The sequence below is a fragment of the Streptomyces sp. GD-15H genome, from assembly GCF_045291515.1.
Classification (GTDB): domain Bacteria; phylum Actinomycetota; class Actinomycetes; order Streptomycetales; family Streptomycetaceae; genus Streptomyces.
On record NZ_CP149447.1, the window covers coordinates 5,317,501 to 6,240,246 of the forward strand.

A 922,746-nucleotide genomic window follows, 5' to 3' on the forward strand; every position below is an offset into this window, starting at 1 on the left:
AAGGGAGCTTGACTGTGAGACCGACGGGTCGAGCAGGGACGAAAGTCGGGACTAGTGATCCGGCGGTGGCTTGTGGAAGCGCCGTCGCTCAACGGATAAAAGGTACCCCGGGGATAACAGGCTGATCTTCCCCAAGAGTCCATATCGACGGGATGGTTTGGCACCTCGATGTCGGCTCGTCGCATCCTGGGGCTGGAGTCGGTCCCAAGGGTTGGGCTGTTCGCCCATTAAAGCGGTACGCGAGCTGGGTTTAGAACGTCGTGAGACAGTTCGGTCCCTATCCGCTGCGCGCGCAGGAGTCTTGAGAAGGGCTGTCCCTAGTACGAGAGGACCGGGACGGACGAACCTCTGGTGTGCCAGTTGTCCTGCCAAGGGCATGGCTGGTTGGCTACGTTCGGGAGGGATAACCGCTGAAAGCATCTAAGCGGGAAGCCTGCTTCGAGATGAGGGCTCCCACCCACGTGATGGGGTAAGGCTCCCAGGAGATGACTGGGTTGATAGGCCGGATATGGAAGCACGGTAACGTGTGGAGTTGACCGGTACTAATAGGCCGAGGGCTTGTCCCCAGGTTGCTCGCGTCCACTGTGTTGGTTCTGAAACCACGAACGCCGCCATGTGTGGTGCATGGTGTCGGTTGTCGAGTGTTTCGTAGTGTTTCGGTGGTCATAGCGTAGGGGAAACGCCCGGTTACATTCCGAACCCGGAAGCTAAGCCCTACCGCGCCGATGGTACTGCAGGGGGGACCCTGTGGGAGAGTAGGACGCCGCCGAACAATTGTTGTGGAAAGCCCCGTGCCCTTCGGCACGGGGCTTTCCGCGTTTCAGGGCCCTTCCGCCGCCTTTCTGGCTCTTGTTCTTTGTTCGCTTGCTCGGCTGTTCGTTTGTCAGAGGCGTCCTGCTGCTTTCAGCGCCAGATAGGCGTCGGCCAGTGCCGGCGCCAGGCTGTCTGGGGTCGCGTCGACGACGGTGACGCCGTGGCGGCGGAGTTGCTCCGCGGTCCGGTCGCGTTCGGTCTGGGCCTGGGCTGCCGCTGCTGCCTCGTACACCGCATCGGCGTTTCCGCGGGCCTTCGCCATCTGGGCCAGGTGCGGGTCCGCGACCGACGCGAGCAGGACCGTGTGCCGCTGGGTGAGTTGGGTCAGTACGGGAAGCAGACCCTCCTCGATGGGGGCCGCGTCGAGCGTGGTGAACAGGACGATCAGAGAGCGGCGGGGGGCTGTCCGCAGGGCCGTGGCCGTGAGGCTCCGGGTGTCGGTTTCGACGAGCTCCGGTTCGAGCGTGGCCATGGCGTTGACCAGGGACGGGAGGACGTCGCCTGCCGAGCGGCCCTGCACGAGGGCGCGGAGGCGGCGGTCGTGGGCGAGAAGGTCCACGCGGTCGCCGGCCCTGGAGGCGAGCACCGCGAGGAGCAGGGCCGCGTCCATGGAGGCGTCGAGGCGGGGGACGTCGCCGACACGGCCCGCGGAGGTGCGGCCGGTGTCGAGGACGAGCAGGATGTGGCGGTCACGCTCGGGACGCCAGGTGCGTACCGCCACGGCGGACTGGCGGGCTGTGGCACGCCAGTCGATGGAGCGGGTGTCGTCGCCGGGAACGTACTCGCGCAGGCTGTCGAACTCCGTGCCCTCACCGCGGGTGAGGACGCTGGTGCGGCCGTCCAGTTCGCGCAGGCGGGCCAGTTTGGACGGCAGGTGCTTGCGGCTGGTGAACGGCGGCAGCACCCGTACCGTCCAGGGGACCTGGTGCGTGCCCTGACGGGCGAAGAGGCCGAGCGGGCCGTAGGAGCGGACGGTGACGCGGTCGGCCTGGCGGTCGCCCCGGCGGGTGGGACGCAGCCGGGTGGTGATGCGCCGGCGCTCACCCGCGGGGACCACCAGGCGGTGGCGGGAGGCCACCACCTCGGTGCCGGGCTGCCAGCTGCTGGGGGGCCAGGCGTCACGGATGCGGGCACGGAGCGGACGGCGGGACGTGTTGGTGAGCGTCAGGGTGACGTCCGCGCTGTCGCCCAGGCGCACCGAGGTGACGCCGGAGCGGCTCAGAGCGAGTCGGCGTACGGGGGCGGCCAGGGCGAAGTCGCAGGCACAGGCCACCGCCAAGGGGGCGTTGACGGCGAGAATGCCCGTCCAGCCGGGTTCCCAGATGCCGACGGGGAGAGAGCCGAGTGCCGCGAGGAGGGCGGCGCGTCCGGTGAGGGCCATCAGCGGGGGACGGGGACGTGGGCGAGGATCGCGTTGATGACCGAGTCGGTCGTGACGCCTTCCATCTCGGCCTCCGGCCGGAGCTGTACGCGGTGGCGGAGGGTGGGGAGGGCGAGGGCCTTGACGTCGTCGGGGATGACGTAGTCGCGTCCCGTCAGCCAGGCCCAGGCGCGGGCGGTGGACAGGAGGGCGGTGGCTCCTCGGGGGAGACGCCCAGGGTGAGGGACGGCGACTCGCGCGTGGCGCGGACGATGTCGACGACGTAGGCGGTGATCTCGGGGGAGACCGTCGTCCTGGCGACCGCGGCGCGGGCCGCTTCCAGGTCGGCGGCGCCCGCGACGGGGCGTACCCCGGCAGCGCGCAGGTCGCGGGGGTCGAACCCCTCGGTGTGGCGGGTGAGGACGTCGATCTCGTCCTGGCGGGACGGGAGGGGGATGGTGAGTTTGAGGAGGAAGCGGTCGAGCTGGGCTTCGGGGAGGGGGTAGGTGCCCTCGTACTCCACGGGGTTCTGGGTGGCGGCGACCAGGAAGGGCTCCGGGAGGGCGCGGGGGGTGCCGTCGACGGTGACCTGCCGTTCCTCCATGGCCTCCAGGAGCGAGGCCTGGGTCTTCGGGGGCGTGCGGTTGATCTCGTCGGCGAGGAGGAGGTTGGTGAAGACGGGGCCGGGCTGGAAGGAGAACTCCGCGGTGCGGGCGTCGTAGACAAGGGAGCCGGTGACGTCGCTCGGCATCAGGTCGGGGGTGAACTGGACGCGTTTGGTGTCGAGTTCCAGAGCAGCGGCGAGGGTGCGGACGAGCAGTGTCTTGGCGACGCCGGGAACACCCTCGAGGAGGACGTGGCCGCGGCACAGCAGGGCGACGGCGAGGCCGGTGACAGCGGGGTCCTGGCCGACCACGGCTTTGGCGATCTCGGCGCGCAGGGCCTCCAGGGAGGCCCTGGCGGCGGCCGGATCCCCGGTGTGCGCGGCGTTGTCAGTGGTCGGGTCCATCATGGACGGCGTACCTCTCTTTCGAGGGCGTCGAGTCGGTCGGCGAGGGAGGTCAGAGCTGCGTCGTCGCCGGGCGGCGGGCCGAACAGGAGATCGTGCGGGGACGGCTGTCCGTCGCCGTGAAGGTGGTCGGACAGGGCCGGCAGCAGGGCCTCGGGCGCGTGTGCCTGAGAGGCGGGGACGCCTACGAGAGGGGCGAGGCGGGTGCGCGTGGTGGAGCGGAGAGCGGCGGCCGCGCGGTCCCGGGCGTTCGCCTTGCGGTAGAGGCGGGCGCGGCCTTCGACGGTTTCGGAGGCGCGGATCGCGACGGGAAGTCTTTCGGGCACGAGGGGGCCGAGTCGGCGTGCCCGCCACAGGGCGGCCAGGGCTGCGGCGATGAAGAGCTGCAGGGTGCCCCAGAGCCAGCCGGAGGGGAGCAGATCGAAGAAGCCGCGCTCGCCGTTCTCGGAGGCGGCGGAGGCGTCGGCGAGTGTGGGGAGGTACCAGACCAGATGGGGGCGGGAGCCGAGGAGCTGGAGGGCGAGCGAGGCGTTGCCGTGCTCGTCGAGGCGGTCGTTGAGGAGGATGTCGGGGGCACCGATGAGGACGGTGTCACCGCCGCCGGTGGCCGCCGGGATGCGCAGCAGGGTGGCCAGGCGCTCGCTGGGGTAGCACTTGTCGGCGTCGAGATGGGTGGTGGTGTAGCGGATGCCGCCCGTGTCGGCGGTGCCCGCGCTGCGGGCGGCGGGCAGGGAGCAGCGCGGGGAGAGGGTGGAGCCGAAGCTGGTGGCCGGATCGGCGATGACACCCGGGGCGAGCCGGTCGACGGAGGCGCTGCCGGAGGAGACCAGGACGGTACGGCCGCCGGAGTCGGCGACCGCGGCTTGGAGTCTCGACTGCTGGCGGTGGGTCAGGCGGTCGGGGACGGCGACCAGGAGGGTCGTGTCGGGGTTCGCGGCGGCGGACGCCTCGTGCAGGGTGGTGACCACGCGCGTGTCCACCCCACGGTCGGCGAGGAGTTCGGCGACGGCGCGGCTGCCGTAGGGGTCGGCGGAGCGCGGGTCGAGTTCGCCGTGTCGGGCGTCGGAGCGGACCACGGCGATGACGACGGCCGCCACGATCAGCAGGACGAGCGCGAGGACGACACCTCGCGCGCGGGTCCACACCTGGCGGGCGGTGGGCGAGGCCGAGGTGGAGGGGAGCGTGACCTCGGTAGTCATCCGGCGGCTCCCTGGCGGGCGTTGCCGCCCGTGTTGTCGCTGCGGGCGCTGTTGTTAGTGCCGTTGCCGACAGGGGTGCTCGCGAGCTGGGGTTTGCTGCGTTCCAGGTCGCGGTCGAGTTCGGTGAGGTGCCGGTACGACGGTTCCGTCGCGGTCCGGCCGCCGTATGTGACGTCGTCGAAGCTCCGCGCGGCGGCGTGCAGCCGATCGGTGTGGGCGGGCAGGACGCGGCCCGCCTCGGCCGCCGCCTCGTCGGCGGTGCGGCCGGGGCGGATGTCGAGCAGGGCGCGTTCCTCCAGGGCGCGGACGACGGCGCGCATGCGTTCCTGCACGGCCTGGTTCCAGTGGCCCTGGGCGGCGTGCGCCTCAGCGGCCGCGCGGTGTTCGGCGGCGCTGCGGGTTCGGTTGTCGAACAGCACGGGCGCGGGGCCGGCCGACGCCGCGGGGTGCCCAGACGCCACCACAGGGCGCCCAGGACGGCGACCACGGCGGCGATGACGACGATCAGTCCGAGCGCACCGCCGGGCGTCGCGGTGGCGGCGGCGTCGAACAGCTTGCCGACCCACTCCCAGAAGGCGTCCAGGGCCCGCTGGAACCAGCTGGGGTCGTTCTCGTGGTACATCTGCTTGGACAGCTCGCGCCGGGCCGCCTCCCGCGCGGGATCGCGCGGGATGGTGACGGGCGGCTCGCCGTCGCCACGCAGCAGCGTGTGCACGGCGCTGCCGGCGGCTTCGGGCAGTGCTCGTGCCGGAGTGGGAACTGCCCCCGTGGTGTGCACCCCCTCAGCTCCCCGGGGTGGCGCCGGGGCCGTAGCCCTGGACGCCGGCGGCGCGGCCCAGTTCGAGGTCGAGGGCCTCGCGGCGGATGCGCTGGTCGATGTAGAGGAGCACGGTGACGCCGGCCGTGATCGGGAACGTGATCGTGGTGCCGATGACCACACCGATCCCGCTGATGATGAGGAACGTCCAGCCGATGGCGCCGCCGGCACTGTTGAGGAAACCGGGGACGCCGCCGCTGCCGAACGTCGTGGCGAGGACGGCGAAGGGAATGATGATGATCGACGCGACGACGTTCGCGATGAGCATCGCGAGCAGCTGGATGCCGAAGATCCGCCACCAGGAGCCGCGCACCAGTTTCGTGGACCTGCTCAGCGCCTTCATGACGCCCTGCTTCTCCAGCATCAGCGTGGGCGAGGCCAGCGAGAAGCGGACCCACAACCACACGGCGACGATGCCGGCACCGATGATGCCCAGGACCATGAGCGCCACCGCGGCCCCACCGCCGACCGTGGCGGCCACGACGATGCCGGGCACCGCGCCCACGATGATGACGACCAGGGTGATGAGCAGCAGCAGGAAGATCAGGCCGAACAGCTTCAGGATCTGGGGGCGGGCGTCGCGCCAGGCCTCGGCGGCGGTGACCGACGTGCCGAGCACGGCGCGACTGGTGACCGTCGTGAGCAGGGCGGTGGCGGCGATGGTGCCGATCAGGGTGATCACGGAGACCACCCCGTTGTTGAGCATGGCGTCGCCCATGGCGCCGGTCAGTTCGTCGAGGGTGGCGCTCGGGTCGTTGAGGACCGCGGCGCTGGAATTGTCCAGGAGGAGACCCTGGAAGAGGACGACGACGATCTCGGTGAGGATGGCGACAGTCAGCGAGATGCCGAGGACCGTGCGCCAGTGGGTGCGCATGGTGGAGACCGCGCCGTCGAGGATCTCGCCCACCCCGAGCGGGCGGAGCGGGATCACACCGGGCTTGGCCGCGGGTGGGGGACCGCCCCAGCCGCCGCCCCAGGCCCCGTAACCACCGGGGCCGCCGCCGTAAGCGCCGGGGCCGCCGTATCCTCCGGGCCCCGCGGGGCCGCCGGGGGGCGGAGTGCCCCATCCCGGTCCGGGCGGTGCGGGCGGGGGAGTCTGGCCGGGGCCCGCGGTGCCGGGTGGACCGGTGGGCGCGGACCACTGGCTGGGCGGCGGCTGCTCCTTCGACCACTTGACGCCCGGACCCTGCGGCGCGTCCTGACCCGGCTGCTCGGAGTCCGGGCGGTCTGTGGGCTCTGCAGGTCGGGACTCGCCCGGCTCCTGCCCGTCGGACGGGGCGGATCCGGGCGAGGCCCAGCCCGGAGTGTCGTTCATCGTCGCTCCTTCACGGTGCCCGACCGCGGTCGCGGCGGCAGGTTCGCAGCCATCGTGCCATGGGGTGTTCCTCAACGGACCTGCCGGACCTGCCGAGGTACGGGCTGCACCTTCAATTGTCCGCGCTCCAGGGGGCAGACTGGCCGCATGGCTGATCAGTACGCACACAGCGGCGACAACAAGCGGCCGACCGAGATCCCTGCGCTCCGCTGGGAAGAGCCACCCGAAGGGCCCGTTCTGATTCTTCTCGACCAGACGAGACTGCCGGCCGAGGAGGTCGAGCTGGTCTGCACGGACGCCCCCGCGCTGGTGGAGGCGATCCGCTCGCTGGCCGTGCGCGGTGCGCCGCTGCTGGGCATCGCCGGTGCGTACGGCGTCGCACTCGCCGCCGTACGGGGCTTCGACGTGGACGACGCCGCGGCCGCGCTGGAGGGCGCCCGACCCACCGCGGTGAACCTCGCGGTGGGGGTGCGCCGGGCCCTCTCCGCCCACCAGGGTGTTCTCGCCCGCGGCGGCGACGACCGGGAGGCCGCCGGGGCCGCGCTGGCCGCGGCACGGCGGCTGCACCGCGAGGACGCCGAGGCCAGCGCGCGGATGGCCGAGCACGGACTGGCGCTGCTGGACGAGCTGCTGCCCGGCGGCGGGCACCGGGTCCTCACCCACTGCAACACCGGCTCACTGGTGTCGGGCGGTGAGGGAACGGCGTTCGCGGTGGCGCTGGCGGCGCACCGGGCGGGCCGGCCAGGCGGCTGTGGGTGGACGAAACGCGCCCGTTGCTGCAAGGTGCTCGCCTGACGGCATACGAGGCGGCCCGCAGCGGAATGGCGTACACCCTGCTCACCGACAGCGCGGCGGGATCGCTGTTCGCGGCCGGTGAGGTGGACGCGGTACTCATAGGGGCGGACCGCATCGCGGCCGACGGCTCGGTGGCGAACAAGGTGGGGAGCTATCCGCTCGCGGTGCTCGCGCGGTACCACCATGTGCCGTTCATCGTCGTGGCCCCGGTGACGACGGTGGATCCGCAGACGCCGGACGGGGCGTCCATCGAGGTCGAGCAGCGCCCCGGCCACGAAGTGACCGAGGTCACCGCACCGCAGGTGCCGGTGGCCGGAACCGAAGCGGGAGGCGGGATTCTTGTGGCACCCCTGGGGACCCAGGCGTACAACCCGGCGTTCGACGTGACACCACCGGAACTGGTGACGGCGATCGTCACGGAGGAAGGTGCCGTCTCACCCGTGACGGCCGAGGCCCTGGCGGAGCTGTGCGCCAGGTCACGCCAGGTCACGATGAGCTAATGGGATGATGTCGTTTATGAAGGGACGAGTCCTTGTCGTCGACGACGACACCGCACTGGCCGAGATGCTCGGCATTGTGCTGCGTGGTGAAGGTTTTGAACCGTCTTTCGTAGCCGACGGCGACAAGGCGCTGGCCGCTTTCCGTGAGGCCAAGCCCGACCTGGTGCTGCTCGATCTGATGCTGCCGGGCCGGGACGGTATCGAGGTGTGCCGCCTGATCAGGGCGGAGTCCGGGGTGCCGATCGTGATGCTCACGGCGAAGAGCGACACCGTCGATGTCGTGGTGGGTCTGGAGTCCGGCGCCGACGACTACATCGTCAAGCCGTTCAAGCCGAAGGAACTGGTCGCCCGGATCCGGGCGCGGCTGCGCAGGTCGGAGGAGCCGGCGCCGGAACAGCTCGCCATCGGCGACCTGGTGATCGACGTGGCCGGGCACTCCGTGAAGCGGGAGGGGAAGTCGATCGCGCTGACCCCGCTGGAGTTCGACCTGCTGGTCGCGCTGGCCCGCAAGCCGTGGCAGGTGTTCACGCGGGAGGTGCTGCTGGAACAGGTCTGGGGGTACCGTCACGCGGCCGACACCCGACTGGTGAACGTCCATGTCCAGCGGCTGCGCTCCAAGGTCGAGAAGGACCCGGAGAAGCCGGAGATCGTGGTGACCGTCCGTGGCGTCGGCTACAAGGCAGGACCGAGCTGACATGCCCGGGGACAGTGCCGCTTCGGCACCCGGCCGGGCCGGGCACCGATCGGAGCGGCCTGTCGGCCGGTCGCCCGACAGCCGGGCATCGGGGCGCTCCCGCTGGGGGCGCCTGCTCGAGGACGGGCTGCTGCAGGGCGGAGTCCACGGCAGCCCGGTGATCCGCCTGTTCGTCCGCTGGGTGCGCCTGCCGTTGTTGCCCGTCATGCGGCTGTGGCGGCGCAACATCCAGCTCAAGGTTGTCGTCACCACGCTGCTGATGTCACTGGGCGTGGTCCTGCTGCTGGGCTTCGTCGTCATCGGCCAGGTACGCAACGGTCTGCTGGACGCCAAGGTGAAGGCATCACAGAGCCAGGCCACCGGCGGATTCGCGGTGGCCAAGCAGCAGGCCGACGAGGCCGCGAGCGGCACCGGCGAGGACGCGGCCGGGGTGGGCGACCGGTCCTCGCAGAGCGTCATCCAGTGGATGAGCGACCTCGTGGAGTCGCTCTCCAGTGGTGGCCAGGGCGCCTTCGACGTGGTCACCCTGCCCATGGGCGACGAGAGCGGCGGCGGGCGCGGTCCGCGTGCCTCGGGGCACGTCGACCCGTCGCAGAGCGTGCCCGGGAACCTGCGGGACCGGATCGACACCGGCACCGCGGCGGCGCAGCGGTACACGCGGATCGTCTACAGCAACGGCGCGGACCCGCAGCCCGGCCTGGTCATCGGCAAGCAGGTCAACGACCCCAACGGTGATCCGTACCAGTTGTACTACCTCTTCCCGCTCACGCAGGAGGAGAAGTCGCTGAGCCTGGTCAAGGGCACTCTGGCGACCGCGGGGCTGTTCGTCGTCGTCCTCCTCGGGGCGATCGCCTGGCTCGTGGTGCGGCAGGTCGTGACGCCGGTGCGAATGGCCGCCGGGATCGCGGAGCGGCTGTCCGCCGGGCGTCTCCAGGAGCGGATGAAGGTCACCGGTGAGGACGACATCGCGCGGCTCGGCGAGGCCTTCAACAAAATGGCGCAGAACCTCCAACTGAAGATCAACCAGCTCGAGGGACTGTCGCGGATGCAGCGTCGTTTCGTGTCGGACGTGTCCCACGAACTGCGGACGCCGCTGACGACCGTACGGATGGCCGCGGACGTCATCCATGAGGCGCGTGAGGACTTCGACCCGGTCACCGCGCGGTCGGCCGAACTGCTCGCGGACCAGATCGACCGGTTCGAGTCGCTGCTCTCGGACCTGCTGGAGATCAGCCGCTTCGACGCGGGCGCGGCGGCGCTGGAGGCGGAGCCGATAGATCTGCGTGAAGTCGTACGGCGCGTGGTCAGCGGGGCCGAGCCGCTCGCCGAGCGCAAGGGCACGCCGATCAAGATCGTCGGCGACCAGCAGCCCGTCGTCGCCGAGGCGGACGCGCGGCGCCTGGAGCGCGTCCTGCGCAACCTCGTCGTCAACGCCGTGGAGCACGGTGACGGCAAGGACGTCGTCGTCAAACTCGCCGCGGCGGGCGGGGCGGTCGCGATCGCGGTGCGGGACTACGGTGTCGGGCTCAAGCCCGGTGAGGCGACCCGGGTCTTCAGCCGCTTCTGGCGGGCGGACCCGGCACGCGCGCGTACCACCGGTGGTACGGGACTGGGGCTGTCCATCGCCCTGGAGGACGCGCGGCTGCACGGAGGCTGGCTCCAGGCATGGGGCGAGCCGGGCGGCGGCTCGCAGTTCCGGCTGACGCTGCCCAGGACGGCCGACGAGCCGCTGCGGGGCTCCCCGATCCCCCTGGAACCCAGGGACTCGCGACGCAACAGCGGACACGACGGCGCCGGAGAGCCGCATGACGGCGGGAACGGCGCGAAGCGGGCCACCGTGCCCGCACGGCCCGTGGACACCGACGGATCGGCCCGCGCGAACCGCGATCCGCTCGCGCCGCTGTCGGCCACCGTGACCCCCACGGCCGACCCGACGGCACTGCCCGGCAACGGCGCGCGCGTGGTGTCGCGGCCGTCGGCGGGCGGGCCGGAGCAGGGGGAGCCGGCGGGGCCGCCCGCGGGGGCCGGGGAGACGGCCGACGCCGATGCGGGCGCCGATTCCGGTGGCCCCGGCGGGGAGAACGGTAGGACGGCCACGGACCGGCAAGAGAACAAGCCCGAGGACGGGCCCGAGGACCGGCAGGCGGACAGGCAAGGAGAGGTTTCGCGTGGGCGGTGAGCGCGCAGGGCGCGGCAGGACGGCACCGGCACGAGTGGTGGCGTACGCCACCAGCGGTGTCGTACTGCTGGCCGGGTGCGCCTCGATGCCCGACAGCGGGGATCTGCGGGGCGTGGAGTCCACGCCCCGCCAGGACGCGCAGGTGCGGGTGTTCGCGATGCCGCCGAGTGAGGACGCGTCGCCCACCCAGATCGTGCAGGGCTTCCTGGAGGCGCTGACCAGCGACGACCCCGACTACAACACCGCGCGCCAGTACCTGACCGCCGAGGCGGCGAAGACCTGGCAGCCGGAGCTGTCCACCACTGTGCTGGCGGACGGGCCGGGCGCCCAGGCCGATCCGCCGGGCCGCGAGGACGCCAGTGAGCTCTCCTTCAAGCTGACCGGCGACAAGGTCGCCACCGTGGACGCGCAGCAGGCGTACACGGCCGACTCCGGGCCGTACGACAAGCTCGTGCATCTCACTCGGGACGTGAAGACCCGTCAGTGGCGCATCGACGGGGTGCCGCCGGGCGTCGTCATGGGCAAGTCGGACTTCCAGCGCAACTACATGTCCGTCAGCAAGTACTACTTCGCCTCGAACACCGCGGGAGCCGGTGGATCCGGTGCGGACGGGCCGCCGATGGCGGTCGCCGACCCGGTCTACGTGCGCAGTCACGTGGAGCCCACCACCCAGATGGTCCGCTCCCTCCTGGGCGGGCCCACGAACTGGCTGGACCCGGTCGTCAGGTCGGGCTTCCCCGCGGGTACGGCGCTGCGGGAGGGCGCCGGTCCGCTGACGGCGGACGACCGGGGCAGGCTGACCGTGCCGCTCAACGACAAGGCGGCCGGCGTCGGCACCAAGAGGTGCGCGGAGATGGCGGCCCAGCTGCTGTTCACGCTGCGCAACCTCAGCCCTGCCGTGGACGAGGTCGAGCTGCGGGCCGCCGGGAAGAAGCTGTGCTCGCTGACCCAGGAGACCACCGAGACCGTGGCCGACCGGGGGTCGCTGGACCACCCCGACTACCTGTACTTCATCGACGGGGAGCACCGGCTGGTGCGGATCGCCGCGGGCGGCGACGCCACCCAGCCGGTGCCGGTGCCGGGGCCGCTCGGCGAGGGTGCGGCGTCGCTGCGGTCGGTGGCGGTCTCGCGGGACGAGCGCACCGCGGCCGGGATCGCGTTCGACGGGAAGTCGCTGTACGTCGGATCGCTGGTGCCGGGCGGTTCGCTCGGGGAGCCCGTGCTGACCAGCCGGGGCGAGTCCGAGGGCGACCGGCTGACCGCGCCCAGCTGGGACGCGCACGGCGGCCTGTGGGTGGCCGACCGGGACCCCGAGAATCCCCGGCTGCTCCTGCTGGAGGAGGGCGGGGGCGAGCCGTTGGAGGTACGCACACCGGACCTGGACGGGCGGATCCAGGCGGTCCGGGTGGCCGCCGACGGGGTCAGGGTCGCGCTCGTCGTGGCCAAGGGCGATCGGCGGTCCCTGATGATCGGACGGATCGAGCGGGACGGCCCGGCCGGGCCGGAACGGTCCACGGGGGAGCAGCGGGCCGTCACTGTACTGGAACTGCGGCCCGCGACGCCGAAGTTGGAGAAGGTTACCGCCATGTCGTGGACCGGGACAGCCGGCTCGTGGTAGTCGGGCGGGAGGAAGGGGGTGTGGAGCAGATGCGATACGTCGAGGTCGACGGCTCCATACCCGAGCTGCCTCAGCCCGCCGCCCTGACCGGCGTCAAGGCGGTCACCGCCTCCCCCGACGAACAGGTGCCGCTGGTGGCGCACTCGGTGGACGGGATCGTACGGCTGCCGTCGGGTGCGCAGTGGCAGAAGGTGACGGAGGGGACCGCGCCGGTCTATCCGGGGTGACCGGTCCGCGGGCCGTGCGAAGTTTTCCACAGGGGGTGGCCGGAGGCCGCGGGCGTTGGCACAGTGGGGCCATGCGGGGCTGGTGGCAGGATCTGACCGACCTGGTGCTCCCGGCCGAGTGCGGCGGGTGCGGCAGACCTCGTGCGGTGCTCTGCGAGCGGTGCCGTACGGCACTGAGCGGTGCAGCGCCACGCCGGGTGCGCCCGGTGCCGCGGCCGGCCGGGCTGCCGGTCGTGCACGCCGCCGCCCCCTACGCGGACGAAGTGCGTGCCGCGCTGCTGGCCCACAAGGAACGGGGCGCCCTGGCCCTCTCCCGGCCGCTGGGCGAGGCCCTCGCGAAAGCGGTACGCGCGGGGCTGCGGGAGGCGGGGTTGCGGGAGGCGGCACGGCCGGGCCCCGGCGGGGTTCCGGGGGCGGCGCACGGCCACCGCGGGGCGGTCCTGCTGGTGCCCGTGCCGTCCGCGCGTCGGGCCGTGCGGGCCCGTGGACACGACCCGGCGCTGCGGATCGCGCGGGCGGCGGCGGGTGTGCTGCGGCGGCAAGGGGTACCCGTCTCGGTGCTGCCCGCGTTGCGGCATCGGCGGGACGTGGCCGACCAGTCGGGGCTCGACGCCCGGCGGCGGCTGGCCAATCTCGCCGGTGCGCTGGCGGTGGCGCCGGGGTGTGACCGGCTGCTGCGCGGCGGCTCCGTCGTACTCGTCGACGACCTGATGACGACCGGGGCGTCGCTGGCGGAGGCCGCGCGCGCGGTGCGCCTCGCGCCGTGCACCGAGCCGCGTGCGGGAGCGGTTGTGGGGGCGCGGGGGGCGCGCATGGAGGTGGATCTCGGGTCTGATGCGAGTATTTCGTCGCCCCCGTTCGTGTACGGGGGTGAGACATGGGAAAGGAGAGGGGCACGAGGAGAAGGAGGGGCACGAGGGAAACGTGAAGAACGTGAAGAACAGCGAAACGGATCGGTTCACGAGAGGGTGGATCGAGGGTCCCGCCGTTCGTCCCTGGTGGCGGGTACGGGTAGGGCCGACCGGCCCATTGACGTGAAGTGCGCGGCGGTTGTTGCCGCTTCACCAGGTCCTTTCGCAATAAACCGGAACTGACTGGGAACTTGAGTCGTTGCAGGTAGTGAGAGGGTAAATTCATCGGAACGGAGGTACGCGGCGGTAGAGGGTGACGACATCCGTCCGGGCGAGATATGTTCGGTTGAGAGGGAAAGCCGCAGGCCACACCTCTTGAATCCGAATGCCGTGCCACGGGTTTCTTGTTATCACCCGGGCTGGTGAACTGGAGATCTCGCTCATGGGGGATGGAGGTGGAAGTCACCGAGTCCGAGGTTCCGGGGTCGACCGGAGCCTGGTGCAAAAGGGAGACGCTCCGCACCGAGGCGGAGTGATCCGGGAACGGAGTTCTGCGTGGACATCGTCGTCAAGGGCCGCAAGACCGAGGTGCCCGAGCGGTTCCGGAAGCACGTGGCCGAGAAGCTGAAGCTGGAGAAGATCCAGAAGCTCGACGGCAAGGTGATCAGCCTCGACGTCGAGGTGTCCAAGGAGCCCAACCCCCGACAGGCCGACCGCAGCGCCCGAGTGGAGATCACGCTCCATTCCCGCGGTCCGGTGATCCGGGCGGAGGCAGCGGCGGGTGACCCGTACGCGGCGCTCGACCTGGCGGCGGAGAAGCTGGACGCCCGGCTGCGCAAGCAGCACGACAAGCGTTATTCACGGCGCGGCGCGCGCAGGATCTCAGCAGCGGAGGTCCCCGCCCACGTCCCGGACGCGGCGACACTCAACGGGACGGGCGCGCATTCCCCCGAGGAGGGGCAGGGCGCGGTCCCCACCAAGAAGATCGGCACACTGGAAGTACAGGGTGACGGACCCCTCGTCGTCCGCGAGAAGACCCACGTGGCCGCCCCCATGACCCTCGACCAGGCCCTCTACGAGATGGAGTTGGTCGGGCACGACTTCTATCTGTTCGTCGACTCCGAGACGAAGGAACCCAGTGTCGTCTACCGACGGCACGCCTACGACTACGGCGTGATCCATCTCAGCACGGACACCATGGTCACGCAGCCGCATGCTCCCGAGGCGGGCGGGACCCTCGGCGGCTGACCCGACGGGCGACAACGACTGAACCAGTGCCCCTGGTGCGCGCGTGTGCGCCCCCAGGGGCACCGGTGTGCGACCACTTCGCATCCACGCCGGCACCCCGGTGCCGTCCGGGCATGGAATCATGGCGGCAACGGCCCAATCGGTGGGCCGTTGCCTTGGGTTGGGGATGGCTCACGACCACGGCCACAGCCTTCAGGGGGAGGAACGATGGCGGACAGCTTCGGCCCGATGCGTGGAGAGGACTCCGACGACGGCGTCACCGGCATGGGCCTGGACGCGGGCTCCAGGTACCAGGAGCCGGCCGGTGAACCGGCCGAGGAGGCGAGCAAGGAGCCGATCAGGGTCCTGGTGGTGGACGACCACGCGCTGTTCCGCCGGGGACTGGAGATCGTCCTCGCGGCCGAGGAGGACATCCAGGTCGTCGGCGAGGCGGGGGACGGCGCCGAGGCCGTGGAGAAGGCCGCAGACCTGCTGCCGGACATCGTCCTGATGGATGTGCGGATGCCCAAGCGGGGCGGCATCGAGGCGTGCACCTCCATCAAGGAGGTGGCCCCCAGCGCGAAGATCATCATGCTGACGATCAGTGACGAGGAGGCCGACCTCTACGACGCCATCAAGGCGGGCGCGACCGGCTACCTCCTCAAGGAGATCTCCACGGACGAGGTGGCCACCGCCATTCGCGCGGTGGCCGACGGACAGTCGCAGATCAGCCCCTCCATGGCGTCGAAGCTGCTCACCGAGTTCAAGTCGATGATCCAGCGCACCGACGAGCGTCGCCTGGTGCCCGCGCCCCGGCTGACGGACCGTGAACTCGAAGTGCTCAAGCTCGTCGCCACGGGGATGAACAACCGCGACATCGCCAAGGAGTTGTTCATCTCCGAGAACACCGTGAAGAACCACGTGCGCAACATTTTGGAGAAGCTGCAGCTGCACTCCAGGATGGAAGCGGTGGTCTATGCGATGCGGGAGAAGATCCTCGAGATCCGGTGACCTCAGGCGAGGGCGCGGGCCAGTTCCCGGGTGAGCCGTTCACGGAGTTCGGGCGCGTCGACCCGCTCCACGCGGACGTTCGTGCAGTCCACCCAGCCCGCCGCCTCGACCAGGGCCTGCGCGACGGCGGGGACCGCCTTCGAACCGTCCAGCGTGATCTGCCTGGCCACCAGCGTGCGGCCCTCGCGCGCCGGGTCGACGCGGCCGACCAGCCGGCCGCCGGCGAGTACGGGCATCGCGAAGTAGCCGTGCACCCGCTTCTGTTTCGGCACGTAGGCCTCCAGGCGGTGGGTGAAGCCAAAGATCCGCTCGGTGCGCGCCCGTTCCCACACCAGGGAGTCGAACGGGGACAGCAGCGTCGTACGGTGACGTCCGCGCGGAGGCGCGGCGAGGGCCTCCGGATCGGCCCAGGCAGGCTTTTCCCAGCCCTCGACCGTGACCGGCACCAGACCCGAGTCGGCGATCACCGCGTCGACCTGCTCGCCCTTGAGACGGTGGTAGTCGGCGAGGTCCGCGCGGGTCCCGACGCCGAGGGACCGGCCGGCCAGGCGGACCAGCCGGCGCAGGCACTCGGCGTCGTCCAGTTCGTCGTGCAACAGGGCATCGGGGATCGCGCGTTCGGCGAGGTCGTAGACCCGCTTCCAGCCGCGGCGCTCGACACACACCACCTCGCCGTACATCAGGGCCCGCTCGACGGCGACCTTGGCACCGGACCAGTCCCACCACTCGCTGGTGCGTTTCGCGCCGCCCAACTCCGTCGCCGTGAGCGGGCCCTGGGCGCGAAGCTGCTTGACGACCCGGTCGTAGGCGCCGTCGGGAAGTTCGTGGTTCCAGTGCGGGCGGCCGCGGTAGGCGCGACGGCGGAAGGCGAAGTGCGGCCACTCCTCGACGGGCAGGATGCAGGCCGCGTGCGACCAGTACTCGAACGCGCGCGGTGGCTGGGAGCCGGCCTTCCAGTACGCGGCCTCGACCGTTTCCCGGCCCACGGCGCCGAGGCGGGCGTAGGGGATGAGCTCGTGGGAGCGGGCGAGGACGGAGATGGTGTCGAGCTGCACCGCGCCCAGGTGACGCAGGATCCCCCGGACGCCGGAACGACGGTCGGGGGCACCCAGGAAGCCCTGGGCCCGCAGGGCGATGCGGCGGGCCTCTGCCGCCGAAAGGTCCGTGGTCGGACGCGGGAGGGTCGTCATACGTCCGCACGATAGAGGGCGGCACTGACACCGGCCCCGGGTGCGGACGGACGCCGCTCCCCCACCCGCCCCCTCATCCGCTCCCCCACCTGCTCACTCCCCGGCGGGCAGGTACGGCGTCGTGGACGCGAGTCCCAGGTCGGACGGCAGCAGAGAGCCCACCCAGCAGTCCCGCAGCACGCCCTTGTTGTTGACCGCGGAGCGCAGGGTGCCCTCGATGACGAAGCCCGCCCGTTCCGCCACCGCGCGGGAGGCCCGGTTGCCCACCTCCGCGCGCCATTCCACACGGTCGACCGACATCTTCGTGAAGGCCCAGCGGGAGACGGCGACGGCGGCCTCGGTGAGGTAGCCGTTGCCGCGGTGCTCCTTGGTGCCCCAGTAGCCGATCTCGCCCACCCCCGGGGAGCGCATCATGATGCCGAGCATGCCCGCGAGCTCCCCGGAGCGGAGGAAGAGGCCGAAGGTGAACATCGAACCGTTCGCCCAGCCGTCCGGACACATCTGCTCGGTGAAGCTGCGCGCGTGCTCGGGAAGGTACGGAGAGGGGACCGTGGTCCAGCGCTGGATGTCGGCGTCCTGGCAGGCGGCGTACACCGCGTCGGTGTCCGGTGGGCCGACCGTGCGCAGCAGAAGGCGGTCGGTGGTGAGCGTGACGGGTTCCATCAGCCGATTCTGCGCGCGGGGGAGTGATCGGCGCCAACCCTTTGCCGTACGTGAGGAAATGATCACCCTTCGCATCATTCGGCGGGTGGAGCGGCACCATCCGCGGGGTCCGGACGTTGTCCCTTTGGAAGCAGCGCGAAACGGATATGAAGCCGCGCACGGTCACCGTCGCGGCAGGCCTCCCGACGTGGTGGGGTCCTCGCATACGATGGCCGTTGCTCAGCAATGAAATGGAAACCGACCGTCCCAGGCCCGACCGGCAAGGAGACCACCCCCCGTGTCCGTCCTCTCGAAGATCATGCGTGCAGGCGAAGGCAAGATCCTGCGCAAACTGCACCGCATCGCGGGCCAGGTCAACTCCATCGAAGAGGACTTCGTCGACCTCTCCGACGCCGAGCTGCGTGCCCTCACCGATGAGTACAAGGAGCGGTACGCCGACGGTGAGAGCCTGGACGACCTGCTCCCCGAGGCCTTCGCCACCGTCCGCGAGGCCGCCAAGCGCGTCCTGGGCCAGCGCCACTACGACGTGCAGATCATGGGCGGCGCCGCCCTCCACATGGGCTACGTCGCCGAGATGAAGACCGGTGAGGGCAAGACCCTCGTCGGCACCCTGCCGGCGTATCTGAACGCCCTGTCCGGCAAGGGCGTCCACATCATCACGGTCAACGACTACCTGGCCGAGCGCGACTCCGAGATGATGGGCCGCGTCCACAAGTTCCTGGGCCTCGACGTCGGCTGCATCCTGGCCAACATGACGCCGGCCCAGCGCCGCGAGCAGTACGGCTTTGACATCACCTACGGCACGAACAACGAGTTCGGTTTCGACTACCTGCGCGACAACATGGCGTGGTCCAAGGACGAGCTCGTCCAGCGCGGCCACAACTTCGCCATCGTCGACGAGGTCGACTCCATCCTCATCGACGAGGCCCGTACGCCGCTGATCATCTCCGGCCCGGCCGACCAGGCCACCAAGTGGTACGGCGACTTCGCCAAGCTGGTCAAGCGCCTCAAGCGCGGCGAGCCCGGCAACCCGCTCAAGGGCATCGAGGAGACCGGCGACTACGAGGTCGACGAGAAGAAGCGCACGGTCGCCATCCACGAGGCCGGGGTCGCCAAGGTCGAGGACTGGCTGGGCATCGACAACCTCTACGAGTCGGTCAACACCCCGCTGGTGGGCTACCTGAACAACGCCATCAAGGCCAAGGAGCTCTTCAAGCGCGACAAGGACTACGTGCTCATCGACGACGAGGTCATGATCGTCGACGAGCACACCGGCCGTATCCTCGCCGGCCGCCGCTACAACGAGGGCATGCACCAGGCGATCGAGGCGAAGGAGGCGGTGCCGATCAAGGACGAGAACCAGACGCTCGCCACGATCACCCTCCAGAACTTCTTCCGCCTCTACAAGCGCCGCGACCACAACGACAAGGAACAGCCCGGTCTGTCCGGCATGACCGGTACGGCGATGACCGAGGCCGCCGAGTTCCACCAGATCTACAAACTCGGTGTGGTGCCCATCCCGACCAACCGGCCCATGGTCCGCAAGGACCAGGCAGACCTGATCTACCGCACCGAGGTCGCCAAGTTCGAGGCCGTCGTCGACGACATCGAGGAGAAGCACGGCAAGGGCCAGCCGATCCTGGTCGGCACCACCTCGGTGGAGAAGTCCGAGTACCTCTCGCAGCAGCTCAGCAAGCGCGGCATCCAGCACGAGGTGCTGAACGCCAAGCACCACGACCGTGAGGCGACGATCGTCGCCCAGGCGGGCCGCAAGGGCTCCGTGACGGTGGCCACCAACATGGCCGGCCGTGGTACGGACATCAAGCTCGGCGGCAACCCCGAGGACCTCGCCGAGGCGGAGCTGCGTCAGCTCGGCCTCGACCCCGAGGAGCACATCGAGCAGTGGGCGCACGCCCTGCCGGACGCCCTCGCGCGGGCCGAGGAAGCCGTCAAGGCCGAGAAGGAAGAGGTCGAGCGACTCGGCGGGCTCTACGTGCTCGGCACCGAACGGCACGAGTCGCGGCGGATCGACAACCAGCTGCGCGGCCGTTCCGGCCGTCAGGGCGACCCCGGCGAGTCCCGCTTCTACCTCTCGCTCGGCGACGACCTGATGCGCCTGTTCAAGGCCCAGATGGTCGAGCGCGTGATGTCCATGGCGAACGTCCCGGACGACGTGCCGATCGAGAACAAGATGGTCACGCGCGCGATCGCGTCGGCCCAGTCGCAGGTCGAGACGCAGAACTTCGAGACCCGTAAGAACGTCCTGAAGTACGACGAGGTCCTCAACCGCCAGCGCGAGGTCATCTACGGCGAGCGGCGCCGCGTCCTGGAGGGCGAGGACCTGCAGGAGCAGATCCGCCACTTCATGGACGACACCATCGACGCCTACGTCCAGGCCGAGACGTCCGAGGGCTTCCCCGAGGACTGGGACCTGGACCGGCTGTGGGGCGCCTTCAAGCAGCTCTACCCGTCGAAGGTCACCGTGGAGGAACTGGAGGAGGAGGCCGGCGACCGCGCCGGGCTGACGGCCGAGTTCATCGGCGACTCCATCAAGGACGACATCCGCAAGCAGTACGAGCAGCGTGAGGCGCAGCTCGGCTCCGAGATCATGCGTGAGCTGGAGCGCCGGGTCGTGCTGTCGGTCCTGGACCGCAAGTGGCGCGAGCACCTCTACGAGATGGACTACCTCCAGGAGGGCATCGGCCTGCGCGCGATGGCGCAGAAGGACCCGCTGGTCGAGTACCAGCGCGAGGGCTTCGACATGTTCACCGCGATGATGGACGGCATCAAGGAGGAGTCCGTCGGCTACCTGTTCAACCTGGAGGTCCAGGTCGAGCAGCAGGTCGAGGAGGTCCCGGTCGAGGACGCCAAGCCGGAGCCGGTGGCGCAGGACGCGGTGCCCGCACAGGCGGGTGCCCGGCCGGAGATCCGCGCCAAGGGGCTCGACGCCCCGCAGCGGCGGAACCTGCACTTCTCCGCGCCGACCGTGGACGGCGAGGGCGGCACCGTCGAGGGCGAGTTCACCGAGGACGAGCCGGTGCGCTCCGAGGCCGACGGCCTCACGCGCGCCGAGCGCCGCAAGCAGGCGCGGGGCGGTCGCCGCCGCAAGAAGTGAGCGAGCGGTGAGGCTCCTGAGCGAGCGGTGAGGCTCCGTACGGAGCCGTGAGAGCAGGCGGAGGGCCGGGCAACCCCAAGGTTGCCCGGCCCTTTGGCGTCAGCGGTCGTGGGGGCGGGGCGGGCGGGTGCCGCCCAGTTCCACGGCGGTGCAGCGCCAGCGCAGGTCCTGGCCCTGCTCCAGGCGGAAGGCCATGGCCCGCAGCCGGTCGCCGGCACCGATCCGGGCGAACACCTCGAGCGCGCCCTCGCGGGGGACGTAGTAGCCGATGTCCCGCACCACCGGGCGAGTGCCACGGGTGCGCAGCGGACCGCGTTCGGCGAGGTCCGCCAGTTCGTCGTAGGCGCGGCCCGCGGTGTGCCGGAGCATCGAGTGGACAGGCCGCTGACCGCTCAGGACGGCGAGCAGCAGCTCGGCGAAGCGGTCGGTGGGGCGGGGCTGCGGCGGCCGAGGACGCCGGAGCGCGGAGGCCGGGAGGGCCGGACGCCGTCGGAGCGGGGTGGTGGTCGTGGCCCTGGCCGTCGTCGTGAAGGACGGCGGGCGGTGGTCGGCGGGACGCGTGGACGCGGCGGCGGGCGTGGGAGAGGGACGGCCCCCGCCGGGGGACGGGGCGAGGGCGGTGCCTCCCGCGGGGGTGCGCGGCGGGACGGTGCCGCCGGTGGGGCGGCGCGTGTCACGGCGGCCGGGAGGACGGGTGCCGGTGCGGTGCTGAGCCTTGGTCATGACTTTGTTCATGGGACCCCGTTCGACGGGCCGGGAGTCGCCGCCGACCGGGGGATCGAGGCGATACCGGGCAGTAACTTCGTGGTTGGGGATCTTGTACGGGGCGGCGGAGTGCGGCGGCAAGGCGCCGTGAGCCGTGTCGGGACGGCCGCGGAATTCACTTATCCGAGTGAACGACGGTTCGTCGGCCCCGTACCGGAGCGGGCGCACCGGGTGAATCCCGGGCTCGGGGTGGACGCGGCCGAGGGGGTGGGCAGGGACCCGATGGGGGACGCCCGCACGTATCCTGAAGGCCCAGCCGGCCGGGTGCGACCACCCTTCGACGGAGCGCCGGCGGACCTCCGAGCAGGAAAGCGGCCGACATGCGCGTCTACGTCCCCCTCACCCTCCCGGGTCTCGCCGAGGCGTACCGGACGGGTGAGCTGGGCGCGGGACCGTTCGCCGCCTACGGTGTGACGCCCGCGCTGCGCGAGTGGTACCGCTCCGACGACATCGAGGAGCTGGAGTACGCGGCGCTGGGCGGTGCCGCGCTGGCCTCGCTGCGGCTGCTGGCGGCGGACGCCGGCGCCCCGCGGCGCCGGGTCGTGGTCGCCGTGGACGTGCCCGACCGGGCGGCCTCGGCCGATCCGGCCCCCGGCCCCGGTGCGGTGCGGGTCGACGGGCCCGTCCGGCTGGACAGGGCGGCGGCGGTGCATGTGGACGCTCAGGACGCCGAGGCGGACGTGGCGTCGGCCGCGGACGCGCTGCCGGCCGCGGACGGCGGGGACGCGAAGGCCCAGTCCGCCGTGGACGGGGCGGAGGACCACGAACTGCTCTGGTACGCCACGCAGGAGATCCCGAACCTGCTGGGCCCCGCGGCCTAGGTCTGTCGGCAGCCCGCTTGTCAGTGCCGGCGGGTATTTTTTCCTCCATGGGGATGCACACGGACGCGCACATCGTCTGGGACTGGAACGGCACGCTGTTCCACGACGTCGACGCGGTCATCGGGGCGACGAACGCGGCCTTCGCCGAGCTGGGGCTGGAGCCGCTCACGCTGGAGCGGTACCGGGAGCTGTACTGCGTGCCGGTGCCGAAGTTCTACGAGCGGCTGATGGGGCGGCTGCCGAGCGGGGCCGAGTGGGAGCTGATGGACGCGACCTTCCACCGCTACTACTCCGAGCACCGGGTGCGGTGCGCGCTCGCCGAGGGCGTGGCCGAGCTGCTGGCGCGCTGGTCGGCGGCGGGGCGCAGTCAGTCGATCCTCAGCATGTACGGGCACGATGACCTCGTGCCGCTGGTCCGGGGCTTCGGCATCGAGTCGCACTTCATACGCGTCGACGGGCGGGCCGGGCCGTCCGGCGGAGGCAAGTCGGAGCACATGGTGCGCCACCTCGGCGCGCTGACCGGCGTCGACCCGACGCACACCGTGGTGATCGGGGACGCCGCCGACGACGCGCTGGCCGCCCGGCACGTGGGGGCGGGAGCCGTGCTCTACACCGGCGGCTCGCACAGCCGGGCCAGCCTCGAAGCGGTGGGGGTGCCGGTGGTGGACACACTGGCGGAGGCCGTCGTGGAAGCGGAACGCCTGGCCGGCTGAACACCGGGCATCGCGCACTCAGCACTGAGCACCGCGGGCGCGCACTGTGCGGAACGTCCAAGTTCCACCCCGTGTTTTGTACACATACGGCTCATGACGGGCCCCCTGTGGGGAGAGATAGCCTGGGTGGCGTGATCAGCGCGATATCTCGCGGGGGCCTCACCGTCTCCGCCGTGCGCCCGGAGAGCACGGACGACATCCGTGGCCGGGCGGCGCTCGCTGGTCCTCGCGGGCGGGAAGGGACCCGAAGGGGCCCCGGGACGCGCGGCACTCCCCGGGTACGGACGCGACGGAGAGCGGCGTCACACCGGACGGGCGCGTCGAAGTTGGCAGAGAAGCCCCCGTTCGTCTCATCTTGCGGCATAGCGTCGGAACGGACCGGACACCCCGCGTCGTATCGCCGCACCGCAAGCGCGGAGACCGTACTTCCTTCTACGTCACGCAATGGCGCGCGACAGGAGTCAGAGGACAATGCAGACCAAGCTGGACGAAGCAAAGGCCGAGCTGCTCGAAAAGGCCGCCCGGGTAGCTGAGAACAGCCCGGCCGGCGGGAAACTGCCGACCGGGACGACGGACAAGGGCAAGCCCGACCGGGACACCGTGCTCGCGTTCCTCCAGCGCTACTACCTGCACACCGCCCCGGAGGACCTCGTCGGCCGCGACCCGGTCGACATCTTCGGAGCAGCCGTCTCGCACTTCCGGCTGGCCGAGAACCGCCCCCAGGGCACGGCCAACGTCAAGGTCCACACCCCGGTCGTCGAGGAGAACGGCTGGACCTGCAGCCACTCCGTCGTCGAGGTGGTCACCGACGACATGCCCTTCCTCGTCGACTCCGTCACCAACGAGCTGACCCGTCAGGGCCGGGGCATCCACGTCGTCATCCACCCGCAGATCGTGGTCCGCCGTGATCTCACCGGGCAGCTGATCGAGGTGCTCGCCACCCCGCCCGCTGACGACCTCCCGCACGACGCCCACATCGAGTCCTGGATCCACGTCGAGATCGACCGCGAGACCGACCGCGGCGACCTCAAGCAGATCACCATCGACCTGCTGCGTGTCCTGTCCGACGTCCGCGAGGCCGTCGAGGACTGGGGCAAGATGCGGCAGGCCGCCACCGAACTGGCCGAGGGGCTGCTCGCCGAACCCGTTCCCGGGGACGTGTCCGGGCAGCAGGTCGAGGAGGCCCGGGAGCTGCTGCGCTGGCTCGCCGACGACCACTTCACCTTCCTCGGCTACCGCGAGTACCAGCTGCGCGACGGCGACTCTCTCGGCGCCCTCCCCGGCACCGGTCTGGGCATCCTGCGTGCCGACCCGCACCACGCCACCGCGGAGGGTCATCCGGTCAGCCCGTCCTTCGAGCGGCTGCCCGCCGACGTCCGTGCCAAGGCGCGCGAGCACAAGCTGCTCGTGCTGACCAAGGCCAACAGCCGGGCCACCGTGCACCGGCCGTCGTACCTGGACTACATCGGCGTCAAGAAGTTCGACGCGGACGGCAACGTCGTCGGTGAGCGCCGCTTCCTCGGACTGTTCTCCTCCGCCGCCTACACCGAGTCCGTCCGCCGGGTCCCGGTGATCCGCCGCAAGGTCGAGGAGGTCCTCGAGCAGGCCGGCTTCTCGCCGCACAGCCACGACGGGCGCGACCTGCTGCAGATCCTGGAGACCTACCCGCGCGACGAGCTGTTCCAGACCCCGGTCGGCGAGCTCCAGGCCATCGCCACCTCGGTGCTCTACCTCCAGGAGCGCCGCCGCCTGCGGCTCTACCTGCGTCAGGACGAGTACGGGCGCTACTACTCCGCCCTCGTCTACCTCCCGCGCGACCGCTACACCACCGGGGTGCGGCTGAGGATCATCGACATCCTCAAGGAGGAGCTCGGCGGCATCAGCGTCGACTTCACCGCCTGGAACACCGAGTCGATCCTCTCCCGGCTGCACTTCGTGGTCCGCGTCCCGCAGGGCACCGAGCTGCTCCAGCTGTCCGACACCGACAAGGAGCGCATCGAGGCCCGCCTGGTCGAGGCCGCCCGCTCCTGGGCCGACGGCTTCGGCGAGGCGCTGACCGCCGAGCTGGGCGAGGAGCGCGCCGCCGAACTGCTGCGCCGCTACGCGGGCGCCTTCGCCGAGGGCTACAAGGCCGACCACACCCCGCGCAGTGCTGTCGCCGACCTCGTCCGGCTGGAACAGCTCGACGAGGAGAAGGACTTCGAGCTCAGTCTGTACGAGCCGGTGGGCGCGGCCCCCGAGGAGCGCCGCTTCAAGATCTACCGCCAGGGCGAGGCCATCTCCCTGTCCGCCGTGCTGCCCGTGCTCCAGCGGCTCGGCGTCGAGGTCGTCGACGAGCGGCCCTACGAGCTGCGCCGCGCCGACCGCAGCGTCGCCTGGATCTACGACTTCGGGCTGCGGATGCCCGAGGCGTCCGGCGGCGCCGACCACCTCGGTGACGACGCCCGTGAGCGGTTCCAGGACGCCTTCGCCGCGACCTGGACCGGCAAGGCGGAGAACGACGGCTTCAACGCCCTCGTGCTGAGCGCCGGGCTGGACTGGCGGCAGGCGACGGTGCTGCGCGCGTACGCCAAGTACCTGCGCCAGGCCGGCTCCACGTTCAGCCAGGACTACATGGAGGACACCCTCCGCAACAACGTCCACACCACTCGGCTGCTCGTCTCCCTGTTCGAGGCGCGGATGTCGCCGGAGCGGCAGGAAGCCGGGTTCGAGCTGGTGGACGCCCTGCTGGAGGAGGTCGACGCCGCCCTCGACCAGGTCGCCTCGCTCGACGAGGACCGCATCCTGCGCTCCTTCCTCACCGTGATCAAGGCGACGCTGCGCACCAACTTCTTCCAGGGGGCGAGTGACGGCCGCCCGCGCGACTACATCTCCATGAAGTTCGACCCGCAGGCCATGCCCGACCTGCCGGCACCGCGGCCGGCGTTCGAGATCTGGGTGTACTCGCCGCGCGTCGAGGGCGTGCACATGCGCTACGGCAAGGTAGCGCGCGGCGGCCTGCGCTGGTCGGACCGCCGGGAGGACTTCCGCACCGAGATCCTCGGCCTGGTCAAGGCACAGATGGTGAAGAACACCGTCATCGTGCCGGTCGGCGCCAAGGGCGGTTTCGTCGCCAAGCAGCTGCCCGACCCGTCCGTGGACCGTGACGCCTGGATGGCCGAGGGCGTCGCCTCCTACAAGACGTTCATCTCGGCGCTGCTCGACATCACCGACAACATGGTGGCCGGCCAGGTCGTGCCCCCGGTGGACGTCGTCCGGCACGACGGGGACGACACCTATCTCGTCGTCGCGGCCGACAAGGGCACCGCGCGGTTCTCGGACATCGCCAACGAGGTCGCCGAGTCCTACGGCTTCTGGCTCGGCGACGCCTTCGCCTCCGGCGGCAGCGCCGGGTACGACCACAAGGGCATGGGCATCACCGCCCGGGGCGCCTGGGAGTCCGTCAAGCGGCACTTCCGGGAGCTGGGTGTGGACACCCAGAGCCAGGACTTCACGGTCGTCGGTATCGGCGACATGTCCGGTGACGTGTTCGGCAACGGCATGCTGCGGAGCGAACACATCCGGCTGGTCGCCGCCTTCGACCACCGGCACATCTTCATCGACCCGAACCCGGACGCGGCCGTCTCCTACGCCGAGCGCCGCCGCCTGTTCGACCTGCCGCGCAGCTCCTGGGCGGACTACAACACCGACCTGCTGTCGGCCGGCGGCGGGGTGTTCCCGCGCAGTGCCAAGTCCATCCCGGTCAACGCCCAGATCCGCGAGGCCCTCGGCCTCGACGAAAGCGTCACCAAGGCGACCCCGGCCGACCTGATGAAGGCGATCCTCAAGGCGCCGGTGGACCTGCTGTGGAACGGCGGCATCGGTACGTACGTCAAGGCGTCCACCGAGTCCAACGCGGACGTCGGCGACAAGGCCAACGACGCGATCCGGGTCGACGGCAAGGACCTGCGGGCCGCCGTCGTCGGCGAGGGCGGCAACCTGGGCATGACCCAGCTCGGCCGGATCGAGTGCGCGCTGCACGGCGGTCGACTCAACACCGACGCCATCGACAACAGCGCGGGAGTGGACACCTCCGACCACGAGGTGAACATCAAGATCCTGCTCAACGGCCTGGTCGCGGACGGCGACATGACGGTCAAGCAGCGCAACAAGCTGCTCGCCTCGATGACCGACGAGGTCGGCCGCATGGTGTTGCGCACCAACTACGCGCAGAACACCGCCATCGCCAACGCCCTGGCCCAGTCCAAGGACATGCTCCACGCCCAGCAGCGCTTCCTGAAGCACCTGGTGCGCGAGGGGCAGCTCGACCGGGCCCTGGAGTTCCTGCCCACCGACCGCCAGATCCGCGAGCGGCTGGCCGCCGGGCAGGGCCTGACCGGCCCGGAGACGGCCGTCCTGATGGCGTACACGAAGATCACGGTCGCCGAGGAGCTGCTGGGCACCTCGCTGCCCGACGACCCGTACCTCAAGACCCTGCTGCACGCGTACTTCCCGACCCCGCTGCGCGAGCAGTTCCCCGACCGGATCGACGGCCACCCGCTGCGCCGCGAGATCATCACGACCGTCCTGGTCAACGACACGGTCAACACGGGCGGTACGACGTACCTGCACCGGATGCGCGAGGAGACGGGCGCGTCGCTGGAGGAGATCGTCCGGGCCCAGACCGTGGCCCGCGCGATCTTCCGTTCCGCCCTGGTGTGGGACGGCGTCGAGGAGCTCGACAACAAGGTCGCCGCGGACGTCCAGACCCGGATCCGGCTGCACTCGCGGCGGCTGGTGGAGCGCGGCACGCGCTGGCTGCTCAACAACCGGCCGCAGCCGCTGGAGCTCGAGGAGACGGTGGCGTTCTTCGCCGAGCGCGTCGAGCAGGTCTGGTCGCAGCTGCCCAAGCTGCTGCGCGGCGCGGACCTGGAGTGGTTCCAGAAGATCTACGACGAGCTGACGGGTGCCGGCGTTCCCGGCGAACTCGCCACCCGCGTGGCGGGCTTCTCCTCCGCGTTCGCGGCAATCGACATCGTCTCGGTGGCCGACCGCATGGGCAAGGAGCCGCTGGACGTCGCCGAGGTGTACTACGACCTCGCCGACCGGCTGTCCATCACCCAGCTGATGGACAGGATCAGCGAGCTGCCCCGCAACGACCGCTGGCAGTCCATGGCCCGCGCGGCGATCCGCGAGGACCTGTACGCCGCGCACGCGGCGGTGACGGCCGAGGTGCTGGCGGCGGGCAACGGCACGGCGACACCGCAGCAGCGGTTCCAGGCGTGGGAGGCGAAGAACGAGGCCATCCTCGGCCGGGCCCGCACCACCCTGGAGGAGATCCGCAGCTCGGAGACGTTCGACCTGGCCAACCTGTCCGTGGCGATGCGGACGATGCGGACGCTGCTGCGCACGCACTCGTAGGCCACGGCGCCGACGCGGCAGCGGCACAGTACTGACGCCACAGGGGTGCCCCGGACACGACGGTCCGGGCACCCCTGCGGCGCGCCGGGGTGCCCCGGAGCCGGTGTGGTGTTAAGGCTCTGAGAGTGACCGCCCGTCCTGTCCGTGCCGGCCGTTCTGCCGGTACCCGCTCCGCCCCGCCCGGGAGGACCGGCAGGCCGCGTGCCGCGCCCCGGCCGGCGGACATCGCCCGGCCCGCCGTTCAGGTCGCCGCCGGGCTGACCCTGGTCCTGCTGGCCGCGGTGATCGTCCGGCTTCCGTGGGCCGGTGACCTCGGCATGCACGCGGCGACCCTGCAACGTCTGCGGCACGACCTGGCCGACCCCGGCAACCCCCTGGTCGACGCGGGCACGGAGAGCCCGTACTACTCGCCGTGGACCGTGCTGCTCGGCGGCCTCACCCGGATGACGGGGCTGCCGGTCTTCGCCGTGCTGCGGCTCGCCGCCCTGGCCGGACTCGCGCTGCTGGTGACGGGCGTAGGGCGCTACGTGCGGGCCCTGACCGCACGCGGGGCCGGAGCCGGCCCGCGCAGGGGACCGGGCCCCGCCCCGCGCACGGAACCGCGAGCCGGCCCGCGCAGGGGACCGGGCCCCGCCCCGCGCACGGAACCGCGAGCCGGGCCGCGCACGGGCCGGGGCAGCGGGCCGTCCTCGCGCTCGCCCTGCTGAGTCTGCTGTTCCTGTGGGGCCCGAGCCCGTTCCTGTGGAGCGGCTTCCCGGGGTTGCACTCGCTCGCGCTGACGGTGGCCTACCCGAGCACCTTCACCCTCGGCCTCGCCTTCCACCTCTGGGCCTGGCTGACGGCCGCGCTGCGCCGCCGGGCCGGGTGGGGAGCGTGGGCGGGGCTGGGAACCCTGTGGGCGGTGATCCTGCTGTGCCACCAGTTCTCCGGAGTCGTGGCCACGGTCGGCGCGCTCGCCACGGTGCTGTCGGCACGGCCCGTGCGGCCGCCGCGGGCGGTGTGGCCGGGGCTCGGCGCCGGGCTGCTGCTGGGCGTACTCGTGCTGTGGGCCTGGCCGTACTACGACTTCTTCGCGCTACTGGGCGCCGGCGCCGAACTGGAGTCGGTGCACCGGGAGCTGTACCGGGACCTGCCGGCCCGGTTCGGGCTGGTACCGCTCGGCGTGGCCGCGCTGGCCGTGCGGTGGCGGCGCGACCGGTGGGATCCGCTGGTGCTGTTCTTCGCGCTGGGCGCGCTGGTCTTCGCGGCGGGATGGCTGAGCGGCCACCACGCGTGGGGGCGCGCACTGCCCGCCCTGCTGATCCCGGCGCAGCTCGCGGCCGCCCTGGAGGTGTTCGGGCGGGCCGGCGCGTGCTGCGCGCCGGGTGGGCCGCCGTCCTGACCGGTGCGCTGGCCCTCGGCGCGTGGGCGCAGGCGGGAGCGGCGGGCTATGTCGTTCCGCGCGACGCGCTGCCCCGGGCGGTCGAGGCCAGGTACCGGGAGCCGTGGACGGGGTACCACTGGATGACACCGTGGGTGAAGTACGGGGACGTCGTCATGGCCGAGACGAAGCAGGCCCGCCGGATTCCCGCGTACGGGCCCTACACGGTCGCCCCCGGCTACCCCGACTTCTTCCTGCCGGACGAGGAGCGCAGGGCGGCGGACACGGAGGAGTACTTCGCGCCGCGCACGCCGGAGCGTGTGCGCCGGGGCATCGAGCGGGCGTACGAGGTGCGGTGGGTGGTGGACACGACGGGGACGCTGCACGACACCGGGCTGCGGGCCGTGACACGGGGACCGGAGGGCCAGACGCTCTACGCGGTGCGCTGACCCCGCGCCTCACGCCACAGCACGTTCGCCACCGGGCGGGCCAGGCGCCGTACCGTCGGGCGTGTCACCCGGGCCGCCACCCCCACGGGTTCCCAGCGGATCTGCAGGCGGCCCGCGCCGTGGCCCTCCGGTTCGACGGTGACGCGGTGCGGGGCCGCCCCGGAGCGGTACGGGACACGGGCGGTGAACGAGGGGAAGGCCAGGGGTGCCAGGAGGACGCCCGCGTTGCCCTGCCCCCGGTGGGTGAGGCGGAGCAGCGGATGGCGCACCCCGGCGAACCCGCTCACCGGGAGGGAGGCGGCCGCCAGGTCGAGACCGACGCGGCCCTCGAAGACACCGGGACGGACGGGGCAGAGGCGGAAGGGCACGGTGAGGCGGCGCCGTCCGGGAGAGAGGAGGAGGGTCGCGCGCTGCGGGCCGAGCGGGAGGCGCAGCGCCGGATCGTAGGTGCGCACCGTCAGTTCGACCGAGGCGCCGGGACCTTGGGCGATTTCCGTGATCTCGTGGCGGAACTGGGCGGTGGGGAAGGGGCGGGTGTCCGGTTCCAGGTCGGAGAGGTCCAGTTCGGCGCGGGCGGCGGCGGACGCGGGGACCCGGTCGCCCCAGTAGGCGCGGCCGTCCGGGCCCACGGTCAGCTGCCTCGGGGCGATGTCGTGGCCCAGGCCGCGGGCCGCCTGCCGGACCTCGGACAGGCGTCGGTCACGGAGCAACTGGAGGACGACCCGTTCGGCGCGCGGGAGGCGGGCGTACGCGCTGTGCGACAGCGTCTCCAGGTACGGGTTCATCAGGTCCGCGAAGCCCGCGAGCCACTCCTCGTCCCGGTGGGGCAGGTCGCCCGTGTACATCCGGACGTCGTGCTTGAGGAACTTGTGGTCCTTGTCCGCACGCAGCGACGCGTGCCCGCTCTCGGCGAGGAAGGCGTCGATGAGGCGCTGGACGCGCACGCGGTCGCGGACGTTGTCCAGCTTGTGCCGCTGGTTGGAGATGGACGCCGAGTCCGGGGCGGCGTAGGGCGATATGTACCAGAGGTACACCGGTTCCGGGACGATCGTGAACGTCTTCGCCAGGCAGTACGCCTGCGCCGAGAACAACTGGTCCTCGTAGTGGATGCCCTCGGGGAAACGCAGGTCGTGCCGGTCGAGGAAGGCCCGGGAGTACATCTTGCCGGTCGACAGGTGCTCGAAGAACAGCCGCGGATCGGCCTCGATGCCGTCCAGGGTGCGGCGCTCGCGCACCAGATGCGGCATCCAGGTGGAGCGGTGGCCGGTGTCGGTGCGGACGCGTCGTACCGCGCCCATCGCGAAGTCGATGTCCCGTTCGCGGTGTGCGGCGAGCAGCAACGCGACGGCGTTCGCGGGGAGTTCGTCGTCGCTGTCGAGGAACATCAGATACGGCGCGCGGGCGGTCTCCAGGGCGCGGTTGCGGGGCGCGCTGCAGCCGCCGCTGTTGTACGGCAGGCGCAGATACCGGATACGCGGGTCCCCGGCCGCCAACCGTCGTGCCACCTGGGGGGTTTCGTCCGTCGAGTGGTCGTCGCTGATGACGATCTCGAGAGCGCGGTGGGTCTGCCGGCGGACCGACTCGACCGCGCGGGGGAGGCGTTCGGCGTCGTTGTGGACGATGACCGTCACGGTGACGTCGGGTGCGGCGGGGGTGGTCTCCTCACGGGCTCGCCTCCTCGGGGCTGGGCGCCGGGGTGCGCTCCTCCAGGGGCAGCACCGGCGGCAGCGACTCCTCGTCCTGGCCGAGGAAGATCCGGCGTACGACGCGTTCGGCGGCGCGGCCGTCGTCGTACTCGCAGAACCGGCGCCGGAAGACGGCCCGCGCCTTCGCCGCGCTCGCGTCGTGCCAGGCGTCGGTGGTGAGGATCTCGGTCAGCTCCTCCTGGGTGCGGGCCACCGGGCCCGGCGCCTCGGCCGTCAGGTCGAAGTAGACGCCGCGCGTCTCCCGGTAGACGTCCCAGTCGTCGGCGTGGACCACCAGGGGGCGGTCCAGGTTGGCGTAGTCGAACATGATCGACGAGTAGTCGGTGACCAGCAGGTCGGCGGCCAGACACAGGTCCTCGACCGGGTCGTAGGACGAAACATCAACGAGGCGGCCGCCGCGCCGCAGTGCGGTGAGCGGGGACGCGGGCCCGTCGTAGAAGTAGTGGCCGCGCACCAGCAGGACGGTGTCCTCGCCGAGGCGGTCGGCGAGCGCGGCCAGGTCCAGGTGCGGGACCCAGCCGGTCTCGTAGTCGCGGTGCGTGGGCGCGTACAGCACGGCCCGGCGGCCGGGGGCGATGCCGAGGCGTTCGCGGATCGCGCGGATGTCGTCGGCGCCGGCCGTGTAGTAGACGTCGTTGCGCGGATAGCCGTAGTCGAGCGAGACGTGGCGGGACGGGTACGCCCGCTGCCACATGCGGGTGGTGTGGCTGTTGGCGGAGAGGCTGTAGTCCCACTTGTCGACGCGCTCCAGCAGCGCCTGGAAGTCCAGGCCCCGGGCGGCGGCCGGGAACGGCATCTGGTCCACGCCCATGCGCTTGAGCGGGGTGCCGTGATGCGTCTGCAGGTGGACGGCGTCGGGGCGTTTGACCACCGCGTCCGGGAAGTTGACGTTGTTGACGAGGTACTTCGCGGTGGCGAGTACCTCCCCGTAGCGGCGGGTGCCGGGCACCACATGGTCCGTGCCGGGCGGGAGCAGGGCGGCGTGGTGAGCGGTCACCACCCACACCGGGCGGATCCACGGGGCGAGTTCGGCGAGCTTGGCGGCGATCGCGGCCGGGTTGCAGGCGACACCGCGGTTCCAGTACGCCGTGAACACCGCCAGGTCCGGGTCGACGGGGTGGCGCAGGGCCCGGCGGTAGTGGTGGTCGCGGAGCAGGGTGCCGAGCTGCCGCTTGCCGGTGCGCGCCGCGGATCCCGCGGTGCGGCGGGCGCGGTTGGCGGCCTGGAGGGCGCGGTACCTGGTGTAGGCGCCCTCCTCGAGCAGCGAGCGCCGGACGCCCTCCAGGCCGGCTGGGCGCCGGTGGCCCTCGGGGCGGTGGCGTACGGCGGCCAGCGAGGCGCGGCGGAAGAACTCCCGGGCGACCTGGTCGGGCATGCCGCCGCGGACGAAGGTGCGCAGACAGTCACCGACCATGATCTCGTACAGCACACCGTGGACGGCGGGGCGGTCACGGGCGAGGCCCAGGAGGGCTTCGTAGTGCTCGACGAGGGCGTAGCGCTGCTCGGGGGTGACCGGTGGGAGAGCGGCGGGACGCAGCCGCCGGTCCTCGTAGGCGATGCGGGGCAGACAGGCGACGCGGTCGGCGAGCAGGAGGGCGGCGCGGGCGGCGTACGGTTCGTCGACCGTGGTGCCGTCCGTGGTGCCGGCCGCCGCGGTGAGCCGGGTGTGATGGGTCCGCCAGAAGGCGGCGCGCAGGACGTGGGTGCCGAGCAGCGGGGTGAGGCGCAGCAGGCGCGCGCAGTCGTCGAGGGCGAGGCCGGCGCGGCCCGCGCGGACGAGCAGGGGGCCGTCGGGGGAGGGCAGGCCGGAGCTGAGCCAGGTGCTGCGGACGTGGTCCAGGAGCAGGACGTCCACGGTGTCGGGGAGCCTGGCGAGGTGCTCGGCGACCGTACGCGGACCGCCGGGCGGCAGGCCGTCCTTGGCGTGGACGAAGTGCAGCCAGCGGCCGGTGGCGCGGGCCGCCCCCGCCGTTCTGGCCGCCGCGTCGGACGTGCCGCCGGGCAGGGGCAGCACCTGGACGTCGGGGGTGTGCCGCTCGGCGGTCTCCCGGGCCCAGTCGCCGACGGCGGCGACGATGACCTCGACGTCCGGGGAGGGAGAGGCTTCAAAGGCGGCGGGGGAGTCGGGGGAGCAGAGGGAGTCGAGGAGGCCGGTCAGGTGGTCCTGGGTGTTCGGCCCGTGGACGATGACGCTGAGCTCGGGCATCTCGGGGCTCCTTCGTCTCGTCACCGATCCGGGCGTTCCCTTCGGTCATATTGGCATCAATACGGCGAAAGGGCTGCCCGGAGGCGGACGGGCGGCGCCTCACGAAGGAGCGGGGGCGGTCTCCGGCTCGGTCACCGTCGTGGGCTCGGTCGCGGCCTTCGGCTTGGGCCTGGGCTTCGGTTTGGGCTTGCGGGCCTTGTCCGGGCCGCCGGTGAACGCCTCGTACTCCTTGAGCACCTCGTCGGTCGGCCCGTCCAGGCGCAGCTCGCCGCGCTCCAGCCACAGGACGCGGTCGCAGGTGTCGCGGATCGACTTGTTGCTGTGGCTGACCAGGAACACCGTCCCGGCATGCTTGCGCAGCTCCCGGATGCGGCTCTCGGAGCGCTTCTGGAAGGAGCGGTCACCCGTGGCCAGCGCCTCGTCGATCATCAGGACGTCGTGGTCCTTGGCCGCCGCGATGGAGAAGCGCAGCCGGGCGGCCATGCCGGAGGAGTAGGTGCGCATCGGCAGGGTGATGAAGTCGCCCTTCTCGTTGATGCCGGAGAAGTCGACGATCTCCTGGTAACGCTCCCGGACCTGCTCGCGGGACATGCCCATGGCGAGCCCGCCGAGCATGACGTTGCGCTCGCCCGTCAGGTTGTTCATCAGGGCGGCGTTGACGCCGAGGAGGGAGGGCTGGCCGTCGGTGTAGATCCGGCCGTTCTCCACCGGGAGCAGTCCGGCGACGGCCTTGAGCAGGGTCGACTTGCCCGAGCCGTTGGAGCCGATGAGGCCGATGGCCTCACCCCGGTAGGCGACGAAGGACACGTTCCGCACCGCGTGCACCGTGCGCACGCCGGCCGCCTTCTCGGTCTTCCGGCGCCGCACGATGCGGTTGAGGGCGGCGGTGGCGGAGCCGCGTCCGGCGCCGGTGCCGTTGACCCGGTAGACGATGTCGACGCCGTCGGCGACGACAGTGGGGATCTTCTCGTCGGTGTTGTCAGCCACGGCCGTAGGTCTCCTCAGCCTTCCAGAAGTAGACGAAGCCGATCACACCGGCCAGCAGCGCCCAGCCGACCGCGCACGCCCATACGTGCGGGGGCAGGTACGAGGAGCCGTAGCCGTCGATCAGCGCGAAGCGGACCAGGTCCATGTAGACCGCGGCCGGGTTCCACTGCAGCACGTCGGTGAGCCAGCCGGGGACGTCCTTGTCGGCGAGCATCACCGGGATGCTGAACATGACGCCCGAGGCGTACATCCAGGTGCGCAGCACGAACGGCATCAGCTGGGCCAGGTCGGGCGTCCTGCTGCCCAGGCGCGCGAAGAGCAGCGCGAGTCCGGTGTTGAAGACGAACTGCAGCCCCAGCGCGGGGACCACCAGCAGCCAGGACAGGGCGGGCAGGCTGCCGAACGCCAGCACCACCACGACCAGGACCACCATCGAGAACAGCAGCTGCTGCAGCTGCTGCAGCGCGAAGGAGACGGGCAGCGCCGCCCGCGGGAAGTGCAGCGCCCGCACCAGGCCGAGGTTGCCGGAGATGGCGCGCACCCCGGCGAGCACCGAGCTCTGCGTGAAGGTGAACACGAACACGCCGGTCACCAGGAACGGGACGTAGATGTCGTGCGGGATGCCCCGGCGGGCGCCCAGCAGCAGACCGAAGATGAAGAAGTACACGGCCGCGTTCAGCAGCGGGGTGGCCACCTGCCACAGCTGGCCCAGCCTGGCCTGGCTGTACTGCGCGGTCAGCTTCGCCCGGGAGAAGGCGAGGATGAAGTGCCAGGCGCGCCCAGAGCTGGCGGACGTACTCGGTGAGCGACGGCCGGGCGCCGCTGACCGTCAGTCCGTGCTTGGCGGCGAGCGCCGGGAGGTCGTCCTCGACCGGGACCGGGCGGGCCGGTGTGGGAGGCGGTGTGTGGAGGGCCTGACTCACATCCGCTGCTTTCGGTAGGGGTGGGGGCGGGCGCTGCGATGCCGTGTTCCGTCCCGCCGGGTGTTTCCCCGCGCGTCTTCGTGCGTTCACTTACGTCGAGACGGCACCGTATCGTCGCAACGCGAGCGTAGGGGGAACGCACGTCGGAACGCAACCGTTTCGTCGCAACGGCTACGGGTGGGGCCGGCGTCGTCTGTGCCGGATCGGTGGACGTGCTGTCGTCAGAACGGGTCCGTATCGTCGTCGCGCCCTATGCTGGCCGCATGACGACCCACGCCGACGAGCCCCAGCCGCGTCCGCGCCGCAGGGCCCCCGCCGGGGCCGCCGTACTGCGGGAGGACGTGACGGAGGCCATCCGGGCGGCCGTCTTCGAGGAACTCGCGGCCGCCGGCTGACGCGCGGATGTCCATCGAAGGGATCGCGCGCCGCGCGGGCGTCGGCAAGACCGCGGTGTACCGCCGCTGGCGCTCCAAACTGCACCTGGTCCTCGACCTGGTCTCCGCGATCGCCGTGCAGGGGCTGCCCGCGCCGGACACCGGCTCCCTGGAGGGAGACCTGCGGCTGCTGTACGAGGTCACCTCACGCGCCCTGCGCCACCCCGTCGCCTCGCAGATCCTGCCCGACCTCCAGGCCGAGGCCGCCCGCAACCCCGACATCGCCGAGGCGCTGCAGAAGGCGCTGCGGGAGGGCCAGGACGGAGTCGCCAGGGGCGTCGTCACGGCGGCGCAGCAACGGGGCGAGGTGCGCCCCGGCATCGACCCCGCCCTGGCCCTCGACCTGATCTCCGGCCCCCTGTACTGGCGCTCGGTGGTCATCCGCAACCCGAAACTGCCGAAGAACTACCTGACCGCGCTCGCGCGCGCCACGACGGAGGCCCTCAAGGCGCTGTGAGCGGGCGCGGTCACGCCGACGGGTGGAGGCGGAGCCAGCCCGCCCAGGCCGAGGTGATCATGTCGTCGACGTCGTGGCGGGCCTTCCAGTCGAGTTCGGCGGCGGCGCGGTCGGCGGAGGCGACGACGCTCGCCGGGTCGCCGGGGCGGCGGGGGGCGACGGTGGGCGGCAGGTCGTGGCCGGTGAGGGCGTTGATGCGGTCGATCATGCCCCGGACGGAGACGCCCTCGCCGCGGCCGATGTTGAGGGTGAGGTCCCGGCCGGGGGTGGCGCGCAGGGCGCGCGCCGCGGCCACGTGGGCCTCGGCCAGGTCGACGACGTGGATGTAGTCGCGGACACAGGTGCCGTCCGGGGTCGGGTAGTCGTCGCCGAAGATGCGCGGGTGCGCCTGCTCGGTCAGCTTCTCGAAGACCATGGGGACGAGGTTGAAGACGCCCGTGTCGGCGAGTTCCGGGCTCGCGGCGCCCGCCACGTTGAAGTAGCGCAGGGAGGCCGTGGACAGCCCGGTGGCCCGGCCCGTCGCACGGACCAGCCACTCGCCGGCCAGCTTCGTCTCCCCGTAGGGGGACATCGGCGCGCAGGGGATGTCCTCGGTCACCAGTTCGGCGGCGGTGTCCGGCATTCCGTACACCGCCGCCGAGGACGAGAACACGAAGGACGACACGACGCCGGCCGCCGTCACCGCTTCCAGCAGGACGCGCAGGCCCTCGACGTTCTCCCGGTAGTAGTGCAGGGGCAGTTCCAGCGACTCGGCGACCTGCTTCTTCGCCGCCAGGTGGACGACGCCGGTGACCTCGTGGTCGGCGAGGGCGCGTGCCACCCGCTCGCCGTCCAGGGTCGAGCCGACCACCAGCGGCACTCCGTCCGGTACCCGGTCGGGGATGCCGGTGGACAGGTCGTCGTACACCACCGTCCGTTCGCCCGCCTCGGTCATCGCCCGTACGACGTGCGCCCCGATGTATCCGGCGCCGCCGGTGATCAACCAGGTCATGTGCGGACGTCCCCTCGTCGTTCGTTGGCCGTGGTGGGTGGTCGGTCCCCGCCGCTCTCCCGGATCTTAATGAAGCAGGCGCCACAGTCTCCCGCGGACGACCGAGACGGCGCCGCGTACACCGACCGCGACCCGCAGGGCCAGCGCGCCCGAGTGGGTGGCGTACGGCCGGACCAGCACCACGCCGTACCGGACGCTCGGCACCGCGCGGCGGCGCAGCAGACCGGGGCCCGCACACGCGTGCGCGGTGACCTCGCGGCTCGAGCCGTCTCCGAAGCGCACCCGCAGGCGCAGGTCCCAGGCGCCCGCGCCGAGCGCGGCCAGCCGCGCCGGCCGTACGGTCGTCTCCGCGGACCAGCCGCTCCCGGTCGCCGCCCGCAGCGGCACCGTGCACACCCTCTTGCCTCCGCCGTCCCGGTGCCGCCACTCGATCTCCAGCTCCGACGGGTGTGCCCGCTCCAGCAGGCCGTACAGCTCGTGCAGGTGCAGGCGCAGCCGGGTGGCACGCGCGCGGGGGCGCAGTTCCGCGTCGACGGCGAGCGGCAGCCGGGTCACGGGACGGCTCAGCAGGGGCTCCAGGGTGACCCCGGGCAGGTCGGCGGACCAGCAGGGCGTGCCGTCCGCCGCGCGGGTGTACGGCGGGCACAGCCGCGCCGGGCGGCCCGCCAGTTCCTGGAGGCGGGGCAGGTCGCGCGGTTCGGGGAGGCCAGCAGGACCCGCCCGATCAGCCTGCCGGGCGCGACCGGGTCGCGGGCCCAGTCGGCCACGTCGTACTCGGCGAGGAACGCGCGGGTGTGCGCCCACCACGCCTGCCGGTAGTCCTCGTCGTGCAGCCGCAGCTCCCGCACGTACATGCGCAGCTCGTGGTCGAGGAACTTGGCCCGCGCCGCCCGCGCCAGCTCCTTCTGGCCGGCGACCAGCAGGATCTCGTACGCCGTGCGGCACGCGCGCGTGCGGTCCCGCCAGTTTTCGATGCCCGCGCGGTCCAGCGAGATCGACAGCCGCCGGGCGGACCGGCGCACCTGCCAGACGTAGACCCGGTCCGGGACCAGGGCGACGCGCGGGGCGGCGGCCCACACGCGCGCGGTGAAGACGAAGTCCTCGTAGGGGAAGTGCCCTTCGGGGAAGCGGATGCCGTGCGCGCGCAGGAAGGCCGTCGCGTAGAGCTTGTTGACGCAGAGGGTGTCGTGCACCAGGCGGGGGCGCCGGGCAGGGTGCGCGAGCACCCTGGGCGTCGCGTACAGGCCGGGCTGCCACGGCGCCTCACGCCCCGACGGCAGTTCGCGGCGCACGCACAGACCGCCCGTGACGTCCGCGTCCGCCGCGTCCGCCGCGCCGAGGAGCGCGTTCACGGCACCGGCCGGGAGGATGTCGTCGCTGTCCAGGAACATCACGTACGGCGAGGTCGCCGCGTCGAGCCCGGTGTTGCGCGGGGCTCCGCAGCCGCCGCTGTTGGCGGGGTGCCGGATCACCCGGAGGCGGGGCTCGGTCCCGGCCAGCCGGGCGAGCAGGCCCGCGCTGCCGTCCGTCGAGCAGTCGTCGACGGCGACGACCTCACGCACGAGCGGCCCCTGCCCGAGCGCCGAGCGCACGGCGTCGGTCACATGGGGGGCGTCGTCGTGGCCGATCACGACGACGGTGACGCCGGTGGCGCCGACGGCGGCGGCCTGGGGGTGGTGAGGGTGCATGGCGCCCCCTGGGCTCGGCGACTGGTCACTGACCTTTTGCCCGTTAAGGGATGTTCCGTACCCTCCCCGCGTCCGCTGCGGCGGCCGTCAGGCGCCGTTCGCCGCCGCCGTGTCCAGTGCGGCGGTGAGCCGGTCGAGGCGGGCCCGCAGTGACTGGATCTCGTCGATCTCGAAGCCGGTCGCGGCGACGATCCGGCGCGGCACGTCCAGGGCCCGCTCGCGCAGGGCGGCGCCCTCCTCGGTGGGCCGCACCTCCACCGAGCGCTCGTCGCGCGCGCTGCGCTCCCTGCGCACCAGGCCGGCCGTTTCCAACCGTTTGAGCAGCGGGGAGAGGGTGCCGGAGTCGAGCCGCAGGTGTTCGCCGAGCTTCTTGACGGGCAGCGGGCCGTGCTCCCAGAGGGCCAGCATCACCAGGTACTGGGGGTAGGTGAGGCCGAGGTCCTTGAGGGCCACGCGATACACGCTGTTGAAGGCGCGCGAAGTGGCGTGCAGGGAGAAGCAGATCTGCCGGTCGAGGCGGAGCCAGTCGTCGGCGGACCCGGACGGCGGAGCGCCGACCGGATCCGTGGCCGGTGCCGGGAGGGGGGCCGGGGAGGGGTTCGGGGTCGGCGTCATGGCTCCAGGGTAGCTCTTTCGAGCCATTTGATTGCGCGCAATTTAATTGCGTGCTCTACTTGCGGTCGTGCGGTGGCCGGGCCCTCGAAGACAGAGGGCCGGCCGCCCGGTCACCACTCGAGAGGGAAGGTTTCCCATGGACGCGCTCTACACCGCTGTCGCCACCGCCACTCACGGCCGCGAGGGCCGCGCCGTCACCTCCGACGGCAAGATCGACCTCGGTCTCAGCGCCCCCGTGGAGCTGGGCGGCAGCGGCGAGGGCACCAACCCGGAGCAGCTGTTCGCCGCCGGTTACGCGGCCTGCTTCGGCAGCGCCCTCGGCCTGGTCGGCCGGGCGGCGAAGGTCGACGTCAGCGAGGCCGCGGTGACCGCCGAGGTCGGCATAGGCAAGCAGGGCGAGGGCTTCGCGCTCGCCGTGACGCTGCGCGTCGAGCTGCCCGACACCGTGGACGAGGAGACCGGCCGCAAGCTGGTCGAACAGGCCCACCAGGTCTGCCCCTACTCCCACGCCACCCGCGGCAACGTCCCGGTCGACCTCGTCATCGAGTGACCGAGTGGCCGAGCAGCCGACCGGGGCTCAGGCGGCGGAACCCCGGCCGGGTCGCCCCGAAGGCCGTCCGGAGGGCCGCCAGGTGGGTGGCCGGGTCGGAGCGGGCCGCGACGAGCGGACGGGCGTGCCCACCCGGACCCGGTGCGACGAGGACGCCTGGACCGGGCGTGCGGGGACGGTGACTCGGAACCTGGGCAAGGGGCATCCAACGGTCGGCGCGGGTGTTCGGCCCGGGAACGGCCACCGGGCCGCCCGGGTCACGCCGTGTGCGGCATCCGGGGGACGCCCGTCACACGGAGGAACGGACCCGGGGCACTCGTGCGGAGCCCCGGATCCGTCCCTCCCACCCGGTCTCCGGACAGCTCACTTCACGGCGCCCGCCATCACGCCGGAGACGAACTGCCGCTGGAAGGCGAAGAACACGGCCAGCGGGACCACCATCGAGAGGAACGCGCCCGGCGCCAGCACGTCGATGTTGTTGCCGAACTGCCGTACCTGAGTCTGCAGGGCGACCGTGATCGGCTGGCTCCCGGAGTCCGTGAAGATCAGCGCGACCAGCATGTCGTTCCACACCCACAGGAACTGGAAGATGCCCAGCGAGGCGATCGCCGGCCCGGCCAGCGGCATCACGACCCGGGCGAACAGGCGCAGTTCACCCGCGCCGTCCAGCCGGGCCGCCTCCAGCAGCTCCTTCGGGACCTCCGCGAAGAAGTTCCGCAGCAGGAACACCGCGAACGGCAGACCGAAGCCGACATGGAACAGCACCACGCCGACCAGTGAGCCGAAGATGCCGAGGCTGCCGAAGAGTTCGGCGATCGGGATCAGCGCCACCTGTACCGGAACCACCAGCAGCCCCACCACGCCGAGGAACCACCAGTCCCGGCCCGGGAACTCCATCCACGCGAAGGCGTATCCGGCGAGCGAACCGATCACCACCACCAGGACCGTCGCCGGGACGGTGATGTACGCCGTGTTCAGCAGGGAGCCGGTGATGTCGTCGTTCTTCAACAGGGTCTCGTAGGCGTCGAAGGTGAGCTGCGAGGGCTCGGTGAACACCGTCCACCAGCCGTCGGCGGCCATGTCCCCGGGGGTGCGCAGGCTGGCCAGCAGCAACCCGATCGTCGGGACCAGCCAGAACAGTCCGACGACGATCAGGAACGCCCGGACCAGTCCCCCGCCGACCCGGTCGCCGAGCCGGGAGGCGAGCGGACGGGAGCCCGGAGGACGCTCCTCGAGCAGACGTGGGCTCATCGCCTGACCTCCCGCCTCAGCCGCCGCACGTTGAACCACATCACCGGGATCACCAGGAGCAGCAGGAACACCGCGATCGCGCTGGCGATGCCCGGCTGGTCCTCGGAGAAGCCCTTGCGGTACAGCTCCAGCGCGAGGACGTTGGCGTCGTCCTGGGAGGAGCCGGGGGCGATGATGAAGACCAGGTCGAACACCTTCAGCACATTGATCATCAGGGTGACGGTGACGACCGCGAGCACCGGTGCCAGCAGGGGCACCGTGACCCGTCTGAACACCTGCCACTCGTTGGCGCCGTCGACCCGCGCGGCCTCCAGCAGCTCCCGGGGCATGCCCGCGAGCCCGGCCGCGATCAGCACCATCGCGAAGCCCGCCCACATCCAGATGTACGAGCCGATGACGGCGGGCGTGACCAGCGACGGGCCCAGCCAGTCCAGGCCGTTGTACGGCTCCTCGAAGTTGCTTGCCGGAAGCCGGAGTCGTGCCCCGTCCGCCTCGGACGACAGGGAGAACGTGCCGTCGGCTCCCGCCGTGGCCGTCTCCACCACCGTGCCGTCCCTGACCGCCTCGATCCTCATGCCGGGGTAGCCCCACTCGTCGGCGTCGACGCCGTTCAGCGTGCCGACGCCCTTGCCGCGGGTGAAGTCCTGCCAGGTCGTGCCGGTGATCCGGTCCGGTTCCGGCTTCGGCGCGGCCGCCCGGTCGGCGTCGTCCGGGATCAGGTCCGGGGCGACGCCGACCAGCGGCAGCGCGACGGTGTCTCCGACGCTCACCGTCCCCTTGGTGACGAAGGCGCCCCGCCGGCCGCCTCCAGCGGCGACTCGCGGCCCGGGTGCGCCTTCGGGTACGCCGACGACTCGGCGAAGGTGTCGTGCACTCCCACCCACACCGCGTTCGCGACGCCCTTGTCCGGGTCCTGGTCGTACACCAGGCGGAAGATGATGCCCGCCGCGAGCATGGAGATCGCCATCGGCATGAAGACGACCAGCTTGAACGCCGTGCCCCAGCGGATCCGTTCGGTCAGCACCGCGAAGATCAGACCGAGCGCGGTCGCGACCGTCGGTGCGAACACCACCCAGACGACATTGTTCTTCAGGGCGGTGCGGATGCCGTTGTTCGTGAACAGAGCCTGGTAGTTGTCGAATCCGGCGAAGCCGTCGCCGGACTGGTCGTAGAAGCTGCGGAGGACGGAGTACCCGATCGGGTAGACCACGAGCGCACCGAGCAGCAGCAGCGCGGGCAGCAGGAACAGCGCCGCGACGGTTTTGCGGGTGCCGGTGACGCTCCTGCGCGACTTGGGAGCGGCAGGAGCCTCGGGGACCCCTGCCGCCGTGTCCGACGCCATCGCCGGATCAGTTCCCGTACGCCGCGGCCGCGTCGGCCTCCAACCGGGCTTGCGTCCCCGCGATGTCCTTCGGGTTCTTCAGGAAGTCCTGCAGCGCCTTCCACTCGCCCTTGCCGGGAGTGCCGCCGAACGCCTGCGGGGCCTGGTCGGACATGTCGAAGCGGAAGTCGTCACCGGATGCGATCAGCGCCTCGGCGATCTTCTTCTGCACGGCGTTCGGGTACGTCGACGGGTCGATGCCCTTGTTCGGCGAGAGGAAGCCGCCCAGCTTCGCCTGGATCGCCGCCGCGTCCGGGGAGGCCAGGAAGGTGGCCAGCGCCTGCGCCGCCTTCGAGTCCTCGAGGATCACGGCCGCGTCGCCGCCGGAGACCACCGGCGCGGTGTCGCCGACGGCCGGGAACGGGAACACTTTCGCGTCCGTGCCCACCTTCGCCTCGGTCTCACTGATGTTGACCTGCACGAAGTCGCCCTCGTAGACCATGCCCGCCTTGGGCTGGTCGCCGCCGGTGAAGGTCTGCGTCACCGAGGCCGGGAACTCCGTCTGCAGCGCGCCGGACGGGCCGCCCGCGACGTAGTCCTTCTTGCCCCAGATCTCGGCGAGAGTGGTCAGCGCCTCCTTGACGGACGGGTCCGTCCACTTGATCTCGTGCTGGGCCAACTGGTCGTACTTCTCCGGTCCGGCCTGGGACAGATAGACGTTCTCGAACCAGTCGGTCAGCGTCCAGCCGTCGGCGCCGCCGACCGAGAACGGGGTGACACCGGAGTCGTACACCGCCTGCGCGGCGGTGAGCAGCTCGTCCCAGGTCTTGGGCTCGGCCGCTCCCGCGTTCCCGAAGACCTGGGCGTTGTACCAGATGAGCGACTTGTTGGCGGCCTTGTAGTAGACGCCGTACTGCTTGCCGTCGACCTTGCCGATGTCCTGCCAGCCCTGCGAGTAGTTCTCGCCGAGCTCCTTGGTCGCCTCGGCGCCGAGCGGCTTGGCCCAGCCCTTGTCGACGGCCTGCTTGATGGCGCCCGGCTGCGGCAGCAGCGCCACGTCCGGCGGGGCGCCGCCCGCGATCTTCGAGCCGAGGAAGTTGACGAGGGGATCCTGGGCGGGAACGAAGGTCACCTTCGCGCCGGTGCGCTTCTCGAACTCCGCCAGAACCTTCTTGAAGTTGGCCTGTTCGGTGCCGGTCCACACGGCGGCGACCTCGAGGCTCTCGCCGTCCAGCCGGGGAAGCGTGACGGTGGCCGCGGTCTCGTCGGCGTTGCCGCCCGCGCCGTCGTCGGTGCCGCCGTCGTCGTCCCCTCCGCACGCGGTGAGCGAGACCACGAGGACACCCGCGACGACGGCGGCGGAGGCCCTCGCGGCCCTGCGGGCGCGGGGAGTTGTCGTTGCCTTGGGTGTGCCGGGCGACCTGCGTATCCGGATGATTCTGCTCGTCCTGCGCATCACTGCCCCGTTCTTCGTACCTCGTCGAACGTCGAGCGCTGTCCCGTGCGCTCTGTGTACGCCCGGGAGGACGGGAGCGGCAAGAGCGCGTCGTGTGTCAAGTCCGGGATTGTGACCGCGTCGTGACTCTCCGGGACCGCGGGATGCCGGATCGGAGCATGCCGGGGCGGACTGCGCCCGTGCTGCGTGGCGGCTGACGCGCGGGACTGACGCGTCATCTCCCCATGCGCGTACGTCCGTTGCGCAGGGAGGATGCGAGGTCGGCTGACGCGCAGCCGGCTGACGCGCGGTCAGGTCAGAGCAGGGACGGCACCTCGGTGGCCGAGACCTGGCGGGCCGCGCGTTCCAGCGCGCTGGCGAGCAGCGCGAGGTCGGTCGGGCCGTTGCCGAGTTCCCGTACCGGGCGGCGGGCCGGCGGATCGCCCATGCGGTGCCACTCCAGCGGCACGACCGTGGGCCGCAGCGTCGCCGTGCGCGGGATGCGGCCGGTCACCCGCCCGCCCTGGAGCGCGGTCACCGTGCCGTCCGCGTGGGCCAACTGCCCCCGTCCCGGCGCCGGTTCTCCCCCGTTGTCCCGGCTCCGCTCGAACGGGGAGGCGTCCCCACGGCCGCCCGGCGCGGGCGGGTCGAGCGTCACGCGCAGGGTCGCCCGCTTCGCCGGCTCGGTCTCCGCTGTCCGGGCGCAGGGGCCGGTGGCGGCCACCAGGTGTACGCCCAGCCGCTCGCCGTCCCGCGCGACCGCCTCCAGCGCCCGCAGCACCGACCCGGCGGCGGGCCGCCCCGGCGAGCCGAGCGCGGGGGAGACCAGCGCGTCCAGGTCGTCCACGACCACCACCAGCCGGGGCAGCGGTGGCGGGGCCTCCGTCCTGCGCCGCGCGGCCCCGGACCGCAGCCGCAGCGTCGAACTGGGCGGGGTGTCCAGGTCCCCGGAGTGCTCGCCGCCGTCGGCCTCCTGGCCGCGGGGCGCGGCCGTGCGCTGGGCGACCATACGGTCCGACAGCTCACGCCCGGTGTGCCACTCCACGAAGTCCGACCGGCCGAGCAGTTCGGCACGCCGCTTCAGCTCGGCGCTCAGTGACTGGGCGAACTCCCGCATCCGCACCGGGTCGTTGGCGCTGAGATGCGTGGTGACATGCGGTACGTCCGTACACACGCGCAGGCCGTCGCCCGGTCCGCCGCCCGCCGCGGCGGCACACCGGCCGTCCACCAGGACGACGCCCAGCCGGTCCGGGCGTTCGGCCGCGGCCAGGGAAGCGACGACGGCCCGGAGCAGTTCGGTACGGCCACTGCCGGAGGGCCCCTCCACCAGCAGATGGGGCCCCTCGGCCGCCAGGTCGGCGGAGACCGGGCCGCGCGGACCGGCACCCAGCACCGCGGACACCCGGCCACCGATGCTCTCCGTGTCGTCGGCCGCGTCCGCCCAGCGGGCCATCAGCGAGGCCGGGGTGGCGCGGGCCAGCCCCAGCTCGTCCAGCAGCCGCGACGACGGGGGCAGCGGCGCCGACACGCGCGCGTGCACCGCGCCGGGGACGCCCTCCGTGCGCAGCGGTGCCAGCGCCCGCGCGAACCGCTCGGCCCACGCCGGGGAGACCGCGTCGACCGTGGCGACCGTGCCGTGACCGACCGGACCCGGCGGCGTCCCCGTACCGGTGGCGGCCACCCGCAGCAGCCGCAGGGTGGTCGCCACGTCCCCGCTGAGCAGGGCGACGGCGCCGCACTCCCGGAACGCCGGCGTCACCGCGCAGGCCGCCTCGTACGTCTGCGTGACCGGGAACGTGGCGGAGGCGGCGGACGTCTCGGCGAGACACACCAGGTGGATCCCGGCCCGCGGCCCCTCCACGGCCAGCCGCACCACCGCGTCGCGCACCTCGGGGTCCCCGGGGTCGCCGTCCACGACGACCACGGTGTACGGCCCGGCGAAGCCGTCCGCCGGGCCGGCTCCGGCGCCCCCGGCCCAGGACGGACGCCGCCGCTCGCCCCGGTCGGCGTCGGTGGGCCGGGGCTGCTCCGGGATGAGCGGGGCAGGCACGTCCGACCGGCCGGTCGGGGCCGGTCGGGTGGGCGAGGTCCGCGCCGCGTGGTCGTGGTCCTCCAGGCGGCGCAGCAGTTCCTCGGTGCGGGCCGCGGCCTGTTCGCGGTCGTGGGCGAGGAGCAGTCGGCAGTCCTGGCCGTGCCCCGGGCGTACGTGCGGCAGCCAGCCCAGCCAGGCCCATTCGGCGGTCCGCTCCTCCAGGGTGCGGGAGCGGTCCGCGGTGATCAGGACGATCTCCAGGGCGTCGGGGGAGTGCAGCGCGGCGAGCTGGGCCAGCACCGCGCGGGCCAGCCCGGTGAGCCGCTCGCGCGGACCGGCCAGGCCCAGCGAGCCCACCTCGCGCAGTCCCGAGGTCACCGGTACGGCGGGCAGCAGGCCCGAGCCGCCGGGCACCGCCCGGTCGGCCGTGCCGAGGCGTATCGCGAGGGTCTCCGGATGGCCGGGCCCGCGCTCCCACAGCCGGGGGCCGGGGCCCAGCGCGGTCAGCAGCAGGGTGGCGGGGTCGGGCCAGGTCTCGGGTGGGCCGGGTGCGGTCACGGCCGGTCCGGGCGGGACGGCGCCGGCCGCCTCCTCACCGGACCCGGCCGCCCCGGCGGTCTCCGGCCCCTGACGTCCTCCGGTCAGCCGCCGCGCCCACGCGGAGAGTCCGCCGCGCCTGCGGCCGCCGGGAGGCTGCTGCGTGAGTCCGGCGCCGTCCAGGTCGGTGCCGCGCAGCGGGGTGCCCTTACGGCGGGTGGGAGGAGGGACCCCGGGGCCGCCGGTGCCCGAGCGGGTGGCCCCGGTGGGGGGAACCGGGGGCGCTGGGTGCTCTGCGGTCGCCCCGCCGCGCGTCCTGCCGTACGTGTCGCCCGAGTGCCCGGTGTCCGGGTCGCCGTCGGCGGGCCTCGGCTGCGACACCCGGCGACCCTTGGGGACCCGCGGCATCTCGCCCCGGGGAGCGAGGTGCACCGTGCGCCTGCCGGGACCAAAGGTGTCCGCCTCGCGGTTCTCGACCCCCGGTGCGCCGCCCTGGCCGGGGACCGGCGGGCGTTCCCCCGCGCCCGCCCCGGGGGCGTCCGGAGCGGGTGCGTGCGGGTCGGAGGAGGTGGCCCAGGGCGCGGAACCGTAGCCGTGTTGGGTCGGCCGACTCGGAGGCGGCGGATGTGCGGCCGGCATGCGCGTGTGCCCCGACGCCGGCGTCCCCGTCCCCGGCAACGGCCCGGCCGTCGACGCCCCTGCCCCGGCCGGCTCCCCGCTGCCGTGGCCACCACCGCTGCCACTGCCGTCGCCCGCGCGGGGGCCCGGCACGCGTACGTGCCCCTCGCCGTCCGGGGTCGTCCGCGCGCGGGCCGCCGGTCCGGCGGCCGGGGTGAGCCGCAGGACCGACTCGCCGATCCGCAGCAGCGCGCCCGGTGCCAGACCGACCGGGCGGGGCCCCACCCGCCGGCCGTCCAGGGTCGTGCCGTTCGTGGAACCGAGGTCGGCGACCGAGACCCTGCCGTCCGGGCCGACCGTCACCGTGCAGTGCAATCGGGAGACGTCCGGGTCGTCGAGCGGCACATCGGCGTCGGCCGAGCGGCCGATGCGGATCTCGCCGCCGTGCAGCAGGTGGACGCCGCCCGCGTCGGGACCGGCGACGACATGGAGCCTGGTCGGGGTGTCGTCCAGCTCGGGATGCGGCTCGGGTTCGCCCGGGGCGCCCACGGCCAGCACCGCGCCGTCGATCAGCGGAGGCTCGCCGAGGGTGCAGCGCTGGACGTCCAGCCGCTGGTCACCGGCGTACAGCACCGGGGCACCCGAGGAGGAGCCGGATCCCCCGTCGCCGCCGGACACCGCGGAGACCAGTGCGGCGGCCACCGCCGCCAGGGCCGTACCGGCGGGGGCGGTGACGACCACGTGGCCCCGCGCGGGGGAGGGCGGGCCCAGCGGGTCTACGACGGTCAGCCGGATCTGCATCGCCGTGAGCGGTCCCTTCTGCGCGGGCGCCCGCGGCACAGGGGGACGAAGCGGCCCCGCGGTCCCCCACCGCGGACTTCCCCCACCACCACACGCGCACGTACGGCCAGTACTGCAGGCATCCTCGCACCTGACACCGACAACATGCCCGCCGCCCGGCAGCGAATGATCTTGATTGGTCGGCTCTGCCCTCAAAAGTGCCTGACAAATGCGTCGTGGATGATCGTCTCAGCGCCACTTGAGATCGGTCGCGTCCGGTGTCCGGCAACCAAACGGGCCGAGTCGAGCGTCTTTCGTCGAACGCGGACGGGAACCGGTACGTAGAACCCACGTGGAACCCGCGCAGGGCACACGGGGAGCACCTGCGGGGCCCGTGTGGAGCCCCGCAGTGCCCACGGAGGGACCGCGGAGGGCGGAAAGAGGACGGAAAGAGGACGGAAAGAGGACGGGAAGACGTCGAAGTCGACAGGCCGGTGTCCCGTGGGGCGGCACTACAGTGGGGCGGAGCATTTCCGTTCCGCGGTACGACGAACCACGGTGTACGCCAGCCAAGCAAGCAGCAGGGAGCGCATGACGTGCGGCCGGTAGGGAGCAAGTACCTGCTCGAGGAGCAGATCGGACGCGGTGCCACGGGCACCGTCTGGCGGGCCCGTCAGAGGGAGACCGCGGGGACCGAGGCGGCGGTGCCCGGCCAGCCGGGTGAGACCGTCGCGATCAAGGTCCTCAAGGAGGAGCTCGCGAACGACGCGGACATCGTGACGCGGTTCCTGCGGGAGCGCTCCGTCCTGCTCAGGCTGACCCACCCCAACATCGTCCGGATCCGCGACCTGGTCGTCGAGGGCGATCTGCTGGCCCTGGTCATGGACCTCGTCGAAGGCCCCGACCTGCACCGCTATCTGCGGGAGAACGGCCCTCTCACACCCGTCGCCGCCGCGCTGCTGACCGCCCAGATCTCCGACGCGCTCGCCGCCAGCCACGCCGACGGCGTGGTGCATCGGGACCTGAAGCCCGCCAACGTCCTGCTCAAGCAGGACGGCGGCGAGATGCACCCGATGCTGACCGACTTCGGCATCGCCCGGCTGGCCGACTCCCCGGGCCTGACCCGCACCCACGAGTTCGTCGGCACGCCCGCGTACATCGCGCCCGAGTCCGCCGAGGGCCGCCCGCAGACCTCCGCCGTCGACATCTACGGCGCCGGCATCCTGCTGTACGAGCTGGTCACCGGCCGCCCGCCGTTCTCCGGCGACTCCGCCCTGGAGGTGCTGCACCAGCACCTGAGCGCCGAACCGCGCCGCCCCTCCACGGTCCCGGACCCGCTGTGGACGGTCATCGAGCGCTGTCTGCGCAAGGACCCCGACGAGCGGCCCAGCGCCGAGAACCTCGCGCGCGGCCTGCGCGTCGTCGCCGACGGGGTCGGCGTGCACGTGAACTCCGCGCAGATCGCCGCCGCGGAGAACGTCGGAGTGCTCCTCATGCCCGACCCGGCGCCCGCCCCCGTGCCCGGCACACCGGGCGCGCCCGGTGCCGCCGCCCCGACGCAGGTGCTGCCGCACACCGGGGACGCGTACGACCCCAACGGCGCCACCAGCGTCCTGCCGCAGACCGGTGCCCACACCGGTGGGCCCTCCGGCGCCGCCGACCCGACCGCCGTCATGCCCCCGGGGCCGCCCGGTCAGGGACCGGGCGGCCCCGACGACCCGCACCCCTGGCAGAACCAGCTGCGCGCGGCCCGCGACCGCAACGAGCAGACGCAGGTCCAGTACCTCGACCCGGGCGAGGACCCGTTGCGCCGCCGCCCCCAGCGGCAGGTCGCCCGGCCGCAGCCCCAGCCCGCTCCCGGCCACGGCCGGCAGTCGCAGCCGTACCAGCAGCCGCAGCAGTACGCCCCGCCACCGCCGCAGCGACCGCGGCAGCCGGAGCCGCAGCGGTACACCCCGCCGCCGGAGCCGCGGCGTCCCGCGCGTGAGCCCCGGCAGCGGCAGCGCAGCGCCAACCCGATGCGCATCCCCGGTCTCGGCTGCCTGAAGGGCTGCCTGTTCACGATCATCATCCTGTTCGTGGTGAGCTGGCTGATCTGGGAGCTGAGCCCGCTGCAGGACTGGATCGGCAGCGGCAAGGGCTACTGGGACCAGCTCACCCACTGGTTCGGCACGGCGACGGACTGGGTCCAGGACCTGGGCGGGCCCGAGGCGCCGTAGCAGTCCGCCCCGTCCGGGGGCGGTTCCGGCTTGTTTGCTGACGTGTCGACAACCGGCGGGTGAATTCGGCGTCCCCGGTGAACGTCGGCTTTCGAGGCGCGTAGCTTTGGCGGCAACACGCGTCGGTAGGAGCAGTCTTGGCACGGAAGATCGGCAGCCGGTACACCGCCCACCAGATCCTCGGTCGGGGCAGCGCCGGCACGGTGTGGCTCGGCGAGGGGCCGCGGGGGCCCGTCGCGATCAAGCTGCTGCGCGAGGACCTCTCCTCCGACCAGGAGCTCGTCGGGCGCTTCGTGCGGGAGCGGACGGCGCTGCTCGGCCTGGAACACCCGCACGTCGTCTCGGTGCGCGACATGGTGGTCGACGGCAACGATCTCGCCCTGGTCATGGACCTGGTCCGCGGCACGGACCTGCGCACCCGGCTCGACCGGGAGCGCAGGCTCGCGCCGGAGGCCGCGGTGGCGATCGTTGCCGACATCGCGGACGGCCTGGCGGCGGCGCACGCGGCGGGGGTCGTGCACCGGGACGTCAAACCGGAGAACGTGCTGCTGGACATGCAGGGCCCGCTCGGCCCCGGCGGCTCGCACCGCGCCCTGCTGACCGACTTCGGCGTGGCCAAGCTCATCGACACCCCGCGCCGCACCCGGGCCACGAAGATCATCGGGACGCCGGACTATCTGGCGCCGGAGATCGTGGAGGGCCTGCCGCCGCGCGCGTCGGTCGACATCTACGCGCTCGCCACGGTCCTGTACGAGCTGCTCGCGGGCTTCACGCCGTTCGGCGGCGGACACCCCGGGGCGGTGCTGCGCCGTCATGTCACCGAGTCGGTGGTCCCGCTCCCCGGCATCCCCGACGAGCTGTGGCAGCTGCTCGTGCAGTGCCTGGCCAAGGCGCCGGCCTCGCGGCTGCGGGCCTCGGAGCTGGGGACACGGCTGCGGGAGCTGCTGCCGATGCTGGCGGGGATGCCGCCGCTGGACGTGGACGAGCCGGACACCGAGCCGGTGGAGCCGGAGAGTCCCGGACCTGAGGACTCCCTGGCCTCCGGTCCGGCGCCGGGCACCGGGGTGCCCGTGCGGCGGCGCGGCGCGGTCCCGCTGGTGCCGGGCGCGAAGCCGGCCGACTCCAACCGGGACACCCACACCTCGATGCGGGTGCCGACCCCCGACGAACTGGCCGGCGGCGCCCGCGGCACGGCCCGCGCCCCCCGCGCGAGCGGCGCCCGCCGTCCCGGTTCGGCCCGCAACCGCGCGCTCGCCCGCCGGCGCCGGCTGACCCTGGCCGCACTGGCGGTGACCCTGCTGGCCGCGGTGGGCGCCGGCGCCTGGCTGGCCACCTCGGACGACGGGCCGGGAACGCACCCCCAGGACACCAACAACTCGGCCCCCGCCACCCCCTGACCCGCTCCCGCCCCTCGCGTGACCAGCACTGACGCCGCCGGAAGGGATTCCGGCTCCGGCGTTCGGTGTGGGGGGCCCGGGGGAGCCGTTACGCTGGGGGGGTGGCAGTCGTCGATGTATCCGAAGAGCTCAAGTCCCTCTCCTCGACCATGGAGTCGATCGAGGCCGTTCTGGACCTCGACAGGATGAGGGCAGACATCGCCGTGCTCGAGGAGCAGGCGGCCGCGCCCTCACTGTGGGACGACCCGGAGGCGGCGCAGAAGATCACCAGCAAGCTCTCCCACCTCCAGGCCGAGGTCAGGAAGGCGGAGACGCTGCGCGGACGGATCGACGATCTCGCCGTTCTCTTCGAGATGGCCGAGGAGGAGGACGATCCGGACACCCGCGCGGAGGCCGAGGCCGAACTCACGGGCGTCCGCAAGGCGCTCGACGAGATGGAGGTCCGTACCCTCCTGTCCGGTGAGTACGACGCCCGTGAGGCGCTCGTCAACATCCGCGCGGAGGCCGGTGGCGTCGACGCCGCCGACTTCGCCGAGAAGCTCCAGCGGATGTACCTGCGCTGGGCCGAGCAGCGCGGCTACAAGACCGAGATCTACGAGACGTCGTACGCGGAGGAGGCCGGCATCAAGTCGACCACCTTCGCCGTGCAGGCGCCCTACGCCTACGGCACCCTCTCGGTCGAGCAGGGCACGCACCGCCTGGTGCGCATCTCGCCCTTCGACAACCAGGGCCGCGCCAGACCTCGTTCGCGGGCGTCGAGGTGCTCCCCGTCGTCGAGAAGGCCGACCACGTCGACATCGACGAGAGCGAGCTGCGCGTCGACGTCTACCGTTCCTCGGGCCCCGGCGGCCAGGGCGTCAACACCACCGACTCCGCGGTGCGCATCACGCACATCCCGACCGGCATCGTGGTCTCCTGCCAGAACGAGCGCTCCCAGATCCAGAACCGCGCCACCGCGATGAACGTCCTCCAGGCCAAGTTGCTGGAGCGGCGCCGCCAGGAGGAGCAGGCCAAGATGGACGCCCTCAAGGGCGACGGCGGCAACTCCTGGGGCAACCAGATGCGTTCGTACGTGCTGCACCCCTATCAGATGGTCAAGGACCTGCGCACGGAGCAGGAAGTCGGCAACCCCGAGGCCGTGTTCAACGGCGAGATCGACGGCTTCCTGGAGGCCGGAATTCGCTGGCGCAAGCAGCGGGAGAAGTGACCCCGCGCCAGCAGGGCTTTGTCGACAAGGCAACTGCCGCCCCCGGGGCGGCAGTTGCCTTTCCCGTGCCGGGATGTCGGGGTTTTACGTCACACTCACAGCTTCGATGTGCGGCAAAGCGCGCGTACGTGGACATCGCGTACGCAACGACCTTGACGTTCATTTGAAAAGTGGGAAGGGTGAGGCGCGGCATGCGTATCTCTGGGGCGCATGTGAACCGGGGGGCGTTTCATCGCAGTCACCCCCGTTGATCACGGCCCCGAGCGCCGCCTCATTGACGATGAGCTACTGGGGGTAGCAACCAGATGACCAAGAAGACCCGCATCCGTGTCGCACGGATCGCGGCCGGTGCCGTGATCGCGGCCGGCGCCTCGCTGACCGCCGCCGGCGCGGCTTCCGCCCTCGACCTCACCGGGAACGCCGGGGTGAGCGAAGAGGGCGTCAACCTCGGTATCAGCGCGAACCTCGATGACGAGGACCCGGCCGAGCCCACCATTCCGACCGAGCCGGACCCGGTCGTGCCGGACCCGGTTGTGCCGGACCCGGTTGTGCCGGACCCGGTTGTGCCGGACCCGGTTGTGCCGGACCCGGTTGTGCCGGACCCGGTTGTGCCGGACCCGGTTGTGCCGGACCCGGTCGAGCCGGACCCGGTCGAGGACCCCACGACGGACCCGAGCACCCCGGGCAACGGCGGGGGCAACGGTGGCGGCAACGCCGCCGACCCCGCCGGCGGCTCCGGCCCCTCCACCCAGGAGCAGGGCTCCTCGGCCCTGACCGACACGGGCGAAGCGCCCGCCACGTTGGCCCAGGGCAACGGCCAGGAGCTCGCCGAGACCGGCGCCGCCGAGATGACCTTCCTGGTGATCGGCGCCGCCACGATGATCGCCGGCGGCATCGGCTTCCGCGTGCTGCCGCGCCTCATGGCCGGCGGTGGCGGCGCCACCGCCTGACGCTGACGACGCGCGTACGCACCGTACGCGGGGCAGGGACACAGCCCGAGGGGCCCGGAGCGCATATGCGCTCCGGGCCCCTCGGGCGTGCTCGGAATTCTCCGTGCCGGATGCCGGAGAGCGGATGCGTGCCGGATGGTGGATCCACGCCGGACGGTCCGCCGCGGGCCGTCCGTGTCAGGCGGTCAGGCGGTCTGGTGGGCGAGCAGCGCCACCGCCGCGACCAGGACCGCCAGCAGCGCGATCAGCGTCATGGGGTTCAGGCCCGCGAAGAAGTTCACCTGCTGCAACCGTTCGCGATTCGCGCGGCACACCGGGCAGCGACCCTCGCTCACGGGTGCGGCGCAGTTGGCGCACACCAGCCGGTCGTACGTCATCCGCTCTCCCTTCACGCACCGGTTCCAGTCAGTACAACGCCCGCGACGACGCAAACGTTCCCCTACCACTGTGCCAGGTTCCCCGGAAATCGGCGCGGCCCCCCGTATCCTGCCCCGCCCCACCGTGCTCCCGCCCGCGCCCCCGCCTCCGGGCCCGCCGTACATTCGGCACAAAGCGCGCAAGTGTCACGCAACTCACTCCGGTGACTGCGGTCGGGCTTCCGCTTCGCGTAAGGTCACGCACATCTACCCCCGGCGACCCGTGGTGCACCGTGATCCGATTCGACAACGTCTCCAAGGCCTACCCCAAGCAGGACCGTCCAGCCCTCCGAGATGTCTCCCTGGAGGTCGAGAAGGGCGAGTTCGTGTTCCTCGTGGGGTCCTCGGGCTCCGGCAAGTCCACCTTCCTGCGACTGATCCTCCGCGAGGAGCGGGCCAGCCACGGTCAGGTGCACGTCCTGGGCAAGGACCTCGCGCGCGTCTCCAACTGGAAGGTGCCGCAGGTCCGGCGCCAGCTGGGGACGGTGTTCCAGGACTTCCGCCTGCTGCCCAACAAGACGGTCGCCGAGAACGTCGCCTTCGCGCAGGAGGTCATCGGCAAGACCCGGGGCGAGATCCGCAAGTCCGTGCCGCAGGTGCTCGACCTCGTCGGGCTCGGCGGCAAGGAGGACCGGATGCCCGGTGAGCTCTCCGGCGGTGAGCAGCAGCGCGTCGCCATCGCCCGGGCCTTCGTCAACCGGCCCAAGCTGCTCATCTGCGACGAGCCCACCGGCAACCTCGACCCGCAGACCTCGGTGGGCATCATGAAGCTGCTCGACCGCATCAACCGGACGGGCACCACCGTGGTGATGGCGACGCACGACCAGAACATCGTGGACCAGATGCGCAAGCGCGTCATCGAGCTGGAGAAGGGCCGCCTCGTCCGCGACCAGGCACGCGGCGTCTACGGCTACCAGCACTGACGAGGAACGGAAAGGCTTAACCCCCGCCATGCGCGCCCAGTTCGTTCTGTCGGAGATCGGTGTCGGTCTCCGCCGCAATCTGACGATGACCTTCGCCGTCGTCGTCTCCGTCGCCCTGTCGCTCGCCCTGTTCGGCGGGTCGCTCCTGATGAGCGACCAGGTCACCAGCATGAAGGGCTACTGGTACGACAAGGTCAACGTCTCCATCTTCCTGTGCAACAAGAGCGACGCCGAGTCCGACCCCAACTGCGCCAAGGGCGCGGTGACCGAGGACCAGAAGGGGCAGATCGAGGGCGACCTGGAGAAGATGTCGGTCGTCGACTCGGTCACCTACGAGTCCCAGGACGCGGCGTACAAGCACTACAAGGAACAGTTCGGCGACTCCCCGCTGGCCAGCTCCCTGACGCCGGACCAGATGCAGGAGTCGTACCGCATCAAGCTGAAGGACCCGGAGAAGTACCAGGTCGTCGCGACCGCCTTCGACGGGCGGGACGGGGTGCAGTCGGTGCAGGACCAGAAGGGCATCCTGGACAACCTCTTCGGGCTGCTGAACGGCATGAACTGGGCCGCCCGCGCGGTGATGGCGCTCATGCTGGTCGTCGCCCTGATGCTGATCGTCAACACGGTGCGCGTCTCGGCGTTCAGCCGGCGGCGCGAGACCGGGATCATGCGGCTGGTCGGCGCCTCGGGCTTCTACATCCAGGCGCCGTTCATCATGGAGGCCGCGGTCGCCGGACTCATCGGCGGCACCCTCGCCTGCGGATTCCTGCTGGTCGGCCGGTACTTCATCATCGACAACGGGCTGGCGCTGTCGGAGAAGCTGAATCTGATCAACTTCATCGGCTGGGACGCGGTGCTGACGAAGCTTCCGCTGATCCTCGCCACCAGTCTGCTGATGCCGGCCCTGGCCGCTTTCTTCGCGTTGCGCAAGTATCTGAAGGTGTGACTCTTGCCAAGAAGGGGCGTACGGTCAACCGGCCGTGCGCCCCTTCGCGTTGTCCTAGACTCACCGGCATGTCGGGTCGTGCCCTGTTCTGTCAGCCCCGCCGCATCCGCCGCGGGGGCGCCCTGACGTTGGTGTTCGCGAGCGTGCTCGTGGCCGGCGCGGCCACCGGCGGTCTGCCCGCGACCGACCGGAAACCCGCCGCGCGCACCACCCCGGCGGCCGCCCCCGCCGGACGCCACGCGGAGGTCGCCGAGGCGGCCGAGGAGGCCATGGCGGCCGGCACGTCCCCCGTGGAGGCCGCGCAGCGCGCCGTCAGCCGCAGCGGGGACCGGTGGGGCGCCGTCTACTCCCCGGGCGAGTACGAGGAGTTCGAGGACGCCCTCGACGGCCAGTACACCGGCGTCGGCCTGTGGGCCCGCGAACGGTCCGGCCGTATCGAGGTGACCAGGGTGGGCAGCGACACCCCCGCGGCCGACGCCGGTATCCGCGCGGGCGACCGGTTGCGCAGCGTCGACGGCACGGAGGTCGACGGGCGGCCCGTCACCGAGGTCGTCTCCCTGCTGCGCGGTGACGACACGGCCGAGTCCGCCGGCACCACCGTCCGCCTCGGCCTGGAGCGCGGCACGCGCGCGTGGAGCGAGACCCTGCGCCGGGCCCGGCTGTCCCGCGACACCGTCACCGTGGACGAACTCCCCGGCCGGATCACCGTCGTCAAGGTCGGCGCCTTCACCAAGGGCTCCGGCGAGGAGGTCCGGGCCGCCGTGGAGGAGGCGCCGGCCGGCGCCGGTGTCGTCCTCGACCTGCGCGGCAACTCCGGCGGTCTGGTCGCCGAGGCGGTCACCGCGGCCTCCGCCTTCCTCGACGGCGGCCTGGTCGCCACGTACGACGTCGAGGGCGAGCAGCGCGCCCTGCACGCCGAGCCCGGCGGCGACACCGCCAGACCCCTGGTCGTGCTCGTCGACGGCGGGACGATGAGCGCGGCCGAACTGCTCACCGGCGCCCTCCACGACCGCGGACGGGCGGTCGTCGTGGGCTCCCGCACCTTCGGCAAGGGCTCCGTGCAGATGCCCAGCCGGCTGCCCGACGGCTCGGTCGCCGAACTGACCGTCGGCCACTACCGCACCCCGTCCGGCCGGGGCGTCGACGGACGCGGCATCACCCCCGACCTGGAGGCCGACGAGCAGGCACTCCAGCGCGCGGGGACGGTCCTCGCCGGGCTCGGCCGGTAGCCGCGGGGGAAACGGCTTTCCGAAAACCCCCTCCGTAGTGCGAAAATGGGCCGCACTATGGCTAAGGAAAAAGGGCGCAAGCTGATCGCGCAGAACAAGAAGGCGCGGCACGACTACCTCATCATCGACACCTACAAGGCCGGCCTGGTCCTCACCGGGACCGAGGTGAAGTCGCTGCGTCAGGGCAGGGCCTCGCTGGTGGACGGCTTCGTCCAGCTCGACGGCAACGAGGCGTGGCTGCACAACGTGCACGTCCCCGAGTACAGCCAGGGCACCTGGACCAACCACAGCGCACGGCGCAAGCGCAAGCTGCTGCTGCACCGCGCGGAGATCGACAAGCTGGAGTCCAAGTCCCAGGAGACGGGGCACACCATCGTGCCGCTCGCCCTGTACTTCAAGGACGGCCGCGCGAAGGTGGAGATCGCGCTGGCGAAGGGCAAGAAGGAGTACGACAAGCGCCAGACGCTCCGCGAGAAGCAGGACCGGCGCGAGACCGAGCGGGCGATCTCGGCGGTCCGCCGCAAGCAGCGGGCGTAGTGCCCGTCCGCGGAGGGCGGCCGTGAGGGGCCGGCCCCGTCCGGACCCGTCGCGCGGGAATACGCTGGCACCGACCCACGTTGGTCACGTACGATGGCAACAGCACCCCCCAGGGGGTGCGCACCTTGAGAAGAAAACATGGGGATGATCGGTTTCGACAGCGGCTGTCGAAGCAGGGGAAGCGTGTCGAGGAAGCGGCCATGATCTCGTAAACCACAGGCCGAAAAAATAATCGCCAATTCCAAGCGATCCATCTCCCAGGGCGAGCTCGCCCTCGCTGCCTGATCTTCAGGTAGCGAGCAGCAGCTCTCCTACTAGAGGGAGTGTCAGCCCGGGGATGTTCCCGACCCGGATCCTGGCATCATTCAGGGGACTAAACCTTGATCCCGGTCACGGGGTGAAGAGGGAAACCACACAGTGACTGAGCCCGTCGGAGACTTGTCCGCGTGATCTCCGGGGCCGAGAAAAGCACAGCGGACTGCACACGGAGAAGCCCTGATTCCGCACCGTTGGACGCGGGTTCGATTCCCGCCATCTCCACAATTCCCATGTGGGCACAGGCCCCGTCGCGTCGAGCGGCGGGGCCTTTGTCGTGCGGCTGTGGGGTATGCGGGATTCGGTGGAGCGGTTCGGCGGCTCGAACGGACGGCGGTTCGAGGCCTCGGACGGACGAAACCCGACCGGCCCGAACCCGCGGGACGCGCCGCTTTGAGCGGGCGGCGGCTCCACCCGGAGTGGGCCGGGCTCAGCCGCGCGAGTGGGCCGGGGCCACCCCGGGTCGGCGGGAGCCCAGCGGTTTGAACAGTGCGAGCGCCGTCAGCAGGGCCGTCGCGGCCGCCGCCACCGGGACCCCGTACCCGGCCGCCGCCGAGACGTGCTCCACGACCCAGCCGCCGGCCGCGCTGCCGCAGGCGATCCCGCCGAGCAGGCCGGTCACCGCGAGCGTCATGCCCTCGTTCAGCCGGCCCTCGGGGGTGCGGTGCTGGACCAGCGTGATCGTCGTGACCATCGTCGGCGCCGTGGCCATCCCTGCCGGCAGGAGTGCGCCCGCCAGGACCAGCAGTGAGCCGGTGAGGACCGCCGCGAGCAGCGGCAGGACCATCAGCGCGGTCATCGCGGCCAGGCACAGGGGCAGCCGGGACCACGCGGACCCCGCCGGGCGTATCGCCCCGTAGGCGAGGCCCGCCGCGCAGGAGCCGGCCGCCTGGAGGGCCAGCACCGCGCCGGCCGCCGAGCGGTGCCCCTGCGCGTCCGCGAACGCGATCGTGACGACCTCCATCGAGCCGAACACCGCGCCGGTCGCCAGGCAGACGACGAGCAGCGGGCGCATCCCGGGCGCCCGGAAGGGAGCCCGGCCCGGGGCGCGCCGCTCGGCCGGCGGCTCGGTGGAGCGCTGGGCGACGAACAGCGTCACGCCCGTCAGCAGCAGCACCGCGCCCACCAGCGTGCCCGCCTCCGGGAAGAGCGCCGAGCAGAGGAAGGCCGCGAGCACCGGGCCCAGCATGAAGCACAGCTCGTCCGCGGCCTGCTCGAAGGAGTTCGCGGTGTGCAGCCCTTCGGCGGCGTCGGTACGGCCCCTCAGCAGGTGGGCCCAGCGGGCCCGGGACATCCCGCCGGTGTTGGGCGTCGTGGCGGTGGCGGCGTAGGCGGCGAACAGGGTCCAGTCGGGGGCGCCGTGGCGCACGCAGAGCAGCAGCGCGAGGGAGCCGAGCACGGCGCACACCGTCGCGGGCAGGGCGATGCGGGCCTGCCCGTACCGGTCGACCAGCCGCGCCGTCCACGGGGCGACCACCGCGGTCGCCGCCAGACCGGTCGCGACGACGGCACCGGCGAGGGCGTACGAACCCCGGGTCCCGGCGATCATCATGACCGCGCTCACGCTGAACATGCCCATCGGCAGCCGGGCGACGAGGTTCCAGACGGTGAACGCGCGGGCGCCGGGCAGCGCGAAGAGGCGGCGGTACGGGCCCCGTTCCCAGCCGCGGGAGCCGCCCGGCCGCCCGCGCGGCGCGAAGTCGACGGCGACCAGGGTGTCGGCCGTGACGGTGAACAGCGGGGTGTTCCGGGAGGCCGTACGGCGGTCGCGGAAGGTCGGTTGAGGCATGGACTCACCGTCGCCCGCGCCCGCGGCGCCGGTCCAACACCTGATCGGTACCGATTCACGCACCGGCGTTGTAGGTTCACCGGGTGCCCGCCCCCGCCCACCTCGACCCCCGCCTCCTGCGCGCCTTCGTCACCGTCGCCGAGGAACTGCACTTCACCCGCGCCGCGACCCGCCTGTACGTCGCCCAGCAGGCGCTCAGTCGTGATGTGCGGCGGCTGGAGCGGGAGTTGGGCAGCGAGTTGTTCGTGCGGACCACCCGACAGGTGACGCTCACCGCCGACGGCGAACACCTGCTGCCGTACGCCCGCCGCGTCCTCCAGGCGCAGGACGACCTGATCGCCGCCGCCGGACAGGCCCGGCCGCTGCTGGTGGACCTCAACTCCCCGGGCCTGCCGACCCCGCGCCGGGTCCTGCACCGGGCCCGCGAACTCACCCCCGGCCAGGAGCTGATGGCCCGCTACGAGAGCGGTCTGACCTGGGCCGCGGCCGAGGTGCTCGCAGGGCGGCTGGACGCGTCGTTCGGGCGGTTCGCGGGGCTTCCCGAGGCGCTGCGGACCGGGCTCGACCAGCAGCCCGTGCGGTACGAGCCGATGGCGGTGGTGCTGCCCGAGGACCACCGGCTGGCCGGACTGGAGGAGGTGCCGCTCGCCGCGATGGCCGGCGAGACGGTGTACGCCGGGGCGGGCAATCCGCGCACACCGGAGTGGACCGACCTCGCCCTGCTGCTGTTCGAGGGACGGGACATCACTCTCGCGCCGCCGGAACCCCTGGCCGTCGGGGAGGAGGAGTTCGAGCGGATCATGGCCAGGACGCGTCATCCGATTCTCGCCGTGGTGGACTTCCCCGCGCTGTCCTCGATGGTGGTGCGCCCGCTGGTCGACCCGGTTCCGCTGTCACCCGTGTCGCTGATATGGAGGAAAGGCCGGACTCACCCCGCTCTGGACGGGCTTCGCAGGGCTGCGGCCGGAATCGCCGCCGAGGAGGGCTGGTTGCGGCGCCCCGCGAAAGGGTGGGTTTCGGGCAGCGATCTCATCGTCATGAGTTCTCCCTGATGTCTCGCGAATGGCGCGAATCGGCGCCGGGCAAACACAGAACCTCCGCGTACGCTACATTCGACGCTCGAGCACGGTGTGATAAATGGGGCGCTCGGAACGGGTGGGGGTCCGGATCCGACGGCGAGTGCTCAGGCCGCGAGCGCACTTGGAACCGTCCCGTGGGGGAAGTGCGTGCGCGTGGAACAGTGGCGAGAAGAGGCCCAACCGGAGTGGTCCCAGACCGCGTCGGCGTCCAAGGGCACCTCGGCCGGCCCCGGTCTCGACGCTGAGACCTTTGCGACCGAGGACGACTGGCCCCGTTCCGCCCCTTCGGCCGCTCCTGACCACGGGACGTGGTTCACCCCAGGCGCGACATGGCCCAGCCCGGGCGCGGCCGGCCGCGCCGACCGCGGGGCCGGAACCACCCGGTCCGACGGCAACGGCCCCGCGTACGACGCCGCCGAGCCGGAGCACAGACCCCACGCGCCGGCCCCGGACGACTGGCCTGCCCCGTACGACACGAAGGCCGCGACGCGCCCTGTGAACCCGATGAGCAGGACGTCCGCCGCGCCGTTCGCGTCCGAGGCGCCCACCCCCTCCGCGCTGCCCCGGCCCCGCACCCCCCTGCGCGACCCCTGGCAGGAGGACGCCCCGGCGACGGCCGTCCTGCCCGTCACCTCCGCACCCCCCACGCCCGCACCGATCGCCGACCCCGCCCCCGCCGCCGACCCCGCCGGGCAGACACATGACCCGCACGAGGTGACGATCCAGCTCGACGCCGTGCAGATCGGGGCCGGGGTGCTGCTCGGCATGCCGAACCGGCCGGGCGGCGGAGCAGGGCACGAGCCCCCCGACGGGCCCGTCTTCGTCGACGAGTCGGGCCGCCGCGTCCGCCGCTACCGCCGTATCGGCCTGGTCGTCGGTCTCGCCTGCGCGGCGTACGCCGTCGTCATCGTCACCACGCTGCTGTCCGGCAACTCCGACGCCCCCTGGGTGCCCGTCCCCGGCCAGGAGCAGGAGCAGCCTGCCGGGAAGGTCGACACCTCGCCGCAGCCCGCCGAGCCGGACGCGTCCCCCGACGCCGAGACCATCCCGGACCCAGGAACCGAGCCGACCGGCGACGAGCCCGACCCCGTCCCGCCGCCCGACGGCGGCCTCCCCGCGGGCGGCGGGGCCGCCGTCGGGGACGGAGCCGGCGAGGTCGCCGACCCGTCGCCGACGCCGCCGACCGGGACCACCCCGCAGCCGGGCACCGACTTCTCCCCGAGCGCTCCGGCCGGCCCCCGGCCGCGTCGGAGCCCGCCGCCCCGACGACCTCGCCGGGCGGTACCGGCACCGCTCCGGCCTCGCCCCCCGCCGGGGAGGGCCCCGGCGACGAGGAACCCGCCGGCACCGACAAGCTCGCCCAGGCGCCCGCCGTCCGGCCGGCCGTGGTCGCCGAGAGCCCCGCCGCACAGCCCGAACAGTCCACCGCCCCCGCCGCACCGTCCCCGGAGCACGTCCTCTGATGGCATCCCACCCCCGCCGTCCCGGGCCCGCGACCAGAGCCCGAGGCGGCTCTCGGCGTCGCAGCCGGCCCAAACGTCGCCGTCTGCCCCTGCGCCTGCTGCTTCCCCTGCTCGTGCTCGTCGCCCTGACGGCGATGCTCATGCTGCGCGGATACACGCACAGCGAGATCCTCGCCGACCACCGTGTCCAGGCGCCCGCCCCCACCGATCAGGTGCCGGAGAAGATCCTCGAGGGCGGTCCGGTCATCGACGCCCGTGGCGGCCGCACCGAGAGCCTGAGCGTGCCCGACGGCCGTCTGGTCCTCACCTTCGACGACGGCCCGGACCCGGTCTGGACGCCGAGGGTGCTGGACGTGCTGAAGAAGCACGACGCGCACGCGGTCTTCTTCGTCACCGGCACCATGGCCTCTCGCTACCCGGACCTCGTCCAGCGCATGGTCGACGAGGGCCACGAGATCGGCCTGCACACGTTCAACCACCCCGACCTCTCCCTCCAGTCCAAGAAGCGCATCGACTGGGAGCTGTCGCAGAACCAACTGGCGATCACCGGCGCGGCCGGCATCCGCACCTCGCTCTTCCGCCCGCCGTACTCCTCCTTCTCCGCCGCCATGGACAACAAGTCCTGGCCGGTCACCGAGTACATCGGCAGCCGCGGTTACCTCACCGTGGTCAACAACACCGACAGCGAGGACTGGCAGCGGCCCGGTGTCGACGAGATCATCCGCCGTGCCACGCCCAAGGGCGGCGAGGGCGCCATCGTCCTGATGCACGACTCCGGCGGTGACCGCGGACAGACCGTCGCCGCGCTGGACAGGTTCCTGCCCGACCTGAAGGAGAAGGGCTACGAGTTCGACAACCTCACCGAGGCCCTGGGCGCGCCCAGCGCGATGAGCCCGGTGGCCGGCTCCGAGTTGTGGAAGGGCAAGGCGTGGGTCTTCCTGGTCCAGGCCTCGGAGAAGCTCACCGGCGGTCTGGTGGTGGGCCTGGCGGTCATCGGCAGCCTGGTCATCGCCCGCTTCGTGCTGATGCTCCTCCTCTCCGGCGCCCACGCCCGCCGGGTCCGCCGTCCGGGCTTCCGCTGGGGCCCGCCGGTCACCGAACCGGTGACGGTGCTGGTCCCGGCCTACAACGAGGCCAAGTGCATCGAGAACACCGTCCGTTCCCTGATGGACAGCGACCACCCGATCGAGGTCCTGGTCATCGACGACGGTTCCAGCGACGGCACGGCCCGCATCGTCGAGGCCATGGGCCTGCCCAACGTCCGGGTGATCCGCCAGCTCAACGCGGGCAAACCGGCGGCGCTCAACCGGGGCCTGGCCAACGCCCGTTACGACATCGTCGTGATGATGGACGGCGACACGGTCTTCGAGCCGTCCACCGTCCGCGAACTCGTCCAGCCCTTCGGCGACCCGAAGGTGGGAGCCGTGGCGGGCAACGCGAAGGTCGGCAACAAGGACAGCCTCATCGGCGCCTGGCAGCACATCGAGTACGTGATGGGCTTCAACCTGGACCGCCGCATGTACGACATCCTGGGCTGCATGCCGACCATCCCGGGGGCTGTCGGCGCCTTCCGCCGCTCGGCACTGGTACCGCTCGGCGGCATGAGCGACGACACGCTCGCCGAGGACACCGACGTCACCATGGCGCTGCACCGCGCCGGCTGGCGCGTGGTCTACGCCGAGAACGCCCGCGCCTGGACCGAGGCCCCGGAGACCGTCCAGCAGCTGTGGTCCCAGCGCTACCGTTGGTCGTACGGCACCATGCAGGCCATCTGGAAGCACCGCCGCGCCGTGGTCGAGAAGGGACCCTCGGGCCGCTTCGGCCGCGTGGGCCTGCCCTTCGTCTCCCTGTTCATGATCGTGGCCCCGCTGCTGGCCCCCCTGATCGACGTCTTCCTGCTCTACGGCATCGTCTTCGGCCCGACGCAGAAAACGATCATGGCGTGGCTGGGTGTCCTGGCCATCCAGGCGGTCTGCGCGGCGTACGCCTTCCACCTCGACCGCGAACGCATGACCCATCTGATCTCGCTGCCGCTGCAGCAGGTCCTCTACCGCCAGCTCATGTACGTCGTGCTGCTCCAGTCCTGGATCACCGCGCTCACCGGCGGCCGCCTGCGCTGGCAGAAGCTGCGGCGCACCGGCGTCGTCGAGGCGCCCGGCGGCTCCGTGCCCGGCCCGCGTGCGCAGAGCAGCGATGATCGGAGGCCCGTGGCATGACCCACGGATACACGACTGGTACGGGCCCGGAGTCGGCCGGCCCGTACGGAACCGCGCACGCGGGGGAGGCGAACGGGACCCCGGGGATGCCGCCCGCCGTCCCGCGGCAGCGCACGACCGAGCCCGCGCCCGTACCGGAGCCCGCCGCCCAGGCCGCCGGCACCGGGAAGCCGGGCCGTGACCGGTACCTCGACCTGCTGCGCTCCCTCGCCCTGGTCCGCGTCGTGGTCTACCACCTGTTCGGCTGGGCCTGGCTGACGGTGCTGTTCCCGTCGATGGGCGTGATGTTCGCGCTCGCGGGTTCGCTGATGGCGCGTTCCCTGAAGCGTCCGGCGGCGAGCGTGATCCGCAGCCGGATCCGCCGTCTCCTGCCGCCCCTGTGGGCGTTCGCCGCGGTCGTGCTGACGATGATGTTCGTGAACGGCTGGAACCCCGGGAAGGACGACGGCACCTGGGGCCTGATCGGGCTGGTCAACTACCTCGTCCCGATCGGCGCTCCGCCCTACCCGTGGCAACTCGGCTCCCCGTCGGGCCTGCTGGACGTCACCTGGGCGGTGCAGGCCGCGGGCCCGCTGTGGTACCTGCGCGCCTACCTGTGGTTCGTCCTCGCGTCGCCGCTGCTGCTGTGGGCGTTCCGCCGGGCCCCCTGGCCGACCCTGCTCGCCCCGCTGGGCCTGACGGCGATCGTCGGCACGGGCCTGGTGACCATCCCCGGCGAAACGGGCCGCGCGATCACCGACTTCGCGGTCTACGGCGGCTGCTGGGTGGTGGGCTTCGCCCACCACGACGGCATGCTGAAGCAGATCCCGCGCTACGTCTCGGTCTCCTGCGCGTCACTGGTGATGGCCTTCGGCCTGTGGTGGGCGTCGAACCACCTGGGCCCCGAGGGCTGGGACCTCAACGACATTCCGCTGGCCCAGGCCACCTGGTCGTTCGGCTTCGTCGTGATCCTGCTCCAGTACTCCCCGTCCTGGCGGGAACTCCCGGGACGCCTGGCGCAGTGGGACACACTGGTGACCCTCTCCAACAACCGGGCGGTCACCATCTACCTGTGGCACAACCTGCTGATCATGGCGACGGTCCCGCTCGTCAACCTGCTGTACCGGCTTCCGTTCATGCGGAGCGAGCGCGGGGTCGAGGCTCTCAGCAGCACGTACACGCTCTGGATGTTCGCCCTGGTCTGGCCGCTCATCGGCCTGACGGTCCTCGCGGTCGGCTGGATCGAGGACCTCGCGGCGAAACGGAAGCCGCGGTTGTGGCCGAACGGCACGAAGCGCTCCACCGGCCGGCGGTCCGGGAGCCGCGCCGCCCACCGGGGCTGAGGTCGGGGGCGGTCCGCGCGGTCCCGGTTGTCCAGTAGCCGTGGGACCGCCCGCTCCGAGGAAGGGCGGCGCAGCCCGATCGCGGTCGTCAGGTGTGGCTCGGTGCCGGCTCCGGCTCGGACAGAGGCGCTGTCGCGCGGCGGGGAACAGCAGCGGGGTCGCCAGCAGGAGCACGCCGGCCAGGCCGATGGCCGTACGCGGGCCGAGCAGGCTGCGCCCAGCACGCCCCAGAAGGTCGTCAGGAGTGCGGTCGGTGCCTGGTCGTCACCGCCCAGGAGGTCAGCGTGCGGGTGACCCGGTCGGTCGCGGTGCGCTGGGGGCGGTAGGTGGCGTGGGCGGGGTTGAAGACCCCGCAGCAGAAGATGAGCGCGAGCTCGACGCCGATCACCAGCAGCAGTCCGTCGGTCCCCGGGCCCAGGAAGGCCAGGCCGATGGGCCAGATCGCACGCAGTGTCCCGGCCACGATGAGGACCTGGTGCTGCCCGAACCGGGTGACGAGCGGTCGGGCCAGCCACGAACCGAGCAGCCCGCCGATCGAGGGGACGGCGAAGGCGAGGCCGTACTGCCACGGTGCGAACCCGAGTCGGCCGAGCATCAGGACGGCCAGCAGCGGCGAGGCGGCCATCACCAGGCCGTTGAACAAAGCGGTGTTGGAGAACAGCGGACGCAGCGTCGCGTCGGCGAGAATGTACCGCCAGCCGTCGAGCAGGTCCCCGGCCCGCATGCGCGCCGCCTCCCGGCGCCCGGGTGGCGGTTCGTGGTTGCTGCCCGTCGCGCGGACGCTCAGGGCCGAGAACAGGTGGCTCACCGCGTCGGCCACCACCGTCGCCACCGGGCCGGGCAGCCCGATCGCGGCGCCGCCCAGCGGCGGCCCGATGATCGTGGTCGTCCAGGCCGTGGATTCGAACAGGGCGTTGGCGACGAGCAGGTCCTCGGCCGGCAGCAGCGTCTTCAGGTACGCGCCGGAGGCGGCGCGGAAGGTGATGTCGGTCGCCGCGACGACGACCGAGACCAGCAGGAGCTGAAGGAAGGTGAGCACGCCGAGCGCGAACGCGGCGGGGATCGTCAGTAGTGCCGCGAACCGCACCAGGTCCCTCCCGATCAGCACCGGCCGCTTGCGGCGGAACTCCCCCACGGGCCGAGCGGCACCGCGACGGCCGCGCCCATCGCGGCCCCCACGGACATGAGTAGGAGTACTCATGTGGGATGCGGGGTGCGGGCCGAAGGCTATGCGCATGACACGTATCCCCGCTTCCATCAGCGCTTTCGCTCACCCCGGGCGCGTCCTTGCGGCTGCCGCCCTCGCCGCTCTGGCGCTTTCCGGCTGCGGAAGTGACGAGCCGAGTGGCAGTGGGTCACAGGGCGGGCCGGGCAGGAGCGCCGACTCCGAGGTGAGTGCCACATCGTCGTCGCCCGAGCAGGCGGCGTTCGCGGCGATGCTCGATAAGTTCGCCCAGCCGTGTTCTTCGGCCGACGGGGCTGCGCCGGGACCGACTGACAAGAAGCCGACCGGTCCGGAGGGAAAGCAGAGCCTCGCCCCTGGGGAGGCTCCCCGACCGACCCGATCGAGCCCGGCGCCCCAACAGGGCCCGGGACGAAGTTGAACGACCGCGACTGGTGCGCGAGCGTCCAGCACGAACAGCGCATCATTCAGGCGCTGCAGGAGGTCTCGGAGCCCACCCCCGCCAAGGTCCGCAAGACCCTTAACAGCCTCGGCTACATCGACGAACGCATCCACGGCCTCAAGCAGGACGGCAAGACCACGCGCTTCTACCTCGACCTGCGCGAGAGCGGCGGTCGACTCTGCGAGGCGGGTCTGGCCGCGGGCGAGGAAACGGATGTGACCGTATGTACAGTCCCCGCAACCGGAGCGTTCGCAGTCACGGAGACAAAAGAGCAACCCTAGTTAGTGCAACGCGTCGCAGGTGCTTTGCCGGTTGGGGTGGCCCGGTCTGGTTACTTCGTGTAGTCGGCGAGGTGGACGAGGGCTGCGGTGTCGAAGGCGTCGGTGGGGTGACCGGTGGGGGTTCCGGTGTGCAGGAGGGCGTCGGTGTAGGTGTCGGTGGCCGGGGAGCAGATCGCGAAGCCCCGTTGCCCGTCGCCGCCGAGGTGCTGGATCCGGCGCTTCGGCACGCGCTCGTCGGGGCCGTCGTGCTCGATTGAGATCGTCATCGCCGAGACCGGCTGCGACATGGCCCAGTTCGCCTCCGCTCAGCGCCTTGCCTCTTGGATCGGCGTCTGCCCGGGTACCCACGAGTCCGCCGGGGTGGACAAGTCCGGGCGCATCCGCGCGGGCAACAGCAACCTTAAGCGTCTGCTCGGGATCGCGGCCATGGCCGCGATCCGCAACAAGGACTCCTACCTGTCGGTCTTCTACCGGCGCATCGCGGCCCGCAGAGGCCGTCCCCGCGCGCTTGTCGCGGTCATGTACAAGCTCGCCATCGCGATCTGGCGTGTCCTGCACGACAAGGTCCCCTACCGTGAGCTCGGCGCCGATTACTTCGCCAAGCGTGACCCCGAACGCACCATGCTCCGAACGATCAAGGAGGTCAACAGTCTCGGCATGACGATCCGATCCGAACTCATCACAACTGCCTGAACTGCGCAGATCCCTTCATTTTCGTGTCAGGCCCCTCAAGCGCCGAACTCCGATCCACCGATCTTGTCGACGTGCGCGAGGAAGGCGGTCCACGCGGCGCGGGAGAGGTCGAGCCGCGGTCCAGCTGCGTCCTTTGAGTCGCGTACCAGGACGGTGGGCGGGGCGGTGGCTATCTCGACGCAGTTCGAACTGTCCCCGCTGTAGGTGGACTTCTGCCAACGGACGGTCTGCACGGTGTTCCTTCTCAGGCTTCCTGGATGAGGTCGTGGATGAAGTCGTGTGACTCGGCTGAGCCGAGCGCGCAGGACGTCATGTGGTCCAGTACAGCGCGGTACTTGGTCAACTGTGCCTCCGCGTCGAGGAATCCGCAGCCTCCGTGGTGGGTGTCCAGTTGGACGGTGTCGAGTTGCGGTACAGCGCCCGCGACGTAGTCGAAGGACTGGCCGGTGCTTGGGAAGTAGTCCGTGCCGAACGGGATCACACGGATGGTGACATGGGGCATCGCGCCCATGTCGAGCAGGTGTGTGAGCTGGTCGCGAGTTACGGCGGGACCGCCGAAGCCCATGCGCAGGGCCGACTCGTGGATGATCGCCGAGTAGGAGGGCGGATTCTCCCGGTGCAGGATGCCCTGCCGTCGGACGCGATGGGCGAGACGGTGCTCGATCTCGTACTGCCTCATGGGCGGTACGACGGCCCGGAAGAGGGCGCGGGCGTGGTCGGTGGTCTGTAGCAGCGCCGGGATGTGGATGACCAGGGCGACGCGCAGCGCGGTGGCGTGGTGCTCCAGTTCGGCCAGGTCGACCAACGCGGCGGGCAGGTGTTCGCGGTACTCCTCCCACCAGCCACGGAGTCGGCGCCCGGTCATCGCGGCCAGCGCGTCGATCAAAGCCTCGTCGGAACAGTCGTACGCAGACGCCATCCCGCGTACGAGATCGGCGCTCACGGAGCTGCGACCAGTTTCGATCATGCTCACGCGCCCTTGGTTGACGCCCAGGTGCGTGGCGGCCTGGGTCACGGTGAACCCCGCCCTTTCGCGAAGTCTGCGCAGCTCGAGGCCGAGTCGTCGTTGGCGCAGGTTGGGGTTGTTGGTGGGCGGCAAAGCGTCTCCGTCCGGGCCGCGAAGCGGGCTCTCATGCACCTCACACGAGCTATTGAAGATAAATCTCCCACGGTTGGGAGATTTATATCCCGTTGGGGTTCTATCGTGGCGATATCGCTCACCCACCTTTTTTGTAAGCCGGAAGCGCACCGTGACCACGGCACCGCCACCGCCTGACGTCGACGTCGAGCGAGCTCAAGTCCCCTTTCCTCCTGGAGCCGTTCATGGTCACCGTAGCCCCGCCCCCACCCTGGGCGTACGCCCTTCGGCTGCCCCATGACCCCCGTGCCGTACGCGTCGCACGCATGACGGTGCGGGCCGTGCTCGGCGGGCACGGGAAGCAGGACGCCGTCGAGGCAGTGGAGTTGTTGACGTCCGAGCTGGTCACCAACGCCTACCGGCACACCAAGGGCCCCGCGTCGCTGCGACTCACCTCCCTGAGCGACGGCTGGCTGCGGGTCGGCGTGTGGGACAGCCACCCGTACATCCCCGCACCGTTCGGCGGACCTCCCGAGGACCGGGTCCCGCTCGTCTCGGCCGGCGCCGAATTCGGGCGGGGCTGCGCCTCGTCCAGGAGTACGCGGACAGCCGGGGCGGGTGGGCGCTCGGGGACGGTGTGCTGGGGCGGGGTGCGGGAAAGCTGCTGTGGTTCGAGGTGGGCGGGCGGCGGGGCCCGGGGTGAGGGCCGGGGTGGCACCCGACCGGTACGCCCGGCACCTCTCACCCCGCACCCGCCAGAGGATGAGAGCAACGTGCCCCAGCGGTCACCCGCTGCCACAGCTCGGAAACACTTCCTCCCTCCCTTCGGGATCAGCACCCCGAGGCATCCGCCCGCCGCACCATGGAGAGCGTAGGAACCCCCGGCCCCCAAGGCGGGGAGCACGGCAAAGACCCGGGCGGCATGAGGTCGAGCCGTGCCTCACGCAGCACACCGACTCGAGTGCGGGACGAAAGCAGGACGAGAAGCATGGACGACGAACAACAGAATCCGAACCAGCCGTCCGGGCCGAATTCCGGACCGAACCCCGGGCACGGGCCGCTCGCGGGCTTCACCGTGGGGGTGACCGCCGCGCGCCGGGCCGACGAGCTGGGCGCGCTGCTCCAGCGGCGGGGCGCCGCCGTGCTGCACGCCCCGGCCCTGCGGATCGTGCCGCTCGCCGACGACAGTGAGCTGCTGGCCGCCACCAAGGAGATCACCGAGCGGGCCCCGGACATCGTGGTCGCCACGACGGCGATCGGTTTCCGCGGCTGGGTCGAGGCCGCCGGCGGCTGGGGGCTCGGCGAGGAGCTGCTGGCGAAGCTGCGCGGGGCGCGGGTCCTGGCGCGCGGACCGAAGGTGAAGGGCGCGATCCGGGCTGCCGGGCTGACCGAGGAGTGGTCGCCGCCGTCGGAGGCGATGGCCGAGGTGCTCGACCGGCTCCTGGCGGAGGGCGTCGACGGACTGCGGATCGCCCTCCAGTTGCACGGTGAACCGCTGCCCGGGTTCGTGGACTCGCTGCGGGCCGCAGGCGCGGAGGTGGTGGGGGTGCCGGTGTACCGGTGGATGCCGCCGGAGGACATCGGTCCCGTCGACCGGTTGCTGGACGCGACCGTCGCCCGGAGCCTGGACGCGGTCACCTTCACCAGCGCGCCCGCCGCCGTGTCCCTGCTGTCCCGGGCCGAGCGGCGCGGGATGCTCGACGACGTCCTGGCCGCCCTGGGCCACGACGTCCTGCCCGCCTGCGTCGGCCCGGTCACCGCGCAGCCGTTGCAGGACCGGGGCATCGACACCGTCCAGCCGGAACGCTTCCGGCTCGGCCCGCTCGTCCAGCTGCTCTGCCGCGAACTGCCCGGCCGGGCCCGCTCAAGGCCGGCCGTCCCGCCCCGGGACCGGGGTGGGCCGAGGGGTTCCGGGCGTGGAAGTGGGCAGGCACTGTAGGAGGGAGCGGATTCCCGGAACGGATTCCCCACTCGCATCGCACCGGCCCCCACACGACCGGGGTGAACCCTAGGCGGTGACAGGAACATGGCACTGGGTACGGTCACGGCGCCCCACGAGCTGCGGTTCGACACCGGGCGAATCTGTCTGGATCTCCTCGCGACCACGCATCCCGAGGAACGGCTCGGCTCCGTCGAGGTGGTGCGCGCGTGGATCACCGGCTCCGGACTCGTCCCGCCGGACACCCCGTTGACCCACGCCGACAGCTCCTGGCCGGCCGCCTTCCGCGAACTGCGCGGGCACCTCGCCCGCCTGGTGCGCGGCCGGCCGGCGCCCGGCACCCCCGCGTACGACCGCGCGCTCGCCCGCGTCAACGACCTCGCCCGTGCCGCGCCCCCGGCGCCGCGGGCGGTGCCCGGTGACGACGGGGCACTGGTGCGGCGGCTGGCCGGGCCGCCCGGCAGCGCCGCCCTGCTCGCGGCGATCGCCAGGGACGCCGTGGATCTGCTCACCGACCCGCTCGCGCGCGCGAGCCTGCGGCAGTGCGAGGGCGACAACTGCCCGATCGTGTACCTGGACACCTCGCGCGGCCGCCGCAGGCGCTGGTGCTCCAGCGAGATCTGCGGAAACCGCGAACGAGTGGCCCGCCACCGCCGCCGGGCCGCCGCCCTCACCCGCGCCTGACCCACCCCCATCCCGGTCCCCCGACTCCGCTGTCCCGTATACGGCTTTCGCTCCCCGCCTCGCGAAGTGACCTCGCTTACAACCCGTTTGACCTCCGCGTCGCGCGGGCATCCCGGCCACTCCCCTCGCTGTGTCGGAAACGTGAAGAAGAAGCGGGGGGATGTGCTCCCATGTCCCGGTCTTCACCCCACCCCGCAGAAAACTCTCACCTCGCGTTGAACACCCGACCCACCCCGCCCGTACCGGTTGTCGAGCGACCGACTGGGGGATCCCCCGGACACCGGAGGTGGGCGTGCGCAAGGATGCGGCCGTGGCCAATGAACGTGGAGCGAGGGCACGACATCGCATGTCTCCGTCCTCGTCTTCTTCGTCGAATGAACCTGACGAGGAGTTGATGCGCGTGCTGTATCGCGAGCACGCGGGCCCCTTGCTCGCGTACGTCCTGCGGCTGGTCGCCGGAGACCGGCAACGCGCCGAGGACGTCGTGCAGGAGACGCTCATCCGTGCCTGGAAGAACGCCGGTCAGCTCAATCGGGCCACCGGTTCGGTACGCCCCTGGCTGGTGACGGTCGCCCGGCGCATCGTCATCGACGGCCACCGCAGCCGGCAGGCCCGGCCGCAGGAGGTCGATCCGTCGCCGCTGGAGGTCATCCCCGCGGAGGACGAGATCGACAAGGCGCTGTGGCTGATGACGCTGTCGGACGCACTCGACGACCTGACCCCGGCTCACCGGGAGGTGCTCGTCGAGACGTACTTCAAGGGACGTACGGTCAATGAGGCGGCTGAGACACTGGGCATACCCAGCGGTACGGTCCGTTCCAGGGTGTTCTACGCCCTGCGTTCGATGAAGCTGGCACTGGAGGAGCGGGGGGTGACGGCGTGATGAGCGGGTACGGGGGAAACCAGGGATTCGGCGCGGGCGGTACGGGTATGTCTGGTGCCATGCAGGGATCACCGGTGCCGAACGAACATGAGACCGTCGGCGCCTACGCTCTCGGCATCCTCGACGATGCCGAGGCGACCACGTTCGAGGCGCACCTCGCGGGCTGCGAGTGGTGCGCCCAGCAGCTCGACGAACTCGCCGGTATGGAACCGATGCTGGCCGCCCTCGCGGACCTGCCCGGTACCGGTACACCGTCGCTCGGCGAGTCGCTGTCGGCCAAGCCGGCGCCGCGCGTGGTGGAGAAGCTGGTCGACAAGGTCGCCGAGCGCCGCGCCAGGAAGCGCCGCCGCAACTTCTACATGGTGGCCGCCGCCGGCGCCCTGATCGTCAGCGGCCCCTTCGTGGCCGTCGCGGCGAACGGCGGGAACGACAGCGGGGGCGACCGCACCAGCCAGACCCTCTCCGCGAACCCCGCGGAGGAAGTCTTCGACCAGATCCCCGACAAGATCACGGCCACCGACCCGGGCACCAAGGTCTCCGTGACCCTGGCGCTGCAGAAGAAGGACTGGGGCACCGGCGTCGTCACGCAGCTGACGAACGTCAAGGGCCCCGAGAAGTGTGTGCTGATCGCCGTCGGCAAGAACGGCGAGCGGGAGACCGTCACCTCCTGGTCCGTCCCGGACTGGGGCTACGGCCTGCCGGACGCCAAGACGGACAAGGCCAAGCAGCCGCTCTACGTACAGGGTGGCGCGTCGCTGGATCTCAACGAGATCGACAAGTTCGAGGTCATGACCTTCGACGGCGAGAAGCTGGTCGAGGTCGACGCGTAGCCTGACGGGCCCCCTTCGCGTACGGTTGACGGCTGCCCAGCACGTCAGAAGGGGGCCCGGTGGCCGCTCAGGCTCAGCAGGAAACCGCGGTCGATCCGGTTCACGACTCCGTTCGCGACCGGGAGATCAAAACCGAACAGGAACACCTCGACCGGGTGTACCGGCGGCTCGAGGAGAAGATCCACGAGGCCGAGTTCCTCATGCACGACGCCGCCCGGCGCGGCCAGGTCGGCACGCCCGGCGCGCTCGCCGAACGGGACGCCCAGGTCTTCCGGGCCGGCGTCCACCTCAACCGGCTGAACAACGAGTTCGAGGACTTCCTCTTCGGCCGGATCGACCTGCTCCAGGGCAAGGACGGCAGGAAGGGACCCGACGGCGCCTACACCGCCGTCGAGCCCGCCGAGGGCGCCGTCCGCCCCGACAACACCGCCGACATCGCCGAGACCCTGCACATCGGGCGTATCGGTGTCCTCGACGAGGAGTACTCCCCGCTGGTCATCGACTGGCGGGCGCCCGCCGCCGCCCCCTTCTACCGGTCCACCCCGGTCGATCCGGGCCGCGTGGTGCGCCGGCGGGTCATCCGCTCCAAGGGCCGCCGGGTCCTCGGCGTCGAGGACGACCTGATGCGCCCCGAGCTGACGGCCTCCCTGGACGGCCACGAGCTGCCCGCCGTCGGCGACGGCGCCCTGATGGCCGCACTCGGCCAGGCCCGTACCCACAGCATGCGGGACATCGTGGCGTCCATCCAGGCCGAGCAGGACCTGGTGATCCGGGCCCCCGCCGCCTCCGTGACCTACGTCGAGGGCGGCCCCGGCACCGGCAAGACCGCCGTCGCCCTGCACCGCGCGGCCTACCTGCTCTATCAGGACCGGCGCCGGTACGCGGGCGGCATCCTGATCGTCTCGCCCACCCCGCTCCTGGTCGCCTACACCGAGGGCGTGCTGCCCTCCCTCGGCGAGGAGGGCCAGGTCGCCATCCGCGCCATCGGCTCGCTGGCCGACGACGCGTCCGGCACCGGGGCCACCCTGTACGACGCCCCGGCCGTGGCCCGCGCCAAGGGCTCGTACCGCATGCTCAAGGTGCTCAGGAAGGCCGCGCGCGGTGCGCTGGAGCACGGCGGCACGCCGACCCGGCTGCGGGTCGTCGCCTTCGGCCGGCGGATCGAGCTGGACGCCGACGAGCTGGCCGCCGTCCGCCGCACCGCCCTCGGCGGCACCGCACCGGTGAACCTGCTGCGCCCCCGCGCCCGCAAGCTGCTGCTGGACGCCCTGTGGGAGCGCTCCGGCGCGGGCGGCCGGCACACCGATCCGGAGCTCGCCGCCGAACTGCGCTCCTCCTTCGACGACGACATCACCACCGAGGACGACTTCCTCGCCTTCTTCGACGCCTGGTGGCCGGAGCTGACCCCGGCCGCCGTGCTGGACGCCATGGCGGACGAGCGGCGCCTCGGCCGCTGGGCCCGGCGGGTCCTCAACCCGGGCGAGGTCCGCAGGGTCGCCCGTTCGCTGCGGCGGGACGGCCGCTCGGTGCACGACATCGCGCTGCTCGACGAGCTCCAGGCCGTCCTCGGCGCCCCCGCCCGGCCCCGGCGCAAGCGCGAACTCGACCCGCTGGACCAGCTCACCGGCCTCGAGGAACTGATGCCGGTGCGCGAGGAGTCGCAGCGCGAGCGGGCCGAGCGCCTCGCCCAGGAGCGCACCGAGTACGCCCATGTCATCGTCGACGAGGCCCAGGACCTCACCCCGATGCAGTGGCGCATGGTCGGCCGGCGCGGCCGGCACGCCACCTGGACGATCGTCGGCGACCCCGCCCAGTCCTCCTGGTCCGACCCGGACGAGGCCGCCCAGGCCCGCGACGAGGCCCTCGGCAGCAGGCCCCGCCGCCGCTTCGAACTCACCGTGAACTACCGCAACCCGGCCGAGATCGCCGGCCTCGCCGCCAAGGTGCTGGCGCTCGCCATGCCCGGTGCCGAGTCGCCGAGGGCGGTGCGCTCCACGGGTGTCGAGCCGCGATTCGTGACGACGGACACGACGAGGCGCACGACGACGAGCAACGGACACGGCGGAAACGGCGACGGCGCGGGGACGTCCGCCGGCACGTCACTGCGCGAGACGGTGCGCGCGGAGGCGGCCCGGCTGCTGGAGCGGGTGGACGGCACGGTCGGTGTGGTCGTCGCCATGCAGCGCCGCGAGGAGGCGCGGCGCTGGCTCGAACGGGCTGGGCGACCGTGTGGTGGCCCTCGGCAGCCTGGAGGCCAAGGGCCTCGAGTACGACGCGACGATCGTGGTCTCCCCGGCCGAGATCGCCGACGAGTCCCCGGCCGGCCTACGCGTCCTGTACGTCGCCCTCACCCGGGCCACCCAGCAGCTCACCGTCGTCTCGGCCGAACGGGACGAGCCGGACGCCGCCGGAGTCCCGGACCTGCTCCGGGACTGAACCCGCTCCGGGACTGGACCGCGGGCGGACGCCACCGCCCGCGGTCCAGTCCCGGAGCGAAAAGTGCTCTCGAGGGAATGGTCCTACGCCATCCGTTTGTTAGCCTGGCAAGTGACACCGGCCCGATCCAAGCCCCCGGGCCCAACCTTCGTCGCTACGAGCGACCACTTGCCGCGAGGCGAGCATGGCGGGCCGGTGTCACTGAACGACCGAGAGGCCCATGTCACTCCCGAGTGACATGGGCCTCTCGTGTCGGCCGCTCTCGTGTCGGCCTTCGCGCCGCCTCTCGCAGCGACTTACGGGCGACCCCTTGCTTCTCGTATGGTGGAACGGCCTTTCCGAAGGCTGCCGCAGATACCCGCTTCCCGCGCGAACAAAACGTTCGCAAGGGGAGGCGGCTACCTCGTACTCGGGGGTAGGTGCGACGATCGGACGGCACGAAGCTGCGGCACGCAGCGACGCAACGAAACGGTGAAAGCAGAGGAAGTCGGCCATGGCAACGGCGCCCAGCGTCTCCTACTCGATGACCATCCGACTGGAGGTGCCGTCGAGTGGAACCTCCGTCTCCCAGCTCACCACCGCCGTGGAGTCCTCCGGCGGCACGGTCACCGGCCTCGACGTCACCGCGTCGGGGCACGAGCGGCTCCAGATCGACGTCACCATCGCGGCCACCTCCACCGGCCACGCCGACGAGATAGTGGAGAAGCTCCGCGGCATCGAGGGCGTCACCCTGGGCAAGGTCTCGGACCGTACGTTCCTGATGCACCTCGGCGGCAAGATCGAGATGCAGTCCAAGCACCCCATCCGCAACCGTGACGACCTCTCCATGATCTACACGCCGGGCGTGGCCCGGGTCTGCATGGCGATCGCCGAGAACCCCGAGGACGCCCGCCGCCTCACCATCAAGCGCAACTCCGTTGCGGTCGTGACGGACGGCTCCGCCGTGCTCGGCCTGGGCAACATCGGCCCCAAGGCCGCCCTCCCCGTGATGGAGGGCAAGGCCGCCCTGTTCAAGCGGTTCGCCGGTATCGACGCCTGGCCGCTCTGCCTCGACACCCAGGACACCGACGCGATCGTCGAGATCGTCAAGGCCATCGCCCCGGGGTTCGCCGGCATCAACCTGGAGGACATCTCCGCACCGCGCTGCTTCGAGATCGAGGCCCGGCTGCGCGAGGCCCTCGACATCCCCGTCTTCCACGACGACCAGCACGGCACCGCGATCGTCGTCCTGGCGGCCCTGACCAACGCACTGCGGGTCACCCGCAAGGCGATCGAGAACGTCCGGGTCGTCATGTCCGGCGCCGGCGCGGCCGGCACGGCCATCCTGAAGCTGCTGATCGCGGCCGGTGTGAAGAACGCCGTCGTGGCCGACATCCACGGTGTGGTGCACGCGGGCCGTGAGGACCTGGTGGGCACCCCCGCCGACTCCCCGCTGTGCTGGATCGCCGACCACACCAATCCGGAGAACCTGACGGGCACGCTGAAGGAGGCCGTGCGCGACGCGGACGTCTTCATCGGTGTCTCCGCCCCGAACGTCCTCGACGGCGCGGACATCGCCGCGATGGCCGAGGACGCGATCGTCTTCGCGCTCGCGAACCCCGACCCCGAGGTGGACCCGGGCGTCGCCCGCGAGACCGCGGCCGTGGTGGCCACCGGCCGCTCCGACTTCCCGAACCAGATCAACAACGTGCTGGTGTTCCCGGGCGTGTTCCGCGGCCTCCTGGACGCCCAGTCCCGCGCCGTCAACACGGAGACGATGCTCGCCGCCGCGCAGGCCCTCGCCGACGTGGTCACCGAGGACGAGCTGAACCCGAACTACATCATCCCGAGCGTGTTCAACGACAGGGTCGCGGGCGCGGTCGCCGACGCCGTGCATGAGGCGGCGAAGGCGACGGAGGCCGCGGTCTCCGCCTCCTAGCAAGGCCCGGGGCCGGGCGGGCACGGCTGTGACCATCACCACGGTGGGTGTGCAACCGGCGCGTCGTGGAACCCGTGTCGTCCGGCCGCGCTCTATCGTGGCGGCCGTACATCAAGGGTTCCGCCCCCCGGCCCCCGCGCTCCGCTGCCGGAAACGGACGCAGTGTCACCGTCATGAGGCAGTGGCGCTCCTCGTGTGACTCCCACGGGTGACTCCCACGGGTGTTCTCAGGGTTTCTGCGGGTGCCGGATTGGCTTTACCGCCGCAGGTAGAGGCAGGATGCTTCACCAGGACAACGTCCAGGGGGCAGCACCTCCAGGGGCGTGCGGGCTCGAGTACGGACCCGGGTCCGGGCCCTCACCGAGGACCCTGGCAGCATCGGCTTGGCCGTGCCCTACGCGCGGCTCCGCCGCGTGGCACGCCTCAACGGCAAGAAGAACACGGGAGTAACAACATGAACCGCAGTGAGCTGGTGGCCGCGCTGGCCGACCGCGCCGAGGTGACCCGCAAGGACGCCGACGCCGTGCTGGCCGCGTTCGCCGAGGTCGTCGGCGACATCGTCTCCAAGGGGGACGAGAAGGTCACCATTCCCGGTTTCCTGACTTTCGAGCGCACCCACCGTGCCGCTCGCACCGCGCGCAACCCGCAGACCGGTGAGCCGATCCAGATCCCGGCCGGCTACAGCGTGAAGGTCTCCGCGGGCTCGAAGCTCAAGGAAGCCGCCAAGGGCAAGTGATCCTGCCGTTCGTACGTCCCGGGACGGCGTACGACGCACAGTGACGCCACAAAGGGCGGCCACCCGAACGGGTGGCCGCCCTTTGTGGCAAGCCCGAACCAAGTCAGCCGAGTGTCTTGCCCGGGAGCTCGACCTTCGCCCCCGGTTCGACCAGCTTCTCCCTGCTGTGTCTGCCCGGGGGACGACCCCGGACCCCGGCCGGTCGGGGGCCGGGTCAGCCGAGTGCCTTGCCCGGGAGCTCGACCTTCGCCCCCAGTTCGACCAGCTTCTCCATGAAGTTCTCGTAGCCGCGGTTGATCAGGCCGATGCCGTGGACACGGGACGTGCCCTGGGCGGCGAGGGCGGCGATGAGGTAGGAGAAGCCGCCGCGCAGGTCGGGGATGACCAGATCGGCGCCCTGGAGCCGGGTCGGGCCCGAGACGACGGCCGAGTGGAGGAAATTGCGCTGGCCGAAACGGCAGTCGGAACCGCCCAGGCACTCGCGGTAGAGCTGGATGTGCGCGCCCATCTGGTTGAGCGCCGAGGTGAAGCCGAGCCGGGACTCGTAGACCGTCTCGTGGACGATGGACAGCCCGGTGGCCTGCGTCAGGGCGACCACCAGCGGCTGCTGCCAGTCGGTCTGGAAGCCCGGGTGGACGTCCGTCTCCAGCGCGATGGACTTGAGCTGGCCGCCGGGGTGCCAGAAGCGGATGCCCTCGTCGTTCGATCTCGAAGGCACCGCCCACCTTCCGGTAGGTGTTCAGGAACGTCATCATCGAGCGCTGCTGGGCGCCGCGGATGTAGATGTTGCCCTCGGTGGCCAGCGCCGCGGACGCCCAGGAGGCGGCCTCCAGACGGTCGGGGAGGGCGCGGTGGTTGTAGCCGCCGAGCTTGTCCACACCGGTGACGCGGATGGTCCGGTCGGTGTCCATCGCGATGATCGCGCCCATTTTCTGCAGGACGCAGATCAGGTCCTCGATCTCCGGCTCCACCGCCGCGTTGGACAGCTCGGTGACGCCCTCCGCGAGGACCGCCGTCAGCAGCACCTGCTCCGTCGCGCCGACGGACGGGTACGGCAGCTCGATCTTCGTGCCGCGCAACCGCTGCGGGGCCTCCAGGTACTGGCCGTCCGCCCGCTTCTCGATGGTCGCGCCGAACTGGCGCAGCACGTCGAAGTGGAAGTCGATCGGCCGACCGCCGATGTCGCAGCCGCCCAGACCGGGGATGAACGCGTGCCCGAGACGGTGCAGCAGCGGTCCGCAGAACAGGATCGGGATGCGCGACGAACCCGCGTGGGCATCGATGTCGGCGACGTTGGCGCTCTCCACCCGCGTGGGGTCGAGCACCAGCTCACCGGGCTCGTCGCCCGGACGCACCGTCACTCCGTGCAGCTGCAGCAGCCCTCGCACGACCCGGACGTCACGGATGTCCGGGACGCTGCCCAGCCGGCTCGGCTCACTGCCCAGCAGGGCGGCGACCATGGCCTTCGGTACGAGGTTCTTCGCACCGCGGACCCGGATCTCACCCTCCAGCGGGGTTCCGCCGTGGACAAGCAGTACGTCTTCAGCGCCGTTGACGGTCATGAATCTCGCGTTCCGTGGAGGGGGCAGGGCCAGAAGGGCAAGCGTAGTCGCCCCCACCCCGGGCTCTGTCAGCCCGTGCGCGACCCGGTCGTCATCCCACCGCCCCCACAACACGAACAGTCCCTCAGCGGCCACCCGGGGTCACCGCCGCCCCGAGCGCGGGGATGCTCCCGTACGCCCGCCGGGCTCCCGGCCCCCCCGTCCGCCGGCCGTCCGGGACGCGGTCCCACCAGGCCGCTCCACCGTCGCGCGGCCTGGCTCACCCCCGTACCCCGATTGCCTCCCACGGAAAGAGAAGATGCGGGATCATGTCTGGCATGACCGAGGTGTCCTCGCTCACAGGGCGGCTGCTCGTGGCCACGCCCGCCCTGGCGGACCCGAACTTCGACCGCGCGGTGGTGCTCCTCCTCGACCACGACGAGGAGGGCTCCCTCGGCGTCGTCCTCAACCGCCCGACCCCGGTGGACGTGGGGGACATCCTGGAGGGGTGGGCGGATCTGACCGGCGAACCCGGGGTCGTCTTCCAGGGCGGCCCGGTGGCGCTGGACTCGGCCCTCGGCGTCGCCGTCGTCCCCGGGGGACGGGTGACCGGACCGCGCCGCTGGGCTGGCGCCAGGTGCACGGCGCGATCGGGCTGGTCGACCTGGAGGCGCCGCCGGAGCTGCTCGCCTCCGCCCTCGGCTCGCTGCGCATCTTCGCCGGATACGCGGGCTGGGGCCCCGGCCAGCTGGAGGAAGAGCTGGTGGACGGCGCCTGGTACGTCGTCGAGTCGGAGCCCGGCGACGTCTCGTCCCCGGTGCCCGAGCGGCTCTGGCGCGAGGTGCTGCGCCGTCAGCGGGGCGAGCTGGCGATGGTGGCCACGTATCCGGACGACCCGTCGCTCAACTGATGTCTGTGAGCTTCAGTACCCTTGTTTCATGAGCACTCTTGAGCCCGAGCGCGGGACTGGTACGGGGACCCTCGTAGAGCCGACGCCGCAGACGTCCCACGGCGACGGCGACCACGAGCGCTACGCCCACTACGTCCAGAAGGACAAGATCATGGCGAGCGCACTCGACGGCACGCCCGTCGTGGCGCTGTGCGGCAAGGTGTGGGTGCCGGGCCGGGACCCGAAGAAGTACCCCGTCTGCCCCATGTGCAAGGAGATCTACGAGTCCATGAGCGGTGGCGACGACGGCAAGGACAAGGGCGGCAAGGGTAAGGGCGGCAAGTAACCCCCGCCCTCCCGCGTAGCCGTCAGGACCGCGAGCCAGTCGGACCGTCCCGGGCCCCGGGTGCGTTTTGCGCGCCCGGGGACCTTTGTGTGGTTCGCGCGTTGCGCGGAGTGCGCCTGCCGGTCACGTGGGTGTACCTGCGGCTGCTGCGCCGCAGGGAGAGGAACTGTGAGCCTCGTGGGCCGGAACGGGGCGCGCCGGGTGAATCTTGTGCGCCGGTTCGTACGGCGCCCGTGGCGGCTCGCGGCCGAGGCGACGGCACCGCTCGTCGCGGTGGTGGTGGCCTTCCCGCTCTGCTGGATGGTGCTGAGCGCCTTCAAACCGGCCGGCGAGGTCGAGTCCGGACAGGCCCCGGCCGTGGACCCTGACACCCACCCTGGACTCTTTCCGACGGGTGTTCGGGCAGCGGGAATTCAGCCGGTACTTCGTCAACAGCGTGGTCGTCGCGCTCGCCGTGGTGATCGCCTCGGCGCTGATCGCCTTTCTCGCGGCGACCGCCGTGACGCGATTCCGGTTCCGTATACGGACGACCCTGCTGGTCATTTTCCTGGTGGCCCGGATGGTGCCTGTGGAAGCGCTGACGATCCCGCTGTTCTTCCTCGTGCGGGACTTCGTCCGGTTGAACACGCTGTGGTCGCTGATCCTGCCGCACATCGCGTTCTCCCCGCCGTTCACGATCTGGATGCTGCGGGGGTCCGTGAAAGCCGTTCCCGAGGCGCTGGAGGAGGCCGCGTACATCGACGGCGCGAGCCGCGCGCGGTTCCTGTGGCAGATCCTTTTCCCGCTCGTTCTGCCGGGGCTCGTGGCCACGAGCGTGTTTTCCCTCCTCTCCACCTGGAACGACTTCCTGTTCGCCAAGTCCTCCCTCATCAGCGGCATTTCGCAGTCGACGCTGCCGATGGCCCTGCTGGTCTTCTCCGTACTCGTACAGCGACGCCTGGTCTGCGGACTGGGCGGCGCGGTAAAGGACTGACGTGACCGAACTGATTCCAGCGCCCCGCAGCGTCGTCACCGGTTCCGGCGAGGTGCGGCTGACAGCGCATTCCCGGTTCTACGCCGGTCCCGCGACGGAGGGCGTCGGCCGATGGCTGCGCACCGTCCTCTGGTAGGCGACCGGCCTGCCGCTGCGCGAGGGGCGGGAGTTCGACGACACGGACGGCGACGGCATCGGGCTCCGGCTCGACCCCGGGCTCGACCCCGAGGAGTACCGCCTCGTCAGCGACTGGAACGGCGTCCTCGTCGAGGGCGGCAGCGCGGCCGGTGTCTTCTGGGGCGCCCAGACGCTGCGGCAGCTCCTCGGCCCCGACGCGTACCGCAGGGCCCCGCTCAGCCGCGACCGGGCCTGGAGAGTGCCGCACGTCACGATCGAGGACGCGCCCCGCTTCCGCTGGCGCGGACTGATGCTCGATGTGGCACGGCACTTCATGCCCAAGGAAAGCGTGCTGCGCTCTCTCGATCTGATGGCCGCGCACAAACTCAACGTCCTGCACTTCCATCTGACCGACGACCAGGGCTGGCGCATCGAGATCGAGCGCCATCCGCGGCTGACGGAGGTCGGCTCCTGGCGCGCACGGACGAAAGCCGGCCACCGCGCCTCACCCCTGTGGAACGACACGCCGCACGGCGGTCACTACACCCAGGACGACATCCGGGAGATCGTCACCTACGCCGCCGAGCGGTATATCGCCGTCGTCCCCGAAATCGACGTACCCGGCCACTCGCAGGCCGCCATCGCCGCGTATCCGGAACTCGGCAACACCGATGTCGTCGACACCGCCTTCCTGACCGTCTGGGACACCTGGGGGATCAATCCCAACGTACTCGCCCCCACCGACAACACCCTGCGCTTCTACGAAGGGGTGCTCGAGGAAGTCCTGGAACTGTTCCCGGCGGACACCACGGGTTTCTCGCCCTTCTCGGCGTTTCTGCACATCGGCGGCGACGAATGCCCCAAGGACCAGTGGCGTGAGTCGGCCGTCGCGCAGCAGCGGATCAGCGCTCTCGGACTGGCCGACGAGGACGCTCTCCAGTCCTGGTTCATCGGGCACTTCGCCACCTGGCTCGCCGCGCGGGGGCGCCGGCTGATCGGCTGGGACGAGATCCTCCAGGGCGGTCCGGCCCCGGGCGCCGCCGTCTCCTCGTGGCGCGGCTACGCCGGCGGGATCGCCACCGCCCGCGCGGGACACGACGTGGTCATGTGCCCCGAGCAGCACGTCTACCTGGACCACCGGCAGGACGCGGGCCCCGACGAACCGGTGCCGATCGGATACGTGCGCACCCTGGAGGACGTCTACCGGTTCGAGCCCGTACCGCCGGAACTGACGGCCGAGGAGGCCGGGCGGGTCCTGGGCACCCAGGCCAACGCGTGGTCCGAGGTGATGGAGGACCAGGAGCGGGTGGACTACCAGGTCTTCCCCCGGCTGGCCGCCCTCGCCGAGGTCGCCTGGAGCACGCTGCAGGCCCCCGCGGAACGGGACTTCGCCGATTTCGAACGGCGGATGACCGCCCACTACCAGCGCCTCGACGCCCTCGGCGTCGCCTACCGCCCGCCCACCGGACCGCTCCCCTGGCAGCGGCGTCCCGGAGTGCTGGGCCGCCCCCTCGACGGCCCGCCCCGAACCGGTAGCGCGCACCCCGGACCGGGGGCGCAGACGCGCGATCCGGCCATGCCGTGAAGTCCGCCCCACTCCGAACAGGTCGTGAAAAAAGGGCACAAGGGTCACCGGAGGGTGCCGTTCGATCGCACCGGCGATGTCCGCCAAATCGGGTCATGCCCGTGGTGAGGTGGGCGAATGCCTCCTAGCGGACCCCTGTCTTCGGCGCTCGCGAAGATGTGCCAGAGTTGCCACGTCCGCCCTGTCGGGTCGTACCGTACGGCTGCGACAGGTGGGACCAGGTGGGGCCGCGGGAAGGGGCAGCCGGTTTTGAGCACGCACGCACCGCAGGCGGCGCAGGCCGTGACGCTGCCCACGACGCTGGACGAGGCCGTGGCGGCGCTCACCGCCATGCCCGCCGCCGTGCCCGTCGCGGGCGGCACGGACCTGATGGCCGCCGTCAACTCCGGGCAGCTCAGGCCCGCGGCGCTGGTCGGCCTCGGCAAGATCAGCGAGATCCGCGGCTGGCAGTACCTGGACGGCCACGCGCTGCTCGGCGCGGGCCTCACCCACGCCCGTATGGGCCGCCCCGACTTCGCCGCCCTCATCCCGGCGCTCGCCGCCTCCGCGCGTGCCGCCGGGCCGCCGCACATCCGCAACGCGGGCACCCTGGGCGGCAACATCGCCTCCGCCGCCCCCACCGGTGACTCGCTGCCCGTGCTGGCCGCGCTGGAGGCGACGCTGATCATCGCGAGCCAGGGCGGAGTCCGCCGGGAGATCCCGGTGTCGCACCTGCTGGCCGGGATGGACATGCTGCGCGCCGGTGAACTCATCGGCTACGTGCGCGTGCCGCTGCTGCACGCCCCGCAGGTGTTCCTCAAGGCCACCGGCCGCACCGGCCCCGGCCGCGCGATGGCGTCCGTCGCCCTGGTGCTCGACCCCGCCCGGCGTGGCGTCCGCTGCGCGGTGGGCGCCATAGCGCCGATGGCGCTGCGGCCCCTGGAGGCCGAGCAGTGGGTCGCCCAGCTCATCGACTGGGACAACAACCGCGCGCTCGTGCCGGAGGCGCTGAGCACGTTCGGGGAGTACGTCGCCGCGGCCTGCATCCCCGACCCGACCCCCGAGGAGGACGGCTCCGTCCCGGCGTTGCCCCCCGCGGTACTGCATCTGCGGCGGACCGTCGCCGCGCTGGCCCGACGAGCACTGGGGAGGGCGCTGTCGTGACCGACGACCAGCACGGAGAGGGCACGTCGTCCCAGGGCGGCGGCCGCTGGGACCCGTTGCCCCAGGGCGACTACGACGACGGCGCCACGGCCTTCGTGGAGCTCCCCGAGGGGGGCATCGACGCCCTGCTGGACTCGATGGACAGTCCGCTCGCCGCGCCGGGCCACGGTTATGTGCCGCCGCCGATCACGGTCACCCCCGCCACCACCGCGGGCACCGACCCGGCGGCCGCCGGCAACTGGGCGGTGCCGGGTGGCGCCGCACCGGGCGCGCCCGTCGACGGCGCCCAGTGGCACGCCCCGTACGACCCGCAGACTCCGTACGACCCGCAGACTCCGTACGACCCGCAGTCCCCGTCCGGGCAGGGCGGCCCCGAGGCGCGGGCGGCGCAGGGGCACAGCGGGCAGGACCGGTTCACGTACGACCCCGGGGCCTCCGGCCAGTGGGCCTTCGAGGAGCAGCCCGCCGCCGGGAACCCGGCACCGGGTTCCGACGTGACCGGCCAGTGGTCGATCCCCGTCGCCGAGGGCGACCTCCCGGACGAGTCCGGCGAGTTCACCGCCTCCGCCCTGGCCGAACAGTGGGGCGCCACCCCACCGGTCACCCCACCCGCCACCCTTCCGGGCGGCGCCCCGGCGCCCTGGGCCACGCAGGCCATAGGACAGCCGTGGGGGCCCGGCGTACCGGGCGTGGACCCGCGGTATCCCGAGGCCGAGCCCGGCCGGGAGCAGGACGGGCCGGAACCCGGCCGGCACGCGGAGCACGGCCAGGGAGCCCCCGCGCAGGGCCGGGCCGGCGGCACGGCCGACCCCGTCCGCGAGCGGCCCGCCGACCCGCACCCGCACGCGGAGCCCGGCAGCGGCGCGCCCGCGTCGGGACAGCCCGCGTCCGAACCGCCGCCACCCGCCGGGCCCCGGCCGACCGGTGTGCCGCAGCCGACCGCCGCCGAGCCCCACTGGCGGACCGATACGGAGCCCTACCGGGAGGCGGCCGGGGGATCGTCCGCCCCGGAGCTCCGCGAGCACCCGCAGCCGGGCACGGAGGGCGCCGTGCGGCCCGTTCCCGGGCCCGGAGGGCCTGCCGAGGCACCCGAGGGCGCCCGGCGTCCCGAAGCCCCTCAGGGAGCCCAGGAGGCCCCGGAGCGCCCCGCGACCCCGGCCCCGGACGATGCGGCCGGGACACCACCCCCCGGCGACGACACGTCCGCGCCGACCACCGACCCCGAGCCGTCCGCCGCTCCCGAGGCCGCCCCGGACAGCGGGAACACCCCGGCTGGCCCGGACACTTCGGGTGTCCCGGAGGCGTCCGAGCGCCCCGCGTCCGCCGCGCCGGACGGTCCGTCGCCCGGGAGCGAACCACTCCCCGGCACCTCGCACGAAGACCACCCCCTCGCCTCCTACGTGCTGAGCGTCAACGACATCGACCGGCCCGTCACCGACGCCTGGATCGGCGAGTCGCTGCTCTACGTGCTGCGTGAGCGCCTCGGGCTCGCCGGCGCCAAGGACGGCTGCTCACAGGGCGAGTGCGGGGCCTGCAACGTGCAGGTCGACAGCAGGCTCGTGGCGTCCTGCCTGGTCCCGGCCGTCACCGCGGCCGGCAGTGAGGTCCGTACCGTCGAGGGTCTCGCCCAGGACGGGCGGCCGTCGGACGTGCAGCGGGCGCTCGCGCGGTGCGGCGCGGTGCAGTGCGGCTTCTGCGTACCGGGCATGGCGATGACCGTGCACGACCTGCTGGAGGGCAACCCGGCGCCCAGCCGGCTGGAGACCCGCCAGGCGCTGTGCGGCAACCTGTGCCGCTGCTCCGGCTACCGCGGCGTGGTGGAGGCGGTCCAGGAGGTCGTCGCCGAACGCGAGGCACACGCCGAGCACTCCGAATCCGACCCGGACACGGACCCGGGCACGGACCCGGAGCCCGGCACGGCCCCGGACGAGCCCCGCATCCCGCACCAGGCCGGACCGGGCGCCGGCGGCGTCAACCCCGCCGCGTTCCCGCACCCCGGACCGCACGACCGGCCCCACGGCCAGGACGGAGGCCATGCGTGAGCAACGAAGCCGCCACCGTGCAGGCCGCACGGGCCGCGGAGGACGCCCCCGAGGCGGAACCGGTCCCGCACGGACTGGGCACCTCCCTGCCGGCCGCCGACACCCGCGCCAAGACCGAGGGCACCTTCCCGTACGCCGCCGACCTGTGGGCCGAGGGCCTGCTGTGGGCGGCCGTGCTGCGCTCGCCCCATCCGCACGCGCGCATCGTGTCCCTCGACACCACCCACGCGCGCGAGATGCCCGGGGTGCGCGCCGTCGTCACCCACGAGGACGTCCCCGGCGACCCGGTGTACGGCCGTGGCCGCGGCGACCGCCCGGTCTTCGCCTCCGAGGTCGTACGCCACCACGGCGAGGCCATCGCCGCCGTCGCCGCCGACCACCCGGACACCGCGCGGATGGCCGCCGCCGCCGTCATCGTCGAGTACGAGGTGCTCGACCCGGTGACCGACCCCGAACAGGCCTTCGAGGCCGAGCCGTTGCACCCGGACGGCAACCTGATCCGGCACATCCCGCTGCGGCACGGCGACCCGGACGCGGTCGGTGACCTCGTCGTCGAGGGCCTCTACCGCATCGGCCGCCAGGACCCCGCCCCCATCGGCGCCGAGGCCGGACTCGCCGTACCCCGCCCGGACGGGGGCGTCGAGCTGTACCTGGCCTCCACAGACCCGCACGGCGACCGGGACACCGCCGCCGCCGCGTTCGGCCTGGAACCCGATCGCGTGAAGGTCGTCGTCACCGGTGTGCCCGGCGCCACCGCCGACCGCGAGGACCAGAGCTTCCAGCTGCCGCTCGGCCTGCTGGCGCTGAAGACCGGCTGCCCGGTCAAATTCACCGCCACGCGCGAGGAGTCCTTCCTCGGCCACGTCCACCGGCACCCCACCCTGCTGCGCTACCGCCACCACGCCGACGCCGAGGGCAAGCTGGTGAAGGTCGAGGCGCAGATCCTGCTCGACGCGGGCGCCTACGCGGACACGTCGTCGGACGCGCTGGCCGCCGCCGTCGCCTTCGCCTGCGGCCCCTACGTCGTCCCGAACGCCTTCATCGAGGGCTGGGCGGTCCGCACCAACAACCCGCCCTCGGGCCATGTGCGCGGCGAGGGCGCCCTGCAGGTGTGCGCCGCCCACGAGGCGCAGATGGACAAGCTGGCCAAGAAGCTCGGCATCGACCCGGCCGAACTGCGCCTGCGCAACGTCATGGCGACCGGTGACGTCCTGCCCACCGGCCAGACCGTGACCTGCCCGGCCCCGGTCGCCGAACTCCTCCGCGCGGTGCAGGACTTCCCGCTGCCGCCGCTGCCCAAGGACACCCCCGCGAACGAGTGGCTGCTGCCCGGCGGCCCCGAGGGCGCGGGCGAGCCCGGCGCGGTGCGCCGCGGTGTGGGCTACGGCCTCGGCATGGTGCACATGCTCGGCGGCGAGGGCGCGGACGAGGTGTCCACGGCCACCGTGAAGGTCCAGGACGGAGTGGCGACGGTGCTGTGCGCGGCCGTCGAGACCGGCCAGGGCTTCACCACACTGGCCCGGCAGATCGTCCAGGAGGTCCTCGGCGTCGACGAGGTGCGCGTGGCACCGGTGGACACCGACCAGCCCCCGGCGGGCGCGGGCTGCCGCAGCCGGCACACCTGGGTGTCGGGCGGCGCGGTGGAGCGTGCGGCGAAGATGGTCCGCACCCAGCTCCTCCAGCCCATGGCCCACAAGTTCGGCATGTCCACCGAGCTGCTCCAGATCACCGACGGCAGGATCACCTCGTACGACGGGGTGTTGTCGACGACCGTCGCCGAGGCCCTGGACGGCAAGGAACTGTGGGCCACCGCCCAGTGCCGTCCGCACCCCACGGAACCCCTGGACGACTCCGGCCAGGGCGACGCCTTCGTCGGGATGTCCTTCTGCGCGATCCGCGCGGTGGTCGACGTCGACATCGAGATCGGCTCGGTACGGGTCGTGGAACTGGCCGTCGCCCAGGACGTGGGCCAGGTGCTGAACCCGGCCCAGCTGGCCGCCCGGATCGAGGCGGGCGTGACCCAGGGCGTGGGTGCCGCGCTCACCGAGAACCTGCGCACGCCCCGCGGTCTGATCCGCCACCCCGACCTCACCGGCTACGCCCTGCCGACCGCCCTGGACGCACCCGACATCCGGATCGTGAAGCTGGTCGAGGAACGGGACGTGGTCGCGCCCTTCGGCGCGAAGGCGGTCAGCGCGGTGCCGGTGGTGACCTCCCCGGCGGCCATCGCCTCCGCCGTCCGGGCCGCCACCGGCCGCCCGGTCAACCGCCTGCCGATCCGCCCCCAGGCCGCGGTGGTGACCAGCGGCTGACAGCGGCTGACGACGGCCGACAGGGACGGCCGGAGAACGTTTCACCTGATTCGCGTGCGAAGGCAACGCACAGGGGCGTTCGCGCGTCTTGTGTGGTGGGGCGCCCGTGTCCGTGCCCGGCCGCCCGTCCGCCCGCTCCTGACCCGGGGCGCTGTCAGTGGTGGCACGTAGTGTTCCGAGTGGTGGGGGACGGCTGCCGGCCCGCAGGTGCGGGGGTCCGTCCTGTCCGGGCGGAGCCGCCCGGAGCGGCGAAGCACGGGACACGGGACTGAGCACACGGATGCGCGGGGGAGCCATGAGCACGATCGACACCGTTGCCACGGATGTCGCGGCAGCGATCACCCTGACCGAGGACGCCCTCGATCCGTTCGTCACGCACGCGTCCACGCGCAGCTGGCTGACCGGCCCCGGACTGCCCTGCGAAAGCGGTCTGTTCAGTTTCGCGCGGCTGCGGAGCGAGGGCCTGCGCACCGTCACCGGCTCGGCGGGCGGCGCGGGGGACGCGGGCGACCGGCTCTCCGCGGAGCTGCGGGACCAGCTGGTCATCGGCGGACTGCTCGGCCCCGCCGGTACGGAGATCGAGCCGGTCCTGCTGGACGGGGCCACCGGCGAGATCTCGACGACGTACTTCTTCCACGACCGCCCCGACCTGATGGACATCCGCCCGCTCGCCCCGTCGCTGCCGACCCTGGTCCGGTTCGCCTCCGCGACGGACGAACTGGCGGGGCTTCGCGGCCAGTTCGCCGCCTACGCGGGCCGTTACGGCACGAAGGCGGTCGCGGAGGCCTCGCGGCAGCTGCTCGCGGTGTTCGAGGAGGGCGCGGACGGCGGGCCGGCCCCGCTGTGGCGGATGGCCGCGCTGATCCGGCCGCTGGCCCTGGCGGCGGGGCCGGGCACGGTCTCGGGGCTCGCCCTGGACCTCCCGACCCGGCTGCTGGACCAGGAGTTCGGCCGGGGAGGCGTGGTCCGTTTCGAGGAGGTCGACTTCCCCGCGGCGCTGACGCACGGGCCGACCCGCCGCTTCCTGTGCGAGACGGGCCTGCCCGAGGACGGCTTCCTGTTCCAGCTGGACACCGACCTGCCGCTGCGCACCCTCGCGGAGTACTACACCGACGACCGCCCCGGCGAGTTCCCGGCCGACCGCCTCCCCGCCCGCGCCGACCGGCTCGTACGCCTCGGCCACCTGATCGAGGACAACAGCCTGGTCGTCGACGGCACCACGGGCGCGGTCCTGAACTGGAGCGAGTCGGAATCCGTCCTGTACCCGCTGAACACGGACATCTCGACCCTCGCCTTCACCCTCTGGCTGCTGCACCGCGAGCACGCCATCGACGAGGAGTCGGGCCACACGCTGACCAGTGAGACGTACGACCAGCTGGCCATGACGATGATCCAGGTCCTGTCCGCCGTCGACCCCACGGGCACCACGACCGACGCGGACTGGCACTACTGGACGGAGCTGTTCCAGGACGAAGCGGGCGGAGTGCTCTGACCGACGCACCCCGCCCGCACCGGAGGCCGTGGCGGGAATCAATCGAACCCGCGTCATTCGCTTTGCAGGCGAACCCCTCAACCACTCGGGCACACGGCTAGGCCAGGCGGCGAGGCGTGCCCTTCGGGCCTCGCCGCCGCGAACTCGGTACGCCGACCGTACGGCGGGCCGGCAGCGGCGCTCAAGGATTTCCGGGGCGCCGCAACGGGACTGCCACACGCCGCTCACGAACACCGTCCGGCCGGCGGGGGAGTAGGCCCGAGGTCCCGGTACCGGACCGACCTCCGACAGAGGTAAAGCCCCGCCGCGGCCCTTACCCTGGCGGTCATGACCGCCCTGAACCCCCGCGACACCGGGGTCGCCGAGACTCCTGAAGACCCCGGACCCGCCCCCGCCCCGCCGGTCGAACGCGACCAGACCGTGCTGAGCGGCCCCTACCGGGCGCTGAGCATCGGGATCGTCTCCGTGGTGCTGCTGATCGCCTTCGAGGCGACGGCGGTGGGCACGGCCATGCCGGTGGCGGCCCGCGAGCTGGACGGGGTGTCGCTGTACGCGTTCGCGTTCTCGGGGTTCTTCACGACCAGCCTGTTCGCGATGGTGCTCTCCGGCCAGTGGTCGGACCGGCACGGGCCGCTCGCGCCGCTGACCACGGGGATCAGCGCCTTCGCCGCCGGCCTGCTGCTGGCCGGGACGGCGGGCACGATGTGGCTGTTCATCCTGGGGCGGGCCGTGCAGGGCCTCGGCGGCGGGCTGGTGATCGTCGCGCTGTACGTCGTCGTCGGCCGGGCCTACCCGGAGCGGCTGCGTCCGGCGATCATGGCGGCGTTCGCGGCGAGCTGGGTGGTGCCCTCGATCGTCGGCCCGCTCGCCTCCGGCGCGGTGACCGAACACATCGGCTGGCGGTGGGTGTTCCTCGGCATCCCGGTGCTCGTGGCGTTCCCCCTGGCATTCGCCCTTCCCCAGATACGCCGCCGGGCGTCCGGCCCGGTCGAGGACCCGGACACCCGAGCGGACCGGACGGAGAAGCGGCGCCCGTCGTTCGACCGCCGCCGCATCCGCCTCGCCCTCGCGATCTCCCTCGGCGCGGGACTGCTCCAGTACGCCGCCCAGGACCTGCGCTGGATCTCCCTGCTGCCCGCCGCGGCGGGCGTGGCGCTGCTGGTGCCCGCGGTGCTGGGGCTGCTCCCGCACGGCACCTACCGGGCGGCGCGCGGACTGCCCTCGGTGGTGCTGCTGCGCGGCGTCGCCGCCGGGTCCTTCATCGCCGCCGAGTCCTTCGTGCCGCTGATGCTGGTCACCCAGCGCGGGCTCAGCCCGACGCTCGCCGGGTTCTCCCTCGCGGCGGGCGGCGGCACCTGGGCGCTGGGCTCCTGGGTGCAGTCGCGGCCACGCCTGGAGCCGTATCGGGAGCGGCTGACCACCCTGGGGATGGCGCTGGTGGCGGGTGCCATCGCGGCGGCCCCGAGCGTGCTGATCGACGGGGTGCCCGCCTGGGCACTGGCCGTCGCCTGGGCGTTCGGCTGCTTCGGGATGGGCCTGGTGATCTCCTCCACCAGTGTGCTGCTGCTCCAGCTCTCCGCCCCCGAGGAGGCCGGCACCAACTCGGCCGCCCTCCAGATCTCCGACGGCCTCTCCAACGTCCTCCTGCTGGCCGCCGGCGGCGCCGCCTTCGCGGCCCTCGGCGGCGGCACGGTCACCCACGCGGCCACGGACGCCACCGGCTCCCACCCGGCCGCCTTCGTCGCCGTGTTCCTGCCGATGGCGGCGGTGGCCCTGGCGGGGGTGTGGGTGACGACGCGGCTGCGGGTGCCCCACCCTTGAGTGGTACCAGTTTGGCCCCACCGGTGGTACCGTTTTGGTATGGCTATGAACCTGCGTCTCCGCGACGACCAGACGGAAGCTATCAAGCTGCGCGCCGAGGAAGAGGGGGTCAGCATGCACGCCATACTGCTGAGGGCTGTGGACGACTATCTGGCCCGGACGGCTCACGAGTCGCTGGTGCGCAAAGCCGCCAAGGAGCAGACCGCCAAGTGGGCCGAACTGCTGGAGCGGCTGAAGTGACGCACGTCTATCTCTCGGCCGAGGATGTCCTGGCCATCGGCGCTGACGCCGTCGATGACCAGGACATCGCCGTGCGTGATGTGGGTCTGCTGGAGTCGGCCGTGCACCGCCCTTCGGCTTCCATGTTCGGGCAGGACGCCTACGCCGACCTGTTCGACAAGGCGGCGGCGCTTCTGCAGTCACTGGTCATCAACCGCCCCTTCGTCGACGGGAACAAGCGCACGGCCTGGGTGTCCTGTGTCGTCTTCCTGGCGTTGAACGAGGTGCAGCTGCGTCCCGACATCGATGCGGCCGAGCGCCTGGTCATTGCCGTGGCGACCGGCAGCATGGACGAGGTCAAGGCCATTTCCGAGGTGCTGAGGAGTCTGGCCGAGTAGCGCAGTGTGACCTCAGTCCCATCCCCGGCCGCCCCGGCCTGGTCCGGGCGTTGACACCTTCGGGCCATCGGTAGGGTGGCCCGGTCGTCATACGTAGCCGAGCCGCTCGACCCCGCAACGGAGATCGTGACTACCGCCGCCGCCTCTGCCTCGCACCACCTGTCCCCGGCCTTTCCCGGCCGTGCCCCCTGGGGCACCGCCGGGAAACTGCGCGCCTGGCAGCAGGGGGCGATGGAGAAGTACCTCCAGGAACAGCCGCGCGACTTCCTGGCGGTCGCCACCCCGGGCGCCGGAAAGACGACCTTCGCGCTGACGCTGGCCTCCTGGCTGCTGCACCACCACGTCGTGCAGCAGGTGACCGTCGTCGCGCCCACCGAGCATCTGAAGAAGCAGTGGGCCGAGGCCGCCGCGCGGATCGGGATCAAACTGGACCCCGAGTACAGCGCGGGCCCGGTCGGCAAGGACTACCACGGCGTCGCCATCACCTACGCCGGTGTCGGGGTCCGCCCCATGCTGCACCGCAACCGCGTCGAGCAGCGCAAGACCCTCGTCATCCTCGACGAGATCCACCACGCCGGTGACAGCAAGTCCTGGGGCGAGGCGTGCCTGGAGGCGTTCGAGCCGGCCACCCGCAGGCTCGCGCTCACCGGTACGCCGTTCCGGTCCGACACCAACCCCATTCCGTTCGTGGCGTACGAGGAGGGCGACGACGGCATCCGCCGCTCGGCCGCCGACTACACCTACGGCTACGGTTCCGCGCTCCGCGACGGCGTCGTCCGTCCCGTCATCTTCCTCTCCTACAGCGGCAACATGCGCTGGCGCACCAAGGCCGGAGACGAGATCGAGGCCCGCCTCGGCGAGCCCATGACCAAGGACGCGATCAGCCAGGCCTGGCGCACCGCCCTCGATCCCCGCGGCGAGTGGATGCCGTCCGTGCTGCGCGCCGCCGACCAGCGGCTGACCGAGGTCAGGAAGTCCGTCCCGGACGCCGGAGCCCTCGTCATCGCCACCGACCAGGACTCCGCCCGCTCCTACGCCAAGCTGATCCGCGAGATCACCGGCAGCAAGCCCACCGTCGTCCTGTCCGACGACACCGGCGCCTCGAAACGGATCGACGACTTCAGCGGCAACGACGACCGCTGGATGGTCGCCGTCCGCATGGTCTCCGAGGGCGTCGACGTACCGCGCCTCGCGGTCGGCGTGTACGCCACCACCATCTCCACCCCGCTGTTCTTCGCCCAGGCCGTCGGCCGCTTCGTACGGTCCCGGCGGCGCGGCGAGACCGCGTCCGTGTTCCTGCCGACCATCCCGAACCTGCTGGGCTTCGCGAACGAGATGGAACGCGAGCGCGACCACGTCCTCGACAAGCCCAAGAAGGACGGCGAGGAGGACCCGTACGCCGAGTCCGAGAAGGAGATGGAGGAGGCGAACCGGGAGCAGGACGAGGACACCGGCGAGGACATGCTCCCCTTCGAGGCGCTGGAGTCCGACGCCGTCTTCGACCGGGTCACCTACAACGGCGCGGACTTCGGCATGCAGGCCCACCCCGGCAGCGAGGAGGAGCAGGACTACCTCGGCATCCCGGGACTCCTCGAACCCGACCAGGTGGAACTGCTGCTGCAGAAGCGGCAGGCCCGGCAGATCGCGCACAGCCGCAAGAAGCCGGACAGCGAGGCCGATCTGCTCGAACTGCCCGCCGAGCGGCGCCCGGTGGTCTCCCACAAGGAGATGATGGAGCTGCGCCGGCAGCTCAACAACATGGTCGGCGCCTACGTCCACCAGAGCGGCAAACCGCACGGCGTCATCCACACGGAGCTGCGCCGCGTCTGCGGCGGGCCGCCCGCCGCGGAGGCCACGCCGGGCCAACTGCGCCAGCGGATCGCCAAGGTGCAGGAGTGGGCCACCCGCATGCGGTGACCGCCCCGCCGCCGGGTGCGGTCCCGGCACCCGCGACCTGGCACGTGCCCGGTGTGCGAATCGGGACGAACAGCGCCAGTTCGGGGCGGTGGTGCCCGGATTCTGGACGGAGCCTTCCGCTGACCGGACCGGCTCGCTACTGTCCCGGCTACGCACACGCCCCGTGGCAGCGCTGCCGCGGAGCGCAGCCGTGAAGCGACTGTGCCCGGGACATGGCCGGGCCGCCGGCCGATCGGCGGCCTCTGAAGCGCGTCGCCGACGGGACTCGTTGACGCATACGCCGCGAGAGGGCCGTCGACCTCACCACGAAGGAGTGGGCGTCGTGACCGCGGAGACCTCTCAGACGCTCGACAGGGGACTGCGGGTCCTCAAGCTGCTGGCCGATACGGACCACGGTCTGACCGTCACCGAGCTTTCCCACAGACTGGGCGTGAACCGGACCGTTGTGTACCGGTTGCTCGCCACCCTGGAACAGCACGCGCTGGTACGCCGTGACCTCGGCGGCCGGGCCCGGGTCGGGCTCGGCGTGCTGCGGCTGGGCCGTCAGGTGCACCCGCTGGTACGGGAGGCGGCGATGCCGGCCCTCAGGTCGCTGGCGGAGGACATAGGCGCGACCGCGCACCTGACCCTGGTCGACGGGGCGGAGGCGCTGGCCGTGGCCGTGGTGGAACCCTCGTGGACGGACTACCACGTGGCCTACCGCGCCGGGTTCCGGCACTCGCTGGAACGGGGGGCCGCCGGCAAGGCGATCCTCTCGGCCCGCCTGCAACGGCCCGACGACCCCGGATACACCCTCACCCACGGTGAACTGGAGGCCGGGGCGTGCGGAGCGGCGGCGCCCCTGCTGGGAGTCACCGGGGTCGAGGGCAGCGTCGGCGTGGTGATGCTGGCCGACGTGGTCCCCGAACGGGTCGGCCCCCGGGTCATGGACGCGGCCCGCGAGGTTGCGGAGGCGCTGTGCTGACGGCCGGCGGGGGCATCGCGCCGAAGGCGCCACGTTAGATTGATCCCGTGCTCTCTCGTCTCACACGTCCCCAGGCCCTGGCCGTCTGTGCCGCTCCCGTCGTCGCCCTGCTGGCCACGGCGGTGTTCGCGCCGCTGCCGTTCTCGGTGGCGCAGCCGGGGCTGACGGCCGACGTGCTCGGCGAGAACAAGGGCACGCAGGTCATCACCATCTCCGGCGCGGAGACCCGCGAGACCACCGGTCAGCTGCGGATGACGACGATCGAGGCGACGTCCCCGGACACCCGGGTCGGCCTCCCCGACGTGCTCGACAGCTGGTTCGGCACCGACCAGGCGGTCATGCCCCGCGACTCGGTCTACCCCACCGGAGGCGACGTCAAGGAGATCGAGCGGTACAACGAGAAGCAGATGAAGAAGTCGCAGGACGAGGCGACCCGGGCCGCGCTGGGCCACCTGGACCTGGACGGCAAGGGCATCGAGGTCGACCTGAAGCTCGCCGACGTCGGCGGCCCCAGCGCCGGCCTGCTGTTCTCCCTCGGCATCGTCGACAAGCTGAACGGCGACGGCAGCGGCGGCGACCTCACCGGCGGCCGGATCATCGCCGGTACGGGGACGATCGACGCGGACGGCACGGTCGGTGCCGTGGGCGGCGTGCCCCTGAAGACGCAGGCCGCCCGGCGGGACGGCGCGACCGTCTTCCTGGTGCCCAAGGCCGAATGTGCCGCCGCCCAGGCCGAACTCCCCGAGGGTCTGCGCCTGATCCCGGTCACCACCCTCGAGGGCACCGTGGACGCCCTGGTCTCCCTGGAGAAGGGCACCGGCAAGGTCCCGAGCTGCTGACCGGGGCAGCGGCGACGCCCACCACCGCTACTTCTTCTCGACGAAGCCCTCGTCCACCATCCAGTCCGGCGCCACCTGGTGGGGGTCCTCCCCGTCCACGTCCACCTTCGCGTTCAGGGTCCGCGCCACCTCGTTGTCCAGCTTCGCCGTGACCGGGTCGAGGACCTCCGCGATCGCCGGCCACTCCTGGAGAGTGGCGGTGTCGGCCATCGGCGCCGCGTGGTAGTGGGGGAAGAACTTCTGGTCGTCCTCCCTCACCACCAGGTTCATGGACTTGATGCGGCCGTCGGTGGCGAAGACCTCGCCGTAGGCGCAGGCGCCCTCGGCCGTCTGGGCGTAGATGATCCCGGTGTCCATCTGTGTGATGTCCCCCGCGCCCACGTTCATGCCGTAGGCCTTCTCCATGCCCGGCAGCCCGTCCGCCCGGTTGGCGAACTCGCCCTCCACGCACAGGGCCACGGCGGCCGAGTCGGACTTCACCAGCGCGGCCACGTCCGACAGCGACTTCGTGCCGTACTTCTCGAAGTTCACCTGGTTCATGGCCAGGGCGTAGGTGCTGTTCAGCGACGACGGCTCCAGCCGCTCACCCCGTTCCCCGCGTCGGCCTCGCGCACCGCCTCCCCCTGCTCGCGCGGGTCGGGGAGGGGCTTGCTGTTGCCCTTGGTACGTGATCCACACCGGGCCGGTGTACTCGTACGCCGCGTCCGCGTCCCCGTTCACGACCGCCGCCCGGGAGCCGACCGAGCCCTGGATGCCGGTGCGGTCGATGACGTAGGCGCCCGCCGCCTGGAAGGCGATGCCCGTGATCGCGCCCAGGATCAGCTGCTCGGTGAACTCCTTCGAAGTGACGGTGAGCTCCGCGCCCTCGAGGGGCCCGCCCTGCCCGATCGAGCCCGGCTCCACGTCGTCGAGCATGGGGGAGTCGCTGCTCAGCCCGCAGGAGGAGACCACCGCCGGCAGCACTCCGGCGAGCAGCAGACACCGGCGCCGCCTCATGCACCCGTCTCCAGTCCTCGTGGCCGCAGCAGCAGTTCGGCCAGCGAGGCCAGCCAGTCCACCAGCAGGGCCAGGGCGACGGTGAGGATCGAGCCCACCATCAGTACCGGCATCCGCTGGCTGGTGATGCCGGTGGTGATCAGTACGCCCAGCCCGCCACCCCCGCCGAAGGTGGCGAGCGTGGCCGTGCCGACGTTCAGGACGAGTGCCGTACGCACCCCGGCGAGAATGAGGGGGACGGCCAGGGGCAGCTCCACGCGGGTCAGCACGCCCAGCGGGGACATGCCGACGCCGCGCGCCGCCTCCAGCAGCGTCGGGTCGTCGGCCCGCAGACCCGCGAGGGTGTGGGAGAGCACCGGCAGCACGGCGTAGGCGATGATGCCGATGAGGGCGGCCCTGCGGCCGATGCCCAGCCAGATCACCAGCAGCGCGAGCAGACCGATCGCGGGCGTCGCCTGGCCCGTGCCGGCGAACGCCATCGCGGCCGGGGCGGCCCTGCGGAACGCCGGCCGGGTCAGCAGGATGCCCAGCGGGATCGCGATGATCAGTACGAAGAACGTCGAGATCACGGTCAGCTCGATGTGCTGCCAGAGCGCCTTGGACACCCGCCCGTCGGACAGCGCGTCCTCGGACAGCGCGTCCAGATCGGCCTGGACGAACCCCAGCCAGGTCGCGAGCAGCAGGGCGACCAGCACCATGGGCAGGAGCGTCAGCTGCTGCCAGGTCACCCGGGACGGACCCACCGCCGAGGCGGCGGACCCCGGCCCGGAACCCCGCGTGGCCCCGCCCCTGCCTCCGCCTCCGCCGTTGCCCCCGTCGTCGTCCCGGCCGTCGTCGTCCTGGTCGTGGGCCTCGCCCTCGTCCCGGAAGGCGAGCACCCTGACCTCGTGCTCGCCGTGGGGCCGTCGCTGCGGGGAGGCGCTCACGCGTTCCCCTCCCCGCCCACGCCCTCCTGCTCGGCGTGCGTCCGGTCGCTCCGCAGGCCCTCCAGCTCGTGTTGGGCCTCCCTCGCCTCCAGCCGATCGGCCTCCAGCAGTTCGTGCACGGAGCTCATCAGCGTCTCCACGTCGACGACACCCTCGTACGTGCCGTGCCCTCCGGTGACCACCACCCGCCCCGAGCTGTCGGTGAGGACGGCCTCCAGCGCGTCCCGCAGGGTCGCGTCCCGGGTCACCGTGTCGTGCACCGGGGTGCCCGCCCGGGCCAGCGAGCCCTCGGCCCGCATCAGGTCGCCGCGCCGGAGCCATTTGTAGGGGCGGCCCCGCCGGTTCGAGCAGCAGGATCTCGTTCGAGCCGCTGGAACGGATCATGTGGAAGATCTGCTGGAGCGGGTCGTCGACGGTCACCGTCGGATAGTCGGTGATCCCCACGTCCCGGACCCGGGTGAGGTTCAGCCGCTTCAGCGCGGCCCCGGCGCCGACGAAACCCGAGACGAAGTCGTCCGCCGGGTTGGTGAGGACCGCCTCCGGGGTGTCGAACTGGGCGATGTGCGAGCGTTCGCGCAGCACCGCGATCCGGTCGCCCAGTTTGATCGCCTCGTCGAAGTCGTGGGTGACGAAGACGATCGTCTTGTGCAGTTCGTGCTGCAGCCGGACCAGCTCGTCCTGGAGATGGTCCCGGGTGATCGGGTCCACCGCCCCGAACGGCTCGTCCATCAGCAGCACCGGCGGGTCCGCCGCCAGCGCCCGCGCCACCCCCACCCGCTGCTGCTGCCCGCCGGAGAGCCGGCGCGGATAGCGGCCGTGGAACTCGCCGGGGTCGAGACCGACCAGGTCCAGCATCTCCTCCACCCGGGCCCGCACGCGGGCCGCCGGCCAGCGCAGCATCTTCGGCACCAGCGCGATGTTCTGCGCCACCGTCATGTGCGGGAACAGCCCGCCGGCCTGGATCGCGTACCCGACCTTGCGGCGCAGCCTCACCGGGTCCATGTCGGTGACGTCCTCGCCGCCGATGCGGATGCGGCCGCCGCTCGGCTCGATCAGCCGGTTGATCATCTTCAGTGTGGTGGACTTCCCGCAGCCGGAAGGGCCGACGAAGACGACGATCTCGCCCGCCTTGATCTCCATGCTGACGTTGTCGACCGCCGGCTGCGCACCGCCCGGATACCGCTTGGTGAGGTTCTCCAGCTCGATGGTCGCCCCGGTGGCCGACGGCGCGGCGGCGGCGGTTCCGGATGCCCCGGTCGCCCCGGACATCCCGGTCACCCCGGACATCCCGGGGGCCCCTGACGTTGGTGGCTCAGGCACGGATCCCCCTGGAAATGGTCAGCCGCCCGATCAGGACGTACGCGGCGTCGAACAGCAGCGCGAGGATGATGATCCCGAGGGTGCCCGCGAGCACCTGGTCGAGGGCGTTCTCGCTGCCCGGCGAGGCGATCCCGCGGAAGATCAGGTTTCCGAGACCGGGACCGGAGGCGTAGGCGGCGATGGCGGCGATGCCCATCAGCATCTGCGTGGAGACCCGGATCCCGGTGAGGACCGGCGGCCAGGCCAGCGGCAGCTCGACCCGCGCCAGCCGGGCCACCCGCGACATGCCGATGCCCGTGGCCGCGTCCACCAGCGACGGGTCGACCCCGCGCAGGCCGACGATCGCGTTCCGCACGATCGGCAGCAACCCGTACAGCGTCAGCGCGATCACCGTCGGCGGCACCCCTAGCCCCACCAGCGGGATCAGCAGACCGATCATGGCCAGCGACGGGATGGTCAGCAGGGTCGAGGTGGCGGTCGTGGCCAGGTTGCCCGCCCACTCGCTGCGGTAGGTCGCGACCCCGATCAGCACCCCGAGCACGGTCGCCGCCACCATGCACTGGAAGACGACACTCGCGTGCTGATACGCGTCGATGAGCAGCTGCTGGTGGCGGTTGCCCAGGTACTCCCAGAAGTTCACGTCCGCTCACCCCAGCTCGGCCAGGCCCCGTCCGGTCAGTCCGGTGCGTCCCGGCCGCCCTTCGGCGGCTCGCGGAGCGCCGCCTGCTCCACCAGCGGGATGATCCGCAGGGGAACGGGGTTCTCCATCACGATCGCCGTGGCGGCCCGGACGATGCCATCAAAACCGACGACCCGGTCGATCACTCGCTGGAGATCGGCGTTGGAGCGGGCCACGAGCCGGCACAGCATGTCCCCGCTGCCGGTGGTGGTGTGCAGCTCGAGGACCTCCGGCACGGTCGCCAAGTGCTCCCGGACATCGGTCCCTTGACCCTGCCGGATCTCCAGCGTCGCGAACGCCGTGACCGGGTAGCCGAGGGCCGCCGGATCCACCTGGGGACCGAATCCGCGGATGACTCCGTTCGACTGAAGCCGGTCCAGCCGCGCCTGCACCGTCCCCCGCGCCACTCCGAGCCGCCGGGACATCTCCAGCACCCCCGTCCGCGGCTCCCGCGCCAGCAGCACGATGATCCGGCCGTCCAGTTGATCGATCGCCACGGCGGCCTCCCGGTTCGTGTTGGTCATCCTGTACAGAAAGTCCGATGAATCCCGCGTTCGACTGGGCATACTGCCCAGTGAATACGCGAACTATTGCGCACCTTGCAGGGCTGCACCACCCTGCCCCTATGACGCAGACCACACACCACACTCCCGACACGACCGCCCGGCAGGCCGATCCCTTCCCGGTCAAGGGAATGGACGCGGTCGTCTTCGCCGTGGGCAACGCCAAGCAGGCGGCGCACTACTACTCCACCGCCTTCGGCATGCGGCTGGTCGCCTACTCCGGACCGGAGAACGGCAGCCGCGAGACCGCGAGCTACGTCCTGGAGAGCGGCTCCGCCCGGTTCGTCCTCACCTCGGTGATCAAACCGTCCACCGAGTGGGGCACCTTCCTCGCCGAGCACGTCGCCACGCACGGTGACGGCGTCGTCGACCTGGCCATCGAGGTCCCCGACGCGCGTGCCGCGTACGCCTACGCCATCGAGCACGGCGCCCGCTCGGTCACCGAGCCGCACGAACTGAAGGACGACCACGGCACCGTCGTGCTCGCCGCGATCGCCACCTACGGCAGGACCCGGCACACCCTGGTCGAGCGCACCGGCTACGACGGGCCCTACCTGCCCGGCTACGTCACCGCCGACCCGATCGTCGAACCGCCCGCCCAGAGGTCCTTCCAGGCCATCGACCACTGCGTCGGCAACGTCGAACTCGGCCGGATGAACGAGTGGGTCGCGTTCTACAACAAGGTCATGGGCTTCACGAACATGAAGGAGTTCGTGGGCGACGACATCGCCACCGAGTACAGCGCGCTGATGTCCAAGGTGGTCGCCGACGGCACGCTCAAGGTCAAGTTCCCGATCAACGAGCCCGCCGTCGCCAAGAAGAAGTCCCAGATCGACGAGTACCTGGAGTTCTACGGCGGCGCCGGCGTCCAGCACATCGCGCTCAACACCAACGACATCGTGCAGACGGTCCGGCAGATGCGCGCGGCCGGTGTGCGGTTCCTGGACACGCCGGACTCGTACTACGACACCCTCGGCGAGTGGGTCGGCGACACCCGGGTGCCCGTCGAGACCCTGCGCGAGCTGAAGATCCTCGCCGACCGGGACGAGGACGGCTACCTGCTGCAGATCTTCACCAAGCCGGTGCAGGACCGGCCGACCGTGTTCTTCGAGATCATCGAACGGCACGGCTCCATGGGCTTCGGCAAGGGCAACTTCAAGGCCCTGTTCGAGGCGATCGAGCGGGAACAGGAACGCCGCGGCAACCTGTGACCCGTCGGGGCGGCCGGTGGCGCGCCGGACGCGGGCATCCCGCGTCCGGCGCGCCACCGGCCGCCCCGTCCAGCCCTTCTCAGCCCTCCGCCGCCCAGGAGGGCGGTCCGTCCCCGACGGGCGGATCGCCCAGCCGTTCCAGTGCCGCCTCGGCCTGAGGCACCCGGAGCGGTGAGAAGTACGGGTTGATCCTCATCGCCTCCCGCAGATGCCGCCGCGCGGACCCGTACCTCTCCAGTTCCCGTTCGATCATGCCGCGGTGGAAGACGTACAGGGCGCTGCGCACCCCGCCGCCCTTCGTCTCCTCCGTCGCCCGCACCGCGAACTCCAGCGCCTCCTCGTGCCGCCCCGACCGGTGCAGCGCCCAGCCCAGCGCGTCGGCCGCCGCCGCCGACGGCTGCCGCCTCCACTCCGCGCGCAGCAGCCGCACCGCGGCCCCGGGGTCTCCGTGGTCCGCCTCGAACCGCCCGCGGACCAGGTTCTCGTCGACCCCGTGCGCGGTCGCCTCACGCACCCGCTCGCGCAGCAGGTCGTACTGCACCCGGGCCGCCCGGCGCAGCCCCAGCGACTCGTACAACTCGCCCAGCTCCAGCGCGTACTCCGGCCGCGGCTGCCGGGCCAGCGCCGCCCGGTAGGCGCCGAGCGCCTCCGTGGTCCGCCCGAGCGCGGCCAGCGCCCTGCCCTGCCCCGCCTGCGCCGCCCGCTGGTCCGGGTCGGTCCGTACCGCCTCCTGGAAGTACCGCAGCGCGCTCTCCCGGTCGCCGCGCTCCCAGGCCAGCTGCCCGGCCCGCTCCAGATACCCGGCCCGCTCGGCCGGCTCCCCGGCCGCCGCGGCGGCGTCGGCCAGCTGGGCCGCCGCGTCCTCCCGCCAGCCCTTGTCCCGGTACAGGGCCGCAGCCCGCGCCATCACGGCCGGTCCCGACCGCAGCGCCTTCAGCCTGTCCAGCATCCTCCCCGCCGCCTCGTCGTCGCCGAGCCCGGCACACGCCTCGATCAGCGGCGGATACGTCGTCCATCGCTTCGGCTCCAGCTTCAGCGCCCGCTCGCCCCACTCGCGTGCGGTGGGGTAGTCGCGGCGCGCGTTCGCCAGCGCCGCCATCCCGCGCAGCGCCCCGGCGTTGCCCTTCGCCCGTACCCTCAGCGAGGTGCGCAGCGCCTTCTCGGCCCGCGGGTAGTGCGCGGGGTCCGCCAGCCGCCGCCCCTGCTCCACCCGGGCCGTCCCGAGCACCGCCCAGGCCTCCGCGTCCTCGGGATGCTTCTGCAGATGCCGCTGCCGCTCCGCGATCAGGATCTCCAGATCGGGCAGCGACGCCGGCACGCCCCCGGTGACCGCCGCCCGGGCCCGGGCCCCCGGTGCCGACTCCGGTGGCCCGTCCGCCCCGCGGCCCCACGGCAGCAGCACCAGCACCCCGCCGAGCACGGCGCACCCGGCGACCGAACCGAGCAGCACCCGGCGGCTCACCCACCGACGGGCCCCGCCGCGCCCCGGGGGCCGGTCCCGCTCACAGGCCGCGTCCCGCTCGCGGGTCTCTTGTGGCTTGTCGTCCATGGCGCACACTGTGCGTCACATCATCCGCCGATATGACGAACCACACCCCGGCTCACGACGGCTTACCACCGGGTGCCGTACGTGGGGTTCACACGGATGGCCCCGGGTGTCAGGCTGTGGTCGTGAGCAGTATCGAAACGCGACCCGATGCAGAGACGGTGCCGGCCGAACCCCTCGTCGACCGCCTGCTCGGCGGCCTGCCCCCCGAGGCGGTGCTCACCGACCCCGACATCACGGCCTCCTACGCCAACGACATGGCGAGCTTCTGCCCGGCCGGCAGCCCGGCGGTGGTCGTCCTGCCCCGTACGGTCGAACAGGTCCAGCACGTCATGCGCACCGCCACCGCACTGCGCGTCCCGGTCGTCCCGCAGGGCGCCCGCACCGGCCTGTCCGGCGCCGCCAACGCGACCGACGGGTGCATCGTGCTCTCCCTGACCAGGATGGACGCCATCCTGGAGATCAACCCCGTCGACCGGGTCGCCGTCGTCGAACCCGGCGTCGTCAACGCCACCCTCTCCCGCGCCGTCGGCGAGCACGGCCTCTACTACCCGCCCGACCCCTCCAGCTGGGAGACGTGCACCATCGGCGGCAACATCGGCACCGCCTCCGGCGGGCTGTGCTGCGTGAAGTACGGGGTCACCGCCGAGTACGTCCTCGGCCTCGACGTGGTCCTCGCCGACGGCCGCCTGATGTCCACCGGCCGCCGCACCGCCAAGGGCGTCGCCGGATACGACCTGACCCGTCTGTTCGTCGGCTCCGAGGGCTCCCTCGGCATCGTCGTGCGGGCGATCCTCGCCCTGCGGCCCAAACCGCCCGCGCAGCTCGTCCTGGCCGCCGAGTTCGCCTCCGGTGCCGCCGCCTGCGACGCCGTGTGCCGCATCATGGCCGGCGGGCACGTCCCCTCACTCCTCGAGCTCATGGACCGTACGACGGTCAAGGCCGTCAACGACATGACCCACATGGGCCTCCCCGAGAGCACCGAGGCCCTGCTGCTCGCCGCGTTCGACACCACCGACCCCACCGCCGACCTCGCCGCTCTCGGCGCGCTCTGTGAGGCGGCCGGCGCCACCCAGGTCGTACCGGCCGAGGACACCGCCGAGTCCGAACTGCTGCTCCAGGCCCGGCGGCTGTCCCTGGTCGCGCTGGAGGCGGTCAAGGGCACCACGATGATCGACGACGTGTGCGTGCCCCGCTCCCGGCTCGGCGAACTCATCGACGGCGTCGAGCGGATCTCCGAGAAGTACCGGCTCACCATCGGCGTCGTCGCCCACGCGGGGGACGGCAACACCCACCCGACGGTCTGCTTCGACGCCCAGGACCCCGAGGAGTCGCGCCGCGCCCGCGAGTCCTTCGACGAGATCATGGCCCTCGGCCTGGAACTCGGCGGCACCATCACCGGCGAGCACGGTGTCGGCGTCCTGAAGAAGGAATGGCTGGCGCGCGAGATCGGCCCGGTGGGCCTGGAGATGCAGTGGGCCGTCAAACAGACCTTCGACCCGCTGAACCTCCTGAACCCGGGAAAGCTCTTCTGAACAGCCTCTTCCCGTAACGCTTTTGCGTACCGCCTTTCCGTACCACGCCGTCACCGGGCGGACGCAGCGCCACCAGGACGACGCTGCGCCCCCTCCGCCTCCGACGGCCGCACCCGCACGCCGCCGTGCCCGCACGGCCGGAACACGCCCTCGGTCAGCAGAGCGCGGGCGCACGTCCGGCCGCGGTTCCGGTTCCCGCTCCACCACGGTGCGCAAGGCGTGTGCTCCTCTCCCGCGAACGCTCGTGAAGGTGCCCGTGAGGGGCCGTCACGAGAAGGAGCCGGGAACGTCCGGGAGCATGGAGCGGGTTCACGAAAGGCTTTTCGTGGCGGTACCGGATCGGTGCCCGAAAGGGGTGGGTCCGGCCGGACGGGCGGTGGTGCTTGCGCCCGTCTGATAAATGTGGATCCCCCGACCCACCCCCGAGCAGATACGGGACGACGGACATGAGCGCCCCAACCCCGGCCCCCGGCGACGACACGCCGCGCGAAGGCTATTACCCGGACCCGTCCATTCCCGGATATGTCCGGTACTGGAAAGGTGCCGCCTGGGTACCGGGCACGAGCCGTCCGGCGCCGGACGGCGGCGGCGCGCCCCTCGCGCCGCCGCCGGCCGCCGGCACCGCTCCGGCGGTGCCCTCCGTCGAGGAGACCGGCCCGCACTTCTTCGACGAGGACCCGGCCGACGAACCGTCCCCGTCTGCCTTCCCGGCCGAGTCCCAGCACGGCAGCCGGCCCGAGCCCGCCTCCGCCTGGGGTGCCGACCGCTCCCGTCAGTCGGGCTTCGGCGGCGACCAGGACCGCCGGGTCTCCTGGGGCGCGGACCCGAGAGTGCCGCATGCGTCCGGGCCGGCGGCCGGTGAGTCCACGGGCCCGGACGGCACGGCGCCCCCGGCGGCCGGCCCGGACGCCGGTGGGGCGCCCGCGGGGAGCACGTTCGTGTTCCGCCCGCCGGCGGCGAAGCCGCCGACCGCGGGCAGCGGCTCCCAGGAGCCGCCCTCCGCGTCCGCCACGCCGCCCGACGCCACTCCGGTGGACGAGGGCACCATGACCTTCCGCGCCGTCGGCCCGCGCAGGGGTTCGTCCGAGCGGCCCGGTTTCGGGGCGGGGAAGGCCGCCGCCGCGCGGGCCGCCCGCGCGGCCTCCGCCCAGGCGGGGAACGGGAGTTCGGCCGCCGCTCCGGCACCGCCGTCCGGACCGCAGCAGGCCGCCGCCCCGGCCGTTCCTCCGCAGGCCGCCGCTCCGACTCCTGCCCCCGCCCCCGCTCCTGCCCCCGCCCCTGCCGCCGCTCCGGCGCCGAGTGCCGGGCCGCTGTCGAGTGGCCCCGGTGGGGGCAGTCCTCCTGGGCGCAGCAGGTGCACCGGCTCACGGACGGGGACGAGCGGCCGGTCGCGCCGTGGAAGCCACCGGTAGAGGACGTGTTCCAGGCCGCCGCCAGGCGTCAGGCCTCGGCCCGGCCCGCGGGGCTCGGCAAGCGGCTGGCCGCGCGGCTGCTGGACACGGTCCTGCTCGGCGGGGTCACCGCGGTGGCCGCCGTGCCGCTCGGCATCGCGGCGGCGGACCACATCAACGAGAAGATCGACGCGGCCGAACTGTCCGGCGAGACCGTCACGGTGTGGCTGCTCGACGGCACCACGTCGGTCTACCTCGGCATCGTCCTCGCCGTCCTCCTGCTCGGCGGTGTCCTCTACGAGGTGCTGCCCACCGTCAAATGGGGCCGCACACTGGGCAAGAAGCTGCTGGGGCTCGAGGTGCGGGACATCGAGGGACACGAGGCGCCGGAGTTCGGCGCGGCCCTGCGCCGCTGGCTGGTCTACAGCATCCCCGGACTGCTCGTCATCGGTGTGGTGGGCGTCCTGTGGTGTCTGTTCGACAGACCGTGGCGGCAGTGCTGGCACGACAAGGCCGCGCACACCTTCGTCGCCGGCTGAGAACCCTTCTGACGGATCATCCCGGCGCCGATACTCCGGACGGCGGCTCGCCGGATGCGATGCCGGGGGGTTCGCGGTCGACTCGGGCCATGAGCACCGAACCGCCCCCCGGCTCCGGTCAGCAGCCGCCGGACGACGACCCGTTCAAGAAGCACCCCCACCCGGCAGCCAGCCTCCGCCGCCGCACCAGGGCGGTGGCGGCAGCCCTTACGATGGCGCCCCCTACACGGGCGACCCGTACGGGGGCGGGGGCGGCGGTTCGGACGCGGGTGGCGGCGGACCGTACGGCGGCGGTGACCACGGCGGTGGAAGCCCCTACGGGCCCGGCCCCACCGATCCCCTCGCGGGGATGCCGCCGCTCGCCGACAGCGGCAGGCGCACCCTCGCCCGCATCATCGACATGATCCTCGTGGCCGTCGTCGTCTGGCTGCTCACCTGGCCCTTCGGGGTGAGCGAGTACAACGTGAACGGCGACCAGGTCAACGTGGCGAGGTCCTTCTTCCAGTCCCTCATCGCCGCGGTCCTCTACATCGCCTACGACACGTTCATGACGGCCCGCACGGGGCAGACCCTCGGCAAGAAGTGGCTGAACCTGAGGGTGGCCGACCTGTCCAACGGCGCGACCCCGTCCGTGCAGACGTCACTGATCCGCGCCGCCGTGCTCTGGCTGCCGTTCGCGTTCTGCTGCGCCTGCATCTGGACCGTGATCTCGGGCGGCTGGAGCTTCTTCGACCGGCCCTACAAGCAGGGTCTGCACGACAAGGCGGCCAAGACGGTCGTGGTGAGCACAAGGTGACGCGAGGTCGGCTCAAGGCCTGCCTGGCACGGTGTCAGGAGACGGCCCGTTCCCGCACCGCCTCACGGGCCGGCGCGGCTGCCGGTGAGGGCACGGTCGCCCGTACCGGCTCCTGCGGCACGAACCGCGCCACCGGGGCGGGCCGGGCGGGCCTGGAGAGTGGCACCGTCATGGCCACCAGCAGTCCGAGGGCGAGTGCCGCGACGACGACGAGCGCGATACCCACGCCCGAACTCGTCTGTGACAACAGCAGCATGGCGAGGGTCGAGAAGACCACGGTGCACGAACCGTAGGCGAGCTGAGCGACAGTCGGACGGGGCATGGCCATCGTGTCCTCGGAAGTCGGGGGGCTGTCGGACTGGCTTTCCACCGGCTCAACGGTGTGCCGCCAAGCGACTCTCACCGCGAGCGTGCCCGAGCGGAACGCGTAGTAAGCGTGACCTAACCGACAGGGCCGGTGCACAGGGGGCGCACGGAGTCATGCCATCCGCAAAGCCGCGCCCGGTGTGTCCGCAAAGTGAACCGCGTCTCCGCATAATGCAGTTGTCTTGTTCAAGTCAAGGTCTGTTTTTTCTGCTGAACCTCTAGCCAAATGTGGTCACTTGACTACACGCGTTGATCACGTGTGCGCGACCATCCGTTACCCGGACCCTACTCTCGCGCGCACGGACGCGGGAGGGGATCTCAAGTGACCAGTAGACCCTGGACGTTCAGAGCAGCCGCGACAGGCGTGGCGCTCGCGGCGGTCACCGCCACCTGCTCTGCGTTCACCGTGGCCCAGGCCGAGACGGCCGACCGGGCCGATCGGCCCGCCACCGTGGACCGGCAGGATCCGGCGGAGTACAACCACGTGGAGCACGACCTCGAGGGGCCGCTCTCCAAGACGCGGGAAGCGCAGCGCGAAGAGGCTCTGAAGCAGGTCATATCCGGCCAGGCGTCGGTCAAGAACCGGGACGGTTCGAAGGTCGTCGAGCTCAAGGGCAAGGGCAAGGGCAAGGACAAGGACAAGGGCAAGTACGTCGAGCTCGGCCGCGAGAAGACCGACAAGATCTTCACGATCCTGGTCGAGTTCGGCGACGAGATCGACAGCCGCTACGGCGGTACCCGCGGCCCGCTGCACAACGAGATCGCCGAGCCGGACCGCAGCGTGGACAACTCCACCGCGTGGCAGGCGGACTACGACCGGAAGCACTTCGAGGACATGTACTTCGGCACCGGCAAGGGTGTCGAGTCGGTCAAGACGTACTTCGAGAAGCAGTCCTCGGGCCGCTACTCGGTCGAGGGCGAGGTCTCCGACTGGGTCAAGGTCCCCTACAACGAGGCCCGTTACGGCTCCAACAAGTGTGTTCCCGACAACTGCGCCTGGTACGTGGTGCAGGACGGCGTCAACGCCTGGGCCGATGACCAGAAGACGGCCGGCCGGACCGGTGCCGAGATCAAGGCCGATCTCGCCGAGTACGACGAGTGGGACCGCTACGACTTCGACGGCGACGGCGACTTCAACGAGCCCGACGGCTACATCGACCACTTCCAGATCGTGCACGCCGGTGAGGACGAGTCCGCCGGCGGCGGCGCCCAGGGCGAGGACGCGATCTGGGCCCACCGCTGGTACGCCTTCGGCACCGACGCCGGCGCCACCGGCCCCGAGCAGAACAAGCTCGGCGGCACCCAGATCGGCGACACCGGCATCTGGGTCGGCGACTACACCATCCAGCCGGAGAACGGCGGACTCGGCGTCTTCGCCCACGAGTACGGCCACGACCTCGGTCTGCCGGACCACTACGACACCGCCGGCGGCGAGAACTCCACCGGCTTCTGGACCCTGATGTCCTCCGGTTCCTGGCTCGGCACCGGCAAGAACGAGATCGGTGACCTGCCCGGCGACATGACCGCCTGGGACAAGCTCCAGCTGGGCTGGCTGGACTTCGACACGGCCAAGGCCGCGACGAAGTCGAAGCACAAGCTGGGCCCCGCCGAGTACAACACCCGTGACAAGCAGGCCGTCGTGGTCGAACTGCCCGAGAAGGCGGTCACCACCGAGGTCGTCGTCCCGGCCGAGGGCGAGACCCAGTGGTGGAGCGGCAGCGGTGACGACCTGAGGAACACGCTGACCCGTTCCGTGGACCTCACCGGCAAGGCGTCGGCCGAGCTGACCCTCGACGGCTGGTACGAGATCGAGTCCGACTACGACTTCCTCTACGCCGAGGTCTCGACCGACGGCGGCGCCAACTGGACCGCCCTGGACGGCACGGTGGACGGCCGGCCGATCCCGCGCGACGGCAGCGACAAGCCTGCCCTGCACGGCACGGTCGACGGCTACAAGCCGCTGGCCTACCCGCTGGACGCCTACGCCGGTCAGCAGATCGACCTGCGCTTCCGCTACCAGACCGACGGCGGCCTGGCGATGAAGGGCTTCGCGGCCGACCGGATCTCGGTGACCGCGGACGGCACCGCCCTGTTCACGGACAACGCGGAGACCGCCGACGCCGCCTGGACGGCGAAGGGCTTCTCCCGCATCGGCGCGTCCTTCACCAAGGACTACGCGCAGTACTACATCGCCGAGAACCGCCAGTACGTGTCGTACGACAAGACCCTCGAGGTCGGCCCGTACAACTTCGGCTTCGCGAACAGCCGTCCGGACTGGGTGGAGCACTTCTCGTACCAGAACGGCCTGTTGATCTGGAAGTGGGACACCTCCCAGGCCGACAACAACACCAGCCGCCACCCGGGCAAGGGCCTGGTCCTGCCGGTGGACTCGCACCCGACCGCGCTGAAGTGGTCCGACGGCACGCTGATGCGCAACCGCATCCAGACGTACGACGCGACGTTCAGCACGTTCCGCACGGACGGCATCACGCTGCACAAGAACGGCGTCGCGACCGAGATCCGCTCCTCGAAGGGGGTGTCGGTCTTCAACGACCGGACGCACACCTACTACGACGAGGCGAACCCGACCGGCGGTGTCCAGGTCACTGACACCAACACCAAGATCAAGATCGTCAAGGAGTCCGGGAACGGCTCGACGATCCACCTCGAGGTGGGCCGCGCAACGAAGTAAATAGCGTTTTCGCAGGTCAGAGCGTGATCGGCGGCGACCCCCTGGCGGGTTGCCGCCGATCCGTGTTTAGGTGCGTCCTGTGGCTCTCTTATTGACACCTGGTCCGACGGGGGTATGACATCCATGGCCGCAGGAGGTTTCTGCAAGCTGCCGAACGGCACCGTGGTGGTGGCACTGAACCTGCCCAGCCCCGCCGCCGGCCCCGCCGCTCGGTGCGCTTCCTCGTGCACGCGGGCAACAGGGCGCGCGCCCTTACCAGGCTGCGCAACCTGGGTCTGCGGGCCGTCTACCTGCGGGGCAACGCGGCCCCGCCGAGCCCCGACGAGATCACCGCGGTGCTGCACCACCCCGACGGCCTCATATGGCGCACGGCACCCGGCAGCGGTGTCCTGACCGGCACCGCGCCGGCCGTGGAGCTGTGGCATCCGATCAGGACGCTGCGCAGGCGTCCCGCGGCCCCCGCCTGACCCGGCGGAGGCCCGTCGGTCCCGTCGGGTCGGGAGGTCCCGTCACCGATCCGTCGGTCCCGTCAACGGACGACCGGCTTCCCCGAGAGCTCCACACCCGCTCCGCGCAGCTCCTCGAGCGCCCGCTCGGTGGTCTGCGCGGCCACCCCGGCGGTGAGGTCGAGCAGAACCTGGGTGCGGAAGCCCTCGCGGGCGGCGTCCAGCGCGGTCGCACGGACGCAGTGGTCGGTGGCGATGCCCACCACGTCCACCTCGTCGATCCGCCGCTCCCGCAGCCAGTCGGCCAGCGCCACGCCGTTCTCGTCGGCCCCCTCGAAGCCGCTGTACGCCGCCGAGTACGCCCCCTTGTCGAAGACGGCGTCGACCGCGCCCGAGCTGACCGCGGGGGCGAAGTTCGGGTGGAAGCCGGCGCCCTCCGTCCCGGCGACGCAGTGCGCGGGCCAGGAGCGGACGTAGTCGGGGTGGTCGGCGAAGTGGTCGCCGGGGGCGATGTGGTGGTCGCGGGTGGCCACCACGTGCCGGTAGCCGGCCGGGGCCTGGGCGATCAGCTCGGTGATGGCGGCGGCCACGTCGGCACCACCGGTGACGGCGAGACTGCCCCCCTCGCAGAAGTCGTTCTGCACGTCAACGACGATCAAGGCGCGGCGCATGGTCGGATTCCTTCGGCTGTGGGATCGGATGGGGAGCGGGCCCGGCCGGTGAACCTCCGGGCCCTATGGAACGCGAATCGGTGCGGACAGGGGCACGGCACGACGGGCCGGGGTCCCGGCCGGGAAGCCGTGCGTGCGGCGAGTACGGTGCGTACAGCGGGACACGCAGCTTCAGCTACCCGAGCCTCCGTGCGTGTACTCCGTCGGAATGACGGGTTCCCCACGGGAGAGCTGGGTCGCGGAGAGCGGCAGGCCGGCGCGGGCCGCCCGGTGCCGCTCGCGGAGCACGTCCAGCGGCTCGCGCGCGGTCGCGGTCACCTCCCCGCCCTTGATCAGCTCCACCAACAGCTGCCGGTCGGCCAGCGCGTCGGGCACCTGCCCGGTGCCGACCACCTCGGCCTCGGCGACACCGTCCTCGTCCAGCCGCCGAGCGGCCCACTTGCGGCCGCCGACGGAGGTCTTGCCGCCGGAGGACTTCTTCGCCACCGGCACCAGTGGCGCCTTCGGATCGGCGGACTCGGCGCGGGCGACCAGCTTGTAGACCATGGAGGCCGTCGGGTGCCCGGAGCCGGTCACCAGCTGGGTGCCGACGCCGTACGCGTCCACCGGGGCGGCGGCCAGCGAGGCGATGGCGTACTCGTCGAGGTCCGAGGTCACGGTGATCTTCGTGTCGGTGGCGCCCAGCTCGTCCAGCTGCTGCCGCACCCGGTGCGCCACCAGCAGCAGGTCGCCGGAGTCGATCCGGACCGAGCCCAGCTGCGGACCGGCGATCTCGACGGCCGTACGGACCGCCTCGGCCACGTCGTAGGTGTCCACCAGGAGCGTCGTACCGGCGCCGAGGGAGTCCACCTGTGCGCGGAAGGCGTCCCGCTCGCTGTCGTGCACCAGGGTGAAGGCGTGGGCGGAGGTGCCCACGGTCGGGATGTCGTAGCGGAACCCGGCCGCCAGGTCGGAGGTGGAGGTGAAGCCGCCGACGTAGGCGGCCCGGGAGGCGGCCACCGCGGCCAGCTCGTGGGTGCGCCGGGCGCCCATCTCGATCAGCGGCCGGTCCCCGGCGGCGGAGGCCATCCGAGAGGCCGCCGCGGCGATCGCCGAGTCGTGGTTGAGGATCGACAGGATCACGGTCTCCAGCAGCACGCACTCCGCGAAGCCGCCCTCGACCCGCATGATCGGCGAGCCCGGGAAGTAGACCTCGCCCTCCGGGTAGCCCCAGACGTCACCGGAGAAACGGTAGTCGGCCAGCCAGTCGAGGGTCCGCTCGTCGACGACGTTCTTCTCGCGCAGGAAGTCGAGGACGGGCTCCTCGAAACGGAAGTTCTCCACCGCGTCGAGGACCCGCCCGGTGCCGGCCACCACGCCGTAGCGACGGCCGTCCGGCAGCCGCCGGGTGAAGACCTCGAACACGCTGCGCCGGTCGGCGGTGCCACCGCTCAGGGCCGCCTGCAGCATCGTCAGCTCGTAGTGGTCGGTGAAGAGCGCCGTCGACGGAACGCCCACCCGTCGCCCACCGCCACCCTTCCGAGGAAGCGCTTCGCGCCCTTCTTCTTGTCGCCCACCACCACCCTTCCGAGGAAGCGCTTCGCGCCCTTCTTCTTTCGGTAGCCCAAGGTCCGCTGTGTTCATACGACGGATGCTACCCCCATTTCGTCACTCTGACGATTTCCATCCGCATCGCGGGCCTGCCGAGGCCGGCCCGACGGCCGACCCCGGGACCGCACCCGGAGGAAACCCGGGTGAAACCGGGACGTATTCCGGCCCGTGCGGGCCGGTTTGTGCTCCTGGCGCCTTCCGGTGGCAGCATGGGTTGTGTGACGTCACCCGCACCCCTGGAGATCGAACGCACCGAGTCGGCGGAAGAGGTCTTCGCCGTACCCGAGCCCGACGTCCCCTGGATCACCATCGTCCACAACGACCCGGTCAACCTCATGAGCTATGTGACGTACGTTTTCCAGACGTACTTCGGCTACTCCAAGGACAAGGCCACCAAGCTCATGCTCGACGTCCACCACAAGGGCCGGGCCGTCGTCTCCAGCGGCACGCGCGAGGAAATGGAACGCGACGTCCAGGCCATGCACGGCTACGGTCTGTGGGCCACCCTCCAGCAGGACCGGAAGTGACCCCGCCGAGACCGGAAACGACCAGCCGGGACCGGATCGGTGACCCGCCGGACATGACCCGACCCCGCCCGTGTGACCGGAAGTAGCGAATCGCCTCCATGCCAGGACACTTCGAACCGCTCCCCGGCGGCGGCGCGGCCGTCGCCCTCGACGACGTCGAGATCTCCATCATCCGCTCCCTGGCCGTGCAGCTCATGGAGCTCATCGGCCCCGGCCCGGCCGAGGACGCCTCCGGCGACCCGCTCGCCGGACTCTTCGCCGAGGGCCCGAGCGAGCCGCCCGCCGACCCGGTGCTGCGCCGGCTCTTCCCGGACGCCTACGGCGACCCCGAGGAGCCCGCCTCCCTCGAGGACACCGAGGAACAGCGGGCGCACTCCGCGGAGTTCCGCCGCTTCACCGAGAACGACCTGCGGGCCGGCAAGCGCGACAACGCCCTCGCGGTGATCCGCTCCCTGGACGAGCTCGCCGCGGCCGGTGAGGGCGGAGCGGTGCTGCAGCTCTCGGCCGAGGACTCCCGGCAGTGGCTCGGCGCGCTGAACGACCTGCGCCTGGCGATCGGCTCCCGGCTGGAGATCGACGACGAGGACGACGCCGACCTCCTCTTCCGCCTCCCGGACGAGGACCCGCGCAAGCCCATGGTGATGGCGTACCTGTGGCTCGGCGGCCTCCAGGAAACCCTGGTATCGACCCTCATGCCATAGGGCGCGCCGCGCACGCCGCAGGGCCACGCGGCGCCCGCCGCGGCGCCGCCGATGCCGGACATCCGGCCTGGATGTCCGGAAAAGTCCACTGACGTGTTCGCTCAGAGGACACTCAAGTCCGAGTGACGATCCTGTCAAAGCCTCCGCCGCCTATGCGCTTTTAGGGCGATGTTCGCCCGCTTCTTCCTGTGGCGTGCGCCACAAATCGCTGCTGATCAGTGTTGCGGCCGTGATAAATCTGCACGACCACCCGGCGAACACCACCCACACGTTCGCCGGGTGCGCCACCGAGTCGGCAACCGCCGGCCAGGCACGAGCAGACACGCTCAGCTCCATCAGTCCGGGGGGATCGAGACTCGATCCGGGGCCCACCAGCGGCCCGGATCGGCATGGAGAAAGGCGCATGACACATGGCCTCACCGCAGGTCGACACGGAGTCCGTATCCGGCGAGGGGTATGAGCGCGGACTCAACAGCCGTCAAGTCCAGATGATCGCGATCGGCGGCGCCATCGGCGTCGGTCTCTTCCTGGGAGCCGGAGCGAACATCGCCAAGGCCGGACCCAGCCTGATCGTCATGTACGCCCTCGCCGGCGTGATCATCTTCTTCATCATGCGGGCGCTCGGCGAACTCCTGCTCTACCGCCCCGTCTCGGGCTCCTTCGCCGAGTACTCCCGGGAATTCCTCGGCCCGTTCTTCGGCTACTTCACCGGCTGGACGTACTGGCTGATGTGGATCGTCACCGGCATGGCCGAACTCACGGCCGCCGCGATCTACATCCACTACTGGTTCCCGCAGATCCCGCAGTGGGTCACCGCCCTGGTCTTCCTGATCATCCTCTTCGGGGCCAACCTCATCTCGGTGAAGCTGTTCGGCGAGATCGAGTTCTGGTTCTCGATGGTCAAGGTCACCGCCATCATCGGCATGATCGTGATCGGGCTCGGCGTGCTCACCTTCGGCTTCAGCGCCGCCGGGGACACCGCCGCCGTGTCGAACCTCTGGGCCTTCGACGGCTTCTTCCCCAAGGGCATCGGATCGTCCCTGATGACCCTCCAGGGCGTCATGTTCGCCTACCTCGCCGTCGAACTCGTCGGCGTCACCGCCGGCGAGTCCAAGAACCCGGAGAAGACCCTCCCCAAGGCGATCAACACCCTGCCCCTGCGCATCGCCCTGTTCTACGTCGGTGCCCTCACCGTCATCCTGTGCGTGGTCAAATGGACCGAGTTCGCGCCGGACGTGAGCCCCTTCGTGGCGGCCTTCGCCAAGATTGGCATCCCGGCCGGCGCCGGCATCGTCAACTTCGTCGTCCTGACCGCCGCCCTCTCCTCCTGCAACTCCGGCATGTACTCCACGGGCCGCATGCTGCGCACCCTCGCGGACAACGGCGAGGCCCCGCGGATCTACCGGCGGCTGTCCTCCACCAAGACACCCGCGCTCGGCATCGCCACCTCGGTGGTGTTCATGGGCATCGGCGTGGTCCTGAACTACGTCGTCCCGGAGAAGGCCTTCGGCTATGTCACCTCCATCGCCACCGGGGCCGCCATCTGGACCTGGCTGATGATCCTGATCAGCCACGTCCTCTACCGCCGCCAGGTGGTCGCGGGCCGACTGCCCGCCTCCTCCTTCCCGGCGCCCGGCGGCTCGGTGTGCTCCTACATCGCCATCGCGTTCCTGCTCTTCGTCACCGTCCTCATCGCGATCGACGCGGACGCCAGGATCTCCCTCTACGTGATGGCGGGCTGGTCGCTCGCTCTGGGGACCGGCTGGGCGGTCCTCAAGAAGCGCAACCCGCGGGTCACCGAACGCCGCAAGCCGGAGTTCGAGAAGATCGGCGGCTAGCACGGGCATCCTGCGCCCCGCGCCCGACGTCCTCCGCGTCCGGCATCCGGGCCGTCCCGTACCACCCCTCGGTACGGGACGGCCCGTCTGCTTATCCTGAGCCTCATGCTGACCATTACCCAGGCCCTGTACGACCAGATCGTCGCCCACGCGCACAAGGACCACCCCGACGAGGCGTGCGGTGTGGTGGCGGGCCCCGTGGGCTCCGGCCGCCCCGAGCGCTTCATCCCCATGCTGAACGCGGCCCGCTCGCCCACGTTCTACGAGTTCGACTCGAAGGACCTGCTCAAGCTGTACCGCGAGATGGACGACAACGACGAGGAACCGGTGATCGTCTACCACTCGCACACCGCGACCGAGGCCCACCCCTCCCGCACCGACATCGACCTCGCCAGTGAGCCCGGTGCCCACTACGTCCTGGTCTCCACCGCCGACCTCGACGGCCTCGGCGAGTTCCAGTTCCGCTCGTTCCGCATCGTGGACGGCGAAGTCACCGAGGAAGAAGTCAAGATCGTCGAGGCGTACTGACGCCCCGATCTGCGCCTTCCCACATACCGGTCGTCAATCATCCGTAGTGTGAGACGGTACTCGGATCCCGTCCTCGGGAATCGATACGATGAGCCCATGGTTCTCCACGACGTGAGCGACAAGACGCCGGGCAAGCTGCTCGTGGCGCGGCTGCACGTCGACCTGTGCAGACTCGCCAGCGCCATCTGTTGACACCGAGCTTCCCGCCGCACGGCCCGTGAGCCCCGGCGACCCCACCGCGTAGGCACGCCCACGCACCTCCCGCGCCGCCGCGCCCACCGACCAGACGACATACCGACAGGAGCCCTCTGCCATGGCCATCGAGGTCCGTATCCCGACCATCCTCCGCCAGTACACCGACGGTCAGAAGGCGGTGGAGGGCACCGGAGAGACCCTCACCGACCTCTTCGCCGACCTCGAGACCCGGCACCCGGGCATCAGGGCCCGCCTCGTCGACGACACCAACGGCGACCAGCTCCGCCGCTTCGTCAACGTGTACCTCAACGACGAGGACGTCCGCTTCCTGGACGGCATCAACACCAAGCTGTCCGACGGCGACAACATCACGATCCTGCCGGCCGTGGCCGGCGGTACGGCCTGATCCGGATGCGCTACGACTCGTCGCTGGCCGCGGTGGGCGACACCCCTCTGGTGGGCCTGCCGCGGCTGTCGCCGTCCGCCGACGTCCGTATCTGGGCGAAGCTCGAGGACCGCAACCCGACCGGCTCGATCAAGGACCGCCCGGCCCTGTTCATGATCGAGCAGGCGGAGAAGGACGGCCGGCTCACCCCCGGCTGCACCATCCTGGAGCCGACGTCCGGCAACACCGGCATCTCCCTGGCGATGGCCGCCAAACTCAAGGGCTACCGCATGGTGTGCGTGATGCCCGAGAACACCTCCCAGGAGCGCCGGGAACTCCTCGCCATGTGGGGCGCGGAGATCATCTCCTCCCCGGCCGCGGGCGGCTCCAACACCGCCGTACGGGTGGCCAAGGAGATCTCCGCCGAACACCCGGACTGGGTGATGCTCTACCAGTACGGCAACTCCGACAACGCCGGCGCCCACTACGCGACCACCGGCCCGGAGATCCTCGCCGACCTCCCCTCGATCACCCACTTCGTGGCCGGCCTCGGCACCACCGGCACCCTGATGGGCGTCGGCCGCTACCTGCGCGAGCACAAGCCGGACGTGAAGATCGTCGCCGCCGAACCACGCTACGACGACCTGGTCTACGGACTGCGCAACCTCGACGAGGGCTTCGTCCCCGAGCTGTACGACGCCTCCGTCCTCACCACCCGCTTCTCGGTCGGCTCCGCCGACGCGGTCATCCGTACCCGTGAACTCCTCCAGCAGGAAGGCATCTTCGCCGGCGTCTCCACCGGCGCCGCCCTGCACGCCGCCATCGGCGTCGCGAACAAGGCGCTCAAGGCGGGGGAATCCGCCGACATCGCCTTCGTCGTCGCCGACGGCGGCTGGAAGTACCTCTCGACCGGCGTCTACACCGCCGCCACGACGGAGGAAGCCATCGACACGCTCCAGGGCCAGCTCTGGGCGTGACCCCCGTGAGGGCAGTACGAAGGGGCCGGAGATCCACTCCGGCCCCTTCGGCGTTTACGGCGGTTACGGCGTTTCTCGGTGTTCTCCGTGCTCTCGGAGGATCGCCGCCACGAGGTCACCGGGCCAGATGCCGTACCCGCTCCCACAGCGCCCGGTCGACGACCCCCACCCGGCGCCGGAACCCCCGCACCGGCACCACGCGCAACTCGTCCGTCTCCAGGAAGCTCGCCCGCCCCCGGGCATCCCCCACGGACCCCGAGGGCAGCGGGACCACCCCGTCCCGCCCCTCCCGGAAGCGTGTCGTGATCTTCGCGACGGTCGCCCGTTCCCCGCGCACCGCCAGCACCAGACACGGCCGGTCCTTCGACGACCCGGCTCCCGCCGCCGGCTCGTCCTCGTAGGGCACCTCGGCCCACCAGATCTCCGCGGGCCGCGGCCCGCCGCCCGTGTCCGCGCCCGTGTCCGCCGTCGCGGTGGCCGCCGCCGCGGTCACCGTCGAGGCCCGCGCCCGGCGTGCGCCGGTCCGGCGTTCGGAGCGGGGCCGGTGTCCCCGGCCCCATCCGTCGACGAGCGCGGCGACCAGCGCGAGCAGTACCACCGCGACGAGTGCGAGCCACCACGACGTGTTCATGACCCCGACGGTACCGGCGTGAACCGGGAGCGTGCGCTCTCTCCCACACCTCGCGCGACCCGCGGCCATCCGAACCGGTGACAGCACAGGTGAGTTCGCCCACAACCGCCCCTGGCGGAGGAGCGACCAAAGGCTTTGCGCCTTACGCTCGACGCACCGCACGACCCCCGTTTTCATTACCCCGCCAGCGGAGGTTTCTGCTTCATGAAGCTCACCGTCGTCGGCTGCTCGGGGTCGTTCCCGTCCACGGAATCGGCCTGTTCGAGCTACCTCGTCGAGGCCGACGGCTTCCGGCTGCTTCTCGACATGGGCAACGGCGCCCTCGGCGAGCTGCAGCGCCACTGCGGTCTCTACGACCTGGACGCGATCTTCCTCAGCCATCTGCACGCCGACCACTGCATCGACATGTGCGCGTACTTCGTGGCGCGCTACTACCGGCACGGAGGCCCCTGCGACCCGCTCCCGGTCTTCGGACCCGAGGGTACGGAGCACCGGCTGACCACCGCCTACGCCGACACCCCCTCGGCCTCCTCCATGAGCGAGGTCTTCGACTTCCACACGGTCAAGCCGTCCACCTTCGAGCTCGGCCCGTTCGTCGTGCACACCGAACGCGTCGCGCACCCGGTGGAGGCGTACGCCATCCGTATCGAGCACGGAGGGAAGTCGCTGACGTACTCCGGCGACACCGGAGTGTGCCCGGCGCTCGACGAACTCGCCCACGACACAGACCTGTTCCTGTGCGAGGCCGCCTTCACCCACGGCAAGGAGAACATTCCCGACCTGCACCTCACCGGCCGCGAGGCGGGTGAGTCGGCGGCCCGCGCCCGCGCCCGCCGGCTGGTCCTCACCCACATCGCCCCGTGGACCGACCCCCAGGTCAACCTCGCCGACGCCCGCGCCGTCTACGACGGACCGGTGGAACTGGCGGCGCCCGGCGCGACGTACGTGATCTGACCCGTACCCCGCCGCACCGGGCCGGCCCCGCGGACGCACACGACCGCGGCCCCGGAGCCGTCAGGGATGACGGCTCCGGGGCCTCGGTCACGCTGTCGTACGGGGACGACGAGGACCACTCACGCCTTCGTGGTGTCCTCGACCTCCTCCTCGGGCTCACGGCCCGGGGTCGGCAGGTTGAACTTGACGATCGCGAAGCGGAAGACCACGTAGTAGATCGCCGCGAACACCAGACCGATCGGGATGATCAGCCATGGCTTGGTCGCCAGGTTCCAGTTGAGCCCGTAGTCGATGACGCCCGCCGAGAAGGTGAAGCCCGCATGCACCCCGAGCGCCCAGGTGATCGCCATGGACAGGGCGGTGAGCACCGCGTGGATCACGTACAGCGCCGGGGCGATGAACATGAACGCGAACTCGATCGGCTCGGTGACGCCCGTCACGAAGGACGTCAGGGCGAGGGAGACCATCATGCCCATCACGGCCTTGCGGCGCTCCGGGCGGGCGGCGTGCGCGATGGCGATCGCGGCGGCCGGCAGACCGAACATCATGATCGGGAAGAAGCCCGACATGAACATCCCGGCGTCCGGGTCCCCGGCGAAGAAGCGGTTCAGGTCGCCGTGCACGACCTCGCCGGCGGCGTTGGTGAAGTCGCCGATCTGGAACCAGGAGACGGTGTTGACGAACTGGTGCATGCCGATCGGGATCAGCGCGCGGTTGATCAGGCCGAACAGGCCCGCGCCGACGGCGCCGAGGCCGGTGATCCACTCACCGACGGCCGAGATGCCGTCACCGATCGGCTCCCAGACCAGGCCGAAGAAGACGCCCATCGCGGTGCCGACGAACGCCATGACGATCGGGACGAGACGGCGGCCGTTGAAGAAGCCGAGCCAGTCCACCAGCTTCTTGCGGTGGTAGCGCTGCCAGAGCACCGCCGCCAGCAGACCCATCAGGATGCCGCCGAGCACACCGGGGTTGTTGTAGGTCGCGGCTATGTCCTCGCCGGCCTGCACCTTCGCCTCGGTGACGGGGAACGCCTTCAGGACGTTGCTGTAGACCAGGAAGCCGACCAGGGCGGCGAGCGCCGTGGAACCGTCGGCCTTCTTGGCGAAGCCGATGGCCACACCGATGCAGAACAGCAGCGGCAGGTTGTCGAAGATCGCGCCACCGGCAGTGGCGAACACGGCCGCGACCTTGTCCCAGCCGAGACCGTCGGCACCGAACACGTCGGGCTGGCCGAGCCGCAGCAGGATGCCCGCCGCCGGCAGCACGGCGATCGGGAGCTGGAGACTGCGCCCCACCTTCTGCAGGCCCTGGAACAGGCCGGATCCCCGCTTCTTCGCGGGAGCCGCCGATGCGGTGGCGGTGCTCATACTTCCTCCATCGGTGGTGGTCTACACCACTCAGTGGTGTAGACCTGTTGTAGCACGATGAAGGCCGCATAAGGAACCCGTGAATTCCGCAACCGGAGCACTACCCGCAGTGTCCGCCCCGCGGCCCCGTCCTCACCGTCCCTGAGGCGCACCGAAAGGCCCCCGGACCCACATGGTCCGAGGGCTCGAACGACCGACTCCACCTTAAGGGGTTTGGCGACGGTCCCCCCGGTGGTGTAGACCAGTTGGGGACGGTCCCGCCGTCATGACACCATCCTTCGACACAGACGGCACGACCGCTCACGAAGATGGGCCAACTGTGGGTTACTGCGACAAAGCGGTTCGGATCAGGGAGAGCGAACATGGCCACCAAGGCTGAGAAGATCGTTGCCGGACTCGGCGGTATCGAGAACATCGAAGAGATCGAAGGCTGCATCACCCGCCTCCGCACCGAAGTCGTCGACCCCGCCAAGGTCGACGACGCCGCGCTGAAGTCCGCCGGCGCCCACGGCGTCGTCAAGATGGGCAGCGCCATCCAGGTCGTCATCGGCACCGACGCCGACCCCATCGCGGCCGAGATCGAAGACATGATGTGAGACCCGGCGAACCCGGAAACCGGCGAACCCCGGTTCTCGAGGACCCCTTCCAGGCAATGGCGAGCACGCCACCCCGGAAGGGGCCCTCCCTTTATGGGACTAGGCTCGACGCCATGTCTCGAATCGACGGCCGCACCCCCGACCAACTCCGCCCGGTCACCATCGAACGCGGCTGGAGCAAGCACGCCGAAGGCTCCGTCCTCGTCTCCTTCGGCGACACCAAAGTCCTCTGCACCGCCTCCGTCACCGAAGGCGTCCCCCGCTGGCGCAAGGGCAGCGGCGAGGGCTGGGTCACCGCCGAGTACTCGATGCTGCCCCGCGCCACCAACACGCGCGGCGACCGCGAATCCGTCCGGGGCCGCATCGGCGGCCGCACCCACGAGATCAGCCGCCTCATCGGCCGGTCCCTGCGCGCCGTCATCGACTACAAGCAACTCGGCGAGAACACCATCGTCCTGGACTGCGACGTCCTCCAGGCCGACGGCGGAACCCGCACCGCCGCCATCACCGGCGCCTACGTCGCCCTCGCCGACGCCATCAACTGGTCCAGGAACAACAAGCTCATCCGGGCCAGCCGACAGCCCCTCACCGGCACCGTCAGCGCCGTCTCCGTCGGCATCGTCGACGGCGTCCCGCTCCTCGACCTCTGCTACGAGGAAGACGTACGCGCCGACACCGACATGAACGTCATCTGCACCGGCGACGGCCGCTTCGTCGAGGTCCAGGGCACCGCCGAGGCCCAGCCCTTCGACCGCACCGAACTCAACGCGCTCCTCGACCTCGCCGTCACCGGCTGCGCGGACCTGACCACCGTGCAGCAGACCGTACTTGATAGCGTTCTGGAAAGGTAAAAGACGTACCAAGGGAACGTGGCCGGCGCGGGCAACCGCGCCGGCCACCCCCGCGTCTGAAGGAATACGGACGCACGGACCGAACCCGGGCGCCCGGCCAGCGACAAGGGCCGCCCGGCCCGACGAGGGAGGGACCGTTCCATGTCCGCGAGCCACCGACGCCGCACCACAGCCGTCGCCGCCACACTGGCGGCCGTCGCACTGACCGCCGGACTCACCACCGGCTGCGGCGCCGTCGACAAGGCACTCGACTGTGTCCGGACCGCCGACGCCATCGCCGACAGCGTCACCGAACTCCAGCAGGCCGTCGAGAACGCCTCCGACGACGTCACCCAGCTCGAGGAGTCCCTCGACTCCATCGAACAGAACCTCGGCGAGATAAGCGACAAGACCGACAACGCCGACGTCGGCAAGGCCGTCGACGACCTCGAGCAGGCCACCGCCAACGTCCGCACCTCCATCGAGAACGGCGACAAGACCCCCGACGTCAGCCCCGTCACCGACGCGGCCGGCGAACTGACGAAGGTCTGCACGCCGTAGGACACGGTGAGGAGCCGGCGGCGGGGTGGGAGCCGGCGGGGTGAGGCCGGTGGAACGGGCCCGGAATACTGGACCCATGACCCGCCTGATCCTCGCCACCCGCAACGCCGGAAAGATCACCGAACTCCGGTCGATCCTCGCCGACGCCGGACTGCCCCACGACCTCGTCGGCGCCGACGCCTACCCCGACGTCCCCGACGTCAAGGAAACCGGAACCACCTTCGCCGAGAACGCCCTCCTCAAGGCCCACGCCCTCGCCCAGGCCACCGGCCACCCCGCCGTCGCCGACGACTCCGGCCTCTGCGTCGACGTCCTGAACGGCGCCCCCGGCATCTTCTCCGCCCGCTGGGCCGGCCGGCACGGCGACGACAAGGCCAACCTCGACCTGCTCCTCGCCCAGCTCTCCGACATCCCCGACGGCCACCGCGGCGCCCACTTCGCCTGCGCCGCTGCCCTGGCCCTCCCCGACGGCACGGAGAAGGTGGTCGAGGGCCAACTGAGGGGCACCCTGCGCCACACCCCCGCCGGCACGAACGGCTTCGGCTACGACCCGATCCTCCAGCCGGAGGGCGACACCAGGACGTGCGCGGAGCTGACCCCCGCCGAGAAGAACGCCCTCAGCCACCGGGGCAAGGCCTTCCGAGCCTTGGTGCCGGTGGTGCGGGAACTGTTGGACTGAGCAACGGCAGAGGGGCCATCCTTCCGGAGCGGCCCCTCTGTGTGTGTGCGGCCGGTGGGATTCGAACCCACACGGGCTTTCGCCCACGGCGTTCTAAGCGCCGCTTGTCTGCCATTCCAACACGGCCGCATGCCGGGCCATGCTACCTGTCACTTGGCGCTCGCTTGAGGGGAACGTCGTCGGCCACCACGGCACCACGTGCTGGTGACCGCATGGCAGTTCGGGCACAGCAACCGCAGATTCTCGCGCCGGTCGTCCCGCCAGTCACCGTTGACGTGATCGATTTCCAGAGTCATCGGCTTGCCGAGCCACTCGGGGCCCGTACCGCACTCGGCGCACTCATCGGGCACGCCGACACGGTCTTCGTCCGACGTTTGCCCTCGTGCTTGACCAGGATGTCCTCAGGCCGCCTGAGTGGGGTCGCACCGGGCTTGCCGCGCAGATGGGCCTGTCCCAGGAGGTGCGCCATCGAGACGTTCTCCTCAGCGACCCACTGACGCAGGAGGGCGCGCTGCGTACCGCTGTCAGGACGCCCCAGCCGACGAAGTACCGCAGCGATCGAAACGGATTCGGCGACTGCCGTACGCAGCTCTTCGGCGGTGGGCCGGGGAAGCCCGTCGGGAGGGCTGAAATGCGAGACGTCGATCCCGAAGTGAGCAAACCGCTTCGTGAGGTATCTGCGGAGATGGCCGTACGGCTGGATGCCGAAGAAGGTGATCACCTCATCGAGGTTGGAGCACTGCGCGGCAGCCTCTGCCAGTCGATCACGGGTGTACCGCACGCCACTGCTCATCAGCTCGCACGTCCCTTGCCGCGTCCCCGGTAATTGTCCGTTGTCGAGTGGCAGTTGGGGCAGAGGATCCGCAGGTTCTCGATGCGGTTGTCTCGCCAGTCGCCGTCCACGTGGTCGACCTCCAACGGGAGTGGGCGTCCCCGCCAGACGCTTCCGGTACCGCAGAGGGCGCACCGCTCCGGTACGCCCAGGGTGGTCATCGCCCACTTGATCCGGTCGCTCGGGATGCGCCGGGCATGGGCGGGTGGCTGGTGGCTGCTCGACGAGCAGGCCCTCCGGCGTCCGTGGGCGCCAGGGTCTGCCCCTCCGGATCGGCATCTGGAAGTGCGAGATGGCGATGCCGTACGCCTTGATCCGGCGGCTGATGTGCGTGTGGTGCCCACCGACCACCTCCAATCCGAGACGCCGCAACACCTCGCACATGTTCGTCGAGGCCGAGACTGCCTCCTGGAGGACCTCCCGGGTCCACTTCACCCCCTCACGCTGGAAGTGCGACGTGTCGACCCCGAGCTTCTTCATCCGCCCCAGCACGTACCGTCGAGTCGAACTCCTCGGATCCACCCCCAACCGCGCCAACGCCTCCGACAACGTCCGCGCCCCCGAGCCGCCTCCTCCAGCCGCTCCTTGGTGTACGCGCTGGCCCCCATCGGATCCCCTCCGTTCCCGGCCACTCGTTCGTGGTCTCGTACGGAGTAACGAACCGCTGATCGGACGGTCACGTCCGGAATGCGGAACGGCCCGTACCGGCGATCCGGTATGGGCCGTTCGCGGGCGCTGTGCGTCAGACGCCCAGGTCCTTGATGATCTTGGCGACGTGGCCCGTTGCCTTGACGTTGTAGAGGGCGCGTTCGACCTTGCCCTCCTCGTCGACGACGATCGTGGAGCGGATGACGCCGACGACGGTCTTGCCGTAGAGCTTCTTCTCGCCGTAGGCGCCGTACGCCTCCAGGACCTGCTTGTCCGGGTCGGCGAGGAGGGTGACCTTCAGGGACTCCTTGTCGCGGAACTTGGCGAGCTTCTCCGGCTTGTCGGGCGAGATGCCGATGACGTCGTAGCCCGCGCCGGCCAGCAGTTCCAGGTTGTCGGTGAAGTCGCAGGCCTGCTTGGTGCAGCCGGGGGTGAGCGCGGCGGGGTAGAAGTAGACGATGACCTTGCGGCCCTTGTGGTCGGCCAGGGACACCTCGTTGCCGTCGGCGTCGGGCAGGGTGAAGGCCGGGGCCACGTCGGAGGGCTGGAGGCGTTCGCTCATCGGTCTGGTTCTCCTCGTACGTACGCGCTGGGTGGGTCAGGTGCCGGGATCGAGGGTAACCGGGTGCCCTGACGGTGCGGCGAGGTCTGAAGCTGACAGACTGTCCGGCACAGGCGCAGGTTTCAGCGGATTTCGGAGGCGACACGGTGGCGGACACGGCGGACACCAGGACCCCGGCGCAGATCGAGGCGGACATCAGCCGCCGTCGCACGGTGCTGGCCGAGACCCTCGACGAGATCGGTGTGCGGGTCCATCCGAAGACGATCGTCGGGGACGCGAAGGCCAGGGTCGCCTCCCGCGTCGATCACACGCTCGGCAGGGCGTACGTCGGTGCCAATCGTGTGGTGAGCGACGTCAAGGCGCAGTTCGTGGACGAGGACGGTGCGCCGCGGCTGGAGCGGGTGGTGCCGGTCGCGCTCCTGGCGGTGGGTGTCGTGGGGCTGCTGACCCTGGGCACGCGTCGGCGCAGGCACTGATCCCGACCCGACGGCGTACGTCCGTGGTGAAGGCAGGTAGGTTGCAGACGTGAGCGCCAAGAGAAACGAGCACGACCCCCGGCACGACAAGCTGCCCATCCGGATGCTGCACGACCGTGTACTCGTGCGGCAGGACGCGAGCGAGGGCGAGCGGCGTTCCGGGGGCGGCATCCTGATTCCCGCGACGGCGGCGGTCGGCCGCCGGCTGGCGTGGGCCGAGGTCGTCGCGGTGGGGCAGAACGTGCGGACGGTGGAGGCGGGTGACCGGGTGCTGTTCGATCCGGAGGACCGCGCGGAGGTCGAGGTGCGGGGCACCGCTTACGTGTTGATGCGGGAGCGTGATCTGCACGCCGTGGCCGCGGACCGGTTCGAGGGTTCGGAGGACTCGACGGGGTTGTACCTGTGAATCTGAGCTGAGAAGGGGCTGGTGACCATGGTCACCAGCCCTTTTTCGTATTTTTGGCTAGAGTGGAGGGGCCTGGTGGTGAGATCCGCCGGGTCCCGACGAGACGCGCCGTACCGGGTGAAGGCAAAGACGACGCACCCCCGTTTCCCGTCGTGTCCCGGAGGTGCCTGTCATGGCGTGGGTTCTGCTTGTGGTCGCCGGTCTGCTCGAGGTCGGCTGGGCGATCGGTATGAAGTACACCGAGGGTTTCACCCGTCTCGTGCCGAGTGTGCTCACCGGCGCGGGCATCGTCGCGAGCATGGTGCTGCTGTCGTACGCGGCGAAGACGCTGCCGATCGGTACGGCGTACGGCGTGTGGGTGGGGATCGGTGCGGCCGGGGCGGCGGTGCTGGGCATGGTGGTGCTGGGGGAGCCGGTGACCGCCGCCCGGATCTTCTTCGTCTCGCTCCTGGTGGTCGCCGTGGTGGGGCTGAAGGTGACCTCGGGGCACTGAGCCCTGAGTCCGGCGTCGCGCGCGGGGGCGGGCGGGGGCGTCGCGGGGTGGTGGTCCGGGTCGGTCACTGTCTGCGGGTGCTCTGCTGGATGAAGCCGGTGAGGCCGCCCTGGCCGCCTCTGCCGGTGTCCGCGCCGGGCCCGTCCGCCCCGTTCGTCCCATCGGGGCCGCCGCTGTCCCTGTCGCCCGTGGTGCCGCCGTCGGTGACGCCCGTGATGTCACCGCCGGTCGTGGTGCCGCCGCCGGTCGTGGTGTCGCCGGTGGTGCCTTCGTCGGTCCGGCCCTGGGTCCCGCCTTCGGTGCCGTCCTCGTCCTGGCCCGGACTCCGGTTCGGGCTCTCGTCCGTGCCGGGCGTACCGGACGCGTCGTCGTCCGGGGCGCTCGCGGACGGGTCGGTGCCGGTGCTCGCGGTGGGCGGCGCGGTCCGTTCGGCGCCGCTCTGGAGCCGGAGGTCGAAGTCGCTGACGGGTTCGCCCTCCAGTGCCTCCCGGGTGAACTGGGCCCAGATCTCGGCCGGAGGGCCGCCGCCGTTGATGCGCGGCAGACCCATGGCGCCGTACAGCTCCTTCTGCGCGGCGGTGACGGGGTCCTGGCCCATGACGGAGACGACGGTGGCCAGTTCGGGTGTGTAGCCGGCGAACCAGGCGGCCCTGTCCTCCTCCGCGGTGCCGGTCTTGCCGGCGGCGGGGCGGCCGGCGGCCTGGGCGGCGGTGGCGGTGCCGTTCTGGACGACGCCGCGCAGGACGGCGGTTGTGGTGTCGGCGGCTTCGCGGCTCACGGCCTGGTGGGTCTTCCGCTCGGGCAGCGGCACCGTCTCCTGCCCGTCCTTGGTGATTTTCTCGATCATCGTGTAGGCGCCGTGCTTGCCGTGGTTGGCGAGGGTCGCGTACGCCTCGGCCATGTCCAGGGCGCTGGCGGTGGCCACCCCGAGGGCGATGGAGGGGGAGGGGGTCAGTTCGGGGGTGGTGGAGGGGAGGCCGAGGTCGATGGCGGTCTGCTGGACCTTGTCGGCGCCGACGTCGACCGCCATCTGGGCGTAGACGGCGTTGACGGACTTGTCGGTGGCTTCGCGGACGGTGATGTGGCCGTAGGAGCGGTCGTCCTCGTTCGCGGGGTTGTAGTGGCCGCCGGACCAGCCCTGGACGGGGCGTTTGTTGGTGCCGTCGTAGACGGTGTTCGGGGTGATGGGCTGGCCGTCCTGGGTGGTGGACCCGTTCTCGACGGCGGAGGCGAGTACGAACGGCTTGAAGATGGAGCCGACCTGGTAGTCCCTGCGGGTGGCGTTGGGGGTGTACTGCTTGACGTAGTCGATGCCGTTGTACATCGCCACGACCTTGCCGGACCGGGGGTCGACGGCGGCGCCGCCCGCGCGGACGTAGGTGTCGACCTCGCGGTTCTCCGGGTCGAGCCGGTCCATCAGGTTGTCGTTGACGGCGTCGACGAAGGCGTCCTGCTTGTCCTTGTGGAGGGTGGTGGTGATGCGGTGGCCGCCGGCGTCGAGTTCCTCCTCGGCGAGGATCTCGTTCTGGATCAGGTGGTCCTTCACGGTGCGCACGATGTAGCCGCGCTGGCCGGACATGCCGGTGGAGGTGGTGGTCTCCTTCGGCTGGGGGAACTTCAGGCCGGTGCGTTCCGCCTCGCTCAGCCAGCCCTTCTCGACCATTCCGTCCAGGACGTAGTTCCAGCGGGACTCGACGGCGGGCCGGTTCTCCGGGTGGGAGATGACGTCGTACTGGCTGGGGGCGTTGACGAGGGCGGCGAGGTAGGCGGCGCGGGGGGCGTCGAGGTCCTGCGCGTCCGTGCCGTAGTAGGCCTGGGCGGCGGCCTGGATGCCGTAGGCGTTGCGCCCGAAGTAGCTGGTGTTGAGGTAGCCCTCGAGGATCTCGTCCTTGCTCTGCTCGCGGTCCAGCTTGATGGCGATGAAGAACTCCTTCACCTTGCGGGTGACGGTCTGCTCCTGGCGCAGGTAGTAGTTCTTCACGTACTGCTGGGTGATGGTCGAGCCGGACTGCTTGCCCTTGCCGGTGGCGGTGTTCCACGCGGCGCGGAGCATCGCCTGGGGGTCGACGGCGGACTCGGTGTAGAAGTCGCGGTCCTCGGCGGCGAGGACGGCGTGCTGGGCTTCCTTGGAGATCCGGTCGAGGCTGACGCTCTCCCGGTTGACCTCGCCGTCGCGGGCGAGGACGGAGCCGTCGGCGTACAGGTAGAGGTTGGCCTGTTTGAGGGCGAGGGCGTTGGCGGACGGGATGTGCACCAGGCTGTAGCCGAGGAAGAATCCGCCGACGAGCAGCAGGGCGCCGACGAGGAAGCCGCCGAGCACCATCCGCCAGGTGGGGACGAACCGGCGCCATCCGGTGCGCACACGCTTGCCTCCGGTTCCGCTCCCGGTTCCGCGCTGTGGGGCGTCGGCAGCCCGCGGCTCCCGCGGTGCCCAGCCCTGGCCGTGCTGCTGTGGCTGCGGCTCGTCGCTCATGTCGAGTACGGACTCCTGTTTCGCCGTGTTCCTTGCGGTACGCGTGATGAGTTCACATTCGCGTCGTGTGTTCCCCTTATAGAAGACTGTCGCATCCGGTGCTCAGTTCCCCGCTCACGGCGCGTCTCGGCCGCGCATGCGGCTTCTCACACGTATGGCCCTCGAGGTACGGGGTACGGCCGCGGGGCCGCGAGTTCCGGTGCACGGGGTCGCCGCTCCGCGGGGCCGCCGGAAAATGCCTGGCAGGGCGTCAGCCGCCGACAGTAGGATCCAGCGCTTCGGGTGTCGGACGTGGAGAGGCCGGGAGGCGGTGGTGGGCGAAGCCGGAGGCGTGGACGCGGCCGAGGGGGTGGGGGTGGGCGCGGGCGGGGGTACCGGTGTACGCCCAGGTGGGGGCTCGGGTCGGTTGTACCTGGCGGTCGTGGCCGGGGCCTTTCGGCGGTACGCAACGTACCGGGCGGCGACGGTGGCCGGGGTGTTCACCAACACCGCCTTCGGGCTGATCCTCGTGTACACGTATCTGGCGCTGTGGAACGAGCGGCCGGACCTCGGGGGGTACGGGCAGGCGCAGGCGGTCACGTACGTGTGGCTGGGGCAGGCGCTGTACGCGACGCTGGCCGTTCAGGGCGGCGGGTTCGAGATCGAACTGATGGAGCGGATCCGTACGGGTGAGATCGCGATCGATCTGTACCGGCCGGCCGATCTCCAGTGGTGGTGGCTGGCGCACGATCTGGGCCGGTCCGGGTTCCAGCTGCTGGGGCGGGGCGTGATCCCCTTCCTGTTCGGGGTGCTGGTCTTCCCGGTGGCGCTGCCCGGTGACCCGCTGACCTGGTGCGTGTTCCTGCTGACGGTGCTGCTCGCGATGGTGGTCAGTTTCGCGATCCGGTATCTGGTGGCGCTGAGCACGTTCTGGCTGCTGGACGGCACGGGCGTGATGCAGATGCTGATGATCCTGGGGCTGCTCTGCTCGGGCATGGTGCTGCCGCTGAACGTCTTTCCCGGGCTGTTCGGGGAGGTCGTACGGGTGCTGCCGTGGGCGGCGCTCCTCCAGGGGCCGGCCGACGTCCTGATGGGCGAGACGAGCGCGTTGCGGGTCTTCGCGCTCCAGGGCGGGTGGGCGGTGGCGCTGCTGGCGACGGGACGGCTGGTGCAGTCGGCGGCGACGCGGCGGGTGGTGGTCCAGGGTGGCTGACGGCGGCGGGCCGCGTGGGCGTGGTTTCCTGACCGAGGACGGGCCGGGCGGGTCGGGTGGCAGCGGGCCGGTGCGGGGGGTGCGCGCGTACGGGCTGATCGCGGGGATGTGGATCCGGTCGACCATGGCGTACCGGGCGTCGTTCGTACTGACGACCGTCGGGGGTCTGGTGGTGACCGGGCTGGACTTCGTCGGTATCGCGCTGATGTTCTCGCACGTCGACGTGCTGGCCGGTTATGTCCTGGCCGAGGTGGCGTTCCTGTACGGCCTGTCCATGCTGTCCTTCGGGATCGCGGACCTGGTGCTGGGTTCGATGGACCGGCTGGGGCGCCGGGTGCGGGACGGCACGCTCGACACGCTGCTGGTGCGGCCGGTGCCGGTGCTCGCCCAGGTCGCCGCGGACCGTTTCGCGCTGCGCCGCGTCGCCCGCCTGCTGCAGGGGCTGATCGTCCTCTGCTGGGCCCTCGTCTCCTTGGACGTTCACTGGACGCCGCTGAAGCTGCTGCTGATGCCGGTGACGGTGGTCAGCGGGGCGGCGATCTTCTGCGCGGTGTTCGTGGCGGGCGCGGCGTTCCAGTTCGTGGCGCAGGACGCGTCCGAGGTGCAGAACGCGTTCACCTACGGCGGGCAGACGCTGCTGCAGTATCCGCCGACGGTGTTCGCGCAGGAACTGGTGCGCGGGGTGACCTTCGTGCTGCCGCTCGCCTTCGTCAACTGGGTCCCCGCGTCCTACGTGTTGGGGCGGCCGTATCCGCTCGGACTGCCGGAGTGGGCGGCGTTCGTGTCGCCGGTGGTGGCGGCGGCGTGCTGTGCGCTGGCGGGGGTGGCGTGGCGGGCGGGGCTTCGTTCGTATCGGAGTACAGGGAGTTAGCCGGTGGACAACGACGGTGACGGCGGTCGGCGCGAGGGCGAGGGCAGGGGCGAGGACGAGGGCGGGTTCATCCTTCTCGACCGGGTCGAGAAGGTCTTCGACGTACGGAAGAAGACCGGGTTCCTGAAGCGGGAGCGGCGGCAGGTGCGGGCCGTGGACTCGCTCTCGTTCGCCGTGGCGCGCGGTGAGATGGTCGGCTACATCGGGCCGAACGGCGCGGGCAAGTCGACCACGATCAAGATGCTGACGGGGATTCTCACCCCGAGCGGCGGCCGGCTGCGGGTGGCCGGTGTCGATCCCACCCGGGAGCGGGTACGGCTGGCGCACCGTATCGGGGTGGTGTTCGGGCAGCGGACGACGCTGTGGTGGGACCTGCCGCTGATCGACTCGTACCGGTTGATGCACCGCATGTACCGGATTCCCGACGCGCGGCACCGCGCGAACCTGGAGCGGCTGGTCGAACTGCTGGACCTGCGTGACCTGTTGGACACACCGGTACGTCAACTGTCCCTCGGGCAGCGGATGCGCGGTGACATCGCGGCGGCGCTGCTGCACGACCCGGAGGTGCTGTACCTGGACGAGCCGACCATCGGTCTGGACGTCGTCTCCAAGGCCAGGGTGCGGGAGTTCCTGCGGGAGTTGAACGCCGAGCGGGCCACGACGGTGCTGCTGACCACGCACGACCTGCAGGACATCGAGCAGTTGTGCTCGCGGGTGATGGTCATCGACCACGGCCGGCTGATGTACGACGGCCCGCTCACCGGGCTGCACCAGGCGGGGGAGAGCGAGCGGACGCTGGTGGTGGACCTGGAGCGGGAGTTGCCCCCGATCGACGCGCCGGCGCCCGCGCGGGTGGTGCGGGTGGAGGGGCCGAGGCAGTGGCTGGCGTTCCCGGCGGCGGAGTCGGCGGCTCCGCTGGTGGCGCGGATCGCGGCGGAGTATCCGCTGGTCGACCTGTCGGTGCGGGAGCCGGACATCGAGGCGGTGATCGCGAAGATGTACGCGGAGCGGGCGGGGCGGGCAGACGCGGCGGGGCAGGCGGTCTCGTAGCCCCCGGCCGCTCGTGGCCCCGGCCGCTCGTAGCCCTCGATCGGGGGGACCTCGTAGGCTGCTGTGTATGACCGACGACGCAGTCCCGGACCTCCGCGCCTCCGATGCCGACCGAGAGCGGGTCGCCGCCGTCCTGCGGGACGCGGTCGCGGAGGGGCGCCTCGACATGGAGGAGTTCGAGGAGCGGCTGGACGCGACGTACAGGGCGCGGACCTACCGGGAACTCGAGCCGCTCACCCGCGATCTGCCCGCCCCGGGCGTGACGGCCCCCGCCGTGTCCCTGACCAAGGCCCCGGAGCAGGGCGACACTTGGGCGGACCGGGTGGTCACGGGCGGCGAGGGGACGTCGACCTGGGCCGTCGCCGTGATGTCGGGGTTCCAGCGCAAGGGCCGCTGGACGGTGCCGCGACGGTTCAACTGCTTCACCTTCATGGGCGGCGGGCAGATCGATCTGCGGGAGGCGAACTTCGCGGACCGTGAGGTCGTGATCAACGCGGTCGCGATCATGGGCGGGGTGGACGTCATCGTCCCGCCGGGTGTCGAGGTCGCCGTCCGCGGTTTCGGCCTCATGGGCGGCTTCGATCACCGTGAGGAGGGCGAGCCGGGTGACCCGGGCGCCCCGCGGGTGATCGTCACGGGGTTCGCCTTCTGGGGCGGGGTCGGCGTCCAGCGCAAGCTGGCCCGGGCGGAGAAGCAGCGGCTGCGCGAGGAACGCCGCCGCGAGAAGCTGGAGCGCAAGGAGAACCGCCGCGAGCAGTGGGCGGGCGACGCGGACCGCCGCGAGCTCGACGCCTCCTCGTCCGGCCGGGCCTCCTCGGGCCACGGAGGCTTCGGGCACGGGCACGGCTCCTTCGATTCCCTGCACGGCCGCCACGGTGAGGAGCAGCGCGAACGCCGCCGCGACAGCGACCGCTGACCGAGCCGGGCCCCGCCGCCCACACAGCCTCGCCGCCCACGCCGGGCGGCCGCCCCCTACAGCTGAGCCGGTGCCCCGCCCTTCAGGGCGTCCAGGTCGAAGACCTCCGCCATCCGCGCGTACCCCCGGTCGCTCGGGTGGAGGTGGTCGCCCGAGTCGTAGTCGGAGCGCAGCCGGCGCGGGTCGTACGGGTCACGCAGGGCCCGGTCGAAGTCGACGACGGCGTCGAAGACGCGCCCCGCGCGGATCTCCGCGTTGATCTGCTGCCGTACCGCCTCGCGCGGGCCGGTGTGGCCGCGGTGGCCGCCGAACGGCATCAGGGTCGCGCCGACGACCTTCAGCCCGCGGGCGTGGGCCCGCTCGACGAGGGCGTTCAGGCCGCCGACGACCGCGTCCGGGTCGGCGAGGTTCCGGTCGCGCAGGATGTCGTTGACGCCGAGGACGACGACGACGACCCTGACGTTCGTACGGCCGAGGACGTCGCGGTCGAAACGGTTCAGGCCGCTGGGGTTCTCCGGGGGGCGGCCGAGGCCGTCGGCGAGGACGCGGTTGCCGCTGATGCCCTCGTTGACGACGCCGTGACGCGGCACGTCCCGCCCGGCCTCGACCGCGGCGCGCAGCCGGTCGGACAGGACGTCCGGCCAGCGGTTGTTGCCGCCCGTGGTGGAGGTGACGCCGTCGGTGAGCGAGTCGCCGAGGACGACGACGGTGCCGTCGGACTCGTTGCTCAGCACGTCCAGCGCGGTCAGGTAGCGCCAGGAGGTGCTCTCCTCGGTGTACGCGGCGCCGGCCGTGTCGCGGGTGTGCTCGCCGTCGGCGGCGTAGGAGATCTGGCGCGCGTGCGGGTGGTACGTGACCGGTCCGGAGGCGCTGGGGGAGTACGTCGTGACCAGGACGTCCCCGTCGTACGGGACGGCGAGGCGCACGGCGTCGCTCATCACCCGGCCGCCGGCCGGGATGACGACGGCGGGGTTGCCGCCGAAGGTGAGCCGCCGCATCGTCCCGGCGAGCGCCGCCGCGGTGCCCCGGCCGGCGGAGACGGCGATCGAGGCGTGGGTGACGGTCAGCGGGGACTGCCCGTAGAGGTTGGACAGGGTGATCCGGGCGCTGGTGCCGCCGACGCTGGTGTGCACGACGTTGCGCACCGAGCGGCCCGCGAGGCCGGTCATCTCGGTGTCGGGTTCGCCGCCGACCGGGGAGGCGGCCCAGGAGCCGACCCAGGTGCCGGTGGAGGCGGGTGCGGCCGAGTTCTGCGGAGTGCCGCGACCGCCGGCGAGGGTGCCGCGGTGTCGCGTACCGTCGTCGGACGACGCCGTGACGTAGATGGCGGCGGAAACGGCCACGATCGCGGCGACCATCGCGGCGAGCAGGGCGCGGTACTTCGCGGGCGGCGCCCCCGCGCCCCCGTCACGTGCCCGGGTCATGCTGTTCGGTTCTCCTCGGACGGTGGGAGCCCGAGGCTCCGTTCGGATGGGCCCATGATGCGTCATGGGCCCAAGGGGAAATGACGGGACCCGACCCGGATCCCCACGCGGACGCCCCTGGGATCCTCTGATGGCCCCCGAGTCCCTCCCCGGGCCCATCCCTGAGATCTCCCTGAGTTTCCCCGGCAGAACCCCCTTGTGGATCCCCCTTTGAACAGACGCCGGGAACTCCTGTTCCGTTCCGGGAGTCGGTCAGGAAGGGACAATGTGTGAGGGATCACCGAACAGGTGCAGCGGGCGGAGCAGGTGGAGCGTAGTGGAGCGGATGAAACGGATCGAGCGGACGAGGGCGGCGGACACCGCGGAGGCCGGTGCCGATGGCGGTGCCGGTGCCGGTGGCGTCACGAACCGCACGATGACGACGTTCAGCCCGGCGGACGAGGAGAAGCAGCGCGGAGTGCGCCGGATGAAGCTCACCGCCACCGGACTGCTGCTGTTCGTCACCGTGGTGTACGTCCTCACCGAATGGGCCTCCCACCAGGGCGCCGGTGCCTGGGCGGGCTATGTCGCCGCCGCGGCCGAGGCCGGCATGGTCGGCGCGCTCGCCGACTGGTTCGCCGTGACCGCCCTCTTCCGCTACCCCCTCGGCCTGCGCATCCCGCACACCGCGATCATCCCCAACAAGAAGGACCAGCTTCGGTGTCTCCCTGGGCGACTTCGTCGGCGAGAACTTCCTCTCCGAGGACGTCGTCCGCGGGCGGCTGCGCGCCGTCGGCATCGGCAGCCGGCTCGGCGCCTGGCTCGCGGTGCCCGAACACACCGACCGGGTCACCGCCGAGTTGTCGGCCGCCCTGCGCGGCGCGCTGACCGTGCTGCGCGACTCCGACGTCCAGGCGGTGGTCGGCGAGGCCATCACGCGCCGCGCGGACGCCCAGGAGATCGCACCCGGCATGGGCAAGATGCTGGAGAAGATCGTCGCCGACGGCGGTCACAAGAAGGCCGTCGACGTCCTCGTCGCCCGCGCCCACGACTGGCTCGTGCTGCACGGCGACTACGTGATGGACGCCGTGCACGGCGGTGCCCCCGGCTGGACCCCGAGGTTCGTGGACCGCAAGGTCGGCGAACGCGTCTACAAGGAGCTGCTGCGCTTCATCACCGAGATGCGCGACATGCCCACCCACCCCGCGCGCGGCGCCCTCGACCGCTTCCTCGCCGACTTCGCCTCCGACCTCCAGTCCGACACCGACACCCGCGCCCGGATCGAACGCCTCAAGGGCGACGTCCTCGGCCGCGGCGAGGTCCAGGACCTGATCGCCTCCGCCTGGACCGCCGTACGATCCATGATCGTCTCCGCGGCGGAGGACGAGCGCAGCGAGCTGCGGCTGCGCGTTCGCGCCTCACTGCTGTCGCTGGGCGCGCGCATGGCGGTCGACCCCAAGGTGCAGGGCAAGGTCGACGGCTGGCTGGAGAGCGCCGCGGTGTACGTCGTCACCACCTACCGCAAGGAGATCACCTCCCTGATCACGGACACCGTGGCGAGCTGGGACCCCGAGCACACCACGAAGAAGATCGAGGCGAACATCGGCCGCGACCTCCAGTTCATCCGCATCAACGGCACGGTCGTCGGCTCCCTGGCGGGCCTGGTCATCTACACGGTGGCGCGGGCGGTGGGGGCGTAGGGGCGGTGTTGCCCGCGGTGCCCGACGGCCGTCAGCCCCGCCGGTCGGCGACCGCCCACGAGGCGAGCGCCACGGCCCCCGCCGCCCCGAACACCGCGGGCCAGGCGCCCACCTTCTTCGCGAGCGGATGCGACCCGGCGAAGGCGGCGACATAGGCGACCGACAGCGCCCCCGCGGCCTTCCCGCCGGCCCGTTCCCGCCACTGCTGCGCCGCCGCGGCCCCCGCCACGGCGAGGACGACCCCGCCCAGCTGCCGCTTCCGGGTCCAGCGGGCCACGCCGTACCCGCCGACGAGTCCGCTCGCGGCCACCACGGAACTGGGAACCTGCACCATGAAGTCCTGCCTCCTGCTACCGGGCCCGCAAGGGCGGGGTGTCATCGACATCCGAGGCTAACGGCCGGACGGAAGGGACGCGCACAGGGTGGGCGAGCCTATGGGGCCCGGGGCGGAGCCCGAGATTGAGTCGATGCTTGTCAAGATTCCTCCTCCGGGCTATATAAGAAGGTGACCGGAGGGCATCGCACCAGCATCCGAGGAAAGGAGAGAACTGTGATGCTCATGGGCACCGACCCTTCCCCCAGCCTTCGACCGCGCTCGAGCGGGGGAGACCCCTACCGCGAATTCGACCGCCTCGCGCGGCAGGTCTTCGGCCACGGCTCCACCGGCCGCCCCGCGGCCGTGCCGATGGACGCCTACCGGGCGGGGGACGACTTCATCGTCCACTTCGACCTCCCCGGCATCGACCCCGAGACGATCGAGCTGGCCGTCGAGCGCAATGTCCTCGACGTTCGCGCCGAACGCCGTTCCCCGGTCCCCGAGGGCACGGAGCCGCTGGTCGCCGAACGCCCCACCGGTACCTTCACCCGCCGGCTCCTCCTCGGCGACAGCCTGGACACCGAACGCATCGACGCGTCCTACGACGTCGGCGTCCTGACCCTGCGCATCCCCGTGGCCGAACAGGCCAAGCCGCGCCGCATCCAGATCACCGGCGGCAGCCGCAAGCAGCTCAGCAGCTGACAGCACGCACGAGCGCGCGTCCCGCCGGCACCGGCACAGCGGGACGCGCCCCTGCCTGTCCCTTGGGCGGACGACACCGACCCCGGAGAAGAAGAGGAGCCCGAGATGACCACGATGACGCCGCGCAAGTCCACGATCCCGAGTCCGCAGCGAGTCGTCCCCGCCCCGAACCCCTACGACCCCGGCGACGGCAACCGCCGTCCGTCCCGCGGCGGCGACGGCTGGCACGCACTGGTCGAGTCGGTGCGGGAATCGGGCCAGTACCCGACGAGGGCGGAGGCGGAACGCGTCACCCGCGTCGTCCTCTCCGCGCTCGGCGGGCACGTGGTCGGCGACGAACGCGTCGATCTGGCCCGCGCCCTGCCGGAGGAGGCGGCCAGGGTGGTCGCCTCCCAGATCCCGGCGACCCGCCCCCTGACGGCGGCGGAGTTCGTCGACTCGGTGGCCACCCGCATCGAGGGCACGACCCCGGCCACCGCCCGCTGGGACGTCAGCTCGGTCCTGAGCGTCCTGCCACCCCTGGTCGGTGACGCCCTGGTGACCCGCATCCTGGACCAACTGCCCCCGGGTTACGCCCTCCTCTTCGGCCGGGCGGAACTGTCCCGGGCGGAGTAGCCGGCTCCGGAGCCCGCTCTCTCCGGGCCCCGAACCACCCCGCTGGGCTTCGCCCCCGCCCTCACACCGGCCCGCCCCGGCCCGCGTCCGCAGCCGCGAGGCGTCCCCGCCGAGACGGTGGATGCCATGGCGGTGAGGACGGCGCCCAGCGCGGCGGGACTGCCGTATCCGCCACCCCGGCATACGGCAGAACCGGATCGTCGCCGAGTCCGTACCGCCGTCCTCCGCCTCCCCCAACGTTCACCGAAGGCGCGGACCACCGGAACCACGACGAACCGCAGACCCGGTAGCCACACGACGGCCTCCCGGTCGAGAAGACCGAATCCGCCGGGTCCAGCAGCCTGGCCCGACCCACTGCGGCGGAGGCCATCTCCGGCAACAGCGGTGTCACACGGGCCCTTCGGGCCGGGCAGGGCGTGGGCACGGCGAACCGGGCATGCTCGGCCCGCCGCGCCCACGCCCCCTTGCCCGGAGCAGTGGCGTGTGTGGGATTTTCCTCCCAGGGCTTACCACCATGCGGTTCTGTGAGCGGAGGAAGGTCAGGCGCGAATCAGGAGCGCGGTGCCTACAGCCAGGAAACCGAGTCCTACCACGACGGCGATCCCGCCCCGTATCCGCACGAGCACCCGGAGTCTCGGTGCGCTGCGGGCGAAGTCCGTCCCGGGGTGTTCCCTCCCCAGCCTGCTGAAGCCCCGCAGGATGCCGGGTTCGGTGTATGCGGGGTTCAGCTGCGTGTCCACGACCCGTTGGGCGACGCCACGGTGGTCCGTCACCGGCGTAAGTCCGCCCAGTACGATCCCGACGCCCAGCACCAGCGGAATCAGGGTCATTCGTCTCTCTCCGCCCGTGCTGTCGGTGACTCGCAGGTCAACGCCAGTCGCCGGTCACCCAGGCCAGGAGGCGGGGACGGGGCGTCCCGTCGCACGACACGATCGCGTCCGTTGAGAAGATCTGCACGGTGAGGGTGTCGGTGACCTGGGACGCGCCCCTGGAGAAGTCGCGGTAGACGTCGCCGGGTTCACTGATCGCCAACGCCTCGGACGCGGTGGCCGGTTCGGGCGTGTGGCAGCCGACGTGGGGGAGGGGCTGGCCGAGGTACCAGCCACCGACGAACACGGCGTACAGGACGGCGGTGGCGCCCAAGCGGCGCGGGGTTATCCAGTTGGGCACGCGAGAAGTGTAGAGACGATCACCGACGGCCGGACGTCAGGTCGGCAGCTCCTCGTGGAAAGGGCCCGGTGAGGCCGGGATCGCGCTGCCGGCGCCCCCCGCCTGCAAGAGGGGGACGCCGCCGACCTGGTCGGAGAGCCAGCGCGTGGTCACGACCAGGCCGACGTCACCGGCGTGGGCGCGGGCCCAGGCGGCCGTCTCCCCGGCGTGGCCGACGAATCCGCTGTCGACCAGGGCCGGTTGGCGTCCGTGGAGCAGGAGCCGGTTGGCGTCGGGAAACGGCCTCTGTCGCCAGGTCACCCAGGACGGCAGCCGGCTGCCGGGTCACTGCTCGGGTCGTGCCACGCGAATGAGGGTCTGCTGTCCGTTCGCGACGAGTTTCCGCTGGTCGCCCTGGATGCCGAACACCTCCAGTCGGCACACGGTCAGGGTGCGTCCGGACTTCAGGACGGTTCCGACCGCCTCGATGTGGTCGCCGGCGGCGGGCGACAGGAGGTTGAACTTGTACTCGACGGTGAGCACCTCGGTGTTCTCGGGGAACAGCGTGAAGGCCGCGTAGCCGCCTGCGCTGTCCGCGATGGCGCTGGTGGCACCGGCGTGGAAGTAGCCGTGCTGCTGGGTCACTTCGGGACGACTCGGGAGCATGATGTGCACACGACCCGGCGCGATGTGGCTGAGGTGCGCACCGAGGTGACCCATCAGCCCCTGCCGGTCGAAGCTGGCCCGGATACGCGCCTGCACCTCGGGACTCGCCTGTTCCTGCTGTATCTCGTCTTCCACGTGCTCTCCTCCGGCGGACATCACGATCATCATGGCACCGGAGACCCGGGTGACCGCTGATCGGCGACGGGCTGGGGGCGACCGGACGCACGCCTGCTACGACCGGGTGGTCGCCCACATGCGTGGGTCCGGCCCGGACCGAATGATCCCGGGCCAGTCGCGCGGCTCCCAGTCAGCCGACCGCGGCGGCGAACATGCCGGGCTCGTAGGAACCCCCCTTCAGGTGCACGATCACGGCGAGCCGGTTGGCCGCGTTGATCAGGGCGACCAGGGCGACCAGGGCGGCGATCTGGTCGTCGTCGTAGTGCTTGCGCACCTGGTCCCAGGTCTCGTCGGACACGCCCTGGTGGGCGTCGGCGAGCCGGGTCCCCTCCTCGGCGAGCGCCAGCGCGGCCCGCTCGGCGTCGGTGAACGCGGTGGACTCGCGCCAGGCGGCGACCAGGTTGAGCCGTACCGCGGTCTCACCGCCGGCCGCGGCCTCCTTGGCGTGCATGTCGACGCACCAACCGCAGCCGTTAATCTGGTTGGCGCGCAGCGACACCAGCTCCTGCGTGGACTTCGGCAGCGGCGACTGCTGGACCACCAGACCGGCGCCTGCGAACCGCTTGGTCAACTACCCGTCGCTAAAGCGACGGGCTTGCACAACGGGCACCACTGGCGGTGGTGCTGCGTTTGCGTCCTGCCCCACCCCGCTGGCGCGAGGGTGGGGCGGGGCCGTTGACTGGGCCCCGCGTCGCCACAACTCCCACGCTCTGGCGCGGATGTTGCGGGAGCCGTTCCGGTCTGCGTGATCAACGAGTCCGCAGTTCCGGCACGCGAACCGGGCCTGGGAAACCCGGTTCGCCCTGTCGATATGCCCGCATTCGGCGCAGGTGCGGGAGGTGTACGCCGGATCGACGTACACCACCGGCACCCCTGCCCTGCGGGCCTTGTACGCGATGAACGCCTCCAGCTGGGCAAAGGCCCAGCTGGAGTGGGTGGCCCGTTGGGGCTTGCGAAGCCGTACCCTCTGCCGGATGCCCGTGAGGTCTTCCAGGGCGATTCCGCGCGAGGTGCGTTCTGCCTCGGCCACCACGTGTCTCGCGATCTTGTGGTTGATGTCCTTGGCCCGCCGGGCCTCCTTGCGCCTGCGCTTGTTCATGCGGCGTTTGGCGGACGGAGTGTTCTTCTGCTGCAGCTTGCTGCGCAGCTTTCGCTCCCGCGCGCGGATGCGGTTGAGCTCGCGTCCGGCCATGATCTCGCCGTCGGACGTGGTGGCGATGTTCACGATGCCCAGGTCGATGCCGAGGAAGTCCACCGGGTCACCATTCAGCGGCGCTTCGGGCACGTCGCAGGTGGCCAGCAGGAACCACATGCCGTCCCGGCACACGAGATCGGACTCACCCTTGCGGTACAGGGCCAGGGTCGCCAGCTGCTCCGGCGTGGCGGTGAACGGCACGTCCTTCACCCGCCCGGCCACCGTCCAGATCGACACATGACGCTCGGCGAGCTGCCAGGACAGCATCCGGTCGTCGTACGGCTGCGCACCCGCCGGCCGAAAACCGATCGGCTTCTCCGTGGCTCGCCGGTACCGTTCCGAGCCCGGCTTGCCCAAATTCCCGGCCTTCAGGTTCGCCTTCAACGTCGCGTACGCGTCGCACGTCTTCTTGATCACGTGCTGGGCGGCCTGGGCGCCCAGCCGCCACCGCGCCTTGATCTCGCCGTAGGTGTGCCGACGCAGCGCGAAGTTCTTCTTCACATCCTTTTCGAAGGCGACTTCACTCACCCACGTGGCCGCCTCGTTGCAGGCGCGCAGGGTCATCTCAAGTGCCGCCGCCTGCATGGGCGTCGGCAGCAGCTTCACCTGCACCACCAGCTTCACACCCGCGAGGCTAACCGGCCCCTCCGGGGCCGCGCATTCGAACACAGGGAACTTCCGCCGCTCGGGCAGAGCATTGCGGTGCTCCGCACCGGACGCCGCCGCGGTGCTCCGCCCCGCTCACGCGAGGGTGCGATTCCTCCCGGGCGCGAACGCCCGGGGTTCCTCGCAAGACCAGGCTGAAGCGGGCGGCGATCGTTGTCGAACGTGTTGAAACGGGCGTCCATGACGTCGTCCTCACTCGTGTGCGCGGTGTTGCACTGGACGAACACGAGATGCCGGCGACCCGCTCCTTGTGACAGATCGGCCGTGTGACCCGCGCCACCCCTCAGGGAGGTCACGCATCCGCGGGGACCGGTGTCCGGCGCGAGGGGAGCCGTCCCGTGGCCGGGCCCGGCCGAGATCACCTCGGCGAGACGCGTGAGCACCCGGACAGGTATCAGCCCGTCCCACGGCGGTGTCCTCGAATGATCTTGAGTGGTGGATCACGGTCGGGTGATACGTCTCGGTACTTCGCACCGGCACCCACGGCGCGCTTCCGCGGCCGGGAGGCGAGTCGGCCTGGTGGCGTTCGTGCCACCACGGCCCCCCTCGGCAACGAGTTCAGCGATCACAACGGCCGACAGGCCCGTGACCCCCGGTCGCCGATGAGTGCTGCACGAGTCGCGTTCCCCACCACGCAGCCATGATCGACGATCCGGGGATCCGACGTCTCGCCGCCCACCCCGCACGCGCTCGTCAGCCCTTGATGCCGGACCGTGCGACCCCCTCGATGACCCACCGCTGTGCCACGACGTACAGCAGGAGTACGGGCACGCTGGCGATCACTGCTCCCGCCATCAGCAGGTCGTAGTGGATGCTGTTGGCATTCTGGAAGTTCGCCAGTCCGGCGGGCAGAGTGAGGGACTCCGGGCTGAGCAGCACGTACAACGGCCACAAGAAGTCGTTCCAGTTGGCCAGGAACGCGAGCATGCCCAGCGTGGTGAGCGCCGGCTTGGAAAGCGGTAGCACCACCTTGATGAAGATCTCCCACCGATTGCAGCCGTCGAGTTCGGCCGCCTCCTCCAGTTCCGGCGGCACGGTGAGGAAGAACTGGCGCAGGAAGAACACTCCAAAGGCGCTCGCCGCTCCCGGGACGATCACCGCGGGCAAACTGTCCACCCAGGCCAACTCGTTGACGATCAAGAAGTTCGGGATGAGCAGGACCATGGGCGGTACGAACAGGGTCACGACGATCGAAGCGAAGAAGAAGCCTCTGCCCTTGAACCGCATCCGCGCCAGTGCGTAGGCCGCGGGAGTCGCGGTGGCCAGGACCAGAGCGGCGTGCGCCGCGGCGGCGAGGACGCTGTTGAGCAGCCATCGCATGACCGGACTGTCCGTGGCGCCCAGGATGTGCTCGTAGGCCTGGAGCGTGGCGGGGGAGGGAATCCACTGCGGGTCCGTGGAGCCGGCTGCCTCCCGCGTCTTGAACGAGGTGGCCACCATGTACAGCAGCGGGCTGAGGTACAGCGCCGCCAGGACGGCCAGGATCAGGTGGAGCAGGGAACGGCGCAGACGCCGGGCGGCGGGCGGCGCCGTCCGAGGGGGCCGCCCTTCCTTGAGGGGCGTGCCGTCGGCCGTCGGCCGCTTCGTGATCTCCGTTCGGGTCATCGCCCCTCCTGACGTTCGCGGAAGACGCGGAAGACGACGGCGCTGGCCGCCATGAGAGCCAGGGCCAGGAGGAAGCTCATGGCGGAGGCCGAGCCCATCTCGAATCGCCGCAGCCCGGTCTCGGCGATGAAGAAGATGGCCGTCTTGGTCTCGTCCGCCGGCGCGCCGCCGGTGATGATGTACGACTGGCCGAACATGTTGGCCGAGGCGAGCAGCGTGGAGTTCACGACGAACAGGGCCACCGGCCGCAGGCCGGGAAGAGTGACGTGCCGGAAGCGCTGCCAGGCGTTGGCCCCGTCGACCCTGGCGGATTCGTAGAGCTCCGCCGGGATGTCCTGCAGACCGGCGAGGTAGATGACGGAGTTGAAACCGAGCGTCCACCACACGGTGACCAGGACGAGCGCCCACCACGCGGCGGGGGTGTCGGTGGTCCACTGGATGTCGTCGGGCAGGCCGATCAGGCCCAGGTAGTGGTTGACGAGGCCGATGTTGCCGTCGAGCAGGAAACGCCACAGCAGACCCACGACGGCCACACCGAGGACGTACGGTGCGAAGTAGACGGCCCGGTAGAGGTTGCGGCCCCGGAATCGGCCGTTCATGAGCAGCGCCGTGAACAGCGGTACGACGAGCAGCAGGGGCGTGGAGAAGAGCGTGAAGATTCCGGTGGCACGCATGGCCTGCCAGAACCGGGAAGCCGCCACACCCTCGGGGTCGAACAGCTCCCGGTAGTTCTCCAGGCCCACGAAGGGTTTGGCCGGGAAATTGATGTCCCACGAATGCAGACTGATCCACAGTCCGTAACCGAGGGGAATCACCACGAAGGTGAGGAAGAGCACCAGGTACGGTGCCATGAACACATAGGGCGTCCACCACTGGTGGGACCGTGAGACGGCCCGGACAGCGGGGCGGTCCGGGACTCGCGGTTCGCTCGTGGTGGACGGCGGCGTCTTCAGCCGTCGCACCGGGATCGCCTCACTTCGCGTACTTCTGCTTGTTCTCGGCCAGCATCTTCTTGGCGGTCTCCACGCCCTCGGCCAGGGCCTTGGCCGGTGACTGCTGACCCAGGACGGCCTTCTGGACGGCCAACTCCAGCGCCGCCCGCTGCACGTCGCCCAGGCCGGGCAGCGCCGGAAGGAAACGGAAGATGTCGACGTTCTCGGCGAGAGGTATCTGCGGCAACCGGGCTATCTCGGCCTTGGCGCGGACACTGTTGCGGGCGGGGATCATGCCGGCCTGGGCCCACTCCGTGGACCGCTCGCTCATGTAGTCGATGAAGAACTTCGCGGCCTGGGCCTTGTTCTTGTCGCGTCCTGTCTGAGAGGTCAGTACGAAGTTGTGGCTGGCCGTCCACACGGCCGGCGACGAGCCGATCGTGGGAAGCGCTGCCATGTCCCACTTGATCTTTCCGGCTGCCGACTTGAGGTCGTTGATCTGCCAGATGCCGTCCCAGGTGAAGCTTGTCTTGTCGTTCTTGAAGGCGTTGTACTGGGAATCCTGTGCCACCTGGGCGGGGCTGTAGCCCTTGCGGATCTGCTCGGTCATCCAGCCCAGGGCCTCCTCGCCGGCGTCCGAACCCCAGAGCGCCTCGGTGCCGTCCTCGTTGTACAGATCACCGCCGAACTGCCACAGCAGGCTCATGAACATGAGGTGCGCCTGCCACTTGTTGGGCATCCAGAAGGGCTGGGCGACACCCGCGGACTTCAGCTCCTTGAGCGCGTCCTCATAGCCGGCACGGTCGCTCGGGGCCTTCTCCAGGCCGGCACGGGCCAGGTGGCGCACGTTCCAGTAGTCGGCGAGGCAGTGCACGTCGAGGGGGACGCTGTAGCGCTTGCCCTCATAGACGCCGGCCTGCCATACGGCGGGGATGAAGTCGGACTCGCTGAGTCCGAGGGCCGACACGACGTCGTCCAGCGGCATCAGGGTGCCGCGCACGGCGAACGTGGCGATCTGGTCGTTGTGGATGACGGCGACGTCCGGGCCCTTGCCGGCGCTGATGGCCGTGGGCATCGCCGGGTAGAGGTCTTCCCAGCGTCGGGTCGTGTTCTTGACGGTGATGCGGCCCTCGTACTGCTTGTTGAACGCGGCCAGCATGGCCTTCATGTGCGGACCGTCGCCGCCGGTGAAGCCGTTCCAGTACTCGAGCGTGACCTTGGGGCCCTTGTACTCGCCGCCGCTGAAGGCCGGAGTGTCGTCGCTGCCGTTCTGTCCGGCTCCCACCTTCGTACCGCCGCTGCACGCCGTGAGGAAACCGGCAGCCGTCACCCCTGCTGCCGCGCCGAGGAGCTTTCTCCGCTGGACCGAGGGGAAGGGCGAACTGGTGCTGTGCATTCTCTGCTCCTGGTTCCGGGCTCGTCGTCGGGCCCATGGACGATGTCGTACGGGGCTCAGACAGCGGAAAGGCGGACCATGGTCCAGCTCACGGGTGGCAGATCGACGCCGAGGGCACTGTCGTCGGTCTTGGTGCCCTTCACGTCTCTGGGCCGGACGCGGTCGGGCCGGGCTTCGGTGTTCGTCACCGTCGGGTCCGCGTCGTGCAGGATCACGTGCTCGACGACACGGTGCCGGGGGAAGGCCCGCAGATCCACGGAGAGGGCGAGTTCCTCCCGGGTGCCGCGGTTCACCGCGAAGAGCGCCACATCGCCGCTCTCCTCGTCATGCGTAGCGGTCGCCCAGAGGGCGGGGACCGGGCCGTACTTGGCCGTGTCCACCACCGGGGATTCGGGCTCCACACGCAGTACGGTGCCCCGGGCGTGACGCGCGGTACGGGCGAAGGGGTGGAAGATCGTCTGGCGCCAGGCGGGGCCCTGGGCCCGCGTCATGATCGGCGCGATGACGTTCGCCAGTTGCGCCTGGCAGGCCGCACCCACGCGGTCGGCATGCCGGAGCAGGGTGATCAGCAGGCTGCCCACCACCACGGCGTCGGTCACGTCGTAGACGTCCTCGATCAGTTCGGGCGCCTCCCGCCAGGGCAGGGAGGACTCGCCGCCGAAACGGCTCTGGTACCAGACGTTCCACTCGTCGAAGGAGAGCTTGATCTTCTTGTCGCTGCGCACACGTGCGCCGATGTGGTCGGCGGTGGCGGTGACGGCGGAGATCATGCGGTCCATCTCCTCGCCGCTGGCCAGGAAGGAGTCGAGGTCGCCGTTCTCGGGCTGGTAGTAGGCGTGCAGTGAGATGTAGTCGACGAACTCATAGGTGTGCTCGAGCACGGTCGCCTCCCACGAGGCGAAGGTGTCGATGTGGGCATTGGAGCTGCCGCAGGCGACCAGTGCGAGCCCGGGGTCGAAGCGCTTCATCGCGCGTGCCGTCTCCGCCGCCAACCGCCCGTACTCATGCGCCGTCTTGTGACCCATCTGCCAGGGGCCGTCGAGTTCATTGCCCAGGCACCACATGCGCACGTCGTGCGGCTCGGCCACACCGTGGGAGCGGCGCAGGTCGGACAGAGCGGTGCCCGCCGGGTAATTGCTGTACTCCAGCAGATCGAGTGCCTCGGCCACCCCGCGGGTCCCGAGGTTGAGGGCCATCATGGGCTCGACGGCAGCCTTGCCGGCCCAGCTCATGAACTCGTTGAGACCGAAGGCGTTGCTCTCCAGGCTGCGCCACGCCAGATCGAGCCGTCGGGGTCGCTCGGAGACGGGGCCGACACCGTCTTCCCAGCGGTAGTGGGAGACGAAATTACCGCCCGGGTAGCGCACGGTGGTGACGCCGAGCTCCCGCACCAGGTCGAGAACGTCGGTGCGGAATCCTTCCTCGTCCGCGGCCGGATGCCCGGGCTCGAAAATGCCGGTGTAGACGCACCGGCCCATGTGTTCCACGAAGGAGCCGAACAGCCGGCGGTTGACGGTGCCGACCGCGAAGGCCGGGTCGAGGGTGAGTCGGGCTGTGACCATACGGGAGCACTCCTGGAGGTCTGACGGAGGGCGGAGCCGGGCGCCGCCGGTGTCTGCCCCCTCGCCGAAAGCGGGAGCGGAACGGGGCGGCCATGACGTACGCGACACGGACGCGTCGTCTGTGGGAGTACGATTACATCGTTGAAACAGCGTCGTAAAGCGTTCGGACCCTACTTATCCGAATCGTGGCCGCGACCGGGGGCGGTGAGCGGTTGCCGAGGCGAGCGGCTCCTGTGCCAGGGTGGTCCTCGCCGCGCGAGTGAAAGCGTCTTCGTCGGGCGCAGGGAAGGTGTGCTGGTGGCAGCCAGTCTCAAGGACGTCGCAGCCCTGGCCGGAGTCTCGGTCAAGACCGTGTCGAACGTGGTGAACGGCTACACGTACGTGGCCCCGCCGACGCGGGAAAAGGTCGAACGCGCCTTGGCGGAGCTGGACTACCGGCCCAATCTGTCCGCCCGCAACCTGCGGCAGGGGCGCACCGGTGTGATCGCCCTCGCACTGCCCGAACTCGACGCACCGTACTTCGCGGAGCTGACACGCTTCGTCATCGACGCGGCGGCGGAACGGGGCTGGACCGTTGTCATCGAGCAGACGGACGGCCGATCGGAACGCGAACGCCAGGTCCTCGAAGGGATACGCGAGCAGCGCGTCGACGGCCTGCTCTTCCACCCGATCACGGTGGGGCAGGACGAACTCGCCGACCGCAACGACACCACCGCGCTCGTTCTGCTGGGTGAGCGGGTCATCGACGGCCCGACCCATCACGTCGCCATCGACAATCAACGTGCGGCGAGGGAGATGACCGAGCATCTGCTGTCGCTCGGCCACACCCGCATCGGCGCCATCGGCCGGCAGACGAACCCGAGCGCGAACACCGCCCGTCTGCGGCTGGCCGGTTACCGGGAGGCGCTGGCCTCGGCCGGTCTGCCCTACGAGGAGGTGCTCGCTCCGCCGACCGTTTTCTATCACCGCTCCGACGGTGCCGCTGCAATGGCACAGCTGCTGGCTCTCGACGAGCCGCCGCAGGCCGTTTTCTGCTTCAACGACCTCCTGGCGCTCGGGGCCCAGCGCACCGCGCTGGCTCACGGCCTGCGGGTCCCGGGTGACGTGGCCATCGCGGGCTTCGACGACATCGAGGACGGCCGCTACAGCACTCCCACTCTCACCACCGTCTGTCCCGACAAGGAACAGATCGCCCGCATCGCGGTGGAGATGCTGGAGCAGCAGGTATTCGGCGTCCGGCGAGCCGGTGGCCGTCCGCGTCCGCGGGAAGTGACCGCGGCCCACAGGGTTGTCGTACGGGAGAGCACGACCGGCTGAACGCAGCCGCTCGGTCCGTCAGGACGCGAACACCTCGCACGCCCGTGTCAGTTCGTCACCCGTGAGCGGAGTGTTTCCTGACCCCGTGCCGCCCGGAAATACGGTTCGGTGCTGTGAGCTGCGGCGCGGCCGTTCGGTCAGGCGGCTCTCCGGTACCGGCTGCCCAGGCCGCCCCAGGATCATTCGAGGACATCGCCACGGGCCAGGACGCGGCGGGCCGCCTCGGCTTCCGCCGCCGCCGGGGACAGCTCGTCGAGGGAGTCGAGTTCGGTGTCGCTCTCCAGCTCCCGTTCCCAGGCCGCCGCGAGCTGTTCCTGTTCCTCGCGCGGTTTGGTGCTGACGGCTTCCCGGTGGTCCGGGTCCAAAGCCGTCAGGAATCGTCCGACCGGGTCCATGGACATGCCGTGCTCCTTGTCGCCGGGAAGAAGGCCGCTCCCAGCACCAGCATGGCCAGCCGCTCCGGAGACGGCGACCCGAGGCGGCGACAAGCGGGATGGCAGAGTGGAAGACCGCCCTTCCCCGCCTTCACGGAGACAGACCCGAACATGCGACTGCTGCTCATCCGCCACGGTCAGACCCCTTCCAACCTCAAGCACCTGCTGGACACGGCCGAACCCGGCCCCGGGCTGACTCCGCTGGGACAGGAGCAGGCGGCCGCCCTCCCGGACGCGCTGGCGGAGGAGAGGATCGACGCCCTCTACGCGTCCAATCTGCTGCGCGCCCAGCTCACCGCGGCACCGCTGGCCACCCGGACGGGACTGGAGGTCGCGGTGCGCGACGGTATCCGGGAGCTGTCCGCCGGCGATCTGGAGATGCGAGGGGACACCGAGGCCGCCGAGACCTACCTGACCACTGCCTTCGCCTGGTCGGTGGGGAACACCGGGCTCCGGATGCCGGGTGGGGAGAACGGGGTGGAGGCTCTGGGGCGGTACGACGCCGTGGTGGAGGAGGCCGCGGCCACCGGAGCCGAGACCGTGGCCATGGTCAGCCACGGCGCCGCGATCCGCATGTGGGTGGCAGCCCGGGCGGAGAACGTCGACGTCGACTTCGCCTCCGCGCACGCGCTGCGGAACACCGGTGTCGTCATCCTCTCCGGCGCCCCCGGCGAAGGCTGGCGGGTGCACCGTTGGGAGGACCACTCCGTCGGCGCCGAGGACAGCGGCCCGGACGCGAGCGGCCCCGCGGGGGAAGCCGTCGAGGGCGCCGACGGTTAGCCGGTGGGCCCGGACCAGCCGGCAGGCATGGACGCTACGATGCGGGCATGGAGTGCTTTGCCGCTTGGCGTACCCGTCACTGAGGGCCTGGCTCACCGCCGATCCGCTCGTGATCGGCAGGGAGCGGGCCGACCGATGCCCTTCTTTCTCCCGGGTGTCAAGCCCTCAGCCCCGAAAGGCGCACTTCCATGCTCATTCGTGCGTTCGTTCACCACGACGTGGCGCCACTCACCGAACTGACCATCGAGACGTTCCGGCCGTTCTACGAGGATTCCTTCCGCCCCTTGGTGGGTGAGGCCGTCTTCGCCAACCAGCACGGCGACTGGCGCGACGACTACCGCAAGCAGGTCGCCGAGCTCCACGCACCCGAGCGGCACGCGTACGTCGCGGTCGCCGAGATCGAGGACGGCATCGCGGGCTACGTGGCGTGGACCGTCGACCCGGCACGCAGGAACGGCAGTGTCACGCACCTCGCCGTGTCCGCCGCGCACCGTCGGCACCAGGTGGGCACCGCCCTGTGCGAGCACGCCTTCGAAGAGATGCGATCCCTCGGAGCCGAGGTGGTCGAGATCGGTACCGGAGGAGACCCCTTCCACGCACCCGCCAGGGCCCTGTACGAGAAACTCGGGTGCACCCCGCTCCCGGTGACCGTCTACTACCGGCAGCTCTGAGCAACCCGACCGCCCCGGGACGGGTGCCCTCCCGCACCCGTCCCGGTTTTGGCCCGTGCCCGTCCAGTTCCACCTCTCTTGTCGGGCAGGGTGCCCGATCCCTTCAGGGCCGGGGCGAATGCCCGTTCCCGCGGAGCGGGACAGAGGCGGCCCCATCGCCTCCGTCTGAGTACAAGTGCTCATGCGTCTGATCACGCTTCGGTGTGGGGTGGACTCATGCTCAAGGAGCCGCCGGGCACCTGGGAGCGGGCCGAGTGATCCCTGGATGGCCTGATCTCGATCGCTCCCCGTAATGAGGTTGCTGCGGATTGTCACTGTCGGTGGTTAGAGTTTGGTGCGGCTTGGGATGTTCGGTTGTTCTGGTGGTACGGGGAGGGTGCTGTGTTACCGAGCGAGGGCGGTTCGGGTTCGGGTCTGTCGTCATGGGCGTCGGCCCCGTTTGACGCGGCGGGGGCGCTTGCCACGCAGGCCGACATGGCCGCCGAGCTGTCGTCGTTCACGGCGTTCCGCAAGCGCGTCGACGACCTCATCCGCGGCCTGAAGGGCTCGGCGGCGGGTCCGGACAAGGTGGGCCAGGAGCAGCTCGTACGCCACCAGTTCGGCGGCGGAGACGGGGCGTGGGCGGAGGCGACCGGGCTGTTCACCGCGTACGAGACCGTGATCGATGAGCTGGAGAGCCTGTCGAAGCTGCTGTCGGACTCCATGGAGGGCATGGGTATCGCCGTGCTCGCCTCGCACAAGGGCTACCAGAACATCGACCTGGACGTCCGCGACCGCATGGCGGCGATCAGCGCGGAGACCACGGAGCACTACGGCGGCAGTTACGATCCCGGCCTCCCGCAGCAGGGCCCGAGCAGCGGCGGCCGGACATCGGTGGGCGAGGACGCCGGAGGCTCGATCTGATGCCCGGCAAGGGGCCCGGTAGCGGTACGTCCTTCGAGGACATGAGCCACGAGCAGATGCTGGCGTGGCTGGATCAGGCCAACTCGGGGACCGTGCAGGCCGCTGCCGACCGGCTGATCGCCGCGGCCAAGGAGATCCGGAAGATCGCCGAGGAACTGAAGGTCCGCCCGCAGTGGGTGGAGTGGAAGGGCGAGGGCGCGGACGCGTTCCGCACCTGGAGTGGCGACCTGGCCAACTCCACGCTGCGCCTGGGCGACTTCAGCGAGCACGCGGCGAAGTGGCTGGGCGAGACGTCCGGAGCGATCGCCCAGGCGCAGGCGTCCATCCCACGTGACGCCGGGAGCGCGCAGGCGAATCTGGACGCGGCGCGGGCGGCGCGCAACGACCCGGACGCTGCGGCGGTGGGAGCCAAGTCCGCGAGTGAGCTTGCGGCGCTGGCGGCGCTGGCGGCGCACAAGGAGGAGGTGCGGCAGCAGGCTGCGGCACAGATGCGGAAGCTGGGGCAGACGTATGCGTGGTCGGCCACGCGGATGAACGCGCTGGAGCGGCCGAAGTTTCCGCCGCCGCCCAAGGAGTTCGTGCCGAAGGACAGCCGCTCGATCGGCCACGACGACACAGAGACTCGCCCTGGCAGTTCAGTGAGGGGGGCCTCCCTCTCCGGCACCGTCTTCTCTGCACACCTGGCGCAAGGCCGGGAGGATTCCGCCGGCGCTCCGGACCTGAGGCAGTCTCCGGGGGTGGTATCACCCGCGCACCACACGCCGGTGGACGTGGAGCAGTCCACACGGATGGCCGTCGACTCTGTGGCCACGTTGCCTCAGAGTGCGCCGTCTCCGACGGTCGCGGCAGGCGGTCAGCCCGGCCCGGAACTGGTGAATGGCGGAGCGACTCCGCAGTCCGGCATCACTCCTCCGGTGTTCGGCAGCAGAGCCGGTGCTCCGGTCAGCAGCCCGGCGGGGCGGGGGCGGGCTCCTGGCATGGGCCGGATGCCCTTCCAGCCTGGCCAAGGCCCGGCGTCGAATCCCGTGCGCATGCCGAGTGGTAGCAGCGCTGCCGGTAGCAGTAATGGCATCGTCGGCGGCCGCTCTGTCACGCCGCCCGCGGGCAGGCCGACCGGGGCGATCCCGCGCGGCACGGTCGTAGGTGGGGAGAACGCGGTGACGCGCGGCCCGATGGGGCCGACCGCTGGTACGACGAGTCCGGCGGGACCTGTGGTGGGCCGGCAGAGTCAGGTCCCCGGCCGTCGTCCCCAGTTCTCGAACGGTGGGGTCGTCGGCGGTCGTCCGCTCCCGAACGTCGGTGCGGGCGACGGCCGTCCACAACAGCCGGGGGGTGCGGGATCGGTGGTGTCCGGACCTGGTGGCTCAGGTACGGCGGGTGGTTCCGGCTCGGCGGACCGCGGAATCGTGGGCGGCGGGTCCAGCGTGGCGCGCCCGGGGCAGAGTCACGGTGTCGGTGGAGCTCATGCACCCCAGCGGGCCTCCCCGGTGAGCCCTGGCGGCAGGAACGGACGGCCGCACCGCACGGTCGAGGACGAAGAAACCTGGCGGCAGGGTGGCCGCCGCGCCGTACCGCCGGTCATCGACTGACGTATCCAGGAACGGAAGAGAGCGGAGTTCATGCGCACCAGCAGCACTCGACACAGGGGCCGCCGTGCGGCGGCATCGGCGGTCCTCGGCCTGCTGCTGGTTACCGCCGCGGGTGCGCCGGCCCGCGCGGAGTCGACGCGCGGGGAGCAGTGGTTCCTGGACGCGATGAAGGCCGAGCAGATGTGGCAGACCAGCACCGGTGAGGGTGTCACGGTCGCCGTCATCGACAGTGGCGTCGACCCGAGCAATCCCGACCTGAAGGGGCGCGTCCTTCCCGGCAAGGACCTCGCGCCGGACCAGCCGGGCGACGAGCACACCGACTACGAGGGGCATGGCACGGGCATGGCCGGCCTGATCGCGGGCACCGGCGCGTACGGCGGCGGCAACGGCGCCTATGGGCTCGCGCCCGGCGCGAAGATTCTCCCGATTCGACTGCCCAACGCAGACACGGCAGCCCACCTGGCTGAGGTCGAAGAACGTTTCAACGAGGCAGTCGCACCGGCGATCCGCTACGCCGCCGACAAGGGCGCAAAGGTCATCAACCTCTCCCAGGCCGCTACGGAGGGCTCGCCGCAGCTGACCGCAGCGGTGAAGTACGCACTCGGCAAGGGATCGTTGATCTTCGCCGGCGTCGGGAACAACGGAGACGGGGCCAATGAGGTGATGTACCCGGCCGGTACGCCGGGAGTGGTCGGTGTGGCGGCGGTGGGCAAGGATCTACGCAGGACTGCCGAGTCGGAGTACGGCCCGCAGGTGGACATGGCCGCTCCGGGGGAGGACATGGTGCACGCCTGCGGGAGTGAGACCGGCCTCTGCCGGGGCCACGGCACCAGCGACGCCACCGCCCTCGCCTCGGCCAGCGCCGCCCTGATCTGGGCCGAGTATCCGGACTGGACCAACAACCAGGTCCTGCGCGTCATGCTCAACACCATCGGCGGCCCCACGGACGGCGCCGAGCGCAATGACTCCATCGGCTACGGCATCGTCCGCCCCCGCGTCGCCCTGCACAACCCCGGCGACCCGGGCCCCGCCGACGTCTATCCGCTCCCCGATCTCGCAGCCGCCGAGCCGAAGTCACCTTCCCCCCAAGCTTCTGGAACCGCCGACGCGGGCATTCCGGCCAAGGATGACGACACCGCCGCGACGGCCTCCGAGGCGTCCACGGACGACGGCACCCTCTGGGCAGCGCTGGGCCTCGGTGCGGCCGCACTCCTCGCAGCGGCCATCGCGGTTGCCACCGTCGTCCGCAGGCGTCGGGCACCGGCAGCGTCACTCCCGACATCCGCCCCCGTCCCAGGCCAGTTCCCCTACCCGGTAGCGGGGTTCACCGCGCCTCCGCACACTCCTCCGGACGCACCGGGCAGCGTCACCCGGCCCGGTCGAGGGCCTGGTTCCGTCTGAGTACAGATACTCAGACGCCACGGTGGCCGATGCGGATGGGGCGCATGGTGACGGGGCGTTACCGTCCGTCTCGGCCACAACCACAGCGTTGCGGTCGCACGTTCACCTCCACTCGGCGGCGCGTGCCAGGAAACGGGAAGGGGCCACGCATGGCGTGGGAGGAGTGGGAGCAGCTCAAGACCGCAGCGGTGGAGCGGCAGTCCGCGCAGATGCGGCTCAACCAGTTACCGGCCGACCAGGGCGGCAGCAGCACGGGTGGTGTTCATGGTCCTCCTTCCGGCGGGTTGAGGTCGGACAAGGCCGCGTGGTCCAAGGCGGGGGAAGGCGTCGGTGACCTGCGGGAGAACATCGGCAAGGCGCTGACGAAGCTGGCGGACGGCCAGACGGGGTTCGACAAGGGATCCGGGTGCCTGACCGCGGTGGCGCAGCAGGGCGTGTACGACTCGTGGGAGCGCCGGGCGAAGGACATCAGTGAGCTGTGCGACGGGCTCGCCGGCGTGCTGGAGAAGACGGGCAGCGACCTGCTGAGGACCGACGAGGCCATCGAGGCCGAGATCGCCAAGCTGAGGGTCGGCTCCCGGGACGCGTCCGCTGCCGACGGCAAGGGCCGGTGAGCCACCGCATGGACCTCAGGACGCTCAGGGCGCTCAAGCCGTCCGAGTACGCGGAGGCGGCGGACGGGTACCGGGCGGTGAGCGACATGGCCGATGCGGCCAGGGACCGCATCGGCCAGCAGATCACCAAGGCCATGCGGAAGGCCAACGAGGGGGAGGCCGCGGACGCGGCGCAGAAACAGCTGAAGAAGCTCTCGGACAACTTCCACTACACCCAGGTCGAGTGCGGCCTGGTAGGCGGGGCGCTCAACGGCTTCTCGTCCGAGATCGCCGCTCCCAGACGCCGCCTGCTGGAGGCACTGGAGGACGCGGCAGCCCTGGAGTACCCCGTCAGCGCGAACGGCGACGTCACCTATCCCGCCGGCGGGAATTGCTCGAGCGTGTCGAGGAGGTCAGAGACAAGCACGGTGTGCGCGAGCGCGTCCTGGAGCGGGTGTCCGGTCGCCTGGTAGCCGTGATGCGGCTGACGACGAACAAGGCGGAAGGCGCAGCACGCGGTGGGGTTGCCGGGGGCTTTCCGAGGACACCTCGCCCGGAAAACCTCGAGGAGCTCGGTACCCGGCGGTCGTGTCACCGCCCGCCAGGGGTGCGGCACCGGCGAGGCGGCCTTCTGGATGGATGCGTAGGTGACCTTGCCCTGGAAGCGCTCGCGGACCGTGGCCGCGGCGTCGCGGAGGAATGCGTTGATGCGCACGCCGAGCTCGCGCATCGCTTCGGCCCGCCGCTCGGATCGGCTCATCAGCTGCTCGACCCGCTCCTCGGGGCTCTCTCCGGGCAGGAACCCGCGGTTCATCACGCTCAGCTCGACCCCTGCGACGAACACGACTGTGGCTCCCTGCTGCCGTAGCCGTTCCGCTCGCTCGGCGCAGTCGTGGAAGAGCGTGAGGATCTGCTCCGGATCCAGCTCCAGCGGATAGGGCGAGAACCAGACCTCCAGGCGAGCTCGGCGGCGGCACCGGCGGCCGGCTCCAGTCGGTCCGGGTCACCGCCGATGAGCTGGACCGCGTCACAGTGCAGGTCGTCGCGGATGATGGCGAGCTCGCGCCGGACCACCGCGGGGTCGAAGTGCTCGCGGGATATCCGGCCGTGCACGACGAATCCGGTGGCCAGGCGCTGCGCGAGCCGGCCTGACGCCCTTGGGGGGTACATGGGGTCAGGGGGCTGACGGTCGCCGAGGTCGCTCGGGAGCTCGGCGAAGGTCCACGACCCCCTGTCGATGCACTGCTTCGCCGGCGACCCGCGCACGCATCTCGAGTGCCTGCTCCACCGGAGCCACCAATAGTTCACGATATTCTGAATTCAGGTTTCGGTGTACTGTTCGTGGTGTGCTGACAGTTGCTCCCGACATCGAGGTGCTGGCCCGGTTCGGCCGCGCGCTCGCCGACCCCATCCGCTGCCGACTCCTGCTGACCCTGCGCGAAGCCCCGGCCTACCCCTCCGACCTCGCCGATGCGCTGGGCATCTCCCGCACCCGGCTCTCGAACCATCTGGCGTGCCTGCGGGACTGCGGCCTGGTGGTGGCCGTTCCTGACGGGCGCCGCATGCGATACGAACTGGCCGACGCACGCTTCGGTCACGCGCTCGACGACCTGCGGAGCGCCGTGGTGGCCGTGGAGAGCGACCGCACGTGTGCCGACGCGGAGGAGAAGGGGTGCTGCTGATGACCGCGACATCCCTGCGGCTGTCCCCGGCCTCGGCCCGGCACGACGTGCGCGCCCGCACAGGTGCGGAGGGCGGACGGTGAACGCCTGGGCCTGGGCAGCGCTCGCTCTCTACCTCTGCTGGGCCGGGACCGCGTTCGGTGTCCGCGCCGCACTCCAGCGTCGCCGCACCGGGGACGCGGGTTTCCGCGGCATCTCCGGCCGCCCCGGCACCGCCTCCTGGTGGGCCGGGATCCTGTTCGTCGTCGCCGTACTCGGCGGAGCCGCGGCCCCCGTGGCCGCCCTCGCGGGACTCCCGGACCTGCCCGGCACAGAGAGCCCGCCGGTCCAGGGCGCGGGGCTGGTCCTCACCCTGGCCGGAATGGCGTCGACCCTGGCCGCGCAGACGAACATGGGCGCATCCTGGCGTGTGGGGGTGGACGACAACGAGCGCACCCCCCTGGTCACCGTCGGGCTCTTCGCCCATGTACGCAACCCCGTCTTCACCGCCATGACCGTCGCCGGCGCCGGGTTCGCGCTGATGGTGCCCAACCTGGTCGCCGTCCTCACGTGGGCGGCTCTGGTGGCCGCGGTCCAACTCCAGGTCCGCGTCGTCGAAGAGCCGTACCTGACGGCCGTTCACGGAGAGGGCTACGCCGCCTACACGGCCCGCGCCGGACGCTTCCTGCCGGGCATCGGGAGGCGAGCGGCCTGAGGGGTCACGGGGTGCGGCTGCTTCGCGGGAGCGTCCAGGACCGCACTCGGCTCGCACCGATGCCGAGTGCAGCCGGCACCGGGCCCTGTCGCCGCCGCGGACGGGCTCACGTCTCCGTTCGTCGGGCTGAGGCGCGCTGGTCGCAGCGACGACGGAACATCGCGCGGTACTCCCTCGGACGCCGGCCCGTGTGGCGGGCGAAGACGCCGCTTCCTGGCCGAGCGGCTGGGGACACGACCCGGATGAGCCCTCGGCGCTCCCGGGTTTCGCGCGGCCGGACCGGGACTTCGTCGGTGCGGGTCGGCTTCCGGAGGGAATGCGGTCCGGAAGCTGGCAAAGCGATCAACGCAGATCCTGGTGACCGGACCAAACGGGAACCTCTGCTCGGCCACTCTCGCAGTGCTGCACGCCCGCGGTGCGATCGCGACAGGCACCAGCCGTACCCCCGGTGCCGTTCCCGCCCGTTCCCGGCCGTGGCCGGCCACGGCCGGGAACGGCACCGGGCTACGGCGGATGGCGCATCCGTCGGACCCCTGCGGGGTGGCGGGCGGCTTGACGGGGCGGCCCTCTGCTCTTCCCGGAACCGGTGGTCGGCGTCGGCGTCCCACGCGGTGTCGGCGAGGTCCGCTCGAAGTTGTGACGGGGATCACGGCCGTGAGCGTGTGCGGTGCAGGTGAGACAATGGAGAAGTCGGCTCGCAGGGGACTTACGCGCTCATCCGCATGACCGCGTCGACCTCTGCGCTCCCACGTGCGACCCGCCACCGACCGTCCGCGGCCGGAGCCGGGTGGTGGGACGCCAGGCGCCCTGGGCCCAGCCCCGGGCATGGCCGAGCGCGGCGCCGCACACACAGCGAAGGTCGCACAAGCATGCAGTTCTCCATAGGGCAGACGGTCGTTCACCCCCACCATGGCCCGGCCACCGTCGCGCAGGTGCTCGACCGCTCGGTCAGGGGTGAGACCAGGCGCTACGTCCAGCTCCAGGTGCACCGGTCCGACCTGAGTATCGCCGTTCCGGTCGAGAAGACCCACGAGGTGGGACTGCGCCCGGTCTACGCCCCGGCGCAGGCGCAGGAACTGCTCGGAGTCCTGGAGGCTCCCACGGGCGAGCAGGAGGAGACCTGGTCGCGACGGTTCAAGGCCAACCAGGAGAAGCTCAGGGTCGGTGATCTGCTCCTGACCGCCGGTGTCGTGCGTGACCTGATCCGACGTCAGGAGGAGCGCGGGCTTTCCACGGGGGAGAAGGACATGCTCCATCACGCCCGCCGACCGGTCCTCGCCGAACTCGCGCTGTCGCTCTCGCTGCCCGACGGGGAGGCCGAGCGCCTGCTCGACTCGGCAGTCCTCGGCAGGCAGCACACCGCCGCGCCCGTTCTCGTCGCGACCACCTCCTGACGGCCGACCGCCGGATGCCGGCACCACCGCTGTGCGGGCTGAACACACAAGCCCGCACACCACTCGCACGTGACCACCTGGAATGCGACGGGGAGACGGGCTGCGAGCCGGCTCCTTCGCGCGGTGGCCGGCCCTCGCGGCAGTCGGGGGAGTCAGGCGGCTTCGTGTCCACGGTGCGCGCACCACGGCGAGCGCGGCGGCTTTGTCTCCCGCGCGCGGGGGCGGCCCGGTGACCGTCTACTACCGGCAGCTCTGAAGAGTCCTACGCTCCGGGGCGGGTGCTCTCACGCATCCGTTCCGGCCTCGGCCGGCACCCCTCCCGCTCCAGCCGGCACCCCTCCCGCTCCACCAGAGCTTCGCACCGGTGCGGGCCGAGTCAGCCCGGCCCGAGAAGCCGACTGCGTCGTTCCACCTGGTCGCGGCGCCCGCGGCCCCACACCGCGCCGGGCCGGAGTTAAGGTCGCCGGATGCGTCAATTCACGGAGACCGAAGCTTTGTTGGGGATCGTGCATGAGGCACTGGGGTCCGGGCTCCACATGGCCGCAGTGGACCGGTTACGAGGCGGGAGCAAGAAGGGGGTCTACCGCGTCCACGTCGACGGACCGCGTGCGGCGAGTGTGATCGTCTACAGCTGGGCCGAGTCCGAGAACTTCTGGCCCGGCACGGAAGGCGTCGACGCGGCCCACCCGTTCGCTCCCGCCTCCGGACTGGCCCCCTTCCTCGCCGCTCAGCGGAGGCTGGACGCTCTCGGGGTCCGGGTTCCCGGGGTCCTCCTGGCCGACGACAGCCGACGGCGGTACCCGGCGGACGTGGCGGTGGTCGAGGACGTGGCCGGTGGCACCCTCGAAGCGCTCCTGGAAACGGATCCCGCCCGTGCGGCAGGTGCCTTGGGCGAGCTGGCCGCCCTGCTCGACGTGATGCACCGGCAGCGCAGCCGGCGGTACGGCAGGGTGGACGTGCTCGAACGGGGCGACAGGGCGAGCGGCGTTTCGTGCGAGCAACTGGTCCTTGAGCGTGCCCTCGAGGACCTGGCGGACGCGGCGGAACGGGACCCCGGGATCGGGTCGGCCGCGACCCCTCTGTACGACCGTCTTCAGGAGCTGGCCGCGGGCGTCCCGCCTCGGACGAGCCACGGACTGATCCACGGCGAACTCGGGCCCGACCACGTCCTGATCGACGCCTCCGGGCACCCCGTCCTGATCAACATCGAGGGCCTGATGTTCTTCGATGTCGAGTGGGAGCACGCCTTCCTCCAGCTCCGTTTCGGCAATCAGTACCCGGCCTTGTCCCGCCCCGGCCTCGACCCGGCACGGCTCGACCTCTACATGCTCGCGATGCGTCTCTCCCTGGTGGCCGGCCCCTGCGCCTCCTCGACGGCGACTTCCCGCACCGAGAGTCGATGCGGGGGATCGCCGAGCACAACGCCAAGGAGGCGTTGGCCCTCCTGCCGTTGTCGTCACCGAGCGGGCAGTTCACCACGGCCCCGGTCCGTGACCGGCGCAGGCCCGGGGAGGACGGCAGTCGGACCGTTCTTCCTGCCTGTGGGTGAGCGACGCGTGCCGGGAGGGCACCGTCCCGGCACTCTTCCAGGTGAACGCGTACTTCCCGTACCGGTTCTCGGCGCGGCTCCGCGCAAGGCCCGGGGCGGCCTCACCACGGGGACGCGGCACGTCCGGTGGGGCAGGGGGGACGCGGACGGCCCGGGATGAGGAGGCCGGACCTTTCGCCCGCCCTCGCCTGTGCCGAGGCCGAGGGCGTCGAGCTGCGGATGGACGGGGCCGAGACCCAGATCCGCCGCCCTCAGGCGGGGCGCCCGGGCCGCCGGGCGTTCGTCTCCGGCAAGCGCAGGCGGAACACCCTCAAGACCACCACGTTCAGCGACGGCCGAGGCCGCCTGCTGCTGTCCGGCGCGGTCCGGCCGGGCCGCATGCACGATCGGACGGCCTTACGCACGGAGGGCGTCACCGAGCAGTTCCGGACCCGTCCCCCGGTCGAGGCCCGGGTCGACTCCGGGTACCAGGGGGGTTGGCTGAGGAGTTCCCCGACCAGGTCGGCGCACCGCCGAAGAAGCTCGCGGACACGGCGTGCGACGGCGACACGTACGCCTGGCAGGAGGCCAGGTGCCGCCACTCCTCGGCCCGTATCCGCGTCGAGCACACCAACGCCGAGCGCCGTCTTCTCTGGAGGTGCCCATGTGGCGCGAGGCGAGTGGAGACCACTTTGTACAGCTCAGTGCGGTGCGATCGCCATATCGTGTGCAGCACCTGTGGCGCTACTGCCTCCTCGAGTGTCAGGCGTTGGCCACAGGACCGACGCTCGCGGAACGCCCGCCCCCGCCTGGAGGGAAACGGCCTGAAGTGCGGTCCTTGCCCGTGCTTACATGATTTTCATGATGTCTGCTGACCGCATACTCGCCTTCGCGGCCATGTCGTTCCTACTGATCATGATCCCTGGCCCCAGCGTGCTGTTCGTGATCGGGCGCGCGCTGGCGCAAGGCCGCCGCGCTGCGCTGGCCACTGTCGTGGGGAACACGATCGGCGCCTACGTGCTCGTTGTGGCCGTGGCACTGGGGATCGGGTCCATCGTGGAGCGCTCCGTTCTCGTCTTCACTTTGCTGAAACTGACGGGCGCCGCGTACCTGGTGTACCTCGGCGTCAAAGCGTGGAGGCAACGTGGTTCGTTGCAGGCGGCGTTCGCCGATGACAAGGCCGCGCACGGCAGCCTGCGCACGGTGTGGGAAGGGTTCGCAGTTGGCGTGGCCAACCCCAAGACCATTGTGTTCTTCGCCGCCGTGTTGCCACAGTTCGTCGATCGCGGTCAAGGCCACGTCGTAGTGCAGATGCTGTTGCTCGGCCTGGTCTTCAACGTCATCGCGGTGGCTTCGGACAGCGTGTGGGGGCTGGCTGCAGCGACTGCACGGAACTGGTTCGCACGCTCGCCTCAGCGTCTCTCCCTGGTCGGCGGAGTGGGCGGACTCGCGATGGTCGGCCTTGGTGTCACCGTCGCTGTGACGGGTCGCAAGGACTGACCGTTCTCTAGCCGACCAGGGAGTGCGGGCTCAGCGTGGGGAGCAAGTGAGAAGCTGTTGTCTTTCCGGGCGTGATCGCCGCGTTTCCGCTGGTCGGGGAGGGGAGCGGTGCTTCCGTGGGAGTGGTGGCCTGTCGGGTGGTCACTACCCCCGCGGGGTCTCGGCGGACAGCCCTGCCAGTTGGCGTACGACGCCGAGACCGTCGGGGGTGCCGGGCCAGTGCCGGACGAGGGCGTCGGTGCCGGTCCGCCGGATGACGGTCCGCAGCACGAGTACGACGGCGATGGCGTCGTCGGCATAGCCGAGGACCGGGATGAAGTCGGGGACCAGATCGATGGGCAGAGCGAGGTAGCCGGCCAGGATCCAGAGCAGCCAGCGGGTGCGGCGCGGGAGGGTACGGTCGCGGACGAGCCGGGAGACGAGGCGCAGCAGATCGGGCAGGAGCCGGACCGCCTCGGTGAGCAGGTTGCCCTTGGGGCGGGCGATCGCGAGGGCGGCCAGCAGCACCAGCCAGCACACCAGCAGGCCGACGGCGACCCCGACCAGGATCTGCCAGGTCTCGCTCATCGGACCTACTCCCGCGTGCCGCTGTCTGCTTCCGAGGGCTTCGGGCCCTCGGGCTCCACGTTACGGACGCAAGAGGGTGCCACGCCCGTTTCCTTGGTGCCGGCAGTGGCCGACGGTCACTGCCGGCCACCGGCACCGACACGAACCGACACGTCGCAGAAATGACTTCCAAGAGGGGTGAGGGCCTTCTGGCTCGGTGTGGATTGCCACCTCTGCACCGGCGACCAGAAGGCCCTCGTGCCGCACCGCTGACCGAGATCCGGGGGCGCCGTCCCCTGCGCGACGCCCCCGGCCGGGTGGCGCTACGGCAGCCGCTTCTCGTAGTTCTTGTCCTCGTCGGAGTCGTAGACCAGCTTGCTGTCGGCGTCATAGCCCTTGATGCGCGGGGCCACGGTGACCTGCTGGTCCAGGACGCCAGAGGCGACGAACCAGCCGTGGTCCAGGGCGGCCTGGCTGGTGGCGCCGCCGTAGGAGACGGTCACCCGGGCCACTGACGGCTCGACGGTGCCGATGACGCCCCATCGGAACGGCAGCTTCCAGTTGCCGCGGTCGAGGACCGACTGCCGGTAGAGCTTGCCGCCGTTACTGTCGGCCATCACGGGGCCGGCGCCGAACACATCGTCGGAGCCCACGCTGGTGTTGAGGCCGCTTGCCTTGCCGTCCTTCACATTGCAGATCAGCCGGGTCTGTTTCGGTTGCTCCTTCACCGCGACGACGTACATGCCGTTGCCGGGCGCGTTGGAGTCGCCGGTGCTGTTCATCGCCAGGATGATCCGGTACTCCTCGGCCGCGCCCAGGTCCGTGCGGAAGTCGGACGGGCCGCCTGTGTGCGACTGGCCGTATGCGAGGCACTTCTTCAGCCCGTCGGCGGCCTGCCCGAAGGTGATCCCGTCGAGGAGCTGGTCCTTTGTGGCCGGCCGCGCGGGCCCCGCCGGCGACGCGGACGGCGTCGCTGACGTCCGCGGCGGGGCGCTGGCCGACGGTGTCGATGCCACCGTGTTCCCGCCTGCATCCCCGTCGGCCAGCGCGTACGCCCCTACGGGCAGCGCCGCCAGCGTCACCAGGGCCGCCCCGGCCGCCGCCATCCGCCGCCGCCGCTCGATCGTGCCCCGGCGGCGGATCGCCGGATACGGCACCGGCGCGGGCCGGATGGTGTGCGCGTCCTCGGCGAGCAGCTCGCGCAGCTGCTCGCCGAGGTCCCCGCTGGTTCCCGCCCCCTGCTGCTTCTGCTCCTCGTTCACTTCCTGCCTCCCTGCCCGGACGGCACTCGGCTGCGGACAGGATCGTCCACGACCTGCGTGAGCCCCGGATGCGTACGCAACTTCGCCAGCGCCTTGGACGCCTGGCTCTTGACCGTGCCGGGCGAGCAGCCGAGCACCTCGGCGACCTCGGCCTCGGACAGGTCCTCCCAGTAGCGCATGACGATCACCGCCCGCTGCTTCGGCGGCAGTCCGGCCAGCGCCGCGAGCAGGGCGCTGCGCTCGTCGGCCCACGAGACGGCCTCGTCGCGCCCGGCCACCTCCGGCGGCACCGCGGTCAGAGCCTCGGTAACCCGCCGCTTGCGAAACCGGTCGCTGTTGCAGTTGACCAGTATCCGCCGGACGTACGCCTCCGGCCTGTCGCTGCGCGAGACGCGCCGCCATGAGCGGTACGCCTTGGCCAGCGCCGTCTGAGTCAGGTCTTCGGCGTGGTGCACGTCGCCCGTGAGCAGATACGCGGTCCGTACGAGATGGGACCACCGCGCTGTGACGAACTCTTGGAACTCGGCCTCTTGTTTGGCCTGCATCAAGCACCCTCCCTCGCCCTCCAGACCACGGTTCCGGCGGATTCGGTTGCCCGGGATCCGGTGTCTCGTCGGACAGGTGAGCGGGGCCACTGACAACCACCAGCGGGGACCGAAGTGTCATGCATCTCCTGGGACGACGTTGGCACGTTGGCACGTTGGCTGACCGGCCTGGGATGATCTTCTGGTTGGTCATGCCGGGGAGGGGATTGTCCGTGGGCAGCGCGCAGGCGCTGGTGTGGGCGGACGAGCCCGCCACGAGCTGCCACCTGCCCGAATGCCGGGCCTGCCTGCGCAGGATCGCTGCCGACGGTGAGACCGGGCTGAGGGCCGCGGCCGAGATCGTGCTCGCGGAAGGTGCGGTTCCGGACGTGGTGCAGAAGATTTTCGATCTTCCAGTGCCCTCTGATCCACGCTGCTGCTGGTGCTCGCCTTGATCGTGTTCGAAATCCTCTCCGAGCCTCCCGTCCCGGTGGAGGCCGTAGCCGGCCACGCGGAGGCCTCGCCGACGGAATGCGGCTCTTCGCCTCGATGCGTGGGTCGGTTTGTGTCCTGAACTCGATGCTCAACCTCGGCCGTTCACCTGACCCGCTGATCTTGGTTCGTTTCGGGGACAGGAGGGCGGCCGTTCCTCACGCTTCGAGGTGTCGAGCAACGTCGCGTGAAGGAACGTCACGACCTGCCGGTGCCGCCCGGCCCCGGAACCGTTCCCGGAAGCCGGGATCCCTTGCCAGCTCGGGCTTGGCCACCTTCACGGCCACGGGCCGTCCACCTCGCGAGCGGGCGAGATACACGGTGCCCATCCCGCCTTCGCCAAGCACCCGCTCTATCGCATACGAACCGATCCGCTCCAACACCCCTCCCCCACAGGCATTTTCGCGGGCACCACTCTAAAGCAGCCCTCCCGGCTCGGTGTCGGTACTGTCGTCGCAGGCCGGCCCGGTCAGGCCGAGGTCCCCGTCGGCCGGTCACTGCCGTCCCATTCTCTGAACAGCGTGGCCGCGTAGGGTTCCGGCATGGGACTTCTCACGCGCACGCGCCTGATCGCCTGCGCGGCAGCGTTGTTGACCCTGGCGGCGGGTCTGGGGAGCAGGGCCGTGATGACGGGTGACATCGCCAAGTACGCGGGCGACGCGCTCTACACGGCCCTGGTCCACGTGCTCGTGGTGCTGGTCGCGCCCTGGGTGAAGCCGACGGCGGCCGCCGGCGCGGCCCTGGGCTTCAGCTGCGCGGTGGAGCTGTTCCAGCTCACCGGGATCCCCGGTGAGCTGGCGGTGCACAGCCTCGCCGCCAAGCGAGGTTGTCAATTCCTTTGTGTATGTAGAGGTGCACGGTCTTGCCGGTCGGGCCCGCGGGGTGGTTACTTTCGGTGATCTTGCTGGGGTCAGAGAGGGAGGCGGTCGGGGAAGGCGAGCAGGAAGTGGTTCATGGCGCGCTTCCAGCCGAGCGTCCCGGTGCCGCGTACCCGGCCTGGGGGATGGGGCCGTCGCCGTCGATGTGCCGGCCCTCGATGCGGCGGATGCCGAGGGAGAGGAGCTTGATCGCGGCATCGTCGGAGGGGAAGTGCCCCCGCGTCTTGGTGATCTTGCGGAGCTGGTAGTTCAGGGACTCGATCGCATTGGTGGTGTAGATCACGCGGCGTATCTCGCGGTCGAAGGCGAGGAACGGGATGAACTCCTCCCAGGCCCGCTCCCAACTGGCAATCAGACCGGGGTAGTTCTTGCCGTAGTCGGCCCGCAGTTCGTCGAGTGCGCTCAGGGCCTCGGACTCGGTGGCGGCGGTGTAGATGGGCTTGAGGGCGGCGGCGACCTTCTTGCGGTCGGTGTAGGAGACGTACTTCATCGACGAGCGGATCAGATGGGTCACACAGGTCTGGACCACTGCCTTCTCCCAGACCGTGTTGATCGCTTCGGGCAGGCCGCTCAGCCCGTCACAGCACACGATCAGCGCGTCGCGCAGGCCGCGGTTCTTCAGCTGGGTGAGCACGTTCAGCCAGAACTTCGACCCCTCGGCGTCCTGCAGCCAGATCCCCAGGACGTTCTTGATCCCGTCGACATCGACACCGATCACGAGGTGGGCGGACTTGTTGGTCACCATGCCGCCGTCGCGGACCTTCACGCTCAGCGCATCGATGTAGAGGATCGGGTAGACCTCGTCAACAGGCCGGTTCTGCCAGGCAGTTATCTCGTCCGCGACCACATCCGTGATCCTCGAGACCAGGGCCGGGGACACCTCGGAGCCGTAGACTTCCTTCAGGTGCGCGGTGATGTCCCGGGTGGTCATCCCCCGCGCGTACAGGGACAGGATCATGTCGTCGACCTGGGCCAGGCGCCGCCGGCCCTTGGGCACGATGACCGGCTCGAACTCGGCCCTGCGGTCCCTGGGCACGTCCACCGTGACCGGTCCGGCCACCGTGGTCAGCGTCTTGGGGTACGAGCCGTTGCGGGAGTTCCCGCTGCCCCTCCCCGCCGGGTCGCCCGCCTCGTAGCCCAGATGATCGGCCATCTCCACCCGCAGGGCCCGCTCCAGGACCGCCTTCATCATCTGCTGCAGCAGCCCGCCGGCCCCGTCGATCCCGACCCCGGCGGCCTCGGCGTCCGCCAGCAGCTTGTCGATCGCCGCCGGCGACATCGCCCCCGCCAGCCGCCGCGCGGCCTCCTCACGGCGCTCGTCCACGGGCTCGGCGTACGGGCGGGTCTCGTTCATCAGGTCACTCACTGTGCGTCACATTCCTGGTGTCAACCGGGGCCCGACCAGCACCCAGCAAGATCACCTCTTACACAGAGGAGTAAACAGCCTCCGCCAAGCTCGTCCTGGGCTCCACCTTCAACGCGCCCGACCTGCTCTGGTACGCGGTCGGCGCCGTCCTGTCGGCGCTCGTACACACAGCGGTACAGCGCCCTGTGGTCACCACCATCCGTCGAGGATGAGTTCCCCGACCTGCCCCGGACCGCGAACTCCGTCGCGACGGAACCGCACGGGCCTCCCAACGCGGCCACAGCACCGGATCGCGCACACGGTGGGTCATTCCCCGCGGATGCGCCACCTGCCGGTCGCGGGATGCCACACGAGGCGCACCTTGCCCTGGTCCGGTCTGCGGACGGCCAGCTCGTCCATGTCGAGCGACGACAGGGCTCGCAGTGCCTCGTCAGAGGCATTCGACCACACGAAGAGGGTGATCCCCGCCTCCGCGTCGTCGGCGATGAGGAGGCCGGGTTCCTCCTCACCCGTGGACTCCTCGACGGCTTCGACGGCCGGTCCCGGCTCCCCGTTCCCGCGCAGCATCCGGCGGACCAGGCTCCTGGCCTGCCCGTAAACTTCCTCGGCAGCCTTGGCGACAAGTGCCTGGACGAAGGGCACAACGGCGGTCGTGACCAGCGCGGTGACGGCGACCGTGGCGAGCTCCGGTGCGGCGCCCGACGTCTGGCGGAGGCTCTCCTCGATTTCCCGGGCGCGCAGAGCCTCGTATGTTTCCCGCCATGCGGAGGCTTCCTGCTGCCGACCGAGCTGCTCCAGTACATCGGCCAGCTGCCAGACGCCTCTCACCGAGCCCGCCTCGGCCTCCGGCCTCACGCACTCCTCCGCCTCGCTCAATCGCCCCTGCCGCATGAGCAGGTGCGCCAGATCGGTGCGCACGGAGGACATACCGTGGGCGATGGCCATCCGATACCAGTGCTCAACGTCCTCGGGCTGCTTCCGCTTCTCGGCCAGCTCTGCCAGGGAGGTCATGGCCCACAGGTCCCCGTACTCCACTGCGCGCCGAAGCCAGAACTCGCGTTCGTCGCCGCTGATGCCGCTCGTCCAGCCCATGGCCCGCACCGCCTCGGGCCATCCCGCCTGCGCCGCGCGCCTGCACCAGTCGACCGACCTGGCCTCGTCCGCATCGCCGTTCGGGCGCCTGTTGCCGGCGAGGTCCCAGTAGATCCTGCTCAGGTGGTACATCGCCTCGTGATCCCCGGCCTCGGCCGCGGCGAGCAGCCACCGCTCGGCGTGCTCCAGGCCGCCACGGGACGCGTAAAGGTGCTTGCCGAGAGCCTTCATCGCCCCGACGTCACCCGCCTCCGCGGCCAGTTCGAGGTTCGGGTCCGGCTCCCCCCACACCATCCTCGACGCTGCCACCTGTCCCCCTCTTCCGGCGCCCCGCCACGCGCCTCCACGGCGGTCGGCCTTCACTGTCTCCCACCATGTCCTGTCGCTCCAAGTGTCCCTTTATACAGGTGACTTGTGCTGAACATGCCCCGCGAGGACGTGGTGGGCCCGATCCTGTGCCGGTCGGGAAAAGGGAGTTGGCGCGAGGTGCGGTAGGCGGTTGACCATTCGCCTTAACGCCGGGGGTTGTTGCCGATGGAGCGGATCTGGGTGTCGGTGCTCATGGCGGCGAAGGTCACGCCGAGCAGGTCGTCGGCCCGAAAGGACCGCAGGGTGGCCTTGGTGTCGCTGTAGCGCCGCGGCAGTTGCAGGCTGTCCCCGTGATGCACCCCGGGGCTTGGCGAGGGTGCCGTAGCTGGTACTGACCAGCGGCTTCGCGTAGTTGGTAACAAGCTGACTTTGCTAACCCTTTAACTGTTGTCTACCGCTTACACGTTCAGCGTGACCGGGAGGGGCAATCCGCATGAACCGCATCCGTCGTTCCCTCATGTCCGCGCTCGTCGCGGGCGGCCTCGTCCTTGGCCTGAGTGTCTGCTCCGAGGCCGCCGACGACGCCGCCAAGCAGGTCGAGGACGAGCTGGTCGAGGAAGTCGACAAGCAGCTCGACGAAGAGTACGAGGTCACCTATGAGGTGACCGGCGAGAAGGTCGACTCCATCGACTTCAACGCAGGTGGCGGGGACGCGGCCGACCCGAAGCTCGAGACGGTGGACAACCCCACGCTGCCGTGGAAGAAGACGGTGAAGCTGCGTGGCATCGAGGCGCCTGTCGTCATACCGGTGACCGTGGGCATCAACGGCTCGGGCGACCTCTCCTGCAAGATCCTTTACAAGGGCGAGGCCCTGGCCGAGGAGTCCGGCGCGGGCACGGTTTCCGTGACCGGCTGCGTCGCCGTCTCGCCGATCGTCGGCTGAGCCGGTGATTCGTCAGGGAGGCGCTGCCCTGACGGGTCCTCTCGGCGGGGCCTCTCGGCGGGGCCCGGAAGAGTGCCCGGTGGTCGCGGGGCGCGACGCCGGCGACGGGTGACCGAAGGTCGACGGATGGGCCCCGGCCCTCGCCCGCGAGGAGTTCGCGCCGGTGGAGGGCCACTTCGAGCCGCAGGCCGAGCAGATACGCGCGGTCAGGGACGGGACGCTCGACGCGACCGTCAAGGCCCATCTCGACCGGCTGCTCGCCGCCGACCTGCTCGTCCTGTCGTTCCCGCTGTGGTGGTTCTCGCTGCCCGCCGTCCTCAAGTGGTGGGTGGACCGGGTCTTCGTGATGGGCGCGGTCTTCGGCGGGGACCACGGGCTCTTCGACGACGCGGCGCTCGCCGACAGGCGGGTGATGCTGCTGTTCACGACCGGCGGGCTCAGTGAGTCGTTCCGGCCCGGCGGCGCCTTCGGCCCGATGGACGACTTCCTGGCGATGGTCGAGAGCGTGAGGGCCTGGTGGAACCGGTGCCCGATCAGCGTCTTGAGCCTGACCAGGGTCCAGGTCTGGTCCGGCCAGCCGTGCGCGACCGGGCCCTTGGCCAGCTCCTGCTCCAGGACTGGGAACAGTGCCTCGTTCAGCCTGGGACGGGCGGCCGATCCCTTGGAGTGCAGCGCCTGCCAGCCGCTGTCCTGCCAGGCGCGGCGCCACCGCTACACCGAGCGCACGCTGACCCGCAGATGCTTCGCCACCACCGCGTTGCCTTGTCCGGCGGCGAACATCCCGGCCGCCTACATACGGATGCGTTCGCGAAACGCCCGCCGTTCGGCGGTCAGGCCGCCGCCTTGCGGATACCTCATGATTCGGACGTACTGCGACGGTCATCGCATGTCAGCCCTTCACGACATCACGCCCATAAATTCAGTAACGCAGGTGGGGGCATTGCCCGTGTACGGGACTCATGGGACTGTCTGGTTATGTCGCATTGTCAGTAGTACGTCATACGCTGACGCCAGAGCCCGCCTGATGCGCTGTGCTTCTTTGGCTTGAGTAGCGGAAACCTCTTTGGGGACAGAGTGGATCATTCCTATGAGACCTGGCAGTTGGTGCTGGCTGAAGAGTTCTTCGGCCAGCACCAGGCAGGTCACCCGACGCTGTTCTACGTCGACGACGACGTAGAACAGGAACTTAGGCGCAGCTACGGGATCGAGGAGCCGCTCGCTGAGTGCGTGCGCAGGTTCCTGCGGCTGGGGACCGCGGAGCCGTACAGCGCCTTGGAGGACTACCGATGGCGCAAACGGCGGCAGGATAAGGCGGCTGACCCAGCCGTTCTGCCGCTCCTGGCCTGCACGGTGCTGGCCGCGAGCCGAATGGTCAATGACCGGAATCACCGGGCTACCGCGTACCACGCACGCTTCTCCGAGCTTCTGACCGGAGACGAGGGCGTCCTTGGCAGCCAGCACTACGAGCCGATCGCCCGTATGTGGCAAGCACTGGCGTCCTGGCAACTTAGCCACAGAGGCACGCGCGGGATCTGCACGATTCCGGCCCCGAACGACCTGCCGTCCAACCGCAGCCTGATCGGATTCGCTCAGTCCCAGGCCCTGGTCAGTGGCGCGGACCGCTCCCTGATGCCGAAGATCTTCCAGGCGCTGCGGAACTACACGGCTACATGGCCGTTGCCGGGAGAGACGCTGCTGGCCGCGCTGGAGATCCGTGGATGGGAACAGCGCTTCTCGGCGGGCTTCCGGAATGCTCTCGCGGAAGCGGAGTTCCGTCCGCTCCTCTCCAAGTTGATCGGGAACTATGCGGCATCCTGGGATGGCTCGGACGAACTGGTGCCCTCCGGTGTTGCTCGCGCGGAACTTCTGGTGCGCCTGGACGCGGGTCGTCTTAGTTGGGCTGCCCGCCTCCAGGCGGCTGAGCAGGAGTCCCGCATCGAGCTCGAGGATGATGTTGTTCTCGAGCAGCTGGGGGATACCGCCTACTACTCGGTGACGGGCCTCCCCGCTCCCGACGCGCGTCGGCTGATCAGCGGCGTCCGAGTCGCTGGAGACCAGGTCGTGCTCAGCCGGCCCTCCACGCCCGTTCTGGTGCTCGCCCGGGATGATGTGCTCGGAGTTTGGGCGAGCACGGATAGCTTCCGGCCCAGCGAAGCGCATGTGGTGCTCGCGGCTCCAGAAGCCCAGAGGGACGTGCAGCGGCTCCTGGACAAGGCCGCTTCCTTGGGGAGGGCCGCTGCTAGCGGCAAGCTGGCATGGGTGCCGCAGAACTGGACCATGCATCGGCCTGTCACCTTTGACGATGCGATCAGCCTTCGCAAGGCACTCCAGGAGGTACAGGGAGTCGTTGGCCTCCTGCAGCCGCCTGCCCAATTCAAGCTGCGCCTTGAGGGCGGCCTGAAGCTCGCGCCATCGCTTGACCCCTACCTTTACCTGTGCGGCGGTGAGCCGCACGTAGTCCTCCCGGACACCGTAGACGGCACTCTGCTAGTCGACGGCAGGGAGTGCCCGGAGCTTGAGAGGACTGTCAGGGCGGGTCTGCCAGTACCGTTGCCGGTTCTCCGGCTTGGACCGGGACGTCACACGGTGAGCTTCGCCGGCGTGGAGATGAGCTTCACGACCGCTGAGTCTGCGGTAGTTGAGTCGGCGAGGCCCAAGGTGTGCGGTTTTCCGGTTACCGATAGCCGAGCCGCAGCATGGCCTTCGGTTCTGGACGAAGCCGCCCAGTCGGCAGCCGTGACCGGCGCTGACTGCACCGGCGCCGTGGCCCAGCAGATGACAGCACACGTCGAGCTGTGTCGGCGCGATTCGGACGAGGTGCTCTTCGCCGCAACTGACGGCCGCTTGTGGACGTTGGACACCCCCGATATGCCGGCCTGGTGGGCCGAAGTTCTTCCGGGTACCCCGGCTCCCCTCCGGTTCGAGGCGACGTTCCACAGTGTGGGCGGCTGGCTTCTGGAGCGCCGGAGTGGCCGCTGGAGGGGACACCCGGTGAACCCGGCAACGCCGAGGCCGAAGAGTGCTGGCAACCCGAGGGCCTGGGCCAGGGCTGTTCTTGCCGCCCAACAGGCGTCCACTGATCCTTCGTGGATGGAGTACGTGCAGGCTGCAAAGGAACTGGAGCGATGAGCGGCAACGAGATCGGCGGAGTTCTCCTGCGGTGGCTGAGTGAGAGCCGCAGTGGCAGGGCATCCGCGCTGCGTGACGGCGTGCGCAGCCAGGCCCAGGCGTGGGGCCGGGAGCTGAGGGAGTACGCCGACTGGGACTGGATGCGTGGCGCCATGGCCCTTGGATTCATCGACGTGGATCTCAGGGCAGACCGGTGGTCGGTCGCTCCGCTCGTCCTGACGCGGCTACCGCACGCAGACGGACTCGCGCTGCTGACTGGTGCGCGGACCACTGAGACGCAAGCGCGGATCGAGGCAGCGGCGCAGGAGTGGATGGAGCTGATCTCCGTCCCCCATCAGTCTGTGGCTGGAGAGGTGCCGCTTCCGGACACCCTCCTCCTGCAGTACGAGGATCTGCGGAGTCTTGAGAAGACTGCACATCTTCTCGAGGCTCGCTTTGTGCCTTGTGCTGCCACGCAGCTGACCGAGCTGTTGCCGAAGGCGTCCCTGGGGGCTGAAGCGGCACCGCCCGGCGGCAGCACAATGAACACGCTTGAGAAGTACGAGATGCGCCTCCAGCGCTTCGAACCGGTCGAGTCGTATGACGAGGACGGGCTGTACCGCTGGCGGGGAGCCGACTATGTGAGGCTCGTTCGGCTTCGGCATAACGGTGTCTTCTATGCGACGGAACGTGAGACAGGGCTCTACTTGGAGCTCGAGCGCCACCGAACCAGCGCCATGCGCTGGAGGTCAGAAGCAGGCAAGGGCCGCTCTGGCGTTGGACAGCTCTTCGTTGACCGCTACGCGCCACTTCCCGCGCTGCATCAGCGTACGGCTGTTCTCTGCAGTGGAATTTCGCCCGTGACAGCTAGGAAAGCCCGGACCCAGACGTACACCAACGTGCCCCGTGCCGTGGCTGAGGCGCTGGCCTCATCCCTGCAGCAGCACCTGGAGATCATGCCGCAGCTGGCAGCGGTCGCGAGAGGAATGGCCAAGTGAGCACCGCGCCGCAGGATGTAGTGGAAGACCTCGGCCACCCCGACGTCATGGGCACGTTCGATGACCTGCGAAGCGCCCTCTTCCGTTATTACGACACGCCGTTCGGCGTAGACGACAGCTCCGTGATGCAGGAGCGGCGCGACCTGCTGGACCGGGACAAGGGCGCCTGGAGGGAGCCGCTCATCGAGCTGCGCCCGCAGTATGCCTCCAGGGGCATCAGCATCGCGGACTCGTTCGACGAGGCCGGAGCAGACCCCGACGCCGCCGAGTTTGCTCAGTTCACGCTGCCGGACGGCGTCACGAGCCTCTACCAGCATCAGCACGATGCCCTTGTCGCCGCCTGCCAGGGCCAGGACTTCGTGGTGACCGCTGGTACCGGTTCCGGCAAGACGGAGTCATTCCTTCTGCCGGTCCTAGCCGACTTGGTCAGAGAATCGGCAGGATGGAAGGGAGCCCGTGCGGAGCAGCCCGAGTGGTGGCACGGCGATAGGGAATTCGTGCCGAGCCGGCGCGGGGAGCACGGCCATCCCGCAGCCATGCGAGCCATGATCCTCTATCCCACGAACGCGCTTGCGGATGACCAGCTCGTCCGGCTTCGTAGGGCCCTGGACAGCAACGGCGCCCGCGAATGGCTGGACCGTAAGCGAGGAGGCCACCGGTTCTACTTCGGGCGATACACAGGGGCCACCCCCATTGCCGGCAGCAGCGACTCGCGGACCAAGCTCAGCCGGCTGAGGGAGTACCTGCGCCAGATGCACGACAGGCAGCGCCGGGCTCACGAAAAGGTGGGCGAGGACCTGCGGTCTTTCATCCCGCATCTCGGCGGAGCGGAAATGCATACCCGCTGGGACATGCAGGCCGCGCCGCCCGACATCCTGATCACCAACTATTCGATGCTGAACATCATGCTGCTCCGCAAGCAGGAGGAGCAGATTTTCGCCGCTACCCGAGAGTGGCTGGACAGTACCCCAGGCGCACGCTTCACCCTGATTCTCGACGAGCTTCACATGTACCGCGGCACGGCCGGCACGGAGGTGGCGTATCTCCTGAGGAATCTCCGGCATCACCTCGGTCTTGACAAGGCTCCGGAGAAGTTCCGCGTGCTCGCCGCCTCGGCATCGCTGGAAGCAGGGAGGGACGACGACTTCCTGGACGGCTTCTTCGCGCTGCCCCGTTCCCGGCGGGTGATCATCCCTGGGCGCGTCAAGGAGATCTACGGTGAGACAGACCTGGCACCCCATGCGACGCTTCTCGCCCAGGCGGCTGATCGGCCGATTTCCCCCGATGAGGCGACCACGCTGGCGGACTTCACCAGTCTCGGTCCCGCCTTCCATCACGCGCTCGCTCCGAAGGGCCAGCCTCGGGCGCTGTCTGCGCCTGAACTGGCGCGGCGGCTGTTCCCGGACGCACCAGACGAGCAGAGCAGGAAGTCCCTCCACGGGGCGTTGCGCGTACTGGGCGCTGCGCGGGGATCGGAACTTCCGCAGCTTCGCGCCCATTTCTTCTTCCGGAACATTGGGGGCATCTGGGCCTGCTCTGACCCGAAGTGCCCCGACACCCCCGTTGAGGTGGGCCCCGAACGCCGCGTTGGGCGGCTCTTCTCCGAGCCGACCTCCCGCTGCAGGTGCGGGGCTCGAGTGCTGGAATTGCTCTATTGCCAGACTTGCGGTGATCTCATGCTTGGCGGCTACGCCAGCCCTAAGGACACCAGGGAGCGCAAGTTCACGGGCGCCCTCCACACAGATTTCCCGGATCTCGATCTGCTGCCTGACGAGGTGAGTGGGGTTCCTACCGCGGCGAACTACGTCGTGTACTGGCCGTGCCCCAAGAGCTCCGCCCTTGAAGACGAAGGCTGCTGGACGGCGAATCTGTCCAACAGCGGGCAGAAGGTCGACTTCGAGTTCCGGCGCAGCGTCTACCAGCCTGCTACCGGCCGCCTGGAGAACCGGGATGTCGACTACACTGGTTGGTCCTTTCACATCTCTGTCCCGGTAGACAAGGAGACGAAGAAGCCGACCATAGACCCGGCTGTCCTGCGGCCCTTCCCTACCCGGTGCCCGGCCTGCGGCGACGACTGGGAGATCAAGAAGGACAGAGACGGCCGCTGGATACCGCTGGAATCACCTGACCGGCTGCGCAACGCGCCTGTGCGCCGCATGCGGACGGGCTTCGACAAGATAAATCAGGTATTGGTGACCGAGGCGCTCGCCCACCTGCCTGCAGATCAGCGCAAGGCCATCGCGTTCTCCGACAGCCGGGACGATGCTTCCGAGCTCGCCAGCGGCCTCGCTCTGCGTCATTATCAGGACCTGCTGCGCCTGTTGAGCGCGCAGGCCGTCCGGCAGCAGGGTGATCCGTTCGGCGACCTTCAGTTGGTGAAGGCGTTCTACGCTCGGGAAACAGACGATCGTGAAGGCGCCCGTGCCGCTATGGCCCGGCTGCGTGACCGGCATCCGGCTGACTGGGGCCGACTGAAGGCCATCCTCGCCGACGATCTTGACGCCGAGCCGGAACTGTTGCCTGACCTGGAGCGGAAGTTCGCCAGCTTGCCCTCACTGGACGACTTGGCGTCTGATCTTGAGGGCATGCTGCTGAAGTTCGGGACCAATCCCGGAGGACCGGCTGCTTCCATCCAGAAGACGTCTGCCGGACAGCCGTGGACCGCTCTCTACAACTGGAAGAGAGACAGGGAGGCTATAGCGGAGACCCAGGCTCAGCAGAATCTACTCACTGAGATCCGCAGGCGTCTCCAGACGGAGGCAGTCAACGGCTTGTTCTCCAGCGCTGGACGCGACTTCGAGTCCTTGGGGCTTGGCTGGCTGTGCCTGCGCGACGACCGGTCGCCGGTTGAACTCAGCACCGGCAACGACCTCGCCGTGGCGCGCGCGAGCCTGCGGATCCTCGGCCAGATGCGCCGCTTCTTCACGGTGCGCGCGTCTCTGCAGAACCCGCCGCTGCCCTTGAAGCGCTTCTGGGTGAAGATCGCCGAACGGGAAGACACAGATCTGGAGACGGTCAAGGACCGGGTGCACAGCGTCTGGAAGGACGCCGTCGTTGAGTACCTGATCAACCCCGAAAAGGTTGCTCTTCGTCCTGGCGTCGGCAAGGCTTGGACGTGCACCACCTGCCGTCGTGCACACCTTCACCCCGGTACCGGGCTGTGCACCAAATGCCTGGCTGAACTGCCGGGCCAGCCTCAGGAGTACGGCGGTGCGCTCGACAACGACTACTATGCCTGGAAGGCCGAAAACGGCACAGGCGGCTTCGCGCTGCGCACCGCCGAACTGACCGGCCAGACCGACCGTCTGGAGGCCCAGCGTCGTCAGAGCGTGTTCCAGGACGTCTTCCTTGGCGAGGAGGACGTGCCTGAGGCGGACAGCCTGGAGCTGCTCTCGGTCACCACCACTATGGAGGCCGGCGTCGACATTGGTCCTCTGAACGCCGTTGTCATGGCCAACATGCCGCCTACTCGCTTCAACTACCAGCAGCGAGTCGGCCGCGCCGGCCGCCGGAACAGTCCCGTCGCTGTCGCGCTCACCGTGTGCCGCGGGCGTAGTCATGACGAGCACTACTTCGAGCGTCCTGAGGCCATCACCAATGACCCGACGCCCCAGCCCTACCTGGCCCTTGGCATGGTCTCGGTTTTCCGCCGGGTTCTGCTGGGCGAGGTGCTGCGCCAGGCTTTCGATGCCCTGCCGCAGTCGAAGGGCAAGAGCACGCCGGACATGACGAACAACGTGCACGGTCAGTTCGGACTTGCCGCTGACTGGCCGCAGCACCGGGACGCCATCTCACGATGGATCGCGGATAACCCTGACCGCATCAGGGTTGCCGCGGCCGCCCTCCAGGCAAGCACTCCGGTGAACATTGCCAGCATCGACCCTGTGGCCACCGTTACCCAGCTGCTCGGCCAGGTCAATGAAGCGGCAGAGCGGACGGTAGGACACGCCGACCTCAGCCAGCGGCTGGCCGAGGCTGGTCTTCTCCCGATGTTCGGATTCCCGACCAGGTCGCGCCTGCTCTACCAGAGCGTGCCGACCAATTCTTTCCCATGGCCGCCTGCCGACTCCATCAACCGAGACCTGGCCGTGGCCCTCAGCAAGTTCGCACCGGGCAGTGAGACTCTGCAGGACGGACGCATGCTCCGCTCCATCGGTGTTGTCGCCCTGACGCCCGGCAGCCGCCGTGTGATTGCGGCCGAGGACCCCTTCGGGCCAGAACGGCTGGTCGCCATGTGCAGGATCTGCTCCCACGTGGACCCGCAGGCCGTCATCACGGCTGAGGACGAAAGTACAGGTCTCTGCCCCGCCTGCGGGGCGGATGACAAGCACTACAAGACTGTGCCATTCCGGGAGCCTGCTGGTTTCCGCGCTGCGTCCGAAGCGCGGGACTATGACGGCACGCGTGAGATGGCCTCGAACGCCACCAGTGCCCGAACCGCTGCGGACCTGGAGAACACTGCCCCGCGCGTCTCCAGGGCCACCGATGACTGGATGGTGGTGCATGCCGGCAGCGGAGAGCGGTACATCGTCAACACCAATGGGGGCAAGCTGTTCCGCTTCCGTAAGAGCCCGGGGCCGTGGCGTGGTTATACCGCGCTCGACAGCCCAAAGGCCGATGCGGACCTTGAGATCGCTCTCGGTGCTACACAGCACACTGACATGCTGTTCATCGGAGCCAAGGGATCCGTCGACGAGAAGCGGGGCCTCCGCTTCGACATCGCACGTTCCAAGCAGTCTGATGGCTTCGACGACGCCTACCACGGGCGGCGCGCTGCCTGGTACTCCCTGGCTGCTCTGCTGCGCCGCGCCGCCGCACCACATCTGGATGTGCAGCCGGAGGAACTCATAAGCGGCATTCATGGTTCGGACGCCCCGGTTGCTGCCCCGGTCATGGCCTACCTGGCGGACTCGCTCGATAACGGAGCAGGCTTCAGCACGTTCCTCGGTTCGGAAGGCCATATCGAGGAATTCCTCGGAGCCGTGGACCAGTACGTGAACTACCTGCAGGCAGACGGCCATCACGTGGAGAACTGCCGCAGCTCCTGCTACGCTTGCCTGCGCGACTACACCGACATGCGTCTGCATCCGCTGTACGACTGGCGGCTCTCCCGGGACCTCACCGATGCGCTGCGTGGCCGCAAGCTGCAGCTTGACCTGGACCAGCACAGCGCACTTCTGAAGGGCTGGACAGACGAGGACGACGCGGTCACACTCACCGTTACGGCGTCTGGACCGGTGGCACTCTTCACGTCCCAGTTCACCGGCGAGCCCATCGCTGTCGCAGTCAAGCATCCGCTGGAATCGGCCGCCGAGGACTGGGAGAACGAGCGCCTGCGAGCGCTGCGTGAAGAAGTTCTTTCCGTCGGCCTGGCCGAGAAGACTGCGTTCGTGGACTCCTACTGCCTCGACCGGACTCCTGCTGCGGTGATTGAACAGGTCCGGGGCTTTGCGGAGGACTTCTGATGACGATGGATTTCTCAGCGGGCACGGGATCCCGGCCGGAGCAGGACGACCAAGCGCGTCTGGAAGAGCTCCGGCAACGCGAAATCGCCCGCCGACTTGCCCTCCGGGAGGCCCGGGTCGGGGGTAAGACCGAGGCTGTCCCTGTTCCTGCGACTGCGGGCGGGAGCTCTGCAACGTTCGCAGTGATCCCGAAGCAAGCGGAGCAGCTCTCGGCGACCCCGCGGCTCCCTGAGGGGTTTGCCACCGAGGAGGCTTGGGAGCTCGCCAAATCCTTCGCGGAGTCCGCGTGCCCGGACGTGCTGAAGGCTGAAGGACCCGAGCTGTCCGCGCGCCGCCTCGCTCAAGCCGCGGTGGAGACGGCCGCTGCGGATAACGACCCGGTCGCCGGGGTCACTGTGCTGGCGCTGGCACACGATCACGGCCTGCAGGTGTTCAACGAAAAGCTCAGCAGCCGCGCCCAGGCACTGCTGCAGGACAATCCGCTTCCCCTTCCCGGGGAGCCGGGGACGCTTTGGCAGATCTACCAGGATGACCGGCGGATTCCGGTGGAAAATCTGCCTGCGTCCAGGCAGAAGGCACTGCTGGCGACGCTCCCGCGCCCGCTCCTCGACGACTACATCGATGAAGAGTGGATCGGCGCTGCACCCGACCACGAAGGCACCGTGCGATCGGCCTACTTCCGGGCCCGCCTGGATCCGGCCTCGCTCACTGACGAGGAGATGGACCTGCTTGCCTGGACGCTGGAACGTGAGCGCAGGGAAGCTGGTCCGGAAACCGAGCCTGGCCGAGCCTGGCCGCCGGACTGGCGCCTTTTGGTGCGGCTGCAGGCGAACGATGCCACTGCCATCGACGAGGGTTGGTCCGACCTGTTGCCTCCGACGCGGAAGCTGCTGGAGCTGCTGCGGAATGTGAGAAGAACCGGCCAGGCGCCCGACGAGCTGGTCGCAGACCTGCAACTGTGGCCGTTGCTGGAGCGTGTCAGCCCGGTGGTGTGGAGCAAGAGCAACAAGAGGTTCAACAACTGGATCGCTGTCCGGATCATGATGCGAGCGGTGAGGCAGATGAACCTTGCCAGACTCCGCGGAGATGAGGACACCGCCGCTAGGCGCAGGGAAGCGGCCCTGGCTGTCGCCAAGAACCTCCAGCACCAGTCGCAGTCGGCACGTTGGGAAGCTCAGAACGTGCGAGCCTATTTGCTGGCTGGCTCTGACACGGTGGAGGCCCAGGAGTTCCTGCGACAGGACGCGGAAGGCCGCCCGCCAGCGCAGCAGCAACTGAGCTCCGCGATCACGAGCACACTCCGCAGAAACCAGCGTTTCCTGGAGAGCCGCAAAACAACGGAACTCGACCAGCCTCTCAACCCTTACCTTTCGCTGGGTGTGCCGGACGGCGCGGAGGACTGGAAGAAGGCCTGGCGTACCCTGCGTAGGCAACTTGACGAGACCGGGCGTGTTCAGGTGAACCGGGTCAAGGACATGATTGAGGCAGCCGAGCGAGTTCACATGGAGCAGCCGTCACGCTTTACCCTGCCTCTTGCTCCTCACCGATGGGGCACGCCAAGCGGTGTGAGCCACCGGCTGGACCTCCCTCCTGAGCTCCTGCAACGGCTGACGGACCCATCGTCGGATGGTGACCGTGAGTGGTCTCGGGTAGAGGCAGCTCGCGAAATAATCACGTTGGCGGCAGAACGCCTTTCCCCGGTTGCTGAGCACACCGCAGCCCTTGAAATCTCAGAGAGCAGTACATCGTGAGCAACGGAGTGAACGAAGGCGTCAGCGGCGGTTCCGAGAACCGACGGTCAAGCCGCGCAGGCCAGGAACGTGGTCCGAATCGTGGAAGCGTAAGGAAACGCGGTGAGGTCCGGGCTGCGGAGAAGCAGCCCTGGAAATACAGCGACAGCGGGGTCCCCAGGTTCGAACCCGAGTCGCTTGACGCAGCCGCAATTCTGAAGTCTGTCAACGAGACGCTTCTTCCGGTGGTGGAGAAGCAGCTTGAGGACGCAGCTGAGCGTCTGCGAGACACCATCGCGGACACGAACACAGATACGGTCTCCGACCTCGGCGGCGTCTTCCGAACGGAGCTTCTCCGCCGTGTGCTGCCTCAGTTCACCGAAGCGGTGCGCAGTGGGGTGATGGAGGGCATCAGGACGCGACAGATGCACTTGGCGCAGCTAGCCGTGATTCATCGCCAGGTGCTCGAGGCCAAGTCGATGAGGGTCGCAGTGACTCGCATTGACCACGAACTCGCTCGTGCAGGCCTGAAGATCGTCGAAAGCACAGATGACCCGTCATTGTTCAATGTCCTGGAAGAGGAAGACGGTGCTCTTCGCGGTGACTCGGTTACGTATGAGCTCTTGGTGCCGGCGTACGTGGACAGCGAGTCTGGAAAGGTCGTTGAGCGTGGTTGGCTCCGGGCTGTTCCCGCACAAGAGTCCCCGAAGCTAACGCCGGACAGCATGAAGCCGGGGCAGAAGCGCCGCGCGAAGCAAACGGAAGCGGCAAGGGCGCAGGGCAAGACATCCAAGAAATCTTCAGGGACTGCGCCTCGGGACAGGGGCACCACCCCGAAGGCTGGCCAGAGGGAGGGGGAGCACCACCGGGGTCAGAGTCGCGGTGTGGAGGGGAAAACCTCGGCAGATCCCTCAAGGGAGAGCCGGGCGCATCTCCAAGGGCAGTGGGAGGCAAGTTCTTCCCAACCCATGGCTCCGCGAGCCGTCAGTCAATCCGACAGGCGCGGCCGAACTGCTGACCCGAAGGAGATGAAAGAACCGCGTCGGGAGAAGCGAAGTGTGACGGAGCCTTCGCCTCGCCGCGACCAGTCCGCGCACACGGGGAAGGAAGACGCATCTGGCGGAGCGGCTGGGGCGCAGCACACAGCCCCAGGTGGCAGCACTCCTGAGAAGAACGGCTACAAGCAGAAGTTGCGCGCTACGGCCAGTCGGCAGATCACCCAGAGAGGTACACGATGAGTTTCGGTATCGACTTCGGCACGAGTAACTCCGTAGTCGCCCGCTGGAACGGGCACACCACCGAAGTGGTGCCGATCGACGGCGGCAATGTGCCCGCCCAGTGGCGGCAGCCGGAGTTTGAGCAGCTCTTTCCCTCGGTGCTCTCCGTCCGTGACCTCCAGCGGACGCTGTGCTTCGGCTGGGACGCGAAGACCGGCACCAGTGAGCCGCTCGATGCGGTGAAGCGCATGCTTGGCACGCGCTCTGGTGCTGCGCAGAGTGGTGCTTTCGATGACTTGGATGCCGCCGAACAACTCGAGGAGCACCATGTCTGGGTCGGTCCTGAGAAGTTCCACAGCACAGTGGCGGCCGCCTCGCTCTTCAGCCGGATGAAGGAGGGAGTTTCCGCCCAGTTGCTCGACCTGGCCGACGCGGTAGTAACCGTGCCGGCCAAGGCGACCGGCGGAGCCCGCTATAGGACGCGCGCAGCCGCCGCGCTGGGCAGCGTGAGGGTCAGGGCACTGCTCAACGAGCCGACTGCTGCCGCGATCTCGTATGCTCATGACGTTCCGATTCCTGGCCGGTTCCTCGTCTTCGACTGGGGTGGTGGAACGATCGACGTCACTGTTCTTGAATACGAGGACGGCCTTTTTGAGGAGCAGACCTCTCGGGGCATCACTGCGCTCGGCGGGCTGGAGTTCGACAACGCGCTGGCCCAGCTGATCCAGCAGAAAATCGGCCTGTCCGCCGCCAGCCTGACCAAGCGCGAGCGCCGCAGATGGCGTAGGGCTGTGGAGCTAACGAAGATCGCTCTGTCCTCCGTGCCAGCGGATGGTGCTTTGGTCTTCGATCTACCAGTTGGACTGGCACCAGCCATCTCTGACCGCCAGGTCAAGGTAACGGCAGCCGAGTACACCGAAGCGATTACTCCGCTCATCACGCGGGCCATGGAGCCGGTCCAGCAGGCGCTCGAAGACCTGGCAATTACTCCCGGTGCGATTGACTCGGTCCTGATGATCGGCGGCACTTCTCAGATCCCACAGGTGCGCCATGCCCTGGGGGAGCTGCTTGGCCACGATCGCATTGTCGACAGCGGCCTGTGCCGTCCGATGACGGCAGTCGCGCGTGGTGCCGCGATCTACGCTGCTTCGCTGGACGGAGAACTTGGGGACGACAGCGATTTCTCTCTGGTCACAAGCTATGACCTGGGCACTGCCGTGAGTGCTGGGGAACAGAAGGGCTTCCGGGCCATCATCCACCGCAACGCCACGCTGCCGGCGGAAGGCACAGCCAACTTTTACCCCGACAGGCCTGGGGCAACATCAGTCCTCGCGCCTGTGATCGAGGGCGAGGTCGGCTATCCCGCAGACAGTGACCGCGCCTTCCCACTGGCGACTATCGAGGTCCCGCTCCCCAGCAGGGAACAGGACATCAGACAAAGCAAGATCGAGATCAAGTTCCGCTACAACGAGAGTGGGATCCTGCGCTTCACAGCCACTCATGCGGCGACGGGCAAGGTGCTCGCGGAGAAGGAGATCGATTCCTTCGGCCCGGACGGCACGCCGCTTCAGCAAGGGCTCGACGATGAGCTGACTCGGCTGCTGGCCCACACCGTTCGCCCGTTCGCGGACGTATCCTCCAGCGTCCGGCATAAGTCAGCGGCCGAGACGGCCAATGCCCGTTCTGCGCCGATTGACGTATCGATCCGTGTGGTGGAAGTCGATCCCGCGGTATCAGTCAATGGAGAGCCGCAGGGTGTGGTGACGCGCGGGCTCTGAGCGCGCTGCCTGGTGTGGGGGCGGGGACAGCGGTTTCCGCCCCCACACAGCTCAGAACCTTTCTCGAAACCAGATAGCGGGAAGGGCGTTTGAACTGGTGTTCGACCTGTCGCCGGAGGTGAAGGGCGGTACTTACATGCCTCCGGTGATACCCCAGCAGGCGACCAGCACTCAGCCGCTACGACACTACGAGTTCAAGCTTAGGAGTCCAGATGGAGGGCCCCTTCACCTGGTCATTGGGCTCGGGCAGTCACGAACCGATTCCATGCTTGTGCTGACACTGCGACCCAGGGGCCTTCCGGCCGCTTGGAGTCCCGTATGAGCACACCCGGCGGGATGAAGGCGGTTTCCACACACTCGGTAGTGTTCGCGCCGCTGTAAGACGACTTGAACCAGGCGAGATCGTGAAGGGCGGGAGAACGGGCGGGCATCTACAGCTCCTTGCGTGCACGGTGGATCAGGGCAGAGGAAGCCTCCATGTCCAACGCTTGTGCGCGGAGGTACTCAAACGCAAGTCTGTAGCGCTCCAGTTCCTCCTCCTGCTCCAGGAAGAGCGAGCCGGTGTGGAAGTCGACGTAGACCACGTCGAGGGCCGACTCGGTTCCGCCGAGGATCACGAAACTACCGAGCGCTGCGGAGTGGGCGCCCTTCGAGAACGGCAGCACCTGAAGCGTGATGTGAGGGGACTCGTTCGCTTCGAGCAGCTGACCGAGCTGCTCCTTCATGGTCTCCGGTGCCCCGACGATCCGGCGGATCACAGACTCGTCGAGGATCGCCCACAGGCGAGGCGGTTTCGGCCGGGTGAGGATCTCCTGCCGCTTCATGCGGATGTCCACCAGTCGCTCGATCTCGGCCGGTTCCAGGGGGATCTCGTTCGCCTTCTGCAGAGCGGTGCTGTAGGCACGGGTCTGGAGGAGGCCAGGAACGTAGACACAAGAGAAGTGCTCCTCGCGTACGGCCTCGTCCTCCAGCGTGAGCAGCAGGTTCATGCTCTCTGGGATGGAGTCGGCGAACGAACTCCACCAGCCCTGCTGCTTGGCGTCCTTGGCCAGCCTTACGACGGCCTCCCGCTCGGCGTCCGTTGCTCCGTACTCGCGGCACAGCGCGTCGACGACGAGCCACTTCACCGGACCCGCCTGAGTCTCATACCGGCTGACCGTCGCCTTCGATACGCCGACCAGCTGCCCGGCTTCCTCAAGGGTCATTCCCTTGCGGGCACGCAACTTGCGCAGCATCGCGCCCAGTTGCCGACGACGTGTGGTGGTCCTTACGGACATGGGACTCCTCTGCGCATAACCCCGGGCAGCCGCTCGGGGCCTGAACAGGCTAGGCAGCGCGGTAGCTGGCTCACTACGGGATTCACTCGATAGAGGTTCGTGAGAAGTTACATGGTGAGAGTTCTCTGTGTCATCCTCACATACGGACCGCTACGCAATGCAGCCGTACGGATACGGCGGGCGCAGCATGAGCGTGGCTCGGGAGGGAGGAATGCTCATGCCCGGTATCGACATCAGGGAACGTCAGCACCGCTGTGTCCTGCCTTTTGCGGCGCTGGCGGCAGAGGTACGGCTGCTGCGGAGGGCTGCCGCCGCGCAGCTGGACCAGTGGGGTGTGCCGACAGCCGGTGATGAGACGGGGCTCCTCGTCACGGAACTGGCGACGAACGTCATCAAACATGTGGGTGAGGGCACGCTGGCGACGCTGATCCTGGAGTGGAAGCGCGAGCGGCTACGCGTCGAGATGCACGACAAGAGCCGCACACTCCCCGCCCTGCGCGGTGCCGACTGCGACGCGGAGTGCGGCCGCGGCCTGCACATGATCGCGACCATGGCGGTGGACTGGGGGACCGCCTTCACGGCACTCGGCAAGGCGGTTTGGTGCGAGATCGAGCTGGGATCCGAGGCCTCGTGCCGCCGCGTGAAGCGTGCTGTTGAGGCACTGGAAAGCTACCAAGGGCATGGTGTCGTTCGTGAAGGGCGCCGCCGCGATGCCGCTCTGGAAGAGTCAGCGATCGAGCTGATCGCCGACTTGCTGCACTGGACCTCCGCGCGTGGCCTGGACCCGGATGACGTGCTGGACCGAGCCCAGACTCACTACGAGGCTGAAGTGGACGCCGCCTAGTGCGCGGCAGTCTGGGGAGACTTTCGTATCAGCTCGCGGAGAGCGGCCGGCGTGCGCCAGGATTCTCCGGGACGGTTCCTGTGGCACATTCGGTGGCAGTTGGCGCAGAGGCAGGCGAGATCGTCCAGCCTGGTCTCTCTGGCTCCGGAGACGTAGAGAGGGGTGACGTGGTGCACTTCAATGTAGCCGTCTCCCAGCTCGCCGTATGTCCGGGCGAAATCGAAGGCGCAGATCTCACACTGAAGCGGGCCGCCCTGGCGCCGAACATGCTTGATCTTCAGGGCTCGGAGCTTGGGGTCTCTCTCCCGGGCAAGGGCCCGGCGGGCAAGAAGGCGCCCTTCGATTGCCGACGTCCCTGCATCGTCAACCTCATCAGGCTGTGGAGGGATGAGATGCAGCTCACCGGTGGCTATGGCTTCCTCGATGGCCTCGGCTGCCTGAAGCATCTCGGCTTCACGCTCGGTGAAGGCCTGGATCATGAGCAGCGTCGGCTTGCCGCAGCGGGTTCCCTTGCCCCTGTACAGCCTGTGATTGGTCGAGAAGTCCGAGGTCTTGCGGCTCACGCTGTCTGGAGACCGGAAGCCCGGCAAGGCGCGCTCCTCCGCCTCATGGAGGGGCAGAGATCTCAGCAGCTCAGAGAGCTCTTGCACCTCTGGGCTGTGGGTGCGCAACTCGCGCCAGCCGTTCTTGATGACGAGGGCTCCGGCCAGCACAAGTTCGTCCTCAGTCCACGCAGGTATCCGCATGGGCAATATCGTATGAGTGTTCGGTGTGGCGGGGGGCGCATTAAGCGAACCATGACGTGTGCTGCACACTTGTGCTGGTCTCGTTGTCAGTGGGGTCTGTCACCCTCAGTGATGGTGGATTGCAAGATGTGTCTGCCGCTGTACGACTGCAAGGAGGGGGCATGGCCCACGTGAAGGAAGCCAACGCTGATGCGGCGGTGAGGGAGCCGAAGTTCACTTCGGTTGAGATCTGTGCCGGGGCCGGCGGCCAGGCCATCGGCCTGCACCAGGCTGGCTTCGGGCATCTGGCACTGGTTGAGATCGACGACCATGCGGTCGAGACGCTCAAGCTCAACATCGAGGAGCATGAGGTGTGGGCGTGGGAGCGGGAGAACTGTGATGTTCTTTCAGCCGACGTCAAGGAGTTTGAGCCATACCGGGATCTGGACAAGGGCGCCGAGCTGCTGAAGAAGCGCGGGCTCGACCTCCTTGCTGGTGGCGTACCGTGCCCCCCTTCTCGCATGCTGGCAAGCAGCTGGGCAAGGACGACGAGCGAGACCTCTTTCCGTGCATGCTGGAGTTGGTCATGAAGCTCAGCCCGCGTGCTGTGATGATTGAGAACGTCCGGGGGATTATGGACCCCAAGTTTTCGGACTACCGTGACTGGATCAAGGCACGCCTCCAAGGAGGCATGTATCGGGGCGATGATGGTGAGCTGGCTCATGATGAGGGCCTCGGCTACACCGTCACCCGTTGGGATGTCCTTGAGGCAAGTAACTTCGGTGTTCCCCAGCTTCGTCCGCGAGCTGTTCTCGTAGCTTTCCGGGACGACGTCATCAAGGACCTCAAGTATGAGTGGCCGACGGCAACACACGAAAAGCCAGTCAGTGTGGCTGAGAGCCTGGAACAGTCCATGAGTGAGCGGTTCAAACCATACCTTGAAGGGGTGCATGCAGAGCAGGCGCACGCTGCTCTCGAGCGATGGCGAAGGAAGGCACGGGAGCGTGACGCCGAACTTGAGGGAAAGGGTGGAGGCATCGCCCCGACCCTTGTTGGTGGATCAAAAAAGCATGGCGGTGCAGACCTTGGACCGAGCCGTGCTAAAGCGGCCTGGAAACTTCTTGGTGTCTCCGGTATGGGTGTTGCCAACGACATCGATACATGCAGGGAGAAGGAGACAGAGGAGCGTGACCTTTTCCGCCCCGATGGCCCAATGCTCACGGTGCGACAGGCGGCTATCATCCAGGGTTTCCCGGATTTCTGGGAATTCTCAGGCGGGAAGACTGCTCAATATCGTCAGGTAGGAAATGCCTTTCCGCCGCCAGTAGCCAAGGCTGTCGGGCAATCGATTATTGACGTTCTGAGGGCGGCGCAGGAGCGGGAGCAAGACTGATCAGTCTTTTATTCCGCCTTGCGGAGTATTTTGCGCCGTTGCTCGACCTCAGCGGCAATGCGCGTTGCGCATTGCTCTGATGGTTCGTGTTCCCAGAAGCGGAGAACTGTCCATCCCGCTTCTGCCAGAAGCTGGTCAGTTTCTCGGTCACGGGCCATGTTCCGTGCCACCTTGTCTGACCAGTAGCCAGAGTTCATCTTCGGCGGTATGTAGTGCTCAGGGCATCCATGCCAATAGCAGCCATCGATGAACACGGCCACCTTCGTCGGCCGGAAGACCATGTCAGCGGTCCGGCGAAGGTGGGGGAGTGGTCTGGTTGCCACCCGATAGCGCAGTCCCTGAGCATGGACAAGGCGTCTGATGAGCCGCTCAGGAGTGGTGTCGCGGCTGCGGATGGCCTGCATGTTGCGTCGGCGAGCTGCCGATGAGGCCCAAGAGCCAGCCGGAGGTACCCAAATCTCGTTGCTGACCATCTCTGTCTGCTCCACGCTCCACTCGCTGCCTGAGCTGATCAGACCTCGTCTTCACCTGTGATCTTGGGCAGGCGAGGTGCTGTTACGACGGGGTCGTCTGCCGTTGCGAGTACCCATGAGCGGCCCTCCAGTTCGACCTGCGGATGGTCGTCATGATGAGGCTTGGATTCGGCTACCCGGAAGCTTACAAACTCACCTCTCCGTGGTACCTCTGCGCCGATCTCCCGGGCGATGGCCTGGTGCCTGCTGTAAGGCCCGACGATCACGATGCCCTCTTCACGTAGCACCGTTCGTGCTCGGTTCTTTCCCTCTCGCAGGCGAGCCATGTAGTCGAGCTGTTGCGCCGCAGTGCGGACCGCTCCGCGCCCGATTCGACGGTTCTGAACCCTCCGAAACAATTCAACGACCCTTCTCTGCCCCTGGCGAGGCCCTTCCAGAAGAATCTCTTTGCGTGTGGACTCAGGGAGGTGAAGAAGGACGTTCTCGGGTAGTTTGGCGTCTCGCCAGAGCCAGAGCACTTTGTCCTTGCGGTATTCAGCTTTCAGGGTTAGCTTTTTGTCGCGATTGCTTCCAGTGTTGAGCCACTCCTCGCGGACGCGGAACAGGCCAGCGCTCCAGCGGCTCTGAGAGTCATCTGCCCATACCAGCAGACACAGGTAGCCCATTGCCTCTGGTGGGATCATCCATCCGCCGAAGTCCTGAGAGAACTTGCAGTCGACGTCTATGCCAAGAATTCGGTAGTCCATGGGATGTTTGCTCACGGTACCCACGTCACCGCCGTCGGCAAACTTGAACTCTCGCTGCAAGTTAATCTCAACAAGAGTTCCTGCATGGGTTTTCTCAGTTTTGAAAAGTTGTTTCCATGCGTACCGTCCTGTTGCCTCACCGTTAAGTAGTTGGTCGATAGTGTCGCGCAGGACAGAGGCAAATCGTTGGCCTGTTGAGTCGAGCGAAAGGATGTAATCTCTGACCTTCTGTAGGTCAGGATCCATCCTGAGCAGCTCCTGATTTGCGAGCCAAGATGCGGCTCGCCTGTCTTCGCACTCCTCGAATGGAAGCAATTTCCGCCCCTGTGTGCCTACGTGATGGCATGTCATGAAAATGTTGGAGGGCGGAGCCTCGTGTTGCAGAAGCCCTGTAGCCCTGCGTCAGCGCAAGATGTTTTCGGCCGCACTGCTCCCGCGGCTTTGTCCTGACCAGCATCAGAGTGCCCCTCTGTGATGGTCAGACTACCGGCCGCCGCCGGGCCGGCATACCGCGTTCCGAGCGCCCCTGTCTGACCACGAACTGGCCTCGTCGGACGGAGCGGCCGCTCGCTTCTACGGCGACGGGCTCACCGGGATGGTGGCTTCGTTGATGCAGCGCGAGTCCTTGGCCCGGAAGCGCAACAAGCGGCGGTTCGTGCTGGTGGCTGACTTCGGTGGGATGAGGGTGAAAGCTATTACGATCTTCGCCGGGTCGGCGGTGCCGTTATGTACTGCGCCCCGGACGCTCTCGGTGGTCCTTCCCTCCACCACTGGGTAGAACAGTGCAACACCGGTCTTGGGCCCGATCTTCGCACTTGCCCCAGCTACGGCCTCATCGATGAGGAACTGCGCCGCGGTGCGGTGCTCGACACTGGCGATGCGGCCGAAAGAACTCTTGCCGGTCTGAATGCTCCGCCGGACCAAAGAAAGTGGGGCCGAGCCGAGGACGCTGGCCTCAACGCGGTTGTCCGAAGTGAGCCGAGGAGAGATGAGCAGCCAGTCGTCAACCTGGGCGAGAGTGCCGTCAAGCTGGCGGAGATAGGTCAGATGGGGGTCGAAGTACCGGGGACGTTCCCATTCGAGCTGGGACAGCACATCGACGAGCCCGCTGTGTGTGACGCTCCCGGTGAGTGCTGTGAATGTGCGCGTGAGCGTGCTCGAGCCGTCCGGCGGGTTGCTGAATGACATTGGCGTGGTATCCAGCGATTGCAGCAGCGGCCGCCAGCGTTCGGTGTTGCGCTTGGCGACAGTGCTGTTCAGCGGATACGCGGCGGGCTCAATGGGTCGGCCTGGCGAACGGATCTCCACAAGCTCCGCGTTGAACATCTTGTTCCGGGCAGAGGGCTTGAGCCATGGCAGGTGCTGTGCCACCAAGGGCGGGATCTGCACGGGGGTGACCTGCGGCTCTCCGTCCACCATCAGGGAGTACTGGGCCAGTTGCTCCCGGAAGGTCTCCTCATCGCGGCAGACGGCCTCGTACGCTTCGTAGAGGTCGACGGACTTGTCACGTCCGAACGGCTCCTCGCGGCCGATGTAGAGACGGACCAGGTCCTGGTATCCGCGACGGAAGCCGAACCAGCGCCCCATCTGCATGAGAGTGTCAGCTTGCTGGGTTGTGCGCCGGTAGTACGTGACGGTCAAGCCCTCAACGGTGAAACCACGGGAGAGCTTCGTGCCGCCTACGAGGATCTTCCAGATGTGAGGTGTCCGGTCGAAATCCAGGTCGAGCTGGGCGAAGTAGCGGTCGGAGTCACCATTCACGACGATGACCGGCTGGCCGCCGCTGCCGATGCGCTGCTGCGCTGTATAGACGTGTGACCGCAGTTCGTCATACGAAGAAGGAAAAGGGAGATCGCTGGCGCGAGCCACGCTTACCGGTGCGAAGTCCGACTCCCACAGTGCGGCGAGACGTGCGTGTCCTGCCGCAGATCTGTAACCGGCCTGATGCCACAGGGAGTTAATGCGAAGCGCGAGATCGGCGTGGTCATCCTGACGTACTGACTCGTGGGCGAGCATAGTGTGATGCCGGAAGGAAGCGTCGGGTACACCGTGGGCAGCCCGGAAGAGCTTCAGGGCACCCGACAGGACGAAGGCGTCTATGGCCTCCTGCAGCCGGTCACCTGTGGAGTCGTAGATGCCCCGCACATGAGCCTTCTGCTGGGAATTGGCGTATGTGCGCTCTGCCACCGGGACAGGGGAGTCCAAATCATGGAAATCCTGGACGCCCATGTAGCCGACCGGGCGAGGGAGAGAGATCAGGAAATCCCTGGGGAAGATGTCCATGTCGTCACCGGGGTCGATGAAGACATTGGCGAAGGGAGTCGCGGTGTAACCGACGTACTGGGCCCGCGGCAGCAGCTCCAGGAGTTTGGATATCAAGCCGTTGATGGCCGTGCGCTCGGTGCTTCCCCGTTCCCACTTCTTCGGGTCCGAGGTGTTCACGGAGGCCTGGTCGGACTCGTCGTCGATGATGAGAGTCGGCAGTTCCCCCAGGATCCCGTGGATCTGCTTGAGGTCCTTGACGAGCTTCGTGAGGACGGCCTTGTTCTTCTTCACCACGAGGATCCGCGCTGCGGTGTGGTGAAGGTTTGCCGGGTCATGCAGCGGCCGGGTGGGGACACGCTTCTCGAACTCCAGGGCCCGGATGCCCTGGGCCAGGCTCTCGTAGTCGTTGTCGAGTGTCGTCAGGCGCTCGATGTCGAACGCACCGAGCGTGGAGGGACGGCCGCCGTGCTGGACGAACTCCGGCCAGCCCTCGTCGTCACCCACGTAGTCCACGCCGACCAGGGAATCCACATCTGTGACATCCGCGCCCCGCAGGATGTTTTCCTGGCCGATCAACTCCATGTCGAGGCGCCTCTGGGTCTGGGCGCGCAGCAGGTTGAGGGTGCCCCCCAGGACGATGACGAGACGGTATCCGGCATCGATGGCCTTGGCGGCCACGCCGGTGAAGTTCGCCGTTTTGCCGGACTGGACATAGCCGACGACCAGGCCCTTCGCCTGGCGGGCCGCCGGCTGTTCGGGGTCGGCGAGGCGCTCGACGACTGCCCGGCTCGCCTGGTCGAGGCTGGCGACGGCGGCCTCGGACCAGCCCTTGTCGCGGAGCTTCCGTTCGTACGACGTCCAGTAGAAGGACCTGGCCGCCGCGCGTTCAGGGGTGTACCACGGGGTGAATTCCCGGGTGATCACCGTCGCGCCGGGCACCTTCGCCACGGGCGCGGCCTCGTCCAGGGCCTTGCACAGTTCACTTCCGAACCGGAGCCGTTCATAGACCACTGCGCGCCGTTCGTCGGTGCGCGCCGGGGAGCCCGCACCCCATTGCGGGTTCTCCACGAAGTCCCAGGCGGTCAGGTGGCGGTCCCACAGAGCGGTCAGTGCGTCGTCACCACTGATGAGAAGGGAGCGGAACAGCTCCTCGCCCAGGTCCGCGTCCGGGTAGGAATCATCCGCGGCAAGCGCTGCCCAGCGTTCGAAGTGACGTGGCATGCTGCCCATCCCAGCCAGCGCGGAGGTGTGGATGTCGCGGAGCACACCGGACGAAGTGTTGGTCATCTCTTGTCCTCAGTCAGGGGCCGGAGCGGGCCAGGAGCGAGAGCGGTACTGGATCAGTCGGTCGCCTGGACACGGCGGTCGCGGTGCGCACCTGCCGCTGCCAGAAGGATGGTGTTCCAGTAGTCCACTCGGTCCTGGCGGCCACGCTCCCAGCGTCCGAGGCCGAAGCAGTCCTCAAGCAGCAAGTACAGCAAGGTCTTCGTGATGGGGGCGTCGTTGCTTCCGCCGCGACGGCCGTCGTTGAAGTCGCTGCGAAAAGCCTTGTTGAGGAGGACGGTGTTGTTCTCGCGGTCAAGGTCGAAAAACTTGTCACTGGGAAGTGAGACCCAGGTGAACGAGATGGGCTCTTCCCCCGGCTTCTCGGGCAGCTCCTCCTTGACGACCCGCTTGATCTTCGGGTCTATCCCCTTACCCGGGAGTGTCACGGGCTTGCGGACGATCTCCGTGCGCTTCGAGCCCTCCCGGTAGGTGGCCTCGGCGTCGCTGAGGTACCCGTGAAAGGTGTTTCCGGAAGCGTCCACAGCTTTCTCGACGCCGAGCGTGAAGGCAGGCGTGACGGTGACGCTCTCCTTCTTCACGTCAAGGCTCAGGACGCTGTTCTCATGAGGCGGAAGGTCGACGGCCACGCGAGCAAGAGCGAGGTGTCCTTCAGGGTTGCGAAGACCGTTCCAGCCGCCGGCTTGGACAAGACGGTTGTTGCGGTAGAAGTAGAAGCCCTGGCGGTCGGCGAGAGATCCGATCTGCCGGAACCCGGCCTGCTTCGACTTGGCAGGCCAGATGTGCGCGGTCAGTTCGACGTCCCCCAAGCCCTCCACGGGGGCCGTGAACGTACGGGGGTAGCGCGGCTTCCCCGGGACCTTGTAACCGAAGGGGTCCAGCGCCTCGACGGCGATGTGGTCGACTTCCTCGCCGAGTACCCCTTCGCCACTGCTGACGTCCCACACGGCGATGTCGAGCTTGAGGCCGTTCTGGAGAAACCTGTGCAGGTAGAGCCCAAGGTGCGTTTCCAGGCGGGCGATCGCCTTGGACAGGTAGTGGTCGCTCTGGCCGTCAGTCACCGTTTCGAAGGCCCGCACCTGATCCCAGCGCACGATCGTGCCGTGCCACTCGATGACGCCGTCGTAGCGGTCAACGAGTTCCTGCGCGTAGCGCGGATCGACGGTGTCACAGCGGAAGCCGTCTTCGATGCCCTCAGCGGTGAGACGGCGTCCTGCGGTCCGGCTGCGCTTGGTACGACTGACCACGGTCAGAGACGCCGCGTGGGACAGCGAAGCGGCCTTCAGACCCGTGCCGTACAGGCCGAGGGCGCCCTCGCCGTAGTCGCGGCGCCGCCCCACCGTCATGGCGGCGTCCAGGCCGGCATCGTCCATGCCCTTGCCGTTGTCGATGACCAGCAGTGTGAGGATGCGCTTGGCGTCCCGCAGGAAGTGCACAACGATCTTGTCGGCGCCGGCATCGATCGAGTTGTCGATCAGGTCGGCTACGGCGACCTCGAAGCCGTACCCCTGATTGGTCAGAGCCTTGCCGTAGCCGGCATCTGGTGGCAGGTGGGTGCTGCTGGTCGTGGGGACCTCGTACTGCCAGACGGTGCCGGGCTCGTAAGGCATTGTGCGTCCTCGTATACACGGGTCTGGGCCTGCTCGATGAGTGACGGCCCTCGGGGTCGGGCTGGCCCGTGTGACCGTACTGCAAAGGTCAGACATGAAGGCAGTTGGATGGCGAAGTTGGGGGATTAGTCCCAAAGCTGCTGAGCGGACGCTGGACTGGAACACACGGGGGGGGTACCCCTATGGGTTTGGTCAAGCTGAATGGGAGGCGACGGGTGGGTGAGGATGGCGGCATGACGACCTGGTTCCGCGTCTACTGCGAGGACGAAGATCTGTGGCTGTACTTCGAGGCCGATGACGAGGGCTGGGCGGCGCGTCAGGTTGAAGTCCGAGGGGCGGACTCGCGGCCGGTGACGGCGGTCTCTTTGGAGGAGGTGCTGCACCTGCGTGATGATGCCGATCTCACGGCGATGAGCCGGTATGAGCGGCAGTACGGCGTCTTGGCCGAGGGCAGTCTGGACGGCTGGCAGGACCAGCCCCAGGCAGCTGAAATCTCCGCGGAGGAGTTCGAGCACCTGTGGACTGAGGCAAGGCGAACTCTCGACGCTTCACGCTGACCTGGCGGACCTGAGGGGGATGGGCCGTGGAGCTATGAATGCAACAGTTTCGTCCATTGGCGTGCCGCCGACCGACCGGTGATCTTTCGGGACCTGCAGGTGCCTCTTCGGTATGGCGTCGTTCCCGGTCACGTGGAAAGGGAGAGCTGTTCGCGTACCCATGCGGGGTCGGGGTTGACTGCGCTCTGCCTGCCACGACGACGGTCGGTACGGTCTCGTTGCCGTCGCTGGCTTCCCTCACCACTGCGGCTCCAGCCGGATTGCGCCAGATATCGACCCAGTGCAGTCGACGGGCACTGCGGCCCAGGCGGATGCACAGTCGCAGACAGTACGTGCAGCCCGGCCGCCAGAAGACGATCGGTCGGCCGTCGGCCGCGCTGCGGCGTTGTGCCTCCAGCGCGCTGGTCGCGACCTCGGGAAGATCAGAGGCGAGTTCAGGCATGCGAACAGCGCGAGCACCGGAAGCAGTGCTGCGGCTGTGCCGGGGCTCCCCTTGAAAAACAGCCCAGTTGTAAGAGCTGAGCCGCAGAGCACGAGCAGCATCGGCAGATCCATGCACGCGTCATGAGGACGCAGGCTATTGATGAGGGGACGGGCTGTTCGAGTCGGCCGAGCAAGCAGCCGGACTCCACAGCCGCGGGACGACTCCCGTGGGTGTGGAGTCCGTGCGTCGCAGGAGGCCCTTTCTCCGGGGGGCCTCAGTCCTCCAAGGCCCGTCAGGCGCGGCCGGCCCAGCGGGCTGGGATGGCGGTGACCTCGGCGCGGTCTGCGGTGGGGAGGGCGGCGATGGTGGTGTGGTGGTTGGCGCCGGGCACCCACAGGACGCGGGAGTCGTGGCGGCCGGGCGGGAAGGACTCCGCGACCGAGGGGTCCTGAGTCCCGTTGACGAACAGCAGGCGGGTGCCGCTGCGGCGGACCCAGCGGTCGATGTCCGGCATCGCGCCCGGGTCGAAGCGCACGGGGATGTCGCGGGGGACGAAGGTGCGCGGCTCGATGGCGCCCAGGTGGCGCAGCAGGTCGGTCAGGTGGGCGGTGGGGACATCGAGGTAGCCCATCTCGGTGGCGAGCTGGTACCAGTACGGGATGTACGCGCGGGCGACCGTGTCGGCGTAGAGGGCCAGGCCCGCCGTGTTGTCCAGCCAGGTGTACAGCTGGTCGGTGGTGGCGTCCGGGCCGGGAACGGCGGCGAGGTCCGCCGCGCTGCCGCCGTTCTGCCAGAACATGAAGGGGGCGCGCAGCACGGCGATCACGAACGCCTTGTCGGCGCTGCCGACGATGCGGAAGGTGTCCCCGGCGGCGGTCGTCGCGGCCTCGTAGCGGGCGACCAGTTCCGTGCGGTGCAGCAGGAGCCGGCGCTGGGCGGACTTGAGCGCCTCGCGGTCGGCGGCCGTGCCCACGGTTTCCAGGAAGCGGAGGTAGGCGGAGTCGTCGCGGTCGTCGACGTTGTTCGGGGCCGCGTAGGCCACGGTGCCGTCCACGTCGTGGGGGTGGAAGCGGCGGTGGTACACGCTCGCCATGCCGCCCTTGCTGCCTCCGGTGGAGATCCACGCGCCGGGGTAGAGCCGGCGGAAGGTGCGGACGACGCGGTGGAGAGGGGGAGGGCACGCGTACGGCCGAGCGGGCGACGGGGGCGCCGGGAAACCGATGACCTCGCCCCGGGGGACAAGGGCGAGGTCATCGGTGCTCACGGGGGTGGGGGTTCCCCCACGGGGCCTGTCCCGCGGGCGGCGGGGCTGTGGCCGGACACGGAACCAGGGATCACTCGGGCTGAAGCGGACCTCGGCCGAACATCGAGAGCACCTGGTAACTCTTGTCCTCGGGGCCGGGCGCGCTCATCTCCATGGCGAACCCACCGGTGAACAGGTCCCGGTCCACGGGGCGTTCATGGATCCAGTCCCGGATCACCTCGCGGAAAGTGATCTTCCAGACGCCGTCGCGCTCCTCGTACCGGTTGAACGTGCGGCTGGCGGCGATCAGTTCGCGTGACGGGTCCCCGAACCGGTGGTAAGAGAGGCGATGGGTCTCCCCCTCGGCGGATTTCCCGTCCACCTTGTACCACTCGTTCAGCAGGTAGTGGGTGGTGTTCTCGAACCGGGGCTTGAACTCGTCGGTGATCCAGTCCACCCATTCGTCCACCCCGCCTTCCTTCATGTCGCCCAGGCGGACGAAGGCGTCCTCGAAGAAGATCGACTTCAGCAACTGGGGGTCACGCCGGTCGATCCCGCGGCAGTAGGCGGCTTCGAGATCGTGCAGCCGGTCCTTGACCTTCAGTTCCCGAAGGAGACGAAGGTCCTCCTCGGTCACCACGCTGTCGGCGCGAACTGCATCGTCGGTCATTGTTTTTCTCCCTCGGGTGAGGTTTCAGGCAGGTAGAGGAACGGAGGGGTGCGTACGGGCGGGGTGCGTACGGCGGGGTGCGGTCCCCGTCACGCCTCGAGTCGCCGGCCGGTACGGTCGGGGAGCAGGCGGATCGCCACGGCGGATATCAGGATCGTGAGCAGGCCGTAGGCGGTGATCAGCAGGGTTCCGTTCTCCGAGATCTGCATCAGCCACGTCGCGAGCAGGGGCGCCGGTGCGGCGAACAGCATGTTTCCGCCGGTGAGTCCGAGAGCCGATCCGGTGTACCGGACGGGGGTCGGCAGCGCCTCGGCGTAGAAGGCTCCCTGGCATCCGGTCATGAACTGCACACCGCACAGCGCACCCGTGATGGTGAGCGCGGCCATCCACCAGTTGCCCGTGTCGAGGATCAGGAAGAACGGGACGAGGAAGGCCAGCAGCACCGCGAGACCCGTGAAGAGGACGCGCTTTCGCCCGATCCGGTCGCTGGACCAGCCGCCGAGCAGGCTTGCCCCGATGGAAATCGAGTTCGCGACGACCATCAACCCGAAGGTGGAGCTGTTGTCGAATCCGAGCCGGCCGGTGAGGTAGCTGATGGCGAAGGTGACGGTGATGTAGTACAGCGCTCCCGGCGCGGCCCACGCGAGCACCAGCAGCATCACGGTCTTCCGGTGCTGCCTCAGCAGCCCGCGTGCCTGCTGCTCGCTCTTGCCCTCGCTGGCGAGGAAGGCCGGAGTCTCCTCGACGCGGTGCCGGATGTAGTACCCGATGGCGATGAGCGCCACGCTCATCAGGAAGGGAATCCGCCAGCCCCAGGCGGCGAACTGGTCCTCGGTGAGCCACGCGGCGAGTCCGGTCAGTGTGAGTGTGGCGAGTACCTGACTGATCGGCGATCCCACCGACATCAGGGCACCCGCGACACCGCGGCGCCGGTTCGGCGAGTGTTCCATCACCATGAGTTGCGATCCGGTGTGCTCGCCCCCCAGGGCGAAGCCCTGCAGGAAACGCAGTGCCACCAGCGCGGCCGGAGCCACGATCCCCACCGTGGCGTAGGTCGGAAGCAGGCCGATCAGCACCGACGCCGCGCCCATGAGGAGCAGCGTGAACATGAGGACGTTCCGGCGGCCGAGCCGGTCACCCAGCATGCCGAACACGAGGCCGCCCAGGGGCCGTGCCACCAGCCCGACTCCGAAGGTCGCGAACGACGCCAGCAGTGCGGTGCCCGGCGCGAGGTCGGGGAAGAACAGCTGCGGGAACACCGTGGCCGACAACGCGCCGTACACGGAGAAGTCGAACCACTCCAGTGCGGAACCCAGCGCGCCGCTGACGACCGCTCGCCGGGCGGTGGGTGTCCCGCTCCCGGCCTCCGGGCCCTCCGGTGCCGTGTCCGGCCGAGTCGCCTCGGCCTGCCCATCGAGTCCACTGACTCTCATCGCTTCACTCTCCTCGGTGTCCTCACTGCGCGGCACGTCACACGAGCTGACGGGCGGTTCACGCCTCAACGGCCACTTACGCCCCGGGCAGGCAAGGGTGATCTCGCGCCCGGTGGTCCGCGCCACGCAGAGACACTCGTTCGAGTGTGCGTTCGCCCGCGGACATCGAGAGAATCCACTATGAGGGAGTGACTAGTCAATCATTCCCTGTATGTGGGACCATCGGATCGTGAACACTCTTCAAACTGTGGACAGGGCACTTCGGCTGCTTGCACTGGCCCAGCAGGAGCCGGTCATCACCCTCGCCCGTGCCGCCGGCGAACTGGGTGTGGGAACCTCCGTCGCCCATCGGCTGCTGGCCACCCTCGAGGCCCACGGCTTCATGCGTCGCTCACTCGACGGCCCCGGCTACCGCCTCGGCCCGGCCATGACCGGCGCCCGCCCCGCCCACGCCGACACGGACTTCACCCACCTCATCCAGGACGACCTGCTCGAGCTGCAGGCGGCGACCGGCGAGACCGTGGAGTTCGCGGTCCTCGAAGGGCAGGCGGTGCGCTACATCTACGGCATCGCCTCACAGCACCACATGCGCATCGAAGCCCGGGCGGGAACGATCCTCCCCGCGCACACCGCGGCCTGCGGACGAGCCCTCCTCGCCACCCTCACGACCGACCAGCTCCGCCGGATCTACCCGAACGACCCCCTCCCGCACGCGGCGAAGACCACCACCCCGACCCGCACGGCTCTCGAAGCCGAACTGGAGAACGTCAGGCAGCGCGGCTACGCGCGCAACATCGAGGAGACCCAACCCGGCATCGCGGCACTCGCGCAGACGCTCCCCACCCCACAGGGGTATCCGCCCATCGCCATCACCATCTCGGGGCCGCAGGCACGCCTCTGCTTCACCCGCGAGGACCCCCGCACCCCGTCCGAGACGGCACTCACCCAAGCCCTGCGCCAGGCGACACAGAAGATGCAGGCAAAGCTCACCTCGAAGCTCCAGCACTAGCCCGAGCGACCCGTCATGCCGGCCGTCGGGTTCTCTGCGGGGCGGGGCAGGGCTGTCGCCCTGGCCGCTCGCCGCTCAGGCGCCGTGGCACTTCCCGTACCGGCGGCCCGAGCCGCACCAGCAGGTGGCTGACTGCTGTGGCGGCCAGGGCACGGCCCGCCCCCGGGCCGCCAGGGTCGTCGCGTACTGGGGGAGGAGGCAGGTGTCGTCCGGGGTGGTGCCCTCGGAGGCGGCGAAGGCCTCGTAGGAGGGGACGGTGCCGGTGACGACGCCCAGGTTGGGGGTGCCGGAGGCGGCGAGTTCGCGCAGGGCCGTCTCTGTCGTGGCCAAGTGCTCCTCGTGCGACGGGTACTCGGTGGTGAGGGAGGGGTACGACACCAGGAGCTCGGCCAGTTCCGAGGCCGGCCAGTGCAGGATCGCCACCGGGAAGGGGCGGGACAGGGCGGTCCGGTACGCGCCCACTTCTGCTCGGAGGCGGGAGATCTCCGCCTCCAGCTCGGCCGGGTTCTCCGACCCCAGTGACCAGACGCGCTTCGGGTCGTGGAGTTCGTCCAGGGTGACGGGCAGGCTGTGGACGGAGTCCGCCAGGGCGTCCCACTCGTCGTGGGGGACGCCCAGCATGCGGCGGACGCGGTGGCGGCCGAAGAGGAGCGGGTGGGTGGCGGCCGGCGGCTCCGGTACGTCGGTCAGGAGGAGGCGTACCGCCTCCGTGAACGCCTCGTGCGCCGCCTCCAGTTCGTCGTGCGACTCCAGGGACTCCGCGACGACCACCCAGGGGGCGGCGTCGCGCGGGGCCGCGGTGCGGATGCCGTCGATGATCGCGCGGGCCTCCGCCTCGTGGCCGTACTCCCACAGGTTCGAGGCCTTCAGAGCGCGGACCAGGTACGAGTTCTCCAGCCCCGCCTGCCCGGTGTCGGAGGCGAGCAGACGGTCGTAGAGGGCGGCCGCGGCGGAGCGGTCGCCGGAGAGTTCCAGGTGGGCGGCGGCCCGCAGCAGCAGGGCTTCGGCGTCCTCGGGATACAGGCCGGCGGTCCGCTCCAGGCGTGCGGCTTCGGCGGGGTGGTCGACGTTTTCGGCGGGCGTGTCGGAGCGCATGGGGGACACCGTACTGCCGACGGGTGACAAAGGTGAGACGGCCGCGGACCGGAGGGCGCACCGGCCCCGGGAGGGGACGTGCCGGTGTCGCGCGGGGAACGAACGGCCGTCCCGGACCCTACGTTTCGGGGGCGGATCGCGGGAGGATCCGTGGGGACGACACGGGTGGCCGAGGGGGCGGGGCATGCGCGAGCGGGTGACCATCGGATGCCTGGTGCTGGTGAACGTGCTGCTGCTCGCCCCCTTCGTGCTGGCGGCCTACCTCTGGTTCTCCTTCGAGCGGGCCGAGCGGGAGAACGACCGGCGCCGGGAGGCCGCGGCCGACTCGCTCCTGGCCCGGGCCCGCGACGCGGCGGACCGGACCGCCGGCGCGCTGACCGCGAGCCGCGACACCGGCACCGACGCGTTACTGGACGTGATCCTGCGGCACACCGGGGGCCCCGTCATCGCCTACGACGAGGACGGGCGCGTGTTCACCGCCGTCGCCTCCCGGTCGGCCGAATACGAATGGGAGCGCGTACCGTTCGGCGATCCGGGGGTGGTCGAGCGCTGCTTCGCCTACACCTACACCCACGTACGCCGCCCCGGCCCGGCGTGGACCCCGGAGGTCGCCGAGCGGGACGGCGCGGCGTGCCAGGGGAGCAGCGCGGTCGGCAGCGGGGTACGGTCCGCGCAGGCGGAGATGGAGGGGCTGGACGCGGCACAGCTGACGCGGGCCGGCCTGCAGGAGGCCCTCGACCCCGGCCTCCTGCCGGGCGAGAAGAGCGGCTCCGAGGTGCGTAGCACCGTGCGGAAGGGGCGGACGGTCGTCGCCCTCGTCCTCTTCCGGGAGCAGTCCCGGTTCCCGGACTCCCGGTTCCCGGACGACGGGGCGGCGCCGGCCGAACAGTGCTACCGCCTCACCCGGGTCCTCGATCCCGAGGGTGGTGCCGGGGGGTCGGTCACCGCCGCACCCGTGACCGAATGCTGAGCCGTCGTGCCGTGTCCGTACGCTTGTTTCCGCTCCGCCGTCGCGGCGCCGGGGCCGGTTCGTGCGGAGAGGGGTCCTGCCTGGGAACCGGCTTCCGGTCCCGGACGTCGAGGGGTGCAGAGCCGTGGCGTGGAGGAAGAAGGAGAGGGAGCCAGTACGACCTGGAGTGTGGTCGAACGGGCCGTCCTGTATCGGTGACTCATCATGGTCGCGGTCGAACCCGACCACAGCAGGCCGGCGCGCTGCGGCAGGTGCGGGTGGGTGCCCCCCTGGTTCAGCAGTGCATGGGCGCGCTGCTCGGCGTATCCGGAATGCCTCACCACGGCGCAGTCGCCTGGAGGGACGACGGCCCGCACCGGTGCGGGTGCGGGCCGTCGTCCCCGGACGACGGGTGTGCGGGCGGTGGCCCACCCGTCGAGCGGTCAGCTGCCTATGAGGGTCTGCCAGGTGGCCGGGCCGACGCTCCCGTCGACGGCGAGGCCCTTGGAGGACTGGAACGACTTCACCGCGGAGAGGGTCGCCGGGCCGAAGCTTCCGTCGACGGTCAGTGAGTAGCCCTTGGAGTTCAGCTCCGTCTGGACGGCCTTCACCGCGCTGCCCGTGGCGCCGCTCTGCACGGTGACGATCAGCTTGGACCAGGTGGCCGGTCCGGTGATGCCGTCGGCGGCGAGCCCGTTGGCGCGCTGGAAGGCGGTGACCTGCGACTGCGTGGCCGGGCCGTAGCTGCTGTCCACGGTGGTGGCGTAGCCGCGGGCGTTGAGCAGGTATTGCAGTGCCCTGACGTCCACTCCGGTGGCGCCGTACTTCAGGACCGGCCAGGACGGGAGCGGGGCGGGAGCGGGGGTGGTGCCGAGGTTGGCCATGGCGCGCAGCTGGGTGAGCGTGCCGCGGTAGACGTTGAGGTCGACGTTGCCGCTGATGCCGGAGACCGAACCGGTCTCGCTGTGCTGCCAGAAGGACCAGGAGCGGTTCGCGCCGGGGAGGGCGGCCGGCTCGTTGGAGCCGCTCTGGTAGCGCGGCTGCCACAGCGGGGTGGTGGAGAAGACGCTGCCGTTGCCCTTCAGGCAGTCGTCGACGAACCACTTGGAGGTGTAGACGATCGGGGTGACCCCGAAGGACGACTTGATCTTGTTGATGAAGGTGCTGATGTGCGTGGTGGTGGCGTAGGCCGGGCACGCGCCGTTGTGGTGCTCCAGGTCGATGACCGGGGGCAGCTGACCGGCGGCCTTGCCGGTGTAGCCGGCGTTGCGCAGGGTGCTGATGAAGTGGTCGGCCTGGGCGCTGCCGGTGCCTTCCGCATAGAAGTGGTAGCCGGAGTTCATCAGCCCCGCGGCGGCGGAGGCCTTGAAGTCCTGGTTGAAGTAGGGGTCGACCCAGCCGGTGCTCTGGGACGCCTTGTGGAACACGAACTTCTGGCCCGAGGCGGCGACGCTGTTCCAGTTGATCGCCGAGCTGTGGTTCCAGCGGCTGGTGTCGATGCCCTTGACGCTGTAGCTGCTCGGATAGGCGGCCTGTGCCGGGGTGGTGCCGGTCAGACCGAGGGCGACGGCGGTTGCCGTGCCGACCACGGCGGCCCGTACGGACACGCCCGCGAAAGTGGTGCGCATACCTTTTCTTCCTCCAGTGACGCACGTCTTCTCTGACGGCCTTTTCGGGCCGTTCTGGGGAGGGGAGTTGACGTGGCGTGGGGTACCGGCGGGTCACTTTCGCCGCCGGATGCAGCGGTGATCATCGCGGAATCCCAAGGCGGTTGGCAGTACCCTCGGCAAACTTGTCCACTCGCATTGAGTCTTAAATCGCCGCACACCGTGACGAATCGCGGAGGAAACTAGGAAAACACCTAGGGCGGTGTTGTCAAGTTGTCTATGAGCAGGATGGCTGATAGCCAACTTGACAACACCTTCTTTACGCCCGGAATACCTCGGGCGTTAACGTCGGAGAAACCGTTCAACGCCTTGCTTGAAAGGGCGCGGACCGACGTGCTGGAATGCGCCGAACTTCCCTGCTGTACGGGCCTGGACACATCAGCGGCATACGTCATGTGCCGCCATCGAGAGGTTGTTGGTCGAGTGAGGCGAAACACGGCGAGCCACGCATCGCAGTCGGGGGACAACTCACCCCTCCACCGCGGGCCGCGGAATCGCCCACGCAGGTCACTGGCGAGGACACGCCCAAGGGCAGCACAAGCCGATTCACCCCCGGGAACTGGCGCATGCCCACCCGGCTCAACGCGATCCTGTTCCTTCCGGTAGTGGTCTGTCTGGTGATGGGGACGGTCCAGATTCAGGGATCGTTCCGCGACTGGCAGGCGGCGGTCACCGCGGAGAGGACCGCCCGCGTGGTCCAGGCGGCTTTCGTCTACGGCCACCGCCTGCAGGAAGAGCGTGACGTGTCCGTCGAGCCCCTGCTGCGCGCTGCCAAGGACGACCAGCGCGTCGTCGAAGCCCGTGTGGCCACCGACAAGGCGGCCGAGGACTTCCACGCCGTGGTGGAGGACACGCCGGAAACAGAAACCCTCAACCGCCGCCTCGACGCCTTCCTCGAGCAGGAATCGAAGCTCGATGACCTCCGCGCCGCCGCTTACACCGGCGCTTCCAAGGGAGTCGAGACCGAAGAGGGATACCTCGCCATTCAGCACCCCCTGCTGGAGCTCTCCAATGAACTCGGTCTGGGCACCACCGACGTCACCGGGTACGGCCGCACCCTCTACGCCATCTCGATGTCCAAGAGCGCGATCTCCCTTCAGCGTGCCATCGGTATGCACCTTCTGGTCAAGGGACCGGACGCCGCGGATGCCGCCGAGCAACGCGTCGCCCTGACCTCGTACGCCTATCTCGAGGGGATCGCCACCCACGAGTACCTCTCGGGCGGCAGCGAGGAGGACATCACCGCGCTGGAGGAGGCGCAGAGGCAGCTCGAGGCCGAGGCCGGGACCAGGGCGGAGGAAGCCGCGGCCGAAGCGAAGGCGAACGGTGAGAAGTTCGTGGCCCCGCCGGCCCCCGACAAGGCCCTCGCGCTCATCGCCGCGCCGGACGCCACCAGGGCGACACTGGCCGCGCAGGCTGTCACCCCCGAGTCGTGGTGGGCCACCACCACTGCCGAGTTCGAGACTTACAGGACCATCGAGACGGAGCTCATCGACAATGCCGTGAAAAGGGCCTCCGACCTCGACGGCGAGGCAAATCGTGAGGCCATCGTCACGGCGACCGTCGTCCTGGTCGGTCTGCTCGTCACCTCCTTCCTCGCCGGACTCATGGCCCGGCAGATGAGCCGCTCCATGCTCCGGCTGCGGTCGGCCGCCCTCGACGTCGCGGAGCAGCGGCTGCCGATGCTGGTCGACCAGCTCTCCCGCACGGATCCGGGCCGGGTCGACACCCGGGTCGAGCCCATCCCGATCACGACGACCGACGAGATCGGCGAGGTCGCCCGCGCGTTCGACCAGGTGCACCGCGAGGCGGTCCGCCTCGCTGCCGAGCAGGCACTGCTGCGGGGCAACGTCAACGCGATCTTCACCAACCTCTCGCGCCGCAACCAGTCCCTGATCGAGGGGCAGTTGACCCTCATCACGGATCTGGAGAACAACGAGGCCGATCCGGACCAGCTGGAACAGCTTTTCAAGCTGGACCACCTCGCGACCCGTATGCGCCGCAACGGAGAGAACCTCCTCGTCCTCGCGGGCGAGGAGCCCGGCCGCCGCTGGGACCAGCCGATCCCGCTGGTCGACGTCCTCCGCGCCGCCGCCTCCGAGGTGGAACAGTACGAGCGCGTCGAACTCGTGGGTGTGCCGGAGGCGGAGATCCATGGTCGCGCCGTGTCGGACCTCGTGCACCTGCTCGCCGAGCTGATGGAGAACGCCACCACGTTCTCCTCGCCCCAGAACAAGGTCCGCGTCGCCGCGACGCGCCTGCCCGACGGCCGGATCATGATCGAGATACACGACAAGGGCATCGGCCTCGCCCCCGAGGACTTCGCGGACATCAACCACAAGCTGGCCAACCCGCCGACCGTGGACGTCGCGATCTCGCAGCGCATGGGCCTGTACGTCGTCGGCCGACTCTCCGACCGTCACGGGATTCGCGTCCAGCTGCGCCCCTCCGGCGAGCAGGCCGGCACGACGTCGCTGGTCATGCTGCCGGACGCGATCACTCATGGTGGCAGCGGCGAGCAGGTCATGGGGGGCGCGGAATTCACCGTCTCCTCCATCATCCCGGAACAGCGGGCCCAGGAGGCTCCTCCCCTGCGGACGGCGGCCGAAATCGGCTTCGACGACAGCCGCTACACCGCCGACGGGCCGCAGGACCTCCGGGAACTCGACCCGGTCGGGCGTTCGTTGCTGCGCGAGGAGCGGCGCGCGGCTCTCGAGGCGACGCAGAACCAGAGGGGCGGAGGTCGTCCGGCGTTCCGCGACGAGGCCAGGCAGCCCTCCGCGTACCAGGAGCCCGATCCGTATCAGGACCAGCAGCCCGGTTATCCTGCCCCTGTGTTCGACGCCCAGGCGGGTGCGTACGGCGATCAGTCTGCCCATGACGGCAGTGCGGCCGACTACGGCGACAGGGAGAGCTACGAAGGGGTCGGCGGCTATGGCGACCGCACCGGCCATGAGGGACAGCGCGCCTACGACGGTCAGTACGTCCCCGTACAGGCCGGCCACCACGGCGACGGCTACCAGGAACAGCGGCCTCCCACGCCGGACGCCTACGCCGGCTGGGGCGAACCGTCGCATCGGGGCGAGTGGCAGGACTCGAGCGGCTACGGCGACGCGTACATGCCCACGTCCGGCACGGAAGCGGCAACCGGTTCGGGAGGAGCCGAATCGGCCGCGGGACACGCAGGGTTCCCGCCTCCGGCTGTCCCGAGCACCGTCCACGAGGTGACCGACGCCAACCTTCCTCGCCGGAACAGCGCGGCAGGGCCCGGCGATGCCACCCATCGAGGGGGCCAGTAGGAGCCGCCGCAGCCGGCGCGCGCAGACCACGACCCTCCTCGGTGGGGAAGAGAACGACCTGGCGCTCGGCCGACGACGAGCGCCAGGAGCGGGCGGAGCGGCTCAAGCGGCCGAAGGCCGGCGGGGTTACCGCCTCCGGCCTGCCGCGCCGGGTCCCGAGGGCCAATCCGGTCGAGGGCGCGGCGGAGCACACTCCGCAGGGCGGCAGCCCCCTGGTGATCAACAAACCCGACGATCATTCCAGCCCCAAGGCCACCGGCTGAACCTGACAACACCTTCTCCATCCCAACGACAGCACCACCCGACCCGGAGAAGTGGAACCCGACGCCCACCCGATGCGACAACCGGGCCGCCGGCCTGCCCGCCATCGGCCACAGAACGCAAAACGGTCCGCCGACTCCGTCGACAGACCGTCATGCAAGATCGAGGCTAGACTTCCTCACATTTGTTTTGGCCGGCGACAGTCCTGGCATCGGGCGTGTACACACGAAGCGGTTCCGCTTCGGAGACGTGAAAGGGGATGAAGCCATGACTCTTGTGTATGTGCTCTTCGTCGTCATGTTGCTCGCGGGGTTCCTCATTGTGTGGATGATGGGGAGATCCGGTAAAAAGTGAGCCTTTCCCACCTCACGCTGACGCGTGGTGAAGAACGAGAACGGTCTTCACGATGTCGGTGACGCGGTTGGTGCTGCAGCGGAGTCTCCGCAGCAGGCGCCGGCCCTTGAGGGGGTCATGGCCCGCTCGCCGACGCAGCGGATCTTGGCGTGGGTGGTGTTGTGCCGGCGCAATGCCGGCGCCCGTCACCCGGATGCGCTCGCCGCCCAGTGCAGGAAATGCGCTCTCATCCGCAGCGAGAAGGGCGTCCGCTGGGACGGACGCACCCTTTCGCCAGCAGTCTGACACCACTTGACGGTCAGTGACTCAGAAGCCTCGGAAGGCACCGTCGTCGTCGACGGAGCGGGCGGTCTCCTCGAAATCCATGAGCCGTCCTCGTTCTTCACCTGACCTACTCAAACGAAGGCCGAAAACGGCTCAGTACCGCCCACCCGATGAATTGGTCGGACTTTACCGTCTCCCGCCCCGCACGAAGACCGACGACCGCCTCACTGGCGAGGACAGGCATCAGTCGGTCAGGAAGTGTTCCAGGGCTTCCACCACGAGAAGGTGGTCCTGGAGTTGGGGGAGGCCCGAGACGGTCACCGCGCCGATCACGCCGACGCCCTCGACGGTGATCGGGAACGAACCGCCGTGTGCCGCGTAGGTGTCGGGGTCGAGGCGCGAGGACTCCTCGAACGTCGTGCCCTTGGCCCGGTGCCGGGCACCCACCAGGTACGACGCGGAGCCGTACCGCTCGACGACCCGGCGCTTGCGGGCGATCCAGGCGTCGTTGTCGGGGCTGGAGCCGGGCAGCGCCGCGTGGAAGAGCTGCTGGCCCGCGCGGTGGATGTCGATGGCGACGGGGGCCTTGCGCACCCGGGCCAGGTCGACGAGGAGCGAGCCCAGTTCCCAGGCGTCCTCGTGGCTGAACCGGTGGAAGACCAGGCGGCGTTCCTGCTCCTCCAGTTCTTCCACACTCAGTGCTTCCACGCTCGGCTCTTCCGCACGGGGGGCGGGTTCGGGCCGGGTCACAGTGTCACCGTCACTTTCTCGTCGGCCGAACGCCGGGCCGCCTCCAGGACGTCCAGGGCGGCGGCGGCCTCCCGCGCGGTCACCGGGTTGGGGCCGCCCTCCCGGAGGGCCTTCGCCACGGCCGTGTAGTAGGCGGGGTAGTCGCCGGGGAGGGTCGGCTCGGGGCGCCCGCCGCCGGTCACCGGGGACTCCCCGGAACCGACGCGGCCCCACAGCTCCTCCGGCTCGGTGCCCCAGCCGGCGCCGGCGCCGGTACCGGGGCGCAGGCCGTCGCGCAGGGCGGCCTCCTGGGGGTCGAGGCCGTGCTTGACGTAGCCCGCCTCGGAGCCCAGGACGCGGAAGCGCGGGCCGAGCTGGGCCGTGGTCGCGGAGACGTAGAGGTGGGAGCGGACGCCGTTCGCGTGGGTGAGCGCGAGGAAGGTGTCGTCGTCGGTCAGCGCGCCCTCGCGGCGAATGTCCGACTCGGCGTACACGGAGGTCACCGGGCCGAAGAGGACCAGGGCCTGGTCGACGACGTGGCTGCCGAGGTCGTAGAGCAGACCTCCGATCTCCGCGGGGTCGCCGGACTCGCGCCAGCCGCCCTTGAGCTGCGGCCGCCAGCGCTCGAAGCGGGACTCGAACCGGTACACCTCGCCGAGTGTGCCCTCGGACACCAGCTTGCGCAGAGTGAGGAAGTCGTTGTCCCAGCGGCGGTTCTGGAAGACGGAGAGGAGCAGGCCGCGCTCCTCGGCGAGCGCCGCCAGCCCGCGGGCCTCGGCGGCCGTGCCGGCGACGGGCTTGTCGACGACCACCGGCAGACCGGCCTTCAGGGCGGCGGTGGCGAGCGGGACGTGCGTCCTGTTCGGCGACGCGATGACGATCAGGTCCAGCTCGGCGGCGCGCTCGAACAGCTCGTCCGGTGTCGCCGCGAGGCGGACGTCCGGGAACTCGGCGCGGGCCTGCCGCTGCCGCTCGGGGTTCGAGGTGACCACCGTGTCGAGCGCGAGGCCCTCGGTCGCGGCGATCAGCGGGGCGTGGAACACGGAGCCCGCGAGGCCGTAGCCGACGAGGCCGACGCGGAGGGGAGTACCAGTCATGGTCCTACTTTCGCAACGCTGTTGCCAAAGTGCAAGCACGGGGGAGAATGGACGGGTGAACAGGACGTACGGCGGCATGCGGGACGGGACGGGCGGGGTCAATCTGCTCGCCCTGCGCAGCCACAACACCGCGCTCGTGCTCGACCTGCTGCGGACCGCCGGAGCGGAGGGCATCAGCCGGCTGGAACTCGCCGAGCGGACCGGACTCACCCCGCAGGCGGTCAGCAAGATCACCGCCCGGCTGCGGGAGGACGGGCTCGCGGCGGACGCGGGACGCCGGGCGTCCACCGGGGGCAAGCCCCGGACGGTACTGCGGCTGGTGCCGGAGGCGGGGCACGCGGTGGGCGTGCACCTGGACCGGGACGAACTGCGGGCCGTCCTGGTCGACCTCGACGGGGCGGTCGTGGCGGAGCGGAGCGCCCCCCTGGACCTGGGCGCGGGGGCGGAGGCGGTACTGGCCGGGGTGGCGGGAGTCGTCGAGGGACTGTGGGGCGAGGGGCTGGGGGAGAGGGACAACCCCGGGTGGGGGAGCCGGGGGTGGGGGAAGCGGGGACGGGGGAGGGGGCGGCCGCGAGGGGGCGCCGCCGCCACCTGCTCGGCGCCGGGGTCGCGCTGCCCGGGCCGCTCGACCACGCCCGGGGTGTGCTGCACCGGGTGACCGGGTTTCCCGAGTGGGACGGGTATCCGCTGCGGGACGCGCTGTCGGACCGGCTCGGGGTGCCGGTCGTCGTCGACAAGGACACCAACGCGGCGGCGCTGGGCCTGGCCGTCGGCGGCGAGGGCGGTTCCTTCGCCTACCTGCACCTCGGGACGGGGCTCGGGGCGGGGCTGGTGATCGGTGGCAGCGTGCACCGGGGGCCACGGACCGGGGCGGGGGAGTTCGGACACCAGGTCGTCCAACTGGACGGGCCACGCTGCGGCTGCGGTGACCGCGGCTGCATCGAGGCCCTGTGCCTCGGCGCGGTGGCGCGGGGCGACACGGGAGAGGCGGCACGCGTGCTGGGTGCCGGCGCGGCGAATCTGGTGGGCCTGCTGGACATCGACCGGGTCCTGCTCGGCGGCCGGATCATCGAGGCGGCCCCGGAGACGTTCGTACGGGGCGTCCGAGCGGTCCTCGACGCCCGCGCACGACGCACGGGGGACACCTCCGTCCCGGTACGGATCGCCTCGGGCGCCGGGCAGCGAGGAGGACGGGGAAGCGCCGGCGGCCGAGGTGGCGGACGGGGCAGTGGGCAGGGCAGTGGGCAGAGGGTCGCCGAGGGGGCGGCCCAGTCGGTACTGGCCCCGTTGTTCGGACGGGGGGACGGGTAACCGGAAAAGCGGTGGGCGGGCGCGTGTGCTGCTCCGGGTGGGGGGAATCGTGGGGCCGTGCGGGGGTGTTCGGGGGCGGCACCGTGGTGTCCGCCCACCGATCGGCAAGGTCACATGGCATGCGACTCTGCACGCCCGCGTCCCTCTTCCTGGCGGTGGTGGCCGCCGTTCTTCCCACCGCGGCCCAGGCCCAAGCGGAAGCACCGCCGCCCGCCTGCGCCACCGAGGACGACTCCGACTTCCCCCTCACCGCCCGTATCCACGGCGGCCCGGACACCTACACGGCCGGCGGTGGCTACGGCACCTGGGACCTCCAGCTCACCAACACCACCGACCGCTCCTGCGTCGGTATCCACCCGGTCGTCGTACTCGTCGACGACAAGCGGGAGTTGCGGGCCTCACAGACGGTACTGGAGTTCTACGCGCCGGACCGGGAGCAGCCGCACCCCGTCCGCTTCGAGACCACCGACGAGGACGAACTCGTCGGTGCCTTCGCCGACGAGCGCACGGGCTTCGAGGGGTTCACCGTCGAGGCCGGCCGGGCCCTCACCGTGAAGGTACGGCTCGCGTTCACGTCCGACGCCGTGGCGGGCGAGGTCGTCGCCAAGGCCGCCGTCGTCCAGCGGCACGAGGACGACGGCGACTGGGTCGGGCAGTCGGACGACTACCGGTTCCGTATCGAGCCGGGGCCCGGGACGGAAGCCGGTGACGCCGGCCCCGACGAGCTCGCCCGTACCGGTACCGGTACCGGCGGGCAGCTCCTGACCGTCGCCGCGGTGGCGCTGCTCGCCGGGGGACTGGCGGGGGTGCCGGCCCGTACGCGCCGCTGAACCCGGCCGGCCGGGAGCGGCGGAGCACCCCGGGCGTTCTCGAGCCGCGCCGCACCGGGCGTTCCCCCAAGATCCGGGCATGTCTAGGCTGGGGCGCAGGCAGGACCGCGTACGGCAGGAGATCTCGCACATGGCAGACCGCAAGCCGATCGAATCGTGGCTCACCGACATGGACGGGGTGCTCATCCACGAGGGTGTGCCGATCCCGGGGGCCGACGCTTTCATCAAGAAGCTGCGTGAGTCCGGAAAACCCTTCCTGGTGCTCACCAACAACTCGATCTACACCCCGCGCGACCTGCACGCCCGGCTCCGCCGCATGGGCCTGGACGTTCCGATCGAGAACATCTGGACCTCGGCGCTCGCCACCGCCAAGTTCCTGGACGACCAGCGTCCGAACGGCTCGGCGTACGTCATCGGCGAGGCCGGTCTGACCACCGCGCTGCACGACATCGGCTACATCCTCACCGACCACGAACCGGACTACGTCGTCCTCGGCGAGACCCGCACCTACTCCTTCGAGGCCATGACGAAGGCGGTACGGCTGATCAACGACGGCGCCCGCTTCATCGGGACGAACCCCGACGAGACCGGCCCCTCCACCGAGGGCCCGCTCCCGGCGACCGGCGCGGTGGCGGCGCTGATCACCAAGGCGACGGGCCGGCAGCCGTACTTCGCGGGCAAGCCGAACCCGCTGATGATGCGCACCGGACTGAACACCCTCGGCGCCCACTCCGAGAGCAGCGCCATGATCGGCGACCGTATGGACACCGACGTACTGGCCGGCATCGAGGCCGGGATGCAGACGTTCCTGGTGCTCACCGGCCTGACCCGGCCCGAGCAGGTCGAGAACTTCCCGTACCGGCCGTCCCAGGTCGTGGACTCCATCGCGGACCTCGTCGACCTCGTCTGACACACGCACAGCCCCGCGTGCCCCGATGCCACCCGTACGGCGCAGCACCGCACCCCTGCGGATGCGGTTCCCCGCCCGGCAGGGCACGCTCCCGGTGTCTGGAGGTGCACGATGGGTTCTTTGCGACTCGCTCTCTGTACCGGCGCCCTGGTGGCCACCGCGCTCACCCCGTCGGCGTACGCCGCGGACGGCGCGGGGGGTGTGTCGGTGACGCCGGCGATCCCTGCCCCCGGCACCGATGTCACCCTCGAGGTGGCCGAGTGTGCCGAGCGGAGCGCGGTCGCCGTGTCCTCGGCGTTCGTCTCCGAGGCCCGGCTCACCGTCGCCGACGGCGTACTCGTCGGCGAGAGCCGCGTCCGCTCCACGCTGACCGCGGGGACGTACCCCGTACGGGTCAACTGCGGGGAGACCGCCCGCGAGGGCGCGATCACCGTCGCTCCCGCCTCCGTCCGCGAGCAGCCCGGCGGAACGGCTGAATCGCCCGCCGACCCGTCCGAGGAGCAGCCCGGGGAGCGGTCCGGGCAGCCGGTCGCGCCCGCCTCGCCCGTCGCCCCCGTGGACGCGGGGGAGGGGGAGCCGCCCGGACCGTCGCCGCCGACGACGCGGCCGAGGAGGGGCCGGGCACGGCGCAGACGGTGACCGGGCTGTTCCTCGCCGCCGCCGCGACGGCGGCCGTCGTACGCAGCCGCGTCCGGCGGGGCCGCGGAACGCACTGAGGCCGGCGATGTCCGATCACCGTCAGGACCAGCACCAGAGCCAGAACCCGTCCGGCGTCGGGCGGCTCCTCGCCGGTGTGGCCTGGGTGGTCCTGCTGCTCGGGCTCTGGCTGTGGGGCCGCGAGGTGACCGACCTGCGCCCCGGCGTGTCCGGACCCTCCACGGGCGACATGGCCGCGGCCTGGCCGGCCCCAGGTGGAGCTTCCGCCCGCCCACCGGCCGCTGGACGAGGCGTTGCCGCGGCGCCTGGACATCCCCGGCCTGGATGTCCGGGCGCCGGTGATGGCCCGTGGCCTGGACGGGCGTGGCGCGCTCGACCCACCGCCGTTCGACCAGCCGGGCGCGGTCGGCTGGTACGCGGACGGGGTGACGCCCGGGGCGCCCGGTACCGCGCTGGTGGTGGGGCACGTCGACACCGAGACCCGGCCCGCCGTGTTCTACAAGGTGAGTACGCTGCGGCCCGGCCAGAAGATCCGGGTGGTCCGCGCGGACGCCGAGGTCGCCGAGTTCACCGTCGAGGGCGTCCAGGTCCTCCCCGGGAAGGCTTCGACGCCCGGCAGGCCTACGGGCCCCGCCGCTCCGGTCGGGCCGAACTGCGCCTCGTCACCTGCGGCGGCAGCTACGACGAGGCGCGCCACCGCTACACGGCCAACGTGATCGTCTCGGCGTACCTGACGGACACCACCACCTGAGACCGAGGCCCCCGCGGACGCCCCCTCCCCGCACCCCGCCCCTGGAGGCCGCCGTGACCCAGTGCGGGCGCGGCGGGGTGCGGGGTTGCGGGACGCAGTAGCGGCACGGGGCGGTGGTGGGCACGACTGCGGGGGAAGGGCGCCCCCGGCCCAGGAGTCTCTTGACGCCACGTCCGTTTCCGGTCGCGGTCCGTGATCGTCGCAGGTGGCCCCGGGCAGGGAGATCGGCCGTACACCGGCTGTAACAGGTCACGGACAAGAGAGGCTCGGCCTCGTGGGTGTCGCGGGACGTATGTCAGGATTGGGGCTCGGAACGCTTGGCACAAGTGCACCCGAGGGGGGTTGGATGTACGGCAGCAGGGGGGCCGGGGCGTTCGCCGGAAGGCGGGCGTCGGCAGCGGTACTGGGGGCGGCGCTGCTGATCACAGGCTGTTCCTCCAGCGGGGGCGAGGGGGGCGACTCCGACGGGGGGGCCGACGCGGCGATCACGCAGCAGCCGAAGGACGCCAACCCCTTCTGGGTCAATCCGAGGGGCAACGCCGCACTGCAGATGGCCGACCTGGAACGGGACGGCAAGAAGTCGGAGGCCGAGCAGATCCGCAAGATCGCGGAGCAGCCCACCGCCGAATGGATCAGCCCGGAGAACCCGGAGGAGCAGACCCGCGGCTTCACCGAGGCCGCCGACAAGGCGGACCGCACCGCGCTGCTCGTCCTCTACAACATCCCGCACCGGGACTGCGGCCAGTACTCGCAGGGCGGTGCCGCCGACGGCGATGCCTACCGCTCCTTCGTCGACGGCGTGGCCAAGGGCATCGGGGACCGTGCGGCGACCGTGATCCTGGAGCCCGACGCGGTGCTCCACCTGGTGGACGGCTGTACGCCGGAGCGGTTCCACGAGGAGCGTTACGACCTCCTCAGCGGCGCCGTCGCCAAGCTCACGGGTCTGAAGAACACCACGGTGTACCTGGACGCGGGCAACGCCGGCTGGGGCAGCCCCGACCAGATCCACGAGCCGCTGAAGTGGGCGGGCCTCGACCGGGCCGACGGCTTCTCGGTGAACGTCTCCAACTTCTACTCCACCGAGGACTCCCTCGCCTACGGCAAGCAGCTCTCCGCCAAGGTCGGCGACAAGCCCTTCGTCATCGACACCAGCCGCAACGGCAACGGCCCGTACACGCAGGGCACCGCGGACGAGCGCTGGTGCAATCCGCCCGGCCGCGCCCTCGGCGAGACCCCGACGACCGAGACCGCGGACCCGCTGGTGGACGCGTATCTGTGGGTGAAGCGGCCCGGCGAGTCGGACGGCGAGTGCAAGGGCGGTCCGAAGGCCGGCGAGTGGTGGGAGGACTACGCGGTGGAGCTCGCCAAGGCCGGCGACTGACCACGCCGCGGCGCACGCGGAACGGCGCACACGGCAGGAGAGAAGAAGGGGGCGTCCTCCACGGTGGAGGACGCCCCCTTCTCCTGTGCCTGGACCCGTTACGTGCCTGGTGTCAGGGCACCTGTACCCACTGCGCCTTGCTGGGCGTGCCGTCCGCGTGGGTGGCGAACAGCATGTACCAGCCCGCCTGGACCAGGTTCCGGCTCTCCGGGACCGTCACCTTCAGCTTGTCGCCGTCGGCCTCGAAGTCCAGGGCGACGGAGCGCTGGTCGATGTCGGTGACGTGGGTCGAGGCGCTCGGCCGGATCAGCCGGACGTTCTTGATCGACGCGGCGTCCTTCGAGGTGAACGTGGCCGAGCCGCCGCGCTCGATGGTCTTCGGGCCGCCCGTCAACTCGGGCTGCCCGCTCTCGCCGTACAGGTACGGCGGCGTGTAGATCTCGATGCGCTGTTCGAACTTGCCGGGCTTGGTGTTGGCCTTGTCGCCGTAGAGCGAGTCCGAGCCGAAGAACATCACGCGGCCGTCGGGCAGCAGGATCGAGCCGGCGTGGTAGTTGCGGCCCACCAGTGGATCGGCGACGCGCTTGAACTCGTTCTCCGCCGTGTCGTAGATCCGCGCCTCGAGGATGTTGGAGTCACTGCGGCCCCGGTAGTCCTCCGAGCCGCCCGAGACCAGGATGTTGTCGTCGGGCAGGATCGAGTACTGCGGGTAGCGGGTTCCCTTGTCCAGCGAGGGGCCGTCCACGAAGCGCGGGCTGTCGGCCTTGAGGTCGACGATCCGGGTCTTCTCGCTGGCCTTCCTGGACTCGCCGACCCCGCCGCCGCCGATCACCATGTACTTCTCGTCCTGCGCCGGCGGCAGCAGCACCGTGCCGGACGTCTCCATCATGTCGGCGTCGCTCAGCCCGGGGATCTTGTCGAACTTGTTGGTCTCCACGTCCCAGACACCCGGCTCACGGCCCTCGTCGGCCGGTCCGTACCCCGCGTTCGAACCCGAGTAGAAGACCTTGCCGTTCTGCATCAGGAACAGCGCCGGGTAGGTCGGGAACTGACGGATCTTGTCCGTGTAGGTCCACTTCTTGGTCTCGGGGTCGTAGATCTCGTTCTTGCCCGGGACCAGCTGGCCGATGTCGTCGAGGCCGGAGACGCTGAGGATCTTGCCGTCGCTCAGGGTGGTGAGCGTCGGGTACCAGCGGGACTCCTTCATCGGGTCGACCTTGATGTACTTCTCCGCCACCGGGTCGAACTCGAAGGCGTCGTCGATACCCTGGAAGTCCTTCTTGTCCAGGGCGAGCTTCTCGGCGATACCGTACGTGTTCTGCGCGTCCTCGCCGCCGAGACCCTGCACGGTGTAGTTGGCCTGCGCGCCGGTCTCGTACTTGGCGCCCTCCTTCTGCGCCTCGACGTAGGTGCGGCCGTAGCCCGGGGTGGTGCCCAGGAACTCGCCGGTCTCCTTGTCGAAGTTCTTCTTGGCGCGCGGGACGAGCACCGGGTCCTTCGAGACGAAGGTCTTGCCGTTCTCCTTGCCGACGAACTCGGTGCCCGCCGGCAGGGTGATCGGCTTGTCCGGGTTCTCGTTGTGGACGACCATCAGGCCGCCCGCCTTCGTCACGTCACCCTTGAGCTTCTCGTACCGCTTGGTGCCGCCGGCGATCAGCAGGTTGCCGTTGGCGAGCTGGGTGTGGCCGGTGCAGAACAGGTCGCTCGGCGTCGGCACCTTCTTGATGGTCTTCTTGACCGGGTCCCAGATCCGGGTGTCGTACTTCTTGGCGTCGAAGTTGTCCTTGTTGTTGCCGGAACCCGCGACCAGCAACACCTTGCCGGTGTGCAGCAGCGCCGCGTGAATGGTGTTCTGGCGGTACTCCTCCGGGAACTCGACGATCTCCCAGCGGCCGTTCTCCGCCTTGTACTCCGGCTTGTTGATCTTGTACTGGTGGTATTTCCCGGTCCCGAAGCGGTACAGCCACGGCCCGTTCATTCCGGCCAGCGCGAGTACCACCGCCGTGCCTATCGCGATGCGACGGGCGCGACGGCGGCCTGCACGGTCGTTCATTCCTTACGTCCCCCAAGTCCACCAAGGGCGATCTGCATCGTCTGGTCGTCGCCGGGGTTGTTCCCGGCACCTGTTGGCCCTCCTGGCCCCGCCGGCCCGCCGTGGGAGGCGGCCCACTGGGGACGGCCCTGCCGGCCGTGCGACGCGTGCGGCTGCCGCTGCGCGGGCTGCGCCGCGTACTGCGGAGCCCACCCGTACTGGTGCTGAGCCTGCGCGTACCGCGGAGCCTGCGGCTGCTGATGTGTCTGCTGCGTGTGCGGCAGCTGCTGAGTCGCTGACGCCTGCGCGGAGTCGTACGTCTGACCCGCGGCATGGGCGCCGGGCTTCTTCCTGTCCTGGCGCATGCCGTGCCGCCAGGCGAACATGGGCGCGGCCGTGATGAGCAGGGCGAACGTCGCCCAGATGATCATGGCCGGGTGCGAGTGTCCGTAGCCGAAGCCGGCGGCGATGGAGCCACCGAAGATCAGGATGAAGTACCAGTGGTACCGGAAGGTTCCGAACCAGGTGTCCGGGCTGGCCGAGTCGCCCTTCGGGGTGACCACGAACTTGCTCTTGCGGCGCAGCACGGAGTCGATCAGTGCCTTCGCGTAGAGCGGCGCCGACAGCGCGGACATCACCATGCCGGCCACACCGCCGGAGCCCTCCGGCTCGTGCGGGGAGACGTTGTGGCGGCGGTTCCAGATGTAGAGGCCGATCTGCAGCGCGGAGGCGTTGCCGTAGAGCATCAGCCAGACCGCGGGGTCGATGTTCACACCCGAGGCGCCCAGGCCCAGGAACAGCGCGCAGCTCAGCGCAGCCAGGATCCAGTTCAGGGCCGACATCGGATAGAAGATGATCATCATGGTGTAGTTGAAGAGCTTGCTCGGCGGCAGCGAGTACCAGCCCTTCCAGTACTGCTTGAGGATCGTCTCGTACGTTCCCCGCGACCAGCGCATCTGCTGGGTGAAGAAGTCCGTCCAGGCGTTGGGGCCCTCACCGACCGCGAGCACGTCCGGCGTGTAGACCGAGCGCCACTTGCGTCCCGTCGCCGGGTTCTTGGCGCGGTGCATCTCGAAGCCGGTCGCCATGTCCTCGGTGATCGAGTCGTACAGACCGCCGATCTGCTTGAGCGCCTTGATGCGCACGGCGTTCGAGGTGCCCACGAACATCGGTGAGCCGTAGCGGTTGCCGGCCCGCTGGATCAGCGCGTGGAAGAGGAACTGCTGCGACTCGGCGGCCTTGGTGACGAAGTTGTCGTAGTTGCCGTAGACCTGCGGGCCGATGACGAAGCCGACGTCCGGGTCACGGAAGAAGCCGAGCATCCGCTCCAGGTAGTTCGGCAGTGGTACGTGGTCGGTGTCCACCGAGGCGAAGAGGTCGTAGTCGTCGCCGTGCGCGTCGAGCCAGGCGTTGTAGTTGCCGTGCTTGGTCTTGGCGCGGTGCGGGCCCTTCTCCCGGTTCCACTTCGCGACGCCTTTGCGGGAGAAGTGGCGCACGCCCAGACGCGCGCACACCTCTTTCACCTCGGGATCGTCGCCCTCGTCGAGCAGCCAGACGTGCAGGACACCCCGGTGGCGGATCTTCACCGCCGCCTCCAGGGTCTTCGTCACCATCTCCAGCGGCTCCTTGCCGGGCACGAAGGAGGTGAGGAAGGCGACCCGGGTGCCGGTCTCCGGCACCACCGGGACCGGGTCGCGGGCGACCAGCGTGGCGTGCGCGTTCGACAGCACGTTCATGCAGCGGAAGAACTCGATCAGGCCGATCGCGACGAGCATCACGATGTCGAGGGTGGGCAGCCAGTCGAACGCCGGGTAGTCCCGCTCCGTCCAGTGCGAGGGCTGCAGCAGCCACACCAGCAGCACCAGCGACAGCAGCGGAGCCGCGACCAGCATCAGCGCGAGGCGGATGCGGTGCGGCTCCTGTGAGATCAACGAGCGGTACTGCACTTTGTAGGGCTTGTTCGGAGCGGGCTGGGTGAGGGGACCCGAGAGCCGGCTGTAGTGCTCGTAGTCGTATCTGGGTAGTGTTTTCTTGATCCGCCGGAACGCGCCCGTGTTTCCGGTCCGATGCGCAGGCACCCTGAGCTGGGTGGTCTGGGACGGGTCGTCGTCCCTTCGGGCGCCTGTCGGCGTCGACGTCATGGATTCATCCCCCCACACGGCCCCGCCGTGTGTTTCGTCGCTTAGTGCCACCCTCGTCCGGTCCCCCTCGACCGTCACAGGCGTATCAGTGGTGGGCTGCTGTCACCACATCACCCACACCATATAGACACGGCACGGCGCCCTTTCGGTTGCATGATGCTTCCGTCGGCAGCGCTCCGTGAACGGGATCTCTCACCCCGCACCGTCCGCAACCGGTCTCCCGCCCCCCAACGGCCGCGCATACGCGACATCGTGAAGAACCCAGGTTGTACCGTGTTCATCATGATCGCAAGGTGTGAAAACAGGCGCTCACCGGTCATACGGGCCCATTGTGACGTCCGAGGAGTCTGGCGGGGGACCTGTTCCCCCAGGTGGTTCCAGTGGTTCGATACGTGTGGTGAAGGCGTACCGTTCAACGGGCGCGAGAGAGTGTCCGGCCAAAAAGCGACGGGCTCCTCGTGATCGAGGAGCCCGTTGTGTTGGTGCGCCGCCAGGGACTCGAACCCCGGACCCGCTGATTAAGAGTCAGCTGCTCTAACCAACTGAGCTAGCGGCGCTCACTGACACGGTCACTCTACCGGACCGGACGGGGTGCTTCCGGCAGCCACCTCCGTTCCGGCGCGTCCCGGCGCGGGCTCGGCCCCGGGCCCGTCCGGCACGGCCCGTCGCGCGTACATCGTTCGGACCGTCAGCGTGCGCGTCCCGCCCACAGTTGAGAAGCTGACCCTCGTGCACAGATGTGAGGTATTTCACCAGACGTGTGGCCGGATGTGTGAGGGGAATCGCATGGATCGCATTGATCGCATGGAGCCTCCGGTATTCGAGGAATTCGCTCCCGCGAGCGACTGCGACTGCCCCGGCTGCGTTCGCCGGCGGCGCGTCCTTGCGTATGCGCCCGCCGGCCGCTCGGTCGCCCACCCGGCGGCGTTTCGCCCCCTGGCGGTGGCCGCCGCGGCCTCGGCGGTGATCGCCGCGCACGCCGCCCCCGCCCCGGCCGCCCCCCACACCGTCGAGCGCCCCGGCGCCCCGGGTGCCCCCGCGGGTGACGAGCCCGCCACTCCACAGGGTGCGAGGGCTCCGCTGCACGGCCCCGCCGGCTCCGGCTGGCCGGCCGATCCCGCGGACCCCTCGACCCCGGCGACGTCGCGCGCGATCACCCGCGCGGACATCATCGAACGGGCCGGGAAATGGGTCGCCCAGAAAGTCCCGTACAGCGTGACCGGGTTCTGGTCCGACGGGTATCGGCAGGACTGTTCGGGCTATATCTCGATGGCCTGGAATCTGCCCGCAAACGAATGGACCGGCAGCCTCGGAAAGTACGCGGAGGAAATCAGCAAGGACGAACTCCAGCCGGGGGACATTCTGCTCTTCCACCATGCGTCCGATCCCTACGGCGGCTCCCACGTCGTTCTCTTCGGTGGCTGGACGGACGGCACGCGCAGCACTTATGCGGCCTACGAGCAGACTCCCCCGCACACCCTCCAGCGGACCACCCCGTACGCCTACTGGAGCAACTCCGCAGGCTACGTCCCGTACCGGTACAAGGGCGTGACCGGCGGCACGGCGGAGGCCGAGGGCGTGGGCGAGGCCGTGCGGGCCCGGACGCCGTTTCCCGAAGCGGCCTGTTTCGGCCCCGGCGCGAACAACCCGCACGTCACCCGACTCGGCCGCCGGCTCGTCGACCGCGGCGGCGCCCGTTTGCACACCACCGGCCCCGGACCGCGCCGGACGGACGCGGACCGTGCGGCGACCCGGGCGTTCCCGCAGGTCCGGGGCCGGCGGGGACCGCAGCGGACGACGTGCCGGGGCCGCTGACCTGGGAACTGCTGCTGACCGGCAGGGGCAGGGACATGCCGACCGCCGGGACCTCGCACGGGGTGCCGGGCTGCCCGGGCCGGGCGGCGCTCCGTCCGGGCGCGGTCAACAGCCATGTCACCCGGCCGGGACAGCGGCTGGTGCGGAAGGGGCCGGCCGCCGCTACGTCACGGGGCCGGGCCCGCGCTGGAGCGAGGCGGACCGGCGCAACGCCGAGGCGTTCCAGCGCGCCCGGGGCCGGCGCGGCGGCGCCGCGGACGGCTGCCCGGGGCCGGATACCTGGCGGCGGCTCTGCTCGTAGCCCACGGGTCGCTCGCCGCGACCCACTCCTGCGGGCTCCGTCACGGTCCGGAGGATCCCCCGAGGTGACGCATCTGGCGCGGAGGCTGGAGGCACGCATGACCATGACCACTCCCGACATCCCCGACTCACCCACCCCCGAATCGCCCGCCCGCGAATCGCCCGTCCGCGAGTCACCCGCCCCCGGATCACCGTTTCCCGAGGCCGGACGTTCGGTGGGGGGCCGGTCCGCCCGGGTCATCCGCAACGCGGCGACCACCGAGATCCCCGTCCATCTGCTCTTCCGTGACGGGCCCGACCCGGTGCCGGTGCGGCTGAGTCCCGTGGTCGTGGGGCGCCGGCAGGGCACGGGGGAGCAGCCGCGGCTCGGACGTCCGGTCGCCGAACGGCCCCGGCCCCTGCCACCGGTCGACCCCGAGCTGGTGGAGCGGCCCGCCCGGGTACTGCCCGGCGGTGCGGGGGTGCTCGCCGGGGCGTGCGGGGCGGCCGGGTGCGTGGCCACGTCCTGGTGGGCGGGCGTACTGCCGCCGCTGGTGGCCGGTGCCCTCGGGCTCCCGGAGCACCCGGGAGCCGCCGGACTCGGGCCCGCGCAGTGGGCGGCGTACACGGCTGCCGGAGCCCTCGGCCTGTTCGGGTTCGGCGGGCTGGCGCGCGGCCGGACCGGGCGGGCCTGGGTGCTCGGCCTGTTCGGCCGCTACCGGGGGACCGTCCGGCGGACCGGCCTGCTGTGGGTGAACCCGCTGCTGCTGCGCCGTCGGGTCGACGTGCGGCTGCGGCACTGGCGCAGCGAGCCGATGCAGGCGGCCGACCACGGCGGGGTGGCGCTGCGGGTGGTGGTCCTGGTGGTGTGGCGGGTGCGGGACACCGCGCGCGCGACGCTGGGCATCGAGGACCACGAGACGTATGTGCGCGAGTGCGTCGAGGCGGCGCTGCTCCGGGTTCCGGTGGAGGCGCCGGGCGCGGTGCGGGGCTCGCCGGACACGGTGCAGGACGCGCTGACCCGGCTGGTGGCGGCGGACGCCACGCCTGTCGGGATCGAGGTGTTCGCGGTGCGGCCGGTCCGGGTGGAGTACGCCCCCGAGGTGGCCGCCGCCATGCACCGGCGCCGGATCGCCGCGCTGGACGCCCAGCACCGGGCGAGCGTGCTCACCTCGGTCGTGGACTCGGTGGAGGACACGGTGACCCGGCTGACCACGCGGGGACTGGTGGAGCTGGACGACTACGAACGCAAGGTGCTGGTGAAGGATCTGACGGTGGCGTTCTGCGCGGGGCGGGGGAGACGGGGCCGTAGACCGGCGGATCCGGGCGCCGGGAAACGGAACCGGTTCCGCTATTGGTATGGACATGTCTAACTCGTGGCCATAACCTGAGCCTTGGTCTAGACCTACTTGCACGGCTCAGTGACCCCCCACGTTCTCCAGGAGCGGCAGCATGCGCACACGGACCAAGCTGTACGCAGCCGCGGTGGGACTGGCCACGACCGGAGCGCTCGTGCTCTCCTCCGGCGGTGCCAGCGGCCACGGCTACACCGATCTGCCCCTCAGCAGGCAGAAGCTCTGCCAGAACGGCAGTGTGACCAACTGCGGCGCCATCCAGTGGGAGCCGCAGAGCGTCGAGGGCCCGAAGGGTTTCCCCGCCTCCGGCCCCGCCGACGGCCGGCTCTGTTCGGCCAACAACACGCCGTTCGCCCAGCTCGACAGCCCGAAGACGCCCTCGGGCGGCGCCTGGCCGACGACCAGGGTGACGGGCGGCCAGAACTACACCTTCCGGTGGCAGTTCACGGCCATGCACGCCACCAGCGACTTCTCGTACTACGTCACCAAGCCGGGCTGGAACCAGAACCACAACCTGGCCCGGTCCGACCTCAACCTCACCCCGTTCCTGAAGGTGCCCTACAACGGGCAGCGCCCGCCGCAGACCCTCTCGCACAGCGGCACCCTGCCGTCCGGGCTGAGCGGGCACCACGTCATCCTCGCGGTGTGGTCGGTCGCCGACACGGGCAACGCGTTCTACGCCTGCTCGGACGTCACCTTCTGACGTCACCTTCCGAGGCCGGCGGCGGACGCGCGGGCGCCGGGACGTCCGCGGGTCCGCCGCCGGACACGCCGAAGGGCCTCTCGCTCTCACGAGAGGCCCTTCACTGTGCGCCGCCAGGGACTCGAACCCCGGACCCGCTGATTAAGAGTCAGCTGCTCTAACCAACTGAGCTAGCGGCGCATGACTCCCGCCGTCCGCTTCCCGCGGCCGGCGACTCGAAAATAATACCCGGTCCCGAGGCGTGCTCCCGACCGCGGCGGCGCCCGCCGCGGTCGGGATGATCCGCACGAGAGGTCTCAGATCGCCAGCGACAGCAGTACCGGCGCCGCGTTGTGGTTGAGGGTGTCGGCGGCGTGGCGCAGGCGGTGGGCGTGTTCGACGGGCAGGGACAGGGCCAGACAGCCCACCGAGGAACCGGCGGTGATCGGGACGGCCGCGCAGACCGTGCCGATCGCGTACTCCCGGAGGTCCAGGACCGGCACCGTGGGCGGGTGTGCCGCCGGCTGGGAGAGCAGCAGCCTGTCGCTGGTGACGGTGCGCGAGGTGAGCCGGACCGCCCGGTGCCGGGCGAGGTGCTCGCGCCGGCCGTTGTGGTCGAGCTGGGCCAGCAGGCTCTTGCCGAGCGCGGTGGCGCGCGCCGCGTCGCGGAAGTCCACCCACTCGTTGACCTTCGGGGTGGCCGGTCCGTCGGCGTACTGGGTGACCTCGACCTCGCCGTCCACGTACCGGCTCATGTAGACGGCGGCGCCCACGGAGTCGCGGAGCCGGTCCAGGGTGCGCTGGAGCTTGTCGCGCAGGGCCTGCTCCTGCTCCTGGGCCGAGCCGAGGCGGGCGAACGCCTCCCCGGCGACGTACGCGCCGTCGGCGCCCTGTTCGATGTAGGCCTCGCGGCACAGCATCGGCAGGAGCGTGGTCAGTCGCTCCCGGCCGAGGCCGCTCTCGCGGGCGAGTCCGGTGTCGGTGATTCCGGTGGTGTGCCGCGCCACCGCGTCCAGGACGCGCAGGGCGTCCTGGACCGAGTGGTACGGAGCGGTCGGCTTGTGCTTCAGCGCCGCGGTTTCCCCCTGCGCTCGCTTACGGGGCCGCAATCCGGTCAGCGAATCCTCTCCACGACAGCCGTCAAGCGGCTCTCCCGGAGCGGGTGTTGACGAGATCGCGGCCCCCCGACTGCGGCGCCGGTCCCCGGGCACATGCCAGAGGAATGCTCCGGAGCGTCGACCTCGGACGTTCCGGATGTCCCCCGAACGCGCCCCGTCCTCACAGGACCGCGCTGAGGAACTCCCTGGTGCGGTCGTGCTCCGGCTCGTTGAAGATCTTCTCCGGGGCGCCCGCCTCGATGATCCGACCCGAGTCGAACATCAGGACGCGGTCGGAGATGTCCCGGGCGAAGTTCATCTCGTGGGTGACGCAGAGCATGGTGATGTCGGTGGAGCGGGCGATGTCCCGCAGCACGTCCAGGACACCCGCGACCAGCTCCGGGTCCAGCGCCGAGGTCACCTCGTCCAGCAGCAGCACCTGCGGCCGCATGGCCAGCGCCCGCGCGATCGCCACCCGCTGCTGCTGACCGCCGGACAACTGCGCGGGGTGCTTGTCGACGTGCTCGGTCAGCCCGACCATCTCCAGCAGCTCCCGCGCCCGCTCCTCGGCCGCGTCCTTCGACATGCCGAGCACGGTGACCGGAGCCTCGGTGATGTTCCGCAGCACCGTCATGTTCGGGAACAGGTTGAACTGCTGGAACACCATCCCGATCTTCTTGCGGACCTCGCGGACCTGCTTCTCCGGCGCGGGGTACAGCTGGTCCCCGTCGACGGTGACCGTGCCCTCGTCGGGCTTCAGCAGCGTCATCAGCAGGCGCAGGATCGTGGTCTTGCCCGACCCGGACGGCCCGATCAGGGTGACGTGCTTGCCGGCGTCCACGGAGAAGTCCAGGTTGTCGAGGACCGTGTGGTGCCCGAACCGCTTGGTGACCCTCTCCAGCCGGATCAGCTCGCCGCTGGAACGGCTGCCGTCGGCGGGAGTCCTCTCGGTGTAGGCACCGGTGCCGGACGTGGGGTTGTATTCAGTGGACAAGGCGTCGCTCCAGGGCTCGCAGGGCAAGGGAGGCCAGGTAGGAGATGACGATGAAGGCGATGCCGATCACCGTCAGGGGCTCGGTGAACTGGAAGTGCTGCTGGGCGAAGAGGCGCGCCTCACCGAGCATCTCCAGCACGGTGATCGCCATCAGCAGGGGCGTGTCCTTCAGCATCGAGATGACGTAGTTGCCGAGCGCGGGCACGACCCTGCGCACGGCCTGCGGCAGGATCACCGCGGTCCACGTCCGGCGCAGCGGCAGGTTCAGTGCCGTCGCCGCCTCCCACTGGCCCACCGGCACGGCCTCGATGCCCGCGCGGTAGACCTGCATCGTGTACGTCGAGTAGTGCAGACCGATGGCGAAGACACCCGTGGTCAGTGCCGAGAAGGTCACTCCCCACTCGGGCAGCACGTAGAACAGGAAGAACAGCTGCACCAGCAGCGGGGTGTTGCGGACGAACTCCGTCACCGCGCCGACCGGCCAGGTCACCCAGCGGGTCGGCACCCGCGTCAGCAGGGCCCACACCAGGCCGAGGACGAACGAGATCAGTGAGCCGAAGACCAGGATCTGCAGGGTGACCAGCAGACCGTCCCAGAAGTACGGCATGAACTCGGAGACCGCGCTCCAGTCCCACTTCATCAGACCGCACCTCCCACGTTGGTGGTCTCGGCCCGCTTCAGCTCCACGTCCGGCTCGCGCTTCGGCGCCTTGCCGACCCCGGCCTTCAGCTTCTTCTCCAGGCCGCGCATGACCCGGGTGAGCAGGAAGGCGATCACGAAGTAGATCACCAGGATGTACGTGTAGATCTCAGCGCTCTCCTGCAGCGCGAGGCGCACCAGGTTGCCGCTGAACGCCAGATCGCCCATACCCATGATCGACACCAGGGCGGTGCCCTTGAGCAGTTCGATCAGCAGGTTGGAGAACGGCGGGATCATCTCCGGCACCGCCTGCGGCAGCAGGATCAGCCGCAGCCGCTGGACGGGTGTGAAGCTGAGCGCGATCCCGCCCTCGCGCTGGGCGGGATCGACGGCGGCCAGCGCACCGCGCACGATCTCCGAACCGTAGGCCCCGTAGGTCAGGCCCAGTGCCAGCGTGCCCGCCCACAGCGGCACCAGCTGCCAGCCGAAGGCCGGGGCAGCACGAAGAACACCCAGAAGATCATCACCAGTGCCGAGGTGCCGCGGAACGCCTCGGTGTAGAAGCCCGCGAGGAAGCGGACGAAGCGCAACCGGTGCGTGCGCGCGATGCCGACCACGAAGGAGACGGCCGCCGCCAGCAGCGCACTCAGCACCAGCAGCTGGATCGTGACCCAGACGCCCTTGAGCACGAGTTCCCAGAGTCCTGAGGTCATCCGCCGCACAGCTCCTTCGCGGTCAGATCCGTCATCTCGTCCTCGGTGAAGCCGAACGGCTTGAGGATGCGCAGCAGCTCGCCGCTCTCCTTCAGCTTGCCCAGCTCGACGTTGAACGCGTCCCGCAGCTTCGTCTCGGTCGGCCGGAAGGCGAAGGCGCCGCCGTCGACGTGCGGTTCACCGCCCACGATCGGCTTGAAGGGCTCCGTGACCTCCGCCTTGGTCGATTTCTTCACCACCTCGCGAGTGGTGAGCGCCGTACCGGCGAAGACGTCGACCCGCCCGGCCTCGACCGCGTTCAGCCCGGCGACCTGGTCGGGGACGATCAGGATGTCGCCCTTCGGATACCCGGCCTCGACCGCGTACGCGATCTCCGCGTATCCGGTGCCGGTGGCGAACTTCGCCTTCTTCTCGACGACGTCCTGGTAGCTGGTCAGCCCCTTCGGATTGCCCTTGCGCACGATGAACGAATCGAGCATCTGGTAGTCGGGGTCGGAGAATATGACCTGCTCGCAACGCTCGGGGTTGACGTACATCCCGGCGGCCACGACATCGAACTGCTGCGAGTTCAGTCCCGGGATCAGCGAGCCGAACTCGGTGGGCACGGGCTGGACCCGGTCCACCCCGAGCCGTTTGAAGATGACCTTGGCCAGTTCCGGCGCCTCGCCGGTCAGCTTGCCGTTCTTGTCGATGTAACCGAAGGGGATCTCGCCGGCGATGCCCAGACGGACCACGCCCGTCGCCTTGAGCCGGGACAGCAGGTCACCGCCGTTCGTACTCGCCTCGGTGGGCACGCGCGAGCAGCCCGCGGCGCCGAGTGCGCCGAGCGCCGCGACCCCCGCGAGCAGCGATCGGCGTGAGGGCCCGACACGGTCGGGCGTGTTTCCGCGTCGTCTCAGTGGTTTTCCCAGTGGTGGAACCATGGCGGCGCGGCTACCCGAAGAGATGCCGAGTATTCCCGCCAGTTTCGGCCCCGTTCGGCGGTCGGGCGGTCTTGACCGGTGCGGGACGATGGGTCTCATGATGGACCGATATGTCGAGGTCTCGCTGGTCAAACGCGGAATCACCTGTACGGCCCGGTTGCTCGACGACCGTGCGCCGCTCACCTGCGCGGCCGTCTGGAACGCCCTGCCCCTGTCCGGCGACGTCTACCACGCCAAATACGCGCGCAACGAGATCTATGCCCTGTTCCCGCCCTTCGCGGAAGCGGAGCCACCGCTGGAGAACCCGACCGTCACGCCCATCCCGGGAGATCTCTGCTACTTCTCCTTCGCGGGCGCGGAGTTGGGCACCAAGGCCTACGGCTACGACCGGGAGGTCGGTCCGGGCGCCACGGTCGTCGACCTGGCCCTGTTCTACGAGCGGAACAACCTGCTCCTGAACGGCGACGTGGGCTGGGTGCCCGGCATCGTCTGGGGCCAGGTCGTCGAGGGCCTGGCGGAGATGGCCGACGGGTGCAACGACCTGTGGCGCAGCGGTGCGGAGGGGGAGACGCTCAGTTTCCGGCGGGCGTGACCCCGGGCGCCCCGGCGGCCCCGGTCGCTCCGGCCACCCCGGCCGGCCGGGCCGTTTCGGCCGCCCCGGCCTCGTAGAGCGCGTGGGCCGCCCGCAGCACCAGCGTGTCGGCGTGGCGGGCGCCCACGAGCTGGACCCCGATCGGCAGACCGGCCGAATCGGTGCCCACGGGGACGCTCGCCGCGGGCTGCTGGGTCAGGTTGAACGGATAGGTGAACGGGGTCCAGCCCGTCCAGCGCCGGTGGCCGGAACCTTCCGGCACCTCCACGCCCGCCTCGAACGCCGTACGGGGCACGGCCGGGGTGACGAGGAGGTCGTACGTCTCGTGGAAGAGGCCCATGCGCCTGCCCAGGTCCATCCGGACGTCCACCGCCGCCAGATAGTCCAGTGCCGAATGGCGGGCCCCGGCGTCGCAGATTTCCCGCAGCCCGGGGTCCAGCAACTCCCGCTGCTCACGCGTGAGGTGCTGCACCACCCGGGCGGCCCCGGTGAACCACAGGGTGTGGAAGGCGTCCACCGGGTCCGTGAAGTCCGGGTCGGTCTCCTCCACGTGCGCGCCGAGCGCGGCCAGCCGCTCCACCGTCCGCCGTACCGCCGCCGCCACCTCGGGCTCCACCGCCACCTGACCGCCCAGCGACGGCGAGTACGCCACCCGCAGCCCCCGCACCCCGCCCACCGGCCCTTCGGAGAACGAACCGGGCGCCGGCGCGAGCGCCGACCAGTCGCGGGAGTCCGGCCCGCAGACCACCTCCATCAGCAGCGCCGCGTCCGCCGCGTCCCGCGTCATCGGACCGACGTGCGCCAGCGTGCCGAACGCGCTCGCCGGGTACAGCGGCACCCTCCCGTACGTCGGCTTCAGCGCGAAGATCCCGCAGAACGAGGCCGGGATCCGGACACTGCCGCCGCCGTCCGTCCCCAGGGCCAGCGGCCCCGCGCCCAGCGCCACCGCCGCCGCCGCGCCCCCGCTGGAACCGCCCGCGGTCCGCGACGGGTCGTGCGGGTTGCGGGTGACACCGCTGAGCGGAGAGTCCGTCACACCCTTCCAGCCGAACTCGGGGGTCGTCGTCTTGCCGAGGAAGACGGCGCCGTGTTCCCGCAGCCGTGCCACCGACGGCGCGTCCTCGTCCCAGCGGCCCGCCGGGTCGACGGCGCGCGAGCCGCGCAGGGTCGGGGCGCCGCGCAGCAGCAGGATGTCCTTCACCGTGACCGGAACTCCATCCAGCAGCCCGCGCGGCTCGCCGCGCCGCCACCGCTCCTCGGAGGCGGCGGCCCGCTCCAGCGCCTCCTCGGCGAACAGCCGGACGAACGCGTTCACCTCCGGCTGGATCGCCTCGGCCCGCTCCAGCGCCGCGCGGGTCACCGCCACGGGGCCGAACTCACCCCGGCGGTAGCCGTCGAGGAGCCGCACGGCGGTCAGTTCGGTGAGCTCGGACATCCGCTCTCCAGCCACGTCAGTGCCCGGGTACGTACCCGCGCTGCTTGTCGACCACGTTCACCAGTGGCTCGCCCGCCTCCCACAGCTCGTACAACTCCACGAACTGGGCGGCGAGTTCGTCCCGCCAGCCGATCGTGTCCCCGCTCATGTGCGGCGACACGATCAATCCGGGGACCCGCCACAGCGGGCTGTCCGGGGCGAGCGGCTCGGCCTCGAAGACGTCCAGGGCGGCGCCCGCGATCCGGTGCTGCCCGAGCGCCTCGGCGAGCGCGTCCTCGACGACCAGCGGCCCGCGCCCGACGTTGACGAAATGGGCGGACGGCTGCATCACCCCGAAGCGGCGGGCGTCGAACATGCCCCGGGTCTGCTCGGTCAGCGGCGCGGCGGCGATCACCCAGTCCGCGCGGGCGATCAGCCGGTCCAGCTCCTCGGAGCCGTGGACGCCCGGGCGCGGAGCGCGGCCGACCAGCGCGGTGGTGACGCCGAGCGCCTCGAGCGTGCCGGCGATCGCCCGGCCGATCGGCCCCGACCCGACGACGCAGGCACGGGTCCCGGCGACCCTGCGCGACTCGCGGTGCCGCCAGGTCCGCTCCCGCTGGAACTCCAGCGTCCGCGGCAGATCCTTCGCCAACGCCAGCACGAGAGCGGCGACGTACTCGGCGATCGGCCGGTCGAAGACGCCCCGCGCGTTGGTGACCACCGTGTCGGAGACGGCGAGTTCCGGACAGAGCAGGTGATCCACTCCCGCGCTCGCGGTGTGCACCCAGCGCGGCCGCGGCCCCCCGCCCGGCCAGGCGGAACGCACCGCGCGCGAGGTGAAGTCCCAGACCAGCAGCACGTCGGCGTGCGGGAGCCGCTCGGCGAGCGTCGAGGCGTCCGCGTGCTCGACCCGGACCCTGCCGGTCAGCCTGCCCAGCCGGGGCGGCGGATCGGCGCCCAGGACGAGCAGCGTGGGGACGGCCCCCGGAGTGCGCGAAGAGGGGGTGGACATGGGCCGCCGTTTCCCCGGGATGACCGGAAGTCTGAGATGTGCGGATTGACCACGCTGGCATCCCGAACCTACCGTCGTCAACACGGGCGCTTCGACGAACCGTTGCGTGCTCGTCTCTCACCGTGAGGCCGGTGCTGACATGGACGTCTCCTTCATCGGTGGACCCGGCCCGCAGCGCGGTGTCGGTGTGGTCGCCCCCTTCGACTTCGCGCTGGACCGCGAGCTCTGGCGCTGGATGCCGGACGACGTGTCCCTGCATCTCACCCGAACGCCGTACGTGCCGGTCGAGGTCAGCCTTGACCTCGCCCGGCTGATCAGTGAGCACGAGACCCTCGGCAACGCGGTGGGCACGTTCACCGAGGTCGGTCCCGAGGTCGTCGCCTACGCCTGCACGTCCGGCAGCTTCGTCGGCGGGGTCCTGGGCGAACGCGCCATGTGCGAGGCGATGAGCAGGTCCGGCGCGGTCCCGGCGATCACCACGTCCGGCGCGCTGCTGGAGGCGCTGGTGGAACTGGACGTACGGCGGGTGGCGCTGGTGACGCCGTACACCGTGTCGGTGACCCGGTCGCTGGAGCGGTACGTGGCGCAGGCCGGGGTGACGGTCACCGGCTGCGCGTACATGGGCCTGACCCGGCAGATCTGGCGGGTCACCTACCGCGAGGTGGTGGACATGGCCCGGCGGGCGACGGTACGCGGCCGGCTCGGCCCGGCGGACGCGTTGTTCCTCTCCTGCACCAACCTGCCGACGTACGACGTGATCCCGCAGCTGGAGGCGGAGCTGCGCATACCGGTCATCTCGGCCAACCAGGTGACCATGTGGGCGGCGTTGCGCCGATTGGGTACTCAGGCGGTGGGACCGTATCAGGCGCTGATCGACACGTCGGCGCGCGTCACGACCGGGACCGACGCCGAGGCCGTACTGCCGGACCGGACGTCCGGCGCGGTGCTGCCGCGGAGTTCGGTGCCGCCGCCCGCTCCGGTACTGCCGGACGGGCCGGAGGCACCGGGCGTGCAAGGTGCTCAGGGCGTTCCGGGCGCGCAGGGCGTGCCGGGAGTGCAGGACGAGAAGCAGCAGGAAGGCTGGACATGACCGCACTGGGATTCCTCTATCCGGGACACTCCGCCGAGGACGACTATCCGCGCGCCGAGCAGTTGCTGGGCAGTGACATCCGGGTGGACCTGGTGCACACCGACATCGGTGAGGACGCGCACCGGGTCGACGCGCTGCTCGAGATGGGCGACGCCGACCGGCTCGCGGCCGGCATCGGGGAGTTGCGGCGCGCGGGCGTCGACGCGGTGGTGTGGGCCTGCACCAGCGGCAGCTTCGTGCGCGGCTGGGAGGGCGCGCACGAGCAGGTGCGCGCCCTCGCCCGGGCGGCGGGCACACCCGCGTCCTCCACGTCGTTCGCCTTCGTGCACGCGGCACGGGAGATCGGGGCGCAGCGGGTCGCCGTCGGCGCGACCTACCCGGACGACGTGGCCGCGCTCTTCGCCGAGTTCCTGGGCACCGGCTCAGTGACGGTGACCGGGGTGACCAGCTCCGGGGTCATCACGGCGGCGGAGGTCGCTACGTGGGGCGAGGCCGAGGTGTTCGCCCTGGCCCGCGCGGCCGACCACCCGGACGCCCAGGCCGTCCTCCTCCCCGACACGGCCCTGCACACGGTCGCCCACCTCACGGCCCTGGAGAAGGAACTCGGCAAACCGGTCCTCACCGCCAACCAGGTCACCGTCTGGGAGGCCCTCCGCCTGGCCGACCGCCGGGTGAACGCCCCGGCCCTGGGCGTCCTCTTCACCCGGGAGCCGATCGTGCAGGCGTGAGCGTGCGCGGGGGAGGACGGCGGGGGCGCGGGGCGGTGGACGGAGGGAATAAGCGGGGACAGCCTCCTGTTGGCGGGTTGGCGAGACGTCACCCGACAACAGGAGGCACCCCACCGTGGCCGCAGACGACACCGCAGCCGGCGAGATCCGAGGCACGGCCCAGGGCGCCGCCCCCGTCCCCCTGTCCGTCCTCGACCTGGTCACCGTCGGCGCCGGCCACACCGCCACCGAGGCGCTGCGCACCGGCGTCGACCTCGCCCGTCTCACCGAGACGCGCGGCTTCCACCGGTTCTGGGTCGCCGAGCACCACTCCATGCCGGGTGTGGCCTCCTCGTCCCCGGCGGTGATCCTGGCCCACCTCGCCGCGCACACCGACCGCATCCGGCTCGGCTCGGGCGGGGTCATGCTGCCCAACCACGCCCCGCTCGTCATCGCCGAGCAGTTCGGCACGCTCGAGGCCATGGCCCCCGGCCGGATCGACCTCGGCCTCGGCCGCGCCCCGGGCACCGACGGCGCCACCGCCGCCGCCCTGCGCCGTTCCGAAAGGCTGAACGAGGGCGCCGACGACTTCCCCCAGCAGCTCGCCGAGCTGACCCGCTTCCTCGACGACGACTTCCCCGACGGCCACCGCTACCGCCGCATCCACGCCGTCCCCGGCCCGGTCCAGGCGACCTCGCCCGGCGGAGTGCAGTCGACGCACCGGCCGCCGATCTGGCTGCTCGGCTCCTCCGGTTTCAGCGCCCGGCTGGCCGGCATGCTCGGCCTGCCGTTCGCCTTCGCCCACCACTTCTCGGCACAGAACACCGTCCCCGCGCTGGACCTCTACCGCGAGTCGTTCAGCCCGAGCGACGTCCTCGACGAGCCCTACGCCCTGATCGGGGTCTCCGCGCTCGCGGCCGACGAGGAGAAGGAGGCCCGGCGCCAGGTCCTGGCCGCCGCGCTCAACATGGTCCGGCTGCGCACCGGCCGTCCCGGCCTGGTTCCCACTCCCGAGGAGGCGGAGGCGTACCCGTTCTCGCCGATGGAGCAGGACTTCGTCGACTCCTGGAACGCCAACGTCGTGCACGGCACCCCGGACGAGGTCCGCGCCGGACTGGACGAGCTGCACAAGCGCACCGGCGCCGACGAGCTGATGATCACGGCCAACGCGCACAGCGGTGACGTACGCCTGCGGTCCTACGAACTCATCGCGGACGCCTACGGGTTGCCGACGACGTCCGCCTGAACCCCGGGCGTGCCCAGCAGTTCGGAGATGCGGTCCGGCGACACCGGACGGGAGTACAGCCAGCCCTGGCCGGTGTCGCACCCGATCCGGCGCAGCCGGGTGGCCTGCGCCGCGGTCTCCACGCACTCCGCGGTGACCGTCAGCCCCAGCCGGTGGGCGAGCTGCACCATCGCCTCGACGATGGCCTCGTCCGCCGGGCTGGGCGTCTCGTCCCGGTCCTCGTAGGTGAAGCCCCGGACGAAGGCGCCGTCCAGTTTCAGTACCGACACCGGCAGCCGGCTGAGGTAGGCCAGGTTCGAGTAGCCGGTGCCGAAGTCGTCGATGGCGATGCGCACGCCCATGTCGCTGAGCGCCTTCAGCGCCTGGAGGGGCCGGCCCGCCGAGCCCATCACCGCCGACTCGGTCAGCTCCAGCTGGAGCAGCTGCGGCGCCAGGCCCGTCTCCGTCAGGGTCTCGGCGACGTCCGCCACCAGGTCGGAGTCCCAGACCTGCCGGACCGCCACATTCACGCTGACGAAGATCGGCGGCTCGGTGGGGAGCTCGACCTGCCAGCGGCGGGCCTGTCGGCAGGCGGTGCGCAGCACCCAGCGCCCGAGCTGGACGATCGAACCGTCCTCCTCGGCGATGGAGATGAACCGATTCGGTGTCAGGGTGCCGAACTGCGGGTGGTTCCAGCGGACCAGGGCCTCCACCCCGTGCACCCGGTCGTCCTCCATGCCGACCAGCGGCTGGTACTCCAGCGTGAACTCGCCCCGGTCGACGGCGGGGCGGAGCGTGGAGGCGAGGGCCTGGCGGGTCATGCGGTGCGCGTTGCGTTCCGGGTCGAACAGGGTCCAGCGGGACTTGCCGTCGGCCTTCGCCCAGTAGAGCGTCGTGTCGGCGGCCTGCATCAGCGCGGTGGGCGTGGTCCCGGCCGCGTGCCGTTCGACCACCCCGATGGACGCCGAGACCGACAGCCGCTGGCCGGCCACCTCGAAGGGGTCCTGGATCGCCCCGAGCACCGACTCGGCGAGGTCCGCCAGCTGTTCGGTGCCCGTGGAGTCCTCGACCAGCAGCGCGAACTCGTCCCCGCCGAGTCGGGCCACCAGCGGGGTGCCGGTCCTGGACCGGCCCGCCTCCTCGGCGCACAGCGTCAGCCGTTCGGCGACGGCGGCCAGCAGCCGGTCGCCGACGCGGTGGCCCAGGGCGTCGTTGATGGCCTTGAAACCGTCGAGGTCCAGGGAGCAGAGTCCGATCCGGCCGGTGCCGCTCCGCTCGTAGGACTCCGCCTCCAGGGCGGCCGTCAGCCGTTCGAAGAACAGGGTGCGGTTGGGCAGCCGGGTCACCGGGTCGTGCATCTGCAAGTAGTGGAGCCGGGCCTGGAGTTCGCGGCGGGCGCTGACGTCGGCGACGGACAGCAGGACACCGGGCCCGTCGTGCGTACCGCCCGCGTCCGCGGGGAGTGGCGCGACCGACACCTGCACCCACAGCGAGTGCCCCTCAGGGTGCTTGAGCCGGCGGGTGCAGCGCAGCTTCGCCTGCCGGCCGCGCAGCACCTCGCGGTAGGCGTGCCAGGCGCGGGCGTCGGAGGAGAGGTCCACCAGGTCGGCGGCGGCGGCCCCGACCAGGGTGTCCGGGGCGCGGCCCAGCAGGGCGGCGAGGGTGCTGTTGGCGCTGACCACCCTGCCCTCGCGGTCGACCACGGCCATGGCGAGCGGAGCGGCCGTGAAGACGGAGCGGTACGACGGGGGTGAGGGCGGCTCTTCACGTTCGGTACGGGGTGGGGCAGAGATGTCACTCTCCGTGATGGTAGGTCGGCTGAGGTCTGCTGCGGGCGTCGGCCCTTCGGACGTTCCGCTCACCGCTCGCTCCCGCCGTGCACTCGATCGCTGTCCGTGCCGGAAAGCCTCAGGAATGTCTCAGGAAAGTGTGCCGATCATAGAGGCCGACCCGAAGCCCTTCCAGTCACTGTCCAGTGTCCAGGACGGTCCCGCATCTCTGCCAGATCGTTTCTGCTCGGAGGTGGACGGCTTATTCAGGCCTCCGACCGGTTGTGACGTTCCGTAAGTGGTTCGAGGTGTCGAACGTGAACGGATTCCTCGCCCTCTCACCCGTCCGGTGCAGATAAACAGTGCGTTATATGACAATCCACCACATTCTGGGTGCGGTGTCCCGCGAACCGTCTCCCGGAGGTCTTTGTGCCGCGCCAGCTCCCCCTGAGAGGACTCGGTCGTGAGGCCCTCAGGGGATTGAGCCGTCCGGGTGTACGCCCCTGGCTGCGCAGCGCGGCGGCCGTGTTCACCACCATGTCGGCGCTCGCGGCCACGTCCCTGGTGGCGGCCCCCTCCGCCGCCGAACCCTTCTCCGCGGCCCCCTGCGCCCTGACCCGCACCGACACGCACCACTCGGAGGGCCTGGACACCTGGAACGCCGCCTACCCCCGGCCGACCGGCCGGCTGGACGCCGTCATGGTGTTCCTGTCCTTCCCGGACTCGCACCCCCTGACCACCCCCGACGACATCGCCGCCGACCACTTCCCCGCCACCGGCGACTTCTTCCGCCGGGCCTCCTACGGAAGGTTCACCCTGCGCCCGCACGTCCTGCATGGCTGGATCCCGATGCCGCGCCCGTCCACCGCGTACGCCATACAGCGTGACTGGACCCTGCGGGACCGGTCCGCCTACCTGCGCGACGCGCTCGCCGCCGTCGACCCGCGGGTCGACTTCTCGCGCTACGACGTCGTGTACTTCGTCGCCGACCCGGACGCGCCCGGGGTGGACTCCGACGCCACGAAGGTCGTCAACCTGGAGACCCCGCTGCGGGCGGACGGCACCGACATCCGCCGGATCGTCACCGTGTTCGAGAACCATCCCCCGGACCGGCTGGTCCTCGCCCATGAGACCGGCCATGTCTTCGACCTCCCCGACCTCTACAACCGGCCCACGGACGGCAAGGGCGACTGGGACACCCACGTCGGCGACTGGGACCTGATGGGAAGCCAGTTCGCTCTCGCTCCCGACCTGTTCGGCTGGCACAAGTGGAAGCTGGGCTGGCTGGCGCCCCGGCAGGTGCGGTGCGTGCAGGACGCGGGGCCGGTACGGCTGACGCTGGAACCGCTCGGGGCGGGGCCCGGCGTGCCGGTGACCGGTGCCGCCGGGGCACCGGCCTTCGGGCTGGGCGGGGGCATCAAGCTCGCCGTGGTGCGCACCGGCCCGGACAGCGTGCTCGCCTTCGAGGCGCGCGGTCCCGTCGGCGACGACGTGGGCGCCTGCCGGTCGGGGGTGCTGGTCTACAAGGTGCGCGGCACCACCCGGTCCGGTGAGGGCCCGATCGAGGTGATCGACGCCCACCCGCACACGGAGGCCTGCCGGGGGACTCGGTCTACCCGCCCCTCGCGGACGCCCCGGTCGCCCTCGGCGAGCGCTTCACGGTGCCGGGGGAGGACGCGCGGGTGGAGGTGCTGGGGCGTACGGATTCGGGGGCGTGGACGGTGCAGATCAGCGCCGGGCCGGGGGTGGGGGAGGGAGACGCGTAAAAGGCCCCTTGCTTTCGCAAGAGGCCTTTCCGTGTCGTGCGCCGCCAGGGACTCGAACCCCGGACCCGCTGATTAAGAGTCAGCTGCTCTAACCAACTGAGCTAGCGGCGCCTGCCGACGTCGTAGACATTAGCACCCCGGTCGGCGGGAGGAAAAATCGATATCCGCACGGCCGCGCGGGCCGCCCGTACGGCCGCCCAGAGCAGCACCTCCGGGCCCGGCAACCAGGGGCGACGCGTGTCCGGGGCGACCAGCCAGCGCGAGCCGGAGCGGTCCGCCGGGGCCCCGGGACCCGGGGCCGGAACGGTCACCGCGTCGCCGGTGCCGTGGCACAGCAGGGGCGGAACGGCGCCCGTACGGCCGGCTTCCGCGGTCTTCCCGCCGCGGGCGCCCCACTCCTCCCACTCCAGTAGCGCGGGCAGCCGCTGGGCCGTGCCGGGAGCGGAGAACAGCAGCATCCGGCCGCGGAACTCGGCCACCGGACCGGAGCCCGGCCCCTCGTCCCACATCCGGTCCAGCATCCGCCGCCCGAAGGCCGAGGGGGCGCTCACCACGTCGAAGGCGGAGCCGCAGGGCAGCACGACGGGCGCGTACGGCCGCTCCTCCCAGAGCGAGAGGGTGCTGCGCGGATACGCTCCTGCGGAGGCGAGCCAGGCAGCGCCGTCCGGGGTGACACCGCTGACGTCGGAGACATTGCGTGGACTGCTCATGGGGTCTGTCTACCCGCGGTGAGGGAACCGTTTCCCAGAGTTGCGGGAATGGAGGACACCGGTGCGGGAAGGGGGTATCTTGCCCACCTGGCATATGCCACGCTCGTTCGACTGCGGTGGGCCGGTCGCGCGGGCCGGCCCGGGCGCGCCGCTCACACCGGATCGGCGTGCCCCCGGCCCTCGCCCCCGTGCAGCAGGTCCCGCCCGAACTCGATCATCTTCTTCGCGTAGTCCTCGGTCCACTCGGCCCGCTCGGCGATGTCGGCCGACGTCAGCCGGTCGAAGCGCCGCGGGTCGGCCAGCTGCGCCGCCGCCACCGCCTGGAACTCCACCGCCCGGTCCGTCGCCGCGCGGAACGCGAGCGTCAGCTCCGTCGCCCGCTCCAGCAGCGCGCGCGGATCGTCGATCGACTCCAGGTCGAAGAAGTGCTCCGGATCGGCGGCCGCCTCCGCGGGCTCGAAGAGCAGGGGCGCGGGGCGTAGCCGCGGTTCGTCCCGGTGCGGCGTGGGCTCCGCCATGTCATCTCCCTCTTGTCCTTCTCGTCGTACGCGTCGCACTCGTCGTACTCGTCATGCCGGTCGTACGCGTACGTCACGTCGGCCCGCCGGTGAGTGGGCCACCGTCCATTGTCCCGCGCCCTGGCAAGAGGGCCTCGGGGCAGGCGGCCCTGACCGCCGAAGTCAGGGCCGCCACGTGATCCGGTGCTCCGCGAGGTGGGCCAGGACCGAGTGGTTGGCCTCCCAGCCGTCCGGGAACTTCACGAGGGTGCCCAGCTGGACCGGTTCCGTCGACGGATAGGCGTCCAGCAGATCGCCCACGCCCGCCCTGCACACCACGATGCAGGCGTGCCGGTGCCGGGAGGCCAGCACGCACAGTCTGCCCGTCTCCAGGTGGAAGGCGGTGGCGTCGGGGCGGCCGGAGAGCGGATGCAGCACCACCGTGACGTCGAACTCCCGCCCCTGGAGCCGGTTCGCCGTGTCGACGGTGACGTCCACCACGTCCAGCTCGGCCAGCGCCGCCCGGACCGCCGCCGCCTGGTCGCGGTGGGCGGTGCCGACGGCGATCCGGTCGGCGGTGAGGGGGATGGGGGCTCGCGATCGCTCCGACACCGACGCGCCCTTCCGGTCCAGCAGCCGGCGGACGACCAGGGCCACCGCCCGGACCGCCTCCGGATCGGTGCGCGGGGTGTGCCGGGCGGGCAGCTCCAGCAGACCCCAGCCGGACTCGGCGGCCTCGTCGATCACCCGGTCCGGACCCGAACCGTCCGGCGGCACACCGAGGGTGAGTCGTCGGTCGCCGGGGCCGGTGCCGCTGCGGAACGGCGTGTACGGGTAGAACGCGTCCGACACCAGGGGCGCCGCCGAGGCGGGCAGCCGCCACGACACCGGCAGGCGGTGCTGCGGCAGTTCGGGATTGTGGGCGAGCAGGGTCGTCACTGCGGACGCGGACGGGTCGTACGACAGGCCCGCCCACTGCTCGCCGCCCACGATCGAGAACGGGTCCAACTGCCCCGGGTCGCCCACGAACAGGGCCCGCTCGAACAGCCCCGCCACGGCGAGCAGCGCGTCCGAGCGCATCTGGTACGCCTCGTCGACGATCGCGTGCGCCCACGGTTCGACGCCCTTGACGTGCGCCCACTTGGCGGCCGTGGAGATGACCACGTCGAGCCCGGCGAGATCGGCCGCCTTCGCCGACTTGCGCACGTTCTCCAGCTCGTCCAGCGCCTTGTCGTACGGGTCGGTGTCACTGCTGTGCAGCCGACCGACCGGCAGGCCCGGGTTCTTCTCGGCGAGCCGCAGGACCAGGTCGTCGACCTGGGCGTTGGTCTGTGCCACCACCATCAACGGGCGCCCCACCTCGGCCAGTTCCAGCGCCGCGCGGACCACCAGCGTGGACTTGCCGGCACCGGGCGGGGAGTCGACGACCACACCGCGCGCGGTGCCGTGCAGGGTGTCGCGCAGGATCGCGTCGGTGGCACGGGTGGCGGCCGCGCCGGGGTCGGTAACGGCCTCTTGGCCAGGAGTGATCACTGAGAGTTCCAGTCCGTCGACGGATGGTGGTGTCGCGGCGTGCTGAGCGAGGGCCGAGCCGGCACAGCAACCTCCGGTCTCTGGGGAAACCGGGCTGGTTCCCACCCGGCTGGTGCCGATCGCGTAAGACCTGGTCGTTCGCTGAGCGACGGGGCGGCGTGAGCCAGGAATCCTCCTCGTTCGCGAGGGGGAGGGTTCAAAGCACGTCCTCCTCGGTCACCGGGTCGGCGGCCTCCGGTGTGGCGGCCGCGGCGCCGGGCGGACCGCCGTGCGTCCACGGGGTCTCCTCCGGGTCGGGGAGCTTCGCCCCGCCGCGCGGCTCGTGTGCGAACAGCGTGAAGCAGACCCGGTCGCCCTTCTCCGGCACCGAACCCGCCTCGGGCTCCTTGCCGCGGCCCATCCTGTCCATGATCCGCAGGACGAGCAGCGCCCCGTCCTCCTCCCCGGCGACGAACTCGGCCGTCTGCGGTTTCCCGCCCAGCGAGCGGTACACCCTGGCCCGCTCGCCCAGGTGCGGGCGGTCGTCCGTCCGGACGGTGACCAGCGGGCGGGGGCTCGGCCGCCTGCTCTCGCTGTACGCCATGACGACATCGGTGACCTCGCCCGCGAACGCCTCCCCGGACAGCCGCCGGCCCGCCATCACCAGCGGGTCGTCCAGGGCCTCCTGGGCCTCCAGCCGGGCCTGTTCCCGCTCACGCGCGGCCAGCTTGTTGGCCGCCGTCACCGCGTCGTCGCGGCGCGGCTGCGGCGGCTCACCGGCCAGCACCCGGTCCCGGTGACCGGTGAACGACCAGCGGTCGCGCGTCCACCGCTCCTCGACGCGCGCACCCTCCGGCAGCGCGCGCAGCAGGTCCAGGCCCCGCCACACCGCGTCCCAGGTGGGCCGCGTACGGCTCTCCACCAGCGCGCGGATCTCCCGCTCGGCGGCGGCCAGCACGCCGAGCCGGTCGTCGGCCTCCAGGCCGTCCTCCGCGGCGGCGAGCGCGCTGCGGGCGCGGTCGTACCGCTCGATGGCCGGGGCGAGCAGCTTGTTGTCGAACGCCGGGTCGGTCGCCGGGCCCGCGGGCGGACACCGCAACTGTCCGTCGGCGTCCCGCGCCAGCTCCGCCTCCCGCGCCGCCTCGGCCCCGGAGCGTCCCTCGGGCGGGGCGATCCACGCGAGCAGCGCCCCCAGATGCTGGTCCTCCAGCGTGGACTGACCGGTCGCCCAGTGCCGGCTCAGCAGATCCGTCATGGCCGGCAGCAGCGACGAGCCGGGCACCCGGGCCCGCTCCCCGAAGTGCGTCAGCCACCGCCCCAGCAACGGCACCCGGGGCGGCGCCGGGAAGGGTGCCTCCGGGTCCTGCTCCGCCGTGCGCCGGAACCGCGTGGAACGGCCGAGGAGCCGTACGAGGTCGACACCGGCCCGGCTCGGCACGATCAGCTGCGGCGCGTCCGCGCACAGCTCGACCTCGACCTTGACCCGCTTTCCGGTCTCCGGGTCGGTCTCGCTGCGCTCCGCGGCCTCCACGGCCTCGGCGCAGCTGTCCACGTACGGCAGGACCACGTCGGCCAGTTCGGCCAGGAACGCGAACCTGAGGTCGCGGTCGCGCGGCTGCGGCACGGCCAGCAGCCGCGGTGCGTCCCGGTCGGTGCCCACCAGCGCGCCGAGCGGGGCACCCGCCTCACCGGCGGTGATCAGCGGCACGAACACCAGCGGCCGCTCGGACAGATGCCGGTGCCGGACGGTGGCGGCGGGCTGGGCGCGGCCGGTGCTGACGGCCTCGAGGCGGGCCAGGGTGGCGATCAGGGACAAGGGGCCACCTCCGGGCGGCCGGCGAGGGCCTCTCCGTCGGTGAAAGCGCCACTGCCGGCGAAAGCCCCCCGCCTGCGGAGGCCCCCGCGCCGGCGAGGGCCTCCGCCCGCAGCGCCGCCGCCCTGCGCAGGACGGCCACCGTCGGATCGTCGGGATCGCCGGCCTCGCCGCGGGCCGCCGCCAGCACGTCCTCGACCGTCGTCAGACCGCCCAGTTCGGCGCGCACCGGGCGGCCCAGGGAGGTCACCGCGCCCTGCGCGCGGGAACGGTCCCGGCAGTGGAAGGCCAGCTCGCACGCGGACAGGCACTCCGGCGCATAGCTCGCCGGGACCGACTCCACGGCCGCCGTGAGCCGCTCGCGGGGCAGCTCGGGCGCGAAACAGGTGCCCTCGGGAAGCGCGCCGGCGATGTCCTCGATCCGGGTGAGCCGGGCCAGCTGACGGGCGGTCACCGCGCGCTGCTTGCGCACGTCCACGGCGGACGCGGTCGGCAGGTTGGAGAAGTCCTTGGGGCACACCAGCAGGACCCGGTGCCGCACGCGGGGGGCCGGGACGGTGGTGAGGCGGGCGGCGACCTCCTCCAGCGCCAGCACGTACACCGCCGCCTGCCGGGCCGCCGCGCCGACCTTCGCCGGGTCCGCCGAACCGTCCAGCATGGGGAAGGACTTGATCTCCACGACCGTCCAGCTGCCGTCCGGGTGCACCACCACCGCGTCCGGCTCCAGGAAGGCCGGCGAGCCCGCGACGTCCAGCGCGAGCAGGGGATGGTCGAGCAGCGTCCACCCGTCCCGCGCCCGCGCGGCCTCGCCCAGCGCCAACTCCGTGCGCGCCGCCCGCCCCTGGGGGCCGGACGCGGTCAGGTCCGGCACCCGCGCCCCGGCGGGCGGTTCCGCGGAGCGGTCCAGCTTCTCGTGGACGAGCCGCAGCAACTCCGTGCCGCCGTCCGCCTTGACCCGGGCCTCGAACGCGTTGCCCCGGACGAACGCGAACTGGGACTGGCCGAAGACCGAGGCCGAGCCCAGCGCGCCCGCCAGTCGTGCCTTGTCCACGCCCGCGCCGTCGAGGATCGCGCGGCGCTCGCAGCCCGGGTTGGCGGCCAGGGCGGCCAGGGCGCGCGCGTCCAGTGCCTTCGCCGGCACGTCCGGACCGCGCAGCTCAGCGAGCCGGTGCCGGAGCGGCCTGGGCTCCTTCCCCTGGTCGGAGGGGGGTGCGCCGCCCGGCTCGGCTCCCGGGGCGAACCGTGGCTCGAACTGCCGCTGCCGTGGCCGCTGTCGTGGAAATTGCTCACCCGCGGAAGTCTGGCATCCGGCACTGACAATCGGGGAACCCGTGACGGGAGAGGCCGTGGGGACCGGCGCCGGGCGCGGCAGCGGGCGGGTCCTCGCCCGGTTCGTGTACCGCGTCACGACGGGTACGAGCAGCAGCCCGGCGCCCATCACGAGGGCACCCGCGACCACGTCGAGGAAGTAGTGGTTGGCGGTGCCCATCACCACGACGACCGTCACCAGCGGATAGCCGACGGCGGCCGTCTTCGCCGCCCGCGTACCGCCGATCCGCCACAGGATCACGCCGCACCACAGGGCCCAGCCCACATGCAGGCTCGGCATCGCCGCGTACTGGTTGGTCAGCCCGCCCAGGCCCCGCGGGGCGCTGGCCTCACCGGCCCACCAGCCGTACGAGCTGTACTGGGCCATGGTGTCGACGAAACCGTGGCTCGCGTCGAGCAGTCTGGGCGGGCAGGTGGGCAGCAGGGTGAAGCCGATCAGCCCGATGAAGGTGGACGTCATCAGCCAGGTGCGGGCGGCGTGATAGTGCACCGCGCGGGAGCGGAACAGCCAGACCAGGAGCGCGGGCGTCACCAGGTAGTGCAGCGACGCGTACCAGAAGTCGGCCGGTACGCCCAGCCACGGCTCGCGCGTGAACAGCCGGTTGAGCGGGTGCTCGGCGTTGAGGTGGAGCGCCTGCTCGATGCGCAGGATCGCCAGTCCGTGGTCCACGGCGTCGGTGACGTCGCCCCGGACGAGCAGGCGCCCCGCCGAGTAGCAGGCGTACACGAGAAGTATCAGCGGCAGCTCGGTCCACCAGCGCAGCCGGATCGCCGGGGCCCCTTCGGCACCCGGTGTCTCGGTGTGCGGCATCCGATCGCCCTCCCCTTCACGCTCACTCCCGCCCCGGCGGCGATCCGATCAGCCACTCTAGGCGTACGCGCGCCCCTGATGAGGCGCCCTCGGCCCTGATAGACGCTGCGATCGTCCGCCGGGTTGCCCGTCTTTGGGTGCGCGATGATGGAGGGGTCGCGCCCCCGATTCCTCCTGGAAGGTCTCCCATGGCACCGCGCATCCTGCTGGCCCGGCACGGACAGACCGCGTGGTCGTTGTCCGGCAAGCACACCGGCAGGACCGACGTGCCGCTCCTGGACGAGGGGCGGCAGGGCGCCAAGCTGCTCGGTGAGCGCCTGCACCGGCCGCCGTACGACGGGATGCCGGACCTCGAGGTGCGCACCAGCCCGCTGGTACGCGCGCGGGAGACCTGCGAACTCGCCGGATTCGGCGAGCGTGCGCAGACCTGGGACACCCTCATGGAGTGGCACTACGGGGCGTACGAGGGCATGACCCCCGCCGAGATACGGGCGGACCGCCCCGGCTGGCTGATCTGGCGCGACGGCGTGCCCGAGGGGGAGACCCTCGACGAGGTGACGGCCCGCGCGGACGAGGCGGTCGCCTGGGCGCGCTCCGCCGACCGGGACGTGCTGGTCTTCGCCCACGGGCACATCCTGCGCTCGATCGGCGCCCGCTGGCTGGGGCTGCCGCTCGACTTCGGGGCCCGCATCCGCCTCAACCCGACGTCGCTGTCGGTCCTGGGCTGGGCGTACGGGGAGCCGGCCATCGAGAGCTGGAACGACCTGGGGCACCTGGCGGGCTGACCGGCGCCGATCCGGGGTCGGCGCCGATCCGGTCCTGACGCCGGCCGGGGCGTCTACGTCATGCGGGGAGGGAGCCGTGGCGCTCCAGGAAGGCCGACACCTCCGAGGTGCGGCGGTGCGGGAGGAGTACGCGGGCCGTGCCCGCCAGCATCGTGCGGACCCGGGACGACTGGACCTCGGGCAGCAGGTCCAGCACCCGCATCCCCGCGGCCGCCGCCTCGTCCGGGCGTCCGCCGCGGGCCAGGTCGTCCGCCAGTTCCGCCGTGTACAGCGCGATGTTGCGGGTGAAGTGCGGGTCCTGGAGCTCCGCCGCCCGCCGCGCGTGCCGGGCCGCCCGCGGCCAGTCGCCCAGGGTCGACCAGCACTGCGCCTCCAGGCCCTCCAGTTCGGCCTCCCCGTAGAAGGTCATCCACTCGGGGTCGGCCGGTGCGGGGCCGCGGTCGAAGTAGGCCTGTGCGCGGGCCAGTGCCTGCTCGCAGCCGGACCGGTCGGCGAGCCCCGCCCAGCCGCCCGCCTCGCGCAGCGCCAGCAGCGACATCAGCCGGGCGGAGCCGAGCGGGCGCGCGGCCCGCTGCGCGGCCTGCGCCGCCCGCACCGCCTCCCGGGGCCTGCCGAGTCCCGGGCGAGGAACGCCGTGTTGCAGAAGGCGTGCGCCTCCAGCCCCGGGTCCCCGGTCACCCGCGCGGTCGCCAGCGCCTCCGCGTAGTGCGAGCGGGCGTCGTCGAACCGGCCCGAGTCGTGCGCCAGCCAGCCCACCGAGATGGCCAGTTCACCGGCGCCCGAGTACAGCCGGTCCGCCGTCCGCTGCCGGGTCGCCCCGGCGTCGAGCAGGGCGTAGGCGGCGCGCAGCGGTGCCGCCGCACGCCGGTAGAGGCCGTCGGCCCCGTGCCGGTCGTCGAGCAGCCTGATGCGGCGGACGGCTTCTTCCAGGGCACCCGCGTCGTTCGCGCCGGGACGGCGCACGGCGTGCTGTGCCGCCGCGGCGTCCGGGGCCAGGGCGAGCGGGCCCAGTGAGGCGGCGGCCACCGTGGCGCCCCCGCCGGTCATGAATGCGCGACGCAGCACGTCGCTCTCCTCATAGTTGTGGTGCGTGTCGTACGGGTTCTGCGTGTCGTACGGCTCAGGGGCCCCGCCGGTCCCACTCGTGACGAGTGCCGGGACCGTGACGGGCGCCGGGGGAGTGCCCCCGTCGGCCCGCGCCCGGCGCCCGCGGACCGACGCACGGGGCGCGAAGCCCAGGTCGGTCAGCGTGCGGCCGGGAAACATGTGCAGGAACACCCGTTCGTAGGCATAGTTGGGGCAGCGGATCTCGCCTGCCTCCACCCGGTGCACGTACCGCGCGTCACAGCTGACCCGCTCGCCGATCTCGCGAGCGGCCCTGCGGACCGACGCGGCGAACTCGGCCGGCGAGCGCGGTCCGCGCAGTTGCCGGAAGACGAGATTCGGCCGCGGTGGCCGATCGGGCTGGGACGAGGGCACCGTTGACGACGCCATGGCCGGGTCCTCTCTGCGAACCGTCGAACCATGCCGGAAGCAGAGCGGTTCATCCGTTGCGCCGCTCTGGTGCCGGCGGGCAAGAACGTACCTGCTGTGACGGAGTCGCCACGCAGAGTTTGGCCACAAACCGGATATCTCGTCTGTGATCCGCCATGAACTGCCATTCTGTGCTATTGGGTTTCGCCGTAGCCCAGGAGGGCCCGCCGCGTTGAACCACGTGTGTGGTGGAGGCCGGAATGCGGAGGCCGGGATGGCGACCAGCCGGAGCAGTGAACCCCGAACGCCGTCGGGCGGGCCGCCGGGCGGCTGCGAGGTGGTGACGGTTCCGGCCCGGCAGGGCCTGGAGGCGGTGGACATCCTGCGGCGCGGCGCGGTGGGGGCGGGGGACGTGGTGGGGTCCGTCCTGCACGACGACGGCGGGAGCACGCTCGGGTTCCTGGTGCCGCCGGGGACGGCCGCGGCGTGGGACGTGCCGGGCAGCACGTGTACGGAGACCGACGGCCGCGGGCTGAGCCTGGCGCCCGAGCCGCCGGTGGAGGGCTCGGACTGGCTGCTGCCGCCCGAGGGCGACGCCGGCCTCGCCACCGATCCCGCGGTCTTGCGGGAGGCACTGGGCGAGGCGCAACGCCTGCTCGACGCGGTGGACGGCTGTCGCTGAGTCGCGGCGTGCGGTGCTCGGGGTGGCCGGGGCCGGTCCGGGGCGGGTTGCGACAATGCCCCCATGGGAAGGTCCAGGAACTCCGGACGCGGGCAGGCCGCCGTCGAAGCCGTCGTCGAGAGCGTCGACGGAGGGCTCGCCCGGCTCGTCCCCGACCGGGAACGGCCGAGGGCCTGGACGCTGCTGATCGACGACGCCCCGCAGTCGCACGTCGACCTGGACGATCCGGCGTATCTCTCCTTCGAGTACCAGCGGCGGATCGGACACGTCATCGACACCGTCGTACCGGCCGGCGACCCCGTGCGGGCGGTGCATCTCGGCGGCGGCGCGTTCACCCTCGCCCGGTACGTCGCCGCCACCCGGCCCCGCTCCACCCAGCAGGTCGTCGAGCGGGACGCGCGGCTGGTGCGGCTGGTCCGCCGGGAGCTGCCGCTGGACCCCAGGGCGCGGATCAGGGTGCGCGCGGTGGACGCCCGGGAAGGGCTCGCGAAGGTGCGGGACGGATGGGCCGGCCTCGTCGTCGCCGACGTGTTCGGCGGGGCCCGCACCCCCGCCCACCTGACCTCGACCGAGTTCCTGGACGACGTCCGCAGGGCCCTCGCTCCGGGTGGGGTCTACGTCGCCAACCTCGCCGACGGGCCGCCGCTGGCCCATCTGCGCGGCCAGATCGCCACCGCCGCCGCCCGGTTCGCCGAACTCGCGCTGATCGCCGACCCGGCGGTGCTCCGCGGCAGACGCTTCGGCAACTCCGTACTGGTCGCCTCCGACGCGCCCCTGCCGATCGCCGAGCTGACCCGCCGCGCCGCCTCCGATCCGCACCCCGGGCGCGTCCCGCACGGGCGGGAACTCAGGGACTTCACCGGTGGGGCCGCCCCGGTCAGCGACCTGGCGGCGGTCGACTCGCCGGCGCCACCACCGTCGGTGTTCCGGTGACGGGTGAGGGGCGGGAGGGGGCCGGGGCGGCCGGTCAGTAGCTGCCTGTCTCCACGCGCGGCGGGCCGTCGTGCCAGGTGCAGAAGACCGACACCCGGTCCGCACCCGCCGCGAACCCCGCCCTGCATCGACCAGCCCGCCCAGGGCGTTGCCGACACCGATGACGCGGATGTCTCGCCGAGGTCTAAGACCACCCGGCCGCCGACGGTGTCGTAGCCCTTGATCTCGCCGGAGGTCGCGCGCGTCCCGGCAGCCGCGCGGGGCGCGGCGCTCTCCTGAGACGCCGCGCCCCGTTCCCCGCCCCCGTCTCCCCCGTTCCAGGGAGGGTCAGACGGCCTCCGGCCCCGGCAGGGTGCCCGACTTGGCCGCCCTGCTGTACCAGAGGGCGCTGGCCTTCGGGGTCCGCTCCTGGGACGCGTAGTCGACGTAGACCGCGCCGAAGCGCTTCTCGTAGCCGTACGCCCACTCGAAGTTGTCCAACAGGGACCACAGGTAGTAGCCGCGCACGTCCGCGCCGTCGGTGATGGCCCGGCGGACCGCGGCGAGATGGCCGTGCAGGTAGGCGATCCGTTCCGGGTCGTGCACCGTGCCGTCGGCGTCGGGCTTGTCGTCGTAGGCGGCGCCGTTCTCGGTGACGTAGAGCGGCAGGCCGGGCGCCTCGCGGGTGTACCGCATGATCAGGTCGTGCAGCCCGGTCGGGTCGACGGACCAGCCCATCTCGGTGCGCTCCCCGGGCGATTGGTGGAAGGCCACGTCCTCCGCGGCCGGCCACGGTGAGTGGTCGCTCGCCCCGTGACCGTCGGCCCGCGGTCCCCTCGCGTCCGGGTCCGCCGCCGACACCAGGGTGGGCGTGTAGTAGTTGAGGCCCAGCGCGTCCAGCGGCTGGTGGATCAGGTCCAGGTCGCCGTCGTGGATGCACGACCAGTCCGTCAGCGACGAGGTCGCCGTCAGCAGCGACTCGGGGTAGGCGCCCTTCAGGATCGGGCCGTGGAAGATGCCGCTGGACAGGTCGTCGATCTTGTGCGCCGCCGCCAGGTCCGCCGGGTCGCCGGCCGAAGAGGCCGGACCACCGAGGAGTTGAGGCTGATCGCGATCGAGTTGCGGGCCGGCATCACGGACCGCAGCGCCTCGGTGCCCAGTCCGTGCGCCAGGTTCAGGTGGTGGGCGGCCCGCAGCGAGGCCGCCGGGTCGGTACGGCCCGGCGCGTGCACCCCGGAGGCATAGCCCAGAAACGCGCTGCACCACGGCTCGTTGAGCGTGATCCACTGCTCCACCCGGTCGCCGAGCGCCTCGCCGACGATCTGCGCGTACTCGGCGAAGCGGTACGCGGTGTCGCGCTCCGGCCAGCCGCCCGCGTCCTCCAGCTCCTGCGGCAGGTCCCAGTGGTAAAGGGTGACGGCCGGCTTGATGCCGTGCGCCAGCAACTTGTCGACCAGCCGGCGGTAGAAGTCCAGGCCGCGCCGTACGGCCGGGCCGCGGCCGGTCGGCTGCACCCGGGGCCAGGAGATGGAGAAGCGGTAGGCGCCCAGGCCCAGTTCCGCCATCAGCGCCACGTCGTCGCGGTAACGGTGGTAGTGGTCGACAGCGATGTCACCGGTGTCGCCGCCGGCGGTCTTGCCCGGCGTGCGGCTGAAGGTGTCCCAGATGGACGGCGTACGACCGTCCTCCCGCACCGCGCCCTCGATCTGGTATGCGGAGGTCGCGGCGCCCCAGAGGAAGGCGGGGGAAAGGCCGCCGGGGGCACCGGCGTTGCGGAGTCAGGCATGGAAGCGCTCCCATAAGGGGTCGTGGACCTACGAGTCAGAGGTGAGTAGGGAGAAGAACGAGGAGGAGAGTGAAGTGGGGGGCCAGGGGCGAGGTGCGGGGGCCGAGGCATCGGTGACCCGGCCCCCTGCTGGACGTATGTGCGTGCGTGCCGTGCGTGCCGTGCGTCTGCGCGGACGGGTGTCAGCCCTTGACCGCGCCCTGCATGATGCCGCCCACGATCTGCTTGCCGAAGATCGCGAAGACCAGCAGCAGCGGCAGCGTGCCCAGCAGGGCACCCGCCATGATCAGGGACTGGTCCGGAGTGAAACCGCGGCCGAGCCCCGCGACCGCGACCTGCACGGTCGGGTTGCCGGACTGGGTCAGCACGAGGAACGGCCACAGGAAGTCGTTCCAGGTCTGCACGAAGATCAGCATGCCCAGTACGGCCATCGCCGGCCGCGCCGCCGGGAACACCACGTGCCACACCACGCGCCAACTGCTCGCGCCGTCGACCCTGGCGGCCTCGATGACCTCGTCCGGCAGCGCCTGGAGCAGGTACTGCCGCATGAAGAACACGCCGAACGCGCTCACCAGCGACGGGAAGACGACCGCCTGCAGCTGGTCGGTCCAGTCGAGCTTGGCGACCATCATGTACAGCGGGATCACGCTCAGCTGCGGCGGCACCATCATCGTGCCGATCACGATCAGCATCAGCGCGCCCCGGCCCTTGAAGCGCAGCTTGGCGAAGGCGAACCCGGCGATCGTCGACAGGGTCACGACGGTCACCGCCGAGATGCCCGCGACGAGCGTGGTGTTGAAGAACGCCTCACCGAGGTTGGCGTCGGTCCAGGCGAGCTCCAGGTTCTTGAACAGGTTCGAGCCGAACCAGAACGGCGGCGGGGTCTGCGCCAGGCGCTGGTTGTCCCGGGACGCGGCGATCGCGGTCCACACCAGCGGGAACAGCGAGACGATCGTGAACACGATCAGGATCGCGTACGCGATCGGACCGCCGTGCAGGGTACCGCCGGCCCGTGCGGACTTCGGCAGGCGGGAGCGCTTCTCCTTCTTGACGGGCGCGGTCTCGGGGGGCGGGGGCGTCACAGTCGTCGTCACGGCCACAACTCCTTAACTACTGGCGCGCAGCCGGCGCGAGATGACGTAGTTGACGATGCCGATGACGATCAGGATCAGGAACATCATCCACGCGATCGCCGAGGCGCGGCCCAGGTGCTGGTTGATCCAGCCCTGCTCGTACAGGTACAGGCCGAGCGTCTGGAACTGGTGCTCCGCGCCGCCGGACGCGCCCTTGTTGGCGTCGAACAGCAGCGGTTCGCCGAAGACCTGGCTCGCCCCGATGGTGGACACCACGACGGTGAACAGGATGGTCGGGCGCAGCGAGGGCAGCGTCACGTGCAGGAACTGCTGCCAGCGGCTGGCGCCGTCCAGCGCCGCCGACTCGTACAGGTCGTGCGGGATCGCCTGCATCGCGGCCAGGTAGATCAGCGCGTTGTAGCCGGTCCAGCGCCAGATGACGATGGTCGAGACGGCGAACTGCGAGGGCCACTTGTCGCCCTGCCAGTTGACCGGGTCGATCCCGACGAAGTCCAGCGCCCAGTTGATCATGCCGTAGTCACGCCCGAAGAGCAGCACGAACACCAGGGAGGCGGCGGCGATCGAGGTGGCGTACGGCGCGAGCATCGCGACCCGGTAGAAGGTCGAGGCGCGCAGCTTGTAGTTGAGGATGTGGGCGATGCCCATCGCCATCAGCAGCTGCGGAACGGTCGAGATGATGCCGATGGTCAGCGTGTTCTGCGCCGCGTTCCAGAAGAACTCGTCGTCGAAGATCCGGGTGAAGTTGCGCAGCCCCACCCATTCCATGTCGGTCGGGGCGGTCAGCTCGACCTGGTGCAGCGAGGCCCAGCCGGTGTAGACCAGCGGGAACAGGCCGAAGGCGAGGAACAGCAGGAAGAACGGCGAGACGAAGGCGTACGGGCTCCAGCGCATGTCCCGCTGCCAGCGGCGGGACAGCTTTCGCCGGCGCCGCTCCTCCTCGCCGTCGGACGCGGTGGTCCCGGGCGGGCGGCCCGGGACCGCGCCCCCCTTGACGGGGGACGCGGCGGTGTGGTGGCGGGTGGACATCCGGGTCACTTGTCCAGGTTGTTGTCGATGGTCTTGGTGGCCGTCTCCCAGGCCTCCTCGGCGGACTTGCCCTTCGTGACGAGGATGACGCCGTTGTCCGTCAGGCCCTGCTGGATGATCTGGTCCTTCGGGCCGATCGCCTGGAGGGGGATCCGCTGGGCGGCCTCGGAGAAGATCTCACCGATCGGGGAGTCCCCGGTCATGTCGTTCTTCGCACCGGTCACTTCGGGGCTGTCGAAGGCGGCCTGGGCGCTCGGGAAGCTGCCCTGCACCTCGAACAGCTTGGCCTGCTGCTCGGGCGCGGTCAGCCAGGCGACGAGCTTCTTGGCCTCGTCGACGTTCTTGGCGCTCTTGGGCACCGTCAGGAAGGAGCCGCCCCAGTTGCCGGACTCGGGCGCCACGGCGACGTCCCACTTGCCGACGGCGTCGGGCTGCGACTTGCCCTTGATGTAGCCGAGCATCCACGGCGGGCAGGCCATCGCGGCGAACTTGTTGTTGGCGATCGTCTGGTCCCAGGCCGGCTGGAACTGCGTCTGGGCGCCGATCATGCCCTTCTCGACGGCCTCGGCGGTCAGGTCGAAGGCTGCCTTGACGACCGGGTTGGTCTTGTAGGTGACCTCGCCGGAGGCGTCGTAGAACTTCTCCTTCCCACTGCTGAGGATCGCGTTGAGCAGGCCGCCGGGGGAGTCCAGGAAGGTGGTGCCCTTGGGGGCCTTCTTCTGGTAGTCCTCACCGACCTCGACGAACTTTTCCCAGTCGCCCTCCCACAGCTTGGCGACCTCCGCGCGGTCGGACGGCAGCCCGGCCTTCTCGAACAGGTCCTTGCGGTAGCAGATCGCCATCGGGCCGATGTCGGTGCCCAGACCGATCGTCCGGCCGTCCTTGGTGGTGGCCTGCTCCCACTTCCACTCGAGCCAGTGGCTCTTGTCCACGCCGTCGGCCTTGGAGAGGTCCTCGAGCTTGGCGGCCTGGGTGTCCACGATCTCCGCGATGTTGCCGACCTCGACGGCCTGGACGTCCTGCAGGCCGCTGTTGGTGGTGAGGTGGTTCAGCAGCCCCGGGTAGTAGTTCTCGTTGCGCTCGACAACGTTCTCGGCGATCTTGATGTCGGGGTTCAGCTTCTCGTACTCGGCGTAGAGACCGGCTTCCTTGAAGCCGAAGGTGCCGAACAGGCCCAACGTGACCGTCGTCTTGCCCTTGCCACCCGACGAGGAATCGGAGTCGCCGTCTCCGCCGTCGTCGGCACAGCCGGCCAGCAGCCCGGTGCCCAGCGACACCACGGCCGCGATGGCCAGGGCCTTGCGGGTGAAGGGCTTCCCCCCGTTCGAGCGCTGCCGAGAGTGGGGGAGGGTACGTGCTCGCATTGCGTCCTCCTGTTGCCCTGACGTGCCGACCCCCCGGCCAACGGCGTTGTCGGGCCCGTTTCTTGCATGCTGCGGCGCGGGCGGGGAACGTGCGGGTTGTGTATGTGCCAGGCGCTGTGGGAGCGCTCCCACAAGTGATGTGTTGAAGGGTTGCGGGTCCGGGCGGGGGTGTCAAGGGACCGGACGCGGAGAACTGCGTCCAGTTATCGGGCTGTTGACTGGACGCCCGGTTCTCGCCGAGGGATGGTCCGGGGCCCCGGGCGGCGGACCTGGCGGCGGTCGCCGCCGCTGACGGGGCTGTTAGATTCCAGGCCGGCGTGACACACGACGGAAGGCGGGGCGCAGATGGCGAGCCACGGAGCGCGGGGCCGCGGCAGCAGCAGGCCCACCCTCGAAGAGGTGGCGGCGCGCGCCGGTGTCGGCCGGGGCACGGTCTCCCGGGTGATCAACGGGTCACCCCGGGTGAGCGACGCCACCCGGGCCGCCGTGGAGGCCGCCGTCGCGGAGCTCGGTTACGTCCCGAACACGGCCGCCCGTGCGCTGGCCGCCAACCGTACCGACGCGATCGCGCTGGTCGTGCCCGAACCGGAGACTCGGTTCTTCGCCGAACCGTACTTCTCGGACATGCTGCGCGGTGTGGGGGCGGCGCTCTCCGACACCGAGATGCAGCTGCTGCTGATCTTCGCGGGCAGCGACCGGGAACGGCAGCGGCTCGCCGATTACCTGGCCGCGCACCGCGTGGACGGTGTGCTGCTGGTCTCCGTGCACGCCGACGACCCGCTGCCCGACATGCTCGCCCAGCTGGAGATCCCGGCCGTGATCAGCGGCCCCCGGTCGGCCGCGGAGACCCTTACCTCGGTCGACTCGGACAACTACGGCGGCGCCCGGCAGGCCGTCGAGCACCTCATCGGCCGGGGCCGGCGCCGCATCGCCCACATCACCGGCCGCCTCGACGTGTACGGCGCCGAGCGGCGCATCGACGGCTACCGCGACGCCCTGCGGGACGCGGGCCACGAGGCGGACGAGCTGCTGATCGAGGCGGGCGACTTCTCCGAGGAGGGCGGTCGGCGCGCGATGGCGGCGCTGCTGGAACGCCGGCCGGAGCTGGACGCGGTCTTCGCCGCCTCCGACGTGACCGCCGCCGGCGCCCGGCACGCGCTGCGCGAGGCGGGCCGCCGCATCCCCGACGACGTGGCCCTCGTCGGCTACGACGACTCCGCCATCGCCCGCCACATGGACCCGCCGCTGACCAGCGTGCGCCAGCCCATCGAGGAGATGGGCCGCGCGATGATCGACCTCCTCCTCGCCGAGGTCGCCGACCGCCGCCCACCCGCCTCGCGAGGGCTGGAGCGGCGTCAGGTGGTCCTGGCCACGGAGCTGGTGCAGCGCGCGTCGTCGTAGCCTTGCTGCGGATATCCGCAGCGATGGGGAGAGTACGACGGTGGGCATACGCCACGATCATCAGCACGATCAGGTTTCGGCATCGATCGACTCCGTTCATCAGGGGCATGGTGATCACGACGGCCGCACAACCCGTGGTAGTCCTGTGGCTCATGATGGTCAGGTGGACCACAGAGATCACATGGACCACATGGACCATGCCGGTCACATGGACCACGGCAGTCAGGGTGGTCATCACGGGCACGGTGGTCATGGCGAGCACGCCGGGCACGCGGATCACGTCGGGCAGTTCCGGCGACTGTTCTGGATCATGCTCGTCCTGGCGGTCCCGGTGGTGGGATTCAACGGAATGTTCGCCCACCTCGTCGGTTACGGCCTGCCCGACGCGGAGTGGGCGCGGTGGGTCTCCCCGGTCCTGGGCACCGTGACCTATGTCTGGGGCGGTCGGCCGTTCCTGACCGGAGCGGTCTCGGAGGTCCGCTCCCGCAAGCCCGGCATGATGCTGCTCATCGGCCTGGCCATCACCGTGGCGTTCGTCGCCTCCTGGGCGGCGAGTCTGCGTCTGGTCGACGACGAGCTGGACTTCTGGTGGGAACTGGCCCTGCTGGTCGTCATCATGCTGCTGGGCCACTGGATCGAGATGCGCTCCCTGGCCCGGACCACGTCCGCCCTCGATTCCCTGGCCGCCCTGCTGCCGGACGAGGCCGAGCGGGTCGAGGGTGACGAGGTCGTGAAAGTCGCCCCGGCCGATCTGACCGTCGGCGATGTCGTCGTGGTCCGTCCCGGCGCCTCGGTGCCCGCCGACGGGAAGATCGTCGACGGTTCGGCGAGCATGGACGAGTCCATGGTCACCGGAGAGTCCAAGCCGGTCCGTCGTGCGCCCGGCGAGCAGGTGGTCGCCGGCACCGTGGCTACCGACTCCGGGCTGCGCGTCGAGGTCACCGCCGTCGGCGCGGACACGGCTCTGGCCGGCATCCAGAGGCTGGTCGCCGATGCCCAGGCCTCCTCCTCACGGGCTCAGCGCATCGCCGACACCGCGGCGGGGTGGCTGTTCTGGTTCGCGCTGGGCTCGGCCGCGGTCACCGCGGGCGTGTGGAGTCTCGTCGGCATGCCGGACACCGCGGTCGTGCGGACCATCACCGTGCTGGTCATCGCCTGCCCCCACGCGCTGGGACTGGCGATCCCGCTGGTGGTGTCCATCGCCACCGAGCGTGCCGCCCGCGCCGGCGTCCTGGTCAAGGACCGGCTGGCGCTGGAGTCGATGCGTACCGTCGACGCGGTCCTGTTCGACAAGACCGGCACGCTGACCAAGGGCGAGCCGACGGTGACCGGGATCGAACCCGCCGGCGGCCGCGGCGCGGACGACCTGCTGGCCCTGGCCGCGGCGGCGGAGAGCGACAGCGAGCACCCCCTGGCCAGGGCAGTCGTCGGGGCCGCACGCACGCGCGGGCTGGAGGCGCCCGGGGCCACCGACTTCTCCTCTTCCCCTGCCGTGGGCGTGCGGGCCACGGTGGACGGCACCGTGATCGCCGTGGGCGGCCCGTACCTCCTCGAGGAGCACGGCCTCGACGAGCTGCCCGTCGCCGACGAGTGGCGGAAGGAGGGCGCGATCATCCTGCACGTCCTCGCCGACGGCCGGGTGATCGGTGCGCTGCGGCTGGCCGACGAGATCCGGCCCGAGTCCCGCGAGGCCGTCGACGCCCTGCACGCCGCGGGCACCCAGGTCGTGATGATCACCGGCGACGCCCGAGCGGTGGCCGAAACCGTGGCCGGGGAACTGGGCATCGACCGCGTGTTCGCCGGGGTCCGGCCGGAGGACAAGGCGGCCAAGGTCGCGGAGCTGCAGTCGGAGGGCATGCGGGTCGCCATGGTCGGCGACGGCGTCAACGACGCCCCGGCCCTGGCCCAGGCCGACGTCGGCATCGCCATCGGCGCCGGCACCGATGTCGCGATCGGCTCGGCCGGGGTCATCCTCGCCTCCTCCGATCCGCGTGCGGTGCTCTCGGTCAGGGAGCTGTCGCGGGCGAGCTACCGGAAGATGAAGCAGAACCTGTGGTGGGCCGCCGGCTACAACCTGCTCTCGGTGCCCCTGGCCGCCGGTGTGCTCGCGCCGGTTGGATTCGTCCTGCCCATGAGCGTCGGCGCGGTCCTCATGTCCGCGTCCACCGTCGTGGTGGCGCTCAACGCCCAGCTGCTGCGCCGACTGGAGCTGTGAGGTTCGGCGCCCCACGGGAAGAGGCGCCCACCACGCGAAAGAGGCCCCCGAGGGGGCCTCTTTCGTTCAGGGTGAGTGACGGGACTTGAACCCGCGGCATCCTGGACCACAACCAGGTGCTCTACCAGCTGAGCTACACCCACCATGGCCGTCATCGGTGAAGATCGGTTTCTTTCCGACCGGCCGAGGAAAAGTGTACAGGGTCCGAAGGGGTGCTCGCGCCAGGGTTTCGCGGCGCCCTTCGGACGACCGCCTCACCTGCCTACTGAGCAGGCAGAACGTGCTTCGCGGCGATCTTCTTCGCGGTGTCCGAGTCGGGGCCGGGCTGCGGCACGAAGACGGCCTCGCGGTAGTAGCGCAGCTCCGCGATGGACTCGCGGATGTCGGCCAGCGCACGGTGGTTGCCGTTCTTCTCGGGGCTGTTGAAGTACGCCTTCGGGTACCAGCGGCGCGACAGCTCCTTGACGCTGGACACGTCCACGATGCGGTAGTGCAGGTAGGCCTCCAGCGTCGGCATGTCCCGCAGCAGGAATCCGCGGTCCGTGCCGACGGAGTTGCCGCACAGGGGCGCCTTGCCGGGCTCCTTGACGTGCTCCTTCACATACGCGAGGACCTGCTGCTCGGCGTCCTCGAGCGTCGTGCCGTCCGCCAGTTCGGCGAGCAGCCCGGACGCGGTGTGCATCTCACGCACCACCTCCGGCATCGTCTCCAGGGCCCGTTCCGGCGGGCGGATGACGATGTCCACACCGTCGCCGAGCACGTTCAGCTCGGAGTCGGTGACGAGGGCGGCCACCTCGATGAGCGCGTCGTCGGACAGCGAGAGGCCGGTCATCTCGCAGTCGATCCACACCATGCGATCGTTCATATGCCTAACCATACGGCGCGCGGGAGCGTAGGTGACCCGTCGGGGACCGGGTGTGTGACGCGGACGGAGAGACGGGCCGGGCCGGAGACTCCCGTCTCCGGCCCGGCCCGCCGACTGATTCCCGTCGCGCTCCTGTCTCAGGTCCGCCTCACGGCGCGCTGCGCTGCCCCGGCACGCTCGCCCGCTTGGGGACGTACGCCTCGCGGCCCGGGTCCGCCGAGGACGCCGACGCCGCCAGGGACGGGCCGCCCAGGGCGCTCGCGGCCGCCGTGCGCCGGGACTGGTGCGGGACGGGGTTGTCCGGGTGCGGCGCGGCGGGCGCCATGCCGGCCTGCCCCGGGTGCCCGTGCTGGTGTGCCGGGCCGGACGGGACGGCACCCGGGGTGTTCGGGATGCCGTCGGCGCCCTGGTTCCGCTCGGCCTGGGGGCGCCGCGCGCGGTACGCGGCCCGGTAGGTGGCCGGGGACGAACCCAGCTGGCGCCGGAAGTGGCCCCGCAGCGCGACCGGTGAGCGGAAGCCGCAGCGGCCCGCGACCTCGTCCACCGAGTAGTCCGACGTCTCCAGCAGGCGCTGGGCCTGCAGCACCCGCTGCGTGATCAGCCACTGCAGCGGCGCGCTGCCGGTCAGCGACCGGAAGCGGCGGTCGAACGTACGACGGCTCATGTACGCGCGTGCCGCCAGCGTCTCCACGTCGAACTGTTCGTGGAGGTGCTCCAGCGCCCAGGCGACGACCTCGGCGAGCGGGTCGGCGCCGATCTCCTCGGGTAAAGACCTGTCGAGATAGCGCTCCTGACCACCCGTCCGGCGCGGTGGGACGACGAGGCGCCGGGCGAGTGCCCCCGCCGCCTCGCTGCCGTGATCCGTGCGCACGATGTGCAGGCACAGATCGATTCCGGCCGCCGTACCCGCCGACGTCAGCACGTCGCCGTCGTCCACGAAGAGTTCGCGCGGATCGACGTGCACCGACGGATAGCGTTTCGCCAGCGTCGGCGCGTACATCCAGTGGGTGGTCGCCGGGCGGCCGTCCAGCAGGCCGGCCGCCGCGAGTACGAAGGCGCCGGTGCACAGCCCGACGATGCGGGCGCCCTCCTCGTGGGCGCGGCGCAGCGCTTCGAGCGCATCGTCCGGCGGCGGCGAGGTGATCGAACGCCAGGCGGGCACGACGACGGTGCCCGCGCGGGCTATCGCCTCCAGGCCGTGCGGCGCGGTGAGTTCGAGACCCCCCGTGGTCCGCAGCGGACCCCCCTCGCCGGCACTCACCAGCAGTCGGTAGCGCGGTACGCCGGCGTCCTGGCGGTCGATCCCGAACACCGACAGCGGTATGGAACTCTCGAAGATGGGGCCGCCGCTGAACAGCAGCACGGCGACGATCTCCTTGCGACGTCGCCCGGCGAGTTTCCGGGCCGCGATCTCCGGCGCGGCAGTGGAGTCGTGGCTCATGCTGCTAAGCCCCCCTCGGTGGTCGCGGCTCCTCGGTTGTGTCGCACCTGCACGTTTCCCCTCGGTCCTGCACGAATCCCCCGCCGTAAGACAGTCAAGATCGAATCTACTGTGCCCCGTCGTGCCCGGGTGGCCAGTTCGGCCCCCGGCGCATTGTCGACTTGGCAACTTGGCGTGAAGCATTCGATCACGAAGGGTTGCACTCGTGGGCCGTGCAGGGAAGTGCGCCTCGTCCCGGTGGCCAATCCCCGTAGGGTGCGCAGGGTCCGCCGACCCCTTTTTGTGCAGGTCGAACGGGGGTTGGGGGGTGGTCACGGCAGGAGATGCACAGGTTGCGGAAGTTGGCTGAAAAGATACGCCCGCGTGCGCGGAAACCGGTCACGCGACCGGTGTATCCCCGCCGCCCCGCGCCGCCCGCTCGGAGCGGCGCCTCAGCAGGCGGCAGGCGCCCGTGAGGGCGGTCGGGCCGAGGGCCCCGTACCGACCACGCCGACCGGTGAGGAGCCGCACCGGAACAGGACGACCGGGACCGGCAGGCGGCTGAACGCCGCCCGGCGGACCACGTCGGTCATCGGGTCCCGGGAGGACTCCCGTCGTGAGGGCGCCGCTGGGGCGCCCGGCGCGCGGTCCGCCCCGGCGGCGGGACGGGGTCCGGCCAACGGCGTGTTCCCTGCGGCGTGACTCACGGGGTTCAACGCGCGGGTGGGGTGACGGTCACTGCGGTTCCGGGACGAAAGCCCGAACTCCCGGCCCCCGAGGACACGGCACACGGCGACACTCTCGTGGCTCGGCCCGCCCCGCGCGAACCGCCTGTGCGGCGCAGCGACCATTGCGTGACGGGTGCCCCCTCGGGCATGCTCCGGAGGACCCGTCGGCCAGCGTGGACGGGGTCTGGGCTGAGGACGCGTACCGCCGTACCCTTGGGGGTATGGGGTTGGGAAGATGATTCCCGGACACAGCTCCGACGCCCCCTGTCGTCACCCATCACAAGGATCACAACGCCGAGACAGCCATGGCCGGTCACGAATTCTTCGAACCCGCGGACCGCAAGCGGCCCCTCGCCGATCCCTCGGCGGCCGAGCCGCTCGGGGCCGACCCCCTGGGCGCGGAAGCGTCGCGCCATCCGTGCGATCCCGCGTTCCGGCATGGTGTCGTCGTCGGCTTCGACGGCTCCACCTCCAGTGAGCGGGCCCTCGCCTACGCGATCGGCATGGCCCGGCGCTTCGGTTCCGCGCTGATCATCGTCCATGTCGCCAACCGGCTGCCCACCACGGTGTGGGCGGGCTGCGAGCCGCCGGTCTTCGTCGACGTCCCGGACCACCGCACCGAGGTCCTCGGCCTCGAGCTGGCCTGCGCGGACCACCTCACCGAGGTGCCCTGGATCTTGGTCGAGCGCGGCGGCGACATCTGCCACGAACTCGAGGAGGTCGGCCGGGAGTACGAGGCCGACGCGATCGTCGTCGGCTCCACCCACGGCCTCGTGGGCCGGATCTTCGGCTCCGTCGCCGGCCGGCTCGCCAAGCGGGCGCAGCGCCCCGTGGTGGTCATTCCCTGAGGCGCCGGCCCAGCGGCCGGCCCATGGCCGGCCCGTGGCAGTGCTTACTCGACCGTGACCGACTTGGCGAGGTTCCTCGGCTTGTCGATGTCCCTGCCCAGGGCCAGCGCCGTGTGGTAGGCGAGGAGTTGGAGGGGGATGCCCATGAGGATGGGGTCCAGTTCGGCCTCGTTCTTCGGGACGACGACAGTGTGGTCGGCCTTCTCCTGCTCCTGGTGGGCGACCGCCATGATGCGCCCGCTGCGGGCCTTGATCTCCTCCAGGGCCGCGCGGTTCTTCTCCAGCAGGTCGTCGTCGGGGACGATCGCGACCGTGGGCAGCGCGGGTTCGATCAGGGCCAGCGGGCCGTGCTTGAGCTCGGACGCCGGGTACGCCTCCGCGTGGATGTAGGAGACCTCCTTGAGTTTCAGGGACGCCTCACGGGCCACCGGGTAGCCCCGGACACGGCCGATGAAGAGCATCGAGCGGGCCTCCGCGTACTGCAGGGCCAGCTTCTTGATCTCCTCCTCCTGCTCCAGGATCTCGGTGATCTGTTCCGGCAGCCTGCGCAGCCCCTCGATGATCCGCTTGCCGTCGCTCACGGACAGGTCGCGGGTGCGGCCCAGGTGCAGGGCGAGCAGGGCGAAGGCGACCGTGGTGTTGGTGAAGCACTTCGTGGACACCACGCAGACCTCGGGACCGGCGTGCACGTACATGCCGCCGTCCGCCTCGCGGGCGATCGCGGAACCGACGACGTTCACCACGCCCAGCACCCGCGCGCCCTTGCGCTTCAGCTCCTGCACCGCCGCCAGCACGTCGTACGTCTCACCGGACTGGGACACCGCGACGTACAGCGCGTCGGGGTCGACGACCGCGTTGCGGTAGCGGAACTCGAAGGCCGGCTCGGCGTCGGCCGGGATACGGGCCAGCTCCTCGATCATCTGGGCGCCGATCAGCCCCGCGTGGTACGAGGTGCCGCAGCCGAGGATCTTCACCCGGCGGATCCGGCGTGCCTCACGGGCGTCCAGGTTCAGGCCGCCCAGCCGCACCGTGGAGAATCGGTCGTCGATACGGCCCCGCAGCACCCGGTCCACGGCCTCGGCCTGCTCGTGGATCTCCTTGTGCATGTACGTGTCGTGGCCGCCCATGTCGTACGAGGCGGCCTCCCACTCCACGGTGGTCGGCTCGGACGTCGTACGGGTGCCCTCGGTGGTGTAGGTGCGGAAGTCGTCGGCCTTGAGGGTGGCCATCTCGCCGTCGTCGAGGGTGACGATCTGCCGGGTGTGGGTGACCAGGGCGGCTATGTCCGAGGCGACGAACATCTCCTTCTCGCCGATGCCGAGCACGACGGGCGAACCGTTGCGGGCCACCACGATGCGGTCCGGGAAGTCGGCGTGCAGCACGGCGATGCCGTAGGTGCCCTCGATGACCCGCACCGTCTCGCGGACCTTGTCCTCCAACTTCGCGGCCTGCGAGCGGGCGATCAGGTGGGTGAGGACCTCGGTGTCCGTCTCCGAGAGGAACTCGACGCCGTCCGCCTCCAGTTTGCGGCGCAGGTCGGCGGCGTTGTCGATGATGCCGTTGTGGACGACGGCGACCCGGCCCTCGGCGTCCAGGTGCGGGTGCGCGTTCACGTCGGACGGGGCGCCGTGGGTGGCCCAGCGGGTGTGGGCGATGCCCGTGGTGCCCTTGAAACGGGCCGGGACCTTCGCCTCCAGCTCGCGCACCCGGCCCTTGGCCTTGACCGTCCTCAGGCCGGCGGCCTTCGGCGACGTGATGGCGATGCCCGCCGAGTCGTAGCCCCGGTACTCCAGGCGCTGCAGGCCTTCGAGCAGCAGGGGGGCGACGTCACGCCTGCCGATGTATCCGACGATTCCGCACATATGGGTGTGTTCCTAGCCGTAGACGATGCGCCGCAGCTGCCGGAGTGAGAGCTCCGGCGGGGCCACCGCGCGATATCTGAGATCCGCCTCGATCCGTTCGAAGATCGTCGCGTTCACCAGGCCCTGGGCCTGGAGCTCGCGGTGGCGGCGACGGACGTACTCCTCGGTCGTCTCGTCGAAGTAGGCGAGCACGTCCTGGACCACACGTAGCGCCTCGCCCCGGCTGAGGGGCGTGGACCGCGTCAGATGATCGACCAGTTCGTCGTGCACCCGATGATCCTGAGGTAAGGGGGAGGCTCGTGCAAGAATCCTGCCCGATTTCGGGCAGGAAAGCGATGCGGGGTGTCGGTGGCCGTGGACAGCCGCCGTAGGCAGGGGCCGTTCACATGCGCTTCAGGACCGCCTGTTTGGCCAGGGTGAACTCCTCGTCCGTCAGTACGCCGGAGCGGTGCAGTTCGCCCAGCTCGCGCAGCCGGCGCAGCAGCGCGTCGTGCTCGTCCTCGGGGACGGCGGCGACGGAGGTGCCCGGGGCGGTCTCCGGTTCCGCCGGGCGTTCGTGCCCGGCACGGTCCCGGGCGGTGTCGTGCGGGGAGTCCCGCACGGAGTCCCTGGCGGCCGGGTGGGGCAGGCGGGCCTGGACGGCGGCGGCGACGAGCGCCATCAGAGGGTCCTTCTTGAAGCCCCACAGCTCCACCGCGTTGGGGTCGTACTTGGCCGGGGCCTTGGTGGGTGCGTGGCGCACGGTGAAACGGAGGTGACCGTTCTCCAGCCCGGTCGCCGGCAGCCACTCCACGGCGGCTATGTCGGTCAGCGCGAGGGTGCGGGTGCCGGCGGCGGACTTGGCGTCCTCCGTCTTCCAGTTCCACTCCAGGCGGATCCGCTCCCCGTCGAAGCTCACCGAGCCGTCCCCGGCGGAGACGGACAGCGGCACGGCCGGGCCGGGCAGCAGGTACTCCGGAACCGGGTCGGAGGGAACCTGGTCCAGCAGCAGGGCGTTGCGGACCTCGTCCGTGAAGTACTCGGCGACGCCGGACCGGTCGGGCTCCACGACCAGCTGGTACGGGTCGTGCGGCTCGGCGAGCCGGCCTCCGGTCGCCTGGAGCAGGGGGTCGGCGCCCTCGCGCAGCCGCAGTCTGAGCCGCCCCGCCTTTCTGCCCTGCTCGAACGAGATCCCCGCCAGCGCGCCGAGCGGGACCGGCAGTTCGCCCAGCGTCCGGCGGAGCAGCCCGACGTTCTTGTCCCGTCCGGGAGTCAGCCGCAGGGTGTTCCCGTCGAAGGCCCAGGTTCCGTCCTTCTGGATGATTTCCGCCATGGGGTGATTGTTTCATCGGATGAGCCGGCCGCTCGGGTCCCTGCTGCTGGTCATGGCGGCCGGGGCCACCACCATGGGCGCGGCCCCGACCGACGGGGGCGGCACGGTGCCGGTCCCGCTCGACCGGATGACCCCGGCCCCCGCCTCGGTGGAACCGGGCGGATCCCCGTACCGCATCACCGAACGCACCCGGATCCGGGTCGGCGCTTCCCGCGAGGCACGCGAGGTCGGCGACTGTCTCGCGAACGTCCTGCGCCACTCCACCGGTTACCGCCTGCCGGTCACCGGCGAGGGCAGGCACGACGGCATCCGGCTCCGGCTCGCGAAGGGCTCCTACTGCGGTGAGGGCTACCGCCTCGACAGCGGCCGCTCGGGCGTCACCCTCACCGCGGCCGAGCCCGCCGGTCTGTTCCACGGCGTCCAGACCCTGCGTCAACTCCTCCTCGTGGCAATGGAGAAGGACTCCGTGCAGCCCGGCCCTTGGCTGGTCGCCGACGGCCACGCACGACTGGGACGACTGCCGGACCCGGCTCGCGGCACAGGCGCCCCGCTGGGACGCGCGGGGGATCGGTTACCACAAGTCGCCGCAGGTGCCCTGGCCGGCGGCGGGATGAGCCGGTGACCGGATGAGCCGCTGACCTGATGAGCGACGGGCACCCCGGAGGACCGTACTCCGGGGTGCCGCCCGTCCGGGTGGGGCAGGGCCCCGCCGGCCGGGTCAGAGCCCCGCGAGGGGGTTCTTCAGGGTGCCGACCAGCTGGAGCGCGCCGGACGGGTCCGCGAGGTCGACCATCTGCCTGTTGTCGCGCAGCTGGAGCCGGTTGAGGCAGGACAGCGCGAACTCGGGGGCGAACATGTCGTACCGGGCGAACCTGTCGGCGAGTTCGGGCACCGACGCCTGGTACTCGCGGGTGATCTCCGCGACCGTCCGCCAGAAGTCGTCCTCGGCCAGGACGCCCTCGGCGGCGAGGTCCGCGGCCAGGAAGCGGAAGAAGCAGTCGAAGACGTCCGTGAAGATCGACAGCAGCTTCTTGTCCTCCGGCACCTCCACGCGGATGCGGGAGACCTCCGGCGGCAGCACCGCGTCCGGATCCAGCACCGCGATCTCCTCGGCGATGTCCTTGTAGATCGCGCGCCGCACCACCCCGTCCTCCAGCACCAGGACCACGTTCTCGCCGTGCGGCATGAACACCAGGTCGTAGGCGTAGAAACTGTGCAGCAGCGGGGTGTAGTAGGCGCGCAGATAGTGCCGCAGCCACTCGACCGGGGTGAGCCCGGACCGTTCGATCAGCGCGCCCGCGAACGACGCCCCCTCGTGGTCCACATGGAGCAGGGAGGCCATGGTGGCGAGGGACTCGCCGTCCCGTAGCGAGGGCACCGGGCTCTCCCGCCACAGCGCGGCCAGCATCTTGCGGTACGGCGAGTGGCGGTCGGTCGCCTTCTCGTACTCCAGGTGCCGGTAGCCGACCGCCGCCCGCTCCCGGATGATCGTCAGCCCCGTCGACCGCAGCACCGGGTCGCCCTCGACGAGCCGCGCCAGCCAGTCGTTGATCGCCGGGGTGGCCTCCATGTAGGCGGCCGAAAGACCGCGCATGAAGCCCATGTTGAGGACGGACAGGGCCGTCTTCACGTAGTGCTTCCCGGGGTTCGACCGGTTGAAGAAGGTCCGGATGGACTGCTGGGCCAGGTACTCGTCGTCGCCCTCGCCGAGGCACACCAGGTGGCGGCGGGCGACCTCGGCGGCGAAGGTGACGGTGAGCTTGTTCCACCACTGCCAGGGGTGGACGGGGATGAGGAGGTAGTCGGCCGGGTCGAGGCCCTGGCCGGTGAGCGTCCGGTGGAAGCGCTCGACGGTGTCCGCGCCCAGCTCCTGCCGTACGAACGACTCGTACTCGATGCCGGCGCCGGCCGTGAACGCCGCCCGCGAGCGGTGCGCGGCCAGCCACACCAGCCGCACCGGGTTCGCCGTCTCGGGCGCGTAGGCGCGGTATTCCCGGATGCCGAAGCCGAGCCGCCCGTTGTTGGCGACGAAGCAGGGGTGGCCCTCGGTCATGCCGGTCTCGACGGCCTGGAAGCCGGCGCTCAGCAGCTCGGCCGAGGTGACCGGCGGCTTGGCGAGCTTGTAGCAGGTGCCGGAGAGGGTGGAGGAGATCTCCTCCAGGTACACCGGCAGGACCTCGTCGCTCAGTCCGAGCGACTTCCGCAGCTCGATGAAGAATTCCAGGGCGACGAGGGGGAGTTCGGACCCGTCGCGGTGCCGGCTGAGGGAGTCGGCCGCCACCTGCCAGTGGTCCAGGGCACGGCGGACGGCGGTGAAGCGGTACTGGGTCAGGCCGTCATCGCTGCGTACGACGTAGTCGCCGGCGTCCGTCTCCTCCGGGTGGATCAGCCGCTCGTGCGCGAACTCGGCGAGCGCCTTGCGGATCAGTAGCCGGTTGGCCGTCTCCCAGCGTTCGGGGGTGAGGTGGTCCACGGCGTCGGCGGGGCTCATACGCCCACCCCCGTGGCGGCGGCGAACTGCGCGCGGGTGCAGAAGCTCAGCAAGGCCCTCTTCTCCGGCTTGTCGATCTCGCGTACGGGTTCGAATCCGACGGCCTCGTTGAGGGCCTGTACCGCCTTGTTGGACACATCCGGTTCGACGACGACCCGTGCGGTCTCCGGGTCGTCGAAGAGGTGCGCGAGTACGGCGGTGATGACGGCCCGGGTGAAGCCGTGCAGCGGGGTGTCGGTGGGGGCGACCAGGAAGTGCATGCCGACGTCGCCGGGCTCCGGCTCGTAGAGGCCGGCCAGTTCGCGGTGGGCGGGGTCGTACCGCTCCATCAGGAAGGCGGGTCGGCCGTCGTGCAGGCCCAGCAGGGCGTGGTGGTGTTCGTCGGCCGCGATCCGCAGGTACTCGCGCTCGACGTCCTCCGGCTCCGCGTCCCGCATCATCCAGAAGGCCGCCTTGGGGTGGGTGACCCAGGAGTGCAGCAGTTCGGCGTCCCGGAGCGGGGCGAGCGGCCGGACGGTGAAGGTGCCGAGTGCGCACCTGAAGCCGGTGTCGGTGACGCTCATACCGCGAACTCCTGGAAGGCGATGGACTTCTCGACGGGGTAGTACTCGGAACCGAGCAGTTCGCGGATGATGCAGCTGTTGCGGTACGGGCCCATGCCCAGGTCCGGGCTGGTGACGCTGTGCGTGTGGACGCCGGCGTTCTGCAGGAACACGCCCCGGCCTGTCACGTCGATGGCGTAGTTGCGGGCCACGTCGAACCGGCCGTGGCCGTCGAAGCGGATCCGGTCGCGGACCGGGCCGAGGAAAGGCCGGCGGTTCGTAGTGGTAGCCGGTGGCCAGCACCAGGCCCTCGGTGCGCAGCTCGAAGTCCTTGCCCTGCTCGTCCTGGTGGAAGCCGAGCGAGTACCCGCCCTCCTCGTAACGGGCGCTGACCAGTGAGGAGTTGGTGAGCAGCCGGGTGGGGACCGCGCGGTCGCCGCTCTCGATGCTCTTCTGGTACAGCAGGTCGAAGATGGCGTCGATGAGATCGGAGTCGATGCCCTTGAACAGGCACTTCTGCTGCTTCTCCAGCCGGTAGCGGGTCTCCTCGGGCAGCGCGCGGAAGTAGTCGATGTAGTCCGGGGAGGTCATCTCCAGGGTCAGCTTGGTGTATTCCAGCGGGAAGAACCGCGGGGAACGGGTGACCCAGTTGAGCCGGTAGCCGTGGACGTCGATCTCGGACAGCAGCTCGTGGTAGATCTCGGCGGCGCTCTGCCCGCTGCCGACGACCGTGATCGACTCCTTCCGCCGCAGCTCCGCCTTGCGGTGCGTGTACTCGGCGGTGTGCAGCAGATCGCCGTCCAGGCCGCGGCACGGCTCGGGCACGAACGGCACCGTGCCGGTGCCGAGCACCAGCCGCCGGGCGCGGTAGGTGTCACCGGCCCGCGTCCGTACGGCGTACAGCTCGGTGCTCTCGTCGTACGTCACCTCGGTGACGGTCGTGCCGAAGCGGATGCTGCTCAGTCGGCCGGCGGCCCAGCGGCAGTAGTCGTCGTACTCGACGCGCAGCGGATAGAAGTTCTCGCGGATGTAGAACGAGTACAGGCGGCCCTTCTCCTTCAGGTAGTTGAGGAAGGAGTAGGGGGAGGTCGGGTCGGCGAGGGTGACCAGGTCCGACATGAACGGCGTCTGGAGGTGAGCGCCGTCGAGGAACATCCCGGCGTGCCACTCGAAGTCCGGCTTGGACTCCAGGAAGACGCCGTTCAGGTCGCCGATGGGCTCGGTGAGGCAGGCGAGGCCGAGGTTGAAGGGGCCCAGCCCGATTCCCACGAAGTCGTAGGCGGCGTCAGGGGCTTCAGGAAGCGCGGTCAAGGGAATCTCCCAGGTACTGCTCGGCGTGGCCGGCGATCAGATCGAGGACGGCGGTGATGTCGGCGGTCGTGGTCTCGGGGTTCAGCAGGGTGAACTTCAGGTAGTGGCGCCCCGCCACCTTGGTGCCCGCGACGACCGCGTCACCGGAGGCGAACAGGGCTTTGCGGGCGTGGAGGTTGGCCCGGTCGATGCCGGCCGGGTCGGTGACGGAGGCCGGGACGTACCGGAAGACGAGGGTGGACAGCGACGGCTCGACGACCACGTCGAAGCGCGGGTCGGCGGCGAGCAGCCGCCAGCCCTCGTGGGCCAGGTCGCAGACCTCGTCGAAGAGCCGACCGATGCCGTCGGCGCCCATCACGCGCAGGGTCATCCAGAGTTTGAGCGCGTCGAAGCGGCGGGTGGTCTGCAGGGACTTGTCGACCTGGTTGGGGATGCGCTCGGTCACCATGCGGCGCGGGTTGAGGTATTCCGCGTGGTAGGTGGCGTGCCGCAGCGTGGCCGCGTCGCGGACCAGCACGGCGGACGAACTCACCGGCTGGAAGAAGGACTTGTGGTAGTCGACGGTGACCGAGTCGGCGCGTTCGATGCCGTTGACGCGGTCCCGGTGCTTCAGCGAGGCGAGCAGTCCGCAGCCGTAGGCGGCGTCCACGTGCATCCAGACGCCGTACTGGGCGCACAGTTCGGCGATCTCGGGCAGCGGGTCGATGGAGCCGAAGTCGGTGCTTCCGGCGGTGGCGACGACGGCCATGGGGACGAGGCCGTCCTCGGTGCAGCGCGCCAGCTCGCGGGCGAGGGCGACGGTCTGCAGCCGCTTGTCGTGGTCGACGGGGATCGGCACCACGGCGTCCGGGCCGAGGCCGAGCAGTTTCGCGGACTTCTTCACGCTGAAGTGGCTGACCTCGGAGGCGAGGACGCGCAGTTTCGCGAGGTCGCCGGTCTTGGCCTCCTCGCGGGCCAGCAGCAGCGCCTGGAGGTTGGACTGGGTGCCGCCGGAGGTGAACACCCCGTCGGCGGCGGAGCCGAGGCCGATCCGGCCCACCGTCCAGTCGATCAGTTTCCGCTCGATCAGGGTGCCGCCGGCCGACTGGTCCCAGGTGTCCAGGGAGGAGTTGACGGCGGAGAGCACCGCCTCGCCGAGCACGGCCGGGATGACGACCGGGCAGTTGAGGTGGGCGAGGTAACGGGGGTGGTGGAAGTAGATCGCGTCCCGGAGGTAGACGTCCTCCAGCTCGTCCAGCGCCGCTGTGGTGTCGTGCAGCGGCCGGTCGAGATCGATCCGCTCGATGAGCGGGGAGAGGGCGTCGACCGTGATGCCGGTGAACGGGCGTTCGGTGGTGGCGAGTTGGGCGGCCACCCGCTCGACTCCTTCGGTCACGGAGCGGCGGTACTGCTCCGCGGTGGTGTCGTTGAGCAGGTGCGAGCGCATGTGGAGGCCTCCGGTGGGGGATGGTCCGGTGCGGGGAGGGAGCGGGGCGCGCGCCGCGATGCGGCCCACTTTTGCTTAGGTGAGCCTAGCCTAAGCGGCGTGGCTCTGTTCCTGTCCCGGCCGTGACCGCGGTCACTCCGTCACGAAGGGTGTGGGGCGCTCAACTAGGGCTGGGATTCACGTTGTTCGCGCAGCTGTTCCTCCGTCAGGTCCCGGCGTCGGCAGCCCATGGAGGTGTCGCGGCACCGGTCACCGGGTTCTGGATGTCACCGGCGTGCGGCACCTCCGGCCGCACCCGGGCCCGAGCGGCGTCAGGGACGGACCGAGCCGCCTCGTTCCGGTGATCTGGAGGGAGGAGAACCGGAACGGGGCGGCTGCGGCGGTGGTCACGTACGGCTTTGGGGGAGGGTTCCGGCAGGGACGGTCAGCTGACCTTCTTGGCCTTCTCGATGGCCTCGGCGAGGCTCTCGAGCTGCGGGACGCACTTGTCGTAGGACAGGATCGGTTCGGCGGAACGCGCGATGACCTGACCGGCCTTGACCGCGGGGAGCTTCTTCCAGGTCGTCTCGGTGATGTCGGCGGGCTGTGTGGCCGAGCTGCGGTCGTCCATGATGATGACATCGGCCTTGTGCTTGTCGACGTTCTCCCAGCTGAGGCTCTCGAACCAGCCGCCGGTCGGCTTCTTGGCCTCCTCGGTCGGCTCGACGAAGTTCACGCCGAGGGCCTTGAAGTACTCCAGGTCCGCGGAGAGGTTGGTGCCGGAGACGTAGAACAGCTCCGGGCTCGCCGAGCCGGCCATCACCCTGATGTCGGGGTGGGCCTTCGCGGCCTTGCGCAGCCGCTCGGACGCCGCCTCGAAGCGCTTCTTCGCGTCGGTGACCCTGGTGGCCTTCATGTCGCCGCCCAGCGACTCGGCCAGTTCCCACATGCGCTCGAGCGACGCGGTCAACTGGCGGTCGTAGACGGAGACGGCGACACTCGGCGCGAGCTTGGCGATCTTGTCCTTGGACGCCTCGGGGACGTACCAGAGGGTGCCGGCGTCGTCGAAGGTGGTGGTGATGAGGACCTCGGGGGCGAGGGTCGCGTACTTCTCGACGTTGAACTGGTCCCAGACGTTGCCGAGAACGGTCACCTTGCTGATGTCCATGTCGCCGGCCTGGACGTCGGCCTTGCCGTCCTTGGTCCTGGTCGGACCGAAGACGCCCTTGACCTGGACGCCGTAGTCGTGGAGCGCGGCGGCGACACCCGTGAACGCGACGATGTTCGTGGGGACCTTGTCCAGCTTCACGGTGGTGCCGCGGTCGTCCTTGAAGGACCAGGGGCCGGACTCGGAGTCGGTGGCGCCCGTCGAGTCCGAACCGCCGCTTTTCGCGTCCCCGTCCCCGTCGCCGCAGGCCGCGAGTGCGGCGCCGAGTCCGAGAGCGCCACCGGCGGCGAGGAGGCCGCGACGGGAGAAACGGGCGGTTCTGGCGTTCGCCATGGCTGGGTCTGCTTTCGTGCGTGCGGGGCAGGTGGGTGCGGGCGGGCCCGCGGGCCCCTGACTGGAGCCAGACTTAGGTTAGCCTAACCTCAAAGTTTGTCCAGGGGACTGGGCCCCTTCCCCTCACGCGCGGGGGGTGAGACGAGCGGCCGTCGGGCCGCCCGCCCCGCCCCCGCTCCGTCAGCCTGCCGTCAGCCCCAACTCCCGGGCGATCAGCATCCGCTGGACCTCGCTCGTGCCCTCGCCGATCTCCAGGATCTTGGAGTCGCGCCACATGCGGGCCACCGGGTACTCGTTCATGAAGCCGTAGCCGCCGTGGATCTGGGTGGCGTCGCGGGCGTTGTCCACCGCGACCGTGGAGGAGTACAGCTTGGCGACCGCCGCCTCCTTCTTGAAGGGCTCACCGGCCACCAGGCGGCTCGCCGCGTCCCGCCAGGCGAGGCGGGCCGTGTGGGCCTTCATCTCCATGTCGGCGATCTTGAACTGGATGGCCTGGTTGGCGCCGATCGGACGGCCGAACGCGTGCCGCTCCTTGGCGTACTTCACCGACTCGTCCACGCAGCCCTGCGCCAGCCCCGTGCCCAGCGCCGCGATGGCGATACGGCCCTCGTCGAGGATGCGCAGGAACTGGGCGTAGCCCCGGCCCTGTTCGCCCAGCAGGTTCGCCGCCGGGACGCGGACGTCCTGGAACGACAGCTCCCGCGTGTCCGACGCGTTCCAGCCGACCTTCGAGTACGGGGCCGCCACCGTGAAGCCCGGGGTGCCCGACGGGACGATGATCGCCGAGATCAGCGGTTTGCCGTCCGGCTTGCGGCCGGTGACCGCCGTGACCGTGACCAGGCCCGTGATGTCCGTACCCGAGTTGGTGATGAAGCACTTCGTGCCGTTGATCACCCACTCGTTCGTCGACTCGTCGAGGCGGGCCGTCGTACGGGTCGCGCCCGCGTCACTGCCGCCGTCCGGCTCCGTCAGACCGAACGCGCCCAGGATCTCGCCGGAACACAGCCGGGGCAGCCACTCGCGCTTCTGCTCCTCGGTGCCGAACAGGTGCAGTGGCATCGCGCCCAGCGAGACGCCGGCCTCCAGGGTGATCGCCACCGACGAGTCCACCCGGGCCAGTTCCTCCAGGGCCAGGCCCAGCGCCAGGTAGTCGCCGCCCATGCCGCCGTACTCCTCGGGGAACGGCAGGCCGAACAGGCCCATGCGGCCCATCTCGCGGACGATCTCGTACGGGAACTCGTGCCGCTCGTAGAAGTCGCCGATCTTCGGTGCGACGACGTCGTGCGCGAACTCCTCGACCGTGCGGCGGAGTTCTTCCAGTTCGGGGAGAGCTTGTGATCCATGTCGTTCACTGCTCCTGGTGGGAGAGGGCTCGGACGGTGCGGGACGGGCTTTGTCGGCCCAGGTGGGCGGCCATCCAGACGCTTGTGGCGACGAGACGGCCGAGGTCGACCCCGGTGTCGATGCCGAGACCACGCAGCATCCACACGAGGTCTTCGGTGGCGAGATTGCCGGTGGCGGACCTCGCGTACGGGCAGCCGCCCAGTCCGCCGGCGGACGCGTCGACCGTGGTGACGCCCTGCTGGAGCGCGGCCAGCGTGTTGGACAGGGCCTGGCCGTAGGTGTCGTGGAAGTGGACGCCCAGGGCGGAGACGGGTACGGCTGCTTCGGCGAGCGCGGTGAGCAGGGCGGTCACATGGCCCGGTGTCGCCACGCCGATGGTGTCGCCCAGGCTCAGTTCGTCGCAGCCCATGTCGAGCAGGGACCTGCAGACCTTCACCACCTGGGGGATCGGGACCGCACCTTCCCACGGGTCGCCGAAGCACATCGAGAGGTAGCCCCGGACGTGGACGTCCTGCGCCTTCGCCCGGGTCACCACCGGCTCGAACATCGCCAGCGCCTGGTCCACCGTGCGGTTGAGGTTGGCCTTGGCGAAGGACTCCGTGGCGCTGGCGAAGACCGCCACCCGCCGGGCGCCGAGCGCCAGCGCGCGGTCCAGGCCGCGCTCGTTCGGCACCAGGACCGGCAGCGACACCGGCAGGTCGGCGAGGACCGGGTACAGGTCCTCCGCGTCCGCCAGTTGGGGCACCCACTTGGGGTGGACGAAGCTCGTCGCCTCGATCGTGGTCAGGCCCGTGCCGGCCAGGCGGCGGATGAATTCCGCCTTGATCTCCGTCGGGACGGTCGCCTTCTCGTTCTGCAGGCCGTCGCGCGCGCCGACCTCGTGGATCCGCACCCGGGTGGGCAGTCCCTCGGCCGGTACGGCCATGGGCAGCCCCAGTTCGGTGGTGTTCATGCCGTCTCCTCCTCCGCGGGTGTCTCCACGGGCGCGATGACCGCCAGCACCTGGTCCATGGCGACCGTGGTGCCCGGGGCCACGTCCAGTTCGGTGACCGTGCCGGCGTGCGGGGCGGAGACGACGTGCTCCATCTTCATCGCCTCCACCACCAGCAGGCTCTGGCCCGCACTCACCTCGTCGCCGACGGCGACCTTCACCACTGTCACCGTGCCGGGCATCGGCGCGGTCAGCGAGTCGGCGCCGGAACGCGCCGCCTGGTTCAGGGACGCGGCCACCGGGTCGTGGTCGCGCACGTGCCAGGCGTCGCCGTCCCGGCCGAGCCAGTCGGCGGCGCGGTGGAAGGTGTGCCGGACGCCGTCCAGCGTCACCGCCACACGGTCGTCGGTGACGGTGTGGATACCGCGCGGGGTGCACTCCACCGGGTCGTGGACGCGCAGGTGGAAGGAGGCGGGCCTGGGCGTGCCGCCCAGGCGCCAGCCGTCCGGCACCGAGAACGGGTCCGTCCAGCCGTCGCCGCGCGGCCGCAGCGCGTCCAGCCGTACGGCCGCCGCCGCCTCGTAGACCTCCTCGGGGACGTCGGCGGAGACCAGGCCCTCCACCTCGCGCTCCACCAGGCCCGTGTCCATGTCGCCGGAGACCACCGCCGGGTGCGCGAGCAGCCGCCGCAGGAACCCGGCGTTGGTCTGCACGCCCAGCGTGACCGTCTCCGCCAGCGCCGCCCGGAGCTTGCGCAGGGCGGTCGCGCGGTCGGGGCCGTAGGCGATCACCTTGGACAGCATCGGGTCGTAGAGGCTGCCGACCTCCGTGCCCTCGCTGAGTCCGGAGTCGGTGCGGACGCCGTCACCTTGCGGCTCACGCAGTTTCAGCACCGTGCCGCCGGAGGGCAGGAAGCCGCGCGTGCCCTCTCTCATGGATACAGTCTCGGCGCAGATGCGGGCCTCCACCGCGTGACCGGTGAGCCGGATGTCGTCCTGCCCGAACGCCAGCGGCTCGCCCGCCGCCACCCGCAGCTGCCACTCCACCAGGTCCAGCCCGGTGACCAGTTCGGTGACCGGGTGCTCCACCTGGAGGCGGGTGTTCATCTCCATGAAGTAGTACGAGGAGGGGTCGGTGCCCGGGACGATGAACTCCACCGTGCCCGCCCCCCGGTAGCCGCAGGAGCGGGCCGCCTGCACGGCCGCCTCGCCCATCGCGGCCCGGGTCCCCTCGTCCAGCAGGACGCTGGGCGCCTCCTCGATGATCTTCTGGTGGCGGCGCTGGAGGGAGCACTCACGCTCGCCGAGGTGGACGACATGACCGTGGCCGTCGGCCAGGACCTGGATCTCGATGTGCCGGGGGCGGTCGATCCACCGCTCGACCAGGAGCGTGTCGTCGCCGAAGGAGGCGCGGGCCTCGCGCCGCGCGGCGGCGATCTCGTCGGCCAGCGTCGAAGCGTCCCGCACCAGCCGCATGCCCTTGCCGCCGCCGCCCGCCGAGGGCTTCAGCAGCACCGGCATGCCGATCTCGCGGGCCGCGTCGGCGAGTTCCGCGTCCGTGAGGCCGCTGCCACTCGAACCCGGGACCACCGGGACCCCGGCCGCCCGCACCGTCTCCTTGGCGCGGATCTTGTCGCCCATCAGGGAGATCGCGTCGGCGCCCGGCCCGATGAAGACCAGTCCCGCCTCCTCGCAGGCGCGCGCGAAGCCGGCGTTCTCGGCGAGGAAGCCGTACCCGGGGTGGACCGCCTGGGCGCCGGTGCGGGCGGCGGCCGCCAGCAGCCGCTCCACCGACAGGTAGCTCTCCGCGGCCGGCGCCGGGCCGATCCGTACCGCCGTGTCGGCCTCCCGGACGTGCCGGGCGCCGGCGTCCGCGTCGGAGAAGACGGCCACCGAACGCACGCCCATCGACCGCAGGGTGCGGATGACCCGGACGGCGATCTCGCCCCGGTTGGCCACCAGAACTGTTTCGAACATCGTTCGACCTGTCACAGTTTTCCGTCCCCTCACATCCGGAAGACGCCGAACTGGGGATCGCCCAGTGGCGCGTTGGCGCACGCGGTCAGGGCCAGGCCCAGGACCTGCCGGGTCTCCAGCGGGTCGATCACACCGTCGTCCCAGAGGCGGGCCGTCGCGTAGTAGGCGTTCCCCTGGTGCTCGTACTGGGCGCGGATCGGGGCCTTGAAGGCGTCCTCGTCCTCGGCCGGCCAGTTCTCCCCGCGCGCCTCCAGCTGGTCCCGCTTGACGGTCGCCAGCACGGAAGCGGCCTGCTCGCCGCCCATGACGGAGATCTTGGCGCCCGGCCACATCCACAGGAAGCGGGGCGAGTAGGCCCTGCCGCACATGGAGTAGTTGCCCGCGCCGTACGAACCGCCCACCACCACGGTCAGTTTCGGCACGCGCGTGCACGCCACCGCCGTCACCATCTTGGCGCCGTGCTTGGCGATGCCGCCCGCCTCGTAGTCCTTGCCGACCATGAAGCCGGAGATGTTCTGCAGGAAGACCAGCGGGATGCCGCGCTGGTCGCACAGTTCGATGAAGTGGGCGCCCTTCTGGGCGGACTCGGAGAACAGGATGCCGTTGTTGGCGACGATCCCGACCGGGTGGCCGTGGATCCGGGCGAAACCGGTCACCAGGGTCTGCCCGAACTCCGCCTTGAACTCGGCGAAACGCGACCCGTCCACCACGCGCGCGATGACCTCCCGCACGTCGTACGGCGTACGGGAGTCCACCGGGACCGCGCCGTACAGCGACCGCGGGTCGACCTTGGGCTCGACGGCCTGCTCGACCCCCCAGGGGAGCGGCCCGCGCGCCGGGAGGGTCGAGACGATGTTCCGCACGATCCTGAGCGCGTGCGCGTCGTCCTCGGCGAGGTGGTCGGTGACGCCCGACACCCGTGAGTGGACCTCGCCGCCGCCCAGCTCCTCCGCCGTGACCACCTCGCCGGTGGCCGCCTTCACCAGGGGCGGGCCGCCGAGGAAGATCGTGCCCTGGCCGCGCACGATCACCGCCTCGTCGCTCATCGCAGGGACGTACGCCCCGCCCGCCGTGCAGGAACCGAGCACGGCCGCGATCTGCGGGATACCGGCACCGGACATCCGGGCCTGGTGGTAGAAGATCCGCCCGAAGTGGTCCCGGTCCGGGAACACCTCGTCCTGCATCGGCAGGAACGCCCCGCCGGAGTCCACGAGGTAGACACAGGGCAGGCGGTTGTCCAGGGCCACCTCCTGCGCGCGCAGGTGCTTCTTCACCGTCATCGGGTAGTACGTGCCGCCCTTGACGGTCGCGTCGTTGGCGACGATCACGCACTCGCGCCCGCTGACCCGCCCGATCCCGGCGATCACACCGGCCGCCGGGGCCTGCCCCTCGTACATCCCGTCGGCCGCCAGCGGGGCCAGCTCCAGGAAGGGCGAACCGGGGTCGAGGAGCGTGTCCACGCGCTCGCGCGGGAGCAGCTTCCCCGCGCGGTGTGCCTGGCCCGCGCCCGCTCGCCGCCGCCGAGCGCGGCCGCGGCCAGCTTGGCGCGCAGCTCCTCGACGAGCGCGCGGTGCGCCTCCTCGTTGGCCCGAAAGGACTCCGACGCGGGATCGGCCGCGCTGTGAAGCTCCGGTGCCTCGTGCATCCTGCGGGTCCCCTCACTTGTTAATGAGCGTTAACGCGTCCCCCTCAGGTTAACGACCGCTAACCCCGCTGTCTAGAATCGTCCCCATGGCCACCAGGACCGACGCCCCGACCCGCCGCGAGCAGATCCTCAAAGAGGCCGCGCGGCTCTTCGCCGAGCGTGGGTTCCACGGTGTCGGGGTCGACGAGATAGGCGCCGCGGTCGGCATCAGCGGCCCCGGCCTGTACCGGCACTTCCCGGGCAAGGACGCGATGCTCGCGGAACTGCTGGTGGGGATCAGCGGCCAGCTGCTGACCGGCGCGAGACAGCGCCTCGAAGAGGTCGACGGGGCGGCTCCCGAGGCGGTCCTGGACTCGCTGATCGAGGGCCACATCGACTTCGCGCTCGACGACCGTCCCCTCATCACCCTGCACGACCGTGAACTGGACCGCCTGCGGGACGCCGACCGCAAGCTGGTGCGGCAGCTGCAGCGGCAGTACGTCGAGCTGTGGGTCGGGGTGGTGCGCGAGCTCTACCCCGAACTGACCGAACCGGCCGCCCGCTCGGCCGTGCACTCGGTGTTCGGCCTGCTCAACTCCACCCCGCACCTCGGCCGCCCCGGCGCCCTGCCCGGCCGCGCCACGACGGCCGGGCTGCTGCACCGGATGGCACGCGGCGCGTTCGCGGCGGCGGGCACGCCCTGCCCCAGCGCCTAACCCGCCCCGGACCCGTTCCGGACCTGCCCCGGACCCGCTCCGGACCTGTTTCGGACCCGCTCCGGACCTGCTCCGGGGCCCAGACCTGTTTCGGACCCGCTCCGGGGCCCGGACCCGTTCCGGACCTGCCCCGGACCCGCTCCGGACCCGCCTGGAGGCCGGATTCGGGCCGGCCCCGCCCCGGGGGCCGACTCCGCTCCCACCCCGCCGAGCCCCGCCGAGCCCCGCCGAGTGACGAGCGTTACGGGGCTCCTGGTCTGGACGGCTCTTGATACCCGCCGGTAGGGTTGAGTTCCTGAGCAAGCGCTTAGGCATCACCAGGAACGCGAGAGCGGCGCCGGACCAGGCGCGAAGGAGGGCGGCGGCGTGCGCCGTACGGTGTTCAACGAGGACCACGAGGCTTTCCGGGAGACCATCCGCGACTTCATCGAGGCCGAAGTCGTCCCGGTCTACGACGAGTGGTTCGCGGCGGGCCAGGCGCCCCGGGACTTCTACTACAAGCTCGGTAAGCTCGGCATCTTCGGCATCAACGTCCCCGAGGAGTTCGGCGGCGCGGGCATGGAGAGCCACAAGTTCGAGGCCGTGCTCTACGAGGAGACCGCGCGCGCGGGCGTCCAGTTCGGCGGCTCCGGCGTGCACGTCCTGCTCGCCCTGCCCTACATCAAGATGCTCGCCACCGACGAGCAGAAGAAGCGCTACCTGCCCAAGTTCGCCACCGGCGAGGAGATGTGGGCCATCGCGATGACCGAGCCGGGCACCGGCTCCGACCTCGCGGGCATGAAGACCACCGCCAAGCTGAGCGAGGACGGCACCCACTACGTCCTCAACGGCGCCAAGACCTTCATCACCGGCGGCGTCCACGCCGACAAGGTGATCGTCTGCGCCCGCACCGCCGCCCCGACCGCGGAGGACCGCCGCCACGGCATCTCCCTGTTCGCCGTCGACACCGAGTCCGAGGGCTACTCCGTCGGCCGCAAGCTCGACAAGCTGGGCCTGCGCACCTCCGACACCGCCGAGCTGGCGTTCGTCGACGTCAAGGTCCCCGTCGATGACCTCCTCGGCGAGGAGAACAAGGGCTTCTCCTACCTCGGCCACAACCTGGCCTCCGAGCGGTGGGGCATCGCCTTCGGCGCCTACGCGCAGGCCAAGGCGGCCGTCCGGTTCGCCAAGCAGTACGTGCAGGAGCGCACCGTCTTCGGCAAGCCGGTCGCCCACTTCCAGAACACCAAGTTCGAACTGGCCGCCTGCCAGGCCGAGGTGGACGCCGCCGAGGCGGTCGCCGACCGCGCCACGGAGGCCCTGGACGCCGGCGAGCTGACCCCCGCCGAGGCCGCCTCCGCCAAGCTGTTCTGCACCGAGGTCGCGCACCGCGTCATCGACCGCTGCCTCCAGCTGCACGGCGGCTACGGCTACATGAACGAGTACCCGATCGCCCGCCTGTACGCGGACAACCGCGTCAACCGCATCTACGGCGGCACCAGCGAGATCATGAAGACGATCATCGCCAAGGACATGGGCCTGTAGGGCCGACGGTCCCACGGCATCCCTGGCCTCCACAAGTGACGGTACAACTGACCCCATGAGCCAGGCACTACAGGAACTCCTCGATCTGCTCGACCTCGAGCAGATCGAGGAGAACATCTTCCGCGGCCGGTCCCGTTCCGCCGTCGTCCCCCGCGTCTTCGGCGGGCAGGTCGCCGCGCAGGCCGTGGTCGCCGCCGGGCGCACCGTCCCCGCGGACCGGCCCGCGCACTCCCTGCACGCGTACTTCCTGCGCCCCGGCGACCCCGGCGCGCCCATCGTCTACACCGTCGACCGGATCCGCGACGGCCGCTCCTTCACCACCCGCCGGGTCGTCGCGGTCCAGCACGGCAAGCCGATCTTCCACCTCTCCGCGTCCTTCCAGACGTACGAGGAGGGCCTGGACCACCAGGAGCCGATGCCGCCCGCGCCGGACCCGGCCACGCTGCCCACCTCCGAGGAACGGCTCCGCGACTACGGTCATCTCGCCCCCGACGTCGTCGAGCGCTTCCTGGAGGCCCGCGCCGCGGTCGACCTGCGCTACGTCGACGAGCCGCCCTACGGCCGCTTCGGCGAGCCCCGCGAACCCCACTCCCAGGTGTGGTTCCGCACCAACGGCAAACTGACCGACGACCCCCTGCTGCACGTCGTCCTCGCCACCTACGTCTCCGACATGACGCTCCTGGACTCGGTGCTGCTCGCCCACGGCCGGGGCGGCTGGGCGGTGGGTGACGTGGTCGGGGCCTCCCTCGACCACGCCATGTGGTTCCACCGTCCGTTCCGCGCCGACGAGTGGCTGCTGTACGACCAGCACTCCCCGTCGGCGCACGGCGGCCGGGGCCTCGGCCAGGCCCGTATGTACACCCAGGACGGCCACCTCGCGGTCTCGGTCATCCAGGAGGGCGTGGTCCGCGCCCCGCGCGACAGGTCCTAGCCTCCTCGGCCTCCCGCCCCGACGGGTCTCAGCGTCTGTCGTCGGGGGCGCCGTGGTCCAGCAGCCCCGCCTCCGCCAGGAGATACGCCGTCATCGGGTCGTAGTGGCGGGGGCTGACCACGTGGTCGTCGAGGGGGACCGTCACCTGGACGGTGCCCTCCGCCTCCGCGAGGAACAGCGCCGGGTCGTTGCAGTCGGCGTAGCCGACGGAGTCGACGCCGTGCTGTCCCGCGTACCCCGCCCAGCCGTGGTCGGCGACGACCAGGTCGGGCAGGGGGCGGCCCTTCCGCTCCAGCGCGGTGAGGATGGCCTTCATCGGCTCACCGGAGTGGGTGTGCCACAGCGTGGCGCCGTGTTCCAGCACCGCCACGTCCGCGAACTGCATCACGTACCCCTCGCCCGTGGCCAGCCCGTCCGGGATCACCACGATCTCGCAGCCTGCGGCGCGCAGTGCGGCGGCCGTGGCGCGGTGCACGTCGAGCAGGCCGCCGGGATGGCCGGTGGCGAACAGCACCCGCTGCTGACCGTCCGCCGCCTTGCGCAGCCGCCCCGCCATCCGCTCCAGGGCGGCCACGGTCAGCTCCGGATCGATGGTGTCCTGGCCGTACCGGTGCTCCGGGTCGTCGTTGACGCCGACCCGTTCCGCCATCACCGCGAGCACGTCCTGCTCGTCGCTCCAGCGGTCGCCGAGCTCCAGGCCGAGCCAGAAATGACGGTCGCCGTTCGCCAGCTTGCGGTAGTGGGAGAGGTTGTTCTCGCGCGGGGTGGCGACCTCGCCCGCGATGCGCGTGGCGGCGAGATGGAGGAGGAGTTCGGCGCGGCTGGGGGTCCCGGATATCGGCATGTCCCCATTGTGGAGCAGCGCCCTGTGGGCGTCCCTGGCGTATCGCCCCCTGGGACGTGCGTCACGTACTCGGACGGTTCCGTACGGGTACTCAGAGTGCCCGGTCCGGGGCGGTGGTGCGGGATACTCAGGTGCGGCGCAGGGCGAACCACAGGTTCATGCGTACGTCCGGATCGTCCAGGTCCGTCTCCAACAGGGCCGCGCACCGTGCGATCCGCTGCCGCACGGTGTTGCGGTGCACGGACAGGACCACCGCGGTGCGGTCCCAACTGCCGTGCAGGGAAAGCCAGGTGCGCAGGGTGTCCACGAGGGCGGGCGTGCCTTCGACGGGGGCGAGCAGCAGGCGGGCGTGGGCGTCCGCGTCCGCCGAGGGGACCAGGTCGTCCAGCGCGGGGCGGGCGCCGTGCACGACGAGCGGCACCCGGGTGGCGCGGGCCCGGGCCAGGGCGCGGGCTGCCCGGGTGTCGGCCGCGGGCCAGTCCCGCGGGCCGACGGCGGCGCTGACCCCCAGGGTCCAGCCAGGCTGCGCCTGAGGCTCCCGTCCGGTGGGGAGGAGCACCCGCACGACCCCGTCCGCCGGATCCACCAGCGCCGACCCGAGCGCGGCACCGAGCGCGGAGGCCGCCAGGGCGTCCGGGACCTGCGCGTCCGGTCGTGCGTGCACGACCCGCCACCGCTCCCCGCCGAGCAACGGCGCCACGTCCTCCGGCTCGCTCCCCAGCAGCAGTCGTACGAGCGCGGCGGAGCGAGCCGCGCCGGTACCGCTCTGCTGCTCACCGGTCAGCAGGGTGAGCAGCACCGCGGCCACGGACGCGATGGTGTGGTCCCCGGAGTCCCGCGACGGGGCCGCGACGCCCAGCACGAACCCGTGTCCGGCCCCGAGCGCGTAGGCGGTCAGCCGGACCCCGGCGACCGTGTCCGTGGCGGAGACGGGAGAGGGGCGGGGCCGTGCCCGCCCGGCCGGGGACGCCGGACCACCGGCCCCGGGGACCGTCCCGGGCTCCGTTCCGCTCGTCGGGGCCGGCCGGGGGCCGTCCGGGCCCGACGGACGTACCACCTGGGCCAGTTTCGCCAGGGCCGCTTCGGTCTCCTCGCCCCGGGTGCGGCCCGCGGCGCCGATCTCCGTGCCCTCCGGCCCGAAGAGGACCACCCGGCCGTCCAGGTGCCGGGAGAGGCGGTGCAGGAGCGAGGGGACCGGATTCGGGCGGGCGGCGGCGGACGCGAGGCTCTGGTGGGCCTCCGTCACCCGGCGCAGCTCCGCCAGACGGGCCTGCGCCATCAACTGCCACACCGCCCGGGCCACGCCGGAGAACGTGGTCCGCGGCGGCACCTCCAGCAGCGGCAGCCCCTGGAGGTCGCACGCCGCGACCAGCGCCTCGGGCACGGTGTCGTGCACCGGCGCCAGGCCGAAGCCCAGGGCCACACCGCCCGCCGCCACGATCCGGGAGACGTACGCGTCGAAGTACCCCGGGCCCGCCCCGTCCGGGATGTGCACCCCCGCCGACAGCAGCAGCTCCCCGCCCAGCAGATACGGGTACGGGTCGGCCATCTCCGAGGTGTGCGCCCAGTGCACGACGATGCCCGGGGCCGCCGGCCCGGCGACCCGGCGCAGCGCCAGGTCCTCGCGGGCCAGGAGCGCGTCCAGGGGCACCGGGGGCGTGGGCGGAACCGTGGGGTCGGTCATGGTGGGCGATTCCTCCATGTCCATCGTTCAGAATGGATGAAACGTACACTTCTCAGCCGCCTTCCGGCCACCTAACGTCGCCGACAGTGCGGCGACCGGGCCAGGCCCCGCCGCCCAGTAAAGTCACACGCAGGCAGCACATACGCGATGAAGCGTAGGAAAGAAGGCAGTCCTACATGAGCAGCAACGAGACGCCCCGCGGGCCCGTCGACTCGTCCCGCGTCCCCCGGTACGCGGGCCCCGCGACCTTCGCCCGGCTGCCCCGCCTGGACGAGGTCGGCCGTGCCGACGTCGCCGTGGTGGGCGTGCCGTTTGACTCGGGCGTCTCCTACCGGCCGGGCGCCCGCTTCGGCGGCAACGCCATCCGCGAGGCGTCCCGGCTGCTGCGCCCCTACAACCCCGCGCAGGACGCCTCCCCCTTCGCCCTCGCCCAGGTCGCGGACGGCGGCGACATCGCCGTGAACCCGTTCCACATCAACGAGGCCGTGGAGACCATCGAGGCCGCCGCCGACGACCTCCTCGGCACCGGCGCCCGCCTGATGACCCTGGGCGGCGACCACACCATCGCGCTGCCGCTGCTCCGCTCGGTCGCCAAGAAGCACGGCCCCGTGGCCCTGCTCCACTTCGACGCCCACCTGGACACCTGGGACACCTACTTCGGCGCCGAGTACACGCACGGCACCCCGTTCCGCCGGGCCGTGGAGGAGGGCATCCTCGACACCTCCGCCCTCTCCCACGTCGGCATCCGCGGCCCGCTCTACGGCAAGCAGGACCTCACCGACGACGAGAAGATGGGCTTCGGCATCGTCACCTCCGCGGACGTCTACCGCCGGGGCGCCGACGAGGTCGCCGACCAGCTGAGGCAACGCATCGGCGACCGCCCGCTGTACATCTCCATCGACATCGACTGTCTGGACCCGGCCCACGCCCCCGGCACCGGCACCCCCGAGGCCGGCGGACTGACCTCCCGCGAACTCCTGGAGATCCTGCGCGGGCTGGCCTCCTGCCACCTGGTCTCGGCGGACCTCGTCGAGGTGGCCCCCGCGTACGACCACGCGGAGATCACCTCGATCGCCGCCTCCCACACGGCGTACGAGCTGACCACGATCATGTCCCGCCAGATCGCCGAGGCCCGTGAGGGGCACGAGGGCAAATGAACCACGACCACGACCTGGTGCTCCGCCCGACCGCCGCACAGACGGAGGCCGCGCTCAGTCCTCCCGCCGGCCGCAACGGCGGAGACCTGGTCGTGGAGACCCTGGCCGGGCTCGGCGCGACGACCGTCTTCGGCCTGCCCGGCCAGCACGCCCTCGGCGTGTTCGACGCCCTGCGCCGCTCCGACCTCAGGTACATCGGCCTGCGGGTGGAGAACAACGCCGGGTTCGCGGCGGACGCGTACGGCCGGATCACCGGTGAGGCGGCGCCGCTGCTGCTGTCGACGGGCCCGGGTGCGCTGACCTCGCTGCCCGCGCTCCAGGAGGCGGCGGCCGCCTCCGCCCCCGTCCTGGCGATCAGCAGCCAGATCCCGACGGCGGGTCTCGGCGGCGGGCGCCACGGCTACCTGCACGAACTCCCCGACCAGTCGGCCTCGTTCCGGGGCGTGGTCAAGTCCGTCCACACGGTGCGTACGGCGTCCCAGATCCCGTCGGCGATCACGGCGGCCTGGAAGTCGGCGCTGACGGTGCCGCACGGCCCGGTGTGGGTCGAGATCCCGCAGGACGTCCTGCTCGCGGAGACGGTCCTGCCGCAGGTGACGGCGATGGACGCCACCCCGGACGAGCTGCCCCCGCGCCCCGAACTGACGGCGGTGGCCGCCCACTTGCTGTCGCACGCCACCCACCCGGCGATCATCGCGGGCGGGGGAGTGGTCCGCGCGGACGCCTCCGGCAAGCTGCGGCAGCTCGCCGAGCTGATCCAGGCACCGGTCGTGACGACCCCCGGCGGCAAGGGCGCCTTCCCCTGGACGCACCCGCTGTCGTTGCAGTCCTGGCTGGAGGACCGCCACACGACGGACTTCCTGGAGGACGCCGACGTCCTCCTGGTCGTGGGCTCCGGACTGGGCGAACTCTCCTCGAACTACCACACGTTCACGCCGCGCGGCCGCATCGTCCAGATCGAGGCCGACCTCGGCAAGCTGGAGTCCAACCACCCGGCGCTCGGCATCCACGCGGACGCCCGCCTCGCACTCCAGGCGCTGCTGGAGACGGTGGAGCCACGCGAGGACGCGACGGCACCGGAACGCGTCCGCACGCTGCTGTCGAAGGTCGCCGAGCGCCTCGCGTCCCAGGGACTCATCCTGGAGCAGGAGGTGTTGGCGTCCGTCCGCCGCGCCCTGCCCGCCACCTCACCCTCCTTCTGGGACATGACGATCCTGGCCTACTGGGCCTGGTCCGCCTTCGAACGCCAAGGGCCCCAACCACCTGCACTCCGCCCAGGGCGCCGGCGGCCTCGGCTACGGCTTCCCGGCCGCCCTCGGCGCGGCGGTCGCCGACCCCACCCGCCCCGTGCTGGCGGTCTCCGGGGACGGCGGCGCCCTCTACTCCCTCGCCGAACTGGCCACCGCCCGCCAGCACGACCTCGACGTCACCTGGCTGATCGTCGACGACGGCGGCTACGGCATCCTCCGCGAGTACATGACCGACGCCTTCGGCGAGCCCACGGCCACCGAACTGACCCGCCCGGACTACGTCGCCCTGGCGGAGTCCTTCGGCGTCCCGGGCGTGCGCACCACCCCCGAGACCCTGGAACGTGACCTGGCGGCGGCCCTGTCGACCCCGGGCCCCTCGGTGGTCGTCCTCCCGGCCCTCCTGCGGATGTTCGCACCGACGCACCTGGACTGAGCGGCCGCCGGCCGAACCCCTGTTAAACTGTGCGAGTTGGCCTCCGGCACCCCCCAGCGGGTGCATCCCGAGGCTTTTTTCATGCCTTCCGACGATGCTTCCGCATCCCCTTCCCCACCCACCGCGACTCCCGCCACCGGCTACCGCGCGCTGCTCCGCAACCGTGAGTTCACCGGCCTGTACGCCGGCTTCACGCTGACGGTCGCCGCGAGCACCCTGTCGGGCTTCGCACTCGGCACGCTGGTCGACGACCGGACCGGGTCCCCGTTTCTGACGGCCGTGAGCATGTACGGCGCCACGTTCGCCACGGTGCTCGGCGCACTGACACTGATGTCGGTCGCGGACGGGAAGCGTCCTCGCCGAACCCTTGTCACGCTCCAGTGCCTCTCCCTGGCGGGCGTCGCGGCGCAGGCGGTTCCGGGACTGCCACTGGCCGCCCGGTTCGGGCTTCTCCTGGTGCTGGGGTTCTTCCAGTCCCTCGGCGCCGGAGCGCGGATGGGACTGCTCGCCGAAGTCGTACCGGCCTCCGCGTACGTGCTCGCGCGGTCGCTGATGAACATCACCTCGGGCGGCACGGCCGTCCTCGGCTACGCCGTCGGCGCCCTCCTGCTGCGACACCTGAGCCCGCACGAGGTCTTCGCCGTCGCCACCGTCCTGACCGGACTCGGGCTGGGCGCCGTGGCGACGACCGTCCGGGAGCACTCGACCCGTCCGGCCGATCCGGGCCGTCCCCGCCCCCGCCCCGGCCTGCGCCGGACCTGGACGACCAACGCCGAGCTCTTCTCCCACCCCGGCAAGCGTGCGCTGCTGCTGAACCTGTGGGTTCCCAACGGCCTGATCGTCGGCTGCGAGGCACTGTTCCTCTCCTACGATCCGGAGCAGGCCGGCGTCCTCCTGGCCGCAGGCTCGGCCGGCATGCTCCTCGGAGACCTGACCGTCGGGCGACTGCTCACCGCCGACCGGCGACGCCGCTGCGCGTTCGCCCTGCGGCTGCTGCTCGCCGTGCCGTACCTGCTGTTCGCCGCCCACCCGCCCACGATGGTGGCGGCGGTCGCGGTGTTCGTCGCCAGTGCGGGGTTCGCCGCCACCCTGCCGCTCCAGGAACAACTGCTCGCACTGACCCCGGACCCGGTCCGCGGCCAGGTCCAGGGCGTGGAGTCCGCCGGCCGGATGACCTGGCAGGGCATCGGAGCCGCGCTCGCCGGCGGCGTCGCCCTGCACCTCGACCCCGGCACCACGATCACCGCCCTGGCCACCCTGTCCGCCACCGTCACCGTCCTCTCCCGCCCCTTCGTGCTCCGCGCCCGGTCGCCCCGGGCCGAGACGGCGGCCGGGTGGAGCCGGTCCGCGCATGGTGTGCGGTCGGTGGACCGTGATGGGATGGCACCGTGAGCCGTGCCGTCGAAGAGACCAACCGCCGCATGCTCCGGGCGCGGGACGCGATGGACCGCGACTACGCGCAGCCGATGGACGTCCCCACCCTGGCGCGCATCGCGCATGTGTCACCGGCGCACTTCACGCGGACCTTCCGGGCCACGTTCGGTGAGACACCGCACCGCTACCTCCAGCGCCGCCGGGTGGAACGGGCGATGTTCCTGCTGCGGGAGACCGACCGCAGCGTGACGGCCATCGGCTTCGAGGTCGGCTTCGGCAGCCCGGGAACCTTCAGCCGCACGTTCCGCGACATCGTCGGCCGGTCACCGCGCACGTACCGCAAGGAGGTGATGGCCGTGAGCGTGCCGACGTGCTTCACGATGGCGTGGACCCGGCCGAGTGCCTGACCTTCTGGCAGGCGCACGGGAACCGAGCAGTTTCGGATAAGTTTTCGTTCCGCCGACTGGATAGCGTGAGCGTCATGTTCAACGCCATCACGCACTCACAGATGTACGTCCTCGACCAGGACGAGGCCCTCGACTTCTACGTCGGCAAGCTCGGTCTGGAGGTCACCGCGGACATCGACATGGGCTTCATGCGCTGGCTGACCGTCGGCGTCCCCGGCCACCCCGAGCGGCAGATCCTGCTGGAGAAGCCGGGCGCTCCGGCGATGCCGGAGGAGACGGCGGAGCAGGTGCGCGAGCTGGTGACCAAGGGGGCCATGGGCGGTTGGTTCATCCTCACCACGGACGACTGCCGCAAGACCTACGAGAGGCTGCTGGAGAAGGGCGTGGAGTTCACCCAGGAACCCACCGAGCGCCCGTACGGAATCGACTGCGGCCTGCGCGACCCCTTCGGCAACCGCATCCGCTTCACTCAGCTGAAGGTCTGAGACGTTCCGAACAGCTGCCGGTCCCGGTACGGCTTGTGCACGTGGACTGAATGGTCGGCCGGCCGAAACTCCGGGCGGAGGTCTCTGCCGGTGGATAGCGTGCTGTTCACCGTGAAGGGGCGTGGCCACATGACAGACCGTCCGATTCCGCCTCGCGTGGTGACCGCAGAGCGGATCGCATCCGAGGCAGGGTTCAAGAAGAGTTGCACCCCTGAAGTGGGCAGGCTGCTCAGGCTGGCCGCTGCCGCGAAGCCCCAGGGGGTCATTGCCGAGAGCGGTACCGGCTCGGGAGTGGGTACCGCTTGGCTGCACGACGGCCTGGGCTCTGGGGCACGTCTGGTCACCGTGGAGCGCGATGAGGAACTGGCCCGTCGAGTGGCCGGTGTCTTCGCGGACGACCGGCGCGTCAGTGTTCTCACCGGGGACTGGCGGCTGCTCGAGCAGCATGCGCCCTTCGACGTCTTCTTCTGCGACGACGGGGCGAGCGTGACGATCCCCAGCGGGTCGTCGAGTTGCTTGCTCCCGGTGGCCTGCTCATCCTGGATGACTTCACCCCGTCACCTGGTTGGCCGCCTCGTTTCGGCGGCGAAGTGGATGAACTCCGCCTGTTCTACCTCACCCATCCAGCCCTGGACGCCACTGAAGTACTCACCACCCCAGCCAGTTCAGCGGTTGTCGCGGCACGCCGTCCCTAGGTTCTGGAGACGAGTGCGGACCTGGTCGGCCCGCTCCAGGAGGGTGTGGCCGGTACCCCGCCGACACCCGGTCCGGAGCTTCCACACGAAGAGGGAGTGTCGGCAGACCTTAGGCTGGCCCGCATGTTGAGGATCGGAATTCCTGTCATCGGTGTCACGGACATTCCCCGCGCAGTGGCCTTCTGGACGCAGGCTCTGAACCTGGTGGTCGCTGAGGAATGGAAGAGCGAGACGTGGCGGACACTCAACCATGCCGACGGCTCCGGCCAAGCTCTCGGCTTGCTTCGCAGCACGTCGCCCGCGGAGCCATACCCACGCCTCCACCTGGACCTTTTCACCGATACGACGGAGGAACAGCAAGCCGAGGTCCAACGACTGATCAGTCTCGGTGCACAGTCCGTCGACTGGGACCTCTACCCACCCAACCCCGACTTCGTCGTCCTCGCCGACCCGGACGACAACATCTTCTGCGTCGTCGACCTGAGCCGCGCACCCAATGGCGGCAATCGGCCGACACCCTGAAGCGGCGGCTGTTCACCAGGCAGTCGTTGCCCCTCGTAGCTCCTGACCAAGAGGGTCTACAGGGTTCTTACGCGAACACCCATGGTTCCAGCAGGTCGCTGAGCAGGTCGGTGAAGGCGTTGTCCAGGGTGTCCTCCCGGAGTCGGTCGCCGACGGCTTCGGGGCAGAGGGCGGCGGGGCGGGCGGTCCAGAGGATCTTCCAGGGCCTGGAGGCCAGCGCGCGGTCGCCCCAGATCCCGCCGTGAGGGCAGAGGGGATGGAGCAGATCGCCGATGCGGTCCGTCGCGATCCCCACCAGGGGGCCGTCGAGCGCCGTGTGCGCCGCTGCGAACTCCTTGGGAGAGGACCGGGCGACGGCAGCCGTGGTCGGGTGACGGCGGATGGTGCGGACCACCTCCGTCAGGTGCTGGGTGATTCCCGGGACCGTGCCGTCGCTCGGGCAGGCTCGGTCCGCCGTGACGAAGGCGTGCGCAAGCTCGGCCTGTAGTGCGTGCAGATGCAGCGCGGTGACGGATTTCCAGTTCTGATAAAGGAAGTTGCGGGTCGTCCCGCAGTCCCGAGCGATGGCGGCCAGGGGTAGGTTCAGGCCTTCCGTGCGCATGAGAGTGCGTACGGTGCTGATCACCTGTCCCGTGCTGTGGGGGTCGGGGCCGTGCCTGAAGGGTGGGCTCACGGCAGCTATCTTGCTGAAAACCGTGAGCAGTCGGCGGGAAAGTGCCCCTTAAGCGCTCAAATGAGTGACATCTGGACAGTGGGGGCTGATGTGCTCACGGTTTTCGCGGGATGGGTCACTGCTGGAGGGCGGCGGTGAACGACGCCCACCCCGCCACGGAGAAGACCAACACCGGCCCGTCCGGAACCTTGGAGTCCCGCACGGGCACGCCTGACGGGTGGTTGTCCAGGATCTCGAGGCAGCTTCCTCCTTCGGGACCGCTGTAGGACGACTTGCGCCAGCCGTGCACCGAAGGGCCCTCTGGGGGCGTGTCTTCAACCACGGTGTTTTAGTCCTTCGTTGTCGCCTTCAGCATGGCGAGGGACTCCTTCAGGGACAAGGCGTCGCTCATTGCGAGATCGTAGGCGCCTTGAAGCCGGGTGACCACGGTCGGGGAGTCGTGCACCTTCCCGACCATGGAGCCTTCCGAGTAAGCCACCGGAGGTTGATCCTTGAACCACATCAGAGTGAGCATGCCTTGGAGGAGCTGGTAGGCGCCGCCGCCAACGGACGTCCGCCGCATCGCCGAGAGCCGGGGCGCCCGCGGCGGCATGCCCGGACGTTGATGGCGACCGGGCATGCCCGGACGTGGTGCGCCCGTGGTACTCGGGGTGGTGTCGCCGGGCACCACGGGGCACCGGCCGACGGCGGGCTACCAGATCGACTCGACCCACTCCGGGTGGTCGATGAACGGATTGCGGTTGCGCTGGTAGGAGGTGTAGATGACGTCGTTGCGGCGCTTCTCGAAGGCGCTCGGCGGGTCCTGCTCGTGCCACTGCTTCAGGACCGAGAGGCGGCCGTGGTACGGGGCGCTGCCGTTGTTGACGTTGCCGTTGGGCTCCAGGTCGGGCCAGCCGTCGCCGCCCTCGTAGCGGACGGCCATGTAGAGGATCATGCGCGCCACGTCGCCCTTGACGGCGTCGCGCGGCTCGAAGGAGTCGGAGTCGGTGAGGCTGCCGCCGCCGTTGGTGACGGGGCTGCCGCCCTTGTCGAAGTCCTTGTTGCCGCGGATGGAGTTGACCTGGACGTCCTCGGGGCGCAGATGGTGGATGTCGGTGCCGGGGCCCGTGGAGGTGCCGAAGTCGCCGTGGGACTTGGCCCACACGTGCTCGCGGTTCCAGTTGCCCACGTTCCCGCCGTTGAGGGACTTGCTGCGGGAGATGCCCGAGTACAACAGGACCACGTTGTTGCTGTTGTTCGGGTCCTGATCGGTGACCTTGAGGGCCTCCCAGACGGCCGAGTACGACAGTTTCGTCTGGTTCCTGATGATCGTGTGCAGGGAGCTCTTCAGGGCCGTGCCGGACTTGCCGATCGCGCCCGCGTAGTACGTGTCGTCGTACGCGGTGGTCGCGGTGGTCGCGGCGCCGGCGGGGGCGCGGTCAGTGCGGGGACGGTGAGGCCGACCAGGACGGCCGAGGTGGCCAGGGCGAGCGTCTTCCAGCGGCGGCGTATGTGTGTCACGGGCATGTGGGGAAGTCCGATCTACGCGGGTTGAATGACGGGTATCGGCATCGTGGCATGGACATGAGGTCAAGGGAATGTACGAGACGTGGCGATTACGTGACGCCCTTGCGGCGTGGCCGGCCGGGGCGGCGGACCCGCCTCCACGCTCTTGGCGTACGGCTCCGACCGGCCCCGATCGTTGCGCCGGGATGAAATCCGCCGCGGATCGCGTTGGTGCCTTCCGGTAGATCAGGACGATCGGATCAGGACGACGGAGGGCACCCGCGTGACACCGCAACAGGGATGGGCACGGCGACTGACCGGATACGCGTGGCGGTATCCCAAGGACGTCGTCCTGGCCCTGGGCGCCTCCCTCGGCGGCATGGCCGTGATGGCGCTGGTCCCGCTGATCACCAAGGTGATCATCGACGACGTGATCGGCGACCACAGCCGCGCCATGGCCCCCTGGGCGGGCGCCCTGATCGGTGCCGCGCTCGTCGTCTACGTCCTCACCTACATCCGCCGCTACTACGGCGGCCGGCTCGCCCTCGACGTCCAGCACGACCTGCGGACCGAGATGTACCGGACGATCACCCGGCTCGACGGCCGCCGTCAGGACGAGCTGTCCACCGGGCAGGTCGTCGGGCGGGCGACCAGCGACCTCCAGCTGATCCAGGGCCTGCTCTTCATGCTGCCGATGACCATCGGCAACATCCTGCTGTTCCTGATCTCCCTCGGGATCATGGCGTCGCTCTCGCTGCCGCTCACGGGCGTCGCCCTCGCCGTCGCGCCCGCCCTGTGGTGGATCGCCAAGCGCAGCCGCACCCGGCTGCACCCCTCCACCTGGTACGCCCAGGCCCAGGCCGCCGCCGTCGCGGGCGTGGTCGACGGCGCCGTGGGCGGCGTCCGCGTGGTGAAGGGCTTCGGGCAGGAGGAGCAGGAGACGGGGAAGCTGCGTGAGGTCGGCCGGCGGCTGTTCGCCGGGCGGCTGCGCACCATCCGCCTGAACTCCAGGTACACCCCGGCCCTCCAGGCCGTCCCCGCCCTCGGCCAGGTGGCGATGCTCGCGCTCGGCGGCTGGCTCGCCGTGCGCGGCGGCATCACCCTGGGCACGTTCGTCGCGTTCTCCACCTACCTCGCCCAGCTCGTCGGCCCGGTCAGGATGCTCGCCGTGGTCCTCACCGTCGGGCAGCAGGCCCGCGCCGGCACCGAGCGCGTCCTGGAGCTGATCGACACCGAGCCGTCCCTGACGGACGGCACCAAGGAGCTCCCCGCCGACGCCCCCGCGACCGTCGAGTTCGACGACGTCTCCTTCGGCTACGACTCCCCCTCCGGAAAAAGCATCCCGGTCCTGAACGGCCTCTCCTTCGAGATCCGCCCCGGCGAGACCCTCGCCGTCGTCGGCGCCTCCGGCTCCGGCAAGTCCACCGTCTCCCTGCTCCTGCCGCGGTTCTACGACGTCACCGGCGGCGCCGTCCTCGTCGGCGGGCACGACGTGCGGGAGCTGACCACCGAGTCGCTGCGGGCCGCCATCGGACTGGTCCCGGAGGACTCCTTCCTCTTCTCCGACACCGTGCGCGCCAACATCGCGTACGGCCGCCCGGACGCGACCGAGGAGCAGATCGTGGCCGCCGCCCGCGCGGCCCAGGCCGACCGGTTCATCACGGAGCTGCCCGACGGCTACGACACCACGGTCGGCGAGCACGGCCTGACCCTCTCCGGCGGCCAGCGCCAGCGCGTCGCGCTCGCCCGCGCGATCCTCACCGACCCGCGCCTGCTGGTGCTCGACGACGCCACCTCCGCCGTGGACGCCCGCGTCGAGCACGAGATCCACGAGGCGCTGGCGGAGGTCATGCGCGGCCGCACCACCCTGCTGATCGCGCACCGCCGCTCCACCCTGAACCTCGCCGACCGCATCGCCGTCCTCGAGGGCGGCCGGCTCGCCGACATCGGCACCCACGACGAGCTCCAGCGGCGCTCCGCCCGCTACCGGCGGCTGCTCACCGACCCCGACGAGCTGGGCGGCGTCTCCCCGGGCCACACCCCGTCCGCCGCGCCGCAGGAGGCCCACCCGGAGGACACCTCGGTCCGCGCGGAGCTGGACGCCGAGTTCGACGCCGAACGCGGGGTCACGCCACACCTGTGGACCGGCGACCGCGAGCCCAAGGACACCGCCCTGGCCGGCAGCCCGGCCACCCCCGAGCTGCTCGCCCAGGTCGCGGCCCTGCCCCCGGCGAACGACGTCCCCGACATCGACGAGAGCCGGGCCGTCCAACCGGAGGAGTCCTACGGCCTGCGCCGCCTGCTGCGCGGCTTCGGCCTGCCCCTGCTGATCAGCCTCGGGCTGGTCGCGGTGGACGCGGGCATGGGCCTGCTGCTGCCGGTGCTGATCCGGCACGGCATCGACGACGGCGTCACCCAGGCCGCCCTCGGCGCGGTCTGGGCGGCCGCCCTGCTCGGCCTGCTCGTCGTGGCCGCCCAGTGGGCCGCGCAGATCGGCGAGATCCGGATGACCGGACGCACCGGCGAACGCGTGCTGTACTCGCTGCGGCTGAAGGTCTTCGCCCAGCTCCAGCGACTCGGCCTCGACTACTACGAGCGCGAGCTGACCGGCCGGATCATGACCCGGATGACCACCGACATCGACGCCCTGTCGACGTTCCTGCAGACGGGCCTGGTCACCGCGTTCGTCTCGGTGGTCACCTTCTTCGGCATCATGGGCGCGCTGCTGGTGATCGACGTACAGCTCGCCCTGGTCGTCTTCGCCACCCTGCCCCCGCTGATCATCGCCACGTTCTTCTTCCGCCGGGCCAGCGTGAAGGCGTACGAACTGGCCCGGGAACGGGTGTCGGCGGTCAACGCCGACCTCCAGGAGTCCGTGTCCGGACTGCGGATCGTGCAGGCGTTCGGGCGCGAGCGGCACGGCAACCGGCGGTTCGCCGAGCGCAGCGCCGGCTACCGCGCCGCTCGGATCCGGGGCCAGTGGCTGATCTCGGTGTACTTCCCGTTCGTGCAGTTCCTGGCGTCGTCGGCCGCGGCGGCGGTGCTGATCGTGGGCGGGGCCAGGGTCGACAACGGGACGCTGACGACCGGTGCGCTGGTGGCGTACCTGCTCTACATCGACCTGTTCTTCGCTCCGGTGCAGCAGCTCTCCCAGGTCTTCGACGGCTACCAGCAGGCGACCGTCTCCCTGGGCCGCATCCAGGAACTGCTCCGGGAGCCGACGTCCACCGAGGACGCCGCGAAACCCCTCGGCGTGCCCTCCCTGCGCGGACAGATCGCCTTCGAGGACGTCCACTTCGCCTACGGGGACGAGGAGGAGGCGCTCAGCGGCATCGACCTGCGCATCCCCGCCGGGCAGACCGTCGCGTTCGTCGGCGAGACCGGCGCCGGGAAATCCACCCTGGTCAAGCTGGTGGCCCGGTTCTACGACCCCACCGGGGGCAGGGTCACCGTCGACGGCACCGACCTCAGGGACCTCGACATCACCGCGTACCGGCACCGGCTCGGCGTGGTCCCGCAGGAGGCCTACCTCTTCCCGGGCACCGTCCGGGACGCCATCGCCTACGGCCGCCCGGACGCCACCGACGCCGAGGTCGAGGCGGCGGCCCGCGCGGTCGGGGCGCACGAGATGATCGCCACGCTGGAGGGCGGCTATCTGCACGAGGTCGCCGAACGCGGCCGGAACCTCTCCGCCGGACAGCGCCAGCTGATCGCCCTGGCCCGCGCCGAACTGGTCGACCCGGACGTCCTGCTGCTCGACGAGGCCACCGCCGCGCTCGACCTGGCCACCGAGGCACAGGTCAACCAGGCGACGGACCGGCTGGCGGGGCGGCGTACGACGCTGGTCGTCGCGCACCGGCTGACCACCGCCGCCCGCGCCGACCGGGTCGTAGTCATGGACCGCGGCCGGGTCGCGGAGGACGGCACCCACGAGGAGCTGCTGGCCCGCGACGGGCGGTACGCCGAGCTGTGGCGGACCTTCATCGGGCAGGCCGAACCGGAGGAGCCGGTCGGCGCCGGCCGCTGAACACGCAACCATCCGCCGTACGTCATGCGTCCGTACACGCGTACGCCGTGGTACGCGGCGGGTGCGGCAGGTGCGGTGCGGTCCCGGGGGAGGAACGGCAGTGGGCAGTGGAGCGATACGCCGGCGGCTCGCGCTCGGTCTGGCGGTGCTGACCGCGTCGGGGCTGCTCGTCGTCGCCGCACCGGGCGACGCACAGGCCGCCGCGCACTGCCCCGGACGCAAGGTGCGCACCCTGCCGTTCTCCACCGGCACCGTGGTCGTCCACAAGCGCGGCGGCTACCTCTGCGCCGTCACCCTCGCCAAGAAGCCCGGCACCGAGCGGACGACGTCGGTGAGCATCCGGGCGCGCGGCGGCCGGCCGGTCGTCGACGAGGGCCGCTACAAGCGCTACGCCGGCCCGGTCACCGTGCACGCCGGCCGCCGCTGCGTCTGGGTGAAGGGACGGGTGGGCGGCGACTCGCTCAGCTCCGGCTGGATCCTGTGCTGAGCCCGCGCCCCCATTGAGCACTGTGCGGCGTGAAGTGTGCGGGCCACGGGTCCGGTGTGAGGGGCGGGCGGGATACTCACGCTGATCGCCGGCCGGTGCCCACAGTGAGGATCGTCTGGCTTGCCGGCCGGTGCCGTTGCCGGTTCTGCTGCGCCGGCCGCTGTGCCGCCCTCACGAGCCGTCACTGGGCCGGTACGCCGGGAAAGTGCGGGGGTGGGTGTGCACGAGCTGGAGCGGATCACGGCTCGCCGGAGTGAACTGGATTCGCTCGCTGAGGAGTTGGCCAAGAAACTGCAGGAGGCCCGGGCCGAGTGGGAGGAGCTGGTGATCGCCGGGCGGGTCTTGAACCGGCTGGCTGAGCAGGGTCGGGCCGCCGCACAGGCCGCCACAGCCGTCGCCTCCCACCCCCTGTCCCGTGTAGGGCCTTTGTCCCCTCCGTACACAGGGTATTCCCCATGTCCCCTGGTGCTCACGCGAGTTGGTCCGCTACCTTCCGGCGCACATCTGTCTCACAGGGGAGTGCGCATGCGCAAGGCGCTCAGATGGCTGCTCACGCTCACGATGCTCATCGGCACGGTGAGCGCGGCGAGCGCGGCCACCGCCGCCGAGCCTCAGGCCACCGGCAGCACCACCGGCAGCACCACCGGCAGCACCGACATCAAGGAGAGACTGCTCTCCGTACCGGGCATGAGCCTGGTCGAGGAGAAGCCGTACACCGGGTACCGCTTCTTCGTCCTCAACTACACCCAGCCGGTCGACCACCGCAGGCCCTCCAAGGGCACGTTCCAGCAGCGGATCACCGTGCTGCACAAGGACGTGGCGCGGCCGACCGTCTTCTACACCGGCGGCTACCACGTCTCCACCACGCCCCGCCGCAGCGAACCCACCCAGATCGTGGACGGCAACCAGGTCTCCCTGGAGTACCGCTTCTTCACCCCGTCCCGTCCCGACCCGGCCGACTGGTCCACACTGGACATCTGGCAGGCCGCCAGCGACCAGCACCGCCTCTTCGAGGCGCTGAAGGGGATCTACTCCGAGAAGTGGATCTCCACCGGCGGCTCCAAGGGCGGCATGACCGCCACCTACTACGAGCGTTTCTACCCGCGCGACATGGACGGTGTCGTCGCCTACGTCGCCCCCAACGACGTGGTGAACAGGGAGGATTCCGCCTACGACCGCTTCTTCGAGAAGGTCGGCACCAAGGAGTGCCGCGACCGGCTGAACGCGGTGCAGCGCGAGGCGCTGGTACGCCGGGCGCCGCTGGCGAAGAAGTACGCGGCCCTCGCCGCCGAGAACGGCTACACCTTCGACACCGTCGGCAGCCTGGACCGCGCCTACGAGGCGGTCGTCCTCGACTACGTCTGGGGCTTCTGGCAGTACAGCACGGTGGCGGACTGCGAGCAGATCCCGGCGGACGCGCCGAACGCCACCGACGACGAGATCTGGACCTCGATCGACACGATCTCCGGCTTCTCGTTCTACACCGACCAGGGCCTCAGCCCGTACACGCCGTACTACTACCAGGCCGGTACGCAGCTGGGCGCGCCGACCATCCACTTCCCGCACATCGAGAAGAAGTACGTCCGGTACGGCTACCAGCCGCCGCGCACCTTCGTCCCCCGCTCGATCCCGATGGAGTTCGAGCACGGGGCCATGCGGGACGTCGACACCTGGGTGCGGCACAACGCCCGGCACATGCTGTTCGTCTACGGCGAGAACGACCCGTGGGGCGCCGAGCCGTTCCGGCTCGGGCACGGCGCGCGCGACTCCTACGTGCTGACCGCCCCCGGCATGAACCACGGCGCCAATGTGGCCGGTCTGGTCGAAGAGGAGAAGGCGCTGGCGACGGCCCGCATCCTCGACTGGGCGGACGTCGCGCCGGCCGCGGTCCGGGAGAACCCGGCCGAGGCGAAGCCGCTGGCGGCGTTCGACGCCAAGCTGGACCGGCGGGACGTCGAGCGGAGCCGGCCCTGCGTCCGTAGGGACGCGCCGTGCGGCTTGGAGCCCCGAACAGAACGGGCGCCCGGCTCCCGTTCTGTTCGGGGCTCTCACACCGGGCGGGCGCAGCCCACCGGTGTGGCGCCGCCGAGCCGGACGAAGAGGGCCGTGGACGCCGGGCACCGCGACTTGGCGTCCACGGTCTCGGTCACCTTGTACTCCGGCTTGTGCTTCCCCTCGCCGTCGCAGGCCGTCTCGCGGACCTTTCCGTCGGGCAGGCCGTAGACGCAGTCTCCGACGATGGTGCGCGGCCCGCCCCCGCCGCCGGGATCGCCCGGGTGCGGCGGCTGGAGGTTGCGCATGCAGGCGTAGCCGCGCGGCACCACCCCGTCGCCGTCCTCGTCGGAGGAGGGGTGCTGCTCGCTGATGTGCAGCACGAAGTCCGTGGTGGCCGGGCAGCGCGGCCCGTCGCGCACGGTTCCGTCGTGGCGGGCGACGACCCGGGCCGCCGCCCGTTCACCGTCGCACGACACCTCGGTGAAACTGGTCCGGCCGAACGAACTGCACTCGTCGACCGCCAGGAACACCGCCCCGTACCCCGAGGTCCGGCCCGGTGCCGGCGACGCCGTCGCCGTCCGCTCCTCGCCCGGGCGGCCGTCCTGCCCGGTGCCGCCGAGCGCGCTCTGACATCCGGTCGACAGCGCCGCGGCAAGGGCGGCGAGCGCGCACACCGCTCCCAGGGAACTCCTCATGTGCGACACCATCCCCCGACACCCCCGGCCGGCGTGACCCGCCAGGGCGGGTCACGCCGGACATACGGGATACTCTGCGCACGTCGGTGAGGGTGTGTCGGGTGTGTGACGTACGGGCGCTACGTCCATGCGCCCGTACGCGCCGTACGGGTCGGCCGTCAGTACGTCAGCCCGTGCCCGACGGGGTACAGCACCGTCGCCGGGTCGTCCGCCCGCTGCACCGGCACCGGCAGCTTCCCGCGCGGCTCCACCTTGCCCGCGATCACCCGGGCCGCCGCCCGCAGTTCGACGTCGGTCCAGGAGTACGTCGCCAAATAGGCCGGTACGGCGGGCAGGTGAGCCACGTCGTACGGGTTGCGGATCGCCACCGCGACCACCGGCCGGCCGGTCGCCAGGAGTTGCTCGACCAGGGTCCGCTGGCTGCTGGCAGCCGAGACGTTGTACGTCCCGACGACCACGGCGTCCGCGTCCCGCGCGGCGGCCACGGCCTTGGCGATCGTCGCCGCGGACGGTGCCGTCCCGGTGGACAGGGCGGTGGCCGTGAAGCCCAGCTCGGTCAGCGCCTGAGCGAGCACACCGGTCGGCGGTCCCGTCGTACCGGACGGGGAGGCCGGATCGGCGCCGACCACCAGCAGCTTCGGCTGCCTGCGCCGGGACAGGGGCAGCAGGCTCCGCTCGTTGACCAGCAGGGTGGTGGTCCGTTCGGCGATCCTGTCGGCCGCGGCCAGGTGCGCCCGGGTGCCGACGGTGCGGTCGACGCCTGCCTGGCTGACGTACGGGTCCTCGAACAGGCCGAGCTTCGCCTTCAGCCGCAGTACCCGCAGGATCGATTCGTCGAGCCGGTCCTCGGTGAGTTCGCCGTCCTGGACGGCCTTCAGCACGGCGTTCCAGGCCACGTCCAGGGACGGCGGGTTGAGCAGCTGGTCCACGCCCGCCTTCAGCGCCAGCACCGGCACCCGGTCGTCGCCGTACTTGGTCCGTACGCCCTCCATGCCGAGGGAGTCGGTGACCACGACCCCGTCATAGCCCAGTTCCTCGCGCAGGATGCCGGTGAGGATCGGGTGGGAGAGGGTGGCCGGGTCCTCGGAGCCGTCGAGTGCCGGGACCATCAGATGGGCCGTCATGATCGAGTCGATGCCCGCGGCGATCGCCGCCCGGAACGGCGGCGCGTCCAACCGCTCCCACTGCTCACGGCTGTGGGTGATCACCGGGAAGCCGGTGTGGCTGTCGACGGCGGTGTCACCGTGCCCGGGGAAGTGCTTGGCGGTCGCCGCGACCCCCGACCGCTGGAACCCGGTGACCTCGGCCGCGACCATCGCCGCCACCGCGTCCGGCTCGGAGCCGAAGGACCGTACGCCGATGACCGGGTTGGCCGGGTTGACGTTCACGTCGGCCACGGGGGCGTAGTCCTGACGGATGCCCAGGGCGCGCAGTTCCCGCCCGGCGATCCGGCCCAGGGTGCGCGCGTCGGAGCGGGAACCGCCCGCGCCGATCGCCATCGCCCCCGGGAACAGGGTCGCCGGCTCGCCGACGCGGGCGACGATGCCGTGCTCCTGGTCGGTGGAGATGAGCACCGGCAGCCCGCGCGGCAGGCCGAGGGACGCCTTCTGGATGCCGTTGGAGAGACCGGCGATCTGGTGCGGATCGCGGGTGTTGTGCGCCCAGGCGAAGTAGATGATGCCGCCGACCCGGTACTTCTCGAGCAGTTCGGCGGCCGTGCGCACGCCGATCTCCTTGAGGTTGGCGTCGATGTCCGCCTGGTCCGGGTCGGTGGCGGAGTGGCCGTAGACGCGCATCACGAACAGCTGGCCGACCTTCTCCTCCAGGGTCATCCGGGAGACGAGGGCGCGGAGCTTTCTGTCGTCGGGGGAGGCGGGAGAGGCGCCGGCCGCGTGCGCGGTGCCGCCGGCCGCGAGGGCGGTGGTGACGCCCGCGGTCGCGGCGAGGACGGTACGTCTGGACGGACGTGCGGTGCTTCCCGTGTTTCCCGTGCTGCTGTCGGGCACGTGCGCTCCTTTGGGAGGTGATCCGCGGGGGAATCCGCTGAAGGAAACTTCCAAGACGCCACCAATATCCGGGAAGTTTCTGCCAGTCAAGGGAGTGCGCGCCACGAGTGAGCGGGTGATGCGCGGGAGGGGCCGCCATCGGCGCGGCGGGCAGCGGTCCGCGCCCGAGCCGGGGGATCAGCGCGATCCCGAGTCCGGCGGCGACCAGGGTCGGGTTCTCGTCCGCCTGGTGCACGATCTCCGGCTCGTGCCGGGCGGCACGGAGGGTGCGCACCAGCCACTCTTGACCTCCGCCTCCCCGCGCTGACGCACGGGGATTCTCCGTCTGTCGGTGGCTCCTCTGAGCGAGGGGCCACCGGCTTCGGGGGATTCCTGTTTCCTCCCCACGTGGGTGGGGGTTGTGCGCGCTGCCGGGCTGCTGCCTGGTCTTGCGTGCGCTCCGCAGGCGTTTACCGCTGCCGTTACTGGCCTCGGGCCCCCGGTCCGGGGGTGGGTGGTGCCGCCGCCGCGAGGATGCGGCGGCCTTCATGGCGAACGTTCTTGCCCGCGTTCCAGTCGCGGTCGTACCGGGTGTCGCAGTTCGGGCAGGTCCACTGCCGGATGTTGAGCGATCCGGGGCCGTCGCGGAAGCCGCAGGCGGAACACACCTGCGAGGACGGGAAGTCGCGGGCGACCTTGGCGAAGCACCGGCCGCGCCGGATCGCTTTCGCCAGGTCCTGGCGGTGGGGACGGGGTACGGCGCGGGGTGCGGGGGCGCCCGCCGGGCGGGGAGTGGATCCGCCGGCCGGGAGTCGGTCACGCCGAGTCGTTGAGGAGGCGGGAGAGGTGGGCGTGGGCGGGGCCGAGCAGGCCGGGGAGGTCGGCGGCCCGCTCGTACCAGCGCTTCTCGTACTCCCAGCAGAGCCAGCCGTCCCAGCCGTGGCGGGAGAGGATCTCCACGCAGTCGGCCAGCGGCAGGATGCCGTCGCCGAGGGGGAGCGGCGTCGTGTCGTCGGCGGAGGCGATGTCCTTGACCTGGACGTAGCCGAGGTGGGGGAGAGGGCCGCGAAGCTCTCCGCGGGCTGCTCACCGCCCAGCCAGGTGTGCATCACGTCCCAGAGGGCGCCCACCTGTCGGTGGCCCACGAGGCCGAGGATCCTCATCGCGTCGGCGCCGGTGCGGTGGGAGTCGTGGGTCTCCAGCAGGATGCGCACACCGAGGTCACCGGCGTACTCGGCGGCCGTGCCCAGGCGCCGGGCGGCCGTCGCGTCGGCCTCCTCGGGGGTCTGCTCGGGGGTGCCGCCGGGGAAGACCCGGACGTAGGGGGCGCCGAGATCGCGGGCGAGAGCGAGAAGCGCACGGATCTCGGCGACGACGGCCTCGTCCTCGCCCGGCGCGGCGACCCTGGTGTATCCCGCGACGCCCAGGACCTCGACGCCGGCTGCCTTGAACTCGGCCGCGACGTCGGCCCGTTCGCCGGGGGTGAGGCCCGGGTTGACCGGTTCCTCGGGGTGTGCGCGCAGTTCGACGCCGTGGTAGCCGTGCGTGGTCGCGAGGCGGAGCACGTCGGTCATGGGCAGGCCGGGGACACCGAGGGTGGAGAACGCCAGCTTCATGTGGACGCACCTACCCGCGACGCCCCCCGGTGACTCCCCCTCGTCACTACGATGCCCCGCGCGGATTCAGACGGCGGCCCTGCGGTAGACGCACACCTGGGCGCCCGACTTCGCTGTGGTCGTCGAGACCAGCTCGAACGGGCGCTTCACGCCGTCGACGGGGAAGATCGACTTGCCGCCGCCCAGGATCACCGGCATGACGACGAGCTGCAGCTCGTCCACCAGGTCCTCGCTCAGCAGGGTGCGGACGAGGGTGGGGCTGCCCATCATCGCGAGGTCGCCGCCCTCGGTGGCGCGCAGCTCCCGGATGCGGGCGACGGCCTCCCCGGCGGGGATGAGCCGGCTGTTGTTCCAGGTCAGGTCGGACTCGTCCAGGGTGTCGGACACGACGTACTTCGGCAGGCCGTTGATGCGGTCGGCGAAGGGGTCCCCGGCCTGCCGGGGCCACGCCCCGGCCATCGTCTGCCAGGTGCGGCGCCCGTACAGCAGCGCGTCGGCCTTCTCCAGCGCGGCGTCGAAGGCGCCGCCGAGGACCTCCGGGTCGAAGTACGCGTGCGACCATCCGCCGTGCCGGAAGCCGCCGTCGGTGTCCTCCTCGGGGCCGCCGGGGGCCTGCACGACACCGTCGAGGCTGATGAACTCGGTGATCACGATACGCATGGCTGCTGCCGTTCCTTCTGCGCGTTCTGCGCGCTCCACTCGCCGGGACGATGACGGAAGTGCAGACCGACGCCACCGGCGGAACTCATCGCTCCCACCGAAAACGTCCGCCGACGCGCACGGCTGACGGCCCGCGGGGCCGAAGCGCCCCGCGCGACTGACGCGCCCCGATGCGACCCGGCGCGGCCGACGGCCCGTGTGGCGGGGTGTCCCGCGCCCGACGTGCTCCGCGTCCGCCGCGGTCCGGCTGAGGCGCCCTCACGCGGCCGGCGCGTGCCGATGGGGCCGGCGCGGCCGACGTGGCCCGTGTGGCGGGGTGTCCCGCGCCCGACGCGCCCCGCACACACGACCGGCCTCGCGCCCCGGCGTCGCGGAACCGGACTCGAGCGGCCGAGCGGCCCTGCGGCCCGCTCAACCCCTCGGTGGTCCGGAGGACCCCCGTACCATCAGTTCGCCCCGGATGGATGCGATGTCCCCGGGCGGAGGCTCCTCGCGGCCCATCGCGATCCGGCCGGCCCGTGCCCCCGCCTCGGCGAGCGGCAGCCGTACCGTCGTCAGGGCCGGTACCGCGTCGATGCTGAACGGCAGGTCGTCGAAACCGGCGACCGAGACGTCGTCGGGGATCTTCCGGCCGGAGTCCCGCAGCGCCGCGGACGCGCCCAGTGCGACGGAGTCGTTCGCGGCGACCACGGCGGTCAACCCGGGATCTCTGCGTAGGAGTTCGAGGGTGGCCTCGTAGCCCGACCGGCGGTCGTAGTGGCCGTGGACGGTCCAGCGGGGGTCTTCCTCGATGCCGTGCGCGGCGAGCGCGGCCCGGTGTCCCTCGAGGCGGTGGCGCGTGGTGGTGCGCTCCTGCGGGCCGGCGATGTAGCCGAGGCGGCGGTGGCCGAGCCCGATCAGATGCTCGGTGAGCTCCCGCCCGCCGCCGCGGTTGTCGAAGGTCAGCGCGATCGCCCCGGTGTCCGGCGCCGGCGGCCGCCCGCACAGCACCACCCGGGTCCCGGCGTCCGCCAGCTTGCGCAGCTTCGCGTCCATGGCCGCCCGGTGCGGGGCGTCCTCGATGGCGCCGCCGGTCAGCACCACCGCCGCGGCCCGCTGCCGCTGCAGCAGCGTCAGGTACGTCAACTCGCGCTCCGGGGTGCCGCCCGTGTTGCACACGACCGCGAGCCTCTCCCCGCCCGCCCGCCCGCCCGGACCCCCGATCTCGGACTGGATCGCGCTCGCCATGATCCCGAAGAACGGGTCGGCGATGTCGTTCACCAGAATGCCCACCAGGTCGGAGGTGGCGGCGGCCAGGGAGCTCGCGGGGCCGTTGAGCACGTAGTCCAGTTCGTCCACGGCCTTCAGCACCCGCTCGCGGGTGGAAGCGGCGACGGGATAGTTCCCGTTCAGCACGCGCGACACCGTCGCGGGGGAGACCTGCGCGCGGGCCGCCACGTCCGCCAGGGTCACCGTCATTTCTTGTCCTCCGGTCGCGCAGGTCGTCTCGTCGTCGTCCACACCGGGCCCCTCGCCGCGGTTCCCGGGGCCGCCCGTCGAGCAGACCCTATGGCCCCACGCCCCGTTGTTCGTCCCCTCGAACAAGTCGGGTTCGCCACGGTCTTGTCCGGACCGCCGTTCAGAGGCTAGCTTCTAGCTGCATAGAAAGCGCTTGCTGTGACGTTCGCCAGTCACCGGCCACCAGTCTCGGCCCCTGTCGGCCGTCGGTGGCCGACGCGTGACGGGTGGGGCGTACGCGGCGCGCGGGGACCGCGTACGAAGGGAACGACGTGACACGCAAGACGGTGCGTATCGCCATGAACGGTGTGACGGGGCGGATGGGCTACCGGCAACACCTCGTCCGCTCCATCCTGGCCCTGCGCGAGCAGGGCGGCCTCGACCTCGGTGACGGCACCGTGCTGTGGCCGGAGCCGGTCCTGGTCGGCCGCCGCGAGCACGCGCTGCGCGCACTGGCCGAGCGGCACGGCCTGGAGCACTTCTCCACCGACCTGGACGCCGTGCTCGCCGACGAGAGCGTCGACGTCTACTTCGACGCCCAGGTCACCTCCGCCCGCGAGGAGGCCATCAAGAAGGCCATCGCCGCGGGCAAGCACCTCTACACCGAGAAGCCGACCGCCACCGGCCTCGACGGCGCCCTGGAGCTGGCCCGGCTCGCGAACGCCGCCGGGATCAGGCACGGCGTCGTGCAGGACAAGCTGTTCCTGCCGGGCCTGCTCAAGCTGAAGCGCCTCATCGACGGCGGCTTCTTCGGCCGGATCCTGTCCGTGCGCGGCGAGTTCGGCTACTGGGTCTTCGAGGGCGACTGGCAGTCCGCGCAGCGCCCCTCCTGGAACTACCGCGCCGAGGACGGCGGCGGCATCGTCGTCGACATGTTCCCGCACTGGGAGTACGTCCTGCACGAGCTGTTCGGACGCGTGCGCTCCGTCCAGGCCCTGACCGCCACCCACGTCCCGCAGCGCTGGGACGAGAACGGCAAGCCCTACGACGCCACCGCCGACGACGCCGCCTACGGCGTCTTCGAACTGGAGGGCGGCGCGATCGCCCAGATCAACTCCTCCTGGACGGTCCGCGTCCACCGCGACGAACTCGTCGAGTTCCAGGTCGACGGCACCGAGGGCTCCGCGGTGGCCGGGCTGCGGGGCTGCCGCGTCCAGCACCGCTCCGCCACCCCGAAGCCCGTGTGGAACCCGGACATCCCCGCCACCGAGGACTTCCGCGACCAGTGGCAGGAGGTCCCGGACAACGGCGAGTTCGACAACGGCTTCAAGGCCCAGTGGGAGCTGTTCCTCAAGCACGTCCACGCCGACGCCCCGTACCACTGGGACCTGCTGGCCGGCGCCCGCGGCGTCCAGCTCGCCGAGCTGGGCCTGAAGTCGTCGGCCGAGGGCCGCCGCCTCGACGTACCGGAGATCTCACTGTGACCATCGAACTGCCCGACGCGCGGGGCCGGCTGCGGACGTACGAGCCCCGCACCGAGCCCCTCGCGCTCGCCGCCGGGGCCCCCTTCGCCTCCCGTACGGTCTTCTCCGCGGCGCACGTCGTCGCCGACCCGTACGCCGACACGACACCCGACTCGCCCGCCGCCGTCGACTGGGACGCCACCCTCGCCTTCCGCCGCCACCTGTGGTCGCACGGGCTCGGCGTCGCCGAGGCGATGGACACCGCCCAGCGCGGCATGGGCCTGGACTGGGCGGGCGCGGCCGAACTGATCCGCCGCTCCGCCGCCGAGGCGAGGGCCGTCGGCGGGCGCATCGCCTGCGGCGTCGGCACCGATCAGATCACCTCCGGCACGCTCGCCGAGGTGCGGGCGGCCTACGAGGAACAGCTCGCGCTCGTCGAGGAGTCCGGGGCGCAGGCCATCCTGATGGCGTCCCGCGCGCTGGCCGCCACCGCCCGCGGCCCGGAGGAGTACCTGGAGGTCTACGGCCACCTCCTCCGCCAGTCCGCCGAACCGGTGATCCTGCACTGGCTCGGCCCCATGTTCGACCCGGCGCTGGAGGGCTACTGGGGCTCGTCGGACCTCGACGCGGCCACGGACACCTTCCTGGAGGTCATCGCCGCGCACCCCGACAAGGTCGACGGCATCAAGGTCTCGCTGCTGGACGCCCGGCGCGAGGTCGACCTGCGCCGCCGCCTGCCGCAGGGGGTGCGCTGCTACACCGGCGACGACTTCCACTACCCCGAGCTGATCGCGGGCGACGACCGGGGCTTCAGCCACGCCCTGCTCGGCATCTTCGACCCGCTCGGCCCGCTGGCGGCCCAGGCGGTGCGCGTCCTGGACACCGGGGACACGGCCGGCTTCCGCGCCCTGCTCGACCCGACGGTGGAGCTGAGCCGCCACCTCTTCCGGGCCCCCACCCGCTTCTACAAGACGGGCGTGGTCTTCCTGGCCTGGTTGGCCGGCCACCAGAGCCACTTCACCATGGTCGGCGGCCTGCAGTCGGCCCGTTCCCTGCCGCACCTCGCCCGCGCCTACGAACTCGCCGACGGCCTCGGCCTGTTCCCCGATCCGAAACTCGCCGAGGAACGGATGAGGACCCTGCTGCACCTGTACGGAGCGACCCCGTGACAGCCGACCTCGCACGCTTCAGCATCAACCAGATGACGGTCAGGCAGCTCTCCCTGCCGGACCTCGTCGACGCCTGCCGCGACCTGGGCGTGCCGGGCGTGGGCCTGTGGCGCGAGCCCGTCCAGGCGTACGGGCTCGACGCGGCCGCGAAACTGGTCCGGGACGCGGGCCTGACGGTGACGACCCTGTGCCGGGGCGGCTTCCTCACCGCCGTCGACCCCGCCGAGCGGGCCGCCGCCCTCGCCGACAACCGCCGCGCCGTCGACGAGGCGGCCACGCTCGGCACCGACACCCTGGTCCTGGTCTCCGGCGGCCTCCCGGCCGGCTCCAGGGACCTGCGCGGCGCCCGCGAACGCATCGCGGACGCGCTCGCGGAACTGGGCCCGTACGCGGAGCAGCACGGCGTACGGCTGGCGATCGAGCCCCTCCACCCCATGTACGCCTCCGACCGCTGCGTGGTCTCCACTCTCACCCAGGCCCTGGACCTCGCCGAACGCTTCCCGGCGCACCAGGTCGGCGTCACGGTCGACACGTACCACATCTGGTGGGACGACACGGCGCCCGCGCAGATCGCCCGCGCCGGCGCCCAGGACCGCATCCACACCTTCCAGCTCGCCGACTGGACCACCCCGCTGCCCGAGGGCGTCCTCAACGGCCGCGGCCAGATCGGCGACGGGAGCGTCGACATGCGCGAGTGGAAGGGCTACGTGGAGGCCGCCGGCTACACCGGCGCCATCGAGGTCGAGCTGTTCAACGACGTCCTGTGGGCCCGGGACGGGCGCGAACTCCTCGCCGAGACGGCACGGCGGTTCGTGGAGCACACGGCGTAGCGCGGCGCGGCCCGCACCTCGCGCACCGCACGACCCGGAAAAAATCTTGGCCGGGCCGTGCAACCCTCCTCCCACCCCGTGGGTCGTACCTGGTGTCAGAACTTCTGGAGGGGACCCGGGGGAATCCGAGGGGTTCTGGCGGGGGAGGGAACCGAGGGGGTCCGGTCGAACGGACCGGGCCCCCTCGAAGCTTGCGGGACGTTCAGAAGAACACCCCGCAGCGCAGCAGCACGTTCGCGTACGGCCGGGCCTCGCCGGTGCGGACGACGAGCCGGGCGCCGGCCGTCAGCTCCTTGAGCCGTTCGTGCGGGACCAGGCCGAGCTCGGGGAAGTGCCCCGCCAGCAGCTCCGCGGCCGCCGGATTGGCCTCCCGCACCTCGGTCGCGGCCGTCGCGCCCTCGACCACCAGCTCGGCCAGCAGCCCCTCCAGCACCTCGGCGAAGGACGGCACCCCGGCACGGAACGCCAGGTCCACCACGCGCGGCCCGTCGGGAACGGGCATCCCGACGTCGCACACCAGCACCCCGTCCCCGTGGCCCAGCCCGGCCAGCGCACCGGAGAGACGCCGGTTGAGTATTCCGTGCTTCTTCATCGATCCCCGTCCTGTGAAACCGCCCCGGACGCGCTGTCCGACCTCCGGCCGGGGGTCCGGAGGTCGTCCCCCGGGTCGGCACAGCCCAGCGCGGCGACCTCCGTCGCCGTCGGGAAGGACACCTGCGCGCCCTCCTTGGTGACCGTCACCGCCCCCACCCGGGCCGCGTACGAGGCCGCGTCGGCGAGGGAGTCGCCGAGGCCGAGCCGCCAGGCCAGCGCCGCGGTGAAGGAGTCCCCGGCGCCGGTGGTGTCCACGGCGCGCACCGGTACGGAGGGGATGCGGGTGACGCCGTCGGAGGAGGCCGCCAGGGAACCCTCACCGCCCAGCGTCACGACCACCGACTTGGGCCCCTTCGCGAGCAGCAGCCGCGCCCAGTCCTCGGGCTTGTCACTGACGCAGGCCTCACCCAGGATCACCTTCGCCTCGTGCTCGTTGAGGATCAGCGGGTCGCACGCCGCCAGCACCTCGGACGGCAGCGGCCGCGGCGGCGACGGGTTCAGCACGAACCGGCTGCCCGGCGCCAGCGTGCGCACCACCTCCTCCACCGTCTCCAGCGGGATCTCCAACTGCGTGGAGACCACCCGGGAGGCGTGGAAGAGGCTCCCGGCGGCGCGTACGTCCGCGGGCGTCAGCCGGCCGTTGGCGCCCGGCGAGACGACGATGCTGTTGTCCCCGGACGGGTCCACCGTGATCAGCGCGACGCCGGTCGGCACCCCGCCCACCAGCACGCCCACCGTGTCGACCCCGGCCGCCCGCTGCGAGTCCAGCAGCAGTCGCCCGTGCGCGTCGTCGCCGACCCGGGCCAGCAGGGCCGTACGGGCGCCGAGCCGGGCGGCCGCGACCGCCTGGTTCGCACCCTTCCCGCCCGGGTGGACGGCCAGGTCGGAGCCGAGCACCGTCTCCCCGGCGTCCGGCCGGCGTTCGACGCCGATCACCAGGTCGGCGTTGGCCGACCCCACGATCAGCAGGTCGTAGTCGTACATGGACTGGTTCTCCATGGCTCCCCATCTGGTCGTTCCGGGCGGGCGGCCGTCGTGGCCGCCCGCCCCCGGTCGTCGTGACCGATGTCAGCCGCCGAAGCCGGCCACGTTCTCCTTCGTGACCACCTTCACCGGGACCATCACCGTCTCGCCGACCTTCTTGCCCTCGGCCGCGCGCAGCGCGTTGTCCACCGCGATCCTGCCCAGTTCCTTCGGCTGCTGCGCGACGGACGCGTACAGCGTGCCCTCCTCGACCGCCTTCAGACCGTCCGGCGTGCCGTCGAAGCCGACGACCTGGACCGATTTGCCGGCCTTGGAGCCGAGCGCCTTGATCGCACCGAGCGCCATCTCGTCGTTCTCGGCGAACACACCGTCGATGTCGGGGTGGGCCTGGAGCAGGTTGGTCATCACGTCGAGGCCCTTGGTGCGGTCGAAGTCCGCGGGCTGCTTAGCGACGACCTTGATGCCCGGGTACTCCTTGAGCCCCTCGGCGAAGCCGGAACCGCGCTCCCGGCTGGCGGAGGTGCCGGCCTGGCCCTGGAGGATCACGATGGTGCCCTCGCCGCCCAGCTTCTCGGCGAGCGCCTCGGCGCCCTGCCGCCCGCCGGCCACGTTGTCAGAGGCGACCAGCGCGGACATCTCGGCCTTGTTGACGCCGCGGTCCACGGCGATGACGGGGATGTCCGACTTGTTGGCGGAGCGCACCGCGGGACCGGCCGCGTCCGAGTCCACCGGGTTGACGACGATCGCGTCGAGGCTGCCGCTGGTGAAGTTCTGCAGCTGGTTGGCCTGCTGAGAGGCGTCGTTCTGCGCGTCGGTGACGGTCAGGTCGATGCCCCGCTTCTTCGCCTCCGCCTGAGCGCCGTCCCGGATCTGCACGAAGAACGGGTTGTTGAGGGTCGACAGGGACAGGCCGATCCGCTCGGTCTTCGCCCCGGAGGAGCCGTTGTGCAGGAAGGACATCGCGCCGACGACCGCCGCCGCGACCACCGCGGCGAGCAGGTACGTCGCCGCCTGCTTCTTCCTGCCGCCCCCGCCCGGCGCACCGGCCGCCGTGGGGGTCGCCCCCGCCTTGCGGCGCAGCGTGTCGAGGAGCACGGCCAGCGCGATGACGACGCCGATCACGACCTGCTGCCAGAACGCGGATACGGAGAGGAGGTTGAGGCCGTTGCGCAGCACCGCCAGGATCAGCGCGCCGATCAGCGTTCCGGACGCCTTGCCGGTGCCGCCCGCGAGGGAGGCGCCGCCGATCACGACCGCGGCGATCGCGTCCAGTTCGTAGCCCTGCGCGGCCTGCGGCTGCGCGGAGGACAGCCGGGAGGCGAGCACGATGCCCGCGGCGGCGGCGAACAGGCCGGACAGGGCGTAGATGGCGAGCTTCTGCTTCTTCACCCGCAGCCCGGACAGCCGGGCCGCCTCCTCGTTGCCGCCGATGGCGTACATGGAGCGGCCGATGTACGTCCGGCCGAGGATGAACGCCGTGATCAGCCCCATGCCGATCATCACGAGCACCGGCACGGGCAGCCAGCCGCCGAGGGTGTCACCGAGGTGCGAGACGGAGTCGGGGAAGGCGATCGGGGAGCCCTGGGAGATCACCAGGGACAGACCCCGGGCCACCGACAGCATGGCGAGCGTCGCGATGAACGACGGCAGCTTGCCGTACGACACCAGGATGCCGTTGACCAGGCCACAGGCGATGCCGGTGGCGATGGCCAGCAGCACCGCGAGGACCACCGGGACGCCCTCGGAGGTGGCGCTCCAGGCGAGCACGGTGGCCGACAGGGCGGCGACCGAGCCGACGGACAGGTCGATGCCCGCGGAGACGATCACGAAGGTGACGCCGAAGGCGAGGATCGCGGTGACCGCCGCCTGGACGCCGATGTTGAGCAGGTTGTCGGCCGTCAGGAAGTCGCCGGACAGCGCCGACATCGCGATGACGAGGACGATGAGCGCGGTGAGCGCCCCGTTGTCGAGCAGGAGGCGGCGCAGGCCGCCCGAGGCGGCACCCGTGCCCCCCGAGTTCTTGAGCGTGTCAGTGGCCACGGGGGCCCTCCTTGTCGGTCCGGTCGGTGGTGCCGTCGTTCTTGCCGCCGGTGTCCGCGCCGGTGCCGACGGCGAGGGCCATCACGGCGTCCTGCGTGGCCCGGTCGGCGGGGAGTTCGCCGGCGATGCGGCCCTGGGCCATCACCAGCACCCGGTCGCTCATGCCGAGCACTTCGGGCAGATCGCTGGAGATCATCAGAACGGCGGCGCCGGCCGCGGTGAGTTCGTTGATCAACTGGTAGATCTCGACCTTGGCGCCGACGTCGATCCCCCGCGTCGGCTCGTCGAGGATGAGCACCTTGGTGTCGGCGAGCAGCCACTTTCCGATGACGACCTTCTGCTGGTTGCCACCGGAGAGCGTGCGCACATGCTGCCCGAGGCCCGCCATCCGCACCCCGAGCTGTTCGGCGATCCGGGCCGCGGCCGCCCGCTGGCCCTTGAGGTCGACGAGTCCCGCGCGGGTGGCCGAACGCAGCGTCACCAGGCCCAGGTTCTCCTCGACGGAGGCGTCCAGGACGAGACCCTGGCCCTTGCGGTCCTCGGGCACGAGGCCCATCCCCGCCGTCGTGGCCGCGTTGACGTCGTGGCCGCGCAGCGCGCTGCCCGCGACCTTCACGGTGCCCTTGTCGTACGGGTCGGCCCCGAACACCGCGCGGACGACCTCGGTACGGCCTGCCCCGACCAGGCCCGCGATGCCGACGACCTCACCGGCGTGCACCTCGAAGCTCACGTCGTGGAAGACGCCGTCGCGGGTGAGACCCTCGACCCGGAGCAGGGTGTCACCGGCCGCGGGCCGCCGGCGCGGGTACTGCTGCTCGATGGAGCGGCCCACCATGAGGCGGACCAGTTCGTCCTCGGGCGTGGTGGCGGGCACCTGGCCGACGCTGCGGCCGTCCCGGATGACCGTGACCCGGTCGCCCAGGGCGGCGATCTCCTCCAGGTGGTGCGTGATGAACACGATGCCCACGCCGTCCTCGCGCAGCCTGCGCACGATGGAGAAGAGCCTGTCGACCTCCTCGGAGGTGAGCACCGCGGTCGGCTCGTCCATGATCAGCACACGCGTGTCCAGGCTCAGCGCCTTGGCGATCTCGACCATCTGCAGCCGCGCGATGCCGAGTTCGCGGACCCGCGCGGAGGGCGACACGTTCACGCCGACGCGCTTCAGGAGCACGGCGGCGTCGGCCTCCATGGTCTTGCGGTCGATCATCCCGAAGCGGCGGGGCTGCCGGCCCAGGAAGATGTTCTCGGCGACCGTCAGGTCGGGGACGAGGTTGAACTCCTGGTAGATGGTGGCGATCCCGAGCCGTTCGGAGTCCTGCGCACCGTGGATGCGCACCTCCTCGCCGCCGACCAGGATGCGGCCCTCGTCGGGGGTGTAGGCGCCGGACAGCATCTTGATGAGGGTGCTCTTGCCCGCGCCGTTCTCACCGAGCAGCACGTGCACTTCGCCGCGGCGCAGGTCGAAGTCGACGCTGTCGAGGGCGACCACGCCCGGGAAGGTCTTGCGGATGCCCTCGATGCGCAGCAACTCGTCCGGGTTGCTCACGACGTACTCCTTCGTACGGGGGACTGGGTGGGGGCCAGCGGTACGGGGGCCGGTGGGTCGGATTCCGATGGGCCGGATTCCGGTGGTACGAACGCCGGTGGCCGGCGGGCCGGTGCGCCGCACGAGCTGCGGACGACGAGCCGGGCGGGGAGAGTGACGGAGTCGCCGGGCCGCCCCTCGATCCGGTCGACCAGGGCGCGTACGGCGGCCCGCCCGAGGTCGCCCGTGGGCTGGGCGATCGCGGTGATCGGCGGGTCGGTGTGCACGAACCAGGGGATGTCGTCGAACGCGGCCAGCGCGATGTCCTCGGGAACGCGCAGCCCGCGCGCGCGGACGGCGTCCAGCGCGCCGAGCGCCATCAGGTTGTCGGCCGCGAACACGGCCTCGGGCGGCTCGGGCAGCGCGAGGAACCCCTCGGTGACCCGGCGGCCGCTGTCGGCCTGGAAGTCGCCCTGGCCGATGTAGGCGGCGGGGAGGGGGAGCCCGTACGCGCCGAGCGCCTCACGGAAGGCGTCGACGCGTTCGCGGCCGGTCGTGGTCGCGGCGGGCCCCGCGATGATCGCGAGGCGTCGGTGCCCGAGTCCGTGCAGATGCGCCACGAGGTCCCGGACGGCCGGCCTCCCGTCCGACCGCACCACGGGCACGTCCACGCCCGGGATCCAGCGGTCGACGAACACCATGGGCGTGCCCGCGCGGGCGGCGTCCAGCATCAGAGGCGACCCGCCGTCGGTGGGGGAGACCAGCAGTCCGTCGATACGGCGGTCCAGCAGGGTCGTGACGTGGTGGTCCTGGAGGTCGGGCCGCTCGTCGGCGTTGCCGATGATCACGCTGTAGCCGAGCGCGCGGGCCTCCTCCTCGACGGAGCGGGCCAGCTCGGTGAAGTACGGGTTCATGACGTCGCTGATGACCAGGCCGAGGGTGCGGGTCTGGTGGGTGCGCAGCGACCGGGCGACGGCGTTCGGGCGGTAGCCCAGCGACCGGACGGCGGCCAGCACGCGCGTGCGGGCGTGTGCGCTGACCGACGGATGGTCGTTCAGGACACGCGACACCGTGGCCACGGAAACGCCCGCCTCGGCGGCGACATCCTTGATGCTCGCCATCGCCTCCACCTCCTCGTGGAATCGATTACATCCGCTGTGCACCAAGGATTGGAATCGATTACACGGATCGAAGCAAGGGGGTGGGGGTGGCCGAAATCAAATCGTGACCGTGATCGTGACCGTGATCGGGGCGTGGAGCGCCGCCCGGGCGTGTACCGGGAACCGAACGCCGCCTGCCGGCGTCGTGGTGTTCATGGCGCGGGGCGGGAGCACGATGGGCGAGGAGCCGACGTGGGCGGAGCTGCTGCTGATGTTCCTTCTCATCGGGGCGGTCCCCACTCTCGTTGGAGGGGCGGTGTTCCTGTCCCTTTTCGGACTGACGATGTGGGTGACGGCACCACTGCGGCGACGCAGGCGGGCCGCTGCTGAGGACGGCTAGGGCCGGTGGGGAGAGCCGCGGCATCGCCTGCGGCCGTGGATCGCGGTCGCAGGGAGTCTCTCCGTCTCCTTATCGCGGTCGCATGAGGTCCAGGTCCTCGCCCCACGCGTCCAGCACCTCGCCGTGTCCGGCCTCTCGGACCGCCGTCTCGACAAGGGTGAACAGGTGCCGCTGCAGGGCTACGTCGCCCGTTGCCAAGACGCGGTCCACGGCGCGGAGCAGCACGTCGGTGTCCCAGCCCGGCAGCGGGTGCCGGTCGAGCTCCCACTCCAGGTACTTGTTGTAGGGGCGGGGGCGGCGGTCGAGAGCGAAGAGCAGCTCCAGCAGGAACCGCATGCTGTCGGCGGCGTCGAGGCGAGCGGCGAGGTCCTGGCCGTCCCGGTGGTTCTTGACGGAGCGGTAGAGCGAGTTGGCGTAGGCGTCGAGCCGGCCGCCGGCGTCCCGGAATGCCTCCTCGGCACCCAGACGAGCCTTGGCGGCAAGGATCCGGGCGATGCCTCCGTCGAGCCGGTCGAGCACGACCCGGGCACGGGCGAGGGCGTAGCGTTCAAAACCGGGCATCCCGGCTGCACGGAACTCGGCGAGAGAGACGACGACGAGGTCCAGCTCGGCGGTGCGGTGGCCCGCGAGCCGGGTGAGATCGGTCGCGGCGTCATCGGCGAGGACCACGTACAGATCGTGGTCGGAATACCGGGTGATCATGCCGTCGTGGGCTCGGGAACCTTTGAGAACGAGGCCGACGACTGCTGAGTCAGCGGTGGCGAGTGCGACAAACGAGTCGTAGGTGAGAGGCTGCTGAGCAGTCACGGTGTGGATCTCCGGTGGGGTGACGACGGGTATGCCTGCTGGGGCGGCCCCTCGTGTGGGAGGCGCCCTGCACCGTCTGCGGCCGCACAGGGCCGCCGCCCGGAAGATCAACGCACATCCGGACTCTATCGCCTGACTGGGACTTGTACCGGCGGTTGCCGATCCGCCCCGCGGCCGACGGCCCAGGACGGGGCAGACCAGGCGCCTGACCCGGACGTGGACCACGACCCGGGTGGTGATGGACACCGTTCAGTGCTGCTCGGCCGTGAGCACTTGGCCTTGAGGTGTACGCATCGCGCTCATGTGGGCACAAACCCAGCAGTTGGCCGGGAAGTGTCATCGAGCCTGCGAGCGAGGCCATCAAGGAAACCGGACTTGTGGGTCGGCGGGTCAAGTGAGAGTCGGCTCGCACCAGAGGGACTTGCCCCAGGTGCCGTGTCTGGACAAGAGGTGCCACCCACACGTCGGCGCAGGCCCGAGCCACCCTCACCTTCCCCACCACCGTCTTCACTCCCTTCTTCGAAGCCCTCAAGGAGTCGGCGGAGCAGGTGTGACGCGTACCGGGGCCGTCGCCGGCGCGGGGATCAGGAGGGCGTCGGCAGTGTCTGTGGACGTGCCTCGTGGCCGACGAGGTGGAGCCGCAGGCGGGTGAGGTCCTCGGCCTCGACGAACACCTGCTGCCCCCAGTACGCGGTGAGGCGGTGGGCGACATCGACCAGCCGGCGGCGGTCCTCGGGCGTGTACGCCGGGGAACGCGCATAGCCGTGGTCGGCGATCCCGTTCCCGAGTCCGCTGAAGAGCACGGCCCGGAAGCGCCGCTCCTCCTCGTCGGTCAGCGGCGCGGCGGTGGCCTCGGCGGGACGCGACCGGACGTTGTAGAGGTCTCGCGTCACGCGCGGCTCCGCCTTCTGCTCGAGTCGGTTCGCGAGAGCCCACCGACTCCGGCCTCTCGGGCAGGGTCCGGGCTGTCACATCCCACCGGTACCGTCGAACCATGTCCAACCAGTCCGCAGCGGCCCCCGGTGAGCGGCGTCTCGCCACCCTCGAAGGCGTCCTCGAGCGCATCACGTACGCCAACGAGGAGAACGGCTACACGGTCGCCCGTGTCGACACCGGCAGAGGCGCCGGCGACCTGCTCACCGTCGTCGGGGCGCTGCTCGGCGCCCAGGTGGGCGAGTCACTGCGGATGGAGGGGCGGTGGGGGTCCCACCCGCAGTACGGAAAGCAGTTCCACGTCGAGAACTACACGACACTGCTCCCGGCCACCGTCCAGGGCATCCGGCGTTACCTCGGCTCGGGGCTGGTCAAGGGGATCGGCCCGGTCTTCGCCGACCGCATCACCCAGCACTTCGGGCTGGACACCCTGACCATCATCGAGGAGGAGCCCAAGCGGCTCGTCGAGGTGCCCGGCCTCGGTCCCAAGCGGACCAAGAAGATCGCCGACGCCTGGGAGGAACAGAAGGCGATCAAGGAGGTCATGCTCTTCCTCCAGACCGTCGAGGTGTCCACCTCCATCGCCGTGCGGATCTACAAGAAGTACGGCGACGCCTCGATCTCCGTCGTGAAGAACCAGCCGTACCGGCTGGCGTCCGACGTCTGGGGCATCGGTTTCCTCACCGCCGACAAGATCGCCCAGTCCGTCGGCATCCCGCACGACAGCCCGGACCGCGTCAAGGCGGGCCTGCAGTACGCCCTGTCGCAGGCCACCGACCAGGGCCACTGCTATCTCCCCGAGGAGAGGCTGATCGCCGACGCGGTGAAGCTGCTCCAGGTGGACACCGGGCTTGTCATCGAATGCCTCGCCGAGCTGGCCGCCGAGCCGGGGGAGGGCGAGGACCCCGGAGTCGTACGGGAGAAGGTGCCCGATCCGCAGGGCGGCGATCCGGTCACCGCCGTCTACCTGGTCCCCTTCCACCGCGCCGAGCTGTCCCTCTCCGCCCAGCTGCTGCGGCTGCTGCGCACCGGCGAGGACCGGATGCCGGGCTTCCGGGACGTGGACTGGGCGAAGGCCCTCGGCTGGCTCAAGGGGCGTACGAGAGCCGACCTGGCCCCCGAGCAGGAGGCCGCCGTGAAGCTGGCGCTCACCGAGAAGGTCGCGGTCCTCACCGGCGGTCCCGGCTGCGGCAAGTCCTTCACCGTCCGCTCCATCGTGGAGCTGGCCCGCGCCAGGAAGGCCAAGGTGGTGCTCGCGGCCCCGACCGGCCGCGCCGCCAAGCGCCTGGCCGAGCTGACCGGCGCCGAGGCCTCCACCGTCCACCGCCTGCTGGAGCTCAAACCGGGCGGCGACGCGGCGTACGACCGGGACCGGCCGCTGGACGCCGACCTGGTGGTGGTCGACGAGGCGTCCATGCTCGACCTGCTCCTCGCCAACAAGCTGGTCAAGGCCGTGGCCCCCGGCGCCCACCTGCTCTTCGTCGGCGACGTCGACCAGCTTCCCAGCGTCGGCGCGGGCGAAGTGCTCCGTGACCTGCTGGCGGACGGCAGCCCCGTCCCCGCGGTCCGCCTCACCCGCGTGTTCCGCCAGGCCCAGCAGTCGGGCGTGGTGACCAACGCGCACCGGATCAACGCCGGACAGCACCCGGTCACCGACGGCATGAAGGACTTCTTCCTCTTCGTCGAGGACGACACGGAGGAGGCCGCGGCTCACCGTGGACGTGGCGGCCCGGCGCATCCCGGCGAAGTTCGGCCTCGACCCGCGCCGGGACGTGCAGGTCCTCGCCCCCATGCACCGCGGCCCGGCCAGCGCCGGCACGCTGAACGGCCTGCTCCAGCAGGCCGTCACCCCGGGCCGCCCGGACCTGCCCGAGAAGCGGTTCGGCGGCCGGGTCTTCCGTGTCGGCGACAAGGTCACCCAGATCCGCAACAATTACGAGAAGGGCGCGAACGGGGTCTTCAACGGCACCGTCGGTGTGGTCACCTCGCTCGACCCGGTCGACCAGCGGCTGACGGTGCTGACGGACGAGGACGAGGAGGTGCCGTACGAGTTCGACGAACTGGACGAACTGGCGCACGCCTACGCGGTCACCATCCACCGCTCCCAGGGCAGCGAGTACCCGGCGGTCGTCATCCCGGTGACCACGGGCGCCTGGATGATGCTCCAGCGCAACCTGCTCTACACGGCGGTCACCCGGGCCAAGCGGCTGGTCGTCCTCGTCGGCTCCCGCAGGGCGATCGGACAGGCGGTACGCACGGTGTCGGCGGGCAGGCGCTGCACGGCGCTCGACTTCCGGCTCGCGGGCTCCTGATCCGCCGTTGTTGCGGTCCTTCGCCCCGGTCCCAGAAGAAAAATGATCGATCAAATGAGTCGTAAAGGTCACAAGGGCTTCCGGAAGTGAAACGCAGCGGGCAGGATGAGGAAGTTGGCGGCACTCAGTGCCGCCAATAGGCCCGATGGTCGACCCCGAGTGCACTCTCCTGAGCCAAGTGGGGGATGGTAGAGACAGTCAGGGCACCTCGAAGATGAGGCACTACGTCGGTGAGGGAAGACGTGAGCGACAACTCTGTAGTACTGCGGTACGGCGACGGCGAGTACACCTACCCGGTGGTCGACAGCAGCGTCGGCGACAAGGGCTTCGACATCGGGAAGCTCCGCGCCCAGACCGGACTGGTGACGCTGGACAGCGGCTACGGCAACACCGCCGCATACAAATCCGCGATCACGTACCTGGACGGTGAGGGGGGCATCCTCCGCTACCGCGGGTACCCGATCGAGCAGCTGGCCGAGCGCTCCTCCTTCCTGGAGGTCGCCTACCTGCTGATCAACGGCGAGCTGCCGACCGTCGACGAACTCAGCGTTTTCAAGAACAACATCACGCAGCACACCCTGCTGCACGAAGATGTCAAGAACTTCTACAAGGGCTTTCCGCGCGACGCCCACCCGATGGCCATGCTGTCGTCGGTCGTCTCGGCGCTGTCCACGTTCTACCAGGACAGCCACAACCCGTTCGACGAGCGCCAGCGCAACCTCTCCACCACCCGGCTGCTCGCCAAGCTTCCGACCATCGCGGCCTACGCGTACAAGAAGTCGATCGGCCACCCGTTCGTCTTCCCGCGCAACGACCTCGGTTACGTCGAGAACTTCCTGCGCATGACCTTCTCGGTCCCGGCCCAGGACTACGAGCTCGACCCGGTCGTCGTCTCCGCCCTGGACAAGCTGTTCATCCTGCACGCGGACCACGAGCAGAACTGCTCGACCTCCACGGTGCGCCTGGTCGGCTCCTCGCAGGCGAACATGTTCGCCTCGATCTCCGCCGGCATCTCCGCCCTGTGGGGCCCGCTGCACGGTGGCGCCAACCAGTCGGTGCTGGAGATGCTCGAGGGCATCCAGGCCGAGGGCGGCGACGTCGACTCCTTCATCCGCAAGGTGAAGAACAAGGAGGACGGCGTCCGCCTGATGGGCTTCGGCCACCGGGTCTACAAGAACTTCGACCCCCGCGCCAAGATCATCAAGGCCGCCGCGCACGAGGTGCTGTCCGCTCTCGGCAAGTCCGACGAGCTGCTGGACATCGCGCTGAAGCTGGAGGAGCACGCGCTCTCCGACGACTACTTCGTCTCGCGCAGCCTCTACCCGAACGTCGACTTCTACACCGGTCTGATCTACCGGGCCATGGGCTTCCCGACCGAGATGTTCACGGTCCTGTTCGCCCTCGGCCGCCTTCCGGGCTGGATCGCCCAGTGGCACGAGATGATCAAGGAGCCGGGCTCCCGCATCGGCCGTCCGCGCCAGATCTACACGGGCGTGGTGGAGCGGGACTTCATCCCGGTCGAGCAGCGCTGACCGACACCGGTCACCCAGTGGACACCGGACGGCATGCCTTCAGGGGTGTGCCGTCCGGTGTTTTCGTCGACCGGACGGCACCGGGCCTCGGGAAAGCGAGAAGGCGCCCCGCGCCGGTCCCCCCACGGGCCGACGTCAGGGCGCCTTCCCATGTCCCGGTACGGATTCCCCCCACGGGATCCGGCCGGGCGTCTGTGAAGAACAGCGCCTGAATCACTGTGTGAGCACAATGAGCAGAACCGAACTCACTGCCCTCGTGCGGTCTGCCGGGACAGCGCACGGTCGGGAGGGCCGCTCAAAGCTCCCCGATGTACGTGCCCCGGCAACGCTCCCCCTAGCTCTCAACTCCGTTCGAGCAGGGAGGTGCCCCCTCTGGGAAAGTCCCCCAAGACATCCCCAGATGCCAGGTCGCGCCCCCCAAGACGCTTCCCGACATCGCCAACTTAGACCTTCGAACCCCTTCGATGGTTACGTTCACTTCACTGTGATCTGCGTCTCTTGCATATGTCCGTTACATGCGCAAGAGCCCCGATATTGCCAACGGGGCTCAAGCGTAAGGATGATGCGTGCGCCTTGTGAAGAGCTTATGTGAAAGGTCGTACCGGACTCCAGGGGTTCATCAGGTTGAGGCCTCAATGAAACGCCCATCACGGCCTGTCCGGCGCGGCGAAGGTCGACCGGGAGGCCGTGACCTCAAGCCTTGCCGACCAGTTCGAAACCGGCCTCGTCGACGGCGGCGCGGACGGCCTCCTCGTCGAGCGGGGTCGCGGAGACGACGGTGACCTCGCCGGCGGCGGCGACGGCCTTCACCGAGGCGACCCCGGGGATCCCGGAGATCTCACCGGAGACGGCGCCCTCGCAGTGGCCGCAGCTCATGCCGCTCACCTTGTAGGTGGCGGTGACGGAACCCTGGGTGTCGGTCTGGGCGGACATTCGTTACTCCCTCGTCGAGGCGTATGGGTGGCGGGGGCCCACGGGGCCGCACTCTCCAGACTATACCCCTAGGGGGTATAAATCCATGACCGTCGGGGCTCTCCCGGATCAAGGAGCCACCCGCGACAGGGCGGAGGTTCGCGGATAGCGTTCCGCCGCAAACGGTGATCGCCGGGAAGGGGCCGGGGGATGTGCCGGGGTGCGCGTACGGCACTCCACGGACCCCGCACCCCCGGCGCGGACGGAAGGCGGGCCGGTCATGCGGGCGGTGGTGTTCGAGCGGTACGGGGAACCGGCCGAGGTGCGGGAGGTCGCGGACCCGGAGCCCGCGGAGCACGGGGTCGTGGTGCGGGTCGAGGCCACCGGCCTGTGCCGCAGCGACTGGCACGGCTGGCAGGGCCACGACCCGGACATCGTGCTGCCGCACGTTCCCGGCCATGAACTCGCCGGTGTCGTCGAGGCGGTCGGCGCGCGGGTCACCGGCCGGCGGGCTGGCGACCGGGTCACCGTCCCCTTCGTCTGTGCCTGCGGGAGCTGCCCGGCCTGCGCGGCCGGCGACCAGCAGGTGTGCGAGCGGCAGACCCAGCCCGGCTTCACCCACTGGGGTTCGTTCGCCCAGTACGTGGCCCTGGACCACGCCGAGGTGAACCTGGTCGCCGTCCCCGAGGGCATGTCCTTCGCGACGGCCGCCTCCCTGGGCTGCCGTTTCGCCACGGCCTACCGGGCGGTGGTGCAGCAGGGCCGGGTGGCGGCGGGGGAGTTCGTCGCGGTGCACGGCTGCGGCGGGGTGGGCCTGTCGGCCGTGATGACCGCGGCGGCCTCGGGCGCTCGGGTCGTCGCCGTCGACGTGTCCCCACGGGCCCTGGACCTGGCGCGGAGGTTCGGCGCGGCGGAGTGCGTGGACGGGTCCGCGACGGAGGACACCGCGGCCGCTGTCCGTGACCTCACCGGCGGTGGCGCCCACCTCTCCCTGGACGCCCTCGGCTCGCCCGCCACCTGCGCCGCCTCCGTGAACGGCCTGCGCCGCCGGGGCCGCCACGTCCAGGTCGGCCTGCTGCCCTCACCGACGGGCACGACCCCGGTCCCGATGGCCCGCGCCGTCGCCCTGGAGCTCGAACTCCTCGGCAGCCACGGCATGGCCGCGCACGCCTACCCTCCGATGCTGGAGCTGGTCCGGGCGGGCGTCCTGCGCCCCGACCTGCTGGTGACACGCACGATCGGCCTGGACGCGGCCCCGTCGGCGCTGGCCGCGATGGACACGGCACCGGGCGCGGGTGTGACGGTCATCGAGCCCTGGAGCTGAGGCCCCCCGCTCATGGCGGCGCTGTGCCCCACCGGACGGTGGGGCACAGCGGTTCTTCCGGCCGGGTCGGGCGGGGTCAACGGTCTCCGCGGCTCCGGTTGCCCGGTCGGGCCGCCACCCAGCGGCGCACCGTGTCCGCGTACCAGTACGGCTTGCCGCTCTCCACGTGGTCGGGCGGGGGCAGCAGGCCGTGCTTGCGGTAGGAACGTACGGTGTCCGGCTGCACCTTGATGTGCGCCGCGATGTCTTTGTATGACCACAGGCGTCGGTCGGTCATGAGTCGTACCTCCCCGCGAGCACCACGGAGGCGGCCAGGGTCGGCCGTCAGGGGAAGCCGGGTGCTGCGCTGGCGATCACCAGGCGTTCTGCCCGGTGAACGATGCGTCACGAGGTAGGTCAGGGGTTGTGCGCGGGACGTGACGGAAATCCCGCGTACATGGGACATCCGTGACGGGAGCGGGGTCTTTGTGACACAAGTGGCACAAAGGCGCTCGCCGGTTCGTCGGCGGGGCGTGTTGACCCGCTCGGGAGCGGGACTCCGGTCACCGACCGGGGGCTGGAATGCGACATTCACGGATGTCCCGGTCGAACCGGCCGGGTTCGGGGAGGCCCTGTCGAGATCTGGTCCGTATGTCTGGACAAAACATTGACAGGGCTTCGCTCCACAGCTAGAAACCGGGGGAGAGCCGTACGAAGACGACCCCGGGACCACCGGACACCGCGACACGGCACGAAGGGAACGCGATCGCGATGGCGTACGACCTGATCACCATGGGCCGTATCGGAGTGGACCTCTATCCGCTCCAAACGGGCGTCCCACTTCCGCAGGTCACCTCCTTCGGCAAGTTCCTCGGCGGCTCGGCGACGAACGTCGCGGTCGCCGCCGCCCGCCTCGGGCGGCACACGGCGGTGATCAGCCGCACCGGCGACGACCCCTTCGGCACCTACCTCCACCAGGCGCTGCGCGACTTCGGCGTGGACGACCGCTGGGTCACCGCGGTTCCCGGGCTGCCCACCCCGGTCACCTTCTGCGAGGTGTTCCCGCCGGACGACTTCCCGCTGTACTTCTACCGCCTGCCCAAGGCCCCCGACCTGGAGATCGACGCCCACGAACTCGACCTGGACGCCATCCGTGACGCGAGCGTCTTCTGGGTCACCGGCACCGGACTGAGCGAGGAGCCCAGCCGCACCGCGACCCTCGGCGCGCTCACCCACCGGGCCAAGGCCGGCATCACCGTCTTCGACCTCGACTGGCGTCCCATGTTCTGGCGCGACGAGCGTGCAGACCGCGACGACCGCGACGACCGCGCCGACACCGACGGCTCCCGCCGCGGGCCCGACCTCGCCCGCCCCTTCTACCAGGAGGCCCTGCGCCACACCACCGTCGCCGTGGGCAACCTGGACGAGGTGGAGGTCGCCACCGGCGTCCGCGAACCCCATGCCGCCGCCCGCGCACTGCTGGCCGCCGGCGTCGAGCTCGCCGTGGTCAAGCAGGGACCGCAGGGCGTCCTCGCGGTCAGCGCCACGGGGGAGAGCGCCGAGGTCCCGCCGCTCCCGGTGAACGTCCTCAACGGCCTCGGCGCCGGCGACGCGTTCGGCGGCGCCCTCTGCCACGGCCTGCTCGCCGGCTGGAGCCTGGAGCGGACCATGCGGTACGCCAACGCCGCCGGGGCCATCGTCGCCTCCCGGCTCGAGTGCTCGTCCGCGATGCCCACCGAGGACGAGATCGAGGCGGCGGTCACCGCGGGGGCCGTGCGAGGAGCGGGGAGAACTCCGGCCGCGTGAACGCCGGCCGTGAACCGGGGTACCGCTGACGGCCGGCCCCGGCACCGATCACCTCCGGCGCGGGAGGCCGCTTTGCTTTGGCAGGAGCGAAGTGCGTGCGATGACTCCCCGCCCGCTACGGCCCCGCGCCGGAGGTCCCCGTCCACCACCGCGGCTCACCCCGACTCAAGTGTCTACGGGGAGACCGAAACGCCCGACAGTGTGTCGGGCGCGCCAGGCGCCCGATCCTGGTGGGATGAACGCAAGGCACGTGAACCGTGGGAACGGCACGTGAGCTGTCAGCACGACACGTGCGCCGCAAGCGCGGCACGTGAGGTGTAGGAACGGTACGTCCGGACCCGGCGCCGCTCTCTGCGAAGGAGTTCTCAGTCATGACGAAGATCGTCAACCACTGGATCGGCGGCAAGACCGCCGAAGGCACATCGGGCACGCACGGGCCGGTGACCGACCCGGCGACCGGCGAGGTCACCACGAAGGTCGCGTTCGCCTCCGTGGAGGAGGTGGACGCCGCGGTCGCCGCCGCCAAGGAGGCGTACCTGACCTGGGGGCAGTCCTCCCTGGCCAAGCGGACCTCCGTCCTCTTCGCGTTCCGGGCGCTGCTGGACGCGCACCGCGACGAGATCGCCGAACTGATCACCGCCGAGCACGGCAAGGTGCACTCCGACGCGCTCGGCGAGGTCGCGCGCGGCCTGGAGATCGTCGACCTGGCCTGCGGGATCAGCGTGCAGCTGAAGGGCGAGCTGTCGACGGAGGTCGCCAACCGGGTCGACGTCGCCTCGATCCGCCAGCCGCTGGGCGTCGTGGCGGGCATCACCCCGTTCAACTTCCCGGCGATGGTGCCGCTGTGGATGTTCCCGCTGGCCATCGCCTGCGGCAACACGTTCGTGCTGAAGCCGTCCGAGAAGGACCCGTCGGCCGCCGTCCGCCTCGCCGAGCTGCTGTCGGAGGCCGGGCTGCCGGACGGCGTCTTCAACGTCGTCCACGGCGACAAGCCGGCCGTCGACCGCCTCCTCGCCCACCCCGACGTCAAGGCCGTCTCCTTCGTCGGCTCCACGCCGATCGCCCGTTACATCCACACCACCGCCTCGGCGAACGGCAAGCGTGTCCAGGCCCTGGGCGGCGCCAAGAACCACATGCTGGTGCTGCCCGACGCCGACCTGGACGCGGCGGCCGACGCCGCCGTCTCCGCCGCCTACGGCTCGGCGGGGGAGCGCTGCATGGCGATCTCCGCGGTTGTCGCCGTCGGCGCGATCGGCGACACCCTGGTGGAGAAGATCCGCGAGCGCGCCGAGAAGATCAGGATCGGTCCCGGCAACGACCCGGCGTCCGAGATGGGCCCGCTGATCACCAAGGCCCACCGCGACAAGGTCGCCTCCTACGTGGCGAACGCGGCGGGCGAGGGCGCCGAGGTCGTCCTGGACGGCACCGGCCACACCGTCGAGGGCCACGAGGGCGGCCACTGGATCGGCATCTCCCTGCTGGACAGGGTGCCCACGTCCGCGAAGGCGTACCAGGACGAGATCTTCGGCCCGGTGCTGTGCGTGCTGCGCACCGAGACGTACGAGGAGGCCCTGGGCCTCATCAACTCCTCGCCGTACGGCAACGGCACCGCGATCTTCACCCGGGACGGCGGCGCCGCCCGCCGCTTCCAGCTGGAGGTCGAGGCCGGCATGGTCGGCGTGAACGTCCCGATCCCGGTCCCCGTCGGCTACCACTCCTTCGGCGGCTGGAAGGACTCGCTCTTCGGCGGCCACCACATCTACGGCAACGACGGCACGCACTTCTACACCCGCGGCAAGGTCGTCACCACCCGCTGGCCCGACCCGTCCGACGCCCCGGCCGGCATCGACCTGGGCTTCCCCCGCAACCACTGACCGTCCGAGGCGTGGGCCCCGGGGCCGTCCGACATGGGCGGCCCCTGGGCGTTCGCGGATGTTCGCATACCGCGGGCGCGGTATGCGGCGGGTGTCGCGTACGCCGCTGGGAGGTCACCTGGTTCGGTCTGCGGTCGGCACCGTGCCGCCGGGTCGACCCCGTACGGTTGACGCATGGATCTTCGAATGCCCGGCCGGCCCACACTGCGGTGGCCCCGCTCGTGGCGGCCGCGACGAACCCTGGCCGCCGCGGCCGCCGTCGTCGTGCTCGCCGGGGCCGGCACCTGGACCGCCGTCGCCTCCGAGGGCCCGGCGCCCGCGGTCAGCCGGGCCGACCGCGTCATGAGCATGGGCGACGGTGGTGACGGGGTGCGCATCGACACCTCGTACTTCACCGCCGGTCCGGCCTGCCGCCGCCCCGCCGTGCTGCTCGGGCACGGCTTCGGCGGCAGCAAGGACGACGTACGGCAGCAGGCCGAGGAGCTCGCGCGCGAGGGGTACGCGGTGCTCACCTGGTCCGCGCGCAGCTTCGGCGCGTCCACCGGGAAGATCGGGCTGAACGACCCGAAGGGCGAGGTCGCCGACGTCTCCCGGCTCATCGACTGGCTCGCCGAGCAGCCCGAGGTCGAACTGGACAAGGACGGCGACCCGCGCCTCGGCATGGCCGGCGCCTCCTACGGCGGCGCCATCGCGCTGCTCACCGCCGGGCACGACGACCGGGTGGACGCCATCGCCCCGGCGATCACCTACTTCGACCTCGCCGAAGCGCTGTTCCCGGGCGGCGTGTTCAAGAAGCTGTGGGCGGGCGTCTTCGTCAACTCCGGCGGCGGCTGCGAGAAGTTCGAGCCCGCGCTGTGCCGGATGTACGAGCGGGTCGCCGAGTCCGGCACCCCGGACGCCGAGGCCGTCGCGCTGCTGAAGGAGCGGTCCCCGTCCGCCGTCGCCGGCCGCATCGACGTACCGACGCTGCTGATGCAGGGCCAGAGCGACTCCCTGTTCCCGCTCGGCCACGCCGACGCCGCCGCGAAGGCGATCCGGGCGGGCGGCGCCCCGGTCGACGTCGACTGGATCGCCGGCGGGCACGACGGCGGCGACCCGGAGGCGGACCGCATCCGGGCCCGGACCCAGGCCTGGTTCGACCGGTACCTGAAGGACGACAAGGGCGCCGACACCGGCCCCGCCTTCCGCGTCACCCGCACCGGCGGCGTCGACTCCACCAACGGGCGGACTGTGCTGAGCGGCGCGAGCGCGGACCGCTACCCGGGCCTGACCGGCGGCGGCAGGTCCTTCCCCCTCACCGGACGCGAGCAGAGCTTCGCCAACCCGGCCGGTGCCAGCCCGCCCGCGATCTCCGCCCTGCCCGGCCTCGGCGGTGCCGGCGGCCTCTCCCAGCTGTCCTCGCTCGGCGTCGGCGTCTCCCTGGACTTCCCCGGTCAGCACGCCCGCTTCGAGTCGGCCCCGGTCACCGGCGACCTGCGGATCACCGGATCGCCGACGGCCACCGTGCACGTGAAGTCGACCAGCGACGACGCCGTCCTCTTCGGGAAGGTGTACGACGTCGGCCCGGACGGACGGCAGCAGGTGCTGCCGTCCCAGCTGGTCGCCCCGGTCCGCGTCGAGGACGCCAAGGCCGGCAAGGACGTGACCCTCACGTTCCCGGCCGTCGACCACGAGGTCCAGCAGGGCCACCGCCTGCGTCTCGTCCTCGCCTCCACCGACCTCGGCTACGCCTCACCGGCCGCCCCGGCGACGTACACCGTCTCCCTCAAGAGCGACCTCACCGTGCCCACCGCGCCCGGGGTGACCACCGCGGCGACCCCGCTGCCCGCGTGGGTGTGGTGGCTGCCGCTCGCCGGAGCCGTGACCGCCCTCGTCCTGGTGCTCACCGGCCGCCGCCGCACGGCCGCCGCGCCCCCCGACCCCGAACTCGCGGACGTGCCCCTGCAGATCACGGACCTGAGCAAGCGCTACGTCCGTTCCGCCGAGCGGTACGCCGTACGGAACCTGTCCTTCCGCGTGGAGAAGGGCCAGGTCCTCGGCCTGCTCGGGCCGAACGGCGCGGGCAAGACCACCACCCTGCGCATGCTGATGGGCCTGATCAAACCCGACGGCGGCGAGATCCGCGTCTTCGGCCACGCCATCCGCCCCGGCGCCCCGGTGCTCTCCCGGGTCGGTGCCTTCGTCGAGGGCGCGGGCTTCCTGCCGCACCTGTCCGGCCGGGAGAACCTGGAACTGTACTGGCAGGCCACCGGGCGCCCGCCCGAGGACGCCCACCTGGACGAGGCCCTGGAGATCGCGGGCCTCGGCGACGCCCTCGCCCGCGCGGTGCGCACCTACTCCCAGGGCATGCGCCAGCGCCTCGCCCTCGCCCAGGCCATGCTCGGCCTGCCCGACCTGCTCATCCTGGACGAGCCGACCAACGGCCTGGACCCACCGCAGATCCGCGAGATGCGCGAGGTGATGATCCGGTACGCGGCCGCCGGCCGCACGGTGATCGTCTCCAGCCACCTGCTGTCGGAGGTCGAACAGTCCTGCACCCACCTCGTCGTCATGGACCGCGGCGGGCTGGTCCAGGCCGGACCGGTGCGGGAGATCATCGGTTCCGGCGACACCCTGCTCGTGGGCACCGGGTCCCCCGTGGACGAGCCGCTCGCCGAGAAGGTGGCCGCCCTGCCGGGCGTCGCCTCGGCGGTCCGCGTCGACGACGGACTGCTGGTCCGCCTCGACGCCGACGGCACCGCCGCCCGCCTGGTCACCGAACTGGTCCGGCTGGAAGTGCCGGTGGAGTCGGTGGGCCCGCACCGCCGCCTCGAAGACGCCTTCCTCACGATGATCGGAGGTTCCGCATGAGCACGCTCGCCGAGCGGACCGGGCCCACGGAGCCCGTCGGGCCCACGGAGCCGACCGGACCCGTGGAGGTGGCCGACGGCTACCGCGCGGGCCGCACGCTGCCGTTGCGGGTCGAGCTGGTCCGGCAGCTGAAGCGCCGCCGCACGCTCGTCATGGGCGCGATCCTCGCCGTCCTGCCGTTCGTCCTGGTCGTCGCCTTCGCCATCGGCGGTGAGCCGGAGGGCCGGGAGGGCCGGATCACCCTGATGGACACGGCCACCGCGTCCGGCGCCAACTTCGCCGCCGTGAACCTGTTCGTCTCGGCGGGCTTCCTGCTGGTCATCCCGGTCGCCCTGTTCTGCGGGGACACGGTCGCCTCGGAGGCCGGCTGGTCCTCGCTGCGCTATCTGCTCGCCGCGCCGGTGCCGCGCATGCGGCTGCTGTGGTCCAAGCTCGTCGTCGGGCTGGGACTCAGCCTCGCCGCGATGGTGCTGCTGCCGGTCGTCGCGCTCGCCGTCGGCACCGCCGCCTACGGCTGGGGCCCGCTGCAGATCCCCACCGGCGGCTCGCTGGACCCGGCGACGGCGGCGCAGCGGCTCGCGGTGGTCGTGGCGTACATCTTCGTGTCCCAGCTGGTCACCGCCGGGCTCGCGTTCTGGCTGTCGACGCGCACCGACGCCCCGCTGGGCGCGGTCGGCGGCGCCGTCGGACTGACCATCGTCGGCAACGTCCTCGACGCCGTGACCGCTCTCGGCGAGTGGCGGAACTTCCTGCCCGCGCACTGGCAGTTCGCCTGGGCGGACGCCGTCCAGCCGAGCCCGGAGTGGTCCGGCATGATCCAGGGCACCGCGGTCTCGGTGACGTACGCGCTGGTGCTGTTCGCACTGGCCTTCCGCGGTTTCGCCCGCAAGGACGTGGTGTCGTAGCCCACGGGCCGAGTGGGCCAAGCGGGTGAACCTGCGCAACCGATTCCCGTGCGTCGGGTTGATGAAGCAGAAGGGCTTGCGACGCCACGAGAAAGGAAAGCGCTGTGCTGTTCCGTCCGCGGTACACCGGCATCTCCCGCAGGCATTCCCGACGGTGAGCAGAAGGCCGAACGCGGAAGCCTCTGCGGACTCGGCGTCGGCGGAGGCTTCCGCCTTCGGACCTCGAGCCGTTCACGACGGGGAGCACGCCGTGGCGTCCGCGTACCAGCCTCCCGGCTCCGCCATGGCCGGCCTCGCGCGTCGATCTCCGTGCCGAGGCCGCCGGCTTTCCCACTTCTTCGAGCAGGAAGACAAGACATTGCGACAGACCCTGAGCAGGGGAGTGTTCGCGGCGGCCGCCGCCACGGGCATTCTGTCCCTGTACGGCACCCCCGCCTTCGCCGACGCGCACGCGGAGGGGGTCGCCACGGACTCTTCCGGCGTGCTGTCCGGAAACAACGTCCAGGTGCCGGTGGAGGTGCCGGTGAACGTGTGCGGCAACACCGTCGGCGCGGTCTCCGCGTTCAATGAGGCGTCCGGCAACGTGTGCGGCAACACGTCGCACAAGTCCGGTCACCAGACCGGTCACCAGTCCGAGCACAAGTCCGGGCACCAGACCGGTCACCAGGCCGGGCACCGGTCTTCCGCCGAGCGCTCGCACGGCGGCCACGAGGGCGGTGGCGCGCACGCGGAGGGAGTCACCAAGGGCTCTCACGGTGTGGCGTCCGGAAACCTCGTCCAGGTGCCGGTGCACGCACCGGTGAACGTGTGCGGCAACAACGTCGACGTGGTCGGGGCGTTCAACGAGGCGTCCGACAACGACTGCCGCAACACCTCGCGCGGCGGCCACGACGGCGGTGGCGCGTACGCGGAGGGAGCCGCCAAGGGCTCTCACGGTGTGCTGTCCGGAAACCTCGTTCAGGTGCCCCTCGACGTGCCGGTGAACGTGTGCGGCAACAACGTCGGCCTGGTCGGGCTGTTCAACTCGACGCACGGCAACGACTGCAGCAACGGGCCGGACCGGTCGCCCGAGCCCGAGCACGACACCGAGGACAGGACGCCTCTGTCGCCGCCCACGCGTACGCACACCCCGCCTCCCACGCACGTCGTCGACACGCCGCCTCAGGCCGTGGACGAGCCCGGCGCGCCGCCGCACCTGGCCGAGACCGGCAGTGAGGGCGTGCTGGTGGCCTCGGCCGCCGGTGCCACCCTGCTCGTGGGTGGGGCGCTGCTGTACCGCCGCGGTCGCGTCGCCCTTCGCCGGTAGCCATTCCCGGCTGCGCGGGCCCGGTCCGCGCGGCATCCGCGCGGCTTTCCGGAGCTTTCGGCCGGGCACGCCCCCGGACCGGCTCGGACCACCTCGTACGGTGGCTCGGGCCGGTCCGGGGGCGCAGTGCTGTACGGGGAGGGGCTTTCCGTCAGAGGCTCACCGGCGTCGGCGACTCGGCTCGGCCGACGGCCGACGGAACCGGGACCGTTCCACGCGCGGGGGTGGACCTGAGCCGGCGGCGTACCCCTTGGACGAGTGCCGCCGCCGTGTACGTCGCGCCCTGGACGAAGCGCATGGACGGGCCGAAGCCGGATGCTGTCGTCAGGCCCGCGAAGAACAGGCCGGGATGGGAGGACTCGAATCCACGTCCGACCTCCGGGGAACCGTCGGGCAGGGCCGCCAGCGTCCCGCGCAGTTCCGCGGAGAGCACGCCGAGCCGGTCGCGATGCACCCGGAACCCCGTGGCGGCGATGACGTGTTCGGTCCCGAGGGAGCGCGCCTCACCCACCAGGTTCACCAGATCCAGCCGTACGCCACCCGGCACCGCGCAGGCCGCCGTGACCTCGTGGCCCGGCAGCAGTTCCACCGCGCGCTCCACCCGGTCCCGCACCCACCACGCGCCCGCCGGCCCAACGCCGTGGCCGCGATGCGTGACCGGGTCGGCTGCGGCAGACGCCGGAAGAGGCCGGGGCGCTCGGAGTAGAACCAGTTCCGCCAGCCGGGGCCGAGGCCGCTGTGCGGGGAGCGGACCGACTGCCACCAGGGGCGTTCCCAGGCCGGCGGCACGTCGTTCCACCGCACCCGGTCCGCCCGCGCCAGCACCCGTACGCGCGTGCCCTGTTCGGCGAGGAGTGCCGCGGTCTCCAGGGCCGCCTGACCGCCGCCGAGCACCGTGACGTCCTTGCCCTGGAAGTGGTCGAGGTCGCTGTGATGGCTGCTGTGCGTCACCAGTGAGGGGTGCAGTCCGCGCAGGGCCGACGGTACCTCGATGAACGGCATCACACCGACCGCCAGCGCCACCGTCCGCGCGTGCAGCGCCTCCCCGTCGTCGGTGATCACCATGAAACCGGCGGGGCCGGACGCCACCCGGGCCACCATGCGCTCGTCGATCTCCGGCACGGCATGGCGGGCGAACCACAGGCCGTACTCCGCGAACGCCGTCACCGGGATCGGCTCCGCGTGACGGACCGTCAGGCCCTGTTCCGCGCAGTAGGCGGCCAGGGTCCGCTGTCCGCCGGGGTCCGAGAGGTTGGACGCCCACGGCTCCGACTTCAGGAACATGCCGCCGGGCATGTGGTCTCGCCAGGACGCCATGGGCCGGCCGAACACACGCAGGTTCAGCCCGACGGCCGCGGCGTGGGACGCGATCGACAGGCCGTACGGTCCGGCGCCCACCACCAGAAGGTCGTACATCATCAGCTGCTCGCTTTCTCGTTGTCGGTCGGGGAGGGCGAGGCCGCCCGGGGGATCAGGGGTGATGCCGGTGCCGCCGCCGTACGGGCGCCCAGCCGCTCGCGCAGCCGGCCGGACACATGACGGGCCCACAGGGCCCACATCGCCCGTCCGGGTCCGCGGTCGTCCCGGGCGTACCAGGCCAGTTCGCGTCCGCCCGGCGCCGTGCGCAGCGCGGCGAGCGGCGCGTAGTTCTCCACCACGAACCTCCGCCCGGCCACCGGCTCCCCGGTCGGTGGTCGACGGCCCGTCAGGTCCAGGTGGAGGGCGCGTACGACGTCCAGACCGGCGCTGTCCTCGAAGAGCCGGAACTGGGCGCCGGGGCGCGGGTTGAAGTCGAGCAGGTGGTAACGGCCCGTCGTGCCGCAGCGGCGGAAGTCGAGGTCGAAGATGCCGCGGTAGCCCAGTTCGCCGGTGAGCCGCTCGGCCAGGGCCTGCACCTGAGGGTTGGGCGTCCAGCAGCCCACCGCCGTCAGCCCCGCGCCACGCGGCCAGGCCAGTTGCTTCCGGCCCGGCCCACCCGTGCGCACGGCGCCCGAGTGGTTGGCGTAGCCGTGGAAGAACCAGTCCCGGTCCGGTCCCGGTGGCAGGTAGGCCTGCAACAGGAGCCGACTGCCCGCCTCGTCGGTACGCAGGTACAGCTCCCGGGCCTGCTCCGCGGACCGCACCAGCAGTGTGCTGCGCAGTCCGCTGCCGGCCGGCAGCAGCCAGGGCCGACTCCACTTCGCCACCAGGGGCAGCCCGAGCCGCCACGCGTCCTCGGTGGCCCGCTGCGGGCTGTCCGGGACGAGCGTGACCGGGTGCGGAACGTCCGCGGACGCGCACACGGCGGCCAGTTCCGCCTTGTCGGCGACGCGTGCGGGCAGTGTGCCGGGCATCGCGGGCAGCAGGTAGGAGGGTGCCAGGGCGTCCCGCAGGCATCCGGCGGCGATCGCGCTCGCGTCGTCCATCGGGACCAGGACGGCGGGACACGCGATCCGGTCGGCCACGCGGCGCAGCACGGCGAGGACGTCGTCCGCGGACGCGCCGGGTGCCGGCGGTGGATGCAGCCGCCGGACATAACGTGACCGGTGAACGGGACTTCCGGACTCGTCGGCGACGACATGCACCTCCACTCCCGCCCTGCCGAGCGAACGCACGGCCCCCAGCGTTCCGTGATGGAAGGGATTCCGGTCGATCCGCAGAATGACGGCGGGGACGCGGGTGTCGAGCAGCGGCACGAACTCTCTCCTTCTTTCGGGTTCTTCGGTTCCTTCGGGGTTCTTTTCGATCGGCTCACCCACACGGGCGAGTACGGCACTCGAAAGCCGCGTGGCGGTGGCGCCACGAGTTTTCCTGTGACTGACTTTCGTATGACTGTTCGTCAATAACGGGTTCAGAAGCTGAAGTTCGGACGAGAGCGAAGAAAGGAGCCGGTATGGCCCCACAGCACGAGCGTGTCCGGGTTCGCGGGCTGGTCGTGGGCGCGGTGGTGATCGCGGTGTCGGCCGCCCTGGTGTCCGGTCTCACGGCGGGCACGGACTCGGGGGCGGAGGTGGCGCGCGGCGACGACTCCCGCGCTCCGGTGCCGGGCCCGACGGCGTCCGGTGCCGCCTTCCCGGACCTCATGCCGGAGGCGGGCCCCGTGCCGTTGATCCCGCCACCGTCCGTCAAGGCGCCCCCGATCACGGTGCCGTCCCTTCCGGTACCGGCAGGGAAGACCCCGGCCTTCGGCGCCTTCCTCGCCTCCGACGCCCGTGGCGTGGCCCGTATGGAGCAGCTCAGCCGCTGGCTGGGCGGTGCCGAGCTCCGCGTCGGCCGCACCTACCTGCCCGGCAACCACTGGAGCGACATCGAGGGCGACGTCGGCTTCCTCAAGGCGTGGGCGCACTGGCGCAACAAGAAGGACGACCGGATGCTCGTCCTCAACGTGCCCATGCAGGAGCGCAACGAGGAGGGCGTCTCCGACGGCGAGGTCCGGCAGCTGCTGCGGCGGGGCGCGGCCGGAGAGTTCGATCACCACTTCCGTGCCCTGGCCGAGCAGCTGGTCCGGCTGAAGGTGCCGGACACGGTCCTCGTGCTCGGCTGGGAGATGAACGGCGCCACGTACACCCATCGGTGCGGGCCGGATCCGGAGGCCTGGAAGAAGTACTGGAACAGGATCGTCACCACCATGCGCGCGGTGCCGGGCCAGAAGTTCCGGTTCGACTTCGCGCCGAGCCGCGGCCGGGACGCCGTTCCCTGGACGCAGTGCTATCCCGGGGACGGCACGGTCGACATCGTCGGCATGGACTCCTACGACCAGCCGGCCGGAATGCCGTTCGACGAACAGGTGAAAGAGCCGTACGGGCTTCAGGCACACGTGGATTTCGCGAAAGCCCACGGCAAGCCCCTCTCCTATCCCGAATGGGGGCTTTTCCGTAACGGCGACAATCCCGAATACATGCGCCGCATGCTCGCGTGGATGGACGAGCACAGGCCGCTGTACAACACGGTGACCGACTACTGCCCGCACGGTGTGTGGCAGTGCAAGGACAACCCGGACTCCTCCCGCGTCTACCGGACCGCACTGTCCGGCCGCACCGGCACGGCGACCCCGGCGCCCACGCTCCCGCCCACCGCGCCGAAGAGCTGCTCGCCGCTGGACCTGGGCAACTGGGTGGAGCACTGGCTCGGCGGAAAGCTCTGCCTCCGCTTCGACTGGTGGTCGCGCATGTGGTAGCGCGAGCGCCGGCCCGGCCGGGTACACCGCGGTCACCGCTGCTCGCGCGCGTCGGCGGCGGTGGCCGGGCCGGGCACCGAGGCGGTCGGGACGGGATCAGCGTCCTCGGCGTTCCGGCCGGTGCGCCCGGGCCGGGCCAGCAGGGCCAGCGAGCCCAGCAGCCCGCCCGCGCTCGCCCCCACCAGCGTGGTCACCGCCGGCGACGCGGACGTCGGTTCGCTCGGCTTCACCGCACGCGAGAACTGCACGAGCCGGACCTGGGTGCTGCTCCTGGTGTGGTCCGCGTGCCGGGTCAGCGCGCGGGAGACCGCGTTGGCCATGTCGACGGCGAGGCCGGGGTGCGGCGAGGTGGCCGAGACGGCGACCATCGGCGCGTCCGGCGAGGTCGCCGTGCGCACGCTGTCCCGCAGGGTCCGCACCGGAACGCCCGCCCACACCTGGGCGTCCCCGAGCACCGCGAGCTGCGTGGCCACCCGTCCGTACGCCTGCGCGAAACCGCGGGCGGACTCCGGGGTGGACTTCGCGGTCGGTACGGCGACGACGTAGCTGGTGGCCGTGTAGGTCTTGGGGGTGAGCATGCCGTACGTGCCGCCGATCAGGCCGCCGACGAGAGTGCCGCCGACCACGAGCACGGACCAGGTCGGCAGCCTCCTGACACGGTCCAGGGACAGGCGGCGCCAACGGGCCGGAGTGTCGGTCATGACGTGCTGGCTCCGAGGGGTGAGAGGGACGACGGGGAACGGGAGACGGCGGCCGCGTACACGTCCATGAGGCGGGCCGTGCTGCGGGTGATGCTGTAGCGCTGCGCGACCTCGGAGGCCGTGCGCGGCCGCAGGCCCGCCGCGCGGACCTCGGCGATCGCGCGCGCGTACGCCTCGGGGCCGCCGCGCACGCGCCGGGCACCGGCGGCGGCCGACGGCGCCGCGTCCTCGATCGCCGGGCAGGAGGCGTAGAGCACGGGCAGGCCCGACGCCAGCGCCTCCACGGCTGCCAGGCCGAACGCCTCCTCCGCGGACGGGGAGGCGAGCAGGTCCATCGCCGACATGAGCGAGGGCAGGTCGGGGCCCGGTGAGCCGTCCAGGCCGTAGGGACGTTCGCCGGTGAACAGGACGCGGCCGGTCACGCCGACCTCGCTGACCGTGCGGCGCAGGAGGTGCTCCTCGGGGCCGCCGCCCACCAGCAGCAGCCAGTGGTCGTCCGGGAGCCGGGCGAGGGCGTGGACGAGGACGTCGAACCGCTTCCCCGGGCGAGCCGGCCGACGCCGCCGACGACGAACGCGCCCTCCGGCAGGCCGAGGCGCCGCCGGGTGTGCGCGCGCCGCTCCGGGTCGAAGCGGAAGCGGTCCAGGTCGATGCCGTTCGGGACGACCTCGATGCGGGGAGCGGGCACGCCCCACCGCTGCAGACGGTCGGCCACCGCCGGGGAGACGGCGACCGTCGCCGACCCGAGCCGCTCGCTGGTGAGGTACAGCGCGCGCACCCCCGCCGTCAGCCTGCGGCCCTCCATCTGCTTCTCCCCCAGGGAGTGTTCGGTGGCGACGACCGCGCGGACCCCGGCCAGCCGCGCGGCGAGCCGGCCGTAGACGCAGGCCCGGTACAGGTGCGTGTGGACCAGGTCGTAGCCGCCGGCGCGGATCAACCGGACCAGCCGGGGGAGCGCGGTCAGGTCACGGTTGCCGCCCATGCCGAGATGCACGACGCGGACCCCGTCGGCGGCGAGACCCTCGGCGACGGCACCTGGGTTGGTGAGCGTCACGACGTCGCAGCCGACGGGTAGGTGACGCAGCAGCAGACGCAGCTGCTGCTCGGCCCCGCCGACACCGAGACCGGTGATGATGTGCAGAGCCCTCATCTCACAGGCCTTCCGCCGGGCGTCGGCGAAACCGGTGCAGACGGTGCTTCAGGTACAGGCGCCAGGCCGTGTCGTTCTGGCCGATGTGCACGCGCGGCAGGGCGTGCGGGCCGGTCAGCGCGCCGGGGTCGATGGCGCAGGCGTAGGAGTATCCCGCTGCCCGCACCGCCTGGACGGCGCGGGCGTCGACCGTGCCGTACGGGTAGCAGAAGCCGTCGGGCCGGGTGCCCGTCAGTTCCGCCAGCCGCGCGCGGCTTTCGGCGACCTCGGCCTTGAGGGTGAGGTCGTCCGCCCGGGTGAGGTCGACGTGCGTCAGCCCGTGCGAGCCGATCTCCACCCCCTCGGCCGCCGCGTGCCGGATGCCGTCCGCGGTCAGCAGCGGCTTGCGCGGGCCGAGCGGGTCCCAGGCGTTGTCGCCGCCGAGCCGTCCGGGCAGCACGAAGAGGGTGGCGCCGCAGTCCCAGCGGCGCAGCAGCGGAAGGGCCTCGGTGACGAAGTCGGTGTACCCGTCGTCGAAGGTGAGTCCGACCAGGTGCCGGCTCGCGCCCCGGGCGCGGGCGGCGAGCAGGTCGGCCACGGACACACCGCGCAGCCCGCGCCGCCGCAGCCAGGCCAACTGCCCCTCGAGCCGTCCGGGTGTGACCGTGATGCGGTACGGATCGTCCGAGCAGTCACCCACCGAGTGGTACATCGCCACCCACGGGACGGGGCCCGGGGCGCGGTGGGGAGTCTGCCGGTGCCGACGGAATCAACGGAAGTAACGGAAGCGGTCATGAGTGAGCTTTCGGGTGAGGGTGCGTACGGAGCGCACTGCGGATGCGGAGCCCTGGACGCCCAGGGCCAGGGAGAGCGCGACGAAGACGGCGGTCACGGTGAGACAGCCGGCCGCGAGGCCCGCCGCGGGGGAGTCGACCCGGCCCGCGGCGAACGCCCCGGCGACGGTGGCGACGACCGAGGCGAGCACCGGCCGGCTCAGCCCGGCCAGCACCTGACGCACGCGGAGGGAGAGACCGCTGGGGCTGCCGCGCCGGGCCGTTCGCAGACCGGCCAGCAGCAGGGCGGCCGTGACGGTGATGCCGACGGCGTTGGCGGCGGCGATCCCCGCCACCCCCAGGGGCGCACGGCGACGGCGCCGATCAGCGAGGTCGCGGCGATGCCCACGCCCATCACCGCGAGGGGGTACCAGCTGGGCCGGCCCGCCGAGAAGTACGAGCGGACCAGAGTGCCCACCAGGGTCTGCCCCAGCAGCCCGAGGGCGTACACCCGCATGACGCCGGAGGTCGCCGCGGTGTCGCTCGCGGTGAACGCACCGCGCTGGAAGAGCAGTTCGACCATCTGCGGGGCACAGGCGATCACCGCGCACATGCCCAGCAGCACCACACAGGACGACAGCACCAGATCCCGCTCCACGCGGTCGCGGGCCCGTTCGGTGTCACCGTCGGCGAGCGCCCGCGCCACCACGGGGAAGGTGACCGTGCACACCATCAGCGACAGGGTCATCGGGATCTGGGCGACCTTCTGCGCGTAGTTCAGGTGCGAGATGGCCCCGGCCGGCAGGGAAGAGGCGAGGAAGCGTTCGACCAGGACCTGCGACTGGCGGCACAGGGCGAAGAGGAGGACGGCGGCGATCAGGGCGAGCCGCACCGGCCGTTCCTCGCCGCCGGCCTGCGCCCCGCCGACCGCCGGCGTGCGCGACGCCAGTTGCCGCCACAGCGACGGCAGTTGCACCGCCACCATCAGGCAGCCGCCCACCGCGACCCCGACCGCCGCGGCACGCACGCCCCACTCACCGCCGAACAGGAACATCGCGGCGACGATGCCCGTGTTGTACGCGATGTAGATCGCCCCGGGCGCGAAGAACCGGCGGTGGGCACGCAGGGCGGCGCTGCAGTATCCGGCGAGCCCGAAGGCCAGCAGGCTGATCGCGGTGAGCCGGGTGCAGTCGACGGCGAGCTGCGGGTCGGGCAGGCCGGGCGCCAGCACCTGGACCAGGAAGGGAGCCGCCCCGGCGACCAGCGCGGCGACCGCGGCGAAGGCGAGGCACAGGCGCGGCAGGGTGGCGGCGACCAGTTCGCGGACCGGATCGCCCGGGACGCCCCGGGCGCGGCGGGCCAGCGCCATGCTGAACGCCGGGATCAGCGCGATCGCCAGCCCGTCCTCGATCAGCAGCGTGGCGGCCAGCTCGGGCACGGTCCACGCGACCAGGAAGGCGTCCGTGTCGCTCCCGGCACCGAACAGCCGCGCCAGCGACTGGTCGCGCAACAGGCCGAGCAGGGAGCCGCCGATGGACAGCGACGCTGTGACGAGCGTGGCCCTGGCGAGGAACTTCCGGGAGGCCGAGGCCGACGACGGGTCGGTGCCGTCCCCGACCGGGGGCGCGGTACGCGCCGCGGGGACGGTCGTGGCCCGGTCGGTTCCGCGTCCGGGGGTCTGCGAAGGCACCACCGTCATCGCGCCGCGGCCTCCTCGAGGCGCTCCCGTGGGCCGCCCCTCGGCACGAGGTGCCCCCGCTCACCGCCGCCCAGTGCCCACCACGCGGCGAGCCCCAGGCTCAGGGCGGTCAGCACCGTCGAGGGGCCGCCGATGTCTCCGTACACGAAGTCGGTCAGCAGCCAGACCAGCAGCCCGCAGGCGACGAGCCCGCAGTCCAGTCCCGGTCCCCGACGGCGGACGCGCAGCAACCCGCGCAGCCCGAGCAGGAGCAGTGCCAGCCAGCTTCCGGCCAGGGTGAGCAGCCCGATCAGGCCCTGCTCGCTCAGCACCAGCAGGTACATGCTGTGCGGCGAGAGCAGCGCCTGCTTGTGGTACTCCGCTCCCGCGCCCGCGATGTCGCTGCCCGAGGACAGCGCCAGGGTGGCGTGCCCGTCGCGATGCTCGGGAAAGCCCTTCAGACCGACACCGGTCAGCGGGTGCTCCCGCCACATGTCGCCGGCGGACGCCCACAGGGCGTACCGGTCCACCACGGACTGGTCGGGGGCGTCGGTGACCTGCGCGATGCTGTCGATCCGCTCGGTCAGCTGCGTCGTGCCGACGCCGAACCCGCCCATCAGGACCACTCCCGCGGCGGTCACGGCCGCGGCCGCCTTCAGCGCGCGCCGCAGCCCGGCCAGCGCCAGCTGCACGGCGCACGTCACGGCGGTCGCGATCCAGGCACCCCGGCTGAAGGAGAGCGCGAGCGGCGGCAGCAGCGCGAGCGCGCATCCGGTGGCCACCGCCCGCTGCCGTACCGGCGCCCGGCCCAGCGCGATCCCCACCGCGCACACCAGACCGAGGGAGACCGCCGCCGCCATGCCCATCACGTCCTGCGCCCCGAAGGTGCCGACCGCGCGGATCGGCTCGCCCTGGTAGGAGGCGCCGGTCCCGGTGGCGTACTGGTGCACACCGATGGCCCCCTGCCACAGTGCGAGCCCCACGAACGACCAGGCCAGCACCCGGAAGTCGGCGCGGCCGCGGACCAGCGTCAGCACGGCCGCCGGGACGAGCACGAAGACCTGCAGATAGCGGCCGAGGCCGGTGAGTGAGGCCTCGGGAGAGGACGCCCCCATGGCGGCCAGCGCGAGTCCCACGACCGGCAGGCCCAGCACCACCGCCGCGGCGGGCGACAGCGGGCGCCGCCCCTCGCGCAGCAGACGGATCACGCAGTACACCACCAGCAGCCCCGAGACCACGTCGGCGGGCCCCGCCCCGTCATACGTCAGCGGCAGGGCCAGCAGCACGAGCACCGCCACCAGGGGCAGGACCGGCGCGAACGCGGCGGCCCGGCGCGGCAGCGGTGCGAGAGCATGGCTCACGTCTGTCAGCTCCCCGTCGGGCGTACCAGCGACGCCGCGGTGCGCAGCAGGATGCAGACGTCCTGCCACAGCGACCAGTCGTCGATGTAGGCGCTGTCGAACCGACAGCGGTCCTCGATCGAGGTGTCGCCGCGCAGCCCGTGGATCTGGGCGAGGCCGGTGATTCCGGTCCGCATCCGGTGACGGGCCGCGTAGCCCGGGTAGGTGTGCGCGAACTGCGCGACGAAGTAGGGGCGTTCGGGACGCGGTCCGACCAGGCTCATGTCGCCCCGGAGCACGTTCCACAGCTGGAGCAGCTCATCGAGCGAGGTGCGGCGCAGCATCCGGCAGAACCGGCGCATCTCGTTCTCGTTGGCCACGCTCCACCGGGTCGCCGACTCGTGCTCGTCGGCGGGGCGGTAGGTGCGGAACTTCAGCAGCGTGAACGGCTTTCCGTTCCGGCCGATGCGCTCCTGCCGGAACACCACGCCCGGCCCGTCGCTGATCCGCAGTACCGCCGCACACGTCAGCAGCAGCGGGCCGACCAGCATCAGCAGCGTTCCCGACACGAGAATGTCGAGCAGCCGTTTGCCCACACTGTTGCGGCGCGCCGAGGACAGGTCCAGACGCCGACAGGCGAACCCGGCCAGCCGTTCCCGCGCCGTGTACGAGGGGGAGTCGGCGTCGAGCTCCCAGATCACGCAGCCCGACTCGGCCAGGGTGCGCAGCAGCGGTCCCTGTTCGGCGCGGACCGAGGGATGAACGGTCAGCACGGCCCGCACCCCGTTCTGGATGACCGCACGCTCGACCTCCTCACCGGTCCGCAGCACCGGGACGCCCTCGGCGTCGTCCGGCTGTTCGGCGACGACCCCCACCGGCCGCACGCCGCACCGAGGGTGGCGCAGCACGGCGGCGGCCACGCGCTGCGCGGTCGCCGCCGGGCCGATGACGAGCGCGGCGCGCGGGTGGCGCAGCAGCGCGGCGCGGCGCCGCTCGTGCACGGCCGCACGCAGCGCACAGGCCGCCGCCGCCTGCACGGCGAGGCCGGTCAGCACGGTGCCGGCGGCCAGCGCGTGCTCCGGCCGGTACGCCGCCCACAGCGCGGCGGGCGCCAGCCAGGCCACGACGATACGGCCGCACACGGCGGGCAGTTCGTCCAGCAGCCCCGGCACCGGGGCCGGCCGTCGCGCGGGCGCAGCAGCAGCGAGGCGGCGACCAGCAGGAGGACGAGCGACGGATGGCGCTGGGCGCCGGCGAGGGCCAGCGTGCCCAACAGGGCGGCGGCACCGTCCGCGAGGAGCAGCGGAACCGGTGAGGCGGACCGCGCCGGGCGCCGCTTGGCGGGGGACCGGAAACCGGTGGCGGGGCCGCGCGGCGGCATGACGGAGACGGTTGAGGATCCGTGCTCCCGCGGCGGTACGCCGGGGGAGGGCACGGTACGTTCGGCAGTCACGAGCGGATGGACTCCCTGCTGTGCTTGGTGGGCTCGACACTCTGTGTCGTCCGGTTCGCCTCGGCGCCGCAGCCCGCGTCGAGCGGCTGTCCGGGCTCGGCGCCATGGGCCTCGCCACGCTCGACGGCCCCGGACGGACACGTCCTTTTCCTGGTGGGCCATGTGCCGAGCAGGTCGCGGTAGACGTCCGCGACCTGCTCGGCGGTGTGCCGCACGTCGTGGCGGGTCAGCACGTGCCGACGGCCCCGGTCGCCGAGGGACTCGCACAGCGGCGGGTCGAGCAGCAACTCGGACAGGGCTTCGGCCAGCGCCGCCGGGTTCTCCGGCGGGACCAGGCACCGGGCGGCGAAGGACGACGGCAGGCTCTCGCGGGCGCCGTCGACGTCGGTGACCACCACGGGGCGCCCGCAGGCCATCGCCTCCAGTGGGGCCAGGGCCATGCCCTCCCAGCGGGACGGCAGGACGACGAGGTCGGCGGCCTGGTACCAGGGCGAGGCGTCGGGCACGGCTCCCGCGAACAGCACGGACCGCGGGGCGTCTTCGCGCAGCCGGTCGCGGTCCGGGCCGTCGCCGACCAGGACGAGGCGGGCGGCCGGCACCCTGCGCACGACGGTTTCCCAGGCCCGCAGCAGGACGTCCTGCCCCTTCTGCCGGCACAACCGGCCCACGCAGACCGCGAGCGGCGCCGCCGGGTGCAGTCCGGCGAGCGGTGCGAGCCCGGCCCGCACCGTGCCGGCGTCGGCCGGGTGGAAGTGCTCGGGATCGATGCCGTTGGGGACGACGGTCCACCGGCCGGCGATCCCGGCGTGCACCCCGGTCGCCCGTTCCGCCTCGCTCACACACACCACCCGCGCGGCCCAGCGCGCCCCCCAGCGCTCCCATCTGAGCGCGAGGGCCCCGGTCCGCCCGCCCACCGCCTCGAACGACCAGGCGTGCGGCTGGAAGACCGTCGGAATCCGCCCGCGCACCGCGAGCCGCCCGGCGAGCCCGGCCTTCGCGCTGTGCGCGTGCACCAGGTCGGGGCGCGCCTCGTCGATGAGCCGCGCGAGGTGCCGTACCTCCCGCACGAGCGACGGACCCGGCGACCGCGTCGCCCGCCAGCTCCGTACCTGCGCGCCGAGCACCCGCAGTTGGGTGGCGAGGGCGCTGTCGGGGCAGACCGCGGTGACGTCCAGGCCGTCCGCCAGCTGGGTGCGGACCAGGTCCGTCACGACGCGCGCGACCCCGCCGTCCACCGGCTGGGTGAGGTGCAGTACCCGCGGCCGACGGCCGGAGGGTGACAGGTCCATGCGCACGGTTTCCTCACTGGCGAAGGCGCTCGGGACAGGGGACGGCGTGTTCACGGCCGGGCGTCGGCGGCGAGGAAGAACACGCCGGCCCACGCCGCGTCCCGCTCGGACCCGAGCCGGAGGGTCGCCCGGTCACCGGCGCGCAGCAGGCCCCTGCCGAGGGCGAACACGTCGGAGTCGTAGCCGAGGGTGTTGGCGTGCGCCGGCACCCGTGCCGGGGCAGCCTGCCCGGGCCCGCTGATGGTGGAGTTCAGGACGTCGTCGGCGGGGTTGGCGGCGTCGGCGAGGACGACGGTGGAAGCAGGCGTGCCGGTGGTCAGGGTGAGCGAGTCGCCGGTGGTGCCGCGGTCGCCGTTGTACGCCACCAGTCCCACCTCGCCCTCCGCGCCCGCGGCGAGGTCCAGGCCGCTCAGCCGGATCTCCGGTCCGGCGGTGGACCCCAGCGGTGTGAAGCCGTCCCAGAGCGAGAGGTGACGCAGCGGCTCCGCCGGGTTCTCGTACGCCACCACCAGCGTCCAGCCGCCCCATCCACCGGCCGCCGACCGGCCGGAGGCCACGTTGACGTCCGCCACGGTGTACAGACCCGGCCCGCTGTCCCGCACCAGCGGTGTCACGTCCGCCGAGGCCTGGAAGGCGTCCGCGCCGTCCGCCACCCGGTGTCCGACGACTGTGTCGGCGAGGAGCTCCTTGTACTCCCCGCCGGGTTCGGCGATCAGTACCCGTCCGTTGTCCTCCGGCGGCTTCTGTTCGCCCACGAGCAGGTTGCCGCCCCAGTAGAGGCGTGCGTACGTCACCCGGGAGCCCGAGGGCAGCCGGACCTCCGCGCGGGAGGAGTTGTAGGTGTTCGAGTCGCGGTCGACGTCGACATAGAACATGTCGAAGTCGCCGTTCACCCCGCGCGCGCCCGCCTGCACGTCCGCGCAGGCCCTCTGGCTCGGGCGGCAGGTGGCGGCGGAGTTGGCGGCGCGCACGATGCCGCCGTGCTGGAGTGCGCGGTACCGCTCCTGGAAAGCAAGGCTGCTCGCCTCCGGCGCGGGCGGCGCGGCCGGCGCGGCAGCGGAGGAGCCGCAGGGGGCCCACGTCGTGATCAGGGTGAGGACGCCCACCGTTGCATGACGAAGCAACTGGCCCAGGGAATGGCGCATGACCGGCGGAGCCTTTCGGAGCAGGTGGCGGTGACAGGCAGCGCGAAGAGTGCGGTGCGTCCGCCCGAGGGGTGTGTCCGGAGGGTCGCAACTCTAGCCACCGACCGGACAAATTTGACGAAACTCGGTGAATACTGACAAGTGTGTTGGAATCGTGAAGTCCGCGTTCCAGGAGCGACGCCCACGCGGTCCCGGCCCGCCGCGGAGTCCGCGTGGAGCGGCCGATGCCGATCCGCTGAACGGGGTTCGGACGGCCCGGCCTGCGGCCTCATCAGGCAGGACGGGGCAACAGGGTGAGAGCGGGACACCGAAAGGCCCACGATCGGTTGCGGGAAGCCAGGGGCGCTCTCACGGTGGGCTCAAGAACCGAGGTCTGTGGAAAGGAACTCCCATGCGCGCTCTGCCTGCACGGCGCATCGCATCCAGCGCCCTGTGCGCCGCCCTCCTGGTCGGGATCACCGGCACCGCTGCCCTGGCCGCCGACCCGGCCCGTGAGCGCAGCCGGGTGGCGTCGCCCGAGACGCCGCTCGTGCAGGTCAGGAACCTCGACGTGCGCGGGGACGAACTCACCCCGGTCGCCGACCTGCTGGCCGCCGTAACCCGGTCGGACAACGGCCGACTGCCCGCGGCCGAGGCGAGGACACTGGGCGAGGCCGCGAAGGACGCGCTGAAGAAGGCCGAGGTGAAGCAACAGGCCCTCGGAATCACGCCGTTCGCCTCGGCCCCCGCGCCGGGCGTACTGCTGCCCATGGCCGAGACCGACCCCACGAGTGACGCGCTGGACGACCTGAGGGATGCCGTCGACCGCCTCCTGGACCTGCTCCTCCCCGGTGACGACGCGAGTGACGCAACCGATGACGCAACCGATGACGCAACCGATGAGGAAGCCACCGACGAGAGCACCGAAGAGTCCACCGCCGAAACCGCCGAAGAGATCGTGGAAGAGATCTTGGACGAGATCGCGGACGGGGCCGACCACGAAGCCGACCCGACGCTTTCCTTGCTCGACGACCTGCTGGCCGAGGCGGAGAAGCTCATTGACGCGCTGCCCGGCGGCGACCCGCAGGTGTCGGTCGTGACCACGCAGACGACGACGTCCACCACGACGTCCTCCGGCGTGACGTCATCGAGCGTGACGTCGTCGAGCGTGACGTCGTCGAGCATCACGCCGTTGACGCCCTCGCCTGGGATCCCGGCCGTCACCTTGCCTGCGATCACGCGGCCCGCGACCACTCCGCTGACGCCGACGGTGTTGCTGTCGGCTGATTGATCTCATATGAGGACTCGTCAATCCGTGGTCCCCCGGTTTCCGGTCCGGCCGGGCATCGTTAGGCACGGCGACAGAATCACTCCGGCGACCCGCGTTGCCGAAGAAAGGAACACGATGAAGTCCCTGAAGGCTGCCGCCGTCCTTGCCGGGTCCTTGATCGCCGCCAGTATGGCCGCGCCCGCATACGCCCAGGACGTCACCGACCTGACGTCCACCGGCCTCGACACCGGCTTGAACACGCGCACCGCGGTTCCCTTCGAACTGATGCCGCTGCACGACGAGTCGAAGGGCGCGGAGCAGGACACCTCGGTGTTCGGCACGGCGAAGGAGGCGGCGGCCGTGGTGAACGAGGCCAAGCCGGTGCACGGCGATCTGGGGCTCCACGCCTGAGGCCATGCCATACGAGAGTCGGCCCCCGGTCTTCACCGGGGGCCGACTCTCGTATGCCCACCCTTCCCGAATACGCGCGGGGACGCGGGTCTTTGACGTTCATGCCGAGAGCCCCGGCGCTCGGGGCGCCGGGGCTCTCGGGTCACGACGGCGGATGTCAGTAACCGTGTCCCTTGTGCTGCTTCTTGTGGCTGTCGTTCACGCAGGTGTTGCCGACGGCCGAGTTGAGGAAGCCGATCACGTGGACGGTGTTTCCGCACACGTTGACCGGTACGTGGATCGGAGCCTGGACCACATTGCCGGACAGGGCGCCCGACGAGCCGATCGCCGCGCCCTCGGCGCCGGCGTTCGCCGTGGCGATACCGGCCCCGCCGAGCATCACGGCGCCCGTGCTGAGAGCGACGGTGGTCGCCTTCGCGATGCGAGACATCACGTTCTCCTTAACTGGTCTGGTAAGCGCGGCAGCATGACGCGCGGCCGCACGCCCCGCTCAACGCGGCGATCTCGACCTGGTCACGGCGATCGTCCCGGGACCACCCGTTAGAAAAGGGACTTCCCCGGACGAGTAGGGGCTTTCCTCGACGGAAGCCGATTCCCGGTGCCCCGGGCGCGCTCGGGCGGAGGGTGGGTGACGCCCGGTTCGGCTGCCCGGGGTGTGCGGCGGCGCCACCACATGCGTCTCCACAAGAAACTTACGCATTTCGGCGTTTTGGCTACCCAAAGCCACAAAAGCTCGCTTACGTTAACTCCTGCAAGTGACCAGCCCGACACGGGCTGTGTCCACTCGAGAAACGGAGAGGTAATGCGCAAGTACCAGAAGGCCGCGGTCGTCATGGCCATGCTCGGCAGCGTTGGCTTCCTCGGCGCCGGCGTCAGCCACGCCGGTGACGGCCACGAGTTCAAGCTGGGCAACGAGCAGGCCACCACCTGCGCCCAGGACAACTCGAGCAAGGGACTCGTCAACATCGACGACGTCAACGTGGGCGTCGGTGCCCTGCTGGGCTACGGCAAGGCGGAGAGCTACGACACCAACTCCCAGGCCTGCGCCACCAGCTTCAAGCTCGACAACAAGGACTTCAAGCACGACAACAAGCACGACAACAAGCGCCACTGATCACCGTCAAGTGATCTGGGTGGGTCTCGGGGCTCGAAGTCACGTGTGCGAGCCCCGGGCCTGCCCGGCCGGCTGGCCGGTGTGGCCGGGCCAGTCATCCGGAACGACTTAGCCGCTCAGTGGCGGCGAGTCGACCGTCAAGGAAAAGGTAGATGTTCAAGTCGAAGAGGATCGCAGCGGTGGCGGGAGTCCTGGGAGGCTTCGCCCTGATCGGCGTCGGTGCCGTCCAGGCCGTCGGTGCCGAGGACCCGGGCGACTGCGTCAAGGACAGTCAGGGCACCGTTCGCTGCGAGCAGGTGAGGCAGTATCAGCTCCCGCCCGACCGGAGTGGAAAGGTCCACTTCGTCAACGAGTCGACGAAGACCTGCTCCGGCTCGGCCGCCCGGCTCTCCTGCGTGAACAGCGTCGTCGCCGGTGGCGGGAAGTCCTGACGCCTCCGCCGGCGAGGCGCGGTGAGTCCCCTTTCAGAAAAAGCGTGATTCGGCGTTTCCCCTAACAACTGACGCAAAACGTCGCCTAGATTGGCGACTGTCAGTGACGCGTTCAGTACAGAACGTGTCCAGATGAATGGAGAAGTAATGCGCAAGTACCAGAAGGCCGCTGTCGTCATGGCCATGCTCGGCAGCGTCGGTTTCCTCGGCGCCGGTGTCAGCCACGCCGATGACGGCCACGAGTTCAAGCTGGGCAACGAGCAGGCCACGACCTGCGCCCAGGACAACTCCACCAAGGGGCTCATCAACATCGGCGACATCAACGTCGCGGTCGGCATCCTGGGCATCGCCAGCGCGGAGAGCCACGACACCAACTCCCAGGCCTGTGGCACGAGCTTCGCCATCGGCGGCGAGGACCGCTGATCACTGCCAGGTGAACTGGGCAGGCCCGGGGCTCGAACCAGGTGGTCGAGCCCCGGGCCTGCCCCGTTCGTTGACCGGTGTGGCCGGGGCCATGCATCAGGAACGACTCCGTCGTTCGGTCACGGGGTCGACCGTCAAGGAAACAGGTACATGTTCAAGTCGAAGAAGATCGCTGCGGTGGCGGGAGTCCTGGGAGGCTTCGCCCTGATCGGTGCCGGTGCCGTCCAGGCCGTCGGGGCCGAGGGGCCGGCGACTGCGTCAAGGACAGCAGGGGCACCGTTCGCTGCGCGCAGGCGGCCGAGTACGAGGTCACGTCGGAAGAGCACGGAAGGATTCGCGTCGTCAACGACTCGGCGCAGACCTGCTCCGGTGGGGCCGAAGCGTCCTGCACGAACAGCGTCGTCCTCCCGGGCGAGAAGTCCTGACGTCCCGTACAGCGGAAACACTCGTACAGCGGAGAGTGGCCGGGACCCGGCACCGGGTCCCGGCCACTCTCCGTATGTCCGTCATCGGCACGGCGTCGCGCCGATGAGCTCGGCGCCCGGTGACTCCACGGGGCCGCAGTACGGCAGGTCGTCGATGGGGCGGTCGGTGCAGAACCGGCCGATCAGCTCCGACGACTCCTCCCTGCGCTCGACGGTGACCAGGTGGTCCGCCTCCTTGACGGTCGTGAACCGCGCCGCGGGCAGCGTCGCGGCGAGCTCGCGGCCCATCTCGGGGGTGCACAGGGTGTCGTACTCTCCCGTGAACACCAGGGTCGGCACGTCGGGGACGGGCAGCGGCTCGTAGCAGCCGTGCGTCACCAGTCTCGTGTTGTGCTCGACCGCCTTCGTGATCTCGTCCGGCGTCTGGTTCATGAACTGCCGTTGGAGGAGGCGTGTCACGGCCGCGTGCCTGCGGACCTTGCCGGAGCCCGGGTTCGACATGAACAACCGGACCAGTCCGCCGACGGCCGCTTCGGTATCGCCCCGTTCGAGCGCGTGCGACAGGCGTGGTACGGCGTCGGTGTAGATCGCGGGGAGGCGCTTCGCCGCGCCGCAGAAGACGATGCGGCGGACGAACCCGGGATGCAGCTGCGCGAAGCGGAGGCCGACCACTTCGCCGAAGCAGCCGCCGAAGAGATTCACCTGCGGCATCCCGGTTTCCACCAGCATGTGCTTGACCGCGGCGGCGAGGAAGTCGATGCCGTACCGGGCGGGCAGGAAGTCCGCGCTGCCGTATCCCGGAAGATCCACGGTGATCACCGTGCACAGCGGAGCCAGCCACTTCTCGTGTGCCTGCCAGGAGTACCGGTCCTGGGACGAGCCGCCGAGCAGCAGCAACGGCGCCGTTCGCGGAGCGCTCTGACGGACGACACGGCACCCGTACGCGAAACCCTCGAAACTGAGGCTCCGCTCCTCCACCTGCTCCGACGGCTTCGGCGATGGAGGAGTGGACGCCTGGCGCTGTGCGTTCAGCGAGACCTGGGCGGTGGTGAGGACAGTGCGCATGGACGGCTCCGGAAACAGGGGAATGACGGCGAACCGGTCCATGATTACCAGCAATCGTGCCTTTTGTCCGTAATCATTCATTTGTGGGCGATCCTGGTAATGAGGTATGAACGGCCCGAACGGCGCCGAGGGGCTCCCCCGGCTGCCCGGTCGGGTGGACGTGACGGGGCGGTGGCGCACGTTCACCGTGGCCGAGGGATCGTCGCCGTTCAGCAGTTCGAGCCGGACGGGGGCGCCGCCGGGACGGTCGAGCAGCCGGATCCCGTCGCCCAGCAGCACCGGCGCGACATGCAGGTCCGCCTCGTCGACCAGCCCGCGTTCCAGCAGTTGCCGGCCGATGGAGGGCGGGAAGACCTCGAGGTTCTTGCCGCCGGCGGCCTCCAGCCCGATCCGGACCGCGTCGGCGACGTCGCAGCTGAGGAACGTCGCGCCGTCGGCGGGCTGCGCGTCCTGCGGGTGAGGGGTGAGCACGGACACCGGCCCCCGCCGCGCGCCCCGTGGATCATGCCGACGTCGGGGTGGGAGTCCCAGCCGTCCCGGCCTCCCGGAACGGCGCCTGTGCTCTCCGCGTACTCCTCGATGAGCCCGGGGCGGGACGAGAACCCGGTCATCCAGTCCACCGTGCGCCCCGGTCCCGCCACGAACCCGTCCAGCGACATGGTGAAGTGCAGGAGCGCCCTGCCCCGGGCCGTCTGCCGTTCCGGATCCGCCGATGAGGGGCGGCCCTGCGCGGCGTCGGCGCTCCACGGGGCCCGTGGGGTGGGGGTGAGCAGTGCTCTCTGCCGCCGTGTGGCCGTTCCCGGCCTCACCCTCATGGGCTGCCGCGGGCCCGGAAAACCATCGGGGCCGCGGCCTCGGGTGCGCGCCGCGCGCGGACGGGGTGCATGGACGGGCCGGGAGCGTAGCGGCGGGCGTGGGCCCCGCCGTGGCGGACGAGCCATCGGCCCGGGCGGGCGAGAGGCCCGCCGCAAATGCTCTCGCGGCGGGCTGAGAAACGCCCTGACCTGCGTAAATGCAGCGCCCCCGGCAGGACTCGAACCTGCGGCCAAGCGCTTAGAAGGCGCCTGCTCTATCCACTGAGCTACGGGGGCCCGGGTGTGGTGGCCTCTGTCGCGGTGCCCGGGTGTGGCGGGTTCCCGACGTTGCCGGGGACAAGGATAGGGCTCCCGCGTCCTTGCCCCTGTCGCTTCGCCTCCGTGGCTCGATGTGGAGGTTCAGTGAAGCGGTCCCGATAATCGCAGGCGGGTACGAATCACGCACCGCTTTCGACCTCTCGCGCGCCGGGTGTTGTGCACTCGTTATGCCTCGGCGGTACCCGCGTCCCAGTCATCCCTTCCGTCCCTTGTGTCTGATCGGCGCGCAGGCATGCCCATATGCTTCAGAATTCCCCTGAAATTGGGCATTCTTCGCATGTGGTGACCTTGGACGTACGGCCTCAGCTGCTCGACGCACTTTCCGCCCTGCGCGACCGTGTCGCCGCCGCACGCTTCCCGCTGCCCCTGGCGGGGGCCCCACGCGCGCGTGCCAACCGCGACGAACTGCTCGCGCAGCTCGACGACTATCTGGTGCCCCGCCTGAGAGAGCCCGGAGCGCCGTTGCTGGCCGTCATCGGAGGATCCACCGGGGCGGGCAAGTCCACCCTGGTGAACTCTCTCGTGGGGCGGCGGGTCAGCGAGGCGGGGGTGCTGCGCCCGACGACACGCACACCGGTGCTTGTCTGCCATCCGGAGGACCACCACTGGTTCAGCGGAATGCGGGTGCTGCCCGACCTCACACGCGTGTGGGTGCCCCAACGGGAGGCCGAGGACCACCTGCTCCCCGGCGAGAACCCCGCGCGCGTGCTGCGCATCGAGACCGTCGACAGCCTCCCGCCCGGCCTCGCCCTGCTCGACGCACCCGACATCGACTCCCTCGTCTCCGACAACCGCGTCCTCGCCGCCGAACTCATCTGCGCCGCGGACATCTGGGTCATGGTCACCACCGCCGCCCGCTACGCCGACGCCGTCCCCTGGCACATGCTGCGCGCCGCCAAGGAGTACGACGTCAGCCTCGTGACCGTCCTGGACCGGGTGCCCCACCAGGTCGTGTCCGAGGTGTCGCGGCAGTACGGCGCCCTGCTCGCCAAGGCAGGGCTCGGCCACGTACCGCGCTTCACCGTGCCGGAGCTCCCCGAGTCGGCCTGGGGCGGCGGGCTGCTGCCGGCCTCCGCCGTGGCGTCGCTGCGGACCTGGCTCGTCCACCAGACGCAGGACCCCGCCGCCCGCGAGCACGTCATGGCGCGGACCGCCCACGGCGTCCTCGACTCCCTCAAGTCCCGCATGCCGGAACTCGCCGGTGCCGCCGCCGCGCAGCACGCCGCCGCGCTGCGGCTCACCTCCGTCGTCGAGGGGGCGTACGAGAGCGAGCACGCGCGGCTGCGCGGTCGGCTGCAGGCCGGAAGCGTGCTCGCCGGCGACGCGCTCAAGCGGTGGCGCGCCTTCCCGCTCGACTGCACTCCCGTTGAACTCCTCGACACCCTCGTGGAGAGCCTGGGCGCCCTGCTGCTGTGCGCCGTCGCCGCCGCCGACGAGCGGATCGACACCGCCTGGCGGCGCGAACCGGCAGCGGGTGCACCGGAGTTCACCGAACGTGACGGGACGGTGGAGGGCGTCGAGCACCGGATCGGGCTGGCCGTACGGCGATGGCGGCGCGAACTGGAGGAGTACGCCGAGGAAGAGGTGCGCGAACTCGACCGCGGTGTCGCGCCCGATCCCGAGACGGTCGCCGCCCTGGTCGCCACGGCGTTGCTGAGCGGACGCCGGGCGCGGACCGCGGGGAGAAGCTCGCCGAACGACTCGGCGCGCACGGGGCGTTGCGGCTGCGCGACCGGGGCGGGCGGCTGCTCCTCGAATACGTGGATCGGATCATGCACACCGAACGCGAGCGCCGGCTCGCGCCGCTCGACGCGCTCGAGGTGCATCCCGAGCCCCAGGCCGAACTCATCGCCGCGTTGTCCGTACTGCAGAAGGAGAGGTGACCGGTGACCGCCGTCACTGACCAGGACCACACCGAGCACCCTGAGCGCTCCGCGCGTTCGGATCATTCCGAGCGGGCCGGGCGGTCGGGGTGTTCCGATCGCCCGGACGGCGGGTCCGGTTCCCCCGAGGCCGAGGACGAAAAGGACGAGTACGGGGACGACGAGTACGAGGAGGACGAGGCCGAGTACGAGGAGGGCGAGGCCGAGTACGAGGAGGGCGGCGACGGGGTGCTCCCGGAGGAGCCGGACTCACAGGCCCCCTGGGGCGACGGGCTGATCGCGCGCCGGGTGACCGAGACCGCCGGGATCGAGCGGTTCACCGTGCGGGAGACCCGCAAGCCCGCGCCGCAGGCCGTGGCCCCCCTGGCGTACGACCCGCCGCTGCTCTCGCGGCTGGACGCGCTGCGCGAGCTGGTGGGACTGTCCCGGGCCCGGCTCGACAGCCGCACGCTGGCCGAGGCGGGCCGGGTCCTCGACGAGGCCGCCGCGCGACGCCGGCTCTCCGGGCAGCACACCGTGGTCGCCCTCGCGGGTGCGACGGGCAGTGGCAAGTCGCAGCTGTTCAACACGCTGGCCGGAGTCGCCATCTCGGAGACCGGCGTGCGGCGGCCGACCACCGCCGCGCCCATCGCGTGCAGCTGGAGCGACGGCGCCGCGAGCCTCATCGAACGGCTCGGCATCCCGCCCCGGTTGCGCCGCCGCCCCCTGCAGGCGACGGCGGACGCGGACGACCGACTGCGCGGACTCGTCCTCATCGATCTGCCGGACCACGACTCGGCGGCCGTACAGCACCGCGAACAGGTGGACCGGGTACTGGCCATGGTCGACGCGGTCATCTGGGTCGTCGACCCGGAGAAGTACGCCGACGCGATGTTGCACGAGCGCTATCTGCGGCCCATGGCGGCCCACGCGGAGGTCATGTTCGTCGTCCTCAACCAGATCGACAGGCTCCCCGGGGAGGCCGCCGATCAGGTCCTGGACGATCTGCGACGACTGCTCGACGAGGACGGCATCGCCCTGGGCGAGTACGGAGAACCCGGTACGACGGTGCTCGCACTGTCCGCGCTCACCGGCGACGGGGTCGACGAACTGCGGGAGGCGCTCGGTCAGTTCGTGGCCGAACGCGGAGCCGCGGGCCGCCGTATCGGCGCGGACGTCGACATCGCCGCCGCCCGGCTGTGGCCCGTCTACGCCAACCGCCGCTGGGCCGGGCTGAGCGAGGAGGCGAGGGAGGAGTTCTCGGACCGGCTCGCGGACGCCGTGGGCGCCGGCGCGGCGGGTGAGGCGGCCGAACGCGCGTGGCTGCGCAACGCCAACCGCGCGTGCGGCACCCCGTGGCTGCGGCTGTGGCGCTGGTGCCAGGGCCGGAGCGGGCCGCCCACCGGGAAGTTCCCGCAGCGGACGCAGCCCGACCAGGAGGTCACGGCCCGGCAGCGGGTGGAGCAGGCGGTGCGCACGGTGTCCGACCGTGCCTCGGACGGCCTGCCCGCGCCGTGGGCGCAGGCGGTGCGCGAGGCGGCCGTACGGGGCTCCCAGGGGCTGCCCGAGGCGCTGGACGTCCTCGCCGTGCGCGCGGGCCTGCCGCCGGGGCGGCCGCCGCGGCCCGGATGGTGGCCGGTGGCCGTACTCGCCCAGGCGTCCATGACGATCCTCCAGTTCGTCGGCGGACTGTGGCTGCTGGGCCAGATCATCGGGTTCATGTCACCGAACCTGGGGGTGCCGGTGCTGCTGATGGTGATCGGCATCGTCGGCGGGCCGCTCATCGAGTGGAGCTGCCGGATGGCCGCCCGCGGTCCGGCCCGGCGGCACGGTCTGGAGGCCGAGAGACGGTTGCGGGAGGCGGCCGCGGGGTGCGGACGCGCCCGCGTCCTGGACCCGGTGGCGGCGGAGCTGCTGCGGTACCGGGAGGTACGGGAGCAGTACGGGCGGGTGGTGGGGACGGGTGCCGGGGGAACTGAGGCGCCCGGCGCCGCCACTCGTCCGGGTGGCGGAGTTCTCCACAGTGCGGTGGTGGTCCACAGGCTTCAGCGGGCCCGGCCCGAAGGCGGCAGTCTGACTCGCATCCGTACGGGACGGGCCCGTACGTGCATCCGTCCGGCGCCGGTGCCGGCGTCCGGGCGGGGGGAGGCAGGCACGATGAACGAGACGATGATCTGCGCGGTGGGCAACGTGGCGACGCGGCCGGTGTACCGGGAGACGGCGTCCGGACCGGTGGCGAGGTTCCGGCTGGCGGTCACCTCTCGGTACTGGAACCGGGAGAAGGGCACGTGGGCGGACGGGCACACCAACTTCTTCACGGTGTGGGCCAACCGGCAGCTCGCCGTCAACACCATGGCCTCGCTGTCGGTGGGCGAACCCGTGCTCGTGCGAGGGCGGCTGAAGGTGCGTACGGAGGCACGCGAGGGGCAGCAGGGCTGGACTTCGGCGGACATCGACGCGGTGGCGATCGGCCACGATCTGGCCCGGGGCACGTCGGCGTTCCGGCGCTCGGGCCGGCCGGAGCAGCAGCAGACCTCCCCGGCCGGCCGGAGCCCACCTGGGAGAGCGGGCCGGGCGGCACGGCCGCCGCCGGCGAGCGAGCCGAGGAGGCCGAAGTGGCGGGCACAATCGACGGGTCCGGGACCGTCGCCACCCAACGAGTACCGGAACCGGCCATGGTGACGTGATGTCACCGGTCGGGCCCCGGCGGTGCGGCTGACCGAAGTGCGGCTTATCAGTTATTGAATGCGGAACGGTCCCGGGTGGATTTGTCGACAAGCTCTGTTCGTGCCCGCGCCGGCGATAACGATTCCGATTCGGATCATGCCTCCGACCTGATCACCGACAGGCGTGCTTCGCGCCGTACTTAGGATGCCGGGCATGGCTCCCGGGGTTCTCGGGGCCGGTAAATCTGCTGGTGGGGCCCGTCCCCCGCGTCAACGGGTCCCGCTCGGAGGGGAAATCGGTGTTTGCAGCGTTCTCTGCGTTGTCTGCGTGCTCTGCGTTGTCCGCGCCCCGGCGTACGACGGTGACCCGTCTCGCCGCCGGGACGCTGGTGTCCGGATTCGTCGCCGCCGGGGTGCTGGCCGGCGCCGGGACGGCCGCCGCCACCGCCGGGGCGGCGCGCGGTGAGGGCGGGGCGGCCGCGACGGTGGAGGGCCTGAAGACGTACGGCGAGGCCGTCATCCAGGGCGCCGCCGGGGACCAGCGGGTGTCGGCGGGACTGTTCGAGATGTCCGTCGAGGGCGGCGGCATGCTGCAGACGTACTGCGTCGACATCCACACCCCCACGCAGACGGACGCGAAGTACTACGAGACCGCGTGGAACGGGACCTCGCTGGGCGCCAACGAGGACGCCGGCCGGATCCGCTGGATCCTGCGCAACTCCTACCCCCAGGTGAACGACCTCGCGGCGCTCGCCAACCGGGCGGGCGTCCGGGGCCAGCTCACCGAGCAGGACGCGGCGGCCGGTACGCAGGTGGCGATCTGGCGTTACTCCGACGACGTGGACGTGGACGCCGTGGACCCCCAGGCGGAGCAGCTCGCGGACTACCTGGAGAAGAGCGCGCGGAACCAGCCGGAGCCGAGGGCGTCGCTGACCCTGGAGCCGCCGGCCGTCTCCGGCCGTCCGGGTGAGCTGCTCGGCCCGGTGACGGTGCGCACGGACGCGGACAGCGTGACGGTGTCACCGCCGGCGGACGCCGCCACGAGCGGGGTGCGGATCGTCGACCGGGACGGCGAGCCCGTCACCACGGCGACGGACGGCAGCGAGGTGTTCTTCGGGATACCCGAGGACGCGCCGGCGGACACGGTCGAGCTGACCGCGCAGGCCTCGACCACCGTGCCGGTCGGCCGGGCCTTCGCCTCCGACAGCCGCAGCCAGACCCAGATCTTGGCCGGCTCCAGCACCTCGACGGTCTCCGCGACGGCGAGCGCGACCTGGGCGGAGCAGGGTGCGATACCGGCCGTGTCCGCCCGGACGAACTGCGCCGAAGGCGGTGTCGACGTCACCGCCGCCAATCAGGACGACGAGCCCTTCACCTTCGCACTCGCGGAGCGCGAGTACACCGTCGAGCCGGGCGAGTCCCGCACGGTGACGGTTCCGCTGGCCGAGGACCGAACGTACGACTTCACGGTCCGGGGCTCGGACGGCTTCGAGAAGCGGTTCACCGGCCTGCTCGACTGCAGGACCCGGGCCGCCGAGACCGGTGTGGACGTCCACACCCTCGGCGGGCCCACCCCCGCCCCCCTCGGCGGCACGGCCACCGACGTCAACCTCGCCGAGACCGGCGCCTCGGGCATCACCCCCTGGATCGTCGGCACCGCCATCACCCTGGTCGTCCTCGGCGGAACGGCCCTGGTCATCGCCCGCCGACGCGAGACGACCCGGGAGAGCTGAACACAGCCTCGTGAAACCCCAGGTCAGAGGTGCCGGACCGGACGGGTTTCCCCCGGGGGTGGCGGTCGGGCAAGATGGGGTGTATCTGCCCACTGCCTGATTTCAAGCTGCCGGACGGTTTCTCTTGGCTGAGTTCATTTACACCATGCGCAAGGCGCGCAAAGCGCACGGCGACAAGGTGATCCTCGACGACGTCACCCTGAGCTTCTACCCGGGGGCGAAGATCGGTGTCGTCGGTCCGAACGGTGCCGGTAAATCGACCGTTCTGAAGATCATGGCGGGTCTGGAGCAGCCGTCCAACGGTGACGCCTTCCTCACCCCCGGCTACACCGTGGGCATCCTCCTCCAGGAGCCCCCGCTGAGCGAGGACAAGACCGTCCTGGAGAACGTCCAGGAGGGTGTGGCCGAGGTCAAGGGCAAGCTCGACCGGTTCAACGAGATCGCCGAGCAGATGGCGACCGAGTACACCGACGAGCTCATGGACGAGATGGGCAAGCTGCAGGAGCAGCTCGACCACTCCAACGCCTGGGACCTCGACGCCCAGCTCGAGCAGGCCATGGACGCCCTGGGCTGCCCGCCCGGCGACTGGCCCGTCGCCAACCTCTCCGGTGGTGAGAAGCGCCGCGTGGCGCTCTGCAAGCTGCTGCTCGAGGCGCCCGACCTGCTGCTCCTCGACGAGCCCACCAACCACCTCGACGCCGAGTCCGTGAACTGGCTGGAGCAGCACCTCGCCAAGTACGAGGGCACCGTCGTCGCCGTCACCCACGACCGGTACTTCCTGGACAACGTCGCCGGGTGGATCTGCGAGGTGGACCGCGGACGTCTGCACGGCTACGAGGGCAACTACTCCAAGTACCTCGAGACCAAGGCCGCCCGTCTCAAGGTCGAGGGCGCCAAGGACGCCAAGCGGCAGAAGCGCCTCAAGGACGAGCTCGAGTGGGTGCGGTCCAACGCCAAGGGACGCCAGGCCAAGTCCAAGGCGCGTCTCGCCAGGTACGAGGAGATGGCCGCCGAGGCCGACAAGATGCGGAAGCTGGACTTCGAGGAGATCCAGATCCCGCCGGGCCCGCGGCTGGGCAGTGTCGTCGTCGAGGTGAACAACCTCAGCAAGGGCTTCGGCGACAAGCTCCTGATCGACGACCTCAGCTTCACGCTGCCGCGCAACGGCATCGTCGGCATCATCGGTCCCAACGGCGCCGGCAAGACCACGCTGTTCAAGATGATCCAGGGCCTCGAGGAGCCCGACTCCGGGGCGATCAAGGTCGGCGACACCGTCAAGATCTCCTACGTGGACCAGACCCGCGCGAACATCGACCCCAAGAAGACGCTGTGGGCCGTCGTCTCCGACGAGCTGGACTACATCAACGTGGGCCAGGTCGAGATGCCCTCGCGCGCCTACGTCTCCGCCTTCGGGTTCAAGGGGCCGGACCAGCAGAAGCCCGCCGGTGTCCTCTCCGGCGGTGAGCGCAACCGGCTGAACCTCGCGCTCACCCTCAAGCAGGGCGGCAACCTGCTGCTCCTCGACGAGCCGACCAACGACCTCGACGTCGAGACGCTGTCGAGCCTGGAGAACGCGCTGCTCGAGTTCCCGGGGTGCGCCGTGGTCATCTCCCACGACCGGTGGTTCCTGGACCGCGTCGCCACGCACATCCTCGCCTACGAGGGCGAGTCCAGGTGGTTCTGGTTCGAGGGCAACTTCGAGTCGTACGAGAAGAACAAGACCGAGCGGCTCGGCCCGGACGCCACCCGCCCGCACCGCGCCACCTACAAGAAGCTGACCCGGGGCTGATCTCTTGCGGCACATCTACCGCTGCCCGCTGCGCTGGGCGGACATGGACGCGTACGGCCACGTCAACAACGTGGTCTTCCTCCGCTACCTGGAGGAAGCCCGTATCGACTTCCTGTTCCGCCCGGACAAGGACTTCCAGCAGGGGTCCGTGGTGGCACGTCATGAGATCGACTACAAGCGGCAACTCGTCCACCGGCACGCGCCCGTGGACATCGAGCTGTGGGTCACGGAGATCCGGGCGGCGTCCTTCACCCTCACCTACGAGGTGAAGGACGGCGACCAGCTCTACGTCCGGGCCTCCACGGTGATCGTGCCGTTCGACTTCGACGCCCAGCGTCCGCGCCGTATCACCCAGGAGGAGAAGGAGTTCCTCCAGGAGTACACGGACGGCGGGGACGACGGCGCCGACCGCGGCGCCGACGCCGATCAGGAGGAGGCCGTCGCGGCATGACGGTGCTCCACCTCGCCGACGAGGGGGAGGCGGCGGACCTCGCGGCCTTCCTCTCCCGGCTGCTCCACTACGACCGGGCGGCCGCAGTGCGCCTCCAGGCGTCGGGCACCGCACTGGCCGTGTTCGGCCGCCCGCCCTCCTTCGAGGTGCTGGCGATCCGCGCCGTGCGGCTGGCCAAGCCGTACGAGAACGGGCTGGACGTCACCCTGGACGTGACCGTGTCCGCCGGTGAGTTGCTGGAATCGGTGGACGAGGCCGCCGCCACCGCCACGGTGCCGGGCGCGGTGACCGGGCCGCCGTGGGCCGGCGTGCTGCCCCCGCGCGGGGGCTGGCAGGCCGAACCGGGGCTGCCCGCACCGGATGCCCTGCGTGCGCTCGTCGCCGCCGCGGTCGCCGAATTCCGGGCGCGTACCGAGGAGTTGACCGCCGAGTCGCGCACCCGGGCCGAACTCGACCGGATCGGGCGGGAGATCTGGTCCCGCAGGGTCGGCCGGACCGACCTCCCGGTGCGGGCCGTGCACGCGGCCCAGTCACTGGGCTTCCTGCGGGCCCTCGAGTCTGCCGGTGCGGGCAGGGGGAGAGCGCGGACGGCGCGCCGGTGCTGCTCGTCTCCGGTGCGTGGCTTCGGCTGCGGACACCGTACGGGTCCATCGCGCTGCGGCGGGCGGGGCTCGGGGCGCTCGGCCTCAGCGTGCGCTGAGGCGACGCAAGCCGGTCGCGGCCGGTTCCCGGCCCGTGCCTCTCGGCGCCCTTCGCTCCCTCTCGGTTCCCTCAGTCCCGCTCACCGTCGTCCGGGCGGACGGCTATGTGGTCCGGTTCCAGTTCCAGGGCGACGCGGTCGCGCATGCCCAGGGTCCGGGTGTACTCGGCGGGGAGCTGGAGTCGGCCGGCGCGGTCGAGCATGGCGTACTCGCGGGCCACGACGGTCTCGTGACCGGTGGCGGCGTCGACCTCGCTGCGGCGCAGGACCTCGGTGGAGGTGCGGCCGTCGCGGATGGCGACCGTGCGGCGGACCTCGCTCGCCACCGCCTGGTCGTGGGTGACGATCACGATGGTCGTACCGAGCCGCTCGTTCGCGGTGCGGAACGCGGCGAAGACCTGTTCCGCGGTGTGCGAGTCCAGTTCCCCGGTCGGCTCGTCGGCGAGCAGTACCGACGGATCGTTGGCGAGGGCCACGGCGAGGGCGACGCGCTGCTGCTGGCCGCCGGACATCTGGTGCGGGCGGCGGTCACGGCAGTCGGCGACCTCCAGCAACTCCAGCAGTTCCACGACGCGTTCGGCGCGGGCCCGGCGGGCGGACCGGCCCCGGGCGGCGGCGCGCAGCCGCATCGGCAGGGCGACGTTCTGCGCCGAGGTCAGATACGGCAGCAGGTTGCGGGAGGTCTGCTGCCAGACGAAGCCGACGACCTCGCGGCGGTAGGCGAGGCGGTCCTTCGAGGTCATCGCGAGCAGGTCGCGGCCCGCGACCCGGGCCGCGCCGGCGGTGGGGGTGTCCAGGCCGGCCAGGATGTTCATGAGGGTCGACTTGCCGCTGCCGGACGCGCCCACGAGAGCCATCAACTCACCCTCGCGCACGAGGAGGTCGAGGCCCTGCAGGGCCTGCACCTCCACGCCGTCCGCGGTGAAGACCCGGACGAGACGGTCACAGGTGATGAGCGCGTCATGGCCGAAGGCGGGACGCTCGCGGTCGGCGGTGACACGGTGGGCCAGATCGGCCAGCGTGGGGTTCGTCGTCATCGTGCGGCATCTCCTGGAAGGGACCGGGTCCGTCGGGAGGGGGGCGGTACGGTCATCGGGCGTCACCCACCCGCAGTTCACGCACCGAGCCCCGGCGCCCCGTCCACCACGCCTGCGCCACCGCGATGCCGACGGTGAGCAGGACGACCACCAGCGCCGGCACCAGCAGCGACACCGGGTCGGTGCGCAGCGCGGCCCGTCCCGCCCCGGACACTGTGGCGGGTACGGCCATCGTCGTGAGGTCGATGCCGGGGGAGAGCAGCCGGATGGTGGCCCAGGCCGTGAGGGTGCCGCCGGCCGCCGCGAGCAGGGCCTGCGGCAGGGACTCCAGGACGAGCAGGCGGCGGCCCTGCGCGCGGGTGAGGCCCATGGTGCGCAGCCGGGCGAGCAGCGCGGCGCGGTCGGGGGCGGCACGTACGAGGGTCAGCAGCAGGGCGAGGACGGCGTATCCGGCGCCGGCCGCCACCGCCACCGCCGCCGCGTAGACGCGCTCGGCGCCGGACTGGAGTGGCGAGTCGACGTATCCGGCGCGTACCTCGGCGAGGAGCTGCACCGGTGTCGCGCCGCCGACCGCCCGTCGCAGCGCGGCCCCGTCCGTCCGGTCGCCGGTCACCAGCAGCGCGGTCGGGCGGGCGGCGCGGGCGGTGAGCCCGGAGCGGTCCACGACCAGGAACTCCTCGCCGACGACGGCCGGGGTCCGCTCCCGCACCTGCGCGATCCGCACGGTGACCGAGCTGCCGTCCTCCATGCGCACCGGGAACGGCCGGGTGCCGTGGCGTTCGGCGACCGACGGGGAGGCCACGGCGGGCAGTGTCTTCGAACCGGGCGCCGCGCGCAGCACCTCCGGGTCGAAGGCGCCGACGCCGGTGTGCCGGGTGAGGGCCGCGTAGCCGGCCGGGTCGACGCCGGTCACCGGGGTCGACAGCCTGTCGTCCCGGGGGTGGGCGGAGTAGGCGATGCTCACCGGGGTGACGTCCCGCACGCCGGGCACGCGGCGGACCGCGCCGGGCAGGTCGGCCGGGAGCACGTGGAGCGACTCGACGCGGGCGTCGGCGCCGACCGTGAGCAGGGCGGCGCGGTCCCGGGTGTCGGCCACGCCGCTGAGCACGGAACCGCCGAAGGCGGCGGTGGTGAGCGCGGTCAGCAGGCCCAGCAGGGGCAGTACCGCGGAGCCGGAGGCACGGCCCGCGCGGGCCAGCGACAGAGGGCCGACCACGCCTCGCAGCCGCCCCGCCGGACGGGCCAGGCCGCGCAACGGCAGCGGGTACAGCCGCACCAGCACCAGCGCGGCGATCGTCGCCACCAGCACCGGGGCCAGCGACACCAGCTGATCGCCCGACGCGCTCGCCCCGTTCGACGTGCCGCGGGTGCGCAGGGCGACGACGGCGCCCACCGCCAGGGCGAGCAGCGTGAGTTCGGCGACCGTGCGGCGCCGTGAGGGACGGGCCGAGGCGACGTCCTCGCGAGCGGCGTGGACGCGTACCGAGCGGTGCGCGACGACCGCCCGCAGCGGGAGGGCCAGGCAGGCGAGGCCGGCGACCGCGCCGGCGGCCGCCACCGCGTACACCGGCCGGGCCTCGCGGACCGCGAGCCACGCGGCCGCCAGTCCCAGGGCGGCCGCCGGCACCGCGACCACCGCCGTCTCGGCCAGCAGGCCAGGCCACGCCGCGCAGGGAACCGCCGCGGGCACGCAGCAGCGTGAGTTCCGCGCGGCGCCGGTCGGCGGCGAGGCCGCCCGCCATGAGCAGGACGACGACGGCGACCGCGCCGGTGCCGAAGGCGGCGACGGCCACCATCGGGCCGAGGGCGGAGCGCAGCCGCGCGTACTCGGTGAGCACGTCGTCCAGTTCGGTGTGCGCCGTGAGCTCGGGGGTGGTGGCCGCGCGCGCCCGCTGGAGCACCGGCCCGGACTCCATCGCCGCGACGGCGGACTTCAGCCGGGGCACCTCGTGGCCGTGCAGATCGGTGACCGGCGGTGCTCAGCAGGGCCGGGGCCGCGTCCGGCGGCAGCAGCAGCGCGCCCCGCCAGAACTGCCGGAGTTCGGGGTCGCCGGCGAGGACGGTCAGGTACGGGGTGCGCAGCACGGGATCGGCCGACCAGTACGCGCCCCGGGGCTCACGCGGCTCGACGACGCCGGTGATCCGCACCTGGAGCGGGGCGCGTTCCACACCGGGGAAACGCAGGACGGACCCCACCTCGATGTTCAGGTCCCGGGCCGTCTCGGTGGTGACGGCGCCCTCCACCCGTGTCGTCGCCGCGGTCACGGTGTCCGGGGCCCGTGGCAGCCGGCCTTCGCGCAGCTCGGAATGGCCGCCGAGGGCGTCCTGCGCGAAGAGGTGGAGCTGCGCGGGCAGCCCGTCCGGCCGGGGCAGCCAGGGTTCCCGCATCTGCTGCGGTTCGGAGGTGCGCACACCGGAGGAGGACTGGTCCCGGTCGGGGGAGAGGGGCCCCGTGGCCAGGGAGAGGATCGTGGACCGGTACCCGCGCACCGCGTCCCCGCGTACGCCCGCCTCCCGCTCCTCCTGGGGCAGGCCGACACCGGGCGGCGGCGCGACCAGCTGCACGACGGTGCGGTCGGGTCCGGCCGCCTCCATCGCCCGGTGCAGACCCGCGTCCTGGTACCGGTCGACCTCGCGCGGCAGTACGGCGGCCAGGAACGCGGTCACCGCGACCAGCACCGCCAGGGCCAGCGCGGTGCCGGGAGCGGCACGCAGCCGGGTACGCACCCAGGGGGCGCCCACCCGCGAGCCCCGGGACCGGTCGGTCACCTCACTCACCTCCCCGTTCCCGCAGTGACGTCACCGGGTCGGCCCGGCGCAGCGCCAGTACGGCCGTGACCAGCAGCGGGACGACGGTCACGGCGGCCAGCAGAACGGCCACCCGTCCCACGGGCAGTTCCACCAGGACCTCCGGCACCGGGCGGGCCGCCTCGGAGGTCAGCATGATCAGCGGGATCACGGGTCCAGGGCGGCGAGGTGGGTGAGGCCGGGGGCGTCGGAGACGTCCCGGTCGCCGGAGGGGGCACCCGGGTTCGCATGTCCGTCCGTGGGGCGTACGGACGCGGGCAGGGCGTACGGGCCGGAGCGGGACAGGGTGCGCAGGGTCACCGGCAGTCCGTCGAAGGCGGCACGGGCGCCGTCCCGTACGGCGGTGCCGGCCGCGGCACGCTCCTGCGCGGATACGTTCGCCTTGACGACGAGGGTGGTGTCGGCCGCGCCTCGCGGGTCGCGCAGGGCGTGCCGCAGGGCCGCGTCGCCGATCGCGCCGGAGTACGCCGTGAGGGTCGCCAGAACCGCCGTGGTCAGCAGGACCGTGAGCAGCGCGGCGGCGAGCAGGGGCCGGTACGCCCGCGCACGCGCCAGGACGAACCTCGCCGTCCCCGCAGCGCTCCCCACCCGAGACCCCTCGTGTTGTCCGGACCTCCGGGTGATCGTGTCAGAGGGGGTCCGTCACGGGATAGCGCTTGTAGTTCGGACTTGACCGGATCGTGACCGGATTCCGGTGCCAGGCGACCGGAATGCGCACGTCCGGCCGCTCGGCCGTTCCGTCTCAGTCGGGGGAGTTGATCATCGTGGCGGCGGCGTACGTCAGGTACTTCCACAGCGTGTGGTCGTGCTCCTCGGACAGGCCGAGCTCGTCGAGGGCGTCGCGCATGTGCGTGAGCCAGGCGTCGTGTGCGGCCCGGTCGACCTTGAACGGCACGTGCCGCATCCGCAGCCGCGGGTGGCCCCGGTTCTGGCTGTACGTCGTCGGGCCGCCCCAGTACTGGATCAGGAACAGCCTCAGGCGCTCCTCGGCCGGACCAAGGTCCTCCTCCGGATACATGGGCCGCAGCAGTGGATCGTCCGCCACCCCCACGTAGAAACGGTGGACGAGCCGGCGGAACGTCTCCTCCCCGCCGACCTGCTCGTAGAACGTCTGCTCCTGAAGCGTGCCGCGCCGAATCTCTGTCACGCCGTCCATGGTCTCAGACCCCGCGGCATAGGCCCCAAGGCCTAGGTCTTCACCCTTCCGTGCTACGGCCTCGCGGTCGGCGCGGACCGCTCCGGGGCGTGACTGGACGACCCAGGAGGGCCTGCCCGCCGGCCCCTGCCCTCCTGAGCGCGCCTTCCGGCCGGACAGGCCCTAGCCCCGGTGGATGGTGATCGTCGTCCAGGCGCCCACGTGCACCCGGTCGCCGTCCTGCAGCGGGACCGGGACGAAGGGCTGGATCGGTTCCTCCGAGCCGTTGACCGTCGTGCCGTTCGTCGAGTTCTGGTCGACGACGGCCCAACTGCCGTCCGGCTGCTGGACCAGCACCGCGTGCTGGTGCGAGACGCCCGGGTCCTCCGGCGGGGTCGACAGGTCGATGTCGGGAGTGTCACCGGTGGAGTGGCGCCGGCGGCCGATCGTGAGCTGGTTGCCGGTGAGGGTGCGCTGCTGCTCGGGCGAGTACGCGGGCAGGTTCAGGCCCGTGGCCTCGGGGCCGGAGCGGTGCATCATCGCCATGAAGTAGTCGCGGTCCGGGCCGATCGTCGCGGTCCAGGTCACCGGCCCCCGGGGCTGCTGCGGGAACCCGCCGGGGCCGGGCGGCGCCTGCGTCGCACCGGGCTGCGGGTAGCCGTAACCGCCGGGGCCGTTCTGGCCGCCGCCGGGACCACCGGACGGCGGGGGAAGCGTCCAGTCGTCACCGCCGCCGAAGGCGGGACCGCCCTGCTGCGGCGGACGGCCGGTCTCCTGCGGGAATCCGGGCGGGGCCGGCGGGCCGCCACCGAACGCCTGCGGACCGCCGGGGCCGCCCGGGCCGCCGGGCCCACCGGGACTGCCGTATCCGCCCTGGCCACCGGGACCGCCGTGACCACCCGGGCCGGGCGGCGGCGGTGCCGGGCGCGAGGGGCCGCCGCCGAAACCGGGCGGGCCCGGCGGGATCGGTTCGGCGGGCCGGTTCACCTGGGACGGACGGGAGCCCTGGTAGTCATAGGAGTCACCGCCACCGCCGTACGACGGACCGGGCGGCTGCTGGTACGGCCCGCCGTGACCACCCGGACCACCGTGTCCGCCCGGTTTGGGGTTCACCGGACGCGGGGCGGCCGGCGTGTACGAGGTCGCCGTGTTCGTCAGGAAGTTCCACCGGCACTCCTCGCAGAACGGCGCGCCGCCCTCACGCGGCGTGCGGCACTGCGGGCACAGCTCCGGCCGGCCGCCGGGGCCGCCCGGGCCGCCGAAACCGCCGGGGCCACCCTGGCCGCCGGGCCCGGACTGGCCGCCGGGGGGCGGGAATCCGTAGCCGCCGCCGGGTGGTGGTGGGGGAGGAGGCGGCGGTGGGGGCACGGACCCCGCCATGCGGTGGCCGCACACCTCGCACCAGTCGTCGGAACCCGACTGGTGTCCGTTCGGGCAGGTCGGCATGTCGGCGCTTCCTCCTCTCCTTTTTCGGTCGCTTCCGACCGGAGTTCTCCGGCCTGGGAGGCCGGGCTCGTTCACTTCAGCTTCACTTTTTTACACGAACAGTCTTGGTGGACCGGGTTTCGAGTGTCATCTCGTCGGCCTCCTCGACCCTCGCTTTCAGTCGCACAGTACCTGTCGGGGCGTCGACCACGTCCACCACCTTCGCAAGCAGTTTCGCAGTATCCGCGTTGCCGGAGGCGCTCGCGAGCTGAACGGCCCGGCCCAGTTTGGACGTCGCTCCGTAGATATCGCCCGCTTTGCGTAACTCGAGCCCTTGTTGGATGACTTGCGCCAGTTCGGCCTGTCCGGTGTAGTGGGCGACTTGGGGGTTCATCGATGTGGAGGCGACCATGTCGTCCGTCCACACGGCCCGTACGAGACCCTGCGCGCCGAGTTTCCGGACGCCCTCCCCGGGCTGCGGAACGACCAGCGAGAGCCGGGCGGCGAGCATCTCCCGCCCGATGCCGGCGGCCGGGACCTCGACGCAGAGGTGGTAGTCACGGGACTCGTCGCCCCAGGAACCCAGCGGGTAGTCGCCCGCGCGCGGGCCGGCCTCGCTGCGGCGTCCGGTCAGTTCCTCGACCGCCGGCGCGACCTGTTTGACGAACTTCACAGTCGTGCCCACCGGGGTCCACAGCCGCAGGCAGACGTCCGCGACCTCCTTGCCCATCGCCGTCTCCATCATCCGCGTGAAGTCGGCGGCGAGGCCGGCCGGGTCGGCGACGATGTCGGCGCTGCCGAGGAGGCCGGAGGCGATGGCTGTGACTTCTTTCACCTCCCAGTCGGTGCCCACTCCGCGGGCGTCGCAGGTGAACCGCCCGGCGCACGCCTGCAGAGCCGTCTTCAGGTCCTCGGGCGACTCGTGCTCGTTGCGCCCGTCGGTCAGCAGGATGCCGTGCCGGATCGCCACGTCCGCCGACGACAGCAGCCGGTCGGCCAGCCGGAGCCAGGTGCCGATGGCCGTGCCCCCGCCGGCGCTCAGCGCCCGCAGCGCCTGCTTGGCCTGTTCGCGGGTGGCCGCGTCGGCGACCGCGAGCCGTCCGGCACCGGGATAGACCTCCCTCGCCACATGCGTGCCGCCGACCACCGCGAAGTGCACGCCGTCGCGCAGGGCGTCGATCGCGGCGGCCGTGGCGTCGCGGGCGTTGCGCATCTTGGCCGGCGGATGGTCCATCGACCCGGAGCAGTCGACCATGAGCACCACGGCCGCTGACGGTCCCTCACCGGGCGCGTAGAGGTGGGGCGCCGTCACCGCGCTGCCGAGGGTGCCGCCGCCGGTGGCGGTCACCGTGACGATGGCGTTGACCTCGCGGCCGCCCTCCGGCAGGTACTCGTTCTGGTACACGTCCACCGAGAACTGCGGCACGTTGGATTTCGAGAAATTGGCCATGCCTGTTTCTCTCCCCTGGAGAACCCCGACGGTGCGGGGCGACGACAGATGACGGACCGGCCCCCTCCGGTTCGTTGGCACCTTCCTGCGGCTTCCCCGCGGCTTCCCCGTAGTTTCCCCGCACGGGGCCCGCCGTACGCGGCCTCAGGCCGATCCTGCCCCCTGCGGCACGGCAGGGAACGGGACGAGGGCCACTGTCACGTTGTCGTGGCCCCCGCCGTCGAGGGCGTGACCGACCAGGACCCGCGCGGCGTGCAGCGGGCGGACGGCGGCGTCGAGGGGGACGACCCGGGCCATCTCCTCGGCCGACTCCGCGTAGTTCCACAGCCCGTCGGTGCAGACCACGACCACACCGGGCCGGTCCGGCTTGAACGACGCGGTGTGCGGATCCAGTTCGTAGGCGTCCGCCCCGAGCCAGCCGGTGATCGCGTGGGCGCGCTGGTCGGCGTACGCCTCGGCCTCGCCCATCAGCCCCGCGGCGACCATCTGCGCGGCCCACGAGTCGTCCTCGGTGAGCCGGGCCGGGGGCGCGGCGCGGTCGACCGGCACCCAGTACACGCGGCTGTCGCCGACCCAGCCGACGACCAGCAGGCCGTCGGTCACCACGCTGCCGACGAAGGTGCAGGCCGGGGCGTTCTGGTGCGGGGGCCGTTCACGGTCCGCGAGGGGCTCGTCGGCCAGCGCGTTGACCGCGTCCGACGCGGCGACGATCGCGTCGTGCATCGCCTGCTGCGGGTGCGTGCCGCGCGGCAGGGCCGCGAGCAGCGACTCGTTCGCCGCCCGGGACGCGGCCAGCGAGGCCTCGTCGGGCCGGGTCGCGGAGGAGACGCCGTCGCAGACGATCGCGACCGAGGCGGGGGAGCCGTCGGGCAACGTGGCGGTGCCGATCCTGAAGGCGTCCTCGTTGCGGTGGTGGCGCAGGCCACGGTCGCTGACCGCGGCCATCGGGTCGCATTCCTGTTCCATGTGGTCCCGTTCGCGTGGCTGGGCGTGGCCACAGTTCTCGCAGTAGCCGTCGTCGTCCACCCTGCCCGCGCGGCAGGCCACGCACACCGCGGCGTCCGGTGCGTCGGCGGCGTCCGGGGCGGGCTGCCCCGCTCGGCGGCCACACGCGGGTCCGGGGCCTGGAGCGGGTACTCCTCGGGCTGCGCGACCGGCTGGGCGGGGCGGTCGAAGCGCACGCCGGAGGAGCGGGCCGCGCCGGCGGCGGGAGGCGCGGCGGGCGGGGGCGGGGGCCCGGGTGGGGCGGTGGGAGCGGAGACGGGCGGGGTGGCCGGGCGTGGCGGCACGACTGCCGGTGCGGGCGCCGGGGTGGCGGGCGCGGGGTGGTGGGTGCCGCCGGACAGCGCCATGCCGGCCGAGTCCGTGCCCGCCAGGTCCGTCGGTCGATGCGTCGGGGCGGACGCGCCGGAGCCCTCCGGACCGGCGGCGGGCCAGCCAGGTCCGGCCGGGGGCGTCTGGGGCGCCGCCGGGGGCCGGGCAGCTGCCCCGCGCTCCGCCGGGCTCGGTGAGGGCACCGAGCCGTTCATGGCGATCGTCGGACGGTCCGTCGGCGGTGCCGGGACCGCCGACAGGTCGTATCCGCACGCACCGCAGAAACGATCAACCGGCTCGAGGGGTTCCTCGCAGCTCGGGCACTTCGACAGGGCGGCCTGCTGGGGCATTTGCGACATCAACTACACCCACGTCCGGGGGCGGTAACGGTTGGCACGTTCCACCAGGTCGATCCTTTCCTCACCGCTCCGCGCCAGCCGGGCCAGCGTGCGGTACGAACGCTCCAGTCCGAAGCGCAGGTTCCGCTCGTCCAGTCCGCTGCCGAGCAGAGTCCGTCCCTCGGCGGCGTTTCGGTTCCCCCGGCCCGGCGGGGCCGCGGGCGGAACGGAACCCTGGCCCCCGGAGAGTACCCAGTCCAGCGCGCAGCCGAGGACCTCGGCCGACAACCGCTCCCGGCGCGCCGGATCCAGGCCGTACGACTCCAGGGCCTCGACCTGTGCTGCGGCGGCGCTCAGGTCGTCCAGGAACGGCACGTCACCGGCGGTGGCGGTCCGCCCCCGCAGCCGGGCGCGTACGGCCGCGACCCGCGCGGCCGTGTAGTGGATGGAGGACTCCGGCACCGACTCCAGCGTCCGTACGGCGCCGCGCCGGTCACCGGTGGCGAGCCGCACGCGGGCCAGGCCGAACGCCGCGCTCACATGGCTCGGGTCGGTCGACCACACCAGGCGGTAGTACTCGGCGGCGTTGTCGAGCTGGCCCAGCACCTCCGCGCACAGGCCGAGCGCCAGCTTGGGCGCGATCTCGCCGGGGAAGGCGTCGTAGAGCGCGTCGAAGGCGAGCGCGGCGCCCTCGTGGTCGCCGGTGACCAGGGCGGCGACCCCGCGGTACCAGACCACCCGCCAGTCGTCGGGGTCCCGCTCCTCCAGGGCCCGCAGCGCGTCCAGCGCGGTGTCCGACTCACCGGTCTCCAGCCAGGCGCGGATCTGCCGCAGCCGGGTCTCGGCCAACGGCGCGGGCGCGGCGGCCAGGGCGTTGACCAGCTCGGCGGGCGCGGAGGTCAGCAGGCCCGCCAGGAAACCGGCGTGGGGGTCGGTGGGGTCGACGCGGGGGACGGGCAGGGCGAGGGCCGCCGCGGGGGTGTCGACGGGCTTGACGAGGTCCACCGTGCCAAAGGCGCCGGCGGCGGGGGCGGGGGCGGGCCCTTCGGCGGGCTGCTTCCGTCCCGGCACCCGTCGTGACCCGGCTCGCGGCACCGCCCGCGCCCCGAGGCGGGACACGTCGCCCCGCCACTGGGGGAACAACTCCGTGTCCGTCACCCTCGGTTCCGGGCCGAACAGGGTCGACAGGGCGGGACGGGCGCGGCCCGACTGGATCGAGACGACCTCGCGCAGGACGCCGGTGAGCTGTTCGCTCATCTCCTGCGCGGAGGCGAACCTGCGGGCCGGGTCGGGGTCGGTGGCGCGCACCAGCAGCCGGTAGAACGACTCGTACTGCCGGAAGACCTCGATGTGGTCGGGGTCGGGCAGCGAGTCCGCGTAGACGTTCGTGTAGCCCTGGAAGTCGAAGGTGAGGACGGCGAGCGTCCGGGCGACCGTGTAGAGGTCGGAGGCGACGGAGGGGCCGACGTCGGCGACCTCGGGGGCCTGGTAGCCGACCGTGCCGTAGATGGCCGACTCGTCGTCGTCCGCTCTGCGCACCGCGCCCATGTCGATCAGCTTGAGCTCGTCCTCGGTCTGGATCGCGTTGTCGACCTTGAAGTCGCAGTACAGCAGGTTGCGGTGGTGCAGATGCCCCAGCGCCTCGAGCGCCTCGATGCCGTACGCGCACGCCTGCTCGACCGGCAGCGGGTCCCGCCTGCCGTCCGGTGTCCGGCGTCCGTTGGCGATCTCCTTCAGGGCCTTGCCGCCGACGTACTCCATGACGATGTAGCCGTCGAGGGAACCGGTGCGCTGGTCGAGATGCTCCACGAAGTTGTAGATCCGCACGATGTTGGCGTGCTCGATCTCCGCGAGGAAACGCCGCTCGGAGATCGCCGCGGCCATCGCGTCCTGGTCGCCCGTGTCCAGCAGGCCCTTGAGGACCACCCAGCGGTCGGAGACGGCCCGGTCCACGGCGAGGTAGATCCAGCCCAGTCCGCCGTGCGCCAGACAGCCGACCACCTCGTACTGGCCGTGCACCACGTCGCCGGCCCGCAGCTTCGGGACGAACGAGTACGGGTGGCCGCACTTGGTGCAGAAGCCCTCCGTACGACCCGGCCTGGCCTGCGCACGGCCCACCTGGGCCCCGCAGTCCGAGCGGGAGCAGAATCGCTTCCGCTCGGGCACCTCGGGGTCGGCCAGCACCATCGCGCGCGGGTCGGGGCGCGGGATCGGCGGGACCTGGACCAGCCCCGCGCCCAGCCGGCCGCGGCCGGAGGAGCCGGTCGGCGAGCCGGAGCCGCGCACCGAGACCGAGCGCGCGGCGCCGCTCCCCGCCAGGGAGCGGGAGAGCCGCCCGGACACCGAGCGCCGTGACTTCGACGACTGCGACGACGTACGCGACGACGGACGCGAACCGCGGCCGCCGGCGCGGGGTCCGCCGCTGTCGGCCGAGTCGCGCGAGTCCCGGCCGCCGACGGTGAGACCGGTCGGGACCGAGCCGACCATGCCCGTCGACGACACGACCGGGGCCAGACCGCAGGTGTCGCAGTACAGCTCGCCGTCGCCGACGTCCTCGTAGGCACCCCCGCAGCCGGGACGCTGGCAGGTCCGGGGGGCGGCGGCCTGCGACGGCTGTGCCTGCCGCCCCTGCTGTTCCGCCCGTACTCCTTGCCCGTTCCGCCCCTGGCCGTGTGTCCGGTTCTCCGCCTGACTCATGAGGCCGCCTCCCCGTTGTCGCTCATGCGCCGGGCCCCCCGTGCTCCTCGGGCATGCCCTGACCGGGCACCCGGGGCGCGGTGCCGAGGAGTTCGGCGACCGCGTGCTGGTAGCGCAGCACCGCCTCCCGCGCGACGCGCAGATCGCAGGGCGCGCTCCACAGCATGCGGCGCGCCCTCTCGTACCGCTCGACCAGCACGGCGTCCTCCGCGAGGCCGTGCCGGGAGACCTTCGCCTTGTACGCGTCGAGCCGGCCGCGCAGCTCGGCGCGGATCGCCAGCGGCGCGGTGACCGCGGTCAACGACTCGCGGGCGCGCTCCAGTTCGTCCTCCGCCTTCTGCTCCAGGGACTCCAGGAGCGGGGAGAGACGGTGCCACTGGGCGTGCCTGCGGTACTCGGCGGCCGCCGCCAGCTGCTCCTGCAGCACGGTCGGCGGTCCACTGACGACCGGCACCTCCGTCGCGGCGATCTTCGCGAGCACCTCGCCGCGCGCGGTGCGCGCCTCGGCGAGCGTGCGGTCGGCGCGCGACAGGACGTCCCGCAGCCGCACGATCCGCTTCTCGGAGTCCTGCCGGACCGCCAGCACCGCGTCGATCTCGCGGCGCACCTCCTCCAGGGCCCGTGCCTCGCGGTCGTACACCGTCGTGTCCGGTCTGCCGCCGCCCGGCGCCGAACTGCCCTCCGCGGGCTTCCAGAACGCCAGCGGGTCGGACACCACCTGCTCGCGCAGCGCGGTCAGGGAGCGGGTGATCCGCTCCAGGTCGTCGCCCGCCGGGTGCTCGCCGGGGCGCACCCCGACCGGGTGCGCGAGCCGGCGGGTGCGCCGGAGCTCGGCGGCCAGGAGATCGATCCGGGCGGGCAGTGCCGACCACACCGCGTCCGCGGCGACGACCGTGTCCAGCGACGACGCGTACAGCTCGTTCATCCGCTCGACCAGCGCGGCCAGCGAGTAACGCTCGCTGAGCCGGTTCCCGGGCCGGCCGTGCGGCGTCGGCGCGTTCGCGGTGGCGGTGGCGGTGGCCGAGCCCGCGACCGTGACGCACTCGCCGCGCAGCAGCTCCGTCAGCTCCACCAGGTCCTCGCGGCTGGACCAGCGGCGCCGGGCACGGATCTCGCGGGCGGTGCGCAGGGCATCCGCGTACGCGTCGAAGTACGTCCACAGCAGCGTGATCGACGCCTCGGTGGCCGTCCAGCGTTCCGCGGTGCGGCCGGTGAGGCGGGCACCCTCGAGGAGCCTGCGGCCCGCGTGGTCCTGCAGGGCGAGGAGCGAGGTCTCGACCGCCTCGTGCTCCGCGCCGAGCCGCGCAAGCGCACGGTCCACCTCGTCCCGGTCCATCACCGGCCCGGTGGGGTCCGTGTCGCCCATCGATCACCTCTCGCTGGGGGTCGGTCGTTGACGGTCGGTCGTTGACGATCGGTCTTCGGGAATCGTCCTTTGACGGCTGGTCAGCTCGTGCGCAGGTACTGCGGGGCGGGTGGCTCCGACTTCGCGGGATCACTGCCCAGTGTCGCCGACAGCCATGTCTCGTACGCCTTTCGCCATCCGTCCTCGGTGTCCTCGCGGAAGTCCACCAGGACCTGGTTGACCCGGCGCAGCAGGTCGTCCGCGTCCTTCTTCATCGCCACGCCGTAGTACTCGACCGTGAAGGCGTCGCCCTTGAGTTCGACCGTCGGATCCTGGGCGGCCTGGCTGGCGGCGAGCGCGCCGTCGGTGACCACCGCGTCGACCTCGCCGAGCTGCAGCCTCACCAGGCAGTCGAGCTGGTTGGGGACGGTGGTGCGGATGTCGGCGGACCGCGGGAGCTCGCCCGCCGCCTTGTCCTCCTCCAGCTTCGCGTACGCGGTGGAGCCGGCCGCCGTGCAGATCTCCCGGTCCGCGAGCGTCTTGTCGTACCCCGTGATCGGTGACGCCTTCGGGGCCAGGACCTGCTGCCCCGTCCTGAAGTACGGGGCGGAGAACGCCACGTCCTGGAGGCGGGCGCAGTTGATCGTCATCGTGCGGACGACCATGTCGACCCGGCCGTCCTTGATCGCCGAGATGCGCTGGTCGGTGGGGATCGCCTTGAACTGGACCGCGTCCCGGTCGCCGAGTATGTCCTCGGCGATGCGGTGCACCAGGTCGATGTCGAAGCCCTCGAGCTGTGCGCCGTCCCCGCCGTCGGGGTTCCGGTAGCCCCAGCGGTAGCTGTTCTGGTCGATGCCGACGATCAGCTTGCGCTTCTCGCCCGGGCGGTTCTTGATCGCGTCGATGGTGGCGCCGTCCGCGTCGGAGGGGGGCAGGGTCTGCTTCTCCGGATCGGTGCATTCCTCGTCCGCCTTCGTGCCGACGGCGTCCGTCACGGTGTGCCCCGCGGCCTTCGGGGCCTTGGCGGCGGGGGACCCGGTGCGGGTCAGCACCAGCGCGAAGATCAGCGCGAGCACGCACATGGTGGCCATCGCGCCCACCCCGCCCCAGCCCCGCAGGCCGGCCCGCAGGCGTCGTGCGTTCCTCATCGCGCCCCCTTTCACCGGTACTCCGACAGCCTGCGGCCGATGCCCAGCACCGCGCCGGCCGCGCCCAGCACGGCGAGGCCCGCCGCGCCCTCCGGCAGTCCCTTCAGCGCGTCCCGGCCGGCCTCGGCCGCCTCCTCGAACTCGTCCTCCTCGTGCGCGAGCGCGGTCGCCAGGCTGGCGTCGACGCCGTCGAAGCACTCGCCGGTCGCGCCCTCACCACCGATCACCAGGTCCAGCGCCTGCTGGTAGTTGCCGTTCTCGTCCTGCTTCCGGGCGGCCTCGTGACGCTTCTTCCACTCCGTCATGTTGCTCACGGCGGCGGTGACCGGCTTCTCGCCACTGCTGTCGTCCGCGAGTTCCCCGGCCCGGGTCAGGCCCTTGCCGAGGGCGCCCATGTCGCGTGCGAAGTCGTGGTCGTAGGCGTCGTGGGTCTCGTCGCCGACCTTCTTCGTCTCGGCGCCGCGCGACACCAGCGTCAGGTTCTCGTTGCCCCGGGCCTTGAGGGAGGCGATACGGGCGTCGTGCAGCACCTCGAGCGAGCGGACGCCGTGATCGTAGGAATAGTTCAGCCCCGAGCGGGCGAGGCTGTGGCCGACGACCAGCCAGAGCAGGACGACCGCCCCCGCAGCCGTGGCCGCGACCAGGCCGTGGTTGAGCACGCGGTGGGTACGCAGGTAGCTGCGGCGCTGCGCCCAGGCGAGCGCGGCGAGGGCGACGGTGCCGAGCGCGATGGCCGCCCACGGGTACGGGGTCGCGTCCGCGTAGTCGGCCTGAAGGCGCTGGTTCTCCTTCTTGTAGAGGTCCTCCGCCGCCGGGAGCATCTCCTGCTGCATCTTCTCGTTCGCGTACCGCAGATAGGCGCCGCCCACGGGGTAGCCCTGGCGGTTGTAGGTGCGGGCGCGCTCCACGAGGCCCTTGTACTCGGGCAGCAGCCGGTTGAGGTCGGCGATCGTCGCCGCCGACGAGGAGTCGGGGGCGGAGTTGGCCGCGGCGTTGACCAGTTTGGCGGCGGCGGTACGGATGTCGTTCTCGTAGCGGTCCCGGGAGGCGGCGGTCTCCTGACCGCCGGCCAGGAAGCCGCTGGAGGCCGCGGTGTTGGCGTCCGCGAGGGAGCGGTAGATGTCGGCGGCGTCGGAGGTGAGGGGCTGGCTGCTGGTGAGGACGGCGTCGGCCGCCGCGGCCCTGTCGGCCGTCTGCCAGGCGGTGACGGCGCCGAAGGCGACGACCAGGGCGGCGAGGACCGCGCCGATGATCCGCAGGCGGCCGGGTTCGGTGGTGGCGGCCTCGCGCAGGCGGACGACGCCTTCGGCGAACGCCGTGCGCCGCACCGCCTCCGGCGGCCGGGGCGCGGAAAGCCGGGAGCCGTCGGGTGTTCGGCGGGGGCCCGGTGGCGCGCCGCCGGGCCCGGACTGCGGCGGTACGGCGGGCACGGCGGGCACGGTGGGCGCGGCCCCGCCCGGCGGGGCCGCGCTGCCGCTCGGCGTGTGTGTCACTCGACCTCCCCCGTGGTCATCCGTCCCGCCAAGTATCCCCGCGTGGACCGACATGTGTACCGGCTTTGACGCGATCTTGAACCGCCTGCCGGTTCGGCTGTCGATCCGACAGTCCGCCAATCCGACAGTCGGTGCGGCTTCCGGTCCGGCCCGCCCACAACCTGCCGATCCGACCGTCCGCCGACCCGACAGTCGGTTCGGTTGTGCTCCGTCTGTCGGTTCGACTGCCGTGCGGCCGCCGGGAATTCCGGCTGCCGCAGCGCCCCGGCACTCCCCACGGACCGCCCCCCGCACGGCCCCTGCCCACGAACACGCCGGTGGAATCCGGTTGGTTCCGGGCGTCCGCGAGGGGCCGCCGCCGGTGTGCGGTCGACCGGACCGGCAGGGGCCTCCGGGCCTGTTCTCCGGGCGGTTCTCGTGCCTGTCGTCAGGCTCGCCGCCCGGCCTTCGGGTCGGTCGGCGGATCAGGGCGGGGAAACGGACGGTGCCCACCCGGCGAGGGCGAGGCATGCCGGGCCGCGCCGTACCGGCGTGATGCGGGGCCCGGGACCGGCGTGATGCGGGCACGGCGACCGGTCCTAACGCCGCTCGTAGTGGGCTCTCAGCCGGGCGTGGGCCTCCGGCGGGGCCGCCAGGCGGTCCAGGCCCAGCAGGGCCGCGCCCAGGACCGGGCCGGCGGTCACGACCCGGGGGACGGCCTTCGGGGCGCGGTCGGCGAGCAGGGCGCGGATCCTGCCGTCGAGCCGGGGATGCCGGGCGGCCAGGACGCTGCCGCCCAGGAGGACGGGTGTCTCCTCGGAGAGCAGGTCCAGGCGGTTCAGCGCCACGACGGCCATCGCCACCACCTCGTCGGCCTGGCGGTCGACGATCGCACCGGCCACCGCGTCGCCCTCGGCCGCCGTGGCGAACAGGACCGGCGCGAGTTCGTGGCGGCGGGCCGCCGGGAGGTGCCCCAGGTGCAGGGCCTCGATGAGGGCCGGCATGCCGGGCAGGCCGAAGTGGGCCGGGAGGGTGTCGGCGAGGGCGGTGGCGGCGCCGCGGCCGTCCTGGGCGCGGGCCGCGTGCCACAGGGCCTCCTCGGCCAGGGCCCAACCGCCGCCCCAGTCACCGGAGAGGCGGCCGAGCGCCGGGAAGCGGGCGGTACGGCCGTCGGGGCGCATGCCGACGCAGTTGATGCCCGCGCCGCAGACGACGGCGACCCCGCGGGGTTCGGTGACCCCGGCGCGCAGGATCGCGAACGTGTCGTTGCGGACCTGCACGGTGGTGCCCCAGCCGCGTGCCGTCAGGGCCGCCGTCAACCGCTCCTCCTCCACGGGGAGGTCGGCGTTGGCCAGACAGGCCGAGACGTGGGAGACGGTGGTGACGCCGGCGGAGGTGAGGGCGGTGGCGACGGCCTCGGCGAGGGCGTCCACCGCCGGTGTCACGCCGACGGCGGGCGGCCGGAAACCGGCGCCGCGGGCCGTGGCCAGGACCTCGCCGTGCCGGTCGACCACGGCGACGTCCGTCTTGCTGTTGCCGGCGTCGACGGCGAGGACGCCCGCGGTCACGCCCACGTCAGGTACTCCCGGTTGTGTGCGACGAGCTGGTCGGTGAGCCGCTCGGCGTACTCGTACTGGCCGATCAGCGGGTGGGCGAGGAGGGCGCGGAAGACCCGCTCGCGGGTGCCGTGCAGGGCCGCTTCGAGGGCGAGGTCCTCGTAGGCGGTGACGTGCGCCATCAGGCCCGCGAAGAGGGGGTCCACGCGGGGCACGGGCAGCGGGCTCGCGCCCTTGGGGCCCACGGCGGCCTGGACCTCGATCACCGCGTCCTCGGGGAGGAAGGGGAGCGTGCCGCCGTTTCGGGTGTTCACCACCTGGTACGGGCTGCCGGCGCCGTGCAGCAGGGCCGCCGCCAGGTCCACGGCCGCCTCGGAGTAGTAGGCGCCGCCGCGCTTGGCCAGCAGGGCCGGCTTCTCGTCGAGGGCGGGGTCGGCGTAGAGGTCGAGCAGCCGGCGTTCCATGTCGGCCACCTCGGCGGCCCGGGACGGCTTGGTGCGCAGTTCCCGTACGACCTCGTCGTGGGCGTAGTAGTAGCGCAGGTAGTACGAGGGGACCACGCCCAGCCGGTCCAGGACGGCCCGGGGCAGCCGGAGGTCCGCGGCGACGGCGTCGCCGTGGCCTTGCAGCAGGGCGGGCAGGACGTCCTCGCCGTCGGGGCCGCCCCGGCGCACCGCGGTCTCCCAGGTGAGGTGGTTCAGGCCCACGTGGTCGAGGTGGAGATCGGCGGGGTCGGTGCCGAGGCGGGCGGCGAACTTGCGCTGGAGGCCGATGGCGACGTTGCACAGCCCCACCGCCCGGTGCCCGGCCCGTAGCAGCGCCCGGGTGACGATGCCGACGGGGTTGGTGAAGTCGATGATCCAGGCGTCGGGATTGCTCCGCCGGACCCGGTCGGCGATGTCGAGCACCACCGGGACCGTGCGCAGCGCCTTGGCGAGGCCGCCGGCACCGGTGGTCTCCTGGCCGACGCAGCCGCACTCCAGCGGCCAGGTCTCGTCCTGCTGCCGGGCCGCCTGACCGCCCACCCGCAACTGGAGCAGCACCGCGTCGGCGCCGTCCACGGCCGCGTCCAGGTCGGAGGTGGTGACGACACGGCCCGGATGTCCCTGCCGGGCGAAGATGCGGCGGGCCAGCCCGCCCACCAACTCCAGCCGGTCCGCGGCCGGATCGACCAGGACCAGCTCCTCGACGGGCAGGGTGTCCCGCAACCGGGCGAAGCCGTCGATGAGTTCGGGCGTGTAGGTCGAACCGCCCCCGACCACGGTGAGTTTCATTGCCGTCAACTCTCTGCTTCTGCTCCGGTGGGCGTGACACCCTCGGCGAACGCCTTCTAGGCGAGAGGCATATCAGGACCACGGGCGTCATGGCCAGAGTGGGCGCGGGCATGGCGGAGGGCGGCACCCGGAACTCCCGGATGCCGCCCTCCGCCGTGTTCTTCCCTGCGCTCTTCTCCGCCGCCGGCCTACTTCGCGGTGCTCGGCGGGGTCAACGGGGACGCCGCGAGGGACTGCGGCGAGACGCTGCTCGCGTAGGCGGACGGGGGCGCGACGGCCGCCGCCGGATCGGGGCCCTCCCTCTCCACCGGGGCCGTGGCGCCGCCGACGATGCGGATGCCGGCCGCGTCGAAGGCCCGCTTGATGCGCCAGCGCAGCTCGCGCTCCACGGTCAGGGACTTGCCGGGCATGGTCTTCGCCGAGACCCGGACCACCATCGAGTCGAGCAGGACGGAGTCGAGGCCGAGGACCTCGATGGAGCTCCACAGGAGCTCGTTCCAGGGCTCCTCCTTGCCCATCCTCTCGGCGACGGCGACGAGCGCGGCCTTCACCTGGTCGAGGTCCTCGTCCGCGCGGACCGTGACGTCGACGTTGGCGGTCGCCCAGCCCTGGGAGAGGTTGCCTATGCGCTTGACCTCGCCGTTGCGGACGTACCAGATCTCGCCGTGGTCGCCGCGCAGCTTGGTCACCCGCAGGCCGACCTCGATGACCTCGCCGGTGGCGACGCCCGCGTCGACGGTGTCACCGACGCCGTACTGGTCCTCGAGGATCATGAACACGCCGGAGAGGAAGTCCGTGACCAGGTTGCGGGCGCCGAAGCCGATCGCGACACCGGCGACACCGGCCGAGGCCAGCAGCGGGGCCAGATTGATCTGGAACGTGCCCAGGACCATCAGCGCGGCCGTGCCCAGGATCACGAACGACGCGACCGAACGCAGCACCGAGCCGATCGCCTGCGAGCGTTGGCGCCGCCGCTCGGCGTTGACCAGCAGACCGCCGATGCCGGTGCCGTCCACGGCCGTACCGGTCCGGGACATCCGGTCGACGAGCTTGGTGATCGCCCGCCGCACGACCACTCTCAGCACCGTGGCGATCACCACGATGAGCAGGACCCTGAGGCCGATCGCGAGCCACGTCGACCAGTTCTCCTCCACCCAGCCGGCGGCGTTGGTGGCGCTCTCGTGGGCGTCCTCGAGGCTGGGCACCATCGGGGTCCCGGAATCCGAGGGCGTCGGCGACGACTCCTCGGCCAGTAGGACGGCGGGCAAGGACACGGCAGGTACCTCCAGGTGCAGGTTCTGCCCCGGGCGCTGCGGTCAAGGTCTTCAAGGTCACGACAAGGTCACCGGTGCGGGCAGAAGCACCACACTAACGGGGCATTGTGGAGGGGTTGGCGCGATACGTGAAGAAGAGACGCCTCTCACCCGGGCCGGAACAGGCCGAGAACCCGGAGGCCGGAGCGGGTGTGGTCGAAAACACTTTCAGCCCGTTACCGGGACATGGTGGCGCTTCCACCAGGCATGAGGGGAGACTGGCTACGGATCGTCCCGGCGCGAGCCACGCGTCGCCGGCGTACAAGGAGGCATCCGTGCCGCATGTCCTGGTTCTCAACGCGTCGTACGAGCCGCTCGGCGTCGTACCGCTCCGCCGCGCGCTCGTCCTCGTCCTCGAGAACAAGGCCGTGTGCCTCGAGGAGTCCGGCGCCTACCTGCACAGCGCGACCGTCACAGTCCCCGCACCCAGCGTGGTCCGGCTCAAACGCTTCGTGCGGGTTCCCTACCGGGGGCCCGTTCCACTGACTCGCCGCGCGCTGTTCGCCCGCGACGGGGGCCGGTGCATGTACTGCGGTGGCGTCGCAACCAGCGTCGACCACGTCGTCCCGCGCAGCCGCGGGGGCAAGCACGTCTGGGACAACGTGGTGGCCTCCTGCCGCCGCTGCAACCACGTGAAGGCCGACCGGCACCTGTTCGAGCTGGGCTGGCGGCTGCGCCACAAACCGGCCCCGCCCACCGGCCTGGCCTGGCGCATCATCGGCACCGGCCACCGCGACCCGCGCTGGCTGCCGTACCTCCAGCCGTACGGCGCGGACGACGCGCTGGCCCGCATCGACGGCCTGACCCACGTGGACGGCATCTCCGCCTGACCGGCAGGCCCCGGACCTTCGCACCGGCCCGGTGCCTGCCGTGCGTCGGGTGGGGTGATGGGGCGGCCGGACCCGTTCCGCCGGTTCCGGTCACGCGGTCTCCCCCGTTCCCGTGGGAGTCCGCAGGGCTTTGCGGGGCTCGGGGACATCCCACTCGGCGTACACCGTCTTGCCCACGGTCCGCGGTTCCCAGCCCCATCGCGTGGTCAGTGCGCCGACCAGGAGGAGCCCGCGCCCGAACTGGTCGGTGGAGCCCCCGGCCGGGCGCGGGCTCGGCAGCCTTTCACCACGCGGGTCGCTCACTTCGACCCGCAGGGTGTGCGGACCGAGGGTGACGCGTACGCGGACGAGCCGGCCCGGGACGCTGCCGTGCAGCAGGGCGTTGGTCAGCAACTCCGACACGACGAGGGCGATGTCCCCGGCCAGACCCGGCTGCCCCCATTCGGTGACGAGCCGCGCCGCTCTGCGCCGGGCGAACGGGACGCTGCGCTGGGTGGGGGTGTAGTCGAGGAGGTCCTCGTGGACGACCGGTTCGGACGGGGAGCCGGGGCCGGGTGCGGCGCAGGGTTCGGGTACGGGCACGGGGCGCGCCTCCTGGTGCGGGCGGCGGTGTCTCTGCCGCACCTGCGCGGGGGCAGGGCGGTGCACTTCCGCCGAGGACGGGACCGCAGAGTGAGCGGCTGGGCACCGAACGTAGTGGAAATGGCCATCCGGAAGCAATCTATCTGGGGAAGTTATTCCCCAGAGTTCGACTCGGTTGCGGGTTGGAGACACACTGTGACCGTGATGCGATCGACTCAAGCCGCAGGAAACCGGATCTCGACAGTCCTGGGTCGCAAGCTGGGTGCCGAACTGCTGCGTCTGCGTGACGCCTCGGGCAAGACGCAGCAGCAGGCTGCCGGGGCCATCTCCGCGACCGGGACGAAGGTGGTGAAGATGGAACGCGGCTGGGTTCCCATGCGTGACCCGGACATCCGTGTGCTCTGTGAGTTCTACGGGGTGCGCGACGACAGAATCGTCAACCGGCTGCTCGGACTTGCTCGGCTGGACCGGGAGCGCCGTAAGGCGAAGGGGTGGTGGAGGCAGTCACCGCAAGCCGAGGCGGTGGCGGAGTACATCTCCATGGAGGATGTGGCCAGTCAGGTACGCACCTGGCAACAGGCCTTCGTGCCTGGCTTGTTGCAAACGCCCGAGTACACGAGGGCGTTGGTGGTCAGCGAGGGTGTCTGGTCGGATCCGGACGAGATCGAAGGTGTCGTCGAGGTCCGCATGAAACGCCAGGAACGTCTCGAGGGAAGCGAACCAATCCAGTTGTACGCGGTCATCTGGGAGGCCGCTCTACGGCAGCAGGTCGGCGGACCGGGCGTGATGCGCGCACAGCTTCACCGCATCCTGGAGTTGGCTCAACTCCCCAACGTACGGCTTCAGGTGCTGCCGTTCCGTGCGGGAGGACACGCCTGTATGGCCGGAGCCTTCAGCATCGTCTCGTTCGCCGAGCCCGAGGCCGTGGACGTGGTCCACGTCGACACCATCGCGGCTACCGTGTGGGTCGAGGACGGCGTCGAAAGTGCCACATACAGCGCTTTCTTCGACCGTACCGCACGACTGAGCCTGGCACCCAGGGACTCGCTCAGACTGATCGAAAGCATCAGCGAGGACACGCAGTGATGAATGGTTTTGACTTCGTGAAGTCCAGCTACAGCAGCGGCAGCGGCGAATGCGTGGAGGTCGCCCTCGACGTTCCGCACGTCGTGGCCGTGCGCGACTCCAAGGATCCCGACGGTCCGATACTCCGTCTCACCGCGGCGACCTGGGCGGAATTCACCGCGTCGCTGGGCTGACCGCTCAAGGGTCCGTCGCGGCGGTGTGCGGACTCACTCCGGGGCCCCTCGCGCAGCGCGATCGTCACGGTCTCCGTCCCGCGGTGCGCGCTCGAACAGGCCGGGGCCCGTCCGCGTGTGCGCGGACGGGCCCGGGCCGGCGTGGTCCGCCGGAGACGGACGGCCTTTACTTGAGGTAGACGAGGCCGTCGGTGGTGATGGTCGGGCGGCCGCTGGTGCCGACGACGACGATCTTGACGGTGTGCTTGGCGCTCGTGCTCCACGTCTTGGTCCAGAGCGCGTCGCGGTACTTGGTGGTGGACGACTTCAGGTCCACGGTGGTGAGCTTCGTGCCGTCGACGTAGATGTGCGCCTGGCCGGAGGTGGCGGCCCGGGAGGCGACCCAGGCGACGGAACGGCCGGTGAACGTCCAGGTCAGGGAGGCGTTCTTGGCGGAGCTGGTGTACGACTTGCCGCCGAGGTAGCTGGCGGAGGACTTGGTCGTCCACTTCCCGGACTTCGTGGCGGAGCTCTCCTGGAGGATGACCGGGGTGCCGGCGACCGACGCGGTGGCGGTGTTGCCGGCCTGGTCGTAGGCCTTCATCGACCAGGTGGTGGCGGTGGCGGACTTGGCGGTGTGTTTGGCGCTGGTGACCGTGGGTCCGTAGGTCTTCGTTGTCGGGGCGGTGAGCCGGACCTCCTTCAGCGCGGCGCCGTCGGTGGCCTTCCACTTCAGGGTGAGGGGGACGGCTGCGGTGTTGACGGTGCCGGTGCGCAGGGCCAGGTTCGGCTTGGTGGTGAAGGCGGGGGCGGTGGTCTCGGCGACGACGGTCGCGGCCGCCGTCGTCGCCGTCCTGCCGGACTGGTGGACGGCGCGGACGGCCACCTTGTGGGTGCCGGCGGTCAGGGTGGCCTTGGCGGAGGTGGCGGTTCCGGGGGTGGTGGCGGCGACCTTGCCGTCCACCAGCAGTTCGTACTTCGCGATGAGGGCGGCCGGGGTGGTGGCCGACCAGTTCACGGTCACCGCGCTCTTGGTGTAGGTCGTCGATCCGGACGACCCGGCGCCCGTGACCGACTTCAGGGTGAGGCCGGAGACGGGGCCGCCCGCCCAGGTGCGGACGGTGGCGAGCTTGTTGTAGAAGGCGTCGCCGGGGCACTGGGTGTTGTAGCCGTCGCGGTGGCCGTGGATCGCGGGCAGGGCCAGTTGGGCGCCCTTGGCCCAGGTCTTCCCGTAGTAGCTGCGTCCGCTGTCGCCCGCGGTGAGGGTGGCGGTGCCGGTGGGGTTGACGCCGTACTGGCCGAGCTTCCAGGCGGCGATGCGGGCCACGGAGGTCATGGCCGCCGTGGAGGGCGCGGTGGAGGTGTGGGTGCCGAGGACGGAGATGCCGGTGGTCTCGGCGTTGAAGCCGTAGGCGTGGGCGCCCATCACCGGCCGGTCCGTCCCGCCCTTGCGGCCCTCGTAGACCGTGCCGCACTTGTCGACCAGGAAGTTGTAGCCCAGGTCTTTCCAGCCGAGTTGCTTGACGTGGTACGCGTAGATGCCGCGCACCACGGCCGGGCCCTGGGCGCAGGTGTAGTCGTTGGACTCGGCGGTGTGGTGCACCACGACCGCCTTGACCCGGCCGCCGGGCAGATAGCCGGGCTCCTCCGGGCTGATCGACTCGTCCGCACCCCAGCCGGCGCGGTCGGTGACCGGCGGGCGCGGCGCGGTGGACGGCGGCGCGGGCGGAACGCTCACCGAGGGGCTGGGTGAGGCGGTGGGCGAGGAGGAGACGGACGGCTCGGACACCGAGGGTTCCGGCTCCGAGGGCTCCGAGGGGCCGGAGGGGTCGGAGGGGGACGGCGCGGGCACCGTCGGCTCGGCGGTGGGGCTCTCGGACAGGGTCTCGCCCGGCTGCGGAGCGGTGCCCGGGTCCGTGCCGGGCTCCGTTCCCGGGTCCGTGCCGGGCTCGGTGTCCGGATCGGAGGCCGAGGGGTCGGGCGTTTCGCTCTCCTCGGCCGCGTACGCCGCCGGCTCCAGCGCCGTGACCTCGCCGCTGCCGGGGTCGACCATGTCCAGGCGCAGGCCCTTCGGCAGCCGCGTGGTGCCCTTGCCGTCGACGCGTACCTCGACACCGTCGGACGGGCCGACCCAGGCCGGTTCGGTGCCGCCGCGCAGGGCACCGCTCTCGCCCTGACCGCTGTCGCCGTCCAGCCTCAGCCACCGCGACCAGGTCTGCGTACCGGCCTGCCGGGTGCGGACCTCGACCGTGCCGCCGACGCGGGCGGACGGGTCGGACCAGGTCACGCCGAGCATGCTGAACGGTCCGGTGTCCTGTTTGTTCAGCGAGGCGGAGGTGCCGTCCCCGGACATCCGCAGTCCGGTCGTCTCCGCCTTGCTGGTGACGGCTCCCGGTGCGCCGTCGGAGGGGTCGCTGTCGGTCTGCTGACCCGTCGTCATGCCCTGCAGGACGAGTGCTCCGGACAGTCCGGCCGCGACGACGGCAGCCGTCTTCCAGAAGTGACGTGGAGTGCGCATGTCAGTCGGTGGGTTCCTTCTTCGTCAAGGAGAAGCAAGGTGGGAAACGACCACCCGAACGGACGGTCGGACAGGAGACTCCCGCGACCAGGTGAAGGTTGTACGACCGGGTCGACGCGCCAGGCGCAGGCAGATCGAGAACCGGCCATGTGTGGCACGGCGGCCAGGCCGGTCCGAACGAGGAAGATCACTGCACCCGTCGACGGGGCTGGTTCCGCTCCCGGGGGCCAACGCCCCGTACGGGAGGGGAGCGAACGATGTGGGAGCCTGGGGGCAGACCGATGCCACCACCGTCTTCCCACCCGACTCGACACCCGCGTCGTACACCGGAGGCGAGCTCGGCGGCAGCGTGTACCGGCGGGCGTCGGCGTCCTTCCAGTACCCGGGCGTGTTCGGTGAGGCGGCCAACTCGGTCTCGCCCGGCGGACATGACACCCGACTGTCCAGACGGTGTGGCGCGCACCCACGGCGCGCCACACCCGCAACTCCCCGCGAGCGATACAGCGAATCCCGCGCGTCGAGTCGGGTGGGAAGACGGCGAACGAGAAAGCGAGGGGATCGTGAGAGAACCCATGGCCGACGTCGCCGAAGAGGCCCTCCGTCAAGGGTGTTCAACGATTGCCCGGGTGACGACAGACCACCTGACCATCTCCCCTGGCGCTCCCGTCGTCGCCGATGTCCGGATCAGCGGCGACCTCGGCTTCGTTCTCCTCCTGCACCGCAGGAACGACGGTCTCGTAGCGGAAGAGCTGTACTACTCCGTGCGACGCGAGGACGGTGCCTGGGAGCGCCCCGACCATCTCGGCGGGGGCATCGTCGGCGTGGAGATGGCGGACCCCGCCGCCGTCGAGGACGCGCTCGCCGGGGTACCGATGTCCGTGCTCTCCGAGTCGGAATCCCTGGTCCACACCGGGCGCGACCCGAACGGCGACGGAGGGGAACTCGTACGCTTCTGGGCCCTCCTGGTGAGCAGCGAGGTGGACCTCATCGAGATCGAACGCCTCTCACCGGTCTCTCCCGAGACATCGACATTCTCCGGACGAGGCGTGATCGTCCCCTTGACGCTTCTCGTCCTGCTGCCCGGTGAACGCATCCGGGTTTCCGCCATACGAGGGGACAAGACATCGTGCACTCGCCTCGGCAACGCACTGGACCTGCACAACCCGCAGCAGTGACGGCGCGGACAAGCCGGCCCCGGTGGAACGCCATGGGGCTCGCACGGTCCCGGCCCGCTTCCGGGCGCGACGGCCGTGACCCGGCCGACCCTGGGAAACCCCCCGCTCCCCGGGGTCGGCCGTGTTCGGGTGGGCGAGCGTCGGTCAGGCGTAGCGCAGCTCTGCCGGGTGGGTCGAGCGGTGGAGGAGGGGGAGGGCCGTTGCCGAGGCCAGGAGGCAGGCGGTGTAGGCCGTCGGGGGGACCAGCAGGGCGGCCCAGGGGAGGGACGGGGTGGCAGTCAGGGTGCCGTAGGCGGTGCCGGCCGCCATGCCGCCCAGGCCCGCCAGGAGCAGGGCCGGTGCCAGGGGGAGCGCGGTCTCCAGGAGCAGCGCCCGGTTCAGCACCGAGCGCGGTACGCCGGCCGCGACCTGCGCGGACAGCCCCCGCCGACGGGTGGCCAGCGACTCGGCGGTGCCGACGGCGAGACCGCTCAGGGTGATCAGCAGGGCCACGGTGATCGCCGTGGCGGTCAGGTTCAGGCCCGTCGTGTAGTACGACATGTCGGCGGCCAGGTGCTCCGCTTCGCGCAGTGAGGCGAGCATCGAGTGGCGCACCCCCATGAACGCGGTCCCGACGACCGTCACCAGCAGTACCGCCGCATGCGTACGGGCCGGTGCCCACGGGTCGGCGCGCAGCCGCTCCGCCGCGATCAGCACCGCCGCCGACCGGGCCCGGACCGCGAGCACCCGCCCCACGAACCGGGAGGAGGCCCCGGCCAGCCACACCGCGCCCGCGCCGACCGCGAGCAACGCGGCGAAGAACGTCAACGGTTTCTGCCAGTCCGCCCGGCCGGGCGGCCCGTTCGCGGACACCGCGGTCAGCACACCCACCGCCGTCACCAGGGCCGCCGAGCCCAGGAACAGCCTGCCCGGTCCTCGGGCCGAACGGACACCCGTCACGCGGCGCACCCGGCCCAGTGGCGAGGCCACCACGCGGCGCAGCGCCAGCACGCTCGCCACCGCGCCCAGCACGGGCACGGCCACGGCGACCAGGACGACCGCCACCCAGGTGAGCACGGTCGGCCGGTCCCACAGGCGCAGCAGGAGCAGCACCGAGAAGACGGTCGCCACCGCCGAACCGAGCAGGCAGGCGAGTCCGGTCTCCAGCGCGGCGATCCGCCGCACCTGCCACGGTGTCGCCCCGGCCAGCCGCAGTCCGGCCAGCCGCCGGTCCCGGTGCACGGCCCCGACCCGAGCGCACTGCCCGAGGAACCCGAGCACCGGAATCAGCAGGAGAAGCAGGCCGAAGACCACCCCGGCGCGCGTTCCGGGCGCGTCGAGCAGGCCCTCGGCGACGGACACGCCGTAGGAGCCGTTGCCCAGGGACAGCAGGATCCCGGCGGCGAGCGCGAACCCGGTCGCGAGCGCCGCGCCCGTCGCGGTGAGCATGATCCGCCACCACTCCCGCCGGTCGGACCCGCGGGTGAGCTGCCAGGCCAGCCGCAGATCGGAGCGCGGGGAGGGGACGGGAGGGGCGGAGGGGACGGAGGGCGAGGTGCTCACGCGGTCACCTCCAGCGGGGTCACGGTCCCGTCGCGCAGCTGCACCTCGCGGTCCGCGTACGCGGCCACCTGGGCGTCGTGCGTGATCAGCAGGACCGCCGTGCCCGCCTCGCGGGCCGTGTGGGCCAGGGCTGTCATCACCTGCTCGCCCGCGAGCGAGTCCAGGGCGCCGGTCGGCTCGTCGGCGAAGACCGCCTTCGGGCCGGTGACCAGGGCCCTTGCCAGCGCGGCCCGTTGGGCCTGCCCGCCGCTCATCTCGCCCGGCCGCAGGTCCCCCTGCCCGCGCACCCCGAACCGCTCCAGCCACTCCCCGGCCCGCTCCCGCGCCCCCGCGCGGTCGGTACCCGCCAGCATCAGCGGCAGCGCCGCGTTGTCGAGCGCGGTCAGCTCCGGTACGAGTTGCCCGAACTGGAACACCACCCCGAAGTCGGTGCGGCGCAGCTCGCTCAGCCGCTTCTCCGGCAGCTCCTCCAGCCGCAGCCCCGCATACGTCACCGAGCCGGCGTCGGGGCGGACGATCCCGGCGAGGCAGTGCAGCAGCGTCGACTTGCCGCTGCCGCTGGCGCCGGTCACCGCGAGGATCTCGCCGGCGTGCAGCTCGACGGAGGCGCCGCGCAGGGCCTGCGTCCTGCCGTGCGCCTTGACCAGGCCGCGGGCCGCGAGCAGCGGTTCCGTCGACGGTCCTCCTGTGTTCCTGTCGCTCACGTTGCGTCGACCTCCGCGGTCAGGGTGGTGAGCCGGGCCGCCGTGGTGGTCATCCAACGGAGGTCGGCATCAAGGTGGTTGAGGGCGTAGTCCGCCGAGAGCACGGTCGCCAGACCGGCGCCGCCCGCGGACTTCACCGCGGTGAGTTCCCGCATCCGCCGCATGTGGGCGGCGCGTTGGGCGCGCAGATACGCGGCCGGGTCGCCGCCGGACAGGATCGACACCACGACCTTGGCGAAGATCTCGTTCGTCACGAAGGGCGCGGGCGGAGCGATCTCCCCGGCCCAGCGGGCAAGTTCACGCGTCCCCTCGTCCGTCGTGCGGTACGCCGTCCGCTCCGGGCCGCCGTCGGACGCGGTGCCGTCGACCTCGGCGAGACCGTCGCGGACCAGGCGTTGCAGGGTCGTGTAGACCTGCCCGTAGGCCAGCGGGCGGGCCTCGGGGAAACGTTCGTCGTGGCGTCGCTTGAGGTCGTAGCCATGGCTCGGCCCCGAGGCGAGCAGGCCCAGCAGGACGTGACGGGTGCTCATGGCGATCATTATGCACTCGGTATATGTACTGAGTGAATAGTGGGGTGCGGAAAAAGATCCGCCGACCGGCCGATCCGCCGACCGGCCGGCCGTGACCGGGCCGTCGTCTCAGTCCGCGACCGCGTACGCCTCCACCGACCACAGGGAGTAGCCGTACCGGGTGGCGCGGGTCTCGCCCTGGACGCGGACGTGGCGTACGTCGCGTTCGTCCATGCGGACGGTCTCCCGGCCACCGCCGCTGTCCGGCACCGACGCCGCCGTGCGCCAGGTGCGGCCGTCCGCCGAGACCTCGACGCGGTACGCCGACGGGTGCGCGTCCTGCCAGTGCAGCGCGACCTTCCCGAGCCGCACCGGGCGTTCCAGCTCGACCTGCCACCAGGCGTCGTCCTCGGCCGGGGACGACCAACGGGTCCCCGGGTCACCGTCGTTCGCCGCCGCCGCCGGGAAGTCGGGCGTCTCGTCGGCCGAGGAGCTCGCTCGCCCGGTGCGGGCCAGGTCGGGGCCGGCGGTGCGCGGGACGGCGTTCACCGTGAGTGTGCGGGTCGCCCCGCCGAAGCCGAGCCGGACCTCGTACGACCGGGACGGTGTCCCCGGCTCCACCGTCACCTCGACCGGCACCTGAACGGGCGTGCCGCGCGGGACGGTCTGGGTCTCCTTCGGAACCCGTACCTCCACGCCCTTCGGCGCCGCGACGGTCACCTTGCCGCGCACCTCCTCGGGGCGCAGCGAACCGAGGGTGGCCGTCAGCCGCCGGGTCCCGCCGATGTCGGTGTCCGCGGGGGCGTCCGGCAGCTTCAGCGTGGCGGCGGGCTCGTCCGTGAACCACGGGACGACGTGCCGGACCCGGGAGGCGTCCGCGCCGGTGATCCGCACGGCGCCGGCCGGGCCGTCCGCCCGGAGCTCGGTGGCGCCGGTCGGGGAGAGCGTGCCGAGGCGGCGCCAGCCCGCGCCCGGTACGTGGATCTCGGCCGTCCCCGTCGTGCCGGGCTCGGCCAGGACCGTCACCGTGCTCAGGTCCCGGACCCGTGGCAGGTGCAGGACACCGTCCTCCGTCCTGCCGCCGGCCCGGCGGCCGGCCTGTGGTCGATGCCCGCCCAGGTCTCGTACGCGTCCCGCGCCCGGTCCAGGAACGGGTCGAGGACGCCCTTGCCGACCGTCACCCGGGCCGTCTTCAGTCCTGCCCGCTGCTCGCCCAGCTTCCGGTACGCGGTCCAGGCGGCGCCCGCGTCGCCGGACTCCTGCGCCCGCAGCATGTCCAGCGCGGTGCCGCCGGCCTCGCCGTAGCGGGCCAACTGCCCGGTCCAGGGGGAGACCTCGGTGGCGAGAGCGGCGGAGCGCGGGGTGCCGGACAGACGCTCGGGCAGCTCGCGCAGCACCGTGAAGGCCGCGCGCAGCCGGTCGTCCGCCGCGCGGCCGGCGTCCGTGCCGGCGTTCGGGCGGGTCCGCCAGAACTCCGCCAGCAGCGGGCGCAGGTACGCCGACTCCTCGGCGCCGAGGACCGAGGACGCGTCGTTGCCCGCCAGCGCGGACAGGGCCTCCTCGAGTGCGGCGTCGCCGCCCGCGAGGTTGGCGATCGCGGCCCGCCAGGACTCCTGGGGGCGGTAGTCGCGCGGGTTCCAGGCGAAGTCGGCGGCGGTGAACAGCGGGATGCGGGACGCCTCGGGCTGCTCCATCGCGTTGGCGAGCAGGGCCGCCGAGCCGGCGGCGACGGCGGGTTCACGGCCCTGGTAGGGGCCGAGGAAGATCCGGCCGGGGGCGAAGTCGTTGACCGGGTAGTTGTCCATGGTCACCAGCGGACGCCCGAACACCTCCCGCGCCTTCGCCAGATCGCCGCCCGAAATGGTGCGCGGCACCACCCCGACGCCGGTCCACGCCACCTCGACATCCGAGTCCAGAGCGTGCGAGAGGGCCCGCCGGTACGCGGTCGACCCGTCCTCGTAGTACTCGGTCGGCATCAACGACAGCGCGACGGAGCCGGGGTGACGGTTCGCCAGGTGCCGGGCCACCTCGTTCGCCACGTACGCCTGGGCGCGCGCGGCCGCGTCGGGTCCGGAACCGAAGCGGTCGGCGTCCGCACGGCAGTGCCACTCGCTGTAGCTGACGTCCTGGAACTGCAGTTGGAAGGCGCGGAAGCCCAGCGCCCACATCGCGTCCAGCTTGCGCGTCAGCGCGCGCAGGTCGTCGTCCGAGGCGAAGCACATGGCCTGGCCGGGCGCCACCGCCCAGCCGAGCGTGACGTGGTTGCCCCGGGCCCGCTCGGCCAGCTCCCGGAACTCCGCGCGCCGCCGGTCCGGGTACGGCTCGCGCCAGCGGGCCTGGCGGTACAGGTCGTCACCGGGCGCGTACAGGTACCGGTTCTGCTTGGTCCGGCCCATGAAGTTCAGCTGGGCGAGACGCTGTTCGTGCGTCCACGGGGTGCCGTAGAAGCCCTCGGTGATCCCGCGCACCGCCGTGCCCGGCCAGTCGCGCACGACGACCGCGGCGAAGGCACCGTCCGGGCGCAGGAGCTGACGCAGCGTCTGGACACCGTGGAACAGACCGTCCTCGTCCGCGCCGGTCAGGGCGACGGTGCCGTCGCCGACGGTCAGCGTGTAGCCGCCGGACGGGAGGGAGTGCCGGGGGTCGCTCGTCGGCCGCTGCGCGCCCACCCGCACCACGAGCGCCCCCGCGGGCGCCTGTTCGCCGGGGGCGGTGAACCGGCGCGCCCCGGCCTCCCGCAGCAGCGCGCGCAGGGCGTCGAGGGCATGGGCGTCGGCCGTCGCGTCGGCGGTCAGGGCGACCTCGTCGGTCACCTCGACCGGGGCGCCGTTCGCGCGCAGGGACTGGGGACGGGGCCAGACGGCCAGGTCCGTCTCGGCCCGGTCGGGTACGGGAGACGTGGTCGTCCCGGGAACGGACGGCGCCGCCACGGAGGCGGGTGCGGCGCCCAGGGTTCCGGCGACGACGGCGAACGCGAGGGCGGCCGCCCTCTTCCCACGCCGCAGTTGCAAGGCTCCTCCTTGAGGAGACGGAGACAGACCGAGACACACAGAGAGACACGCAGAACACGCAGCACACGGAGCCTCTCATTCTGCGCCCCGCCTGCCAACGGGAGAGGCCGTTGTGGCAGGTTTGTCCCAGTGTGGAACGTGGGAACGGAAACAGAATGTGAGCAGGAGCACGTTGTGCGCATGGGCGCGTCTGGTCTCGCGTCCTCTGGGTAGGGGCTGCGAGGAACCCGACCGAGCGGCCCGCCGAAGCCGACTCGAAGACTCGATGAGGAGACCGTCTGTGGCTGCCGCACCGGCGTATGTCCTGTCCCCCGCCCTGTCCAAACCCATGGCGGAGCTGTCCGCCGAACCCGAAGGGATGTACGCCTGCGTCTTCAGCGCGGAGGGACCCCGCGCCGAGGTCCCGCTCACCAGCGAGCCCCCGCTGCCCGACGCCGAACCCCTCACCAGCGAGCCCCCGCTCGCCGACACCGCACACCTGACCAGCGAGTCCGACGCCGCCATGGACTCCACCGGACTCGACTCCTTCCCGGCTCAGTACGTTCCGGAGCCCTAGATGGCCGCGCCCGGCCCGGCCGAGCCCCCGTCCGAGGACTTGGCCCTGCTCGCCGCCCTGCATGGCGTCGCCACCTCCTACCACCCCTCCCCGGGCCGCACGGTCGCCGCCTCGGCCACCGCCGTCACCCTCGCCCTGGCCGCGCTCGGCGTGGACGCGGGCACGCCGGAGGCCGTCCGCGACGCGCTCGCCGCCAGCGAGCGGGAGCGGGCCGAGCGGCTGCTGCCGCCCACCGTGGTCGGCTGGGGCCCCGGCGTCCCACCCGCCCTGGCCGCGCTCCCCGAGGGCACCCGTCTGCTCGTGAGCACCGAGCAGGGCGAGACCCGCGCCTCGGCCGCGCACCTCCCGCCCGGCGTGCACCGGGTCACCGCCACCGCGCCCGACGGCCGCACCGCCGTGGCCCACCTGATCGTCGCCCCGGCCGGGCTGCCCGCGCCCCCGGCCCGTTCGTACGGGCTCCTCGTCCAGCTCTACTCGCTCCTCTCCCGCCGTTCCTGGGGCATGGGCGACCTCGGTGACCTCGGCGAACTGGCCGCCTGGGCGGGCCGTACGCGCGGCGCCGGATTCCTCCAGATCAACCCGCTGCACGCGGCCGTCCCGGGCGCGCCGACCGACCCCTCGCCCTACCGGCCCTCCTCGCGGCGCTTCCCCGACCCGGTCCACCTGCGGATCGAGGACATCCCCGAGTTCGCGTACGTCGGCGGTGCCGAGGACCGGGCCGGCTGCGGGCCCCGCTTCGGCGTGCCGCGGAGTTGCGTGAGGCGGTGCTGGACAAGGGGGCCCTGATCGATCGGGACGCCGTGTGGGAGGTCAAGAAGGCCACACTGGAACTGGTGAACGAGGTGCCACTCGGGCCCGGTCGGCTCGCCGCCTACTGCGACTTCCTCGCCGAGCAGGGCCCGGCCCTGGAGGACCACGCCACCTGGTGCGCGCTCGCCGAGGTGCACGGCTCCGACTGGCAGACCTGGCCGGGCGGCCTGCGCGACCCGCGCTCACCCGAGACCCGCCGGGCCCGCCGCGAGCTGATGGCCCGCGTCGACTTCCACTCCCGGCTGGCCTGGCTCACCGACACCCAGCTCACCGCCGCCCAGCGGGCCGCGCGCGAGGCCGGGATGCCGGTCGGGATCGTCCACGACCTCGCGGTCGGCGTGCACCCCGGCGGCTCCGACGCCTGGGCGCAGCAGGACACCCTCGCCACCGGCATGTCGGTCGGCGCGCCACCCGACGCCTTCAACGCCCGCGGTCAGGACTGGAGCTTGCCGCCCTGGCGTCCCGACCGGCTCGCCGCCTGTGGTTACGCGCCCTTCCGCGCCCTGCTCCGGGCCCTCTTCCGGTACGCGGGCGCCCTGCGCATCGACCACGTGATGGGCCTGTTCCGGCTCTGGTGGGTGCCCGAGGGCCACCCGCCCACCGCAGGCACGTACGTCCGCTACGACGCCGAGGCCATGCTCGCCGTCCTCGTCCTGGAGGCATCCCGCGCCGAGGCGGTGGTGATCGGCGAGGACCTGGGCACGGTCGAGCCCGGCGTGCGCGAGGCGCTGCGCGAGCGCGGTGTGTACGGCACCTCGGTGCTCTGGTTCGAACGGGACTGGGAGGGCGACCGCCGGCCGCTGCCGCCCGGGGCCTGGCGTGCCGACTGCCTGGCCACCGTCACCACCCACGACCTGCCGCCCACCGCGGCCCGCCTCACCGGCGAGTACGTCGAGCTCCGCGACAGCCTCGGTCTGCTCACCCGCCCCCTCGCCGAGGAACGCGCGGAGGCCGCCGCCGACACCGGGGAGTGGCTGGACCTGCTGGCCCGGCTCGGCCTGCTGCACGGCACGGGCGGTACCGCCACCTCGGAGGAGGAGGTACGGATCCAGGCCGTCCACCGCTATCTGCTGCGCACCCCCGCCCGGATGATCGGCGTCTGGCTCCCCGACGGCGTCGGCGACCGGCGCCCGCAGAACCTCCCCGGCACCAGGGACCAGTACCCGAACTGGCGCCTGCCCATCGCCGACGCGCAGGGACGTCCGATGCCCCTGGAGGACCTGACGGCGTCCCCGCGGCTGCACGCGCTGTTCGACGCGGTCCGCGCCCACGGCGCCCACGGCGCCCACAGCGTCCCCACCACCCGGCCGCGCGATACGGGTGGCGACACCTGAGGGCGAACCCGGTCGAATCGGGGCGTACCCGGGCCGACCGGGGCCCCGTACGGCACCCCGGGCGCGCAGGCCCCACGGGCGTTCGCTAGTTTGGGCACCGTGGACAAGACGAACGCCCTGCGCGCCGGCGCCCTGGCAGCCGGTACGACGCTGATGATGCTGCTCATGACGTCCCCCGCGCTCGCGCTCACCCGCGACGACGGGGACGACCCCGGCACGGGCCTGAGCGTCGTCGAGACGCTGGGTCTCTACGTCGTGGCCCCGATCGTGCTCTTCCTGGCCATCGCCGGGCTGGTGATGGTCCTCGACAAGTCGCACCAGAAGAAGGACACGACCAGCTCCAACATCAGGATCAAGGCCGACGCCCAGACCGACGTCAAGGCCTGACCCCGGTCCCGGACTCCGGTCGGTCGTCCCCGCATCTTTCCGAGGGCGCCGGCGACCTCTCCACCTCGAAGAACGACATGCTGCCCAGGTAGCGTTTCCTTCCGGCCTGAGACGATCACCGGGACCGTGGGAACGCGCGCAAGGGTGTCGTCGTCACCGACCCCGCGGTCATGGCCGACCTCGCACCGCTGGGGAAGCGGTGCGTAGACGCCCACCCGGCCACGACCGGCAAGTACGCCCCCGGACGTCGAGCGGTCCGCTACCTCTCGGTGGCGAGCAGCAATTCCCTCAGCAGATCTGCCAGTTGTTCCGCCCGGTCCCCATCCAGGGCGGACAGGGCCTCCGTCTGGAGGGCGAGGCCCGCGCCGACCGCCTCGTCGACCAGACGCAGGCCCTGCTCGGTGAGCGTCACCTGGAGCCCCCGGCGGTCGTGCGGGTCGGGTGAGCGGCGCAGCAGTCCCGCCCGCTCCAGCTTGTCGAGGCGGCCCGTCATCCCGCCGGTGGTGAGCATCAGCGTGGCCGAGAGCTGGCGCGGGGAGAGGGCGTAGGGCTCGCCGGAGCGCCGCAGGGTCGCGAGGACGTCGAACTCCCCGCGTGAGATGCCGTACTTGGCGTACGCCCTGTCCATCCGGTCGCCCATGGCGCGCGAGAGTCGGTGGACGCGGCCGAAGACCTCCATGGCGGCCGTGTCGAGGTCCGGCCGCTCCCGGGCCCACTGCTCGATGATCGCGTCGACGGGGTCCTTGCGCTGCTCGGGACGTGCACTCATGGGCAGGAGTATCCGTCCCCTCCCGGTCGCCCGCAAGAAAGTAGGTTGCTGGAAAGTTGCTTGGTAGAAAGTTGCTTAGAGCTAAGCTACTTTCTGCCAACCTGAAACCGACCCGGGAAGAGGTGCGCCCCCATGGCCCCGAACCGCGCCACCCTGATCGCACTCACCGCCCTCGCCCCCGTCTCCTGGGGCACCACCTACGCCGTCACCACCGAGTTCCTCCCCGCCGACCGCCCCCTGTTCGCCGGCCTGATGCGCGCCCTGCCCGCCGGACTGCTGCTGCTCGCGCTCGCCCGGGTGCTGCCGCGTGGCGCCTGGTGGGGGAAGGCGGCCGTGCTCGGCGCGCTGAACATCGGGGCGTTCTTCCCCCTGCTGTTCCTCGCCGCGTACCGCCTGCCCGGCGGTATGGCCGCAGCCATCGGCTCGGTGGGACCGCTGTGCGTGGTCGGTCTCTCGGCGCTGCTGCTGGGGCAGCGGCCCACGGCGCGCACCCTGCTCGCCGGGACCGTGGCCACGTTCGGCGTGAGCCTGGTCGTCCTGAAGGGGGTCGGGGCGCTGGACCCGCTCGGCGTGCTCGCCGCGCTCACCTCCATCGCCTCCATGTCCACCGGCACCGTGCTCACCAAGCGGTGGGGCCGCCCCGACGGCGTCGGCCCGCTCGCGCTCACCGGCTGGCAACTGACCGCGGGCGGCCTGCTGATCGCCCCGCTCGCCCTCGTGGTCGAGGGGGCGCCACCCGCGCTGGACGCCCCGGCGATCGGCGGCTACCTCTACCTCGCCCTGGTGAACACGGCGGTCGCGTACTGGCTCTGGTTCCGGGGCGTGGGCCACCTCACCGCCACCCAGGTCACCTTCCTGGGTCCCCTCTCGCCCCTGACCGCAGCCGTGGTCGGCTGGGCGGCCCTGGGCGAGACCCTGACCCCGCTCCAGCTGACGGGCATCGCTGTGGCTTTCGGCGCGACGGTGGCGGGCCAGCTCGCACCCGAACCCCGGCGGAAGGCACCTGGAGGGAAGGAGCCCGAGTGGAAGGCTTCACGGCGCAGTGACGCGATGGACTGCCGCCCGTCAGCGGCGGCCCCCTGCAAGTAGCGGGACGGCGGACCGTGAGGTGCGGCCACCGCCATCCGTCGAATCCGCGCTGAATCCGCACGCCGGGCCAATGCGGAAGGCACCGGCGGACAGGCTGCGGACCGGATGCCCGCAGAGGTGGTCACCCTCGCGGAGCACTGGCCGGACCTATCCGCGACCTGCCCCGCCGACCCTGTCGCAGCCGCAGGGAAAGCAGCCGATGTGCTGCGGACCTGGGCGACACAGCCGGCTTCCGGCGCCACGGAATCCCGGCTGGCCTCCCACCGTGACCGGGCAACACGCGCGGTCCGCGCCTCCGCAGAACCGGCGGCCGGAGGCGCCCGGCACAGCATTTTGAAGCCGTTTGCCCTGCCAAGGCGCCGCAGACTACCGACGGCCCCTCCCAGACACCGGCCGCCCTCCCGGTCGGCGTTTGGCGTCTCTCCGCTGCCGCTCGGGGCACGGCTCCTGACTCGAACTGCTGTAAAAACTGCGGCCGGTGCCCTGTAAGAGGCACCGGCCGCGGCCTGCTGGGACATGAGCTGCCATCCCCGCGGGTGCGGGGATGGTTTCCGCACCGGCAAGTGGGAGGGTGGCGACTCTTCCCGCTCTCCGCACCCGCGGGGATGGCCCCTACGTCTAGGACAAGCGTTCCGATACGGCCACCAGACCCCCTTTCGGGAATCCCCGAAGGCACTCTTTTCACTCGGGCGTGAACTCGTACTGAAGCTCGTAGAGATGGCCCGCCTTGACCATGACCGTGGCTTCCACGGGGCGGGCGTCGCCGTCGAGTGTGACCCGACTCAGGCGGAGGACGGGCTCGTCCGGTCCCAGGCGCAGGATGTCGCGCTCCTCCGGGGTCGGCATGCGCGCGGTCACGTCCTCGCGTACCCGGGCGCCGACGTGTCCAAGCTTGGCGAGAAGCGTCACGGACCGCGCAGAGGGGGAGGGGGTGGTTGAGCGCGTGCGGACGTATCGATCGGACTCCGTGCAGCGAGAAGGGCGCCCGGTGTGACACCGGGCGCCCTTCGGGCCTTACCGCTACTCGACGACCCGGCTACTTGGCCGCCGCGTCCGCGGCCTGGGCGCGCAGGGCGCGTTCGACGCCCGCGCGGGACTCCGAGACCAGGCGGCGCAGGGCCGGGCTCGGGTCGGCCGAGGCGAGCCAGGCGTCCGTCTTCTCCAGGGTCTCCTCGGAGACCTGGATCGCCGGGTAGAGGCCGACCGCGATCTGCTGGGCCATCTCGTGGGAGCGGGACTCCCAGACGTCCTTGAGCACCTCGAAGTACCGCTCCGTGTACGGCGCCAGCAGCTCACGCTGGTCGGTCTGGACGAAGCCGGTGATGACCGCCTCCTGGACCGCGTTCGGCAGCTTGTCGGACTCGACGACCGACGCCCACGCCTCCGCCTTGGCCTCCTCGGTCGGCCGGGCGGCGCGCGCGGTGGCGGCGTGCCGCTCACCCGCGGCGGTCTTGTCGCGCTCGTACTCGTCCGTGATCTCGGACTCGTCGTACCGGCCCACCGCGGCGAGCCGCTGCACGAACGCCCAGCGCAGCTCCGTGTCGACGGCCAGGCCCTCGATCGTCCGGGTGCCGTCCAGCAGGCTGTCCAGGAGGTCCAGCTGCTCCGGCGTCCTCGCCGCCGCGGCGAACGCGCGCGCCCACGCCAGCTGGTGGTCGCTGCCCGCCTCGGCGGCGCGCAGATGGGCCAGCGTGGCCTCCGTCCAGCGGGTGAGCAGCGCCTCGCGGGAGGCCGGGGCGGCGTACAGGTCGATCGCCAGCTTCACCTGGCGGTGCAGCGACTGCACCACGCCGATGTCCGACTCCTTGCCGATGCCCGACAGCACCAGGGACAGGTAGTCGCGGGTGGCGAGTTCGGCGTCCCGGGTCATGTCCCAGGCCGACGCCCAGCTCAGCGCGCGCGGCAGGGACGACTCGAAGTCGCCGAGGTGCTCGGTGACGAAGGCCAGCGACCGCTCGTCCAGGCGGACCTTGGCGTACGACAGATCGTCGTCGTTGAGCAGGACCATGTCGGGACGGGCCTTGCCGACGAGCTGCGGTACGGCGGTCAGCTCGCCGTCGACGTCCAGTTCGACCCGGTCGACGCGCACCAGCTTGCCGCTCGCCTCGTCCAGGTCGTACAGACCGACGGCGATGCGGTGCGGGCGCAGGGTGGCCTCGCCCTTGGCGCCGGCGGGCAGCGCCGGGGCCTCCTGGCGGATGGCGAAGGACGTGATGACCCCCGTGCCGTCCGCGCCGTCCGTCTCGATCTCCGGGCGCAGCACGTTGATGCCGGCCGTCTCCAGCCACTTCTTCGACCAGGTGCTCAGGTCGCGGCCGGAGGTCTCCTCCAGGGCACCCAGCAGGTCGGACAGGCGCGTGTTGCCGTACGCGTGGCGCTTGAAGTAGGCCTGCACGCCCCGGAAGAACGCGTCCTCGCCGACGTAGGCGACCAGCTGCTTCAGGACGGACGCGCCCTTGGCGTACGTGATGCCGTCGAAGTTGACCAGCACGTCGTCCAGGTCACGGATGTCGGCCATGATCGGGTGGGTGGACGGCAGCTGGTCCTGGCGGTAGGCCCAGGTCTTCATGGAGTTCGCGAACGTCGTCCAGGAGTGCGGCCACTTCGAGCCCGGCGCGTCGGCCTGGCAGGCGGCCTCGGCGTAGGTGGCGAACGACTCGTTCAGCCACAGGTCGTTCCACCACTCCATGGTGACCAGGTCGCCGAACCACATGTGGGCCAGCTCGTGCAGGATCGTCGCGGCCCGCGTCTCGTAGGCGGCGTCCGTCACCTTCGACCGGAAGACGTACTGGTCCCGGATGGTCACGGCGCCGGCGTTCTCCATCGCGCCCGCGTTGAACTCGGGCACGAACAGCTGGTCGTACTTCTCGAAGGGGTACGCGTAGTCGAACTTCTCCTGGAACCACTCGAAGCCCTGCCGCGTGACGTCGAAGATGGCGTCCGCGTCGAGGTACTCGGCGAGCGAGGGCCGGCAGTAGATGCCGAGCGGCACCGACTGGCCGTCCTTCTCGTACACGCTGTGCACGGAGTGGTACGGGCCGACGATCAGCGCGGTGATGTACGTCGAGATCCGCGGCGTCGGCTCGAACTCCCAGACGTTGCCCCGGGGCTCGGGCGTGGGCGAGTTGGAGACGACGGTCCAGCCCTCCGGGGCCTTCACGGTGAACTGGAAGGTCGCCTTGAGGTCCGGCTGCTCGAAGCTCGCGAACACCCGGCGGGCGTCCGGCACCTCGAACTGGGTGTAGAGGTAGGCCTGGCCGTCGACCGGGTCGACGAACCGGTGCAGGCCCTCGCCGGTGTTGGTGTACGCGCAGTCGGCGCTCACCCGCAGGACGTTACGGCCCGGGAGCAGACCCGGCAGGGCGATCCTGGAGTCCTTGAACACCTCGGCGGGATCGAGGGAGTCCCCGTTGAGGGTCACCTCGTGGACGGTGGGAGCCACCAGGTCGATGAACGACTCCGCCCCGTCCCCGTCCGCGGAGACGTCGAAGCGCACCGTGGTCACGGACCGGTAGGTGCCTCCCCCACTCTCGGCTTCGCCCGGGCGGGAGGGACCCCCACCCTGCGCGTCGGAGAGGTCGAGATCGACCTCGTACGAGTCAACGGTCAGCAGCTTCGCCCTCTGCTGCGCCTCTTCGCGAGTCAGGTTTGTGCCAGGCACGCGGTCATCTCCTCGTTATGTGTGGGTTGTGCCATCCTTCCACGTCATCGGCACGGAACGCGATGTCCGTTTACCGCCGGTGGCGCGCCCGGCCCGGCGCGAGCCTGGAACCCATGACGACGACCCACACTCCCCGCCCCATCCCGGCACCGGCCCTGAGGGAACTGCGCACCGTGGACGACGCGGGCCGCCCCGCGGTTCCCCGCACCGACGACGAGGGCGGCGCCCCGCTCCGCTGCTGCCTGCGCCGCAGCGCGCCGGGCGAGACCATCGCCCTGGTGTCGTACGCGCCGCTGCGCCGCTGGGCGGCGGCGACGGGCGCCGACCCGGGCGCGTACGACGAGCAGGGGCCGGTCTTCCTCCACGCCGAGGAGTGCGCGGGCCCGGCGCCCGACGCCGGCCTCCCCTTCACCCACGCCCACCGCACGCTGCGCCGCTACTCCGCCGACGGCCGCCTCCTGGGCGGCCGCCTGGTGGAGACCCCGGACGCCTTCGCCCCCGCCCTCACGGACGCCTTCGCCGACCCGGAGGTGGCCCTCGTCCACGTCCGCGCCGTGGAGTACGGCTGCTTCCTCTACGAGGTACGGCGCGACGACCGTGGTGACCCGGCTCCGGACGGCCGATGAACCGCCGGCCCGCCCGCAGGCTGCCGCAGCCAGGCGCCGCGGGCGGTGCGGAGCGGGCCGTCCCCGGCGGACCGGGGCTCCACCGGGAGGCTCCCGACGTGTAAAAGCGCCGGCCCCGACCGCAGAATGATCGCCGAATCCCTGATCACCACGGCGAGGAGCACGGCTCATGGCAGGATCCACCGCTCAGCAGGACCCCGGGCAGACAACAGTCCATGAGGCGGCACCTCCGGGCACCGAAGGGCTCGGGCGGCTGCGGGAGACGTTCCTGCCGAAGCGCATCGGCACGGTGCGGATAGCCGCCCTCCTGTCCATGGGAATCGTCTCCCTGATCCTTCCTCCCCTGGGCGCCTACTTCCTCTGGCTCGCCGCCAGAACGCCCAATCTCTCGCGCAAGCAGGCCGCCCGCCGACTGCACCTTTTCGAGCACGGCCTGGCCGAGGTGGGAAGGAACGGCAAGGTCTCCGTCTTCCGCTGGGACTCGATGACGGCGCTCCAGGAGATCACCGAGCGGTACGCGAACGGCATCTACGTCGGGACCACCTACGTCTACAGGCTCTCCCGCGAGGACGGTACGACGCTCAAGGTGACCGACTTCTACGCCCAGCCCGAGCGCTGGGGCCCGGCGTTCCAGCAGGAGATCACCCGGGCGCAGCTGCCCGGGCTGCTCGCCGGGCTGGAGCAGGGCCGGGCCCTGACCTACGGGGGCCTCTCGGTGAACCTGGGTGGTGTGGCCACGACAAAGGGCAGCCTGACCTGGCCGGAGATCGAGAAGGTCGAAATCTCCCAGGGATTTCTGGTGCTGCGCAAGTCCGGCAAGAAGCTGCCCTGGGCAACGGTGCCGGCCAAGGAGATCCCGAACCTCTTCCTCTTCCTCGCCCTCGTCGACCAGGTCCGATACGGCGGCCTGCGCCCGGACGCCTGACCCGCCGGAGCACGGGCGGCGCCCCAGTGCGCCGTCCGCGCGGACGGCGTCGCGCAGCGCGGTCCCACGAGATCCGGATCGGATGACCGTGACCAGCCTCGACACCGGCTCCCCGGCCCGACGGTCGCTCCACGAGCGGGAAAGGGGGCACCCACCGGTCGAGTGGTGGGTGCCCCCTTCCCGCGGACAGGTAGGGCTCGGCTTCCCGTGGGCAGGGAGGGCTCAGCCCTTGAGCTCCGCCGCCACCAGTTCCGCGATCTGCACGGTGTTCAGGGCCGCGCCCTTGCGGAGGTTGTCGTTGGAGACGAAGAGGGCCAAGCCGTTGTCGACCGTCTCGTCGCGGCGGATGCGGCCGACGTAGGACGGGTCCTGGCCGGCTGCCTGGAGCGGGGTGGGGATGTCGGTGAGGACGACACCGGGGGCGTCGGCCAGCAGCTCGGTCGCGCGCTCCGCGCTGATCGGGCGGGCGAACCGGGCGTTGATCTGCAGGGAGTGGCCGGAGAAGACCGGGACGCGCACGCAGGTACCGGAGACCTTGAGCCCGGGGATGTCCAGGATCTTGCGGGACTCGTTGCGCAGCTTCTGCTCCTCGTCGGTCTCGTTCAGACCGTCGTCCACGAGGTTGCCCGCGAAGGGCAGCACGTTGAAGGCGATGGGGCGCTTGTAGACGCCGGGCTCGGGGAAGTCGACCGCCGCGCCGTCGTGGGCCAGCTTGTCGGCGTCGGCGACGACCTTCCGGGTCTGGTCGTGCAGCTCGGCGACGCCCGCGAGTCCGGAGCCGGACACCGCCTGGTACGTGGCGACGACCAGCGTCTCGAGGCCCGCCTCGGCGTGCAGCGGACGCAGCACCGGCATCGCGGCCATCGTGGTGCAGTTCGGGTTGGCGATGATGCCCTTGGGGCGGTTCGCGATCGCGTCCGGGTTCACCTCGGAGACGACCAGCGGGACCTCGGGGTCCTTGCGCCACGCGGACGAGTTGTCGATCACGACCGCGCCCTGCGAGGCGACCTTCTCGGCCAGTGCCTTCGAGGTCGCGCCGCCCGCGGAGAACAGCACGATGTCCAGTCCGGTGTAGTCCGCGGCGGCCGCGTCCTCCACCGTGACCCCGTCCAGGACCGTCCCCGCCGAGCGGGCCGAGGCGAACAGGCGCAGCTCGGTCAGCGGGAACTCCCTCTCCTTGAGGATGCCGCGCATGACCGTGCCCACCTGACCGGTGGCTCCGACGATTCCGACCCTCACGGTGTCTCCCTACTGCGTCACTGCGTCTTGTGCGTTCCTGTTGCCTGGCCGAGGCTTTTCCATCATGCGGCCGACCACGGCCCGCCTGTCCAATTCTTTGCGGCTTCTGCCCGCCCAGTGGGACGCCCCGACGGTGACCACCGGGCACGGACCTGCGGTCGGCACCCCGCTGAACTGCAGAAAGTCAGCCGTTGGGGAGCGCGGACCGCAAAGTTCCCTGCCCCGCCCGGCGCCACCCACACGAAGGTGTGACGTACACCTCTTCGGGGTCCGGAGCACCGGTCGAACGTTCCGGGCGGCAACGGCGTCGTAGGAGAAACAGCGTGAGGGGGGTGGCCGGTGCTGCGCGGAAGGACCCGGCGTGGCCGGGGGGCGTACGTCGCCGCGGACGACGATCCGCTGGACGCGGCGCAGGAACGCCGGGTGCGGGCGGTGCTCGCGCTCGGCGGGGTGCCGCAGGCCGACCTGCCGGACGGGGTGCAGCAGGTCCGCCTGCGGCTGCTGGAACGCGCCGCGAGCGGGCAGGAGGCGCTCCGGGACGTCTCCGCGTGGGCGGCGGTGGTCGCCTCCCACCTCGCCATGGACTGGCACCGGGCCAAACGCCGCCAGGAGCGGCTCGGCGAGCGCCTCGCCGCGCTGCGCCCGGCGGAGCAACTCCCCTCCGGTGAGGAGAGCAGCCTGCTCTCCCTCGCCGTCGCCCGCGGCCTGGACGAACTGCCCGACGCCCAGCGTCAGGTCGTCGTGCTGCGGTTCTACGCCGACCTTCCGGTGCGCTCGATAGCCGACCAGCTCGGTGTCCCGGAGGGCACGGTCAAGAGCCGGCTGCACACGGCCGTACGGGCCCTGCGCGCCCGCCTGCACGAGGACGAGGTGGTGTGACGTGACCGCCCACGACGACGACCGGAACACCGGGAACGCCGGGAACACCGAGCACGACGACACGTACGACGGCATGGACGCCCTGATGGCCGCGATCCTCGACGAGCCGCTGCCCGCGCGGGCCCGGCACGACCCGGCGTTCACGGCCGCGCGGGACGCGGCCGCAGCCGACGTCGCCGTGCTGCGGGAGCAGCTGGGCCTGATCGGAGACGCGCTGGCCGACGCCGGTGAGCACCAGGAGGCCGGGTCCGGGTCCCCGGCGATCCCCCTCGCGCCGGTGACGCCCCTGCCCGTCCGCCCCCGTCGTGCCCGCCGCCCCCTGCGGATCGCCCTCGGGGCGCTCGTCGCGGCGGCGGCCGCCACGGTGGTCGTCGGCATGGGCTGGCTCGTGACACTGACCGGGCAGGACACCGCCTCGTCGGTGCCCGAGGCCGCCGACGCCGCCACGGGCACCAAGCAGTCGAGCGGTGTGCTCTTCGGCAGCCCCCGCTACCTCGCCTGCGCCCGGCTCGTCGCCGAGGGCACGGTCTCGGCGGTGGAACCGGTGCCGGGCGCGGGCGCAGGACAGGAGCGCGTCACGCTGACGGCGACCCGCGTCCACAAGCCGGAGAAGGGCGCAACGGGCGGCGATGACGAGATCGTTCTCCTACGAGAGGCCGCCGGCCATCCCCCGCTGCACGAGGGCGACCGGGTCCTGGTCGGCCTGCCCCGTGAGGGCGCCGTCCCGGACACCGTGATCGTCGGCGAGGAGGACATCGCCCCCGAGCGGGCGCGGATCACCGCCGCACTGCCCGCGTCACGCACCCTGACCTGTGAGTGATCGGCGGAGGGTGCGTACGACGAAGGGGCGGGCGCCCTTGTGGACGCCCGCCCCGAGTGTGGTGGCCGCGGTTACGGAATGACCTTCTCGATCGTCACGCTGCCCACGCCCGCGACCGTGCCGCGCGCGTTGACCAGCTGCACGCGCCCGAAGAACTCACGTCCCTCGGGAGCCGCCGCGACTGCCGTGACGCTGCCGGAGACGGTGGTCGAGGCGCCCGTGCCGAGCTTCACCGGCGCGGAGCCGTCGACCGTGACCTCGCCGAGCGTGGCGGAGAAGAACACGTCCCGGTAGTCGTACTCGGTGGAACCGGCCGGGACGGAGTAGCCCGCGACCTCCACCGTGTACGTGCCGGCGGCCGGCTTGGCGATGGAGACCGACTCCTCCGAGTCGCCGTCGGCGGACCGGGCGACGACGGTGCCGTTCTTGTCCTTGACCGCCAGGTCCAGGTCGGCGGCGGTGTCGGTGACGTTGCCGATGGCCACGTCGAGCGACGCGGCGCCCTCGGGCACCACGACCGTGGTGATGTGGGTGTCGCCCGTGCTGATCGTCGGCCGGTCGGACTTGGCCGAGCCGAGCGGGCCGCCCACCAGCTTGCCGTCCAGGGCGGCGAACCGGTTCGTCACCTTCCAGGAGGCGGCGGTCGGGGTGCCGACCTTCGCCTCCGGCACGGTCACGGTCTCCGGGTCGAAGGCCGCGCCGAGCACGGCGACGTCCAGCTTGTACGGGTTGTCGAGCAGCGGCGAGGTGCGGCGCGACTCGACCTCGATCTCCCAGACGCCCGGCTGCGGGTCGGCGTAGGAGCGCACGTCGGGACGGCAGGTGTTGGCCGGGTTGTAGTTCGGGTAGCAGTTGATCGTCGACGTCGGGTCGGCCGGGACGCCGTACGGGTGGATGGCGATGAACCGGGTCTGGCTCGTGGCCTTCAGCCCGCTCATCGCGATCTCCAGCGTCTTCGCGCCCTCGGGCACGGTGACGAAGTAGGAGGTGGTGCTGTTGCGCTGGGCGGTGCCGGACGCGGCGAAGGTGTACTTCAGCGGCGCCGAGACGACCACGGTGTTCAGGATCTGCCGGTCGACACCCTCGGTGCGCGGGTCGTCGACCTCCAGGATCGCGCTCTTCAGGCTGGCCGACCGGGGCGCGGCCTGGACCTTGACGGTCACCGGCTTGTTCAGCGACAGCCACACGTCGCGGTCGCCGAGGATGCGGAAGGTGTCGCCGGCGTTGTTCGCGAGGTCGAGCTCGTGCCGGATCGCGCGGTCGGGGCCGGACGTACGGGTGACGGTGATGTCGTACGTCTTCTTCTGACCGGCCTTGAGGCCGCCCTCACGGTCGTAGAGGCCCGTGCCGAAGCCCGGGGTCTTCAGGAACTGGTCGATCGCGGTGTCGATCGGTGCCTTGACCGTGTACTCGTGCGCGGTGGCCCCGTCGCGGATCGCGTCCCAGGCGTCCTCGAGGTCGATGAGGCCGGCGCCCTCCTCGTAGGCCTGCAGGCCCTTGATGTGCTGGGCGGTGGAGGTGAGGGCGGTGCGCAGCTTCGCGGGCGTCAGGTCGATGCGCTTCTGCTTCGCGGCCGACAGCAGCAGCGCGGCGAAGCCGGCGGCCTGCGGGGACGCCATCGAGGTGCCCTGGAGCATGCCGTAACCGGCCGGGAGGCCGTAGCCCGCCTCGGCGACCGGCGCGCCCGGCGACCAGGTCTGGATGGTGTTGATCAACGCGCCGGGCGCGATCAGCGTCGGCGTGAAGCCGCCGTCCTCACGCGGACCGCGCGAGGAGAACGGCATCATGGCGTACTTCTTCTCCACGACGGAGCCGTAGTTGGCGGCCCAGGTCTCCTTGGAGACGGACGCGCCGACCGAGATGACCTTGTCGGCCAGGGCGGGGTCGCCGATGGTGTTGGCGCCGGGGCCGGAGTTGCCCGCGGAGATCACCAGCTGGACGCCGTAGGTGTCGATGAGGCGGTTGTACAGCGTGGCGCGGGCGTTGTTGCCGTCGTTCAGCGCCGGCAGGCCGCCGATGGACATGTTGACGATGTCGACACCACGATTGGCGACGAGGTCGATCATGCCCTCGGTGAGTGCCACGCTGGTGCAGCCGCCGGACCAGGTGCAGGCGCGGGAGGAGACGATCTTCGCGCCGGGGGCGGCGCCGTTCATCTTCCCGCCGAACAGGCCGTGGGCCGCGGTGATGCCGGCGACGTGCGAGCCGTGCGAGCCCTGGATGACACCGATGTTGACGAAGTCGGCCTTCTGGCCGATCCAGCCGCCGCCGTACGGGTCCATCGGGACGTCCTCGCGGATCTCCACGACGAACGGCTGGCGTTCGGCGACGTCGGTGGCCGGGTCGTCGGTGCCGAAGTACCCGATCTGGAAGCCGTCCTTGTACGGCTTCATCGGGGTGTCGTCGGAGAAGTCCTGGTTGTCGTTCAGGTCGACGCGGACCGTGCCGGCCTCGGCGTCGTACAGCACGCCCCAGGAGTTGGTGGTGTCGCCGTCGCGGTTGGCGTCACCGGCCGCGTCACCGCCGATGGTGTACGACTCCTTGAAGGTGCTGATCCGGTACTGGCCCTCGGGCGCCGTCCAGGTCCTGTCGTCATGGGTGAAGGTGGGCCCGGAAACCGATTCGACCATCGGACGCCAGGTCCGGTCGCCGTCCACGATCGGGTCGGTCGCCGTCACCCAGTCGACGATCTTGCGCTCGCCGGTGGTGGTCTTCTGCAGCGCCGGGTGGGCGAGGTCCACACCCGTGTCGAGGACACCGATGGTGACACCGCGGCCGTCCGCCTTCGGGTTGTCCTCCACGAAGTCGACGGCGCCGGTCTCGAAGGACGGGTTGTACGGGTTCTTGGCGGGGGTCTGCTTCCCGGGAGCCGGGTAACTGCCCTCGCCGCCCTTGTCGGCGGCGCCCTTCGTGGTGTCCGCGCCGGGTGTCGGGTCGTCCAGCGGGATCTCCTCGCGCAGGTCGATACCGTGCACGGAGGAGAGCTTGGCGGCGGCGGCGATGGCCGAGTCCGCCTTGGCGGTGGGGACGGTGGCGCGGACGTAGCCGAGCTTGTCGTAGGTCCGGCCGACCGAACCGCCCTTGACCGCGTCCAGCTGTTCGGCGACCTGCTTGGTCTTGCCGGGGGCGGTGGCGATCATCATCGTGACGTTCTTGGCGCCGTCCGCCTTGGCCTCGGCGAGCAGGTCCGCGTCCTTCGAACCGAGCTTGTCGGGCGCGGACTTGACGTCACCGTCGGCGGGTGCGGCGGCCGGCGCGCCGGCGGCGGCCGCCAGGGGTATCGGTCCGACCGCGCAGAGCGCGGCGACGAGACCGGCGGCCAGGGCGATACGGGCGGCGTGTCTCGCACCCGATATCGGTTCGCGCGAGGAGGAATGGGTCATCGGCATCCCTTGTATGTAAAGGCACCATCGTGGAGCGACCGGAGTCGATCGACCCTGGCCGCGATCATCCGGAATGCGACCCCGGACGATCGCTGAGCTTTTCGCAAGGGACAGGTGTTTGGGGAGGGTTGACCGAATCGAAATGGATGTATGGGGAAAACCCGCTATGCATCTATCGGGTGTTCGGGGAGGAGAGGGGCAAGTCGTCCGTGCGGTCGTGTCGTACGGCGGCGGCCTGTTGGCGCGTACTCGTCTGACGGTCCGGCGACCACCGGGTCGACGTCCCGGAGCGCGGCAGAAGTTGAGGGTGGAGGCCTACGCCGTGGTGGTCCGCGACGGACAGCTACTGTCGGCCCGCTCACCGGCTGGGCCCGGGTGCGGGAGCCGTCAGTGGTCCCACGAGTCGCCTGCCGGGGGCTGAGTGCTCTCCTCCGGGGCCGCCGACGTGCCCTCCGTGATGACCCGGCCGGCACTGGCGGAGCTCGCTCCGACGTGGACCCGGATGGCGGAGCCGGCGCGGCGGTGGCCCGCAGTCTGCACCTCGGCCGTGCCACGTGCTTCCGCCGCCTGCGCCGCGGCATGCTGACACTGGCCGCGCGGCATGCCCACTGACGGCACCGATTGTGCTGTTTGTATGGAATCTCCAGAAATCCGCCGACCCGGCTCCTCCGTGAAGCGAACGCAACGTGACCGGTTCCGGGCCGCTGCGGAAGCGGGCGCCGACACACAGGGTGGGCCAAGATCCACGTACGGCGATCGGTGTCGCGCGTTGCCGCCGCGTTCACACGCAGGCCATTCCCGCTGCCAAGCATCAGTACGAGCGGGACGTTCGCCCGGCGAGCGCCCCGCGACCACTGCCGACGCGTTCGCACCCGGGGAGAGAAGCGCCATGTCGCGCACACGCTCAGTCGCCGACTCCACTGGACTCCACCGCCGTTCCGTCCTCGCCGCCACCGGTGCGGTGGCCCTCTCCGTCGGCCTCGGTTACGCCCTGCGGCCCGGCGCCGGCCAGGCCGCCGCCGCGGACACCGCCGTGGACGAGGCCGTGGCGGCCTCGTCCCGCCAGGCACCGGCCGCCCCGCTCGACCCGTACACCCGGGGCACCACCCTCGACGCGATGTCCGCCCCGCGCGGCGGCTCAGGCTCCGGCGTTTCCGGCTACCGGCGCCTCGACGAAGGGCAGGGCTGGGGGCGGGTGGTGCGCGGCGAGCTGGCCGCGGCCCGCTCCGGCCGGGACGACCGCCGCACCACGCTGGCGGCGTTCGTGCAACTCACCGACCTGCACCTGCTCGACGCGCAGCATCCGCTGCGCCTGGAGTACCTGCGCTCCGCCGACGTGCACGCCTGGCGACCCCAGGAGGCGCTCACCGTGCACGGCGCGGTCTCGCTCGTCGAGCGGATCAACGCGCTGCGCGGCGCCCCCGTCACCGGCTCCCCGCTGCACTTCGCGATGACCACCGGCGACAACACGGACAACAACGCCCGCTCCGAACTGGACTGGTTCCTGACGGTGCTCAGCGGCGGCCGCGTCACCCCCGACTCCGGGGACGCGCGCCACTACGAAGGCGTCCAGAACAGCGGTCTGCGGCAGTACTGGCAGCCGGACACCGCCGTCCGGGACGCCGACAAGCAGCTCGGCTTCCCGCACCTCGACGGCTTCCTCGCGGCGGCCGTCCGCGAGGTCGACAGCCCCGGCCTCCACGTTCCCTGGTACTCCACCGTCGGCAACCACGACACGATGCCGCTCGGCTGCTACGCCTCCCACGGCGACCCCTACCTCACCGAACTCGCCGTCGGCGGCCGGAAGCTGATGGAGATACCGGCGGCCGAGGCGAAGAAGCTCCAGCAGACCATCAGGAAGGCCACCGACCCCCGGGGCGTCCAGTACGGCGAGTTCCTGAAGTCCCACGCCCGTGCCATGCGTGCGGTCACCCCCGACGAGGCGCGTGCCCCGTTCACCCCCGCCGAGTACCTGAAGGCGCACCTGGACCCCGCGTACCGCGGATTCGGCCCGGTGGGTCACGGCTACACCGCCGCCAACCTCGACGAGGGCACCCAGTACTACTCGTTCCGCGTCTCCGACGACGTCCTCGGTATCAGCCTCGACACCACCGACCCGGGCGGCCACTACACGGGCTCCCTCGGCACGGCCCAACTGCGCTGGCTGGAGCGGACCCTGCGGAACGGCAAGGACTCCCGCGCGATCATCTTCAGCCACCACACCAGCGAGTCGATGACGAACACGCACCGCGACCCGGCCCGCCCCGACGAACGGCGCCACGACGGCAAGGAGCTCGTCGCGCTCCTCGGCCGGCACCGCAACGTGGTGGCCTGGGTCAACGGTCACATCCACCGCAACGCCATCACCCCGCACACCGGCTCCGCCGGCTCCTTCTGGGAGATCTCCACCGCCTCCCACGTCGACTTCCCCCACCTCGCCCGTGTCATCGAGCTGGTGGACAACGAGGACGGCACGCTGTCCCTCTTCACCACCCTGGTCGAGTCCGCGGCCCCTTCCCGCACGGACTACGACGACCTCACCCAGACCGGTCTGGCCGCCCTCTACCGCGAACTGTCCTACAACGCCCCGGGCGCCCGCACCGACCTCGGCGGCACTCCTCAGGACCGGAACACGGAACTCCTGCTCAAGGCGTAGGAAGCGGAAGCGGAGGTGGGACCGGTGGGACCGGCGGGGCGGGTGGGACCGGCGCACGGTGCGGGGCCGGGTCAGCGGGGCAGCACCACGACGTAGGCGGCAGCCCGTGGAGCGCAGCCGGCGCAGCCGCGGCACCAGCACGTCGAAGGCGTTCAGGGAGGGCAGCGGGGGAGCGGAGGAGAAGCCGTGCAGGGTCAGTGCGGCCAGCCCGGTGATCATCGCCTCGTCGTAGCGGGGCGCCGTCGAGTCGGCCGGGCCGGGCTGGTCGGGGACCCGCACGGACCGTTCCCGTGCCGTGTACATCAGCACCGCGTGCAGCCGCTCCTCGCTGGTCGGCGAGCCCGGGTGGAGCAGCACGACGCCGGGGAGGAGCCGCTGCCAGGCGCCGCCGGGGCGGCACCGGTCGGTGGTCTCCGCGGCGGAGACGCCGTGCGAGCGGAGCTGGGCGGTCGTCAGCACGCGCCGGGGCCGGCGGCGAGGTGGTGCAGGGGGCGGGGGAAGAGCGGGGTGTCGTGGTTCATGTCCGGCAATGTCCCCGCGCCGCCTCCGCCCCCGAACCGCTTTGACAGAGCCGTCGACAACCAGGGAAAAGGCCGCCCTGAAGGACGCTTGTTCGGATGCCGTAACCCCTGGCCCGTTCGGGTGGGACCAGGGGTTACGGCTGATATTGACTGAATTTCGTAACGGTCACGGAGCGCGTATCCCAGGGGTGGGATCGCGCCAGGAGCGGGTGGGCGTCAGCCCGCCGCCGCGTCGCACGCCTGGCCGCGCAGTGCCCGCGCCAGGTCGTCCCGGGCCTCCAGCACCAGACGGCGCAGCGCCGGGGCCGCGTCCTCGTGGGCCGCGAGCCACGCGTCCGTCGTGTCCAGCGTCGCCTGCGGGTCCTGCAGCGCGGGGAACAGGCCCCGCACCACGTCCATGCCGATCTGGATCGACCGCTCGCTCCACACCCGCTCGATCACCGCGAAGTACTTCTCCGTGTAAGGCGCGAGCAGCTCCCGCTGCGAGGGCTGGGCGAAGCCCGCGATCGTCGCCTCCACCAGCGCGTTGGACAGCTCGTCCGACTCCACGACCCGCTCCCACGCCTGTGCCTTCACCTCCGCCGACGGGCGGGCGGCCAGGCAGCGGACCTGGTGGCGTTTGCCGGAGGCGGTGTCGTCCCGGGCCAGCTCCTCGGCCAGTGCCTTCTCGTCGGCGAACCCATGCGCGGCCAGAGGCTCCAGGAACACCCAGCGCAGCTCCTGGTCGACGTCGAGCCCGTCGACCGTCACCGTGCCCGACAGCAGCTCCTGGAGCAGCTGGAAGTCGCCCGGCGCACCGGCCGACCGGGCGAAGAAGCGGGCCCAGGCCAGCTGCTGCTCGCTGCCCGGCGCGGCGGCCTCCAGCTCGCGCCGGGCGCCCTCGGCGAGCAGCCGGCCACCGGTCTCCCGCCAGGCGGGCGCCGCGTAGTGGACGAGCGCCGACTCGGCCCAGGCGTGCAGCATCTGGAGCACGCCGATGTCGGACTCGCGCCCGCCGAACCGCAGCACCAGGCCCACGAACTCCCGCGCGGGCAGCAGCGCGTCCCGCGTCATGTTCCACAGCGCCGACCAGCACAGGGCGCGGGCCAGGGGGTCGGTCAGCGCGCCCAGGTGCGCACGGAGCGTGGCCAGCGAGGTCTCGTCGAAGCGGATCTTGCAGTACGTCAGGTCGTCGTCGTTGACCAGCACCAGCTCGGGCGCCTCGGCACCCGCCAGCTCGGCGACGACCGTACGCGCCCCCTCGACGTCCGCCTCGGCGCGCGCGTACCGCTCGAGCGCGCCGTCGCCCGTGCGCCGGTACAGGCCCACCGCGACCCGGTGCGGGCGCAGTTCGGGGTGGGACTCGGCGGCCTCCTGCACCACCGCGAGTTCCTCGACCCTGCCGTCCGCGCGCAGCAGCACCTGGGGCGTCAGGGAGTTGACCCCTGCCGTCTGCAGCCAGGACCGCGTCCAGGCCGCCATGTCCCGTCCGCTGGTCTCCTCGAGCACCGACAGCAGGTCACCGAGGCGGGTGTTGCCGTAGGCGTGCCGCTTGAAGTAGCGCCGGGCGCCCTCCAGGAAGGCGTCCTGGCCGACGTACGCCACCAGTTGCTTCAGTACGGAGGCGCCCTTGGCGTACGTGATGCCGTCGAAGTTGAGCTTGGCGTCCTGGAGGTCGCGGATGTCGGCGGTGATCGGGTGGGTGGACGGCAACTGGTCCGCGCGGTACGCCCAGGCCTTGCGGCGGTTGGCGAAGGTGATCCAGCCGTCGGTGAAGCGGGTGGCGCCCACGAGCGAGAACGCGCCCATGAAGTCGGCGAAGGACTCCTTCAGCCACAGGTCGTCCCACCACTCCATGGTGACCAGGTCGCCGAACCACATGTGCGCCATCTCGTGCAGGATCACATTGGCCCGGGCCTCGTACGACGCCTGCGTGACCTTGCCGCGGAAGATGAACTCCTCCCGGAACGTGACGAGTCCGGGGTTCTCCATCGCGCCCAGGTTGTACTCGGGCACGAACGCCTGGTCGTACTTCCCGAAGGGGTACGGGTAGTCGACGTGGTCGTGGAAGAAGTCCAGGCCCTGCTTGGTCACCAGGAACACGTCGTCGGCGTCGAAGTGCGGCACGAGGCCCTTGCGGCACATCGCGCCGAGCGGGATCTCCAGCCGCGTGCCGTCGGGCAGTTCCCGCTCGTAGGTGTCCGTGACGTAGTGGTACGGGCCGGCGACCACGCACGTGATGTACGTCGAGATCGGCTTGGTCTCCGCGAACCGCCAGACACCGTCGGTGAGTTCGCCGACGCCGTTGCTCCACACCGTCCAGCCCTCGGGTGCCCGCACCTCGAAGCGGTAGGGGGCCTTGAGATCGGGCTGCTCGAAGTTGGCGAAGACCCGCCGGGCGTCGGCCGGCTCGTACTGGGTGTAGCAGTACACCTCGCCGTCCTCGGGGTCGACGAAGCGGTGCATGCCCTCGCCGGTGCGGGAGTACGCGCACTGGGCGTCGACGACCAGTTCGTTGTCGGCGGCCAGGTCCTCCAGCAGGATCCGGGAGCCGTCGAACACCTCCCCGGGGTCGAGGTCCCGGCCGTTGAGGGAGACGGCCGTCACGCTCGGCGCGATCAGGTCCGCGAAGCTGCTCGCGCCCGGCTCCGCGCAGCGGAACCGGAGGGTCGTCACCGAGCGGAAGGTGCGCGGCCCGACCGCGCCGTCCCCGCCGTCCGCGCCCGCTCCGCCGGTCCCGCCGGTCGCGGAGCGCAGGTCGAGGGACACCTCGTACCCGTCCACCGACAGGAGCGCGGCCCGCTCCCGGGCCTCGTCACGGGTCAGGTTCTCACCGGGCACGGGCGGACTCCTCATACGTCGTCGTCGACAGGGCTGGACAGCACCGATCCTGCCATGTGCCCCTGACCAGGGGCAGCCGGGAATGACCGGGAGGAGTTCAAGCGTTCCCCGGGGGCAACGCTTACCCCGCACTTCCCCTGAGGAGCGCCATGTCGGACACGTCCCCTTCCGCCGCCCCCGCCACTCCGGTCGACTTCTGGTTCGACCCGCTGTGCCCCTGGGCTTGGATGACCTCCCGCTGGATGGTGGAGGTGGAGAAGGTCCGGGACATCAAGGTCCGCTGGCACCTGATGAGCCTCGCGGTCCTCAACGAGGACAAGCTCGACGAGCTGCCCGAGGAGTACCGCGAGATGCTCGCGACCAAGGCGTGGGGGCCCGTCCGCGTCGTCGCCGCGGCCGAGCAGGAGCACGGCGCCGAGGTGCTCGGCGCCCTCTACACCGCGCTCGGCACCCGCATCCACAACCAGGACGGGGGCCCGGAGAAGGAGGTCGTCGCGGCCGCCCTGAAGGAGGTCGGCCTGCCCGACTCCCTCATGGAGCACTGGGACTCCACCCCGTACGAGCCCCAGCTGCGCGCCTCCCACCAGGAGGGCATCGACAAGGTCGGCCAGGACGTCGGCACCCCGGTCATCGCCGTGCCCGGCGCGGACGGCGAGCAGATCGCCTTCTTCGGCCCGGTCGTCACCCCCGCGCCCCAGGGCGAGGAGGCCGCCCGCCTCTGGGACGGCACCCTCGCCGTGGCCTCCGTCCCCGGTTTCTACGAGCTCAAGCGCACCCGCACGAAGGGCCCGGACTTCAGCAACCTGTGACGGGTCATTCCGGGACGGGCACGCGGACGGCCTTGGGGAACGGTTTCATGACGAACCCCGTGCGCAGGTTGCGGCACTGCTTGCCGGTGCCCGCGTCCAGCACGTTCTCGCAGAGCCAGAACTCGTTCACACCGGCGCGGCCCAGCCGCTCCTTGAGCCAGTCCTGCTCGGCCTTGTCGAGCTGACGATGCTGCTGGTCCGCGCCGCACGTCCAGCAGGGCAGCTTCATGGTCCTGGATGTCGTCATGGGGCACTCTGACCCAGAATGCCGGATACCGGAAGCCCCCGCGAGTCCTGTCCTCGCAGGGGCTTCCTTTTTCCGTCTGCCGGGTGAACGGTGAGAAGACGATCACGAGGCAGGACGCTCACCGGGACCTCACGGGCCCCCTGGGGTGCCGGGTCTCAGGGGCCGGCAGTCGACCGGGCCCCGCGACTCCTTGCCCCGCGCCGCCGCGAGCTGCTCCAGCGTGCCGTTGGCGCCCTTCACATGGGCCACGTGGTGCTTGTCGTGGTGCGGCTCGATGATCTCGGGGGTGAGCACCGGCGCGAGCGCGGAGTGGTCGTGCGGCAGGTCGGGCAGCGTGTGGACGGGCATGGGGGTTCCTTCGAACCTCTTATTGCAATAAGCCTGCAACTGCACGCTAGCAGCAGAAGGGGGGCGGATCGCGTGCCCGGGACGCACACGGGCATGAAAAAGGCCCTCACCCGGACGCGTCCGGGTGAGGGCCTTCGCCGTCGCGGGAAGGGGGCTTCGGGAAGGGCTTCAGCTCTCGGTGCCGGCCCGTTTCCGCTGCCAGGCGTAGCCCACGGCCGCCAGCACGACGATCATTCCGCCCGTCGAGTACAGCTGCACGCGCGTGCCCGGCTCGCGGGCCATGAGGAGGAAGACGCCCGCCATCCCGGCCAGCGCGATCCACGTCAGCCACGGGAACGCCCACATCCGCACCACCAGCTTCTCCGGCGCCTCGCGCTCCAGGACGCGGCGCAGCCGCAGCTGCGAGACGGCGATGAAGATCCAGACGACCAGGATCACCGCGCCGATCATGTTCAGCAGCCAGGAGAAGACGTCGTCGGGCCGCCAGTAGCTCAGCAGCACGCACAGGAACCCGAAGACCGAGGAGGCCAGTACGGCGAGCCGCGGCACCCCGCCCGACACCCGGCTCAGCGCCTTCGGGCCCTGCCCGCGCTCCACCAGGGAGTAGCCGATGCGCGAGGCGCCGTAGATGTTGGCGTTCATCGCGGACAGCAGCGCCACCAGCACCACGACGTTCATCAGCTGACCGGCGCCCGGGATGCCGAGGCGGTCCAGGGCGGCGACGTACGGGCCGCTCTCGACCACCGCCGGCGAGTCCCACGGGACCAGGGTCACGATGACCGCCATCGACCCGATGTAGAACAGCGCGATCCGCCACATCGCGGTACGGACCGCGAGGGCGACGCCCCTGACCGGGTTCTCCGACTCGGCCGCGGCGATGGTGACCGTCTCCAGGCCGCCGTACGCGAAGACGGAGGCGAGCAGGCCGATCACCAGCCCCTCGCCGCCGTTCGGAAACAGATCGGTGAGGTTCGAGGAGCCCGGGGAGTCGGTGCCCGGCAGTACGCCCGCGACGGCCAGCACCCCGAGCACCAGGAACAAGGAGATCGCGCCGACCTTCAACGCCGCGAACCAGAACTCGAACTCGCCGAAGTTCTTCACGGCCGCGAGGTTCGTGCCGCAGAAGACCACCATGAACAGCGCCACCCACGCCCACTCGGGCGTGCCCGGGAGCCAGCCGGTGACGATCTTCGCGGCGCCGATGCCCTCCAGGCCGACGGCCGTGCACAGCAGCACCCAGAACGACCAGCCCGCCGTGAATCCCGCCCAGGGCCCGATCGCCCGCTCGGCGTGCGCCGAGAAGGAACCGGACGACGGATACGCGGCCGACATCTCGCCGAGCATCCGCATCACCAGCATGACCAGCAGGCCGGAGAGGGTGTAGGCGAGGACGATCGACGGCCCGGCGGCCGCGATGCCCGCGCCGGAGCCGACGAACAGACCGGCCCCGATCACCCCGCCCAGGGCGATCATCGACAGATGGCGCTGCTTCAGGCCGTGGGAGAGGGATGCCTCCTCCCGCTGCGGCGGTGTCTCGACGGAGGCGCTGGGCACGGGCACGGCTCGTCCAATACGGGAGAAGGTGAAACTCCGTCAGTGTGGGTGGCCCCTTCCTTCCGAGGAGGGGCTGCCCACCATGTGGACACGTGTCACTCGGAGGGTGACGCTCCGGTTACCGTCGGGTGACCGGCAGGCCACCCGGCGGCGGGCCGGGCGCGGGACGCGGGCGGCCGGTTTGGCGGGACCCCACAGGCGCCACCCGGGCGGTCCCTGTGGGAGAGGCCATGTCAGCGCAGTGACCGGCATCACGCCGTTCCCCGGGTTACGCGCGTTCTTTGTCCGGAGCCCACCATCCGCGTACCGGCGCCTTTGTCGAGCGCTGACGGTGATCGGCGCGAGGGCGCTGGGATAGCGTCGCTGTCGTCCCCAGCCTCCTCACCCCGCGGAGTCCCCATGAGCACCGCTGCCGCCTCATCCGCCCTGCCCCAGGAAGGCGGGGCCCGCGTCGGTCTGGTCCTCGCCGACCTCGTCCCGGCCTCCCGCGTGAGGGACGTGGCCCTCGTGGTCGGCGGTGCCGCGCTCACCGGCGTCGCCGCCCAGCTCGCCGTCCCGATCCCCGGATCCCCGGTGCCGGTGACCGGCCAGACCTTCGCCGCGCTGCTCGTCGGCACCACCCTCGGCGCCCGGCGCGGTCTCCTCTCCCTCGCGCTGTACGCGCTGGCGGGCGTCGCGGGTGTGCCGTGGTTCGCCGAGGGAGCGTCCGGCTTCGGGGCGCCGTCGTTCGGCTACATCCTCGGCATGCTGCTGGCCGCGGTCGTCGTGGGCGCCCTGGCCCGTCGCGGCGCCGACCGCTCCGCGTGGCGGATGGCGGGCACCATGCTGCTCGGCTCGGCGGTCATCTACGCCGTCGGCGTGCCCTACCTGGCGCTGGCCACCGGCATGTCCGCCTCCGCCGCGATCGCGGCCGGCCTCACCCCGTTCCTCATCGGCGACGCCCTGAAGGCGGCCCTGGCGATGGGCGTGCTGCCCACCGCCTGGCGGTTCGTCAACAAGCGGTGACTCTTCGGTCGTGCCCGGAAGGGGCCGGCCGGGCGCACGCACAGCGCCCGGCCGGCCCCTTCTGCGTCCGTGATGTCCGTGACCTCCGTGGCGGCCAGGGCGTCCGCCCCGTCGGCGGCGTCCACCGCGCTGTGACCGGGAGCCGTGTCACATGCCCCCGCGCGCCTGCCCGCGATCCCGCGTGTCACACTCGGACCATGCGCGTGTACCTCGGTTCCGACCATGCCGGATACGAACTCAAGAACCACCTCGTCGAGTGGCTCAAGGACGCGGGTCACGAGCCCGTCGACTGCGGGCCGCACATCTACGACGCCCAGGACGACTACCCGCCCTTCTGCCTCCGCGCCGCCGAGCGGACCGCCGCCGACCCCGACGCCCTCGGCATCGTGATCGGTGGCTCCGGCAACGGTGAGCAGATCGCCGCGAACAAGGTGAAGGGCGTACGAGCGGCCCTGGCGTGGAGCGAGGAGACCGCGGCGCTGGGCCGCCAGCACAACAACGCCAACGTGGTCGCGGTGGGTGCGCGCATGCACACCTCGGACGAGGCGACGAAGTTCGTCGAGACCTTCCTCGACACCCCGTTCTCGGCCGACGAGCGTCACATCCGCCGCATCGACATGCTCGCGGACTACGAGACCACCGGCGACCTCCCCCCGATCCCGCCCCACCACCCCCAGCGGTAACCGCTAGGGGGCGAGGAAGGCGAGCGGTCCGGGACGGCCGAGCGGGCTGAGAGAGTCGAGAGGGAGGGGAACGAACCCGTGCCGGAGGGCCACACCATTCACCGGCTGGCCGAGGACTGCGCCGCGGCCTTCTCCGACGGCACCCCCCTCCGAGTCTCCAGCCCCCAGGGCAAGTTCAGCGACGCCGCCGCCCTCCTGGACCGAGCCGTCCTGCACACCGCCGAAGCCCACGGCAAGCACCTGTTCCTCGGCTTCCGGGAGCCCGACCCCGAGCACACCGACTGGGTCCACATCCATCTCGGCCTCTTCGGCAAGGTCGCGCTGGGCCCGGCCCCCGCACCCCCGCCCACGGACACCGTCCGGCTGCGCCTCACGCACCACGCGTCGTACGCCGATCTCCGCGGGCCCACCACCTGCGCCCTGATCACGGACACCGAGAAGCGGGCGGTACACGACCGTCTCGGCCCCGACCCCCTGCGCCCGGACGCGGACCCGGCCGCCGCGTACCGCATGATCAGCCGCAGCCGTACGACGATCGCCGCGCTCCTCATGGACCAGAAGATCATCGCCGGCGTGGGGAACGTCTACCGCGCCGAGGTCCTCTTCCGGCACCGTATCGACCCGTACCGCGCGGGCCGGGACATCACCCCCGCCGAGTGGGACGCCCTCTGGACCGACCTGGTCGGGCTCATGCGCGAGGGCGTCCGCAACAACCGGATCGACACCGTCCGCCCGGAACACACCCCGGAGGCGATGGGCCGCCCGCCGCGTGTCGACGACCACGGCGGTGAGGTGTATGTCTACCGCAGGGCCCATCAGCCCTGCCACATCTGCGGCGAGGGGATCCGCACCGCCGGCCTCGCCGCCCGCAACCTCTTCTGGTGCCCGGCCTGCCAGCACCGGTGAGGCCGGCCCGGCAGGGCGGGGCCGGTGCGCGACGAGCGGGCGGCGCGGGACGTCCGGCACGTTTTCCGCCGGACGTCCACGCGACGGCGCTCGGTGAAGTTCACTGTGAAGTCGGCCCCCGGACGGGGGACAACCAGGACCTCCCGTGCCAAGTGGTCGCTCCGATGGATAGGGTCCCGAACTGATGGCAGCAGGACGAGAGAGGCGCGCGGAAGCCGACACGCTCACCGCCCGGGTGAAGAAGCAGTGGCACCGGGCCCGCGTCGGCGTGCGCCGGGCTGCCGTCGACTACTTCCGCGGGGACGGCTCCGACTGGATAGCCCTCGCCGGACTGCTGCTGACGATCCCGCTCATCTCGGCCGCGACGCTCGCCAACTCCGTCTGGTTCGCCCCGTCCGCGCTGGTGCTGCCGATCGTCGCCGGCGGGCTGCTGCTCCGTCCGGCGAGCCTGCTCGGCCTGTACGCGGCGGCGGCGACGGCACTGATCGTGGAGGCCGTCCGACTCGGCCCGTACACCGAGGGCGCGTCCAGGGTGACCCCGGGCGTCGTCCTCGTCGTGGCCGCCTCCGGCTTCTTCGGACTGGTCGTCGCCCAGTTCCGCAGCCGGGTGGGCGTGCCCTGGCGGCGCGGCGGCACCATGCTCTTCGACCTGCGTGAACGCATCAGGGTGCAGAGCCAGTTGCCGGCCCTGCCGAGCGGATGGCATCGGGAGATGGCCCTGCGACCCGCCGGCGGCCAGTCCTTCTCCGGCGACTTCGTGGTCGCGGCCCGTACCAACGGCGGGCGCACGCTGGAGGTCGTCCTGACCAACGTGTCGGGCAAGGGCATGGACGCGGGCTCGCGCGCCCTGCTGCTGTCCGGCGCCTTCGGCGGCCTGCTCGGCAGCCTGCCGCCGCACGCCTTCCTGCCGGCCGCCAACGGCTACCTGCTCCGCCAGGAGTGGCAGGAGGGCTTCGCCACCTCCATCCACCTCGTCCTCGACCTGGACTCCGGCGACTACGAGTTGTACTCCGCCGGGCATCCGCCGGGCCTCCAACTCAGCGCGGGCAGCGGCCGCTGGGAGGAGAAGTCGGGCGACGGCCCGCTGCTGGGTGTGTACGACGGCGCCCAGTTCGACCCGGTGAAAGGCTCGCTGCGCTCCGGCGACGTGCTGATGCTGTTCACCGACGGCCTGGTGGAGACGTCGGACCGGGACATCGTCGAAGGCATCGACCGCCTCACCGGCGAGGCCGACCGCTACGTCGCCGGCGGCTTCCACGGAGCGGCCTGGCATCTCATCGAAGCGGTCGCCAAGGACGTCAACGACGACCGCGCGCTACTGCTGATCTGCCGCGAGGGCCCCACGGCCGCCACGCCCCGCTGACCCCGGCTCTCCGCGCCCGGACCGGCGCACTCCGTCACTCTCCTGCCCCGCCCGGCCCGTGCGGCATCCGGGCGCGGGGGACACTGGAGAGGTGACCGAGACACCGCGAAACCTGCTGACCCCCGCCCAGGTCGAGGCCATCGCCCGTGCCGTGCACGAGGGCCAGACCGACAAGGCGGGCATGCCGTACGCCGAACACCTCCGGGCCGTGGCCGAGGGCGTACGGGCCCGCGGCGGTGACGAGGAGCAGATCGCGGCGGCCTGGCTGCACGACGCCGTCGAGGACGGCAAACTGTCGGAGCAGTGGCTCAGGGAGGCGGCACTGACCCGGCGGACCCGGGACATCGTCCTCGCGGTCACCAAGCGGTCCGGGGAGCCGCCCGAGGCGTACGCGGCCCGCATCCTCGCGACCCCGGGTGCCCTGCTGGTGAAGGAGGCGGACCTGGCGCACAACGCCGACCCGGCGCGGCTGGCGGTGCTGGACGAGGCGACCCGTACCCGACTGGCCGAGAAGTACGCGCGGATGCGCACACTCCTCGGCCTCGTGGCGGGGGAGCGGGCCGACCGGCCCGCGCCGGCCGACTAGGCGGAGACCGTCTCCTGCGTCTCCTGCTTCTCCTGGCCGTCCCGCATCTCGCGGGGTTCGCGCGCGCGGTCGCGGGCCGGCTGCGCGGCATCCCGCGTGAAGGCCCATTCCATCTTCGGCTCCACCGCGAACCGGAAGACCCGCTGCACCGGCTTGGAACACAGGAACGTCACCAGGACGGCCGCGAAGACGGTCACGGCGACCGCGCCGATCGGCTCGTGCAGCACGGAGGGCTCGAACCAGCCCCGGTAGTCACCGGCCTTCACCACGAAACCGTGCAGCAGATAGCCGTAGAGCGTGCCCGCGCCGAGCGCGGTGAACCACATGTGGCGGCCCGGCACCCAGGCGAAGAAGCAGGCGGTCAGCAGCACGGAGCAGCCGAACATCGCCAGCATCATGACCGGACCGGCCCACCACGGGGCACCCAACTCCTGTGCGGAGTCACGGTGGTAGAACCACCCGGTGTGCATCCGCGGCACCGCCCACCAGCCGAAGGCCAGCGCCGCCGCGAACACCGGCACCGCCGCGATCCGTACCGACCGGCGGCGCACCAGCCGGAAGTGCTCGGGTTTCATGCACAGGCCGAGCACGAAGTACGGCAGGAACTGCAGGACCCGCTGCAGATCGAGGTCGTCGCCGATCTGGGGGAGACGCTCGCCAGCATGGCGATGCCGAGCGCGAGCGGCAGCGGGTGGCGCACCGCCTTCCAGATCGGTGTGGTCAGCCGCCAGATGAACAGCGCGCACAGGAACCAGGTGAGATACCAGGGGTCGAGGAGGCTGATCTCCTGCTGCGGGTCGTTGTCGATGACGCGCTTGAAGAGCGGGTACGTCGTCTCGAAGATGATGTACGGCACGGCGACGCCGGTGATCAGCCGCCGCAGCCGGTCGGGGCGCATGTCGAAACTGCGCGAGAAGAAGCCGGAGATGATGATGAAGGCCGGCATGTGGAACGAGTACACGACGGTGTACGCGGCTTCCATGGCCCGGCTGTCACCCTTGACGGGCTCCCAGAAGTGGCCCACGGCCACCAGTACGATCGCCAGGTACTTGGCGTTGTCGAAGAACGCGTCCCGCCGCTTGCCGGAGGTGACCTCCGTGTTCTGTATGTTCTCCGTGCGCGGGCCCGGCGCTTCGGAATCCGGCGGTTCGGCCGGGGGACGCGGCGTCCTGCGGTTGCCGTTCGGTCGCAGCGAGTCCGTCACCGAACCACCCGCCAGGAACTCGGGGAGGGGATCGGTGTGCTCGCTGCGCTTGCGGGGGACGAGGCAGCGTGGAACATCTGAGGCACCCTAGCGTTCGGCGTGGGTATTCGTAAAACTCCCACGTCATTCCTGTCATCGAATCCGGATACCCTCGTTCCGCGAATACAGACGGCTTTGTGGGCGTGACGGCCAACACACCGCGCGGGCAAGGGTTCCCCGTACTGCACGGGTCCCTCTTGTCGTCATCATTCCGGACGAAGTCACGTATATGCCCGTCGAGCGGGTCCAGTGGGATGTCCGTTTCGAGCCGCTTCGCGGGCTGCCGGGGGGCTCATCGGGATACGTGTGGGGGTAATTCGAAATAGTCGCGAACGCGTTATGTGGAGACGGCGACGATACGGTCGAATTGGCCGCACGGGGGTCGTGCCGAATTGCTGTGCGACGCCGCGCCGTTGGCTCCGTGCGTGTCCCGCACGTGCCGGGGCGGGGCCTCGCGCGGGGGGCCCGCACACGCGAGGCACGGCCGAGGTGAGTCGGACGATGCGTCACTCGCCGCATAGGACGGCTCTGTTGGTGGCACGATGGTTCTGGCGGGGTGCGCGGGGATGCGTCGCCCGGGCCGGCGAAGCGGACCGACCGAGGGTGTGATCAGTTGTGGCCATTTCACTGTCTGTCGTGGTGCTGTTGGCGATCGTCCTGGTAGTGCTGATCAGAGGGGGGTCGATCAAGGCCGGGCCCGCGATCGTCGCGATCCTCTTCGGCTTCTTCCTCGCCTCGACCGGCATGGCCCCGTCGATCAACCGCTTCCTCGACTCGATAGCGGACACGATCAGCTCGATCAGCTTCTGACCCCCGAGGACGCTCACGCGATGGCGGAGCCGGCACGTGCGGCACTGGGCGATGTCTGGCTCGACCGCCAGGTCTGCCGAGGAGGACCTGCTCCGGGACCGGGAGGCCCTGCTCAACAGCTCCGGCATGGAGTTCATGAAGCCGGCCTGGCCGACGAGAGCGCCACCGGCCTGATCTGCTGGCGCTGCGGCTACGTGCACCTCTTCGCCGACAAGGGCATCAAGCTCTACCGCGCCGACAAGTGACGAAGGCCGCGGAAGCGGCGGGGACGCGATCAAGGCCGGGTGAAGGGAAAATCCTCCACCCGGCCCTGAGCCCTGCAGAGCGGGCGACGGGAATCGAACCCGCGTAGCTAGTTTGGAAGACTAGGGCTCTACCATTGAGCTACGCCCGCAGGAGCGCACCGCGGGTCGTGAGGACCGCGGCACTGACAGGCATCGTAGCGGGTGGTGCGCCCTCGTCGCACACCCCGTGCCCACTCGGGTCCCGCCGCCGCACCACGCCCGCGATACGCGGAGGCCGGAGCGTGCGGCGGCATGTACCCTACGTGTCGCACCAGACGGGGTGTGGCGCAGCTTGGTAGCGCGTCCGCTTTGGGAGCGGAAGGCCGTGGGTTCAAATCCCGCCACCCCGACCAGTCACCCGATCACCACCGGTGATCGTCTTTTGGGCGCTGTAGTCGCTGCCGTTACTATGCAAGCTGCACGCCCGTGTGTCTCAGGTCTGAAGTCTCCGGGCGGCGAATCCGCCGGACCGCTCTGGTCCCGGCAGAATCCGAGAAGTCAGCCACAAGGAGACCGAACCGTGAAGAGCGCCGTGGAGACCCTGAACCCGACCCGGGTTCGGCTGACTGTCGAGGTGCCCTTCGAGGAGCTCAAGGACAGCCTCGACGCGGCGTACAAGAAGATCAACCAGCAGGTCACGGTGAAGGGCTTCCGCAAGGGCAAGGTCCCGGCCCGGGTCATCGACCAGCGCTTCGGCCGCGGTGCGGTGCTGGAGGAGGCGGTCAACGACGCCCTCCCGAAGTTCTACACCGACGCGGTCAACGAGGCCGAGCTGAACCCGCTGGGCCAGCCCGAGGTCGACATCACGGAGCTGAAGGACGGCGAGACGCTGAACTTCACCGCCGAGGTCGACATCCGCCCGACCATCGAGATCCCGGACTACTCCGGCATCGAGGTCGAGGTCGACGCCGTCGAGGTCACCGATGAGGACGTCGACAAGGCCGTCGAGGAACTGCGTGAGCGCTTCGCGTCCACCTCCCCGGTCGAGCGTGCCGCCGAGGACGGCGACGTCGTCACCATCGACCTGGAGGCCAAGGTCGAGGGCGAGGTGCTGGAGGACGGCATCGCCAACGGCGTCTCCTACACCATCGGCTCCGGTGAGCTGCTGGACGGCGTCGACGCCGCGGTGACGGGCCTGTCGGCCGACCAGGAGGCCACCTTCACCTCCGAGCTCAAGGGCGGCTCCGCGGCGGGCAAGGAGGCCGAGGTCACCGTCAAGGTCACCCAGGTCGCCAAGCGTGAGCTGCCCGAGCTGGACGACGAGTTCGCGCAGCTCGCCTCCGAGTTCGACACCCTCGAGGAGCTGCGCGCGGACAGCCGTAAGCGCCTGGAGGAGATGAAGCAGTACGACCAGGCCACGCAGGCCCAGGAGCGCGTCCTGGACAAGCTGCTCGAGCTGGTCGAGGTGCCCGTCCCCGAGAAGCTGCTCGAGGACGAGATCAACACCCGTAAGCACAATCTCGAGCACCACCAGCTCGGTCAGATGGGCCTCGACCTCGAGAAGTACCTGGAGATCCAGGGCAAGACGGCCGAGGAGTTCGACACCGAGACCCGCGAGGCGGCGATCAAGGGCATCAAGACCCAGTTCGTGCTCGACGAGCTCGTCAACCAGGAGAAGCTGAACGTCAACCAGGAGGAGCTCACCGAGCACCTCATGCGGCGTGCGGCCTCCTCCGGCATGTCCCCCGACCAGTTCGCCCAGGCGGTCGTCGAGGGCGGCCAGGTTCCGCTCCTGGTCGGCGAGGTCGCCCGCGGCAAGGCCCTGGCCGCCGTGGTCGAGAAGGCCACGGTCAAGGACACCAACGGCGAGATCATCGACCTCGAGGACGAGGAAGAGGACGAGACGGAGGCCGGCGAGGCCACCGCCGAGTCCACCGAGGCCGCCGAGGACAAGGCCGAGGCCACCGAGGCCAAGGCCGAAGCCAAGACCGACAAGGCCGAGGAGAAGACCGAGGACTGATCCTCGCTTCGCCTCTGACGGACGTACGACGGGCTCCGGACCAATCAGGCCGGGGCCCGTCTGCCGTACGGCCGTGCGGCCCGCCACCGGCCGTGCCGCGCGTGGTGCGAGGAGCCCGTCCCACCCGGTGGAGCACCCTGCGCTCACAGCGAACACCCCCCGCTGCGGGATTCCCCGAAGGAGCCCGCGCGTTAGGGTCCATGAATACGAGGGCAGGGGAGTCCGCGAGTACGGCCGGACGGCCCCACACCCCGGCAGAACACGTAAGACGGCCCGGCGCCGTCGTAAGACGAGCAGGTGGATACGTGACGAATCTGATGCCTTCAGCCGCCGGCGAGCCTTCCATCGGTGGTGGCCTCGGCGACCAGGTCTACAACCGGCTGCTCAACGAGCGGATCATCTTCCTCGGCCAGCCGGTCGACGACGACATCGCCAACAAGATCACCGCACAGCTGCTGCTCCTTGCCGCCGATCCGGACAAGGACATCTACCTCTACATCAACAGCCCCGGCGGCTCGATCACCGCCGGCATGGCGATCTACGACACCATGCAGTTCATCAAGAACGACGTGGTGACCATCGCCATGGGCCTCGCGGCCTCGATGGGTCAGTTCCTGCTCAGCGCGGGCACGCCCGGCAAGCGCTTCGCGCTGCCGAACGCCGAGATTTTGATCCACCAGCCCTCCGCCAGCCTGGCCGGCTCGGCCTCGGACATCAAGATCCACGCCGAGCGGCTGCTGCACACCAAGAGGCGCATGGCCGAGCTCACCGCGCAGCACACCGGCCAGACGGTCGAGCAGGTCACCCGCGACTCGGACCGCGACCGCTGGTTCGACGCCTTCGAGGCCAAGGGGTACGGCCTCATCGACGACGTCATCCCCACGGCCGCGGGCATGCCGGGCGGCGGCGGCACCGGGGCGGCCTGAGCGGCCCACGGGAGCCCCACAGCCCCGTAGGACCCCCATCGGACCCGCCCCAGGGTCCGATGGCAGCCCCAGCAGCCCCCGGCCGACCGCCTCAGCCCCTTTCCAGGAGACACCGTGAACGACTTCCCCGGCAGCGGCCTGTACGACCGCACCCGTGCCGAGTACACCGGCCCCGCGGCCGAGTCCCGCTACGTCATCCCGCGCTTCGTCGAGCGCACCTCCCAGGGCATCCGCGAGTACGACCCGTACGCGAAGCTCTTCGAGGAGCGCGTGATCTTCCTCGGCGTGCAGATCGACGACGCCTCCGCCAACGACGTCATGGCTCAGCTGCTGTGCCTGGAGTCGATGGACCCCGACCGGGACATCTCGGTCTACATCAACAGCCCCGGCGGCTCCTTCACCGCGCTCACGGCGATCTACGACACCATGCAGTACGTGAAGCCCGACGTCCAGACGGTCTGCATGGGCCAGGCGGCCTCCGCCGCCGCCGTCCTGCTCGCCGCCGGTACGCCCGGCAAGCGCATGGCGCTGCCGAACGCCCGCGTACTGATCCACCAGCCGTACAGCGAGACCGGCCGCGGCCAGGTCTCCGACCTGGAGATCGCCGCCAACGAGATCCTCCGGATGCGTTCACAGCTGGAGGAGATGCTGGCCAAGCACTCCACCACGCCGGTCGAGAAGATCCGCGAGGACATCGAGCGGGACAAGATCCTCACGGCCGAGGACGCGCTGAGCTACGGTCTGATCGACCAGATCATCACCACCCGGAAGATGGACAACGCCAGCCTGCGCTGACGCGTGAGGCCCGGGAGGCTGTATTGTCTGCGCCCCTTGGCATGGTCACGGACGGTCCACGTCGAAGTGAACCGTGCCAAGGGGGACCCGAACGGGGGGCCCGGCAAGGTACCGTCGGACATAAGGCAGCACCAGGAGTCGCTGGACGTTGACGTTCAGGTGGCTCCCAGGCGAAGGGGAAGCACACCGTGGCACGCATCGGTGACGGCGGCGATCTGCTCAAGTGCTCGTTCTGCGGCAAGAGCCAGAAGCAGGTCAAGAAGCTCATCGCAGGGCCCGGTGTGTACATCTGCGACGAGTGCATCGATCTCTGCAACGAGATCATCGAGGAAGAGCTCGCCGAGAGCAGTGAGGTCCGCTGGGAGGAACTGCCCAAGCCCCGCGAGATCTACGAGTTCCTCGAGGGGTACGTGGTCGGCCAGGAACCGGCGAAGAAAGCCCTCTCCGTCGCGGTGTACAACCACTACAAGCGGGTCCAGGCGGGGGAGAACGGCGGCGCCCAGGGCCGCGAGGACGCCATCGAGTTGGCGAAGTCCAACATCCTGCTGCTGGGGCCCACCGGCTCCGGCAAGACCCTCCTCGCCCAGACCCTCGCCCGCATGCTGAACGTCCCGTTCGCGATCGCGGACGCCACGGCGCTGACCGAGGCGGGGTACGTCGGCGAGGACGTCGAGAACATCCTGCTCAAGCTGATCCAGGCCGCCGACTACGACGTCAAGAAGGCCGAGACCGGCATCATCTACATCGACGAGATCGACAAGGTCGCCCGCAAGAGCGAGAACCCGTCGATCACGCGCGACGTGAGCGGCGAGGGCGTCCAGCAGGCCCTGCTGAAGATCCTCGAGGGCACCACGGCGTCCGTCCCCCCGCAGGGCGGCCGCAAGCACCCGCACCAGGAGTTCATCCAGATCGACACGACGAACGTCCTGTTCATCGTGGGCGGTGCCTTCGCCGGCCTGGAGAAGATCATCGAGGGCCGCGCGGGAGCCAAGGGCATCGGCTTCGGCGCGACCATCCGCTCCAAGCGGGAACTGGAGTCCAAGGACCAGTTCGAGCAGGTCATGCCGGAGGACCTGGTCAAGTTCGGCATGATCCCCGAGTTCATCGGCCGGCTCCCGGTGATCACCTCGGTCCACAACCTCGACCGCGAGGCCCTGCTGCAGATCCTGGTCGAGCCGCGCAACGCGCTCGTCAAGCAGTACCAGCGCCTCTTCGAACTCGACGGCGTCGAGCTGGACTTCGAGCGCGAGGCGCTGGAAGCCATCGCCGATCAGGCCATCCTCCGTCAGACCGGTGCCCGCGGCCTGCGCGCCATCATGGAGGAAGTCCTCCAGGGCGTCATGTACGAGGTCCCGTCCCGCAAGGACGTCGCCCGCGTGGTCATCACCGCGGACGTGGTCCTCTCCAACGTCAACCCGACCCTGATCCCGCGCGACGCCCGCGGCCGCGGATCGGGCGAGCAGAAGACGGCGTAGTCCGTCCTGGCGGCAACAGCCGTTCCCCGCACACGTGAAGGGCCCCGGTCGAGTGACCGGGGCCCTTCAGTCGCTCCGTCTACGCGGGGACGCGCACGTCGTTGCGGAGCTTCGTGGTGATGTCCGCGGCGGCGTCCTTCGTGATGTCCATGGTGTTGTCACCGGGGGAGACCACCGCCACCGTGCTGTAGTCCGCCCAGATGCAGAACCAGTTGGTGGTGTCCTTCTTGGTGAGGTTGTTCTTGCCCTTGCCCGCCTGGCACTTCATGACCGCACCGTCGAGGTCGACCGCCTCGGGCTCGCCCACCAGCTCGGACATGAGCTCGTTGCTCGAGCTCTTGTCGGTCTCCTTCTTGATGCTGGCGAAGAGCTTGTCCACGGCCGCCTCGGGGTCCTCGACCTCGCCGTAGGCGCCGATGAACGTCACGCCCTTCGCCTTGAGCAGCTCGTCCTGGCCGGGCATGTCGGCCGGGTCGGGATCCTTGGGGTCGTACCGGCTGAAGTCGGCCGTCGAGTAGGAGGCGCCCACCGACTTGCCGTTCTTCACGCCGCCCTTGGCCAGGTCCTCGGTGGTGCTGGAGCTCGAGTCCTCGCCGCCCTCACCGACCCGCGTGTACTCGCCCATCACCTTCTCCGGCGCCGAGAGCTTGTGCGGGCCGTCGTCCACGACGCCGCCCGCGCCGCCTCCGCCGATCACGAAGTACGCGCCGACACCGATCGCCACCACGACCGCCACCGCGCCGATGATCCAGCCGGCCTTCTTGGAGCCGCCACCGGGCGCCGGGGGCTGCGGCGCGCCGTACGGGGCCTGGCCGTACGGGGGCTGGCCGTACGGGGGCTGCTGGGGCGGGACGCCCTGGCCGGGCTGCTGGGGGTAGCCGTAGCCGGGCTGGCCGGGCGGGGGACCCTGCTGGGGGTAGCCGTAGCCGGGCTGCGGAGCCTGCGGCTGCTGGCCGTAGGGACCCGGCTGACCGTACGGTCCGGGCTGCTGGGGCTGCCCGCCGTACGGGCCCGGCTGGTTGTGGCTCATCTTCTGGGTTCCCCTCCAGATGTTTACGTGTCGTTGACATCCTGGCTCAGAGGGGACGCGATCAGGCCATCGGGGGGTGCACCGTTACAAAGGAATCGCGTTTCGGGACTGGGCCGTGACACCCGTAAACTGACGCTCGTGACCGAGAACACTCAGCAGCCGCAGCCAGCGTCCACCCCCGAACTGCCGACCCAGTACGCGCCGGCCGACGTAGAGGGGCCGCTGTACGAGCGCTGGGTGGAGCGGGGCTACTTCGAGGCCGACGCGAAGAGCGACAAGCCCCCGTACACCGTCGTCATCCCCCCGCCGAACGTCACGGGCAGCCTGCACCTCGGGCACGCCTTCGAGCACACCCTCATCGACGCCCTGACCCGCCGCAAGCGCATGCAGGGCCACGAGACGCTGTGGCAGCCCGGCATGGACCACGCCGGCATCGCCACGCAGAACGTCGTCGAGCGGGAACTCGCCAAGGAGGGCAAGTCCCGGCACGACCTCGGCCGGGAGGCCTTCGTCGAGCGGGTCTGGCAGTGGAAGGGCGAGTCCGGCGGGCAGATCAGCGGGCAGATGCGTCGCCTCGGCGACGGCGTCGCCTGGTCGCGTGAGCGCTTCACCATGGACGAGGGGCTGTCCCAGGCCGTCCAGACCATCTTCAAGCGGCTCTACGACGACGAGCTGATCTACCGCGCCGAGCGCATCATCAACTGGTGCCCGCGCTGCCTGACCGCGATCTCCGACATCGAGGTCGAGTACCAGGACGACGACGGCGAACTCGTCTCCATGAAGTACGGCGACGGGGACGACACCATCGTCGTCGCCACCACCCGCGCCGAGACCATGCTCGGTGACACGGCCGTCGCCGTCCACCCCGACGACGAGCGGTACAAGCACCTGGTCGGCAAGCTCATCAAGCTGCCGCTGACCGACCGCTCCATCCCGGTCGTCGCCGACGAGCACGTCGACCCCGAGTTCGGCACCGGCGCCGTCAAGGTGACCCCGGCGCACGACCCGAACGACTTCGAGATCGGGCAGCGGCACAACCTGCCCGCCATCACGGTCATGGACGAGCACGCGGTCATCACCGCCCACGGCCCCTTCCAGGGCCAGGACCGGCTCGAGGCCCGCTCCGCCATCGTCGGCGCGCTGCGCGCCGAGGGCAGGATCGTCGCCGAGAAGCGGCCGTACGTCCACAGCGTCGGCCACTGCTCGCGCTGCAAGACGACCATCGAGCCGCGGCTGTCCATGCAGTGGTGGGTCAAGGTCGGCCCGCTGGCGAAGGCCGCCGGTGACGCCGTCCGCGACGGCCGCGTCACCATCCACCCGCAGGAGATGGAGAAGCGGTACTTCGACTGGGTCGACAACCTCCACGACTGGTGCATCTCACGCCAGCTGTGGTGGGGCCACCGCATCCCCGTCTGGTACGGGCCGGACGGCGAGGTCGTCTGCGTCGGTCCGGACGACGAGGTCCCGACCGGCGAGGGCTGGCACCAGGACACCGACGTCCTCGACACCTGGTTCTCCTCCGGCCTGTGGCCGTTCTCCACCCTCGGCTGGCCCGAACAGACCGAGAGCCTCGCGAAGTTCTACCCGAACTCCGTCCTGGTCACCGGCTACGACATCCTCTTCTTCTGGGTCGCCCGGATGATGATGTTCGGCCTGTACGCGATGGACGGCACCCCGCCGTTCCACACCATCGCCCTGCACGGCATGGTCCGCGACCAGTTCGGCAAGAAGATGTCGAAGTCCTTCGGCAACGCGGTCAACCCGCTGGACTGGATGGACAAGTACGGCTCGGACGCGCTCCGCTTCACCCTCGCGCGCGGCGCCAACCCGGGCGTCGACGTGCCGATCGGCGAGGACTGGGTCCAGGGCTCGCGCAACTTCGCCAACAAGATCTGGAACGCCACCCGCTTCGCGCTGATGAACGGCGCCACGGTCGAGGGCCCGCTGCCGGACGCGTCGAAGCTGTCGTCGACCGACCGCTGGATCCTGTCCCGGCTGAACTCCGTCGTCGCCGAAGTCGACGCGTTCTACGACGACTTCCAGTTCGCCAAGCTGTCCGACGCGCTGTTCCACTTCGCCTGGGACGAGGTCTTCGACTGGTACGTCGAACTGTCCAAGACGACGTTCCAGGCGGGCGGCGAACCGGCCGAGGTGAGCAAGCGGGTCCTGGGCGAGGTCCTCGACGTCACGCTGCGGCTGCTGCACCCGGTGGTCCCGTTCGTCACCGAGACCCTGTGGACCACCCTCACGGGCGGCGAGTCGGTCGTCATCGCCGACTGGCCCAAGGACAGCGCCTTCCGGGACGCCGACGCCGAGCGGGAGATCGAGACCCTCCAGTCGGTCATCACCGAGGTCCGCCGCTTCCGCGCCGACCAGGGCCTGCAGCCCGGCCAGCGGGTCCCCGCCCGGCTGTCCCTCGACGGCTCGGCCCTCGTCCCGCACGAGGCGGCGATCCGGCAGCTGCTCCGGCTGCAGCCGGAGGGCGACGCGTTCACCGCGACGGCGACCCTGCCGGTCGCGGGCGTCGAGGTCGCCCTGGACCTGTCCGGGGTGATCGACTTCGCGGCGGAGCGCAAGCGCCTCGCCAAGGACCTGGCCGCCGCGCAGAAGGAGCGTCAGCAGGCGGAGGCCAAGCTGGGCAACGAGGCGTTCCTGGCGAAGGCCCCCGACCACGTGGTCGGCAAGATCCGTACGCGGCTGGCCAAGGCGGACGAGGACATCGCCCGCATCCAGGCCCAGCTGGACCGGCTGCCCCCGGCGTGACCGCGGACGGCGACCGACGGCCCCCGGAACCTGAGCACGGCTCCGGGGTCGTCGGCTGCTGGGGGAGGGGAAGCGGGCCGGGTACGTAGACTGGCCTCGTGAGTGAGCCCCCCCGAATGACAGTGAGCAGCCCGGCTCCGGTGACCCCCTCGACTCCTTCGAGGAGATCATCGCCGCCGAGACCGACCGAGACCCCGACCTCGCGGTGATCAAGGCCGGCAGCCGTACCCTGCGCACGCAGGGCGGCCCGCCGCACGCCGAGGTGCCCGCGCGGCCGGCCGACCCCGAGGTCGACAGGGCGCTGCGGGAGGTCGAGGGGGAGCTGGCGTCCCGCTGGGGCGAGACCAAGCTGGAGCCCTCGGTCAGCCGTATCGCCGCGCTGATGGACGTGCTGGGCGAGCCGCAGCGCGCGTACCCCTCGATCCACATCACCGGCACCAACGGCAAGACGTCCACCGCCCGCATGATCGAGATCCTCCTCGGCGCCTTCGAACTGCGCACGGGCCGGTACACCTCGCCGCACGTCCAGTCGGTCACCGAGCGGCTCAGCCTCGACGGGGCGCCGATCTCCGCCGAGCGGTTCGTGGAGACGTACCGGGACATCAAGCCGTACATCGAGATGGTCGACTCCCAGCAGGAGTACCGGCTGTCCTTCTTCGAGGTACTCACGGGCATGGCGTACGCGGCCTTCGCCGACGCGCCGGTGGACGTCGCCGTCGTCGAGGTCGGCATGGGCGGCACCTGGGACGCCACCAACGTGATCGACGGGAGCGTCGCCGTCGTGACGCCCATAGACCTCGACCACACCGACCGGCTCGGCGCCACGCCCGCCGAGATCGCCACCGAGAAGGCCGGCGTCATCAAGCCGGACGCGACGGTGATCATGGCCCAGCAGCCGGTCGACGCGGCCCAGGTGCTGCTGAAGAAGGCCGTCGAGGTCGACGCGACGGTGGCCCGGGAAGGGCTCGAGTTCGGCGTCGTCGCCCGGCAGGTCGCCGTCGGCGGCCAGCAGGTGACCCTGCGCGGCCTCGGCGGGGAGTACCCCGAGCTGTATCTGCCGCTGCACGGCGCCCACCAGGCGCACAACGCGGCCGTGGCGCTCGCCGCCGTGGAGGCGTTCTTCGGCGTCGGCGCCCAGCGTGCCGAACCGCTCGACATCGACACCGTGCGCAAGGCGTTCGCCACCGTCGCCTCGCCGGGCAGGCTGGAGGTCGTACGTCGCTCACCCACCGTCGTGCTGGACGCCGCCCACAACCCGGCGGGCGCGCGGGCCACGGCCGCGGCGATCGGGGAGGCGTTCCAGTTCAGCCGGCTCATCGGCGTGGTCGGTGCCAGCGGTGACAAGAACGTGCGCGGGCTGCTCGAGGCCTTCGAGCCGGTCTTCGCCGAGGTCGTCGTCACCCAGAACTCCAGCCACCGCGCGATGGACGCCGACGAGCTGGCGGGGATCGCCGTCGAGGTGTTCGGCGAGGACCGCGTCCAGGTCGAGCCCCGGCTGCCCGACGCGCTGGAGGCCGCGATCACGCTGGCCGAGGAGGAGGGCGAGTTCACCGGCGGCGGTGTGCTCGTCACCGGTTCCGTCATCACCGTCGGCGAGGCCCGACTGCTCTTGGGGAAGGGCTGAGAAACCGTGCGTACACTCTGCGCTTCGACCCTGATCGGCGAGGTCTTCGTCATCGGCTTCGCCGGACTGGTCGCGATGAAGGACCCGGACCTTTCCGTCACCACCGTGTGGACGGTCTGCGGCATCGCCATGTTCCTGTGCGTGGCGCTCTGCGGGATGATCACCCGGCCCGGCGGCGTCGCCCTCGGCTGGGCCCTGCAGCTCGCCCTGATCGCCTCCGGCGTCTTCGTCCCGATGATGTTCTTCCTGGGAGTGCTGTTCGCGGTGCTGTGGTGGGCCTCGGTGCACTACGGGCGGAAGATCGACGAGGCGAAGGCCCGGTTCGCCGCCATGGCGGACCATCCTGACACTGCGTGACGGGCGCGACGCCACGCCCGGTAACCTTCACAGAACCGCTCACCACCCTCGCCCCGAAACCCAAGGAGCTCCGCCGTGACCCAGCGCACCCTCGTCCTCCTCAAGCCCGACGCCGTCCGTCGTGGCCTGACCGGCGAGATCATCAGCCGCATCGAGCGCAAGGCCGGCTGGCAGCTCACCGCGCTGGAGCTGCGCACCCTGGACCAGGACACGCTGGAACAGCACTACGGCGAGCACAAGGGCAAGCCTTTTTACGAGCCGCTGATGGAGTTCATGGCCTCCGGCCCCGTCGTGGCGATGATCGTCGAGGGTGAGCGGGTCATCGAGGGAGTGCGCCAACTCGCCGGTCCGACCGACCCGGTCGCCGCGGCCCCCGGGTCGATCCGCGGTGACTTCGGCGTGATCGTCCGGGAGAACCTGATCCACGCCTCCGACTCCGAGGAGTCCGCCGAGCGCGAGGTGAAGATCTTCTTCCCCGGACGCGTGTGACGGCTCGTCCACCAGGGCCGCGCATAACAATCGCATAGCGGCCGTGCGCTGCGCTTTTGGCCGTCCGGCGGCTGGTCTGGGGGCTTTGCCCCCAGACCTTTTTGACACATGCGCGGCGTTCGGGGGAACGAGTGCCCCCGTTGGCCCGTCTCCACAAGCAACCGGACCCGCCATCTGATGACAATGGCGAAGACCCTCGCGCAGTGTTCGCGAAGGCGCGTCTACGATGGAAGCCTTCGCGTCACCGCACCCACCACGCCGACCTGAAAAGCCCTCAAAAGCCAGTGGGAAGGCCAGACGAATCCTCATGGGGAACTCTATGTCGTTCATCGGCCGTGACATGGCTGTCGACCTCGGGACCGCCAACACGCTGGTGTACGTCAGGGGTCGCGGAATCGTACTCAACGAGCCGTCCGTCGTCGCGATCAACACCAATACCGGTGGCATCCTCGCGGTCGGGGCCGAAGCGAAGAAGATGATCGGGCGCACCCCCGGCAACATCGTTGCCGTACGTCCGCTGAAGGACGGCGTCATCGCCGACTTCGAGATCACCGAGCGGATGCTCCGCTACTTCATCCTGAAGATCCACAAGCGGCGGTACCTGGCCCGTCCGCGGGTCGTCGTCTGTGTCCCCTCGGGCATCACCGGCGTCGAGCGCCGTGCCGTCATCGAGGCGTCGTCCCAGGCCGGCGCCCGGCAGGTGCACATCATCGAGGAGCCCATGGCCGCCGCCATCGGCTCCGGCCTGCCGGTCCACGAGGCCACGGGCAACATGGTGGTGGACATCGGCGGCGGCACCACGGAGGTCGCGGTCATCTCTCTCGGCGGCATCGTCACCGCCCAGTCCATCCGGGTCGCGGGCGACGAACTGGACAACGCGATCATCCAGCACATCAAGAAGGAGTACTCCCTCCTGCTGGGTGAACGCTCGGCCGAGCAGATCAAGCTCACGATCGGTTCGGCGTACGATCTCGACTCCGACGAACACACCGAGATCCGCGGCCGGGACCTGGTCTCCGGGCTGCCCAAGACCGTGGTCATCTCCGCCGAAGAAGTGCGCAAGGCGATCGAGGAGCCCGTCAACGCCATTGTGGACGCCGTCAAGACCACCCTGGACAAGTGCCCGCCGGAGCTGTCCGGCGACATCATGGACCGGGGCATCGTGCTGACCGGCGGCGGAGCGCTGCTGCGCGGTCTGGACGAGCGGCTGCGCCGCGAGACGGGCATGCCCATCCACATCGCCGAGGACCCGCTGGACAGCGTGGCGCTCGGCTCCGGAAAGTGCGTCGAGGAGTTCGAGGCGCTCCAGCAGGTGCTGGACGCCCAGCCGCGCAGATGACGCGACTCTTCGATTCCGCCGTACGGGACGATCTCCTCTCGTACGGCGGATCGTTGATATAGAGACATAAACTGCCCCCCGTAGTTCCCATATCCATGGATCGTCAGATCCGCAGTTCCCGTAATTCCCGACAGTTTCCGACCACTTCGATCGGCCCGACGAGCCCGACGACCCGTCACCGCTCCACCACGCCCATCACCCCCGTTTTCGCTACCCGTTCTCGACGAGGAAGGCACGGCCGCCGCACGTGAGGGACACACGAGAGAGCCGGCTGCTCCTGGTGCTGCTGATCACCACCGCTTTCGCACTGATCACGGTGGACATCCGCGGCGGAGAGGATTCACCGGTCGACGGTGCCCGGCAGGCCGCGGCGACGGTCTTCGGCCCGATCGAGAACGGAGTGGCCGGCGCGGTCGACCCGATCGGCAACGCCGTCTCCGCGGTCCGCGACTCCGGCGACCGGCACGACCGGCTCGCCGAACTGGAGCGGGAGAACGCCGCGCTCAAGACCGAACTCGGCAGCGACGAACGCAACCGCAGTAGAGCCGAGCAACTCGACAAGTTGCTGAAGGTCGCCGGCCAGGGCCAGTACGGCATCAAGGGCGCCCAGGTCATCGCCGTAGGAGCGGCCCAGGGCTTCTCCTGGACCATCACCATCGACGTCGGCGCCAACGACGGCGTCAAGCGCGACATGACCGTCCTCAACGGCGACGGGCTCGTCGGCCGGGTCACCACCGTCGGCCCGAACACCGCCACCGTGCTGCTCGCCAACGACCCCGACTTCACCGTGGGCACCCGTATGGAGGCCGGCGACGAACTTGGCTTCGCCTCCGGCCAGGGCGACCGGCCCCTGCGCGTCGAACTCCTCAACGGCAAGGCCGAGATCAAGAAGGGCGACCGGTTGGTCACCTTCGGCTCACAGGCCGACAAGCCGTTCGTGCCCGGGGTTCCCGTCGGCACCGTCTCCCGCGTCGACCCCTCCGGCGGCGACCTCACCCGAACCCTCTACGTCACGCCGTTCGTCGGCTTCACCAAGCTCGACGTCGTCGGTGTGGTCGTCCAAGCCCCCGAGAAGGACCCGCGCGACACGGTGCTGCCCAAGAAGCCGAAGCCCACGCCCACGCCGACCGTCACGGTGACCGTCACCCCGTCCGCCCCGGCCGGCGGCCAGGACCAGCAAGAGCAGTAGGAGCTGTCACCCCATGCGCGTCAACCGGATCCTGCTCTCCAGCTCACTGGTCGCCGTGGCCCTGGTGGTCCAGGTGAGCGTCCTCGCCCGCCTCCATCTCCCGGGCGCCGTCCCCGACCTGCTCCTCCTCACGGTCCTCGGCCTCGCCCTGGTCTACGGCCATGTCGGCGGCTCCCTCGTCGGCTTCGCCGCCGGCCTCCTCGCCGACCTGGCTCCGCCCGCCGACCACGCCGTCGGCCGCTACGCCCTGGTGCTGTGCCTCGTCGGCTACCTCGCCGGGCTGGTCAAGCCCGAGAACGGCCAGGTGAGATCGGCGACCGGCCCGATGGCCGTGGTGGTCGCCGCGGCCATCGGCACCACTCTGCTCTACGCCGGTGTCGGCGCCCTCGTCGGCGACACCGCGGCCCGCAATGTTGGCCTCGGCGGACTGCTCTTCAGCGCGGCCCTGTACGACCTGCTGCTCGCCCCGTTCGTCGTCCCCGGGGTCATGGCCCTGGCCCGGCGCGCCGAGAACGATCCACTCGCCGAGAACAGTTCCGCCAAGTCCGGGGACATCGCCTCCGGCTGGAGCTCCGGCGGCACCGGGTTGCGCATCGGCGCCCAGCGGGGCCTCCGGGTGAAGGCGGCGCGGGCACGGGTGGCGCGGGCCGGCCGCATCAAGGGGGTAAAGCGCCTGTGACCTCGCAGAACCTCACCGAGGGGGAGGAAGCCGCGTGACCAATTCCCACCCGTCTCCCACCACCACCCTCAACGGAACGGGCTGCGCCCATGAGTAACATCCCCGAGACCGGGCGCAGTACACGGGTCCAGATCCGGCTCGTCGTCATCCAGGTCCTCGTCCTCTCCCTCCTCGGCACCCTGGGCGGGCGCCTGTGGTACCTCCAGATCCGCGAGGGCGCCGAGTACGCCAAGGAGGCCTCCGGCAACCACGTGCAGCAGGTCGTCCAGCCCGCGGTCCGCGGCTCCATCCTGGACGCCCGCGGAGTGGCCCTCGCCGACAACGAGACCCGGCTGGTCGTCTCCGCCTCCCGCACCGAACTCCTGAAGATGCCGGACGACGGCAAGGCCGTCCTCACCAAGCTCGCCGGTGTCCTCGGCATGCCCGCCGGCGAGGTCATGGAGAAGGTCCGGCTGTGTGACGCCAAGACCCCGCAGCCCTGCTGGAACGGCTCGCCGTACCAGCCCATCCCCCTCACCGACGAGGCCACCGCCAAGCAGGCCCTGCAGATCCGCGAGCGTGCCGAGGACTTCCCCGGCATCAGCGCCGAGCCCCAGGCCGTACGCCGGTACGCGGCCCCCGGGCAGGCCAACGCCGCTCAGGTCCTCGGCTACCTCTCGCCCGTCACCGACGAGGAACTCCAGGAGGCCCAGGACACCGACTCGCCGTACCTGCGCTCCGACCAGGTCGGCCGCTCCGGCCTCGAGCGCCAGTACGACAAGGAGCTGCGCGGCAAGGCCGGGGTCACCCGCTACGAGGTCGACAACCTCGGCCGCGTCATCGGCGAGGCCCAGGCCGACCCCGCCCAGCCCGGCGCCAACCTCGTCACCAGCATCGACGCCCGCGTCCAGCGAGTCGCCGAGTACGAGCTGAACGAGGCGATGAAGGCCGCCCGCAAGGAGATGGACCGCAACACCAACCGCCTCTACGAGGCCGACTCCGGGGCCGTCGTCGTCATGGAGGCCAAGACCGGCCGCGTCGTCGCCATGGCCTCCAACCCGGCCTACGACCCCAACGCCTGGGTAGGCGGCATCTCCGGCAAGGACTACGCCAAGCTCACCGGCAAGAAGTCCAACTACCCGCTGCTGAACCGCGCCATCCAGGGCGTGTCGGCACCCGGCTCCATCTTCAAGGTCATCCCGACGGCCGCCGCGATCAACGCCGGCCACTCCTTCGAAGGCCCCTACGAGTGCTCCAGCTCGTACTCCATCGGCGGCCAGGTCTTCAAGAACTTCGAATCCCAGAGCCACGGCGCGATCAGCCTCGGCCGTGCCCTCGAGGTCTCCTGCGACACCGTCTTCTACCGGCTCTCCCACGAGGAGTGGAAGCGCGACGGCGGCAACAAGCCGAAGAAGAACGCCAAGGACTGGTTCTACAAGACCTCCCACCAGTTCGGCCTCGGTGCGCTGACCGGCATCGACCTGCCCAACGAGGTCCCCGGCCGCGTCCCCGACCGCCAGTGGAAGGCCGACTACTGGAAGGCCAACAAGGACGCCTGGTGCAAGTCGGGCAAGAAGGACGGCAGCTACGTCGAGCGCATCGCCTACGAGAACTGCCTCGAGGGCAACCGACTGCGCGCCGGTGACTCCGTCAACTACTCCATCGGCCAGGGCGACACCCTCGTCACCCCCATCCAGATGGCCACCGTCTACGCGGCCCTCGCCAACGGCGGCACCCTCTACACCCCCACCGTCGGCAAGGCCGTCATCAGCCCCGACGGCAAGCGGGTCACGGAGATCGAGCCCGAGGCGCACGGCAAGCTGCCGATGACGAAGAAGACCCTCAACGCCGTAGACGGAGCCCTCGAGGGAGTCGCCACCCGCGGTACGGCCGCCTGGCGGTTCGGCGGCTGGCCGCAGGACGAGATCCCGATGCACGCCAAGACCGGTACCGCCGAGGTCCACGGCAAGCAGACCACCTCGTGGTTCGCGACCTACACCAAGGACTACTCGATCGTCATGACGATCTCCCAGGGCGGCACCGGGTCCGGCGCCTCGGGCCCCGCCGTACGCAATATCTACAACGCGCTGTACGGCGTCTCCCCGGACGGCGACATCGACGAGAAGAAGGCACTGCTGCCCACCCCGCAGAAGACGCTGCCCAAGGTCAGGCCGGACGGCACCATCGCCCCCCCGAAGATCTCCAAGGACCCGGCCAAGGACATGCGGGCCACCGAGGAGGCCGAGAGCGAGGAGACCGGGACCGAGGAGACCGAAACGGCGCCCGACGGCCAGGAACAGGGCGCGACCGTGAACACGCCCCCGCCCGCCAACCGCGACACCCGCCGCCGAGACGCACGACGGGGCGGCGCGCGACGGAACGGCAGAGCAGGGCGGAGCGCCGGCCGGGCGCGCCGCGCGGCAGGCCGGAGGTCGGCGACATGACCGGCGGAGTCAACAGCTTCCACGTCTCCGGCTACGGACCCGAGCGGGCCGGCTGGACGCGGCTCCTCGCCCGCGACTCCCCGGCCCGGCGCCTCGACTGGCCGATACTGCTGTCGGCGATCGCCCTGTCGCTGCTCGGCTCCCTCCTGGTCTACTCGGCGACCCGCAACCGCACCGAGCTCAACCAGGGCGACCCGTACTACTTCCTGGTCCGGCACTGGCTGAACACCGGCATCGGTCTGACCCTGATGATCGCCATGCTCTGGCTCGGCCACCGCGCCCTGCGCACCGCCGTACCGATCCTCTACGGCGCCTCGGTCTTCCTGATCCTGCTGGTGCTCACCCCGCTGGGCTCCACCATCAACGGCGCCCACTCCTGGATCAAGCTCGGCGGAGGCTTCTCGCTCCAGCCCTCGGAGTTCGTCAAGCTCACCATCATCCTGGGCATGGCGGTGCTGCTCGCGGCCCGGGTCGACGCCGGCGACAAGCCCTACCCCGACCACCGCACGGTCCTCCAGGCCCTGGGACTGGCCGCCGTACCCATGCTGATCGTGATGCTGATGCCCGACCTCGGCTCGGTCATGGTCATGGTCGTCATCGTGCTCGGCGTGCTGCTCGCCTCCGGCGCCTCCAACCGGTGGGTCTTCGGCCTGATCGGCGCCGGCGCCATCGGCGCCATCACCGTCTGGCAGCTCGGAGTCCTCGACGAGTACCAGATCAACCGCTTCGCCGCCTTCGCCAACCCCGAACTCGACCCCGCCGGCGTCGGCTACAACACCAACCAGGCCCGCATCGCCATCGGCTCCGGCGGTCTCACCGGCTCCGGCCTCTTCGAAGGCTCCCAGACCACCGGCCAGTTCGTGCCCGAGCAGCAGACCGACTTCGTCTTCACCGTCGCAGGGGAGGAACTCGGCTTCGTCGGCGGCGGACTCATCATCGTCCTGCTCGGCGTCATCCTGTGGCGCGCCTGCCGCATCGCCCGCGACACCACCGACCTGTACGGCACCATCGTCGCCGCCGGCATCGTCGCCTGGTTCGCCTTCCAGTCCTTCGAGAACATCGGCATGACCCTCGGCATCATGCCGGTCACCGGACTGCCCCTGCCGTTCGTGTCCTACGGCGGCTCGTCGATGTTCGCGGTGTGGCTGGCCGTGGGCCTCCTGCAGTCGATCAGACTGCAACGCCCGCTGTCCGCGTGACCGCGGGCGTATCCGCCGGCACGGCCGGTGCGGAGCGGCTCCCGCCGTTCCGCACCGGCCGTGACTAGATCCAGGTCATGGCGGATAGGTTCAGGTCATGGCGGACACCACACGCGAAATCGAGCGAAAGTACGAGTCCGGCGACAGCGGACTCCCCGACCTGACCGGCGTCCCCGGCGTGGCATCCCTCGTCGACAAGGGCGTCGTCCACCTCGACGCCACCTACTACGACACCGCCGACCAACGCCTCGCCGCCGCCTCCCTCACCCTGCGACGCCGCACCGGCGGCTCCGACGCCGGCTGGCACCTGAAGTTCCCCGTCGCCCCCGGAGTGCGCGACGAGATCCACGCCCCGCTCTCCGACACCGTCCCGGAGGACCTCGCCCGGCTCGTCCGCTCCCGCGTCCGAGACAGGGAACTCGGGCCCGTGGTCCGGCTGCGCTCCGAACGCCACGTACGCCACCTCCTCGACACCGCCAGGCTCCTCGCCGAGATCAGCGTCGACGCCGTGCACGCCGAGCGCCGCACCGGCGACGGCGGGACCGCCCAGTGGACCGAGATCGAGGTCGAACTCGCCGACCACGGCGATCCCGCCTTCCTCGACAAGGTCGACAAACGGCTCCGCAAGGCGGGCCTGCGCCCGTCGAAGTCGCCCTCCAAGCTGGCACGGGCCCTCGCCGAGACGGCACCCCCCACGCACACGCCCCAGGCCGCCCCCGCGCCCGCGGCCGCCCCGGCCGCGGCACCGAAGCAGAAGCACCGCAGCCGCCCGGTCGGGAAACCCGTCACCGCCGGCGACCACGTCCTCGCCTACGTCCGCGCCCAGCGGGACGCCCTCGTCGAACTCGACCCCGCCGTACGCCAGGACGTACCCGACTCCGTGCACCGCATGCGGGTCGCCACCCGCCGCCTGCGCAGCACCTTCCGCTCCTTCCGGTCCGTCCTGGACCGGGAGGCCACCGACCCGATCGGCGTCGACCTGAAATGGCTGGCCACCCAGCTCGGCCTGGACCGCGACCAGGAAGTACTCGCCGAGCACCTGATGTCGGCCCTGGACGAACTGCCCGAGACCCTCGTCTTCGGCCCCGTCCGCGACCGGCTGACGGCCTGGTCCGAGACCGGCCACCGCGGAGCCCACGGCAAGGTCACCGCCGTCCTCGACTCCCGCCGCTACCTCACCCTGCTCGACACCCTCGACGCCCTGCTGGCCGACCCGCCCCTGCGGAAGAAGGCCGCGGCCACACCGGGCAAGGTGCTCGCCAAGGCCGTGAGCAAGGACCTCGACAAGCTGTCCGGCCTCGTCACCCAGGCCCTGGACCTCCCGCCCGGCCACGAGCGCGACCTCGCCCTGCACGAGGCCCGCAAGAAGACCAAACGCACCCGTTACGCCGCCGAGGCCGCCGGCCCGGCCCTCAAGGCTCCCGCCGAGGACCTGGTCAAAAGCATGAAGTCCCTCCAGGGCCTGCTCGGCGACCACCAGGACAGCGTCATGGCCCGCCAGGCCCTGCGCGAACTCGCCGCCGTCGCCCACGCGGCGGGGGAGAGCGCCTTCCCGTACGGGGTGCTGTACGGACGCGAGGAGCGGCGCGCGGAGATCACCGAGAACGCCCTCCCGGAAGCCTGGAGGTCGATCAGGAACACCGCCGCCTTCTGAAGCCCCCACCGCTCTCGCCCCCTCCCGCCGGCTCCCCCACTCCCGCCCTTTCCGCCGGTCGGGGTGCCCGCCCGGCCGGGTTAGGCTGGATGGTCACCCCGCCCCCAGCCTCCGGCCGGGGGACCCCCAGCCAGCACACGAAGGTTCCCGAGATGCCTGCCGAAGCCGCCGTGGCCGCCGAGTCTGTGTTCCCGCAGCTCGAAGCGCTGCTCCCGCATGTGCAGAAGCCGATCCAGTACGTCGGCGGAGAGCTCAACTCCACGGTCAAGCCTTGGGACAGCTGTGACGTCCGCTGGGCCCTCATGTACCCCGACGCGTACGAGGTCGGACTGCCCAACCAGGGCGTCATGATCCTCTACGAGGTACTCAACGAGCAGGCCGGCGTCCTCGCCGAGCGCACCTACAGCGTCTGGCCGGACCTGGAGGAACTGATGCGGGAGCACGCCGTCCCGCAGTTCACGGTCGACAGCCACCGCCCGGTCAAGGCCTTCGACGTGTTCGGCCTGAGCTTCTCCACCGAGCTCGGCTACACCAACATGCTCACCGCCCTGGACCTGTCCGGCATCCCGCTCGAGGCCAAGGACCGCGGCCCGGACGACCCGATCGTCATGGCCGGCGGCCACGCCGCCTTCAACCCCGAGCCGATCGCCGACTTCATCGACTGCGCCGTCATCGGCGACGGCGAGCAGGCCGTCCTGGAGGTCACCCGGATCATCCGCGCCTGGAAGGAGGAGGGCCGCCCCGGCGGCCGCGAGGAACTCCTCTTCCGCCTGGCCCGGACCGGCGGCGTGTACGTCCCCGGTTTCTACGACGTCGAGTACCTCCCCGACGGCCGGATCGCCCGCGTCGTACCGAACAAGTCGGGCGTCCCGTGGCGCGTCTCCAAACACACGGTCATGGACCTCGACGAGTGGCCCTACCCCAAGCAGCCCCTCGTCCCGCTCGCCGAGACGGTCCACGAACGCATGTCCGTGGAGATCTTCCGCGGCTGCACCCGCGGCTGCCGCTTCTGCCAGGCCGGCATGATCACCCGCCCGGTGCGCGAGCGCTCCATCACGGGCATCGGCGACATGGTCGAGAAGGGCCTCAAGGCCACCGGCTTCGAAGAGGTCGGCCTCCTCTCCCTCTCCTCCGCCGACCACTCGGAGATCGGCGACATCGCCAAGGGCCTCGCCGACCGCTACGAAGAGGACAAGATCGGCCTCTCGCTCCCCTCCACCCGCGTCGACGCCTTCAACGTCGACCTGGCCAACGAACTGACCCGCAACGGCCGCCGCTCCGGCCTCACCTTCGCCCCCGAGGGCGGCTCGGAGCGCCTGCGCAAGGTCATCAACAAGATGGTCTCCGAGGACGACCTGATCAGGACCGTCGCCACGGCCTACGGCAACGGCTGGCGCCAGGTGAAGCTCTACTTCATGTGCGGCCTGCCCACCGAGACCGACGACGACGTCCTCCAGATCGCCGACATGGCGATGAACGTCATCCAGAAGGGCCGCGAGGTCTCCGGCTCCGGCGACATCCGCTGCACGGTCTCCATCGGCGGCTTCGTCCCCAAGCCGCACACCCCCTTCCAGTGGGCCCCGCAGCTGTCGGCCGAGGAGACGGACGCACGCCTGACCAAGCTGCGCGACAAGATCCGCGGTGACAAGAAGTACGGCCGCTCCATCGGCTTCCGCTACCACGACGGCAAGCCCGGCATCGTCGAGGGCCTCCTCTCCCGCGGCGACCGCCGCGTCGGCGCGGTCGTCCGCGCGGTCTACGAGGACGGCGGCCGCTTCGACGGCTGGCGCGAGCACTTCTCCTACGACCGCTGGATGAGCTGCGCCGACAAGGCCCTGGCGGAGTTCGGCGTGGACGTCGACTGGTACACCACCCGCGAACGCTCCTACGAGGAGGTCCTCCCCTGGGACCACCTCGACTCCGGCCTGGACAAGGAGTGGCTCTGGGAGGACTGGCAGGACGCCCTCGACGAGACAGAGGTCGAGGACTGCCGCTGGACCCCGTGCTACGACTGCGGGGTGTGTCCTCAGATGGACACCAGCATTCAGATCGGACCGACCGGCAAGAAGCTGCTGCCCCTGACGGTGAAGAACACGGCGTCCGCTCCCCGTGGTGCGACGTCCTGAGCCGTTGTCCTGAGACGTTCGGTGGGCCCACTCCGGAACACGGAGTGGGCCCACCGGCGTTCGCGGCCTGCGACGGGTGCGGTGTTACAGCCGGGCCCTGTCGGGGGCGGGTGTGGGGGCCGGTTCGGGTGGGAGGGGCGGGAGGAGGGCTTCCAGGTCGTCCAGGGCCCTTCTGGCGATGGCGATGCGGGTGCGTAGGTCCATGGCGGGGTCCGGGGCGGGGGCCTCGGAGGCGGGGGCCGAGGGCGCTTCGGGTGCGGGGGAGTGTGCGTGTTCCAGTTCGCGGGCTTCCTCCAGGGAACTGATGACGACTCCGATGAGGACGTTGACCAGGACGAACGAGGCGAGCAGTACGTAGGAGGCGTAGTAGACGATGCTCCAGCGGGAGATCTCCAGGCCCGCGTGGACGGCGTCACCGAGGCCGTCCAGGGTCATCAGCAGGAAGAGGGTGAGGGCGGCGCGGCCGAGGGAGCCGAACTGGCCGGGGTCCGCCTCGCCGAAGAAGACCCAGCCGACCATGGCGTAGACGTAGAGCAGGAGCGCGCCCACCAGGAGGAAGCTGACGGTGCCCGGCAGGCTGCGGGCCACCGCGACGAAGACGATCCGCAGCTGAGGGAGGAAGCGGGCGGTGCGCAGGACGCGGGCCAGGCGCAGGAGCCGCAGGACGGTGGTGTTCTCACGGACGAGGGGCAGGAACGCGCAGGCGACGACGGCCAGGTCGAAGAGGTTCCAGGGATCGCGGAAGAAGTCGCGGGGGCGATCCGCGTGGGCGCAGGCGCGCAGGGCTATCTCGACGGTGAAGGCGGCGAGGCAGAGGTGTTCGGCGAGGCGTAACCCGTGGTGCCAGTCCCTGGAGAGTCCGCTGTAGGTCTCGGCTCCCAGCAGGGCCGCGTTGGTGAGGATCAGGGTGAAGACGGTGAGGGCGAACCAGCGGGCTTCGGTGACGGCGCGGGCTCTCTCCGCCAGGGCGTGACGGAGGGGCCGGGGCGTGGCGCCCGTGGGGGCAGGGTGGTCGTTCATGTCGTGCTGTATCTGCTCCTTCGTGCCGCGCGCCATGCCCGCGGCGCGGACGGGCCGGCGGGTTCGCGCGGCTGTGACACTCCAGAGCTGATTTCTACAGCATTGTAGATTCGCGGGTGCTCGTGCGGGCGGGGCGGTGCCGCCGCATCCGAACGGCCTGCCGGGGCGTCCTCCCTTGCATGCATCTGGAGAAGCAGGACGTGGGGAGACCGGCACCGCCCGCACGCCCGTCTTCGCCGCGGCAGCCGGAGGCGGCGGGTGAGGGGTGTCTGGTGGTGGCGATCCGCCTGCCGGTGCGGATCTTCGTGTTCCTCGCGGTCCTGCCGGTGCGGCTGCTGTGGGACGCGTGTGCCGTCGCCGCACGGTGGCTGGACCGTGCCGTGTTCCGGCCGCTCGGGCGGGCGCTGTGGTGGGTGGGGCGAGCGGTGTTCGTGTGGCCGCTGGTGGGACTGTGGCGATATGGCCTCGTGCCGCTCGGCAAGGCGCTCGCCTGGCTCGGGAACCTGGTGGTCGTCGTTCCCGCCGGGTGGCTGTACCGGTATGTGCTCGTGCCGCTCGGGCACGCGCTGGTGTGGTGGTACGGGCGCGTGCTGACGCCCTTCGGGCACGGCGTGATGTGGGTGCTGCGCGGGATCGCGGCCGTGTCGGCCGCGACCGGGCTCGGGGTGTTCGCGGCCCTCGCCCGGCTCACGCGGTATCTGGTCGTCGTGCCCTGTGCGGGGCTGTACAGATGGGTGCTCACGCCCGTCGGACAGGCCGTCGCCCGGTGCGTGAAGGGGCTGGCACGGCTGGCGGGCATGCTCGTCACCGGTATCGGTACGGGGCTGTATTGGATCACCCGGATCCTGCTCGTGCTGCCCCTGCTCGCCGTGTGGCGCTGGGTTCTGGTGCCGGTCGGGCGGGTGCTCGCCGTCGTCGCGCGGGAGATCGGCAACGCCCTCGGGCATGCCTGGCGGGTCGCCGGGTACGTCTCGCTCGCGGTGGGGCGGTTCCTGAGGAACCTCTTGCGGTGGCTCGTCGTGGAACCGGTGCGCTGGGTGTACACGTGTGTGCTGACACCGGTGGGACACGTGGTGCGGGACGTGGCGCTGCGACCTGTCGCCGCGGCGGCGCGTGTCGTGGGGCGGGCCGTAGGGCAGTCCCTGGCCTCCGCCCGCGTGACACTGCGGCAGGCGCGTGCCGACCTCCGCCGGGTGCTCGTCGGGGAACAGCGGCCGGTACCGGTCGGGGACCGGCGGGAACCTACCGGCGGCGAGACGCGTACTCTTGGTAGCAGTACGACCGCTCTCACGAAGGACTGAACGACACTGGGCAAGCGACAGCCCGAAGGCCCGCCGCCCGCACCCGCGGTGCAGCGCATTCGACTGCGCTACACCAAGCGCGGCCGCCTCCGGTTCACCAGCCACCGTGACTTCCAGCGTGCCTTCGAGCGCGCGCTGCGCCGTGCCGAGGTGCCGATGGCGTACTCGGCGGGGTTCACGCCGCACCCGAAGGTGTCGTATGCCAATGCCGCACCCACCGGCACGGGCAGTGAGGCGGAGTACCTCGAGATCGCGCTCATCCAGGCGCGGGACCCGGAGCGGCTCAGAGCCCTCCTCGACGAGTCGCTGCCCGCCGGGCTCGACGTCATCGAGGCGGCCGAGGCCCGTACCCCGGGGCTCGCCGACCGGCTCACGGCCTCGGTGTGGGAACTGCGGCTGGCCGGTGTCGACCGTGAGGAGGCCCGCCGAGCGGTGGACGCCTTCAACGCGGCCGGTACCGTCGAGGTGCAGCGCCGGACGAAGAACGGGGTGCGGACGTTCGACACCCGTTCCGCGGTCGTGGCTCTGGAGAGCGTGGAAACGCCCCCTTCCTCGGCTGATAGGCCGACCGACCAGCCCTGTGCGATACTGCGGCTGGTTGTTCGGCACGTGACGCCTGCCGTTCGACCCGACGACGTCCTGTCCGGTCTCCGCGCCGTGGCCGATCTGGCGCCGCCGGTCCCCGCAGCGGTGACCAGGCTGGCGCAGGGGCTGCTCGATGAAGAGACCGGCACGGTGACCGACCCGCTCGCGCCCGACCGCGAGGCAGCAGCGACCGAGCCGCATCCGGCCGGTGCCACTGCCACCGCGACGGCGCCGGTGTAAGGAAGGTCCCGCGTAGGGACGGACGTCGTAGCGCCGCCCTCGTACCTCGGGAGCCACCTGGGTCGGGCAGCGCACCCACCACAAGACTTTCGCCAGGCCGTGCGCATTCGGTGTACGGAACCGGTGAGACAGGACACAGAGAGTTCCCGTGCGGCGCCCGCGCCCCGGACGGCGGTAACCGCGCTTCGCGCGAGCCGCGGACGTCACCGGCATCGCCGGACCAGGTGCGGCGCCCGGGAGCCTGACGGGAGAAACCCCCGCATGCTCGAACCGACCGAGCCCACAGAGGGCTCCGAACCGAACAGCCCGAGCGACACCCTGCCGCCGCGTCGACGGCGACGTGCCGCGTCCCGCCCGGCCGGCCCGCCCACGGCGGGCACCGGCACGGAGGCCGAGACCGTCACGCCGGCCATACCGGCCGCCGAGCCGCTCGACGAGATCGACGAGCTCGCGGCCGAGGAGGGCGCAGAGGCCGAGGCTGCCCCGGAGCCGACGGCAGCCACGGAAGAGGCACCGGCAGCCGCGGACGACGCCGCTCCGCGCCGGCGTCGGCGTGTGGTGCGCCGCCCGGTCTCGTCCGCCGGGGCGCCGACGTCGGCGGAGGCCGCCGAGACCGTCGTACCGACGACCGAGACCCCCGCTGCTCCGGCCGCTCCGGCCGCCGAGCCCGCCGGGGACGCAGTGCCGTCCGAGTCCGCCGGGGACGGCGCCCCGCCGCGTGCGCGCCGTCGTGCGACGCGCCGCGTGACCTCGCCGGCGGCCACCGTCGCCGGGACCACCGAACCGGCGGAGAGCGCCGTGACCGCGAGCACCGCAGACGCCGCAGGCACTGCAGGCGCCGCTGCCGCTGCCGACGCCGCGGAGGCCACGGACACCACCGACGCCACGGACGCCACCGACACCGCCACTGCCGAGGACGCGGCCCCCCGCCGCACCCGGCGTCGTGCCTCGCGGCGCGTCTCCGCGCCCGCGACCGCCGAGGCGGCACAGGGCGCTGCCGTCACCGACGCGGATGAGTCGGCGCAGGCCGCCCCGACCGCTTCGCCCGCCGCCTCCCCCGCCGAGGAGGCGAAGACTCCCGTGACCGAGCCCACCGGAGAGACCAGGGCCCCCGAGACGCCCGCCGCGCAGCCCGCCGAGTTGGCCGCGGACGAGGCCGCTCCGCGCCGCCGTCGCCGTACGGTCCGCAAGGCCGCCGCCGGGTTCGCCGAGCCCGCCCGGCCCGCCGCCGGATCCGCCGCGACCGAGGCCGAGACGTCGAAGCGCCCCGCCCGTCCCGCCGTCGCCGTCTTCCAGGCTCCCGTGTTCACCGAGCCCCAGTTCCAGACGCCGGAGCGGGCCGCCGCCGAAGCGGCCGCCGAGGCCGCCGGTACGCCGGAGCCCGAGCAGCCGGAGGAGATCGAGGAGTTCCCGGAGGAGCAGCCCACCGCCTCGCGCCGCCGTCGTCGCCGCCGGGGCGCGGCGGACGAGACCGACGCGGCCCAGGCCGCACCCGCCGCCCGTACCGAGCCCGCTCCCGACGCCCGCGCCGAGGACGACGAGGCCCAGTCCGCCGACGACGTGGAGACCGACGAGTCGGCCGAGGACCGCGACGACGGCGACCACGACGACCACGACGAGAGCGAAGGGGCCGGTTCCCGCCGGCGCCGTCGCCGCGGTGGCCGTCGCCGCAGGCGCGGCGAGTCCGCCGAGGCCGACGCCGAGGGCGGCGAGTCCGGGGACGACACCGAGCGGACCGGTGCTGAGCACGACGCCGAGGACGACGCCGAGGACGGCGCGGAGCAGTCCGCCGACGACGCGGAGCACGACGACGAGTCGGCCGAGGACCGCGACGACGTGGGCGGCTCCAGCAGCAGCCGGCGCCGCCGTCGCCGGCGCCGCCGGGCCGGGGACAGCGGCGGTGAGGCCGAGACCTCCACCGACGACCCCGAGCGCACCGTCGTCAAGGTCCGCGAACCGCGCAGGCCGGCCGAGCCGTCGGACGAGGTGCAGTCCATCAAGGGCTCCACCCGCCTGGAGGCGAAGAAGCAGCGCCGCAGGGAAGGCCGTGAGCAGGGCCGCCGACGCGTCCCGATCATCACCGAGGCCGAGTTCCTGGCCCGCCGTGAGGCCGTCGAGCGCGTCATGGTGGTCCGGCAGTACGGCGACCGTACGCAGATCGGCGTCCTGGAGGACGGGGTGCTCGTCGAGCACTACGTCAACAAGGAGCAGGCGACCTCGTACGTGGGCAACGTGTACCTCGGCAAGGTGCAGAACGTGCTGCCGTCGATGGAGGCCGCGTTCATCGACATCGGCAAGGGCCGCAACGCCGTGCTCTACGCCGGTGAGGTCAACTTCGAGGCGCTGGGCATGGCCAACGGCCCGCGTCGGATCGAGGCCGCGCTGAAGTCGGGCCAGTCGGTCCTCGCCCAGGTGACGAAGGACCCGATCGGGCACAAGGGGGCCCGTCTGACCAGCCAGGTCTCCCTCCCGGGCCGCTACCTCGTGTACGTCCCCGAGGGCTCGATGACCGGCATCAGCCGCAAGCTGCCCGACACCGAGCGGGCCCGGCTGAAGACCATCCTCAAGAAGGTCGTCCCCGAGGACGCGGGCGTCATCGTGCGCACCGCCGCCGAGGGCGCGAGCGAGGACGAGCTGCGCCGTGACGTCGAGCGGCTGCAGGGGCAGTGGGAGGAGATCAAGAAGAAGTCCAAGAGCGGTGGCGGCTCGAACGCGCCGTCGCTGCTGTACGGCGAGCCGGACATGACCGTCCGGGTCGTGCGGGACATCTTCAACGAGGACTTCTCCAAGGTCATCGTCAGCGGCGACGAGGCATGGGAGACCATCCACGGGTACGTCGCGCACGTCGCGCCCGACCTGGCCGACCGGCTGCAGAAGTGGACCAGCGAGGTCGACGTCTTCGCCACGTACCGGATCGACGAGCAGCTCGCCAAGGCGCTCGACCGCAAGGTCTGGCTGCCCAGCGGCGGCTCGCTGGTGATCGACCGGACCGAGGCGATGGTCGTCATCGACGTCAACACCGGCAAGTTCACCGGCCAGGGCGGCAACCTCGAGGAGACGGTCACCAGGAACAACCTGGAGGCGGCCGAGGAGATCGTGCGCCAGCTGCGGCTGCGCGACCTCGGCGGCATCATCGTCATCGACTTCATCGACATGGTCCTGGAGTCCAACCGGGACCTGGTGCTGCGGCGCCTGCTGGAATGCCTGGGCCGGGACCGTACGAAGCACCAGGTCGCCGAGGTGACCTCGCTGGGTCTGGTACAGATGACCCGCAAGCGGGTCGGCCAGGGCCTGCTGGAGTCGTTCTCGGAGACCTGCGTCCACTGCAACGGGCGCGGTGTCATCGTCCACCTGGACCAGCCCACCTCCATCGGAGGCGGCGGCAAGCGCAGGAAGCGGGCGCGGGCCGGTGCCGGGGAACACCTCCACGAGCACGAGGCCGACGTCGTCACGACGGCGGAGCAGGAGGCGGAAGCGGAGACGGAGGCCGAGGTCGCAGCCGAGGCCGCCGTGCCGGTCGCGCTTCCGGCGCCGTCCCCCGAGTTCTCGACTTCGCTCGAGCAGGGGGGCGCCCCCCTCACGCCGGACGAGGAGCTGTACAGCAGCGTCGCCGAGGCGGAGGCCGCGGCCACTCGCGGACGTACCCGCCGCCGGGTGAGCCGACGGGCCTCGGCCCCGGCGGGTGCGCCGAGGCGCGAGGATTCCCGACGTGAGCCGGTCGCCGCTGCCGCAGCCGATGGGTCCGGATCCGACGCGTCCCGCGCGGAGGTGCCGACGGCTCAGGACACGACGGTCGCCGAGGAGACCGCACGTCCGGTCCAGCCGGAGCCGGCCGCCGAGGCGCACGCCGCACCGGCCGCCGCCGAGGACCCGGTCGTCGAGGCGCCCGCCACCACGGCAGAGCCTGTCGAGGACGCCGCTCCCCAGGGCCGTACGCGTCGCCGGGCCACTCGCAAGGTGTCCGCGCCGGCCGGTTCTCCGGCGGGTGCGCAGGCCGAGGTGGTGATGGTCGTGGACACGGCGTCCACGGCGTCCGCGACGCCCGAGCAGGCGCCGGAGCCGGTGGCTGAGCAGCCTCCGGCCGAGCCGTCGCCCGAGACCGCCGCCCCGCCCCGCCCGCGCCGCCGCGCGGTGCGCAAGCCCACCGTGTCCACCGCGTCCGAGGAGGCGGCCGTCGTGGTCGTCCCGTCGGCCCTGGTGGAGGAGACGGTCCCGGCGGACGAGGCGGCCGAGGCCGAGGCAGCGGCCGTCACCGCGACGGCGCCCGCCGAGGAAGCCGTCGACGAGGCGGCTCCGGCCAAGAAGACCGCCCGCGCGGCGGCCAAGAAGGCCACGGCGAAGAAGGCCGCCACGAAGAAGACGGTGGCCAAGAAGGCGGCGGCCAAGACGACCACCGCCAAGACGACCACCGCCAAGAAGACCGCCGCCAAGAAGACGACGGTCAAGAAGGCCGCGGCCAAGACCACCAAGACGGCCGCGAAGAAGACGACGGCGAAGAAGGCCGCGGCAGCGGCCCAGCAGCCCTCGCCCTCGGTCACGGCGTCGACGGAGGACTGATCAGGACCCGCCCTCAGGGGCGGCACACGACGAAGCGCGGGACACCGAACACCAACCGGTGTCCCGCGCTTCGTCGTCGCGCTGTACGCTCGACGGCTCGTCACCTTTTGTCACGTCTGATCGCTCTGCGCACCTCCTCTGATCATTCAATGAACGGTCAAGATTTCTCTGTGATAACTCTGAGGGAATTTCATTCATATCTGCTGATAACGTGATCGCGGTCTCGGCGATTGATCTTGCGTACGCCGCTGATCGCAGCCGACTGCTGCCGGCGAACCTTCTTCCACGCGGATGGCTTCTGTCCTCCGCCAAGGGCTTCCGGGGGCGGAACCCATGCGGAATACGGTTCGCCACCGACAGCCGCCGACAAACTTCACGGAAACGGACATGGACGACCCGCGCTCAGCGCCGTCCTTCCCGTCCCGGTCCATATCGTGATGCGCCGCTGAGGCCGCCACATGAGAAGGGGAGACGTCGATGACCGACGCCCATGGATTGATACCGGCCGCCAGGCCAGTGATCGACGAGGAGGAGATCGAGGCCGCGGTACGCGTCCTGCGCAGCGGTCGAGTCGTCCAGGGCCCAGAAGTGGCCGCTTTCGAGGAGGAGTTCGCCGAGTTCGTCAACGGGCGGCACTGCGTCGCGGTCAACTCCGGCACTTCCGCCCTGCACCTTGCACTGCTCGCTCTGGGGATCGGCCCGGGGGACGAGGTCGTCGTGCCGTCGTTCTCCTTCGCCGCCTCCGCCAACGCGGTGCGTCTCGTCGGTGCCGACGTGGTCTTCGCCGACATCGAGCCCGACAGCTTCTGTCTGGATCCGGCGGCCGTCGAGGCGGCCCTCACTCCGCGCACCGCCGCGATCATGCCGGTCCACCTGTACGGCCACCCGGCCGCGATGGACCGGATCATGGCCCTCGCGAACCGGCACGGGCTGGCCGTCGTCGAGGACGCCTGCCAGGCCCACGCAGCCGCGCTGCACAGTACGCCGGTCGGCGCTTTCGGCAACGCCGGAACGTTCAGCTTCTACCCGACCAAGAACATGCACAGCCTCGAGGGCGGCATGGTCAGCACCGCTGACGCGGAGCTCGCCCGGACGCTGCGCCTGCTGCGCAACCAGGGCATGGAGCAGCGCTACGCCAACGAGATCGTCGGCGCCAACATGCGGATGACCGACGTCGCCGCCGCGATCGGCCGGGTCCAGCGGACCAAGCTCGCAGGCTGGACCGAGCAGCGCATCGCCAACGCCGCCTACCTCACGGAGCACATCACCGCGCCGAACGTGGTCACGCCCCGGGTCGCCGAGGGTGCCCGGCACGTCTACCACCAGTACACCGTGCGGGTCCGCGGTGACCGGGACGCAGCCATGGCCCGGCTGACCGAGGCCGGCATCGGCAACGCCGTGTACTACCCGACGCCCATCCACCGGCTGAAGCCGTACTGGGAGCCGGACCAGAAGGCCGGCCGCACCTGGGACCTGCCCGAGACGGAGCGCGCCGCCGCCGAGGTCGTCTCGCTGCCCGTCCACCCGGGCCTGGCCGCGCGGGACCTGGAGCGCATCGTGTCCGCCGTGAACACGCTGAGGGAGCAGAAGTGAGCAACGGAAGACGTCTGCGTGCCGGACTTGTCGGCCTCGGTTCCATGGGGCGCCACCACGCCCGCATCCTGTCCCGTCTGGAGGGCGTCGACTTCGTCGGCGTCGTCGACCCCATGGGCGACAAGCACGGAGCCGCGCAGGGTGCGCCAGTCCTGGTCACGGTCGAGGAACTCATCGACCTGGGCATCGACTACGCGGTGGTGGCCTGCCCCACGGCCCTGCACCAGGAGGTCGGCCTGCAGCTCGCCACGGCTGGTGTCTGCGCGCTGATCGAGAAGCCGGTCGCCGACACGGTGGCCGGGGCACGCCGCCTGGTCGAGGCGTTCGAATCGCGCGGGCTGGTGGCCGGCGTCGGCCACATCGAGCGCTGCAATCCCGCACTGCGCTCCCTGCGGACCCGCCTGGAAGCCGGTGAACTCGGCGACGTCTTCCAGGTCGTCACCCGTCGTCAGGGTCCCTTCCCGCACCGTATAGCGGACGTCGGTGTGGTGAAGGACCTCGCCACCCACGACATCGACCTCACCAGCTGGGTCACGGGCCACGAGTACGTCTCCATCGCCGCGCACACCGTCTCCAAAAGTGGCCGCGAGCACGAGGACATGGTCTCCGCGGTCGGCCGACTCGACGACGGCACCATGGTCAACCACCTCGTCAACTGGCTGAGCCCGCTCAAGGAGCGCTTCACCTCCGTCACCGGTGAGCGCGGCTGCTTCATCGCCGACACTCTCACCGCGGACCTGACCTTCCACTCCAACTCCGCCGTGACCACCGAGTGGGAGGCCCTGCAGGCCTTCCGGGGCGTCGCCGAGGGCGACATGATCCGTTACGCCATTCCCAAGCGCGAGCCGCTCCTCGTCGAGCACGAACTGTTCCGGGACGCGGTGCTCGGCGAGTCCGCCGACATCTGCACCCTGCGTCAGGGCCTGCGGACGGTGGAGGTCGCGGCAGCGGTACTCGAATCCGCGGCGAACGGCCGCAGCGTTTCGCTCAATTCGGAGGAGCCGACGACCCATGGCAGTTGAGAACCGCACGGCGACGGTACGGAGCACGCGCGGCCGGATCGTGATGCTCGTCGACAACGGGGTCAACGGCGACTCGCGTGTGCAGAAGGAGGCCCGTTCGGCCGCCGAGGCGGGCTGGGACGTGATCCTGCTGGGCAGGGTCAAAGGCAAGAAGGAAAAGAGCTGGCAGATCGGGGACGCCGAGGTGCGGCTGCTGCCCGTGCCCGGGCCGTTGTTCCGCCGACGCCACGAGTACCGGCGGGCGGTGCTGCGCTCTCCGCTGGCCTACCGGCCCGGGCCGCTGGCGTCGTACCGCCGTCAGAAGGTCAAGGCATGGCGGGCCGACCTCACCATCCGGCTGATCCTCGCCCAGCAGCGGGGCTCGGCGGTCGGCCGGCTGAGGCTGCTGCCCCCCAGGCTCGCCTCCCGGCTGATGCACTCGTGGGTGCGCCTCAGGCACGGCAGGACCCAAGCGCTCGAGCGCCGGCGCAAGAGCATGGACTCCGCGCTGGACCGGTTCACCACCGCCTTTTGGCGCAAGACCATGGGCGACCGTGCCTGGCGCAGGCTCGATCCGCACCTGTGGGACTTCGAGCTGGCCTACGGGAAGGTCATCGACGAGCTGAAGCCGGACCTCGTCCACGCCAACGACTTCCGGATGCTCGGTGTCGGTGCCCGCGCCACCCTCCGCGCCCGCGCCAGGGGCCGGGACGTCAAACTGGTCTGGGACGCCCACGAGTTCCTGCCCGGTATCAAGCCGTGGAACCCGCACCCCCGTTGGCACATCGCCCAGTGCGCGCACGAGAGCGAGTACGCACGGTACGCCGACGCGGTGGTGACGGTGTCGGACACCCTTGCCGAGATGCTTCAGGGGCGGCACGGGCTGGCGGAACGCCCCGGTGTCGTGCTCAACGCACCCGACGGGGAAATCTCGCCGGAGCAGGCCGCCGAACCCGTGCCGGACCTGAGGGAGTTGTGCGGTGTCGCGGACGATGTGCCGCTCACTGTGTACAGCGGTGCCGCCGCCCCGCAGCGCGGTCTCGACATCATGGTCGAGTCCCTGCCGCACCTCCCTGAGGTGCACACCGCGTTCGTCGTACTCAACACCGAGTCGGACTACATGAAGACCCTGCGGGCGCGTGCGGAGGAGCTGGGGGCCGGCGACCGGCTGCACATCCTGCCGTACGTGCCGCACTACCAGGTGGTGCGCTTCCTCGCGACGGCCGACATCGGGGTCATCCCGATCCATCACTGGCCGAACCACGAGATCGCCCTCATCACCAAGTTCTTCGAGTACTCCCATGCCCGGCTGCCGCTGGTGGTCAGTGACGTGAAGACGATGGGAGCGATGGTCGAACAGACCGGTCAGGGCGAGGTGTTCCGTGCCGAGGACCTGGAGGACTACACCCGCGCCGTGAAGTCCGTGCTGGGAGATGCCGAGCGGTACCGCGCCGTGTACGACGCGTCGGGGCTGCTCGACCAGTGGACCTGGGAGGCGCAGGCCGAGCGGCTGGACGCCGTCTACGCGCGGCTGCTGGCCGGCCAAGGGAACCGGCCCCCGGCCGGACGCAGAGAGGCGAAGGCACAGGCATGAAGGGCGTACCCGACGTCAGCGTGATCGTCGCCGTCTACAACACGATGCCCTACCTCACGGAGTGTCTGAACTCCCTGGTGGGACAGAGCATCGGGCGGGACCGGCTGGAGATCGTCGCGGTCGACGACGGTTCCACCGACGACAGCGGCGCCGAACTCGACCGCTTCGCCGAGCGGTACCCGGGCATCATCAAGGTCATCCACCAGGAGAACTCCGAGGCCGGCGGCACCCAGCAACCGGGCGCTGGACGTCGCCACCGGCCGGTACGTGTACTTCGTCGGCTCCGACGACCACCTCGGCGAAGAGGCACTGGAGCGCATGGTGGCCTACGCCGATGAACACGGCTCGGACATCGTGGTGGGCAAGATGGCCGGGACGAACGGCCGGTACGTCCATCAGGCGTTGTACAAGAAGAGCGACCCGGACATCGGCCTCACCGGCTCGGCGTTGCCGTGGACCCTGGCCAACACCAAGCTGTTCCGGCGCGGCCTGGTCGAACAGCACAAGCTGCGGTTCCCCGAGCATCTGCCCGTGGGCAGCGATCAGCCGTTCACCATCGAGGCGTGCGTGCGCGCGCGGAAGATATCGGTGGTGGCGGACTACACCTGCTACTACGCGGTGAAGCGGGGCGACGCCGGAAACATCACCTACCGGGCCGACCACCTGGCCCGGCTGCGGTGCACTGCGGAGATCATGGACCACACCGCCGACCTCATCGAGGAGGGCCCGGAGCGAGACGCCGTCCTGCGTCGGCACTTCACCTGGGAACTGGCCAAGCTCGTCCAGGACGACTTCCCCGCCCTGGACCGCGAGCTCCAGCGCGACATCTGCGCGGGGATCGCCCGACTCGCCGACGCCTACCTCACGGACGGCATCCGGGACGCCATGGACGTCAAGCGGCGCGTGCGGATCTGCCTGGCCCGGGCCGGCGCGATCGATGAGCTGTGTGAGGCGATCACCGCCGAGAAGAGGCACGGAGCGCCGCCGTTCGTCGTCGAGGGGGACCGCGCTTACGCCCGCTATCCGGGCTTCCGCGACCCCCGGATCGGTGTGCCCGACCGGTGCTACGAACTCGTCGGGGAGGCGGTTCCCGGCCGGCTCGCCAAGGGCAGCGAACTGCTCGCCTCCGCGTGGCAGCAGGACGGCGAGGGGATCGCCTACACGGCATCGGTCAGGATGCCCGTCCTCGGTGACGTGGACAGCGCCGTCCTTCGACTGGTCCATGGGGCGATGCCCGGGAAGGCGGACAAGCCCGGAGCCAGGAAGCTGCCGAGCGGGCACTCCCTCCCGGCACCGGTGGGCCACTTCACCGCGGAATCCACCGAGGACGGCGCCGCCACGGTGCTGCACGCCCGCGTCCCGCTGGAGCGACGCGAGGTCAAACTGGGCGTCCGGATCTACCTGGACGTTGCCGGGTCGACATACGAGATACCCGTACGCGGCAAGGGCAAGCCCATGCCGCTGGCCCGCCGGTGGGGACGCCAGGAGGACCCCTACCGGGCCGCCGCCCTGATCAACGACAAGGGGCGCGTGGTGATCGCCACGGCGCGGATGTTCCCGCCGAAGAAGTCACTGGCCGCCCGGATGCAGGCCATTCTCGCCCGCGGCTCCAAAAGGAAGTAGCCACTCCCCATGAACATCTGTGTAGTAGCGCTCGGCAAGATCGGGCTGCCCCTCGCCGTGCAGTTCGCTTCCAAGGGCCACCGGGTCATCGGCGCGGACGTCAACGAGAAGGTCGTCGAACTCGTCAACGCGGGAACGGAACCGTTCCCGGGTGAGTACGACCTCGACGTGAAGCTGAAGGAGGCCGTCGACGCCGGGCTGCTGAGCGCGACGACGGACACCACGACCGCCGTCGCCGAGTCGGAGGCCGTCGTCGTGGTCGTCCCGCTGTTCGTCGACGCCGACGGCGTGCCCGACTTCGGCTGGATGGATGCGGCAACCAAGGCGATCGCCAAGGGGCTCAAGCCCGGCACGCTCGTCTCGTACGAGACCACACTGCCGGTCGGCACCACCCGGACCCGCTGGGCCCCGATGCTCGCCGAGGGTTCGGGGCTGACGAGCGGTGAGGACTTCCACCTGGTCTTCTCGCCCGAGCGCGTGCTCACCGGCCGCGTCTTCGCCGATCTGCGCCGTTACCCGAAGCTCGTCGGGGGCGTCGACGAGGCCTCGACGACCCGCGGCGTCGAGTTCTACGAGGCGGTCCTGGACTTCGACGTCCGCGACGACCTGCCGCGCCCGAACGGGGTCTGGGACCTCGGCACGGCGGAGGCGTCGGAGCTCGCCAAGCTCGCCGAGACCACGTACCGCGACGTCAACATCGGCCTCGCCAACCAGTTCGCGCGCTTCGCCGACAGCAACGGCATCGACATCAAGAAGGTCATCGAGGCCTGCAACTCGCAGCCCTACAGTCACATCCACCAGCCGGGCATCGCGGTCGGCGGCCACTGCATCCCGATCTACCCGCGGATGTACCTGTGGAACGACCCGGCCGCCACCGTCGTGCGCTCTGCCCGGGAGGCGAACGCCGCGATGCCCGAGTACGCCGTCGACCTGCTGGCGGCCGCATACGGGGACCTGACCGGCGTGAACGTCCTGGTGCTGGGCGCGGCCTACCGCGGGGGAGTGAAGGAGACCGCGTTCTCGGGCGTCTTCCCGACCGTGGAGGCCCTCAGGGCGCGCGGCGCCGTGCCGTACGTCTCCGACCCGATGTACACGGCCGAGGAACTGTCGGCGCTGGGCCTGACGCCGCACGACGGTGAGAAGGTCACTGCGGCCGTCCTCCAGGCCGACCACGCCGAGTACCGCGAGCTGACCCCCGCCGATCTGCCGGACGTCACGGTCCTGGTCGACGGACGCCGTACGACCGACCCGGAGGAGTGGAAGGGCGTCCGCAGGGTGGTCATCGGCGGCTGAGGCGCGGTATCGGACGACCGGTGGGATCCCGCCCCGTGGACACGGGATCCTGTGGGCGCATCCGTCCTGCGGTGCGCACCCAGGCGAACACTCCGCGAAAAGCGTGAGCACTTCGACGGAAAGTGCTCACGCTTTCACGTCACGGTGCCGGTCAGGCCTCGCGCTCGGTGAGCGTGCCGTCCTTCTCGTCGTACAGGCTGCCGCTCTCGGGGCACTCCCACACCCCGGGCTCGGCCTCCCGCTCCACCAGGCGCACTCCGGACCTGCCCACCCAGCCCACCTGACGGGCGGGTACGCCGACCACGAGGGCGAAGTCTGGCACGTCCTTGGTGACCACGGCACCGGCTGCGACCATGGCCCAGCGACCGACACGCACCGGCGCGACGCACACGGACCGCGCGCCGATCGAGGCTCCATCGGCGATGCTCACCCCGACTGCCTCCCAGTCGCCGCCGCGCTTCTGCTTGCCCTCGGGGGTCACGGAACGCGGATTGTGGTCGTTGGTGAGAACCACGGCGGGACCGATGAACACACCGTCACCGAGCTCGGCCGGCTCGTAGACGAGGGCGTAGTTCTGCACCTTGCAGTTGTCGCCCATCCGCACGCCCGAGCCGACGTACGCGCCGCGACCGATCACACAGCCCTCTCCCAGACGTGCCCCCTCGCGGATCTGCGCGAGGTCCCACACGCTGCTTCCCACGCCGATCTCGGCGCTCCCGTCGACCTGTGCGCTGGGCTGGACCCTGTAGTTCACTTCTCCGCCTTCCGCTGTCTCACTCAGCCCGGTGAGCATACGGGGGCGGGGTCGGCGGCTGTCCCGGTGAGGCCGGTGACGGGCACTTCGCTGTTTTCTCTCCCGCCGGCCGACGTGTGCGGGTTCTGTGACGTGCCGGTGTGGCCATCGTGGCCAACGGCATCGCGTCGGCCACCGCTGTCCTCGCTCGGCCGGCACCTGCGACCGCCGAGATACGTCAGGCCGGGCCGGGCATCCGACGAGCGGTCACGAGGGTGACGCGAGGGCTGCTCCGGCATCAGGCCGTGCAGTCCGGACAGATGCCGCGGTAGGTCAGTTCGACGTCGGAGAGCGCGTATCCGAAGCGCTCCGACTCCGGGAGGTCCGAGAGGGGGTCGCCCGCCGGGTGCACGTCGCGGAGGGTGCCGCAGCGGTCGCAGAGCAGGTGGTGGTGGGGCCGGTGCGCATTCGGGTCGTAGCGCTTGGCGCGGTGGTCGGTCGAGACCTCGACGAGCTCGCCCAGGGTCACCAGTTCGCCGAGGGTGTTGTAGACCGTCGCCCGGGAGATCTCGGGCAGCCGCTCCACCGCGCGCGCGTGCACCTCGTCGGCGGTCAGGTGGATGTGGTCTCCGCCGAGAACCTCGGCCACGACGCGCCGCTGGGCGGTCAGGCGCCAGCCGCGTTCCCGAAGCCTCTTCAAGAGATCACTCATGCACGTCACCCTAACCAGCGATCGATCCCATCTCAAGAATGAATATGGTTCTGAATGTCGCCTTGACTTAGATCGTGTCTAACATAGGGTGGGACCAGATGCGAGCTGCGGGGCAGCTCGCGCGGATGCTCGGCCGGCCAGGACCGCCAGGCCTTGATCGCACGCGAAGAACCACACCCGAGGAGCGAGCTTTGACCGAGAACAACCAGAGGCCGTTGACCACGGCGGCCGGCGCGCCGGTTGCCGACAACCAGAACTCCCTGACGGCCGGTCCGCGCGGTCCGATGCTCCTGCAGGACGTGTGGTTCCTGGAGAAGCTCGCGCACTTCGACCGCGAGGTCATCCCGGAGCGCCGGATGCACGCCAAGGGCTCGGGCGCGTTCGGCACCTTCACGGTGACCCACGACATCACGCGGTACACGAGCGCGAAGATCTTCTCCGAGGTCGGCAAGAAGACCGACCTGTTCGCCCGGTTCTCCACCGTCGCGGGTGAGCGCGGCGCGGCCGACGCCGAGCGCGACATCCGCGGCTTCGCCCTGAAGTTCTACACGGACGAGGGCAACTGGGACCTGGTCGGGAACAACACCCCGGTCTTCTTCTTCCGCGACCCGCTGAAGTTCCCGGACCTCAACCGCGCGGTGAAGCGCGACCCGCGCACCAACCTCCGCGACCCCGAGAACAACTGGGACTTCTGGACCAACCTCCCCGAGGCCCTGCACCAGGTCACGATCGTGATGTCCGACCGCGGCATCCCCGCCTCGTACCGGCACATGCACGGCTTCGGCTCGCACACCTACAGCCTGATCAACGCCGAGGGTGAGCGGTTCTGGGTCAAGTTCCACCACCGCACCCAGCAGGGCATCAAGAACCTCACCGACGCCGAGGCCGAGGCCCTCGTCGGCAAGGACCGCGAGTCCCACCAGCGCGACCTCTTCGAGGCGATCGAGAACGGCGACTTCCCGAAGTGGAAGCTGTTCATCCAGGTCATGCCGGAGGCCGACGCGGAGAACTACCGCTTCCACCCCTTCGACCTCACCAAGGTCTGGTCGAAGAAGGACTACCCGCTGATCGAGGTCGGCGAGTGGGAGCTCAACCGCAACCCCGTGAACTACTTCGCGGACGTCGAGCAGGCCGCCTTCACCCCGGCGAACGTGGTTCCGGGTATCAGCTACTCGCCCGACAAGATGCTGCAGGGCCTGCTTCTCCTACGGCGACGCCCAGCGCTACCGCCTCGGCGTGAACCACCACCAGATCCCCGTCAACACCGCGAAGAACCCGGTGAACACCTACCACCGCGACGGCGCCATGCGGGTCGACGGCAACCAGGGAGCCACCCCGGGCATCGAGCCCAACTCGTACGGACGCTGGCCGGAGCAGCCGGCCTACCGCGAGCCGAGCCTGGCCGTGGGTGCCGTCGCCGACCGGTTCAACTTCCGTGAGGACGACGACAACTACTTCGAGCAGCCCGGCAACCTGTTCCGCCTGATGAGCCCCGAGCAGCAGCAGGTTCTCTTCGAGAACACGGCGCGCGCCATCAACGGCGCGTCGGAGCAGACCATCGAACGGCACATCGGCAACTGCACCAAGGCCGACCCTGCCTACGGCGAAGGCGTCCGCAAGGCGATCGAGGCCCTGGCCGCCGGCGACCTCTGAGCCCGGCCGCCCGACGGAACACGCGGTAGCCCCGCACCGCGCCCCGGCGCGGGCCACTCAGTGGCCCGCGCCGGGGCGGGCGCGGCCACCGCCCGACGCCCGCATGGGCATGACCAGCACCACCGCGTGATCAGGAGAGATTCACATGAGCAGGGGCGGTCTGACTCCTGAGCAGACGGAACGCGTCGTGGCCATCGCCATGGATCTGGCCCGGGAGGGCGGCACCGAGGAGTTGGCGGGGTTCGTGGAGCACGGGCTGCCGGTCGACGTGACCGACGCGGCCGGCAACACCCTGCTCATGCTCGCCGCCTATCACGGCCACGCCGACACCGTGCGGGCTCTGCTCAGCCTCGGCGCCGACCCCGACCTGCGCAACGCCCGGGACCAGGCCCCCATCGCCGGCGCCCTGTTCAAGGGCGCGGACGAGGTGGTCGAGGTGCTGCGGCAGGCCGGTGCGGATCTGGACTCCGGCACACCGACCGCGCGGGTCGCGGCGACCATGTTCGGGCGCGCCCACCTGCTCGCGAGCTGATCCACCGGTGCCCCCGCCGAGTGGCGGGGAGCGCGCCGCGGCGGGCGTCACCGTCACGGGTCGAACCGGCCCGGTTTGACCGGTCGGGGCGCGTCCCCGTAACCTTGACCGTCGGCGTGTCCATCGGGATCGCCACACCCCCGTAAACCTCTTCCTCCCGGGCGCGGGTCGGCTCGGGAGAGGTTGTCCGTGTGTCTGTCGGGCGGCTGGCCTGCGGGGTGCCGTTCATCGAGTGAGAGTGAGATCCGCGTGTACGCCATCGTGCGCAGCGGTGGTCGCCAGCACAAGGTTGCTGTCGGCGACATCGTTGAGGTTGACAAGATTTCCACCGCCAAGGTCGGCGACACGGTCGAGCTCTCGACCCTGCTCCTCGTCGACGGCGAAGTCGTGACCAGCGATCCGTGGGTGCTGGCCGGCGTCAAGGTCCAGGCCGAGGTCGTGGACCACCACAAGGGCCAGAAGATCGACATTCTGCGCTACAAGAACAAGACCGGCTACCGTCGTCGTCAGGGCCACCGCCAGCAGTACACGGCGATCAAGGTCACTGAGATCCCCGCGGCTGCGAAGTAAGGGACTGAGGAGAGATGGCACACAAGAAGGGCGCATCGTCCACCCGGAACGGTCGCGACTCGAATGCCCAGCGGCTCGGCGTGAAGCGCTTCGGCGGTCAGGTCGTCAACGCGGGTGAGATCCTCGTCCGCCAGCGCGGCACCCACTTCCACCCCGGCGCCGGCGTCGGCCGTGGCGGCGACGACACGCTGTTCGCCCTGGAGGCCGGTTCGGTGCAGTTCGGCACCAGCCGCGGCCGCAAGGTCGTGAACATCGTTCCGGTCGCCTGATCGGAAGCTTTCGCGAGGCGGACCTCACTTCCCTGGCGGGAAGGCGGGTCCGCCTTTCGCGTGTTAATCAGGAAACACGTACGTACACCTCACCGTCTCTGGAGGCACCCCACATGACCACCTTCGTGGACCGCGTCGAGCTGCATGTCGTCGCGGGTAACGGAGGCCACGGCTGTGCCTCCGTCCACCGTGAGAAGTTCAAGCCGCTGGGCGGACCGGACGGCGGGAACGGCGGGCGGGGCGGCGATGTCATCCTGACCGTCGACCAGTCCGTGACCACGCTCCTCGACTACCACCACTCCCCGCACCGCAAGGCCACCAACGGCAAGCCCGGCGAGGGCGGCAACCGCAGCGGCAAGGACGGCCAGGACCTGGTCCTGCCGGTGCCGGACGGGACCGTCGTCCTCGACAAGGCGGGCAATGTGCTCGCCGACCTGGTGGGGAACGGGACCTCGTACGTCGCCGCCCAGGGCGGCCGGGGCGGGCTCGGGAACGCCGCCCTCGCCTCCGCGCGGCGCAAGGCGCCCGGGTTCGCGCTGCTCGGTGTGCCGGGGGACCTCCAGGACATCGTCCTGGAGCTGAAGACCGTCGCCGATGTGGCGCTGGTCGGGTATCCGAGCGCGGGGAAGTCCTCGCTGATCTCCGTGCTCTCCGCCGCCAAGCCCAAGATCGCCGACTACCCGTTCACCACCCTCGTGCCCAATCTGGGCGTCGTCACCGCCGGGTCGACCGTCTACACCATCGCCGACGTGCCGGGGCTGATCCCGGGCGCCAGCCAGGGCAAGGGCCTGGGGCTCGAGTTCCTGCGGCACGTGGAGCGGTGCAGTGTGCTCGTGCACGTGCTGGACACCGCGACGCTGGAGTCGGACCGCGACCCCGTCTCCGACCTCGACATCATCGAGGAGGAGCTGCGGCAGTACGGCGGCCTCGACAACCGTCCCCGCATCGTCGTCCTCAACAAGACCGACGTGCCGGACGGCAGGGACCTCGCCGAGATGGTCCGGCCCGAACTGGAGGCGCGCGGTTACCGCGTCTTCGCGGTGTCCGCCGTCGCCCACCTCGGACTGCGGGAACTGTCGTTCGCGCTCGCCGAGTTGGTGGCCCAGGCGCGGGCCGCCAGGCCGCAGGAGGAGGCGACCCGCATCGTCATCCGGCCCAAGGCCGTGGACGACGCCGGGTTCACCGTCACCCGTGAGGACGACGGGCTGTTCCGGGTGCGCGGCGAGAAGCCCGAACGCTGGGTCCGCCAGACCGACTTCAACAACGACGAGGCCGTCGGCTACCTCGCCGACCGGCTCAACCGGGTCGGTGTGGAAGACGCGTTGGTGAAGGCGGGCGCCCGGTCCGGCGACGGGGTCGCCATCGGCCCCGAGGACAACGCGGTCGTCTTCGACTGGGAGCCGTCGCTGACCGCCGGTGCGGAGATGCTCGGCCGGCGCGGCGAGGACCACCGCTTCGACGCGCCCCGTCCGGCCGCCCAGCGACGCCGCGAGCGGCAGGCCGAACGGGACGAGTCCGAGCGGGAGTACGACGACTTCAAGCCGTTCTAGGCGGAGCGGGCCCGGTGCGGCGGCCCCGTCGTCCGCCGCTCACCCTCAGGACCCGCCCGGGCAATGGGATGTTCCCGTGCCGGGGCGGGTTTCCTGTTGTCTTCCTGTTCGCCGTGTATGCGCGCCGTCGTGTTCAGTGCCCCGACCTTCCGGACGGCGAGCTTCCAGCGTCCAAGACGCATGCGAGGCAGGGGGGTTCGCCGATTTCCGGAGCGGTTTCGTCCGATCGCCGACGCGTTCTGACCGCCGGCGCCGCCGTACGCGGCGTCGCGGCCTCCCCCAGCTGTGGTTGCCGGCCACCGCTCGGGCCGTGCCCGCCCAAGGGCACGGCGTCCACGTCGACGTGTGCGGCCTGCGCCCCGACACCCGGTACGGGTAACGCTTCCGCGTCGGAGGACGGCTCTCGCGCACCGTCCGGTCCCTCCCCCTCCCGTCCCACCCCACCCCCGCCGATACCGAAAAGCCGCCGGATCCTCATATCGAATTCCCCGACAAAGGGCAGGCGGACTAGCCGAATTTCGGGTTGTCGGACGCTTCACCCTTTGCGGTGCTCCCGAATATGAAGAAATGGTGCGGTCCCCCCTCGAGGAGTGAAGATTTACGGCTACCGGGCCGGGGGCGCGGCCACCGGCCGGCCCGGAACCGCCGCCGCGCCCGCCCGGGGCACCCACCGCGGCAGGCTGGTGACCTGTGCAGTTACTCACAGCGATTTCCCGGCGTTCCGGGAACCGGTACCGGCCACCTGGGGGTCCCAGGTGAATGACGGGTTGCGCGCACATATGCGACGGAGGTCGCTCACCTTGCATTGCGGTAACCACAAGTGGGACCATTTCGCAGTTCCCTGATGCCCCAAGGTAGGTCACCTGTGTCACAGCACATAGCCAAGCCCCGTACCACCGCAGTGATCCTGGCCGGTGGCACCGGCCAGCGGGTGGGTCTGTCGATCCCCAAGCAACTGCTGAAGATCGCCGGCAAGGCAGTCATCGAGCACACCCTGACCACCTTCGAGAACGCCGACTCGATCGACGACATCATCGTGCTGATGGCGCCGGGTTACGTGCCCGACGTCGAGAAGATCGTCGCCAAGGCCGGTTTCACGAAGGTCACCCAGGTCATCGAGGGCGGCTCGACGCGGAACGAGACCACCGAGCGGGCCATCTCGGCCCTCGGCGAGGGCCTGGCCGAGGGAGAGGACCGCAACGTCCTCTTCCACGACGCCGTCCGCCCCCTGCTGTCACGGCGCGTCATCGACGACTGTGTGAGCGCCCTGGAGCGCTACCAGGCCGTCGACGTGGCCATCCCGTCCGCGGACACCATCATCGTCACGCGGACGCACGGTGAGGACGGCGAGTTCATCACCGAGATCCCGGACCGCTCCCGGCTGCGCCGCGGCCAGACCCCGCAGGCCTTCAAGCTGTCCACGATCCGCCGCGCCTACGAGGTCGCCGCCGGCGACCCCAACTTCCAGGCCACGGACGACTGCTCCGTCGTGCTCAAGTACCTGCCCGACGTGCCGATCCACGTCGTCGCGGGCGACGAGTACAACATGAAGGTCACTCAGCCCGTCGACGTCTTCATCGCCGACAAGCTGTTCCAGCTCGCCTCCACGGCGGCGCCCGAGCAGATAGGCGAAGAGGCCTACCGCGAGCTGCTCACCGGCAAGACCCTCGTCGTCTTCGGCGGTTCCTACGGCATCGGCAAGGACGTCTGCGACCTCGCCAAGTCCTACGGCGCCACCGTGTACCCGCTCGGGCGGTCCACCACCGGCACCCACGTCGAGAACCCGGAGGAGGTCGACGACGCGCTGTCCAAGGCGTACGCGGCGACCGGGCGCATCGACTACGTCGTCAACACGGCCGGCGTGCTGCGCATCGGGAAGCTGGCCGAGACCGACAACGCCACCATCGAGGAGGCGCTGAAGGTCAACTACCTGGCCCCGGTGCAGATCGCCCGGTCCGCGTACAAGTACCTCGCCGAGACGAAGGGGCAGCTGCTGCTCTACACCTCCAGCAGCTACACCCGCGGGCGCGCCGAGTACAGCCTGTACTCCTCGACCAAGGCCGCGATGGTGAACCTCACCCAGGCCCTGTCCGACGAGCTGGGCCGGCGACGGCGTCCGCGTCAACTGCGTCAACCCGGAGCGCACCGCCACGCCGATGCGCACCAAGGCCTTCGGCCAGGAGCCCGCGGGCAGCCTGCTGTCCTCCGAGGCGGTCGCCCGCACCTCCCTGGACGTGCTGCTCTCCGAACTCACCGGCCATGTCATCGACGTACGGCAGCAGGACCCGACCGCGGGTGCGGCCCGTGCCACCGGATTCGAGCAGGCACTGGCGTCGGTGCTGGATCGTCAGGACGGCGTGTAATAATCGACGGCAAATAGACTCCGGTAATTCAGGCCTCTGCGGCCTCCCGTTCACGCAGTCCGCGCGCGGGTGTTCGCGGGGGCCTGAATCCGTCGCTCGCGCATCACCCACAGGCACAAACCGGCACTCACCCTCCAAGAGCAGGTTTCTCCGTTGATATCCACCGCTATTCGCGTCGCCCGGGTGGGCAGCGCGGCCGAGTTGGCCGCAGCGGTCCTCATGATGCTGGCCTTCCCCTGCCTCATGCTGGCCGCGCTCGTCCCGAGCGTCCCCGCCTTCGCGGCAGCGGCCGCCGTGACGTACCTGGCGGACCACTATCTGCACCACCGGGGCAGCTACCTGGTCAACCGCCTCAGCAAGGTGCGGGCGGGCCTGTCGATCCGCTTCCTGATCCGGCAGCTGCTGCTGATCCTGCTGCTGGCCCGCCTGTCCCTCGCGGACAACCTGATCTACTACGGGGCGATCGCCTGCTTCATCGCCTTCTACGGTCTTCAGGCCCCGCACGGCGCGCTGACCACGCTGATCCGCAACCGCCGACGCATGCCGGTGGCCACCCGCAACGTCGACCTGGCCTCCCGCGTCCGCATCCCGGACGCGCCGCCGCACGCGCTGATGCACCGCGCCGCCGAGAAGATGCTCCACCTCGACCTCGCGGCGGTCGTCGGCATACTGGTCGCCGCGGCGCTGGACTCGGCCGCCGTCGGCTTCGTCGGCATCGGGGTCACGGTGCTCCTGGGCCTCCTGTACATCCTGGTCCTGGTGCCCTACGTGCGGGGTCGGCGGATCCCGCCGAACGCCGAGAAGGTGCTGGAAGCGGTCGACGGCTGGCTGGCCGAGTACCGGCCGGAAACCGTGCTGTACTTCTCCGGCTCCAAGGACTCCGCCTACCAGGTCAACATGTGGCTGGAGACCATGGAGCAGTTGGACACCCGTCCGCTGATCATCCTGCGCGAGCGGGTCATACTGAACAACCTGGCCCCCACCACGGTCCCCGTCATCTGCGTGCCCGGAGGGGTGCACCTGATGAACCTGGACCTGTCCACGGTGCGCGTCGCGCTGTACGCGGCGAACGTCGGCAAGAACATCCACCTGCTGCGCGTGCCCACCATGAAGCACGTCTTCATCGGCCACGGCGACAGCGACAAGATCGCCAGCGTGAACCCGTACAGCAAGGTCTACGACGAGGTGTGGACGGCCGGCCGAGCGGGCCGCGACCGCTACGCCATCGCCGACGTCGGCGTCCGCGACGAGGACATCGTCGAGGTAGGCCGCCCCCAGCTGGCCCCCATCGAGGGCGCCCGCGGCGCAGCCGCCGACGGGCACCGTCCGACGGTCCTGTACGCCCCCACCTGGGAGGGCTGGGACGACAACCCCGGCAACACCTCGATCCTGCTGGCCGGCGAGAACATCGTGAAGCGGCTGGTCGCGGCCGACCCCCGGTCCGTGTGCTCTACAAGCCGCACCCGTTCACCGGGACCCGCAGCGCGCAGGCCAAGGCCGCCCACCAGCGGATCACCGCGCTGATCGAGAAGGCCACCGCCGAGCGCGCCGCCGACCCCCGTTACACCACGGACACGGCGGCCCAGGAACGGGCCGCGGCCGAGCTGACGCGCATCGAGGCCCGGCTGGCCGAGCTGACCGACGGCGCCGATGGCGGCGACGAGGCCGAGGCCAGCCGCGACGGCCTGGTCGACGTGGCCCGGCACGAGGAGACCGCCCGGCTGCGCGCCGAGTGGAACACCGCGTACTGGCGTTCCTTCCCCGACTGGGAGCACCGCGTCATCACGGGCGCCCAGCCGCGCCTGTACGACTGCTTCAACGTCTCCGACGCGATGGTCTCCGACATCTCCAGCGTCGTCTCCGACTTCATCGCCAGCGGCAAGCCGTACGCGGTGACCGACTCCGCCGGGCTGGGCGTGGAGGAGTTCAAGCGGCAGAACACGGCGGTGCGCGCCGCGGTGATCCTGTCCAACGACGCGGCCGGACTGGACGGGCTGCTCGCCGCCGTCCGGGCGCCCGAGACCGATCCGCTGGCCGAGGAGCGGGGCGAGCTCAAGCGCTACCTGCTGGGCCCGGACGAGCCGAAGTCCATCGACCAGTTCAACGCCGCGGTGGGCCGACTCGCCCGGAAGGCCGAGACGCGCAACCTCGGCCAGGAGTCCCGGACCACGGTCGGCGGACCGGACGTGGAGCCGGCGGACGTGGAGCCGGCGGACGCGCTGCCCGCGCAGGCGGCGTCGGTGACCGGCGAGACGGAGGGCGCCGGGGCGGGCTGACCCGCTCCGGACACCCGCCCGGGTGCCCACTCGAACACCCGACAGGGCTTGGCCCCCGAGGAGCAACTCCTCGGGGGCCGAGCCTTTCGTGTCGGCCGGGCGGTCGGCTGAAACCCCTTGTGACACGAGCCACTTGGGAAATCGTTCAAGGCAACCCCCTACCCCGAAAGCCCGTCCAGCAAGTAGCGAATGAGGCGATGCGAGGGAAATGTCCTGCGGCAAGGAGGGAACGTGACCGTGGCGCAGCCTGACGTCACCGTGGTCATCGGGGCGTACGAAGCGATGCCGTATCTGGTCGAGTGCCTCGCCTCGCTGGAGGCACAGACCATCGACCCGGAGCGCATCGAGGTCATCACCGTCGACGACGGCTCGACGGACGGTACGGGGAGTGCCTGGAGGGGTTCGCGGGCCGTGCGCCCATGCCGGTCACCGCGATCCGGCAGACGAACTCGGGCGGCCCCAGCGGCCCGCGCGACATCGGCCTGGACAAGGCCACCGGGCGGTACGTCTTCTTCCTGGACGCCGACGACCGGTTGGGCCCCGAGGCCCTTCAGCGAATGGTCGCCATGGCGGACCGGGCCGGCACCGATGTGGTCCTGGGCCGGATCGAGGGCGTCAACCGGGGCGCCCCGAAGTCCATGTGGGGCCGCACACTGGAGCGTACCGACGTCCACTCCTCCCCCATCAAGTACACGCTCAGCGCGCAGAAGCTGTTCCGCCGCGAGTTGCTCGTCCGGCACGGCATACGGTTCGACGAGTCACTGTTCACCGGCGAGGACGCGCTGTTCACCATGGAGGCGTACCTCAGGGCGAACGGCGTCTCCGTGATCGCCGACCACACCTGCTCCTACCTGGTGGGCCGCGACGACGGCAAGCACGTGACCGAGAGCGGGAGTTACACCCTGCGCTTCGAGTCGGCCCGCCGCCTGACGGACCTGATCGCCGACCTCGTCCCCGAGGGCCCCCGGCGCGACCGACTCATGTTACGGCCCTTGACCGTCACCCTGCTCCCGCAGTTCGGCCCCCGGTTCCTCAAGGACAGCGACCGGGTGCGGCGGCACAAACTGGAGCTGGCGAAGCCCCTGCTGGACGTCCACTGGAGCGACGACGTCGCCCGGCACCTGAAGGTCGAGGAACGACTGAGGCTGCACCTCGTGGCCGAACAACGACTCGAACCCCTCCTCGACGCAGTGAAGTCCACGGCGTCGAGGAGGCAGGCGCCGGCCCTGCTGGAGCGGCGGGGCCGACGCGTCTACCTCGTGTATCCGCACTTCCGTGACCGTGCGGCGGGCATCCCCGAATCCGTCTACCTCGCCTCGCCCCGGGAGGCCCGCGCCTTCCCCGGCTACCGCGAGGGCGGCACGGCCACCGTCCTGCGCCGCGCCGCCCACCGAGCCCGCCACCTGCTGACCTCCCGCGAGGAGCCGGCACCGGAATCGAAGACCCCGACAGCGGCGTGACGAACACCTACCCCTGACCGTCCCGGGCTCCGAAGTCCGCTCCGGATCCGGGGTTGACCCCTGGGCGGGGGTCGGGGTTCCGGCGGGGGGCTGGGAGCAGGGCCTCCGGGAGGGGGTGGGGGGTGCGTGTCCTGCGGTGCAGGGCGGCCGTGGAGAGGGCGCGCAGCGCCGCGTTGCAGCGGTCCTGGGACGTCGGCTGGTCGGGGCCCAGCAGCCTCAGTTTCCACTCGGCCCGCGCATCCGCCAGTTCGTCCTTCTCCGGATGCCGGACCGATTCCAGCAGGGCCGGCACCCCGCCCGCGTCCGGCGTCAGGACGGTCGCCGCCGCCACCGTCGGGAACTCCGCTCGGAACGCCTCCTCGGACAGCCCGCTGGTGTTCACCACCGCGTACGGCTTGCCACTGGCCAGGAAGTCGCTGATGACGCTCGACACATCGCTGATCAACAGGTCGGCGACGTCGAAGCAGGCGTACAGGGCGGGCCGTACGCCGGTGACGATCCGGTGCTCCCCCTCCGGCAGTGACGCCCAGTACGCCTCCTCCCAGGCCGCCGTGGCCCCGGCCACCGCCTCGGCCCGTCCGGGCGGCGGGGCGGACTGCGCCAGCATCCGCTCGACCTGGTCGGCGCTCGCGCGGACCCCGGCCGCCGTGAGCCGGTCCAGCTCCGCGGTGAGGTGGTCCAACTCCGAGGCGGATCGCGCAGGTGGGGCAGATCCCGCGGGCCGATCCCGGTTCGCCGCCCGGATCAGCTCCCGGATGCGCAGATCGGCGGCGCCCGCCCGCGGCTCCACGGAGCCGGTCAGCGGGTGCGGTTTGTACAGCAGCCGTACGCCCGGGTCCGCGAGCAGCGCCCGTACGAGGTTCTCCCCGGCCGCGAGCACCGAGGTGTTGCCCGGGTTGCCGTCCCAGCCCTCCCAGGTCGGCGCGTACAGCACCGTGGTGTACGTACCGGCCGGTGGGCCCGCGTACGGGCGGACGGCGTCCAGTTGGGGACGGCCGATCTCCACCACGTCCTTGTCCTCGACCCCGACCCCGGCCCGCGCGTACCGCTCACGCGCCTCCGGACCGGCCACCCACACCTCGTCGTAGGCCTTCGCGTACGGATTGCAGGACGACAGCTTGTCGCTCTCGCCGTGGTTGACGAAGGCGTGCTTGATCGTGGGGATGCGCAGTACCTGCGAGGTCTTGCCGGAGTTCGACGGGTGGATGAGGACCCGCAGCGAGGAGTGCTCGAGCCGCATCAGGGTGGACACCTTCGGCAGGCACACGACCGGGATGTCGGTCGCCGCGATTTTCGCCACCATGAACCGCTCGCGCAGGACGATCACCGGCCGGCCGTCGAGCCTGCTCAGCGTCTCCAGCCACATGTTCGCCTGGTAGGCGGAGGAGGCCCCGCCGGAGAAGTACAGGCCGACCGTGGGCCGGTAGTCGGCCAGCCAGGCGTCGAACCAGTCGAGCACCTCCTGTTCGCCGGCCGGACGCCGGGAGGGCAGCAGGCGCAGCAGCAGTGCGCCCAGACCCGCCGACGCGAGTACCAGCGACAACACGACCCCGGCCGCCGCGGGCAGCGGTGCCCGGATCACCGCCGCCGAGGCCAGGCCGGCCGTCGTGGGCAGGCCGAGGAGCAGCAGCCGGTGGCCGGGGTGGCGCAGCAGCGCGGCCGGGGCGCGGGTCAGGCGCAGCGCCGAGGCGTCAATGTTCCGGGTCACCACGGGCAGCGTGCGGGTGCGGCGGACCAGCACGGACACCGCCTGGATCGCGCAGTGCAGCGCGTAGAAGGCGAGCAGGCCGGCGACGAGCCACGCGTACTGCGGCTCCCGGTCGTTCTCCCCGAGCCGCAGCAGACCCACCACCAGCAGCAGATCGCGCAGGACATGACGGACGGTGATGTCCGCGTGCGACTTGGCCAGCAGCGAGAGCACGCCGGGCTGCCACCGGTACAGCACGCCCTCGACGGCCAGGGAGACGGCGGTCGCGGCGAGCAGCAGCGGGACGTTCGGGAGCAGGGCCGCGGCGGCCTGCGCCACGAAGGCGCCGGCCAGCACGGCCGCCGCCGTCACCTTGGCGACGGCCGGGCGGCCGGGCGGACGCCCGAAGGTACGGCCGGGGGTGCGGGGCGAGGCGCGGCGTCGGCGGATCCTCGCCGAGAACCGCCGACGGGGCAGGGACAGGGGCACGCGGTCACTCCAGGGTGCGTCGCGGAGACGGACGCACGGGTTAACGCGTGCCGACGTCCGGACGACACGCGCGTGTCCGCAACGTGGGAGTGACCGTGGGATGTCAAGGGTGGCCCAGGTGACTTCCCTGGGCCGCCGCCGTCATTTCCGCCCGCCCTGCAGGGCTCGGCGCAGGGGACGGCCCACCACCCGGCGGGCCCTGCGGTACACCGAGCCGGACGCGGGGGCGACCACGGTCGTCTTCCCGGCACCGGGCTTGGCACCGGCCTTCGTCCCGGTCTTGACGCGGGCCAGTTCATTCTTCAACTTGGCGTTTTCCGCGGCCAGTTCGCTGACCCGGGTGTGCAGCCAGCCGAACCGCGTGATGAGCGCGGCCGGGTCGGCGTCGAGCCACGGGCGGACGCCGCCGGGGAAGTCCAGCGAACGCATCCGCTCCTCGTGGGCCGCTCCGCCGTCGCCGTGCGAGAACGTGTTGTCCAGCCCGTTGCGGTCCAGGAACGAGGTGAACCGCTCGAACCGCTCGTGGTGGTTGCCGGTCAGCCCGCTGAGGTCGGCCTCCTCGTACAGCCGCGCCGGGTCGGTTTCCTCGGGGGCCCCGGACAGCTGGTCGAGCGTGCGGTGCGGGATCTCGAAGTAGCGGCACAGCTCCAGCGTGCGCGAGTCCGAGCAGAGCACGGTCGCGGGCGTACCGGCGAGCAGTGCCGCGATGTTGCCGTGGATGCGGGAACCGAAGGAGAAGTCGAAGTCCCGCAGATCGTCGATCCAGGTCACCGGGTCGATGTAGACGCGGGCCTTGTCCTCCCGGTACATCGGGTGGTCGGGATGCGTCGGCATCCCGGTGACCTTCCCGTTCGGGTCGGACAGGTCCCGCCAGTGCAACTGCATGGCGTCGCTGAGGTTCTGGCCTATGAACCGCAGGTTCGGGTAGCGGGCGTGGGTCCGGGTGATGACCTGGCCCAGCCCCTGGCTCCGCACCGCGCTGTGCGAGCCGTTGATCGCGATGCGGGAGTCGGCGGTCAGCTCCTGCTTCCGCTTCTGTACGACGAGTTCCTTGCCGTACATGAACAGTGAGGGACAGCCGATGACCTCGACGTCCTTGAAGCCGAGGTCGTTCAGGTACTTCTCGGTGAACTCCCCGCGCACACCGATCGAGGCGCTGCGGTCCAGCACGGCGGAGACGAACTCGCGTACCGCCGGCTCGATCGGCTTCAGCCGCGCCGGGTTGTAGTCGAGTCCCGTCTGCGCGCCGACGCCGACGACGATCACGGGAATCTTCAACTGGCTGATCAGCCGGGTCAGTCGGCGCAGGCTCGGCTCGAACGACGGCCGGAAGGCGTTGGCGAGCGGCACGACGAACGCGTCGTACTCCTCGTTGATGCGTCCTGGAGGGGTGCCGTCGGTACGAATGCCGTTGGACACCACCGTGGCCCGGGGGGTCTCGAGGATCTTGTGCGTGGCGTCGCTGAAGATCAGGTTGCCGGCGTTGCTGGCGATGACGTCGCGGTGGAGGGCTTCCTCGACCGGTACGACCTCGTAGGGGCTCTTCCCTGACCTGAGGAGGATGCGCTGTATGCGGCGAGCGTTGGGTGACACACCGTTCACAATATGTTTCCGGAAGCTTTAATTTCTATAGGCAACCCACGCAACCTTTTTCACATCAGCGCTCCGTGAGCGAGCGATGACGCGGGGGTGTCCGGGGGTTGGACCGGCAGGCGGGCCCCGCCCCGCTTCGCGTAGATTGCCGGATGGGCATGCGGACGGGCCCCATGGCCGACACGAGGGGACGGAACACCAGGTGGCACGGGCAAGGCAGGCCGTGAGCGAGGCCCGCAGGATCGTCGTCAAGGTCGGATCCTCGTCGCTGACCACCGCGGCGGGCGGCCTGGACGCCGACCGGGTCGACGCGCTCGTCGACGTGCTCGCCCGAGTGCGGTCCGGGGGGAGCGCGAACTCGTCCTCGTGTCCTCCGGTGCCATCGCCGCCGGCCTCGCCCCGCTGGGCCTCGCCCGGCGCCCCAGGGACCTCGCCCGCCAGCAGGCCGCCGCCAGCGTCGGCCAGGGCCTGCTGGTGGCCCGCTACACCGCCTCCTTCGCCCGCTACGGCGTCCGCGTCGGCCAGGTGCTGCTGACCTCCGACGACATGAGCCGCCGCGCTCACCACCGCAACGCCTCCCGCACCTTCGACAAGCTGCTCGCGATGGGCGCCTTCCCGGTCGTCAACGAGAACGACACCGTCGCCACCGACGAGATCCGCTTCGGTGACAACGACCGCCTCGCCGCTCTCGTCGCCCACCTGGTCCACGCCGATCTGCTCGTCCTGCTGTCCGACGTGGACGGCGTGTACGACGGCGACCCCGCGCGGCCCGGCACCTCGCGGATCGCCGAGGTGCGGGGGCCCGAGGAGCTCGCCCACGTCGACATCGGCAGCGCGGGGAAGGCCGGTGTCGGCACCGGCGGCATGGTCACCAAGGTGGAGGCCGCCCGGATCGCCGCCGCCGCGGGCGTCCCGGTGGTGCTGACCAGCGCCACCCACGCGGGCGACGCCCTCACCGGCGCGGACACCGGAACGTACTTCCACCCCACCGGCCGGCGCTCCGCCGACCGGCTGCTCTGGCTCCAGCACGCGTCCACCCCGAGGGGCGCGCTCACCCTCGACGACGGAGCGGTGCGTGCGGTCGTGGAGCGCCGCATGTCGCTGCTGCCGGCCGGGATCGCGGGCGTCGAGGGTGAGTTCAGCGCGGGCGACCCGGTCGAGCTGCGGGACCGCGCGGGCCGACCGGTGGCCCGCGGCCTGGTCAACTTCGACGCCAAGGAGATCCCCCAGCTGATCGGCCGCTCCACCCACGACCTCGCCCGCGATCTCGGACCCGAGTACGAGCGCGAGATCGTACACAGGGACGATCTGGTAGTCCTACACCCGTAATGTCCCGGATCCTCCGCCCCTCGTGGTGGACGTTCCGTAAAACCGCCCCATGACGCCCGGCGGCCTGCTCAACTTTCCTCCAGGGACACATCCGCCCGGCCGAGAGCCTGTGCGTGAAGGAGGCCGTCGTGAGACGAGTACGCCCTGGGACGACGGCGTCCCGCGGTGGTGCCGGCTCCCGGGCGGCCGGCGAGGAGCGCGCCCTGACCAGCGTCGCGGCGGGGGACCGGTTCCAGGGCGGCGAGCACCGGGACCTCCCCCGCCTGTGGCACGTCACCCTCAGCGTCTCCGGCAGGCGGGCCCCGGTCACCGAGGTCCGCCGCGCCCTGGAGCAGCTCGCCCACGACCACCCCTTCCTGCTGACCAGCCGGTACGCCGACGACCACGCGGAGGTCCGCTACTGGGAGGAGGCCCGGGATCTGCACGACGCGGCCGCCGTGGCGCTGCGGCTGTGGGGCGAGCATCGGCAGAGCGCGGGTCTTCCGCCCTGGGAGATCGTCGGCCTGGAGGTCATCGACCGGGCCACCTACCACCAACGCATCGCCGCAGGCTACGGCCCGGCCCCGGCGACACCCGTGGGCGTACACCCGTTCTGAGCCGACCACGCATCGAGCCCCTCTGCGACCACGCACCGCGCCCCCCATGCGACCACGCACCGCGCCCCCCATGCGACCACGCACCGCAGCCATCAATTGAGCAACCCCTACGGCGCGCCGCCACCTACGCGAGAGCGGCGCCGGTTTAGGCGCACAGGGGGCACGCACCCGTCCTGACAGCCCTCCGGCCGCATATCCTTCCCCCATGACCACGCTTTCGCCTTATGACTCGATGTCCCCGGTGAACCAGGCCGCCTACCGGGCCAAGGGCGCCGCGGCCACCCTCGCGCCGCTGCCGCGCGCGGCGAAGGACGACGCACTGCTCGCCGTGGCGGACGCGCTGGAGGTCCGGGCGAGCGAGATCGTCGAGGCCAACGCCCAGGACGTGGCCAAGGCGCGCGAGGCGGGCCTCAGCGAGGGCATGATCGACCGGCTCACCCTCACCCCGGAGCGGGTGCGCGCGATCGCCTCCGACGTACGGGACGTGGCCGCGCTGCCCGACCCGGTCGGCGAGGTCGTCCGCGGCTCCACCCTGCCCAACGGCATCGACCTACGGCAGGTCCGGGTGCCGCTCGGCGTCGTCGGGATCATCTACGAGGGCCGGCCCAACGTCACGGTCGACGCCGCCGCCCTGTGCCTGAAGTCCGGCAACGCGGTCCTGCTGCGCGGCTCGTCCTCCGCGTACCAGTCGAACACCGCGCTGGTGCGGGTGCTGCGCGACGCGGTGGGCGGCGCCGGGCTGCCCGCCGACGCCGTGCAGCTGGTGCCCGGCGAGGGCCGGGACAGCGTGCGCGAGCTGATGCGCGCCCGCGGCCTGGTCGACGTGCTCATCCCGCGCGGCGGCGCCTCCCTGATCAACACGGTCGTGCAGGAGTCGATCGTCCCGGTCATCGAGACCGGCACCGGCAACTGCCACGTCTACGTCGACGCCCGCGCCGACATCGACACCGCCCTGGAGATCCTGGTCAACTCCAAGGCCCAGCGGGTTGGCGTCTGCAACGCCGCCGAGACCCTCCTGGTCCACCAGGACATCGCCCCGGCGTTCCTGCCGCGCGCCCTGGACGCCCTCGCGGACGCCGGGGTCACCGTGCACGCCGACGAGCGGGTGATGGCGTACGCCAAGGACTCCAAGGCGACCGTGGTGGAGGCCACCACGGAGGACTGGGAGACCGAGTACCTCTCCTACGACCTCGCCGCGGCGGTCGTCGACTCCCTGGACCGGGCCGTGGAGCACATCCGGCTGTGGACCTCCGGCCACACCGAGGCCATCGTCACCACCTCGCAGCAGGCCGCCCGCCGTTTCACCCAGCTGGTGGATTCCACCACCGTCGCCGTCAACGCCTCCACCCGGTTCACCGACGGCGGTCAGTTCGGCTTCGGCGCGGAGATCGGCATCTCCACACAGAAGCTGCACGCCCGGGGGCCGATGGGCCTGCCGGAGCTGACCAGCACCAAGTACATCGTGACCGGCGACGGACACGTCCGCCGCTGAACCACGGCCGCCGCCCGCCCAGGAGCGGGCGGCGGCGCGGCAGCGGAACGGGCGCTCGGGCAGACGGATGAGTTCCATACCGTCTGCCCAAAATGACCCCCCAGGTCTACTCTGGAGGTGTGCCGGAGGACGTGGGGGGCATGCCGTTCCCTGACGGCGGGGAGCCCGACGACGACCACGACCGCGGAGTGCCGGACGACGCGTTCGACTCCGTGGTCTTCGACGAGGTGTTCATCGGTGCGGCCGTGGTCCACGAGCCGACCGCCGTCGAACGCCTCCTGGCGGCCGCCCAGGCCAGAGCCGAGGCATCCGAGGCCGAGGCCCGCCGGACCCGCCCGAAGACCGAGCGGTACGACGACGGGTACGGCGGATACGGCCGCCACCGCCGCGGCGACGACTTCGACGACGTGGACGACGACCCCGACGTGCCGGAGGACGAATACGGCTCTTCGGGGCCGTACGGCAGGCAGGTCCGCTGGCACCGCCCCGTCGCCTGGATGCTCGCCCTCGTGATGGGCATCGGCATGGTCGCGCTCGCCTTCTCGGCGGTCTACCGGGGGGCCTCCTCCGACCGCCAGGACCCGGCCCCGACGCCCGCCTCGACCGGCCCGGAGCAGGGCGGCGGCGCGACACCGTCCGCCTCCGCCGACTTCTCCCGGCCGACCGTCCCGGTGATCCCGCCCAGCCCCTGACAGGGGGTGCAGGCCATGGTGAGAACCTGTCAGAACTTGTCGTGCGGCAGGGCGTTTACAGGGGCTTTCCCCGACCTACTCTGAAGATATGGCAGGGCCAGCGGACCCACCCGGAGGGACTCCCGAGGGCGCCCCCTCGGGCGGCGAGGACGAGTACCGGTCCGTCGTCTTCGACGAGTCCTTCGTCCGCGCTGCCCGCCTCCAGGAGTTCTCCGCCGAGGAGCGCATCACCGACCACGCCCCCGCCGTACGCCGCCGTCCGCGGCGCCACCGGGGTCTGTCCCGGCAGTTGCTGGTGCTCGTGGTCCTGATCGCCCTGGCCTTCGGCACCGCGATCTACATGGGCGTACGCCACCCCTACCAGGCGGCCACCACCGGGGAGCCCGTCGAACCCCTGCGCATGACCGTGGTCCCGCTCGAGCCGGAGGGCAAGGTGCCCGGCACCACCAGCACCGAACAGCTGTACGCCAGGAGTCCGGCGGCGCAGTTCCGCGTCGGTGCCGAGGGGGTGCCGCTCCCGGCGTCCCGACGCACCGCGCACTTCTCGGACGGGCAGGTCGTGACCGCGCTGCTCACCGCGAAGGACTACATCGTCCGGTCCGCGCTCGATCCCGCGGTGCTCACCGGCGGGGAGACCCGCTCGGTACGCGTCCTGCTCGACACCGACCAGCAGGAGCAGTTCGACCGGAGCTTCACGCGCCCGGCCGCCGACGGGCGGCACGCGCCCACCGGATGGCTCGTCCGCTTCGACCCCTCCCGCGCGGAGCTGGCCGACCGCAGGGTCCGCGTCCGGGGCACCCTGCGGGCCGCCGAGACCGACCCCGCCACCCTCGAGGTCACCGCGGACCACACCTCCGTGTACGCGCTGCGGCCGGCCGGTGCGGAGAAGGGGGCGGAGGCGTCGCTGTTCACGGTCCGGCGCGAGCTGCACTTCCGCTTCGATCGCGAGGACCTGCGCCTGCACCAGGCGCAGGTCGCCGTCTCGTACGTCCAGGCCGGCCCGCTGTCCTGCGCCGAGGACTCGGCGGGCCACCTGCGCCCCCTGCTGGCGGGCGGCACGGCCAAGGAGGGCGGCCCCGCCGGCACCGACCCCTACGCCACGGGCGGCACCGCGGCCCTGTGCGGCTCGCTGGCGACGGGGGCGCAGCCCGGGCTGTGACTCCCGTGGCCGCTTCCGCCGTGGCTCCTGTGCCTCAGGTGTCGTCGCGCGGCGGGCGGTCGTCCCCGGAGCCGGAGTCCGGCGAGGTACCCGGCCCCTGCGAGGGCTTCGACCCCGACGGCCCCGACGACGTGAAGCCGCCGAAACCGCGGCGGACCCGGTCGCCCAGATCGCCTGCGCCGCCCGCGATGTTGCTGACCAGCTTCATCAGCGGATCCTTGGAGTTCTTCACGTCACCGGCGTAGCTGCTCGCCGAGTCGCGCCAGGAGTCCCGTACCGAGGCGTCCTTGTCCTCGCCGCGGCGCGGGTAGTGGCCGTCCATGAGCCGCTGGTAGTCGCGGGACTCCGCCCACTTCTTCAGCTCGGCCGCCCGCACGGTGGTGAACGGGTGGGAGCGGGGCAGCACGTTGAGGATCTTCAGCACGGAGTCGCGCAGATCGCCCCCGGCGTCGTACTCCTCGGCCTGCTCCAGGAACGCGTCGACGTTCATCTCGTGCAGATGGTTGCCACCGGCGATCTTCATCAGGCCGCGCATCGAGGCCTGCGGGTCCTGGCCCACCAGCAGACCCGCACGGTCCGCGGACAGCTCCGACTTGCGGAACCACTCGCGCAGCGCCGTCACGATCGTCATGATCGCGACACTGCCCAGCGGAATCCAGGCCACCCGCACCGCGAGGGACGTCAGGAACAGCAGGATGGTCCGGTACACCGAGTGCCCGGACAGTGCGTGCCCGACCTCGTGTCCGACGACGGCCCGCATCTCCTCCTCGTCGAGCAGCTCGACCAGCCCCGTGGTGACCACGATGATCGGCTCGTCCAGGCCGATGCACATCGCGTTCGGCGTCGGGTCCTGGTTCACGTACATCGGCGGGACCTTCTCCAGGTCCAGGATGTAGCAGGCGTCCCGCAGCATGACGTTGAGATGCGCGAACTGCCGGTCCGAGACGCGCACCGAGTCGGACAGAAAGAGCAGCCGCAGGCTGCGCTCGGGCAGCAGGCCGCTCAGTGCCTTGAAGACCGTGTCGAAACCGGTCAGCTTGCGCAGCGCCACCAGGGCGGAGCGGTCGGCGGGGTGTTCGTACGCACGCGAGGAGATTCCGGGGAAGCGCCTGCGCTGCCTGCTCGGCACGCTCTCGTGCCCGTTGTGCTGATGGCCGTCGGACATGTGTCCCCCATGTGCGTCTGTGTGACCTTCGCGGTCCCCTTGGCGGTCCCTTGCCGGTCCTCTGTGCGGTCCCTGGTTCGCCCTCTGCCCGCCCGGGGCGAAGCCCAGCCTAGGCGGAGACGGCGTGGACCGGCAGACCGGAGATGAGCCGCACGGCTCCCCGAGAAGGACGGCCCGGGCCGCGGGATGGTTGCCTGCCGAGGTACCCGCAGTGGACGCCCGGCGCCCGCCCGGGAAGGCGGCGGGGTCCGCAACGGTGGAGTCGGGGTGATCGTCGAGAAGGTGCCCGCTTACGATGAGCCGGAGTCTTTGTCCCGCCCACACGTGATAGGTACTGCCGAAGATGAGCTTCCCCAGCGCCGCTGCCCAGTTGGTCACCCTCGCCGCCGAGGGCGCAGAGCAAGGTGGCAACCACGAGAGCCTCAACCCCTACCTCGCCGGCGGCGGCGTCCTGGCCGCCCTGCTGATCCTGCTGTGGATCACGACCCGCTTCAACCGCGACCGCTAGACCTCTCCGGTACGAGCCGGACAGGCCTTGGGCCGTCCGGGGCCGGCCGGACGCCATACCTGGCCGCCGGGGTCGCCATGTTGGGCCGGTAGGGTCTGCACGCATGGGAGAGCAGGACATGCCTGTCGGTCCGGCGAAGGACACGGGCGGGGAGTCGACCGAGGCGACCACCGAGGTCACGACCGGGTCCGGGGCCGAGGGCACGGCCGCGCGACCGGCGAGCGGCGCCGAGCACCGTCCGGCGCCGCGCCGGGGCGGAGGACCGGGCAGCGACACGGCGAAGCCGGGCAAGCGCCGGCTCGGTGTCATGGGCGGCACCTTCGATCCGATCCACCACGGGCACCTGGTGGCGGCCAGCGAGGTCGCCGCGCGATTCCACCTCGACGAGGTGGTCTTCGTCCCCACCGGGCAGCCGTGGCAGAAGAGCCACCGGGTGGTCTCCGCGGCGGAGGACCGCTATCTGATGACGGTCGTCGCGACCGTCGAGAACCCGCAGTTCTCGGTGAGCCGTATCGACATCGACCGCGGCGGGCCCACCTACACCGTGGACACCCTGCGCGATTTGCACGCGCTCAATCCCGACACGGACCTGTTCTTCATCACCGGTGCCGACGCCCTCGCCCAGATCCTCACCTGGCGGGACAGCGAGGAACTGTTCTCCCTGGCGCACTTCATCGGCGTCACCAGGCCCGGCCACCATCTGACCGACGCGGGCCTGCCCGAGGGGGGCGTGTCGCTCGTCGAGGTTCCCGCCCTGGCCATTTCCTCGACGGACTGCCGTGCGAGAGTCGCCAAGGGAGATCCCGTCTGGTATCTGGTGCCGGACGGGGTCGTGCGCTACATCGCCAAGCGTGAGCTGTACCGCGGCGAGTGAGCCGAGAGGGGCACCGGTGAACGACCGATACGACGCGGGATACGGCGAGGGCGGGGACGACCCGTACGGGGTCGTCGGCTACGACGAGTACGGCCTGCCCGTCTACCGCCAGGCCCAGATCCAGGCCCAGCAGGCCCCGCGGCAGCCGTACGACCCGTACCAGCAGCAGGGGCGGCAGGACCAGTACCAGCAGTACCAGGACCAGTACGGGGACGGCCGGGGCCAGGAGCAGCAGGGCTACGGCTACGACTACGACCCGTACGCCACAGGCGGCCGGCAGCAGCCCCAGCAGCCGTACGACCCCTACGGGGCCCAGGGCGCACCCGCCCCCGGCGCCTACGACCCCTACGGCGCCACCCCGCAGAGCGGCGGGACGGCACCGGCGTACCACCCCTACGGGGACTCCCACGGGCAGACCGCGCACGGCGGCACCGGGCAGCAGCCCCGGGTCGCCGAGCAGACCGCGCACATCCCGCGCCAGCCCGGCCCGGCCGACGACGAGACCGGCCACGTCGGCCCCACCGCCGACTCCGAGGCGCCCGAACGGGACTACCGCACCGAGCAGTTCGCCTTCGTCGAGGAACCGGACGGTGACTCCGAGGACGTCATCGACTGGCTGAAGTTCACCGAGAACCGCACCGAGCGCCGCGAGGAGGCCAAGCGCCGCGCACGCAGCCGGATCGTCGCCCTCGTCGTGGTCTTCGCGCTGGTCGCGGCCGGCGGCGTCGGCTACCTCTGGTACGCCGGGAAACTGCCCGGCCTGACCGGCTCCGACGCCGGCACCGGCACCACGACGGCCGCGGGCGCCCAGAAGCGGGACGTCATCGTCGTCCACCTGCACGACACCAAGGGCGGCGGCACCGCCACCGCGCTGCTCGTCGACAACACCACCACCAAGCAGGGCACCACCGTCCTGCTGCCCAACTCCCTGGCCCTCGCCGCCGACGACGGCACCACCACCACGCTCGCCAAGTCGGTCGAGGACGACGGCTCCGGCGGGACCCGGACCGCGCTCGACACGGCCCTCGGCACCGACATCGAGGGCACCTGGCGGCTGGACACGCCCTACCTGCAGAACCTCGTCGACCTGGTCGGCAACATCGACATCGACACCAACGCCGACGTGCCGGACCCGGACGCCGAGAAGAAGGGCGAGGCCCCTCTCGTCAAGAAGGGGAAGAGCCAGACCCTCACCGGCAAGACGGCCGTCGCCTACGCCACCCACCGCGCCTCCGGCGAGGCGCAGAACGCCCAGCTGGAGCGGTTCGGGCAGGTCATGCAGGGGGTGCTGCGGAAGATGACCTCCGACGCGGGCGCCGCGACGACCACCATCCAGACCCTGGGGCAGATCATCGAGCCGCCCCTGACCGACAAGGATCTCGGCTCCTTCCTCGCCCGGCTCGCCGACCTCGCCAAGGGCGGCGACCACAAGACCGCACTACTACCCGTGCAGGAGGACGGCACGCTCACCGCCGAGACGAGCGACAGCGTGGTCAAGGAGGTGCTCGGCGGCACGGCGAAGAGCCCCGACAAGGACGCCGCCGTCAGCGTCTCGGTGCGCAACGCCACCGGTGTGGAGGACAACACCGAGAAGGCCCGCGTGGTGCTCCTCAACGGAGGCTTCACCTTCCTGAAGGGCGGCGCGGCCACCGCGGCGGCGACCTCCGAGGTCGTCTACGCGGACGCCGCCGACAAGGAGAGCGCCACCGAGGTCGCCAAGACCCTGGGGCTGCCCACCTCCTCCGTCACCAAGGGCGAGGTCTCCGCGAACGCCAGGATCTCGGTGGTCCTCGGCCAGGACTACGAGCCCGGCACCTGACCGGCCGGGGGTGCGCCACCGGCGGCCCCCGGCCGGGCGCGCCCCCGAAACGCGTGGGGCGCGCCCGGCGGTCCGTGAGACCCTTGGAGGCAACCGACCGCCGAGCGAAAGCCTTGTAGTGACCGCAACCGACCGTTCCATCGAGCTCGTCACCGCCGCCGCCCAGGCGGCCGCCGACAAGCTCGCGCACGACATCGTCGCCTACGACGTCAGTGACGTGCTGTCCATCACCGACGCCTTCCTGCTGGCCTCCGCGCCCAACGACCGTCAGGTCAAGTCGATCGTCGACGAGATCGAGGAGCGGCTCGGCAAGGAACTCGACGCCAAGCCGGTCCGCCGCGAGGGCGACCGCGAGGCCCGCTGGGTCCTGCTCGACTACGTCGACATCGTCGTCCACGTCCAGCACAGCGAGGAGCGGGTCTTCTACGCCCTGGAGCGGCTGTGGAAGGACTGCCCCGAGCTGGAGCTGCCCGCGGACGCCGTGGCGACCCGCGGCAAGGCCGCGGAGCACGCCCGGCAGTTGGCGGCCGACGAGGCCGCCGCGCAGGCCGCGGAGCCGGATGGTGAGTGGCGGTGAGCGCCTCCGGTCAGGTGCCCGGGCCCGGCCGGGGCCGCCGCGTCATCCTGTGGCGCCATGGCCAGACCTCCTGGAACGTGGAACGCCGCTTCCAGGGCAGTACCGACGTGGAGCTCACCGAGACCGGCGTCGCCCAGGCCCGCCGGGCCGCGCGCCTCCTCGCGGGCCTCAAGCCGGACGCGATCATCGCCTCCGACCTGAAGCGGGCCGCGCACACCGCCGCGGAACTCGCCGCGCTCACCGGTCTGGAGCCGGTTTACGACGAGGCCCTGCGAGAGACCTACGCGGGCGTCTGGCAGGGCCTGACGCACGACGAGATCATCGCCAGGTACGGCGACGAGTACACCGCGTGGAAGCTCGGTGAGCCGGTGCGCAGGGGCGGCGGCGAACTGGAGACCGAGGTCGCCGACCGCGCCGCTCCCGTGGTGCTCCGGCACACCGAGAAGCTCCCGGACGGCGGCACGCTCGTGGTGGTGAGCCACGGCGGCACGATCCGTACCACCATCGGCCGGCTGCTCGGGCTGGACCCGCGCAACTGGGAGGGCCTCGGCGGGCTCACCAACTGCTGCTGGTCCGTCCTCGGCGAGGGCGCCCGCGGCTGGCGGCTGCTGGAGCACAACGCCGGCACCCTGCCGGAACCGGTGCTCGGCGACGACGACTGACCGGGGCCCGGATTTCACTTTCCGGCAGGTCGCAGGCTAAAGTTCTTCTTGTTCGCCCGCCGAGCGGGAAGAACACTCGGGGCTATAGCTCAGTTGGTAGAGCGCCTGCATGGCATGCAGGAGGTCAGGAGTTCAATTCTCCTTAGCTCCACAGATGGGGTGCTGGATCAGGAGATCCATCGCTTCACACGACGAAGATCCCGTCCTCAATACGAGGGCGGGTTTTTTCGTTGTTCCTGGTTGAGCGGTCCGGGGCCGACAGGCGTATACCTCTACGAGGCGCCGATCCGTGTCCCGAACGGTACCCCGGCGTCGCTGACCGTCTCGGTCCGGTCGTGGCAGAATCAAACGACCGGAAGGGGGCGCGGCCCGACGGGAGGGAGCTGTGATGCCTGCGAGCATCCACGGGGAGGTCGACCACCTCCTCGGCGGGGTGTTGACACGACGGACCTCGACCCGCCACCGCAGTCCTTCCTGCGGTTCTGCGCACGCCGCCCAAGTCCTCGGCGACAACGGCGTTATCTCCTACGTGTGCACGGCCCGCGGCCACAGCTGGAGCTGAGTGATGGGTGCGCACAGGCGAAGGTGTGACTGGTGCGGCAGCGGGACGCCGATCGTCCGGGACATGGAACCGGTCCATCCCGACTACCAGTACTGGTGCGAGGAGTGCGCGCGGGCGCTGATCATAAAGGGCGACCCGATCGAGACGTACCGCGAACTCGAGGGCGAACCGATCTACGGCCGGCTCCTGGAGGAGCACTGCACGCTCAAACGCTTCTATTCGTTCGTGACCGCGTGACCGCGTGATCGCGTGACAATGCGGACGGAACCGGGCGCAACGGAATCGATTTGGTGTTGGGCCCGGATGACCGTGTAAAGTTGGCTTCGCCGCCGGGGCGACCGGGCGGGAGTAAAACCTGGGGCTATAGCTCAGTTGGTAGAGCGCCTGCATGGCATGCAGGAGGTCAGGAGTTCAATTCTCCTTAGCTCCACAGCAGTCGAGGGCGGATCATCCGAAGGGATGGTCCGCCCTCGACGCGTTGTGGGGACGGTGTGCGGCCCGGAGAGGGGTCAGTGCGGGGCACGCCCCGAGGGGCGTGCCCCGCACTGACCCGTGTCAGCGGCCCAGTGCGCGCCGGCCGCGCCCCTGGGAGAGGACCGGCAGATTGCGGGAGGGGGCCTTGGACGCGGCCCCCTCCTCGATGCGCAGGGCCAGTGCCGGACAGCGGCGTACCGCGCGCAGCGCCTTGTCCTCGGCGCGGCGCGGCACCTGGGCCTGAGCGACCGTCGGGAAGCCGTCCGCGCCGAGCTGGAAGACCTCCGGGAGGAGGTCCGCGCACAGGCCGTGGCCCCGGCACAGCGTCCAGTCGACGAAGATCTCCTGGCGGCTCGGACCGTTCTCCTCGCCGCCGCCGCCCGGGATGCCCGTAGGGGTCTGCCCGCCCTCGAAGAGCGGCAGGACGCCCTCCACGGGCCGCCCGCAGCCGTTACCCATGACATGGGCGGCGAGGTCGTCGGTGAACGCCTTGACGGTCGACTCCAGGAACATCGCGGAGCCGTCCGGGTGCGAACACGCGCCGCGCCGCTTCACGTTCTTGGCGACCTGCTTGACCGCCTCCAGGGCGGCCGGTCCGCCGCCGTTGAGGATGTCCTCCAGACCGCGCGCGGCGGCCGGCAGTCCCAGGTAGCACGGGCCGCACTGGTTGGCGCTCTCCTCGGCCAGCCACTTCGCCACCATCAGTGACTCGCCCAGCGGACAGGTGTTCTGACTGATCGGCAGGATCGCCCCCGCGCCGAGGGAGCCGCCCACCGCGTCCAGGGAGTTGCGGGAGACGACGGCCTCGTTGACGGTCGCCGCGTCGATCCACTTGCCGTGGTAGCCGCCGGTCAGCACGCCCTGCGGCACCGGCGGCGCCCCGGCGAGCTGCAGGACGTAGCGCAGCGGTACGCCCGTCGGGACCTCGATCACCATGGGGCGGGCGACCGCCCCGGACACCGTGAGCATGACGGTGCCGGGTTCGTCGTACAGGCCGGTGTTGCCGTAGCGCTCCGGGCCGATGCGGGCGGCGATGGCGAGCTGGGCGAAGGTCTCGGCGTTGGACAGCAGGGTGGGGGCGCCACCGACGCCGTTCTTCGAGGCGCTGGTCTTGCGGCCCGGCGGGATCGCAGGGCCGCCGTCGATGGATCGGATCAGTGAGGCCGCGGCGCCCGTGACCATCCGCACCGGGTTGCGCTGCACGCGGGCGCGCAGCGCGGACCGGCGCCCGTTGTTGAGGCCGCGTTCGGCCAGCGCGGCCTCCATGGAGCGCTGGGTGGACTCCCGGGTGACCCCCACCACGAGCGTGCGGGCACCCATGGCCTCGGCGCACAGCAGCGCGCCGTCCAGGATGAGATGCGGGGCACGGTTGATCAGCACCGTGTCCTTGCGGCAGGCCGGTTCGTCCTCGCTGCCGTTGACGACGACGACCGGCCGGACGCCGCGCTTGATCGCTGTCTCGGCGACCGAGCGCAGCTTCTTGTGGAAGGGGAAGCCCGCGCCGCCGCGGCCCCGGAGGTTGATGCGTTCAGAGAGCCGGGCGAGCTGTTCGCCGCCCAGGGGTTCGAGCGGCCCGTGCACCTTGAGGTGCATGGGGAGATCGAGCCGGTCGACAAGGTCGAAGCCCGACGTGAGCTGGGGGAGTCCGACGACGCGGACTTCGGGCACGTCGGGCAGGGCCTCGTTCACCTGACCTCCTTCGAGGATGCCGCGGCCTTCGGGCCGAGGTGGGAGCACTGCCCGCTTGCGGAGGAGATTCGAACCCTTACGGAGCAAGGCGAGAACGGTATTCTGCCTCTACGGCGGAACACCGCCCGTGTGATCCGGTGCAGTGCCTGCTGTGCGTGGCGAGGACCAAGCGGGCACACCGTGTCGAACGGGAACCGGGACGGCACACCCGGGCTTTGTTCGGCGAACCGGGCAGGTTCCGTCTCGGCCGGCGTGGAGGGAGGGGGACCTCGCAGGGCGCTGACCTGTGAGGCGTCCTGAGTCAGGAATTCCCCTGCTTCAGTTGGGGGAGGGTTCAATTGAAGCCTCCGGAAGGCGTGTTCCAAGGTTCGCCCGGACCCGGTGCGTCGAAGTCGTACGACGCACTGGGTGACGGGTCAGTGGCGGGACCGCTGTTGTACGTGTCACTCGGGTGGTACGTGCCGTAGAGGGGGTTCGACTCACCGGTGTCGTACACATCACTCGCGCCGTAGCCCGGTGCGGCCGAATTGTCGTAGGTCGGGATGCTGTATCCGGTGTCCTGGAGCGGGTCGTAGGCCGACGGCGGGGCCTCGCCGACCGGTGGCGGGGACGGGATGGGCCAGTTGCCCGAGGTGCTGGAGGGGCCGTCCATGCGTGACGCGCCCATGGGAGGTGCGTCCACGCGCGGGACGGCCTGGGTGGGCTGCATGTCCAGGGGCAGTTCCATGCGGGCGGTCTGGTCGGCGTAGAGGGGCTGCTGCGGCCGGGCCGGGGCGGACGGGGCCGAGACCGCGCGGTAGGCGGCCGCGAAGCCGTTCGCGGGTTCCGGGGTCGGCGCGACGCGTTCGGCGGCCTCGTACCGCGGCCGGGCCGCCGGCTGGGGCGCTCGGAACGGGACCGGGGGGCCCGTCTGCCGCCGTCCTCGTAGCCGGGAAGCGACGCCTCGGCCGACCGGGAGCGGCTCCCCTCCAGGGTGTTGCGGCCCGACTTGTCGGCGGTGCCGAGCAGGGCGGTGATCCGGTCGGCGACCTCGCGCCTGACCGGGTGCGGCGAGGCGCGCAGCACGAGGGCGCCCATGACGCCGAGGACGGACAGGCCGTACAGGATCAGGAAGATCGGCTTGGCCGCTCGACCCGCGTAGAGCCCGTGCACCAGCGCGGCGCACCAGGCCGGGTAGGCCAGCATGTGCATGGCGCGCCAGCGCGCCGCCACGGGGGCGGGCGAGGCGAAGCGGTTGCGCAGGATGCCGGTGATCGCCACGAAGATCATCAACATGCCGGCCAGAGTGCCCAGGCCGATCAGGAAGCTTCGGCCGGCGACCACCTCGTCGTCCGTGAGGGCCAGCCCGAAGGGCAGTACCGCGGCGATCCACGTGGTGTGGTCCAGGATCAGCTTGATGCCTATGTGCACCAGCAGGAAGAGGACCGAACCGACCGCGGTGGCGCGGTGCACGGCCTGCGCCAGGATGCGCTGGCGCGGGCCGAGCAGAACCCGGTCCTGGGCGACGAGCCCCCAGATCACCGAGCAGCTCAGGCAGACGAGCGACAGGACGCCCGCACCGAAGTCGAGGAACTCGAGGAACCAGTCGTCCGCCGTACTGTCGTCCGGCCTCACGCCCTACCTCCCCACGTCACGACGGAGAGCACGACGGCGAGCGGGTACGACTGACCGGCAGCCGACCGGCCCTGAACGGGCGGTGGGCTGCTGTCTGGACGAGGGTTCATGGGGAACTCCGAACGTTCGGGAGAAGCGGTCCCGGGCCGCACTCTAAACCTCGTACGTACCGAGGAGTACGGGTTTGAGTTATTGCGCTGTTATCAAAAGAAAATCCGGCTGTAGCGATGCCCTGTAGGGGGCGTTACGCGAAGTAACCTTTCACCGGGATTCAGGAGTGCCGGTGGGGCGGAAGGGCTCTCGGTGGGCTCTCGGTGGGCTCTCGGTGGACCCGTGGGCCCGGAAAGCGCGTCGCGGCGCGCCGCGGGCCTGCGGTACCCTGGCGCCATGCGTGCCGTACGCCTTCTGCTTAGCGGGCCGCGCTGATCAGTCCCGGCCACGAGCGAACCAGGTGGTCGGAATCGGCGCGGCGTCCCCTCCTGTGCGAGGGGATTTTTCATTTCCGGAAGCCCGAGGCCCGGAAAGCCGCAGCCGAAGGCGCAGACGATCGATGGAGCTTTGAGGACCATGAGCGAGACGAACCCCGCGGCCACCGCCCCTGTGTCGGCGGAGGCCGCGCCGCACCGCTACACGGCCGCCCTGGCGGCCGAGATCGAGGCACGCTGGCAGGACTTCTGGGACGCCGAGGGCACCTACGACGCGCCCAACCCGGGAGGCAACCTGGCGGGCGACCCGGAGAAGGTCGCCCGGCCCAAGAAGTTCATCATGGACATGTTCCCCTACCCCTCCGGTGCGGGACTGCACGTCGGCCACCCCCTGGGGTACATCGCCACCGACGTCTCCGCCCGGTTCCAGCGCATGACCGGTCACAACGTCCTGCACACCCTGGGCTTCGACGCCTTCGGACTGCCCGCCGAGCAGTACGCCGTACAGACCGGCACGCACCCGCGCGTGTCCACCGAGGCCAACATCGAGAACATGAAGTCCCAGCTGCGCCTGGCTGGGCCTGGGGCACGACCGGCGCCGGTCGTTCGCCACGATCGACCCGGACTACTACAAGTGGACCCAGTGGATCTTCCTGCAGATCTTCAACTCCTGGTATGACGACGAGGCCGACCGGGCCCGCCCGATCACCGAGCTGATCGCCGAGTTCGAGTCCGGTGAGCGCCCCGTACCGGGCCACACGCGCGCGTGGAGCGAGCTGAGCGAGGCCGAGCGCGCCGACGTCCTGGGCGAGTTCCGGCTGGCCTACGCCTCCGACGCGCCGGTCAACTGGTGCCCCGGTCTGGGCACCGTACTGGCCAACGAGGAGGTCACCGCCGAAGGCCGCTCCGAGCGCGGCAACTTCCCGGTCTTCAAGGCGAAGCTGCGCCAGTGGAACATGCGCATCACCGCCTACGCCGAGCGGCTGCTGGCGGACCTGGACGCCCTGGACTGGCCCGAGGCCATCAAGCTGCAGCAGCGCAACTGGATCGGCCGCTCCGAGGGCGCCCGCGTCGACTTCCCCATCGACGGCGAGCAGATCACCGTCTTCACCACCCGCCCCGACACCCTGTTCGGCGCCACCTACATGGTGCTGGCGCCCGAGCATCCGCTGGTCGAGAAGTTCACCCCGGCCACCTGGCCCGAGGGCACCCACGACATCTGGACCGGCGGCCACGCGACCCCGGCCGAGGCCGTCGCCGCCTACCGCGCGCAGGCCGCGTCCAAGTCCGACGTGGAGCGGCAGGCCGAGGCCAAGGACAAGACCGGCGTCTTCATCGGCTCCTACGCGACCAACCCGGTCAACGGCGAGAAGGTGCCCGTCTTCATCGCCGACTACGTCCTGATGGGCTACGGCACCGGTGCGATCATGGCCGTCCCGGCCGGCGACCAGCGCGACTTCGAGTTCGCGCGCGCCTTCGAACTGCCGATCCACTGCATCGTCGAGCCGACGGACGGCCGCGGCACGGACACCGCCACGTGGGAGGACGCCTTCGCGTCGTACGACGCGAAGATCATCAACTCGTCCAACGACGAGGTGAGCCTGGACGGTCTGGGCGTCGCCGAGGCCAAGGCGCGCATCACCGAGTGGCTGGAGCGCCGGGGCATCGGCGAGGGCACCGTCAACTTCCGGCTGCGCGACTGGCTGTTCAGCCGCCAGCGCTACTGGGGCGAGCCCTTCCCGATCGTCTACGACGAGGACGGCACCGCCCACGCCCTGCCCGAGTCGATGCTGCCGCTGGAGCTGCCCGAGGTCGAGGACTACTCCCCGCGCACCTTCGACCCCGACGACGCCGACAGCCTGCCCGAGACGCCGCTGTCGCGCAACGAGGACTGGGTCGACGTCACCCTGGACCTGGGCGACGGCCGCGGTCCGCGCCGGTACCGGCGCGAGACCAACACCATGCCCAACTGGGCCGGTTCCTGCTGGTACGAGCTGCGCTACCTGGACCCGCACAACAGCGAGAAGCTGGTCGACCCGGAGATCGAGCAGTACTGGATGGGCCCGCGCGAGGGCATGCCGCACGGCGGCGTCGACCTGTACGTCGGCGGCGCCGAGCACGCCGTCCTGCACCTGCTGTACGCGCGCTTCTGGTCCAAGGTGCTGCACGACCTGGGGCACGTGTCGTCGGCGGAGCCGTTCCACAAGCTGTACAACCAGGGCATGATCCAGGCCTACGTCTACCGCGACAGCCGCGGCATCGCGGTACCGGCCGCCGAGGTCGAGGAGCGCGACGGCACCTATCACTACCAGGGCGAGCAGGTCTCCCGACTGCTGGGCAAGATGGGCAAGTCCCTGAAGAACGCGGTCACTCCGGACGAGATCTGCGCCGAGTACGGGGCCGACACCCTGCGCCTGTACGAGATGGCGATGGGCCCGCTGGACGTGTCGCGGCCGTGGGACACCCGCGCGGTGGTCGGTCAGTTCCGGCTGCTGCAGCGGCTGTGGCGCAACATCGTCGACGAGGACACCGGTGAGGTGACTGTCGTCGACGTCGGGGACTCCGGCATCGACGAGGCCACCCTGCGGGCCCTGCACAAGGCGATCGACGGGGTGCGGCAGGACCTGGAGGGCATGCGCTTCAACACCGCCATCGCCAAGGTCACCGAGCTGAACAACCACCTGACCAAGCAGGGGGGTGCGGTGCCGCGTCCGGTCGCCGAGTCCCTGGTGCTGCTGGTGGCGCCGCTGGCCCCGCACATCGCGGAGGAGCTGTGGCGCATGCTGGGCCACACCGACTCGGTCGTCCACCAGGACTTCCCGGTCGCCGACCCGGCGTACGTGGTCGACGAGGCCGTCACCTGCGTGGTCCAGGTCAAGGGCAAGGTCAAGGCCCGCCTGGAGGTGTCGCCGTCGATCTCCGAGGAAGAACTGGAGAAGGTGGCGCTGGCCGACGAGAGGGTCGTCGCGGGGCTGGGCGGGGCCGGGATCCGCAAGGTGATCGTGCGGGCACCGAAGCTGGTGAACATCGTTCCGGCGTGACGCTGTAGCGCTGCGGGGCCGAGGAACAGCGGGCTCGGGGTAGTCCCCTACGGGCAGGTTCGGGGTTCTTCCGGAACTCCGAGCCTGCCCGTTGCGTTTACCTTTGAAGAGCGGCGCGGTGTGTGGCGGCAGGCCCCAGGGCCCGGAGGAGGAGACCAGTGGAAGCAGTGATCGCAGTGTTGGCCCTGCTCTTCGTGCTCTTCGTCGTGCTCGGCGCGTACGCCACCGTGAAGGTCGTCGGCGCCGCCAAGCGCAGTGCGGACCGTCACCTCACCCAGGCCCGCCGTACGGTCGAGGACCACACCCTGAAGGTCAAGTCCTTCGCCCAGACCGGCCCGGCCGGCGAGCTCGCCCAACTCAGGCTCACATTGCGGACGTCCATGCGTGCCACCCAGGACGCGCTGGAGGCCGGCGCCGCCGAGGACCAGTCCCTCAAGGAGTCCCTCGGCCTCTTCGAGCGGCTCAGCGCGCACGGGCACGAACTGGACGCCGAGCTCCGGCGCCTGGAGTCCGAACCGGACCGTGGCACCCTCGGCAAGCGGCTGCCCGGACTGCGCGAGCGCACCCACCGCATCGCACGGTCGGCGGACTCCCTGCGCTGGGCGGCCCGCGACCGCGCCCGCCACTTCGCGGACGACGACCTCGACTCCCTCAGCACCCAGATCGACATGGAGACCGGAGCCCTGCGGCACTGGACGACCACCGGGCAGCAGCCCGCCTCGGCGTCCGCCTCCGTGCCCCCGTCCGCCTCCGCGTCCTCCTCCCCCCGGCGCCTGCCCGAAGCACCGGCCGAGGACGCCCCGGCAGCCGATCCGGCCCGCCCCGCCATCACACCGCCCGGACCGCGCCCCACCTACCCCTGGCAGAAGAAGCCCCGTCCGGAGAGCACCACTTGATCCGGTTGATCCGGTCGCCGTGATCCGGCCACGATCCCGCCCGGCGCGCCGGTCCAGGCTGCCGGGGAGGCCGTACGCCAGGTAACCTCCAGCTCATGTCCCGCCATGTCGCCATCGTCACCGATTCAACGGCCTATCTTCCGGCCCGGACGAGGGAGCGGCACGGCATCACCGCGGTACCCCTGACCGTGGTCCTCGGCGACCGCGCGCTGGAAGAGGGCACCGAGATCTCCACCCGCTCCCTCGCCCAGGCGCTGCAGAAACGCCGCCCGGTGACCACGTCCCGGCCCGGCCCCGAGGTCTTCGCCGAGACCTACCGCAGGGCCGCCGAGTCCGGCGCCACCGGCATCGTCTCCCTCCACCTCTCCGCCGAACTCTCCGGCACCTACGACGCGGCGGTCGTCGCGGCCCGCGAGGCGCCGGTGCCGGTGCGGGTGGTGGACACCGGCATGATCGCCATGGCGCTCGGATTCTGCGCCCTCGCCGCGACAGAGACCGCGGAGGCGGGAGGCACCGTGGATGAGGCGGTCACGGCCGCGGAGAAGCGGGCGGCGGGCACCTCCGCGTACTTCTACGTCGACACCCTGGACTATCTGCGTCGCGGCGGACGCATCGGGGCCGCGCAGGCGCTGCTGGGATCGGCGCTCGCGGTGAAGCCGCTGCTCCAGCTGGCCGGCGGCCGCATCGAACCCCTGGAGAAGGTGCGCACGGCGTCGAAGGCCATCGCCCGCCTGGAGGAGATCGCGGCCGAGCGGGCGGGCGCCGCCGAGGTCGACATCGCCGTCCACCATCTCGCCGCGCCGGACCGTGCGTCGGCTCTCGCGGACCGGCTGCGCACGCGGCTGCCCGGCCTGGCCGAGCTGCATGTCAGCGAGGTCGGCGCGGTGATCGGCGCGCACACGGGACCCGGCCTGCTGGGGGTCGTGGTCTCGGCTCGCTGAGGAGCTGCCGGACCGGCTCGTCCGGGTGACGGAGTTGTCCACAACCGGGCAGTAATCCACGGGAATCAAGCAAGATCATCGCGGATGTGGTGGTCTGCCCGATCCTGCCGGCATGGCACTTCGATCACGTTCACACACAGCGACCGCGACCAGCGGGCCGGGCCGTGCACCCGCGTCCGACGGCCGCGCCCGTCACCGGCCAGGCCGCCGCCGGTAGGGAACCCGGGACAGGCGGCCGGGTACGGCACGGGTACCGGCACCGGGACCGTGACGCCTCGGCGGAAGAGCTTCGGCGCCGGGCGGAGGCTCTGTTCGGGGAGCGGGGCGGGGGCGTCAGGGGCGCCAGAGTCGTGCCGAGCTGGGCTGCGGGCGGCATGGGCCGGTCGGGGGCGCGATCCCGGAGGACCACGGTCGTGGCCGATGACGCCGTGGACTCTGCGGACTCTGTGGATGCCGCGGATGTGCGGACGCGGGAGGAGACCCCATACCTGATGGCTCCGAGCCCGGTGGATCTGGACCCGGTGGCTTCGGGGGAGCGGCGGCCGGCCGGTCGAATGGGGCTCGCGCTGCGCGAGCGGTTGCCGTTGTGGGCGCGGACGCGGTGCGGGTTGGAACGGCGGAGCGTGATCGCGTTGTCGGTGGTGCTCGTGGTGGCCGTGGGGTTCGCCGCACAGCACTTCTGGGGCGGGCGGACCCAGCCGGTGCGGGCACCGGAGGTGGTGGGAGCGGCCGTGCCCCGCGACGAGAGCCGACCGGCCGCCCCGGCCGGGGCGGCCGAACCCACCGACACGGGTACCGCGGGGACGGCGGCCCCCGAGATCGTGGTCGATGTCGGCGGCAAGGTGCGTGACCCGGGCGTCCACCGCCTCCCGGCCGGCGCACGGGTCGCGGACGCGTTGCGGGCGGCGGGCGGAGTACGCCCCGGAACCAAGACCGACGGCCTCAACCGGGCCCGCTTCCTCGTGGACGGCGAGCAGGTGATCGTCGGCGGCCCGGCACCGGTGGCAGGCCCGGGGCCTGTGGCGGGCGATACGGCCGGAACGGCGGGAGCCGGGCCCACGGCACCGGTGTCCCTCAACACCGCCACGCCGGACCAGCTCGAGACCCTCCCTGGCGTCGGCCCCGTGCTGGCCCGGCACATCATCGAGCACCGCACCCGGAACGGCGGTTTCCGCTCGGTGGACGAACTGCGGGAAGTGAACGGCATCGGCGACCGCCGCTTCGCGGACCTGCGGAATCTCGTACGGCCTTGAGGAGCCGGACGGCCACGGGTCGGCCGGCGCCCACCGTCACGGAGCACAGCGCCACGGAACCCACCGCCCGGCTGTCCGTGCACGCGACCTCCGGGAAGCGGCTCGGGGCCGCCCACCCGCGGCAGGAGGGACCGGCCGACCTTCGGCTCGTACCACCCGCGCTGGCCGCATGGTCCACGGCGGCGGTGATGCTGCACGCCCCGCCCGCCCGGGTACTGGGCACCGTGATCGCGTCCTTGGCCCTGGCCGCCGTTCTCCTCACCCTGCGAAACCGCAGGGTGGGACCGGGATGTGCGGGACGGGGACGTGCGCGTCTCTCCGGAGCCGCGGTGCTGCTCTGCGTCGCCGCTGCCGCTGGTTCGGCGGGCCTGCACGGTGCGGATCTGCGGCGCGGCCCGGTGCCGGAGCTGGCGCGGGAGTACGCCGCGGTGACGGCCGAGGTCGAGATCACCTCCGACCCCCGCCTGACCCGGCCCAGGACCGGCGGCAGCCGACCGGCCCCGACGGCCGTGCTCATCGAGGCCGACGTGCGCCGGGTGGAGCGGGCGGGGAGTGGAGCGGCGGTGGCGACCCGGGCCCCGGTGCTGATGATGGTCGACGCGCGTCCGGCCGGGGACGGTGCGCCGGACGGACGAGTACGGCCTACGGAGGAACGCTCACCGTGGCTCGGACTGCTGCCGTCCACCCGGCTGCGTATCGAGGCCCGGCTCGCGCCCGCGAGAGCGGGCGGTGACCGGTTCGCGGCCGTGCTGCGGGTCAAGGGCCGGGACGGACCGGAGAGGGTGGGGGAGCCGTCGGGACCGCAGCGGCTGGCGGGGCGGCTGCGGGCCGGACTGCGGGCGGCGACCGACGGGCTGTCGACGGACGCGCGGGCCCTGCTGCCGGGGCTGGTCGTCGGCGACACCGCACGCGTCACCCCGGAACTTGAAGAGGCGTTCAGGGAGACCGACCTCACGCACACCTTGGCCGTTTCCGGCGCCAACTTCACCATCCTCCTCGCCCTGCTCCTCGGCCCGCCGGGCCTGGCCCAGTACGCCGAGCGCCGTGGTCTCGCCGCGCGCCTCGGCATCCCGCTGCGGACGACCGCGCTGCTCGGCGGGGTGATCTCGCTCGGGTTCGTTGTCGTGTGCCGGCCGGATCCGAGTGTGCTGCGGGCCGCGGCCTGCGGATCCGTCGCGCTGCTCGCGCTCGCCACCGGCCGCCGCAGAGCGCTGATCCCGGCGCTGGCGACGGCCGTCCTGCTGCTGGTGCTCTACGATCCGTGGCTGGCCCGCACCTACGGCTTCCTGCTCTCCGTGCTGGCCACCGGCGCCCTGCTCACGCTCGCGCCGCGCTGGAGCATCGGCCTGCGACGGCGCGGAGTGCCGCCACGGCTCGCGGAGGCGCTGGCCGCCGCGGGTGCCGCGCAGGCGGTGTGCGCGCCGGTGGTCGTCGTACTGTCGGCGCGGGTGAGCCTGGTGGCGGTGCCGTGCAATCTCCTCGCGGAGTTCGCGCTCGCACCGGCCACCGTGCTGGGCTTCCTGGCGCTGGCCACCGCCCTGCCGGCGATACCGCTGGCGAAGGCGCTCGCCTGGTGCGCGAGTTGGCCCGTGGAGTGGATCGCGCAGATCGCCCGGACCGGGGCCGCGCTGCCCGGCGCCGGAGTCGACTGGCCGGGCGGCTGGGCCGGAGCGGCACTGCTCGGGGCGCTCACCCCGGTCGCGCTGCTGGTCGGCCGGAGGCTGCTGGGGCACCCGTGGTGGTGCGCGGTCTGCGCGCTGCTCCTGGTGCTCCTGGTGGTGCAGCCGCCGCCGCTGACCCGGGTGATCACGGGCTGGCCGCCGCCGGGCTGGCGGCTGGTGATGTGCGACGTGGGCCAGGGCGACGCGATGGTGCTGGCCGCGGGCGAGGACACCGGGGTGGTCGTGGACGCCGGTCCGGACCCTGCGCTGGTGGACCGCTGCCTGCGCTCCCTCGGCATCACCGCGGTCCCGCTGGTCGTGCTGACCCACTTCCACGCCGACCATGTGGCGGGCCTGCCCGGTGTACTGCGCGGACGCTCGGTGGGCGCGATCGCGACCACGGGGCTGGAGGAACCCGCGGAACAGGCCCGCTTCGTACGAGGACTCGCGGCCGCCCGTCACCTGCCGGTGACGCGTGCCGTCGCGGGGGAGCGGCGGCGCACGGGGGACCTGTCCTGGGAGGTGGTGTGGCCACCCCCGAGCCCCCGGCAGCCCGCAGCGCCCACGACTCCGCAGCCCTGGCCCCCGCAGTCCCGGCCCCCGGAGCCGGAGGGACCGAACGACGCCAGCGTGGCCATGCTCGTCCGGACGGCGGGCCTGCGCCTGCTGCTGCTCGGCGACCTGGAACCGCCGGCCCAGCGGGCCCTGGCGAGGTCGCCCGTGGCGGGGCGACTGGCGGACGTCGACGTCCTGAAGGTCGCCCACCACGGCTCGGCCTTCCAGGATCCCGGCCTCCTGCACCGGGTGGCACCCCGGCTGGCGCTGATCTCCGCGGGCCGCGACAACACCTATGGCCACCCGGCCCCGACCACGCTCGCCGCCCTGCGAAACGCCGGCACCGCGGTACTGCGGACAGACCGCGACGGCGCGATCGCGGTGCTCGGCGACGAGAACGGGAGGGGAGGACTGCGAGTGGCGCGACACTGAGGGCATGAGGGAAGCCGCGCACGACGAAACGAACGAAGAAGCGACCCCGAGCCCGGACGCGGGCACGCGGGCGGGCACCGACGCCGGTCCGGACGCGGCGGCGGTCGATGCCTATCTGCGGCGGCTGGGTGTCGAGCGACCGGCCCGGCCCACCGTCGAGGCGCTGCGCGAACTGCACCTGCGCCATCTGCGGACCGTGCCCTTCGAGAACCTCTCGGTCCACCTGGGTGAGGAGATCGTGCTCGACGGGAAACGGCTGCTGGACAAAGTGGTGCGCGACCGGCGAGGCGGCTTCTGCTACGAACTCAACGGAGCCTTCGGCACATTGCTCACCGCCCTCGGGTACGGGGTCACCCCGCTCGCCGCGCGGGTGTACGGCGACGAAGGACGGCTCGGCATCCCGTACGACCATCTCGCCCTGCGGGTACGGACCCCGGACGGCGGCGACCTGCTCGCCGATGTCGGGTTCGGGGCGCACTTCCTGCTGCCGCCGGCGTTCGGGGAGCGGGAGGAGCAGGAGGACCCCGGGGTACGTTCCGGATCACCGAGGCGGCGCCGGACGCGGCCGGGGTGCGCGGTGGTCATGACGTCCATGACGTCGACCCGGTCGCGGACCTGGACGTGCTGCGGGACGGGAAGCGGGTGTACCGGCTGGAGCAGCGCCCGAGGGTGCTCGGCGACTTCGTGGCCGGGGCGTGGTGGCACAGCACCTCGCCGCAGTCGCATTTCACGCGGTCACTCGTCTGCTCACGGGTCACCGAGGACGGAGGGAGGATCACGCTCAGCGGCCGCAAGGTCACCGCGACAGCGGGGGACGGTACGCGTGAGGAGCGGGAGTTGGGGACGGACGAGGAGGTGCTCGCGTGCTACCGGGACCGGTTCGGAATCCGCCTCGCCCAGGTGCCGACTGTGAGAAATCCCCACCAGGTCAGCTGATCGGGACCAGCTGGGTTTTTAATGGCCGACGTGAGCGATGTGAGACATGTGCTGGTGCTGCCCGACCGCGAGGCCGCGGAAGCGGTGGCGGAGGAGCTGGGCGAGCGGTTCGGCGTCGACGAGGAACCGCGGCTCGTACGGGACGCCCTGGCCGGCGAGGACGACGCCGAGGACGCCCAGTGGCTCGTCGTCCTGCGTGACGAGGGGGGACGGCTGGACCCCGGGGCACTGGACGAGTTCGCGGCGGAGTGGGAGGGCTGGCGGGAAGAGCCCTGAGCCGGGGCCGTGCTGCCGGGAACCCTCGTTGTCAGTGGTGCGTGGGATGCTTGCCGCGATGGCCAGGAAGACAGCTCAAGACGACCCTCTCGCCCCGGTGACGCTCGCCGTGGGCCAGGAGGACCTCCTGCTCGACCGTGCCGTGCGGGAGGTGGTGGCCGCCGCGAAGACCGCCGACGCCGACACGGACGTACGTGACCTCACCCCGGACCAGCTCCAGCCCGGCACCCTCGACGAGCTGACCAGTCCGTCGCTCTTCGCCGAGCGCAAGGTCGTGGTCGTACGCAACGCGCAGGACCTGTCGGCCGACACCGTCAAGGACGTGAAGGCGTATCTCGGGGCGCCCGCCGAGGAGATCACCCTCGTGCTGCTGCACGCGGGCGGCGCCAAGGGCAAGGGACTGCTCGACGCGGCGCGCAAGGCGGGGGCGCGGGAGGTGGCCTGCCCGAAGATGGCGAAGCCGGCCGACCGGCTGGCCTTCGTGCGGGGCGAGTTCCGGGCCGTCGGGAGATCGGCCACACCGGAGGCGTGCCAGTCGCTGGTCGACGCCCTCGGCAGCGATCTGCGGGAGCTGGCCTCGGCGGTGTCCCAGCTGGCGGCGGACGTCGAGGGGACCATCGACGAGGCGGTCGTCGGCCGGTACTACACCGGGCGGGCCGAGGCATCGAGCTTCACGGTCGCCGACCGCGCGGTGGAGGGACGGGCGGCGGAGGCGCTGGAGGCGCTGCGCTGGTCGCTGGCGACAGGGGTGGCGCCGGTGCTGATCACCAGCGCGCTGGCCCAGGGCGTACGGGCGATCGGAAAGCTGTTGTCGGCGCGCGGCGGCAGATCGGCCGATCTGGCGCGGGAGCTGGGCATGCCGCCGTGGAAGATCGACCGTGTGCGGCAGCAGACGCGGGGCTGGACCCCTGACGGAGTGTCCGTCGCGCTGCGGGCCGTGGCAGAGGCGGACGCCGGGGTCAAGGGCGGCGGGGACGATCCGGAGTACGCCCTGGAGAAGGCGGTCGTCACCATCGCGCGCGCGGCGCGGTCGCGGGGACGGGCGTAGGGCGTAGGACCTGGCCGGCGGGCGGCGGCAGCCCCTGCCGGGCGTGGCAGCTCGACGACCCCGGCCGACCCCTGCCCGTGCCGATGGCCCCCACACAAGCCGAGGACCCCGTCCGTCACCCGGGGAAGGGTGGGCGGACGGGGTCCTCGGTCGAAGCACGGAGCTCGTACCCGCGTGGCGAACGCAGGCCGCGTACGAGCTCGGGTTGCCGGTCGGGGGCGGAGAGAGAGGGCCCGCCCGGGTCCTTCCGGCGATCAGATCAGAGAGCGGTTCAGCCCTTGAGGGACGCGACCTTCAGCGCCAGCGCCGACTTCTTGTTGGCGGCCTGGTTCTTGTGGATGACGCCCTTGGAGACGGCCTTGTCGAGCTGACGCGCGGCAATGCGCTGGTACTCGGTGGCCTTCTCGGCGTCGCCCGCGGCGACGGCCTCGCGAGCCTTGCGGATCGCGGTCTTCAGAGAGGACTTGACGGCCTTGTTGCGCAGCCGGGCCTTCTCGTTGGTCTTGTTCCGCTTGATCTGGGACTTGATGTTCGCCACGAATGAGCCTCTACAGGTTCTGGCACGGGGCCGCAGGGGTCCCGCACCGGTGAATGCTTTCCGATGTGTCCCGCACCGAGAGGGCAAGAGACACAGCCCCCCACATTACCAGCGGCCCGATCGGTGGCCCAAACCCGTCTCCCGGCCCCCACCCGGGCGACGGCGTCCGGGGGAGCTCGCCCCGCACCCGTGGGACGATGGAAGCTACGTATCGATCCGACCCGAGACCGCAGACACTGCGGACGCCTCAAGAATCAGGACCCTGCGTGCCCGCGACCCCCAGCCACGTGCCCGAGCCGAGCCGTACCGACCCGGCGCTGATCCGCAACTTCTGCATCATCGCGCACATCGACCACGGCAAGTCCACGCTCGCCGACCGGATGCTCCAGCTGACCGGCGTGGTCGAGCAGCGGCAGATGCGTGCCCAGTACCTCGACCGCATGGACATCGAGCGTGAGCGCGGCATCACGATCAAGTCCCAGGCGGTGAGGTTGCCGTGGGCGCCCACCGACGACAAGGGCAGCACGCACATCCTCAACATGATCGACACGCCGGGGCACGTCGACTTCACCTACGAGGTGTCGCGGTCGCTCGCCGCCTGCGAGGGCACGGTTCTGCTGGTGGACGCCGCCCAGGGCATCGAGGCGCAGACCCTCGCCAACCTGTACCTGGCGATGGAGAACGACCTCACGATCATCCCGGTGCTCAACAAGATCGACCTGCCGGCCGCGCAGCCCGAGAAGTTCGCCGAGGAGCTCGCCAACCTGGTCGGCTGCGAGCCCGACGACGTGCTGAAGGTGTCCGCCAAGACCGGGCTCGGCGTCGAGGCGCTGCTCGACAGGGTGGTCGCCGAGATCCCCGCCCCGGTCGGTGTCAAGGACGCTCCGGCCCGCGCGATGATCTTCGACTCGGTGTACGACTCGTACCGCGGTGTCGTGACCTACGTCCGGGTCATCGACGGCCAGCTCAACAAGCGTGAGCGCATCCGCATGATGTCCACGGGCGCGACGCACGAGCTGCTGGAGATCGGTACGAACTCGCCGGAGATGCTGTCCTCCGACGGTCTCGGCGTCGGTGAGGTGGGCTACCTCATCACCGGCGTGAAGGACGTCCGCCAGTCCAAGGTCGGTGACACCGTCACCAGCCAGCACAAGGGGGCCGAGGAGGCGCTGGGCGGCTACAAGGAGCCCAAGCCCATGGTCTTCTCCGGCCTGTACCCGCTGGACGGCTCCGACTACCCCGAGCTGCGCGAGGCACTGGACAAGCTCCAGCTCAACGACGCGGCCCTGGTCTACGAGCCGGAGACGTCCGCGGCCCTCGGGTTCGGCTTCCGCGTCGGCTTCCTGGGCCTGCTGCACCTCGACGTGATCCGCGAGCGGCTGGAGCGCGAGTTCGGGCTCGACCTGATCGCCACCGCGCCCAACGTGGTGTACCGCGTGATCATGGAGGACGGTGTCGAGCACATCGTCACCAACCCGAGCGAGTTCCCCGAGGGGAAGATCGACGAGGTCTTCGAGCCGGTGGTGCGGGCCACGATCCTCGCGCCCACCGAGTTCATCGGCGCGATCATGGAGCTGTGCCAGACCCGGCGCGGCACCCTGCTCGGCATGGACTACCTCTCCGAGGACCGGGTCGAGATCCGCTACACGCTGCCGCTCGCGGAGATCGTCTTCGACTTCTTCGACCAGCTGAAGTCCAAGACCCGCGGCTACGCCTCGCTCGACTACGAGCCCACCGGCGAGCAGAGCAGCTCCCTCGTCAAGGTCGACATCCTGCTGCACGGCGACAAGGTGGACGCCTTCTCGGTGATCACCCACAAGGACCAGGCGTACGCGTACGGCGTGCGGCTCGTCGCCAAGCTGCGGGAGCTGATCCCGCGGCAGAACTTCGAGGTGCCCGTCCAGGCCGCCATCGGTTCCCGGGTGATCGCCCGCGAGACCATCCGCGCCATCCGCAAGGACGTCCTCGCCAAGTGCTACGGCGGTGACATCTCGCGTAAGCGCAAGCTGCTGGAGAAGCAGAAGGAGGGCAAGAAGCGGATGAAGATGGTGGGTGCCGTGGAGGTCCCGCAGGAGGCCTTCATCGCCGTCCTCTCCAGCGACGACAGCGCGGGGTCGGGCAAGGGCAAGAAGTAACAGGGGACCACCGAAGGCGGGCGGGGGCGCCCCGGAAGGCCGGACGAGAGCGGGGCCCGGCGCGCCTTCGCACGCCGGGCCCCCGCGTGCGTCGGTCGCAGGCCCGTGGTGAGGTCGGTCGTACACCACACCGGAGGGCTGTCTGCGCGAAATGACAGGCCTTGGCCTCTTACGAAGCCGCCGGTCGGCCTCTACTCTGTCCCTGCCCGACGGTTACTCGTGAGTTAAACAAGACTACACGAGCGTAATCAGTCGATCACCAGCCGCTACCGATTCGATACCCGAACCGATCACCAGCCGCACACCAGTCACATCTGAGCCAGCCGCACCGTCGTGGGCCCCGGAGGATGTCTTGAGCGACACACTGACTTTGATCGAGAACCGGCCGCCGAGCGTGGCGACCCTCTTCCTGGAGCGTGTCGCCGCCACACCGGACGCCGAGGCGTACCGCTATCCCGTTCCGTCCGCCACCGGCGACGGCCCCGACGACTGGAAGTCGCTGACCTGGGCCGAGGCCGCCGAGCGGGTCAACGCCATCGCGGCCGGCCTGATCGAGCTGGGCGTGAACCCGGAGGAGCGGGTGGCGCTCGCGTCCGCCACCCGGGTCGAATGGATCCTCGCCGACCTCGGCATCATGTGCGCGGGCGCCGCCACCACCACGGTCTACCCGCAGACGAACCTCGAGGAGTCCGCGTACATCCTGTCGGACTCCGACAGCCGGGTGCTGATCGCGGAGAACGCCGAGCAGGTGGCCAAGGCGGTCGAGAAGCGCGCCGAGCTGCCCCACCTCGGCCATGTCGTGGTCATCGACGCGACCGGCGTCGAGACCGGTGACTGGGTGATCAGCCTCGCCGAGCTGGAGCGCCGCGGGGCGGCCCGGCTGGAGAAGGACGCCGGGCTGGTCAAGGAGCGGGTCGCCGCGATCACCAAGGACCAGCTGGCCACCCTCATCTACACCTCGGGCACCACCGGCCGCCCCAAGGGCGTACGCCTGCCGCACGACAACTGGTCGTACCTGGCGAAGGCGATCGCCGCCACCGGCCTGATCAGTGGCGACGACGTGCAGTACCTGTGGCTGCCGCTCGCGCACGTCTTCGGCAAGGTGCTCACGTCCGGCCAGATCGAGGTCGGCCACGTCACCGCGGTCGACGGCCGGGTCGACAAGATCATCGAGAATCTGCCGGTGGTGCAGCCGACCTACATGGCGGCCGTGCCCCGCATCTTCGAGAAGGTCTACAACGGGGTCGCCGCCAAGGCACGGGCGGGCGGCGGCGCCAAGTACAAGATCTTCCAGTGGGCCGCCGGTGTCGCCCGCGAGTACGCCAAGGCCACGCAGGACAACTTCCGCCGCACCGGCACCGCCAGTGCCCCCTTCGGCCTCACCGCGAAGCACAACGTCGCCGACAAGCTGGTCTACGCCAAGATCCGCGAGGCCTTCGGCGGCAACCTGCGCGCCTGCATCTCCGGTTCGGCGGCCCTGGCCCCGGACATCGGCTACTTCTTCGCCGGCGCCGGCATCCACATCCTGGAGGGCTACGGCCTCACCGAGTCCTCCGCGGCCTCCTTCGTCAACCCCGGCGAGGCCTACCGCACCGGCACCGTCGGCAAGCCGCTGCCCGGCACCGAGGTACGGATCGCCGACGACGGCGAGATCCTGCTGCGCGGCCCCGGCATCATGGAGGGCTACCACGGACTCCCCGAGAAGACCGCCGAGGTGCTGGAGCCCGACGGCTGGTTCCGCACCGGTGACATCGGCGAGCTGTCGCCCGACGGCTACCTGCGGATCACCGACCGCAAGAAGGACCTCATCAAGACGTCCGGCGGCAAGTACATCGCGCCCGCCGAGGTCGAGGGACAGTTCAAGGCGGTGTGCCCGTACGTCTCCAACATCCTGGTGCACGGCGCCGACCGGAACTACTGCACCGCCCTCATCGCCCTCGACGAGGTGGCCCTGGCGGCCTGGGCGCAGGAGAACGGCCTGGGCGGCAAGCCGTACGCGGAGATCGTCGCCGCGCCCGCCACGGTCGAGATGGTCGACGGCTACGTCAAGCAGCTCAACGAGGGCCTGCAGCGCTGGCAGACCATCAAGAAGTTCCGCCTCCTGCCGCGCGACCTGGACATCGAACACGGCGAGATCACCCCGAGCCTGAAGCTGAAGCGCCCGGTGGTGGAGCGCGAGTACCAGCACCTCATCGACGAGATGTACACGGGCACCCGCGAGGCGTGAGCCGCACGGGGCGACCCGTGGTGCGTGAGCCCGGAGCCGGGGCCACCGGACCGAACCGGTCGGGTGGCCCCGACCCACGGCCCCGACGCTGTCGGGCCACAGGCGGCTGCCCTGCTGAAAAGCGTGAGCAGTCGGCGGGCGAATGTCACGTAAGCGCTCAAATGGGCGCCATGTGGACAGGAATGGGCGAAGTGCTCACGTCTTTTCCCGGACACGTCCTGGGGAGGCTCAGCGGTCCGTCGCGAAGTTCCCGAACGCGGCCCAGCCGACCGCGTGCACGGAGAGGTGCGGTCGCCTCACGTCCTCGGAGTCGCGGACGTGGACGGCCCCCGGGGCGACGGCTACTTCGACACGCTCGCCGCCCTCGTTGCCGCTGTAGCTGCTCTTGTGCCAGACGAGTCGTCGACGGCTCTCAGCGCTCATCTTCCGTCTGCATCCTCTCGATCAGGGTCAGAGAATCTCGCGGAGTGAACGCCTGGGCCCTGATGCTGCCGTAGCGTGCGGCCAGGACACGGACCTCGGCCAGGTCTGTCAGCCGGCCGCGCGGAGGTCTGCACTTCCGTGTATCCCACTTGCGACTTCCCCCTTGGCACCAGCAGGGTGAACGAGCCTCCATGCCTGAGTGCTCGGTCCGGTCCGTAGGCATGACCTGCAACTCGACGGTACGCAGTCGTCCGAGGCGAGCAGTCGGTCCAACTGCTCCTCGTGAACGCACTCGCTGCCCGGTGAGCGTCACGCCCCATCTCCCTCCGGCAAAACCATCCGGGCCGAACTGCAAGGCCCCGCCGGAGCGGACACCGCGCGAGTCCTGCCACCCCGAGCCTGGTCCGTACGCCTCGGCCCGAATGGCTACGACGCCTCGCACGCCGACGACTGCACCGTCACTACGAGTGGCGCGGCACCTGCGTGCCCGGGTAATTCGATGGCGTGCGTCGAGCAGGTCCCGCACGCTGGCACCGTGGGAGAGCCCAAGCACCGGATCCGCGCCCGCCACACCGACTCCACGGTCATCGTCTAACAGGCGTACCCACCGGAGATCGGCCTGCCCGCAGCCCGGGAGAGCCGCTTCCCGGCGGCCTGGCAGCGAGACCGGACGACCTGGGTCATCAAGCCGCGTTCACAGCCATCCTCCAGCGTAGCAGCCGGATCTACTCGACCTCGATGCCGAAGTCCGGCACGAGCTCCTCCAGGCCGCCCGCGTAGCCCTTACCGCCCAGGACGAAGTCCCAGTCCCCGTTCGACCTTCGGCGGAAGGAGCCAAGTACCAAGGCGGTTTCGCGTGGCCGGCCGTCGGAGACTTCGAGTTCTCCCAACTCAGCCAGCCGCGGGTCGAGCAGGCGGATGCGGGCGTCCGTGAACTCGGAGAGATCGGCGTCCGGGTTGACCTCTGGGTCGATGGCTGCCACTAGTACGAATCGGTCAGCCTCGTCCGGCAACCCATCGAACGAGACACAGATCGCGGCCTTGTCAGGTGCGGTGGCAGGTAGAGCACGCACGGAGCCGTCCGGTGTCTGCGGGTTGTTGAAGAACACGAAGTGATCGTCACTAAGGACTCGGTTGCCACGGCAGACGAGAGCACACACATCCAAGGCGACGCTTCCGGTCCACGACATGCCCAGAACGTTGTAGTCGTCGGGCAACGCGGTGTCCGGACCCGACGGAGCCGGCTGCGGTGCGGCTTGAGGACCGCTCTCACCCAGCCGCCCACGGAGCCCATGACGATGCAATAGGTCAACGAGTTCAGGGCCCGAGATCAGTTCCAACGGCTTGCCGTTGGCGAAAGTGTGTGAGCCGGGCCCGAACCCTGACGTGGTCACGAGGACACCCTTGTTGGCGCCGGCGTCCTGCACGGTCCCGTACAGGTCACGCACAGCGGTGGGTGGCACCGTGCTGCGGTAGCGCTTCACCTGGACGACGATCTCGCCACCTCGGATGGGCGTCGGGTCCAGCGCCTTGACGTCCACACCGCCGTCGTTCGAGCGTTGGGTCGTCACCGCCTGCATCCCCATGGCCTCGAAGAGCCCGGCTACGAGGTTCTCGAAGGCAATCGGATCCATGTCGTACAGGTCCGGGTCCTCATCGCTGCCGTGAGCGACAACGCGGTTCCCGACATCCTGCGGCCGCCGACCCGGCCGGACTGACGTGAGCTGGTCCGGCCGAGCCGAGAGTTGCCCTCGCAGCGCGTCAGTCAGGCAGCTGCCCGCGTCGACCTGCGCCAAGTGCAGGTCACGGAAAGAAGAGCGCGAGGCCATGACAGTGGCCAGGAAGATATGGCCCGGTCGGCCCGTCGTGGGGTCATGTCCGTCGACGAACCCGTTCAACGCCACCGACTCAAGCGCGCCCAGCTCGTCAGCGGCGAAGAGTTCATGCAGAACGAGCAGCATGCACTGCGCGAGGACCTCCCTGTAAAGAGCTCGGCGCTGGCCTACCGGGCGAGGGTTTTCCTTGTACTGGCCGGTCCCGGACATGTACCGGACGGACTTGACCTCAGGGACGATGCTGTAGGCGGGCAACTCCCAATCCAGCACCAGCTGCCGGGCTGCAGAATCGTAGGCGGCCGCGACCTGGCGCGGGAAACCTTCAGGCCACGCTGTTGAGGCATAGAGAACAGCGGAGAAGTGCTCCACCACGGAATCGGGATCCCGGCGTCTCACGCCTTCGGTCACCGCGACGACGCCGGCGTTGTGCCGCCGTACTTCAGCGAGCTGAGCATCGGCCCACCGCTGGTACTCCCGCTGGTACGAGGCCAGCTGTTGCTGCCGGTGAGCTTCCGCGGCCTGCGCAGCCTGCCAGTCCCGCTCGAAGCGCGTCCGAGCTTCGGCCTGCGCCTGGGCCCGGCGACTGGCAGTCCAGCCGCCTTGCGTCTGGTACTGACGGAAATCAGGCATCGGCAGGGGTTGCGCCAATGGTCCTGGAGCGAAGGGCTGGACCTCTTCGGCGCGCATGAGCGAGGAAACCCTGAAAGCCGGAGCCTGACAGCCTGAAGCGAGAAGGTCCTGCAACGACGCAACCTGCGCGTCCAGTTCCTCTGTGCGACGCAGCGCCTCCGCCTGCCTGTACTCGCGGTGACTCTGGGCGGCTCGCCGCTGGTAGGCGCGCGCTTGCTGAGCTTCCTGTCTCCGACGTCTGGCTTCAACTTCCAGCTGGCGCTGCTGCTGCCGTTGCACCTCGGCCCACGCGCCGACAAAACCAGTAGAGCGACGACTCATGTGTTGCAGGCCCTCCCCGAGGCACTCTGGTTGTCCCCACAACCAGGTGTAACGAGACGACTCTATCCAGCAATTGCCGTCCCGCATATCCACTCGTCAAAGGCAGCCTGCCCAGGGCGTCCGGGCAGGTCAACGCGACTGGGAGGTAACCAGGGCAGTTCCAGGACGCAGTAGGCGAACTGGTGCATTGGGTCGCCGCTGCACCCGCCTGGCAAGGGGCTGTGAACGAGGCTTGACGTGGGTCATCAAGCCGCGTTCACAGCCCCATCCATGGTCCTGGCAGGATGCGGACCCCAAGCGGATCTACTCTCCGACCCCGCGGGCGACCTCACCGATCAGGTCGGCCAGTAGCCCCGGGTGGGACAGAAACGGATGGTGGCCGGTCGGCAGGTCGATCACACCGGACGTCCGCCGGGCGAATTCCCGCTGCTTCGCCGACGGCGTGGCCCGGTCCCCGGTACAGACGACGTACGTCGAGGGGGTCTTGTGCCAGGCGATGCCGCGCGGAGCCTGAGCGAAGACCGCCTGTGACTGCGGTCCCAACCGCCGAAAGGCGCCCGCCTCGGCCTCCTCGTCGCAGTCGTGCAGGAAGGCGCCCCGCAGGTTGACCGCCGTATTCGGGACGACCGTGCCATCATCCCGCGGGACAACCCAGGGGGCGGGTTCAGGTCCGGCCAGGGAGGCGAGGGATTCGCCGCGGTCCGGCACGACCGCGGTGATGTAGAGGAGGTGGCTGACGTCGTCCCTGCCCGCGGCGGCGTCGGTGATCACCATCCCGCCGTAGGAGTGCCCGCACAGCAAGGCGGGGTGCCCAGGCTCCTGGTCCAGCACGGACCGCACCGCGTCAGCGTCGGCGTACAAATCCGCCCCGTACGCGGCGCCCGCCCGCTCGCCGCAGCTGGGCAGTTCCACACTGCGGCTCTCCAGCCCCAGGGCGGCGAGTGGCTCCACCATCCGGTTCCACCACCAGTCGGCATCCTGCGCGCACGCGCCATGGACGAATACGACCCGCATTCAGGCCTCCCTCAGCTTCCCAGCCGCCCGCTTTCCTCTGCGCGCGCATTTCCTCATGCCCTCGGCTGGCCCTCGCCGCGAGCACCTGAAGACGCGTGCGGGCCTGCTCGATCTGATCGACAGGGCCGCCTGATCCGCGGGCCGCCGATGCCCAGCCTGCCACCCTCCCGAGAGATCCCGCCGCCCACCTTGAGGGCCAAGGGCTGTGAACGTGGCTTGACGTGGATCAAGCCGTCCTTCCTCTGGAAGATGTACCGCTGTGGAGGGGGAGCCAAGGAAGGACAGGGGACCGTCCTCGCGGTCGAGATCACCCGCGAAGGCTTCGAGTGGGCGCTGGAGCACGCCTGCCTGTCCCACTACGCGCGCGGACTGCACGCCGACCGAGCCACCTGGAAGCGGCGGGTGAAGCGGGCCCCGGCTCGTGTCCAATGGGATCCCGAGCGCGATGTGCGCCTGCGGCCGCTTCCGCACCGCTCGCTGCAGCTCGGGCTCGTCGGCGAAGCAGCACACCGCTACGCGGACGAGTGGACGGTCTCCCTCACCGACACGACCGCTCTCGCGCACGAGATCCACGGGCATGTGCGGGACGGCGACCTGGAAGCCGCCCGGCAGCTCCTTCCCCGAGAACTGCCCTACCCCGTTCCCGACGGGCTCTTGGATCACCTGCGCCCATGAGGCATGGGGACCGGGACGTGTGCGGACGTCAAGGGGACAGGTACCGGTGCCGTCACGCTTTTCGGTGTTGCTCGAAAGTGGTCGGCTTTCGGCCGGTTGTTGGCTGTGCGCTGAGCACTGTTCTCGCTCCCGATGGTCCACTTCGGTAACTCGTTGCTTATGGGCGGGGCCGGTCTGTCACCCTGTCGGCATTGCTCGAGGTGTACTCGCTCGTACGAACTGCCGGGGAGCTGCCCATGAGGGTCATTCCGACGCAACGGGAGACCCCGCCTGCCGTCTCGGAGACGCCCGCGCAGACGTGCGCGCGGGCGGACGCGGTGCTGTCCGGCGGCTCCCTCGCGCCGGGCACCGCGCGGGCCCTGGTGCGGGCGGCGCTCGCCGACTGGACGGAGCGCGCCCTGCCCGGCGCCGAACACCTCACCGCCCGCGTCGGCGACGACGCCACGCTGATCGCCAGCGAACTGGTCACCAACGCCGTCGTGCACGCCGGGACCGAGGTACGGCTGGCCTGCCGCCTCGAGGAGGAGAGCGGCGCCCTCGTCGTTGAGGTCACCGACCGCCACCCCTCCCGCGCCCCGCGCGGCGGCGAGCCGGAGGCACCGCCCCACGAGAGCCCCGAGCACGGGCGCGGCCTGCTCCTTGTCGCCGCGCTCTCCGAGGCCTGGGGGATCACCTACCGCCCCGGCACCAAAACCGTCTGGGCCCGGGTCCCCGCCGAAGGCGGCTTCGCGACGGACGACGCGGAGAGCACGGACATCCCGTTCGACGCGTACGTGTGGGAGGCGGAGCCGGAGCCCGACGGGGACGAGTGGCGTTCGCCCCGTCCGTACCGGCGGGACGGGGCCTGGCTGGGGCGCGGGGCGCTGTCCTTCCTCGCCGAGGCCTCCGATCTGCTCGCCGGGCAGCTGGACGAGGACCTGGTCGCCGCGCTCACCGGGCAGCTGATCGTGCCGCGGCTGGCGGACTGGTGCGCGGTGTGGCTCGAGGACGAGACCACCGGTCACGGCGGCTGGAGCGACGGGGCACGGGCAGACGGACCCCGCCTCGCCCGCGTCTGGCACGCCGACGAGAGCCGCGTCGACGAACTGAGCCGGGCGCTGGAGCAGAATCCACCGCCTCCCTCCGATCCGCTGCGCACCGGCCCGGTCGTCTATCCCTGGCCGGAAAAGGCGCTCCCCATGACCGAGGACGTCAGCGACAGCGCCAAGAGCAGCGACAGCGACAAAGACACCGCCCCCGGCGCCGCCCTCGCCTACCGGCTCGTCGCCGGTGGCCGGCCGCTGGGGACGCTGGTGATCGGGCGGGCCGGGATCGGGCGGTTCCCGGACGAGGTCACCGGGCTGGTGGAGGACCTCGGGCGGCGCGTGGCGCTCGCCATCGGCGCCGCCCGGCAGTACGCCCGCCAGGCCACCATCAGTGCCGTGCTCCAGCGCGGGCTGCTCCCCGGCGCCGTCGCCGAGATCCCCGGCGTGCGCAGTGCCCTGGTCTACGAGCCCTGCGACAAGGGCGGACCGAGCGGCGACTTCTACGACCTGTTCCCGGCCGGACCGGGCCGCTGGTGCTTCGCCGTCGGCGACGTCCAGGGCAAGGGCCCCGAGGCGGCCGTCGTCATCGGACTGGCCCGCCCCTGGCTGCGGCTGCTCGCCCGCGAGGGCTACCGCGTCGCCGACGTCCTCGACCGCCTCAACCAACTGCTCCTCGACGACGCCACGGAAGCCGCCGACGCCGCCGCCCGCGCGCTCGTCGCCGCCGGGGCCCGCCCGACCGCCCCCGGGGACGGCCCCCAGACCCGCTTCCTCTCCCTGCTCTACGGCGAACTCACCCTCGTCGAGGGCGGCGCCCGCTGCACCCTCGCGTCCGCCGGACACCCCCTGCCGCTGCTGCTCGCCCCCGACGGGACGGTCCGTACCGTGGCCCAGCCGCAGACCCTGCTCGGGGTCGTCGAGGACGCCGGCTACACCAGCGACACCTTCGAACTGCGCTCCGGCGACACCCTGCTCTGCGTCACCGACGGTGTCACCGAGCGGCGCTCCGGCTCCCGCCAGTTCGACGACGGCGACGGGCTCGCCACCGCGCTGGCCGGCTGCGCGGGGCTGGACGCCGACCTGACAGCGGAACGCATCAGCAGGCTGGTCCACGAGTTCGGGGCGCGGCCACCGGCGGACGATCTCGCTCTGCTGGTGCTCCAGGCGGACTGACACCGGCGACGCGGGAAAGGACCGGGACAAGTGCGGGACAATGGAGCACATGCCTTCCGCACTCCCCGACGGCGAGCCCGTCCCCGCCGACGGCGCGCTGCCCGCGTCCGCGCTCGCCGGGGCCGCGAGCCGCCCCCTCGGGTTCTATCTGCACGTTCCGTACTGCGCGACCCGCTGCGGCTACTGCGACTTCAACACCTACACCGCCACCGAGCTGCGCGGCAGCGGCGGAGTGCTCGCCTCCCGCGACAACTACGCCGAGACCCTGATCGACGAGGTCCGCCTGGCCCGCAAGGTGCTCGGCGACGACCCGCGCGAGGTCCGCACGGTGTTCGTCGGCGGCGGCACCCCGACCCTGCTGGCCGCCGACGACCTCGTACGGATGCTGGGCGCGATCCGCGACGAGTTCGGGCTGGCGGCGGACGCCGAGGTCACCACCGAGGCGAACCCGGAGTCGGTCGACCCGGCCTACCTGGCGACCCTGCGCGCGGGCGGCTTCAACCGGATCTCCTTCGGCATGCAGAGCGCCCGGCAGCACGTGCTGAAGGTCCTCGACCGCACGCACACCCCCGGCCGCCCGGAGGCCTGCGTCGCCGAGGCCCGCGCGGCGGGTTTCGCACACGTCAACCTCGACCTGATCTACGGCACCCCCGGCGAGTCCGACGACGACTGGCGGGCCTCGCTGGACGCGGCCCTCGGCGCCGGACCCGACCACGTCTCCGCGTACGCGCTCATCGTCGAGGAGGGCACCCAGCTGGCACGGCGCATCCGGCGCGGTGAGGTCGCCATGACGGACGACGACGCCCACGCCGACCGGTACCTGATCGCCGAGGAGACCCTGTCGGCGGCCGGATTCGACTGGTACGAGGTGTCGAACTGGGCCACCTCCGACGCGGGGCGCTGCCTGCACAACGAGCTGTACTGGCGCGGCGCGGACTGGTGGGGCGCGGGTCCCGGGGCGCACTCGCACGTGGGCGGGGTGCGCTGGTGGAACGTGAAGCATCCCGGCGCGTATGCGACCGCCCTGACCGAGGGCCGCTCACCGGGCGCCGGGCGCGAGATCCTTTCCGAGGAGGACCGCCGGGTGGAGCGCGTTCTGCTGGAACTGCGCCTCAGGGAGGGCGTTCCGCTCGCCCTTCTCCGTGCGGAGGGTCTGGCGGCCGCCCGCCGTGCCCTGGCGGACGGCCTGCTGCGGCAGGGGCCGTACGACGAGGGCCGCGCGGCCCTCACCCTGCGCGGGCGGCTGCTGGCGGACGCGGTGGTCCGGGACCTGGTCGACTGATCGGGTGCCCGGGGAGTGGTTCTTCGCCCCCGCCGCCCCTACCCATTCCCCTCCGCAGGGGGCTGCGCCCCAGGCCCCCGCTGTCGGCCCGAAGGGCCTCGTCCTCAAACGCCGGAGGGGCTGGAATCAGCCCCTCCGGGGGCACCTCCCTGCTCGAAGAGCTCGGGGGAGTTCGAGGAACCGGGGCCCGGGACGAAAACCCATGGGGTCAGGACGGCGCCGTCACGAAGTCGATAAGTTCCTCCACCCTGCCCAGGAGCGCCGGCTCCAGGTCCTTGTACGAGCGCACCGAGCCGAGGATTCGCTGCCAGGCCTCCCCCGTGTGCGCCACACGCCAGCCCAGCGCCCGGCACACCCCCGTCTTCCAGTCGTGGCCGCGCGGCACCCGCGGCCACGACTCGATGCCCAGGGACGACGGCTTCACCGCCTCCCAGATGTCGATGTACGGGTGGCCCACCACCAGGGCGTGCTCGCTGGTGACCGACTCCGCGATGCGCCACTCCTTCGAGCCCGGCACCAGGTGGTCCACCAGTACGCCCAGCCGCGCGTCCGGGCCCGGCGCGAACGCGTCGACGAGCGACGGCAGGTCGTCGACGCCCTCCAGGTACTCCACGACCACGCCCTCGACGCGCAGGTCGTCGCCCCACACCTTCTCGACCAGTTCGGCGTCGTGGCGGCCCTCGACGTAGATGCGCCCGGCGCGCGCCACGCGCGCGCGTGCACCCGGGACGGCCACCGAACCGGACGCCGTACGGGTCGGCCGGGACGGCCCGGCGGCGGGCCGCACCAGCGTCACCGCGCGGCCCTCCAGCAGGAAGCCGCGCGGTTCCAGCGGGAAGACCCGGTGCTTGCCGAAACGGTCCTCCAGGGTCACCGTGCCCGCCTCGCAGCGGATCACCGCGCCGCAGAATCCGCTGCCGGGCTCCTCCACCACCAGACCGGGCTCGGCCGGCACCTCGGGGACGGGCCGGGGATTCTTCCACGGAGGGGTCAGGTCCGGAGAGTACTGGCGCATCCTGATGACGATAGGAGAAGCCGGCCCCGACCGGCCCACGATCAGTGCGACACGCCGAAACGAGCCGCGAGAGCGTCGCGCTGGGCCCGTACGAACGCCGCGTCCACCACCGCTCCGTGACCGGGCACGTACACCGCGTCCTCGCCGCCCAGGGCCAGCAGCCGGTCCAGGGCGTCCGGCCACCGCGACGGGACGGCGTCGGGGCCCGCCTGCGGATCGCCGGACTCCTCCACCAGGTCGCCGCAGAACACCACCTCCGGGTCGCCGGGCACCAGCACCGCGAGATCGTGCGCCGTGTGCCCGGGACCCACGTTCGCCAGCAGCGCCTGCCTGCCGCCGCCCAGATCGAGCGTCCACTCGCCGGACACCGTGTGCCGGGGACGGACCAGCGCGTCCACGGCCTCCTCCGCCGCCCGCGCGTCCAGGCCCTCGCGTTCCGCGTCCGCGCGCAGCTCCTCGTGCCCCCGCGCCAGCGCCGTGTCCAGGCCCACCGCGCCGAACACCTCCGCGCCCGCGAACACCGCCGCCCCGAGGACATGGTCGAAATGGGGGTGGGTGAGCGCGAGATGCGTCACACGCGCCCCGGTGAGCGCCTGCGCCTCGGTCCGCAACCGAGCGCCCTCGCGCAGGGACGAACCGGCGTCCACGAGCAGCACCGCGTCCGCGCCCACGACGAGCCCCGCCGTGCAGTCCCACACCGGCAACCGGCACCGGCCCACGCCGGCGGCCAGTCGCTCCCACCCCGATCCTTCCCAAGTCACCGTCATACCGCGACGCTAACGGGAACCGCGCCTCCCGGCGCGACGGCGCGGGACCGGCCTTGCCGGGGGTGTACCCACCGGCCGTACACTGGGCGGGGGAGTACTGGCACTCGCGTGCGAAGAGTGCCAAGGCATCCAGGGAACGGACCGGACGGAAGGCTCTTGGAGGTGTGCGCCGTGCTCAGTGAACGCAGGCTCCAGGTGCTGCGCGCCATCGTCCAGGACTACGTCGGCACCGAGGAGCCCGTCGGCTCCAAGGCCCTCACCGAGCGGCACAACCTGGGCGTCTCCCCGGCCACCGTGCGCAACGACATGGCGGCCCTGGAGGATGAGGGGTTCATCGCCCAGCCGCACACCAGCGCCGGGCGCATCCCCACCGACAAGGGCTACCGGCTCTTCGTGGACAAGCTCGCCGGCGTCAAGCCGATGACGGCGCCCGAGCGGCGCGCCATCCAGAACTTCCTCGAGGGCGCCGTCGACCTCGACGACGTCGTGGCCCGTACGGTGCGGCTGCTCGCGCAGCTGACCCGGCAGGTCGCCGTCGTGCAGTACCCGTCGCTGACCCGCTCGACCGTGCGGCACGTGGAGCTGCTCCCGATGGCGCCCGCGCGCGCCATGCTGGTGCTGATCACGGACACCGGGCGGGTCGAGCAGCGCATGATCGACTGCCCGGCGCCGGTCGGCGAGGCGACCCTGGGGGACCTGCGGGCGCGGCTCAACAGCCGTGTCGCGGGCCGCCGTTTCACCGATGTACCGTCTCTCGTCGAGGACCTCCCCGAGGCGTTCGACCCCGAGGAGCGCGGTACGGTCTCGACCGTGCTCTCCACCCTCCTGGAGACACTCGTCGAGGACAACGAGGAGCGGCTGATGATCGGCGGTACCGCCAATCTGACCCGCTTCGGACATGACTTCCCCCTTGTGATCCGGCCCGTACTGGAGGCACTCGAGGAGCAGGTCGTGCTTCTCAAGCTGCTGGGCGAGGCGAAGGATCCGGGCGTGACCGTGCGTATCGGTCATGAGAACGCCCACGAGGGACTCAACTCCACCTCCGTGGTGTCGGTGGGCTACGGTTCGGGCGGCGAGGCTGTTGCCAAGCTCGGCGTGGTCGGTCCGACCCGCATGGATTACCCGGGAACGATGGGAGCGGTACGCGCAGTGGCACGGTACGTCGGACAGATCCTGGCGGAGTCGTAGTGGCCACGGACTACTACGCCGTACTCGGCGTGCGCCGCGACGCGTCGCAGGAGGAGATCAAAAAGGCCTTCCGGCGGCTCGCCCGCGAGCTGCATCCGGACGTCAACCCGGATCCGAAGACCCACGAGCGTTTCAAGGAGATCAACGCCGCCTACGAGGTGTTGTCGGACCCGCAGAAGAAGCAGGTCTACGACCTCGGCGGCGACCCGCTCCAGCAGGCCGGGGCCGGCGGCGCGGGCGGCTTCGGCACGGGCGGCTTCGGGAACTTCTCCGACATCATGGACGCGTTCTTCGGCACGGCGTCGCAGCGCGGTCCGCGCTCGCGCACCCGCCGCGGCCAGGACGCGATGATCCGGATCGAGGTCGAGCTGGACGAGGCCGCGTTCGGCACGACCAAGGACATCCAGGTCGACACGGCGATCGTGTGCACCACGTGCAGCGGTGAGGGCGCCGCGCCGGGGACCACCGCGCAGACCTGTGACATGTGCCGCGGCCGCGGTGAGGTCTCGCAGGTCACCCGGTCCTTCCTGGGCCAGGTCATGACCTCGCGCCCCTGCCCGCAGTGCCAGGGCTTCGGCACCGTCGTCCCGAACCCGTGCCCGGAGTGCGCGGGCGACGGACGCATCCGCTCCCGCCGCACCCTGACCGTGAAGATCCCGGCCGGTGTCGACAACGGCACCCGGATCCAGCTGGCCGGCGAGGGCGAGGTCGGCCCCGGCGGCGGTCCCGCCGGCGACCTGTACGTCGAGATCCACGAGCTGCCGCACAGCACCTTCCAGCGGCGCGGCGACGACCTGCACTGCACGGTCACCCTCCCGATGACGGCGGCCGCCCTCGGTACCAAAGTGCCGCTGGAGACGCTGGACGGCATGGAGGAGGTCGACATCCGGCCCGGCACCCAGTCCGGCCAGTCGATCCCGCTGCACGGCCGGGGCGTCACACATCTGCGCGGCGGCGGCCGGGGCGACCTCATCGTGCACGTCGAGGTGCAGACCCCGAGCAAGCTCGACCCCGAACAGGAACGCCTGCTGCGCGAACTCGCCAAACTCCGCGGCGAGGAACGTCCGCTGGGCCAGTTCCAGCCGGGGCAGCAGGGGCTCTTCTCCCGGTTGAAGGACGCCTTCAACGGGCGCTGACGGGTGCTTTCCGCGGGGGCCGGAAGCCGCCCCCGCGGTGCTCCGGAAACGGCCTGCGCCAAGAGCGGGAGCCGATTCCACCCCGATTCGGAGATGTCCGGAGGACGTGGCAACATGCCGTCATGTCCTTGGCGCTCACCGACCTCCTTCCGCACCCCGTCGTGCAGGCCCCCATGGCGGGCGGTGTCTCCGTGCCGCGGCTCGCCGCGGCCGTCTCCGAGGCGGGCGGGCTCGGCTTCCTGGCCGCCGGGTACAAGACCGCGGACGGGATGTACCAGGAGATCAAGCAGCTGCGCGGACTGACCGGCCACCCGTTCGGCGTCAACGTCTTCATGCCGCAGCCCGAGACCCCCGACCCGGCCGCCGTCGGCGTCTACGCCCACCAGCTCGCCGGTGAGGCCTCCTGGTACGAGACCGAGCTCGGCGACCCCGACAGCGGCCGCGACGACGGCTACGACGCCAAACTCGCCGTCCTGCTCGACAACCCGGTGCCGGTGGTGTCGTTCCACTTCGGCGTGCCGACCCGCGAGGTCCTGGACTCCCTGCGCCGCGTCGGCACGTTCACCCTGGCCACCGCCACCACCGCCGAGGAGGCGCGGACCGTGGAGCGGGCGGGCGCCGACGCGGTGATCGCGCAGGGCGTCGAGGCCGGCGGCCACCAGGGCACCCACCGGGACATCCCGGAGACCGACGGCTCCGGCATGGGGCTGCTGTCCCTGGTCGCCGAGGTGCGGGAGACCGTGGGCCTCCCGATCATCGCCGCCGGCGGCATCATGCGCGGCAGCCAGATCGCCGCGGTGCTCGCGGCCGGTGCCTCGGCGGCCCAGCTCGGCACCGCGTTCCTCGCCACCCGCGAGTCCGGCGCGCACGTCCTGCACAAGCAGGCGCTGACCGACCCCCTGTACGTCCGCACCGAACTGACCCGGGCCTTCTCGGGGCGCCCGGCCCGCGGCCTGGTCAACCGCTTCCTGCGCGAACACGGCCCGTACGCGCCCGCCGCCTACCCGGACGTCCACCATCTCGCCGCGCCGCTGCGCAAGGCCGCCGCCAAGACCGGGGACGCGCAGGGCATGGCGCTGTGGGCGGGACAGGGCCACCGGATGGCCCGGGAGCTGCCCGCCGGGCAGCTGGTGGAGGTGCTGGTCGCCGAACTCGCCGCCGCCCGGACGGCGTTGTCGGCGGGAGGTGCCCGATGACCGCGCCGGTCTTCGTCGTGGAGCACTTCGACACGGACGGCTCCGGGCACCATGTGCTCGACGGTCCCGAGGGGCGGCACGCCGTCTCCGTGAAGCGGCTGCGAGCCGGGGAGAGCGTCGTCCTCACCGACGGCGCGGGCCGCCGGGCCGAGGGCGAGGTGACCGGCACCGAGGGCAAGGACCGGCTGGTCGTGCGCCTCGGGGAGGTCGTCGAGGAGCCCGTGGAGTCGCCCCGGCTCACCGTCGTCCAGGCGCTGCCCAAGGGCGACCGGGGAGAGCTGGCGGTGGAGACGATGACCGAGGTCGGCGTCGACGCGATCGTGCCGTGGTCCGCGGCGCGCTGCGTCACCCAGTGGCGGGGCGAGCGCGGGCTGAAATCCCTCGGCAAATGGCGGGCGACGGCCCGGGAGGCCGGCAAGCAGTCCCGCCGGGCGCGCTTCCCGGAGGTCGCGGACACGGCGACGACCCGGCAGGTTGCCTCACTTCTCGCCGAAGCCGACTTCGCCGCTGTGCTCCACGAGAGCGGCACCGAACCCCTCGTGACCGCCGAACTCCCCGGCTCCGGCAGCATCGTGCTGGTCGTCGGCCCCGAAGGGGGAGTCTCGCCGGAGGAGCTGGCGCTCTTCGCGCAGGCCGGCGCCAAGCCCTACCGCCTGGGCCGCAGCGTCCTGCGCACCTCCACCGCCGGCACCGCGGCGACGGCCGTACTCCTGACCCTTACGGGCCGCTGGTCCTGAGGGTCCCGGCCGGCCGTTCGCCGTCAGCCGCGCGGCCGCCGGCCGTCAGCCGTCCGCCGCACGGGCGGCGGCGACCGCCGAGAACAACTCCCAGCCGTCCAGCTCCGCGGCCCCGGTGAGCAGCCCACGCCGGGCCGCCTCGTCGACGAAGGCCCGTACGACACCGGGTTCGTGCAGGTTGAGCGCCGCGTGCCCGGTGAGGGCCACAGCCCCGGAGTGCAGGAAGCCGTCGGGGACGAGACGCCCCTCGCCGCCCCGGAACACCAGGTGGGCCGTTGTCGTCGTCCCCTCCCGGGTCAGTGCGAGCACCTGCTGACAGGGCCCGTCGGTATGGTGCCGATGGCGCACCGACCACAGGTAGGCGGCCGTTTCGCCCGTGCTGGTCTTGTCCACGACGAGTCTTCTGAGCCGGCGTTCGCTGCGCATCGCTCCACGGTAGTGAGGAGTGGCCGTATGCGCCCTACCGTCACGCGTGGGGCGGTGGCAGGCTGCCGGACATGGGGGCATCGAGGAGGGTTCGGGGCGGGACGCGGTGGCGGCGGTCGGTGCCGGCCGTCGGGTTCGTCGTGGTCGCCGTGGGCGGGGCCGTGGCGTGCGAGCCGGGTTCGGTCGGCACGGCGGCGGTGGCGTACACGACCGACGAGACGGTCACCCAGGAGCTCAACCGGCAGAAGGCCGGGGTGCGTTGGCTCAGCTGCACCGCCTCCTACGGGAACCGGGACGGCGCGTCGTCGCGGCCCGCGAGCGAGGACACCGTGGCCACCGTGGACTGCGACGGGGAGACCGAGGACGGCAAGGAGATCACCGTCACCGGGAAGATCACCCATGCCGTCGACGGCGCCTGTGTACGCGGGGACATCACCGCGAAAGTGGACGGCAAGCAGTGGTTCCGGGTCGACGGCCTGGGCGACTGCGACGCCACCAGTCCGCCGCCGCTGGGCGAGCCGACGAACCGGGGTCCGCGGCCCACCGTCACCGTGACGGTCACCACGACCGTGTGGTGCGAGCAGTACCCCTCCTGTCGCCCCGTCGAGGGCAAGTGATCCAAACCCCTGTCCAGGCCGACCACGCGTGCGTAGGGTGATCGAGTGACACAGCCTGCATCGGTCGCTTCCGCCGCGTATCTCCGGTTCCCGCATCCGCACGGCGAGTTGGTCGCCTTCACCGCCGAGGACGATGTGTGGCTCGCGCCGCTCGACGGCGGCCGGGCCTGGCGGGTCAGCGCCGACAACGTGCCGGTGACCCTGCCCCGCATCTCGCCCGACGGCACCACCGTCGCCTGGACCTCCACCCGCGACGGCGCCCCCGAGGTGCACATCGCGCCCGTCGAGGGCGGCCCCGGCCGGCGCCTGACGTACTGGGGGAGCGCGAAGACCCAGGTGCGCGGCTGGACCCCGGACGGCGAGGTCCTGGCGCTCAGCACCCAGGGCCAGGCCAGCCTGCGCCGCACCTGGGCCCGTGCGATCCCCCTCGACGGCGGACCCGCCACCACCCTGCCGTACGGCCCCGTCGGCGACGTCGCCCACGGCCCGCGCACGGTACTGCTGTCCGCGACGATGGGCCGCGAGGCCGCCTGGTGGAAGCGGTACCGGGGCGGCACGGCGGGCAAGCTGTGGATCGGGCAGGACACCGGCGACGGGGACGGCGCGGGCAACACGGCTGAGGGCCCGGGAGAGTTCGTCCGGCTGCACGGCGACCTCGACGGGAACATCGAGTATCCGCTGTGGGTGGGGGACAGGCTCGGGTTCCTCTCCAACCACGAGGGCACCGGCGCGCTGTACTCCTCCCTCGCCGACGGCTCCGACCTGCGCCTGGCACACCCCCCTCGGGGGCTTCTACGCCCGGCACGCCGCCACCGACGGCACCCGCGTCGTGTACTCCTGCGCCGGTGAACTGTGGCTGCTCGACGACCTGGACGGGGCCGAGCCGCGCCGACTCGACGTCCGGCTCGGCGGGCAGCGCGTCGACCTCCAGCCGTTCCCGGTGAACGCCGCCCGCTGGTTCGGCTCCGCCTCCCCCGACCACACCGCGCGCGGCAGCGCCGTCTGCGTGCGCGGCACCGTCCACTGGGTCACCCACCGCGCCGGCCCCGCCCGCGCGCTCGCCGCCACCCCCGGTGTACGGGCCCGCCGCCCGCGCACCTTCCGCGCGGACGGCGAGGAATGGGTGGTGTGGGTGACGGACGCCGACGGCGACGACGCCCTGGAGTTCGCCCCCGCCACCGGCCTAGCCCCGGGGGCGAGGCCGCGCCGGATCGCCGCCGGACAACTCGGCCGTGTCCTCGGCCTCGCCATGGCGCCCGACGGCAGCCGCGCCGCGGTCGCCTCGCACGACGGCCGTGTCCTGCTCGTCGAGCGGGAGACCGGCGAGGTCCGCGAGGTCGACCGCAGCGAGCACGGCGACGTCTCCGGGCTGGCCTTCTCGCCCGACTCCGGCTGGCTCGCCTGGTCCCATCCCGGCCCCCGCCCGCTGAGCCAGCTGCGGCTCGCCGACACCACCGACCTGCAGGTCACCGAGGCGACCCCGCTGCGCTTCCAGGACTACGCGCCCGCCTTCACCCTCGACGGCAAGCACCTCGCCTTCTTGTCGACCCGCTCCTTCGATCCGGTCTACGACGAGCACGTCTTCGACCTCGCCTTCGTCGAGGGCGCCCGCCCGCACCTGATCACCCTCGCCGCGACGACCCCGTCCCCGTTCGGCCCGCAGCGGCACGGCCGCCCCTTCGAGACACCGGACCGGGACGAGACCCCCGACAGCGAGGGCACCCCGACCACCCGTGTCGACCTCGAGGGGCTGACCGACCGGATCGTGCCGTTCCCGGTCGAGGCCGCCCGCTACTCCAACCTGCGCACCGCCAAGGACGGGGTGCTGTGGCTGCGGCACCCGGTGCGCGGCGTGCTCGGCGCCTCCAGGGCCACCCCCGACGACCCCGACCCCAAGACCGAGCTGGAGCGCTACGACCTCGCCCAGCAGCGCATCGAGCACCTGGCCGTGGACGCCGACCACTTCGAGGTCAGCGGCGACGGCAAGCGGGTGCTGCTGTGGACCGACGGACGGCTGAAGGTCGTCCCCAGCGACCGGCGCGCGTCGAACGACGACGACAGCGACAGCAACATCACCGTCGACCTCGACCGGGTGCGCCAGTTCGTCGACCCGGCCGCCGAGTGGCGGCAGATGTTCGACGAGGCCGGCCGCATCATGCGGGACAACTACTGGCGGCCGGACATGAACGGCGTCGACTGGGACGGCGTCCTCGACCGCTACCGGCCCGTCCTCGACCGGCTCGCCACCCACGACGACCTGGTGGACCTGCTCTGGGAGGTGCAGGGCGAACTCGGCACCTCGCACGCCTACGTCACACCGCGCGGCGGCTACGGCGGCGGCGCCCGGCAGGGCCTGCTCGGCGCGGACATCTCCCGCCACGAAGACGGCAGTTGGCGCGTCGACCGGATCCTGCCCGCGGAGACCTCCGACCCGCAGGGCCGCTCCCCGCTGACCGCGCCCGGCGTGGCGATCCGCACCGGTGACGCGATCGTCGCCGTGGCGGGACAGCCGGTCGACCCGGTGGCGGGACCGGCGCCGCTGCTGGTCGGCACCGCGGGCAAACCGGTCGAGCTGACCGTCTCCCCGGCCGGCGGCGGCGCCCCGCGGCACGCGGTCGTCGTCCCCGTCGCCGACGAGGAGCCGCTGCGCTACCACGCCTGGGTCGCCGACCGGCGGGCCCACGTCCACGAGCGGTCCGGTGGCCGGCTCGGTTACCTCCACGTCCCCGACATGCAGGCCCCCGGCTGGGCCCAGATCCACCGCGACCTGCGGGTCGAGGTGACCCGCGAGGGCCTGATCGTCGACGTCCGGGAGAACCGCGGCGGGCACACCTCCCAGCTCGTCGTCGAGAAGCTGGCCCGGCGGATCGTCGGCTGGGACCTGCCGCGCGGCATGCGCCCGGAGAGCTACCCGGGGGACGCGCCGCGCGGTCCCGTCGTCGCCGTCGCCAACGAGTTCTCCGGCTCCGACGGCGACATCGTCAACGCGGCGATCAAGGCGCTCGGTATCGGCCCGGTCGTCGGCACCCGCACCTGGGGCGGCGTCATCGGCATCGACAGCCGCTACCGGCTCGTCGACGGCACCCTCGTCACCCAGCCCAAGTACGCCTTCTGGCTGGAGGGCTACGGCTGGGGCGTGGAGAACCACGGCGTGGACCCGGACGTCGAGGTGGTGCAGCGCCCGCAGGACCACGCGGCGGGGCGGGACGCGCAGTTGGACGAGGCGGTCCGGCTGGCGCTGGCGGCGCTGGAGGAGAACCCCGCGAAGGAGCCGCCGTCCCTTCCCTGACGGCCGGGACGGATACGATGCCCGGGTAAGCGATCAACCGGGCGAGGAGGCACACCCATGGCAGGGGAACCGCAGGACGACTGCTTGTTCTGCAAGATCGTCGCCGGGCAGGTTCCGTCGACGATCGTCCGCGAGACGGAGACGACCGTCGCGTTCCGCGACATAAACCCGCAGGCGCCGACCCACGTCCTGGTCATCCCGAAGGCGCACCACAAGGACGCGGCGGCCCTGGCCGTGGCCGCTCCCGAGGTCGCGGCGGACGTCCTGCGTGAGGCCCAGGCCGTCGCGGACCAGGAGCAGTTGGAGAGCCACCGCATCGTCTTCAACACCGGCAGCGGCGCCGGGCAGACCGTCTGGCACGCGCACGCCCATGTACTGGGCGGCCGCGGTCTCGAGTGGCCCCCCGGATAGGCGGTTCCTTGTCCGTACGCGAACTGGTGGTGCTCGGCACCGCCAGCCAGGTCCCCACCCGCCACCGCAACCACAACGGCTATCTGCTGCGCTGGGACGGCGAGGGCATCCTGTTCGACCCCGGCGAGGGCACCCAGCGCCAGATGCTGCGAGCCGGGGTCGCCGCGCACGACCTGAACCGGATCTGCGTCACCCACTTCCACGGCGACCACTCGCTCGGCCTCGCCGGAGTGATCCAGCGCATCAACCTCGACCGGGTGCCGCATCCGGTCACCGCCCACTACCCGGGCTCCGGGCAGCGCTTCTTCGACCGGCTGCGGTACGCCACCGCCTACCGCGAGACGGTCGGCGTCACCGAGGCACCGGTCGGCGCCGACGGCCCGCTCGCCCGCACCGCCGGGTACACCCTGGAGGCGCGGAAGCTGTCGCACCCCGTCGAGTCGTACGGCTACCGACTGGTCGAACCCGACGGGCGGCGGATGCTGCCCGACCGGCTCGCCGCGCACGGCATCAAGGGCCCGGACGTCGGCCGCATCCAGCGCGAGGGAACGCTCGACGGGGTCCCGCTGGAGGACGTGAGCGAGGTGCGGCGCGGCCAGCGGTTCGCGTTCGTCATGGACACCCGGCTCTGCGAGGGGGTGTACGCGCTGGCCGAGGGCTGCGACCTGCTCGTCATCGAGTCCACGTTCCTCGACGAGGACGAGGAGATCGCCGCCGAATACGGTCATCTGACGGCAGGTCAGGCGGCCCGGGTGGCGCGGGACGCGGGCGTGCGGCATCTGGTGCTCACCCACTTCAGCCAGCGCTACAGCGACCCGGAGGAGTTCGAACGGCAGGCGCGGGCCGCCGGGTACGAGGGGGAGCTGACCGTGGCGCGCGATCTGCTGCGGGTGCCGCTTCCCAAGCGTCGGTGAGATCACCGTACGATGCTTCGATGCCCGTACCCAAAGCCGAACTGCACCTTCATGTCGAAGGCACCCTCGAGCCCGAGCTCGCCTTCGCCCTCGCCGCGCGCAACGGCGTCGAACTGCCCTACGCCGACACCGACGCCCTGCGTGAGGCGTACCGGTTCCAGGACCTCCAGTCGTTCCTGAACCTGTACTACGCACTCATGACGGTGCTGCGCACCGAACAGGACTTCGAGGACCTCGCCGACGCCTACCTGGCCCGCGCCGCCGCCCAGGGTGTGCGGCACGCGGAGATCTTCTTCGACCCGCAGGCCCATCTGTCCCGGGGTGTACGCATGGGCACGGTGGTCGACGGGCTGTGGCGGGCACTGGAACGCGGGGAGCGGACGCACGGTGTCTCGACCCGGCTGATCATGTGCTTCCTGCGGGACGAGTCCGCCGAGTCGGCCCTGGCGACCCTGGACGCCGCCAAGCCCCACCTGGACCGGATCATCGGTATCGGCCTCGACTCGGCCGAGGTCGGACACCCGCCGGCGAAGTTCCGCGAGGTGTACGAGGCGGCCGCCGCGCTCGGACTGCGGCGGGTGGCCCACGCGGGTGAGGAGGGGCCGCCGGCGTACATCACCGAGGCGCTGGACGTCCTCGGCGTCGAACGGATCGATCACGGACTGCGCTGCATGGAGGACCCGGCGCTGGTGGAGCGGCTGGTGCGGGAACGCGTTCCGCTGACCCTGTGCCCGCTGTCCAACGTCCGGCTGCGGACCGTGGACACCCTCGCCGACCACCCGCTGCCCGCGATGCTCAACGCCGGCCTGCTGTGCACGGTGAACTCCGACGACCCGGCCTACTTCGGCGGCTACGCCGGGGACAACTTCGACGCGGTGCGCGACACACTCGGCCTCGGCCCGGAGCGGCTGCGCGAACTGGCCCGCAACTCCTTCCTCGCCGCGTTCCTGGACGACGACGAGGAACGCCGGGCGCGCTACCTCGCCGAGGTGGAGGCCTACGTCTTCCCGTAGATCCCGTCGTCGAGCGCGGTGCCGCCTTCCCCTTGACGGCCCCTGTTCGCTTGTTCAACCTCTGTTCCCATACATGGACCACGTCCGTATGGGGGGATGGCGCGGGTGAGCCTCGGTACGGAAACGGGGACGGACGTCCCCCGCCCGCCGATCTCGCCGACCGCGAGGCCCTGCTCACCACCGGCCGGACCTCGTAGGAGCTGCCCTGTGACCGTGCCGACCGCTCGCGGCCTGACCATCACCGAGGTACGGCTCACGCCGGTCCTGGTCGCCGACCCGCCGCTGCTGAACACCCAGGGAGTGCACCAGCCGTACACGCCCCGGCTGATCGTCGAGATCGTCACGGCGGACGGCACCGTGCGGGTGTCCGACGCCCCCGGCCTCGGCGTCACCCTCGACCACGACCGGCTCGCCGCCCTGCACCGGCGGTGGCCGGCGGACGACGGCGCGCTCCGCGACCGCGACGACGCGGCGGCCATGCGGGTCACCGACCCGGAATGGGTCACCCCGACGGTGCCCCGCTGGTGAGCCGGTGAGGTGAGGCGTCCTCGGGCGTGACGGGCGGCGCGTTGTCAGTGGCATGGTGCACACTGGCCGGAACCGCACCAGGCCAGGGAGCGCATCGTGAAGGCGTCCATCACGTCAGCCGGAGAGGGAATCACCGACAGCGCCACCCGGGGCGTCCTCAGCCACAACGGCGTCCCGGCGGGGGCGCACTGTCTGCCCCAGGTCGACCCGCTCGCCGCGCTGCGCACGTCCGACGACCCGCCCTGGGACGTCTACCTCACCGGCACCGTCTTCCTCGACATCATCTTCACCGGGCTCGACTCCGCCCCGGTGCGCGGGACCGAGTCCTGGGCACGCGGTATGGGGTCGAGCCCTGGCGGCGTCGCCAACATGGCCACCGCCCTCGCCCGCCTCGGCCTGCGCACCTCCCTCGCGGCGGCCTTCGGCGACGACCACTACGGGGAGTACTGCTGGGACGCCCTGGAGCAGGGCGAGGCCATCGACCTCTCCGCGTCGCGCACCGTGCCCGGCTGGCACTCCCCGGTCACCGTCTCCATGGCCTACGAGGGGGAGCGCACCATGGTCTCCCACGGCCACGAACCGCCCCCGGAGGAGCCCTCCCACCGGTCGGCCGCCACCACCGGCAAGCGGCTCCCGCCCGGCGCGGAGCTGTCGCCCTGCCCACCACGCGCGCGTGGCGCCGTCGCCTCCCTCGCCCCGGGCCGCAGCGACCCCTGGATCGCCCGCGCCGCGCGGCACGGGACCAGGATCTTCGGCGACGTCGGCTGGGACGACACCGGCCTGTGGGACCTCGTCGCACTGCCCGACCTGCGGTACTGCGAGGCGTTCCTGCCGAACGCCGAGGAGGCCATGCGCTACACCGGCACCGACTGCCCCCGCGCCGCCGCGCACGCCCTCACCGAGTATGTGCCGGTCGCGGTGGTCACCCTCGGCGCGGACGGGGCGTACGCCGTGGACCGGCGCACCGGGGAGAGCGCCGAGGTGCCCGCCATCGCCGTCGAGACCCTCGACCCGACCGGCGCCGGGGACGTCTTCGTGGCGGGCTTCGTCACCGGCAGCCTGGCCGACTGGCCGCTCGCCGACCGCCTCGGCTTCGCCGGCCTGACCGCGGCCCTCTCCGTCCAGGAGTTCGGCGGCTCCCTGTCGGCGCCCGGCTGGTTGGAGATCGCGGCCTGGTGGCGCGAGGTCCAGTCCGTCGAGAGCCAGGATCCGGTCGCCCTGAGCCGGTACGCGTTCCTCGCGGACCTGATCCCCGACGGCCTGGTCCGCCCCTGGCCCCTCCGCAGGGCGGTCCCCACCATCGGCTTCGGCAAATCCACCTGACCCCTGCCCCCGGCCGTCACCTCGTCCCCACCCGTCCGCAACCACCCCGCCGTGAAAAGGCCTACGGGGTTGTCACCGCCGCGTCGTACCCTGGGAGGCGCGAGGCCGCCCTCAGCTGTGCGGCCCTGACGAGGAGGAATCGCAGGCCTTCAGCGCCGGCCCATGACTCAGACACCCACAGCTCACACCCCTGCGCAGGAGCAGGCGAGAGTGCAGCTCACCGTCCCGGCCAAGCACCCCATGGTGACCGTGCTGGGTTCCGGCGACTCCCTCCTGCGCGTGATCGAGAAGGCCTTCCCGGGGGCCGACATCCACGTCCGGGGCAATGAGATCAGCGCGGTCGGCGATGCCACGGAAGTCGCCCTCGTCTCGCGCGTGTTCGACGAGATGATGCTGGTGCTGCGCACCGGGCAGCCGATGACGGAGGACGCGGTGGAACGCTCGATCGCCATGCTCAAGGCGAGCGAGAACGGGGAGAGCGACGGCCAGGAGACCCCGGCCCAGGTGCTCACGCAGAACATCCTGTCCTCGCGAGGCCGCACGATCCGCCCCAAGACGCTCAACCAGAAGCGCTATGTGGACGCGATCGACAAGCACACCGTCGTCTTCGGCATCGGTCCCGCCGGTACCGGCAAGACCTATCTCGCCATGGCCAAGGCGGTGCAGGCCCTGCAGTCCAAGCAGGTCAACCGCATCATCCTGACCCGCCCCGCGGTCGAGGCCGGAGAGCGCCTGGGCTTCCTGCCCGGCACCCTCTACGAGAAGATCGACCCGTACCTGCGCCCGCTCTACGACGCCCTGCACGACATGCTCGACCCCGACTCCATCCCGCGCCTGATGGCGGCCGGGACCATCGAGGTCGCCCCGCTGGCGTACATGCGCGGCCGGACGCTCAACGACGCCTTCATCATCCTGGACGAGGCACAGAACACCAGCCCCGAGCAGATGAAGATGTTCCTCACCCGGCTCGGCTTCGACTCGAAGATAGTGATCACGGGTGACGTCACCCAGGTCGACCTGCCGAGCGGGACCAAGTCCGGTCTGCGCCAGGTGCAGGACATCCTGGAGGGCGTCGAGGACGTCCACTTCTCCCGGCTGTCGTCGCACGACGTCGTACGCCACCGCCTGGTGGGCCGTATCGTCGACGCGTACGAGCAGTACGACAGCGAGCACGGCACCCAGAACGGCACGCACAAGGGCGGCCGGGGCAAGTCCGGGCACAAGGGGAAGTAGACCGAGCAGCAGATGTCGATCGACGTCAACAACGAGTCCGGAACCGAGGTCGACGAGCAGGCGATCCTCGACATCGCCCGCTACGCGCTCGCGCGGATGCGCATCCACCCGCTCTCCGAGCTCTCGGTGATCGTCGTGGACTCCGAAGCGATGGAACAGCTCCACATCCAGTGGATGGACCTGCCCGGCCCGACGGACGTGATGTCGTTCCCGATGGACGAGTTGCGGCCGCCGTCCAAGGACGGCGGCGAGCCCCCGCAGGGCCTGCTCGGCGACATCGTGCTGTGCCCCGAGGTCGCCGCCCGGCAGGGCACCGAGGCGCCGACGCGGCACACCATGGACGAGGAGCTGCAACTGCTCACCGTCCACGGTGTGCTGCACCTGCTGGGCTACGACCACGAGGAGCCCGACGAGAAGGCCGAGATGTTCGGCCTGCAGGCCGCCATCGTGGACGGCTGGCGCGAGGAGAAGGGCATGACCGGCCCGTCCCCCGCCCCGACCGTGTCATGAGCCCGCAACTCATCCTCGGCGCGATCGCCCTGGTCGTCGTCGCCTGGCTGTTCGCCTGCGCGGAGGCGGGCATCGCGCGCGTCTCGGGCTTCCGCGCCGAGGAGGCCGTCCGCTCCGGCCGCCGGGGCAGCACCGGGCTCGCGAGGATCGCCGCCGATCCCACCCGCTATCTCAACGTGGCGCTGCTGGTCCGCGTCGGCTGCGAGATGGCCGCCGCCGCGCTGGTCACCTACGCCTGCCTCCAGCAGTTCGACGGCACCGCCGAGGCCCTGCTGATCGCCATCGCGGTCATGGTCCTCGTCTCGTACGTCGCCGTCGGCGTCTCCCCGCGCACCATCGGCCGCCAGCACCCGATGGGCACGGCCACGGCCGCGGCGTACGTCCTGCTGCCGCTGGCCAGGGTCATGGGCCCGATCCCCTCCCTGCTGATCCTCCTCGGCAACGCGCTCACCCCCGGCAAGGGCTTCAGGCGCGGCCCCTTCGCCTCCGAGGCGGAACTGCGCGCGCTGGTCGACCTCGCGGAGCAGGAGTCGCTGATCGAGGACGAGGAGCGCCGCATGGTGCACTCGGTCTTCGAGCTGGGGGACACCCTGGTCCGCGAGGTCATGGTCCCGCGTACGGACCTGGTGATGGTCGAGCGCTACAAGACCATCCGCCAGGCCCTCACCCTCGCCCTGCGCTCCGGTTTCTCCCGGATGCCGGTGACCGGCGAGAGCGAGGACGACATCGTCGGCATCGTGTATCTGAAGGACCTGGCCCGCAAGACGCACATCAGCCGGGACGCGGAGAGCGAGCTGGTGTCCACGGCGATGCGGCCCGCGTTCTTCGTGCCCGACACCAAGAACGCCGGCGATCTGCTGCGCGAGATGCAGAAGGACCGCAACCACGTCGCCGTCGTCATCGATGAGTACGGCGGCACCGCGGGCATCGTCACCATCGAGGACATCCTCGAGGAGATCGTCGGCGAGATCACCGACGAGTACGACCGTGAGATCGCGCCGGTGGAGGAGCTGGGTGAGGACCGCTACCGGATCACCGCCCGCCTCGACATCACCGACCTCGGCGAGCTGTACGGTCTGGAGGAGTACGACGACGAGGACGTGGAGACCGTCGGCGGACTGCTCGCCAAGCTGCTCGGCCGGGTGCCGATCGCGGGCGCGTCCGCCGTGGCCGACCTCCCCGACGAGCGCCGGCTGCGGCTGACGGCGGAGGCGGCGGCCGGTCGCCGCAACAAGATCGTCACCGTGCTGGTGGAGCCGGTGGAGCCGGTGGAGCCGGTGGAGCCGGTGGAGCCGGTGGCGCCGGTGGCGCCGGTGGCGCCGGGAGACCCGGGGGAGCCGTCGGACCCGTCCCGGGTCGAGGAGGAGCCGACGCGATGACCCCGGAGGAGCTGCGTGACCTCTGTCTCTCCTTCAACGCCGCCGTGGAGGACTTCCCGTTCAACCCGGAGACCTCGGTCTTCAAGGTCCTGGGCAAGGTCTTCGCGCTGACGGGCCTGGACGCGCGGCCCCTGACGGTCAGCCTCAAGTGCGACCCGGAGGACGCGATCCGGCTCCGCGCCGAGCACCCCGGGCTGATCGTCCCGGGTTGGCACCTCAACAAGCGGCACTGGAACACGGTGACCGTCGACGGCGACCTCCCGGACGGGCTGGTCCGGGAGCTGGTCGAGGACTCCTACGACCTGGTCGTCGCCGGCCTGCCGCGCGCCGACCGCCTCCGCCTCGGCCGCCCCTGAGACAGGCTCCGTATGCTCAGGTCCATGACCGACAGCAGCGTGCTCGACCCCGAGGACCACAAGATCGTCACCCTGGCCCGTTCCGCGCGGGCCCGTAACGGTGTGCCCGAGGGGGCCGCCGTACGGGACGAGAACGGGCGAACCTATGTCGCGGGGACCGTGGCCCTGGACTCCCTGCGGCTGACCGCCCTGCAGACGGCGGTGGCGATGGCGGTGGCGTCCGGGGCGAAGTCACTGGAGGCCGCGGCCGTGGTGACGACGGAGGAGTCGGTACCGGCCGCGGACCTCGCGGCGGTACGGGACCTCGGCGGCCCCGAAACCCCGGTGCTGCTGGCCGGCCCGGACGGGACGGTCCGGGAGACACTCACCGCGGGATGACCTCCCCTGCCGGGCACCCGCCCGTGGGGTGTTACCGGCGGTAAATAGGCCGGATTTCCATCTCGCCGCTCCCTCGCCTCCCGCGCATCAATGGAACCGTTGTTCCGACGGACCGTCAGAAGCGGTCCGTCGGACCCCTTCGTCTCGTGCGGCGTGACCGCTCCCGCTGCCGAGCACTTCCCCCCACGTAAAGGGAACCGGACTCCATGAGAGGCAAGCGAATCGGTACCGGCGCGTCCCTGGTCGCCGCCCTGGCGGCCTGCGGGCTCGCCTTCGCCCCCGCCGCCGCCGTCGCCCCCGGGACGGCGACGATCACCGCCGACTGCGGCAGCTTCGGCGGCGGTGAGGCCACCCTCACGGCGACCCAGAACGGCACGGCCGCCACACCATGACCCTCAGCACCTCCGCGTTCACCGCACCCGTCGCCCTCGGCCAGGACTCGATCGACTCCACCCTCACCCTGGTGAACGGCAACGGCGGCACCGTCGAGTTCTCCGGCACGAAGAACCCGGCCATGGCGGTCGGCGACTCCCTCTCGGTCGGTCCGCTCGACGGCACCGTGGCCTCCGGCGACAGCCTGGAGGCGTACGGCGGCTCGCTGAAGATGACCGTCTTCGGCTTCCTCACCCTTACGTGCACGGCCGACGGTCCGCAGTCACCGGGCCCGTTCGTCTTCGACTGACTCCCCGCCTCCGCCGGGCCGGGCACCTCACCGGGTGTCCGGCCCCTCCCCGCGAGCGGATGGTACGGCGGGGCTCCGGGGATCAGGGAGAATGGGCGGCATGAGTGTTCGTACCCAGTCATCCGAGCGGCCCGCCGAAGCTGTCCACCGGGCCGGCTTCGCCTGCTTCGTGGGCCGCCCCAACGCGGGCAAGTCCACCCTCACGAACGCTCTGGTCGGGCAGAAGGTGGCGATCACCTCCAACCGGCCGCAGACGACCCGGCACACCGTGCGCGGCATCGTCCACCGCCCCGAGGCGCAGCTGATCCTCGTCGACACCCCCGGCCTGCACAAGCCGCGCACGCTGCTCGGCGAGCGGCTGAACGACGTGGTCCGCACCACCTGGGCCGAGGTCGACGTGATCGGCTTCTGCCTTCCCGCGGACCAGAAGCTCGGCCCCGGTGACCGCTTCATCGCCAAGGAGCTGGCCGGGGTCAAGAAGACCCCGAAGGTCGCCATCGTCACCAAGACCGACCTGGTGGACGGCAAGACACTGGCCGAGCAGCTCATCGCCGTCGACCAGCTGGGCCTGGAGCTGGGCATCACCTGGGCGGAGATCGTCCCGGTGTCGGCGACCGCGAACAAGCAGGTCGACCTGCTGGCCGACCTCCTGATCCCGCTGATGCCCGAGGGCCCCGCCCTCTACCCCGAGGGCGACCTGACGGACGAACCCGAGCAGATCATGGTGGCGGAGCTGATCCGCGAGGCCGCCCTGGAGGGCGTCCGCGACGAGCTGCCCCACTCCATCGCCGTGGTCGTGGAGGAGATGCTGCCCCGCGAGGATCGCCCCGCCGACAAGCCCCTCCTCGACATCCACGCCAACCTGTTCATCGAGCGCACCAGCCAGAAGGGCATCGTCATCGGCCCCAAGGGCAAGCGCCTGAAGGACGTCGGCATCAAGTCCCGCAAGCAGATCGAGGCCCTCCTCGGCACCCCCGTCTTCCTGGATCTGCACGTGAAGGTCGCCAAGGACTGGCAGCGGGATCCGAAGCAGTTGCGGCGACTGGGGTTCTGACGCGGGGGGGTGTTTCGGTGTGCGCCTGAAGGGGGTCGGCATCGGGTCCCGCAGGCAGGCCGGGGCGTTCCTCGGCACCCCGGCCGCGCGGCGGTAGCCGCACATTGATGCGGCCTGGACCTGCACGTGAAGGTCGCCGAGGACTGGCAGCGGGATCCGAAGCAGTTGCGGCGACTGGGGTTCTGACGCGGCGGCGGTATCAGAGACGCTGGGCGTGCGGCACCTGCGGTGGGTGTAGCCCTCCGCCCACTCGAAGTAGCTTCGTAGGTAGCTCCACGCCGACCTCCGACGCCCGGTGCGGGGCGCGGACACCACGGTCGAGGACGACGATACGGGCCTGGTCGTCGACACCCTCGCAGATCATCCGCACCGACCGCGACCCAAGTCGACGCCCCTGCGGGGAAAGGCCGCTACGCGCCCTCCTTGAGCACTCTGCTGATCAGCGTGCGCTGTTCCTCGGTCAGCCGGGGGTCCGCGCAGTACACCGACCGCCCGTCCACCGTGATCCGGTAGCTGAAGCCGTCCGCCACCCCGACCGGCGGTGTGCCCGGCCGGCGGTCACGACCCGCTCGGCCAGGGCGTGCCACTCGGAGGCGTCAGCCCGTCCCGAGGTGTCCACCTCGGCCTGCCGCTCGATGCCCGCGAAGCCGCCCGTGCGCCGCACCTGAATACGCATGGTTCCTGTCTAGTACGAAAACGGACGCGACGCCCACACCGCTACCACTCCGCCACTACTGCCGCTGCCGCTACGGGGCCGGTACTCCCACCCGCCCCCAGGCCTTCGACACCGCCCGCAGCTCCTCGCCCTCCCCGAACCGGGCCCGCGCCGCCTCCACCGTCAGCGTCGCGAAGTCCGTGAACTGCGCGTCCTGCGTCAGCTCGCCGCCGGTCAGCACGTCGTACCAGACCTGCCCCGCCCGCTCCCAGGCGTGCCCGCCGAGGGCGGTGGCGGCGAGGTAGAAGGCGTGGTTGGGGATGCCGGAGTTGATGTGGACGCCGCCGTTGTCGCGGCCGGTGCGGACGTAGTCGTCCATCGTCGCGGGCTGCGGGTCCTTGCCGAGGACGTCGTCGTCGTACGCGGTCCCCGGCTCCTTCATGGAGCGCAGTGCCTTGCCGGTGACCCGCGGGGCGAGCAGCCCCGCGCCGATCAGCCAGTCGGCCTCGGTGGCGGTCTGGCCGAGCGTGTACTGCTTGATCAGGGCGCCGAAGACGTCCGACACCGACTCGTTGAGCGCGCCGGACTGGCCGAAGTAGTCCAGGTTGGCGGTGTACTGGGTGACGCCGTGCGCGAGTTCGTGGCCGATGACGTCGATGGGGATGGTGAAGTCGAGGAAGATCTCGCCGTCCCCGTCGCCGAAGACCATCTGATCGCCGTTCCAGAAGGCGTTGTTGTAGTCGCGGTCGTAGTGCACGGTCGCGACCAGCGGCAGCCCGGCGCCGTCGATCGAGTCGCGGGAGAACGCCTTGAGGAAGAGTTCGAAGGTGGCGCCGAGGCCCGCGTAGGCGCGGTTGACGGTGGCGTCCTTGCCGGGCTCCTCGCCCTCCCGGCGGACCGCCGTCCCCGGCAGCTTCGTGCCGTGCCGGGCGTCGTGGACGGTGCGGTGCGGCTTGCCGGACTCGGCCCCGGCGAGCGGGGCGACGGCGGCGGCGCCGACGACCGTGGTCAGACGGCGCCGGGTGCGCTCGTAGGCGTCGCGCTGGAGGGTGCGGCGGGCGGGTCCGGCGAGCGCGGGGTCCTCGGCCTGCGCGAGCCGGTCGAGGACGTGCGGCGGAACGATGGTGCAGAAGACGGGCCCGAAGCCCCCGTTGGTGGTCATGACCGGCACCCTCGCACTGTGTGACGCATGTGTCGCCTTCCGTAACCATGATTGATGAAAAGTGTGGTCGATCCCTGCGATCGGTCACCCTGAAGTGGTATACGGCACTTTTTGTCCTGTTCCTCCCCCTGGTCCCGCATACTGATACGGACGCTCGCACGGGCCTGTGTCTCGGTTAAGCTGCGCGGCATCATGCGTTTCGGGCTGCTTCTCCTTAGCTGCCGCGGTGAGGGTCTGCAGTAGGCCGACCCCCTCCCCGCGGAGTTTGGCGCTGCGCCGTCGGCCGTCTCTTTCCGGACTCGCTCCGGAGCACCGCGGACCCTCGAGGAGCCCACGCACCATGGCCAACCGCCAGCAGCCCAGTTCCATGCCGATCCACAAGTACGGCCGCTACGAGCAGGTCGACATCCCCGACCGGACGTGGCCGGACAACCGGATCACCATCGCCCCCCGCTGGCTCTCCACCGATCTGCGCGACGGCAACCAGGCCCTGATCGACCCCATGTCGCCCGCCCGTAAGCGCGCGATGTTCGACCTGCTGGTCAAGATGGGTTACAAGGAGATCGAGGTCGGCTTCCCGGCCTCCGGCCAGACCGACTTCGACTTCGTGCGCTCCATCATCGAGGACCCGGACGCCATCCCCGAGGACGTCACGATCTCCGTACTGACCCAGGCCCGCGAGGACCTGATCGAGCGTACGGTCGAGTCCCTGAAGGGCGCCCGCCGCGCCACCGTGCACCTGTACAACGCCACCGCGCCGGTCTTCCGCCGGGTCGTCTTCCGCGGCTCCAAGGACGACATCAAGCAGATCGCCGTCGACGGCACCCGCCTGGTCGTGGAGTACGCGGAGAAGCTGCTGGGCTCGGAAACGCACTTCGGCTACCAGTACAGTCCCGAGATCTTCACCGACACCGAACTGGACTTCGCGCTGGAGGTCTGCGAGGCGGTGATGGACGTCTACCAGCCCGGTCCGGGCCGCGAGATCATCCTCAACCTGCCGGCGACCGTCGAGCGCTCCGCCCCCTCCACCCACGCCGACCGCTTCGAGTGGATGGGCCGCAACCTGTCCCGCCGCGAGTACGTCTGCCTGTCCGTCCACCCGCACAACGACCGCGGTACGGCCGTGGCCGCCGCCGAGCTGTCCCTGATGGCCGGCGCCGACCGCGTCGAGGGCTGCCTGTTCGGGCAGGGCGAGCGCACCGGCAACGTCGACCTGGTCACCCTGGGCATGAACCTGTTCTCCCAGGGCGTCGATCCGCAGATCGACTTCTCCGACATCGACGAGATCCGTCGTACGTGGGAGTACTGCAACCAGATGGAGGTCCACCCGCGCCACCCGTACGTGGGCGACCTGGTTTACACGTCCTTCTCCGGCTCCCACCAGGACGCCATCAAGAAGGGCTTCGACGCCATGGAGGCCGACGCGAGCGCCAAGGGCGTCACCGTCGACGACCTCGAGTGGGCGGTGCCGTACCTGCCCATCGACCCCAAGGACGTCGGCCGCTCCTACGAGGCCGTCATCCGCGTCAACTCGCAGTCCGGCAAGGGCGGTATCGCCTACGTCCTGAAGAACGACCACAAGCTGGACCTGCCGCGCCGCATGCAGATCGAGTTCTCGAAGATCATCCAGGCCAAGACGGACGCCGAGGGCGGCGAGGTCACCCCGGCCGACATCTGGTCGGTGTTCCAGGACGAGTACCTGCCCAACCCGGACAACGCCTGGGGCCGCGTCCAGGTCAAGAACGGCCAGTCCACCACCGACCACGACGGCGTCGACACGCTCACCGTCGAGGCCACCGTCGACGGTGAGCCCACCGTGCTGACCGGCAGCGGCAACGGCCCGATCTCCGCGTTCTTCGAGGCCCTGCACTCCCTCGGCATCGACGTACGCCTGCTCGACTACCAGGAGCACACGATGAGCGAAGGCGCCTCCGCGCAGGCCGCCTCCTACATCGAGTGCGCCATCGGCGAGAAGGTCCTGTGGGGCATCGGAATCGACGCGAACACCACGCGTGCCTCGCTGAAGGCGGTCGTCTCGGCCGTCAACCGGGCCGCCCGCTGACCGGCCGCTCCGAGGGGTCCGAGGGTCCCGTCCGCCATTTCCGGCGGGCGGGGCCCCGTCGTTTACCGGCCAATCACTGTGCGGGTCACGGAAAGGTCTCGTCAGGGTGCTGACGAAGACTCTTCGATGTGGCTAACATCACGCAAGCGCGGCGATGAGGCCGGGGCGATGTGGAGGTGCGACGTGCTGCCAGGACGGGGACCCGACGGCCGTGCCGTTGTCACCAGACTTTCGCGCCTGCTGGGCACCCGGACCGCGTGGACGGCCGTCGGCGACGGGGAGTTCTTCTGCCCCGGCTGTGGCGGCGACCGCAACTACCAACGGCTGACCGGACAGCGCCGCTTCGCCCTCCTCGGCGTGCCCGTGGTGCCGCGCGGCGCGACCGGCCCGGTCGTCGAATGCGCGGCCTGTCGCCGCCACTTCGGCACCGACGTCCTGGACCACCCCACCACCACCCGCTTCTCCGCGATGCTCCGCGGCGCCGTGCACACCGTCGCCCTCGCGGTGCTGGCCGCCGGCACCTGCTCGCGCGCGTCCCTGGAGACCGCCGTCGCCGCCGTCCGCGCGGCCGGCTTCGACGACTGCACCGAGGACCAACTGGCCGCGCTCGTCGAGGCGCTGGCCGCCGACACCGGCCACTTCACCGGCGAGCCCTGCACGGCGGGCCTCGCCATCGAACTGCACGAGGCCCTCGACCCGCTGGCCCCGCACCTCGCCGCCCTGGGCCGTGAGTCGATCCTCCTGGGCGGCGCTCGCATCGCCCTCGCCGACGGCCCCTACACCCCCGCCGAACGCGACGCGCTGGCCACCGTGGGCGCCGCCCTCACCATCTGCTCGGACGACGTGACCCGCCTCCTGACAGCGGCCCGGACACCGTCGTAGGAGGCGGCTGGTCAGAGGCTTCGGGACAGTCCGAGGCGCATCACCCGGCGATCCTCACCCGGGCCGAAGTAGTCCCGGCGCAGGCCCCTGTCCGGCTGTTCGGGCCGAAAGCCCAAGGAGCCGTAGAGCAGTATCGCGGCACGGTTGGCCGGTTCCACGGTCAGCCGGACCTGTTCGACTCCGCTTTGGCGCAGGCGGGCGAGGACCTCCACCATCAGCTCCCGGCCCAGGCCGTGACGGCGGCTGTCCTCGGTCACGCACAGGCCGAGGATCCAACTGTCGTGACTGAGCGCCGTGGTGGCGGCCAGGACATAGCCGCACAGGCGGCCCTCGCCGTCGTCGAGGACCAGGAAGTGCTCGGCGTACATGTCGAAGAGCTGACGCAGCAGGAACGCGGGGTAGGCGACCTCCTGGAACACCTCCTCGTCGAGTCGCCGCAACTCAGGGAGGTCGGAGTCCCGTGCCGTCCGGAGTACCGGGTGCCGTGGGTCCGGGAACGGTGCCGGCTGAGAGAGATGCTTGTGGCGGTCCGGAGCGCGCTCCAGTGGTTCGGCGGTCATGCCACCCCCATTCGGGACATACGGACGTCAACGCGACAAGACACCGGTGCCTCACCCGGACGAATGAAGCCGACTGGTGGCGACCGGTGGTCCCGTCTGACTAGAGTGAGTGGCCAATTCATCGCCTGCAAGGGCGAGTTCGGGTGCGCCCAAGCTGTGCTGACGTGCGCCTGCCGTGCGCCCGACCACGGAGGACTGGCGGGTTCCTGGCTGTCTCCGTGTGCCTTTCTGGCCTACGGTGCGAGCACCGGAGCCGCTTCTTCGTCTTTCGTCCCCGGGACTCGCGCACAGGGCACACGGTCTTGTCCGACACTGAATGGAACACGGCAGGGTGATGATGGATCGCAATGCCGACGCACCGTGGTCGAAGTTCGATCCAGAGGTGTACGTCGACCTCAACTACCGCACGCCGCTCGAAGTCGATCTGCTGATCGTCCGGTTGCTGCGCGACTATTTCAGCCGCTGCTTCGCCGGGGGCGTTCCGGATTCCGTGCGGGGTGTCGACGTCGGAGCCGGCGCCAATCTCTATCCGGCCCTGTCCATGTTGCCCTGGTGCGAAAAGCTTCTCCTGCTCGAGTACGCGCGTCCGAACGTCGAGTACCTGGAGAGGCAGGCGTCTCCCGAGGGGTACGACGCGGTGTGGGACCGGTTCTGGGACGTACTGCGCGAGGCGGACGCCTATCGCGACCTCGAGCCGAGGAACCGGTTCGGTGAGATCGTCCGCGTGGAGCGGGCCAACCTGCTGGACCTCGACGGACAGCGCCGCTGGGACATCGGGACGATGTTCTTCGTCGCCGATTCGATGTCCGAGTGTCCCGACGAGTTCCGGCGAGGCGTGCGGTGCTTCATGGATGTGCTGAACGAGGGAGCTCCGTTCGCCGCCGCGTTCATGAAGGAGTCCGTCGGATACCGCGTCGGCGAACACTGGTACCCGGCCTACCGGGTGAACGAGGACCGGGTACGGGCGAGCCTGGAACCGTTCACCGCTGAGTTGGAAATCCACGATCTGCACCACATGGTGCGGTCGGGTCACGAGGGAATGATTCTCGCGCTGGGTCGGCGGAATTCGGCGATTGCCGCCCCGTAGGAATGGGGACCATGTCTGAACACAGGGCAACGAGATCTGTACGAGGGGTGCGGGGATGCAGATCAAGCCGCGGCAGCATCTGCTGGACATCTGGCGAGCCGCGGCCCGCCATTCGTTCGACGACGGGAAACTCGTCTGGGGGGACACCGACGGGCTGAGCAGCGTCGCGGACGCGGAACGGCTGCTCTGCCTGCTGTACCCCGCCACCGAGGTTCCCGCGTTCCGCCTCGACCAGCCCGACACCACTGAGCGGGACGTCCTGGGCGCGTTGGAGCGGCTCGGCAGCCGGCTGGAGATCCCTCCCAACCTGATCACCGCGCTGGCCCAGTTCATGCGCACCCACACAGGGCCGGACGAGAGTCCCACCTTCGCCGGTGGGCACTACTTCAAGCCGGATGATGCCCAGGGGGAACTCACTCACGGACAGAGCCAGTTGGGCGTCGTCGACTCCTACTCCATGTCCGTCACGCTCTGCCTCGCCACCCTGGGATTCCTCAAGGTCTACGAGAACACCACCACCCGTCCCGAGATGCGCAAGGCGGTCGGTGAGCTGAGAGAGGCCACCAGGAGCAGGCTGACCGCCGCGATGATCAGCCTGCTGCGTTCCTTCACCGTCAACGTCTTCGACGCCGAGTCCGAACAGGGCCGGCGGCTGATCCAGGTCATCGGACAGGGCGGACAGTCCGACCGGGCCGTACTCCAGCAGTTCTCCCGCCGGTTCCGGCCGCTGCGCGCCACGATCATCGAAAGCCTCAGCCGCGGCATCCAGGTCGACGAGAGCATCCGGGACGAGAGCCAGCTCTTCGAGTGCGGCTGGGCCTGGAGCGTGGTGAAGGACGCGCCGACCGTCACCGACCTGAGCGTCCAGGTACCCGGCCAGCCCGACGGCATCGCCGATCGGCTGCCCTACGTGTACTTCACCGTGGTCGCCCTGGACGGTATCCAGGACCTGTTCTCCGAGCGCACCCTCACCCTGGGGCTGCTCGACGCCGACCAGCAGAAACTCGCCGAGGCCTTACGCCTGCGCTGGGAACTCAGTCAGCAGTACTGGTCGGCCATCGCCCGATTCGGCGCCGAGCGCTGGCCCCTGGAGGACCTCCCCTGGCAGACCACCGGCCTGCGGCTGGAGTCGGAGTACTTCTCCCTGACCGTCGCGGCCATCCTCGTCCACGACCTGGTCCGCCGGAAAGCCACCGACGACGACCTCACCCGCACCGTCTCCGTCATGGAGCGCCTCGCCGACCGCGGCCGGGTCACCAGCCGTATGACCAGGAACGATCCCACGGTCGGGCTGCACAACCCCGGGGTCACCATGCCACTCGCCGGATCGGAACGGTCCGGCGGGCCGCTGCAGTGGCGGATGACCGATTTCTCGGCACAACTCCTCAAGCGGATCATCCAGCTCGCGGAGCTCTCCCGGAACGTCGACGCACAGGACCGTCTGCTGCGCCTGGGCGAGCAGGTGTTCGAGCACCTGTGGAACCGGCGGATCGAGGAGGGCGAGGGGCCGGCCTCTGGGACAACGCGCGGGCCGTCTTCCCGGACTCACGCGTCAGCCGGCGCCTCTCCTGGAGCATCACCGAACGCGTCACCGAGTGTCTGGTCGCCGCGCGCAACCTGTACGAGCAGCAGCCCATCCGCAGTCCCGAACTCGCCCAGCTGGCCCGTGAGCTGCTCAGCGAGGCCACCCATCTGTTCGGCAAGGAACAACTGGAGGCCTCGGCCACCGCCGACGGGAGCCGCGGCCGGGCCATGCGGAGCATCGAGAGCCGGCTGGACCGTGCCCGCAGCCTGGTCGACGAACGACCCGCGACCGCTTTCGCGCTGGCCCTGCCCGTGCTCCAGGAACTCGACACCCTGGCCCAGGCCCGGGGCGCCGCCGCACAGGAGGTGTGAATCGTGCTCGTCTTCGCCGCCTCCGACAAAGGAGGCACCGGTCGCTCGGTCACCAGCGCCAACCTTGCCTACCAGCGCGCCCTCACCGGCGATCACGTGGCGTACGTCGACTTCGACTTCGGCTCACCGACCGCCGCCGCCGTCTTCGACGTTCCGGGCGCGATGCGCGGCACCGAGGAGCGGGGCCTGCACTCCTACCTCGAAGGTGAGATCACGGAGCCTGCCAGGATCGACGTCTGGCGGCAGACCGAGCACCCCCGACTGCGCGCCCGGCCGAACCAGTCGGGCCGCCTGGTCCTGTTACCCGGCGACGCCGGCGGCGGAGAGTTCGCCACCGGCGAGGACGCCCTGGAGCGATGCGTCGACCTCCTGTTGCGGCTGAACAGCGAGTTCGACCTGACCGTCGTGGATCTCAGCGCCGGCCGCAGCTACGCCGTCGACATGGTCCTCGCGGCGACGGCCCATCCCCAGATGCGTCACGTCCCCTTCCGCTGGCTTGTCTTCCACCGCTGGACCCGGCAGCACGTGGTCGCCGCCGCCGGACTCGTCCACAAGGACCACGGCATCGTCAGGGGCGGTGTCGACCGCGGACACGACGAGGAGGCACTGCGGGGCGCCATCCGTTTCGTACGGGCCGCCGTACCCGATCCGGACTCGCCGCTGTGGGCCCAGGGCTCGCCCGCCCAGGCCGCCTGGATGCAGTCCTGCGACGAGGCGCTGCGCCGGCTCGCGGCGGAGCACCGGGTCGGCGACAGCGTGGTGCTCGGCGTCGTACCGCTGGAGCCCATCCTGCAGTGGCGCGAACAGCTGATCACGGAAGAGGACGTGCTCTCCACCCAGATCGCCAACAAGGAGACACTGGAGGCGCTGGAGGAGATCGCACGACGCCTGACCGACGACTCCTGCTGGGGGCGGCCATGACGGACGCGGTGTTCCGCGAGACCACAGCCGAGCCACGCACTCAGGCGGTGCCCCTGTCGCACCTCTCCCTGGAGCTGGGCCACCTCTACATGGAGGACTTCGAGGCCGGTCCCGAACACCTGAGGGAACACTTCGGCCGGGTACGCCCCTGGGCGGAGGCGGCACGCGCCGCCGCGGCCGCCGCGACCGGCGGCAAACGCCCCCGGATCAGCACCTGCTTCCTGATCGACGACTACTTCACCCGTTTCTCCAGCCCCACCGAAGTCGTCCCCATGCTGCTGGCGGAGGCCGAGCGGGCCGGTCTCGTCGTCGACTACCTGGCCCGCGAGTCCGGTTGCGCGGTCGCCGGCAAGGCACCGGTCGCGGAGGCGGTGGCAGGCCGCCTCGTCGAGGAACCGCCACCCGGCAGCTATGGAATCCGCCCGCCGGCCGCGCAGACCGGCTGGCTGGCCAACGGCGAGCGCAGCCCCGCCGTGCGCGCCCCGCAGGCCATGAAGCAGGCCGCCGCCTGGCAGCCGCCCCGGGAGACCGCCGCCCGCCGCCACTCCGTCTTCCTGGACGTCGAACTGTGGAACGACGCCTCCGACGGACACCGCACCTGGTCCTGCCCCTTCCTCGCCGCGGTGTGGCAACTCGCCCGCCTCGGACTCCTGCGCAACGAGGGCGAGGCCGTCCTCGTCCCCCACCCGCACACCGCCTCCGGCTTCCCCGAGGACTGGGACGAACTGCCCGCGCTGGTCCGGCTCAACCCCGGGGCCGACCCGTTCGCCGCCTACCGGACCTGCTCGGTGCTGCCCAACCGGTTCCTGCCCGTCGAACACGCCGTTCGCGTGATCCTCGACCAGACCGAGGTGGCCCCGGGAGCACTGCGCCAGGTCGCCGAACGGTCCGCCCGCGAGAAAACGACCGTTCCCGACTCGGTGGCCGACCGGGTCTCCTACGTCTTCTACGCGGGGCCTTGAGATGGGGCCGGGTGAGTCCGCACCGCGTGTCGTCCTCGCCTGCGGCGAGGTCCGTACTTGTCTGCTGCCCGCCCTGCAGGCCCTCGACAGCCGGGCCGCCGCCCAGCTCCTCGGACTGCGCGCCGACGAACGCGTCCTGCTCTCCGAGCGCCCCAACCTCTACGGCCGTTCGCCCGACACCCTCACCGGCATCGACTGCCCCGTCCCCAGCTCCAACGGCGCCAGAGTCCGTGCGGTCGGCACGGTCGTCGCGCGGGCCTCGCTCACCGAGGGCCGCGTCCTGCAGAGCTCCGCGTACTTTCGGGCCACCGCCGCAGGCCCCGACCGACGGCGGCCGTGGGGCCACTACCTGGTGCGGCCCGGAGTGGTCGAGCCGTTCGGAAAGCTGCCCCACGAAGCGGTGGCCCAGGGCCTGCTGAGCGGCGGGCGGCACGGCGAACTCGACGTCGGGCTGATCGCCGGCGGGCTGCTCACCCGACTCCTGCGTCACCCCCTGCTGGACCAGCGACCGCCCCTCAGGTCCCGTCCCACCCGGCTCCGTTGGGTGGCCCTGCCCGCGGACCGCGACGACGGTCCGTCCATCGAGCGGTTCACCCTCGCCGAGGACGAGTTGCGCACGCTGAGGCTCCGAGTGCCCGAGGGAACCCCCAGCGATGAGATCGCCGGGCTCTGCGACGATCTCGCCCTGCACGACTGGCTGCTCACCACCGTGGTCCGCATCCTGGACGGCATCCGTCTGGGGGCCGGGGCACCGCCCGCCCGGCCGCAGTGGGGACCGGAAGAGGACCGCCCCGCCGTCGTCACGGCACTGCGGCCCGCCGTCGACCACCTGCTGCACCTGTGGATGCCACGGGCCCGCGTGGGGAAGGAGCTGGCCCAGCTCTGGGACGTACTGGAAGAACACCCCGGCTTCACCCGGCAGTGGCAGGCGCTGGTGCAGCGCATCCGCGACCAGCTCACCCTGCACGCGATTCCCTCGCCGTACCGGGAGGCGGAGCCGGCTCCCTGACCCGATACTCCAGGACGCCCACCAGTCCAAAGCGCCCCGACCAGCCCCACACGCACATCACCGCATCCCGAACCGAAGCGCATCCCAACCGGGGGTGAAGCGAGATGAGCACGGCAGAGTCATCCCAGCACGACGACACGGTGGGCCCGCCCGGCACGCCCGATCGCGCGGACCATCGGACGATCCCCGACCCGCGGGGCCCGTCCCGCACGCCACTCGACCGGGACAGTGCACCGGCCTGCCCAGCGGCGGACGAGCTGGACCGGGAGGCCGCCGCGCCCCCGTGGACGAGTGGACTGCTGGTCGGCCTCGTCCTCGGCCTCCTCGCCTGGGGCGTCGCGGCGCTGCTGAGCCCGGAGGACGGTCTGTTACGGCAGCTCGCCGCCGCCGGACTCTGCGCCGTCGCCGCGGTGGCCGTCCAGCACATCCTCGGCCCGGCCCGAAAGACGGAGGGACGGGACCGGCGCGCGGAAGACGCGTCGGCTGAGACCGCCGCCACCGTACGGAACGGTCTGCGGCGCCACGACGATCCGCAGGGCGGCCTGACCCGGCGCACCGAGGACATGCGGCAACTCGTCGCGAACCATCTCGTCGTGGTGGACCGGGACACGGAGCGCAATCCCGCACCGGAACGGGTCCGTATCGGCGCGGTACCCGACCTGGCCACGGACTTCGCCGAGGTCCTGGCGCCCGGACCCCCGATCCTCTCCACCTTCGTCCGCCTGGAGATGGTCCGGGTGATCGGGTACATGACGGATCTCACCACGCTGAGCGTGGAGTGTCCGGGCGAGAACCACGACTGGATGCTCACCCTCACCCATGCCGCGGAGCACTCCATCTGCGCCACCAGCACCTCCGTCGACCGGGAGTTCTGGAACAGCGAGCCCGCCAGCCGCTACCTCCGCGCACAGCAGGAGGCGATCGACGAGCACGGCGTGCCGGTGCGGCGGCTGTTCCTGCTGGAGAGCGCGCGGGAACTGGACGACCGGCTGCTGCGGCTCTGCGAGGAACAGGAAGTGCTGCACATCGAGGTGCGCGTGGCGGTTCTGCCGGAACTGCCGCCGCACCTGCTGCGCGGCACCACCAACGACTTCATCGTCTACGACGAGACGGTGTCCTTCGAGATCGACCAGGACCTGCGCGACGTCAACGTCAGAACCCGGCTCATCGCGCGCCAGGACCACGTCCAGGACCGGATGAAGCGCTTCAGGGATCTCTGGGCGGCCGGCATGAGCCTGCGCGAACTGGAGGTGCGGGTCGACGACGAAGAGGACGGCACCTGGATGGTCGACAGGGCCTGATCCGCCGCACCGTCCGTCACTCCCCGGGGAGTGACCCGCCCCCCGCGCCACCCTCCGCAGTACCGGTCAACTCGCTCTCGCGTCCGACGTATCGGTCCTCCCGCGCCGGGAGTCCGGAAGCGATTCAGGCCGACCGGGCGGAGGGAGACGATGTCATGGGGGCCGTAAGGACACGTGCATGGTGGGGCGCGCCGTGCCCTGGGCGGTGGTCGGGTGGTGGCCGGCCGCGCTCGTGCTGGTCGGGCCGCCGGCCGGGCAGAGGGCCTGCCGCCTCTGCCCGATCCGCGAGCCCCGGCGGGGAGTGTGCCGCGGGCACAATGCTCTCCGTACGCCGGGCGGGGGACGCCTGGGTCTTCGTGGCGGCGGAAGGGGCAACGGGATGGGCTGGGGCGGGGGACGGGTCTTACGCGACCGCAATGTGGTGTTCTACCTGAGCGGTGTGGTGGTCTCGGGCTTCGGCAGCTCTGCCATGTCCCTGGCAGCCGGTGTGTGGACCAAGTCGCTCACCGGGTCGGACAGTCTGGCCGCCTTGACGACCTTCTGCGTATGGGCGCCCATCCTGCTCGGCCCGGTGATCGGCACGCTGGCCGACCGCGCGCGGCGGCGGCCGTTGCTGATCTGGACCAATCTCGGCATGGCCATGGTGCTGCTGCCGCTTCTCGCCGTCCACTCCAGCGACCAGATCTGGATCCTGTTCGCTGTGCTGACCGTGTACGGCATCAGCTCGGTCCTGCTGGACGCGGCGGAGGCCGCATTGGTGGCCACCGTCGTACCGGAGACACTGCGCGGTGACTTCAACGGCCTGCGGATGACGGCGAACGAGGGCATGAAACTGGTCGCCCCACTTCTGGGAGCGCTTCTGTTCGTCCAGTTCGGCGGCACAGCAGTGGCCCTGCTGGACGCGGTCACCTTCGTGCTTGCCGCCATGGCTTTCACCCTCATACGCGTGTCCGAACCCGCGCCCCGCCCGGCCAAAGCCCAAAAATGGAGTGCCCAGGTTGCCGAGGGAATCCGTTGTCTACGACATCAACCGGCTCTGTGGCGCCTGGTGCTGGCCGGGGCCGCCACTATGGGCGTGGCCGGGCTGAACGGGGCGTCGGTGTATGCCGTGGTCGACGCCGGCCTGCACCGTCCGCCCGCCTTCGCCGGGGTGCTCTACGCCGTGCAGGGCATCGGCTCCGTAGTCATCGGGCTGTTTTCCGGTGCTCTGCTGCGGCGGATGCCCGAACGGGGCTTCGCCGCGGCCGGCATCATGCTGTTCGCGCTGGGCGTCGCCCTGCGCGTCGTCCCCTCGGCGCCCGTCGTCCTGATCGCCAGCGCGATGATCGGCGCGGGGCTGCCCTGCGTGTTGATCGCGGCTATGACTGCCGTGCAACGCGAAACCCCGGGTGATCTCCTGGGCAGAGTGGCGGCCACCGCCAACACCCTCCTCTTCGCCCCCAATGCGGTTGCCCTGGTTGCCGGGGCGGGCCTGCTTGCCCTCGTGGGCCACGACGTCCTGCTACTCGTAGCCGGAGCCGCAGCGGCCACCGCCGCGATCGGCTGCCTCCTTGGCAGCGGCACCCGGGCCCCTGCAGCAGCCCCCGCGCTGGGAGGATCAGTGCGTGTCGAGGACGGGGGCGCCGAAGGATCAGAGACCGCCCACGATTCTCGCTGAGCGCGGCATCCGGGAGTCCGGGCCGATGACGTCGCCGGCCGGCGGGGTGGCACCAGGCACACCGTGACCGGCGACGCCAGCCCTCCCGTACGCCCCGGGTCGGTCAGAGGGCGTGTGCCAGCCAGCGCTGGATCGTGCTGTTGATGTTGCCCGGCAGGGCGCTGAGTCTGTCGATGGCCTCGCGGTCCTCGGGCAGCGGCGGGATGCCGGCCGCGGTCAGGGCCGCGTGCAGCTCCAGACGGCGCCGGTCCTGCGGGTCGATGGTGATGTCCAGCCGTTCGCCGGGACGCGGCGGTGTCAGCTGGTAGTCACCGAAGCCGCTCCCGTCGAGGGCGTAAGGGTCGACGAAGGCACGGTCGGTGCCGTACTCGTGAGCGGAGGCGGTCACGTGGGTCTCCAAGGGATGTCGGTCCTACCTCACAGGAGACCGCCCCGGAGCCCGCCTCGGTGGTACCCCCGCCGAAACGTCATGCCAACGGCGTCATTGCCAGTTCATCCTTACGTCGGACCAACAGCCCGGTCAGAGGCGGGAGATGGGTGGCACTCCATGGCGCATTCGTCCGTCTTGACGGCTCTACCCGCACACGCGTGAATTGAACCGATCGTGCGCAACTGCGCCACATCCTCACAGGGCGTACCCGCGCACGACGTGAACGGCATCGTGGGAACGCGGGCCTCCAAAGAACCCGTTGCAAAGAAAGCGTTGCAACGGGTTCTTTGGAGCGCTACCGTTTGTGTCATGGACGGTTCCCAGGACCCACAGGACGCGCAACTCCACAGTCTCGACGCCCGTTCGCTGCGCGGGCTCGCGCATCCGCTGCGTATGCGGTTGCTGAACGCGCTGCGGCGCGGAGGACCGGCCACCGCGTCACAACTGGCCGCGAAACTGGGTGAGTCCAGCGGCGCCACCAGCTACCACCTGCGCCAGCTCGCCGCGCACGGCTTCGTCGAGGACGCGCCGGAGCGCGGCAAGGGGCGGGAGCGGTGGTGGCAGGCGGTCCACCAGGGCGTGTGGCTCGACCAGTCGCTGCTCAAGGACCATGACCCCGAGGTGCGCGGCGCCGCCGACCTGTTCATGCACGAGGTCGCGAACACCCACACCCAAGAACTCGCCACCTGGCTCGGCACCCGCCACGACTGGTCCGAGCAGTGGAACCGCTCCTCGGACATGAGCGACTGGACGCTGAGCCTCACCCCCGAACTCGCCCGCGAACTCACCGGCAAGATGCACGACCTCGTGAAGAGCTACCGAGCCCTGGCCCCCGGCGACGGCGCCCAGGACACCGGGCAGGTGCGCATTCACACGCACGTCATCCCCGTCCGCACGGACTGAACGGACTGAGAGGCCGCCCGATGCACTCCCAGACCCACCACGCGCTGCACCACCTCCGCGACGCCGAACTCCGCGCGCAGGCCGACGCCTACCGTATCGCCGCCTCCGTCGGACACCCCCGGGCCCTCCGGGCCCGCCTCGGCTGGGCCCTCGTGGAGTTAGGCCTGCGGCTCGCCAGTGCCCCCAGGACGGCAGCCACCGTGCCCTAGCGGTGCTACCGGTCCCCGGCGGTGCGTTCGCCGGTGGAGTCGACGGCGCCCATGAACTCCGTCCAGGCCACCGCCCCGACCATCAGCACGGGCCCGCCGGCCGCTTTGCTGTCCCGGACGGGGACTGCACCGGGGACGCCGTCGGCGACTTCGAGGCAGGACTCGCCTCCGCTTCCGCCGCTGTAGGTGCTTTTGCGCCAGTGGGCGGCCCTGGGAAGTCGTACGCGATCTCGGCGCAGTCTCCGCCGCTGCCGTCGCTGTGGCTGCTCTTGCGCCAGCGTGCCTTGCCCAGGTCGTACTCGCGCATCGGCTGAGGCCCTCCGCCGCCGATTCGATGAGGGTCAGGGACGCCTCCGGTGGCAGTGCGTCCGCCCTCAGCAGATCGTATGCCGATCGGGCTCGTGGCACCACGGCCGGATCGTCCAGCAGGCTCCCCGAATACACGGCTTCTGTATAGGCGGTTGGCGGTGCGTCCTCGAACTCCATGAGCTTGAGTGAGCCGGTCATCACGGCATACGACCCAGCCGTGTACGGCAGTACCTGCGCCGGCGCCGACCGCTCTCGCGCGAGCCCCGCGACGTGCTCCGGTTGCTCCGCCATGACTGTTGGTCCGCCTACCGGGAGGCGCAGCACGTTCTCGTGCAGGATCACCCAGTACATCGGCCGCGTCGTGTCCTTGAGGATGCGCCCGCGCTCGATGCGTCCCGACACCTTTTCGTCGACCGACTCATCCCGCGCGAAGGGATTCCTGGCCAGCGTGACCGCCCGCGCATAAGCCGCTGTCTGCAACAGTCCGGGAACCAGCGCCGGCGCAAACTCGCAGATCCTTGTGGCCGGCGTCTCCAGCTCGGCTGCCTTGGCGAAACAGTCCGCATACCGGCGATCGTCGATCAGCTTCCTGCACAACCGCTCGAAAACACCGTCGGTTTGCGGCGTCTCGTCGATGCGCTGGGTCACGTCCAATGGTGACTTGCGGGTGGCCTGTTCGAATTGGCCGATGTAGCCCCCGGACGCGAACACCCGCGTCCCCAGCTCCACCTGTGTGAACCCCGACTCCTCCCGGCGTCGCTTCAGTTCCGTGCCGAAGAACTCCCATGCCGCTTGGCGTGAACCGTTGGCCATTGCTGGCCCCTTTCTCAACCGCTTTGCGCAGCGCCTTACTTGTAGGGCGCAAACCTCTTCCGAGTGCAGGTTCCGGCGGGCACCTTAAGGATCGGAAGCGTGAATGCCGAAAAGAAGGGGATCAGGGTGAAGGCGCAACACTCGGAGTTCTGCGTCGAAGAAGCGGAGGAAGTGGTGAAAGAGTTGCGGGCGTTACTCGCGAAGACCGGAATTACCTTGCCGTCACTGGGGTTGGACCCGGTGGGTCTTGCGCGGGAGGCGCCCTGTCCGCTCGTCGACCTGGGGCGGTGCTCGGTGGAGACCGCACGGCGGATCGCGGCCGCGATGGCCGTGGCGGCGCGATGAAACCGCCGGTCGGTGCGTACGTCGTGGACACCCGGACCGAGAAGATCGGCATCGTGATGGGGCATGAGGGGCCCTACGTCCAGCTGAGACCGTACGGCGGTGGCCGGGAGTGGGACGCGGAGCCGGTCGCCCTGCGCCGGGCGACCCCCGCCGAGCGGCTGCGCGCGGCGACCGCGTACGCCGACGCGCGCAGCCGGGGGAAGCTCCCCTGACGCAGGGACGCAGGGACGCGGGGTCCGGCACGGGCCGGACCCCGGAGCACGTCGAGACGGCGCGTACCGGAACGCGGCGGGCGACACGTACTCCTACGGCTTCGGCCGGAGCCACGAGTGATCGCTCGACGGGCCTGCCCGGCACGGTCCGCGGGACAGGCCCGACCGCGTGACGGAAGAGCCCCGCGTGTACGCGAGAATGGGGTCATGAGTCTGTTCCGCGACGACGGCGTAGTGCTGCGCACCCAGAAGCTGGGTGAAGCGGACCGGATCATCACGCTGCTCACACGCGGTCACGGGCGCGTACGCGCCGTGGCGAGGGGCGTGCGCCGGACGAAGTCCAAGTTCGGTGCCCGCCTCGAACCGTTCTCGCACGTGGACGTGCAGTTCTTCGCCAAGGGGAGCGAGCTGATCGGGCGCGGCCTCCCGCTGTGCACGCAGAGCGAGACCATCGCGCCGTACGGCGGGGGGATCGTCACCGACTACCCCCGCTACACGGCCGGAACGGCCATGCTCGAGACCGCCGAGCGCTTCACCGACCAGGAGGGCGAGCCGGCCGTGCAGCAGTATCTGCTGCTCGTCGGCGCCCTGCGGACCCTCGCCCGCGGCGAGCACGCACCGCATCTCGTCCTCGACGCGTTCCTGCTGCGCTCCCTCGCCGTCAACGGCTACGCCCCGAGCTTCGGGGACTGCGCGAAGTGCGGGATGCCCGGACCGAACCGGTTCTTCTCGGTCGCGTCCGGCGGTTCCGTCTGCGTCGACTGCCGGGTGCCCGGCAGCGTCGTACCCTCGCCGGAGGCCCTGGAACTGCTCGGCGCGCTGCTGACGGGAGACTGGGAGACCGCGGACGCGTGCGAGGAGCGGTACGTCCGGGAGGGGAGCGGGCTGGTGTCCGCCTACCTGCACTGGCATCTGGAACGCGGGCTGCGCTCACTGCGGTACGTCGAGAAGTAACCAGAACCCACAGCAGTACCAGCTAGAGGGAGACGAGGAAGCACATGGCCGTACGCGGGTTCCTGGGGCGTCAGCGCCGGGAGTACAGGACGCCGGAACCGCACCCCTCCGGCGCGCGGCCGCCGAAGTTCCCCGGTGAGCTGGTCCCCAAGCACGTGGCGATCGTCATGGACGGCAACGGCCGCTGGGCCAAGGAGCGGGGCCTGCCGCGCACCGAGGGCCACAAGGTCGGCGCCGAGCGGGTGCTGGACGTGCTCCAGGGCGGGATCGAGATGGGCGTCGGCTCTATCTCGCTGTACGCCTTCTCCACCGAGAACTGGAAGCGCTCGCCGGAGGAGGTGCGCTTCCTGATGAACTTCAACCGGGACTTCATCCGCAAGTCCCGTGACGAGCTCGACGCACTCGGGGTGCGGGTGCGCTGGGTGGGCCGGATGCCCAAACTGTGGAAGTCGGTGGCCAAGGAGCTCCAGATCGCCCAGGAGCAGACCAAGGACAACGACCGGCTCACGCTCTACTTCTGCATGAACTACGGCGGCCGCGCCGAGATCGCCGACGCGGCGCGGGCGATGGCCGAGGACGTGAAGGCGGGCCGCCTCGATCCGGCCAAGATCACCGAGAAGAGCCTGCAGAACTACCTGTACTACCCGGACATGCCGGACGTGGACCTGTTCCTGCGGCCGAGCGGTGAGCAGCGTACGTCCAACTACCTGCTGTGGCAGAGCGCCTACGCCGAGATGGTCTTCCAGGACGTCCTGTGGCCGGACTTCGACCGCCGGGACCTGTGGCGGGCGTGCCTCGAGTTCGCCTCCCGCGACCGGCGTTTCGGCGGCGCGATCCCGAACGAGGAACTGCTGGCCATGGAGGGCGAGCAGCCTGACAGCTGACGCCGGGCCGGGGGACGTTAGGGTCCCGCCCATGGTTCACCAGGGGCGGGACATCATGCAGGACAGCGACGCCGTCGAGTCGGCCTTCCGACCGACACGCACCGACATCCTCCGGGCCATCCAGGTCCGCGACCGCATTCGCCGGCTGGCGCCGGTGCGGTGGACGTTCGCCGTGCTGTTCGCCGGGTTCGCCGCGTTCACCGCGTTCGGAGGAGCGGACGCCGCGCCGTTGGCCGCCCTCTCCCTGCTGACCGCGGTCCTGACCTGGGGCACCCCCCGCATCCAGGCCAACCATGTGTTCCGGACCATCTCATGGCAGGGCGAGTACCGCACCACGGTGACCGACGCCGGGATCACGGTCGAGACCGAGCACACCACGTTGGTGCAGCGCTGGTCATTGTTCCGCGGCTACCGCGAGACCCGCGACCATCTGGTGCTGCTCAGCCGCGACCCGAACATCCTGGTGCTGGAGGTGCTGCCCATGCGCAGCCTGCGCGGCGAAGAGGACGCACAGCGCCTGCGGGCCCTGCTCGACCGTCACCTCTCCCGCGTATGACGACCGCCCGCGCCGCCCGCGGGTGCGCGGCGGCCGCCGTCTTCGCCTGCGCGGGGTTCGCCGTGCTCTTGGGCTTCGGCAGCACGGTGGAAATGGAGTCGTTCCCGGGGTTGCGGGAGAACCTGGCGCCGGTTGCCGTGTACCTGCTGGTGTTCGCGGCGCTGCTCGCCGCCGGCGGACTGGCGCTGGCCGGGCGGCGGTCGTACGCGGGGCGGGGGGCCGTCGTCGTCCTCGGTGTTCTCATGGCGGTGCGGATCTGGACGCTCGCGCCGATGCTGCACTGCTGGTCCCACGACAGCGTGGGGCGGAACGACGACGGCTCCTACCACTGCGTGAATCGCGGCGACATGCTGCCCTGAGCCTGCCGCCGCCGTGGCCTCAGTCGTCGTGGCCGGCCGCCGCGCACGCCGCGCACGTGCCGAAGATCTCCACCGTGTGGGCCACGTTGACGTAGCCGTGTTCGACGGCGATGGCCTCCGCCCAGGTCTCCACGGCCGGGCCCTCGACCTCTACCGCCTTGCCGCAGGTGCGGCAGACCAGGTGGTGGTGGTGATCGTCGGTGGAGCAGCGGCGGTAGACGGACTCACCTTCGGCGGTCCGCAGCACGTCGACCTCGCCGGCTTCGGCGAGGGACTGCAGGGTGCGGTACACCGTGGTGAGCCCCACCGAGTCGCCCTTGTGCTTGAGCATGTCGTGCAGTTCCTGCGCACTGCGGAACTCGTCGACATCCTGGAGCGCAGCCGCCACAGCGGCCCGCTGCCTGGTGGCGCGGCCCTTCACGGGCGGTCCAGCGGTGGTCACCGGTTTCCTCCTCACGTCCGACTCTGCCGCGGCCATTGTGCCAGTCCGGGGAGATCCGGGCGGAGAGCAGTCAACCGCCGGCCTCGCCGGTGGCGTTCCGGCCGGCCGGGACCGCGCATTCCGCGGGTTCGGGCGCGGGTCGCGCGGCGGCCTGCGCCCGCGCGCGGCGGCGGGCCAGCGGGGTGGCCAGCGCGCTCAGCACGAGGAACGCGGCGATCGTCAGCAGCACGATCGTCGCACCGGGCGGCACGTCCTGGTAGTACGAGGTGACGGTGCCGCCGAGGGCCACCGTCACGCCGATGGCGACGGCGATGGCGAAGGTGGCGGCGAAGCTGCGGCTGAGCGCCTGGGCGGCGGCGACGGGCACCACCATCAGCGCGCTCACCAGCAGCAGGCCGACCACGCGCATCGCGACGGTGACGGTGACCGCCGCCGTGACCGCGGTGAGCAGGTTCAGGAACCGCACCGGCAGGCCCGTGACCCGCGCGAACTCCTCGTCCTGGCTGACCGCGAACAACTGGCGGCGCAGACCGACGGTGACCAGCACCACGAACGCGGCCAGCAGGCAGATGGCCGTGACGTCGGACTCGGAGACCGTGGACAGGGACCCGAAGAGGTACGAGGTGAGGTTCGCGTTGGACCCGGTCGGGGCGAGGTTGATGAACATCACGCCGCCCGCCATGCCTCCGTAGAAGAGCATCGCGAGGGCGATGTCGCCGCGGGTCCTGCCGTACCAGCGGATCAGTTCCATGAGGACGGCGCCCACGACGGAGACCAGGGCCGCCATCCACACCGGCGACCAGGAGAGCAGGAAGCCCAGGCCGACGCCGGTCATCGCGACGTGCCCGATGCCGTCGCCCATGAGGGCCTGGCGGCGCTGTACGAGGTAGATGCCGACCGCGGGGGCGGTGATGCCGACCAGGACGGCCGCCAGCAGGGCCCGCTGCATGAAGGCGTAGTTCAGGATTTCCATCGGATCAGCTCAGCAGTCCCGTGCGGATCGGTTCGACGCCCGCGGGCGCGTGTGGGTGTACGTGGTCGTGGCCGGGCAGGGCGTGCTGGCCGACCGCCTTCGGGGGCGGGCCGTCGTGCACGACGCAGCCGTCGCGCAGGACGACCGCCCGGTCGATCAGCGGTTCCAGCGGACCCAGCTCGTGCAGGACGAGCAGGACGGTGGTGCCCTTCGCGACCTGCTCGCGCAGCGTCTTCGCGAGCACTTCCTGGCTGGCCAGGTCGACGCCCGCCATCGGCTCGTCCAGGATCAGCAGCTCGGGTTCGGCGGCGAGCGCGCGGGCGATCAGGACCCGCTGGTGCTGGCCGCCGGAGAGCGCGTCCACGGAGTCCTTGGCCCGGTCCGCCATGCCGACCAGGTCCAGGGCGCGGCGTACGGCCTCGCGGTCGGCCTTGCGGAACGCGCCGAAGCGGGTGCGGGAGAGCCTGCCGGAGGAGACGACCTCGGTCAGCGTGGCGGGCACGCCGCCCGCGGCCGTGGTGCGCTGCGGTACGTACCCCACGCGCGCCCAGTCGCGGAACCGGCGCCGCGGGATGCCGAACAGCTCGACCTCGCCGGCGCCGACGGGCACCTGGCCGATGACGCTGCGCACGGCCGTCGACTTGCCGGAGCCGTTGGCGCCGAGCAGGGCGACCACCTCACCGCGGTGCACGGCGAGGTCGATGCCGCGCAGGACGGGGCGCGAGCCGAGCTCGGCGTGGACACCGCGCAGGGATATGACGGGTTCGGTGCTCATACTGCCGTCCTCATGCCGGTGTCCTTCCGGTGCTTCGAGTCGGTCACTTGGCTCCCAGGGCCGTCTGCAGGGACTTCAGGTTGGACTCCATGACCTGGAAGTAGTCGTCGCCGCGGGACTTCTCGGTGATGCCCTCGAGCGGGTCGAGGACGTCCGTCCTGAGCCCGGCGTCACGGGCGACGGTCTTCGCGGTCTTGTCGCTGACCAGCGTCTCGTAGAAGACGGTGGTCACGCCGTCGGCCTTGGCGGTCTCGGAGAGCTGCTTCACGCGCGCCGCGCTGGGCTCGGACTCGGGGTCGAGGCCGTTGATGGCTTCCTGGACCAGGCCGTAGCGCCCGGCGAGGTGGCCGAAGGCGGCGTGGGTGGTGATGAAGACGTCGGTCTTCCGGTCCTCGAGGCCGGTCTCGAACCGGACGTCGAGATCGTTCAGCTTGCCGACCAGGGCCTCGGTGTTCTTCTCGTAGTCGGCGGCGTGGTCGGGGTCGGCCTTCTCGAAGGCCTTGCCGACGCCCTCGGCGACCTCGGCGTACTTGACCGGGTCGAGCCAGACGTGGGGGTCCGTGCCGCCCTCGGTCTCGTGGCCGTGGCCTTCGTGCCCGCTCTCGGCCTCGCCCGCGTGCTCACCCTCGACCTCGTCCTCGTGGGTGTCGGCCTCGGCGCCGGGCGCCTCGAGGGAGGTCAGCGTGGCCGCGTCGATCTTCGTCTGCACACCGGACTGGACTATGGCCTCGTCGACGGTGGGCTGCAGGCCCTTGAGGTAGAGCGCCGCGTCGGTCTCCTCGAGCTGCGCGGTCTGCTTGGCGCTGATCTCCAGGTCGTGCGGCTCCTGGCCGGGCTGGGTCAGACTGGTGACGTTCACATGGGCGCCGCCGATCTGCTCGGCGAGGAACGCCATGGGGTAGAAGGAGGCGACGACGTCGAACTTGTCGGAGCCGCCCGCGGCCGCGCTGCTGTCGGAGGAGCAGGCGGACAGGGTGCCGAGGGCGAGCGCGGTGATCGCGGTCGCCGCGGCCGCGGGTATGAGGCGTCGTCGTACGTTCATGACACCCATTTTCAACAAAAATGGAAACCGTTGTCAACAAGGAGGGCGAGAGGCCTGCGGCAGGCCCTAATTGGTCCAGGAGCAGGGCCCGCCGGTAGCCTGAGAGCTTCGCTGGAAGCAATCTCGCTTCGTCGCCCGTCGTCGTAATGAAGAGAGCACCGTGGCCGCCGACAAGATCGACACCATCGTCAGCCTGAGCAAGCGCCGAGGCTTCGTATTCCCCTGCAGTGAGATCTACGGCGGCCAGCGTGCCGCCTGGGACTACGGGCCGCTGGGTGTCGAGCTCAAGGAGAACCTCAAGCGTCAGTGGTGGCGCTACATGGTGACTTCGCGTGAGGACGTGGTCGGCATCGACTCGTCGGTGATCCTGGCCCCCGAGGTGTGGGTCGCCTCCGGCCACGTCGCCACCTTCACGGACCCGCTCACCGAGTGCACCGCCTGCCACAAGCGGTTCCGCGCGGACCACCTGGAAGAGGCGTACGAGGAGAAGAAGGGCCGCGCGCCCGAGAACGGTCTCGCCGACGTCAACTGCCCGAACTGCGGCAACAAGGGCCAGTTCACCGAGCCCAAGCAGTTCTCGGGTCTGCTCTCCACCCACCTCGGCCCGACGCAGGACTCCGGCTCCGTCGCCTACCTGCGCCCCGAGACCGCCCAGGGCATCTTCACCAACTTCGCCCAGGTGCAGACCACTTCGCGCCGCAAGCCGCCGTTCGGCATCGCCCAGATCGGCAAGTCCTTCCGCAACGAGATCACGCCCGGCAACTTCATCTTCCGCACCCGCGAGTTCGAGCAGATGGAGATGGAGTTCTTCGTCAAGCCGGGCGAGGACGAGCAGTGGCAGGAATACTGGATGGAGCAGCGCTGGAACTGGTACACCGGCCTCGGCCTGCGCGAGGAGAACATGCGGTGGTTCGAGCACCCGAAGGAGAAGCTCTCCCACTACTCCAAGCGCACCGCTGACATCGAGTACCGCTTCCAGTTCGGCGGCAGCGAGTGGGGCGAGCTGGAGGGTGTCGCCAACCGCACCGACTTCGACCTCGGTGCCCACTCCAAGGCCTCCGGCCAGGACCTCTCCTACTTCGACCAGGAGGCCGGCGAGCGCTGGACGCCGTACGTCATCGAGCCGGCGGCCGGTCTCGGCCGGGCGATGCTCGCCTTCCTGCTCGACGCCTACGTCGAGGACGAGGCGCCCAACGCCAAGGGCAAGCTGGAGAAGCGCACGGTGCTGCGCCTCGACCCCCGGCTCGCCCCGGTCAAGGTCGCGGTGCTCCCGCTCTCCCGCAACCCGGAGCTGTCGCCGAAGGCCAAGGGCCTCGCCCAGGCGCTGCGGCAGAACTGGAACATCGAGTTCGACGACGCCGGTGCCATCGGCCGCCGCTACCGCCGCCAGGACGAGATCGGTACGCCGTTCTGCGTCACGGTCGACTTCGACACCCTGGACGACAACGCGGTGACCGTGCGCGAGCGCGACACCATGAAGCAGGAGCGGATCTCCCTCGACCAGATCGAGGGCTACCTGGCGAGCCGCCTGGTCGGCTGCTGACGCCGTAGCACCTCAACCCGTCGAACCGCCCCGGGCGGCGCTTCCCGCGCCGCCCGGGGCGGTTCACGTTCCGGTGGGGTCCACCGTCGCCTGGTGGGCCTGGGCCAGATGTTCCTCCGCCTTCAGCCAGGGCAGGAACTGGGCGCGTCTGCGCCAGTCGCAGGTCTCGCAGCTGATCACGCGCTGCACACCGGTGCGCTGGACCCGTACGACGTGTTCCCGGCCGTGCTGGTCCCAGCGGCTGACTTTGCTCGTGTCGATCTGGGGCATGACGCAGAGTGTGCAGCAAGAGCGACATCAACGGGGGCTCCGCGCAGGTGAATTCGGTGGAGGCCCGGTCGCGCGCGGCTATGCGTCCACTCCCGACGCCTCGCGGATCTCCGCCGACTCCAGCCGCTCGGCCGTCCGCCTCGCGGTCGCGCGGGCCCAGCGGCCGGAGGTCACCGCGCCCACCACCAGCACCGCGAGCCCGCACGCGGTGAGGATCCACCAGCCGGGCCGCGCCGCCGACACGAAGCTGTCCGCGTACGACGACGAGCCCACCCCCGCCGCCAGCACCGCGCCGATCACCGCGACCCCGAGCGCCTGGCCCAGCTGCCGGCTGGTGGAGGCCACCGCCGAGGCCACCCCGGCCTGGGCGCGCGGCATGCCGGAGACGGCGGTGTTGGTGATGGGGGCGTTGACGAAGCCGAAGCCGACGCCGAACAGGACGTACCCGGTGAACAGCGTGGCATTGGACGTCTCGGCCTCGAAGAGGGCGAAGAGCAGCCCGCTTACCGTCATCGTGCCGCCCGCGATCAGCAGCGGCAGGCGCGGACCCCGGCTGCCGACCAGACGGCCGGAGAGCGGGGCGCACAGGAACATCGGGACGGCCATGGGGAGCATCCACAGTCCGGCGTCCAGGGCGCTCAGGCCCCGTACGTTCTGCAGGTAGAGCGTCGTGAGGAACAGGAACCCGCCGAGCGCGGCGAACGCGCTCACCGCGATCACCGTGGCTCCGCTGAACGGTGCCGAGCGGAAGAAGCGCAGGTCGATCAGCGGTTCGTGGCGGCGGGACTCGTGGATCAGCAGGGCGAGCAGGGCCGCCAGGGCGAGGAGGGCGATGGGGACGGTGGTGGAGAGCGCCGCGTGCGGTGCCTCGATGATCGCGTACGTCAGGGAGCCGAACAGGACGATGACCAGCAGCTGGCCGACCGGGTCGGCGCGACGGGCCTTGGGGGCGCGGGACTCCGGGACGAAGCGCAGGGTGAGGGCGAGGGCGGCGAGGCCGACCGGCAGGTTGATCCAGAAGATGGAGCGCCAGCCGACGGAGTCCACCAGCAGGCCCCCGACCAGAGGGCCCGCCGCCATCGAGAGGCCGACGACCGCGCCCCACGCACCGATCGCGCGGGCGCGTTCGCGCGGGTCGGTGAAGGTGTTGGTGATGATCGACATGGCGACCGGGTTGAGCATCGAACCGCCCACCGCCTGCACCATGCGGAAGACGACCAGCGCCTCCAGGTTCGGGGCGAGCGAGCACAGCAGCGAGCCGAGGGTGAAGACGACCAGCCCCGCCACGAAGACCCGCTTGCGGCCGATCCGGTCGGCCGTGGAGCCCGCCAGCATCAGCAGCGAGGCGAGGACGAGGGTGTACGCGTCGATGGTCCACTGGAGACCGGCGGTGCTCGCGTGCAGCTCCCGCTGGAGGGACGGCAGGGCGACGTTCAGCACCGTGTTGTCCAGGCTCACGATGAGCAGGCTCATGCAGCAGATCGCGAGCACGAGGAGGCGCCGGCGCGGGCTGAGCTCGGGCATGGCCTCCAGCATACGCACAGTTCAATAGTGCGGCTAACTAATGACCACTACACTGATGGCTGCTGCACCGGTGACTGTCGCACCGATGGCTGCCGCTCTGATGGCTGCCGCGCCTTCGCCGTGCCGGGCAGCTCTGGGGATGCGGGACAATGGGGGAATGTCCACGCCCACGCCCACCCCGGCTCAGCCCCTGTCGAACCGGTCGGACCGGTCGAACCTGACGATCGGCCCGTACGCGGTCCGGCCGCCCGTCGTGCTGGCTCCCATGGCCGGGATCACCAACGCGCCCTTCCGCACGCTCTGCAGGGAGTTCAGCGGTGGCAAGGGGCTGTTCGTCAGCGAGATGATCACCACCCGGGCGCTGGTCGAGCGCAACGAGAAGACCATGCAGCTGATCAGGTTCGACGCGAGCGAGACACCGCGTTCGATCCAGCTGTACGGCGTGGACCCGGCGACCGTCGGCAAGGCCGTCCGCATGATCGCGGAGGAGGACCTCGCCGACCACATCGACCTCAACTTCGGCTGCCCGGTGCCGAAGGTGACCCGCAAGGGCGGCGGCTCGGCCCTGCCCTACAAGCGGAACCTGCTGCGGTCCCTCCTGCGCGAGGCGGTGAGCGGCGCCGGGGACCTGCCGGTGACGATGAAGATGCGCAAGGGCATCGACGACGATCACCTGACCTACCTGGACGCCGGCCGCATCGCCGTCGAGGAGGGCGTGAGTGCCATCGCCCTGCACGGCCGCACCGCCGCCCAGCACTACGGCGGCACCGCCGACTGGGACGCCGTCGCCCGGCTGAAGGAGCACGTGCCGGAGATCCCCGTGCTCGGCAACGGCGACATCTGGTCGGCCGACGACGCGCTGCGGATGGTGCGCGAGACGGGCTGCGACGGGGTCGTCGTGGGGCGCGGCTGCCTGGGCCGGCCGTGGCTGTTCGCCGACCTGATCGCGGCCTTCGAGGGCCGGGACGACTTCCGCCGGCCCACGCTGCGGGTGGTCGCCGACGTCATGGTCCGGCACGCGACCCTGCTCGGGGAGTGGATCGGGGACGAGTCGCGCGGGGTGATCGACTTCCGCAAGCACGTCGCCTGGTACCTGAAGGGCTTCGCGGTCGGCTCGGAGATGCGCAAGCGGCTCGCGATCACCTCCTCGCTCCAGGAACTGCGTTCCGGCCTGGACGAGCTGGACCTGGACCAGCCCTGGCCGGCCGGCGCGGACGGTCCCCGCGGCCGTACGTCCGGCAACAACCGGGTGGCGCTGCCGGACGGCTGGCTGAAGGACCCGTACGAGTGCGCGGGCGTCGGCGAGGACGCCGAACTCGACACGTCCGGCGGCTGACCGACGCCGCTCGGATCGTACGGCTCCGCTCCCTGCGGAACGGAGCCGTACAGGTGTGCCCGGACCGCTCAGGCCGCCGGCTGCGTCGGGGCCGCGTCGTCCTCGGGGCGCTCGGGGTGGCGGCGCAGGTGGACGATGGCGCCCACCAGACCGCCCCAGACGATCACGATGGCCACGATCAGCATGATGATCGCACTCGTCGACATCAGTTCTTCCCCCTTCCGGTGCGTCGGAGCCGGAGCCGGAGCCCGCGCCCGCCTTTGCGGCAGAGCCCGGACCCACCTCCGCGTCGGCCTCGGTGCTCGCCTCGAAGCTCGCCTCCGCGGCGGCTTCGGCGTCGGCGGAGCGCCAGGGCACCAGACTGAGGACCACGGCGACGAGCAGTGCCGCCGCGGCGACGCCCCAGCCCGCCCAGAGCAGGAACTCCGTCGAGTAGCCCTCGTAGTTCTCGGCGAGCTCCGTACGCAGGCTGTCGACCATCATCCAGCCGAGCACCAGCGGGGTGACGATGCCGAGGCAGACCAGCCACCAGCGGCCGACCCGCATCGTGGAGACGTCGTTGGCGTGCTTCTGGAAGGCGGGCAGCCGACGCAGCAGCCAGCCCATGACGACGAGCACGACCAGCGCGGCGAGTGCGATGCCGTACTGGTTGATGAAGTGGTCCGCCGCGTCCAGCAGGTAGATGCCGCTGTCGGTCGGGAAGACGAGGATCGACACCAGGGCGATGGCCCCGCCGACGCTCAGGACCGCCGGGACCCGGCGCATACCGGTGCGGTCCTGCACGGCGGCGATGACGACCTCCACGATGCTGATCAGCGAGGTGAGGCCGGCGAGCACCAGCGAGGCGAAGAACAGCACGCCGAACAGCACGCCCATCGGCATCTGGGAGATGACCGTCGGGAACGCCACGAACGCCAGGCCGATGCCGGAGCTCGCGACCTCGTTCACCCCGACGCCCTGGGCCGCGGCCATGAAGCCGAGGGTGGCGAACACACCGATGCCCGCGAGGATCTCGAAGGCGCTGTTGGCGAAGCCGGCGACCATCGCGGAGCCGGTGAGATCCGAGCGCTTCCGCAGATACGAGGAGTACGTGATCATGATGCCGAAGCCGATGGACAGCGAGAAGAAGATCTGCCCGTACGCGGCGACCCACACGCTGCCGTCCCCGAGCGCCGACCAGTCCGGCCGGAACAGGCCGTCCAGTCCCTTGCCGGCGCCGTCGAGCGTGAGCGCGCGGCCGACGAGGACGACGAAGAAGAGCACCAGCAGCGGGATGAAGAACTTGTTGGCCTTCTCGATCCCGTTGCGGATGCCGAGCGCCAGGATGACGAGCACGACCACCCAGACCGCGATGAGGGGCCAGAGCACACCGTCCACGTAGGACGACATGACGCCGGGCGTCTCGGCGGCCTGGAGGAAGTCACCGAAGAAGAAGGCGTTGGCGTCGCTGCCCCACTGCTCGCCGAAGGAGTAACCGATGTAACGCACCGCCCAGGCGATGATGACGGCGTAGTAGGCGGCGACCACGAAACAGATCGCGACCTGCCACCAGCCGATCACCTCAGCGGGCCTGGACAGCTTGCGGAAGGCCGCCGGGGGCGACTTCCGGTATCTGTGGCCGATCGAGTACTCGAGGACGAGCAACGGGATACCGGCGGTCAGCAGCGCGACGAGATACGGCAGAAGGAAGGCCCCGCCGCCGTTCTCGTAGGCAACGGCGGGGAAGCGCCAGATGTTGCCGAGGCCGATCGCCGATCCGATCGCGGCGAACAGGAAGCCTGCGCGACTTCCCCACTGCTCACGGGAAGGACTGGACATGATCACGTTTCCTTGGTCATTTTCTTGCGTAGCGCGGCACGCTAGCAACAGGAACGCCTGGCGAACAGGGGGCGCCGGATAACGGTTACGCGCGTCTCCGCCGGGCCCGGCACGCGGTGTCATCCAAGGTCACGGGCGGGTTGCGCGGCTGATCGGACCGGTGTCGTCGCCCCTCCGCCGACGAATCCCTGACTCAGGTCACCAGCCCTCGGTCGGGTGCGGGACGGAGCCGTAAGCCTTCAGGAAACGGTCACGAAAAGCGTCCATTTTCCACACGGGCGCGCCCTCGGCCGGCCTGAGGCCCTCCGTCCAGTTCCAGTCGGCGATCCTCTCCAGCACCTTCGGGTCCTTGGCGACGATCGTCACCGGCACGTCCCGGCTCGCCCTCGGGCCGCTGACCCGGGCGAGGGGCTGGTGGTCGCCGAGGAAGACGAGGACGGTGTCGTCGGTGCCGTAGCGCTCCAGCCACCGGGTGAGGGCGGTCACCGAGTACGTGACCGACTTGCCGTACTCCTGACGGGACTTGGCGGCATCCGTCATGAGGGTGCCCGGTTCCTTCCCCGCCTTCCGGATGGGGTCGAAGACGGAGCCGTCGCCGAGTTCGTCCCAGCCGACCATCTCGGGGAGAGGCGCCCAGGGCTGGTGGCTGGAGGTCAGGATGATCTCCGCCATCAGGTTCTTGTCGCGCTGCTTGCTGTGCTCCAGGCGCTGGAAGGCCTCGAGCGTGTACTGGTCCGGCATCGTCGACCAGCTGAACTTCGGTCCCTGGTAGCCCAGTTGGAAGGCGTTGTAGACCTTGTCGAGGCCGAACCACTTCGCCTCGGGCCAGCCCTTCTGGACGCCCGGCATGATGCCGACGGTGTCCCACGCCCCGGACTTTCCGAACGCCTTGGTGAGGGTGAGGCGGTCGTTCGCGGTGGCGGTGCGGTAGCGCTGCTGGTTGTCGATCCACAGGCCGGACAGTGCCGTTGAGTGGCCGAGCCAGCTGCTGCCGCCGAACGTCGCCGACGTCAGCCAGCCGCTGCGGGCCCGGTACCCCGCCTTCGCGAGGGTCTCGGTGCCGGTGTCGAGGGTGCGGGTGACGCCGGGGGCGATCACCGGGTCCTCCAGGGCGGTGCGGCCGTAGCTCTCGATGAAGGTGAGGAGGACGTCCTTGCCGCGCAGGTCGGGCAGGAGGTGGCCGGGGGGTGTGGCCGCGAAGGTGTCGGAACGCGCCGCCTTCTCGAACTCCGCCTCGTCGCGCAGCGTGTCCACCACGCGCCGGGCCTGCACCTTCGCCGCCGCCGCGGCCCGGTCCGAGGCGACCGGTGTGCCGAGGACCTGCAGACCGAGGGCGGTACAGGTGATCCACGCGGTGCCCGCGACGAGCGCGCCCCGGGTGGCTCGCGCGCGGTGCCGGGCCAGCAGCTCGCCCAGCCGGACGGCGGCCAGCGCCATCACGACCACCAGGAGCAGGACGAGGGCGACCGCGCCGACGGTGGCGGCCGTGGCGGTCGTGTGGCCCATCGAGTCCTCGACATAGGCCTGGGCGTCGTCGAGCAGCCCCCAGTCGAGCATCAGGTTGAAGCCCCGGCCCAGGTATTCGTTGAACCCGATGTCCAGCAGGTTCAGCACGGTCAGTACGGCGATGCCGGCCCCGTACAGCGCGGCCACGACGATCCGGGGCCGGCGCGGCAGGGCGGGCAGCAGCACGGCTCCGATGATCGCCTCGGCCGGTATCCGGGTGAACCGGTCGGGGCGCAGGGCGCCGGCGGTGTCGGGCAGCAGGAGGGCGCCGACGATCAACACGGCGGCGAGGACGTGCAGGGTGCGGCGGGCGGCACGTACGGCGCGGGGGCGCTCGTCCCGCAGAGCGGCGTAGCGGGCGCGGAAGGCGGGGCGGGCGGGGCGGGTCTCTTCCGTTTGCTTCCGGCCCCCTCGTTTCTCTTCGGTGGTCCGTGTCGGCCGGCGCAGGCGTGTGGAGACAGGCACCCGGAGGTCCTTCCGTGCGAAACCCGGTGAGGAGGCGGACCCGGCGTGGGGGTCCGGATCCGCCGTGGTTCCGTACGGGCGCGCCGACCGGTGCGTTCAACGGTCCGTCGTGCCGTCGGGACCGGAGTACGGGAGGCGTCCGCATGGTGAAATCCCGGCGATTGTGGCAGCGTGATTCTCGCCACCCTTGATAAGGGTTGCGCTCAGATGAGCGGATCATGGGCGACTGCACTTCTCAAAGCGTGGCACTGGGTGCCATCTTTTGATCGTTCATCGAGCGAAATCAAACGTGCCGATCTCCGCTCGAATGAGCGCGTAGAGTGCTCAATCCGGGATCGTCGCGTTCAAGAAGTGAATACATGCGGCTCTGCTCGCTTACCAAGCCTTGACTTGTTTTTGACTTTTGATCCAGTGGTGGCGGAGTGGTCCCAGCCGCATGACGCACGTGTGGACGTACCCATACGCCTTTGATCTGGGTATGTTCCTGCTCGTCAGGGCAGCCACCGCGTCCTCGAGGAGTCGAGACCCGTGTCGGAAAACAAAGATCTCCATGGAGCCCAGCAGGGCGGGAGCGTTGAGGGCGTGAAGTTCGTCTACGACTTCACCGAGGGCAACAAGGACCTCAAGGACCTGCTCGGTGGTAAGGGTGCGAACCTCGCCGAGATGACCAATCTGGGACTTCCCGTCCCTCCCGGCTTCACCATCACCACGGAGGCCTGCAAGGTCTACCTGGAGAGCGGCGCGGAGCCGGCGGCACTGCGTGACGAGGTGAGTGCGCACCTCGACGCCCTCGAAGCGGCGATGGGCAAGAAGCTCGGCCAGCCCGACAACCCCCTCCTGGTGTCGGTCCGCTCCGGGGCCAAGTTCTCCATGCCCGGCATGATGGACACCGTCCTGAACATCGGCCTCTCCGACAAGTCCGTACAGGGCCTGGCCAAGCAGGCCGGCGACGACCGCTTCGCCTGGGACTCCTACCGGCGGCTCATCCAGATGTTCGGCAAGACCGTCCTCGGTGTCGACGGCGACCTCTTCGAGGACGCGCTGGAGGCGGCGAAGACGGCCAAGAAGGTCACGGTCGACACCGAACTGGAGGCCGCCGACCTCAAGAAGCTGGTCACCAAGTTCAAGAAGATCGTCAAGACCGAGGCCGGCCGCGACTTCCCGCAGGACCCGCGCGAGCAGATGGACCTCGCCATCCACGCGGTCTTCGACTCCTGGAACACCGACCGGGCCAAGCTCTACCGCCGCCAGGAGCGCATCCCGCACGACCTGGGCACGGCGGTCAACGTCTGCTCCATGGTCTTCGGCAACCTCGGCCCCGACTCCGGCACCGGCGTCGCCTTCACCCGCGACCCCGCCTCCGGCCACCAGGGCGTCTACGGCGACTACCTGCAGAACGCGCAGGGCGAGGACGTGGTCGCGGGCATCCGCAACACCGTGCCGCTCGCCGAGCTGGAGCGGATCGACAAGAAGTCGTACGACCAGCTGATGCAGATCATGGAGACGCTGGAGAACCACTACAAGGATCTCTGCGACATCGAGTTCACCATCGAGCGCGGCCAGCTGTGGATGCTCCAGACCCGCGTCGGCAAGCGCACCGCGGGCGCGGCCTTCCGGATCGCCACCCAGCTCGTCGACCAGGGGCTGATCGACGAGGCCGAGGCGCTCACCCGCGTCACCGGCGCCCAGCTCGCCCAGCTGATGTTCCCGCGCTTCGACGAGGACGCGAAGGTCGAGCGGGTCGGGCGCGGCATCGCGGCCTCGCCGGGCGCGGCGGTCGGCAAGGCGGTCTTCGACTCGTACACGGCCGTCAAGTGGTCCCGCTCCGGCGAGAAGGTCATCCTGGTCCGCCGCGAGACCAACCCCGACGACCTGGACGGCATGATCGCCGCCGAGGGCATCCTCACCTCCCGCGGCGGCAAGACCTCGCACGCCGCCGTCGTCGCGCGCGGCATGGGCAAGACCTGTGTGTGCGGCGCGGAGGAGCTGGAGGTCGACACCAAGCGCCGCCGGATGACCGTCCCCGGCGGGCACGTCGTCGAGGAAGGCGACCTGATCTCCATCGACGGCTCCACCGGCAAGGTCTACCTCGGTGAGGTACCCGTCGTCCCGTCCCCGGTCGTGGAGTACTTCGAGGGCCGGATGCACCCGGGCGCCGACGACGCCGACGAACTGGTCGAGGCGGTCCACCGGATGATGGCCTTCGCCGACCGCAAGCGCCGGCTGCGGGTGCGCGCCAACGCCGACAACGCCGAGGACGCGCTGCGCGCCCGCCGCTTCGGCGCCCAGGGCATCGGCCTGTGCCGTACGGAGCACATGTTCCTCGGCGACCGGCGTGAGCTGGTGGAGCGGCTGATCCTGGCCGACACCGAGGCCGAGCGCGAGGAGTGCCTCAAGGCGCTGCTGCCGCACCAGAGGCAGGACTTCGTCGAGCTGTTCGAGGGAATGGACGGCCTCCCGGTCACCGTCCGGCTCCTCGACCCGCCGCTGCACGAGTTCCTGCCCGACATCACCGAACTGTCGGTCCGCGTGGCCCTCGCCGAGTCCCGTCAGGAGCCGCACGAGAACGAGCTGCGGCTGCTCCAGGCCGTGCACCGGCTGCACGAGCAGAACCCGATGCTGGGCCTGCGCGGGGTCCGCCTCGGCCTGGTCATTCCCGGCCTGTTCACCATGCAGGTGCGGGCCATCGCCGAGGCGGCGGCCGAGCGCCGGGCGGCCAAGGGCGACCCGCGCGCCGAGATCATGATCCCGCTGGTCGGCACGGTCCAGGAGCTGGAGATCGTCCGCGAGGAGGCCGACCAGGTCATCGCGGAGGTCGAGGAGGCCAGCGGCACGAAGCTGAAGCTCGCCATCGGCACGATGATCGAGCTGCCGCGCGCCGCCCTGACCGCCGGCCAGATCGCCGAGGCCGCCGAGTTCTTCTCCTTCGGCACCAACGACCTCACCCAGACGGTGTGGGGCTTCAGCCGGGACGACGTGGAGGCCAGCTTCTTCACGGCCTACCTGGAGAAGGGCATCTTCGGCGTCTCCCCGTTCGAGACGATCGACCGGGACGGTGTCGGCTCCCTGGTGAAGCTCGCCGCCGAGGCCGGCCGCGCCACCCGCCCCGGCCTCAAGCTCGGCGTCTGCGGCGAGCACGGCGGCGACCCGGAGTCGGTCCACTTCTTCCACGAGGTCGGCCTGGACTACGTCTCCTGCTCCCCGTTCCGCATCCCCGTCGCCCGCCTGGAGGCCGGCCGCGCGGCGGTCACCTCGAACGGCAGCGACCACCGCTGAGCCCCGGCCCCCGGGGCGCACGAACCCCGGAGCCGTTGCCTGTCACCCGACCACCCTCACCGATCGGCAACGGCTCCGGACCACGAAAAGGAAACGGCGGCACCCGTGCGGGGGTGCCGCCGTTTCTCGCGTCCTCGGCCCGCTTCGGGTCAGTTCGTGCTGCGGTGCCTGCGGGCTGCGAGCAGGACGGCGCCGCCCGCGAGGACGACGGCCGCGCCGCCGGCCGCGAGGTACGGGGTCGCGCTGTCGCCGCCGGTTTCGGCGAGGTCGGTGCCGTTTCCCTTTTCGGTGGTGCCCTTGTCGCCGGCGTCGGAGCCGGTGCCGGTGGCGCCGTCGTCCGAGCCGCTGTCCTCGGCGGTGTCCCTGTCGCCGACGGGGACGAAGTCCGCGGGCGCGTTGTCGCAGCCGACGCCGTCGTTGTCGCGGTCCAGGTGCTTGCCGTAGTGCTCGCTGCCCGCCTGGATGTGGGAGTACCCGGCGTTGTACGCCTCGGTGCAGTTCTTGAACGGGTGGGTACCTTCGTGGGCCACGGCGGAGGTGGTCGGCAGAGCGGTCAGGGCGAGCGCGGCGACGGTCACGGCGGCGGATTTGTAGGACAGGTTCACAGGGAAGCTCCCCAGCTATGCGTGGATATCCGGCAGCTTGCCCCCGTCCGGGGCGGTCTGCCGGGTGTGAGCTGCCGACGGTATGGGAGGGACTGGGGGAGAGCGTGGAGATTTCGCGGACCCGTGATGTGAGCGTGACGTGACCGGGCGGTAGCTCTCCGCTCATGCGGGCGCGTTCTGTGCACCGCGCCCGCATGAGCGGGGGAGTGGTCAGGTGCGGAACGGGCCCTTCACTTCGTAGGTGATGCCGCCGGACGAACTGCCGCTCGTGCCGCGCTGGCTGGAGAAGTACAGGCGGGTGCCGTCCGGGGAGAAGGCCGGGCCGGTGATCTCCGAGCCGGACTGGCCGCTCACGCGGAGGAAGGGGGCCACGACGTCGTCGGGAGTGATGACGCAGATCTCCATGTTGCCGCCGTCCTCGGCCACGAACAGGTCGCCGGAGGAGGAACCGGTGACGTTGTCGACGCCGGTCAGGGGAGCGGAGCCGCCCGACACCAGGGAGTCGTCGTAGGCGAGTTCGATGGTCTGGGCGGCGGCGTTGTACTGCCAGACGCGGTTGTCGCCCTTGGTGGTGAACCAGCAGGTGTCGTTCGCGTAGTGGCAGCCCTCGCCGCCGTTGAAGCGTTTGGCACCGGAGACCTGGTTGCGGGTCGCGGTGGCTCCCGAGGGGTCCGGGACCGTCGCCCAGCTCACCGGACCGCTCGTGCCGCTGCCCGCCACCAGTACCTCCAGTGTGCCGGAGGACAGGTCGCCCCACGTCGTCGGCCGGAAGCGGTAGAAGCAGCTGTCCGAGACGTCCTCGGTCAGGTAGATGACCCTGCGGACCGGGTCGGCGGCCGCCGCCTCGTGCTTGAAGCGGCCCATCGCGTCCCTGCGCACCGCCGCCTTCGTCCCCCACGGGTCGGTCTCGTAGACGTAGCCGCGGTCCACCTCCTCGCAGGACAGCCAGGTGTTCCACGGCGTGCTGCCGCCCGCGCAGTTCTGCCGGGTGCCGGACAGGATGCGGTACGCGCCCGTGAGGGCGCCGGTGGCCGAGAAACGTACCGCGCCCGCGCCGCCGGAGGGGTTGATCTCCGAGTTGGAGACGTAGATCCAGCCGCTGCCGTCCGCGTAACAGGCGCCGCCGTCCGGGGCGTTGTGCCAGGTGTACGAGGTGCCCGGGACCCGCTGGCCGGAACGGGCGATCACCCTGCTGGTGAACCCGGCCGGCAGTCTGATCCCGTTGGCGTCCGCCGCGCCGAGCGCGCCGTACGGGCCCGTGCCGGGCTGGGCGGGCGCCGCGTACGCGGCGCTGTGCCAGAGTGCGCCACCGAGGACCGCGCCGGTGCCGCCCATGGCGCTCGCACGAAGGAAGGTACGACGTTCCACTGCCGCTCCTAGGGGTGCCGTGAACCGTCCCGCCACCGGTCGGCGGCGGGGGCGTGCGGTGGGTACCCTAGGTAGATGAAATGAACATGCCATGTATGCAGTCGTACGGGAGCGTGATCGGCGGCTGCGCGGCGGGTGCTCGCCTCGTAGGCTGAACCCGGCGGTCGGTACGGGTGCGGCGGTGGCGGAGGGAGTTCGGTTATGTCCGGATGGAGCGCGAACGACATTCCCGGTCAGGGTGGGCGCCTCGCCGTCGTCACCGGGGCCAACAGCGGGCTCGGGTTTGTGGCGGCGCGTGAACTGGCTCGTGCGGGGGCGCGTGTGGTGCTCGCCTGCCGGAGTGAGGCGCGCGGCAGGGACGCCCTGGAACTCCTGCGCGCCGGCGTACCGGACGCCGAGGCGGAGGTGCGCCGCCTGGATCTCGGGGATCTGGCCTCCGTGCGGGAGTTCGCGACCGCCCTTCCGTACGAGCGGGTCGACCTGCTCCTCAACAACGCCGGGGTGATGGCGCTCCCCTACGGGACGACCGCGGACGGGTTTGAGACGCAGTTCGGGGTCAATCACCTGGGGCACTTCGCCCTCACCGGCCTGCTGCTGCCGACGCTGCTCGCCGCCCGGGGGGCGCGGGTCGTGACCGTGTCCAGCATGACGCACGTCATGGCCAACATTGATCCGCGCGACCCCAACAGCGAGCGGGGCTACCGGCGTTGGGTCGCCTACGCCCGCTCCAAGTCGGCCAACCTGCTGTTCACGCACGAGCTGGCCCGCAGGCTCATCCAGCACGGGAGTGACGTGGTGGCGGCTGCGGCCCATCCCGGGTACGCGGCCACCAACCTGCAGACCGCGGGGCCGCAGGCCGAGGGGCGGCGGCTCGCCGAGCGGATCATGCGGCTCGGCAACCGGGTCGTCGCCCAGCCCGCCGAGGCCGGCGCCCTGCCCGTGCTGTACGCCGCCACCGCCCCAGACGTCCGCCCCGACGCGTTCGTCGGACCGTCGTTCGCCATGTGGCGCGGGGCGCCCGCACCGTCCTGGCGGGCGCCCTGGACCCTCGACGACGCGATGGGGGAGCGGCTGTGGGCCGCCTCCGAGGAGCTGACGGGCGTCACCTACGACGCCCTCGGGACCCCGTGAGCTGCTACAGCGGCACCGCCACCGCCGTGAAGGTCGTCTCCGGTGTCTGCGGGCTGGTGAAGCGGGCGTTGACCAGGTACAGGCGGTCGCGGTAGCGGGCCGCGGTGGCGGGGACGTCGAAGCGCGGGTCGGTGATCGAACGGCGCAGGGTCGCGGTCGTCGCGCCGGCGTCGAGGTGGAACACGGTGACCACGTTCAGCCGGTTCTGGACGACGTACAGCGTGCGGCCGACGCGCAGCAGGCCGTCGCCGTTGACGGCGTCGTCCGCGCCGGACAGGGCGATCCTGGTGGCGCGTCCGGTGCGCAGGTCCACGCGGTACAGCTCGCCCGGGGTGCTCTTGACGACGATCGCGTCGCGGCCGTCGGGTGTGCTCACGATGCCGTTGGCGTTGATGACGTCGGGCAGTTGCTCCCAGTCGCCGCTCAGGGGGAGCGCCCGGACCGTGCCGCGCCGCCCGCGCGGGACGCCGTACAGCGCCGCGTCGTACGAGTCGGTGAACCAGGCGCGGTCCCCGAGCAGCACGACGTCGTTGATGAAGTGCCCGGTGGTGGCGGTGAGCTGGTGCGTCTTCCGCAGCTCGCCGGTACGGGCGTCGATGGTCCGCGCGGTGCCGCCCGAGCCGCCGGAGACGTACAGCAGGTCGTCGTGGTCCAGCTTCAGGCCGATGGCCGTGAGGCCGGGAGCGCCCTCGTGCAGCACCCCGCCCTTCCCGGTGCGCAGGTCGGTGCGGTAGATCGCGCCGTTGGCGCGGGAGCCCAGGTAGGCGTACGGCCTGCTGCCGATGGTGATCCCCTCGGGGAGCCAGCCGTCGGGCAGCGGGAACTCGGTCGGCCAGGCGGGCCCGTGACCGCCGGCCTGTGCCGTACCGGTGCCGACCGCCACCGTGAGCGTGGTGGCGACGGCACCGCCGAGCACGGCGCGCCGGGAGGGCTGGGGGTGTGTCCGAGTCATGGTCGGGCCTCCGTGACGGGTGGGGGCGGGCGCGGGACGAGTGGGTCGGGAGCGAGGAAACTCCGGGAATCCGGCGCACTGAGCAGAAAGATACGCATCCGGCAGGAACCCGACAGCCGCAGGACGCACCCCACAGCGCGCGGACCGCGCTCCTTCACGGCCCGCGCGCCCGGCCCCACCTGCCCTTATGCGCTCACGCGGCCTCGACCTCGTACGCCGTCACCCGAACGGCCCTGTCGTCCAGGCGCTGCCCCGATTCAGGTCGAAGCGCTGCTTCAGGAGCGGGGAGGCGACGCGGGGGCGACCCCGGTGGGTGCCGGTCACCACCACACGCTCGTTCGAGGTCATGCCCCTGAGTCTGCGGTGCGGGTGTCACCCGGCGGCATCCCCTCTGTTTCCCGCGCGGAACGCTGCCCTCAGCGGGGCGGGCGGTGGCTGTGAGGGGTCCGGGCGGTGGCTGTGAGGGGTCCGGGCGGGGAGATGAGGAGGGCCCTGGGCGGACATGTGAGGAGGTTCAACCTCAGGAAACGCTCATCTCGATGGACGGCACAACTATCCGGTCCATAGGGTCACGGCCATGCCCGACATCTCGCTGACCACCGTCGTTCTCCTCTGCCTCGCGGCGCTCGCCGCCGGCTGGATCGACGCCGTGGTCGGCGGCGGCGGACTGCTGCTCCTGCCGGCCCTGCTGCTGGGCCTGCCCGCCGGCACCCCGGCCGCGCACGCCCTCGGCACCAACAAGGCGGTCGCCATCGTCGGCACCACGGGCGCGGCGATCACCTACGCCCGCAAGGCCCCGGTGGACGTCCGTACCGCCGTACGCATCGGGCTCGCCGCCCTCGCCGGTTCGTCGGGCGGCGCCTTCCTCGCCGCCGGGATGAGCACCGAGGTCCTGAAACCGGTGATCATGGTGGTGCTGCTCGCCGTGGCCGCCTTCGTCATCCTCCGCCCGTCCTTCGGCACCGCGCCCGCACCGGGCCCGGTCTCGCGCCGCCGCGTCCTCGCGGCGATTGGCCTCGGCGGCCTGGGCATCGGCTTCTACGACGGTCTCATCGGCCCCGGCACCGGTACGTTCCTCGTCCTGGCGCTCACCGCCCTGCTCCACCTCGACCTCGTCACCGCCTCCGCCACCGCGAAGATCGTCAATTGCTGCACCAACGCGGGCGCGCTGGCGATGTTCGCCTGGCAGGGCGCGGTGCTGTGGCAACTGGCGGCCCTGATGGCCGTGTTCAACCTCGCGGGCGGTACCCTCGGCGCCCACACCGCCCTGAAGAAGGGCAGCGGCTTCGTCCGCGTCATCCTGCTGACGGTCGTCTTCGCCCTGGTGGCGAACATGGCGTACGAACAGTGGCTGGCGTGACGCCCGGCGCCTGACCTTCGGCGCCTGGCACCCGACGCCTCGTGCGGCTTGACTCGACCCGGACAACGACACCGCGGACCCGGGCCGGGCGAGCCTCAGCGGCTGCCCGTCAGGTGGGCGTAGACGACGACGTTGCCCTGGTAGCCGGTGGTGCGTGAGTAGCCGCCGCCGCAGGTGATGATCCGCAGTTCGGGCCGTTTCGCCGCGCCGTAGACCTTTTCGTCGGGGAAGGCCCTCGCGTCGTACACCTCGACGGCGTGCACCGTGAACACGGCGGTGCGGCCGTCCAGCCGGTCCACCTCGATGGTGCTGCCCTTGCGCAGGGCGCCCAGGGAGTAGAAGACGGCGGGGCCGTCGGCGTTGTCGACATGGCCCGCGACGATCGCGGTGCCCGTCTCGCCGGGCGTGGTGCCCGCCTCGTACCAGCCGGCCAGGTTCTTCCGCTCGGGCGGCGGCACGTCGAGGCTGCCGGTGCCGGTCAGTCTGAGGCCCGTCAACGGCGCGTCCACGTCGATCGCGGCGATGCGGACCCTGTCCGGCGGGGAGGGAGGCAGCACGGCGGAGCGGCCGGCGACGAGACCGGCGCGCCCGGAGTGGGCCTGGGCGGCGGACGGCTGGGGCGGGGCGTGCGTCCCGGCCACGTCGCGCAGCAGCCACAGCCCGCAGCACAGGGCGAACACGCTCACGAACACCATGGCCGTGCTGCTCGGCCCGCCGGCCCGGCTGAACCTGCTGCGCATCGCGGACTGACCTCTCCAGAGTCGGCCCCGTGCCCCCTCCGGGCCGCGAGGGGCGTCGGACCCGGAGGGGGAGGGGACACGCGGTACCGGTGGACGGGCAGCGGAGGGTGCCCGTCAGATCCCGTCGCCTCTCGCCCGGCGATGCAGGAGCCAGGTACCGCCCGCGGCGGCGACGGCGAGAGCCGCCACGCCGGCCGCGGTCTGTACGGGGTCGGGACCCAGAGCACCGCCGACCCCCGTCTTCACACTTCCGCGCGGATACACCTGCTGGGCCGCGGACGTCAGCGTGACCACCAGGTCGCCGGTCACCCGCTGCCCGCCGGCGGCGCATTTCGCGACGATCTCGTACGTCCCCGGCTGCGCGCCCGGCGGCACCCGGAAATGGCCGATCGAGTCCCGCTCGTGCGCGCTCGGCGCCATGGTGAAACGGCCGGCGCCCACGGCGGTGGCGTCGCCCGCGACCGTGTCGCGGTCCCCGCACGCCGCGGTGTTCACCGTCACCTGCGCGCCGGCCACGACCGAGGACGGGTACACCTCCAGGTTCCCGGACGCCGTGCCGTGAGTGCGCCCCGCCGGGGCGGCGTCCGCATCCCCGGCGTGCACGGCGGGAGCGACGAGCAGCCCCGCGGCGGCCAAGGCGAGCGTGGGGCCGCTCAGACCGGCCACACCAGGCAGACAGGTCAGCAACCAGGCGATACCTCGCATCGATGCTCCCTCGGGCTCACGCAGGGGCCACGCCCGCGGCACCCCCATGTGCCGCCGTCAGTCGCGTCCCTGCCTGTCCGAGGTAAGTGCCACCGGGCACGGCGCGCTTCCTGAAGGACAGTCAGGAATGGGATGAACGGGTGTCGGGCCCGCCCGGCCGGGGCCTGCCCGCATCCTGTTTCAGCAGGTCACCGACGTACGACGGCCCCGTCGGGGAAAGAAGCCGAAGGGCGCGCCGCGCGGCTGTGAACGGGTGACTCACTCACCTTGCCCCCGCTCCCCGCCCGCCGCCGCGGTCGGCGGACAGGCCTTGCGGCGCCACCGCCTCCACCCGTACCGCGCACACCTTGAACTCCGGCATTCCTGAGGTCGGGTCCAGGGCGGGGTGGGTGAGGGTGTTGGCGCGGTCCTCGCCGGCCCAGTGGAACGGCAGGAACACGGTGTCGGGGCGGATCGCGGTGGTGATCCGCGCCGGTGCCACGGCCCGGCCCCGCCGGGACACCAGGGCCAGCGGATCACCCTCGGCGGCGCCGAGCCGCTCCGCGAGGCGTGGGTGCGGTTCCACGAACGGGCCGGGCGCGGCGGCGTTCAGCTCGTCGACGCGTCGGGTCTGCGCGCCGGACTGGTACTGCGCCCCGACCCGCCCGGTGGTCAGCAGCACGGGATACCCGTCGTCGGGCTCCCCGGCGCTCGCACGGTGCGAAACGGGTGTGAACCGGGCCCGCCCGTCCTCGGTGGCGAACCGGTCGAGGAAGAGCCGGGGCGGTTCAGGCGCCGAGGCCGAGCAGCCTGGCCACCTCGTCCTCGGTACTGCGGTCGATCGGGCTGACGTCGAGGTGGAGCCGGTTCTTCACGGTCCTGCCTTCGGGCACCCGGGTGAACAGCAGGGTGGGCGGCATCTGGCGGACCAGGACCTCCTCGACGGTCGGCTCCCAGGAGCCGATCTCGACCTTGCCCTCGCTCCGGTCGATCACCCTGAAGTCCAGGACCGCGCACCAGAAGGCCGCGAGCCGCTCCGGATCGTGGCAGTCGACGGCCAACTCGGTGAACCTACTGGTCATGACTCCCCCAGACAGTGCGGGCGGGGGCTCAGCCTATGGGGTCGCGCCGTCCGTCCGGCAAGTCCGGGATCGCTGCGGCCCCGGGCGTGTATCGAAAGCGGGTCACGGGACCTGGCACTACGAGATGGGTGATGCGGCTCGGTTGTGTGGTCGGGCACCTGCCGCGAGAAGCATGGCGATCGTTTCGGGGTAGGGCCCGGTCATCGCCCATTCCAGCGGGGAACGGCCCATGCCGTGGTCTTCGCGGAGATCGGGGTCGGCGCCGTGGGCGAGGAGTGCACGCACCGTCTCGGTATGGCCCCAGCAGGCGGCCGCGCACAGGGGTGTGCCTTCCGCGCCGCGTCCGCTCTCGGTGTCGGGCAAGGCCCCGGCTGCCAGCAGACACCGGACGTTGTCGGTGGCTCCGTTGACCGATGCCGCGTAGAGAGGCGTGGTGCCCTCGCCGTCGCTTGCCTCTGGGTGGGCCCCGGCCCGCAGCAGAGCGTTGACATCGGTGCTGTCGCCGAACGTCGCCGCCTCGACGAGACGCTTTGACAGTTTCTTCTGCCGTCGTCTGTTCACGATCGCTCAGGTTAGCCACGAGGTGAGCGAAGCCTCTGGTCGCAGGCACTCGTTGAGGGCTGCAACCAGGACGGTCGTCTCGTAGCGGACAGCGAGTGCGTCGTGTCTCGCGGCAACGGCGCGGTGCCTCGACCGAGGTTGCCGCCTCTCAGGAGATCCGCGACCTCTACTCGGCCCGCACCCCGTGGACAAGCCGAGGCTCCGGCGGCGTCTCGGCATGCTGGCCCCGAGCGGGATGCGGCGGGTGGAGGAGGGCGTGCGCGTGATCCCGGGGCCGGCGGAGGCACCGCCCGCCTTCCCATCACGTCGCGCCCTTTGACCCGTCGACATCCGTGGTACCGAGGATCCGGGAGTGCGCCTTCGCCAACTCCTCCTCGGCGAAGGACCCGTACTCCTCCTGAGGGCGCAGCAGGTCGGCGCCGAACAACTGGTGCCGCAGCTGACGCGCCACCGCTTCGGCGACCTGCTCCGTCGGGAGCGTCACCGTGATCCGCGTCGTGTGCCATGGCGCCGGCATGCCGTGAGACGCGCGCTGTCAGTCCGCGGTTTCCGGGGCGCGGATGTCCGCCAGGGCCCGCTCCACCCCGGGCTCCTCCGGCCCGAGGAACCGGGGGTCCGGGCGGAACGCGGCGTCCGCCGCCGCCTTGCCCGCGGCGAGGATCTCCCGAACGCCCCCGTAGTACCAGGTGATGTCGTGCCGGTCGTCGACGCCCACGCCGTACGAGGAGACACCGGCAGCCTGGCACAGGGTGACCGCGCGCCGGATGTGGAAACCCTGGCTGATCAGCACGGCCCGGTCCACGCCGAAGATCTTCTTCGCGCGGACGCAGGAGTCCCAGGTGTCGAAGCCCGCGTAGTCGCTGACGATGCGCGCGTCGGGCACACCGTGCCGGGTCAGATAGGCGCGCATCGCGTCCGGCTCGTCGTACTCCTCACGGCTGTTGTCGCCGGTGACCAGGACCACCTCGATCCGGCCCGCCCGGTACAACTCGGCCGCCGCGTCCAGCCGGCGTGCGAGATACGGCGACGGCTCCCCGCCCCACAGGCCCGCGCCGAAGACCACGGCGACGTGGGTGCGGGGCACGTCGGCGGTGGTGCGCAGGCGGACGTCCGCCGCCAGGTGCATCCACGTCGCCGGCAGCAGCGCCAGGACGCACGCCACCATCCCCGCCTGCACCAGCCGCCGCTGCCCGGTACGGGTGCGCGGCAGACGCGGTCGGCGAACGGTGAAACGGCGCATCGGACGGCCCCTCCCGGGTCGGCTCTCGACCGTCAGAGACGCCCCGGCGAGCCCGTTGGTTCACTTCGCGCCCTGTGACCAGCTTCACTCGGCCCGACGGAACTCCAGGTCACGCCACCTCGCACCCACCCAGGGCCTCGCCGTGAACCGCTGGAAAACCCCCGTGACGTCCGCGCAACGGCCAGGCAACGTGCCGCCTCCACCCTCGGGGCATGACGGCGCCCAGTAACCCCGCCGGCAGGACCCCCCTCAAGGGGGTACTCCGACCGCCAGCGCTGGTTCGCGCCCGACTGCCAGACCGGAGGCACCCGGACCCTGGCCGCCTCCGCGTCCACCTGCGGCACCCGCGGACCGGCCAACCAACGGGCCCTCAGCTCCGGCCGCACGCTGGACGAGGCCAAGCGGTTCCAGGCCGAAGCCCGTCGCCTGGACATCCGCGGCACCCTGCCCAGGGGCGGCCCCGGCGGCATCGACTTCACCACCCTCGAACTGCGCTACGTCGGCGGCCTGGCCGAGGGCGAGGGCATGCAGTACAGCATGCGCGCCGACCAGATGCCCGACCCGGACAACGACACCGACCGGCAAGCCCGACCCGACCCCGACCGGCAAGCCCACCGACGACCCGGGCAAGCCGGACCCGACGCCGTCGGGGAGCCCGGACCCCGGGCCGACCGGGGACACGCCGGATTCCCCGGGCGGCGACCTCGCCCACACCGGATCCGACACGCCTGTCGGCCTGCTCGTCGCCGTCGCCGCGGCGCTGGCAGCCGCGGGCGGTGGCCTGGTGTGGTGGATGCGACGCCGTAGGACCGCGGCCGAGTAGCCGGCCCGGCCCGTACCGCACGACGCCCCCGCCGGACGATCGGCACTGTTGGCGAATCCGGCCCGCCGGGTTCTCCATGGTGTTCGTGGGGATCAGTGCCCGCACACAGGGACGACCCAGCCGAGACCCGAGAACACGCACCCGCCGCTCTAGAGCCTGTCCGATGGGTCGGCCGGGCGATCTGCCGTGACCAGCCACGACGTGCTGCGCAGCCGGACCGTGCCGTCCGCCGCCTCGTGGTCGCGCAGATGTTCCGTCAGGGTGCGGCGGGCGCGGGCCCGTGCAGCCGCGTCGGCCTGCTCCATCAGGTGGCGACCGGGGCCCGTTCCCAGCAGGAACTCCGCCGCGTCCTCGGCTCCGCGTCCCCATGCCCCGTACACCTGCGCCTGGGTGATGGTGATGCCGGTGAATCCAGCCGCGGTGAGGACGTCACGGATGCAGTCCGGGGCGGCCAGGGAGAACATTCCGGGCAGCCCCGACCTCCCGAAGTCGCCGACCGGCAGGAAGTCGCGCAGTGACGCCACCGCCGCCACCCAGCCGTTGAGCATGGCATCGGCCGGGCAGACGAACGCCAGGCGCCCACCGGGTTGCAGTGCCCGGCCGACGTTGCCGAAGGCCGCTACGGGGTCGGCGAAGAACATCACCCCGTAGCGGCTGATCGCCGCGTCGAACGCGCCAGGCTCGAAGGGGTACACCTGCGCGTCGCCTTGCGTGAAGGAGACGTTGGTGATGCCGTCCTTCTCCGCGCGGGCCCGCGCCTCAGCCAGCATGGGGCCGGACAGGTCGAGGCCCAGCGCGCTCCCTTGGGGCGCCCGGAGCGCGGCGAGGTGCGTGGTCTGCCCGGAGCCGCAGCCGAGGTCGAGGGTCCGATGAGCCGCGGTTATTGCAGCGGCTTCGAGCAGCGGCTCGTTGAAACCCTCGTTCACGGCGTTCCAGCGGTCCTGGTTGCGTGCCCAGTGGGCGCCTTCGGGGCCGTTCCATGCCTTTGCCTGCTCGGTGTTGACGACGTCTGACACGGGAGCCTCCTGAGGTGGAACGACGGAGAATGGGCGTGCGCCCAAACTGTATGGGCGTGTGCCCAAATAGACAATCCCCCCTATCATTCGAGGAGTTGTGCCCCTTGTGGGCGATGGCGGCAGAACGGAAGAGAGGCCCATGTCACCGCGCGGAGTGGCGACGCCGGACGTGCGCGAGCGGCTGTTCGCGGCCGCGGAGCATGTCGTGGAAAGGGACGGCCCCGGCGCGCTCACCAGCCGGTCCGTCACCACCGAGGCGGGCTGTGCCAAGGGGCTGTTGCACGCGCACTTCGCAGGGTTCGACGCGTTCGTGGCCGAGCTCTGCCTCGACCGGTTCGCGCGGACGGCGGCGAAGGCGCAGGCGCTGTCGGTGCTCGCCGGGCAGGGCACGGTGGCGCGGAACCTCGACGCTGTCGTCCTCGCGCTGTTCGACTCAGGCGGCCCCTCCCTGTCGGGCCTGGCCATGACTCGCCCTGCCGCCGCGCTGCACATCCGCGCGGCCCTGCGAGGCGGGGCACCGGGCTTCACCGCAATCCAGGAGGCCATCACCGGCTATCTGAAGGCCGAGCAGGGGCTCGGCAGGGTGGGGGAGACCGTCGACCCGCGCACCATGGCTCTCGCGATCGTAGGTACCGCCCACCACCTTCTGATGACCAGCTGGCCCGGCACGCCTGACCCACGGTCCGCCATGACGCGCCTGGTGGCCTCGTTGGTGGACGGCTAGGGACTGTCCGGCGAGTCAGGAATCGACTCAGCAGGCCGGAGGGCTGCCACGTGTGATGTTCGAGTGCGGGCCTTTGGGGTGTCGTTCCACCCTGCGTCAAGGCGGTGAAAGTTCATGGCAGTGGCCGATACAGCCCGGCGAAGTCCGCGTCCGAGAACAGCCCACCCGACTCGTCACGGATCCGCGTCGCCAAACTGCCCTTCGGGAACGCAGCCCGTGTCACCCGGGCCGTCTCCGCTGGAACCCCGTCGATCCTCTTGGCGCGCAACGACACCGACACCCTCCCCGAACACCACGTCGGCCTTCACGACCACAACGGGTCGTGAAGGCCGACGTCACGTTCAGCCCCCGGATTCGCCCACAGTGTCGACGATCCGGCGGGGGCGTCGCCGTGCGGGCGCGCCCCGGCTGTCACCGCCTACCCGTAGTGTCGAGGCATGGCAGGCACCAGCACCCCCGCCCCCACCGGCCCGGCGTCGCAGGAGTACGAGAACCACGTCCCGCCCCCCGGCTACGCCCCGGCGTCGGTCGCCCGCTGGGCCGCGGAGCCCGACAAACGTCCCGGGCGTACCGCCTTCCAGCGCGACCGCGCACGCGTGCTGCACTCGGCGGCCCTGCGCCGCCTGGCCGGCAAGACCCAGGTCGTCACCCCCGGAGCGGCCAGCCCGGTCTGGGACGCCAGTCCCCGCACCCGCCTCACCCACTCCCTCGAGTGCGCCCAGGTGGGCCGGGAGCTCGGTGCCGCCCTCGGCTGCGACCCGGACCTGGTGGAGGCCGCCTGCCTCTCCCACGACCTGGGCCACCCGCCCTTCGGCCACAACGGCGAACAGGCGCTGAACGAGTTCGCCGAGGACTGCGGCGGCTTCGAGGGCAACGCCCAGTCGCTCCGCCTCCTCACCCGCATCGAACCCAAACGTTTCGTCCCCGACCCCGTCTCCGGCGACCTCACCAGCGTCGGTCTCAACCTCACCCGCGCCACCCTCGACGCCGCCACCAAGTACCCCTGGCCCCGAGAGGGCCACCCCACCGACCCGGCCTCCCCGAAGTTCGGCGTCTACGAGGACGACCGCCCCGTCTTCGACTGGATCCGCGAGGGCGCCCCCGAGGGCCGCGTCTGCTTCGAGGCCCAGGTCATGGACTGGGCCGACGACGTGGCCTACTCGGTGCACGACGTGGAGGACGGTCTGCACGCCGGCCACATCGACCCCAACTGCCTGCACGCCGAGCCCGAGCGGCAGGCGGTCTTCGCCGTCGCCGTGGGCCGCTACGCCGACGCCGGCACCGACCCGGCGGAACTCGCCGGGGCGCTCGACCGGCTCCTCGCCCAGGAGTGGTGGCCGCACGGCTACGACGGCACAGCGGTCGCCCAGGCCCGCCTCAAGGACGCCACCAGCCAGCTCATCGGCCGTTTCTGCCTCGCCGCCGAGGGCGCCACCCGGCAGAGGTTCGGCAGTGGCCGTCTCACCCGCTACGGAGCCGCACTCGTCGTCCCCAGGGACACCCGTATGGAGTGCGCCGTCCTCAAGGCGGTCGCCGACCGGTACGTCATGCAGCGCGCCGAGCAGGAACTGCTCCGCGCCGACCAGCGGATCGTCGTCGTCGAACTGGCCGAGGCGCTCACCGCCCGCGCCCCCGAGGGCCTGGACCCGCAGTTCCGCACACTGCTCGCGCAGGCCCCGGACGACCGCGCGCGCAAACGGGTGATCGTCGACCAGATCGCGTCCCTCACCGACGCCTCGGCCCGCTCGCTTCACACCCGTCTGACGGGGCAGGGATGAGGAAGAACCCGAACAAACCGAGCAGCCGCAACACCCGAGGCCGGTGGGGCACGGGTGGCGCGTGCTCGCCCGAAGGTGACCGTCCGTGGCCTGATCGGGTCACTCCCCCTTCCCGCATCACCCTGTGTGCGGGACGCTCACAGGTGGCGGCACCGACAGTGTTTTCTGGGGGGACACCCCCAGACCCCCTGCAGGAGGCATCAAGTGGTCGACGCGGATCAGACATTCGTCATCGTCGGAGGCGGCCTGGCCGGCGCGAAGGCGGCCGAGACGCTGCGAGCGGAGGGATTCACCGGCCGAGTACTGCTGATCTGTGACGAACGGGACCACCCGTACGAGCGGCCGCCCCTGTCCAAGGGCTACCTCCTCGGCAAGGAGGAACGCGACAGCGTCTTCGTGCACGAGCCCGCCTGGTACGCGCACCACGACGTCGAGCTGCACCTCGGCCAGACCGTCGACGCCGTCGACCGAGCCGCGAAGACCGTCCGCTTCGGCGAGGACGGCACCACCGTCCGCTACGACAAACTGCTGCTGGCGAACGGTGCCGAGCCCCGCCGCCTGGACATCCCGGGCACGGATCTCGCCGGCGTCCACCACCTGCGCCGCCTCGCGCACGCCGAACGCCTCAAGGGCGTCCTGACCTCCCTCGGCCGTGACAACGGCCACCTGGTGATCGCCGGCGCGGGCTGGATCGGCCTGGAGGTCGCGGCGGCGGCCCGCGAGTACGGCGCGGAGGTCACCGTCGTGCACCGGGGGGAGACCCCGCTGCACTCGGTCCTCGGCCCGGAACTCGGCCAGCTCTTCGCCGACCTGCACCACGAGCACGGCGTCCGCTTCCACTTCGGCGCCACCCTCACCGAGATCCTCGGACAGGACGGCATGGTCCTCGCCGCCCGCACCGACGACGGCGAGGAGCACCCGGCGCACGCGGTCCTCGCGGCGATCGGCGCGGCCCCGCGCACCGGCCTCGCCCGGGCGGCGGGCCTGGAGATCGCCGACCGCGCGGACGGCGGCGGCGTCCAGGTCGACGAGCGGCTGCGCACCTCCGACCCGCACATCCACGCGGCCGGTGACGTCGCTTCCTTCCCGCACGCCCTGTTCGGCACCCGGCTGCGCGTCGAGCACTGGGCCAACGCCCTCAACGGCGGTCCGGCCGCGGCCCGCGCGATGCTCGGCCGGGAGGAGACGTACGACAGGGTGCCGTACTTCTTCAGCGACCAGTACGACCTGGGGATGGAGTACTCCGGCTGGGCGCCCCCGGGCTCCTACGACCAGGTCGTGATCCGGGGCGACTCGGGCAAGCGGGAGTTCATCGCGTTCTGGGTGAAGGAGGGCAGGGTGCTGGCCGGGATGAACGTCAACGTGTGGGACGTCACGGACCCGATCCAGCGGCTGATCCGCTCCGGAACTCCGGTGGACACGGACTCCCTGGCCGACCCGCACGTCCCGCTGGAAAGCCTCGCAGCCTGACTGCCGGCGGACCACCGTAGACTTCGGGCGTGGCTGGACGGATCAACGACGAGGACGTGAAGGCGGTACGGGACGCGGTCCCGATCGACGCCGTGGTGTCCGAGTACCTCCAGCTGCGCGGCGCCGGCGGCGGCAACCTCAAGGGCCTGTGCCCGTTCCACGACGAGAAGTCGCCTTCCTTCCAGGTGAGCCCGAGCAAGGGACTCTTCCACTGCTTCGGCTGCCAGGAGGGCGGCGACACCCTCACGTTCGTGATGAAGATCGACCACCTCTCCTTCTCCGAGGCGGTCGAGCGCCTCGCCGCCCAGGCCGGCATCACCCTGCGCTACGAGGAGGGCGGGTACAACCCGGCCCACCAGCGCGGTGAGCGCATCCGCCTGGTCGAGGCCCACCGGATCGCCGCCGACTGGTACGTGGAGCAGCTCGCGACCTCCCCCGAGGCGGACACCGGTCGCACCTTCCTCGCCGAGCGGGGCTTCGACCAGGAGGCCGCCCGGCACTTCTCCGTCGGCTACAGCCCCCAGGGCTGGGACCACCTCACCCGCTTCCTGCGCGGCAAGGGCTTCACCGACAAGGAGCTGCTGCTCTCCGGCCTCTCCCAGGAGGGCCGCCGCGGCCCCATCGACCGCTTCCGCGGCCGGCTGATGTGGCCCATCCGCGACATCGGCGGCGAGGTCGTCGGCTTCGGCGCCCGCAAGCTGTACGAGGCGGACAACGGCCCCAAGTACCTCAACACCCCCGACACGGCGATCTACAAGAAGTCCCAGGTGCTGTACGGCATCGACCTGGCGAAGAAGGACATCGCGAAGTCGTCCCGCGCGGTCGTCGTCGAGGGCTACACCGACGTCATGGCCTGCCACCTCGCCGGTGTCACCACCGCCATCGCGACCTGCGGCACCGCCTTCGGCAACGACCACATCAAGATCCTGCGCCGGCTGCTGATGGACAACGGCTCGGCCCGGGTGATCTTCACCTTCGACGGTGACGCGGCCGGCCAGAAGGCGGCCCTGCGCGCCTTCGAGGACGACCAGAAGTTCGCCGCCGAGACGTACATCGCCATCGCGCCCGACGGCATGGACCCCTGCGACCTGCGCCTCGCCAAGGGCGACGACGCGGTCGCCGACCTGGCCGAACCCCGCACCCCGCTCTTCGAGTTCGCGCTCCGCCACATCGTGAGCCGCTACGACCTGGACACCCCGGCCGGCCGCGCCGCCGCCCTCGACGAGGCCGCCCCGATCGTGGCCCGCATCAAGAACAGCGGCGCCCAGCACGAGGTCGCCGTCCAGCTCGCCGGGATGCTCGGCATCCTCGACACCCAGTTCGTGGTCAAGCGGGTGGCGCAGCTCGCCCGCTGGGCCCGCGACCGCGGCGGCAAGGGCCCCGCCCCCGACCGGCAGCAGCGCGGCGGCGGCCCGCAGCAGTACGCCGCCGGCCCGGCACCCGTACACTCGCGGGGTCCCGCCCTCAACCTCCGCAACCCCGTCTTCGCCACCGAACGGGAACTGCTCAAGCTCGCCCTCCAGCACCCCGGGCTGGTCTCTCCCGCCTTCGACGCCTACGGCGTCGACGAGTTCACCGCCCCGGTCTACGCGGCGGTGCGCCAGGCCGTCCTGGAGGCGGGCGGCGCGGAGTACGGCATCCAGGACCCGCAGGAGTACCTGATCCGGGTCCGCGACGCCGCCCCCGACGACACCGTCCGTGCCATGGTCACCGAACTCGCCGTCGAGGCGATCATGCTGCACCGGGGCGTCAAGGAGGTCGACGAGAACTACGCGGGCGCCCAGCTGGTCACCGTCCGCCGCCGCGCCGTCGAGCGCCACATCCGCGAGATCACCGGCCGGCTGACCCGCCTCTCCTCCCAGGGCGACCCCGCCGAACTGGCCTCCGTGCAGAACGAACTGTGGGTCCTCCAGCAGTACGACCAGGCCTTGCGCGAACACGGCGCGGCGGCCCTGTAGACGGGCCGTAACCGCCGGGTCACCGAGCGGACGCAAAAAGTCATCGCACGCCCCTCGTGGGGACGATGTGTCGTACCCCACACTGGGGTGCGGTGCCCGAGCCCTCGGAGCGCGGCCGATCCGTCCCCGACGGGTCCCGGGCCCCCGCGGGCCCGCTCCCCGTGTACGGGACGGACAGCGGTGAGGCCGCCGACTCCGCTCCCGAAGTACCGCTGCCGCCCTCCCCGGCAGCGATCATCCTGGAGGTCGCCCCCGTGCAGACCCAGATCCAGACCCCCACCCAGACCGACACGAGTACGGCCGGCGCGCAGCCGGAGGCGGACGTCCTCGTGGCCATGCCCGCGCAGAGCCGGGCCGCCCACCACCCCGAGGCGGAGCGCGAAACGCCGTCCGCGGCGCTCGGGCCGGCCGAGCACGTCGAGTCGGCCCCGCCGCCGGCGCGCGCCGAGGGCGGCAGCCCCTCCTCGGACCTGTTCCGCCAGTACCTGCGGGAGATCGGCCGCATCCCCCTGCTCACCGCGGCCGAGGAGGTCGAACTCGCCCGCCGCGTCGAGGCCGGGCTGTTCGCCGAGGAGAAGCTGCGCCGCGCCCCCGACCTGGACAGCAGGCTCGCCCTCGACCTGGACCGGCTCGTCGTCATGGGCCGGGTGGCCAAGCGGCGGCTGATCGAGGCCAATCTGCGGCTCGTCGTCTCCGTCGCCAAACGGTACGTGGGTCGCGGGCTGACCATGCTGGACCTGGTGCAGGAGGGCAACCTCGGCCTGATCCGGGCCGTGGAGAAGTTCGACTACGCGCGCGGCTACAAGTTCTCCACCTACGCCACCTGGTGGATCCGCCAGGCCATGTCCCGCGCGCTGGCCGACCAGGCCCGCACCATCCGCGTCCCCGTGCACGTCGTCGAACTCATCAACCGCGTCGTCCGCGTCCAGCGCCGCATGCTGCAGGAACGCGGCTACGAACCGACCGCGGCCGAGGTCGCCGACCACCTCGACCTGGCCCCCGAGCGGGTCGGCGAGGTGCTGCGGCTCGCCCAGGAACCCGTCTCCCTGCACGCCCCGGTGGGCGAGGAGGACGACGTGGCCCTCGGCGACCTCATCGAGGACGGCGACGCCGCGAGCCCCGTCGAGTCGGCCGCGTTCCTGCTGCTCAGGGAGCACCTGGAGGCCGTCCTGTCGACGCTGGGAGAGCGGGAGCGCAAGGTCGTCCAGCTCCGCTACGGCCTCGTCGACGGCCGCCCCCGCACCCTGGAGGAGATAGGCCGCATCTTCGGCGTCACCCGCGAACGCATACGCCAGATCGAGTCCAGGACGCTGAACAAGCTCCGCGACCACGCCTTCGCCGATCAGCTGCGCGGTTACCTGGACTGACTTTTCTCGCCCCCGCCGCCCCTTCCCGTCCCGACCTGGAGGTCCGGGGGCGAAGAAACCTAGTCCACCTCCACCACCGCCTGCGCGAACTGGGCCTTGTACAGCCGCGCGTACGCCCCGTCCGCCGCCAGCAGCTCCCCGTGGGCGCCCTGTTCGACGATCGAGCCGTTCTCCATGACGAGGATCGTGTCCGCGTCCCGGATCGTGGAGAGCCGGTGCGCGATGACGAACGACGTACGCCCGTGCGCCAGTTTGGCCATCGCCTTCTGGATCAGCACCTCGGTACGCGTGTCCACGGAACTCGTCGCCTCGTCCAGCACCAGGATCACCGGGTCGGACAGGAACGCCCGCGCGATGGTGATGAGCTGCTTCTCACCGGCGCTGACCCCGGCGCCCTCGTCGTTCGAGCACCGTGTCGTACCCGTCGGGCAGGGTACGGACGAACCGGTCGGCGTGGGCCGCCCGCGCCGCCTCCTCGATCTCGCCGCGGGTGACCTCGCGCGCGGCCCCGTAGGCGATGTTCTCCGCGATGGTGCCGCCGAACAGCCAGGTGTCCTGGAGCACCATGCCGATCCCGGCACGCAGTTCGTCCCGGGGCATGCGGGCGATGTCGACGCCGTCGAGCGTGATGCGCCCGCCGGACACCTCGTAGAACCGCATCAGCAGGTTGACCAGCGTCGTCTTTCCGGCGCCGGTCGGGCCGACGATGGCCACCGTGTGCCCCGGATCGACCGTGAGCGACAGGTCCTCGATCAGCGGCTTCTCGGGGTCGTACCGGAACGACACGTGCTCCAGCGCCACCCGCCCGCGCAGCTCGGCCGGCCTCTCGGCCGGCGAGACGTCGGCCGACTGCTCGTCGGCGTCGAGCAGTTCGAAGACCCGCTCGGCCGACGCGACACCCGACTGCACCAGGTTCGCCATCGAGGCGACCTGCGTCAGCGGCATCGAGAACTGCCGCGAGTACTGGATGAACGCCTGCACGTCACCGATGGACAGCGAACCCGACGCGACCCGCAGCCCGCCGACGACCGCCACCAGCACGTAGTTGAGGTTCGACACGAAGAGCATCAGCGGCTGCATGACGCCGCTGTTGAACTGCGCCTTGAAACCGGCCTCGTACAACGCCTCGTTCTGCTCGGCGAACTGCTTCGCCGACTCCTCCTGCCGCCCGAACACCTTCACCAGGGTGTGCCCGGTGTACATCTCCTCGATGTGCGCGTTGAGCGTTCCGGTCGTACGCCACTGCTGCACGAAGTGCGGCTGCGACCGCTTGCCCACGCGGGTGGCGACCACGAACGACAGCGGCACGGTGATCAGCGCGACCAGCGCCAGGATCCAGGAGACGTAGAACATCATCGCCAGCACACCGACGATGGTCAGCAGCGAGTTGATCAGCTGGCCCATCGTCTGCTGGAGGGTCTGCCCGAGGTTGTCGATGTCGTTGGTCGCCCGGCTCAGCACCTCACCGCGCTGCCGCTTGTCGAAGTACGACAGCGGCAGCCGCGACAGCTTCGCCTGCACGTCCTCGCGCATCCGGTACATGGTGCGGTTCACGGCCCCGTTCACCAGCCGCGTCGCCACCGCCATCAGCAGACCGGCGACCCCGAACACCGCCAGCGCGAGCCCGAGGACGCTGCCCACGGCCGTGAAGTCGATGCCCTCGCCCGGGGTGAAGTCGGTGCCGCGGAGCATGTCGGCGACCTCGCCCTCGCCGCGCTCCCGCATCGCGTCGAGCACCTGCTCCTTGGTGGCCCCGGCCGGCATGTCCCGTCCGACGACGCCCTCGAAGACCAGGTCGGTCGCCCGGCCGAGGATCTTCGGCCCGACCACGCTGAGGCCCACGCTCAGCACCGTGCAGGCCAGCAGCACGCAGAGGGTCAGACGTTCCGGCTTGAACCGGGCGAGGAGCCGTCTGCCCGACTCCTTGAAGTTCAGCGACTGCTGATCGGGGCCGCCCCCGGCCATCATCCGCGCCGCTCCCGCCATCAGGCGGCCTCCGCTTCCGTCAGCTGGGAGAGCACGATCTCCCGGTAGGTCTCGTTGTCCGCCATCAGTTCGTGATGCCGGCCGGTGCCGGCGACCCGGCCCTCGTCCAGGACCACGATCCGGTCGGCGTCCCGGATGGTCGCCACCCGCTGGGCGACGATCACCACCGTCGCCTCGGCGGTCTCCTCGGTCAGCGCCGCGCGCAGGGCCGCGTCGGTGGCGTAGTCGAGTGCGGAGAAGGAGTCGTCGAAGAGGTAGATCTCCGGGCGCTGCACCAGCGTCCGCGCGATCGCGAGGCGCTGGCGCTGACCACCGGACACATTGGTCCCGCCCTGCGCGATCGGCGCGTCGAGTCCGCCCTCCAGCCGCTCGACGAACTCCTTGGCCTGCGCCACCTCCAGAGCGTGCCACAGCTCCGCGTCGGTGGCGTCCGGATTGCCGTACCGCAGGTTGGTCGCCACCGTCCCCGCGAACAGGTACGGCTTCTGCGGCACCATCCCCACCGTCCTCGCCAGCAGTGCCGGGTCGAGGTCCGCGACGGGCACGCCGTCCACGAGCACCTCACCCTCGGTCGCGTCGAACAGCCGGGGGACCAGCCCGAGCAGCGTGGACTTGCCGCTGCCGGTCGAACCGATGACGGCGGTGACCTCACCGGGGCGGGCCACCAGGTCGACCGACTTCAGCACCGGCTCCTCGGCACCCGGGTAGGAGAAGCCGCCGCCCCGGATCTCCAGATGGCCGTGCCGGCGCAGCTCGGTGACGGGCTCGGCGGGCGGCACCACACTCGAGGAGGTGTCCAGCACCTCGTGGACGCGCTCCGCGCACACCTCGGCCCGCGGCACCATCATGAACATGAAGGTGGCCATCATCACCGACATGACGATCTGCATCAGATAGGCGAGGAACGCGGTCAGATCACCGATCTGCATCCCGCCGCTGTCGATCCGCTGCGCACCGAACCACACCACCGCGATCGACGACAGGTTCACCACCGTCATCACCACGGGGAACATCAGCGCCAGCAGATTGCCGACGCCCAGCGACACCCCGGTCAGCTCGGCGTTGGCCTTCCGGAACCGCCGCTGCTCGTACTCGTCCCGGACGAACGCCCGGATCACCCGGTTGCCGGTGATCTGCTCACGCAGCACCCGGTTCACCGTGTCGAGCCGCTCCTGCATGGCCCGGAACAGTGGACGCAGCCGCCGCACGATCAGCGTCACGCAGATCCCCAGCACCGGCACCACCGCCACCAGCACGCCGGACAGCGGGGCGTCCAGACCGAGCGCCATCACGATGCCGCCCACACACATGATCGGCGCCGACACCATCAGGGTGAACGACATCAGCACCAGCATCTGCACCTGCTGGACGTCGTTCGTCGTACGGGTGATCAGTGAGGGCGCGCCGAAGTGGCCGAGCTCACGCGCGGAGAACGACTGCACCCGGTCGAACACGGCACCCCGCACATCCCGTCCCAGCGCCGCGGCGGTCCGGGCGCCGTAGTACACGGCACCGATGTTGCACACGACCTGCGTCAGCGAGATGCCGATCATCAGGGTGCCGGCGGACAGGATGTAGCCGGAGTCCCCCTTGACGACGCCGTCGTCGATGATGTCGGCGTTGAGGGTGGGCAGGTAGAGCGTGGCGCAGGTCTGCAGGAACTGCAGCAGCACAAGGAGGACGATGGGTCTCTTGTACGGCCTGAGGAAGGTCCGTAGAAGTCGTATGAGCACGCTGAGTCTCTCGGGTGGTCGGCGGGAGCGGTTGGTTGCCACTGGCCCCTATCCTCGGCCACCCCACCCGCGTTACCTCAAGTGGATTTGAACCGCCGACCCGCGCTCATGAGGTGAACCTCCGGCGCGCGTTCAGGTCCGGAACGCCCCCGGGTGGGTCTGCTCGCGCACCGACACGAACTGCTGGCGCACCGCCTGCCCCACCGCCAGGTCCTCGCCGGGCTCCAGCACCTGCGCCGCCGCGCCCTGCCAGGCCGGCGGCGTACGCGGGTCGAGGGTGCCCTGGGACACCCCGAGCGCCCAGGCCGCCTGCCGGGCGGAGCCGATCGCCGCGTAGTCCGCGGGCTGCGGCACCATCACCTGCGCCCCGAACAACGAGGGCGCCGCCGCCTGCACCGCGGGCAGTTCCGCGGCCTGCCCCAGCAGGAACACCCGCCGGACCTCCACGCCCCGGCCGCGCAGGACGTCCAGCGCGTCCGCGAGCCCGCACAGCATGCCTTCGAACGCGGCCCGCGCCAGGTGCTCCGGCTTCATCGACTCCCGCCGCAGTCCCACCAGCGTCCCGGCGGTGTGCGGCAGGTTCGGCGTCCGCTCGCCCTCCAGGTAGGGCAGCAGCACCAGCCCGTGCGAGCCCGGCGTCGACTTCATCGCCAGGTCGGACAGGCTCTCCAGATCGGGCAGCCCGAGCAGCTCCGCCGTCCCCCGCAGGGTCCGTACGGCGTTCAGTGTGGTGACGACCGGCAGATGCATCCCGGTGGCGTCCGCCAGCGCGGTGATCATGCCGTCGGGGTCGTAGAGCGCCTCGGGGTGGACGGCCATGACGGATCCGGAGGCGCCCAACGAGACGACCGCGTCGCCCAGCCCGATCCCGAGCCCGAACGCCGCCGCCATCGTCTCCCCGGTGCCGGCCGAGATCAGCAGCCCCTCCGGCGTCGCGCCGGCCGCGTCGGCCGGGCCGATCACCTCCGGCAGCATGGTCTGGTGCCCGAGCGCCAGCTCCACGAGGTCGGGCCGGTAAGTGCCGGTCGCCGCCGCCCAGTAGCCGGTGCCGGAGGCCCCGCCCCGGTCGGTGGTCCGGCGCATCGGACGGCCGAGGAGCTGCCACACCAGCCAGTCGTGCGCCTGCAGCAGCACGGCGGTGCGCGCCGCGTTCTCGGGCTCGGTACGGGCCAGCCAGCGCAGCTTGGTCACCGGGTGCGCGGCCTGCGGCACGCTGCCCACCGCCTGCGCCCACGCCTCCCGGCCGCCCAGCGCGTTGATCAGATCGGCCGCGGCGACCTGGGTCCGCTTGTCGGCGCCGACCATGGCGGGCCGCACGGTGTTGCCCTGGGCGTCCAGCGGCACCAGCGCGTTCGCCTGCGCGGAGACCCCGATGGCCTGCACGCCCTCCAGCAGTCCGCCGCCCGCCGCCTCGCCCAGCGAGTACAGCCAGGCCTGCGGATCGACGTCGGACGGACGGCCCGCGCCCTGGGGGTTCTCCACCGGATGTGGCGCGTACCCCTGTTTGAGCACGGTTCCGGTGTCCGCGTCACAGACGACGATACGAGTGAAATCGGGCGCACTGTCCAACCCGGCGACTATCCCCATGGCTGAAATTCTGCCCCACCCGGCGACCACACGGCTCAGGGCCCGTGCGGCACCACGGGCGCCTAGGTGTTGCTGGTGCCCCAGTCGTCCTCGCCGGCGCCCTGTGCGGTGCGCTCGCGCAGGGTGCGTACCCGCTGCGCCACCGAGTCGGGCATCCGGTCCCCGACCTTGTCGCTCACCACGTGGTACGCCTTGCCCGCGATGTCGCGGCCCTGGTGCGCCGCGGTCTCCGCGGTGTTGCGCACGGCGGGGTTCTGCGCGAACCGCCGCGCGGACTTCTTCAGCTGCTCGTAGCGCTCGCGCCCGGCCCTCGTGCCCAGCACGTAACCCAGGACGACTCCGGCGACGAACGTGAGCCGGTAACGCATGGCGGCCACCCTTCCCTCGTGTAGGACTGTGTGCGGGTCTGCACAGGTCTCCGGTGCGGCGACGGCGCCGGGAGGTACCGATTGGCAAAGCACCCCCCTGCTTGCGCTAATGTATGTGTCGCAGCGAGCGCGCGCCCCCTGGCGGATACCCAGGTAGATGCGTTCGATGCAGACGAGGCATTCCTCCGTAGCTCAATTGGCAGAGCAGCCGGCTGTTAACCGGCAGGTTACTGGTTCGAGTCCAGTCGGGGGAGCTCGGTCCTCCGTAGCTCAATTGGCAGAGCAGCCGGCTGTTAACCGGCAGGTTACTGGTTCGAGTCCAGTCGGGGGAGCATGCTGAACGAGGACCCCTCAGGGGTCCTTTTTCATGCCCGGTTCACGTCCTGGCCCACCGCCCGGAGGAACCGGCCCGGAGGCGGTCCTCGGGGTCGCGAGGGGGCCCGTGCCTAGTCGACCATCGAGGCAGGAGATCGTATGAGCGGCTATGCTGCGGCAGACGGCACGTACACCTGTGCGCGACACGCCGCTATGGGGCGGTAGCTCAGCCGGTTAGAGCAACGGACTCATAATCCGTCGGCCGTGGGTTCGAGTCCCACCCGCCCCACTTCAGCAGGGTACGACCTGCGGAAGCGTTCCTCGTGAGGTGGTGGAGCGTCAACTTCCGCTCAGCGGACTGAATCCGCTGCTCGCGAGTTCGCCGCGGACTGTGTGTGATCCACTCGGAACGCGTCGGGTCGGCGAACGCCGTCGCGTACCTGTTCGTGGATTCTTCTCGCTCCTCCCGGAGCGCGGCCATCCTCACGCCCACCGTCGGCGTTCACCGCACGCTCCGGCACACGGGCAGTCGAGCCGGACACCCTGGAAATCCGGCCGGCCACGTCCAGCGCGGAGATCCGACGCAGACCGCACCACACCCTGACGGGCCACCCCGCACCAGCGGGTCGGCGTGACGGGGCTGTCCGGACTGACACCGCCCGCCCGTGCGGGCCGGTCACGATGGCCGACACCAAGTGGCCGCCTTGATCGACACCTGCCCGGGGAAGCTCAACCACCTTCGACGGCCGCCTCTTCGCAGCCCGCCGGCAACCCTCGACAACCCCAGTCGCACCGGCTCTTTTGGCAGACCCCCGCGAGCCGGGCGAAGCCGTCGCAGGGGGCTCCTGGGCACCCGGTCACAGCCAGCCGGAGCGCTGCGCCAGCAGGGCCATCTGGAAACGGTTCGCGGCACCGAGACGGGCCATCAGGATCTGCAGGCGGCGGAACAGCGTACGGCGGCTGATGCCCAGTTCGCGGGCGATGACGTCGTCGGTCGCGCCGCCGGCGAGGAGCCGCAGCAGGCGACGGTCGGCGGGCGGGAGGCCGACGGGGCCGGCAGGGAGGCCGTGGAGGGGGAGGGCGTTGTGCCATGCCTGCTCGAACAGGGCGGCCAGCGCGGAGAGCAGGCCGCACGGCTGCACCACCAGCATGGTGTTGTGCACGTCCGCTTCCTTGATCGACAACGACACCAGGGCGTACGCCTCATCGATGATCAAGAGCTTGACCGGCACCGACGGCAGCACCCTGGCCTGCTCGCCCGCCTCGATGCAGGGTTCGACGACGTCCTTCAGGTGGCCGGGGTGCTCCAGTGACTCCCGTGAGTAGACGACGCGCTGCGTCACCCCGCGGGCCAGCGTCGCCAGGGCGTCGTCGGTGGCGCCGGCCAGGGGGACGTACGGCGGGGACTCGAACTGCCGGATCTGCTCGCGGCGCCGGCCCACGCGTGGCGCATCCTGGGACCGACGGCTTCGCCGGTGACGACCTCGACGAGGTCGTCGTTGTAGGCGGCGAGCCGCCGGCGCCGGAACGACTCGAACGCGCCGGTGACGGCGATGCGCGACTCCTCGAGCTCGGCCGCCCGGCGCCGGGCGAGGATCTCCAGGCCCGCGGCGGGCGGCACCGGGGCCACCACGTCCCCGTCCCCGGCCGCGGTACTGGCCAGACCGGCGTCGACCAGTTCGCCGTACGCCGCGGCGAACTCGCTCCCGCCCAGCCCGGCCGCCGCAGCGATCGCGCTCAGCGGAGCGGGGGCCAGTTCCAGCAGGGCCAGGTAGACCCGGCACGCCGTGTGATCGAGCCCCAGCAGCCGGAGACCCGCGCCGAGTTCCGCGTTCGCCATGGGGCACATTATCGATGCTTTCCGTCCGGGACCGTGGCCGATCTGTGCCACTGGCACTGTTCGGCCCCGGCGCCCACCGCGCGGCGGTACTCTCCGGGAGCCGCCGCCAACCGGCGGCAGCGAGGGAGCCCGGGACCCCACCGGGCGGGGCGCCACCCCGCCCGGACGGTGCGCTTGCCCGCCCTCGCCGCCGACACATGGAACCCCATGAAAGCTCCGACGGAAGAAGGTGCACGCCGTGGCGAAGCGCCGGAAGAACGGCCTCTACCCGGAGATCTCCGCAGAGCTGTCCGCCCTCATGCGGACGGGCTGGGCGGACACCGAACGACACGACCTCCAGCTCGCCGAGCAGGCCCCGCACGCGGCCCGCCGCCGCGCCGCGCTCTCCGCACGGTTCCCCGGCGAACGCCTCGTGATCCCCTCGGGGAACCTCAAGGTCCGCTCGAACGACGACACCTACCCCTTCCGGCCGTACACGGGCTACGTGCACATGGCCGGCGACCAGGTCCGGGACGGCGCGCTCGTCCTCGAACCCCGCGCGGACGGCGGCCACGACGCCTACTGCTATCAGCTGCCACGGGACAGCAGGGACGACGACGAGTTCTGGACGGGCGCCCACGCGGAGCTGTGGACGGGCCGGCGCCGCTCACTCGCCGAATCGGGGCGCGTACTCGGCCTGCCGTGCCGCGACGTGCGCACCGCGGCCGCCGACCTGGCCGCCGCCTCCGGAGCGCCGACCCGGATCGTCCGCGGGATCGACCCCTCCCTCGAGGCCGCCGTCACCACCGACGCGGAGCGGGACGCCGAACTCGAGGAGGCGCTCAGCGATCTCCGCCTCGTCAAGGACGCCTGGGAACTCGGGGAACTGCGCAAGGCCGTGGACTCCACCGTGCGCGGCTTCACCGACGTCGTCGCGGAGCTCTCCCGGGCGATCGCCTCGTCGGAACGGTGGATCGAGGGCACCTTCTTCCGCCGGGCACGCCTCGAGGGCAACGCCGTCGGCTACGGCTCGATCTGCGCCGCCGGCGAGCACGCCACGATCATGCACTGGACGGACAACGACGGCCCGGTGCGCCCGGGGGACCTGCTGCTGCTCGACGCGGGCGTGGAGACGCACTCCCTCTACACCGCCGACGTCACCCGCACGCTGCCGATCAGCGGCACCTTCACACCCCTGCAGCGCGAGATCTACGACGCGGTGTACGAGGCCCAGGAGGCCGGCATGGCGGCGGTCAAGCCGGGCGCCCCGTACCGCGACTTCCACGAGGCGGCCCAGCGCCACCTGACGGCCCGGCTGGTCGAGTGGGGCTTCATCGACGGTCCCGTCGACCGCGCGTACGAGCTCGGCCTGCAGCGCCGCTTCACCATGGCCGGCACCGGCCACATGCTGGGCCTGGACGTCCACGACTGCGCGCAGGCCCGCACGGAGGAGTACGTCGACGGCGTGCTGGAGCCGGGCATGTGCCTGACCGTCGAGCCGGGCCTGTACTTCCAGGCGGACGACCTGACGGTGCCCGAGGAGTGGCGCGGCATCGGTGTCCGGATCGAGGACGACCTGGTCGTCACCGACGAGGGCCACGAGAACCTGTCGGCGGGCCTGCCGCGCGCCGCGGACGAGGTCGAGGCGTGGATGGCGCGCTTCTCCGGCTGAGTGCGGCGGTGGCGTCGCCGGTGCGCCAGTGCGCCGGGGGTTCGCCGTCGCCCTCGGCGAGGCAGCGGTCCCTGGGAACGTCGCCGGTGGGGCCCGCGGCCGCGCCGAGACCCCCACCGAGCCCTCAGCATCTCCAACTCAACACCGTGCGGACACACCTGTACGGAGCTCGATGCGCTCACCCACCACGTCCGGTCATCCGCGGCCGTGCCCACCGAGCACCGGGGCGAGCGGCTGCCGGGAGCGGCTCGACGCCGTCCCGGCAGGACGACCTTCCCGCCGCCACGCCCACGCTGGCCGGCACCGCCCGAGACCGTGAGGCCGCCCTCGCCGGCCGACCCTGTCTCGAACTCAGGTGTCGCCGAAGGTCACGTCAACCGCATCAAGACGCTCAGGCCCCGGATGCTTCGGCCGTGCCGGCTTCGCGCTCCTCCCCGAACGCGTGTTCCCGGCGGGCTGACCGCCCTCGGCCCACGGGCAGATCCAGCGGTACAGGCGGTGCTCGCGGACCGGGCGGTGTGGAGAACTCACCTGCTGCGGCCCGACCCCGGGCGACGCCGTCGAGCAACTCTCGCCCGCACGTACTGGACTCGGAGGTCGCGCGGACAGGCGGCTGCCGGGGCCGGTGGGCAGACGGGACGGGCACAGCTTCCGTGATCACGGAGCGTCGCAACTCCATGATCGCCAGGACCTCTGCCTGTCCTGCCGCCGGGGTACCGCCGCACCTGTCCGCGCGACCCCTTGACGATTCCCTCGGATTCGGCGGCCACCACGTGGTGCCGGCGTTCCGGGCGGGGTGACGCCGGTCCCGGCTCAGGACAGGTGGTGGGCGAGGGCCGTGGCCAGGGCCTCCCGGACCTCCCGCGGAGGACGGGGGACCGCTCCGCCGGCGCCGGCGGTGACGGCCGCGGCGACCTGGTGGAGCCCGGTGCCGGACAGCCGGGACGCCTCGCGCAGGATGCGCCAGGCGGCGTCCGAGCTGCAACCGTGGGAGGCCATGAGGATGCCGCGGGCCCTGTCCACCACCGGCCGGGCGGCGATCGCCTGCCGGACCTGCTCGACCTCCTCCACCCTGGGCGCCCGCTCCAGGACCACCACCGAGGTGGAGGGCGCCGGCGTGCCGTCCCGGCGCGGAGGCCGCAGCGGGTCGGTGGTGTCCAGGCCGGCGAGTTCCAGGACGCGGCGCGGCTGACCGTTCCAGCCGGTGGCCGTGACCGGCACCGACCGCCGGCGGCCGTGGTCACGCAGCACGTCCAGGAACCGCAGACCCGCCGCGTCCATGAAGTGCACCCCGCTCATGTCCAGGTCGACCCGGGCCGTGCGGGCGGGCAGCCGTGCCAGCTTCTCGGCGAGGATGTCCGCGCATCCCCGCACGAGCTCACCGCGTGGCGTGAGCAGAGCCCGGCCGGCGTCCACGCGCCCACCGATGACCAGGGGGCTGTGCCTTCCCGAGGAAGGGGATGGTGCCGCGGAGGTCATGTCACCGCCTCGTCGGTACCCGTACGTGGCCGCCGGGCATCGGGTTCGGTCGCCGTGGACCGGGCGGCGGGCAGTACGGGTCCGGGCTGCGTTCGCGGATGCGCCTGCCCGCTCTGCGGCGTCCTACACCCCCCGCTTGGTGAACCGGCGGGATTCCGGCGGCACGGGGCGCGCCACCGTGTGCGGTCACGCACCGGGGCACCACGCGCCTGGTCGCCCCCTCGCACCCGGAACCGGGCCGGCGGGCGCGGGGCGCGGACTCCCGCGCGGACCGGCCGCCGTGGGGCGGATCGTGCCGCCGGCGGCCGTGGGGGCCGTGCGGTGGGTGGGATTCCGGGCCCTCTCGGGAGCCCCGGCGACGTTCGCCGCCCGAAGCGGTGGGTGGAACAGGCGCCGAAACCGCGTGCCGGGCGCCCGTTGCCGGAGCCCGGTTCAGGTTGCCAGCGGGTCCAGGACCAGGGGGGCGATCTTGCCCTCGATCATGGCGCCCAGGCCCTGGACGGCGCAGATGTCCGGCCGTTCGGCGATGTGGACCGGCATGCCCGTCGCCTGCCGCAGCATCTGGTCCAGCCCCGGCAGCAGGGCGCTTCCGCCGACCATCATGATCCCGCGGTCGGCGAGATCGGCGACCAGGTCGGGCGGGCAGCCCCGCAGCACCTTGCCGATCCCGTCCAGTACCGCCGTCAGCGGGGTCTGGATGGCGTCCCGCACGGCGGCCGTGTCGACCTTGACCGAGCGGGCGAAGCCGGTGGCGACGTCCCGGCCGTGGATCTCCGTCGACTCCGGGCCGTGCGGGGTGAGCCCGTTGCCGGACAGGGCCAGCTGCAACGGCCGTACGGACTGGCTCGGCAGCATCAGTTCGTGCTGGTGGCGCAGGTACTGGACGATGGCGTTGTCCACGGCGTCACCGCCGACCGGCATGCGCTCGGCCGTCACGATCGACCCGAGGGAGAGCACGGCCACCTGTGTGGTCGCCGCCCCGCACACCAGGATCATGGTCGCCTCGGGACGTTCCACCGGCAGCCCGCAGCCAACCGCGGCGGCGATGAGCGTGTCGACCAGCTCCACCCGGCGGGCGCCCAGCCCCACCAGTGTCTCGATCGCGGCGCGCCGGGCGAGCGGGTCGGCGTCGTGCGGGGTGCAGGCGGCGGCGCGCAGACCCGGCCTGCGGCGCAGGGTACGGCGGACCTTGTCGCCGAGCAGATGCCGCAGCATCCGCTGTGCCATCTCGATGTCGACGACGGTGCCGCCGGAGACGGGCCGTACGACACGGATGTAACCCGGCGTCCGTCCCGTCATCCGCTCCGCGAGTTCCCCGACCGCGATCAGCGCGCCGGTGCGGGTGTTCACGGCGGCGGCGGACGGCTGGTCGACGACGAGACCGGCACCCTTGACGTAGACCCGGGTACGGGCGGCTCCCAGGTCGACGGCGAAATGACAGCGGCGCAACTGCTCCAGACTGGCGGTCACGGCAGATCCTCCCGAGTGCGCGGTCCTGCGGACCGCCGGGCGGCGGACCTCCTGACCATCCTGCGCGGACTCAGAGGCGTCCGCCCGTTGTGGAGGGCCGAACGGGGGGCCGCCGAACGGGGGACGGGCGGGGCGGGCGGCCCCGGTTCCGCCGGGGGCTCACCCGTCGTTCCGGTCGCCGACCATGCCTCTGACGACGCCCAGCCCGACCAGGTCCTGCGGGCGGACGCGGAGCTGGTCCGCCGTCGTCTCCACCTCCTCCGGAGGGCGTTTGAGTATGGCCGCCGCGAGTTCCGGGGCGATCACCGAGAAGTAGCTGTCGGGGGTGGCCCAGGTGCGGCCCGGTGCGGCCAGGGCGAGAGCGCCGCCGGAGCCGCCCTCGCCGATGACGAGCGTGGTGACCGGGGTGCGGGCGGCGGCCACCGCGCCGAACAGATCGGCGAGGGCCGCCCCCACCCCCTGCCGTTCCGCCTCCGCGTCGTTGGCCGCGCCGGGGGTGTCCACCAGGGTCAGCACCGGGATGCCGAGCCGGTCCGCGAGCCGGATCAGCCGGGCGGCGGTGCGGTACCCGGCCGGACGGGTCGCCGTGCCGGTCTGCGCGGCGTACGCGACCGTACGGCCCTCGTACTCGCCGAAGCCGCAGAGCATGCCCCGCGGATCGGCGCCGCCGCAGCGGTCGCCGCTGATCGTGACGCGGTGGGCGAAGTAGGCGTCCAGGTACGCGGGTGCGCGCGGGCGCCGGGGGAGCGGGCCCGCTGGACCGCTTCCCAGCCCGTGGCGGGCGGGCCGGACCCGGCCGGGCCGGACGCTCCCAGCGGCCCGGGCGGGGCGGCCGGCGCGGTGGACGGATGGGTCAGCAGGCGCAGCCACCGTCCCAGCGTCCCGCGCAGTTCCTCCGGCCGGACCACCGCGTCCGCCGCACCCGCCGCCACCTGCGCCCGCGCCGTGTACGCCGCCGGGTCGGCGTCCGCCGGCCGGACCCGGGAACCGGCGAAGCCGACCTGCGCGCCGGGCAGCGCGAGGACGACATCGGCGCCCGCGCCCAGTGTGGCCCAGCCGCCGCCCGTCGTCGGATCCCTGAGCACCGCGATCTGCGGCAGCCCCGCCTCCCTGGTGAGCACCGACTCGCGGGCCACCCGCTGGAGTTGGATGAGGGCGAGCATGCCCTCCTGCATCCGGCTGCCGCCGGTGGCGACCAGCGGGACGACCGGTAGCCGGTGCGCACGGGCGTGCGCGTACGCCGCCACCAGCCGGTCGCCGGTGCGTTCACCGAGGGAGCCGCCGAGGAAACCGAACTCGAACGCGATCAGTACGGCCCGCGTGCCCTCGACGAGGGCGGTGCCGCAGACCACGGACTCCTGCTCACCGGTGTGCTCCGCCGCACGGGCACGGGCGGCGTCGTAACCCGGCCAGCCGAGCGGGCCGTCGGGGGCGGACCCGGTGGACCCGGTGGACTCCCGTACAGGGTAGGGGAGTTCGGCGAAGGTCGCCTCGTCGGCGACGAACGCGACGGTCTCGCGCGCGGTCGGCCGGTCAGTCATCGCGCAGTGCCCGCTTCATGATCTTCCCCATGTCGTTGCGGGGGAGCGCGGCGAGGTGGTGGAGCACTCGAGGGCGCTTGTGCGGGGCCAGCCGTCGGGCGACATGGGCGGCCAACTCCTCGAGGGCAGGAGGTGCCTGGGGGTCGGCGGGAACGATCCACGCCACGATCCGCTCGCCCAGGTCGGCGTCCGGTTCCCCGGTCACCGCGGCTTCCCGGACCGCGGGGTGTTCCAGCAGCGCGTTCTCGATCTCCCCGGCGCCGATCTTGTAACCCCCGCTCTTGATCAGGTCGGTGGCCTTGCGGCCGACGATCCGGACGTAGCCGTCGGCGTCGCGCACCGCCATGTCACCGGTGCGGAACCAGCCGTCGGCGGTGAAGGCGTCCGCGGTGGCGTCCGGCCGGTTCAGGTACTCGGTGAACAGGTTCGGGCCGCGCACCTGGATCTCGCCCACGGTCTCCCCGTCGTACGCCGTCACCGGCGAGCCGTCCTCCTCCACCAGCCGCAGCTCCACACCCGGCAGCGGCACGCCCACGGTGCCGGGGCGGGCCTCGCCGTCCGCGCGGACACTGGTGTTCATCAGCGTCTCCGTCATGCCGTACCGCTCGACGACGCGGCGCCCGGTCGCCGCCGCGATCCGCTCGTGGTCGTGCACGGGCAGCGCCGCCGACCCCGACACCAGCAGCCGTGCCCCGGCCAGGGCCTTGACCAGCTCCGGCTCGGTGGGCAGCGCCTCCGCGAGGCGGTGGTACATCGTCGGCACCCCGAACATCATGGTCGCGCCGCCGCTCAGCTCACGGGTCACCCCCTCGGTGCTGAACCTGCCGAGGTGACGCACCGAGCCGCCGCGGCGCAGCGGGCCCAGGATGCCCAGGACCAGCCCGTGCACGTGGAACAGCGGCAGCCCGTGCACCAGGACGTCGTCGCCGGTCCACTGCCAGGCGTCGGCGAGCGCGTCCAGGGTCGTGGCGATCGCGCGGCGGGGGAGGACGGCGCCCTTGGGCGGGCCGGTGGTGCCGGAGGTGTAGACGACCAGGGCCGGGTCCCCGTCCCGCCCCCGGTCCTCGGGTAGGGGGTGGGCGCCCGGGACCCGGTCGGCCGGGTCGACATCCAGGCGGGCCAACCCCTCCAGCGGGGCGGGGAGGTCCTCGCCGGGGGCGGCGAGGACCAGGTCCGGGACGCTGTCGGACAGGATGTGGCCGAGCTCCTTCTCGCCCGACCTGGGGTTCAGGGGTACCACGGTCACCCCGGCGAGCAGCGCCGCGGTGACCGCGACCGCCGTCTCCAAAGTCGGCGTCGCCCAGACGGCGGCCCGCCGCGCCTCCCGGACGCCGTCGGCCACCGCGCCGGCCGCGGCGGCGAGCTCCCCGTACGTCAGTGAGCGCTCGCCGAACCGGAGGGCGGGGCGGTCGGCCGGGCCGTCGGCCAGGGCCGGGAAGAGGGAGGACACGCGTCGTACTCCTTAACCGTTTGGCTGCACAGCCGGTGTTCCAGCTGTCGTTCTTGCTGCTACCGGGGTCCTACCCCCAGCCGGGTAGGACCAGCACCAGCCCCGCCCCCCGCCGGTACCACCACGACCACGGTCCCTCCGTACCTCATCAGCTGCGCCAACGGCCAGGGCGGGCACTTGTTGGCCTCCCCCTCGGCCAGTCGTTCAGCCGTTCGTACGAGGAGGGGGCCCGCCGTGTCCCGGACAGCGCTCGTGACCTGCCGGTCCGGCCCGGACATCTCGGAGGACCGTGACCTGCCCGAGCTGGTGGGCGCACTGCGGGAGGCCGGCGCCGAGGCGTCCGCCGTGGTGTGGGACGACCCCGGGGTGGACTGGGCCCGGTTCGACCTCGCCGTGATCCGGTCCACCTGAGACTACAGCTGGTGGTCGGCCGAGTTCACGGACTGGGCGGAGCGGTGCGGCAAGCTCACGCGGCCGGCCAATCCGGCGGACGTGGTGCGCTGGAACTCCGACAAGCGGTATCTCGGGGAGCCGGCCGGGGCCGGGGTGCCGGTCGTGGACACCCGGTACCTGGCCGCGGGCGATCCGCTCGACCTGCCCACGGACCGTGAGTACGCCGTCAAGCCGACCTCGGGCGCCGGTGCCCGGTTCGCCGCCCGCTACACCCCCGACGAACACGACACGGCCGTACGGCAGGTGCGGCGGATGCACGCCGAGGGGTTCACCGTGATGGTGTAGTCCTATGTGCACGGGATCGACACCACCGGTGAACGGGCGCTGCAGTTCTTCGGCGGCCGCCTGCTGCACGCCGGCCGCAAGGGCGCGGTGCTCACCCCCGGGACGCCCTACGACCAGCGCAAGGTCGCCCACCCCGGGCTGACCGCCTGGGCCCCGTCTCCGGCCGAACTGGCCGTCGCCGAGCGGGCGCCGGCCGCCGTACCGGGAGCACCCGAGCTGCTGTACGCGCGCGTGGACCTCGTCGACGGGGACGACGGGCGGCCGCGGGTGAGGGAACTGGAGCTGGTCGAGCCCCCACCTGTTCCTGTTCCCGCACTCGGCTTCGGTGCCCCGGGTGGTGGACGAGATCCTCAAGGCCGCGGTTCGCCGACCGTGGTCCGTTGCAGCAGGCCCCAGGTGAACTCCGCGACCACCTCGTGTCGTTGGCCCCGCGTGTCGGGTGCGGCGAAGGCGAGGCCCCACCGTATGGGCGCCGTGCCCTCGAGCGGGCGGGCCGGGGAGAAGGCGCGGGCGGCCTCGTCGACCGTGCAGGACCAGGGAGTCAGATCCTCGACGGTGTGCAGGACGGGCGGATCGGCGTCCGGGGCGCGGACCAGCCACGCGTTCCAGACGGTGCCGTCGGGCGCGGTCAGAACCTCGAACCGGAGGTCCGGCCAGAGCGGGAGCCGCCACCGCGCCGCCTCGCAGTCGAGGTCGCCGATACGGCGTCGGGCCCGCGACTCCGGCTCGCCCAGGACGGAGTCGTATCCGGAACGGGAGCGGGAGGAGCGGACCATGGCCTGCCAGCGTCTGTTGGCCTCGCGCATCTCGGCGAGCGAGACGCCCAGTGCATGACGGGCGTCCTCGACCGGACCGGGGTTGTGGTCGGCCATGCGGCGCAGCAGGACGAGCGTGAAGTCGAGCGGGCCGAACGGGCGGCCGGGCGGGCTAGCGGGGCGTTTCGCGGAAGGCACGGGGGCCATCGTCGCTCACCGGGGGCGCTCCGGGGCGGCGGCCGTCCGGGAGGAACAGCACCGAGTTGACGTAGCGCGGGCCCCTGAGCGTGCCGTGGGGCAGGATCCGGCGGAGCAGGCCGTGCGAGGCGACGTGGGAGGACCGGGCCTGGTGGGCCTCCAGCGGGAAGCGGACCAGCGGCACCCAGGAGTCGGCGGGCAGCACCCAGCCGTCGTAGCCCAGCAGGGACAGATGCGTCACCACGGGCGCGATCGGCTGGATGCGGGACTCCAGCTCCACGAACAGTGCCGGGCGGTCGCGGGCCAGGAGGCCGGCGGCGCCGCGCAGCACCGCCGACTCGTTGCCGTCCACGTCGATCTTGATGAAGCCGACATCCTTCAGGTCCAGTTCGTCCAGCGCGACGCAGGTGACGTCCAGGGCGTGGCCGTGGATCTCCCGGCGGACCAGGGAGGACACGCCCCGGTCGCCGTTGTCGTCCGGCGGGAGCCACAGCCGGGCGACGCCGGAGCGGTCCGAGGCCGCGGCACGGATCACGCGGACGTTCGGCGGGGAGCCGGCGGTGAGCAGCCGGGCCAGGTGGGGGACCGGTTCGACGGTCACCACGCGGCGGGCGCGCCGGGCCAGTCTGTGCGTCCAGGGGCCGTACCAGCCGCCGACGTCCACGGCGGTGTCGCAGTCCGGTGGGCACAGCTCGGCGAGCCGGGCCAGTTCGGGCTCGAAGCGGGGGTAGACGGCGCGGGCCGCGGCGGCCACCACCCGGGTGGGAAGGAACGGCGCCACGCGCGCCGCGAGCGTGGTCCGCGGACGGTCGTTCCGGCGGCTCCGGTCGTTCGCGTGTGTCACGGTGCCGTCCCCGGGGTCCCGGAACGTCCGGTGCGGTCTGCGGGCATGTGTCCCTCGGGCATGTGCTCCTCGGACGCGTGGCCCTCGGACATACGGGCCAGCAGTCTCTCGTGTTCCTCGTCCGAGACCTGCTCACCGGAGGACGGGAGCAGCTGCGGGATGCCGTCGACGATCGGGTAGCGGCGACGCAGGCGCGGGTTGTAGAGCGCCTCCTCGGGGCCGCCGTCCCCGGCCTCGGAGGCGGTGGTGGTGAGCAGGCGCAGCGGGCCCTTGTCGAGCGGGCAGGCCAGAATCCTCAGCAGCGGGTCGTCGGGCTTCACGGGGGTGTCAACTCCTTGGTCGTGGTGGGAGATCGCGGGGTGGTGTCGTGCTTCGGCATGACCAGCAGCACGGCGACCGCGAGCACCGTGCCCGCCATGCGCAGGGCCAGCCGAAGCGGCTCGTCGGGAAGTTCCTCGCCGAACGACAACGTGCCGAGCACCGCCGTGAACAGACACGTCACGGTCGTGCACACCGGCACGATCAGCGAGGCCCGGCAGCGCTGGAGCGCCGCCTGCGACAGCACCAGGCCGAACACGCCGGTGAACAACAGCAGATACGGATACGGGGAGCGCAGCAGGCCGAGCACCGCGTCCCCGATGCCGCTGGTCGTCAGATGGCTCGACACTCCCTTGATGGCGAGCGAGCTGACCCCGTAGAGCAGACCGACGGCCACCCCGTACTCGACGCCGGTGGTCGGCAGCCGGTGCCGGCGGTGGGCGCGCCGCTCCGCGAAGCCGTAGAGCCCCACCCCGGCCGCCAGCGACGGCACGCACACCAGCAGGATCAGCTGGTACGGAGCCTCCCAGCCGACGGTGTCGGCGCCCGCGCCGCCCTCCTTCAGGGACAGCACCACCATCAGCAGCGCGAGCAGGATGGCGGCCAGCGCGTACCGCTCCCGGCCGGTGGTCTCCTCGCCCAGCAGCCGCGCCGACAGCAGCACCAGCAGCACCAGACCGGAGACGAAGAGGCCTTGTGCGGCGGCGATCGGCAGGGTGCGGTACACCACGAGCTGCGCGGCGAAGCCGGCCGCGAGGGCGAGCGAGCCGCCGATCCACAGCGGGCTGCCGAGCACCAGCCGCAGCAGCCGGGCCGGGCGGCGGATCGATACTTCGGGCAGTGTGGCGAGCGCCCGCTTCTCCAGGACGAACCCGCCGCTGTACAGGACGTTCGCCACCAGGGCAGCGGCCACTCCCCACCACATCGTCCCCGGGCCCCCTTATGTCCGGCGGGCGTGCAGCAGCAGGATCGACGCGAGCGGCGGCCGGGCACAGGCCAGCCGGTCCAGCAGCCGCAGCGGACGCGGCACCCCGTGGAACGGGGCCCCTTGAAGGCGTACGACGGTGAAACCGGACGCGGCGACGAACTCCCGCAGGGCGCGGGCGGTGTAGAGCCGCAGATGTCCCACCACCTCCGAGCCCGGCCGGCCGTGGATGCCGCGCAGGCTGACCTCGGAGAACACCGGCTGCACCCCGGCCAGCAGCAGTGCCCGGTTGTACCAGGCGGCCAGATTCGGGGTGGACAGCATCAGATGGCCCCCGGGGCGCAGCACCCTGTGTATCTCGTCCAGGGCCGCGTCCGGGTCGACGAGATGCTCGAGCACCTCGCTGAACAGCACCGCGTCGGCCGATCCGGAGGCGAACGGCAGCCCGACGCCGGTCAGTTCGCCGCGTACCGCGTACGGCAGCCGGGTGCGGGCACGGGCCAGGGCATCCTGGGACCAGTCGACGCCGACGAGGTGATGGCCGTGCAGGAAGGGCGCGGCGGTGGCCGCGGCGGAGCCGTCGCCGCAGCCGATGTCGAGGATCGTCGACGGGCCACCGGAGCCGGCCGGGCCGAGCGCCCCGGCCAGCATCCGGGCCTGGCGGCGGCTGCGGGAGGGGCCCGAGGCCACCGGGACGGCGGGGTCCTCGTAGAAGACGCGCAGGTCGCGGGGTGGGGACGCGGTGGTCGTCACGGGGCTGCCTCCGTGGAGTGCAGATGGTGCGCGAACAGGTCGCGCAGGTGGGTGCCGTCGTCGTGCCCGAGCAGCGCGCGGGACCAGCGCACGGCCAGGTGCAGCCGGCCCGCGGTGGAGGTGGTGGTGAAGGTGAGGCCGCGGGGCATCCGGGCGGGGGCCGAGAACCACACCGCGTGCGCGCACCCGGCCTCCTCCCCGAAGTCCAGCGGATACGGGATGCGGCCGATGTTGCTGAGCAGCGTCGTCGACGTCCAGGGCGCGGCGGCCCTGCGAACTGCCCTGGTGAGGGCGGCACGGGCGGCGACCGGCGCCCAAGGTGCGGTCAACAGGGCGGCTCCGTGTCCCAGTTGAGGGCGGGGGAGCGCTTTCAGGGCGCGGGTGCGCAGGGCCGTGCGGTGCAGCAGGGCGGGCAGGTCGGACGTGTCCAGTTCTTCGGGGTGGAAGGGGACTTCGACCAGTCGGGTGCCGTTGCCGATGGGCATCGTGGCGTCCCGGGGACGGTCGTCCACCGGCATGGTGATGCGCAACGGGCGGATCGGGGAGCCGTGTTCGCGGTTCCAGTGGGCGAGGGTCAGGGCGGTGGCGACCATGAGCTGGTCGTTGACGGTGTACGGGGAACCCTTGGGCCGGTGCGGCAGCGGAAGCTCGGTGTGGAGCAGTCCGTTGCCGCGGCGGGGACCCTGGTGCGGGTCCGGGGTGCCGCGGGACACCCGGGCGGGCGGAGCCCACGGGGAGGGCATGCCCGCCGCGTCCGCCCGCGGCGTCTCGGCCGGCCGGACGGGCGGGGCGGCGGCCGAGTTGTCCCGGCCGCCGTAGATCTCGGCGGCGGTGGCCAGGATGCGCAGGCAGGCCGGGCCGTCGAGCGCCGTGTGGTTGAGGGTGAGGAGTAGGGCGGTGCCCGTCGCGGCGCCCGCACGGCCGTCCGCCCCGGACTCGGTGTCCCCCGGAGCGGTCACCACCTCCAGCCGGATCGGCGGGGACGCTGTCAGCGGGGGCGCCTGGGTCATGGCCCGGGTCCGGGCCTCCCGCAAAGAGCCGGGACCCGGGGGCGGAAAGCTCACCACCTCCACCTCGGGTGCGTCGGTCAGTTCCCACTCGTAGCGGCGCCGGTACCAGGGGCGGGGGGCCTCGCGCATGAGGATGCGCGGGTGCCGGCGCAGCGCCTCCAGGAACGCCTTGCGCAGGCGGCCGGGATCCGGTTCCCCGGGGAGGTGCACCTCGATGAGCACCGTCTCCGGTTCCTCGTCCTGGACGCAGTGCCGGGACACCTCGTCCACCACGGGGAACGGGATACGCAAGGGGGCGGTCATCCGGTCGATCCCCTTTCCGCAGGCCCGCCGCCCGCCGAGCCGTCCGAACCGCCCGCCGCCTGCGTGCGGGGAAGCCGCTGGGTGGGCTTCTCCGGGCCGGGCGGCGGCGAGTGCACCGGAACGCGCGGCGGCACCGGAGGCGGCACGGCCGTGTCGTGCCCCGCGGCGTCGTACCCCGGTCCGTCGGCGGCGCCGGGCCCGTGCTCGGCCGCCCCGGTCCCGTCCGTCCGGCCGGCTGCCCAGCCGTCCTCCCGGACCGTGCGCCCGGAACCCGGTCCACCGAGGCTCACCAGCGCCGCGAACAGGCCGGTCAGTGCCAGCAGTTGGGCCAGATGCCCGTAGGCACCCCCGCCCGCGCCCGCCGGCTCCCCGGCCCCGAGGGCCGCCACGGTCCCCGCTCCCGCGAGGGCGGCCGCCGCCACCGGCACCAGCAGGGCGGACCTGCGCCACGCGAGCAGCGCCAGCGCCGGGACCAGCAGCGCCCACCAGCCCGCGATCACCACGCCGACCAGCGTCAGCGCCACCGCGCCCAGCCACGGTCCGGGCGCCGGCGGCACGGGCTGCGGCGCGTCGGGGTTCTCGTCCCTCCGGCGCCACAGCACCAGCCCGATCAGCACCGCGATCCCGACGCCGCTGCCGATCAGCCCGGCGTCGTACGTCGTGGCCGGCCCGTAGGACAGCGTCACCGTGCCGCTCTCGCCCGCCGGAACGCGCCAGCCCTGTTGCCAGCCGTCCAGCCGCACCGGCGTCAGTTCCTCGCCGTTCAGGGTGGCCGTCCAGCCCTTGTTGTAGTTCTCGTACGTCGTGAGGTACGAGGCGGCGCCCGAACCGACCGACAGCTCGCGCCGGTCGCCCAGCCAGTCCTTGACCGTCAGCTCGCGCCCGGCCGTCGAGGCGTCCGGCACGGTGCCGCGGGTCAGGGTCAGGGCGGTGACGGTCAGCGGACCGGCGTCACCGGCCTCGACCCGGTGCCGACCGGTGGACAGTTCCAACGCGGTGTCTGCTTCGCCCTCCTGGCAGAGCGTCACCTCGACCGGACGCCGTTCCACCAGGTCCCGCACCGTCCCCTTGACGCGGGTCTCGTGCAGCCGGCCGTCGACGGCCAGCACCGGCCCCTCGCCGCACGCCAGGGTGAACTCCCGGTCGGCGGACGGCTGCGGGGTGCGGTACTCGTCGAGCGCCGGAACGTAGACCTCCGTCAGTCCCACCGGCAGGTCCAGGTCCTCGCCGACGACGGGGTTGTGCAGGGTGAGCGGTGCGGTGCGGGTGATCGTGATGTCGAGCCGGTCCGTGGTGATCGCCGGGAAGCGGACCATGCCGTTGTCGTCGACGCCCGCGATCGCCGCGCCGTCCGGGGAGCTGATGTGTACCTCGGTCGGCCGGGTGGACAGACCCCCCGCGGCCGCCAGGACGACCTCGTCGACGGGCTGCTTGCCGTCCCAGCTCAGATGGACGACCGGCCTGTCGCCCGCGATCCAGGCGGTGGTCAGGTCGCCGTCGGTGAGGTTGCGCGCGCTCAGGCCCGCGCCGAGGCGGGCGGTGGAGTCGGCGGTGGCGGTGATCCGGGCCTGCTGCTCGGGCGCCACCTCGTACAGCAGGCGGTCCAGCGCTTCGCCCGGCACGGCCACCGCGCTCGCCGTGACCTCGTACGTGCCCGCCGTGCCCGTGGTGAACAGGCGGTGCAGTCCGTTCTCGGTGCCCGTGGGGGACAGACCGGTCGGGTCGGCCAAGCGGTGCAGCGAGACGACCTGAGCGGCGGCGGTCGAGTCCTCCGAGTCCGTGGGCAGCCGCAGCAGCCTGGTCACCCGCACGTCCGGCAGATCGATCTCGGAGAATCCCGCGCCGCCCAGACCGGTGCGCTGCGAGACCGAATCGACGATCGTCAGCTTCATCCAACGCGTCTCACCCGCGGGTGCCTTGACGTCCTGCTTGGTTCCGTTCGCCTGGAGGAAACTGGTCTCGGAGCCCTGCTCCGTCTCCACCCGCACCTTGGTCGCCGCCGCCCGCACACTGTCCTGCGGCAGCGGGGTGATGCCGAGGGAGTCCGGCATCTCGTAGCCGTCCTCGAAGGCGATCCGCAGCCACTGCCCGTCCGGCGAGCCCGCCGAGCCCTCCGCCCAGGCCGTGTCCGGGTTGCCGTCGAAGGCGTTCACCGGGTCGTACTGCGGCAGATGGAACAGCCAGTTGCCGTACGAGGACGCCGACACCGAACGGGCGCCGCGCAGTTCGGCCACCGTCTGGTGGTCCAGGCCCTTCATGGGAAGGATCTGGTGCGGCCGCTCACCCGCGTCCTGCACGGCGTCGGGCGCGTTGCGCTCGTCGGGGGTGTACGTGTACGACGTGTTGGAGTTGACCAGCCCGAACCGGGTGTCCGCGTACCGCATCCCGTCGCCGGTCACCTGCACCGGCGGGGTACCGAGCCCCGGATGACCGTCGCCGGTCAGCACGGCCGGCCGGCCACGCAGCTCGCCGGCCAGCGGCAGCAGTGCCTCCGGGCCGCCGGAGACCACGGCGGTGTCGGCGATCGGGGCCAGCGAGGCCTGCCCCGGACGCCGGACGTCCGCCCCGGTCGGACGGTAGATCTCCACCGCCCGCTGCTGCGGGTACAGCCCTTCGACCTGGAGCGGGGTGTCGCTCGCGATCACTCCGCCGGTCGAGACCGGACCGAGTCCGGTGACCCGCTCGTACCCGGACTGCTCCAGGGTGCGCTTGACCGTCGTGGTCGGCACCTGCCCGACCTGGTCGGGGTCGAGGTCGTTGCGGACGACGACGTAGAAGAGACCCGCACGGCTCAGGTAGTCGGCCAGACCCGGGACTTCGGATCCGGTCAGCAGGGCCTGCTCGACCGCGTCCAGGGCCCGCCGGTTGCCCGGGGTGCCGAACGGCACGTAATCACGCTGCGCCCAGCGGGAGTCGGCGACCACGTCGAGCGGCTGGTCGATGGTCGAGCCCCAGGTGTGGATGCCGTGCGCGGTCGCCGGCACGACGAGGGCACGGGAGTCGGGGGAGTTCTCCTCCAGCCAGTCGGCCGTGGCCTGCCAGTACGTGGGGATCTCCTGGAACGAACCCGGGCTGAGGATGGACCCGTTGAGATACGGCCACATCAGCCCCGGCAGGATCAGCACCGCGGCGACCAGGGGCGCGAAGCGCCCGCCCCGCACCCGCCGCCGGATCCCGCTCGCCCCGTCGGCAGCCCGTGACCGCGCGGCCGTGCCCACCAGGTGGGCCAGGCCCAGGACCAGGGCGAGTGCCAGGCCCGTCTGGAACTTGTAGATGTTGCGGAACGGCGACAGCCAGCCGTCCAGCCAGTCCTGCACCACCGAGTGGAAGGGGCCGCCGAACGCGCCGCCGTACCCGGCGAGCAGCACCAGCACCGTCACCAGCACCGTCAGCACCAGCCAGCGCCGCTCCGGCAGGTCCCGCCGGGCCAGACCGGCGAGGCCCAGACCGGCCGCCAGCGCCGAGCAGACGATCACCGGTACCGAGGAGGCGACGGTCCAGCCCGCGGGCAGCCACGCCTCACCGAAGTGCAGGTACCCCACCCAGTTGCCGGCCCCGCGCAGCGCCTCGGTGGCCGCCATGGTGTCCGTCGTGGTCTGCGCGGTCTCGATGTAGGGCAGGAAGTTCTCGCCGTACACGCCGAGCAGCAGCAGCGGGATCCACCACCAGGCGGTCGCCACCGCGACCGCGGGCGCCCACCAGGCGATCAGCTTCCACCGGCGCGGTCCCGACGGCCGGGACAGCAGGTACAGGGCCACGGGCAGCAGCGACGCCAGCGTCGAGGCCGCGTTGACCCCGCCCATGAACGGGACGAGCAGTGCCGAACGCAGCGCCGCGATCCTGGCCGTGTACCGCTCGTTCGTCAGCGGCAGCAGCACCCACGGCAGCAGCGCGCCCGGCAGGGCGGCGGCCGACGTCGAGCCGATCACCGTGGTGAACAGCGGCCACAGCGCGTACGCCGTCGCCGCGAGCAGCCGGGACGTCCCGTTGCCCACGCGCAGCCGCTCCGCCAGACGCAGCGCGCCCCAGAACGCGACGGACACGATCAGCGACAGCCACAGCCGCTCGGCCAGCCACACCGGGAGCCGCACCAGGTCGCACAGCCAGTAGAACGGCAGCATCGGCCACAGGTAGCCGACGTACTGGTTGTTGACCCCGCCGAACGACCCCTGGTCCTGCCAGAGCTGGCCCAGGTCGGCGAGGAACCGGCCCGGGTCGACGGTGACGCCCAGTTTGGTGTCGAAGGTCTGCCGCCCCGGCTGCACCGCCAGGAGGAGGGCGAACACCACCGCCCAGAAGCCCAGCAGCCAGCGCCGCGACCGCGGACCCTGGGGTGGGCCCGCGGCGGTCGCGGTACGGGGGACGGCTGCCGGAGGGGGAGCCTGGACCGTGGTCGTCATTCGGGACACCGCCGGAGGATGAGGAGGAGGTTCCATGTAACGAACTCACGCAGGCCGGGCACCTTGACCACGGCCTCGGTGAGGAACGGCCAGTAACGGGAGCGCGCCGAGACGATGCGTACGTCGGCGCGGCCACGTACCTGCCGCAGGGTGGTGCCGATGTGCACCGGGAAGAGGTTCTCGCCGAGCGTGTGCTTGGCGGGCCTGCCGGTACGGCGCCGGTAGCGGGCGCGGGCCCGCTCCGCGCCGAGGTAGTGCCACGGGGCCCATTCGTGCCCGCCCCACGGCGACAGCCAGTTGGTGAACGACACGTAGATGAGCCCGCCCGGCCGGGTCACCCGGGCCAGCTCGCTGAAAAAGGTCTGCGGATCGGCCACGTGTTCCAGGACGTTGGACGAGAACGTGACGTCCGCGGCGCCGTCGCACAGCGGCAGCAGGTAGCCGTCCGCGATGACGGTCCCCTCGGGCGGCTTCTCGGCCAGCTCCCGCGCATCCGGCTCGAACAGGAAGGCGTCCGCGCCGCGGCGGCGGAACTCCTCGGTGAAGTGCCCGCTGCCGCCGCCGACGTCGATCACGACGCGGCCCGCGACGGGCCCGCCGTACGCCTCGACCTGGTCGGCGGCGTCCCGGGCGAGCAGCGCGTAGCAGGCGTCGGGGTCCTCCTGCTCACGCAGGAAGGCGCGGAAGAGGGCGAGGGAACGGCGCGGGGAGGGGTCCTTCGGCACGCCGTCGCCCTTCCCCCTGCCGCTCACGCCTTTGCCACCCGGTCCCGTGTCGGTCATGCCCCTGTCAGTCATGTGTCCGCCGCTCATGGCCGATGACTCCGCACCGCCTCCGCCGCCACCGCGCCGAACTGCCGCACCGTACGGTCCCAGCGGAAACGGGCGGCGTGGTCTCTGGCCGTCCCGCCCATCAGCTCCCGGCGGGCACCGGACAGGGCGAGCGTGCACCAGGCCGCCGCGAACGAGGACTCGCCGCGGGCCAGCACGCCGGTCTCGCCGTCCACCACGGAATCCCTGAGACCGGGCACGTCGAAGGCGACGGTCGGGGTCCCGCGCGTGGCCGCCTCCGTGACGACCAGCCCCCACCCCTCCACCGCGGAGGGGTGCAGCAACAGCCAGGCCGCGCACAGCAGACGGTGCTTCTCCGCCTCGGAGACATGTCCGGTGAACTCGACACCGGGACCGGCGAGGCGTTCGAGACGCTCCCGTTCGGGGCCCTCGCCGACGATCACCAGCCGGCCGCCGATGACCGGCCGCACCCGTTCCCACAGCCGGAGCAGCAGATCGATCCGCTTGTACTCGACGAGCCGGCCCACCGCCACGAAGAGTGGCTCCGGGGAGCGCCCGGTGCGCGGACCGGGCTCCTCCACACCGTTGTGCACGACCCTGATCCGTTCGCGGGGCACGCCGAGCCCGTGCAGCGCGTCCGCGGTCGACGGGGAGACGGCGACCAGCAGCCCGTGCTGCCGGGCGCCGGTCAGCGCCCAGTGCTCGAGCCTGCGCCCGATCCGCGCGGCCGGAGCCAGCGGACCGCCGAAACGCATCCGCCACAGGTCGGTGTGCACGTGGTTGACCAGGCGCAGCGTCGGCCCGCGATGCCACAGCGGCGCCAGGTACGGCATGCCGTTGCAGACCTCGACCAGCAGATCGCACCCGCCAACCTGGCGGGCGAAGGCGGAACGGGCACGCAGAAAGTGACTGTAGGCGCCGCCCGCCGACACCACGCGGTAGTCACGGACGGGGGTCGCCGGACCCCCGCACAGCAGGGTGACCTGGTGGCCCACGCGGCTCAGGCCGTCGGCGAGCCGGTCGACCAGTAGCTCGGAGCCACCGGCCGAGGGATTGTCCAGGTCGCGGTGGGCGAGGAAGACGATCCGGCGGGGGCTGGGGGGCGCCGCCGGAAGTGCCTGCTGCACGCTGGGGAGCACGGCGCGGTGGAGGCCGCCCCGCTCATAAGGGTTCCCCCGCTCATAAGGGTCCCCCCGATCGAGCGAAGCCGAGCGTGGGGGAGGAGCCGAGCGTGGGGGAGAGGACGGTACGTGCTGGGGCATCGGTGCTCCAACTCGTCTTGGGGTCATGCGTGGGGTACGCGGGACACGTGCGGATCGGGCTGGGGGTGCGCAGCGCGGGCAGTGCTGCCGAACGCAGGCGCTGTCGGAGGTACGAAGAGTCTCGGAGATACGGGGAGGGTTAGAGGCACGGGGAGTGTCACGAGGCGCAGGGGGTGCGGACGTGGTGACGTGGAACGGGGTGGATTTCGGACGGGTGGGGTGGCGTCGGCCGGAACTCGAATGCTTCGGGGGAGCACGCGTGCTCCCCCTGGGCGTGGACTGTGAATGGCTTGCGCATGGAGTGGGGACGGACAGTTTTCGCCCAGACGTTCCCCAGGGCTACTCACCGGGGTGACAATTTCGGGTCTTGTTGACTCCGAAGTCACTTCAGTTCGTGAGTGTTTACCGAGCAGTACCGGACAAAACGGGATGCTCTTCTTCCTTCCGGCCACGTGCCACCAGAATCCCGCCGGTCACCGCGAGCACGAATCCCGCCACGGCCGCGTCGGCCGGAAGGGTCTCGCCCACCATGCGCAGCTGTCCGCTGTCCCGCTTCGCCTGCCGCACGGCCTCCTTCTGCGTCGCGGTCGTGAACGCGAGCTTCTCCGCGTCCAGCAGGACCGCCGCGTCCTCGTCCCCGCCCGGTGCCCGCAGCGTGCGCCTCGGGCCGGTCTGCGCGTAGATCACCCGGCCGGTGGCCCGGTCCACGACCAGCTCGAGGCCGTGGTTGGAGTACCACTCCTCGGCCAGCACCTGCGGGCGGTCCGGCTCGTCCACGAGGGTGCCCGGCACCAGTCGGGTACCGGTCTTCGTCGCCGGTACCGAAGCGGTGAACCGGTAACCCGTGTACCCCTGGACCTTCTCGGTGCCCCGGTAGCGCATCACGACCGTGTCGCCGAGGGTGTTGTCCCACCACTGGTAGGAGCGCTTCTGCACGTCGAAGGGGAACTTGAGGTACGCCTCGCCCTCGATGCGGGGCTTCTCCTCGCAGCAGTGGACCGGCTTCGTGGTCTTGCGGTCCAGCACCCAGCGGTGCGGGGAGAAGTCCAGCGCGTCGTGCGGATCGGCGGCAGGCAGCGACTTGTCGGTGTCCACCGTGGTGATCACGTCCCATACGGCGTTCCCGCTGTCCACGCTCGCCTCGACGTTCCCGCGCACCCGCTGGGTGACGGTGATCGCCTGACCCGGCACGGTCTCGACCCGGTCGAGATCGAACACGCTGCCCCGGCCGGTGTAGACGGCGGTGGTGTCGATGTCGATCGGGTTCACCGCGGCACGTGGCTGCACGTACCAGGCCAGCAGGGGGGCCAGCACCAGCAGAAACGTTCCGAAACCGAGCGTGATCAGGGAAAGGGGGGAGGCTGTACGGCGCATCCGGGCACTCCAGAGGCTTGGGACGGATCGGCGCTGACAGGCCGGATCCGTAGAGGAAAACGCGCGTGCGGGAGGGGCGGAGCCATCCGGCACCCCCTGCGGGCCGGGACCGAACTCCCTCTGGGCCGGGAACCGTAAACGCCCCTTGACGGAGTGTCAATGCACACTCGACACTGGGGACGACGGACAGGGGTGGCGGAACGCGCTTTCGGGGGTGGGGAAATCCTCCGACCAGAGAGGCTGACCCTGAGATGTCCAGACTGCTCGCCGCCGCGCTGACGGTCGTGCTCGCCTCTGCCCTCGCCGTGGGCGCGGCCCTCGGCGTGGTCGCGCTGCTCGATGTCACCCCCGACCAGCCGAACGCGCCGTTGATCACCTATGAGCACGCCGGTCAGGGGAGCTGACGGGTGACGGCGGCCACCACCGTCCCGGCCCGCTCCGCCTGGCACGACGTCCCGCGCTCCCAGGTGCGCCGGTTCGCCGAGATCGCCATGGCCGAAGCGCCGGGACTCGCCGAAGAGATCATGAGCGAGATTCAGCGCGAGTACCCCGAACTCCCCGTCGTGCTCGACGACTCCGGCGAACCGATGGCCCTCATCGGCATCCGCCGTGCCATCGAGGTGTTCGTGCAGCATCTGGAGCACGCCGACTACTCGGCGGGCCGCCCCACGGCGCCGCCCGGCCTGTTCCACGACTTCGGGCGCGGTGAGGGCCTGCACGGACGGTCGCTGGACTCGCTCCAGGCGATCTACCGGCTCGGTGTCCGCATGGCCTGGCGGCGGCTCGCCGAGATCGGCCAGCGCATCGACATCCCGCCGCCCGCGATGTACGAACTCGCCGACGCGGGCTACGCGTACCTGGACGGCCTGGTCGACCAGTCGGTCCGCGGCTACGCCGAGGCCGCCGCCCGGCAAGCGGGGGAACGGCTGCGGCTGCAGCGCCGGTTGATGGAACTCCTGCTCACCGAGCACCACCGGGGTGATCCGGCCGAAGCGCTCGCCGAGCGGGCCGCCCGCGTCGGCTGGCCGCTGCCCGGGAAGGTCGCGGTGGGCGTCCTGCGGCGCCCCGCGCGGGAGGCGGTGGCGCCCGCCGTGGGTCACGAGGTGCTGCTCGACATGGAGTACGAGCAGCCCCGGATGATCGTCCCCGACCCGGACGCCGCGGGCCGCCCCGAGCTGCTGCACCGCGCGCTCACCGGCTGGTCCGGCGCGATCGGGCCGCCGGTGCCGCCGGCCGACGCGGCGAAGTCGCTGCGCTGGGCCGAGGCCGCCCTGCGTCTGATGGAGCGCGGACTGCTGCCCGCCGGCGAGGTGCTGCACTGCACCCGGCACACCCAGGCGCTGGTGCTGCTCCAGCCCGAGGAGCTCATCGACGACCTCGCGCTCAAGTGCCTCGCCCCGCTGGCCCACTGCACCCCCACGAACGGGCGGCGGCTCGCGGAGACGCTGCTGGCGTGGCTGGAGACCCGGGGCGGCGCGCCCGAGGTGGCGGCACGGCTCGGCGTGCACCCGCAGACCGTCCGCTACCGGCTGCGGCAGATCCGTGAGCTGTGGGGCGACGAGGTCGACGACCCGGACCGCCGCTTCGAACTGGAACTGGTCCTGAGGGCGCAGCGCCTCCGCGGCGAACTGGGAGGACCCCGGACCCGGGGCTGACCGGAGCGACGTGCCGGACTGCCAGGACCGGCGTCGGCTCTCCGGCGGGCCATTGCCCGGGTGGGCCCGGATGGCTAGCCTGTGTTCGTCATTCCGGCCGCCTGTTGAAATCTCGAACAGGCTGAGACATGCAGGGAGGGGGCCGGTCGTGGGACGCCTCGTGCCAGCCGTGACCCGGGCTCTCGACATTCTCGAGCTCTTCCTCGACGGGGACGGGACGCTCTCCGCCCCCGACATCGTGCGCAGGCTCCAGCTGCCGCGCACCACCGTGCACGAACTGGTGACCACGCTCGCCGCCCGGAAGTACATCGTCCCGGTGACCGGCCGACCCGGCCGCTACCGGCTCGGCGTACGCCCGTACCAATTGGGCGCCCGCTACGCCGAGCACCTCGATCTCGCCGCCGAAGGCCAGCAGGTGGCCCGGTCCGTCGCCGAGACCTGCGACGAGACGGTGCACGTGGCGATCCTGGAGGACACCGATGTCATCTACATCGCCAAGGTGGACTCCACCCACGCGGTGCGGATGGTGTCGGCGGCCAGCCGCCGGCTGCCCGCCCACTGCACCTCCGTGGGCAAGATGCTGCTGGCCTCCCTCCCCGAGCGGGAACTCGCCGCGCGCCTCCCCGCCGACGCCGAGCTGGCCGCGATGACCCCCCACAGCATCACCGACCCGGCCGCCCTGCGCGAGGCCCTCACACAGGTCCGCACCCGGGGCGTCGCCGTGGAGAGCCGCGAGTCCAACCCGGACGTCAGCTGCGTGGCCGCACCGGTCCGCGACCGCACCGGGCAGGTGGTCGCCGCGCTGTCCATCTCCGTGCCGATGATCCGCTGGAGCGACGACCGCCTCACCGAACTGGAACAGCTCGCCGTCAAGGGCGCCGACGACCTGTCCGAGCGACTCGGCCACCGGAGGACGTCATGACCGACGGCACGGCGTACGAGGTCGCGGTCCGCGCGGAGTCCCTCCTGGGCGAGGGCCCCACCTGGGACCCGGCGACCGGCCGGCTGCTGTGGATCGACCTCCTGAACTTTCGGATCCACACCTACGATCCGGCCACCGGCCGACGCACCCTGCGCCGGACCGAACAGCACGTGGGCGCCGTCAAGCCCCGCGCGGGCGGCGGCCTGGTCCTCAACCTGCGCGACGGGATCGGCCTGCTCGACCCCGACGACACCTTCCGCTGGCTGCGCCACGAGCCCGTCCCCGGCCGCCGCGGCAACGACGCCGCCGTCGCCCCCGACGGCGCGCTGTGGGCCGGCACCATGCGCTACGACGAGGCCACCGGCGACGGCACCCTCTCCCGCGTCACCGGCGACGGCACGGCCGAGACCGTCCTCGACGACGTGACGGTCAGCAACGGCACCGGCTGGAGCCCCGACGGCCGCCTGATGTACTACATCGACACCCCCACCCGCCGTATCGACGTCTTCGACGTCGACGCGGTCTCCGGCTCGGTCACCGGCCGCCGTCCGCTGGCCGTGGTCGAGGACGGCGCGGGCTTCCCCGACGGCCTCACCGTGGACGCCGAGGGCTGCGTGTGGGTGGCGCTGTGGGACGGCGCCGCGGTCCGCCGCTACACCCCGTCCGGCGCCCTGGACCGGGTGGTGGGGCTCCCGGTCCCCCGCGTCACGGCCTGCGCCTTCGGCGGCTCCGGCCTGACCGACCTGTACGTCACCACGGCCCGTGTGGGCCTGCCCTCCCCACCCCCGCTCTCCGGCTCCCTCCTGGTGATCCCGGACGCGGGCGAGGGGCTCGCCCCACCCGCGTTCGCGGGCTGACGACGGGCCTCGACCGCCGTACCTCACGCCCCGTGCCTCACACCCCCGTACGGTCCAGCCGCTCGAGGACCTTCCGCTCGCCCGGGGCAACGGCGGTTCGGTCGACGGGGGCGGGGAAGCCGGTGGCCGCCCGCGTCACCCGTCGCCTTGCGGATCTCGACCGGTGCGTGTCCCGGCACCGCGAGGAAATGGATGTTCGGCTCGGCAGCGCCCAGCAGCCGGTCGGTCACGTTGCCGATGACGACCACGCGGGAAGCGACAGGGAAGGCTTTTGCAGGGTCATTCACGACTGGCACTTTCCGTCGTGGCCGCATGCCGGCGTGCGGCGGCGACCAGGGATCCGAAGGTTCGGGACAGTGCCATCAGGCTGTCCGACTCGCCGGTGTACTCGAGGCGGAGGGCATCGTGCTGCTCGGCGGGCGGAGCCTTCGAACGGTGTGCCGCGGCATGCGCTCGGCAGGCTGAGGCGGTCATGGCCGCCTCGCCGACCAAGGCGGTCACCGGCACGGCGCCGGGAATACAGAGAATGAGGCCCGAGTTCATCGACGACCCCCCGGTTCGAAGTGGCATGTTGTCAGCGGGCGGGACGAGTGAAGCCGGTCAGGTGCCGTTGCGCTGGACATGCTGTCGTGCCCCGTAGGTCCGTCACCGGGTGGAAGCGGGTTGCTCAGACGTGCCACGCCGGCCGCCGGCCGCTGTCCTCAGTTCTTCCGCGGTCAGCGGGGGCGAGGTCAGGGGCCTCCTGCCCGGGCCGCGCAGAGCTCCCACCACGATGTCCGGGTGCGCCCACGACGTGGGGGACTCGGACATCGTGACGACATCGAGGAAGGCCCGGGTGATCTGTGCACGGCCCGTCGCGGCGCGGACCAGCCGGTTGACGTAGCGGTTCATGAGCGCGGTCCCGGATCGCGACTGCCGGCCCACCGCACCGGGATAGAGGATGTCCTGGGAGGTGGCCAGTTCCCAGGCGAGGTTCGCGGGACGGGCGATGGCGTGCTGGACGTCGCGTGCGAGTCCGCGGGTACGGAGGCCGCTTCGGCCCACCGCGGCGCCGAGCTCGACGAGACCCTGCGCAGCCACCGTCATCCCCTGGCCGTAGAGCGGGTTGTACGTGGCCACCGAGTCGCCCACCACGATGAACCCGTCCGGCCATGCGGACGCCTGCTCGAAATAGCGGCGCCGGTTGACCGTGCTGCGGGAGACGGTGACCTCTTCCGAGAGTGGTGTGGTCAACGAGATCAGCTCGCCCACGACGGGGTGCCGGATCGAGTGGGCGAAGGACTCGAACTGGTCGGGCTCGCGGGATGGCTCACCTCCCCTTGTACCCGAGAGGGTCACCAGCCAGCGCCCCCGCTCGACGGGGACAATCGTCGCCGTCCGGCCCGGCACCGGCTCGCCGGGGTCGGACTGAACGTTGACGATGGGGAAGTTGTCGCTGCCCGCGGGCGCCCTGTAGAAGCGACTGGCGTACACCAGCCCGGAGTCGACTTCGGCTTCCTCGATGCCGCCTATGCCCAGGGTCCGCAGCCACTCCGTGGCGCGTGATCCGCGGCCGCTGGCGTCCACGACGAGGTCGGCGTCGATGGTCAGGTCCTGCCCCTCCGGTGTCCGTACGCGCGTGCCGGTCACGCGGGTAGCCGTACCCTCCAGGGCCTGCATTTCGTGCCCCTGCAGCAGTTTCACCGTCGGCATTCTCAGGACCTGCTCGCGCACCACCCAGTCCAGCAGGTCGCGGGTGCACGCGATCATGTACTGCATCTCGGGCCAGCGCCTGAGCCAACCCTGAGCAGTCATCGACACCAGGCCGGTCGGCAGTGGGATGCGCCGGGCTCCGGCTTCCAGCCAGCGATCCGTGATGCCGGGCATGATCCGCTCAAACGCCCGGGCGCCGCCGGACCACAGCACGTGCACGTGGCGTGCCTGGGGAAGCGACTTGCGTGGCTCGGGCCCCGCGGGCAGGACGTCGCGCTCGATGATGGTGACCTCGTCCGCGACGTCGGCCAGGACAGCGGCCGCGAGCATGCCGGCCATTCCGCCGCCGATGACCACGGCACGGCGGGGCGCGGCACTGCGGGCGGTCTGGACAGGTGGTGTCATTGTGAACTGCTCTCTGGAGGGGCCGCGGGGTGGCGCGCAGCGGCGACTATGGGGGACTCCACGGCGCGTGATAGGTGCACGAGCCGCTCACGTTCTGGGCTGAGGACCGATGTCAGTGCGAAAGCTCCGGCAGCAGTGGCGTCTTCGGACCCGCGCAGCTGCCTTCTGGATCGCGCTTCTACTGCGGCGACCACCATGGCGGCCACCCCTACGACATCCGCGTCTTCCTTCGACAGGTGACTTTCGATCGCTCTGTCGTAGGCGCGTTGCCGGACGAAGTCGTCGAAGTACGGCCGGAGATCGAGCAACTCGTCGTGGATGACGGTCTCCCGCACGGCCAGGCGCATGTCGGGATCCGACCACCACGGGATGCGCGGAAGCACGCCCCGTTTCCCCGGCGTGCGCAGAAGCCTCCACAGCGCCCCCAGACGCGCATAGTTGATCCAGCACCGGACAAGGCCACTGATCTGCGGGCCCAGCAGCGGCAACAGGAACCCGAAGGTCACGATCAAACCGCCCGCCGCGACGATCGGCGGTGCCACCGTCGTGCTGAGGGCGTCCCAGTCACGGCCGCTCCACCGGCCGATGACCGCGGAGAGCTTGGCGATGCCGAAAACCAGGTTGAGTACGAACCCGATGACAAGGACGACCAGGCCCACGCGCAGCCACCGCTGCACCTGCCGCGCCCAGCGCAGGCACAGCGCCGTCGTGACGACGGCGGAGGTGATGTGGGCGACGAGGTAGGTGACGATCATCTCGCGGATGAAAGGCGTGGTCGCGTAGTAGGTGTCCAGGTCGCGGAGCCGCTCGACGGGAGCATCCCCCAGCGCGAAGAACACGGACAAGGCGACGATGGCCGCCGTGTAGCCGGCGATCCACCGCCGAGAGTGGCGCCGGATCGTCTCCGGCGGCCCGCCGCGCCAGTTGACGATCAGAACCAGGCAGGCACAGCTGAAGGCGCACATGATGCAGTAGACCAGTGGGCCCGAGAAGTTCGGGATGCCCGTGAGGTTGTTGACCGTGCTGATGGTGGGTGGGGCAGCGAAAAAGAAGCAGATGCCCGCGGTGAAGATCAGGAAGTGGACGGAACGTACCAGCGGATCGCGCCACCCCCGCCGCAGAGCGGGGAGTTTGACGACGAAAGCGACACCGAGGGCAATGGCAGGAAGGTAGTAGTCGGAGTTCCGCACGCATCAGCCCCGGTGGTACCCGAGCGATGCCTGGATGCGCCGCGCCAGCTCGCTGCGCGGTGTCGCTGCGTCCGCGCCCTCCAGCCAACCGCGCAGACGACCTGCGAGGGCCAGGCCGAACAACTCGGCGTCGGATTCCTCGTTCCGGCCGAAGTCGGTCCGTGCCACCACCTGGAGAGCGGCTGTCAGGTCGGCCTCGTCCGCCAGCAGACGCGCGGCAACCGCGGGGCCAGGCTCGTGCCGACCGGCGTGACCGGCGACCATGTGCCAGGCCTCGTGCCCGAAGATGACCACCTGGTGCCAGGGACTGGTGTTCTCCTGCACGCAGATCAAGTCCCGGTCCGCCATGTCCAGGTACAGTCCGCTGGCCGTGCCCGGTGGGAACGTCACCAAGCGGTACTCCACCGGCCTGCCGCGACGCCTCGTGAGCCGAGCACACAGGGTGTCGAACAACTCCACGGGGGTCGACGGCCTGGCCAGATCATCGAGGGCTTCCACCAGATCGTTGCGGAGCTCCCGCATGGCGCCCTTGGTGCTCACTTCTCTCCCCAGGTGGCTGGTGACATCGGACTGGTCGACAGCGGGACGATGCGCGCTGCGACGCAGCCGGCGGCGTCACTTCACCCTCTCGGCGCCGCCGGCACCGGTGCTCGACACGCGTCAACCCCTGTGCCGCGTGAATCGCTGAATTGTACGAGCCTTCCTCACCTTAAGGGCGTACACCGCTCTTTGGCCGGGTGATGTAAGAAGCTGCTGTCCTCCCGGGCTTGAGGACTGCGTTTCCGCTGGTCGGACGTAGGGTCGGTGGTTCAGTGGGAGGGGTGGCGTGGCGTGTCGTCGCTCCTGGAGGGTGTGGATGCCGTCGGTTGCGGGGCTGCCGGACAGTGCGAGTTCGCTGCTCGCCACCGCCGTACGCGCGGACGACGGCACGGTCACCGTGTTCGCCGTCAACCGGAGCCGCACCGAGGCGCTGCCGCTGGAGAGCGGCCTCGGCGGCCTCGGCCTCACCACGGTCGTGGAGCACACGGCCCTCGCGGACGCCGACCCCGACGCCCGCAACACCCTCGACGCGCCCGGGCGGGTCATCCCGCACCCGGCCGAGGGCACAACCCTGTCGGACGGGCGGCTCACCGCCGTGCTGGAGCCGCTGTCCTGGAACGTGATCCGGCTGGCGTGAGCCCGCCCAGGGGCCGGTGGAGGCGGTGGAGTCACCGCCCCGGTGACTCCACCGCCTCCACCGGCACTCCGCCGCGCGCCGCGCCCAGCAGCGTCAGCCGTACCTCACCCGGACCGGCGGACGTGATCCCGTCGGACAGCACCGCCAGGGCCAGCGTGTTCGACCCACGGGTGCGGAGGATCCCGTTCGGCAGCACAAAGGTGTGCTGCGGGCCCACGTCGTTGACGTACTGGCCCACGTTCCAGCCGTTCAGGAAGATCTGGACGCGGTAGGCGCGCTCGGTGTCGTCGTCGAGGACGAGCCCGACCGACGCGTCCACCTCCGGGTCGACGTCCAGCCTGAAGTCCGTCCGGTACCAGGCCACCCCCTGCCGCCGGTCCTCGCGCGGGAAGTCCACGGCCTCCCAGTCCCGGTCGTCGTACCCCGGAAGATGCCAGCCCTCGCGCTCCCCGTGCAGCCCGCCGTTGTTCAGTGCCCCCCGCACCCGGTCCGGTGCCCCCGCCCCCTGGATTCGCCAACCGACCTTCCTGGAGGCGCCCTTGAAGCCGACGGAGGTCAGCCCGCGCGCGGCCCCGGACGGGCCGCCCGCCTCCCCGTCCCCTTCCTCCCCGGCATGCTGCATCCGCCGTACGAGCACGGACAGCACCCGCCCACCCCGCTCGCGCAGCCGCTTGGGCACGGCGAAGGCAGCCGTGGCGGTCCAGGTGCCCCGGCCCACCGTGTCCTCGTCCGGCACCGGCATGCGGTGCGTGCCCAGCGGCTGCCCGTCCAGCCAGGCCATCAGCAGCCCCTGCGTCCCCGTGCTGTACGACAGGGACACCGACGTGACGCCGCGTGCGTCCTCGAAGTGTCCCCGGTACCAGACGTCGCCGTAGTGGAAGCCGTAGTCGTCCGCGAACAGCACGGGCTGCCCCTCGGGCACGGGAGTGCCGCCGCGGGAGGTGGTGCGGTCGGCGACCGTCCACTGCGCGTCGTCGAAGTCCGGCTCGGACTCCGGGTTCTCCGTCCGCCGCCGCCAGCCGTCGAGCGCGGGCAGGGGCGGCGCGGGCGTGCCCGGCATCAGCCCCTCCATCAGCAGGCTCCCGGCCCGGCTGACCGTGGTGTGCACCGGCTGCCCGTTCCAGGTCACGGCGGTGATCCCGCGCGGCGCCCACACCTCCAGGCCGGTCTCGCCGACGACGTCGCCGGTGAGGTGGACGGTGGCGCCGCGCAGCGTGGCCGACCGCAGCAGCGCCGGACCGTAGACCAGCAGCGAGCCGGACGGGGTCTCGTAGGGCCACAGCCGCAGTGCGGTCGCGTCGTCGGCGAACAGCAGCACCATGGGGGTTTCGGAGTCGCCGCCCTCGACCAGCACCCGGCTCAGCCCGCCCACCCCCAGCGGCGTCACCACGTTCAGCCGACCCCGGGCGTAGGACCAGGCGGGCTCGTTGTCCAGCCGGTTGGTGAGCGGCTGGACGTCGCAGTCGAGGGCGACCTGCGCCGTCTCACCGGCCCGGCCCACGAACGCGGCGATGTCCTGCCGGCCGACGGCCAGCCGGAACATCGGCTGCGCGGTGGAGAACGCCAGCTTCCGCCTCCCCAACTCCAGCCCGGTGAAGAGCAGTTTGGCGTCCCGCGCGCCGACCGTCACGGGTACCTCGACGCCGGTGTCCGGCAGCACGGAGGTGATCTGCTCGGCGGAGTCGTTGCGCAGGACGTACACCTGGGCGTCGGTGTCGGGGTTGGCCAGGTGGTAGACCTTCAGCCGGTCGTCCTCCGCCCGCACCTCGTCGGCCGGGTCGAGCCGGGCGAGGTCCGGCACGGTCCGCAGCAGGTGTCCGAGCTGCTGCAGCGGGGCCAGCTTGAAGGTGGGCCGGCGGGCCTGGTCGATCGGGGCCCCGTAGTCGTACGAGGTGTAGACGTCCGGCGAGGCCAGCCATCCCCACGAGGTCCCGCCGGCCACCATGCGCACGTTGTGCGCGGTGATCCCGTTGGCGAGGCTGGTGAGGAAGCTGCTCCGCTCGTGCGCCGGGCCCCACCTCCCGCGCACCTCCGTGTAGCCCTTGCCGCCGGAGGAGACGCCGCCCCAGGGGTTGGACGCGCCGACGGCCGCCCCGGCGAGGAACCCGGGTGTCCGCGGACTGGCCCCGGCCCCCGCTCCGGCCTTCCCGAAGTACCCGAGATCGGCCGGTACTTCGCCGGGCGCGGGTGCGGACTCGAACCCGTACAGCCAGTCCCCCTCCCCCTTCTTTCCGACTGTGGGGAAGGACCCGGGCGCCCACAGCCCGTTCGCGCGGCCGTCGTTGTGGAACAGCGGTACGTCGATCCCGTCGGCGCGCACCTTCTTGTAGAGGTGGGACATGTAGGCGGCACCACCCCCGCCGTGGCCCTGACCCTCGTACCGGTCCTCGATCTGGTACAGCAGCACCGTGCCGCCGCCCCCGGTGAGCAGATGCCGGACGGCGATGGCGTCGACCGCGCCCAGCCACTCGTCCACGTGCCGCAGATACGAGGGGTCGGTGGTCCGGGCGGTCACGCCCTCGGCGGCCGTCAGCCACCCGGGGAAGCCGCCGGCGTCCAGATCGGCGGACCCGAGGTACGGCCCCGGGCGCAGGATGACGTAGAGCCGCTCCTCGGCGGCCATGGTGAGGAACAGATCCAGGTCCCGCACGCCGGTGAAGTCGTGTGTACCGGGTGCGGGGGAGTGGAGGTTCCAGGGAACGGGGACGCTGACCGCGTTGTGGCCGTGGGCGCGCAGCTTCTGCAGCACGTCCCGCCACAGCGACGGGCTCGGCAGCCGGAAGGGGTGCATCTCACCCGACCACAGCACCAGCCGTCGGCCGTCGACCAGCAGCGAGTACCGGTCGAAGCCGACCTCGTGCCGCTTGCCGTCCGCGCGCGGCGGAGCGGGCGGCGGGCCCGTCGGCACGGCCTGCGCCGCGCGCGTGCCGGTCGCCGCCCCGCTGCCGGCCAGCGCGAGACCGAGCGCCGCCGTTCCGGCCAGCGCGGTGAAGGTACGCCTGCTGAGCTCCAAGGGAGCCGCCTCCTGATGTGCTGCTTGTGCTCCTGGTGGGCCATTGTCTACGGCTCGGCCCGCCTCCGTTCACGCGAGGTTCCCGGTACGTCCGTTTCGCCCGGTACGGGTGAAGCTCGGGATGGGGCGTTCCCTTCGCGTTTCCCCTGTGAATGCCCCGCCGGCCGGTCCGGGGCGAATGGCCGGAGTTCACCCTGCCCGCCGGCCGGGAGCGCTGCCTACGATGCGAGCGCTCCCGGCCTTCACCTCGCCTTCACGCCTCCCTCGCGAGGGCCGGGGGTCCATGCGCCTATGTATTTGTCAGATATATGGCAATTCAATGAAAGGGCGACACACGTAAGACGTCGCGTCCACCCCCCACCGAACGGATGGGGAGAACCATGGCTGGTGCCCTGCTCCTGAGCGGCGCGATCGCCGCGCTCCTCACCGCCGCGATCCCCGCGCACCACCCGTCCTCCGTGTTCGACGACCCGCCCCCGGACAAGATCGTCACCGACGCCGCCACGGTGAGCGGCTCCGGCTGTCCCAAGGGCACGGCCGCGGTCGCCGTCTCCGAGGACAACACCGCGTTCACCGTGCCCTACAGCGACTACCTGGCCCAGGCGGGCGGCAACTCCGACCCCACGGCATTCCGCAGGAACTGCCAGCTCAGCCTCCTCGTCCACGTCCCCCCAGGGGTTCACCTACGCCATCGCCGGTGCCGACTACCGCGGCTTCGCCTCCCTCCGGCCCGGCGCGAAGGGCACGCAGAAGGCGTCGTACTACTTCCAGGGCTCCCCGAACACGGAGTACCGCACCCACGCCTACGACGGCCCCTACGACGACAACTGGCAGGCCACGGACACCACCGACTGGGCCCAGCTCGTCTACGCCCCCTGCGGCGTGCGGCGCAACTTCGACATCAACACCGAACTGCGCGTCAGCGCCCGCACCTCGTCCCCGACCAGGTCAGCTTCATGACGATGAACTCCACCGACGGAGGCATCAGCACGACCTACCACATGGCCTGGAAGGAGTGCCCGACCTCCTGACCCCGCCCCACCCAGGACGGCCCGCCCGCCCCGAACTGCGGGCGGGCCGTCCAGCTCACGCCCGACCTGCCGGTCGGCGCCGCGTCCTCCGCCTCGCGGCCCACTGGCCCCGGACCCACGAGATCCCCGCCGTCCCCGAACGGCGCACTCTCCTGCCGAACCCCGGTTGACCAGCGGCTTCCCCGTCCCTACGGGATCACCCGCCCACTCCGGAGCAGGGGAACCCGGCGCCCGCCCGAGACGACGGCACTCGGGCCGCCGGCATGCCCGCCGTCAGCCACCGAAGCGAAACGGTCCACCGACGACGCCGGCGGACCGTAATGCAAGAACGAGGTCGGGATCTCTTGGTCGGCCAGGACGGCCGGCTCGCCATCTCATTGATCTAAGTGGGCGTGGTTCGGCTTCCCGGTAACGGACGTGCGCAGTGGGGTCGCCCGAGATGCCGGGCTGCTGTTGCGGTACTAGGCTGAATGCTGAATGCCGCACGCACGGCACGCCCGGCCGACCGGTTCCCGGTAAAGCGGACCAAGGCCACAGCGATCGCCCGCGAAGGGCGACCTGGAGGTGTCGGCGGTCGAGCCCGTGCTTGAGAGACATGCGGTGACATCAGAAGACCCTGCCGTAATTCCGACTTGCGGCTGCGGCCGTCCCTTTCCGCGCTTCCCTCCGGAGACGCGGGAAACGATGGAGCGAAAGGTATTCTCATGCGAGCACAACGCGCGAAGCGTCTAGTCGCCGTGTCCGCCGCCGGGCTGGTGATGGCCGGTGGCGTCGCGGTGGGAACAGCGGGTACCGCTTCGGCGTCCACCCCGTCCTACAGCCATGGCTGGTACTGCGACGACCACTACGACGACCACTGCGACGACTACGACCGCGGTGGCTATGGCGACCGTCATGACTACGACCGTCACGACCGCGGCGACCGTCACGACAACGACCGTCACGACCGCGGCGACCGTCACGACAACGACCGTCACGACCGCGGCGACCGTCACGACAACGACCGTCACGACCGCGGCGACCGTCACGACAACGACCGCCACGACCGCGGCGACCGTCACGACAACGACCGCCACGACCGCGGCGACCACCGCTAGGGAGCCAGGGACTGATAAGGCACCAGCAACGGTTCTGTGTGCGGCCCCCGAACTGGGCTGCACACAGAGCTGTTTCAGTGCCCCGGCCTGCTTCAGCCCCACGGAACACGGCGCGAATCCCGCATTGATGCCGTCGCCGATGCGGTGGGACATGTGCCAAAAGAGGGCGATCCGCCACACGGCCGTCTTCGGATGCGCACCGCTCCGACGGCGGAGAAGCCGGTGGCCTGGAATTCACGCCCCGAAACTGCGGTGCCCGAAGCGCATGTCCTGCGGAAAGCGTGAGCAATCAGCAGGCGAATGACCGGTAAGTGCTCGAATGAGCGGCATGTGGACAGTGGTGGCCGGGGTGCTCACGGATTTGGGAGGAGGGTGTGTCACTTCTGGGGCGCGGGTGGTCGTCACGGCGCCTACCGACCGCCGGGCTGCCGGCTCGACGGTCACCCTGTGACGTGGGTGAGGAAGTTGGCCCAGGTGGTGGGGGAGAGGGCCAGTCGGGGCGAGAGCCTGCGCACGCATCGTGGCCGCGGCTCAGCCCTGCGTACTCACGCAACCCTTGGACCACCGCCCCGAACGTCCGCGGACTGTCCGACGACTCGGGCTCACTGCCCGTCCCCGCACTCGAACCCGTGCCCACCACCTGCACTCTCACCCACCGCAACAGCGGCAAGCCCTGGAAGTCGCAGGGCGTTCGTCCGCCGACGGGGCGAACGTGCAGCAGTACGCCTGCGACGGCGGTGCCCACCAGCAGTGGTAGCTCGAGGATCTCGGCGACGACACGCACCGGCTCGTCAACGTCTCCGGCGGCAGGTGCTGGACACCGAGAACTGCTCCTTCGCCGACGGGGCCGACCTGTGCCAGTGGCCGTGGCTGAACAACACCTGCCAGCGGTTCCGGTTCGTGGCCACCGACAGCGGTCACGTCCGGATCGCCAACCAGGCCACCGGCAAGGTCGCCGACGTCGCCGACTGCTCCACCGCGGACTCGGCCGACGTGCGGCAGTGGACCTGGCTGAACAACGCCTGCCAGCAGTGGCGGATGAACCCGGCCTGACCGACGGGGCTTCCTCAGCCCACCTGGCCCATTCCCACCGCCTCCGGCCAGTTCTGCGCCTGCGCTCCGGGCCAGCCGGCCGCGGGGGCCCGGGAGAGGCCGTCGGTGCCTCTGACCTGGGCCGCCGTCAGGCCGCCACGGGCGGGGACGCCGGGTGGGGTGGGACCGGCGGGGATCGGCCGCTGGGCCGGGGCCTGCGGGGGCGGGAAGGACGCCGCAGCGGGCATGGGGACCGGCACCGGAGCCGGCGCCGCCAGGGGGTGCGGCATCTGCTGCGGGACGGGCTGCTGCGGAATCTGCTGCGGCACAGCGGGCTGCTGCACGGGTTGCGGCACCTGCTGCGCCACCGGCAGGGGCAGCTGCTGCGTCCCCGGTGAGGCTGCCGCCGGCATCGGCATCCCGGCGCCCGCACCCACCGGAACGGGGGACGGGGCGGCGGGGAGCGGCATGCCGGTGCCGGCGGCCGGAGCGGCGGGGAGGCCCGGGGCACGCGCACCGGCGCCGGTGCCGATGGCCTGAGCGGCGAGGCCCTGGGTGCCGGCGCCGTTGGTCTCGCTGACCAGGCGGTCCACTGCCGCCGTGCCCGAGCTGTAGCCGGTCCCTGTGGTTTGCTCGGGCACGGCGGCTCCCCTCCTGGAGGTCCCGTAGAGCACCTGTTCCAGGCCGGACACCAGGCGCCGCACATCCACCTGGGACGTACCACGAGACGCAGGAAGCGGCTGGACGAGCCGATCTTGTTGCCGCACTCGCGGACCAGGACCCGGTGCTCGGTGAGCATGCGGTCCCGGACCACGGTGCCTTCGGCGCCCACGGGGAGGCGCACGAAGAGGAAGTTGCCCTGGGACGGGTAGACCGTCAGACCGGGCAGTGAGGAGAGCTGGCCGGACATGTCCATCCGGTCGCGACGGACCTTGTGGAGGCTCTGGGCGTACTCGGTGCCGTGCTCCTTCAGCATGAACACCACGTGCTCGGCGAAGGAGTTGATGTTCCACTTCGGCAGCATCGAGCGGATGCGGCCCGCGAGCGCGGGGTTGGCGACGAGGTAGCCGAAGCGGATGCCGTGCAGGCCGAAGTTCTTGCCGAGGCTGCGCAGGACGATGACGTTGGGACGCAGCATCGCCTCCTGCACCACCGACGGCTCCACCTCGGCGTCGGCGAACTCCAGGAACGACTCGTCGATCACCACCAGGTCGAGGTCGGCCATCGCGTCCATGAACTGCACGATCGCGTGCTTGTGCAGGAAGCCGCCGTCGGGGTTGTTGGGGTTGCAGATCACCGCGACCTTCGTGCCCCGGGCCCGGACGAACTCGGCGTACTGGGCGAGGTCGAGGGCGAAGCCGCCGGACTCCTGGAGCGGGTACATGTCGACCCGCTTGCCGGTCTCCATGGGCTGGTCGGTCCAGCGGCCGAAGGTGGGGACGGGGACGGCGAGGGACTCGCGGACCAGCAAGTGGTCGATCCAGGTGATGAGTTCGGTGGAGCCGTTGCCCATGGCCACGCACTGCGGGGGAGCTGGAGCAGGCTGCACAGCTCGGCCGTGACGGTGTCGGCGCTGCTCGGGTAGTACGTGATGATGTCCCGCAGCCGAACCGCCATGTCCTCGAACATGGCGGGAGTGGGGAAGTACGGATTGCACGGAATGCAGAAGTCCACCGGACCGGCCCCGTCGCTCTCCCGTGCCAGCGCGGCCATCGACGGGCTGTGCGCCGCGTTGCCGCGGAACAGCGAGGTGACGTCGGCCATGGAACCTCCGTGTACGGCGGGCCCGCCGGGGACGTTCCGGGCCCGTCATGCGTGGGTGGCCCGCGCGGGGGAGCACGGGCCACCCGTACATACGGAAAGAGGCGTGGCGCTGTTCAACCGGTGTGAGAAAACTGTGACGGAGTGAACCCGGGACGCGTGAGGTGCGTCATGTGACTCTCAAGCGCGCTGCCCCGCCTTCCGGCGGGGCCCGAGCCGTCCTACGAACCGACCTTGCGCTTGTTCCACACGTCGAAGCCGACCGCCGCCAGCAGCACCAGGCCCTTGATGACCTGCTGCCAGTCGGTGCCGATGCCGACGAGGTTCATACCGTTGTTCAGCACGCCCAGGACCAGGCCGCCGATGATCGCGCCGAGCACGGTGCCGACACCGCCGCTCATCGACGCGCCGCCGATGAACGCGGCCGCGATCGCCTCGAGTTCGAAGTTGAGGCCGGCCTTGGGCGAGGCCGCGTTGAAGCGGGCGGCGAAGACCAGACCCGCCAGGGCCGCGAGCATGCCCATGTTCAGGAAGACCAGGAACGTGACCCTCTTATCCCGCACGCCCGACAGCTTGGCCGCCGGCAGGTTGCCGCCGATGGCGTAGATGTGGCGGCCGATGACGGCGTTGCGCATCACGTAGCCGAAACCGACGAGCAGCGCGCCGAGGATCAGCAGCACGATCGGGGCGCCCTTGTAGCTGGCGAGCAGCAGCGTGACGGTGAGGATGGCGGCGGTGAGCGCCACCAGCTTCAGCAGGAACAGCTTGGTGGGCAGGACGTCGAGGGCGAACTCCTGCTGGCGGCGCCGGTCACGGACCTCCTGGAGCACCACGAGCGCGATCAGCCCGAGGCCGAGCAACAGGGTGAGGTTGTGGTAGTTCGTCTCCGGACCGACCTCGGGCAGGAAGCCGTTGGCGACCTTCTGCAGCCCGCGGGGGAACGGGCCGAGGGTCTGGCCCTCCAGGAAGATCTCGGTCAGACCGCGGAAGGTGAGCATGCCCGCCAGGGTCACGATGAACGACGGTATGCCGCCGTACGCGATGAACCACCCCTGCACGGCGCCCGCGATCGCGCCCACGGCCAGGCACAGCACCACCGCCATCGGCCAGGGTATGTCGTTGCGGACCATGAACACCGCGGCCATCGAGCCGACGAACGCCGTCAACGAACCGACCGACAGGTCGATGTGGCCCGCGATGATGACCAGCATCATGCCGATCGCGAGGATCAGGATGTAGCTGTTCTGCAGCACCAGGTTGGACACGTTGCGCGGCAGGATCAGGTCGCCGTCGGTCCACACCGCGAACAGCGCCACGATCAGGCCCAGGGCGAACAGCATGCCGTACTGGCGCATGTTGCGGCGCATGCCGTCCAGCATCAGCCGGAGCAGGCCGTCACTGGTGCCCGCCCCGTTCTTGCCCGGCGGCGCGGCGGCCGGGGTCTTGTCGGTGACGTCCGTGCTCATCGGGTTACCTCTTTGTCCTTCGTCATCTGACGCATCAGCGCTTCCTGGGAGGCCTCGGCCCGCGAGAACTCCCCGGTCAGCCGCCCCGCGGCCATCGTGTAGATGCGGTCGCACATGCCGAGCAGTTCGGGCAGTTCGGAGGAGATGAAGACGACCGCCTTGCCCTGCGCGGCCAGTTGGTCGATGACCGTGTAGATCTCGTACTTGGCGCCGACGTCGATGCCGCGGGTCGGTTCGTCCAGGATCAGCACCTCGGGACCCGCGAAGATCCACTTGCTGAGGACGACCTTCTGCTGGTTGCCGCCGGACAGCTTGCCCACCGGCTCGAAGACGGTCGGCGCCTTGATGTTCATGGACTCGCGGAAGCCCTCGGCGACCTGGCGTTCCTCGTGCTCGTCCACGACGCCCCGCTTGGCGACCTTGCCGAGGGCGCTGAGCGAGATGTTGCGGTTGATGGTGTCGATGAGGTTCAGGCCGTAGTGCTTGCGGTCCTCGGTGACGTACGCGATGCCGTGCCGTACCGCCTCGGGGACGGTCTTCGTACGGATCTCCCTGCCGTCCCGGAGGACCGTACCGGCCGCGTGCCGGCCGTAGGTGCGGCCGAAGATGCTCATCGCGAGTTCGGTGCGGCCGGCGCCCATCAGGCCGGCGATGCCGACGATCTCGCCGCGCCGGACCTCCAGGGACACGTCGTCGACGACCTTGCGCTGCTGGTCGATCGGGTGGTGCACGGTCCAGTTGCGCACCTCGAGGGCCGGGGCCGTGCCCTCCTCCGGGTGGTGCGGGGTGCGCTCCGGGAAGCGGTGCTCCAGGTCGCGGCCGACCATGCCGCTGATGATCCGGTCCTCGGTGGTCTCCGTCGCCTTCACGTCGAGCGTCTCGATGGTCTGCCCGTCCCGCAGGATCGTCACCGAGTCGGCGACCCGGCGAATCTCGTTCAGCTTGTGGGAGATGATGATCGACGTGATGCCCTGTTCCTTCAACTGGAGGATCAGGTCGAGCAGTTTGCCGCTGTCCTCGTCGTTGAGCGCCGCGGTCGGCTCGTCGAGGATGAGCAGCTTCACCTTCTTCGACAGCGCCTTGGCGATCTCCACCAACTGCTGCTTGCCCACGCCGATGTCGGCGACCCGGGTCTCGGGGTGGTCGTCGAGTCCGACCCGGCGCAGCAGTTCGGTGGCGTGCCGCAGCGTCTCGTGCCAGTCGATGCGGCCGCGCCTGGCGTGCTCGTTGCCGAGGAAGATGTTCTCCGCGAGGGAGAGGTACGGCACCAGGGCCAGTTCCTGGTGGATGATGACGATGCCGTGCTGCTCGCTGGCCCTGATGTCCTTGAACCGGCAGACCCCCTCCTCGAAGAGGACCTCCCCTTCGTAACTGCCGTGCGGATGGACGCCGGAGAGGACCTTCATCAGGGTCGACTTGCCGGCGCTGTTCTCGCCGCAGATGGCATGGACCTCGCCCCGCTGGACGGTCAGTGTGACGTCCGACAGCGCCTTGACGCCGGGAAAGGTCTTGACGATCGAGCGCATTTCCAGGACGGGTCCCGCCATGGTCGTGCCTTCCAATCCGTAGGGTGCGGCGGTTGAACGGGGTCGCTTACTTGAGGTCGCTCTCCTTGATGTAGCCGGAGTCGACGACGACCTTCTGGTAGTTCGCCTTGTCCACGGCGACCGGCTCCAGCAGGTAGGCCGGCACGACCTTCGCCCCGTTGTCGTAGGTCTTGGTGTCGTTGACCTCGGGCTCCTTGTCGTTCAGCAGCGCGTCGACCATGTTCGTGGCGACCTCGGCCAGCTCACGGGTGTCCTTGTAGACGGTCATCGACTGCTGGCCGGCGATGATCGACTTCACCGAGGCGACCTCGGCGTCCTGGCCGGTGACGATCGGCAGCGGCTTGCTGCTGGAGCCGTAGTCGTCCGACTTCAGGGCGGACAGGATGCCGATGGAGATGCCGTCGTACGGGGAGAGGACCGCGTCGACCCGCTCGCTCTTGTAGGCCGAGGTCAGGATGTCGTCCATGCGCTTCTGGGCGGTGCCGCCGTCCCAGCGCAGGGTGGTGACCTGGTTGAGTTCGGTCTGGCCGGACCGGACGACGAGCTGCTTCTTGTCGATGTACGGCTTCAGGACGCTCATCGCGCCCTGGAAGAAGTAGCGGGTGTTGTTGTCGTCGTTGGAGCCGGCGAACAGCTCGATGTTGAACGGGCCCTTCTCACTGCCGTCCGCCAGGCCGAGCTTGTCCAGGATGTAGCTGCCCTGGAGTTCGCCCACCTTCTCGTTGTCGAACGAGGCGTAGTAGCCGACGTTCTCCGTGCCGAGGATCAGACGGTCGTAGGAGATCACCGGGATGTCGGCGTCCTTGGCCTGCTGCAGGACGTTGTTCATCGACTTGTTGTCGATGGCCGCGACGATCAGTGCCTTCACACCCTGCGTGATCAGGTTCTCGATCTGCGCGACCTGCTGGTCCGGGTCGTCCTCGCCGTAGACCAGCTTCGTCTTGTAGCCCTTGGACCGCAGGTCCTTCTCCACGTTGTTGCCGTCGGCGATCCAGCGCTCGGAGGACTTGGTCGGCATCGCGATGCCGATGGTCGCTCCCCCGGAGCTTCCCTTGGCCTCCTCGCTGCCCCCCTCGCTGCTCTGGCCGCAGGCGGACAGGGTGAGGGCGAGCGAGGCGGCGGTGGCTACGGCGGCGATGGCGGCTCTGCGATTACGCATGATCATCATCCTTGAGGGGTGTACCGGGGCGGTGATGTGTGGGCCGGTCCGGAGGTGCGACGTCGCTTCCGGGGCGGGGTGTGCCTGACGAGAACCGAGAAAGGGGTGTGTGGGATTGTGCGCGACTGTGTCTACTTCTGTGAAGTCGATTTTCCGGAACGTTATGACGAGATGTCGAACCGGCGCAGAGCGCCCGGAAGTCGTGAACCGAGCGGCGCCATGTCACCGTCCGCGCCATGGCGGGCGAGCAGATCCAGGGCGAGCCGGCCGCGCCGCACCCGCTCCTTCGCGGTGGTCAGGGTGAGCTCCCGCATGTGGTGCCCGTACGGATAGACGCCGGATGCCTTGGACAGGCCGAACTTCAGATACAGCGGCGCGCCACGCCGGATCAGCTCCGCGACCTCGTACATCCGCACATAGCCGCCGAGGTCGTCGGGGGCCTCGATGTACATGTCCATCGGAGTGGCCGACACCCGCCGTATCTCGGTGAGGTGATCGAGCGTCAGGTCGCTCGGCACGTTGATCGAGTCGGCGCCGAGCCGCTCGTACACCGTGTACGAGGCCGGGTTCACCGGCCCGACGAGCGCCGAGACCTTCAGTGTGGTGTCGGCCGGGATGAGGCCGGCCGACCGCGCCCGGTGCAGCGTCCACAGCACGCCCTCGTCGGCGACGAGCAGGCACTTCACGCCCGACTCCGTTGCCCGTACGGCGTCTTCGACGCATCCGGCGACCGCGTCGTGGCCCCGGGCGCGCAGCCCGGCGCCGTGCGAGTCGGTACGGGTGGAGCCGCCGATGTCCCAGGTGCCGCGCGGGCCCGTGAACAGGCAGAGCTCGATGTCCCGTTCGGCCGTGGTGTCGACCATCTCGGTGAGTTCGGCGTCGGTCAGCATCCACACGCCGCTGCCCTGGCTGATCCGGTGGATCGGCACGTCCAGCCGGGAGGCCTCCTTCAGGACCACCGCCAGCGCCTCGGGCCCCTCGCAGGAGGGAACCTCGGTGCGCCAGCGGCCCCCGCCGGGGAAGGAGTGCGGCGAGGCGTCGGCGGGGTCGGGGGCGGGAGCGCCGAGGCCGAGCGCGGTGAGCGCCTGCTCACCGGGCCTGCGGGGCGCCTTGGCGGAAGCGTCGGTCACAAGATGTCCTTCTGTTCGGCATGTCGGACGAGGTTCGCGGCCCGGAGGGCGGGCATCCGCGGCGACGAGGAGGAGCGAACGAGGAGGGAGGGGGAGAGGAGGGAGGAACGGAGGAGAGGGCCGCGGGGTGCGGGGCCGTCAGGCCGCCCTCGCACCCGGCCCGCCCCCAGGGGCTGTGGGACCTACGGGCGCAGCAGGACCTTGCCCACCGTGGGATCGCCCGACCCCACCAGCTCGATGGCCTGGGAGAACTCGGCCAGCGGCAACTCGTGCGTGACCAGCGGCAGCGGATCGAGCAGCCCGGCGGCGAACACCCGCACCGTGTGCGCCCAGGCGTCCGGCGGTGCTCCGAAGACGGTGTGCACCTCCAGCTGCCGTACGACCAGATCCGTCGGGTCGAGACCGTCCGCGCCCGGCGCCGGGATGCCCGTCAGGACGAGCCGGCCGCCGCGCCGGAGCAGCGCGGCCGCTGTGCGGGCCGCGTCGGCGGACCCGGCGGTCTCGATCACGACGTCGAAGTCGTCCGGGAGTTCCCGGTCCTTCGTACGGAAGTCGGTGGCGCCGTACTGCCGGGACAGTGCCTCGCGGCCGCCCCGGCTGCCGACGACGAGCAGTTCGGCCGGGGAGTTCGCGCGCAGGAACTGCACGGCGAACATGCCGAGGGTGCCCGTACCGACCACGGCGACCCGCTCACCGGGCGCGGCGTTCGCCTTGAGCGCGGCGGCGGCGATGCAGGCCGCCGGCTCCAGCAGTGCCGCCGCGGTGAGGTCGGCGTCGTCCGGCAGGGCGTGCAGCAGGCGGGCCGGGAGGGTCAGCGTGGCGGCCATCGCCCCCGGTCTGGTGAACCCGGTCTCCTCGTAACCCGCCGAGCACAGCGTCGTCTCACCGGCGTGACAGCGGTCGCACACCTGGCAGTTGCGGAAGCCCTCACCGACGACCTTGCGGCCGGTGAGCGACGCCGGCACTCCCGAGCCCACCTCCAGCACGGTCCCGGACCACTCGTGGCCCGGGGTGAGCGGGTAACGGACGTACCCCTCGGGGCGGTTGCCCCGGTACACCTCGCGGTCACTGCCGCAGACGCCGGTCGCGTGCACGCGGACCAGCGCCTCGCCGGGGGCCGGGTCACGCGGCTCGTGCGCGACGAGACGGTGCGCGCCGGGGCCTTCGACGACGACGGCGACCGAGGGAGCGGCCGCGGGGGTGGCCGCGGGGGTGGCCGCGGGGGGCGCGGGGGGCCCGCCCACGCGCGCGGTCACTTCGCGCCCTTGGGCTTGCGCTGCTCCCAGCCCTCGGCCCACAGGTCGAACCGGGCCTGCTGCTGAGGGAATTCGGTCGCCGCGTCGACGTCCAGCTCCACACCGAGCCCGGGGGCGTCGGAGAGGTGGAAGCAACCGTCCTCCGGGTTCACCTGCGGGGCGCCCTTGACGACCTTCTTGATCTCCGCGTCCGCGAAGTCGTTGAAGTGTTCCAGGATCTTGAAGTTCGGTGAGGTGAAACCGACTTGGAGGGAAGCGGCGGTGAGGACGGGGCCGCCGACGTTGTGCGGCGCGACCAGCATGTAGTGGGTCTCGGCGGTCGCCGCGAGCTTGCGGGTCTCCCAGATGCCGCCGAGGTGGCCGACGTCCGGCTGCAGGATGTCCACGGCCTGGCTCTCGAACAGCTCACGGAACTCGATGCGGTCATGGATGCGTTCACCCGTGGCGAGCGGGATGTCGACCTTGGCGGCGACCTTCTCCAGCGCCTTGAGGTTCTCCGGCGGGACCGGCTCCTCCAGCCAGGCCGGGTCGAACGGCGCGAGTTCCCTGGCGAGGCGGACGGCGGTGGCGGGGGAGAAGCGGCCGTGCATCTCCAGCATCAGCTCGGTCTCGGGGCCGATGGCGTCGCGGACCGCCTCGATGAGGGAGACCGCGTACAGGGTCTGCCGGTGGTCGAGTTCGAAGTGGCCGGTGCCGAAGGGGTCGATCTTCAGGGCCCGGTAACCGCGCTCCACCACCGACTGCGCGGCCCTGTGGTACGCCTCCGGGGTGCGCTCCGTGGTGTACCAGCCGTTGGCGTACGCCTTGACCTTGTCGGTCACCCTGCCGCCGAGCAGCTGCCACACGGGCACGCCGAGGGCCTTGCCCTTGATGTCCCAGCACGCCATCTCGACGACGGCGACACCGGACATCACGATCTCGCCGGCGCGGCCGAAGTCGCCGTACTTCATGCGGCGGACCAGGTCCTCCACGGCGAAGGGGTCGCTGCCGAGGATGTGGTGGGCCTCCGCCTCCTTCAAGTAGCCCAGAAGGGCGTCGGTGTGCCCCAGCATCCGGGTCTCGCCGACCCCCGTGATCCCCTCGTCGGTGTGCACCTGGACGTACGTCAGGTTGCGCCACGGCGTCCCGACCACGTGTGTGCTGATTCCGCTGATACGCACGGCGGTTGCCCCTCGCTGCGTTGTGGACCCTGTCTTCGCCAGTGTCGCCGGTGTCTTCTCGGTATCGTCAGTGGCTGTTCGATATTTCGACACACGTTCGAAACGCTGGCGCGACAGTAAGGACGGGGTGGCGGGGTGTCAATGGGTCGCGCGCACAACGGTTTCGGCAGATTCGAAACCATTGAGCAAGGGTCCCTACCGAACCTTCACAACTTGCTCTATCGACCGGACGTGAGCGGAACCTAGTCTTCCCGCGTCATGGACTATTGCCATCCGTGCCGACGGCACCTCAACGGCGCCCTCGCCTGCCCGGGGTGCGGCACCTCCGTCGAGACCCTCCGCGCCCAGCCGGAGGCCTCCGCCGCCCCGCAGGCGGCGTACGAGGAGGACGAGTCGGAGCCGGAACCAGAGCCGGCGCCGTACGCGGAGCCGGAACCCCCCGAAGGCGTGCGGCGACCGAACGCTGACGATCCCACAGGTCCGGAGGCGGACGACGAGGGCCCCACGGCAAGGGTGAGCCGCCGGGACCGCAAGGCCGCGGCGCACCGCAGGCGACGGCGCAGGTCGTTGCTGATCGCGGCCGGATTCGTCCTGGCCGCAGGCGCGTTGAGCCTCGCGGAGCTGGGGGTGGACGCACCGGGATCGAAGCCCGAGCCTGCGGCGGCCGGGGACGAGACGCCGGACGGCGGATCGGCGAAGGCCGGGTCCACGCCGCCGCCCAGCGGTGCCCCGGGCACGGGTGCGTCCGTGACCTCCCCGTCCCCCAGTACCTCCGGCTCACCGTCGGCCTCGGAGTCGCCGACGGGCGAGGAATCGGCGGAGGCGGAGCCCGAAGAAGCGACCCGGTCGGCGCCCGCGGACACGTCACCGGCCGACCCGACCACGGCGCCGCCGCAGCAGCCCCCGCCGCAGCCGGACACCCCGGAGCCCGACCCGACCACCACGGAACCCGAGCCGGAACCGGAGCCCGAACCCTCGGAAACGTGCGACCGCTTCCTGTGGTGGTGCGCCTGACGGACACAGGCCCCGGGGGCGGGCGGTCCGGGGTCGAAGCCGGGACCGGCGTCGGGTCCGGTCTGCCGGAGTGCCCCGTCGAGTTGCCGACTACGCCTGGTGTGCGCCGGTGCCCCGGTCGGCGTCCAGCATCGTCCGCAGCGTGTCCCGCAGGGCCAGGCGTTCCTGTTCCGTGAGGGCGGCCAGGGGCTCGCGGGCGAAGCGCAGCGACTCCCGCATGCGGCGGGCCACCCTGCGCCCCTCCGCCGTCGCCGCCGCCAGCTTCACGCGGCGGTCCGCCGGGTCCGGGCGGCGCTCCGCCAGCCCGCGCGACTCCAGCCGGTCGACGATGCCGGTGACGTTCGACGGCTCGCACTTCAGGCGGTGGGCGAGCTTCCGCATCGGCAGGGGCTCCAGGGAGAGCAGGCTCAGCAGCCGGGCCTGCGCGCCGGTGAGCGCGTGGCCGGCCGCCGCCTCCTCGTACTCCTCGTGATAGCGGGCCACGACTGAGCCGATGAGTTCGACGACCTCCAGGGTCAGGGCGTCGGGGCGGCTGGGGGAACTGGATGCGGCGGCCATGCTCCCCAGAGTACCCATATGCTTGACATTCTGAAATATCAACGGGCATCGTTGTTTCAGATGCTGAAATATTTCGAGGAGGCCCCACCCCATGTCCGACACCCCCACGCTCCCCACTGCCGGCCGCGAGTGGCATCTGCTCAGCCGCCCCGTCGGATGGCCCAAGCCCGAGGACTTCGCCCTGGTCGAGGCGGAGGTCTCCGCACCCGGTGAGGGCCGGGTGCTGGTGCGGAACAAGTACCTCTCCGTCGACCCGTACATGCGAGGGAGGATGTCGGCCGCCAAGTCCTACGTCGCCCCCTACGAGCTCGGCAAGGTCATGCAGGGCGGTGCCGTCGGCGAGGTCGTCGCCTCGGACGCCGAGGGGATCGCCGTCGGCGACCACGTCCTGCACTTCTTCGGCTGGCGCGAGTACGCCGTCGTGGCCGCCGAGAACGCCGTCAAGGTGGACCCCGACGCCGCGCCGCTGTCGGCGTACCTGGGCGTGCTGGGGATGACCGGGCTCACCGCCTACGCGGGCCTGCTGCGCACCGCCGCCTTCAAGGAGGGCGAATCCGTCTTCGTGTCCGGCGCCGCGGGCGCCGTCGGCAGCCAGGTCGGGCAGGTCGCGAAGCTCAAGGGCGCCTCGCGGGTGATCGGCTCCGCCGGATCCGACGAGAAGGTCAGGCTGCTCGTCGAGGAGTACGGCTTCGACGCCGCCTTCAACTACAAGAACGGCCCCGTGAGCGAGCAGCTGCGCGCTGCCGCCCCGGACGGGATCGACGTCTACTTCGACAACGTGGGCGGCGACCATCTGGAGGCGGCGATCGGGTCGCTCAACCGGGGCGGCCGGATCGCCGTCTGCGGGATGATCTCCGTCTACAACAACACCGAGCCCGCGCCCGGTCCGAGGAACCTTGCCCGGCTCATCCAGACCCGCGGCCGCATCGAGGGCTTCCTGGTCAACGACCACTACGACCTCCAGCCGCAGTTCGTCCAGGAGGTCGGGGCCTGGGTGCGGTCCGGCGAGCTCAAGTACCGGGAGACCGTCGTCGAGGGCATCGAGAACAACCTCGAGGCGTTCCTCGGGGTACTGCGCGGCGACAACACCGGAAAGATGATCGTCAAGCTCTGACGGCGGCTGTCGGCAGCAGGCGGGTGGAAGGCGGCCCGTCGGCGGAGGTGACGACCGCCCCAGGACACGTCGCCGACGGGCCCCTATAGTTCCCCATGCGCGATCTTGGGGTGGGGTTCCGGTATCTCCTGAACGGCCAGCGGTGGGTGGCCCGGCACGGCAAGCAGTACGGCTTCGGTCTGGTGCCGGGGCTGATCACGCTGGTGCTGTACGCGGCGGCGCTGGTCGCGCTGGCCCTGTGGGGAGCCGGCTTCGTCGGCTGGGCGACGCCGTTCGCCGACGACTGGTCCAGTCCCTGGCTCGGCCTGTTCCGCGGGTTCCTCACCGCCGTCCTGTTCGCGCTCGGACTGCTGCTGTCCGTCCTCACCTTCACCGCGGTGACGCTGCTCATCGGCCAGCCCTTCTACGAGAGCCTCTCCGAGAAGGTCGACCGGGACGTCTCGCCCGACGGCACCGCCCCCGAGTCCGGGCTGACGCTGGGGCGGGAGCTGTGGATCTCCGGGCGGGACAGCCTCCGTATCCTCGTACGCGCCCTCGTCTGGGCGGTCCTCCTCTTCGCTCTCGGGTTCCTCCCGTTCCTCGGGCAGACCGTCGTACCGGTGATCGGCTTCATGGTCACCGGGTTCTTCCTCACCGAGGAGCTGACGGCGGTGGCCCTCCAGCGACGCGAGGTCGAACTGCGTGAGCGGCTCGCCCTGTTGAGGTCCCGCAAGGCCCTCGTCTGGGGCTTCGGAACGCCGCTCGGGCTGGCCTTCCTCGTCCCGTTCGTCGCGGTGTTCCTGATGCCGGGCGCGGTCGCCGGCGCCACCCTCATGGCACGGGACCTGCTCGGCGAGGAGACTCCCGAGGACAACGCCGGCGAGCCCGTGGCGCCCGCGCATTGAGGCCGTCGGCGAGCTGCCCCGGCACACTCTCGAGATCTGGGACGAGGCGGCCACCTCTGGGACGAGGCGGCCACCTCAGGGACGAGGCGGCCGCCTCGTGGTCCTTTGTGAAGGGTTCGTACGAAATCCAGGCCGAGTGCTCGATCACGGACCGCAGGATCACCGCGACGATTAACGTCTGATGCGGGGTATCACCCGCCGGCCGGGTAGTCCTCGCACGAGCAGCCCCGGTCCGGGACCCTGACCCCGGACCGGGGCTCAGGCTCGTGCACGTCGTCCCGGGTCCGGGCCTACCGCACGGAGAAGCCGTACACCGTCTCCGAGCGGAACACCTCACCCGGCCGCAGGACCGTGCTCGGGAAGTCGGGCCGGTTCGGGGAGTCGGGGAAGTGCTGGGTCTCCAGTGCGACGCCGGTCCCGGGAGCGAAGGGCTCCCCGATGTGGTCGGCGGTGTAGAGCTGCATCCCGGGCTCGGTGGTAGCCACCGTCAGCACCCGCCCGGACGACGGGTCGTGCAGCTCGGCGACCTCCACCGGAGTCGGCGTCACCCCCTTGTCGAGCACGAGATTGTGGTCGTACCCGGTGCCCGTCCTGCGTGCCTCGCGGAAGTCGAAGCGGGTGCCGGTGACGTCCTGGAGTTCGCCGATCGGGATCAGATCCGCGCCGACCTGGGTGAACCGGGAGGCGGCGCACCGCAGTTCGTGCCCGGCCGCGCTGTCGGCACCGGCGCCGGGGTCGGAGCCGGTCAGGTTCCAGTACGAGTGGTTCGTCGGGTTCAGGACCGTCGGCGCGTCCGTCACCGCCTCGTACACGATCCCCAGCGCCCCCCGCTCGTCCAGCGTGTACGTCACCGACACCTCCAGACGCCCCGGAAAGCCCTCCTCGCCGTCCGCGGAGACCCGGCTGAGGCACAGCCCGTGCGGTACGGGCGTCACGTCCCACACCCGCTTGTCGAAGCCCCGCTCACCGCCGTGCAGCGAGTTCGGCCCGTTGTTCGGGGCGAGCGTGTGGACGCGCCCGTCCAGCGGGAAGCGGGCGCCCGCGACGCGGTTGGCGTAGCGCCCGATCAGGGCGCCCAAGTAGGGCTCCGGACGGGCGACATAGCCGTCCAGGTCGGGGAAGCCCAGCACCACGTTCCCGGACCGTCCCTCCCGGTCCGGCACCTCCACGGCCTGCACGATCCCGCCGTACGGCAGCACCCGCATCCGTACGCCGGCCCGTTCCAGGGTCCAGCGGTGCACCGGGGTACCGTCGGAAAGTGTGCCGAAGGGTTCGTTCATGTGCGAAACGATAAGTCACGGCCGCTTCGCTGTGACCGTTCGGTAGGCGATCTCCGCCAGCCTGGCCTGGCCGTCGATGCTCGGGTGGAACCAGTCCCAGCGGCTCAACTGCCGGGTGCCGAACTCGTACTCGTACACCGCGCCGCCGTCGAAGCGGCACCGGAGGTCCTCGGCGCAGACCTCCTCCAGCACCTTGTTGTAGTCCTCCACCCGGTTTCGCACCGTCTCGCGCCGCTCGTTCGCCGCCGCGTCCAGCGCATCCGCGTCGGCCAGCATCGACGGACAGACGCCGAGCTTCCACACCTGCTTGCCCAGCTCGTTGGTCCGGCCCTGCGACCACAGCCGCTTCAGGTCCGGCACGCTCGCCACATACACCTGGGCCTTGGGCAGCGCCTTGCGCAGGGTGTGCATCGCATCCTCGAAGTCCGCGCGGAAGTCGGCCACCGGCGTCATCGCCGACGTCGTGGCCCGGCAGGCGTCGTTCGCCCCGGCCATCACCGCCACCAGCTGCGGATCCCGTCGCACCGCCCGGGCCATCTGATCCGGCAGATCCGCCATCCGTGCCCCGGTGACCGCGTAGTTCCAGCTCCGCTCGGCCGCCCCGGCCGGACCCAGCAGCCGCACCGCGAGACTGTCGACCTGCTCACTGCTGCCCGTGGCCCACGACACCTCGGGACAGTCCGTCAGCACCGCGCACGCGTCGAAGCCGCGCGTGATGGAATCGCCCACGGCGGCCACGGAGGCGGGGCTGGTGTCCCAGACGGGGGTGGGTGACGGGGACGGCGCGGCTTTCTTCACCCCGCCGGCGGACGGAGCGGGCGCGTCACCCCCGACGGCGTCGCAGCCGGCGACACCCAGCACGGCGCCTCCCCACGCGGCGGTCGCCGCCACGGCGAGCACGGCCCGCGAGCGGCCGCCCCGTCTCCGCCGCGCCCGGCGTCTCCCCTGCTCCATCCCGTCGCCTCCCCGCGCATCGTGGTCACCGTCCCCAATGAATAACAACGCACGAGAGTTCCCGCTCGCTCGGACGGACCGGCTCGCACCGACCCGGGGCCGTCCACAGCCATCCGGGACCGACACACCCGGGGAACTGTCGTCCTGCCGGGTGAATGGCGGAAGTTTCCGGGTACCAGGACGGACGGTACGTCACACTCCTTCCCCCACCACACGGTAGCCTCGCCATCAGCGGGGCTCGCCCGGCCACCCGCTGATCGGTCCTGTTCCGTCCTGTCCCGCTCTGCCCGGAGGTTCCGGTGACGACACGTGGAGTTCTGTACGTGCACTCCGCGCCGCGCGCGCTGTGCCCACACGTCGAGTGGGCCGTCGCCGGAGTGCTCGGCGTGCGCGTCAGCCTGGACTGGATCCGCCAGCCCGCCGCACCGGGCACCTGGCGCTCGGAGTTCTCCTGGAAGGGCCAGGCCGGCACCGCCTCCAAACTCGCCTCCGCGCTGCGTGGCTGGCAGCTGCTGCGCTTCGAGGTCACCTCGGACCCCTGCCCCACCGCCGAGGGCGAGCGCTACAGCTGCACCCCCGACCTCGGCATCTTCCACGCCGTCACCGGCATGCACGGCGACATCATGATCCCCGAGGACCGGCTGCGCGCCGCCCTGATCCGCTCCCAGCAGGGCGAGACCGACCTGGAGGCGGAGATCGCCAAGCTCCTCGGCAAGCCCTGGGACGACGAACTGGAACCCTTCCGCTACGCGGGCGAGGGCGCCCCGGTCCGCTGGCTCCACCAGGTGGTCTGACCGCTCGCCGACACCGGACCCGGGCCGCGACCCGCCCCCTGACAGGCCGGAGGGCCCCACCTCGAAAGGTGGGGCCCTCCGGCCTGTACGCACCCGGCGTGCCGGCGCCGGTCAGACCGTCCGGAACGCCAGCACCACGTTGTGCCCGCCGAACCCGAACGAGTCGTTGAGCGCGGCGATGCGGCCCTCGACGGGCAGCGCGCGCGCCTCGCCGCGGACGATGTCCGCGGTCGCCTCGGCCTCGGGATCGATGGTGTCGACGTTGATGGTCGGCGGAGCCACCCGGTGGTACAGCGCGAGCACCGTCGCCACCGACTCCACGCCGCCGGCGCCACCGAGCAGGTGCCCGGTCATCGACTTGGTCGCGGAGACCGCCATGTGGTCGACGTCGTCGCCGAAGACCTTGCGCAGCGCCTTCAGCTCGGCGACGTCACCGGCCGGCGTCGAGGTGGCGTGCGCGTTGACGTGCACGATCTCGGCCGGGTTCAGGTCGGTGTTGTCCATCAGGTTCTGCAGGGCGTGCGAGATGCCGCGGCCCTCCGGCTCCGGCTGCACGATGTCGTGGCCGTCGGCCGAGATGCCCTGGCCGACCGCCTCCGCGTAGACACGGGCGCCGCGCGCGGCGGCGTGCTCGGCAGACTCCAGGACGACGACGCCCGCGCCCTCGCCGAGGACGAAACCGTCCCGGGCGACGTCGTAGGGACGCGAGGCGCCCTCGGGATCGTCGTTGTTCTTGGACATCGCCATCATGTTGCCGAACGCGGCGATGGGCAGCGGGTGGATCGCCGCCTCGGTGCCCCCCGCGACGACGACGTCGGCGCGGCCGCTGCGGATCATCTCGATGGCGTAGCCGATGGCCTCCGCGCCCGAGGCGCACGCCGAGACGGGGGTGTGCACGCCCGCCTGGGCGCCCACGAGCAGGCCCACGTTGGCCGACGGGCCGTTCGGCATCAGCATGGGGACGGTGTGCGGGGAGACGCGGCGGACGCCCTTCTCCTTCAGCACGTCGTACTGGTCCAGCAGGGTCGTCACGCCGCCGATGCCGGAGGCGATGACCGTGCCGAGCCGCTCCGGGGCGACGTTCGGGTCCTCGCCGGCCTTGCCTTCGAAGCCGGCGTCGGCCCACGCCTCCTTGGCCGCGACCAGCGCGAACTGCGCCGAGCGGTCCAGGCGGCGGGCTTGCGGACGGGGAATGGTCTCGGTGGGTTCCACGGCCACGGGGGCCGCGATACGGACAGCCTGGTCGGCGGCCCAGTCCTGGCCCAGGGCCTTGACTCCGGAACGTCCGGCGATCAGGCCCTCCCAGGTAGAGGCTGCGTCGCCACCCAGCGGTGTGGTTGCGCCGATACCGGTGACGACCACGGTGCGATTGGTCGAGCTCATCGGAATTCTTTCTCCAACGGATACGAGGATTCGTACGGCGCCACCGCCGGGTGGCGGGGCCGGTGCGCCCGGCCCCCGGGCCTCCCGTCTGGATCAGGAAGGCCCGGCAGCGCTCAGGCCTGGTGCTTGAGGATGTACTCGGTCGCGTCGCCGACGGTCTTGAGGTTCTTGACGTCGTCGTCCGGGATCTTGACGTCGAAGCGCTCTTCGGCGGCGACGACGACCTCGACCATGGACAGCGAGTCGACGTCCAGGTCGTCGGTGAAGGACTTGTCCAGCTGGACGTCCTCAACCGGGATGCCGGCGATCTCGTTCACGATCTCCGCGAGACCGGTGACGATCTCTTCCTGAGTGGCGGCCATGGTGGCGCTCCTTCGCTGTGATTCCAGAGGGTGTGGCGCCCGCCGCGTCAGCGGCGGATGTTGCGGTTCCCGTACCGGACCGGGTGATCCGACACGGAGTGCCTAGGGGAGGGTAACGACCGTAGCGGCGTAGACGAGACCCGCCCCGAAGCCGATGACGAGCGCGGTGTCGCCGCTCTTCGCCTCGCCGGTCGCCAGAAGCCGCTCCATCGCGAGCGGAATCGAGGCGGCCGAGGTGTTGCCGGTGGTGCGGATGTCACGGGCGACCGTGACGTGCTCCGGCAGTTTCAGGGTCTTCACCATCGAGTCGATGATCCGCACATTGGCCTGGTGCGGGATGAAGACGTCCAGGTCGTCCGGCGAAAGCCCGGAGGCTTCCAGCGCCTCCTTGGCGACCTTCGCCATCTCGAACACGGCCCAGCGGAACACCGCCTGGCCTTCCTGCGTGATCGCGGGGAACTTCTCGACCTCGCCGTCGCGGTAGTCCGTCCACGGCACGGTCTGCTTGATGACCTCGGACTTGTCGCCCTCCGAGCCCCAGACCGTCGGGCCGATCGCGGGCTCCTGGGACGGGCCGACGACGACCGCGCCCGCGCCGTCACCGAACAGGAAGGCGGTGGCCCGGTCCTCCAGATCGGTCAGGTCACTCAGCCGCTCCACGCCGATGACGAGCACGTATGCGGCGGAACCTTCCACCACCATGCCCTTGGCCAGCGTCAGGCCGTAACCGAAGCCCGCGCAGCCCGCCGAGATGTCGAAGGCGGCGGCCTTGTCCGTGCCCAGCCGGTTGGCGATCTCGGTGGCGACGGCCGGGGTCTGCTGGAAGTGCGAGACGGTCGACACGACCACGGCACCGATCTGCCCGGCGTCGATACCGGCGTCCGCGATCGCCTTGCCGGACGCCTCGACCGACATCGCCGCGACCGTCTCCTCCGGCGACGCCCAGTGCCGCGTCTCGATGCCGGAGCGAGAGCGGATCCACTCGTCGGACGAGTCGATCGTCTCGAGGATCACCTCGTTCGGCACGATCCGGGTGGGCCGGTAGCCGCCCACACCCAGGATGCGCGCGTACGGGGCGCCCTTACTGGGCTTGATCTTCGCCATGCGGATTCTGCTCCTAAGGGCGTCAGGCGTGCTCTGCGACGAGTTCGCGGGCGGCGTCGAGGTCTGCGGGGGTCTTCAGCGCCAGCGTCTTGACCCCGGGCAGTGAACGCTTGGCGAGACCGGTCAGGGTCCCCCCGGGGCACACCTCGATCAGCGCGGTCACCCCGAGTTCCCTGAACGTCTCCATGCACAGGTCCCAGCGGACCGGGTTCGCGACCTGGCCGACCAGGCGCTGAAGCACCTCATCGCCGGTCGCGACCGCCGCGCCGTCCTTGTTCGACACGTAGGTGACCTTCGGGTCGCCCGGGGCCAGGTCCTCGGCGGCCTTGGCCAGCGTGTCGACCGCTGGACCCATGTGGTGCGTGTGGAAGGCGCCGGCGACCTTGAGCATGACCACCTTGCGCACACCCTCGGGTTTGTCCGCCTCCAGCGCGGCCAGCTGCTCCCTGGTGCCGGCCGCCACGATCTGGCCCGCGCCGTTGATGTTCGCCGGAGTCAGCCCCAGCTTCTCCAGGTGCGCCACGGTGACGTCCGGGTCCCCGCCGAGCAGCGCCGCCATGCCGGTCTCGGTGATCGCGGCGGCGTCGGCCATGGCCAGACCCCGCTTGCGGACCAGGCTCAGCGCGGCGGAGTCGTCGAGGACACCCGCGAACGCGGCGGCGGTGATCTCACCGACACTGTGGCCGGCCACCGCGCCGGGCGCGAGGTCCGTCCACGCCGCGTCAGCGGCAATTGAGCCAGTGGCGAGCGCCGAGGCCGACAGCAGCCCGGCCGCGACCAGCAGCGGCTGGGCGACGGCCGTGTCGCGGATGGCGTCCGCGTCGGCCTCGGTGCCGTAGTGGGCGAGGTCGAGTCCGATGGCCTCGGACCAGGCGGCGACGCGGTCCGCGGCGCCGGGCAGGTCGAGCCATTCGGTCAGGAAGCCGGGCGTCTGAGCGCCCTGGCCGGGAGCGACGAGTACGAGCACTCTCACACTCTCTCTTGACGACGGCCGAAGCCGCCCGTGAGGACAGGGACGAAGAACGGGAGGGGGTTTTGTGGGACCCCGACAAGAGACTAGAGCTGAAGATCACCGTCGACCAGACGCCCCAGGATCAGCGCGACCCTCAGAGTAAAGGCAGAGCGTACATCGGAGGGTGACCAACCGGTGACGTCCGTCACACGTCGGAGCCGGTAACGAACGGTATTGGGGTGAACGAACAGCATCCGTGCGGCCCCTTCCAGACTGCTCGCCTGCTCCAGATAGACGCTGAGCGTCTCCAGCAGCGCGGCCCCGGCTTCCTCCAGCGGTCTGTAGATCTCCTCCACCAACTGTTCACGGGCCGCGGGATCACCGGCGATCGCCCGCTCCGGCAGCAGATCGTCGGCCAGTACCGGGCGTGGTGCGTCCTGCCAGGCCGTACACGCCTTGAGGCCCGCCGCGGCGGCCTGCGCGGACCGGGTCGCCGCCAGCAGGTCCGGCACCACGGGACCCGCCACCACCGGCCCCTGCGCGTACGGCCCGATCAGCGACTTGGCCACGCCCAGCGGATTGTCGCTGCCGCCCGCGATCACCACCAGCCGGTCCCCGAGCACCCCCGTCAGCACCTGGAGCTTGGCGTGCCGGGCGGCCCGCCGGATCGCCTCCACGGTCAGTTCCGAGTCGCCGTTGGGCGCCGTGCCCAGCACCACGCACACATGCTCGGGCGAGTTCCACCCGAGGGCGGCGGCCCGCGACACGGCCCCCTCGTCGGCCTCGCCGCTGAGCACCGCGTTCACCACCAGCGATTCCAGCCGCGCGTCCCAGGCACCCCGTGCCTCGGCGGCCTGCGCGTACACCTGCGCGGTGGCGAAGGCGATCTCCCGCGCGTACACGAGGAGCGCCTCGCGCAGCACCGCCTCGTCGCCAGGCGCCGCCACCTCGTCGATGGCGCTCTCCATGACCTCGATGGTGGTGCGCACCATCTCCACGGTCTGCCGCAGCGTGATGGCCCGGGTCAGCTCGCGCGGCGCGGTGCCGAAGACGTCGGTGGAGATGGCCTGCGGCGCGTCGGGGCGCCGGAACCACTCGGTGAACGCGGCGATGCCCGCCTGCGCGACCAACCCGATCCAGGAACGGTTCTCCGGGGGCATGGCCCGGTACCAGGGCAGCGTCTCGTCCATCCGCGTGATCGCCTGCGCGGCGAGGCTGCCGGACGACTGCACCAGCCGCTTCAGCGTCGCGGCATGCGCGTGGACGGAGCGTGCTGCGGTTTCGTTGTTGCTGGTTTCGGGTTCGGGCACGTGGACAAGACTGCCTTATCCGGACGGGTGAACGGGCCGCCGGTCCGCGGGACAGGTCTACGGTGGACCGGTGATGCACGTACGGCGCGCGCACGAGCGCTACCAGGGCGGCGATCCGGCGGCCGGAATCGAGAGCCGCCACGCCTTCTCCTTCGGCTCCCACTACGACCCCGACCACCTCCGCTTCGGTCAGGTCATCGCCTGCAACGAGGAGCACCTGGCCCCCGGCGCCGGCTTCGACGAGCATCCGCACAGCCACACCGAGATCGTGACGTGGGTCGTGTCCGGCGAGCTGACCCACCGCGACTCCACCGGCCACGAGAGCGTGGTCCGCCCCGGCGACCTGCAGCGCCTGAGCGCCGCCTCCGGCGTCCGCCACGTGGAACGCAACGCCGGCCCGAGCCCCTGACCTTCCTCCAGATGTGGCTGGCCCCGCGGGAGGTGGGCGGCGCCCCCTTCTACGAGGTCGTCCACGGCATCGCCGACTCCACCCCCTACGCCCTCCCGGAGGCCGGCGCCATGCTCCACGTCCGCCGGCTCGCGGCGGGGGAGCGGACCGCCGTACCGGACGCCGCGTACGTGTACGCCCATGTCGTACGCGGCGAAGTGACCCTGAACGGCGAACACCTGACCCCGGGCGACGCGGCCCGCATCACGGACGTCAAGGGCATCGAAGCGGTCGCGGAGGCCGCGTCGGAACTCCTGCTGTGGGAGATGCGGGGCGCCTGACGAGGGTCCGACGGCGCGCGCCGCGCCCTGGAAGCCCGGCTGACGCGGGACGCCGACCGGCCCGGGGTCGATCCGGCCCGCGGGCCGGTGCAGCCGAAAAGCGTGAGAAGTCAGCAGGAAACTGTCACCTGAGCGCTCAAATGAGCGGAGTAGGGACAGTTGTGCCCGAAGTGCTCACGCTTTTCAGCCCATCCATACCACCGGCCGGGGCCCACCGTGGTGTATCGCGAGCCGATCAGCCTCCCGGCGTCGACGTTGCTGGCCCATGGTCCGCCGCAGCCCTCGCCTGTACCAGCCGCACAAATTCCCGGGCCCTTTGTCGCACCGCCCGGCACTCGCGTGTCGTCAACTGCCGCTGGGCGCCATCCAAGTCGCACCTGCACTGGCTATCACAGCACTCAGAGTGAGGGAAAGGTCAGCAGGCATGCACCGTGTCCAGCGCGCCTGCAGGGTGGCCTGGCCGTGACGGCCTGTCGAAAGCCGACAGTCCGTCACGGCAAACCCATGTCGAGTCGGTTCATGCGCTCTTTCAGTTGCGTGACTTCCCCGACCTGCTTCTTCGGGCAATCAAGCGACCCGTCAGCAGAAAAACCGCCAACACCCCTGTGTCCACGACCACCATGACACCGCCCACCACCAGAAGGATCACGGCGGCGCCCCCTCGTCGGTGAACCACCACAGTGACGACATGGTGAGCAGACAGGCCGCGCCCACCAGCGCTTCTTCCAGGTGGGACGGTTTGCGCAAGGACCGGACCCGCCACCAGGGCACCGTGCGTATGTCGGCTTCGCGCCGGCGGAGGGAGCCGGGTGACAGCGCAGGGGAGCGCGGGGCCGTTTTCGTCCATGCGGCGTAGGAAAGATCGGCGGACTCCTCGGCGAAGGACGCCGACTGGGTGCTCGTCCCGGCCCTCGCACCGGTGGACGGCCACGGACTGCCGGTCGTACGAAGTCCTCGGGCAGTACGGAGCAGAACGGCGCGCCGCACCCACCGGACAACGCCCCCGACTCCGGAGCCCGCCAGGACCAGGAGTCCGGTAAGGCCCAGCCCGGCCTCGAGAGCGGACGCGGGAGAGCCGTCGATGGTGCTGTAGAGACCTCCCTTCCACGGACCGTACGAGACGACGAACCCGCTCTCCCAGTCCCGCAGGAGCGGGCTCCGATCGGGGTCGCACTGGAACGGCCCCCGGCGCTCGCTCCCGCTCCACAGGTCCTCCCAGAGCACGGTGCAGCGCCCCGACGCGTCCGCCTGGACCACGGTCAGATCCACCTGCGGATCCCGCTCCGACGCCACGGCCCCGGCGATCCCCAGGCCCAGGAGCACGGTGCCCAACAACGTGCCCCACCGGAAGAAGGGACGGCGGGCAAGCATGCTGTCCGCCGTGCCCGTAACGGCCGGACCCGTCGCGGACGTCTGCACCTGCGGGGGCGCCGGGCGCTCCAGCAACCCGGCGGAAACAGCCGCGCGCGGGTCACCCTCCCGCCGGCGCCGCCGGGTCGGTCGCGTCCACACCAGCGCCCTGCCGCCCGGCTGCGTGACGATTCCGCCCCAGGAGGGATCCCCGCACCACCACAGCACGCCGGCAGCCGGCGGCCACGCCAGAGGATGGCGCTGACGAACGGCCACCACGGTCAGCGCCCACAGTTCGTCGGTGTCAGGCGCCCTCAGAACGAGCCGTGTCGGGCCGGTGCCCATCGCCGGCGCGACAGCGGGGCAGGCGATCCACGGTTTCCCGGACAGAGGCCTTCGCATGCGCCCCGCGATACGCAGGGCACCGGCTCAGATGACCGCCACGGCCAGCCCGCCGCCCACGGTGTACGGGACCGGCCTGCTCAGCCAACCGACTCCCGCCACCTCGCCGACCACCGCGAGCGCCACGGTGATCACCACGATGCCGAGCCCGATGAACAGCAGCCGCGAGGCACGCCGCCGGTACCCAGCCAGGACGTGACGAGTGGTACCGAAGTCCATTGCCACTGCCGGGACCTTCGGGACCCGTACCTCGGACTTCACAACCACTCCCCGAAGAAGCGACCGCACGGCGTGGTGCTGCCCGGCCACGCTCCAGAAGGGATGTTCAGGCGCGCCGTGTCGGCTGGCGCAGGCCGTCGACGAACGCCTGCCAGGCGCCGGCGCCGACGGTGACGACCGGGCCGGACGGGTTCTTGCTGTCGCGGACGGGGACGGCGCCGGTGGGGCAGGTGGCGGCGACCTCGACGCATTCGCCGCCTGTGCTTCCGCTGTAGCTGGACTTACGCCACTGCAGGTTCCTCGGGCCGGGACCGGTCTCCATAGCGTTCCTCCATCACTCGCGCGATCAGTGCCGCCGAGTCCTCCACGGAGAGGGCCGCGGCCTGCAGGCGAGCGTAACGGAGGGAAGCCTCCCTGAGTGTCTCGGGATTGGCTGTCATGTGACCAGAGATGAGGTCCTCGGTGTAGATGATGTCCGGGTCGTCGTTGAAGCGCATCACGGTGAAGGCCCCGTCGATACCTACGTGTTCACCTGCCGCGTTTGGGAGCACCTGTACATGCACCCAGCGGTGACGCGTGAACTCCAACAGGTGGGCCAGTTGGCGCCGCATGACCTCGTGACCGCCGATCGGGCGGAGCAACACGGCCTCGTCCAGGATCGCCCAGGTGAGCGGAGGTTGCTCCCGTTCCAGGATGCGCTGGCGTTCCATGCGGGCAGCCACCAAGCCGTCCAGGTCGTCCGGCATCCCGGTGGTGAGCACGGCCCGTGCGTACTCCTTTGTCTGCAACAGCCCGTACACCAGCTGTGCTTGGTACGTGGAGAGGTAGGTAGCCCGCGCTTCCATCTCCGCGTGTGGCTGGAACCAGGTGGGCAGTTGGCTTCGCAGAACCAGACCGATCAGGCGGGAGAAGATGCCGTCCGTGCCAAGCGCAGCGTCCACGCGCTCGGAGAAGTCGCGGGTCGGGACCTTCTTCGTGGTCTCGATCTGGCCGATCAACGACCCCGTGCAGAAGATGATCTCGCCGAGCTGCCCCTGTTTGAGTCCGTGTGCCTCGCGTTGGCGGCGCAGCTCCCAGCCGTAGTAGTCGAGCGGGGAAGCGGTGGGATCGAGCGACTGGATGTTGACCACGGCGGCGCCTCACTTCGGGACTTCGTCTTTCAACGCCTCACGGCGTTCGTTTCGCTCTGTAGCCGAGCGTAAGTGCAGCGTCATTTCATGGTGAGGTGAATCACGTAACTGGTCCGCAGGCGACGGGCATCCACAGCGAATACCACGCCGAGTTCGCCATGGGCGAGCACTCGGTCCGGCATCTGCGCCGCATCCTGCGGCTGTATCTCGTCGGCTCCGGGTTGGCCGAGGTGACTGATGCGGCCGAACTGGCTCTCACCGAGCTGGTCGCCAACGTCGTGCGGCATGTGCCCGGCCGTCGCTGCCGGATCTGCTTTCTGCTCCGGCCCGGTGGAGTGCGGGTGGAGGTCGCCGACGACTGTCCGGAACTGCCTGTGCAGGCCGTCGGTGACGGGCTCGGTGAAGGTGGGCGCGGGCTGGTGATCGTGGCGGCCGTCACCGACCGGTGGGGTGTCGCCCCTCGCCCCAACGGGCGGGGCAAGACGGTGTGGTTCGAGTGCCTGGTCGATGGCTGAGGCGTACGGCGTCATCCCGGGCAGACAGAGGCCCCGCCCCCGGCACGGTCTACCGTGCCGGGGGCGGGGCGGAGGGCTGAACGTCAGAACGTCAGGCCCCAGCTGTTGATGTAGCCGGTGTCGCCGTAATAGCTGTCCGTGACCCGCAGCTTCCACGTGCCGTTGGCCGTCTCCGAGGAGGCGTTCACGGTGTAGGTGGTGTTGATGTTGTCCGCGGAGCCGCCGGTGCCCAACGACTTGAGGGTGTAGACCGAGCCGTCGGGCGCGACCAGCTGGACCGTCAGGTCACCTATGTAGGTGTGGACGATGTTCACCGGCACCTGCAGGGCCGAGGGGGCGTTGCCGGAGACACCGGTGACGGTGATCGGGGACTCGACGGTCCTCCTGTCGCTGATCGTGTAGTTCGAGGAGTTGGTGAAGGTCGTGCCCGACGGCGGAGGGGTGGTGCCGCCGCTGCCGACGTACAGCAGGCGGTTCGGGGAGCCGGTGCCCGGGTTGCCGACGGCCCCGGAGATGGAGTTGGCGACCAGCGCTGAGGCGACCTGCGCCGGGGTGGCCGAGCGGTTGTCCGCGAGGTACAGGGCCGCGGCGCCCGCGACGTGGGGGGTGGCCATCGAGGTGCCGGAGATGGAGTTGGTGGCGCTGTCGCCGGTGTGCCAGGCGGAGGTGATGGATGAGCCCGGGGCGAAGATGTCCAGGTTCGAGCCGTAGTTCGAGTAGCTGGCGCGGGCGTCCGTGCTGGTGGTGGCGCCGACGGTGATCGCCTCGGTCACCCGGGCCGGCGAGCCGGTCGCGGTGGTGGACTCGTTGCCCGCGGCGACGGCGAAGGTGACGCCGGCGGAGATGGCCTTGCGCACCGCGTTGTCCAGCGTGGTGCTGGCGCCGCCGCCGAGCGACATGTTGGCGACGGCCGGAAGGACCGCGTTGGCGGCGACCCAGTCGACGCCCTTGATCACACCGGCGGTGGTGCCGGAGCCGTTGTTGTTGAGAACCCGGACGCCGACGATGGAGGCCTTCTTGGCGACGCCGTAGGCGCTGCCCGCGACCGTGCCCGCGACGTGGGTGCCGTGGCCGTTGCCGTCCTGGGCGACGTAGTCGTTGTCGACGGCGTCGTAGCCGTTGCGGGCCCGGCCGCCGAAGTCGCTGTGGGAGATGCGCACACCGGTGTCGATGATGTACGCGGTGACGCCCTGGCCGGCCGTGTCGTCGTACGTGTACGAGCTGTTCAGCGGCAGCGCGGTCTGGTCGATGCGGTCCAGGCCCCAGGACGGCGGGTTGGTCTGCGTCGCCTGGGTGGTGACGGTGCGGTTCTGCTCGACCAGTGCGACCGACGGGTCGGCGGCCAGCTTGGCGGCCTCGGCCTCGGTGGCCTCGACGGTGTAGCCGTTGACGGCCTCGCGGAAGGTGTGCTCGACCTCGGCGCCGTACTTCTTCGCGACGCCCTTGCCCTTGGCGGAACCGGCCTTGGTGGCCGACTTGAGGGTGACGATGTAGCTGTCCTCGACCGCGTTCGGCGCGTCCGCGTAGGCGATCGTCCCGACGGGCTCGGCGGCGTTCGCGGGGAGAGCGGTGAAGAGACCGCCGGTGAGAGCGGCCGCGGCGACGGAGCAGATTCCTACGAGCGTTCTCCGCTTGGTGTTTCGCATCACTGCCATCTGAGGGTTCCTTCTCGACAGGTGGGGAGTGGGGTGGGGGGAGGTGCGTCAATGGGGGGCACACGAAGCGAACACCTGTACCGGTTCTTCCTCCGGACAGGAGTGAGTCAGGTGCATGCCAAACGCGGACGCTGTAGCCGTGTCTGCTTTTCCCTGTCGCCAGCCGAAAGATTGAATGGTCTACGCGGATTGCACAAGAGGTTCGGTCGCGCCTTAACCTCCGTGCCACAAAAGAGAAGTGACACAAGGCCACCAAACGCCCCAGATGCGTTGGGTAAACGAGATCACTGTCACAGTGGGCCTCGCGGAATCGTGCTGATGTCTTCCGGCGACCTCTCCGAGAGTGCCCGCCGTTCACTCTCACACCCTGGAGACCTGCTGTTCGGCACCATGTGGGGGAGGGCCAAGCTGCATGTGAGCCAATCCGGTTCACCTGGAGCCCGTGCGTGGAACTGGCGCCGCCTCGTTGCACAGGGTGTTCACATGGACCGTGGCCCCAGGACCCCTCTGCCCAGGCCGGTGATACAACCCGCGGGGCACGTTCGCGTCCGGCCTCCACGCGTTACGGCTCGGACCGGCGACTTTCGGCCATGCGCCGACCGGACGGCTCATCTCCCCCGCTGCGGCTACCGCTTCCGAGCTCACGCCGGCCTCGTTCGCTGAGAGCCCCGTCGATGGTGGGCGCGGGCTGCTGCTCGTCGAGGCGGTGACCGATCGGTGGGGTGTGACGCCGTCTCCGGCCGGTGGTGGCAAGACCGTGTGGTTCGAGTGCGATGTGAAGCCTGAGCCTGGACCGGCGGTGTTGAGCGAGCGGTGCCGTACCCTGCCCGGATGACGCAGCATCCCGTGCCGGACCAGCGGCGGCGGCCCGCGAACGACGAGCCGAGGGCCGCCGCCCGCAACCGTGCCGCGCTGATCACCGCCGCCCGGGAGATCTACGCGGAGCACGGCCTGGAGGCCCCGCTGTCCGCGATCGCGCCGTCGACCCGGATCGCGGTGTGCCGGGAAGCGCCCCCGCCCTTGGTGCCCACGGGGAGGTACGAGATCCGGTTCTCCGTCAACTCGCTGAACCACAGCCCGCGGTACTCCGCGTCGAACGAGACCCCGTTCGTCGCGGCCAGGCCGTCGGCCAGGACGGTGGCCTTCCCGCCGTCGCGGTCGATGCGCACCACCCGGCCGAGCGCCTCGCCCTCCCTCAGTCCGCGCGAGTCGCTGACGTACAGGTGGCCGTCCTGGTCGAAGGTGAGGTCGTCGGGGTTCATGCGCGCCCCCTCGACCTCGCCGGAGAAGGAAGAAAATCACGCACCAGTGGAAGGAAGCGACCGGGCCGTGACGGCGAATGCGCAGGTCTTCCCGTCTTCTCGCCAAGCGTGACGGGCATGACGAAGCCCCGCCGCAACGCGTCAGAACCCCGCCATGGACTTGTCGAACACTCCACCCAGCGCACCGTAGATGCTGCACCGGAGAGAGTGCCTTGCCCTGCGGCGGAGGCCGAACCCCAAGGCAAACGAGCACGCGAAGAGGCCACCGAGGACCGCAGCTGCGACCGGGTCATAGACGAAGTGCACGAAGCACGCAACACCAGCCCAGACCAGGATCGGCAGGAGCGAACCACGCAGCACCGTCCAGAACCCGAGCCGTACCGCGCCCGGCGGCAGTACACATTCGTTCCACACCTCAATGTGGTTCCTGGTCACGCAGTGCTCAAGCTGCATGCTGTTCAAGCTCGTCGAGCGCGAACCCAATCGCGGTTCTCGCGCACGACGGTGAACCCGGCCGATCGATAGAGCGCCACCGCGGCGTCGTTCGTGGACGGTGCCACGACGGCGACCGCGCTCGCACCCCGCTGGGTGAGAGCCGCGCACGCGCCCAGCACGGCCTCGCGCCCATGGCCGTGCCCGCGATGGTCAGGATGGGTGCCGACCGGCTCGAGCAGCCCGCATCTGCCCACGCCCGCGAACCATCCGGTCGCGGCGGCCGCGGGCTCCCCCGCGGGCGTGCGCACGAGCACCTCCACCGCCAGCCCGCCCGCCGGCGACCGCTTCATCGTGTGCCAGTGCTCGACGGTGAACGTGGATCCCGCGAAGGCGGACCGCTGCACCAGCACCCGGTCGGCCGCACAGGCCTCACCGACCGGCTCGGCGCGGCTCGACACCGGCTGCGGGGTCCACGACATGACGAGCCAGGACTCCTCCTGTTCGAACTCCCACCCGGGCACAGGCAGACCGTCGGACCAGTCGTTGCCGGGCTCGAGCAGCTCCTCGGCATCGGCCGCGAGCGCCCCGAGATCGGCGCCGGGCGCGGCGGTCACGCGCAGCACGGGGCCGTCGAGGAAGCCGGCTGCTATCGGTACCCCCTCATCGATCCACTGAAAAACGGCCGCGTCGTCGAGCCGCAGATACCACCCCACGTCTCCGGGATGGACGCCGCCGCCCGGGACGTTGACCGGCGTCCACTCGCACAACGCGCGCAGCGCCGGGCCGGTTTCGACAGGGGTCAGGCGGTGCCGCGCGAGTGAGGACATGGACGGCAGATTAGCCAGCGCACCACGGTGTCGCGAAGGCTTTTAACCCGCCACGAGGTCGACGGCCAGAGCCGCCGCGCGCACCGGACAACACCATCGGTGGAACGCCGCGATCAGCGCCGGCCGGGGCGTCAAGGGACACGAACACGACCCGGCCGGTCAGGACCGTGTGCGCCAGTTCCCGCGTGGCCGGGGTGCGCAGCCGGGGCGCGAGCCCGCCCGGCTGCGGGTCATGGACGGTCATGCATGAGCCGCTGGGCTGCCGTCCGTGAACGGAAAGGCGCCTCGCGCGCCTGCCGCGGTGAGGGCTGCGGTTGTCGCTGCCGGGACCTGGTGGCGACCTGGAGCGGTGCTTGTGGCAGGCTGCGGATCATGGGGTGGTCGTCCAAGGTGCACGGCGGTGCCGCGGCCGGGCTGGGCACCGTTCTGCTGGTGCTGGCCGGGCTCACCTGGCTGCCCGGGACCTTGCCGCTGCTCGAGGCGAGATGGCTGCCGGCGCTGATCGTCGCACTGTTCTTCCCGATCTTCATGTCTGCTGTGGTGCGCCTCTTCCTGGCACGCGCGGACAGAGCCTTGGTCTGGCAGGCCTTCCGGCGTCTTCCCGGCCAGGTGCAGACAGGGCTTGCGGTACTGGCTGTATCAGGTGTGGTGATGACGTTCATCAGCGCGGTGCAGGAAGGGAACTTGCAGTCCGCCGAGGCGAAGGACGGGCGGTACTCCGCCTTCGACACCACGCCGTATGCGCGCGGCACGGTCGAGCTCTCCCACGAGCAGTATCAGACTGTCCTGGAAGCAGATCAGCGCAGCATGCTCACGATCCCGGGTGTGCTCTTCGTCGGCGCCGCGTACGCCGTCCTGGCGGCCGGTGAGCTGCGCCGGGCGAATCGTGGCGCTGCGCCGTCGAGGTAGAGGGTGGCGGGTCCCGTCGTGCGGGGGCGGCGGGACCACGCCCTCGTGTCGCGGCGGTTGATGCGGGGTTTCAGCCGCGCAGTTCCGACAGCACCGCGTCCGTGAACGGCGGCCAGGCCTCGACCGCCCAGGGGCCGAAGGCGCGGTCGGTGAGGGCGGCGCAGGCCACCCCCGCCGCCGGGTCGATCCACAGGAACGTGCCCGACTGGCCGAAGTGGCCGAAGGTGCCCGGTGAGGACGAAGCACCCGTCCAGTGGGGGACTTGGAGTCGCGGATCTCGAAGCCGAGGCCCCAGTCGTTGGGGTTCTGGTGGCCGTAGCCCGGCAGGACGCCCTTGGTGCCCGGGTACTGGACCGTCATCGCCTCGGCGACGGTGCGCGGGTCCAGCAGGCGCGGGGTCTGGACCTCGGCGGCGAAGCGCAGCAGGTCCTCCACCGTGGAGACGGCGTCCTTGGCGGGGGAGGCGGTGCCCTCCAGGGACGTCGACGTCATCCCCAGCGGCTCCAGCACCGCCTGCCGCAGGTACTCGGCGAACGGGATCTCCGTCGCCTTCGTGACGTGGTCGCCCAGCTGCTCGAACCCGGCGTTCGAGTACAGGCGGCGCTCGCCGGGGGCGGAGGTCACCCGGTGCTCGTCGAAGGCGAGGCCCGAGGTGTGGGCGAGGAGGTGGCGGACCGTGGCGCCGGAGGGGCCTGGCCTCGTCCAGCTCGATCGCGCCCTCCTCGTACGCCACGAGCACCGCGTAGGCGGCGAGCGGCTTGGTGACCGAGGCGAGCGGGAAGCGGTGTCCGGCCGGTCCGTGGGTGCCCAGGACGGTGCCGTCCGCCCGGACGACACCCGCCGCGGCGGTGGGAACCGGCCAGTTCTCGATCAACGCGAGGCTCTTGAGCGACATGCCGTCGAGCCTAAGCGCTCACAGCCGCAGCTCCAGCAACGGGTCCGGCTTCCGCGTGAAGCCCAGCGAGGCGTACAGCGGCTCGGCCTGCGTGGACGAGGTGAGGCGGACGCGGCGGGCGCCCCGCTCGCGGAACCACTCCAGCAGCGCCTCCACGCAGGCGCGCGCGTAACCCCGGCGGCGGGCGTCCGGGTCGGTGGCGACGCTGAAGACGTAGCCGTCGGTGCCGTGCGGGTTGTGCGCGCCGCCGATGCGGTAGTCGATCGTGCCGGCCACCAGCGCCGCCAACCCGTGCCGGTCCGGGTGGTCCACCACGAACGCCGCGAAGGTGCCGTCCGTCTCGGCCAACCTGGCGCGCAGTACGGGCAGGGAGTCGGCGTGCCAGTCCGTGGAAGGGGAGGAGCGGGGCATCGAGTCGATCATCACCTGGCGCAGCCGCAGTACTTCTTCCGCGTCCCCGGGCACCGCACGGCGTACGAGAGTCATGGCCGCCATGCTATTCAGCCGACGCGCCCGCCATCCCGCCGTTTCTCGCCAGTCACGGTGCCTGGAGTGCACTCCAGGGATCTAGCGTGGAGTGCATGACGGTGACGGAGACCATGGGTGGGAGTACGGGTACCAGGGCCGACATCTGCGCCGGCCCGCCGCAGGGCGAGCGGCGGCCGGGCGGCCGGGAGACGTACACGATCAGCGAGGTCGTCGCCCTGACCGGGCTGTCGGCCCACACCCTGCGCTGGTACGAGCGCATCGGCCTGATGCCGCACGTCGACCGGTCGCACACCGGTCAGCGCCGCTACGGCAACCGCGACCTCGACTGGCTGGCCCTCGTCGGCAAGCTCCGCCTGACCGGTATGCCGGTCGCGGACATGGTGCGGTACGCGGAGATGGTGCGGGAGGGCGACCACACCTACGGTGACCGCCTCGAACTGCTCACGGCGACCCGCGAGGACGTACTCGCCCGGATCGCGGAACTCCAGGGCACCCTCGCCGTACTCGACCGGAAGATCAGCTTCTACGCGGACGCCGGGCGCGCCCCGGCGTCGGAGAGGTCCAGGTCATGATCACCGACGGCAGGATCACGACGGCGGCCCTGGGCGCCGGCGGCCCCGAGGTGGGCGTGCAGGGCCTGGCTGCATGGGCATGAGCTTCGCCTACGGCCCCGTGGACGCGGATGCCTCCCGGGCCACCCTGGAGCGGGCGCTGGAACTCGGCGCCACCCTCTACGACACGGCGGACGCGTACGGGGACGGGGAGAACGAGCGGTTCCTGTCCCCGTTCCTCAAGGCGCACCGGGACGAGATCGTCCTCGCGACCAAGTGCGCGCTGTCGATCCCACCGGACGACCCGACCCGGCGGAGCATCCGCAACGACGCCCCGTACATCCGCCAGGCCGTCGAGGCGCGCCTGCGGCGCCTGGACGTCGACGTGATCGACCTCTACTCCATGCACCGGCGCGAGGTGAACGTGCCGATCGAGGAGACCGTCGGCGTCATGGCCGAGCTGGTGCGCGAGGGCAAGGTCAGGCAGCTCGGCCTGAGCGAGGTCACCGCCGACGAACTGCGGGCCGGGCACGCCGCGCACCCGATCGCCACGGTGCAGTCGGAGCGGTCGCTGTTCAGCCGGGACATCGAGGCGGAGGTGGTACCCGCCGCCCGCGAACTGGGGGTGACCCTGGTGCCGTACTCGCCCCTCGGGCGGGGCTTCCTCACCGGCTCCTTCGTCGACGCCGACCAGGGCCTCACCGCCGACGACTTCCGCCGTCAGATGCCCCGCTTCACCGGCGAGAACGCGGCGGCCGACGCGGCCCTCCTGGACCCGATCCGCACCGTCGCCGGCGCTCACGACGCGACACCCGGTCAGATGCCCTGGCCTGGGTGCAGCAGCGGGCGGCCGTGCACGGCCGCCCGGTCGTCCCGATTCCCGGCACCCGCAAGCCGACCCGGGTGGAGGAGAACACGGCGGCGACCCGGATCACCCTCACGGACGCGGAACTGGCCCAACTGGACCCGCTCGCGGCCGAGGTGGCGGGCTCCCGCTACGCGAACACGGCGCAGACGTCCGCCGGACGGGAGTAGAGGGAGCAAGCACCGCTACAGCTCCGCCAGCAACTCCGCCTTCTTGGACGAGAACTCCTCGTCCGTCACCAGTCCCGCCTGGTGCAGTTCGCCGAGGTGGCGGATGCGGTCGGCGATGTCGGCGGGGTCGCGGCGCACGGCCGCCGCGACCACCGCGGGCACCGGCTCGGACGTCCGTACCGCCGCCAGCACCGCCGCCGCGAACGGCAGTGACTCGTGCACCGGCCCGTAGCCCAGCCCGAACACCACGGCCGCCGGGTCCTGGTCGGCCTGGGGCGGCGACGCCGGCTCGTCCCGGCGCAGCAGCCGCAGGTGCCCTTCGAACACCTCGGGCGACCGCCACTCCACCCCGCTCAGCTCACCCACGGGGAAGCGCTGGTCACCGGCCTTCCACTTCGCCGACGAGGCGCCCGTCCAGAACCAGTGGAAGGAGACCGTCGTCCCGTCGAAGGCGGCCCTGCCGTCGTACGCCTTGAACCGCAGCGGCGTCTCGGGGGCCGGTACCAGGTGGCGTTCGGCGGGGCCGGACTCGGTGAGGCGGGCGAGGAGTTCGTCGGCGTAGTACTCGGCGAGCGTCTCGCGCTCGGCGGGCAGCACCAGCCGGTAGGGGTCGCAGCTCTCCTTCAACTGCCCGGCCGCCGCCTCCATCAGCGGGTCGGCACCGGGCCGGGGCTCGACGCGCAACACGACGCTGCCGCGTCGGCCGGGGGTCAGCGTCACCCCGGCGATGGCCTCCAGGGGGATGCGCCGTTCCCCGAGTGCCTGGAACAACTTGGGTGTGCGGATCCCCCTTTCGTAACGGATGACCACGGAGTCGGAGTCGAACTCCCAGGCAGCGTGAAATCCGGCCAGTACGTCACCCATGCGGCTCATCGTATGCGGCACGAGCTTTTTCGTCCCCTCCCCGTGCATACCGCAGTTCCTCCTTCCTCTACGCGCGTCCAGGTGCCTAGGCGTAGGACAAACCCGCCCGGCATACGCCGTCCTCGTGTGCGCAGGCCACCGCGCGGTATGCGCCAACGCCGATCTCGGCGAAGTTGCGCAGACTGTCCGTGCCCGGCTCGAAATACCCGCTGTGTCCCTCCGCCTCACGCGCCGACAGGACCCGCGCCCCGAAACCGGGGGACACCGGGTCGGCGCCGTGGCCCAGTCCGCCGACCTCCAGATAGGGCACGTCCTGGATCCAGTCGTCGGCGTCCCGCATGGCCCACACGCGCGCGTGGGTGCGCAGTTGGGAAGCCGTCTCGGCCCGCATGCCGGGACTGCCGGCCACCGCGATGTCGGTCACCCGGCCGGGCAGCGTGCTCGCGGCGAGCCCGCACACCACGGAGCCGTAGCTGTGGCAGAACAGCGAGACGGGGGCCGCGCCGGGCAACGCGCGCAGCAGCGCGTCGAGCCGTACCGCGCCGGCCTCGGCGCGCCGGGCCATGGCCGCCTCCATGCCGAGTCCGCCGGGCGCGGTGTAGTCGGCCCAGGCGATCACGGCGGTACGGGTCGAGGGGTCCGCCTCGTGCTCGGCCGCGCGCAGCGCCTCGGCCATGCCGACGGGGGCCGAGTGGCGGCGGTGGGTGCGCTGGAAGGTGAGCAGGTCCGTGTCGACGCCGGGGACGACGACCGAGACGCGTTCGGCCTCGTCCAGATCGCCGAAGACCTCGGCCACGCGGCCCGGCCCCGACGGGTTGAAGGCGAGGATCTGACGTCCGGGGCTCATCAGCGTCCCGAGGCGGTTCATCCGGCGGCCCGCCTGATGCTGTCCCGCGGGCGTGAGACGTGTGTCGCGCATCCGTTTCCGCTCAACCTCGCGGGCCTGCTCCAGCGCGATGCGGTTGGCGCGGTAGCGCAGATCGACCGGGGCGCCGTTCATGTTGCCGACCGCGAGCGGGAAGCGGCGGGCGAGGCTCATCCGCTGCGCCTCGGTGAGCGAGGCGAAGAACCGGGCCAGCCCGGCGGGCGCGGACTGCGGGTCGGGCAGCTCGCGGCCCGCCATGCGGCCGTGCTCCCAGGCGGTGAGCGCGGCGGGGAGAGGTGCCGCGTTTCGCTGTTGGCGCAGGGCCGTCCAGCCGGTGGTCGCCAGCATCACGAACGCGACGGCGAGCGCGAGGAGCGCGCGCCATGCGTTCGGTTGCGGAGAGGTGTCGAAGGAAGTCACTGACAGGACACACTAGGAGAACGAGAGGGTCTCGCGTGAGTCGAGTGACGGGTATCACGTTTCAGCGCGTCGGGGTGTGAGCAGTGGTCAACCGGCCGGACATGGACGGAGGCTCAACCGGTCCGCCAGTTCCCCGCGAGCGCCGGGCCCAGCTGGTCCAGGTAAGCCGTCGTCAGCTCGCGCATGGCGGCGAGGCTGACGTCGTCCCCGGTGGACCAGGAGTGCTCCGCGACCCGGATGACCCCGCTGAAGGCGGCCACCAGGATGCGCGGCCGGGGGTCGGTGTCCAGGTCGATGCCCTCGCGGCCGGCGAGGACGCGGGCCAGCCGGTCCTCCAGTTCGGTCGCGCGCCGCAGATGGGCGGCGAGCAGCGCGGGCGTGGACTCGATCACCCGGTACACCTGGAGGTGCAGTTCCAGGGGGACGACCTGCTCGACGACCTCGTTGATGCCGTCCCAGCTCTCCTGCAGGGCCCGGCGCAGCACGTCCAGCGGCGGTTCGCCGGGCGGGCGCGCCCGTACGGCGTCGACGACGAGGGACTCCGCGAGGCGCGGGACGTGGAACGCTACCTCCTCCTTGCTGGCGAAGTAGCGGAAGAAAGTGCGCTGCGAGACGTCGACGGCGGCGGCGATGTCGTCGACCGTCGTACCTTCGTAGCCGCGCGTCGCGAACAGTTCCAGAGAGGAGCGGACCAGCGCGTCCCGGGTGAGCCGCTTCTTGCGTTCCCGTAGACCCGGCGTCGGCGCAGGCGCCGCGCCGACGGCGGTCCCGACCGTCTCCATCGATCCTCCCGCGTGTCCCCTGGGGAGCGTTCTGGAACTGTTCCCCCAGTTCAGGCTATACGGGCGTGACGAGTCGGCTGCCGTTCGGTGAATTGGTTTGTCAACTGTCAGCGGCTGACATTAGCCTCGACGTCATGACCAGTCAGACCACCATCGACGCGAGGGGACCCGGGGACAAGGCGCCCGCGGGACCATCGGACGGGCCCGGCAGAGGGCTGCGCGGCCATCCCTGGCTCACCCTCTTCACCGTCGCCGTCGGCGTCATGATGGTGGCCCTCGACGGCACCATCGTCGCCATCGCCAACCCTGTCATCGCCAGGGACCTGGGCGCCACCTTCGCCGAGGTCCAGTGGATCACCAACTCGTACTTCCTCGCCCTCGCGGTCTCGCTGATCACCGCGGGCAAGCTCGGTGACCGCTTCGGCCACCGGCAGACCTTCCTCATCGGCGTCGTCGGCTTCGCCGCCGCCTCGGGTGCCATCGGCCTGTCCGACAGCATCGCGGCGGTCATCGTCTTCCGTATCCTGCAGGGTCTGTTCGGCGCGCTGCTGATGCCGGCCGCGCTGGGTCTGCTGCGGGCCACCTTCCCGGCCGAGAAGCTCAACATGGCCATCGGCATCTGGGGCATGGTCATCGGTGCCTCCACCGCCGGCGGCCCCATCCTCGGCGGCGTCCTCGTCGAGCACGTCAGCTGGCAGTCGGTCTTCTTCATCAACGTCCCGGTCGGCGTCGTCGCCGTCGCCCTCGGTGTGTGGATCCTGCTCGACCACCGCGCGGAGAACCGCCCGCGCTCCTTCGACCTGCCCGGTATCGCCCTGCTCTCCGGTGCGATGTTCTGCCTGGTCTGGGCGCTCATCAAGGCTCCCGCGTGGGGCTGGGGCGACCTCAAGACCTGGGGCTTCATCGTCGCCTCGGTCGTCGGTTTCCTGATCTTCGCCTTCTGGGAGACGCGGGTGCGGGAGCCGCTGATCCCGCTGGGGATGTTCCGCTCCGTCGCGCTGTCCGCGGGTGTCGTGCTGATGGTCCTCATGGCCATCGCGTTCATGGGCGGCCTGTTCTTCGTCACGTTCTACCTGCAGAACGTGCACGGCATGAGCCCCGTCGACGCCGGTCTGCACCTGCTGCCGCTCACCGGCATGATGATCGTCGGTTCTCCCCTGGCCGGTGCGGTGATCACCAAGATCGGCCCGCGGATCCCGCTGGCCGGCGGCATGGCCCTCACCGCGCTCGCCATGTTCGGCCTGTCCACGCTCGAGAAGGACACCGGCAGCGGTCTGATGTCGCTCTGGTTCGCCGTGCTGGGCCTCGGTCTGGCCCCCGTCATGGTCGGCGCCACCGAGGTCATCGTGGGCAACGCGCCGATGGAGCTCTCCGGCGTCGCCGGCGGTCTCCAGCAGTCCGCCATGCAGGTCGGCGGCAGCCTCGGTACGGCCGTGCTGGGCGCCGTGATGGCCTCCAAGGTCGGCAGCGACCTCCCGGCCAACTGGGCGGCCGCGGGTCTTCCGCCGCTCACCCCGGAGCAGTCCGCGCAGGCCTCCGAGGCCGTCCAGGTCGGGGTGGCGCCGGTGGCCCCGGGCATGCCCGAGGCGCTCGCCGCGAAGATCACCGATGTGGCGCACGACACCTTCCTCTCCGGCATGAGCATGGCGTCCCTGGTCGCCACCGGAGTCGCCGCCGTGGCGGTGCTGGTCGCCTTCCTCACCAAACGCGGCGAGAACGCGGAGGCGGGCGCGGGCGTCGGCCACATCTGACGGGCCCTCGGGCCGCGTTCGCTCATCAGGGTGAACAAAAGCGGTGAACCCTCCCCTCCCGTGGGCACCGCAGGTCACAGTGAGTCAAGTCCTCCGGAGGACATGGAGGATGCGGCTGCGGCGCGCTGCTGGAGGGGGGCAGCGCGCGGGCAGCGGCCCCTACTGCCGTCCGCCCGGCGTGAATTCACCGCCGAAGCGGGGGTACCCGCCTCTCAAGGAACCCCAAAAGTTCCCCGACCGACCAAGGGGATCAGGGAGTTGACGATGGCGAGCTTCGGACACGGTACGCGCAGGCACCCCCGCTCACGTGGCCGGACGGGGTCACGAGGGGGGTCCCCCTGTTCGAGCGAAGCCGAGAACTCGGGGAGGGCCGGATCGCGCGACGCTCGCAATCATCGGAGTCATCCGCGCGGTCGCCGGATTCTTCGTGCTGGGGGTCATCCTCGGCCCCGTGGCGATCGTCTGCGGCTGGCTCGCCATGGGCCGCAGCTGGGCGGGGCCCCGCCCGGTGACGGCCCTGGTCGCCCTCGTCCTGGGCGCCATCGACACACTCCTGGCCGTCATCTGGCCGGCCGGAGCGACGACCCCGGGCTACGGCATGTTCTGACGAACCCGCCGACCCGGGACCGAACGGGAGGGGAGGGCCTCCGGCGACTCGCCGGAGGCCCTCCTCCATGTCCCGTCACGCCACCCGGCGGGACGTCACGCGTCGCCGCCCGCCGGGCCCGGGTCGGCCGCGGTGACGTCGAGCAGCTGGTAGCGGTCGATGGCCTGCTTCAGCACCGACCGGTCGACGTGGCCCTCGCGGGCCAGCTCCGTCAGCACCGCCAGCACGATCGACTGCGCGTCGATGTGGAAGAACCGCCGGGCCGCCCCGCGCGTGTCCGCGAAGCCGAAGCCGTCCGCGCCCAGCGACTGGTACGTCCCCGGCACCCAGCGCGCGATCTGGTCCGGCACCGACCGCATCCAGTCCGACACCGCCACGACCGGCCCCTGCGCGGGGGCCAGCTTCCGCGTCACGTACGGGACGCGCTGCTCCTCCTCCGGGTGCAGCAGGTTGTGCCGCTCGCAGTCCACCGCCTCGCGCCGCAGCTCGTTCCAGGACGTCGCCGACCAGATGTCGGCCTTGACGTTCCACTCCTCGGCGAGGATCTTCTGCGCCTCGATCGCCCAGGGCACCGCGACACCGGAGGCGAGGATCTGGGCGGGCAGACTGCCCGCCGTGCCCTCGCTGAAGCGGTACAGGCCCTTCAGGATGCCCTCCGCGTCCACGTTCGTGGGCTCGGCCGGGTGCTGGATGGGCTCGTTGTAGACGGTCAGGTAGTAGAAGACGTCCTCGCCGTGCGGGTGCTGCTCGTCGCCGCCGTACATCCGGCGCAGACCGTCCTGCACGATGTGCGCGATCTCGAACCCGAAGGCCGGGTCGTACGCGACACAGCCCGGGTTCGTGGACGCCAGCAGCTGCGAGTGGCCGTCCGCGTGCTGAAGGCCCTCACCGGTCAGGGTCGTGCGCCCCGCGGTCGCGCCCAGGACGAAACCGCGCGCCAGCTGGTCGGCCATCTGCCAGAACTGGTCACCGGTGCGCTGGAAACCGAACATCGAGTAGAAGACGTACACCGGGATGAGCGGCTCGCCGTGCGTGGCGTACGCCGAGCCGGCCGCGATCAGCGAGGCCGTGCAGCCGGCCTCGGAGATGCCGTCGTGCAGCATCTGCCCGTTCGGCGCCTCCTTGTACGCGAGCAGCAGATCCCGGTCCACGGACTCGTACTGCTGGCCCAGCGGGTTGTAGATCTTCGCGCTCGGGAAGAACGAGTCCATGCCGAACGTGCGGTACTCGTCCGGCGCGATCAGCACGAACCGTTTGCCGATCTCCTTGTCCCGCATGAGGTCCTTGAGGAGCCGGACAAAGGCCATGGTCGTCGCGATGGACTGCTGACCCGAGCCCTTCTTCACGTTCGCGTACGTCTTGTCGCCGGGCAGCGCGAGCGGCTTGGAGCGCACGACGCGGGTCGGTACATACCCGCCGCAGGACTTGCGGCGGTCGTGCATGTACTGGATCTCCTCCGAGTCCCGGCCCGGGTGGTAGTACGGCGGCAGGCCGGACTCCAGGTCCTTGTCGGCGATCGGCAGGTGCAGGCGGTCCCGGAAGCCCTTGAGGTCGTCGACCGTCAGCTTCTTCATCTGGTGCGTGGCGTTGCGGCCCTCGAAGTTCGGACCCAGCGTCCAGCCCTTGACCGTCTTGGCGAGGATCACCGTCGGCTGGCCCTTGTGCTCCAGGGCCGCCTTGTACGCCGCGTAGATCTTCCGGTGGTCGTGACCGCCGCGGCCCAGGTACAGGATCTGGTCGTCGGTCATGCCCTCGACCATGGCGCGCAGCCGGTGGTCGTCGCCGAAGAAGTGGTTGCGGATGTACGCCCCGGACTCGGTGGCGTACGTCTGGTACTGGCCGTCCGGTGTGGTGTTCATCCGGTTGACCAGCACGCCGTCCCGGTCCTGGGCGAGCAGCGGGTCCCAGGAGCGGTCCCAGACCAGCTTGATCACGTTCCAGCCGGCGCCCCGGAAGATGGACTCCAGCTCCTGGATGATCTTGCCGTTGCCGCGCACCGGCCCGTCGAGGCGCTGCAGGTTGCAGTTGACGACGAAGGTCAGGTTGTCCAGGTTCTCGCGGGCGGCGATGGACAGCTGGCCCAGCGACTCCGGCTCGTCCATCTCGCCGTCGCCGAGGAACGCCCACACATGCGACTTCGAGGTGTCGGTGATGCCGCGCGCCTGCATGTAGCGGTTCATCCGGGCCTGGTAGATCGCGCCGATCGGGCCGAGGCCCATCGACACGGTCGGGAACTCCCAGAAGTCCGGCATGGACCGCGGGTGCGGGTACGACGACAGCGCGTCGGGCGCCTTCGACTTCTCCTGCCGGAAGCCGTCCAGCTGCCGCTCGGTGAGCCGGTCCAGCAGGTACGCGCGCGCGTAGATGCCCGGTGAGGCGTGGCCCTGGAAGAAGATCTGGTCGCCGCCGTCGCCCGCGTCCTTGCCGCGGAAGAAGTGGTTGAAGCCCACGTCGTACAGCGACGCCGAGGACGCGAACGTGGCGATGTGGCCGCCCACGCCGATCCCGGGCCGCTGTGCGCGCGAGACCATCACCGCGGCGTTCCACCGGGTCGCGTTGAGGATTTTGCGCTCGATCTCCTCGTTGCCCGGGAAGAAGGGTTCCGCGCGGGTGGGGATCGTGTTGACGTAGTCCGTGCTCCGCATCTCGGGCACGGCCACGCGCCGCTCGCGTGCGCGCTCGATCAGCCGCAGCATCAGATAGCGGGCCCGCTCCCGGCCGCGCTCGTCGACGGCGGCGTCGAGGGAGTCGAGCCACTCCTGTGTTTCCTCGGGGTCGAAGTCAGGAACCTGACTCGGAAGGCCACCAATGATGATCGGGTTGCGATCGGATGCGGAAGCCACGCTGTTCCTTACCTGTCAGAGGGCCGTGAGAAGGCCGCTGCTTCACTGATTTAGCCGTCTGCGCGCTCCCCATCGTCCACCCCAGGGCCGCACACGTCATCTCTACCGATAGGTAACCCGACCGCGACACCGGTACGGTGGCATACGGGACGGGCTACGGACTCGTGCGAGTCTCGTACCCGTATACAGTTCCCAAACGCCCATAGGGGGCACAAGGGTGTGGTGTGTATCACTGTGGGCCAGGATGATGTGCCTGGAGTTGCGGTGACCCGGCCAGGATCGTCACCGTTTCGGCGGTCCCTGCGGCCGGGTACTTGCGCGAACCGCCCCGCCCGTGTGGACTACGGCCAACGCCGCGCGCCCGCGCGTGGCTGAGATATTCCCAAACCATGATCAGGAGGCAAACCGTGAGCGCGACCGCGGACCACGCGGAGGAGCGGACGAACCCTGCCGCCAGGCTGGGGTTCCAGCCCGGGCAGGTGGTCCAGGAGATCGGCTACGACGACGACGTCGACCAGGAACTCCGCGAGGCCATCGAGGGCGTCATCGAGAGCGACCTGGTCGACGAGGACTACGACGACGTGGCTGACGCCGTTGTGCTGTGGTTCCGCGACGACGACGGCGACCTGACGGACGCGCTGGTGGATGCCGGCACGTACATCGAAGAGGGCGGGGCCATCCTGCTCCTCACGCCGAAGACAGGCCGTTCGGGCTACGTCGAGCCGAGTGACATCTCGGAGGCCGCCACCACGGCCGGCCTGACGGCGGCCAAGAGCGTCAGCGTGGGCAAGGACTGGAGCGGCAGCCGGCTGGCCACGCCGAAGACCGCCAAGTCCAGGAGGTAGTCACGGCGGAGGCGGCCCCGGCGGCACTCCCGCCGCCGCGGGCCGCACCCCACCCCGAACCCGGGCGGGCTGACCAGCTCAGCCCGCCCGGCCCACTGCCGTATCCCCCTGCGTAGGGTGTTCCCGGGAACGAACCGGGAACAGCACCCCCGAAGGGACGAACGAGGCGATGGCGATCCAGGTCGGCGACAAGGCCCCCGACTTCGAGCTCAAGGACAATCACGGCGCGCCCGTACGACTGTCCGACCACCTCGGACAGCGGAACGTGGTGCTCGTCTTCTACCCCTTCGCCTTCACCGGCGTGTGCGCCGGGGAGCTGCGCGAACTGCGCGACAACCTGCCGCTCCTCACCGACCGCGACACCCGGCTGCTCGCCGTCTCCAACGACTCCATCCACACCCTGCGCGTCTTCGCCGAGCAGGAGGACCTGGAGTACCCCCTGCTGTCGGACTTCTGGCCGCACGGCGAGGTCTCACGCGCGTACGGCGTCTTCGACGAAGGCAAGGGCTGCGCCGTGCGGGGGACCTTCGTCATCGAACCGGGAGGGCATCGTGCGTTGGACGGTCGTCAACGCGCTGCCCGACGCACGTGACCTGAACGAGTACGTCGAGGCGCTCGACGCACTGTGAGCACGTCCGACACCGCGTGATCCCTCGCCCGGGGCCTGCGGCGGCCGGGAACCCATCACTAGGATCGACACGTTGATCGGACATCCAACGCACGACGGGGCTTCCCGCCCCCGGACATCAATGGAGGACTCGTGGGAGTCAGCCTCAGCAAGGGCGGCAACGTATCGCTGACCAAGGAGGCGCCGGGCCTGACCGCGGTCATCGTCGGACTGGGGTGGGACGTCCGCACCACGACCGGCACCGACTTCGACCTGGACGCCAGCGCGCTGCTGGTGAACAACACCGGCAAGGTCACCAACGACGCCAACTTCGTCTTCTTCAACAACCTCAAGAGCGCCGACGGCTCGGTCGAGCACACCGGCGACAACCTCACCGGTGAGGGCGAGGGCGACGACGAGCAGATCAAGGTCAACCTCGCCGGTGTCCCGGCGGAGGTCGAGAAGATCGTCTTCCCGGTCTCGATCTACGACGCCGAGAACCGCCAGCAGTCCTTCGGCCAGGTGCGCAACGCGTTCATCCGCGTCGTCAACCAGGCCGGCGGCGCAGAGATCGCCCGCTACGACCTGTCGGAGGACGCCTCCACGGAGACCGCCATGGTCTTCGGCGAGCTGTACCGGCACGGTGCCGAGTGGAAGTTCCGTGCCATCGGCCAGGGCTACGCCTCCGGCCTGCGCGGCATCGCGCAGGACTTCGGCGTGAACGTCTGAGACGGTCACGTCCCGGGCGTCGCCCGGGTCCGGCCGCCTCGCACGACTGTTTTGTCCGGCGCCGCACGGTTTACGTGGGGCGCCGGACGCGCAGGACCACCTGAGAGACATCATGGGCCTGTCTTTGGGTTCATCCCGACTCCAAGAGACAGCGCCTGACAAAGCTCCGGTGAGCGGGGGGCTGGTGCGCGCAGCTGCAAGGCGGAGGAGGGAGTCATGGCGGAGCCACGGCGACCGACGACACCGCGGCTGGGGTCCCCCCTGCTCGAAGAGCTCGGGGGAGTGCGTGCCAGGCCTCGCGTCCCCGGGAGGAACCGAAAGACAGGCCCCAAGGGGAGGGACCAGCATCATGGGCGTCACGCTCGCCAAGGGAGGCAATGTCTCCCTGTCCAAGGCCGCACCGAACCTCACGCAGGTGATGATCGGGCTCGGCTGGGACGCACGCTCCACCACCGGAGCCCCCTTCGACCTCGACGCCAGCGCACTGGTGTGCAGCGACGGCCGGGTCATGGGGGACGAGTGGTTCGTCTTCTACAACCAGCTCACGAGCCCGGACGGCTCGGTGGAACACACCGGTGACAACCTCACCGGCGAGGGCGACGGCGACGACGAGTCCCTGCTGGTCGACCTCTCCAAGGTGCCGGCCCGGTGCGACAAGATCGTTTTTCCGGTCTCCATCCACCTGGCCGACGACCGCGGCCAGGCTTTCGGTCAGGTCAGCAACGCCTTCATCCGCGTCGTCAACCAGGCGGACGGCCAGGAACTCGCCCGGTACGACCTGTCGGAGGACGCCTCCACGGAAACCGCGATGATCTTCGGCGAGCTCTACCGTTATCAGGGCGAGTGGAAGTTCAGGGCCGTGGGACAGGGGTATGCGTCAGGGCTGCGGGGCATCGCTCTAGACTTCGGAGTCAATGTTTCGTAAAGCCGACTACGGCAGCGGGGAGAGTCTCCTCCGGAGATCGTCCGGTGGAGCCCCCCTCACATGATGGGGTAGCCAGTGGTTCTGAAAACCTTCGGCTGGTCGTTCGCGGTCACCGCGCTCGGTCTGGTCGCAGCGATCCTTTTCGGGGGGTGGACCGCCTTTGGCATCGTGGCGATCCTGTCGATCCTCGAGATCTCGCTGTCCTTCGACAACGCGGTGGTCAACGCCGGGATCCTGAAGAAGATGAATGCCTTCTGGCAGAAGATCTTCCTCACGATCGGCATCCTGATCGCCGTCTTCGGTATGCGGCTGGTCTTCCCCGTCGTGATCGTCGCCATCAGTGCCCAGCTCGGTCCGATCGAAGCGGTCGATCTCGCCTTCAGCGACAAGGACCAGTACCAGCAACTCGTCACCGACGCCCACCCGTCGATCGCCGCGTTCGGTGGCATGTTCCTGTTGATGATCTTCCTGGACTTCGTGTTCGAGGACCGGGAGATCAAGTGGCTGACCTGGCTCGAGCGCCCGCTCTCCAAGCTCGGCAAGGTCGACATGCTGTCGGTCTGCATCGCGCTGATCGTCCTGCTGATCGCCTCCCTGACCGTCGGCGCCAACGCCCACCAGCACGGCGGCCTCCATGTCGACAAGGCGGAGACCGTCCTCCTCGCCGGTATCGGGGGTCTGATCACCTACATGATCGTGGGCGGACTCTCCGGCTACTTCGAGGACAAACTCGAAGAGGAGGAGGAACGCGAACACGAGGAGGAGGAGAAGGCCGCGCGCGCCGGAAAGCCCCGTACGGCGGTCGCGATGGCCGGCAAGGCCGCGTTCTTCATGTTCCTCTACCTCGAGGTCCTGGACGCGTCCTTCTCCTTCGACGGTGTGATCGGCGCCTTCGCCATCACCAACGACATCGTGCTGATGGCCCTGGGCCTGGGCATCGGTGCCATGTACGTCCGTTCGCTGACGGTCTACCTGGTCCGCCAGGGCACCCTCGACGAGTACGTCTACCTGGAGCACGGCGCGCACTACGCCATCGGCGCGCTCGCCGCCCTGCTGCTCATCACGATCCAGTACGAGATCAACGAGATCATCACCGGCCTCATCGGTGTCGTCCTGATCGGTGCCTCCTTCTGGTCCTCCGTGCGCCGCAACAAGGCGATCGCGGCGGCCGGGGGAACCCCGGAGAAGACCGAGGTCTCGTCCGGGGTGTGACAGCCCTCCGCGTGAGGAACGCTCTGTGCGGGGCGGCCGTCGAGGACCACTCCTCGGGGCCGCCCCGTCGGTCGTTGCGGGGCGGCAGGGCAGCGGGACAGCGCAGGGCAGCGGGGACAGCGGGGTCCCACGAGCGGATTTGGGGCGGGAATGGGCTTTCTGGACGGACTGTGGCGCGGGAAAGAGACCGCCTTCGACTCGGGCAACGCGGCCACCAACGCCATCGAACTGACCAAACGGCACGCGCAGGTGTCCCTGACCAAACAGGGCGCGGCCAACGGCCATCTGCGGATCAACCTGAGCTGGCGGATGCGGACCTCCGATCTGCCCGGCTCCCAGCGGGCGAGCCTGCTGCGGCACCCGCTCAAGGCGCTCAAGCCCCCGGAGGTCGTCGCCCACAGCCAGAGCATGGTCAACGTCGACCTGGACCTCGGCTGCCTGTACGAACTCCAGGACGGCACCAAGGGCGTGGTCCAGCCGCTCGGCGGCTTCCTCGGCGACGTCAACGCGGCGCCGTACGTCAAGCTCAGCGGCGACGACCGGTTCGGCTCGGCGTCCGGCGAGACGATCTACGTCAACCTGGACCAGCGCGAGCACATCAAACGCCTGCTGGTCTTCGCGTACATCTACGACCAGACGCCCGCCTTCGACCGCACGCACGCCATCGTCACGCTGTTCCCGAGCAACGGCCCGCGGATCGAGATAGGCCTGGACGAACGCCATCCACAGGCCCGCTCCTGCGCGGTGGTGATGATCGAGAACGTCAAGGGCGAGATCCTGGTCCACCGCGAGGTGAAGTTCGTCTACGGCTTCCAGGCGGAGCTCGACCGGCTGTACGGCTGGGGCCTGCAGTGGGGCCGGGGCTTCAAGTCGAAGGTGGACCGCTAGCGCTTCCCGCTCCGGCTGCGTACGGCGGATCGCGCGCACGGACCGTCGACCTCCCCGCCGGGTTGTACGGCACACGACGGATTGCCACGAGACGGGACGTGCGTGCGCATCGGGCGCATGTCCGGCGGGCCGGAGACGGACGAACCAGGGGGATCCGTGCGCGGGAGGCACTGCTCCGGTCGGCCGGGCCCTGGGCGGCACGCCCGCCCCGGGCGGCGACGTGTGCGTCCGGACGACGCGCTGACCCACCCGGCGGCGCCACCGGCCGGCCCGCCCGACCACGCCTCGAAGGGGAAACCGCATCCATGCGAAAGGGACTTGTCACCGCCGTGGCCGCGTGTGTCGCGGCATTGCTGTCGCCCACGGCGGCACAGGCGGCACCGCGCACCCTGCGCCTCACCCAGGGCGCCGACGGGGCGTCGAGGCCCCCTCGCTCAGCGCGGACGGCCGCTACGCGGTCTTCACGTCGTTGGCGTCCCACCTGGTCCCCGGTGACACCAACGGTGCCCCGGACGTCTTTCTGCGGGACCTGAGGGCCGGCCGCACGCAGCGGGTCAGCACCGACGCCGACGGTACGCCGGTCCAGGCGGACACCGCGGCCCGGCCGCTCGACGCCCGGGCAAGGATGGTGGCCTTCTCCTCGGCGGCCGACAACCTGGCCCCGGGGCCGCGCGGCCCTGGGACGGACGCCTACGTACGGCGGCTCGGACCTATCGCCCGATGAACTGCGGTCCCTGCGGGGGCAGCCGGAAGTCGGGGTCGGGGACGCCGGGCACGGGGGGCGGGTAGCCGTAGCCGGACGGCGCTCCCGCGGCGGCCGCGGGCGCCGTCTGTGGGTAGCCGTAGGCGGGTCGGCCGGTCGTCTGCGGGTAGCCGTACGCCGGCGGCGCGGCCGGGGGCTGCTGCGGTGGATACCCGTACGCGGGCTGCGGCGGCACCCCCGCCGGCTGCTCGGGCGGCAGCGGCCCGGACAGGTCCGCCGCGATCGGGGCCTGCGGCTGGGTCAGCGCGTCGGGACGGACCGAGGCCCCGGACGTGCCGGATGTGTCCGGCCGGCTGGGTCGGCGGCCGAGGGGTCCTGCGCCGTCTCCGACTCGTCCACCGAGATGCCGAAGTCCGTCGCCAGGCCCCTCAGCCCGTTCGAGTAGCCCTCGCCGAGCGCCCGGAACTTCCAGCCCTCCCCGCGCCGGTACAGCTCACCGCAGATCAGCGCCGTCTCCTGGCCCGTCTCCGGCTTGACGTCGAAGTACGCCAGCGGCTCCGCTTCGGGCGCCTGCGCGTCGAACAGCATGATGCGCAGCGTGTGCACGTGGTCGAAGGTGACGCCGTCCGCCGACGCCACCAGCAGGATCCGCCCGACGCCGTCCTCGACACCGCCGAGGTCCGTCTGGATCGTGTCCGTCAGGCCCTCGGTGACACGCTTCTTGCCGAGCCGCCACACCGTGCCGGACGGGTGCCGGGGCTGGTTGTAGAAGACGAAGTCCTCGTCCGACCGCACCCGGTCGTCGAGCCCCAGGAGCAGCGCGGACGCGTCCACGTCCGGCACACCCTGCCCCGGGGACCAGCGCAGGACGGCGCGTACCGTGGTGGCTTGGAGCGGGACGTTCGACCCCTTCAGCATGGCGTGCGTCATGCGGTCATCCTGCCCTCTCCGTCCTGGTCACGACAATGCGGGGGGAGCGAGACGGTAGGAGAACGACACGGCCGGGTCACTTCGAGTTCACGCCGGCCGGGAACCACCGACATCGTTCCGTACGTACTATTACCGGCCACCTTCCGACATTCCACAGCATGCCCAACGGCCACGGGGGAGTTCTATGCGTCACTTCGGACAGATCGCCCCGGCGGTGCGGAAACGTCTCTTCCACCGGGAGCCGGGCGTGTTCACGCAGGAGTCCCCGGCCCGTCTGCTCTCCACGGCCCTCGGCGCCACGCTGTACAGCCCCGCGACCCGCCCCCGGCTCGCCGACGACGTCGTCAAGCAGGCCGGGCGCGGCGTGGTCTCGATGGTGCTGTGCCTCGAGGACTCCATCGGCGACGAGGACGTGATCGCCGGCGAGGCGAACCTCGTCCGCCAGTTCGTCGATCTGGCCAGGCCGGCGGCCGATCTGCCGCTGCTGTTCATCCGGGTCCGGACCCCCGACCAGATACCGGGCCTCGTCCGGCGTCTCGGCCCCACCGTCGCGCTGCTGTCCGGATTCGTCCTGCCGAAGTTCACCGAGGAACGCGGCGTGCCCTTCCTGGAGGCTCTCGCCCTCGCCGAGGCCGAGAGCGGACACCGCCTCTTCGCCATGCCGGTACTGGAGTCGCCGGAGCTGCTCTACCGCGAGACACGTGTGGAGACCCTCGAAGGCATCCTCCGCGCCATCGACAAGTACCGCGACCGGGTCCTCGCCCTGCGCCTCGGTGTGACCGACTTCTGCTCCCCGTACGGGCTGCGCCGCGGCCCCGACATGACCGCCTACGACATCCAGATCGTCGCCTCCGTGATCGCCGACGTGGTGAACATGCTGGCCCGCGCCGACGGCACCGGATTCACCGTGACGGGGCCGGTCTGGGAGTACTTCCGGATTCAGGAGCGCATGTTCAAGCCACAACTGCGGCAGAGCCCCTTTCTGGAGGTACAGGCCGTGGAACTGCGCGCGACACTGATCGAGCACGCCATGGACGGCCTGCTGCGGGAGATCTCCCTCGACCGGGCCAACGGACTGCAGGGCAAGACCTGCATCCACCCCTCGCACGTGCTGCCCGTGCACGCGCTGTCCGTCGTCAGCCACGAGGAGTACAGCGACGCGCAGGACATCCTCCGGCCGGAGCGCGACGGCGGGGGGGTCATGAGGTCGGCGTACACGAACAAGATGAACGAGGTGAAGCCGCACCGCGCCTGGGCCGAGCGGACCCTGCTGCGCGCCGAGGTCTTCGGCGTCGCCAACGAGGACATCGGGTTCGTGGAGCTGCTCGCGGCCGGCCTGGCGGAGTGACGTACCGGAGTGACCCACCGGAGCGACGGCGAGGGACTCATGGAGAAGGCAGTGAAAAGGCAGTGAGAAGGCAGTGAACGAGGGAGTGCGCCGCGAGGCGCGCGACGGATCGCCGACCGGCGCGGGCGCGACCGGCGCGGGTACGACCGGTGAGGACATGGCCGACGAGGGCACGACCGACGGGAGTGTCTGGTCCGGGAGCTGGGTCGCGGAGCGGCTCGGCGTCGAGCTGGTCGGCGACGACCGGCTGACCGGGCTGCTGGGCCTGGCGCTGCGCCGCAACCCCAAACGAGCCCACCTGCTGGTGTCCAACGTCCTCGGCAAGCACGTGCCCCGGTCGCCGTCCGTCGTGTACGGCCACGGTGTCGCCCTCGGCCGCCGGGTCCGCGAACTGCTCGGCGAGGAGGCCCACCGGGCCGTGGTCCTCGGGTACGCGGAGACCGCGACCGGCCTCGGCCACTCGGTCGCCGACGGCCTGGGCGTCGCCCCCTGCCTGCACTCCACCCGCCGCCCGGTCCCCGGGGTGGCCACGGCGGGCGGCTTCGAGGAGTCCCACTCCCATGCGACCTCGCACCTGCTGCTCCCCGAGGACCCCGGGCTGCTGGCCGGGGACGGGCCGCTGGTCCTGGTCGACGACGAGTTCTCCACCGGCAACACGGTCCTGAACACCATCCGCGACCTGCACGCACGCCATCCTCGGCGGCGGTACGTGGTGGTCGCCTTGGTCGACATGCGCTCGCCCGCCGACGCCGGGCGCCTGGAGGACTTCGCCCGCGGGATCGGCGCCCGCGTCGACCTGGTGACGACCGTCTCGGGCACGGTACGGCTCCCCGAGGGCGTGCTGGAGAAGGGCAGGGAGCTGGTGGCCCGACAGGAGGCGGCGCAGGCGGAGACGCGGGTACAGGCGCAGGAGGCCGTCGCCGACCGGACCGACCGGAGGACGGACCGCGTCGCCCGGGTCGAGCTGGGCTGGCCGGACGGACTGCCCGACGGCGGGCGGCACGGGTTCACGCCCGCACACCGCGTCCGCCTGGACGGCGCCCTGCCCGCCATGGCCGCCCGGCTCGCCGACGCGCTGCCCGACGGCACCCGCCGCGTCCTCGTCCTCGGCTTCGAGGAGCTGATGTACGCCCCGCTCCGTCTCGCCCAGGCGCTGGAACAGAAGCTGGAAGAGGCGCCGACCAGGGTGACCGGCGCCGAGGTGCGCTTCTCGACCACCACCCGCTCACCCGTCCTCGCCGTCGACGACCCCGGCTACGCGATACGCACCCGGCTGGTCTTCCCCGCCCACGACGACCCCGCCGACGGCCCCGGCGAGCGCTACGCCTACAACGTCGCGGGCGCCGGCTTCGACACCGTCGTCGCCGTCGTCGACTCGGCCGCCGACACGCCCGCGCTGCACGCGCCCGGCGGCCTGCTGGCCGAGCTCGCCGCGCACACCCCGCAGGTCCTCCTCGCGGTCGTACCGTCGTACGTACCCGCACCTCCTGACGGACCCGACGCCCCCGAAAGGCCCGCCTCCATGCTGCCCGAGCCCCTCCGCGGCCCCGCCTTCTCCTCGTACGCGCCCGAAGAGGTCGGCTGGCTGCTCCAGGACCTCTCGGACGTCACGCTGGAGGCGCCGACCGAGGAGCGCGAGGAGGCCATCCAGAGCGGCGGCGCGCACTACGCCGAGTCGCTGCCCGTGGAATACCAGCCGAGCGAGCAGTACCAGCAGCTGTTCCACGCGGCCCTGGAGACCTCGGCGGCCCGCCTCGCCCACGCGGTTGGCGTGGTCACCGAAACCGTGCTCGCGGAGCGGTCACCCCGCCCGGTACTCGTCTCCTTGGCCCGCGCGGGCACCCCCGTCGGCATCCTGATGCGCCGCTGGGCCCGGCACCGGCACCGGCTCGACCTCCCGCACTACGCCGTCTCCATCGTCCGCGGCCGCGGCATCGACGCCAACGCGCTGCGCTGGCTGGTCGAGCACCACGATCCCCGGGACGTCGTCTTCGTCGACGGCTGGACCGGCAAGGGCGCCATCACCCGTGAACTCGCGCAAGCCGTCGAGGAGTTCGAGAAGGCCCACGGCGTCACCGGATTCGACCCGGAGATAGCGGTGCTGGCCGACCCCGGCTCCTGCGTACGGACCTACGGCACCCGCGAGGACTACCTGATCCCCTCCGCCTGCCTCAACTCGACCGTCTCCGGCCTCATCTCACGCACCGTGCTGCGGGCCGACCTGGTCGGCCCGGACGACTTCCACGGCGCCAAGTTCTACCGCGAACTCGCCGACGCGGACGCCTCGGTGGCCTTCCTGGACGCCGTCTGCGCCCGCTTTCCCGAGGTCACGGACGCCGCCTGCGCCCAGGCCAAGGAACTGCTCGCCACCGACCGCACCCCCACCTGGGAGGGCTGGGCCGCCGTCGAACGCATCAGCGAGGAGTACGGCATTCACGACGTGAACCTCGTCAAGCCCGGCGTCGGCGAGACCACCCGGGTGCTGCTGCGCCGGGTGCCCTGGAGGATACTGGCGCGGGCCGGGGCGGGCAGCGACCTCGACCACGTCCGGCTGCTGGCCGAACAGCGGGGCGTCCCCGTCGAGGAGGTCGCCGAACTCCCGTACACCTGCGTCGGTCTGATCCACCCCCGGTACACGCGCGGCGCGACCGGCGCCGACGGCAGGGCGGTGACCCGCTGATGCCCGTCCTCGTCGCCAGCGACCTCGACCGCACGCTCATCTACTCCGCCGGCGCCCTCGCCCTGACCGTGCCCGACGCCGAGGCGCCCCGCCTGCTGTGCGTGGAGGTCTACGAGAGCCGCCCGCTGTCCTTCATGACGGAGACGGCGGCCCGGCTCCTCACCGGACTCGGTGGCAGCGCGGTGTTCGTACCGACGACCACCCGCACGCGTGAGCAGTACGGGCGCATCAGCCTCCCCGGCCCCCGCCGGCCTACGCCATCTGCGCCAACGGCGGCCACCTCCTGGTCGACGGCGTGTCCGACCCCGACTGGCACGCCCGGGTGACCGCACGCCTCACCGCCGAGTGCGCCCCGCTCTCCGAGGTGCAGGACCATCTGCTGCGGACCGCCGAACCGGCCTGGACCCTCAAGCACCGGGTCGCCGAAGACCTCTTCGCCTACCTCGTCGTCGAGCGCCGACTGCTGGACGAGGAGTGGGTGAAGGAACTCGCCGTGTGGGCGGAGAACCGGGGCTGGACGGTCTCCCTGCAGGGCCGCAAGATCTACGCCGTGCCGGGGCCGCTCACCAAGAGCGCGGCCATGCGTGAGGTCGCCCGCCGCACCGGCGCCGCCCTCACGCTCGCGGCCGGCGACTCCCTCCTCGACGCCGACCTGCTGCTCGCCGCCGACCGGGGCTGGCGCCCCGGCCACGGCGAACTGGCCGACGCCGACTGGACGGCCCCCGGGATCACGGCACTGCCCGAGCGCGGGGTACTGGCCGGCGAGCGCATCCTGCGGGAGTTCCTGCACACGGCCCGCGCGCCGCGCTGACGGCACGGGGAGGGCCCCGCCGAGGGCGGGGTCCTCCCCGGTACCGGGGAGCAGCCGGGAACGTCAGCCGCAGCAGCCCCCGCCGCAGCAGCCACCGCCCCCGCCGCCCGCGCGGGGTGCGGCGGACGGCGCGGAGGCGGCACCGCCCACGGCGACCGTGGACAGGAGCTTCACCGTGTCGTCGTGTCCCGAGGGACAGTCGGCCGGGGCGGCGGACTCCGCCATGGGACGGCTCAGTTCGAAGGTGTCGCCGCAGGTCCGGCAGCGGTACTCATAACGAGGCATGCGCACAGGCTAACCGGCAGACCTCTGTTTGTGGCGGGGGAGCGGGGTGCGGGGGCGCCGTGCCGGTCAGCCGGCGGAGCCGCCGCGGTCCTCGCGGATCAGGGCCACCACCTGTGCCACCGACTCGCGGACCGCCTCCGCCTCCGTCAGGAAGTGCCAGTAGTCGGGGTGACGGCCCTCCAGGGCGTCGACGGCCCGCTCCAGGCGGGCCACGGCGGTGTCCAGCGGATGGGCGTGGCGCGGGTCCGGGGTGTGGCGGCCGGCCATGGCCAGGCGCTGGGCGTCCCGGATGGCGAAACGGGTGCGCTCGATCTCCTGCTCGGGGTCCTTCTGCACGGCGTTCAGCCGGCGCAACCGGTCACCGGCGGCGGACACGGCCTCGTCGGTCGTGTTCAACAGCGCCCGTACGGTCGACAGCAGGGCGGTCGCGTCCGCCCACCGCTGCTCCTCGCGTGCGGTTCTCGCCTCGGCGAGCCTGCCCTCTGCCTGGCGCACGTTCTCCGCGGCCACCTCGGGGACGCGCTGCAGGTCCTGCCAGCAGGCGGCGGTGAAGCGGCGGCGCAGCTCGCTGAGGACCGGTTCCACCTGTGCGGACCGGGTGGTGAGGGCCTGGGCGCGGGTCCGCAGGGAGACCAGCCGCCGGTCGATCTCGGCAGCCCGTTCCGGCAGCCGGTCGGCCTCCGCGCGGACGGCCTCGGCCCGGCGCGTGACCTGCTCGGCCCGCTCCAGGGTCTGCGGCACGCCGTGCTGCCCGGCGCCCTGGTTCAGCTTGGTCAGCTCCGGGGAGAGCGCGGCGAGCCGGGCGGCGAGATCGTCGGCCCGCAGCCCCGACCCGCGGGCGGTGTCCAGCGCGTTCGAGGCGGCGAGCAGGGCCTGCCGGGCACGCTCGACGGCGGGCGCGAGCCGGGCCAGCTGGGTCTCGGCCTTGCCGAGGAGGGGGCCCAGCCCGTTGGTGAAGCGGTCCAGTTCCCGCTTGACCCGGTCGAGCTCGCCCTTGGCGGCGGTCAGCTCGGTGCGGGCCCGGGAGGCGACCGAGGGGTCCAGGTCGTCGCGGTCCAGATCATGGGCGTCGACGGCGTCGATGTACTGGTGGCTGGCCTCGTCGATACGGCGGCCGAGCGCCTCGAAGTCGGCGACGGCCCGGCGGGCGGCGGGGGAGCTGTCGACGGCGGTGATCGTCTCGATGGAGATCCGCAGGTCCCGCTGGGCGGTGTCGAGTTCGTAGAACGCGGCCGCCGCCGCGTCCTTGGCGGCCTGCGCCTCGGCCCGCTGGTTCTCGGCCCACCCGCCGAACCAGCGCCGGGTGCCGCCGCCGGCGAACGCGGCGGGCAGCGCCGGCGCCGCCACCAGCGGCAGGGCCATCAGGGCGAGCGTGTCACGGAGCGGACCGGCCGCCCGGCGAAGGCGCACCATGCGCGGGCGCGGCCACGAGGGAGGAGACAGAACACCACGCGTGCGGTGCCCGCGTGGTCTCGACGGCGAGTACGGCTGCTCTGGTGTCGCCGTCACATCCCTCTCCCGTACTGTCGTTCGCCCTGCCCGGTGCCATTGTCCCACCGGTGGAGGACGAACACACGGGTCGGTCAGTTCGTCGTACGGACCGTGAGACTTCCGTCGCCGGTGTGGACGTTCACCACATGGGAACTGGCGTCGTCGCGGGGCACCGACACATGTTCGGCGCCGTCACCGGTCCTGGTCGTCACCCGGTAGGCGGCCCGGGGCAGTTCGACGGTGGCGGAGCCGTCGCCGCTGCGGGACTCCACCAGGTCGGGGACGGCACCCAGCGTCAGGCACAGCGTGCCGTCACCGGTCCGGGCGCGCACGGTGCGCGAGTCGACCTCGGCCCGCAGCGATCCGTCACCGGTCCGCAGGTCCAGGGGCCCGGTGGTGTCGGTGACGTGCACGGACCCGTCCGTCGTGCGGATGCTCAGCGCGTCGCGGAAACCCCGGGCCCGCACGCTGCCGTCGCCCTCCACGACCTTCACGGCGACCCCGTGGGGCACCTCGACGCGGTGCTTGGCGGAGCAGTCGGCGACGATGCCGGAGCACCGCGTGCGCAGTGTCAGCCGGTCGCCCTCCAACGACCAGGTGACCTTCGGGTCCGAACCGAGGGCGACGGTGCCCCGGAACCACCGGGTGACCTCGACCCTGCCCGACGGGTTCCCCTCCGCGGCGACGATCTCGAGCGCGGAGTCGTCGGAGTCGACGGTGAGGGTGCTGCCCGGCAGGTTGAAGGACCGGTGGTCGGGGTCCGTGTCCTCCGCGGCCGCCGCCCCGCAGGCACTCAGCCCCGCGACGAGCACCGCGGCGGCCCCGCCGAGGGCGACCGCGCGCCCGCGCCCGCCCCGGGAGGAGCCGGCGCCGGCGGTACGGGTGGTGCCGGTCGTGTGGTTCACGGTGTGCGTACCGGCGTTGCTGGTCGTTCGGGTCATGACGATCTCCCCCTGGGACGGACGGCGGCGCCCTCCGGCGCACTTCGACCGTACGGACGCGGGCCCCGCCGGGGGATCCGGGCCACTACCGGATCCGAGGTGGGGTTTACCCCCCGGAAGAACCCGGGGTCGCCCCGGAGGAACCCCTGGTGGCAGGGTGCCGGGCCGTCGGCGGGACGGGTGTTTGCCGGACCGCGCCCCGGGCCATGTAGGCTGTCGACTCGGCCTGGGCGGTGCGTCCGGGTCCCGGGTGCGTAGCTCAGGGGTAGAGCGCCTGCCTTACAAGCAGGATGTCGGCGGTTCGAAACCGTCCGCGCCCACCGCGTGGTGATCAAGGGCCTCCGGAGACGTTCCGGAGGCCCTTTTCGCTGTGGCGGCGGTGCCCCTAAGAGGACTGCTCCGTGCCGTCCGGCGGGTTCTCGTGGGCGTGCTTCAGCCGGGAGCGGGCGTGGACCCGGTCGGCGCCGGTGAGCCCCGCCCAGTAGCGATGGGTGCTGACGAACACCACCAGCTCGTGCTCCCGGCGCCGCAGCTTCTCCACCTCGGCCTGTTCGTCGTCGGTCCAGCCGGGCGAGGCGGGGCGCTCGACCAGGCGCCAGCCGGTGCCGTCGCTGAACCCGTCGAGGGGCTCCACCGACCAGGGAAGCCGCTTCAACAGGGCCGACAGCTCGGCCTGGACCTGACGCAACTCCTCCTGACCGGCGAGGAGGTCACTCGGAAAGTCATAGGTCGCAGCCACACCCCGATGATACGCCTGTTCGATTTTGGGTGGCGAGTTACTCGGGGGTCTCCCGGGGGTTCACCCTCATGGCCCGGAGGGGCTTCTCGGGGTGAGACTGGGGGCATGTGCCGGAGTATCAAGACCCTGCGTCCGCCCGCCCTGCCCGAGGAGGCCACCGAGGACGAGATCCGGGCCGCCGCCCTGCAGTACGTGAGAAAGGTGTCCGGCTTCCGGGCACCGGCCGCCCACAACCGCGAGGTCTTCGACCGGGCCGTGGACGCGATCGCCGAGGCCACGGCCCAACTGCTGGACGGCCTGGAGGTGCGCGGCGCGAGCGCGGCGCGGCAGGCGGGGTAGCGGGCGCCTCCGGTCCACCACGACGTCCCAGCCGCGCCGTCCGCTACGCGGCCTCCGCCGGTACCGGGTGCCGGCGCACCAGGTAGGCCGCTCCCGCGCCCGCCGCGAACAGCGCGCCGACCGACACCGCGGTGGCGAGCCAGGTCGCGCCCAGCCAGTGGGCACCGAAGTAACCGAGGGCCACGCTGTAGGCGGCCCAGGACAGGCCCGCCAGCGCCGACCAGGGCAGGAAGTCGCGGGCCCGGCGGCGGGCGGCGCCCGCGCCGAGCGAGACCAGCGAGCGGCCCGCAGGGGCGAAACGGGCGAGGACGACCATGCCGCCACCGCCTCGGGCCAGTGCCGAGCCGAGACGTTCCTGCGCGCCGGTCAGCCGACGGGACCGGGCGATCGCCCGGTCCAGACGGGCGCCGCCGCGCCAGGCGAGGCGGTAGGCGACCAGGTCGCCGAGGACGGAGGAGGTGGCGGCGCAGAGGGTCAGCGCCAGGATGTCGGGCACGCCGGTCGCCGTGCCCGCGGCGGCGGCCGTGGCCGCCGTGATCACCAGGACCCCGCTCGGCAGCATCGGCAGGAACACGTCGAGCAGGACCGAGAGGGCCACCACCGCATAGATCCATGGGCTGCCGATCAGCGACCCGAAACTCTCCACCCGAACTCCCCGTGGCTCCCCCGTGGGCCAGACCGTGCCGCGTTGTCGCGGGGGAGCGGCAGGAGTGGCCTTTACAGCCAACGAGCGTACGCCGGGCATGTGACGGAAAGGTCACGGGGGGTTCATACGTCCGGTGTTGAAGATTCATTTCCCGGACGGCGGGTGGTGGCGGACGGCGGGCACCGCCGACCGCCGTGAGCCGGGCTGTCGGGCCGTCAGGCGGCGACGGGGCTCTGTTCCGTCGGCTTGGACTGCACGGCCTGAGCGCGGGTGCGCCGGGTGAACAGCCGGTCCAGGCCGAAGGCGCCGGAGCCGGTGAACACCAGCAGGAACATGGCCCAGCAGTACATGGCCGCGCCCTCGCCGCTGTTCTGGAGCGGCCACAGGGCCTCCGGCTGGTGCACGCTGAAGTAGGCATAGGCCATGGCGCCCGACGAGATGAACGCGGCGGCACGGGTGCCCAGTCCGAGCAGGACCAGGCTGCCGCCGACGAGCTCGATCACGGCCGCGTACCAGTGGGGCCAGGCCCCGGTCTCGGCGGTGCCGCCGCTGCCGTCCGTGCCGCCGAGCACACCGAACAGTGCGGCGGCGCCGTGGCAGGCGAAGAGCAGGCCGACGACGATGCGGAACAGACCGAGGGCGTACGGCTGGGCGCTGTTGAGGCGTCCGGACATGTGGGGGTCTCCTTCGGTGGACCGGCCCGGAAGGGACCGGGCGGGGACGGGAACCGAGTCGTAGGCCCGTGTGAGGTGCCCCTCACTCATGCTTGCAAGTTCAACGTTTGGCCACGGGAGATCGCCTCTTGAGGAGGTCGCCCGCCCGCCGCCGCACGTGAATACGGCTCCGCCCCACCCGCGCGTTCAACGCTGTGACCGGGTCCACACCCCGTGTCACAGTCGTCCCCCAGTCAACTCACAGGGCCTTCAAGGTTTTTGACGCCTCTTCATCCCTGCATCACCCGCTGGTCGCTCAGCCGGATCTCCGCCACCGTCCTCAGTCGCGCCCTCGTCCGGCGTCCGCTTCCAGTCTCCGGCCTCGTCTCCCCCGGCTCCTCCGTGCGTGCGTGCTCCAGTCGCAGCACCGCCGAACGCCCCCGCATCGTCAGCGTCATGAGCTGGTTGCCGAACCAGGGCCCGCCCGTCTTGCGCCACTTGATCGGCGGCTTCCTGGAGCCACCGTGCCGGGCGAAGGCGCGGCCCAGGGTGCGTGCGGCGGCGCTCCAACCGAAGCGGAAACCCAGCCGTATCGACAGGGGAATGGAGTTGTGGACGGGGGAGCAGGTCAGCTGCACCACCTGGGCGTCCGGGCCGCGCCCGCGTTCGTTCCCGCGCACGTCACCGGTTCCGTCGTTCCCGTCCCCCGTCCCGGCCAGCTAGGCTCGGCCACGTACGCGTGGTGGACGTCACCGGAGAGCACGCACACCGTCGCCGGCGCGTCCGGCCCCGTGCCGGCCTCGGCGATCAGCTCCGCCAACTCCCCGAAGGACTCCGGGAACGCCGCCCAGTGCTCCAGGTCCGCCGCGCGCCGAAGCCACTCCCCGAACCGCGCCCACCGGGGGCCCTTGTCGCCCCGGCACAGCATGGAACTCCACGCCTCGACGTCGTGCACCAGGTGCGGCAGCAGCCAGGGCAGGGACGTGCCGATGAGGAGGTGGTCGTACGAACCGTGCTCGTCCCGTACTTGTTCGCGCAGCCACGCCGCCTCGTCCGGGGCGAGCATCGCACGCTCGCCCTCCGCCAGGACGCGGGCCGCCCTGATGTCCACCATCAGCAGCCGCACCCGGCCGAAGTCGCGCCGGTAGCTCCAGCGCGTGGACGCCGCGTCGGCCTCGGCCTCGGCGGCGAAGGTCCGCAGCGCCTCCGTACCGTCGGGGCTCTCCCGGACGGACGTGTACAGGGGGTCCGCCGCCAGCTCGCGCGGGGAGAGGTTGCCCAGGTGCTGGTAGACCCAGTACGACATCAGGCCGCTGCGCACCCGCTCCCCCCACCAGGAGGTGGCACGCATGTCGGCGACCCAGGAGGCGGAGGTGTTCCAGTCGTCGATGACGTCGTGGTCGTCGAAGATCATGCAGGTGGGGACGGTGGACAGCAGCCAGCGCACCGGGGGGTCGAGCCAGGACTCGTCGTAGAGGTGGGTGTACTCCTCGTAGTCCGCCACCTCGCTGCCCGGGGGGTCCTCGAGGTCGCGGCGGGCGGCGAGATACGCGCGGGTCGCCTCGGACGTCTCATCGGCGTACACCTGGTCGCCCAGGAGGAGCAGCACACCGGGCCGTTCCCCGCCCGGGTCGGCCGCGATGCGGGTGGCCAGGGCGTGCAGCGCGTCGGGGCCGACGGGGTCGTGCTCGCCGGTCGGCGGGGACGCCCAGTGGCAGGAGCCGAAGACGACGCGCATGCCGTCGGCGGGGTCGGCGGCGGGGGTGGCGATGACGGAGGGCGGGAGGGACCGGAAGGGTTCCTCCTCGGTCAGCGGCCACACCCGCGTGTCGTCGAGGAACACCTCGTACGGCGTCGCCGTGCCCGGGGTCAGGCCGGTCACCTCGACCAGCGCGTAGTGGTGGCCCGCGATCTGGAAGGTGCGGGCCGTCCCGCCGGACCCGTCCGCGCAGCGCACCTCGGCGGTGCCCGGCCGGCTCGTCTCGGCCCAGACGGTCGCGGACGAACCGTCGATGTACCTCAGCAGTGGCCCGAGGCGCAGTGCGGTCATGGCGACCCCTTCCTCCGTCGCTCCGTACGGTACGCAGCGACGGAGGTCAGCGGGGAGCACCCGGCACTCAGCAGTTCGCGAGGTACCCCTGCAGGGCGGACTTCTCGGCCGAGTCGACCGACAGGCCGTAGTAGTACTTCACCTGCACCCAGGCGCGCACGTAGGTGCAGCGGTAGGCGGTGCGGGACGGCATCCAGGTGGCGGGGTCCTGGTCGCCCTTGGACTGGTTGACGTTGTCGGTGACCGCGAGCAGTTGCGGGCGGGTCAGGTCGTTGGCGAATGCCTGGCGCCGGGCGGTGGTCCAGGAGCCGGCGCCGGAGTCCCAGGCCTCGGCCAGCGGCACCAGGTGGTCGATGTCGACGTCGGAGGCGGCGGACCAGGTGGCGCCGTCGTACGGGGAGTACCAACTGCCGCTGGTGGCGGCGCAGGAGGAGTTGGTGACGACGTTCGTGCCGTCGCGCTTGAGGATCGTCTCGCGGGTGTTGCAGGTGCCGCTGACGGTGATCCAGTAGGGGAAGAGGTCGCGGTTGTAGCCGGTGCGGTTCTCGGTGGACACGGTGAGCGAGGAGAGGTAGCTGCGGGCGGTGGAGGCGCTGACCGGAGTGGGGAGGGCGGCGGAGGCGCTCGGGCCGTTGAGCATTCCGGCGGAGGCGATGAGTCCGGTGAGCGCCGCGACTATGCTCAGCCGTCGACGCGCGTAGAACTTCGGCATGGGCGAACTCCCTTGTGGGGTGGGTCCGTTGGAGTGCGAGCAGGGGAATGCTCGTCCCCCGGCGTTACGGGAAGGGGTGGGTTTGGTGAGAAGTTAATGACGCGCTCATGACACGTCCAGGTTCAGGACGGTGTGGATGTGGTGCGGGTGCGGTGCGGGTGTGATGTGTCCGCGCGCACAGACGGCCCGCGGCGCCTCGCGTACCATGGACGGCGCAGAGGGGGAGTAGCCCTTCGCCGGACCGTCGACATACTGCTCAGCCCGTCTGAGCCGGCGCCCGGAGGCAGGTCCCGCAGGGGCAGGCCGGCGAGACCTTCGGCAAGCAGTGCACCGCCCGTGCCTCTCGGCGCGGGTGCCACGTGTGCTGCCGTGCCGAGGTGTCCGTGAACGCACAGCACTCTCGGTGGGGCAGCCCCGACCGATCGAGGAACCGTTGATCAACCTGACTGTGACGGCCGTCGTCTTCGGCGTCGTCTTCCTGGCCGAGCTGCCGGACAAGACCGCGCTCGCCGGCCTCGTCCTCGGCACCCGTTACCGGGCCTCCTACGTCTTCGCCGGTGTCGCCGCCGCCTTCGCGCTGCATGTCGCGCTCGCGGTGGCGGCGGGAAGCGTGCTCACCCTGCTGCCGCAGCAGCTCGTGAGCGCGATCACGGGTGTGCTCTTCCTGGGCGGCGCGGCGATGCTGCTGTTCAAGAAGGACGAGGGCGAGGAGGAGATCCGCAACCCGGAGAACCAGTCCTTCTGGAAGGTCTCCGGGGCGGGCTTCATGCTCATCCTGGTCGCCGAGTTCGGCGATCTCACCCAGATCATGACGGCCAACCTCGCCGCGCGCTACGACGACCCGCTCTCCGTCGGCCTGGGCGCGGTGCTCGCGCTGTGGGCGGTGGCCGGGCTGGGCATAGTCGGCGGAAAGGCCCTGATGAAGCGGGTGCCACTGAAGCTGATCACGAGGATCGCGGCGCTGCTGATGCTGGGGCTCGGGGTGTGGAGCCTGTGGGAGGCGGTCACCGGCTGATCGGCCCGAGGGCTGCCCGGGCGCCCCGTGAAGACGTGCGGGTGCGACGCCGGGGCCAACGGTTTGTGAACGGTTGGTGGAGACGCTGGCGGGATGCCGGTCATGTTTTGTATCGTGGATGAACAAAGTGGCTCCCGCCCGTTTTCCCTGACCGGCGGGCGGGGCCGCCTTGTCTCTCCGCCTTGTTCTCCGGGCCCCACTCCCGGCCCACATCCGGACCCGGCCCCCGCGCATTGGAGCTGCCGATGACGGCCACCGCCGTACTCACCGCCCGCGCCCTCCTGCTGGACATGGACGGCACCCTCGTCAACTCGGACGCCTCGGTCGAGCGCGTCTGGCGGCGCTGGGCCGAGCGGCACGGGCTGAACGGGGACGAGGTCATGAAGGTCGTGCACGGGCGGCAGGGCTACGCCTCGATGGCGCTGCTGCTGCCGAGCAGGCCGATGGCGCAGAACCACGCCGACAACGCGCGCATGCTCGCCGAGGAGACCTCGGACACCGAGGGCGTCGTCGAGATACCGGGCGCCCGTGACTTCCTCGCCTCCCTCGACGGCCTGCCGCACGCGCTGGTGACCTCTGCCGACGTCGGCCTCTCCACGGCCCGGATGGCCGCCGCCGGGCTGGCGCTGCCCGAGGTGCGGGTGACCGCCGAATCCGTCGGCGTGAGCAAGCCCGACCCCGAGGGCTTCCTCAAGGGCGCGGCGGAACTGGGTGTCGAACCCGCCGACTGCGTGGTCTTCGAGGACTCGGGGGCGGGTATCGCCGCGGGTCGCGCGGCCGGGATGCGGGTCGTCGGGATCGGTCCGCGCGCCGGATTCCACGCCCCGGACGTGGCCGTACGAGACCTGACGCAGGTGCGGGTCGAGCGCGGGGCGGACGGGGCGATCCTGCTGCACGTCACCGGAGCCGGAGGCGCGGGCGCGTAGCACTCGCGTCCGCCCGGCCCGCCGGCCTACGGCTCCCGGGTCTCCGACTCCAGCCGGGTCCGGGTCTCCGGTCCGTACACGCCCAGGTCGTCGCCGCTGATGCCCCGGGACCACTGGTAGTCGCGCAGGGCGTCCTCCACCCGGCGGTTGAACCGGCCGTGGATCTCGCTGTTGTACAGGTGCAACTGGCGCAGGCGCTGTTGGAGTTCGGTGACCTCCGGTCCGTGGTCGCCGCGGCGCAGTACGGCGCCGGTGTTTTCGCGCTCCTCCTCGTCCGTCCCCTCCTCGGGGGAGTCGGCCGGGGCGGTGGTCGGCGCGGCCGACGACGGCTCCGCCGTGTCCGACGGGGTCGCCGAAGCGCTGGACTCCGACGCCGGGACCGACGGCGACGCCGACGGGCTCGCGCTCTCGGACGGCGAGGCGGAGGCCGACGGCGCGGTGGACGTCGGCGGGGCGGAGGACGCGCTCGTGGCCGGTGCCGCCGAGGGAGGGGCGTCCGGCACGCTCGCCCGCACGTCGTCCGGCAGGGCGCCGTCCCGGGACGGCGGCTGGTACGCGAACAGCCCGCTCGCCCACCCGGCGGCCCCGACCACCGCCACGACGGCCCCGGCGGCCGCGAGCAGCACGGTACGGCGACGGCGGCGGCCCGGCGGAGCGGGTTCCCCGGCGTCCGGGCCCAGGTCCAGGTCCGTGGCCGGCTCCGCCGCGGCGGGCACCGCCCGGGTCGGGCGGGTGGCCTCGAACAGGTGGAGGTCGGTGGCGCTCGGCTCGGTCGTGGGCGGCGCGAGCGGCGCGGTGAGCGGTGTGGGCGCGGGCGTGGCGGAGGGGAGCACGGACGTGGCGTCCGCCGGGACGGCGCGCAGTCGCATGGTCGCGTCGGCGGCCGGCGGTGCGTCCGGTCGGTCCTCGGCCGGGGTGTGGTTCGCGGTCCCCTGTCCGGCTCCCGGCTCGGGCGTACGGCCGCTGTCCGGCGTACCGGCGTCCTCCGGCGCGCTGCCGTCACCCGGCCCCGGCGCGGGGTCGTGCTCGGGTGCGGCGTCGTGCTCCGGTGTGGCATTCGGCGTAGTCGCCGTCCCCCGTCGGCGAGCTCCACGTACGGGCGTACGCGGAGCGGATGGAAGTCCTCCGCCGCTGCCGCCTGAGCCGTACGGGCGTCGCGGAGGGCATCGGACGCGCGCGGCCCGCAGGCACAGGACGGAGTGTTGTCCCTGTTTCTGGGCGTACCGCAGTTCGGGCACGGGGTTCCCGTCGGCTGTTCCACGCGTTGACCCTCCCCTCGTGATCTCCGGAGATTATGCAGATCTTCTCCACACCCCGAGGAGCAAGCCCCCGGAATGAGGGCTTCCGGAGGTACTCAACGGGTGACTCGACAGGCCATACGCGGACATACCGATCACGATGGACCGGGAAACCAGAACCTGTGGAGGTCGTCATGGCCGGGGACGCGCACGGTAGGACGGAGCGGGCGGGCAGCACGCGACCCTCACCCGGTGCCGGCTCCGGACCGCCGCCGCCCTCCTCCGGGGGGCCTCCCTCCGACGGCGGCCCCCCGGAGCAGGTGTCCGGCAACATCGTCGTCTCGATCGGCGCCCTGCTCCTCGGCCTGCTCCTCGCCGCCCTCGACCAGACCATCGTGGCCACCGCGCTGCCCACCATCGTCAGCGAACTGGGCGGTCTGGAACACCTGTCGTGGGTGGTCACCGCGTATCTGCTGGCCTCGACCGCCGCGACCCCGTTGTGGGGCAAGCTCGGCGACCAGTACGGCCGCAAGCGGCTGTTCCAGCTCGCCATCGTCGTCTTCCTGCTGGGCTCCGCGCTGTGCGGCGCGGCGCAGAACATGCCGCAGCTGATCGCCTTCCGCGCGCTCCAGGGGCTGGGCGGCGGCGGACTGGTCGTGCTGTCCATGGCGATCGTCGGCGACCTCGTCCCGCCCCGTGAACGCGGCAAGTACCAGGGCATGTTCGGCGCGGTCTTCGGCACGACGAGCGTCCTCGGGCCGCTCCTCGGCGGACTGTTCACCGAGCATCTGAGCTGGCGCTGGGTGTTCTACGTCAACCTGCCCCTCGGAGTCGTCGCGCTCGCCGTGATCGCGACGGTGCTGCACATCCCGCGCAGATCCACCCGGCACGTCATCGACTACCTCGGCACCTTCCTCATCGCCTCCGTCGCGACCTGCCTCGTCCTGGTCGCCTCCCTCGGCGGCACCACCTGGGACTGGGGCTCGCCGCAGATCGTCGTCCTCGCGGTCCTGGGCGTCGTCCTCGCCGTCGTCTTCGTCGCGGTGGAACGGCGGGCCGCCGAACCCGTACTGCCGCTGAAACTGTTCCGGATCCGCACCTTCACGATCTCCGTCGTGATCAGCTTCATCATCGGCTTCGCCATGTTCGGCGCGTTGACCTATCTGCCGGCGTTCCTCCAGATGGTCCACGGGGTGACCCCGACCATGTCCGGCGTGTACATGCTGCCGATGGTGTTCGGCACACTGTCGGCCTCGACCGCCTCCGGACAGATCGTCAGCCGCACCGGCCGCTGGAAGGTGTTCCCCCTCGCGGGCACCGGCGTCACCACCGTCGGCCTGCTGCTGCTCCACCAGCTCGACGAGCACAGCTCCACCGCCGTGATGAGCACCTTCTTCTTCGTCTTCGGCCTCGGGCTCGGCCTGGTCATGCAGGTCCTGGTACTGATCGTGCAGAACGCCGTCCCCTACCGGGACCTGGGCGTCGCCACCTCCGGCTCGACCTTCTTCCGCTCCATCGGCGCCTCCTTCGGTGTCGCCGTCTACGGCACGATCTTCGCGAGCGGCCTCGAGGACCGGCTCACCGACGCCTTCCGCGGCACCCGGCTCCCGCCCGGCGTCTCCGTGGACGCGCTGGAGGCCGACCCGCGAGGCATGGCGGACCTGCCGGCCGCCCTGCGCCCCGAAGCCGTCCACGCCTACGCCTCCGCCATCACGGACGTCTTCCTGTACGCCGTTCCCCTCGCCCTCCTCGGCTTCGTACTGGCCTGGCTCCTCAAGGAGGACAAGCTGCGTGCCTCGGACACCGCGCCCGACGGCACCGGGACGCCGACCGGCAAACCGGCCGGCAACCCGGTGGAGCGGCCGTCCCGCGACGAGGTGTGCCGCGCGCTGGCGCTGCTCGGCACCCGCGAGGGACGGCGCGAGGTCTACCGGACGGCCACCGCCCGCGCGGGCTACGACCTGCTGCCCGCGACGAGCTGGCTGCTGCTGCGGATCAGGAAGTGCGGCTCGGTGGAGCCGGCCCTGCTCGCCGAGCGCAGCACCGTCCCGCTCGCCGTCGTCCTGGAGGCCGCCCGCCAGGCCGAGATGCGGCACCTCGCCACCCGCGAGGGCCCCGGCCTCGTACTGACCGACGACGGGTACGAGGCCGTGGAGCGGCTGGCGCGGGCGCGGGAGGAGTCCCTGGCCGAGCTGCTCGGCGACTGGTGGGGGCCGGACCGGCCGACCGATCTGGTGCGGCTGGTGCACGAGCTGACGGAGGAACTGAGCGGATCGCGAGCCGAACGCCCGTACGGCGAGCGCCCGGAGGACCCGCGTGGCGAGCGCCCGGAGGCGCCCGTCGGTTGAACCGGGTGGCTCAGGCGAGGCGCTTGGTCAACCAGTGCTCGGCGTACGGCACCGTGTTGTGCGGCTCGGTCTCGGTGAAGCCCAGCCGGGCGTACAGGGCACGGGCCTCCACGAGGTCCGCACGCGTGTCGAGGACCAGCCGGGTGGCCCCCGACGCGCGGGCCGCTTCCTCGGCGGCGCCCACCAGGAGCGCCGCACCGCCCTTGCCGCGCATCGCCTCGTACAGGAAGACCCGGGTGAGTTCGGCGGTCGCGGCGTCCAGCAGCCGGACCCCTGCGCTGCCCGCCGGTTCGCCCGCGTACCGCGCGACCAGCAGATGTCCCCGCGGCGGCACGAGGTCGGCGCCCGACTGGGCGGCGATCTCGCGCTCCAGCTCCTCCGGGTCGGTCCGGTGCCCCTCGTGCAGCAGGTACCAGCGGTCGCTGACCTCGGTGTAGTACGCCCGCCAGAGCGCGGCGGCGACGGGGGAGACAGGGGGTTCGGGGTGGACGGTCCACGTCATGACCGCATTCTGCGTCCATCCGCCACCGGACGCACAACTTCTGTTTACCGGCAGGCCTTTCGGCTACCCGTCCGGTGAACCGGCGCGCGAGAAGCGCCGGTTGGCCGACACACCGGAAGGCACCCATGTCCACTGGCCTGATCATTGCCTTGATCGTGATCGTGGCGGTCGTTGTCGTCGCGGCGGCCGTACTGACCCTGCGCGCCCGCGGTCCACACCACGGCGCGCACCTGAAGCGGCGCTTCGGACCCGAGTACGACCGGGCCGTCGCCCGGCACGACGGGGACGCCGAGGCCGCCGAACGTGAACTGGCCCAGCGCGTACAGCTCCACGGCGACCTGCGGACACGACCGCTGGAGCCCGCCGAACGGGAGAGGTACGAGGCGGGCTGGACGGCCGCGCAGGAGCGGTTCGTCGACTCGCCGCGGGACGCGGTCGCCGAGGCGGACCGGCTGCTCACCGACCTCGCCTCCGCCCGGGGCTTCCCCGACGGCGGACAGTACGAGGAGCAGCTCGCCGCGCTGTCCGTGCACCACGCCCGGCACGTTGACGGCTACCGGCGTGTGCACCGGGTGGCGCAGGCCCGCGCCCACGGCACGCATGAAGGCGGCGCGGGCACCGAGGAGATGCGCGAGGCGATGGTCGAGGCCCGCGCCCTCTTCGACGATCTGGTGCGGCCGTCCCGTCACGACGGCGGAGACCATCGCGCCGACCCGGACGGCACCGGCGGGAGGACGGCCGCACGCGGCCGCTCCCCCGCATGCCGTCGTTGCTCCACCGGCGACAGGCGAAGGAGAGCTGAGTGAGATGACCGACACGCCCCGGCGCCCCGGCGACGCACCGACGAGCGAGGCGCCCCACACCACGACCATCCGCCCGACCGGCCGAACGACCACTCCCGGGACCCACGACGGCCTCACCGAGGACGTGCACGGTGGCCCCCGCCGTGACCTCTACGAGGAGGGCGCCCGCCACGACGGTGACCGCGACCCCGAGGGGACGGACGGCACCCGTCTGCTCCCGCACGACGACTGGCACAAGCTCTCCGAGCAGTTGCGGCACGCCGTGGCCGGGTTCGTGGATGCCCCGAGGGAATCCGTGGAGGAGGCCGATCACGTGCTGCAGGAACTCGCCGCCCGCTTCACCGACGCGGTGACCGAGCGGCGCCGCGCCCTGCGCCGGTCCTGGCAGACCGCGGACGGGGGCGAGGGCCCGAACGCCGCCGTGACCGGCACCGCGACCGGCACCGAGCAGCTGCGCCTGGCCCTGCGGGACTACCGCGGGCTGGCGGAACGGCTGCTGCGCGCCTGACCGGGGCCGGCTCCGAGCAACCGGCAGGCTGTCAGGTGTGCGGGCCCGGTGGCCCGTCCGCCGCCTCCGCCCGGCGCTCCCGCCACTGCCGTACGGCGTCCTCGACGTCGTACGGCTCCTTGCCCGGCGGGGGGCCGGGCGGTGGCTTGTACGTCATGTCGCGGATCTTGACGTTGATCTCCGTGAGGATCTTCCGGACGATCCGTTCGGAGGGGGCCGCGTGGGCCGCTTCCAGGGCGTCCTCGGCCCCCTCGCGCAGGGCCGGTGTCGGCGGCAGCACGGAGTGGCCCTCGCGGGCCGGCTTCGCTCGACCCACCACATCTTCTCGTACGGGGACTCCATGTCGCGGGACAGCGGCCTGCCCGCCCCCGGCAGCCGTTCGAAGTCGCCGCGCGCCTCGGCGTCACGGATCTGCTTGTCCACCCTCCCCCACCCTCAACTCCTTTCGAGCGGGGGACTCCCACCTCGAAATCGCCGTCCGGCGGCTTTCGCCCGGTCATGTGGCCGTTGTGCCCACCGGGCAGACGCGGGGGAACCGGGCGTTTTATCATTCGGCGGCAGCGGGTCGTACCGGTCGCCGCGCCAGGCCGTCCCGGCCACCGCAGGCCGGCACCCCGGCCCGCCAGAACGTCTCAGGAGGAGCGCACGTGCTCGAACTCACCATGGCCGCCGTGTCCGCGGCGGAAGCGGGGGCCACGGCCGGCATGCTCATGGCGGACGCGCCGACCGAGCCGGGCGCCCTGCTGCGCGTGGGCCGGGACAAGTCGGTGTGCCGGCTCTCCACGCCGGACGACTGGCTGTTCGTGTCCAGGGTCCACCTGGAGTTCCAGTGCGCCCAGGACGGCACCTGGTACCTGAGCTGGCTGCGCGGTTCGCTGCCCGAGCCGTCCTCCGAGGTCCGGCTGACCATCGGGGAGCAGATTCACCCGGTCGCCTACGGCGGCAGCGTCGCGCTGCCCCGGGGCGGCAACGGTGAGGTCGTCATCCTGGACCGCGCCGCCCCGCGCAGCGTCAACGTGGGTTTCTACCACGAGGTGTGAGGTTCCGGCTCACTCCAGCACCCGCGCCAGCGCGAAGCCGTCGTACCCCTTGGCGCCGACCGTCTGGACCGCCGTACCGGCCAGCCTCGGGTGGCTGCCGATCAGGTCGAGGGCGGCGCGGGTGCCCAGCACGTCCGGGGCGGTGCTGTCCGCGTCGATCACCCGGCCGCCCCGGACGACGTTGTCGAGGACGATCAGGCTGCCCGCGCGGGTGAGCTTCAGGGCCCACTCCAGGTAGTGCGGGTTGTTGACCTTGTCGGCGTCGATGAAGACCAGATCGAACGGGGGCGGGTTCTCGTCGGCCAGTTGGGGCAGCGACTCCAGCGCCGGACCCACCCGTACCTCGACGAGCCGGTCCAGGCCCGCGCGGCCGATGTTGCGGGTGGCGACCTCGGCGTGCCGCGGGTCGTACTCCAGCGTGATCAGCCGCCCGTCGGCCGGGAGGGCGCGGGCCAGCCAGATGGTGCTGTAGCCGCCGAGGGTGCCGATCTCCAGGATGTACCGGGCGCCCTGCACCTGGGCGAGGAGCTGGAGCAGCTTGCCCTGGTTGGGGGCGACGGCGATGGACGGGAGCCCGGCGGCCTCGCTGTCCCGCAGGGCGGCCGCCAGAGCCTCGTCGTCGGGTGCGAGACGGGCGGCGAAGTAGTCGTCCACCGCGTGCCAGAGCTGCGATTCGCTCATGCCCTTACACCTCTCGTCCTTCTCCATGTGGTTGGTTGTGGTGGGTTCAGCTGACGGATGCGACTGAGGAAGACAACGCCACCGACCCTCCATGTGATCCCTCTCGCGGCCCCGCGGGCAACCCGGCCCCCGCCGTCTGTCGCCTTCCGGACCAAAGCCGGACCAAAAGCAGGACGGACGTCAGGTGAAGCGGGGGTTGCCTGTGTCTCTTCCGGGGGCGACGCGAGCCTCATAAGGTTTGCGGAGGGACCCCACGCGCGGGACGCGTGGGACCAACGGGGCGGGAGGCCGACGAGGCGTGGCGAACGCGGAACACAGGGGGCGACCGGAGGAGGCTTTCGGAGCCACGGCCGTCGGCGGGACCCGGACACGCCTGCACACGGTGCGCCTCGGACTGTGGCTGCTCGCCGCAGTCCTGGCCGTACGACAGGTCGCCGCCGTCCTGACCACCCCGCGCGGGGAGCGGCTCACGGACCTCGAGACCTGGTTCGGGCACGACGGGGTACTGCAGGTCAGCGGCTCGCTCTACGACTCGACCCGCTTCACCGGCACCCCCTTCAGCGGGCTCGTCCTCAAACCGCTCAGCAGATCCGCCGCACAGGCCCTGGGCTGGGGCTGGACCTTCGGCACGCTGCTGCTGGTCGTCGCCCTCGGTCTGGTCGCCGCCCGCGCCCTGCCACAGCCGGTCGGTCGGCGCACGGCCCTGCTGGCCGCACCGGTCGCGATCAGCCTGCTCGTGCTGTCGCTGCCCGTGCGCAACACGCTGTGGCTCGGCCAGACCAGCATCATCCCCGTCCTCCTCGTCCTGCTCGGCTGCTTCGTCGCCCGCGGGCAGCGGGCCGGCGGGGTGCTGATCGGTGTCGCCGCCGCCCTCCAGCCCACCCTGCTGCTCTTCGCCCCGCTGCTGTGGTTCACCGGCCGCCGCCGGGCCGCCGCGGCCTCCGGCGTCGCCTTCGCCGCGGGCACCGCGCTCGCCTGGGCCGCGATGCCGCAGGACTCGTACACCTACTGGGTGCACCACATGGCGGGCGTGGGCCTCGGCGGCCGGGCCGACGACCTGGCCAACCAGTCCCTGCACGGCGCCCTGCTCCGCCTCGGACTCGAAGGCCCCGTCGAGATCGGGCTCTTCCTGCTGCTCGGCGCGGCCGTCGTGACCCTCGGCCTGCGCCGCGCCGTCCGCTACGCCCACGACGGCCAGCTGCTGCTCGCGGTCGCGATCACCGGCTGCACCGCCATCACCGTCTCCCCGACCGCGTGGCGGCACCAGCTGCTGTGGGTGCTGCTCGCCCTCGTCGGCACCGTCGGCAGACGCGCCTCCGACCGGCTGCTGTGGCCGGTGGCCGTCGTCCTGGTGATGACGCTGCCGGCCCAGATGATCCTCCCGAACGTGGCGGCCCTCCACACCGTCCGCGACAACGCGGTGCTGCTCGCCGCGCTCGCCGCCGCCACGGTGATCCCGTTCCTGTCGCGCACCTCGCCGTACTTCCAGTCACCCGTCCCGACCCAGTACGCCCCGCCCGTCCCGACCCGCTTCCGGCACGTACCGCTGCTGCCGTTCCTGCGCCGGGTCCTGAGCCGTCCCAACCTGCTGCTGGAGCTGTTGCTGATCCGGGTCACCTACGCCGCCTACTCCAGGGTGCGGCTCGCGGCGACCGGCGGCAGGGAGCGCGCGGAGGAGCACGCCCACCAGATCCTCGACCTCGAGCGCGCGCTCCACCTGGACATCGAGCACGCGGTCAACCACGCCGTCGTGAAGATCGACTGGCTGCGGCACTTCTTCGACTTCTACTACACGTCGTTCCACTTCCTCGTCCCGCTCACGGTCCTCGGCCTGCTGTACTGGCGCCGCCCGGTCGACTACCGCTGGGCCCGCGCGAGCCTCGGCTTCGCCACCCTGCTCGCCCTGATCGGCTTCTGGCTCTACCCGCTGGCTCCGCCGCGTCTGATGCCGAACCTCGGGATCATCGACACCGTGCACGGCGTCCAGGACTTCTCCAAGCCGGACTACGGCACCCTCACCGCCCTCACCAACCAGTACGCGGCGATGCCGTCGCTGCACTTCGGCTGGTCCCTGTGGTGCGGCGCGGTCATCGCGATCATCGCCCCGAAGCTGTGGATGAAGGCACTCGGCCTGCTCCACCCCCTGTTCACGGTCGCCGCGATCGTCGCCACCGGCAACCACTGGGTCCTGGACGCGGCCGGTGGGGCGCTCGTCGTCGCCGCCGGCTTCGGCCTGACCCACCTCTTCCAGGGACCACGCGCCCGCACGGCCGTGACCGCGGCGACCGGGACCGAGGGCGCGGCGGCGGTGCCGCAACAGGCGGTGCATCCGGAGCGGTCGGCAGGAACAGAGCGAGCGGCGAAGCCGGACCAGGACGTACGGGCGGAGCGAGCAGAACGGGGGGAGAGCCCGGAGCCGGCGGAAAAGGAGCGCGCCTGACCGGGCCGTCCGCACACATCTGAGGGCCACGGGGCTGTATACGCGGGCGTACACTCCCGCCATGGCTGATGCGATGATCCGGGTGCCTGCCGAAGTGCGGGACCGGTTGGCGGTGATTGCGAAGTCCCGGGGGACGTCGATCCGGACACTCGTGCAGGAGTACGCGGAGTCGACGCCGACCGAGGAGGAGCGTCGGGAACGGGCCGAGCGGACGCGGGCGTACCTTGCCGAGCACTTCGACGTCGAGGTGACGGACGACGAGAGCGCGGCGATGGGACGCAGGCTGCGGGAGGCGTTCGCCCGGCAGCAGGGCGAGGCCGCCGGGTGATCCTCCACCATCTCGTCCTCGACACACCGACTCTCCTGGCGCTGTCGGGGAACCGGCAGGTGTCCTCGCTCATCCACCGCGCTCACTTCGAGGCGGAGACCCGCCTGTGGGTGCCCACGTTGTCGGTCCTGGAGGCCGACCGGGAGCGACTGGGGATCGCCGAGCACGTCGGGCAGTTGCAGGTCGTCCATACGGTCGATCTGGACTATCCGGCAGTGCTGGTGGTTGCCCGGCTGGAGCGGGACGGAGTGTCGCCGGGAATGGGGGCGGCGATTCACGCGGCACGGCATCTGCCCGAGTGGGGAGCCGACGCCCTCATCGCCACCGTTGAGGCGAAGGCGTACGAGGGGCGTGGTGTGCCGGTGCTCGATCTCGAGCGCTGAAGCCTCGGTGAAGGGCGAAGGCGGCGGCCCCGGGGATCAGGGGCCGCCGCCTTCGGTATGCGGGGTGGTGCCGGGGGCGGGTGGGTCAGTACCAGTTGTTGGACTGCCAGAAGTCCCAGGCGGCGCAGGGGCTGCCGTAGCGCTCGTTCATGTAGCCGAGGCCCCACTCGATCTGGGTGGCGGGGTTGGTCTTCCAGTCGGAACCGGCCGAGGCCATCTTGGATGCGGGCAGGGCCTGGACCAGGCCGTAGGCGCCGCTGGAGGCGTTGGTGGCGGTCGGGTTCCAGTTGCTCTCGCGCTGGACGATGTTCGAGAAGCACTGGTACTGCGTCGAGTCGCCGACCATCTGCTGCGCGGTCGCCCGGGCCGAGGCCGTGGCCGTGGTGGCCGCCTGCGCGGGGGTGGCGGCGATCAGCGTGCCGCAGGCCGCGGCGGCGAGGGCGGCACCGGCGAGGGCCTTCTTCGGGGTGGCGACGGTGCGGAGGAGGGAAACGGCGGACACGTGGAGCCTTTCTTCGGGTACAGGGGGTCGCCGTAGGCCCGATGCCGGAACACACGTGAGGCGGGGCGGGGCATACGTCGGCGCCGCGGCCCGTGGGGGCACGTCGGCGCCTGGCGACTGCTCCACAGAAACAGTTCCGAAGTTCGTCCGCAATGACCGTATTTACTAGTTGTGGCCGCATTTCATGGAGCTTGCCGGTTTGCGGTCCGCGGTCCTGCGCGCAGGTCGGAGTGGGTGGGGGAGGGGGTGGGGGGTGTGCTGAGGGCTACGATGCCGCTTCGTATGTGATCTGGGCCATGTGGGGTGGTTCACCGTGGTGGGCCGTCGCTGTCACCGTGAGCGGGCGAAGCGATTACTCAGGGGTGCCCCGTGAAGGTGACCGGTGTCTCGAAAGCCGCTCTGCGGGTGGCGCGGCGCAGGGCGCGGAGGACCGGGGCGCCCAGGGCCAGGGCCAGCACGACGGTGAGCAGGGCCCGGCCCAGGTCCCAGCCGAGGGACGTGGCCAGGCAGTACGCCACGAAACGGGCCAGGTTGGCGGGGACCGACGCGTCCGGGTCGAAGGAGATGTTCGAGGCGAGGGCGGCCATGAAGGGCCAGCCCGCCATGTTCATCACCGTGCCGTAGGCGAAGGCCGCCAGAAAGCCGTAGGCGGCGAGCATCCACAGCTCCGCGCGGCCCCGGAGGCGGTCCGGGCCCGGGAGCAGGCCCGCCCCCATCGTGAACCAGCCCATCGCCAGCATCTGGAACGGGAGCCAGGGGCCGACCCCGCCCGTGAGCAGCGCGGACGCGAACATCGTCACCGAGCCGAGCGCGAAGCCGAATCCGGGGCCGAGGACCCGGCCGCTCAGCACCATCAGGAAGAACATGGGTTCCAGACCGGCCGTCCCCGCGCCGATGGGGCGCAGGGCCGCGCCCGTCGCCGCCAGTACGCCCAGCATCGCGACCGCCTTCGGGCCGAGACCCGACTCCGAGAGCGTCGCCGCCACCACCGCGACCAGCAGCACGAGCAGCCCGGCGAAGAGCCACGGCGCGTCCTGCGCGTGGGCGTTGAGGGCGGAGGCGGGCGGGGCCAGGAAGGGCCAGCCGAAGGCGGCCACACCCACCGCGCTCACCAGGGCCAGGGCCAGGAGCGAACGCGGGCCAAGGCGGACGGCCCGCGCCTGGCGCTGCGCACCGGTGGTGGCGGCTGTGGTGCGTGCGGGGGTCATGGCAGGGCCGCCCGCACCTGGGAGACCGTCAGCCAGTGCTGCGGGGCCAGGATCTTGGCCACCTGAGGGGCGAAGGACGGCGATGCGACGACCACCTCGGCCGCCGGACCGTCGGCGATGACCTCGCCCTCGGCGAGCAGGACGACCCGGTGGGCGAGTTCCGCCGCCAGTTCCACGTCGTGCGTGGCCAGGACGATCGCGTGGCCCTCGGCGGCCAGCCCACGCAGTACGGCGACCAGGCGGGCCTTCGCCGCGTAGTCCAGCCCGCGGGTCGGCTCGTCGAGGAGGAGCAGGGGTGGGCGGGCGGTGAGGACCACCGCCAGGGCGAGGGTCAGGCGCTGGCCCTCGGACAGGTCACGGGGGTGCGTGTCGTCCGTGATGCCGGGCAGCAGTTCCGACAACAGGGCGCGGCACGTGCCCGGTTCCGCCTCGGCGTCCCGGTCGGCGGCGGCGCACTCCGCGGCGACCGTGTCCGCGTACAGCAGGTCGCGCGGCTCCTGCGGGACGAGTCCCACCCGGCGGACCAGGTCGCGGGGGCGGGTGCGGTGGGGCACGGCGTCACCGGTGCGGACCGAACCGGCGGACGGCTCGACCAGGCCGACCAGGGCACCGAGCAGCGTCGACTTTCCGGCGCCGTTGCGGCCCATGAGGGCGATCGTCTCGCCGGGGGCGACCGTCAGGTCGATGTGGCGCAGCGCCTGGACACGGTCGCGGCGGACGGCGAGGGAGCGGACTTCCGCCACGTGGACGGGAGTGGAGGCGTCCGCCTTGGTGCGCCCGAACAGGCGCCGACCGGAGGGCGCGGGGGCCGGGGTCTTCCGAGCGGGCTCCCGCGGCGGGGGCGTCGCGTCGGCCAGCCGCTCCCGCAGCCCGGCCGCCCTGCGGCGCGCGTCCCGCACGGTCAGCGGCAGCGGGGACCAGCCGGCGAGCCGGCCCAACGCCACCACCGGCGGGAACACGGGGGAAACCGCCATCACCTCCGCCGGGGCACCGAGCAGCGGGGGCTCGCCCGGCCCCGGCAGCAGCGCCACCTGATCGGCGTACTGGATGACGCGTTCCAGGCGGTGCTCGGCCATGAGGACCGTGGTGCCGAGGTCGTGGACGAGGCGCTGGAGGACCGCGAGGACCTCCTCGGCCGCCGCGGGGTCCAGCGCGGACGTCGGCTCGTCCAGGACCAGCACCCGCGGGTGCGGGGTGAGCACCGAGCCGATGGCGACCCGCTGCTGCTGGCCGCCGGAGAGCGTCGAGATGGGGCGGTCGCGCAGATCGGCGAGGCCCAGCAGGTCCAGGGTCTCCTCGACGCGGCGCCGCATCACGTCCGGGGGCAGGCCCAACGACTCCATGCCGTAGGCGAGTTCGTCCTCGACGATGTCCGTCACGAAGTGGGACGGCGGGTCCTGGCCCACTGTGCCCACGATGTCGGCGAGTTCGCGCGGCTTGTGGGTGCGGGTGTCGCGGCCGGCCACCGTGACCCTGCCGTGCAGAGTGCCGCCCGTGAAGTGCGGGACGAGGCCGCTGACCGCGCCCAGCACGGTGGACTTGCCGACCCCGGACGGGCCGGCGAGCAGGACGAGTTCACCCTCCGGCACCTCGAAGTTGACTCCCCGTACGGAGGGTTCGGGCATGCCGTCGTACGTCACGGAGACGTTCTCGAAGCGGATCACGACGGCTCCTTGCCGGTGTCCTCGGGGGCGGGTGCGACGAAGGCGGGGAGCAGGCCGATCAGTACGGCCGCCGCCGGCCCAGGGGGAGGGTGGGCGCGACCAGCGGCACCACACCGGGATGCAGGGCCGCCGGGTCGCGCGCGGCGGCGAGCGCGAGCAGCGCCGCGACCGCCGCGCCGGAGCCGGCGACCAACCAGGCGCGGACGTCCCAGCGGTCCGGGCGGTAACGGGTGCGCAGGGAACGCCGGCCACCCAGCCACAGGCCCGCGAGCGCGGCGGCGAGACCGACCAGGAGTACGGGAACGCCGTAGACGGCGCCTTCGGCGGTGAGCAGCCCGTAGGTTCCGGCGCAGACGCCGAGCAGCCCGCCGAGGGTGAGGGCGGCGGTGGTACGGCGGACCCCGGCCGGGACCTGTGCGGTACGGCCGTAACCGCGGGCGTCCATCGCGGCGGCGAGCGCGACCGAACGCTCCAACGCGCCTTCCAGGACCGGAAGTCCGACCTGCAGCAGACCCCTGACACCCCGATCGGGCCGGCCCCGCAGCCGACGGGCGGCGCGCAGCCGCTGGACGTCCGTGATCAGGTTCGGCGCGAACGTCAGCGCCACGACGACGGCCACGCCCATCTCGTACAGGGCGCCGGGCAGGGACTTCAGCAGGCGGGAGGGGTTGGCGAGGGCGTTCGCGGCGCCGACGCAGATGAGCAGCGTGGCCAGTTTCAGGCCGTCGTACAGGGCGAACGTGAGGGCCTCGGCCGTGACCTCGCCGCCCAGGCGAATGCCCTGCGCCCAGCCGGGGAGCGGGACTTCGGGCAGGGCGACGAGCACATGCGTGCCGGGGATGGGGGAGCCGAGGACGATCGCGAAGAGCAGGCGGATGACGAGCACGGCGAGCGCCAGCTTGACGAACGCGCCGTAGGAGCGGGCCCAGGGCGCGTTCGGGCGGCGGGTGGCCACCACATACGCCGAGACGGTGACGAGGAGGGCGAGCAGCAGGGGGTTGGTGGTACGGGTGGCGGCGATACCGAGGGCCAGGGCCCACAGCCACCAGGCGCCGGGGTGCAGGGGGTCGACCTGCCGACGGCGCGGGGCGGGGGCGCCCGACGGCACCGGACGTTCGGTGCCGGTGCGCCCCCACGGTTGGGCGTCACCAGGTCCTGTCGTCACACTCCCGTCGCCCGCCCGGAGGGCGGGCCCTGCGGCGTCATGGGGGGCTCCCCTGCTCATGGGGTCCCCCCGCTCGTGGGGGTCCCCCCGCTCGAGCGGGGCCGAGAGTGCGGGAGGAGCCGAGAGCGGGGAAGAAGCCGAGAGCTCGGGGAAGTGCATGGCGTCACGGGGCGGACGGGAGTGTGACGACAGGACCTAGGCACGGCGGCGTACCTGCCAGATCGCCGCCACACCCAGGAACGCCACCACGGCTATCCCGGCGACCAGGCCGAGCGAGGGGCCGCCGTCGTCGTCCGAGGATTCCGACGATGCCGAGGACTTGGCGTCGTCCTCCTTCTCGGGCGCCGGTGCGCTGCCGTCCGACACCTGCTCCCCGCAGCCCTTCTCCGGGTAGCCCGCGATCGCGCACAGCAGGGCGTTGGGGTTGTAGCGCAGGGGCTCGGCGACGGAGGCCAGGGCCTCCGCCGTCGTCGCGTCCGAGGGGACCCGGGCGCAGGCGGTGCGGCCGGCCGGCGGGGTCTCGCCGGCCGGGGCGTCGGCGGCCGTACCGAAGTCGATGACGAGGGCCACCCGCTTCTCGCCGTCCTTCGCCGGGGTCTTCGCGCAGATCGCGGCGAAGTCGGCGGCGCCCCTGGGCTGCGTCGCGTCGGCGGAGTCCTCGCTGACGGCGAACCGGAAGCCCTGGACGTCGCCGTCGGCGGGACGGGCCGTGGACGGGCCCTGGGTGGCGTACGTCCACGCGTCGCCGCCCAGGTCCCAGAACGACCAGTACCGGTAACCGGCGGCCTGCGCCTGGCCCGCGCCCGCCAGCAGCGGCAGGAGCGCGGCCAGGAACAGCACGGCGGCCCGGCGGATCACGACTGCTGCTTCCTGCTCCGGCTGCGCAGCAGGAAGCCGATGCCGACAGCGGCGACGAGGCACACCCCGGCGACGGAGCCGATCCACCAGGGACCGAACCCGGAGTCCGACTCGGCCTTCGTCTCGTCCTTCCCGTCCTGCTCGGGCTTGTTGTCGTTCGCCGTCCGCGAGGACTCCTCGGCGGCCGGCCCGGTCGCCGTGAGCTGCTTCACCAGGTCGGTGCCGCCGAAGGCGCGCGGGTCGGTGCCGGTCGCGTGGGCGGCGAAGATCAGCTGGGCGTAGGCGGCGGGGCCGCTCTGGGCGGCCCAGTCGGCGGCGTTCTTCTCCAGCCAGGCCACGGACTTCGCGGCCGGCCCGGTGGCGCCCAGCGCGGCGAGCGCGACCACCGCGTCGGCGGTGTTGCCGTAGTCGGGCTGGTCCTCGGAGCCGGGGAGGGCGGAGACGAGGTGGCCGTCCTCGGCGAGCACACCGGTGAGGTGGGCGGCGCCGTTGGCGGCGGCCTGCTCGGGTGTGTCCGCCTTCTCGCACGCGGCGTCCGCCGACTCGCCCTTGCCGGGTTCGACCACCAGGCCCGCGCCGAGGGAGCCGACCACGCCCGCCGCCGTGGCGTCGGCGTTGGCGACCAGGTCGCCCTTCTTGTCCGGCTGGAAGGCGAACGCGCCCGCGCCGTCGCCCTCGCTGTCGCACGGCAGCGCCAGCTTCAGCAGGGCGTCGTAGGGGGACTTGCCGTCCTTGACCACCTCGGCCGGCTTCTCGCCCGTCGCGGCGAGCGCGCCGATGACGACGGAGGTGGAGTTGGCGTCGCTGGCCCCGCCCGCCATGTAGCCCCAGCCGCCGTCCTTGTTCTGCACGGACTTCAGCCAGTCGACGGCCTTGCCGGTGACGGCGTCGTGCCCGCCGAGGGCGGCGAGGGCCTGGACGGCGGCGGCGGTCTGGTTGGTGTCGACCATGGTCTTGGCGTCGCACGCCGTGCCGGCGTCCGCACGGTACGGGGCGAACGAGCCGTCGGCGCACTGCTGTCCGGCCAGCCAGTCGACGGACGACTTCGGCGGCTCGACGCCCACCGTGTGCTGGGCGAGCAGGGCGAGCGACTGCCGCCACACGCCGTCGTACTGCGGGTCGCCGTCGCCGTACAGGGCGGCGGGCAGGGCCTGCCGGGACGGTGAGGGGGACGGGGACGAGTCGGCGGCGGCCGGTACGGCGGCACCGATCACGGCGACGGCGGCCAGGACCGCTGCGCTGCTGCGGATGTTCATGATCGGCGGGTGCCTCTCCCTGTGGGGAGCCAGGCAGCACGGGGTACCCCCGGCGGCTCGGCTCCGTATACCTCGACGGTGCCGTGCGCCGGCGGACTGCCGGGCACGTGAGCCGGTCACGATCCGTACGGGGCATTCCGACTCGCCGTCCGGGCGGACGGCTCACGGCTGCGGGTCAGCGCCGGAATTGCACCGGCTTCCCCCGTACGGGTGATGACGACGCGGCCACTCTACCCGTCCGTAAGAAAGTGATCAGGAGTGGCTTGAACCGAGGTGTCCGAGGTCACGTCGCCGATGCGCTTTCACTTGGTCTTGGTGGCCGAGTCCCGGCACAGGGTGTTCACGGATGCTTGTCTGTGGCGCATGGAGGAGGTCACGCGGGCGGTGTGCGCGGACTTCGAGCGCGGGCGGTGGGGTTCGGCCAACGGAAGGTCACCGAAAGGTTCGATGTCACGGAGCTTCATCCTTCGGAGCCGTCAAGTCGATCAGGCGGCACGCCGTCTCGATGTCGATCTTGACCTGGGCGATCGAGGCGCGTCCCGACAGCCAGGTGATCAGGGCCGAGTGCCAGGTGTGCTCGATGACGCGGACCGCCGAGAGCTGGTCCGGTGCGGGATCCTCGAGGCCCATGGCGTCCAGGATGATCCTCGTCGTCCGGCGGGTGACCTGGTCGACCTCCGGGCTCACGCTGCGGTCCGCGAACGTCAGCGCGCGCACCATCGCGTCGGCCAGGTGCGGCTCGCGCTGGAGCGCGCGGAAGGCCAGCATCAGGGTCTCGGCCACCCGTTCGGCGGCCGTTTCGCCCGCCGGGGGCTTCTTCCGCAGGGTGCCGTGCAGGTGCTCGAGCTGGTCCTGCATCGTGGCCACCAGCAGGTGGATCTTGGACGGGAAGTAGCGGTACAGCGTGCCCAGCGCCACCTGCGAGGACTCCGCGACCTCCCGCATCTGCACCGCGTCGAAGCCGCCCCGGCCGGCCAGCCGGGCGCTCGCGTGCAGGATGCGGCGCCTGCGCGCCTCCTGCCGCTCGGTCAGGGGTGAGGCGGGGGATGATCGAGTGGTGCCGGCTTCCATGATTGCCGCCTTGTCAGCCTTGCCGGCCTTGTTCGGCTTGGGTGGCATCGCCGCCTTGGCCGCCTTCTTCATGTGGGCTTCCGCGGGCATGGGCCCCGTTCCGTGACCGTCGGTGAGGGTTGGTGATCGGACAGCATGGCACGCGTCCCGCCGTGGCGTGAATCACCTGATCCACTGCTCACGGCGTCCCTACCTGCCGGTAGATTCGAAGCCTCGGAACGATCAACTCTGAAACTTGTTCTAGGTTAGCGTCCCGACGTAGAGTCGCGGGACCGTGCAGGGAGAAGGGGGCTCAGAGTGACCGCTGAGGCCAGTCAGGCCGGGCCCTCGCGGGGTCCCTCCGCCGTCGATGGCTTGCGACCACTCCGCATCGCACTCCTCACCTACAAGGGAAACCCGTTCTGCGGTGGACAGGGCGTCTACGTACGCCACCTCTCCCGCGAACTCGCCCGCCTCGGACACCGGGTCGAGGTCATCGGCGCCCAGCCCTACCCCGTCCTCGACAAGGGCTACGACGGGCTGAGCCTCACCGAGCTGCCCAGCCTCGACCTCTACCGCCAGCCCGACCCCTTCCGCACCCCGGGCCGCGACGAGTACCGCGACTGGATCGACGCGCTCGAGGTCGGCGCGATGTGGACCGGTGGCTTCCCCGAACCGCTGACCTTCTCCCTGCGGGCCCGCCGCCATCTGCGGGCCCGGCGCGGCGACTTCGACGTCGTCCACGACAACCAGACGCTCGGCTACGGCCTGCTCGGCGACCTCGGCGCGCCCCTGGTGACCACGATCCACCATCCCATCACCGTCGACCGGCAGTTGGAGCTGGACGCGGCCGGGAGCAGGCGGCGACGCGTCTCGGTGCGCCGCTGGTACGCCTTCACCACGATGCAGAAGCGGGTGGCCCGCCGACTGCCCTCCGTGCTCACCGTCTCCGGCACCTCCCGCGACGAGATCGTCGACCACCTGGGCGTACGGCAGGACCGGATCCACGTCGTCCACATCGGCGCCGACACCGACCTGTTCTCGCCGGACGCGTCGGTGCCCGTCGTACCGGGCCGGATCGTGACGACGTCCAGTGCGGACGTGCCGCTCAAGGGCCTGGCCTTCCTCGTCGAGGCGCTGGCGAAGGTCCGCGTCGAACAGCCCGGGGCCCACCTCGTCGTGGTCGGCAAGCGCCCCGCCAAGGGGCCCGTCGCGCGGGCGTTGGAGCACTACGGGCTCGGGGACGCCGTCGAGTTCGTCAAGGGCATCTCGGACGCGGAACTGGTCGACCTCGTGCGCTCCGCCCAGGTCGCCTGCGTGCCGTCGCTGTACGAGGGGTTCTCGCTCCCGGCCGCCGAGGCCATGGCCACGGGCACGCCGCTGCTCGCCACGACCGGCGGCGCGATCCCGGAGGTGGCCGGCCGTGACGGGGAGACCTGCCTGGCCGTCCCGCCCGGCGACGCGGGAGCGCTGGCCGCCGGACTGAACCGGCTGCTCGGCGACCCGGAGCTGCGCGCGCGGCTCGGCGCGGCCGGCCGGGAGCGGGTGCTCCGGCACTTCACCTGGGCCCGCGCGGCCGAAGGCACGGTGGCCCGCTACCGCGAGGCGATGGCCCGCGCCGGGGCCGCAGGGACTGCAGAGGCCGTAGGCGCCGATCCCGTCGCCGCCGGTCCCGTGGCGGCCCAGGCACCCGTCGCAGAAGAACCCGTCACCTTCCACCGCGAAAGCAGGGCCACGTGCTGACCGTCGACTTCTCCCGGTTCCCGCTCGCCCCGGGGGACCGTGTCCTGGACCTCGGATGCGGAGCCGGCCGGCACGCGTTCGAGTGCTACCGGCGCGGGGCGCGGGTCGTGGCGCTGGACCAGAACGGCGAGGAGATCCGCGAGGTCGCCAAGTGGTTCGCGGCGATGGAGGAGGCCGGGGAGGCGCCCGCCGGGGCCACCGCCACGGCGATGGAGGGCGACGCCCTCGCCTTGCCCTTCCCCGACGAGTCCTTCGACGTCGTGATCATCTCCGAGGTGATGGAACACATCCCCGACGACAAGGGCGTCCTCGCCGAGATGGTCCGCGTGCTCAAGCCCGGCGGCCGCATCGCGGTCACCGTCCCGCGCTACGGGCCCGAGAAGGTGTGCTGGACCCTGTCCGACGCCTACCACGAGGTCGAGGGCGGCCACATCCGCATCTACAAGGCCAACGAGCTGCTGGCCAGGATGCGTGAGGCCGGCCTGCGCCCCTACGGCACCCACCACGCGCACGCGCTGCACGCGCCGTACTGGTGGCTGAAGTGTGCCTTCGGTGTGGACAACGACAAGGCGCTGCCGGTGCGGGCGTACCACAGGCTGCTGGTCTGGGACATCATGAAGAAGCCGCTGGCGACCCGCATCGCGGAGCGGACCCTCAACCCGGTGATGGGCAAGAGCTTCGTGGCGTACGCGACCAAGCCGCATCTGCCGCGCGCCGAGGCCGGGGTGGGCGCCAAGTGACCACCTCTCGGACAGAACACCTCGTCCTGCCCGGGGTCCTCACCGCGGGTGAGGCCGCCGACACCGTCGCGGCCATCCTCGCCGTGCAGCGTGAGGACGGGGCGATCCCCTGGTTCCGCGGACACCACCTCGACCCGTGGGACCACGTCGAGGCCGCGATGGCGCTGGACGCCGCGGGCGCCCACGAGGCCGCCGAGCGGGCCTACCTGTGGCTGGCCAGGCACCAGTTGGCGGACGGCTCCTGGTACGCGGCGTACGCCGACGGCGACCCGCTCGACGTCACCGACCGGGGCCGGGAGACCAACTTCGTCGCCTACGTCGCCGTCGGCGTCTGGCACCACTACCTCTCCACCGGCGACGACACCTTCCTGGACCGCCTGTGGCCCACCGTGTACGCGGCGGTGGAGTACGTACTGAAACTCCAGCAGCCCGGCGGGCAGATCGGCTGGCGGCGCGACGACGACGGCACGGCCACCGACGACGCGCTGCTCACCGGCTGCTCCTCCGTCCACCACGCGCTGCGCTGCGCGCTGGCCATCGCCGAGCAGCGGGAGGAGCCGCAGCCGGACTGGGAGTTGGCGGCGGGCGCACTCCGGCACGCGATCCGGCACCACCCCGAGCGGTTCCTCGACAAGGACCGCTACTCGATGGACTGGTACTACCCCGTGCTGGGCGGCGCCCTCACCGACGCGGAGGCCAAGGCCCGCATCCAGGAGGGCTGGGACCGTTTCGTCGTCCCCGGACTCGGGGTGCGCTGTGTGATCCCCAACCCGTGGGTGACCGGCGGCGAGTCGGCCGAACTCGCCCTGGCCCTGTGGGCGATGGGCGAGTCCGACTGGGCGCTGGAGGTGCTCCAGTCCATCCAGCACCTGCGCGATCCGGAGAGCGGCCTGTACTGGACGGGGTACGTCTTCGACGACGAGGCGATCTGGCCGGTCGAGTTGACCACCTGGACGGCCGGCTCGCTGCTGCTGGCCGTCGCCGCGCTCGGCGGCCACGAGGCCACCTGCGCGGTGTTCGGCGGCGACCGCCTGCCCAGAGGCCTCGACCCGGACTGCTGCGCCCTGGACTGAGCGGCTCAAGCCGAGGAACAGGTGGACGACCGCGGCCAGTCCGTATCCGGCGACCACGCGTGCCCACTCCGCGTCGAAGGTGCTGTGTTCCCCGGAGGACACCCCCAGCCCCCTGGCCACGCGACCAGCCGCTCGGTCGGGTCGTGGGCGGGTGCGGGGGCCGGGGGAGACCCGGTCAGCGCCGGTGGAGGCGGTTGGCGAGGGCGTGGCCGAGGAACAGGTAGACGACCGCGGCCAGTCCGTAACCGGCGACGACCCGCGCCCACTCCGCGTCGAAGGTGAACAGATCACGCGACCAGCCGGCCAGCCAGGAGGCCGCGTCATGGACGAACTGCACCAGGTCGTTGGCCCGGTTGGCGTCCAACAGGTACATCAGAATCCACAATCCGAGAATGACGGCCATGATGTCCGCGATCACCGCGACGACCGTCCCCGCGGAGGTGGAACCCGTGCGATTTCGAGGGGACATGAGGTCCGTCTGGCCCCGGAATCCCGATGCAAACCCGAACGACGGTCCAACACCGGGAATCACACGGGAATTCAGCTGTACGACAACGGCCCCCCGCCCGGAAGGGCGGGGGGCCGTACGTCACGGAGTGGGTCAGCCGCGCTGGATGCCCGAGGTGTCCTGGAGCACACCGCGGCGGCCGTCCTGCGTCTGGGCGACGAGGGCCGGGCCGCGCTGCTCGACGGCCAGGTACCAGGTGCCGGGGGCCAGTTCGGCGATCGGCGTCTGCGAACCGTCCTCCGGGAACAGCTGCCGGGGCACCGGAACGGCGAACCAGAACGGCGAGAAGTCGGCGGCGGGCGGCGCGGCCGGCTGACCGTGCTGTTGCTGGTCGGGGAAGGGCTGTCCCGGCTGACCGGGCTGCGGCTGACCGCCGAAACCGGCCTGCTGCGCACCCGGGTAGCCGTAACCGGCGGGCGGCTGGGCGCCGTAGGGCTGCGGGGCGGCAGGGCGGGCCGCCGGCATGAGCGAGCCCTTGAGGGCCGGAACCAGGGGGGTGGCCACGGCGGCGGCAGCCATGATCAGCGTGGCGACGAGGGCCAGGATGAGACCGAGACCCGAGTCGGGCCCGTCGGTGGAGGAGCCGCTGGTGATGTTGTTGGCGCCACCGGCCGGGTCGAAGATGTTGCCGAGCGCGCTCCAGGCGGCGAAGACGGTGAACGCGACGCCGAACTGGCCGAGGTCCAGCCCCGCGGCCTTCGGCGGCTGCGGCAGTCCGCGGGACACGACGACGAGCGCCGCGCCGATGATGCCCGCCAGCACGACACCGAGCACGACCGGACCGCTTCCCCACAGACTGGGGATGACGTCGTCCGGGGCGCCGTCGATCGAGTAGAGGTCGAGGAACGACGCGATGAACAGCAATACCGCTGCTCCGATCACCACGCCGTCGCCTCGAGTGAGGGAGCGGATATTCACTTCAGGTCCTTCTGGTTCGTCTCGTCGTCGGTAGAGGCGTCGCTGTCACCACGTCGCCCTCGGGGCCCGGTGTGAAGCGCGGGGGTGACCCCTCGTCGTAGGGACGACACTATCGTCCGCACGATCGGGCTGTCCGCCTGGATCAGCGCGCTGATCTCTACCCGCGCAGGAAACTCACGATTCCCTCGGAGATCCCTTGCGCCGCTTTCTGCCGCCAGGCACCGCTGGTCAGAAGTGCCGCGTCCTTGCTGTCGCGCATGTTGCCGCACTCGACGAACACCTTGGGAACCGTTGACAGATTGAGACCGCCCAGGTCCTTACGCGTGACGAGACCGGTGCCGCCGCCCACGTAATTGGAGGGCGCGTTGCCGGTGACGCGCACGAAGTTGCCCGCGATGCGCTCACCGAGTTCCCGGGAGGGTCCGACGATCGCCCGGGTGTCCGCCGCGCCGGAGCGCACGGAGCCGGGGAGGATCACGTGGAAGCCGCGGTTCCCGGCGCCCGAACCGTCCGCGTGGATCGACACGGCGGCATCCGCCTTCGCCTTGTTGCCGATCTCGGCGCGCTCGTCGATGCACGGCCCGAACGACCGGTCGGCGTCCTGGGTCAGCTTCACCGTGGCGCCCTGCTCCTCGAGGAGTTCGCGCATCCGGTGGGCGACGTCCAGGGTGAACTTCGCCTCGGCGTAACCGTCGTTGGTGGACGTGCCGGTCGTGTCGCACTCCTTGGAGTTCGTCCCGATGTCCACCTGGCGGTTGATCTCGGCGGTGTGCCGGAAGTTGCCCGGATTGTGCCCGGGGTCGATGACGACGACCTTCCCCTTGAGCGGCCCGGACCCGGCGGGCGGCGCGGAGGCGGAACCGGACGGGGAGCCGGAAGTGGCGGAGCCGCTCGGCTCCTTGCCGTCCGGGACGCCGGACTCGCCCGACGGTGAGGCACCGGCGGAGGACGGCGCGCGCGACGAAGTCGACGCGGACACCCCCGCGGAAGCGCTCCCGCCCCCCTCGCCGTCCCCCGACCCGCCCACGGCCGCGTAGACGGCCCACCCGAGCAGAGCACCCGGTACGAGCGCGGCCAGCGCCACGGTCAGGGGCCCGCGCCGGAAGCGGCGGGACGGAGGCGGCTCGAAGTCGGGGCCTGTGTACGACACCCAGTCACCCTAGCGGCCACGCGTACCGCCCTCGCTCCGATGACCGGGAAGGGGTCCTCGGGAATCCGATCCCCTAGATCCCGGGTCCCGTGCGGCGCAGCACGCGCAGTGAGCCCGTGGCCGAGACGTCCGTGAAGGCGCCGGAGGCCAGGGCACGGAGGTAGAGGCGGTAGGGGGCCTGGCCGGTGAACTCGTCGGCGGGGTCGGGGAAGACGTCGTGGAGGACGAGCAGGCCGCCCTCGGCGACGTGCGGGACCCAGCCCTCGTAGTCGGCCGTGGCGTGTTCGTCGGTGTGGCCGCCGTCGACGAAGACCAGGGCGAGAGGGGAGTTCCACAGGGCCGCGATCACCGGGGAGCGCCCGACCAGGGCGACCACGTGGTCCTCCAGGCCCGCCCCGTGCAGGGTGCGGCGGAAGGTGGGGAGGGTGTCCATCAGACCGAGTTCGGGGTCGACCGTCTCCGGGTCGTGGTAGTCCCAGCCCGGCTGCTGCTCCTCGCTGCCGCGGTGGTGGTCCACGGTGAGCGCGGTGACGCCGGCCTCGCGGGCCGCGTCGGCCAGCAGGATCGTGGACCGGCCGCAGTAGGTGCCGACCTCCAGCAGGGGGAGGCCCAGCCGTCCCGCCTCGGCCGCCGCCGCGTACAGGGCCAGGCCCTCGTCCGCGGGCATGAAGCCCTTCGCCGCCTCGAACGCGGCCAGGATCTCGGGCTCGGGTGCCGGGGGGTTCGGCGTCGGCATCGGTTCCGGCGTCCTCTCGGTCGTACGCGTCTCGGGGTGCCCATGCTGCCGTACTCGCCGGGGGCGGCCGACGGGGGGCTCGTCGGGCGGTCCCGGGCGGTCCTAGGTCGGAAGGACCAGGACCCGCCCGGCCAAATCCCGATGCAAGGGATGCTCGCCGGTTGAGAGCATGGCGTCCATGCTCGATGTCCCGGACACCACCGTCACCCGCACACCCCGCCGCAGCGCGCCTCCTCCGTGGCTGGCGGTGGCGCTCGCGTGCGCCGGTCAGTTCCTCGTCGTGCTCGACATCTCCGTGGTCAACGTCGCGCTGCCGTCGATGCGCACCGGCCTCGGGCTCAGCGAGCAGGGCCTGCAGTGGGTGGTGAACGCGTACGCCATCGCCTTCGCCGGTTTCATGCTGCTCGGCGGACGCGCCGGTGACCTCTACGGACGCAAGCGGATGTTCCTCGTCGGCCTCGGCCTGTTCACGCTGGCCTCGCTGGCGGGCGGACTGGCCCAGGACGGCTGGCAACTCCTGCTGGCGCGGGCGGTGCAGGGGCTCGGGGCGGCCGTTCTGGCGCCCTCCACCCTCACCATCGTCACCTCGGCGGTCCCGGAGGGCCCCGCGCGGGCCCGCGCCATCGCGACCTGGACCGCCGTCGGGGCGGGCGGTGGCGCGGCCGGCGGCTTCGTCGGCGGGGTACTCACGGACGCGCTGTCGTGGCGGTGGGTCCTGCTGATCAATGTGCCGATCGGGGTGCTGTTGCTGGCCGGGGCCGTCTGGTGGCTGGCGGAGGGCCGGGCCGGGGACGGGCGGCGGCTCGACCTGCCCGGCGCGCTGTTCGTGACGGCCGGCCTCGCCACCCTCGCCTACGGCATCTCCCAGACCGAGGCCGAGGGCTGGACGGCGACGCCCACCCTGGTGCCGCTGCTCGCCGGGCTCTTCCTCATTGCGCTGTTCCTCCTCGTCGAGGCGCGGGCCAAGGCCCCGCTGATGCCGCTGGGGCTGTTCCGGGTGCGGTCGGTGTCGTCGGCGAACGTGGCGATGTTCCTGAGCGGCGCCGCGATGTTCTCCATGTGGTTCTTCATGACCCTCTACGCGCAGAACGTCCTCGGCTACACCCCGCTCGAGGCCGGATTCGCCCTGGTGCCGAGTTCGCTCGCCGTGGTCGTCGGCTCCAAGGTCGCGCCCCGGCTGATGCGGGTGGCCGGGGCGCGCGCCGTGGCCGTGCTCGGCACCTTCGTCGCGATGACCGGCTTCGCCTGGCAGTCGACCATGACGGCCGACGGGACGTATCTGACGTCGATCATGTTCCCCGGCATCCTGATGATGCTGGGCGCGGGCCTCGCCGGGACCCCGCTCGCCGCGCTCGCGACCTCCGGCGCGGCCCCCGAGGAGGCCGGACTGGTCTCCGGGCTGATCAACACCTCGCGCACGATGGGCGGTTCGCTGGGTCTCGCGATCCTGTCGACGATCGCGGCGGCCCGTACGGCGGGCAGCGGGACGCCGGAGGCCCTGACCGAGGGATACGCCCTGTCGTTCCGCACGGGGGCGGTGGTGCTGGCCGCCGGAATGGTGCTGATGTGGCTCTGGCTGCCCCGGAGAGCCACGGCGGCGCACTGAGAGCGCCCTGGGGGAGCAGCGGGAGAATTCAGTGGAGAAAGTGGGCGTCGGGCCGGTCGGAGATGTGCCGTGACGGCCCGCGGCGGGGGCCGTCACGGGTGTTCCTCCCCGGCCCCGGATGATCTCCCGGCGCCGGTCGTACCGGCCTCGTCCAGGGCCGGACGGCTCCTGCCGAGCAGCCCCAACCAGCCCCTCTGACCTGGGATTTCACGCCCCCTGCGGATAAGGTCGCCGCATACGGAAGGGGGCCCGGATGGACCGGAGCATACGCACCGTGGACGACGTACTCAGCCTGCTGGACGGCCTGTTCGCACCGGAGGCCGACCGGTGGACGGAACAGGGCGCCGGCTGGTGGGACGGCTTCTACGCCGACCGCTCCCGGCCGGTGCCGTTCTTCGTGGCGAAGCCGGACGCGAGCCTGGTGTCGTACGTCGAGCGGGGCCTGCTCACCGGGGGCCGGGCGCTCGAGGTGGGCTGCGGCCCCGGGCGCAACGCGCTGTATCTGGCCGCGCACGGCTTCGAGGTCGACGCGGTCGACCTCTCCCCGGCCGCCGTCGACTGGGCGCGGGAGCGGGCCCGCGAGACGGGAGCGCGCGGCGTCCGGTTCCACTGCGGCGACGCCTTCGCCCTCACCCGTGACGGCATGGAACTCGCCGGGCCGTACGACCTGGTGTACGACTCCGGCTGCTTCCACCACCTGCCCCCGCACCGCCGGATCAGCCACCTCGCGCTGCTCGACCGGGTCCTCGCCCCGGGCGGCAGGTTCGCGCTCACCTGCTTCGCGGCGGGCGGAATGGGCTCGGAGCTGCCCGACGCGGAGTTCTACCGGGGGCAGGGCGGCCTCCGGGGCGGGCTCGCCTACACGGACGAGTCGCTGCGCCGGATCTTCTCGGAGCTGACCGAGATCGAACTGCGCCGCATGCGGAAGGAGCCGGAGGACTCACCGGTCTTCGGGGAGGACTTCCTCTGGACGGCACTGTTCCAGCGGGGCGCGTGACGGCGGGCCCGGGGTGGAGCCGTGGGCCGTGAGCCGCGGCGGCGGAGCGGCGGTGTCGGCCCCCGCAACGGCGGCGAGCGCGGGGTCGATGACCGTCTCCCCGGTCAGCGCCCGGCGGATCGCCGAGACCAGCTCCCGCACCGACCCGTCCTTGACGAGGAAACCGGCGGCCCCCGCCGCCATGGCCCGCCGCAGATGGCCGGGACGGCCGGACGTCGTGAGGATCAGCACCCGGCAGTCGGGCACCTGGTCGCGCAGTTCGGCGGCGGTGTCCAGACCGCTCGGGCCGCTCGGGCCGGCCGGCCCGAGGTCGAGCAGGGCGACGTCGGGGCGGTGGGTGAGCGCCGCGTCCACGACCGAGTCCCCCGCCGCCACCTGGGCCACGACCTCGATGCCCGGCTCCATCCGGAGCAGTAAGGCGAGCGCCCCGTGCGTCGTACCCGGGTCCTCCGCGAGCAGGACCCGGACGGAGGTGGCGGGCCGGTGGTCCCGGGGCATCTCGTTCACGGACGAAGCGTAGGACGAACGGGGCGAAATGTACCGCTTCGCGTCCTCGCGTCTTCAACTGAACGCGTTCCAGAACCGGGAGACTCCATGCCCATCGACGCAGCCAAGGCGCTCGCCGCCGAACCCCGGACCGAAGAGATCACCTGGGGGCACAAGGACGTCCAGCTCTACCACCTCGGCATCGGCGCGGGCGTCCCCGCCACCGACCCCGACGAACTGCGCTACACCCTGGAGTCCAGGCTGCACGTCCTACCGAGCTTCGCCACCGTCGCGGGCGCCGGAGCCCCCGGGGTGATCGCCGGGCTGTCGATGCCCGGCGTCGACGTCGACCTCGCCCGCGTCCTGCACGGCGGCCAGTCGCTGACCCTGCACCGTCCCCTGCCCGTCGAGGGCACCGCCACCGCGACCAGCCGTATCGCGGCGGTGTACGACAAGGGCAAGGCGGCCGTCCTGGTGATGCGCACCGACGTCGCCGACGCCGACGGCCCGCTGTGGACCGACGACGCGCAGATCCACGTACGCGGTGAGGGAGGCTGGGGCGGCGACCGGGGTCCGTCCGCGCGGCGCGAGGCCCCCGCCGGCCCGCCCGAACTGACGGTGGAGCGGACGATCCGGGAGGACCAGGCGCTGCTCTACCGCCTCTCCGGCGACTGGAACCCGCTGCACGCCGATCCCGAGTTCGCCGAGCTCGGCGGGTTCGAGCGGCCGGTCCTGCACGGGCTGTGCACCTACGGCATGACGCTCAAGGCGGTCGTCGACACGCTGCTCGGCGGGGACGTCACCCGCGTCCGCGGCTACGCCACCCGGTTCGCCGGCGTCGTGTACCCGGGCGAGACGCTGCGGATCCGCATGTGGCGCGGGTCCGGTGAGGGGCGTGGGACGACCGGTGAGGGGCGTGAGGCGCACGGCGAGGTGCGGGTGGCCGTGAGCGCACTGGACAGGGACGACGCGCCCGTGCTCGCCGACACCACCGTCGAACACTTTTGAACTGAACCAGCCCGCAGCCGAGGGGAGCGTGACGGACCGGGAACGGCCCCGCCCGTCGTGCGACGGGCGGGGCCGGCTACCGACCTGTCTACCACCTGATGTGACGTCAGGCAGCCTGCTCCCCGTGCTCGTTCTCTTCAGCAGGCCTGCGGTGACGGCCCCGAGGGGCCACCGTGGCGTCCTGCTGGGAAACCGGTCCGCGGTGCTTGCCCCGCCCGGCGGCGATCTGCCCGCCGTCGGCGGTCTGCGGCTGGTTCGTGCCGGCATCGTTCATCAGAAGGAACTCACCCCGTAAAACTGATCTTTCCTACAGCCGAGCGAGTCTAACCAGCAGGCCACGGTGCGCATCCAGGCGGCCACGCCAGCCGCCACTACTTCGTTACAAGCGGTCCCAGGGGGGCCTGTTGCAGGGGCACGGGGCGGACCGCGGGGGTGGCCGCGGACCTGGGGGCCGCGGCCCCCGTGGACACCGTGCGATCGGTGGAGGCCGGGGACGCCGCTTCCGTCGGGGCGTGGAGGCCGCCCCCTTCTCGCTGCCGCTCCGACGCCGGTGGGTACAGCAGGGCCACCGCGCACGGCACTGCCGGTGTGGCGCACGGCAGCCGCAGTACCCCGTCCGCCGTCCACAGTCCGGTCCCCGCCAGCCACCCCTCGGGCGCCGGGAGATGGCGCACCTGCCGCAGCGCCGGCCGCCACACCCCGACCCAGCTGCCGAGTGCGCCGTCGATGCGCAGTGCCACCGCGCAGTTCTCCGGCGTCAGCACCTGGCCGGGCTGGATCGCGAACGGCGTGACCGCGCAGTCCGGCAGCCGCAGGCACTCCGGGAAGCGCACCGGCAGCGTGCTGCCCAGCACCCCCCAGCCCAACCGGGTCCGTCCCGGTGAGGGCGCGTCCGAGCGGATCAGCAACAGCCCGCTGTCCGGGTCGGCGAGCAGGACCCGGTCGTCGCTCTCCGGGGCGAGCTGCAGCAGCGGCGACACCTCGCCCCCGCGCTCCAGGTCCACCACGACCGACTTGGTGCGTCCGCCGGTCTCCCGGTCCAGGGCCAGCATCCGGCCGGTGCGGTCCAGCCACACCCCGCCCGAGCAGCGCCCCGGGATCTCGGCGAGCCGCTCGGGCCCGAAGGCGCCGCCCGCCACCAGCCACAGTGCCGTCGACCGCGGGCCCACGGCCACGGCGTACGCCCGCCGCCCGCACGGGGCGGGCGGCAGCAGCCGCAGCCGGGTCTCCTCGTCCGGACACGCGACCGCGCCGAGCGACAGCTCACCGGTCCCGGGACCGGTCGGGTACAGGAGGGAGAAGGTGTGCCTCCCGTGGTGCGGCCCGCCCACCGGCCGGTGGAGGAGGACCCGCCCGTCGCCCATGGGCTGCACCTCGGTGCCGGGCTCCTCGGGTCGGCCGCCGGGCAGCGGCACCGCGTAGGGCTCGGGGCCGTCCAGGGTCCAGCGCTCCGGGAACAGGGAGTCGCCGGCGAGGGCGAGGCGCGCGGCGTAGGAACCGTCGGCGGTGAGGACGCAGCCCGGCGCGGGCGTCCCGCCCCCGCGTCCCGGACCCCCCTCGTTCTCCGTACGGTCCTCGTGCCCCGTGTCCGCGTGCCCGGTGTCCGAGTGGCCCGTCGAAGGCTCGATCGCACACATCGTCATCGTTCGGTCACCTCCGGCCACGAACGTAGTTTTCGTACGCGCGGACGGAGGACCCGGCGGCCCCCGCTTCACACATAAGGGTGTTCCAGGAACGATTCACCTGAGGAAACGGGGGCTTATGTGCTGGCGGTCATCGGGTCCGTTCCAGGTGCCCGCACCGGTACTACAGCGCCAAAGGGGCAGGTAGCCTTGCGCTTGTGCCCCGTCTGTCTGAAGTCATCACCGCGCTGGAGACCCTGTGGCCCGCCGAGTGGGCCGAGTCCTGGGACGCGGTCGGCACCGTCGCGGGCGACCCCGACCAGGAGGTTATCCGGGTCCTGTTCGCTGTCGACCCCGCCCAGGAGATCGTCGACGAGGCGGTGAAGCTGAAAGCCGACCTGCTGGTCACCCACCACCCGCTCTACCTGCGCGGGACGACCACCGTCGCGGCCTCCACCTCCAAGGGCCGCGTGGTGCACAAGCTCATCAAGAACGACATCGCGCTGCACGTCGCCCACACCAACGCCGACACGGCCGATCCCGGTGTGAGCGACGCCCTGGCCGGTGCCCTCGACCTGCGCGTCGTACGGCCGCTCGTGCCGGACACCACCGACCCCAAAGGCCGCCGCGGGCTCGGCCGCGTCTGTGAACTGGACCATCCGCTGACCGTCCGCGAATTCGCCGCCCGCGCCGCCGAGCGCCTCCCCGCCACCGCGCAGGGCATCCGCGTCGCCGGCGACCCCGATGCGGTCGTCCGCAGGGTCGCCGTCAGCGGCGGTTCCGGCGACAGCCTCTTCGCCCACGTCCGGGCGGCCGGAGTGGACGCGTACCTCACCGCGGACCTGCGCCACCACCCGGCGTCGGAGTTCGCGGCGGACCATGCCGCCCACCGTCCCCTCGCGCTGCTCGACGCGGCGCACTGGGCCACCGAGTGGCCCTGGTGCGAGCTGGCCGCCGCCCAGCTCGACGAGATCTCCGACCGCCACGGATGGAACCTCCGGGTCCATGTCTCCGCGACGGTCACCGACCCCTGGACCGCCCACGCGGCGTCCTTCGCCCACCCGTCGCCCACCACCGCCCCTCCAGGGAGCGCTTCGCGCGCCCTTCCCCACTCCGATACATCTGGAGCCCCCAACTGAACGCCGCGCCCGCCGACCAGATCCGACTCCTCGACGTCCAGGACTTCGACGTCCGCCTCCAGCAACTCGCGCACAAGCGGAAGTCGCTCCCCGAACACGCCGAGATCGAGGCGCTGACCCGGGACCTCGCCCAGCTGCGTGACCTGTACGTGGCCGCGCAGACCGAGGAGAGCGACTGCGCCCGCGAGCAGACCAAGGCCGAACAGGACGTGGACCAGGTGCGCCAGCGCGCCGCCCGCGACCAGAAGCGCCTCGACTCCGGTGCCGTCTCCTCGCCCAAGGACCTGGAGAGCCTCCAGCGCGAGATCGCCTCCCTCGCCAAGCGCCAGGGCGACCTCGAGGACATCGTCCTGGAGGTCATGGAGCGCCGCGAGTCCGCGCAGGAGCGGGTCGCCGAACTGGCCGAGCGGGTCACCTCCGTCCAGTCGCGGATCGACGACGCGACCGGCCGCCGGGACGCGGCCTGCGCGGAGATCGACGGCGAGGCCGCCACCGTCACCAAGGAGCGCGCGGTCGTCGCCGGGGCCATCCCCGCGGACCTGCTCAAGCTGTACGAGAAGCTGCGTGAGCAGCAGGGCGGCATCGGCGCGGCGAAGCTGTACGCGCGCAGCTGCCAGGGCTGCCGCCAGGAGTTCGCCATCACCGAGCTGAACGATATCCGCCAGGCGGCGCCCGACACGGTGGTGCGCTGCGAGAACTGCCGCCGCATCCTGGTCCGCACCGCCGAGTCGGGGCTGTAGGGATTGTTTCCGGTGCGGGAGTTCATCGTCGAGGCCGACGGCGGGTCACGGGGCAACCCCGGACCCGCGGGCTACGGGGCCGTGGTGAGCGACGCGGTGACGGGAGAGACGCTGCGGGAGGCGGCCGAGTACCTCGGCGTCGTCACGAACAACGTCGCCGAGTACTCGGGTCTGCTGGCCGGCCTGCGGGCCGCCCGTGAGCTGGACCCGGAGGCCACGGTCCACGTCCGGATGGACTCCAAGCTCGTCGTCGAGCAGATGTCGGGCCGCTGGAAGATCAAGCACCCCGGCATCAAGCCGCTGGCGGCCGAAGCGGTGCGGGTCTTCCCGCCCGGCCGGATCACGTACGAGTGGATCCCGCGCGAGCAGAACAAGCACGCGGACCGCCTGGCCAACGAGGCGATGGACGCGGGGGAGCGCGGCGAGGTCGGGCTCTCCCCTGCTCATGGGGGTGTCCCCGCTCGAGCGAAGCCGAGAGTGGGGGAGGAGTCGAGAGCTTGGGGAAGCAGCGCGTCGGACTCTCGCGCCGCGCTGGACACGCCGGGCCCACGGCCCGCGACACCTGAGCCGTCGGAGCCGTCCGGGCGGTCCGGTTCGCCCGGGGACGCGGCCGCCGGTGCGGCACGGGCGCACGCGGCTGAGGCCGCCGCCGGGGCCGCCGCCGGGGTCGCCGGGGCCGACGCCGCTGCCGGAAACGCCCCTGCCGGAAACGCCGCCGCCGACGTCCGGGCCGCGCAGGCCGTGGCCACCCCCGGCACCGAGACGGCCGCCGCCCGCGGTCCGGCGTCGGCCGCCACTCCCTCATCGGGCTGGGCGCCCGCCGACATGGGTCCGCCGGCCACCTTCGTACTGCTCCGGCACGGCGAGACCCCGCTGACCCCCCAGAAACGGTTCTCCGGCAGCGGCGGCAGCGACCCCTCCCTCTCCGACATCGGAAGGGAGCAGGCCGAGAAGACCGCCGTCCACCTCGCCCGGCGCGGCACCGTCCAGGCGATCGTCGCCTCCCCCCTGGCCCGTACCCGCGAGACCGCCGGCGTCATCGCCGCACGCCTGGGCCTCGACGTCACCGTCGACGACGGGCTGCGCGAGACCGACTTCGGCGCCTGGGAGGGCCTCACCTTCGCCGAGGTGCGCGAACGCCACCCCGACGACCTGAACGCCTGGCTGTCCTCCCCGGACGCCGAACCCACCGGCGGCGGGGAGAGTTTCGCGGCCACCGCGACCCGGATCGAGACCACCCGGGACCGGCTGACCACCGCGTACGCGGGCCGCACGGTCCTGCTCGTCACCCACGTGACCCCGATCAAGACCTTCGTACGCCTCGCCCTGGGCGCCCCGCCCGAGGCCCTGTTCCGGATGGAACTGTCGGCGGCCTCGCTGTCGGCGGTGGCGTACTACGCCGACGGCAACGCCAGCGTCCGGCTGTTCAACGAGACGTCCCACCTGCGCTGAGGCCCGCCGCCGCGCGGGCCAGCCGTTCGATCCGCGTCCAGTCGCGAGCCGCCACCGCATCCGGCGGGATCATCCAACTGCCGCCCACACAGGCGACGTTGGACAGTGCGAGATAGTCCGGCGCGGAGTCGGGGCCGATCCCGCCGGTCGGGCAGAAGCGGGCCTGGGGGAGCGGCCCGGCGATCGCCTTCAGATACGCCGTGCCGCCCGACGCCCGCGCCGGGAAGAACTTCATCTCCCGCACCCCGCGCTCCAGCAGCGCCACGACCTCCGAGACCGTCGACACCCCCGGCAGGAACGGCACCCCGGACGCCAGCATCGACTCCAGCAGTACGTCCGTCCAGCCCGGACTGACCAGGAACCGAGCCCCGGCCGCGACGACCTCGCTCACCTGCCCCGGTGTGATCACGGTGCCGGCCCCGACCACCGCGTCCGGCACCTCGGCGGCGATCGCGCGGAGGGCGTCCGGGGCGGCGGGCGTCCGCAGGGTCACCTCGATCGCGGGCAGCCCGCCGGCGACCAGCGCCCGCGCCAGCGGTACGGCGTCGGCGGCGTCCTCCAGCACGACGACGGGCACGACGGGCGCGAGATCCAGCACGGAGGCGGAGGGGCCCGACGAGGGCAGGGATGAGCTCATGGCGTCATCCTGCCTTCAGTGAAGCACCCTGCGCAAAGGGTGTTGCGCTGTGCGCAATGAAATGGTGCGGGTCAGTGAATCTCGTCCACCAGCACGTCCAACGCCCAGGGCGTCCCCGCCCGCTCCGGCGCCTGTGCCTCCACCACGTACCCGAGATCCCGCAACGCCTCCACCAGCCCGGCGGGATCCTTCGGCGCGGTCCCCGCCGTCAGCAGGCCGCGGACGATCCGCCCCTTGGTCGCCTTGTTGAAGTGGCTGACCACCTTCCGGGTCGGCGCGTGCAGCACCCGTACCGTCGCCGTGCGGGCGGCCACCTCTCCCTTCGGCTTCCACGCCGCCGCGTACGCGGCCGACCGCAGGTCCAGCACGAGACCGCCGCCGGCCGCCTCCGGCAGCACCGAGGCCATCGGCGTACGCCAGTACGCACCCAGCGCCCCGAGCCCCGGCAGCCGTACGCCCATCGAGCAGCGGTAGGAGGGAATCCGGTCGGTGACCCGGACCGCGCCCCACAGCCCCGAGAACACCAGCAGCGAACGGGCGGCCCTGCGCTTGGCGGCCGGATCGAGGGAGGCCAGGTCCAGGGCGTCGTACAGCACCCCGGTGTAGATCTCCCCGGCGGGCCGGGCGCCGGCGGTCCGCAGCTCCACGTTCTTCGCGACCTCGCCCCGCAGCCCCTCGCTCAGCCCCAGCACCTCGCGCGCCTTGTCCTCGTCACCGGCGCACAGGTCCACCAGCTCGGTGAGGACGGCCTCCCGGGCGTCGGCCAGCCCCGGCAGCGACAGGGACTCCGGCTTCAGCGGGGCGCCGCGGCCGGAAGCGGCCTTGCCTTCGGACGGCGGCAGCAGGACAAGCACGCGTACTCCTCACGGTAGAGCTCAGCCGACAGCGTACGGTGCCCGCCCCTACGCTTGGGCGGCCCGCCGTTCCGCTTCCCGTCGCCTCGTCGCCAGCGCCCGGACCAGGGCGTCGGACTCGTCGGCGTGGAACCGTACGACGCGCACGTCCCGGGGCCGCCCGAAGAAGGTGACGTGGGTGACCGGCTCCGTGAATTCCAGCGTGACCGTGGTCTGCGAGCCGACCTCGACGTTCAGCTCACCGTCGGCCCGCTCGTGGCTCAGCCGCAGCTCACGCCGGACGGAGGCGATCCGCTCCAGCGGTATCCGCAGGTCGACGTGGACGGCGCGGCGAATCCGCAGCGTGCCGGAGTCCGGTTCCAGTACGTGGGGGCGTACGACGTCGGCGGCGTGCAGCGCGACGACGAAGACGACGGTGTACACGTCCAGGAACAGCACCACCGCGTGGACCGTCGGCCAGTCGAGCAGCAGCACGGACATCACCACCGTCTCGACCACGCACACGAACGCGAACCCGAACATCACCACGCCCTGCCCCCGCGCGTACCCGAAGGCCGTCCCACCCGCGACGCCATGCGTCCGCCGCGCCAGCCACCGCACCAGGCTCACCATGAGCCGCAGCTCGTGCCGGGTGAGAACCCAGCCGCCCCGGACGGCCTTCATGACCGCCCGCCCTCCATGACGATCCGCATGGTCCGGCGGATCGCCTCCGCCTGGGCGGGGGCGAAGTCGGCGTAGAAGGCACGCAGGAAGCCGTCGTCCTGGTCGACGGCGGCGTCCCCCGGCAGCAGGTCGGCCGGCAGACACGCGGCGAGGGCGTGGGCGGCCACCTCCACCCGGGGATCGTCCGGTGCGGCGTCGGCGAGCGTGTCGAGCAGCGCGTACGCGGCGAGCGCCCGCTCCCTCCCGCCCGGGGCGCCCATCGCACCGCTGAACGCATCCATGAACCGCGCCCGTTCCTCTGGGGGCGCCGTCGTCTCGATCAGAGCGAGCACCTCCCGGTCCTTGGCGGCCATGGGTGAGCCGGACACGTCCGGCATCTCCCGGAAGAGCGTGGCCAGTTCGGGGAGACCGGCCCCTCGGCGGTCAGCCCGCCCTCCGTCTCCAGCAGGGCCCGCAGCCGCGCCCGGCGGTCCCGGATCGCCGCCTCCTGCCGTGCCAGGTCCTCGTCCAGCTCCGTCAGCACCTCGGCGAGGTCCTTCCCGGCGTCGTCCGCGAGCACGTCCCGCACCTCGGCCAGCCCGAGCCCCAGCTCGGTCAGCCGCCTGATCCGCGCGAGCACGACGGCGTGCCGCAGCGTGTAGTCCCGATACCCGTTGGTCCGCCGCTCCGGCTCCGGGAGCAGCCCCAGATGGTGGTAGTGCCGCACGGTCCGCGTGGTGACACCGACGGCCGTGGCGAGTTCTCCGATCCGCATGCCCCCAGTAGAGACGTTGACGTCGCGACAGGGTCAAGCGAGCGCCTGTGGCGTCTGACGTGGGCCGCGTTCCTGTGCCACGATCGAGGGAACGGTTCCCGATCTCATGGACAGGTGATCAGCCGATGTCCCAGTCTGGCGAGCGACCGAAGGAGGGACGTGACATGACTGCCATGGCCCATGAACCGCTCACGCGGGAAGAGGTCCTGCTGGAGGGCTTCCTCGCCCTGGACACGCCGGAAGGCTTCCGGGCCGAGCTGATCGAGGGGGAGATCGTTGTGACGCCGCCGCCGGACGGGGATCACGAGGACTACATCGGACTGATCGTGGAGCAGGTGCTGGAGCGTTCCCGGACCAGGATGCAGTTCTCCGGGAACAAGGGGCTGAAGCTACGGAGCGGTGGTGGCTGCCCGAAGGACCGCGTGATCCCGGATGGCACTTTTGCCCCAAGGGAGCTGCGGCTCTACCGGGGAGCCGATTCCTGGATGCCCTGTGACGGAGTGGCCCTGGTCCTTGAGGTGACCTCCTCCAAGCCGAAGGCCGACCGAGAGGCCAAGCGCCGCTGCTACGCCCGCGGCGGCATCCCCCTCTACCTCCTCGTCGACCGCGAGGCCGCCTCGATCACCCTGTTCAGCACCCCGGAACGGGACGACTACCGCGAACAGTGCACCCGCCCCCTGGGCAAGCCGCTGTCCCTCCCCGACCCGTTCGCCTTCGACCTGGACACGGCCGACTTCCTCTGATCCTGCGGCCGCGGCACCGAGGCCCCGCTCACGCTCCGTGCCATGGTCGACACGGCAGACGAGCCGGGCGGACGGCCGCGTGGAGACCCCTTGACGGGGATCTTCCCGAGGAACGTCCGGGCTCCACAGGGCAGGGTGGTGGCTGACGGCCACCCGGGGTGACCCGCGGGACAGTGCCACAGAAAACAGACCGCCGGGGGCTTCGGTCCCCGGTAAGGGTGAAACGGTGGTGTAAGAGACCACCAGCGCCTGAGACCGCGTTTGAGATCTCGGCATAGGACAATCGGGCGGTGACGCGGCCCCTGAATCGTGACCGCTCCCTTGAAGAGCTTGAACGCGACGCTGGCCGGCCCCGTCAGCCGACGCCACCCGTCTTGCCGCTACTGCACACGTCTTGCGGCGTCGGCCGATCGGCGAGCTGACCGTCGAGGACATGCGTTTGTTGATCGGGCAGGACATAGGACTGCCCTACCTCCTGCCACTGGCACTGGATGTGCTGCGAGACAACCCGATGGCAGAGGGGGACATGTACGAAGGTGATCTGCTGTCCGCGGTCCTCACCAGGAACCCAGCGGTCTGGACCGAGTCCTCCGAACTCGGCCGAGAGCTTCGCGTGATCGTCTCGGAGTTGACCGACCTACCGCCTGACCTGCAACAGAAGGTTGAGCGGTTCCTGGCGCCATAGAGCACTGATGCGGGACGTTGCCCATGAATGGGCAGACCGGCTTATCTGTGGGACTTCTCGCAGGAGCGGACGCGGGCCCGGCCGCGTCGCCGGTCGGCCGCGGGTGAGGCGACGGACCATGATGCCGATCATTGCCCAGCGGATCATGGTTTCGGAGCGGGCCGGGCTGGTCTCGTAGTCCCGGGCGAGGCGGCAGAGGGCGGTGAGCCACGAGGAAGGTGCGCTCGATCGCCCAGCGCTTGGGCTGGACCCGAAAGCCGTGCTGGCCAGGATCCTTGCGGACGATGTCCAGCTCGCGGCCGAGAACCTGGGTGGTCCAGTCGACCAGGCGGCCGGCGAAGTCCTGGTCCGCCCAGATCTTCCGGATCCACGGGTGGTCGAGTCGGGCCCACAGCAGCGGCCGCTTCGCGTCATCCCGATCCTGGACGCCGGCCGCGACGACATGGACCGCGATGGGCAGGCCGAGGGTGTCGGTGACCAGGAACCTCTTGCGGCCCTCGATGTTGTTGCCCGCGTCGAAGTCCCTGGTCGCCGCCGGGGCGGTGTCGGCGGTGCGGACGGGCTGCGAGTCGATCAGCCCTGCGCTCGGCTCGGCGTTTCGGCCGTCGGCCTCACGGACCCGGCGGCGCAGGACGTCGTGGACGCGCTCGACGGGGCCGTCGTCGTGCCACCGGGTGAAGTATCAGTACGCGGTGGGCCAGGGTGGAAAGTCCTTCGGCAGCTGCCGCCAGGCGTACCCGTTCCGCACCACGTAGAAGATCGCGTCCACGATTCGCCGACGTGGGTGTTTCTCCCCACGCCTGCCCTTCGGGCCTACCCGCGCCGGCGGCAGTGACGGCTCCACCAACGCCCGCTGTTCGTCCGTCAGGTCCGACGGATACCCGCCCCCGACACCACTCATGCAGAGCTCACCGACCGCTCCAGCCCACAGGCACGGCAGATCTCAAACGCGGTTTGAGGTGTTGAGGTGGAGGGCGAGGACAGCTTGGACGAGGGCGGTGATGCGGATGGTGCTGCACCGCAGCGTGCGCAGGAGCCGCCAGGTTCTGAGGACGGCCACGGCCTGCCCGCCGAGTGCCCGGATCTTCGCGTGGGAGGCGGTGACGGTTCGCTGACCTGGGGACAGCTCCTCCCCGCGGCCGCGGCCAGGGGCGCGCACCGTTTCACCGGCCCCTGACAACCCTTGCCGGCCCAGCAGCGGGTGCCGGCTTCGGTCAGGGCGTCGACGATGCCGTGGAGCGCTGGTACTTCCCGACGCGGTCCCGCGGACTTTCGGCCAGCGCTCCGGCCTTCGGTTTCGACCCGCTGCCGGGTCATGGATCGGCGGCGATCCCGCACCACCACGCCTGCTGGTAGCGGTCCCGGGAGCCCGCGGGGAGATCCGGGGCAGAGTGTCCTGCCCGTCGGCCGGGGCTGCGGCCTTGTTCTCGCCTGCCGGTCGGTCAGCGCTCCAGGTCCCCGCGCATCTCGACGAAGAGCTTTCCCGCATCGGCGAGCGTGCTGTCCTCGAAGAGTGCGACGGCCGCCGTGCCCTCGTCGGCCCACCCGCAGATGACGTCGCCCTTCTCGCTCAGCGGGGCGAGCAGGCACTCCACCGAGCCGCCGAGCGGGCCGGGCTCCACCGGCTGCGCTTGGGGTTGCCCCAGCTCGGGGTCCCACTGGATGTACTCGATCATGCCCCGGAACAGGTGCTCACGGCGCTTGTTGGTGTCCTCGGGCACGTGGTCGACGCCCTCGAACAGCACCGGCGCGCCCTGCCCGCCCGGGTCCCCGTAGTTGCCGATGACCAGTGTCATGCCGTCCCGCATCTCGCCCGGGTCGACCGGGGCGTCCGTCAGGGCTTGGTCTCCCGTCAGCTTGTCCAGGCCGCCCGCGCGGGGGGCGTCCACCAGGGTGCGCGGACCGCTTCGCTCCGCCGAAGGCGTCGGCGACGCGGACCCGGAGACCTGCCCGCTCGGGGAGGCGTCGGGGTCGGGGAGACCCGTGTCGTCCTCCCGGCAGCCGCTGACCGCCAGCATCGCCAACACCGCCACGGCCGTCAGACCCGCTCTTGTCGCAGATGCACGCTTCATGAAAACCCCCGCTGTCGCTTCACTCCTGGTGTCCCTCGCCGCTTTGAGTGGCGGCCATGGTCAGTGACGAGTCGTTCCGACCGGATGGTTCCCGCCGCCGGACACGAGGACCTGCCGCACCAGGGCCGTTGACGGTGAAGCAGGTCTACGGGGCCGCCAAGCAGGGCGCCGAGCATGGCTACACCAAGGCGCGGGGCCTGCACTTCCAGATCGTCACCGCCTCACCCCGCTCGCGGCCCCGGTGATCGTGGCGTCCCGGCTGCGCAAGGCTCGGCCGGCTCCGCCAAGGGCGCCGCCCATCTGATCGCCGAGGCCATCAGGACGGTGCGGGCGATGGGCGCCACCGGCATGGTCGTCGTCCGCGCCAACTCGGCGTTCTTCTCCCCAAGGTCGTGGCCGCCTGCCGCCGCGCGAAGGCCCGGTTCTCTCTGGCGGGTGCGCAGCGCACGAAGGTCTGCCAGGTCATCGCCACGACCCCCGAGGACGCCTGGACGCCGGTCAAGTACCCCAAGGCGATCTGGGACACCGACGAGCAACGCTGGATCTCGGACGCGGAGGTCGCCGAGGTGGAGTGCACCGCGTTCACCGGCAAGGCCAAGAAGTACCGCACGACCGCCCGGCTGCCCATCCGCCGCGTCAAGCGCCTGAACGCCGCCCATGTTCCGGAGGGGCAGAAGGAGTTGTTCAAGGTCTGGCGCTTCCACGCGGTGTTCACCGACAGCCCCTTCGAACTGGTCGAGGCCGAGAAGTGCCACCGCGCGCACGCGATCGTCGAGCAGGTTTTCGCTGATCTTGAGGACTCCGCCCTCGGGCACCTGCTGTCGGGGGAGTTCACCGCGAACTCCCCCAGAGGGAGCACCCCCAGCCTGGCTCACCCTCGCCGCCCTCGCACACAACCTCACCCGTGCCCTGGGCGCCCTGGCCACCGCGTTCCACGCCAGGGCCCGCACCGGCACCATCCGCCGCCACCTGATCGCGGTCCCGGCACGGCTGGCCGTCCGCGGACGCACCCTGACCTTCCACCTGCCCGGACGCCGACCTTGGCAGGACGCCTTCGAGGCGCTGTGGACAGCCGTCGGCTGCCGCCTGCGGACCTGACCCCTCGCCGCCCTGCCGGCCCACGACCAAGGACCTCAAAGACCCGCCACCGGGACGGCCACCCGGCGATCACCCACACCCACCAGCGGAAATCCAAGCTGGATTCAGCCGGAAACGCTCACCGGAACCCGCCTGGTGGATCCAGGTTTCAAGGGTTGACGGCCGAAAGGCATCCTTGCGCCGACCGGTCGTTCGACCGAATACTCACCCCCAGCGCTTGTCAGGAGCACGGCATGTTCGGAATCCGGACGGCCGGCCCCTGCCTGCGCCTCACGGGCCCGAACCCCACGAGAGCCCCCTACTTCCTTTGTGGAGGAACGAAAAGTGAGGATCAAGCGCACCACCCCCCGCAGCGGCATCTCGAGACGCACCCGGCTGATCGCCGTCTCCACCGGCCTCCTGGCCGCCGCCGCGCTCGCGATCCCCAGCGCGAACGCGTCCGAAGCACCCACCACCTTCAGCTCCGCCGAGCTCAAGAGCGTCAGCGGCTCGGTGCTGAAGGCCGACGTCCCGGGCACCGCCTGGGCCGTCGACAGCAAGACCAACCGGGTCGTCGTCACCGTCGACAGCACGGTGTCCCAGGCCGAGATCGCCAAGATCAAGCAGCAGGCCGGTGCCGACGCCGGCGCGCTGCAGATCAAGCGCACCCCCGGCACGTTCAGCAAGCTCATCGAGGGCGGCGACGCCATCTACGCGAGTAGCTGGCGCTGCTCGCTCGGCTTCAACGTCCGGGCCAGCAGCGGTGCCGAGTACTTCCTGACCGCCGGCCACTGCACCGACGTCGGGGACACCTGGTACGCCAACTCCGGCCGCACCACGGTGCTCGGCACGACCGTCGGTGTCGGCTTCCCGGGCGACGACTACGCCATCGTCCGGTACACCAACTCCTCGATAGCCAAGCCCGGCACCGCCAACGGCGTGGACATCACCCGCGCGGCCACCCCGAGCGTGGGCACCACCGTCATCCGCGACGGCTCCACCACGGGTGCGCACAGCGGCCGGGTCACCGCGCTCAACGCGACCGTGAACTACGGCGGCGGCCACTTCCTCTCCGGTCTCATCCAGACCAACATCTGTGCCGAGCCCGGCGACTCCGGCGGCCCGCTGTACGGCAGCAACGGCACCGCGTACGGTCTGACCTCCGGCGGCAGCGGCAACTGCTCCTCCGGCGGCACGACCTTCTTCCAGCCGGTGACGGAGGCCCTGAGCGCCTACGGCGTCAACGTCTACTAGCTTGACTCTGAAGCTCCTATAGATCGTCAAGTCGCTGGGGACGTCGATGGTGTGCTGCTGAATGCGCTCGTGACGTGGTGGTAGACCTCGCGTGCGACGAAGCGCTTGAGGCATCTGAAGATGTCCTTCGTCTTGAGCCCTTCGAGAGTGCGTCGTGCGACGTAGTCGCGAGTGAGTGGGTCGTGACGCATGCGGACCAACACGATGGTGTGCAGCGCACGGTTGGCCTGGCGGTCACCGCCACGGTTGAGTCGGTGGCGGTCGGTGCGCCCGGAAGAGGCTGGCACAGGTGCGGCAGCGCACAGGTGGGCGAAGGATGCCTCCGAGACGAGCCTGTCGGGGTTGTCCCCGGCGGTGACCAGCAACTGCCCGGCGGTCTCGGTCCCAATGCCCGGCAGCGCGAGCAGGCCGGGCGCGGTGCGGGCGATCAGAACGCGCAGATCGGCGTCCGCGTCTGCTATTTCTTCGCTCAAGTGCCGGTAGCGCTTGGCCAGACGCTTGAGAGCGAGTTTGACGGCTGTGGCCGGGTCGGTCAGATCGGCGCCGGGACGACTGGCGGCCAGGCGCCGGATCAACTCGGTGGTGTTCAGCGAGCGCAGCGCTTCGCGCACCGGCTCGTCTGCCGCATCCCTTGAGTCTGCTGCTCAGACGTCATCTGGCCGGTCGCGGACTGTCGGCCGGTCGGGTCCGAGTGTTGTCCGGGCGCTGTCCGATGTACCCGATGCCGCGGGCGGCCCGGTCTCCCGCTTGTTTTCCGGAGAAGTCCTGAGACGTAGGAGACTTCGTCGTGGAAAGGTGGAAGTCGAGCCGATCGAGGGCCGCAAGGCTTCCCTCTCCTCCATCATCGGGGCATGCAAAAACTGGCTCTCCTGCTGTATGAGTGGGTCACTCCGTGGCGGGTTGGCGGCCGGGGAGGGCGGGCTTGTCGCCGGCGAGGGTGAGCATCACGAGCGCGATGATCGCGTCCGCGCTGTGGAAGCCGAAGCCGCGGCGGATGATGAGGCGGGTCTTGGTGTTCGTGGACTCGATCAGCCCGTTGCTCATGCCGGTGGTCAAGGCGGCGCGGATGGCGTCGTCATGGCGGCGGATGCGGCGTTGGAGGTCGACGAAGGCGTCGATGCGGCAGCGACGGGCCCAGCCGATCCACCGGTCCAGGGCCTGCAACGCGGCGGTGGGACGGGTCTTGGCCAGCAAGAACACGGCCCGCAGAGCTTCCTTGAGGCGCCAGGCGCGGTGCAGGCGGGGGTCGGTGGCCGCGATCCAGGCGAGCTTCGCGGCCTGGCGGTCGGTGAGGTCGGCTTCGTTCTTCCACAGGGCGAACCGGGAGTCCTTCAGCGCCCGGGCACGCTCGCGGCCGTCGGTGTCGGCGGCCTGGTGGCGGGCCCGGTTCCAGGAGGCCCGGCGCTCGACGTCCAGGGCGTCGGTGGCCCAGGCCACCACATGAAAGGGGTCCATCACACGCAGGGCGGCCGGGGCCCGTTCGGCCAGTGTCTCGGCGATCCAGAGCGCGCCGTCGGCGCTGATGTGGGTGAGGCGGGCGGCCCGCGTCTCGCCGAGGTTGTCGAAGAAACGGGCGAGGACGGTCTTGCCGTGCCCGTCGGCCATCCAGACGACCCGGCCGGTGTCGTGGTCCACGACCACGGTCATGTACTTCTGCCCCTTGCGGTAGCTGATCTCGTCGATCCCGATCCGGACCAGCCCCGTGAGTCGGTCGACGGTCCGGTCGCGGTCGGCGACCACGCGCGCCACGATGCCGCCGACCGTGCGCCAGGAGGTCCGCATCAGCTGCGCGGTCGCGGACTTGGAGCACTCGGCGGCCAGCCACGCGGTCTGCTGGTCGAAGGCACGGGTGTGTCCGGCGTCGTGGCGGGCCCAGGGCACCGCACCGGTCACGATCCCGTGGGTCCGGCAGGCCACCCGGGGTGCGGCGGCCTCCAGGAACACGCGCATCGCCCCGTGGTCGAGGTCCCGCCACCGGCGCCGGCCCCGTCCCGCGTCATAGCCCGGGGCCCGCCGGCGGCACACCCCGCACCGCCCCCGCCGCCGCGCGTCGGGCCGTACCGACACGATCACGCACCGCTCGCTCTCATCGATCCGGACACCTTCGATCACCGTGTGGTCGACCGTCAGCGTCCGCTTCCATATCCTGAAGACAGACACGCCGTTTTCCTGCTTGATCCAACTTGAGCCTCAACACCTCAAGGGTCACAGGGGACGGCGTGTTTCACGTATCAGAGCAGGTCAGGACACCCACTCATACGGCAGGAGAGCCCAAAAACTCGAGGCGCACGAAATGCCCCTGCACAAGGTGTTCAGCAGCGACTACGACTTCCAGATCCCCGACTACCAGCGCCCCCACGCCTGGCAGGAGGAGCAGGCGTCCCAACTGCTGATGGATCTGCAGGAGGCCCTGGACCGCGGGACGGACGAACCGTACTTCCTCGGTTCCATCGTGCTCGTCAAGGACGGCGGGCCCCGAAGGCGGACGTCATCGACGGCCAGCAGCGCCTCACGACCCTGACCATCCTCCTGTCGGTCCTGCGCGACCTCACCGAGGACCCGGACCTGCGCGGCGACCTCGACCGGCTGGTGATGGAGCCGGGCGCCAAGATCCGTGGACTCGCCCCGAGGCCGCGCCTCACCCTACGGAGCCGCGATGCCGACTTCTTCGAGAAGTACGTGCAGACGAAGGGTGCGGTGGACATCCTGCTGGAGCTCCAGGAGGACTCCCTGCGGACCGACGCGCAGAAGGCCGTTCTCCGCAACGCGACGGTCCTGCACCGCAGCCTCACCGCGCTGCCCGAGGAACGCCGGCTGGAACTGGCACAGATGCTCGCCGAGCGGACGTTCCTGGTCGTCGTCAGTACCCCAGACCTCGACAGCGCGCACCGGATCTTCAGCGTCATGAACTCCCGGGGCCTGGACCTGCCGCCCACCGACATCTTCAAGTCGCAGATAATCGGTGATCTCGATGCGGAGGCTTCCGAGGCGTGCGCCATCACCTGGGAGGACGCCGAGGAGATGCTGGGGCGCGACGACTTCGCGGAGCTCTTCCTCCACCTGCGGATGATCTTCGCCAAGAAGCGGGCGGAACAGGAACTGCTCAAGGAGTTCCCGGAGCAGGTGCTCAGCCACTACCTCCCCGGCAGTGCGGAGGTCTTCGTCCACGCCGTCGTGCGGCCGTACGCCGAGGCCTACGCCCAGATCCGGGAGGGCCGTTACGAGTCCGCCTCGGGGGCGGAGGCGGTCAACGCCTGGTTCAGGCGGCTGCAGCAGATCGACAACTACGACTGGCGGCCCGCCGCCCTTTGGGACTGCGTCATCACGAGAACAACCCGGCGTGGCTCGACGCGTTCATGCGGGCCCTGGAGCGGCTTTCGGCCAGTATGTTCGTCCGCCGCGTCTACACGACCCCTCGCGTCACCCGCTACGCCGAGCTGCTGCGGCAGCTCGACGAGGGACAGGGCCTCGACTCCCCGGCCCTCGAGCTGAGGGAGGACGAGAAGGCGGAGACCCGGGCCAGGCTGGACGGCGATCTGTACCTCGTCGGCAGGATCCGCAAGTACGTGCTGCTCCGGCTCGACGAGCTGCTGGCCCGCGGGCAGGGGGTGACGTACGACCACCCGCTCATCACCGTGGAGCACGTCCTGCCGCAGAACCCGAAGGTCGACTCCAGGTGGGTCGAGCTCTTCGACGAGGAGCAGCGCGCCCAGTGGACGCACCGTCTGGGGAACCTGGTCCTGCTGAACCGTGCCAAGAACTCGGCGGCCCAGAACTACGACTTCGCCGCCAAGAAGGCCAAGTACTTCACGGGCCGCGGGGGAGTGGTCCCCTTCGCCCTGACCAGCCAGGTGCTCCAGCACGCCGAGTGGACCCCATAACTGCTCAAGGCCCGGCAGGAAGAGCTGCTGGGTGTACTCGCGGAGGAGTGGCGTCTGTGAGTGCGAGGGCCGGCGCCGTCACGCGCCGGCCCCGCGTCCTCGCCCTCCTCGCCGAGCACCGGTAGGTCGTCCCGAGTGCGGTGACGGACCGCCGCCGCCCCGCTCCGCCGCCGTGCGGAGTCGGCGGCGGTCGGCGGAAGCGGTACGGATCGGGGCGCCATGGGGGAGAGCCCGGGTCCGGGTTGCCCACATCCGCTCGCGTTCGCCCTGTCGTCATACGCGTAATTACGATGCCTTCGTGGCGAAGACGCGGATCAGTATCAGCCTGGAGCGAGCCCAGGCCGAACGTGTCAGGCAGCACGCGGAACGGGTGGGCATGGACGTCTCGGCCTATCTGGTGCATGCCGCAACGCGCCAGATGGCCGAGAGCGAAGCCATGGAGGAACAGTTCGCCGAGGTGGATGCGCTCATCGCCCGGGCGGAGCGGGCAGCGGGTGAGCTGCCCGCCGAACCCGCCCCGGGACCGGCCGCGGAACTGACGGAGCAGGAACGCCGCGAGGTCGAGGAGGCCCTGGGCCTTGCCCACGGCCGGGACCGGCACGGCTGCCGTCCGGGACACGCCGGGTGAGCGCACGGGTGTCGGTCTACGACATCGGCATGCTCATCGCGCTCGCCGACCGCAAGGCGAAGGCGGTGGCTCTCCATGAGGGACTGCGCACGGTTCCGCACGGGCGTTGGTGCTCGGCCCGGTCCTCGCCCAGGGGTGGCGTCCCCAGCCGGCACTGGTGCACGCCCTGTCCGGGGTGCTGAAGGACTGTACCGTCCCGCAGGCCCGTACGTCCGAGCCGCCTCTGCGCGAGACGAAGGCGGGCCGTCCGGAGTGTCTGGCCTGTGCGACGGGCCCGGACCTCGCGGACTGGCGGCGCATCGGCACCGCCCTGGGGCGAGCGGCCCTGCCGGCGAAGAAACGGCCGGCTCCGGTCCCGCCCTTCGGCCGCTTCACCCCGTGGGCGGCGCCAACGGCTCGCGTGGTGCTTCCCGCTCGGCGTCATGGTGTGTCGGGTCGGGACTCGTAGTGCAGGCTGTGGAAACGACCGGCTTCCTCGCGCCCTGCGGGGTCGCCGCCCAGCGCCCGTACCGCCGCGATCGCGTACCGCCGTTCCCGCTCGTCGGTGAAGAGGCGCTGCGGATAGGTGCGGGAGACATCGACGGTGGTGCTCAGACCGTGTGCGGCCAAGGCCCGGACGATCGGCTGGTACGACACCGTCCGCAGCACGAACGCGCTGATCCATACCGGTCTCCGGGCGCCGTCCAGCAGCGCCGTGAACGTTCGGGCGGTGACGTAGCTGCCGCCGCCGGTCAGCGTGATGAGGCCGACCTCGGCGAGCGCGCGGTTCAGCCCGGGGCCGGGCGAACCCTGTTCGAGGTCGTCGGTGAAGGCGGCGTCCAGGAGCCCCGCCTCGAGCGCGTAGTGCACGGCGGGCGCCGAGACGTCCAGGCCGAAGATCGGCACTGCGTCCGGTCGGCGCCGCTCGGCGTAGAACTCCTTGTCCCGTGCTGCCAGCTCCACCGTCGACATCGTCTGGCAAGCAGGGGAGGTGTACCGCTCGTACATCTCCGCCAGCGTCACGTCGTGGTTGAGCAGCGCGGCATTGATCCCGTACGAGCAGCACACGTCCAGCACCGCCGGCCTGTGCGGCAGGCCGTCGTCGAGCGCGGTCCGTTCGGCGGCGACCTGCCGGAAGACAGGCTGGGCGTGCTGCGGGATCTCGTACTCCAGCGGGGCCAGCCGCCTGAAGTACGCGCGCGGATCCGGCCGGTCGTAGATGTCGTCGAACCGCGACTTGCCGCCCCCCGCGCCCTCGGTACCGCCGGAGCCCGCCTCGGCCATGCCGTACTCCTCCCATGGAACACGTCTGTACTCCCATCATGCCCCGCCTCCCACGGCTCGGGATGTCTGCCGCACACGGGGCTCGCAGGGGCACACGGTCGCTCCGGACACGGAACCGGACCAGGAGACGTCGGGAAGAGGTGGGCGAGGGCATCTTGGGAGTGGACCGGCTCCAGGGCGCACCGGAGGGAGCCCTCCTCCCGGAAATGGATCTGCCGATGCCCGACCACCGCGGGATCGGCAGGAAGGCGATCCTCGAACGGCTGCCGCAGCCGGCCCGGACGGATCTCGCCACCGTGGGCGCCTGAGAGCCGGGATCGGCGGCGCCGGCGTCCCAGGCAGGCAGAGATCGCGCTGCGCGCCTACGGTGGGCGAAGAGAGCTCGGCGAGCCGATCGGTGTTACGGAGGAGGCTGCGATGGAAGAGCACTTCGTCTGGGTGACGACGCGGCGCATTCGGCCGGGCACCCTGGAGGACTTCGAGAAGGCGTGGCGGCCGGAACCCGCCCCGCAGGGGCTTCGCCGCGCCTTCGCCTACTGGTCCGGGGACGGACAGGAGATCACCGGGGTGTCGTTCTGGGACTCCCAGGAGGCCTGCGACTCGTGGCGGTCCTCCGAGGCGGAGGCGCAACGGCGTGCGGCCATGGCCCCGTACGTCGCCGAGGAACGGGAGGGCTTCTACCGCGGCCGCGCACTCGGCATCCCCCAGCGGTAGCACTGTGCCGAGCCGTTCCGGCGGCATGCAAGCGGGTCGACGGCGGCATCACACACGTCTCTTTCCAGCTGCTCGGAAAACGCTGGACGGGGCCGATCGTGGCCGTGTCGGTGGAACAGCCCGCGTACTTCGCCGATCTGTGCCGGGAGCTGATCAGGCACCCCGCGCACGTGAGAGCCCTGCCGTCCCGAGGGAACCGGCAGGGCTCTCGCGACCGTACGCGCGTCAGACACTCCGCTTCGACAGGGCCGACCCGACGAACCCCGCCCACGCGTCACGCGACACCGTGAGGACGGGCCCGGCGGTGGGGGGCTCGAGTTCCAGCGCGTGTTCCTCATGTCGGTCGGGGAGGGACAGATGCCCCACCAGCGCATCGAGCAGTACCGGGACACGAATCCGGGCCGCTACCGGCAGGAGGAGCAGCGCGCCCGCTCCCTACGCCGTTGGCCGGCGCGTGGTAGATGCAGTACGGCGCCGAGGCCGCCGCCCAGTCCGGCGGCCCGCCCCGGGCGACCTCCGATCAGCCGGTGCCGCCGCGGGAGAGGAAGCCGGCGAAGGCGAGCGCGGTCGGCGGCCCGGCGATGTCCCACCAGCGGACAACCCCCTGGGCAAGCCACTGCCCCTCCCCGACCCGTTCACCTTCGACCTGAACACCGCCGGCTTCCTCTGATCCCCTGTGGTCGGGGGTGCGGGGTGACGAACGTACGGGAACAGGCCCGCTGGACCAGGGCGCGGCTCGGGATCCGCGGGCCCTCCGTCGACCTGCTCACCGCCCGCTTCGACCGGCACGAGTACGCCCCGCACGCCCACGACGAGTTCACGGTCGGCGTGACCACCGGCGGCCTGGAGGTCATCGCGTACCGCGGTGGACGCATCGTCTCCGGACCCGGCTCCATCGTCGTCCTCGAACCCGGCGAGATGCACACCGGTGGCCCCGCCGCCCCCGAGGGCTATGCCTACCGAGCCCTGTACGCCGCTCCCGCCCTGCTCACCGACGGAACCCACGGCACCGGTCTCCCGCACTTCCGCGAGCCGGTCCTCGACGACCCCGAGCTGGCCGGCGCCCTGCGCCGCGCGCACACCGAGGTCAGCGCCTGCCCCGACCCCCTGGAGACGGAGTCCCGGCTGCCCTGGCTGCTCACCGCCCTCGCGCACCGCCACTCCACCGCCCGCGCGGACACCTGCGCGGTCCCCGGTGCCGGGCGCATCGCCCTCGCCGTCCGCGACCGTCTCGCCGACGAACTGCTCGCCCCGCCCTCCCTCGCAGCCCTGGCCACCGACCTGGGCCTGTCCCGGTACCAACTGCTGCGCGCGTTCCGTACGACGATGGGGATACCGCCCTACGCCTGGCTCGCCCAGTACCGGGTCACCAGGGCCCGCGGCCTGCTGGAGGCCGGGCTGCGCCCCGCCGAAGTGGCCGGGCTCGTGGGTTTCGCGGATCAGGCCCATCTGACCCGTTGGTTCCGCCGCGTCCTCGGGGTGACCCCGGCGGCGTACCGCAACAGCGTTCAAGACACGGGGCGCTGACCCGGCCGAGACTCGCCGCATGACTGCACGCGGCTGGTTCCTGTTCTCCCTGATGGGAGTGGTCTGGGGCATTCCCTATCTGATGATCAAGGTGGCGGTGGAGGAGGTGTCCCCGTCCGGGGTCGTCTTCACCCGCTGCGCCCTCGGCGCTCTGCTCCTGCTGCCCCTCGCCCTACGGCAGGGAGGTCTCACCGGGACCGTCCGCGCCCACTGGCGCCCCCTGCTGGCCTTCGCGGTCATCGAGATCATCGGCCCCTGGTACACCCTGACCTCCGCGGAACGCCACCTCTCCAGCTCCACCGCCGGCCTGCTGATCGCGGGCGTCCCCATCGTCGGTGTGACGCTCGCCAGGTTCTTCGGCGACACGGAGCGTCTCGGCGCCCGCCGCCTCACCGGCCTGGGGCTCGGCCTGGTGGGCGTCGGTGTCCTCACCGTCCCGCACCTGACCGGCGGTGACGCCCGTTCGCTCGCCGAGGTGCTGGTGACGGTGCTGGGTTACGCCATCGCCCCGCTGATCGCCGCCCGTCATCTGAGGCAGATCCCGTCCCTCCAGCTCACCGCGGTCTGCCTGACCCTGGCGGCACTCGTCTACGCCCCGGCCGCGGTGCTCACGCGGCCGGCCGAGCTGCCCTCCGCCGGGGCACTGACCGCCCTCGCGGGCCTGGGCGCCGTCTGCACGGCGATCGCCTTCGTCGCCTTCCTGGAGCTGATCAAGGAGGCGGGGCCGACCCGGGCGACCGTCATCACGTACGTCAACCCGGCGGTCGCGGTGACGGCCGGGGTGCTCCTCCTCGACGAGCCCCTGACCGGGACGGTCCTGGCCGCCTTCGCGCTGATCCTCACCGGCTCGGTCCTGGCGACGGCCGCGGCACCTGGGCCCCGCTCCCGCCCGGTACCATGGTCGACACGGCAGACGAGCCGGGCGGACGGCCGCGTGGAGTCCCTTGCGGGGCTTCCCGAGGAACGTCCGGGCTCCACAGGGCAGGGTGGTGGCTAACGGCCACCCGGGGTGACCCGCGGGACAGTGCCACAGAAAACAGACCGCCGGGGGCTTCGGTCCCCGGTAAGGGTGAAACGGTGGTGTAAGAGACCACCAGCGTCTGAGGTGACTCAGACGGCTGGGTAAACCCCACCCGGAGCAAGGTCAAAAGGAAACACCCCGGTGTTTCTGCGCGGACGTTCGAGGGCTGCCCGCCCGAGTCCGCGGGTAGACCGCACGAGGCCGGCGGCAACGCCGGTCCTAGAGGGATGGCCGTCGCCCCGAGGCCCGCGAGGGCCCGGGGAACAGAACCCGGCGTACAGCCCGACTCGTCTGCCGCCACCTGTGGCTTTACCGTGGAAGGGGCCTCCGATCTGTGTCGGAGGCCCCTTCCGATCTTTCGGGGCTTGCCGCGTCAGGCGGCGAAAGGTCCCTCGGAAGTCCCTCGGACGAAGCTGGAAGTCCCTGAGGCCGGGCCCTGTCACCGAGCCGTGCGCGGTCATGTCCACGCATGGGTGGTGCAGTGGTCAGGTCGGCTGGGGGCGACCGAAGAGCAGGTCGTAGCCCGGCGGCAGCTGGAGCAGGATGCGGTTGACCAGGTCCTCGCCCGCGACGTCGGCCACCACGCTGAGGGCGGCACTGACGTCCCACGTCGCGGTCTTCTCGGTGGCGCCCTCGATCCAGGCCGCGGTCGCCCGGACGAACCGCTCCGGCGAAAGCGGTTCGTGCGCCTGGAGGGGATTGAGCAGAACCAACGACAGTGTTTCCGGCAGCCGGGCGGCCAGCTCGGCGCGCACTTCACCCACCAGATGAGCGCCCAGCAGGGCGAGAACGACGCGGGCGGATCGTTCCGCCTCTTCCTGAGAGGGGTATTCGCCGCGTTCTTGGACCGCAGAGATGAACGCGTCCCAGTTCATGTGCACGACGTCCTCCGAAGTCGACAGACCGACGTCAAGCGGCGCACGCGGGCGGGAACCCCTGGCCCGGGTTCCCGCCCGCCTTGTACCGCGAGGTCAGCCGCTGATCTGCTTGCGCGAGTCGCCGCCGCTGATGGCGATCTTGCGGGGCTTGGCCTGCTCGGCGACCGGGATGCGCAGCCGCAGCACACCGGCCTCGTAGGAGGCGTCGATGCGGTCGGTGTCCAGGGTTTCGCCGAGGAAGAGCTGGCGGCTGAAGGTCCCGGTGGGCCGTTCCGTGATCACGACCTCGCTGTCCTGGCCGACGCTCGGACGGCGTTCTGCCTTGACCGTCAGCACGTTGCGCTCGATGTCCAGGTCGACCGACTCGGGGTCCACACCCGGAAGATCCAGTTCGACGACGAAGGTGTCGCCGTCGCGGAAGGCGTCCATCGGCATGGCCGCCGGCCTCGCAGCGGTACCGAAGACCTGCTGGGTGAGCCGGTCCAGTTCGCGGAAGGGATCGGTTCGCATGAGCATCATCGGTCACTCCTCTCCCGAGACGGGATGCGCATAGCGACAATTCCTATATACCTCACCTCAGCAAACTTGCCAAGCGTCGACTCAATGTTTTGGGAGCAAACGAAGCCGTGGGCGGCTCATTTCGTCGCCTTCGGCCTGCTGCGGCTGTCCGGCACGGACACGCGGGGTGGCCGTATCGGCGGCGCGGGCCCGCGGTGGAGTGGTGTGCGCCGTCCGGTGACTGTCGGAGCCGTGGGCGCTGTGCCCGTCGACCACGACCTCCCCACGCCCGCATCGCCGTCTCAGCCGGGCACGGGAGCACCCGAGCCCCGACCGGATCTTTCCGGACCGAACTCCGGGGCCGGCCGCGGCGTGTGCCTTCGCACCGGCTGATCCGCGTCTCTTGGCGACCGGTCGTGCGTCGCCTCGATGCGCATGCCTTCCAAGGTCCACCGACGTCGGCGCGAGGCGGGAAACAGGTGGTCATTCCAGGGGGATGAGGTGGTCGGCGGCGCCTCCGCGCCACTCGATCAGAAGGACGGTGGCGTCATCGCTGGTCCGCCCGCCGCGCTCCCGCTTCAGAGTGCGGGAGAGCCACAGTGCCCCCGCCCGCATTCCTCCATCCGCGCCTGCGCGTTCGATCGCGTTGACGCAGCGGATGAGCCGTTCCTCACCGAACAGCTCTCCCTCGGCGTCCCGCTCCTCGATCACGCCGTCGGTGTAGCACAGCACCCGGTCACCGCGTTGGAGCTGGTGCTCGCTGATCGGAGGGTGTTCACCGCCCAGGCCGACCGGCAGCGTGGTCGGGCTCTCCAACTGCCGGGCGACCTCGTGGTTGCGGATCAGCAGCGGTGCGGGATGGCCGGCGTTGACCCACTGCAGGCGGCCGGTGGTGACGTCCAGGTCCATCATCTGCGCGGTGACGAAATGCTCGGGCCCGAACTGCTCGGCGATGGCCCGGTCCATGAACGCGTACATCTCGGCCAGGCCGATGCCGACACGTCTGGCGTGTCGGTAGGCGCCGACGGCGACGGTCGCCATCGTGGCGGCGTCCAGGCCGTGGCCCATCGCGTCGATGACGGCCACGTGCAGGGTGTTGTCGTTGAGGGTGTAGTCGAAGCTGTCGCCGGCGATGTTGTAGGCGGGCTCGACCGCCCCGGACACCGCGACCTGCGGCACCGACATGGTCAGCGGCGGCAGCAGGGACCACTGCATCTCCGCGGCCACGCTCATCGGCTCGCGGCGGCGGGCCTGGAAGAACCGGTCGGTGTAGGCGTGCTTGGTGACCAGCATGTCGGCGACCAGACCGGCCAGCCTGCGCAGCAGCCGGCGGTCGTCGTCGTCGACGCTCTCCAGGGTGAGAGCCATCACTCCCACCTCGTCGCTTCCGTCCAGCAGCGGCAGGTACATCCGGACACCGTCGGCCTGCGGAACCTCCACAGGGGCGGCGCGCAGGAAAGCCGTACCGGCCGGGGAGTCGCCGATTCCCTCGGGCTCACCGACCGCCAGTCCTCGGCCCGGCAACGGCACCAGCAGTTCCTGCGCGTAGTCCTGAAGGAGGATCGAAACATCGCGGCCACCGATCCTGGCCACTTCCTCCGCGATCATCGGAGCGATCAACTGCGGCGGCATCTCGTGCGCCCGGTCCAGGAGGACCCCCAGCAGCCGCTCGCCGAACCCTTCCGATCGGTCCGCCATGCCGTTTTCCGGCTGTGGCCCACCTCCTGTCACGGCAGCCCTCTCCTGGTCTCCGGCTGGTTGTCGATCGCCTCCGTGAGGCCACGGAGGTTTCCCGCCCCGGAAGCGTTCGCATCAAATGATCATCGCCCGCAGGTGCCTGACCCGACCTTCGCAAAGGCCCGTAACCCTGACGAATCACCCTAACGGCGCAGGCAGATCAAAAAAAGGTTCCCAGTGCTGCTCGCCGAGGACGGCGTCCTGTCCACCGTGATCGTCTTCCCGGAGACGGCACCGCAGGACGAGGGCGCGCCGACCTCGTGCACCACCTGCGCGACGGCGTGGCCCCGGGGCTGGAGCGCGGTACCGGCGCCGAGATCCTGGCCGGCGGTTCCGTGGCCGCCTCTCAGGACGCTCAAGTGCGTGGCATTGGTTCCTCCGGGTGGGTACGGAATTGCTGACGCATCTCCTGGGAAAACACGTCAGTAAGCAACATCCTGAACCTTTCCGAACAACTGTCCGTGGGGGAGATCGCGGCGCCCGTGGTCGAATGTTGAAAAGGTGAACGACGATGGTGAAATTCTACGATTCCATTCTCTGGACCGCCGGTTCGTCCGGAGGTGGCTCCTGGTCCGGCGGATTTCCGTCGATGCGGGAGTGTGTTTCCGGGAGCAGGCCATCGCGAGGTGGCGAGCCCCGCGTGCCGCAGCGGACGGACCACCGCGAATGCGCTCGTCAGGTGGCCTGGCAAGCCTGCGGGCCACCGTCGGGCGAGTAGCGTCGAGAACTACCGGGAATCGGCTTACCGGGTTTGTTTCGCGGACCGGCTGAGATATCATCTCTCACATGGCGAATGCTAGCCGAGGTAAAGTCGTTCCTGCCGACGTGGGACGTCACCGGGCAGCGACGTCGCCATGATCGGGGAAATACTGGTCCTGGCTTTTGTACTCAGTCTCGACAATTTCCGGGTGGCGATCGCGCTCGGCACCGTCCCCTTCGGTCTGAAGCGCGCGGTGCAGGTCGCGCTGACCTTCGGGCTGTGGGACGCGATCATGCCCCTGGTCGGGCTGTTGATCGGTCGCCGGATCGGGGAGTCCGTCGGGGGCGTCGCCGATCTGGTGGGCGCGGCCGCGCTCGGCGGGTACGGTCTCTACCTCGTCATCTCGGCCCTTCGGAACCCCGAGCCGGACGAGCTGGACCAGCCGTGGGCGCTGTTCGGCATCCCGTTGACGCTGAGTCTGGACAACCTGGTCGCCGGGGCGAGCCTGGGGCTCCTCGGGCTCTCGCCGTGGTTCTCGGCCGCCGTCTTCGGCGCCATGACGGCGGTGATGTCGCTGGTCGGGCTGCGGCTAGGGCGGGCCGCGGCGCGCCTCATCCGGATCCGCTCGGACCTGCTGAGCGGGGTCACCTTGATCATCGCCGCTGTGGCGCTGCCGTTGGTGTTCGGCGGTTAGCCCGGTGTGTGCGGGGGACCAGCGGGAGGTCGTCGGCCCGCGAGCCGGCGTTGGCGGCCTCGACCGCCCGGGTGACCAGGGCGTGGTCGGGCGACAGGTGGCAGACCGGGTCGGTGCGGGCGGCGTCGCCCGTGAGCAGGAACGCCTGGCAGCGGCACCCGCCGAAGTCCAGCTCCCGCCGTTCGCAGCTCCGGCAGGGCTCCGGCATCCAGTCCGTCCCCCGGAACGCGTTCATCACCGGGGACTCGGCCCAGATCCGCTCCAGCGAGTCCTCCCGCACGCTGGCCCGCGGCAACGGCAGGGAGTGGGCGGCCGGGCAGGGCAGGACGTCGCCGTTCGGCGTCACGGTCAGCTGCCGGGAGGCCCAGCCGCCCATGCAGGGCTTCGGGTAGCGGCTGTAGTAGTCGGGAATGACGTAGACGATGTCCACGCGGTCCCGCAACCGCTCGCGAGCGGCCCGCACGGCGACCTCGGCCGCCTCGAGCTGGGCCCGGCTCGGCAGCAGCGCGTCACGGTTCCGCCAGGCCCAGCCGTAGTACTGGGTGTTGGCCAGCTCCACCCGGTCGGCGCCCACCTCCTCGGCCATCGTGAGCACGTCGGCGACACGGTCGATGTTGAGCCGGTGCAGCACCACGTTCACGGTGAGCGGCCAGCCCAGCTCCTTGACCACGCCCATCGCCTCGATCTTGCGCCGGAAGGACGGGATCCCGGCGATCCGGTCGGACACGGCCGGCTCTTCGGCCTGGATGCTGATCTGCACGTGGTCCAGGCCGGCGGCCGCAGCTGCTCGGCCCTCGGACGCGAGAACCCGAGGGCGCTGGTGATGAGGTTGGTGTAGAGGCCCAGGTCGTGGGCGTCCGCCACGATCTCCACCAGGTCGCGCCGCAGCAGCGGTTCCCCGCCGGACAGGTGGCACTGCAGAACCCCCAGGTCACCGGCCTCGGCCAGCACCCGCCGCCACTCGTCGGTGGACAACTCGTCCTGATAGCCCGCCATGTTCAGCGGGTTGGAGCAGTACGGGCAGGCCAGCGGGCAGCGGTAGGTGAGCTCGGCGAGCAGTCCGAACGGGCTATCCATCGGCCATCTCCACGTAGCGTCGGGCGACGAGCCGGGTCAGGAACTGCCGCACCTCGTCGTCGGGGACGGTCCGGTAGCGCGCGCCCAGCTCGGCCACGATCTCGGCCACGGTGTGCCGCCCGTCGCACAGCCCGAGGATGTCCGCGCCGCTGCCGTTCAGCACCACCACCGTCTCGGGGAGCTGCAGGATCTGACGCTGCCTGGTCCGGCAGAAAGTCAGCCGGACATGACGCGCCAACCGGGGCCGGTCCGAGCCGGACACCCCGACGCCGGGTCGGGTGCTGGTTTCGGCCTGGGTCGTTCCGGTAGGGGTCGGGTCCATGAGGGTCACTCCGGGTAGGCCTGGTCGACGGCGTCCATCAGGCTCCACAGGACGTCGCACTTGAACGACAGCGCGTCGACGGCGCGCGCCTGGGACTCGGCGGAGAGGCAGTGCGCGGTCACCACCTCGAGGGCGTGCTCGCAGTCGCGGGGGGCCTGCTCCAGGCGGGCACGGAAGTAGGCGAGGCCCTCGGGGTCGATCCACGGGTACCACCGCTCGAACGCGGCCAGCCGCGCCGCCATCAGGTCGGGCGCGAACAGCTCGGTGAGCGAGGACGCCACCGCCTCCACCCACGGGCGGGTCCGGGCGAAGTTCAGGTAGGCGTCGACGGCGAACCGCACCCCGGGTACCAGGTGCCGGTGGTCCCGGACCTCCTCGCGGGTCAGCCCGGCGGCCTCGCCGAGGCGCAGCCACGCCTCGATGCCCCCCTCGCCGGCGGCGGTGCCGTCGTGCTCGACGATCCGTCGGATCCAGCGGCGGCGGACCTCGAGGTCGGGGCAGTTGGAGAGGATCGCGGCGTCCTTGCGGGGGATGCTCTCCTGGTAGTAGAAGCGGTTGGCCACCCAGCCCTGGATCTGCCGGCGGCTCAGCCGGGCGTTCATCCGGACGTGGAACGGATGCTGGTCGTGGTACCGCCGCGAGTGGGCCCGCAACGCCTCGACGAAGCCGTCGGCGCCGGTCCTCGTGGTTGTTGTCGTCACGGCTCTACACCTGGACCTCAAGGCCGTCCATGGAAACCTCCATGCCGCTCTTCTCCAAAATACGCCGCTCGGGCGTGTCCTCCAGGAGGATCGGGTTGGTGTTGTTCATGTGCACGAAGACCGTCCGCCCCACGCCCAGCGACGGAAGCTGCGCCAGGCTGCCGTCCGGGCCGTCGATGGGCAGGTGGCCCATCTCCCGGGACGTCCGGCCGGCCAGGCCGAGCCGTACGAGCTCGTCGTCGCGCCAGCAGGTCCCGTCGATCAGCAGGCATGCGCAGCCCTCGATCTCCGCGCGCAGCGCCGGCGTCAGCGACTGCACCCCTGGCAGGTACACCAGCGTCCCCCCGCTGCGCTCGTCGGTCAGCCGGTAGCCCACGACGCGGCCGTGGTCCACCCCGGCTCCGAACCGGTCGCGCTTGGTGGTGGGTACGTCGAACGCCCGGCAGGACAGCCCGTCCGCCAGGGCGAGGCCGGCGCCGGGGGTCACTGCCCGCCACTCGACCGGGCAGTAACGCTCGAGCGTGCGCAGAATCCCCGAGCCGACGCACAGGGTCTCGCGCACCGCCGGCGTGGCGTACAGCCGCAGGGCACGGGCCTCGCGCAGCAGAAGCAGGCCCAGCGTGTGGTCCAGCTCGGCGTCGGTGAGCAGCACCGCCTCCAGCGGCGTCGTCCGGTCGTGCGGGCGCAGGCCGGGGAAGGCCTCGATCTGGGTGCGCACGTCGGGCGAGGCGTTGATGAGGAACCAGCGGCGGCGGTCGGCGCTGACCGCGACCGACGACTGGGTGCGCGCGAGGCCGGCCCGGGAGCGGACCGCGGCGCACACCGGGCAGCCGCAGTTCCACTGCGGGGAGCCGCCCCCGCCGCCGAGCCCAGCACGCGCAGCAACACACCGGCACTCCGTTCGTCGAAGACCTGGGTCCGAAGACTTGGATCCGAAGACCTGGGGCCGAGCCGTCGGCGGCGCCGGACCAGGTCCGGCGCCGCACCACGTCCGCTAGTCCTCCAACCGAGCCATGTACATGGTCACCTCGGCCGCGACTGCGATCTCGTCGAACTCGGGGGTCTCCCACACAGCGAGCTGAGACTCCATGGATTCACCTCCTCTCTGCCCGAATGCCCGGCAGACTCCGGTCACGCGCTACGACGATTCCGGGAGGGCGAAGGCGATCAGGGCGCTTCCGTGCCCCGCGCCGAGCATGCCGGGGAGGAACCCCTCGGTCCACCCGCCCCAACCGACCGGCACGGCGATGTACTGCCTGCCGTCGACCATGTAGGTGGTCGGGCTGCTGTGGTGGCCGCTTCCGCACTGGAAGTGCCACAGCAGCTCCCCGGTGCGGGCGTCGAGCGCGTTGAACTGCCCGGCGGGTTCACCGGCGAACACCAGGTCACCGCCGGTGGCCAGCACCGAGGCGCACATCGGGAGGTCCTTGCGCCAGCGCCACTTCTCCTCGCCGCCTGCGTCGAACGCGCTGATGGACCCCGCCATGTCCTCGATGTCCACCTGAACGCCCGCGCCCCAGTACGGGATGCTCTCCTTGAACTCCCGGCGTCGCCGGGTGGCCGTGGCGCCGGTGTCCTGGACCGGGACGTAGAAGAGCCCGGTCTTCGGGCTGTAGGCCGCATGGGTCCATTCCTTGGCGCCGGCCGGACCCGGGTAGAAGTGGACCGGTTCTCCCTCCTTGTCCGGGTACACCTTGGCCGTCACCTGGCCGTCCCTCGTGATCGCCCCCCACGTAATGCGGTCCACGTAGGGGGTGATCTGGACCCTCTCACCGTTCGTGCGATCAAGGACGAAGAAGTAGCCGTTCTTGTCGAAGTGCCCGAGCAGTTTGCGCCCGTCCTGCTCGAACAGGATGCACTCGCCGATGCTGTCGTAGTCCCACACGTCGTGCGGGGTGCACTGGTAGTGCCAGCGGATCTGACCGCTGTCCACGTCGACGGCGATGATGCTGTCGGTGAAGAGGTTGTCGCCCTCGCGGACCTCTCCGTCGAAGTCGGGCGCCGGGTTGCCGGTGCCGACGTACAGCAGGTTCGTCTCCGGATCGAAGGTGCCGGTGACCCAGCAGTTCGCCCCGCCCCGTGCCCAGGCCTCGCCGTCGGCGGGCCAGGTCTCCGAGCCGGGCTCCCCGGGCTTCGGCACCGTGTAGCAGCGCCACTGGTGCTCGCCGGTCTCGAGGTCGAACGCGTCGAGGTGGCCGCGTACGCCGAACTCGCCGCCGGAACTACCGACGATGAGCATGTTCTTCACGACCAGCGGGGCGACCGTGGCGCTCTCCGCGGCCCGGACGTCTCCGTAGGTCTTGTCCCAGACCCGCTTGCCGGTGGTGGCGTCGAGCGCGAGCACACGAGCATTCGCCGCGACGAAGAAGACCTTCCCCTGAGCCACGGCGACCCCACGGTTCACGTTCCCGCAGCACAGGGACACGTCGAAGGGGACCGCATGCTTGTACCGCCAGATCTCCACACCCGTCTTCGCGTCGAGGGCCCAGAGCCAGCCGTCCCAGCCGGAGACGAACATGATCCCGTCGACGACGATCGGGGCGGCCTCGAACGAGTAGGTCGACGAGCCCGCGATCAGCCCGGTCGTGCCGGCCTGGAAGACCCATGCGGGGCCGAGGCGCTTGACGTTCTCCGTGTTGATCTGGTCCAGCGGGCTGTACCGCTGCCCGTTGTAGGCGCCGTAGTAGGTGAGCCAGTTCTGGGGCTCCTCGCGGGCATTGAGTATGCGCTCGTAGTTGACGTCGGCCACTACCGGTGGTGCGACGTCTCCGCCCGGGGTCTTGTAGTTCAGGGTTCCCTGGTCGACAGCCTCACCCGCGTCCACGTATTCAACGGTCATTGCCTCCTCCTTATCTACGGTCGCGGCTGGTCGGGGCGGTCGAGGCGAGCCTCCGGCGGAGCGTCCCCCAGCACGACGATGGCCCCGGTCATTCCCCGGCCCTCGTCATTGCCCGTGGGTGAGCTGAACCAGTAGTAGCCCGGCCCGTCGAGATTGAGGGTCGCCCGTCCTCGCGAATGGTTCACCAGCCAGATGAACTTCCGGTCGCCATTGCTCGGCAGGAGCGCGCAGTGCGTGTTCAGGTCGTCATTGACGAGCTCGAGTTCGATATCGCCTCCATGGGGCATGACCAGAATAGAGGGGTCCCAGGCCAGCTCATCCGGGTTGATGCGAATTGTGGCCTGCATGCGGCCATCCGGTCCCTCAGTGGCCTGTCCAATGCTTCCGGTTCCCAGCACTTGGCCCAGCACTGCTTTGTTCTGTGCGGCCAACCCGATCTTGTCCAGCAGGTCGGCTCGCTCCTGCGCGGTCGTCATCGGGGCTTCACTCTCCTCATCCCGAATCTCTATGTCCACTTCGCATCGGCCACGCTGACGGCGGCACGTCGCGGCCGGTTGCACAGATCCGCCCGGCAGAAATGTTCTCCGAATTAACCTTGAAATTTCCTTTTTTGCGTCGCCCGATGCCCGGCTGTAACCGGTGGTCAAGGAGCGCGCTACGCCGGATGAATCACGCTGAAAAGGGTGAAAGAGTATTAAATTGACAGTCAAGAAGAACGTTACGCCGGATGAATCACACCGACAAGCGTGCGCACCAGTTCGGCCGGCTCATGCCGTTCGTCCGCGACCAGCTACCGTTCGTACCGGATGTGCCACCGTTGGGAGGAGCCGGGCTGCGCCGCGCCGCGCCGGGGCCCGCAGCAGCCCCGATCAATCGTCGCCGAGCAACACCGGCTGACCGGTCACGACGTCTCTCCCGACATCCGGGCCCCGATGGGGATCAGGCGAGGTCGTACCGGTCGAGGTTCATGACCTTGTCCCACGCGGAGACGAAGTCCCGCACGAACTTCTCCCGTGCGTCGTCGCTCGCGTAGACCTCCGCGACGGCACGCAGTTCGGAGTTCGAGCCGAAGACGAGGTCGACGCGGCTACCGGTCCACTTGACCTCGCCGGTGGCGAGGTCGCGGCCCTCGAAGGTCTCCGCGGCCGCGGATGTCGGCTTCCATTCCGTGCCCGTGTCGAGCAGATTCACGAAGAAGTCGTTGGTCAGCGACCCGGGCGCCGAGGTGAAGACGCCCAGCGGCGACTGCTGGTAGTTGGCGCCCAGCACCCGCAGGCCACCCACGAGGACGGTCATCTCGGGCACGCTCAGGTCCAGCAGGTTCGCGCGGTCGACCAGCAGGTGTTCCGACGGCAGCCGGCTGCCCCGGCCGCGGTAGTTGCGGAACCCGTCCGCGGCCGGCTCGAGCGGGGCGAAGGACTCCGCATCGGTCCACTCCTGCGTGGCGTCCGTGCGTCCCGGGGTGAAGGGGACCCGGACGTCATGGCCGGCGGTCTTGGCGGCCTGCTCGACGGCGGCAGCTCCGCCGAGCACGATGAGGTCGGCAAGCGAGATCTTCTTGTCCCCGGTCTGGGAGCTGTTGAAGGACTTCTGGATCCCCTCCAGGGTGCGCAGCACCTGTGCCAGCGTGGCGGGGTCGTTGACCTCCCAGCCCCGCTGCGGCTCGAGGCGGATGCGCGCGCCGTTCGCCCCGCCACGCTTGTCGCTGACGCGGAACGTCGAGGCCGACGCCCACGCGGTTGAGACGAGCTGGGAGACCGATGGCCCGGAGGCGAGGATCCGGCTCTTGAGCGCGGCGATGTCCGCCGCCCCGACGAGCTCGTGGTCCACGGCGGGGACCGGGTCCTGCCAGCGCAGCGTCTCCCGGGGGACCAGCGGTCCGAGGTAGCGCTGGATCGGGCCCATGTCGAGGTGCGTCAGCTTGAACCAGACCCGGGCGAACGCATCCGCGAGCCTGCCCGGGTCCTCCAGGAAGCGCCGCGCGATCGGCTCGTAGACCGGGTCCAACCGCAGCGCGAGGTCCGTCGTCAGAATCGTCGGGGCGTGTGTCGTCGACGGGTCGTGGGCGTCCGGCACGGTGCCGGCCCCGCCGCCGTCCCTCGGGATCCACTGCCACAGACCGGCGGGGCTCAGCTCCAGCTCCCACTCGTGGCCGAACAGGGTCTCGAAGAAGCTGTTGTCCCAGCTCGTCGGGGTGGGTGTCCACGTACCCTCGAGCCCGCTGGAGATGGCGTCCGCGCCCTTTCCGGTGCCGTAGCTGCTCTTCCAGCCCAGGCCCTGTTCCTCGAGGGGGGCGCCCTCGGGTTCGGGGCCGAGGTGGGCGTCCGGGTCGGCCGCGCCGTGGGTCTTGCCGAACGTGTGGCCGCCCGCGATCAGCGCGACGGTCTCCTCGTCGTTCATCCCCATGCGCCGGAACGTCTCGCGGATGTCCCGGGCCGCGGTGAGCGGGTCCGGGACGGTGTTGGGTCCCTCCGGGTTGACGTAGATGAGGCCCATCTGGGCGGCGGCCAGAGGGTTCTCCAGCTTCCGGACGCCGCCGTGGCGTTCGTCGCCGAGCCAGGCGCGCTCGGGGCCCCAGTAGGTGTCCTCGTCGGGTTCCCAGACGTCCGCCCGGCCGCCGGCGAAGCCGAAGGTCCTGAAGCCCATCGTCTCCAGGGCGCGGTTGCCCGCGAAGATCATCAGGTCGGCCCAGGAGATCTTGCGGCCGTACTTCTTCTTCACCGGCCAGAGCAGCCGGCGCGCCTTGTCGAGGTTGCGATTGTCCGGCCAGCTGTTCAGCGGCGCGAAACGCTGCATGCCGGCGCCCGCGCCACCGCGGCCGTCGGCGATGCGGTACGTCCCGGCGCAATGCCACACCATGCGGATCACGAGCGGCCCGTAGTGGCCGAAGTCGGCCGGCCACCACTCCTGCGACGTCGTCAGCACCTCGTCGACGTCCCGCGCCAGGGCGTCGAGGTCGAGCGTCCGGAACTCCGCGGCGTAGTCGAAGTCCTCGCCCATGGGATCGGCCATGGCGGGGTGTTTCCGGAGGATCCTCAGGTGGAGCTGGTTCGGCCACCAGTCGCGGTTGCTCGCACCCTCAGTCGGGTGACTGGGGTGCCCGCCCGAGACAGAGAGGCCGAGGCCGCCCGCGCTCCCCACGTTCGTCTCGCCGACAACGGCGTCCGGACTGTCAGACACGGTAACTTCCTTTCGGGAACAGAGGTCGTGCCGGGAAACTCAGAGGTCCAGCGCGCGACGCACGGCCGGCGCGTTTCGCCGGGAAACCGGCACCATCTCGCTCGTCCGGTCCTCCATGACCAGAGACAGTTCGCCCTTGGGGCCGCGCTCGATCTCCCGGATGCGACTGAGGTTGACCACGTACCGGCGGTGCACCCGCAGGAAGCCGACATCCGCCAGCTCACTGTCGAGCTTGTCCAGGCTCGGAGAAGCGGCTCGCAGTCGTCCCTGATCGGTGGAGAGCCACACGTCGTTTCCCCGCGATTCGGCGAAGGAGACTTCCGGCAGCCGCAGCAGCACCATCCGGTTGTCGCGCGTCGCGACCAGTCGGCGCGGCTGCGCCCGAGGGTGCGCGGGCCCCTCCGCCCGGGGCACCTGCACCCCGTCGGAGTCACCGAACGAGACCAGGTTCCCGATCAGGTGTCCGGACGAGAAGACGGGGCGGATGCTGATCGAGGTCGGCTCGTCGGCGAGGTGGGCGAAGAACTGCGTCGAGCCGACCCAGTCAGGATTGCGGGCTGCCTGCCTGGTGGCATACCGGGCGGCCGCGATCAATTCCGGCAGCCCGGCGTTCCACCGCAGCGTGGGGTCGACCGCCGGGGTCGATGCCGGGACGCCCAGGAGCATGCTTGCCGTGTCGTCGGCTATCACCACCTTGCCCGCGGTGTCCACCGCGGCGAGCGCCGCACTGAAGCGTGTCCTGGCCCGGGTGTAGGCCGCGACCAACTCGGCGCCGCTGTCCCGGGCGCGCCTCTTCAGCGGGTGCTGGGTCATGGTGACCGCGTTCGTCAGCCAGCTTTCCGCGGACGCGGGAAGCCGGCTGCGCCAGCAGCAGATGTTCAGGACCGCGATCGGTTCCCTGGTCACCACGTCACGCACCGCGATGCCCGCGCAGACCCAGTTGTGGAACGCCTGGCACCAGTGCTCCGCGCCCCTGATCGGTACCGGGCCGTGCGCCTCGAGCGCCGTGCCCATGCCGTTCGTGCCGACCGCGCACTCGGACCAGCAGAACCAGGGCGCCAGATTGGAGTCGCCGGCCCTGGCGAGCGTGGCTTGGTCACCCCACTCGGCCAGGACCCGGCCAGTGGCGTCGGCGACGGTGACGACGCCACCGAGGTTGCCCACTTCATGTGCCACGGCGGCGGCACGGAAACCCAGCTCAGCGAATACGACATCGTGCTCGGGCGTATGGTCGGGCGCCGCGACGGCCACCGGGGCCTCTGTGAGGTGGGGATCGATCCGGTATTGCTCTCGGCACCGGTGCCAGGAGATCGCCACCAGGGGCCGGACACCAGGGACCTGATCCTCGCCCTGCACGAATCGTTCCCACGCCGCGAGCACGGTGCCGCTGCCCAGGTTCGCCGAGATGGGCTCGAGTCGATGTAGATCCCTCATGGTTAGGAACCGCCCTTGGTCCATCCCCACGCCCGACGGCGTGCGCGCGGTCCGCTCCGGCCGCCGTTCGTCGCGGCTGGACCTGCAGCGGACCGGGCGCTGCGTCGCGCGTCTTCCTGCTTCGTCACTCGTTCCAGGCTGCGTCACAGACCTGCGCTCCCGCACTCCCCACCCTAGGTACCGTTGTCGGGCTGCGCACGTCCCGCTCCGGGCCGCGGATGCGAAATGTCGCTTCCTGGCCGGCCCCGGACAGCGCGCCCGCGGGCAAGCTGCGCGGCTCGCAGCGGTCGGTCCGCGCGGTGGATCGGTACTCGGAGCGGCACCTGTGCCCAGCCGATCGCCCGGGTGGCGGTCCGGCTTTTGGACGGCATCGGCGCCGCCGCCGTCCCGGTACGGCTGAGGGTGACGGCGGCGCGGGACGACCGTGTCGTCGTGGACGACAGCCGCCGCGCGCGATTGACGGAGCAGCGCCCCAACGGCGCCTTCTGTTCGCCCGGGCATGGACGGCGACCTTCCGCGCCGATCCCGCCGAGGGGCTCACCTCACCCGGGGGCCTGTCCCTGCGATGAGGCGACCCGGGAAAACCGATGCCCGGAGTCACTCGGCCGACAGGGTGCCGTACCCCGCAGGAAAATCAGCGGACTCGAGGGGGCGCGGCGGGTTATGTTCCCTGGTGTTCGAAGGGGGACCAAGTGGCGAAGTTGAACCAGATCATCGCTGTCGAAAAGGGCGTCAAGAGCAAGTCGCTCCAGGACATCACCGCGGCGCACCACAAGGTGCAGAAGCCCGCCCTGCTGGCCGGTATCTCGCGCACGTACCAGCCGAAGGACGAGGAGGGTGAGCAACTGCCGCCCGAGTCCACGCGGGTGCAGGTGCAGGGTGAGGACGTGCTGCGCGAGATGGCGGCCTCGCTGACGCGGCTGTTCGACGTGACGGCGACCAAGGACTGGGCGAACTGCACGGCTCGTGCGGACGTCACGGTCGACGGGCGGACGATCGTCGCCGACGTTCCGGTCAGCTACCTCCTGTTCCTGGAGAAGCAGCTCACCGAGCTGCTCACCTTCGTCAAGAAGCTCCCCACGCTCGACGCCGCCGAGTCCTGGTCCCACGACCCGTCCACGGACTGGTGGAAGACGGACCCGGTGCGCACGATCCGTACGAAGAAGGTTCCGCGCAACCACGTCAAGGCCGAGGCGACGGACAAGCACCCGGCGCAGGTCGAGGTGTACTACGAGGACGTGCCCATCGGGTACTGGACGACCGTGAAGTTCTCCGGGGCGCTCCCCGCACGACGGGTGAACGAGCTGGTGGAGCGGGTCGAGAAGCTCCAGCAGGCCGTGAAGTTCGCCCGTGAGGAGGCCAACGGCGCCGAAGTCACCGACCGGCGGGTCGGCGACGCGGTGTTCGGCTACCTGTTCGGCTGACGCCGACCGCGGGTAGCCTCTGCAATCGCCCCCGCGTGCGAGCGCGGGGGTGCGCGACAGGCGCGGGCCGGATCGAGGACCGGTTCGCGCGAGGAGCGCAAGCTGACACTGAAGTTCAGCCTGAAGAAGCGGCCTTCCGACTGGAAGCCGCGATCAATCTCAGACTCTCGCTCCAGTCTCAGCATCGCCGCCGATCGCCGGAACGACCGGGGACGGACGAACGCCGTCGGATGCGAGTTCGACTCTCGCCTGCACCTCTTGCACGGTGCGGTAGTTCAAAGGAAGAACACGACGGCATGATGACTGATCCGTCCTCTTGAACGCCGCCGGCGTGCGCAATTGGGTGGCATCCCCAGGGGCCCGGGAGCTGGATACGACTCCCGGGCTCCGCCACGTCCGGCGACGACGGCGTAGCCGGACACGGCCCTTTCTCGAACTGAAGTGACCCCTCGGCTCCCGACACCGGAAGGCGCACTGCACCAACGCGCGTCGCAGACTCGTGTTCAGTCAGCCGGTGAGGAGCACACGTGCTCAAAAGACAGTACGGGGGAGTTACCGTGCTCCTCGTGACCTTGGCCTTCAGTTACGTGGGCTACCGCCTCAACGACCGGTCTCCCCACCCACCGTGGGTGATCGGCGAACTGGTGGCCGGGGTGATCGTCACGGCCGTTCTGGCCCGGGTGGGAAAGAAGGAGGGCGACCCGTCCCGGGTCCCGTCCCCTGGCCGGCCGGTCGGCCGGGGCGTCAGCGTCTGACCACGTGCAGGTCGGCCTCGATCCGGGCCACGGTCGCCAGGAGTGAGGGCAGCAGATCGCGGCGGACCGAGTCGACGGAGTCGCGGCTCGCGTGCACGGGGATGCTGACGGCGGCGACGACGGTGCCGTCCCTGTCGCGGACCGGAGCGGAGCGGCCACGGTGCGCAGACCCACCTCGAGTTCCCGGTCCATGATGGCGTACCCCTGCTTGCGGATCCGCTGGAGCTCGGCCGCCGCCTTCTGGGTGGCACTCGGTGACACCCTCACCGGCTGGCCCTTGGGCTGCTCATCGCCACCGTCGCGGGCATCGCCGCCGGCGTGCTGATCACCGTGGCCCCGTATCTGCGCGAGGCGACGTCCAGCACCGTCGAATTCCTGCGGCCGATCCCCTCGGTGGCGCTGATTCCCCTCGCCGTCCTGCTCTTCGGCACCGATCTGCGCTCCACGCCGCTGCTGGTCGTCTGCGCCGCCTTCTGGCAGGTCCTCTACGGAGTCCAGGACCCGGACCCCGTCGCGGAGGAGACCGCCCGCTCCTACGGCCTGGCGACCTGGACCCGGATCCGCCACGTGCTGTGGCCGACCGCCCTGCCGTACGTCGTGACCGGCGTCCGGCTCGCGGCGGCCGTCGCCCTCGTCCTCGCGATCACCGCCGAACTCATCATCGGCACGCCCGGCCTCGGCCCCCGTATCGCCGTCGCACAGACCTCCCACGCCGTCCCCGACATGGACGCGCTGGTCGCCGTCACCGGGCTGATCGGCGTCCTGATCGACCTGGGTGCACGTGCCGTCGAGCGTCGGCCCCGGCCCGGACAGTGCCTGCGCTGCCCGGGCCGGGAGACCCGGTCGCCCGCCCGCCGGCTCAGTGCCGGGCACCCCCGTCGGCGCCCAACGAGCGTTCGGCGACCCCCGCCAGATGCCGGGCGAAGACCTCGCGGGCGTCGGGTGTGAGACCGCGCAGCGCCACCAGGGCCGTGAGCGCGACATCGCACAACTCCGCCTGTACGTCCTCCCATCCGTGGGTGATGCCCTTGCGCGGGTTCTGACCGGTCGCGCCGATCACCGCCTGGGCGACCTCGCCGATCTCCTCGGACAGCTTCAGGACGCGCAGCAGCAGACCCTCCCGGCCGTCGACCGCGCGGTTGGCGTCCAGCCAGGCGTGCAAGGCGTCGACGGACTCCCAGAGACCGGCGGACGGTACGGAGGAGGAGGGCGCGGGGGACACGGAGGGGGTCGTGCTCGGATCGCTCATACGGCAGACCCTGGCACAGGAGACGGACAGCGCCCGGCGGTCCTCCGCGCAGGCCCTGACCGGTGCCGTCGGGAACTCGTGAACATGTCCGAGACCGACAGCGCCCAGGTGTCTCCCGAACCGCTGCCGAAGTGCTGTCCGAACTCCTGTACCGAGCACGGCCGCGTCGCCGCAGGTCGCGGAGTGCGGTCCCGCGGCCCCGGGGATTGCGCGGCGGAGTCGTGGGTTCCTCACACGCGCCGGCTGTCGTCCGCTTCCGTCCGGTGGGCGGCCGGGGCCTTGCCGGGGCCGTCGTCCGTGTCGCGGGGCAGGCCGATGGCGAGGAGCGCGACGTCGTCGTCGAGGTGCTCTGCGGTGTGCCGGTACAGGTCGGCGAGCAGGGCGTCCAGCACGTGGTCCGGGTCCGGTGGGAGGGGGCGGGACAGCCGCGGGACGGGGTCGTAGAAGACCCCGCGGTGGTCGCGGGCCTCGACGACGCCATCGGTGAACAGCACCAGGACCGCCCCCTCGGGCAGGGCGTACCGGTCGACAGGGATGTCCGGGCCGCCGAGGTCGGCCAGACCCAGCGGCAGTGAAGGCGCGCCCGGCTCCAGCGGGCGGGCCCGGCCGCGGTGGACCAGCAACGGCGCCGGGTGCCCCCGATTGGCCGTGCGCAGGGTGGAGCCGTCGGCGGACAACTCGGCGATGACGGCGGTGACGAACGTCTCGGGTCCTGTCCCGCCCTCGGCGGCGTTGGCCTCCTGCACCCGCTCCTCCAGCCAGCGGACCACGCCGGGCAGGTCCGGAGCGCGAAGGGCGGCCTCGTGGAAGGTGCCCAGCAGCGCGTTGACGGTGTGGACCGCGCCCAGGCCCTTGCCGCGGACATCGGCGATCATCAGCCGGACGCCATGGGGCGTGGGGCGGATCGCGTACAGATCGCCCCCGATGGCGGCCTCCCGCGCGGCGGCCTCGTACCGGACGGCCACGGCCAGCGGCCCGATCCGTTTGGGCGGGGAGGGGAGCACCGCGCGCTGGACGGCCTCGGCGACCTCGCGGGCGTTCTTCAGCTGCCGCCGCTCGCGGGCCAGCAGCCGGTTGACGACCGCGGCCAGGAGGGTCAGGGTGACGAAGGTGGAGAACGGGACGATGTCGTCGACGCCGAACGGCAGCCTGCCTTTCACCAGCGGCAGGAGGACCGCGGCGAGGAGCGCCGCCCCGCCGGTGGCGACCGTCCCGGCCAGGGAGAGCCAGGGCGCGACCAGCACGGGGGCGGCCGCCAGCAGGGGGAACACCCTCACACCTCGCGGGGTGAGGAGGTCGAGGACGAACACGCCGAGGATCAGCGCGGCGGGCAGCCATCGAAGCCACCGTTTTTCGCGGGGCGGTGACGCGCGGATGGGGCCCATTCTCCTGCGCTCCGGGGGTGTTCCTGGACGGAATCCGGGTTTCAGTCTCTGCCGCATCCCCGGCCCCGGCGACCGGAACACCACGATGGCAGTGCTAGTGCCGTGACAGAGCCTTCTGCTCGCCCTCCTTCGCCCTGTCCAGGCGTCTGGACCGTGCGCCCACGACTGCCACGGTGACCGCAGCGGTCGCCGCGAAGGCCACCGGGACCATCCAGCCCCGGTTGGCCGTGTGGCCGAGGACGTGGTCCACCGAAAGGCGGCCGGGCCCCGCGAGGGCGAGGCCGACCGCCGTCAGGCCCAGGAGGGCGGCCTGCTCGTAGCCGCCCTCCTGGTTGAAGAAGCCGTTGGGCGTGTGCACGGCGGCCGCGCCCGCCATCGCACCGGCCGCCGCAGCGCCCGCCGCCGGGGTCGCCAGGCCGAGCGCGAGCAACGCGCCGCCACCCGCCTCCGCGAGGCCGCCGCCGTCGCGCCGGCCTTACCCGGTGAGTAGCCGATGGCCTCCATGAACTGGCCGGTGCCCTCGATCCCGCCACCGCCGAACCAGCCGAACAGCTTCTGCGCGCCGTGCGCCGCCAGCGCCCCGCCGTCCCCAGCCGGAGCAGCAGCAGGCCCACATCGCGTCGGTCGTCACAGGTCACGTCGTCTCCCGGGGCAGTCGCTTCGCGTGACCACCGTCGCATCCCGGCGTCCCGCCCGGCCCGCCGCCGCCCGCCGTTCGGGTGGCGGCGGGTGGCGGTGGCCGGCGGCCGGTAGGGCGCTGGCAGGCATGACCATGCAGACCTCCCGCCTCAGCGTCCCCGCCGTCCGCGCCTTCGTCACCACGGTCGACAACCACGACCGGGAGGGCTTCATGGTCCTGCTCGCGCCCGGGGCGACCATGGCGGACGACGGCAGCGACCGCGATCTCGCCGACTGGATCGACCGGGAGATCTTCTCCTCCCGCGGTCACATGGACGTCGACAGCGAGTCCGACGGCGGACGCAGCCTCCTGGTCCGCTACCGCAACAACACCTGGGGCGAGATGCGCACCCGCTGGAGCTTCACCGTCGACGACGACGGCAGGATCAGCCGCTTCGAGACCGGCCAGGCCTGACGGGCCGACGGTTCGAGGTTGCCGGGGCCGACGGCCTGATACAGCAGCCGTTCCACCCCACCGGCGCACGCCCCGCTGTCCCATGCGGGTCCGCCCCCTGCCGGTGCGGTGGAACGGCTGCCCCTCCCCCTGAAGGTGGCCTGCGGAAGCCTTCAGCTCCAAGTGTGAAACTTTGGTGCAGGAAGGTTGAGCATATGTCCGCCGCAGGTCGCAATGCTGCGGACGTCCGTATTCCGCTTGTGTGGATCGGGGGAGTCGGTGCTGCCTGACAGTCCGTCGGCGAGGCAGGCAGGCCCGTGACCGGAGCGGAGGCGGTGTCAGAAGCTATACGGCATCCCCCGGGTAGCGGACGCCGATACGGTCGCGGATGGCGTCGAGCGTCCGCATCACGGCGAGCGTGCCGTCCAGCGGGACGAGTGGGGACTCGGTCTCTCCGGCCCGCAGGGCGCGCATCACCTCGGCGGCCTCGTGGCCGAGCGTGTCGCGGGGCCCGTCCGCCGGGTCGGCCGTGAACTTCTCGGCCTCCCGGCCGTCCCGGTGCAGCACGAACCCGTCCGGGAAGAAGAAGCCGTACGGGATGTCGATCCGGCCCGCGGAACCGGTGATCGACGCCGAGGTCTCCGTACCGCCGACGAGGGAGCAGTGCACCGACGCGAGGGCGCCGTCGTCCCAGGAGAGCAGCGCGCCCGTCTGGAGGTCGACCTTCTCCTCGGAGAGCGTCGCCTTCGCCACGACGTCCGACGGCTCCCCGAGCAGCAACTGCGCGAACGACACCGGATACACACCGAGGTCCAGCAGCGCGCCCCCGCCCAGCGCGGGATCCCGCAACCGGTGCGACGCCGTGAAGTCCCCCGCCAGCCCGAAGTCGGCCCGCACGCTGCGCACCTCACCGATCGCACCGTCGTCGATCAGCGCCTTCAGCCGCCGCACCACGGGATGGCAGTACATCCACATGGCCTCCATCAGAAAACGCCCCCGGTCGCGCGCCAGGGCGACCAGTTCCCCGGCCTCCCGCGCGTTGAGCGTGAACGGCTTCTCGCACAGCACGTTCCGCCCGGCCTCCAGGGACAGCCCGGCCGCCGCCCGGTGCGCCGAATGCGGAGTGGCGACGTAGACGACGTCGACCTCCTCGTCCCGCGCGAGCAACTCCCAGTCGCCGTACGCCCGCTCGATCCCGAACCGGTCGGCGAACGCCCGCGCCGACTCCGCCGACCGCGAGGCCACCGCGACGACCTCCGCGCCCGGCCCCGCGGCAGAGCCGCTGTGTGCCGCAGCCACCAGATCCGCCGTGAACCTCGCGGCGATCCCGCCGGTCGCCAGAATTCCCCAGCGCACGTTCTGCCCCGTCATCCGCCCCACCCCTGCCTGTCCCGCTGCTCGTGTCAGCGCCCGCGTCCTCGCCCCCGGAATCCCTCGCGGTCCCTGGAATCCCTCATGGAAGCGCTCCCACGGCATTGTCGCCGACACCGAGCACTCCGTACGAGCTGAGAGCATAGGGAGCGGATGACTCGGAAAGGGAGGGGCTACATGGCCGAGGGTGGGGCGTCCATATCCCGCTCGACATCGAGCACAGCGCGGGAAGCGGCCGTACCGGACACGGAGGCGGCCGCTTCGCCGCTCCCCGGCACCGCTGCCGGCAAGGGGGACGGAGCGTGAATCCCGGGATCCCGGGGACCCCCGGGCGGGCCGGTCTCCTGGTCACGCTCATCCTGGGCAGCCTGACCGCCACGAGCCCGCTGGCGATGGACATGTACCTCCCCGCGCTCCCGGAGGTCACCCGGTCGCTGGGGTCGACGGCGGCCACCGTCCAGCTCACCCTCACCGCCTGCCTGGCCGGCATGGCGGTCGGGCAGCTGGTGGTGGGGCCGATGAGCGACCGGTGGGGGCGCAGGCGCCCGCTGCTGACCGGACTCGCCGTCTACGTCGTCGCCACCGCGCTGTGCGCGTTCGCGCCCACCGTGGAACTCCTCATCGCCTTCCGGCTGGCCCAGGGCCTCGCGGGCGCGGCCGGCATCGTCATCGCGCGGGCGGTGGTCCGCGACCTGTACGACGGTGTGGCCATGGCCCGCTTCTTCTCCACCCTCATGCTGGTCTCCGGGGTCGCGCCGATCGTGGCGCCGCTGATCGGCGGTCAGGTCCTGCGGGTGACGGACTGGCGGGGCGTCTTCGTCGTCCTCACCGCCCTCGGCGTACTGCTGTCGGTCGTGGTCTGGGTGAAGCTGCCGGAGACACTGGCGCCCGCCGACCGCCACGGCGGCGGGGTCGGCGAGGCCCTCGGCTCCATGCGCCGGCTGCTCGCCGACCGGGCCTTCAGCGGCTACGTACTCACCGGCGGGTTCACCTTCGCCGCCCTGTTCGCCTACGTCGCCGCCTCCCCGTTCGTCGTCCAGGAGATCTACGGCGCCTCCCCGCAGACGTTCAGCCTGCTGTTCGGGCTCAACTCGGTGGGGCTGGTGATCATGGGCCAGGTCAACGGCAAGGCGCTGGTCGGCCGGGTCCGGCTGGACCGGGTACTCGGCCTCGGCCTCGCCGTCGTCCTGGCCGCCGCGACCGCAGTGCTGCTGATGGCGCTGGGCGTGTTCGGTGACGTCGGGCTCACCCCCGTGGCCGTCGCGCTGTTCGTGCTGATGTCCGCCATGGGCATCACGCTGCCCAACACCCAGGCGCTCGCCCTGATGCGCACCAGGCACGCCGCCGGCTCCGCGTCCGCGCTGCTCGGCATGTCCTCCTTCCTCATCGGCGCGCTCGCCTCCCCGCTGGTCGGGATCGCCGGGGAGGACACCGCCGTTCCGATGGCCGTCGTCCAACTGACCGCCGCCCTGGTGGCGCTGGCCTGCTTCGTGGGAATGTGCCGTCCCCGGGGCGGACGGACGAGCGCGGCGGACCCCCTCACCCCCCGCCCGCGCGGAACCGAGCGAGCGGAGGCGGAGAGCTGAGCGCACCGAGACTGCGCCCCGGCACCCCCGAACGAGCCGGGCTCGACCCCCGCGAACTCCGGGCCCTGGTGAGCGAGGTGCACGCCGGCACCACCGGGGAGCGTCCCTGGGCGGCGGGCGCCGTCGTGGCCGTCGGCCGCGGCCCGGTGCTCGCCGTGCAGGAGGCGGTGGGCTGGGCCGTGCGCTACGCGGCGTACGACGAACACACGGACACCGCGGTGGAACTGCCACCGGCCGACCGGGTGCCGATGACCGTGGACACCCCCTTCGACCTGGCGTCCCTGACCAAACTGTTCACCTCGGTGGCCGCCGTGCAGCAGATCGAGCGGGGCACCCTGGGCATCGACGCCCGCGTGGGTGCGTACCTGCCGGACTTCTCCGCGGCCGCCCGGCACGGCATCACCGTCCGGCAACTGCTCACCCACACCTCCGGGCTGCGCCCCGAACTCCCCTTGTACGACTGCGCCGACGACGCGGAACGGCTCGCCCTGCTCCGCGCCGAACGGCCGGTCTCGGCGCCCGGCACGTACCGCTACTCCGACCTGAACATGCTGCTGCTCCAGCACGTCCTGGAACGCCTCACCGGCCGCACGCTCGACACGCTCGTCCACGACGGCATCACCCGGCCGCTCGGCATGACCGCCACGGACTTCGGCCCGTGTCCGGGCGCGGCGGCCACCGAGGACCAGCGGCGGCCGTGGGCCAAGGCGGACCGTGGGATGCTGCGCGGCGAGGTGCACGACGAGAACGCCTGGGCGCTCGGCGGGGTCGCGGGTCACGCCGGCCTCTTCTCCACCGGCCGCGACCTGGCGGTCTTCTGCCGTGCCCTGCTGGCGGGCGGCTCCCACGGCCCCGCCCGCATCCTCGGCCCCGACTTCGTGGAACTGCTCCTCACCCCGCCGGGCCTGGGCTTCGCCGTGGACCAGCCGTGGTTCATGGGGGAGCTCGCGGGGCGCGGAGCGGCGGGCCACACCGGCTTCACGGGCACGTCCCTGGTCCTCGACCGGGCCACGGACACCTACCTCGTCCTCCTCGCCAACACGGTCCACCCCCGCCGCCCCCCGACCCCGCCCAACGGACCCCGCGCGCGTGCGGCCACCCGGGTGGCCCGCGCGGTCCGGGGGAGGTGAATCCGGCCGCCGGCCCGCACCCTAGAATCGCCGGGTGAACGCCCCCGCTCCCGTGTCTTCCGCCGACGCCCTGCGCAGTGCGCTCGCCGGACTGCTCGACGGGCTCCCACCGCGGCAGGCCGCGCAGGCCGTCGAGCGGCTGATCGCCACCTACCGGGGCGCCACCCCGACCGGGGCGCCCATCCTGCGGGACCGCGCGGACGTCGCCGCCTACGCCGCGTACCGCATGCCGGCCACCTTCGAGGCCGTACGGTCGGCGCTGGCGGCGTTCGCGGACGCCGTGCCCGAGTGGACGCCCGGTGACCACGTCAACATCGGGGGCGGCACCGGCGCCGCCGCCTGGGCGGTGAGCGCCACCTGGGACGGGGAGCGGCCGGTGACCGTCCTCGACTGGGCCGAGCCCGCACTCGCCCTCGGCCGGGAACTCGCCGTCGCGAACCCCGCCCTCGAGGACGCCCGCTGGCACCGCTCGCGGATCGGCACGGAGCTCACCCTCGACCGCACCGACCTCGTCACCGTCTCCTACGTCCTCAACGAACTGACCGCCGCCGACCGCACCGCCCTCGTCGACGCCGCCGCCGGCGCCGCGCAGGCCGTCGTGATCGTCGAACCCGGCACCCCCGACGGCTACACCCGCCTCATCGAGGCCCGCGACCGGCTGATGTCCGCCGGCTTCCGGGTCGCCGCCCCCTGCCCGCACAGCCTCGCCTGCCCCATCGCGCCCGGCACGGACTGGTGCCACTTCGCGGCCCGGGTCAGCCGTTCCTCGCTGCACCGCCAGGTCAAGGGCGGCTCCCTACCCTACGAGGACGAGAAGTTCAGCTACGTCGCCGCCACCCGCCTGCCCGCCGCCCCGGCCGCCGCCCGCGTCGTCCGCAAGCCGCAGCTCCGCAAGGGCCAGGTCCTCCTCGACCTCTGCGAGGGGGGCCCGGCCCTGCGCCGCACCACCGTGACCAAACGCCACGGCGACCTGTACCGGGCGGCGAGGGACGCGGCCTGGGGCGACACCTGGCCACCACAGGCCGACGACGACGGGGAATGACGACAGGGCCTGACGAGGGGGACCAGGGCAGGACTAGGGTCGGCTTTCCTGCCCGGAGCCCCCTCCGTCCCGGTCTTCCCGGTCTTCCCGCTCTTCCTGCTGCTTCTGCTGCTCCTTCCGTTGCTCCTGGAGCTTGCGCAGCAGCTCGCGTTTCTGGGCCTGGGGGTCGAGCCCGCCCCCGACGCGCCCGTCGCGTCTCCCGCCGCGCAGGGCCTTGCGGCCGAGGTGCTGCCGGGTGCCGCCGACGCCCAGCATGTTTCCGGCTCCGCCTCGGGACATGGTGATCTCCCTCCGATGAGCGCCCCCTGCGGGCGCACGTGACGAAACGTATCGTCTCGATCCGATCCCTCTCACTGTCAGGCGAGACGCGTCGTCTTGTCAACCTGGTAAATTCGCCCCATGGCCACGAACAACCCCGCACCCCCCGACTCCACCCGCCGCAGTGAGCGCTCCCGCCGTGCCATCTACGACGCGGCCGTCGCCCTGGTCGTGGAGGTCGGCTACCCGAAGACCACCATCGAGGGCATCGCCGCCCGCGCCGGCGTCGGCAAGCAGACGATCTACCGGTGGTGGGCGTCGAAGGCGGACGTCCTGCTGGAGGCGTTCCTCGACCTGAGCGCGCAGGCCGCCCGCGCCGTCGGACAGGAACCGGGGAGCGGCGAGGGGGGCGGGGTACCGGACACCGGGGACCTCGCCGCCGACCTCAGGCTCGTCCTGCGGGCCACGGTCGACGAACTGCGCGACCCGGTGTTCGAGGCGCCGTCCCGCGCACTGGCCGCCGAGGGTGTCGTCAACGAGGAACTCGGCCGGAGGTTCGTCGCCAAGCTGCTGGAACCGCAGCTTCAGCTGTACGTCGACCGGCTGCGCTCCGCGCAGGAGGCCGGAGAGGTCCGGCCCGACATCGACCCGCGCATCGCCCTGGAGCTCTTCGTCTCCCCGCTCGCCCAGCGCTGGCTGCAGTACACGGGGCCGATCACCTACGAGTACACCGACACCCTCGTCGACTACGCCCTGAACGGCCTCGCCCCCCGCTGACCGGGGTCGCCCGCGAGGCCTCCTCGGTCACACCGGCGTGCCCCCGGCGTGTACCTTTCGCCCCCCGGGACGCCCCTTCGTCCTGTCCGTGCACCGCTTGTCCCAGGTACGCCTATTGTGGGCTCCGGCCCCCCGATGCGTACGAGGGTGGGACCATAGGGCATGCTGAGGGGCACGACGGCGAGGCGAGGAGTTAGATGAGCGCGGAGTTCGGCGGCAGGACCGGCAGGCAGGGCAAACTCTCCCGGTGGCTGCGTGGCCGCCGCCCGGAACCGGCCGTCGACGAAGGCGGCCGTGAGGCTCTGCTGCTCGCCGCCGCCGAAGCGGGACTGCCGCTCGCGCCCGCCGCCCACCCCGCCGCCGGATACCGATGTTCGTGCGACCGCGTCGGCTGCCCCACTCCCGCCCGGCACCCGGTGTCGTTCGCCTGGCAGACACAGTCCACCACCGACCGCGCCCAGATCGAACGCTGGGCCCGCCACCAGTCGCAGGCCAACTTCATCACCGCGACCGGCATGGTGCACGACGTACTCGACGTGCCCCTGAACGCCGGTCGCGAGGCGCTTACGCGCCTGCTGGCGGCAGGAGTCGAGGTCGGGCCCGTCGCGGAGAGCGACGACGGCCGCATACTGTTCTTCACCCTCACCCGGGGCACCCCCGAGGACGAGGACGAGTGGTGGCCGTGCGAGCTGGACTGCCATCCCGAGACCATGGACGAGCACCCCGGCCTGCGCTGGCACTGCCGCGGCTCCTATGTCCTGGTACCGCCCGCGCGACTGCCCGGTGACGACCACCGGTCGGTGCACTGGGTACGCGGCCCGGAGCATCCGCTGCCGGACCCGCTGAGCCTGCTGGAATACCTCACCGACGCCTGCGCCCGCCACGCCGTCGAGTACCCCGACCAGGCGAACACGGCCTGGCCCCCGCGCCGTTAGGCCCCTCGTCCGGAGCGTGCCGCCCCGGGGCCCTACTCGCCCTTCGCCGACGTCAGCCCCTGGATCCGCCCCAGGATCTCCACCTGGCCGTCGCCCGGGTCCAGAGCCACCTCGTTGGAGACGAACTCCATCGTCAGGGTCTGCCGGATCTCACCCGTGGTCAGCGCCAGCACCTCCTTGTTCGGCGTCGGCACGGACGCCCCGTCCGCGGCGGTCTGCTTCTCGTAGTGGCGCGTCGTGAAGAAGACCAGCGCCCCGCCGTCCTCGGTGCGCAGCGCCAGGGGCGCGTAGTCGCCGTTCGTCAGCGGCTCGTCGATGTACTGCGTGGCCAGCCCCGGCCGCGCCGACTGCTTCGTGCGCAGCGCCCGCCAGGCGCTGGTGTGCGGGCCCTCGGCGAAGGTGGCGCCGCCGCCCTTCCCGTCCTCGCCGTCCTTCAGGTACGTCGCGTAGTGCGCGCTCAACTCGCCGGGCGGCACGGCGAGATCGGTGGCGTTCGCGGGGACGGCCTCGGCCCAGCCGTCCTTGTCCAGCGGGAACTCGGGTATGTCGTCCGGGGCCACCAGCGTCAGATACGCCGCCTCCCAGGTCTCGTCGAGACCGTTCCGGGTGAACACCAGCAGCCAGCGCACGTCGCCGCCCTTGTTGCCCGCCGCGTCCGCGAGGAACCAGCGGGGCCAGCCGGCCTTCTTGGGGATGGTGAACTTCGCGTCCGTCAGCTTCAGCGGCGAGTGCCCGGGGTTGCCGTCCGGGTTGTTGGCCTTCCCGGCCGTCAGCCGGGCCTTGTCGATGTCACCGAGCGCGCCGGTGGTGTACTCGGCGTCCAGGGAACTGTCGTACGCCTTGTCGGCCTTGTTGTAGGCGGTCGTGAACTCCTGGAGCGCCTGCGCCGCTTCGGCGCGGGTGGTGGCCGGAAGCACCTCGCGCTCGCCGTGCACCACCACGCAGCCGCTCGCCGTCAACGACAGAGCGGTCACCGAGGCCGCGATCAGCGCGCTCCGGTCGAACCCGCGGACCTTTCGAAGACCGACATCCCTGCTCATCCGGTTCCTTCACCTTCCCCTTTCCGGAGGCGAACCCTACCGGGACGAGGTACGGCGCGAACATGCGGACGGGACACAGCGACCACACCGTGACCGAGCAGGAGCGGGAAGCAGCCGGGCCGGGGCCCGCCGACGTCAGCCGTTCCCGGTGGGGATGACCGGTACCGTGCCCCCGCGATGCTTGGATGCCCCGGTGAATACGACGTGGTGCGTGTCTTCCGCGGTCCTCACGGCGGGTGCGGCGACGAACTCGGTGTCGTCCGCGACGGTTCCGTGATGCCCGAGCGGAGCGACCGGCAGGAGTTCGCCGCGAAACTCGGCTCCAGGGAGACCGTGTTCGTCGACGACCCCGAGCGCGGGGTGATCGGCATCTACACTCCGACCCTGCGCCTGCCCTTCGCCGGCCACCCGTGCGTCGACGCGGCCTGGCTGCTCGACGTGCCCGAACTCGACACCCCGGCGGGGGTGGTGGGCGCACGGCGGGACGGGGAGTTCTGCCGGATCGAGGCGCGCGCGGAGTGGGTGCCGCCGCGCACCCTGCGTCAGTACGCCACCGCGGCCGAGGTCGACGACCTGGCCGTACCACCGAAAGGGGTGGGGGCACCTCCCACGCCTTTCGGGCAGTGGGGGAGGATTTACGCCTGGGCCTGGGAGGACGAGGCGGCGGGCCGCTTCCGGGCCCGCGCCTTCCCCGGCCGCATTGAGGAGCGCGGCGACAGCCGCTCCGGTGGAGCCGGTGCCCGCACCGGGTTCATCGACGAGGACGAGGCGACCGGCGCCGCCGCCCTCCTGCTCACCGACCGGCCGGCCCGCGCCCTGAACACCACTCAGGGCGCGGGCTCCCAGATCCTCACGGCACCGCAGCCGCACGGCTGGACCGAGAGCGGCGGCCGGGTGCTCCCGGAGCGCTGAGCCCTGTGCTCAGCCCATCTCCTCCAGCGTCTTGCCCTTGGTCTCCGGCACCCACTTGAGGATGAACGGGACCGCCAGAGTGGCGAAGATCGCGTAGATCACGTACGACCCGGACAGGTTCCACTCCGACATGGTCGGAAACGTCGCGGTGACCAGCCAGTTGGCGATCCACTGCGCGCAGGCGGCGACGCCGAGCGCGGCCGCGCGGATGCGGCTGGGGAACATCTCGCCGAGCAGCACCCAGACCGCCACGCCCAGCGACATGGCGAAGAAGAGGACGAAGGTGTGGGCGGCGACCAGCGCGACGGCGGCCTGGGTGTCGGGCAGCGAGATGTCGGCGCCCGTTCCGGTCTTGTAGGAGAAGGCCCAGGCGACGGCCGCGAGGGAGACCGCCATGCCGGCGGAACCGGTCACGGCCAGCGGCTTGCGGCCGACGCGGTCGATGAGCACCATCGCGATCACCGTGCCGACGATGTTGATGACCGAGGTGGTGAACGAGTAGAAGAACGAGCTCGTCGGGTCGATGCCCACCGACTGCCACAGCGAGGAGCTGTAGTAGAAGATCACGTTGATGCCGACGAACTGCTGGAATACCGACAGTCCGACGCCGACCCAGACGATCGGCAGCAGGCCGAAGCGGCCGCGGAGGTCCTTGAACCGCGGTGCCTTGTCGCTGCGCATGGCCAGTTCGATCTCGGCCACCCGGGCATCGAGATCGACCTGCGCACCTTCGAGCCGGCGCAGCACGTCCTTGGCCTGGCCGGTTCTGCCGACCGAGATCAGGTAGCGCGGCGACTCCGGGATGCGCAGCGCGAGCAGACCGTAGACCACGGCGGGAACGGCCGCGATGCCGAGCATGACCTGCCACGCCTCCAGGCCCAGCAGGCTGCCGCGCTGGTCCCCGTCCGCGAGGGTGAGCACCGTCCAGTTGACCAGCTGGGAGACGGCGATGCCCAGCACGACGGCGGCCTGCTGGAAGGAGACGAGTCGGCCGCGGTACTCGGTGGGCGCGACCTCGGCGATGTACGTCGGGCCGATCACGGAGGCCATGCCGATGGCCACACCGCCCACGATGCGCCAGAAGGACAGGTCCCACGCCGTGAACGGCAGCATCGAGCCGATACTGCTGGCCAGGAAGAGCAGGGCGGCCAGCTGCATCACCCGGAGGCGGCCGATGCGGTCGGCGAGCCGTCCCGCGAGCATGGCGCCGCCGGCCGCGCCGAGCAGGGCGATGGCGATGACGGCGCCGAGCGTGGCGGCGCCGACGTCGAACCGCCCCCTGATGCCCTCGACGGCGCCGTTGATCACAGCGCTGTCGTAGCCGAAGAGGAAGCCGCCCATCGCGGCGGACGCCGCGATGAAGACGACGTGACGCAGCCGGTTCGGCCGGGCCGCGAGGCCTCCGGCAGCGGGCTGCTGTGTTGTGCTCGTCACCTACGAACTCCTGTGATGTGGTGTGTCGTTGCCGTCTGCCTCGGGCGAGGAGCAAGGACAGTGGACGCCGCGGCAGGTGTACGCACCCTGCGGAGGGCGGCGCTCGGTTCGGAAGAAAACTGGTGACCTGCTTCCGGACGCGGGAAGCAGGGTGGCCGATCGGTCGATCGGGGCGCTTGAGCACGCCGGTGCCGTCCGGGGAGGTCGGGGTGTCCGGCGGCTGAGTGACGTTCCGGCCCGTGTGTGCGGCCCGGGGCGGGCCGCACACACGGGCCGGAACGTCCGCGCCCGGGGCGGCGTCCGGCCCGTCCGCCGTCCGGGGAAGGACTGTGCTGCGGAGGGCCGGGCGCCGCCCCGTTCGTGTCATGCCGAGCCGTACCGGCCGAGAGGTCTCGGCGCCGACCCGGTGCACGGGGGCGGGGTCCGTCAGTCGAGGCCCAGGCCGCGTCGGCCGGTCTCGTTGAGCTGGTCGACGCCGAAGCGGTCGGTCCAGGTGCGCTCGTAGTGCTCCTCGGGGAAGTCACTGGGGCTGGAGCCGGTCACGAACGCCTCGAGGACCTTCGCCGAGTACTCCTCGTTGCGGGGACACCAGGGAGCGGCGGGGATGTACATGACGTTGCCCCAGCCCTTCTGGTCGGTGATCGGCGCGACGCTGTGGATCATGTCGCAGTGCCACCAGACGGAGTCGCCCGCCTTGACGTCGGGGATGCCGGTGAGGGCTTCCATGAGGAGCGGGTGCCACTTCTCGTTGGCGGGGAAGACCTGGTTGGTGGTCACGCCGCACATGTCGTCGTCCGCGACGTCCGCGAGCAGCGGCCGCAGCATGAGGTACGCCATGGCCTCGGGGATCGGGACGGTGTGCAGGACGCCCTGGTCGTGGTCCATGTCCGACAGCGCGGTCCAGCCCTGGAAGGTGCGGAACGCCGAGCACATGGTGGAGCCGGGGTACTGGGGTCCGGCCGTGCGGTGGGCGGCGTCCCAGGGGTCGTACTCCTCTACGCTGCCGTCGAACAGGTGGCGGAACGCCTGCTGGTAGGCCTGCGTCAGCCACAGGTCGAGGGTGCCGGGGTCGAGGTGGGTGCCGAGCCCGTTGGAGTCGGCGCCCGGGGGACGGCGGCGGATGCGGTCGGGGTACAGCGCGTCGCGGTTCGGGTCGAACCACCGCACGCCCTCGGACTCGTGCTTCCACAGCGAGTTGAGGAAGGACTGGACGTTGGCCATCCGGTCGCTCTGGCGGGCCTCCATCTGGGCCTGCGACCAGTAGATGGGGTAGATCTCCGGCTTGGAGCCGACGCTGCCGAAGAAGTCGTCGCCGGGACCCTTGTAGCTCTCGAAGAACTCGTTCCGCTCCACGTAGTCCACGATCGAGGCGTCCCAGGCGAGGGCCTGGTCGCGCTCGAAGTGGCCGCGGACGACGAGGCAGCCGCGGCGGCGGAGCTTGTCGAGCTGCTCCGGGGTGACGGTGCCGTTCGCGATGTCCGCGTAGTCGATGACCGGCCACACGCTCTCGCCGCGCTCCTTGTCCGCCTGGATCTCGGCCAGGCGGGCGCGGACGCGCTCCTCGACGACGGCGAAGACCTTCTCGACGGTGCGTCCGGAGGACTCGATGCGGGCGCGCAGCGCGGGCTTGATCTCGCGGATGGCGGCGGCGAGGTCGTCGGGGACGGTCTCCCAGTGCGGCAGGGCGGGGAGAGCGGCCTGCTGGGTGCCGGTTGCCGGCGTCATTGCTCGACTCCTTTGGTCAGGACTCCTTACTAGAAGATCAACGTAGCTGTGCGACCACATTTGGGCAAGAGTCCTGACTAAAATCCTCGACATGTCACTGGCCAAGCCGTCACTCGAGATGCTGCGCGCGCTGACCGACGAGAACGTGCTGCGCGCGCTGATGGAGGAAGGGCGTCTGACCCGCGCGGAGATCGCCGCCCGGACCGGGATCTCCAAGCCGACGGTCTCCGACAGCGTGCGGCGGCTGAGCGAGGCCGGCCTGCTCGCCGACACGGGCGAGCGCACCACCGGCCGCGGCCGGGTCGGCACCTACTACTCGCTGGCCGCGGACACCGGGGCGGCACTGGTGGCGAGCATCAGCCCCGAAGGCGTCGTCGCGGAGGCGGTCGACGCCTTCGGCACCGCCACCGCCCGCGCCGAAGTCGGCCTGGGCCGCGCCCCGGGCCCGCACGCGACCGCCCGGGCCCTGACCGAAGCGGTCACGCTGGTCCGGCCCCGGGTGCACGGCCGGCTGCGTACGGCCGTGGTCAGCGCGGCCGATCCGGTCGACCGGGTCACCGGCCGCCTGGTGCATCTGCCGGACGCCCCGTTCCTGGTCGGAGACCTGGACCCGGCGGCGGTACTGGCCGATCTGGTGGACGGGACGGTGCTGGTCGACAACGACATCAACTGGGCCGCCCGCGCCGAGCGCGCCACCGGATGCGCCCTCGGCGTTGACGACTTCGTCTACGTCCACCTCGGCGAGGGACTGGGATGCGCGGTGGTCACCGACGCGGAAGTCCGCCGCGGACACCACGGGTTGGCCGGCGAGATCGCCCACCTCTACACCGCGGGGCCCCGGGGCACGGCGCTCCCCCTCATCGAGGTCTTCGCCGAACTCGGTCTGCGCCGGGCCGAGTCCACCGCCATCGACGTCGACGCCCTGCGCGCGGCCGCCCTCGGCGACTCCCCGGCGGCGCGGCGGACCCGCGGTGCGCTGGCCCGCGCGGTGGGCGGCGTGCTGGCAGCGGCGGTCGCCCTGGCGGACCCCCGACTGATCGTCCTCGGAGGCCTCTGGGGCGCCGAGCCGGGCATCGCCGAGGCGATCCGCGAGCACTTCGCCGGACTGCCCCGCAGCGTGCCGGTCGCCGCGGCCCAGGTCGCCGAACCCGCACTCGCCGGTGCCCGCGCCCGCGCCGTGGAGGCCCTGCGCACCGCGATCATCACCACGCCGCGCCCGGAACCGTCCGACTGACCCGAAGCGTCCGGGCGGGCGGCGCCCACCCGCGGCGCCGCTGGTGCTCTGACCGGGCAAGTCCGCCGGAAGCTCGCGGTGTTCGGCATGGACGGGCCTCGCCGACCCTCCGTAGGCTGGTGATCACCTACGAAGGGGGGCGGGGTGAACGGCAATCCGCTGTACCACTGGATGGCCTTGGCAGTGTCCACGGCGCTGGCGCTGCCGGTGCCGGTGGCGATACTGGCGGGGTGGACACCGCCGTGGATGCGGGAGCGGCAGGCCGGGATGCGGCTTCGCGCCTACGGCCTTCTGTGCATCTACGCCTTCATGCTCGCCAATGGTGTCCCCCGGGTCGCCGACGCCTCCTTCGAGACGGTCATGGCCTGCATGAACGTGGGGTTGGGCTTCATCGCCGCCGCCGCAGTGCTGCTCCTGCTCGCGGCCCGCAGGGACTCAAGGGCCCGGACAGCCGGCCCGGTCGAACCCCGGGAAGGCTGAGAGACACCTCGCCGCGCCAGACCAGACACGGTCCAGCTGGAGCACATCCCCCAGCGCGTGGTCGCTCCGCTGTATTGGGCGACCCCGGCCCCCCGGCCCGCGGAAGGGGCGGACAGTGCCTAGTGGGAGGGGCCTGCCGGCGCCTCTCCGTACGGCCCGTTTTCGGGCCCGGCGGTGTGCGCGCTCCGGGAGTTGGATCAGGCGGCCGGGCGTGCCTTCGGTGCCCGCAGCGTGCGTGCGAGCCGGCCGAGCAGTACGGCGTTGAACAGTCCGGACAGGGCCGCACCGGCGGAGAAGACCAACGGGCTCAGCCAGGCGAGGGAGGAGGCCCACTCGGCGGGGGAGGCCACCAGGAGGGCGACGATGCTGAGCGGCGCCGTGGTCATGAGCGGCCAGATCCCGGCGAACCCCCGCCGGGCCGCCGGTTGTAGGCGGTACCTCCCTGGAAGACGAGGGTCGCTGCGGCGCGCCGTGATCGCGTCCCGCCGGGTGGTGTGGGGGATCTCCGTGGTCCCGACTCTGCGGGGCCGGGGACTGATGCCTTGCTGAAAAGCGTGAGCAGTCGGCGGGCAAGTGTTCCCAGAGCGCTCAAACGAGCGACATCAGGACAATAGCAGCCAAAGTGCTCACGCTTCCGGGACGGTGTGTCACGCCCGGGGCGCGGGCGCCTGCCCCGGCATCGCACACGTACGAGGCCGCATCCGGCCGAGCCACTCCGCACTCCCCAGATCCTCAATCTCCGAGCTTGCCTTTTACCCTTCTGCCGGGGTGCTTGGTCACTGGTGGACCGCTGCGGTGAGGCGTTGCAGTGCGGCGTGGGCGGGCGGGCCCCAGGTGGGCTTGCCTTCGGGGCGGCCGTGAACGCCGGCGTCTCCGATGTGGATGCCGGCGAGAGCGCGCAGCACCGCCCAGCCGCGGGCGCGGCGCAGGGTCGCGGCGTCCGGGCTTGGCCGGTAGCTCTGGTGGAAGAGGTCGGCGGCACCGTCCGGCAGCAGGATCCAGGCGGCGGCGAGGTCGCAGGCCGGGTCGCCGGCGAAGAGGTCGCCGAAGTCGATCACACCGCAGAAGGCGCCGTTCGTGGTCAGGACGTTGGCCGGGTGCAGGTCGCCGTGGAGCCAGAGACGCGGGCCTGCCCAGTGGGGCGCGGTGGCGGCGTCTTCCCAGATGGTGCGGACGGCGTCCGGGTCGGGGATCAGCCCCCGTGCGGTGGCCGAGGCGAGCCCTTGGGCGAAGTGTTCGGCGGTGTCGGCCAGCGGGCCACCGCGGTCCCGGCCGGCGGGTGCCCCGTCGGGGGCGGGGCGGTGGAAGGCGGTCAGGAAGGCGGCCAGGGCCACGGCCGCCTCCGCGGGGCGCGTGGCGGGGGCGCGGTCGGCGGGCTCGCCCGGGATCCAGGTGGTGACGAGCCAGGGTCGCGGGAACCGTTCGGAGGGCTCGCCGAGGCGCTGCGGCACGGGGATCGGCAGCGGAAGGTGCGGGGCGAGGAGGGGCAGCCAGGTGTGTTCCTTGCGCAGCAGCGCGTCCGCGGACTGCGTCGCCCAGGGCAACCGAACGGCGAGGTCGTCGCCGAGCCGCCACACTTGGTTGTCCCAGCCGAGTGCTCCGAGCTTCAGGGGACGGTCCGCCAGGTCGGGGTGCTGATCGCGCAGCAGATCCTGAATCAGGTCCTCGGTGATGTCCCTCTCGGTGGCCGTCATGTGGAGCAACGGTAGCCGGGGGAGCGGTCTGCCTGGGTTCCGGCGTGAGGGCTGCTCGCCCTGATCCTGCACTCCTTGCCCGGTCGACGTCAGCCCAGGTGTGCGACGAAAGCGCCCCAGGCGGCACGGCCGAACGGGATGACTGACCCGCTGGGGTCCTTGCTGTCACGTATGGGGGCGAAGGCGGGTACTTCGTGCGCGAGTTCAAGACATTCGTTGTTGCCGCCGCTGTGGCTGCTGCTACGCCACTTCGCGCCTGACAGGTCCGGCATGCCATGGCGTGCGGTGTTCATACCCTGTGCTCCTCGGCTCTGCGTCGGATGACCATGCGAGATTCCACGGGGGAGAGCGCAGAAGTACGGGCAGCGTCGAACAACTCCTGATAGCGGCCGACTTCGGCCTCTTGTTCCAACCACATTGAACCGGTGGGATTGTCCGCCAGTACCACGTCCAGCGCAGCTTCCTCGGGGAAGCCCAGTACTACGTACGGCCCGAACATACTCGCATGCGCTCCGCGGGAGAACGGCAGGATCTGGATGGTCACGTTGGGCTGCTCGGACGCGATCAGGAGCTGTTCCAACTGCTCGGACATCACCTTTGGCCCCCCGACCTGCTGGAGAAGTACGGCTTCGGACAGGACCGCCCAGAGCTGGAGTGGCGAGTCGCTGATGAGGCGCTCCTGACGAGCGAGGCGCACCTGGACGAACTGTTCGATCTCGTTCGCCGTTTGCCACTGGTGTGAGGCGACGGTCACCGCGCGGATGTATTCAGGGGTCTGCAACAGGCCCGGCACCAGTTGCGCCTGGAAGGTACGGATGGTTCCGGCCATGGCTTCCAGTGCAATGTAGTCGCGGTAGGTGTCGGCCAGCACCGGTCCGTATTGGTTCCACCACCCCTGCCTGCGACGACGGTTTGCCTTGCGGGCGAGCAGGCTGAGTCTGTCGCGCAGTTCGGCGTCCTCAGCCCCGTACGCGAGCAGCATTGCGGTCAGGTCGGGGATGCGAACAGTCACGCGGCCGTTCTCGATACGGCTGATCTTTCCCTTGGTGCAGTCGAGTGCCTCGGCCGCTTGCATGGTGGTGAGCGCGGCGGCCTCGCGCAGTCGACGTAGTTCATCGCCCAGTTGGCGTCCCAGGACGGTCGACGGGCTGGAGGCAGTGATGTTTGCAGGCATGGCAACAGCTCTAGCAGCGGGAAGGCTGAGATGTGGGGGACTTAACTCGAAAGATGGAATATTAGGCGCTTTTCTACTGGAAACGTTGCTAGTTCACAAGGTGCGCCTTCAGGCTGCCGATGTGCGCAAGCCCAACGGAACTTGCGCAACGCGGATTTCGCCGCTGCCGCCGAGTCCCGAGGAGCCCCATGACCTCATCGAACGACATCGCCTTCCGCCTCTCCCGCAGTCGCGGCAGCGTGCCCCGGGCGCGGGCGCTGCTTCATGCGGCACTCAGTGGCTGGGGGATCAACCAAGAGGTGCTGGGAGATGCCGAGTTGGTTCTCTCCGAGCTGGTGACCAATGCACTGCGCGTGCCGGTGCCGAGTGATCGGCAGATTGGAGTGCGCATCGCACGCTCCATGGCGGACGGGCTGCTGCGGCTGGAGGTGAGCGACGCCGGGGGCGGCTGCCCCGAGGTCCGGGCGCCCGGTGAGGACGAGACGGGCGGGCGCGGGCTGCTGCTCGTGGCGGCGCTCGCGCACCGCTGGGGTTATGAGGAGCGCGCGGCCGGGATCGGGAAGACGGTGTTCGCGGAGCTGAAGGCCCCGGACATCGTGGCTGAGCCTGTGATGCGCGAGATGGCGGCGGTCATGGTCCGGACCGGGCAGGTGGTGCGGGTCCGGGGCGAGTGGCGGAACGTCCTCGGTGTGCGGAATGACCGGTACGCGGCCGGCGGACCCGCCGTGGTGCTCGAGTTCGCCGATGGCACGTCACTGCGGGTCCATGCCGCTGAACCATTGGCCGTACGGACGGACGATTGCTCCGAATGATGTGGTGCCGTGTGCATGCGGCTGTGCCGAGAGGCGTTCCCGGACACGGTGACCCGGTTCGGCGACGGACTCCCGCCGCGTCGGCTGACCCGGGCGCGGAAGGTGGCCGACAGCGACGAGCGCGGCACGTTCGTCACCCCGATCGAGGTCGGGAAGTGCCTTGACCCCATGGGCCGGTATGCGCGTGGAGCGTAGACACGCCCCTGTCAGACCGAGAGGGAGAATTCCTCGCCCAGGGCGTGGAAGACGGCTGTGTTCAGGGCGAAGGCGCGCTGGCATTCGGTGATGACGCGCTGCTTCTCCAGGTCGTCCGCGCGGACTCCGTCCAGCAGTTCGCGGTACTCGCGCTTGAAGGCGGCGGGGTTCGTGATGTCCTCGAAGACGTAGAAGCGGACGCCGTCGCCCTTCTTCGGGAAGCCCCAGGTGCGCTCCGCCTTGTCGCGGATGATCTGGCCGCCGGAGAGGTCGCCGAGGTAGCGGGTGTAGTGGTGGGCGATGTAGCCGGCGGCCACGCGCTCGCGCAGTGCGCGACCCGCTCCGCGTACGCCCGCGTGGCGGGCAGTGCCGTCAGCGTCGTACGCCATTCGGGGCCGCGCAGGTGGGCCAGGTCCTGCTCCAGCGAGGGCAGGCGCAGCAGCTCCGGGCGGAGGAAGGGGCCGGCCACCGGGTCCGACGCCAGCTGCCGCGCGCCCGACTCCAGCGCCTCGTACACGAACCACAGCTGTTCGGTGTAGCGCGCGTACGCGTCCACGCCCAGTCGGCCGCCGAGCAGGTCGCTCATGAACGTCGAGGTCTCCGCCTCCACGTGCTGCTCGTGCGAGGCGGTGCGAATGAGGGTCGAGAAGGTCGAGGAGGAGGAGTCCATGAGTCCAGATCTTTTATGGTCAGGTTCGCCTAAGTCAATGACTTCCCGACGGGTTGTCGGTAACTTTCTCCTCCCTACCCCCTCGCGCCACAAAGAAAGCCCGCCCTCCGAAGAGAGCGGGCCAAAGGGGTGACCGGGTGACCTGGCCCGGGCTACGGCAGGGTCAGGATGTCCGCGCCCGTGTCCGTCACCACCAGGGTGTGCTCGAACTGGGCCGTGCGCTTGCGGTCCTTCGTCACGACCGTCCAGCCGTCGTCCCACATGTCGTACTCGTGGGTCCCCAGGGTCAGCATCGGCTCGATCGTGAACGTCATGCCGGGCTGGATGACCGTCGTCGCGTGCGGACTGTCGTAGTGCGGGACGATCAGGCCGGAGTGGAACGAGCTGTTGATGCCGTGGCCGGTGAAGTCCCGCACCACGCCGTAGCCGAAACGCTTGGCGTACGACTCGATGACCCGGCCGATGATGTTGATCTGCCGGCCCGGCTTGACCGCCTTGATCGCCCGGTTCAGCGCCTCACGGGTGCGCTCGACCAGCAGCCGGCTCTCCTCGTCCACGTCGCCGACCAGGTACGTCGCGTTGTTGTCGCCGTGCACCCCGCCGATGTACGCCGTCACGTCCAGGTTGACGATGTCGCCGTCGCGCAGCACCGTCGAGTCCGGGATGCCGTGGCAGATCACCTCGTTGACCGAGGTGCACAGCGACTTGGGGAAACCCCGGTAACCGAGCGTCGACGGGTAGGCGCCGTGGTCGCACATGTACTCGTGCGCCACCCGGTCCAGCTCGTCGGTGGTCACACCGGGCGCGATGTGCTTGGCGGCCTCCGCCATCGCCCGCGCCGCGATCCGCCCGGCGGTCCGCATCGCCTCCACGGTCTCGGGGGTCTGCACCTCCGGACCGGCGTACGGCGTGGGAGCGGGCTTTCCGACGTACTCGGGGCGGCGGATGTTTCCGGGTACGGAACGGGTGGGAGACAGCTCCCCTGGGATGAGCAGCGACTGGCCAGACATGGCGGCGAGTCTAATTGAGTGGCCGCGGGGGACCATCTTCCGTAGCGAAAGGAGCCGGTCATGCCCCTGTTCAAGAAGCGAACGGTCGGGAAGCCGGGCGAGTGGTTCTACTGCCTGGAACACCAGAAGGTCGAGGAGGGCCCGGAGTGTCCCGCCAAGGACCGCTTCGGCCCCTACACGAGCCGTACCGAGGCCGAGCACGCCATGGCGACGGCGCGTGAGCGCAACCTCCAGTGGGAGAACGACCCCAAGTGGCACAACGCCCCCGAGGGCGAGCGCGAGGACTGAGCGCGGGCGGGCCGCCGCTCCGGTCGGGCCGCGGCCCCGACCGGAGCTCCTGCTACCAACGGGCCGGTGGCGGGGCCGTCAGGAGGTCCGCCAGCCGGGACACGCGGTCCCGGAAGCGGCGGCCCCGCGGCGGCAGCGCGTTCTCCCCGGCCGCCGCGCTGACCAGGTGCTGCACGGTGTCCAGATCCAGCTCGGCGCCCTCGGGGACGGCCAGCGTCTCGTGCGCCAGCGCCGGAAGCCCACCGTCGCCGACGCCGAGGGACAGCAGCGTCGCACCGGCCCGGCGGGCGTCGGACACCCGCTCCAGCAGCGGGGCCGCGGGCTCCCCGGGCGCCACCACCACCAGCGTCTCGCCCCGCCGCGCCGCCTCCAGCCGCCCCAGACCCACCGCCAGATGCGCGGGATCCGAGGGGCGCGCGCCATGCCGTACGAGCGTCGGGGCCAGCTCCGGCGTGCCCGACCAGGCGGCCTCGTCCACCAGATGCGCCGCCAGATGCCACGGCTCGTACTCCGGTGTGCCCACGATCAGCAGCCCGCCCCCGTGCGACACCACCGATCCCCGCAGCGTCCCCGCGAACCGCCGGGTGGCCCCCAGCCACTCGGTCCCGGCGAGCACTTCGCGCAGCAGCGCGACCCGTACGGCGTCCATGGCACCGCATCCTGCCCCCGGCCGGGCCGTCGCGTCCCGGGTTCGCCGCGGATTCACCGGCCCGGGGACACGGCGGACGGCGGAGTGACGGGGCTCACGCGGGCCGGAAACGGCACCGCCGCGCACGTAGAGTCGGGCCATGACTTCCAGCACCCCCAGTGACAGCGCACAGCAGCCCGCGAAGGCCACCGGCAAGGACCCCTGGGACCTGCCCGACGTCTCCGGGCTCGTGGTCGGCGTGCTCGGCGGCACCGGACCGCAGGGCAAGGGCCTCGCCCACCGGCTCGCCCAGGCCGGCCAGAAGGTGATCGTCGGCTCGCGTGCCGCCGAACGCGCCCGGGCCGCCGCCGAGGAACTCGGGTACGGCGTCGAGGGCGCCGACAACGCGGAGACCGCCCGTCGCAGCGACATCGTGATCGTCGCCGTGCCGTGGGACGGCCACGGCAAGACGCTCGAAGGGCTCCGCGAGGAACTGGCCGGCAAGCTCGTCGTCGACTGCGTCAACCCGCTCGGCTTCGACAAGCAGGGCGCCTACGCGCTGAGGCCCGAGGAGGGCAGCGCCGCCGAGCAGGCCGCGGCCCTGCTGCCGGACTCCCGGGTCACCGCGGCCTTCCACCACCTGTCCGCGGTGCTGCTCCGGGACCCGGAGATCGACGAGATCGACACCGACGTGATGGTGCTCGGCGAGGTCCGCGCCGACGTGGAGATCGTGCAGGCGCTGGCCGGGCGCATCCCGGGGATGCGGGGCGTCTTCGCCTGGCCTGCGCAACGCCCACCAGGTGGAGTCCCTGGTCGCCAACCTGATCTCCGTCAATCGCCGCTACAAGGCACACGCCGGGCTCCGCGTCACGGACGTATGACCCGATGGGGGACACTGGTCGACGAAGCAGTGTCCCCCGACAGGAGCCCAGCCGCCATGCCCCGCCTCGCTCTCTACGCCCTCACCGTCTGCCTCCTCGCCGTCGCCGCGGCCGTCGTGTCCTTCTCCCGGGGCAGCTGGCTGGGCGTCGTCTGGATCCTGCTCGCGGGCCTGTCGTCCAACATGACCTGGTACTACGTGCGACGCGCCCAGGTGGAGAAGAGGCGGGCGGCACAGGACGCCCAGACGGACCACTCCGCCACGTGCTGACGGCTGGCTCCGTCACCGGCTGACGGCCGGCTGCGTCACGCGCCGACCGCGCAGAGTCCGTTCGAGCCCTGCCAGAAGCGGAACAGCTCCAGGCCGCAGTACGTCTCGATCTCGTGGATGCCCAGGGCCGACAGGATCGAGTCGACCGCGTCGAAGAACACACCGTTCACGGCGGGCAGCCACAGCAGCGCGAAGACGAACAGCAGACCGAACGGCGCGAACGGCTCCACCTGTCGCCGGAACCCGTGCGACAGCCACGGCTCGAGCACGCCGTAGCCGTCCAGCCCCGGCACCGGCAGGAAGTTCAGGATCGCGGCCGTCACCTGGAGCAGCGCGAGGAACGCCAGCGCGAACCGGAAGTGGACCGGTACGCCGTCCAGCGCGTCCAGCCAGAACGGTGCCGTGCACACCACCGCGAACAGGACGTTCGTCAGGGGACCCGCCGCCGAGATCAGACTGTGCCGCCAGCGCCCCCGGATCCGGCCACGCTCGATGAACACCGCCCCGCCCGGCAGACCGATACCGCCCATGATCACGAACAGCACGGGGAGCACGATGCTCAGCAGGGCGTGCGTGTACTTCAGCGGGTTCAGCGTCAGGTAGCCCTTGGCTCCGATCGAGATGTCACCGCTGTGCAACGCGGTGCGCGCGTGCGCGTACTCGTGCAGGCACAGCGAGACGATCCAGGCGGCGGTCACGAACAGGAACACGGCGATGCCGGGCTGCTCCGCGAACCCGGTCCAGGTGGCCCATCCCGTGACCGCCGTGACGGTCAGGATGCCCAGGAACACGGGGCTGATCCTCCGGTCGCTGCGGCGGATGGCGGCGGTGGTCATGGGGCTCCCTGGACTGTCTGTCGGGCGCATGGCGGCACGCGGGGGCGGACTGCCCGACCGTACCGGGCGCACCGGGAAAACGTCTCGCGTCGGCCACCGGTTCCGGAGAGGGCGGGGCGGGGGCGCCCCGGTCCGCCCCGCCCCGACCGGCTCCCCGCCCTCACCCGCCCCCGACCTGCTACCGCCCCCGGACCACCGGAGACAATGGGCCCCGTGCGCTATCGCATCCTCGGCACCACACAGGCACTCCGCCCCGACGGCACCGCCGTCCCGGTCGGCGGGGCGCGGCTGCGTGCGCTGCTGACCGTGCTCGCGCTGCGGGCCGGCCGTACGGTGCCGGTGCGGCTGCTCGTCGACGAGGTGTGGGACGGCGCCCCGCCCGCCGACGCGACGGGGGCGTTGCAAGCCCTGGTGGGGCGGCTGCGCCGGGCGCTCGGTGCGGACGCGGTGGCCTCCGGCGACGGCGGCTACCGGCTCACGGCCGCGTCCGACGCCATCGACCTGCACCGTTTCGAGCGGCTGGCCGCAGAGGGCCTGCGCGCGCTGTCCGACGGGGATCCCGGTCAGGGCGGGCGCCGTGCTGGACGACGCCCTCGCCCTGTGGCGTGGTCCCGCCCTCCCCGATCTGCCCGACCGCACCGCCGAGGCGGCCAGGGTCGACACCCGGCGCCTGGACGTCCTGCGCGCCCGGCACGGCGCGGCCCTGGCCCTCGGCCGGGCCGCACAGTCCCTGCCCGAGCTGACCGCCCTGTGCGACAGCCATCCGCTCGACGAACCCCTGCAGGCGCTGCGGCTGCGCGCCCTGCGCGACGCGGACCGTACCGCCGAGGCACCGGCCGCGAACCCCTGGGGGTACCGGGGGAGTTGCTGCGACCGGTGGAACCGCTGCCGGAGCCGGTCGCGCTGCGGCTGCTCGCCGACCGCGGGGCCGCCGCCCGCCCCGGCTTCCGCGTCGACGACGATCCGGCGGCGTGCGCGGAGATCTGCCGACGGCTCGACGGTCTGCCCCTCGCCATCGAACTCGCCGCCGCCCGGCTGCGGATGCCGGCCCCGCGCCAGATCGCCGACCGCCTCGACGACCGCTTCCGGCTGCTCACCTCCGGCAGCCGCACCGTGCGGCACCGCCAGCAGACCCTGCGGGCCGTCGTCGACTGGTCCTGGGATCTGCTCGACGCGGACGAACGGGACGTCCTGCGGCGACTGTCCGTCTTCGCCGACGGCTGCGACCTCGCCGCCGCCGAGGCGGTGTGCGGGCCCGCCGTCCTGCACGCGCTCGGCTCGCTCGTGGACAAGTCCCTGGTGGTGGCGGCCCCTTCGGGTGACGTCGGGATGCGCTACCGGCTGCTGGAGACGGTCGCCGAGTACGCGGCCGAACGACTCGACGAGGCCGGACAGCGGGCCGACGCCGAGCGCGCACATCGGACGTACTACCGCGAACTCGCCCGCACCACCGACCCGTTGCTGCGTGGACCGGAGCAACTCGAAGCCGTTCAACGGCTGGAGCGCGAGTACGAGAACCTGCGCACGCGCTGCGCCACGCCGTCGCCGCACGCGACGAGCACGAGGCGCTGTGCCTGACGCTGTCGCTGATCTGGTACTGGCAGATGCGCGACCAGCGGATCGAGTCCCGCAACCGGTGCCGTGAGGTCATGGCGCTCGGCCCGGACCCGTTCGCCGAACCGGTGCGCCTCGCCACCGCGTTGTGGCAGCGCTGCACCGACGCCCCGCCGCCGATGACCGACGAGGTGCTCGCCGAGGCCCGGCGCGGCGTGCATCTGGCCCATACGGCGCAGATGGAAACGGAGCTGGACGACTGACCGTGGCCATCGCCTCCCACATGCGCGCGGCGTATCTGACCATGGGCGCCACGGCACTGGCCGCGTCCCGGGCGGCGCGCCCGGGACGCGGCCCGTTGCCTCGGTGCCGCCGACGCCTCGCTGCCCCCGGCCATGTCGCCGCCCGCATGGAGCGCGAGGTGCGCGTCCTGGCCGAACGGCGAGCCCGGGCCGTCCTCGGCGATCCGGCCTACGAGACCGCGTACACCGAGGGCACCTCCTCTCCCCGGAGAAGGCCGCCACGCTGGTCTGATCCCGCGTGGTTCCCGGTACGGCGGGGTGTACCGCCCGGTACGGTGCGCCACTTGGCCCGGTGGGTTGCGCGGGCCCGGCGCGGGTACGGCACCCGGCACGCCGGGCGCCTGGCCCGGTGCGCTTCCCGGCACGCGCCGCCGGGCCCGGCGCGCCACCGGGCCCGGCGGCTCACTCGGCATGGCGGGGCTGCCCTGTCCGGTCGGCGGCCCGGCCCGGTGGGATGCCCGCCGGGTCGGGTGGGGCCGGAGGTCAGCTCTTGGTGCGGAACTTGTGGATCGCCACCGGTGCCATCACCGCGGTGATCCCCACCGACCAGGCCAGCGTCATCCACAGGTCGTGCGCGACCGGGCCGCCCACCATCAGCCCGCGCGCGGCGTCCGCCAGCGAGGACAGCGGGTTGTACTCGGTGAAGTTCTGCAGCCAGCCCGGCATCGACTGGGTCGGCGCGAAGATCGACGAACCGAACTGCAGCGGCATCAGCACCAGGAAGCCCATCGCCTGCACCGACTGCGCGTTCTTCATCGCCACGCCCAGCGTGATGAAGATCCACATGAGGGCGGAGCCGAACACCACGGACAGCCCCACGGCGGCGAACAGTCCCGGCCAGCGGGTGATGTCGAAGCCGACCAGGACACCGACGACCATGAGGATCGTGGTGGCGATCAGCATCCGCAGGATCTCGACCGCGATCTTGGCGAACAGCACCGAGCCACGACCGATGGGCAGCGACCGGAAGCGGTCCATGACACCCGTGTTGAAGTCCTGGTTGAAGCCGGTGCCCACCCCCATAGCCATGTTCATGCCCATCATGGCCATCAGGCCGGGCACGATGTACTGGACGTACGCCTCCTGCCCGCCGCCCAGCGCCTGCCCGATCGAGCCGCCGAAGACGTACACGAACAGCAGGGTGAAGACGATCGGGAACAGCACGGCGTCGAACATGGACTCCGGGTCCTGCCGGATCCACAGCAGGTTGCGGCGGACCAGCGCGCCGGTGTGGCGCAGATGGGAACGGAGCGGGATACGGCCGTCCGCGCTGGTCACGGGGGCCACCTCGGGCGCTCCGGGCGCGTCGTGCGCGCCGCCGGGGGTGGTCACGGTCGTCGCGGAGCTCATGCGGCGGTCTCCTCGTGGGTCTCGGCGGGGCCGGCGTCCTGCGGGGCACTGGCACGGTGGCCGGTGAGCGACAGGAACACCTCGTCCAGGCTGGGCAGTTCGGTGGTGATGGAGGCGAGGGTGAGGTCGTGCGCGGTGACGGCGCCGACCACCGCGGTCAGCTGCTCGTCGCTGAGGATCGGGACCAGCACGGCACCCCGCTCGGTGTCCACGGTCACGGTCGCGAGCCCGGTGACGCCCAGGCCGTCGAGGGCGGCGGCGAGCGGGCGCAGCTGGAGCGGATCGGCCGGACGGATCCGCAGGGTACGTCCGCCGACCCTGGCCTTCAGCTCCTCGATGCCGCCGCTGGCGATGACCTTCCCGCGGTCCACGACGGTCAGTTCGGAGGCGAGCTGCTCGGCCTCCTCCATGTACTGGGTGGTCAGCAGCACGGTCACGCCGTCCCCGACCAGCCGCTTGACCTCGACCCACACCTCGTTGCGGGTGCGTGGGTCCAGTCCGGTGGTCGGCTCGTCCAGGAACAGTACGGCCGGCCGGCCGATCATCGAGGCGGCCAGGTCCAGCCGGCGTCGCATACCGCCGGAGTAGGTGGCGGCCGGACGCCGGGCCGCCTCGGTGAGCGAGAACCGCTCCAGCATCCCGTCGGCGCGGGTGCGGGACTCCTTGCGGGGCAGGTCGAGCAGCCGGCCGATCATGTACAGGTTCTCCCAGCCGGAGAGCTTCTCGTCCACGGAGGCGTACTGCCCGGTCAGCCCGATCACCCGGCGCAGCTGCCGGGGCTGGCGGACCACGTCGTAACCGGCGACGGTAGCCCGGCCGGCGGTCGGGGCGAGCAAGGTGGACAGGATCCGTACGAGGGTGGTCTTGCCGGCCCCGTTCGGTCCGAGCACCCCCCTCACGGTGCCCTCGCGCACCTCCAGGTCGACACCGTCCAGCGCCTTGGTCTCGCCGTAGTGCTTGACCAGTCCCCGCACGGTGACGGCGCTGCCCGCGCCACCGGAGTCGTTGTCGTTTCGCGTCATGCCCCGAGGGTGTCATCCCCCACTGACAAACCCCCGACAGCCTTCCGACAGGGCGGGACAGCCTGTAGGCACGGCCGACACCAACAGCCCGCCTGGGGGTACCCCCTGCTCGTAGAGCTTGGGGGAGATTGAGGACGAGGCCGTCCAGGCCGACGGGGGGTCTGGGGGCGCAGCCCCCAGAAACGCCGGCCCTCACGGGGGACGGGCCCGCCGATTGGGGGAAGATCGGCGGGCCCGTCAGTGTGCGGCGTTGGCTCAGCGGCAGCGCTCAGTGGACGGAGTGCTCCTCCTGCGGGAACGTTCCGCCGACGACGTCCTCGGCGAAGGCCTTCGCCGCGCCGCCCATGACCTCACGCAGGTTCGCGTACTGCTTCACGAACTTCGGCACCCGGCCGCCGGTCAGCCCGAGCATGTCGGTCCACACCAGCACCTGCGCGTCGGTCCCGGCCCCCGCGCCGATCCCGACGGTGGGGATGTGCAGGGTCCGGGTCACCTCGGCGGCCAGCTCCGCCGGCACCAGTTCCAGCACGACGGCGAAGGCGCCCGCGTCCTGCACGGCCTTGGCGTCCCGCAGCAGCTGCTGCGCGGCCTCCTCGCCGCGCCCCTGGACGCGGTAGCCCATGGCGTTCACGGACTGCGGGGTCAGGCCGATGTGCGCCATCACCGGGATGCCGGACTCGACCAGCAGCTCGATCTGCCGGTGCGAGCGCTCACCGCCCTCCAGCTTGACGGCGCCGACGCCGGCCTCCTTCACCAGCCGGGTCGCCGAGCGCAGCGCCTGCACCGGCCCCTCCTGGTACGAGCCGAAGGGCAGGTCGGCGACGATCAGGGCGCGGCCGGTGCCGCGGACCACGGCGGCGGACAGCATGGTCATCTCGTCGAGGGTGACGGGCACGGTGGTCTCGTACCCGAGGTGGCAGTTGCCCGCGGAGTCGCCGACGAGTATGACCGGGATGCCGGCCTTGTCGAAGACGGACGCGGTCATCGCGTCGTAGGCGGTGAGCATGGGCCACTTCTCGCCGCGTTCCTTGGCGGTGGCGATGTCGCGGACGGTGATACGGCGCGTGCCCTTGCCCCCGTACAGCGCCTTGCTGCCGTCGGAGGGGACTGACCTGCCAGTCGGGGCAGCCGAAAGCTGCGTCATTGCAACGGCTCCTAACACGTCATCTCGAGGCGCCCTGACGGCGTCCCCGGATCGCTTCCATGGTGGCACTTCGAGCGGGCCGGTGCCTAGGGGAGGGCCGGCGAGTTCCGCCGGGCAATGCCCCGGCAAGGTCTCGGCAAAAGGGTTTCGATACGAGACCGTCTCGTATCGAAACCGCCCTACGGTGGCCGTATGACTTCTCCCGCCGCCCCGGCCCGCCGGATACCGGAACACGTGCACCGGCGCCGCTGGGTGATCCTCGGCGTGCTCATCCTGAGCCTGCTGATCGTCGTACTGGACAACTCGATCCTGAACGTCGCCCTCAAGACGATCTCCACACCCGCCCCCACCGGCCTGGGCGCCACGCAGAGCGAGCTGGAGTGGGCAATCAACGCCTACACGCTCGTCTTCGCGGGCCTGCTGTTCACAGCGGGCCTGCTCGGCGATCGGCTCGGCCGCAAGAAAGTGCTGCTCGGGGGTCTCGTGGTGTTCGGCCTCGGCTCGGCGCTCGCCGCGTTCTCCGGCACCCCGGCGGAGCTGATCGGCTTCCGCGCGGTGATGGGACTGGGTGCCGCGTTCGTGATGCCGGCGACGCTGGCCGTGCTGATGAACATCTTCGAACGCGAGGAGCAGCCGAAAGCCATCGGCATCTGGGCCGGCGGGGTGGGCCTCGCCATCGCCATCGGCCCGGTCACCGGGGGACTGCTCCTGGACCACTTCTGGTGGGGCTCGGTCTTCCTCGTCAACGTGCCGATCGTGCTGACCGCCCTCGCCCTGATGCTGTGGCTGGTGCCGGACTCCCGCGACCCGGACCCCGGCCGGATCGACCCCGTCGGCGTCTCCCTGTCCGTGGTCGGTCTGGTCCTGCTGGTCTACGGCATCATCAAGGGCGGCCAGCTCGCCGACTTCACCGACGCCACCGTGCTGGCGACCGTCGGCGCCGGCCTCGCCGTGCTCGCCGCGTTCGTGGTGTTCGAGAAGCGCAGCACGCACCCGTCCATCGACATGGCGTACTTCGGGAACAAGGTCTTCTCGGCCGCGATCGTCGCGATCGCGCTGGTCTTCTTCGCGCTGTTGGGCGTGATGTTCTTCGCGGTGTTCTACACGCAGAGCGTGCGCGGGTACACGCCGCTGGAGACCGGTCTGCTGATGCTGCCGCTGGCCGCCGCACAGATGATCTTCGCGCCGCGGGCCCGGCTGCTGGTGGACCGCTTCGGCAACAGGGCGACGACCACCGGCGGCATGCTGCTCCTCGCGGCGACGCTGGCCGGGTTCGGACTGCTGGACGGGGACACGCCGATCTGGATCCTCGAGGTGATCTTCTTCCTGATGGGTGCCGCCATGGCGAACATCATGACGCCGGTCAGCGTCGTGATCATGCAGACCCTGCCGCGGGAGAAGGCGGGTTCGGCCTCCGCGCTCAGCAACACCTTTCGCCAGGTCGGCGGCGCCCTCGGCATCGCCGTCCTCGGCTCGGTGCTGTCCACCGCGTACCGCACGCACATCGAGGACGAGCTGGTCCTGCTGCCGCCCGGTGTCCGGCACGCCGCCGGCGAGTCCATCGAGGCCACCCTGGGCGTCGCGACCCGGCTCGGCCCGCGCGGTGACGCCCTGGTCGGCCCGGCGAACGACGCGTTCCTGCACGCCATGCACGTCACGGCGCTGTGGGGAGCGGGTGTCGCGGTGATCGGCGCGATCGTCGTCGCCCTGTTCCTGCCCGGCCGGACACCGGCGCCCGAAGGGGACGAGAGGGAAGAGGAGTTGGTGTCGACGGGGGACTGACAACCGAATGGGTGGTGGGCCGGCCCGCCGGACACCGGGGAGAATCGTCCCAGCCGATCGTCCCCAGCCCCCGGAAAGGACGCAGCACGTGAGCCTCGCCGATACCGGCACCGGTACAGACACCGATCCCCGGCCGGACGGGCCCGCGCGGGGCCGCCCCCGCAGCGAGGCGGTCGAACGCGCCATCATCGAGGGTGCGATGAAGCTCCTGGAGGAGGGTGTGCCCCTCGCGGAGCTGTCCATCGAGCGGATCGCCCGCACCGCCGGCGTCGGCAAGGCCACCATCTACCGCCGCTGGAGCGGCAAGGAGGAACTCTTCGTCGACGTCCTGCGTGCCGCCGAACCCGTCGACCCCGAACTTCCCGGCACCTCCATGCGCGACGACCTCGTCGTCCTGCTGGAGTCCCTGCGCCTGCGCGGCCTCGCCAGCAGGGCCTCGGTGATCCTGCACAACGTGCACACCCAGATGAAGAGCAGCCCGAAGATCTGGACCACCTACCACAACACCGTCATCCTGCCGCGCCGCCGGCTCGGCCTGGAGGTGCTGCGCCGCGGCCGGGAGAACGGCGAACTCCGCGCCGACGTCGACCTCGAACTGCTGAACGACATCGTCGTCGGCCCCCTGCTCGTACGCACCCTCCTGCGCCCCGACGCCGGACTGCCGGACGGCCTCGCCGAACAGGTCGTCGACACCCTGCTCCAGGGCCTACGCCCCGTCAACAAGGCCTGACCTCCCACCAGGACCTGCCACCACGACCTGTCACGGCCGCCTCGACGTGCGCGTTTCGTCACAGAGCGCGCTTTCCATGATCCCGCCCGGAACTCCCGGAGCGGTCCCGCTCGTCCTCGCCTCCGTACGGCCGTCGACGGACGGCGGGAAAGGCGCCGGTCATCCCCTAGGGTCTTACGCACACGGGGGCGACGGTGTGCACGGCAAGGTGTGAGGCAACGGTATGGCGCAGCAGGCGTACATGACGGAGACGGACGACGGAGGCTCGGGGCCCGGGCGCCGGACCCCCGGGTTTCGACGCCTGTGGGACCGTCTGACCCGGGGCTGGCGCGGGGACCGCCGCATCTGGCGCCGGGGCGTGGTCCTGGCCGTGTGCGCGGTCCTGCTCGCCCTGGTCATGCTGGCCCACGCCCACATCCCCAACGCGATCGGCAACCTGGGCAGTCTGATCGAGACGTTCCTGCCCTGGCTGGGGCTGGCCGTCCCGGGCCTCCTCCTGATGGCCCTGGTCCGCAGGTCCGCCACCGCCCTCATCGCGGTGCTGCTGCCCGCGGTCGTCTGGCTGAACCTCTTCGGCGGTCTGCTCACCGACCGGACCGGCCCCGGCGGCGACCTCACGGTGGCCACGCACAACGTCAACGCCGGGAACCCGGACCCGGCCGGCACCGCCCGCGACGTTGCCGCCTCGGGGGCGGACGTCCTGGCGCTGGAGGAGCTGAAGGCGTCCGCGGTCCCGACGTACCGGAGGGCCCTGGCGCCGACGTACCGGTACCACGCGGTGGTCGGCACGGTCGGGTTGTGGAGCAAGTACCCGCTGAGCGACGTGGCGGCCGTCGACATCCGCCTGGGCTGGAAGCGCGCGATGCGGGCCACGGTGACGGCGCCCGAAGCGCAGGTCGCGGTGTACGTCGCCCATCTCCCCTCGGTGCGCGTGAAGTTGGAGGCCGGCTTCACCGCACGTCAGCGGGACAAGAGCGCCGACGCACTGGGCTCCGCCATCGCCAGGGAGCCTTTGGAGAACGTCGTCCTGCTCGGCGACCTGAACGGCACGATGAACGACCGGGCACTGAACGCCGTCACCTCCCAGATGCGTTCCACCCAGGGCGCCGCGGGCGACGGGTTCGGCTTCAGCTGGCCGGCGGCGTTCCCCATGGCGCGGATCGACCAGATCATGGTCAAGGGCGCGGAACCGGAGAGCTCGTGGTCGCTCCCGAGGACGGCGAGCGACCACCTCCCGATCGCGGCCCGCGTGAAGCTCGCCACACCGGGCGGCTGAAACCCCAGGTCGACCCCGTCTGTACGGCCGTCGGCAACCCACGCGTCGATCAGCGGAACACCGGACCTGAGAGACTTTGTTTCGCGCTTAAACATATAAACGTGCGGAACAGCGCGGAACCACGCCTCGAAAGGTCCCCTTCATGCCCCTGGCCCTGCTCGCCCTGGCCGTGGGCGCCTTCGGCATCGGTACCACCGAGTTCGTGATCATGGGATTGCTCCCGGACGTCGCGGACGACCTGGACATCTCCATTCCCAGCGCCGGCCACCTGGTCTCCGCCTACGCCCTCGGCGTGGTCATCGGTGCCCCGCTGCTCGCCGCCGCGACGGCGAGGACGTCCCGCCGCACGCTGCTGATCGCCTTGATGGCCCTCTTCGTCGCGGGCAACGCGCTCTCGGCGCTCGCCCCCGACCACAACTGGCTACTGGCCGCGCGCTTCCTCAGCGGTCTCCCGCACGGTGCCTTCTTCGGCGTGGGAGCGGTGGTCGCCGCCGACATGGTGACCCCCGACCGCAAGGCCCGCTCGGTCTCCCTGATGTTCCTGGGCCTGACGACGGCGAACATGGTCGGTGTCCCCGCGGCCACCTTCATGGGCCAGCACTTCGGCTGGCGGGTGACCTTCCTCGGCGTCGGCGTGATCGGCCTGGCGGCCGTAGCCGCCCTGGCCCTGCTGATCCCGGCGGACCGCACCCCCGCCACCCCCCGGACCGGTCTGCGCGGCGAACTGGCCACCCTGCGCTCCCTTCCCGTCTGGCTGGCCCTCGGCACCACGGTGGCGGGCTTCGGCGGGCTCTTCGCGGCGTACAGCTACATCACGCCGATGCTGACGGACTCCGCCGGTTACGCCGACAGGAGCGTGACGCTGCTGCTCGCCCTGTTCGGCGTCGGCGCGACGGCCGGCAACCTGCTGGGCGGCCGGCTGGCCGACCACTCCCTGCGTGCCACCCTCTTCGGCGGCCTGGCCGCGCTGACGGCGATCCTGACGCTCTTCCCCCTGCTGATGCGCACCGAGGCCGGCGCCGCCGTGGCCGTGACACTCCTCGGCACGGCCGCCTTCGCCACCGGCTCCCCGCTCCAGCTGATGGTCATGGAGAAGGCGGCGGCGGCCCCCTCCCTGGCCTCGTCCGCCAACCAGGCGGCCTTCAACCTGGGCAACGCCGGAGGTGCCTGGATCGGCGGCCTGACCCTCGCGGCCGGCTTCGGGACGACGTCCCCGGCCCTCGCGGGCGCCCTCCTGGCCGCCTTCGGCATCGGCGTGGCCGCGGTGGCCCACAGGGTGGACCGCAGGGCGTCACCCCCCACCGCGGCCCCGTCCCCGAACCGGGACCGCGTCGTCACCGGCCACGTACCCCAGCGGGCGCAGTCCCCGGCTCCTGCTCCCGCCACCCGCTCGTGATCGGCAGCCGACGGTCCTTGCCGAACCCCTTCGGGGAGATCTTCGTCCCCGGCGGGTACTGCCGCCGCTTGTACTCGGCCCGGTCGACCATCCGCAGCGTCTTCGTCACCAACTCCGCGTCGAACCCGGCCGCGACGATCTCGTCCGCCCCCCGGTCCCGGTCGACGTACAGCTCGAGGATCGCGTCGAGCACCGGGTAGTCCGGCAGCGAATCCGTGTCGACCTGCCCCGGCCGCAGCTCCGCACTCGGCGGCTTCGTGATCGAGTTCTCCGGAATCGGCGGCGTCTCCCCCGCTCCCGCGCCGCCCGGTTCCGCCATTCCGCGAGCCGGAACACCGACGTCTTGTACACGTCCTTGATGGGCCCGTACGCCCCCACCGAGTCCCCGTACAGCGTCGAGTAACCGACAGCCAGCTCCGACTTGTTGCCCGGCGCCAGCACGATGTGGCCCTCCTGGTTGGAGAGCGCCATGAGCAGCGTCCCGCGCAACCTGGACTGCAGGTTCTCCTCCGCCAGCCCGGACAGCCCCAGCACCCCCATGTAAGCGTCGAACATCGGCTCGATGGCGACGGTCCGGTAGTTCAGCCCGGTCCGCCGCGCCAACTCCGCCGCGTCGTCCTTGGAGTGGCCGGAGGAGTACCTGGACGGCATCGAGACGCCGTACACGTGCTCCGCGCCCACCGCGTCGCAGGCGATCGCGGCGACGAGCGCCGAGTCGATGCCCCCGGACAGCCCGATCAGCACGGACGCGAACCCGTTCTTCTCGACGTACGCCCGAAGGCCCACGACCAGCGCGGAGTACACCTCTTCGTCGTCGTCGGACAAATCCGCGTGCGTCCCCTTCCGTTCCACCGGATAGGCGGGCAGCGGGGCCTCGGACAGGACGACGCGGTCGATCCGCAGCCCGTCGTCGACGATCTCGCCGGCGGCGGGCGCGTCGGCGACGGCCTCCGGCAGGTCGAGGTCCAGCACCAGGCACTCCTCGGTGAACTGCGGTGCGCGCGCCACGACCTCGCCGTCACCGTCGACGACGATCGAGTCCCCGTCGAAGACGAGTTCGTCCTGTCCGCCGGTCAGCGCGAGATAGGCCGTCGTGCACCCGGCCTCCCGGGCCCGCTTGCGCACGAGCTCGAGCCGGGTGTCGTCCTTGTTCCGCTCGTACGGCGAGGCGTTGACCGAGAGGAGCAGCCCGACCCCCGCCGACCGGGCGGCCGGTACCCGGCCGCCGTCCTGCCACAGGTCCTCGCAGATGGCGAAGGCGATGTCCACGCCGTGCAGCCGCAGTACGGGCAGGGTCTCGCCGGGCACGAAGTACCGGAACTCGTCGAAGACGCCGTAGTTGGGCAGGTGGTGCTTGGCGAAGCCCAGCACGACGTCACCGCCGTACAGCACGGCCGCCGCGTTGCGCGGCGCACCGGCGGGCTGCCCGTACTTCGGCTGCACGGTGGCGCTGCGGTCGAGGTAGCCGACGAGGACGGGCAGTTCCCCGAACCCCTCGTCGGCGAGCCGCACGGCGAGGGAGCGCAGGGCCGCGCGGGAGGCCGCCACGAAGGACGACCTCAGGGCGAGGTCCTCGACGGGATACCCGGTCAGCGCCATTTCCGGGAACGCCACGAGGTGGGCTCCCTGTTCGGCGGAGTGCCGGGTCCGGCGGACGATCGTTTCGGCGTTGCCGGCGAGGTCGCCGACGCGCGAGTCGATCTGATTCAGGGCGAGACGTAGTTGAGGCACGCGACCCAGTCTAATCGTCACACCGACGCGATGGGGTGGTGCGGCTGTGGATCACCCCTCGCCGCACGCCGGCGTGCGGCGGACACGGCGACGCACGCGGTGGCACACGCGCCGGCGGAACCCCGCCCGAAAACTCCACAGGAACTTCTGTCGGATAATTTGAATGCCGGATACGCATTACCTACGCTGCCCGGTATGAGGCTGCTGCGCTCCACCGACCTGGCCCTGCGGGTCCTGATGCGCCTCGTCGTGGCAGGCGACTCCCACCCGACGACGCGTGAGGTCGCGGCGGCCGTGGACGTGCCGTACACCCATGCCGCGAAGGTCGTCGCCGAGCTCCAGCACATGGAGCTGCTCACGGCCCGGCGCGGCCGGGGCGGCGGCCTCGCCCTCACGGAGCGGGGCCGTACGGCCTCGGTGGGCGCCGTGGTCCGCGCCTTCGAGGGGGAGGACGACGTCGTCGACTGCGAGGGCACATCGGCCCTCGCACCGTGTCCACTCCGTTCCGCGTGCCGCCTGCGGGGCGCGTTGCGGCGGGCCCAGGAGGCGTTCTTCGCCTCGCTGGACCCGCTCACGGTGGCGGACCTCGCCACGGGCCCGACGGGCCCGCTCCTGCTGGAGATCTCCCGGACGCCTTGACCTCGCCCCGGTGGACGCCCCCCCGCCCACCCGGCAGCACGCCGTGTCAGCTCTCCTCGGATGTGCTCAGCCCTGCTTGGCCAGCCACAGGTCCGGTCCGAACACCTCGTAGTGGATGTCGGCCGGCGCGACGCCCTTGCCGATCAGCTGCTCCCGCACCGTCCGCATGAACGGCAGCGGACCGCACAGGTACGCGCGCGTGCCCGACGCGACCGGTACGTCCGTGAGGTCGACGTAGCCGGTGGACGTGCCGGCCGGGGCGTCCCGCTCGTACCAGAAGTGCACGGCGGAGTCCGCCAGCTTGGCCGCGTACCCCTCGTGGTCGTCGCGCAGGGCGTGGTCGGCGGGGGAGCGGTCGCCGTGCACGACGGTGACCGGGGCCTCGTGCCCGCTGTCGGCGAGGTGCGCCAGCATCGCGGTCATCGGGGTGACCCCGATCCCCGCCGAGGCCAGCAGGAGGGGGGTGCCGGGCTCGGCGTCGAGGACGAGATCGCCGTACGCCTCGGACAGCTCCAGGACGTCGCCCACCCGCACGCGCGCGTGGAGGTGACCGGAGACCTCGCCCTCGGGCGTTCCGTCCTCGTCGTGCACGCGCTTGACGCTGAACTGCCGTTCGCCGGGACCGGGCGCCCCCGAGAGGCTGTACTGGCGGATCTGCCGGGCGCCGTCGTCGAGGGCGACGCGGACGGAGACGTACTGGCCCGGGTGGAAGTCCCGCACCGGGCCCCCGTCGACCGGGCGCAGCCAGAAGGAGACGACGTCGGCGGTCTCGGTGACCCGCTCGACGACCTCCCAGGCACGCCAGCTCGGCCCGCCCTGCTCCTCGTAGAGCCGCTTCTCGAGGGCGACGAGGGCGTTCGCCATCAGCCAGTAGACCTCCTCCCAGGCGGCCGCGACCTCGGGGGTGACGGCCTCGCCCAGGACCTCCGCGATGGCGGCGAACAGGTGCTCGTGGACGAGGGCGTACTGGTCCGGGGTGACGCCGAGCGAGGCGTGCTTGTGCGCGATGCGCTGCAGCATCGCGTCGGGCCGGTCGTCGGGGTGCTCCAGCAGATGCGTGGCGAAGGCCGCGATGGAACCGGCGAGGGCTTCGCGCTGGGTGCCCGCGGCCTGGTTGCCGCGGTTGAACAGGTCACGCAGCAGCTCGGGGCGGGCGGCGAACATCCCGGCGTAGAAGCGCTCGGTTATCTCGCTGAGGGCAGCTCCGACCGCGGGAAGCGTGGCGCGGACGGTGGCGGCGGACTGCTCGGACAGCATCAGGTCTCCTCGTTCTCGACTGCCTGCACCACCCATTAAAACTTGCATCTGAAATACCAATTAAAGGGGGGTGGGGTCGAGCCGGGCGGGGGGCCCTGCTAATGGGCGACGCGCCGGAGAGGTCGCCGGGAGCGGCTCTTGGAGCCGCGTCGACGGCGGGCCGGAGCGGCGACCGCCGTGACGAATACCGGTCCGAACGGGCAAGATGGACAGCGGGCACGAGGAACCACGGGGCTGCCGGACGATCAAGGTCGGCAACATGCGTGAAACCCGGATGTGGTGGGATGGCCCGACTGCCCGACCGCAGCCCGAGGAGGCCACCCGGCGCGGGAGAGAACAGGCGGTCCGATGGCGAGGATGGGGAAGCGGAAGATGGACAAGCAGCAGGAGTTCGTGCTCCGGACGTTGGAGGAGCGCGACATCCGGTTCGTGCGCCTGTGGTTCACGGACGTGCTGGGCTTCCTGAAGTCCGTGGCCGTGGCCCCGGCCGAGCTGGAGCAGGCCTTCGACGAGGGCATCGGCTTCGACGGCTCGGCGATCGAGGGCTTCGCCCGGGTGTACGAGTCCGACATGATCGCCAAGCCGGACCCGTCGACGTTCCAGATCCTGCCCTGGCGTGCCGAGGCCCCCGGCACGGCCCGCATGTTCTGCGACATCCTCATGCCGGACGGCTCCCCGTCCTTCGCCGACCCGCGCTACGTCCTCAAGCGCGCCCTGGCCCGCACCTCCGACATGGGCTTCACCTTCTACACCCACCCCGAGATCGAGTTCTTCCTGCTGAAGGACAAGCCGCTCGACGGCAGCCGCCCGACTCCCGCCGACAACTCCGGCTACTTCGACCACACGCCGCAGAACGTCGGCCAGGACTTCCGTCGCCAGGCCATCACGATGCTGGAGTCGATGGGCATCTCGGTGGAGTTCTCCCACCACGAAGGCGCCCCCGGCCAGCAGGAGATCGACCTCCGCTACGCGGACGCGCTGTCCACGGCCGACAACATCATGACGTTCCGCCTGGTCATGAAACAGGTGGCGCTGGAACAGGGAGTGCAGGCCACGTTCATGCCGAAGCCGTTCTCGGAGTACCCGGGCAGCGGTATGCACACGCACCTCTCCCTCTTCGAGGGCGACCGCAACGCCTTCTACGAGTCGGGCGCGGAGTACCAGCTCTCCAAGGTCGGCCGCTCCTTCATCGCGGGCCTGCTGCGGCACGCGGCGGAGGTCTCCGCGGTCACCAACCAGTGGGTCAACTCCTACAAGCGCATCTGGGGCGGCTCCGAGCGCACCGCCGGCGCCGGCGGTGAGGCCCCCTCGTACATCTGCTGGGGTCACAACAACCGCTCGGCCCTGGTGCGCGTCCCCATGTACAAGCCCGGCAAGACCGGTTCGGCCCGCGTCGAGGTCCGCTCGATCGACTCAGGCGCCAACCCGTACCTGACCTACGCGCTTCTCCTGGCCGCCGGCCTGAAGGGCGTGGAGGAGGGCTACGAACTCCCGCCCGGCGCCGAGGACGACGTCTGGGCCCTCTCCGACGCCGAACGCCGCGCCCTCGGCATCGAACCCCTCCCGCAGAACCTCGGCGAGTCCCTCACCCTGATGGAACGCAGTGACCTGGTCGCCGAGACCCTCGGCGAACACGTCTTCGACTTCTTCCTCCGCAACAAGAAGCAGGAATGGGAGGAGTACCGCTCCGAGGTCACAGCCTTCGAACTCCGCAAGAACCTGCCGGTGCTGTAAGCGCAGGTCAGCACGGCTTCTGAGCGGATCGGCACCCCGTTGGGCGATGGTTGTTGTCGTTACCCGATGGGGTGCCGCACGACTTGGGGCCGTCTGTGGGCCGTCGTAGGCGCCAGTGACTCAGCCTGAGGGACCACCACAGCCCATCACGCGTCGCTCTTGCTGCTTGACTGCCGTGGATCCAGCTCCCTCTGCTTCAACCTGTCTGGCTCCTTCGCGACCTCTTCGCCCACAGCTTTGCTGAAGAGCAACACGCGTTCTTGCAGGAATCGATCCAGCGCGCTGTAGGTCACAACATCCAGGTTGAACAGCCCCGTCATCGATTCCATGTCGATGTCTCGTTCCAAGGGAGCCCAGTCAACGCGTTCTGCGACAGGTTCCTCTGCTTCCCCATTCACATAGAATAGTTCGCCGCTCGTTACGACGATCGGAAAGCAGAGGCACAAGTGGGCGTACCTTGGCTCGGGGGCTTTATCTCGCGGAGGTCGGAAGGCTTCCACGGCCTTCATTAGCGGCACGGTCAGCGATTCAAAAACGGACGAGTTTTCTGCATCCCACTCCTTATTCTTCAAGTTCATTCGGACCAGCTGGATACCCCTTTTCGTGTCACGATTTGGGCTGCCGGGAAGTTCATGGAGGCCGAGCCACTTCCACGTCTGCATTCCATGCTGGCGAGCTGATCGTTCATCTACGTACTCCAGCCATCGAACTTGACTGACTGGCATGGTGTGCGAGTGCGGCTGACGGTGCGTGTCAACTACGCTAGGATCCCTCCCAAGAACAACATATGGTCCGTCGGAGCGCTTACATTCGATCACTAGTTGAATTGATACCAATATATTCCGAGAGGGGGCTTCCCATACTTTCTTGATGGCGAATACGTCAACTTCACGCGACTTTCCCTCGTCGGGGTCCTTGAACGCTTTTCCGGTGGTTACTGTGAATCCCGCGGACCTCGCCTTGCTGGCTACGCGTTGTTCGAGAAGGTAACCAGTGCGTCCTAGGGCGCTGATCACTTCGTCGCTAGTGGGGGAGGGGAAAGGGCGGCTGCTCATGTGGGCATGATAGTGATGATGCGTTTTCATGGGTAAGCTTTCGGGATAACTGTGACCTGTTTCAGTTATCCCGAAATGCCATGTTCGTTCCCTTATCGCCTGTTGGTGGGGGCTGCGTCAGGCGCGTGTTGGTAGAGGTTGTCTATGGCTTTCCGAGCCCGTGCGTCACTACTCGGCATGAGGTGCGTGTAGACCCGGAGCGTGAACCCCGGATCGTTGTGTCCGAGGTAGTGGCTCAGGGCCTTGATGTTCTCGCCGGCGTCCAGCAGTACCGAAGCGTAGAAGTGCCTGAGGGCGTGCATGCCGTGTTCGCGTGCGGCCTGGTGCCGTTCGCCCGGCCTCGGTGCGGGAATGACTCCGGCCGCGACGAGAGCGGGCTTCCATGTCCGGTCATTGAAGTCGGTCCGCCGGACCGCGCCCGTGCCATCGAGGCGGGTGAACAGCAGTCGCTTGGTGACGGGTGGACCGTCCGGCCGGAGCCACGGCAGCGTGACTTCTACCGGGGCGAACGCCTCCATGTGCCGCTTGAGGATGTGCACCACGCGGTCCGGCAAGGGGACGTCCCGAATTTTGTTCCGCTTCGGAGGGGAGAAGACGAGACCCTCCTTCGTTACTTTCACCTGATTTGCGATGTGTAGCCATCCAGAATCGAAGCCGATTGCATCGACCGGAAGCCCGAAGATCTCCCCTTGTCGGAGCCCGCATCCGCCTCCGAGGTCGACTGTCGCTCGGTAACGCTCCGGCAGAGCTGCCTGCACGGCGAATACGCGGTCTGCGGTCCACGGCACAACGCGGCCAGCCCCCGCAGCAGGGGGCCGCACAGATTGCGCGTGGCAGGGGTTTTTGGACAGGTGTCCGTCGTCAACAGCCGCATTGAGGATCGTCGAGACGTTGTTGTAGATCACGCGCCGGTACGACGACGCAGGGACGGCCCGTTCCAATTCGCTCAGCCAATCCCGGATGTGTTCCGGCTTGAAGGAGCCGAGCGGTCGAGGCCCGAGATAGGGGATGGCATGGCCGCGAATCGCGGACTCTACTGACTCGCGCGTCGTCATCGCGGTGGTCTGCGTAGTCAGCCACTTCTCGGCGTACTGCCGGAACGTCACGCGGCTGGCGGCAGGATCCAGGTACTGCCCCCGGGACATGTCCGCCTCGATGCGGGCGAGCCACTGGTCAGCCAGCCGCTTCTGCCCGTCGGGGAACGACTTGCTCTTCTCGGTCCCGTCCGGCCCGATGTAGCGCGCCCGATAGCGCAGACCCGCGCCATAGCGCTCTGTTCGTACACGGTGAGGTTTCCCGCTGGAGTCGTTCTCGGTCTTGTACCAGCGGTCTTGGATGTGGCCTGCCATGAAGTGGCGGTCCCTTCTGGACATGGGCAGGGAGGGCCACGGCGTGGCCCTCCCTATGTGCTGAGCGGTGACGTGCGCTGTGTCAGGCTGCGACCTGGTCAGCGCTCTTGCGCTGGGCGACGTAGGCGCGGACGTCGTCGGGGTCGTAGCGGACGTGTTTGCCGATGCGGAATCCGGGCGGTCCGGTGCGCTTCTTGCGCCACTGGTAGACGGTTTCGAGGGGCACCTCGAACATCTCGGCGATGTCGTCGGGGGTGAGGTACCGGTCCGGGAGGCCGCCTCGGAGGGTGGCGCGGGCGTCGGTCCGGACGGGGGCGGTCGGGCTCACTGGGTCCTCCGCAAGTTGGAAATACATTCCTCTGAGTCGCGACTCATCGGCACTCAGCGGCACTCAGAGGGGTCTTGAGACGCGATGAGTCGCGACTCAGGCAAATGTGTTTCGCACCGGGTGAGGGTGATCCCGTTGTAGGTGACCACCTGTCGGCCGTACTCGTCTCGCGGCCGGGTGCGGTTGAGCTGGGGCACGACGGACAGCAGGTTGCGGCCGAACACCTGCTTCGTGCCGGGGCGCACGCCGTTGTCCTCGGCCCACTCCCGCCACACGGTCCACAGCGCGTCCACGGGCACGCTGCACGCCGCTCCGGTGGCGCAGCGCTCGCGGACGAACGCGGACGTGGGGGAGGCGGTGTCCTGCATGGTGGTGACCGCTTCACGGCTGGACTTCGGTTCCGTGATCCGGCCCGTGCGCTGGAGACGGGCCAGGCCGTCGAGGGCCCAGTTCAGGATGCCGGGCATCTCCGCGGCGAGCCGGTCGGTGAGGGTGGTGTCTTCTCTGCCGAGCCAGGACACGCGCATGTTGAGCAGCACGAACCGTTTGGCGATCACGCCGGAGGAGTCGCCGAAGTGCGGCAGTTCGTTGGACAGCAGCATCAGCCGGGTGGGCAGCTTGCCGGTCCACTGCTCGCGGTACTTGCGGTCGACGTCGATCGTGTCCTCACCGGAGATGGTCAGCAGCCGTTCCACGACCTGGCTGTTGTCGCTGCCGGACAGCCGGGCATCGGAGATGACCGCGAGCGGCTTGCCGATCAGGGTGGACAGCCCGAAGTTCGTGCCGAGCCCCGCGAGGGTGGGCCCGGCAAGGTTCTCCTTGCCGACCAGCTCTTTCAGCACGCGGGCGATGGTGCCCTTGCCGGAGCGGGACGGGCCGACGATCAGCATGACTTTCTGCTGGTCGGTGCGGCCGGACAGGACGTAGCCGAACCACTCCTGAAGCGCGTGGATCGCGTCGGGGTCGTCGGGCCAGATCTGCCCCAGGAACCGTTCCCACGTCGGGGCCGTGGCGTCGGGGTCGTAGGCGAAGGGGACGGAGACGAGGTTGAAGAAGTGGGGGCCGTGCGGGAGGAGCGCGCGGTCCCGGATGCGCAGCAGGCCGTTTTCACAGGCCACGATCGGACCGTCGTCCTGCTCGCTCGCGTCGCCGTTGGCGTCGAGCCAGACCGGGGCGTCGGTCGCGGTGGGCAGCAAGGTGACGGCCCCGAGCGCATCGAGCAGGTTGCTGATCTTCTGCTTGGTGGGCGCCCACTCCCGCGCTTCCGGCTGTCCGTCCTTGCCGGGGGCGTAGAACACGGCGTGCTCCAGGCGGCGGTACATCGCGGCGCGCATCTGCGCTTCGTCCAGCTCCCGCCAGCTCGTGCCGTTCCACCGCATCCACGATGCGCGCCAGCGTCGGCAGACGAGTTGTCCGTCCTCGGTCTGCCAATCGGGCAGCAGTCGGCGGGCGACGGCCAACGGGTTCGAGGGTGCGGGCAGTTCCTCGCCCTCGATTGTGCGGGGGTCCATCATGCGGCGGCGCTCCCTTCCTGGGGGTTACGGAGCGGGCAGGTGTTGCGGTGGTCGGTGTGGTCGGCGATCAGGGCGAGCACGCGGCGGTGTCCGACGGCGCTGCGGTCCCGCCCGCACGCGCACTTCGACGTGGCAGTCGGGGTGGCACCGCGCGGTGCGGTGATGTGCAGCCACGCCACGGGGCAGCGGCCGTCGCCACGGCGCGGGTCAGAGCCAACAGCAGTTCGGACGCCCTTGCGGGCGGCGCCTGCCGGCTCGCCCACGACCGGCCGGGGTACGGCGGGTTCAGCGGCGTACGGGCCGGTCCGGAGCGAGGGTTGGCCTTCCAAGCGGGGGCGGCCCTGGGCACTCATGCCGCCTCCCGGGGCCGGGCGGTGCGGATGGAACTGTTCAGGGCGCTGCGGATGGTGGTGCGGCACTCGGCAGCGGTGAGCCCCACGGCCTCCCCAGCCGCTTGGAAGGCCTCCTCTGCCACGTTCCGGGGAGGTCGCCCCCCGCGACGAACCGCCCCACCTTGAAGGCGCACCGGTTCAACGTGACGTTGCGCAGCCCCTCCGGCGCGTCGGCGACGACCGCGCATTCGGCCTCCAGGGCGGCCAGCGCCGCCCGGCTGCCGTCCACCGACGGGAGCCGGAGCGGGCCCACGGGGCGCACGGGAGCCGGTTGCAGGATGCTGTGCAGCCATCCGGGCAGAGCGACCGGCACAGAGCCGCACAGTGCCTCGTAGTCCCCGCCCGGGGTGGTGCTGCCGGCGGCGACGACGTAGCCGCCCCACGCGCGGGTGTCGACCGAAGCGGCCACGGTGCCTGCGGTGTTGGCGAGCCGGACGCCGTCCGGTGCGGTGAAGTACAGGTGCTGTCCGCCGCTTGCGGTCCGGGTCCGGTAGGTGGCCGGGACGGCGTGCCCGGCGCGCTCGCAGAGCGCTCCGAAAGTCGTCGCGCCGCACGGCGCGTCCGAACTGCCCTTGTCCTTGGACACGTCCAGGTCGACGACGACCAGCCCCGAGGGGCCGGTGGCGATGCCGACGTTGAACGGCGCCCGCGACCAGGCGGCGCGGATGCGGTCCGGTTCGGTGGTCGCGCGCTGCTCCCACTTGCGGTGCCCGCCGGCGCACGGCCCGGTACGGGTGCAGGTCTTTTCGCCGTGCAGGGCGGGCCGCTTGGTGCCGGGCCGGAGAGGGAAGACGTGCCAGCCGCGTTCGGCAGCGTCCAGGGCGGCACGCATCAGGTCCTCGGTCATGCGGCCACCCTCAGCGCGGGGACGAGCTGGGCAAGGACGGTGCGGCCGATGTGCTCGGCATACGCGGGCGGGATGCACTCGCGGATGCCGTCGCGGTTCATCCACTCCACGCCCATCACCCGGCGGGCGTGGTCGACGCCGGAGAAGTTGCCGACGAACTGCCCGTAGTGACCGGGCGGGACGGGGCGGCCCATCTTGGCCTGCGGCACCAGGTGCGCCGGGTGGTCGGGCTGGGTGAGGGTGAAGCCGCCGCCGGTCTCGAAGTACCGGTGCCGGTAGGTGGCCACTCCGAACACCGGCCCGCACAGCATCACCGGGGCGTGCAGCTTCGGGACAGCGCCGCGCACGTTCTCGATGACCCATGGCCGGCCGGTGGTCTCCAGGGCGGTGCGGGTGGGGGCGATCAGGTCGGGATGGGTGTTGCCGCGCAAGCGCTGGCAGTCGCTGTCGTGCTGGCACGGCGGGGAGGCGTGGATGAAGTCGAACGCGGCCCCGTGCTCCAGGACGAATGCGATGGCGTCGGCCTGCACGAAGGCGTACGGGTAGCGAGGCTGCGGGGCGAGGTCGATGCCGGTCACCTCGAAGCCGGCGTCGGCGTAGCCCTTGGCGGCGCCGCCCTGGCAGCAGAACAGATCCAGCAGCCGCGGCCGTCGGCCGTGCACTCGCCGGACGGTGGTGGGTTGGGTCATGCTGGGAGACCTCCACAGGTCAGTTGGATGGCAGGTGGACAAGGGCGGCCCCGGTTTCATTGGCGTGAGGTGGGGCCGCCCTTGGCGTGGCTACTGGTCGGTGTCGGGGTGGTGGTCGGCGGTCACGTACAGGCGCAGGTGCTTGCCGTCGCGGGTGGGGTAGGTGCGTACGGCGCCGGTGGTGAACGTGTCGTTGAGCGCGGTGGTGATGCGTTCGGTGTCGGCGGGGTCGCAGATGACGCGGATCTCGAACACGAAAAGTCCCTTCGAGGGGGGAGGTGCTGGGCATGGCGGAGCGTCAGCAGGTGGGCGATGAGCTGCCCAACCCACGGCGCCGGCGCCGATTACGGCGCTGGCTGGTGGCACTGGCCGTCACGGGTGCCGTGTACGGGCTGGGCGCCGTGTACTGGCATGTGGTGACAGGTGAGTCGTGGGATGACTCGCTGGCGTTCGCGCTGACGCTGACGATCAGTGCGGTGGTCGGCCAGTGGATCGCTGCCGTCATCCGACGCAGGGCCGGTCGAGACGACGGCTGACCGTCAGCCGTGGAAGTGGTTGCGCTTGAACACGGCCTTGCGGATGTTCACCGTGGTGCCGCCCTGGTGGCCGCTGGGACCGAGGACCTGGGCGGCGATCCAGCCGCCGAAGATGACGGCGGCCAGGATGATGAGCTGGCTGATGAACGCGGTGAGCGCGGCGATGAACGAGGTGAGCAGCAGCAGCCCGCCGCACACCGCGAGGAAGCCGACGCCCCCCAGGGCGGCGTTCACGGCCGTCCGCGAGACGGCCGGCTTCACCATGACCGGCTCGGGCTGCGCCGGGGCGACGGCGTAGCCGGTCACGATCCGGCCGTCCGGCAGGACGACGCTCGCCACCGCCGGCACGGTGCCCGGCTGCACCGGCACAACCGGCGCCGGGACGGCGATGGCGGGCGGGAGCGGGGTGAGCCGGTGGACTTCCACGGCCCGCATCACGGGCGGCTGGTGGGTGTGGTCGGGGTACATGCGGAATCCCTTCCGGACATGGGTCAGGGAGGCGGAGGCACCCCCTTCGGGGTGCCGTGTGGAGAGGTGTTTCAGGGGTCTGAGCTGCGTGCCTCCCTGGCTCCCTGAACGATCATTTGCGCTGGTCAGGGCCAGGGAGGCGGGCCAGGGAGGCGGTCAGGGAGTTCTCCCTGCCTCCCTGACCCGCCGGCGGTTCGCTCCCTGTCACCGGTCGGCGGAAGCGGAACCCTCGTCGCGGTTGGCGAGGGCGCGGGCGACGCGGTCGCGGCCGACGACCATGCGGCCGTCGGACTTGTAGGGCTCGGCGCCGGCGTCCTCCAGCACGCGCTTGAGGTCGCCGGGCGTCCACCGCCCGTAGGCGTCCTCGTTGAGCGCGGACAGCCGCTTGAGCACGTCGGCGGTCAGCACGCGGGAGGCGGTGCCGAGGACGGCGGCGATGTCGGCGAGCGGATCGTGTTGCTCGCCCCGCTCGATCACGTGCAGCGTGGTGACCCCGTCGCGCAGGGCCTTGGCGCGCTCGGCGATCTCGGTCGCGGTGTCGGTGTCGATGTAGTGCGTGCGCACCGTGAGGGACGCCTGGCCGGCCGGGATGGCGATCCCGTCCGAGGCGACCACCACCGTGCCCTTGTCCAGCCCCGGGCGCAGCAGGTTCGGCGCCGCCCCGCCGTCGACGGCCTTGTCCCCCAGCGCCATCCGGGCCTGCGACTCGGTGCCCAGGGCGAGGGAGGCGCGGGTGTGGGCGCCCTCGCGCACCAGCTTGGGCAGGTTCTGGTCGGTGGGGTCCTGGGTGCCCTGCCACAGCAGCACGTTCACCGCCCGGCCCTGATTGTGAATCTTGCGGGCGGCCATGAAGTAGCGGGAGGTGGCCTTGGAGCCGCCGTAGGGGCGCTTGTCGGCGTCGAGCAGCGGGCACATGAACGCCACCTGCGCCTCGTCGACCAGCAGGATCAGCGGCGGAAACATCGTGCCGGGCGGCGCGGTCAGGCGGCGTTCCATCTCCGTCACGCCGCCTTCGAGCATCTCGGTCGCCTCGATCACGTGGTCATCGGTCGGCCCCTGGATGAGCACGGTGGCCAGGCCGTCGTACATGGCCCAGTCCCCGGCGCCCTTGAGGTCCGCGATGCGGAACTCCACCGAGCGGTCGAGGGCGAGCCACAGGGCGAGCGCGCGCAGCGCGGCCGTCTTGCCCTGGTTCGACAGACCCGTGATCAGCAGGTGGCGCTGGTACAGGCTCAGCGCGGCGGCGTCGCCGCGCAGGTCCTGGCCCCAGGGGGCGCGGCCCTTGGCGTAGTCGGCGGTCAGCGAGTCGTCGACGGCCAGCGGGGACGGGCCGATCGGCTCGTCCAGCGCGCCGGAGTCGGCCACCCACAGCCGCACCGTGCGGGCCGCCTGGGGGATGGTGATGAACACCTCGTGCTCGTGCCTCGTGAGGTTCTCGGCGAGCTTGCGCCGCTTGTTCTGCACCTCGTTGGTGGACACCCCGGAGGGGAGGGTGACGTCGACCTCGACGCCGCATCCGGCGATCCGGATGGGTCCGAGCATGCTCGCGCCGGCGTCGCCCATCTCCTTGATGGCCCGGGCCAGGGCGGGCACGCCCAGGTCGCGCAGGGCCTTGACCACGATGGACGGCGTGATCGGCTCCCCCTCGCCCGACCGGACGTTGGCCGGCAGGGCCCAGGCGGGGGCGGCGTGCTGCTTGCGGCCGACCGACCACAGGGCCAGCAGGGCCAGGAACGGGCCGATCGACAGCGCCGGACCCCAGACGACCTGCACGATCCGGATCAGCAGCGCGATGAAGTCGACGGTCGCCGACAGGGGCGTGATGACGTCGCCGACCTGGCCGGTGTGGAGGGCCATGACGACGCCGAGGGCGACCAGCACGCCGATGCTCATCCCGGCGCCGACGGCCACGCCCTTGGCGGCCTCCACCGGGGAGTGGAGGAGGTCCATGCGGCGGTGGTGGCGGGCGGCACGGAAGCGCTGCAGCCGCTCCTCCCACTCCTCGGCCGCTTCCAGGTTCCCCGCGGCTTCCGCCGCCCGGATCATCCGCTCGTAGCGGGCGCCGGTGCGGCCGTCCCAGGTGCGGCGGGCCACGATCCGGCCGCCGTTGAGGGTGTAGAGGCTGTGCCGGGCCACCGCCCGGACGGCCGCCCGGGTCGTCTCGTGCGTGACGGCTGTTTTCACCGCGCGTCCGGAGCGGACCCACAAGGGCACGGGCGCCGCCGGGGCGGGGTCCGGTACGACCGTGAGGACGGTGGGGGCGGTGTCCGGGGTCGGGGGGTCGGTGGGCTTGTGGAGGTGGACGACGTTCTCCGACATGCTGGAAGTGCTCCTGACTGCCCCCACTGGGGGCGGGAGTGAGGGAGAGCCGGGGTGGCCGGGTCCGTGGAAAGAGCGGCCACCCCGGCGTGATGGCTGGTCAGAACCAGCCGGACGACTTCCGCTTGGCCTTGTCGCGGGCGGCCTCGGTGAGGAGCCGCTGACGCTCGCCGTGCAGGGCGGTCAGTTCCGCGTTCAGCCGGATCTCGGCGGAGTTGCCGGTGGCGTCCATGCGCTGCTCTTCACGGCCCGCGCTACGGCCCCGGGCCACCTTGTAGCCACCGGCGGCCAGGGCGCGGGCCATCGCCCGGCGCTCACTGCCGTTCAGCGGCCACCACTCGCCCCGGCGGACCGCTTCGAGCTTCTTCGTGGTCGCCTGGATCTCGCGGTCCAGGCGGCGGATGTCGGCGTTGCGCATGGTCAGACGCTCCTCGGAGAGTCGGCGGGGCCGGGGTAGGCGCAGGGCACGCAGGTGCCGAGCGCGGCGGGGATGACGTAGCCCGCATCGCGGCGACACTGCGGGCAGATGCGGCGGGCGGCGTTGGCCTTGGCCAGCGCCGCCCACCGGCCCGGCGTCATCGGCCGGACCGGTTTGGCGGCGTCGATGCGGTAGAGGTAGGCGACCAGCGGACCCCGGCGGCGTGGCCGCTCCAACTGCGCGGCCACCTCCTGACCGCCGGGCCGCAGGCCCTGCGCGCGGAGTTGGCGGCGGGTGGCGTAGCCGTCCGGGGCCAGGCGCCAGCGGAACACCGGCAGCGCCCCCATCACGCCGCCTCAGCCGTGGCGGCGCGTTCGGCCAAGAGCGTGTCCCGCAGAGTCCGCGCGTTCGCCGGCGACGTCCGCAGCGTGCGGCGGATGCCCTCGGCGGTCACCCGCTTGTCCGGCCAGTCGGCCGTCACCGTGCGCGCCTCGGCCAGCAGTTGTTCCGGCGTGCGCTTGGACCGGGGTGATCGGGCCACCTCGGGAAGCCGGCCGGTCGCCCGGCGCGGCGGGGTCGACTCCGCCGGAACCGTCCGGCGCGCGGAACGGGTGGCGGGCTCGATCGGGGCGGGGATCGCGGGCATCGGCTTGAGCGGCGGAATCGACTTGCCCAGGTCGACCGCGACCGGTTCCGGCACGGTCAGCCGGGTCAGCGTCACCGCCGCCTCCGGGGTCGATTCGGGCAGGTCAGCCATAGACTGTTTCGCATCGGTCTCGGTGGATTCCTCCGTATTCGCGGCCGGGGCCGGATCGAGGGCCGTGGCGCCGAACATCGACGCGAGCGCGGCATCCGCGCCGGCTGTGACCCGGTTGCGCTGCACGTCCAGCAGCCTCGATCCCAGCGCCACATCCCCGACCCCGACCCGGCGGGCCAACCGCCACGACGCACGGTCCGACCGCTTCCTGACCCGGTCACTGGGGTGGTGGGTGGCGCGAGCGCGGTGGTAGGCGAGCGCCTGCACCAGATCAGCGGTCCGGCGCTCGTTCTCCGCGTCCAGGCCGTCGGTGTGCACCACGATCCGCCGGGCCAGAAATGCCATGCCCTCGGCCGAGACGGACATGCCCATCGGGGTGAGCGCGTAGATGACGGTGCGCCCCGGGTCGGGTGCGGCCATCGCGCCCATGACGGCGGCGGCGGTCGGCAGCGCCCACAGACCGACGCGCACAACGCGCGGGGAGGACTGGCCGAGCATGGTCAGCCCGAGCAGGACCAGGGCGAGCACGGCGGTGGCGCCCTCGCCGGCGGCGAGCGCCCCGAGCGCAGTACCGGAGCCGTAGGAATGCCCGATGTTGCTGTAGGTGCCGATACCGCCGAACACGCCCGTGGCCAGCATCGGCACGAACGCGGCCGTCAGCACCCCCACCTGAACACGGGTCAGCCTGGTGCGGTTCATCGCGCACCCCCCGCCGTGAGCAGGGCGGCCAGGAGGAGCAGGGCGCCGCCGGCCTGGGTGAGGTCGACCGCGCGGCGCAGGCAGGTGAACTTGGCCACCGCAAGGCGGGACAGTCCGGCGATGTCGGCGGCCCGGTTCCCGCCCACGGCCGTACTGATCTCCTCGGGGGTGAGGGTGGCCCACAGCGGGAAGCCGAAGCGCTCGCGTCGGTTGCCCAGGTTCGGGCGCACCGAGCGCAGCAGCAGCCCGGCCGCGCCGATCAGCAGCGCCAGCCCGATGCCGCCCACCACGAGGGCGGGGAGGGTCGGCGGCAGGTCGCGGGCGACGGTCCAGGTGCCGGCGAGTATTGCGCCGACGAACGCCAGCAGCAGGGCTGTCTTGGCGTCGGTCCGGGCGATCTCCGCCTTGACCTCGGCGTGCGCGGCGGACAGGTTCTTCTCGGTGGCGCTCACGCGGCACCCCCGGCGGGGGTGTCCGGCCCGGCGATGTCCGTCGGGCCGGGGGCGGGCGCGTCGACCAGGCCGATCAGCCGCTCCAGGGCGACCTCGAGCCGGCCGAGCGTGTAGGCCATGGCGCGTTCGTCCAGCAGGTTCACGGTCTGCGCGGCGGCCAGTGCCCGGCGGGCGGCCTCCACGTGGCACCGGTCGCGCGGGGTGAGGTCGAAGCGGGCCATCACGCGGCACCTCCGGGCAGGCTCGCGCCGGCGGTGCGGTTGAGCAGCGCGACGCGGGCGGCGAGCGCCCGGCGGCGGGCCCGGCGGATGCGGCGGGCGTCCAGCTCGGTCGGCGTGCGGTCCAGGGTGGTGATGTGCGCGTCCAGCAGGTCGACGTCCGCCAGGATGACGGGCATCTCCTGCTCGATTGCGTCCAGCTCCGCGGCCGTCGGCTCCATGAAGTCGGCGAACGCGGTAACAGCGTCCTGAACAGTGACGATGTGCTCCATGGGTCGTGTTCTCCCTAGCAGGTGGCAACGGCCCGAACAGAGCCCCCGGTGTTCGCGCACCGGGGGCTCACGCCGTTGAAGTCGGGTTCTCCGGCTCCCCGCCGCTTCGGCCGTACGGACCCCGCTCGAAGAGCGGTCCCGGACGGCCGAAGGAGGCAACCGGCGCGGCGCTGGCCGCCGCGATGCGGTGGAACATGACCGGCCGGCCGTGGCGCTCGTTCGCGCTCACGGACCGGGGATGGAACGGCGCGGCCGTGCCGGTCGCTCACGGCCGCGCCCATCGCTTTCGTCGGCTCACTGCCGCTCCTTTGGTCGTCTGATCAGGGGATACGCACTGCAAGGGGGACCGTGGTCCCCACTCTCCGGCCGTTGCTCGCGGTCACCGGGCCACCTCGCCAGTCGGGCCGAAGCCCTGTCCCCTGGCCTTCAGCGGGATTGCAGCGTCCCCGCCTTCTGCGCGTGCGGCATGAAGCCGCCTCAACCGAGCTGTTTGGTTCGGCTATGCAGTACCTGTTTTACAGATACTGCATGGGGGGCCGTCAAGTGCGTTGACGGAACCTCTTGGTTTCGCGCCTGGACTTCTTGGCGCACATTCAGAATCGCTGCAGATCAGGGGAGTTGGTCACCACACGCATGGACAGCTGTGGGTCGACTGCTACCGTCAAGAGGTCCCTAGATGTCCCACGAAGGGGTGCAGATGCCCAACGAGCGGTTGCGGTCGGCTCTGTTAGCCCGTGGCATGACCGTCCAGAGCCTCGCCGACGAGATCCAGGTGAACGCGAAGACCGTCGAGCGGTGGATCACTCAGAGCAAAGTGCCGTACCGACGGCACCAGTACGCGGCAGCAGCAGCGCTGAAGGTCGACGTTACGACGCTGTGGGAAGACGACCGGAACGTCGACAGCACGGCGGACTTGACGAAGGCAGAGATCAGCACCGTCTACCCGCACCGCCACATGGTGCCGCCAGGACTCTGGCGAGAGATCTTCGGGCGCAGCCAAAAGAGCCTGGACGTGCTGGTCTACTCCGGCCTCTTCCTCTCCGAGGACCCGCTCTTCCATGCCCTACTCAAGGCGAAAGTGGAGGCCGGAGTGAGGGTCCGACTCCTGCTCGGGGACCCGGACTGTGCTGCCGTGAGACAGCGTGGCGAGGACGAAGGCCACCGGATCATGGACGGAAAGATCCGTAACGCACTGCTGCTTTACCGCCCGCTCATCAAGAGCCACCCCGAGATAGCTCTTCGGCTGCACGATTCAACGCTCTACAACTCCATCTACCGGTCCGATGACGAGATGCTGGTGAACCCACACGTCTACGGCATCGGCGCCTACATGGCCCCCGTACTGCACCTCCGTCGACTCCCCGGCGGCGGACTGTTCGACACGTACGCGAATAGCATCGAGCACACCTGGGAGAACGCCCGCCCGGTCACAGACGCCGACTTCACAGGAGCTTGAGCATGGGACGTATCGACTACCTGCACGACCCGGACGCCCCGCCGGCCAACTCGGTGGTTCCTTCCGTCGTCGCCTTCGTCCAGAACAATGCGGGCCAGGTGCTCATGATCCAGCGCTCCGACAACGGACGCTGGGCACTGCCCGGCGGCGGCCACGACGTGGGGGAGTCCATCAACGACACCGTGGTCCGAGAGGTCTGGGAAGAAACCGGCATCAAGGCTGAGGTCGTCGACCTGTCCGGGATCTACACCGACCCGGGCCACGTCATGCAGTACGACGACGGCGAGATCCGCCAGCAGTTCAGCATCTGTTTCCGGGCCCGTCCGGTCGGCGGCGAGCTACGTACGAGCAACGAGACGACGCAGGTCCGCTGGGTCGACCCAGCGGACCTGCGAGAGTTGGACGTCCACCCCACCATGCGGCTGCGTATCGAGCACGCGCTGGACCGGGCGCGGACGGCTCCCTACATCGGCTGACGCTTTGCGGCGGCGACCCGCTCCAGTACGCGCGCCGTGCTCGCCAGAATCTCGGGTTCGGCGCGACGAATGAACGTCCCGATCAGACTGTCGGGCCCGTAGCGGCCGGCAATCTCGTTGATCCGGTCCACGGGGTTGGTGGGGGTGCCGTCGGGCGTGGTGTTCATGTCGCAGTAGCAGAGAGCGTCATTGAGGTGCGCGCTCTGGCGGGGAAACTCGCTCTCCAACTCCTCTCTCAGACCGCGCGCTTCTGCCTCCATCCAAGCGCAGGAGTGGTGCGCTACCAGCTGCACAATGCGCGAGTCTGCGTTGGCCACGTCTCGGAGGTAGCGCGCCCCGTCGAGAGGATGGAAACCCGTCTTCGCGAGATCCGGCGCGTAGCCGATGTCGTGAAGGACGGCCGCGGCCTCCAACAGGTCGGCATCCTCTCCGAGGATGAGCGCGATGGTGCGTGCCCGCTCGGCCACCCCCAGGCAGTGCCGCCACCGCCGCGGCAGCGGCTCGGCGAGCAGGGACTCTGCGAGGGGATAGGCCCACTTCGTCAGCTCCGACAAGCTACGAACGCTCCTCTCGATTCGGCACGGCGCGGACGGTCCGCACCTTGCCCTGTCCTCCACTTGCCAGCACGCCGGCGGCCTCCAACCTGTCGAGTGCCTTGGTAATGGTGGGACGCGACACCCCGAATCGAGCAGCCAGAACGGAAGCGCTTGGGAACGCTGCCCCTACTTCGAGACCTTCATCCGTGATGATGGCCGCGATCCGTTCATCCAGCGAGCGCCGGTCGGGCCTCTCGCCGACCCGTACAACCCGCCACCGCCCACCGGGCACCGGTTCGGCAACACCGTCGCGCTGGAGTACGCCGAAGGCGCGTAGGGCGACCCCCCGCGAGATTTTGTAGTCGCGCATGAGATCAGCAGCAGACGGAAGCTCCGTCATGTGCGGGTCTGCTTCGATCCGGGCCTTCACCGCATCAGCGATCTTCAGGAAGGTCCCCCGAGGGCTGGCCTGCTGCGCCACGCACTCTCCCTCTCAGTTGGCCAAACGTCCTACTCCAGCTTCCCATGCCTGGCGAGGGCGAGGATGCTGGTCAGACTTAGCTGCTCTGCCTGCCTGGTGGGACTTTCTCTGCCTCATCAAGCCGACTGTGCTCCGCTCCGCCGGGCGCGCTCCCGGCTCCGCTGCGGGCGCCGCCCCTGCCTTCGGCCCGCTCCGCCCGCGCTGCGCCGACACGCGCCCACGCGACGAGAGCCGGGTTATGTGTCGATCACCGTAGAGAGCGGCCACGGTCAGAACGAGCCTCCGGCGGGGGCGCTCAGGCTCCGAGATGGCGGGGGCGCCGTTCGCGAGTGCCGACGAGTGGTGGCGTGCGCGGGGTGCTCCCATCCCGTCTGCCATCGACCCAGGCAGAGCCGAGCAGACGCGGCCCCTGGCGTCCAGGTCGTTCGTACAGTGGCGCGCTCCACCTGGACGCCAGGGGCCACGCCCGCTCCACGGTGTGTGGGCCGACGGCAGACGGGATGGGAGCTGGGGAAGGTGGCGGTGAAGGAAGTCGCGTGTGTGGCGGAAGCGTCGTCAGAAGAAGGGAACAGCAGCTCATAGGACGAACGGGGCGACAACACCTCGTGTCATCGCCCCGCATCACGTCAACTGGCCTGCTGCCACCGTTCGCGGTCGTACGGCAGCAGCCATCCGGCGATGTCACCGCCGATACGCCGAACCTCAGGCTCAGGTGTGGCTCCGCGAAGCGGGAGCACGTACACACGGGCCCACTTGTCAGTCATCGGCAGCTCCGCCAGGTATTCCCCGATGTGGTTTGCCAGGCCATGGCCGTCGTCGGGCCTGCATACAGAGCCGACGTAGCAGACCGCTCCGCGGGTATCCTCCGCGATGTAGACGGCACAAGAGGAGTCCGGCATGACCTCTGGCCTAGGGGCCAGCGGCTCTGACATTGTCTGCGCCAGGTGGGGGCCGCACAGGTCCGCGAGGGCGTGGTAGGTGCCATGCTTCATCACGCAGCCTCCTGCTCGTCGTCGCCCTTCTCATTAGCCGAGAAGCCGTTGTAGGTGCCGTGGGCTTCCACTGCGGCCTCCCACCAGTCCTGAGCCTCCGTGGCAAGGTTCTCCAGCTTGTCCTTGAGGAGACGGGCGTGTGCGCGCCCCTCCTGCACGATCAGCGGCACCTCGTTGTCGTCCGTCAGGCCGGCGAGGTTGTCCATCTGCGCCTCCAGCTTGCGCAGCGCGTCCTTGGTCGCCAGGACGGCGTTCCGGTAGTGCTCTCGCACTGTGGCCTTGGGGTCGAGCGTCGCAGTGGTGTTGCCGTCGATGGGGGCAAGCTTGGTGCGCAGGAACTCGTTGTCGATGGGCATCTCCTTCTGCTCACCGTTCTTGCGCGGCTCACCGTTCTCATCGACTTGACGCGGCGCAAGCCCTGCACGGTCGTCTTCGACGATCTGCCGAAGGTGACGGAGGCCGGGCTTCGTGTCCGCCAGAGCCCCGATCACAGTGGCTGCGCTGCGCCGGTCACCGCCAGGCCCCTTGTCGTTTCGGCCGCCGCTGATCGCGCCGTGCTTGGCCAGGACGTAGGCCGCACGGACCCAGAGCTCGGTCGTGGCCGGACGCTCGTCCCGGACTTCCTCCAGCTCCCTCAGGGCTGCCTGGTACAGCTGCTCGGGGGTCCTCTTGGTGGGCTCCCACGCCATCTTCTGTAGATCGTCGGGGAGCGCGTCGGCGAGAGCCTTGCGGAAGCGGGCCACCTCTCCCTCCAGAGCGGCGCCCCGCCGCTCCCTGGCGATGAGCTCGACGGCCAGGGGCAGCTTGGTCTTGGTGGTGACGCGAGGGCGCTTGGAGCGGCCGGTCGGCTCGTTGGTCAGGGCCAGGGCGATCGGCAGGCGCACCGCAGTATGGATCTGCGTGTCACTGGTGGTGAAGAGATAGATCGCCCGGGCGGCGCGGTCATCCAGGAACGGGATGATCTTGTGGGTGGTAGCCTCAGCGACGGTCAGCCGTCCAGCCAGCCAATCCGCCTCGGCATCAGTTGCAATGACGCCAACGGCGCGGGCTGAGATCAGGCACTCTTCGGCCAGCTCGGTGTGCTTGGACTCATCGGACCACTCTGCCTTGGTGTTGAGGTGGTCTTGTGCGACACGCGCCTTGATGGCCTGTGACAGGTCTACCGCACCGGGGACATCGGGGACCACGCCGATGATGAGCTCGAAGTCCGTAACGGCACACCGGATCTTCGCCCTCTCCGTCGGGAGAATGTCTGCGTCGGCCTTGCTGATGTGGCTGTTGATCTCGTCGATGTGGGCCTGCATTGCACTGGCATTGCGCGTGAGGCCGAAGAGAACGTCCTCCGCAGTCACACCCAGGTGGCTGTGGCCGTGAGAGATGCGGGTTGATCCTTCGCGTACGCCGATGAACGTGTTCGGGGTCTCACCGCTGCCGTAGCGGACGGTAGTGGCGACGCCGATCGGCGGGTCCATGATGCCCTGCTCGGCGATGTCAGGTACGGGCTTGTTGCGGTTCCGGGTGGTCTCTACGGTCCAGTCGACCTGCTCGATGAGTGCGGCCCGGCTGTCGACCAGAATCGCCAGCTCTCCCTCGCCGGCTGTCTTCGCGGGCACGAGAGTCGCTGGCGGCGCGCCCTTGGCCTCTGCGAGGGCGAACTGAACCTGGTCAGCGTTGCGCGGGTTCTGCGGGTCCGGCACGAGCCGCGAGGTGTACACCGAGCCGGAGATCACCAGCAGGTACGCCCCCGGAACCCGGCGACGCTGAGGGTTGACGATCTGCGGCAGCACGGCTTCCGGGTCTGTCCAGATGGTCGAGATGGCTCCGGCGACGCGGTCGTCCATACCGCGCTTCTTCAGCGCGGCGCGCACCTTCTTATGAAGCTCAGGGTCAGGGATGGAGGGCACACGGCGGAGAGGCTTGAACAGTTCAGTCCGCTCGCCGTTCACGATCGGCTCGCCGTTGTTCGGGTTGGATGCCACGGGAAGGCCTCCTTCAGGCTCCCAGGTCACCGCGGGAGTACGTCTCCCGCGGAGGTCTGCACGCGGGAGCCGGAGACGCCGAACCGGCCCACGCACCCACCTCCGCGGATCCGGCCCGCATTGGCGAGAGCGGCAGGGGATCACGTCTGGAACTACGTCAGCTCAGCCTCAACACCGGTGATTTGGCGTTATATGGGCCCTGCTCTCCCTGTCGGAAGTCGGCGCTTCCTAAAGGGACGTAGTCACGCGTGTCCCACGTCACTGAGAGCGAGTGTGAACCATACATAGCTGACGACGCAAGGGGGTTATGGTCAGGGCGGACCCCCGCTGCCCTCAACCGCGCGATATGGCAGGGAAGTACGGCAACCACCCCGCCGGTAGTTCGCATCGAGGGGATCAGCCAGTCTCCCTCATCCGTGCCCGACAGCGCACCGCGGTGGATCACGGCAGCGGGCGACCCCGGTGTCGGTGGCCGGCCGTACCCTTCGGTCATGCATAGAGGGGCAATCACACGGGAGTCTGTGCTCAAGGCGATCGCCGAGCACAAAGAGATGGGCCGCGAGACGTTCCTGGAGAAGTACCACTTCGGCAAGGCCCGTTCGTACGTCCTCGTGCACGACGGGCAGGAGTACGACTCGAAGGCCATCGCCGGAGTGGCGCACCAGTGGGACCAGGGAAGAGCCCTGGCTCCCGGCGAGTTCAGCGGCGGTAAGGATCACGCAGCCGCTTGGTTGAAGCGCCTCGGCTTCCAGGTCAAGGCTGTCCAGAACCCCGACTGGGCCCGCGACGAGGTGATCCTGGCCTGCGACCTAGTGATGGCCAACAGCTGGCGCGGGCTGGACATCCGCGACCGGCGGGTCGTGGAGCTGTCCGGCTTGCTTCAGTTGCTTCCGCTGCACGCCGAGGCAGACCGCAACGAGAAGTTCCGCAACCCCAACGGAGTGGCACGCAAGACCTTCGATATCGCTACCCGGCACCCCGACTACCAGGGAAAGGCAACGAACGGCGGCGCGACGGACATCCAGGTCCTGCACGAGTTCCTTACACGTCCGGAGGAGATGACCGAGACCGCACGGCTGATCCGGCTCGGCATCGCTTCAGGAGAACTGCAAGCGCTGCCGCCCGCAGGTGACGAGGAGGCGGACGACGAATACGAAGCTCCTGAGGGTCGGCTGCTCATGCGTCGCCACTGGGCGAGAGAGCGCAATAAGGGTCTCCGCAAAAGGAAGATCAAGTCCGTGTTGCGACGAGGCGGCAGCTTGGCCTGTGAGGCTTGTGGATTCGACTTCGAGGCAGTGTACGGGGACCGCGGAGCCGGATACATCGAGTGCCACCACGTTGTACCTCTGCACGAAGCAGGAGAGGGGACCACCAAGCTCACTGACCTCGCCCTCATCTGTGCGAACTGCCACCGCATGATCCACCGCCATGCACCATGGCCCACACCTGCCCAACTACGAGGAACCGTTGAGCAGCGACGCTTACACGGCAGTGGAGGCCAGAGGGTGGTCATGCAGCAACGTACAGAGGAGCAGGGATCATTGAAGCGTGAGAACCACGGAGCTACTCGATAATGGATGAGCAATTTCTCTTCCACTTCGAATCAACCAATCAGCGAGCGGCGAGCGCGCGTAAAAAGCTGGAGGCGAACCGACTCGGACGGGCCATTCTAGCCGCCCACGAAGACGACCCAGAACTCGCGCTCGCTATTTATTTCTTCACTCCAAGCGTGATCCCTCGAATGGGCGCCATCATCCGGAAGGCCACAGACGAAATCATTGCCACTTCTCGAACGCGCCGCTGGACACTAGACCAGTGTAATGATCAGGAGAAGGGGTATCTCGGGGTAAATATCGAGAACATCGTGCGCGACGAATACCAGCTGAATGAAGGTTCCGTTGGCATGGACTTCGATGTCCGCGGTGTTGATGTCGATTGCAAGTGGTCCCGTAACTTCGGGGGTTGGCAGATACCCCCTGAGGCTGTGGGCCACATTTGTCTTCTGGTGCACGGTGATGATGTCACCGGCGAGATGGCAGTCGGTCTTCTGCGTGTGAGGGAAGAAATCCTTGTAGGCGGTAATCGTGACCTGAAGCGGACCATTCAGAGTCCGGGTGGAATGAGTGAGATCAGCTGGCTGGTAAGGCGTGGTGATGCGCGCCTCCCTGAGAACTTCCTGATGAGTCTCCGCAAGCAGGACCGTGATGCCATTCTCGCACCGAGAAGTGGTGACGCTCGAGCCTTGGAGCTCTTCAAACGCTGCGAAGGCATGGTCATCCATCGGCACACCATCGTGTCTATCGGGCAACAGGTAGACGAGGCACGCCGGTTCCGTGGAGAGACTCGAAGTAAATTGCTTGAAGAAGGCTTCGAAGTTCTCAATGGCCACTGGAAATCTAACCGAGCACGCGCTTGGGAACTGGGTGAAGTGGAGCTCACCGATGGAAGTCAGTGGGTCTGTCTACGAACCGACGGTTCCTCTCCAGCGCGGCGGGCAGCTCTGGATCCGGCCAGAAAAGCGGAATCCCTCGCCTACCGGAAGGTGTTCAGCCAACAGATCGCCGCTGAGCGTAGGGCGAAGAAGCGGGCGCGGAAGGCTGCCAAAGCCGCGGCTGCGCAGGAGTCGGCCAGCCTGGTTGCCCCTGACAATGACGCTGAGTACGCCAAACGGGCGGTTGCGCAGGCCGAGAGTGCGGCTGTCGACCGCGGGCAACAGCTGTTCAACTAGATGCGGCCTAGCAGGGCGGTGGCCGATGAGCCTGGGGGTAGGGGTTCCCAGGCTCTGGACTATACGTGGACTGGTTCTCAAGTACTTAGCTCTGCGAAGCCACTGATCAGTGCGTTGCCCATGCAGCGAAAAGCCCTCCGGAGTCGTTGCAGTACAGCAGCGAAGTACAGCAACCGTGCCACCAGGCCCTCGCCCACGCCAGTCACCGCCGACGCAACCGGAGCCGCCCAGCTGTACACGGCACCGCGCGACCCCCGCCGAACAGAACCGAGCGAACTACAGCGGCAACGCTGATCTACAGCTGAAGGGTTAGCTGCCGCGGATCGTGTTGAGCACCCCAAGGAGATTATAAACGCGTCGTCCATAAAGAATGGTGAGAATGACAACTCCACATCCGCCAATTACATATGTGCCGATTCCGTCTGGAAGTGAGAGGAGTCCAACGCCGATCGCGCAGCCGGCGACCAAGGTTGCGGATATAGCGAGCCGTAGCGGCTCCCAATCGTGTACCGGTTCCAATCCAGTGTCAAAGTCCTCTTCGTCAAGGAGAGCGCCAAGTCTCCCTTCTGTGAAACGGTCGCCAATTTTCATGAGTAGGATGGCCAGAGGTGCTAGTGCGGCGTCTCCCTCCACATCGATGCGTGATTCTGCATTTCGCAACTGAGAGGCAACTAGTCGCGCATGCTTCTTCAGTGCTCGCTTTCGATGTGACAAGACTGGGAGTTGATCACTAGAGCGGTGGAGAGAAAGGATGTCATTTTCGACACGTGACATTTTCTTGGCCAGTTTTCGCATGGCCTCTGGGCGCTTCGTCACGCTCGCTCTCTGTACTTCGGCGCAAGCGACAACAGCATAGATTAGCCCATCCAGGACGCTGTAGCGATGGATTATTCGAGTTTTCTTTGAAAGGGACCAACGCTGTCCTGATGCTGTGCGATAGGCGATAATTGGCGGTAGCCACTGAAACGCAGTCCAGGCGGCGGCCCCCGAGGCCTCAGTATAAACTGGTGAAAAGATGGCTTCAGTAAAACTTCTGAAGTGGCCTATTTTAAGGGTGTCCCAGCCGTGAATAGTGGTCGTAATGAAATTCATGTACCTTCGTTGCGCATCGCCATTAACGTAGCTCATGATCACGGCGTCAACCCAGGAGAGCATGAAGAACGCGCAAAGAAAGATAATGATCGGCACTGTCCAGTTTCGATACCGCCGGGCCCGTAAAATAGCGCGCATTTTTCGCGATGCAGGAGGAAGTGCAAGTTCCTCAAGGCTGACTGTGAGGTTGAGGGTTTCCTTGGGGCGCCTCAAGTCAACACGTCGTCTCATTCGTTCAAGCACATCGACAGATCATGTCATCTCCGCGGAGGATTTTTGCGTAGTTGGTGGATTCAGGGTAGATCGTTAAGTAGCGCCATCCGGTGGAATGTCCATATATGACATGCCTTAGCTAGCGAGCGGCTGTCTGCGATGTCTCACTCATCCTCGCTGGGTCCGGGGGATCCCCTACCAGGTGCGTAGGCATTCCCTGGGCCGTCTGTGGGCCGCCAAAGGGCGGCCCACAGCGGCCAACGACGACCAATGGTGACCCCGCGGCTACTGGCCTGTGCTGGGCCGGCCTCGATCGCGTGAGGTCGCTTCCGACGCGCGCCTCTTCCTCCGCAACAAGAAGCAGGAGTGGGAGGAGTACCGCTCCGAGGTCACCGCCTTCGAACTCCGCAAGAACCTGCCGGTGCTGTAGGCACTCCTGGTGAAATGATCCGCGAAGGGGTGGGAGCGCTCCGGGGCCGTTGATTCCGGGCTGGCAAGCCCGCGCCGGTGACCCGGGGTGCTCCGGCCGAAAACGTGTCACATTTCCGGAAGGTGTCACAGTCGGCGGACGCGTGACCCAGGACCGCCGGGGTCGCCCACAGCGGCGGACGGCCCGACTATGAGCCGTCCCCCACCTCGTTCGTCAGGGGGGCGACCGTCCCGCCCGTATCCCTCACAAAGCGGTTCCACGCAGCCGAGGTGGGGGCGAGCAGGGGGCCGCCGGGGGTCTTGGAGTCCCGGACCAGGACGGCGTCGGGGGCCATGGCGACTTCGACGCAGTCGCTGGGATTGCCGCTGTCGCTGTAGCTGCTCTTGAACCAGGTCGGTTCGAGGTCGTCGCCGACCGATCCCTTGCGGTTCATGTCTCCCCCAGCACCTGTTCGATGAGAGCCGCCGACTCCCGTCCGGTCAGCGCCTCGGCTCGGATGATGCCTTAGCGCAGCTCCAGAATCCTCAGCTGCCGAGGGTCGGTGACGGGACGGCTGCCGAACTCGTCGTCGGCCCGGCCAACCGCTGTGCCGTCCTGGAACCTGAGCACCTGGATCCGCCCTCCGGTTCCCGGATGGTTCCCGTGGGACGTCGGCATCACCTGGATCGACACGAATCGCGACTGCGCCCACTCCAGCAGGTGTTCGAGTTGCCTGCGCCACACCATGGTGCCTCCGACCGGGCGTCGAAGGGTCACCTCTTCTTGCACGAAGCTCAGTTCCGGTGCGGGGCTCCGATCGAAGACGACCGCGCGAGCCGTACGCGCGGCGACCGCCCTGTCCAGCTCGTCCTCCGGAAGCGCCGGCCGTCGCGTACTCAGGAGCGCGCGGGCGTACTCCTCGGTCTGCAGGACTCCGTGGAGGTCGTGGCTGCCACACGACAGAAGCTCCACCGCCTGGGACTCCAGTTTCGCCAGGTCCCGTACCTTCTTCGGGTACCGGACCTTCGCCACGTCCTCCCGCATCGCGGTGAGCAGCCCGCCCGCGCCCAGCACCTCGTCGGCCTTCTCCAGGTACTCGGGGCGGGGAATGCGTTTCCCGCCCTCGACCTTGTAGACGAGGTCCTCCCCGTACCCCACCGCCACCGCGAACTCGACGGCCCGCATGCCCACGGACTCCCTCCGCAGCTTCAACTGCCGCCCCACCGTGGCGATGACGGCGACTCCCCACTCGTCGTCCGGGTCGACCTCCCACCCCGGCTCATCCGCCTCGTCCCTGACCTGTACCGACTCACCGTCCACCGACACCCGCACCCCTTCGTCGTACGCGCCGTATCACGAGGTGTCCCACGCCAGACAGCGGAGTGACGCTGAGTGAGGGGGGAATGGCCCCCTGGCACGCCAACGAGTGATACGGGCCGGATGCGGGAGTGTCATGGAGGGTGGGTGGATCGCCAGGTTCTCGCGCAGGGCGCGTCCGCGCAGCTCCAGGGGGGTGGTCCGAACCGGTGTCACATCGGGGCAAGTGAAGGGAGCCCTGCCACCGGCCCGTACACGGTTCGAGAGGCAGGGCTTCCATCCGGTGGGGGCCTCAGGAGGGGCCGGAGCGTCGCCGGGCCTCGTCCTTGAGGCGCTGGCCGGAGTCACGTGCCTGCTCGGTGACCTCACCGGTCCGGTCGCGTGCCTCGTCCTGAGTGGTGCGCGCGGCCTGCGCCGCGGTGTCCTTCACCTCCGCGGCGGCGCTCTGCGTCACCTCCCTGGCGCCTTCCTTGAGGTGCTGCGCGGACTCTGCGGCGGCCTGCTTCACCGGCTCCAGGGCCTCGCCACCGCGCTGCATCAGCTCGGTGGCCTTCTGCTGCTCGGTCCGGGACGCGGGCAGCATCGAGGATGCCAGCAGACCGACGCCGAAGGCGACAAGGCCGGCGGCCAACGGGTTGCCCCGGGTCTGCCCGGCGGGCCACGTCGGGTGCCTGCTGCACGGCGTCCCCCGCATGGCCGGCCGCGGCGCGAGCCGAATCGGCCGCCTTCCCGGTGCCTTCCTGTACCGAGCCGGCCGCCGACTGCGCGGTGTTCGAAACACCGTGCGCGGTGTGCGACGCGGTGCCCATGACCCGGTCGCGGACGCCCGACATCCTGTCGCGCATCCGGTCCGCGCGGCGGCGCACCACCCGGCCGGGGCTGGTCCGCTCGGCGAGCTGGTCCACGTTCGTGGAGAGTTGGTCGCGAGTGGCCTCTATCTCGGCCCTCACCTGGTCGGGTGACGTGCCCATTCCGCGTTCTCCTTCATGGTCTCGACGGTCTGCTCGGGCTTCGAGGAGACGGTGCGCATCCGTGCGCGGCCCTTCTGGTACAGCACGGCCGCGACGACGGCCCACACCGCGGCGACGATCAGTGCGGCCCAGCCCCCGTCCATCACATTGGCCAGCCCCAGTACGGCGGCCAGCGACAGGAACAGCAGCACCAAGTAGCCGGCGAAGCCGGCGCCGCCGTACATCCCGGCGGCCTTGCCCGCCTTGGTCCCCTCCTCCCTGATCTCGGCCTTCGCCAGCTCGACCTCCTGCCGGAAGAGGGTCTGGAGGTCCGAGGTCACGCCGGAGAGGAGCTGGCCCACGGACCGGTCGTCCCCCTGCGGCTCGGCCGAGTGGGGCGTGGGCGACGTGGAAGACATGTCACACCCCCGGGTGTGCGTGACCCGGCGCGCTGTCCGGCGGCGTCCCCATGGCCGGCGGGGACCGGGCGGCGGCGGCTGGGTGGGGGGCGCGCCCAACCCGTCCCACCCCCGCGACCCGGCGGCGGCCTGCTCCTGCCCGGGCTCGCTGGGCCGCGACTGCGCCTGGGAGGCGGTGCCCGCCGCCTTCCCCAGCCGCCCGACGACCAGTCCGGCCAGCAGCGCGCCGCCGAGGAAGGCCCCGGGGCGCCGACGGGCGAAGCCCTGGAGGTTGGAGACGAGACCTTCGGCCCCCTGCTCCTCCAGGTAGTCGGCGGCACGGTGGCTCCGGTCGGCCGCCTGAGCCGCGAAACCGCGGGCAGCCGAGTCGTTCCGGGCGTGGTCGGCGAGGTCGGCGAGGTCGCTCGCCCACTGCCGCAGTGTCCCGGCCGCGCGCCTGGTCTGCCCCTCGGCCTCGTCCATCACCCGGCTCCGCAGGTCATGGAGGGCCGTGCCGGCCTGCTGCCGAGCCTCGCCCGCCACAGTCCGGGCCTGCTCCGCCGCGGTGCCCGCGACCTGGCTCGCGGCCTGTTTGGCCTGACCGGCCGTCGCGGAGACCTCTGCCTTGGCCTCTTCTCCGGTATCCCTGGTTCCGGTTCGTACGGACTCACTCATCGGCGACTTCTCCTCATCGGATGTCCTGCGTGAGGTCCCGTGTTCCGGACGACCCGGCGCCTGCCGGAAGCCGTACACCGGGCATCCCACGTGACCGTCCGTCCCGCCCCGAGTGGCCATTTGGATGCTTTTGACACGCTTTGCCGCTGAGTGATTTCGGCCGGAAGCCGCCGGGGTCGGCCCTGGCCGGTGAGCCCCGGGAAGTGCGCCCGGGCAACCGGCGGCGCGGTGAGCGGGAGGCCATGGACGTCGGTCGTTCCCCTTCTCCCTTTCCCGTTCTGCGGGGCCGGGGCGGCAACCGGAACCGGTTCTGGCGAGCGCACGGTCCGGAAGCGGCCCGTGCCCGGAGGGGGCGCCACCCGTCCGGACCCTTGGGTCCGGACTCGCGCATGTCCGGCCACCGTGCCCGCGGCACTGGCCCGAATCACCCGACCCGGGGGCTCTTGCCCGCAAAGGCGGGTTACCGGTGATCTCCGACTTTTCGGTTCGGGTGTGTTCTCGGGTGTCAATGGTGGTCGAGTAGGTACTCGTATGGCCGAGATCTTGTGGGCGGGGTCCGAGGCAGGGGCCGGGATAGCCGTACGTGACGGAGTGGTGACGGGATCGTCGATCTAATGCAATCCTCTCGATGGCGCAAAACCGTACCCTGCCGGGACATAATCGCTGGATTGTGCGACGGCGGCTCGGTGGGGGAGCCGATCGACGGATGGACAGGGGCGCTGAATGAACGAGGGATCGGTCAGGGTCGCGGTCGTGGCACGGGGTGCTGTCGCGCGCAGTGGGCTCGCCGCCATGCTGAAGGAAGCGGCCCAGGTGAAGCAGGCCACCGTCTTCCGGCCCGAGGAGTTCACGACGGCGTCGCCCGAGGACGCCGTCCAACTGCTCATCCTCTCCTGCGACGTGCTGGTGCTCTGGTGTGTGAACGGCGTCGGGGAGGGCGAGGACGCGTGGGCCGCCGAACTGGCGGAGGTCGTCCACCGCAACGGGGTCCGGGTCCTGCTGGTGCTGCCCGGTGCCGAGGTGCGGCGCGCCGCGGCCGGCGGGATCGTGCCCTGTGACGGAATTCTGGATCAGGACGCCCTGACCAGCGAGGGGCTCGACGAGGCCTTGCGAATGCCGGCCGCGGGGAACGGCCGGCGCCGGAGCCGACCGGGCAGCCGGTGGTGGTCCCGCGGTCCGGCCGGGGCGCCGTCGGGCCGCGGACCCGGTCGCCGAGGAGGCAGCTCACCGAGCGGGAGAGACGAGTGCTGGAACTGCTGGTCGAAGGGTTCAGCAACCGGCAGATCGGACAGGCCCTCGAGGTGTCCGAGCATGTCGCCAAGCGCACCGTGGCGATCGTGCTGGCCAAGCTCGACTGCCCCAACCGCACGCAGGCCGCCGCGGTCGCCCTGCGTGAGGGGCTCGTGGGTACGGGCTTGGGGGAGGCGCTGGGCGCATAGGGCCCCGGCGGCAGGCCAGGCCCTACGGGTGGCCCAGTACCACTGCCAGGTCGGAGCGGCCGTTGATGCCCAGGGCGCGGTAGGTGTGCGTCAGGTGGAGTTCGACCGTGCGGACGCCGACCGACAGCTCCTTGGAGATCGCCGTGTTCGACCAGCCCTCCGCCGCCAGCAGGGCGACCCGCAACTGGGCCGGACTCAGCCGCGCCCGGTTCGAGCCGGGCTGAGTGGCGAGCCGGGCGGCGACCTCCTCGGTGAGCGGGAACGGCCGTCCCCGCCTGACCGCCTCGTTGAGCAGGCGCCGCGCCTCCGTCGGCCGGCCGGCGTCGAGCAGGGCGGAGGCCAGCGCGACCATCGCCCGTGCGTACAGTCTCCGCGTCGGCATGCCGGCGAGCAGACGCACCGCGGTCCGCAAATGCCCCAGCGCCGTACGGTCGGTGAGGGCCGACCCCGCCCAGAGGTGGACGGCACCGACCGCGCCCGGCGCGCCCCAGGCCCGGGCCGCCGTGAGGCTCTCGACCACCAGGCGGGCCGCCGCCTGCGGGGCCGCGCAGGCGGCCTCCGCCATGGCGAGATGCGAACGCCAGGGAATGACAGCGGGGTTCACACAGCCGAGGGGCCGCAGAATCCGGCCGCACTCGCGCAGGTGCGCCCTCGCCTCGGAGGTCCGGTCGGTGCGCAGGCAGAGGACGCCCCGGGCGAACAGCAGGTGGGCACGGCCCAGACCGTGCTCGTTGCGGTCCGGCTGGGCGTCCGCCTGGGCCGACCGCACCAGGATCGACTCCGCCAGCTCCGTCCGTCCGGACTCCAGGGCGATGAGTGCCTCCACCGCGGTCAGTCTCGGCAGCGCCCGCGGATGCCAATGGTGCCTGGGCACCTCGGCGACCGCCTCTGCAAACCGCTCCCTGGCCTGCTCCAATTCACCGGTTCGCAAGGCGAGTTCGGCGAGACCCAGCAGTGCCTGCCCGGTCACGGGGCTCACCCTGAGCCGTCGAGCCTCGGCCGTGATCCGCTGCAGCCCGGACCGGGCCAGCGCCACGTCCTCGGCGGCGGCGAGCACGCGCGCGGCGAACAACCGGGGAGTGAACAGACCGTTTCCGGCGCGGATCAGCACGCTCCCGGCCAGTCGGCGGGCCTCGCCGATCTCCCGTCCGGCCAGGCAGTGCCGCCAGGCCCCGGCCGCGGCCCGGGTCGCGTCGAAATCCTGCGTCTCCCGGTCGTCCCACCGGCCGAGGGCCAAGGCGTCCGGCGCCGGTGCCGGTCCGGTCGGGCAGGTTTCCACGGTCAGCACGTGCAGGCCGAGCAGCGTACGTCGCTCCACCTCCGACGTCGTCGCCCGCGCCGCCGTCGCGCACAGCGCCGCCGCAGCGTCGCCCCCGGCGTGCAACGCCAGCACGTCGGCGGCGAACAGCAGGGCCCCGGACCGGTCCGGGACGTCGGTCTCCACCAGGATCCGTCGGAACCCGCGCTCGGCCGCCGCCGGCCGCCGCGAGGTCTGCGCCTTCGCCAGTTCCAGCTGTACGTCCGTGCGCAGCCCGTCGGCCGCTCCGTGGTCCAGCGCCCGTTCGAGGAACACCACCGCCGCCTCGTCGTCGCCGGACCGGCGCGCGGCCGTGCCCGCCGCGTACAGCGCGCCGGGCATCCAGGGCTCGTCCAGCGAGGTCCGCGCGGCCAGTCGGCCGAGCACGTCCTGCGGGAAACCCTCGCGGTACGCCAACCGCACCGCACACTCGTGGAGTTCACGGCGCCGGTCGCCGTCCAGGAGGTCGAGTGCCCGGTCGGCCACCAGCGGGTCGTACACCCGGGGCCGTACGACGGAGCCGAGCAGGCCGGTGACGGACGGCTCCGTACGCACCTGCTCGCCGTCCGGCACGGAGATCCCGGCCAGTTCGCAGACCTGGCGGAACGAGAAGTGTCCCGCCGCCACCGCGCTCGCCGCGACGAACGCGACCGCCCGCGCGGACGCCCGCGCCAGCACGGTCCTCAGGTGGTGTCGGCCCATCTGGTCGGTGAGCGCCGCGAATTCGTCGGCGCCGGGCGGCGGGCCGGGCCATCGCCGGAGCGTGGCGCACAATACCGCCGGGTTGCCGCCCGTCGCGGCGATCGCGGCAGGCAGGAGCGAGTCGGCCGCCTCCTCGCCGTACGCCCGGGCGAGCAGCGTCCGTACGGCGTGCTCGGTGAGCGGGAGCAGCGACAACTCGTATCGGGGACCGGCCTCCGCGCCGTGCGGCGCCGGGGCGGAGTCTTCCGGGCCCTCGACGACCACCCACAACGCGGGCCGCGGGTTCGGGTGGCCCGTGGAGGACTTCGTCCGCTCCGCCACCGGCGTGCTCCCGGTGTCGTCGACGAGTATCGCCAACGGGACTCCGGCAGCAGCGGGTTCGGCCTGGAGTGCGGCGGCGTGTTCCTGCCCGGCCGCTGCGACGACGTGCAGGCCGGACCGCCGGGCGAGGGCCGCGCCCTCGGCGAGCAAGGCGCTGCGGCCGGTGCCCGGGCGCCCGCGCACGACGACGGTCGCCGTCCCGCCGTCCACGACCTGGCGCACGGCCCGCTCCAATGTGGCCAGTTCCTCCGTCCGTTCCAGGAGCCCGCCGGGCGCGCCGAGTGAACCCGGTGGCTGCGGCGGCCGGTTCACCGTGCCTCGCCGGGCGCTCGCGCCGCGGCAGGCTGCGGCCCGTGCGCCGGGAACCACTTCGCGAGGCCTGCTCGCCCGGGGACGCCGAGCTTCCGGTACACGTTCGTCAGGTGGTACTCGACCGTGCGTACGGTCAGGCACAGGGCGTCCGCGATCGCCCGGTTCGACTTCCCGGCCGCCGCCAGTTCCGCCACGGGACGTTCGGCATGGCTCAGCGCCGCCGGGGTGTGCCGGCCCTCCGCCGAGCGGAGCGCGCACCGTGCCTGTTCGGCGACGGAGGTCAGGCCGCACCGCACGGCGGTCGCCAGCGCCGCGCGCAGACGAGGGTGCGCACCCCGGTCCGACCGGTGCAGCAGGGCCTTGCCGAGGTGGAGTTCGGCGAGGGAGTGGGACTGCCGGTCGGAGCTTTGGGCCAGTACCCGGGCGCTCTCGGTGAGCAGTTCGACGCGGTCGGCCGGGTCGGCCACCATGCCCCGGGCCAGCAGACCCAGCCCCGTGCTGCGGGCCGTCGGCCATCGCTCGGCCAGATGCTCGCCGAACTCGGCCCGCTGGGCGGCGGCGCCCGGCCGGCCCAGCCGCATGAGTAACTCGGTGCTGTGCACCCACCAGATGGTGAACACCGGGTTCCACACGCCGGCGGCGGCGAGACTGGTCCCGCACCGCTCGAGCAGACGCAGGGCCTGCTCGGGCCGGCCACGGCCGCGCTCGACCAGGGCCAGGGCCGTCAGATGGTGGTGGTACTCCCAGACGCAGTCGTCGAGTCGGCGGCCGTCGAGCCGGAGCAGTACCTCCTGCGCCCGGTCGAGGTCGCCCCGGGCGACCAGGGCGTGGGCGAGGGCGATCGACGCCAGCCGGCTCCGCCCCGACGTGCCCTCTCCCTCGGAGAGACGGGACGCGGCCGACGCCGCCTCGGCGGCCTCGGCCGCCTGGCCCGATTCGAGCAGCACCATGGCCCGTGCCGAAGCGGCGTGGCACTCGGCCCACACCTCCTCGCGCTCGGCGCTGTCGGCGACGGTCCGCTGCAACTGGTCGAGCGCGGTCGCGGTGTCGTCGGCCAGCGCGAGGACCTGCGCTGCGGCGACCCTGGCCCAGGCGGTGCGCGGCCGCCCGGACCAGAGGACCTGACGGGCGTCGGCGATCGCCGTCTCCCGTGCCTCCTGCCCGGCGGCGGTCAGCGCGGTGCGCAGCGCGCGGACGGCGAGGACCACGTGCTCGGTCGGGTGGTCGGTGAAGGCCGGGACGGTGGAGGAGGCGGGCGAGGTGAGGGCGACAGAGACCGGAGAGCTCGCAGAAGCCGCGGGGGCGGCGGGGACGGCAGGAGGGGTGGCCGGAGCCCGCTGTGCCCGTCCGGTCGGTGGGCCGTCCTGGCGGCCGGGGCCCAGCTCACGCAGCAGCGCGTCGAGCGCCGCGGGCCCGTCGGGGGAGTCGTGCACCATGAGGGAGGTGAGCAGGAGCAGGTCGGCGGCGTGGGCCCGGATCAGCGGATCGTCCGTGCCGGGTGGCGTCCCGACGAGGTGGGTGAGGTGTTCCCGGGCGGCCAGGGGATCGATGTCGACCAGCGCGGCGGCGAGGTCCATACGGACGGCGACATCGTCGGTGTCGGCGGCGTGGAGCCGCGTCAGATAGGACACCGCGGCAGCCGGGCGGTCGTGCCGGGCGGTTGCCGCCGCCTCCTTGAGGACGGCACGCATCCAGGAGCGGTCCAGCGTGCTCTGTCCGAGCAACAGGTCGGCCACCTGCTCGGCCGGTTTGGCCGCGTCGTTGAGGATCTCGGCGGCCTGGGCGCGCATCCGCTCCCGCTCGGCCTCGGGCAGGGTGTCCAGCAGCGAGGGGGTGCCGTGGGCCGGTAGGGGCCCGGGGAGCAGACCGCGGATCTCGGCGTCCTCCAGGAGTCGGCCCGTCGCCTTGGACGGGAGTCCGGCCAGGGCGCCGACGAGGTCCGGGTCGGTGCTGCCGAGTGCCGCCGCCGCCCGGGCGACCTCGAGCAGCCGGGGCTCGCGCCGGGCGAGTTCGGCCAGGTCTTCGGCGGCAGGCCGGGCGGTGTCGGCGGGCCAGAGCCCCGCGGCGTCGACGACCGTGCAGTAGTCCCGCGTCGCCAGTTCGTGGAACGCCGCCGCGGCGGGACCCGGCAGTCCGGGGGCAGGTGAAGCAGGACGGTCAGCGGCTGCCGGTACGTGGCACGCATCAGCCGGTCGATGAAGCGGAGCGTGCCCTCGTCGCACCACTGCGCATCACCGATAACGAGGACGAGTGGCCCGCGCGCCAGCAGCCCGCAGACCAACGAGTGGGTCGCGTACCGGACTTCGTGTCCCGGAGGTGAGGTGCCGAGCAGGCGTCGCAGCACGGCGTGCTCCGTGCCGGCCGCTTCACGCCGGCAGCCCACGCGCCGTATGGTCGCCTCCCGTCCGTACGTGGCACTGACATGGTGGGCGATGGCGTCCACCGAGGCATGGCCGGGGGAGCCCAGCATCACCACACAGCGCGCGCCGGGGTGTTCGCCACGGACCGGGCAGGCGGACGGCCCGCGTGGCGTGGCGGCCGGCACGGCAGCGGTTCCTGCCCTGAGCGTGTGGGAGTGGGAAGTAGAGAACGAGGGAAGAGGATGCGCCGACTTTGGTCGTCTCGAACTCATAATCATTACGATATGACAGTGCTATGACTTTTTGTTGATGGTGCAGGGCCTTTTTGTCCAGGTGACTCGCCGGTTCAACTGACCCGGAATTGCCCATACTTGACCGAATCCGCTGGTGAATGGAGGCTCCGTGCGGCTCCTGGAGCGGACACAGGACCTCGACACGGTCCGACGTGCGATGAACAGCACGCAGACTGGCGACACCGTGCTCGTGGCGGTCACCGGAACTCCGGGCATGGGACGTTCGGCCTTCCTCGACACGGTCGCGGTCCACGCGGAACAGCACGGCTTCGTCGTACGGCGAGCCCGTGGCAGCCGGCTGGAACAGGGCCTGCCCCTCGGCCGCCCCGGCCCGGCCCGCCCGGAAACCACCGGCCGCCCGGTCGCGCTGCTCGTCGACGACCTGCAGCGGGCGGGGAGCCGGCCCTGACCCGGCTGACCGCGTTGCTCGCCGATCCGGGGCCGGGCCTGCTGCTCATGGCGGTCGCCGTGTGCGAAGGCGAGTTCGCCACCGAGATGCCGGGTGTGCAGGACATCCTGTCGGCCGCTGACCAGGTGATCCGGGTGGGGCCGCTCGGCGCGGAGGGAGTGCGTGCCCTGCTCGGGGAACGCGGCATCGTCCTCGCCGACGACCAGGTCCACGCCTGGACCCGCGCGACCGGCGGCAACCCGGCGCTGATCATCTCCCTGCTGGAACGTCTGGAACGTCTGGAACGTACGGGCCGCGGTGCCTCCGCATGCCTGCTCGACATCGCCCGTGCCCGGCCCGCGCCCTGGAGCCTGCGGTCCCGTGTGGCCGCGGCCCTGACCGGTCACCCGGAGTCCGTCGGCCGGCTCGCCGCCTGCGCGGCGATCCTCGGCGGAGAGACCGAGACGCACATCCTCGCCCGTCTGGCGGATCTGGACCCGGTCGAAGGGGACGCGGCGGCCAGGGCGCTGGTCAGACTCGGCTGGGCCGCCGACCGCTGGACACCGCCCGTACTGTGGGACTGCGTACGGGAGGCCGCCGAGGAGGGAATCTCGCTCACCGACCGCGACCGACTGCACCGCCGGGCGGCCGAGTTGCTCCATACCTCGGGCGCACCGGCCGAGCGGGTCGTCCCCCATTTCATGGAGGTCGGCCCCGGTGACTGGACCGAGGCCGCACGGGTGATGCGGGAGACCGCCTGCGAAGTGTGGCGCGGCGGCGACGACGCGCTCGCGATCCGCTGTCTGCGCCGAGCCCTGCGCGAGTTCCCGCCCGACAGCCCTCAGCGCGGCGACCTGCTGACCGCCCTCGCCGACGTGGAACGGAACACCGACACCTCCGCGACGCTGCGCCACGTCGGTCAGGCGCTTCCCCTGCTGGGCGCGGTCCAGGGACGCGCCGCGGTCGTGGCCTGCGTGCCGCTCACCCTGTTCCTCTCCGCCCCGCACGCGGCGGCGGAGATGCTGGAACAGGCCGGGGCAGGGCGCGCGGAGCCGACGGTGCCGACGGCCACTTTGGAGGCGTCGGAGCTCGGGCTGCGGCTGGAGGCCCGCGCCCGGCTGTCGCGGCTGGGCGACCCGGCGGCCCAGGCCGCCGCCGTCGAACGGCTGCGAGCCTTCGATCCGGGACGAGCCCTCGATCCGGGACCGGGAACCGGGCCCGGTACCGAGGCCCGGCGAGAACTCATGGCGGTCCTCGTCTTCGCGGGCGTCCTCGGCGGCGGACTGCCCGCCTCCGAGGTCGCCGCCCGCACACGGTGGTTGCTGGAGCACGAACCGGCATCGGCCGCCTCGGAGTACACCGCGTCCGCGCTCACGATCGCCTGCGCGGCCGTCTCGGAGGCGGGTGAACCGGCGCGCTGCTGGCTGGACATGGCGCTCGAGACGGCGCGGCAGCGCGACGACCGGCGGCTGCGCACGGCCGTGCTGAGCTGGCGCGCGCTCACCGCCGTGCACGCCGGCCGGCCCGCCGACGCCCGGGCGGACGCGTGGGAGGCCTGCGCGGCCGCGCCCGACCCGGTGCGGGACCCGTCAGGGGACTCGGTGGGGGACTCCCTGGGGGACCACGACTGGCTGACGGTGCTCAGCCTGACGTCCGTGGCGGTCGAGACGGACGACACCTGGCTGGCGGAGCGGCTGCGGGACCGGCTGGCCCAGGGACAGGGCGCCGGGCAACCGGTGTGCGGACTCGCCCTGCGGGTGCTGCAGATCCCGCTGACCGCGGAGCGTGAACTGCCCGCCCTCGCGGCCGACCTGCAGGACGCCGCCCGCCGCGCCGAGGCGGCGGGCTGGTGCAACCGGACCCTGTTCCCGGTCGACGTGTGGTGCGTGCCCCTGCTGCTCCGCCTCGGCGATCCGGAAGCCGCGCTCCAACTCCTCGCCCGCGCCTGCGACCGGGCACGGCGCTTCGGCGCGCCGACCGCACTCGGCCGGATCCTGCGCATGTGGGGCACCGTCGTGCGCGGTCGCTACGCCCTGTCCCTGCTCGCCGAGTCCGTCGCCGTGCTCAGGGAGAGCTCCAGCCACCTGGAGCTGGGACGGTCGTTGACGGCGTACGGAAACCGGATGCGGGCCGCCGGACGGCCGGGCTCCGACGAGATCCTCGCCGAGGCGGACCGGATCGCCGAGGCGATGGGCGAGGCGGTGCTGCGGCGCTGGACCGACTCGCAGCCGCCGTCCCCGTACGGTACGCCGCCGTGCGGAGGCGTACCGGAGGCCGGCGGGATGCTCAGCGACACCGAGCGGCGGGTCGCCTCCCTGGTGACCCTGGGCCACACCAACCAGGACACCGCCGAGGCACTCGGAGTAACCCGGCGGGCCGTGGAGAAGATCCTCACCAGGCTGTACCACCGGCTGGACGTGGACGGCAGGGCCGGGCTGGTTCCGGCGGTGCGCCGCATGGCCGGAAGGGCGGCCTTCGGCTCGGGCGTGCTCGCCGAGCGGCTGTGATCCGGTGACCGGGGTGCCGGCGTGGGTATGGGTGCCGGGGTGAGGGCCGGTGTCGGTGCCGGTGGTCGGCGACCTGTGCCCGATCGGTGCACCGAACGGGCTACTCGCCGGTAAGCCGGATTGGTCCTGCCGCGGTAACGGAAAATGTGGGTGGAAATGCCGGTAATTCGCGGTTGACCGGAGGTCACCGAGCGGCACCGGGAGCCGTTTCCCGCCCTTCCCGGGGGCCGCTGCGACGGTCTCTCCGAACCCGCTGGGTGGCGACCACAGTCTTTCGAGGGGGTTCCGGATCCCATTGCACGTCAGCGCCCGTACTCCGTAGGCTGGCTCACAGCCAGTGAAAGATTCGGGAGAGGGAGGGAAAGGCCTACATGGCCCACGCGAAGATCAGCACGGTGGACGGACTCCTTCGGGCGGCGGAGTCGCATGCTACCTTGCCCGGGAAAAATCCGTGTTCCGCCGAAACGCTGCATGAAATAGATTCTTCTCTGTTCGACGCGGAAATCTGGAGCGAGAAGTACCGCGATGCGTTCCTTTCGCTTTTCGAACGCTCCGGAATCGCTCTCGCCATTCTTGACCCGAATCTGCGTGTGCGTTCCGTCAACAGCCCCGTGATGCCCCGGTGCGCCCAGCGGCCGGAAGAACTGCGCGGCCGTGAATTCGTGGAGTTCCTGCACCCGAGTGTGCGGCAGCACATGCTGCGTCAGTTCGGCCTGCTCGTGCAGGGACACCGAACTCGTCTCGTCGGTCACTCCGTCGTCCTGTCCGTCTACGGCACCACGGTTTCCGGCAAGATCACCGCGTTCCCGGTGACTGACGGAGCGGGTCGGGTCAAGATGATCGTGGTTCAGTTCACGCCGGAGGAAACGCCCGACGACCGCGAGGCGTACGACGGCTCGCAATGGAAGCTGGCCCCGCTCAGCGCGAAGGTCCTGGAGGGCGTGGCGGCGGGTGACCCGACCGTACGTCTGGCGGCCAAGCTGTTCCTCAGCCGGCAGGGCATCGAGTACCACGTCGGGATGCTGCTGCGGCAGTTCCAGGTGCCCAACCGGACGGCGCTGGCGGCGAGGGCGTACTCGATGGGCATGTTCAGCATCGGCAGCTGGCCGCCGAGGGTTCTCCCCGACTACATCCGCTCGGATCAGCCGGGAACGGAGAACGGGTGGGGCGAGACGCGCGCGCGATCGCGGCAGCGCCAGCCGTCAGGGCGTTGAGCACTTCAGGACGTTGAGCACTTCAGAGCGCTGAGCGCGCAAGAACGAGGACGATGTGAAATTACTGGTCGTTGAGGCCAACAAGCGGGTGTCGGCGGCTCTCGGGGCAGCTCTGGCGGAACAGGGCCTGGAGGCGGTGTGCGCGTCCACCGGCAGGGACGCGCTCGAGCTGCTGGACCGGGCCCGCCCGGATGCCGTCCTGCTCGACCTCGCCCTCCCCGACTGCGACGGCTTCGGGCTGTGTGGCGCGATGCGGGCCGCCAGTACGGTCCCGATCCTGGTGACCACCGCGCGCGGGGACCACCTGTCCTGCGTGCGAGCGCTCGACCTGGGCGCGGACGACCACCTCGTCAAGCCCTACAACCTGGCCGAACTGCTGGCCCGGACGAGGGCGGTGATGCGCCGTGGACGGCCCGCCGAGCCCGCCGCCACCACTGACTCCGGCACCGGCACCGCCCCTGCCGCAGCCACCCCCGAGGGACCCTTCGAGGAGTTGCCAGGAGACCTGCTGCTGGCCGGGCGAGTACGCATCGACCTGCGGGAGCGGGCCGTGCTGGTCGACGGCGCCCCGACCGAACTGCCGGACGACGAGTTCGACATCCTGGCCGCGCTGGCCCGGCGGCCGGGCGAGACACTGCACGCCGACCAGATCGTCGAGGAGGTCCTGCGGGCGCACCGGGCATCGCTGCGCGCCACCCTGCCGACCCGGATCGCCTCGCTGAGGGAACGGCTCGGACCGTCCCGGCTGGTCGAGTCCCCCGAGGACGAGGGCTACCGGCTCTCGGTCCTCGGACCGCACGCCTAGGGACTGCCCGGCGGATCGGGACGTCCCCGGACCGATGGGGGGCGAGGGGGAGGGCGCCGCGTTCCGGCCCGACCGGCAGGCGGTGGAATCCAAGGTGTCCGGAGAGGCCGGGTGGGACGAATTCCCGGATATGGGGTCCCTCGGCGGCCCAGAGGTGCGAACGGTGCAAGTCCGGGCCGGAATCTCTGGGAATTCTTTCAGTGATCGGCGTCGAACCCGGCGAATTCTCGCCAACACGAGGAACGTGGTCGGCGAAGCCGGCCGACGCCGTCCGCGAGGCATGTATCGCCGATTCGCCGGGCGTCCGCCGTGCCGCACGTCACGTGACAACGCATTTTCTTGTGAGGGGACAAAAGTGTCATCAGCCCGGTTCACCCGTCGCCGTCGAATATCAGCCACCGCCCTGGCTCTGGGAACTCTGCTCTGCGTGGGCGCGACGACCGCTCCGGGATACGCGGCGGACTCCGGAACCGTCGTCAACGCGGAAAGCGACAACGCGGTGAACGCGAGTTATCTCGTGGTTTTCGAGGACGGAGCGGAGCCCGATCTCGCCGGCAGGTACGGCGTGCGGGTGCGGGAGAAGTACGACCACGCGCTGCGCGGTGCGCTGATCGAGGGAAGCGCGGAGCAGGCGCGGCGTCTGGCCGGCGCCCCGGGCGTCCGCATGGTCGAGCAGAACACCGTGGTGCACCGCACCCGGTCGCGCACAGTGACGCAGCCGTCCCCGCTGTCCTGCGGACTCGACCGGATCGACCAGAACGCGCTGCCCCTGGACGGCTCCTACGCCTACCCCCGCTCCGCGGGCAAGGGCGTCGACGTCTACGTGATCGACACCGGCATCGACTACGACCACCCCGACCTGCTGCCCCGCGCCAGGCCCGGCTTCGACGCCTTCGGCGGTGACGGCGGCGACGAGCACGGCAACGGCACCCACATGGCCGGCATCATCGGCGGCACCGAACACGGCGTAGCCAAGCAGGCCGAGCTGATCTCGGTGAAGGTGCTCGACGCGCAGGGCGGCGGAACCCTCGCCGGAGTGGTGGCGGGCATCGACTGGGTCACCGAGCACGCCGACGGGCCGTCGGTCGCCAACTTCGTCATCGGCGCCCCCGCGAGCGAGGTGCTCGACGAGGCGGTGCGCAACTCCCTCGCCGCCGGGGTCACTTACGCCATGTCGGCCGGCGCCAGCACCGACGACGTCGCCAACTCCTCGCCGGCGCGGGTGGCCGAGGCCCTCACCGTCGGCGCCTCCGACTGCGCCGACCAGGTCGCCCCGTTCAGCAACTACGGGAAGGGACTGGACCTCTACGCCCCCGGTGTGGACATTCCGTCCACCTGGCCGGGCGGCGGGACCGTCACCGCGTCCGGCACGTCGGTCGCCGCCGCACACGTGTCCGGTGCCGCCGCGCTCCTCCTCGGCACGGACCCGCGCGCCACCCCGCACGCGGTGGGCAAGGCGCTGACGGGCAGGGCCGTGGACGGCGCGCTCACCGGTGTGCCGACCGACACCCCCAACAAGCTGCTCCGGGTGACCCGGTGAGACCACGCCACCGCGCACTCCCGGCGTACCCGCGGCCCCCTCGCACCCCTCACACTCCTCCAAGGCACCGGGTGGGACATTGCTGACCATCGAAGATCTCGTGAAACGCTACCGGGACGGCACCCGCGCCAACGACGGCATCAGCCTGCGCGTCGAGGCCGGTGAGGTCGTCGGCCTGCTGGGGCACAACGGAGCCGGCAAGACGACGCTGATCAACCAGGTGGCCGGGCTCGTGGTGCCCACGTCCGGCACCATCCGGGTCGACGGATGCGATCCCGTCGCGGAACCCGCCAGGGCCCGCCGGATGGTCTCGGTGATGCCCCAGGCCCACGCGCCGCTGGCCGGGGTGACCCCGAGGCAGGCCATCAGGACGATGGCCCGTATCCGGGGGATGAGCAAGCAGGCCGCCAACGAGCGGACCGGGGAACTCATCGACGCGCTGGACCTCGGCAAGTGGGCCGACACCTCGGGGGAGCGGCTCTCCGGCGGCATCCGCAGGCTGACCGCGTACGGCATGGCCGCGGCCGAGCCCGGACGGGTCGCGATGCTCGACGAGCCGACCAACGACGTGGACCCCGTACGCCGCAGGCTGCTGTGGCAGCAGATCCGCGAACTCGCCGATCGGGGCTGCGCCGTGCTCCTCGTCACCCACAACGTGGTGGAGGCCGAGCGGAGCGTGGACCGCATCGTCGTGCTGGGCTCCGGGAAGGTGATGGCGGAGGGCACCGCCGCACAGCTGCGTGCCCGTGCGGTTGGCGACCTCAGGCTCGAACTGACCGCGGCGGTCCCGGACAGCCTGCCGGACCCGCCGGCCCACCTCCCCGTCGCGGGCCTGCCGCTGCGCGGCTCCCGGCGGCTCGCGGTGCCCATCGGCTCCGGCTCGGCGTCGGCGGCGCTCGCCTGGGCGCAGGAACTCCGCGACGCCGGGCTCATCGACGAGTTCGCTCTGGTGCCGGTCGGCCTGGAGGACGTGTATCTGCAACTCGTCGGCGGCGAGGACGCCCCCGGCGCCCAGAAGAAGGACGAGGAGGGAGACGATGACTCACTGGCTGCGTAGTTACGGCCTGCTGCTGGGGTGGACCGCGCTGCGCAGCCGCGCGACCCTGCCCCTGAACCTCGTCATCCAGACCTGCCTCGCGGTGGGCATCATCGTCGGATTCGCCTACCTGGTGCCCGAGATGGACGACGCCACCGCGCTCTACCTGGCGACGGGCGCCCCGGTGCTCGGGCTCATCACCGTGGGCATGGTGATCGGCCCCCAGGAGGTCGCGTCCTCGAAGCAGGAGGGCATCTTCGACTTCAACCGCTCACTGCCGGTGCCCAGAAGCGCCCTCATCGCGTCGGACGCCACGATCGCGCTGCTCACCGCCCTGCCCGGCATGGTGGCCGCGCTCGTCGTCGCGGGCCTGCGTTTCGATCTGAATCTCGACATCAGCCCGCTGGTGCTCCCCGCGGTCCTCCTGACCGCGTTCACGGCCATCGGCCTGGGGTACGGGATCGGGTACGGGATGGCTCCGCAGGTCGCCCGCATGATGTCCCAACTGGTCGTGTTCGTGGCGCTGATGTTCTCGCCGATCACGTTCCCGGCCTCCCGGCTGCCGGACTGGTTCGAGTCCGTGCACGCGGTGCTCCCGTTCGAGTACATGGCCGAAGCCGTCCGGGACACGCTCGCCACCCCTTCGGACGGTGTCTCGGGTCTTCCCTTCGCCGTCCTGGCAGCTTGGTCCCTCGTCGGGTTCCTCATCACCTACCGGATGATGTCCCGAAGGCCCTGAGGCTTTCGCGCGGACGAGGAACCGAGAACGCGACGTTCCCGGGCGGAGACCCCGCGCCGGGAACGTCGCCGTTCTCAGAGCGGCTTCACCGGCAGCGGTTCCACGACGGACTCCTCCCGCGGAGCGGTCCCCTCGACGACGCGGAACCCGCCGTCCGGCCCCCGGGTCCATTCACGGAACGGCCGGAACCGCATCGGCAGGCCCCGGGCGACGGAGAGATCGGCGCTGTCCATGGCCTGGACGTGCACATGCGGCTGGGTCGAGTTCCCCGAGTTGCCGCAGTCCGCGATGTGCTGTCCCTCGACCACCGTGTCGCCGGCGGAGACACGGACCGAACCGGACCTGAAGTGCACCAGGGCGACGAACGGACCACTGGGGGAGAGCGAGATGATCACATGGTTCCCCGCGATGGCGTGCACGCCCTCACGCAGTCGTGAACCCTGTCCCAGCACATACGGCACCAGCGCCAGCTGCGACCGCCGTGCCTCGTGATCGGGCTCGGAGTCGTGGGCGGCGATGACCGTACCGCTGACCGGCGCCAGGACCGGCCGGCCGAAGGCGTGGAAGATCTCCGGCGGTTCAGTGGCGAGGAAGGTCCGCCAGCTGCGGCTGCCCGCCGTCCGGTGCCGGTCGTCCACGGCGACGAAGTCGATGGCGTAGCTGCTGCCGAGCAGGTCGGTGCCATGGCTGGGGACCCGGCGGGCCGGGCTGTTCCTGACGCGCCACGGTCCGGTGAAGGGCATCGAGACCTCCACGCCCCCCGCCCTCGGGTCATGTCCGGTCGGCTCTCCCGACCGGGCGACGGCGACGGCGGTGCCCCCCGCGGCGAGGGCGGTGGCACCGATCGCGACGGTGCGGGCGACGAAGAGCCTGCGGGCGGGATCGTCGCCGGCCGTCGCCGGACCGGCCGTGCCGGAGCCGGCCGGTCCGGCGGCCGTGCCGGAGCCGGTCCCACCCGACCCGGTGGCGGTGCCGGCCGCGGCCCCGGTGGCGACGTCCGCGGTGAACGCGTCCGGTGCCGGGGCGGCCCGGCGGGCCAGGCGCCGACGGAGCAGGGGGCGGACGACTTCGCCGAGGAGCAGCGCGACGGTGAGGTACAGCAGCAGGGTCGGCCATGCGGAGGCAACCCGGGCCCCGACGCGTCGGACCTCGAAGGGCGGCTCGGCGGGACCGGCCGTCAGTACGAACACGGTGACCGCGGACAGCAGCCACACCAGCGCCGTGCCGAGGCGTCGCCACGAACTGCCCGCGAGCGAGAGGTCCTTGACGAGCCGCCGGTACAGGTACCAGTGGACGAGCACCAGAACGGACAGGATCAGGACGGCGTTCAGGAGTGCAAGGACCATGGGGCTGAGCTCCCGTTGGTAGGGGTGCTGTGCGTGAGGTGCTCGTGGGGCCGGGGCCCGGGGCCGGGCTCGGGCGGTTCGAGGGCGGGCGGCACATCGCCGGACCAAGTATGGCTGCCCACCCCACCTCGTCAACGCACACGAACGCACGGCGAGGAATCCAATGAATGGGCATTCTCCTAGTCGTTCGGCGCCCGGCACGTGCCCCTCGAAGCACCCCTCGGCGGTATCCCGTGAGTTTATGCAGGTCAGCGCTGCTGAGGGGCGGGAAAGGCTCGTTGATCACGGGCCGGCGGGGCGGACTCGATCTGTTGACAGTCGCTGTTCAAGTCGACGAACATGCACATCCATGTGGAACGTGTGAAACAGTCGCGTGTCCCGTGAAGGGGCGGGTGGCTGGCTCTTTGAACTCCTTGTGAATACCGGGGGGCCGTTCAGGTCCGGGGAGCTTCGAATGTAAAGATGCATAATGCATGAATCTGTGTGTCGTATGCCTGACGAGGAACCCCGGCGGCATCGTCGCTGTCGGGGCCGGCCAGATCGAAAACACAGGTCGGAGTAGGTTCAAGGTGGGTGACACCCGGGATGCGCGACGCTCCTGCCGACTGCTGGCCGAAGGGTCGGCACGCGTATTCCGGGTCCGGATAGAACGGCTTCTCCACTGCGCGCCCCAGCCCCGTGAAGGGCCAGGCCGGCTCTTCGGGGCAAGAGGATTCAGGTGCTGAATCAGGGCCTTGTCCGGCCTGGTGCATGCCTTTTCCCGGACGGGATCGCCGGTGCACATCATCGTTCATGACTCCAGGGGATTGCGGTCTTGAGTACTTCTCGTAACTCGGCAGAAAACCTCCCTGTCTTCTCGGAAGACCGGCGGGTCGAGGCTTCCTACCCGATGTCGCCCACTCAGCAGGGCATTCTGTTCCAGTCCCGCCATGGAGGAAGAGGGCCTCTACCACGCGCAGGTCGTGCTCGACGTCGCCCAGGAAATCGACGCCGACGTGTTCCGCCGGAGCTGGGAGTGCGTGACGGCGCGGCACGCGGCGCTGCGGACCTGCTTCCCGGACTCCACGGGCGAGGAAGCGTCGCGGACCGTCCGGGAGAGCGTGGAGGTCCCCCTGGTCCACGAGGACTGGCGCGGCCTCGACGAGGAGCGGCGGGCCGACCGGCGCCGCGCCCTGCTGCGGGAGGACCACGAGCAGGCGTTCGCCCTGGACCGCGCGCCGTTGTGGCGGCTCCACGTGGCCCGTCTGGAGCAGGCGCGGTATCAGGTCGTCTGGAGCCTGCACTACCTGCTGATGGACGGGCGCGGCCAGGAGACGGTACTGCGTGAGGTCGAGCGGACCTACGAGGCCCTGCTCTCGGGATCGTCCCCGACCTGCCGGCGCCGACGCCGTTCGAGGAGTACACCGACTGGCTGAGCCGTCAGGACACGGGCCGGGCCGAGGCGTTCTGGCGGGAGGAGCTGCGGGCGGTCGCGCCGGCCGACCCGCTGCCCGTCGAGTCCAGGACCCCGGCCGGCGACGAGGCGGCCGAGGAGTCGGCCGACGCGCCGGTGACCGTCCGGTACGAGCAGGTGTCCGTCGTCCTGGACGAGCGGGAGACCGCCGCGCTGCGTGCTGTGGGACGGGACCACGAACTGACGCTCACCACCCTCGTCCAGGGCGCCTGGGCCTTCCTGCTGAGCCGCTACCAGAACTCCGACGACGTGGTCATGGGCGTGACCACCCCCGGTCGGCCCGCGGAACTGCCCGGTGCGCGGGACATGGTGGGGCTTCTCATCAACACGCTTCCGCTGCGCGTCCAGGTACCGCCCGCGACGGGCTGGGCCGCATGGATGCGGGACCTGCAGCAGACCTACGCGCGGATCCAGGAGTACGAGTACAGCCCGCTGGTGCGGGTCCAGCAGTGGAGCGGCATCGGTTCGGGCGAGTCGCTCTTCGACAGCGTCGTCCTGGTCGAGGACGAGGCCGAGGACGACGTCCGTGCCGGGCACGGCGGTGCCCTGCGGATGACCCGGGTCCGGGAGGAGAGCCACGCCGCCTACCCCCTGAGCCTGGTGGCCACCCCCGGGGAGCGCCTCACGCTCACGCTCCACTACGACACCCGGCGGTTCGAGGCGCCGACGATCGAACGGGCGGCGGGGCACCTGCGCCGGATCGTCGCCGAACTGGTCGCCCGACCGCACGCCCGCACCGGCGAGTTGGCCCTGCTCGCGCCCGCGGAGTTCGCCCAGCTGGTCCACGAGTGGAACGACACCGACACGCCGTACTCGCAGGACCGCTGCATCCACGAACTGTTCGAGGAGCAGGCGGAGCGGGCCCCCGACGCCCTGGCGCTGCTGTTCCAGGACGAACGATGGACGTACCGCGAGGTCAACGAGCGGGCCAACCAGGTGGCGCACCGCCTGAAGAGCCTCGGAGTGGAGCGCGGGGACCAGGTCGCGATCCTCATGGAACGCTGCGCGGAGATGGTCCCGGCGCTGCTGGGCATCCTCAAGGCCGGTGCCGTCTACGTCCCCCTGGACGTCAACGCCCCCGTCAAACGGTGGCACTGGATCATCGACGCGCTGAAGGCCACCTGCGTGCTCACCCAGCACTCCCTCGTGCCCCGCCTCCTGTCCGCCGACCCGCTGCCGGACCTCGCGCACATCCTGTGCCTCGACCCGGCCGACGACGCCCCGGGCCTTCCGGCCGACAGCCCGTACACCCTCCACACCGCGAACGCCGTCGCGGCCATGCCCCGCGACAACCTCCCGCGCCAGGGCACCGCGCAGGACCCCGCCTACGTGATCTTCACCTCGGGCTCCACGGGCACCCCCAAGGGCGTCTCGGTGACGCACGCCCCCGCGGTGAACCTGATCGAATGGGTCAACACCACCTTCGACATCGGCCCCGACGACCGCGTCCTGTTCGTGACGGCGCTCACCTTCGACCTCTCCGTCTACGACGTCTTCGGCATCCTCGCCGCCGGCGGATCGATCCGGGTCGCCACCAGTGAGGAGATCCAGGAGCCCGCCGCCCTGCTGCGCCGCCTCGCCGAGGAACCCATCACCTTCTGGGACTCGGCCCCCGCGGCCCTGATGCAACTGGTGCCCCTGCTCCCCACGGACAGCGACGGCACCCACGAGGTCGTCTCCCGTTCGCTGCGCCTGATCTTCATGAGCGGGGACTGGATCCCGGTCCACTCGCCGGACCTGATGAGGTCGGTGTTCCCCGCCGTCCAGGTCGTCGGCCTGGGCGGTGCGACCGAGGCGACGGTCTGGTCGAACTTCTTCCCCGTCACGGACGTGGACCCCGCCTGGAAGAGCATCCCGTACGGAAAGCCCATCCAGAACGCCCGCTACTACGTCCTCGACGAGAGCCTGCGCCCGTGCCCGCTCGACGTGCCCGGCGACCTGTACATCGGCGGCCCCTGCCTCAGCTCCGGTTACGCGAACGAGCCGGAACTGACGGCGTCCAAGTACCTCCCCTCGCCGTTCGCCGGCACACCCGGCGAACGCCTCTACAAGACGGGCGACATGGCGCGGTGGCGCCCGGACGGGAACCTGGAGTTCCTCGGACGCACCGACTCCCAGGTCAAGATCCGCGGCTACCGCATCGAACTCGGCGAGATCGACAACACCCTGACCGAACACCCCGTCGTCCAGGACGCGGCCACGATCGTCCGTGAGGACAGGACCGGCGACAGGTCCCTGGTCTCCTACGTGGTGCTGGACCCCCAGCGGGCCCGCTCCACCGTCCAGGAGGACGAGGACGCGCTGTCCGACAAGCGCATCGAACGCTGGCGCGAGGTGTACGACTCCTTCGACGCCGACGCGGCGAAGGACTCCGAGGACGGCAACAACTTCTCGGGCTGGAACAGCAGCTTCACCGGCCTGCCCATCCCGCTGGAGGAGATGCGCGCCTGGCAGGAGGACACGGTCCGGCTGATCCGCGGCTACGAGCCGCGCGCCGTCCTGGAGATCGGCTGCGGCACCGGCCTGCTGCTCTTCCCGCTCGCCGCGGAATGCCGGCGGTACTACGGCACGGACTTCTCCACCGCGGCCCTCGACTCCGTCCGCAACCGCCTCGGCTCCCGTCCGGAACTCAAGGACTCGGTGATCCTGCACCGGCGCGAGGCGGACGCCCTCGGCGATCTGGAGCTGGAACCGGTCGACACCGTCGTCGTCAACTCCGTCGTCCAGTACTTCCCCGACATCGACTACCTGGTCAGCGTCCTCGACGAGGCGCTGTCCCGGATCAGTGACGGCGGACGGATCATCGTCGGCGACGTACGGAGCTTCCCGCTGCTCGACGCCTTCCACGCCGCCGTCGAGGCGGAGCGCGCACCGGACGACACGACCCGTCTCCAGCTGTGGCAGCGCGTCCAGCAACGCGTGCGGCAGGAAGAGGAGTTGACCCTCGACCCGGCGTTCTTCCACGACTGGGCCGCCCGTACCGGCCGGATCTGCCGGGTGGAGATCCGGCCCAAGGGCGGCCGCCACCTCAACGAGATGTCGATGTTCCGCTACCAGGCGGTCCTCCACATCGGCGAGCCCGTCCCGGGTGCCGCCACGACGGCGGCGCCGGACTGTCCCGCGTACGACTGGACCACCGACCGCCTCACCACCGCGGCGCTGCGGGAACTGCTCGCCGACGGACCCGACCGGCTGCGGCTGCGCAATGTGCCCAACGCCCGTGTCGAGGACGCCGTACGCACCCTCCGCTGGCTGAAGGGCGGCTCCGGCCTGGAGACCGTAGAGGCCTGGCGCGCCCAGGACCGGCCCGTCGACGGAGTCGACCCGGAGGACCTGCGGGAACTCGCCGAGCAGTCCGGCTACCTGGCCGTGCCCGACTGGAGCCGACACGGCTCCGACGGCGGGTACGGCGTCCTGCTGACCCGCTTCGGCATCGAACCCGCGCCGGACGCGGCGGAGTTCGTCTCCCCGCCGGAGCCGGAGGCCGAGTCCCGTGACTGGTCGGAGTACGCCAACCAGCCGCTGAAGGCGGAGATCCAGCACCTCGTGGTGCCCCAGCTGCACGCGTACCTCGCCGAGCGGCTGCCCGGCTACATGGTGCCGTCCGACCTGGTGCCGCTCGACGCCCTGCCCATCACCTCCAGCGGCAAGCTGGACCGCCGCGCGCTGCTGCTCCCGCAGGCCTCCGGAACCACGGGGCCGACCGCCGGGCTGCCGGCCCGCAACACCACCGAGGCACTGCTCGTCTCGATGTGGGAGCAGATCCTGGACCGCTCACCCATCGGCGTCCTCGACAACTTCTTCGAGCTGGGCGGGCACTCGCTGCTCGCCGTGCAGCTCGTGGCCCGTATCCGGCAGGTGTTCTCGCTGGAGGTGCCGGTCCGCCTCTTCTTCGACCTTCCGACGATCGCCGAGGTCGCCCGAGAGGTGCGGCGGCGCCAGGAGGAGCTGCAGCCGCAGCCGGCCCGCCCCTCACACCCGTGCCCAGGGACGGCCACCTGCCGGCCACCTTCGACCAGCAGCGGCTCTGGTTCATCGACCGGCTGAGCCCCGGAACCACCTCGTACACCGTCAACTGGCTCGTCCCCCTGCCGACGTCCCTCGAGACGTCGGTGATCCGCGACGCGCTCGGACACATGCTGCGCCGTCACGAACCGCTGCGCACGACCTTCCGCGAGGAGGACGGCCAGGTCTGGCAGGTCGTCGGGGACCGGTGGGACGTCGAACTGCCGACACTGGACCTCTCCGCGCTCCCCGAGGAGCAGAGCGAACAGCGGACACGGGACGAGATCCGCCAGTGGTGGGACCAGCCCTTCGACCTGGTGGAGGGGCCCCTGCTGCGGGCGCGGCTCGTCAAGTGGTCGCCGACGGAGCAGATCCTCGCGTTCAGCGCCCACCACCTGGTGTTCGACGGCTACTCGATCGGCGTCTTCGGCCAGGAGTTCCTGGAGATCTGCCGGGCCCTCGCCGACGGCGAGCCCTGCCCGCTGCCCGACCTCGACGTGCAGTACGCCGACTACGCGGTGTGGCAGCAGGGCCTGCTGGAGGAGGACCGGCTCCACCACCAGCTGGACCACTGGCAGCGGCAGCTCACCGGAGCACCCGAACTCCTGACGCTGCCCACCGACTTCCCGCGGCCGGACGTGCAGAGCCTCAGGGGCGACTTCCTGAGGCGGCAGCTGACGCCGCAGGCGACCCGGCAGATCGCGGAACTGAGCCGCGACTACCAGGTCACGAACTACATCACCATGCTCAGCAGTTACGCCGTCTTCCTGGCGCGGCACAGCGGTCAGGACGTCGTCGTCATTGGCGTGCCGATCGCCAACCGCAACCGCGTCGAGCTGGAGTCCATGATCGGATTCCTGGTCAACACGGTCGCCCTCCGGGTGGATCTGCGCGGCAACCCGACGTTCGAGGACGTGCTGCTCCAGGTCCGCAAGCAGCTGTTCGACGCCCAGAGCCACCAGGAAGTCCCCTTCGAGCGGCTCGTCGAGGCGCTCCGGCCGACCCGCAGTCTCAGCCACAACCCGGTCTTCCAGGTGATGTTCGCCGACGAGAGCCTCCCGCTCCTGGACCACCCGTCGGCGCTGGTCCAGCCGAAGCCGTGGATGCACAGCCTGATCGCCGAGGGCATGAGCGTCGGCGTCTCCCGCTTCGACCTCACCCTCATGATCCAGGCCGCCCCCGAGGGCATGCACTACGGCCTCGAGTACTCCACCGACCTGTTCACGGCGGGGACGGTCGAGCGCATGGCCGACCACTTCGAGGTGCTCCTGCACTCCGCGCTGGCGGATCCCGGACAGCGCGTCCAGCACCTGCCGCTGATCGGTGACACCGAACGCGACCGGATCGTCGACCGGGGCAACGGGCCCCGCAACGCGGCAGCCCTCGAACCGGCGTCGCTCCCCGAGCGGTTCCGGGACCAGGTGCGCCGGACCCCCGACCGGCCGGCCCTTGTGGACGGTGACTCCCAGCCGACCTACCGGGACCTCGACCGGTTGTCGAACCGGCTCGCCCGGCTGCTGCGGGACCGCGGTGTCGGGCGGGAGAGCCTGGTGGGCCTGTGCGTGTCGCGCTCCGTCGAGAGCGTCGTCGCGCTGCTGGCGGTCGTGAAGGCCGGCGGGGCGTACGTGCCGCTGGACCCGACCTATCCGCGGGAGCGCCTGGCCCACATGGCCGAGGACGCGGGGCTCCGGGTCGTACTGGCCGAGCGGTCGGCGGTCGACGCACTGCCGGAGACCGACGCGGTGGTCCTGGTCGTGGAGGACCTGTGGTCCGAGCTGGACGCGTGGCCCGACACCGACCCGGCCTCGGACGTGACCGGCGACGACCTCGCGTACGTGATGTACACGTCTGGCTCCACGGGCCGCCCGAAGGGCGTGGCCGTGACGCACGCCGACGTGGCGGCGCTGGCGCTGGACAGCAGTTTCGAACAGGGGCACGAGTGCGTCCTCATGCACTCCCCGCAGGCCTTCGACGCCTCCACGTACGAGCTGTGGACGCCGTTGCTGTCCGGCGGCCGGGCGGTGATCGCCCCGCAGGGCGCGCTGACCTCGGAGGTACTGCGGGAGCGGGTGGCCGCGCACGGCATCACGGCGGTGTTCCTCACGGCCGCGCTGTTCCACCTCTTCGCCGAGGAGGACCCGGGCTGCTTCGAGGGCTTGGGCGAGGTGTGGACCGGCGGGGAAGTGGTACGGACCGAGGCGGTACGACGGGTCCGCGACGCGTGCCCCGGGCTGGTGGTCGTGGACGTCTACGGACCGACGGAGACGACGACCTTCGCCACTTGCCACCGCATCGAACCGCAGGACCCGACGCCGGCGGTGGTACCGATCGGCAGGCCGCTGGACAACACACAGGCCTATGTGCTGGACGGCATGCTGCAGCCGGTCCCGGTGGGTGTGGCCGGTGAGCTGTATCTGGGCGGGGCGGGGCTGGCGCGTGGTTATCTGGGCCGGCCGGAGCTGACGGCGGAGGCGTTCGTGGCGAATCCGTTCGGTGAGGCGGGCAGCCGCCTGTACCGGACGGGGGACCTGGCCCGCTCCCTTCCCGACGGCACCATCGAGGTGTTCGGGCGGATCGACGACCAGGTCAAGATCCGGGGCTTCCGGGTCGAGCTGGGCGAGATCGAGGCGGCACTGGCCCAGCACCCCGCGGTGAGCGGAGCGGCGGTCCTCGTCCACCAGGAGGGTGCGACCAAGCGGTTGGTGGCGTTCGTGGTGGGGCGCGAGGCGGTGCCGGGTGAGGTGTTGCGGTCGTTCCTGGCGGAGCGGTTGCCGCACTACATGGTCCCGGGTGTGTTCGTGCCGTTGGACGTCTTGCCGCTGAGTCCGAACGGGAAGGTGGACCGGGCCGTGCTGGCCGGGTTGCCGTGGGAGGAGCACGCGGCCGGCGAGCGGGAGTTCGTGGCGCCCCGGACGGAGGTGGAGGAGAAGCTGGCGCTGGTGTGGGGTGAGGTGCTGGGCACCGGCCAGCCCGTCGGCGTGCACGACAACTTCTTCTCGCTGGGCGGGGATTCGATCCTGAGTCTGCAGGTGATCTTCCGGGCCAAGCAGCTGGGCCTGTATTTCACGGTGAAGCAGTTGTTCGAGTTCCAGTCGATTGCCGAGTTGGCGCCGGTGGTGGAGTCGCGGGACGCGGCTCGGGTGGAGGCGGAACAGGGCCTGGTGACGGGCCGGGTGGAGCTGACGCCGATCCAGCGGTGGTTCTTCGCGCAGGAATTCGCCGTGCCGGCGCATTTCAATCAGTCGGTGCTGGTGGAGGTGGAAGCGGGGCTGTCGTCGGATCAGTGGCGGCGGGTGGTGCGTCGGGTGCTGGAGCAGCACGACGGGCTGCGGGCGCGCTTCTTCCGGGAGGACGGGGACTGGTGCTCCGAGCTGACCGGGATGCCGGAGGAGGTGCCGTGGCAGGTCGAGGACCTGTCCGCGTGTGCGGCGGGTGAGCGGGAGGCGCGGCTGCTGGAGGTCGCGCGGGCCGTGCAGGCGGGCATGGACCTCTCCCGGGGCCCCCTCTTCCGCGCCGTCCTGTTCACCGGACTGGACGAGGACAAGCAGAAGCTGCTTCTGGTTGCGCACCACCTGGTGGTCGACGTCGTCTCGTGGCGGGTGATTCTCGAGGACCTGGACGTGCTGACGGGCCAGGTCCGGCGGGGGCAGGAGCAGGCGCTGCCGGAGAAGTCGAGTTCGTGGCGGCAGTGGGCGGCCCGGCTGGCCGAGGAGGCCGGCAGCGAGACGACGGCGGCGGAGCTCCCGTTCTGGGAGAAGCAGTCGGTGCCGTCGGCGCGTGATCTGCCGCTGGACGGCTCGGGTGACGGCAACACCATCGGTGGCAGCCGGGTGTTCGAGGCCGTGCTGGGCGCGGAGGAGACCCGGGCGCTGCTGCGGGACGTGCCGTCGGTGTTCGGCACGCGGATCAACGACGTGCTGCTGACGGGTGTGGCCTCGGCGGTCGGTGCCTGGACCGGGGACGGCCGGGTGCGGGTCGATGTCGAGGGACACGGCCGGGAGGACCTGTTCGAGGACACCGACGTGTCCCGCACCACGGGCTGGTTCACCACGATCTCCCCGCTCGACCTGCCCGTTCCCGCCTCCGGCGGGCTGGCGGACGGGCTCAAGGAGATCAAGGAACTCCTCCGCGCCCGTCCCCGTCAGGGCATCGGCCACGGCCTGCTCGCCCACGGCGGAGCCGACTCCCCGCTGCTCGGGGCCGTACCCGCGCAGATCAGTTTCAACTACCTGGGCCAGTTCGACGGTTCCTTCGCCGGCGGCTTCGCCGCGTCGTCCGGAGCGGCGGGCTCGGACTGGGACGCCGGCAACCGGCGGCCGTATCTGATCGACATCGTCAGCCACGTCCGGGACGGCCGGCTCCACATGGAGTGGACCTACAGCGGCACGGCGCACCAGGAGGAGACGATCCGGCGGGTCGCCGAACGGACGCTCGACGTCCTCGCCGCGCTCGCGGACGAGACCCGGCGCCCGGACGTCCAGGGCTACACGCCCTCCGACCTCGAGCTCTCCGGGCTGGACCAGGAGCAGATCAACGGACTGGTCGGCGATCTGCGCGCCCACCCCGCATGGCGGGCGAGCGGCCTGCCCCGTCCCCTGGAGGACTGCTGCCCGCAGACCCCGGTTCAGCAGGGGCTCTGGTTCCAGAGCCAGTTCGCGCGGGGCGAGGGCGTCTACCACGTTCAGCTGATTCTGCGTATCGAGCAGGAGCTGGATGTCGAGGCGTTCCGGGAGAGCTGGGCGCAGGTCATGCGCCGCCACCCGATCCTGCGGACCGGGTTCTGGACCACCAAGGACAACCAGGCGCTCCAGCTGGTCTGGGCCGACCTGCCGGTTCCGCTGGAAATGGTGGACTGGCGGTCCGAGAGCGACGACGGACGGCGGAAGCGCCTGGACGCCTATCTCCTCGAGGACCGCACCCGGGGCTTCCAGCCCGAGGACGCCCCCCAGTGGCGGATGCTCCTCGCGCGTACCGCCGACGACCGGTACGAGCTGGTGTGGAGCGCCCACCACACCATCCTGGACGGCTGGAGCATCAGCCTCGTCCTCGCCGACGCCGTCCAGTGGTACGGCGCCCTGGTCGAGGGCCGGCACCTGGAGCAGGCGCCGCCACGGCCGTACCGCGACTACGTCGGTTGGCTCCAGGAGCAGGACCTCCAGGAGGCCGAGGACTACTGGCGCGACACCCTCCAGGGCGTCGAACAGGCCGAACCGCTGAGCGTCGAGCGGCACGCGGCCGGTCAGGCCGAGCCGTCCGCGGCGGGTGGGCAGGCCGAGTACAGTTTCCTCTTCGGCACGGAGGACACCCTGCGGCTGCAGCAACTGGCCCAGGCCCACCAGCTGACCCTCAACACGGTGCTGCAGGGCTGCTGGGCGCTGCTGATCGGCCGCTACTCGGGCCGGGACGACGTCGTCTTCGGCACGGTGGCGTCGGGGCGCCCGGCCGAGATCGAGGGCATCGAGCGGACCGTCGGCCTCTTCATCAACACGCTTCCGCTGCGGGTGAGGATGCCCGGACAGAGCCCCGTGCTCGCCTGGCTGCAGGAACTGCAGGAGCAGAACCTGCGGATGCGCCAGTACGAGTACAGCCCCCTGAACAAGGTCCAGCAGTGGAGCGGGCTGCCCAAGGGCGCGCCCCTCTTCGAGACCCTCTTCGTCTTCGAGAACTACCCGGTGGAGAAGGACGACACGGCCGTCCTGCGCTACGACCTCACCCGCTCCGAGGAACGCATCAACTACCCCCTCGGAGTCGTGGCCACCGTGCCGGACGGACAGCAACGGCTGCACATCGTGGTCCAGTACGACACCGCGCGGTTCGATCCGGAGACGGTCGAGCGCATGCTCGGGCACCTGAGCAGCGTCTGCTCCCAGATCGCGCGGGAGCCCGAGCTGCGGCTGAGCGACATCAGCGTCCTGACGGACGAGGAGCGCCGCCAGATTCTCCGGCAGGGCAATGCCGTGCCCCTTCAGCGGACGGACGAAGCGGACCTCGACCTGTCCGCCCTGGCGGCGGGAACCGCCGAAGAGCGAGAGCTTCTCGAACAACTCGTCGCAGAAGTTCAGGGAATGTCGCCGAGCGATCTCCAGGCCCAGATTCTGAATACTTCCCCGGCTACCGAGACGAGTGACCACCATGAGTGAACTGCTTCCTCAGCTCGAGAACCTGACCCCCGAGCAGCAGGCCCTGCTGCGCCTGCGCCTCCAGCAGATCAAGCAGCAGGCGCAGCGGCCGGCGCCCCTGCACGAGCTGTTCGCCGGACAGGCCCGCCGGAACCCTGACCGGGTGGCCGTCACCTACGGCGACTCCCAGGTGAGCTACGGCGTGCTGGACCGGTTGTCGAACCGCCTCGCCGGTCTGCTGCGGGACCGCGGTGTCGGGCGGGAGAGTCTGGTGGGCCTCTGCGTGCCCCGCTCGATCGAGATGGTCGTCGGGCTGCTGGCGATCGTGAAGGCCGGCGCGGCGTACGTGCCGCTGGACCCGGCCTATCCGCAGGACCGCCTGGCCTACATGGTCGAGGACGCCGGACTGGGGGTCGTGCTGGCAGGGCGGGCGGCGGTCGGGGTGCTGCCGGAGACCGACGCGCCGGTGCTGGTCGTGGAGGACCTGTGGTCCGAGCTGGACGCGTGGCCCGACACCGACCCGGCCTCGGACGTGACCTGCGACGACCTGGCGTATGTGATCTACACCTCTGGTTCCACGGGCCGCCCGAAGGGCGTGCAGGTCACCCACCGTGGTATTCGGGGCATCGCGCGCTGGCAGAACGAGAACTACGGCCTGGACACCCCCACGCGCGTCCTTCAGGGCACCTCCCTGAGCTTCGACATCTCGGTGTGGGAGCTCTCCGCCGCACTCCTCTCCGGCGGCACGCTGGTGCTGCCGCCGCCGGACCTGCAGATGATCGGCACCGACCTCGCCGACTTCCTGACGGAACAGGCCGTCGAGAACATCAACCTCACGCCGGCGGCGCTGTCCACGCTGCCCGTGGAGTCCCTGCCCTTCCTGAAGTGCGTCTCCGTCGGCGGTGAGGCCTGCCCGCGCGAGCTGGTTCGCACCTGGTCCGAGGACAGGCTGTTCTTCAACGGCTACGGCCCGTCGGAGGCCACCATCGCCGTCAGCGTCGCCCGTTACACCCCCGACCTGGAGCGCGTCCACATCGGCCGTCCCATCGACGGGGCGCAGATGTACGTCCTCGACTCCCGCCTCCAGCTCCAGCCGGTGGGTGTGGCCGGTGAGCTGTATCTGGGCGGGGCGGGGCTGGCGCGTGGTTATCTGGGCCGGCCGGAGCTGACGGCGGAGGCGTTCGTGGCGAATCCGTTCGGTGAGGCGGGCAGCCGCCTGTACCGGACGGGGGACCTGGCCCGGTTCCTTCCCGACGGGAACGTGGAATTCCTCGGACGGGTCGACGACCAGGTCAAGATCCGGGGCTTCCGGGTCGAGCTGGGCGAGATCGAGGACGCCCTCACCCAGCACCCCGACGTGACCAGTGCCGCCGTCCTCGTCCACCAGGAGGGTGCGACCAAGCGGTTGGTGGCGTTCGTGGTGGGGCGCGAGGCGGTGCCGGGTGAGGTGTTGCGGTCGTTCCTGGCGGAGCGGTTGCCGCACTACATGGTCCCGGGTGTGTTCGTGCCGTTGGACGTCTTGCCGCTGAGTCCGAACGGGAAGGTGGACCGGGCCGTGCTGGCCGGGTTGCCGTGGGAGGAGCACGCGGCCGGCGAGCGGGAGTTCGTGGCGCCCCGGACGGAGGTGGAGGAGAAGCTGGCGCTGGTGTGGGGTGAGGTGCTGGGCACCGGCCAGCCCGTCGGCGTGCACGACAACTTCTTCTCGCTGGGCGGGGATTCGATCCTGAGTCTGCAGGTGATCTTCCGGGCCAAGCAGCTGGGCCTGTATTTCACGGTGAAGCAGTTGTTCGAGTTCCAGTCGATTGCCGAGTTGGCGCCGGTGGTGGAGTCGCGGGACGCGGCTCGGGTGGAGGCGGAACAGGGCCTGGTGACGGGCCGGGTGGAGCTGACGCCGATCCAGCGGTGGTTCTTCGCGCAGGAATTCGCCGTGCCGGCGCATTTCAATCAGTCGGTGCTGGTGGAGGTGGAAGCGGGGCTGTCGTCGGATCAGTGGCGGCGGGTGGTGCGTCGGGTGCTGGAGCAGCACGACGGGCTGCGGGCGCGCTTCTTCCGGGAGGACGGGGACTGGTGCTCCGAGCTGACCGGGATGCCGGAGGAGGTGCCGTGGCAGGTCGAGGACCTGTCCGCGTGTGCGGCGGGTGAGCGGGAGGCGCGGCTGCTGGAGGTCGCGCGGGCCGTGCAGGCGGGCATGGACCTCTCCCGGGGCCCCCTCTTCCGCGCCGTCCTGTTCACCGGACTGGACGACGATCAGACCGCCCCTCGCCTGCTGCTCGTCGCCCACCACCTGGTGGTCGACGCCGTCTCGTGGCGGGTGATTCTCGAGGACCTGGACGTGCTGACGGGCCAGGTCCGGCGGGGGCAGGAGCAGGCGCTGCCGGAGAAGTCGAGTTCGTGGCGGCAGTGGGCGGCCCGGCTGGCCGAGGAGGCCGGCAGCGAGACGACGGCGGCGGAGCTCCCGTTCTGGGAGAAGCAGTCGGTGCCGTCGGCGCGTGATCTGCCGCTGGACGGCTCGGGTGACGGCAACACCATCGGTGGCAGCCGGGTGTTCGAGGCCGTGCTGGGCGCGGAGGAGACCCGGGCGCTGCTGCGGGACGTGCCGTCGGTGTTCGGCACGCGGATCAACGACGTGCTGCTGACGGGTGTGGCCTCGGCGGTCGGTGCCTGGACCGGGGACGGCCGGGTGCGGGTCGATGTCGAGGGACACGGCCGGGAGGACCTGTTCGAGGACACCGACGTGTCCCGCACCACGGGCTGGTTCACCACGATCTCCCCGCTCGACCTGCCCGTTCCCGCCTCCGGCGGGCTGGCGGACGGGCTCAAGGAGATCAAGGAACTCCTCCGCGCCCGTCCCCGTCAGGGCATCGGCCACGGCCTGCTCGCCCACGGCCCGTCCGGTTCCGCCACCGGGATCGACCCCACGACCACCGCCCAGATCAGCTTCAACTACCTGGGCCAGTTCGACGGTTCCTTCGCCGGCGGCTTCGCCGACTCCATGGGAATGGCCGGCTCAGACACCGCCGGAGACAACCGGCGGCCGTATCTGATCGACATCGTCAGCCACGTCCGGGACGGCCGGCTCCACATGGAGTGGACCTACAGCGGCACGGCGCACCAGGAGGAGACGATCCGGCGGGTCGCCGAACGGACGCTCGACGTCCTCGCCGCGCTCGCGGACGAGACCCGGCGCCCGGACGTCCAGGGCTACACGCCCTCCGACCTCGAGCTCTCCGGGCTGGACCAGGAGCAGATCAACGAACTGGTCGGCGATCTGCGCGCCCACCCCGCATGGCGGGCGAGCGGCCTGCCCCGTCCCCTGGAGGACTGCTGCCCGCAGACCCCCGTCCAGCAGGGCATGTGGTTCCAGAGCCAGTACGCGCGGGGCGAGGGCTTCTACCACGTCCAGAATGTGTTCCGCATCGAGCAGGAGCTGGATGTCGAGGCGTTCCGGGAGAGCTGGGCGCAGGTCATGCGCCGCCACCCGATCCTGCGGACCGGGTTCTGGACCACCAAGGACAACCAGGCGCTCCAGCTGGTCTGGGCCGACCTGCCGGTTCCGCTCGAGGTGGTGGACTGGCGGTCCGAGAGCGACGACGGACGGCGGAAGCGCCTGGACGCGCACCTCCTCGAGGACCGCACCCGGGGCTTCCAGCCCGAGGACGCCCCCCAGTGGCGGATGCTCCTCGCGCGTACCGCCGACGACCGGTACGAGCTGGTGTGGAGCGCCCACCACACCATCCTGGACGGCTGGAGCATCAGCCTCGTCCTCGCCGACGCCATCCAGTGGTACGGCGCCCTGGTCGAGGGCCGGCACCTGGAGCAGGCGCCCACGCCCCCGTACCGCGACTACGTGGCCTGGCTCCAGGAGCAGGACCTCCAGGAGGCCGAGGACTACTGGCGCGACACCCTCCAGGACGTCGAAGAGGCCACCCTCCTGAACCTGGGGACGCGTCCGGAAGCCGACAGCAATGCCCCGGGCGAGCCGGCTCCGTACCTCTGGGCCGAAGACTTCCTGGACGAGGCGGAGACCGCGGAGCTCCAGAGCTTCGCCCTGCGGCACCGGCTCACCCTCAACACGGTGCTGCAGGGCTGCTGGGCGCTTCTCCTCGGCCGCTACGCCCGCACCGACGACGTCGTCTTCGGGACCGTCGCGTCGGGGCGCCCGGCCGAGATCGAGGGCGTCGAGCGCATGGTCGGCCTCTTCATCAACACGCTTCCGCTGCGGGTGAGGATGCCCGAGCAGAGCTCCGTGCTCGCCTGGCTGCAGGAACTGCAGGAGCAGAGCCTGCGGATGCGCCAGTACGAGCACAGCCCGCTGAGCGAGGTCCAGCGGTGGAGTGGGCTGCCCGCGGGCGCGCCCCTCTTCGAGACCCTGTTCGTCTTCGAGAACTACCCCGAGGGCGACGGCGACGGCGAGACCGCGCTCCGTCTGGAGGCGCTCGGCTCGAAGGAGCAGACCCACTACCCGCTCAACACCGCCATCACCGTGGGCGAGCGCATCGGCATCAACATCCTCTACGACACGCGCCGGTTCGACGGCCGCTCGGTCGAGGCGATGCTCGCGCACCTCAAGCAGATCTGCCGCGAACTGGTGACCCAGCCGCAGCAGAGCCTCGCCCAGGTGAGCCTGCTCACCGACGCCGAGCTGACCCGGGCGCTGGAACAGTGGAGCAGTGAGTCCACGTCGCCCGTCGAGGACGTCCTCCTGCACGAGCTGCTCGCCGAGCAGGTCCGCCGGACGCCGGACTCGGTGGCGGTGGTCCACGAGGACGGACACCTCACCTACGCCGAGCTCGACGCCCGCGCCAACCAGCTCGCGCACTGGCTGCGCGGCCGCGGCGTGGGACCCGACGTGCTGGTCGGGCTGTGCATGGACCGCTCGCTGGAGGGCATCGTCGGCCTGCTGGGCATCCTGAAGGCCGGCGGCGCCTACGTGCCGATCGACCCCCGCTATCCCCTCGACCGCATGCGGTACGTCGTGGAGGACTCGCGGCTGCGCCTGATACTCACCCAGCGGCACCTGCTGCCGCGGCTGCCCGAACTGCCGGACGGTGACCTGACGACGCTCTGCCTGGACTCCGACTGGTCCGCCGTGGCCGCCGGGCCGAGGACCGCGCCGTCGACGGCCGTGACCTCGCGGAACCTGGCCTACATCATCTACACCTCGGGATCGACCGGCCTGCCCAAGGGCGTCATGGTCGCGCACCGGAACCTGCAGCACGTGGTGCCGTGGATCCGGCACAACCCGTGCTTCGACCGGCGGCAGAACGTCCTCCAGGTCGCCTCCACCAGCTTCGACTTCTCCGTCTGGGAGATCGTCCTGCCACTCGTGACCGGTGGCACGCTGCACATTCCCGCACCGCACACCCGCATGATCGGCACCGATCTGCAGAAAATGCTGTCCGAGCGGGCCATCGAGAGCCTGAACTTCACGCCGGGCGCCCTCGCCACACTGCCGACGGACGACCCGCTGCCCCAGCTGCGCACCCTGGTCGTCGGCGGAGAGGCGTACTCGGCGGACCTCATCAGGACCTGGGCACCGGGCCGTACCTTCTTCAACGTCTACGGGCCGACCGAGACCACGATCTTCGCCACCGGTACGCACACCGACGAGAACCTGGACCTCATCCACATCGGCCGGCCGATCACCAACGCCCGCTTCTACGTCCTCGACCCGTACCTGCGGCCCGTGCCGCCCGGAGTGCCCGGCGAACTCTGGATCGGCGGCGCGGGCGTGACCCGCGGCTACATGAACCGTCCCGACCTCACCGCCGAGTACTTCGTCGCGGACCCGTTCGGCGACGAACCCGGCGGGCGCCTCTACCGGAGCGGGGACCTCGTCCGTTATCTCCCCGACGGGAACATCGAGTTCATCGAGCGCATCGACGGCCAGGTGAAGATCCGCGGCTTCCGGATCGAGCTGGGTGAGATCGAGGCCGTGCTCGAACAGCACCCGCTGGTACGCAACTGCGCCGTGCTCGCCCAGCCGGACGGCACCGGCAAGCGGCTGGTCGGCTATGTGGTGCCGGCGTCCGAAGGCGCCCTGGACGCCGACGACGTCACGGCGATCGAGCAGACGCTGCGGGCGCACCTGAAGGAGCAACTGCCGGCGTACATGGTGCCGTCCGCCTTCGTCACGCTCGACGAACTGCCCCTGACGGGCAACGGCAAGCTGAACCGCCGGGCACTTCCGCTGCCCGACGAGAGCGCCACGCCGGCCCGTACCGAGGCCTCGCTGCCGAGGACGGCGACGGAGGCGAAACTGGCGGACATCTGGTCCGAGGTGCTGGGCCACAGCCCCATCGGCGTTCTCGACGACTTCTTCTCGCTGGGCGGACACTCCCTGCTCGCGGTGAAGGTGGCCGCACGCGTCCAGCAGGCTTTCGGCGTCGAACTGCCGGTGCGGGTGCTCTTCGAGCAGCCGGCCCTCGCCCAGGTCGCCGCCGAACTGGACCGGCTGCTCCTGGAACAGCAGCCGTACCCCGCACTCGACCTTGTCCCGGTGACGCGGGACGAGCCCGTCCCCGCCACGTTCGACCAGCAGCGGCTCTGGTACATGGACCGGCTGGTCCCGGACAGCCCGCTCTACACGGTGGGCTGGCTGCTGCACCGGCCCGAAGCGACGGACCCCGCACGGCTCGGGCGGGCCCTCGAAGCGCTGATCGCGCGCCACGAGGTCCTGCGCACCACGTTCCGCGAGAACGGGGGACGCGTGTGGCAGGACATCGCCCCGGCCGGGACCGTCGTCCTGACCGAGGCCGACCTGTCGGCCGAGCCGCCGCAGCGGCGGGTGGAGTCGGTGCAGGCCGTCGCCCGCGAGCTGTGGCTGGAGACCTTCGACCTCACCCGCGGGCCGTTGTTCCGTACCCTGCTGATCCACCTGCCCGAAGGTGAGTCGCTCCTGGTCTTCAGCGCGCATCACGCGGTCTTCGACGGCTACTCGGTGGGCATCCTCAACGAGGAACTGCTGCGGCTCTACGACCTCCTCGCTGACGCCGACGCCACCCTGCCCGAGCCGCCGGCCGTCCAGTTCGCCGACTACGCGGTGTGGCAGCAGCAGTGGCTCGAGGAGGAACGCCTCCGGCCGCACCTGGAGTACTGGAAGGAGCAGCTGGCCGACGCACCCGCGCTGATCTCGCTGCCGACCGACCACCCCCGGCCGGCGGTGCAGAACTACCGTGGCGCCAACCTCACCTCCGCCCTGCCGGCGGAGCTCCTCGAGCAGCTCAGGAAGGTGAGCGTCGAGCACCAGACGACCGACTTCGTCACGTTCCTGAGCGCGTTCGCCGTCCTGCTCTCGCGCTACAGCGGGCAGGACAAGGTGGTGATCGGCATTCCGGTCGCGGGCCGCGGCCGCATCGAGACCGAGCCGATGATCGGTTTCCTCGTCAACACGATCGCGCTGTGCGTGGACCTGGAGGGCGACCCGGACTTCGCGGACGTCCTCCACCAGGTCCGCTGGAAGCTCCTGGAGGCGCAGAGCCGGCAGGAAGTGCCGTTCGACCGGATCGTCGAGGAGCTGAAGCCCGAACGCAGCCTCAGCTACAGCCCGGTCTTCCAGGTGATGTTCACCGGGCTGGACAAGCTCTTCGAGGAGCTGCCCGAGACCCGGCAGCCGGCCTGGATCCACGATGTGACGGACGACGGTGTCGGCGTCGCCAAGTTCGACCTGGGCATGAGCATCCAGCAGCGGGACGGGGAGCTGCGCTTCACCTTCGAGTACAGCACCGACCTCTTCGAGCGGGACACCGTCGCAGGCATGCAGGAGCACCTGCGGAACCTGCTCGCGGCGGCCGTGGCGGCACCGCGCACGTCCGTCGCCCGGCTGCCGCTGCTCGCGGACGAGGCGCGCGGACGCATCCTGCGGGAGCGGAACGCCACCGAAGACCCGGGCGCGCTGCGGCCCGTCGCCCTCCACGAGCTGTTCGCCGAGCAGGTCCGCCGGTCGCCCGACCGGGTGGCGCTGTCCTACGAGGACCAGCAGCTGACCTACGCCGGACTGGACCGGCGGGCCGACCGGCTGGCGAGGACCCTGCGCGACCTGGGCGTGGGGCCGGAGTCCCGCGTCGGGGTCTGCATGCGGCGCTCCCTCGACCTGGTGACCGCGCTGCTCGCCGTCCTCAAGGCCGGCGGGGCGTACGTCCCGCTGGACCCCGACTATCCGCAGGAGCGACTCGCCTTCATGGCCGAGGACGCCGAGGTGCGGCTCGTCCTGACCCAGCCCGGGACCCGGGACAGCGTCGGCTTCCTGAGCGACGGGAGCGACGGCGGCGTCCGGCTCCTCGAACTGGAGGAGGACGAGGCCTCCTGGCCGGAGGCGAGCTCCGAGCCGCTGGACGTCACCGTGAACCCGGACGGCCTGGCCTACGTCATCTACACCTCCGGCTCCACCGGCCGCCCCAAGGGCGCGATGCTGTCGCACCGAGGCATCTGCAACCGTCTGCTCTGGATGCAGGACGCCTACGGCATCGGTGAGGACGACCGTGTCCTGCAGAAGACCCCGTACAGCTTCGACGTCTCGGTCTGGGAGTTCTTCTGGCCGCTGATCACCGGTGCGCAGCTGCACGTCGCGCGCCCCGAGGGACACCGGGACCCGGCCTATCTGGCCGACCTGATCGAGCGACAGGGCATCGGCGTCCTGCACTTCGTGCCCTCGATGCTGCAGGCGTTCCTCCAGCAGCCGACCGTCGGCCACCAGTGCCGGGGCGTCCGGCACGTGATGTGCAGCGGGGAGGCACTGCCCCCCGAGGTGCGCGACGAGTTCCTGCGCACCCTGCCGGGCACCCGGCTGCACAACCTCTACGGGCCCACGGAGGCGTCGGTCGACGTCAGCTTCTGGGAGTGCGAGGACGTGCCGGGAGCGACCACCGTCCCCATCGGCCGTCCGGTCGCCAACACCCGGCTGTACGTCCTCGACGAGGCGATGGAACCGGTACCCGACGGCGTCATCGGCGAACTGTTCATCGGCGGCGTCCAGTTGGCGCGCGGCTATCTGGGACGCCCGGACCTGACCGCCGAACGCTTCGTGGCCGACCCGTTCGGCGACGGCCGCCTCTACGCCACCGGTGACCTGGCCCGGTACCGGGCCGACGGCGCCATCGAGTACGCCGGCCGCAAGGACCACCAGGTCAAGATCCGCGGCTACCGCATCGAGATCGAGGAGATCGAGGCCGTCCTGGCCGACCACCCGGCCGTCCGGTCGTGCCTGGTCGTCGTCCACGAGGTCACCTCCGCCGACAAGCGCCTGACCGCCTTCGTCACCTGGCAGGACGGCCAGGAACCCGGTCCGGACGCGCTGCGGGCGAGTCTGCTCGAGCGGCTGCCGGAGTACATGGTGCCCACCTACTTCGTGGTGCTGGACGAGTTCCCGCTCACGGCCAACGGCAAGGTGGACCGCAAGGCGCTGCCCGCGCTGTCCGACATCGTGCGGCAGACGCAGGCCGACGACGAGCACGTCGCGCCGACGACCGAGACGGAGCAGGTCCTGGCGGACCTGTGGGCACGGCTCCTGGACCTCGACCGGGTGGGCATCCGGGACGACTTCTTCGCCCTCGGCGGCCACTCCCTCCTCGTGGCCTCCATGGCGACCGAGGTGCAGGACAGGTGGGGCATCACGCTCATGCTCACCTCGGTCTTCCAGAACCGGACGGTCGAAGCGCTCGCCCAGGTCATCGACCAGAGCGTCGACGAGGGCGACAGCGAGGAAGAGGACGCGGCGGAACTGTTCGACCTGCTCTGAGAATCGCCGGCGCGCGCCGTGCACCGCGGCGCGCGCCGGCCAGGCACAAGGAGAGAAGACCATGTCCGCAGCCGAGGCATCGTCCACAGCTGAGACAGCGCCCGCGGCCGAGACGTCGTTCGCGGCCGAGACGTCCATGACGAGCCCCCGGATCGCCGCGGTGGCGGCGGCCGTCGAGGCCGGGGACCACGACGCCGTCGACGCGTTCTGGAAAGAGGTCGCCGAGGCCGGCTCCCCCTGATGGAACCGGCCGGCGACGACGACTCCCTGACCCTGGTGACCTTTCTGTGGCGGGACCCGGGGGACACCGAGAACGTGATCGTGCTCTTCTGCAGCGCGCCGAGCGGCGACCTCAGGGAGTTCCGCATGGAGCGGCTGCCGGGCACCGACCTCTGGTACCGGTCCTACCTCATGCCCTCCGAGCTGCGGACCACCTATCTGCTGTCGGTCAACGACGCGATGGTGCCGTTCAGTTCGTACGCGGAGGTGCTGCGGCGCCTGCCCGAGTACCGGCCCGATCCGCTCAACCCCCGCGACTACACGCTCATGGGCAACCCGAACCAGTTCAAGGTGTCGGTGCTGGAGTTGCCCGCGGCCCCGAAGCAGCCGTGGAACATCGCGCGGCGCGGGGTGCCGAAGGGCCGGAGCCAGATGCAGACCATGGACAGCTCCGTCCTCGGCACGCGGCACCACGTCAGTGTCCACACGCCGCCCGGCTACACCGCCGACGGCGACGACTACAACGTCTTCGTGCTGTTCGACGGATGGTCGTACTACAACTTCGCGGCCATCACGACCGTGATGGACAACCTCCTCTACGCCGGCCGCATCCCCCCGTACGTCCTGGTGATGCACACCAACGAGGACCAGGAGATCCGCGCCCGCGAGCTGACCTGCCACGATCCGTTCAACGAGTATCTGAACCAGGAGCTGATGCCCTGGGTCCACGCGAACTACCACATCACGTCGGACCCCGCGCGGACCGTCGTCGGCGGCTCCTGCTTCGGCGCGCTGGCCGCGATGTACGCCGCCTACCGCACACCCGAGAGGTTCGGCTGCGTCATTTCCCAGTCGGGGTCGTACTGGTGGCCCGGAAAGGACGTCCCGGAGAAGGAGGAGGAATGGCTGACCCGACGTTTCGAGGAGTCACCGAAACTCCCTCTCCGATTTTCCATGGACATCGGAAGCCTTGAACGCGCGATTGTCGACTACGATCCGATGACGAGCCATCAGAACATGGTGGAAGTCCTCGAGAAGAAGGGGTACGAGGTCGACTACCGCGAATTCCTGGGCGGACACGACATGGTCTGCTGGCGCGGCACCATCGTCGATCGACTGCGCTCCTTCCACCCCAGCCGATAACGACTGTCGAACAAGCGGAACTCCCCGGGAAGTTCAGCCGGATTTCCCCTTTCGGGCCCCGTGCCGAGACTGTTCGGCGATTCAGTTGGAAAGCATCGAGAAAGCATGCGAAAGGTCAGCCAGATGAGTGGAGCCACGATCACCGTGCTGCCGGGGGACGGTGTCGGTCCCGAGGTGACGGCCCAGGCACTGGACGTGCTGCGCGCCGTGGAGGAGACGTACGGACACCGCTTCACCGTCCACAAACGCCGGGTCGGCCTGGACGCCATCGCGGCCGAGGGCGTCGCGATATCCGACAGCACCTTCGAGGTCTGCGGGCAGAGCGACGCGATCCTCTTCGGCGCGATCGGCAGCCTGCCGGCCGGCACGGACCGGGGCGACGGCCCCCGGCCCGAGCAGGCTCTGTTCCGGCTCCGCAAGGAGTTCGGCTTCTTCGCCAACCTGCGGCCGGTGCGCCCCTTCGAAGCGCTGTACGGGGCGTCCTCGATCAAGCCCGAGTACCTCAAGGGCGCGGACATGATCTTCGTACGGGAACTGTCGGCCGGGCTCTACTACGGGCGCCTGGAATCCGTGCCCGGCAAGCCGAGCGAGATCCGCCGCACGCCGCACGGCACGGACGCCATCGACACCCTCCTGTACACCGAGGAGGAGATCGAGCGGGTCGTACGCGCCGCGTTCGACATCGCGCTGCACCGGGAGCGGAAGGTCACCTCGGTCGACAAGGCCAACGTGCTCAGCTCCTCCGTCCTCTGGCGCGAGGTGGTGGAACGGGTGGCGGCCGACCACCCCACCGTGGCCTACGAGCACATGCTCGTCGACGCCTGCGCCATGCGGCTGATCAGGACCCCGTCGGACTTCGACGTCATCGTCACCGAGAACCTGTTCGGCGACATCCTCACCGACGAGGCGTCGATGCTGACGGGCTCCATCGGCATGCTGCCGTCCGCGAGCCTCGGGACCCGCCGCACCGCCGGCGGCACCTTCGGACTGTACGAGCCGATCCACGGCTCCGCCCCCGACATCGCCGGCCAGGACAAGGCCAACCCGGTGGGCGCGATCCTCTCCGGCGCCATGCTGCTGCGCCACTCCCTGGGCCTCGCCCGGGAGGCCGCCGCCGTCGAGGAGGCCGTCGCGGCCGTGGTCGGCGAGGGATTCAGGACCCCGGACCTCGCGGAGCCGGGAAGCACGGTCGTCGGCACCCGGGAGATGGGCCGGCGCATCACCGAACGGCTGCGGCAGGCCTGAACCCGCCGGACTGCCCACCCGGCGGGGCGAAGCCCGCGGCCACCGCCGCGCACGCCCCGCCCGACGAACAGACGACTGGAGTTGCCCGCGCATGACGACGTCACAGACTTCCTCCCCGGCCGCGCCGACCGGTCTCGACGAGCAGCGCCGACTGGTGCGCGAGGCCCGCGAGGAGATGGTGCGGCGCCACCGGGACGGGCAGGGTGACACCGCCGAGCCGCCCATCCGGGTCATGGCACGTCTCGTCGACGACCTCGAACGGGAGTGCGCGGCCCGCGGGTTCGACCCCATGGCCACCCGGCTCGAGATCGTCAACCGGACCATCGGCGACGTCAACGTACGGCTCATCACCGAGCGCGAGGGCGAGGAGGGCGGTCCCCAGGACTACCGGCTCCTCGGCGACGAACTCGGCATCGCCCTGCCCGGCGAGGACCTCAGCGGCTGGACGGCGTCCGGGAAGGGCTACCACTGGCTGCGGGACCGGATGACGGAGGAGGAGCGGCTGCTCCTCGACGCCGGATACGACCCCCGCGTCTACGACATCCAGGGCGTCGGCAACCCACTCCTGCGCGGCCGGCTGGCGGCGGACATGCGGCAGTGGGGCGTCACCGCGTCCGCGGACCAGGTGGCACTCGGTCTGGGAGCCACGGACTGCATCGACAAGATCCTGCGAGGACTGGCGCTCTTCGCCCGGCGCCGCTCCGAGTCGCCCGGCGCGGTCCTCTTCGCCGCTCCCGGATTCAACATGCCGGAACTGCAGGCCGTGACCTACGGGTACCGGCTGCACCGGGTACGGACCCGGGCCGAGGAGCAGTTCAAGCTGACCGACGAGCTCCTCGCCCGGCACCTGCGGGAGAACCCGGACATCACCGTCGTCTACCTGACCGTGACGAACAACCCGACCTCCCTCGCGTACACGCCCGACGAACTCGCGGCGCTCATGGAGGTCGTCCGGCGTTTCGCCGACCGGGGACACCACGTCCACGTGCTCGCGGACCTCGCCTACGTCGGCACCGGCCGCCCCGCCGAGGACGAGGCACGCATGCGCGGCCTGGCCTCGGTCCCCGAGGTGAGCGACCGGATGATCTACGTGAACAGCTTCTCCAAGACCTTCACCCTGACCGGAGAACGATTCGGCTGGGCCGTCTTCGGCGACACCGAATTCTCCGTCGCCATGCGATCGAGCTGGATGAACAGTGTGAGCTGCCTTCCCGGGGAGTGGCAGCTGCGCTTCATGGCATATCACACACTCTTCAGCCGGCATCCCGAACTGCTCGAGAAGATCCGTGGGCTCTACCGGCTGCGCCGTTCCCGGCTGCGCACCCAACTCCATCTCTTCGACGAGGAGCACCACCTCTTCGAGCACATCCATCTCGCCGACGACGCGACCATTTACACCTGGAGCCGGCTCAGGCCGGGTGAGGACTGCTTCTCGGTCCTCGAGAAGACCGGTGTCGCCGGAATTCCCGGATCCACCTTCGGCTATTCCGACGACTACATCCGCTTCTCGGTCGGAATCCACCCGGTCGTCATGGACTGACCCACGCATCGTTTCCTCGTCGCGCCGTCGACGGCAAAAGAGTTTCCGAAATGGAGAGACCATGCAGAAGGACGCACAAGGAACCACGGACAGCACCGCAGGTGACATCAACTCCCTCGACGTCCCGGTGAACTTCAACTGGAACCGGGACCCGAGCCCCCTGACGCCGCTGCCGACGAGCATCCCCGGTGAGCCGCTGGCCGGTCAGGTCGCCAAGGCCCACGTCCTCTCGGAGTGTCTGCGTGACGGCCTCCAGGGCATATCCGGCTACCCGTCGGTCGACGACATGATGCGTTACCTGCACCTTCTCCACGGCTTCGGGATCAAGTACGCCACCGTCGGGATCTACCCCGGCAACGCCGACCGGATCAACGAGCGGATGAAGCAGCTGCTGGCGCGGATGCGGGACGAACTCCCCGGCATCGTGCCCTCCGTGCTCTCCATGTGCACGGAGGATTCCCTCAAATGGACCGTCGAGTGCAAGGAGATCCACCCCGCGCTCGAGTCCGTCGTCTTCATGGGCAGCGCGCCGTCGAGACGCCTCGTCCAGGGCTGGGACCTGGACTTCATCCTGACCAGGATCGAGACGTTCATCAAGAAGACCGTGGAGATGGGCATCCCCGTCATCGCGGGCACCGAACACACCACCCAGACCTCCCCCGAGGACCTGCGGGCGATCACCCGCACCCAGGTCGAGAGCGGCGCCTACACCGTCGCCCTCGCCGACACCATCGGAGTCATCCGGCCGCTCGGCACCTACCGGATCATCCGCTTCATCCGCGACGAACTCGACGCGCTGGGCGTGCCGGACATGCAGGTGGACTGGCACGGCCACCGCGACACCGGCAACGCCCTGGGCAACGCCATGGCGGCGGTCGCGGCCGGCGCCAGCCGGATCCACGTCGTGTCGCGCGGGGTGGGCGAGCGCTCCGGCAACGCCTCCCTGGAGGAGATCGTCCTCAACTTCGCCGCGATCCAGGCGGAGGCCGGCCTTCCCGTCTCCTGGGACATGTCCCGACTGCTCGAACTGATCACCTGCTACCAGGAGATGGTCGGCGTCGAGCCCCCGGAGCACGGCGTGCTCGGCAAGCGCTACAGCCACACCTCCTCCGGCATCCACACGGACGCCATCCTCAAGGCCCACCACCTCGCCGACCGGGCCCGAGCGGCGGGCAACCCCGGACTCGAGGCCCGGCTGCTGGAGATGTCGCGCACCGTGTACTCCGCCGTGGACCCGGCGTCCGTCGGCGGCGCCCTGTCCGTGGCCGTCAGCCCGTGGAGCGGCCAGAGCTCCGTGCGCCTCGCCTGCATGCTGAGCGGACGCGACCCCCGCGAACTGTCCACGGAAGCCGTCCAGGGACTGCTCGCCCGCGCCAACGAGCTGGGCCGCGAACTGACTTCCGAGGAGCTCGCAGCGGGCTTCGCGAAGACGCCCGCCGCCCACCCGGCCTGAGCCGAGCCCTCCCTCTCGTCACGCAACGCCCCCCAAAAAGGAGACACCGCACGATGCCACGCACGATGTTCGACAAGATCTGGGACGCACACGTGGTGCGTGACGAACCCGGCGAGATACCGATGCTCTACATCGACCGGCACCTCACGCACGAGGCGACCTCACCGCAGGCGTTCGCCGGGCTGACCGAGCGCGGCCTCCCGGTGCACCGCCCCGAGACCGTGGTCGCGGTGATCGACCACAACGTGCCCACGGTGCCGGGACGCCGGCTCATCGACGTCATCGACCAGCAGAGCGTCATCTGCATCGAGAAGATGGAGGACAACGCCCGCGACTTCGGCGTCCAGCTCCTCGGCATGAACGACGACGACCAGGGCATCGTGCACGTCATCGGCCCCGAACTCGGCCTGTCGCTGCCCGGCATGACCGTCGTCTGCGGCGACTCCCACACCTCCACGCACGGCGCCCTCGGCATCTTCGCCATGGGCATCGGCACCAGCGAGGTGGAGCACGTCCTCGCCACGCAGTGCCTGCTCCAGCAGAAGCCCCGGACCATGAACATCCGCATCGACGGCACCCTGGCCCCCGGGGTGACCGCCAAGGACATCGCCCTGGCGATGATCCGCCGGCTCGGCACCGACGTCGGCACCCACCACGTCATCGAGTTCACCGGCTCCGCCGTGGAGTCGCTGACCATCGAGGGCCGCATGACCCTGTGCAACATGGCCATCGAGGCGGGGGCACGGGCCGGCATGGTCGCCCCCGACGACGTCACGATCGAGTACGTGCGCGGCCGCCGCTACGCGCCCTCCGGAGAGCTCTTCGAGCTCGCCGCCGAGCAGTGGAAGCAGCTGGCCGCCGATCCCGGCGCCCGCTACGACGCGGAACACCACCTGAACGTCGACGACCTGGTGCCGCAGGTCACCTGGGGCACCAACCCGGGCATGGTCGCCGACATCACGGGCACCGTCCCGGACCCGGCCACCGAGAGCGACCCCGCCCTGCGCGCCGAGATGGAGAAGGCCCTGGAGTACATGGGCCTGGAGCCCGGCCAGCGGGTCGACGACATCGGCGTCGACACCGTGTTCATCGGCTCGTGCACCAACTCGCGGCTGGAGGACCTGCGGCTGGCCGCCCGGTTCGTCGACGGCAAGAAGGTGGCGCCCGGCGTGCGCGCCATCGTCGTCCCCGGCTCCATGGCCGTCCGCCGCGAGGCCGAGGCGGAGGGGCTGGCGGACATCTTCCGCGAGGCGGGCTTCGAGTGGCGTGAGCCCGGCTGCAGCATGTGCATCGCCATGAACGGGGACCGCCTCTCCGCCGGCGAGCGCTGCGCCTCGACGAGCAACCGCAATTTCGAGGGACGTCAGGGCCGGGGCGGCCGCACCCATCTGGTCAGCCCGGTGACGGCGGCCGCCACGGCCGTGGCAGGCCGTTTCGCCGACGTCCGCGACGTGTAGAGGAAGGACCCCCATGGAGAAGTTCATCACGCACGACGGCACCGCGGTGCCGCTGATGCGGTCCAACGTGAACACCGACGACATCGTCCCCGCCCGGTTCCTCAAGTCGATCAGCCGCACCGGCTTCGGCCGGCACCTGTTCGGGAACTGGCGCTACCTCGAGGACGGGACCACTCCCGACCCGGACTTCCCGCTGAACGCGCCCCGGTACGAGGGCGCCTCCGTCCTCGTCGCGGGGGAGAACTTCGGTTGCGGCTCCTCCCGTGAACACGCGCCCTGGTCCCTGCGGGAGTTCGGCTTCCGGTGCATCGTCGCGCCGAGCTTCGCGGACATCTTCCACAACAACTGCTTCAACAGCAGCATCCTCCCGGTCCGGCTGGAGGGGAAGGAGGTCGAGACGATCGCGAAGGGCCTGGCGGACGGTGCCTCGCCGACGCTGCACATCGACCTGCCGGCCCAGACCGTGACCACCGCGGACGGGCAGACCTTCCGCTTCGAGATCGACCCCTTCAAGAAGAGCTCCCTGATGGAGGGGCTCGACAACATCGGCTGGACCCTCTCCCACAAGGACCAGATCCTCGCCTACGAGCAGCGCCGCGGGCAGCAGGCGCCCTGGCTCTTCCCCCGTTCCGCCTGACCCGGCGGCCGCGTACCGCAATCCCGACAGCACAGAGCCCGACAGCACAGAGGCTGGAGCCCGGCAATGGAAGCACAGCAGATGAAGGTCCTCGTCAACGACGAGGAGCAGTACTCCTTGTGGCCGACCTACCTCGCCGTCCCCGACGGTTGGCGAGAGACGGGGACGGCCGGCTCGAAGGAGGAGTGCCTCGAGTACGTCAAGGAGGTCTGGGTCGACATGCGCCCCAAGAGCCTGCGCCTGCAGATGGAGAAGACGGCCGGCTGACGACCGGCCCGGTCAGGAAATGTTCGCGACAGTGACAGAGGAGCCACTCATGGACGAACTCGTCGGACGCCTCTCGGTCGAGGGGCAGAAAACAGCGGTCGGCGGCCCGTCGCCCTCGGTGCGGGACCTTCAGCGGCGTATCACCGAGATGGGATACGTCTTCATCAAGTTCACCGACACCGACGGCGGCACCGACCTCGGTGTACGCGTCGACGAGGCGGCCAGCGACCTCGGCGGGGCGGACTTCGACAAAGGCACCGGCAGCGTGCACATCGAGGGCACGCTGACGCTCAACCTGGTGAAGGTGCGCTGTGTCACCGACATCGAACTGTCGTCGCTCAGCGGCACCGGGCACCTGGTGGCGCTCGAGGAGGCCACCGTCGGCGCGCGGTAGCCCTCGGCGTCCGGAGCCCCCACGACGGGACGTCCCCTCGCGTCCCGGGGGCTCCCCCGCGCGAGCGGCGGGACGGGTTCCCTCACCCGTCCCGCCGCTCGCGGGCGGCCTTCGTCCTACTTCCGGCCGTCGGCCCGGGTCGCCTGTGCCGCCAGGTCCGCCAGGAGCCGGTGCAAGGGTTCCGTCGCACGGCGGCGGTACTCCTGGACGGCCCAGCCGTTGCCGTCCGGGTCCTTGAAGTACATGAACGTGGCGCCGTCGTCCGGGGCGTACTCGACCGGCTCGGAGACCTCCAGGCCCCGTCCGGTCAGTTCGGCGCGGGCCGCCTTGATGTCGGCGACGCAGAGCTGGAGGCCCTGGTAGGAGCCGGGGGCGGGGCGGGGACCGCCCGTCATCTCCCAGATGCCGTCGCCGAGGGCGATCGAGCAGCCGGAGCCGGGAGGAGTCAGCTGGACGATGCGCATGCCCGGCATGACCTCCTGGTCGATGTCGACGTGGAAGCCGACCTTGTCCCGGTAGAAGTCCCGCGCCCGATCGATGTCACTGACGGGCAGCGGGAGCACTTCGAAGGTCATGTCCATGGGCACGGCTCCTGTGGCTGTCTGGCTGGCTGTCCGGGCTGGCTGGCTGCCCGGCGGGCGTCGGCACCGGCATCACGTGAACCGCCACCTCGTCTGGCTGAACGGCTCCCCCTTACCGAAGCCGAAAACGGTACGCGGCGCCACCGAGAACACGACGGCGTGTCCCGGGCCGTGGTGGAAGTACCCGTCCCGGACCTCGAAGTGCCAGAAGCTGCCGTACTTCCTCTCCCACGCCGCCGCCAGTTCGCGCAGCCGGCCGTCGTCGGCGACCCGCACCGCCTCGCCCTCCACCGTCAGGTCGTAGCCCCGGTTCCAGGTGTTGGTGCCGGTCGTCAGGACGACGTGCGGGTTCGCCGCCAGGTTGCGGGCCTTGCGCTCCCCCGGCCCGGTGCAGAAGTGCAGCGCCCCGTCCGACCAGACGGCGGGGAGCGGGGTCACATGGGGGCGGCCGTCCGGACGGACCGTCGAGATCCAGAACAGCTCCGCCCCGGCGAGCAGCGTCCGGACCTCGGACCAGGGGAGCGCGGTCGCCTTCGGATCGCTGTAACGCGGGTCGACACGGGCCTCCGGGGACGTGGGGGGAGTGCCCGTCCCGGGTGTTCGGTCGGTCATGAGTACCTCGGCAATCGGGTTCGGGGCGGCAGGATTCTCTTTCTCCTCGAAAGGTCAGACACCGCACGCCCCCGGAACTCATCGCACGCCGTCCCGGGGCCGGGCTCCGACGGTGCCGATAGGCTCGTCGCCAGTACGACCACCGTGATCCGAGGACCGAGGGAGGCCGGGGATGACGTCGGCGCCGGGGCGCAGGAGCAGTACCTTCACGCGGCTGCTGCGGCACGGTTTCACCGACCCGTCCGCCGCCGAGCGGCTGCTGGACGCTCCCGAGCTGGTGCCCGTGCGCGACGATCCGGTGCTGCTGGACGCGCTCGGCGCGACCGCCGACCCCGATCTCGCGCTGCACGGGCTGGTCCGGCTGCTGGAGGCGCAGACCACCGCCCCCGCCCGGCAGGAAGTGCTGGACACGCTGATCGCCGCCAAGCCGCTGCGCGACCGGCTGCTCGGTGTGCTCGGCGCCTCCGAGGCCCTGGCCGACCACCTCGCCCGGCACGCCGGCGACTGGCGGGCACTCGTCACGTACGAGGCGCGGGACCTGCACCCCGGCCTGACCGAGTTCGAGCACGGCCTCGCGGACGTCACCGACCCCGTGTCGCTGCGCGTCGCCTACCGGCGCTGCCTGCTGTCCATCGCCGCCCGGGACGTCTGCGGCACCATCGAGGTGTCCGAGACCGCCGCCGAACTCGCCGACCTGGCCACCGCCACCCTGCGGGCCGCCCTCGCGCTCGCCGAGGCCGACGCGCCCGAGGACACCGCCCTGTGCAAGCTCGCGGTGGTCGCGATGGGCAAGTGCGGCGGGCACGAGCTGAACTACGTGTCGGACGTCGACGTCATCTTCGTCGGCGAGGCGGTGGGCGGCGCCGACGAGGACAAGGCCCTGCGGGCCGCGACCCGGCTGGCCTCGCACATGATGCGGATCTGCTCCGAGAACACCGTCGAGGGCACCATCTGGCCCGTCGACGCCAACCTGCGGCCCGAGGGACGCAACGGCCCCCTCGTCCGCACCCTCGCCTCGCACCGCGCCTACTACCAGCGCTGGGCCAAGACCTGGGAGTTCCAGGCGCTGCTCAAGGTCCGCCCGGTGGCCGGCGACCCCGCCCTCGGCGAGGAGTACGTCGCCGCCCTCCAGCCGCTGGTGTGGCAGGCCGCCGAGCGGGAGAACTTCGTCGCCGACGTCCAGAAGATGCGCCGCCGGGTCGTCGAGAACATCCCGACCGCCCAGGTCGACCGCCAGCTCAAGCTCGGCCCCGGCGGGCTGCGCGACGTCGAGTTCGCCGTGCAGCTGCTCCAGCTGGTGCACGGCCGCACCGATCCCTCCCTGCGCAGCGGCACCACCCTCGACGCACTGAAGGCCCTCGCCGCCGGCGGCTACGTCGGCCGCGCCGATGCCGCCCAGCTCGACGCCGCCTACCGCTTCCTGCGCTCCCTCGAACACCGCATCCAGCTGTACCGGCTGCGCCGCACCCACCTGGTCCCGGAGGAAGAGGCCGATCTGCGCCGCATCGGCCGCTCCCTGGGCATGCGCAACGACCCGGTGGCGAGCCTGACCCGCGAGTGGAAGCGGCACACCACCGCCGTACGGCGGCTGCACGAGAAGCTGTTCTACCGGCCGCTGCTCGACGCGGTCGCCCAGCTCGCCCCCGGCGAGGCCCGGCTCAGCGCGGAGGCGGCCCGGGAGCGGCTGGTCGCCCTCGGCTACGCCGACCCCAGCGCCGCCCTGCGGCACCTGGAGGCGCTGGCGTCCGGCGTGACCCGCAAGGCGGCCATCCAGCGGACCCTGCTGCCCGTGCTGCTCGGCTGGTTCGCCGACTCCGCCGACCCGGACGCCGGCCTGCTCAATTTCCGCAAGGTTTCGGACGCGCTCGGCAAGACCCCCTGGTACCTGCGGCTGCTGCGGGACGAGGGCGCCGCCGCCGAGAACCTGGCCCGGGTGCTGTCCGCCGGACGGCTCGCCCCCGACCTGCTGATGCGCGCCCCCGAGGCGGTGGCCCTGCTCGGCGACGGGGAGGCCGGGGGCCTCAGGCCACGCTCCCGCGCCCACCTGGAGCAGGAGATCCTCGCCGCGGTGGGCCGCGCCGACGGCGCGGCCCAGGCGGTCACGGCCGCCCGCGGGGTACGCCGCCGCGAGCTGTTCCGTACGGCCGCCACCGACATCATCGGCTCCTACGGCACCGAGTCCCAGCCCGCCGAGGCCGACCAGGGCGCCCTGGTGGACCTGGTCGGCGGCGCCGTGTCCGACCTGACCGCCGCCACCCTCGCCGGCACCCTGCGCGCGGTCGTCCGGGAGGGCTGGGGGACACCCTCCCCACCCGCTTCGCGATCATCGGCATGGGCCGCTTCGGCGGCCACGAGCTGGGCTACGGCTCCGACGCGGACGTCCTGTTCGTCCACGAACCGCGCGACGGCGTGGACGAGCGGGAGGCGGCCGACGCGGCAGGCAAGGTCGTCGCCGAGATGCGCCGACTGCTTCAGCTGCCCAGCGCCGACCCGCCCCTGCTCATCGACGCCGACCTGCGTCCGGAGGGCCGGTCCGGGCCGCTGGTGCGCACCCTGAAGTCGTACGAGGCGTACTACCGCCGCTGGTCCCTGGTATGGGAGCGGCACGCGCTGCTGCGCGCCGAGCACGTCGCCGGCGACGAGGAACTCGGCCGCCGCTTCATCGAGCTGATCGAACCGCTGCGTTACCCGACCGCCGGGCTCGACGAGGAGGCGGTGCGCGAGATCCGCCGCCTGAAGGCCCGGATGGAGTCCGAACGGCTGCCGCGGGGCACCGATCCCAAGCTGCACGCCAAGCTCGGTCCGGGCGGTCTGTCCGACGTGGAGTGGACCGTGCAGTTGATGCAGCTGCGGCACGGCGCGCGGGAGCCCGGCCTACGCACGACCAGGACCCGGGAGGCGCTGGCCGCCGCCCACGCGGCGGAGCTCATCTCCGCGGAGGACGCGGGCACCCTCGACGAGGCGTGGGTGCTGGCCACCGGCGTGCGCAACGCGGTCATGCTGGTCCGCGGGCGGGCGGGGACACCTTCCCCGCCGACCCCCGCGAACTGGCCGCCGTCGGCCGCTACCTGGGCTACGGTCCCGGCCACGCCGGCGACATGCTCGACACGTATCGGCGCACGACCCGCAGGGCGCGGGGCGTGATGGAGGAACTGTTCTACGGCGGGTCGTAGGCGCCCGGGGTGCGGGAGCCGTCCGGGGTGCGGGTGCCGCCCGGGACCAGGGCGGCATCCGGGGCACGGGGACCCACCACGCCCGCGTTCCCGCTGTCCGGGCCCCTGCTGTCCGGCTCCTGGCCGTCCGGGCCCCCGTCTCCGCTGCCCGTGCCGACGAGGCTCCCGCCGCCGTCGTCCGGTACGCGTCTCGGCAAGGCGTACGGGCGGCCGCCGTACCAGACCGTCGCCAGCGCGTAGCCGAAGGCGAGGCAGAGCAGGCCGCCCACCGCGTCCAGCCAGAAGTGGTTGGCGGTGGCGACGATGACCACCAGCGTGCCCGCCGGATACAGCAGCCCCAGGACCCGCACCCACGGGACGGTCGACAGCGCGAAGAGGGTCAGCCCGCACCACACCGACCAGCCGATGTGCATCGACGGCATCGCGGCGTACTGGTTGGACATGTTCTTCAGGTCGCCGGAGGCCATCGACCCCCACGTCTCGTGGACCACGACGGTGTCGATGAAACCGCCGCCGTTCATCAGGCGCGGCGGGGCGAGTGGGAACAGGTAGTAGCCGGCCAGGGCGACGGCCGTGGTCGAGAACAGCACCAGCCGGGTCGCCGCGTAACGACCGGGATGACTACGGTAGAGCCATACCAGGACACCCAGCGTGACCAAGAAGTGCAGTGTGGCGTAGTAGTAGTTCATGCCGACCACGAGCCAGGTCACCGAGTGCACCGCGTGGTTGACCGACTGCTCGAAGGCGAGACCGAGCTGCCGCTCCAGGTCCCAGAGCCAGTCCGCGTTGCGCAGTGCCTTGGACTTCTGCTCCGGCACGGCGTTGCGGACGAGTGAGTACGTCCAGTAGCTCACCGCGATCAACAGGACCTCGAACCACAGCCGCGGCCGGCTGGGAGTGCGCAGACGGCGCAGGAGCCCCTGCCCCGTCCCGCTTTCGACGGGCTGCGCTGCGGCCCGGTCTCCCCGGCCTTCCAGCGTGGTCACCGTCGTTTCACCCATGGGCACAGAGTCTGCCAGAAAAGCCCCTCCCGCAGATCATCACCCGGTCGGTGCCGACCCGCATGTTCCCCCTGGGCAGAGGCCCGCCGCCTCCTGCCGGGGCGGTACGCGCGAGGGCGTTCCTCCGTCCTAAGGACGATTTCGGTCCCCAGGGGCCGAAGCGGTCGAACCGCGCACCACCAGCTCCGGCATGAACACGAACTCGCTGTGCGGAGCGGGCGTCCCGCCGATTTCCTCCAGCAGGGTGCGCACCGCGGCCTGGCCCATCGCCGGGACCGGCTTGCGGACCGTGGTCAGCGGCGGATCGGTGAAGGCGATCAGCGGGGAGTCGTCGAAGCCGACCACCGAGATGTCCTTCGGCACGTCCAGACCGCGCTGCCGCGCCGCCCGTATCGCACCCAGCGCCATCATGTCGCTGGCGCACACCACCGCCGTGCACCCGCGGTCCATGAGCGCCGTGGCGGCGGCCTGGCCGCCCTCCAGGGTGTACAGGGAGTGCTGGACCAGCTCCGTCTCCACGGTCTGGGCGTCCAGGCCCACCTGGTCCTGCATGGTGCGTACGAAGCCCTCGATCTTGCGCTGCACGGGCACGAACCGCTTCGGTCCGAGCGCCAGCCCGATGCGGGTGTGGCCGAGGGAGGCGAGATGCGTGACCGCGAGCGCCATCGCCGCCCGGTCGTCGGGGGAGATGAACGGCGCCTGCACCTTCGGGGAGAAGCCGTCGACCAGCACGAACGGCACACCCCGGCCGCGCAGTCGCTCGTAGCGCTGCATGTCGGCGGTGGTGTCCGCGTGCAGCCCGGAGACGTAGATGATGCCGGCCACCCCGCGGTCCACGAGCATCTCCGTCAGCTCGTCCTCCGTCGACCCGCCCGGGGTCTGGGTGGCGAGCACCGGCGTGTAGCCCTGGCGGGTCAGCGCCTGCCCGATGACCTGGGCCAGGGCCGGGAATATCGGGTTCTCCAGCTCCGGGGTGATCAGACCCACCAGACCCTCGCTGCGCTGCCGCAACCGCACCGGGCGTTCATAGCCCAGGACGTTGAGGGCGGCGAGCACGGACTGGCGGGTGGTGGCGGCGACGCCCGGCTTGCCGTTGAGCACGCGGCTGACGGTCGCCTCACTCACCCCGGCCTGAGCAGCGATGTCGGCAAGACGTGTGGTCACAGCACCGGACTGTATCGGTCGGCCCACTCGTTGCACACCGGCCGGACGCCTGGTGCGTGCCGTCGAACGGCCCGCTGCGGGCTGCTGGGTCATCGCTGTCCCTCATGTCGTGGTCGGCGTGTCGTGGTCGGCGTGTCGTGATCGGCGTCCGTACCGCAACGGATGATTCCCCCGGCGGAAACGGATGGCAAGTACTTGCAGAGTTTTGCACAACAGTCCGAACTCCGGTTCTGCGGCCGGAAACCCGGGGTCAGGCGGCGGTCGAGGAGCCGTCCGGACCAGGTCAAGGGGAGGTCACGACGGCATAACTGTCGAGCCTTCCTGCAAAATTTTTCAGCAAGGTCTTTCGGAACGGTTGCATCGCTGTTACGTTCACGTCGCCCGGCGGCCCCATCGGCGCGGTCGGCAGTCGGCAGGACGGCAGACGGGGCCGCACCCTGCACACACGGGCTTCACACCCTCAAGGAGAACTCATGCGGCGTGGCATAGCGGCCACCGCGCTGGTGGCGTCCCTCGCCCTCACAGCGACGGCCTGCGGCGGAGACAGCGACAGCGGCGACACGGCCGACGGTCCGGTCACCATCACCTGGTGGGACACCTCCAACGCGACCAACGAGGCACCGACGTACCAGGCCCTGGTCAAGGAGTTCGAGGCCGCCAACAAGGACGTCAAGGTCAAGTACGTCAACGTCCCCTTCGACCAGGCGCAGAACAAGTTCGACACCGCCGCCGGTTCCAAGGGCGCCCCCGACGTGCTGCGCTCCGAGGTCGGCTGGACCCCCGCCTTCGCCAAGAAGGGCTTCTTCCTGCCGCTGGACGGCACCGAGGCCCTGAAGGACCAGGCCGCGTTCAAGTCCAACCTGGTCGAGCAGGCGACGTACGAGGACAAGGTCTACGGCGTCCCGTTCGTCACGGACACCCTCGCCTTCGTCTACAACAAGGAACTGTTCGAGAAGGCCGGCGTCGAGGCTCCCAAGACCTGGGACGACCTGAAGAAGGCCGCCGCCACCCTCAAGGACAAGACCGGTGTCGACGGCTACTGGGGCTCCACCCAGGCCTACTACGCCCAGTCCTTCCTCTACGGCGAGGGCACCGACACCATCGACGCCGACGCCGAGAAGATCACCGTGAAGTCGCCCGAGGCCAAGAAGGCCTACGGCACCTGGCTGGACCTCTTCGACGGCAAGGGCCTGCACAAGGCCGACACCACCGCCGACGCGTACGCCCACATCCAGGACGCGTTCGTCAACGGCAAGGTCGCCTCGATCATCCAGGGCCCGTGGGAGATCACCAACTTCTACAAGGGCTCGGCCTTCAAGGACAAGGAGAACCTGGGCATCGCCACCGTCCCGGCCGGCTCCACCGGCAAGGCGGGCGCCCCGACCGGCGGCCACAACCTCTCGGTCTACGCCGGCTCCGACGCCGCGAAGCAGAAGGCCGCGCTGAAGTTCGTGAACTTCATGACCTCGGCCAAGGCCCAGGAGACCATCGCGCTGAAGAACTCCACGCTGCCCACGCGTGACGACGCCTACACCGACAAGGTCAAGGCCGACCCGGGCATCGCCGGCTACCAGACGGTCCTCGAGGCCGCCCAGCCGCGCCCGGCGCTGCCCGAGTACAGCTCGCTGTGGGGTCCGCTCGACGAGGAACTGCCCCAGATCGCGGGCGGCAAGGAGTCCCTGGACAAGGGGCTGAGCGACGCGGAGACCGCCATCGCCAAGCTGGTGCCGGACTTCAGCAAGTAAGCCCGCGTTGCCGCCGGATCCTGTGCCATGAGGGGAGGATCCGGCGGCCACCGGCCTGTGTGCCGAACCCCTTGATCATCCAGAAGGTGCCGAACCATGACAGTCGCCATCGACCGCGCGACCGGCAAGCGCAGCGGTGACCGCCCGCCCCGCGCCGGTCGGGCCGGCCGCCTGAAGCACGCCTACCAGAAGTACTGGTACGCCTTCGCCATGATCGTGCCCGTGGTCGTCGTGCTCGGCGTCCTCGTGCTGTATCCCCTGGCGTACGGCTTCTACCTCACCCTCACCGACGCCAACAGCCTCAACTCGGCCCGCACCATCGGCGTCAACGAGATCGAGGCCACGTACAAGTTCATCGGCCTGGACAACTACGCCGACATCCTCTGGGGCGAGACGTCGTACGACCGCTTCTGGTCGCACTTCATCTGGACGATCGTCTGGACGGCGGCCTGCGTCGGCCTGCACTACACCATCGGTCTGGGCCTGGCCCTGCTGCTCAACCAGAAGCTGCGCGGCCGCACCTTCTACCGGCTGATCCTGATCCTCCCGTGGGCCGTGCCCACCTTCGTCACCGTCTTCGGCTGGCGGTTCATGCTCGCCGACAGCGGCATCATCAACTCGGGCCTGGAGTCCCTGGGCCTGCCGACGCCGCTGTGGCTCGAGGACACCTTCTGGCAGCGGTTCGCCGCGATCATGGTCAACACCTGGTGCGGTGTGCCGTTCATGATGGTCTCCCTGCTCGGCGGCCTCCAGTCGATCGACGGGACGCTGTACGAGGCGGCCGAGATGGACGGGGCCACCGCCTGGCAGCGGTTCCGCCACGTCACCCTGCCGGGCCTGCGCTCGGTCAGCTCCACCGTCGTGCTGCTCGGCATCATCTGGACCTTCAACCAGTTCGCCGTCATCTTCCTGCTGTTCGGCAACACCGCGCCGGACGCGCAGATCCTCGTCACCTGGGCCTACTACCTGGGCTTCGGGCAGCAGCCGCGCGACTTCGCGCAGTCCGCGGCCTACGGCATGCTGCTGCTGGCCGTCCTGATCGTCTTCACCTCCTTCTACCGCCGCTGGCTGAACCGCAATGAGCAGCAGCTCGCGATCTGAGGCAGGAGCCCCCATGAGCACCCTCGACACCCCACCGCCGGCCGTGGTGACGGGCAAGCCGGCCGGGAGGACCACGCCCCGCCTGCCGGGACACGGCGGCGCGGTGAGATCAGCCGCGGCGGCGCCCTCGGCTCGCACGGCATCCTGATCGTGGCGAGCCTCGTCGCGCTGTTCCCGGTCGCCTGGCTGGTCTTCCTGTCCCTCGGCCCGGACAAGGACGATTACCTGCGCCCCGGCGGCATCTGGGGCAAGATGACGCTGGACAACTACGCGTTCGTGCTGCAGAACACGAACTTCTTCGACTGGCTGAAGAGTTCGCTGATCGTCTCGCTCGGCACCACCGTCATCGGCGTCCTGGTCGCCGCCACCACCGGGTACGCGGTGTCCCGGATGCGGTTCCCCGGGTACAAGAAGTTCATGTGGGTCCTGCTGGTCACCCAGATGTTCCCGGTGGCCGTCCTGATGGTCCCGATGTACCAGATCCTGTCCGACCTTCAGCTGATCGACACCTATTTCGGCCTCATCCTCGTCTACTGCTCGACCGCGGTGCCGTACTGTGCGTGGCTGATGAAGGGCTATTTCGACACCATTCCGTTCGAGATCGACGAGGCGGGCCGGGTCGACGGGCTGTCCCCGTTCGGCACGTTCCTGCGGCTGATCCTGCCGCTCGCCAAGCCGGGCCTGGCGGTCGCCGCCTTCTACAGCTTCATCACCGCGTTCGGCGAGGTCGCCTTCGCCACGACGTTCATGCTCGACGACGAGAAGTACACGCTCGCCGTCGGTCTGCAGAGCTTCGTCAGCGAGCACGACGCCCAGCGCCACCTGATGGCCGCCACCGCGGTCCTGATCGCGATACCCGTCTCCGCGTTCTTCTACCTCGTGCAGAAGAACCTGGTGGCCGGCCTCACCGCGGGCGGCACGAAGGGCTGACGCCCTCCGTCCGGCGACTCCCGCGCGCTGTGCCGCGCGGGGTAGGCGGCCGCGGTGTCCTCCCCGAGCTCTTCGAGCAGGGGGGACCCCAAACCCCGCCGGCACCGCGGCCGCCTCGTCTCCCGCCGCCCGTCCCCCGCCTCCTCGGCCCCACTCGCCTCCCTGACCGACCCCACGTATTCAAGGACGACATGAGCCAGCAGCACGCCGCCGCCCCGGCCCCCACCCCGACGACCGACGCTGCCGTAGCCACCGTCGCCAGGCGCCACGACTGGTGGCGCGACGCGGTGATCTACCAGGTGTATCCGCGCAGCTTCGCCGACAGCAACGGCGACGGCATGGGAGACCTGGAGGGCATCCGCTCCCGCCTGCCGTATCTGCGCGACCTCGGGGTGGACGCCGTGTGGCTCAGCCCCTTCTACGCCTCGCCGCAGGCCGACGCCGGCTACGACGTCGCCGACTACCGTGCCGTCGACCCCATGTTCGGCAACCTGCTCGACGCGGACGCGCTGATCCGGGACGCCCACGAACTGGGCCTGCGGATCATCGTCGACATCGTGCCCAACCACTCCTCCGACCAGCACGAGTGGTTCAAGCGTGCGCTCGCCGAGGGCCCCGGCTCGCCGGCGCGGGACCGCTACCACTTCCGGCCCGGCAAGGGCGCGAACGGCGAACTGCCGCCCAACGACTGGGAGTCGATCTTCGGCGGCCCGGCCTGGACCCGGGTCACCGAGCCCGACGGCACCCCGGGGGACTGGTACCTGCACCTCTTCGCCCCGGAGCAGCCCGACTTCAACTGGGAGCACCCGGCCGTCGGCGACGAGTTCCGCTCCATCCTGCGGTTCTGGCTGGACATGGGCGTCGACGGCTTCCGCATCGACGTCGCCCACGGCATGGTGAAGGCCGAGGGCCTGCCGGACCTGGGATCGCACGAGCAGCTGAAGCTGCTGGGCAACGATGTCATGCCGTTCTTCGACCAGGACGGCGTGCACGACATCTACCGGCAGTGGCGGCTCATCTTGGACGAGTACTCGGGCGAGAGGATTTTCGTCGCGGAGGCCTGGACGCCGACCGTCGAGCGCACCGCCAACTACGTCCGCCCCGACGAGCTGCACCAGGCGTTCAACTTCCAGTACCTGGGCACCCACTGGGACGCCGAGGAACTGCGCGAGGTCATCGACCGCACCCTGGACGCCATGCGCCCGGTCGGCGCCCCCGCCACCTGGGTGCTGTCCAACCACGACGTCACCCGGCACGCCACCCGCTTCGGCAACCCGCCCGGCCTCGGCACCCAGATCCGGCTGCCCGGCGACCGGGAGCTGGGACTGCGCCGGGCCCGCGCGGCGACGCTGCTGATGCTGGCGCTGCCCGGCTCGGCCTACGTCTACCAGGGCGAGGAACTGGGCCTGCCGGACGTCGTGGACCTGCCGGACGAGGTGCGCCAGGACCCGGCGTACTTCCGGGGCGAGGGCCAGGACGGCTTCCGCGACGGGTGCCGGGTGCCGATCCCGTGGACCCGCGCCGGTTCGTCGTACGGCTTCGGGTCCGGCGGCAGCTGGCTGCCGCAGCCGGAGGACTGGGGCGAGCTGAGCGTCGAGGCGCAGACCGGAGCGGCCGGTTCGACCCTGGAGCTGTACCGCGCCGCGCTCGCCGTGCGCCGGGAGCAGGCCGACCTGGGTGCGGGTGACGCGGTGGAGTGGCTGCCGGCGCCGGAGGGTGTACTCGCCTTCCGCCGCGGGGAGTTCGTGTGCGTCGCGAACACCACGGGGGAGCCGGTGACGACTCCGGCGTACGGACGGGTCCTGCTCACCAGCGGCGACGCGGCCCCGGCGGCCGACGGAACGAACGTACCGGCCGACACGACGGTGTGGTGGACGCGGGCCTGACGACCCGCCCCGCCGAAGGGCCCGCTGTTGCCTCCTGGGAGCGGCGGGCCCTCGCCGTGCGCGGAGTGTGCTGTCAAGTCCGCTGCTCACTCCGCCGGTTCACCTCACGCACCCTGGCACTCAGCTCGGCGGTGCGACGACCTTCCCGCGGCGCCCCGCCAACTTGCGCGCCGTGCCCGGATTGCAGCGTCCGAGGTCCACCAGCGGCGGCAGATAGCCGCTGGCCAGCGAGACGGTGTCGAGCCCCAACGAGGGCAGGAGCACACCGGCGTCGTCCAGTGCCCTGGAGAGTTCGTTCCTGGCCCCGTCGGCGTCCTGGATCGCGGCTGCGCGCCTCGTACGTTCCTGTGGTGCCATGAATACGGTGTTTTTCCTTCGTGATGCCCCCGACTCTCCCCACGCTCATCGGTACGTGACGCTACGCTCACCAGTGGTAATGGTTTTCGTTGCACCGGATCGAAAACGGGGGACAGACGATGCCCGCGCCGAAGGAACTCGACCCGTCACCTGACGATCCGACACCACTCCGACGAAGGCAGGAAGGAGGGGCCGCGCCACCTCGGGCCCGTGGAACCCGACGTCCCCGCAGCGCATGCGAAGACCCTCAGCCTCACCGGAAGGGCAAACCAGGGCAATCCGCCGGATCACCTGCGGCCGTCAGGCCGCAGACGAATCGAGGTTGGAGATCATTTCGTTAGGGTTTCCAAAGGCCCGCCGCCCGAAAGGGCAGCGGACCGCGGGAAGTTACTTCGACAAGTTACGATCCCCGCTGGCTGCGCTGCAGCGCCTTCGCGGCCGCGCGCCGGTCGTCGGCCAGGACGTCGACCGGTGTCCCGGCGCCCTCGCTCGGGGTGTCCTGCCAGGTGCGGAGCTTCTCCACCAGCGCGGTCAGCCGCGGATCACCAGGCTTGACGTCGATGTAGAAGAGGGACTCGTCGGTACGGCGGTCGTCGCCGCCCCAACGCACCACGCCGTCGAGCTCGGCGAGGATGTCGCGGATCACCACGAGCTGCGGCGGGAAGAACCCGCCCTTCGCCCCCGCGGGATAGAACTCCGGGCGGATCCGCACGGCCGTGCCGGAGGCCTGATTGCCCTCGGGCAGCCCCTTGTGGACCTTGCCCGGACTGCGCCAGCCGGTCACCTCGCCCTTGCGGAGCTGGTCGACCTCGTAGTGGAAGCGGCGGATCACATGGACCAGCACGGTCTCCACCTCTCCGATGCGGACGGCGACACCGCTGAGCGGGGTGCCGGGAACCGGGCGGGTCCAGACGCTCCCGCCGCCGTCCGTGGTCTTCTCCATCTCCCAGCCGTTGGGGCTCGGCCTGCCGCTGCGCACCCGGTCCCGGTTGCGCTGGTAGCGGCTCAGGGCCTTGCGGATGTCCTCACCGGTGGGTGTGGTGGCCGAGGAGTCGGCGTACACCGGTGTGGAGAGCACCACCGACCCGGCCACGGAGGCCAGGAGTGCCGCGCTGGCCACCGCGCCCGACCGGGCGAGCAGGCTGCGACGGGACAGATTGGACTTGGTCATGGGTTCCCTTTCGGAGTGGTCTGCTCTATGCGGCGTCCGGTTCCCTCGCGGGCCACACCGGCCGCCGCCCCGGTGATCAGGGCCAGCGAGGCCAGCGCGCCCACGGCAGGGTTGATCCACGGCGGGATGGGGGAGTAGCTGCCGCCTTCGTCGATGCGGCAGACGAAGCGGAGCGGGACGAAGCTCGTCTCGTAGCTGTCGACCCGGGCCGCCTTCGCCTCCCCGCCCGCCTTCACACATGCCTTGCGCAGGTACACGCCCTCGTCGGAGGGCATGTGGAGCACGCCCCACAGATACACGCAGACGGCCGCGCAGACGCTCAGGACGATGCCGGCCCTGAACCAGAGTCTGCCGGTGCCCGGCAGCTGCTCGCGGCGTGCGACGGACGAGCACAGGTAGGCGATCAGGCTGACGACGACCAAGAGTCCGACCAGCAGGACGAAGACGAACGCGATCGTGCCGATGCCGCCGCCCGCGCTCTCGCCGGACGCCCGCGTGATCGGGGGCACGCCGGGGGTCACCGCATCATCCTGTTGTACTTTTCGAAGATGTAATAGAGCGGCATGCGCTTGCGGGCGTCGGTGAAGGCGGGCTCCTCCGGCCCTTGGTACCGGCGCAGGACCTCGTAGATCTCCGAGTCCGTGTAGTCGAGCGTGGGGATCCGGTCCAGGGCCTCCTCCTCGTCACCGCCCGGCTTGCCGTCGGCCGCCCAGATGTGAGCGTGGCCGACGCTGGTGAGGGCGAAGTCGTTGTCGGTGCGGAGCTGGTCCCACACGCTGAAGATGTCGGCGTCCTTGGCCGTGTCCTTCGGCGTGCCGGTGACCAATCCTCGGCGGATGGAGTTGTTCCAGGCGAGGATGCCGACGAAGCCGAACATCTGGGCCACGCCAGTGCTGCTGTCCCGCAGTTCCTCGACCTTGGGCAGGTCCTTCGCCCAGTCCGGTATGTAGCCGTTGTGGTAGAACCACACCCCGGCGTCCTTGCCGAGGTCCTCGTTGCCGTAGTGCCGGAACTCCCAGAACGCTGTGGTCTGGATGAGCGCCTTGCGCATGCCGTACGCCCGTGCCGTGTTGGTCACCGCGACGTCGCCCGAGATGATGGTCTCCAGGCACTCGGTGGTGGTGTAGAAGCGTCCGTCCGACTCGGGGAAGCCGATGGACTCCATGTAGTTGCGGATGTCGGCGAGCAGCCCAGGCCAGTACGCCGTGTTGAACAGGACGTCCTGGCTCTTCAAGGCCGGCGGGTCGAAGGAGCCCTGGCCCGTGTCGCGGCCGGAGGCTATGTTGATGTCGATGTTGATGGCGCCGGACCCGGAACCGATGGTCCGGGTGACGATCTGGTCGTAGGCCCAGTCGGCGGGCAGCGGATAGCCGAAGTTGCCCGAGAATCCCGACGACATGTCGGAGACGAACGAGGCCGTCGCGTGTCCGGCCTCCCCGACCCGGGTGCACACGTTGCGCGGCCCGTAGACGCCGACCTCGAAGACGTTCCCGTTGCCCGCCATCGCGTCCTCGATGCCCTTGAAGTACGGGAGCACGTGGTCGGTGACCTGGTAGTCGAGGGCGTCGAAGTCGACCGCGAAGAAGATCCGGGTCCCCCGCTTGAACCCGTGGTCGAGGGCCGCGTTCACGGCCGCCTGCCCCGCGGCACGTCCGGACGGATAGGTGAAGCCGTCGGCGTCCCGGCCGTAGGTCTGGTAGATCGGGAAGCAGCGCAGCCCGCTGTCGGCGATGGTCTGCAGCTCACCCGGCTGGATCGCCTTCTCGGGCAAGCTGGTGGTGCTGGGGTTGGTCAGATAGCGCCCGACGTACTTGATACCCGCCGCCTTCAGCGTCTGGGCCCGGTCCGGGGTGATCTTGGTGACACCGTCGCAGGCCTCGCCGTCGCGGTCCTGGTCCCCGTAGGAGACCAGGAGAGAGGCCCAGGTGGAGAAGTCTCCGCTGCCCGTCACGGGCAGCTTGACGAACGCCTGGAAGTCGCTGACGGCGGCTGCCAGCGCCGAGGTGAAGGTACTGGTGAAGGAGACCGGGCGCTGGTTGAGGACCATCCCGGCGGAGAACAGCTGCACCCACACGCCGGTGGAGCCGGAGGACACCGTGTGCTCCCTCAGTCCCGCCCGCGTCCCCGGCCCGAACACGCCGTTCGCCACGCCGTCGGCCATGCCCAGGGTGTACTGGACGGCGAACAGCATGGACTTGGCGACATCGCGCGAATGGTGGCCGTCGCAGGGGATGATGTAGTAGTCCCGCCGGCCCACGAACCGGCCGTTGAGCCACTGCTGCACGCTCCGGACGGTGCCCGAGCCGCCGTTGACGGTGACGTAGGCGTCCATGTTGAGCAGGCCCTTGAACACCTTCGGTGTCAGATCGCCGCCCGGGTAGATCTGGTCGACGCCCATGTCGGACTTGAGCTGGGCCAGGGAGGTCTCGACGCGGGAGCTGAAGGTCCCGTCGATGCCGCCGCCGTCGTAGCCCTTGCAGTACAGGCCCGCCTGGATGATCCGGCAGAAGTCCCCCGAGGGGACCGTCGACGCGTTGATCGCCGGGTACTTCGCCTGGAGCGTGGACAGGGTGGTCGGGCCGAAACTGTTGGAGAGGGAGCCGATTCCCAGCTCGTATTGGAGTGCCCGGGTGAGGGCGTACATGGTGTTCCAGCCTGTCTGCCCGTTTTCCTCCACCGTCATACCGATGACACTGCCGTAGGTTTCATTCACGAATCTCTGCGCTCGGAGCACCATTTCGTCGGCCATGCCGCACATCCTTACTGAGAGTGAAAGTGAGTGGAGCCGAGAAGGCGCTGTCCCATTAATGCAATTGGGCGTTGGTGACAGAGCGTCAGCTCAGGTATCGCCTCATGTCGCCCCGGCGAATGGCCGTTGTCAGACCGGCGTGGCCGTGCCGGTGGCCTGCTTCCAGGTGGTGAAGCGCTGGTTCATCTCGGCGCGGTAGCCGGGTGCGGTGAGGCAGCAGCAATGCGCTCAACGGGAACCGCCGGCCCCGACGGTCACGCGGACCCTTCACCTCCGCCAACCGCCGCAGCAGCATGCTCGGCTCCGAAACGCCGGACACACACTCCACCACGGCAGCAGAGTGGAAGACTGACGATTCATCGAAGCTCCGTTGGCTCAGGGCGACTTGCCCGGTTACCCACCCCAATGGAGCTTCGATCTTGTGGTCACGCCCCGCTCACCTGCGGAAGCGCCCCGCGGTCCAGCCCTCACCGTCAGCGATGCTGATCTGGACCGAGTACGTCGCATCCCGCTTGTAGGTATTGGCTACCTCGATCTCGGTACGCACACCGCTGCTCTCCGGTGTGGCACGCACGATCAGGTCTCCGTACTCCAAGACACGCGTACGGCCTTCGGAGTGCACCGAAGCCACAGGCGATGGACGCACTTGCGGCCTGCTCTGCTCCGCGCTCGGAGTCGCCGACCGCTGCGACGCGGGGCCCTGTCAGCGGCGCCGTCCGTACACCCGGCAGCCGGCACACACGTCGTCGTCAGGCACAGTGCCCGGACCATGTACGGTCCGGGCACCACTGCAACAGACCTCACTGAGCGGAATCCGCCATCTGCTTGCGCGCCGCGGCGATTTCCTTGCCGTGCTGTTCCTTGATGCCGGTCAGCTGGCTCTTGTTGCCGGCGATCTGCTTGCCCTGGATCGCAGACTCCACACCGAACCAGATCTTCACCAGATCCGTCTGCTTCTTGCAGTCGATGTCGTCGACCGCCAGAGCGATGGACTCCTGCGTCGGCTCCCCGTCGTTGGTGACACCCTGGTCCATCGCCTTGTACGGATCGGCAAGTCCCTTGTGTCCCTTGCCGTCCATGCATGAAGACCACGCGGCGATGGCCTTGAAGACCTTGTCGTCCTTCATCGACTGCACCAGGCTGTCCCCGGCGAGCTGCGCCACGAAGGTCGGGTCGGCTTCCTGTACGCCGAGTTGATTCTTGGACCAGCCGATGCAACCGCCCGTCTTCAACTTCTTTCCGTTGTACTCCGCCCGAGCGGGCTTCGTGCCCTGGCCGGGGCTGGCGAACGGCTCTCCCGCCTTGGGGGCCTTGGGCGGTTCGGGCTTGGTGTGGCCGGTCAGGACCTCGACCTCGACACCGGACAGATCACGCAGGGTCTGCTTGGTGTGCTCCTGCAGCGCCGGGGGAGCTCGTAGCCGTACTTCTCGGCCTCGGCCCGGTCGGTGATGCCATAACGGCGTTCAATGTTGGCGTCGTTGTCACTGGGCGGCGGGTTGGCGCCCGCTCGCGGCAGCGTCAGGTCGATGCCATAGTCCTTCATACAGGACTGCTGAAGATCGCTGGCGGCCTGCTCGACGGTGACCTGCTCCTCGTAGGAGGCCATGTACGCCTCCAGTGGAAGGGTCAGATCCTTGGTCAGGCCACTGGTGGGGGTCTTCTTGGGCCAGTTTTCCTTGTTCACGATCGGTTTGCCGTCGGCCGCGTTCTGCGTGGTGTCCGGGGTCGTGCCGGAGGAGCAGGCACTGACCAGGAGAGCTGAAGCGGTCAGGGCTACTGCGGTGGCGGTCCGCTTGATGTGCTTCACGGGGGGTTCCTTCTTATGCGAAGTGGGAGGACGCGTTGTTGTTCTTCAGGGCGGAGATCAGGTTGGTGATGTTGCAGTCTCCGTAGGGCCCGTTCTTCGCGAAGTACTGAGATGTGCCGCCGTAGCCGGAGTTGTAATACACGCGGTAGTTGTCGGCTGGGGCGCAGTTCTCCACGGACGCCGCATTGTTTTTCATGTACTGGCCGTTGCCATTGCCGCCATTGCCGAAGACGTACCGGTAGGTCGTCAGCGTCGATCCCTGGTACTGGCTCGTACCCCAGTGGTCGGAAACGTTGCTGTAGTACATCGTGAACGCCGACTTGTAGTAGCCATTCTGGATGGCAATGTCCTTCGAGTTGTAAAACAGCCGCAGATCACCGTACGAGCAGGTGATCCATGGAACGTCACAGTTGTCCATGACGGTGTATTCCGCCGCATTCGCCGGACCGGCGGTCGCCATCACAGCTGCCACTGCTGCGAATGACGTAGCGCAGGCGGCCATCTTCTTCTTGAAGCGGATAATCCTCATCGCATCTCCATCGATAGATCATTTGTGCGAGAAGGATCTTCACACGCAGGTGGGTGTCATGGCCAGGGTGTGTCAATTTAACGGCTGATCTTGGTTGTTGGGTGGCCAGTTCGTAGCCGGGGTGAGGCCAATGAGCCTTTCCCGGTAATAGATCACGACGTTGTGTGAACTTTCAGATGGTGCGGTCGTACTCGAGTCGGAGCAGGACGAGGGCCGCGGCGGTGATCTGGGTGATCCGGCCGGGGTCGAGGCTGACCCGCCGCAGGGCCTTGAAGGTGGTCTTGAGCAGGGAGTGACCCGTTCGCACACGCCGTGGATGCCTCGGATGACCTTGTTGAAGGTCTGCTGGGCCTCGGTCAGCGTGCCTCCCGCGGGCTTCTTGACCGGGTGGCGGAAGCCGTCCCCGGCGTTCTCGTACTCGAGATCGACCAGGGTCGGCATGCCCGGCCGGTCGGCGAGGCGGTCGAGCGCGTCGATCAGGCCGTCGTGGCGCGCGGGTGGTGTCGTGCTCGCGGCCGGGTCGCACCGGCGAGCCCCGGATCGGCCGGCCGTCGGGGGTGGAGACGACCTGCACGTTGCCGCCGTGGTGCCGAGGCTTCCCGGACCACCACAGGTCGCCCCATGGGGGCCCGGGGCCGCGACCCGGTCGGTGCGGATGACCGTGCCGTCCAGGCTGAGGTGGGTCAGGCCGGCCGCCTTCGCCCGCTCCAGCGCGGTGTGCAGATCCGATGCCCCGGCGGCCAGGACCATCAGCCCCTCGTGCCGAGAGCGGTAGGCGGTGGAGGACGACAGGCCGTTGTCCCGAGCGAGTCGGGTCCAGGCGGGCGCCGCCGAGGAACCAGCGCAGGAGGAGCACGGCCTGCCGGAAGCAGCCCGGCGGGTGCCGATCGCCGCGCCGAAGGTGGTGTGGGTGCCGCACTCGGTGAACGTCACCACCCGGGCCTGCGGGAAGGGGGTCTCCTCCCGGGTGCTGCCGGGCTTGCCGAAATACTCCCGGTTGGCGGCCGTGTCGGGCAGGTCGAGAACGAAGCCGTCCACGGCCACCAGCCGGAAGCTGTTCAGGAACACGCCGGGGGTGAGCAGGCTCTCGGCCGGCTCGGCCACCTGGTCGTACACGTCACGCACCACCTCGAAGCCCAGCCGCTTGCGGGCCCGGGTGATCCCGCCCGAGGTGGGTTCCTCCCACGTGGCGGCCCAGCCGCCCAGCTCCCGCATCCGCTCGGTGAGTTGGGCCATGACCTGCTCGTAGTCGTCATCGGCGTACAGGGCCAGCGCGCACGCGTACAGGACCATCAGATGCGCGGGCAGTTTCGAGTCCGACCGCTTGGGCTGCTTGCCGTGTGCGCGCACCGCGTCGTCGATCACATCGCGCGGGATCCACGCGGCCGGCACCCCGAACGTCACCGCGTCCTACAGACGCACATCACCCGTTGCCTGACCAGGCTCGGTACGTTTGACGGCAACGTCAGCGGACGACCGCTGCGACGGGCAGATCGTCGTTGCCGTCGTCGGCTCGGCCGAGGACGGTGCCGAGGGTGTCGATGGCTTGGCGTTGGAGGCAGAGTCGGACGTGGGCGTGGCCGAGGAGTTCCCTGATGGTGACGAGGTCCACGACCTGTTCCAGGAGCAGGGTGGCGGTCGAGTGCCGAAGGCCGTGAAGCGGATGCGGCGGAGGCCGACCTGGCGGAGACCGCCGATGTGGTGTAAGCGGTGCTCCACCTGGCGAGGGCACCTGGAACGGAAGACGCGTTCGCCGAGAGCCCGGGGTGCTGCAACTGCTGACGCGTGGGCGGGTGCGGGCAGACCTGCCCAGCTGATCCCGGGCGCGGGCCGACCTTGTGCCCCGGGAGCGCGTATTTTCTTGCCGCGACTTCACACGGAGTGCTGCCCTTTCGGAGGGTGAAGCTTTAACATCTGCGTCACCGCAAGGTTTCTGAAGCTTTCAGCAAGAAGCTTCAGGGGCCTTCGCACTCCCCACACCCTTCGACTCCCCACACCCTTCGATGAAGAAGGAAACCCCACATGGCACGCAGAACCCTTGCCGGGGTCGCCGCCCTCGCGGTCGCCTCGGTTGTCATGACCCCGACTGTCGCGGAGGCCGCGCCGCCCGGCAACAAGGACGTCACCGCCGTCCTCTTCGAGTGGAACTTCAACTCGGTCGCCCGCGAGTGCACCACCACCCTCGGCCCCGCCGGATACGGCTCCGTCCAGGTCTCCCCGCCCGCCGAGCACATACAGGGCGCGCAGTGGTGGACGTCGTACCAGCCGGTGAGCTACAAGATCGCCAGTCGGCTCGGCGACCGCACCGCGTTCCGGAACATGGTGAACACCTGTCACGCGGCCGGCGTGAAGGTCGTCGCCGACACGGTCATCAACCACATGTCCGCGGGCAACGGCATCGGAACCGGCGGCTCGGCGTACACCAAGTACAACTACCCGGGTCTGTACTCCTCGAACGACTTCGACAACTGCACCTCGCAGATCACCAACTACCAGGACCGCTGGAACGTCCAGAACTGCGAACTGGTCGGTCTCGCGGACCTCGACACCGGCGAGGAGTACGTCCGCAAGGCCATCGCCGGGTACCTGAACGACCTGCTCTCCCTCGGCGTCGACGGCTTCCGCATCGACGCGGCCAAGCACATGCCTGGCCGCCGACCTCGCGAACATCAAGTCCCGGCTCTCCGACCCCGGCGTGTACTGGAAGCAGGAGGCCATCTACGGCGCCGGCGAGGCCGTCCAGCCCACCGAGTACACGGGCAACGGAGACGTGCAAGAGTTCCGGTACGCCTACGACCTCAAGCGGGTCTTCAACAACGAGAACCTCGCCTACCTGAAGAACTACGGTGAGGGCTGGGGCTACATGAACAGCTCCGTCTCCGGTGTCTTCGTCGACAACCACGACACCGAGCGCAACGGCTCCACGCTCAGCTACAAGGACAACGCCAACTACACCCTGGCCAACGTCTTCATGCTGGCCTGGCCCTACGGCTCCCCGGACATCAACTCCGGTTACGAGTTCTCCGACCCCGACGCCGGCCCGCCGAACGGCGGTCAGATGAACGTCTGTTGGCAGAACGGCTGGAAGTGCCAGCACGCCTGGCCGGAGATCAAGTCCATGGTCGCCTTCCGTAATGCCACGCGCGGCCAGGCCGTGACGAACTGGTGGGACAATGGGAACGACGCCATCGCCTTCGGCCGGGGCAACAAGGGCTTCGTGGCCATCAACCACGAGTCGGGCTCACTGACCCGCACCTACCAGACCTCGCTGCCCTCCGGCACGTACTGCAACGTCCAGAACAACACGCAGGTGACGGTGAACGGTTCGGGGCAGCTGACCGCCACCCTGGGCTCGAACACGGCCCTCGCGGTGTACGCGGGCAAGTCGTCCTGCTGAACACGCGCCGGTCGCGCCGCCGTCCACGGGGCGGCGGCGCGACCGGCGTCCGCATGAAACTCCTTACCGTTACTTTCAAGACCCTTGCTGTAAAGCTTTCAACGGCGATAGCGTCACGCCCGACGCCCGGTGACGTGGCCGAAACAGGCCGTGCCGTGGCGTGGGGTCGGACCCCAATGTGCCGTAATCGCAAGGAGTGCACACCTGTGATACCCAGATGGCCCGCGCCCCCGGGGCGCCGCACCGTGCGGGGGAGGCGGATCGCCGCCGTCACCGCGGCCGCCCTCGCCGCGGCCCTCGTGCAGCCGCTCGCCGTCGGCGCCGCCCGCGCCGCCACACCGCCCGCACCCCCCTCGGACGCGAAGCTCGCCAAGGCGCCCGCGCGGCACGACCTGACCCGTGAGCAGTTCTACTTCGTGCTGCCGGACCGGTTCGCCAACGGGGACCCGAGGAACGACCGCGGCGGGCTCACCGGTTCGCGCCTCACCACCGGGTACGACCCCACCGACAAGGGCTTCTACCAGGGCGGCGACCTCAAGGGCCTCACCCGGAAGCTCGACTACATCAAGGGGCTCGGCACCACCGCCATCTGGATGGCGCCGATCTTCAAGAACCAGCCCGTCCAGGGCACCGGCAAGGACGCCTCGGCCGGCTACCACGGTTACTGGATCACCGACTTCACCCAGGTCGACCCCCACTTCGGCACCAACAAGGACCTCGAGACCCTCATCGACAAGGCCCACGACAAGGGCATGAAGGTCTTCTTCGACGTCATCACCAACCACACCGCCGACGTCGTCGACTACGAGGAGAAGTCCTACGACTACCTCTCCAAGGGCGCCTTCCCCTACCTGACCAAGGACGGGAAGCCCTTCGACGACGCCGACTACGCCGACGGCGCGAACAAGTTCCCGCGCGTCGACGCCGATTCCTTCCCGCGCACCCCGGTCGTCCCCGCCGCGAAGAAGGACGTCAAGGTTCCGGCGTGGCTCAACGACCCGGCGATGTACCACAACCGGGGCGACTCCACCTTCGCCGGAGAGTCCAGCGAGTACGGCGACTTCTCCGGCCTCGACGACCTGTGGACCGAGCGTCCCGAGGTCGTCGACGGCATGGAGGAGATCTACCAGCGGTGGGTGAAGGACTTCGACATCGACGGCTTCCGGATCGACACCGTGAAGCACGTCAACATGGAGTTCTGGACCCAGTGGGCGACCGCCCTGGACGCCTACGCGGCCAAGAAGGGGCGCGACGACTTCTTCATGTTCGGCGAGGTCTACTCCGCCGACACCGACGTCACCGCCCCGTACGTCACCCAGGGCCGCCTGGACGCCACCCTCGACTTCCCCTTCCAGGAGGCGGCCCGCCAGTACGCCTCCCAGGGCGGCAGCGCACGGAAACTCGCCTCGGTCTTCGGCGACGACCACAAGTACACGACCGACAAGGCCAACGCCTACGAGCAGGTCACCTTCCTCGGCAACCACGACATGGGCCGCATCGGGACGTTCCTCAAGCAGGACAACCCGAAGGCGTCCGACGCCGAACTGCTGAAGAAGGCCATGCTGGCCAACGAGCTGATGTTCCTCAGCCGCGGCAACCCGGTCGTCTACTACGGCGACGAGCAGGGCTTCACCGGCGCCGGCGGCGACAAGGACGCCCGCCAGACCCTGTTCGCCTCCCGCACCGCCGACTACCTCGACGACGACCTCATCGGCACCGACCGCACCCACGCCGAGGACACCTACGACACGAAGGCCCCGCTCTACCGGCAGATCAGCGCCCTCGCGAAGCTCCGCAAGGCCCACCCGGCCCTCACCGACGGCATCCAGCAGCAGCGGTACGCGGCCGACGGCCCCGGCGTCCACGCCTTCTCCCGCACCGGCACCGGCAAGGACACCACCGAGTACGTGGTCGCCTTCAACAACGCCGACGAGAAGAAGACCGCGACCTTCGCGACCGATTCCGCCCGCATGACGTTCCGCGGCATCCACGGCACCGACGCCTCCGTGACCAGCGACGCCGACCGGAAGATCACCGTCACCGTCCCGGCCGGCTCGGCGATCGTCCTCAAGGCCGCGGGCAGGCTCGCCGAACCCGCCACGAAGCCCACGCTCACCCTCGAGGCCCCCGACGCGGGAGCCACCGGCACCGTCGAACTCACCGCCGACGTCGAGGGCGGACAGCTGAACCGGGTCGTCTTCGCCACCCAGACCGGCAACGGAAAGTGGCAGACCCTCGGCTCCGCCGACCACGCCCCCCACAAGGTCACCCACACCATCGGCGCGGACGTCCCGGCCGGCACCGCCCTGCGCTACAAGGCCGTCGTGATCGACTCGGCCGGACGCACCGCGAGCGCGACGGCCGCCTCCACCACCGGCACCCCGCCCGTCGAGGAGCCGCCCAGCGCCGCCTCCCGCGACTACGCGATCGTCCACTACAAGCGCGCGGACGGCGACTACGACGACTGGGGCCTGTACGCCTGGGGCGACCTCGCCGAGGGCGAGGCCACCGAATGGCCGAACAGCCACCCCTTCACCGGCCGCGACGCCTACGGCGCCTTCGCGTACGTCAAGCTCAAGCCCGGCGCCTCGAACGTCGGCTTCCTCGTCATCGACAAGGACGGCACCAAGGACGTCTCCACCGACCGCACGATCGACGTCACGAAGCACGGCGAGGTCTGGATCGAGCAGGGCGAGGAGACCGTCACCACCGAACGCCCCGAGTACCCGGCGCAGGACACGACCAAGGCGGTGCTCCACTACCACCGCGCCGACGGGAACTACGACGGCTGGGGTCTGCACACCTGGACCGGCGCCGCGAACCCCACCGACTGGTCGAACCCCCTGAAGCCGGTGAGGACCGACGCGTACGGCGCGGTCTTCGAGGTGCCGCTCACCGAGGGTGCCACCAGCCTCAGCTACATCGTCCACAAGGGCGACGAGAAGGACCTGCCGTCCGACCAGTCGCTCGACCTCAAGGCGAACGGCCACGAGGTGTGGCTGTTGAACGGCCAGGAGAAGTACCTGCTGCCGCAGCCCGCCGGTTCCGCGGCCGCCCTCGACCTGACCACCTCCAAGGCGGTCTGGATCGACCGGGACACCGTCGTCTGGGACGGCTCCGAGACCGCCGCCTCCACCCAGCTCCTCGCCTCCCGTACCGGCTCGATCAAGGCGCAGGACGGGACGCTCGAAAGCGACGACGCACGCTGGCTGCGCCTGGCGAGGGCGCCCCTCACCGACGCCCAGAAGGCGAGGTTCCCGCACTTGAAGGACGGCACCGCCTGGACCGTCGACCCGCGCGACCGGGACCGCGTACGCGAGGCCCTGCGCGGCCAGGTCGTCGCCTCCCAGCGGGCCGCCACCGGCGCCGTGCTCGCCGCGACCGGCGTGCAGACCGCGGGCGTCCTCGACGACCTGTACGCGACCGGCGCGACCGAGGCGGAGCTCGGCCCCGTCTTCCGCGACGGCCGGCCCACGCTCTCCGTGTGGGCACCGACCGCGCAGGACGTCTCGCTGGAGATCGGCGGCTCCACCGCCCGCATGCGGCGCGACGACGCCACCGGCGTCTGGTCCGTCACCGGCCCGAAGTCCTGGAAGGGCAAGCCCTACCGGTACGTCGTGAAGGTGTGGGCGCCCAGCACCCGCGAGATCGTCACCAACAAGGTCACCGACCCGTACTCGCTCGCCCTGACCACCGACTCCGCGCGCAGCCTCGTCGTCGACCTCGGCGACCGGAGCCTCGCCCCCGAGGGCTGGTCGACCCTCGACAAGCCGAAGGCCGTACCGCTGAGGGACGCCCAGATCCAGGAGCTGCACATCCGCGACTTCTCCGTCGAGGACCGCACGGCGAAGCAGCCCGGCACCTACCTCGCCTTCACCGACAAGGACAGCGACGGCTCGAAGCACCTGCGTGAGCTGGCGAAGGCCGGCACCTCGTATGTGCATCTGCTGCCCGCGTTCGACATCGCGACCATCCCCGAGAAGAAGTCCGACCAGGCCACCGTGGACTGCGACCTGGCCTTCCACCCGGCCGACTCCGACAAGCAGCAGGAGTGCGTGGCGAAGGCCGCCGCCAAGGACGCCTACAACTGGGGCTACGACCCGTACCACTACACGGTCCCCGAGGGCTCCTACGCCACCGACCCGGAGGGCACGACCCGCACGGTCGAGTTCCGGAAGATGGTCAAGGCGCTCAACGAGGACGGCCTGCGCGTCGTGATGGACGTCGTCTACAACCACACCGCGGCGAGCGGCCAGGCGGACACCAGCGTCCTGGACCGGATCGTGCCCGGCTACTACCAGCGGCTCCTCGCCGACGGCTCGGTCGCCAACAGCACCTGCTGCGCCAACACGGCCCCCGAGAACGCCATGATGGGCAAGCTCGTCGTCGACTCGGTCGTCACCTGGGCCAAGGAGTACAAGGTCGACGGCTTCCGCTTCGACCTCATGGGCCACCACCCGAAGGCCAACATGCTCGCCGTGCGCAAGGCCCTCGACGCACTGACCGTCGAGAAGGACGGTGTCGACGGCAAGAAGATCATCCTGTACGGCGAGGGCTGGAACTTCGGCGAGATCGCCGACGACGCCCGCTTCGAGCAGGCCACGCAGCGGAACATGGCCGGCACCGGCATCGCCACCTTCTCCGACCGGGCCCGGGACGCCGTGCGCGGCGGCGGCCCCTTCGACGAGGACCCCGGCGTCCAGGGCTTCGCCTCCGGCCTGTACACCGACCCCAACTCCTCGAAGAGCAACGGCACCGAGGCCGAGCAGAAGGCCCGCCTCCTGCACTACCAGGACCTGATCAAGGTGGGCCTGAGCGGCAACCTCGCCGACTACCGCTTCACCGACACCAGCGGCAAGGAGGTCAAGGGCTCCCAGGTCGACTACAACGGCGCCCCCGCCGGCGACGCGGACGCCCCGGGCGACGCCCTCGCCTACGCCGACGCGCACGACAACGAGTCGCTGTTCGACGCGCTCGCCTTCAAACTGCCGACCTCCGTGAGCGCCGACGACCGGGCCCGCGCGCAGGTCCTCGCCATGGCGACGGCCACCCTGTCCCAGGGCCCGGCGCTCTCCCAGGCCGGCACCGACCTGTTGCGCTCCAAGTCCCTGGACCGCAACTCCTACGACAGCGGCGACTGGTTCAACGCCATCCGCTGGAACTGCGCGGACGGCAACGGCTTCGGCCGCGGTCTGCCGCCGGCCGCCGACAACGCCGACAAGTGGCCCTACGCCAAGCCCCTGCTGGGCGCGGTGCGGGTCGGCTGCCCGCAGATCGAGGGCGCCTCGGCCGCCTACCGGGACCTGCTGAGGATCCGTACGACGGAGAAGGCCTTCTCCCTCGACACCGCGGGACAGGTGCAGTCCCGGCTGTCCTTCCCGCTGTCCGGAAAGGACGAGACACCCGGAGTGATCACGATGCGGCTCGGTGACCTGGTCGCCGTCTTCAACGCCACGCCGGAGCAGCGGGAACAGCGCGTCGACGCCCTCGCCGGTACCGGCCACCGCCTGCACCCGGTGCAGGCCGCGGGCTCGGACCCGGTGGTGAAGACCTCGTCCTACGCGGCGAAGACCGGCACCTTCACCGTCCCGGCCCGCACGGTCGCGGTGTTCACCACGGCCGACTGACTGACGGCGGCGGCTAAGGTGGGCCCTCCGACCTGCAACCGAAGGGCCCACCGATGCCGCAGATCACCGTCGACTACTCCGATCAGCTGAGGGCCGGCTTCGACTTCGACCGGCCCGCCTTCGCGCGGGACCTGCACACCGCCGTCGTGGAGATCGCGGCGGCGAAGCCGGCGGCGTGCAAGACCCGGTTCCGCCGGACCGAGGACGTCGTGGTCGGCTCCGACATCGACGGCCATGCCCTCGTGCACATCCACATCGGACTGCTCCCCGGGCGGACCGAGGAGACCAAGGCCCGGCTCACGGAGGCCGTCCTGGAGTTGGTGCGGCAGCACGTGAAGTCCCTCGACGGCACGGTCCTGCACGCCTCCGCGGAGGTACGCGAGCTCGACGCGTCGTACCGGAAGTTCGAAGAGTAGCCGGGCACCCGGTCAGGACGAGGAAGCCAGCGCGATCAGCCGGGTGACCAGGTCGACGAACGGCCCGTCACCCGGCTCGTCCTTGAGCAGGCCGCGCAGCAGCGCGCTCAGCTCCTCGTCGTGCGCCGCGGCGACGGCGGCGAGCGCCGCGAAGTCGTGCACCAGCTGGGCCTCCAGCTCGGCCCGCGGTATACGCCGGCCGTCCAGCCAGATCAGCGCCGTCGACTCGGCGAGCGAGATCCAGGAACGCACCACCAACTCCAGCCGCGCGGGTGGGTCCACCGCGCCCATGTGCGACAGAATCTGTTCGTACGCCCGCTGCCGTACGGAGTTGACCAGCGCGTTGGTGGTCGAGGAGCCGACCGCCGGGCCGCCGCGCATCAGGGCGGAGAAACCCGGCCCGTGCTCGTCGACGAAGTCGAAGTACCGGCCCATCACGCGCAGCAGCCGCGCCCCCAACGGGCCCTCGTGCGGCTCCACGAACCGCGACGCGAGGTCGTCCGAGGCACGCCTCAACGCGGCCTCGTAGAGGCTGAGTTTGCCGGGGAAGTAGTGGTAGACCAGTGGGCGCGAGATACCGGCCGCCGACGCGATCTCGTCGATGGAGACATCGTCGGGCGAGCGGCGGCTGAACAGTTCGAGGGCGACGCCGATCAACTGCTGCCGACGCTCCTCGACTCCCATTCTGCGGCGTACCCCGGTAGTCATACACACAGCCTACCGATCGATTCCGGACTCGAGCGGTTCGGACCGGGCGGCGGTGATCATGGTGTTAGCGGAGCCCGGTGATCGAGCCCCCGTCCTCCAGGGTGCCCTCAAGGTCGGCCTGAGCGCCCTGTTCGGCCTCGACGGTCAGCAGGTTGCCCCGCACGGTGCCCTCGACACCGCCCGTCGCGGTGACGGACGTCGTGTCGCGGCTGCCGGCGGCCAGTAGGTACCAGGCGCCCGCCGGGGACTTCCACAGCACCCCGGCCAGCACCCGCGGCTCACGCGCCCCGCACTGCGGGACGTCCTCGGCCTTGGCCACCACCGTCCCGAACGGCCCGCCCGGCGTGTGGAACTGCGCCAGCACCCGGGCGCCACCGCCCCGCCAGGTCTCGGCCCGTGTGCACGCCCAGTCCGCCGAACCTCCCCCGCCGTCCGGCAGCGGCTGCTCGGCGAACGCCCACGCGTTCACGCTCCGTACGCCCGCCGAACGCACCGAGGCCAGTGAGCACGCGAACGGCGCCCAGGTACGCAACGCCTCGGCGCCGGAGGCCTCACCGGCGGCCCCGGGCCGTCCCGCGGTCAGCCGGGCCGGGACCAGCTCGGCGAGGTCGGTCACCAGCCGGGTGCCGGCCTCGTCGGTCAGCTCCAGCACGTTCCACGAGGTGCACGGGCCGGCCCTCAGGGCCGGGCCGGCCAGCGGCGGGGTGACGCCGTCGGTGAGCGTGAGGTCCGTCGCGTCGGCGTCGGGCTCGCGAAGGTCCCGCCGACGGGTCTCGCGCACCCAAGGGGCCGTCAGGTAGCGGACGTTGCCGTCGGTCCGGCTCAGCACCACCGCACTCGCCCCGGCCCTGCCCGCGCCGTCGACCCGGGCGAAGTCGAGGGCGGCGCCCCGGGTGCCGTCCTCGGGCTCGGCGTACCTGGCGATGCGCAGACCGTCGTGGAGGATCACCACGCGCGCGTTGTCGACCGTCCCCGCGTACAGCAGCTGGGGCGGTCCGGCCAGGCCGCCGGACGGGGTGCCCGGCGTCGTCGACACCTGGACCCGCTCGCCGGGCCGGGTCCACACGGCGAGGGCGCGGCGCAGCAGGTCCGCGTCGCCGGTCAGGTCGCCGCGGGCGGGCCACACGGAGAAGTCGGTGCGCGCGGAGGTCTTCCAGGCAGCGTGGGAGACCCGGGTCAGCTTCGCCGGGTCCAGAGCGGCCTGCGCGGCCGGGTTCCGCGCGTACGGCGGCGCGGCGGCACCGTCGGGCCCCCAGCCGTCACCCGGCGGCCCGAGCAGCGCGCCGCAGACGACGAACGCGGCCCCGGCGGCCAGTGCGGCCTTCAGATGCCGGCGGCGCCGCAGCAGATCGGTGGGCCGGGCCTGGAGCGAGCAGGGGTCGAACGCGGGAGAGCCGAGCAGTTGGTACTCGGCCGGCACCCCGTCGGCCTCGCGCAGCGCGGCGGCCGCGTCGGCGACGCCCGCGTCGGTGAGCACCTTGCGTACGTCGCCGTCCGCGAGCCGCTCGAGACCCCGCAGCACGTAGGCGGCACGGGCCGGCCCGGACAGGGCGGACAGCCGCTGGTCCAGGGCGAGTTCGTCGGCGCCACCGGACCGCGGGTGCAGCCGCAGGCCCCACACCTGGGGCAGCGGCGGCGGCAGCGGCGCCCGCCTGCGCCACCTCGGCCACACCCCGCGCCCGAGCGACCCGCCCGCCCGCAACGCCGTACGCACCACCTGGAGCCGGACCAGTGCGTACCCGGGGTCGCCGTCCCGCCCGGCGGAGGGGGCGGACTGCGGGGCCTGGGCGGACTGGGCGGCCTGGGCGGGGATCACGGGCGCCGCGGTGCGGCCACGGGGCAGCGCGCGCTGGGCCAGAGCGTGCGCGGTCAGCACCCGCCGGCTCCGGCCCGGACCCGTCGGCAGCAGCAGGTAGGCGAGCCGGACGAGCCGGGGGTAGTGCTCGGCGAGCGCGGCCTCGGCCTGTTCGACATCGACGACCGGGTGGTCGGGGAAGAGTGCGCGGGGCGCTGGGCGGCATGCGGTGACTGCACGTCCAGCAGAACGAGCGAATCGGTCGATGGTCACCTGGCTGCGGAGCGTCGCCGTCCGGCCCGGGCGGGCCCTCATCGGCCGGACTGCTCCTCCCCATCGACCAGCGACCGGGCGTAGGCGGCCATCGAGCGCTGGTACCGCGGCAGATGAGGGGCGAGAGCTCCGAGGACCAGAGACAGCCCCTCGCGGTCCCGGCCGAGGCTCGACAGGCACAATGCGAGACAGGCCCGTACGGCGTCGTCCAACTCATCCGAGAAAGCGTCCAGTTCGGGCGTCAGGAGCTGCACTCCCTCCTTCGCCCGGCCGATGTTCCGCAGGGAACTGGCCAGTTGGATCTTTGCCCGGCGCGCCTTGTATCCGCTGAGGTCGGCGAGTCCGCCCTCCAGTGCCTGCCGGTAGAGCGGAACCGCATTGTCCGAGCGTCCCGTCGAGTCCCAGGCGCAGGCCCGCTCGAACGGCCCGAGCGGACTGCCGTCGGGCAGCTCGGCGGCGAGCGCGTCGATCACAGCGCGGAAGGCGGGCGCCTCGTCCTCCGCGTAGTCGTCGAACGTCGCCCAGGCGGCGGCCACGCGAGCTTCCCAGTCCCTGTTCACCGGGCCACCCTCGCACGCGGCCGCGCTCCGACGCACCCGAGATCGAAGATTCCGGCGCCCGGGATTGAGCAGTCCGGACGCCGGAGCCGTATCGAAGGCGGAGAGCCCCCCGCCGGGGCTCCGTGCGGCATGTCGCCGGAAGGACCGGAGGAACTCATGAGGCTGACCCGACCGATGCTCGCGCTGACCGGCGCGGTGGCGGTACTGGCGCTGGCGGGCTGTGGGTCCGGCGGTGCGGGCGGTGACGGGAAGAGCGAGGTGCCGGAAACGGCCACCGGCAGCCTGGAGCACCTGGCCGCCGAAGCGAAGTGCGAGCCGGACATGCAGACCGACGCCGACACGATCCGCCAGGCCATCTGCAAGACGGGCAAGGAGCAATACGTCCTCGCCACCTTCGCCACCGACCGCGGCCAGCGCGAGTGGATCAACACGGCCAAGGACTACGGCGGTTTCTACCTCGTCGGCCGCAAGTGGGTCGCCGTCGGTGAGGAGAGCGTGCTCGACGGCCTGCGCGGCCGGCTCGGCGGCGACGTGGAGGAGGGCATCGACCACAGCAGCATGGACCACGGCGGCGGTGCGCACGCGTCCGGTCACGCCGGGCACGGGGGCTGAACGAGCGCACCGGGCACACCGGACACCCGAGAGGGGGGCCGGTGGCGGGAATCCCGCCACCGGCCCTCCTCTTTCAGTGGGCGACCGAGTGGACTACGTGCAGTTCTTGCCCTGGTTGAGGCACTTGACCACCTTGTTCATCAGGCTCTCGTCCATGACGTTGATGAAGTCGTTGTGGTCGGTGATCGGCTTGTGCAGCTGCTCCGGGAAACTGTCCACGGCGTACGGGTTCTTCACCTGACCGTTCTCGATGGTCGGGGTGGGAACGTCGTACACCAGGCGGACCTGGAGCTGCGGGATGGCCTTGAAGCCGTTCGGGCAGTTGCCGTCCGCCCCGGCGAACGCCACGTGGGCACGGTGGTTGGCGCTGTCGATGTTCTGCCCGTCCCAGCAGCTCTGGAAGTTGGACGTGCGCACCACCTGGCTGCCCTCGGGGCACAGCACGTACTTGTCCGTGGCCTGCCGGTCCTCGAAGCCGGTGCAGCTGTACGACGTGTTGGCGTTCGTGAGGCCGTTGGTGAACGCCTTGGCGTCACCGGTGATGATGCGCAGGAACTTCGGCATCGCGACGACCTTGCTCCGCTTGTTGCCGACGAACCGGAGCTCCGCCTGACTGGCCTTCAGGATCTTGCCGACGTTGCCCTCGGCGCCGCCGCCCTGGTCGTTGGCGTCGAACTCCTGTGTGCCGTCCTGCACACGCAGCACCGGCCAGAAGTACGAGGACTTGTCGCCCTGGTTCTGGCAGCTGGTGTCGGCGTTGCCCAGGTCGTCGTCGCCGGCGAACGCGGTGTTGCTCTGGTTGCCGACATAGTCGTGCATGTGGTGGGCACCGTTCCCGACACCGGGGGCCACGATGACGTTGTCGCTGTTGAACAGGTTGTTCTCGTTGACACCGCACTTCGTGGTGAAGGTACCCCTGGAGCCGGATCTCCCGTTGGCGGCCAGACCGTTCGGCAGGTTGCGCGAGTTCGGCTGGACGTCGTTGATGTCGACGAAGTCGTCGGCGAACGGGCCCGCGGCGCCGTTGCCGTTGTCGTTCGGGTCCTGCCCGTCGCCCTGGTCCTGGCCGTCGCCGCTCTGGCCGTCGCCGTTCTGGCCGTCGTTCGGCTGCGGCTGGTCGGCGGGGCGGCCGGAGCAGGAGGCGAGTCCGTCCAGGTTTCCGGGTGCCTGGCCGCCCGCGCGGTTGATCTCCAACTTGATCCGGTCGAGGAGCACCTTACGCCGGTCCTTGAGCGGACCCAGAATGGCATTCTGGACGTACTGCGCGTCCCCGGCCTGCGCCTGGCGCGTGGTGATCAGGCGCAGGTAGGCGTCGGTGATCTGCTGGTCCATCGAGGCCAGTTCACCGTCGACCTCACCGCGGGCCCGGCCCGGCACGTTGGAGAGCTGCTGGCCGACGTCCGGGCAGTCGATCGTGGCGACCTGCGCCGCGGTCGACTTCGTCCGGTTCTGCGACGGGTCCGACTCGTGAGCCGAAGCGTAGAAGTTCGCCCAGACCAGCCCGCCCCCACCGAGCGCTAGGGCCGCCGATGCGGCCACGGCTTTGGCGGCCAACGGCATACGGCGTTTTCTTGTATTGCGTCCCATGGAACTCCTCTGACCTTCCTTGCGGGGCATCCCATTGCGGGGCATCGAGGCGCCCGACAGGAGTGAAGCGGCTCCCTTGAGTACGGGAGCCGCCCCACGGGTGTTCACCCGTCCCGGGAATTGATGAGAAGTTCGTACGGCACTCTGGTTTCAACGCCCCCTGAAGTAGAGGGAGTTGCTGATCGCGAACGCCGGGTGAGAGCGCGGGTCCGGTTTCACCGGCCCTGGTCGGGATACGCGAGAACCACCGGCACGCGACGGTTGTCGTCGTCCGGGACCGCCACTCCCGGTTCGGCGAAGATGTGCGCGGTGTGCTTGGCGACGGCCCGTTCCGTCACCACCGGCCTGCCGGCGATCGCCGGGTGGGAGCGCCCCTGCGCCCTCAGCTCCAGCACCTCCCCTCCCGGGGGTCAGCCGCGCCGGCGGCGATCGTCGCCCGACCGCCGCCGGCAACTGCTGGATCACCCAGCAACTGCTGGATCACCAGCGGATCCATCACCGTGCTCCCGCAGTGCGGCCTTCGCGAGGCCCTTCGCACGCCCGGTGCCGCTCTTCGTGTCGATGGTCATGACGCAAAGTCTGTCCGAGCACCGACACCCGGCTCACCGGCCCGACCCCCCTCGGGCACGGGGTGGTGCTACGTGCACCAGGGCGGACGCCGGGCCTGCCCTACAGCTCGCCCCGGCCTCCCTCCGCCGCGAGTACCCTCGCCTCCACCTCCGGGTCGAGCCCCTTGGACGTCCGGTCCGGACGCTGGGGTGCCGTTCCGCCGATGGCTCGCAGCCAGCGCCAGGTGTCGGCCACGGTCTCGACGACGGGACGGCAGCGCAGCCCCGTCGCGACCGCCCGGGAGACGTCCGCGGAGTGCAGGGCGTCGTGCAGTTCGCTGTCCGGCGGCACCCACACCGGCAGCTGCGTCCACGGTTCGATGCCGGCCTCCAGGATTACCTCCGGCGCGGTCCACCGCAGCTCGGCCGCGCCCCCGGTCACCTCCGCGCACGCTTCCAGCAGCGAGCCGATCGTGGCGTGCCCCTGCGGGCCGATCAGGTTGTACGGCCCGCTCAGCTCCTGCTCCGCAGCCCCGAGGATCCACTCGGCGAGGTCGCGGACGTCGATGTACTGGACGGGCAGGTCGCGCGGCCCCGGAGCGAGGACCGGGCCGCCGCGTGCCATCCGGTTCAGCCATCAGGGCAGCCGGCCGACGTTCTCGTACGGCCCGAGGATCAGCCCCGCCCGTACCAGCACCGACCGGTCCGCGCCGAAGGCGTCCACGGCGGTCAGTTCGCCACCCCGCTTGTCCTGCGGGTACTCGGTGTGGTCGGCGTCCGCGCAGGCGTCCGCCACCACGGGCGCCCGCTCGGTGTACCCGGCGGGCGCGGGCCACTCGTACACCGAGCGGCTCGACACGTACACGTACCGTCCGGCGCGGCCCCGCAGCAGCCGGGCCGTGTCCCGGACGGCGCGCGGGGCGGCCGACCAGGTGTCGACGACGACATCCCACTCACCGGCCGCCTCGTCGAGGGCGGCCAGGCCGTCGACGGCGGTCCGGTCGCCCAGCAGCGACCGGACGCCCGGCGGGGCCTCGTGCCGCCCCCGGTGGAAGACGGTCACCTCCCAGCCCCGCCCGAGCGCCGCCTCCACGACGGCCCGCCCCGCGAACTCCGTACCACCCAGCATCAGAAGCCTCATACCGTCCGACTCTGCCGGGTCGGGCGGGCCGGGGGAACGGGGTCTGCTGAGGGCAGAGCAGAGCGGGGACAGGCCGCCCTCAGGGGGCGTACTCGTAGCCCACCCGGCGCACGGTCTGGATCCTGCTGCGGTGCTCGGCGCCCAGCTTGCGGCGCAGCCGGGCGACGTGGACGTCGACGGTGCGACCGTCGCCCACATGGCCGTGGCCCCACACGGTGGTGACCAGGTGGTCGCGGGTGTGCACCCGGTCCGGGTGCGCCACGAGATGGGCGAGCAGCTCGAACTCCAGTCAGGTGAGGTCGAGTTGCCGCCCGTCCACCTCGGCGGTGCGCCGCACGGTGTCGACCCGGATCAGCTCGTCGGCCTCAGGGGCCGCGGCGGGGGCGGACGACGGGTCGGGGTCCGATACCGCGGCCGGGAACGGCGGCTGTCGGTCGGCGGGGACCAGCACCAGGTAGCCGACCATGGGCGGGCGTCCGGGCGGGACGGGCAGGGTGTGCTGCGGTGCGGGCAGCCAAGTGGCTCCCGGAGGGAGCAGGTCCGCGACCGTGACGACCCCGTCCGGGGCGACGGCCCGCAGTCGGTGGCGGGGACGACCGTTCACTGGGGCGGTACGGGGCGCGTTGAGCGCGGCGGGTGAGGAGGATGCCGAGGCCACCGAGGTCACGGAGTTCGCAGCGTGCGCGGAGTTCGCGGGGGAGAGGGAACGAGTGGTCGCCATGAGGGGTCGGCTCCTTCGCGCGAAGGGTTCGTCGAGAAGACTCGACAGCCACGAGTTCGTGGTCGGGCTGGTCGAGGACGTACGCGGTTCGCGCCGACGGAAGGCCGGGAGGTACGGCGTCAGAGGGCCGGCGCGGTCGTCGCGCGGCAACACCCCCGGTCGAAGTCGTCGTGCTGACGGGAGGGCCAGAAGGGCTCGAGGTCCTGACGACCTGTCGCGACGAGCTCCCGGAAACCGTCCATGCCCTCATTGCAGCAGACTGAGGCCCTCAGCAGGAGCCCCGGTGCACAGCGTGGACCGTGGGGGCGTGTCGACGGGCCCTCGCCCCCGAACGCAGGGAGCCCTTCCCCGCTCTCGACGGCGGCCGAGCGGGGAAGGGCTCCCGTCACACCCCGAAGCGGCGACCCGGGTCGGGGCGGCATCGTGGCACGCCCCGCCCCCCGAACCGGGTCTGCGCCCCAAGGGGCTTGTGAGGGCCCGAGGTCAGCCCACCTTCTCGATGAGCGCCCGGCGGATCAGGAACCTGCCGGGCTCCCGGACCTGCTCGAAGGCCGCGTTGTTGAGCAGGGCGCAACTGCCGGACACCCCGGTGACCTCCACGGTCGTGGACTTGTTGTTGTCCAGGTTGGTGACCTTCAGCTTGGTTCCGGCCGGGAACTGGTTGCTGGACGCAGCCGGGGCGCCGTCCTCACCGGAGAGGGTGACCGTGGAGCCGTTGCACACCTGCTCGCCGGAGGCCGCCGCGCCGTCGCCGCCCGGGTTCTGCGCGGCGTCGTCCCCGCCGGCCTGCTCACCGGGCGCGGGCTGCGCGGGCTGCTCCGGCTGCGCGGTTGGGGAGTCCTGAGCCGACTCCCCAACCGTGCACCCGGACGCCCTCTGCTTGAGCTCGATCTCGGCGATGACCGCTTCGCGGTTGGCGATCCGCGCCTCGGACTGCGCATCGGGATCGGCCCGTTGCCCCTCGATGAACTTCTGGTTGTTGCCGAGCGCCGTGGCGAGACCCTGGCAGACGCTCGAATCGGCCGCCGACTTGGTGGTGGGCGCCGCCGTCTGGGAGGCGTTCGACGTGGTCGCCATGACGAAGGCACCGCCTCCGGCCACCGTCGCGGCGCTCAGCAGCAACGCGAGCCTCTTCCTGGGGCCGAGAGTTCTCCTGCGCGGCATGCGCGCCTCCTGAAGCGGTAGGGGAACGTACGCCGCTATGTACGAGATGCCGAACGAAGTTACTCAGCGGTCCGGCCGACTCCCCGAAGTGGCCTGCGTCACGCACAGGCCGCCGTCACGTGTCGGGAATCAGGAATCAGGCGTCCCGCGGGACAGGGCGTCCCGTACCGCCTCCTCGGTGCGGGCCACGACCGCCGTGCCGTCCTCGGCCGTGATGATCGGGCGCTGGATCAGCTTGGGGTGCTCGGTGAGCGCCGCGATCCAGCGCTCGCGGGAACCGGCGTCCCGCGGCCACTCCTTGAGCCCGAGCTCCTTGGCGGCCGCCTCCCCGGTGCGGGTGATGTCCCACGGCTCCAGCCCCAGCCGCTCCAGCACCTCACGGATCTCGCCTTGACTCGGCACGTCCTCCAGGTAACGGCGGACGGTGTAGTCGGCGCCCTCGGCGTCCAGCAGGGTGAGGGCGCTGCGGCACTTGGAACAGGCCGGATTGATCCAGATCTCCATGCCGCCCACCGTACGCCCCACGCTCCCGCCAAGCCGTTGTTCGAATTCCCCCTCACCCTCAGCGGCACCTTCCGAACCGGGCGTTCCGCAGCCGGAATCCCCTTCTTCACCTGGGCGTTCGACGATCTCTCCAGGTTCCCCGGATGTCAGTGCCGGGCAGTAAACTGGAAGCAGTGTTCGAGGGTGTCGCCGAGATCGGCGTGGATCTCGGTGGGTGCCCCGACCGCGACAGGAGGATGCCTGTGCCCGCTGCCGCACTCAAGCCGAAGCCCCTGCCCACCCAGCCCACCGCGAAGCGTCCCGTCCTGCTCGAAACGCCCTGCGCGCCCGTCGAGAAGCGGCCGCTGCCGCCGGGCCGCCCGCGGGAGTGGTACGTCACGCACAACCGCCGGCTCAAGGCGATGCGGCTCGCCATCGCCCTGCTCGACTCCGGCGTCTACCTGCCCGACCAGGCACCCAACGAGAAGATACGCAGCACGGCGGAACTGATCGGCGTCCACCCGCCGTCGGGCACGACCTGCCACATGGTCCGAGCTCTCATGCGCTACAACCGCTGAAGCGGTACCGGGCCCGGGTGCTCCTCGTGGGCGCCCGGACCCGTGATCAGTACGGGCGGAAGTCGATGTAACCGAGGAAAACGATCACCGCGGCGACACAGCCGAGGACCACGGCCGTGGACACCCATGACGACGAGCCGCGGGACGCCCTGTGCTCCGGCTCACCGCGGAACGGGACCGGGCCGGGCGGATTGTCCTTCCAGCGCGCGGCGAGCATCCGGGCGCGGGCCGACGGCTCCTTGTGCTCGGCCGTGTCCGCCCACTTGATGTCGAACTCGCGCTCCTCGTCGTCCCTCTCGGGCATCCCCGTGAACCTCTCTCGAACAACAGTGTCAGCTCCCATCATCCCTCCCGGAGCCCGACGGGAAAAGCACGTTCCGGACACACGACGGCGCCCCTGCTTCCGGTCTTCTCCTGGAAGACCGGAAGCAGGGGCGCCGTACCACTGTGACGCGGCGCGTCAGTGGATCACACGTCGAAGAAGTGATGATGCAGCGCCGCTACCTCGTGGCCCTGTTCAGGGGGCCGCTGTGACCAGCGAGGACGCTGTCGTTGTTCGTCGTTGTTGGTAGTCGTTGGCCACCCTCGGACGGCCCACAGACGGCCCGGTGATGGGTGCAGACCTAGAGGAGATCGTATATATCCTCATCCGGCTCCGGAACCAGGTCATCGAATGCCCGCAGTAGTGGGTAACCTACGTCTGGCTCGACTGCGGCGATATAGCATGCCCAGCCCAACAGACGAGGCCGAAGCATCACCTCGCCCGCGCCGCCGAACTCTTTCATATAGGTGTAGTAACCGAATTTGGATATCACGTGCAAGATCCATCGCATCTTACGCTTTACCTGACGCGGGATCCGCGGCCCGCCCGATTCGCCGACGTACAAGCCGGTGACGTATTGTGGACCACCGCGGCGCATGAAAGCGGTTTTGCGCGTGTTTACCGACCAGCCAGCGTCGTCGAGGATTTGAGCGATATCCACTGAATGGCGGTCAGTGACATCGCCAGAGAATGTGAGATCGTCCACATAACGCGTAAACGACAAGCCCTCTGACTGTGCATACTCGGCGAGGGACCGGTCTGTGTTCAGGAAGGCCAAATTAGACAAGAGGGGTGAAGTGCTAAGTCCGATTGGTAGCTTGCCGCCGATAGTGACGAGATTGACGGCAATGTCCGCGGCCTTCTCTTCGTAACCTTGCTCTCGCAACGTAGTCTTTATTGTTGCGGCGTCAATTGACGGAAAGAAATCCTCAAGATCCATGCGCAAAACGCACGGTTTTGCTAGGTGCTGACTGGCATTGCTGATCGTAGAACGTCCGCGAACAAATCCGTGAACATGATTGGGCGGATCATACGAGAACAGGTGTAGAAAGCTTCGATGCAAATTCTTGCTAATGGCATCGAAGGGTCGCCTCGGATTAAATACTTCTCGTATTCCGCCGTGCTTCTTGCGGTATATCCGCTGATCGTAGAACCGTCCGGCACCCGCAGGAAGAGCCAAGGATAGCGCTTCTAGAATTTCGACCGATACGCCGGCTTGCTCCGCCAGGTCATCAACCAAGTATGGCACTGCCCCCCCTGTGATGGGACAAAGCGAGGTAGGGTCGCACTCCCATGCAAGGACTATCATGCAACGCACGCGAACTCGCGCACAACGTTGACCGCGACCCTACCTCGCGCGCGATCCTATCATACTTCAATGAAGTGGGTCCTTCCGGCTAGAGATGCGACCGTGCTCGAATGAATAGAGCATGGAAATGGACGGCTCAATCTCGCGGAATCCCCTATAGGCCCAGTCTTTCGGTTTTGTGGTGCAGTCCGCTTGGA

Annotated in this window: 696 protein-coding genes, 15 tRNA genes, 2 rRNA genes, 3 other RNA genes, 129 pseudogenes and 2 riboswitches (2 of these 847 cut by a window edge); of the genes and pseudogenes, 432 read left to right on the forward strand and 413 right to left on the reverse strand. The window is 71.0% G+C overall.

The window, feature by feature from the left end; translation table 11 throughout:
- Both WJ438_RS25240 and rrf read left to right on the forward strand, forming a co-directional pair.
- Window positions 1-566 (forward strand): 23S ribosomal RNA (locus WJ438_RS25240) (it extends 2,556 nt beyond the left edge of the window).
- An 89-nt stretch (window positions 567-655) separates the two neighbouring features.
- Window positions 656-772: ribosomal RNA gene (rrf, locus tag WJ438_RS25245) — 5S ribosomal RNA — on the forward strand.
- 111 nt (window positions 773-883) lie between these two features.
- Here rrf and WJ438_RS25250 read toward each other — a convergent pair.
- From WJ438_RS25250 to WJ438_RS25270, 5 genes and pseudogenes are all read right to left on the reverse strand, one after another.
- Complete coding sequence (locus tag WJ438_RS25250) at window positions 884-2,194, reverse strand: DUF58 domain-containing protein (RefSeq protein WP_406727266.1); 1,311 nt, start codon at window positions 2,192-2,194, stop codon at window positions 884-886.
- A pseudogene (locus WJ438_RS25255) lies at window positions 2,194-3,185 on the reverse strand (AAA family ATPase). The gene WJ438_RS25250 and the pseudogene WJ438_RS25255 overlap by 1 nt, the downstream one beginning before the upstream one ends.
- On the reverse strand, window positions 3,182-4,381 hold the full coding sequence (locus WJ438_RS25260) for a DUF4350 domain-containing protein (RefSeq protein WP_406727267.1): 1,200 nt from the start codon (window positions 4,379-4,381) through the stop codon (window positions 3,182-3,184). Before WJ438_RS25260 ends, WJ438_RS25255 begins: the two are co-directional and overlap by 4 nt.
- A pseudogene (locus WJ438_RS25265) lies at window positions 4,378-5,159 on the reverse strand (DUF4129 domain-containing protein). The gene WJ438_RS25260 and the pseudogene WJ438_RS25265 overlap by 4 nt, the downstream one beginning before the upstream one ends.
- Window positions 5,160-5,163: 4 nt before the next feature.
- Window positions 5,164-6,513, reverse strand: a complete 1,350-nt coding sequence (locus tag WJ438_RS25270; protein ID WP_406727268.1) for a hypothetical protein — start codon at window positions 6,511-6,513, stop codon at window positions 5,164-5,166.
- Window positions 6,514-6,660: 147 nt separating this feature from the next.
- On the opposite strand from WJ438_RS25270, the pseudogene mtnA reads away from it, so the two are divergent.
- The 7 genes and pseudogenes from mtnA (at window position 6,661) to WJ438_RS25305 (ending at window position 15,615) form a co-directional block, all read left to right on the forward strand.
- Window positions 6,661-7,808: pseudogene (gene mtnA, locus WJ438_RS25275) on the forward strand (S-methyl-5-thioribose-1-phosphate isomerase).
- 4 nt (window positions 7,809-7,812) lie between these two features.
- Complete coding sequence (gene mtrA, locus WJ438_RS25280; protein WP_406727269.1) at window positions 7,813-8,502, forward strand: two-component system response regulator MtrA; 690 nt, start codon at window positions 7,813-7,815, stop codon at window positions 8,500-8,502.
- A 1-nt stretch (window position 8,503) separates the two neighbouring features.
- Complete coding sequence (gene mtrB, locus WJ438_RS25285) at window positions 8,504-10,681, forward strand: MtrAB system histidine kinase MtrB (protein ID WP_406727270.1); 2,178 nt, start codon at window positions 8,504-8,506, stop codon at window positions 10,679-10,681.
- Window positions 10,671-12,526, forward strand: a pseudogene (locus tag WJ438_RS25290) (LpqB family beta-propeller domain-containing protein). Before mtrB ends, WJ438_RS25290 begins: the two are co-directional and overlap by 11 nt.
- Before the next feature lie 71 nt (window positions 12,527-12,597).
- On the forward strand, window positions 12,598-13,620 hold the full coding sequence (locus WJ438_RS25295) for a ComF family protein (protein ID WP_406727272.1): 1,023 nt from the start codon (window positions 12,598-12,600) through the stop codon (window positions 13,618-13,620).
- 312 nt (window positions 13,621-13,932) lie between these two features.
- The gene (gene hpf / locus WJ438_RS25300; RefSeq protein ID WP_406727273.1) at window positions 13,933-14,625 is read left to right on the forward strand and encodes a ribosome hibernation-promoting factor, HPF/YfiA family; all 693 of its coding nucleotides are present in this window, start codon (window positions 13,933-13,935) and stop codon (window positions 14,623-14,625) included.
- Window positions 14,626-14,832: 207 nt separating this feature from the next.
- Window positions 14,833-15,615 (forward strand): response regulator, encoded by a 783-nt coding sequence (locus tag WJ438_RS25305; RefSeq protein ID WP_406727274.1) that lies wholly within the window; start codon window positions 14,833-14,835, stop codon window positions 15,613-15,615.
- A 2-nt stretch (window positions 15,616-15,617) separates the two neighbouring features.
- On the opposite strand, the gene WJ438_RS25310 is transcribed toward WJ438_RS25305, so the two are convergent.
- Both WJ438_RS25310 and WJ438_RS25315 read right to left on the reverse strand, forming a co-directional pair.
- Entirely contained in the window at window positions 15,618-16,805 is a 1,188-nt protein-coding gene (locus WJ438_RS25310; protein ID WP_406727275.1) for a winged helix-turn-helix domain-containing protein, read from the reverse strand.
- Between the two features lie 93 nt (window positions 16,806-16,898).
- Window positions 16,899-17,468 (reverse strand): GNAT family N-acetyltransferase, encoded by a 570-nt coding sequence (locus WJ438_RS25315; protein WP_406727276.1) that lies wholly within the window; start codon window positions 17,466-17,468, stop codon window positions 16,899-16,901.
- A gap of 277 nt (window positions 17,469-17,745) precedes the next feature.
- On the opposite strand from WJ438_RS25315, the gene secA reads away from it, so the two are divergent.
- Complete coding sequence (gene secA, locus WJ438_RS25320; RefSeq protein WP_406727277.1) at window positions 17,746-20,583, forward strand: preprotein translocase subunit SecA; 2,838 nt, start codon at window positions 17,746-17,748, stop codon at window positions 20,581-20,583.
- Window positions 20,584-20,682: 99 nt separating this feature from the next.
- On the opposite strand, the gene WJ438_RS25325 is transcribed toward secA, so the two are convergent.
- The gene (locus WJ438_RS25325; protein WP_406727278.1) at window positions 20,683-21,318 is read right to left on the reverse strand and encodes an Rv3235 family protein; all 636 of its coding nucleotides are present in this window, start codon (window positions 21,316-21,318) and stop codon (window positions 20,683-20,685) included.
- Window positions 21,319-21,668: 350 nt separating this feature from the next.
- On the opposite strand from WJ438_RS25325, the gene WJ438_RS25330 reads away from it, so the two are divergent.
- From WJ438_RS25330 to WJ438_RS25345, 4 genes and pseudogenes are all read left to right on the forward strand, one after another.
- Window positions 21,669-22,169 (forward strand): DUF6912 family protein, encoded by a 501-nt coding sequence (locus WJ438_RS25330; RefSeq protein WP_406727279.1) that lies wholly within the window; start codon window positions 21,669-21,671, stop codon window positions 22,167-22,169.
- A 47-nt stretch (window positions 22,170-22,216) separates the two neighbouring features.
- The gene (locus tag WJ438_RS25335) at window positions 22,217-22,882 is read left to right on the forward strand and encodes an HAD family hydrolase (protein ID WP_406727280.1); all 666 of its coding nucleotides are present in this window, start codon (window positions 22,217-22,219) and stop codon (window positions 22,880-22,882) included.
- A gap of 471 nt (window positions 22,883-23,353) precedes the next feature.
- A complete protein-coding gene (locus WJ438_RS25340) occupies window positions 23,354-28,282 on the forward strand; it encodes an NAD-glutamate dehydrogenase (protein WP_406727281.1) in 4,929 nt (1,642 codons plus the stop codon).
- Between the two features lie 317 nt (window positions 28,283-28,599).
- Window positions 28,600-30,091 (forward strand): annotated as a pseudogene (locus WJ438_RS25345) (hypothetical protein).
- Here WJ438_RS25345 and WJ438_RS25350 read toward each other — a convergent pair.
- From WJ438_RS25350 to WJ438_RS25365, 4 genes and pseudogenes are all read right to left on the reverse strand, one after another.
- Window positions 30,076-31,722, reverse strand: a complete 1,647-nt coding sequence (locus WJ438_RS25350) for a glycosyltransferase family 2 protein (RefSeq protein ID WP_406727282.1) — start codon at window positions 31,720-31,722, stop codon at window positions 30,076-30,078. The pseudogene WJ438_RS25345 and the gene WJ438_RS25350 overlap by 16 nt on opposite strands.
- A gap of 31 nt (window positions 31,723-31,753) precedes the next feature.
- Window positions 31,754-34,003, reverse strand: a complete 2,250-nt coding sequence (locus tag WJ438_RS25355) for a CDP-glycerol glycerophosphotransferase family protein (RefSeq protein ID WP_406727283.1) — start codon at window positions 34,001-34,003, stop codon at window positions 31,754-31,756.
- A gap of 99 nt (window positions 34,004-34,102) precedes the next feature.
- Entirely contained in the window at window positions 34,103-34,990 is an 888-nt protein-coding gene (locus WJ438_RS25360) for an ABC transporter ATP-binding protein (protein ID WP_406727284.1), read from the reverse strand.
- Window positions 34,983-35,913: pseudogene (locus WJ438_RS25365) on the reverse strand (ABC transporter permease). Before WJ438_RS25365 ends, WJ438_RS25360 begins: the two are co-directional and overlap by 8 nt.
- Before the next feature lie 263 nt (window positions 35,914-36,176).
- Between WJ438_RS25365 and WJ438_RS25370 the strand changes: the two are divergent.
- Window positions 36,177-36,804 (forward strand): annotated as a pseudogene (locus WJ438_RS25370) (TetR/AcrR family transcriptional regulator).
- Between the two features lie 10 nt (window positions 36,805-36,814).
- Here WJ438_RS25370 and galE read toward each other — a convergent pair.
- From galE to WJ438_RS25385, 3 genes and pseudogenes are all read right to left on the reverse strand, one after another.
- A complete protein-coding gene (gene galE, locus WJ438_RS25375) occupies window positions 36,815-37,795 on the reverse strand; it encodes a UDP-glucose 4-epimerase GalE (protein WP_406727285.1) in 981 nt (326 codons plus the stop codon).
- A 66-nt stretch (window positions 37,796-37,861) separates the two neighbouring features.
- Window positions 37,862-39,483 (reverse strand): annotated as a pseudogene (locus tag WJ438_RS25380) (glycosyltransferase family 2 protein).
- Window positions 39,484-39,570: 87 nt separating this feature from the next.
- Window positions 39,571-40,098 carry a MarR family winged helix-turn-helix transcriptional regulator gene (locus tag WJ438_RS25385; protein ID WP_406727286.1) on the reverse strand — a complete coding sequence of 176 codons (528 nt, stop codon included), beginning with the start codon at window positions 40,096-40,098 and terminating at the stop codon, window positions 39,571-39,573.
- Window positions 40,099-40,234: 136 nt separating this feature from the next.
- Here WJ438_RS25385 and WJ438_RS25390 point away from each other — a divergent pair, with 136 nt between their 5' ends.
- A complete protein-coding gene (locus tag WJ438_RS25390) occupies window positions 40,235-40,648 on the forward strand; it encodes an organic hydroperoxide resistance protein (protein WP_406727287.1) in 414 nt (137 codons plus the stop codon).
- Window positions 40,649-41,011: 363 nt separating this feature from the next.
- On the opposite strand, the gene WJ438_RS25395 is transcribed toward WJ438_RS25390, so the two are convergent.
- The 4 genes and pseudogenes from WJ438_RS25395 to WJ438_RS25410 form a co-directional block, all read right to left on the reverse strand.
- On the reverse strand, window positions 41,012-41,899 hold the full coding sequence (locus WJ438_RS25395) for a carbohydrate ABC transporter permease (protein ID WP_406727288.1): 888 nt from the start codon (window positions 41,897-41,899) through the stop codon (window positions 41,012-41,014).
- Window positions 41,896-43,241: pseudogene (locus WJ438_RS25400) on the reverse strand (carbohydrate ABC transporter permease). Before WJ438_RS25400 ends, WJ438_RS25395 begins: the two are co-directional and overlap by 4 nt.
- Window positions 43,242-43,248: 7 nt before the next feature.
- A complete protein-coding gene (locus WJ438_RS25405; protein ID WP_406727289.1) occupies window positions 43,249-44,676 on the reverse strand; it encodes an ABC transporter substrate-binding protein in 1,428 nt (475 codons plus the stop codon).
- A 295-nt stretch (window positions 44,677-44,971) separates the two neighbouring features.
- On the reverse strand, window positions 44,972-48,643 hold the full coding sequence (locus WJ438_RS25410) for an FHA domain-containing protein (protein WP_406727290.1): 3,672 nt from the start codon (window positions 48,641-48,643) through the stop codon (window positions 44,972-44,974).
- Between the two features lie 575 nt (window positions 48,644-49,218).
- Here WJ438_RS25410 and WJ438_RS25415 point away from each other — a divergent pair.
- The 4 genes from WJ438_RS25415 to WJ438_RS25430 all read left to right on the forward strand — a co-directional run bounded on the left by WJ438_RS25415 (window position 49,219) and on the right by WJ438_RS25430 (window position 54,395).
- The gene (locus tag WJ438_RS25415; RefSeq protein WP_406727291.1) at window positions 49,219-50,841 is read left to right on the forward strand and encodes a serine/threonine-protein kinase; all 1,623 of its coding nucleotides are present in this window, start codon (window positions 49,219-49,221) and stop codon (window positions 50,839-50,841) included.
- A 137-nt stretch (window positions 50,842-50,978) separates the two neighbouring features.
- On the forward strand, window positions 50,979-52,238 hold the full coding sequence (locus WJ438_RS25420) for a serine/threonine-protein kinase (RefSeq protein ID WP_406727292.1): 1,260 nt from the start codon (window positions 50,979-50,981) through the stop codon (window positions 52,236-52,238).
- Window positions 52,239-52,339: 101 nt separating this feature from the next.
- Window positions 52,340-53,445, forward strand: a protein-coding gene (prfB, locus tag WJ438_RS25425; RefSeq protein WP_406727293.1) for a peptide chain release factor 2 whose coding sequence is annotated in 2 segments (ribosomal slippage) — window positions 52,340-52,970 and window positions 52,970-53,445 — 1,107 coding nt in all. Because the reading frame shifts where the segments join, the coding sequence is not laid out codon by codon here.
- 305 nt (window positions 53,446-53,750) lie between these two features.
- On the forward strand, window positions 53,751-54,395 hold the full coding sequence (locus tag WJ438_RS25430) for a hypothetical protein (protein WP_406727294.1): 645 nt from the start codon (window positions 53,751-53,753) through the stop codon (window positions 54,393-54,395).
- Between the two features lie 185 nt (window positions 54,396-54,580).
- Here the strand turns inward: WJ438_RS25430 and WJ438_RS25435 are convergent, their stop codons facing one another.
- Window positions 54,581-54,772, reverse strand: coding sequence for a hypothetical protein (locus WJ438_RS25435; protein WP_406727295.1), 192 nt, complete (start codon window positions 54,770-54,772; stop codon window positions 54,581-54,583).
- A gap of 272 nt (window positions 54,773-55,044) precedes the next feature.
- On the opposite strand from WJ438_RS25435, the gene ftsE reads away from it, so the two are divergent.
- The 5 genes from ftsE (at window position 55,045) to ssrA (ending at window position 58,989) form a co-directional block, all read left to right on the forward strand.
- Window positions 55,045-55,734 (forward strand): cell division ATP-binding protein FtsE, encoded by a 690-nt coding sequence (gene ftsE, locus WJ438_RS25440; RefSeq protein ID WP_406727296.1) that lies wholly within the window; start codon window positions 55,045-55,047, stop codon window positions 55,732-55,734.
- A 28-nt stretch (window positions 55,735-55,762) separates the two neighbouring features.
- Complete coding sequence (ftsX, locus tag WJ438_RS25445; protein ID WP_406727297.1) at window positions 55,763-56,680, forward strand: permease-like cell division protein FtsX; 918 nt, start codon at window positions 55,763-55,765, stop codon at window positions 56,678-56,680.
- Between the two features lie 68 nt (window positions 56,681-56,748).
- The gene (locus WJ438_RS25450) at window positions 56,749-57,909 is read left to right on the forward strand and encodes a S41 family peptidase (RefSeq protein WP_406727298.1); all 1,161 of its coding nucleotides are present in this window, start codon (window positions 56,749-56,751) and stop codon (window positions 57,907-57,909) included.
- Between the two features lie 57 nt (window positions 57,910-57,966).
- Window positions 57,967-58,446 (forward strand): SsrA-binding protein SmpB, encoded by a 480-nt coding sequence (gene smpB / locus WJ438_RS25455; protein WP_406727299.1) that lies wholly within the window; start codon window positions 57,967-57,969, stop codon window positions 58,444-58,446.
- Between the two features lie 140 nt (window positions 58,447-58,586).
- Window positions 58,587-58,989, forward strand: a transfer-messenger RNA (tmRNA) gene (gene ssrA / locus WJ438_RS25460).
- A 202-nt stretch (window positions 58,990-59,191) separates the two neighbouring features.
- Here the strand turns inward: ssrA and WJ438_RS25465 are convergent.
- Window positions 59,192-60,550 (reverse strand): MFS transporter, encoded by a 1,359-nt coding sequence (locus tag WJ438_RS25465; RefSeq protein WP_406727300.1) that lies wholly within the window; start codon window positions 60,548-60,550, stop codon window positions 59,192-59,194.
- Between the two features lie 83 nt (window positions 60,551-60,633).
- Between WJ438_RS25465 and WJ438_RS25470 the strand changes: the two genes are divergently transcribed.
- The 3 genes from WJ438_RS25470 to WJ438_RS25480 all read left to right on the forward strand — a co-directional run bounded on the left by WJ438_RS25470 (window position 60,634) and on the right by WJ438_RS25480 (window position 66,630).
- The gene (locus tag WJ438_RS25470; protein WP_406727301.1) at window positions 60,634-61,602 is read left to right on the forward strand and encodes a LysR family transcriptional regulator; all 969 of its coding nucleotides are present in this window, start codon (window positions 60,634-60,636) and stop codon (window positions 61,600-61,602) included.
- Between the two features lie 1,489 nt (window positions 61,603-63,091).
- Entirely contained in the window at window positions 63,092-65,308 is a 2,217-nt protein-coding gene (locus WJ438_RS25475) for a polysaccharide deacetylase family protein (RefSeq protein ID WP_406727302.1), read from the forward strand.
- On the forward strand, window positions 65,305-66,630 hold the full coding sequence (locus WJ438_RS25480) for an acyltransferase (RefSeq protein ID WP_406727303.1): 1,326 nt from the start codon (window positions 65,305-65,307) through the stop codon (window positions 66,628-66,630). Before WJ438_RS25475 ends, WJ438_RS25480 begins: the two co-directional genes overlap by 4 nt.
- Before the next feature lie 88 nt (window positions 66,631-66,718).
- Here the strand turns inward: WJ438_RS25480 and WJ438_RS25485 are convergent.
- A pseudogene (locus WJ438_RS25485) lies at window positions 66,719-67,827 on the reverse strand (MFS transporter); the annotation flags it as partial.
- A 403-nt stretch (window positions 67,828-68,230) separates the two neighbouring features.
- On the opposite strand from WJ438_RS25485, the gene WJ438_RS25490 reads away from it, so the two are divergent.
- A complete protein-coding gene (locus tag WJ438_RS25490) occupies window positions 68,231-68,536 on the forward strand; it encodes a hypothetical protein (RefSeq protein ID WP_406727304.1) in 306 nt (101 codons plus the stop codon).
- 50 nt (window positions 68,537-68,586) lie between these two features.
- Here the strand turns inward: WJ438_RS25490 and WJ438_RS25495 are convergent, their stop codons facing one another.
- The gene (locus WJ438_RS25495; protein ID WP_406727305.1) at window positions 68,587-68,802 is read right to left on the reverse strand and encodes a hypothetical protein; all 216 of its coding nucleotides are present in this window, start codon (window positions 68,800-68,802) and stop codon (window positions 68,587-68,589) included.
- A gap of 19 nt (window positions 68,803-68,821) precedes the next feature.
- Here WJ438_RS25495 and WJ438_RS25500 point away from each other — a divergent pair, with 19 nt between their 5' ends.
- Complete coding sequence (locus tag WJ438_RS25500) at window positions 68,822-69,229, forward strand: transposase (protein ID WP_406727306.1); 408 nt, start codon at window positions 68,822-68,824, stop codon at window positions 69,227-69,229.
- A gap of 35 nt (window positions 69,230-69,264) precedes the next feature.
- On the opposite strand, the gene WJ438_RS25505 is transcribed toward WJ438_RS25500, so the two are convergent.
- Both WJ438_RS25505 and WJ438_RS25510 read right to left on the reverse strand, forming a co-directional pair.
- Window positions 69,265-69,462, reverse strand: a complete 198-nt coding sequence (locus WJ438_RS25505) for a DUF397 domain-containing protein (protein ID WP_406727307.1) — start codon at window positions 69,460-69,462, stop codon at window positions 69,265-69,267.
- Between the two features lie 11 nt (window positions 69,463-69,473).
- Window positions 69,474-70,328, reverse strand: coding sequence for a helix-turn-helix domain-containing protein (locus WJ438_RS25510; protein ID WP_406727308.1), 855 nt, complete (start codon window positions 70,326-70,328; stop codon window positions 69,474-69,476).
- 224 nt (window positions 70,329-70,552) lie between these two features.
- On the opposite strand from WJ438_RS25510, the gene WJ438_RS25515 reads away from it, so the two are divergent.
- From WJ438_RS25515 to WJ438_RS25550, 8 genes and pseudogenes are all read left to right on the forward strand, one after another.
- Entirely contained in the window at window positions 70,553-71,182 is a 630-nt protein-coding gene (locus WJ438_RS25515; RefSeq protein WP_406727309.1) for an ATP-binding protein, read from the forward strand.
- A 113-nt stretch (window positions 71,183-71,295) separates the two neighbouring features.
- Window positions 71,296-72,195 (forward strand): annotated as a pseudogene (locus WJ438_RS25520) (uroporphyrinogen-III synthase); the annotation flags it as partial.
- Window positions 72,196-72,333: 138 nt separating this feature from the next.
- Entirely contained in the window at window positions 72,334-72,930 is a 597-nt protein-coding gene (locus WJ438_RS25525; protein ID WP_406727310.1) for a CGNR zinc finger domain-containing protein, read from the forward strand.
- Window positions 72,931-73,216: 286 nt separating this feature from the next.
- Window positions 73,217-73,813, forward strand: a complete 597-nt coding sequence (locus tag WJ438_RS25530) for a sigma-70 family RNA polymerase sigma factor (protein ID WP_406727311.1) — start codon at window positions 73,217-73,219, stop codon at window positions 73,811-73,813.
- Entirely contained in the window at window positions 73,813-74,643 is an 831-nt protein-coding gene (locus WJ438_RS25535) for an anti-sigma factor family protein (RefSeq protein WP_406727312.1), read from the forward strand. Before WJ438_RS25530 ends, WJ438_RS25535 begins: the two co-directional genes overlap by 1 nt.
- Window positions 74,644-74,702: 59 nt before the next feature.
- Window positions 74,703-77,079 (forward strand): annotated as a pseudogene (locus tag WJ438_RS25540) (HelD family protein).
- A gap of 493 nt (window positions 77,080-77,572) precedes the next feature.
- Entirely contained in the window at window positions 77,573-78,997 is a 1,425-nt protein-coding gene (locus WJ438_RS25545) for an NAD-dependent malic enzyme (protein ID WP_406727313.1), read from the forward strand.
- A gap of 454 nt (window positions 78,998-79,451) precedes the next feature.
- Window positions 79,452-79,733, forward strand: a complete 282-nt coding sequence (locus tag WJ438_RS25550) for an HU family DNA-binding protein (protein WP_003950507.1) — start codon at window positions 79,452-79,454, stop codon at window positions 79,731-79,733.
- A gap of 214 nt (window positions 79,734-79,947) precedes the next feature.
- Here WJ438_RS25550 and murA read toward each other — a convergent pair.
- Window positions 79,948-81,295: pseudogene (gene murA, locus WJ438_RS25555) on the reverse strand (UDP-N-acetylglucosamine 1-carboxyvinyltransferase).
- 317 nt (window positions 81,296-81,612) lie between these two features.
- On the opposite strand from murA, the pseudogene WJ438_RS25560 reads away from it, so the two are divergent.
- The 8 genes and pseudogenes from WJ438_RS25560 to WJ438_RS25595 all read left to right on the forward strand — a co-directional run bounded on the left by WJ438_RS25560 (window position 81,613) and on the right by WJ438_RS25595 (window position 92,173).
- Window positions 81,613-82,184: pseudogene (locus tag WJ438_RS25560) on the forward strand (YqgE/AlgH family protein).
- A gap of 28 nt (window positions 82,185-82,212) precedes the next feature.
- Window positions 82,213-82,509, forward strand: coding sequence for a DUF3039 domain-containing protein (locus WJ438_RS25565; RefSeq protein ID WP_406727314.1), 297 nt, complete (start codon window positions 82,213-82,215; stop codon window positions 82,507-82,509).
- Between the two features lie 201 nt (window positions 82,510-82,710).
- Window positions 82,711-83,482, forward strand: a pseudogene (locus WJ438_RS25570) (carbohydrate ABC transporter permease).
- 1 nt (window position 83,483) lies between these two features.
- A pseudogene (locus WJ438_RS25575) lies at window positions 83,484-85,184 on the forward strand (beta-N-acetylhexosaminidase).
- A 249-nt stretch (window positions 85,185-85,433) separates the two neighbouring features.
- Entirely contained in the window at window positions 85,434-86,327 is an 894-nt protein-coding gene (locus WJ438_RS25580) for an FAD binding domain-containing protein (protein WP_406727315.1), read from the forward strand.
- Window positions 86,324-88,369: a 2Fe-2S iron-sulfur cluster-binding protein gene (locus tag WJ438_RS25585; RefSeq protein ID WP_406727316.1), complete on the forward strand. Its 2,046-nt coding sequence runs from the start codon at window positions 86,324-86,326 to the stop codon at window positions 88,367-88,369. The genes WJ438_RS25580 and WJ438_RS25585 overlap by 4 nt, the downstream gene beginning before the upstream one ends.
- On the forward strand, window positions 88,366-90,681 hold the full coding sequence (locus WJ438_RS25590) for a xanthine dehydrogenase family protein molybdopterin-binding subunit (RefSeq protein WP_406727317.1): 2,316 nt from the start codon (window positions 88,366-88,368) through the stop codon (window positions 90,679-90,681). Before WJ438_RS25585 ends, WJ438_RS25590 begins: the two co-directional genes overlap by 4 nt.
- A gap of 295 nt (window positions 90,682-90,976) precedes the next feature.
- Window positions 90,977-92,173 carry an SUKH-4 family immunity protein gene (locus tag WJ438_RS25595; protein ID WP_406727318.1) on the forward strand — a complete coding sequence of 399 codons (1,197 nt, stop codon included), beginning with the start codon at window positions 90,977-90,979 and terminating at the stop codon, window positions 92,171-92,173.
- A 23-nt stretch (window positions 92,174-92,196) separates the two neighbouring features.
- On the opposite strand, the gene WJ438_RS25600 is transcribed toward WJ438_RS25595, so the two are convergent.
- Window positions 92,197-92,271, reverse strand: a tRNA-Cys gene (locus tag WJ438_RS25600).
- Between the two features lie 229 nt (window positions 92,272-92,500).
- On the opposite strand from WJ438_RS25600, the gene WJ438_RS25605 reads away from it, so the two are divergent.
- The 6 genes from WJ438_RS25605 to WJ438_RS25630 all read left to right on the forward strand — a co-directional run bounded on the left by WJ438_RS25605 (window position 92,501) and on the right by WJ438_RS25630 (window position 98,331).
- Window positions 92,501-93,994 (forward strand): MFS transporter, encoded by a 1,494-nt coding sequence (locus WJ438_RS25605; protein WP_406727319.1) that lies wholly within the window; start codon window positions 92,501-92,503, stop codon window positions 93,992-93,994.
- 39 nt (window positions 93,995-94,033) lie between these two features.
- Window positions 94,034-94,234, forward strand: a complete 201-nt coding sequence (locus WJ438_RS25610; RefSeq protein WP_406727320.1) for a CopG family transcriptional regulator — start codon at window positions 94,034-94,036, stop codon at window positions 94,232-94,234.
- Complete coding sequence (locus WJ438_RS25615) at window positions 94,231-94,611, forward strand: type II toxin-antitoxin system death-on-curing family toxin (RefSeq protein WP_406727321.1); 381 nt, start codon at window positions 94,231-94,233, stop codon at window positions 94,609-94,611. Before WJ438_RS25610 ends, WJ438_RS25615 begins: the two co-directional genes overlap by 4 nt.
- Window positions 94,612-94,734: 123 nt before the next feature.
- The gene (locus tag WJ438_RS25620; RefSeq protein WP_406729806.1) at window positions 94,735-96,528 is read left to right on the forward strand and encodes a DEAD/DEAH box helicase; all 1,794 of its coding nucleotides are present in this window, start codon (window positions 94,735-94,737) and stop codon (window positions 96,526-96,528) included.
- A 322-nt stretch (window positions 96,529-96,850) separates the two neighbouring features.
- The gene (locus tag WJ438_RS25625) at window positions 96,851-97,492 is read left to right on the forward strand and encodes an IclR family transcriptional regulator (protein ID WP_406727322.1); all 642 of its coding nucleotides are present in this window, start codon (window positions 96,851-96,853) and stop codon (window positions 97,490-97,492) included.
- Window positions 97,493-97,539: 47 nt separating this feature from the next.
- The gene (locus WJ438_RS25630; protein WP_406727323.1) at window positions 97,540-98,331 is read left to right on the forward strand and encodes a S16 family serine protease; all 792 of its coding nucleotides are present in this window, start codon (window positions 97,540-97,542) and stop codon (window positions 98,329-98,331) included.
- 27 nt (window positions 98,332-98,358) lie between these two features.
- Here WJ438_RS25630 and WJ438_RS25635 read toward each other — a convergent pair whose 3' ends face one another.
- The 5 genes and pseudogenes from WJ438_RS25635 to WJ438_RS25655 form a co-directional block, all read right to left on the reverse strand.
- Window positions 98,359-99,327, reverse strand: a complete 969-nt coding sequence (locus tag WJ438_RS25635; RefSeq protein ID WP_406727324.1) for a glycine betaine ABC transporter substrate-binding protein — start codon at window positions 99,325-99,327, stop codon at window positions 98,359-98,361.
- On the reverse strand, window positions 99,324-100,253 hold the full coding sequence (locus tag WJ438_RS25640) for an ABC transporter permease (RefSeq protein ID WP_406727325.1): 930 nt from the start codon (window positions 100,251-100,253) through the stop codon (window positions 99,324-99,326). Before WJ438_RS25640 ends, WJ438_RS25635 begins: the two co-directional genes overlap by 4 nt.
- Window positions 100,250-101,522 (reverse strand): annotated as a pseudogene (locus WJ438_RS25645) (ABC transporter ATP-binding protein). Before WJ438_RS25645 ends, WJ438_RS25640 begins: the two are co-directional and overlap by 4 nt.
- A 43-nt stretch (window positions 101,523-101,565) precedes the next feature.
- Complete coding sequence (locus WJ438_RS25650) at window positions 101,566-102,213, reverse strand: ABC transporter permease (protein ID WP_406727326.1); 648 nt, start codon at window positions 102,211-102,213, stop codon at window positions 101,566-101,568.
- Window positions 102,214-102,248: 35 nt separating this feature from the next.
- Window positions 102,249-102,749, reverse strand: coding sequence for an Lrp/AsnC family transcriptional regulator (locus WJ438_RS25655; RefSeq protein WP_406729807.1), 501 nt, complete (start codon window positions 102,747-102,749; stop codon window positions 102,249-102,251).
- Window positions 102,750-102,877: 128 nt separating this feature from the next.
- Here WJ438_RS25655 and hppD point away from each other — a divergent pair, with 128 nt between their 5' ends.
- A complete protein-coding gene (hppD, locus tag WJ438_RS25660; RefSeq protein ID WP_406727327.1) occupies window positions 102,878-104,026 on the forward strand; it encodes a 4-hydroxyphenylpyruvate dioxygenase in 1,149 nt (382 codons plus the stop codon).
- A 79-nt stretch (window positions 104,027-104,105) separates the two neighbouring features.
- Here hppD and WJ438_RS25665 read toward each other — a convergent pair whose 3' ends face one another.
- Window positions 104,106-105,575: a tetratricopeptide repeat protein gene (locus WJ438_RS25665; RefSeq protein ID WP_406727328.1), complete on the reverse strand. Its 1,470-nt coding sequence runs from the start codon at window positions 105,573-105,575 to the stop codon at window positions 104,106-104,108.
- 116 nt (window positions 105,576-105,691) lie between these two features.
- Here WJ438_RS25665 and WJ438_RS25670 point away from each other — a divergent pair, with 116 nt between their 5' ends.
- The 3 genes and pseudogenes from WJ438_RS25670 (at window position 105,692) to WJ438_RS25680 (ending at window position 109,833) form a co-directional block, all read left to right on the forward strand.
- The gene (locus WJ438_RS25670; protein ID WP_406727329.1) at window positions 105,692-107,107 is read left to right on the forward strand and encodes an FAD-binding oxidoreductase; all 1,416 of its coding nucleotides are present in this window, start codon (window positions 105,692-105,694) and stop codon (window positions 107,105-107,107) included.
- 446 nt (window positions 107,108-107,553) lie between these two features.
- A pseudogene (locus WJ438_RS25675) lies at window positions 107,554-109,037 on the forward strand (RDD family protein).
- An 89-nt stretch (window positions 109,038-109,126) separates the two neighbouring features.
- Window positions 109,127-109,833, forward strand: a pseudogene (locus WJ438_RS25680) (RDD family protein).
- Between the two features lie 34 nt (window positions 109,834-109,867).
- On the opposite strand, the gene WJ438_RS25685 reads toward WJ438_RS25680, so the two are convergent.
- Window positions 109,868-110,161, reverse strand: a complete 294-nt coding sequence (locus WJ438_RS25685; protein ID WP_406727330.1) for a hypothetical protein — start codon at window positions 110,159-110,161, stop codon at window positions 109,868-109,870.
- Window positions 110,162-110,521: 360 nt separating this feature from the next.
- On the opposite strand from WJ438_RS25685, the gene WJ438_RS25690 reads away from it, so the two are divergent.
- Window positions 110,522-112,891 carry an immune inhibitor A domain-containing protein gene (locus WJ438_RS25690; protein ID WP_406727331.1) on the forward strand — a complete coding sequence of 790 codons (2,370 nt, stop codon included), beginning with the start codon at window positions 110,522-110,524 and terminating at the stop codon, window positions 112,889-112,891.
- A 123-nt stretch (window positions 112,892-113,014) separates the two neighbouring features.
- A pseudogene (locus tag WJ438_RS25695) lies at window positions 113,015-113,358 on the forward strand (hypothetical protein).
- A gap of 62 nt (window positions 113,359-113,420) precedes the next feature.
- On the opposite strand, the gene WJ438_RS25700 reads toward WJ438_RS25695, so the two are convergent.
- Both WJ438_RS25700 and WJ438_RS25705 read right to left on the reverse strand, forming a co-directional pair.
- Window positions 113,421-114,008 carry a nicotinamidase gene (locus tag WJ438_RS25700; RefSeq protein WP_406727332.1) on the reverse strand — a complete coding sequence of 196 codons (588 nt, stop codon included), beginning with the start codon at window positions 114,006-114,008 and terminating at the stop codon, window positions 113,421-113,423.
- Between the two features lie 171 nt (window positions 114,009-114,179).
- Window positions 114,180-115,631, reverse strand: coding sequence for a nicotinate phosphoribosyltransferase (locus WJ438_RS25705; protein ID WP_406727333.1), 1,452 nt, complete (start codon window positions 115,629-115,631; stop codon window positions 114,180-114,182).
- Window positions 115,632-115,807: 176 nt separating this feature from the next.
- Between WJ438_RS25705 and clpS the strand changes: the two genes are divergently transcribed.
- The 7 genes from clpS (at window position 115,808) to WJ438_RS25740 (ending at window position 120,749) form a co-directional block, all read left to right on the forward strand.
- Entirely contained in the window at window positions 115,808-116,125 is a 318-nt protein-coding gene (gene clpS / locus WJ438_RS25710) for an ATP-dependent Clp protease adapter ClpS (protein WP_406727334.1), read from the forward strand.
- A 98-nt stretch (window positions 116,126-116,223) separates the two neighbouring features.
- Window positions 116,224-116,826, forward strand: a complete 603-nt coding sequence (locus WJ438_RS25715) for a DUF2017 domain-containing protein (RefSeq protein WP_406727335.1) — start codon at window positions 116,224-116,226, stop codon at window positions 116,824-116,826.
- A 410-nt stretch (window positions 116,827-117,236) separates the two neighbouring features.
- Window positions 117,237-118,664 (forward strand): amino acid permease, encoded by a 1,428-nt coding sequence (locus tag WJ438_RS25720; RefSeq protein WP_406727336.1) that lies wholly within the window; start codon window positions 117,237-117,239, stop codon window positions 118,662-118,664.
- 105 nt (window positions 118,665-118,769) lie between these two features.
- A complete protein-coding gene (locus WJ438_RS25725) occupies window positions 118,770-119,192 on the forward strand; it encodes a Mov34/MPN/PAD-1 family protein (RefSeq protein WP_406727337.1) in 423 nt (140 codons plus the stop codon).
- A gap of 96 nt (window positions 119,193-119,288) precedes the next feature.
- Window positions 119,289-119,384 (forward strand): putative leader peptide, encoded by a 96-nt coding sequence (locus WJ438_RS25730; protein WP_323056066.1) that lies wholly within the window; start codon window positions 119,289-119,291, stop codon window positions 119,382-119,384.
- Between the two features lie 121 nt (window positions 119,385-119,505).
- Complete coding sequence (locus WJ438_RS25735) at window positions 119,506-119,793, forward strand: MoaD/ThiS family protein (protein ID WP_406727338.1); 288 nt, start codon at window positions 119,506-119,508, stop codon at window positions 119,791-119,793.
- 5 nt (window positions 119,794-119,798) lie between these two features.
- Window positions 119,799-120,749 carry a PLP-dependent cysteine synthase family protein gene (locus WJ438_RS25740; protein ID WP_406727339.1) on the forward strand — a complete coding sequence of 317 codons (951 nt, stop codon included), beginning with the start codon at window positions 119,799-119,801 and terminating at the stop codon, window positions 120,747-120,749.
- A 115-nt stretch (window positions 120,750-120,864) separates the two neighbouring features.
- On the opposite strand, the gene WJ438_RS25745 is transcribed toward WJ438_RS25740, so the two are convergent.
- The gene (locus WJ438_RS25745; RefSeq protein ID WP_406727340.1) at window positions 120,865-121,380 is read right to left on the reverse strand and encodes a type II toxin-antitoxin system PemK/MazF family toxin; all 516 of its coding nucleotides are present in this window, start codon (window positions 121,378-121,380) and stop codon (window positions 120,865-120,867) included.
- Between the two features lie 204 nt (window positions 121,381-121,584).
- On the opposite strand from WJ438_RS25745, the gene WJ438_RS25750 reads away from it, so the two are divergent.
- Window positions 121,585-122,334: an MBL fold metallo-hydrolase gene (locus tag WJ438_RS25750; RefSeq protein ID WP_406727341.1), complete on the forward strand. Its 750-nt coding sequence runs from the start codon at window positions 121,585-121,587 to the stop codon at window positions 122,332-122,334.
- 119 nt (window positions 122,335-122,453) lie between these two features.
- Here the strand turns inward: WJ438_RS25750 and WJ438_RS25755 are convergent, their stop codons facing one another.
- The gene (locus WJ438_RS25755; protein ID WP_406727342.1) at window positions 122,454-123,704 is read right to left on the reverse strand and encodes a PTS transporter subunit EIIC; all 1,251 of its coding nucleotides are present in this window, start codon (window positions 123,702-123,704) and stop codon (window positions 122,454-122,456) included.
- Between the two features lie 362 nt (window positions 123,705-124,066).
- On the opposite strand from WJ438_RS25755, the gene WJ438_RS25760 reads away from it, so the two are divergent.
- The 4 genes from WJ438_RS25760 (at window position 124,067) to rdgB (ending at window position 126,370) form a co-directional block, all read left to right on the forward strand.
- On the forward strand, window positions 124,067-124,300 hold the full coding sequence (locus tag WJ438_RS25760; protein WP_361448986.1) for a PTS glucose/sucrose transporter subunit IIB: 234 nt from the start codon (window positions 124,067-124,069) through the stop codon (window positions 124,298-124,300).
- Window positions 124,301-124,413: 113 nt separating this feature from the next.
- Complete coding sequence (rph, locus tag WJ438_RS25765) at window positions 124,414-125,151, forward strand: ribonuclease PH (protein WP_406727343.1); 738 nt, start codon at window positions 124,414-124,416, stop codon at window positions 125,149-125,151.
- Window positions 125,152-125,292: 141 nt separating this feature from the next.
- Entirely contained in the window at window positions 125,293-125,691 is a 399-nt protein-coding gene (locus WJ438_RS25770) for a hypothetical protein (protein WP_406727344.1), read from the forward strand.
- Between the two features lie 76 nt (window positions 125,692-125,767).
- Window positions 125,768-126,370, forward strand: coding sequence for an RdgB/HAM1 family non-canonical purine NTP pyrophosphatase (gene rdgB, locus WJ438_RS25775; protein ID WP_406727345.1), 603 nt, complete (start codon window positions 125,768-125,770; stop codon window positions 126,368-126,370).
- Between the two features lie 46 nt (window positions 126,371-126,416).
- Here rdgB and WJ438_RS25780 read toward each other — a convergent pair.
- The 4 genes and pseudogenes from WJ438_RS25780 to bcp form a co-directional block, all read right to left on the reverse strand.
- Window positions 126,417-126,499 (reverse strand) — tRNA-Leu (locus WJ438_RS25780).
- 20 nt (window positions 126,500-126,519) lie between these two features.
- Window positions 126,520-127,163: pseudogene (locus tag WJ438_RS25785) on the reverse strand (HNH endonuclease).
- Window positions 127,163-127,810: pseudogene (locus WJ438_RS25790) on the reverse strand (HNH endonuclease signature motif containing protein). The pseudogenes WJ438_RS25785 and WJ438_RS25790 overlap by 1 nt, the downstream one beginning before the upstream one ends.
- A 134-nt stretch (window positions 127,811-127,944) precedes the next feature.
- The gene (gene bcp / locus WJ438_RS25795) at window positions 127,945-128,412 is read right to left on the reverse strand and encodes a thioredoxin-dependent thiol peroxidase (protein ID WP_406727346.1); all 468 of its coding nucleotides are present in this window, start codon (window positions 128,410-128,412) and stop codon (window positions 127,945-127,947) included.
- A 146-nt stretch (window positions 128,413-128,558) separates the two neighbouring features.
- Between bcp and WJ438_RS25800 the strand changes: the two genes are divergently transcribed.
- From WJ438_RS25800 to sugE, 3 genes are all read left to right on the forward strand, one after another.
- Entirely contained in the window at window positions 128,559-128,888 is a 330-nt protein-coding gene (locus WJ438_RS25800) for a DUF3618 domain-containing protein (RefSeq protein ID WP_406727347.1), read from the forward strand.
- A gap of 49 nt (window positions 128,889-128,937) precedes the next feature.
- A complete protein-coding gene (locus WJ438_RS25805; protein ID WP_406727348.1) occupies window positions 128,938-129,294 on the forward strand; it encodes a GroES family chaperonin in 357 nt (118 codons plus the stop codon).
- 71 nt (window positions 129,295-129,365) lie between these two features.
- Window positions 129,366-129,433, forward strand: a riboswitch (guanidine-III (ykkC-III) riboswitch).
- Window positions 129,434-129,466: 33 nt separating this feature from the next.
- Window positions 129,467-129,787 carry a quaternary ammonium compound efflux SMR transporter SugE gene (gene sugE, locus WJ438_RS25810; RefSeq protein ID WP_202277634.1) on the forward strand — a complete coding sequence of 107 codons (321 nt, stop codon included), beginning with the start codon at window positions 129,467-129,469 and terminating at the stop codon, window positions 129,785-129,787.
- A gap of 64 nt (window positions 129,788-129,851) precedes the next feature.
- Here sugE and WJ438_RS25815 read toward each other — a convergent pair whose 3' ends face one another.
- Window positions 129,852-132,260, reverse strand: coding sequence for a transglycosylase domain-containing protein (locus WJ438_RS25815; RefSeq protein ID WP_406727349.1), 2,409 nt, complete (start codon window positions 132,258-132,260; stop codon window positions 129,852-129,854).
- A gap of 406 nt (window positions 132,261-132,666) precedes the next feature.
- Here WJ438_RS25815 and WJ438_RS25820 point away from each other — a divergent pair, with 406 nt between their 5' ends.
- The 4 genes from WJ438_RS25820 (at window position 132,667) to WJ438_RS25835 (ending at window position 136,289) form a co-directional block, all read left to right on the forward strand.
- Window positions 132,667-133,452 carry an ABC transporter permease gene (locus WJ438_RS25820; RefSeq protein ID WP_406729808.1) on the forward strand — a complete coding sequence of 262 codons (786 nt, stop codon included), beginning with the start codon at window positions 132,667-132,669 and terminating at the stop codon, window positions 133,450-133,452.
- A complete protein-coding gene (locus WJ438_RS25825; protein WP_406727350.1) occupies window positions 133,445-134,323 on the forward strand; it encodes an ABC transporter permease in 879 nt (292 codons plus the stop codon). The genes WJ438_RS25820 and WJ438_RS25825 overlap by 8 nt, the downstream gene beginning before the upstream one ends.
- Before the next feature lie 69 nt (window positions 134,324-134,392).
- Window positions 134,393-135,373, forward strand: coding sequence for an ATP-binding cassette domain-containing protein (locus WJ438_RS25830; protein WP_406729809.1), 981 nt, complete (start codon window positions 134,393-134,395; stop codon window positions 135,371-135,373).
- A 67-nt stretch (window positions 135,374-135,440) separates the two neighbouring features.
- A complete protein-coding gene (locus WJ438_RS25835; RefSeq protein WP_406727351.1) occupies window positions 135,441-136,289 on the forward strand; it encodes a DUF1707 domain-containing protein in 849 nt (282 codons plus the stop codon).
- 56 nt (window positions 136,290-136,345) lie between these two features.
- Here the strand turns inward: WJ438_RS25835 and WJ438_RS25840 are convergent, their stop codons facing one another.
- On the reverse strand, window positions 136,346-137,713 hold the full coding sequence (locus WJ438_RS25840) for an SGNH/GDSL hydrolase family protein (RefSeq protein WP_406727352.1): 1,368 nt from the start codon (window positions 137,711-137,713) through the stop codon (window positions 136,346-136,348).
- Between the two features lie 325 nt (window positions 137,714-138,038).
- Between WJ438_RS25840 and WJ438_RS25845 the strand changes: the two are divergent.
- Window positions 138,039-139,392: pseudogene (locus WJ438_RS25845) on the forward strand (DUF445 domain-containing protein).
- 31 nt (window positions 139,393-139,423) lie between these two features.
- On the opposite strand, the gene WJ438_RS25850 reads toward WJ438_RS25845, so the two are convergent.
- Window positions 139,424-139,726: a hypothetical protein gene (locus WJ438_RS25850; protein ID WP_406727353.1), complete on the reverse strand. Its 303-nt coding sequence runs from the start codon at window positions 139,724-139,726 to the stop codon at window positions 139,424-139,426.
- 219 nt (window positions 139,727-139,945) lie between these two features.
- On the opposite strand from WJ438_RS25850, the gene WJ438_RS25855 reads away from it, so the two are divergent.
- Window positions 139,946-140,410, forward strand: coding sequence for an Hsp20/alpha crystallin family protein (locus WJ438_RS25855; protein ID WP_406727354.1), 465 nt, complete (start codon window positions 139,946-139,948; stop codon window positions 140,408-140,410).
- Window positions 140,411-140,515: 105 nt separating this feature from the next.
- Window positions 140,516-141,025 carry a DUF2267 domain-containing protein gene (locus WJ438_RS25860; protein WP_406727355.1) on the forward strand — a complete coding sequence of 170 codons (510 nt, stop codon included), beginning with the start codon at window positions 140,516-140,518 and terminating at the stop codon, window positions 141,023-141,025.
- Between the two features lie 539 nt (window positions 141,026-141,564).
- On the opposite strand, the gene WJ438_RS25865 is transcribed toward WJ438_RS25860, so the two are convergent.
- The 10 genes from WJ438_RS25865 to WJ438_RS25910 form a co-directional block, all read right to left on the reverse strand.
- Complete coding sequence (locus WJ438_RS25865; protein WP_406727356.1) at window positions 141,565-141,855, reverse strand: hypothetical protein; 291 nt, start codon at window positions 141,853-141,855, stop codon at window positions 141,565-141,567.
- Window positions 141,856-141,892: 37 nt separating this feature from the next.
- On the reverse strand, window positions 141,893-142,195 hold the full coding sequence (locus WJ438_RS25870) for a hypothetical protein (protein ID WP_406727357.1): 303 nt from the start codon (window positions 142,193-142,195) through the stop codon (window positions 141,893-141,895).
- A gap of 36 nt (window positions 142,196-142,231) precedes the next feature.
- A complete protein-coding gene (locus tag WJ438_RS25875) occupies window positions 142,232-142,495 on the reverse strand; it encodes a hypothetical protein (RefSeq protein WP_406727358.1) in 264 nt (87 codons plus the stop codon).
- 24 nt (window positions 142,496-142,519) lie between these two features.
- Complete coding sequence (locus WJ438_RS25880; protein WP_406727359.1) at window positions 142,520-142,975, reverse strand: PaaI family thioesterase; 456 nt, start codon at window positions 142,973-142,975, stop codon at window positions 142,520-142,522.
- A gap of 172 nt (window positions 142,976-143,147) precedes the next feature.
- Window positions 143,148-143,588, reverse strand: coding sequence for a carboxymuconolactone decarboxylase family protein (locus WJ438_RS25885; protein WP_406727360.1), 441 nt, complete (start codon window positions 143,586-143,588; stop codon window positions 143,148-143,150).
- Window positions 143,589-144,836, reverse strand: coding sequence for an RNA-guided endonuclease InsQ/TnpB family protein (locus WJ438_RS25890; RefSeq protein ID WP_406727361.1), 1,248 nt, complete (start codon window positions 144,834-144,836; stop codon window positions 143,589-143,591).
- A gap of 735 nt (window positions 144,837-145,571) precedes the next feature.
- Window positions 145,572-146,483 (reverse strand): carbohydrate ABC transporter permease, encoded by a 912-nt coding sequence (locus WJ438_RS25895; protein ID WP_406727362.1) that lies wholly within the window; start codon window positions 146,481-146,483, stop codon window positions 145,572-145,574.
- Window positions 146,480-147,334 (reverse strand): carbohydrate ABC transporter permease, encoded by an 855-nt coding sequence (locus WJ438_RS25900; protein WP_406727363.1) that lies wholly within the window; start codon window positions 147,332-147,334, stop codon window positions 146,480-146,482. Before WJ438_RS25900 ends, WJ438_RS25895 begins: the two co-directional genes overlap by 4 nt.
- Before the next feature lie 121 nt (window positions 147,335-147,455).
- Entirely contained in the window at window positions 147,456-148,811 is a 1,356-nt protein-coding gene (locus WJ438_RS25905) for an ABC transporter substrate-binding protein (RefSeq protein ID WP_406727364.1), read from the reverse strand.
- A 56-nt stretch (window positions 148,812-148,867) separates the two neighbouring features.
- Window positions 148,868-150,373, reverse strand: a complete 1,506-nt coding sequence (locus WJ438_RS25910) for an alpha-N-arabinofuranosidase (RefSeq protein WP_406727365.1) — start codon at window positions 150,371-150,373, stop codon at window positions 148,868-148,870.
- Between the two features lie 297 nt (window positions 150,374-150,670).
- Between WJ438_RS25910 and WJ438_RS25915 the strand changes: the two genes are divergently transcribed.
- Entirely contained in the window at window positions 150,671-151,690 is a 1,020-nt protein-coding gene (locus WJ438_RS25915) for a LacI family DNA-binding transcriptional regulator (protein WP_406727366.1), read from the forward strand.
- A 179-nt stretch (window positions 151,691-151,869) separates the two neighbouring features.
- On the opposite strand, the gene WJ438_RS25920 is transcribed toward WJ438_RS25915, so the two are convergent.
- On the reverse strand, window positions 151,870-152,091 hold the full coding sequence (locus tag WJ438_RS25920) for a hypothetical protein (RefSeq protein WP_406727367.1): 222 nt from the start codon (window positions 152,089-152,091) through the stop codon (window positions 151,870-151,872).
- A gap of 144 nt (window positions 152,092-152,235) precedes the next feature.
- Here WJ438_RS25920 and WJ438_RS25925 point away from each other — a divergent pair, with 144 nt between their 5' ends.
- The 7 genes from WJ438_RS25925 to WJ438_RS25955 all read left to right on the forward strand — a co-directional run bounded on the left by WJ438_RS25925 (window position 152,236) and on the right by WJ438_RS25955 (window position 158,534).
- Window positions 152,236-152,904, forward strand: a complete 669-nt coding sequence (locus tag WJ438_RS25925) for a histidine phosphatase family protein (RefSeq protein ID WP_406727368.1) — start codon at window positions 152,236-152,238, stop codon at window positions 152,902-152,904.
- 188 nt (window positions 152,905-153,092) lie between these two features.
- The gene (locus WJ438_RS25930; protein ID WP_406727369.1) at window positions 153,093-153,575 is read left to right on the forward strand and encodes a GNAT family N-acetyltransferase; all 483 of its coding nucleotides are present in this window, start codon (window positions 153,093-153,095) and stop codon (window positions 153,573-153,575) included.
- Between the two features lie 474 nt (window positions 153,576-154,049).
- Entirely contained in the window at window positions 154,050-154,478 is a 429-nt protein-coding gene (locus tag WJ438_RS25935; protein WP_406727370.1) for a hypothetical protein, read from the forward strand.
- Window positions 154,478-156,067 (forward strand): translation initiation factor IF-2, encoded by a 1,590-nt coding sequence (locus WJ438_RS25940; RefSeq protein WP_406727371.1) that lies wholly within the window; start codon window positions 154,478-154,480, stop codon window positions 156,065-156,067. The genes WJ438_RS25935 and WJ438_RS25940 overlap by 1 nt, the downstream gene beginning before the upstream one ends.
- 30 nt (window positions 156,068-156,097) lie before the next feature.
- On the forward strand, window positions 156,098-157,468 hold the full coding sequence (gene mycP / locus WJ438_RS25945) for a type VII secretion-associated serine protease mycosin (RefSeq protein ID WP_406727372.1): 1,371 nt from the start codon (window positions 156,098-156,100) through the stop codon (window positions 157,466-157,468).
- Window positions 157,469-157,617: 149 nt separating this feature from the next.
- Window positions 157,618-158,082, forward strand: a complete 465-nt coding sequence (locus WJ438_RS25950) for a hypothetical protein (protein ID WP_406727373.1) — start codon at window positions 157,618-157,620, stop codon at window positions 158,080-158,082.
- An 8-nt stretch (window positions 158,083-158,090) separates the two neighbouring features.
- Window positions 158,091-158,534 carry a hypothetical protein gene (locus WJ438_RS25955; protein WP_406727374.1) on the forward strand — a complete coding sequence of 148 codons (444 nt, stop codon included), beginning with the start codon at window positions 158,091-158,093 and terminating at the stop codon, window positions 158,532-158,534.
- 158 nt (window positions 158,535-158,692) lie between these two features.
- On the opposite strand, the pseudogene WJ438_RS25960 reads toward WJ438_RS25955, so the two are convergent.
- A pseudogene (locus WJ438_RS25960) lies at window positions 158,693-159,231 on the reverse strand (hypothetical protein); the annotation flags it as partial.
- Between the two features lie 176 nt (window positions 159,232-159,407).
- Between WJ438_RS25960 and WJ438_RS25965 the strand changes: the two are divergent.
- The 6 genes and pseudogenes from WJ438_RS25965 to WJ438_RS25990 all read left to right on the forward strand — a co-directional run bounded on the left by WJ438_RS25965 (window position 159,408) and on the right by WJ438_RS25990 (window position 164,859).
- Complete coding sequence (locus WJ438_RS25965) at window positions 159,408-159,743, forward strand: ArsR/SmtB family transcription factor (protein ID WP_406727375.1); 336 nt, start codon at window positions 159,408-159,410, stop codon at window positions 159,741-159,743.
- Between the two features lie 79 nt (window positions 159,744-159,822).
- Entirely contained in the window at window positions 159,823-160,437 is a 615-nt protein-coding gene (locus WJ438_RS25970) for a methyltransferase family protein (protein WP_406727376.1), read from the forward strand.
- An 869-nt stretch (window positions 160,438-161,306) separates the two neighbouring features.
- Window positions 161,307-161,831, forward strand: a complete 525-nt coding sequence (locus WJ438_RS25975) for a CarD family transcriptional regulator (RefSeq protein WP_406727377.1) — start codon at window positions 161,307-161,309, stop codon at window positions 161,829-161,831.
- A 467-nt stretch (window positions 161,832-162,298) separates the two neighbouring features.
- A pseudogene (locus tag WJ438_RS25980) lies at window positions 162,299-163,380 on the forward strand (phosphotransferase).
- Window positions 163,381-163,599: 219 nt separating this feature from the next.
- The gene (locus tag WJ438_RS25985; RefSeq protein ID WP_406729810.1) at window positions 163,600-164,187 is read left to right on the forward strand and encodes a transposase family protein; all 588 of its coding nucleotides are present in this window, start codon (window positions 163,600-163,602) and stop codon (window positions 164,185-164,187) included.
- Between the two features lie 33 nt (window positions 164,188-164,220).
- Window positions 164,221-164,859, forward strand: coding sequence for a LysE family translocator (locus tag WJ438_RS25990; RefSeq protein ID WP_406729811.1), 639 nt, complete (start codon window positions 164,221-164,223; stop codon window positions 164,857-164,859).
- 144 nt (window positions 164,860-165,003) lie between these two features.
- On the opposite strand, the gene WJ438_RS25995 is transcribed toward WJ438_RS25990, so the two are convergent.
- The 3 genes from WJ438_RS25995 to WJ438_RS26005 form a co-directional block, all read right to left on the reverse strand.
- Entirely contained in the window at window positions 165,004-165,426 is a 423-nt protein-coding gene (locus WJ438_RS25995) for a YkvA family protein (protein ID WP_406727378.1), read from the reverse strand.
- Between the two features lie 302 nt (window positions 165,427-165,728).
- A complete protein-coding gene (locus WJ438_RS26000; RefSeq protein ID WP_406727379.1) occupies window positions 165,729-166,667 on the reverse strand; it encodes a hypothetical protein in 939 nt (312 codons plus the stop codon).
- Window positions 166,664-167,212 (reverse strand): SigE family RNA polymerase sigma factor, encoded by a 549-nt coding sequence (locus tag WJ438_RS26005; protein ID WP_406727380.1) that lies wholly within the window; start codon window positions 167,210-167,212, stop codon window positions 166,664-166,666. The genes WJ438_RS26000 and WJ438_RS26005 overlap by 4 nt, the downstream gene beginning before the upstream one ends.
- Window positions 167,213-167,424: 212 nt before the next feature.
- On the opposite strand from WJ438_RS26005, the gene WJ438_RS26010 reads away from it, so the two are divergent.
- Entirely contained in the window at window positions 167,425-167,646 is a 222-nt protein-coding gene (locus tag WJ438_RS26010; protein WP_406727381.1) for an Imm21 family immunity protein, read from the forward strand.
- Between the two features lie 243 nt (window positions 167,647-167,889).
- Here the strand turns inward: WJ438_RS26010 and WJ438_RS26015 are convergent.
- A pseudogene (locus WJ438_RS26015) lies at window positions 167,890-168,012 on the reverse strand (serine/threonine protein kinase); the annotation flags it as partial.
- A gap of 213 nt (window positions 168,013-168,225) precedes the next feature.
- Here WJ438_RS26015 and WJ438_RS26020 point away from each other — a divergent pair.
- Complete coding sequence (locus tag WJ438_RS26020; protein ID WP_406727382.1) at window positions 168,226-168,582, forward strand: DUF2809 domain-containing protein; 357 nt, start codon at window positions 168,226-168,228, stop codon at window positions 168,580-168,582.
- An 11-nt stretch (window positions 168,583-168,593) separates the two neighbouring features.
- On the opposite strand, the pseudogene WJ438_RS26025 reads toward WJ438_RS26020, so the two are convergent.
- Window positions 168,594-169,852: pseudogene (locus WJ438_RS26025) on the reverse strand (IS256 family transposase).
- A gap of 158 nt (window positions 169,853-170,010) precedes the next feature.
- Here WJ438_RS26025 and WJ438_RS26030 point away from each other — a divergent pair.
- Window positions 170,011-170,139, forward strand: a pseudogene (locus WJ438_RS26030) (DUF2809 domain-containing protein); the annotation flags it as partial.
- A 94-nt stretch (window positions 170,140-170,233) separates the two neighbouring features.
- Here WJ438_RS26030 and WJ438_RS26035 read toward each other — a convergent pair.
- Complete coding sequence (locus tag WJ438_RS26035; protein ID WP_406727383.1) at window positions 170,234-171,328, reverse strand: hypothetical protein; 1,095 nt, start codon at window positions 171,326-171,328, stop codon at window positions 170,234-170,236.
- Between the two features lie 203 nt (window positions 171,329-171,531).
- Window positions 171,532-171,687: a hypothetical protein gene (locus WJ438_RS26040; RefSeq protein WP_406727384.1), complete on the reverse strand. Its 156-nt coding sequence runs from the start codon at window positions 171,685-171,687 to the stop codon at window positions 171,532-171,534.
- Between the two features lie 134 nt (window positions 171,688-171,821).
- Between WJ438_RS26040 and WJ438_RS26045 the strand changes: the two genes are divergently transcribed.
- The 8 genes from WJ438_RS26045 (at window position 171,822) to WJ438_RS26080 (ending at window position 186,567) form a co-directional block, all read left to right on the forward strand.
- On the forward strand, window positions 171,822-172,271 hold the full coding sequence (locus WJ438_RS26045) for an MmpS family transport accessory protein (protein WP_406727385.1): 450 nt from the start codon (window positions 171,822-171,824) through the stop codon (window positions 172,269-172,271).
- Between the two features lie 163 nt (window positions 172,272-172,434).
- Entirely contained in the window at window positions 172,435-173,319 is an 885-nt protein-coding gene (locus WJ438_RS26050; RefSeq protein WP_406727386.1) for an NAD(P)H-dependent oxidoreductase, read from the forward strand.
- A gap of 26 nt (window positions 173,320-173,345) precedes the next feature.
- Window positions 173,346-175,400, forward strand: coding sequence for a hypothetical protein (locus WJ438_RS26055; RefSeq protein WP_406727387.1), 2,055 nt, complete (start codon window positions 173,346-173,348; stop codon window positions 175,398-175,400).
- Window positions 175,397-176,377 carry a hypothetical protein gene (locus WJ438_RS26060; protein ID WP_406727388.1) on the forward strand — a complete coding sequence of 327 codons (981 nt, stop codon included), beginning with the start codon at window positions 175,397-175,399 and terminating at the stop codon, window positions 176,375-176,377. Before WJ438_RS26055 ends, WJ438_RS26060 begins: the two co-directional genes overlap by 4 nt.
- Window positions 176,374-181,842, forward strand: coding sequence for a DEAD/DEAH box helicase (locus WJ438_RS26065; RefSeq protein ID WP_406727389.1), 5,469 nt, complete (start codon window positions 176,374-176,376; stop codon window positions 181,840-181,842). Before WJ438_RS26060 ends, WJ438_RS26065 begins: the two co-directional genes overlap by 4 nt.
- Entirely contained in the window at window positions 181,842-183,593 is a 1,752-nt protein-coding gene (locus WJ438_RS26070) for a hypothetical protein (protein ID WP_406727390.1), read from the forward strand. Before WJ438_RS26065 ends, WJ438_RS26070 begins: the two co-directional genes overlap by 1 nt.
- The gene (locus tag WJ438_RS26075; RefSeq protein WP_406727391.1) at window positions 183,590-184,810 is read left to right on the forward strand and encodes a hypothetical protein; all 1,221 of its coding nucleotides are present in this window, start codon (window positions 183,590-183,592) and stop codon (window positions 184,808-184,810) included. The genes WJ438_RS26070 and WJ438_RS26075 overlap by 4 nt, the downstream gene beginning before the upstream one ends.
- Window positions 184,807-186,567 carry an Hsp70 family protein gene (locus tag WJ438_RS26080; protein WP_406727392.1) on the forward strand — a complete coding sequence of 587 codons (1,761 nt, stop codon included), beginning with the start codon at window positions 184,807-184,809 and terminating at the stop codon, window positions 186,565-186,567. The genes WJ438_RS26075 and WJ438_RS26080 overlap by 4 nt, the downstream gene beginning before the upstream one ends.
- Window positions 186,568-186,800: 233 nt before the next feature.
- Here WJ438_RS26080 and WJ438_RS26085 read toward each other — a convergent pair whose 3' ends face one another.
- Together WJ438_RS26085 and WJ438_RS26090 are read right to left on the reverse strand one after the other, a co-directional pair.
- Window positions 186,801-186,998, reverse strand: a complete 198-nt coding sequence (locus tag WJ438_RS26085) for a DUF397 domain-containing protein (protein ID WP_406727393.1) — start codon at window positions 186,996-186,998, stop codon at window positions 186,801-186,803.
- On the reverse strand, window positions 186,999-187,844 hold the full coding sequence (locus tag WJ438_RS26090; protein WP_406727394.1) for a helix-turn-helix domain-containing protein: 846 nt from the start codon (window positions 187,842-187,844) through the stop codon (window positions 186,999-187,001).
- Between the two features lie 217 nt (window positions 187,845-188,061).
- On the opposite strand from WJ438_RS26090, the gene WJ438_RS26095 reads away from it, so the two are divergent.
- On the forward strand, window positions 188,062-188,688 hold the full coding sequence (locus WJ438_RS26095) for an ATP-binding protein (RefSeq protein ID WP_406727395.1): 627 nt from the start codon (window positions 188,062-188,064) through the stop codon (window positions 188,686-188,688).
- On the opposite strand, the gene WJ438_RS26100 is transcribed toward WJ438_RS26095, so the two are convergent.
- A complete protein-coding gene (locus tag WJ438_RS26100) occupies window positions 188,685-189,434 on the reverse strand; it encodes an HNH endonuclease (RefSeq protein WP_406727396.1) in 750 nt (249 codons plus the stop codon). The genes WJ438_RS26095 and WJ438_RS26100 overlap by 4 nt on opposite strands.
- A 161-nt stretch (window positions 189,435-189,595) precedes the next feature.
- On the opposite strand from WJ438_RS26100, the pseudogene WJ438_RS26105 reads away from it, so the two are divergent.
- Window positions 189,596-190,806, forward strand: a pseudogene (locus WJ438_RS26105) (DNA cytosine methyltransferase).
- An 8-nt stretch (window positions 190,807-190,814) separates the two neighbouring features.
- Here the strand turns inward: WJ438_RS26105 and WJ438_RS26110 are convergent.
- From WJ438_RS26110 to WJ438_RS26125, 4 genes are all read right to left on the reverse strand, one after another.
- Complete coding sequence (locus tag WJ438_RS26110; RefSeq protein WP_406727397.1) at window positions 190,815-191,279, reverse strand: very short patch repair endonuclease; 465 nt, start codon at window positions 191,277-191,279, stop codon at window positions 190,815-190,817.
- A gap of 38 nt (window positions 191,280-191,317) precedes the next feature.
- Complete coding sequence (locus WJ438_RS26115; protein WP_406727398.1) at window positions 191,318-192,271, reverse strand: NaeI family type II restriction endonuclease; 954 nt, start codon at window positions 192,269-192,271, stop codon at window positions 191,318-191,320.
- 327 nt (window positions 192,272-192,598) lie between these two features.
- Window positions 192,599-195,577, reverse strand: a complete 2,979-nt coding sequence (locus WJ438_RS26120; RefSeq protein ID WP_406727399.1) for a Z1 domain-containing protein — start codon at window positions 195,575-195,577, stop codon at window positions 192,599-192,601.
- Between the two features lie 53 nt (window positions 195,578-195,630).
- Entirely contained in the window at window positions 195,631-197,184 is a 1,554-nt protein-coding gene (locus tag WJ438_RS26125; protein WP_406727400.1) for an ATP-binding protein, read from the reverse strand.
- A gap of 233 nt (window positions 197,185-197,417) precedes the next feature.
- Here WJ438_RS26125 and WJ438_RS26130 point away from each other — a divergent pair, with 233 nt between their 5' ends.
- Window positions 197,418-197,741 (forward strand): hypothetical protein, encoded by a 324-nt coding sequence (locus tag WJ438_RS26130; protein ID WP_406727401.1) that lies wholly within the window; start codon window positions 197,418-197,420, stop codon window positions 197,739-197,741.
- A 128-nt stretch (window positions 197,742-197,869) separates the two neighbouring features.
- Here WJ438_RS26130 and WJ438_RS26135 read toward each other — a convergent pair.
- From WJ438_RS26135 to WJ438_RS26150, 4 genes and pseudogenes are all read right to left on the reverse strand, one after another.
- A pseudogene (locus tag WJ438_RS26135) lies at window positions 197,870-198,307 on the reverse strand (glutaredoxin domain-containing protein).
- 150 nt (window positions 198,308-198,457) lie between these two features.
- Window positions 198,458-199,429, reverse strand: coding sequence for a hypothetical protein (locus tag WJ438_RS26140; protein WP_406727402.1), 972 nt, complete (start codon window positions 199,427-199,429; stop codon window positions 198,458-198,460).
- 70 nt (window positions 199,430-199,499) lie between these two features.
- Window positions 199,500-200,078 carry a nuclear transport factor 2 family protein gene (locus tag WJ438_RS26145; RefSeq protein ID WP_406727403.1) on the reverse strand — a complete coding sequence of 193 codons (579 nt, stop codon included), beginning with the start codon at window positions 200,076-200,078 and terminating at the stop codon, window positions 199,500-199,502.
- An 89-nt stretch (window positions 200,079-200,167) separates the two neighbouring features.
- Window positions 200,168-201,511: an MFS transporter gene (locus WJ438_RS26150; protein WP_406727404.1), complete on the reverse strand. Its 1,344-nt coding sequence runs from the start codon at window positions 201,509-201,511 to the stop codon at window positions 200,168-200,170.
- A gap of 229 nt (window positions 201,512-201,740) precedes the next feature.
- Between WJ438_RS26150 and WJ438_RS26155 the strand changes: the two genes are divergently transcribed.
- Window positions 201,741-202,520, forward strand: coding sequence for an IclR family transcriptional regulator (locus tag WJ438_RS26155; RefSeq protein WP_406727405.1), 780 nt, complete (start codon window positions 201,741-201,743; stop codon window positions 202,518-202,520).
- A gap of 75 nt (window positions 202,521-202,595) precedes the next feature.
- On the opposite strand, the gene WJ438_RS26160 is transcribed toward WJ438_RS26155, so the two are convergent.
- Window positions 202,596-203,615 (reverse strand): SEC-C domain-containing protein, encoded by a 1,020-nt coding sequence (locus WJ438_RS26160; protein ID WP_406727406.1) that lies wholly within the window; start codon window positions 203,613-203,615, stop codon window positions 202,596-202,598.
- 184 nt (window positions 203,616-203,799) lie between these two features.
- Between WJ438_RS26160 and WJ438_RS26165 the strand changes: the two genes are divergently transcribed.
- The gene (locus tag WJ438_RS26165; RefSeq protein ID WP_406727407.1) at window positions 203,800-204,585 is read left to right on the forward strand and encodes a hypothetical protein; all 786 of its coding nucleotides are present in this window, start codon (window positions 203,800-203,802) and stop codon (window positions 204,583-204,585) included.
- Between the two features lie 422 nt (window positions 204,586-205,007).
- On the opposite strand, the gene WJ438_RS26170 is transcribed toward WJ438_RS26165, so the two are convergent.
- Window positions 205,008-206,192, reverse strand: a complete 1,185-nt coding sequence (locus WJ438_RS26170; protein ID WP_406727408.1) for a GH25 family lysozyme — start codon at window positions 206,190-206,192, stop codon at window positions 205,008-205,010.
- Window positions 206,193-206,797: 605 nt separating this feature from the next.
- Here WJ438_RS26170 and WJ438_RS26175 point away from each other — a divergent pair.
- Window positions 206,798-209,793 (forward strand): annotated as a pseudogene (locus WJ438_RS26175) (nitrate- and nitrite sensing domain-containing protein).
- 364 nt (window positions 209,794-210,157) lie between these two features.
- Here the strand turns inward: WJ438_RS26175 and WJ438_RS26180 are convergent.
- The 3 genes and pseudogenes from WJ438_RS26180 to WJ438_RS26190 all read right to left on the reverse strand — a co-directional run.
- Window positions 210,158-210,315, reverse strand: a pseudogene (locus tag WJ438_RS26180) (IS5/IS1182 family transposase); the annotation flags it as partial.
- Between the two features lie 337 nt (window positions 210,316-210,652).
- A complete protein-coding gene (locus tag WJ438_RS26185) occupies window positions 210,653-211,117 on the reverse strand; it encodes a heme-degrading domain-containing protein (protein WP_406727409.1) in 465 nt (154 codons plus the stop codon).
- A 38-nt stretch (window positions 211,118-211,155) separates the two neighbouring features.
- Entirely contained in the window at window positions 211,156-212,235 is a 1,080-nt protein-coding gene (locus WJ438_RS26190; RefSeq protein ID WP_406727410.1) for a Gfo/Idh/MocA family oxidoreductase, read from the reverse strand.
- Window positions 212,236-212,311: 76 nt separating this feature from the next.
- Here WJ438_RS26190 and WJ438_RS26195 point away from each other — a divergent pair.
- From WJ438_RS26195 to WJ438_RS26220, 6 genes and pseudogenes are all read left to right on the forward strand, one after another.
- Window positions 212,312-213,546 (forward strand): annotated as a pseudogene (locus WJ438_RS26195) (ROK family protein).
- Between the two features lie 119 nt (window positions 213,547-213,665).
- Window positions 213,666-214,376 (forward strand): hypothetical protein, encoded by a 711-nt coding sequence (locus tag WJ438_RS26200; protein WP_406727411.1) that lies wholly within the window; start codon window positions 213,666-213,668, stop codon window positions 214,374-214,376.
- A 130-nt stretch (window positions 214,377-214,506) separates the two neighbouring features.
- On the forward strand, window positions 214,507-215,286 hold the full coding sequence (locus tag WJ438_RS26205) for an HAD-IIA family hydrolase (RefSeq protein ID WP_406729812.1): 780 nt from the start codon (window positions 214,507-214,509) through the stop codon (window positions 215,284-215,286).
- A gap of 111 nt (window positions 215,287-215,397) precedes the next feature.
- The gene (locus tag WJ438_RS26210; protein ID WP_406727412.1) at window positions 215,398-215,925 is read left to right on the forward strand and encodes a hypothetical protein; all 528 of its coding nucleotides are present in this window, start codon (window positions 215,398-215,400) and stop codon (window positions 215,923-215,925) included.
- A gap of 85 nt (window positions 215,926-216,010) precedes the next feature.
- Window positions 216,011-216,694 (forward strand): annotated as a pseudogene (locus WJ438_RS26215) (class F sortase).
- Between the two features lie 346 nt (window positions 216,695-217,040).
- Window positions 217,041-218,075, forward strand: coding sequence for a glycoside hydrolase family 6 protein (locus WJ438_RS26220; RefSeq protein WP_406727413.1), 1,035 nt, complete (start codon window positions 217,041-217,043; stop codon window positions 218,073-218,075).
- 112 nt (window positions 218,076-218,187) lie between these two features.
- Here WJ438_RS26220 and WJ438_RS26225 read toward each other — a convergent pair whose 3' ends face one another.
- The 3 genes from WJ438_RS26225 to WJ438_RS26235 form a co-directional block, all read right to left on the reverse strand.
- A complete protein-coding gene (locus tag WJ438_RS26225; protein WP_406727414.1) occupies window positions 218,188-220,128 on the reverse strand; it encodes a galactose oxidase-like domain-containing protein in 1,941 nt (646 codons plus the stop codon).
- Complete coding sequence (locus WJ438_RS26230) at window positions 220,125-222,248, reverse strand: glycosyltransferase family 2 protein (RefSeq protein ID WP_406727415.1); 2,124 nt, start codon at window positions 222,246-222,248, stop codon at window positions 220,125-220,127. Before WJ438_RS26230 ends, WJ438_RS26225 begins: the two co-directional genes overlap by 4 nt.
- Before the next feature lie 480 nt (window positions 222,249-222,728).
- A tRNA-Lys gene (locus tag WJ438_RS26235) sits at window positions 222,729-222,805 on the reverse strand.
- A gap of 247 nt (window positions 222,806-223,052) precedes the next feature.
- Between WJ438_RS26235 and WJ438_RS26240 the strand changes: the two are divergent.
- From WJ438_RS26240 to WJ438_RS26250, 3 genes and pseudogenes are all read left to right on the forward strand, one after another.
- A pseudogene (locus tag WJ438_RS26240) lies at window positions 223,053-224,364 on the forward strand (peptidoglycan-binding protein).
- Between the two features lie 97 nt (window positions 224,365-224,461).
- Complete coding sequence (locus WJ438_RS26245; RefSeq protein WP_406727416.1) at window positions 224,462-225,715, forward strand: SPFH domain-containing protein; 1,254 nt, start codon at window positions 224,462-224,464, stop codon at window positions 225,713-225,715.
- Window positions 225,716-225,794: 79 nt separating this feature from the next.
- Window positions 225,795-226,400: a lytic polysaccharide monooxygenase gene (locus WJ438_RS26250; RefSeq protein ID WP_406727417.1), complete on the forward strand. Its 606-nt coding sequence runs from the start codon at window positions 225,795-225,797 to the stop codon at window positions 226,398-226,400.
- 106 nt (window positions 226,401-226,506) lie between these two features.
- Here WJ438_RS26250 and WJ438_RS26255 read toward each other — a convergent pair.
- The 6 genes and pseudogenes from WJ438_RS26255 to ehuB form a co-directional block, all read right to left on the reverse strand.
- A tRNA-Lys gene (locus WJ438_RS26255) sits at window positions 226,507-226,580 on the reverse strand.
- A gap of 116 nt (window positions 226,581-226,696) precedes the next feature.
- Window positions 226,697-227,488, reverse strand: a complete 792-nt coding sequence (locus WJ438_RS26260) for an IclR family transcriptional regulator C-terminal domain-containing protein (protein ID WP_406727418.1) — start codon at window positions 227,486-227,488, stop codon at window positions 226,697-226,699.
- A 169-nt stretch (window positions 227,489-227,657) separates the two neighbouring features.
- The gene (ehuA, locus tag WJ438_RS26265) at window positions 227,658-228,386 is read right to left on the reverse strand and encodes an ectoine/hydroxyectoine ABC transporter ATP-binding protein EhuA (RefSeq protein ID WP_406729813.1); all 729 of its coding nucleotides are present in this window, start codon (window positions 228,384-228,386) and stop codon (window positions 227,658-227,660) included.
- 73 nt (window positions 228,387-228,459) lie between these two features.
- Window positions 228,460-229,110, reverse strand: coding sequence for an ectoine/hydroxyectoine ABC transporter permease subunit EhuD (gene ehuD, locus WJ438_RS26270; RefSeq protein ID WP_406727419.1), 651 nt, complete (start codon window positions 229,108-229,110; stop codon window positions 228,460-228,462).
- A pseudogene (gene ehuC / locus WJ438_RS26275) lies at window positions 229,110-229,822 on the reverse strand (ectoine/hydroxyectoine ABC transporter permease subunit EhuC). The gene ehuD and the pseudogene ehuC overlap by 1 nt, the downstream one beginning before the upstream one ends.
- Window positions 229,819-230,745 carry an ectoine/hydroxyectoine ABC transporter substrate-binding protein EhuB gene (gene ehuB / locus WJ438_RS26280; protein WP_406727420.1) on the reverse strand — a complete coding sequence of 309 codons (927 nt, stop codon included), beginning with the start codon at window positions 230,743-230,745 and terminating at the stop codon, window positions 229,819-229,821. The pseudogene ehuC and the gene ehuB overlap by 4 nt, the downstream one beginning before the upstream one ends.
- A 97-nt stretch (window positions 230,746-230,842) precedes the next feature.
- Here ehuB and WJ438_RS26285 point away from each other — a divergent pair, with 97 nt between their 5' ends.
- Window positions 230,843-231,337, forward strand: a complete 495-nt coding sequence (locus WJ438_RS26285) for a DUF3830 family protein (protein ID WP_406727421.1) — start codon at window positions 230,843-230,845, stop codon at window positions 231,335-231,337.
- Here the strand turns inward: WJ438_RS26285 and WJ438_RS26290 are convergent.
- Together WJ438_RS26290 and WJ438_RS26295 are read right to left on the reverse strand one after the other, a co-directional pair.
- Window positions 231,318-232,772, reverse strand: a complete 1,455-nt coding sequence (locus WJ438_RS26290) for an amidase (protein WP_406727422.1) — start codon at window positions 232,770-232,772, stop codon at window positions 231,318-231,320. The two genes, WJ438_RS26285 and WJ438_RS26290, sit on opposite strands and share 20 nt — an antisense overlap.
- Window positions 232,773-232,788: 16 nt before the next feature.
- Window positions 232,789-233,763 carry a D-2-hydroxyacid dehydrogenase gene (locus tag WJ438_RS26295; protein ID WP_406727423.1) on the reverse strand — a complete coding sequence of 325 codons (975 nt, stop codon included), beginning with the start codon at window positions 233,761-233,763 and terminating at the stop codon, window positions 232,789-232,791.
- Between the two features lie 139 nt (window positions 233,764-233,902).
- Between WJ438_RS26295 and WJ438_RS26300 the strand changes: the two genes are divergently transcribed.
- From WJ438_RS26300 to WJ438_RS26310, 3 genes are all read left to right on the forward strand, one after another.
- A complete protein-coding gene (locus WJ438_RS26300) occupies window positions 233,903-234,853 on the forward strand; it encodes an aspartate/glutamate racemase family protein (protein WP_406729814.1) in 951 nt (316 codons plus the stop codon).
- The gene (locus WJ438_RS26305) at window positions 234,850-235,581 is read left to right on the forward strand and encodes a decarboxylase (RefSeq protein ID WP_406727424.1); all 732 of its coding nucleotides are present in this window, start codon (window positions 234,850-234,852) and stop codon (window positions 235,579-235,581) included. The genes WJ438_RS26300 and WJ438_RS26305 overlap by 4 nt, the downstream gene beginning before the upstream one ends.
- 115 nt (window positions 235,582-235,696) lie before the next feature.
- Window positions 235,697-236,806 carry an LLM class flavin-dependent oxidoreductase gene (locus WJ438_RS26310; protein ID WP_406727425.1) on the forward strand — a complete coding sequence of 370 codons (1,110 nt, stop codon included), beginning with the start codon at window positions 235,697-235,699 and terminating at the stop codon, window positions 236,804-236,806.
- On the opposite strand, the gene WJ438_RS26315 is transcribed toward WJ438_RS26310, so the two are convergent.
- On the reverse strand, window positions 236,779-238,647 hold the full coding sequence (locus WJ438_RS26315; protein WP_406727426.1) for a putative bifunctional diguanylate cyclase/phosphodiesterase: 1,869 nt from the start codon (window positions 238,645-238,647) through the stop codon (window positions 236,779-236,781). The genes WJ438_RS26310 and WJ438_RS26315 overlap by 28 nt on opposite strands.
- Before the next feature lie 444 nt (window positions 238,648-239,091).
- Between WJ438_RS26315 and WJ438_RS26320 the strand changes: the two are divergent.
- A pseudogene (locus WJ438_RS26320) lies at window positions 239,092-240,320 on the forward strand (M6 family metalloprotease domain-containing protein).
- A gap of 37 nt (window positions 240,321-240,357) precedes the next feature.
- On the opposite strand, the gene WJ438_RS26325 reads toward WJ438_RS26320, so the two are convergent.
- The 7 genes and pseudogenes from WJ438_RS26325 to WJ438_RS26355 form a co-directional block, all read right to left on the reverse strand.
- Window positions 240,358-240,431, reverse strand: a tRNA-Lys gene (locus WJ438_RS26325).
- On the reverse strand, window positions 240,422-241,030 hold the full coding sequence (locus WJ438_RS26330) for a bifunctional DNA primase/polymerase (RefSeq protein ID WP_406727427.1): 609 nt from the start codon (window positions 241,028-241,030) through the stop codon (window positions 240,422-240,424). The genes WJ438_RS26325 and WJ438_RS26330 overlap by 10 nt, the downstream gene beginning before the upstream one ends.
- 152 nt (window positions 241,031-241,182) lie before the next feature.
- The gene (locus tag WJ438_RS26335) at window positions 241,183-241,548 is read right to left on the reverse strand and encodes a hypothetical protein (protein ID WP_406727428.1); all 366 of its coding nucleotides are present in this window, start codon (window positions 241,546-241,548) and stop codon (window positions 241,183-241,185) included.
- Between the two features lie 162 nt (window positions 241,549-241,710).
- Complete coding sequence (locus tag WJ438_RS26340; protein ID WP_406729815.1) at window positions 241,711-243,057, reverse strand: AAA domain-containing protein; 1,347 nt, start codon at window positions 243,055-243,057, stop codon at window positions 241,711-241,713.
- A 199-nt stretch (window positions 243,058-243,256) separates the two neighbouring features.
- Complete coding sequence (locus tag WJ438_RS26345; RefSeq protein ID WP_406727429.1) at window positions 243,257-244,855, reverse strand: hypothetical protein; 1,599 nt, start codon at window positions 244,853-244,855, stop codon at window positions 243,257-243,259.
- 79 nt (window positions 244,856-244,934) lie between these two features.
- A pseudogene (locus WJ438_RS26350) lies at window positions 244,935-246,008 on the reverse strand (hypothetical protein); the annotation flags it as partial.
- Window positions 246,009-246,023: 15 nt separating this feature from the next.
- Window positions 246,024-246,992, reverse strand: a pseudogene (locus WJ438_RS26355) (phosphatase PAP2 family protein); the annotation flags it as partial.
- 188 nt (window positions 246,993-247,180) lie between these two features.
- Between WJ438_RS26355 and WJ438_RS26360 the strand changes: the two are divergent.
- A complete protein-coding gene (locus WJ438_RS26360; RefSeq protein WP_406727430.1) occupies window positions 247,181-247,777 on the forward strand; it encodes a histidine phosphatase family protein in 597 nt (198 codons plus the stop codon).
- A 58-nt stretch (window positions 247,778-247,835) separates the two neighbouring features.
- On the opposite strand, the pseudogene WJ438_RS26365 reads toward WJ438_RS26360, so the two are convergent.
- A pseudogene (locus WJ438_RS26365) lies at window positions 247,836-249,271 on the reverse strand (hypothetical protein).
- 253 nt (window positions 249,272-249,524) lie between these two features.
- Here WJ438_RS26365 and WJ438_RS26370 point away from each other — a divergent pair.
- Both WJ438_RS26370 and WJ438_RS26375 read left to right on the forward strand, forming a co-directional pair.
- Window positions 249,525-249,932 carry a hypothetical protein gene (locus WJ438_RS26370; protein WP_406727431.1) on the forward strand — a complete coding sequence of 136 codons (408 nt, stop codon included), beginning with the start codon at window positions 249,525-249,527 and terminating at the stop codon, window positions 249,930-249,932.
- Between the two features lie 63 nt (window positions 249,933-249,995).
- Entirely contained in the window at window positions 249,996-250,865 is an 870-nt protein-coding gene (locus tag WJ438_RS26375; protein WP_406727432.1) for a spermidine synthase, read from the forward strand.
- A 327-nt stretch (window positions 250,866-251,192) separates the two neighbouring features.
- Here the strand turns inward: WJ438_RS26375 and WJ438_RS26380 are convergent.
- The 4 genes and pseudogenes from WJ438_RS26380 to WJ438_RS26395 all read right to left on the reverse strand — a co-directional run bounded on the left by WJ438_RS26380 (window position 251,193) and on the right by WJ438_RS26395 (window position 256,114).
- A pseudogene (locus WJ438_RS26380) lies at window positions 251,193-252,630 on the reverse strand (GH1 family beta-glucosidase).
- Between the two features lie 182 nt (window positions 252,631-252,812).
- Window positions 252,813-253,724, reverse strand: coding sequence for a carbohydrate ABC transporter permease (locus WJ438_RS26385; protein WP_406727433.1), 912 nt, complete (start codon window positions 253,722-253,724; stop codon window positions 252,813-252,815).
- Between the two features lie 12 nt (window positions 253,725-253,736).
- Window positions 253,737-254,750, reverse strand: a complete 1,014-nt coding sequence (locus tag WJ438_RS26390) for a carbohydrate ABC transporter permease (RefSeq protein ID WP_406729816.1) — start codon at window positions 254,748-254,750, stop codon at window positions 253,737-253,739.
- Between the two features lie 5 nt (window positions 254,751-254,755).
- On the reverse strand, window positions 254,756-256,114 hold the full coding sequence (locus tag WJ438_RS26395; protein WP_406727434.1) for an ABC transporter substrate-binding protein: 1,359 nt from the start codon (window positions 256,112-256,114) through the stop codon (window positions 254,756-254,758).
- Between the two features lie 345 nt (window positions 256,115-256,459).
- On the opposite strand from WJ438_RS26395, the gene WJ438_RS26400 reads away from it, so the two are divergent.
- The gene (locus WJ438_RS26400; RefSeq protein WP_406727435.1) at window positions 256,460-257,515 is read left to right on the forward strand and encodes a LacI family DNA-binding transcriptional regulator; all 1,056 of its coding nucleotides are present in this window, start codon (window positions 256,460-256,462) and stop codon (window positions 257,513-257,515) included.
- A 163-nt stretch (window positions 257,516-257,678) separates the two neighbouring features.
- Window positions 257,679-259,730 carry a heavy metal translocating P-type ATPase gene (locus WJ438_RS26405; protein ID WP_406727436.1) on the forward strand — a complete coding sequence of 684 codons (2,052 nt, stop codon included), beginning with the start codon at window positions 257,679-257,681 and terminating at the stop codon, window positions 259,728-259,730.
- Window positions 259,731-259,800: 70 nt separating this feature from the next.
- Here WJ438_RS26405 and WJ438_RS26410 read toward each other — a convergent pair.
- From WJ438_RS26410 to WJ438_RS26420, 3 genes are all read right to left on the reverse strand, one after another.
- Window positions 259,801-259,873 (reverse strand) — tRNA-His (locus tag WJ438_RS26410).
- A 119-nt stretch (window positions 259,874-259,992) separates the two neighbouring features.
- Window positions 259,993-260,595 (reverse strand): oligoribonuclease, encoded by a 603-nt coding sequence (gene orn / locus WJ438_RS26415; RefSeq protein WP_406727437.1) that lies wholly within the window; start codon window positions 260,593-260,595, stop codon window positions 259,993-259,995.
- A 148-nt stretch (window positions 260,596-260,743) separates the two neighbouring features.
- On the reverse strand, window positions 260,744-262,036 hold the full coding sequence (locus tag WJ438_RS26420; protein WP_406727438.1) for a GlxA family transcriptional regulator: 1,293 nt from the start codon (window positions 262,034-262,036) through the stop codon (window positions 260,744-260,746).
- A gap of 1,012 nt (window positions 262,037-263,048) precedes the next feature.
- On the opposite strand from WJ438_RS26420, the gene WJ438_RS26425 reads away from it, so the two are divergent.
- The gene (locus WJ438_RS26425) at window positions 263,049-263,591 is read left to right on the forward strand and encodes a universal stress protein (RefSeq protein ID WP_406727439.1); all 543 of its coding nucleotides are present in this window, start codon (window positions 263,049-263,051) and stop codon (window positions 263,589-263,591) included.
- A 44-nt stretch (window positions 263,592-263,635) separates the two neighbouring features.
- Here WJ438_RS26425 and glmS read toward each other — a convergent pair whose 3' ends face one another.
- The 3 genes from glmS to WJ438_RS26440 all read right to left on the reverse strand — a co-directional run bounded on the left by glmS (window position 263,636) and on the right by WJ438_RS26440 (window position 266,765).
- Window positions 263,636-265,453, reverse strand: coding sequence for a glutamine--fructose-6-phosphate transaminase (isomerizing) (gene glmS / locus WJ438_RS26430; RefSeq protein WP_406727440.1), 1,818 nt, complete (start codon window positions 265,451-265,453; stop codon window positions 263,636-263,638).
- Between the two features lie 12 nt (window positions 265,454-265,465).
- Complete coding sequence (locus WJ438_RS26435; protein WP_030217181.1) at window positions 265,466-265,723, reverse strand: hypothetical protein; 258 nt, start codon at window positions 265,721-265,723, stop codon at window positions 265,466-265,468.
- Window positions 265,724-265,835: 112 nt separating this feature from the next.
- Window positions 265,836-266,765, reverse strand: coding sequence for a DUF4429 domain-containing protein (locus WJ438_RS26440; RefSeq protein ID WP_406727441.1), 930 nt, complete (start codon window positions 266,763-266,765; stop codon window positions 265,836-265,838).
- Window positions 266,766-266,784: 19 nt separating this feature from the next.
- On the opposite strand from WJ438_RS26440, the pseudogene WJ438_RS26445 reads away from it, so the two are divergent.
- Window positions 266,785-267,264: pseudogene (locus WJ438_RS26445) on the forward strand (glycoside hydrolase family 20 zincin-like fold domain-containing protein); the annotation flags it as partial.
- A gap of 219 nt (window positions 267,265-267,483) precedes the next feature.
- Here the strand turns inward: WJ438_RS26445 and WJ438_RS26450 are convergent.
- The 9 genes and pseudogenes from WJ438_RS26450 to WJ438_RS26490 form a co-directional block, all read right to left on the reverse strand.
- Complete coding sequence (locus WJ438_RS26450) at window positions 267,484-269,256, reverse strand: IucA/IucC family protein (RefSeq protein ID WP_406727442.1); 1,773 nt, start codon at window positions 269,254-269,256, stop codon at window positions 267,484-267,486.
- Window positions 269,253-269,819 (reverse strand): GNAT family N-acetyltransferase, encoded by a 567-nt coding sequence (locus WJ438_RS26455; RefSeq protein ID WP_406727443.1) that lies wholly within the window; start codon window positions 269,817-269,819, stop codon window positions 269,253-269,255. The genes WJ438_RS26450 and WJ438_RS26455 overlap by 4 nt, the downstream gene beginning before the upstream one ends.
- Window positions 269,816-271,109: pseudogene (locus WJ438_RS26460) on the reverse strand (lysine N(6)-hydroxylase/L-ornithine N(5)-oxygenase family protein). The gene WJ438_RS26455 and the pseudogene WJ438_RS26460 overlap by 4 nt, the downstream one beginning before the upstream one ends.
- A complete protein-coding gene (gene desA, locus WJ438_RS26465) occupies window positions 271,093-272,535 on the reverse strand; it encodes a lysine decarboxylase DesA (protein WP_406727444.1) in 1,443 nt (480 codons plus the stop codon). Before desA ends, WJ438_RS26460 begins: the two are co-directional and overlap by 17 nt.
- Window positions 272,536-272,959: 424 nt before the next feature.
- Window positions 272,960-274,015 carry an ABC transporter substrate-binding protein gene (locus WJ438_RS26470; protein ID WP_406727445.1) on the reverse strand — a complete coding sequence of 352 codons (1,056 nt, stop codon included), beginning with the start codon at window positions 274,013-274,015 and terminating at the stop codon, window positions 272,960-272,962.
- Between the two features lie 180 nt (window positions 274,016-274,195).
- Window positions 274,196-275,358 (reverse strand): annotated as a pseudogene (locus WJ438_RS26475) (acyl-CoA dehydrogenase family protein).
- 5 nt (window positions 275,359-275,363) lie between these two features.
- A complete protein-coding gene (locus tag WJ438_RS26480) occupies window positions 275,364-276,311 on the reverse strand; it encodes a hydroxymethylglutaryl-CoA lyase (RefSeq protein WP_406727446.1) in 948 nt (315 codons plus the stop codon).
- On the reverse strand, window positions 276,308-278,266 hold the full coding sequence (locus WJ438_RS26485; protein WP_406727447.1) for an acetyl/propionyl/methylcrotonyl-CoA carboxylase subunit alpha: 1,959 nt from the start codon (window positions 278,264-278,266) through the stop codon (window positions 276,308-276,310). Before WJ438_RS26485 ends, WJ438_RS26480 begins: the two co-directional genes overlap by 4 nt.
- A 29-nt stretch (window positions 278,267-278,295) precedes the next feature.
- Window positions 278,296-279,911 (reverse strand): annotated as a pseudogene (locus WJ438_RS26490) (carboxyl transferase domain-containing protein).
- A gap of 86 nt (window positions 279,912-279,997) precedes the next feature.
- On the opposite strand from WJ438_RS26490, the gene WJ438_RS26495 reads away from it, so the two are divergent.
- The 3 genes from WJ438_RS26495 (at window position 279,998) to WJ438_RS26505 (ending at window position 283,061) form a co-directional block, all read left to right on the forward strand.
- Entirely contained in the window at window positions 279,998-280,606 is a 609-nt protein-coding gene (locus WJ438_RS26495; protein WP_406727448.1) for a TetR/AcrR family transcriptional regulator, read from the forward strand.
- A 366-nt stretch (window positions 280,607-280,972) separates the two neighbouring features.
- Window positions 280,973-282,130 carry an acyl-CoA dehydrogenase family protein gene (locus WJ438_RS26500; RefSeq protein ID WP_406727449.1) on the forward strand — a complete coding sequence of 386 codons (1,158 nt, stop codon included), beginning with the start codon at window positions 280,973-280,975 and terminating at the stop codon, window positions 282,128-282,130.
- Window positions 282,131-282,185: 55 nt separating this feature from the next.
- Window positions 282,186-283,061 (forward strand): acyl-CoA thioesterase, encoded by an 876-nt coding sequence (locus tag WJ438_RS26505; RefSeq protein WP_406727450.1) that lies wholly within the window; start codon window positions 282,186-282,188, stop codon window positions 283,059-283,061.
- A gap of 28 nt (window positions 283,062-283,089) precedes the next feature.
- Here WJ438_RS26505 and WJ438_RS26510 read toward each other — a convergent pair whose 3' ends face one another.
- Window positions 283,090-283,905 carry a phosphatase gene (locus tag WJ438_RS26510; protein WP_406727451.1) on the reverse strand — a complete coding sequence of 272 codons (816 nt, stop codon included), beginning with the start codon at window positions 283,903-283,905 and terminating at the stop codon, window positions 283,090-283,092.
- Window positions 283,906-284,032: 127 nt separating this feature from the next.
- Window positions 284,033-285,589, reverse strand: a complete 1,557-nt coding sequence (locus WJ438_RS26515) for a PucR family transcriptional regulator ligand-binding domain-containing protein (protein WP_406727452.1) — start codon at window positions 285,587-285,589, stop codon at window positions 284,033-284,035.
- A gap of 176 nt (window positions 285,590-285,765) precedes the next feature.
- On the opposite strand from WJ438_RS26515, the gene speB reads away from it, so the two are divergent.
- From speB to WJ438_RS26550, 7 genes and pseudogenes are all read left to right on the forward strand, one after another.
- Window positions 285,766-286,746, forward strand: coding sequence for an agmatinase (speB, locus tag WJ438_RS26520; RefSeq protein WP_406727453.1), 981 nt, complete (start codon window positions 285,766-285,768; stop codon window positions 286,744-286,746).
- Window positions 286,743-288,429, forward strand: a pseudogene (locus WJ438_RS26525) (thiamine pyrophosphate-binding protein). Before speB ends, WJ438_RS26525 begins: the two are co-directional and overlap by 4 nt.
- Before the next feature lie 81 nt (window positions 288,430-288,510).
- Window positions 288,511-289,821 (forward strand): MFS transporter, encoded by a 1,311-nt coding sequence (locus WJ438_RS26530; RefSeq protein WP_406727454.1) that lies wholly within the window; start codon window positions 288,511-288,513, stop codon window positions 289,819-289,821.
- A complete protein-coding gene (locus WJ438_RS26535; protein WP_406727455.1) occupies window positions 289,818-290,210 on the forward strand; it encodes a helix-turn-helix domain-containing protein in 393 nt (130 codons plus the stop codon). Before WJ438_RS26530 ends, WJ438_RS26535 begins: the two co-directional genes overlap by 4 nt.
- A gap of 74 nt (window positions 290,211-290,284) precedes the next feature.
- Window positions 290,285-290,695, forward strand: a complete 411-nt coding sequence (locus tag WJ438_RS26540; protein WP_406727456.1) for a VOC family protein — start codon at window positions 290,285-290,287, stop codon at window positions 290,693-290,695.
- 129 nt (window positions 290,696-290,824) lie between these two features.
- Window positions 290,825-291,390: pseudogene (locus WJ438_RS26545) on the forward strand (O-methyltransferase).
- Between the two features lie 123 nt (window positions 291,391-291,513).
- Complete coding sequence (locus WJ438_RS26550) at window positions 291,514-291,912, forward strand: VOC family protein (RefSeq protein WP_406727457.1); 399 nt, start codon at window positions 291,514-291,516, stop codon at window positions 291,910-291,912.
- A gap of 67 nt (window positions 291,913-291,979) precedes the next feature.
- Here WJ438_RS26550 and WJ438_RS26555 read toward each other — a convergent pair whose 3' ends face one another.
- From WJ438_RS26555 to WJ438_RS26570, 4 genes and pseudogenes are all read right to left on the reverse strand, one after another.
- A complete protein-coding gene (locus tag WJ438_RS26555) occupies window positions 291,980-292,585 on the reverse strand; it encodes a hypothetical protein (RefSeq protein WP_406727458.1) in 606 nt (201 codons plus the stop codon).
- A 115-nt stretch (window positions 292,586-292,700) separates the two neighbouring features.
- Window positions 292,701-292,907 carry a DUF397 domain-containing protein gene (locus tag WJ438_RS26560; RefSeq protein ID WP_406727459.1) on the reverse strand — a complete coding sequence of 69 codons (207 nt, stop codon included), beginning with the start codon at window positions 292,905-292,907 and terminating at the stop codon, window positions 292,701-292,703.
- 6 nt (window positions 292,908-292,913) lie between these two features.
- Window positions 292,914-293,123, reverse strand: a pseudogene (locus WJ438_RS26565) (Scr1 family TA system antitoxin-like transcriptional regulator); the annotation flags it as partial.
- 153 nt (window positions 293,124-293,276) lie between these two features.
- Window positions 293,277-294,091, reverse strand: a pseudogene (locus tag WJ438_RS26570) (endonuclease I family protein).
- Window positions 294,092-294,353: 262 nt separating this feature from the next.
- Here WJ438_RS26570 and WJ438_RS26575 point away from each other — a divergent pair.
- The 3 genes and pseudogenes from WJ438_RS26575 (at window position 294,354) to WJ438_RS26585 (ending at window position 300,566) form a co-directional block, all read left to right on the forward strand.
- Window positions 294,354-298,097 (forward strand): ABC transporter ATP-binding protein, encoded by a 3,744-nt coding sequence (locus WJ438_RS26575; protein WP_406727460.1) that lies wholly within the window; start codon window positions 294,354-294,356, stop codon window positions 298,095-298,097.
- A 100-nt stretch (window positions 298,098-298,197) separates the two neighbouring features.
- Window positions 298,198-298,584: a hypothetical protein gene (locus WJ438_RS26580; protein ID WP_406727461.1), complete on the forward strand. Its 387-nt coding sequence runs from the start codon at window positions 298,198-298,200 to the stop codon at window positions 298,582-298,584.
- Between the two features lie 525 nt (window positions 298,585-299,109).
- Window positions 299,110-300,566, forward strand: a pseudogene (locus WJ438_RS26585) (S28 family serine protease).
- Between the two features lie 66 nt (window positions 300,567-300,632).
- On the opposite strand, the gene WJ438_RS26590 reads toward WJ438_RS26585, so the two are convergent.
- From WJ438_RS26590 to WJ438_RS26620, 7 genes and pseudogenes are all read right to left on the reverse strand, one after another.
- Window positions 300,633-301,274, reverse strand: coding sequence for a hypothetical protein (locus tag WJ438_RS26590; protein ID WP_406727462.1), 642 nt, complete (start codon window positions 301,272-301,274; stop codon window positions 300,633-300,635).
- A gap of 158 nt (window positions 301,275-301,432) precedes the next feature.
- Window positions 301,433-303,280 (reverse strand): glycoside hydrolase family 3 protein, encoded by a 1,848-nt coding sequence (locus WJ438_RS26595; protein WP_406727463.1) that lies wholly within the window; start codon window positions 303,278-303,280, stop codon window positions 301,433-301,435.
- Between the two features lie 103 nt (window positions 303,281-303,383).
- A pseudogene (locus WJ438_RS26600) lies at window positions 303,384-303,563 on the reverse strand (LysR family transcriptional regulator); the annotation flags it as partial.
- A gap of 178 nt (window positions 303,564-303,741) precedes the next feature.
- Window positions 303,742-303,993, reverse strand: coding sequence for a zinc ribbon domain-containing protein (locus WJ438_RS26605; RefSeq protein ID WP_406729817.1), 252 nt, complete (start codon window positions 303,991-303,993; stop codon window positions 303,742-303,744).
- Window positions 303,994-304,075: 82 nt separating this feature from the next.
- A pseudogene (locus tag WJ438_RS26610) lies at window positions 304,076-304,875 on the reverse strand (sugar phosphate isomerase/epimerase family protein).
- Between the two features lie 66 nt (window positions 304,876-304,941).
- Window positions 304,942-305,535 carry a dihydrofolate reductase family protein gene (locus WJ438_RS26615; RefSeq protein ID WP_406727464.1) on the reverse strand — a complete coding sequence of 198 codons (594 nt, stop codon included), beginning with the start codon at window positions 305,533-305,535 and terminating at the stop codon, window positions 304,942-304,944.
- Window positions 305,536-305,946: 411 nt separating this feature from the next.
- Window positions 305,947-306,993 carry a LacI family DNA-binding transcriptional regulator gene (locus WJ438_RS26620; protein WP_406727465.1) on the reverse strand — a complete coding sequence of 349 codons (1,047 nt, stop codon included), beginning with the start codon at window positions 306,991-306,993 and terminating at the stop codon, window positions 305,947-305,949.
- A gap of 311 nt (window positions 306,994-307,304) precedes the next feature.
- Here WJ438_RS26620 and WJ438_RS26625 point away from each other — a divergent pair, with 311 nt between their 5' ends.
- Genes WJ438_RS26625 through WJ438_RS26635 form a run of 3 tightly spaced genes read left to right on the forward strand, consistent with a single transcriptional unit; the run spans window position 307,305 to window position 310,434 of the window.
- The gene (locus WJ438_RS26625) at window positions 307,305-308,456 is read left to right on the forward strand and encodes a Gfo/Idh/MocA family protein (protein WP_406727466.1); all 1,152 of its coding nucleotides are present in this window, start codon (window positions 307,305-307,307) and stop codon (window positions 308,454-308,456) included.
- Window positions 308,453-309,604 carry a dihydrodipicolinate synthase family protein gene (locus tag WJ438_RS26630; RefSeq protein WP_406727467.1) on the forward strand — a complete coding sequence of 384 codons (1,152 nt, stop codon included), beginning with the start codon at window positions 308,453-308,455 and terminating at the stop codon, window positions 309,602-309,604. Before WJ438_RS26625 ends, WJ438_RS26630 begins: the two co-directional genes overlap by 4 nt.
- A gap of 32 nt (window positions 309,605-309,636) precedes the next feature.
- Window positions 309,637-310,434 (forward strand): sugar phosphate isomerase/epimerase family protein, encoded by a 798-nt coding sequence (locus WJ438_RS26635; RefSeq protein ID WP_406729818.1) that lies wholly within the window; start codon window positions 309,637-309,639, stop codon window positions 310,432-310,434.
- Between the two features lie 202 nt (window positions 310,435-310,636).
- Here WJ438_RS26635 and rbsD read toward each other — a convergent pair whose 3' ends face one another.
- From rbsD to WJ438_RS26660, 5 genes are all read right to left on the reverse strand, one after another.
- A complete protein-coding gene (gene rbsD / locus WJ438_RS26640) occupies window positions 310,637-311,026 on the reverse strand; it encodes a D-ribose pyranase (RefSeq protein ID WP_406727468.1) in 390 nt (129 codons plus the stop codon).
- Window positions 311,023-312,012, reverse strand: coding sequence for a ribokinase (locus WJ438_RS26645; protein ID WP_406729819.1), 990 nt, complete (start codon window positions 312,010-312,012; stop codon window positions 311,023-311,025). Before WJ438_RS26645 ends, rbsD begins: the two co-directional genes overlap by 4 nt.
- Window positions 312,013-312,096: 84 nt before the next feature.
- Window positions 312,097-314,052 (reverse strand): substrate-binding domain-containing protein, encoded by a 1,956-nt coding sequence (locus WJ438_RS26650; RefSeq protein ID WP_406727469.1) that lies wholly within the window; start codon window positions 314,050-314,052, stop codon window positions 312,097-312,099.
- Window positions 314,042-315,598 (reverse strand): sugar ABC transporter ATP-binding protein, encoded by a 1,557-nt coding sequence (locus WJ438_RS26655; RefSeq protein WP_406727470.1) that lies wholly within the window; start codon window positions 315,596-315,598, stop codon window positions 314,042-314,044. Before WJ438_RS26655 ends, WJ438_RS26650 begins: the two co-directional genes overlap by 11 nt.
- Complete coding sequence (locus WJ438_RS26660; RefSeq protein ID WP_406727471.1) at window positions 315,595-316,698, reverse strand: LacI family DNA-binding transcriptional regulator; 1,104 nt, start codon at window positions 316,696-316,698, stop codon at window positions 315,595-315,597. Before WJ438_RS26660 ends, WJ438_RS26655 begins: the two co-directional genes overlap by 4 nt.
- A 103-nt stretch (window positions 316,699-316,801) precedes the next feature.
- On the opposite strand from WJ438_RS26660, the gene WJ438_RS26665 reads away from it, so the two are divergent.
- Window positions 316,802-317,077, forward strand: coding sequence for a hypothetical protein (locus tag WJ438_RS26665; RefSeq protein ID WP_406727472.1), 276 nt, complete (start codon window positions 316,802-316,804; stop codon window positions 317,075-317,077).
- A 69-nt stretch (window positions 317,078-317,146) separates the two neighbouring features.
- Here WJ438_RS26665 and WJ438_RS26670 read toward each other — a convergent pair whose 3' ends face one another.
- Both WJ438_RS26670 and WJ438_RS26675 read right to left on the reverse strand, forming a co-directional pair.
- Window positions 317,147-317,884, reverse strand: coding sequence for a hypothetical protein (locus WJ438_RS26670; protein ID WP_406727473.1), 738 nt, complete (start codon window positions 317,882-317,884; stop codon window positions 317,147-317,149).
- Between the two features lie 584 nt (window positions 317,885-318,468).
- On the reverse strand, window positions 318,469-318,777 hold the full coding sequence (locus WJ438_RS26675) for a hypothetical protein (protein ID WP_406727474.1): 309 nt from the start codon (window positions 318,775-318,777) through the stop codon (window positions 318,469-318,471).
- A gap of 101 nt (window positions 318,778-318,878) precedes the next feature.
- On the opposite strand from WJ438_RS26675, the pseudogene WJ438_RS26680 reads away from it, so the two are divergent.
- Both WJ438_RS26680 and WJ438_RS26685 read left to right on the forward strand, forming a co-directional pair.
- Window positions 318,879-321,129: pseudogene (locus WJ438_RS26680) on the forward strand (ATP-dependent RecD-like DNA helicase).
- Window positions 321,130-321,371: 242 nt separating this feature from the next.
- A complete protein-coding gene (locus WJ438_RS26685; protein WP_406727475.1) occupies window positions 321,372-322,661 on the forward strand; it encodes a citrate synthase in 1,290 nt (429 codons plus the stop codon).
- 693 nt (window positions 322,662-323,354) lie between these two features.
- Here WJ438_RS26685 and WJ438_RS26690 read toward each other — a convergent pair.
- Window positions 323,355-323,594, reverse strand: coding sequence for a heavy-metal-associated domain-containing protein (locus WJ438_RS26690; RefSeq protein WP_406727476.1), 240 nt, complete (start codon window positions 323,592-323,594; stop codon window positions 323,355-323,357).
- Window positions 323,595-323,853: 259 nt separating this feature from the next.
- On the opposite strand from WJ438_RS26690, the gene WJ438_RS26695 reads away from it, so the two are divergent.
- Window positions 323,854-324,897, forward strand: coding sequence for a zinc-dependent alcohol dehydrogenase family protein (locus WJ438_RS26695; RefSeq protein WP_406727477.1), 1,044 nt, complete (start codon window positions 323,854-323,856; stop codon window positions 324,895-324,897).
- Window positions 324,898-324,973: 76 nt separating this feature from the next.
- On the opposite strand, the gene WJ438_RS26700 is transcribed toward WJ438_RS26695, so the two are convergent.
- Window positions 324,974-325,174, reverse strand: a complete 201-nt coding sequence (locus tag WJ438_RS26700; protein ID WP_406727478.1) for a helix-turn-helix transcriptional regulator — start codon at window positions 325,172-325,174, stop codon at window positions 324,974-324,976.
- A gap of 473 nt (window positions 325,175-325,647) precedes the next feature.
- Here WJ438_RS26700 and iolC point away from each other — a divergent pair, with 473 nt between their 5' ends.
- The 5 genes from iolC (at window position 325,648) to WJ438_RS26725 (ending at window position 333,617) form a co-directional block, all read left to right on the forward strand.
- Window positions 325,648-326,682: a 5-dehydro-2-deoxygluconokinase gene (iolC, locus tag WJ438_RS26705; RefSeq protein ID WP_406727479.1), complete on the forward strand. Its 1,035-nt coding sequence runs from the start codon at window positions 325,648-325,650 to the stop codon at window positions 326,680-326,682.
- A gap of 371 nt (window positions 326,683-327,053) precedes the next feature.
- Window positions 327,054-328,556 carry a CoA-acylating methylmalonate-semialdehyde dehydrogenase gene (gene mmsA / locus WJ438_RS26710; protein ID WP_406727480.1) on the forward strand — a complete coding sequence of 501 codons (1,503 nt, stop codon included), beginning with the start codon at window positions 327,054-327,056 and terminating at the stop codon, window positions 328,554-328,556.
- Window positions 328,557-328,730: 174 nt separating this feature from the next.
- Window positions 328,731-331,406, forward strand: a complete 2,676-nt coding sequence (locus WJ438_RS26715; RefSeq protein ID WP_406727481.1) for an alpha/beta fold hydrolase — start codon at window positions 328,731-328,733, stop codon at window positions 331,404-331,406.
- A complete protein-coding gene (locus WJ438_RS26720; RefSeq protein ID WP_406727482.1) occupies window positions 331,403-332,311 on the forward strand; it encodes an ABC transporter permease in 909 nt (302 codons plus the stop codon). The genes WJ438_RS26715 and WJ438_RS26720 overlap by 4 nt, the downstream gene beginning before the upstream one ends.
- Before the next feature lie 358 nt (window positions 332,312-332,669).
- Window positions 332,670-333,617 (forward strand): chaplin, encoded by a 948-nt coding sequence (locus WJ438_RS26725; protein WP_406727483.1) that lies wholly within the window; start codon window positions 332,670-332,672, stop codon window positions 333,615-333,617.
- Between the two features lie 151 nt (window positions 333,618-333,768).
- On the opposite strand, the pseudogene WJ438_RS26730 reads toward WJ438_RS26725, so the two are convergent.
- A pseudogene (locus WJ438_RS26730) lies at window positions 333,769-335,033 on the reverse strand (NAD(P)-binding domain-containing protein).
- A 2-nt stretch (window positions 335,034-335,035) separates the two neighbouring features.
- Window positions 335,036-336,292, reverse strand: a complete 1,257-nt coding sequence (locus WJ438_RS26735) for an ATP-grasp domain-containing protein (RefSeq protein WP_406727484.1) — start codon at window positions 336,290-336,292, stop codon at window positions 335,036-335,038.
- A gap of 197 nt (window positions 336,293-336,489) precedes the next feature.
- Here WJ438_RS26735 and WJ438_RS26740 point away from each other — a divergent pair, with 197 nt between their 5' ends.
- The gene (locus WJ438_RS26740; RefSeq protein WP_406727485.1) at window positions 336,490-337,773 is read left to right on the forward strand and encodes a glycoside hydrolase family 26 protein; all 1,284 of its coding nucleotides are present in this window, start codon (window positions 336,490-336,492) and stop codon (window positions 337,771-337,773) included.
- Between the two features lie 32 nt (window positions 337,774-337,805).
- Here the strand turns inward: WJ438_RS26740 and WJ438_RS26745 are convergent, their stop codons facing one another.
- From WJ438_RS26745 to WJ438_RS26785, 9 genes and pseudogenes are all read right to left on the reverse strand, one after another.
- Window positions 337,806-338,474, reverse strand: coding sequence for a lipopolysaccharide biosynthesis protein (locus tag WJ438_RS26745; protein ID WP_406727486.1), 669 nt, complete (start codon window positions 338,472-338,474; stop codon window positions 337,806-337,808).
- Window positions 338,471-339,169 (reverse strand): glycosyltransferase, encoded by a 699-nt coding sequence (locus WJ438_RS26750; protein ID WP_406727487.1) that lies wholly within the window; start codon window positions 339,167-339,169, stop codon window positions 338,471-338,473. The genes WJ438_RS26745 and WJ438_RS26750 overlap by 4 nt, the downstream gene beginning before the upstream one ends.
- A 2-nt stretch (window positions 339,170-339,171) precedes the next feature.
- Window positions 339,172-339,624, reverse strand: a pseudogene (locus WJ438_RS26755) (glycosyltransferase); the annotation flags it as partial.
- A 1-nt stretch (window position 339,625) separates the two neighbouring features.
- Window positions 339,626-340,315, reverse strand: coding sequence for a polysaccharide deacetylase family protein (locus WJ438_RS26760; protein ID WP_406729820.1), 690 nt, complete (start codon window positions 340,313-340,315; stop codon window positions 339,626-339,628).
- Window positions 340,316-340,372: 57 nt separating this feature from the next.
- Window positions 340,373-342,075 (reverse strand): annotated as a pseudogene (murJ, locus tag WJ438_RS26765) (murein biosynthesis integral membrane protein MurJ).
- On the reverse strand, window positions 342,072-343,415 hold the full coding sequence (locus tag WJ438_RS26770) for an O-antigen ligase family protein (protein ID WP_406727488.1): 1,344 nt from the start codon (window positions 343,413-343,415) through the stop codon (window positions 342,072-342,074). Before WJ438_RS26770 ends, murJ begins: the two are co-directional and overlap by 4 nt.
- A gap of 5 nt (window positions 343,416-343,420) precedes the next feature.
- Window positions 343,421-344,847 (reverse strand): annotated as a pseudogene (locus WJ438_RS26775) (exopolysaccharide biosynthesis polyprenyl glycosylphosphotransferase).
- The gene (locus WJ438_RS26780) at window positions 344,844-346,136 is read right to left on the reverse strand and encodes a glycosyltransferase family 4 protein (RefSeq protein WP_406727489.1); all 1,293 of its coding nucleotides are present in this window, start codon (window positions 346,134-346,136) and stop codon (window positions 344,844-344,846) included. Before WJ438_RS26780 ends, WJ438_RS26775 begins: the two are co-directional and overlap by 4 nt.
- A 50-nt stretch (window positions 346,137-346,186) precedes the next feature.
- Entirely contained in the window at window positions 346,187-347,281 is a 1,095-nt protein-coding gene (locus WJ438_RS26785; protein ID WP_406727490.1) for a DUF3344 domain-containing protein, read from the reverse strand.
- Window positions 347,282-347,786: 505 nt separating this feature from the next.
- On the opposite strand from WJ438_RS26785, the gene WJ438_RS26790 reads away from it, so the two are divergent.
- Window positions 347,787-348,551 (forward strand): hypothetical protein, encoded by a 765-nt coding sequence (locus tag WJ438_RS26790; protein WP_406727491.1) that lies wholly within the window; start codon window positions 347,787-347,789, stop codon window positions 348,549-348,551.
- A gap of 114 nt (window positions 348,552-348,665) precedes the next feature.
- Entirely contained in the window at window positions 348,666-348,941 is a 276-nt protein-coding gene (locus tag WJ438_RS26795) for a hypothetical protein (protein ID WP_406727492.1), read from the forward strand.
- Window positions 348,942-349,098: 157 nt separating this feature from the next.
- Here the strand turns inward: WJ438_RS26795 and WJ438_RS26800 are convergent, their stop codons facing one another.
- On the reverse strand, window positions 349,099-349,371 hold the full coding sequence (locus tag WJ438_RS26800) for a chaplin (protein WP_406727493.1): 273 nt from the start codon (window positions 349,369-349,371) through the stop codon (window positions 349,099-349,101).
- Between the two features lie 372 nt (window positions 349,372-349,743).
- Here WJ438_RS26800 and WJ438_RS26805 point away from each other — a divergent pair, with 372 nt between their 5' ends.
- The 3 genes from WJ438_RS26805 (at window position 349,744) to WJ438_RS26815 (ending at window position 350,909) form a co-directional block, all read left to right on the forward strand.
- Complete coding sequence (locus WJ438_RS26805; protein ID WP_406727494.1) at window positions 349,744-350,055, forward strand: hypothetical protein; 312 nt, start codon at window positions 349,744-349,746, stop codon at window positions 350,053-350,055.
- A 152-nt stretch (window positions 350,056-350,207) separates the two neighbouring features.
- Window positions 350,208-350,486, forward strand: coding sequence for a hypothetical protein (locus WJ438_RS26810; RefSeq protein ID WP_406727495.1), 279 nt, complete (start codon window positions 350,208-350,210; stop codon window positions 350,484-350,486).
- Window positions 350,487-350,633: 147 nt separating this feature from the next.
- Window positions 350,634-350,909, forward strand: coding sequence for a hypothetical protein (locus WJ438_RS26815; protein WP_406729821.1), 276 nt, complete (start codon window positions 350,634-350,636; stop codon window positions 350,907-350,909).
- A 506-nt stretch (window positions 350,910-351,415) separates the two neighbouring features.
- On the opposite strand, the gene WJ438_RS26820 is transcribed toward WJ438_RS26815, so the two are convergent.
- Window positions 351,416-352,870, reverse strand: a complete 1,455-nt coding sequence (locus WJ438_RS26820) for an alpha/beta fold hydrolase (protein ID WP_406727496.1) — start codon at window positions 352,868-352,870, stop codon at window positions 351,416-351,418.
- Window positions 352,871-353,417: 547 nt separating this feature from the next.
- A tRNA-Arg gene (locus WJ438_RS26825) sits at window positions 353,418-353,490 on the reverse strand.
- Window positions 353,491-353,811: 321 nt separating this feature from the next.
- Between WJ438_RS26825 and WJ438_RS26830 the strand changes: the two are divergent.
- The 6 genes and pseudogenes from WJ438_RS26830 (at window position 353,812) to WJ438_RS26855 (ending at window position 362,733) form a co-directional block, all read left to right on the forward strand.
- A pseudogene (locus WJ438_RS26830) lies at window positions 353,812-355,415 on the forward strand (dynamin family protein).
- A 3-nt stretch (window positions 355,416-355,418) separates the two neighbouring features.
- Window positions 355,419-358,076 (forward strand): single-stranded DNA-binding protein, encoded by a 2,658-nt coding sequence (locus tag WJ438_RS26835; RefSeq protein ID WP_406727497.1) that lies wholly within the window; start codon window positions 355,419-355,421, stop codon window positions 358,074-358,076.
- A gap of 283 nt (window positions 358,077-358,359) precedes the next feature.
- Complete coding sequence (locus WJ438_RS26840) at window positions 358,360-359,793, forward strand: Cys-Gln thioester bond-forming surface protein (RefSeq protein WP_406727498.1); 1,434 nt, start codon at window positions 358,360-358,362, stop codon at window positions 359,791-359,793.
- Between the two features lie 124 nt (window positions 359,794-359,917).
- Window positions 359,918-361,582 carry an energy-dependent translational throttle protein EttA gene (gene ettA / locus WJ438_RS26845; protein WP_406727499.1) on the forward strand — a complete coding sequence of 555 codons (1,665 nt, stop codon included), beginning with the start codon at window positions 359,918-359,920 and terminating at the stop codon, window positions 361,580-361,582.
- Between the two features lie 4 nt (window positions 361,583-361,586).
- Window positions 361,587-362,033 carry an acyl-CoA thioesterase gene (locus tag WJ438_RS26850; RefSeq protein WP_406727500.1) on the forward strand — a complete coding sequence of 149 codons (447 nt, stop codon included), beginning with the start codon at window positions 361,587-361,589 and terminating at the stop codon, window positions 362,031-362,033.
- Window positions 362,030-362,733, forward strand: a pseudogene (locus tag WJ438_RS26855) (hypothetical protein). Before WJ438_RS26850 ends, WJ438_RS26855 begins: the two are co-directional and overlap by 4 nt.
- A 71-nt stretch (window positions 362,734-362,804) precedes the next feature.
- Here WJ438_RS26855 and WJ438_RS26860 read toward each other — a convergent pair.
- Window positions 362,805-363,770 (reverse strand): ABC transporter ATP-binding protein, encoded by a 966-nt coding sequence (locus tag WJ438_RS26860; RefSeq protein ID WP_406727501.1) that lies wholly within the window; start codon window positions 363,768-363,770, stop codon window positions 362,805-362,807.
- Between the two features lie 52 nt (window positions 363,771-363,822).
- Window positions 363,823-365,460: an FtsX-like permease family protein gene (locus WJ438_RS26865; RefSeq protein WP_406727502.1), complete on the reverse strand. Its 1,638-nt coding sequence runs from the start codon at window positions 365,458-365,460 to the stop codon at window positions 363,823-363,825.
- A 50-nt stretch (window positions 365,461-365,510) separates the two neighbouring features.
- Between WJ438_RS26865 and WJ438_RS26870 the strand changes: the two genes are divergently transcribed.
- Window positions 365,511-366,608, forward strand: coding sequence for a hypothetical protein (locus WJ438_RS26870; protein WP_406727503.1), 1,098 nt, complete (start codon window positions 365,511-365,513; stop codon window positions 366,606-366,608).
- On the opposite strand, the gene WJ438_RS26875 is transcribed toward WJ438_RS26870, so the two are convergent.
- From WJ438_RS26875 to WJ438_RS26935, 13 genes and pseudogenes are all read right to left on the reverse strand, one after another.
- Entirely contained in the window at window positions 366,541-366,729 is a 189-nt protein-coding gene (locus WJ438_RS26875; RefSeq protein ID WP_406727504.1) for a hypothetical protein, read from the reverse strand. The genes WJ438_RS26870 and WJ438_RS26875 overlap by 68 nt on opposite strands.
- A 2-nt stretch (window positions 366,730-366,731) precedes the next feature.
- Window positions 366,732-367,166: pseudogene (locus tag WJ438_RS26880) on the reverse strand (ABC transporter permease); the annotation flags it as partial.
- Window positions 367,167-367,320: 154 nt separating this feature from the next.
- On the reverse strand, window positions 367,321-367,734 hold the full coding sequence (locus tag WJ438_RS26885; protein ID WP_406727505.1) for a globin: 414 nt from the start codon (window positions 367,732-367,734) through the stop codon (window positions 367,321-367,323).
- Between the two features lie 162 nt (window positions 367,735-367,896).
- Window positions 367,897-369,159, reverse strand: a complete 1,263-nt coding sequence (locus WJ438_RS26890) for an FHA domain-containing protein (protein ID WP_406727506.1) — start codon at window positions 369,157-369,159, stop codon at window positions 367,897-367,899.
- An 82-nt stretch (window positions 369,160-369,241) separates the two neighbouring features.
- A complete protein-coding gene (locus WJ438_RS26895; RefSeq protein WP_406727507.1) occupies window positions 369,242-370,588 on the reverse strand; it encodes a vWA domain-containing protein in 1,347 nt (448 codons plus the stop codon).
- 144 nt (window positions 370,589-370,732) lie between these two features.
- Window positions 370,733-372,261: pseudogene (locus tag WJ438_RS26900) on the reverse strand (protein phosphatase 2C domain-containing protein).
- A 3-nt stretch (window positions 372,262-372,264) separates the two neighbouring features.
- Complete coding sequence (locus WJ438_RS26905) at window positions 372,265-374,937, reverse strand: tetratricopeptide repeat protein (protein ID WP_406727508.1); 2,673 nt, start codon at window positions 374,935-374,937, stop codon at window positions 372,265-372,267.
- Window positions 374,938-374,959: 22 nt separating this feature from the next.
- On the reverse strand, window positions 374,960-376,303 hold the full coding sequence (locus tag WJ438_RS26910; RefSeq protein WP_406727509.1) for a hypothetical protein: 1,344 nt from the start codon (window positions 376,301-376,303) through the stop codon (window positions 374,960-374,962).
- Between the two features lie 80 nt (window positions 376,304-376,383).
- On the reverse strand, window positions 376,384-377,430 hold the full coding sequence (locus tag WJ438_RS26915; protein WP_406727510.1) for a glutamate ABC transporter substrate-binding protein: 1,047 nt from the start codon (window positions 377,428-377,430) through the stop codon (window positions 376,384-376,386).
- A gap of 11 nt (window positions 377,431-377,441) precedes the next feature.
- Window positions 377,442-378,923 (reverse strand): hypothetical protein, encoded by a 1,482-nt coding sequence (locus WJ438_RS26920; protein WP_406727511.1) that lies wholly within the window; start codon window positions 378,921-378,923, stop codon window positions 377,442-377,444.
- A gap of 578 nt (window positions 378,924-379,501) precedes the next feature.
- Window positions 379,502-380,476 (reverse strand): N-acetylglucosamine kinase, encoded by a 975-nt coding sequence (locus tag WJ438_RS26925; protein ID WP_406727512.1) that lies wholly within the window; start codon window positions 380,474-380,476, stop codon window positions 379,502-379,504.
- On the reverse strand, window positions 380,467-381,732 hold the full coding sequence (locus tag WJ438_RS26930) for a 6-phospho-beta-glucosidase (protein WP_406727513.1): 1,266 nt from the start codon (window positions 381,730-381,732) through the stop codon (window positions 380,467-380,469). The genes WJ438_RS26925 and WJ438_RS26930 overlap by 10 nt, the downstream gene beginning before the upstream one ends.
- Before the next feature lie 188 nt (window positions 381,733-381,920).
- Entirely contained in the window at window positions 381,921-383,006 is a 1,086-nt protein-coding gene (locus tag WJ438_RS26935) for a mechanosensitive ion channel family protein (protein ID WP_406727514.1), read from the reverse strand.
- Between the two features lie 314 nt (window positions 383,007-383,320).
- Here WJ438_RS26935 and WJ438_RS26940 point away from each other — a divergent pair, with 314 nt between their 5' ends.
- Entirely contained in the window at window positions 383,321-383,875 is a 555-nt protein-coding gene (locus WJ438_RS26940; RefSeq protein ID WP_406727515.1) for an HNH endonuclease, read from the forward strand.
- A 90-nt stretch (window positions 383,876-383,965) separates the two neighbouring features.
- On the opposite strand, the gene WJ438_RS26945 is transcribed toward WJ438_RS26940, so the two are convergent.
- Window positions 383,966-384,457 carry an ATP-binding protein gene (locus tag WJ438_RS26945; protein WP_406727516.1) on the reverse strand — a complete coding sequence of 164 codons (492 nt, stop codon included), beginning with the start codon at window positions 384,455-384,457 and terminating at the stop codon, window positions 383,966-383,968.
- A gap of 204 nt (window positions 384,458-384,661) precedes the next feature.
- Here WJ438_RS26945 and WJ438_RS26950 point away from each other — a divergent pair, with 204 nt between their 5' ends.
- Together WJ438_RS26950 and WJ438_RS26955 are read left to right on the forward strand one after the other, a co-directional pair.
- Entirely contained in the window at window positions 384,662-385,543 is an 882-nt protein-coding gene (locus tag WJ438_RS26950) for a helix-turn-helix domain-containing protein (protein WP_406729822.1), read from the forward strand.
- Window positions 385,543-385,716: a DUF397 domain-containing protein gene (locus WJ438_RS26955; RefSeq protein WP_406727517.1), complete on the forward strand. Its 174-nt coding sequence runs from the start codon at window positions 385,543-385,545 to the stop codon at window positions 385,714-385,716. The genes WJ438_RS26950 and WJ438_RS26955 overlap by 1 nt, the downstream gene beginning before the upstream one ends.
- Window positions 385,717-385,882: 166 nt before the next feature.
- Here the strand turns inward: WJ438_RS26955 and WJ438_RS26960 are convergent, their stop codons facing one another.
- The gene (locus tag WJ438_RS26960; protein WP_406727518.1) at window positions 385,883-388,213 is read right to left on the reverse strand and encodes an N-acetylmuramoyl-L-alanine amidase; all 2,331 of its coding nucleotides are present in this window, start codon (window positions 388,211-388,213) and stop codon (window positions 385,883-385,885) included.
- A gap of 626 nt (window positions 388,214-388,839) precedes the next feature.
- Here WJ438_RS26960 and WJ438_RS26965 point away from each other — a divergent pair.
- Complete coding sequence (locus tag WJ438_RS26965) at window positions 388,840-389,388, forward strand: hypothetical protein (protein WP_406727519.1); 549 nt, start codon at window positions 388,840-388,842, stop codon at window positions 389,386-389,388.
- Window positions 389,389-389,532: 144 nt separating this feature from the next.
- Here the strand turns inward: WJ438_RS26965 and WJ438_RS26970 are convergent, their stop codons facing one another.
- The 4 genes and pseudogenes from WJ438_RS26970 to WJ438_RS26985 all read right to left on the reverse strand — a co-directional run bounded on the left by WJ438_RS26970 (window position 389,533) and on the right by WJ438_RS26985 (window position 395,154).
- Complete coding sequence (locus WJ438_RS26970) at window positions 389,533-390,930, reverse strand: FtsX-like permease family protein (RefSeq protein WP_406727520.1); 1,398 nt, start codon at window positions 390,928-390,930, stop codon at window positions 389,533-389,535.
- A complete protein-coding gene (locus tag WJ438_RS26975; RefSeq protein ID WP_406727521.1) occupies window positions 390,927-391,634 on the reverse strand; it encodes an ABC transporter ATP-binding protein in 708 nt (235 codons plus the stop codon). The genes WJ438_RS26970 and WJ438_RS26975 overlap by 4 nt, the downstream gene beginning before the upstream one ends.
- Window positions 391,631-392,164: a PadR family transcriptional regulator gene (locus WJ438_RS26980; protein WP_406727522.1), complete on the reverse strand. Its 534-nt coding sequence runs from the start codon at window positions 392,162-392,164 to the stop codon at window positions 391,631-391,633. The genes WJ438_RS26975 and WJ438_RS26980 overlap by 4 nt, the downstream gene beginning before the upstream one ends.
- 108 nt (window positions 392,165-392,272) lie before the next feature.
- Window positions 392,273-395,154, reverse strand: a pseudogene (locus WJ438_RS26985) (beta-N-acetylglucosaminidase domain-containing protein).
- 328 nt (window positions 395,155-395,482) lie between these two features.
- On the opposite strand from WJ438_RS26985, the gene WJ438_RS26990 reads away from it, so the two are divergent.
- From WJ438_RS26990 to WJ438_RS27005, 4 genes and pseudogenes are all read left to right on the forward strand, one after another.
- Entirely contained in the window at window positions 395,483-395,710 is a 228-nt protein-coding gene (locus WJ438_RS26990; RefSeq protein ID WP_406729823.1) for a hypothetical protein, read from the forward strand.
- Window positions 395,711-397,854, forward strand: a pseudogene (gene malQ, locus WJ438_RS26995) (4-alpha-glucanotransferase).
- 99 nt (window positions 397,855-397,953) lie between these two features.
- Window positions 397,954-398,241, forward strand: coding sequence for a hypothetical protein (locus tag WJ438_RS27000; protein WP_406727523.1), 288 nt, complete (start codon window positions 397,954-397,956; stop codon window positions 398,239-398,241).
- A gap of 146 nt (window positions 398,242-398,387) precedes the next feature.
- A pseudogene (locus WJ438_RS27005) lies at window positions 398,388-398,483 on the forward strand (nitroreductase); the annotation flags it as partial.
- A gap of 17 nt (window positions 398,484-398,500) precedes the next feature.
- On the opposite strand, the gene WJ438_RS27010 reads toward WJ438_RS27005, so the two are convergent.
- Complete coding sequence (locus WJ438_RS27010; protein ID WP_406727524.1) at window positions 398,501-399,010, reverse strand: MarR family winged helix-turn-helix transcriptional regulator; 510 nt, start codon at window positions 399,008-399,010, stop codon at window positions 398,501-398,503.
- A gap of 132 nt (window positions 399,011-399,142) precedes the next feature.
- Here WJ438_RS27010 and WJ438_RS27015 point away from each other — a divergent pair, with 132 nt between their 5' ends.
- A complete protein-coding gene (locus WJ438_RS27015; RefSeq protein ID WP_406727525.1) occupies window positions 399,143-400,099 on the forward strand; it encodes an EamA family transporter in 957 nt (318 codons plus the stop codon).
- Between the two features lie 681 nt (window positions 400,100-400,780).
- Here WJ438_RS27015 and WJ438_RS27020 read toward each other — a convergent pair.
- Window positions 400,781-401,008 (reverse strand): UTRA domain-containing protein, encoded by a 228-nt coding sequence (locus tag WJ438_RS27020; RefSeq protein WP_406727526.1) that lies wholly within the window; start codon window positions 401,006-401,008, stop codon window positions 400,781-400,783.
- Window positions 401,009-401,135: 127 nt separating this feature from the next.
- The gene (pepN, locus tag WJ438_RS27025) at window positions 401,136-403,760 is read right to left on the reverse strand and encodes an aminopeptidase N (RefSeq protein ID WP_406727527.1); all 2,625 of its coding nucleotides are present in this window, start codon (window positions 403,758-403,760) and stop codon (window positions 401,136-401,138) included.
- 113 nt (window positions 403,761-403,873) lie between these two features.
- Here pepN (WJ438_RS27025) and WJ438_RS27030 point away from each other — a divergent pair, with 113 nt between their 5' ends.
- Window positions 403,874-404,386, forward strand: coding sequence for a DUF1203 domain-containing protein (locus WJ438_RS27030; RefSeq protein ID WP_406727528.1), 513 nt, complete (start codon window positions 403,874-403,876; stop codon window positions 404,384-404,386).
- 169 nt (window positions 404,387-404,555) lie between these two features.
- Window positions 404,556-405,311 (forward strand): DUF6585 family protein, encoded by a 756-nt coding sequence (locus tag WJ438_RS27035; protein WP_406727529.1) that lies wholly within the window; start codon window positions 404,556-404,558, stop codon window positions 405,309-405,311.
- A 222-nt stretch (window positions 405,312-405,533) separates the two neighbouring features.
- Here the strand turns inward: WJ438_RS27035 and WJ438_RS27040 are convergent, their stop codons facing one another.
- Window positions 405,534-406,550: an aspartate-semialdehyde dehydrogenase gene (locus tag WJ438_RS27040; RefSeq protein WP_406727530.1), complete on the reverse strand. Its 1,017-nt coding sequence runs from the start codon at window positions 406,548-406,550 to the stop codon at window positions 405,534-405,536.
- A 339-nt stretch (window positions 406,551-406,889) separates the two neighbouring features.
- Here WJ438_RS27040 and WJ438_RS27045 point away from each other — a divergent pair, with 339 nt between their 5' ends.
- On the forward strand, window positions 406,890-407,429 hold the full coding sequence (locus WJ438_RS27045; protein WP_406727531.1) for an RNA polymerase sigma factor: 540 nt from the start codon (window positions 406,890-406,892) through the stop codon (window positions 407,427-407,429).
- Between the two features lies 1 nt (window position 407,430).
- The gene (locus WJ438_RS27050; RefSeq protein ID WP_406727532.1) at window positions 407,431-408,249 is read left to right on the forward strand and encodes a hypothetical protein; all 819 of its coding nucleotides are present in this window, start codon (window positions 407,431-407,433) and stop codon (window positions 408,247-408,249) included.
- A gap of 71 nt (window positions 408,250-408,320) precedes the next feature.
- On the opposite strand, the gene WJ438_RS27055 is transcribed toward WJ438_RS27050, so the two are convergent.
- Window positions 408,321-411,632 carry a S8 family serine peptidase gene (locus WJ438_RS27055; protein ID WP_406727533.1) on the reverse strand — a complete coding sequence of 1,104 codons (3,312 nt, stop codon included), beginning with the start codon at window positions 411,630-411,632 and terminating at the stop codon, window positions 408,321-408,323.
- A gap of 889 nt (window positions 411,633-412,521) precedes the next feature.
- Between WJ438_RS27055 and WJ438_RS27060 the strand changes: the two genes are divergently transcribed.
- A complete protein-coding gene (locus tag WJ438_RS27060) occupies window positions 412,522-414,288 on the forward strand; it encodes a TIGR03767 family metallophosphoesterase (RefSeq protein WP_406727534.1) in 1,767 nt (588 codons plus the stop codon).
- 737 nt (window positions 414,289-415,025) lie between these two features.
- Here the strand turns inward: WJ438_RS27060 and pepN (WJ438_RS27065) are convergent.
- Window positions 415,026-417,629 (reverse strand): aminopeptidase N, encoded by a 2,604-nt coding sequence (pepN, locus tag WJ438_RS27065; RefSeq protein WP_406727535.1) that lies wholly within the window; start codon window positions 417,627-417,629, stop codon window positions 415,026-415,028.
- A 149-nt stretch (window positions 417,630-417,778) separates the two neighbouring features.
- On the opposite strand from pepN (WJ438_RS27065), the gene WJ438_RS27070 reads away from it, so the two are divergent.
- A complete protein-coding gene (locus tag WJ438_RS27070) occupies window positions 417,779-418,438 on the forward strand; it encodes a DsbA family protein (protein WP_406727536.1) in 660 nt (219 codons plus the stop codon).
- Window positions 418,439-418,442: 4 nt separating this feature from the next.
- Here WJ438_RS27070 and WJ438_RS27075 read toward each other — a convergent pair whose 3' ends face one another.
- The 3 genes and pseudogenes from WJ438_RS27075 to WJ438_RS27085 all read right to left on the reverse strand — a co-directional run bounded on the left by WJ438_RS27075 (window position 418,443) and on the right by WJ438_RS27085 (window position 420,587).
- Window positions 418,443-418,685, reverse strand: coding sequence for a hypothetical protein (locus WJ438_RS27075; protein ID WP_406727537.1), 243 nt, complete (start codon window positions 418,683-418,685; stop codon window positions 418,443-418,445).
- Between the two features lie 168 nt (window positions 418,686-418,853).
- A pseudogene (locus tag WJ438_RS27080) lies at window positions 418,854-419,033 on the reverse strand (superoxide dismutase); the annotation flags it as partial.
- Between the two features lie 168 nt (window positions 419,034-419,201).
- Complete coding sequence (locus WJ438_RS27085; RefSeq protein ID WP_406727538.1) at window positions 419,202-420,587, reverse strand: amino acid permease; 1,386 nt, start codon at window positions 420,585-420,587, stop codon at window positions 419,202-419,204.
- A gap of 399 nt (window positions 420,588-420,986) precedes the next feature.
- Between WJ438_RS27085 and WJ438_RS27090 the strand changes: the two genes are divergently transcribed.
- The 5 genes from WJ438_RS27090 to WJ438_RS27110 all read left to right on the forward strand — a co-directional run bounded on the left by WJ438_RS27090 (window position 420,987) and on the right by WJ438_RS27110 (window position 425,130).
- A complete protein-coding gene (locus tag WJ438_RS27090; RefSeq protein ID WP_406727539.1) occupies window positions 420,987-421,592 on the forward strand; it encodes a biotin transporter BioY in 606 nt (201 codons plus the stop codon).
- Window positions 421,593-421,789: 197 nt separating this feature from the next.
- A complete protein-coding gene (locus tag WJ438_RS27095) occupies window positions 421,790-422,275 on the forward strand; it encodes a ribose-5-phosphate isomerase (RefSeq protein WP_406727540.1) in 486 nt (161 codons plus the stop codon).
- Window positions 422,276-422,353: 78 nt separating this feature from the next.
- Window positions 422,354-423,181, forward strand: a complete 828-nt coding sequence (locus tag WJ438_RS27100) for an Fpg/Nei family DNA glycosylase (RefSeq protein ID WP_406727541.1) — start codon at window positions 422,354-422,356, stop codon at window positions 423,179-423,181.
- Window positions 423,182-423,365: 184 nt separating this feature from the next.
- Window positions 423,366-424,544 carry a PP2C family protein-serine/threonine phosphatase gene (locus WJ438_RS27105; RefSeq protein WP_406727542.1) on the forward strand — a complete coding sequence of 393 codons (1,179 nt, stop codon included), beginning with the start codon at window positions 423,366-423,368 and terminating at the stop codon, window positions 424,542-424,544.
- 91 nt (window positions 424,545-424,635) lie between these two features.
- Window positions 424,636-425,130 (forward strand): HD domain-containing protein, encoded by a 495-nt coding sequence (locus tag WJ438_RS27110; RefSeq protein ID WP_406727543.1) that lies wholly within the window; start codon window positions 424,636-424,638, stop codon window positions 425,128-425,130.
- Here the strand turns inward: WJ438_RS27110 and WJ438_RS27115 are convergent.
- Window positions 425,127-426,334, reverse strand: a pseudogene (locus WJ438_RS27115) (acyltransferase family protein). The gene WJ438_RS27110 and the pseudogene WJ438_RS27115 sit on opposite strands and share 4 nt — an antisense overlap.
- A 654-nt stretch (window positions 426,335-426,988) precedes the next feature.
- Here WJ438_RS27115 and WJ438_RS27120 point away from each other — a divergent pair.
- Window positions 426,989-427,183 (forward strand): hypothetical protein, encoded by a 195-nt coding sequence (locus tag WJ438_RS27120; protein ID WP_109379105.1) that lies wholly within the window; start codon window positions 426,989-426,991, stop codon window positions 427,181-427,183.
- Window positions 427,184-427,203: 20 nt separating this feature from the next.
- Complete coding sequence (locus WJ438_RS27125) at window positions 427,204-427,428, forward strand: hypothetical protein (RefSeq protein WP_406727544.1); 225 nt, start codon at window positions 427,204-427,206, stop codon at window positions 427,426-427,428.
- 78 nt (window positions 427,429-427,506) lie between these two features.
- Here WJ438_RS27125 and WJ438_RS27130 read toward each other — a convergent pair.
- Window positions 427,507-427,577: transfer RNA gene (locus tag WJ438_RS27130), tRNA-Gly, on the reverse strand.
- Between the two features lie 166 nt (window positions 427,578-427,743).
- Between WJ438_RS27130 and WJ438_RS27135 the strand changes: the two genes are divergently transcribed.
- The 5 genes from WJ438_RS27135 to clpX all read left to right on the forward strand — a co-directional run bounded on the left by WJ438_RS27135 (window position 427,744) and on the right by clpX (window position 432,623).
- Window positions 427,744-427,820 (forward strand) — tRNA-Pro (locus tag WJ438_RS27135).
- A 167-nt stretch (window positions 427,821-427,987) separates the two neighbouring features.
- Window positions 427,988-429,427 (forward strand): trigger factor, encoded by a 1,440-nt coding sequence (gene tig, locus WJ438_RS27140; protein ID WP_406727545.1) that lies wholly within the window; start codon window positions 427,988-427,990, stop codon window positions 429,425-429,427.
- Window positions 429,428-429,744: 317 nt separating this feature from the next.
- Window positions 429,745-430,353 (forward strand): ATP-dependent Clp protease proteolytic subunit, encoded by a 609-nt coding sequence (locus WJ438_RS27145; RefSeq protein ID WP_406729824.1) that lies wholly within the window; start codon window positions 429,745-429,747, stop codon window positions 430,351-430,353.
- A gap of 114 nt (window positions 430,354-430,467) precedes the next feature.
- Window positions 430,468-431,148: an ATP-dependent Clp protease proteolytic subunit gene (locus WJ438_RS27150; RefSeq protein WP_406727546.1), complete on the forward strand. Its 681-nt coding sequence runs from the start codon at window positions 430,468-430,470 to the stop codon at window positions 431,146-431,148.
- A gap of 188 nt (window positions 431,149-431,336) precedes the next feature.
- Window positions 431,337-432,623, forward strand: coding sequence for an ATP-dependent Clp protease ATP-binding subunit ClpX (gene clpX / locus WJ438_RS27155; RefSeq protein WP_406727547.1), 1,287 nt, complete (start codon window positions 431,337-431,339; stop codon window positions 432,621-432,623).
- Window positions 432,624-432,702: 79 nt separating this feature from the next.
- On the opposite strand, the gene WJ438_RS27160 is transcribed toward clpX, so the two are convergent.
- Window positions 432,703-433,653, reverse strand: coding sequence for a hypothetical protein (locus WJ438_RS27160; RefSeq protein WP_406727548.1), 951 nt, complete (start codon window positions 433,651-433,653; stop codon window positions 432,703-432,705).
- A 138-nt stretch (window positions 433,654-433,791) separates the two neighbouring features.
- Here WJ438_RS27160 and WJ438_RS27165 point away from each other — a divergent pair, with 138 nt between their 5' ends.
- From WJ438_RS27165 to WJ438_RS27215, 11 genes are all read left to right on the forward strand, one after another.
- The gene (locus WJ438_RS27165) at window positions 433,792-436,416 is read left to right on the forward strand and encodes a valine--tRNA ligase (protein ID WP_406727549.1); all 2,625 of its coding nucleotides are present in this window, start codon (window positions 433,792-433,794) and stop codon (window positions 436,414-436,416) included.
- 166 nt (window positions 436,417-436,582) lie between these two features.
- Window positions 436,583-438,040 (forward strand): bifunctional folylpolyglutamate synthase/dihydrofolate synthase, encoded by a 1,458-nt coding sequence (locus WJ438_RS27170; protein ID WP_406729825.1) that lies wholly within the window; start codon window positions 436,583-436,585, stop codon window positions 438,038-438,040.
- A gap of 6 nt (window positions 438,041-438,046) precedes the next feature.
- The gene (locus WJ438_RS27175; protein WP_406727550.1) at window positions 438,047-438,397 is read left to right on the forward strand and encodes a DUF4233 domain-containing protein; all 351 of its coding nucleotides are present in this window, start codon (window positions 438,047-438,049) and stop codon (window positions 438,395-438,397) included.
- Between the two features lie 75 nt (window positions 438,398-438,472).
- The gene (gene ndk / locus WJ438_RS27180) at window positions 438,473-438,886 is read left to right on the forward strand and encodes a nucleoside-diphosphate kinase (protein ID WP_388441714.1); all 414 of its coding nucleotides are present in this window, start codon (window positions 438,473-438,475) and stop codon (window positions 438,884-438,886) included.
- A 319-nt stretch (window positions 438,887-439,205) separates the two neighbouring features.
- A complete protein-coding gene (locus tag WJ438_RS27185; protein ID WP_202277820.1) occupies window positions 439,206-440,225 on the forward strand; it encodes a rod shape-determining protein in 1,020 nt (339 codons plus the stop codon).
- 247 nt (window positions 440,226-440,472) lie between these two features.
- Window positions 440,473-441,414 carry a rod shape-determining protein MreC gene (gene mreC, locus WJ438_RS27190; protein ID WP_406727551.1) on the forward strand — a complete coding sequence of 314 codons (942 nt, stop codon included), beginning with the start codon at window positions 440,473-440,475 and terminating at the stop codon, window positions 441,412-441,414.
- Between the two features lie 13 nt (window positions 441,415-441,427).
- Window positions 441,428-442,093: a rod shape-determining protein MreD gene (gene mreD, locus WJ438_RS27195; protein WP_406727552.1), complete on the forward strand. Its 666-nt coding sequence runs from the start codon at window positions 441,428-441,430 to the stop codon at window positions 442,091-442,093.
- 89 nt (window positions 442,094-442,182) lie between these two features.
- Window positions 442,183-444,516: a penicillin-binding protein 2 gene (gene mrdA / locus WJ438_RS27200; RefSeq protein ID WP_406727553.1), complete on the forward strand. Its 2,334-nt coding sequence runs from the start codon at window positions 442,183-442,185 to the stop codon at window positions 444,514-444,516.
- Window positions 444,513-445,715: a rod shape-determining protein RodA gene (rodA, locus tag WJ438_RS27205; RefSeq protein WP_406727554.1), complete on the forward strand. Its 1,203-nt coding sequence runs from the start codon at window positions 444,513-444,515 to the stop codon at window positions 445,713-445,715. The genes mrdA and rodA overlap by 4 nt, the downstream gene beginning before the upstream one ends.
- 97 nt (window positions 445,716-445,812) lie before the next feature.
- On the forward strand, window positions 445,813-447,369 hold the full coding sequence (locus WJ438_RS27210; protein ID WP_406727555.1) for a CHAD domain-containing protein: 1,557 nt from the start codon (window positions 445,813-445,815) through the stop codon (window positions 447,367-447,369).
- A gap of 152 nt (window positions 447,370-447,521) precedes the next feature.
- Complete coding sequence (locus WJ438_RS27215; RefSeq protein ID WP_406727556.1) at window positions 447,522-449,495, forward strand: TIGR03960 family B12-binding radical SAM protein; 1,974 nt, start codon at window positions 447,522-447,524, stop codon at window positions 449,493-449,495.
- An 84-nt stretch (window positions 449,496-449,579) separates the two neighbouring features.
- Here WJ438_RS27215 and WJ438_RS27220 read toward each other — a convergent pair whose 3' ends face one another.
- Complete coding sequence (locus WJ438_RS27220; RefSeq protein ID WP_406727557.1) at window positions 449,580-450,515, reverse strand: ion transporter; 936 nt, start codon at window positions 450,513-450,515, stop codon at window positions 449,580-449,582.
- A gap of 179 nt (window positions 450,516-450,694) precedes the next feature.
- On the opposite strand from WJ438_RS27220, the gene WJ438_RS27225 reads away from it, so the two are divergent.
- The 8 genes and pseudogenes from WJ438_RS27225 to WJ438_RS27260 all read left to right on the forward strand — a co-directional run bounded on the left by WJ438_RS27225 (window position 450,695) and on the right by WJ438_RS27260 (window position 464,302).
- Complete coding sequence (locus WJ438_RS27225) at window positions 450,695-451,816, forward strand: hypothetical protein (protein ID WP_406727558.1); 1,122 nt, start codon at window positions 450,695-450,697, stop codon at window positions 451,814-451,816.
- 48 nt (window positions 451,817-451,864) lie between these two features.
- Window positions 451,865-452,641: a TIGR03936 family radical SAM-associated protein gene (locus WJ438_RS27230; protein ID WP_406727559.1), complete on the forward strand. Its 777-nt coding sequence runs from the start codon at window positions 451,865-451,867 to the stop codon at window positions 452,639-452,641.
- 261 nt (window positions 452,642-452,902) lie between these two features.
- Entirely contained in the window at window positions 452,903-457,198 is a 4,296-nt protein-coding gene (locus WJ438_RS27235) for an Rne/Rng family ribonuclease (protein WP_406727560.1), read from the forward strand.
- Between the two features lie 477 nt (window positions 457,199-457,675).
- On the forward strand, window positions 457,676-458,791 hold the full coding sequence (locus tag WJ438_RS27240) for a DegT/DnrJ/EryC1/StrS family aminotransferase (RefSeq protein WP_406727561.1): 1,116 nt from the start codon (window positions 457,676-457,678) through the stop codon (window positions 458,789-458,791).
- Entirely contained in the window at window positions 458,788-459,813 is a 1,026-nt protein-coding gene (locus WJ438_RS27245) for a Gfo/Idh/MocA family protein (RefSeq protein ID WP_406727562.1), read from the forward strand. The genes WJ438_RS27240 and WJ438_RS27245 overlap by 4 nt, the downstream gene beginning before the upstream one ends.
- The gene (locus tag WJ438_RS27250; protein ID WP_406727563.1) at window positions 459,803-461,386 is read left to right on the forward strand and encodes a glycosyltransferase family 4 protein; all 1,584 of its coding nucleotides are present in this window, start codon (window positions 459,803-459,805) and stop codon (window positions 461,384-461,386) included. The genes WJ438_RS27245 and WJ438_RS27250 overlap by 11 nt, the downstream gene beginning before the upstream one ends.
- A pseudogene (locus tag WJ438_RS27255) lies at window positions 461,383-463,009 on the forward strand (glycosyltransferase family 2 protein). Before WJ438_RS27250 ends, WJ438_RS27255 begins: the two are co-directional and overlap by 4 nt.
- Before the next feature lie 9 nt (window positions 463,010-463,018).
- A complete protein-coding gene (locus WJ438_RS27260; RefSeq protein WP_406727564.1) occupies window positions 463,019-464,302 on the forward strand; it encodes a nucleotide sugar dehydrogenase in 1,284 nt (427 codons plus the stop codon).
- Between the two features lie 151 nt (window positions 464,303-464,453).
- On the opposite strand, the gene WJ438_RS27265 is transcribed toward WJ438_RS27260, so the two are convergent.
- Together WJ438_RS27265 and WJ438_RS27270 are read right to left on the reverse strand one after the other, a co-directional pair.
- Window positions 464,454-465,056, reverse strand: a complete 603-nt coding sequence (locus WJ438_RS27265) for an acyltransferase (RefSeq protein ID WP_406727565.1) — start codon at window positions 465,054-465,056, stop codon at window positions 464,454-464,456.
- A gap of 277 nt (window positions 465,057-465,333) precedes the next feature.
- Window positions 465,334-465,747 (reverse strand): Fur family transcriptional regulator, encoded by a 414-nt coding sequence (locus WJ438_RS27270; RefSeq protein ID WP_406727566.1) that lies wholly within the window; start codon window positions 465,745-465,747, stop codon window positions 465,334-465,336.
- Window positions 465,748-465,938: 191 nt separating this feature from the next.
- On the opposite strand from WJ438_RS27270, the pseudogene WJ438_RS27275 reads away from it, so the two are divergent.
- From WJ438_RS27275 to WJ438_RS27310, 8 genes and pseudogenes are all read left to right on the forward strand, one after another.
- Window positions 465,939-467,400: pseudogene (locus tag WJ438_RS27275) on the forward strand (catalase).
- A 145-nt stretch (window positions 467,401-467,545) separates the two neighbouring features.
- Window positions 467,546-467,932 (forward strand): ankyrin repeat domain-containing protein, encoded by a 387-nt coding sequence (locus WJ438_RS27280; RefSeq protein WP_406727567.1) that lies wholly within the window; start codon window positions 467,546-467,548, stop codon window positions 467,930-467,932.
- Window positions 467,933-468,181: 249 nt separating this feature from the next.
- Window positions 468,182-468,502, forward strand: coding sequence for a 50S ribosomal protein L21 (rplU, locus tag WJ438_RS27285; RefSeq protein ID WP_406727568.1), 321 nt, complete (start codon window positions 468,182-468,184; stop codon window positions 468,500-468,502).
- A 14-nt stretch (window positions 468,503-468,516) separates the two neighbouring features.
- Entirely contained in the window at window positions 468,517-468,771 is a 255-nt protein-coding gene (rpmA, locus tag WJ438_RS27290; protein WP_057615924.1) for a 50S ribosomal protein L27, read from the forward strand.
- A 113-nt stretch (window positions 468,772-468,884) separates the two neighbouring features.
- Entirely contained in the window at window positions 468,885-470,321 is a 1,437-nt protein-coding gene (gene obgE / locus WJ438_RS27295; RefSeq protein ID WP_406727569.1) for a GTPase ObgE, read from the forward strand.
- An 865-nt stretch (window positions 470,322-471,186) separates the two neighbouring features.
- Window positions 471,187-472,684, forward strand: a pseudogene (locus tag WJ438_RS27300) (D-ribitol-5-phosphate cytidylyltransferase).
- Between the two features lie 183 nt (window positions 472,685-472,867).
- A pseudogene (locus WJ438_RS27305) lies at window positions 472,868-474,960 on the forward strand (hypothetical protein).
- A 231-nt stretch (window positions 474,961-475,191) separates the two neighbouring features.
- A pseudogene (locus WJ438_RS27310) lies at window positions 475,192-476,420 on the forward strand (glycosyltransferase family 2 protein).
- 7 nt (window positions 476,421-476,427) lie between these two features.
- On the opposite strand, the gene WJ438_RS27315 reads toward WJ438_RS27310, so the two are convergent.
- Entirely contained in the window at window positions 476,428-478,464 is a 2,037-nt protein-coding gene (locus WJ438_RS27315) for a hypothetical protein (RefSeq protein WP_406729826.1), read from the reverse strand.
- A gap of 273 nt (window positions 478,465-478,737) precedes the next feature.
- The gene (locus WJ438_RS27320) at window positions 478,738-480,189 is read right to left on the reverse strand and encodes a polysaccharide pyruvyl transferase family protein (protein ID WP_406727570.1); all 1,452 of its coding nucleotides are present in this window, start codon (window positions 480,187-480,189) and stop codon (window positions 478,738-478,740) included.
- Between the two features lie 223 nt (window positions 480,190-480,412).
- On the opposite strand from WJ438_RS27320, the pseudogene proB reads away from it, so the two are divergent.
- From proB to WJ438_RS27345, 5 genes and pseudogenes are all read left to right on the forward strand, one after another.
- Window positions 480,413-481,518, forward strand: a pseudogene (proB, locus tag WJ438_RS27325) (glutamate 5-kinase).
- Window positions 481,519-481,646: 128 nt separating this feature from the next.
- On the forward strand, window positions 481,647-482,114 hold the full coding sequence (locus tag WJ438_RS27330; RefSeq protein ID WP_406727571.1) for a hypothetical protein: 468 nt from the start codon (window positions 481,647-481,649) through the stop codon (window positions 482,112-482,114).
- 205 nt (window positions 482,115-482,319) lie between these two features.
- Complete coding sequence (locus WJ438_RS27335; RefSeq protein WP_406727572.1) at window positions 482,320-483,606, forward strand: glutamate-5-semialdehyde dehydrogenase; 1,287 nt, start codon at window positions 482,320-482,322, stop codon at window positions 483,604-483,606.
- A 92-nt stretch (window positions 483,607-483,698) separates the two neighbouring features.
- A complete protein-coding gene (locus tag WJ438_RS27340; protein ID WP_406727573.1) occupies window positions 483,699-484,298 on the forward strand; it encodes a hypothetical protein in 600 nt (199 codons plus the stop codon).
- Window positions 484,299-484,386: 88 nt separating this feature from the next.
- Window positions 484,387-485,457 (forward strand): hypothetical protein, encoded by a 1,071-nt coding sequence (locus tag WJ438_RS27345; RefSeq protein WP_406727574.1) that lies wholly within the window; start codon window positions 484,387-484,389, stop codon window positions 485,455-485,457.
- A 34-nt stretch (window positions 485,458-485,491) separates the two neighbouring features.
- Here WJ438_RS27345 and WJ438_RS27350 read toward each other — a convergent pair whose 3' ends face one another.
- Window positions 485,492-486,622, reverse strand: coding sequence for a M48 family metallopeptidase (locus tag WJ438_RS27350; RefSeq protein ID WP_406727575.1), 1,131 nt, complete (start codon window positions 486,620-486,622; stop codon window positions 485,492-485,494).
- Window positions 486,623-486,965: 343 nt separating this feature from the next.
- Here WJ438_RS27350 and WJ438_RS27355 point away from each other — a divergent pair, with 343 nt between their 5' ends.
- The 9 genes from WJ438_RS27355 to WJ438_RS27395 all read left to right on the forward strand — a co-directional run bounded on the left by WJ438_RS27355 (window position 486,966) and on the right by WJ438_RS27395 (window position 492,054).
- On the forward strand, window positions 486,966-487,130 hold the full coding sequence (locus tag WJ438_RS27355; RefSeq protein WP_406727576.1) for a hypothetical protein: 165 nt from the start codon (window positions 486,966-486,968) through the stop codon (window positions 487,128-487,130).
- 103 nt (window positions 487,131-487,233) lie between these two features.
- The gene (gene nadD / locus WJ438_RS27360; protein ID WP_406727577.1) at window positions 487,234-488,004 is read left to right on the forward strand and encodes a nicotinate-nucleotide adenylyltransferase; all 771 of its coding nucleotides are present in this window, start codon (window positions 487,234-487,236) and stop codon (window positions 488,002-488,004) included.
- Between the two features lie 16 nt (window positions 488,005-488,020).
- Window positions 488,021-489,823: an LCP family protein gene (locus tag WJ438_RS27365; RefSeq protein WP_406727578.1), complete on the forward strand. Its 1,803-nt coding sequence runs from the start codon at window positions 488,021-488,023 to the stop codon at window positions 489,821-489,823.
- A 118-nt stretch (window positions 489,824-489,941) separates the two neighbouring features.
- Complete coding sequence (gene rsfS / locus WJ438_RS27370) at window positions 489,942-490,400, forward strand: ribosome silencing factor (protein ID WP_406727579.1); 459 nt, start codon at window positions 489,942-489,944, stop codon at window positions 490,398-490,400.
- Window positions 490,391-491,062 carry a histidine phosphatase family protein gene (locus WJ438_RS27375; protein ID WP_406727580.1) on the forward strand — a complete coding sequence of 224 codons (672 nt, stop codon included), beginning with the start codon at window positions 490,391-490,393 and terminating at the stop codon, window positions 491,060-491,062. The genes rsfS and WJ438_RS27375 overlap by 10 nt, the downstream gene beginning before the upstream one ends.
- Window positions 491,063-491,140: 78 nt before the next feature.
- Window positions 491,141-491,213 (forward strand) — tRNA-Ala (locus WJ438_RS27380).
- A 237-nt stretch (window positions 491,214-491,450) separates the two neighbouring features.
- On the forward strand, window positions 491,451-491,624 hold the full coding sequence (locus WJ438_RS27385) for a hypothetical protein (protein WP_406727581.1): 174 nt from the start codon (window positions 491,451-491,453) through the stop codon (window positions 491,622-491,624).
- A gap of 3 nt (window positions 491,625-491,627) precedes the next feature.
- Complete coding sequence (locus WJ438_RS27390) at window positions 491,628-491,861, forward strand: hypothetical protein (protein ID WP_406727582.1); 234 nt, start codon at window positions 491,628-491,630, stop codon at window positions 491,859-491,861.
- A gap of 120 nt (window positions 491,862-491,981) precedes the next feature.
- A tRNA-Ala gene (locus WJ438_RS27395) sits at window positions 491,982-492,054 on the forward strand.
- A 125-nt stretch (window positions 492,055-492,179) separates the two neighbouring features.
- Here the strand turns inward: WJ438_RS27395 and WJ438_RS27400 are convergent.
- A complete protein-coding gene (locus WJ438_RS27400) occupies window positions 492,180-493,787 on the reverse strand; it encodes a ferredoxin (RefSeq protein WP_406727583.1) in 1,608 nt (535 codons plus the stop codon).
- Between the two features lie 334 nt (window positions 493,788-494,121).
- Window positions 494,122-495,401, reverse strand: a pseudogene (locus WJ438_RS27405) (cytochrome b/b6 domain-containing protein).
- Window positions 495,402-495,968: 567 nt separating this feature from the next.
- On the opposite strand from WJ438_RS27405, the pseudogene leuS reads away from it, so the two are divergent.
- The 8 genes and pseudogenes from leuS to holA all read left to right on the forward strand — a co-directional run bounded on the left by leuS (window position 495,969) and on the right by holA (window position 506,865).
- Window positions 495,969-498,867: pseudogene (gene leuS, locus WJ438_RS27410) on the forward strand (leucine--tRNA ligase).
- A gap of 158 nt (window positions 498,868-499,025) precedes the next feature.
- The gene (locus tag WJ438_RS27415) at window positions 499,026-499,763 is read left to right on the forward strand and encodes a hypothetical protein (protein WP_406727584.1); all 738 of its coding nucleotides are present in this window, start codon (window positions 499,026-499,028) and stop codon (window positions 499,761-499,763) included.
- 95 nt (window positions 499,764-499,858) lie between these two features.
- Entirely contained in the window at window positions 499,859-500,704 is an 846-nt protein-coding gene (locus WJ438_RS27420; protein WP_406727585.1) for a DegV family protein, read from the forward strand.
- A 491-nt stretch (window positions 500,705-501,195) separates the two neighbouring features.
- The gene (locus tag WJ438_RS27425; protein ID WP_406727586.1) at window positions 501,196-501,957 is read left to right on the forward strand and encodes a helix-hairpin-helix domain-containing protein; all 762 of its coding nucleotides are present in this window, start codon (window positions 501,196-501,198) and stop codon (window positions 501,955-501,957) included.
- The gene (locus tag WJ438_RS27430) at window positions 501,954-504,605 is read left to right on the forward strand and encodes a ComEC/Rec2 family competence protein (RefSeq protein ID WP_406727587.1); all 2,652 of its coding nucleotides are present in this window, start codon (window positions 501,954-501,956) and stop codon (window positions 504,603-504,605) included. Before WJ438_RS27425 ends, WJ438_RS27430 begins: the two co-directional genes overlap by 4 nt.
- Before the next feature lie 4 nt (window positions 504,606-504,609).
- Window positions 504,610-505,541: pseudogene (locus WJ438_RS27435) on the forward strand (arylamine N-acetyltransferase).
- A gap of 30 nt (window positions 505,542-505,571) precedes the next feature.
- On the forward strand, window positions 505,572-505,817 hold the full coding sequence (locus WJ438_RS27440) for a hypothetical protein (RefSeq protein ID WP_406727588.1): 246 nt from the start codon (window positions 505,572-505,574) through the stop codon (window positions 505,815-505,817).
- A 58-nt stretch (window positions 505,818-505,875) separates the two neighbouring features.
- The gene (holA, locus tag WJ438_RS27445; RefSeq protein WP_406727589.1) at window positions 505,876-506,865 is read left to right on the forward strand and encodes a DNA polymerase III subunit delta; all 990 of its coding nucleotides are present in this window, start codon (window positions 505,876-505,878) and stop codon (window positions 506,863-506,865) included.
- A 271-nt stretch (window positions 506,866-507,136) separates the two neighbouring features.
- Here the strand turns inward: holA and rpsT are convergent, their stop codons facing one another.
- Window positions 507,137-507,403 carry a 30S ribosomal protein S20 gene (gene rpsT, locus WJ438_RS27450; protein WP_406727590.1) on the reverse strand — a complete coding sequence of 89 codons (267 nt, stop codon included), beginning with the start codon at window positions 507,401-507,403 and terminating at the stop codon, window positions 507,137-507,139.
- Between the two features lie 266 nt (window positions 507,404-507,669).
- Here rpsT and lepA point away from each other — a divergent pair, with 266 nt between their 5' ends.
- Both lepA and WJ438_RS27460 read left to right on the forward strand, forming a co-directional pair.
- Window positions 507,670-509,538: a translation elongation factor 4 gene (gene lepA, locus WJ438_RS27455; protein ID WP_406727591.1), complete on the forward strand. Its 1,869-nt coding sequence runs from the start codon at window positions 507,670-507,672 to the stop codon at window positions 509,536-509,538.
- 352 nt (window positions 509,539-509,890) lie between these two features.
- Entirely contained in the window at window positions 509,891-511,765 is a 1,875-nt protein-coding gene (locus WJ438_RS27460; RefSeq protein ID WP_406727592.1) for an AMP-dependent synthetase/ligase, read from the forward strand.
- A gap of 228 nt (window positions 511,766-511,993) precedes the next feature.
- On the opposite strand, the gene WJ438_RS27465 is transcribed toward WJ438_RS27460, so the two are convergent.
- The 3 genes from WJ438_RS27465 to WJ438_RS27475 all read right to left on the reverse strand — a co-directional run bounded on the left by WJ438_RS27465 (window position 511,994) and on the right by WJ438_RS27475 (window position 515,988).
- Window positions 511,994-512,188 carry a DUF397 domain-containing protein gene (locus WJ438_RS27465; protein WP_406727593.1) on the reverse strand — a complete coding sequence of 65 codons (195 nt, stop codon included), beginning with the start codon at window positions 512,186-512,188 and terminating at the stop codon, window positions 511,994-511,996.
- Window positions 512,189-512,913: 725 nt separating this feature from the next.
- A complete protein-coding gene (locus WJ438_RS27470) occupies window positions 512,914-514,974 on the reverse strand; it encodes a restriction endonuclease (protein WP_406727594.1) in 2,061 nt (686 codons plus the stop codon).
- 303 nt (window positions 514,975-515,277) lie between these two features.
- Complete coding sequence (locus WJ438_RS27475; protein WP_406727595.1) at window positions 515,278-515,988, reverse strand: alpha/beta hydrolase; 711 nt, start codon at window positions 515,986-515,988, stop codon at window positions 515,278-515,280.
- Between the two features lie 147 nt (window positions 515,989-516,135).
- Between WJ438_RS27475 and WJ438_RS27480 the strand changes: the two genes are divergently transcribed.
- The 3 genes from WJ438_RS27480 (at window position 516,136) to hemW (ending at window position 520,143) form a co-directional block, all read left to right on the forward strand.
- The gene (locus WJ438_RS27480; RefSeq protein WP_406727596.1) at window positions 516,136-516,663 is read left to right on the forward strand and encodes a DUF4291 domain-containing protein; all 528 of its coding nucleotides are present in this window, start codon (window positions 516,136-516,138) and stop codon (window positions 516,661-516,663) included.
- Between the two features lie 236 nt (window positions 516,664-516,899).
- Window positions 516,900-518,861 (forward strand): SpoIIE family protein phosphatase, encoded by a 1,962-nt coding sequence (locus WJ438_RS27485; RefSeq protein ID WP_406727597.1) that lies wholly within the window; start codon window positions 516,900-516,902, stop codon window positions 518,859-518,861.
- A 49-nt stretch (window positions 518,862-518,910) separates the two neighbouring features.
- A complete protein-coding gene (hemW, locus tag WJ438_RS27490; RefSeq protein ID WP_406727598.1) occupies window positions 518,911-520,143 on the forward strand; it encodes a radical SAM family heme chaperone HemW in 1,233 nt (410 codons plus the stop codon).
- A gap of 208 nt (window positions 520,144-520,351) precedes the next feature.
- On the opposite strand, the gene WJ438_RS27495 is transcribed toward hemW, so the two are convergent.
- Both WJ438_RS27495 and WJ438_RS27500 read right to left on the reverse strand, forming a co-directional pair.
- Window positions 520,352-521,158: a DUF3097 domain-containing protein gene (locus tag WJ438_RS27495; protein WP_406727599.1), complete on the reverse strand. Its 807-nt coding sequence runs from the start codon at window positions 521,156-521,158 to the stop codon at window positions 520,352-520,354.
- Window positions 521,159-521,199: 41 nt separating this feature from the next.
- Complete coding sequence (locus WJ438_RS27500) at window positions 521,200-521,925, reverse strand: MBL fold metallo-hydrolase (RefSeq protein WP_406727600.1); 726 nt, start codon at window positions 521,923-521,925, stop codon at window positions 521,200-521,202.
- Between the two features lie 171 nt (window positions 521,926-522,096).
- Between WJ438_RS27500 and hrcA the strand changes: the two genes are divergently transcribed.
- From hrcA to WJ438_RS27520, 4 genes are all read left to right on the forward strand, one after another.
- On the forward strand, window positions 522,097-523,113 hold the full coding sequence (hrcA, locus tag WJ438_RS27505) for a heat-inducible transcriptional repressor HrcA (RefSeq protein ID WP_406727601.1): 1,017 nt from the start codon (window positions 522,097-522,099) through the stop codon (window positions 523,111-523,113).
- On the forward strand, window positions 523,113-524,249 hold the full coding sequence (gene dnaJ, locus WJ438_RS27510; protein ID WP_406727602.1) for a molecular chaperone DnaJ: 1,137 nt from the start codon (window positions 523,113-523,115) through the stop codon (window positions 524,247-524,249). The genes hrcA and dnaJ overlap by 1 nt, the downstream gene beginning before the upstream one ends.
- Window positions 524,250-524,371: 122 nt before the next feature.
- Window positions 524,372-525,445, forward strand: a complete 1,074-nt coding sequence (locus WJ438_RS27515) for a nitronate monooxygenase (protein WP_406727603.1) — start codon at window positions 524,372-524,374, stop codon at window positions 525,443-525,445.
- Window positions 525,442-526,182 carry a 16S rRNA (uracil(1498)-N(3))-methyltransferase gene (locus WJ438_RS27520; RefSeq protein WP_406727604.1) on the forward strand — a complete coding sequence of 247 codons (741 nt, stop codon included), beginning with the start codon at window positions 525,442-525,444 and terminating at the stop codon, window positions 526,180-526,182. The genes WJ438_RS27515 and WJ438_RS27520 overlap by 4 nt, the downstream gene beginning before the upstream one ends.
- A gap of 45 nt (window positions 526,183-526,227) precedes the next feature.
- On the opposite strand, the gene WJ438_RS27525 is transcribed toward WJ438_RS27520, so the two are convergent.
- Window positions 526,228-526,608 (reverse strand): hypothetical protein, encoded by a 381-nt coding sequence (locus tag WJ438_RS27525; RefSeq protein ID WP_406727605.1) that lies wholly within the window; start codon window positions 526,606-526,608, stop codon window positions 526,228-526,230.
- A gap of 71 nt (window positions 526,609-526,679) precedes the next feature.
- Here WJ438_RS27525 and WJ438_RS27530 point away from each other — a divergent pair, with 71 nt between their 5' ends.
- The 14 genes and pseudogenes from WJ438_RS27530 to era all read left to right on the forward strand — a co-directional run bounded on the left by WJ438_RS27530 (window position 526,680) and on the right by era (window position 540,295).
- On the forward strand, window positions 526,680-527,225 hold the full coding sequence (locus WJ438_RS27530) for a hypothetical protein (protein WP_406727606.1): 546 nt from the start codon (window positions 526,680-526,682) through the stop codon (window positions 527,223-527,225).
- A 108-nt stretch (window positions 527,226-527,333) separates the two neighbouring features.
- Window positions 527,334-530,514, forward strand: a pseudogene (locus WJ438_RS27535) (S41 family peptidase).
- 57 nt (window positions 530,515-530,571) lie between these two features.
- A complete protein-coding gene (locus WJ438_RS27540; protein ID WP_363032323.1) occupies window positions 530,572-530,925 on the forward strand; it encodes an HIT domain-containing protein in 354 nt (117 codons plus the stop codon).
- 8 nt (window positions 530,926-530,933) lie between these two features.
- Window positions 530,934-531,839, forward strand: coding sequence for a ribonuclease Z (locus WJ438_RS27545; protein ID WP_406727607.1), 906 nt, complete (start codon window positions 530,934-530,936; stop codon window positions 531,837-531,839).
- Window positions 531,840-531,859: 20 nt separating this feature from the next.
- A complete protein-coding gene (locus tag WJ438_RS27550; protein WP_406727608.1) occupies window positions 531,860-532,852 on the forward strand; it encodes an adenosine deaminase in 993 nt (330 codons plus the stop codon).
- Between the two features lie 348 nt (window positions 532,853-533,200).
- Window positions 533,201-533,380 (forward strand): annotated as a pseudogene (locus WJ438_RS27555) (glucarate dehydratase); the annotation flags it as partial.
- A 192-nt stretch (window positions 533,381-533,572) separates the two neighbouring features.
- The gene (locus WJ438_RS27560; protein ID WP_406729827.1) at window positions 533,573-534,703 is read left to right on the forward strand and encodes a carbohydrate kinase family protein; all 1,131 of its coding nucleotides are present in this window, start codon (window positions 533,573-533,575) and stop codon (window positions 534,701-534,703) included.
- A 162-nt stretch (window positions 534,704-534,865) separates the two neighbouring features.
- On the forward strand, window positions 534,866-535,936 hold the full coding sequence (locus WJ438_RS27565; protein WP_406727609.1) for a PhoH family protein: 1,071 nt from the start codon (window positions 534,866-534,868) through the stop codon (window positions 535,934-535,936).
- Between the two features lie 12 nt (window positions 535,937-535,948).
- Complete coding sequence (ybeY, locus tag WJ438_RS27570; protein ID WP_406727610.1) at window positions 535,949-536,446, forward strand: rRNA maturation RNase YbeY; 498 nt, start codon at window positions 535,949-535,951, stop codon at window positions 536,444-536,446.
- Window positions 536,443-537,825: a hemolysin family protein gene (locus WJ438_RS27575; RefSeq protein WP_406727611.1), complete on the forward strand. Its 1,383-nt coding sequence runs from the start codon at window positions 536,443-536,445 to the stop codon at window positions 537,823-537,825. Before ybeY ends, WJ438_RS27575 begins: the two co-directional genes overlap by 4 nt.
- The gene (locus WJ438_RS27580) at window positions 537,822-538,181 is read left to right on the forward strand and encodes an MmcQ/YjbR family DNA-binding protein (RefSeq protein ID WP_406727612.1); all 360 of its coding nucleotides are present in this window, start codon (window positions 537,822-537,824) and stop codon (window positions 538,179-538,181) included. Before WJ438_RS27575 ends, WJ438_RS27580 begins: the two co-directional genes overlap by 4 nt.
- Before the next feature lie 24 nt (window positions 538,182-538,205).
- Entirely contained in the window at window positions 538,206-538,559 is a 354-nt protein-coding gene (locus WJ438_RS27585; protein ID WP_406727613.1) for a cytidine deaminase, read from the forward strand.
- A 206-nt stretch (window positions 538,560-538,765) separates the two neighbouring features.
- Window positions 538,766-539,241: pseudogene (locus WJ438_RS27590) on the forward strand (hypothetical protein).
- A gap of 100 nt (window positions 539,242-539,341) precedes the next feature.
- Entirely contained in the window at window positions 539,342-540,295 is a 954-nt protein-coding gene (gene era, locus WJ438_RS27595) for a GTPase Era (protein WP_406727614.1), read from the forward strand.
- Window positions 540,296-540,705: 410 nt separating this feature from the next.
- On the opposite strand, the pseudogene WJ438_RS27600 reads toward era, so the two are convergent.
- Window positions 540,706-540,971: pseudogene (locus tag WJ438_RS27600) on the reverse strand (protealysin inhibitor emfourin).
- 70 nt (window positions 540,972-541,041) lie between these two features.
- Complete coding sequence (locus WJ438_RS27605; RefSeq protein ID WP_406727615.1) at window positions 541,042-542,112, reverse strand: M4 family metallopeptidase; 1,071 nt, start codon at window positions 542,110-542,112, stop codon at window positions 541,042-541,044.
- Between the two features lie 340 nt (window positions 542,113-542,452).
- On the opposite strand from WJ438_RS27605, the gene leuA reads away from it, so the two are divergent.
- Together leuA and WJ438_RS27615 are read left to right on the forward strand one after the other, a co-directional pair.
- On the forward strand, window positions 542,453-544,174 hold the full coding sequence (leuA, locus tag WJ438_RS27610) for a 2-isopropylmalate synthase (protein ID WP_406727616.1): 1,722 nt from the start codon (window positions 542,453-542,455) through the stop codon (window positions 544,172-544,174).
- A gap of 183 nt (window positions 544,175-544,357) precedes the next feature.
- Window positions 544,358-545,056: a TerB family tellurite resistance protein gene (locus WJ438_RS27615; RefSeq protein ID WP_406727617.1), complete on the forward strand. Its 699-nt coding sequence runs from the start codon at window positions 544,358-544,360 to the stop codon at window positions 545,054-545,056.
- A gap of 11 nt (window positions 545,057-545,067) precedes the next feature.
- Here WJ438_RS27615 and WJ438_RS27620 read toward each other — a convergent pair whose 3' ends face one another.
- Entirely contained in the window at window positions 545,068-545,616 is a 549-nt protein-coding gene (locus tag WJ438_RS27620; protein WP_406727618.1) for a GNAT family N-acetyltransferase, read from the reverse strand.
- A gap of 334 nt (window positions 545,617-545,950) precedes the next feature.
- Here WJ438_RS27620 and WJ438_RS27625 point away from each other — a divergent pair, with 334 nt between their 5' ends.
- The 7 genes and pseudogenes from WJ438_RS27625 to WJ438_RS27655 all read left to right on the forward strand — a co-directional run bounded on the left by WJ438_RS27625 (window position 545,951) and on the right by WJ438_RS27655 (window position 554,449).
- Window positions 545,951-546,703, forward strand: a complete 753-nt coding sequence (locus WJ438_RS27625; RefSeq protein WP_406727619.1) for an SCO2525 family SAM-dependent methyltransferase — start codon at window positions 545,951-545,953, stop codon at window positions 546,701-546,703.
- Window positions 546,704-546,758: 55 nt separating this feature from the next.
- Window positions 546,759-548,599, forward strand: a pseudogene (locus WJ438_RS27630) (SCO2524 family protein).
- Window positions 548,600-548,602: 3 nt separating this feature from the next.
- Window positions 548,603-549,520, forward strand: coding sequence for an SCO2523 family variant P-loop protein (locus tag WJ438_RS27635; protein WP_406727620.1), 918 nt, complete (start codon window positions 548,603-548,605; stop codon window positions 549,518-549,520).
- Window positions 549,517-550,482 (forward strand): SCO2522 family protein, encoded by a 966-nt coding sequence (locus tag WJ438_RS27640; RefSeq protein ID WP_406727621.1) that lies wholly within the window; start codon window positions 549,517-549,519, stop codon window positions 550,480-550,482. The genes WJ438_RS27635 and WJ438_RS27640 overlap by 4 nt, the downstream gene beginning before the upstream one ends.
- A gap of 1 nt (window position 550,483) precedes the next feature.
- On the forward strand, window positions 550,484-551,491 hold the full coding sequence (locus WJ438_RS27645; RefSeq protein ID WP_406727622.1) for an SCO2521 family protein: 1,008 nt from the start codon (window positions 550,484-550,486) through the stop codon (window positions 551,489-551,491).
- Window positions 551,492-551,595: 104 nt separating this feature from the next.
- Window positions 551,596-552,792 (forward strand): hypothetical protein, encoded by a 1,197-nt coding sequence (locus WJ438_RS27650; protein ID WP_406727623.1) that lies wholly within the window; start codon window positions 551,596-551,598, stop codon window positions 552,790-552,792.
- A gap of 379 nt (window positions 552,793-553,171) precedes the next feature.
- Window positions 553,172-554,449 (forward strand): MFS transporter, encoded by a 1,278-nt coding sequence (locus WJ438_RS27655; RefSeq protein WP_406727624.1) that lies wholly within the window; start codon window positions 553,172-553,174, stop codon window positions 554,447-554,449.
- A 103-nt stretch (window positions 554,450-554,552) separates the two neighbouring features.
- Here the strand turns inward: WJ438_RS27655 and WJ438_RS27660 are convergent, their stop codons facing one another.
- Window positions 554,553-554,837, reverse strand: coding sequence for a hypothetical protein (locus tag WJ438_RS27660; protein ID WP_406727625.1), 285 nt, complete (start codon window positions 554,835-554,837; stop codon window positions 554,553-554,555).
- Window positions 554,838-555,188: 351 nt separating this feature from the next.
- Here WJ438_RS27660 and WJ438_RS27665 point away from each other — a divergent pair, with 351 nt between their 5' ends.
- Window positions 555,189-555,782 carry an ArsR/SmtB family transcription factor gene (locus WJ438_RS27665; protein ID WP_406727626.1) on the forward strand — a complete coding sequence of 198 codons (594 nt, stop codon included), beginning with the start codon at window positions 555,189-555,191 and terminating at the stop codon, window positions 555,780-555,782.
- Window positions 555,783-555,802: 20 nt separating this feature from the next.
- A complete protein-coding gene (locus tag WJ438_RS27670; RefSeq protein ID WP_406727627.1) occupies window positions 555,803-555,991 on the forward strand; it encodes a hypothetical protein in 189 nt (62 codons plus the stop codon).
- A gap of 5 nt (window positions 555,992-555,996) precedes the next feature.
- On the opposite strand, the gene WJ438_RS27675 is transcribed toward WJ438_RS27670, so the two are convergent.
- The 3 genes and pseudogenes from WJ438_RS27675 to WJ438_RS27685 all read right to left on the reverse strand — a co-directional run.
- On the reverse strand, window positions 555,997-556,230 hold the full coding sequence (locus WJ438_RS27675) for a DUF397 domain-containing protein (protein WP_406729828.1): 234 nt from the start codon (window positions 556,228-556,230) through the stop codon (window positions 555,997-555,999).
- A gap of 11 nt (window positions 556,231-556,241) precedes the next feature.
- Window positions 556,242-556,298: pseudogene (locus tag WJ438_RS27680) on the reverse strand (DUF397 domain-containing protein); the annotation flags it as partial.
- Window positions 556,283-557,113, reverse strand: a pseudogene (locus WJ438_RS27685) (Scr1 family TA system antitoxin-like transcriptional regulator); the annotation flags it as partial. The pseudogenes WJ438_RS27680 and WJ438_RS27685, both read right to left, overlap by 16 nt.
- 126 nt (window positions 557,114-557,239) lie before the next feature.
- Here WJ438_RS27685 and WJ438_RS27690 point away from each other — a divergent pair.
- The 6 genes from WJ438_RS27690 to WJ438_RS27715 all read left to right on the forward strand — a co-directional run bounded on the left by WJ438_RS27690 (window position 557,240) and on the right by WJ438_RS27715 (window position 560,423).
- Complete coding sequence (locus WJ438_RS27690; RefSeq protein WP_406729829.1) at window positions 557,240-557,458, forward strand: hypothetical protein; 219 nt, start codon at window positions 557,240-557,242, stop codon at window positions 557,456-557,458.
- Window positions 557,455-557,670, forward strand: coding sequence for a hypothetical protein (locus tag WJ438_RS27695; RefSeq protein WP_406727628.1), 216 nt, complete (start codon window positions 557,455-557,457; stop codon window positions 557,668-557,670). Before WJ438_RS27690 ends, WJ438_RS27695 begins: the two co-directional genes overlap by 4 nt.
- Before the next feature lie 207 nt (window positions 557,671-557,877).
- Entirely contained in the window at window positions 557,878-558,624 is a 747-nt protein-coding gene (gene recO, locus WJ438_RS27700; protein ID WP_406727629.1) for a DNA repair protein RecO, read from the forward strand.
- A gap of 44 nt (window positions 558,625-558,668) precedes the next feature.
- Window positions 558,669-559,508: an isoprenyl transferase gene (locus tag WJ438_RS27705; RefSeq protein ID WP_406727630.1), complete on the forward strand. Its 840-nt coding sequence runs from the start codon at window positions 558,669-558,671 to the stop codon at window positions 559,506-559,508.
- 31 nt (window positions 559,509-559,539) lie between these two features.
- Window positions 559,540-560,064, forward strand: a complete 525-nt coding sequence (locus WJ438_RS27710) for a YcxB family protein (RefSeq protein WP_406727631.1) — start codon at window positions 559,540-559,542, stop codon at window positions 560,062-560,064.
- Window positions 560,061-560,423 (forward strand): hypothetical protein, encoded by a 363-nt coding sequence (locus WJ438_RS27715; protein WP_406727632.1) that lies wholly within the window; start codon window positions 560,061-560,063, stop codon window positions 560,421-560,423. The genes WJ438_RS27710 and WJ438_RS27715 overlap by 4 nt, the downstream gene beginning before the upstream one ends.
- Before the next feature lie 19 nt (window positions 560,424-560,442).
- Here the strand turns inward: WJ438_RS27715 and WJ438_RS27720 are convergent, their stop codons facing one another.
- The 4 genes from WJ438_RS27720 to WJ438_RS27735 form a co-directional block, all read right to left on the reverse strand.
- A complete protein-coding gene (locus WJ438_RS27720; protein WP_406727633.1) occupies window positions 560,443-560,865 on the reverse strand; it encodes a Fur family transcriptional regulator in 423 nt (140 codons plus the stop codon).
- Between the two features lie 70 nt (window positions 560,866-560,935).
- Window positions 560,936-561,838, reverse strand: coding sequence for a metal ABC transporter permease (locus WJ438_RS27725; RefSeq protein WP_406727634.1), 903 nt, complete (start codon window positions 561,836-561,838; stop codon window positions 560,936-560,938).
- 4 nt (window positions 561,839-561,842) lie between these two features.
- Window positions 561,843-562,613 carry a metal ABC transporter ATP-binding protein gene (locus WJ438_RS27730; protein WP_406727635.1) on the reverse strand — a complete coding sequence of 257 codons (771 nt, stop codon included), beginning with the start codon at window positions 562,611-562,613 and terminating at the stop codon, window positions 561,843-561,845.
- Window positions 562,614-562,656: 43 nt separating this feature from the next.
- Window positions 562,657-563,655 carry a metal ABC transporter substrate-binding protein gene (locus WJ438_RS27735; protein ID WP_406727636.1) on the reverse strand — a complete coding sequence of 333 codons (999 nt, stop codon included), beginning with the start codon at window positions 563,653-563,655 and terminating at the stop codon, window positions 562,657-562,659.
- Between the two features lie 160 nt (window positions 563,656-563,815).
- Here WJ438_RS27735 and WJ438_RS27740 point away from each other — a divergent pair, with 160 nt between their 5' ends.
- On the forward strand, window positions 563,816-565,198 hold the full coding sequence (locus tag WJ438_RS27740) for a glycine--tRNA ligase (protein WP_406727637.1): 1,383 nt from the start codon (window positions 563,816-563,818) through the stop codon (window positions 565,196-565,198).
- Between the two features lie 63 nt (window positions 565,199-565,261).
- Here the strand turns inward: WJ438_RS27740 and WJ438_RS27745 are convergent, their stop codons facing one another.
- On the reverse strand, window positions 565,262-565,468 hold the full coding sequence (locus WJ438_RS27745) for a hypothetical protein (RefSeq protein WP_406727638.1): 207 nt from the start codon (window positions 565,466-565,468) through the stop codon (window positions 565,262-565,264).
- 78 nt (window positions 565,469-565,546) lie between these two features.
- The gene (locus WJ438_RS27750; protein ID WP_406727639.1) at window positions 565,547-566,992 is read right to left on the reverse strand and encodes an MFS transporter; all 1,446 of its coding nucleotides are present in this window, start codon (window positions 566,990-566,992) and stop codon (window positions 565,547-565,549) included.
- Window positions 566,993-567,149: 157 nt separating this feature from the next.
- On the opposite strand from WJ438_RS27750, the gene dusB reads away from it, so the two are divergent.
- Complete coding sequence (dusB, locus tag WJ438_RS27755; protein ID WP_406727640.1) at window positions 567,150-568,328, forward strand: tRNA dihydrouridine synthase DusB; 1,179 nt, start codon at window positions 567,150-567,152, stop codon at window positions 568,326-568,328.
- 68 nt (window positions 568,329-568,396) lie between these two features.
- Here dusB and WJ438_RS27760 read toward each other — a convergent pair whose 3' ends face one another.
- The 3 genes and pseudogenes from WJ438_RS27760 to WJ438_RS27770 all read right to left on the reverse strand — a co-directional run bounded on the left by WJ438_RS27760 (window position 568,397) and on the right by WJ438_RS27770 (window position 572,117).
- Window positions 568,397-568,534 carry a methionine/alanine import family NSS transporter small subunit gene (locus WJ438_RS27760; RefSeq protein WP_406727641.1) on the reverse strand — a complete coding sequence of 46 codons (138 nt, stop codon included), beginning with the start codon at window positions 568,532-568,534 and terminating at the stop codon, window positions 568,397-568,399.
- A 139-nt stretch (window positions 568,535-568,673) separates the two neighbouring features.
- Window positions 568,674-570,146 (reverse strand): annotated as a pseudogene (locus tag WJ438_RS27765) (sodium-dependent transporter); the annotation flags it as partial.
- Window positions 570,147-570,344: 198 nt separating this feature from the next.
- Complete coding sequence (locus WJ438_RS27770) at window positions 570,345-572,117, reverse strand: CDP-alcohol phosphatidyltransferase (protein ID WP_406727642.1); 1,773 nt, start codon at window positions 572,115-572,117, stop codon at window positions 570,345-570,347.
- A 528-nt stretch (window positions 572,118-572,645) separates the two neighbouring features.
- Here WJ438_RS27770 and ppdK point away from each other — a divergent pair.
- Window positions 572,646-575,393 carry a pyruvate, phosphate dikinase gene (ppdK, locus tag WJ438_RS27775; protein WP_406727643.1) on the forward strand — a complete coding sequence of 916 codons (2,748 nt, stop codon included), beginning with the start codon at window positions 572,646-572,648 and terminating at the stop codon, window positions 575,391-575,393.
- A 149-nt stretch (window positions 575,394-575,542) separates the two neighbouring features.
- Here ppdK and WJ438_RS27780 read toward each other — a convergent pair whose 3' ends face one another.
- Window positions 575,543-575,998, reverse strand: a complete 456-nt coding sequence (locus WJ438_RS27780) for an LAETG motif-containing sortase-dependent surface protein (protein WP_406727644.1) — start codon at window positions 575,996-575,998, stop codon at window positions 575,543-575,545.
- Window positions 575,999-576,208: 210 nt separating this feature from the next.
- The gene (locus WJ438_RS27785; RefSeq protein ID WP_406727645.1) at window positions 576,209-577,366 is read right to left on the reverse strand and encodes an alkaline phosphatase PhoX; all 1,158 of its coding nucleotides are present in this window, start codon (window positions 577,364-577,366) and stop codon (window positions 576,209-576,211) included.
- Between the two features lie 201 nt (window positions 577,367-577,567).
- Between WJ438_RS27785 and WJ438_RS27790 the strand changes: the two genes are divergently transcribed.
- Window positions 577,568-578,497, forward strand: coding sequence for an oxidoreductase (locus WJ438_RS27790; protein ID WP_406727646.1), 930 nt, complete (start codon window positions 577,568-577,570; stop codon window positions 578,495-578,497).
- 4 nt (window positions 578,498-578,501) lie between these two features.
- On the opposite strand, the gene WJ438_RS27795 is transcribed toward WJ438_RS27790, so the two are convergent.
- Window positions 578,502-579,449, reverse strand: a complete 948-nt coding sequence (locus tag WJ438_RS27795) for an SMP-30/gluconolactonase/LRE family protein (protein ID WP_406727647.1) — start codon at window positions 579,447-579,449, stop codon at window positions 578,502-578,504.
- 193 nt (window positions 579,450-579,642) lie between these two features.
- Window positions 579,643-579,773, reverse strand: a pseudogene (locus WJ438_RS27800) (nitrite reductase (NAD(P)H) small subunit); the annotation flags it as partial.
- Window positions 579,774-580,026: 253 nt separating this feature from the next.
- Here WJ438_RS27800 and WJ438_RS27805 point away from each other — a divergent pair.
- Window positions 580,027-580,809 carry a sulfite exporter TauE/SafE family protein gene (locus WJ438_RS27805; protein WP_406727648.1) on the forward strand — a complete coding sequence of 261 codons (783 nt, stop codon included), beginning with the start codon at window positions 580,027-580,029 and terminating at the stop codon, window positions 580,807-580,809.
- 95 nt (window positions 580,810-580,904) lie between these two features.
- Here WJ438_RS27805 and WJ438_RS27810 read toward each other — a convergent pair whose 3' ends face one another.
- From WJ438_RS27810 to WJ438_RS27840, 7 genes and pseudogenes are all read right to left on the reverse strand, one after another.
- Window positions 580,905-581,549 (reverse strand): class F sortase, encoded by a 645-nt coding sequence (locus WJ438_RS27810; protein ID WP_406727649.1) that lies wholly within the window; start codon window positions 581,547-581,549, stop codon window positions 580,905-580,907.
- A 114-nt stretch (window positions 581,550-581,663) separates the two neighbouring features.
- Window positions 581,664-582,254: a hypothetical protein gene (locus WJ438_RS27815; RefSeq protein WP_406727650.1), complete on the reverse strand. Its 591-nt coding sequence runs from the start codon at window positions 582,252-582,254 to the stop codon at window positions 581,664-581,666.
- 262 nt (window positions 582,255-582,516) lie between these two features.
- A pseudogene (locus WJ438_RS27820) lies at window positions 582,517-583,026 on the reverse strand (molybdopterin oxidoreductase family protein); the annotation flags it as partial.
- A pseudogene (locus WJ438_RS27825) lies at window positions 583,025-583,315 on the reverse strand (VOC family protein); the annotation flags it as partial. The pseudogenes WJ438_RS27820 and WJ438_RS27825, both read right to left, overlap by 2 nt.
- Before the next feature lie 117 nt (window positions 583,316-583,432).
- Entirely contained in the window at window positions 583,433-583,876 is a 444-nt protein-coding gene (locus WJ438_RS27830; RefSeq protein WP_406727651.1) for an ankyrin repeat domain-containing protein, read from the reverse strand.
- A 301-nt stretch (window positions 583,877-584,177) separates the two neighbouring features.
- Window positions 584,178-584,393, reverse strand: coding sequence for a hypothetical protein (locus WJ438_RS27835; RefSeq protein WP_406727652.1), 216 nt, complete (start codon window positions 584,391-584,393; stop codon window positions 584,178-584,180).
- 18 nt (window positions 584,394-584,411) lie between these two features.
- Window positions 584,412-585,116 carry a vancomycin high temperature exclusion protein gene (locus tag WJ438_RS27840; protein WP_406727653.1) on the reverse strand — a complete coding sequence of 235 codons (705 nt, stop codon included), beginning with the start codon at window positions 585,114-585,116 and terminating at the stop codon, window positions 584,412-584,414.
- Between the two features lie 715 nt (window positions 585,117-585,831).
- Between WJ438_RS27840 and WJ438_RS27845 the strand changes: the two are divergent.
- Window positions 585,832-585,939 (forward strand): annotated as a pseudogene (locus tag WJ438_RS27845) (LPXTG cell wall anchor domain-containing protein); the annotation flags it as partial.
- A gap of 149 nt (window positions 585,940-586,088) precedes the next feature.
- Here the strand turns inward: WJ438_RS27845 and WJ438_RS27850 are convergent.
- Window positions 586,089-586,955 (reverse strand): class I SAM-dependent methyltransferase, encoded by an 867-nt coding sequence (locus tag WJ438_RS27850; protein WP_406727654.1) that lies wholly within the window; start codon window positions 586,953-586,955, stop codon window positions 586,089-586,091.
- Window positions 586,956-587,094: 139 nt separating this feature from the next.
- On the opposite strand from WJ438_RS27850, the gene WJ438_RS27855 reads away from it, so the two are divergent.
- The 5 genes from WJ438_RS27855 (at window position 587,095) to WJ438_RS27875 (ending at window position 594,252) form a co-directional block, all read left to right on the forward strand.
- The gene (locus WJ438_RS27855; RefSeq protein ID WP_406727655.1) at window positions 587,095-587,679 is read left to right on the forward strand and encodes a TetR/AcrR family transcriptional regulator; all 585 of its coding nucleotides are present in this window, start codon (window positions 587,095-587,097) and stop codon (window positions 587,677-587,679) included.
- 437 nt (window positions 587,680-588,116) lie between these two features.
- Entirely contained in the window at window positions 588,117-589,457 is a 1,341-nt protein-coding gene (locus WJ438_RS27860; protein WP_406727656.1) for a deoxyguanosinetriphosphate triphosphohydrolase, read from the forward strand.
- 204 nt (window positions 589,458-589,661) lie between these two features.
- A complete protein-coding gene (locus tag WJ438_RS27865; RefSeq protein WP_406727657.1) occupies window positions 589,662-590,927 on the forward strand; it encodes an NAD(P)/FAD-dependent oxidoreductase in 1,266 nt (421 codons plus the stop codon).
- A gap of 29 nt (window positions 590,928-590,956) precedes the next feature.
- The gene (gene dnaG, locus WJ438_RS27870) at window positions 590,957-592,885 is read left to right on the forward strand and encodes a DNA primase (RefSeq protein ID WP_406727658.1); all 1,929 of its coding nucleotides are present in this window, start codon (window positions 590,957-590,959) and stop codon (window positions 592,883-592,885) included.
- Between the two features lie 92 nt (window positions 592,886-592,977).
- Entirely contained in the window at window positions 592,978-594,252 is a 1,275-nt protein-coding gene (locus WJ438_RS27875) for an RNA polymerase sigma factor (RefSeq protein WP_406727659.1), read from the forward strand.
- A gap of 59 nt (window positions 594,253-594,311) precedes the next feature.
- Here the strand turns inward: WJ438_RS27875 and WJ438_RS27880 are convergent.
- The 4 genes and pseudogenes from WJ438_RS27880 to WJ438_RS27895 form a co-directional block, all read right to left on the reverse strand.
- Window positions 594,312-596,238, reverse strand: a pseudogene (locus tag WJ438_RS27880) (ABC transporter ATP-binding protein).
- Window positions 596,238-597,971, reverse strand: coding sequence for an ABC transporter ATP-binding protein (locus tag WJ438_RS27885; protein ID WP_406727660.1), 1,734 nt, complete (start codon window positions 597,969-597,971; stop codon window positions 596,238-596,240). Before WJ438_RS27885 ends, WJ438_RS27880 begins: the two are co-directional and overlap by 1 nt.
- 132 nt (window positions 597,972-598,103) lie before the next feature.
- Complete coding sequence (locus WJ438_RS27890) at window positions 598,104-599,558, reverse strand: FGGY-family carbohydrate kinase (protein ID WP_406727661.1); 1,455 nt, start codon at window positions 599,556-599,558, stop codon at window positions 598,104-598,106.
- Between the two features lie 62 nt (window positions 599,559-599,620).
- On the reverse strand, window positions 599,621-599,926 hold the full coding sequence (locus WJ438_RS27895) for a YtxH domain-containing protein (RefSeq protein ID WP_406727662.1): 306 nt from the start codon (window positions 599,924-599,926) through the stop codon (window positions 599,621-599,623).
- 181 nt (window positions 599,927-600,107) lie between these two features.
- Between WJ438_RS27895 and WJ438_RS27900 the strand changes: the two genes are divergently transcribed.
- The 3 genes from WJ438_RS27900 (at window position 600,108) to WJ438_RS27910 (ending at window position 600,530) form a co-directional block, all read left to right on the forward strand.
- Window positions 600,108-600,180, forward strand: a tRNA-Asn gene (locus WJ438_RS27900).
- Between the two features lie 5 nt (window positions 600,181-600,185).
- A tRNA-Asn gene (locus tag WJ438_RS27905) sits at window positions 600,186-600,258 on the forward strand.
- Between the two features lie 198 nt (window positions 600,259-600,456).
- A tRNA-Ile gene (locus WJ438_RS27910) sits at window positions 600,457-600,530 on the forward strand.
- A gap of 568 nt (window positions 600,531-601,098) precedes the next feature.
- Here the strand turns inward: WJ438_RS27910 and WJ438_RS27915 are convergent.
- Window positions 601,099-602,081 (reverse strand): annotated as a pseudogene (locus tag WJ438_RS27915) (LuxR family transcriptional regulator).
- A 238-nt stretch (window positions 602,082-602,319) separates the two neighbouring features.
- Between WJ438_RS27915 and WJ438_RS27920 the strand changes: the two are divergent.
- On the forward strand, window positions 602,320-603,732 hold the full coding sequence (locus WJ438_RS27920; protein ID WP_406724061.1) for an aminopeptidase P family protein: 1,413 nt from the start codon (window positions 602,320-602,322) through the stop codon (window positions 603,730-603,732).
- A gap of 813 nt (window positions 603,733-604,545) precedes the next feature.
- Here WJ438_RS27920 and WJ438_RS27925 read toward each other — a convergent pair.
- The 4 genes and pseudogenes from WJ438_RS27925 to WJ438_RS27940 all read right to left on the reverse strand — a co-directional run bounded on the left by WJ438_RS27925 (window position 604,546) and on the right by WJ438_RS27940 (window position 609,672).
- Window positions 604,546-605,211 carry an ANTAR domain-containing protein gene (locus WJ438_RS27925; protein WP_406727663.1) on the reverse strand — a complete coding sequence of 222 codons (666 nt, stop codon included), beginning with the start codon at window positions 605,209-605,211 and terminating at the stop codon, window positions 604,546-604,548.
- Window positions 605,212-605,643: 432 nt separating this feature from the next.
- Window positions 605,644-606,681: a rod shape-determining protein gene (locus WJ438_RS27930; protein WP_406727664.1), complete on the reverse strand. Its 1,038-nt coding sequence runs from the start codon at window positions 606,679-606,681 to the stop codon at window positions 605,644-605,646.
- Window positions 606,682-606,840: 159 nt separating this feature from the next.
- Window positions 606,841-608,222: pseudogene (locus WJ438_RS27935) on the reverse strand (carboxyl transferase domain-containing protein).
- Entirely contained in the window at window positions 608,215-609,672 is a 1,458-nt protein-coding gene (locus WJ438_RS27940) for an acyl-CoA synthetase (protein ID WP_406727665.1), read from the reverse strand. The pseudogene WJ438_RS27935 and the gene WJ438_RS27940 overlap by 8 nt, the downstream one beginning before the upstream one ends.
- Before the next feature lie 234 nt (window positions 609,673-609,906).
- Here WJ438_RS27940 and WJ438_RS27945 point away from each other — a divergent pair.
- Window positions 609,907-610,810 (forward strand): annotated as a pseudogene (locus tag WJ438_RS27945) (RimK family alpha-L-glutamate ligase).
- Here the strand turns inward: WJ438_RS27945 and WJ438_RS27950 are convergent.
- From WJ438_RS27950 to WJ438_RS27995, 10 genes are all read right to left on the reverse strand, one after another.
- Window positions 610,761-611,372 carry a hypothetical protein gene (locus tag WJ438_RS27950; protein WP_406727666.1) on the reverse strand — a complete coding sequence of 204 codons (612 nt, stop codon included), beginning with the start codon at window positions 611,370-611,372 and terminating at the stop codon, window positions 610,761-610,763. The pseudogene WJ438_RS27945 and the gene WJ438_RS27950 overlap by 50 nt on opposite strands.
- The gene (locus tag WJ438_RS27955; protein WP_406729830.1) at window positions 611,338-612,117 is read right to left on the reverse strand and encodes an FkbM family methyltransferase; all 780 of its coding nucleotides are present in this window, start codon (window positions 612,115-612,117) and stop codon (window positions 611,338-611,340) included. Before WJ438_RS27955 ends, WJ438_RS27950 begins: the two co-directional genes overlap by 35 nt.
- Before the next feature lie 86 nt (window positions 612,118-612,203).
- Complete coding sequence (locus WJ438_RS27960; protein ID WP_406727667.1) at window positions 612,204-612,527, reverse strand: Trm112 family protein; 324 nt, start codon at window positions 612,525-612,527, stop codon at window positions 612,204-612,206.
- On the reverse strand, window positions 612,524-613,438 hold the full coding sequence (locus tag WJ438_RS27965) for a DMT family transporter (RefSeq protein ID WP_406727668.1): 915 nt from the start codon (window positions 613,436-613,438) through the stop codon (window positions 612,524-612,526). Before WJ438_RS27965 ends, WJ438_RS27960 begins: the two co-directional genes overlap by 4 nt.
- Before the next feature lie 27 nt (window positions 613,439-613,465).
- The gene (locus tag WJ438_RS27970; RefSeq protein ID WP_406727669.1) at window positions 613,466-614,203 is read right to left on the reverse strand and encodes a class I SAM-dependent methyltransferase; all 738 of its coding nucleotides are present in this window, start codon (window positions 614,201-614,203) and stop codon (window positions 613,466-613,468) included.
- Window positions 614,200-615,516: a condensation protein gene (locus WJ438_RS27975; protein WP_406727670.1), complete on the reverse strand. Its 1,317-nt coding sequence runs from the start codon at window positions 615,514-615,516 to the stop codon at window positions 614,200-614,202. The genes WJ438_RS27970 and WJ438_RS27975 overlap by 4 nt, the downstream gene beginning before the upstream one ends.
- Complete coding sequence (locus WJ438_RS27980; RefSeq protein WP_406727671.1) at window positions 615,513-619,916, reverse strand: alpha-(1->3)-arabinofuranosyltransferase family protein; 4,404 nt, start codon at window positions 619,914-619,916, stop codon at window positions 615,513-615,515. The genes WJ438_RS27975 and WJ438_RS27980 overlap by 4 nt, the downstream gene beginning before the upstream one ends.
- Entirely contained in the window at window positions 619,913-620,698 is a 786-nt protein-coding gene (locus WJ438_RS27985; RefSeq protein ID WP_406729831.1) for a class I SAM-dependent methyltransferase, read from the reverse strand. Before WJ438_RS27985 ends, WJ438_RS27980 begins: the two co-directional genes overlap by 4 nt.
- A gap of 26 nt (window positions 620,699-620,724) precedes the next feature.
- The gene (locus WJ438_RS27990) at window positions 620,725-621,969 is read right to left on the reverse strand and encodes a glycosyltransferase family 4 protein (protein WP_406727672.1); all 1,245 of its coding nucleotides are present in this window, start codon (window positions 621,967-621,969) and stop codon (window positions 620,725-620,727) included.
- A gap of 402 nt (window positions 621,970-622,371) precedes the next feature.
- Window positions 622,372-623,343, reverse strand: a complete 972-nt coding sequence (locus tag WJ438_RS27995; RefSeq protein ID WP_406727673.1) for a DUF3068 domain-containing protein — start codon at window positions 623,341-623,343, stop codon at window positions 622,372-622,374.
- Between the two features lie 251 nt (window positions 623,344-623,594).
- Between WJ438_RS27995 and WJ438_RS28000 the strand changes: the two genes are divergently transcribed.
- The 4 genes from WJ438_RS28000 to WJ438_RS28015 all read left to right on the forward strand — a co-directional run bounded on the left by WJ438_RS28000 (window position 623,595) and on the right by WJ438_RS28015 (window position 626,777).
- Window positions 623,595-623,747 carry a hypothetical protein gene (locus WJ438_RS28000; RefSeq protein ID WP_406727674.1) on the forward strand — a complete coding sequence of 51 codons (153 nt, stop codon included), beginning with the start codon at window positions 623,595-623,597 and terminating at the stop codon, window positions 623,745-623,747.
- 3 nt (window positions 623,748-623,750) lie between these two features.
- Window positions 623,751-624,998 carry a helix-turn-helix domain-containing protein gene (locus WJ438_RS28005; protein WP_406727675.1) on the forward strand — a complete coding sequence of 416 codons (1,248 nt, stop codon included), beginning with the start codon at window positions 623,751-623,753 and terminating at the stop codon, window positions 624,996-624,998.
- Window positions 624,999-625,146: 148 nt separating this feature from the next.
- Window positions 625,147-625,920, forward strand: coding sequence for an IclR family transcriptional regulator (locus WJ438_RS28010; RefSeq protein WP_406727676.1), 774 nt, complete (start codon window positions 625,147-625,149; stop codon window positions 625,918-625,920).
- Window positions 625,917-626,777, forward strand: a complete 861-nt coding sequence (locus WJ438_RS28015; protein WP_406727677.1) for an SMP-30/gluconolactonase/LRE family protein — start codon at window positions 625,917-625,919, stop codon at window positions 626,775-626,777. The genes WJ438_RS28010 and WJ438_RS28015 overlap by 4 nt, the downstream gene beginning before the upstream one ends.
- 279 nt (window positions 626,778-627,056) lie before the next feature.
- Here the strand turns inward: WJ438_RS28015 and WJ438_RS28020 are convergent, their stop codons facing one another.
- From WJ438_RS28020 to WJ438_RS28035, 4 genes are all read right to left on the reverse strand, one after another.
- Window positions 627,057-627,320, reverse strand: coding sequence for a hypothetical protein (locus WJ438_RS28020; protein WP_406727678.1), 264 nt, complete (start codon window positions 627,318-627,320; stop codon window positions 627,057-627,059).
- Between the two features lie 102 nt (window positions 627,321-627,422).
- Window positions 627,423-628,874, reverse strand: coding sequence for an FAD-dependent oxidoreductase (locus WJ438_RS28025; RefSeq protein ID WP_406727679.1), 1,452 nt, complete (start codon window positions 628,872-628,874; stop codon window positions 627,423-627,425).
- Window positions 628,871-630,064 carry an MAB_1171c family putative transporter gene (locus WJ438_RS28030; protein ID WP_406727680.1) on the reverse strand — a complete coding sequence of 398 codons (1,194 nt, stop codon included), beginning with the start codon at window positions 630,062-630,064 and terminating at the stop codon, window positions 628,871-628,873. Before WJ438_RS28030 ends, WJ438_RS28025 begins: the two co-directional genes overlap by 4 nt.
- Window positions 630,065-630,067: 3 nt before the next feature.
- Window positions 630,068-630,586: a toxin-antitoxin system, toxin component gene (locus tag WJ438_RS28035; protein WP_406729832.1), complete on the reverse strand. Its 519-nt coding sequence runs from the start codon at window positions 630,584-630,586 to the stop codon at window positions 630,068-630,070.
- Window positions 630,587-630,959: 373 nt separating this feature from the next.
- Here WJ438_RS28035 and WJ438_RS28040 point away from each other — a divergent pair.
- Window positions 630,960-631,241, forward strand: a pseudogene (locus WJ438_RS28040) (alpha-L-arabinofuranosidase C-terminal domain-containing protein); the annotation flags it as partial.
- A gap of 31 nt (window positions 631,242-631,272) precedes the next feature.
- On the opposite strand, the gene WJ438_RS28045 reads toward WJ438_RS28040, so the two are convergent.
- A complete protein-coding gene (locus tag WJ438_RS28045) occupies window positions 631,273-634,254 on the reverse strand; it encodes a glycoside hydrolase family 35 protein (protein ID WP_406727681.1) in 2,982 nt (993 codons plus the stop codon).
- Window positions 634,255-634,634: 380 nt separating this feature from the next.
- Between WJ438_RS28045 and WJ438_RS28050 the strand changes: the two are divergent.
- From WJ438_RS28050 to WJ438_RS28065, 4 genes and pseudogenes are all read left to right on the forward strand, one after another.
- Window positions 634,635-635,285: pseudogene (locus WJ438_RS28050) on the forward strand (DUF4360 domain-containing protein).
- 704 nt (window positions 635,286-635,989) lie between these two features.
- Entirely contained in the window at window positions 635,990-636,382 is a 393-nt protein-coding gene (locus WJ438_RS28055) for a hypothetical protein (protein ID WP_406727682.1), read from the forward strand.
- A gap of 520 nt (window positions 636,383-636,902) precedes the next feature.
- A complete protein-coding gene (locus WJ438_RS28060) occupies window positions 636,903-637,139 on the forward strand; it encodes an RICIN domain-containing protein (RefSeq protein WP_406727683.1) in 237 nt (78 codons plus the stop codon).
- Between the two features lie 53 nt (window positions 637,140-637,192).
- The gene (locus WJ438_RS28065; RefSeq protein ID WP_406727684.1) at window positions 637,193-637,435 is read left to right on the forward strand and encodes an RICIN domain-containing protein; all 243 of its coding nucleotides are present in this window, start codon (window positions 637,193-637,195) and stop codon (window positions 637,433-637,435) included.
- A 14-nt stretch (window positions 637,436-637,449) separates the two neighbouring features.
- Here the strand turns inward: WJ438_RS28065 and WJ438_RS28070 are convergent.
- The 7 genes and pseudogenes from WJ438_RS28070 to WJ438_RS28100 form a co-directional block, all read right to left on the reverse strand.
- A pseudogene (locus WJ438_RS28070) lies at window positions 637,450-639,178 on the reverse strand (pyridoxal phosphate-dependent aminotransferase).
- 218 nt (window positions 639,179-639,396) lie between these two features.
- Window positions 639,397-640,641, reverse strand: coding sequence for a multiple monosaccharide ABC transporter permease (gene mmsB, locus WJ438_RS28075; RefSeq protein ID WP_406727685.1), 1,245 nt, complete (start codon window positions 640,639-640,641; stop codon window positions 639,397-639,399).
- A complete protein-coding gene (gene mmsA, locus WJ438_RS28080) occupies window positions 640,638-642,188 on the reverse strand; it encodes a multiple monosaccharide ABC transporter ATP-binding protein (protein ID WP_406727686.1) in 1,551 nt (516 codons plus the stop codon). Before mmsA (WJ438_RS28080) ends, mmsB begins: the two co-directional genes overlap by 4 nt.
- Window positions 642,189-642,234: 46 nt before the next feature.
- Window positions 642,235-643,347 (reverse strand): multiple monosaccharide ABC transporter substrate-binding protein, encoded by a 1,113-nt coding sequence (chvE, locus tag WJ438_RS28085; RefSeq protein WP_406727687.1) that lies wholly within the window; start codon window positions 643,345-643,347, stop codon window positions 642,235-642,237.
- A 161-nt stretch (window positions 643,348-643,508) separates the two neighbouring features.
- The gene (locus WJ438_RS28090) at window positions 643,509-644,477 is read right to left on the reverse strand and encodes a hypothetical protein (RefSeq protein ID WP_406727688.1); all 969 of its coding nucleotides are present in this window, start codon (window positions 644,475-644,477) and stop codon (window positions 643,509-643,511) included.
- 182 nt (window positions 644,478-644,659) lie between these two features.
- Complete coding sequence (locus tag WJ438_RS28095; RefSeq protein ID WP_406729833.1) at window positions 644,660-645,721, reverse strand: zinc-binding dehydrogenase; 1,062 nt, start codon at window positions 645,719-645,721, stop codon at window positions 644,660-644,662.
- A gap of 8 nt (window positions 645,722-645,729) precedes the next feature.
- Window positions 645,730-646,893, reverse strand: coding sequence for a mandelate racemase/muconate lactonizing enzyme family protein (locus WJ438_RS28100; protein WP_406727689.1), 1,164 nt, complete (start codon window positions 646,891-646,893; stop codon window positions 645,730-645,732).
- Window positions 646,894-647,151: 258 nt separating this feature from the next.
- Here WJ438_RS28100 and WJ438_RS28105 point away from each other — a divergent pair, with 258 nt between their 5' ends.
- Window positions 647,152-647,907 (forward strand): hypothetical protein, encoded by a 756-nt coding sequence (locus WJ438_RS28105; protein WP_406727690.1) that lies wholly within the window; start codon window positions 647,152-647,154, stop codon window positions 647,905-647,907.
- A 90-nt stretch (window positions 647,908-647,997) separates the two neighbouring features.
- On the opposite strand, the gene WJ438_RS28110 is transcribed toward WJ438_RS28105, so the two are convergent.
- Complete coding sequence (locus WJ438_RS28110) at window positions 647,998-648,483, reverse strand: MarR family winged helix-turn-helix transcriptional regulator (RefSeq protein WP_406727691.1); 486 nt, start codon at window positions 648,481-648,483, stop codon at window positions 647,998-648,000.
- A gap of 73 nt (window positions 648,484-648,556) precedes the next feature.
- On the opposite strand from WJ438_RS28110, the gene WJ438_RS28115 reads away from it, so the two are divergent.
- Window positions 648,557-649,579, forward strand: coding sequence for an NADP-dependent oxidoreductase (locus WJ438_RS28115; protein WP_406727692.1), 1,023 nt, complete (start codon window positions 648,557-648,559; stop codon window positions 649,577-649,579).
- 95 nt (window positions 649,580-649,674) lie between these two features.
- Window positions 649,675-650,463, forward strand: a complete 789-nt coding sequence (locus tag WJ438_RS28120; RefSeq protein WP_406727693.1) for an EI24 domain-containing protein — start codon at window positions 649,675-649,677, stop codon at window positions 650,461-650,463.
- 290 nt (window positions 650,464-650,753) lie between these two features.
- Here WJ438_RS28120 and WJ438_RS28125 read toward each other — a convergent pair whose 3' ends face one another.
- Complete coding sequence (locus tag WJ438_RS28125) at window positions 650,754-651,743, reverse strand: aldose epimerase family protein (protein ID WP_406727694.1); 990 nt, start codon at window positions 651,741-651,743, stop codon at window positions 650,754-650,756.
- Window positions 651,744-651,758: 15 nt separating this feature from the next.
- Complete coding sequence (locus tag WJ438_RS28130; protein WP_406727695.1) at window positions 651,759-652,697, reverse strand: SGNH/GDSL hydrolase family protein; 939 nt, start codon at window positions 652,695-652,697, stop codon at window positions 651,759-651,761.
- Window positions 652,698-652,996: 299 nt separating this feature from the next.
- On the opposite strand from WJ438_RS28130, the gene WJ438_RS28135 reads away from it, so the two are divergent.
- The gene (locus WJ438_RS28135; RefSeq protein ID WP_406727696.1) at window positions 652,997-653,491 is read left to right on the forward strand and encodes a DUF3145 domain-containing protein; all 495 of its coding nucleotides are present in this window, start codon (window positions 652,997-652,999) and stop codon (window positions 653,489-653,491) included.
- Between the two features lie 111 nt (window positions 653,492-653,602).
- Here WJ438_RS28135 and WJ438_RS28140 read toward each other — a convergent pair whose 3' ends face one another.
- The 5 genes from WJ438_RS28140 to WJ438_RS28160 all read right to left on the reverse strand — a co-directional run bounded on the left by WJ438_RS28140 (window position 653,603) and on the right by WJ438_RS28160 (window position 658,602).
- Window positions 653,603-654,874 (reverse strand): beta-ketoacyl-[acyl-carrier-protein] synthase family protein, encoded by a 1,272-nt coding sequence (locus tag WJ438_RS28140; RefSeq protein WP_406727697.1) that lies wholly within the window; start codon window positions 654,872-654,874, stop codon window positions 653,603-653,605.
- Between the two features lie 113 nt (window positions 654,875-654,987).
- Window positions 654,988-655,236: an acyl carrier protein gene (locus WJ438_RS28145; RefSeq protein ID WP_406727698.1), complete on the reverse strand. Its 249-nt coding sequence runs from the start codon at window positions 655,234-655,236 to the stop codon at window positions 654,988-654,990.
- Between the two features lie 102 nt (window positions 655,237-655,338).
- Complete coding sequence (locus WJ438_RS28150; protein WP_406727699.1) at window positions 655,339-656,340, reverse strand: ketoacyl-ACP synthase III; 1,002 nt, start codon at window positions 656,338-656,340, stop codon at window positions 655,339-655,341.
- A gap of 22 nt (window positions 656,341-656,362) precedes the next feature.
- Window positions 656,363-657,307 carry an ACP S-malonyltransferase gene (locus WJ438_RS28155; protein WP_406727700.1) on the reverse strand — a complete coding sequence of 315 codons (945 nt, stop codon included), beginning with the start codon at window positions 657,305-657,307 and terminating at the stop codon, window positions 656,363-656,365.
- A gap of 89 nt (window positions 657,308-657,396) precedes the next feature.
- Window positions 657,397-658,602 carry a PucR family transcriptional regulator gene (locus tag WJ438_RS28160; RefSeq protein WP_406727701.1) on the reverse strand — a complete coding sequence of 402 codons (1,206 nt, stop codon included), beginning with the start codon at window positions 658,600-658,602 and terminating at the stop codon, window positions 657,397-657,399.
- Between the two features lie 73 nt (window positions 658,603-658,675).
- Here WJ438_RS28160 and WJ438_RS28165 point away from each other — a divergent pair.
- Window positions 658,676-659,331 (forward strand): annotated as a pseudogene (locus tag WJ438_RS28165) (pirin family protein).
- Between the two features lie 645 nt (window positions 659,332-659,976).
- Here the strand turns inward: WJ438_RS28165 and WJ438_RS28170 are convergent.
- From WJ438_RS28170 to WJ438_RS28185, 4 genes are all read right to left on the reverse strand, one after another.
- The gene (locus WJ438_RS28170; RefSeq protein ID WP_406727702.1) at window positions 659,977-661,083 is read right to left on the reverse strand and encodes a hypothetical protein; all 1,107 of its coding nucleotides are present in this window, start codon (window positions 661,081-661,083) and stop codon (window positions 659,977-659,979) included.
- Between the two features lie 27 nt (window positions 661,084-661,110).
- Window positions 661,111-661,308, reverse strand: coding sequence for a hypothetical protein (locus WJ438_RS28175; protein WP_406727703.1), 198 nt, complete (start codon window positions 661,306-661,308; stop codon window positions 661,111-661,113).
- 100 nt (window positions 661,309-661,408) lie between these two features.
- The gene (locus WJ438_RS28180) at window positions 661,409-661,624 is read right to left on the reverse strand and encodes a DUF397 domain-containing protein (RefSeq protein WP_406727704.1); all 216 of its coding nucleotides are present in this window, start codon (window positions 661,622-661,624) and stop codon (window positions 661,409-661,411) included.
- The gene (locus WJ438_RS28185; protein WP_406727705.1) at window positions 661,584-662,432 is read right to left on the reverse strand and encodes a helix-turn-helix transcriptional regulator; all 849 of its coding nucleotides are present in this window, start codon (window positions 662,430-662,432) and stop codon (window positions 661,584-661,586) included. The genes WJ438_RS28180 and WJ438_RS28185 overlap by 41 nt, the downstream gene beginning before the upstream one ends.
- Window positions 662,433-662,590: 158 nt before the next feature.
- Here WJ438_RS28185 and WJ438_RS28190 point away from each other — a divergent pair, with 158 nt between their 5' ends.
- Window positions 662,591-662,947 carry an ATP-binding protein gene (locus tag WJ438_RS28190; protein WP_406729834.1) on the forward strand — a complete coding sequence of 119 codons (357 nt, stop codon included), beginning with the start codon at window positions 662,591-662,593 and terminating at the stop codon, window positions 662,945-662,947.
- An 83-nt stretch (window positions 662,948-663,030) separates the two neighbouring features.
- Here the strand turns inward: WJ438_RS28190 and WJ438_RS28195 are convergent, their stop codons facing one another.
- Window positions 663,031-664,602, reverse strand: a complete 1,572-nt coding sequence (locus WJ438_RS28195) for a S8 family peptidase (RefSeq protein ID WP_406727706.1) — start codon at window positions 664,600-664,602, stop codon at window positions 663,031-663,033.
- An 831-nt stretch (window positions 664,603-665,433) separates the two neighbouring features.
- Between WJ438_RS28195 and WJ438_RS28200 the strand changes: the two are divergent.
- Window positions 665,434-665,580, forward strand: a pseudogene (locus tag WJ438_RS28200) (TetR/AcrR family transcriptional regulator); the annotation flags it as partial.
- On the opposite strand, the pseudogene WJ438_RS28205 reads toward WJ438_RS28200, so the two are convergent.
- The 3 genes and pseudogenes from WJ438_RS28205 to WJ438_RS28215 form a co-directional block, all read right to left on the reverse strand.
- Window positions 665,565-665,891, reverse strand: a pseudogene (locus WJ438_RS28205) (SMP-30/gluconolactonase/LRE family protein); the annotation flags it as partial. The pseudogenes WJ438_RS28200 and WJ438_RS28205 overlap by 16 nt on opposite strands.
- A 114-nt stretch (window positions 665,892-666,005) precedes the next feature.
- Window positions 666,006-666,317 (reverse strand): hypothetical protein, encoded by a 312-nt coding sequence (locus WJ438_RS28210; protein WP_406729835.1) that lies wholly within the window; start codon window positions 666,315-666,317, stop codon window positions 666,006-666,008.
- 5 nt (window positions 666,318-666,322) lie between these two features.
- A complete protein-coding gene (locus WJ438_RS28215; RefSeq protein ID WP_406727707.1) occupies window positions 666,323-667,126 on the reverse strand; it encodes a GNAT family N-acetyltransferase in 804 nt (267 codons plus the stop codon).
- Window positions 667,127-667,558: 432 nt separating this feature from the next.
- Between WJ438_RS28215 and WJ438_RS28220 the strand changes: the two genes are divergently transcribed.
- Window positions 667,559-668,035, forward strand: a complete 477-nt coding sequence (locus WJ438_RS28220) for a hypothetical protein (RefSeq protein WP_406727708.1) — start codon at window positions 667,559-667,561, stop codon at window positions 668,033-668,035.
- A 315-nt stretch (window positions 668,036-668,350) separates the two neighbouring features.
- Here WJ438_RS28220 and WJ438_RS28225 read toward each other — a convergent pair.
- A pseudogene (locus tag WJ438_RS28225) lies at window positions 668,351-668,930 on the reverse strand (serine hydrolase domain-containing protein); the annotation flags it as partial.
- An 18-nt stretch (window positions 668,931-668,948) separates the two neighbouring features.
- Window positions 668,949-669,416 (reverse strand): GNAT family N-acetyltransferase, encoded by a 468-nt coding sequence (locus WJ438_RS28230; RefSeq protein ID WP_406727709.1) that lies wholly within the window; start codon window positions 669,414-669,416, stop codon window positions 668,949-668,951.
- Window positions 669,417-669,511: 95 nt separating this feature from the next.
- Between WJ438_RS28230 and WJ438_RS28235 the strand changes: the two genes are divergently transcribed.
- Both WJ438_RS28235 and WJ438_RS28240 read left to right on the forward strand, forming a co-directional pair.
- On the forward strand, window positions 669,512-669,991 hold the full coding sequence (locus WJ438_RS28235; RefSeq protein ID WP_406727710.1) for a MerR family transcriptional regulator: 480 nt from the start codon (window positions 669,512-669,514) through the stop codon (window positions 669,989-669,991).
- Window positions 669,991-671,005 (forward strand): annotated as a pseudogene (locus WJ438_RS28240) (aldo/keto reductase). The gene WJ438_RS28235 and the pseudogene WJ438_RS28240 overlap by 1 nt, the downstream one beginning before the upstream one ends.
- A gap of 15 nt (window positions 671,006-671,020) precedes the next feature.
- Here WJ438_RS28240 and WJ438_RS28245 read toward each other — a convergent pair.
- The 3 genes from WJ438_RS28245 to WJ438_RS28255 form a co-directional block, all read right to left on the reverse strand.
- A complete protein-coding gene (locus WJ438_RS28245) occupies window positions 671,021-671,869 on the reverse strand; it encodes a DUF4429 domain-containing protein (protein ID WP_406727711.1) in 849 nt (282 codons plus the stop codon).
- An 85-nt stretch (window positions 671,870-671,954) separates the two neighbouring features.
- On the reverse strand, window positions 671,955-673,154 hold the full coding sequence (locus WJ438_RS28250; RefSeq protein WP_406727712.1) for an alpha/beta hydrolase: 1,200 nt from the start codon (window positions 673,152-673,154) through the stop codon (window positions 671,955-671,957).
- Window positions 673,155-673,267: 113 nt separating this feature from the next.
- The gene (locus tag WJ438_RS28255) at window positions 673,268-673,936 is read right to left on the reverse strand and encodes a TetR family transcriptional regulator (RefSeq protein WP_406727713.1); all 669 of its coding nucleotides are present in this window, start codon (window positions 673,934-673,936) and stop codon (window positions 673,268-673,270) included.
- A 134-nt stretch (window positions 673,937-674,070) separates the two neighbouring features.
- Between WJ438_RS28255 and WJ438_RS28260 the strand changes: the two genes are divergently transcribed.
- Together WJ438_RS28260 and WJ438_RS28265 are read left to right on the forward strand one after the other, a co-directional pair.
- Window positions 674,071-675,687 (forward strand): MFS transporter, encoded by a 1,617-nt coding sequence (locus WJ438_RS28260; protein ID WP_406727714.1) that lies wholly within the window; start codon window positions 674,071-674,073, stop codon window positions 675,685-675,687.
- A gap of 264 nt (window positions 675,688-675,951) precedes the next feature.
- Window positions 675,952-676,294 (forward strand): annotated as a pseudogene (locus WJ438_RS28265) (small hydrophobic protein).
- A gap of 95 nt (window positions 676,295-676,389) precedes the next feature.
- On the opposite strand, the gene aceE reads toward WJ438_RS28265, so the two are convergent.
- Window positions 676,390-679,137, reverse strand: coding sequence for a pyruvate dehydrogenase (acetyl-transferring), homodimeric type (gene aceE / locus WJ438_RS28270; RefSeq protein ID WP_406727715.1), 2,748 nt, complete (start codon window positions 679,135-679,137; stop codon window positions 676,390-676,392).
- 407 nt (window positions 679,138-679,544) lie between these two features.
- Here aceE and WJ438_RS28275 point away from each other — a divergent pair, with 407 nt between their 5' ends.
- The 7 genes and pseudogenes from WJ438_RS28275 (at window position 679,545) to WJ438_RS28305 (ending at window position 685,067) form a co-directional block, all read left to right on the forward strand.
- Window positions 679,545-679,982 (forward strand): DUF3052 domain-containing protein, encoded by a 438-nt coding sequence (locus WJ438_RS28275; RefSeq protein ID WP_406727716.1) that lies wholly within the window; start codon window positions 679,545-679,547, stop codon window positions 679,980-679,982.
- A gap of 169 nt (window positions 679,983-680,151) precedes the next feature.
- Window positions 680,152-680,611, forward strand: a pseudogene (locus tag WJ438_RS28280) (peroxiredoxin).
- A 131-nt stretch (window positions 680,612-680,742) separates the two neighbouring features.
- On the forward strand, window positions 680,743-681,318 hold the full coding sequence (locus tag WJ438_RS28285; protein WP_406727717.1) for a TerD family protein: 576 nt from the start codon (window positions 680,743-680,745) through the stop codon (window positions 681,316-681,318).
- Between the two features lie 349 nt (window positions 681,319-681,667).
- Complete coding sequence (locus tag WJ438_RS28290; RefSeq protein ID WP_406727718.1) at window positions 681,668-682,243, forward strand: TerD family protein; 576 nt, start codon at window positions 681,668-681,670, stop codon at window positions 682,241-682,243.
- A 75-nt stretch (window positions 682,244-682,318) separates the two neighbouring features.
- Complete coding sequence (locus WJ438_RS28295) at window positions 682,319-683,455, forward strand: DUF475 domain-containing protein (RefSeq protein ID WP_406727719.1); 1,137 nt, start codon at window positions 682,319-682,321, stop codon at window positions 683,453-683,455.
- A gap of 150 nt (window positions 683,456-683,605) precedes the next feature.
- A complete protein-coding gene (locus WJ438_RS28300) occupies window positions 683,606-684,343 on the forward strand; it encodes a Tellurium resistance (RefSeq protein ID WP_406727720.1) in 738 nt (245 codons plus the stop codon).
- Window positions 684,344-684,680: 337 nt separating this feature from the next.
- Entirely contained in the window at window positions 684,681-685,067 is a 387-nt protein-coding gene (locus WJ438_RS28305) for a hypothetical protein (RefSeq protein ID WP_406727721.1), read from the forward strand.
- Here the strand turns inward: WJ438_RS28305 and WJ438_RS28310 are convergent.
- A pseudogene (locus tag WJ438_RS28310) lies at window positions 685,054-685,976 on the reverse strand (TerD family protein). The gene WJ438_RS28305 and the pseudogene WJ438_RS28310 overlap by 14 nt on opposite strands.
- 184 nt (window positions 685,977-686,160) lie before the next feature.
- Between WJ438_RS28310 and WJ438_RS28315 the strand changes: the two are divergent.
- From WJ438_RS28315 to WJ438_RS28325, 3 genes and pseudogenes are all read left to right on the forward strand, one after another.
- On the forward strand, window positions 686,161-687,324 hold the full coding sequence (locus tag WJ438_RS28315) for an HpcH/HpaI aldolase/citrate lyase family protein (protein ID WP_406727722.1): 1,164 nt from the start codon (window positions 686,161-686,163) through the stop codon (window positions 687,322-687,324).
- A 157-nt stretch (window positions 687,325-687,481) separates the two neighbouring features.
- Entirely contained in the window at window positions 687,482-690,004 is a 2,523-nt protein-coding gene (locus WJ438_RS28320; protein WP_406729836.1) for a phosphoribosyltransferase, read from the forward strand.
- Window positions 690,004-690,815, forward strand: a pseudogene (locus WJ438_RS28325) (HAD family hydrolase). The gene WJ438_RS28320 and the pseudogene WJ438_RS28325 overlap by 1 nt, the downstream one beginning before the upstream one ends.
- A gap of 63 nt (window positions 690,816-690,878) precedes the next feature.
- On the opposite strand, the gene WJ438_RS28330 reads toward WJ438_RS28325, so the two are convergent.
- The 3 genes from WJ438_RS28330 to WJ438_RS28340 form a co-directional block, all read right to left on the reverse strand.
- Window positions 690,879-691,100: an FmdB family zinc ribbon protein gene (locus WJ438_RS28330; protein ID WP_406727723.1), complete on the reverse strand. Its 222-nt coding sequence runs from the start codon at window positions 691,098-691,100 to the stop codon at window positions 690,879-690,881.
- 66 nt (window positions 691,101-691,166) lie between these two features.
- Window positions 691,167-692,609 (reverse strand): hypothetical protein, encoded by a 1,443-nt coding sequence (locus tag WJ438_RS28335; protein ID WP_406727724.1) that lies wholly within the window; start codon window positions 692,607-692,609, stop codon window positions 691,167-691,169.
- Window positions 692,610-692,683: 74 nt separating this feature from the next.
- The gene (locus tag WJ438_RS28340; RefSeq protein WP_406727725.1) at window positions 692,684-693,532 is read right to left on the reverse strand and encodes a hypothetical protein; all 849 of its coding nucleotides are present in this window, start codon (window positions 693,530-693,532) and stop codon (window positions 692,684-692,686) included.
- Window positions 693,533-693,780: 248 nt separating this feature from the next.
- On the opposite strand from WJ438_RS28340, the gene WJ438_RS28345 reads away from it, so the two are divergent.
- Window positions 693,781-693,852 (forward strand) — tRNA-Val (locus WJ438_RS28345).
- Window positions 693,853-693,917: 65 nt separating this feature from the next.
- On the opposite strand, the gene WJ438_RS28350 is transcribed toward WJ438_RS28345, so the two are convergent.
- Window positions 693,918-694,271: a hypothetical protein gene (locus WJ438_RS28350; protein WP_406727726.1), complete on the reverse strand. Its 354-nt coding sequence runs from the start codon at window positions 694,269-694,271 to the stop codon at window positions 693,918-693,920.
- Window positions 694,272-694,376: 105 nt separating this feature from the next.
- Here WJ438_RS28350 and WJ438_RS28355 point away from each other — a divergent pair, with 105 nt between their 5' ends.
- Window positions 694,377-694,610, forward strand: a complete 234-nt coding sequence (locus WJ438_RS28355; RefSeq protein WP_406727727.1) for a DUF2277 domain-containing protein — start codon at window positions 694,377-694,379, stop codon at window positions 694,608-694,610.
- A 43-nt stretch (window positions 694,611-694,653) separates the two neighbouring features.
- Here the strand turns inward: WJ438_RS28355 and WJ438_RS28360 are convergent, their stop codons facing one another.
- The 4 genes and pseudogenes from WJ438_RS28360 to WJ438_RS28375 form a co-directional block, all read right to left on the reverse strand.
- Window positions 694,654-695,256 carry a DedA family protein gene (locus WJ438_RS28360; protein ID WP_406727728.1) on the reverse strand — a complete coding sequence of 201 codons (603 nt, stop codon included), beginning with the start codon at window positions 695,254-695,256 and terminating at the stop codon, window positions 694,654-694,656.
- A 215-nt stretch (window positions 695,257-695,471) separates the two neighbouring features.
- Window positions 695,472-695,930, reverse strand: coding sequence for a DoxX family protein (locus tag WJ438_RS28365; protein WP_406727729.1), 459 nt, complete (start codon window positions 695,928-695,930; stop codon window positions 695,472-695,474).
- 269 nt (window positions 695,931-696,199) lie between these two features.
- Window positions 696,200-697,959, reverse strand: a pseudogene (locus WJ438_RS28370) (alkaline phosphatase D family protein).
- Between the two features lie 67 nt (window positions 697,960-698,026).
- Window positions 698,027-698,671, reverse strand: coding sequence for an HNH endonuclease family protein (locus WJ438_RS28375; protein ID WP_406727730.1), 645 nt, complete (start codon window positions 698,669-698,671; stop codon window positions 698,027-698,029).
- A gap of 433 nt (window positions 698,672-699,104) precedes the next feature.
- Between WJ438_RS28375 and WJ438_RS28380 the strand changes: the two genes are divergently transcribed.
- Complete coding sequence (locus tag WJ438_RS28380) at window positions 699,105-699,686, forward strand: TMEM165/GDT1 family protein (protein WP_406727731.1); 582 nt, start codon at window positions 699,105-699,107, stop codon at window positions 699,684-699,686.
- Between the two features lie 245 nt (window positions 699,687-699,931).
- The gene (locus tag WJ438_RS28385) at window positions 699,932-700,612 is read left to right on the forward strand and encodes an HAD-IA family hydrolase (RefSeq protein WP_406727732.1); all 681 of its coding nucleotides are present in this window, start codon (window positions 699,932-699,934) and stop codon (window positions 700,610-700,612) included.
- A gap of 26 nt (window positions 700,613-700,638) precedes the next feature.
- Here the strand turns inward: WJ438_RS28385 and WJ438_RS28390 are convergent, their stop codons facing one another.
- The gene (locus WJ438_RS28390; protein WP_406727733.1) at window positions 700,639-701,481 is read right to left on the reverse strand and encodes a peptidoglycan-binding protein; all 843 of its coding nucleotides are present in this window, start codon (window positions 701,479-701,481) and stop codon (window positions 700,639-700,641) included.
- 563 nt (window positions 701,482-702,044) lie between these two features.
- Between WJ438_RS28390 and WJ438_RS28395 the strand changes: the two genes are divergently transcribed.
- Complete coding sequence (locus WJ438_RS28395; RefSeq protein WP_406727734.1) at window positions 702,045-704,198, forward strand: MDR family MFS transporter; 2,154 nt, start codon at window positions 702,045-702,047, stop codon at window positions 704,196-704,198.
- A 10-nt stretch (window positions 704,199-704,208) separates the two neighbouring features.
- On the opposite strand, the gene WJ438_RS28400 is transcribed toward WJ438_RS28395, so the two are convergent.
- Window positions 704,209-704,700 carry a GNAT family N-acetyltransferase gene (locus tag WJ438_RS28400; RefSeq protein WP_406727735.1) on the reverse strand — a complete coding sequence of 164 codons (492 nt, stop codon included), beginning with the start codon at window positions 704,698-704,700 and terminating at the stop codon, window positions 704,209-704,211.
- Between the two features lie 125 nt (window positions 704,701-704,825).
- Here WJ438_RS28400 and WJ438_RS28405 point away from each other — a divergent pair, with 125 nt between their 5' ends.
- Complete coding sequence (locus tag WJ438_RS28405) at window positions 704,826-705,506, forward strand: hypothetical protein (RefSeq protein WP_406727736.1); 681 nt, start codon at window positions 704,826-704,828, stop codon at window positions 705,504-705,506.
- A 1-nt stretch (window position 705,507) separates the two neighbouring features.
- Window positions 705,508-706,011, forward strand: coding sequence for a hypothetical protein (locus WJ438_RS28410; protein ID WP_406727737.1), 504 nt, complete (start codon window positions 705,508-705,510; stop codon window positions 706,009-706,011).
- Window positions 706,012-706,042: 31 nt separating this feature from the next.
- On the opposite strand, the pseudogene WJ438_RS28415 reads toward WJ438_RS28410, so the two are convergent.
- Window positions 706,043-706,434 (reverse strand): annotated as a pseudogene (locus WJ438_RS28415) (DUF1992 domain-containing protein).
- Between the two features lie 224 nt (window positions 706,435-706,658).
- On the opposite strand from WJ438_RS28415, the gene WJ438_RS28420 reads away from it, so the two are divergent.
- Window positions 706,659-707,051, forward strand: a complete 393-nt coding sequence (locus tag WJ438_RS28420; RefSeq protein ID WP_406727738.1) for a hypothetical protein — start codon at window positions 706,659-706,661, stop codon at window positions 707,049-707,051.
- 9 nt (window positions 707,052-707,060) lie between these two features.
- Here the strand turns inward: WJ438_RS28420 and WJ438_RS28425 are convergent, their stop codons facing one another.
- The gene (locus WJ438_RS28425) at window positions 707,061-707,732 is read right to left on the reverse strand and encodes an O-methyltransferase (protein WP_406727739.1); all 672 of its coding nucleotides are present in this window, start codon (window positions 707,730-707,732) and stop codon (window positions 707,061-707,063) included.
- Between the two features lie 298 nt (window positions 707,733-708,030).
- Here WJ438_RS28425 and WJ438_RS28430 point away from each other — a divergent pair, with 298 nt between their 5' ends.
- The 3 genes from WJ438_RS28430 (at window position 708,031) to WJ438_RS28440 (ending at window position 710,883) form a co-directional block, all read left to right on the forward strand.
- A complete protein-coding gene (locus tag WJ438_RS28430; protein WP_406727740.1) occupies window positions 708,031-710,172 on the forward strand; it encodes a bifunctional glycosyltransferase 87/phosphatase PAP2 family protein in 2,142 nt (713 codons plus the stop codon).
- A 61-nt stretch (window positions 710,173-710,233) separates the two neighbouring features.
- The gene (locus WJ438_RS28435) at window positions 710,234-710,500 is read left to right on the forward strand and encodes a hypothetical protein (protein WP_406727741.1); all 267 of its coding nucleotides are present in this window, start codon (window positions 710,234-710,236) and stop codon (window positions 710,498-710,500) included.
- Window positions 710,497-710,883 (forward strand): hypothetical protein, encoded by a 387-nt coding sequence (locus tag WJ438_RS28440; RefSeq protein ID WP_406727742.1) that lies wholly within the window; start codon window positions 710,497-710,499, stop codon window positions 710,881-710,883. Before WJ438_RS28435 ends, WJ438_RS28440 begins: the two co-directional genes overlap by 4 nt.
- Window positions 710,884-710,968: 85 nt before the next feature.
- On the opposite strand, the gene WJ438_RS28445 is transcribed toward WJ438_RS28440, so the two are convergent.
- The 7 genes and pseudogenes from WJ438_RS28445 to WJ438_RS28475 form a co-directional block, all read right to left on the reverse strand.
- Window positions 710,969-711,385, reverse strand: coding sequence for a transglycosylase SLT domain-containing protein (locus WJ438_RS28445; RefSeq protein WP_406727743.1), 417 nt, complete (start codon window positions 711,383-711,385; stop codon window positions 710,969-710,971).
- Between the two features lie 356 nt (window positions 711,386-711,741).
- The gene (locus WJ438_RS28450; RefSeq protein WP_406727744.1) at window positions 711,742-712,593 is read right to left on the reverse strand and encodes an ECF transporter S component; all 852 of its coding nucleotides are present in this window, start codon (window positions 712,591-712,593) and stop codon (window positions 711,742-711,744) included.
- Entirely contained in the window at window positions 712,590-714,257 is a 1,668-nt protein-coding gene (locus WJ438_RS28455) for an ABC transporter ATP-binding protein (RefSeq protein ID WP_406727745.1), read from the reverse strand. Before WJ438_RS28455 ends, WJ438_RS28450 begins: the two co-directional genes overlap by 4 nt.
- A pseudogene (locus tag WJ438_RS28460) lies at window positions 714,254-715,581 on the reverse strand (energy-coupling factor transporter transmembrane component T). Before WJ438_RS28460 ends, WJ438_RS28455 begins: the two are co-directional and overlap by 4 nt.
- Before the next feature lie 36 nt (window positions 715,582-715,617).
- A complete protein-coding gene (locus WJ438_RS28465; RefSeq protein ID WP_406727746.1) occupies window positions 715,618-716,280 on the reverse strand; it encodes an SCO2322 family protein in 663 nt (220 codons plus the stop codon).
- On the reverse strand, window positions 716,277-717,536 hold the full coding sequence (locus WJ438_RS28470) for a prenyltransferase/squalene oxidase repeat-containing protein (protein WP_406727747.1): 1,260 nt from the start codon (window positions 717,534-717,536) through the stop codon (window positions 716,277-716,279). Before WJ438_RS28470 ends, WJ438_RS28465 begins: the two co-directional genes overlap by 4 nt.
- A gap of 130 nt (window positions 717,537-717,666) precedes the next feature.
- Window positions 717,667-717,739: riboswitch (cobalamin riboswitch) on the reverse strand.
- 247 nt (window positions 717,740-717,986) lie between these two features.
- Window positions 717,987-718,697, reverse strand: coding sequence for a TetR family transcriptional regulator (locus WJ438_RS28475; RefSeq protein WP_406727748.1), 711 nt, complete (start codon window positions 718,695-718,697; stop codon window positions 717,987-717,989).
- Window positions 718,698-718,904: 207 nt separating this feature from the next.
- Between WJ438_RS28475 and WJ438_RS28480 the strand changes: the two genes are divergently transcribed.
- Genes WJ438_RS28480 through WJ438_RS28490 form a run of 3 tightly spaced genes read left to right on the forward strand, consistent with a single transcriptional unit; the run spans window position 718,905 to window position 722,142 of the window.
- Entirely contained in the window at window positions 718,905-720,329 is a 1,425-nt protein-coding gene (locus WJ438_RS28480; RefSeq protein WP_406727749.1) for a glycosyltransferase family 4 protein, read from the forward strand.
- On the forward strand, window positions 720,323-721,069 hold the full coding sequence (locus tag WJ438_RS28485; RefSeq protein ID WP_406727750.1) for a class I SAM-dependent methyltransferase: 747 nt from the start codon (window positions 720,323-720,325) through the stop codon (window positions 721,067-721,069). The genes WJ438_RS28480 and WJ438_RS28485 overlap by 7 nt, the downstream gene beginning before the upstream one ends.
- Window positions 721,066-722,142, forward strand: a complete 1,077-nt coding sequence (locus tag WJ438_RS28490) for a prenyltransferase (RefSeq protein WP_406727751.1) — start codon at window positions 721,066-721,068, stop codon at window positions 722,140-722,142. Before WJ438_RS28485 ends, WJ438_RS28490 begins: the two co-directional genes overlap by 4 nt.
- Before the next feature lie 175 nt (window positions 722,143-722,317).
- Here the strand turns inward: WJ438_RS28490 and WJ438_RS28495 are convergent, their stop codons facing one another.
- The 4 genes from WJ438_RS28495 to WJ438_RS28510 form a co-directional block, all read right to left on the reverse strand.
- A complete protein-coding gene (locus tag WJ438_RS28495) occupies window positions 722,318-722,611 on the reverse strand; it encodes a hypothetical protein (protein ID WP_406727752.1) in 294 nt (97 codons plus the stop codon).
- A 132-nt stretch (window positions 722,612-722,743) separates the two neighbouring features.
- On the reverse strand, window positions 722,744-723,568 hold the full coding sequence (locus WJ438_RS28500) for a hypothetical protein (protein WP_406727753.1): 825 nt from the start codon (window positions 723,566-723,568) through the stop codon (window positions 722,744-722,746).
- Window positions 723,569-723,725: 157 nt separating this feature from the next.
- Window positions 723,726-724,718 (reverse strand): N-acetylmuramoyl-L-alanine amidase, encoded by a 993-nt coding sequence (locus tag WJ438_RS28505; RefSeq protein WP_406727754.1) that lies wholly within the window; start codon window positions 724,716-724,718, stop codon window positions 723,726-723,728.
- 73 nt (window positions 724,719-724,791) lie between these two features.
- Window positions 724,792-725,454, reverse strand: a complete 663-nt coding sequence (locus WJ438_RS28510; protein ID WP_406727755.1) for a class I SAM-dependent methyltransferase — start codon at window positions 725,452-725,454, stop codon at window positions 724,792-724,794.
- 169 nt (window positions 725,455-725,623) lie between these two features.
- Between WJ438_RS28510 and WJ438_RS28515 the strand changes: the two genes are divergently transcribed.
- Both WJ438_RS28515 and WJ438_RS28520 read left to right on the forward strand, forming a co-directional pair.
- Window positions 725,624-727,060, forward strand: a complete 1,437-nt coding sequence (locus WJ438_RS28515; protein ID WP_406727756.1) for an MFS transporter — start codon at window positions 725,624-725,626, stop codon at window positions 727,058-727,060.
- A 253-nt stretch (window positions 727,061-727,313) separates the two neighbouring features.
- The gene (locus WJ438_RS28520) at window positions 727,314-728,057 is read left to right on the forward strand and encodes a class I SAM-dependent methyltransferase (protein ID WP_406727757.1); all 744 of its coding nucleotides are present in this window, start codon (window positions 727,314-727,316) and stop codon (window positions 728,055-728,057) included.
- Here WJ438_RS28520 and WJ438_RS28525 read toward each other — a convergent pair.
- Complete coding sequence (locus WJ438_RS28525; protein WP_406729837.1) at window positions 728,001-728,555, reverse strand: response regulator; 555 nt, start codon at window positions 728,553-728,555, stop codon at window positions 728,001-728,003. The genes WJ438_RS28520 and WJ438_RS28525 overlap by 57 nt on opposite strands.
- A gap of 96 nt (window positions 728,556-728,651) precedes the next feature.
- On the opposite strand from WJ438_RS28525, the gene WJ438_RS28530 reads away from it, so the two are divergent.
- Window positions 728,652-729,551, forward strand: a complete 900-nt coding sequence (locus tag WJ438_RS28530) for a MaoC/PaaZ C-terminal domain-containing protein (RefSeq protein ID WP_406727758.1) — start codon at window positions 728,652-728,654, stop codon at window positions 729,549-729,551.
- 106 nt (window positions 729,552-729,657) lie between these two features.
- Here the strand turns inward: WJ438_RS28530 and WJ438_RS28535 are convergent, their stop codons facing one another.
- A complete protein-coding gene (locus WJ438_RS28535) occupies window positions 729,658-729,825 on the reverse strand; it encodes a hypothetical protein (protein WP_406727759.1) in 168 nt (55 codons plus the stop codon).
- Window positions 729,826-729,922: 97 nt separating this feature from the next.
- Window positions 729,923-731,194, reverse strand: a complete 1,272-nt coding sequence (locus tag WJ438_RS28540) for a hypothetical protein (protein WP_406727760.1) — start codon at window positions 731,192-731,194, stop codon at window positions 729,923-729,925.
- A gap of 197 nt (window positions 731,195-731,391) precedes the next feature.
- Between WJ438_RS28540 and WJ438_RS28545 the strand changes: the two genes are divergently transcribed.
- Genes WJ438_RS28545 through WJ438_RS28555 form a run of 3 tightly spaced genes read left to right on the forward strand, consistent with a single transcriptional unit; the run spans window position 731,392 to window position 734,504 of the window.
- Entirely contained in the window at window positions 731,392-732,312 is a 921-nt protein-coding gene (locus tag WJ438_RS28545) for a Nif3-like dinuclear metal center hexameric protein (protein ID WP_406727761.1), read from the forward strand.
- Window positions 732,309-733,052, forward strand: coding sequence for a zinc ribbon domain-containing protein (locus tag WJ438_RS28550; protein WP_406729838.1), 744 nt, complete (start codon window positions 732,309-732,311; stop codon window positions 733,050-733,052). The genes WJ438_RS28545 and WJ438_RS28550 overlap by 4 nt, the downstream gene beginning before the upstream one ends.
- A gap of 12 nt (window positions 733,053-733,064) precedes the next feature.
- Window positions 733,065-734,504, forward strand: coding sequence for a bifunctional RNase H/acid phosphatase (locus WJ438_RS28555; protein WP_406727762.1), 1,440 nt, complete (start codon window positions 733,065-733,067; stop codon window positions 734,502-734,504).
- On the opposite strand, the gene eda is transcribed toward WJ438_RS28555, so the two are convergent.
- From eda to WJ438_RS28575, 4 genes and pseudogenes are all read right to left on the reverse strand, one after another.
- Entirely contained in the window at window positions 734,479-735,141 is a 663-nt protein-coding gene (eda, locus tag WJ438_RS28560) for a bifunctional 4-hydroxy-2-oxoglutarate aldolase/2-dehydro-3-deoxy-phosphogluconate aldolase (protein ID WP_406727763.1), read from the reverse strand. The two genes, WJ438_RS28555 and eda, sit on opposite strands and share 26 nt — an antisense overlap.
- A 71-nt stretch (window positions 735,142-735,212) precedes the next feature.
- Window positions 735,213-735,995 carry a peroxide stress protein YaaA gene (yaaA, locus tag WJ438_RS28565; RefSeq protein WP_406727764.1) on the reverse strand — a complete coding sequence of 261 codons (783 nt, stop codon included), beginning with the start codon at window positions 735,993-735,995 and terminating at the stop codon, window positions 735,213-735,215.
- A 48-nt stretch (window positions 735,996-736,043) separates the two neighbouring features.
- Window positions 736,044-736,658 (reverse strand): hypothetical protein, encoded by a 615-nt coding sequence (locus tag WJ438_RS28570; RefSeq protein WP_406727765.1) that lies wholly within the window; start codon window positions 736,656-736,658, stop codon window positions 736,044-736,046.
- Window positions 736,655-737,412: pseudogene (locus WJ438_RS28575) on the reverse strand (MerR family transcriptional regulator). Before WJ438_RS28575 ends, WJ438_RS28570 begins: the two are co-directional and overlap by 4 nt.
- Window positions 737,413-737,576: 164 nt before the next feature.
- Between WJ438_RS28575 and WJ438_RS28580 the strand changes: the two are divergent.
- The 3 genes from WJ438_RS28580 to WJ438_RS28590 all read left to right on the forward strand — a co-directional run bounded on the left by WJ438_RS28580 (window position 737,577) and on the right by WJ438_RS28590 (window position 738,840).
- Complete coding sequence (locus tag WJ438_RS28580; protein ID WP_406727766.1) at window positions 737,577-738,155, forward strand: Uma2 family endonuclease; 579 nt, start codon at window positions 737,577-737,579, stop codon at window positions 738,153-738,155.
- Between the two features lie 108 nt (window positions 738,156-738,263).
- An RNA gene (rnpB, locus tag WJ438_RS28585) (RNase P RNA component class A) lies at window positions 738,264-738,421 on the forward strand.
- 128 nt (window positions 738,422-738,549) lie between these two features.
- Entirely contained in the window at window positions 738,550-738,840 is a 291-nt protein-coding gene (locus WJ438_RS28590) for a contact-dependent growth inhibition system immunity protein (protein ID WP_406727767.1), read from the forward strand.
- 274 nt (window positions 738,841-739,114) lie between these two features.
- Here WJ438_RS28590 and WJ438_RS28595 read toward each other — a convergent pair.
- The 4 genes and pseudogenes from WJ438_RS28595 to WJ438_RS28610 form a co-directional block, all read right to left on the reverse strand.
- Window positions 739,115-739,471: pseudogene (locus WJ438_RS28595) on the reverse strand (transposase); the annotation flags it as partial.
- Between the two features lie 51 nt (window positions 739,472-739,522).
- The gene (locus WJ438_RS28600) at window positions 739,523-739,741 is read right to left on the reverse strand and encodes a transposase (RefSeq protein ID WP_406727768.1); all 219 of its coding nucleotides are present in this window, start codon (window positions 739,739-739,741) and stop codon (window positions 739,523-739,525) included.
- A gap of 42 nt (window positions 739,742-739,783) precedes the next feature.
- Window positions 739,784-740,076, reverse strand: a pseudogene (locus WJ438_RS28605) (IS5/IS1182 family transposase); the annotation flags it as partial.
- 206 nt (window positions 740,077-740,282) lie between these two features.
- A complete protein-coding gene (locus tag WJ438_RS28610; protein ID WP_406727769.1) occupies window positions 740,283-740,912 on the reverse strand; it encodes a hypothetical protein in 630 nt (209 codons plus the stop codon).
- Between the two features lie 792 nt (window positions 740,913-741,704).
- On the opposite strand from WJ438_RS28610, the gene WJ438_RS28615 reads away from it, so the two are divergent.
- A complete protein-coding gene (locus WJ438_RS28615; RefSeq protein ID WP_406727770.1) occupies window positions 741,705-742,010 on the forward strand; it encodes a hypothetical protein in 306 nt (101 codons plus the stop codon).
- 324 nt (window positions 742,011-742,334) lie between these two features.
- Complete coding sequence (locus WJ438_RS28620; RefSeq protein ID WP_406727771.1) at window positions 742,335-743,243, forward strand: S1 family peptidase; 909 nt, start codon at window positions 742,335-742,337, stop codon at window positions 743,241-743,243.
- A 26-nt stretch (window positions 743,244-743,269) separates the two neighbouring features.
- On the opposite strand, the gene WJ438_RS28625 is transcribed toward WJ438_RS28620, so the two are convergent.
- Window positions 743,270-743,854, reverse strand: coding sequence for a transposase (locus WJ438_RS28625; RefSeq protein WP_406727772.1), 585 nt, complete (start codon window positions 743,852-743,854; stop codon window positions 743,270-743,272).
- Between the two features lie 274 nt (window positions 743,855-744,128).
- A complete protein-coding gene (locus tag WJ438_RS28630; RefSeq protein ID WP_406723578.1) occupies window positions 744,129-745,403 on the reverse strand; it encodes an ISL3 family transposase in 1,275 nt (424 codons plus the stop codon).
- 133 nt (window positions 745,404-745,536) lie between these two features.
- Between WJ438_RS28630 and WJ438_RS28635 the strand changes: the two genes are divergently transcribed.
- The 5 genes from WJ438_RS28635 to WJ438_RS28655 all read left to right on the forward strand — a co-directional run bounded on the left by WJ438_RS28635 (window position 745,537) and on the right by WJ438_RS28655 (window position 747,934).
- Window positions 745,537-745,764: a DUF262 domain-containing protein gene (locus WJ438_RS28635; protein WP_406727773.1), complete on the forward strand. Its 228-nt coding sequence runs from the start codon at window positions 745,537-745,539 to the stop codon at window positions 745,762-745,764.
- An 8-nt stretch (window positions 745,765-745,772) separates the two neighbouring features.
- Complete coding sequence (locus WJ438_RS28640) at window positions 745,773-746,735, forward strand: DUF262 domain-containing protein (protein ID WP_406729839.1); 963 nt, start codon at window positions 745,773-745,775, stop codon at window positions 746,733-746,735.
- Window positions 746,630-747,124, forward strand: a complete 495-nt coding sequence (locus tag WJ438_RS28645; protein WP_406727774.1) for an HNH endonuclease family protein — start codon at window positions 746,630-746,632, stop codon at window positions 747,122-747,124. The genes WJ438_RS28640 and WJ438_RS28645 overlap by 106 nt, the downstream gene beginning before the upstream one ends.
- Window positions 747,125-747,422: 298 nt before the next feature.
- On the forward strand, window positions 747,423-747,752 hold the full coding sequence (locus WJ438_RS28650; protein ID WP_406727775.1) for a hypothetical protein: 330 nt from the start codon (window positions 747,423-747,425) through the stop codon (window positions 747,750-747,752).
- Window positions 747,749-747,934 (forward strand): hypothetical protein, encoded by a 186-nt coding sequence (locus WJ438_RS28655; RefSeq protein ID WP_406727776.1) that lies wholly within the window; start codon window positions 747,749-747,751, stop codon window positions 747,932-747,934. The genes WJ438_RS28650 and WJ438_RS28655 overlap by 4 nt, the downstream gene beginning before the upstream one ends.
- A 238-nt stretch (window positions 747,935-748,172) precedes the next feature.
- On the opposite strand, the gene WJ438_RS28660 is transcribed toward WJ438_RS28655, so the two are convergent.
- Window positions 748,173-749,015, reverse strand: coding sequence for a hypothetical protein (locus WJ438_RS28660; protein ID WP_406727777.1), 843 nt, complete (start codon window positions 749,013-749,015; stop codon window positions 748,173-748,175).
- 140 nt (window positions 749,016-749,155) lie between these two features.
- Here WJ438_RS28660 and WJ438_RS28665 point away from each other — a divergent pair, with 140 nt between their 5' ends.
- From WJ438_RS28665 to rnpB (WJ438_RS28690), 6 genes and pseudogenes are all read left to right on the forward strand, one after another.
- Window positions 749,156-749,323: a hypothetical protein gene (locus tag WJ438_RS28665; RefSeq protein WP_406727778.1), complete on the forward strand. Its 168-nt coding sequence runs from the start codon at window positions 749,156-749,158 to the stop codon at window positions 749,321-749,323.
- A 109-nt stretch (window positions 749,324-749,432) separates the two neighbouring features.
- Window positions 749,433-749,729: a hypothetical protein gene (locus WJ438_RS28670; RefSeq protein WP_406727779.1), complete on the forward strand. Its 297-nt coding sequence runs from the start codon at window positions 749,433-749,435 to the stop codon at window positions 749,727-749,729.
- 2 nt (window positions 749,730-749,731) lie between these two features.
- Window positions 749,732-749,881, forward strand: a pseudogene (locus WJ438_RS28675) (transcriptional regulator); the annotation flags it as partial.
- Between the two features lie 541 nt (window positions 749,882-750,422).
- Window positions 750,423-751,256: an AraC family transcriptional regulator gene (locus WJ438_RS28680; protein ID WP_406727780.1), complete on the forward strand. Its 834-nt coding sequence runs from the start codon at window positions 750,423-750,425 to the stop codon at window positions 751,254-751,256.
- Window positions 751,257-751,338: 82 nt separating this feature from the next.
- Window positions 751,339-752,055: pseudogene (locus tag WJ438_RS28685) on the forward strand (DMT family transporter); the annotation flags it as partial.
- A gap of 115 nt (window positions 752,056-752,170) precedes the next feature.
- Window positions 752,171-752,571: RNase P RNA component class A (gene rnpB, locus WJ438_RS28690), an RNA gene on the forward strand.
- 191 nt (window positions 752,572-752,762) lie between these two features.
- On the opposite strand, the gene WJ438_RS28695 is transcribed toward rnpB (WJ438_RS28690), so the two are convergent.
- From WJ438_RS28695 to WJ438_RS28710, 4 genes are all read right to left on the reverse strand, one after another.
- Window positions 752,763-753,152: a DUF2267 domain-containing protein gene (locus WJ438_RS28695; protein WP_406727781.1), complete on the reverse strand. Its 390-nt coding sequence runs from the start codon at window positions 753,150-753,152 to the stop codon at window positions 752,763-752,765.
- Window positions 753,153-753,248: 96 nt separating this feature from the next.
- Window positions 753,249-753,671 (reverse strand): Hsp20/alpha crystallin family protein, encoded by a 423-nt coding sequence (locus tag WJ438_RS28700; RefSeq protein WP_406729840.1) that lies wholly within the window; start codon window positions 753,669-753,671, stop codon window positions 753,249-753,251.
- A 465-nt stretch (window positions 753,672-754,136) separates the two neighbouring features.
- Window positions 754,137-755,351 (reverse strand): PP2C family protein-serine/threonine phosphatase, encoded by a 1,215-nt coding sequence (locus WJ438_RS28705; RefSeq protein ID WP_406727782.1) that lies wholly within the window; start codon window positions 755,349-755,351, stop codon window positions 754,137-754,139.
- Window positions 755,352-755,533: 182 nt separating this feature from the next.
- Window positions 755,534-755,749: a hypothetical protein gene (locus tag WJ438_RS28710; protein ID WP_406727783.1), complete on the reverse strand. Its 216-nt coding sequence runs from the start codon at window positions 755,747-755,749 to the stop codon at window positions 755,534-755,536.
- Window positions 755,750-756,244: 495 nt separating this feature from the next.
- On the opposite strand from WJ438_RS28710, the gene WJ438_RS28715 reads away from it, so the two are divergent.
- On the forward strand, window positions 756,245-756,784 hold the full coding sequence (locus WJ438_RS28715; protein ID WP_406727784.1) for a manganese efflux pump MntP family protein: 540 nt from the start codon (window positions 756,245-756,247) through the stop codon (window positions 756,782-756,784).
- Here the strand turns inward: WJ438_RS28715 and pqqE are convergent.
- The 9 genes and pseudogenes from pqqE to WJ438_RS28760 form a co-directional block, all read right to left on the reverse strand.
- Window positions 756,744-757,861, reverse strand: a pseudogene (gene pqqE, locus WJ438_RS28720) (pyrroloquinoline quinone biosynthesis protein PqqE). The gene WJ438_RS28715 and the pseudogene pqqE overlap by 41 nt on opposite strands.
- Entirely contained in the window at window positions 757,854-758,183 is a 330-nt protein-coding gene (gene pqqD, locus WJ438_RS28725; protein ID WP_406727785.1) for a pyrroloquinoline quinone biosynthesis peptide chaperone PqqD, read from the reverse strand. Before pqqD ends, pqqE begins: the two are co-directional and overlap by 8 nt.
- 5 nt (window positions 758,184-758,188) lie before the next feature.
- Window positions 758,189-758,884, reverse strand: a complete 696-nt coding sequence (pqqC, locus tag WJ438_RS28730; RefSeq protein WP_406727786.1) for a pyrroloquinoline-quinone synthase PqqC — start codon at window positions 758,882-758,884, stop codon at window positions 758,189-758,191.
- A gap of 4 nt (window positions 758,885-758,888) precedes the next feature.
- A complete protein-coding gene (gene pqqB, locus WJ438_RS28735; protein ID WP_406727787.1) occupies window positions 758,889-759,707 on the reverse strand; it encodes a pyrroloquinoline quinone biosynthesis protein PqqB in 819 nt (272 codons plus the stop codon).
- Window positions 759,708-759,878: 171 nt separating this feature from the next.
- Window positions 759,879-759,974 carry a pyrroloquinoline quinone precursor peptide PqqA gene (gene pqqA, locus WJ438_RS28740; protein WP_111003434.1) on the reverse strand — a complete coding sequence of 32 codons (96 nt, stop codon included), beginning with the start codon at window positions 759,972-759,974 and terminating at the stop codon, window positions 759,879-759,881.
- 48 nt (window positions 759,975-760,022) lie between these two features.
- Window positions 760,023-761,723, reverse strand: a complete 1,701-nt coding sequence (locus tag WJ438_RS28745) for a PQQ-dependent dehydrogenase, methanol/ethanol family (protein WP_406727788.1) — start codon at window positions 761,721-761,723, stop codon at window positions 760,023-760,025.
- 14 nt (window positions 761,724-761,737) lie between these two features.
- On the reverse strand, window positions 761,738-762,199 hold the full coding sequence (locus WJ438_RS28750) for an MSMEG_3727 family PQQ-associated protein (RefSeq protein ID WP_406727789.1): 462 nt from the start codon (window positions 762,197-762,199) through the stop codon (window positions 761,738-761,740).
- 463 nt (window positions 762,200-762,662) lie between these two features.
- Window positions 762,663-764,903 carry a catalase/peroxidase HPI gene (gene katG, locus WJ438_RS28755; RefSeq protein WP_406727790.1) on the reverse strand — a complete coding sequence of 747 codons (2,241 nt, stop codon included), beginning with the start codon at window positions 764,901-764,903 and terminating at the stop codon, window positions 762,663-762,665.
- Window positions 764,904-764,942: 39 nt separating this feature from the next.
- On the reverse strand, window positions 764,943-766,337 hold the full coding sequence (locus tag WJ438_RS28760; protein WP_406727791.1) for a LytTR family transcriptional regulator DNA-binding domain-containing protein: 1,395 nt from the start codon (window positions 766,335-766,337) through the stop codon (window positions 764,943-764,945).
- 692 nt (window positions 766,338-767,029) lie between these two features.
- Between WJ438_RS28760 and WJ438_RS28765 the strand changes: the two genes are divergently transcribed.
- The 3 genes and pseudogenes from WJ438_RS28765 to WJ438_RS28775 all read left to right on the forward strand — a co-directional run.
- Window positions 767,030-767,761 (forward strand): hypothetical protein, encoded by a 732-nt coding sequence (locus WJ438_RS28765; RefSeq protein ID WP_406727792.1) that lies wholly within the window; start codon window positions 767,030-767,032, stop codon window positions 767,759-767,761.
- A 566-nt stretch (window positions 767,762-768,327) separates the two neighbouring features.
- Window positions 768,328-768,516, forward strand: a complete 189-nt coding sequence (locus WJ438_RS28770) for a hypothetical protein (protein ID WP_406727793.1) — start codon at window positions 768,328-768,330, stop codon at window positions 768,514-768,516.
- 232 nt (window positions 768,517-768,748) lie between these two features.
- A pseudogene (locus tag WJ438_RS28775) lies at window positions 768,749-769,314 on the forward strand (ABC transporter permease); the annotation flags it as partial.
- A 61-nt stretch (window positions 769,315-769,375) separates the two neighbouring features.
- Here WJ438_RS28775 and WJ438_RS28780 read toward each other — a convergent pair.
- The 3 genes and pseudogenes from WJ438_RS28780 to WJ438_RS28790 form a co-directional block, all read right to left on the reverse strand.
- Window positions 769,376-769,765 carry a MazG-like family protein gene (locus WJ438_RS28780; protein ID WP_406727794.1) on the reverse strand — a complete coding sequence of 130 codons (390 nt, stop codon included), beginning with the start codon at window positions 769,763-769,765 and terminating at the stop codon, window positions 769,376-769,378.
- Between the two features lie 230 nt (window positions 769,766-769,995).
- Window positions 769,996-771,150, reverse strand: a complete 1,155-nt coding sequence (locus tag WJ438_RS28785; protein ID WP_406727795.1) for a PP2C family protein-serine/threonine phosphatase — start codon at window positions 771,148-771,150, stop codon at window positions 769,996-769,998.
- A gap of 94 nt (window positions 771,151-771,244) precedes the next feature.
- A pseudogene (locus WJ438_RS28790) lies at window positions 771,245-771,788 on the reverse strand (DoxX family protein).
- A 128-nt stretch (window positions 771,789-771,916) separates the two neighbouring features.
- Between WJ438_RS28790 and WJ438_RS28795 the strand changes: the two are divergent.
- Entirely contained in the window at window positions 771,917-772,243 is a 327-nt protein-coding gene (locus WJ438_RS28795; protein WP_406727796.1) for a nuclear transport factor 2 family protein, read from the forward strand.
- A gap of 324 nt (window positions 772,244-772,567) precedes the next feature.
- Here the strand turns inward: WJ438_RS28795 and WJ438_RS28800 are convergent, their stop codons facing one another.
- Window positions 772,568-773,593, reverse strand: a complete 1,026-nt coding sequence (locus tag WJ438_RS28800; protein ID WP_406727797.1) for a Gfo/Idh/MocA family protein — start codon at window positions 773,591-773,593, stop codon at window positions 772,568-772,570.
- 302 nt (window positions 773,594-773,895) lie between these two features.
- Here WJ438_RS28800 and WJ438_RS28805 point away from each other — a divergent pair, with 302 nt between their 5' ends.
- From WJ438_RS28805 to WJ438_RS28815, 3 genes are read left to right on the forward strand one after another with little or no spacing between them, the layout of a single operon-like run.
- Window positions 773,896-775,179 carry a multidrug effflux MFS transporter gene (locus WJ438_RS28805; RefSeq protein ID WP_406727798.1) on the forward strand — a complete coding sequence of 428 codons (1,284 nt, stop codon included), beginning with the start codon at window positions 773,896-773,898 and terminating at the stop codon, window positions 775,177-775,179.
- Between the two features lie 11 nt (window positions 775,180-775,190).
- Entirely contained in the window at window positions 775,191-776,309 is a 1,119-nt protein-coding gene (locus tag WJ438_RS28810; RefSeq protein WP_406729841.1) for a serine hydrolase domain-containing protein, read from the forward strand.
- 34 nt (window positions 776,310-776,343) lie between these two features.
- On the forward strand, window positions 776,344-777,351 hold the full coding sequence (locus tag WJ438_RS28815) for a small ribosomal subunit Rsm22 family protein (protein WP_406727799.1): 1,008 nt from the start codon (window positions 776,344-776,346) through the stop codon (window positions 777,349-777,351).
- 33 nt (window positions 777,352-777,384) lie between these two features.
- On the opposite strand, the gene WJ438_RS28820 is transcribed toward WJ438_RS28815, so the two are convergent.
- Window positions 777,385-777,630, reverse strand: coding sequence for a DUF6243 family protein (locus WJ438_RS28820; RefSeq protein WP_406727800.1), 246 nt, complete (start codon window positions 777,628-777,630; stop codon window positions 777,385-777,387).
- A gap of 120 nt (window positions 777,631-777,750) precedes the next feature.
- On the opposite strand from WJ438_RS28820, the gene WJ438_RS28825 reads away from it, so the two are divergent.
- Window positions 777,751-778,386, forward strand: coding sequence for a TetR/AcrR family transcriptional regulator (locus tag WJ438_RS28825; RefSeq protein WP_406727801.1), 636 nt, complete (start codon window positions 777,751-777,753; stop codon window positions 778,384-778,386).
- A 197-nt stretch (window positions 778,387-778,583) separates the two neighbouring features.
- Entirely contained in the window at window positions 778,584-779,321 is a 738-nt protein-coding gene (locus tag WJ438_RS28830) for a bifunctional DNA primase/polymerase (protein ID WP_406727802.1), read from the forward strand.
- Window positions 779,322-779,353: 32 nt separating this feature from the next.
- Here the strand turns inward: WJ438_RS28830 and WJ438_RS28835 are convergent, their stop codons facing one another.
- Window positions 779,354-780,361, reverse strand: coding sequence for a hypothetical protein (locus WJ438_RS28835; protein ID WP_406727803.1), 1,008 nt, complete (start codon window positions 780,359-780,361; stop codon window positions 779,354-779,356).
- Between the two features lie 177 nt (window positions 780,362-780,538).
- Between WJ438_RS28835 and WJ438_RS28840 the strand changes: the two genes are divergently transcribed.
- Window positions 780,539-781,273 carry a PhzF family phenazine biosynthesis protein gene (locus WJ438_RS28840; RefSeq protein ID WP_406727804.1) on the forward strand — a complete coding sequence of 245 codons (735 nt, stop codon included), beginning with the start codon at window positions 780,539-780,541 and terminating at the stop codon, window positions 781,271-781,273.
- Between the two features lie 9 nt (window positions 781,274-781,282).
- On the opposite strand, the gene WJ438_RS28845 is transcribed toward WJ438_RS28840, so the two are convergent.
- A complete protein-coding gene (locus WJ438_RS28845; RefSeq protein ID WP_406727805.1) occupies window positions 781,283-782,707 on the reverse strand; it encodes a sugar porter family MFS transporter in 1,425 nt (474 codons plus the stop codon).
- Window positions 782,708-783,133: 426 nt separating this feature from the next.
- A complete protein-coding gene (locus WJ438_RS28850; RefSeq protein ID WP_406727806.1) occupies window positions 783,134-784,432 on the reverse strand; it encodes a DUF1479 domain-containing protein in 1,299 nt (432 codons plus the stop codon).
- A gap of 91 nt (window positions 784,433-784,523) precedes the next feature.
- Here WJ438_RS28850 and WJ438_RS28855 point away from each other — a divergent pair, with 91 nt between their 5' ends.
- Window positions 784,524-785,666 (forward strand): ROK family transcriptional regulator, encoded by a 1,143-nt coding sequence (locus WJ438_RS28855; protein ID WP_406727807.1) that lies wholly within the window; start codon window positions 784,524-784,526, stop codon window positions 785,664-785,666.
- Between the two features lie 144 nt (window positions 785,667-785,810).
- A complete protein-coding gene (locus tag WJ438_RS28860; RefSeq protein ID WP_406727808.1) occupies window positions 785,811-786,146 on the forward strand; it encodes a hypothetical protein in 336 nt (111 codons plus the stop codon).
- Window positions 786,147-786,343: 197 nt separating this feature from the next.
- On the opposite strand, the gene WJ438_RS28865 is transcribed toward WJ438_RS28860, so the two are convergent.
- The 4 genes from WJ438_RS28865 to WJ438_RS28880 form a co-directional block, all read right to left on the reverse strand.
- Window positions 786,344-786,685 (reverse strand): SCO4225 family membrane protein, encoded by a 342-nt coding sequence (locus WJ438_RS28865; protein ID WP_406729842.1) that lies wholly within the window; start codon window positions 786,683-786,685, stop codon window positions 786,344-786,346.
- A 237-nt stretch (window positions 786,686-786,922) separates the two neighbouring features.
- Window positions 786,923-787,840: a phosphotransferase gene (locus WJ438_RS28870; RefSeq protein ID WP_406727809.1), complete on the reverse strand. Its 918-nt coding sequence runs from the start codon at window positions 787,838-787,840 to the stop codon at window positions 786,923-786,925.
- An 89-nt stretch (window positions 787,841-787,929) separates the two neighbouring features.
- Window positions 787,930-788,133: a DUF397 domain-containing protein gene (locus WJ438_RS28875; RefSeq protein WP_406727810.1), complete on the reverse strand. Its 204-nt coding sequence runs from the start codon at window positions 788,131-788,133 to the stop codon at window positions 787,930-787,932.
- Window positions 788,130-789,014: a helix-turn-helix domain-containing protein gene (locus tag WJ438_RS28880; RefSeq protein ID WP_406727811.1), complete on the reverse strand. Its 885-nt coding sequence runs from the start codon at window positions 789,012-789,014 to the stop codon at window positions 788,130-788,132. The genes WJ438_RS28875 and WJ438_RS28880 overlap by 4 nt, the downstream gene beginning before the upstream one ends.
- Before the next feature lie 188 nt (window positions 789,015-789,202).
- Here WJ438_RS28880 and WJ438_RS28885 point away from each other — a divergent pair, with 188 nt between their 5' ends.
- Both WJ438_RS28885 and WJ438_RS28890 read left to right on the forward strand, forming a co-directional pair.
- Window positions 789,203-789,826, forward strand: a complete 624-nt coding sequence (locus WJ438_RS28885) for an ATP-binding protein (protein WP_406727812.1) — start codon at window positions 789,203-789,205, stop codon at window positions 789,824-789,826.
- 15 nt (window positions 789,827-789,841) lie between these two features.
- Window positions 789,842-790,021, forward strand: coding sequence for a hypothetical protein (locus WJ438_RS28890; protein ID WP_406727813.1), 180 nt, complete (start codon window positions 789,842-789,844; stop codon window positions 790,019-790,021).
- 11 nt (window positions 790,022-790,032) lie between these two features.
- Here the strand turns inward: WJ438_RS28890 and WJ438_RS28895 are convergent.
- Together WJ438_RS28895 and map are read right to left on the reverse strand one after the other, a co-directional pair.
- Window positions 790,033-790,691 (reverse strand): annotated as a pseudogene (locus WJ438_RS28895) (heme oxygenase (biliverdin-producing)).
- A gap of 152 nt (window positions 790,692-790,843) precedes the next feature.
- On the reverse strand, window positions 790,844-791,701 hold the full coding sequence (gene map, locus WJ438_RS28900) for a type I methionyl aminopeptidase (RefSeq protein WP_406727814.1): 858 nt from the start codon (window positions 791,699-791,701) through the stop codon (window positions 790,844-790,846).
- Window positions 791,702-791,761: 60 nt separating this feature from the next.
- Between map and WJ438_RS28905 the strand changes: the two genes are divergently transcribed.
- The gene (locus tag WJ438_RS28905; RefSeq protein ID WP_406727815.1) at window positions 791,762-791,989 is read left to right on the forward strand and encodes a hypothetical protein; all 228 of its coding nucleotides are present in this window, start codon (window positions 791,762-791,764) and stop codon (window positions 791,987-791,989) included.
- A 52-nt stretch (window positions 791,990-792,041) separates the two neighbouring features.
- Here the strand turns inward: WJ438_RS28905 and WJ438_RS28910 are convergent, their stop codons facing one another.
- The gene (locus WJ438_RS28910) at window positions 792,042-792,638 is read right to left on the reverse strand and encodes a hypothetical protein (protein ID WP_406727816.1); all 597 of its coding nucleotides are present in this window, start codon (window positions 792,636-792,638) and stop codon (window positions 792,042-792,044) included.
- 139 nt (window positions 792,639-792,777) lie between these two features.
- Between WJ438_RS28910 and npdG the strand changes: the two are divergent.
- Both npdG and WJ438_RS28920 read left to right on the forward strand, forming a co-directional pair.
- Window positions 792,778-793,498: pseudogene (npdG, locus tag WJ438_RS28915) on the forward strand (NADPH-dependent F420 reductase).
- A 56-nt stretch (window positions 793,499-793,554) separates the two neighbouring features.
- On the forward strand, window positions 793,555-793,767 hold the full coding sequence (locus tag WJ438_RS28920; RefSeq protein WP_406727817.1) for a hypothetical protein: 213 nt from the start codon (window positions 793,555-793,557) through the stop codon (window positions 793,765-793,767).
- A gap of 35 nt (window positions 793,768-793,802) precedes the next feature.
- On the opposite strand, the gene WJ438_RS28925 is transcribed toward WJ438_RS28920, so the two are convergent.
- Entirely contained in the window at window positions 793,803-794,603 is an 801-nt protein-coding gene (locus WJ438_RS28925) for a site-2 protease family protein (RefSeq protein WP_406727818.1), read from the reverse strand.
- Window positions 794,604-794,948: 345 nt separating this feature from the next.
- On the opposite strand from WJ438_RS28925, the pseudogene WJ438_RS28930 reads away from it, so the two are divergent.
- Window positions 794,949-796,414 (forward strand): annotated as a pseudogene (locus WJ438_RS28930) (AfsR/SARP family transcriptional regulator); the annotation flags it as partial.
- 528 nt (window positions 796,415-796,942) lie between these two features.
- Here WJ438_RS28930 and WJ438_RS28935 read toward each other — a convergent pair.
- The 3 genes from WJ438_RS28935 to panB form a co-directional block, all read right to left on the reverse strand.
- The gene (locus tag WJ438_RS28935) at window positions 796,943-797,809 is read right to left on the reverse strand and encodes an ABC transporter permease (RefSeq protein ID WP_406727819.1); all 867 of its coding nucleotides are present in this window, start codon (window positions 797,807-797,809) and stop codon (window positions 796,943-796,945) included.
- Complete coding sequence (locus tag WJ438_RS28940; RefSeq protein ID WP_406727820.1) at window positions 797,806-798,831, reverse strand: ATP-binding cassette domain-containing protein; 1,026 nt, start codon at window positions 798,829-798,831, stop codon at window positions 797,806-797,808. Before WJ438_RS28940 ends, WJ438_RS28935 begins: the two co-directional genes overlap by 4 nt.
- 268 nt (window positions 798,832-799,099) lie before the next feature.
- Complete coding sequence (gene panB / locus WJ438_RS28945) at window positions 799,100-799,975, reverse strand: 3-methyl-2-oxobutanoate hydroxymethyltransferase (protein ID WP_406727821.1); 876 nt, start codon at window positions 799,973-799,975, stop codon at window positions 799,100-799,102.
- Window positions 799,976-800,167: 192 nt separating this feature from the next.
- Here panB and WJ438_RS28950 point away from each other — a divergent pair, with 192 nt between their 5' ends.
- From WJ438_RS28950 to WJ438_RS28965, 4 genes are all read left to right on the forward strand, one after another.
- Window positions 800,168-801,757, forward strand: coding sequence for an MFS transporter (locus WJ438_RS28950; protein WP_406727822.1), 1,590 nt, complete (start codon window positions 800,168-800,170; stop codon window positions 801,755-801,757).
- A gap of 88 nt (window positions 801,758-801,845) precedes the next feature.
- Window positions 801,846-802,487: a TetR/AcrR family transcriptional regulator gene (locus WJ438_RS28955; RefSeq protein ID WP_406727823.1), complete on the forward strand. Its 642-nt coding sequence runs from the start codon at window positions 801,846-801,848 to the stop codon at window positions 802,485-802,487.
- Between the two features lie 223 nt (window positions 802,488-802,710).
- Window positions 802,711-803,763 carry an endonuclease/exonuclease/phosphatase family protein gene (locus tag WJ438_RS28960; protein ID WP_406727824.1) on the forward strand — a complete coding sequence of 351 codons (1,053 nt, stop codon included), beginning with the start codon at window positions 802,711-802,713 and terminating at the stop codon, window positions 803,761-803,763.
- A gap of 142 nt (window positions 803,764-803,905) precedes the next feature.
- Entirely contained in the window at window positions 803,906-805,159 is a 1,254-nt protein-coding gene (locus tag WJ438_RS28965) for an MFS transporter (RefSeq protein ID WP_406727825.1), read from the forward strand.
- On the opposite strand, the pseudogene WJ438_RS28970 reads toward WJ438_RS28965, so the two are convergent.
- Window positions 805,098-806,890 (reverse strand): annotated as a pseudogene (locus tag WJ438_RS28970) (NAD+ synthase). The gene WJ438_RS28965 and the pseudogene WJ438_RS28970 sit on opposite strands and share 62 nt — an antisense overlap.
- A 195-nt stretch (window positions 806,891-807,085) precedes the next feature.
- Here WJ438_RS28970 and WJ438_RS28975 point away from each other — a divergent pair.
- The gene (locus WJ438_RS28975; protein WP_406727826.1) at window positions 807,086-807,529 is read left to right on the forward strand and encodes an RrF2 family transcriptional regulator; all 444 of its coding nucleotides are present in this window, start codon (window positions 807,086-807,088) and stop codon (window positions 807,527-807,529) included.
- Between the two features lie 66 nt (window positions 807,530-807,595).
- Here WJ438_RS28975 and WJ438_RS28980 read toward each other — a convergent pair whose 3' ends face one another.
- Entirely contained in the window at window positions 807,596-808,786 is a 1,191-nt protein-coding gene (locus tag WJ438_RS28980; RefSeq protein ID WP_406727827.1) for a globin domain-containing protein, read from the reverse strand.
- A gap of 372 nt (window positions 808,787-809,158) precedes the next feature.
- On the opposite strand from WJ438_RS28980, the gene WJ438_RS28985 reads away from it, so the two are divergent.
- Window positions 809,159-810,520: a glutamine synthetase family protein gene (locus tag WJ438_RS28985; RefSeq protein WP_406729843.1), complete on the forward strand. Its 1,362-nt coding sequence runs from the start codon at window positions 809,159-809,161 to the stop codon at window positions 810,518-810,520.
- 146 nt (window positions 810,521-810,666) lie between these two features.
- On the opposite strand, the gene WJ438_RS28990 is transcribed toward WJ438_RS28985, so the two are convergent.
- From WJ438_RS28990 to WJ438_RS29025, 8 genes and pseudogenes are all read right to left on the reverse strand, one after another.
- Complete coding sequence (locus WJ438_RS28990) at window positions 810,667-811,575, reverse strand: hypothetical protein (RefSeq protein WP_406727828.1); 909 nt, start codon at window positions 811,573-811,575, stop codon at window positions 810,667-810,669.
- Window positions 811,576-811,667: 92 nt separating this feature from the next.
- Window positions 811,668-812,924, reverse strand: a complete 1,257-nt coding sequence (locus tag WJ438_RS28995) for a tyrosine-type recombinase/integrase (RefSeq protein WP_406727829.1) — start codon at window positions 812,922-812,924, stop codon at window positions 811,668-811,670.
- A gap of 82 nt (window positions 812,925-813,006) precedes the next feature.
- Entirely contained in the window at window positions 813,007-813,279 is a 273-nt protein-coding gene (locus WJ438_RS29000; protein ID WP_406727830.1) for a helix-turn-helix transcriptional regulator, read from the reverse strand.
- A 26-nt stretch (window positions 813,280-813,305) separates the two neighbouring features.
- Complete coding sequence (locus WJ438_RS29005; RefSeq protein WP_406727831.1) at window positions 813,306-814,766, reverse strand: phage/plasmid primase, P4 family; 1,461 nt, start codon at window positions 814,764-814,766, stop codon at window positions 813,306-813,308.
- On the reverse strand, window positions 814,763-815,029 hold the full coding sequence (locus WJ438_RS29010; RefSeq protein ID WP_406727832.1) for a hypothetical protein: 267 nt from the start codon (window positions 815,027-815,029) through the stop codon (window positions 814,763-814,765). Before WJ438_RS29010 ends, WJ438_RS29005 begins: the two co-directional genes overlap by 4 nt.
- Window positions 815,030-815,115: 86 nt before the next feature.
- Window positions 815,116-816,005, reverse strand: a pseudogene (locus tag WJ438_RS29015) (bifunctional DNA primase/polymerase).
- A complete protein-coding gene (locus tag WJ438_RS29020; RefSeq protein ID WP_406727833.1) occupies window positions 816,002-816,694 on the reverse strand; it encodes an SAM-dependent methyltransferase in 693 nt (230 codons plus the stop codon). Before WJ438_RS29020 ends, WJ438_RS29015 begins: the two are co-directional and overlap by 4 nt.
- A 90-nt stretch (window positions 816,695-816,784) precedes the next feature.
- Window positions 816,785-816,949 (reverse strand): hypothetical protein, encoded by a 165-nt coding sequence (locus tag WJ438_RS29025; RefSeq protein ID WP_181383654.1) that lies wholly within the window; start codon window positions 816,947-816,949, stop codon window positions 816,785-816,787.
- Window positions 816,950-816,981: 32 nt separating this feature from the next.
- Here WJ438_RS29025 and WJ438_RS29030 point away from each other — a divergent pair, with 32 nt between their 5' ends.
- Window positions 816,982-817,230, forward strand: coding sequence for a hypothetical protein (locus WJ438_RS29030; RefSeq protein WP_406727834.1), 249 nt, complete (start codon window positions 816,982-816,984; stop codon window positions 817,228-817,230).
- A 3-nt stretch (window positions 817,231-817,233) separates the two neighbouring features.
- Here the strand turns inward: WJ438_RS29030 and WJ438_RS29035 are convergent, their stop codons facing one another.
- From WJ438_RS29035 to WJ438_RS29075, 9 genes are all read right to left on the reverse strand, one after another.
- Window positions 817,234-817,698: a hypothetical protein gene (locus WJ438_RS29035; protein WP_406727835.1), complete on the reverse strand. Its 465-nt coding sequence runs from the start codon at window positions 817,696-817,698 to the stop codon at window positions 817,234-817,236.
- Between the two features lie 204 nt (window positions 817,699-817,902).
- Window positions 817,903-820,017, reverse strand: coding sequence for an ATP-binding protein (locus WJ438_RS29040; RefSeq protein ID WP_406727836.1), 2,115 nt, complete (start codon window positions 820,015-820,017; stop codon window positions 817,903-817,905).
- Window positions 820,018-820,117: 100 nt separating this feature from the next.
- Entirely contained in the window at window positions 820,118-820,435 is a 318-nt protein-coding gene (locus WJ438_RS29045) for a hypothetical protein (RefSeq protein WP_363038915.1), read from the reverse strand.
- A 2-nt stretch (window positions 820,436-820,437) separates the two neighbouring features.
- Complete coding sequence (locus WJ438_RS29050) at window positions 820,438-820,782, reverse strand: RRQRL motif-containing zinc-binding protein (protein ID WP_406727837.1); 345 nt, start codon at window positions 820,780-820,782, stop codon at window positions 820,438-820,440.
- Window positions 820,782-821,891 carry a conjugal transfer protein gene (locus WJ438_RS29055; RefSeq protein ID WP_406727838.1) on the reverse strand — a complete coding sequence of 370 codons (1,110 nt, stop codon included), beginning with the start codon at window positions 821,889-821,891 and terminating at the stop codon, window positions 820,782-820,784. Before WJ438_RS29055 ends, WJ438_RS29050 begins: the two co-directional genes overlap by 1 nt.
- The gene (locus WJ438_RS29060) at window positions 821,888-822,343 is read right to left on the reverse strand and encodes a Pycsar system effector family protein (protein ID WP_406727839.1); all 456 of its coding nucleotides are present in this window, start codon (window positions 822,341-822,343) and stop codon (window positions 821,888-821,890) included. Before WJ438_RS29060 ends, WJ438_RS29055 begins: the two co-directional genes overlap by 4 nt.
- Window positions 822,340-822,564, reverse strand: a complete 225-nt coding sequence (locus WJ438_RS29065; protein ID WP_406727840.1) for a hypothetical protein — start codon at window positions 822,562-822,564, stop codon at window positions 822,340-822,342. Before WJ438_RS29065 ends, WJ438_RS29060 begins: the two co-directional genes overlap by 4 nt.
- Window positions 822,564-822,833: a DUF6284 family protein gene (locus WJ438_RS29070; protein ID WP_406727841.1), complete on the reverse strand. Its 270-nt coding sequence runs from the start codon at window positions 822,831-822,833 to the stop codon at window positions 822,564-822,566. Before WJ438_RS29070 ends, WJ438_RS29065 begins: the two co-directional genes overlap by 1 nt.
- Before the next feature lie 67 nt (window positions 822,834-822,900).
- Window positions 822,901-823,062, reverse strand: a complete 162-nt coding sequence (locus tag WJ438_RS29075; protein ID WP_406727842.1) for a hypothetical protein — start codon at window positions 823,060-823,062, stop codon at window positions 822,901-822,903.
- A 468-nt stretch (window positions 823,063-823,530) separates the two neighbouring features.
- Here WJ438_RS29075 and WJ438_RS29080 point away from each other — a divergent pair, with 468 nt between their 5' ends.
- Window positions 823,531-824,289 carry an XRE family transcriptional regulator gene (locus WJ438_RS29080; RefSeq protein WP_406727843.1) on the forward strand — a complete coding sequence of 253 codons (759 nt, stop codon included), beginning with the start codon at window positions 823,531-823,533 and terminating at the stop codon, window positions 824,287-824,289.
- Between the two features lie 2 nt (window positions 824,290-824,291).
- The gene (locus tag WJ438_RS29085) at window positions 824,292-824,765 is read left to right on the forward strand and encodes an NUDIX domain-containing protein (protein ID WP_406727844.1); all 474 of its coding nucleotides are present in this window, start codon (window positions 824,292-824,294) and stop codon (window positions 824,763-824,765) included.
- On the opposite strand, the gene WJ438_RS29090 is transcribed toward WJ438_RS29085, so the two are convergent.
- From WJ438_RS29090 to WJ438_RS29105, 4 genes are all read right to left on the reverse strand, one after another.
- The gene (locus tag WJ438_RS29090; RefSeq protein WP_406727845.1) at window positions 824,753-825,319 is read right to left on the reverse strand and encodes an HD domain-containing protein; all 567 of its coding nucleotides are present in this window, start codon (window positions 825,317-825,319) and stop codon (window positions 824,753-824,755) included. The two genes, WJ438_RS29085 and WJ438_RS29090, sit on opposite strands and share 13 nt — an antisense overlap.
- Before the next feature lies 1 nt (window position 825,320).
- Entirely contained in the window at window positions 825,321-825,782 is a 462-nt protein-coding gene (locus tag WJ438_RS29095; protein ID WP_406727846.1) for a GntR family transcriptional regulator, read from the reverse strand.
- 626 nt (window positions 825,783-826,408) lie between these two features.
- Window positions 826,409-826,774: a hypothetical protein gene (locus WJ438_RS29100; protein ID WP_406727847.1), complete on the reverse strand. Its 366-nt coding sequence runs from the start codon at window positions 826,772-826,774 to the stop codon at window positions 826,409-826,411.
- On the reverse strand, window positions 826,774-828,753 hold the full coding sequence (locus WJ438_RS29105) for a hypothetical protein (protein WP_406727848.1): 1,980 nt from the start codon (window positions 828,751-828,753) through the stop codon (window positions 826,774-826,776). Before WJ438_RS29105 ends, WJ438_RS29100 begins: the two co-directional genes overlap by 1 nt.
- A 521-nt stretch (window positions 828,754-829,274) precedes the next feature.
- Here WJ438_RS29105 and WJ438_RS29110 point away from each other — a divergent pair.
- Window positions 829,275-830,327, forward strand: a complete 1,053-nt coding sequence (locus tag WJ438_RS29110; RefSeq protein ID WP_406727849.1) for an HNH endonuclease — start codon at window positions 829,275-829,277, stop codon at window positions 830,325-830,327.
- A complete protein-coding gene (locus WJ438_RS29115; protein WP_406727850.1) occupies window positions 830,327-831,481 on the forward strand; it encodes a NaeI family type II restriction endonuclease in 1,155 nt (384 codons plus the stop codon). Before WJ438_RS29110 ends, WJ438_RS29115 begins: the two co-directional genes overlap by 1 nt.
- Window positions 831,482-831,790: 309 nt before the next feature.
- On the opposite strand, the gene WJ438_RS29120 is transcribed toward WJ438_RS29115, so the two are convergent.
- Entirely contained in the window at window positions 831,791-832,669 is an 879-nt protein-coding gene (locus WJ438_RS29120) for a hypothetical protein (RefSeq protein ID WP_406727851.1), read from the reverse strand.
- Between the two features lie 460 nt (window positions 832,670-833,129).
- Between WJ438_RS29120 and WJ438_RS29125 the strand changes: the two are divergent.
- A pseudogene (locus WJ438_RS29125) lies at window positions 833,130-833,216 on the forward strand (glutamine synthetase); the annotation flags it as partial.
- A 187-nt stretch (window positions 833,217-833,403) separates the two neighbouring features.
- On the opposite strand, the gene WJ438_RS29130 reads toward WJ438_RS29125, so the two are convergent.
- The 5 genes and pseudogenes from WJ438_RS29130 to WJ438_RS29150 form a co-directional block, all read right to left on the reverse strand.
- The gene (locus WJ438_RS29130) at window positions 833,404-833,649 is read right to left on the reverse strand and encodes a DUF397 domain-containing protein (RefSeq protein ID WP_406727852.1); all 246 of its coding nucleotides are present in this window, start codon (window positions 833,647-833,649) and stop codon (window positions 833,404-833,406) included.
- A pseudogene (locus tag WJ438_RS29135) lies at window positions 833,646-834,521 on the reverse strand (helix-turn-helix domain-containing protein). Before WJ438_RS29135 ends, WJ438_RS29130 begins: the two are co-directional and overlap by 4 nt.
- Before the next feature lie 283 nt (window positions 834,522-834,804).
- Complete coding sequence (locus tag WJ438_RS29140) at window positions 834,805-835,143, reverse strand: hypothetical protein (RefSeq protein WP_406729984.1); 339 nt, start codon at window positions 835,141-835,143, stop codon at window positions 834,805-834,807.
- A 259-nt stretch (window positions 835,144-835,402) separates the two neighbouring features.
- Window positions 835,403-835,483: pseudogene (locus WJ438_RS29145) on the reverse strand (DUF3618 domain-containing protein); the annotation flags it as partial.
- Window positions 835,459-836,535, reverse strand: a complete 1,077-nt coding sequence (locus WJ438_RS29150) for a phage holin family protein (protein WP_406727853.1) — start codon at window positions 836,533-836,535, stop codon at window positions 835,459-835,461. The pseudogene WJ438_RS29145 and the gene WJ438_RS29150, both read right to left, overlap by 25 nt.
- 1,160 nt (window positions 836,536-837,695) lie before the next feature.
- On the opposite strand from WJ438_RS29150, the gene WJ438_RS29155 reads away from it, so the two are divergent.
- Window positions 837,696-837,974 (forward strand): response regulator transcription factor, encoded by a 279-nt coding sequence (locus tag WJ438_RS29155; protein WP_406727854.1) that lies wholly within the window; start codon window positions 837,696-837,698, stop codon window positions 837,972-837,974.
- Between the two features lie 22 nt (window positions 837,975-837,996).
- On the opposite strand, the gene WJ438_RS29160 is transcribed toward WJ438_RS29155, so the two are convergent.
- Window positions 837,997-840,606 carry a LuxR C-terminal-related transcriptional regulator gene (locus WJ438_RS29160; RefSeq protein WP_406727855.1) on the reverse strand — a complete coding sequence of 870 codons (2,610 nt, stop codon included), beginning with the start codon at window positions 840,604-840,606 and terminating at the stop codon, window positions 837,997-837,999.
- Window positions 840,603-842,828, reverse strand: coding sequence for a LuxR C-terminal-related transcriptional regulator (locus WJ438_RS29165; protein ID WP_406727856.1), 2,226 nt, complete (start codon window positions 842,826-842,828; stop codon window positions 840,603-840,605). Before WJ438_RS29165 ends, WJ438_RS29160 begins: the two co-directional genes overlap by 4 nt.
- A gap of 540 nt (window positions 842,829-843,368) precedes the next feature.
- Here WJ438_RS29165 and WJ438_RS29170 point away from each other — a divergent pair.
- From WJ438_RS29170 to WJ438_RS29200, 7 genes are all read left to right on the forward strand, one after another.
- Window positions 843,369-843,668, forward strand: a complete 300-nt coding sequence (locus WJ438_RS29170; protein ID WP_406727857.1) for a hypothetical protein — start codon at window positions 843,369-843,371, stop codon at window positions 843,666-843,668.
- A gap of 14 nt (window positions 843,669-843,682) precedes the next feature.
- Window positions 843,683-846,154, forward strand: coding sequence for a hypothetical protein (locus WJ438_RS29175; RefSeq protein ID WP_406727858.1), 2,472 nt, complete (start codon window positions 843,683-843,685; stop codon window positions 846,152-846,154).
- Window positions 846,155-846,525: 371 nt separating this feature from the next.
- Window positions 846,526-847,368, forward strand: a complete 843-nt coding sequence (locus WJ438_RS29180; protein ID WP_406727859.1) for a helix-turn-helix transcriptional regulator — start codon at window positions 846,526-846,528, stop codon at window positions 847,366-847,368.
- Between the two features lie 55 nt (window positions 847,369-847,423).
- Window positions 847,424-848,173: a response regulator transcription factor gene (locus WJ438_RS29185; RefSeq protein WP_406727860.1), complete on the forward strand. Its 750-nt coding sequence runs from the start codon at window positions 847,424-847,426 to the stop codon at window positions 848,171-848,173.
- A 427-nt stretch (window positions 848,174-848,600) separates the two neighbouring features.
- On the forward strand, window positions 848,601-849,713 hold the full coding sequence (locus WJ438_RS29190; protein ID WP_406727861.1) for a S8 family peptidase: 1,113 nt from the start codon (window positions 848,601-848,603) through the stop codon (window positions 849,711-849,713).
- A 100-nt stretch (window positions 849,714-849,813) separates the two neighbouring features.
- On the forward strand, window positions 849,814-850,770 hold the full coding sequence (locus WJ438_RS29195) for an ABC transporter ATP-binding protein (RefSeq protein ID WP_406727862.1): 957 nt from the start codon (window positions 849,814-849,816) through the stop codon (window positions 850,768-850,770).
- The gene (locus WJ438_RS29200) at window positions 850,751-851,488 is read left to right on the forward strand and encodes an ABC transporter permease (protein ID WP_406727863.1); all 738 of its coding nucleotides are present in this window, start codon (window positions 850,751-850,753) and stop codon (window positions 851,486-851,488) included. The genes WJ438_RS29195 and WJ438_RS29200 overlap by 20 nt, the downstream gene beginning before the upstream one ends.
- Window positions 851,489-851,562: 74 nt before the next feature.
- Here WJ438_RS29200 and WJ438_RS29205 read toward each other — a convergent pair whose 3' ends face one another.
- Entirely contained in the window at window positions 851,563-852,834 is a 1,272-nt protein-coding gene (locus WJ438_RS29205) for a M23 family metallopeptidase (RefSeq protein ID WP_406727864.1), read from the reverse strand.
- A gap of 929 nt (window positions 852,835-853,763) precedes the next feature.
- Here WJ438_RS29205 and WJ438_RS29210 point away from each other — a divergent pair.
- From WJ438_RS29210 to WJ438_RS29270, 13 genes are all read left to right on the forward strand, one after another.
- Window positions 853,764-854,249 (forward strand): condensation domain-containing protein, encoded by a 486-nt coding sequence (locus WJ438_RS29210; RefSeq protein ID WP_406727865.1) that lies wholly within the window; start codon window positions 853,764-853,766, stop codon window positions 854,247-854,249.
- A complete protein-coding gene (locus WJ438_RS29215; RefSeq protein ID WP_406729844.1) occupies window positions 854,246-858,334 on the forward strand; it encodes an amino acid adenylation domain-containing protein in 4,089 nt (1,362 codons plus the stop codon). Before WJ438_RS29210 ends, WJ438_RS29215 begins: the two co-directional genes overlap by 4 nt.
- Window positions 858,268-864,432: an amino acid adenylation domain-containing protein gene (locus WJ438_RS29220; protein ID WP_406727866.1), complete on the forward strand. Its 6,165-nt coding sequence runs from the start codon at window positions 858,268-858,270 to the stop codon at window positions 864,430-864,432. The genes WJ438_RS29215 and WJ438_RS29220 overlap by 67 nt, the downstream gene beginning before the upstream one ends.
- Entirely contained in the window at window positions 864,425-874,147 is a 9,723-nt protein-coding gene (locus WJ438_RS29225) for an amino acid adenylation domain-containing protein (protein WP_406727867.1), read from the forward strand. Before WJ438_RS29220 ends, WJ438_RS29225 begins: the two co-directional genes overlap by 8 nt.
- A gap of 61 nt (window positions 874,148-874,208) precedes the next feature.
- Window positions 874,209-874,388, forward strand: a complete 180-nt coding sequence (locus WJ438_RS29230; RefSeq protein WP_406727868.1) for a hypothetical protein — start codon at window positions 874,209-874,211, stop codon at window positions 874,386-874,388.
- A complete protein-coding gene (gene fes / locus WJ438_RS29235) occupies window positions 874,388-875,509 on the forward strand; it encodes an enterochelin esterase (protein WP_406727869.1) in 1,122 nt (373 codons plus the stop codon). The genes WJ438_RS29230 and fes overlap by 1 nt, the downstream gene beginning before the upstream one ends.
- Before the next feature lie 123 nt (window positions 875,510-875,632).
- Complete coding sequence (gene leuB / locus WJ438_RS29240; protein WP_406727870.1) at window positions 875,633-876,754, forward strand: 3-isopropylmalate dehydrogenase; 1,122 nt, start codon at window positions 875,633-875,635, stop codon at window positions 876,752-876,754.
- A gap of 91 nt (window positions 876,755-876,845) precedes the next feature.
- Window positions 876,846-878,294 (forward strand): pyridoxal phosphate-dependent aminotransferase, encoded by a 1,449-nt coding sequence (locus WJ438_RS29245; protein ID WP_406727871.1) that lies wholly within the window; start codon window positions 876,846-876,848, stop codon window positions 878,292-878,294.
- Between the two features lie 61 nt (window positions 878,295-878,355).
- Window positions 878,356-879,747: a hypothetical protein gene (locus WJ438_RS29250; RefSeq protein ID WP_406727872.1), complete on the forward strand. Its 1,392-nt coding sequence runs from the start codon at window positions 878,356-878,358 to the stop codon at window positions 879,745-879,747.
- Between the two features lie 53 nt (window positions 879,748-879,800).
- The gene (gene leuC, locus WJ438_RS29255) at window positions 879,801-881,204 is read left to right on the forward strand and encodes a 3-isopropylmalate dehydratase large subunit (protein ID WP_406727873.1); all 1,404 of its coding nucleotides are present in this window, start codon (window positions 879,801-879,803) and stop codon (window positions 881,202-881,204) included.
- A gap of 13 nt (window positions 881,205-881,217) precedes the next feature.
- Window positions 881,218-881,841: a 3-isopropylmalate dehydratase small subunit gene (gene leuD, locus WJ438_RS29260; RefSeq protein WP_406727874.1), complete on the forward strand. Its 624-nt coding sequence runs from the start codon at window positions 881,218-881,220 to the stop codon at window positions 881,839-881,841.
- A 66-nt stretch (window positions 881,842-881,907) separates the two neighbouring features.
- Window positions 881,908-882,108: an MbtH family protein gene (locus tag WJ438_RS29265; protein ID WP_406727875.1), complete on the forward strand. Its 201-nt coding sequence runs from the start codon at window positions 881,908-881,910 to the stop codon at window positions 882,106-882,108.
- 49 nt (window positions 882,109-882,157) lie between these two features.
- Window positions 882,158-882,502 (forward strand): hypothetical protein, encoded by a 345-nt coding sequence (locus tag WJ438_RS29270; protein WP_406727876.1) that lies wholly within the window; start codon window positions 882,158-882,160, stop codon window positions 882,500-882,502.
- A 116-nt stretch (window positions 882,503-882,618) separates the two neighbouring features.
- Here the strand turns inward: WJ438_RS29270 and WJ438_RS29275 are convergent, their stop codons facing one another.
- Both WJ438_RS29275 and WJ438_RS29280 read right to left on the reverse strand, forming a co-directional pair.
- Window positions 882,619-883,083, reverse strand: coding sequence for a VOC family protein (locus tag WJ438_RS29275; protein WP_406727877.1), 465 nt, complete (start codon window positions 883,081-883,083; stop codon window positions 882,619-882,621).
- 72 nt (window positions 883,084-883,155) lie between these two features.
- Window positions 883,156-883,695: a pyridoxamine 5'-phosphate oxidase family protein gene (locus WJ438_RS29280; protein WP_406727878.1), complete on the reverse strand. Its 540-nt coding sequence runs from the start codon at window positions 883,693-883,695 to the stop codon at window positions 883,156-883,158.
- A gap of 172 nt (window positions 883,696-883,867) precedes the next feature.
- Between WJ438_RS29280 and WJ438_RS29285 the strand changes: the two are divergent.
- Window positions 883,868-886,868: pseudogene (locus tag WJ438_RS29285) on the forward strand (bifunctional [glutamine synthetase] adenylyltransferase/[glutamine synthetase]-adenylyl-L-tyrosine phosphorylase).
- On the opposite strand, the gene WJ438_RS29290 reads toward WJ438_RS29285, so the two are convergent.
- Both WJ438_RS29290 and WJ438_RS29295 read right to left on the reverse strand, forming a co-directional pair.
- Window positions 886,853-887,869 carry a phosphatase PAP2 family protein gene (locus WJ438_RS29290; RefSeq protein WP_406727879.1) on the reverse strand — a complete coding sequence of 339 codons (1,017 nt, stop codon included), beginning with the start codon at window positions 887,867-887,869 and terminating at the stop codon, window positions 886,853-886,855. The pseudogene WJ438_RS29285 and the gene WJ438_RS29290 overlap by 16 nt on opposite strands.
- A 129-nt stretch (window positions 887,870-887,998) precedes the next feature.
- Window positions 887,999-889,033 (reverse strand): LacI family DNA-binding transcriptional regulator, encoded by a 1,035-nt coding sequence (locus WJ438_RS29295; protein ID WP_406727880.1) that lies wholly within the window; start codon window positions 889,031-889,033, stop codon window positions 887,999-888,001.
- 473 nt (window positions 889,034-889,506) lie between these two features.
- On the opposite strand from WJ438_RS29295, the gene WJ438_RS29300 reads away from it, so the two are divergent.
- From WJ438_RS29300 to WJ438_RS29320, 5 genes are all read left to right on the forward strand, one after another.
- Window positions 889,507-890,778 (forward strand): extracellular solute-binding protein, encoded by a 1,272-nt coding sequence (locus WJ438_RS29300; protein WP_406727881.1) that lies wholly within the window; start codon window positions 889,507-889,509, stop codon window positions 890,776-890,778.
- Between the two features lie 96 nt (window positions 890,779-890,874).
- Complete coding sequence (locus WJ438_RS29305) at window positions 890,875-891,879, forward strand: carbohydrate ABC transporter permease (RefSeq protein ID WP_406727882.1); 1,005 nt, start codon at window positions 890,875-890,877, stop codon at window positions 891,877-891,879.
- Between the two features lie 13 nt (window positions 891,880-891,892).
- Entirely contained in the window at window positions 891,893-892,027 is a 135-nt protein-coding gene (locus WJ438_RS29310) for a hypothetical protein (RefSeq protein WP_406727883.1), read from the forward strand.
- A complete protein-coding gene (locus tag WJ438_RS29315; protein WP_406729845.1) occupies window positions 891,988-892,809 on the forward strand; it encodes a sugar ABC transporter permease in 822 nt (273 codons plus the stop codon). Before WJ438_RS29310 ends, WJ438_RS29315 begins: the two co-directional genes overlap by 40 nt.
- A 191-nt stretch (window positions 892,810-893,000) precedes the next feature.
- Entirely contained in the window at window positions 893,001-894,695 is a 1,695-nt protein-coding gene (locus tag WJ438_RS29320; protein ID WP_406727884.1) for a glycoside hydrolase family 13 protein, read from the forward strand.
- Between the two features lie 120 nt (window positions 894,696-894,815).
- On the opposite strand, the gene WJ438_RS29325 is transcribed toward WJ438_RS29320, so the two are convergent.
- The 11 genes and pseudogenes from WJ438_RS29325 to WJ438_RS29375 form a co-directional block, all read right to left on the reverse strand.
- A complete protein-coding gene (locus WJ438_RS29325; protein WP_406727885.1) occupies window positions 894,816-895,052 on the reverse strand; it encodes a hypothetical protein in 237 nt (78 codons plus the stop codon).
- 400 nt (window positions 895,053-895,452) lie between these two features.
- A complete protein-coding gene (locus WJ438_RS29330) occupies window positions 895,453-896,223 on the reverse strand; it encodes a hypothetical protein (protein ID WP_406727886.1) in 771 nt (256 codons plus the stop codon).
- Entirely contained in the window at window positions 896,220-896,744 is a 525-nt protein-coding gene (locus WJ438_RS29335; protein ID WP_406727887.1) for a hypothetical protein, read from the reverse strand. The genes WJ438_RS29330 and WJ438_RS29335 overlap by 4 nt, the downstream gene beginning before the upstream one ends.
- Complete coding sequence (locus WJ438_RS29340; RefSeq protein WP_406727888.1) at window positions 896,741-898,972, reverse strand: glycoside hydrolase domain-containing protein; 2,232 nt, start codon at window positions 898,970-898,972, stop codon at window positions 896,741-896,743. The genes WJ438_RS29335 and WJ438_RS29340 overlap by 4 nt, the downstream gene beginning before the upstream one ends.
- 436 nt (window positions 898,973-899,408) lie before the next feature.
- Window positions 899,409-899,546, reverse strand: a complete 138-nt coding sequence (locus WJ438_RS29345) for a hypothetical protein (RefSeq protein WP_406727889.1) — start codon at window positions 899,544-899,546, stop codon at window positions 899,409-899,411.
- 226 nt (window positions 899,547-899,772) lie between these two features.
- Window positions 899,773-900,204: a hypothetical protein gene (locus WJ438_RS29350; protein WP_406727890.1), complete on the reverse strand. Its 432-nt coding sequence runs from the start codon at window positions 900,202-900,204 to the stop codon at window positions 899,773-899,775.
- Window positions 900,205-900,311: 107 nt separating this feature from the next.
- Window positions 900,312-900,779, reverse strand: a complete 468-nt coding sequence (locus WJ438_RS29355) for a hypothetical protein (protein ID WP_406727891.1) — start codon at window positions 900,777-900,779, stop codon at window positions 900,312-900,314.
- 13 nt (window positions 900,780-900,792) lie between these two features.
- Window positions 900,793-901,308 carry a hypothetical protein gene (locus tag WJ438_RS29360; protein ID WP_406727892.1) on the reverse strand — a complete coding sequence of 172 codons (516 nt, stop codon included), beginning with the start codon at window positions 901,306-901,308 and terminating at the stop codon, window positions 900,793-900,795.
- Window positions 901,309-901,480: 172 nt separating this feature from the next.
- Window positions 901,481-902,188: pseudogene (locus tag WJ438_RS29365) on the reverse strand (transposase family protein); the annotation flags it as partial.
- A gap of 242 nt (window positions 902,189-902,430) precedes the next feature.
- Window positions 902,431-902,712: pseudogene (locus WJ438_RS29370) on the reverse strand (transposase domain-containing protein); the annotation flags it as partial.
- Window positions 902,713-902,773: 61 nt separating this feature from the next.
- Complete coding sequence (locus tag WJ438_RS29375) at window positions 902,774-902,920, reverse strand: integrase (protein WP_406727893.1); 147 nt, start codon at window positions 902,918-902,920, stop codon at window positions 902,774-902,776.
- A gap of 410 nt (window positions 902,921-903,330) precedes the next feature.
- Between WJ438_RS29375 and WJ438_RS29380 the strand changes: the two are divergent.
- The 3 genes and pseudogenes from WJ438_RS29380 to WJ438_RS29390 all read left to right on the forward strand — a co-directional run bounded on the left by WJ438_RS29380 (window position 903,331) and on the right by WJ438_RS29390 (window position 910,748).
- Window positions 903,331-904,705: pseudogene (locus WJ438_RS29380) on the forward strand (alpha-amylase).
- Between the two features lie 206 nt (window positions 904,706-904,911).
- Entirely contained in the window at window positions 904,912-910,332 is a 5,421-nt protein-coding gene (gene pulA, locus WJ438_RS29385; RefSeq protein ID WP_406727894.1) for a pullulanase-type alpha-1,6-glucosidase, read from the forward strand.
- 53 nt (window positions 910,333-910,385) lie between these two features.
- Entirely contained in the window at window positions 910,386-910,748 is a 363-nt protein-coding gene (locus WJ438_RS29390; RefSeq protein WP_406727895.1) for a 5-carboxymethyl-2-hydroxymuconate Delta-isomerase, read from the forward strand.
- A gap of 12 nt (window positions 910,749-910,760) precedes the next feature.
- Here the strand turns inward: WJ438_RS29390 and WJ438_RS29395 are convergent, their stop codons facing one another.
- The 3 genes from WJ438_RS29395 to WJ438_RS29405 form a co-directional block, all read right to left on the reverse strand.
- Window positions 910,761-911,456 (reverse strand): TetR/AcrR family transcriptional regulator, encoded by a 696-nt coding sequence (locus WJ438_RS29395; protein WP_406727896.1) that lies wholly within the window; start codon window positions 911,454-911,456, stop codon window positions 910,761-910,763.
- 64 nt (window positions 911,457-911,520) lie between these two features.
- Complete coding sequence (locus WJ438_RS29400; protein ID WP_406727897.1) at window positions 911,521-913,566, reverse strand: hypothetical protein; 2,046 nt, start codon at window positions 913,564-913,566, stop codon at window positions 911,521-911,523.
- On the reverse strand, window positions 913,563-914,084 hold the full coding sequence (locus tag WJ438_RS29405; RefSeq protein ID WP_406727898.1) for a tetratricopeptide repeat protein: 522 nt from the start codon (window positions 914,082-914,084) through the stop codon (window positions 913,563-913,565). Before WJ438_RS29405 ends, WJ438_RS29400 begins: the two co-directional genes overlap by 4 nt.
- A 156-nt stretch (window positions 914,085-914,240) precedes the next feature.
- On the opposite strand from WJ438_RS29405, the gene WJ438_RS29410 reads away from it, so the two are divergent.
- Window positions 914,241-914,696: a hypothetical protein gene (locus WJ438_RS29410; protein ID WP_406727899.1), complete on the forward strand. Its 456-nt coding sequence runs from the start codon at window positions 914,241-914,243 to the stop codon at window positions 914,694-914,696.
- Window positions 914,697-914,789: 93 nt separating this feature from the next.
- Here the strand turns inward: WJ438_RS29410 and WJ438_RS29415 are convergent, their stop codons facing one another.
- The 6 genes and pseudogenes from WJ438_RS29415 to WJ438_RS29440 form a co-directional block, all read right to left on the reverse strand.
- Window positions 914,790-916,283: a DUF1996 domain-containing protein gene (locus WJ438_RS29415; protein WP_406727900.1), complete on the reverse strand. Its 1,494-nt coding sequence runs from the start codon at window positions 916,281-916,283 to the stop codon at window positions 914,790-914,792.
- A gap of 215 nt (window positions 916,284-916,498) precedes the next feature.
- Window positions 916,499-916,812, reverse strand: a pseudogene (locus WJ438_RS29420) (DNA-binding response regulator); the annotation flags it as partial.
- A 140-nt stretch (window positions 916,813-916,952) separates the two neighbouring features.
- Window positions 916,953-917,972: pseudogene (locus WJ438_RS29425) on the reverse strand (NAD-dependent epimerase/dehydratase family protein).
- A 79-nt stretch (window positions 917,973-918,051) separates the two neighbouring features.
- Window positions 918,052-918,693: pseudogene (locus WJ438_RS29430) on the reverse strand (winged helix-turn-helix domain-containing protein).
- A gap of 483 nt (window positions 918,694-919,176) precedes the next feature.
- Entirely contained in the window at window positions 919,177-919,857 is a 681-nt protein-coding gene (locus WJ438_RS29435; RefSeq protein ID WP_406727901.1) for a hypothetical protein, read from the reverse strand.
- A gap of 129 nt (window positions 919,858-919,986) precedes the next feature.
- A complete protein-coding gene (locus tag WJ438_RS29440; protein WP_406727902.1) occupies window positions 919,987-920,361 on the reverse strand; it encodes an arsenate reductase family protein in 375 nt (124 codons plus the stop codon).
- Window positions 920,362-920,603: 242 nt separating this feature from the next.
- Between WJ438_RS29440 and WJ438_RS29445 the strand changes: the two genes are divergently transcribed.
- Window positions 920,604-920,918, forward strand: a complete 315-nt coding sequence (locus tag WJ438_RS29445; protein ID WP_406727903.1) for a hypothetical protein — start codon at window positions 920,604-920,606, stop codon at window positions 920,916-920,918.
- Between the two features lie 46 nt (window positions 920,919-920,964).
- Here WJ438_RS29445 and WJ438_RS29450 read toward each other — a convergent pair whose 3' ends face one another.
- From WJ438_RS29450 to WJ438_RS29460, 3 genes are all read right to left on the reverse strand, one after another.
- Window positions 920,965-921,222 carry a hypothetical protein gene (locus tag WJ438_RS29450; RefSeq protein WP_406727904.1) on the reverse strand — a complete coding sequence of 86 codons (258 nt, stop codon included), beginning with the start codon at window positions 921,220-921,222 and terminating at the stop codon, window positions 920,965-920,967.
- A gap of 319 nt (window positions 921,223-921,541) precedes the next feature.
- Complete coding sequence (locus WJ438_RS29455; RefSeq protein ID WP_406727905.1) at window positions 921,542-922,480, reverse strand: reverse transcriptase family protein; 939 nt, start codon at window positions 922,478-922,480, stop codon at window positions 921,542-921,544.
- 135 nt (window positions 922,481-922,615) lie between these two features.
- On the reverse strand, window positions 922,616-922,746 hold the 3' end of the coding sequence (locus WJ438_RS29460) for a hypothetical protein (RefSeq protein WP_406727906.1). The gene runs 559 nt beyond the window's last position; the window shows 131 of its 690 coding nt (coding positions 560-690); the start codon falls outside the window, past its right edge — the gene reads right to left on this strand; it ends in the stop codon at window positions 922,616-922,618.

Bases quoted from the DNA above. Each gene is read 5' to 3' on its own strand.
- WJ438_RS25250 (WP_406727266.1), bottom strand. From the start codon at position 2,194: ATGGCCCTCACCGGACGCGCCGCCCTCCTCGCGGCACTCGGCTCTCTC.
- WJ438_RS25260 (WP_406727267.1), bottom strand. From the start codon at position 4,381: ATGACTACCGAGGTCACGCTCCCCTCCACCTCGGCCTCGCCCACCGCC.
- WJ438_RS25270 (WP_406727268.1), bottom strand. From the start codon at position 6,513: ATGAACGACACTCCGGGCTGGGCCTCGCCCGGATCCGCCCCGTCCGAC.
- mtrA (WP_406727269.1), top strand. From the start codon at position 7,813: ATGATGTCGTTTATGAAGGGACGAGTCCTTGTCGTCGACGACGACACC.
- mtrB (WP_406727270.1), top strand. From the start codon at position 8,504: ATGCCCGGGGACAGTGCCGCTTCGGCACCCGGCCGGGCCGGGCACCGA.
- WJ438_RS25295 (WP_406727272.1), top strand. From the start codon at position 12,598: ATGCGGGGCTGGTGGCAGGATCTGACCGACCTGGTGCTCCCGGCCGAG.
- WJ438_RS25305 (WP_406727274.1), top strand. From the start codon at position 14,833: ATGGCGGACAGCTTCGGCCCGATGCGTGGAGAGGACTCCGACGACGGC.
- WJ438_RS25310 (WP_406727275.1), bottom strand. From the start codon at position 16,805: ATGACGACCCTCCCGCGTCCGACCACGGACCTTTCGGCGGCAGAGGCC.
- WJ438_RS25315 (WP_406727276.1), bottom strand. From the start codon at position 17,468: ATGGAACCCGTCACGCTCACCACCGACCGCCTTCTGCTGCGCACGGTC.
- WJ438_RS25325 (WP_406727278.1), bottom strand. From the start codon at position 21,318: ATGAACAAAGTCATGACCAAGGCTCAGCACCGCACCGGCACCCGTCCT.
- WJ438_RS25330 (WP_406727279.1), top strand. From the start codon at position 21,669: ATGCGCGTCTACGTCCCCCTCACCCTCCCGGGTCTCGCCGAGGCGTAC.
- WJ438_RS25335 (WP_406727280.1), top strand. From the start codon at position 22,217: ATGGGGATGCACACGGACGCGCACATCGTCTGGGACTGGAACGGCACG.
- WJ438_RS25340 (WP_406727281.1), top strand. From the start codon at position 23,354: ATGCAGACCAAGCTGGACGAAGCAAAGGCCGAGCTGCTCGAAAAGGCC.
- WJ438_RS25355 (WP_406727283.1), bottom strand. From the start codon at position 34,003: ATGCCCGAGCTCAGCGTCATCGTCCACGGGCCGAACACCCAGGACCAC.
- galE (WP_406727285.1), bottom strand. From the start codon at position 37,795: ATGACCTGGTTGATCACCGGCGGCGCCGGATACATCGGGGCGCACGTC.
- WJ438_RS25385 (WP_406727286.1), bottom strand. From the start codon at position 40,098: ATGACGCCGACCCCGAACCCCTCCCCGGCCCCCCTCCCGGCACCGGCC.
- WJ438_RS25390 (WP_406727287.1), top strand. From the start codon at position 40,235: ATGGACGCGCTCTACACCGCTGTCGCCACCGCCACTCACGGCCGCGAG.
- WJ438_RS25395 (WP_406727288.1), bottom strand. From the start codon at position 41,899: ATGAGCCCACGTCTGCTCGAGGAGCGTCCTCCGGGCTCCCGTCCGCTC.
- WJ438_RS25405 (WP_406727289.1), bottom strand. From the start codon at position 44,676: ATGCGCAGGACGAGCAGAATCATCCGGATACGCAGGTCGCCCGGCACA.
- WJ438_RS25410 (WP_406727290.1), bottom strand. From the start codon at position 48,643: ATGCAGATCCGGCTGACCGTCGTAGACCCGCTGGGCCCGCCCTCCCCC.
- WJ438_RS25430 (WP_406727294.1), top strand. From the start codon at position 53,751: ATGACCAAGAAGACCCGCATCCGTGTCGCACGGATCGCGGCCGGTGCC.
- WJ438_RS25435 (WP_406727295.1), bottom strand. From the start codon at position 54,772: ATGACGTACGACCGGCTGGTGTGCGCCAACTGCGCCGCACCCGTGAGC.
- ftsX (WP_406727297.1), top strand. From the start codon at position 55,763: ATGCGCGCCCAGTTCGTTCTGTCGGAGATCGGTGTCGGTCTCCGCCGC.
- WJ438_RS25450 (WP_406727298.1), top strand. From the start codon at position 56,749: ATGTCGGGTCGTGCCCTGTTCTGTCAGCCCCGCCGCATCCGCCGCGGG.
- smpB (WP_406727299.1), top strand. From the start codon at position 57,967: ATGGCTAAGGAAAAAGGGCGCAAGCTGATCGCGCAGAACAAGAAGGCG.
- WJ438_RS25465 (WP_406727300.1), bottom strand. From the start codon at position 60,550: ATGCCTCAACCGACCTTCCGCGACCGCCGTACGGCCTCCCGGAACACC.
- WJ438_RS25475 (WP_406727302.1), top strand. From the start codon at position 63,092: ATGGCATCCCACCCCCGCCGTCCCGGGCCCGCGACCAGAGCCCGAGGC.
- WJ438_RS25480 (WP_406727303.1), top strand. From the start codon at position 65,305: ATGACCCACGGATACACGACTGGTACGGGCCCGGAGTCGGCCGGCCCG.
- WJ438_RS25495 (WP_406727305.1), bottom strand. From the start codon at position 68,802: ATGACGATCTCAATCGAGCACGACGGCCCCGACGAGCGCGTGCCGAAG.
- WJ438_RS25500 (WP_406727306.1), top strand. From the start codon at position 68,822: ATGGCCCAGTTCGCCTCCGCTCAGCGCCTTGCCTCTTGGATCGGCGTC.
- WJ438_RS25515 (WP_406727309.1), top strand. From the start codon at position 70,553: ATGGTCACCGTAGCCCCGCCCCCACCCTGGGCGTACGCCCTTCGGCTG.
- WJ438_RS25525 (WP_406727310.1), top strand. From the start codon at position 72,334: ATGGCACTGGGTACGGTCACGGCGCCCCACGAGCTGCGGTTCGACACC.
- WJ438_RS25535 (WP_406727312.1), top strand. From the start codon at position 73,813: ATGAGCGGGTACGGGGGAAACCAGGGATTCGGCGCGGGCGGTACGGGT.
- WJ438_RS25545 (WP_406727313.1), top strand. From the start codon at position 77,573: ATGGCAACGGCGCCCAGCGTCTCCTACTCGATGACCATCCGACTGGAG.
- WJ438_RS25550 (WP_003950507.1), top strand. From the start codon at position 79,452: ATGAACCGCAGTGAGCTGGTGGCCGCGCTGGCCGACCGCGCCGAGGTG.
- WJ438_RS25565 (WP_406727314.1), top strand. From the start codon at position 82,213: ATGAGCACTCTTGAGCCCGAGCGCGGGACTGGTACGGGGACCCTCGTA.
- WJ438_RS25595 (WP_406727318.1), top strand. From the start codon at position 90,977: ATGAGCACGATCGACACCGTTGCCACGGATGTCGCGGCAGCGATCACC.
- WJ438_RS25605 (WP_406727319.1), top strand. From the start codon at position 92,501: ATGACCGCCCTGAACCCCCGCGACACCGGGGTCGCCGAGACTCCTGAA.
- WJ438_RS25610 (WP_406727320.1), top strand. From the start codon at position 94,034: ATGGCTATGAACCTGCGTCTCCGCGACGACCAGACGGAAGCTATCAAG.
- WJ438_RS25635 (WP_406727324.1), bottom strand. From the start codon at position 99,327: ATGAGGCGGCGCCGGTGTCTGCTGCTCGCCGGAGTGCTGCCGGCGGTG.
- hppD (WP_406727327.1), top strand. From the start codon at position 102,878: ATGACGCAGACCACACACCACACTCCCGACACGACCGCCCGGCAGGCC.
- WJ438_RS25665 (WP_406727328.1), bottom strand. From the start codon at position 105,575: ATGGACGACAAGCCACAAGAGACCCGCGAGCGGGACGCGGCCTGTGAG.
- WJ438_RS25685 (WP_406727330.1), bottom strand. From the start codon at position 110,161: ATGGCCATGCCCCGTCCGACTGTCGCTCAGCTCGCCTACGGTTCGTGC.
- WJ438_RS25700 (WP_406727332.1), bottom strand. From the start codon at position 114,008: ATGCGCCGCGCCTTGATCGTCGTTGACGTGCAGAACGACTTCTGCGAG.
- WJ438_RS25705 (WP_406727333.1), bottom strand. From the start codon at position 115,631: ATGAACACAGCGGACCTTGGGCTACCGAAAGAAGAAGGGCGCGAAGCG.
- clpS (WP_406727334.1), top strand. From the start codon at position 115,808: ATGGGTTGTGTGACGTCACCCGCACCCCTGGAGATCGAACGCACCGAG.
- WJ438_RS25715 (WP_406727335.1), top strand. From the start codon at position 116,224: ATGCCAGGACACTTCGAACCGCTCCCCGGCGGCGGCGCGGCCGTCGCC.
- WJ438_RS25720 (WP_406727336.1), top strand. From the start codon at position 117,237: ATGGCCTCACCGCAGGTCGACACGGAGTCCGTATCCGGCGAGGGGTAT.
- WJ438_RS25725 (WP_406727337.1), top strand. From the start codon at position 118,770: ATGCTGACCATTACCCAGGCCCTGTACGACCAGATCGTCGCCCACGCG.
- WJ438_RS25730 (WP_323056066.1), top strand. From the start codon at position 119,289: ATGGTTCTCCACGACGTGAGCGACAAGACGCCGGGCAAGCTGCTCGTG.
- WJ438_RS25735 (WP_406727338.1), top strand. From the start codon at position 119,506: ATGGCCATCGAGGTCCGTATCCCGACCATCCTCCGCCAGTACACCGAC.
- WJ438_RS25740 (WP_406727339.1), top strand. From the start codon at position 119,799: ATGCGCTACGACTCGTCGCTGGCCGCGGTGGGCGACACCCCTCTGGTG.
- WJ438_RS25745 (WP_406727340.1), bottom strand. From the start codon at position 121,380: ATGAACACGTCGTGGTGGCTCGCACTCGTCGCGGTGGTACTGCTCGCG.
- WJ438_RS25750 (WP_406727341.1), top strand. From the start codon at position 121,585: ATGAAGCTCACCGTCGTCGGCTGCTCGGGGTCGTTCCCGTCCACGGAA.
- WJ438_RS25755 (WP_406727342.1), bottom strand. From the start codon at position 123,704: ATGAGCACCGCCACCGCATCGGCGGCTCCCGCGAAGAAGCGGGGATCC.
- WJ438_RS25760 (WP_361448986.1), top strand. From the start codon at position 124,067: ATGGCCACCAAGGCTGAGAAGATCGTTGCCGGACTCGGCGGTATCGAG.
- rph (WP_406727343.1), top strand. From the start codon at position 124,414: ATGTCTCGAATCGACGGCCGCACCCCCGACCAACTCCGCCCGGTCACC.
- WJ438_RS25770 (WP_406727344.1), top strand. From the start codon at position 125,293: ATGTCCGCGAGCCACCGACGCCGCACCACAGCCGTCGCCGCCACACTG.
- rdgB (WP_406727345.1), top strand. From the start codon at position 125,768: ATGACCCGCCTGATCCTCGCCACCCGCAACGCCGGAAAGATCACCGAA.
- bcp (WP_406727346.1), bottom strand. From the start codon at position 128,412: ATGAGCGAACGCCTCCAGCCCTCCGACGTGGCCCCGGCCTTCACCCTG.
- sugE (WP_202277634.1), top strand. From the start codon at position 129,467: ATGGCGTGGGTTCTGCTTGTGGTCGCCGGTCTGCTCGAGGTCGGCTGG.
- WJ438_RS25815 (WP_406727349.1), bottom strand. From the start codon at position 132,260: ATGAGCGACGAGCCGCAGCCACAGCAGCACGGCCAGGGCTGGGCACCG.
- WJ438_RS25835 (WP_406727351.1), top strand. From the start codon at position 135,441: ATGACCGACGACGCAGTCCCGGACCTCCGCGCCTCCGATGCCGACCGA.
- WJ438_RS25840 (WP_406727352.1), bottom strand. From the start codon at position 137,713: ATGACCCGGGCACGTGACGGGGGCGCGGGGGCGCCGCCCGCGAAGTAC.
- WJ438_RS25850 (WP_406727353.1), bottom strand. From the start codon at position 139,726: ATGGTGCAGGTTCCCAGTTCCGTGGTGGCCGCGAGCGGACTCGTCGGC.
- WJ438_RS25855 (WP_406727354.1), top strand. From the start codon at position 139,946: ATGCTCATGGGCACCGACCCTTCCCCCAGCCTTCGACCGCGCTCGAGC.
- WJ438_RS25860 (WP_406727355.1), top strand. From the start codon at position 140,516: ATGACCACGATGACGCCGCGCAAGTCCACGATCCCGAGTCCGCAGCGA.
- WJ438_RS25865 (WP_406727356.1), bottom strand. From the start codon at position 141,855: ATGACCCTGATTCCGCTGGTGCTGGGCGTCGGGATCGTACTGGGCGGA.
- WJ438_RS25895 (WP_406727362.1), bottom strand. From the start codon at position 146,483: ATGACCCGAACGGAGATCACGAAGCGGCCGACGGCCGACGGCACGCCC.
- WJ438_RS25900 (WP_406727363.1), bottom strand. From the start codon at position 147,334: ATGGCACCGTACCTGGTGCTCTTCCTCACCTTCGTGGTGATTCCCCTC.
- WJ438_RS25905 (WP_406727364.1), bottom strand. From the start codon at position 148,811: ATGCACAGCACCAGTTCGCCCTTCCCCTCGGTCCAGCGGAGAAAGCTC.
- WJ438_RS25910 (WP_406727365.1), bottom strand. From the start codon at position 150,373: ATGGTCACAGCCCGACTCACCCTCGACCCGGCCTTCGCGGTCGGCACC.
- WJ438_RS25920 (WP_406727367.1), bottom strand. From the start codon at position 152,091: ATGTCCATGGACCCGGTCGGACGATTCCTGACGGCTTTGGACCCGGAC.
- WJ438_RS25925 (WP_406727368.1), top strand. From the start codon at position 152,236: ATGCGACTGCTGCTCATCCGCCACGGTCAGACCCCTTCCAACCTCAAG.
- WJ438_RS25930 (WP_406727369.1), top strand. From the start codon at position 153,093: ATGCTCATTCGTGCGTTCGTTCACCACGACGTGGCGCCACTCACCGAA.
- WJ438_RS25935 (WP_406727370.1), top strand. From the start codon at position 154,050: ATGGCCGCCGAGCTGTCGTCGTTCACGGCGTTCCGCAAGCGCGTCGAC.
- WJ438_RS25940 (WP_406727371.1), top strand. From the start codon at position 154,478: ATGCCCGGCAAGGGGCCCGGTAGCGGTACGTCCTTCGAGGACATGAGC.
- mycP (WP_406727372.1), top strand. From the start codon at position 156,098: ATGCGCACCAGCAGCACTCGACACAGGGGCCGCCGTGCGGCGGCATCG.
- WJ438_RS25950 (WP_406727373.1), top strand. From the start codon at position 157,618: ATGGCGTGGGAGGAGTGGGAGCAGCTCAAGACCGCAGCGGTGGAGCGG.
- WJ438_RS25955 (WP_406727374.1), top strand. From the start codon at position 158,091: ATGGACCTCAGGACGCTCAGGGCGCTCAAGCCGTCCGAGTACGCGGAG.
- WJ438_RS25975 (WP_406727377.1), top strand. From the start codon at position 161,307: ATGCAGTTCTCCATAGGGCAGACGGTCGTTCACCCCCACCATGGCCCG.
- WJ438_RS25985 (WP_406729810.1), top strand. From the start codon at position 163,600: ATGGACGGGGCCGAGACCCAGATCCGCCGCCCTCAGGCGGGGCGCCCG.
- WJ438_RS25990 (WP_406729811.1), top strand. From the start codon at position 164,221: ATGATGTCTGCTGACCGCATACTCGCCTTCGCGGCCATGTCGTTCCTA.
- WJ438_RS25995 (WP_406727378.1), bottom strand. From the start codon at position 165,426: ATGAGCGAGACCTGGCAGATCCTGGTCGGGGTCGCCGTCGGCCTGCTG.
- WJ438_RS26005 (WP_406727380.1), bottom strand. From the start codon at position 167,212: ATGCAGGCCAAACAAGAGGCCGAGTTCCAAGAGTTCGTCACAGCGCGG.
- WJ438_RS26020 (WP_406727382.1), top strand. From the start codon at position 168,226: ATGGGACTTCTCACGCGCACGCGCCTGATCGCCTGCGCGGCAGCGTTG.
- WJ438_RS26045 (WP_406727385.1), top strand. From the start codon at position 171,822: ATGAACCGCATCCGTCGTTCCCTCATGTCCGCGCTCGTCGCGGGCGGC.
- WJ438_RS26060 (WP_406727388.1), top strand. From the start codon at position 175,397: ATGAGCGGCAACGAGATCGGCGGAGTTCTCCTGCGGTGGCTGAGTGAG.
- WJ438_RS26070 (WP_406727390.1), top strand. From the start codon at position 181,842: ATGACGATGGATTTCTCAGCGGGCACGGGATCCCGGCCGGAGCAGGAC.
- WJ438_RS26080 (WP_406727392.1), top strand. From the start codon at position 184,807: ATGAGTTTCGGTATCGACTTCGGCACGAGTAACTCCGTAGTCGCCCGC.
- WJ438_RS26085 (WP_406727393.1), bottom strand. From the start codon at position 186,998: ATGCCCGCCCGTTCTCCCGCCCTTCACGATCTCGCCTGGTTCAAGTCG.
- WJ438_RS26090 (WP_406727394.1), bottom strand. From the start codon at position 187,844: ATGTCCGTAAGGACCACCACACGTCGTCGGCAACTGGGCGCGATGCTG.
- WJ438_RS26095 (WP_406727395.1), top strand. From the start codon at position 188,062: ATGCCCGGTATCGACATCAGGGAACGTCAGCACCGCTGTGTCCTGCCT.
- WJ438_RS26100 (WP_406727396.1), bottom strand. From the start codon at position 189,434: ATGCGGATACCTGCGTGGACTGAGGACGAACTTGTGCTGGCCGGAGCC.
- WJ438_RS26110 (WP_406727397.1), bottom strand. From the start codon at position 191,279: ATGGTCAGCAACGAGATTTGGGTACCTCCGGCTGGCTCTTGGGCCTCA.
- WJ438_RS26115 (WP_406727398.1), bottom strand. From the start codon at position 192,271: ATGGATCCTGACCTACAGAAGGTCAGAGATTACATCCTTTCGCTCGAC.
- WJ438_RS26120 (WP_406727399.1), bottom strand. From the start codon at position 195,577: ATGACCAACACTTCGTCCGGTGTGCTCCGCGACATCCACACCTCCGCG.
- WJ438_RS26125 (WP_406727400.1), bottom strand. From the start codon at position 197,184: ATGCCTTACGAGCCCGGCACCGTCTGGCAGTACGAGGTCCCCACGACC.
- WJ438_RS26130 (WP_406727401.1), top strand. From the start codon at position 197,418: ATGACGACCTGGTTCCGCGTCTACTGCGAGGACGAAGATCTGTGGCTG.
- WJ438_RS26145 (WP_406727403.1), bottom strand. From the start codon at position 200,078: ATGACCGACGATGCAGTTCGCGCCGACAGCGTGGTGACCGAGGAGGAC.
- WJ438_RS26150 (WP_406727404.1), bottom strand. From the start codon at position 201,511: ATGAGAGTCAGTGGACTCGATGGGCAGGCCGAGGCGACTCGGCCGGAC.
- WJ438_RS26160 (WP_406727406.1), bottom strand. From the start codon at position 203,615: ATGCGCTCCGACACGCCCGCCGAAAACGTCGACCACCCCGCCGAAGCC.
- WJ438_RS26165 (WP_406727407.1), top strand. From the start codon at position 203,800: ATGCGCGAGCGGGTGACCATCGGATGCCTGGTGCTGGTGAACGTGCTG.
- WJ438_RS26170 (WP_406727408.1), bottom strand. From the start codon at position 206,192: ATGCGCACCACTTTCGCGGGCGTGTCCGTACGGGCCGCCGTGGTCGGC.
- WJ438_RS26190 (WP_406727410.1), bottom strand. From the start codon at position 212,235: ATGACTGGTACTCCCCTCCGCGTCGGCCTCGTCGGCTACGGCCTCGCG.
- WJ438_RS26200 (WP_406727411.1), top strand. From the start codon at position 213,666: ATGCGACTCTGCACGCCCGCGTCCCTCTTCCTGGCGGTGGTGGCCGCC.
- WJ438_RS26205 (WP_406729812.1), top strand. From the start codon at position 214,507: ATGGCAGACCGCAAGCCGATCGAATCGTGGCTCACCGACATGGACGGG.
- WJ438_RS26210 (WP_406727412.1), top strand. From the start codon at position 215,398: ATGGGTTCTTTGCGACTCGCTCTCTGTACCGGCGCCCTGGTGGCCACC.
- WJ438_RS26220 (WP_406727413.1), top strand. From the start codon at position 217,041: ATGTACGGCAGCAGGGGGGCCGGGGCGTTCGCCGGAAGGCGGGCGTCG.
- WJ438_RS26225 (WP_406727414.1), bottom strand. From the start codon at position 220,128: ATGAACGACCGTGCAGGCCGCCGTCGCGCCCGTCGCATCGCGATAGGC.
- WJ438_RS26230 (WP_406727415.1), bottom strand. From the start codon at position 222,248: ATGACGTCGACGCCGACAGGCGCCCGAAGGGACGACGACCCGTCCCAG.
- WJ438_RS26245 (WP_406727416.1), top strand. From the start codon at position 224,462: ATGACCATGACCACTCCCGACATCCCCGACTCACCCACCCCCGAATCG.
- WJ438_RS26250 (WP_406727417.1), top strand. From the start codon at position 225,795: ATGCGCACACGGACCAAGCTGTACGCAGCCGCGGTGGGACTGGCCACG.
- ehuD (WP_406727419.1), bottom strand. From the start codon at position 229,110: ATGAAGTGGGACTGGAGCGCGGTCTCCGAGTTCATGCCGTACTTCTGG.
- ehuB (WP_406727420.1), bottom strand. From the start codon at position 230,745: ATGGTTCCACCACTGGGAAAACCACTGAGACGACGCGGAAACACGCCC.
- WJ438_RS26285 (WP_406727421.1), top strand. From the start codon at position 230,843: ATGATGGACCGATATGTCGAGGTCTCGCTGGTCAAACGCGGAATCACC.
- WJ438_RS26290 (WP_406727422.1), bottom strand. From the start codon at position 232,772: ATGTCCGAGCTCACCGAACTGACCGCCGTGCGGCTCCTCGACGGCTAC.
- WJ438_RS26295 (WP_406727423.1), bottom strand. From the start codon at position 233,763: ATGTCCACCCCCTCTTCGCGCACTCCGGGGGCCGTCCCCACGCTGCTC.
- WJ438_RS26300 (WP_406729814.1), top strand. From the start codon at position 233,903: ATGGACGTCTCCTTCATCGGTGGACCCGGCCCGCAGCGCGGTGTCGGT.
- WJ438_RS26305 (WP_406727424.1), top strand. From the start codon at position 234,850: ATGACCGCACTGGGATTCCTCTATCCGGGACACTCCGCCGAGGACGAC.
- WJ438_RS26330 (WP_406727427.1), bottom strand. From the start codon at position 241,030: ATGAGCAGTCCACGCAATGTCTCCGACGTCAGCGGTGTCACCCCGGAC.
- WJ438_RS26335 (WP_406727428.1), bottom strand. From the start codon at position 241,548: ATGGCGGAGCCCACGCCGCACCGGGACGAACCGCGGCTACGCCCCGCG.
- WJ438_RS26360 (WP_406727430.1), top strand. From the start codon at position 247,181: ATGGCACCGCGCATCCTGCTGGCCCGGCACGGACAGACCGCGTGGTCG.
- WJ438_RS26370 (WP_406727431.1), top strand. From the start codon at position 249,525: ATGGCGACCAGCCGGAGCAGTGAACCCCGAACGCCGTCGGGCGGGCCG.
- WJ438_RS26375 (WP_406727432.1), top strand. From the start codon at position 249,996: ATGGGAAGGTCCAGGAACTCCGGACGCGGGCAGGCCGCCGTCGAAGCC.
- WJ438_RS26390 (WP_406729816.1), bottom strand. From the start codon at position 254,750: ATGTCCACCCGCCACCACACCGCCGCGTCCCCCGTCAAGGGGGGCGCG.
- WJ438_RS26395 (WP_406727434.1), bottom strand. From the start codon at position 256,114: ATGCGAGCACGTACCCTCCCCCACTCTCGGCAGCGCTCGAACGGGGGG.
- WJ438_RS26400 (WP_406727435.1), top strand. From the start codon at position 256,460: ATGGCGAGCCACGGAGCGCGGGGCCGCGGCAGCAGCAGGCCCACCCTC.
- orn (WP_406727437.1), bottom strand. From the start codon at position 260,595: ATGAACGATCGCATGGTGTGGATCGACTGCGAGATGACCGGCCTCTCG.
- WJ438_RS26420 (WP_406727438.1), bottom strand. From the start codon at position 262,036: ATGAGCCACGACTCCACTGCCGCGCCGGAGATCGCGGCCCGGAAACTC.
- WJ438_RS26425 (WP_406727439.1), top strand. From the start codon at position 263,049: ATGGCCGGTCACGAATTCTTCGAACCCGCGGACCGCAAGCGGCCCCTC.
- glmS (WP_406727440.1), bottom strand. From the start codon at position 265,453: ATGTGCGGAATCGTCGGATACATCGGCAGGCGTGACGTCGCCCCCCTG.
- WJ438_RS26440 (WP_406727441.1), bottom strand. From the start codon at position 266,765: ATGGCGGAAATCATCCAGAAGGACGGAACCTGGGCCTTCGACGGGAAC.
- WJ438_RS26450 (WP_406727442.1), bottom strand. From the start codon at position 269,256: ATGAGCCCCGCCGACGCCGTGGACCACCTCACCCCCGAACGCTGGGAG.
- WJ438_RS26455 (WP_406727443.1), bottom strand. From the start codon at position 269,819: ATGAGCGTCACCGACACCGGCTTCAGGTGCGCACTCGGCACCTTCACC.
- desA (WP_406727444.1), bottom strand. From the start codon at position 272,535: ATGCGCTCGCACCTGCTCAACGACACCACCGCGGAGCAGTACCGCCGC.
- WJ438_RS26470 (WP_406727445.1), bottom strand. From the start codon at position 274,015: ATGGCGAACGCCAGAACCGCCCGTTTCTCCCGTCGCGGCCTCCTCGCC.
- WJ438_RS26480 (WP_406727446.1), bottom strand. From the start codon at position 276,311: ATGAACACCACCGAACTGGGGCTGCCCATGGCCGTACCGGCCGAGGGA.
- WJ438_RS26485 (WP_406727447.1), bottom strand. From the start codon at position 278,266: ATGTTCGAAACAGTTCTGGTGGCCAACCGGGGCGAGATCGCCGTCCGG.
- WJ438_RS26495 (WP_406727448.1), top strand. From the start codon at position 279,998: ATGGCCACCAGGACCGACGCCCCGACCCGCCGCGAGCAGATCCTCAAA.
- WJ438_RS26505 (WP_406727450.1), top strand. From the start codon at position 282,186: ATGAGCCAGGCACTACAGGAACTCCTCGATCTGCTCGACCTCGAGCAG.
- WJ438_RS26510 (WP_406727451.1), bottom strand. From the start codon at position 283,905: ATGCCGATATCCGGGACCCCCAGCCGCGCCGAACTCCTCCTCCATCTC.
- WJ438_RS26515 (WP_406727452.1), bottom strand. From the start codon at position 285,589: ATGACCGACCCCACGGTTCCGCCCACGCCCCCGGTGCCCCTGGACGCG.
- speB (WP_406727453.1), top strand. From the start codon at position 285,766: ATGAGCAGCAACGAGACGCCCCGCGGGCCCGTCGACTCGTCCCGCGTC.
- WJ438_RS26530 (WP_406727454.1), top strand. From the start codon at position 288,511: ATGCCTTCCGACGATGCTTCCGCATCCCCTTCCCCACCCACCGCGACT.
- WJ438_RS26540 (WP_406727456.1), top strand. From the start codon at position 290,285: ATGTTCAACGCCATCACGCACTCACAGATGTACGTCCTCGACCAGGAC.
- WJ438_RS26550 (WP_406727457.1), top strand. From the start codon at position 291,514: ATGTTGAGGATCGGAATTCCTGTCATCGGTGTCACGGACATTCCCCGC.
- WJ438_RS26590 (WP_406727462.1), bottom strand. From the start codon at position 301,274: ATGAGGAGTTCCCTGGGAGCGGTGTGCGCGCTCGCCGCCCTTGCCGCG.
- WJ438_RS26615 (WP_406727464.1), bottom strand. From the start codon at position 305,535: ATGCGTATCGTGATCACCGAGTTCATCAGCCTCGACGGTGTCGTGCAG.
- WJ438_RS26620 (WP_406727465.1), bottom strand. From the start codon at position 306,993: ATGACGGTGACCCTGGCGGACGTGGCGGCCCGCGCGCAGGTCTCCCCC.
- WJ438_RS26635 (WP_406729818.1), top strand. From the start codon at position 309,637: ATGACGGTCAGGCAGCTCTCCCTGCCGGACCTCGTCGACGCCTGCCGC.
- rbsD (WP_406727468.1), bottom strand. From the start codon at position 311,026: ATGAAGAAGCACGGAATACTCAACCGGCGTCTCTCCGGTGCGCTGGCC.
- WJ438_RS26645 (WP_406729819.1), bottom strand. From the start codon at position 312,012: ATGTACGACTACGACCTGCTGATCGTGGGGTCGGCCAACGCCGACCTG.
- WJ438_RS26660 (WP_406727471.1), bottom strand. From the start codon at position 316,698: ATGGCGAGCATCAAGGATGTCGCCGCCGAGGCGGGCGTTTCCGTGGCC.
- WJ438_RS26690 (WP_406727476.1), bottom strand. From the start codon at position 323,594: ATGTCCGCCCAGACCGACACCCAGGGTTCCGTCACCGCCACCTACAAG.
- WJ438_RS26695 (WP_406727477.1), top strand. From the start codon at position 323,854: ATGCGGGCGGTGGTGTTCGAGCGGTACGGGGAACCGGCCGAGGTGCGG.
- WJ438_RS26700 (WP_406727478.1), bottom strand. From the start codon at position 325,174: ATGACCGACCGACGCCTGTGGTCATACAAAGACATCGCGGCGCACATC.
- iolC (WP_406727479.1), top strand. From the start codon at position 325,648: ATGGCGTACGACCTGATCACCATGGGCCGTATCGGAGTGGACCTCTAT.
- mmsA (WP_406727480.1), top strand. From the start codon at position 327,054: ATGACGAAGATCGTCAACCACTGGATCGGCGGCAAGACCGCCGAAGGC.
- WJ438_RS26715 (WP_406727481.1), top strand. From the start codon at position 328,731: ATGGATCTTCGAATGCCCGGCCGGCCCACACTGCGGTGGCCCCGCTCG.
- WJ438_RS26720 (WP_406727482.1), top strand. From the start codon at position 331,403: ATGAGCACGCTCGCCGAGCGGACCGGGCCCACGGAGCCCGTCGGGCCC.
- WJ438_RS26740 (WP_406727485.1), top strand. From the start codon at position 336,490: ATGGCCCCACAGCACGAGCGTGTCCGGGTTCGCGGGCTGGTCGTGGGC.
- WJ438_RS26745 (WP_406727486.1), bottom strand. From the start codon at position 338,474: ATGACCGACACTCCGGCCCGTTGGCGCCGCCTGTCCCTGGACCGTGTC.
- WJ438_RS26760 (WP_406729820.1), bottom strand. From the start codon at position 340,315: ATGTACCACTCGGTGGGTGACTGCTCGGACGATCCGTACCGCATCACG.
- WJ438_RS26780 (WP_406727489.1), bottom strand. From the start codon at position 346,136: ATGGACCTGTCACCCTCCGGCCGTCGGCCGCGGGTACTGCACCTCACC.
- WJ438_RS26785 (WP_406727490.1), bottom strand. From the start codon at position 347,281: ATGCGCCATTCCCTGGGCCAGTTGCTTCGTCATGCAACGGTGGGCGTC.
- WJ438_RS26795 (WP_406727492.1), top strand. From the start codon at position 348,666: ATGAAGTCCCTGAAGGCTGCCGCCGTCCTTGCCGGGTCCTTGATCGCC.
- WJ438_RS26800 (WP_406727493.1), bottom strand. From the start codon at position 349,371: ATGTCTCGCATCGCGAAGGCGACCACCGTCGCTCTCAGCACGGGCGCC.
- WJ438_RS26805 (WP_406727494.1), top strand. From the start codon at position 349,744: ATGCGCAAGTACCAGAAGGCCGCGGTCGTCATGGCCATGCTCGGCAGC.
- WJ438_RS26810 (WP_406727495.1), top strand. From the start codon at position 350,208: ATGTTCAAGTCGAAGAGGATCGCAGCGGTGGCGGGAGTCCTGGGAGGC.
- WJ438_RS26815 (WP_406729821.1), top strand. From the start codon at position 350,634: ATGCGCAAGTACCAGAAGGCCGCTGTCGTCATGGCCATGCTCGGCAGC.
- WJ438_RS26860 (WP_406727501.1), bottom strand. From the start codon at position 363,770: ATGACGACGAACCCCACGCTGGCCGATCTGGCCCACCGTGTCACCGCC.
- WJ438_RS26870 (WP_406727503.1), top strand. From the start codon at position 365,511: ATGAGCAGGACGACGACGGCGACCGCGCCGGTGCCGAAGGCGGCGACG.
- WJ438_RS26885 (WP_406727505.1), bottom strand. From the start codon at position 367,734: ATGGACGGCGTGACAGAGATTCGGCGCGGCACGCTTCAGGAGCAGACG.
- WJ438_RS26890 (WP_406727506.1), bottom strand. From the start codon at position 369,159: ATGCCGACCTGCCCGAACGGACACCAGTCGGGTTCCGACGACTGGTGC.
- WJ438_RS26895 (WP_406727507.1), bottom strand. From the start codon at position 370,588: ATGGCCAATTTCTCGAAATCCAACGTGCCGCAGTTCTCGGTGGACGTG.
- WJ438_RS26905 (WP_406727508.1), bottom strand. From the start codon at position 374,937: ATGAGTCAGGCGGAGAACCGGACACACGGCCAGGGGCGGAACGGGCAA.
- WJ438_RS26910 (WP_406727509.1), bottom strand. From the start codon at position 376,303: ATGGGCGACACGGACCCCACCGGGCCGGTGATGGACCGGGACGAGGTG.
- WJ438_RS26915 (WP_406727510.1), bottom strand. From the start codon at position 377,430: ATGAGGAACGCACGACGCCTGCGGGCCGGCCTGCGGGGCTGGGGCGGG.
- WJ438_RS26930 (WP_406727513.1), bottom strand. From the start codon at position 381,732: ATGAAACTCACCGTGGTCGGGGGCGGTTCGACCTACACGCCCGAACTC.
- WJ438_RS26950 (WP_406729822.1), top strand. From the start codon at position 384,662: ATGCGATCGACTCAAGCCGCAGGAAACCGGATCTCGACAGTCCTGGGT.
- WJ438_RS26955 (WP_406727517.1), top strand. From the start codon at position 385,543: ATGAATGGTTTTGACTTCGTGAAGTCCAGCTACAGCAGCGGCAGCGGC.
- WJ438_RS26960 (WP_406727518.1), bottom strand. From the start codon at position 388,213: ATGCGCACTCCACGTCACTTCTGGAAGACGGCTGCCGTCGTCGCGGCC.
- WJ438_RS26980 (WP_406727522.1), bottom strand. From the start codon at position 392,164: ATGAGCACCCGTCACGTCCTGCTGGGCCTGCTCGCCTCGGGGCCGAGC.
- WJ438_RS26990 (WP_406729823.1), top strand. From the start codon at position 395,483: ATGGCGGAGCTGTCCGCCGAACCCGAAGGGATGTACGCCTGCGTCTTC.
- WJ438_RS27010 (WP_406727524.1), bottom strand. From the start codon at position 399,010: ATGAGTGCACGTCCCGAGCAGCGCAAGGACCCCGTCGACGCGATCATC.
- WJ438_RS27015 (WP_406727525.1), top strand. From the start codon at position 399,143: ATGGCCCCGAACCGCGCCACCCTGATCGCACTCACCGCCCTCGCCCCC.
- WJ438_RS27030 (WP_406727528.1), top strand. From the start codon at position 403,874: ATGACGACGACCCACACTCCCCGCCCCATCCCGGCACCGGCCCTGAGG.
- WJ438_RS27035 (WP_406727529.1), top strand. From the start codon at position 404,556: ATGGCAGGATCCACCGCTCAGCAGGACCCCGGGCAGACAACAGTCCAT.
- WJ438_RS27055 (WP_406727533.1), bottom strand. From the start codon at position 411,632: ATGACCCATTCCTCCTCGCGCGAACCGATATCGGGTGCGAGACACGCC.
- WJ438_RS27060 (WP_406727534.1), top strand. From the start codon at position 412,522: ATGTCGCGCACACGCTCAGTCGCCGACTCCACTGGACTCCACCGCCGT.
- WJ438_RS27070 (WP_406727536.1), top strand. From the start codon at position 417,779: ATGTCGGACACGTCCCCTTCCGCCGCCCCCGCCACTCCGGTCGACTTC.
- WJ438_RS27075 (WP_406727537.1), bottom strand. From the start codon at position 418,685: ATGACGACATCCAGGACCATGAAGCTGCCCTGCTGGACGTGCGGCGCG.
- WJ438_RS27090 (WP_406727539.1), top strand. From the start codon at position 420,987: ATGAGCACCGCTGCCGCCTCATCCGCCCTGCCCCAGGAAGGCGGGGCC.
- WJ438_RS27095 (WP_406727540.1), top strand. From the start codon at position 421,790: ATGCGCGTGTACCTCGGTTCCGACCATGCCGGATACGAACTCAAGAAC.
- WJ438_RS27105 (WP_406727542.1), top strand. From the start codon at position 423,366: ATGGCAGCAGGACGAGAGAGGCGCGCGGAAGCCGACACGCTCACCGCC.
- WJ438_RS27125 (WP_406727544.1), top strand. From the start codon at position 427,204: ATGGCGGAGCCGGCACGTGCGGCACTGGGCGATGTCTGGCTCGACCGC.
- WJ438_RS27145 (WP_406729824.1), top strand. From the start codon at position 429,745: ATGCCTTCAGCCGCCGGCGAGCCTTCCATCGGTGGTGGCCTCGGCGAC.
- WJ438_RS27160 (WP_406727548.1), bottom strand. From the start codon at position 433,653: ATGAGCCACAACCAGCCGGGCCCGTACGGCGGGCAGCCCCAGCAGCCC.
- WJ438_RS27185 (WP_202277820.1), top strand. From the start codon at position 439,206: ATGTCGTTCATCGGCCGTGACATGGCTGTCGACCTCGGGACCGCCAAC.
- mreD (WP_406727552.1), top strand. From the start codon at position 441,428: ATGCGCGTCAACCGGATCCTGCTCTCCAGCTCACTGGTCGCCGTGGCC.
- mrdA (WP_406727553.1), top strand. From the start codon at position 442,183: ATGAGTAACATCCCCGAGACCGGGCGCAGTACACGGGTCCAGATCCGG.
- rodA (WP_406727554.1), top strand. From the start codon at position 444,513: ATGACCGGCGGAGTCAACAGCTTCCACGTCTCCGGCTACGGACCCGAG.
- WJ438_RS27210 (WP_406727555.1), top strand. From the start codon at position 445,813: ATGGCGGACACCACACGCGAAATCGAGCGAAAGTACGAGTCCGGCGAC.
- WJ438_RS27215 (WP_406727556.1), top strand. From the start codon at position 447,522: ATGCCTGCCGAAGCCGCCGTGGCCGCCGAGTCTGTGTTCCCGCAGCTC.
- WJ438_RS27220 (WP_406727557.1), bottom strand. From the start codon at position 450,515: ATGAACGACCACCCTGCCCCCACGGGCGCCACGCCCCGGCCCCTCCGT.
- WJ438_RS27225 (WP_406727558.1), top strand. From the start codon at position 450,695: ATGCATCTGGAGAAGCAGGACGTGGGGAGACCGGCACCGCCCGCACGC.
- WJ438_RS27235 (WP_406727560.1), top strand. From the start codon at position 452,903: ATGCTCGAACCGACCGAGCCCACAGAGGGCTCCGAACCGAACAGCCCG.
- WJ438_RS27240 (WP_406727561.1), top strand. From the start codon at position 457,676: ATGACCGACGCCCATGGATTGATACCGGCCGCCAGGCCAGTGATCGAC.
- WJ438_RS27250 (WP_406727563.1), top strand. From the start codon at position 459,803: ATGGCAGTTGAGAACCGCACGGCGACGGTACGGAGCACGCGCGGCCGG.
- WJ438_RS27260 (WP_406727564.1), top strand. From the start codon at position 463,019: ATGAACATCTGTGTAGTAGCGCTCGGCAAGATCGGGCTGCCCCTCGCC.
- WJ438_RS27270 (WP_406727566.1), bottom strand. From the start codon at position 465,747: ATGAGTGATCTCTTGAAGAGGCTTCGGGAACGCGGCTGGCGCCTGACC.
- WJ438_RS27280 (WP_406727567.1), top strand. From the start codon at position 467,546: ATGAGCAGGGGCGGTCTGACTCCTGAGCAGACGGAACGCGTCGTGGCC.
- rpmA (WP_057615924.1), top strand. From the start codon at position 468,517: ATGGCACACAAGAAGGGCGCATCGTCCACCCGGAACGGTCGCGACTCG.
- obgE (WP_406727569.1), top strand. From the start codon at position 468,885: ATGACCACCTTCGTGGACCGCGTCGAGCTGCATGTCGTCGCGGGTAAC.
- WJ438_RS27335 (WP_406727572.1), top strand. From the start codon at position 482,320: ATGACCACGCTTTCGCCTTATGACTCGATGTCCCCGGTGAACCAGGCC.
- WJ438_RS27340 (WP_406727573.1), top strand. From the start codon at position 483,699: ATGACCCCCCAGGTCTACTCTGGAGGTGTGCCGGAGGACGTGGGGGGC.
- WJ438_RS27345 (WP_406727574.1), top strand. From the start codon at position 484,387: ATGGCAGGGCCAGCGGACCCACCCGGAGGGACTCCCGAGGGCGCCCCC.
- WJ438_RS27350 (WP_406727575.1), bottom strand. From the start codon at position 486,622: ATGTCCGACGGCCATCAGCACAACGGGCACGAGAGCGTGCCGAGCAGG.
- WJ438_RS27355 (WP_406727576.1), top strand. From the start codon at position 486,966: ATGAGCTTCCCCAGCGCCGCTGCCCAGTTGGTCACCCTCGCCGCCGAG.
- nadD (WP_406727577.1), top strand. From the start codon at position 487,234: ATGGGAGAGCAGGACATGCCTGTCGGTCCGGCGAAGGACACGGGCGGG.
- WJ438_RS27385 (WP_406727581.1), top strand. From the start codon at position 491,451: ATGCCTGCGAGCATCCACGGGGAGGTCGACCACCTCCTCGGCGGGGTG.
- WJ438_RS27390 (WP_406727582.1), top strand. From the start codon at position 491,628: ATGGGTGCGCACAGGCGAAGGTGTGACTGGTGCGGCAGCGGGACGCCG.
- WJ438_RS27420 (WP_406727585.1), top strand. From the start codon at position 499,859: ATGTCCCGCCATGTCGCCATCGTCACCGATTCAACGGCCTATCTTCCG.
- WJ438_RS27425 (WP_406727586.1), top strand. From the start codon at position 501,196: ATGGCTCCGAGCCCGGTGGATCTGGACCCGGTGGCTTCGGGGGAGCGG.
- holA (WP_406727589.1), top strand. From the start codon at position 505,876: ATGGCCAGGAAGACAGCTCAAGACGACCCTCTCGCCCCGGTGACGCTC.
- WJ438_RS27465 (WP_406727593.1), bottom strand. From the start codon at position 512,188: ATGAGCGCTGAGAGCCGTCGACGACTCGTCTGGCACAAGAGCAGCTAC.
- WJ438_RS27470 (WP_406727594.1), bottom strand. From the start codon at position 514,974: ATGAGTCGTCGCTCTACTGGTTTTGTCGGCGCGTGGGCCGAGGTGCAA.
- WJ438_RS27475 (WP_406727595.1), bottom strand. From the start codon at position 515,988: ATGCGGGTCGTATTCGTCCATGGCGCGTGCGCGCAGGATGCCGACTGG.
- WJ438_RS27480 (WP_406727596.1), top strand. From the start codon at position 516,136: ATGCCCAGCCTGCCACCCTCCCGAGAGATCCCGCCGCCCACCTTGAGG.
- WJ438_RS27485 (WP_406727597.1), top strand. From the start codon at position 516,900: ATGAGGGTCATTCCGACGCAACGGGAGACCCCGCCTGCCGTCTCGGAG.
- hemW (WP_406727598.1), top strand. From the start codon at position 518,911: ATGCCTTCCGCACTCCCCGACGGCGAGCCCGTCCCCGCCGACGGCGCG.
- WJ438_RS27495 (WP_406727599.1), bottom strand. From the start codon at position 521,158: ATGCGCCAGTACTCTCCGGACCTGACCCCTCCGTGGAAGAATCCCCGG.
- WJ438_RS27500 (WP_406727600.1), bottom strand. From the start codon at position 521,925: ATGACGGTGACTTGGGAAGGATCGGGGTGGGAGCGACTGGCCGCCGGC.
- WJ438_RS27515 (WP_406727603.1), top strand. From the start codon at position 524,372: ATGTCCTTGGCGCTCACCGACCTCCTTCCGCACCCCGTCGTGCAGGCC.
- WJ438_RS27520 (WP_406727604.1), top strand. From the start codon at position 525,442: ATGACCGCGCCGGTCTTCGTCGTGGAGCACTTCGACACGGACGGCTCC.
- WJ438_RS27525 (WP_406727605.1), bottom strand. From the start codon at position 526,608: ATGCGCAGCGAACGCCGGCTCAGAAGACTCGTCGTGGACAAGACCAGC.
- WJ438_RS27530 (WP_406727606.1), top strand. From the start codon at position 526,680: ATGGGGGCATCGAGGAGGGTTCGGGGCGGGACGCGGTGGCGGCGGTCG.
- WJ438_RS27540 (WP_363032323.1), top strand. From the start codon at position 530,572: ATGGCAGGGGAACCGCAGGACGACTGCTTGTTCTGCAAGATCGTCGCC.
- WJ438_RS27550 (WP_406727608.1), top strand. From the start codon at position 531,860: ATGCCCGTACCCAAAGCCGAACTGCACCTTCATGTCGAAGGCACCCTC.
- WJ438_RS27565 (WP_406727609.1), top strand. From the start codon at position 534,866: ATGACTCAGACACCCACAGCTCACACCCCTGCGCAGGAGCAGGCGAGA.
- ybeY (WP_406727610.1), top strand. From the start codon at position 535,949: ATGTCGATCGACGTCAACAACGAGTCCGGAACCGAGGTCGACGAGCAG.
- WJ438_RS27575 (WP_406727611.1), top strand. From the start codon at position 536,443: ATGAGCCCGCAACTCATCCTCGGCGCGATCGCCCTGGTCGTCGTCGCC.
- WJ438_RS27580 (WP_406727612.1), top strand. From the start codon at position 537,822: ATGACCCCGGAGGAGCTGCGTGACCTCTGTCTCTCCTTCAACGCCGCC.
- WJ438_RS27585 (WP_406727613.1), top strand. From the start codon at position 538,206: ATGACCGACAGCAGCGTGCTCGACCCCGAGGACCACAAGATCGTCACC.
- era (WP_406727614.1), top strand. From the start codon at position 539,342: ATGAGTGTTCGTACCCAGTCATCCGAGCGGCCCGCCGAAGCTGTCCAC.
- WJ438_RS27605 (WP_406727615.1), bottom strand. From the start codon at position 542,112: ATGACCACCAACGGGGGCTTCGGGCCCGTCTTCTGCACCATCGTTCCG.
- leuA (WP_406727616.1), top strand. From the start codon at position 542,453: ATGGCCAACCGCCAGCAGCCCAGTTCCATGCCGATCCACAAGTACGGC.
- WJ438_RS27620 (WP_406727618.1), bottom strand. From the start codon at position 545,616: ATGACCGCCGAACCACTGGAGCGCGCTCCGGACCGCCACAAGCATCTC.
- WJ438_RS27625 (WP_406727619.1), top strand. From the start codon at position 545,951: ATGATGGATCGCAATGCCGACGCACCGTGGTCGAAGTTCGATCCAGAG.
- WJ438_RS27640 (WP_406727621.1), top strand. From the start codon at position 549,517: ATGACGGACGCGGTGTTCCGCGAGACCACAGCCGAGCCACGCACTCAG.
- WJ438_RS27645 (WP_406727622.1), top strand. From the start codon at position 550,484: ATGGGGCCGGGTGAGTCCGCACCGCGTGTCGTCCTCGCCTGCGGCGAG.
- WJ438_RS27650 (WP_406727623.1), top strand. From the start codon at position 551,596: ATGAGCACGGCAGAGTCATCCCAGCACGACGACACGGTGGGCCCGCCC.
- WJ438_RS27655 (WP_406727624.1), top strand. From the start codon at position 553,172: ATGGGCTGGGGCGGGGGACGGGTCTTACGCGACCGCAATGTGGTGTTC.
- WJ438_RS27665 (WP_406727626.1), top strand. From the start codon at position 555,189: ATGGACGGTTCCCAGGACCCACAGGACGCGCAACTCCACAGTCTCGAC.
- WJ438_RS27670 (WP_406727627.1), top strand. From the start codon at position 555,803: ATGCACTCCCAGACCCACCACGCGCTGCACCACCTCCGCGACGCCGAA.
- WJ438_RS27695 (WP_406727628.1), top strand. From the start codon at position 557,455: ATGAAACCGCCGGTCGGTGCGTACGTCGTGGACACCCGGACCGAGAAG.
- recO (WP_406727629.1), top strand. From the start codon at position 557,878: ATGAGTCTGTTCCGCGACGACGGCGTAGTGCTGCGCACCCAGAAGCTG.
- WJ438_RS27705 (WP_406727630.1), top strand. From the start codon at position 558,669: ATGGCCGTACGCGGGTTCCTGGGGCGTCAGCGCCGGGAGTACAGGACG.
- WJ438_RS27710 (WP_406727631.1), top strand. From the start codon at position 559,540: ATGGTTCACCAGGGGCGGGACATCATGCAGGACAGCGACGCCGTCGAG.
- WJ438_RS27715 (WP_406727632.1), top strand. From the start codon at position 560,061: ATGACGACCGCCCGCGCCGCCCGCGGGTGCGCGGCGGCCGCCGTCTTC.
- WJ438_RS27725 (WP_406727634.1), bottom strand. From the start codon at position 561,838: ATGGAAATCCTGAACTACGCCTTCATGCAGCGGGCCCTGCTGGCGGCC.
- WJ438_RS27730 (WP_406727635.1), bottom strand. From the start codon at position 562,613: ATGAGCACCGAACCCGTCATATCCCTGCGCGGTGTCCACGCCGAGCTC.
- WJ438_RS27735 (WP_406727636.1), bottom strand. From the start codon at position 563,655: ATGAACGTACGACGACGCCTCATACCCGCGGCCGCGGCGACCGCGATC.
- WJ438_RS27745 (WP_406727638.1), bottom strand. From the start codon at position 565,468: ATGCCCCAGATCGACACGAGCAAAGTCAGCCGCTGGGACCAGCACGGC.
- WJ438_RS27750 (WP_406727639.1), bottom strand. From the start codon at position 566,992: ATGCCCGAGCTCAGCCCGCGCCGGCGCCTCCTCGTGCTCGCGATCTGC.
- dusB (WP_406727640.1), top strand. From the start codon at position 567,150: ATGTCCACGCCCACGCCCACCCCGGCTCAGCCCCTGTCGAACCGGTCG.
- WJ438_RS27760 (WP_406727641.1), bottom strand. From the start codon at position 568,534: ATGTCGACGAGTGCGATCATCATGCTGATCGTGGCCATCGTGATCGTC.
- WJ438_RS27790 (WP_406727646.1), top strand. From the start codon at position 577,568: ATGTCCGGATGGAGCGCGAACGACATTCCCGGTCAGGGTGGGCGCCTC.
- WJ438_RS27795 (WP_406727647.1), bottom strand. From the start codon at position 579,449: ATGACTCGGACACACCCCCAGCCCTCCCGGCGCGCCGTGCTCGGCGGT.
- WJ438_RS27805 (WP_406727648.1), top strand. From the start codon at position 580,027: ATGCCCGACATCTCGCTGACCACCGTCGTTCTCCTCTGCCTCGCGGCG.
- WJ438_RS27810 (WP_406727649.1), bottom strand. From the start codon at position 581,549: ATGCGCAGCAGGTTCAGCCGGGCCGGCGGGCCGAGCAGCACGGCCATG.
- WJ438_RS27815 (WP_406727650.1), bottom strand. From the start codon at position 582,254: ATGCGAGGTATCGCCTGGTTGCTGACCTGTCTGCCTGGTGTGGCCGGT.
- WJ438_RS27835 (WP_406727652.1), bottom strand. From the start codon at position 584,393: ATGCCGGCGCCATGGCACACGACGCGGATCACGGTGACGCTCCCGACG.
- WJ438_RS27840 (WP_406727653.1), bottom strand. From the start codon at position 585,116: ATGCGCCGTTTCACCGTTCGCCGACCGCGTCTGCCGCGCACCCGTACC.
- WJ438_RS27855 (WP_406727655.1), top strand. From the start codon at position 587,095: ATGTCACCGCGCGGAGTGGCGACGCCGGACGTGCGCGAGCGGCTGTTC.
- WJ438_RS27860 (WP_406727656.1), top strand. From the start codon at position 588,117: ATGGCAGGCACCAGCACCCCCGCCCCCACCGGCCCGGCGTCGCAGGAG.
- WJ438_RS27890 (WP_406727661.1), bottom strand. From the start codon at position 599,558: ATGGGGATAGTCGCCGGGTTGGACAGTGCGCCCGATTTCACTCGTATC.
- WJ438_RS27895 (WP_406727662.1), bottom strand. From the start codon at position 599,926: ATGCGTTACCGGCTCACGTTCGTCGCCGGAGTCGTCCTGGGTTACGTG.
- WJ438_RS27925 (WP_406727663.1), bottom strand. From the start codon at position 605,211: ATGACCTCCGCGGCACCATCCCCTTCCTCGGGAAGGCACAGCCCCCTG.
- WJ438_RS27950 (WP_406727666.1), bottom strand. From the start codon at position 611,372: ATGGCCCCCGTGCCTTCCGCGAAACGCCCCGCTAGCCCGCCCGGCCGC.
- WJ438_RS27975 (WP_406727670.1), bottom strand. From the start codon at position 615,516: ATGACCGCCCCCTTGCGTATCCCGTTCCCCGTGGTGGACGAGGTGTCC.
- WJ438_RS27980 (WP_406727671.1), bottom strand. From the start codon at position 619,916: ATGACGACCACGGTCCAGGCTCCCCCTCCGGCAGCCGTCCCCCGTACC.
- WJ438_RS27985 (WP_406729831.1), bottom strand. From the start codon at position 620,698: ATGACCGACACGGGACCGGGTGGCAAAGGCGTGAGCGGCAGGGGGAAG.
- WJ438_RS27990 (WP_406727672.1), bottom strand. From the start codon at position 621,969: ATGCCCCAGCACGTACCGTCCTCTCCCCCACGCTCGGCTCCTCCCCCA.
- WJ438_RS27995 (WP_406727673.1), bottom strand. From the start codon at position 623,343: ATGCGCCGTACAGCCTCCCCCCTTTCCCTGATCACGCTCGGTTTCGGA.
- WJ438_RS28000 (WP_406727674.1), top strand. From the start codon at position 623,595: ATGTCCAGACTGCTCGCCGCCGCGCTGACGGTCGTGCTCGCCTCTGCC.
- WJ438_RS28015 (WP_406727677.1), top strand. From the start codon at position 625,917: ATGACCGACGGCACGGCGTACGAGGTCGCGGTCCGCGCGGAGTCCCTC.
- WJ438_RS28020 (WP_406727678.1), bottom strand. From the start codon at position 627,320: ATGAACTCGGGCCTCATTCTCTGTATTCCCGGCGCCGTGCCGGTGACC.
- WJ438_RS28025 (WP_406727679.1), bottom strand. From the start codon at position 628,874: ATGACACCACCTGTCCAGACCGCCCGCAGTGCCGCGCCCCGCCGTGCC.
- WJ438_RS28035 (WP_406729832.1), bottom strand. From the start codon at position 630,586: ATGCGGGAGCTCCGCAACGATCTGGTGGAAGCCCTCGATGATCTGGCC.
- WJ438_RS28055 (WP_406727682.1), top strand. From the start codon at position 635,990: ATGCGAGCACAACGCGCGAAGCGTCTAGTCGCCGTGTCCGCCGCCGGG.
- mmsB (WP_406727685.1), bottom strand. From the start codon at position 640,641: ATGAGCACGGACGTCACCGACAAGACCCCGGCCGCCGCGCCGCCGGGC.
- mmsA (WP_406727686.1), bottom strand. From the start codon at position 642,188: ATGGCGGGACCCGTCCTGGAAATGCGCTCGATCGTCAAGACCTTTCCC.
- chvE (WP_406727687.1), bottom strand. From the start codon at position 643,347: ATGCGTAATCGCAGAGCCGCCATCGCCGCCGTAGCCACCGCCGCCTCG.
- WJ438_RS28105 (WP_406727690.1), top strand. From the start codon at position 647,152: ATGGACTATTGCCATCCGTGCCGACGGCACCTCAACGGCGCCCTCGCC.
- WJ438_RS28110 (WP_406727691.1), bottom strand. From the start codon at position 648,483: ATGGGTACTCTGGGGAGCATGGCCGCCGCATCCAGTTCCCCCAGCCGC.
- WJ438_RS28115 (WP_406727692.1), top strand. From the start codon at position 648,557: ATGTCCGACACCCCCACGCTCCCCACTGCCGGCCGCGAGTGGCATCTG.
- WJ438_RS28120 (WP_406727693.1), top strand. From the start codon at position 649,675: ATGCGCGATCTTGGGGTGGGGTTCCGGTATCTCCTGAACGGCCAGCGG.
- WJ438_RS28125 (WP_406727694.1), bottom strand. From the start codon at position 651,743: ATGAACGAACCCTTCGGCACACTTTCCGACGGTACCCCGGTGCACCGC.
- WJ438_RS28130 (WP_406727695.1), bottom strand. From the start codon at position 652,697: ATGGAGCAGGGGAGACGCCGGGCGCGGCGGAGACGGGGCGGCCGCTCG.
- WJ438_RS28140 (WP_406727697.1), bottom strand. From the start codon at position 654,874: ATGAGCTCGACCAATCGCACCGTGGTCGTCACCGGTATCGGCGCAACC.
- WJ438_RS28145 (WP_406727698.1), bottom strand. From the start codon at position 655,236: ATGGCCGCCACTCAGGAAGAGATCGTCACCGGTCTCGCGGAGATCGTG.
- WJ438_RS28150 (WP_406727699.1), bottom strand. From the start codon at position 656,340: ATGGCGAAGATCAAGCCCAGTAAGGGCGCCCCGTACGCGCGCATCCTG.
- WJ438_RS28170 (WP_406727702.1), bottom strand. From the start codon at position 661,083: ATGCGAAGGCCTCTGTCCGGGAAACCGTGGATCGCCTGCCCCGCTGTC.
- WJ438_RS28180 (WP_406727704.1), bottom strand. From the start codon at position 661,624: ATGGAGACCGGTCCCGGCCCGAGGAACCTGCAGTGGCGTAAGTCCAGC.
- WJ438_RS28190 (WP_406729834.1), top strand. From the start codon at position 662,591: ATGGGCGAGCACTCGGTCCGGCATCTGCGCCGCATCCTGCGGCTGTAT.
- WJ438_RS28195 (WP_406727706.1), bottom strand. From the start codon at position 664,602: ATGGCAGTGATGCGAAACACCAAGCGGAGAACGCTCGTAGGAATCTGC.
- WJ438_RS28210 (WP_406729835.1), bottom strand. From the start codon at position 666,317: ATGCAGCTTGAGCACTGCGTGACCAGGAACCACATTGAGGTGTGGAAC.
- WJ438_RS28215 (WP_406727707.1), bottom strand. From the start codon at position 667,126: ATGTCCTCACTCGCGCGGCACCGCCTGACCCCTGTCGAAACCGGCCCG.
- WJ438_RS28230 (WP_406727709.1), bottom strand. From the start codon at position 669,416: ATGACTCTCGTACGCCGTGCGGTGCCCGGGGACGCGGAAGAAGTACTG.
- WJ438_RS28235 (WP_406727710.1), top strand. From the start codon at position 669,512: ATGACGGTGACGGAGACCATGGGTGGGAGTACGGGTACCAGGGCCGAC.
- WJ438_RS28245 (WP_406727711.1), bottom strand. From the start codon at position 671,869: ATGGGTGACGTACTGGCCGGATTTCACGCTGCCTGGGAGTTCGACTCC.
- WJ438_RS28255 (WP_406727713.1), bottom strand. From the start codon at position 673,936: ATGGAGACGGTCGGGACCGCCGTCGGCGCGGCGCCTGCGCCGACGCCG.
- WJ438_RS28260 (WP_406727714.1), top strand. From the start codon at position 674,071: ATGACCAGTCAGACCACCATCGACGCGAGGGGACCCGGGGACAAGGCG.
- WJ438_RS28290 (WP_406727718.1), top strand. From the start codon at position 681,668: ATGGGCGTCACGCTCGCCAAGGGAGGCAATGTCTCCCTGTCCAAGGCC.
- WJ438_RS28300 (WP_406727720.1), top strand. From the start codon at position 683,606: ATGGGCTTTCTGGACGGACTGTGGCGCGGGAAAGAGACCGCCTTCGAC.
- WJ438_RS28315 (WP_406727722.1), top strand. From the start codon at position 686,161: ATGCGTCACTTCGGACAGATCGCCCCGGCGGTGCGGAAACGTCTCTTC.
- WJ438_RS28320 (WP_406729836.1), top strand. From the start codon at position 687,482: ATGGCCGACGAGGGCACGACCGACGGGAGTGTCTGGTCCGGGAGCTGG.
- WJ438_RS28330 (WP_406727723.1), bottom strand. From the start codon at position 691,100: ATGCCTCGTTATGAGTACCGCTGCCGGACCTGCGGCGACACCTTCGAA.
- WJ438_RS28340 (WP_406727725.1), bottom strand. From the start codon at position 693,532: ATGACCCGAACGACCAGCAACGCCGGTACGCACACCGTGAACCACACG.
- WJ438_RS28355 (WP_406727727.1), top strand. From the start codon at position 694,377: ATGTGCCGGAGTATCAAGACCCTGCGTCCGCCCGCCCTGCCCGAGGAG.
- WJ438_RS28365 (WP_406727729.1), bottom strand. From the start codon at position 695,930: ATGTCCGGACGCCTCAACAGCGCCCAGCCGTACGCCCTCGGTCTGTTC.
- WJ438_RS28375 (WP_406727730.1), bottom strand. From the start codon at position 698,671: ATGCCGAAGTTCTACGCGCGTCGACGGCTGAGCATAGTCGCGGCGCTC.
- WJ438_RS28385 (WP_406727732.1), top strand. From the start codon at position 699,932: ATGACGGCCACCGCCGTACTCACCGCCCGCGCCCTCCTGCTGGACATG.
- WJ438_RS28390 (WP_406727733.1), bottom strand. From the start codon at position 701,481: ATGCGACTGCGCGCCGTCCCGGCGGACGCCACGTCCGTGCTCCCCTCC.
- WJ438_RS28395 (WP_406727734.1), top strand. From the start codon at position 702,045: ATGGCCGGGGACGCGCACGGTAGGACGGAGCGGGCGGGCAGCACGCGA.
- WJ438_RS28400 (WP_406727735.1), bottom strand. From the start codon at position 704,700: ATGACGTGGACCGTCCACCCCGAACCCCCTGTCTCCCCCGTCGCCGCC.
- WJ438_RS28405 (WP_406727736.1), top strand. From the start codon at position 704,826: ATGTCCACTGGCCTGATCATTGCCTTGATCGTGATCGTGGCGGTCGTT.
- WJ438_RS28410 (WP_406727737.1), top strand. From the start codon at position 705,508: ATGACCGACACGCCCCGGCGCCCCGGCGACGCACCGACGAGCGAGGCG.
- WJ438_RS28425 (WP_406727739.1), bottom strand. From the start codon at position 707,732: ATGAGCGAATCGCAGCTCTGGCACGCGGTGGACGACTACTTCGCCGCC.
- WJ438_RS28435 (WP_406727741.1), top strand. From the start codon at position 710,234: ATGGCTGATGCGATGATCCGGGTGCCTGCCGAAGTGCGGGACCGGTTG.
- WJ438_RS28450 (WP_406727744.1), bottom strand. From the start codon at position 712,593: ATGACCCCCGCACGCACCACAGCCGCCACCACCGGTGCGCAGCGCCAG.
- WJ438_RS28470 (WP_406727747.1), bottom strand. From the start codon at position 717,536: ATGAACATCCGCAGCAGCGCAGCGGTCCTGGCCGCCGTCGCCGTGATC.
- WJ438_RS28475 (WP_406727748.1), bottom strand. From the start codon at position 718,697: ATGCCCGCGGAAGCCCACATGAAGAAGGCGGCCAAGGCGGCGATGCCA.
- WJ438_RS28495 (WP_406727752.1), bottom strand. From the start codon at position 722,611: ATGTCCCCTCGAAATCGCACGGGTTCCACCTCCGCGGGGACGGTCGTC.
- WJ438_RS28510 (WP_406727755.1), bottom strand. From the start codon at position 725,454: ATGCCGACGCCGAACCCCCCGGCACCCGAGCCCGAGATCCTGGCCGCG.
- WJ438_RS28515 (WP_406727756.1), top strand. From the start codon at position 725,624: ATGGCGTCCATGCTCGATGTCCCGGACACCACCGTCACCCGCACACCC.
- WJ438_RS28520 (WP_406727757.1), top strand. From the start codon at position 727,314: ATGGACCGGAGCATACGCACCGTGGACGACGTACTCAGCCTGCTGGAC.
- WJ438_RS28525 (WP_406729837.1), bottom strand. From the start codon at position 728,555: ATGCCCCGGGACCACCGGCCCGCCACCTCCGTCCGGGTCCTGCTCGCG.
- WJ438_RS28530 (WP_406727758.1), top strand. From the start codon at position 728,652: ATGCCCATCGACGCAGCCAAGGCGCTCGCCGCCGAACCCCGGACCGAA.
- WJ438_RS28535 (WP_406727759.1), bottom strand. From the start codon at position 729,825: ATGAACGATGCCGGCACGAACCAGCCGCAGACCGCCGACGGCGGGCAG.
- WJ438_RS28540 (WP_406727760.1), bottom strand. From the start codon at position 731,194: ATGACGATGTGTGCGATCGAGCCTTCGACGGGCCACTCGGACACCGGG.
- eda (WP_406727763.1), bottom strand. From the start codon at position 735,141: ATGAGCTCATCCCTGCCCTCGTCGGGCCCCTCCGCCTCCGTGCTGGAT.
- WJ438_RS28570 (WP_406727765.1), bottom strand. From the start codon at position 736,658: ATGAAGGCCGTCCGGGGCGGCTGGGTTCTCACCCGGCACGAGCTGCGG.
- WJ438_RS28580 (WP_406727766.1), top strand. From the start codon at position 737,577: ATGACTGCCATGGCCCATGAACCGCTCACGCGGGAAGAGGTCCTGCTG.
- WJ438_RS28600 (WP_406727768.1), bottom strand. From the start codon at position 739,741: ATGAGTGGTGTCGGGGGCGGGTATCCGTCGGACCTGACGGACGAACAG.
- WJ438_RS28610 (WP_406727769.1), bottom strand. From the start codon at position 740,912: ATGAAGCGTGCATCTGCGACAAGAGCGGGTCTGACGGCCGTGGCGGTG.
- WJ438_RS28635 (WP_406727773.1), top strand. From the start codon at position 745,537: ATGCCCCTGCACAAGGTGTTCAGCAGCGACTACGACTTCCAGATCCCC.
- WJ438_RS28645 (WP_406727774.1), top strand. From the start codon at position 746,630: ATGTTCGTCCGCCGCGTCTACACGACCCCTCGCGTCACCCGCTACGCC.
- WJ438_RS28660 (WP_406727777.1), bottom strand. From the start codon at position 749,015: ATGGCCGAGGCGGGCTCCGGCGGTACCGAGGGCGCGGGGGGCGGCAAG.
- WJ438_RS28670 (WP_406727779.1), top strand. From the start codon at position 749,433: ATGGAAGAGCACTTCGTCTGGGTGACGACGCGGCGCATTCGGCCGGGC.
- WJ438_RS28695 (WP_406727781.1), bottom strand. From the start codon at position 753,152: ATGAACTGGGACGCGTTCATCTCTGCGGTCCAAGAACGCGGCGAATAC.
- WJ438_RS28700 (WP_406729840.1), bottom strand. From the start codon at position 753,671: ATGCTCATGCGAACCGATCCCTTCCGCGAACTGGACCGGCTCACCCAG.
- WJ438_RS28705 (WP_406727782.1), bottom strand. From the start codon at position 755,351: ATGGCGGACCGATCGGAAGGGTTCGGCGAGCGGCTGCTGGGGGTCCTC.
- WJ438_RS28715 (WP_406727784.1), top strand. From the start codon at position 756,245: ATGATCGGGGAAATACTGGTCCTGGCTTTTGTACTCAGTCTCGACAAT.
- pqqD (WP_406727785.1), bottom strand. From the start codon at position 758,183: ATGGACCCGACCCCTACCGGAACGACCCAGGCCGAAACCAGCACCCGA.
- pqqA (WP_111003434.1), bottom strand. From the start codon at position 759,974: ATGGAGTCTCAGCTCGCTGTGTGGGAGACCCCCGAGTTCGACGAGATC.
- WJ438_RS28745 (WP_406727788.1), bottom strand. From the start codon at position 761,723: ATGACCGTTGAATACGTGGACGCGGGTGAGGCTGTCGACCAGGGAACC.
- WJ438_RS28750 (WP_406727789.1), bottom strand. From the start codon at position 762,199: ATGACGACCGCGCAGGAGCGAGCCGACCTGCTGGACAAGATCGGGTTG.
- WJ438_RS28760 (WP_406727791.1), bottom strand. From the start codon at position 766,337: ATGAGGGATCTACATCGACTCGAGCCCATCTCGGCGAACCTGGGCAGC.
- WJ438_RS28780 (WP_406727794.1), bottom strand. From the start codon at position 769,765: ATGAGCGATCCGAGCACGACCCCCTCCGTGTCCCCCGCGCCCTCCTCC.
- WJ438_RS28785 (WP_406727795.1), bottom strand. From the start codon at position 771,150: ATGGGCCCCATCCGCGCGTCACCGCCCCGCGAAAAACGGTGGCTTCGA.
- WJ438_RS28795 (WP_406727796.1), top strand. From the start codon at position 771,917: ATGACCATGCAGACCTCCCGCCTCAGCGTCCCCGCCGTCCGCGCCTTC.
- WJ438_RS28800 (WP_406727797.1), bottom strand. From the start codon at position 773,593: ATGACGGGGCAGAACGTGCGCTGGGGAATTCTGGCGACCGGCGGGATC.
- WJ438_RS28820 (WP_406727800.1), bottom strand. From the start codon at position 777,630: ATGTCCCGAGGCGGAGCCGGAAACATGCTGGGCGTCGGCGGCACCCGG.
- WJ438_RS28825 (WP_406727801.1), top strand. From the start codon at position 777,751: ATGGCCACGAACAACCCCGCACCCCCCGACTCCACCCGCCGCAGTGAG.
- WJ438_RS28830 (WP_406727802.1), top strand. From the start codon at position 778,584: ATGAGCGCGGAGTTCGGCGGCAGGACCGGCAGGCAGGGCAAACTCTCC.
- WJ438_RS28835 (WP_406727803.1), bottom strand. From the start codon at position 780,361: ATGAGCAGGGATGTCGGTCTTCGAAAGGTCCGCGGGTTCGACCGGAGC.
- WJ438_RS28840 (WP_406727804.1), top strand. From the start codon at position 780,539: ATGCTTGGATGCCCCGGTGAATACGACGTGGTGCGTGTCTTCCGCGGT.
- WJ438_RS28850 (WP_406727806.1), bottom strand. From the start codon at position 784,432: ATGACGCCGGCAACCGGCACCCAGCAGGCCGCTCTCCCCGCCCTGCCG.
- WJ438_RS28855 (WP_406727807.1), top strand. From the start codon at position 784,524: ATGTCACTGGCCAAGCCGTCACTCGAGATGCTGCGCGCGCTGACCGAC.
- WJ438_RS28870 (WP_406727809.1), bottom strand. From the start codon at position 787,840: ATGACGGCCACCGAGAGGGACATCACCGAGGACCTGATTCAGGATCTG.
- WJ438_RS28875 (WP_406727810.1), bottom strand. From the start codon at position 788,133: ATGAACACCGCACGCCATGGCATGCCGGACCTGTCAGGCGCGAAGTGG.
- WJ438_RS28880 (WP_406727811.1), bottom strand. From the start codon at position 789,014: ATGCCTGCAAACATCACTGCCTCCAGCCCGTCGACCGTCCTGGGACGC.
- WJ438_RS28885 (WP_406727812.1), top strand. From the start codon at position 789,203: ATGACCTCATCGAACGACATCGCCTTCCGCCTCTCCCGCAGTCGCGGC.
- WJ438_RS28890 (WP_406727813.1), top strand. From the start codon at position 789,842: ATGCGGCTGTGCCGAGAGGCGTTCCCGGACACGGTGACCCGGTTCGGC.
- map (WP_406727814.1), bottom strand. From the start codon at position 791,701: ATGTCTGGCCAGTCGCTGCTCATCCCAGGGGAGCTGTCTCCCACCCGT.
- WJ438_RS28905 (WP_406727815.1), top strand. From the start codon at position 791,762: ATGCCCCTGTTCAAGAAGCGAACGGTCGGGAAGCCGGGCGAGTGGTTC.
- WJ438_RS28910 (WP_406727816.1), bottom strand. From the start codon at position 792,638: ATGGACGCCGTACGGGTCGCGCTGCTGCGCGAAGTGCTCGCCGGGACC.
- WJ438_RS28920 (WP_406727817.1), top strand. From the start codon at position 793,555: ATGCCCCGCCTCGCTCTCTACGCCCTCACCGTCTGCCTCCTCGCCGTC.
- WJ438_RS28925 (WP_406727818.1), bottom strand. From the start codon at position 794,603: ATGACCACCGCCGCCATCCGCCGCAGCGACCGGAGGATCAGCCCCGTG.
- WJ438_RS28935 (WP_406727819.1), bottom strand. From the start codon at position 797,809: ATGAGCTCCGCGACGACCGTGACCACCCCCGGCGGCGCGCACGACGCG.
- WJ438_RS28940 (WP_406727820.1), bottom strand. From the start codon at position 798,831: ATGACGCGAAACGACAACGACTCCGGTGGCGCGGGCAGCGCCGTCACC.
- panB (WP_406727821.1), bottom strand. From the start codon at position 799,975: ATGACGCAGCTTTCGGCTGCCCCGACTGGCAGGTCAGTCCCCTCCGAC.
- WJ438_RS28950 (WP_406727822.1), top strand. From the start codon at position 800,168: ATGACTTCTCCCGCCGCCCCGGCCCGCCGGATACCGGAACACGTGCAC.
- WJ438_RS28960 (WP_406727824.1), top strand. From the start codon at position 802,711: ATGGCGCAGCAGGCGTACATGACGGAGACGGACGACGGAGGCTCGGGG.
- WJ438_RS28965 (WP_406727825.1), top strand. From the start codon at position 803,906: ATGCCCCTGGCCCTGCTCGCCCTGGCCGTGGGCGCCTTCGGCATCGGT.
- WJ438_RS28975 (WP_406727826.1), top strand. From the start codon at position 807,086: ATGAGGCTGCTGCGCTCCACCGACCTGGCCCTGCGGGTCCTGATGCGC.
- WJ438_RS28980 (WP_406727827.1), bottom strand. From the start codon at position 808,786: ATGCTGTCCGAGCAGTCCGCCGCCACCGTCCGCGCCACGCTTCCCGCG.
- WJ438_RS28985 (WP_406729843.1), top strand. From the start codon at position 809,159: ATGGACAAGCAGCAGGAGTTCGTGCTCCGGACGTTGGAGGAGCGCGAC.
- WJ438_RS28990 (WP_406727828.1), bottom strand. From the start codon at position 811,575: ATGAGCAGCCGCCCTTTCCCCTCCCCCACTAGCGACGAAGTGATCAGC.
- WJ438_RS28995 (WP_406727829.1), bottom strand. From the start codon at position 812,924: ATGGCAGGCCACATCCAAGACCGCTGGTACAAGACCGAGAACGACTCC.
- WJ438_RS29000 (WP_406727830.1), bottom strand. From the start codon at position 813,279: ATGTATTTCCAACTTGCGGAGGACCCAGTGAGCCCGACCGCCCCCGTC.
- WJ438_RS29005 (WP_406727831.1), bottom strand. From the start codon at position 814,766: ATGATGGACCCCCGCACAATCGAGGGCGAGGAACTGCCCGCACCCTCG.
- WJ438_RS29020 (WP_406727833.1), bottom strand. From the start codon at position 816,694: ATGACCCAACCCACCACCGTCCGGCGAGTGCACGGCCGACGGCCGCGG.
- WJ438_RS29030 (WP_406727834.1), top strand. From the start codon at position 816,982: ATGGCGGAGCGTCAGCAGGTGGGCGATGAGCTGCCCAACCCACGGCGC.
- WJ438_RS29035 (WP_406727835.1), bottom strand. From the start codon at position 817,698: ATGTACCCCGACCACACCCACCAGCCGCCCGTGATGCGGGCCGTGGAA.
- WJ438_RS29040 (WP_406727836.1), bottom strand. From the start codon at position 820,017: ATGTCGGAGAACGTCGTCCACCTCCACAAGCCCACCGACCCCCCGACC.
- WJ438_RS29045 (WP_363038915.1), bottom strand. From the start codon at position 820,435: ATGCGCAACGCCGACATCCGCCGCCTGGACCGCGAGATCCAGGCGACC.
- WJ438_RS29050 (WP_406727837.1), bottom strand. From the start codon at position 820,782: ATGGGGGCGCTGCCGGTGTTCCGCTGGCGCCTGGCCCCGGACGGCTAC.
- WJ438_RS29055 (WP_406727838.1), bottom strand. From the start codon at position 821,891: ATGAACCGCACCAGGCTGACCCGTGTTCAGGTGGGGGTGCTGACGGCC.
- WJ438_RS29065 (WP_406727840.1), bottom strand. From the start codon at position 822,564: ATGGCCCGCTTCGACCTCACCCCGCGCGACCGGTGCCACGTGGAGGCC.
- WJ438_RS29070 (WP_406727841.1), bottom strand. From the start codon at position 822,833: ATGGAGCACATCGTCACTGTTCAGGACGCTGTTACCGCGTTCGCCGAC.
- WJ438_RS29080 (WP_406727843.1), top strand. From the start codon at position 823,531: ATGCCCAACGAGCGGTTGCGGTCGGCTCTGTTAGCCCGTGGCATGACC.
- WJ438_RS29085 (WP_406727844.1), top strand. From the start codon at position 824,292: ATGGGACGTATCGACTACCTGCACGACCCGGACGCCCCGCCGGCCAAC.
- WJ438_RS29100 (WP_406727847.1), bottom strand. From the start codon at position 826,774: ATGAAGCATGGCACCTACCACGCCCTCGCGGACCTGTGCGGCCCCCAC.
- WJ438_RS29115 (WP_406727850.1), top strand. From the start codon at position 830,327: ATGGATGAGCAATTTCTCTTCCACTTCGAATCAACCAATCAGCGAGCG.
- WJ438_RS29130 (WP_406727852.1), bottom strand. From the start codon at position 833,649: ATGAACCGCAAGGGATCGGTCGGCGACGACCTCGAACCGACCTGGTTC.
- WJ438_RS29150 (WP_406727853.1), bottom strand. From the start codon at position 836,535: ATGAGTGAGTCCGTACGAACCGGAACCAGGGATACCGGAGAAGAGGCC.
- WJ438_RS29180 (WP_406727859.1), top strand. From the start codon at position 846,526: ATGGCCCACGCGAAGATCAGCACGGTGGACGGACTCCTTCGGGCGGCG.
- WJ438_RS29200 (WP_406727863.1), top strand. From the start codon at position 850,751: ATGACTCACTGGCTGCGTAGTTACGGCCTGCTGCTGGGGTGGACCGCG.
- WJ438_RS29205 (WP_406727864.1), bottom strand. From the start codon at position 852,834: ATGGTCCTTGCACTCCTGAACGCCGTCCTGATCCTGTCCGTTCTGGTG.
- WJ438_RS29210 (WP_406727865.1), top strand. From the start codon at position 853,764: ATGGAGGAAGAGGGCCTCTACCACGCGCAGGTCGTGCTCGACGTCGCC.
- WJ438_RS29225 (WP_406727867.1), top strand. From the start codon at position 864,425: ATGAGTGAACTGCTTCCTCAGCTCGAGAACCTGACCCCCGAGCAGCAG.
- WJ438_RS29230 (WP_406727868.1), top strand. From the start codon at position 874,209: ATGTCCGCAGCCGAGGCATCGTCCACAGCTGAGACAGCGCCCGCGGCC.
- fes (WP_406727869.1), top strand. From the start codon at position 874,388: ATGGAACCGGCCGGCGACGACGACTCCCTGACCCTGGTGACCTTTCTG.
- leuB (WP_406727870.1), top strand. From the start codon at position 875,633: ATGAGTGGAGCCACGATCACCGTGCTGCCGGGGGACGGTGTCGGTCCC.
- WJ438_RS29245 (WP_406727871.1), top strand. From the start codon at position 876,846: ATGACGACGTCACAGACTTCCTCCCCGGCCGCGCCGACCGGTCTCGAC.
- WJ438_RS29250 (WP_406727872.1), top strand. From the start codon at position 878,356: ATGCAGAAGGACGCACAAGGAACCACGGACAGCACCGCAGGTGACATC.
- leuC (WP_406727873.1), top strand. From the start codon at position 879,801: ATGCCACGCACGATGTTCGACAAGATCTGGGACGCACACGTGGTGCGT.
- leuD (WP_406727874.1), top strand. From the start codon at position 881,218: ATGGAGAAGTTCATCACGCACGACGGCACCGCGGTGCCGCTGATGCGG.
- WJ438_RS29265 (WP_406727875.1), top strand. From the start codon at position 881,908: ATGGAAGCACAGCAGATGAAGGTCCTCGTCAACGACGAGGAGCAGTAC.
- WJ438_RS29270 (WP_406727876.1), top strand. From the start codon at position 882,158: ATGGACGAACTCGTCGGACGCCTCTCGGTCGAGGGGCAGAAAACAGCG.
- WJ438_RS29275 (WP_406727877.1), bottom strand. From the start codon at position 883,083: ATGGACATGACCTTCGAAGTGCTCCCGCTGCCCGTCAGTGACATCGAT.
- WJ438_RS29280 (WP_406727878.1), bottom strand. From the start codon at position 883,695: ATGACCGACCGAACACCCGGGACGGGCACTCCCCCCACGTCCCCGGAG.
- WJ438_RS29290 (WP_406727879.1), bottom strand. From the start codon at position 887,869: ATGGGTGAAACGACGGTGACCACGCTGGAAGGCCGGGGAGACCGGGCC.
- WJ438_RS29300 (WP_406727881.1), top strand. From the start codon at position 889,507: ATGCGGCGTGGCATAGCGGCCACCGCGCTGGTGGCGTCCCTCGCCCTC.
- WJ438_RS29305 (WP_406727882.1), top strand. From the start codon at position 890,875: ATGACAGTCGCCATCGACCGCGCGACCGGCAAGCGCAGCGGTGACCGC.
- WJ438_RS29310 (WP_406727883.1), top strand. From the start codon at position 891,893: ATGAGCACCCTCGACACCCCACCGCCGGCCGTGGTGACGGGCAAGCCG.
- WJ438_RS29320 (WP_406727884.1), top strand. From the start codon at position 893,001: ATGAGCCAGCAGCACGCCGCCGCCCCGGCCCCCACCCCGACGACCGAC.
- WJ438_RS29325 (WP_406727885.1), bottom strand. From the start codon at position 895,052: ATGGCACCACAGGAACGTACGAGGCGCGCAGCCGCGATCCAGGACGCC.
- WJ438_RS29330 (WP_406727886.1), bottom strand. From the start codon at position 896,223: ATGACCAAGTCCAATCTGTCCCGTCGCAGCCTGCTCGCCCGGTCGGGC.
- WJ438_RS29340 (WP_406727888.1), bottom strand. From the start codon at position 898,972: ATGGCCGACGAAATGGTGCTCCGAGCGCAGAGATTCGTGAATGAAACC.
- WJ438_RS29360 (WP_406727892.1), bottom strand. From the start codon at position 901,308: ATGAGGATTATCCGCTTCAAGAAGAAGATGGCCGCCTGCGCTACGTCA.
- WJ438_RS29390 (WP_406727895.1), top strand. From the start codon at position 910,386: ATGCCGCAGATCACCGTCGACTACTCCGATCAGCTGAGGGCCGGCTTC.
- WJ438_RS29395 (WP_406727896.1), bottom strand. From the start codon at position 911,456: ATGACTACCGGGGTACGCCGCAGAATGGGAGTCGAGGAGCGTCGGCAG.
- WJ438_RS29400 (WP_406727897.1), bottom strand. From the start codon at position 913,566: ATGAGGGCCCGCCCGGGCCGGACGGCGACGCTCCGCAGCCAGGTGACC.
- WJ438_RS29410 (WP_406727899.1), top strand. From the start codon at position 914,241: ATGAGGCTGACCCGACCGATGCTCGCGCTGACCGGCGCGGTGGCGGTA.
- WJ438_RS29415 (WP_406727900.1), bottom strand. From the start codon at position 916,283: ATGGGACGCAATACAAGAAAACGCCGTATGCCGTTGGCCGCCAAAGCC.
- WJ438_RS29435 (WP_406727901.1), bottom strand. From the start codon at position 919,857: ATGCCGCGCAGGAGAACTCTCGGCCCCAGGAAGAGGCTCGCGTTGCTG.
- WJ438_RS29440 (WP_406727902.1), bottom strand. From the start codon at position 920,361: ATGGAGATCTGGATCAATCCGGCCTGTTCCAAGTGCCGCAGCGCCCTC.
- WJ438_RS29450 (WP_406727904.1), bottom strand. From the start codon at position 921,222: ATGCCCGAGAGGGACGACGAGGAGCGCGAGTTCGACATCAAGTGGGCG.